The organism is Cohnella hashimotonis, from assembly GCF_030014955.1.
Lineage (GTDB): Bacteria > Bacillota > Bacilli > Paenibacillales > Paenibacillaceae > Cohnella > Cohnella hashimotonis.
On record NZ_JAGRPV010000001.1, the window covers coordinates 2,823,751 to 3,746,496 of the forward strand.

A 922,746-nucleotide genomic window follows, 5' to 3' on the forward strand; every position below is an offset into this window, starting at 1 on the left:
GAGAAGCGCGAGGAAAAGAAGAAAGATGCGGCGGAATCCGTCGGGAACGCGCCGGCGGCAAAACGAAAAGTTAACAAAAACGCGCTCGTTAAAAAGTTCGCCAGTCAGCTCGAGGGTCTTCGTTTGCTGGAAAAGCTCGTCCTGCAGCTCGTCCAATCGGGACTGGGAAGCGTAGACAAAAAAACGGTCCAGATGATCGAAGATCAGGCCAAGCAGCTCGGCAACCATTACATTCCCGGCGTGCAAGCCAAGCTCAGGGAGCTCGTACATACGATGCAGACGGAAGGAGACCGCGAATCCATTCATTCGCAAGCGATGGAGCAGCTGCTTTATCTACATTCGCTGGCGAAAAAGGGCGTCTCCTATTTGGAAAAAAGAATGGACGATCCGGAGCTTCCCATGGAGACCGATTCGTCCCTGGAGGAACAGCTCGGCCATGCCTGGCAGCTTGCGGAGCTCCGCGAATACGGCCGCGTGCAGCCTGATGCAGAGCTGCTTCAGCTCTCGTTTTTGTCGTACGCGGATGCGGCGCGAGGCGAGTTCGTTGACGCGGGCTGGTGGGCCGACCTTGGCGACGGCACGATTCGCAGTACCCGCCATTTGCGTCCGTTTCGGGCAGCTCGGGCACTCAAGGAAGAGGATACCGTACGTGCGGTCATTCGGACGGAGGAGCTGTTCGTCTATCCGGGCGAGTTCAACGCCAGAGTACGCTGGGAGGCGGCGACGCAGCGGGATGCGGCCTTAGACGACCTTGCCAAAGTCAAAAAGGCGGCGGCCTCGTCGTATGCGGACGTCGTCAAGCAGGTCAAGAACATTATCAAAAATCCGCTGGCCGATAAAACGCCCGCCATGCTGGTCGCATACCGTTCCATCGACAAAACGGCGGACGGTCTCTGTCTGCGGGATGCGCAAGGAAAGCTGCTGCCCGTCTCGGATTTGACTTCAAACGGGAGAGCGACCTCTTCCTTGATCGCCTTGCTCGATGAAAAGGATCTGAAGGACCAGGCTGCGCTGGTCATGTTCAGCCATCGACTGGACGACAACCGACTGAGCGTGCAGCTGATGAGCATCGTCACGGACAGCCGAATCATTCGGCTGCTCTACTAGAGGAGAATCTATTATGAGCATAGACATTCTGTTCGAGCTTCAGCAAGAGACGCGGCGGTTATTCATCGCGGGGAGCGCCATGGCGGCGAACGATCTTAGGCTGAACAGGCTGCTGCCCGGACTTAAAAAGCTGGGCGAAACCGCGCCGGTCTTTAACCGCCTGGCCGCTGCGACCGAGGAGCTGCTGGGCGCGAGCAGGGAGGACAGCGCTGCCAAGCTGCTCGAGCTGTCGACGCTGCTGGTCGCCATTCTTTATACGCAGGGCAAGACGGATGCGGCGGGTGAACCGCAACCGGTCCAAGGCGCCGGAATCGCTCTTGCGACGGACATTCCTTACCGCAAGCTCCATCCGTTCATCGAAGCGCTGACGACCAAAGGTCAGGGCCGGCTGGAGCAAATCCGGGTTTCCTATGAAGATGGAAGCTTCCTCGACCTGCGCGCGCTGCCCGCGGTATGCGCGGCCCTGGAGGACAGCTATGCGGAGATCCCCGATTTCGTGCAAGAAAAGCTAATCCCCGCCTTCGGAGCGAGCGCCGTTCCCGTGCTGCAGAGCCAGCTTAACCTGCAAGGCGGAAAAGGCGACGGCCGCAGATTGCAGCTCCTTCACCGGCAGCTGGGCGCCACGATGCTCGAGCTCGTCGCGGAAGGCGCCTCCACCGGCTCGACGGAGGTCAAGCTGGCGGCGATCTCGATATTGGGCGCATACGCCGATCAAGAGCCGCTGCTGCTCGCGCTCAGCCGGGATAAGCGGAAGGACGTCCGCGCGGCCGCTTACGCTGCGCTGGCGAGCATCGGGACGGCGCCTGCGCTCGACCGATTGTACGAAGCCGCCGTCTCCAAAGACGGCGAGATCGCGGTCGAGCCGATCAGGCAGAGCGGGTCGCCGCAGCTGCTGGAGCGGTTGATCCGTCAAGGCGAGCAGGCGCTGGCGCAATATTCGAACGGCGAAGCCAAACTTAGAACGGAAGCGTCAGGGCAGCTTCTGGTCGTGCTGCATGCCCTGGAGGGAGCGGGCAAGAAGATGGCGTCCGAAGCTTTTCCGTTCGTGCAGCGGCTGCTGACCACCGGCGCGTATCTCGTCCCCGAGACGGAAAACGCGCAGGAAGCGGCTGCCGAGTTGCTGCTCGAGATGGATTTGCCGGAAGCGGACCAATTGGCCATCGAGCTGGGAAACGGGGGCAATGGCCCGTTCATCCGATACGGCTTCCGGGCGGCATTCCGCAGGCTGACTCCGACCGCGGTGTACGATCGATATGCGGGTCAGTTCAACAGCGCCAAGTCCAAGACGGCCAAGGAGCTGCTCGCCGCCATTCGCGAGGTCGTTTACCGGGATGCCTACGACGAAGACGAAGACCGATATGGCGAGCCGGTCGCACGGGAGGAAGCCTGGGACTCGAGATGGTTGTCCTTGTTCATCCGGCTCGACCAGCCGGGTCTCGTCTGCATGTTCGCCCAGCGGCCCGATAAAGAGGTCACGGCCTATTTGACGGGCAAGCTGCGCGAAGCCAGATGGGGCGTCAAGGATGCCGGCGATATGCTCGCGACGCTGTTCCGGATCCGGTACAAGGAAGCGCCGGAGCGCTTCATGGAACTGCTCGAACGGGGAGCAGCGAGAAACATGTATTACATGAACGGGCAGCAGCGGCGTCTCGTCGCCAGCATGCCTAAATCGTACGCGCCGAGATTGCGGGCGTTCGGCGAGAAGCTGACGTACGAATCGCTGCGCGCCGAATGGATGACGCAGATCGACGAGATCGAGCAAGCGCCGGAATCGGCCGAAGAGGAGAACGGAAGGGGATTGTGGGGATGGCTCAAAAGCAAGATGTCCTGAGATTGCCGGCAGAGCGGCTGTATGAGGAGGAGCTCGAAGCACTGAAGGAAGCGGACAAGGAGGCCAAACCTGCCGGCTGGCAGCTGTCTCCCAAATCCGTCCTTACGTTTATAACGGGCGGCCAGGCGGGAGCCACGACGATTACGCCCAAATATATCGGCAACAAGCGGCTGGTCGAGATGGCGATCGCGACGCTGCTCACAGACCGTGCGCTGCTGCTCATCGGAGAGCCCGGCACCGCCAAGTCGTGGCTTTCCGAAAATCTGACCGCAGCGATCCACGGCGATTCCTCCAAGGTCATACAAGGAACGGCCGGTACAAGCGAGGAGCATGTCCGATACTCCTGGAACTACGCGATGCTGCTCGCGCAGGGACCGTCGGACCAGGCGCTGATCCGCAGCCCGATTTTCCGCGCGATGGAGTGCGGCGGCATCGCCCGCTTCGAAGAGATCTCCCGCTGCGCCTCCGAGGTGCAGGACGCGCTGATCTCCATTCTGTCGGAAAAGACGATCGCCATTCCCGAGCTGAACCGGGAGGCGGCTGCCGAGCGCGGCTTTTCGATCATTGCCACGGCCAACACCAGAGACCGCGGGGTCAACGAGATGTCGGCCGCGCTCAAGCGCCGCTTTAATATCGTCGTGCTTCCCGCGCCGTCCAGCCTGGAAACGGAAATCGACATCGTGCGCAGGCGGGTCGGCGAGATCTCGTCCAACTATGAACTCAAAGCCGCTCAGCCGGACGACGATACGATCCGGAAGGTCGTTACCATTTTCCGCGAATTGAGAAGCGGCACGACGCTCGAGGGCAAGGAGAAGGTGAAGCCGCCTACGGGCGTCATCTCCACGGCCGAAGCGATCTCGCTGCTGACCGGCAGCATGGCGCTTGCGGGCAGCTTCGGGGACGGCCGGATCAGCGACGAGGACGTGGCGGCAGGCTTGCAGGGCGCTATCGTGAAGGACGAGGAGAAGGATCGAATCGCCTGGAAGGAATATTTGGAAAATGTCATGAAGAAGCGGGGAGCCTCCTGGCGGAGCCTATACGGCGCCTGTACGGAGATGAACCGGTGAACGCGGCACGGGAGCCTCATTATTTCGGCATCCGGCATTTGTCGCCGGCCGGTTCGTATCATCTTCTCGCCCTCCTTGACGAGGTAAGACCGACAGCCGTACTGATCGAAGGCCCCGCCGACGCCGGAGCGCTGGCAAGCCAGCTCGTCGCGCGCGGCGTCGTGCCGCCGGTCGCGCTGCTCGCCTATACGGCGCAGCTGCCCGTACGTACGCTGCTGTATCCCTTTGCCGAGTATTCGCCAGAGTACCAGGCGCTGCGGTGGGCTGCGCGCAATGGCAGCCAAGCCGAATTCATCGACCTGCCGACAGATATATCGCTGGCGCTGAACGCGCTTCGGCAGGAGCGGTCGACCGATGCCGGTCCGCTGCATGCGACCGACGGACTCCGCGAGGAGGAGCCTCTGTCTCCGCCGGGGGAGGACAACTTTGACGGCGTGTCCGGCGAGACGGACGGGCCGAAGCTGCAGAGGGACTTTTACGCGCGCATCGCCGAGCTTTCGGGCGAACCGGATTTCGAGACTTACTGGGAGAGAAATTTCGAACACCGGCTTCGTCGCGGCGCTTACCGGCAATCGATCGAGCAATTCTCGAAGGAGATGCGGGCCTGGACGGCCGGGGATGAGCGGCGTTTCGCCCCGCACGAAGCGGCGTACAACGAGATCCGCGAAGCGTACATGCGGCGCAAAATCGCCGAGACGCTGGACGGCGGCCACGATCCCGGCCGGGTCATTGTCCTGACCGGCGCCTATCATACGTCCGCGCTGGACCTTGCGCTGCCGGCGCTGACAGACGAGGAGCTTGCGCTTCTGCCTCGCGTGCCGACGAAGATGACGTTGATGCCGTATTCCTATTACAAGCTCTCCTCGCACTCCGGTTACGGAGCGGGCAATGCGGCGCCCGCGTATTTCGAGCTGATGTGGCAATGCATGCGGCAGCGCGAGATGGATCGGCTCCCGGCCTTGTATTTATCTTCGGTTGCGGCAAGATTGAGAGAGGGGGGCACCTACCGTTCGACGGCCTCCGTGATCGAAGGGGTAAGGTTCGCGGGTGCGCTCTCCGCGATGCGCGAAGGCGAATATCCGACCTGGAAGGATCTGCGGGACGCGGCGACGATTCTGTTCGGACACGGCGAGCTGTCCGTGGTCGCCGAGGCGCTAGCCAGGACGGACATCGGCACGGCGATCGGCAGCCTGCCCGAGGGAGTCAGCCAGACGCCGATTCAAGACGACCTGAACCGCGAGCTCGCCAGGCTGAAGCTGGGCAAGTACAAATCGTTGGTCGCGGCGGATCTCGAGCTGGATCTTCGCGAAAATCGCAGCGTCAAATCCGCGGATTCAGCGTTTCTCGATCTCAATCGTTCTATCCTGCTTCACCGGCTCGCCCTGTTGGGCATTCGCTTCGCCCGCAAGCAGCACAGGCGGCAAAATGACGCGACCTGGGCCGAGCACTGGGTGCTGCAATGGTCGCCCGAAGCGGAGATCGAGATCGTCGAAGCGACGATCAAGGGCGAGACGGTGGAGCTGGCTGCGGCTTATGCCATTCACGAGCAATTGCTCGCATGCGGCGATATCGCGGATGCCGCGAGACTTATCCGGCAGGCGGGCGAATGCGGGCTTCCGCAGGTCGCGGGCCAAGCGGTCGCAGCGCTGCAGCGGCTTGCCGTCGATGCCGGGAGCTTCGCGCAAATCGCGCATACGCAGCGCGAGCTGTCGGTGCTCATGCAGTACGGCTCGGTACGGCGCATCGATACCGAGCCGCTGCTCCCGATTTTGCAGCAGTTGTTTCTGCGCGGCTGCTTGACGCTGGATGGCGCGTCCGGCTGCAACGACGACGCGGCAACGGAAATGATGTCCGCCATTCACGCCATGAACGCGGTTGCCCAGGAGCATTACGCGGCGGTCGACGAGCGCCTCTGGCTGGCGAAGCTCAAGGAACTTGCCGTCCGCGACAACCGCAACCCGAAGCTTTCCGGCTATGCGTTTTCCATTTTGCTCGAGCGCAACGAAGCCGGCGAAGCGGCGTTTTCGAGCGAGGTCGCGCGCCGCTTGTCGCCGGGGATGGAAGTCGATCTCGGCGCGGGATGGTTTGAAGGCTTGTCGATGCGCAATCGGTATGCGCTGCTGTCGCGTGATTACTTATGGCGGCATTTGGATGAATATATCAAGGGGCTGGATCCGGAACCTTTCAAACGCTCGCTCGTCTTTCTGCGGCGCGCCTTCGGCAACTTCGAGCCGCGGGAGAAGGCGTCGATCGCCGAGCTGCTCGGAGAGATCTGGGGGACGGGAGCCGAGCAATCCGGCGAAGCGCTGCAGCGCCCGCTGGACGAGGAAGAAAAGGAGCGATTGGATGAGCTTAACGACTTTGACTTCGGGGACCTGTAGCCGATGACGACGATGGATGCGGATCAAGTGAAGCGATGGCGACTGATATTGGGCGCGGCGGCCGAGGAAAAGCTGGAAGCCGCAGGCGGCGCGGCCGGCGGAGGCGCTCGGCTGGACGAAGAGAGCCTGCTGATGGACGAGGCGCTCGCCGCGATCTACGACGGAACGTCAGGGGAAGCACGCGGTTCGGGGCCGGGAGCCGGTACGGCGGGCGGCAGCGCGAAGGCGGCCGGCCTTGGCGCTTCTGCGCCCAGACTGGCGAAGTGGCTGGGAGACGTGAGGTCTTTTTTCCCGTCGGACATCGTGTCGGTCATTCAAGCGGATGCCGTCCATCGCAAAGGACTGACCAAGCTGCTGTTCGAGCCCGAGCTGCTCTCCCAGGTCAAGCCGGACATCGGGATGGTGGCGACGCTCATGTCGCTGCGCGGCCAAATCCCCGAGCGGACGAAGGAAACGGCGCGGACGCTGGTGCGGGAAGTCGTGGACGAGATCGTCAGGCGGCTGGCCCAGGAATTGACCCGTGCGGTGACCGGTTCGCTGAATAAAAGGCGCCATTCTCCGCTGCCTTCGCTGACGGGACTCGATTGGGACAAGACGATCCGCAGCAATTTGAAGCATTACGACATCGAGCGCCGCTTGCTCATACCCGAAAAGGTGTACTTCTTCGACCGTGCGCGCAAGAGCAAGGAATGGACGGTCATTCTCGATATCGACCAAAGCGGATCGATGGCGAATTCCGTTATCTATGCATCGATTACCGGATCCATCTTCGCCAGCATGCCTTCGCTCGAGACGCGCGTCGTCGCATTCGATACGGAAGTCGTGGACTTGAGCGAGGCATGCGCGAACGATCCCGTCGATCTGCTGTTCGGCATTCAGCTGGGTGGCGGTACCGATATCAATAAGTCGGTTGCCTACTGCGAATCCTTCGTAACCGAGCCGAAGAAAACCTTGTTCCTGCTCATTTCCGATCTGTACGAGGGCGGCAACCGGACAGAGATGATCCGCAGGCTGCGCGATATGCACGAGTCCGGCGTGCGAACGATGTGCTTGCTCGCGCTCTCGGACGACGGCGCGCCGGCTTACGACGAGGACGTGGCACGCAAGCTCTCCGCATTCGGCATTCCTTGCTTCGGCTGCTCTCCGGACAAATTGCCGGAGCTGATCGAAGGCGCTTTAAAAGGGATGGACCTGATGCAATTGGCGGATCGCGTGAAGCAATCGAAAAATTGATTGACCTGCGAGCGCCGGCATTGGCCGGCATTCAATTCGGGACGGCGCCGATCCGGTGCCGTCTTTTTATGGGGAAGACGGTCAAACTTACTCTCGGCTATGCACGTTGCCTTCGTGATTGCTACAATAGTAGGAAAGCAGGACGCGTCCAAAAGGAGCATCGAGATACGATGGTGAAAAAGTACGAAAATGCAGACGGCTCTTCGAACATTAAATCCTTTGCGGAGCTGCGCCAGTGGCAGAAAGAACGCCGGTCTAAAAAGAAAGATCTGTCGTTTGTCGTGTCTCGCGCCGATCCGGATATGGCTTTGCTGTCCGAGAACCGCAGCGAGCCGACCGTAACGTTTGTCGGTCATTCGACCTTTCTCGTTCAACTCGGCGGACATAATATCGTGACGGACCCGGTGTGGGCGTCGCGAATGGGTTTTGCTCCGCGGCTATCTCCTCCGGGTCTGCCGATCGACTCGCTGCCGCCGATCGACGTCGTCGTCCTTTCCCATGCGCATTACGACCACCTTCACTTGGGCAGTCTGCGCCGTCTGCCCGGCAATTTTGTCGTACTCGTGCCTGAAGGTCTGTCCGGATGGTTCCGGCGCAAGGGCTTCAAGCGTGTTCAAGAACTCTCTTGGTGGTCCGAAACGCGCATCGGCGACGTAACGTTCGGCTTCGTGCCGGCCAAGCATTGGACAAGGCGGACGCCATGGGACACCAATTCATCGCATTGGGGCGGTTGGGTGATGCGCCATGATTCAGACTGCCTGTATTTCGCCGGCGACAGCGGCTACGACGGCATTTTCCGCCGGATCGGCGAGAAGTATGGAGACATCCGCGTCGCGCTCATCCCGATCGGGGCTTATGAACCGGAATGGTTCATGGGGGGCTCGCATATGACGCCCGAAGAAGCGATACGGACTTTTACGGACGTTGGCGCGCGCTATTTTGTACCGATGCATTACGGCTCATTCCGGTTGGCCGATGATACGCCCAGAGAGGCGCTGGATCGGCTCAACGCCGAATGGGAACGGCTGGGGCTTCCGGCAGGCAGACTGTGGACGATGGAGCACGGCCGGACGAAGCTGTGGTCCGCCGCCAGGACAAGCCTATAAAAAGCCGAAAAACCGCTGCTGGCCGCAGGCTTGGGCGGTTTTTCGGCTTTTTATCTTTTATTCTGCGCTCTCCCACCGTCCGTATATACCGCAGGGCAGCGTCAGCCCGCTGCGCGTGATCGGCAGGCCGATCTCGCCGCAATCGAGCTTGCCGCCGTGACGGCGGCCGATCGACATGTGCAGCAAATTGTGCAGCACGGTCGGCGAGAGGCCGGTCGTGTACGAGTTGACAAGCACGAACAACGGGTTGTCGGAGAGAATGCTTTTGCACTCCTCCAAGAAAGGATACAGGCTGTCCTCGAGCTTCCAGGTCTCTCCTCCGGGGCCGCGGCCGTAGGAGGGAGGATCCATGATGATGGCGTCGTACTGCTTGCCGCGGCGCTGCTCGCGCTGCACGAATTTGAACACGTCGTCCGTAATGTAGCGTACGGGCGCGGATTCGAGGCCCGATAGCGCGGCGTTTTCCTTGGCCCACTGGACCATCCCCTTAGCCGCGTCGACGTGGCACACTTCGGCGCCTGCCGCCGCCGCCGCGACGGTCGCCCCGCCGGTATAGGCGAACAGATTGAGCACGCGGATCGGCCTGCCGGCTTCCTTGATTCGCTTCATCATCCAGCTCCAGTTGACCGCCTGCTCCGGGAATAGTCCGGTGTGCTTGAAGTTGGTCGGCTTGATGTGGAAGCGGAGCGGACCGTAAGAGATCGTCCAGCGCTCGGGCAGCTGCTTGTTGAACTGCCACTGGCCGCCGCCGGCGGAGCTGCGGAAGTAGTGGCCGTCGGGACGCTGCCAATCCGCGGATTCCTTGGCGAGCGGCCAGATGATTTGCGGGTCGGGGCGCCGCAGGATGACGTCCCCCCAGCGCTCGAGCTTGTCTCCGGCGCCGGTGTCGATCAGTTCGTAGTCTTGCCAATCGGTTGCCATTCTCATGTTCCGTTTAACTTCCTTTACTATTCGGATTAAATCGGTCAGCTCGGATTATACCGGTCAGCGCGCGTCCTGAAGCGATTCCGGCAGGAAACGGTACCCGAAGCCGCGAACCGTATGGATATATACCGGATTGGAAGGATCGGGCTCGATCTTCTTGCGCAGATTGCTGATATGAACCATCAGCGTACGGGTATCGCCCATGCTGTCCGTATGCCAGACGAGCCGGTACAGCTCGTTCATCGCGAAGATTCGGTTGGGCTGGCGCGCGAGGACGCACAGCAGCTCGAATTCCTTGGCCGATAGCGGAACGCTCTCGCCGTCCCGCGTCACCTCGAACCGGCCGGGATCGATCGCAAGGCTGCCGAACGACATCACGCCGTACTGCTCGTCCGCCTGCGGACGCTCGCGCTGTCGCCTGCGGCGGATATGGGCATGCACGCGGGCGACGAGCTGCCTCGGACTGAACGGCTTGGTAATATAATCGTCTCCGCCCTCGGAAAGTCCAAGCACGATGTCCGCATCCTCGCTCTTGCAACTGAGGAAGAGGATGGGCACGTCCGCGCAGCCGCCGTCTCGCAGCCGTCTGCAAACCTCGATGCCGTCCATGTCGCCGAGCGACACGTCGAGGATGACGAGATCCGGGCTTAGCGCCTCCGCGATCCGCAGCGCGTCCTGTCCGCCCTCCGCGGCATGCACCGCAAAGCCTTCTTTAGTCAGGAACAACCCGATCAGTTCGGTGATCTCGCGCTCGTCATCGACGACGAGAACGGTGCCAATCGGTTTGCTCAAGGTAATTCCCTCCCATGCCATGTCAACGTTCGACTGTACCTTATTATACTTAAAGCGTTGACGCATAAGCAATGCGCGTTTACGATGAGGACAACGTTTCATGGCAGGAGCGATCGGAAAAATGAAAGCATTAAAAATGAGACGGGGACAGGGAGCGCTGCTTGTCTTCGTCTTCATGATGGCTTTAGCCGGACTGGCGGGGGGATTCGCGCTAGGCGGCGGGGAAACCGGCGGCAAGCCTGTCGCAAAAGACGGCATCGTCGATTTGAGCGGCTATTCGTTCGAAAAAAGCGGCACGGTTCCGCTCGCGGGCGAATGGTACTTTGCACGGGAATCGCTGCGTCAGGAGGCTGCGTACGACCGGACGGTTCGCGTCCCCGGCATTTGGGGCGGACTTCCGGACGGCCGCGGCGGTTTATTGCCCAGCCAGGGCTATGGTACGTATCGTCTGGCGCTTCGGAATCTGCCTGCCGATCACCGAATGCTCGGCATCAGGCTGCCGAATTTATCGACGGCCTATGCGTTGTATGTGGACGGCGCGCTCGTCGGATCGAAAGGCGTGCCCGGCGTCGACAAGGCCTCGACGACGCCTTTCCAATTGCCGGATACGGTTTTCTTTCAACCCACAGGCGCTTCGGTAACGCTGGAACTGGAGCTGGCGAACTTCCACCACCGGACGGGCGGCATTCGCAGCGTACTCGTGCTCGGCACGCCCGAGCAGGTCAAAGGCATCGCCTTCGGACATGAAGCCAGAGAATTCATCGTGCTCGGCTGCTTGCTCATGATCGGCATCTATCACATCGGCTTGTACGCGCTGCGGCGAAAAGAGCTGGACAATCTGTTGTTTGCGATGCTCTGTTTCTGCGTCGCAGGGCGGATGAGCGTCATCGGCGAGGGGCTGCTGCCCAGATTAGTGCCGGAATTGACCTGGACGGCGGCCGGGCGTCTCGAATACAGCTTTTTCGTGCTGAGCGCGCTGTGCGGCTTCGCTTACTTTCGCCGTACGTACAGTAAGGAGCTCACGCGCAGATGGACTTTTGCCGCATGCGCGGGCGCTTGCTTACTCCTGGGGCTGACCTGGGGGGTGACGCTTCTCGAATCAAGCTCGCTGATCCTGCTCTATCAAGCATTCGTAATCGTCCTGAGCGGCGCATCGCTGTACTTGCTCATCGTGGCGCTGATCCGCGGCCGAGAGGGAGCGGCCCTTTCCCTGATCGGCGTGGCCGGGTTCGTCGGCACGGTGCTCAGCGACATCTTTTTTTACAACGGCTGGTGGCGCGCGCCGGATATGGTCCCGTTCGGACTGCTCTTCCTGGTCATCATGAACGCCTTTCTCATCTCCCTCCGCTTTTCCAGGACTTTCGCCAAGGCCGAAAAGCTGTCGGCGGAGCTGCGCAGCTGGAACGGTCAGCTTGAAGCGCGCATTGAAGAAAGAACGGAGGCGCTGCGGGCCGCAGAGCAGTCGCGAAGACAGCTCGTCAGCAATATCTCGCATGACCTGCGTACGCCGATGACGCTCATTCAGGGCTACCTGGAGGCGCTGCGCGACGGCGTCATCTCCGATCCCGGGCAGCGGGAGGCGGTCATCGGCGCCATGCTCAAAAAAGCGGAGGGACTCAACGAGCTGATCCGCGATCTGTTCGACCTGTCCATGCTCGAGGCGCGCCAGGCTCAAATGTCCTATGAGCTTGTGCCGCTGTCCGCATGGATCGATCGCCTCGCGGAGAACTACGCCATGGAGCTGCTCACCAAAGGCATCGCGTTTGTCTGCCGGACCGAAGGCCCTGGAACCGAGAGCGTCAGTCTGAAAATCGACGAGCGCAGAATGGACCGGGTCATGTCCAATCTGATCTATAACGCCATTCAGGCGACGCCCCGCGGAGGGGAGATTCGGATCGAAGCGCGGCGCGGCGCCAGGCCCTACGAAGCGGAGATCGCGGTGCTCGACAACGGCTCGGGCATTACGCCCGAGGAGCTCCCGAAGCTATTCGAACGATTGTACCAAAACGACAAGTCGAGAAACGGCTCGTCCGGCGGCAGCGGGCTTGGCCTCGCGATCGTTCGCGAGATCGTGGAGACGCATGGCGGCCGGATCGAGGCGCGCATTCGGCCGGAAGGCGGAAGCGCATTTATTTTCACGCTGCCGATCGCCAAACGAATGATTACGGAGGAATTGCGATGACGCTCAATAAAGCGCAAAAAAGAACGATCTTGATCGCGGTCGCCATAGCGGCGCTGCTGTTCGCGACGATCACGTCCTTGAGGGCCGGCGGTTATGCCGGATGGGACAGGGCTGTGGCTGCTGCGGCTGCGGATACCCGCGCGTCCGGCTGGACGAGCTTGTGGCGGGCGATGAACGATATGGGCAGCGCGGCCGTCGTCGCTGCGGTTGCCTTGCTGTCCGCTGCGTGCTGGTGGCGCCTTCGCTCATGGAAAATCGCCGTCTCGTTCGTCGGCGTCGTCTTGTCCGCGTACGTCCTGCAGTCGGCGCTCAAATCCGCATTCGGATACGAGCGTCCTGATGACGCATGGGGCATAACGCATGACGGCTACGGATATCCGAGCGGTAACGCGACGATCGCAGGCGCTTTGTACGGCTGGTGGATGCTGCTTGGTTGGCTTGAGCTGCGCGGGCGCGTCCAGAAGATCGCCGTTTGCGTTCTCGCCTGCGTACTCATCGCAGCGACCGGCTGGAGTCGGATTTATTTCAGCGTCCATTATTTGTCGGACGTCTGCGCCGGCTTCTGCGCGGGCGGCATTTGCGCGCTGACTGCCGCTACGATTTGCTTTTGGCGACGGTCCTAGCGGGCTTCTTGCGATCGCCTTCGACGATGCCGAGGAGGAGGCCGATCGACTGCTGTCTTTGCTCCTGATCCATGGATTTGAACAGCTCGAGGATCTTGTGCTCCTGAGGCTCGGCAGCATAATCGGCACGCTTCGCGCCTGATCCGCCGATGATGTAATCCAGAGAGACGTTAAAATAATGCGCCAGCTTGATGAGCGTCTCGTAAACGGGATGGCGGTTGTTGATCTCGTAATGGCTGTAGGCGGATCTCGTGATGCCGACCTGGCGGGCCACTTCCTCCTGTGACAGATGGCGTTCGAGGCGAAGCTGGCGAAGACGGTCTCCCATGCTCATAGCGGTGTCTCCTTGCCTATATATAGTGGACTATTTGTTTATAACTGTATGATACAAAATGTATCATGTCAAGCGTTTTCATTGAAACGCGGCGATTTCTTTTCTCAAACGCATCGGTTATAATAGATTAGAATCATTATAATCTGCGTGGCGCGAACGCGTCCTGCGGACGAAGGGGGCAATCCCGATGGCAGCACTTGAAGATCAATTGATTAAAATAAATAAACAGCTGCTCAGCAAAGGGTATAAACTGACTTCCCAGCGCGAAGCGACGGTGCGCATATTGCTCGAATACGAGCAGGATCATCTGAGCGCGGAAGAGGTGTTCATGCTCGTACGCGAACTGCATCCGGACATCGGCCTTGCGACTGTATATCGTACGTTGGAGCTTCTGGCCGAGCTTCATATCGTCGAAAAAATGAACTTCGGCGACGGCGTTGCACGCTTCGACCTCCGCAGCGACGAAAATGCGCATATGCACCACCATTTGATTTGTACCGTTTGCGGCCGTCTCAAGGAGATTAAGGAAGATTGGCTCGGAGAGCTGGAGCAGCGGCTTGCGCGTGAGTACGGGTTTCTCGTGACCGATCACCGTCTGGAATTCACGGGCACGTATGCAAGCTGCCAGCGTGAAGGCTGCAAGCGGGCGAGCAAGGCGGTCTCTTGAGGCCATTCTGTATGGCAACGCTGCTTTCCTATTGATTGAATACAGCCCTCGCAGTCGAAGCGGACGCTTCGATCGCGAGGGCTGTTTGCGCGGCAGGCGGGGCGGACGAGCTATCTCCTGTCGGATTTGCGCTTGAGGTCTCTGGCACGGAACAACAGCCATCCGACGGCGACAATGATTACAATAAACATAATCGTGTATGTGATGATCATGGCTGCACCTCCGTTTATATTAATGTTTACCCTGGAGGCGCATTTATGCAGCCGGATCGCGTTAAAAGTGCGTTGAGAGTCGATGATAGGGCGAACGGCAAAAGAAGATCGGGATTGGCCTAACTGTTATTCGATCGGTTACAATAGAGGGGAATTCATATCGAGGAGGAGATTCGCTAGTGAAATTCAGTCAACTGGGAAAATCGGGCCTTAAGGTCAGCAAGCTGTGCCTCGGAACGATGAACTTCGGGGTGGATACGGACGAGAAGGACGCGTTTCGGATGATGGACGCCGCGCTCGACGCTGGCATCAACTTCTTCGATACGGCTAATATTTACGGTTGGGGCGAAAACGCAGGGCGCACCGAGGAGATTATCGGACGCTGGTTCACGCAAGGCGGCGGACGGAGAGAGCGCGTCGTGCTTGCGACCAAATTCTACGGGGACATGAGCGACAAGCACGACGGGCCGAACGGCGAAGCGGGATTGTCGTCGTACAAGCTGCGCCGCCATCTCGAAGGCTCGCTGCGCCGCCTGCAGACGGATCATATCGAGCTCTATCAGATGCATCACGTCGATCGCAACGTCTCGTGGGACGAGCTGTGGGATGCTTTCCGCATCGCGCAATATCAGGGCAAGATCGGATACGTGGGCTCGAGCAACTTCGCAGGTCGCGATCTGGTAAAGGCCCAATACGAAGCCAAATCCAAGGGCATGCTCGGCCTCGTGTCCGAGCAGCACAAATACAGCCTGATCACGCGCCTTCCCGAGCTTGAGGTGCTGCCGGCCGCGCACGAGCACGGCATCGGCGTCATCGCCTGGAGTCCGCTCGACGGCGGCCTGCTGAGCGGAAAAGCACTCAATCCGGCGCCGGGCTCGAAGCGCGCCAGCGATCAGACGCGCGTAGAGAAGTATCGTCCGCAGCTCGAAGCGTTCGCCAAACTCGCTGCGGAGCTGGGCGAATCCGAAGCGAATCTGGCGCTGGCCTGGACGCTGGCGCATCCGGCGATGACCGCGCCGATCATCGGGCCTCGCACGATGGAGCAGCTCGAGGGCGCGCTGCGCGTCGTCGACATCGAGCTTGGTGAGGAGACGCTGAAGCGACTGGACGAGATCTTCCCGGGACCCGGCGAAGCGCCGCGCGCCTACGCCTGGTAATCGGCATAAACGGATTGAAGCCGCTCGCGACCGCGAGCGGCTTTTTTGACGAAGCGAAAAGAATAAGTTTCACCAATGCCCAGCCTATAGATTGCTTGCATCCGATCGCTGTGCCGGGGGCGGCAGCGCTTTGCGGTATTCGCCCGGCGTAACGCCCGAGCAACGCTTGAACATACGAATAAAAGAGTTGACGTTTTGATAGCCGACATAACCGGCCACATCCGCAATGCGAAGCTCCAGATTCATGAGCAGAGCCTTAGCTTTGTTGATTCTGAGCTCGTTCAGATGATCGCTGAAGTTGATTCCGACCTTTTCCTTAAAGTACCCCGACAGATAACCCGGCGTAAGATTGAGCTTGTCGGCGATGGCATCGAGATTGATATCCTCGCAGTAATGGTTCTCCATATAGTCAAGGACGAAGGAGGCGATCGGATCCTTCGTTACGCTCCTTTCGGCAAGGACGACCAGGGCCGGGCGGATCAGCTCCCGGAACCAGTCTTGATATTGCTTCACGTTGTACAATCGGCCAATTTTCTCGATTTCGAGCAGCATTTCCGTCCGTGCGCGCATGTTCAGCTTAGCGAGCGTTATCTCTACCTGCTCCGCAGCCCCCCGGGCAAATGCCCGATATTCTCTCACGGCCGCGTCTTTGCGCTTCAACACATCGAGCTGCCGGTCGACCCACTCGAGCACGGCATTTTCGTTGCCGTTCATAAGCAGCGTATGCAGATCCTCTCCGGCTGTCAGCTTCAGGCGGGATGCATTCGACAGCGACGCCCTCGGACCTGTGATAATCTGAGTATCTCCGTTCAATTTTCGTTCGCTCAGCAGCTCGGACAATTGACCGTACGCTTCTGTAAATGAAGTGTGAGCCGGATAAACCGGGCTGACCGCAATTGTCAGGTATAAATAATCGTCAGCAAGCAGCAGTTGCTTTAAGGTCTCAAGGGTTTGCACGAGGTCGCTTTGGGAATCCGGATCGAAAATTAATGACATTAACCGATTCTGTTCGATCGGCAGCGTAACGCCATCCCTTGGAGAAAAGAGGTTGTGAATGAGCTTGCGGAGCATGAGCATCTTGCTTTCGTAGGCCAGTTCCGGATTTTTAAATACAATTTCATAAAGAACGGCGGCAAAAGGTCTGTTCGATTGTACAAGCTGTTCGATATCGGCGAGATTCGGCGCCATCGGTATATTTTTCACCTTGTTGGTATAAGCGTACTGCTGAACGAGCGTGTTTTTGCGGTCGAGATCGGTGCGTATCCGTTCGTTGGTCTGCAGGATGCTGCTCATCCGGTCGCTCAGGATGGCATACTCCCGGATGTTGCTGATCGGCTCCGCTGCGGCGGATTTGCGTTCGAGCATCGCGATGAGCCGACTAAGCGGATGGTTGAGCCGCAGGCTGAACAGGACGGAGGTGACGATGGCGACCGCGACGGCGGCGGACAGAAGGGAGACGAGCAGCACGTTCAGCCTCATCATCTCGGCGGCGATGCTGGCAATAGGGACGACGCGCTCATAAGTGAAGCCGGTGTCCGCCCCTTTTTTATAGAAATAAAAGAAGTTGCCTTTCCGTTCATGATACGTATCGCGCTGCAGCGGCACGGGAGAACGCATGTCGCCGGTGGGAGAGGAAGCAAACAGCATCGCTCCTTCCCGGTCCCAGATCGAAAAGGTCGAATCGCCCGATTGGCCATAGGCGGCATACAACCGCTGCGGATTCACCAGGAGGAGCCCGTAGACGTCTCCATACGATGCGGCCTTGAACCAGATCGGCATCAAGGGACCCTTCGGACGCGTTTGGCCCATCGAATGCTCCTGAAAGTCGGAAACCGGTAATACTTGCATAAAGGTGCTGCCAGCCGTTGACTGCGCCCAATATTCGGGCGGGTAATCCGTGCTGGCGTAATACTTGCCGAACATGTCTTCGATGCTGCTGGTGCCTTCCTTTTCCAGCACATAGCCGGCCTTTCGAAAGATAAGGATGAAGTTATCCAAATGAAGAAACGGATTCGTATACAAAGCGGCCAGATTTTCTTTGACTTCGGGGAGGATATCATAGCGATTGTTATCTTTAACGCGGTTAAGAATCTCGAGATTAACGGTCCATCTGTCGGAGCGCATCAGGGAGATCAGCATCGTCTGCGTCATCCGAAATTGATTCTCATAGCTGTCGACGGTCTGCTTCATGCCGAGCTCGTTATAGCGTACGATTTCTTTGTACAGCTTGCGGCTCAGATAGAGGTACGCAAACAGATTGCAAGAAGCGAGCAACACGATCACGCACAGGAAACTGACCATCAGCTTGACGAACAGCGTGTTAAAAGCAAGCTTGAGCCCGGCACGTTTGATCATCTTCGAATTTCCCCCCCCCGGCAAGCAGCCTCGCGATCTCGTATTTTGCCTTTCGATAACATCATCATACCGATTCAAATCTGACAGCAACAATATGCATTTTTACTTTTTTGTATTCAGTTCTTCCGCTTTCCGCAATCGTGGCGATCGGCAGGAATACGTGGAGATATATTTACCTGTACAAAGCGGGATATGATGCGAGTACATCGATTCCAGGCATCACGGCTGCTTCCGGTACTTTTAACTGACAGAATTTAACTGACAGAAGGGGAAATGCGTATGACTCAAGCAAGCGCGACGACACGACCGATCGGAAAGGAGAAGCCGATACCCGAGCCGAAGGCATCGCGGTTCAAGCGGCTCTGGCAGAGCAACAAATATTTATGGCTGCTTTTTCTGCCCTGTCTGATCTATTATCTCGTGTTCCGCTATGCGCCCATGTTCGGGCTGGTGATTACGTTCAAAAACTATAATCTGTTCAAAGGGATTTGGGCCAGCGATTGGGTCGGCCTCAAGTATTACCGGTTGTTTTTGAACAATCCGGATTTTTGGCCGCTGATGAAGAACACGTTTCTTCTCGGCCTGTACAGGCTGATATTCGGCTTTCCCGCGCCGATTATACTTGCGTTGCTGCTGAATGAACTGAGAAAAGCGGCGGTCAAGCGGTTCGTGCAGACGGTCAGCTACCTGCCTCATTTTATTTCCAACGTTATCGTCGCGAGTATGGTCATCATGTTCCTGTCGCCGACCGGCGGGCTTGTCAACAACCTGCTGACGGAGCTCGGTTTCGAGCCGATCAATTTTATGAACAAGCCGGAGATGTTCAGGGGGATCTACGTGCTCTCGGAAATATGGCAGCATATCGGCTGGGAAACGATCATCTATCTGGCAGCGCTCACTGCCGTGGATCCCCAGCTGTACGAAGCGGCCAGTATCGACGGCGCCAGCCGAATGCGCAAAATGTGGCATGTCACGCTTCCCGGCATCTCCTCGGCGCTCGTCATCACGCTCATTCTGAATATTGGCCAGGTGCTGGAGATCGGCTTCGAAAAGGTGTACTTGATGCAGAATCCGGCCATCTACGATACGGCCGATATCATCAGCACTTACGTTTACCGGATCGGACTGGTGCAGGGCAATTTCAGTTACGGTTCCGCGATCGATCTATTCATGGGCATCATCAGCTTAATCTTTATTTATGGCGCCAACTGGATCAGTCGGCGCGTCAGCGAGACCAGCTTATGGTGAGAGGAGCCGCTGTATGATCAACTCGCAACGGCCGGGCATTTTCCCGATCGTCAGCGCCGTCATTTTAACGATCGTCGTCGTCGTGACGCTGTATCCGTTCGTTCATATGCTTGCCGTCTCGTTCAGCGGCGACATCTATGTCATGCAGAACGAGATTACCGTTTGGCCGAAAGGCTTTAACGTCAAAATGTACGATCTTGTGCTCGGGGACCCCAAGATCTGGACCGCATTTCAAAATACGATCGTTTATACGGCGCTGGGAACCGCCATCTCGCTGGCGCTCACTTCGATGGGGGCTTACGCGCTGTCGCGGACGCAGATGGCATTTCGAAAATCGTTAACGATGTTAATCGTTTTTACGATGTTTTTCGGCGGCGGAATGATTCCGACTTATCTGGTCGTTCGGTCCCTCGGACTCGTGGACACGATCTGGGGCATGGTGCTTCCCGGCGCGGTCAGCACCTGGAACCTCATTCTGATGCGCACCTTTTTTTCTGGCATCCCCAAGGAGCTGGAGGAATCCGGCCGTCTGGACGGCTTGAACGACATCGGCATTTTCCTTCGGATTATGGTACCGCTGTCAACCGCGTCCTTCGCCACCATTGCGCTTTTTTACGCAGTAGGTTTATGGAACAACTTTCAACTGCCGCTTCTGTACTTGCGTACGCCGGACACGTTCCCGCTGCAAGTGCTGCTGCGCAACCTCATCCTCGCAGGTACCGCAAGCTCGGGCGATGTGACGCGAATAGGAGGTGATAACCTCATCGTCGAAGAATCCCTGAAGTACGCCACGATTATGGTGTCTACGCTTCCGATTCTGGTGGTGTACCCTTTTGTGCAAAAGTACTTCGTCAAAGGGTCTATGATCGGGGCAATCAAGGGCTGAGCACGAGCGGACCGGACGCGCGATCCGGCCTGTACGAGATGTTCGCAGACGAGCAACAAAATCGATGTTGCCGCACATACAAACGCTTAGGAGCTGAACGAATTTGTCAAACGTCCTCAAAAAGTCCGCTATTCTGTTGGCGAGCGCCGCCGTGACGGCAACGATGCTTGCTGCGTGCGCCAGTAACGACTCCAAAGACGGCGCGTCAGCCGGCGCAAGCTCCTCGACTTCCTCCGCAGGCGGCGGGGAAGCGTCGGGCAAGTCCAATTTGAAATTTATGGCGCTGCTCGACAACAACCCGACCTTTCCCTATTCGAAGGATTGGCCGATCTGGCAATGGATCAAGGAGAAAACGGGGGTCACGCTTGAGGTGCAAACCCCATCGGGCAATTTGGGGGAATCGCTGAACCTGGCTGTCGCCTCCAAAGAAATGCCCGACCTCATGTATATGCCCAATCGCGAGGAGTCGAACAAGTTCGGACAGCAGGGTGCGCTTGTGGATATTTTGACGCATATCGACGATATGCCGAATTTGAAGGCCTGGATGGAGAAGTATCCGGAAGAAGCGAAGGCGGCATTGTCTGCGGACGGAAAAATGTATATGTTCCCGAATCAAGGCTTCGGCGAGACGAACCGTACGATCTGGATGTATCGAAAAGACGTGTTCGACAAGGAAGGACTTAAAGCCCCTTCGACCTTCGACGAGCTGTACGAAACGCTGAAAACGCTGAAAGCCAAGTATCCAGACTCCTACCCGCTGACGCTCCGCTACGGGGAGAACCAGGACGAGATGCTGGCGAATATGACGGTGGACTTCGAGACCGGCGAAGACGGATATTACGACTTCGACAAGCAGGAGTGGCGCTTCGGCCCCACGGAGGCTAATTACAAATCGATGGTTGCGATGTGGAAAAAGTTTTATGACGACGGGCTCATTCCGCCGGATTTCCTGTCGCTTCAGACGAAGCAATGGCAAGACATGCTGTCCACCGGCAAATCGTTCATCACGATCGATTACATCAGCCGCATCGACTTCTTCAACAAGGCGATGCAGAAGGAGAATCCGGCGTACAACATGCAGTTCATGGCGCCGCCGGCCGGCATAGCCGGCGGCAAGCAGCACAATCCGTATCTTCATTATCTCGAGAGCGGGCTAACGGTTGCTTCTACCTCCAAACATATTAAAGACATTATGAAATATATGGATTTCTTCTACTCGGAGGAAGGACGAACGCTTGTCAGCTGGGGAAAAGAAGGCGAAACGTACGAAAAAGGCGGGGATAAGCTTAAATTTAAGCCGGAATACACAGACATTATCGAGCTGCGCAAGGCAACCGGTTTGAAGACGAGCGGCACCTATACGTGGATCGATTTCGATTCGGATCTATCGCTATCGTCCGATGATCTCAAATACGCGTTCAAGGAAGCGGCCAAATACGATCCGCCTGCCATGCAGCCGCGTCCTGCTCTCACGGAACAAGAGACGGAGATCGTCGCCTTGACCGGCCAGGCGGTCACCAAGCACCGGGACGAGAGCATCGCCAAATTCGTCACCGGATCGAGAAGCCTGGATGAATGGGATCAGTACGTGAAGGAAATGAACAACCTCGGCGTCGACAAGCTGCTCGATACGTACAGAGAAGCTTACAAGCGGGTTCAAAGCATCAAACTGGACACCAAGTAAACGGAAAGTCGATATTGACACGGGAGGGAAGGAACGTGGATGAGGAAGGCGCTTCGGGCATGACTGACATTCGAGCGTTGGCGCCGGAGGAAATGGCGCAAGCGATTTGCGGGTCCGACGCCGTTTTCCGCGATGCGGAGCAAACTTCGATGGGGATCGCTTTTTCATCCGTTTTTTCGGCGGCCTTGTCGCAATCGCTAGGCGCCTTTGAAGACGGCAAGCTCGTGTCGTTCATGGGGCTTGTCCCCGCCACTTTGCGTATTGGGGCGGCCCATGTGCCGATATTCTCGATCGGTTCGGTATTCACAGGGCCGGACGATCGCGGCCGCGGTCATGCCGGCCGCCTGCTGCAGGCGGCGAAGTCGCACGTTCGGGCATCCGGCGGTGCGCTTATATTGGTCTCGGGCACCCGCTCGTTGTATTTGCGCAATCAATGCCATTCGTACGGCGAGATCACGCGCTTCACGATCGGGCCGGTTCAGGGGGAGGAGCTGCTGGGTAGCCATGCAGGCATCGCGGTTCGCGAGCTGTCGCGGACCGACTGGCTTTCATTGCACGCGCTCGCTGCTTCGCGCCATGTCGCCTACGCGCAGACTGTGCGCGAGCTGGCGGAGCTGATCGCCTGCGAAGCGTATGCGAGCTGCTTCAAGCTGCGGCATCGCACGCTCGTCGCGACCGAAGACGGCCGCGTAGCCGCGTTCGCCGTGTTGGCGATGCCGGACGAGCGCGGCAGCGAGCAGGAGCCGTTCGCCATCGAATGGGCTGGCAAAGCCGGCGCGCTGGCCGCGTTATTCGGTCATGCCGTCGTCGCATACGGATTGCCGAGGCTGGACGTGCCGGTCGCCTGGAACGAGACCGAGCTGCTGCAGGCGCTCTCGGGCGTGCCGTCCGCCAAGGACCGCAATCTCGGCACGGTCCATATCGCCGACGCGGAGCGGCTGTTCGAATCGCTGTCGCCGTACTGGCATGCAGCCGCGGCGAGCGATGCGCCTCGCATCCGCACGCTGGCGCATCACCGGTATGCGCTGGCAGCGCCCAATGGCGGGACGTTCGAGCTGGATGCCGAGACGCTCGTCTCGCTGATGTTCGATCCCAAGCCGACGCAGCCTGCCGCGTTCGAAGCGCGCGCTGCGATGCCCGGGCTGTTCCCCGTGCCGCTGCCGTACGTCGGCGGACTGAACTTCGTCTAAGCCGAGCTGAGCCAACGTCTACGTCGGGCAAGTTTACCCAAGCGAACGAAAAGGAGCTGACCGCCATGTTTAAGGTTCTGAAAACGTACACGGTTCTGCTGACAGTCGCTATCCTGACGACCGCCATTTTATCTGCCTGCGGGATGAAGGAGGAGAAGTCGGTGCAGGCCAACGCTAGCGGCAGTTTTATCCGCGTGAATCAGGTCGGATACAGTCCGGGCGCGAGTAAAGTAGGCATGGTTTTATCGAGTACGAATTTGAGCGGCGTCCGATACGATGTATACAATTCTAGCAATACTTCGGTACTGAACGGCACCATCTCCACCGCCAGCAAAGGGAGCTGGGGAGATGCGGGCGGCGCTAATATTCCTTATGCCTATGCTTTGGATTTCAGCTCGCTGAATACGGTCGGCAGCGGATATTATATTAAAATCAACACCTATAAATCCCCAACCTTTAATATCGACCCTGCGGCTTACAGCAGTCTAGCCGACCTGTCCATGAAGTTTTTCAAGGTGCAGCGATGCGGCAATACGAATCCGGACGGTCATCTCGTATGCCATGTCCCGGGCTCGAATTCATCCGTGGACGGCAAGCCCGACGGCGCGTCCGGCACGAAGGACTTTACCGGCGGCTGGCACGATGCCTCGGATTATATCAAATTCATGAGCACCATCGGTCATGTCGCGGATGTGATGCTGACCGCCTATATCCATCATCCGGAAGTTTTTCCCGAGCCCGGCAGCATAAACGGCGTACTGACGGAAGCCAAGGTCGGTCTCGATTTTATCCAGAAGATGTGGGACAACACGAACCAGATGCTGTACATGGAAGTCGCGGACGGGCTGGACCATGACGTGGACAATGACGATCTGGATTCGCGCAGCAAGACCTGGCCGCAGAACGACAATACCATCTACGGGGCGGCGCGCCCGGTGCATCCGTCTCCTGCCGGTACGGGCGCCAATCTGGCCGGCAAGGCAGCCGCCGCATTGGCGCTGGGCGCCAAAATCTGGGGAGATCCGAACGGACCGAGCTATAACGCCGCGTTGGCCGGCAGCTATCTGACTGCCGCCCAGCAGATCTACACCTGGGGCAAGACGAGGACGGGGATCGCAGGGGACGCTGACGAGTTTTACGTGGATACGGATTATAAAGACGATATGGCCTGGGCGGCAGCCGAGCTCTACCGGGCGACAGGAACGGCCTCATATTTAACGGAAGCCAAAGCGTACAGCGACAGCGCGGGGGAATGGTACAACAAAAGCGATACAAGCCTCAACTGGTCGAGAGCCTACCACTGGGCCAACTATGAGATCGCCTCCCTGGACCCGACCTATAAAAATACGGCCGTCGGCCGTATCAACAACCATCTGAACTTAAAGAAGAACTACGCGAACGGACAGTTCTGGAATACGAGCAGCGATCCCAAATGGGGAACGTACGAAGCGATGAGCAACAATGCGGTCGAAGCGATGATGTATCAGGAGCTGACCGGCAATACCACGTATGCAGCGCTGGCTCAGCAGCAGATCGATTTTATGCTGGGCAAAAACCCCTGGGGCGTCAGCATGCTGAACGGGGCGGGCACGACGTGGTTTAAAAATCCTCGTCATCGCGTCACGACCTTGAACCGGGTGACCAATCCGAACTATCAGCTTCGCGGATCCTGGAGCGAGGGTTTCGAGACGAGCGCGCAATATGCTGTCGATCAGCAGGACCCTTTGCTGGCGGGCCAGGAGGACCCTGCTATCGCGCAGTTCAATGACAATCGAATGATTTGGCACGACAATCGCAGAGACTATGCCACGAATGAAGTGACCATTTCGGGCAATGCGGCGGGCATGGCGATGGTGGCCTTCATGGGCGGCGGCGCAGCGTCTTCCGCACCTGGCGTGCCTACGGGGTTGACGGCGACAGCAGCCGGTTCGGCTCAGATCAACGTGACCTGGAATCCCGCATCCGGAGCGACGGGCTACGATCTTGAAGTGGATGGAGCTGTCGTGAGCAGCGTCGCATCCCCCTACGCGCACACCGGCTTGTCGACAGGATCGACGCATACTTATAAGGTTCGCGCCAAAAACAGCACAGGCACAAGCGCATGGAGCGCTGCGGCGAGCGCCGCCACGTCTTCGAGCGCTTCGACCGACTACGCGACGAACGGCGACGCCTACGTAAGGGACGGTACCTATGCGACGACAAACTATGGAACGGCATCGACGATCGATATAAAAGGAGATCCGGATGCGGGATATAACCGGAAAGGGTTCGTCAAATTCGATCTCACCGGGCGCTCCGGCACATCCGTTGCTTCCGCGCTCCTGAAGGTGTACGTTAGCGCCGCCTCCGCATCGACGCCTGTCAAGGTATACGGACTTGCAGGCAACGACAGCTGGATCGAATCGGGCACTGGAGGGATCACCTGGGACAATCAGCCCAGCAGTACGAACGCCGTACTGATCGGTACGCTTAATGTATCGTCGGCAGGCTGGTACACGATTGATGCCGCAAGTTATGTGAACAGCCAGTTTGGCGGAGACAAAAAAGTGACCTTCAAGCTGCAGGTCGAGAACAACAACGGCGCAAGCATTAGCTTGAACAGCAAAGAAAACACAGCCAATAAACCGGTGTTGACCGTGAATTAAGCTTTCGTCCGAAGCAACGCAAAGGACCGTCAAGGAGCGAACTTGTCCCTGACGGTTTTTCTTATGGATAAAAAGTATAAAAGGGCACACTTGATCGACAAATATCGATGAATTATGATGAATTACGCCAAGAATTGGGTGTACTATGCGTCGATTCCACGTATAATGGGTAAAAGCGCGACTCTATCGTACAGCGCAAGATTTGGCTAGGAGGACCGCCATGACACACACGCACGGATCCTATGATCTCTTACTGGTCTTGCTCTCGTACTTGATCGCCGTACTCGCTTCCTATACGACGCTCGATCTCGCAGGCCGCATCAGCACCGCAAGCTCCGGCTACAAAACGTTGTGGATCGGTTTCAGCGCGGCAATCATGGGGATGGGCATTTGGTCGATGCACTTTGTCGGCATGCTCGCCCTGCGCTTGCCGATGGCCGTCAAGTACGACGTCTTGCTAGTGGTCATCTCGGCTGCAGCCGCTATTGCAGGCTGCTTCATCGCCTTATTTCTCGCGGCCAAGCCCCGACTGGGCTATCCCCGCCTTCTTTTGGCGGGTGTTTCGCTGGCGGCGGGCATATGCGCCATGCACTACATCGGCATGGATGCCATGAAGATGCCGATCCGGTATTCGCCTTCGATCGTGACGCTGTCGGTCGTCATCGCGCTGCTCGCATCCGTCGCGGCGTTATGGCTCGCCTTTGTCTATCATCGTCAGCAGAAGCGTTACGCCATCCGCAAAAAGCTGGCGAGCGGCCTGATCATGGGCGCTGCCGTGGCAGGCATGCACTACACGGGCATGAGCGCTGCCGCATTCGAGATGGACCATGCGAGCATGCACGGCAGCATGGGCATGTTTTCCAACCAGCGGATGATGGCTTACGGCGTCGTCGTAGGAACGCTGCTGACGCTCGGACTGTCGCTCGCGGGCATCGTCATCGCCAAGCGATTCGCGGCCAAGCAGCGGCGCATCGAAGAGAGCCAGAATTGGTACAAGGCGATCTACGACAGCATGACCGACGGCATCATCACGCTCAGCCTCGACCGGAAAATCACGGGTTTGAATCCGTCGGCGGAGCGAATCGTCGGCGTACAGCAGTCCGCGCTCATCGGCATGCCGCTGGAGGAGCTGCTGCGCGTCGCCGCGTCCGAACGCTCCGAGGAACTGGAGCATATTCTCGCCCTGGCCAAGGACGGCAAGCGCCAGCTGTACGAATCGACCATCGTGAACGCCAAGGGCGAAGCGCTGAGCCTGAGAGTATCGATCGCTACGGTGCGCTCGGGCGACGGAGCCGTCGGCATGTATATGAAGCTGCAGGATGTGACCGAGGACAAATCCAAAGAAGAGCATATCCGGAAAATGGCGTACGAGGACGACCTCACGGGTCTTCCGAATCGCCGCAAGTGGCAGGAGCGACTGGCCGCGACCGCATCCGAGCTTGGCATCAACCGCAACTGCTTCGCCGTGATGGTGCTCGATATCGACCGGTTCAAGCTGATCAACGATTCGCTCGGTCATCAGTACGGCGACCAATTCCTGAAGGACGTATCGGAGCGGATCTCGCAGGCGCTCGAGGGCAGAGGCGCGGAGCTCGCGCGTCTGGGCGGCGACGAATTCGCCATCCTCGTCATGGATACGTGCAGCAGGGAGTCATTGTCCGAGCTTGCCGAGGAGATCGTGCACCAGATTCAGCGTCCGTACCCGCTGCATCATCAGGATTACTACGTGACGGCGAGCATTGGCATTGCCGTCTGTCCGGAGCATGGCGAACAGCCTGACGAGCTGCTGCGGCATGCGGATCTGGCCATGTACGAGATCAAGAAGCAGGGGAAAAACGGTTTCCGCTTCTACCAGCCCGAGCTTAACGACAAGCTTACCGAGAAGCTTGAGCTCGAGCGCGATTTCAGACAGGCGCTGCCGCGCAACGAGCTCGAGCTCTTTTACCAGCCGCAGGTGCGTTCCTCGGACGGCGTCATGATCGGCGTGGAGGCGCTCGTACGCTGGAATCACCCGCAGAAGGGCATGATCTCTCCCGGCGTGTTCATTCCGCTAGCCGAAGAGATCGCGCTCGTCGGGCCGCTCGGAGACTGGGTGCTCAGGGAGGCGTGCCGTCAGATGCGAGAATGGCATTTAGCCGGGGGACCGCTCGTGCCGGTGTCCGTCAACTTGTCTTCTCAGCAATTTTATCAGTCCAATCTGGACGAGCACATCGCGAACATTCTGACCGAGTCTGGTCTTGAGCCACAGTATCTCGATCTGGAAATTACGGAGAGCATGATGATGGACGTAGAAGTGTCGACGGCGATTTTGAACCGGCTCAGTGCGCTCGGCGTCCGCATCAGTCTGGACGATTTCGGGACAGGCTACAGCTCGCTCAGCTACCTGAAGCACTTCCCGATCCACAAGCTTAAGATCGACCGGTCCTTTATCCGCGACATTACGGTGAGCGAGAGCGACCGCGCGATCGTCGCGACGATCATCTCGATGGCCGAGCATCTCAAGCTCGATATCATTGCGGAGGGCATCGAGACCAAGGAACAGCTCGACATTTTGCGCGAACAATCGTGCAGAGAGATTCAAGGCTACTACTTCAGCAAGCCGATTCCGGCCGTCGAGATCGAACGCAGCTTTTTCGAGCCGCTGCGAGACAGCAAGCTGAGAGCCTGACGCATACGAAAGAAGGGCCGGCGGTCAATGACCGCCGGCCCTTCTGCATGAATCGTTATTCTTCGAAGACGTCCGCGAATATTTCCTCCAGTTCCTCGTCCGCCACCATCGTGATGGAAGAGGGATAGACGCGTCGTCCGTATTCGGTTAGCATATATCGAACGATCGACTCCTTGAGATTGGCTTCGACCAGGTAGCGGCTGCGTCCTTCGACCCACACCTCCGCCGTGAAGCCTTGCTCGTCGTCCCACGAGAGCTCGACTTCGACGGAGGTAACGGGAACCTGCTGCCGCTCCGACGTATGCAGGCATACGGCGTTTACGATCTCGTCCGTCGTCAGCCGCATAACGGATTACCAGCGGCGATTGGAATCGTTGGGACCTTGCGGTTGATGCTGTCTGCGACGGCGCAAGGAATTCACGATGCCCATAATCAGGACGACGACGAAGAAGATGGCGGCGAGATTGACGAGCAAGCCCAGGATGTCCCCGAAGAAGCCCATGCCTCCGAACATGCCGCCGAACAGCATGCCGGCGATCCCGCCGATCATGAGGCCTTTCATAAAGCCGCCTCCGCTCGTGAATCCGCGCTTCGGCGTCGTTGCGCCGGCCCCCGCCGTCGTTCCGTTACTTTTATTCGTGCTGCTGGATACGTTGTCCTGCGCCTTAGCCGGCGTCTTTGTGTAGGATCGCTTGCTGGAGCTGAATCCCTTGCGCGCGGCATCCGCTGCGTCGGCAGGAATGACGACAGCTGCCGTGAACGCGAATAGCGTGAACACGAGCAACATTTTTTTCCACATACGTTGCGATTCCTCCTGTGTGAATAAGTTGTGTTCGGTAATACGGGATAAATCGCGAGCGGTTTCATTTTTTTCGGTTTTTTCGTATGCTTGTTCCTATCGGAACTTGCATGGGTGGAAGGAGCGCACTGACGACATGAGGTCATTATTCCCGATTCCGGAACCTTTCGTACATTATTTGGCTGAATATCATGGCACCCGCGATTATTTCGAATGTCATGAGATCATGGAGGAATATTGGAAGGAAAAAAAAGAAGCCGCCTATGAAGGCAGCTGGCTGGTGCTCATTCGGATCGCGGTTATGCAGTATCATGCGCGCAGGGGCAACGGCAGTGGCGCGATGAAACTGCTTGCGAAGGCCGAGACGGAGATCGAGCCGGACCGCATGGACGAGCTCGGCTTGGACGGCCGGAAGCTTAAGCGGATGCTGGACCACAGAAGAGAGCGCTGGGTCGACGCGCATAGCGTCGTCTACGACGACTTCAATCTGCCGATCGCGGACCCCTTGCTTTTGGAAGCGGCCTTAGACAGGACCGAAGCGCTCGGCGCCAAGTGGCTTTCTCCCGGCGAGCTTGCGGATGCGAGCATCGTTCATCGCCATCTCACGAGAGACCGAACGGAAGTCGAGCAAGCGAGGGAAGCTTCCATCCGCAGACGGCGTCGAGTGAGCAATCCAGCGGATCCAAGGGATCCATAGAATCAAAGGAATCCGGGCGAGCCCGATTAATCGAGCAGAGCGCTGGCGTCGGTCTGCGCCGACAGATAGGCGTAGCCGTCCGTCACAAGCTCGAGCTCTCCGGTCACCGGGTCGATGATCAGCCCGTGAACCGGCGTGCCCGGCGGCAGCAGGGGGTGATTGCGTACGATTTCGACGCTGTTTTCTACACTGCTCTTGACGTTCTCGAAGCCGGTAAGCCAACGGTTGAAGTCGACGCCGGAATTGTGCAGCATGCGGATCGTGTCCTGACGGATGCCGCGCTTCATCATATGGCCGACGACGACCTTCGGATCGATGCCCGTCATGCCGCAATCCTTGTGGCCGATGATCATGACTTCGTCGCCCTTCAGTTCATATAGCGCGACGATGACGCTGCGCATAATGTTGCCGAACGGCGCGGTGATGATGGCGCCCGCGTTTTTAATGATCTTGGCGTCGCCGTTGCGAATATTGAGCGCCTTCGGGAGCAGCTCCGTCAGACGCGTGTCCATGCATGTGACGACGACGAGACGCCGGTCAATCGCATTGTTGTTCGCGTACTTTTCGAATTCTTTGTTCGCAACGAACTCCCGGTTGTGGCTAAGTACTTCTTCCAATTTGGTCATTGTAGATGGCTCCTATCAGCGAATATGAGTGCTTGCGGAAGTTCTCAGGTCGACCGTGCCCAGCGCGTTCGTGTAGATCTGGCCGTCGCTAGACAGCCTGAAGCTGCGGTTTGCGCCGTCGTAGGAGACGCGCAGCACATCGTCGAAATAAACCGCGTGTTGCGGCTCGTACCACAGCTCGATCGGCTCGCTGTCCGCCCGCAGATCGCCCTCGGCAGGCGCGTCGACCGCCCATAAGAACGGCACGCCGTTCACTGCGCAGCCGCAGCCCTCGTTGTCCGATACGAGCTTCCAGACGCGGACCGGCGGGTCGAACTTCGCTTGCAGCGCAGCGGCCGCCTCATTCGTCCATTCGATTCTCATCGCTCTTCGCTCCTTGTAGCTAGCGTTAACAGACCGTTATGTTGATTATAGAGATCGCGGCAGGTATGATCAAGGGGTCTGCTATTCATTAGGAAATGGAAGGATGAGATCGGAATGAGCGAAAAAGCCGCTGCAAAGGATTCGGCGATCGTCCGGTTTCGTGCGCTGACGACCCAAATCAAGCACTACGAAGAGCTGCTCGGCGTCGTCTATTGGGACATGCGGACAGGAGCGCCACGCAAAGGCATCGCCCAGCGCTCCGAGGCCGTCGGGACGTTGTCCTCGGAGATGTTCAGGCTGTCCACGTCCGCGGAGATGGGCGAGCTGCTGAACGAGCTGGGCGGGGCGGGATCGGAGGGCGAATTGTCCGACGTGGACCGCAAGCTGATCAAGGAGACGCGCAAGGATTACGAGCGGAACCTAAAAATTCCGCCGGAGCTGTACAGAGAGTACGTCGTGCTGACCTCCCAGGCCGAGACGGAATGGGAAGAAGCCAAGGCCAAAAGCGACTTTAAAGGATTTCTCCCTTATTTGAAGCAAATCATCGATTACAACCGCCGTTTCATCGCGCTTTGGGGCGTGAAGGGAACGCCTTACGACACGCTGCTCGACATGTACGAACCGGGCACGACGACGGCGGATCTGGACCGTTTGTTCGGCGAGCTCCGCAACAGGCTCGTGCCGCTCGCAGCCAACATCGCGCAGCGCGGAGACAAGCCGGATACGGCCTTCCTTCAGGGCACCTTCGACAAAGCTTCGCAGAAACGCTTCAGCCTGTATACGCTCGGCCAGATGGGCTACGACTTCGAAGCGGGCAGACTCGACGAGAGCGTGCATCCGTTCGCGACCGGGCTTAGCACGGGCGACGTCCGAATCACGACGCGGTATCTGGAGGACGATCTGACGAGTGCGCTGTTCGGCACGATCCACGAGTGCGGGCATGCGCTGTACGAGCAGAACGTCGACGCGAAGCTTAACGGCACGCCGCTATGCGGCGGCACGTCGATGGGCATTCACGAGTCGCAGTCCCGCCTTTGGGAAAATATGATCGGGCGGAGCCGGGAGTTTTGGGAGCGGTATTTGCCGGAACTCAAAAAGGAATTTCCCGCACAGCTTGAAGGTATCGACGCCGAAGCGTTCTACCGCGGCATCAACGTCGTAGAGCCGTCGCTAATTCGCATCGAGGCGGACGAATTGACCTATAACCTCCACATCATGATTCGCTATGAGATTGAGAAGATGCTATTCAACGAAGACCTCGATCCCGAACGGCTCGAAGAGGTGTGGAACGCGAAGTATAAAGAAGCGCTCGGCATCGAGCCTGCGAACGCGGGCGAAGGCGTCCTTCAGGACGTTCACTGGTCGGGCGGCATGTTCGGCTATTTCCCTTCGTATTCGCTCGGCAACATGTATGCGGCGCAAATGCTGAATACCGCCGAACGGGAGCTGCCGACGCTGCATGAAGATATCGCAGCCGGACGGTTGCTCCCGCTCAAGGAGTGGCTGACCGAGAAGGTATACCGGCACGGCAAGATGCTCGAGCCGGGCGAGATCGTCGAGCGGATCACCGGAGAAGCGCTGCGGTCGGATTATTTGTGCGATTATTTAGAGCGGAAGTACAAAGAGATTTACCGGCTAGGTTAAGCGGGGCGAAAACAAAAAAAGGGATGGACAGGGCTTCCTGTTCATCTCTTTTTTTTGTATCGGGACGAGAAACGGATCGTTTACGTAGAAGCGGGCAGGGACTTTTTGCGGTACTCGGCGGGCGGGATGCCGTAGCGGTCGGAAAATACGCGGGTGAAGTAGTGTACGGACTGGTACCCCGTCAGATCTGCGATTTCCTTGACGCTGCAGAGGGTCGTCTTGAGCAAACCTTCCGCGGAGAGCATGCGTTCCCGGGTGACGTAGTCCACGAGCGATTGGCCGAGCTCTTCCTTGAAAACGCGGGACAAATGCCGCCCGGATATGTTCAAATAGGCGGACACTTCAGCAAGACCGAGCGAGCCCGATAGATTGTCGCGAATATAGCGCTTGGCGAGCTGGACGAGATGCGTGCGGGAGCGCGAGGACGACTTTGCCTTGGCGACGGGCGTGCCGTCCGGTCGTCCGAACGTCCCGGGGAACGACCGGAGCAGCAGCGCGCACAAGCTGTTCGTATGAGGCTCGCCGTCCGCCCGATGCTGCAGGACATGCCTGTACAGCGCGCGCCACAACAGCGCGGTGACGCCTTCCGGGCCCGCAACGACCGGAGAGGGGCTGTCGAGCAGCCCCGCATCGTACTGCCTTGCCTCCGGCGAAGAGGCCGCCGAGACGACCTCGAAGGCGACAAAAAAGAGCTGCAGCCCCGTTCGGCTGCGAATCTGGTGCCAATGCCCTGGCAGCGAAGCGAATAGCGTGCCGGCCTCGAGCTTGTAAGTGATATCTTCGTCCTCATATTCGCCCGCCCCGTCGAGTACGTAGCATATTTCATAAAAGGAATGTCTGTGAACGGGGTTGTCGTAATGCTGCCACTCGAATCCCCAGTTATAGATTTGAAAAGCAACGCCGTCGCCGTCGCTGCACCTTCGGTTATTCTCGTTCAAGGTCCTTGTCACGAATAGAAAGCTGTCTTCCGACAAAGTTGTCACCTCTTGGCGCGATTATACAAACGGACGTCCGGGTTCTGCAAATACAGAAGGATGAAAATTTCCTACAATGATCGTATTCCAAGCGTTTACATCGAAGGAGGCCAAATGGAATGGATAAGCTGATTAAAGCAGACGACGTACAATTTTACAAGGATAACGGGTATTTGCTCGTCCGCGGCGTCTTCTCGTCCGAGGAAGTGGAACAGATGCGCAATGCCGTGAACGGCATCATCGATCGCGCCGCCAAATCGAAGTTCGACGGCAACGCGACCTGGCAAGGGGACTATTTGCCGCCCGAGGAATTGAAGAAGCTCGTACTTAAAGGTTTCCACGACGTTCATTATCACGACGCTTCGTTCACCCGCGCAGCTGTGCATCCTAACATGACGGCCGTCTTGTCGCAGCTGATCGGTCCGAACGTTCAGCTTCACCACAGCAAGATGCTGGTCAAGCCGCCCGAGAAGGGCGCGGCTTTCCCGCTGCATCAGGACACGCCTTATTTCCCGCACGCCGACCATACGATGCTCGCGGCCAGCGTCCATCTCGACGATTCGGACATGGAAAACGGCTGCCTGTGCGTCATTCCCGGCTCCCACAAGCAAGGGCTGCTGCCTCATGTCGGACGCTATTACCTCGATCACAAGGAATATCCGTTATCCGCGTCGACGCCTTGTCCTGCATCGGCGGGCGACGTGCTGTTCTTCAACTATTTGACCATTCACGGTTCCGACGTGAACCGCAGCACGCGCAACCGGCGCAACGTCCTCTTCCAGTACCGCGATCCGACGGACCTGCCGACCGAAGACGTGCACGTGAACTGGGGGCAGGGGCTCATGGTTTGCGGAGAAAATCCGGTTTATAAGGCCTACCAGCCCGAATACGCGTTAAAATAAAGGCCAGCCTTTCAGTTTGTTCGGACATAGACCTGACGTCCTTCTTGGGCGGCAGGTCTGTTTTTTATGGAACGGATGGCAATAAGAGAGTTGGTCGAATGATATGTCATTTGCTATAATGACTGCAACGACATTGAAGGGCATGAGGTTAAATGACGCAGGGGACGCCGTTATATCGCACCATTTTCTCGTTTTTCCTGGAAGAAATCGCGGAGCGGCGGTTAAAGGCGGGAGACAGGCTGCCGACGGAGCTCGAGATCGCCGAACGGTTCGGCGTGAGCCGGATCACCGTGATCCGCGCGATGAAGGAACTGGAGCATCGGCAGCTGCTGTATCGCGTGAAAGGCAAGGGGACTTTTGTTCGCGAGGATCTGGACCTTCGCAACGAGCGGGGCGTGCATGATAAAGCGCAGTCCGGGACGGGACAGGATCCAAGCGGCGCAGAAACGGCCGCCAATGTCGCCCTTCCCCTCATCTCTGTCATAATGAGCGATTTGGAGCAAGCGGGGCAGGATATGCTGCGCGGCATCGAGCATGCGGCGCGGAAGCACGGGTATTACGTGAGCTTTCACAACGCGATGATGGATCCGCGCGTGGAACGGAGCTTGCTGGAGAAGCTGGCGCAGGACGCGCGGGGGATTCTTGTGTATCCTTGCGCGGGCATGGAAAATATCGACCTGTTCAGCGGCATGACGATCCGGCAATTTCCCTATGTCGTCATCGATCATCCGCTGGAAGGCATCGAAGTGCCGCTGTTCTCGCCGGACAACGAGGGCGGCAGCTACGAGATGACCCGGCATTTGATCGGGCTGGGGCACGAACGTATCGCTTTCGTTGCGCCGGGGCTTTATTTGCATCCGTCTCTTCGTCAGCGGTACAAGGGCTATTGCCGCGCGCTGATCGAAGCCGGCATTCCCGTGCGTCCGGACTGGATCGAATCCGCCGACTGGACCGCCGTCAGTAAACCGGATGCCCTATTGAGGGAAGCGTCCGCTCTTTTGGAGCGTTGGTTGTCGGGCCGTTCGCGGCCGACGGCTCTGCTCGCCGGCAACGATATTCTGGCTATTCATCTGATAAAGGCCGCTTTGACGGCAGGAATAACGGTTCCCGAAGCGCTGTCCGTCGCGGGTTTCGACAATCTCGCCATGACCGAGTACCTGGAGGTGCCGCTGACGACGGTCAGCCAGCCCTTCTACGAAATGGGGGAAAGCGCCGCGGAAGCGCTCATCCGGCTCGTCCGGGACGGAATTCCCATTGCAGGCAGGCAGTTGGACACGACGCTCGTCATACGCGAGTCGACCGCGGCTCCCCATCAAAATTAAACATGATAGATGCGGTTTCCATTGAGGAGCCGTCTCAAGGCCGGTTAGTCGAGCCTTCGAGACGGCTTTTTCTGTTATTTCCGGTCATGCACATTCAAAAATATGATATAACATATAGTTGTGATTCATTTTTTCGACGTTTATAATGATATATTATATGATCATTTTGAGGGGGATTCACATTGAGCGATTTGCAGAAAAAAATCAGTAAGGTATACGTACTGTCACACACGCATTGGGATCGGGAGTGGTACCAGGATTTCCAGGGCTTTCGCCAGCGGCTCGTACACATGATGGACGAACTCATCGATCATATGGAAGGCGACGAGGCGTATCGCTACTTCATGCTGGACGGACAGACGATTATTCTGGAGGATTATATCCGTATCCGTCCGGAGCGCAAGGACCGTCTCGCGAAGCTGATCGCGGGCGGAAGGATTCAGATCGGACCGTGGTATGTCATGCCGGACGAATTCCTGGTCAGCGGCGAATCGTTGATTCGCAATCTGCTCAAAGGCGTTCGCGATTCCCGCAAATGGGGAGCCGAGCCCGTGCGCTCGGGCTACGTGACCGATATTTTCGGCCATAACAGCCAGCTGCCGCAGCTGCTACAAGGTTTTGGAATCGATCATGCCGCGATGTTCAGAGGATTCCATGGCGACAAAGATCCGTCGGAGCTGTGGTGGGAGGGCGCGGACGGGAGCCGGGTGCTGGGGCTCAAGCTCGACGAGGATCGGGCATACAGCGATTTTTATTTTGCCGTGCGCTGGCCGTTTTTCGAGCGGGACGACGATTACGCAGGCCATGCGGAGGAGCTGGTCCAGCGGGTGCAGCAGTATTTATCGTTTAAAAATGAACGCGCTACCACCGAAATCGCGATCGGGATGGACGGCGTGGACCATGTCGAGATCGAACCTCAGCTGGCATGGCTGCTGCGCACCTTGACCGAAGAAACTGGCGTTGAATTCGTTCATGCCACGATCGAGCAATATACGGCCGAGCTGCGTTCGAAAATCAATGCGCTGAAGGTACACAGAGGCGAACAGCGCGCGCTCGGTTTCAATGGCATCAACAATTGGGTCCCGGAAAACGTGTTGTCTTCGCGTATTCATCTCAAGCAGCACAATCAGCATGGGGAAAATTTGCTGGAGAAATGGGCGGAACCGCTTGGCGTCATGACCGCCGCGCTGGGCAAGCCGTACCCGGCGGGCTTCCTGTCCGAGGCCTGGACGCATCTGCTCCAGAACCACCCGCACGATTCCATCTGCGGCTGCTCGATCGATCAGGTCCATCGGGATATGGTCTACCGGTTCGATCAGGCCAGATTAATCGGCGACGGGCTCGTGAAGGAGAGCGTCCAGTATATCGTCAACCACTTGGATGAAGATCGGGTGGAGGGCAAACAGGTGCTGGCCGTATTCAACATGTCGCAAAGCGCCATTGACGGCATCGTGGAAATCGAGCTTTCGCTGCCGGCCGGGTCGGACGCCTCGCTGCGGATGGCGAGCCATAATCTGCAAGGCACTTCCTTCAGGATTTTCGATGGAGATCTGCGCGAGATCGCCTATCAAGTGCTGTCGGTACAGCGCGATCACGCGGAAATGTACCGCCCTTATCGGGAGCTGCCTCGCGGCCGGGTCAGCGACGTCTACCGGCTGGCGATGCATGCGAAGGTGCCTTCGTTCGGCTATACGGCCTTCACAGTCGAGCCCTTCGAGCTCGATTGGCACGGACCGCTCGAGTTCAGCGCGCCAAAGCTCGTTGCGCCCGTCCGCCATCCAGGGACGCAAAAGATCGGCGCCCGCGCCTGGGACAACGGGCGGATTCGGCTGGAGGTACGGCCGGACGGCACGCTCGATATTACCGAGGCAGCGACCGGCCATACGTTCCGCGGACTGCTGCGTTTCGAAGATGAAGGAGACATCGGGGACGGCTGGACGCATATGGCGCCGATCGGCAATGAACGCTTTACCTCCGCCGGCGCGCCGGCTCAGCTGTCGGTCGTGTACGACGGTCCATACGCCACTTGCCTGCGAGTCTGTTCGAGCCTGCGGCTGCCGCAAGGCGTCGACGCATCGGGAGCAAAACGCAGCGATGCTTGGACTGACTTCGCGGTCACAACGTTCGTCACACTGTTGCGGGGGGACCCGAAGGTATACTGCAGGACCGTCGTCGATAACGCGGTGCGCGACCATCGCTTCGGCGTCTGGTTCCCGACTGGACTCGATACGGACAGCTACGCCGCCAGTACGCCGTTCGACCTGGTGAAACGTCCGTTCCGCGAGCCGGACCGATCCGATTTTTTGCGCAAGCCGTACGAAGCTTTTCCGCACAACGGCATTTTGGCCGCGAACGACGGCAAGGCGGGGCTTGCCATCTACAGCAAAGGGCTTTATGAGGTATGCCTGCGCGACGACGAGGACCGGGCGCTCGGGTTGACCCTATTCCGAAGCACGGCTAAAGAGGTCGGCACCGATCCGGGGGACGGCGGGCAACAGTTGAGGACGATGACGTTCGAGTATGCCATGGAACCGTTTCGCGTCGAGGAACAGTTCGAGAGCAGGCTCTGGCTGGCTCATCAGCGCTACGCGGCCGGCATTCGTACTGCGGAACGGCCGGCGGGCCGCGTATGGAGAGAATCGCCTTACCGCAGGGCGTCTGATTTACCGCTGTCGGCTTCTTTTCTCGGCATCGTGGGTGCCGGTCTGCAGGTTAGCGCGGTCAAAGCTGCCGAAGAGGGGAACAACCGCTGGATCGTACGAATCTTCAATACGACCGATCGGGAAGCGAGTGGCAGGCTGATCTGCCAACGGGCGCTTGCCGAAGCCCATCTGCTTAATTTGAACGAGGAAACGCTCGGGAATCTGGAAACCGATGGAAGCGAGGTCGCCGTCAAAGCCGGCCCCCGTCAGATCCTCACGATCGGCTTGGTCTGGGACAACGACAACGGGACCGAGGAACTGTAATTTAATTCGAATGCTTCGCTTTCCCAAGGGGATTAGCCGCTTGCCTGGCGCACTGCGGGGAGGAAAAGACGCAAGCGTTGTCGAATTGTAGCTCGCATTGACGGCTCGACGATCGCATTTGCGATAATCCTGACGAACTGCCGGAGGGAGGCGCTTGTGTTGACTTGGACGGTATGGATCGCAGATGACGAGCGGATTCAGCGGGAGGGCATCGTCGAACATGTGCCTTGGCAGCAAATGGGGCTGGTCCTGGCCGGCACGGCGGCGAACGGCAAGGAGGCGCTGGAGGGCATGCAAGCCGCGCCGCCCGATATTTTGGTGACCGATATCAAGATGCCGTTAATGGGCGGCCTTGATCTCGCGAAGCAGGCCAAGGCGCTGAATCCGCGCATGAAAATCGTCATTATAAGCGGCTATGACGATTTTGAATATGCCCGCACGGCGATCGAGCTGAGCGCCACGGCTTATCTGTTGAAGCCGCTTGATTTTTACGCGCTGCTGGAAACGCTTAAAAGTGTCGCCTCCGCCTGCGAAGAAGAGGCCGGGCAGGAACGGACGCGGCTCGAGCTTCAGCGCCGGATGGCGGAGACCGAGCCGCTGGCCGTGCGCCAGCTGCTGCGCGATGTGCTGCAGGGGCGTCTGGCCGATCCGGATGCGATCGAAGCGATGATGCGCGATGCCGGCATGCCGGCGGCGGACGAATACGCGGTTGCCGTACTAAGAGGAGCGGAGGAAAGGCCCGGAGCCAAAGATAAGGGAAGCTGCGCAACGCAGCTCGCGCAAAATCTGGCATCCATCGGCCGGGCCCTGCGGTGGTCGGAATGGTATTGGTCGGACGGCGATGAACTGGTCTGGATCGCGGCAGCCGCGGAAGAAGAAGCGGTCCGCGCGCTGGAAGCCCTTCGCGTTTATGCGAACGGCGAACTGGGGACGCATCTGGCCGCCTGCGTCTGCGGCGGAATAAGCGATCCGGGCGGATTCCCCGAGTCGTACCGGCGCGCCTCCGCCGAGCTGTCCCGGCGGGCGGGTCAGGATCCGAACAAGACCGTCATACTCGGCGGCGCGCGCGTCCTGAACAAGGAGTTGCCCGTGCAGCGGATTATCACCTATATCGAGACCCGCTACGGCGGTCCGATTACGGTCGAGGAATTGGCCAAAATGGTGTTTCTTACGCCCAATTACATCAGCAATTTATTCAAAGAGCAGACCGGAGAGACGATTATCGATTATGTGACGGGCGTGCGGCTGCGCCACGCCCGCCATCAATTGGCGGATCCGAACCGCAAAATATACGAGATCGCCGAAAGTACAGGGTTCAACAGCACGTCTTATTTCAGCGTCGTCTTTAAAAACGCGTACGGCGTAAGTCCGAAGGAGTACAGAGAATCGCTGAGGGAGCGGATCCCCGAATGAGGACGAGGATGCCGCTGCGCGTCCACGACATCTCGATCAAGCACAAAATGATGTTCAGCTACGGACTGCTCGTCCTGGTGTCCATCGTCGCGCTCGGGGCCGCGTATTACGCCAGCATGCAAAAGTACGTATACGAGCAAGCGAGCGAGTCGTACCGGCAGACGCTGTCGCAGGTCGTGCTGAATACCGAATACAAGCTCAACAATTACGATCAGCTGCTTAACCAGTACGTTTCGGATTCTAAATTCGTCGGCGCGGTATCGTTCGCGTTTACGTCGCCGGGCGATTATTCCTACGCTTACCTGAATACGATCTCGCGGTACTTCGAAATCGGCAAGCAGGACAACAACATCGAATCCATCATTTTGTACAAAAACAATCAGACGCTGCCGGAATCGGGCGACGTGCTGATCGATATCGACTATATTTTGCGAACCGCCTGGTACGAAGAATATTTCGCGCACACGGAAAGTTATACGATCAACGACTATATTGCGCTTTCGAAGCGCAAATTTTGGATCGTTACCGACGAGGTGAACAAGCCCGACTACGGGTTGTCCGGAGCAAACGGCGGCTTAACGGGCGAGAAGCGGGTAGCGATCATTAAACCGGTCATCTATAATTTCGAAAAGCTGTCGGGGATCTTCGAGCTGTTCGTTCGTTACGACCGCATCTTCGGGGATTTCGCGGCTGCCGGTACCGAACCTGACGATTACATGCTCGTCGCGAACGACAAATGGCAGACCGTCTATGCGAGCCTGGGAGCGGAGGTTCCCGGCACGGATGCGCTCAGGGCCGCGTTGGCGCAGAAGGCTGCGGCGTACACCGCCGGCCCGACGGCCGGCAAGTTCAGAATGAAACTGGACGGCGCCGACAAAATGGTGCTTTACGAGCGGGGCGGAGATTCCGGCTGGCTGTACGTCCGCGTGCTGTCGTACGACCGTTTGTTCGCTGGCGCCAAAACGGTCCGGCAGTTCACGATCGTCGTAGGGGCGCTGTGCCTGCTGATCAGTCTGCTGCTGGCGCTTGCGCTGGCCAGGATGATCGCCCGTCGGCTGTCGGTGCTGTCCGGCCAGATGAAGAGCGTCGAGGATCTTACGCTTGACGTCAAAGTGGATATCGACGGGCGCGACGAGATCGGCGCGCTGGCCCGGAGCTACAACCGGATGATCCGCAAGATCAGGGAGCTGGTCGAACAGCTGACGGCCAGCCAGCAGACGCAGCGGGAGTCCGAGCTCAAAGCGCTGCAGACACAGATCAATCCGCATTTTCTGTACAATACGCTGGCGACGATCAACTGGATGGCGATGGGCGGCCAGCATGCCAAAATAATCGGGATGGTCAACCATCTGGCGACCTTCTACCGCCTGTCACTCAACAAAGGCCTGCCGTTGCTTCCGGTGAAGGAGGAAATCCGCCATTTGCAGGCGTACACGGAAATTCAGAAAATCCGGCTGGAGGAACGGATTCATTTCATCTACGAAGTGGGGGCGGGCATCGAATCGTGCCTTACGCTGAAGCTGATTCTTCAGCCGTTCGTGGAAAACGCGATCCTGCATGGCGCGGAGCGAAAGGCGGGCACGACGGCGATCGCGATCCGGGCGTATCGGGCGGACGAAGAGCTGTTGTTCGAGATCGAGGACGACGGCGTCGGCATGTCCGCCCCGCCTGCGGCCGATTTTTTCCCGTTCGGCAACGGCTACGGCATTCGCAACGTGCACGAACGCATCCGGCTTCATTACGGGCAGGCATACGGCGTTTCGATTGAGAGCGCGGAAGGCGCCGGTACAAAAGTGACGATCCGCATCCCGATCGTCAGCGAAGAGTAGAGAAGACTTCCCAGTATACCGCCCAGTCCCGCCATGTAACGCTGTACAGCGATTCTTTGCCCCGAATGCTCGCTCGGTCCCGCCAGTTAACGCTGTACAGCGTCTCTTTCTCGCGGATGCCCGCTCGGTCCCGATATGTAACGCTGTACAGCGCCTCTTTCTAGCGGATGCCCGCTCGATTCCGCCATGTAACGCTGTACAGCGTCTCTTTCTCGCAAATGTCCGCTCGATCCCGCCAATTAACGCTGTACAGCGCCTCTTTGCTCCGGATGCCCGGCCGGTCGAGCAAAGTAGCGCTGTACAGCGTCTCTTTTTCGCGGATGCCCGCTCGGTCCCGCCATGTAACGCTGCACAGCGTCTCTTTCTCGCGGATGCCCGCTCGGTCCCGATATGTAACGCTGTACAGCGTCTCTTTCTCGCGGATGCCCGCTCGGTCTCGAAATGTAACGTTGAACAGCGTCTCTTTCTCGCGAATGTCCGCTCGGTCCCGTCAAGTAGCTATCCAGCGTCTCATTCCTTTTCAGTACAGGAAACCCATGCCCAAACAAAGCCCCTCAATGCCACCCTTTTTTTTATTAGCACAGGCCCATATTATGGCAATAATCGGCCATTGAAAGCAATAGCGCTCCCGAAGGATGCTGACGCTCTTTTTGCAAGCGGATACAAATTGCGTAGAATTTTTAAACCAGTCCCGTAGAATCCTGGATTTTTCACCGGCAGCTCCCCCTATATACTTAGAGACATCAAGCGCAAGGCGCAACTACGTAAAAGGGAGTGTCGTTTTGCAAAGCGTATGGAACAACCGCTATCTTTATCTGTTCGTCCTCCCTGGCGTCGTCTGGTTTCTCGTTTTTGCCTATCAGCCGATGTACGGCGTGCTCATCGCCTTCAAGGATTACGACATCATTAAAGGGGTCTTCCGCAGCGACTGGGTCGGCCTTGCTCATTTCAGGGAGCTGTTCGGCAGTCCGAACTTCGAGGTGCTGCTCCGCAATACGATCGCGATCAGCTTGCTGAAGATGGTCTTCGGCTTCCCCGCCCCGATCGTGCTGGCCCTGATGTTGAACGAGGTGCGAAGCCGACTGTTCAAGCGGCTCGCGCAGACCGTCTCTTACCTTCCCTTTTTCGTTTCCTGGGTCGTCATTACCGGCATCTGGTACGATCTGTTCAGCGTCGACGGCGGGTTCATCAATCAAACGCTTGCGAGCCTTGGAATCATCAAGGAGCCGATATTCTGGTTCGGCAACCCCAATTACTTCTGGGGCATGATACTTGCCTCCGACATCTGGAAAGGCATCGGCTTCGGGACGATCATCTTTCTGGCCTCGATTACCTCGGTCAACCCGGAACTGTACGAATCGGCCGTCGTGGACGGCGCGAACCGCTGGCGGCAGGTATGGCATATTACGCTTCCCGCGATCCGCGCGACGATCGTCCTGCTGTTCATCCTCAATATCGCGCATTTCCTGGACGCGGGCTTCGAGCAGATCTACGCGATGCAGAACAACATGGTGCTGGACCGGGCGGAAATTATCGATACGTACGTCATGAAGGTCGGCGTATTCAGGGCGAACTACGAAATCGCGACGGCTGTCGGTTTGTTCAAGTCCGTAATCGGTTTGATTTTGCTCGTCTCCGCTAATTTTATCGTCAAAAAGTTCGGGGAAGACGGGGTATTTTAGAGCGATCCAAGCGATCCATTCGAAGCATTCCGGGAGGTCATCATGAAGCAAACGCGCGGGGAAAAAGCGTTTCAATGGTTCAACTATTTGTTCTTGAGCGTTCTCTGCTTTACCTTTTTGTTTCCGTTCTGGCGAATCGCGGCGCTTTCGTTGAACGAGGGACTCGACGCCTCGCGAGGCGGCATCAACTTCTGGCCTCGCAAGTTCACGTTCGACAACTTTGCGGCCGTCTTTTCCAGAAGCGATATCATGAATGCGTATGCGATCTCGATCGGACGGACGGTCATCGGGACGCTGCTATCGATCGTCCTAGTCTCGCTGATGGCCTACGGCCTGTCCAAGCAGCGGCTGAAGGGTCGCGGCATCATTAACGTCATGCTGATATTGACGATGTTTTTCAGCGGCGGGCTCATCCCTACCTATATGCTTTACAAGTCGCTGCACCTGCTCAATACCTTCTGGGTGTACATTGTTCCCACGCTTTACGGCGCCGCCGCCGTTTTTATTTTCCGTTCCTTCTTCCGCGCCATGCCGCAGGAGCTGGAGGATTCGGCACAGCTTGACGGCGCGAACGACTTGACCATTTTTTCTCGGATCGCTGTGCCGCTCAGCCTGCCGATATTCGCCACGATGGCGCTCTTCTCCGCCGTCGGACACTGGAACGATTACTTGACCGCGGTCATTTACACGACGGACGAGCATTTGCTGCCGCTTCAGACGCTGCTGATGAAAGTCATGAACATCAATCAAAACGAGGCAGGCAATCTGGCGTACGGCGTCGTGAACTTAAACGAAAGCTCGAGACGGACCGTCACGGCCGAATCGGTCAAGATGGCCATGCTTATCGTCGTCGTTCTGCCCATTCTGACGGTCTATCCGTTCCTCCAGCGCTACTTCGTGAAGGGAGTGATCATCGGCTCGTTAAAAGGCTAGGGGATCGGCTGCGAACAAATTTCAAACAAGGGTGGTTGTCGTCAACATGAAAAAACAAGCAAAACTGCTCGCGACGCTGATGTCCGTCTCGATGCTCGGAGCCTCGCTCGCCGCATGCGCCAAAAACAACGGCGCCGATAATAACAAAGCTGCGGCGTCCGCTTCCGCATCTTCCTCCGCATCGTCTTCGGAAGCGCCGCCGAAGGAAGATCCGCTTAAGGTAAACGTCCTGATCATGCACACTTTCGACAATGCGCCGAAGGCGGACAACCGGATGCATCAATGGCTGCTGGAAAACAAAAACATCGACATCCAGATTACGACCGCCAACACGAAAACGCCGGCGGACAAGATGAACACGATGCTGGCCAGCGGAGATATTCCCGACGTCGTCAGCATCCTGACGGACGATGTCAATAACGGCATCGCCAACAAATGGGCGGAGGCGGGCTATATCGTCGATCTCGACCCGTGGCTGTCCAAGTACCCGGACCTGCTCAAGTATACCGATCCGGACTTCAACAAAGTGACCTTTGCCAGCAAGAAGGACGGCAAAATGTATATGATTCCGGGCAATCCCGCGGCGAACAAAGACGTCATGCAGATGAACGTCGGACCGATGATCCGCGAAGATTGGCTGAAACAAGTGGGGATGTCGCCGCCGACGACGACGGACGAGCTGTACGCGGTCCTGAAAGCATTCAAAGAAAAGATTCCGGACGTGAACGGCAAGGCCGTCATCCCCGCCTCCTTCGATAATTTGCGCCAGCTGTTCATGTACTCCTGGACCAAAAGCTGGTTCGACCTGTCCGAAGACAACAAAACGCTGCACTGGTGGTTCAACAATCCGCACATCGTAGACTACATGGTGTTCATGAACAAGCTGTACAAAGACGGCCTGCTCGACAAGGAAACGATCACTCAGCAGCCAGCCCAATACCAGGCCAAGCTCAGTTCGGGACGCGTAGGCTTCACGCTCAATACGAACGGTCCGATGGACACGGCCAACGGCGTTCTGAAAGTTGAAGATCCGGCCAAGCGCTTTATCCCGAATCCGCCGATCCAGGTGCCGGGACTGCCGATGCCGATCTACCAGGAATCCAGCTTTGCGATGGCCCAGGCATTGACCGTCTCTAAAAAGTTCGCCGAAAATACGCGCAATATGGAGCGGTTGATGGAATTCCTCAACTGGAGCGTTAGCAATGAAGGCGCCACCATTCTGAGCACAGGCCCGGATGGCGAGTACTATGTCAAAAACGCAAACGGGCTGCTTGAGCCCAAGCCGGAGGTAAAGGCGCAGCAGGACAAAGCGGATAAAAGCTTCGAGACCACGACGGGCATTACCTATTACAATCTGCTGAGCGCTCCCGTCATTCCGCGCGCTACCGTCATGCCTGGCACCGACGAGTTCATTATGGCGCAGAAGACTTGGCTGCCGGCCGTCGGCGAGCAGAACGTGCCGTTTAACTTCTCCGGCACCGGGCCCGAGTGGGATAAGCACTGGCCGGATCTGTGGCCGGAGATCAGCAAGTGGGAAGCGAAGGCGATCTTCGCCGACTCGGAGGAAGAAGTCCGCAAGATCACGAACGACATGCTCGAAAACTTCAAAAAGATCGGCGAGCCGGTCGTAACGGCCGAAAAGCTGAAGCTGATCGACGAATATGTTCAGAAAAATAAGCAGTAAGGCGGACGGATGAAAATGGAGCTCAAAGTCGTCGCGATCGGACTGCGGATTCACGGAGAATACGCGATCCAGGAAATGTTGAAGGCGGAAGGCGTCAGCCTGGTTGCCATCATGGAGACGGAGGAACGCTGGCGCACGGTTGCGGAACGCTACGGCGTTCCTTTTTACCGGGATTATGCGCGTATGCTGGCCGAGGTCGACTGCAATACGGCTATCGTCTGCCTCCCGAACGATCTGAAGACCGATGCCGTCATCGAATGTCTGAAGCGAGGCAAGCATGCGATATCGGACAAGCCTATGTCGATTACAGAAGAAGAGCTGGGGCGCCTGGAGCGGCAGATCGCGGCTTCGGACGCGGAGTGCTCGGTCCTGTTGACCGAGCGCTTCAACCCGCTGTATGTCAAAGCCAAAGAATTGATCGATCAAGGCGCGATCGGCGAGATCGCCGGCTGCATCATGATGCGGCCGCACGAGTCGACCGCGCAGCGCGAGGAGCAGTGGATGTACGAAAACGCCCGCAACGGCGGGCTGATCGTGGACCTGATGATACACGATATCGATCTGGCCCTGTGGATGAGCCGCGGCGAAGTCCGAGAAGTGACGGCACGCTCGCTGCATACCCGATTTTTTGCGGACAAACCGGATTATGTCGACTTCGCGCAGGCATTGTTCGTCCTGGAAGGGGGCGTCACGGTCCACGTCGAAGCGGACTGGCTGACGCCCAGGAATACGCCATGGGATTGCAGAATGCTCGTCGTCGGCACGGACGGCACGATCGAGGTGCTGTCGAAGTCGGGGGAGGTCATCCTTTGTACGCACGACCGGAATCACCGCAACGTCATGGGTGAGGTTCGAGAGCATGACAGCGTATGCCTGGATTTTGTGCGCAGAATCCGCGGCGAGCAGCCGCAAATTCTGTCCGCCGCCGATTGCGTCGCCTCGGCCAGAGCGGTGCTGCTGGCGCGCAGATCCAGCGAATCCGGGCAATTGGAAACCGCAAGAATAGGCCATTCATTCGATTGAATCGGAGGCTGCCCCATGAAGATGAACCGATTGCTGAAAATGCTCCTTTCGCTCGCGCTCGCCGTATCCGGCTGGTCGGGCTTCCAGGCCGGACCGGCCGCGGCCGCTGCATTTCCCGTCATTTATACGTTCGATCTGCGGCAGGCGTCGGGGACATTTAATACAGCCGAATCTTACGATATCAAGCTGTTCGTGTCGACGCTGCAAGGGATCGTCAATCAGAAGGGGCCGCGGCTGTACGTCTACAATTCCTTTTATGTCCAGACGCCGTCCATCACGTCGTCCCAGGCGATGCAGATCGACGAGAAATGGCTGGACGCCTTCCGCAAGCCCGGGCAATGGCTGAGCGAATACACGGTCACGCCGCTTGCATCAATCGAAGCGCTGGTCAGTACGTTCAGATCCGATCTGGCCGGACTCGCCGTCTGGGACCCGAAGGTGGACGCGACGGCCAACGTCGCGACGACGATCGCTGGCATCGAACGGACGCCGGCCGTCATGGGCGGCGGTCGCCTGTATGCCAGGCTGACCGCCGCTCCCAACAGCCTGGCCGTCTCGCGCAATCTTGTCGGGCAATTCGCCGGCAATAATGCCAAAACGGATGCTTACGTGTGGGCGAAGCAGCAGTTCCTGGATACGGGACTCGCGAACGCGGGCGTACTCGGCTACATCGAAGACGCGTATGCGAGGCAGCCGATTACGCATTCGCAGGAATACACTTCGGTTCGGGACATCCTGGTCATGCGCAAGGCATTCGTGTTCGACCTCAGCCCGTGGGGCGACGAGCGGGCATTCGACGCGCCCAATCAGACGCTTGGCAAGGATCTGGATGCCTTCCTCGCCATTCTTCAGTCGGCCTATACGCTGTACGGCAGCAAAAACATGATCGAGGTTTACGGCTTTTTTCCTTGGTGGGACAAATATTCGACCTATGGCGGCAAGGGAAGCCATACCGAGTTCGAAGGCGAGTGGAAGACGGTCGAGCACTTGTCCAAATATAACGCCGCCATCGTCAGTGTCATCGATACGATGGGCGACGCGAACATGTCGGTGCATTGGTGGGCGCCGGTCGCGACGAATCTGTTGCCTTCCTCGGAAGCGGGCAGCCGTCCCGCGCTCGCCAACAAGACCTACATCTTATGGGGCATGGGCGATCACGACGAATCGACCGTTCATTATCAGTTCCCTTATGTGTGGAATTCGGATCCGGCGCGGGGCAAGACGCCGATAGCCTGGAACATCGTGCCGAGCATGCGGAATGCGGGAGATCTGATACAGTTCCTGTACGACACGGCAACCTCGAACGATTACTTCGTGGCAGGTGCCGGAGCGGCTGGATATGCAAATCCCGACTTCGTGCAGGACGCGTCCGTATGGCGCAGCTGGAACGAGCGGCTCTACCAGTCGACGGGGTATACGATGTCGGGCTTCGTGCTGAACGGCAACGCCGGACCGGTCACGTCGGCCTCGGAGGAGGCTTATCGTTGGTTCTCCAACGATATGTCGTTGTTTTACAATCCGAATCTGAGCTCTCCGAAGCCGGACGTGCGCAGCACGAACATGGTCGTGATGGGCGACAACGTGCCGATCGCCAACAACGACGTCAACGGCCAGACCGCTTATATCTATAACGTAACGGCAACGCTGCCGAGCCCGGGGACGGCGCCGAACTTTTTGTACATCAAGCCGGCTTTTTCGTCCGTCGAATATATCAGCCAGGTGATGAAAAAGATCGTCGCCGAGCATCCCGAGTACAACTATGAGGCGGTCGATCCGTATACGTACGCTTCGCTGATCCGGCAAAAGGTCAAGGGCAGCGTAGCCAATGACGCCATTCTTTTGGACGCCCAGCTTCCGGACCAAATGATCGCGGGTCAGAATTATACGGCCAGCGTTACGGTCCGCAACGTCGGAACCGCCGCCTGGACGGAGGCGAATCTGTTCAGGCTCGCCGCGACTACGGACAACGCGCTGACCTGGAGCGACTTCCCGGACGGCGGCTATAGCCTGGCGACCGGCAATCAGCGGGTATTCCTCGCTGCGGCGGACAGCATCCAGCCGCAGCAGACCAAGACGTTCACCTTCCAGGTGCAAGCGCCGGCGACGCCGGGCAATTACTTGTTCGGAACGTCGATGATCAAGGACGGAACGGCCGTATTCGGCGACAACCGCAAGAAGACGATCCAGGTCGTCGCGGCTCCGGCCTATGCGGCGCGGATCACCGCGGTCACTGTACCGTCCGCCATGACGGAGGAGCAGATATCTACTATATCCGTCACGGTAAAAAATATCGGCACCGCCACCTGGACGTCCGCGGATAACTTCCGGCTGGCCGCGATTCCGGACCGCAACGAGATACTGTGGAGCGCGTTCGCGAGCGGCGGATCGAGCAGCGGCGCCGGCATTCAGCGGGCGTACCTGAGCAGCACGGACAGCATCGCGCCCGGCGCGAGCAAAACGTTCAACTTTTCGATCGCGGCGCCGCGCACCAGGGGAACTTACGCGTTCGCGGTCCAAATGATCAAGGAGGGCGTGTCTCTGTTTGGCGATACGGGCGTCTACGATATCCGGGTGACGCCGGGCGGTGCTGCGGCCAAAGACGCGGTGAGCTTTAACGACGACATACCCGAATTCGTGGCGCCCGGCGCGGCGGTGCCCGTATCGGTGACCTTCAAAAACACGGGAACGAACGACTGGACGCGCGCAGGCAACTATACGTTGAAAAGCGCGGGAACCAATCAATTGACCTGGAGCGGCTTCCCGTATGGCGGCACGAGCGCCGGCGCAACCGATCAAAAGGTGTTTATGCGGGCATCGGAGCGGATCAAAAACGAGCAGGCGAAAACCTTCTCCTTTACCATCAACGCGCCGACGACGCCGGGGGACTATACACTCTCGATGCAAATGAACGACGGCACCTCGGGATTCGGCGTCGTTAAGACGTTTACGGTCCATGTGGCCGCACCGCGCGACGCCAAATTCGCGGCATGGGACGTGCCGACGGTTATGGCTGCGGGCACCAAAGCCAACATTAGCATCGATGTGCAAAATGCGGGAGCGAACAATTGGGCGCAATCGGATTTGTACAGGCTTTATTCCGGTCCGACCAATCAGTTCGTATGGGGCGACTTCGGCGTCGGCGGCTACAGCCTCAGCGCTACCAATCAGCGCATTTTCTTGTCCGGCACGGAGACGATCGCTCCGAGCCAGCGCAAAGGCTTCTCGTTCAGCATTCAAGCGCCTTCGACGCCGGGTACTTATACGCTCAGCGCAGGCATGGTTCAGGACGGGGTCGCGACTTTCGGCACCGTCAAGACATGGACGATCAACGTCGTGAGCGGCTACGAACAGCGCGTGGACGTCGGCGCTTCCGCGGCCTTTACGGATGCGAAGGGACTGGCTTGGGCGGCGGATCAGCCATACTCGGGCACGAATACATGGGGTTATACGACATCCACGACGGCCGTGAATACGACGACCGACACGATATCGGGTACGAGCGACCAGGCGCTGTATCGCACGCAGCGCTTCGGCAGCGGCGGCAATGCGTTCGCATATAAATTCAACGTCCCGAACGGCACCTACAAGGTGACGCTGGATTTCGCGGAGATTTACTTTAATGCGGGCGGCACGAGAGTCTTTAACGTCGATATCGAAGGTGCGAATATGTTGTCGGGCTACGACATCTATACAGCCGCGCTCGGACACGACAAGGCGCGCAGGTACGAATTCAACAAGATTGCCGTAACGGACGGCGTTATCGATATTGACTTCAGCGCGCTAAACGACGCTGCGGCCGTCAATGCGATCCAGGTGGTGCGGACCGGCTGACAGGCGTCCTACCGGATGTTAAAGGAAAGTCGCACCGGATTTTCGCATTTAATAGGAAACAACGAAGGTGGAGATCGTCATGGGAAAAACGAAAATCGGGATCGTCGGGACGGGCTCCATTTCCCACTATCACTTGAAGGCGTACCAAAAAAACGCGGATGTCGAGATTTATGCGGTTTGCGACGTGAACGGCGAACGTGCGGCCGTGACGGCGGCGTCCTTCGGCGCTTCGGCGGTCTATACCAACTATGCGGCCATGATGGCGGATCCGCAGGTCGATGCGGTCAGTATCTGCACCTGGAACAACACGCATGCGCCGTTTGCCATTGAGGCGCTGGAGGCGGGCAAGCATGTCCTCGTCGAAAAGCCGCTGTGCTTGACTGTGGAGCAGGCGCTGGAAGTGGAAAAGACGGTCGTTAAGAGCGGCAAAGTGCTCCAGATCGGCTACGTGCGCAGGTACGATCCGAACGCGTTGATGCTGCAGCAGTGGATCGCCCGGGGCGAAGTCGGCGACATCCATTATGCCAAAGCATCGAGCTTGCGGCGGCTCGGCAATCCGGGTGGCTGGTTCGCCGACAAGTCGCGCTCCGGCGGCGGTCCGCTCATCGATCTGGGCGTGCATATCATCGACCTGTGCTGGTACTTGATGGGACGGCCCAAGGTGAAGTCGGTCAGCGGCAATACGTACAAGAAGCTCGGCCAGCGCAGCCATGTCAAGGGCCTTACCTTTTACAAATCCGCGGACTACGATGCCAATTCCAATACGGTTGAGGATTTGGCCAACGCCTTGATCCGCTTCGAAAACGGCGCCTCGCTGATGGTGGACGTGAGCTTCACGCTGCATGCGCGCAAGGACGAGGGGCTAGTCCGGCTGTACGGGGATAAGGGCGGAATCGAGATCGACCCCGAGGTGCTGCTGGTTACGGAAAAATCCGATACGATCGTCACGGTGTCGCCGCAGACAGATCATGCGTCCTTCGATGCGGACCAGGCGTTCCAAAACGAGATCGATCATTTTATCTCCTGCTGCCGGGAGGGACGGTCGCCCGAAAGTCCGGTTCAAGACGGCGTCGAGATGATGAAAATTTTGTGCGGCATCTACGAATCGGCGGAGCTCGGCAGGGAAATCGTGTTCGATTAAGCTTCGGCTATGCGTTGTATGCCCGAGAAAGAAGAGCTGTTCCGACTTCGTGCAAACGACGCCGGAACAGCGCAACGCCCGCAACGGCTCCTCGGAGCCGTTTTTGTTTTGACGTCTCTTTGCCGAACGGTTACGATGGATGCATCAGATTCGCGTAACGATCGGGGGATACGGCATGAGCGCGACAAAGGAAGCAAGCGGCCTGCGACGCCTGATCGGACTGCGCGTGACGAAAACGGCGCTCGCGACCGTGGCGGCCATATATATCGCGATGCTTCTGCATGTGGAAAATGCGCAGGCGGCCGGCATCCTCGCCATCCTGGGCGTCGATACGACACGCTGGCGAGGCATCATGACGGTATACGCGCGGTTCGCGGCGTCCGTCATCGGCTTGGCCGTCGCGTCGGCCGTGTTCCTGCTGGCGGGCTTTCACGTCTGGACGCTCGCGCTGTACATACTGATCGCATTCCCGCTGCTCACGCGCATTAAAATGAAGGAAGGCATCGTCACCGGTTCGGTCATCGTCTTCCATCTGTTCCATAACGGGATCGTGTCCTGGCATACGATCGGGACGGAGCTGGCGCTGCTTGCGATCGGCCTCGGCTCGGCGACGGCGTTCAATCTCGCGTACATGCCGAAGCAGCGCAAGTCGCTCGAGTCGCTTCGCCAGACGACCGAGGATCTGTTCGTCGCGATGCTGGGCGAGCTGGCCAAATTTCTGCGCGATCCGGCGGCCGTATGGGGCGGCGACGAGCTGCTAAGGGCCGAAGCTGCCATCGAGGAAGGCATGCAGACGGCCAAGCGTTCGCAGGAAAACCGGCTGAGCCGGCAGGACGAGCCTTGGCTTCTGTACTTTGGTATGCGGCGCGAGCAGCTCGACTTGATTCAGCTGATGATGGAGAACATCGCGTTCGTATCGTCCAGCGTGCCCCAGTCCGAAGCGATCGCTTCATTGTTCGACAGGCTGACGCATGACGTGAGGTCCGAATTTTACGAGGGCAAGACTGAACGCGCGCTCGACGCGCTCGAGCGGGAGTTCAAGGCGATGCCGCTGCCTGCGACGCGCGAGGAGTTCGAGATCCGGGCTGCGCTGCTGCATTTGTGCAGAGAGCTCCGCCGATTTTTGACCGTCGGCAGCAGAGGGAAAATGCGCAGGTCTTCATGAACAAGGACCGGCATACAATCATAGAGACGAAGCGTCAATGCAAGGATACGTTTTTGTCACTCTAGACGAATGTCCTGCATAGACTTTAATTGAATTGATTGTATGGAGGAGGTCATTGCATGACGCTCGCGGATAAACGGCTGCAGCGAAGGGAAATCATCACGAAGGCAGTATGCGGCAAGGGCCGCAAATTCTCGACGATTACCCATTCGGTCACGCCGCCGCACCATCCCACCAGCATTCTCGGGGCATGGATCATCAATCACCAGTACGAAGCGGTTCGTTCGGGTGACGGCATCGAGGTGGTCGGGTCTTACGATATCAATATCTGGTATTCGTACGACAAGAACTCCCAGACCGACGTCGCCAAGGAGACGGTCTCGTACTCGGAGCTCGTGCCGCTTTCGTATGTAGACCCCCGTCATCGCAGCTCCACGGAAGAGGTGTCTGCGGATGCGACGCAGGAACCGAATTGCGTGGAAGCGTTGATCGGCGGAGGCGGTACTTCCGTGCTTATTCGCGTGGAGCGCGAATACGCGGTCGAGATGGTCGCCGAGACCAAAGTATGCGTGGTCGTTGATCCGAACTACTTTGAAGACGGCAAGGATGCGGACTTTGCGCTGGACGAAGGCGATTACGAAGACCTCGATGCCGATCTGCTTGAAGACGATTTGTAAGCGGCCCGCTGCGGCCGATACTTATGTCTATGCAGAAGCGATGGAAGTGTCGAGGGCGGATGCCTGCTTCGTTCGGTAAAATCGTCCCGATGCCGGAAAAATCGCGCGGATCGCTCGGGCTCCTGCCCGAAGGCGAAGCCGGCGGCGGTCCCGGCGCAGGGGCAGGGACAGAGTCAGGGAAGGGTCATCCGGCTTCGACGTACAACCGTCGGCGGGACGGCCCTTCCCGTGTTGTTCGGGGGGGATGAGGGTGCGGATATCCGGCTTGAAGCGCGGCATGGACGAGGCAAGGGACGTCGGTATCGTTGAATCAGGCACGGACAAAGCCAGCTCAAAAAGCCAAATGGCGCTCGGGACGGTGTGGATTGACGGAAAAGGCGCGGTCGGGGAGATGCTTGCGGCTGCGGGACTGAAGCGTCTTGCGGTTGACAGTCGTCCGGGTCCTTCGGATGTGATCGTGAGGCTGTCGGCCGGCGGGGCGGATCCTGCGCGTACCGACGCAGTCGCTGCGACAGGACATGCCGGGGCCTGGACCTGGAACGAGGCGGCGGGCGCAGTCGGTTCGCTCGAGCCAGCAGAGCTCGACCGGCGGCTCGCCCGCGAGGGCTTGACCGCGACAATTCGAAGCGGCGCCGCGGCAGCCGGGCGCACAGGCTGGCGACGGAGCGAGGGGGCGACAGGCGTGCTCCGCGTCCCGGCGCAAACGTACGTCGTCACCGTCTTCGGCCTGTCGGCGCCGATCGTTCGCCCGGAGCCCGGCGCGCATGCGTCCGGGCGCGAGCTGGCCCGCAGGCTGGGCAGAGCCTCCGCGCGCGCCATCTATTCGCTCGGGCTCGAGCTGGGTACCGTCACCTGGCAGGTTGACGGTTCGGGCCGCCGCGGAACCATCGTCGGCTTGGACGCGGCCATCGGGGAACCCGACGAAGCAGGTGCGCTTAGGCTGACAGAGGCCGCTGCCGAATTCGCCGCGCAGTGGTCGGAGGAGGCTGCGGGAAGCCGGCCGGAAGCGCTCCTCGGCGCGGATCCGGAGTTTGTCATGCTCACGGAAGCGGGCCGGATCGTGCCTGCGTCGCGGTATTTCGGTCCGGGCGAGCGGACCGGGAGCGACTCGGTCGTCTTGCGGGGCGTGCAGCGCTGGCCGCTCGCGGAGCTTCGGCCGCGGCCGGCGCGGGACCCCGCCGTGCTGACGCAGCGCATCCGGCGCCTGCTGCTGGACGCGTCCGCGCGGACGGCCGGCGCAAAGCTGCGGTGGCGCGCGGGCGCCGCGCCGGTCAAGGGCTTGCCGCTGGGCGGGCACCTGCACTTCAGCGGTCTTGCCCTTACGGCCGAGCGGCTGCGGGCGCTCGACAACGCGCTTGCGCTGCCGCTGCGGCTGCTCGAGCCGGACGGCGCCGGGCGCCGTCGGCCGCGCTACGGCGCGCTCGGCGACTTCAGGACGAAGTCGCACGGCGGCTTCGAATACCGGACGCCGCCGAGCTGGCTCGTGTCGCCGCGGCTAACGCTCGGTGTCCTGTCGCTTGCGAAGCTCGCGGCAGAGCATGCGCGCGAGCTGTCCGGCAGCCGCCCGCTCGACGACGACGCGCTGCGCGACGCCTACTACGATGGAAACCTGGCGCCGCTGCGGCGTGCGGCCGCAGCCGTGCGCGTCGCGCTCGAATCGCTGCCGGCTTATGCGAGATACGGCGAGGCTGTCGGATTTCTGTTCGATGCCATCGAAGCGGGCAAGGTTTGGGACGAAAGCGTGGATATTCGGCGCGGTTGGCGGATTCCGGAATGATGGAACGAGGGAATGACGGAAGTTGGCGCAAAATTGCAGGATTTTGATCCCGAACTTACGCGTTTTCGCTAATTCGGGGAAGATAACATGCACTTTTGCGCGATAGCGAGGGTTCTGGGTCGTAAACGGCAAGCGGCAGCCGGCAGGCGGTAGATGGCAGCCGGCAGGCGGTAGATGGTAGAGGGCAGCCGGCAGGCGGTAGATGGTAGAGGGCAGGCGGTAGATGGTAGAGGGCAGGCGGTAGATGGTAGAGGGCAGGCGGTAGATGGTTGAGGGCAAGAAGTGGTAGATGGTAAACGGCAAGCGGCAGCCAGCAGGCGGCAAGCGGCAAGCGGCCGACGAAGAGGCGCTGCCGCTTTTTTGATGCGCGCTAGGCCGCATGACCTACTTTCTTCCAGTTTCTGCGCCGACCACGACGAACCTCGTAAAGCTTGGTATAATAGATCGATGAGTTCAGAGCGACAATTGGAGGATTCTATGGCCGGTTATACCCCGATGATGCAGCAGTATTTGTCCGTGAAGGAAGAAGCGAAGGACGCGCTCTTATTCTTCCGACTGGGCGATTTCTATGAAATGTTTTTCGAAGACGCGCTAACGGCGTCCCGGGAGCTTGAGATTACGCTGACCGGCAGGGGAGCGGGACAGGAAGAGCGCATTCCGATGTGCGGCGTCCCCCATCACTCGGCGGAAGGTTACATAGCGAAACTGGTGGACAAGGGCTACAAGGTCGCGATCTGCGAGCAAGTCGAAGATCCGAAGGCGACCAAAGGCGTCGTGAAGCGCGAGATCGTGCGGATCGTCACGCCCGGCACGGTGATGGAGACGAAGTCGCTGGCGGGCGGTGCGAACAACTTTATCGTCGGCGCCGCCGAGCTGGACGGCCGGTTTGGCCTTGCGGCCTGCGATCTGACGACCGGCGAGATGTACGTGACATCGTTCGCGGCGTCGGCGGAGTCGGTTAAAAACGAGCTGAACGTATACCGTCCGGCCGAAGCCGTCGGCGATGAGCGGGCGCTGGCTATTCTGGAGGAGGCGTCCCTGGCGTCGGGCAGAGCCTTGGTTACGACGGTCAGGGCGCAGACGCAGGACCCGGGCGAGCGGCTCGCCGTACAGTTTCCTGAAGAGCGATGGGACAGACACGAGCAGGTGCGACAGCTCGCCGTCGCCCGCCTTGCGGAATATCTCGGCGATACGCAGAAGCGGTCGCTTGCCCACGTGCGAGCGGTCAAGAGCTACGACCCGCAGCAATTCATGGCGCTCGACGCCTTCACGCGGCGCAACCTCGAGCTGACAGAGACCGTGCGCGACCGCGCCCGCAAGGGCTCGCTGCTGTGGCTCCTCGACCGCACGCGCACGGCGATGGGCGCGCGCCAGCTGAAGCGCTGGATCGACCAGCCGCTGCTCGACCGGGCGTCGGCGGACGAGCGGCTCGACGCGGTCGAGGCGCTGCACGGCAACTGGATGCTGCGGGAGGATCTGCGCGCCGCGCTGTCGGAGATTTACGACCTGGAACGGCTGGTCGGGCGGATCGCCTATGGCACGGCCAACGCGCGAGATCTTAACGCGCTCGGTGCGTCGCTATCGCGCATCCCGGCGCTCAAGGACATTTGCGCGGAGCTCGGCTCGGGGCCGCTCGCCGTCCTGTCGCAGTCGCTCGACGCCTGCGAGGATCTGGCGCTGGCGATCGCGGACGCGATCGCCTCCGAGCCGCCGGTGTCGGTTCGCGAAGGCGGATTGATCCGGCCGGGCTTCCACGAGCGGCTGGACGAGCTGCGCGAAGCGAGCAAGAACGGCAAGACCTGGATCGCCGAGCTCGAGCGGCGGGAGCGCGAGGCGACGGGCATCAAGTCGCTGAAGATCGGGTTCAACAAGGTGTTCGGTTATTATCTCGAAGTGACGCGGGCCAATCTGGGCACGCTGCCCGAGGGCCGGTACGAGCGCAAGCAGACGCTCGCCAACGCCGAGCGCTACGTGACGCCGGAGCTGAAGGAGAAGGAGGCGCTCATCCTCGAGGCCGAGGACCGCATGATCGATCTGGAGTACGAGCTGTTCGCCGCCCTCCGTGACGAGATCGCCCTTCATATTCCGCGCCTGCAGCGTCTGGCCGAGCGGGTGTCGAGCCTTGACGCGCTGCAGTCGCTGGCGGAGGTCAGCGCGGAGCGGCGATATGTCAGGCCGACGTGGAGCGACGGCTACGACCTGAACGTAACCGGCGGCCGGCATCCCGTCGTGGAAGCCGTGACCGAAGGGAGCGCCTATATCTCGAACGACGCCTCGCTGACGCGCGAAGGCGGTCCGATCCTTCTCATCACGGGTCCCAACATGGCGGGCAAGAGCACGTATATGAGGCAGGTCGCGATGATCTGCATCATGGCCCAGATCGGCTGCTTCGTGCCCGCAACCCGGGCCGAGCTGCCGATGGTCGACCGCATTTTCACGCGGATCGGCGCGGCCGACGACCTCGTGGGCGGACAGAGCACGTTCATGGTCGAAATGAAGGACATCCAGATCATGACGGAGCAGGCGACGGCGCGGAGCCTGGTCATCATCGACGAGCTCGGCCGCGGCACATCGACGGACGAGGGCATGGCGATCGCCCAGTCCGTCATCGAATACGTGCACGACCGGATCGGCTGCAAGGCGCTCGTCTCCACGCATTACCACGAGCTGGCCCATCTGGAGGAGACGCTCGGGGGGCTGCGCAACGGCTGCATGGCCGTCAAGGAGAGCTCGGACGGCGTCACCTTCCTCCGCAAGCTCGTAGCCGGCGCGGCGGATTCAAGCTACGGGATCTACTGCGCGCAGCTCGCCGGCCTGCCGGATTCGATCGTGTCGAGAGCTTACGGTCTGCTTGAAGCCGCAGGGACGGGGCCGATCAGGACAGCCGGCGAGCGTGGCGGCGCCGAAGCTTCGCCGAGCCCGGGCCGGACTCCGGCGTACGAAGGGGCAGTCCCGGCACCGTCACTGGAAGCCGCGCAGCCGATCGTTGCCGAGCGCGAGCCGTCCGCAGCAAGGCCGGCGGGCGGCGTGCAGCAGCTGTCGATGTTCGAGGAAGCCGCGGCTGCCGCCGAGGGAAAGGCCGCGAAGACGCGGACGCCCGAAGCGGACAAGCTGCTCGACAAGATGCGCAAGCTCGATGTCATGCGCATGACGCCGTTGCAGGCATTGGAATGGCTGAACGACGCGCGCAATCAATTGATCGGAAAAGGGGACTGAATTTGAAAGGACAACGAAGAACGGCAAGCTTGCTGCTCAAGGCAACGCTGTGTTTGGCCCTGTCGGTCCTATGGCTGCCTGTCGGCGCCGGAGCCGCTACCAAGGACCAAGTCAACGAAGTGCGACAGCTGCTGGAAGAATACCATATCAGCAAGCCGACGGACGACAAGCTGGGCGAGTCCGGCATCGATGCGATGATCGACGCGCTCGGCGATCCGTATACGCAGTACTTTTCGCCGGAGGAGCTGCAAAGCTTCTCGAACGCAATCAATCAATCGTTCGTCGGGATCGGCATCGTCATGTCGCAGGACGACGGCATCGTTTATCTGGAGGACGTCGTTCCGGACAGTCCGGCTTATAAAGCCGGGCTGATGCCGGGCGACGCGCTCGTCTCGATCGACGGCGTGCTGACCGCGGGCAAGACGATCGACGCCATTCAGATCATGGCTGCAGGCACGGAAGGTACGTTCGTCAACATCGGCGTCAAGCGGGGCCTGGTCAAGCTGCAATTCCTGGTGACCAGGTCCGCGGTGCAGCTGCCTGTCGCAACATCCCGGCTGATGGGCAGCGGCGTCGGCTACCTGCGCCTCGATTCCTTTTCGGCGGATGCGGGCGCCAAGTTCAAGACGCAGCTGCAGTCGCTCGAAGGCAAAGGAATGTCGTCTCTTGTCGTCGATCTGCGAGGCAACGGCGGCGGCTATGTGGATCAAGCCCAACAGATCGCGGCTTTGTTCGTCAAGGACGGCATCCTGGCGCACGTAGCGGACCGCGACGGCAAGGATACGCCGATCGAGCTGCACGGCGTGAGCCGCAGCTATCCCGTTTATATTCTCGTCGACGGCGGCAGCGCGAGCGCGACCGAGCTCTTGTCCGGCGCCCTTCAGGAGTACGGCATCGCGAAACTGGTCGGTACGAAGACGTACGGCAAAGGCGTCATCCAGCAGCTCATTCCCGTCGAGTCGGGCGGCACGCTTAAGGTGACCGTGCAAGAGTACAAGACGCCGGGAGGCAAAAAGGTGGACAAGGTCGGACTGACGCCTGACGTCACCGTGGCGGGCGGCCTTCAGCAGCTCCTTACGGCTTACCGGCTTGCTGGTGGCGGCGACGTCCGTCTTACCGTAGGCAGAGGCGCGCTCGTCGTCAACGGCATCCGGTCGGCCGATGCCGGCTCCGTCGTCAAGAAAAACGGCGTCTGGTACGTCAGCTCGAGGCTCGGGGCCGTCGCCTCCGAAGCCAAGCTGAGCTACGATCCCCAGGCCAAGCAGATCGTGTTCGCAAAGGGCGAAGCGACGTACCGGCTGGGTGCCTCGGACAGCCATGTCATCGTCAAAAACGGCGTCAGTTATATCGACGTCCGCCTGCTGTCCAAATGGTTCTCCAACCTGACCTGGGCAGCCGTTGGCGACGGCACGGTCACGCTGTACGATTCGGCGGCTTGACGAACGCAGCCTAACGTTAGGAAGGAGGGACCGTTTTGGGGATCATCATCCAGCTGGACGAGCATTTATCCAACCAGATCGCGGCCGGAGAGGTGGTCGAGCGTCCGGCTTCCGTGCTGAAGGAGCTTATCGAGAACGCGGTCGACGCCGGCGCTAGACATGTCGACATTACTGCGGAGGAAGGCGGCTTGTCCCTGATCCGGGTCGTGGACGACGGAGCGGGCATCCAGCCGGACGACCTGCTCGTTGCCTTCCAGCGGCATGCGACGAGCAAGATCGCAAGCGGACGCGACTTGTTTCAGATCTCGACGCTGGGCTTCCGGGGCGAGGCGCTGCCGAGTATCGCATCCGTCGCCAAAGTCCGCTGCCTGAGCGCCTCCGAGTCCGGTGGCCTCGGCCGGCTGCTCGAGATCGAAGGCGGCACGGTCAAGCGACATGAGGACGCGGCCTCGCCGAGAGGCACGGATATGTCCGTTAGCGAGCTCTTTTACAATACGCCGGCACGGCTCAAATACATGCGCACGATTCAGACGGAGCTGTCGCATTTGTCCGACGTCGTATACAGGCAGGCGCTGGCGCGTCCGGATGTTGCGTTTACGTTTTCGCACAACGGCTCCGTACTGTTGCGGACGCCGGGAAACGGCGATCTGAGACAGGTCGTCGCGGCGATTTACGGTTCGGGACCGGCCAAGGCGATGCTGGAGGTGCAGGCGGACGGTCCGGATTTCTCGCTGTCCGGGCTGACCGCGATGCCGATCGAGACGCGCGCAAGCCGCAGCGCGGTGACGGTCATCGTCAACGGAAGGTTCGTACGCAGTCCGGCCGTCGTCCAGCCGCTGCTTCAGGCGTATCATACGCTGCTGCCGATCAATCGTTATCCGTTGTCCGTGCTGCATCTGCGGATGCATCCTTCGCTGTTGGACGTGAACGTTCATCCCGCAAAGCTCGAGGTTCGGTTCAGCAAAGAAACCGAGCTGCGCGCGTTCGTGGAGGCCGCCGTTAAGGAGGCGCTCCAATCGTATGCCTATATCCCTTCGGGGACGGCCGTTCGCAAGCCAAAGCCGGAGACGTGGCAGCAGGAGCAGATCCGGTTCCAGCTTCCGCCGGTCGACGCGGAATCGGTATCAACTTCGGAGTCGGAAACCGTAAGCAAGCCGGACGATCGGCAGCCTGAAGGCGACCAAGCAACGGCGGAGCGTCCGGAGCCCGACTCCAACGGAGAGGTTGTTGCGGCTGAACCCACAGCGCCCCCGGCGCGTTCTTGGGACCGCCGGTCCGTCGGATCTTCGGCTTCGCCCAAGGACAAAGATTCAATTATGCCGGCTTACGGGGAAAGAAAACGGGATAACGCTCCAGACCAATCGTCTTACGCCGCTTCTTCCGTCGTTCAGTCGCCTGGCGTCCGCCAGGAATCGGTTCGCGAGACGCGTCCGTCCGGCGACGGCTATACAGCGCATGCGCGCGATCCGTGGAGCGATAGAGGAAGGGGGAAGGAGCCGGGCAAGCTTTCCGACCAGGTGTGGCGTGCGGCGTTCGGAGCCCCGTCCGCGGAGACCAAGCCCGAATTTCCCGAGCTCTATTGGATCGGACAGCTACACGGCACGTACATCGTCGCCCAAAACGACAGCGGCTTGTACCTGATCGATCAGCATGCCGCGCATGAGCGCATCCATTACGAGATCTACTACGAGAAATTCGGCGATCCTGCGGCCGCAAGCCAGGAGCTGCTGCTCCCCGTCACACTGTCCTTCGCGCCGGACGAATACGCGGCCATTCGCGGCAAGCTCCCCTGGTTCGAGCTCGCTGGCGTATATTTGGAAGACTTCGGAGGCAATACCTTTATCGTACGGGCCGTACCGCACTGGCTCCCCGAGGGGGACGAGTCGGACATTGTACGGGAGATGGCGGAGTGGATTCTGAAGGAGCGCGGCATCGACCTTCACAAGATTCGCGAGAAGGCGGCGATTCTGTGCTCCTGCAAAGCTTCCATCAAGGCGAATCAAGCGCTGTCGCGCGAGGCCGGCGAGACGCTGCTTCGCAGGCTGGCCGCCTGCAAGCAGCCTTATACCTGCCCGCATGGACGGCCCATCGTCGTCAGCTTCACGACGTACGAGCTCGAGAAAATGTTCAAGCGGGTGATGTCTTGATCGTCACGACCGCGGAAAAGCCGGACGCTGCGCTGGTCGTCTACGCCCGCCGACTGGCGGACGAACTCGGCTGCCGATTCGCCGAGCGCCGCCGCGAGACGCTCGCAGGCCTCGCCCGGAAATTTCCGGAAGCTGCGCACGGCATCCTTATCGCGGGGCCTCAAGGGTTGAGATACGCCGCGGATGGCGCGGAGCCGCTTTTTTACCATCCGAGCATGGCGCTCATCAGAGTCAAGCGCCTGCTCGAGGGGGGCCACGATGCGCTTGTCGACGCGACAGGCGTGCGGACCGGCGATGCTATCGTCGATTGCACCGCCGGCCTGGGCGCCGACGCGCTGGTCCTGTCTTACGCAGCGGGCGCCGCCGGCAGCGTGACGGCCGTCGAAGCGTCGCGGATCCTGTATGTAATCGTAAGAGAAGGCTTGCGGGCTTACGCCAGCGGCTTGAGCGAGCTCGACGAAGCGATGCGCAGAGTAAAAATGGAGTACGGCGAGCATTTGCGAGCGCTGCGAGCAATGCCCGATCGCAGCGCGGATATCGTGTACTTCGATCCGATGTTCGCGAAGCCCGTCCCGGGTTCGGCCTCCTTAAGGCCGCTTCGGGCCCATGCGGAGGACCGGTCTCTCGCCGTCGAGGCGATCGGGGAGGCGCGGCGGGTGGCCCGCCGCATCGTCGTGCTGAAGGACCACAAGACGAGCGGCGAATTCGAACGGCACGGGTTCCGGCGCGTACGGACTTCCTATTCGGCCGTGGATTATGGAGTGATCGAGATTCAATGACGAACAACAAGCCTCCGCTCATCGCGCTGGTCGGGCCGACCGCCGTCGGCAAGACGGCGGCGAGTCTCGCCATCGCCAAGACGTTCGATTGCGAGATTATCAGCGGAGATTCGATGCAGGTATACAAAGGGATGGATATCGGCACGGCCAAGCTGCCGCTCGCGGAGCGCGAAGGCGTCCCGCACCATCTGATCGACATCCAGAATCCGGCCGAGCCTTTTTCGGCGGCGGACTTCCAGGCCGCCTGCGAGGCGGCGATCCGCGACATTCATAGCCGCGGACGCATTCCCTTCATCGTCGGAGGTACGGGGCTGTACGTCGAATCCGTATGCTACGGATTCAGATTCCAGCCGACGGGCGGCGATTCATCTTTTCGCGAGTCGATGCAGGCGATCGCCGACGCCGAAGGACCCGAAGCGCTCCATCGGAAGCTGTCCGCCGTCGATCAGGCGACCGCGGCGAAGCTGCATCCCAACGACGTAAGACGCGTCATTCGCGCGCTTGAGATCCACGCCGCGACCGGGCGTCCGGCGTCGGAGCAGCTCGGCGAGGCGCGCGGTGACCGCAAGGAATCGCCGTACAACCTAGCATTGCTCGGGCTTCATATGGATCGGGCCAAGCTCTACGCGCGCATCGACGATCGGGTCGACGATATGCTTGCGCAAGGACTGGAGGAGGAAGTGCGGGGACTGCTGGCGGCGGGTTTGCCTTCCTCGTCCGTTTCCATGCAGGCGCTCGGGTACAAGGAGATGGCCGCATACATCGAGGGCCGCGCCGCGTACGAGGATGCGGTCACGATGCTCAAGCGGGATACGCGGCGCTTCGCCAAGCGACAGCTCTCCTGGTTCCGCCATATGCAGGACCTGGTTTGGATCGATACGAACGCCGCCGCAAAAATCACCGATCTTTTGCCAATGATCTATGCTATAATAGCAGGAAAGTTTAAATGAGCTTTGAATATAAGCTTATACAAGAAATTAATGGCGATGGGGGATACCGGTAATGAACAAGTCCATAAACATCCAGGATACGTTTCTGAATCAACTGCGCAAGGATAGCGTGCCCGTCACCGTTTATTTAACCAACGGTTTCCAGATTCGCGGCGTCGTCCGCGCCTTCGACAACTTCACGATCGTCATCGATAGCGACGGCCGGCAGCAGATGGTATACAAGCATGCCATCAGCACGTTTATGCCGCAGCGCAACGTATCCCTTCAGCAGCAGGACGCGGGAGCCAACGCTTGACCCATAGGCGCGCGTAGCCCCCAAAACGAAACCTTTCACCCCCCTTGAGCGTCTAATTGAATAGCCAGGCCACAGGGCAACCCAACACTTGGGTTGTTCTTCTTTTGAGCGGGTATGGTATAGACAGAGAAAAACGTACTGTAAAAGGGGAGAAAGCCATTGGCTCAGTCAGCACCGAAATCGTCCCGCAGCGGGAAAGGCGGCAAGCCGCCACGCAAGCGCGGGCGTCGCAAAGTCGCGCTCATTTGGATCATCTGCCTTGCAATACTGGCCGTTCTCGCCGCCGCGGTCGCGTACCTGCTCGTCATTTTGAACGGCGAACGCATATTGTCGGCCAACCTCAACAAGCTCGATCTCGACCGTTCGACGATCGTCGCAGACGCGAACGGCAACCAGATTGCCAAAATATCGATCGCGGGCGGCAACCGCGAATACGTGCAATACAAGGACATTCCTCAAGCCGTGCGCGACGCTTTCGTGGCGGTCGAGGACAAACGGTTCTACGAGCATGGCGGCGTCGACCTGTTCGGTATCGGCCGTGCGCTTGCCAAGGACGTCGTCGCCCGCAGCATGGTCGAAGGCGCCAGCACGATTACCCAGCAGCTCGCTCGCAACCTGTTCCTGAACGCGGACAAGACCTGGTTCCGCAAAGGCACGGAAGCGTCGATCGCGCTCGCGCTCGAGCGGCACAAGACCAAGGAAGAGATTTTAGAGCTGTACTTGAACCGGATTTACTTCGGCAACGGACAATACGGAATCAAGACGGCTGCAAAATATTACTTCGGCGTCGGCGATCTCGATCAGCTCAAGACCTGGCAGATCGCTACGCTAGCCGCGATTCCGAAAGGGCCGAGCATATACAACCCCTACAAGCATCCGGACAACTCCATGGAACGGCGGGCCGTCGTCCTGCGGCTCATGGCGGATCAAGGGCTTATTACGGAAGAAGAACGCGCAGCGGCCGCGGAGATCGTCTACAAGCCGACGATGGCGATGACAAGCACGAGCAAGTTCGCCAGTTACACGGATTATGCGATCGACGAAGCGCTCCAAAAGCTTAATCTGACGGAAGAAGAGCTTCTGTCGGGCGGCTACACGATCTACACGACGATCGATACGGACGCTCAAAGCGCGATGGAAAGCGAGTTTTCCAAAGATTCCAACTTCGAGAAAAGCGAGGACGATACGCCGATTCAAGGCGCGATGGTCATCATGGACCAGCACGACGGTTCGCTCAAGGCGATGGTCGGCGGCCGTGATTATCAGAAGAGCGGATTGAACCGCGTAGAAAGCCGCCGTCAGCCGGGCTCCTCGTTCAAGCCGATCGTCTCGTACGGACCGGCGCTCGAGACGGGCGATTATACGCCCGATTCGACCCTCCGCGACGATAAGATCTGTTACGGCAACGGCACCTATTGCCCGACGGACTCCAACGCGAAGAAGTATATCGGCGCCGTCTCGATGAAGGAGGCGATTCGCGAGTCGCGCAACCAGCCTGCCGTCTGGCTGCTTAACGAGATCGGTCTTTCGACGGGCGTCAAGTTCGCCGGCAAGCTCGGTATCGATCTGGGCGACGAAGACAAGCACAATCTGGCGATCGCGCTCGGCGGCCTGACCAACGGCGTGACGCCCGTTCAGATGGCCCGCGCATACGGCGCCTTTGCCAACGGCGGACAGCTGCAGGACGCGCACGCCGTGCTGAAGATTAACGACGCTTCGGGAAAAACGGTCTATTCGTTCAAGTCGCCCGGCGACAATCAGGTAATTAAACCGTTGACCGCCTATTACGTGACCGAGATCATGAAGGGGGTCGTGAGCGGCGGTACCGGTACGAAAGCGCAAATCGGCGGCCGGACCGTCGCGGGCAAGACGGGGACGACGCAGCTTGGGCTCAAAGGCGTCAGTTCCAGCGGCAATCGCGACGTTTGGTTCGTCGGGTACACGCCGGAATACACCGCGGCCGTCTGGATGGGCTACGACAAGACCGACAAGGACCACTATGTCAAAAAGAGCAGCGGTCAAGCTGCAGCGCTGTTCTCCAAGGTGATGACCAAGGCGCTCGAGGGCAAAAAGAAGCAGTCGTTTCCCGTGCCGGATCAGGCGCAGGAGCAGCCGACGCCAACGACTACGGCAAACTCGGCGATCACGGATTTGACCGGCGTTTACGACTCCCAGCAGGTATCGGTGGCTTTGAACTGGACAGCGGTGCCGGGCGACAATATCACGTACAAGATCTATCGCCAGGCAAGCGGAGAGAACGAGTTCAAGCTGCTGGTCGAGTCCGTGACGCCGTCGGCCGACGACCCGTCGATTCTTCCGGATACGACCTATACGTATTACGTTAAGCCGTACGATCCGAACGCTGGCACGGAAGGGGCGGAATCGAATCGCGTGACCGTAGAGGTGACGTCCGAGCTGGAGCCGACACCGACGCCGACGCCTACCGAAACGCCTGGCGAGCCGACAGAATCGCTCCCGCCGGAGAGCACGAATACCCCGGACGACGGTAACGGAGGAGATCAAGGCGAACAAACGCCGGACGGCGGGCAGCCGACCGATACGGCTCCGCCTTCGCAGACGCCAACGCCAACACCGACTCCGTCGTCGACTCCTCAATCGACGGAGTCGACAGGTCCGGTCGCACGGGCGACGGCTACGCCGAGCGTGCTGCCGACGCAGACGGACACGGCCGATCAGAACGGCAAGAAAAATCATAAAAACGATAAAAACAATAAAAATCAACCCGATACGGGGGGCGCGGCCGATACTACCGAGACGGTCGCCCCATAAGCAAGCTTAACTTAGAGACAGGCGCGCTCGCGCTTGTCTTTTTTTCGTTTTTTGTACAAAATAGGTTCATTATAGAGAGAAACGGCAGGAGGAAACGGAATGAAGAGCAAACTGGTAACCGAGCAAAGCGAGCTGGAGCAAGCATTGGCCCTACGCATGGACGTATTCGTCAAGGAGCAAGGCGTTGCGTCCGACGAAGAAGTTGACGAATACGATGAATCCCCTTCCGCTTGCAGACACTTTCTGGTGACGGACGAGGGAGAGCCGGTGGCTGCGGGGCGCTGGAAAGCCTTTGAACCAGGCGTTGCCAAGCTGCAGCGCATCGCGGTTAGGCTTCCCTATCGCGGCCGTTCGATCGGTCGTCTTCTTGTGTCCGCCATGGAGGAGGACGCTTCCGCTTTGGGATACGATAGCGCGGTTCTGGATGCGCAGTGCAGCGCGGAGCCCTTTTATGAAAAACTTGGCTATACGACGATTTCTGCCGAACCGTTTTACGATGCCGGCATTTTGCATGTCAGGATGAGCAAAGCCCTGCGATAAATTTAGAGGGGGCCGTAAGCGTCTCATGCTTGCTGCAGTCATTAGGAGGCTTAACTGGTTCAAGAAGGCAAGTTGTGGTAAGCTTTGTGTAAACCTGATTATCGTGAACGAGAGAGGATTTATGAAACGAAAATTTTCCGACCGGGCCAACTGGCGCCGCATCTTGAAAAAAAACTATGCCTGCATTCCCATGGACGAACCTTATTTCCGCGGGTTTGTGACGCTGTACCGGATTCAAGACCTGCGCGACCCGCTCTGGAAGGAATACAACGGGAAGCGGATGTGCCTTGCGGACAAAGGATACCTGTGGACGCAGCATTACCCGCGCGGGGAGCATTTCGTCGTGACGACGATGTTCGATCAGCGCGGCCAGGTCGTACAGTGGTACATCGATATTTGCAAGACGCAGGGATTGACCGACCAACAGGTGCCCTGGTTCGACGACTTGTATCTCGACATCGTCGTGCTGCCTACCGGCGAGACGCTGCTGCTGGACGAGGATGAGCTGGAGGAGGCGCTTGACGACGGTCATATTACGCCGCGCGATTCGGCGATGGCCCACCGGACTGCGCAGCGCTTGCTGTCTCTGATTCGGCAAAAGAAGTTTCCTTACTTCGATATGAGCCTCAAGCATCGCAAGTTGTTTCTCGAGCGTCTCGGCTGGGAGAGCGGTACGCCGTGAGCGGGGGCGGGAATCACTTACCTAGCCCGGTCGAAGCCGTCGGCCGAGCGCGTCGGAGGCGGCTTCGAGCGGCCGCCTATGTGGTTAGCGCCGGCGTGCTGGCGCTTTTTCTTTGGTGCGGCAGCCTTTTTGTCGTCATCTGGCGATTCGATGGCGAACCGGCGAAGGGACTGCCCGCCCAATCCGATGTCGGGATCGTGCTTGGCGCGTCCTTGTGGAACGACAAACCGAGCCCGGGTTTGCAGGAGCGTCTCGATCAAGCTGTGTCGCTCTATAAGGCGAACGTATTCAGCCGCTTTATCGTTACGGGCGGACTTGACGCGGGAGGCGCCGCGCTGACCGAAGCGGAGGGCATGCGCGATTATTTGCGGCAGCGGGGCGTGTCTGCTTCGGCGATATTTATCGAGCCTGCGGCGACAAGCACGTACGAAAATCTGAAATTTTCCAAAGCGATCATGCAGGCGCACGGGTGGCATACCGCCGTAATTGTCACGCATCAATATCACGGATCCAGGTCGCTCGACATTGCAAAGGCGCTCGACTACGAGCGACCGCAGGTCAGCGTGACCGATTCTAAAGCGATGAACATGGCTTATCATCGGACGCGCGAAGTGTTGGCCTATACCAAATGGCTGCTTCAAAAGTGGCTCTGAACGTGCGGTTGCATGTTGCATGGCCGGCTCGAATAGACTGATAGTGCGGCGTTCGCGCCGACTTTTCGTCTGCGGGGTGTGAGCCATTCATGAACGCTAGAGCGCAGGGCGAGCGGGATAGCGCCGCCGCGGCGAGGCCCGCCAGACAGATCAACGTGGTGCTTCGCAATCAGGAAGCGGCGTCGTCCGGCGCTGCCACAAGTCCGGAAGCGCTGGCCGCCAGCCGCGGTTTGCCGTCCTCCGGCCCGTGGGCCATCTGGCAGCAGGAGCTGGAGCGCATGGTCGGACTCGATAATGTCAAGGAGCTCGTCTACGAGATTTACGCGCTGCTGCAGATCGCCCAATACCGGGGCGATGCGGGACTTCATAGCCAGGCGCACGTCTACCATATGATTTTCAGAGGCAATCCGGGCACGGGCAAGACGACGGTCGCCAGGCTGCTCGCCAAGCTTTTCCAGAGCATGGGGCTGCTGACCAAAGGTCATCTGGTCGAGGTCGAACGCGCAGACCTGGTCGGCGAATATATCGGCCATACCGCGCAAAAGACGCGGGATCTTGTAAAGAAGGCGCTCGGCGGCGTTCTGTTCGTCGACGAGGCTTACTCTCTTGCCCGAGGCGGGGAAAAGGATTTCGGCAAGGAAGCGATCGATACGCTAGTCAAGGCGATGGAGGACCATCGCAATCAGTTCGTACTGATCCTCGCGGGATATCCGATGGAGATCGACATGTTCATGATGACGAATCCGGGACTTCCATCCCGGTTCCCGATCCAGATGGATTTTCCCGACTTCAGCGTGGATCAGCTGCTTCAGATCGCCGAAGGGATGGCAAGAGAGCGCGATTACGTGCTGCTGCCCCAGGCGGTCGCCAAGCTCAAACAGAACGTGCTGCAGGAGAAAGAGGCGACGGGGCATCCGTTCAGCAACGCCCGATATGTGCGCAACATGCTCGAACGCGCGATCCGCAACCAGGCGGTGCGGCTGCTTCAGCAGTATCCGTCGGCTTCGCCGTCGAGACAGGAGCTGGTGGGCATTCGGCCGGAGGACCTGAAGCCGCTGCCTGCGGCAGGGACGCCGGCGGGTCCGGCATTCGGCTGGGGTTTCAATTAGAGTGCCTTCTTGCGGGTATAGTATAGGGAGACGAATCGAAGCACTGGAGGCAGCCGATAGAAAAATGAAGCCTAATTCTTACGATACGGGAGCGGATCATGGCGAGCGCGCGCTGCTCGTCAGTCTGGTTACGGACGCCGTACGCCAGTCGGGCGCGGATCCGGAGCATTCGATGGACGAACTGGCGAATCTGGCCGATACCGCCGGCGTCGAAGTCGTCGGACGCATGATGCAAAACCGGGACGTCCCGGATACGAGATGGTTCGTGGGCAAGGGCAAAGCCCAGGAACTGAAGGCGCGAATTGCCGAAGAAGAGGCGACGACGACCATTTTCGACCAGGAGCTGTCCGGCGTGCAGGTACGCAATCTCGAAGAAGAGCTGGACGTCAAGATCATCGACCGCACGCAGCTGATTCTCGATATTTTCGCGGGCAGAGCCAAGACGCGGGAAGGCATCCTGCAGGTGGAGCTGGCCCAGCTGTCCTATTTGCTGCCGAGATTGTCCGGACAAGGAAAAAATCTGTCCCGGCTCGGCGGCGGCATCGGAACGCGGGGACCGGGCGAGACGAAGCTCGAGACGGACCGCCGTCACATTCGCAATCGCATCACCGAGCTCAAGCGGCAGCTCGAAGGCGTGATGGCCCACCGCAAGCTCCACAGGGAGCGCCGCAAAAAAAACGGCGTCGTCCAGGTTGCCCTTGTCGGTTATACGAACGCCGGGAAGTCGACTTTGCTCAAGCAGCTTACGAGCGCAGACGTGCTTGCCGAGAACAAGCTGTTCGCAACGCTCGATCCGACTTCCCGCGCGCTCGCGCTGCCTAGCGGCAAGGAAGTGCTTCTCACCGATACGGTCGGTTTTATACAGAACTTGCCGCACGATCTGGTGGCGGCATTCCGGGCGACGCTCGAAGAAGTTAATGAAGCGGACCTGCTGCTCCATGTCGTAGATGCTTCGTCTCCGATGCGCGACCGGCAGCGGGCGGTTGTCGACGAGGTGCTGTCGGAGCTCGGCGCCGGCGGTCAGCCGACGCTGCTCGTTTACAATAAGATTGACGAATGTCCGCCTGCGGCGATCGGACTGCTCGCAGGCGGCCCCAACGCGCTGCGCGTCAGCGCGTTCAGCGCGCGGGACATGGAGACGCTCTTACGGCGCATCGAGGACAAGCTCCTGGGCGATGTTCGGTTGCTCTCGCTCCCGGCTGAACGCGGCGAGCTGGCAGCGCTCGCCTATCGCGTAGGCGAAGTGCTCGAACAAGGCACGGATGAGGACCGACTGCTGCTCAAGCTTCGCATCAATCCGGCCGATTTGGAGAAATACGGAAGATCGCTGGAAACTTATTTTATCGAAAACCATCTTGCAGAAAACGAAAACATGAATTCGGTCTAATCGTAAGCGCGAACCGGTTCGGAAATGGGAGCAGGAAAACATGAAGTCGAATGTCGACGGCAAGGGCTATCGGGAAACGGAACAGGAATGGCAACAGCTGGCCGACCGGGCGGAGACGCTCGCGGCCGGCCGGTTCGCGGAGACGGACCGGATCGGCGAAAGGAACAACTGGAAGGTTATTCGCGCCTTCCGCAGGCATAAAGTGAGCGATTACCACTTCGCCTCCTCGACGGGCTACGGCTACAACGATAGAGGGCGCGAGGTGCTGGATCTCGTGTATGCGGATGTGTTCGGAGCTGAGGCCGCACTGGTGCGGCCTCATTTTGCTTCGGGAACGCATACGATTTCGACGGCGCTATTCGGCGTGCTGCGTCCTGGCGACGAACTCTTGTTCGTGACCGGCGAGCCGTACGACACGCTTCGCAAGGTTGTGGGCAAGCCGGGAGACGGTATCGGGTCGCTTGCCGACTGGGGGATCCAAGCCACGTCGATTCCTCTGCTCGCAGACGGCAGCGTGGATTTCGGGGCGGTCGCCGCGGCCGTGACGCCGCGTACGCGGGTGTTCGCGATCCAGCGCTCACGCGGCTATGAATGGCGGTCGTCGTTTACGATCGACCAGATCGCGGATATGATCCGCAGGCTGCGACAGATAAAGCCGGACGCCGTCATTTTCGCCGATAATTGCTATGGCGAGTTCACGGAGGACCGCGAGCCGTGCGAGGTCGGCGTGGATCTGATCGCCGGTTCGCTCATCAAAAATCCGGGGGGCGGGCTTGCCGCCAGCGGCGGATATATCGCGGGCAAGCGGGAACTGGTCGAGCAGGCGGCCTTTCGTATGACCGCGCCCGGTATCGGCGCGGAAGTCGGCGCGATGCTCGGCACGACGCGGTCGATCTACCAGGGACTTTTCCTGGCTCCGCTGCTCGTCTCGCAAGCGGTCCGGGGGAGCATTTTTGCTGCGGCCGTATTTGAACAGCTAGGCTTCGAGACCAAACCCGGTTGGGACGAGCCCCGCACCGATCTCATCCAGGCGATTTCCTTCGGCTCGGAAGCCCCGCTGATCGCATTCGTTCAAGCCGTCCAGCGCGCAGCCGCGGTAGATGCGCACGTCGTTCCCGAACCGTGGGACATGCCCGGCTACGAGCATCCGGTCATAATGGCTGCGGGCACTTTTATTCAAGGGGGCAGCCTGGAGCTGTCCGCGGATGCGCCGATCCGCGAGCCTTTTATCGCTTATATGCAAGGCGGGTTAACCTATGCGCACGTTAAATTGGCCGTACGCGAAGCCTGGGAGACGCTGCGCGAGCGCGGCATGCTAGGCGGGATGTCAGTTCGGCGGGACCAATAGCCAAGCCTGACAAACGGCTGCGTATGCTCATTGGAATTAAACCTTACATTCCTTGACATGTTTTGCGGCCCGGGCTACAATGGAAGTGGTTGCAAATTCCGCGCCCAGATGGAAGGTTGATACGAAATGGCTGGCGACGAAATACGCAGAAATATGGCGCTGTTCCCGATTGGCATTGTCATGAAGCTGACCGATCTGACCGCCCGGCAAATACGATACTACGAACAACACGAATTGATTCAGCCTGCCCGGACCGCGGGCAATCAGCGGCTTTTCTCGTTTAACGACGTCGAGCGACTGCTCGAGATCAAAGCGCTGATCGAGAAGGGCGTCAACATCGCCGGTATCAAGCAGGTGATGAACCCGGTAGGAGAGAGCGCGGACGACGGGACGATCATCAACGAGCTGTCCGAGGTCAAGCGCCGAGAGCTGTCCGAATCCCAGCTTCACCGCATGCTGAAGCAGCAGATCATGTCGGGCAACAAGCGCCCGGGCCAAGTGTCGCTCATTCAGGGCGAACTGTCCCGCTTTTACAAGAACAAGTAGCTGTACCTACAACGACCATACTAGGAGGCTGTCATGAGCTACTCGCGCGAGGATATCATTCGGATTGCCAAGGAAGAAAACGTACGCTTCATTCGCTTGCAATTTACCGATCTGATGGGCATCATCAAAAACGTGGAAATCCCCGTAAGCCAGCTCCAGAAGGCGTTGGACAACAAAATGATGTTCGACGGCTCCTCCATCGAAGGCTATGTCCGGATCGAGGAGTCCGACATGTATTTGTATCCGGATCTCGATACGTGGGTCGTTTTCCCGTGGGTTACGGAAGATCGCGTCGCGCGTCTCATCTGCGACGTTTATATGCCTGACGGCACGCCTTTTGCCGGCGATCCGCGCGGCATCTTGAAGCGTGCGCTCGAAGAGGCGGAGGAACTCGGCTATACGTCGTTTAATGTCGGACCGGAACCTGAGTTTTTCCTGTTCCAGACCGACGAGAAAGGCAACCCGACGACCGAGCTCAACGACCAGGGCGGATACTTCGATCTCGCGCCGACCGACCTCGGCGAGAATTGCCGCCGCGACATCGTGCTTATGCTCGAGGAGATGGGCTTCGAGATCGAAGCTTCCCACCACGAGGTCGCACCGGGGCAGCACGAGATCGACTTCAAATATGCGGACGCCATCAAGGCGGCCGACCAGATCCAGACGTTCAAGCTGGTCGTCAAGACGATCGCTCGCAAGCACGGCCTGCACGCGACCTTTATGCCGAAGCCGCTTTACGGCATGAACGGTTCGGGCATGCACTGCCATCAATCGCTGTTCAAGGGCTCGGAAAATGCGTTCTACGATGCGAACGACCGTCTCGGTCTAAGCACAGTGGCGCGTCACTATATGGCCGGTATTCTGCAGCACGCTCGCGGCATGGCCGCCATTACGAATCCGACCGTCAACTCGTTTAAGCGCCTCGTACCGGGCTATGAAGCCCCATGTTACGTCGCGTGGTCGGCGAGCAACCGCAGCCCGATGATCCGCATTCCGGCATCCCGCGGACTGAGCACGCGCGTCGAAGTTCGCAACCCGGATCCGGCTGCCAATCCGTATCTGGCGCTTGCGGTCATGCTGAAGTCAGGACTCGACGGTATTCGCAACAAGACAGCGCTGCCGGCGCCTGTAGACCGCAACATCTACGTCATGAGCGACGAAGAGCGGATCGACGCCGGCATTCCGAGTCTGCCGCTCAACCTTCGCGAAGCGCTCTCCGAGATGCTGCGCGACGAGGTTGTGTGCGAGGCGCTCGGCGATCACGCGCTCACGCATTTTTATGAAATGAAGGAAATCGAATACGACATTTATCGCACTCAGGTTCACCAATGGGAGCGGGATCAGTATTTGACGACTTATTGATACTCGGCATCAACGAAGAAGCCTCGGCGATCGCTTAGCGATGCCGAGGCTTCTTTGTTATAAAATGGGATGGGGGCGAAGAACGATTAACGAATGCTGCGGATTAAACCGATGACTTTGCCCAAAATGCTGACGTTGTTCAAGCGCAGCGGCTCCATCGTGGTGTTCTCCGGTTGGAGGCGGATGTGGTCGCGCTCCTTGTAAAACGTCTTGACCGTCGCTTCGTCTTCCTCGGTCATGGCCACAACGATATCGCCGTTGGTAGCCGTCTGCTGCTGGCGTACGATGACGTAATCGCCACTGTGGATGCCGGCGTCGATCATGCTGTCGCCTCTGACGGAGAGCATGAATACCGTCTGCTCGCCGACCATCTGGGCGGGGAGCGGGAAGTACTCCTCGATATTCTCCGTCGCGGTGATCGGTACGCCTGCCGTGACCTTGCCAACGAGCGGGACCTGACGAACGGACTGCGCGAACTGGATGACGGGATCTTGTTCGCCGTCCGTAATCTCGATTGCGCGCGGCTTGGTCGGGTCCCGGCGAATCAGGCCTTTCTTTTCAAGACGGTCGAGATGACCGTGCACGGTAGAGCTCGAAGCGAGTCCGACGGCTTCGCCGATCTCGCGCACCGATGGGGGATAGCCTTTGTCCTTGACTTCGTTCTTGATGAATTCCAATATGGCGGATTGACGGTTGGACATCTTCGACACCTCGAAGCCCTCCTACTGACTTAAAAATTCATATGACAAATTATAACACAGAACCGGAGTTCGTACAAACATTCGTTCTTAGAGAACCTGTGTTCGTAAAAACCGTTGACTCAAACATATGTTCGTGATATTCTCTTATCAGAACAAACGTTTGGGGTGGATGAGATGGTACAAGTACAACTACTCGGTTCGGATTCGCTTAAATCTCAAGGGCATACATATATGAATGGAAAGCTGGGGCCGGAGCGAACGCCCGCTCCGACCGCTCGAGCCAAGAGAACGGCCTCGGCGCTCAGTTTTCAATCGCTTTTCTCCTTTAAGGGTCTTCGGCTGTTTCTGATTCCGATCGTCGCGCTGCTGATCTATGCGGGGTTGTCCATGATGACTGCGTCGGCCGAGCCCGACGCCGTTCGTCAAGCTGGAGCATATGAAGCGACCGTTACGGTCGACAGCGGAGACACGTTATGGTCGATCGCGGAGAATGCCAAGCCTTCCCGCATGAAGACGATTGAGGCCGTACATCTGATTATGAAGCGCAACGGATTGACTTCATCCACGATCGCTTCAGGTCAACGCCTGGTCCTTCCGGCCAAGCTGTCCGACTCTATTCGATAGGAATGTATGTTCCCATCCCCGAATGATTCGCATTACGGATTTAACTTGAATAGACTAACCTTAATCGACCGATGCATATCGGTCTTTTTTGCTTTAGCCTCGCCTTGACATTCCCCTTCCGATAATGTCAAATTAGAAGAGGCAACACGGGAGGTGACCCTATGGAATTCGACAAGCTGATCGCTCGGATTAACGAGTTGGCACATAAACATAAGACGATGGGATTGACCGAGGATGAAGCCGTCGAGCGGCAAAAGCTGCGTCAGGTTTATCTGGACAACTTCAAACGAAACTTCAGGCAGCAGCTCGATCAGATCGAATGGACCGACGAACCGCCGGAAGATACGATAAAGCATTGAAGCGCCCGTGAGCAGCTTCAAATAATTAATGTCATAAACGGTTGAATGGACGGTCTTATTCATGCGGCAACGCGGCAAAGCCGGCTTAAAGCCGGCTTTGCCTATACATAGGAGGGTATGCAGTGTCACGTTCATGGGAACGCGCCGTACAGCGCAATACGAAGGAAATCAACAAACGCCGCAAAAAAGAGGGCAAACAAAGCTTATCCGCGCCTGCGGCCCAGATTGACCGGTTTAAAGGCAGAAGCCTCATCATGCCCTTCACGCTCGTGCTTCTGATCGTATTCTACATTCTATTGTTCAAGCCGTGGTCTGCAAGTTTTGAGCAAAGCGCAGGCATGTTCTGGGCGACGGTCGGTTGTTATGTGCTGCTCGCCGTGTTTTACTTCCTGCGCAGGCCGTATCTGGCCGTCTCGAAGGACAGGCTGGAGACGCGCAGATTTGCGGGATACAAGACGCTTAAGCCGCTCGAAGTGCGGAAGATCGTTCAGATGCCTGGCTACATCGTCATCGAACCGGTCAAAGGCGGCAACTGGGTGTTCTCCAAGCTGATGAACCGGTACCCGCTGGACGCGATGTCAGTTCGTCTCAAGGAATTCGCAGGTCAGCATCAGGTCGAGTGGGAGACGCGCGCTAAGTAAGGAGCGAGTAGCTAGAATCACTTTAATAATGCTTTTCAAGAATCGCGCACGGGAGAGATGGACGGGAATGAAGATTCAAGCGGTTATGTTCGATTTGGACGATACGCTGCTTTGGGATGATCGAAGCGTAAAGCAAGCCTTCGAGGCGACATGCGAGCTAGCTTCGCAGGAAGCCGGCGTCGATGCGGCAGCTTTGGAGGAGGCGGTAAGACGCGAAGCGCGCGCGCTATACGAGACATACGAGACATTTCCTTTCACGCAGATGATCGGGATCAACCCGTTTGAGGGTTTATGGGGGAACTTCAAGGCCGGAGAGCATGAAATGTTCAGGCGGATGGAGGCGATCGTGCCGGACTACAGGCGGGAAGCTTGGACGCGCGGGCTCAAGGCGCTCGGCGTAGACGATCCGGTGCTCGGCGCCAAGCTTGCGGAGGAGTTTCCGGCGCATCGCCGGAAGCTGCCGCTCGCCTACGAGGAAACGTTCGAGGTGCTTGATGCGCTCAAGAGCCGTTACAAACTACTTCTCCTTACGAACGGTTCTCCGGATTTGCAGGAGGAGAAGCTTGCGATGACACCGGAGTTGATCCCATATTTCGACGAGATCGTCATTTCCGGTCAGTTCGGGGAAGGCAAGCCGTCTCCGAAGCTGTTCGCGCATGCGCTTGGGCGCCTTGGGCTGCAGGCGGAAGATTGCGTCATGGTCGGCGACAAGCTGACGACCGATATCAAGGGCGCGAACGGCGTCGGGATGATCTCGATCTGGATTAACCGTCACGGAGCCGTGCGCGGCGACGAGATCGTGCCAAGCTTCGAGATCGCCAGCCTGAACGAATTGCAGCCGCTGCTTAACAAGCTGTCCGCTGAATGACAAAAAGCGCCGGATCCCCGATGAGAGGGATTCGGCGCTTTTTAACGCGATCGAAAGCTGTTTATTTAACGAACGCAGGATCCTCGTAAGGATGCGCGATCCAGCCCTCGGTCTCGATGAACAGGCGGACGGCGACGACCTTCTTGGATTCAGTCAGGGTGAAGAAGTGAACGCTGCCCTCCGGAACGGAGATAACGTCGCCTGCGCTCAGGATGACGTCGAAATATCCGGTCGCTTCGTCGCCGCGGATAATGAAGATGCCTTCGCCGGCCGTGATCGCCCGGACTTCGTCTTCGGTGTGCGTATGGATCTGCTCGAACTTCTTCAGTAATTCCTCGATATTCGGCGTCGATTCGGACAATACGACGATATCCCAAGTCTTGTAGCCGCGGCGGCCGGCCAAATCGCGAATCTCGGCGTCGAAGGTCGAAAGGATCTCGGTTTTGTCGTCAGCGCTTAATTCGAAGTTCTCCTGCAGACGCTCGGGCAGCTTGGAAGGATTCCAATGTTCGTAAAGCACGCCTTGTTTGTCAAGGAAGGAACGGACGTTGTCTTCGCCTTCGATCAGCTCGTTCGTATTGCGTACGCGAACTTTTGCCATTTGTTATTCCTTCTTTCCCACTATGAATTTAAGTATTTGTTGACTAAATTATAATCGCTGGCACGCTATTTGTCGACACATCCAACCTGATCTTTTCGTGAATAAAACATTCTGCTACTATAGAGGTTAATGATTTTACCCATGAAGTTACCCGGAAAAGGATGATACGTCTAAATATGACTTTAACCGATAAGAAAGCCCCATTGCAAGAGCTGCTGAAGAAGCGGATCCTCATCCTCGACGGCGCTATGGGCACGATGATTCAGCAGGCGAACCTGACGGCGGAAGATTTCGGAGGCGAAGAGCTCGAGGGCTGCAACGAAATGCTCGTGCTGACCCGCCCTGATGTCATCCAATGCATTCATGAGCAATATCTCGCGGCGGGCTCGGACATTATCGAGACCAACACGTTCGGCTCGACGTCGGTCGTGCTGGCTGAATACGACATTCCCGAAAAGGCGAGAGAGATCAACCTGGCCGCGGCTAGGCTCGCGCGCGAGGCTTGCGACAAGTATTCGACGCCGGACAAGCCGCGATATGCAGCTGGCGCGCTGGGTCCGACGACCAAGACGTTGTCGGTAACGGGCGGCGTGACATTCGATCAACTGGTCGAGGATTACCGCGAGCAAGTCGTGGCGCTTATGGAAGGCGGCGTGGATGCGATCCTGATCGAGACTTGCCAGGATACGCTTAACGTCAAGGCGGCGAGCATCGGCGTCAGGGCGGCGTTCGAGCGGATGGGGCGCACGCTGCCGATCATGATCAGCGGCACGATCGAGCCGATGGGCACGACGCTGGCAGGCCAGAATATCGAATCGTTTTACGTTTCGCTCGAGCACCTGAACCCGGTGTCGTTCGGCTTGAACTGCGCGACCGGCCCCGAGTTCATGCGGGATCATATCCGTACGCTGTCCGCGATTGCGAAGTCCGGCGTCAGCTGCTATCCGAACGCAGGGCTGCCGGACGAGAACGGACATTATCACGAGTCGCCCGATTCGCTCGCGCGCAAGCTGCGCGCATTCGCCGAACAGGGCTGGATCAACATCGCGGGCGGCTGCTGCGGCACGACGCCGGCGCATATCAAGGCGATCGCGGATGCGATGGCCGACGTGGCGCCGCGCGTTCAGGCAGGCGAGCATCCGCCTGCCGTATCCGGCATCGAGACGGTGTATATCGAGAGCGAAAATCGCCCTTACATGGTAGGCGAACGGACGAACGTACTCGGCTCCCGCAAGTTCAAGCGGCTCATCGCCGAGGGCAAGTACGAGGAGGCGTCAGAGATCGCGCGCGCCCAGGTGAAGAGCGGCGCACATGTCATCGACGTCTGCCTGCAGGATCCGGACCGCGACGAGACGGAAGACATGAAGAAATTTCTCGACTTCGTCACGAAAAAGGTCAAAGCGCCGCTGATGGTCGATACGACCGATCCGGCCGTCATCGATATGTCGCTCAAATACATCCAGGGCAAAACATTAATTAACTCCATTAATCTTGAGGACGGCGAGGAGAAGTTCGAAAAGGTCGTGCCGATCCTTCACAAATACGGCGCGGCCGTCGTCGTCGGCACGATCGACGAGCGCGGGCAGGCGATCACGCGGGAAGACAAGCTTGAGGTGGCTGTCCGTTCGCATGACCTGCTGGTGAACAAGTACGGCTTGCAGGCGGAGGACCTTATATTCGACGCCCTCGTCTTTCCCGTCGGTACCGGCGACGAGCAATATATCGGTTCCGCCAAGGAGACGATCGAAGGCATCCGTCTCATCAAGGAGCGTCTGCCGAAGTGCCAGACGATTCTCGGCGTCAGCAACATCTCGTTCGGACTTCCCGAGGCCGGCCGCGAGGTGCTGAACTCCGTGTTTCTTTACGAATGCACGAAGGCGGGGCTCGACTACGCGATCGTCAATACGGAAAAGCTCGAGCGCTACGCGTCCATTCCCGAGCATGAACGCAGACTTGCCGAAGAGCTGCTCTACAATACGAACGACGAGACGCTTGCCGAATTCGTGGCCGCCTTCCGGGACAAGAAGGTAGAAAAGAAGGTCAAAGCCGAAAACCTGCCGCTTGAAGAGCGTCTGGCCGGCTATGTCGTCGAAGGCAGCAAGGAAGGACTGCACGCCGATCTCGACGAGGCGCTTGCGAAGTACGCGCCGCTCGACATCATCAACGGTCCGCTTATGGCGGGGATGTCGGAGGTCGGACGTCTTTTTAACAACAATGAGCTGATCGTGGCCGAGGTGCTGCAGAGCGCGGAGGTTATGAAGGCGTCGGTCGCGCATCTGGAGCCGCACATGGAAAAGGCGGACTCCGCCGTGAAAGGCAAAATTATGCTTGCGACGGTCAAAGGCGACGTCCACGATATCGGCAAAAACCTCGTCGAGATCATTCTCTCGAACAATGGCTACAAGATCGTCAACCTCGGCATCAAGGTGCCGCCGGACCAGCTCATCGCCGCGTACCGCGAGGAGAAGCCGGACGCGATCGGACTGTCGGGCCTGCTAGTCAAAAGCGCGCAGCAAATGGTGCTGACCGCGCAGGACCTGAAGAGCGCCGGCATCGACGCCCCGATCCTCGTCGGCGGCGCTGCGCTGACGCGCAAGTTCACAAAGACGCGGATCGCGCCCGAATACGACGGTGTCGTGCTCTATGCCAAGGACGCGATGGACGGGCTCGACATCGCCAACAAACTGAGCGATCCCGCGCAGCGCGCCGCGATCGAGCAAGAGCACCGGACCGCGCTCGCCACGCTCGAGCGCGAGGAGGAGAAGCCGGCGATGCCCGCGCCGACGCGCGCGCGCAGCGCCAGCGTATCGCCGGACGCGCCCGTATTCGCGCCGCCGGATTACGATCGCCACGTCCTGCGCGATTACCCGCTCGCGCACGTGCTGCCGTACGTGAACCTGCAGATGCTGATGGGTCACCATCTCGGTCTTAAAGGCAACGTCGAGGAGCTGCTCAAGGCGGGAGACGAGCGCACGACGCAGCTGAAGGACACGATCGACGGCATTATGGCCGACGCCCAGACGAACGGCTGGCTGAAGCCGCAGGCGATGTACCGCTTTTTCCCGGCGCAGGGAGACGGCAACGACATTTTGATCTACGATCCGGCCGACCGCAAGACGGTGATCAAGAAGTTCACGTTTCCGCGGCAGGCGGTGGAGCCGTTCCTGTGCCTGGCGGACTTCCTGAAGCCCGTGGACAGCGGCGTTATGGATACTGTCGGCTTCCTCGTCGTGACGGCAGGCAACGGTACGCGCGAGCAGGCTGAGAAGTGGAAGGAGAGCGGCGACTACTTGCGCTCGCATGCGCTGCTCGCGACCGCGCTCGAGGTGGCGGAAGGCATGGCGGAGAGGGTGCACCAGATCATGCGCGACAACTGGGGCTTCCCGGACCCGGCCGACATGACGATGAAGCAGCGCTTCGGCGCCAGGTACCAGGGCATCCGCGTGTCGTTCGGCTACCCGGCTTGCCCGGATCTCGAAGATCAGGGGCCGCTGTTCGAGCTGATGAAGCCCGAAGACATCGGCGTTCAGCTGACCGAAGGCTTCATGATGGAGCCGGAAGCGTCGGTATCCGCGATGGTATTCGCGCATCCGGACGCCAGGTATTTTAACGTCGACAAGGCTTAACCCACGGCGGTTGGAAATAGGCCAAGCAAGCTGTCCCGATCGCGCGAGCGGACGGGACGGCTCTTCGCCGTTGACGAAACAAGCGGGCAATAAGCGATCATTTCCCCGGAAAGCGCAGGATGCGACATGGAGTAACGGAAATCGCACGGTTGCTAGCCTGATTTTCGACCGGACTCCGCCGTTAACGATTCTGTTCGACACTGTTATTGCAATTGCGTGACAATTCACACAAATAAACGCAGAATGCATCGCCGCAATCATTTCCCGATTCGGGGAAATAGATTGACATTGCCCGGCCAGCCGACAAGCCGTTGCCGTGCGAACGTACATTCTGTACAATGAGGAATACAAGACGCAAACGAACGATACGCAAAAGGAATGGAGCGATGCGGCATGAACCCTTTGACGGGAAAAGCGGCGACGATGGAGGAATGGCTGGAGCATCTGAAGCTGAACCGGGAGATCATGGAAAACGTGACCTACTGGCATACGCAGCCTGCCCGGCCCGCGCGGACCTCGCCCTTTCCGCCGGAGCTCGATCCGAGGCTGGCCGCCGCGCTCGGGGCGAGGAATATCGCTTCGCTCTATACCCACCAGGCTTTGGCCTTCGAGTCGGTCCGCGCCGGCCGTCACGTCGTGACCGTCACGCCGACGGCGTCCGGTAAGACGCTGTGCTACAACCTGCCGGTGCTGCAGCGGCTTTTGACCGATCCGAGCGCGAGGGCGCTTTATCTGTTCCCGACAAAGGCCCTCGCCCAGGACCAGGTGGCCGAGCTGCAGGAGCTGGCCGACGCGATGGAGGTCGATATCAAGACGCATACGTACGACGGCGATACGCCGCCCACCGTCCGTCAGGTCATTCGCAACGCCGGCCATATCGTCGTGACGAACCCGGATATGCTCCACTCGGCCATCCTGCCGCATCACACGAAGTGGGTCAAGCTGTTTGAAAACCTGAAATATATCGTCATCGACGAACTGCACGCTTATCGCGGCGTGTTCGGCAGCCATGTGGCCAACGTCATCCGCAGGTTGAAGCGAATTTGCCGGTTTTACGGAAGCAATCCGCAGTTTTTGTGCGCTTCCGCTACGATCGCCAATCCGCGCGAGCACGCCGAACGTCTGATCGAGGAGCCGTTCGCGCTCGTCGACGACAATGGCGCGCCGGCAGGGGAGAAGCATCTTGTTTTCTACAATCCGCCCGTCGTCAACCGGCAGCTCGGCATCCGGCGTTCGAGCGTGCTGGAATCGCAAAAGCTGGCGTCGCTGCTGCTTCGCAGCGGCATTCAGACGATCGTATTCGCGCGCAGCCGCGTCCGCGTAGAGATCTTGCTCACTTACCTGCAGGAGCTGACCAAACGGGAATTCGGGCCAAAGTCGATTCGCGGCTATCGGGGCGGTTATCTGCCGAAGCTGCGGCGCGAGATCGAGAAGGGGCTGCGAAGCGGCGAGATTCGCGGCGTCGTCAGCACCAACGCGCTCGAGCTCGGCATCGATATCGGCCAGCTGCAAGCCTGCGTGCTTAACGGCTACCCGGGCTCCATCGCCAGCACGTGGCAGCAGTCCGGACGGGCGGGACGCCGGCACGGCAGCTCCGTTACGTTTCTCGTCGCCAGCAGCAACCCGCTCGATCAATACTTGATTCAGCACCCGGATTATTTTCTAGGACGTCCGCCGGAGGAAGCGCGCATCCATCCGGACAACCTGTTGATTTTGCTCGATCATATCAAGTGCGCCGCGTACGAGCTGCCGTTCGAAGCCGGGGATACGTTCGGCGGGGAGAAGCTAGTCGATCTGCTCGAATTTCTTGCGGAAGAGAAGGTGCTGCACGAGAACGCCGGCCGCTGGTACTGGATGGAGCAGGCGTTCCCGGCGCACGGCATCTCGCTTCGCTCCGCGGCGCAGGAGAATTTCGTCATTATCGACATGACGGAAGGCCACCGCGTGCTCGGCGAGGTCGACCGGTTCGGCGCGCCGACGCTCATCCACGAGGAAGCGATCTATTTGCACGAGGGCGTGCAGTATCAGGTCGAGAAGCTGGACTATCCGGAAAAGAAGGCTTACGTGCGCCAGGTCAACGTGGACTATTTTACGGACGCGAGTCTCGCTGTCGAGCTTAAGGTGCTGCACGTGGACAAGGAGCGCGAGTCGCCGGGCGGCGCCATCGTGCGTCAATACGGTGAGCTGATGGTGACTGCCAAGCCGACGATTTTCAAAAAAATGCGACTGCGTACGCACGAGAATATCGGCTCCGGGCCGATCCATCTGCCCGAAGAGGAGCTGCATACGAGCGGCTACTGGTTCTCGTTCTCCGAGGAAGCCGCCGCCGTCCGCAGCGCGAACGACATGCAATCCGCCTTGCTCGGGCTCGCCAACGTGCTCGTCCATCTGGCGCCGCTGCATCTGATGTGCGATCCGATGGACATCTGTGTCGTGCCCCAGGTGAAGGCCGTGCATACGAAGCAGCCGACGATCTACTTTTACGACCGCTATCCGGGCGGCATCGGCCTCAGCCAGCGCCTCTACGAAAAGCATGACGAGCTGCTCGCGGAGGCCGGGCGCCTCATTGAGGGTTGCGGCTGCCTGAGCGGCTGCCCGGCTTGCGTCGGACCGATCGAGGAAGTCGGCTTGCTTGGCAAGGATCTGGCGCTCGGGCTGCTGCAAAGAACGGCAGGTGCGGCAGGATGAGCAGTTTGCGCGATCGGCTGGACCGGCTGCGGGCTCATTCGGCTTCGTCCAAGGCGACGGACGCATCGCCCGGTGACGCAGCGGCGGAGGAATCCGCGGAACAGTCGACCGGAACCTCAGTGCGTTTTGCGGAACGCATGGGCGACGCCGTAACTGATAGCTCCGGGCCGTCAGCCGGCAGGGAGCGCGGCGCAACCGTTACAGGCGTCAATGGTGCGCTCGGCAGCGGGCTCCATCCGTCGCTCGCCGCGCTGGACGTCGAGGAGGTCGCCGGCGAATACGGCAGCTTTTTGCGCCGCCGCGCGGTCTACCCGCTCGAGCACCGGCACGGCCATTACGTGTTGACCGAGTTGATTTCCTGCGCAGGCAGGCTGAAGCCGATCGCGGCGCGGCAGAACCGGAAGCGGGGAACGCCTGCGGCGGATTCGTCTATCGAGCCGGAGGATATCGAAGCCAAGCGTCTGTTGTTCCTCGACACCGAAACGACCGGGCTCGGCGTCGGCACGGGCAATTTGCCCTTTATGATCGGGTTCGGGTACGCCGACGGCGAGGCGGGCACATTTACGGTGGAGCAGTTGCTCATCAGGCATCCCGGCGAGGAGCGGGCGATGCTGGCCTACCTGCTCGGCAAGTTCGCCGGCGTCACGCATTTGGTCACCTACAACGGACGGTCGTTCGACTGGCCGGTGCTGACGAGCCGCTTCGTGCTGAACGGCTGGCGGCCGAGCGGCGTCGAGCCTGGGCATCTCGATTTTCTTCATTCTGCACGCGCCTTATGGAAAAACACGCTGCCTTCCTGCAAGCTAAGCCGGATCGAGGAAGACCGGCTCGGCATCGTGCGCGGCGAAGACGTGCCCGGCTCTCTCGCGCCGGAGCTTTACATGAAGTATCTGAGCGACGGGGACGCATCGCATCTGCGCGGCGTCTATATTCATAACGAGCGGGATATTTTGACGCTGGCCAGCCTGACGGTGCATTTCGGCGGCGTGCTCGAGGGCCGGCTCGGCGCCGAATGGGCGCTCCCGGCGGAACCGGAGGAGCTGTTCCGGACGGCAGCCTGGCTGGCCGATCACGGCGGCGAGCTGCACGCGGAGCGGCTGTTCGCCGCGCTGGTCGCGGAGGGCATGCCCGGCGGCCGATGGCTGCTGCCGGCCGCCGCGCGCCTCAAGCGGCTCGGCCGGCACGGCGAGGCGGCCGAGCTGTGGGAGCGGGCGGCCAGCCTCGCCGAATCGCGGCTGCTGCCTTCCGCAGAAGCGCATATCGAGCTGTCGATGCATTACGAGCATCGCTGCAGGGAGCCGGGCATCGCGCTGGATTACGCGTCGCGCGCGCTTGAGCTGCTGCAGCGGCGGACTTCGCTGCGCCAGAGCGATCGCGTGCGGGCGGAGCTCGACGCGATCAGGCACAGAATGGCGCGGCTTAGCCGCAAGATCGAAGCGATAGGCCGGCTCGGATGAGATTCCGGGTCGGGCTATCGCTTCTTTCTGTGTCCGGATGGTTGCAGAGTACTCGACAAAAGGGTATTGTGATTCATATAAAAGCTGGCAGCATCATGTATCGCACGACAGCTTCAAAGGAGCCAAATGGAATGTCGCAACAAACCGAGCTGCTTCGCGAAGACGTCTTCGCCAGGCGGCCGAGGGCCGTACTGCTCGACCTCGACGGCACGCTGTACAGAGGAGAAACGCCGATCGAAGGCGCTTCGGGATTGGTCGAGGCGCTTGAAGAGGCGGGTATTGCCTGTTGGTACTTAACGAACAATTCGACGCGCACGCCCGAGCAGGTAGCGGAGCATCTTCGCGGCTTCGGCATCCCGGCGGAAGCCGGACGCGTCATTACATCCGCGGCAGCCGCCGCGCATTACGCCAAGCAGCGCCATCCGGACGCCGTCGCGTTCGTCATCGGGGAGCACGGCCTGCGCAGCGCGCTTGCACAGGCCGGCATCGCGATGCCGGACGAAGCGGAGCTTGCCGAAGGCGCGAAGGTGAACCTTGTCGTCCAAGGATTGGACCGGGGGTTGAACTATGGACAATTGACGGCGGCGCTCGGTTATTTACTATCGGGAGCAGACTATTTGCTCACTAATCCGGATCGCCGGCTGCCCGTCGGCGACGGTTTTTTGCCCGGCGCGGGCAGCCTCGCGGCTCTGCTGGAGACGGCCAGCGACATCGCTCCGGTCGTCATCGGCAAGCCGTCCGGCATTATGATGCGGTATGCGCTGGATCTGGCGGGCATCGAAGCCTCGGAAGCATGGGTCGTCGGGGACAATCCGCACACGGATCTCGCCGCCGGCCTTGCGGCCGGTTGTCCGACGGTGCTTGTCCTTACCGGCATATGCGGTCCCGACGATTGGCGTCGGCGTTGCGAGCGCGCAGGTGCGATGCCGGATGCGGTATGCGCGGGGCCCGATGATGTAAGGGCGTTGATTTTAAGGCTTGGGGACGGTTAGCGAACGGATAAATACATAGTTTCGATGCGGACTCGACGAACTTCAGACGATGGCAGACCATCCGCGAGATGGCTGGAGAAGGGATGAACGATCATGCCGGAATGGCCGGAAATGGACACCTACCGAAGATTGCTGTCTCCGCTCGTATGCGGGAAGATGATCCGGGAGGTTGTCGTAAATCGCGAAAAAACGATTAACGAACCCGCGGAATCTTTCATAGACGGGTTGAAGGGCAAGCGAATATTGTTTGTGGAGAGGCGCGGCAAGCACCTGCTCTTCCACCTGGACGACGGCAACCGGCTGCTGCTGCATTTAATGCTCGGCGGCTGGATGTTCTACGGTGAGGAAGGGCCTAAGAGCGACGACCACTATCAAGTTATCCTGACGCTGGACGACGGCAATCGGCTGTTCTTCGCGGGACTGCGGCTCGGATTTTTACACCGGCTCAGCGCCAAGGCGGTGCTCGAGCGCCTGCACGACCTGGGACCGGATCCGTTCGACCCGCGACTGACCGAAGGCGCGTTCGCAGCGCGGCTCAAAAAGCGCCGGGGGCGGCTCAAGCCCGTTCTGATCGATCAGAAGTTTCTCGCCGGCATCGGCAACTGCTATTCGGACGAGATTTGCTTCGATGCGATGATCCACCCGGCTTCGCAGATTTCGGCGCTGAAGGACGAGCAAATTGCCGCGCTTTATGCTTCCATGCGCAAAGTGCTTACGGAAGCGGCCGACGGGGGCGGATATATGGAGCATCCGTTGACGGCCGGGGACGAGACGACCGGCGGATTTTTGGACAAGCTGCTGATTTACGATCGCGGAGGCGAACCGTGCCCTCGTTCGGGCGACGAGATCGTACTGGAAACGCTGGCTGGACGAAAAATGTTCTACTGTCCGGTATGCCAGAAGGAAGCCTAGCATGCCGGCCGTAGGCAGCCATGTCAGCACGCGGCGCGGGTTGTACGAGGCGGCACGCGCGGCGAGTCGCATGGGCGGCAATGCCTTTCAGTATTTCCCGTCCAATCCGCGCACGCTTTTCTCCAAGCCGGTCGACGAAGCGGACGCATCCCGCTGCGCAGCTTACTGCCGGGAAGCGGAGGTCGTCTCGCTGGGCCACTCCGCATATGCGATCAACCCGGCTTCGACCGGGGATTCCGCATCTCAGATGGAGCGTTGCGTGCTGGGCGATCTTGCGATCGCGGAGGCGTGCGGTTCGATCGGCACGGTCGTTCACTTCGGCGTTATCCGCGGCGACGACCCGCTGCAGGGCTATCGCGACATGATCGCCTGGCTCGACAGAACGCTCGCCCGCTGGGAAGGCAAGGCGAAGCTGCTGCTCGAGAATCAGGCCGGCAACCACGGCGACGCCGGCAAGACGCCGGAGGAAATGGTCCAGATTCGTTCGCTTTGCGCCTATCCGGACAAAATCGGCTTTTGCCTGGACACCTGTCACTTGTACGCCAGCGGAGAGTGGGATGGCGCCGATTGGGCCGATTTTCATGCGCGCGCTTCGAAGCTCGGATACTGGGAGCATCTGGCTGCCGTGCATTTGAACGATTCGCGCTATCCCTCGGGCTCTCGCCGGGACCGGCATGCGCCGATCGGAGAAGGCTACATCGGCGACGACAGCTTCAGGGAGCTGCTCGCTTCGCCCGACATACGAAAGGTGCCCATTGTCATGGAGACGCCGCCTGAAGCGGACGGTACGCACGAAAAGCAGATCGCCCGTGTTCTCAAGCTGATGCGCGAGGGAGACGATTAACGTGATTAACGTTTATTTGGACGATGTGCGGCCTTGTCCCGCCGGCTTTGTGGCGGCCTATTCGGCAGAAGAATGCCTGCTGCTGCTGCGCGAATACGAAGTAGACATCCTGTCGCTCGACTACGAGCTCGGATACGGACAACCTAACGGGTTCGCCGTCGTCGCGGGACTCATCGCCGCTGGCACGCATCCGAGAGAGGTTTACGTCCATTCCTCGAGCATGATGGGCCGTGCCCAGATGGTGAAGGGGCTGCGCGATGCCGGCATCGCCGATCTGATCGTGCATGACGGTCCGATGCCGGCGGCGGTGCTGGAAGCTGCGGCCAAAGCCGCCGGCAGAGAGAAGGACGAATCGCAATGATAGAATGGGAAGCCAGATCCTGGCGGCGGGAAATCGAAGAGTCGGATGGCGCTCTCGCGCTGTTCGTCTATACGCCACTGTGCGGCACGTGCGCGCTTGCGAGACGCATGCTCGAGGTGGCCGAGGCGTCGCTGACGGGCATCCGGATCGCCTCCGCGAACATCAATCTGATGCCCGGACTCGCGGAAGCTTTTCAGATCGAGAGCGTTCCCTGTTTGCTGCTGCGGCGACCGGACGGTTCGTGGAACAAGGTATACCGGTTCGGATCGGTCGTGGAAGTCAGGGCGCGGCTCATTGAATCGTTCAGGGGAGAGGAAAACGATCATGATCGAACTTAAAAATATCGTCTGGCGCCGGGAAGATCGAGAGATTTTGCGCGGCGTCGATCTGACGGTCAAAGCGGGGGAGCGATGGGTGCTTCTCGGCCGCAACGGCTGCGGCAAATCTACGCTGCTTGAAATGATTACAGGCTATTTATTCCCGACAAGCGGTACGGTCGACATTCTCGGCAACCGCTACGGGCGGGTCGATGTGCGCGAGGTGCGCAAAAGAATCGGCAATATCGGCCCGTCTCTCATTGAAAAGCTCATCCCCCGCGACCCGGTCTGGGAGATCGTCGTGGGCGGAATGAACGCTTACTTGCGCATTTACGAGGAAATTTCCGATGAAGTCAAGGCGAAGGCGCTGGCGGAGCTCGATCGCGTCGGGCTCGGCTCGCGCGCCGAGCAGCCTTTCGGGACGCTGTCCCAGGGCGAGCGCAAGAAGGCGCTGCTTGCCCGGACGATGATGGCCGATCCGCAGCTTCTGATCATGGACGAGCCGTGTGCCGGACTTGACCTGTTCGAGCGCGAAAAGTTTTTGGATTCGCTCGAATCGCTGTCGAGGCGCGTCGATGGCATCTTGTACGTGACGCATCATATCGAAGAGATCGTGCCATTGTTTACGCATGTGGCGCTCATGGCAGAGGGGCGCATCATCGCGGCCGGTCCCAAGCGCGAGGTGCTGACGGCGGAGCTGCTGCGCGACGCCTACGAGGTGCCGGTCAACGTACGTTGGGCAGAAGACAGACCTTGGATTACGGTTGAAAAGGAGGGGTAGCGTGTCGGCATTCATCGGAACGAGCAACCCCGGCTTCGCGCCGTATGCGATGGAGGAGCTGCGCAGGCGTTGGCCGGACGTCTCGTTGTCGGGCCTTGCGCCCGGCGAGACCTTTAAGCTTAACGTCGCCGGTACGGACGATCGCGAACTGGTCCGCCAGCTCCGCATGGACGAGCCCATCTTCTTGCGCCACTTGTTCCCGGTGCGGGAGGAGTTGGACATTCCGCAGCACGCGGAGGAGGTCGCTGCTGCGCTCGTCCGCTTCGCGGGCTCGCTGGCCGACGAAGTAAAGGGCGCCAAGGTCGCGGTTCAAGTACGCAAGTCGCAGGATAGTCCGTTCCCCTTTTCGTCGGCGGAAGCCCGCGATCTCATGGTACCGGCGTTGCTGGAGTCGGGAGCGGAGACTGTGTCCCGCGGGGCGAATCTGATCGTATCCGTTTACGCCGCGAAGCGGACCCTTTATCTCGGTATTTCAGTGCCGGCCGACAATCTGTCCGACTGGCCGGGGGGCGCCGTACGGTTCCGCCGCGAGGAAGGACTCATCTCCCGCGCTGCGTTCAAGCTGCTCGAAGCGGAGCAGACGTTCGACCTGCCGTTCGAACGGTTCACGAATGCGCTCGATCTCGGCGCGGCGCCCGGCGGCTGGGCGTCCGTACTCCTGGAACGCGGCCTTCGCGTCACGGCGGTCGATCCCGCAGAGATGGACGAGTCGCTGGCGGGGCATCCGAGGCTGCGCCATCTGCGCCAGAACGCGGCCGATATTTCTTTTGCACCCGGGACCTTCGATTTGCTCGTATGCGATATGAGCTGGGATCCGCATCATACGGCCCGGATCGTGAAGCAGCTGGCGCCGGCGCTGTCGGCGGGCGCATCCGTCATCGTCACGCTTAAGCTGATGTACAAAAAACCGATGCAGACGATCGGGGACTTGCTCGGTTCCTACGAGGAGGCCTTCGATATCCGCAGGGTCAAGCAGCTGTTTCACAACCGGGACGAAGCGACGGTCTGGATGCGCAAGTAACCGCGTTTGCGGCGGGCTTCGCCGAATGGGAGGCAAGATCGACCTTCCTTTGATGATCGCGGCATGTTATAATTGCAGCAATATGCTAGACAAACGCACGGGAAAGCATCCCGCGCCGAACCGAATCCCTTAGGGAGCAGCGGTTTCGGCGCGGTTTTTCGTTTTTATCGCGTTTTTTCGCGTAGCGAACGGCGTTTGCGGCGAATGGAGGAACCTAACATGGAGGGAAAGCGCGCGCGGGATCCGCTGCCTGTATTCGAACTGGGTCAGCTCGTGTCGAACCGGTATCGGATCGCCGGCGGACTGGGACGGGGCGGGATGGCCCGCGTGTACCTGGCCGAGGATTTGAAGCTGGGCGGGAGGCTGCTGGCGCTCAAGCTGACGAGAACGTACGACGATGCCGAGCGATTTATCGACGAGGCGAGACTGCTGAGCGCCTTGCGTCATCCGGGCCTGCCAGAGATCGTCGATTACGAGCCGCCGGACGATCAAGGGCTTGCGCTCATCGTCATGACCTATGTCGAAGGCGAGACGCTGGCCGAACGCATGCGCAGGCACGGGATGCGTCTGCCTTTCGCGAAGGCGCTGCGTTATTTGCTCCAGCTGGCGCGGACGCTGCAATATTTGCATGCGCAGCGTCCGCTCGTCGTTTTTCGCGACCTGAAGCCGGCCAACGTGATGATCGACGGAAGGGACGACGCGATTCTGATCGATTTCGGCATCGCGCGAGAGTTCAAGCCGGGCGCGGACAAGGACACGCTGATGCTCGGCACGCCCGCGTTCGCGGCGCCGGAGCAGTTGCGGGGCGAGCAGAGCGACGCCAGGACGGATCTGTACGGACTCGGCGCCCTTGCCTATTACCTGCTGACGGGCGGCGGCTTTTACGATCGTACAGGCGCCGTCGGCAGGCCGAATTGGCAGCGGGACGTGCCGCCGGGATTTGTCGCCTCCGTCGAGCAGTTGCTGTCCGAAAGGCCGGAAGCCCGGCCGGACGGCGCGGCCGCCGTCGTACGCGATTGGCAGCGCTTTGCTGCCTCCTTCGAAGCGCATGAGTCTGGCAGAGCCTTGGCGATGCCGACAGATAGACCTGCACAAGCGAGCCGAAACGCCGCAGACCGTCCACCCGGCCAAGCGGTCCGAATCGCCGCGATTCTGTCGGCCTACCCCGGCGTGGGTGCGACCTTTGTGGCACGGCTGCTGTCGTCCCGACTGAACCGCCTCGGCGTCGCGCACGCCTTGACGGAGTGTCCGGGCGTCGAGCCCGAGCTGTACCGCTGGCTGGACGGCGAGAGGCGCATGCCCGGACGCGCGGTATTCGCGGATCCGTCCGGCGCGGCATCGGTGTCTCCGGCTTGGCGGGAAGGGCACGCGGATTATTATCCGCTGCGTCCCGACGATCCGCCCGGCAGCGCGCCCGCGCCGGGCTTCGCCTTCTGGCTGGACGCGATCGGCGCGCCGCTCGTCCTGCTTGACGTGTCCGGCGCCTGGCAGGATGCGCGGGTATCGGACTGGCTCGCGGCGCATGCCGACGCGATCTTCCCGGTGGCCGATCCGCTGCCGGTCAAGTGGACGGCGCGCCGGCAACGCAGCTGCGCGGAGCTGCTGACGGCTGCGTCGCGGGCCGGCGCGTCCACGGGCTGGATCGCGAACCGCGATATGGACTTTTCCGGGCGCGGCGAATGGCTGAGCTTGTTTCCGGAGCGGCCGAGACTCGCGGTGCCGCACTTGCCGCCTGCCGAAGCGGCTGCCTGGCTTTGGCAAGGCGGAGATATCGCGCTGCCGCGGCGCGCGGCTGCCGAAGCGGATGACTTTTGCGCGAGATTGCTAGGGTAAGACGCCTCCGGCCTACCAGGCGGGCAAGCGTGCCAATGCGGTGCGGACCAGCGTCTTCCGGGAATGTATGCTTCATCCATTCGATCTCGCTAGTTCGTCATGGTACAATAGATGTCAGCGGATTCAGGCTTTTTCGCCGGATTCCGAAGTACGTGGAGACAGAGGTGGACGATCATGAGCGAACGTATATTGATCATAGAGGACGAAGACGGCATTGCGCGCATATTGGAGCTGGAGCTGAAGCACGAAGGTTATGAAGTCGGCCGTGCGGCCGACGGCCGCACCGGCCTGGAGATGGCGCTGAGCGGCGAATGGGATTTGCTGCTGCTCGACGTCATGCTGCCCGGGCTCAACGGCGTTGAGGTGCTTCGCAGGTTCAGACAGAACGACAACGCGGTACCCGTCATCCTGTTGACGGCACGCGACACCGTTCCGGACAAGGTCAGCGGCTTCGAGCACGGCGCCAACGATTATGTGACCAAGCCCTTCGCGATGGAAGAGCTGCTCGCGCGCGTGCGGAACCTGCTGCGGATCTTCAAGGCTTCGCGCGAGGGAGAGAGCGAAGATGCGCTCAAGATCGGAGACCTGACGATCGAATTGATCACGCGCAAGGTGTACCGCAAGGATCATGGCATCGACCTGACTCCGCGCGAGTTCGAGCTATTGCTTTATTTGGCGCGGCACAAGGGCACGGAGAAGACGCGGGACGAGATTTTGTCCGACGTGTGGGGCTACGAATATATCGGGGATACGAACGTCGTCGACGTTTACATCCGTTATTTGCGTCAAAAGATGGACAAGGGGTACAGGCATAAGCTGCTTCACACCGTTCGCGGCGTAGGCTACATGCTCAAGGAGCCCGAGGTATGACGCTAAGGCTCCGTTTTACGCTTTTTACCGTTTTTTGGTTAATTTTCATTTTGATATTGTACAATGTTTTCGTTTATTACTTCGTCATCAAGGTGACGACGCGCGGCGAGCTGCAGCTGCTCTCCAGCAAGGCGGATCTCGTCATGGAGACGCTCCGCAAAAACGAGATGGCAGGCATCGACGACACCGCGCTGCTCAAGGACATGTACAATGTCAACGAGATGATGCGCATCGTTACGCCGGATTCGCGGGTCGTGAACTCGGTCGGGGTGGACAAGCAGCTGCTTGCCCTGCCCAAAGAAGTGCGCACGGTATCGCATTCGGACACGATCAAGGTGGACGGTCACCGGGTGCTGACCTGGTCCGTGCCGATCTACGACAATCATCGTCTGATCGGGCAGATCGACAGCGCGCGTTATTTGACCGCGCTCGACGGCTATCTGCAGATTTTGCTCGGCGCGCTCAGCGTGACGAGCGTCGGCGCGATCATTTTCGCGATTCTCGGCACCTACTGGTTCACCTCCCGCCTGACGGGTCCGATCGGGCAGATGGTCCAGACGATGCGGGAGATCGACCGGAGCGGCAAGCTTCAACGGGTGAAGATGGGCCGCGAGGAATCGGTCGAGCTCCAGCAGCTTATCCGCGCGTTCAACCAGATGATCGAACGGCTGGACCGGACGATCGAGCGGCAGAAGCAATTCGTAGCGGACGCCTCGCACGAGCTGAAGACGCCGCTCACCGTCATCGGCAGCTATGCGGACATGCTCAAGCGCTGGGGCCGTGACGACGTAACCGTGCGCGACGAGGCGATCGAAGCGATCGCACGCGAGACCGAAAGGCTCAAGAAGCTGACGCTATCGATGCTGACGCTGGCCGAAGCCGAACAGGACGATTGGCTCAGCAAGAGCCGGTTCGATATCGTCTCCATCGTCAACGACTTGTCCGGCGTGCTGCGCGCGACTTTCCTGCGTCATATCCGGGTTCATGCCGGCTCCAGTACGGTGCAAATGGTCGGAGACAAGGACAAGATCCGTCAGATGATCCTGATTTTCCTGGACAACGCGATCAAGTACAGCAAGGAACCGATCGACGTACGCATCCGTTCGGAGAAAAATACGGTTCGCATCGAAGTGACGGATTACGGCATCGGCATTTCGGAAAACGAGATCCCGTACTTGTTCGAACGCTTTTACCGCGTGGACGAAGCCCGGCATCGCGCGACGGGCGGCAGCGGCCTCGGACTGTCCATAGCCAAGCGAATCATCGATTTGCACGGCGGGACGGTCGAGGTGTTCAGCAAGCCCGGCAGCGGCACGACGATTGCGATCGCGCTCCCGTACAAGTAAAGCTCGCACCGTAGCGAAGGCGCGAACTACGCGAAAAAGCCTTCGTCTCGCCGCCGATGGGCATTGGACGAAGGCTTATGATTGAAATGCATGTTCGAGTGCTAGAGTACGCGCTTTGCCGTCTTATAATGGGTTTTCCAATAGGATGCGCTCAGGCTTGTTATCGTAACGCCTGGCTTGCCGTACGTATGAAGAATCTTGTTGTTGCCGATATAGACGGCGACATGTCCGATTTTTGAGCTGTTGCTGGATTTGAAAAAAACGAGATCGCCCTTTTTGAGCTCGGATTGGGCTACCGTCTTGCCCTTTGTCGCTTGCGCGCTGGAGACGCGCGGGAGCTTGACGCCGTATTTGCCGAATATATATTGAGTGAAGCTGGAGCAGTCGAACACTTTTGTCGTGCCGGTCGGTGCCCCAAGGCGATATTTGACGCCCAAATATTTTTTGCCGAGCGTGATGATCTTGTCGGCCTTGACGGTCGTCGTTGCGGCTGCGGAGGCTTTGGGGGCGGAGACGAAAATCGTTCCGGAAACGGCAATGGCGGCGCAAAGTCCCAGGCTGGCGATTTTGCGGATCAAACGGCTGCGAATGTTTATGCTCATGTTGATGTCGATCCTCCGTCCGAATGGTGCGGCTCGCTAGGGCCTATTGTTTAACCCAACTATAGCAGATCCCAAACAACCTACATTTTTCCAAAAAGAACAAGAGTCGCATAATCATGCGGCTCTTGTCGATTTCTTAGAACGAAATGAGAATTCTCTCATGCGCGATCGCGGTTTGCGAGGTGCCGCGTTCCCGATATAATGGGGGGAAGGAAATGGAGGGATGGCACCGATGAAAATGAGAGTTTCCGCCGTTCAATTTGCTTTGAAGGACATAAAAAACGCGCAGGAATGGAGCGCCCAAGTCAAACACTACGTCCGCAACGCAGCCGAGTACGGCTCGGAGTTCGTGCTGTTCCCCGAGTTCATTACGACGCCCTTGCTCGGGATCGGCGAGGAGGCGGGGGGCGCGGGCCGTCCGATCGGCACGCTTCCCGAATATACGGAGCTATATACGAGTCTGTTCTCGGGTTTGGCGCAGCAGTACGGCATGTATTTGTTTGGCGGAACGCATGTGACGAAGCGCGGGGACGCTCTTCGCAATACGGCTTTTTTGTTCAAGCCGGACGGAAGCTGGCATACCCAGGACAAGCTTCACATAACGCCGACGGAAGCGGAGTCCTGGAACGTGGAGCCGGGAGACGGCGTTGAAGTGATCGATACGCCGTTCGGCAAGGTCGGCCTGCTCACTTGCTACGATATTGAGTTTCCGGAGATCGTGCGCATGGTTCGCGCCAAAGGCGCCAACGTCATTTTCTGTCCGTCCTGCACGGACGACCGGCATGGCTTCTACCGGGTGCGGTACTGTTGTCACGCAAGAACCGTGGAAAATCAAATCTATATCGTGACGACGGGAACGGTCGGGTCGCTGACCAACGTCGACTTCATGCGGGCAAACTACGGCCAGGCCGCCGTCATTGCGCCGAACGATATTCCGTTCCCGCCTCGGGGCATCCTGAGCGAAGGGGACATCAATGCGGACATGCTCATTACGGCGGATCTCGATCTGGCGCTGCTGGACGAAGTCCGCGAAGCGGGCTCCGTCATGACCTGGCGGGACCGCAGAGTCGATCTGTATACGGACTGGCAGTAAGAAGGGAGCAGCGACATGCGCAAACGTCTCATCGTCACGGACGGGAGCCGGACCGCCGAAGCCGAGATCCGTATTTATGCGCGGGAGGATTTTAAGGCGTTGATCGAGATTCAAGCGGAGAGCTTCCCGCCGCCCTACCCGTCCGAGCTGTGGTGGAACGAAGCGCAGCTCGAGGAGCATGTGACGCGGTTCCCGGACGGCGCCCTTTGCGTTTCGGTCGACGGACGCCTCGCAGGCTCCATGACGGCGCTCAGGCGTACGCTAACGGATGGCGACGGACACAGCTGGGCCGAGGCGACGGATAACGGCTACATAAGGAATCACGAACCGGAAGGAGATACGTTGTACGTAGTGGATCTTTGCGTCAGGCCTGCGTACCGGTCGCTTGGACTCGGCAAGTGGCTTATTCAGTCCATGCACGAGACGGCCGTCCATCTCGGCTGCCGCCGGCTGCTGAGCGGCGGACGAATGCCCGGCTATCACAAGCACGCGGATCGTCTGACGCCGGAGCAATACCTGGAGGAAGTGGCGGCAGGGCGCTTGCGCGATCCGGTCGTTTCCTTTTTGATCCGCTGCGGTCGTTATCCGATCGGCGTGGCGCACGGCTACCTCGAAGACGAGGAGTCCTGCAATAATGCGGCGCTCATGGAATGGCGCAATCCTTTTATCGGTTGAATCGCACGGCTTGACAATAAAGCGATGTCTCGCATCGTTATTTCGTGCCGCGAGCCGGATTTTTGGGGAATAGCGATGCCGCGCATCGTTATTTTGTGTCAGGAGTGGCGATTCAGCAGAATATTGCACCTTCAGCACCTTCTCGCGAGAAGGTGTTTTTTTATCGGCTTTATTGATATCGGCTTTATTGATATCGGCTCTATTTCAATCGCCTGTCCGGATCGGACTTGGTTGGCGTACAACAAAATCCCGAAATCTTTCAAGCCGTCTCCCTGCGAAAAAACCTAATATAGGTGAAGGAGCCGCGGCTTTGCGGCCGCGCGCCGATTATGTGCAGACGCGGAGGTAACGATATTAATGCGCAACGATATGAAGACGCCGAGAGGACTGTCCAGCCTGGAGCGGTTCGATCTCCTGCCCCTGCTTCGGGACGGCGTGCAGGTTCACTACGAAGGCAGCATCGACAAGCAAGGCTACAACGCGGATTGGGACTGGCTGCTGTACAAGGATGGCGGCGAATACGTTATCTTTGATGTCGACGGACCGGGCTGCATTTACAATTTCGTGCAGCACCGCTATCCGGACAGCCCGGAGCCGACGTTTCGCTTTTATTTCGATGGAGAGACTTCTCCCCGCTTCGAGATCAAGCACTCCGAATTCGGAGCGAAGGCGCCGTTCGTTGCGCCGCTTGCAGGCGCCTATCTCGGGCCGGAAGAAGGCGGGCGCGGTCCCATCCGCGTCGTACGAAGCTTCGTGCCGATGCCGTACGCGAGATCGTGCAAAATTACGACGGATATTCGCTTGAAGGGTGCGGCCAAAGGCGACGGCGGATGGGGACATGTCGTCTATCATGCGTACGCGGAAGGAGACGACGAGCTTATAACGTTCACCGGCGAGGAGTCGTACGATCGTACGCTCGACATCTGGAGGCGCGTCGGCGAAGATCCGAAGCCGGATATGGCCTCGGAGATGACCGCTCACCGGGAGCTCTTCATATCGGCGGGCGGCTCGGCCGTCGTCTTCGAGGCGGAAGGCGCGGGCTGCATCGTCTCAATGCTGGCCGAGACGCCCGGGATCGGCGCGCACGATCTGTGGGTACGCGCGACGTGGGACGGGCATGAGTCGCCGGACGTAGAAAGTCCGCTCGGCGCCTTCTTCGGCAACGAGCTGGGGATCAACGCAATCGGCATCCTTTCCCACGGCACCCGCGCGGACGGCGTCTCGTATAACTACTTCCCGATGCCGTTCTGGCGGAGCGCAAAGGTCGAGCTCGTGAATAAGGGCGAAGCGGATATTCGGATCGCTAGGTGGGACGTAAGCCATACGTCGGAAAAAGCCACGCTCTCGCGATATCCCGAAGGCCGCACAGGTTACTTCCGCGCCTCGTCCTATCGCGAATCCAAGGCAACGCGAGGAGCGGATGCCGTCATCGGTCGGATCGAAGGGAAGGGGCACATGGTCGCGGCTCAGGTCACCGCGTTTGCCCGCAAGCCCGGTATCGTAAGCTGCGAAGGCGACGTTCGCGTCTATATCGACGGCATTGCGACGCCGCAGATCGAGAGCGACGGCTCGGAGAGCTATGTCTGCTACGGCTGGGGTTTCCCGACGCCGCCGGAGACGAATCCGTCAAGCGGGTACGACGGTCTGCCGGACAACCCGTGGTCGATGGTTCGACTGTGCGCGGGAGATTGCTATCCGTTCCGGGAACAGTTAATATTCGGCATCGAATCGGGCGATTATAACAATCAGTATTTGCGGCATTCGGGCATTTTGTTCTATTACGGCATAGATACGCCCGGCCTGCTGCTCACCGACGAGCTCGATATCGGGGATCGCGGGTCCGAGGAAGCGCACGGCTACGTCGCAAGCGGCGGACGGGGCAGTTATTCGCTCGAGAGCGGCTACGAGGACGGAACGCATCGTCTGCTGAAGGACACGGGCAGAGAGACCGAGGGCTACAGCGAATTTACGGTCGCGATCGATCCGCGCAACGCCGGGGTCAGGCTTCGCCGCCGATCCGACCAGATCACGGGAAGACAGCGGGCGCATGTGTACGTCGACGGCGAGCGCGTCGAATCGCGCAGCTGGTACTTTGCGGACCGCAATCCGTACAAGCGCTGGCTGGAAGATGAATTCGAGATTCCGTCCAGGCATACGGCGGGCAAGACGGATATCACGGTGCGGCTTGTATTCGAGCAGGAAGGCGAGAGTCGTGTCTGGAACGAATTTTATTATTGGATTTACTCGCTTGTATAAAAAAAGGAAGGCCGGCGCGGCTTGGAGGCGCCGGCCTTTCGTCCGACGAGCAAAATCAAGTAAATCGTAAAATCGTTCAACCTCGGCTCGCTTGCTTCGACTTATGATTAGAACACCGGAACGCTCCGCGACAACGCATGCGGCATATCAAGCATGCTTGTCCGCGGCACGCGAATCGGTTATATTCGAGGTCGAACGAAGGATAGCCGCACGGATCGGAGGGATGCCGCGATGTACAAGGTGATGATCGTCGAGGATGAGATGCTCGTCCGCGTCGGACTGAGGAGCTCCGTCGACTGGAGCAAATACGGCATGGAGGTCGCGGCCGATCTGCCCGACGGACAGGCGGCATGGGACTATTACGAAAAAGAAAAGCCCGATATCGTTATTACCGATATCCGGATGCCGCGGATGGACGGCATGCAGCTGATCGAACGGATTCGCGAAGCGGACAAGACAACGCGAATCGTCGTTCTTTCCTGCCTGGAAGAATTCGATCTGGCGCGCCGGGCCATGTCGCTTGGCGTATCCCATTATATATTAAAGCTCACGATGACCGAGGCGGAGATCGGCGGCGTCCTGGAGGGCGTGCGCCGCAGCCTTGACGAACAGAGCGCGCGCGGCCAGCCGGGCGAAGGCAAGCCGCACCCCTCCAACCTTGATCTGGTGAAGGAGAAGATGCTCAAGGATTTTCTGTTTTACAACATCTTCTCCGCCGATGAATTCGAGCGCTTCGTCGTCCAACACAGCTTGCGCCTTCAACCGGTCCGGCTGGTCGCCTGCAAGATGGAGCTTGACCGCTTCGCGCGGATTCAGGAGAAGTTCAAGGACGAGCACGGTCATCTGATCAAGATGACGCTGCTTAACGTGCTCGGGGAGATCGCTTCCGCCGCGTGCCGCGGGGAGGCGTTCTGCATCGACGACAAGCATTACGTCATCTTGCTGTCTTTCGAGGACGTGGCGTCCGAGCAGTCGATCCAGCAGGAAACCCATGCGATCCTCAGCCGCATCCAGGAAGCGATCTCGACTTACTTCGGCGCGTCGGCGTCGTTTGGCGTCAGCGGCATCCGAAGCGGCTACAAAAACCTGCCCGCGCTATATGCCGATGCAGGCAAGGCGCTGAGACATAAATTTTTGACCGGCACCGGACAAATGCATCGCGTCGGTCAACTGCCCGACCTAGCCGGCGTGCGCGCCCGCATCGCCCGTCTTCGGGATGCCGCGCCGCTGCGCGCGCTGCTGTCCCCGATCAAGCTGAAGGAATACGAGGCGTACCTGACGTCGCTCGAGGCGTCCCTGACCGACGACCGCAAGACGATCGAGTCGCTTCTCTTTCATTTTCTTCAATGGGTGGGCACGAGTCTGTACAATGACGGACAAAATGAAAAAACGCTCCTCATGAACGTCACGGGACAGCTCGAGGAGGCGGATACGCTGCTTGAAATGCTCGATTGCGTATCCGTTTTTTTCGCCGAAATCGTCGAGGAAACGCGCAACCGGCTGCACATGAGCAGCGACATCACCAAGGCGATCCAGTACATCAAGCAGCATTACAAAGAAAACATCAGCCTCCAGGCGGTCGCCGACCACGTGAATCTCAGCTTCAGCTATTTGAGCTTTCTGTTCAAAAAGGAGCTGCAGATCACGTTTATCGACTACCTCAACAGGTACCGGATCGAACGGGCCAAGGAGCTGATGGCTTCAACGCAGATGAAGTCTTACGATATCGCGGTCGAGGTCGGTTTTTCGCCGGAGTATACGTACTTCAGCAAGGTTTTTAAAAAAGTGACGGGATTGAACCCGAACGATTACCGCAGGCAGCGGACGAGCGGCCAGGCGGCCGCCGAATGAAGCTTCCGCACGCGTTCCGAAGCCTTCGTTCGCAGCTCGTGCTGTCGTACATGCTCATCAGCGTGCTCGTGCTGTCCGCCGGCACGTACTACGTTTATTCTTTTATGCTGAACCAGATTCGCGCGCAAAACGAACGGCTGCTTCTGCAGCAATTCCAGCAGGTCGATCACAACGTCCACGGCGTCGTCAGCGAAGTGGATCGGCTGTCCAACCTGTTCTGGGTCGACGAGCAGATTCAGTATTTGCTCCAGAACATCTCCGACAAGCGCAACGTCGACTTCGTCAACTATCAGAATCTGCTGCAAAACCGCATCGAGACGTTTATTTTCAACTACAACTACATTCATTCGATTTATCTCACCGCGGAGCAGCAGGGCGTCGTCGGCGGCAATGCGGGACAGACCCTCGTGCAGACGGAGGAGGAATGGGTGCGGCTGTTTTTCAAGTCGGACGCCTATATGCGTTCCCAGCTCGAATTTCCCAAGCTCATCGTGCAGGGCAACGTAAAGGAGTCTTATTACAACCCGTACAAGACCGGACCGAACGACGCCACGCTGGTCAGCATGCTGCGCGGCGTGCGCAGCATTTACGAGCCTCGGACGAGCGGGACGCTGATATTCAACATCGACGAGCGTTATCTCGCCTCCATGTACGCGTCCGATCTTAAGCCCGAAGACGGGGACATGTTTATCGTGGACAAGGACGGCGTTATCGTATCCAGCAACAACAAGGAGAAGATCGGGAAGGCGAGTCCGTTCGCGCCGCAAAAGGAGGGGGCGCCGGCTTACGGAAGCCGCGACGAGAAGGGCGGGAGCGTCCAGACGGTCTATTACAGGCTGCAGGACGCGGACTGGTATATCCTGAAGGAAGTGCCGCTCGGTCTTTATGCCGACCAGATTTACAAAATGCAGCGTGCCGTCGCGCTCTTTTTTATCGTCAGCCTGCTCATCATGTTCGCGCTCTCTTACGTGTGGCTGCGCAAGATCATGAATCCGCTGCAGGTGCTGTCCGGCAAGATGAAGGACATGAGCCGGGGGGAGCTCGGCGTCACCTTCGACCGCGTGCCGGACAACGAGCTCGGGACGGTTATCCGGCGGTTCAACGAGATGTCGCTCAGCATCGTGGAGCTGATCGATAAAAACAACAGCATGCAGGAGCAGAAGCGGGAGACGGAGATCGAATCGCTGCAATACCAGATCAACCCGCATTTTCTGTACAACACGCTGAATATGGTCCGTTGGATGGCGAACATGAAAAAAACGGACGATATCGAACGCAGCATCGTGGCGCTGGGCAATCTGCTCCGCCCGGTATTCTCGAGCAAGGATCCGATGTGCGAGCTGCGGGACGAACTGGCTTACTTGACGCACTATATCGGCATTATCAACCTGCGGTTCAACGACAGCGTCCTGTTCGACATCGACGTGGACGAGACGACCGCTTCGTGCCTGGTGCCGCGATTCATCCTGCAGCCGCTCGTGGAAAATTCGATCGCTTCCGGACAGCGGGAAGAAGAGCAGGAAATATTTATATCCATTCACGCCAAGTCGGACGACGGCGAGCTGCGGATCGTCGTCAGCGATTCGGGCACCGGCATTCCGCAGGACCTGCTAGAGGAGCTTAACCGCAGGTTCGAAACGGGCGAAGCGTACGAGTCGGCGGGCGGCGGCAGCGGCATCGGGCTGCGCAACGTGAACAAGCGCATCCGCCTTTATTTCGGCGAACAGTACGGCTTGCGCTTCGTTCCGCGCGACAAGGGGGCGGAGGTCGTTGTCCGCATGCCTTCGCTCCAGGCCGGGGGACAGGATTAAATTTCGGCAACGATTGGCCTCGCCCGTTCGGGCGGGGTCTTTTTTTTTAATTTGTCTTGTGACGCAGCTACTTGAACAGGTTAAAAAATCGTTCAACCGGCAATTGCGGCGATTGCGCTCTTTTTTCAATCGGATCGCGAGATCGTTCATATGAACCTGAATGCCGAGCGATTATGTTGAGGAAGACGGGGAGCCGATTGGCGCCCGCAGGTCATATTCGAAAAGCGGAGGTGAGCGGACGGCACGGTTTTGTAAGCGGTTACCGTTTATAGACACCCTCTAAAAGGAGCGATTGTTAGGATGAAGATCAAAAAATCCAGGTTCGGCGTGCTGGGAGCCGCGGCGCTATTGCTGTCCGCCCTGCTGCCGGCCGGCGCGGGTACGGGGAGCGCCGCAGCGGCGGAGACGGCGGCAACGGAAAACGTCACGGTCAGCATCGATACGGGCAACGTCATCAACGATGATTTTCTCGGCGTCGGCGTGAACGTCATGCCGCTCGCGCTTATGCCGAAGTCCGCAAGCTACGGGTACGACGGGCCGGAATGGGAGATCGACAGGAAGCGGATCGGCACGATCAAGCCGAAAGTCGCAAGGCTTTGGTTCCAGGTCGATTGGGTGGAAAAAGAGAAGGGCGTCTATGACTTCGACAGCGAGGAGATGGCGGATGTCTACCCGTACCTCGATGCGCTCAAGGCGGCCGGCACCGAGATCGAGCTCAACTTCGGCTGGAAAAACGGCGAGGAAATTCACGACTGGTTCGGCCTGCCGGGCGTCGATCCTTGGACGAGCGCGCCGGCGGACGTCGACGATTTCGCCGAATCGGCATCGAATACGCTCAAGGAGCTCATCGACGAACGCGGCTACGATAATATCAAGTACCTGACGTTCTACAACGAGCCCAATGGCAGCTGGGATTTCGAGACCGGCGGCGACAAGGCGAACCAGCAGCAGTACTACGCCAATATCGTCACGAAGGTCAGCCAGCGGCTCTCCGCGGACGGGCTGCGGGACCGGATCGGCATCTGGGCGCCGGAGGAGACGAGCGCGACGGACTGGACGACCGCGCTGCATACGCTTGCGGACGCGCATATCGACGGCTACAGCTTCCATATGTACGGCGCGTCGTACGAGAGCCTCGGCAGCGAGATTGCGGCCCGCAAGGCGGCCGTCTCGCCGAAGAAGGTACAGATGACGGAATTCGGCTGGTCGGCGGACGATGCCAGCGGCTGGAACTCCGGCTTCGCCAACTACGTCATTCGAGGCGCGAACGAAGGCCTTCAGTCGGCGCTCGTCTGGCAGCTGAACGGCGTCTGGAGCACCGACCCGCTCGGCGACGTCAACGGCAACTACACGATGTGGGATTCGGTCGTGCAGGGACTTGCGGCCAAGCGGACGTTTTATTCGGCCGGACTTCTCAATCGGTACGTACCTGCGCACAGCGACGTCGTCAAAGTACAGTCGAGCTCGCCGGACGTTCGCGCGGCCGCCTTTAAGACGGACGGCGGCGATTATGCGATTCTCGTCGAGAGCAAGGCAGGCGCGCCGAAGGATATTACGTTCGACTTCGGCGGCACGGCGATCGGCAAGACGTTCGTTAAGCACGCTTACAGCGATTCGGTCGCAAGAGACGGCAACGCGCTGCTTCCGCCCGCTTCCGGCAGCTTCGCGGCGACGGACACGTTCAGCGACGGGAACGTCGGAGCCGATTACAACTTCGCGATCTACACGACCGAAGCATCGCAGACGCAGGTCGAACTGACGCCGGTCGAAGCCAAGGTGACGGGCGGCGAGACGCTGCAGCTGTCGGCTGACGTCATCGACAATGCGGGCGGCGTGAGCTGGAGCGTGATCGGGTCCGGCAACGGCACGATTGACGCGAATGGCTTGTATACGGCTCCCGACGTGGATACGGAGCGCCAGGTCGCGATCAAGGCGGTTAGCCAGGCGAATCCGGACGGCTACAATATCGCCAGCGTCACGGTGACGCCGAGATCGCTGCCGACGCGCGTCGACGCGCCCGAGATTAGCCTTCCCTACGGCGTATACGATTCGTCGGAGGCCGTCACGCTCACGACGGGCACGCCCGGCGCCGAGATCCGGTACACGATCGACGGCAGCACGCCGAACGCGTCTTCGCCGCTCTACGAGCGGCCGGTTATTCTGAAGACGTCCACGACGCAGCTGTTCAAGGCCAGAGCTTTTAAAGCCGGGCTCGATCCGTCCGGCACGACGTCCGCATTCTACCGCATTCTCGACGTCAGCGTCGCGCCGGACGGCTATCAGTTCTGCGCTTACGAAGGCGGCGAGTGCTACTACGAAGGCGAGGGCATCGTCGCATATGGAGCGGACGGCCTGTTCAACTACAAGATCGCGACAGGCGGCACTGACTGCACGGCCGCTGTATTCGGCGATCCGAATCCCGGAGCGGCCAAGCGCTGCTACTACAGCGCGAACGTGCCGGACGAACTGCCTCTCGTTACGTTTTACAATGCGGGCTTTGAAAAGCCGGCGGTCGCGAGCTACCGCAACGGGCCGTTCACGAACGGCTGGGTGTTCAGCGACCATACGGGCGTGCACAGCAATACGAGCGCGTTCGCGCCGCCACCCGCGCCGCAAGGGGTGCAAAGCATGTACCTGAAAACCGACGGCGGCATCGACGGAAACTTCTATCAGGAGATTAACTTCAAGCCGGGCGAGTACCAGGTTTCCTTTAAAGCAGCCAACCGTACGAGCTTCGGCGGGCAGCAGACGTTCGACGTGTACTTCGACAGCGAGCTGATCGGCAGCTTCGCGCCGTCCGGCGCCTACACGACGTTCCGCACCGACAGCTTCGAGACGGCTGGCGGCAAGCATACGATCAAATTCCAGGCTACCTCGCACACGGGCGACAATACCGCCTTCATCGACGCGGTCGAGATCGGCCTGCCGAAGCCGCCAGAGCCGGCGGCGCTGCTGAACGCGGGCTTCGAATCGCCGACGGTCACGGCTTCAAGCGGCGTGAAGGCTGGCGCCTTCGCGGACGGCTGGTCGTTCAACAACAGAGCCGGCATCCAGAAGAACGGCTCGGCGTTCGGCGCGAAGGATGCGCCGGAAGGCGTTCAAACCGCGCTGATTCAGACCAACGGCGGACTTGCGGGCGAGATCAAGCAGACGCTCGGCTTTCCCGCCGGACGTTACAAGCTGTCGTTCCAGGCCGCGCGCCGCGGCTTTGGCGGCCAGCAAAGCTTCAACGTCTACTACGACAATACGGTAATCGGCTCCTATACACCGACGTCGCAGGACTTCAAGGCGTTCAAGACCGGCGGCTTCGAGGTCGCGACGACAGGCAGCCACACGATCAAATTCGCGGCGACGACGACGAGCGGGGACAACACGGCGTTTATCGACGACGTCAGGCTGATCCTGATCGAGGAGGTTGCCGACCAGACCGCGCTCGCGAGCAAAAAGAGCCAGATCGTCGCGGAAAATCTTCAGGCGGCCGACTTCACGGACGCCAGCTGGTCGGCGCTGCAAAGCGCGCTGACGGCGGCGGACGCCGTTCTGGCCGATGCGTACGCGACGCAAGCCGAGACGGATGCGGCTTTGTCGGGGCTGACCGCGGCGCGCGCGGGACTCACGGCGTTCGTGCCGTCGCTTGCGAACGGCGGCTTCGAGTCGCCTGCCGTCACGAGCTACCGCGTCGGACCGATGACGTACGACTGGACGTTTAACGGCCTGTCCGGCGTGCAAAAGAACGGCTCCGTATTCGGCGCGCCGACGGCGCCGGACGGTTCGCAAACCGCGCTGGTCACGTCCAAAAACGGCTCGCAAGGCGAGCTGTCGCAGGCGATCCGTTTTGCTGCAGGCACCTATAAGATCGCTTTCCAGGCTGCGCGCCGGGATTTCGGCGGACAGGTCGCCTTCGACGTCTATTACGATACGACGCTGCTCGCTTCCTTCTCGCCGACGAACAAGACGGCCTTTGCGGCGTTCGAGACCCCGATTTTTACCGCGGCCGCGGGCAATCATACGATACGCTTCGTCACGACGAACGCCTCGGGCGACAATACGGCATTTCTGGACGCGATCGCCGTCCAGCAGGCCGTGCCGCCTGCGGACCGGACGCAGCTCTCGGCCAAGCATGAGGCAATCACCGCGGAGGGCTTGAACGAAGCCGCCTATACGGCCGGCAGCTGGTCGGCGCTGCAGACGGCGCTGACCGCAGCCAGCGTGGCGCTCGCGAACGCGGCGTCGACGCAGAATCAGATCGACGCCGCGTTGTCCGAGCTGACGACGGCGCGCGCGGCCCTCGCCGCCGAGCCGCCGGCTGCCGCGAAGCCGGGCGTGGCGGTGCTGTCCAGCGACAACGGCTATGACACGGGGCTGCTCGACGGCGATTACAAAATCACGATGAATCTCTGGTACGGCGAAAACGCGACGATCTACAAGCTGTACGAGAACGATGCACTGATCGATACGCAGCGGCTCGTTAGCGCTTCTCCGGCAGCGCAGACGGCAAATACGCAACTTTCGGGGCGAGTCGACGGCACCTATCGTTACCGGGCCGAGCTGATCAATGCGAAAGGGGCGACGTCAAGCGAGACGCTGACCGTTGTCGTCAAGGACGCGAAGCCGGGCAAGCCGGTGCTGTCCGCGAACAATTGGGACGGAGACGGCAGCTATGACGTGACGATGAACCTGTGGTGGGGGACGAACGGCAGCGCGTATCGTTTGTACGAAAACGGCGTGCTGATCGATACGAAGACATTGTCAGCGGGCACGCCTGCCGCGCAAGCGGCGACGACGGCGATCGCGGGAAAAGCGCTGGGCAGCTATGAATACCGTGCCGAGCTTTCCAACGCAGCCGGCGCGACGACAAGCGAGACGCTGCTCGTGCAAGTGACGAAGTAGGTCAGAATAAGCAAGTTATATCAGGTTACTTATACGAGCCGCTTTGGCGCGCCGGCGAAGCCGGGAGCCAAGGCGGCTTTGTACATTCAGAATCAAGCCTCAGGCCCCCCTCCGCGTTTTTGTTCAACCCGCCGCAAAATCGTTCAATCCGCCCGTCCGTGCGCCTCTATATATTTCAACGAGATCGAGAGATCCTTCATTCGACATGGTTCCAAAGGCTCCTATAATGAGGACATCGAAAGAGAGAGACTTCAGGAGTAAAGGAGAACCGCTATGGAAACCACGACTGCGAGCCAGACCGGCAAAAAGCGGCGCTTCAAATCGAGCCACCGTCGAAAGGACGGATACAAGCTTCTGCTTGCGGCGCTGCCGTTCGTCCTCATCGCCTTCGCCTTCAGCTATGTGCCGCTGTTCGGCTGGATTTACGCCTTTTTCGACTATCACCCCGGCATCCCGCTATCCAAAACACCATTTTCCGGACTCGACCGGTTCAGAGAAATGTTCAGCGATCCCTGGATGGGGCCCGTGCTGATGAACACGCTGGCGCTGAGCTTCCTGTCGATCCTGACCGCGCCGATTCCGATGCTGTTCGCCATCATGGTGTCCGAGGTGCGCAGCGGCTGGTTCAAGCGTCTCGTTCAGACCGTGTCCACGCTGCCGCACTACATCAGCTGGATTATCGTATACGCGCTGGCGTTCAGCATGTTCAGCACAGAGGGAGCGGTCAACACGTTCCTGATGAAACTGGGACTGGGCGGCGCGCCCGTAGACGTACTCGGCAACTACGAGCGCGTATGGACGGTGCAGACGCTGCTGCTCCTATGGAAATCCGTCGGCTGGAGCGCGATTATTTACCTGGCCGCCATCGTCAGCATCGACAGCGAGCAATACGACGCCGCCAAGGTCGACGGCGCGGGCAGACGGCGCACGATCTGGCACATTACGCTGCCGAGCATCATGCCGACGTTTATCGTGCTGCTGCTGCTCTCGATCAGCAATCTGCTATCCGCCGGTTTCGAGCAATACCTCGTATTCAGCAACGTAATGGTTGCGGATCGCATCGAGGTGCTCGACCTGTACGTGTACCGGCTGGGTCTGGTCACCGGCGACTACTCTTACTCGACGGCGGTAGGGATGTTCAAGTCGATCATCAGCATCGTGCTGCTGTTCACCGTCAACCTGCTGTCCAAAAAATTCCGCGGCCAAGGCATCGTCTGACCGTTTGACCGGAAAGGAGCTTCCCCATGAACACGACAACCGCAACCAAGCCTGCGGCCGTCGCTTCGAAGCCGGAGCGGCGCAAGCGGCCGATCGACTACAAGGATCTGACGTTCAACTTTTTTAACTACCTGCTATTGACGGTGCTCGTGCTTGCCACCATCTATCCCTTTTACTACATCTTCATCTATTCGATCAGCGACTCGATCCAGGCGCAGAAGGGCGTCACCTTCTGGCCGGCGGGCTTCTCCCTGGAGGCTTACCAGACCACGGTGAAGCTGCCGGGCATTATGGATGCCGCCATCGTATCGCTGTCGCGGACGGTCGTCGGCACACTCATTACCGTTTTCTGCTGCTCGTTCTTCGCCTATTTGATCACGAAGGAAGAGCTTCCGTTCCGCAAGGCGATTTACCGGTTCGTGCTCGTCACCATGTACTTCAACGCCGGCTTCATCCCCTGGTATCTGACGATGAAAACGTACGGGCTGCAAAACAGCTTCCTGCTGTACGTGCTGCCGACGGCGCTTGCGGGCTTTAACGTCATCCTGATCAAGACGTTTATCGAACAGCTGCCGGCCTCGCTTGAGGAATCGGCCAAGATCGACGGCGCGGGCTACTTCAAAATCTACACGAGCATCATATTCCCGCTGTCGATGCCGATCATCGCGACGATCGCCGTGTTCGCCGCCGTGGGCCAGTGGAATACATGGTTCGATAACTACTTTCTCGTCGAAAATCCGAAGCTGCAAACGCTTCAGCTCGTGCTCTACAACTTCCTGAACCAATCGAGCAATCTGTCCAACGCGACGACGGAGCAGCTCAACCGCGGCGATCTGGTCCGCACGCTGACGCCGCAGTCGATCCGGATGGCCATCACCATGCTCGTGACGCTGCCGATCGTGCTCGTCTATCCGATGCTGCAGCGCTACTTCGTCAAAGGCATCATGATGGGCGCAGTCAAAGGCTGACCGAAATGGCCTTCCGATCCGAAGAAGACAAGCTTGGATTATCCGGCGATATCGCCGATAATTATAAATCTCGACCATTCATAGGAGGGTTACAATGAGAAAGAAAGCTACCCTTAAGCTGGGGGCCATGATGCTGGCGACGACTTCCCTTTTGCTCTCCGCCTGTTCCGGCGGCAACAACGGCAACAATGGAAACAACGCTTCGCCGTCCGCGACGACATCGGCTAGCGCCGGCGCAAGTTCGGCTGCCGCAAGCCCCAGCGCTTCGACCGAAGCCGCCAAGGATCTGGTCACGCTCCGCGTGCTGGTCATGGAGCCGGGCACCAAGTGGAACAAGTATAACGAAAGCCCGGTAGCCAAAGCGATCGCCGACAAAATCGGGGTCAAGATCGAATACGTAGAAGCCGACGAAAATAAATTCAACGTCATGCTGGCTAGCGGCGACCTGCCCGATATCGTCCGCTCGGACGTCAACAAATATCAAAAGCAGCTGATCGAAGGCAACCTGATCGTCCCGATGGACGACCTGCTCGCCGAGCACGGCAAAGACATTACCGCGAACATCCCGACCGTCGTCGACTTCAGCAAGAAAAACTGGAGCAACGGCACCGGCAAGCTTTACTTCCTGCCGCCGCAGGTTCAGGCGAAGTCGGGCAAGTTCGTCCGTCCGATCACGATCGGCCCGACGATCCGCTGGGACTGGTACAAGGAAGCCGGCGCCCCCGAGGTCAAGACGATGGACGACCTGCTGAACGTCGTCGACCAGATCGTGCAGAAGCATCCGAAGACCGACGACGGCAAAAAGGTGTACGGCGTCTCGATGTGGCAGGACTGGGGCTTGTGGCCGTACACGATCCCGCCGATCATTTTCACCAATATCGCCGGCGTGACGAGCGACCTGACGATGCACGAGACCGGCAGCACCAAGTTCATCAGCACGCTGACCGACGAGACGTCCAACTTCTGGACCGCGATGAAGTTCTACTTCGACGCCAACCAGCGCGGCCTGCTCGATCCCGACAGCCTGACGATGAAAAACAACGATTACATGGCCAAGGCGACCTCCGGCCAAATCGTCGTCGGACCGGCTACCTGGGCGATGGGCGACTTCAACGCTCAGCATACGAACGACGGCAAAGGCTTCATCGTCATTCCGGCGGGCAAATACGCCTGGACGGGCGAGATTCGCCCGCTCGGCTGGCAGGACAAATCGTACAGCATCTCCAAGAGCTCCAAAAATCCGGAGAAGGCGATGGAGTTCCTGAACTACATCTACTCCTACGAAGGCGCAAGAACGATGTACAGCGGCATCGAAGGCCAGAACTGGAACCTGACGGACGGCAAGCCGACGCTCACCGAAGACTCGCTGGCGCTCAAGGCGACGGGCGGCATTCCGCTCGAATCGTCCGGCATGTCGCTCGACCTGAACATCATCGGCCTCGGCGGCGACGTCGCCAATCCGCAGGACGGCCAGCCGCTCAACCTGTTCAACACCGAGGAAGCGCTCGTCAAGGCTGCGACGCCGCTTGAAAAAGACTTTGCGCAGCACTACGGCGCATCGTATTCCGGCGAAGTATTCGGCAAGCTCATCAAGGAAGGCAAGCTCGTGTCCGCCACGACCTGGATGGACAATATGAGCGAGGATCAGGTGCTCAAGGAAAATACGGTGCCGGGCGTCACGCTGACCGACGACTGGAAAAAGAAAGAGGCTTCGCTCAAGGAGCTCGCCACGCGTCAAGCGGCCAAGATCATTCTGGCGAAGGACGAAGCGGCTTACAACAAAGCGAAAGCCGAAGCGCTTGACGCCTTCAAAAAAGCGGGCGCGGACGACTTCACAAAGTATTACAACGACGAAGTCCAAAGACTGAGAGCGGAGCACGGCCTGCAATAAGGGCCGCCGCGCGCGGCATAGCCGCCTTGACAGGGAGCCGGAGCCGAGGAGGCTTCGGCTCCCTGTTCGTTCGATGAAATTAAACGGATGGGAAGTGCCGCAGCATGACGGAACGATATTTGGACGACTTGCAAGACGAGGCGTACCGCAAATCCTCGCTCTACGGAGACACGGCTTGCGAAATAGATGCATCCAGGCCTGCGCAACGGACGATTGCGAGGCTCGTCGACGGCGATGGAGACCGACATGGAGACGTTGATTCCAAGATTGTCTGTCTTGGGCCGGAACGGCTCTCCTTGTCGGGCAGCTGGCGCATGCAGGACAGCGAGCCCGCAGACCCCGGCGATCCCGCGCCGAATACCGGCTGGTTCGGACGAAAGGCGAAAGCGAGCCGGGGAATGGCGGAGAAGTGGTACGCGCCGGGCACGGATCGAAGCGGTTGGCGCGAGGTGACGGTGCCGACGACGGTGCAGCGCGCGCTCGTCGGACTTGGCGAGCTCGCGGACCCATACTGGGACACGAATACGATCGACGAGCTGGAAAAGCATGGCCAGCCGACGGAGACGCCGCTATGGTTCCGGCGGACGCGCGCGGAGCGCAGCGACTGGTGGTTTGCGCGCAGCTTCGAGGCGCCGGCCGATTGGCGGGGACGTCGGCTTACGCTGCGATTCGACGGCATCGACTATTCGGGCACCGTGTTCCTGAACGGGATGTCGCTCGGTTATCACGCGGGCATGTTCGGCGGTCCCGACCTCGACGTCACGCGGCTCGTCGACTTCGACGGTCCCAACGAGCTGGTTGTCCGAATCGATCAGGCCCCGCAGTCCTGGAACGGCATCATGAAAGGCAGTCCGGGCTTCGGCTGGCACTACGGGCATCTGATATCGCTCGGGATATGGAAGGATGTCTGGCTTGTGGCCGAACCGGAAGTCGCCGTCTCCGAGCCGTATATCGTCACCCGGTCGATCGGTCCGGAGGGCGCCGTGCTGGAGATCTCGTACAGCGTGGACAACTTGCTGACGGAGCCCGTCTCGCTTACGGTCGATGGCGAAATTAAGCTGAAGGGGGAAAATGCCGAAAAGGCGCATGCCGTTCAATTTCGAAGCAAGCTCGAAGCGCCGATCGGACGCAGCCGGCATATCGCCGAGGTGACGCTGCGCGATCCGTTCCTTTGGTGGCCTGCGGGATACGGCGAGCAGGCGCTTTATGATTTAAAGCTTGACGTCAAGCCGGGCGACGGGGATGGAGCGAACGGGCGAGGCTGCGGAGCGGGGAATGGGTCTCCCGCCAGCGAGAGAGGAGCCTCTGCGATCGCGGCCGTCGGCACGGAGACGACGTTCGGCGTTCGTACGGTCGAGATGCTTGCTGCGCCGGGCGCACGCCCGGAAGCCGATTACCGCTGGCAGTTTGTCGTCAACGGCGTGCCGATGTTCATCAAAGGCGCGAATTGGTGCTGGCCGGATCCGATGCTCGAGCAGCGCGAGGATCTGTATGCGCGGCTGATCGGCTTGGCACGGCGCGGACATGTACAAATGCTGCGCGCCTGGGGCGGAGGCATCGTCGAAGAGGATGTATTTTACCGGCTGTGCGACGAAGCCGGCATTCTGGTCTATCAGGAGTTTCCGTTATGCTGGGGGCCGATGGACGCGCCTTATACCGATCTCGGCGTCCTCGACCGGCAGGTGACGGCTTCGGTCAAGCGGCTGCGCAATCACCCGTCGCTCGTCATGTGGGGAGGCGGCAACGAAAACGGCGAGCACGGCGGCGCGGACGAGGGGCTGCATCTGGTCGGCCGACGCTGCCGCGGAATCGATCCGTCCAGGCCTTTCCATCGGACAGACCCGTGGGGCGGGAGCGCGCACAATTGGAACGTGTACCATGGCGGGGAGCCGCTCGACGCGGCGACGCTTGCAATGCCGTCGGTATTTTACGGGGAATACGGCGTGCCGAGCATGCCCGCTCGTTCGAGCTGCGTCCGGTTCGTGCCGGAGGAGGCGCTGTCTGCCTGGCCGCCGACCGAGGAGAGCCGGGGCTGGCTTGCGCATTTTCACCAGTTCTCGCTGAAGGACGTCATCAAAGTTATGCGGTACGGCGCATACGGGCCAATCACGGATTGGGAGACGTATATTACGTATTCCCAGGCCGCGCAGGGCGAGTCCATCCGATTTGCGGCTGAGATTCAACGTGCAGGCGCGGCGGAGGGGAAGACGGGTTTTTGGTATTACAAGTTCACGGATTTGTTCCCCGGCCATTCCTGGGGCGTCGTCGATTTTTACGGTACGCCCAAGCTGCCCTATTATCAGGCGAAACGGGCTTGCAGTCCGCGATCGGCATTCGCCGTCTATGACCGGATCGGCGGCTGGGAGGCGGGCGAAACGTTCGAAGCGGAGCTTCATGCCGCAAACGATACCGGCTATGCGCTGCGCGGCGCTGTAGCGGTCGCGACCGTGTACGACAGCGGCTTAAGCGAGCTTTGGTCCGGCCGCTACGACGTCGAGCTGGAGGCGAACGGTCGGATTAAGCTGGGCCGAATCGCGTTCAAGCTGCCGGGCGAGCCCAAGCGGCTGACGCCGTTTTTGCTGGCGGTGATACTTCAGGACGAAAAAGGCGCGGCGATCTCGGATCAATGGTACGAAATGAACGCGCAGCCGAAAACGAAAGACCTGATCGCTTTCGAGCAAGCGCATCTGTATGACGGCAACGAGTATCCGGGCACGGTCGCCGAGGAGGCGTTCGCGCTGTATGCCGGCTTGCCGGACGCTCCGCTGCGCCGCCTGCCGCGCACCTCGCTGGCGCTGTCGGTCGAGTCTTCCCCCGGCGGGGGGCGCATCCGTATCCGCAATACGGGACTTGTCCCGGCCATCCGCGTGACGCTCGCGGGATTCCCGGTCGACTGGAGCTGCTATCTGTCGGACAACGAGATCGGGCTGCGGCCCGGCGAAGAGCGGACGATTGCCTATGAAGCGCCGGCGGGAACGGCGCTTGACGATTTGACGGCCAGCGCCTGGAATGCGCCGGCAATCGCTGCGGAATATGCGCCTGGCGAGCAGACGGTCGAAGAGCCGCACGGTTCCGACGAAGGGGGAAAAAGCCATGCCTGAACATGGAAACGAAAATGTATTTGTAAATGTATTTAAGGAAGCGGCATGGATCGCTGCGCCCGTCGCCGACCATCGGGATTGGGACGAATATGCGGTCGAGCTGACCGTCGTCTTGGAAGCAGGCACGCTGGAAATTCTGTTCGGCGTTCGATCGGAGGCGCGCTACAGCGGCTGTGCGCTGGATGCCGAGTTCGGCAGCGTGACGTTGTTCGGTTTTGCGGACGGAATCCGGACGGAACTGGCGCGCGCGGCTGCTCCAGAGCTGACGAATTCGCCGGGCGCCATACGGATCAGGCTTGAGCGAAGCGCCGAGGAGGTCGCCGTTAACATCGGCGGACGAACCGTTCTTTGTGCCCGCGAACCCGGTCGCGAAGCGGGCACGATCGGCTTCAGAGCCGGAAGCGGCGGCTCGGCGGTCTGCCGGGATCTGCGCGTCGTTGCACCGGACGGACGCCACATGTACGTCAACCGGTTTTACGATCCTGCAGTGATCCAATTCGGGGGCGGGCGCATCGACGGCTCGGGCAGCGGCCTGCGGCTGGACGAGAACGTTCTGGCTGTCTGCGAGGCGCAGGTCGCATCCGACAGCCCGCTGCTGCGCAAGCAATTCGAGCTGCAGTCGCCAGTCGTCCGCGCGGAGCTTTGCGTGTACGCTCTCGGGTGGTACGAGGTCACCGTCAACGGCGCAAAGCCCGATGCCCGTTTGCTGACGCCAGCGAACGCTCCTTACGAACGCAGGCTGCTGTATGACGTTTACGATGTGACGAGCTTCTTGAAGGCGGGGACCAATGCGGTCGGCCTCTGGCTTGGCAACGGCTACAATATGAATTATTCGCGGTGGGGCTGGAAGTGGAAGCGCGGCAAGGCGGTCGCTTTAACGCTGACGGCGACGCTCGAAGACGGTTCGACGCGGACGCTTGGTACCGACGAGAGCTGGCTGACCGGGCCAAGTCCGCTGCTCGCGAACGACATCTACGACGGCGAGATTTTCGATGCCAGGCTCGCGCAGCCGGGATGGAATTTGCCGGAATTCGCGGCCTTGGGCTGGGCTCGCGCTGTCCGAGCGGCGCCGCCCGAAGGTGAGCTTTTGCGAAACGAGCAGCCTCAGGTCCGGGCGTTCGAGCCGCTTCGGCCGGTTCGCGTGCTTAGGCCGCGGGATGGTGTCGCCGTATACGACTTCGGGCAAAATATCGCCGGCTGGGCTAAAGCGGCCGTCCGGGGATCGGCCGGAACGCGGGTCGAGCTGCGCTACAGCGAGCTTATAGACGCGGACGGCGCGATCGATCCGTGGACGAACCGCAACGCGAAGGCGACCGATATTTACATCCTCGGCGGCAGCTCAGAACGAGAAACCTACGAGCCCCGGTTCACCTATCACGGCTTTCGTTATGTCGAAGTGCGCGGCGACGCCGAGCTGCTGGAGCTGCTCGCGGTACCGGTGCATGCGGACGTCGAGGAAGCCGGCGAATTCAACTGCTCGGACGAGACGCTTGTCCGCATTCAGCGCAACCTCCGCTGGTCGATACTGAACAATCTGTACAGCATTCCGACCGACTGCTGCCAGCGGGACGAGCGCACGCCTTGTCTCATGGATTCGGCGGTCGTCGAGGAGGCTGCTATCCACAATTTCGGCATGCAGGCTTATTACCGCAAATGGCTCGGCGATATTAGCCACGATGCCGGCAATCCCGACTGGAGCGGGGACAAGGTGACGCTGCCTTGGTATCTGTACCAGTATTACGGCGATCGCGAGACGCTTGAAACATCTTATCCGAGCATGTCCGCCTACGTGGATACGCTCGCCGCGAAGTGGCCTGCCGGCATCGTCGAGGAGGGCTTCGGCGACTGGTGCGTTCCGAACGACGACGGGTGGGAAAACTACTTCAACGAAGTAGCGATCGTGAATTCGGCGCTATACGGACGGTTCGCGCGCATCGTGTCTCAGGCGGCGGAAGTTTGCGGACATGCGGAAGAAGCTATGCGCTTCTCGGCGCTTGCGGAGCGGATCGGCGAGGCTTTTCAATCCCGCTTCCATGACGGCAACGGCATATACGGCAGCGGCTCGCAGACTGCGCAATTGATGCCGCTCGCCTTCGGTATGGTGCCCTCATCCGCCGTCGACAAGGCGTTTCAGGGACTGCTCGCCGCAATCGAGGCGAAAGGCGGGCGCCTGGACACGGGCATCTACGGCACGCGTTATCTGATGGATGTGCTCGCGGACCATGGCTGCATCGACCTGGCGCTTGCGCTGCTGACGCAGCCCGAATATCCCGGCTTCGGCTATCAAATCGCGCAGGGCGCGACGACACTCTGGGAGCAGTGGAGCGAGAAAGGCGGCATGCACTCGCACGATCATGCGATGTTCGGCGGTATCGGCGCGTCCTTTTACACGCGTCTTGGCGGCATCGAGCCGCTATCGCCCGGGTACGATTCGATTCGAATCCGGCCGAACGTGCCTTCTTGCCTGCAATGGGCCAGAACTCGTCTGAAGACGGTAAAAGGCGAGATCGTCTCCGACTGGACGAAAGAAGGGAACGCGCTCAGGCTCGACGTCGAAATTCCGGCGGGCGCAACGGCCGTCGTCGTGCTGCCGGGTCCGAAGAGCGGCACCGCCGCGGCCGCCGACGAGCGCAGGGTCGGTCCGGGGAAGCATGCTTTTGTCGTCGCGTCTGCCGCCGCAGCGGCAGAATGACCTTTACAAGACGATTCGATTCCATTACGCTTGTTTTCATGAGCGGGCTATTGCAGGGGAAGACGGGATGCATGCCGCCCGTCTTCTTTTTTTGTGCCTGATAAGGAGGGTCAATATGTCTTTGGAATATCGCAAGATCGAATCGATCGAGGATCCGTATTTTTTGAAAATGCACGATTTGATGGGACGCGTGTTCCCGCCGGAGGAGGTTCTGGCTTTCGATCTGTGGCGCGAGCCGCTGCTGGATCCGACGATCCAGGTATACGTCGCCGTGCTGGACGGGGAGGTAGTGGGCGCGACCGAATACCGCTACCGGCCCGAATTCGCCGTGGCGATGACCGACTTTACGATCGTCGGGCGCCCGGGGCTCGGTATCGGTCGGTTTTTGCTCGTTCAGCGCGAAGCGCATTTAAAGCGGCTGGAAGCGGAGAGCGGCGTGCCGATGCTGGGCATGTTCGCGGAGATTTACGATCCCGCGCAGCTCGGCGCCGAGGATGTCGCCGGTCCTGTCGGTCCGATGCATCCTGCCGTCAGGCGCGAGGTACTGTCTCATCTCGGCTTCAAACGACTTGACCTTGTTTACGTGCATCCGTCGTGGGATCACGAAGGCAAGGCGGTTGAAGGACTCGACCTCTGCTTCAGGCCGGCGGACGATGCGCTGAAGAGTCTGCCCGCTTCGCTTGCGGCACGCTTTCTGCGCTGGTACTATGCCGCGCTGCCTAAGAAGCCGGAGGCATGGGAGACGATGGTCTCGCGGCTCGAGTCGCTGGACGACGTCGAGCTGCTGCCGATCTAAGCGGGGCGGCTTCTGCAATATAGTCTTCGAGCAAAGAAGGAAGGTAAGGAAGTTGTCTGCATCCAAGCAACAGGATCTAGTCATTACGGTGCTGGGGAACGGGGATTCCCTGGGCACGCCGCGCGTTTACTGCGAATGCGCCGTCTGCGAGGAGGCGCGCAGCGGCGGATTGAACGTCAGGCGCCGTTCTTCCGTCTGGCTGAATACGGGAGAAGAGGCTCCGCTGCTCGTCGATTGCGGGCCTGACTGGCGCCATCAGATGGAACGGCTTGGCGCGAGGCGGGTGGAGCGGGCGCTGCTGACGCACGCCCATGTCGATCATATCGGCGGACTGGCTGAGTGGGCGGACGCCTGCCGCTGGCTGGATATGACGGCCGAGCTGTACGGGCCTTCGGAGGTGCTGCAGGACGTCGCCACCCGTTATCCGTGGATCGGAGGGCGTCTTCTTCATCGGCCGCTCGAGGAGGCCGGCACGCTGGCGTACGGCGGCTGGGCAATTCGGGCATGGAAGGTGAATCACGGCAAAAACGGGTACTCGTACGCGTACCGTTTCGACCACCCGGAAGGCGGCTCGTTTGCGTATTGTCCCGATTCGATCGACTTGACGGACGCGCAGAAGCAGCCGCTGCGCGGGTTGTCGCTGCTCATTCTCGGCACGAGCTTTTACGAGGAGCCGTACCCGATGGATACCCGGTCCTTGTACGACGTCAAGGAAGGGCTGCAGTTGACCGAGGAGGTCGGTGCGCCCGAGGTCGTATTTACGCATTTGTCCCACGATATCGACGCCAGACGGGATTACGGCTTGCCCGCGTGGGCGCGTTTTGCCGCCGAAGGCATGGAGCTGCGGGTCTCCGCAGCAAAAAAATAGGCGCGGTTTTCTGCGGACCGCTCCAACAATCCACAAAGAGGCTGTCCCACAAGTCATTTGGACAGTCTCTTTTCTTTTGCTCGCCCGCGCGGCTTGGGCGGTCCTGCGCGGAAGACGTCCGCGCGAGGCGCGGCAGCGCAGGTCGACTGTCAACCTCAGCAGCAGATAGCAAGCTATTGCCAAGCATGTTGATCTGCTGGTGGCCAGGGAGTTTGCTCTGCGGGCTGCCAAGCGGGTTAATCTGCGGGTGGCCGGGCAGTTTGCTAAGTCGGTTGCTCTGCCGCTCGCTCAGCCTCGAAAGCCTGCAAATATACATCCTTTTCCACACTTTAATCGGTTTTTGGAGCAAATGCCTACGTACGCGCATCTTTTGCTGCTCGAACCGCGCATCGGGGGGGCTTGCCGTTAAAAAAGCCTGCATATTTGCATCTTTACCTACAAAGTAATCAAGACACCAAGCAAAGCCTGCAGATTTGCATCTTTACCTATACGGCAATCAGGACACCAAGCAAAGTCTGCAGATGCGCAGGCATTTGCCGCGCGGCCTTTTCCTAGTCCTGATCGGATTTAATCGCCGTGTTTATTCGTTCAGGGCCAGAGGTGGCTGGTTTGTGGCAGAGCGGGTTGCTCTGCCGGTTGCTCATCAGGTTCCTAAGCCTCGGAAGCCTGCAAATACTTCCAGTTACACGATTGAAACGGTTTTTGTAGCAAATTCCTGCGTACGTGCATTTTTTTCTGCTCGAACTGCGCATCGGGGGTGCTTGCCGTTAAAAAAGCCTGCAGATTCGCATTTTTACCCATACGGCAGCCGGAAGACAAAGCAAAGGGCTATCCCTCAGGTCAATTTCATGACCCTTTTGGGATAGCCCCGCCAGCTATACGATCTTTAGAGACAGCGGCAACTGGCGTTGCCTTGTTAAGAATTCAAAGCTGCGATCGCTTCGTTGGCAGCACGGCTGCCCGATGCCACTTCGCCGATCGTCGAAGCGAACATGCCGAGCGTCATGAGGAACAGATCGATGACATGCAGCGCCTCGGGCTGAGGCAGCTTGTGCGCGCTGCCGACGGCCCAAACATAGCGGTAATAAAGCTCCCCGGCTTCGTTTAAACTGAAGTGTCCGAGCGGGAGACGGCTGTTGACCGCCATGAGCAGCTCGGCCAGACCGGTGCGAGCCGTGGAGACGACGACCGGCGCGACGATGGTGTACAGCTGCAGCAGGCGGATGTCGCCGATATCTTCGTCATCCAGCGGCACGAAATTAAAAGTCAAATACCGTTCGCCGCTTTCGTCGTCGGTATCGGGCGTGGCGAGCAGGGCGGGGATCGGAACTTCTTCGTTCGGCTCGATCAGGCGAGCGGGCATGCCGGCTTCCTCCAACGCTTGCTGCAAAAAGCCGAGCTCAGCCAGATCCCGCGCATTCGTATAATTGTCCATAAGCTCACCCTTTCAATCAAAGTCACGTGCATCGCTCGGGCGGCGCCGATCGGCGATGCGGCCGATCAACGCTGCTTCATCCCGTTGACGAGCAGTTCGCGCTGCTTTTCGACGTTGCCGTTCAGACGGTACAACTCGGCGGTGGAGACGCCGCTGGCCGAGATAAAGTTTTCGACGCGTTTGTATTGCTTGATAATATCATTGTCGCCGGGGCGGTATTCAGGCAGCGCGGCGACCATTTCCAGGATCATATTGCTGTGCTGGATGCGCTTGGCCAGCTTGGCGGAGGAAGACTTGTCCGCGTTGAATACGGCCTTCGTGATTCCCCACGCACCCGCTTTGGCTGCACGGTCTCGGCCGGCTTGCTTGACCGTCCGCGCCACTTTCATCGCCGCGCCGGCGCCGCCGGCAGCCGCCTTCAGCGGAATGCCGACCTGCGCGCCGACACCTGTGAGGGTGGCGATATCGCCGGCGATGTTGGTCATTTCCAGGCCGATCTCGATCGTCCCGCGAACCTGCCGTTTGCGGTTGATGTACTTCATTTCCTTGGCGAGTTCGTAATCCTGGATATCCTTCAGCTCCTGCACTTCCTCCGGCGAAGCCGTCGTGCCGAGCGCTGTCAGCTCGTCCTTGCGCTGCTTGAGCTTGGCCGGATCGGTGCCCGCGTTCGTCGTCCACAGATGTACGCCGCCGAGCGTGCGTTTTTTCCCCGCCGTGACATAATCCTTGTTTTTGCCGCCGGCGCCGTAGGCGGATTTGAAATCCCGTTTGGCCGTCGTCATCTTCATGGCGGATACCGTCGCCTTGACCGCGTTGTACGTCTTGATCGTGATGGAGATGCCGCTGATGGCGATACCCACGCCAGGTATGGCAACGGCGAGGCCTGCGGTACCCATATCCAGTATGTCCTTGATCGCCTTTACGGTCTTTAGGACGCCTTGGGCGGCTTGAAGACTGTTCTCCAGCGCGTCCAGCGTGCCGGATACCGCCTCGTCCTTGCTTAGCCCTTCGTCGCTCATGCCTTTTTTGAACATGTCGTAGATGCCCTTGACGACGCTGAATGCGCTCTTGATCGCCGCGATCGCCTCTCCGACCGAGCCGGCCCAGTCGCTGACCGCGCCTGCATCGCCGACTTCTCCAGTCCCATGGACGACGCCCGCATCATTGATAAGGCCCGAGCTGCTTTCCACCATTTTCGTCGCGGACTCGGCGGTGTCGATGGCGCCCTCGGCGACATCCATCTTGGACTTTTCGGGATCTTTGAACGCGCCGATCGTTTTTTTCATGGCGATGAGGCCGCTCACGCCGGACATGGCGAATTCGAGCGGATTGGTGCCGACGTCGAGGTGGCTCTTTTGGTTTTCGAGCGCTTCCTTTTGGTCTTCGGCGCCCTCCACGCCCTTCAGGTTGTCGATCGCATCCTCGAGCTGTTCGGACTTCGTGCCCGGGACGAGGGTGCCGAGCTCCTTGAGGCTATCGGCAGTCTCGACGTTTTCTTCCGTTCCTTCTTCCGCCTCGGGGTTGGTACCGACGGAAGACAGCGCGGCGCCACCTTGCTGCTGCTTGATCCCGGCCAGCTTGTCCCGGGCGCCGGCGATGCCGCCGAGCGCTTTTACTTTTTCTTTGCGGATAAAGCCGTAATCGGAGCCGAACTTCGCCAGCTTCCAGCCGCCCGTCTTGTCGTACACCTCGTAGACGTCCAGCTCTCCGCGATACTTAATCTTGCCGCCGACCATCGTGCTTTCGTCGACCTCGAACGACTCGGTGCCGCCGGCGCCGAGCTCCTTTTTGAAGCTGCGCAAATGAGCCCCGGCCAGCGATGTCTGCTTCGAAGCGTTCGGAGAAGGCATCGAGGCAGGCATCTTGGCCGGGTCGGTCAGCATCTGGATCAGGGCCGCGTTGCCGAGGGCGCGCTGAAGCTGCAATATGCCGGCCGGCGACTGCATGAGCTGCAGCGTCGCGGACGCCGGACCGGCGGGTGCCCGAGAAGAGGCGGATTTGGCCTGGGCGACCTGCGCGGTCGCGGTTCCCGACGGACGGGTTTGGGCTTGAAATGAGCTCATGAATGCACGACTCCTTAGCGATAGGCGAGTGTCGATGAATGATTAATGCGGCCGGTCCGGCGCAGCTCCAACAGGATGGACGGCGGTCACGATTGCTGTATAGGAATAAAGGGGGCGACCTGCGCGGGCAGTCCGGGCGTCGGACGATCTGCCATCCGCTGAATGGTAGGCTCGCCCTGATCCGGCGTCGCTGCGGCCTTCTCGCCGAGATTGTCCGCTTCCTTCTCCAGGGCGGGATCGTCATTGAGGCGCATGCCGCTCTTAAGCTGGGCGGTCGGAAGCACGCGCCCTTGACGCTGCTGGACGACATGCGCGAGCTCATGCCCGATTATTTTCTGGCCGTTCTGCGTGTCGGGACTGTACTGTCCGGGAGCGAAGTGGATGTCATTGCCCTGCGCGTAGGCGAGCGCGCCCATGCCCGAAGCCTGCGAGGAGTTGGCATGCACGTTGACGTTGGAAAAATCGGCGCCCATCACGCGTTCCATCTTGGACTGGACGTCGAGCGGCAGAGCGCCGGGACGACTCTCCTTGCGCTGGGCGGGCGCGGCCGATTCTTCCGGCGACAGGTCGCCTGCGCGCATCATCTGCAGGACGGCGCGGTTGCCGACGGCGCGCTGCAATGCGAGCATCTGGACTGGCTTGCCCTGCTGCGGCTTCTCGGCGGGGCCGGTTCGGGAAGCGGATGGCTGGCGGTTATGGGCATAAAGGCGGCTCAAGGACGCGACCTCTTTCCGTTCGTAGATTTGTTTTCTATTATAGCTTATATTTTCCCGCGTAAATACGATTCGTTTACTATAAATGGCTATTTTTTTGTCGGATTATGGTATGATACGCGTGAATAATAACGTCTTGTCATCGACTGACGGCGGACGGAGGGAAGCCATTGACCGCTAGGAACGACAATGCGCGCAAGGCGAACGAAGCGGACGGAAGCTGCGCGATTGCGCTGAACGAAGGCTTGTCCGCGATCGGTGCGCTTCACCGTTTCATGGACGAGACGGGCGTGCGACTGGGATGGTCGGAGCGAATGAAGCTTCAGTTGACGCTGGCTTGCGAGGAATTGCTGACGAATATCGTGTCCTACGGCTATCCGGACGGAGGCGACCCGCGGATTCTTCTTACGATCGATAAGGCGGGCGGCGGCGTCAGGCTTGTCATGGAGGACAACGCGGCTTCGTTCGATCCGCTCTCAAAATCCGATCCCGACCTGACGCAAGAACTGGACGACCGTCAGATCGGCGGGCTCGGCGTCTATTTCGTCAAGCGGCTGATGGACGAGCTCAGTTATGAACGGCTCCCTTCCGGCAACAGGCTGACGATGATCAAATACGATTAGACGAGGTGCGACTGATGGATTTGAAAACTGCGGTGAAGGACGGCGTGGCCGTTCTCTCGATACAAGGACGTCTCGACGGGCAGAACGCATCTGAAGCGGAAGCGGCGTTTGTCGGTCTGGCCGGCGAAGGGCATACCCGGTTCGTGCTCGATTTTACGGCACTTCAATATATTAGCAGCGCCGGTCTTAGAGTCGTGCTCGTGGCCGCCAAAAAAACGAAGGCGCTGAAGGGAAGCCTGATCTGCGCCGGCATGAGCGAGGCGGTACGCGAAGTGTTCGAGATGTCGGGACTGCTAGGCATTCTTGAGACGGCGGACACGGAGGAACAGGCGACTGCGGCGCTGGCGGCCAGATAAAAGGAGGCGCCGCGTACAGCGTACGCAGGCTCGGTGCCGCGTGCGCGGAGGGGGATGAATACGATGGACATGCTGTGGACGGCGATCGTCCCGGCAATTGCGGTGGGAGGCCTTGCCGGCGGCGCGGCCGTGTATGCGGCTTGCCGCTCCCGCGTGCGGCAGGCGCGAACGCTCCTGGATATCAGCTTACAGCTGAACTCGACGCTCCGGCGCAGCGAGCAGATCGAGCTGATCGTCGAGCGGGCCAAGACGGTCCTTCCGGTGGAGGCGGCTTCCGTACTGCTGCTGGATCAGGAAAGGCAGGAGCTTTTCTTCGAGGTCGCCACAGGTGGCAAAGGGGAGGAAGTCAAGCGCATTCGCCTGCCGGTTGGCGAGGGAATCGCCGGACTCGTGGCGCAATCGGGCGACAGCATCGTCGTCAACGATCCCGGCGCGGATCCTCGGTGGTCGAGCCGGGTGGCGGACACGACCGGCTTTGAGACACGCAACCTGCTGACCGTGCCGATCGTCAAAGGCGGACTGGTGGAAGGCGTGCTGCAGGTCGTCAACAAACGCGGCCGCCGGCCGTTCACCGAGCGCGACCGCGCGCTGCTCGAAGCGGTCGCGCAGCCGATGGCGGTGGCGCTCGAAAATGCCAGGCTCTACGAGCAGTTAGAAAACTCGATGCACGCGCTGGCCGCGACGACCAAAATCAAGGACCGGCTCGAGAGCGAGCTGCAGATCGCAGGCGGCATCCAGATGAGCTTTTTGCCGCGCACGATGCCGTCTGCCCAGGAACCGTACGACGTTTGCGCCTTGCTCAAGTCGGCCAAGGAGGTCGGCGGGGATTTTTACAATTTTTACAAAATCGATCAGAGCCGTTTGTTTTTTACGCTGGGCGACGTGTCGGACAAAGGCATTCCCGCCGCTTTGTTCATGGCCGTCGCGCTGACGCTGCTCAAAGGCAAGATGAAGCCGGACCTGTCTCCCGGCGAACTGCTGCGCATGGTCAACGACGAGCTGGCGGCGGACGATCCGATGCTGTTCGCGACGATCGTATGCGGCGTTTTCGACGCCGATACCGGCGAAACGACGCTTAGCGAAGGCGGGCATTGCACGCCTTATCTCGTACGGGCTACTGGCGAGGTGCAGCCGATCAAGCTGAGGAAAAGCCTTCCGCTTGCCGCGATGCCCGAATCAAGCTATTACGACACGGTCGTAACGCTGGCCGAAGGCGATCGTCTCGTGCTGTACACGGACGGCATTACCGAGGCGGAAAACGGCGTGCAGGAGCAATATGGCGGCGGGCGGCTGCAGCGGTTTTTGCAGATGACGCCGGGCATGTCGAGCGCCGAGGTGATCGACGCGCTGTTGATGGATGTATTCATGTTCGCCGACGGCGCGCCGCAATCGGACGACATCGCGGTGCTGAGCCTGATGCGCCGATGAGAAAGGATGAACGTTCTTGAGCGGCAACGGAACATATCGGGACGGTGCGCAGCTGCTCGCGGACGAGCTGCTGCTGCTGGAAGAAGGCATGCGGGCGCTGCTCGGTCCGTCGGGCGAGGATCCGTTCGCCGATCCGCTGGCAGCGCTTAAGGGGCTTGTCGTGACGCCGGAAGAACTGCTGCGCAAGGCTTCGGCGGACGAGCCGGCTGCCGGGGAATGGCGAGCTTATGCCGCGCGCCGGCGCGAATCGGAAGCCGAGATGGCGGACCGCGAGCGGCTGAGCGCGGAGCGAGGGACGGCGCTGCCGCTGGCCGAGCTGTCGGAGCGGCTCGGGCTGTCGCGCTGGGAAAGGCGGCTCATCGTGCTTGCGCTTGCGGGCGAATGCAGCCGCCGATACGAAAAATGGTTCGGCTACCTGAACGACGACGTGACGCTCAAGGCGGCGACGCCGGATTTGGCGCTGAGGCTGCTGTGCGACGACGCAAGCGAACGCGCCGAAGCGCGCCGCTCCCTCGCGAGTCCGCTGCTGCGGCGCCTGCTGCTGGATGCCGGCGAAGAGCCGCACGCGCGTACGCTCGCTTTCCGCGATCCGCTGCGTCTCGATCCGCGCATCGTAAGCTTCGTGCTGGAGGCGGAGCCGCTGGACGCACGTCTGGACGGCATCGCCCGCCGTTACGGACCGGACGAGGATGGCCTGCCCGAACTGCCGGAGGGCGACGAGGCGTGGCGAATTCTGGCTCCGTTGTCGGAAGCGGGGGAGGCGCGTACGCACGCGCATTGGCCGATGGTGCAGCTGTGGGGGCCGGCGGGCGCCGGCAAGCAGCTGCGCATACGCCGGCTGGCGGACGCGCGCGGGCAGGCACTGCTCTGCGCGCTGGTCGAGCGGCTGCCCGCGGAGCCGGCCAAGCTTGCCGCAGCGCTCGCCCGGCTCGTCCGGGAGGCGCTGCTGACCGGCGCGGCGCTATGCTTCGCCGAGGGGGAAGGCGCGAAGGCGCCCGAGCCGTCGCTGCTGGGTATCTACGGAGACGCGTTCGCAACTTATGCCGCGTACGCCAGTCAGCCGCTCGTTTGCTGGTGCAGCCGCGAACGGCGGACCCCTCACAGCCTGCCGGCCGCAGAAGGGCGGATGTTCTGGCAGGCCGAGGTCGGCCTGCCGGATGCGGCGAGGCGCGAGACGCTGTGGATGGCGTCGGCGACGGGCGGACGCGAGGGCATATCGGGGCCGATGCCGCACCGGTACGAGGACGGCGAGTTCAGGGCGCTCGCCGACAAGTACCGGCTGTCGCCCGGCCAGACGCAGCAGGCTTGGCGCCAAGCGCGGACGCTTGCCGCGGGCGCCGGCCATGCCTGGCCTTCGGCGGCCGATCTGGAAGAGGCTGCGCGCGGACAGTTCCGCCACCGCTTGTCGGAAATGGCGGAGCGGATCGTGCCTAAGCGCGACTGGAACGACCTGGTGCTGCCGCCGGAGCCTCTCGCGCTGCTGCGGGAAGCTTGCGGCCGGTTCGCGCACCGCGGCAGAGTGCTCGAGGAGTGGGGCTTTCGCGACAAGCTGCCTTACGGCACGGGACTTCACCTGCTGCTCGCCGGCCCCCCGGGAACCGGCAAGACGATGTCTGCCGAGATCGTCGCCGGGGAGCTTGGGCTAGAGATGTACCGGATCGATCTGTCGCGCATCGTGAGCAAATACATCGGCGAGACGGAGCAGCGTTTAAGAGAGTTGTTCGCCGAGGCCGAGCAGAGCGGGGCCATTTTGTTTTTCGACGAAGGCGACGCGCTGTTCGGCAAGCGGACCGAGGTTAAAGACGCCCACGACAAGTACGCCAATATGGAGGCTGCCTACCTGCTGCAGCGGATCGAGGCTTACGACGGCGTAACGATTCTGGCGACGAACCTGCTTCAGAACATGGATGAGGCGCTGCTGCGCCGAATGAGCGCGGTCATCAAGTTTCCGGCGCCCGATGCCGCGGACCGCGAGCGTATTTTCAGGACGCATCTGCCGCCGACCGTGCCGACGGAAACCGATTTGGACCTGGCGTTTCTTGCGGCGAGGCTGGACGTTGCGGGCGGCCATATCAAAAACATCGTGCTGACCGCGGCCTTTTTGGCGGCGGGAGAGGACCGGCCGATCGGGATGCCGCATCTGGTGCGCGCTTCGGCGCAGGAGCTTCGAAAAATGGGGAAAATCTGGGTCAAAGACAATTTTGCTCCCTATGAAGGCGATTACGATGCAAGTTTTGGATAGCCACTTCGAGATTTTGCCGATATAATGAATTTATTGGCGAAAATTGTAGCAATCTGCTTTTCGGCCAAGCTTATCATTATTTCGCCTTCGAGAGGGGTGTCATCCATCGGCTCCTATACCGCGATCGCGGAGGTCGGCGCAAGTCTCTTGAAGCTTCTCCGCGAGCAGCTGTCGCCCGATCCGATCGCCCGTCCGGACTTGATCGGCCTGGCTTCGCCGGCGGACAAAGGAGACCTTAGCTTGTCTCTGTATCTCGTCGGCGTCCGCGAGAGCGGGGAAGCCAGGAGGAACGCGATGCAGGCGCAGGGCGGCCAGCTTCGTTTTCCGCCGCTTGCGCTGGATCTTACATATCTCATCACCGCGCATTCGGCTGCGGAGCCGCTCGCCCGAACGTTGGACGAGCATCTCATGCTGGGCAAGGTGATGCAGACGCTGTACGACAACGCCGTGCTGCGGGCGCCCTATCTCGAAGGCTCGCTCGCGATGTCCGGCGAGGAGCTGCGCATCACGGCAGAGAACATGGATACGGATCAGCTGGTGCGCCTCTGGCAGTTCGGCGACCTGCCCTACAAGCTGTCGCTCGTTTACCGCGTCGGTCCGATTCTGCTGGAGTCGACCCGCGTGAAGCCGGGACCGCGCGTCGTCGAACGGCGCATTACGCTGCGCGAGATCGGCGAGGGGGAACCGCGGTGAGCGCCGAATCGACCTTCGTATCCCGATGCTCGCTGGTCGTATACCCTGTCGACGCCTGGACGGGACGGCCGATAGCGGGAAGCGACGTGACGGTACGGCTCGAGGGATTTCCTTACAAGCCGCTTCGCATGCCGGACGGCGGCTTTGCGTTTATGGACGTACAAGCTTCCGCATGCAGCTTGTCGGTATCCGCGCCGCTGCGGCCGACTTCCCGCAGGGCCGTCGATTTGGCAGCGCTCCCGCGGCAAGCGCCGGTTGTCGTCGTGCCGTTGCTGCCCGGTTCGAGACTGCCGGCACCGCCGGGAGCGACCGGCCTCGGACTGCAACTGGTCGACGCGGGCGGGAAGCCGCTTTCGGACGTACGGATTTTCGCTTGGGTCGAAGAAGAGAGCTGCAGCAGAGGCCGGCTGGCCGACGATCTGCCGGCCGGATCGGACAAGCTTCGCTTTGCCGCGGAGGGCGGCCGGCTGCTGCCTGGCGATCGCTTCATTTTGGCGGAACGAGGCGGGAAGGCGACGGAGCGGTGCAGGGTCGGTCCCGATACGGGGCAGCCCGGTACGCTGTCGCTGGAGGCGCCGGTTGCGCGCGACTGGCGGCGAGGCGCGCTGCTGCTGCCCGCGGCCGAGGCGCTCACAGATAGCGACGGCGCTGCCGCACTCGCGCTGCGCGGCGCTTATCCGACGCGGTTCCGCGTTCTCGCCGAGCTTGCGCTCGGGAAGAAGCGGACGCGCGCCGAATGGACCGCGACGGGCGGGACGGTGAGCCGGCAGGACAGCATCGCTTGGCCCGCCGGATGAAGGCGGTGCCGCAGCGGCCGCAGCCTGCTATAGTGGCTGCGGCCGCGATAGACAATGGGCATGACGATGCCGCGCACGCAGTTTAGTCCTCGTGCGCAGCGGCGATTTTTATAGATTTTCGCAAGGCTGCGGCCAGGGGGCACGCTGCGCAAGCCGGCATCGAATCGAAGTCATGCAGATTCGGACGGCTTGCGAACGGGCCATCTTGCATGCAGCGCTTAACCCACCAGCAGAGAGGAGGAACTGGCCACTGACGGATGCCGCATCGAGAACGACATCAGGATGCATCCGTGAGGGAGCCGGGGAGTATGGCAGATTATTTGTCGCCTGGGGTATATGTAGAGGAATTCGAAAGCGGGTCCAGACCGCTTGAGGGCGTCAGCACCAGCACTGCCGGTTTTATCGGCCTTGCCCAGCGCGGCGCGGTAGAAGGGCTGCCTTTGCTTGTGACCGGTCCTGCCGATTTTCAGCGCGCGTTCGGTTCTTACTTGTCCGAGAGCGCTTTTGGCAGCTATCGCTATTTGGCTTACGCAGTCGAGCAATTTTTCATGAACGGCGGTTCGCGTTGCTACATCATGCGGGTAGCGCCTTCGGACGCTAAGCATGCTTCCAACGGAGAACGACTGGCTGACGCGCTTTCCATTTCCGCCAAAAATCCGGGCGCATGGGGCAACCTCGTCAGCGTTTCGCTGGCGCCCGCCAGCAAGGCCAAGACGCAAATTTACGAAGTGACCGACAAGCGCTACCGCGTTAAAAACGCGAACGGCTTTTACGCAGGCGACGTCGTTTCCTTCGCGGCCGGCGGCGAAGTGCAGCTGGCCCGTATCGTCAGCGTCCAGGACAATATGATCGAGCTGGCAGAAGCGCTTGACGGCGACGTCGTCGATACGGCGCTGCTGCCGACCAAGGTGCTGTCGACGAGCGAATTTACGCTGACGGTCGCGTTCGGCGACGAAGTCGAGATTTTCGAAAAGGTATCGCTGAATCCCGAAGCGCCTTCTTATGTGGACAAGGTTGCCAGCCGCTCCAACCTGGTCGACGTGTCCGCGCTCGTGACTTCGACGTCGGCGACGGCTCCGTTCGAACAGCTGACGGGCGACGCGGAAGGCGTGGTCGAGTTCGTCCTGACGGGCGGCAGCGACGGCACCGTCGGCAATCTGTCCGCCGCCGATTTCATCGGCGAAGACCGCGGTCCGGGCCGACGCACGGGCATCCAGTCGTTCATCGACAACGACGTGGTGAGCATCATGGCCATTCCCGGCGTGACCGATCCGAACGTCCAGCTGTCTCTTGTCGCGCACTGCGAGAATCTCGGCAGCCGGTTTGCGATTCTCGACATCCCCCGCGAGAAGACGAAGGTTGCCGACGTGCTGACGCACCGCGATCTGTTCGACTCCAGCTATGCCGCGCTTTACAATCCGTGGCTGTCGGTGTTCGATCCGCTCGACAAGCGCAACATTTTCGTTCCTCCGTCGGGCACGATGGCGGGCATCTATTCGCGCTCCGACACGACGCGCGGCGTTCAGAAGGCGCCTGCGAACGAAGTGCTGCGCGGCGTTGTGGGACTCGACGTCCAGTACAATACGGGCGAGCAGGACATTCTGAATCCGGCCGGCGTCAACCTGATCCGCTCGTTCACCGGCCAGGGTATCCGCGTTTGGGGCGCCCGCACCGCATCCTCCAACTCGCTATGGAAGTATATCAACGTGCGCCGTCTGTTCATTTTCCTGGAGGGCTCCATCAAGGCCGGCACGAACTGGGTCGTATTCGAGCCGAACAACGATCAGCTGTGGGCTCGCGTTCAACGTACGATCGACGCTTTCCTGACGCGGGTATGGCGCGACGGAGCGCTCGTCGGCTCCAGCCCGTCCGAAGCGTTTTTCATCGACATCGGACGCTCCACGATGACCCAGGACGACATCGACAACGGACGCCTCATCTGCGTTATCGGCGTCGCGCCGGTCAAGCCGGCCGAGTTCGTCATCTTCCGCATCACGCAGAAGACCGGCTCCGAGTAATGGACGGCAAGGCAGCATAGCGCCGTCCGCCGGCCGGAGGCGCGCATGATATTCACGGAAGGGGATACCCATGACAGGAGAACGTACAGATCCGTACCGCAATTTTAGATTCCGCGTAGAGCTTGAAGGCTTGCAGCAAGCCGGCTTCAGCGAAGTGTCGGGCTTCGACGCTTCGTTCGACGTCATTCAATACCGCGAAGGCAACGAAGTTATTACCCCGCGCAAGCTTCCTGGGCTGGCGCGTTATGGCAACATCAGCCTCAAATGGGGCGCGACAGACTCCCTGGAGCTGTGGGAATGGATCCAGGACTGCGTCAACGGCACGGTCGAGCGCAAGACGGTCACGATCATCGCGATCGACGAAGAAGGCACGGACGTAGCGACCTGGCAGGTTATCGAAGCCTGGCCGGTTCGCTATACGGCGCCGAACTTCAACGGCCAAGGCTCCGAAGCGGCCATCGAGCTGCTCGAGCTGGCGCACGAAGGCATGACGCGCACGCAATAACCTTAGCCAATGCCCCTCGGGGCGGCTGGAGAGCTGACCGGCAGCTGCGATGTTCGACTGCCGGCAGCTTTCCCGCATTTAAGCCCATGCTCCGCCTGCAACTGTTCGTTATGTATGGCCGATGCGGTCGCACGGCATCTGTAGCCGGTTGCCAGAAGCGCAGGTCGCGTTTGCCTTGACCCGCTTTTCTTGCAGTCCGCCGTTACCGCCAGATGCAAGGATGCATCCGCGGACGATCGTGCCCGCATGGCTGATCGCGAATTTGATTTTAAGACTGGAGGAGCATCATGGCCTTTCAAACCGAATACGAGTTCGAGCTTCCCCGTGGATACGTCGACGATGCCGGCAACTTGCACAAACGCGGCGTTATGCGGCTGGCGACGGCCGCCGACGAGATTTTGCCCATGAGAGATCCTCGCGTCCAGCAAAATGCCAGCTATCTGACCGTCATCCTGCTCGCGCGCGTCGTGACGCGTCTCGGCGAGCTGAAGCATATCGACACCAAGGTAATCGAGAAGCTGTTTACGGCAGACTTGTCCTATCTTCAGAATATATACCGTCAGATCAACGATCTTGAAACACCTAAATTGCAAACGGTTTGTCCGAAATGCGATCACGAGTTCGAGGTGGAAGTCGATTTTTTGTCCGTAGCGGAGGGCCTCTCGTAACGTACGCCGCAGACCGGTTGTACGAGGAGGTCGGCTTTATCGCTTACTACTTCCATTGGCCGCACGACGACATTATGAATATGGAGCACCGCGAGCGCAGACGTTGGTGCGACGAGATTTCGAAGATTAACAAGAAGTTGAACGACGAGCCCGATAAAAACAATCCGTTCGACGTATTTAGCAGGAGGTGACCGGCAACATGGGAGCAAACGGCAACACCCGCGACGTGCTCGGCAGCTTCCGCTTCGACGTCGAGCTGGATGGGATGCTGGTGGCCGGCTTCTCCGACGTGCAGGGACTCGAATCGCAGACGGAATACGAGGAGTACCGCGAGGGCGGAGTGAACGGCTATATTCACCGCTTCCCCAAAGGAACGCGTTACGCCCAAATCGTTTTGCGTCGCGGCTTCTCCTCATCATCGGCGCTATGGGACTGGTACGATCAGACCTCTCGCGGCTCTGTGACGCGCAAGAGCGGCTCGATCATCCTGTACCGTGAGGATGGTGAGGAATTGTGCCGTTGGAATTTTTTCGAGGCTTATCCCGTCAAATGGACCGGCCCTTCGCTCGATGCCCGTTCGAGCGATGTCGCCATTGAATCGATCGAACTGGTTCACAACGGCATCAAGGCGATTTTCTCCAAGAAATAGAAGAGGCGTTTTGGTCTAGCGGCTGAGCGGTTTGCAGGCGTTCCGCACGGAAGGAGGAGGAGCATGAAGCGATTCAAAGGGGGGCTTCGCCGCATCTCGGCGGCCGGCATCAAGCCGGAGAACGGGACTTTCGCCGATGCGATCAAGCGCAAATACGTTTCGCTTCGCGGTCAGGCGCAGTCGTCCAGGCCCGCTCTCGTTTTTCGCGCGGTGCCGACTTCGAGCAAACGCGCGCGCCCGGCTCATGCTCCGTTCGAACATAAGCGAACTTCTCCGGCTCCGTCTTCCTTGCAGCCCACCGGATTTCCGACGCGCAGCGAGGTCCGCACGATCGTCAAGGAGCGCGTGGTCGAGCGGCGTACGGTCGTCGTACGCGAAGTCGAGCGCATTGTGAGAGAGCAGCGCATCGTACGGGAGCAGGCTGTTCATGTGCCCTATATGGCAGCGCAGCCGCGATCGGATGCCGGAAGGCGCGAGCGCGATCGGAAGGACCCTGGTGGTGCGCATGCGCAGGCACGAGCCGGTTCGAGACAGCCGGATACCGAAGAACGTGAGCAAGCGCAGCAAGTACGACCGCCGCAGACGGGCGAACGCAAGGAGCAGCAACGCCAAGAACTGACGAGCAAAGAGCGGGAACGCCAAGAGCCAGGACGCAAAGAGCAGGAGCGCAGGCAGCCGCAAACGGGGATACGCGAATTCAGCCAACAAGAGCGCCGCCCGCAAGCAGGCGTTTCCGAACATAATCAACAGGCGCCATCCCCTTCTTCGATGTCGCGCGCGCAACGCACTGAACAGGGGGCGAAAAAGCTTGTCGGAAGAAAGCGCCGGCCGGATGAGGACAGACAGGAACGGGGGCAGCAAGGTTCTAGAGCGGCCGAAGCTCGCAACGAGCACGGGGAGCAGGCTCGTCGAGAAGCCCCGGACAGCCGCGATCGGCAGCGCTCAGAACGGGATGACGGAAAAGAAAACGTCCAGGGGCTAGATCATCCGGGACAAGCAGAGGGTTTTCAGGTCCGATCAGAACCGGAAGAGTCAGCAGATTGGAATGCCAAAGCAGGGGAAAACAATCGGATAGACGGACGCCATACTGACATGAAGCCGTCCGCGGGCAAGTCTGCGCTCATTGACGCGGGGGAAGGGAATCCGGACTCGAATCGTTCGGCGAGAGGTCGATTGCGTGCGCGATTTTTGCAGCGCCCTTCGAGAATCGACAATGGCTCGCCCGGCATCGGCCGCCGGACGCCGGCCTCCCTGAAGCGCGGCACCGCATTGTCCGTCCCGGGCGTTCGTCAGTTGCTGTCGCGTCTGTCTGCCGGTCCCAGACTCAAGCATTTTTCCGCCGTTCGACAGCTCACACTGTCTTCGCCCGGATTTGTCCATGCGTATGTCCGCCGGCAGCGGCGGGGGAATCGTATTGCGCAGCCGGCTCTAAATGATTCGAGGCAATCGCAGGATGGGAAGCGGCAACAAACGGATGTCCGGCATACGGCCGGCGCCGTTCCCCTTTCGAAGCGGAGCAATCATACGGGGATCGATCAACCGAAAGAACCATTGCGGCAGCAATCGGCAATAACGGGGAGCGACGGACGAATCGATGGGTCGCGTATAGAAGCGAAGGCTAGCGCAATGAATGATGCGAACGCGCGCCCGGCGGCTAACGCACCCGAAGTCGGCATCCGTAAGCAAGCCAATCGCAATTCCGAACCCGGTTTCGAAGCTGCTGACGGCCATCCTGCGGACGGCCATCTGGTGAAGGAACGGGCCGAACCGGCGCAAGAGCGTCATGCCGGTGCCGCTCGGATGTCGCCGGATGAGACTGCCGAGCGAATACAGACGGATGCGCCGGGTACATCCGGTGTTGGATCCGATCGCGGCTCGCAGCAGGGGATGAATTTTAATGGTCTTAGCGGCGCGGAGGCCGAAGACAGGAGCGAAGCAGGTCAAGCGAGGCGTCTCGAAAGGGAGGAGCAATCCGAAGCTTCTTCGTCCTTGTCGGCGCCGTCGGCCGATGAGCGATCGATTGCCGGAGAGCAGTCGCAAGGCAGTGACTCTACGATTTCAAAGCGTGAACTCGTCCACGATCATGCGGGCGAATTTAGCCCGTCAGGCTTTGGTCCATCTTTTTCCCGGCCCTTCCGTTTAACGTTGTCCGCCGGCGCGGTAGTCAGAGAAGCTTCACCCAGACTAAGCGTACTGGTGTACAGCTTTGCTCGCCGCGCATTGATGCCGGGAGCGGCGTCGACCGCACCGAATCGAGCATCCGGCTCACGCTGGCATTCGGTTGGGGGGGCGGTGCCTGCGCCTCAACCTGGCGAGACGGCCTGGGAGAAGGCAAAGTCCGATATCCAAAACGGGCAGCGTGTGAGACAAGACGCGAACTTGAGGAATACATCAGATTCTTTAACGTCTACCGTTCATGACGATACGGCAAACCGGATGTCTATCGGACATCCGGGGGTGAGCCTCATCGCGCGCAGGTATCCGGCACGCTCTGAAAATGAGGATGGCCAGCGGGAGGCGGGGGAACCTCTACGCGCAAGGCTGTCGTTTACGTCTTTACCGCATGCGCCGGCTAAAGCGTCGTTTTCGTCAAAAGAGGCTCCGATGCAGGTAAAGATGAACAACGGCCAGGCGCTTCTGCAAACCGCTCGTCTCCGAAGCTTAACGCCGGCAAGCTTCAGCGCAGGCTTAAGCTCAGCATCGGCGCCCTCGCTGGTTCTCAAGCGAAACGCCGGGCTAAGCCTTCCTTCGGAAGGGCGAACGGTGGAAATCAGGCGAAGCGGCAGGCAGGGTCGAATGAACGAATCTAACGATTCTCGGTTCATTCGCGGCCGCGCAGCGGCCATCCGGGATTCGGGCGGCGAAGGCGTTCGTCGGATCGAGGTTCATGGATCGGGGAGCCGCGTGGCTGAGAAGCGAACTCATTTCTTTTTAACGGCAGATGCGCCGAAGTTTATCTTTAAGCTTGGCGCTGTCCGCAGCTTACCGACCGGCGATGCAGGCGATACAAAAGCGGCCGCCGTCCGATTCGCAGCTGGCGACAAGCTGAACCTGACGGCCGATATTATTAGAGAATTTTTTGGAAATTTGGTTCGCCATGATCGTGCGACAGGATTGTCCCTGAGGCGGTTTTCGGGCAATCTTTCACAGTATAACGACCAACCATCGGAAGCCGTTAACCGCCTAATCAGATCGGGGATTAAAGTGCGGCAGCGCTTAGTGAAGGCCGATATCCGTCAAGCGGGAGTGCGCGATCCGCTTCCGGTTTCAGGCGCTTGGCAGCCCGGAAAGTCCAATGCGCCCGGGGAGGCGGCAGGCCGGACGAGTTCCGCGATACAACGGCAAAAGTCCGATGGTCCCGCTCGCGTCGCAGTCGTCGCGCGTTTTTCGGATCCGATTCGAAAACGGCGCGAAGAACCCGCTGCGTGGGCGCCAATCGCGCGGCTAACGATGCGAGATCCGAGGAGACAAACCGCAAAACGGCCGGGCTCGGCTGAAGCTCCGTCAGGCAGGCAGTCTTCGTCCTTGCCGTCGAAGCGTGCTGCGGCGAACGCTTCAATTGAAAAATCCATAGGTGCGCTTCCGAATACGCGGAAAATCGGTCTGGATGAAACCGGAGCCGCGATAAATCGGATGTACGATAGATTTGAGCGGGGAAATGAAAATCATTCGGCGAGCGGGCTGGCGGCGGGGGCGTTCTCTCTGCTGTCTTCGGCAAATTCGAACGTCACGTTCGACGAGAAGAAGCAGCGGCCATTGCAGCTGGCCAAGTTAAGCCGGCAGGCTATGGCGACCAATGCGGGGCTGAACGGGGCGATCGCTTACCGCGCCAAAATCGCTCGGACAACGTCCGAATCGCCAGCCGCGCAGCTGCTGGCGCGAAGCAGCCCAACGCCGAACTCGCCTGGCATCATGCTGCCGGGCGGAGCTGGAACCTCGGTTGCGCAACCGAAGCAACCCGGTCGAAACATGCAAAGCCAAACGATCCAAAAGGGCGTTCAAGGGCAGGTTGTCGTCCAAACCGCGGAGCGTTCGCCTTCTTATAAGGAGGCAGCATCGACGGCTCGCGCTGCTCTACGCCCAGCAGACGCTGAAGCCGCGCGTTCGACCACGGCGGTTAAAGCGCTGGCGCCGATTCATGCGCGTCGGCGAGCCGCGGTGGATCAGCTTTTCAATACGCTTCAGCCTGCTTTATCAAGTTTGCCGGCGACCGCGCGGACTGCCGGCATGCCTGCACACGCCGTTTCGGCTCAGGGCTCGGCCGTCCAGCTGCGCCGTGCCGCGCCGCGAGTTGCCGCGCCGCTCGAAGCTGCGAAGCCCTTTGCCGGTACGCAATCGGCGGCGCGAACGCTATCGCCCGGCGGGCAAGCGTTCGCCGCCCCGGCCGACTCCGTTGCCGCGCAGCTGCATCGCGCAGCGTCCCGGATAGCTGCGCCGGCCGGGGCGGAACCGGCGCCTGCTGCCGTGCTCCGGCAGCGGAGCGCGCCGCAGGCCACCGCGCCGGACGCGCAGGCCCGCCCGGCGCCGACGGCCGAGCTGCGGCTGCGCAGGCCGCAGCAATCCGGCTCCCAGGCGCAGCCGCTGGCTGCGCCGAATGCGGAGCTCGAGCTGCGCCGAACGCCCAAAGCTGCAGCTCCCGCGCAGCCGCAGCAGACGCAGCCGGCCGCGCAGGAGCCGCCGCGACTGAGCACCGAGCAGCTCCAGCAGGCGGTGCGCGAGATGCCGGAGCTCGATCCCGAGCGGCTGGCCGACACGGTGTACACGGCGCTGATGCGCCGCTTGAAGTTCGAGCAGCGTCTTAGCGGTTATTGACGGAGGAATTCACGATGGCCTTATCCAAAGCAAAAATCGTCATCATCAAGAGCAATTCGCAGGAAACGGTCGACGTGCTGTTCAACCCGGGCGAGTACATGCTGCAGGCAGGCAACAGTTATTCGTGGCATGCCGTGCCCGGTCTGCAATCGCCGATCGCCCAGTTCGTTAGCGGCGAGGCGACGACGCTGACGATGGATCTGTTTTTCGATACCTACGAAAAAGGAACCGATGTCCGCGCGCATACGGCGAAGATCAGCGGACTGCTGCAGGTGGACAGCGATTTGCACGCACCGCCTTTATGCAGGTTCGTGTGGGGCTCGCTCAATTTCAAAGGCGTCGCGGAGAAGGTATCCCAGCGATTCACGATGTTTCTCGACTCCGGCATCCCGGTCCGGGCGACGCTCAACGTGACGCTGCGCGCGGTGCTCGGCTTGACGGAGCAGTATCAGCAGGTGCCTCGCCAATCGGCCGATCGCACGAAGCAAAAAACGCTGAAGCAGGACGAGCAGCTGTGGATGCTCGCGGCAGAGGAATACGAGGACCCGTCCCAGTGGCGGGCCATCGCCGAAGCCAACGGCATCGACAATCCGAGACGGCTGCCGGCGGGGCGCAAGCTGATTATCCCGAGATTGGAGTGAACGCGGTTGACGGTCAAGTTCGATACGACAACCTACGATTTGTCGCAGCTTGAGAGCAAGTATCGTTCTTTTTTCGCGCCGGCGTTCGAGATTCTGATCGACGGGCAGAACCTCGTGCGGATCGGCGCAGCCGTTCAAGGCCTTCGAGTGACGTCCCGTACCGGGATGTTCTCGGATCATTTCAGCTTTCGCATCGCCAACGCCTTCGATCCGGTCGCCCGGTCGCTCCAGTGGCTCGGCTCGCTGGTCGACGTCGGCAAGTCGATTACGATCAAGATGGGTTATACCGATCGGTTCGAGACCGTTTTCGAGGGGCTTGTGACCGGCGTCGGCGTCGATTATCCGACGGGGGGACTGCCTGTCGTGAGCGTCAAGGGCATGGACAAATCGATGCTCATGATGCGCAGCAAGCAATCGAGCCAGTGGAAGGACAAGAAGGCGAGCGACGTTGCCCGGCAGATCGCCTCCAAATACGGACTGACGCCCGACGTCGACGACACGATGACGCCGATCCCGCGCATCGAGCAGCACCGGGTGAGCGATTTTCATTTTTTGCACTCGCTCGCGTTCGACAACGAACGGGATTTCATGGTCGTCGGCTCGAAGCTCTATTTTAAAAAGCGCAATCCGTCCGCAGCCGAGGTGCTCACGCTGACTTACGGCAAGAGCTTGCTTAGCTACTCGGCGGAGGTGGACATTTCGAATCAGGTCACGCAGGTCGTCGTAAGAGGCATCGATCCCGACACGCACGAACCGATCGAGGCGAAGTCCAAGGCAGTCGACATCATCGGCACGAATGGCCGGTCCGGTCCGAATATTATGGGCGCGCTCTCGTCCTATTTGATCGAGACGGAATTTATGGAATATACGACCGTCGCGGCCGCGCAGAAGCTGGCGGATTCGATCATGAACGATAAGGCGATGGAGCTGGTGACCGGATCGGGCACGTGCATCGGACTCCCCGAGATTCGCGCGGGCCGGTTCATCAAGCTGCAAAACGTCGGCCGCCAGTTCAACCAGCCGATGCTGCTGAACAACGTGGTGCATGCCATCGATACGAGCGGTTTCATCACCAGCTTCAACGTGGAGGGGAACGCCATATGATGGGACAAGACTACTCGGGATCGCGTCCTAACGCGGGCAGCGTGAACGGCGTCATGGTCGCTACCGTTACGAACAACAGCGACCCTGAGAAGCGCAATCGCGTCAAGCTCAAATTCGCGGTGCGGGAAAACGACAACGAAACCGACTGGGTACCGATCGCCTCGCTTATGGGCGGCGGAGACAGGGGGACGATGTTCGTGCCCGAGGTCGGGGATGAGGTGCTGGTCGCTTTCGAGATGGGCAGTCTCAAGCTCCCTTATGTCATCGGCAGCCTGTGGACCAAGAACAACCTGCCGCCGGCCAAGCACGAAAAAAACGACATCCGCAAAATCCGTTCGCGCGGCGGCCACGAGATGCTTTTTCAGGATACCGACGGCGACGGCAAGATCACGCTCAAGACCGCCAAAGGCTTTAAAGTCGATATCTCCGAAAAGGAAAGCAAGGTCGAGGTGGCGACCAGCGACGGCAATCAATCGGTCGTGCTGACCGGAGGCGGGACGGGGACGGTCGTCGTTAAGTCGGCGGGAGCCAAGATCACGCTCGATAAGAGCGGCAAGATCACGATCGAAGCGCCGAACGCGGTCGAGATCAAAGGCACGCAGCTGAAGATCGAGGCATCCGCCCAGCTTAGCCTGAAGGCGTCTGCCAGCATCGATATGAAAAGCGACGGCATCATCACTATTAAGGGCTCGCTGGTCAAAATCAACTAGCGCGGCCGTCCGGCGCAGTCCGGCGGTCTGTGGCAAGGAGGAATGGACATGTCCGCTTCGTTTCTGGGCAGAGGCTGGCGCTTCCCCGTCGGCGTCGACGCGACGACCGGCCGCATGCTGATGTCGGAGGGCGAGGACGATATCGCCGAGGCGATTCGCATCGTGCTCATGACGTCGCGCGGCGAGCGTGTCATGCGTCCGGGCTTTGGCAGCGGTCTTTCCGGATATGCGTTCTCCGGACTTGACGAGACGACGCTGCGGCTGCTTGAGAGCGATGCGCGCGAAGCGATCGTCGTCTGGGAGCCTCGCGTCAAAGACGTGGAGGTCAGGGCCGAGACCGATCCGTCCGAGCCCGGCCGTATCCGGCTGTCCGTGGATTATGTCGTCCGATCGACGAACAACCTGTTCAACCAGGTATACCCTTTCTATCTGGACGAAGGCACCAAATAACGTGTACGCGCAGCGGGAGGACTTAAGGGCATGAAGCCAGATGCAACGGAGAGGACGGGCATGCGCCTGCCTCCCCCGATCGACGGCAGCGACGTCGCGGCGTTCGAGGAGCGCTTCAGGACAATGGCGCCTCATTATACGCCGGAATGGCGGTTCTCGCCGGAGGATCCCGACGCAGGCACCGCCTTGTTTTTCCTGGCGGCCGAGATGCTGGAGGAAAACGTCAAGCGACTGAACCGCGCGCCGCTGAACAACTTCATATCTTTCCTTGAGCTGATGGGCGTCAAGCTCCAGCCCGCGCGCGCAGCGCGTGCGACGGCCGTCTTCCGCCTTGCGGAAGGCGCCTACGAGCCCGTGTACGTACCGCAAGGCACGCAGCTTACGGCCGAAGCGCCGGACGGCGGCGAGGATATCTCGTTCGAGACGGAGCATGCGCTCCTCGTGACGCCCGCCAGACTCCTCGAATGGATCAACGTCCATCCGCAGCGCGATATGATCGTGCGCGCTTCCGGCGCTTACGAGGACGAGGCTGCGGCCGGCATTGCACCCGAGATCGCGGTGTTCGGCGCGGAGGGGGAGGATCTGCAGCGGCACGAGCTGTACATCAGGCACGACGGATTGTTCCAGCTGAACCATCCTGCGCGGCTGACGCTCGCCTGGTTCAATTCCGCCAAGCGTTATGCGGAGCCCGAGCTGGCGCGCGGCATGGCCGATACGAATTGGCTCGAGTGGTCCTGGTATGACGAGGCTGCCGGCGAGTGGCGGCTGTTCGACCGGGTGACGAGCGCACGCAATGAAGTGACGCTGTGGAAGACTTCCCGGGGACGTTTAGGTAATTCGGTAGTCGGGGACTCCGATGGCCGCTGGATTCGCGCGCGGGTCAAGCCTGATCCAGACGGAAGCGTCGTATCCCCTGCCCTCGCAGGGCTGCCCGAAGTCGAACAGCTGTCGCTCCGGGGTGAACACGACGTGTCGGCGGACCCTGCCGGCATTCCGCCGGCACTGCTTTATTCCGGCGACCTGGAGCTGGACGGGGCAGGCTTTTTCCCGTTCGGGCAGCAGTTTTTCCAGTATTCGCTTTTTCATCTCGCTTGTCCCGAGGCGTTCAGCAAGCACGGCAGCCGCCTGACGCTGCGGTTCGACGCGCGCTGGGATCCTTGGGAGCTGCGTATGGCGCCCGATCCGGAGGTGCGCTGGCGCATGGTCATGCGTTCGTCCGATTTCGCGCGCAAGCCGCCTCAGCGGCTGTATGTCCGCCGCGTGCTATGGGAGTATTGGAACGGCGAGAGCTGGATGCGCCTGCCGGGCAGCGGCCGTTATGAGGAGCTGTTCGCCGACTTGCCCGAGACGCAAGCCGGCAGTTTCTCGCTTGAACTGGATTGTCCGGTCGACTGGGAGCGGACGTTCGTCAACGGCACCTGGGACTGGTGGCTTCGCGTGCGCGTCGCATCGATGGATACGGTCAACCGGCCTGTCGTCGAGTATATGACGCCCCATCTGTCGCGGATGTCGCTGACGTATGCCTATTCCTCCGAGGTCAGACTCGCTCCGGACAACGCTTATATCCTTAATAATGCGGAATGGACGGACAAAACCGCGTGGCTGCGCCAAGGCGGAGAGCCGTTCAGACCGTTCGTGCCGATCGATTGCCCCGCGCCGGCCGTATATCTGGGCTTTGATCAGGCGCCGCTCAAGGGCCCTATCCGGCTTTCGTTTCAGCTCGGCAAGCTGGTGGCTGCGGATCAAGGGGCGCCATGGATCGAATGGGAGGCGCTTGTCCGCGACGGGCTGCGCTTCGCCTGGGTTGCCCTTAAGGGAATGGATACGACGAACGGCTTCACCGAATCGGGCGCCTTTCAGTTTGCAGGTCCTCCGGGGCTGGAGCCGGTTCGCCTGTTCGGCGTCGAACGCGTATGGCTTCGCGCGCTCAATCGGGACGGTCGCTTCGGAACCCGGGGGGCGCCGGTGCCAACGCTTTTGCGCGTCCACCGCAACGCGGTCTCCATCGTACAGCGACGTACGCTGCGCGACGAGTATCCGGAGCAGACAAGCGGCGGCTGGCAGCTTTCTGCCGCGCCGGTCGTTTCTCATGAGGTATGGGTCGAGGAGACGGGCTTCGTGAATGAGCAGACGCTAGCCGAAATGGATGAAGACCGTTACGAGGCGCACCGGGACAGCGAGGGGCGTCAGACACGCCTTTGGGTTCGCTGGCAGGCGGTTGAATCGTTCGCCGGTTCGCTGCCGCACGATCGTCATTATACGATCGACGAAGCTTCCGGAAGTCTGCGGTTCGGGGACGGCAAAGCCGGCATGGAGCTTCCGCTTGCGGGTACGGACAAAGTGCGCGTGACCTACCAGGTTACCGAAGGGGCGCGCGGCAACGTGCCGGCGCGCGCGATCCGGGGGCTGCTGCAGCCGCTCGCGTTCGTCGACAGCGTCAGCAATCCGTCGGCCGCCGTCGGCGGCGGCGACGCAGAGTCGCTCGCTCGCGCGATGGAGCGGGGTCCGCAGCACGCGCGTCACCGCGGGCGGGCTGTCTCCGCCGCCGACATGGAGTGGATCGTGCGGGAAGCGGATCCCTCGATCGCGCAGGTGCGCTGTCTGCCAGGGCGGGATGCCCGACTGCAGCGCGAGCCGGGCAAAGTCGTCGTCGTAGCGCTGCCGCTCGGCGGCCGCGAAGGCGTCGCTTTTTTTCCCGAGGTCAAAAAGAAAATCGAGGCTGCGCTGCGGGACAAGGCTTCCAATCTGCTGATGCAGGGCGGACGGCTCGCGATTATGCCGCCGGCGCTGCTTGAGATTTCTGTCAAAGCCGTCGTGCGGACCGGCGTCGCCGACGATATCGTACCGACCGAAGCGGCCTGTATGAAGACGCTGGACCGGTACCTCGATACGCGCGCCGGGCAGCTAGACGGACGCGGCTGGCAAATCGGGGAAACGGTGCATTCCTCGGCGTTGTACGGTTTGCTTCAATCGGTACGAACGGTGCTGGAAGTCGAGCTGCTCCACATGAGCGTCGTTGTCATCGAGCACGGCGCAGCGCGGGAGGTGCCCGAATCCGCGCTCCGCGATCTGCCGCATGGCATCGTCGTGTCCGGCAGCCATCAGGTGACGGCGCGTCTCGGTTAGAGCAGGCTTCCGATCGTGCCAGGCGTCCGCCTGCAGCCCTTTCGTTCAATGGCGTACAGACAGGCGAAGCCAGGACGCATTCGCAAAGCCGAAGCACACGACAAGTTCACTTAAATCCGCTTAAAAAGGAGGCAAGGCGCCAATGCTGCCCAAGCTGCCGCTTGACGATCGCACGTACGAGAGTATCCTGTTCGAAGCACGCCAAGGTATACAGCGGCGCCTGCCGGAGTGGACCGACGAAAACGCGCACGACCCCGGCATGACGATGCTGGAGCTGTTCGCCTGGATCAGCGAGATGCAGCAGTTTTATTTGAGCCGGGTGCCCGATCGCAACCGCCGCAAGTTCCTCGAGCTGCTCGGCGAATCGCCGCGCCAGGCGACAGCCTCAGCCGCGCTCGCTTCGTTCGGCGGCATCGGACGGACGGTGCTGCTGCCGCAAGGGACCAAGCTGCTTGCCGAGGACCAAACGTTCGAGACGGCGGCGCCCACGACGCTAAGGCCGCTTGCCGTCGACCGGATCGTCACGCGCACCGAACGCGAGGCCAGCGACCGTACGGCGTCGAACACGCAGGGCGATGTCGCTTTTTATGCGTTCGGCGCGGATGCAAGGGCAGGCAGCAGACTATACGTATCGTTCGATAGGGAGCCCCCCGTAGGAGAGCCGATCGAGCTGACGATTTTGCTGGCGGAGGATGGCGGCCACGGCAGTCTCGACGCTTGGCAGGCGATGCCGTTGACCGCTGCCCTGGCTGCCATGCCTGCCGATGCGGGGGAACCGCATGTGCCGCCTTCTATTGTTCCGTCCGCGCGCATCGCCTGGAAGGGCTACGCGCAAGACGAACAGACGGACGCTTCGGGCTGGCTGCCGCTTGAGACGGTCGGCGACGAGACGCTGCATTTAAGCTTCAGCGGCCGCGTAACGCTCAAGCTGAACGCGCCGCTGCGCCCGGTGCTTGTCCATCCTGCGAACGATCGGCCGCGCTGGTGGATCTGCTGCGTGCTCGAGGAGGAAGGCTACGAGGAGCCGCCCCGCATCGACCGGATCCTGCTTCATACGGCGCTCGTCGTTCAGCGGGACACGCTCAGCGAGACGATCGACTGCGACGTGCCGGAAGAAGGAGAGGTCTCGCTATCCGCGAATACTTTTTTGTCGCGGTACGGCCTGCTTCGCGTACAGGTGCGCGAGCCTGACGGCAGATGGCGGGAGTGGCGGGAGGTCCCGGACATCGGCGCAGCCGGACCGGACGACCGCGTATATGCCGTACGGATGCCGCAAGAGGGCGGGGCGCAAATCGTTTTTGGCGACGGAGCGCATGGGATACGGCCGCCGGGCGGGCCCGGGGCCGTTCGGCGCATCCATGCGGACAAGACGTTCGCCGACAAACGCTTCATCGGCCGAAGCAACGGTCTGCCGATGCAGCGATTTAACGTCTATGACCTGGCATGCCGCCGAAGGGAGCATTTTCTGCTGCAGGTCGGCATGCCGGGCGAGCGGCCGGGCGAGTGGCTTTGGGAGGATTGGCTCCCGGTCGAGAACTTCGACCGCTCCGGCCCGCTCGACCGCCACTATATGTTCGATCCGGACACCTGCGAGATCCGCTTCGGCAACGACGAACGCGGCGCAATTCCGCCGGCCTGCGACGAGGCCAATCTATGCCTGGTCGTCTGCGTGCTCGGCGGCGGCGAGCGGGGCAATATCAAGCCGGGCTTGCTGAGCGGCTGGGTGTCGGAGGAACAGCGGGCGTACGGCGTGTCCGTAACCAATGCCGGCTACGGCTATGGCGGCGCCGAGAGCGAGAGCGTGAGCGACTGCATCGCGCGATTGCAGCAGCGCTGGCTTGAACCCTATCGCGCCGTTACGGACGAAGACTATGCGGCGCTCGCGAAGGCTACGCCGGGACTTAGAGTCGCCAGGGTGCATGTTATCGCGGGATATGCGCCGGGACGTTCCGACCCCGTGCCCCATGCGGTGACGGTCGTCGCGATGCCGTTCAGCCGTCAGCCGACGCCGAAGCCGAGCAAGGGATTTTTGCAGACGGTGGCCCGCCATCTGGACGATCGCCGGCTGATCGGGACGGAGGTTCACGTGATCGCCCCCGAATATATCAGAGTGACCGTCCATGCGGTCATCGTCGTCGAGCCTCAGTTTGCGCATGAAACGAGACGGATCGCCGCCGTATTAAATGAACTGCTCAGCCCTTCGGGCAGCCTCAAGTCCGCGGCCGGCTGGCCCTTTGGAAGACCGGTGTATCGCGGCGACGTCTTCGCGGCGCTTAGCCGAATCGGCGGCGTGGCGTATGTGCAGGAGTTGTGGCTGGACGGCGAAGGACGTTATGCGGCTAAAAGCCAGGGCGGGGACGTGCTTCTGCCGCCCAACGGACTCGTATATTCCGGCGAGCACCGGATTGAACTGCTGAGCCGCACACAGCTTTAAAGGGTCGACGGGAAAAGGGAAAAGGATCTGCATAAACCGGAGAGGAGGCGAGCGAATGCAGGACGAGGCGTTATTTTTTTCGGTCAACAGGCCGGAGCACTGGAGCCGCCGCGGCTTAGCGGAAAATTTGGACATCGGCGACGCGGTGCGGCTGCGCAGCGACGCCCGGTACGGCGTGCTGGATACGGCGTCTTTCGGAGAGCTCGAAGGCGTCGGCACGGTGAGCGCTTTTGCCGTCGGCTTGTTCGGACGTCTCATTCTGCTCGACGACGCCGGCGATCTGTGGACCTACGACCGGCACAGCCGTCATCACGAGCGGTTGTTCGTCGCACGGCACGGCTTGTTTTCCGCCTCGGCTATGCTAGCCGCGACCGGCGATACGCTGCTTGTCGCCGATCCGGACGGCGAGCGGATGCTGGCCGCATACGACGTGAACAGCGGACAGACGCGTTGGAGCCGCTCGGGGGACTGGGTGGACGGCGTTTATTGCCGGCCGCTCGCCCTTCATGCCGACAGCCGCGGCATCTACGTGCTGACGCGCGCGGAGGAGCCGCCGGAGGACGAGGCGGCGTCGGCGCTGTCGGGCAGGGCGCCGCTTCGAATTTTGAGGCTCGGTCTGTCCGGCGGGTTGATCGCTGAGATCGAGCACGAGCGGTTCGCATTGAAGCTGCCTGCGGACGGCGGCGAGCACGGGCAGCCATTTTTGACCGTATCGCCGCTGGGCGATATGTATGTGTACGACAGTCTTGGCCGCACGCTGTTCGCTTTTTCGGCCGCCGGCGAGCTGCTGACGCGCATGATGCTGCCGCCGCTATCGTTCGCGGGTCTGGCCGTCGACTCGAACCGTCAGATATACGTGGGCGATTCGCGGAGCATGGAAACCGAGGGCGAGGACGACCGCTTTATCTTGCAATTCGAAGAGTCGGGCGAGCTGATCGGCAAGGTCGGCGGTTTCCGCGGCAAAGCGGATGCGATTCTGATCGACGGCAGGGATCGGATGTACATTTTGAACGGCGAACAGCAGACGCTGGCCGTGCTCGACCTGCAGCCCCAGACGCTCGCGATGGCTGGAGGAGGCGCGCTTGAAGGCTTTTGGCTCTCGTCGGCGTTCGACAGCGCGGACCGGGAGACGGTATGGCACAAATTTACGCTGGAAGCCGACATTCCGGACGGGACGCAGCTTCGCGTACGTTATTTCGCGGACGACACGGGCGTAAGGACTATCGGCGGCAACATCTGGCGGATTGACGATTGGATCGCGCAACCCGATCTGGGCGCTTCGGAAAAGCTTCGGGGCTTGCGCGAATTTTGGTCGGAGCCGGTCGTCAATCCGGGAGACGCCTTGTTTTTCGGGGCAAAGGGACGGTACTTGTGGATGCTGGTCGAATGGATCGGCAGCGAACGCAGCACCCCTGCGCTTGGCCGGCTGCGCGTCTATTTTCCAAGACAAACGCTGCTCTCATACTTGCCTGCCGTATATCAACAGGAGACCGGCGGGCGCGGGTTTTTGGAGCGTTATCTGGCATTGTTCGGCACGCTATTCGACGAAATGGAGGAACGCATCGACGGCATGGCCAGACAGTTCGACCGCGAGACGGTCGGCGGCGGCCAACTGAGATGGCTGGCTACCTGGCTGGGGCTCGATACCAACGAGTACTGGAGCGACGATGCGATCCGGCGGCTCATCCGCGCCGCACCCGATATGTACCGGTACCGCGGTACGCGCCGCGGCATCGAAGGGGCGATCGAAACGCTGACGGGCATGAAGCCGATCATCGTCGAGCCGGCGCAATACAAGGCGCTCCGCGAACGCGGGGATTGGCGCGCAGTCGTCGACCGGCTGTACGGCAACGATCCATTCACCTTCTCTGTGCTGCTGCATCCGGATCAAGCGCGCAGCGACATGGAGAAGGTGCTGCTCAGACAGCTGGTGGACGACATCAAGCCCGCACATACGGAAGCGAAGCTCGAGTGGCTGCAGCCTTGGATGTATTTGGACCTGCACACCTACCTGGGCGTCAACACGGTGCTGGCCGAGCCATCGATCTTTACGTTGGGCGACGACCGCTCGATGCCTAACGATACGTTGATCGTGGATGCGAATATGGATCGGCGACTCGATGCGCATATGCGTCTCGGGATGGATTCGGAGATGGAATGACGACAGCGGAGCCGCCTCGCGGGTCCGATGATGAGGAGGGACTTGAAGAATGAGAAAAGCGAGGATGTACCCGTTCGAACGCAATCGGTATTTTTACGGCAAGCTGTTAACGGTGCGGGACTTCGAATCGGAGCAAAAATATTTGAACGACAAGCGCAGGCTGCTCAACCGGCTGCTGTTCGGAAGCGGGGTCGTCGCAGGCATGCAGGTCGTCGCCGTCGACGATAAGACGGTAACGGTGGAGATGGGGCTGGCCATCGACTATTCGGGTCGCGAAGTCGTCATTCCTTCGCCGGTCACGCTTAAGCTGTCCATGATCGAAGGCTTCACGAACAACGAGTACAAAAAGAACGTTTATTTGTACGTCGCCTATGACGAAAAAGGCCGCGAGCCCGTTCATTCCGTCGGCAACTCGTCGATCCGGGGCGAGGAGGTCAGCGAGTACAATCGCGTACTGGAGTCTTACCGGCTTTTCGTTAAAGAAGAAGCGCCGGCGCCGACAAGCTTCGAGCAAGTGCGCTTGCTGGAGGATGTCGCGGTGCTCTATCAGGACGCGCATGTCCGTATTTCGCAGCGGATGCCCAAATATGTCAATCCCGGCGATGTCGTCGACGTAACGCTGGTCGTTGAAAAAACGCTGCAGACGGCCAGAGTGGCGGTCGGCTTCGACTATGAGTCCGACGGCTTCGATCCGGTCGGCGGAAACGGCGCGCATGTCGAATTCATAGAGCCGGGAGACGGTCAGGATACCGAGTATCGGCTGACCTATAGCGTTAAGGCAAAGGACCGGCCGGACACGGTCGCGAGGCTTGCTCTGCCGCCGCAATCGGTGACATTGACCATTGGCGATCAGCGCGTGCCGATCGATCATGCTGCCGTTCATCGCGTGGACATCATTTCTCAACCGGTCATGGAGCGCATCCTGAAAACCTGGTACGAGCGATCGCTGGATCAAGCGGCCGAAGGCTCCGCCGATCAGGACCTGTGTCTCGCGAAAATCGGATTGCTTCAGCTCGGATCGACTTATATGATCGAGCAGGTCGAGCGCGTGCCGTTCGGCGAGTACGTCCCTAACGCCTCGTTGCTGCAGCGCCTGTCTCATAAGGACCGGGCGGGCTCGCTTCATCGCTTCTTTGCCGAGTCGGAGGCTTACGATCTGGAATACGACGCGAGGCCGAAGCTCGACGTCCACTACCATCCGGAGCGGAATATGTTCGACTTCAAGCTCGGCGTTCCGCGTCCGCAGGCGATTCAGGACGAGATCTCGACGGGAACGATCGAAGTGCCGCTCGAACTCAATGCCAAGACGGGGCTCAAGTTTTTCTCGCGCGGCAGGCGCAATTACGTGACGGACGAGATTAAGCACGGACTCGGCACCGGACAAGTGACGGTTCTGGTGGGCCTGGCGCCTCAGGAATCGTTGAAGGCTTCCATTTATTACGGCGTTCAGGACGTATTCAAGGGAACCGAGTACGAATCCGACGTGCCGAACGTCGACTTCGGCACGATCGTTTATCCCGAGCACGGCAGCTTCCGCATCGGCATGCGCCTCAACGGCTCGGCCGAGGCGGACAAGCTGAACGTCCGCTGGTGGGCGTTCAAAAAGCTGCAGGAAGGCGCGGACGCGAACGGCGGAGGGGAAGCCGCTGCCGAGCGCGCTGCTTTACGGGAAGCCGCACCCGGAAGGGAATAGATTCGGCTGCGGTTTCGCAATGGCGAGGCTGTCTTTAGGGTCAACAGGGCCCTAGGGACAGTCTTTTTTATCGTTTGTTTATTTTGGAATGCGGAGAGTGACTGCGAAGAGCCGGGAAAGCGGACAGAATGGACGTTAGATGGGAATATGTGGAATGATGATTGGCGGGATCGCTTGTTCGGGATAAGGGTTACTAGGAAAAACCGCGTGATTACCGTAAAAACTGCCGCCGGGAGTGAAGTTAAACGGAAAAATCGTGTAACTCGCACTGAAGCTGCCCCATGGAACGACCAGATGATAATAAAACCCCTTGTCTCAGGAGCCGCGATCGTTCCTGAGGCAAGGGGTTATCGTTAAAACGAAGAAAGGTAAAAGTTTTTAAACCTGAAAGGGACCGATGGTCAATCGAACGGGTTTGTCGTTGTTGTAATTGAAGTTATACAGATAGCCGTTCCATTCGTAGGACATCGTGTATAGCTTGCCGTTGCTCTCGGTTTTAACGCCTTTTATGGCCGCTTTTTGCAGACGATCGAGAAGCGTCGTCAAAACGTATTTGTTCCACGTGCGCACGAGCGTGACGGCATAAGCCTCGGGATTGTCGGGATCGGACTCCAGCTTAAAGCTGAATTGGACGCCACTGTAGACGAGTTCGATCGGAGCCGCGAGCGCAGAATCGGCTCCCGGCTCTTCGCTTAAGCCGTCGGTCGAGGGGGAAACAACGTTGGTCGAAGCCTTGTCGCTGCCCGCATTTCCGATGGCATTGACACTGTTGCTTGCGGTTGAGCTGCTGGCAGCAGTCCCACTGCCGGACTTGGAAAGCGCGATGACTTTATTCGCCTTAGAGAATGCTTTTTCGCTCGATCCGGCAATTGCAGCTGTATTTGTAACGGCGCTTTGCTGCCTGCTGCTCGCGCCTGTTCCCGTGTCGTCGTTGGAGCCGGAACCTGTTCCGCTGCCAGTACCGGAACCGGCGCCGGTATCCCTATCGGAACTCGTACCCGCATCCGCACCGGCGTTCGCGCCGGTTGCGGCGCTGCCTTCGCCGCCCCCGACGCCTGCGCCTGAAGCGGCACCGCCGCTCGCCCCGGCAGTCGCGCCGCTTTCGCCGCCTCCAGCGCTTGCACCTGAGCCAGTTCCGCCGCCGGACCCGGAGCCAGAACCATTCGCGGCTCCGGCCGAGCCGGAGCCTGCGCCTTCGCTGGCAGCAGTACCGCCGTTCGCCCCGGCAGCTGCGTCTCCGCCCGTGCCTGCGGCAGACTCTGCGGCGCCATCCGTACCGGGCGCTGCGGCTCCTTCATCGGTCCCGGCATCGGGCTCGGCGTCCGTCCCGGCATCCGTCCCTGCCGCGGGCGCATCCGGCGCCCCGAGCTTCTCCTGCAGCGTTGCCGCAGCCATCGCCAGGAAGCCCGCCGGATCCGCTTGACCTGCGCTGAACAGCCCTTTGTAGACGACGGTGCCGTTCGCGTCGAGCAGCGAGCCGAAGCCCTGGTATTGGTCGGCCCGGAACGTGCCTTTGTATAACGGGGTCCCGTCCGCGTTAAACGCCTCGCCTTCGCCGTCGCGCTGGCCGGCCACAAAGCTGCCGGTATATAACGCGGTGCCTTGCTCGCTTAACAGTGAACCGGTTCCCTGGTATCGCCCGCGCTCGAACCCGCCCTTGTAGACAGGCGCGCCCGAAGCCGCGTATTCGGTTCCTTCGCCTGACGGCAGCCCGCCTGCAAACAAGCCTTCGTAAAAAAGCGTACCGCCTTTGTAAAGCTTGCCCGCGCCTGCGTAAAGACCGCCCGCAAAGGCGCCTTCGTAGACGGGCTTGCCGTCGTCGCCGTAAAGCTTGCCTGCGCCTTCATATAACCCTTGGACAAAGGCGCCGGTATAAAGCGGCTTGTCCTTGGCGGCGTAAAGCGTGCCGTCGCCTTCGTACTTGCCGGACGCAAAGCCTCCTTCGTACTTGACGCTGCCGTCCGGCGAATAAAGCGTGCCCGCGCCATTGTATGCGTCGGCCGCGAATTCGCCGCGGTACAGCAGCGTGCCGTCAGCCGCATAGGCTTCGCCCGAGCCGGCGCGAACGCCTTTTTCGAAGTCGCCGAAGTAGACAAGCTTGCCGCCGTCGCCGTACAGCTTGCCAACCCCGCTGAACTGGCCGCTGGCAAGGGGGCCGGCGTAAACAAGGTTGCCTGCGCTGTCCACGATTTTGGCATTGCCGGTATAGCCCTTTTCAAGTGCGGCCGAAGCTGCCATCGTAGGCGTGCGCGAAAACCACCGATCTACGAACGCAGGCGGATTGATGAACCCGAAGTAGGCGATCGCCAGGCCGATGAGCACGATCAGCACGACGAGTTTTTTGGCGATATAATAGCTTCCGATCTTCCAATAGTTGTCCAGCGACCGCAGTCCGCTGCCGAGCACGCTCCGGGCCCATTGAATAAGCCACCTGAGCACAATCTTCGGGAGCTTCGCGGACTGCTTGAGCGGCCGCATGATTTTTCGTTGGATCGGCTTGATAAACGGTTTAAGTATCGTTTCGATCATAATTAGGGCACCTGTATCGTAAATTGGCCGGGCGAGGTTACCTGGATGACGCCGCCGTAGCTGCACATGCACTTGGAGGAGTTGTTCAGGGAAGGCATATTGCCGACCATTACGGTCGGAGAGCCGGGCGCCCAAGGAGCGGCTGTCACGGGCATGCAAGGCATCGGCGTCAGGACGCCGAACGCCGCGGCGGTCGCCGAAGCGACGACGGGATTGGCCAATGAATTGCACATGCCGAACGGCATGATGTTTACAAACGGCTTATTATCCATTATGTTGGCGATCGGCATGGCGGTCATCGTCCGATTGGCCGGAAGCACATTTAATACAGAGGGGGCAGCCCCAAACGAGCATTGCATCGTCGCTCCGCCGCACACTAGTTGTCCCACGCCCGGTTCACGCTCTCTTTAAGGAAAAATGGTTGAAGCTGTCAACGCTATATTCATAGTAACTCAATTCTCGAAATCTGTCATTTTGAGTTGCAAGGGGGTGAATTAAGGAAGAACTTGTAGTACGATGAAAATAGTTAGAAATTGTCGTAAGCTTCGATTGAACAAGAACAGACGCACAAAAAGGCGGGCGCCGATCTTCAATGAAAAAACTAGCTGTACTGCTGTTGCTGGCATCCCTTATCATGTCCGGCTGGTCCGGCTTCGTGCTTGTGGAGCGCGCGGACCGGAGCGAGGCGCCGTGGAAATCGTCGGAGAGTCTGCAAAATTTGTCGCTGGCCGCTCCCGGCGACGGCTCGCTTGCCGTGGTGAGCGATTCCAAGCAGAAAATCAAGCAGCTTGACGTTGACGGAACGCTGCTTGGGCAGATGACTTATGCGGGTGCCGAACGCGGCGCGCGCGCCGACTTTAATGAAGCGGTAGCAGACGAAGACGGCCGTATCTATGCGCTGGTGACGGTGCTCGACTCTTACGGTCTGTACGTGCAGAGCGAGCGCATCGTCCGTTACGACCGCAGCGGGAATTCCGGCCATGTGCTCTATGAGCGCAAAGGCGACGGTAAGAGCAAGCGGATCGGACACATCGAAGGCTTGCAGCTGACCGGCGGCTCACTGTATTTCTACGAAGCGGATGCCGACAAGCTGCAACTGAGGCGCATCGTATTGCCGGAGAAGGCGCCAGAGACCGTGTTTGCGTTCACGCTCCCCAAGGATCGTTATTTATCGGAGATTACGGGCACGGAGCCCGGACAAATCTATTATACGACGCGCAGGGGCAGCATCTATCAGGTATCCCCGGAGGGCGTCAGCACCAAGCTGTATCCGGACAATACGAGAGCCGCCGACGCTAAAAATTTCCCCGAGTTGGTCATGCTTCGCAAGGACGGCTCCCTCATGTTCGTCGACCGGCTTGTCAATGCGGTGACGACGTTCGAACCGCTTGCGCCTGCCCAGACCAAGACGGTGCTGGACGATGCCGCGCTGCAGCGTATCGCGCCGGGGTTGGACAGCTACGAAATCATGGATATCAAACAGACGTCCGCGGGCTACGCCATCGTGCTTAACGATCGGATCTTGCTCATGTCGGCAGACTTCGCGCCTGCGGGCCAAATCTCGAAGGTCGGATTCGACAGCAAGACGCTTTGGGACCGCCGCCTGCTGTGGGGCGCCTTTTGGCTCGGCTTGCTTCTGCTTGTGTTCTCCGTCCGTTTCTTCCATATTCACGTGCTCGATCGTCGTACCTCCCTTTTTCTGAAGCAGGTGCTTGCCACCGTACCCGCGATCCTGATTGCGATGATCCTTCTTTCCAACTTCATTTATAACAGCTTCTCCACACGGATGGAGTCGCAGATGCAGCGAGAGCTCGCGCTCCTCGCGCGCAACGGCCAGAATCTGATCGACGGCGACCGGCTGGCCAGGCTGCATTCGCCTACCGACTACCGCAACGAGGACTATACGGCCATTCGCGCGAAAATGAATTTCCTGTTCGAAGGCGAGGACAGCGAGCAGCGGCAAGGCTTGTACAGCACCTTGTATAAGTATGAAGGCGATCGGATTTATATCGTCATGGACGACGACGACGGCGTCAATATGTTCAAGCCGTTCGAGAAGAACGAAGTAAACGAAGCCGTGCTGAGCCAAGGCGTCGTCCGCACCGGGCAGTGGGAAGACGCCGAGGGGAAATGGCTGTATGCGATCGGCCCGGTCTACGACAGCGCAGGCCGGATCGTCGGCGTTTACGAGACCGGACGGGATCTTAGCGTGCTCCATCGCGAGAACCGGAAAATCTACTACAACATCATTGAAAATATATTGATGATTACGGCCGGCCTGGTCGTGCTGGTCGTGATCGTGACATTCGTGCTGCTGTCGCCGATCCGCAAGCTGAGACGAAGCGTCATGGCCATGGCAAACGGCGATTGGGACACGGAGGTCAAGCTGCGCAACCGCGACGAAGTCGGGGATCTTGGCGTGCAGTTCAATCGAATGGCCCGCTACATCCGGCAGCATATCGCCGACATTACTTCCTTCAGCGAGGCGTCTTACCGTTTCGTGCCGCAGCAGTTTTTTAATTCGCTCGGCAAAAAAGGTATCCTCGACATCCGGCTCGGCGACCAGATTCAGAAAAACATGGCGGTTATGGTCGCCAACCTGCGCGAATTCAGGCAGCTGTCCAAGACGCTAAGTCCAAAGGAAAACTTCGATTTCATGAATTCCTTTCTCCGGCGCTTCGGGCCGATCGTGCGGCAGGAGGACGGTCTGATCAGCAAATATTTGGGCGCGGGCTTTATGGCGCTGTTTCCCGGGTATGCGGAGGAGGCGATCCGGGCGGCCGTAGCGATCCGCCGCGAGCTGCTCGTCTACAATCAGCATCGACGCAGTTCCGGCTACGCGACGGTCGACATCGGCATCGCGATTCACAAGGGGCCGCTAATGCTAGGCATCATCGGCGAGGAGCGCCGCTGGGAGGGCAATGTCATCTCCGACGACGTCCAGCGCACGACGATGCTCGAGCAGATCTCGGAGATCGTCGGCTGCTGCATCGTCGTCACGCGCGATTATTACGAGCAGCTGCGTTCGCCGGAGCGCTTCATGCACCGATCGCTCGGCCGCATCAGGCTGGAGAGCAGCGACGAGGCGATGGAGCTGATCGACGTATACGAAGGCGACCCGGAGCAGCAGCGCGCTGCCAAGGAGCGGACGAAGGCATTGTTCGAACGCGGGCTGGCGCTGTGCCAGGCGGGGCGGTTCTACGATGCCCGCGAGACGTTCGTCGAAGTGATCAAGCAGAACCGGATGGACAGAGCCGCGAAGCTCTACTTCTACTTGTGCGACGAATATTATCAGAAAGGCGCGGGCGCTGGCTGGAACGGCACGCTCGCCGTCTGAGGCGACTTCCTCGATTCGTGCGCGGCCGATCGCCGCACCGAGCATGATCGGAGCCTAGAAGCGGAGGGTTCAGAGTTGGCTATTCTAGAATTGGTCGTTCGCCGCATCGATACGCGAGAGGCTGCGGATGCGGTGGTCGCTTTCCTCATCTCGCCTCAGGCATTCGACGACGAGCGACCGACGCCCGGCGAAGAAGAGCATTTTCGCACGCTGCCTTATTTGGCGCTGGAGGGCAAGACCGTCTACTGGTATATGACGGACAGCGCAGGGGAGATCGTCGCCGTTACGGGCGTCGCGCCGAACGAGCAGCGAACGGGCGGCTACACCTGGGATTATCTTGTCGTTCGCAAGGATTACCGGCGCGGCGGCGCGGCTTTGCGTCTGGCGGGCGCCATGCTCGAGTATATGCGCGAGCAAGGTGCGCGTTATTTGGTTACATACACTTGCGATTTGCCGGTATACGCTGGCGTGCGGCGTTTGTTCGACCGGCTCGGCTTTACGCTGAATGGGCGGCTGCCGGATTATTACTTTGACGGCGAGGACAGGCTGGTCTATTTTTTGGATCTCCGCAATCCAAGCCTCCCGGAGACGCAACAGTAGAAAGAAGTGACAGGGATGGATATGGCGCAGGCCCTCGGCAGATTGGGCGTTCGTGCGGAGGACAGGCGCAAGCTGCGGCTGATGACCCCGATTTTTCTTCTATGCGGCATCGCCGAAGCGTTAACCTACAACGGCTTTATTACCTTGTTTAGCCAGCGTTTCGGAAGCGAATATTTGCCTTACTTGTACGCGGGAGAAGCTTTTATATTGCCGCTTGAGGCGTGGTTCATGAGCTGGCTGGCCGTAAAGCTGTCCAAGCCGGCGCTGATGAAAACGATGTATGCCGTTATGACGGCGATCTTGCTCGCGGATACGGGCATGCTTGCCGCGCTTAAACTGGCAGATCTGGACGCCCGCTGGTTTTATCCCGTCCTGTTCCTCACTTCCAGCTTTGTCGTACGCCAGCAGACGGTGCTCCTGTGGAGCCTGGCCGTCGACGTGTGCCCGACGCAGCAAGCGAAGCGGCTCATGCCGCTGTTTGTCTCGGGCGCGACGCTGGGCGGCGCCGCAGGCGGCCTTCTTACGCAGGCGCTCAGTCCGCTTGGCGCGGAGCTGGTCTACGGCCTCGGCCCGCTGCTGCTGATCGCGGCATCCTTCAATTACCGCAAAGCGATCGCGCAATATTTGGTGCCGCTTGCGCTTAAGGCTCAAGCCGCTGCGGAGGAAGAGAGCTTGTCCTCCTTCGACTATATGAAGCGCACGTTCCGCTCACCTTTTTTGCTCAGCGTGATGGGACTCATGACGTTGATGCCTGCGCTATATTATTTAGCGGAGTTTTTGTTTTTGAATACGGCGCATGCGTCCTATCCGAACGAGCAGCAGTTCGCGCGCATGTTCGGCATCGTCTCGACGCTGCTCTTTTTGCTGGCGTTTGCCGTCCAGCTCGTATCCGGCAAGCTCGTTGCCTGGTTCGGGGCGAGCGGCATGCTTGTGGCGATCTCGGGGGCGTATGCGGCGGCGTTCGGTTTGTCGGCTATGCTCCTGGGAAGCCAGGCGGCTGCCGTAACGGCGGCGGCCGGCGCTTACATGCTGACGAACGTATTGATCTTCTATTCGGCGGAGCCGTCCTACCAGCTGTATTACAAGACACTGCCGATGCAGCCTCGGGACGGCTACCGCTACGCGGCCCAGGGACTCGCCTCCTTTTTCGGCATCCTGCTCGGCGCGGGCTTGCAATCGCTGCACAAGGCGGCCGGATTCAGTTTTCCGGTGCTGGCGGCTGTCGGGGCGGGCGCTGCGCTGCTGCTTACGGCGCTCGCCTGGACGGTGCGGCGTCTGTATATGCGTGAGCTGGTCCGGGGCGTGCAGACGATCGGTCTGGACGATCGGGAGCTGATGGATTCGTACCGCGAGTTTTTCAGCAATTCCAAGGCGATGGGCGCCGTGCTGACGCTGCTTCGGGACGAGCAAGAGGGCGTGCGGCAGCTCGCTGCCGACATTGTCGGACGCACGCAGGACGGACGGTATCTGCCGGAGCTTCTCGAGCTTCTTGACGATGCCAGTCCCGGCGTGCGGACGGCCGCGCTGCGGGCGATGAAGCTTACCGACGCCGACCTGCAGGCGCTAGTGCGGATCGGCGCGGTGCTGGAGGACGAAGAACCGGCCGTACGGGCGGAGGGCGTGCGTCAGATGGCCCGGATGAAGCACTTGTCTTCGCAGGCGTTTTTCTTTTTGCGCGTCAAGCTGCTGGATCCCCATCCGGCGGTCGTCGCCGAGGCGGTCAAGGCCATGTATGCGCTGGAGAGCGAATCGAGCTACGAAGCCTGCTTCGAGGCGATCGAGCGACTGCTCGGCCAAGGAGGCGAACCGGCCGCCCATGTATGCGACGTCGTGGCGGAGCTCAGGCTGGAACGTTTCGGAGCAGCGGTCGAGCGGCTGCTGGCGGACGCGCATCCGTCCGTTCGGCTCGCGGCCACGGCCTGCCTTGGCAAGCTGGGCGCGGCGCACGTCGTCCCGCAGCTGCTGGAGCGACTGCCGGCGGGAGATCAGGAGCTGCTGGCCGTCACCGGGCAAGCGTTGATCGACATGGGCGATACGGCCCTCGAGACGCTTCTTGCGGCTTTGTCCGGTGCGCATGCGCAGACGTGGCGCGTCGCGATCGGAGCGCTCGCCGCGCTGCTGCCCGAGGATGACATCCGGGGAAGGCTGACGGATGAAGCGCTGCGACGGATGAGCGAGCTTGACAAAATTGCCGGCTATGCATCCGCTTTTCGTACGGTCGGGAGGGAAGAACTCGCAGAGCTTGCGGCCTTGCGTTTTCATGGGCAGCGCCAGCGGGTGCTCGAAGGCGTCTGGTCTTTGCTCGTGCGACTGACCGACGAGCAGGTCGTGGCAGCGATCCGGCGCGCGCTGGACGACGTCGACGACGAGACAAGGAGCAGCGGGCTGGAAGTGCTCGCCGAAGGCGCGGGCGACCGAAGGCTGGCGCAGCGGCTGGCAGCCGTGCTTCAGACGGATTACGACAGCCTGGGACGGCTGCCGGTGACGATGGAGGAAGCCCGGCTTGCGCTCGACCATGCGGCGCGCTCGAGAGACGATTGGTGGCCGGAGATGGCCGCGGAAGCGGGAAGGGGGCGTGGCAGTCAAATGGAAGCGCAAGGAGCGCTCGGCAGGCTCGGCAAAGTCATCTATTTGAAAAATGTGCCGTTTTTTGCGGATTTGACGCTGGAGGAGCTTGGCTTGATCGCCGGCATCGCTGTGGAGCGCGTATTCGAAGACGGCGAGGCGCTGCTGCTTCGGGGGGCTACAAGCGAGGCGCTCTATGTTATCGTGGACGGCAATGTGGAGCTGACGAGCGTTACGGCCGCAGGACTCGAAGCGACGCTCGGCGTGCTTGGCGCGGGCGAGGTGTGCGGCGCTACGTCGGCGCTGGACGAATCGGCTTCGACCGTATCGGCGCACGCGCTGCTCGGCGACGTGCGGGCGCTCGGACTGCAGCGTGAGGCGATTACCCGCCTGGTCCGTCTGTATCCGGACATCGGGCTCGGTCTCCTAAGAGCTTCGCTGGCCCGGGTGCGGCTGCTCGAAGAGATGCTGATGCGGATCGACTCGTAGCCAAGCCCTTAATCAAGTTCGTTCAAGTTCGTTCAAGTTCGTTCAAGTTCGTTCAAGTGCGTATTCAAGCCGCTTCGCCAGCGAGCAGCTAGCCCCTAGACTCGGGCCATCTTGCCCCAAGGCTAGTCTCTGCTGCGAATGACGAGCAGGGAGCCGCTGCGCAGCGAGATGAAGCCTGCGTCGGCCAATAACAAGTTGCTGACGCCGAGCGACATCCCTTGGCGCAGCGTGGCTTCCTGAAGCGGATAGGCGAAGCCGGTCAAGGTGACGCCGGTTACCTCGGACGTTAGCGGAAGCAGGGATACATAAGGGTAGCGGTCATCCGCAGTAAGCCGGGCCCCTTCGGTGAGCAGACGGATCTCGTTATGGTCGTCCACGAGTACGGCAGCTGCGCCGGCCTCGACCGCGACGGCCAGCAGCTGGACGTTGGCAAGGCTATGATCGAACCGGGAGCCCAGTCCCCCTGCGATGACGATATCCCGATAGCCGCGCGCCAGCGCTTCCCGAAGCGCGAGCTCGGTGTCCGACCAATCTTTGTCCACTGCGTCGTACTCGGCCGTCTCCTCCGCTTCGGCGCGAATTGTTGCAAGCGCATCCGCATCTACCGAATCGAAGTCGCCGAGCGCCAGGTGAGGCGTGATTCCGTTCTGTATTAGATAAAAGGCGCCTTTGTCCGCGCCGATGAGATAGTCGTCCGGCTGGGCGAGCGCTAGGCTCCAGGGCCCGAGGCTGCCTCCCGTATAGATGACGGCGCGTCGGGACGAAGATTGCTGTAACAAGACTTGTTCCTCCTGCAGGTCATTTGCGGCTTGTGCCGCGCTTTTATGCTTTTATTCAGTATAACGGCAGATTCGCCCGGATGCGACGGAAGGTCTCTCTTTTTGGTTCAAATTCTCCGTTGCGGGCCGTATGTGGTTGCCGATACAATAGATGAGGCGGTTCATGGCTCTGCATGCGCGGCGCCGCCTCCACTAGAGAAACGGCCGGGGGTTATCGTTTTGACTTTGGATGTATTTGAATGGTTCAGCATCATCGGCACCATCGCCTTCGCCGTGAGCGGCGCGATCGTCGCGATGGAGGAGCATTACGACATGCTGGGGGTATTCGTGCTCGGACTCGTAACCGCGTTCGGCGGCGGGGTCGTGCGCAATTTGCTTATCGGCGTACCCGTCACGACGCTTTGGAGTCAGGGGCTTCTGCTGAAAACGGCGGTTTTTTCGATCGTTATCGTGTTCGTGCTTCCGACCGCATGGATTTACCATTGGAAAAAAAGCGAGGCGTTTTTCGATGCGATCGGACTGGCTGCCTTCGCGATTCAAGGGGCGCTGTATGCCGTAGAGGCCAGGCTGCCCGTCAGCGCCGTCATGGTAGCCGCGATGATGACCGGCATCGGCGGGGGGATGATACGCGACATTATGGCCGGGCGCAAGCCGCTTGTGCTTCGCGACGAGATCTACGCGGTCTGGGCGCTGCTCGCGGGTCTGGCTGTGGGGATCGGGCCTATACGGGTGGCCTGGGCGCTGCTCGCGCTTTTCGCCGTTACAGTTACGATGCGGATGCTGTCGGTTCATTATAAATGGCGGTTGCCTCGCCGCAAGCTGCTTGCATACGGCGGTTACGAAGGCTCGGCTGCGGATGAAGGGAAGGGATTGTAATCATGTATCGCGTATTGTTCGTTTGTCTGGGCAACATCTGCCGCTCGCCGATGGCAGAGGCGGTATTCCGGAACCGGGCGGAAAAGGCGGGGCTCGCGGGCTCGATCGAGATCGACTCCTGCGGCACGGGCGATTGGCATATGGGCAAGCCGCCCCACGAAGGAACGCGGCGCATTCTGGACGGTCAAGGCATTTCTTATGAAGGCATGCTGGCGCGCCGCATCCGGGCGGAAGACGGGGAACGCTTCGATCTGCTCGTCGCGATGGACGAGAGCAACGTGGCTGCAATACGCGAAGCGCTCGGGAGCGACACGAAGGCGGAGGTCGTTCGTTTCCTGTCGTTTGTACCCGGCGCGCGTCTGACGGACGTGCCCGACCCCTACTATACGGGCGACTTCGAAGAGACGTACGAGCTGATCAGCGAAGCGAGCGACAGGCTCCTCGCGCATCTGCTTGAAGCGGGCAAAATAAAGACGGCGGCGATTTAAGCCGCGATTGTCCATACAGTCAAAATGAACGGGACGAAGCAGATGCGATTTCTGCCTCGTCCCGTTTGTGTTTGTCTTAGCGGTCGTCTTGCTGACTGCTTGGAGAGCTGAAGGCGCAAAGAGAGGGGGCTGATGCGCGGCTGCACAAAAGCGGGGCGAACGCACCGATTGGCCGCTTTTTACATATGCGCCTTCGGGCCGAGAAAAGCGCCGAGCGCCTCCGGCAGTTCCTTCTGCCAGAAGCCCCACTTATGCTCGCCGTCTTTTTCCCGGTAATCGACATAAGCGCCCTTGCTCTCGAGGATCCGCTTCGCCGCGCGGTTCAATTCGACGAAATTATGCGTGCCGCGCTCGGTTTCGTAGGCGGTCTCCTGCAGACCTACCGTCATCCAGGCGGACAGCCAGGACAGGTCGCCTGCCTCCTTCATCTGAGCGATCGATGCTCCGTAGTAGGCACCGGACAACGATAGTAGCCGATTGAACAGGTCCGGACGCCGAATGGCGATAGCCAGCGACACGGTTGCGCCGAGTGAATCCCCTGCGAGCAGGCGCGCGTCGGCGGAAGGGCGGGCGGCGAAGTTTTTCTCGACGAAAGGAACGAGCTCGCTAGTCCAAAAGTTCAAATATGCTTCATGCCGCACGCTGCCCGGCAAATACTCCTCGGTCCGGACCGATTTGTCGACGTCTACGGCGGCGATGATGAACGGTTCCCAGCTCTCCTCGAGGATGAGGCCATGGGAGATGGTGGCGATTCTGCCGAAATTGAAAAAATCTTCTCCGTCCTGGCAATAAACGACCGGATAGCTGAGCCATTCCTGGTACCCCGGGGGGAAATAGAAACGGACCGCGCGTTCGCCGGATGACAGGTAATTGCTGGGAATCGTATGTTTGACGACGGTTCTGCGGACAGGTGAATCGGACATTGGACATCGTTCCTTTCTTGGACCCGATTCGGGTATGACAGCGCCCCGGCATGGGCAAAACATAGGAATGTTCGTTGCCGCGCCTGCCATTTTAAGGACGGCCGCTCGGGATTTGTATTAATGTGTTATACAATAATAATGAAACTGTACTAGAAACATAGTGCGCTTTCAACTGTTAAGAATTCAATAAATATGCCTTTTTTGCTTTGACCAAACCACTAGGGCAGCTATATAATAATTCTATAACAGAAACCCCTCTTCCACAATTCATGACGAGGAGATGTAACAATGAGCAAAGGTTCTTTGGACGCACCGGCCAAGCCGGAGCAGCAAGCAGCGCATATTGTGCATTCGGAAGACGTAACGCCGCTACAGGTATTGTCCCCCGAAGGCGAAGTCGTCAATGCGGCAGCAATGCCTAACCTGACCGACGAGCAATTAAAGGAAATTATGTACCGCATGGTGTTCACGCGTACTTGGGACGACCGCGCGGTTAACCTGGGCCGTCAAGGACGCCTGGGCTTCTATGCGCCGGTATCCGGCCAGGAAGGTACAATGGTCGGCAGCGAATACGCGTTAACCAAGGAAGACTTCATTTGCCCGGGCTATCGCGACATGCCTCAGCTCGTCTGGCACGGCTTGCCGCTGTATCAGGCGTTCCTGTACTCCCGCGGCCACCAGCACGGCGGCCAGATTCCGGAAGGCGTCAACGTGCTGATGCCGCAGATTATTATCGGCGCTCAGATCCTGCACGCGACGGGCGTGGCGATGGGCTTCAAGCTTAAGAACGAAAAGCGCGTCGCTATCACCTACACCGGCGACGGCGGCTCCTCCGAAGGCGACTTCTACGAGGGCATGAACTTTGCCGGCTCGTTCAAGCTCCCGGTCATTTACTTCGTGCAAAACAACGGCTACGCGATCACGACGCCATTCGCCAAGCAGACGGCTGCTCAGTCGATCGCGCATAAGGCGCTCGCGGCGGGCATCCGCGGCCTGAAGATCGACGGCATGGACGTGCTGGCGGTTATCTCCGCCGTGCAGGAAGCTGCCGAGATCGCCCGCGAAGGCGGCGGCGCTACGCTGATCGAAGCGGTCACCTATCGCTTCCGTCCGCACTCGATGTCGGACGACGCGACCAAGTACCGCACGAAGGAAGAAGAGCAGGAGTGGGCGCTTCGCGATCCGCTCGTACGTTTCGGCAAATACCTTGAATCGAAGGGCCTGTGGTCGGAAGAGGACACGGCTCGCGTCAAGGAAGAAGCCAAGGCTGCGGTCAACGAGCATATCAAGAAGGCCGAGCAGACCGAGAAGATGACGGTGGCGGGGCTGATCGACTCGATGTTCGAGACGACGCCCGCACATCTGGAAGAGCAAAAAGCCGATTTCTAAGTGTTCTAAACGACAACGATATCCGAGGCTGCGTGCGGACGCGTCTTCGTCCGGCGACCCCGGTACAGGCCTGCTTAAAGCCGGTCCGTTCAATATATACGGTACAGCCGCATTTCTTCTCGCGGCCGTCATCCTCTAGATGGGAGAGAACAAATTCCAATGGCGCAAATGAACATGATTGAAGCGATCAAGGACGCATTGCGCGTCGAACTGAAGCGCGACCCCGGCGTCCTGCTCTTCGGCGAAGACGTCGGCAAGGTCGGGGGCGTCTTCCGCGCGACGGAGGGTCTTCAAGCCGAGTTCGGCGAGCAGCGCGTATTCGATACGCCGCTGGCCGAATCCGCGATCGGCGGTCTGGCTGTCGGTCTCGCCACGCAAGGCTTCCGACCGATTGCCGAGATTCAATTCGTAGGTTTTATATTTGAGGCGCTCGACCAAATGTTCGTGCAGGCCGCACGCCTGCGCTACCGTTCGGGCGGCCGCTACAACGCGCCGATCGTCTTCCGTACGCCGTTCGGCGGCGGCGTCAAGGCGGCCGAGCTGCATACCGACTCGCTCGAAGGTCTGGCGATCCAGACGCCTGGCATCAAGGTCGTCGTGCCTTCGAATCCCGCAGACGCCAAGGGCTTGATGATCTCCGCGATCCGCGACAACGATCCGGTCTTTTTCATGGAGCATCTTAACCTTTACCGCGCGTTCAAGGACGAAGTGCCCGAAGGCGAGTACACGGTTCCGCTCGGCAAGGCGAACGTCGTTCGCGAGGGTAAGGATATTACGATCATCGCCTATGGACTGATGGTGCACACCGCGATCAAGGCAGCCGACGAGCTTGCTAAAAACGGCGTGTCTGCGGAAGTCATCGACCTGCGCACGCTCGTGCCGCTCGATATCGATACGATCGTCGCCTCCATCCAGAAGACGAACCGCGCGATCGTCGTCCAAGAAGCGCAGAAGACCTCCGGCGCCGCCGCCGAGATCATCGCGCAGATCAATGAAAAGGCGATTCTCCACCTGGAGGCGCCTGTGCTCCGCGTCGCGGGTCCGGACACGGTTTATCCGTTCGCGCTGGTCGAGGACGCCTGGCTGCCGACGCCGGCACGTATCGTGAAGGCCGTCAACCAAACGCTTCAGTTCTAAAGTGAAGGAGGGATAGCGCATGGCTAGATTTGAATACCGGTTCCCGGAGCTCGGCGAAGGCCTGCATGAGGGCGAGATCGTCAAAATGCACATCGCGCCCGGACAAGCCGTGACCGATGAAGATATTCTAATGGAAGTGCAGAACGACAAGGCCATCATGGAAGTGCCTTGCCCGGTCAACGGCAAGGTGCTGGAAGTGTTCGGCAAAGACGGCCAGACGATGCGCGTCGGCGAAGTCGTCGCCATCATCGATGCCGAAGGCGAGCTGCCGGAGCAAGCAGACAGCGGCCACGCCGCCGAGCCTTCAGGCCACAGCGGCGAAGCCGCGTCCGCGCAAGGCGGTGCGGACTTGAAGGGGCAGCCTGCCCAGGCGCCGGCGCAAGAGACCGCAGCCGAAGGCGCCAAGTCTGCCGAAGCCGCAGCGCCTGCGCCTGCCGCCAAGGATGCCGCACTCGTGCTGGCTACGCCTAGCGTACGCAAGTTCGCCCGCGAAAAGGGCGTCGCGATCGCGGACGTGTCCGGCACCGGCAAAAACGGCCGTATCACCCGCGAGGACGTCGCCGGCTTTGCCGAAGGCGGAGCGCCTGCGAAGAGCGAAGCCCCATCCGCGGACGCAGCGCCTGCTGCCGCACCTTCGGCCGCACCTGCCGCCCGTGCCGCGCAGTCCGGTCCTGGCATCGAAGAGCGCGTGCCGTTCAAGGGCATCCGCAAGGCAATCGCGAATGCGATGGTCAAGTCCGTCTATACGGCGCCGCACGTCACGCTGATGGACGAAGTGGACGTCACCGCGCTCGTCGCGCTGCGCAACCGTTCCAAGGCATTCGCCGAGAAGAAGGGCGTTAAGCTGACTTACCTGCCGTTCATCGTCAAGGCGCTCGTCGCCGCCGTGCGCGAGTTCCCGGTCATGAACGCGATGATCGACGAAGCCGCGAACGAGATCGTATTCAAGAAGTACTACAACATCGGCATCGCTACCGACACGGATAACGGTCTACTCGTACCCGTCGTCTTCGACGCCGACCGCAAGAACATCTGGAATATCGCCAAGGAAATCAAGGATCTGGCTACTCGCGGACGCGAAGGCAAGCTGGGCGCAGGCGAGTTGAGAGGCAGCACGATCTCGATTACGAATATCGGCTCGGCTGGCGGCCTGTTCTTCACGCCGGTCATCAATTTCCCCGAGTCCGCGATTCTGGGCGTCGGCCGCATCGATCAGAAGCCGGTCATCAAAAACGGCGAGATCGTGCCCGCTTCCGTCATGGCGCTCAGCCTGAGCTTCGACCACCGCATCGTCGACGGCGCTACCGCGCAACAATTCGTTAACTACATTAAACAGCTGCTTAGCGATCCTGAGCTGCTCGTCATGGAGGTGTAATCGATGGTAGTAGGAGACGCTTCTCTGGACATCGACACATTAGTAATCGGCGCTGGGCCCGGCGGATACGTCGCGGCGATCCGCGCGGCACAGCTCGGCCAGAAGGTCATTATCGCAGATAAAGGCAAGTTCGGCGGCGTGTGCCTTAACGTCGGTTGTATCCCGTCCAAGGCACTGATCAACTCCGCGCATCACTACGAATCCATGCTGCATGCCGAAGATTACGGCCTGTCCGCCGAAAACGTCAAGGTCGACTTCGGCAAGGTGCAAGGATACAAGGACTCCGTCGTCAACAAGATGACGAGCGGCGTCGAGATGCTGCTCAAGGCGAACAAGGTTCAAATGTTCCAGGGCGAAGTCATGTTCATCAACGAAAACGAAGCGCGTCTGTTCAACGACCAGGAGGCGCCTCGCTATCGCTTCAAGAACTGCATCATCGCGACGGGCTCGCGTCCGATCGAACTGAAGCCGTTCCCGTTCGGCGGACGTATCCTGTCGTCGACCGAAGCGCTGTCGCTTCCTGAAGTGCCGAAGAGCATGGTCATCATCGGCGGCGGCTACATCGGCATCGAGCTCGGCCAGATGTATGCCAAGTTCGGCACCGAGATCACGATCCTCGAAGGCGCGGACACGATCATGCCGGGCTTCGACAAGGACATGAGCAATCTCGTCGTCAAGAAGCTCAAGAAGAACAAGGTCGACATCGTCAACGGCGCGCTCGCCAAGGGCGCCGAGCAGACCGACAAGGACGTCACCGTGACGTACGAAGTCGGCGGTGAACAAAAGACCGTCACGGCAGACTATCTGCTCGTTACCGTCGGACGTCGTCCGAACACCGACGGAGAGCTGGGCCTCGACCTGATCGGCATCAAGACGACCGATCGCGGTCTGATCGAAGTCGACGACCAATGCCGCACGAACATCAAGCACATTTTCGCGATCGGCGACATCGTGCCCGGCGCCGCGCTGGCGCATAAGGCGTCTTACGAAGCGAAGGTGGCGGCCGAAGCGATCGCGGGTCTGCCTTCCAAGGTCGACTACAAGTGCATTCCTGCCGTCGCGTTCTCCGATCCGGAATGCGCAAGCGTCGGCTACACCGAGAAGGAAGCGAAGGATAAAGGCCTGAACGTGAAGTCCAGCAAGTTCCCGTTCGGCGGCAACGGCCGCGCGGTTACGCTGAACGGCGCGGACGGCTTCCTGAAGCTGATCTCCGAAGTCGACTCGGGACTTGTCGTCGGCGCGCAAATCGCCGGCGTCGAAGCGTCCAACATGATCGCCGAGCTCGGTCTTGCGATCGAGATGGGCGCCACGATCGAAGACATCGCGCTGACGATCCACGCTCACCCGACACTGGGCGAGATCACGATGGACGCGGCCGAGCTCGCGATGGGTCACCCGATCCACACGATCGCGCCGAAAAAATAAGTCTTTGCCATTTCAGAGGGGCTGTCTAATAAGCCCCTCTGAAGCTGAAGCAAAACTTGAAATGAAGCCGAAATAACCAAAAGGGACGAAGCAGGGAATCTCCTGCTTCGTCCCTTTTGCGTTTTAGGATGGCTCATTATTTGACCGGAATATGATCAAGGCAAAGCCATCCGACCTCCAGGCTCGCCTTGTCCTGGAAGCTGCTATCTTCTTTGCGGTAGGTGCCGTCCTTCAAAGTGCATGCACTTGCACGTCCTCCAGGAACGCGTAGTTCTCCTCGACTCCATACCTTGCGTCCGCCATGACAGTGCCCGGAGCTCACCCACATAAGTTTTGATTCTATCTATCCAGGTGCGGCTTCGGACATCGGTCGGCCGTTAATAGACGCTGTAGCCGAGCACGAACTGGTTCTCGGTTCCGAACTGCACGTTGTAGCCTGGCTGCAGCCGGCCTTCCGCCTATGATCTTCTTGAGGTGTACGTCACCCGCTGAGCCACCGCTGGGCTTCGAACGAATGGACGGGGCGATTAAATCCGATCAGACTAGGAAAAGGGCGCGAGGCAAATGCCTGCGAATCTGCAGGCTTTGCTTCGTATCCCGATTGCCGTACGCGTAAAGATGCGAATTTGCAGGCTTTTAAAACGATGAGCGCCTCCGAAGCGCGATTCGAACTGCAAAAGATGCACGTACGCAGGCATTTACTCCTAAAACCGATCCAACTGTGAAAAAGGATGTAAATTTGCAGGCTTTTGAGGCGGAGGAGCAACCTGATGAGCAAACGACAGAGCAACCTGCAGGACAGTCCAGAGCAACCCGCTCAGCTCCTCGCAGAGCAACCTGCCGGCCCCTCGCAGAGCAACCCGCTCGGCCCCTCGCAGAGCAACCAGCTGGCCACACGCATAGCAACCTGCCGGCCACCCGCAGAACAACCTGCCCGGCTACCCGCTGAGCAACTCGCTCGGCCCCTCGCAGAGCAACCTGCCCGGCAGGCAGAGCAACCTGCCCGCCGCTCTTTTTGCGTTGACGGGTGCTTAGTCGATCTTTTCCAGCCAAATTTGCTTAAAGTCGATCCATCCCTGCGGGCTGAAGCTCGCGCCCTTGACGGAGGGATGCATTTGCGTGCTCATACGGCGATGGTGCAAAAAGACGAGATAGCATTCATCGCGCAACCGCGTTTCGATCTCTCGCATATGGCTGCGGCGCTCCTCGGCGCTGTAGGCGGCCAGCGCACGATCGATACGCTCGACGATCCAAGCCTTGAGCGTCGCATTCAGATAAGCGCCGGTCAAGCAGGCATCGTGCTCGTACATGTCGATCTCGCAAACCTCGTCCTCGGCCAGAACAATGCCGGATACGGTGAGGTCGCCGCTCGTGATGACGGCCGGATCGGCGGACTGCTTCCAGTCGGCCACGAACAGTTCGACGCGAACGCCGTATTTTTCTAGTCGCGCCGCGATCCATTGACCGTCCAACTCGTATTTTTCGTGGACGAACAACCGGAGCGTTTCTCCGTCGTAGCCCGACGCGCGAAGCGCATCCCGGATTTGCGGCTCGCTCGCCGGCCTGGCAATGAACTTCAAGCTGTCCTCGGGCCGAATGCAGTAGGCCGGGAGCGCACGCTCCCCGCCGAGATCGGCCTGCATGGCCACGGGGTCGAGCATCAGGCGGACGGCACTTCGGAACGCTTCGTTTTGCTGCCAGCCGTCTTTGATCGTATTCCAGGTCAGCATCGTGCACCCATTGCACAGTCTGGCGAGCGCCTGCCAGTCCATAGGCGGATCCAGGCCGGGGTCTTCTTCCTCGCCGGCCGGCGCACGCATGACGGAGGGCATTCCGATCGTGGAACGTTCACGGCAGTCCTCGGGCATGATGACGATGTCTACGACATCGAGAAACGGCCGGCCGGCATAGTAAGCCGTATTGGCGCTAAGCTCGATCCGATGGGGCGACAGCGTGACGATCCGGAACGCGCCGGTTCCGATCGGCAGGCGCCAGTATGCCTCGCCCAGGCCGCACAAGTCGTTCGGCAACACGGAGGCTGCGGCAGCGCACAGGAACCGGTCGAAAATCCGATTCGGCCGCGAGAGCGAGAAGCGCACGGTACGTGCCCCGATCGCCTCTACGCTCGCCAGACTGCGCATCATCCAGCTGTTCGGCACGCCGGGCTGCCGCAGCCGCTCGAAAGTAAAAACGACGTCCTCGCTCGTCAGTTCTCGCCCATCGTGAAATTGCACGCCTTTCCGCAAGAAAAAGGTCCATTCCGTGCCGGCGGGATTCGAGTTCCAGGCGTGCGCGATGCCCGGTACGATCCGGCCCAGCGATTCGTCGAAGGTGACGAGACGATCGAAAATGTGATACATCAGGTGGCCGTCGAACGCGAAATTGGCGCAGGCCGGATCGAGCGTCTGCACCTGCCGGTAGACGGGAATCCGAAGCGTGTCGCAGTCGCTGAGCCCCCTGACCGTTTCCTTTTGGTAGCCGAACCGCACGTTCAGCCAGTCGATAAACCGGCCCTTGACGTCGGTGCCTTCGCCGAAGCTCGCGATGAGATCGAACGACATGCGGTAGTCGCCACGCTCCGCCTTGCCGGTCGCCAATTCGAATAAAAACGGCTCTTTGTCCGCTTTGAACACAATACGGGAGCGGTTGCCGCGTCCTCGGCCGGGCAGCCAGTCTATAAGGCCGTCCTCCTCGAGTTTTTTGAGCACCAGCTTGGCGTTGCGCGGCGTGCAATACAAGGTCTCGGCCAGCTCCTCAAGCGTTGTCTCGACCGGGTCGCCCAAGGCGCGCCCGCTTCCATACCGGTCGAAAAGGGTCAAGTACCGTTCCGATGCCAGCACCCTAAACCAACTCCTTCCATGATGTCGCCGTTTGTTTTTACGTTAAAAGGGGAAATCGATTGCTTGCATTATACGCTTTTTATCCTCTTTTGGACATCGCATAATGAAGACATCGATCAAACGCGCTGGCATTGCGAAAAAGCAGGCGGCGGGAATAGGGGAGGCGCACGACTATGCTGGATATTCAATACACGCTCGAAAAGCTTGCTGAATACCGGGAGCTCGGGCATCGGGAAGAAGCGGCAGGCTTCGATGAGGCCAGGTTAGGAGGCAGCGGCCGGAAGCGGGTTCGCTATTCATTTCTGACGATGCTCTCCTCGCTGATCGGAAGATAAGGCAGCCCGCCGGGGCTGCTTTCTTTGATTGCGCCGGGCGTCGGGAGTGCGCTTGCGTTATAATGAAGGAACACATGCACAGCGAGACGCGACGCTTCTGCCAGCGCTCCGACACAAGAAAAGAGGAAACCTTTACGATGATCGCATCACCCAAACCGATCTCTGCGTCCAGGTCCGTGCTGACCGAGATGCTGTTCCCAGGCGATACGAATTACCACGGTACGATGTTCGGCGGCACGCTCATGCAATATATCGATAAAATAGCGACGATCGCGGCAATGAGGCATTGCCATATGCCTGTCGTGACGGTGTCTCAGGACAGCCTCGACTTCCTGTCGCCTATTCGCGTAGGCGAAGCGTTCGAGCTCGAGGCGTGCGTGACCTGGACGCATCGCAGCTCGATGGAGATTTACTGCGTCGTTCGCGCGGAGGATTTGTTCACGGGCGAGCGGAGACTGACGGTCACGGCGTTCAGCACGTTCGTCGCGCTCGGGGAGGACGGCAAGTCCGCGCCGGTGCCCGGCGTCTATCCCGAGACCGAGGAGGAGCGATTGCTCCACGAGAGCGCCCGAACCCGCTACGAGCAGCGACAGCTGCGTCGGAGCCAGCGTTACTCGTCGACAGATGGACGGGACAAATGATACAATCGGGGAACAACGTTACAATGAAAAGGTGAGACGTCTCTTGCGTAATTATTTGGATCTGTTACAGGATATTTTGGACCGAGGCACGGAGAAGGGGGATCGTACGGGCACCGGCACGATCAGCGTATTCGGCAGGCAGCTCAGGTTCGATCTGCAGGAAGGCTTCCCCCTCGTCACGACCAAGCGGATCCATTTGAAAAGCGTCGTACACGAGCTGCTCTGGTTCCTGAGCGGCGATACCAACATTCGTTATCTCAAGGAAAACGGCGTTTCTATCTGGGACGAATGGGCTGACGAGAACGGCGACCTTGGTCCGGTCTACGGCTCGCAATGGCGTGCATGGGAGACGCCCGACGGACGTACGATCGACCAGATCGCGCAGGTCGTGGAGTCCATCAAGCATAACCCTGAATCGCGCCGCCATCTGGTCAGCGCCTGGAACGTCGCCGAGATTGACCGCATGAAGCTGCCGCCGTGCCACTTCGTCTTTCAATTTTACGTAGCGGAAGGAAAGCTCTCGTGCATGCTGACGATGCGCTCCGTCGATACGTTCCTCGGATTGCCGTTTAACATCGCCTCGTACGCGCTGCTCACCCACATGGTGGCGCAGCAATGCGGCCTCGAAGTCGGCGAGTTCATCTGGTCGGGCGGGGATGTCCATATTTACGCCAATCACCTCGAGCAGGTGAAGCTGCAGCTCACGCGAGAGCCGCTGCCGCTGCCCAAGCTCGTCATCCGCAGCAAGCCCGACTCGATTTTCGATTACAAATTCGAGGATTTCGAATTTGAGGGCTACGAGCATCACCCGGCAATCAAGGCGCCTGTAGCGATTTAAGCTCGGCGCATCCTGCCCGCGATTTGTCGAAAAACAGTCGTTTTTTGGTTGATAGTCGCCGCGGAGCATCGTATGTTATGATAGTTACACAAATGAACGATAGCAGGGAGGCGATGGCGCATGTCCGTCACGTTAATTGCCGCCGTCGCGAAGAACGGCGTCATCGGGGCGGATAACGCCCTGCCTTGGCGTCTGAAGGACGAGATGGCCTATTTCAAGGCCCAGACGATGGGTAAGCCCGTACTGATGGGGAGCAAGACGTTCCGTTCGCTGCCCAAGCCGCTGGCCGGCCGTACCAATGTCATTTTGTCCAAAACGATGACCGAAGCGCCGGAAGACTGCGTCATTGTCCGATCCGTCGCGGAAGCGCTCGAACGCTATGGCGCCGACGAGTTGATGGTTGCCGGCGGCGCCGACGTTTACGCGCAGCTGCTGCCCTATGCGGACCGGCTGCTGCTCTCGGAGCTGTCGGAGGATGTGGACGGCGATGCCGTATTTCCGACCTTCGACCGCTCGGACTGGATTGTTGCATCCAGCGCGTCACAAGCGGCCAACGAACGTAATCCGATCGCTTTTAAGATGGTCGTCTACGAGCGCCGCGCAGCGGAAAGTGCAAACAATAGAGGGGATAATCCATTCTGATGACAAGGATCGTCAGGTAAGATGGTCTATCATATATAACGGTGTCCGACCCGGCGGGATGATCCGGTCAGACACGCGAATTACCGACAGATGGAGGAAATGGGATGTCGACGCCTACGGGATTTATGGAATATCAACGCGAGCTGCCAAGCGATCGCGACCCCCTTGAACGGATCAAGGACTGGAACGAGTTCCACCGCATGTTCTCCGAGGAACAGCTGCGCACCCAGGGGGCGCGCTGCATGGACTGCGGCACGCCTTACTGCCATACCGGGATGGAGTTGTCCGGCGGCGCATCGGGCTGCCCGGTCAACAATTTGATACCCGAATGGAACAACCTGATCTACCGCGGACTGTGGAGAGAGGCTTACGAGCGTCTGGCCAAGACGAACAACTTCCCCGAGTTCACGGGCCGCGTCTGTCCCGCGCCTTGCGAAGGTTCCTGTACCGTCGGTCTTATCGGCGATCCGGTAACGATCAAGACGATCGAGCAAGCGATCATCGACCGTGCCTTCGAAGAGGGCTGGGTGGTGCCCCAGCCTCCGAAGCAGCGTACGGGCAAGCGCGTCGCTGTCGTCGGTTCCGGACCGGCAGGTCTGGCTGCAGCCGCTCAGCTTAACAAGGCCGGACACAGCGTGACGGTATTCGAGCGTGCGGACCGCCCGGGCGGCCTGCTCACCTACGGCATCCCGACTATGAAGCTCGAGAAGCATATCGTCCAGCGCCGCGTCGATCTGCTCGCCGAAGAGGGCATTCAATTCGTTACCAACACTGAGATCGGCAAGGACATTTCCGCCAAGCAGCTGGCGGAAGAGTACGATTCGATCATCCTGTGCGGCGGAGCGACGAAGGCGCGCGGGCTCGGTCCGGTCGAAGGCGCGAACCTCAAGGGAATCCATCAGGCGATGGATTACTTGAACGGCACGATCAAGAGCTATCTCGACTCCAATCTCGAGGACGGCAATTACATTTCGGGCAAGGACAAGCATGTCATCGTCATCGGCGGCGGCGACACGGGTACGGACTGCGTCGCTACCGCGCTGCGTCACGGCTGCACGAGCGTCTCCCAGTTCGGCACGCACGCCAAGGCGCCGCTCACGCGCGACCAGATCAACAACCCTTGGCCGGAATACCCGAACGTGTACACGCTCGATTATGCGCATGAAGAGGCGAAGGTTCTGTACGGCGAAGACCCTCGCGCATTCTCGGTGCTGACAAAGAAGTTCGTCGGCGACGAAGACGGCAACGTCAAAGAACTCCACACCGTGCAAATCCGCCGGTATATCGACGAGTCGGGCCGCAAAGTATACGAGGAGATTCCCGGTACGGAGAAGGTATGGCCGGCCGATCTCGTTCTCGTTGCCGTCGGCTTCGAAGGACCGGAATCGACCCTTATCGAACAGCTTGGCCTGGAGACGGACCGCAGAACGAACGTAAAGGCCGCTTACGGCAAGTATAAGACGAGCGTCGACAAAGTGTTCGCCGCCGGCGACATGCGCCGCGGCCAGAGTCTTATCGTATGGGCGATCAACGAAGGCCGCGAGGCAGCCCGCGAAGTCGACCGCTATCTGATGGGCTCGACAATGCTGCCTTAAGGTTAAACGCGCCAGGCATTTATAAATTCAGGGTCGTACCCGATTCGTCTTCGATGCGAAGCCGGCGGGTGACGACCCTTTATTGCGGACGGAGGAGAATTCGATGTTTCGATACGGCGACGATCTGCCAAGGGAGCTCAAGTTTACGGGATTCGAAGCAAGCGTCGACAGACGCGACGGACAATGGATCGATGCGGAGCTTAGGCTTTGCGTGGATGCGTCAACCCCGCTGCCGGACGATGTCATCGATCTGACGGCGCTTGTCGTGTGCACGCACGCCGGGCACCCGATCCAGATCGAAGCGCTCGACGAAGGGTGCGATTGCGAGTACCAGTTCACGATGTTCGAGAAAGAGCAGATCGAACGCTATGTTCGCAGCGAAGAGATGCAGGCTAGGATCGCAGCAGCTTCGCGTTAAGTTTGAGCCGGGGGCGGGTCGCACGCGAGCGCGCTTTTTCAGGTCGCGGCCTTATGCTAAACTATGGAAGGCAGTAGTCGGACTCGGGAAGCAAGCATCGGGCGGAGGAGGCGAGACGCATCATGGCAGGGGCTGCATTGTTGACGCCGGGAGACGTATCGGTCATCAGGCGTTACGTTCGAACCAAATATGCGCCGATGCCCGCCGCCAATCAGGCGGAGATCATCGCCGATGCGATCGTGCGTACGATTCGCAAGCGTCTGCCCGAATGGCCGGAAGCGCTCCGGGCAGACGTGGCGGACCGCCTGGTGGCGTCCTGCGTCGTTGGCGAGCAGCGAGAGGTCTACCCGACCGACGTGCTGCGCGTTTGCGGCGATCTGGCGCTTGCGGACGAAGCGCATGCGATCAGCTTGCTGGGATGGTTAAACGATTGGACGGACGATGTTTGGACGCTGGACCGGATTGCCGATCGTACCGAACAGGGGCTTGTATTGAGGTCTGATCCGGCGGAAATGCTTTTTACTCGCGCAACGTCAATTGATAGCGCTTCACATATCAACGTCTCCCGGAGCAACGCGAACCTGAAAGCAAAAAGCGGCATTAACGCCGACGCTGCGCATGCCGATACAGCCGTCAACGACAGCGCCACGCCTAGAACAGGCTGGCTGTCGCCAGCCGCCTTGCGGCCGCTAGTTCTGGCGGCTATGACGCTGCTTACGCTTGCGGGTATTCTCTTGGCGACGATGCAGCGCAGCGATCGCGCAGCACAATCGCCGCGTTCCAACTTTATCGCAGACGAGGCAGCCTTTCAGCCAGCCCCCAATCAAACCGATGACTCGGCTCCTTTTGCATATGCGCCGTTCGATACGGAGGCGGTGAGGACCTACCTTGCCGGCCGGAATTCGTTGCTGGCCGAACGTCCATATTTCGAAGCGATCGTCGAAAGCGCCCGCCGGCATGGCATCGATCCGCTGCTTTTGTTCGCGGTGGCCGGACAAGAGCAGGGCTTCGTCCCGAAGTCCGCCAAAAAGGCGAAACAAATCGCGAACAATCCGTTTAACGTCTTTAACAGCTGGGAGACGTACAATACGAACATTAGCGATTCGTCGGGCATCGCGGCAAAGCTGCTAGCGAAGCTCGCGGCCGGCATACCCGAAGGCGAAGAACCGTTCGCCTGGATGAACCGGACCTATGCGGAGGACCCGCGATGGTCGGACGGTGTACGCGCGATTTACGACAAATTAATATCGCTTGGCCGGTGACAAGAGCGGGAGAAGGACCAACAGGAGGCGGGACTTTTATGACGGATCGCGCGCTTTTAGAGAAGGGACTGGCCGTTATCGCATCATGCCGCCGGCGGACGGGCGATATATGGGATGCACACTTTGGCGCGGCGGCGATCGCCGCTTATTTTTTTATCGCCGAAAATCGGCTGGAAGCCGATGTCGCGCGCAAAATCGCCGATCAAGCCGATCGGATGGTGTCGGAACATCTCGAAGAGCCGGCAGGCCGCTGTCAACCGGATCGGACAGCATCGGAAAATAAAACGATGCGCAGTGCGAGCGAATGCGAACGCGCGATTGCGCAGGCGCTGGAAGAGACGATCGACGGCTTGCACTGGGTCGGTCACAACACGATTTATGCGGCAGCAAGTTTAAAGGCGATTCGCGAATTGGACGGATGGGCCGAACCGGAGGATACAAAAGAAATGGCGGAGCTGCTCCGTTCTTTTAAAGGGAAGATTCCCGGACGCTCCTGGATCGGCTACAAAACGTCCGAGGTCAAGACGCTGGCGCTGCCTGAGATGGACGGCCCGGCAGCCATCGAAGACGGCGCAGCGCTTTCGCGCGCCATCCTGCGAGAGCTGACGGCCTTCGAGACGATCTACAAGGCGGAAGCCCATCACGATCTGATCGGCCACATGCTGACCTTTTCGCATGCGCTGGTCACGCTTGAAGAGCTAGGATATCCTGACTTGTTCAAAAGGGGGCTTGTGCCGCTGTTCAAGCTGGTTCAAGCGCTGCGGGCAAGCCGGAATATACGTCCCGGCGACCCTGTTAAGCTATACTCGCCCGTCGACCGCGAGCCGCTCGCTCCGGCGCAGCCGTCGTCCTCGCTGCCGACCGAGTCCGAATTCTGGGACAAGGATCGAAGCGGGGACGCCTGGGATTTTGGCCATGCCTTCAAGTTCCCTTACAGCTTTTATCATCTGATCGCCTGCGCGGGCGGGGCGGACGCCGCCGCCTTCGAGCGCTTCAGGCAAATCGTCGGACCCTAATCGCGAGTCGCACCGCTTTAGCCCCATGCTCAGCTCCGACCTTAGCCCTGAGCCAAAAACGAGGCGATCGCGGACGGTACCTGTCCAAGCGAGGACAGCGTGAGGAACGCCCCGCTAGGCTTGGCGCCTGCGATCGGCAGCACGTTGTAGTCCCATTCGCGTTCCTGTTTCAAATAGATAGCATGAAGGCCGCATGAAAGTGCGGGCAGGACGTCCGTGCGGACCGAATTGCCGATCATCCAGGTACGATCGATCCGCAGCTTGCGCGAGTGCAAAATTTCCTTGAGCGCTTCGACATTTTTGTGCAGGCGAATATAAATACGGTCGCGAAAATAGCGTTCCAGACCGGCGGCCTCGATCTTGCGCTTCTGGATATCCGGATCACCGCCCGTATATAAGTGAAGCTGATGGCCAGCGGCCGCGAGCGATTCGAGCGTTTCGTGCATATGGGGGTAAGGCTCGGTCTCCTGCTCGAAAACGCTAAGCCCAAGTTTCCACAGGAGCGTCTCTTCGCCCTCGGATTCGGAGCGACCGTGCAAGGCGCTATAATAGCGGTACGTATCTACGAAGGACTGGGGAAAATGCTCGCTTTTGAAGCCGACGATCTGCACGCCGGCAATATCGATCTCGCTGTGCTTGGCGAGCACGGCCTGCTTGGTCAGCTCGAACGGCGCGAACCAGGTCGTCATCAGGTCGGCGAATTGTTCTTGCACGAAATGAAAATATTTGTTGCAGTGGATCAGCGTGTCGTCCAGGTCGAACAGGATGTTCTGCTTCATGTCCGTGGCTCCTTCGTCAGCTTGCCGCGCCAGGCTGCTTGCAAGTCAAGTCGTGCTGCTGGCATGAATTTATTATGTCTAACCGGAGGGTGTTTGTAAATGCGCGGGGCGGGCAACCTAATCGGGCAGTCGGGCTCTGCCCCGATCATTGAAGCATCCTATGGAGGTGAGTCGGATATGCCGCCGTATCAAGGACCTAAAGCAGGAGCGAAGAGCATTACAGCCGGAGGACGCGGAAAAAGCCAGGCGACGAAGCTGGACAAGATGTCCCGCCTGCCGCCCAGCTTGAACGGTATCGACAAAAACCTGCCTTGATCGTCATGCGCCAGCATGCCGGGGCTGAGCCCCGGCACGCTCATGCGTACTTCTCGATCTTGGACTTGAGGTCGCGCTTGATAAAGGCGAGCCGCTGACGCACATAAAAGTCGTAGCTGCCCCCGCTTAGCTCGCGGGGGTTCATCGTATTGCCGCTGTCATTGTCAACGATCACGAGACGGCCGCTGTCGTAAAATTTGAAAGTCAGATCTCGTGACGGCCGGGATCCCCTTGAAGGCTCCAAATAGCGGAGGTGTTCGCAGTTCTCCATCCATCATCCCACCTTTGACTGTGATTGGTAGAACGCATGTTCTTGTTTATAGTATACCAAACGTTTGTTCGTATGGAAAGCCGTTCCGTAAAGAATTACACTAGAAAAAAGGCAGGAATGATAGTCAGGGGGCAATCGGACGGGAATGATACATATCATCGGTCTCACGCGCAAGCTGCCGACAGGCAAAAAGGTACTCGACGGCATCCATGGACATCTGGAACCGGGCAAGCTCTATGCGGTCGTAGGCGCGAGCGGCAGCGGCAAGTCGATGCTGCTGCGCTGCCTCGGCCTTAAGGAGCCCTGGACAAGCGGGGAGCTTCGTATTGACGGCAAGGACGCGATTGCCGGCGGCGCCTTCGCCAGATTTCGTCTGAAGCGAAAAATCGCTTATCTGGAGCAAAAGGCGCTCATGTACGAAAAAAAGACGGCGCTTAAAAACGTTATTATCGGCGCGGTCGGTCAGGTATCCTGGTTCCGCCGGATGACGGGCATGGTGAGAAGCGACGACTACATGGACGCGATGGAGACGCTGGAAAACGTGGGCTTGATCGACAGGGCGCACCAGCCGGCGGAGAAGCTGAGCGGCGGCGAACGGCAGCGCGTGGCGATCGCGCGGGCGATCGCGCACGGCGCCGAGGTGCTGCTGGCGGACGAGCCTGTTACCGGACTTGATCCTCATTCGCAGGAGAGCATCATGGCCATGCTGAAGCAGCAGGCAAAAGACAAGAACATGATCATCGTGGTCGCGCTGCATCGGCTGGAACTGGCCGAGAAGTTCGCGGACGAGATCTGGGGCCTTCATGACGGGCGGGCCGTGCTGACCGTCCGGGGAAGACGGCTCACAGGCGCGGAGAAAAACCAGATTTCCTAAAGCCGCCGCCCTTCCCGGGGACCGTCCGTCATGCAGCGCGCTGCGATTAAGGTTGAAGCGGCGCTTCCGATGGTCCTTCCGGCGCCTTTGCCGGGCGGATTTGGGAGCGCTCTTTTCGGCTCTTCCATGCGCTTTCTTTTCTCCGTTTCGACGTGGTCATCGATAATCATCTCCAATCCGGGGCGTCGAAGGCCCACTGATTTAGCATGGCAAGGACGATTGTCCCTTATCCATCCCCTGACGCATCGGGCGCGTAGGGGCGAGGTATTACGGGCGAGGGCGTATGGGCGAAAAAGCTACTCCAAATCCCAAATCGAGGAGGTTCGAGCGATGTCGAATTTAACGGCGCCGCACATAGCGCCAGGCAGCGTCTACCCGTTGTTGTCTGTGAACGTAGGGGCGGCGAGTGAGGGACGGTTCAAAGGCAAAATTGCGAAGTCCGGCATCAATAAAGAACGCGCGCCGAGCGCCGTCGACGTCCATTTTGAAGGACTGTCGGGAGACGAGCAGGCGGATACCGTCAATCACGGAGGCCCGGACAAGGCGGTGTGCGCCTACCCGTACCGTCATTATGCATTTTGGGAAGAGAGGCTTGGCAGGTCGCTCGAATTCGGCGCATTCGGCGAGAACTTCACGATCGACGAAATCGACGAATCCCAAGTTTGCATCGGCGACGTATTCAAAATCGGCGAAGTGACGCTTCAGATCAGCCAGCCGCGCGTGCCCTGCTGGAAGCTGGCGATGAAGTGGGGCGTGGACGATCTGCCGGCAATGGTACGCGATACGGGGAAAACCGGATTTTATTTCCGCGTGCTGTCGCCGGGCGCAGTCGAACCGGGCAAGCTCTTCCTTGTATCGCGCGACTTTGGCGGCGTCACGGTAGAAGAAGCGAACAGGGTCATGCATCGGGGAAAAGAGGACCGGGAAGGCATGCAACGACTGCTCGCGGTCGATGCGCTCGCGGACAGCTGGAGGGAGACGCTCACGGCAAGGCTGTCGCGTCTTGCGCAGTCCCGATGACGGGCAAGTACGCGGGACGCACGGTCATCGTAACGGGCGCCGCCGGCGGTATCGGGCGCCATCTGTCGCGGGCTTACGCCGAAGCTGGCGCTTCAGTCGCGCTTAGCGACATGCCCGGCACGGACGGCGAGGCGCTGGCAGCGCAGCTGGCGGGAGAGGGGCTCGCTGCGCTGTTTATCGCGGCCGATCTGTCCGAAGCCGCGGCGGCAGCGCGCATCGTAGAGCAAGCCATGGATTGGACGGGGCGCGTCGACGTCCTCGTGCACAATGCCGGCATCGGCATCTGGAAGTCGCCGCTCGAGCTGACGCTCGTGGAGTGGGACCGCGTCATGAACATCAATCTGCGCGGCGCCTTTCTGTGCGGACGCGAAGCGGCCAAAGCGATGAAGCATACGGGGGGCGGGGCCATCGTCAACATCGCATCGACGCGCGCGCTGCAATCCGAGCCGAACTCGGAAGCGTACGCGGCATCCAAGGGCGGCATTCTGGCTTTGACGCATGCGCTGGCTCTCTCGCTCGGTCCGGACGGCATCGCGGTGAATGCGGTCAGCCCGGGATGGATCGAGACGGGGGACTATGCCGCTTTGCGGCCGGTCGATCACGATCAGCATCCGTCCGGGCGAGTGGGCAAGCCGTCGGACGTGGTCAGGGCCTGCTTCTATTTAACGGACCCCGGGGGCGGCTTCGTTACCGGAACGAATCTTGTCGTGGACGGCGGCATGACCCGCAAAATGATTTACGAGCCGTAAGGTACGCCTGCAATCCATTTGGAGAAAATCTTTAATGGCCTTAATGGTTCGCGGTATAAATCGCTTGTAAACGAGACGACGGTTTCCCGCTCAGGAATGACGAACAGAAATTGACCGCCGTAGCCCATGGCATAATAGATGTGCGGCTTCAAAGGCTCGCTTCCGCCGCCTGTGAACGTCCACCAGTGATAGCCGTACGAACCGAGCCAATCGTAGGTGTGATGCCTGGCGACGGTGGACTCCGCGATCCAGGCCTCAGGCACGATGCGACGGCCGGCCCATCTGCCGCGCGCCAGCATAAGCAGGCCGAGCTTGAACAGGTCTTCGCCGCGGAGAGCGAGGCCGAAGCCGCCGATCGACACGCCTTGCGGGTCCGCGTGCCACTGCCATTCCAAGATGCCGAGCGGTCCGAACAGATGCCGGGCGGCGTACGCTTCGGCCGTCATGCCGGACTCCCGCTGCAAGACGAGGCTAAGCAGATGCGAGCATCCCGAATTGTAAGACATTTCTACGCCTGGCCTCGTCGCCGTCCGTCTGTCCAGAATGAAGCCGACCCAGTCGTCCGATTCGCACATCGGATTGGGTCGACCGCCCCAGGCGCCCCACTCCGGCCAGTCTATGCCGGCTGTCATCGACAGCAAATGATGAAGCCGGATTCGCCCGAGCGAAGCGGAGATGCGCGGCAGACAGCCGGCGAGCGGCGTATGGAGCGACGGGAATTCGCCTCGTTCGAGCGCGATGCCGACGAGAAGCGAGAGCACGCTTTTCGTCACCGAGTTGACCTTGTGCAGCCGCTCCGCCGAACGGGCGTTGCGCGCGTAATCGAGCGTTTGCGCGTCGGGGCCGCCGCCGATCCGGACACGGCATGTGTCGATCTTGCAGGCTTCGGCGGCGCGCTGCAGTCCTTCGAGATCGGCCGTCTTGCGTCCCGTCGTCGTCAACGTCATTCTGCACGCCTCCTTATGTCGGCCTATTATACCCGTCTCCGGCATGTCTGAAGCGAATTTATGATATAATGTACAGCAATGCGCTGAAGGTTTTTCTGCCGCTACTAGGGGGGACTGGCTACAATGGAAAGGCGTTTTGTCATCGAGGCGGTCATGATCGCCATATATGGTCAGCTGCTTCTGCCGAAACGGCCTGTGGAATACCGGATTCCGTATTCGACAGTGATGGAATTGTACGATATGAAGGATAGCGACGAGCCCGTCATGCCCGACCCGGACGACGACCGACACGTCAAAGGCAAGATCGGGGAGATGATCGCCTACTTCGAAGATCCGTTCAATAAAAAGAAACTCGAGCGCTCGCTGCTCGCGCCTTGGCGGGAGAGCCCGCCGCTGCCGATCAACGATATGGTTACCCTTGTCGTGGTCAACGCGGCCGAGAACATGCAGTACGGCGAACTGCTCGACCCGATCGAGACGGAGATCGTGCTGACGTCGCTAAGAGTGCAGAGTCCGATTCTGACCGACCACATCGAATTCCAGGACAAGGTCGTTCAGAACGCGATCCCGGTCCAGGTGTTCGATATCGACGATTACGAATTCGCTGTGGAGGAAGATTCAGCTCCGACCGAATTCAACCCTTGAGAGCTGCCGGCTTCCGCCGGCGGCTCTCGTTGTTGTCCGGGCGACCATTATGATAGAATGAGGGCGTTCCCAACATCTTCAAGGAGGCTCATGCGATGCTCGTGACGACTACGCCCAATGTGGAAGGATACAGAATTACGTCCTATTACGGAATGGTGAACGGAGAGACGATCATGGGCGCGAACATTTTCCGAGACTTCATGGCCTCGATCACCGACGTCGTCGGCGGCAGGTCAGGCTCCTATGAGAACAAGCTGAAGCAGGCGAGAGACATCGCCGTGTCCGAAATGGTCGAACAGGCCAAGCGGATGGGCGCCAATGCCATCGTCGGAGTCGACGTGGATTACGAGGTCGTGCGGGAAGGCATGCTCATGGTAGCGGTCAGCGGAACGGCGGTTACCGTCGAAGCTTAATCGTCACCGATGGAATATTAGCGAATCTTCTTCTATGAATTCTATGAAGTGGGAGGAATGCAGCATGCTATATCGCAAGTTGGGATCGACCGATCTAAAAATATCCGCGGTAGGCGTCGGTACCTGGCAGTTCGGCGACGAGTGGGGCAGGAGCTACGATCAGCGCGAGGCGGACGCCATTCTAGGCAGGGCCGCCGAGCTCGGCATCAATCTGATCGATACCGCCGAGTGCTATGGCGACCACCTGTCCGAGTCGCTGATCGGTCCGGCGATCCGGGGACGCCGCTCCGATTGGGTGCTCGCCACCAAGTTCGGACATCATTTTCACGGTCCGTTCGAGCGCACCGACGCATTCGATCCGCAGGACGTCGTGCGCCAGCTGGAAGCTTCCCTGAAGGCGCTGCAGACCGATTATATCGATCTCTATCAATTCCACTCCGGTCCTGATGCCGAGTTCGATACGGACGGTCTCTGGGATGTTCTGGGCCGGCAGGTCGAAGCGGGCAAGATCAGGCATCTGGGCATATCGATCGGATCCAACCGCAACGTCTATCAGACGTCCAAGGCGACGGAGGTCGGCGCGCAGGCGATCCAGGTGGTGTACAATCGGCTCGATCGCGCGCCGGAGGAGGAAGTATTCCCGTCCTGCAAGGCGCAGAGTCTAGGCGTGCTTGCCCGGGTGCCGCTTGCGAGCGGCTTTCTTAGCGGGAAGTACAAGCCGGGCGCCACGTTCCCGAGCGACGACGTTCGCTCGCGGCGCGAACGCGAGGATGCCGACCGGCTGCTGCGCGAAGCGGAGGAGATCAAGCGCACGGAGGTGCCGGAGGGCGTCGACATGGCGTCCTGGGCGCTGGCCTGGTGCCTGCGGCATCCGGCCGTGACCGCCGTCATTCCGGGCTGCAAGGACGTCGCGCAGGTCGAGGCGAACGCGGCGGCGGTCGCATTAGTCGCGGCGGGGCATCCGCAGGACGCTTGATCGGGCCATTGTTCGGCAACGTTCGGGTTGTTGGCGAATAGAAGCGGCGCCTTCAAGCAAATACTGGGGGGAAACCCAAGAAGGCGGTGCCCCCTATGTGCCAAAGATTTTCGCTAGCCGCGGATTTGCCCGAAATTACCCAGCGATACCGGATCGATCAGGTCGTCGGCTCCTACAGGCCCAGGTACAATGTCGCACCGACGCAATACGCCGCCGTCATCGTCGAGGAGCAGCGCGAACGCAAGCTCGAGTCGCTGCGCTGGGGCCTCATGCCTTATTGGTCCCGCGATGCCGTCAATGCGGACGGCCCCGGCATCGGCGACCGGCCGATCTTCAAGCGCATGACGAACAAGCAGCGCTGCGTTATCCCCGTTAGCGGCTTTTACGGCTGGGAGACGAAGGGCAGAGCCCGTCAGCCGATTCATTTCGTTCTTAAAGGGCGAGGAACGTTCGCCGTCCCCGGGTTTTACGAGGTGTGGCCGCGCGTCGAAGGCGGCGATATTCGCGCGTATACGATGCTGACGACGCTTCCCAACGAGATGGTCGGTCCGTATTCGGACCGGATGCCGGCCATTCTGGACGATGAAGGCATCGACGAATGGCTCAATGAGACGAATACGGAATATCGCGGCGTGCTGGGCACCATTCGCGGGATCTCGGCGGATGAGATGATGATGTACCCGGTCGGGGCTTACGTGAACGAGCGGGAGCGCGAGACGCCGGAATGCGTCGAGCCGATCCGCAACTTCTACTCCGCGATTCGGGAGTAGCATAACGAACGTGCCAGAAGGCCCTCCGCGCAGTCGCGTCGGAGGGTCGATTCATGTTACAGGGGAGATGACGCGATGTGCGCGAATCAGACGAAAGATAACGGCGATCAGCCCATACTAGTGTACGTACTGTCAGGCTATCTCGGAAGCGGCAAGACGACCGTGCTGCAAAAGCTGCTCAAAGGCGCCAAGGCGCGAGGCTGGAAGGCGGCGGTGCTTATGAACGAAGCGGGCGACGTCAATCTCGACGGCGAGCTGCTGGCAAAGGACGTGCCCATGGCGGAGCTGCTCGGCGGCTGCATCTGCTGCTCCGTCAAAAACGATCTGGGCCTCTCTCTGCTGCAGCTGGCCCGTGAGCATCGTCCGGACGTCATCTGGATCGAGTCCACCGGCGTGGCGCAGCCGCTTGAGATGATGGATGCCGTGACGGAGGTATCGATGTATGCGAAGCTGGAGCTGCGGGGACTGATCACCGTCGTCGACGCCAGACATTTGCTCGATCGGCTGCGGCTCGGCGCCGGCAAGACGCTGCGACTGATGCGGGAGCAGATTCGAGGCGCGGCGCTGCTTCTGCTGAGCAAGACGGATCTCGTGGGCCGCGGGGAGGCGGAGGAGGTGCGCGCGCAGCTGCGCGAATGGAATCCGTCCGCCGCGATCGAGGATGCGCTGAAGGGGGAGACCGGCACGGATCTGATCACGCTGCTGCCGGGAGCCGTCGACATTGACGTCCGTAATCACTATCATGATCGGCATGGACACAATCACGACCGCCAAGGTCACGATCACGGCGCTCCACGATTGCACGACCATGTTCACGTGCTTACGCATTATCCGTCCGGCCCGTTTTCGAGCGAAAATTTCGAGCGCTTCCTGCGCGAGCTGCCGGCATCGGTGTACCGCGCGAAGGGGATCGTTACGTTTACGGATACGGCCGCGCGCTACTTGTTCCAGTTCGCCTACCGGGAATCCGACTTCATGCCGGTCGCGTCCCGTAACCCGGCGCCCGACGTGATCGTTCTGATCGGCGAAGACTTCAGCGCGTCGGACCTGCGCGAACGGCTTGTCGGCCTGGGAACGGGAACGGATTAGCGCGTTTGCCGCTGCACATAAACCGGACCGGCACAGGGAAACTTAAGCCGGAAAGGGAGGCTGCGGCAAATGAGGGGATTCGAAGCAGGCCGCCTGTCGGTCATCACGAGTTTGATCTTATCCGTCGGATTGGTCAATCATGTCATTATACTTCCGATTGTGCTCGGGACGGCCGGCAGAGACGCATGGATATCCGTTCTGCTGGCCGGCGCCCTGATGCTGATCCTGCTCCTGCCGCTGGCCGCGGTGCTTCGCGATCTGGGACTGCAGCCATTTTCCGCATGGCTGAAGGAAAAGGGCGGAGCCTTCTCGCGGGGGCTCATCTTAACTGTCGTCGTCGTCTACTTGCTGCTGGAGGCGATCATTACGACCGTTGACATGCTGACCTGGACCAACAGCACCTATCTGTCTGAGACGCCGCCGATCGTCACCGCCACGGTTTTCGTGCTCCTCTGCGTCGCTGCCGTACTGGTCGGCATGCAGGCGATCGTCTATATGTCTTGTATCGCTCTCCCGGTCGTTACGGCTCTGGGCATCTTCGTCGCGTCCGGCAATTCGGATCGCAAGGACTATTCCCAACTGCTTCCCCTGATGGAACACGGGGTGGAACCGGTATTAAGGGGGGCCGTCGTATCCTGCAGCGGGCTGACGGAAATGATATTGTTCATACTGCTGCAAATGTACGCCAACAAGCCTTTTCGCCCGATTCATCTGTATGCCACCGGCCTGTTCGTCATTGTACTGTCCGTCGGCCCGACCATAGCCGCCATTTGCGAATTCGGTGTGTTCGAGTCCAGCAGCATGCGTTTTCCCGCTTTTTCGCAGTGGCGCATATTGAGTGTCGGCCGCTATATCGAGCATCTCGATTTTTTTGCCATCTACCAATGGATTAGCGGGGCGCTCATTCGCATCTCGCTTGCGCTTAGTCTCCTGCTCGAGCTGTCCGGCATTCAAAAGCGCAAGGGAAAATTGATCGCCTTGATTTTCATCGGAGTCGCAATGATCGGGCTGACCGTCTATCCGTTCGGGGACAACAATCAATATATTTTCTATAAGGCGATCCGGCCGATTGTCTTTGCGGTGCAGATCGGCCTTCTGTTCTACGTATGGTTGCTGGCGCTTCGCAAGCGCGGAGGGAGGGGCGAGCTGAATGCAAACCGGGCTTGAATGGCTGGACGACGAGATCGCCGGCTGCGCGGATGTGAACGTCGAAAAGCTGTCGGCCGGAAATCGGCAGGCCTCGCTCGTATCGGCGACGGGCATGATCGACAATGTCATTTATAAAGACCGGTTGCTGCCCTCCTTGGACGAATGGCTGGAGGGAAAGAACCTTACCGAAGGCTTTCCCGGCGCGTTTGCGTTGGCCGCATCGAACGACGAAGAGCGTGCGCATGTCCTGGCGCGGCTGTTCTCCGGCAGCGTGCTGATCGTGAGCGACGGGAGGATGCTCGCCTATCCGATCCCCCGCCAGTCGGAACGCTCGCCTGAAGAATCGTCTTCCGAGATTTCGGTCAAAGGGCCGCGCGACGGCTTCGTCGAGAGCTTGCCTATTAACCGTACGCTGGTGCGCAAGCGATTGAAGTCTTCGGATTTGAAGATCGAGTCGTTCTGCGTAGGTACGGACAGCCAGACGGAGATCAACCTGCTCTATCTGAAATCGGCCGCAAGCCGCTCGCTCGTCGAAGAAGCGCGCAAAAGAATCGGGAGGCTGTCGCCCGATATCGTGGTCGGCTCCGGGCAAGTCGAAGAAATGCTGTCCGACAGGTCGCGGGCGCTTTTTCCCCTCGTCAACTATACCGGCCGGCCGGATTATATCGTCGAATGCTTGGGACTCGGTCGCGTTGCCATCATCGTGGACGGCCTCCCGCTCGTGTATACGGCGCCGACCAATATGTTCGAGCTGCTCAAGTCTCCGGAGGACATTCACAACTCGTATTATTTCGTAACGATGGAGAGGCTGCTTCGCTTGCTAGGCCTGCTCATTACGCTCACCCTGCCCGGATTCTGGGTGGCGGTATCAACGTTTAACATCGACCAGATTCCGTTCCCGCTCATGGCGACGATCGTCGTCTCGCGAATCGGCCTGCCGATGTCGACCGCGATCGAGATGTTTCTCATGCTGTTCATGTTCGAGCTGTTTCGCGAAGCGGGCGTTCGTCTGCCGAGGGCCGTAGGGCAGACCGTCGCGGTCGTGGGCGGCATTATCATCGGGGACGCGGCGATCCGGGCGGGGCTTACTTCGCCTACGATGCTGGTCGTCAGCGCCGTGACGTACGTCACCTCGTTCATGCTCGTCAATCAGACGTTGCTCGGGACCGTCAACCTGCTTCGTTTTGTCGTGCTAATATTTTCGACTGGTCTCGGCATGTTCGGATTTTTTATCGGCGTGTTCTCGATATTGCTGTACATGGTGTCGCTTCGTTCATTCGGAGAACCATACTTGAAACCGGCAGCCCCGTACGAGGCGCGGCGCGCGCGCGGCGCCTTCCTCAAATTCCCGTATACGGATCGAAGGAGCAAGGGGAGCCCCAAACGCGGTGGATCGGGGGGGTGAGTGCGATGCATGCGGCGATGCGAATTCTGGCGCTAGCCATTATGGTCGTCGTCCTGACGGCGTGCTGGGATCAGCGCTCGATTCAGGAGACCAGCTATGTTACAAGCCTGGGAATCGATTATGACGAAAAGGAAGAGCTTTATTCCATATACGGGACGCTCATCACGATGTCCGACGTCGCCAAAACAGAAGGAGCCAGCGGCAAGGCGTTCCCCTCCTACATCGGGCATGGTAAAGGCGAGTCCCCTCAGCTTGCGCTTAAGGCCTTGTATCGAAGCACACAGCTTCGGCCGTCTCTCGATCATCTCATGACAATCGTCGTCAAGGAAAACGCGCTGACGCGAATTCCCGACATTTTGGACAGCTTCAACAGAAGCCGAACCGTGCGTTACAATATTTCTATGGCCGCGACGACCGAGCCGCTCGACGAACTGCTGGCATCCGATACCTTTTTTAATTCGCCGATGTACACGTTTTTGTACACCCGACGCGTTCGCGGTCCCGCTGTGCCCGCTGTTCAGATGATGAATCTGCAAGCGTTCATTCGCCAATTTTACGAGAAAAGCCATACGACCCTGCTGCCGGTTCTTAAACTGGACCGTTCCAGCTGGAAGCAAGGGGGAAAATCGAAAAAATATATATATTTCGATGGCGCGCATGCGATCGTCGGCCAAAAACAGCATGAGGAGCTGGGAGAGCCGCTCGTACAGGGCGTGAAATGGTTCCATTCGGATCAAAAGGGTGCGTTTTTGGAGGTCAGAGACGACGAAGGCAAATTCGTGGCCATCTTCGCGGTGACGACAGGCAAGGGGCGTTTGACCTATAATCGCCACAGCGGTAAAGATGGGGCCTTCAAGGCCGTCGTTTCCGTAAAAGCTTATATTTATGAGCTGCATGACAAGGCGGTCGAGGTACAGCTGGAAGCTTGGGCGGAAAATGGCATACGGGAAAAGCTCCAGCAATCTTTAGCCACGGGGCGCGCGCGTCGAATCGATCTGATCGGACTGGAGGACGAACTGTACCGCCACCATCTGGCGGCGTGGAAAAAGCTGAAGAAGACCGGAATCGAAGTAACGTCGCTTCCGATCGATGTCGTCGTAGACGTCAAGGTGACCAATTCGGGGAAGCATAAGCTTTAAACGAAGAGCGGCTTGCGAAGAAACAAGAAAAGCCGTCCCTTGAGAAGGGACGGCTTGAAGGAACGATGCGCGACTAGAGGACGCGGCGGGCAGTCGTATAGTGATTCTTCCACCAGCCCGAATTGATGCTCGAAATCGTGACGCCAGGGCTGCCGTAAGTATGCAGCACCTTGCCGCCGCCGATGTAAATGCCGACATGGTGGATCGGGGAGTAGAAAAATACGAGATCGCCCGGCTTCAGGTTAGCCTTGGATACGTACTTGCCTGATTTGGATTGCGCCTTGGACTCCCGAGGCAGAGATACGCCGTATTTACGGTACAGAAATTGGGTAAACGAAGAGCAGTCGAAGGAGCTGGTAACACCTGTTTTTGCGCCGAACTTATATCGAACGCCCATGTATTTTTTGCCGAGGGCGATGATGCTGGATGCTTTGGAGCTGGCCGTGACGGTCGCTTCCGCCGCGCTGACCGGCTTCGCCGGCAGAGCCGTTGCTGCGCCTCCGAAAAGAACGGTTGCTGCGACGACCGACGCCATCAATTTCTTAAAGCTATTGGTTGTTGCCATGGATGCGATTCCCCCAATGTTGTTGTAGTCGTGATGTGCTTGCTGCTAGAATCAATATATCAGATTGAAACTTCCCTTCATTTCCCTCTAAGCGGCGGAATGCTTGCTGCGCGGCGGTTTGCGCGATTATATGAAAAACAACTAAGAAAATATTAATTCTGGACAACTGGACAAATGCCTAAAGTACGCTATTTTTGCAAAATTGGATTTGAAACCGTTAAAATGGGGCAATAAGCCGCGGCACAGCCGCGCGAAGGCCCGACACAAAGGAGACTCGGCATGAACGTAACCATTCGCGAGGCGGCAATGACGAAGGACGAGGTTAACGGATATGTAGGAAAAGTCGTGTTTGAGGTCGAAGGACACGAGGCGGCTTACGAAATGGCGCTGCAAAGCGACAAGGGCAAAGAGTGGAGTTATTCGCTGTTTTTCGCGGGCAAATCCGGCAGCGAAGAGCAGATCGACGCGGTGGACGCAGAGATCGATTCCAACGACGAGCTTTACGAGCGGCTGGTGGATGCGGCTATCGACGCGTTGGAATAGAAGAATCTCCTATTATTTTACTTGGCTAACGATTTAGGATATATTATAGGGCAGAGCGGTACATGAAGCTTGCATACGATCCCTATAAAAGACATCGGTCCCTTCCCGTCCGGGAAGAGACCGATTTTTGTCATTGGCCTTGGCCGAAGCCGTCAATCGCACAATCCGAGTTACTTGACGATGAGAACCGGTACCTTGGCATGCTGCATGACGTTGTGACTGACGCTGCCGAGCACGAACTCGCGGATGCCGCCGAGGCCGCGGCTGCCGAGCACGATGAGGTCGGCGCCGTTATCGCCGGCATAATCGAGGATCGTATTCGCAGGATCGCCGTCGATCAGCTTGAACGTCGCATTGATCGTACCGGGCACGAGCGTCTTCGCTTCTTCAAGCACCTTGAAGGAGTGGTCCATGTATTGCTGGGACCAGTCCGCCGGCAGCGTGACCATGAAGTCGCCGTTGTTGACGAGCGGTACCTGGTAGACATGGAGTACCGTAAGCGCCGCCCCGCTGCTCTCCGCGAGCGCGGAGGCATGGGAGATGGCCTTGCGCGACAGGTTCGAACCGTCGAATGCGACCACAATGTTTTTGTAGCTCATCGAAATAGCCTCCTCGCCGATCTATGTAACTTGCATGTGCCATGTATCTTCCTCTATTTAACCACACTTAATCTGACGTAATCAATTTGAAGGGAGCTTCGATTCGTGTCAGAAGATAAACGATTCCGTGAAGAAACGGTGAAGCTGGAACATACGAAGACTTCGATCCGCGAGCAAATCGCCGGCATCGGGCCCCGGTATACCGGCAACGATTATACCGAGCAGACGCTCGACGCCATCCGGCAGGAGCGCAAGCTCCGTCTAACGACGTCCGAAAAAGAGCCATACTTCGGCAGGCTCGACTTCAGGGAAGAAGGCAAGAGCGAGCCATTGCCGCTGTATATCGGCAAATCGGGCGTCGGCGAAGAAAACGGTCACCGTCTGCTTGTCGTGGATTGGCGGGCGCCGGTATCAAGCTTGTTCTACGCCTTCTCGGGCGGCAATCCGGAGGTTGCCTACGATTCCCCGGAAGGTGCCGTGTCCGGCACCGTCCATCTGAAGCGCAATTTGCTCGTGCGCGAAGGCGAGCTGCAGCGCGTCGTGGACAGCTACGCCGAAGGCGGCGAGCAGGGCGGCTCGGCAGGCGACGAATTTCTGCTCCACAAGCTCGGCGAGAGCAAGGACAACAAGCTCCGCGATATCGTTTCGACGATCCAGCAGGAGCAGGACGCGATCATCCGAACCGAGAAAAACAAAGCCGTTTTTATCCAGGGCGTAGCGGGAAGCGGCAAGACGACGGTTGCGCTGCACCGGCTCGCTTACTTGCTGTACCGATACCAGGACCGCGTACGCGCCGACCGCATGATGATCCTTGCGCCGAGCCAAATGTTTTTGAATTATATTTCTGGCGTGCTGCCGGAGCTTGGCGTCGGAGATATCGGCCAGCAGACATTCGAGGACTGGGCGCTCGAGCAGATCGGCGAGGACCTGCGGCTGCGGGATCCGGCGGAGGAGCTGGCCCGCTGGTTCGAGGGAGACGCATCGGCAGGCAGCCGTGCGGATGCGCCAGCCAAGCGCAAGGGCAGCCTCGCCTTTCTGGCCGAGATCGACGAAGCGATCGAAGAGCTGGCGCGGACGATGGTACCGGAAGAGCCTTTTACCCCGGACGACCGGCGGATGCTGACGGCGGAGCAGGTTCGCGCCTGGTTCGCGGAGGAAAATCCGCTGGATCCGATCATGAAAAAGCGGGAACGGGTGCTTAACCGGATCAAGCGCTGGATGGAGATCGAGCTTGGCAAAGCCAAGTGGAGCGACGCCGAGGTGCGCAAAAAGGCGAACGCCCGCTGGAAGGCTTACGCCGGCAAGCTGCCGCTCCATACCGCTTCTTCCTTTTATAAGGCCGGCGGCTGGCATACAGACGATGGTCGCGGCGAGGCCCGAGGCGCCAAGCAAGCCGGGGCAGCGTCTAAAGCGAAAAGCAAAGGCAAGGCGGCCGCCGTTTTCGCCAGAGAAGATCTGGCTGCGCTTGTGCACATCCACCTGAAGCTGCTCGGGCCGGCGGCTCCGGCTTACGATCATATCGTGATCGACGAGGCGCAGGATTATTCGCCCGCGCAGCTGCAGGTGCTCAGGCAGCACCAGCGAATCACCTCGATGACCGTGCTCGGCGATCTGCAGCAAGGTATCCACGATTATGCGGGCATTACCGACTGGGAGGAGCTGAGGCGCTTATTTCCCGGAGAAGAGACATCGTATTACGAGCTCGACCGGAGCTATCGATCGACGCTCGAGATCATCGAATTCGCCAACCGTATCCTGAAGGGAATGGGCGGCGGCGTCAAGCCGGCGCGGCCCGTCTTTCGCAGCGGCCAGCCGGTGGAAGTAGAGCGGACCGCGCAAGCGCCGGACACCGCTGCGATCGCTGCGATCGTCGAAGGCTGGCGGCAAGAGCCGGAGCTTCAGAGCATCGCGGTGCTGGGCCGGACGGCGGCAGCCTGCGCGCGCATTTATAGCGAGCTGACCGCACGGGGCATCCGGTCTTCCCTGCTCGAGGCGAAGCATCAGAATTACGAAGGCGGAATTACGGTTGCGCCGGTGTATTTGTCCAAAGGCCTCGAGTTCGACGCCGTCTTGATTCCGGATGCGGACGCGGCGGACTACAAGCCGGAGGACGCCAAGCTGCTTTACGTCGGATGCACGCGCGCGCTTCACAGACTCAAGCTGTTGTATGCGCACTCGCCGACTCCGCTCATTGCACAGCCTGATCCCGAGTCGGAGGAGGCGGCACGATGAGAAGAGGAGGCCTTAGAGCTGTCGTTTCATTTACGCTGATTATCGCCGCATACCTCGGACTGAACTTTTTTATCGGCTGGAACGCGCAAACTTGGCTGAACAGCTGGCTGCCCGGGTTTCCCGTTTGGGCGCTTTGGACGCTGCTCGCCCTGGCCGCGCTGGGCTATCTGATCGGGCGTTTTCGTTTTCTGCCCAAGCCGGCGGGCCGCGGGCTCAAAGTGTTCGGCGCATATTATATCGGATTGTTCGAGTACGCCGTCCTGGTGCTGCCGTTCGCGGATCTGGCGGTTTGGCTGTTCTGGGCGGGGGGATCGGATTATAAGAATACGGTAGAAACGATCGGCGTCATCGTCTCCGTACTGCTCCTGCTATTGTTCGCCTGGGGAACCTGGAACGCCTGGACGCCGATCGTACGCAAATACGAGCTGAGCGTGGCGAAGGACGCCGGAGGCCGGAGAAGATTGGATATCGTGCTCGTGAGCGACCTGCATCTGGGCAACATCGTCGGCAACCGGCATTTGGACCGACTGCTTCCGCGGGTCGAACAGTTGAAGCCCGACCTGATCCTGCTTGCCGGCGACGTGCTCGACGACGTCATCGAGCCGTTCGTTCGCAACCGGATGTCCGAGCGTCTCGGCCGGCTCTCCGCGCCGCTCGGCGTATATGCCGTGCTCGGCAATCACGAATATTACGGGCGGCACATCGACGAGTACGTCGGTCGCATGGCGGCGCTCGGCATCCCTGTGCTTCGCGACGAGCGGTCGACGCCGGATGGTGTCATCCATGTCGTAGGGCGCAAGGACAAGACGGCGGAGTCGATGGATCCGGAGGGCCGCAAGCCGGTGGCGGAGCTGCTTCAAGGCCTCGACCCGAAGCTGCCGATCGTCCTTATGGACCATCAACCTTACGGATATGCGGCTGCAGCGGAAGCTGGCGTAGATATTCTCGTTTCCGGCCACACGCACCGAGGACAATTCGCGCCGAACCACTGGGTCACGCGCCGTCTGTTCGAGCTCGATTGGGGCTATTTGCGAAAAGGAAAGATGCATGCCGTCGTCTCGTCCGGCTTCGGTACCTGGGGACCGCCGGTCCGGCTCGCAAGCCGCAGCGAGATCGTGCATTTGTCCGTTACCTTCAGCGGAGGAGCATGATATGAAATGGAGTGTCCGTATTGTCAGGCCGAGATCGAGCTTGCCGCAGGGAGATGCCCGAGCTGCAAGCGCAAGCTGTACGAGGTGACCGAGGCGGATTTTGAAGAAGCGGCGCCTGATCGCGCAGCACCGGAAGGCGATGAATCTGCTGATTCTTCGGACAACGGAGCGCCTGCGGGGATGAGCGAGGTCGCGGCGATGCTCGAAGACCGCTTCGTCTGTCGCAGGTGCGGCAATAACGGAGGGGTAGCCAAGCAGGTGGCGATGACCGGCACGGGACTCAGCAAGCTATGGGACATTCAGCATCATCACTACCTGTTTGTCTCCTGCGAGCGTTGCGGCGCGGTCGAGATTTACGATCCGGAAATGCTGCTCGGCCGCAAACCGGGCAGTCTCGGGACCGCGCTCGATTTGCTTTTCGGCCGCTAAGCGGAAGGCAGGGACTGGGGCTGTTCGAAGGCAGGGTTTTGGTTTAAAATGTGAACCAAGCATCTTTTTCCCTCATTGATCCAATCGATCCGAAGGAGCCTGACCATGTTACGTAAGTTTTTGCTGTTGTTAGGGGCGCTGATGCTGCTCCTCCCGTCTGTCGGCGCCGCTGCCAATTGGGACACGCCGTTCGTCGTTTATTACGACAATTTGTACAAGATTACGGAGGAAGCCGTTCCTGCCGACAGGCTGGGCATGAAGCTGGGGAAGATCTCCGCTTATGCCGAGACCGAAGGCGCTTACAAGGGGAACTTCTCCAATGCGCTGCCCAAGGGCACCGAGTTTAAGGGCATTCTGGGCATCGACGTGCAGGACGCGATCGCCGTCGATTCGGGACACGGCTCCTACGTCAAAGCCGTCTATCAGGAGTCGTACGCGGACAGCAAGCTGAGCGGCACGAGAGAGGCGCTCGAACGGCTAGACTGGCTGTGGTCGCTTCTGATCGCGGCGGCCGCGGTTGCAGCGGGCACCATATGGTGGCGCAAGACGAGGCGCAGCACAGGGCAGGGCCGTTGATTGTCTGGATCAACGGCGCCTTCGGAGCAGGCAAGACGACGGCGGCGTACGAACTGCACCGGAGGCTGCCCGGCTCGCTTGTCTTCGATCCGGAGGAGGCCGGCTTTTACATCCGCGCGAGGCTGCCGAAGCATCTTCATGGCGACGACTTCCAGGACTACCCGATGTGGCGGTCGATCAATCGCGAGATGCTGGCCTATCTGGCAGAGAACCATCCGGGGCCGATCATCGTGCCGATGACGGTCGTCAGCGAGCGCTACATGGACGAGCTGGTCGGCGCGCTGCGCAGCTCGGGCGTCAGGGTCGACCATTACGCACTGACCGCATCGCGACAGACGCTGCTGCGTCGGCTTCGAAGCAGGTGGGAGAGCGAGCGGTCCTGGGCGGCACAGCAGATTGACCGATGTCTGGCTGGTTTAGCAGGCGAGACATTCGACGTCCATATCCAGACGGACGGCATGAACGCAAGCGAGGTCGTCGCCCGCATCGCCGAGCTGTCCGGACTCGCGCTGACGCCGGATCGCCGCGGTCCGCTGAAGCGGGGCTGGGACCGATTGCGGACGAAGGCGGGGCATATTCGATTTGGGCGGTAGCATACGGCACGGCAAACAGGCGTCGCGGACATTTCCGCGTCGCCTGTTTGTGTTAGGGATCGGTAGGAGCGTTCCGCAGACCGAGGGGAGGAAGCTCTGCAAGGAGCTACATGGCGAGACTGCGCGACCAAGTGATGCGAAGTAGTCCTATATGGAGCTACAGGACGAGACTGCGCGACTCACTGAGGCGAAGTAGTCCTATATGGAACTACATGGCGAGACTGCGCGACTCACTGAGGCGAAGAAGTTCTATATGGAGCCACATAGTGAAATTGCGCGACCTGCCGATGCGAAATAGTCCTATATGGAACTTCATAGCGGGACTGCGCGACCAATTGAGAAGAAAGTCTACATAGCAATACATGGCGAGTCCCGGCCTTCCATCGGCTGATTAGGCGATTTAGCGATCCAAAGCTGCAGCGGGCGGAAGGCAAGCCCTCCCGAGTCCGGCGCGTCCTCCATCCCTCGGCATCGCACTCGGCATCGCACTCGACATCGCACTTGGCATCGCGTTATCGCGTCATAGTTGGCGCACCGAGCGCCTCACGATCAGCTCCGCTGGCAGCACGATCTTGCGCCAGCCCGGGGCCTGCTCGTCGCGCGACTGGATCCGGTCGAGCAGCATTTGCATGCCGAGATACCCGAATTGATAGGCCTGCTGCGAGATCACCGTCAGAAACGGGTCCATCTCGGCATAAGAGGCCAGCTCGTCGAAGCAGACCAGCGACGCATCCTCGGGCACGCGCAGCCCGCGGGACCGTAGCGCGCGCATCAGCTCGACGGCCAGCACGTTGTTGCCGGCGACAAACGCGGTAGGGAGGGGCCGCATGCGGTCCAGCCACGCCTCGATGACCGTCAGGTCGCTGCGCGGCCCGAAGCTCGTCTCCAGCACGAGTGCTTCGTCATACGTGAGGTCGTTGAGCTTAAGCGCTTCGCGATAGCCCTCGAGCCGCTCCCGGGCGCTTGAGATCGTGCGCGAGCCGTTGATGAGCGCGATCCGGCGATGGCCGCCGCCGACGAGCTGCTTGACCAGCTGGCGCGCGCCTTCCTTGCTGTCGCCGAGCACCACGTCGCTGTCCATGCCCGGCACTTCGCGGTCGAGCAATACGAACGGCACGCGGTGTCGCCTCAGCATCTCCAGATGCGGGAGAGATGCGTCCCCGGCAGGGGCCAGCAGCACGCCGTCGGCCCTTGTCTTCAGGACGGCGTCGATATAGTCGTTTTCCTTCTCCAGGTCCTCGTCCGTATTGCCGAACAGCAGCCGGTAGCCGTGCTTTTTAGCCGCATCCTCGGCACCGCGCGCAAGCGTCGTGTAAAAAGGATTCGTAATATCGGTGATCATGAGAAATAGCAGCCGCGTCTCCTGAAGCACGAGACTGCGCGCCATCTGGTTCGGGACGTAGCCGAGCTCGTCCATGACGCGCTTCACTTTTGTCCGCGTTTTCTCACTGATACGTCCTGCGTTATTGATAACTCGAGACACCGTCATTGCCGAGACGCCGGCTTTTTCCGCGATATCGTAGATGGTGACCATGCGTGTCCAATCCTTTCATAAAGCCGCCATATGCTTAATATCTATCTTACAAAAGTCATGGATTGACAGCAAGACGTTTCGTTGTTAATTTAGAGTTATCGGTAACATATTAATCGCTTTCAAGGAGGCATCATTTATGACTGATCATGCTTACAGGTTCCGGAGCGGATTTCCCAAGATCGGCATCCGTCCGACGATCGACGGCCGCCGCAAGGGCGTGCGCGAATCGCTCGAAGACCAGACGATGAATATGGCCAAGGCCGTGGCGGAGCTGCTCAGCAGCAGTCTGCGGTACCCGAACGGCGAGCCGGTCGAGTGCGTGATCTCCGACACTTGTATCGGCGGCGTTGCCGAAGCGGCCGCATCGGCGGACAAGTTCGCCAAGGCCGGCGTGGGCGTATCTCTCACCGTCACGCCTTGCTGGTGCTACGGCACCGAGACGATGGACATGGACCCGACGCTGCCGAAGGCGGTATGGGGCTTCAACGGAACGGAGCGTCCGGGCGCCGTTTATCTGGCCGCCGTATTGTCCGGCTATGCGCAAAAGGGACTGCCGGCGTTCGGCATTTATGGCGAACAGGTACAAGATTCCGGCGACACAAACGTGCCGGAGGACGTTCGCGAGAAGCTGATCGGTTTTGCGCGCGCGGGACTTGCGGTTGCGATCATGCGCGGCAAATCGTACTTGTCGATGGGCTCTGTGTCCATGGGCATCGCGGGCTCGATCGTCAACGATGGACTGCTTCAGGAGTATCTCGGCATGCGCACGGAGTACGTCGATATGTCCGAGTTCGTGCGCCGCATTGAAGAAGAGATCTACGATCCGGCCGAGTTCGAGAAAGCGCTCGCTTGGGTGAAGGAGAACTGCAAGGAGGGTCCGGACAACAATCCGGAGCGCCTGCAGAAGAGCCGCGCGGACAAGGATAAGGATTGGGAGACTGTCGTCAAGATGACGCAGATCGCCCGCGACCTGATGATCGGCAATCCGCGCCTCGCCGAGCTCGGCTTCGGCGAAGAAGCGATGGGCCACAACGCGATCGTTTCCGGCTTCCAAGGGCAGCGCGCGTGGACCGATCATTTCCCGAACGGAGACTTTTTGGAGACGATTCTGAACTCCTCGTTCGACTGGAACGGCATCCGTTCGCCTTATATCGTAGCGACGGAGAACGACAGCTTGAACGGCATTCCGATGCTGATGGGCTATCTGCTCAGCAACACCGCGCAAATTTTCGCCGACGTGCGGACGTATTGGGGACCCGATTCGGTGGAGAGAGTTACCGGTCACAAATTGTCTGGCGCGGCCGCGGGCGGACTGCTGCATCTGATCAACTCCGGATCCGCAACGATGGACGGCACGGGGGAACAATCGATCGACGGCAAGCCTGCGATGAAGCCGTTCTGGGACATCTCCGCCGAGGAAGCGCAAAAATGTCTCGACGCGACGAGCTGGCGCCCGGCGTCCGCGGAATACTTCCGTGGGGGCGGCTATTCGTCCGACTTCCTGACGCAAGGCGGCATGCCGATGACGATGTCCCGCCTGAATTACGTCAAGGGCATCGGCCCGACGCTGCAGATCGCCGAAGGCTATTCGGTCGAGCTGCCGCCGGAAGTGCATGACGCGCTCGACAAGCGTACCGACCCGACCTGGCCGACGACCTGGTTCGCGCCGATCGTGACGGGCAAGGGCGCGTTCCGTACCGTTTACGACGTCATGGACAACTGGGGCGCGAACCACGGCTCGATCAGCTTCGGCCATATCGGCGCAGACCTGATCACGCTCGCTTCGATGCTTCGCATTCCGGTCAGCATGCACAACGTCGCCGAGGAGCGCGTCTTCCGTCCCCGCGCATGGGGCCTGTTCGGCACAGATGGCATCGAAGGCGCAGACTTCAGAGCTTGCGCGAACTTCGGTCCGCTGTACAAATAAAAGGCAGTCAGGCGAAGCCGTCCGCTCCGGGCGGCCTTCGTCGGGTTTGTTCCTTTCGTCCCTTCATCCATTCCTTTTACGCAATCATTCTACCCCCTTGGAGGTCAATCACGCATGAGCGCCACTGATATTCGCAATGAGCTGTGCAAGTACGCGCGCAAGACGGTGTCGAACAAACTGGTCGTCGGGCCCGGCGGCAACTTGAGCGCCCGGCACGAGGGCAAAATGTATCTTTCTCCGAGCGGCTTCGCGCTGGACGAGATCGCGCCCGAGCAGTGGGTCGAGGTGGACATCGAGAGCGGCGACATCGCCGACATCGGCCTGCGTCCGTCGTCCGAGGTGCTGATGCACCTGTATGCCTACAGAGCCAACCCGTCCATCGGGGCGATCGTCCACACGCATCCGCCGTACTGCATCGCCTTCACGCTGGTCGAACAGGAGCTGCCCGTCATGTTCCCCGACCAGGCCGCGCTCGTAGGAACGACGACCTACGTTCCTTACGTGTTGCCGACCACCGACCGCCTGGCCGACGCGGTTGTCGCCAAAGTCAACGACTACAGCACCATTCTGCTCGGCAATCACGGTCTGGTCACAACGGGGCGCAATCTTCGCGAAGCCTACTACCGTACCGAGGTCGTCGAGGAGAGCGCCAAGATCTGGCTGATCGCGAGCGCCATCAAGACGCCCAAGGCGTTGACGGACGAAGAGTACAAGGAAATCGCGTCGCTGGAGAGCGAGGCTTATCGGATCGAGCTGCTGCAAAAAATGAAATAAGCGGAGGAACGGGCCATGAGCGAGAAAACGGCTGCAAGCGGCGGATCGCTGCGGGTAACCGCGCTGGCGTTCGACATGGGGGCGAGCTCCGGACGCGCCTATGCGGGAGAGCTTGGCAGGGACGCAAGCGGCATTCGCACGCTTCAGGTGGCGGAGATGCACCGCTTCGACAATGAGGCCGTGCGCGTCGGCAAGCATTTGCATTGGGACATCCTGCGCCTGCTGCAGGAGATCAAGCGGGGCATCCGCAAGACGTTCCAGGCCGGCTACGAGCCGAGGACGCTCGGCATCGATACGTGGGGCGTCGACTTCGGTCTGATCGACGAAGGCGGCGAGCTGCTCGGCAATCCGTATCATTATCGCGATGCGCAGACGGAAGGGTTGATCGAGATGCTGAGCGAACGGTTCGGCGCACAGGCACTATTCGCGTCGAGCGGTCTGCAATTTATGCCTTTCAATACCGTTTACCAGCTATACGCCATGAGCCGGACCGGATCGGTGAAGCTTGCCGCGGCCAGGACGCTGCTGCTGACGCCGGATCTGCTGACCTATCTGCTGACCGGCGTGCCGGCCTGCGAGTTCACGATGGCGACGACGACGCAGCTGTTCGATCCGCGTACGCGCAGCTGGAACAAGGAGCTGATGCGAGAGCTCGGCATCCCGGAGACGCTGTTTCTCGAGCCCGTCGCGCCCGGCACCCGAATCGGCAAACTGTCGGACGAGGTGCAGGAAGAGTTGCGGATTCCACCGGTCGAGGCGGTGGCCGTAGGTTCGCACGATACGGCGTCCGCGATCGCGGCCGTACCGGCGGGAGACGAACCGTTCGCTTACCTCGTCTGCGGCACCTGGTCGCTGCTCGGTACGGAGCTGGCGGAGCCGGTGCTGAAGCCCGAGACGCTGGAAATGTCTTTTTCCAACGAAGGCGGCGTCGGCGGCACGTATCAGCTGCTTAAAAACATTATGGGCTTGTGGATTTTGCAAGAATGCAAACGGGAGTGGGACGAAAACGGCACGCCCGTAGGCTATCCGCAGCTCGCCTTGCTTGCGGAGTCGGCCGAGCCGCTGCGCAGCTTGATCGATCCGGACGACGCGCGGTTTTACGGACCGTCCGATATGACTTCCAAAATCCGTGCCTACTGCCGCGAGACCGGCCAGCCGGAGCCGCGGGACCAGGGCGAATTCGCCCGGTGCATCCTCGAGAGCCTGGCGCTGCGTTACAGGCAGGCCCTCGAGCAGGCGGAGTCGCTCACCGGCCGCACCTTCGCCGGGCTCCATATGGTAGGCGGCGGCATTCAGAACAAGCTTCTCTGTCGGCTCTCCGCAAGCGCCATCGGCCGTCCGGTTATCGCGGGACCCGCGGAGGCAAGCGCGATCGGCAATTTGCTCCTGCAGTTCGTCGCGCAAGGCGAAATCGCCGATCTTGCTGAAGCCAGGCGTCTCGTATCGGCATCTTTTCCGGTCGATACGTACGAACCCGAGCCAGCGGACAAGGCGTCATGGGAAGCTGCCTACGCCCGTTTTCTCGCGCTGCGTCCCGGCCCATGAAGAATAGTTTTCTTTCGCATCCATAACGCCATGAGCAACCCCGCACCTTCCCTCGATGGAAGCGCGGGGTTTTTGTCTGCGATTAACCGACTGATTGGCGACATTTTTCGCCATATACATTAATTTTCCAACAAAATTCGTCTTCAAGTACTACGAATTTTGTTAACTTTTTTTTAACTTTGCACCGATATGATTAATGGGAAACAACTTTATGGAGAGCCGGACGTGCGGCGGGGGAGGCAGTCAACGATGAAATGGACGGTCGGCAAAAAGATGGTAGGGGCGTTTAGTGCCATACTCGTCGCGCTCGTGGCGCTGGGCTTTATTAGCCTGGCCAATATGAGCAAGATGAACGCGCAAGCCCAAGAGATCGGAAACGACTGGTTAAGCGGTGTAGAAACGATGAGCAACATTAAAATCGATCTGCAAGAGATTACAAATCTGTATTACCAGTCGCTAATCGCCACCGACGCAGCCGTCAAAAAGAAAGCGACGGAACAGATGGCTGCATTGTTCCCGGAAATCGAGACCAGTGTGAACGGCTATAAAAGCTCAGTAGCGAACGAAGAAGACAAGCAGCTGTACGAGGCGCTCAAGCTCGATTGGGAAACGTTCAAGAGCAGCTACACGGCTTCGACGCAGAATGCCGGCGACAAGGGGAGCTCAAGCAAAGCCTCCGAAGCCTTCAACACGCTCGATCAGGACGTGGACAAGCTGATTGATTTCAATCACGAAGGCGCCGAGAAGAGCGTGAAGGACAACGACAACCTGTTCCACAGCAGCGCATCGCTTGTCTTCTATATCGGGATCGCCATCGTGCTGCTTGCCGTCGCGCTCTCCTGGCTGCTGATCCGCAACATTACGGTGCCGCTGAAGCAGTCGACGGACGCCCTGAGCCGCGTGGCCGCGGGCGATCTCCAGATCTCCGTCTTCGAGTCGAAACGAACCGACGAGTTCGGCACGCTGCTGACGAGGCTGAACGATACGGTCGCCAAGCTGCGCAGCTCCGTCCGTCAAATGCAGGATAGCGCTTCGGTGCTCGCCACGTCTTCGATTCAGTTGTCAGGCGGATCGGAGCAGAACAAAGGTGCCTCGGTCCAAATCGCAGAGTCCGTCTCCCTGATCGCTTCCAATTCGGAAAGCCAGGCGAAGTCGGCGGCCGAATGCGACAGAGTCATGGAGGAAATGGCGGAGGGCGTGGGCAGAATCGCGGAAACGACCTCCGAGGTTGCGGAGTTGTCCGCGGGAGCGGCAGCGGCTGCCACGACGGGGACGGATCGGATCGTCAACGTCACGGAGCGCATGGCATCGCTCGAGAAGACCGTCGGACTTGCGGGCAAGCAAATTACGAGCCTGGTCGCGAAGTCTCACCAGATCGGCGAGGTTACCGGAATTATCGGCGAGATCGCATCGCGAACCAACCTGCTCGCACTGAACGCAGCGATCGAAGCGGCGAGAGCCGGCGAGCACGGCGCAGGCTTTGCGGTCGTCGCGGGCGAGGTGCGCAAGCTTGCGAACCAGACCAACGAATCCGTCGGCAACGTGTACACGCTTATCACCGAGGTACGCGAGCAGGTCGAATCGATGTCCGCGCTGATGAGCGCGAGCATCGAAGAGGTAAATGCCGGCAGCACGGCCGTGAACGAAGCGGCAGCCGCCTTCAAGCAGATCGCAAGCGCGTCGTTCGAGGTGTCATCCCGCGTGCAGGAGGCGGCAGCGGCCGCCGAGCAGCTGGCGGCGAGCTCGGAGGAGGTATCCGCGTCGGTGTCCAACATCGGGCATATGGCGTCCATGACCGCATCGATGACGCAGGAGGCTGCGGCTTCGGCGGAGGAGCAGCTCGCATTCAGCGAGGAGCTGGCGTCCTCGTCGCGTACGCTGTCCGGCGTCGCGGCGGAGCTCAAGCAGGGCGTTAGCGCGTTCAAGCTATAAGCGAGCAAGTCCATCTTCAAAAAAACTGCCGTACGCAACTTGCGACGGCAGTTTTTTTGACGTTTCACGAATGCGATCCGCTTTGCGTGAGCGGGAGCTCGACCGTAACGCGCGTGCCGGCGACAAGCCGGTTCGCGATGGATACTTCGCCGTGATGCATATGCACGATCTTCTGCACGATGGAGAGGCCCAAACCGCTACCCCCGGCTGCGCGATTGCGCGATTTATCCGCTTTGTAAAACCGTTCGAACAATCGAGGGAGATGCTCGGCCGGAACGCCGGGACCGGTATCTTCGACATGCACGGCAACGCTGTCGCCGGTGACGGACAAAGAGATGCCAAGCGTGCCGCCTTCGGGCGTAAACTTGATCGCGTTGTGCAGCAGGTTCACCCACACCTGGCGAAGCAGCTCTTCATCGGCTTCCAATTCGCACTCGGCGAGCCGAATGTCGAGCTCCAGACGTTTGGACTGCCACTGGGGCTCTCCGGCGAGGACGACCTGCCGCAGCTGCTTGTCGAGTCTGTACAGGCGCGGCTGGTAGGGCGGTCGCTTGGACTCGAGCGTCGTAAGCTTGAGCAGGTTGTCGCTGAGCCTGGACAGGCGCTCGCTCTCTGCCTCGATGATATCCAAGTAATGCTTGCGCTGCGTCTCGGAAAGGCGATCCGATTTAAGCGCCTGCGCAAAGCCTTTGATCGACGTGAGCGGCGATTGAATCTCGTGCGAGACGTTGGCTACGAACTGCTGCCGCATATCTTCGATTTGCCCAAGGTCGGCTGCCATCTGCTTGAAGTTTTTGACGATCTCGTAATATTGTCCCGCGTATCTCGGATTGACCTCCAGATTGACGTTAAAGTCGCCTTTGCCCATGCGGGACATGGCGTCGGTCAGCGTGTTTACGAGCTGCATGGCCCTCGCCTCGGGGCGGAAGAGGTATCGGATCGCCACGACGGACAGGCCAAACAGGAAAAACGTGAAAATCAGCGTCAAATATTCGCGCAGCGTGCCTGGTATCGTAACCAGCCGGCCTGCGGCACGAAGCAAAAAGTGGGCGGCCGTCCAGAGGATGGAATAGCAAGATAGGAAAATGGAAACGCCGGTCAAGAAATGCAAGGGAGCTGGCAGCCGCTCGAACCATGCCCGCGTCCCGCCGGCCGCAAGCGCTTCGCTTCTACGCTGTTCGCGCATGCGCGCCTCGAATTGCTTTTGCAGTGCGCGATATTCCTTATGAGTCTGCGTGAAATGGCGCCATAGCCGGGACATTCTCGATAAGCCCCGATTCAAGCGAGCACCTCCAGCCGGTACCCGAGTCCCCGGATCGTCGTGATCCGGAAGCCGCAATCGTCGGGGAACCTCTCTCGCAGACGCTTGATGTGCACGTCTACCGTACGTTCGTCGCCTTCATAGTCGAAGCCCCAGATCTGCTCGATGAGCTGATCGCGGGAGAAGGTCTGGCCGGGATGGCTCGCCAGCTTGAACAGCAGCTCGAATTCCTTGAGCGGCAGCGTGAGCGGATGGCCGTCCAGCTCCAGCTCGAACGTCTGGCGGTTCATCAGCACGCGGCCGATCTGCGTCTGGTGGGATACGGCGATTTTGTATCTGCGCATGAGCGCCTTGACGCGGACGACCAGCTCCGCAGGCTCGAACGGCTTGACCATGTAGTCGTCCGTGCCGAGCTGGAAGCCCTTGACCTTCTGCGCGGTCTCGCCCATCGCGGTGAGCATGAGCACGGGCAGCTCGTAGTGCGTCCGCAGCTCGCGGCACAGCTCCCAGCCGTCCATGTTCGGCATCATAATGTCCAGCACGACCAGATCGAACGGCGAGTCGGCAAGCAGGGCCAGCGCTTCTTGTCCGTCCGTCGCTTCCTGGATCTCGAAGCCCTCGGCCGACAGGAAGTGAGCCAGCAGTTCGCGGATATGCGGATCATCGTCTACAATAAGAATGCGCGCCATAAGTATCGGCCACCTTTTTGGATTCGGATTGGATAGGCTTACGCAGGTGACGTTATCTGAATTAGCCTGCAGTGTCGTACATATTTTGACGCGGTAATGTGAACTGAATATGAATCCTATTATGCTACAAGATCAATCCATTGAGAAAGGGGAATGGAAATGACTTCAAGCGGCCAGGCCGTTCGCGGCAGGTTCGCGCCTACGCCGTCCGGTAGACTGCATCTGGGCAACGCAATGACGGCGCTGCTTGCTTGGCTGCAGATTCGTTCCGCGGGCGGAGAAATGGTGCTTCGGCTGGAGGATTTGGACCGGCAGCGCTGCAGGCCGGAGCTCGCCAAGCTGCTGCAGGGAGAGCTCAGATGGCTCGGTCTGGACTGGGACGAAGGGCCGGATGTCGGCGGTCCTCACGCCCCCTACGAGCAGAGCGGGCGCACGGCCCGGTACGAACGCGTGCTGGACGAGCTGCAGCGGCAGGGGCGCTTGTATCCGTGCTATTGCAGCCGCGCCGATCTGCAGGCTGCGGCCAGCGCGCCGCATGGTCTCGACGCCGAAGGACCGGCTTATCCGGGCACCTGCCGGCAGCTGACCGCTGCCGAACGCGCGGAACGAGCGCTGCGCAAGACGCCGTCGCTGCGCTTTGCGATGGACGAAGAGGCGACCTATCGATTCGAGGACGGGATCGCGGGCGAGACCGCATTCGCCGGTGCGAGCAGTGGGGACTTCGTCGTGCGGCGCGCGGACGGTATCGTGGCGTATCAGCTTGCCGTCGTCGCCGACGATATCGAAATGGAAATTACAGACGTGCTGCGCGGCTGGGATCTGCTCGACTCGACGCCTCGGCAGCTGGCGCTGTATGCCGCGCTTGGAGCCACCCCGCCGCGCTTCGCGCATTCGCCGCTCGTGCTCGGCGCGGACGGCAGCCGTCTTTCCAAGCGGCACGGGGCGGTGTCGCTCTCGGAGCTTCGCGAACAATATGACGTCCGGGCCGAGCGAATCGTCGGTTTTCTAGCCTGGCTTGCCGGCTTGCACGATCGAATCGAAGAGCTGAAGCCGGTCGAGCTGCTCGCTACCTTCGATCTATCCGCCGTGCGCCGGCAGGCGGTGACGCTACCGGACAGGTGGATGGAGCTGCTATCCGGCGGGGACACAGGGACTACATTTTAAACAGAAGGAGACTTGTCTACGATGCCGCACATTATCGGCCAGCGCGTGCGCCTGCGCGAATACCGCCATGAGGATCTGGTGCCGATCCGCCAGTGGGTGAACGACGAAGCGATAACGGGGTTTTTGTCGGATATTTTTTTGTTTCCTCACGGTCTGGAGTCGACCGAGGGCTTTCTCGCCGATATGATGGACCAGCGGCCGGACAATCGGAGCTTCGTCATTGCGGAGGCCGACACGGAGCTTTATATCGGGCAGATCGGTCTGGACAAGATCGATTGGAAAAACCGTTATGCGGTCATCGGTATTGTCGTCGGCTCGATCGAGCGCTGCGGCCAAGGACTGGGGACGGAGGCGATGCGGCTGCTTTGTTCCTATGCGTTCAAGGAGCTCAATCTCAATCGGCTGGAGCTGGAAGTGTACGATTTTAATGAACGGGCTTATCGCAGCTATTTGAAATGCGGTTTTGTAGAGGAGGGCAGACTGCGAGAAAAGCTGTACCGAAACGGGCGATATGCGGACGTGATTCAAATGGGATTATTGAGGTCGGAATGGACTGAATAATAACTAAATCATAAAATATGTTATGTAAACTAAATGCGGAAAAATCGCCCTCAAAACATCATGCGTGCGTATGTTCGTATCAAGGGCGGTTTTATTTCATGCCATTAATTAAAAACGCCTCTCCTTTTGAAGCGGCCCTATCATTCCCCTCTTTAGGGATTTTTTAGCGAAGGCATGCAACTCCTGATCTTCTAAAGCGTCTAATGATGAGATTCATAGATAGCTTGGTAGAAAAGGAGCTAAACGCATGAAACTGCCTAAACCGATACAAAGATGGCTGCCGGCCGTTCTGGCTTCGGCGATTTTGCTGCCGATCGGCGCACAGGACGCGTCGGCGGCTGTCGCTGCCCCAGCAATTACAATCGTGCTCGATGACGTGAAGCTGCCCGTATCCGTACCGCCGATCAACCGTAACGGATCGGTCATGCTGCCGTTCCGATCGCTTGCCGAGGCGCTAGGCGTCGATGCGGTATGGGTGCCTGCGACCAAATCGGTTATCGCCAAGGGAAAAAACGCAGCGGGAAATGCAGTCGAAGTGCAGTTGAAGCTCGGTCAGAAATCCGCCACGATTAATGGCGTTAAATATACATTGAATACTGCGCCTGTCATGTCAGGAAATTCGGTGCTCGTTCCGCTCGCCTTTTTTAGTCAAGCTTTCGGCGCCACGGTGACATGGGACGGACCGGCGAAGACGGTGCGCGTCGTATCGCCGCGGCGCGAGATGCGGCTGCTTGGCTTCTACGCGGTAGGGGCGTACAGTCAGCTGACACTGACGAACGATATGAACGATGTCGCATTCGGTTGGACCGAGGTTGATTACAATGGAGAAATTACCTTAAAGGATACGACCGGCGACAGATGGTATTGGCCTCAACCCGCCGGCGACGATACGCCGGAGTCGATTGTCGCGCAGGTGAATGCGAATGGCTCGGGCAGCTATCTGGCCGTATTGGGCAAGGACGGCAAAGGGCAGCTCATGAAAATGCTGACGGACAAGACGCTGCGGGACGCTTCGATCGAACGGCTGCATACGCTTGCGAAGGACAACGCATTCGGCGGTATCATGCTCGATTTCGAGGGGCTCGGCTGGCATGACGACCCCGTTATGGCGCAATCCGCGCTGAATGCTTATGTCAAGCAGCTCGTCACGGCCGTCAAGCCGGATGGCATCAAGGTATCGCTCGCTGTGCCGCCGCTGAACGGCGAATATAAGGGATACGATTATGGAGCGCTGGCCAAAATGGCCGATGAGCTCGTTATTATGGCTTACGACTATGGAGACAACAAACAGCCGCAGTCGAATGCGAAAATCGACGAGGCGATCGGCAAGGCGATCGCGACGGGCGCACCAAGGGCCAAGCTGCTGCTGGCGATTAATCTGGACGCGGAAAACGAAACTTCGGTCGACGACAAACTGGGTCTCGTGAAGCGCTACGGCTTGGGCGGCGCCGCGTTCTGGAGATTGGGGATATTCACGGACGCCGAGCGGACCGCGATCGGCCGTTCGGTGACGAAGATCGGAGGATAGGCATGCCGTTTGCAGCCTTTTTAAATCGCTATGATCCCATGAGACGCTGGGCTGTCTCGGAGGGAGAGAGCGGCTGGAACAACACGACGCGGATCGCGGAGAACGATCTCGGCGACAAGCGCGTGCTGCGCATTTATGAGACACATAGAGATGCGGACAAGATCGCGTTCGAACACGACGTGCTGCTGAAATTAACCGAGGCAGAGCTGCCGTTTGCCGTGCCGCAGCCGATTGCGCTGCCGGACGGCTCGACCTTTGCGACGCTGGCTGACGGCACGGGCCGCTATGCGGCGTTGTTTACCTATACGGCCGGCAATCGTCCGGACGGCTCCGCGCCTGCCGTCGCCGAGGCAACCGGAGAAGCCGTCGGACGCCTGTCGCTTGCGCTGCGGGCGCTTCGACCGTCGGCCGTTCCCGCTTATTTGCCTTGTTACGAGCTCGAGCGGACGCATCCGTCCTGTCCGGGCAGCGTCATCGCGTCTTTTTGCGAGGCGCCGCCTTTGGCTTTTCAAGATTTACGGAACCCGCTGCTGCAGATCGGCGAGGCGATGCGCGCGTTTCAAGCGGCGCTGAAGACGGTTCGCGAACTGCCGCACCAGCTTGTGCATGGCGACATCAACGATTCCAACCTGCTCGCCGACGCGTATGATCCCGCACGGATCGCGGCCATACTGGACTTTGAATTTTGCACGACAGAGCTGCGGGCCATGGAGCCGGCGGTCGCATTGGCGGGGCTTATCGGCGAATCGGGGGATCTCCGTGCCGCTGCCGCCTTTTTAGAAGGCTTCGGCCGATTGGCTCCTTTAAATCAGGCTGAGATCGACGCGCTGCCATTGCTTATGCGGTTGCGCCGGCTGGATGTGTTCGTGCATTTTCTGGGGCGATATCTCAGCGGGGTGGACGGGGCAGCCGTGCTTCGTCAACAGACGCAGGAGACCGCTGCGGGTTTAGCTCTGCTGGATCGGCACGAAGCCGAGATTCGGTCGATGTGCGCGCAGACGATGACAAAGAAAGCGGGCGGATAAGATGGCAATCGTACAAGTAACGATCGTACCGATCGGCACGGGCTCGACCAGCGTTAGCGCATACGTCGCCGAGGTCGAGCGCATTCTGCGCATGGCGCCGGAGCGGATCGAGCACCAGATGACGCCGATGAGCACGATCATCGAAGGCGCGCTCGAGGATGTGCTGGCTGTCGTCAGACGCATGCACGAGACGCCCTTTAATCATGGCGCCCAGCGCGTATCGACGTCGATCACGATCGACGATCGCAGGGATAAGCAGGGGACGATGGCGCAAAAAATGGAGGCTGTGGCGGACAAGCTGCGGCAGCAAACGGAATAAAAAAAGGGGGCGATCCAAGAGCGCCCCCATGCTTGTTCGGATATATCAGGATTCCTGGCTGCGGCGCTTGTCGATCGCTTCTTCCATCGTTTTGTCCGTCAGATGGGCATAAATCTGCGTCGTTTCGGGCGAAGCGTGGCCGAGCTGCTCCTGCGTCTTGTACAGATCGTTGGACAGATAATAATCGGTCGCGAACGAATGGCGAAGCTTATGTACGGACAGATAGGGTTTGCCGAATCGCTTCGCGTATTTGATCACCATCTCCTGGACCGCGCGCTTGGTCATGCGCGAGCCTTCCTTCTTGCCGTTCGCCAGGGCGAGAAAGAGGGCTTTTTCCCGTTTGGGCGCATGATAGCGCACCTCGCGCTGCTGAAGGTAGGACTCGAGGTTCGTCAGCGCGTCCTGCCGGAAAAAAACGGGCGTCTTAAACGTATCGTCGTTGCTGCCTTTCCGGTAGACGTATAGCAGTTTCTTTTTCAGATCCAGATCGTCCAAATTCAGATTCACAAGCTCCGATACGCGGAGGCCCGAATTCAGGACCAGACTCACGATACAGGCATCGCGCGTGTGGTTCAACTCGTGCGCGTACAGCGCCTGCTTGTTGTCCGCCACGTCCGTTGCATAGTGCTCGTTGATATAAGCGATAAATTCCGTAATTTCCTCTTCCTGAAGCAGCTTGCCTTCTAATTTGGCTGCCGTATCCTTCGGCTTGTGCGTCCGTTTGATCGACACCTTGGCCATCACGTTGCGCTTCAGCAGCGGATAAAAGTCGTCGTCCTCCGCGATCTGGCTGAGGTAGTGGAACAGAGAGCGGAGGGAGGAGAGCTTGCGAGAGATCGTCGTCCGCGTATTGGCGTGCTCCCGCCGGGTCGACAGCTCCATGCGGAAACTGTCGATCTCGTCCATTTTCAGCTTTTCTAACGCTTCGATCGGAATATCGCTCATCTTCTCCGCCGTCGTCAGACCTTCCCGCATCAGCCAGTTAAAAAAAGTCTCGTAATCCCGCACGTACTCCAGTAGGGAGGAGGGGGAAAGGTCCGGCAACTTGAAGTTGATAAACTTCTCGACGTACCAGGGCATGCTCGGCACGCGCTTGTCCAATTGCTCGCGATCTTTGATTTTTTGCAGGTTCATCGGGTTCGCGCTCCAGGCTGAATTTATTTAGGCTTATTATACCAGACGGACGGTCCATGTTGCGCGTCTCGCATTTTAAAAAGCGTCGTAAATAATGTTATGTAAACTAAATGCAATTAACTGCATCAAATGCAGTTAAAAGGGCGAGAAAGGCAAATCAACATTTAACGACAATAAAATATTGAATTCGACAAATTAATGCTCTAAATCCTCGCTCACAAGATCCTTTATCTTTCTACGGATTATCTCGCAGCGCAGCATCTGAACAAACTCGACATCCAAACCAAGCGTTCTCGCTTCGAAATAGCTGCTTGCCAGATGATCGTCCTGCAGATGCGCCAAGATGAATCTCATCTGGGGAATCACCTTTCCGGATGGCGTTTTTACGGTTTCGGCCGCTTCCTTGAAGCGAAGCGTTTCCATCTGAATTTCCTCTGCTATATTCAATATTTCATGGCGGTTAAGCCGTACCCTGACCGATTGCTCCTGAAGTACAGTCTGGACAGCCAGGGAGACATACCACGCATCGTCGTTTTCCTTCAGTGCCTTCATCGTAATCACCTGCAAACCTCGTTTACTTTAGTTTGAAATAAATAGATTTCTTTTGAATGCTTTGCGCTTATATGTTAAAGTTTACCTGTAATTTATTGGTGTTGTCAGTGCAATTTGAGTGCGTAAAGATGCAAAATGATATGCACATTTATTAAAAAACGCGCAAAAAACTCGTATCTAATTAAAGATACGAGTTTATCACTGGAAATAGGTAGGACTTTCTACACCCAATAAGTTTCTTTTGCCGAAGCAGAGTCGTTTTTTACAAATGCTTTTTTAAGAGCGCTTTTTTCATTGTTCTTTAAAGAAAAGAGGCCAATAGCTGACTCAATCGTTTGATGGTCTGACTTTTTTAGTTGCTTTATTACAGATTTTAGTTCTGAAGGCTGTGCTAGGATCACGGTAATTACCTCCTGGTTGGATAGTTTTTCCTAATCATATTATCACATTTTGTAGAAAGAAGGGCAGGAATTGTCGATTAAAAAGACAAATTTATTCATTTTTATTCTATTAATAGGGATAGTTTCTTGGTTTATCTTTATAACAATGCGTTATCCTTATATGGATTTCAATGTGATTGAAAGAAATGGACACTGGTATGTTAGCCAAATGGACCCAAGAAGTTTAATTACGAAAACAGATCTTCAAATAAATGATGAAATTTTATTTATTAATAAAAATAAAGTGGAAGATTATTATTCAGTTAGACGTTGGGGAGCGGTGGATCAAGCAAAAGAAATATCGGTAAAGCGAGGAGACTTAATATTTAAGATTCAGACTGATCAACTATCTAAACTTACTAAAGAGGATCTTTTGTCCGTGTTCGGTGGTTTAAGTTGTTTATTTGTTTCCTTACTATTGCTTTTAGGCATAAAGAATTCTGAATCGGCAAAAAGGTTAGCGATCGTCTTCGTATCAATCAGTTTGACATTTCTTAGTCTTGGGGCTTCTATCAGAGGAGATTTACTGGGGAAAATGATTATTGGAGCGGGGTTGGTTACCATTCCAATTGCCATGGTTCATTTTTTAATCGTGTTTTTAAACGATAAGGGACAAATTAAGCTAGAAACAAAAAACTTAAAATGGTGGTATGCCTCTGTTATCTTTTTTACGTTGCCACTCCTTTTTCGCTTCGACAATTTGTCGGTAAATCAATGGATTCATAAGATTTATTCTCTTTGTGAGCTTTTATTTTTTTCAATAGGTGCGCTCATTAATATTGTTTATTTAATTTTCATTTATTTAAAACATTGTAAGTCTAATCCTTATCTATCTATGATAATTAAAACTATAATTGTCTTTTTTTCTATTTCAATAACGCCGATCGTTTGCTTTTCATTTTTTACAAAAATAATGTTTGGTTTTGAATGGATTAGATCCGGTTATTCCGGTTGGTTTATTCTATTGTTTCCTCTGTCGTTTACATATCTCATGGTAACTAAAAAAATTTACGATATAGACTTGATTGTTAGAAGAATTATTCTTACTACCGCTGTCTCGATTATTCCAAGTGCCATCATTGTTTTAATGATACCATTAATTTATTCCTATAAAATGGAATTAAATCATATGTTCTTAGCATTTACAGTTCTCATCGTTTTAATATCCGTAACCCTGTATTCTCTGGAATATTTTACGAACAAATTAGAAAAAACAATTTTTCCACGGAGATATTACCTGCAAAGCTCAATTAAAAAAATAGCAAAAAAATTAGGATTGATTTCAAGCTTTACTGAATTAAAAGAATTAGTTTTAAAAGATATTATTGAAATTTTGCAAGTATATGGAGGCGCTATTTTTTTTAAGTATAATGATTCTCACGAGTTGATAAGTGAAGGTGCAATATTAGAAAGAGATATTCTTAGTATATTTTCTCAAAAATCTGTAGATTCCGATTTAGTCGTCTTTGAACTTACGCGTAATCAAGAGTACGTAAGTTACCTGGTGCTTACAAGAAAAAAGACAAATACATACTTAGGTTCTGAAGAAATGCAATGGCTAAACTTAATTACATCGTATTTGTCTATTAGCATGGAAAACTTATATTTAATTCGTAAAATGTCACATAAGCTTGAATTGCTTGCAGCCCAGGTTCCAAGTGAAGAAACGGCTAATGATATTGCATGGTTTCGTAAACTAATGTTTGAGCTTCAGGAGAAAGAAAGATTCCGTATCGCTACAGATCTGCACGATACAACCATGCAAGACCTGTTCTTTTTAAAGAGAAAGCTGGCTGCTTTGCTTGATAATTATTCGGACGATTGGCAGGATTCGGAGCAGGCGAAGAGTTTGCTTGATTATATCGATATCATCAATATGAATTTGCGACAAAGCTGCTTCGAGCTGCATCCTTATTTGCTCCAAGAGCTTGGATTGGTACGGACGATTGACAAGCTTATCGATTTAGAGCAGTCTACCTTGCCATTTGAAGTCGAGTTCAGGTATGGAGGCATCGATCTCATCGAGTCTTGCAACATGGAGATGAAGCGTCATCTTTTCCGCGTGTTCCAGGAGCTCATTAACAATGCGAAAAAACATTCGAATGCAACAAAAGTGAATTTTAATCTGAGTGCTTCTAACGGCAAGCTGGTGATGCAGTACCGTGACAATGGCCTTGGCTTCTTATCCGAACAGGATCTCGTTCGAGAGATCGGGGGCTCGCATATCGGCCTGGAGCAGTTGAAGAGCAGAATCTTATCCATGCGGGGCGTATTCGAGATCAAGTCCGGTCAAGGCAGCGGCATGTCGTTCAGTGCCGTAATCCCGCTTAAAGAAGGAATGACTGCATGAAACGAAAATATAAAACGATCGTCGTGGATGATCATCCGTTGATGGCGCAGGCGACGCTGCAGTTGGTCAGCCAGATGGACAGAATCGAGACAGCCGGGTTTGCAAAGAGCGGCGAAGACGCAATTCAGCTAGCTGCCGCCGTCAGTCCCGATCTGGTGCTGCTGGATTATCAACTGCCGGATCTGAGCGGCACACAGGTTGCAGAGCGGCTAAAGGCGGCGCATCCGAACCTCAAGATCATTATTTTCACAGGCGTCGACGTCTCGGACCTGCTTCCTTTTCTGCTGTCCAATCTGATAAGCGGCATTATTTCCAAAGGGGTCACTGAGTCGACCATGAAGCACATTGTCGCCTGCGTGCTCGACAATCATATCGTGCTGCCGCAGAGCATGATGTCGCAGCTGAAGAGCATGTCCGGCAAAGACAACGTCGATCAGCTGTTGTCCGAGGAAGAGGTGCTGCTCATGACGCTGATCATCAAGGGCGATACGTACGAGAAGATTGCCGAACGGATGTATATCAGCAAACGGTCGGTCGACAACTATCTGAGGCGCATCTACGAGAAGCTCGGCGTTCAAACGCGTGCGCAAGCGATCGAGAGATTCGTGCAAAGTTCGCAATACCAGAGTTGAGAGGGAGACGGGCATGGACGAAATTGTGTTGTCAGAGCTGGACCGGATGGTGGATGAATACGCGCGGGATGCGACGTTGAATGCGACGCTGCGGTCCTTTATCGCCGAAAAAGCTTCCGAGAAGACGTCCTGGGCGGAAATGACCCGCTGCACGCATCGGATGCTGGGTGGGCGGTCTCCCGAACTGGAGCGGCATGCGGCGCTGACGGAGCTGATCATACTCCTGTTGGACATCGTGGACGATCTGCAGGATCGGGATAGCCCCGGCAGACCTTGGATGACTTGCGAGCCGGCCGTTACGCTCAACGCGGTACTCGCGATGTTCGCGGCGATTCTCGGCAATTGCGACAGGCAGGGGATTGGTATCAGGATCGGCGGTCTGCTGGCAAGATCGATTCAAGGGCAGCAGGCAGATATCACTGATAAGGTGCAATCGGAAGAAGATTATTTTCACATGATCTCGGACAAGTCAGGCGCACTGATGCAGCTTGCCGTCTATATGGGATATTCGCTCCTCGACGGGATCGATTCCGATGTGCAAGAGACGCTCGACCAGCTGGCCGTATGCGGGGGGATCGTTTCCCAGATTGAAAACGACGCGAGAGACGTGCTGAGGCTCGACTTCAAGAACGATCTTTTGCACAAAAAGCATACGCTGCCCGTCCTGTTCATGCTGGAAGACAGTCACGCAGAATTTCCGGCGCTGGACGAATATTATGAGGGAGTGCTGTCACAGGAGCAATTCGTCGATAGACAACAAGAATTTGTACAGTACGCACGGGATTCGGGCTGCATCGAATATTGCAAGGTCGTGCAAGCGCTCTACAAAGATAAAGCGAACGAACTGTACGATCTGCTGCCGCCGATGCAAGAGCCGTGGGCGGGGAAGTTCAGAGAAATATTTGTCCCCGATTATGAGGTTCGGTATAATGCAAGTTGAGAGGGGGGCGTTAGTTGATGGCAAATCACTTTGCCGGAATGCGCTTAACTCATGCAAAGCCTGCGAATAGGGCGATACTTTGCATGGGGCCGGACTTTCAGCGTTAACCGATCGCCCGTACCAGCGTTATCGTTTCTAATCATGGGCTTTGCACCTAATTAGCGTTCCATACTAATTAAGGGGCTGAAAAGCATGCAACCATTCATTAGAAACCACCAATATAACCTGATTAAAAAACAAGTCGGTCTGCTGCAGCACGCCTGCGCGACTGTCGCGGATCCGAGGATTGTCGAATCGGTCCGTTCCAATATGCAGTTCAAGCTCGCAGAGGCGTTTCCCGATGCGAACGAAGCGGCGCTTGAGATTGTCCAACGCGGATCCGAGCTCGGTACCGCGCCGGAGTTCCAGCTGTATCTGGCTTCTCTGGAGAGTCACCGCATCGCGTTCGAACCCGGGACGGAGCAGCAGCTGAAAAAGCTGTATCCGAAGATCAAGAAGCTGAAGCTTCCGGATCTGGCCGCGCTGGATAGGAAAGCGATCAGCTATCTGGGCTGGTCGGACATCGCTTCGAACAAGCTGTTTATCGTGTACCCGCTGGATGGCCGGCTCGTCGGCATTGAGGGAAGGTTCACGCCGACGAACAAAAAGGGCACCTGTTTCGTGTGCAATCGGCAGACGGAGGTTGGCCTGTTCACGGCACTTACCAAGTCCAGGCCCGCGAACGCATCGCCGGACTACTACAAGGCGATCGGCAATTATATGTGCGCGGACAGCGAGGTTTGCAATCATAACATTACGGATCCGGCGCCGCTCGAGCAATTTTTGAGCAACGTTGTGAAGTAGAGGCATCGTTTGTGAAGAGAAGCAAGGGCAGTGGAGCAAGGGCAATGAAGCAAGGGCAGTAAAGCAAGGGCAATGACGTAAGAGCAGTGAAGTAAAGAAAGTAAGGCAGGAAGCAGAGCAATGAACGGTGAAGCGCATAGGGCTTCACCGTTTTTTTTCTTATACTGACTCGGGCGGCGGTGATTCGAAGAGTAGCAAGGATGCTTTTGACGAGTCGGAGTTTTCGGGATGTCGGGCGAGTCGAATAACCTGCATTTATACATGTATTTTCAACTGGCGCACGAGGCATGATGAAATTCATGCAAATAAGCAGGTAAATGCGCTGTACGATCCATAAATGAGGTGGAGGGAGGAAAATAACTGCTTTTTGGCAGTTGTTTTGTCCAGATGCGGCGATATCGGCAAAAAAGATGTATATTTGCAGGCATTGCAGTGAATGGTCGAATGCGAGTGTTCTACCAAACCGTCCGAACGGCAGTCGAATGAGCCATCGATAGCCTACCGCGCGAATCGAGTTCAGATGCTAGTCAAATCCGCTGGGCACTCTTCCATGTTTAGCACACAGCGGCCGTCTTCACGACGGGTTCGTCGACTTCGCCGCGCAGCAGCGCGATCTCGTGCTTGTATGGCGGATTGACGTACTTCTTCGCCCCGATCGACGGCGTCTCGAGCAGCATGGGGAGGCCTTGCAGCTGAGGATGCCGCACGACGTAGCGGAGAGCATCGAGCCCCATGAAGCCGTGTCCGATATTTTCGTGCCTGTCCTTGCGCGAACCACGCTCGTGCTTGGAATCGTTGATGTGGAGCACTTGAAGCCGGTCCAGCCCGACGATGCGGTCGAATTCGTCCAGGACGCCGTCAAAGTCGGCGGCGACGTCATAGCCCGCGTCATGGATATGACAAGTGTCGAGGCATACGGACAAACGCTCGTTGTGCGTAACGCCACCGATGATACGCGCCAGCTCCTCGAAGCTTCTGCCGCACTCCGTACCTTTGCCTGCCATCGTCTCGAGCGATACTTGAACGTCAAGCCTTTCGGACAGCACTTCATTTAACCCTTCAACGATCCGGGCGATGCCCGCTTCCGCGCCCGCGCCGACGTGCGATCCGGGATGCAGGACAAGCTGCCGGCTGCCAAGCGCTTCGGTGCGCACCAATTCTTCGTGCAGCAGCTCGACGCCGAACTCGAACGTTCGCGGTGAGATTGTGTTGGCCAGATTGATGATAAAGGGCGCATGAACGACAATGTTCGAAATACCGTGCTCGCGCATATGGGCAGTGCCTAGTTCAATATTGAGCGCTTCGATCGGCTTGCGGCGGGAATTGTGGGGCGCGCCGGTGTAGATCAGAAACGTATTTGCGCCATACGATGCCGCTTCCTCGCTGGCTTGCAGCAGCATGCGGCTGCCGGACATCGATACATGCGAGCCGATTAATAAAGACATGCCTGCATTACGCCTCCTCGGAAGAACAGTTCCATTCGCAAGTAAAATTACGTTGACCTCATCATAAAACGCCGGGGGTTTCCGGTCCAATGCCAAATAAATCAAAAGCGCGCAGCCGCTCCGATCAGGAGGGCTGCGCATCGGCCAAGCGTATCTTCAGCTGCAAGCGCAGTTGAGCACCGGCTTGCGGGCGGCGGTCGTCTCGTCGAGACGACGGACGACGGTGTCGTAAGGCGCATTCAGGACGAGCTCCGGGTTCGTGCGAGCCTCCTCGGCGATCCGAATCATCGTATCGATGAAGCCGTCGAGCGTCTCCTTGCTCTCGGTCTCGGTCGGCTCAATCATGATGCATTCCTCGACGTTAAGCGGGAAATAGATCGTCGGCGGGTGGTAGCCGAAGTCGAGCAGCCGCTTGGCGACGTCGAGCGTGCGCACGCCATAGGGCTTGAGGCCCCGGCCCGACATGACGAACTCGTGCTTGCACACGCCGGGATACGGAATCTCGTAGTGCGGCGCGAGGCGGGCCATCATGTAGTTGGCGTTCAATACGGCGCATTCGGACACGTGGCGCAAGCCCTCCGGTCCATAGGTCCGAATGTACGTGTACGCGCGGACAAGGATGCCGAAGTTGCCGTAGTATGCCTTGACGCGTCCGATCGATTGAGGGATATCGTAGTCGAAAAAATAAGTGCCGTCTTCGCGGCGGGCGACGATCGGCTTCGGCAGGAAGGGGATCAGCCTGTTCTTCACGCCGACGGGGCCCGCGCCCGGCCCGCCGCCGCCGTGCGGCGTGCTCATCGTCTTGTGCAGGTTCAAGTGCACGACATCGAAGCCCATGTCGCCCGGCCGGGCGATGCCCATAATGGCGTTGGAGTTCGCGCCGTCGTAATAAAGCAGGCCGCCCGCATCGTGGACGATCGCCGCGATCTCGACGATCTGCTCCTCGAACAGCCCCAGCGTGCTCGGATTGGTCAGCATGAGCGCAGCGGTGTCGCCGCCGACCGCCGCGCGAAGCGCCCCCAGGTCGACCATGCCCCGCTCGTCGGACTTGATCGTGACCGTCTCGAATCCGGCGACCGTCGCGCTCGCGGGATTCGTGCCGTGCGAGGAATCGGGCACGATTACCTTCGTCCGATGCTCGCCGCGACTCTCGTGATAGGCGCGGATCATCATCAGGCCGGTCCATTCGCCGTGAGCGCCGGCTGCCGGCTGCAGCGTGACCTGGTCCATGCCGGTGAGAACGGCGAGGTCGTTTTGCAGGGTGTACATGAGCTCGAGCGCGCCTTGAATGCTCTCCTCCGGCTGATAGGGGTGAATTTTGGCGAAACCGGCAAGGCGTGCCGTATCTTCGTTGATTTTCGGATTGTACTTCATCGTGCAGGAGCCGAGCGGGTAAAAGCCGTTGTCGACGCCGAAGTTGCGGCGGGACAACTCGGTGTAGTGGCGGACGACGTCGACTTCGTACACTTCGGGCAGCGCGGCCGGCGTCTCGCGCAGCATGGAGGCAGGTATCAGCTCGGAGGCCGGAACCTCAGGCACGTCGCATGGCGGCAGCGAATAAGCGACGCGTCCGGGTTTGCTCAGTTCAAAAATCAATGCTTTTTCTGTCGGTCCTGCATTCGTCGATGCGGTCATACGGCCACCTCCTCCAATTTGGCTGCGAAGCTGTCGATTTCTTGACGCGTGCGTTTCTCGGTAACGGCAATCAGCATATGGCCTGCCAGCTCCGGATACGCGATGCCCAGGTCGTAACCGCCGAGAAAGCCCGACGACAGCAGCTTCAGATTCGTCTCCCGGACGGAGACGCCGTACGGCAGCTTCACGACGAATTCGTTGAAGAACGGTGTGCCGAACGGCAGCGCGAATCCGCGCCTCGCCAGTTCGCGGGCTGCGTAATGCGCCTTTTGCAGATTCAGCCGAGCTGCGTCCTGCAATCCCTGCTTGCCCATCGTCGACAGATAGATCGACGCGCACAAGGCGAGCAGCGCCTGATTGGAGCATATATTGGACGTCGCCTTCTCGCGGCGGATATGCTGCTCGCGGGCTTGCAGCGTCAGGACGAAGCCGCGCTTGCCGTCGATGTCGGTCGTCTGGCCGACGATGCGTCCCGGCATCCGGCGCATGAGCGGCTCCGCAACGGCGAAGAAGCCGCAGGTCGGGCCGCCGAGCGATTGCGAGATGCCAAGCGGCTGCGCGTCGCCGACGCAGATGTCCGCGCCAAGCTTGCCCGGCGTCTCGAGGAGGCCGAGCGCCATCGGATTGGCGCTGACGACGAGCAGTCCCTTGACGCCGTGGACGATCGGCTCGATGGCGGCCAGGTCCTCGATCGCGCCGTAGAAGTTCGGCGACTGGACGAGCACGGCCGCCGTGTCGTCCGTGACCGCTTCGCGCAGCGCGGCGAGGTCTGTGACGCCGTCCGCGCAGCCGATCTCGGCGATGTCCAGATTAAGCCCGCGCGCCATCGTGCGGAGCGCCTCGCGCGCTTCCGGATGGACGGCGCGGGAGACGATCAGCTGCTTGCGCCTGGTGGCGCCTGCGGCGAGCGCGCCCGCTTCGGACAGCGCGGTGACGCCGTCGTACATGCTGGCGTTGGCGACCTTCATGCCGGTCAGCTCGCAAATGTACGATTGAAATTCAAAGATGGCTTGCAGCTCGCCTTGGCTGATTTCAGGCTGATAGGGGGTATAGGCGGTATAAAATTCGGAGCGGGAGATCATGTGATTAATAACGACGGGAAGGTGATGGTCATAGATGCCGGCGCCGAGAAAGCTCTTGAAGCGGTCGGTGTCCGCGTTGCGCCCGGCCAGCGCCTTCATATGCTCCAGCAGCGAGAACTCGTCGAGCGCGCCGGACATCGGCAGCGTGCCGCGGTAACGAATGGCCTCCGGAACGTCGCGGAAGAGCGCCTCGACGGACGAGACGCCGATCGTCTCCAGCATGTCGGCCTGGTCCTGCTCGGTCATAGGGATGTATCGATGGAGATTTGGCATGGCGATTCATCACTCCTTGGGCAGTCTCTTGTAAAAAGGCGTCCTGATCACTTCGGCCTTCAGCCGTTTGCCGCGAATATCTACTTCGACCCCGGTGCCGGGCGCGGCGTAAGCAGCGTCGACCAGGGCAAGCCCCAAGCTGCGCTTCAGCGTCGGAGATTGCGTTCCCGTCGTCACCTCGCCGATCCGCAGATCCCCCGCAAATACGGGGTAGTGGGAGCGGGGGATGCCTCTGTCGATCATCTCGATGCCGACAAGCTTGCGGGGCAAGTCTTTTTCCTTCTGTCTCACCAGCGCGTCCTTGCCGATAAAGTCTTCCTTGTCCAGCTTGACGAAGAAGCCGACGCCCGCCTCCAGCGGGGTGATCGTGTCGGACAGCTCTTGCCCGTACAGCGGCAGGCGCGCTTCGAAGCGGAGCGTGTCGCGGGCGCCGAGACCGGCCGGCACGAGTCCATACGGTTCTCCCGCAGCCATCAGCGTGTGCCAGACGTCTGCCGCCCGATCGGCGGGGACATAGAGCTCGAAGCCGTCCTCGCCGGTGTATCCTGTACGGGAGATCAGCACGTCTGCGCCGGCCAGCGGCGTTTGCTCATTGAAGCGGAAGGAGGGGAGCGCCAAAACGTCATGCGTCGCGCCGGCAGCATCCAGGATATCGGCAGCGCGCGGCCCTTGAAGGGCGAGCAGGGCGTAGCGGTCTGAAGCATTTTCGAGGGAAACGTCCCCGAAGAGATGGGATCGCATCCATGCGAAGTCCTTGTCGATGTTGGCGGCGTTCACGACGGCCATGTAATGATCCGCAGCGATCCGGTAGACGAGCAGGTCGTCCACGACGCCGCCGTTCGGGTAACACATGAGCGTATACTGTGCCTGGCCGTCCGTCAGTTTCGAGACATCGTTGGTCGTCACCCGCTGCAGGAAGCGTTCCGCGCCGCCGCCCGTCACGATGAACTCGCCCATATGGGAGACATCGAACAGGCCGGCTTGCTGACGAACCGCGTCATGCTCCTTCTGAATCCCCGAAAATTGCACGGGAAGCTCCCAGCCGCCAAAGTCGATGCAGCGGATGCCGGGAAGTTCGGCATAGACCGTGTAGAGCGGGGTTCTTTTTAATTCGGTCATCGTGGTCGTTCGCCTCCTTGAATCAAAGTCTCGATCGATCCCGTTTCGACGCAAAAAAGGACAGCCGCAAAAAGAAAGCGCGCCCCCAGCCGAAGCTGCCTGCGTCCTCTTTTCGCTCTGTCCTTTGTACCTGAGAGTTACCTTGAATCCGTACCCGGAACCAAGTTTCCCCGTGGGTGATCCCGCGTCCCGCCGCGGAATGCTCTCCAGAGTCGCGTCCGGCAAAGGTCCTTTTGCCTGAGAGATTCTCCTCTTGCGAGGGTTACTCCTTCGGCGCCGCCTCCACGTTCATCAGGGGCGATCTCTCCCGCTGCCATCATCCGCACTATGCTTTTGTCGTTACAATCTATTCATACATGAGTCTGGGAGGAAGTGTCAACGGTAAATTGCATGGTATACTGGGAGAACCGAAAATCAGGGAGGCATCGACATGAACGACAGCATGACTTTGGCGGATGCATTCCAAAACAGCAAGTATCCGATCGTCGGCCACGGCAAACGGAACGTCCAGGTGCTGATGGAAGCATTCGAGGGAACGGATGCGGACGCGAGCAGCGATATGTACGGAAAAGGGGAGATCATCGAGCGGTTTCAGGCGAAAATGGCCGCTTATCTCGGCAAGCCGGAGGCCGTATTTTTCCCGAGCGGCACGATGGCGCAGCAGATTGCGCTGCGGATTCACTGCGACGAGACGGGGAAAGGGAAGGTCGCTTACCATCCCCTTAGTCATCTGGAGCTTCACGAGGAGGACGGCCTGAAGGAGCTGCACCGGATCGAGACCGTGCTGCTGGCCGAGCGCGACCGGCTCATCGGGCCGGCGGATGTCCGATTGCTTGGCGACGACGTCGCATGCCTGCTGCTCGAACTGCCTCAGCGGGAGATCGGCGGTCAGCTGCCGCCCTATGCGGAGCTTGAGAAAATTGCCGCTTACTGCCGCAGCCGCGGCATCAGATTGCATCTGGACGGCGCGCGACTGTTCGAGATTTTGCCGCATTACGGGAAGTCTGCCGCCGAAATTTGCGCGTTGTTCGACAGCGTGTACGTCTCTTTTTACAAAGGACTGGGCGGTATCGCGGGAGCGATATTGGCGGGGGACGCAGCGCTGACCACGCGGTCGAAGATCTGGAAGCGCAGGCATGGCGGCGATCTGATCAGTCTGTATCCGTATGTGATCAGCTCCGAATACTACTTCGACAAGCGAATCGGCAGAATGGCGCAGTATTACGAGGAAGCGAAGACGCTGGCGGCCATGTACAACGATTGCGGGGATCCGATCCGTACGGTCCCGGCGGTGCCGGCGTCCAATATGTTCCATGTCCAAGCGGACCTGGAGAAGGAAGCGCTGGAATCGCTATTGGTGGAAGTATGCGAAGCGACGGGAGTCGGCTTGTCCGCTTGGGTCCAGGGGCTTGAGGATGGTGGCAGCGCCTATGAGGTAAGCATCGGCGACCGCTTTGCGGCGGTACCGGATGACCGATTGCGCCAAGCGTTCGCGCTGCTGAGAGAAAAGCTGCAGGAAGACGGGTATCGGGCTTAGAGCTAGCGCGCATCCTAATGCGGGAATGGCGTTTGTCTTAAAGCGAAGGAGACCGATATGCGCAAAAACGAATTCGAAGCGCTTCAAGCCCTGGAGCGCCATGCGACGCCTTTTCTAGGGGCAGCCTACGCGGAAGCGCTCGTGGAGCTTGCCGGCGAAGCCAAATTCGCGCTGATCGGCGAAGCTTCGCACGGCACGTCCGAGTTTTACGTCGAGCGGGCCGAGCTGTCCAAGCGGCTTATCGTCGAGAAGGGCTTCAAGTTTATTGCCGTCGAGGGCGACTGGCCTTCTTGTTATGTGCTGAACCGTTATGTAAAAGGCGACGACGCAGCCGGCACGATCGCCGCGGAAGCCCTCCGCGACTTTGCGCGCTGGCCGACCTGGATGTGGGCGAATCGCGAGATCGCGGCGTTCGCAGACTGGCTTCGCGTTTATAACGACGGCAAGGCCGAAGAAGACAAGGTCGGCTTTTACGGCATCGATCTGTACAGCTTGTGGGAGTCGATGGACGAGATTCTGAAGTACCTCGCGCAAAAAGACGGCACCGACCTGGAGGCGGCCAAACGCGCCTTCGAATGCTTCGAGCCGCACGGACGAGAGGAGCAGCAGTACGGAATCGCGGCCAATTTCTATGGCGAGGGCTGTGAAACGGAGGTCGTTGCGCTGCTGCGCAAGCTGCAGGACAAATGGCAGAGTGCGCGATCGGGAGACCGCGAGGATGCGCTTGCGGCGGAGCTGAATGCGCTCGCGGTGAAGGGAGCGGAGGATTATTACCGGACGATGATCCGCCACGATGCCGAATCCTGGAACGTGCGCGACCGGCACATGGTCGAGGCGCTCGAACGTCTCATGGCCTACCACGGGCCAATGGCAAAGGCCGTCGTCTGGGCGCACAATACGCATATCGGCGACGCGCGCGCGACGGACATGGCCGATGAAGGCATGGTGAATGTCGGGCAGCTGCTGCGCGAGACGCATGACGGCGATGTCTATTCAATAGGCTTCGGTACTTATGAAGGAACCGTGATCGCCGGACGAGGTTGGGGACGCCCTTTTGAGGAGATGAAGGTGCCCCCGGCACAGTCCGGAAGCCTTGAAGAGCTGCTTCATCGGTTCGAGCCTGCCGACAAGCTGCTCCTGCTCGACGACGCCGAGCAGGTGCTGCGCGAATCGAAGCTTGGCCATCGCGCGATCGGCGTCGTTTATCATCCCGAATACGAGCGGGGCAACTACGTGCCCACGACGCTGGCGGAACGATACGACGCATTTATTTTTCTGGACCGGACTTCCGCGCTTGCGCCGCTTGCCGTTGAAGCAGCCTTTTCATAGCCCCGCCAAGCCAGCTTCTGAAGGAGGAGATCCATATGCCCATCGAAAAAGAGCTGCACGATCTGAAAACGGAGCAGGCCGGCATCGTCGATCAGCACGAGACGCGCATAACGGACGAGCCCGTGCTGATTCAGCCGCCGGAGGTCAGCCCCGGGCCTTACGGTAAGCATACGCAGGAATCGGGTAAGCGGAGAAGAGAGTGACGAAGAAAAGAAAATACCGAATGAACGAAAAGAAAATACTGAACGAACGAAAAGGCGCCTCCACGGCGTCTTTTTGACGTTAAGCCCGCTGCAGGTTCACTAGACTTGTTCGACCATCACTTCCATGCCCGCTTCGGTCATCTCGTGAAGCTGCTGTTCGGTGATCCGGCTGTCGGTGATCAGCAGGTCGATCTCGCCGGGCTCGGCGAATTGGACGAACGAATTTTTGCCGATTTTGGCGCTGTCGCACAAGAGCACGACCTGCGTCGCGATCCGGATCATCGTCCGCTTGACCTCGGCCTGGTTCATGTCCGGCGTCGTGCAGCCTTTGCGGACGCTGAAGGCGTTGGTGCCGAGGAACACCTTGTCTACGTTGAGCTCGGAGAGCAGCTTGACGGCGAACGGACCGACCGTACAGTGAAAATGTCGGCGCAGCATGCCGCCGATGACGACGACGGACACGTTGTCTACGCGCTCAAGCATCGAAGCGATCTCAATATCGTTGACGATAACGGTCAGGTTCTTTTTGCCCTGCAGGTGATTGCACATCTGCCTGGTCGTAATGCCGGCATCCAAAATGATAATATCGCCGTCCTCGACCAGCTCTGCCGCTTTTCTGGCGATCGCTTCCTTCAGGCTTAAATCCTTGACCGTCTTGTCTTTGTTATCAGGCTCGAAGCCGACCGTCGCGGCATCGCTCGGAATCGCGCCGCCATGCGTGCGCTTGATCAGACCCCTTGCTTCGAGATCCCGCAGGTCGCCCCGAATCGTAGCCGGCGACATCTTGAAAAAGGCGACAAGGTCGGGTACGAGCACCTTCCCGCGCTCCTGAACCATTTTGGCAATGGCTGCCTGCCGCTCCTCGGCGAACATGACGTCCGAATTTCCCTCGTTCATGGCCATCTTCCTTTTAAAGGTTGAATGATTATCGCAAATTAGATCATCCGATCGCAAAAATGATCAATCGAGTAGATGAGTCTTCTGAATTATACTATATAACAGCGAATGATTGTCGTTTATTCGTAAAGTGATGAGTGATAAGCTTAAAACCTACTGAGTCGAAATTAAACAACAACAAAACGCGTGCGAACGACAGCAATAATCAACTTTTGAAAAGCGGGTGAAAGGGCTCATGCAGCAAAAAGAGATCGGCGTATGCATCATCGGAGCAGGCAGAGCGGGTATGATCCACGCCGCCAACTTCCGGAAAAACGTGCCGTTGGCCAGACTTGTCGCCGTCGTCGACCCGAACCAGGAAACGGCCGCATCGGCTGCGAAGGAGCTTGGAATCGACCGCTACTATACGGACTACAAGCAAGCGCTCGAGGACGCGGAGATCGACGCCGTCGTCGTCGTGACGCCGACGATCTATCACCGCGATATCGTCGTGGCGTCCGCGCATGCGGGCAAGCATGTGCTGTGCGAAAAGCCGATGGCGATAAGCGTTCGCGAATGCGACGAGATGATCGCGGCTTGCGAGGCGGCCGGCGTCACGCTGCAGGTCGCGTTCATGAGACGCTTCGACGAGAGCTTCGTCGAAGCCAAACGCGCGATCGACGAAGGTGCGATCGGCGAAGTCGTGCTCGTCAAGTCGCTGACGCGCGGACCGAGCCAGCCGATGCCCTGGATGTACGATCTGGCTAAGAGCAACGGCCCGCTCGCCGAGGTCAACAGTCACGACATCGACACGATCCGTTGGTTCTCGGACTCGGAGGTGTCCGAGGTGTATGCGATCGGCGGCAACTACCGCAACCGGCATGTCTCGGCCGACTTCCCGGACTTTTACGACAATGTCTCGCTCACCGCCCGCTTCGCGAGCGGCGCGCAGGCTAGCATTGACGGCGCGGTCGCCGTCCGCTATGGATACGACAGCCGGGTGGAGATTCTCGGCACCGAAGGCGTCATCTTTCTTGGTCAGACGCACGAGAAGACGACGATCGTCGCGGGTCCGGACCGGCTCCTCCGACGGCCGTTCATGAACAGCTGGCGGTCGCTTTTCAAGGAAGCCTATCTCGCCGAGGATACCGACTTCATCGCCGCCATTCTGGAAGGCAGGCCGCCGCGCGTGACGGGGCATGACGGCAAGATGGCCGTGCGTGTCGTCGAGGCCGGCAACGCGTCGATCAAGACCGGCGCGCCGGTCAGGCTCTAGGGAGGAGAAGCGAATATGTTAGCGGCCAGATTGTACGGACCCGGCGATATTCGGCTGGACGAGGTGCCAATGCCGGTCATCTCCGATCGGGAGATTCTCGTCAAGGTAAGGAGCGCGGGCATCTGCGGCACGGATATGCGGATGATCAAAAACGGATTTCCGGGCATCTCGGCGGAATCGCCGCGGACGCTCGGGCATGAATTGAGCGGGGAGATCGTCGAGGTCGGTTCGCTTACGACCGGCTACCGGGTCGGAATGCGCGTCGGCATTGCGCCTAACATGGGCTGCGGCATTTGCGGGGAATGCATCCGCGGCAACCAGCATCTGTGCGCAAGCTACGAGGCGCTTGGCGTTCAGATGGACGGCGGCTTCGCCGAGTATGTTCGAGTGCCGGAGCAGGCGCTGCGCTTCGGCAACGTCGTCGAGCTGCCGGCGCAGGTGACGTTCGACCATGCGGCCGTCAACGAGCCGTTGTCGTGCGTGTACAACGGGATCGAGCAGTGCCCGATCCGCGCCGGAGACGACGTGCTGATCATCGGCGCCGGTCCGATCGGCATCATGTATGCGCAGCTGGCCAAAATGTCAGGCGCTGGCAGGGTTTTCCTGAGCAACCGATCGACGGGCCGGCTGGAGCTGGCGCGCCGGATCGATCCTTCGTTCATCGCGCTGCCGGCAGACGGGTTGAAGGAAAGTTTGCTAGCGCAGACCGGCGGCCGGGGCGCGGACGTCATCGTGACGGCCAATCCGTCGCCCGAAGCGCAGCAGCTCGCGGTCGAGCTTGCGGCGATGGGCGGACGTATCAACTTTTTCGGCGGCCTGCCCAAGGATAGCGTGCCCGTCGCGCTGGACACGAACGTCATCCATTACAAGCAGCTGCTGGTAACGGGCAGCACGAAGGCGAACAACGCGCATTTCCGCAAGACGCTGCAGTTCATCGCGAGCGGCATCCTGGATGTCGGCAAGCTCGTATCCGCGCGCTATGCGATCGGCCGCTTCGACGAGGCGCTCCGCCACGCCGGCAGCTCACAGGGCATCAAGACGGTCATTGCGTTCGACTAGAGGGGAGAAGGAGTTAAATGCCATCCGACAATAGCCGCTCGAACTGCGCGATCGCCGTAGACCTGGGCACGCAGGGGACCAAAGCCGCGCTTATCGCGGCAGACGGCCAGATTCTTGGCAGCGCGTTCGTGCCTTCGAACCTGATTCGTCCCGCGCCAGGGCAGGTCGAGCAGGATCCGGACGAAATGTTCGGCTCGGTCGTCTCCGCCATCCGTTCGGCGATGGATCGAACGGGCGTCTCGCCCGCGCGCGTGGCGGCAGTCGGCATCGGCGGCCAGATGGCGGGCGTGCTCGGCGTCGACGAAGACTGGCATGCCATGACGCCCTACGACTCCTGGCTCGACAGCCGCTGCGAAGCCGCGATGCCGCTCATCCGGGATTGGGGCGAGGAAGCTTTTATCGGCATCACGGGCAGTCCGGTTACCTATGCACACGGTCCCAAGATTTTATGGTGGCGCAGGGAGCGACCGGAGGTCTATCGCTCGATCGCCAAGTTTCTCGTGCCCAGCGCCTACGTCGCCGGCAGGCTCGCGGGCTTGCGCGCGCAGGATGCCTTTATCGACCATACGCATCTTCATTTCACCGGCTTCGCCGACGTACAGCGGATGGCCTGGTCGGATGAGCTCCTGTCGGCGTTCGGCGTGGAAGGCGACAAGATGCCTGCCATCGTCCGGCCGTGGGACATCGTCGGCGGGCTAGCCGATCGTTATGCGGAAGCGGCGGGGCTGTTGGCGGGCACGCCGATCGCCGCGGGACTTGGCGATACCGCCGCGGCTACGCTCGGCGCGGGCATCGCGCGGCCGGGCCTGCTGTTCGACGTGGCGGGCACCGCGTCGGTGCTGTCCTGCTGCACGGCCGCGTATCGGCCGGATACCGCGGGCAAGACGCTCATCTATGCCCGCTCGGCGCTGCCCGATCTGTGGACGCCGCTTGCTTATATCAATGGCGGCGGGCAATGCCTTGCCTGGTTCAAGCGTATGACCGGCTTGGACTACGACGAACTGAATGCGCTGGCCGAGGCGGTGGAGCCGGGCTGCGGCGGCCTGACGTTTGTTCCGCATTTCGGCGGGCGCGTCTGTCCCAACACGCCGGCGCTTCGCGGCAGCTGGACCGGCCTTGCCTGGTCTCACGAGCGAGGCGCGCTGTTCCGGGCGATCCTCGAATCGGTCGCCTGCGAATACAAGCATTATCTTGGCACGCTCGAGCGGCTCGTCGGGCATGCGGCGTATGAAGCGGTCCATGTCGCGGGCGGCGGCGCGCGCAGCGCGCTGTTCAACGGGATCAAGGCGGACACGCTCGGCATACCGTACCGTCCGCTGCAGGCGGAGGATACGGCGCTGATCGGCGCGGCGCTCGTCGCGGGGCACGGCGTCGGGCTGTTCCCGGATCTGGCGGCATCGGCCGAGCGCTTCGCGGCGCCGGGAGCGGCGATCGAGCCGGATGCGGGCAGGCATCGCCAGTACGCCGTTGCTGCAGGCCGGTATCGGCGGACGCTGGACGGCATGCAGGCGTTGTATGCGAGCCTGGAAGCAGCCGAGTGATCGGGTAAATTTCACATTTATTTTATAAAACAAACATGCCTGCTGACACCCGGGGCAGCGATGTCCTGGGGTCAAGGAGAGGAGTGCGAAGCTATGAAGCTGCCGCAAAGCGCGGCGTCGCCGACAATGTACTTCGTCGGCGTGACGACCGGACAATCGTCCATTATGAAGCTGTTCCCGCTGTGGGCCGAGGCGCTCGGTCTCGGCGGACCGAAGATCGTCGGCATCGACATCGCCATTCATGCGGAGCCCAAGGTTTACCGGGACTGCGTACGTTTTATCAAGGAGGATCCGCTCTCCCTGGGCGCGCTCGTCACGACACATAAAATCGATCTTTTTAACGCCGCGCGCGATTTGTTCGACACGTTGGATCCGTACGCCACGACGTTCGAGGAGATCTCGTCGATCTCCAAGGCCGGCGGCCAGCTCGCCGGACACGCCAAGGACCCGATCTCGAGCGGGTTGTCGCTCGAGGCGTTCGTGCCCCCGGGTCATTGGAAAAAGACGGGCGGCCACGCACTGATCATGGGCGCTGGCGGCAGCGCGCTCGCCATCTGCAGCTATCTGACGCATCCAGATCGCGGGGATGACGTGCCGCGTACGATCGTGATCACGAACCGCAGCCCGGAGCGGCTCGAATCGGCGCGCCAACTGCTCGGCCGCATCGATACGGATGTACGGTTCGAATTCAGGCTTTGTCCGGCGCCGGCGGACAATGACGCGGTGCTGGCGGAATTGCCGGCCGGTTCGCTTGTCGTCAATGCGACGGGACTCGGCAAGGACCGCCCGGGCTCTCCGCTGACGGACGAGGCCGCGTTCCCCGAAGGCGGCCTCGTCTGGGAGCTGAATTACCGCGGCGCGCTCGACTTTATGCACCAGGCGATTCGCCAACAGGCGCAAAAACGGCTCCATGTGGAAGACGGCTGGATCTATTTTATCCATGGCTGGACGCAAGTGATCTCCGAGGTGTTCCATGTTCCGATCGAGGGCGAGACGTTCGACCGTCTGGAGAAGATCGCGATGGAGCTGCGAAACGGCAGCGAAACGAAAGGAGCCGCGCAAAAATGACGCAAACGCACGCGACCGGTCCGAAGCTCGCAAATCCGTTAAACCCGTTTACGCTCTATTTCAGCCTGAACAACGGTCTGTCCGACGCTGCGCCCTCGCTGAAGCGCCATCTGTCGAAGATGAAAGGGATGTACGCGGACGACGAGGCGTATCGCAGCTTGCTCGCGGACGGCGCGGACCCGCTCGTCTACGAATTCCACGAGCTTGGCATACCCGAATCCGACGGCAATCTGGCGTTCGGCACGAGCATCGTCTATCCGGGCAAGGTCGGCGACGAGTATTACATGACCAAGGGGCACTTTCACACGATCCTCGACACGGCCGAAGTCTACTACTGCATCGGCGGCAAAGGGATGATGCTTATGGAAAATCCGGAAGGCGACTGGGACGTGCAGGAATTCGCGCCGGGTAAGGCCGTCTACGTGCCTGGCCGGTACGCGCACCGGAGCATTAACACCGGGCATGAACCGCTCATTACGTTCTACGTTTTCCGTGCGGATGCCGGACACGACTACGGCACGATCGAGACCAAGGGCTATCGTAAAATCGTCGTCGAGCGCGACGGACAGCCTGCCGTGCTCGACAACCCGAAGTGGAAATAAGCGTGGCGTCGCGCAAAGGAGGGCTGCCGTTATGGCACCGAAGCTGAAAATCGTCGTGACGCCGCGTTCGTTCGGCAAATCGGACCCGGCTCCGATCGAGCTGCTCGCGTCGCAAGGGTACGAAGTCGTTTACAACCCGTACGGACGTATTCTCACGAAGGAAGAGATGAAGGGGCTGCTTGCGGATGCCGACGGCGTCATCGTCGGCGTCGACCCGCTGGACCGCGAGGTGCTGGCGGAAGCGCCCGGGCTCAAGATCATCTCCAAATACGGCGTCGGCACGGACAACATCGATCTGAAGTACGCTGAGGAGCGGGGAATCAAGGTCACGCTGGCGGCGGGCTCCAATACGGAAGCGGTCGCGGATTTTGCCTTCGCGCTCATGATGGCTGTCGCCAGAAGAGTGAACGTTATCGACCGGGCATGCCGCGACGGGATATGGAAGGCCGAGGCCGCGATCGATATCCATGGAAAGACGCTTGGCCTGCTCGGCCTCGGCGCGATCGGCAAGGCGGTCGCCCGCAGAGCCTCGGGGTTCGGAATGAAGGTGCTCGCCTACGATTTGTTCCGCGACGAGGCGACCGCGGCCGCGTACGGCATCGCATATCGCGATTCGATCGGCGACATCGTCCGCGAGGCGGACTTCATCAGCCTGCATCTGCCGCTCGACGACAAGACGGCGGGCATCATCGGCCGCGAGCAGTTCGAGCTGATGAAGCCGACTGCGGTGCTCGTGAATACGGCGCGCGGGGGGCTGATCGACGAGGCGGCGCTGCTTGAGGCGCTGCGGACGGGACGGATCTGGGGGGCCGGCATCGACGTATTCGAGAAGGAGCCGCCGGACAATCCGGAGCTGCTCGCGCTCGGCAACCTGATCGCGGGCTCGCACTGCGCGGCGTCCACGCAAGGGGCCGTGACCAACATGGGCATCATCGCGACGAATAATTTGATCAAGCATCTGGAGGTGTCCGTATCATGAAGCTCGGCATTCATGCCTACGCCTGGTGCTCCCAGTGGAGCAACGAGACGCTCGGCCTCATCGACCGCGTCAAAGGACTCGGTCTCGACTTCATCGAGATTCCGCTTATGACGCTGGATACGTTCGACGCAGCCGCCGTCAAGCGCCGGCTTGAGGACGCCGGTCTCGACGCCGTGACTTCCACAGTGCTGCTGAGGGGGACCGACATCACCAGCTCTGAGCCAGCCGTTCGCGCTGCCGGGATCGCGTACTTGAAGGATTGCGTGCGCGCGACGGCCGCCATCGGCAAGACCAATCTGTCGGGCGTCGTCTATTCGCAGCATGTGAAGGAGACGAACGCCAGGCCGACCGAACAGGAATGGACTTGGGCGGCGGAGGGGCTGCGCGAGGCTGCCGTCTATGCGCAGGAATACGGCGTGCAGATCGGCCTCGAGCCCGTCAACCGTTACGAGTCGAATCTGGTGAATACGTGCGGACAGGCGCTTGCGCTGAAGGAGAGGATCGGCGAGCCGAACATCAAGATTCACCTCGACACGTATCACATGAACATCGAGGAGAAGAGCTATTACGAGGCCACGAAGGCGGCGGGCTCCGATCTGATTCACTATCATATTTGCGAAAACGACCGGGGCATCCCGGGCACGGGGCTCGTCGACTGGGACGCGATCTTCCGCGCGCTCTCCGAGATCGGGTACACCGGTTACGCCGCGCTGGAGTCGTTCGTCGACGTGACGGACAATATGAACACTTGGGTGTGGCGTCAGCTTGCGCCTAGCGGCGACGCGCTCGTCGAGGAGGGCGTAAGGTTCATCCGCGGGAAAATGGCGGAATACGGCCTGGCCTAGTTTTGCAGCACACTAGCATTTTAGTATTCTAGCATTCTAGCATAGGAGCGGAGCATAATGGCGGATATGGCACATCGCTACGAGAGCGGCTTTCCGAAGATCGGCATCCGTCCGATCATCGATCGCCGCAAGCTCGTAAAGGCGGCAACCAAGGACATGACAATGGAGCTGGCGCACGAGGCCGCAAGGCTGCTGTCGGCGCAATTGCGATATCCGGACGGCACACCGGTGGAATGCGTCGTAAACGATGTATGCATCTCCGGTCTCAAGGAAGCGGCGGCGTGTGCGGACAAGTTCGCGAAGGAGAACGTCGGCGTTCTGCTGACCGTCGCCTCGGGCTGGTGCTATCCGCTCGAGACGATGGAGACGAACGCACGTATTCCGCACGCGGTATGGGGCTTTAACGGCACGGAGCGTCCCGGGGCCGTCTATATGGGCGCGCTTCACGCGGCGCACAACCAGAAAGGACTGCCGGTATTCAAGATTTACGGCCGACACATTCAGGACATCGGCGAGCGGACGATTCCGGCGGACGCGGCCGACAAGCTGCTGCGCTTCGCGCGAGCGGGTCTTGCGGCTGCACTGCTGCGCGGCAAGTCGTATTTGTCGATCGGCTCGGTGTCGATGGGCATCGCGGGCTGCATCGTCGACGACGACTTTTATCAGCGATATCTCGGAATGAAGAACGCTTACGTGGACATGACAGAGGTGAGCCGCCGCATCGAGCGAGGCATCTACGACGAGGAAGAGTTCGGCCGCGCGCTGGCTTGGGTCAAGGAGAAGTGCGTTATCGGTCCCGATCCGAATCCCGAAGCGCTGATCATATCCGATGCGCAGAAAGCGCACAACTGGGAGACGGTCGTCAAAATGGCGCTGATCGTCCGCGATCTGATGATCGGCAACCCGCGTCTGGCCGAGCGAGGCTACGAGGAAGAGGCGTTTGGGTATAACGCAATTGCTTCCGGATTCCAGGGACAGCGGGAGTGGACCGATCACCTGCCGAGCGCGGACTTCCTCGAGGCGGTGCTTAATAGCTCGTTCGATTGGAACGGCACGCGCGAACCTTATATCGTCGCAACGGAAAACGATAATTTGAACGCGGTGACGATGCTTTTCCAGCATTACCTGACGAACACCGCGCAGATCTTCGCCGACGTACGCGCGTACTGGAGTCCTGAAGCGGTAGCTCGAGTGACCGGACACCGGCTCGAAGGCCTCGCGGCCGGCGGGGTGCTGCACCTCATCAACTCGGGGCCGGCGGCGCTCGACGGCACGGGCGAGATGACGCGGGACGGAGCGCCCGCGATGAAGCCGCACTGGGAGATCTCCGAGGAGGAGGTCGACCGCTGTCTTGCGGCTACGTCCTGGCGGCCGACTTATATGGACCAGTTCGCCGGCGGCGGTCACTCGACCGATTTCCTGACGCGCGGCGGCATGCCGGTCACGATGGCGAGAGTCAATCTCGTTGAAGGCGTCGGCCCGGTGCTGCAGCTGGCCGAAGGCTATACGGTCGAGCTGCCGGAGGACGTGCACGCCGCGCTCGACGAGCGGACGACGCCGACCTGGCCGACGACCTGGTTTGCGCCGAACCTTATTGCGGGAGATCCGGTTTTTAACGATGCCTATACGGTCATGGAGCATTGGGGCTCGAATCATTGTGTCGTAAGTTTCGGCCATATCGGGGAAGACCTCGTCACGCTGGCGAGCATTCTGCGTATCCCGGTGAACATGCATAACGTCGACGCGAAGCGCTTGCTGCGCCCGAGCGCCTGGAGCGCGTTCGGCACGAAGGACCCGGAAGGTGCGGATTACCGGGCTTGCGCGGCGTTCGGTCCCTTGTATAAATAAGAGAATAAGGCGGCAGAAGCTGTCTCCAAGTCATATCTATGACACGGGGGGCAGCTTCTTGTTTTTTGGTGGGACGTGCGCCGCTTAAGAGTTAAACAAAAATCAACACTCATCCTTCATAAGCACGACGCCGCGCAGCCGATGCTGCGCCAAGATGCACAAAAATTGTGCATCTATGCAGCCAGTGCGGCGCCGCGCAGCCGATGCAACGCCAAGATGCACAAAAATTGTGCATCTATGCAGCCAGCACGGCTTCGAGCAGCCGATGCAACGCCAAGATGCACAAGAATTGTGCATCTATGCAGCCAGTGCGGCGCCGCGCAGCCGATGCAACGCCAAGATGCACAAGTATTATGCATCTATGCGGTTAATCCAGCCAGGACGACGCCTCGCGTGATGCGGCCCTACAGCTCGATTTACACAAATCCCCGATTAATGCGGTTAAATTAACACAACTCTCGACTGGCGTTGACAAAACTTTAACAACTCACTTGTATACTAATTCGGAAATGATGTATACAACAGCCTTTGGAGGGGTTTCAATCATGAGGCAAGCAACCAAGCTTTCGACCGCCATTTTATCCTTATCGATCTTGCTCGGTGCGATCGCCGCGCCTACGACAGGCTTCGCCGCTGCTGCGCAAGCGACGGCTTCGCAGTCGAAGAATAGCGGTGACTTCACGCAAGCGATCGTCGAACGGAACGGCAAGGGACAGCTCGTCATCCATTGGAAAACGAACGCGGATCTCGGACCGGCCAAAGTTTATTGGAGCACCTCGCCCGATAACATCGAGAAAAACGGCAAGCTGCTGGCCGCCACCTACACGCGCTATGGCGGCCACGTCGTCGCGGATCCGAAGCCGGGCTCGCGGATTTATTTCCTCGTGAAAGGCGGCAACGGCGCAACCATCACGGCATCCGAGCGCCACGTCGACCTGGAGGGATCGGCCAACTTCCGCGACCTGGGCGGCTATGCGACATCGGACGGCCGCACGGTCAAATGGGGCAAGTTGTTTCGCGCGGACGCGATCGGCCACCTGACTGACGCCGATCAGAATAAACTGCAAAGCATGGGGATTACGACGGACGTCGACTATCGCACGGACGCCGAAGTGAAGTCGCTGCCCGATCCGGTCATTAAGGGCGTTAACTATGTGCGTACAGATGAAGGCAACCCGGGCAGCAACACTGATTTTGGTACGATCCTCGCTTCCGGCTTGATGAAGGACAAGGAAAGCGCCGTTCAAATGATGGTGCAAGGCAACAAGTCGATGGTCGACCATCCGAAGTTTTATGTCCAGCTCATGGAGCTGCTGAACGATCCCGAGAATTTGGCGCTCGTACAGCATTGCACAGCCGGCAAGGATCGAACCGGTCTCGGATCCGCGATTATTTTGCTGACGCTCGGCGTCGACGAGAAAACGGTCATGGAAGATTATCTGCTGTCAAACGTATACAATGCAGCAAATAACCAAAAGTCGATCGAAGCGCTGAAAACACAGGTTCAGGATACGAATGTCATCGAAGCCGTCACCGCGCTAATGGGGGTGCAAAAGGAATTTCTGCAAGCGTCGCTTGACGAGATGAAGGCGAAATACGGCTCGATCGACAAGTTTATCGAAGTCGGTCTCGGCGTGACGAAGCAAGAACGCGCCAAGCTGAAGGCGATGTACACGGAATAGGGCGCTTGCAAGATCCATATTCAAACGAACGAAAAAGCGAGACGGAAGCCGTATCACGGTTCTCCGTCTCGCTTTATTTATGCGACCCTATCGCGTGATTCCGATTCCGCGACGCTAGCAGCCTTCCCGCCTCGGATCGCCACCAGAACGACGATTAGAATCGTCAACACCAGGCTTACTTCCCCTTTGCCGTAACCTAAGCCGCCGCTGTCGCGCGCTGCGGAGAACCAGTCCGCGAAGGAAGCGCCGACCGGACGTGTCATGATATAAGCGAACCAAAATGCGGCGATTTCATTTAGCCCCAACAGCTTATAGGCGACGATTGGAACGGCCAGGACGGCAGCGAACATGAGGCCCGAAGCCAAATACCCCATATGCAGGGAGGACGCGGTCATGTCGCCTGCCGCCGTGCCCAGTGCGAACGTCGTCAGCACGGTGAGCCAATAAAAAAATTCTCTGCGCCGCGTGACGATACGATGCACGGACAAGGTTTTCTCCTTGACGTACCAGATCGAAAGGATTGCCGCCAGAGCCGTCGCAAAGAAAATAGTCGATGCGACGTAAGGAATGCCGAGTCCGACGCGAACAACATCCGCGGCCATCGTTCCGAAGATGCTGACCATGACGACGACCAGCCAATACACCCAGGGCACGAACCTGCGCGCTTTGAATTGGAGCACCATCGCAGCGATAAAGATCGCGACGCTGACAGGCGCGGATATAAGCGGATTCAATCGCTCAAATAAAAAATCGGAAGCGACCTCGCCCATTCCGGTCGTCAGCAGCTTGATGATCCAGAAATAAATCGTAATTTCCGGAACTTTGGAACCTGCCGCTCGAACCGGTTCCAGGATTGCCGATATTGATTTTCCCATGCCTCTTCATCTCCTTTGCCTGTTCAAAAACCCTAACTTCGGACAGATTAGCGTCTAAATGTTAAAAATGTCTTAACTGGCGCGCTTAATAAATCGTTAATCTTTGCTTCACAGCTTGTTTAGTTGTCGGGATTAAAGTAAGGAAGGAGACGAAGGAGGGGGTTCGACAATGCTGCGGCTTTCGGTTATATTTCTATGGTTAATGCTGTTAATGACCCAAGCGGCGCGGGCATCGGCTGAAGACTATCCCTCGTTCACCGCCGAAGACTTTCGATACGATTACGCAGGAAACGGCGTTCCTACAGTCTTTCTTACAATCGTCAATACGGGCAAAGAGCCCGTGCGGCCGGTTGTAAAGGTGACCGTTAACAAGGCCTATTCAACGAGTCAAGATGCTTTTCATTATCGGAAAAGAGCGTCCCTTCGGACCAAAGGCCTTCCCGTCGTCATGCCCGGCGGCAAGGAGCCGGTCCGCTTGTCCATGGGCAAATCGCTGAAGCCGGGCGACTACGAGGCAATCGTCGAATTTCCGCAAATGGAAATGCTTATAGACAGAAGGTTCGACTTCAGCGTCGCCGAATCGGATCAACGGACGGTTAAACGGTGCTTCAACAAAAGCATTCGCCCGGATTCGGCGATTCGAAGATGACTGCGTGGATTGTCGTGCTCGCCCTTGTCGTATTCGCGGCCGACGCAATTTTTATCGCGGCATTCGGTAAAAGACGAAGGAGAAACATAAGATGAAATTTACGCTGAAGCTGAGCGCGGCTTTGCTGATCAGTATCCTATTCGCGGCGGGATTCGGGCTCATTGCATTATTGGTAGGCTTCCATCGCTTGAACGCATTCGACCGCTCGATTATTCGTTTCATGCAAGGGTTCGAGACGCCGGGGCTTTCGCAGGTCATGAAGTTTTTCACGGCAATCGGGGCTGGACTGCCGGTAACGGCGATCGCGGTGGCCATCGCTATGCTCTTGTTTTTCGTGCTGAAGCATCGGCGGGAGCTGATTCTGTTCGTATTCGCGCTCGCCGGCTCCCAGCTGCTCAACGTCGTTCTGAAGCTGGCGTTCCACCGCGAACGCCCGGATATACACCGGATTATTCAGGTGAGCGGCTACAGCTTTCCGAGCGGGCATTCGATGGGCGCGTTCAGTCTATACGGCATATCGGCATACTTGCTGTGGAAGCATGTCCCGGCCAAGTGGGGAAGATCGGTGCTGATCGCGGCGAGCGCGGCTCTCGTATTGGCCATCGGCGTGAGCCGGATTTACCTGGGCGTCCACTACCCGAGCGACGTGCTCGGCGGGTACTTGGCCAGCGCATTTTGGCTCGCCTCATCCATCTGGGTGTACCGCAAATATGACAAACGCCGGGCCAATCGGACATAACTGAAGGAAAAAGCTGACCTCAAGCGGTCGGCTTTTTTTACGTTCCAGGTCAAAAAAATACCGCTCGAAAGTCAAATCAGTCCTCTATGATTTTTAGCGACATGCTTCAATAATGAGTACAACTGCGACGGGTCTAAGGACAGACCAATATAAATGGAGAAGAAAGGTGTGAAGGAATGAAAAGATTCGTAAGTCTGGTTATGGCTATTGCGCTTAGTCTGGGGTATTTGCCCGCTTCTGCGCAACCGGCATCGGCGGCGAATGCAGGACTGGCGAACGGCGGCTTCGAAAGCGGCCTGTCCGGGTGGACGCAGGTCGTCGGCACAACGGGCGTCTCTGCAAGTACGGAGCAGAAGCTGTCCGGCAGCGGCAGTCTGAAGATCGTGGACGCCAGCGCGGGCACGACGATCGCCGTAGAGAGCGACAAGCAAGCCGCAGCCGCGGGGCACTACTACTCGGTGTCTGGCGCCGTCTATTTGGCTTCGGGCGCGACAAACGTCCAGCTTCGCTTTTACGACAATGCGAATGCGCTCGTAGGAACGCCGCCGTCTGCCTATGTATTCACGCCGCTGAATGCCTGGACGAGCTTCAACGTATCCGCCGAAGCGCCGGCAAATGCCGCCAAGTGGAGCTTGTACTTGACCACGGGGAACTCGAACATAGGAACGAGCTATTATGACGATCTTCAGGTTTCTGAAAGCGCAATCTCCCCGCTGCCGATCGAAGACAGCTTCGACGGCGATCCGACCGGATCGACGCCGGACGCCTACGCGGTCGGCGGCCTTGGGCTTGCCTCCGTTACGGATACGCCCGGGAACGGCAACAAGAGCTTGACGCTGCGAGACCAGCAAGCGTCGACCGCCGGCGTCTGGGCGATTCGGCCGATTCAGCCGCTTACAAACGGCAGGTATGAGCTGGAGACGCGGTTCTTGTACGCGCCCGACGCGACGGGAGCGGGCAATCAGCTTGCCTTTAACTTGAACGTGCTGGGAAAAAACGCGAGCGGGGCGCTGCTGCCCGGCGCGCAAATGAAAATCCTGAACAATGGCGGCGCCAAGATTATTAGCGGCGCAGGCAACGCAGACCTGCCGAACGGCAACGGCTCGCTGGCGACGAACAAATGGTACACGATTCGGATCGCGATCAATATGGACGACAAAACGTACGACGTCTATATGACCAGCGACGCGATCGACCTCGGCACTTATATTAAACCGCCGGCCGTTCGCGTCGACGACCATACCGCCGTTTTAAAGGATCGTCCCTTCGTGACGGGCGGGCTCCTGAGCCTGAATCAAATCCAGCTGGAAACGCTGGATAAGACGGGATCGGTTCACTTCGACCGATTGAATCTCGTCCGGCAGCACGGCGTGAGCGGCACGGTGCGCGATGCGGACGGCGAAGGGCTGGCCGGAGCAACCGTTAAAGTGTACGCTGCGGGCGACACCGGTTTTATTTACGCGCTCGACACGGCCACGACGGGTGCGGACGGCGCCTATACGTTCGCCAACGCGGTCAAGGACGGCACTTATACGCTCCGAGCCTCGTTGCCAGGGTATGCGACCGTCTCCCAGACGCTGACCGCGTCGGAAGCCGGGCTGACAAGCACGGACCTGGTACTCGAAGAAGCTGAAACGGCGATGCACGCGGTCGGCGGCAAGGTAGTGTCGGCAGGAACCGGTCAACCTGTCGCGGGCGCGGTGGTTCGGCTGTATGATGAGGCTCTCGTCACGCCATACGGCACCGCCACGACCGCGGCCGACGGTACATTTACGATCGATTCGCAAGTTTACGACGGCCGTTACCGGCTAAAAGCCGAACAAGCCAGCTACGTGACGACGACCTGGCCTGTCGCGGTATTCGAAGCGGACATGACGGACGAGACGATCGCGATGCCTGCGAAGGCGACCGCGGTTACCGCCGAGACGGTCGTCAAACCGCCGCAGGGCGTACACCCTCGCCTGTATGTCAGGGATGACGATATCCCTCAGCTGCAGGCCAAGCTATCCGATCCGACGATGCAAACGGTATGGAATGCCGTGCTCGCTAATAGCGGAAATGCCTCGTTTACGATCAGCAGCGGCACGACGCTGGATCTCGAAACGTATCCGCTGCCCGAGGCGAAGCAGGCGAGATATGTCCGCATCGTAGGGAAAGGAAACAACGGCGGCTCCTCGGCTCCATGGAACTCCATTACCGAAGCGAGAGTATACGGCGCCCCCCAGGGAGGCGGATACGCCAATTTGCCCGTACAGTCGACGACCTGGAGCGCCGCGCAGGACAGCGACCACGGAGGAACGAAAACGCTGGACGGGGACTTCAATACCTATTGGACGGCCGAAGGCGCGGGGCAATGGATCAAGTACGATCTGGGCACCGTACGCGAGGTGCACGCGGTCGCGCTGGCCTTCTACAAAGGCAATGTCCGCAATTCGTTCTTCGACGTAGACGTATCGACGGACGGACAAACCTGGACGCGTCTCGATCTGGAGACGGGAGACCGTCCCGAAGGCTGGTTGCCCCCGATCAAAGGAGACGCCAAGACGAACTACATCCTCGGCGTGCGCCAGGCGATCGAAGCCGCGGCGCTGCGATATCTCGTGCAAGGCGACGAGGCGCAGGGCGAACGGGCCGTGTCGATGATCAAAAACTTCCTGGGTACCGTCGACTTTACGCCGGCCGAGCAGTACCACCAAGTCGGCGATACGCTGAACGCGGCAGCCATCGTCTACGACTGGTGCTACGATCTGATGGACGATGACGAGCGGTCGTTTGTCATCGCCAAGATGAAGTCGCTGGCCGCCGATCTGGAGATGGGCTATCCGCCGCAAGCGAGTGTGCCCGCGGTCGAGAGCCACTATAGCGAAGACCAACTGCTCAAAAACCTGCTCGCGGCCGGCGTCGCCGTCTATGACGAGGACCCGAACCACGAGATTTACAACCATGCCGCCGTTCTGCTCATGAACCAGTACGTGCCCGTGCGCAACTTCTGGTACGAATCGGGTATGCATCATCAAGGCGATTCCTACGGGATGCAAGGGCGGTACGAGCCGGAGCTGTGGGCGCAGCTCATCATGCGGAAGATGGGCGCAGGCGATATTTTCTCGGAAAAGCAGGGCGACGTCCTGATGCGCGCGATCTATACGCGGCGGCCGGACGGCCAGTTGATCCGGGACGGGGATTCCTACCAAGATATTTACACGCCCGACGACAAGACCTGGAAATACGAGAAGGAGGCCATGCTCGCTTCTTACTTGTACGATAACCCTTATGTGCACGATATGTTCGAGGGCGAATACGCGCCGGGGACGATCGATCCGGTGGCGGAAATGCTGTTCGTCAAGCCGGAACTGGCGTCCAGCCCGGCGAGCGAGCTGCCGCTGACCCGATACTTCGGCTCGCCGATGGGATCGATGGTCGCGCGCACCGGCTGGGACGATCCGACCGCGGTCAACAAAAATTCCCCCTCCGTGGTCGCGGAGATGAAAATCGGCGGCTACTGGTTCGGCAACCATCAGCATCTGGATATGGGCAGCTTCCAGCTGTACTATCAAGGCTCGCTCGCGCTGGACAGCGGCATGTACGAAGGTTTGCCGGCGGCAGGAGCGAAGTCCGAATCCTATTTGAGCGCCTATGACCGCAATTACTATAAGCGCACGATCGCGCACAATTCCATGCTCGTCTACGATCCGGCGGAAACCCCCGTCTATCGCGGCCAATCGCTGGTGAACGACGGCGGTCAACGATGGGCGAACGACTCGGGCGCTTACGCAGAAGCCTGGTCGCTCGAGGATCTGGCGGGCAAGGATTACGCACGAGCCAAGGTGACCGGGCAGGCATACGGCGGGGGCTCGGATCCGCTCGCCCCTGAATACAGCTATATAAAGGGCGACCTGACGCAGGCTTATTCGGATAAGGTCAGTCAGTTCGATCGCTCGATGATGTTCCTGAACCTGAAGGACGCCGATCATCCCGCCGCGATGGTCGTCTTCGACAAGATCGTCTCGTCGAACCCGAACTTCAAGAAGACCTGGCTGCTGCATACCGAGGAGGAGCCGACCGTGGACGGCACGGTCACGACCGTGACGAGAAGCGGGAACGGGTATTCCGGCAAGCTCGTGAACGAGACGCTGCTGCCGCTCGCCGACAATGTGAACATTGCAAAGGTAGGCGGACCGGGACACGAATTCGAGACCAACGGTACGAATTATCCGCGGATTCCTTCTACGCCAGCGCATTTGAACACAATCGAAGCCGGCGCATGGCGCGTGGAAGTATCGCCTGAAGCGCACGCGGAGACCGACTACTTCCTGAACGTCATGCAGGTGATGGACGACGGGGAAACGGCGGTTCTGCCGAGCCGGCGGCTCGACGCCGATCTGATGACGGGCGTGCAGATCGCGGATCGCGCCGTCTGGTTCAGCAAGAGCGGTCGGCGCCTGAACGAATCGGTGACGTTGTCCGTGTACGGTTCGCAGGCGGACATGTCGGTGACCGTAGCCGATATGCGCGCGGGGAAATGGAAAATTTCGATGCCCGGCCAAACCGACCGTACGGGCGTCGTGAGCGAAGAGGGCGGGGTGCTGGCATTCTCGGCGCCTGCCGGAACGTACACGCTGACGCCTGTCGGCGACGAGCCGATTCCGGATTCGGGCGCAACGGGCGTACCGGGAACGCCGGTCCTGTCGAGCGATAACGGCTATGACACAGGACTGTTGGACGGCAGCTATAAGATCGCGATGAACATGTGGTACGGATTCAACGGCTCGATCTACAAATTGTACGAGAACGGCAAGTTAATCGACACCAGGACGCTTGACGTCTTTTCGCCGTCGGCTCAACTGGCCGAAACGGCGATTACCGGCAAAGCGAACGGTTCGTATATTTATACGTGCGAGCTGACCAACGCCTACGGTACAACCCCATGTTCGCCGCTAAGCGTCACGGTTAAAGATGCCGCGCCGGGCAAGCCGGCGCTGTCTAACGACAACTGGGACGGGAATGGCGACTTTAAGGTGACGATGAACCTGTGGTGGGGGACGAACGCCACGACATACAAGCTTTACGAGAACGGCGTTCTTATCGATACCCGGACCCTTTCGGCCCGCACGCCAAACGCGCAAACGACTGCGACAAGCATTACGGGACGTGCGAAGGGGACGTACGAATATCGCGTCGAACTCGGTAATGACGCAGGTACTTCGGAAAGCGAAGTCATGAAAGTAACCGTTCGCTAACGGGAAACGGCGGGTCGATTTCGAGAATCTCGGAATCGGCCCGCCGTTCATGCGATACGGATTAAAATGCCGTAACGACCGTCGAAGGTCAAAAAAGTACCGACGATATGTCAAATCGCTCGTCTATGAATGCGAGAAGCCATGCCGGATAATGAACGTAGGCAAGCGCAAGATTAAACCGTCGGAAGGTGATGCATTTGAAAAAGTCATTGCTCGTCGTATTATCGGGGGCGACCTTGCTGGCTACGGCCTGCTCGAACAATGGAAAAGAGACAAACGGGGCGGCCTCGAGCCAGCCCGCGACCGGCGCGAGCACGGCGTCGGCATCGGCGACCGCGTCCGAAGCGGCCAAGCCGGAGAAAATCAGCTTGCGCTTCATGGTGCCGGTCGGCACGGAATTCGCCAACGCTACGCTTCCTTCGGCGGACAAAGACTTCGTCAAGCAGGCGATCGAAGAAAAGTTCAACGTGGATCTGAAGCTCGACTACATGGTCGGCGGCGAAGATTACAAGAGCAAGATGAACGTCCAACTGGCCGGAGGCGATATTCCCGACGTGTTCATCGCGGACGGCGCCGCGTCCCAGAAGTACGCGACCGACGGCCTTCTGGCCGACCTGACGCCATACCTGAACAAGGAAAAGATGCCGAACTACTACAGCTGGGTCAAACAGGAGGAGCTCGATTCGTACCAACTGGTAGGCGGCGGCTTCAACCGCGGCATCCTGCCTTTCATGCGCAACCAGTATCCCGCTTGGTACGTGCGCAAGGATTGGCTCGACAAGCTCAAGCTCGAGATGCCGAAGTCGTACGACGAGATGCTCGAGGTCATGCGAAAATTCACCAACGAGGATCCGGACGGCAACGGAAAAAAGGATACGTACGGCTTCTCGACGTCGGGCAACGGCACAAGCGTGCCGCTCGAGTTTCCGCAATGGCTGGCAAACGGCTTCGTGGCCGACTTCCAAATCGCGAACGACGCATTCGTGGACAACCGGACGGACCTGGGCGTGCAGAAGGTCATTCAAGGCATCATCGATATGACGAACGAAGGCATCGTCGATCCGGACTGGTTCCTCAGCAAATACCCGGGACATCTGGACAAAGCCGCGCAAAATAAGATCGGCATCATCTTTAGCGGCGAAAAGAACGCGGCGCTCGAAGGCGATGCGAACAGCTTGCAATCCCGCACGAAAGCGATCGATCCGAACGCGGACTGGCAGCCGTTCAATCCGTTCCCGGACCTGCCGGCGATCTGGAAAAACGGCGTGCCGGAAACCTCGGTCATGGTCGGCAAAGCGGTCGCCGAGAAAAATCCGGAGAAAGTCGCGCGCGCCTTCGAAGTGCTGAACTGGCTGGCCGGCGAAGAAGGATTCCTGCTGACTCACTACGGTCAGGAAGGCAAGCATTATACGAAAGAAGGCAATAAAATCACGCTCATTCCCGAAGCGTACAACGCGGACATCGCGAACGCAGGCAACTGGCTAGGCATTTACCGCTTCTTCACGCCGGAGGAACCTGCCGTACTCGGCCTCGAGGTAAGCGATCCGCGCATCTCGCCGCGCGACCAGGCGATCTTGAAGACGGTCGCTTCGTATCCGAAGCACGACGCGCTCCCGCCGGTCTCGCTGCTGCCGCCGGAAGGCACCAACATCGGCGACTTCCGCAAAGAAATGCACCGCCTGCACGTCAAGATGATCTTCGAGGACAAGAGCGCCGCCAAGTGGCCCAAGTACCGCGAAGAGCTGATGACGAAGTATACCGGCAGAACGATTTTCCAGGGCTATACCGACCAGATCAACGCCGTGCTGAAGGACAAAAAGCTGAACGCATTCAAGTAAGGCAAAAGCTAGCCCGTTAGAAGCGCGATATCCGGCAAGGCGAAGAAACGGAAGGCAGCCCCTGACGGGGTCGGGGCTGCCTTCTTCCTTTCCCGCAACTCCAGCACAAAGGGGCAATGGCAATGAACCAAACCCTAGCGCAAACGAAGCAACCGACGGCCCCCTTGAAAAGCGCCGCCAGGCGCAAGTCGTTCGCAAGCTTGTATCGCGGCAGATGGATGATTCTCATGATGATTCCCGGTTTGCTCTATTATTTATTGTTTCACTATTTGCCCATGGCGGGCATTCTGATCGCCTTTCAGGATTACAACCTGATGAAAGGCATATGGAAGAGCCCTTGGGTCGGATTCGAACATTTTAGGACCATGTTCCAATCGCCCGATTTTCCCCAAATCATGAAAAATACGCTGCTCATCAGCATCTATCGCATGATCTTCAACATGATCCCCGATATGCTGCTGGCGCTGCTGCTGAACGAGATTCGTTCCAAGTGGTTTAAAAAGGTCGTGCAGTCGATCACGTACGGACCGCACTTCCTGTCCTGGATTATCGTGTACGGCATCGTCTTTTCCTTTTTCGCGCCCGGCGCCGGCCTGGTCACGACGCTGTTTCGCGAATGGGGATGGGGCGAACTGAACCTGCTGACCGATCCGGATTATTTCCGTCCGCTGCTCGTCGTCTCCGATCTGTGGAAAAACGTAGGCTTCGGGGCGATTATTTATTTGGCCGCGCTCGGTTCGATCAATCCGGAGCTGTACGAGGCGGCGGCGGTGGACGGCGCGGGCAGATGGCGGAAAATGTGGAATATCACGCTGCCGGGCATCCGATCGGTATTCGTGCTGCTGCTGATTTTGCGGATGGGCAGCATTCTGGACGCCGGCTTCGATCAAGTATATATCTTCCTGAATGCCAGGGTATTCGGCGTCGGAGATATCATCGACACCTGGGTATTCCGTCAGGGGCTCGAGCAGCTGAACTTCAGCATTGCCGCCGCCACCGGCGTGTTCAAATCCTTGATCGGCCTGATCTTTATTCTGGGCGCGAATAAAATAGCCAAAAAAGTCGGAGGTTCGGGCATATGGTAACGAAAACGGACCGTATCGTCGACGGCGCGCTCTACGTCTTCCTTGGATTGTTTGCCTTGTCGACGCTGTTCCCGCTGTACTTCGTGGTCGTCATGTCCATCACGCCGTATACCGAGGTGCTTCGCAACGGCGGCTTCGTCATCTGGCCGAGCGCCGTGACGTTGGAGGCCTACGAACAGATTCTCGCGAGCGCCCGGATTCCCGATGCGCTTCGGATTACCTTAATCGTCACGATCGTCGCCACCGCGATCAATCTGATCGTGACGACGCTGCTTGCCTACCCGTTGTCGAAGAAATCGACGCCGGGGCGCAACGGGATTTTGCTCGCGATCATATTCACCATGCTGTTCAACGGGGGACTGATCCCGACCTACATGGTTATACGCGAGCTTGGGCTCTACAACACCATCTGGGCGATGATCATCCCCGGCACGGTATCCACGTTTAACTTCCTGATCATGAAAACGTACTTCGAAGGGCTGCCGCAGGAGATCGAAGAGGCGGCGCGGATCGACGGCTGCGGCGAGATCGCGACGCTCTGGCGCATCGTGCTGCCGCTGTCGGCGCCGATCCTGGCCACCATCGGACTCTTCTACGGCGTCGGCCACTGGAACGAATATTTTAAAGGCATCATGTACGTCTCGGATAAGGATCTGGCGCCGATCCAGGTGGTTCTGCGCAACATGATTCAGACGCCGAGCGTAAGTCAGGAGCTGTCGCTGAATGCCTCCAAGGTGGCGCAGCTGCCGCCGGAGACGATCAAGATGGCTACGGTGACGGTTGCGATTATGCCGATCGTGCTCGTGTATCCTTTCTTGCAGAAGTACTTCACCAAAGGGGTCATGATCGGCGCGATCAAAGGATAGGTCCAACAAGGGGCTCGGCATCCGGGATTTTTCCGGATCGCCGAAGCCCCTGGGCTATTATATGGTAATATATTTTCATCCATTTGTTCCCTTCAGGCCGGAGGTGCGCCAGCCGAATATGATCCCCATCTTACCGAGACTTGCGAACGCTTTCCGCAGCTCCGTGCAGCTGCGGCTCACCAGCTATTTTCTAATCATTCTCCTGCCGCTGGTCGCGGTCAGCATATTCGCCAGTCTGCGCTCCGAGCGGATCCTGGAGCGCAAGGTCAACGAGCAGACGGTCGTGGCGCTGTCCTCCGCGATGGAAGCCATCGACTTGACGATGGACAATCTCGAGAATATGTCGATGGCGCTCGCCACGGATACGAACCTGATCGAGCTGCTGAACCTGACGGACCCGCAGCTGACCGGCGAGATGAACCTGGATTTTCAGAAGGTGCTCGTACAGCTGTCCAACATGAAGTCGGCAAACAGTTATCTCACTCAATTATCGATCTATCATGCGTATTCGCACACCGTCCTGTCCTCGAAATTCGGCGGCAGGAGAGTGGACGAGCTCCCCGGGCAGGCTTGGTATGCCGAATTGATGCAGTCGCGCGGCAAAAGCCGTCTCCTCGTGCCGAAGCCGGACGAGTTCAACTCTTATCAGAAGCTGGACCAGACCTTTCAGCCGGGCTACGTCAGCTTGCTTCGTATGATGGATCCGTTCAAGCCGGGGGATCGCAAAAGCGTGCTGATGATCACCCTGGACGCCGCGCATCTGCGCAAGCATCTCGATACGCTCGTCGACGGGACGGACGAAAGCGTCTATCTGACGACGGCCGACGACCGGCTGATCGTGGGGGCGGGCTCGGCGGGCAAGACGTTGCCGGTCTGGGATGCGGACGGCGACATCGTGACCGTTAAGCCGTCGGCCAAAAGCGGAAAAAGCGAAATGCTCGTACGGTACCGGTCCCCGTCGTCCGGCTGGACCGTCGTCCTCGTCAAGCCGGCTTCGTCTATGTATGCCGAGACCGATCAGCTTCGGACGTTCATGTACGCGATCATCGGCATCAGCGTGCTGCTCACGATCGTCATCTCCTGGATCGTCTATCGCGGCATCGCATCGCCGCTCGGATCGCTGGCATACGGGATGAAGCAGGTGCGGATGGGGCGCCTCGACACGAATCTTCCGAACAAGCGGGAGGACGAGTTCGGCTACCTGATGAGCGCCTTCAACGATATGGCGCTCGAGCAGAAAAACCTGATCGAAAACATCTACGAGCAGCAGCTGCTTCGGCTGAAGGCAGAGCTGCGCGTTCTGCAGTCGCAGATCAATCCGCATTTCCTGTACAATACGCTGGACTCGATCTACAGTATGGCCGAAAATTACGAAGCCGAAGAAATCTCGGAGATGGCGCTTAATCTTTCGAAGTTTTTCCGGCTGAGCCTGAGCAAAGGACAGGACGAATTCACGGTCGAAGAGACGATCGAGCATCTGCGCTATTACTTGCGCGTGCAGGAGCTGCGGTTCATCGACAAGCTGTCCGTCGACATCCGGATCGACGAGGCATGCAAGCCGCATCCCGTCCTGAAGCTGCTGCTGCAGCCGATCGTCGAGAATGCGATCCTGCACGGGCTGGAGCAGAAAAAGAAGGACGGCGTCGTGCGGATCGACGGCCGGCTGGAGGCGGGAAGGCTCCGTCTCGCGGTGTCGGACAATGGAAAAGGGATTCCCCCGGACAGACTGCGCTATATCAGAGACGAGCTTGATCGCCTGTACGCGCATGCGGGGCAGGCCTGGGATCAGGAGCTGAAACGGAAGGACCTGTACGGCCTATGGAACGTAAAAGCGAGACTCAAGCTGTACTACGGCGATTCGGCCGAATTGACCGTCGACAGCATCGAAAACGAGGGAACCACCGTCGCGCTGTGGATCCCGATCGGAGGCGCCCATGAATCTGATGATCGTGGAAGACGAGCTTCGGCTTCTTAACAACATTGCCCGCAACATTCCTTGGGAGGAGCATGAGATCGAGGTGGTCGCGACGGCGGACAACGGCGTCGACGCGATTAAGCTGTTCGATCAGGCGAAGCCGAACATCGTGCTGCTGGACATCCAGATGCCCGACTTGGACGGTCTGTCCGTCGCACGGCACATCGTGGAGGCGGATCCGCTGGCGAAGATCATCTTCCTCAGCGGACATGACGACTTCAAGTACGCCCAGACCGCGATCGAGCTTCAAGTCGTCAAGTACCTGCTCAAGCCCGCCGGCAACGAAGAAGTGCTGCAGGCGGTGCTGGAGGCGCGCGAGAAGATTCGGGAGGACCTGGACGCCAAATATAATAACGAGCTCGTGCGCAAAAGATGGGCGGAGCATCTGCCGAGGTTGCAGGATCTGTTTTTTCAGAATTGGCTGTCGGGGAAATATGCCGAATGGGAGATCGAGCAGCGCAGCCGCGAGCTGATGATCGACTTGCCAACCGGTGCGGGCTGGGCCGTGTCCGTAGTGGATCCTGATCCGCTCACCGCGCCGAATCCCCGTTTTTCGCCAGAGGATATGACGCTGCTCCAAATATCGATGCTCGGCATCGCCAAGGAATTCCTGGCGAACGTACCCTGCCATATTTTTTCCGACGACGAAGGCGCGACCGTCATCGTATTCCGAGACGCGCCGGGCGAACGGGAGAAGCGGCGGTCCGCAGGCGACTTCACGGCGGACGTTCATCAGAATACGACGAGGCTGCTGTCCGTCTTCAAAGCGTATATGAAAACTTCCGCCAGCGCCGGCATCGGCCGCGTCGCGGACAAAAGGTCGAACGTCAGCCGCTCCTACTTGGAAGCCTGCCAAGCGCTTACGGAGCGCGTCGTGCACGGACACGATATCGTCGTGCCGTACCGCGACGAGCCCGCGCCGTCCCATGCGGTCGCCGCGGACGTCCAGCTGGAGAAGGTGCTCGCGCATGCGCTGGAGTCCGGCCAGCGGGAGACGGCGACCGCCTTGATCGACGAGTGGCTCGAGACGCATGTCGAACGCGCGAACACGAGCGAGGCGGTGTACGAAAACGTACTGCTGCTCGCCTCGCTTATCGTGCGCGTCGTCCATTTTCAAGGCTGGCCCCTGCAGGAGGCGATGGGGCGTCACTTGGCTTTTTTCCAGCAGCTGCGCGCCTTGTCGACCAAGGAGCAGACCCGCCATTGGCTCTACGGCACCGTCGACCATATATGCGCCTACGTCAACGAAAGGAAAAGCAAAAGCCGCCACGAGCTGATCGAGAAGATGATCGGCATGGTCGAAGCCGATATCGGCCAGGACATCGGACTGCACGAGGTCGCCGGCAAGCTGTACATCAACGCTTCGTACTTGTCCCGCTTGTTTAAGCAGCAAATGGGACAATCGTTCACCGCCTACGTCGTGGAGCGCAAAATGAAGCTGGCGATGCAATGGCTGTCGGACGGCATGAAAGTATCGGATACGGCTAACATGCTGGGCTATCGGGACTTCAGTTATTTTGCCAAGGTGTTCCGCAAAACGTGGGGCGTGACGCCCGCCGAAGTGAAGAACAAAAAGGCGATGCCGTAATTCCTGATAAAAATTATTTTGAGAGAAGCGTCGGCGAACGGCAGGAATTAGGCCTGTTCCAGATAATGCAAAGCAGCGGAAGCGAGCATCGCGGCCCCGACCGGAAGGGCACGCTCGTCCAAGTCGAACAGCGGATGGTGCAGCGGATAAGACGTCCGCTCCGTACCATCGCCGACGCCGAGCCAGAAAAGGGCGGAGGGCACCTCCCGCGCGACGAAGGCGAAGTCTTCTCCGCCCATCGTCGGCCGTTCGTCGAACCATCTGCCGATACCGAGCGTCCGGTCGGCCGTATGCCTGACGAGATCCGTCATGCCTTCGTCGTTGATGACCATCGGGTAGCTGAACTTGTAATCGAATTCGTAGGAGGCGCCGAAAGATTCGGTGACGCCCCGAACGATCCGTTCGATTCGGGCAGGCATCTGTTCTTGAAGGGCAGGGTTTAAGGTGCGGACCGTTCCGATTAATTCAACCTCCGGGGCGATGACGTTGGAGGCGAACCCCCCTTGGATCTGTCCGATCGTCACGACCACCGAATCCAGCGGGTCCGTCTGGCGGCTCGCGATCGACTGCAGCGCAGTGATCGCCTGCGCGGCGATCGGGATGGCGTCGATCGTCTGGTGCGGCGCCGCGGCATGTCCGCCGCGGCCGATGATCCGGATGCGGATGCGATCCGCCGCAGCGTAAAACGTGCCCGAGCCGACGCCGATCCTGCCGGTGTCTATCGTCGGCTTCACATGCAGGGCAAAGGCGGCATCTACGCGCGGTTCGTCGAGGACGCCGTCGTCGATCATGGCTTTGGCGCCGGCCAGTCCTTCCTCCGCAGGCTGAAACATGAATTTGATATGGCCCTTGCGCGGCGCGTCGCATGTGGCGAGCAGCTGCGCCGCGGTCATCAGCATGGCCGTATGGCCGTCATGGCCGCACAAGTGGGCTTTCCCTTTCACGGTAGAAGCATAATCCGCCGTCTTGCCGTCCGGAATCGGCAGGGCATCCATATCGGCTCTGAGCAGAACCGTCGGGCCGGGTTCCGTCCCCCGCAGCAGGCCGACGACGCCGGTCCTGCCGACGCCCGTACGTACCTCGAGGCCCAACCGCGTCAAATGATCCGCCACGATGCCTGCCGTTCTCGTTTCTTCATAACCCAGCTCGGGGTTCCGGTGAAAGTCGCGTCGCCAAGCGGACAACTGCGCACGCATGTCCTGGGCGGCTTGGTAGAAGGGATGCCGTTCGGTCACGTCTTGATCCTCTCCTTGTCACAATCGCGTAAAGTTTTTGGGAATTGTCAGTTAGCGCCATATCGAGCATAGTCGATCCTGGCTTAGAAATAGCCGGGTCTACCTTGCATTTTATAGGGGATTATTATGTTTATGTTTACACCCCGTTAAAGAACGCTTCATTCGCCGATTAGGATCGAGCCTTATATTGGAGGTAAGAGCCTGCGCTTCGCGCTGCCGCGCAAAGCGTATCGAGGGGGAACGGCGATGGAGGAACGGGCATGGAAGATCCTGATCGTGTATGCCAGGTTCGGGGACGGTCACTACCAGGTGTCGAAGGCGCTCGAGCAGCAATTCGCCGCGCATCCGGAGGCGAGGTTCGAGGTGCATCTCGTCGATTTGTTCGCGGAAGCGCATCCCGCGATGGACGCGATCGTCCGCTGCGCGTACGCGAAAAGCATAACCTGGTTCCCTAAAACTTACGGCTGGAGCTACCGGGTCACCAACGGCATGAAGCACGACCGCCCGCTCGGCAGATGGCTGCATGCCTTCGGCCGAAGCAAGATGGCTGCGCTCCTGCGAACGATCGAGCCCGACGCGGTCATCCATACGTTCCCGTTCCTCGCGACATATTCGGCCATGGCTAACGCCGGCATTGCGATCCCGACCTACACCGTCATTACGGATTACGAACTCCATACTCGCTGGATCCATCCGCATACGGACGGCTACTTCGTGGCGACGGAGGAATTGAAGTCGCAAATCGCGGGCATGGGCATACGCGAGGATCGCATCCATGTCACGGGCATTCCGATCCGCAGGCAGTTCCGGGACGAGCGCCGGCCGAGGCTGGAAATTTGTCGCGAAAAGGGATTGGATCCCGACCAAGCGTACGTCCTCGTCATGATCGGCGCGCTGTCGGAACCCGAACGGCTGGTCGATTCGCTGCTGACGCCGGAGCTGTCCGCCACGCTGCTGCTCGTCGCGGGCCGCAACGCCAAGCTCTGCCGCAAGCTCGCGAAGCGCTTCGAAAGCCGAACCCAGGTGCAGGTGATCGGCTATGCGGAAAACATCGAGGCGTATATGACCGTCGCGTCCTGCATCGTGACGAAGGCGGGAGCGGTCACCCTGACCGAAGCGATCTCGATGGGCGTGCCCGTCGTCGTGTACAAACCGATGCCGGGACAAGAGCAAGGCAATGCGGCATACTGGAGTCGCAGGCGCGCGCTGCGCATGGCCACGGACGCGGCATCTCTGCGCGAGGCCGTGACTCTCGCGATCCGAAGATGCGAAAAAGCGCCTGCTCGGGCAATCGGTCACGCGGATGCTTCGCGCGTCATCGTAGCCGAAGTGCTCCGCGGCGGAGCGGGACGGATGGCACGCCGGTTCGCGGAAAAGTCGTTTCCAGCCGGCCGAATCGTACCCGACATTCGCGAAGCCGGAGAAGCGCTCGGCGGATTTTTTGAAATCGATCCACCATTCGACACGCGCATTTGATAAGATTCTTGATAGACGAGATTCAAGAATTGAGGTTGAACGCCGATATGGCCTCTTCCAAATGGGCGCGGCAAGCCGCAAAACTGTACGGCCGCCTGTACAAAGTCTCAATCAAGCAGCGCGTCCGCCTGGCGTTCATGTTGATGATCGTGCTCGCGATCGCCGCCGTGGGCTTTTCCTCCTATGCGATCGCCGCGCGGGAGCTGCAAAAAAACGCGTTCGCGACGAGACAGGAGGCCGTGAACAAGACGGCGCAGATCCTCGACGAGAAGCTGTACCAGATCTCGAATGCCGTGCGATCGATCATGTTCAGCGACGCCTACAAGCAGATGATGACCGACGTGCGGAGCAACCGCATCGCCGATTATTACATTCATCTCTCCGAGCTGCAGTACGTCTTCTCCCAGGTCGGCTACAACGAGCCGCTCATCGACGGCATTTTGATCGCGACGCCGATCGGCGATTTTTATCCGATATCGCACCGAAGATCCCAGACGCAGTCCTTTTACGAATCCAATTTGTATTACGATATCAAAAATCTCACCGGCGGCATGTGGATCGCAGGCCACTCGGACAAGTTCTTTAGTGGAAACGACCGCGCGATTTCCTTCGTCACCAGGGGCATGGCGGACGACGATTCCGACACGAACGTCTTTATCGTCGTCAACGTGAACGAGAGCGGATTGATCGCCACCTTGAACCGTCACGCCGCGGACGGCGGCGATCCGTACTTTATCGCAGACGCGAATGGGGAAGAAGTCATGCGCACCGATTGGTCGGCTGCGCACGGCTTGCGCCGGGACGAGCCGTTTTTGCGCCTGGCCTCGGGCGGTCAAGGATCGTTTTTCTACGATTTCGACAAGTCCGAGTATTTGGTCAACTATTCGAGGTCGAGCGTCGAGCCCGACTGGCTGCTATATGGGGTTCAGGAGAAAAGCGAGCTGCTCTCCCAGATGAAAGGCGTTCAGCGCACGACGCTCGCTTATATGGGCATATTTCTGTTGTTGGCATGGCTGCTGTCGAGCCGGCTGACGGGGCTGCTGCTTCTGCCGTTGTTCAAGCTGCAGCGGCTCATGCGGGAGGTGGAGGACAACCGTCTGGACGTCCGGTTTGCCAGCCGTTCGGCGGACGAGATCGCCCAGGTCGGCCATCAGTTCAACCGGATGCTCGACGAGATCAATCGCCTCATCCGCGACGTCAGGGATAGCGAATCCAGCAAGCGCAAGGCGGAGATGCGGGCGCTGACGTCGCAGATGGAGCCCCATTTCCTGTACAATACGCTGAATACGATTTATTGCAAGTCGGTTCTCGGCGAGAACGAAGACGTGAACGAGATGATCATGGCGTTGTCGCAGATGTTCCAGCTGGGCTTAAGCGGAGGCAAGGACTGGAATACGCTCGAGGACGAGCTGTCCCATGTCCGGCAGTACTGCTCGATTCAGCAAAAGTGCTACGAGGGATTGTTCGAATACGAAGCGAGCTGCTCCGACGAAACGCTGATGGGTTGCCCGCTGCCCAAGATACTGCTGCAGCCGATCGTCGAGAACAGCATTCAGCACGGCTTCAAAGACCGCTCGTCCGGCGGCCGAATCCGGATTAAGGCGGACAGGGAGGATGGCTTGCTGCATCTGACGATCGAAGACAACGGTTCGGGCTTCGACGCGGAGAAGGTCAAGCAGGGCATGCAGCTGAGCCGGAACGCCAAGAAGGGCTACGCGCTCGTCAATATCAGGGAGCGGCTTCGGCTGTTCTACGGCGACGATGCGCGTATGGCGCTCTCCAACGCGGCCGATGGAGGCGCCAGGACGGATCTGTGGATTCCGATCGGACGAACGGAAGGTGAAGGCGATGAACGAGAATAAGATTAAGCTGTGCATCATCGACGATATCCGCAGCGTCGTCGACATGATCTCGCGCAAGCCGCCGTGGGGCGAACACCGGATCGAGATCGCCGGCACGGCGCTTGACGGCGAAGCGGGCATCGAGCTCGTACGCAAGACGAAGCCGGATATCGTGCTGACCGACATCCGCATGCCCAGGATGGACGGATTGGCGATGACGCAAACGATCCTGGAGATGGCGCCGGCAACCAAGATCGTCATCCTGAGCGCCTACACGGACTTTGCGTATACGCGGCAAGCGATACGGCTGGGGGCGTTCGACTTCGTCAAGAAGCCGTTCTCGATCGACGAGATCGTAAGCGTCGTGCTGAAGGCAAAGGACGCTTGCTTGTCGGAGCGTGAGGCGCTGACGCAGCGGTTGTCGCAAGAGCGCAAGCTTCGCGACGGCTTGCCGGCGCTGCAGCAGGAATATGTAGCGCAGCTCGTGCACCGCGCCTCAAGCGCCGATACGGTCGCTGCCCAGTGGGAGCGTCTCGGCATTCGCCTGGCGCCGGCACGATTCGGCTTGTTCGTCATCGAGCTGGACCGTCCTGCGGACCGGCTCGCTGCGATGCACGCGCGCGAGGTGGCGCTTCTTCGCTTTAGCATCCGCAATATTTTAGAGGAAACGATCGCGGGGCTTACGCAAGGCATCGTCCTGAGCGAAGCGGCCAACCGGTTCGTCTGCGTCGTCAATTGCACGGACAATGAAGCCGCGGAGCGCCTCTCCGAGGCATGCCGGGCGAATATCCATCGCTTTACCCGCTCGACCGTCTCCGTCGGGGTCGGCCGGTACGCGGCGACGGTCGAGGCGCTGCCCGTCGCTTACGAGCAGGCGCTTAGCGCGCTAGACTTTCGCTTTTACACAGAAGGCAACGGCGTCCGACTCTACGACGGCTCCGGCATGGAAACAGCGCGTGCGCTTCCGATGTACTCGGCGGCGACCGAGCACGAGCTGCTGATGGCGCTCCGCTCGGGTCATGCGGACCAATGCCAGCTCGTGCTGGAGACGATCTTTAACGATCTGCTGCAAAGCGAGCCGCTGCCGGCGCCGCGGCATGTCGAGCATCTGTGCTACGAGCTTGCTGCGAAAATTTGCCGGACGATGCGCGCGTCTTTTCCTACGGAGCGCGTCGCCGCGCTGGAGGAACGATGGCATGCGGCGCACGGCGTCCGCGGCGCATCGTTTCAGTCGATGAAGGCTTCGGTCGTGTCGATCGGCCGCGAAGCTTGCTCCTGGATCGAAGGGGAGCGGGCCGACGAGCCGACGAAGCTGATCTACCGCGCGAAGGCGTACATCTGCGACCATCTCGAGTCCGACTTGTCGGTGGAGCACTGCGCCAGGCGATTCAATATTAGTCCGGGCTACTTCTCCAACCTGTTCAAGAAGGTCATGGGCATCTCCTACCAGCAGTTCGTGATCCATCAGCGGATGGAGAAGGCCAAGGAGATGCTCGTCGAAGGCTACCAGGTTCAGGAGATCGCTTCGGCGCTCGGCTACGAGCATCGCCGCTATTTCAGCGAGAGCTTCAAGAAGCATACCCGTATGACGCCGTCGGAGTATAAATGGTACAGCACGGGGAAGCTCGATCCGGCAGCAGATCCGGCGGCAGAACCCGCGCAAGAAATATAATCCGGACGACCGGCAGTCCGAAAGTTCGCATGATATACATGAGTCGTAAACGCCTATATGAGGGACGACTCGCCAAGACAGCCTGATCCCGCCGCTCGCCGGCGGGAGGGCTGTTTTTGCCGAATAGCGGAAAACCTGCCCTAAATGTGAGGTTACCCGCATTATGCGCTGACAAGTCCCCTTCTATAATGAAGGCACGGCACACATCGATAGACGAAGGGGAGGTCAACGATCCGATGAACAAAAAGCAGCTGATGCTCGCAGCGCTAAGCGCGACGCTTGCCGGCGGTCTGGCCGCCTGCAGCGGCAAAAACGCCGGGGACGGTCCGGATGCCGGCGCAGCCGGACAAAAAACGAAGCTCGTCTACTGGACGGGCGACCGCCACGATTCGGAGTTCATCAAGGAAAAGGTGGACGACTTCAATCGCACCAACTCAGACGGGATCGAGGTGGAGCTCGTCGTCAAAGGCGACGACTTCGATCAGGCGCTCGACATGTCGTTCCAGACCTCGGAAGCGCCCGACGTCATCCGCGTCAAGGAAAACACGATCCAGACCTTTTACAAAAAAGGGTATCTGGCGCCGATCGACGATTACTTGACGGACGAACTGCGGGCCGAGTTCCCGCAAATGGACGTGCTGAACAGCTTCGACGGCAAACGGTACAGCCTGCCGAACTACGGGACGACGATGCGTCTTATTTACAACAAAGAGCTGTTCCAAAAAGCGGGCATCGCCAGTCCGCCTGCGACGCTGGCCGAGCTCGTGGAGGACGCCAAAAAAATAACGGCCGTCGGCAAGGCGAACGGGGAATACGGCTTCGCGCAAAACTTCAAAAGCCCGGGGAGCGCGCTCGGCCGCTCGGCGCGCGTCATCGCGGAGATGAGCGGTTACGGCGGCTTCGGCTACGACTTCAAGACGGCGCGTTACGACTTTACGCCGTTTAAGCCGATCATCGAAGCGTTCAAGCAGATGAAGGACGACGGCAGCATGCTGCCCGGCGTCGAGTCGCTCGACATCGATCCGCTGCGCGCGCAGTTCGCCGAAGGCAAGATCGGGATGTATCTGTCGTTCTCGGCGGAGGCGGGCGTGTACCAATCCCAGTTTCCGGCGAAAATCGAATGGGCTGCAGCGCCCGCGCCTACGATCGACGGCAACGTCAAGGGCGCCTCCGGCTTTTTGGGCGGTCAGTGGCTCGCGATCAGTTCCCAGTCCGCGCACAAGGAAGCGGCATGGACGTTCATGTCTTACATGTACGGCGATCCGATTCTGCAGCAGTACCAGGAGAAGGGCTTCGGCATCTCGATGGTGCCCGCGGTCAGCGAAGTCGCGGCCAAGCCCGAAGTATATGGCATCGATGGTTTTCTCCCGAACGCGCATGACGGGGTATGGCCGGTCTACCCGGCGGTCCCGGTGCAGGGCGCCAAGTCGGACGACGTGTTTTTCAAGTATATCCTGGACGGCGGGGATCTGGATGCGTTGATCGCGGACCTGAACAAGCGGTACAATACGGCGCTTGACGCCGCGATCGCGAGCGGGGACGTCGTCGCCTCGCCCGATCCGGCATTCGATCCCGCGAAGCTCGCAGGGCAATACGCAAGCTGAAACAAACGTGACCGGTCCGAGGCGGCTGCCGACGAGCACAGGGTACCGAGTCGGCCCGGTCCCCCCGCATGGGATCGACAGCAATGACGGCAAGGAGCGGATGAACGATGAGAAAATCGAAGGAGCTTGCGTTTTCTTACGGATTTTTATTGCCGAGCCTGTCGCTTACTTTGATTCTCGGCATTTATCCGATCGCGTGGGCGATGCGCTACATGTTTTACGATTACAAAGGCTTTGGCAAAAAAACGTTTATCGGCCTGGACAACTTCGCGCGCGTCATGCGCGACGGCGAGTTCTGGCATTCGGTTGCCAATACGTTCGCGTACGCAGGCGGCAAGCTGGCGCTGTCGATTCCGCTTGCGCTGCTGCTGGCGGTCGTGCTGAACCGGGGTCTGCGTGGACGGCACATTTTGAGGGCCGTCTTTTTTTTGCCCACAATCGTCAGCACCGCCGTTATGGCCGTCGTCTTTTTCGCGATCTTTAACGCCTACAACGGCGTTTTAAATCAGTTTCTGCTGAAGTACAAGCTGATCGGCGGCGCCGTAGATTGGCTGGGCGCCGACCATGCGATGCTTACGGTTGTGCTCGTCTCCGTGTGGGGCGCCGTCGGCAACTATATGCTGCTGTTTCTCGCAGGCCTGCAAAATATACCGGCGGACGTGTACGAGAGCGCCTCGCTCGACGGCGCGAACAAGCTGCAGCAATTCCGCTACGTGACGATTCCGATGCTCGGTCCGGTCATGCAGATGATTGTGATGCTGGCCATCATCAATGCGCTCAAAGGCTACGAGAGCATCATGGTCCTGACGGACGGCGGACCGATCGGGAAGACGAATGTGATGTTTCTGTACGTTTACAAGCTGTTTTTCCCGACCGCGGGAACCGGCGCGGCTTCGCAAATCCAGGAAATGGGCTATGGAAGCGCCGTTTCGTTCGTGACCGCCATCATCGTCGGCTTGATTACCGCGCTCTATTACTTCGGCTCCAAGCGAATGAATCGATACGCCTAAGGGAGGGATGCGTGCATGCGACTCGTTTGGAAGGCCGCGCTGTGGGCGTTTCTGCTCATTGCCGCGTTTTTGACGCTGTTCCCGATCCTGGTGACGATCCTGGGCTCGTTCAAGACCAACGCCGAGCTGACCGCAGGCGCTACGATACTGCCGTCAAGCTGGCAGTTTAACAACTACGTCGAAGCATGGCGGCAGGCGAAATTCTCGACCTATACGTTCAACAGCTTATTCGTATCGGTCGCATCAACGCTCGGCATCCTGCTCGTGTCGTCGATGGCGGCGTACGTCGTCGACCGGATGGCGTTTCCCGGCAAACGGCTGTACGTCGGCATGCAAGCCTTCACGATGTTCGTGGCCATCGGCGCTGTCGTGCTGCGTCCGCAGTTCGAGCTGATGATCCGGCTGCATCTGCACGATTCGCTGTGGGGCGTCGTCCTGATCCTGATCAGCGCGCACGCGTCGGCCTTTTTCATCCTGTACAGCTTTATGAGCGGCATCCCGAAGGATCTGGACGAAGCGGCGCTGATCGACGGCTGCTCCCGCGGCAGAACCTTTCTCCAGCTGATCGTTCCGCTGCTGACGCCCGGCCTGGGCGTGTGCGCTTTGTTCGCTTTTCGCGGGGCATGGAACGAATATTTGCTGCCGTTCGTGTTCACGCTCAGCAAGCCGCAGCTGCAAACGCTGACCGTCGGGCTCGCGAGCCTCAAGTACGGCATCTCCGCGGCCTCGCAGACGCATCTCATGATGGCGGGCGCATGCCTGTCGATCTTGCCGATGCTGGCCGTATATCTTTTTGCGAATAGATCGTTTATGCAGATGACGGCCGGCTCCTTGAAGGGATAGGCATTCCGGTTCGACTAATTGCATGGCGAATCAAGCGCGCAGTGAAAAGGAAAACCGGGGCCGGCAGCGAATCTTCTAGAGGAGAGCAAGCCCACTTCATGAATACGGAGGCCGGCCCATGGCGCAACTTTCGCAAATCGTACCGATCCTGCGCATTTTCGACGAAACGAAAGCCAAGACCTTTTATTTGGACTTTCTGGGATTCTCGCTGGATTGGGAGCATCGGTTCGAACCTGAAATGCCGCTCTACATGCAGATCTCCAAAGACGGCGTTCTGATTCATCTTAGCGAGCATCATGGAGATTGCAGCCCCGGTGCGGCGATCCGCGTCAACATGAACGGAGTGAGGGAGCTTCAAAAAGAGCTGATCGGCAAAAAGTACGCGTACGCGAGGCCGGGCCTTCAGAAAACGCCTTGGAACGCCGAGGAATGCACCGTTACGGATCCGTTCGGCAACCGTCTGATTTTTTGCGAATATCTCGCTTAAAGATGAATTCGCCCGGCAAAAAAGGCATCTCTTTTTAGAGGGATGCCTTTTCCTGTTCGTTTAGCGCGGTTGCCTTGTTAAATATTTCGTTGTCGGGTGTGTCTTTAAGACGTTTCATGAGCGTGCCTACGTTATCTTCGCCATATTCCTTGACCAAATACTGTGCGTGCGTTTCTCCCCAATCGCTCATCACGCGAATGACGGGCAACAGACTTTTTCCATGCTGCGTAAACGAGTACTCTACTTTTGGCGGGATTTGGTTATATACCTTCCGGTGGATGATTTTATGGTACTCCAATTCCTTCAGCTGCAGGGTGAGCATTCTTTTGTTAATGCCCGGAATTGCTCTCAAGAGCTCATTGTATCTCATCGTTTCGTTGGTCATGAGTTGGAATATAATCATGAATTTCCATTTTCCTACTAATATATCTAGCGAAGTCGTAAAGTTGCAGCCGACAAATTCATCGAATTGTGCGTAGTTTTCCTCAGTCATTTTGTTTTTCCCCCCGTTAAATCAATTGGTTTACTTTTTTAGACTATGCCTAAATAAAGTGCCTAGTTTAAATAATGATTGATATGTATTATTCTAAACCCTATCTAACGCATTATACAATGCCAGGGAAATCGAGGGGGAAAGAATATGTTATCTCCGGTATTTTTGGCGCACGGTTCGCCTTTCACCATTTTTGAAGATTCCAATTTCACCCAGTTTTTAAACCGATTCGGACAATCTCATCGCCCCAAAGCCATCGTCATCTTTTCTGCGCATTTTGAGAACGAGATCACGACGATCGCGGCCACGGATGGCGTTCACGAAATGGAGTACGACTATTACGGATTTCCGCCCGAATATTATCAAGTACAATATCCCGCAAGAGGATCGTCCATCGTCGCTTCTATCGTCGAGGAACGTTTGCGCAAGCGCCATATTCCCGTTCAACAAAAATATCGAGGCATGGATCATGGCGTTTTTCCGATTTTAAGGCATGCCTACCCGGAAGCTGACATTCCGATCGTGCCCGTTTCCGTTAACCCCTATTTGCCGCCGGAGCAGCAGCTTGCGATCGGAGAGGCCTTGCGCGGTCTGGAAGAGGACGGGATTCTCGTGATCGGCAGCGGTTTTCTGTCGCATAATTTATACGAATTCGACAGGGACCCGGAAGCGCCGCCGCGTGCGTGGGCCGCGGAATTTATCGATTGGATTCGCGAGAAAGTGCTCGCTAGGGATATAAAGTCGCTAGTCGCCTACGAAACGCTGGCGCCGCATGCGAAGAGAGCGGTGCCTCGCGCGGAGCACTTCGTGCCCTTGCTGATCGCGTTAGGCAGCGGAAATCCCGATAAAAAGCCGCAGGTTCTATACGATGAGGAAGTCAAGCATGGCTCGATGAGCAATCTCAGCTTCCAGTTTTGATGTGACATTTAACGGCTGTCTCGGCTTGAGCCGGCGGTCATTCAATTAAAACGCGCCAGATTGGCGCAAGATAACACGGAATTAGCCGGAAAACCCATTAAAGGAGTCCTTCCCATGCAGGTCACACAGCAATTCGACCCCCAGGTCCTCAGCCATCTGAAAGGCAAAGTAAAATTAATCGAAAACGAAAAAGGCGCCATTTATTTGGTCGGCCCCATCAAGCTCCCTGTCAATCTATATGGGGAGACCGTCGAGTTCAAGTGGTATTGCTGGCTCAATTGCGATGAAGTGACCGATGACTTCGAGCGAATCATCGCGAAGCTGTCGTCCGCCAACCTGGCCGAGCTGCAGCAGTCGAGCGTACTCGTCCATGGCGATTTTGCAAATGCCGAGCATGCGCTTATCCGGTTTCACTCCATTTGCCATACCGGCGATATATTCGGCAGCAAGCGCTGCGACTGCGGCTACCAGCTGAAGCAATCGATGAAGCATGTCGCCGACAATGGGAACGGCGCTATTTTTTACTTGGCAAACCACGAGGGCCGCGGAATCGGTCTTTTCAGCAAAGCGCTGGCTTATATTCTGCAGGAGAACGGCTACGACACGGTCGATGCCAATCTCCAGCTCGGCTTCGTGGACGACTCGCGCGATTATGGCGATGCGATCAAGGTATTGAAGGAGCTCCGTTCCAAGCCCGTCACGCTGATCACGAACAATCCCAAGAAGCTCGAAGCGCTTCGTCAGGCCGGCCTGAACGTGGAGGATCGGGTTCAACTGTGGGGAGACGTGTCCGAATACAACGAGAAGTATCTCAAGACGAAGATTGCGCGCACAGGCCATTTGAATGAAGATGAAGGCTGCTGCAACAATGACTAACCACGAATATTACATGAAGCTTGCCCTGCAAAATGCGATGGCGATGAAGGGCCAGACCGATCCGAACCCGCTCGTGGGATCGGTCATCGTCAACGACAGCCGCATCGTCGGCGTCGGGGCGCATATGAAGGCCGGCGAGCCCCATGCCGAGATTCATGCGATTCGCATGGCAGGCGACCATACGCGCGGCGCCACCATTTATGTCACGCTTGAGCCCTGTTCCCACCATGGAAGGACGGGGCCTTGCGCGGTGGCGATCGTGGAAGCCGGCATCCGGCGGGTGGTCATCGCCGCGCTCGATCCGAACCCGCTCGTGTCGGGAAGAGGCGTCGCCATTTTGCGGGAAGCGGGTATCGAGGTCATCGTCGGCGTCTGCGAAGAAGGATCGCGGAAAATGAATGAGGTGTTCAATAAATTCATCGTCAGCGGGATCCCCTTCGTAACCTTGAAGTCCGCAGTGACGATGGACGGGAAGACCGCAAGCTACGCTTCCGACAGCAAATGGATTACCTCCGAGGCCGCGCGCGAGGACGTACACCATCTCCGCAATCAGAACGCCGCGATCCTCGTGGGCGTCACTACGATTATCAAGGACGATTCCCAATTGACGACAAGAGTGCCGAACGGGAGAAATCCGGTGCGCGTCATCCTGGATTCAACCTTGCGGCTTCCCTTGAATGCGAAGGTCGTAACGGACGGGGAGGCGCCCACCTGGATTTTTACCACGTCGTCCTACGACCCTGCCAAGAAAAAAGCGCTGGAAAAGGCCGGCGTTATTGTTTATGTAACCGGGAAAGAAGGCCGGGTCGATCCTGCGGAGGTCGTCCGGCGATTGGGAGAGCAAATGATTTCCTCGTTGTTGATCGAAGGAGGAAGTGAGATTAACGCTTCCTTTTTCGAAAGCCGGCTTGTCGACAAGCTTGTCATCTACATGGCGCCCAAATTAATCGGCGGCCGGGGCGCGCCGACGTTTCTAGAAGGCACCGGCCTTGAAAAAATGAATGACGCGGTAGAGGTAAGCGATCTGCGCGTTGAAGCGATCGGGAAGGACTTTAAATTTACCGGTTATCCCATATATAAAGAGCGGTAAATGAGGGGGAAGCGAATGGTGGGAGAGGAACTTCGCGAGAAGGCAGGCATGGAGATCGGGCTATATACGCTTGCGGATATCGTTCCGGATCCGTTCACGAATCGGATCATTAGCGCAAGTCAAAGAATGAAAGAAATCCTCGATGCGGCGAAGCTCGCGGACGAAGCGGGTCTCGACCTGTTCGGCGTCGGGGAGCATCACCGCCTGGATTACGCCACATCGGCGCCGGCCGTCGTACTGGCCGCCATCGCCCAACGCACAAAACGAATCAAATTGACGAGCGCGACGACTGTGTTAAGCACCGTTGACCCGGTTCGGCTATTCGAGGACTTTGCGACGCTCGACCTCGTTTCGGACGGACGTGCGGAGATTATCGCCGGCCGGGGCGCGTTTGTAGAGTCTTTCCCGCTCTTCGGCTACGACACCGACGATTACGATGCGCTGTTCGAAGAAAATCTTCAGCTGTTTCTGAAGCTCAACGAATCGGAAAAAGTCACTTGGGACGGCCGATTCCGCGCTCCGCTGCGAAATGCGGAGATCGCTCCCCGTCCTCTCCAGCAGCGGCTGCCCATTTGGGTGGGCGTGGGAGGAACGCCGGAAAGCGCGGCGAGAGCCGGAAGGCACGGCGCCGGCATGGCGATCGCGATGCTGGGCGGCGATCCGGCCAGATTTTTGCCGCTCGCGGATGCTTACCGGGAAGCCGGCAGACGGGCAGGCTATGATGCAGAGCAGCTTAAGATCGGCATTACGGGACACGGTTACATCGCCAAAACGTCTCAGCAAGCCAGAGACGAATATTATCCTTATTATTCGAATTATTGGTCGTACGTGAACCGCCAGCGGGGGATGACGTTCCGGCTGGACCGTTCGGACTTTGAACGAATGGCCGCTCCCGAGACGGCATTGTTCGTGGGCAGTCCGGCGCAGATCGTGGAGAAGATCCTGCGTCAGCACGAAATGTTCGGTCACCGGCGATTTCTGGCGCAGATCGATATCGGCGGACAGCCCTTCCATCAAGTGGCCCAAAGCATCGAACTTCTTGCGACGGAGATCGCGCCTGCCGTGCGGAGAGCGACGAGCCAGACGCACAAAGCCCTGCAATTAGGATGATTCCTCCATCTGAGCTATGATAGATTTTAGCTAGAACAACCCGATGGAGGAAGGATGATCGACATGGAATATGTGAAACTGGGGAATACGGGGCTGGATGTGTCCAGACTTTGCCTGGGCTGCATGAGCTTCGGGGATGTGAGCAAGTGGACGCATCCATGGATTCTCGACGAGGAGAACAGCCGTCCGATCATCAAAAAAGCGCTCGATCTCGGCATCAACTTTTTCGATACGGCCAATATTTATTCGACTGGCGCAAGCGAGGAGATCGTCGGCCGGGCTTTGAGGGATTATGCGAACCGGGATGAGGTCGTCATCGCGACCAAGGTGTTTTTTCGCATGCAGGACGGACCCAACGGCGCCGGACTTTCCCGCAAGGCGATTTTGAGCCAGATCGATAAGAGCCTGAAGCGGCTTGGGACCGATTATGTCGATCTGTATCAAATCCATCGCTGGGACTACAACACGCCGATCGAAGAAACGATGGAGGCTTTGCATGAAGTCGTCAAGGCGGGCAAAGCAAGATATATAGGCGCGTCCGCGATGTTCGCCTGGCAGTTCCTCAAAGCGCTGCACGTCGCCGAGAAGAACGGGTGGACGCGGTTCGTTTCTATGCAAAATCACTACAACCTGCAATACCGCGAAGAGGAGCGCGAGATGCTGCCGCTCTGCAAGGAAGAGAAAATCGGCGTGATCCCGTACAGTCCGCTCGCGGCAGGCAGGCTGCTGCGCGACCCGGGCGAGACGACGTCCCGCTCCGAAACCGATCAGGCGCAAAGGTCCAAGTACGATGCGATGCAAACGGTCGACTTGCCTATCGCGCAGCGGGTTGCAGCTATCGCTGCCGAGCGCGGCATTCCGCGCGTACAGGTCGCCCTGGCGTGGATGCTGCAAAAAGAGGTCATCACATCGCCTATTATCGGCGTGACGAGTATCGCTCAGCTCGAAGAAGCGATACCCGCGACGACCATCAAGCTGACGCCGGAGGAGATGGCGTCGCTGGAAGCGCCTTATGTGCCGCATCCGGTCGTCGGCGCTCTCTTAAGTTACTCTTAAGTTAATAAAGATAGGATCCCTTATCGCTAACGAGAACGGTCGTTATCGGTAAGGGATTTTTTATATGTGCGTATGTGATGATGTGCATTTGGGCGATTCGAAAGCGCGAGTCGCATATTTTCGGCCGCCGGTTGGAAAAATATAACCATCGCGGGTTCTTCTGGGGAGGGCATCTCATTTGAGACGATTGAGGAAATGGATGCGACGGAAACCGAAGTCTCCCGCCGTGTTGGAGGCAAACGCTGCGGGAGGCGAGGAAAGCGAGGCGCTGACCGCGCAATTGGACCGGAACGAAGCGACGTTCCGGCGCATTTTCAAGGACTGCGCCGATATCGTCTTTCGCAGCGTCCGCATGGACGGACAAGAACGGCTGCTCATCGTCTACATATCCAGTCTTGTGAATGAACAGACGATCGACGATCATATCTTAAAGCCATTGATGTCCAAGGCGGGCATCCATTCAGCCGGCACGAACCGCCCGGAAGCGGAAGCGTTGAAGGAGCGGATGATTAGCGCAGGTTCAGCGAGCATATCGTCAGATGTAAACGAACTCGTGCGGCAGATCTTGAACGGTCAAGCGGCCGTGCTTCAGGATGCGGACAGCGACGCATTGGTCGTGAAGGCTGACGGCACGAAGCAGAGAAGCGTGGAAGAGCCTTCCTCCGAGCCCGTCATCAGCGGGCCGAGAGACGGCTTCAACGAGAACATTTCCACCAACATCGGATTGCTGCGCAGGAGGCTGAAGACGCCCCGTCTCAAAATGGAATCGGGCACGATCGGAGAGCTGTCCCGGACGCAAGTCGTACTGGCTTATATCGCGGGGATCGCGACGGAAGCGCTGCTTGCAGAGGTGCGAGCCAGGGTGGTACGCATTCGAATCGACGGTGTGCTGGATTCCGGATATATCGAAGAATTCATCGAAGACCTCCCGTACTCCCCCTTCCCGCAAACGCACAGCACGGAGCGCCCCGACGTCGTTGCTGCGGAGCTTCTGGAAGGAAAAGTCGCGCTGCTGGTGGACAATACGCCGTTCGCGCTCCTTGTACCCATGACATTCTGGACCGGTCTGCAAGCGAGCGAGGATTATTATGTTCGTTGGCCGATCGCCACCTTCGTTCGCTGGATCCGCTTCCTGTTCATATTTATCGCTATCTTTGCGCCTTCGTTATATGTAGCGGTTACGACCTTTCATCAGGAAATGATCCCCACCAATCTGGTGCTGAGCATCGCCTCCGCCAGAGAAGCCGTGCCGTTTCCGGCTTTTTTCGAAGCGCTGCTGATGGAGATCGTATTCGAAGCGCTGCGGGAAGCGGGCATTCGACTGCCCAAACAGATCGGGCAAGCGATCAGCATCGTTGGCGCGTTGGTTATCGGTCAGGCGGCCGTACAAGCGGGCATCATATCCGCGCCGGTCGTTATCATCGTATCGATCACGGGCATCGCCACGTTTACGATCCCGCGCTACAGCTTTGCGAGCGGCGTCCGGCTGCTGCGCTTTCCGATCCTGGTTCTGGCCGGCACGCTCGGGCTGTACGGGATCGTGCTTGGATTCTTAAGTATCGTGCTGCATCTAGGCGCCTTGCGCTCGTTCGGCGTTCCTTACTTGACGCCGCTCGCCCCTATTCAGCTAGCGAGCTTGAAGGATATTCTCATCCGTGCGCCGATCTGGGCGAAGCGGCATCGCCCGCAGGCGACGGGCACGTCGAACCGGGTTCGCGAGCCGGGGGGGCAGCAGCCAGGGCCGCATCGCGGGAGGCGACCATGAAGCGCTTGCCGCAAGCTTGCCTGCTGCTGTCCGCGTGGCTGCTGAGCGGCTGCTGGGACCGAACCGAGATCAACGATCTGGCTTTTATCACCGGATCGGCCTTCGATCTGACCGATAACGGACAGTATTTGCTGTCGCTGCAGATCGCGATACCCTCGGCCACGTCGGGCGGAGGCACGGGCGGCGGACCGCAGCAGAAGTTTTTTGTCCTGTCGGCCACCGGAAAAAACGCGAACGAAGCTTTTGAAAAGCTGCAGAAAAAAAGCTCCCGCAAGCTGTTCACCGCTCACCGCAGCGTGATCTTCGTCGGCGAATCGCTGGGAAGGCAAGGCATGAATGGCGTGCTCGACGTATTTGTCCACGATCCGAGACAGCGTTTGCGAACCTACATTATGGTAGTGAAGGGAGGCGAAGCGCGGGAGGTGCTGCAGTCGAAATATCCTTTTGACCAGGTGCCGATGGAAGCGGTCAAAGAAATGGAAGGCCAGCAAAGCGAGATTTCGACCAATCTGCGCGATTTCTTCATGTCGTCGTCAAGCGATGGAATCGATCCCGTCGTCGGCGCCATCGAGGTTGAACCGGAAAGAAAAGATTCGGGCAGAACAGGCTTGTTCAAGCTGGCGGGGTCTGGCGTTTTCAAGGAAACGAAAATGGTCGGATTGCTGGACGGATCGGAAACGGACGGCCTGCATTGGGCTCAAAACCATATGAAAAACGGTAGAATCAACGCGGAGCTGCCCGATGGTCTAGGCAACGTGGGGATTCTCGTGACGCATGCCGAACGGAAAATTACAGCCGACACAAAAGGGGAGCGAATTCGATTTGAACTCCTGCTGGAAGGAAAAGCCATGTTGTTTGAAAATAATTCGAAGCTGGATATCTCGCGTCCGAAAAACATCGCACGGGTGGAGCGCGCACTGGAAACAAAAGCGGAGAAGCAAGTGCTGGACGTTCTGATCAGGCTCCAAAAACAGTACGGCGCGGACCCTGTGGGATTCGGCCTGTTTCTTCATCAAAACAAGCCGAAACAATGGAAAGCGATGCAAAATCATTGGGAACAATCGTTTACAAAGGCCAACATTAAGGTTGTCGTGAAGCTGAATGTCGGTGGTGCCGGCATGGCCGGTCCTCCTCTACAATGGAACCAGAAGGAGATTCGGGAATGACCGTTTACACCGCAATGTACGCGATCTTGGGCGCGATATGGACGATCGCGCGCATGCGATCGTTGCTCGCCGCACAAAAAAACAAGGAAGCAGCCGTATACGGAGGTACGATGCTCCTTGCCCTCGTCACCGGGTCCTTGTTGCTGTTAGACGTCAAGCTGCCGAGCTTTATTCTCCCGGTTCAGCGGCTCCTGGAGCCGATCGGGCAGTTTCTATTGCAGTAAGGAAGAAGTCGTTTTTCTTCTTGCAGCGTCGACAGCCAGAAGCACCAGCGGGATAACGGTTTGATTCGCAAAAGCCAGCACCGGAAACGTAAAAACGAGATAATTGAGCAGCGCGGCGGCGTTCGGAAAAATCCAGACGGATCCGACGAGGGACAGCAGCGCAAGCGGTAATACGAGGTCCCGATAATCGCGGATTCCGAAAAGCCTACCGACGCACACGCTGAATATGAACACGGATACCGCTATTTTTACAAAACAACCGATAACCCAAGTGGCAACCGCGATTGCCTCAAGACGCTCGAAGGAGCCTTCGATCCCGATATATTGCACGACGCTCAGGAACGAGTAAGTCAATTTACCGGTCAACGGGCCGAGGATCATAATCGTAAGCATGATCAAGCTGACGGACATCAAGGTGACGCCGGACAAGGCAATGATCGAAGGCTTCCGCGCGTTGCCGGACGACTGATAATAAGGGAGGAGCCATCCCAAAATAAACACCTGGTTCATAAAGCCGCCAGCCGGATTAATGGCGCCCTGCAGCACCGGAAGGGGGCCGTTTTCCATCACGGGCTTGAGTAGATGCGCATTCGCTTCCGAGATCGTCAGAATCAGGAGCGGGATAAACATGACGAGCAGCAGCAGCGTCAAAAACTCGTTGGACCTGGCGATGACTTCGATGCCCAATAAAGCCGCTGCGCCGCTCAAGACGAGCAAGGTCAGGCTGATCACGGTAAAGGGGGTCTCCGGGAGCAGCAGCGTGCCGACAAATCCCGTATGCTGCATCGTAATAGTCGAGATTGAAATAAACCAATAATAGGCGTAGTTGGCCGAAACTATTTTCCCCAGCCATTTCCCTAGAATTCGAGTGCTGTATTGTTCGACGGTCAATCCGGGATACCGCCTCGACAGCTCGCACATGACTGCAATGCTTAGGAAACCGGTCGCGGACGCGATCAGCTCCGAGATCCAGGCGTCCTGCATGGCAAACATGACGGTAAAAGAAGGGACCGTCAACAAGTTCGTGGAGATGATAAATGTAAAAATCAAAAAGCCTAGCTGTGTGCTGCTGATTTTCTCCGTGGCTTGCATGTCGGCTATTGACGCTCCATTTCCTGGAAAAGATGTTCCAAGTATTCGCCCTGCGTCACGCGATTATACGCTTAGGCTGGTGTAACACATCCGCTCCGCCTTCAATATGATGACCTAGACATCTAAAGAGGTGAGCCAATGGCAGTCGTAAAAGCGAGACAACAGGATATCGATATGTTGGCCAGATTGCTTCGCGCAGAGGCGGAGACAGAAGGCGAAATGGGGATGCTTCTTGTCGGAAATGTCGGCATTAACCGGGTACGGGCGAATTGCTCGGATTTCAAAGGAATCCGGACCATCCCGCAGATGATCAACCAGCCGCATGCGTTCGAAGCGCTGCAGCATGGGATGTTCTATCAAAGCGCAAGGGACAGGGAACGGCGTCTTGCACAGCGGGCCGTCAACGGTGAGCGGAATTGGCCTGGCGAATTCTCCCTGTGGTATTTCCGACCGGGTTCGTTCGAAAATCCCGGACCTTGTCCGGACACCTGGTATGATCAGCCGCTTGTAGGACGTTGGAAGAAGCATTGTTTTTATCAACCGACCGTAGAGGAATGTGAAAATATTTTCAACACGTTTTAACAAACAGGTTCTCACAAAAAAGGACGGCGCCTCTCGGCACCGTCCTCTTCCGCGCAATCCTTGCCAGTCATCTTCCGTCAATGCGATATCATGGAAGTCGCAGGCGCTTTTCCCGATTTGACGCGCGCCTTGCTCCAATCCAGCTTCACGTACCGCAAGCCATTGGCCAGCGCAGCCAGCACCATGTTGCTGCAGAGCGCAATCCAGGCGCCGACCTGGCCGTAATCCAGCACGACCGTCAGCAGGAGCGTAAGCGGGATGAAAATAATCCAGTTCAGAACGAAAGCCACGCGGGACAGATACGTCGTATCCCCAATGCCGCGCAGACCGCCGCCGAAAATAATGCCGGACGTATTGAACAGCTGGATGAACGCCGCCAGATGAATGAGCGGAATGACGGCCATGTACACAGCCTTTTCCGGCGTATACAGCTTCGCAATCGGAAGGGCGAAGATGAACATCAGGATGGAGATGAGTATCATGAGCAGGACGCCGAGGACGACGGTCATCAGCCCGAAGCGCTTGGCCTCAGCATGCCGTCCTTTTCCGATCTCTTGACCGGTGCCGATCGTTGCCGCTGCCCCAAAGCCGTTAGATGGCATAAAGCCGAACGAGAGGATGTTCAACGCAATTTCGTTCGCCGCGATGGCGACCGTCCCGAGGCGGGAAATGCACATCGTAAACACCAGCATCCCCAAGCTGTTGGACATTTCCATCATGCTTAGCTTCGCGCTCTCGAACACCATCAGCTTGACCTGCTTGCGGTCGAAGCGTTCGCGAGTACGGGTCAGCATCGTGGCATTTAAATAGCCGTAATACACCCACAGGCACATGCCGAGCTGAACGACTTCCGCAAGCAGTATACTCCACGCGGCGCCTTGAAGCCCCATGTCCGGAAACCCGTATTTTCCGTAAGCCAGCACATAGGTCAGCACGACCACCAGCCCGCTGTTGATGAGCGCGATCGTCATTGGCGTCTTCGTATCGCCGATGGCGCGCAGGTAGGCGAAGAAAGCACCGCTAAAGATGCCGAGGACGAGCGCGATCATTCGGATCATCACATAATCGGCGCCAAGCGCGACGATCTCGTCGTTCAGACCCATCGCCCTTAGTATGAGCTCGGGCGCGAGCAGACTGCCCGCCAGCAAAATGAACGCGAGAACGCCGGTCAACACTAACGCGATTTGCATCCGCTGGTTGGCGAGACGCATTTCGCCGGAGCCATAGTTTTGAGCCACCAGATAATTGATCGCATTTTGAATGCCGGCGCACAACGCCCACATATTGTATATCAAAATGTTCGTTACACCGACGACCGCGATTGCGGCCGCGCCAAGCTTCCCTACAATCATCAAAACGAGCAAGCCCGTAAAAGTCATCGATGAGAACGTAGCGATGGATGGTAAAGCGAGTTGCAAGATTCGTTTTGCCAGCTGCACTTCAATTATGCCTCCTGCCCATGGTGGGTTGCGTTAGACGCTTGTCGTGTCCACGCAACATAAGCCCTATTATAAACGGGTGTTCACAGATATTCATAGCGGGAATTTTAAGTCGATTGTGAACGGTGGTGAATTCAGGGATACATAGAATACATTATGTAAACAGCTTGGAAGAGCGATCACAGCAAGGCAGTTCATTCACGATCGCGCCGCCTCATTGCAAGCTAGAAGCAAGGAGCAGGGAGCAGGGCTATACCTGCTCCTTTACTGTTTATCCTTCGTTTCCGAGACGGTTTAATTCCTCCAGGGATAACCTTGCGACCACTTCAAATCCCTTTCCGCGCCCATGAGGCCGCACAACAACCGTTCCCATGTCAGAGATTGGACCGAGTCCCACTCCTGCAGGGAAGCTGTGGGAAATAATAACTTTGTTGCCCCCCTTAGGCGGCTGCTCTTCCAAGGCCTTGCTCAGGTTGTATAATATGCTTGCTTGTTCCATCTGATTCAAATGGCCGCTCAGTCTATAGATGTCATAGCCTAACGGATCGACTTGAATATTTTCTGTTCTGAAAGCCAGCGCAGCGGTTTCGATGGCTCTGCAAAACGGGCTGGCCACAATCGGAAACGCAACCGGAATCCGTTGTCTTTTAAAGATATCTCCGTACCACATAGCCTGCATTCTTCCCAAGGCAGAGAGATTGCGCTGCGTCGTACAATCTTGAAAGCTTAAGTTTGCTTGGTCCGAGCCTTCGGTTGCTTCCCCATGTCTGGAATAGAAAATGAAGCCTCCTTCCCGAAGTGAATCCAACAATGCCCGTTGGAAGGATCTTGTGTACTGAACGCCATATCGTTCTGTCAAAGTTTAGCACCCCTTAAAATTTACCGCCTAAGGTGTAGAGACATCTATACGGTATGCGACGTGACGCTGAAAGGTCATTTTTTAGCAATCTATCGCGACATCGAAGGCATGCTTTCGCCAACTTCCGTCCTGCGATCGAGATATGTTAAACTGACAGCAGATAAACGAGAATGCGTAGGAGGCTCGGCATGCTGGCTCGCGAAAGGCATAATAAAATCATCCAAATGCTGCATCGTCAGCAATTCGTCAAAGCGAACGATTTGATGAAGGCATTCGGCGTTTCCTTCGAGACGATAAGAAGAGATCTGGAGCGCTTGGAAAAAGACAGCTATTTGATAAGAGTGCACGGCGGAGCCACGCTGCCGGACAACGAATATCGAAACGAGATGCCCTTCACGGTTCGGGAACAGGAGATGAAGCAGGAAAAGCGAGAATTGGCGACGACTGCTTCGCGCTTCGTTACGGAAGGCCAATCCCTCATTCTTGATGTCAGCACGACCAATTCGGAGTTTGCCAAGGTGTTGTGCGAGAGATTCGAACGGCTGACGATCATGACGAATTCATTTCCCATTGCCAATCTGTTGATGAATAAGCCGTCGTTCACCATCATTTTCGTAGGGGGGGTCGTGCGCAATTCGGAGCAGAGCGTCGTAGGGGATTTTGCGGAAGCGTTTGTCGGCCAGTTCCATGCGGATACGTTTTTTATGAGCACAAGCGGCATCTCTCTGTCGGAAGGCATGACGGACTACGGTATCGGGGAAATTCAGCTAAAGGCGAAGATGTTGCAACGCTCCAAAAAAGTCATCGCGCTTGCGGACAGCAGCAAATTCGAAGTCGTCTCTCTCTACCCGGTTTGCGCGCTTAGCGATATCGACAAAATCGTCACGGATTCCAAGGTATCACCGGAAATCGTTCGATTATATAAGGAAGAAGGAATCGAAATCGTCTATTCCTGAACTTAGTAGGAAAACCGCTGCTTTCAAATCGCAGCGGTTTTTTTTTACGTCTCGGACGACCTTCCCGCTCCCTGGATAGCGAATAAATGGCGCGGGATGTATAAGATTGACACTGGCAGCATCGGGTGATAGTATTCAATTTGATGTGTGAAATATAGTGATTATGTGTGAAAATGTGTGAAAAGGAGTGATGGATTGTCGATATGGTTCGTATTGGCTTCGGGAGCGGCGCATGCGATGTGGAACTTGCTCGCCAAGCGCAGCGATCATAAACAAGTGTTTCTGCTTCTGATTCTTTTTCCAAGTACGCTGCTCTTATTGCCTGTTCTGGCGGCCGAACTGGTCAGTAAAGGAATATCCGGCCAAAGCAGCTTATTGTTGACGCTTTCCGTGGCGGCGCAAGCCGGATACGGTTATTTCTTGTCCAAATCGCTGGAGCAAGGCGACCTGTCCCAGGTTTATCCGATGATGCGGGGACTGAGCGCTTTTTTGCTTCCGTTCATCGGAACGCTCTTCTTGCACGAGACCCTGACGGCGTGGGGGTGGATCGGTCTGCTGTGCATTGCGTCCGGATTTTTCCTGTCCAGCGGCATCGCCGCCCGGCGGAATCGGCGAGCCGTTCCTTTGAGCGCCGTACTGTATATGGTAGCGGTGAGTCTGTGCACGATGTCATACATATTGATCGACAAGCTAAACCTGCAGCACTATACGCCGCTCAGTCTGCTGGAGGTATCCAATATCGGATTTTTGCTCGGTCTTATTCCGTTTGCCCGAACGAAGGAGATTCGACGGTGCTTCAAGGACAAGCATCGCCTGCGTGAGTTGGCGATCGGCTCGGTGCTGTCTCCGGGCTCTTACTTTTTGTTTTTGTTGGCCATGAATGCCTCGACGCTGGCTTATATCGCGCCTCTTCGAGAGATTGGAACGGTGTTCGGCGCGTTTGCGGGCATCTATTGGCTGAAGGAGCGCAAGGAAGCCGCGCGCATCGTATCCGCCTGCGTCATTTTTGCGGGCATTTTGCTGCTCGGAATAGGAGGTCGCTAGCTATTATGCATCGATTCGGTAACAAGGAGATGAGAGCGTGGTAGACATCGATGAACAATATGACCATGAGGTAGACCAGGCTGTTGAAGCTTTAACGGACAAGCAAACGAACGAGACGCTGAACTTGATTTTCGTCACGGACTTGCATCATTCCTGCGGCGGCAACCAGCTTAGAGCCGCTCGGGCCATACGCGAATTGACGTCGCGCCTCCCGTTGGATCTGGTCGTGAACGGAGGGGACAGCGCCGTGAATGAGACGAAGGATCAGACGTTGGCTTCGCAAACGGAGATTTGCCATGCGCTTCGAACGCCGGGCGTGCCGGTTCTGAGTGTCAAAGGCAACCATGACGACAATTCGATATATGGCCATGACCGGGAGGAAGTCCGCGGCCGGCATGTCATTTATCCTTCGGAGACGAAACGCTTGATTCAAGACGGCGTTCTCGATGCGGCGCGGTGGGATTCGACGCGGCCCGACGGTCTTTATTATTTCGTGGACGTCGAAGCTAAAAAAACAAGAGTGATCGTACTCGATACGATCGATATTCCATACGCGGATCCGGATAGCGGCACAATCGAGCATTTCGGACAGTGGGAATATGTGTTCTCTCCGGAGCAGCTGAACTGGCTTGCGAACGAAGCATTGCATTTGCGAGACAAGCCGGACTGGCGGGTGCTGATCGTTTCCCATGTGGCGATTTTTCAGGATGAGGTATTCGGGGCGGATTTCCCGGTGAGAAACGGCGAAGCGCTATGGGGGATTGTGTGTGCATTCCGTGACGGAGGCTCGTATGACGCGGAAGTCGGGGAAGGGGAAAGCGTGCGACGGGTGGCGGCCGACTTTGGGCAACAAGGAAAACGCATGGTTATCGGCTGCTTGTTCGGTCACGTTCACTTCGACCAAACCGTGTATCGGGATGGAATCCCGATGATCTCGACGCTGAACGCATGCACGAATCAGGATTTCCCGGAAGCGCCCGAACGGAAGGTCGGGACTTTAAGCGAATCGGCCTTTGATATCGTGACGGTGAACTTCGGGCAATCCCGCGTCGATACCTACCGATTCGGCGCCGGCGAGCATCGTTCGATCTCATTCTGATTCGGTTTGTATTTCATGAGCCTGCCGTCAAGGGCGGGCTTTTTGCGCTACTCCGGTTTTTTCGGATTTGAAATAAACCTAAGCGAAACGAATTTTTGTGATCATCCTTGCGCCTATTCGGAGTCGGAGCCAGGGAAGCCCCGCAAAAGAAGTGACGGGCGGCTTGACATTGTAAAAACTCGCCAAATGCCGCTACCCATCCTCCATTTCAAGCTTCGCGAACCCGATTGACAAGGTTGTTTTTCTGGATTAGATTACTAGAATAGGTACCAAACCTATCCTACAAAATATGTTGGGAGGAACAAAGATGAAGCCGAAGTTCAACAGAGCGATCGCGGCTCTGCTGGCCATCCTGCTTGTCTGTACGCTGCTGCCGCAGAAGCCGGCGCTCGCGGGCGGAACGGGCGAAGGAGCGACGTACTACGTCGCCAACGATGGGGACGATGCGAATGCGGGAAGCGCGGAGGCGCCGTTTCAATCGTTCGCCAAAGGCGTCGCGCAGCTGCAGCCCGGGGATACCCTGGTTATCCGAGCCGGTTCCTATTCGGAGGCGCTCGTGCTGGACGGGTTGACGGGCACGGCGCAAGCTCCGATTACGATCCGCGGAGAGGAAGGCGCCAACATAACGGCGAGCGCCTACGTGAACGCGCCATTTTGGAAAAACTTCGCGCTAAGCGTCACGAACAGCGAATATGTCCGGATCAGCAATCTGAACCTGACGTTCGGCGGTACGCCGTCGACCGGGGACAGCTACACGGCAGGCATCAGCAACGCGAAGCATGTGACGCTGCAGAACAACCGCCTGGTCGCCGACGGCCCGGCCTACGCGGTGTTTTACCTGAATACGAACAACGAAGCGCTTGTGCTTGATTCCAATTACGTCGAAGGCTCGGATAATGCTTTCTACGGCTACGGACTCCATCATACGACCGTCACGAACAACATTTTTACGCAGTGGTGGACCTTTCATTTCGAATCCGGCACGTCGGCGAACAATATCGTCAGCAACAATGTGTTCGCGGGTACCGGAGAGCATTTTTACGGCGGAACCTACGAGAACAGCATAATCACGAACAACATTTTCTTAGGGAATCCATCCTTGTCGCAAGGCGACGGCAATACGGTCGGATGGAACAGCGTGACAGGCGAAAGCTATAAAACTTCCGATTCCGATGTCATGGCCACGGCTGAAGAGATGTTCGTATCGTCCTCCGATTATCATCTGAAGGACGGAAGTCCCGGCATCGACGCGGGAACCGGGACGGGCTTGCCGCCAAACGACCGCGACGGCAGCGTCCGTTACGGCACTCCGGACATAGGCGCTTACACCTACGGACAAGTCTATTACTTGGACGGCAACGCCGCTTCGGGCGGAGACGGACGAAGCGAGGCCGCCGCCTTTAACCGGCTGGCGGATGCGAATGCGGCGATCGTACCGGGCGCGACGCTTCTCATCAAACCGGGAACGTATGCCGGCAATCTCACGATCGCGGGCACGGGCGCTTCGGATTCAAAGCCGATCGCGATCCGCAAGCTGGGCGAAGGCACGGTCCAAATCAATGGCGGCTCCGGTCCGGCCGTCGCCCTGACCGATATCGCCAATGTCAGCATCGACGGCTTGTCGCTGGCGAGCTCCAGCAATTCCGCGCTGCTGGCGGACGGCCTCGTTAACGGCGATATTTCGAACTCGACGTTTACGACGGCGGTACACGGGATTGAAATAACGGGCCAAACCAGCGGCTCCCGTTTCCACGGCAACACCTTTAAGCAGATCGATCAGAAGGGCATCCTGCTCAAGGACTCCTCGAACAATCAAATCTACAATAATGTCTTCGATAACTATAAAAATATTTTGAACGAAGGCGGCAGCTTCACGGATACCCGAATCATGAACAACGTCTTCATCTCTCATTACGGCGACGGCGCCAACGTCATTCTGAAGGGAACGAATACCGGCAGCACGATCGCGAACAATATTTTCAGGGCGGAAGGGCCCGTTGCCGTTCAGGCGCCCGCTTCCTTTTTCGAAGCGGAAACCGGCAATTCGGTCGACTACAATTTGTACGACAGCACCGGCGCCGGTTTGACGGGCGGCAAGCCCGCGAATGAAGCGAACAGCGTGTACGGCGATCCCTTGTTCGTCAGCGATACGGACTTCCATCTGCAAATGGGAAGCGCTGCCATCAACAGAGGGACGAGCGCGAATGCGCCGCCGCAGGACCGGGACGGCAACGTTCGGTTCGGAGCGACAGATATCGGGGCCTATGAATACGCGGGCGATACCTCGGCTTTTTATGTGATCGCCCAAACACCTCAAGGAACCGGGAACAGCGTCCAATCCAAGATCGATATCGTGTTGTCCGAGAAGACGAATGACGACAACGGAAATATCGCGAGCAACATTGAAATATCGACGGTCGTAGACGGCATTGCGATGGCCGTGCCCGGCAGCTTCGGCGCGACGGACGAGGGTACCGGCACCAAGATCACGTTTACGCCTAGCGCCCCGCTGAATTACGATTCGACGTATACCGTCAAGATTAAGAAGGATCTGATGAGCGCGAACGGCAATTATCTCCCGGCCGACGTGTCCTGGAATTTCGGCACCGAAGCTTTTATTATGAACGAATATTTCATTTCCCCGAACGGCAGCGATGCCAATCTGGGGACGATCGACAGTCCGAAGAAAACCGTGTCGACAGGCTTGATCGCCAAATTGAAGGCAGGGGATACGGTCTATTTCCGGGAAGGCGCCTATAACGGCATCATCGTTCTGCAGTCGATATCCGGTACGGCGGACAAGCCGATCACCTTCAAAAGCTATCAAAACGAAAAAGCCGTGTTAACGTCCGATCATGCGGACTACATCATCTATCTCGGCCATAGCCAGCATATTCGCATCGAAGGCTTGACGTTCGCCCCGAATGCCTCTCAGAACGGCTCGCGCGGTGCAGCGCTGCGTATCGACAACCATTCGGCGGGCGGCAAGCAGAGCTCCGGCATCGTCGTAAAAGGCAATCGCTTTGAAAATTGCGGAACGGCCATCGCGACGAGAGACCTGGCCAACGTCGGCTATGGCGATTTCGAATTTTCGAACAATACGGTTTATTCGAACGACAGCTGGGGCTTTTATTTTCAAGAGGTTAGAGTCAAGGCCGGCAGCTACGGAAAAATATTCAACAACGTCATTTACGGTGCATCCCGCAGCCTGAATTTATGGGGAAAAAGCGCCAACCTGCTCTTTTACAACAATACGTTCGCCGATACGTACGATTCCGTCGGCGGAAGCGGCCGGTTCGATATTTACCCGGTACAGGGTACGTACGACGCGATCGCGAATCCCATCAACATCTCGAAGGATCTCGTATTCAAAAACAATATATTCACGAAGCCGATCCGCACGCAGCTGGAAGGCGGAAAAGCGATCATCGACGCGTCGCAAAACGTCGCGTTCGACCATAACGTCTATTCAATTGCCGGCACTTCGCGCGTCACTTTCAATTATGGCGGCGAAGGTCCGAATCTGACGCTGCCCGAATTGCAGAGCGGCACCGCATGGGCGAACCAGGGAAGGCCGCTTGAGACGGGGGGAAGGTCGGGCGAGGTCAAATTCGTCGATACGGCGAGCGATGCCCGGATCATCTTCGGCACGAACCCCGCGATCGGAGCGGCCGTCTCGACGATCGTTCCCGGCGTCGAGGCGCCGGCGACCGATATTAACGGCAAACCGCGGACGCAAAATGAAGCGGGCGCCTTCGCTTTCGACCAAACCTTTGCTTTCGTAGGAAAAAATACGGGCGAAGCCGACGGCTCTCCGCTGCACCCTTATCCTTCGATCGAAGCCGCGCTGCGCGCGGGCGCCAAAAGCATTCAGGTGATGGCGGGAACGTATGAAGGCGTCGAGCAGCTCGATATGAGCGAATCGACCGGAGAAGGAGACGTGACCGTCGAACCTTATAATGGCGATGTCATTCTGAACGGAGCGGTCGACATTGTCGGCTCGGCGGACAAGGCCATCACGCTGCGCGGACTTACGCTGGCCGGGGACGTCGCCGCGAGCGGTCAAAAGGTCGGTCTCGACGGCAACCAGATTAAGGGGACTGTGACCTTGAATCAGGCAGACGAGACGGCGGTGACGAACAATGTCTTCGCTCCGGCAGCTTCGGCTGCGATAACGCTCGTCGGCACGGCCAACGGTGACGTGGCGAATAACGTTATTTCGAATAGACAGTCGGCCCTTCGGCTGACCTCCGGCTCGTTGCACAATCGAATTTACAACAATACCCTTTACGAAAACGACGATGATGTCGTCATCAGCCAAGACTCGACGGGGAACACGTTCAAGAACAACATTTTCTCGACGCTGCCGGACAGCTTCGCGAACAATGCGTTCGATTACAATCTGTACAATGCGGACACGATCGGGGAAGCCGATCTGAGCGCCATCTCGGAAGCGCATGCCGTCAAGGCTCCGGCCGAATTCATCAACGCCAAGGCAAAGGACTTTCGCATTTATAAGGGAAGTCCGGCCGTCGGCGCGGGCATCATGGATGCGAATACGCCTTCGAAGGACATCAACGGCATCGCGAGAAAATCGCCCGTGGACATCGGAGCCTATGCGGCGGCGGCGGTACAGGTGACGTATTACGTCGATCGTGTCGCGGGCAGCGATAATAATGCGGGCACGCAATCGGCGCCGTTCGCGACGATCGCCGCAGCGCTCAGCGTCCTCCGGAACGGCGAGAAGGTGCTCGTCAAAGCCGGCACCTATGACGAGAATATCGTCCTTGCCGACAGGACGGGGCAAAATGCCGGCGATTATGCGATCCAAGCGGAAGGAAACGTCATGCTTAACGGCACAATCTCGCTAAACGGCGCAACCGGCGTGACGCTGGACGGCTTCACAGTGCATCCCGGCAGCGGCCTTGCCGCCGTCACTTTGATCGATTCTCCGAAAACGACGCTGAACCGACTTACGATCGCCGGCGCGAAGTACGCAATCGATGCGAAGGGAAGCCCTGAACTGAGCGTCGGCAGCGTACGCGTCCAGCAAGTCGAAAAAGGAATCGTACTCGAAGGCGGCGGCGCCGCAATGACAGCCTCGGTAACGCAATCGATCATCGACGGGGCGAGCGTGCGCGCGATCGATGCGAACGACGGTGTCTCGTTGACGGTAGATACGAGCGTAATCGCCAATTCGGGCGAAGGAGCGGTCGGCACAAACGCTGCCGAACTGTTCCTATACAACAATACCTTTTACAACAATAACGGTTACAGCCTTTCCGCTTCAGGCGCGAATCGGCTCCAGCTCGCCAACAACATTTTCGCCAGAAGCGAAAAAGGCCAAGGCGCATTGGTCTCCTTATCCAATACCGCGCAGCTCTTTTCAGATTACAACCTGTACGACGCAGCGGAGGACGAGAAGATCGTCCGTATGGACGGCAACGAGCTCACGCTGGCGGCATTCGCGGGCAGCGGTGCGGAGCAGCATGGCAAAATCGGAAATCCGGCGTTCAAAGATGCGGCAAACGGCAATTACAAGCCGGGGAAGGGCAGCGTCGCGTCAAGAAACGGCGCGCGGTCGATCAACGGACAGACAGCTCCCGCCGCGGATCTGGAAGGGACGCCTTATAGCGCGCTCGGCCAGGACATCGGCGCCTACTACTCGCCTTACAGCATGAAGACAATCCACCTCGCCGGCGACAACGTCGGCTCGCTGACCGGAGACGGCTCGGCCGAGCATCCGTTCCGTACGTTCGCCCAAGCGATCAACGCGGCGGATTCCGGAGACACGATCATCATCCATAAAGGCATCTACAATGGACGATACGACATCGTAGACAAGCACGGGGTCGCCGATGCGCCGATCGTGATCAGGGCCAGCACGGATCCGAACGATCCGTTGGACCTGCCGAACGCTTCGCTGCCGGGACCGGTCTTCACCAGCAAGGCGAACTACCAGGATCGCGATGAAGAAGCCTCGGCCGAAACGATGACGCAGATCGCGGACAGTTCTTACTTGACGATCGAAGGACTGTATGTGACCGGATACCGCGGCGCAGGCATCTGGACGATGAACAGCGACCACCTGACGCTTCGCAATCTGAACATTTGGGATATCGATACGCCGCAGGATATTACGTCCGGGGTGCAGGGGCTGCTGGTCAACTATACGACGAATTCGTTGTTCCAAAATATCCGTATTTGGGATATCGGCCAGACCCGCAAGAGCCAGGCCGATCACGGCGCCTATATCGGCCACAGCTCGGCGCTTGTGTTCGACGGCATGATGGTGTCAGATTCGCCAGGCGGAGGCATGCAGTTCTATGCGGGGGACAACTACGATATTCAAGCCGAGGATGTCGTTATCAAGAATAGCGTGTTCGCCGGATCCAAGTACGGCCTCATTCTCGTCGGGATTCAGGGGTTCACGGTTACGAACAATACGTTCTACAATAGCTGGTCCAACGATCTGTATCTAGATTGGAACGTGCGGGACAATCTGTTCCAGAACAATATTTTTTACAACGACCGTACGGAGCCGTACGATTCGGTCGACGGCCTGGTGAAGCCGGTCATCGTCGGATACCAGTACAATGTCGTTCGAACGAACCCGGACCAATCGACGACAGACATGGTCGTGAACAATACGTTCCGCAATAATATGTACGATTACAAAACGTTCTCTCCGAACGCGCAATTCCGCTCAGACGTTATGCCCATCGCCGAATTCATATCGGCCGAGAACGCGGCGGAGACGAACAATCGCTACAGCATTATGTTCGCAGGAGAAGCAAGCTTCAAAGGTTCGACCGCCGGCGCCGCGGACGATTACGAGGCGGCCCAACGAATTTTCGATCATATGTTGGACCTGAAGGACGACAGCGATGCGATTGACGAAGGCGTGACGGAATTCGCGCCCGTTAAGGACATCGTGGGACGCGACCGGGCAGGCTTGCCGGATCTGGGCGCGTACGAGAATCCGAACGGCGGAAGCGACAATAACGGCAATAACGGCAATAACGGCAATTCTAGCGGCAACGACGGTTCGGCGCCCATCATCGGCACGATCGCCAATCCGTCGCTGGATGCCAAGACGGGCATTGCCTCTGCGCGAATGAACGATCAGGAGATGGAGGCGGCGCTGAATTCGGCATCGACGGGCGCGGACGGCGGAACGTCGATTCAAATCAAGCTGCCCCGGACGCAAGGCGCAAGCGCTTATTCCGTCGAGCTGCCCAACCCGGTCTCCTTCGCGAAGGGTTCCGTGCAGCTTGTCGTGAACACGTCTTCGGGTACGGTAACGATTCCCGGCAAAGTCCTGAATGCCGCCGGTGCCGGCCGCTTGACGCTTGTCATCGGTTCGTCGTTATCGCCGTCCGGCCTCGTGACGGACGAGGTGACGCTTACCCTGACGCAAGACGGCAAGCCCGTCTCGCTGTCGATGGGGAACACCCGTGCCGACAAGGTTAAGGTCGAACTGCCGTATGCGCCGACCGCCGAACAGCGCAAGCGGCCGGAGACGATCGCGGTATGGCGTTCCGGCAGCCAAGGCAGCGCGATCGCGGTTCCGAGCGCCTTCTACGATGCTGCGGCTGGCGCGGTCGTCTTTGAAGCGGATGCGCCGGGCACATATCGGATAACGGACGGCTATAAAAGCTTTAAAGATATGGCTCGAACCGACTGGGCCAAACATGCCGTGGAGGTTCTTGCATCCAAAGGAATCGTAAACGGCGTATCGGCTGAAGCGTTCGCGCCTTCGGCGACCATCCGCAGAGGGGACTTCGTGACTCTCCTGGTTCGGGCTCTGGGCCTGAACGCCGATGCGGTCCAAAACTTCGACGATGTCCAATCGGGAGATTATTACGCCCGGGAGATCGCGATCGCCAAAAGCCTCGGCATCGCGAAGGGCGCCGCCGGCAGCTTTAACCCCAAGTCCAATATCAGCAGACAGGATATGATGGTACTCGCGCACCGGGCATTGCTGGCTGCCGGCTACCCCATGGCAAGCGGAACGGGCGATGCGTTAGGCACGTTTGCGGACAAGTCGGATGTTGCTTCCTACGCGCTAGACAGCCTTTCGACACTGGCGTCCGAACAGCTCGTCAAGGGTTCGGGAGGCAAGCTGAACCCGCTGGCCGACACCTCCCGCGCAGAAGCTGCGGTGCTGCTTTACAACATCTACAACAAGAGATACATGGATTTATCGTCTAGGACGCAACAGTAAGGCCAGGCCGAGAGTCCCGCGCGACAAGGGGCTCTCGGCTTTTTGAATCGAACCGGAGCGATGAAAGGGAGTTGCGCGATGAACAACGCGACATTCGGCATTGAGGCCGGGCATTTTGTCTATAACGGACAGAAAATCCGGTTGATCAGCGGCGCGATGCATTATTTCCGGATCGTGCCGGATTATTGGGAAGATAGACTGCTCAAGCTAAGGGCATGCGGATTCAACGCGGTAGAAACCTATATCCCTTGGAATTTGCACGAGCCGAAGGAAGGCTGCTTCAACTTCGAGGGGATGGCGGACATTCGGCGATTTATCAAGCTGGCGCACGGTCTGGACTTATTTGTCATCGTGCGGCCAAGCCCATATATATGTGCGGAATGGGAGTTCGGAGGGCTGCCGGCTTGGCTGCTTGCGGACGCCAACATCCGGCTCCGATGCATGCACCAACCTTATCTGGACAAAGTCGACGCTTATTTCGATGTGCTATTGCCTTTGCTGAAGCCCTTACTCTGTACGAACGGCGGACCGATCATCGCCGCGCAGATCGAAAATGAGTACGGCAGCTACGGCAACGACAAGGCATATTTACAATATTTAAAAGACGGAATGGTCCGACGAGGGATCGATGTCTTATTGTTTACGTCCGACGGAGCGGAGGACGGCATGCTTCAAGGCGGCGCCTTGCTCCCGCAAGTGCTTGCGACGATTAATTTCGGTTCGAAGCCGGATACGTCCTTCGAGAAACTGGCGCAATATCAACCCGATCAGCCGATGATGTGCATGGAATATTGGAACGGATGGTTTGACCATTGGGGCGAATCGCATCACGTTAGAGATTTCGAAGACGTAGCCATCGAATTGGACAGCATGTTAAGTTCTGGAGCGTCCGTCAACTTCTATATGTTCCACGGAGGAACGAACTTCGGTTTTTATAATGGCGCCAATTACTTCAATCGATACGAACCAATAGTTACAAGCTACGATTACAATGCACTGCTGAATGAAGCGGGAGAAGTGACCGAAAAATACTGGGCGATTCGCGAAGTCATTGCCAAACACGTCGAAATCCCCGTAGATCTGCTGCCCGAACCGATAAAAAAGAAAACCTTCGGCGTTATCCCATTAACGGAGCAAGCGAAGTTGCTCGATCAGTTGGATTCGTTGACTCAACCGGTGTACAGCGTGTACCCTGAGACGATGGAAAGACTAGGGCAAGATTACGGATTTATTTACTATCGAACGAAAGTATCCGGCCCCAGAACAAAAAACAAGCTCGTCATTCAGGAAGTGAGGGACCGGGCGTTGGTATATCTGGACGGCAAATACCAAGGAATTATCGACAGAACCGATCATGACATCGGCTTGGATATCGGCGAGCGCGACATCGTCGTGACGACGCCTCCCGAAGGCTCTAGTCTGGGCATATTGGTTGAAAATCAGGGCCGGGTCAACTATGGTTGGATGCTTAAGGATGCCAAAGGAATTACCGAAGGGGTAAGACTGGGCGGACAGTTCTTGTTCGGATGGGACATCTTCACCCTGCCGATGGAGGACCTGAGCGCGCTATCCTTCGAGTCCGTCGCTTCGGATCGCAAAAGTCAGGCCGTTCTTGCTTCTCCGACCTTCTTTAAAGGCTCTTTCGAAATTACGGAACCCGCCGATACGTTTTTGAAGCTGGAGGGATGGAGCAAGGGAAATGTCTTTATCAACGGATTTAATCTGGGACGGTACTGGAACGTCGGTCCGCAAAAGACGCTATACGTTCCTGGACCGCTGCTTAAAGAAGGACCAAACGAAATCATCGTGCTTGAGCTGCACGCTGTAAACGAACCGGTCGTTCAGTTCCAGGATCATATGGAACTGGGCTAATATAGAGAAGGGAATACACTGGAGGCACGCCTGCATGAGGCGTGTCTTTTCATTTGGGCCAGAACGCGTGGCCGCCGATACCGAAATTGAAATTAGTACGATAAATAACTGAAATCTGTTGTATGGGCGCAGTCTGACGGTTATAAGGCGGTCGAACTTTCTAGATGGAATGAAACAACGCCGCTGGCTTCGGTGGATGCCTTCACTAAACGCCGAATGCATGATTTATTTGTAATTTCGTGGAAAGATACCAAAAAAACATTCGTTACGTTCGAAGAATGATTATTATTATTGTGAAGCTCGTGCGCTATTATTTTATATATCTTTTTCACAAAACCCGTATTTTATACAGATGTCTATAATCATGATTAATCCCTTATACATCAAGAGTTTAATCATGATGTATAACATTATGGCGCCTCGTTTTAACGTTTCGAAAAGCTAAGTTTCCTTTTCGAAGTTTGCGCTATCCCCAAAAAATAAAAATAAGGATTCCAGTTAACCTGGAATCCTTACGTCAGTTATACATCCGTATCTACTCAGAGTAAATATGTCTGTCCGCTGCATTGAATCGATTCGATCCGGTCGAGTCGGAAATGCTCCACCTCGCCCGATTGCTCGCACCAGGCGATCACAGCCACATGCTCCTGAGTAGCTTGGGAATACGTCCGGTACGGGTGAATGTCAACTTCATGCTCACCAATGTTGTCTCTTGATTTGAGACCGAGTTATATTAACGAATGAGACAAGTATCTTCGAACCCGCAAGTCGGCTTGCGCTTTATGCCCGGCAAAATGCTCCAATTCGCAAAGACGGGAAACATACTGCCCGACAAGTCTGCTTGCCTCCTCCGTGCAGCGTTGATAGGTGACCGTCTTCAAATATTTGCCCACCCATAATCCTCCGGTATACCGCGCGGCGCCCTTCGTAGGCAGCGTATGGTTGGTCCCGATCGCCTTATCGCCGTACGCCACGTTTGTTTCGGGACCGAGGAACAGCGCTCCGTAGTTTTTCATGTTGTGCAGAAAATAGTCCGGATCTTCCGTCAGCACCTCGACATGCTCATAAGCCAGCTTATCGGCTTCGGCCAAGGCTTCCTGAACGTTGTCCACAACCATAACCGCTCCATAGTCGCGCCATGATTTGCCTGCAATATCCGCGGTAGGAAGACTTTCAAGCTGACGGTCAATTTCAACTAGCGTTTCCTGCGCCAGCGTCTCCGACGTCGTAATGAGAACCGCAGGCGATGTCGGACCATGCTCCGCCTGGCCCAGCAAATCGGTCGCGACCATTTCGGCATCCGCCGTATGGTCGGCGATGACTAGAACCTCCGTCGGCCCTGCGAATAAATCGATCCCCACTTTTCCGTACAACTGGCGTTTGGCTTCCGCAACGTAAGCGTTTCCAGGGCCAACCAGCATATCCACCGGTTTGATCGTTTCGGTTCCAATGGCCATAGCGGCCATCGCCTGAATGCCGCCTAGAATATAAATCTCGTCGGCTCCGGCCATGGCCATCGCACAGACCGTTGCGGCGGGTACGGTTCCTTCAATCGGCGGCGTACATGCGATCACGCGGGAGACCCCCGCCACTTTTGCCGTTACAATGCTCATGTGTGCCGATGCGACCATCGGATAACGGCCGCCCGGAACATAACAGCCCACGCTGCTTACCGGGATGTGTTTATGGCCAAGCACGACGCCCGGCAGCGTCTCAACCTCCAGATCATGAATCGTTTCCCTTTGTTTTGAAGCAAAATTGCGAATTTGGGTCTGTGCGAAGCGGATATCTTCTTTGACGCTATCCGGTACGGACCTCACGATCTCGGAGATCTGCTCAACGCTGAGCCGGAAGTGTTCGGGGGACCAGTGGTCAAACTTCCCGGACAGCTCCCTTACCGCCTCATCCCCGCGTGCGGACACATCCCGAATCACAGATCGGACGGTATCGTAGACTGTTTGATCCTCCTGATAGAAGTCGGCGGGCGTCATGCCCTGCTTGATGAACTTGACCATTCTCATGCTCCTTCGCAGGTAATGAATACGTATTCACGAAAATGGTAACACCTGCCTATCTTTTCGTCAACCACGATTTCTTCGCCTTTTTGCAGCAGCCGGAGATCATGCAAGAAGCCCCCTGCGCCAGGCAGGAGGCTTCCTTGTTGTTCCTTAGCTACCGGATGAGTTTACGGGACCCGTCGTCTTTCTCACAATCAGCTCCGGCCTTAACGTGATCTGGATGGCATTCCTCTCGGAATCGCCTTTTTCAATCAACTCGAACAGGGATTCGGCTGCGATCGTGCCCATGGCGAATTTTTGATGGCCGACTGTAGTCAGCTGAACGGCACGATGGGACGCCATCCGCGTATTATCGATCCCCGACAGACTGATGTCCTCCGGAATCCGCAGACCCATCATGAGGATGATATCCATGCAGATCAGCGCGATGGCGTCCGTTGCGCAAATGATGGCGGTCGGCAGCTCCGGACGGTTCAACATCGTGAATACCATTCTTTCAATCTCTTCCGTAGTCGTGTCGATAAAACTCGTCCATTCCGGCTTCATTTCCAGACCGTGCTCCTGCATCACCTGCTTGAATCCGACGCTTCTCTCCTGGAAGGTCGAGAAGTCCGTTTTCCCGGACAGATAGGCTATTTTGCGGTGACCCAGGCCAATCAGGTGACGCGTAACCTCCGCGACGGCCGATGGATTGTCAAGGACGACATAATGACCTCCGCTCTTAGATCTCCTATTAAAAAAGACACAGGGCACCTTGACCCGCTCCAACTGTTCCACAAGCGGATCGTCGAGCTTGATGAGCGACAACAGCACGCCGTCCACTTTGCTGCTCATGATCAAATCAAACAAATCCGGAACCTTGTTCTCGTCTTCGAAATAAACAAGCGTTTTGTAGCCTTTATGCTTCGCGAATTGAACGATGGAATCGGTCGTTTCGGCAAAAAAGCCGTTCTGCAGCGAGCCTGAAATCAGCGCAATCGTTCGGGTCGTATTGGTAACCAGGCTTCTGGCAATCAGGTTGGGAACATACTGAAGTTGCTCTATGGCTTGCAGCACCTTCATTCTGGTCTCCGGTTTCACGCTTTGTGGATTGTTCAACACTCGCGACACCGTAGCCTGGGACACACCGGCCTTCTTCGCCACATCGATGGAGGAACTCATGAATAATCCTTTCTGAATACGCATTCATTCAATCGGATTATAGAAGCTGATCGTTGATCTGTCAATGGTTTCGAGCCTGAGTTTTAAACTGACCCTACGCGTCGGAGTAGTTACCACACTTTCGTTTGTATAATAAGCGTAGCTTATCTTCCGTCCGGCGCAGTATCGCCATTCACGTAAAAATCCATCGCGAAAAATCCGTATTGATCGTAACGGTTTTATCAGCACTTGGCACAGGCATCGCGTTATAGCCTTTATATTGTCGAATATATTTAGCAAGAAGCATGTAGTAATTATCTTTAAAGCCATCTTTCATGGGTTGAATATCGCGACTGTAAGCCATTGTTGCAGCATCATACGAGTTCACTTTGCGGTTGCCGATACCATCCCAAATGCCGGCCATCCATTCATTCCATCCCGTGATAAATACAATCAGAGGATCTTGAGCGATCGCATTGTTCCATTGTTCGATAAAATTGTATCCCGAGTTGACGGCATCCAGGCTATTGTCGTGCGTCCCATTATGATAACCTCGCCCCCAAGTATTGGGTAATCCAAAAAATGCATTATCGATAAATAAAAGGGATCCTGAGTTTTGGGCGGGAGATACGGTCATTATTTCTTTTTGTCCGTTGTCATTATAGACTTGCTGGGGTCTTAAGAAGTCAATCCATGGAAAGCCGTTGTTTTTTGGCGCTTTTGTCGGCCATTGCGATTCTTTGATCGTAAAGAAATTGGATACGGCAGTTGAGGCCTGACTGGAGACGCCAATAATCAGGGGCTTGGATCTCCAATTGAACCAAAGATCGGGGTGTCTGTCCGGTGCCCCGGTTTTATAATATCGGTCATAAATGTACTCCATGGTGCTTCCAGAGTCGGTATTGGTATAAAAGGCTATTTTCGGAACGGGGGCGCCTTGATCGTATAAATCCTGCATAACGTCTAGCAGATTTTTGAGCACCGTATCGTATGTCGGTAAACGCCTCCCCACTCCGGTCTTCGATTATCGAAAACGGAATGACTCCGCAATCATGTCGATGGGTTGGCATTCTCGGCTTTTTATGCCTAAAAATGAGTGCAAGAAAAAGATCACACGCCTTCAAATGGCAGTGTAACCGCGTTCATTTAGAGCTAAATTCCGCCACTTTCTCCTCCTATGGAATGATTTTTAAAAGTACCTGATTCGCATTTAGTATAATACGCTTGTAACGGAATTTAAGTTGAATAATATTTGACTAGTTATAATTTTGTCAATACTTTTTTTGTCTAAAGATTTTTTTGGGGAATATGGTTTGGAAAATGAACGAGCCCTGGACGATCATAAAGATCATTCAGGGCTCGTTTTATGATTGCGATGCTTTCTCTGTCCGCTCTCTGTATACCGAAGGAGATATTCCTTCGACCTTTTTGAATACGCGGCTAAAGTAGAACGGGTCTTCAAACCCGACTTCAGCGGCAATTTCTTGCAGGCTGGCAGCTCTGTTCGCGAGCAAATATTTGGCCCGCTGAACGCGAAGCTGCTGGATATACGTTACGATCGTGATACCCGCATACTTCTTGAACACCTGGCAGATATACTCGTATTTGCGTTCGAGGCTGCGCTCTATCGCTTCCTTCCTGACGTTTTGTGCATAGGTCTCATCCAGATAATTGACGATTTTACGATATGTAAGAAATGAACCGGGAATTTGGAACTCATGACTTGAGTGAAGCCATTCATCAGCGATATGCTCCAGTATCCCTGCCAGGATAAGTGACATCCGGTAGCGAAAATACCCTTCTGGCTTATTGGATTCCTTTATCAGCCTTTCGAATTCAGTCATTAGCCGGTAGCGGTTCGACAACTGAAATTGTCTTGGAATGAACAATCCATCGACATCTCGGTGAGATGAAGTTCGCAATTCATTGGGCAGAACATGGACAATATTAAGGTCTTCCCTCATAATTTTCGAGCCTTCCAGCTCAAGCAAAGGCGGATCGGACGTAAACTGCACCCAGAAAAACCTGCCCGAATCTGTTTGCTTCAGACTGGAATGCTGCTCCCAGGGCTTTAACAGTAAGGTTTCTCCTGATTTCAGCACCTGGGTGCGATCCCCCACTTGCAGGTAAACCGGCCCTTCCGCTACCGCGATCAATTCATAATGCGGATTATAATGGTTGCTCCCCACTAAGCCGCTACTTGCTTCAAATACACCAGCCCATCTAACATCAAGTGAGGAAGTCCGAGGTAGCGAATAATATTCCATGCCTTACCTCCCATTTTTAAGACTGTCCTAATCTTAAAGCTGTACATGGATTTAGCAACGCTCTCACTGCTAAGATCAGTATAACAAAAAAATAAGCGCTCAAAAGGAGTTTGAATCATGGCTAGTAAGACCATCAATGCACAGGACTACTATCGCCGGGTGTATGGAGGCTGGCTTGGTAAAAATATAGGGGGAACGCTCGGAGCACCGGTGGAAGGCTCCAAAGAACTGCTCAATTTAACGTTCTATCCCAAATTACCCGATGGACCGCTGGAAAACGACGATTTAGATTTACAACTCGTTTGGCTTCATGCCTTAGAGCAATACGGAGCGCGATTAACAGCTATCGAGCTGGGACAGGAATGGGTAGAACATGTATTCTTCCCGTTCGACGAATACGGCTATGCCTTAACTAACTTGCGCAGAGGACTAACAGCTCCCGTGGCAGGGTGGTTCAACAATCCGTTTACCCATTGTATGGGCTCGCCCATTCGCTCGGAAATATGGGCGATGGTGGCTCCCGGCGCTCCGCATGTGGCTGCCTATTATGCCTATCAGGATGCAATCGTTGACCATGCAGGCGGTGAAGGGGTATACGGGGAAATGTTTTTCGCCTCTATCGAAAGCGCTATCTTTATCGAAACGGACAGGGACCGATTAATCAGTATCGGTCTGCAGCATATTCCTTCAACGTGTCGGACCGCAAAAGCCATTCACGATTTGCTCCGCTGGCACAAGGAAGGTAAGGATTGGTTGGAAGCGCGTCTCCTGATTCTTGAGCATCATGGAAGCTCCAACTTTACGGACGCTCCGCAAAATATCGCTTTTACGATTCTTGGCTGGCTGTACGGAACCGATTTCGAGGACTGTCTACTGAAGGCAGTCAACTGCGGCTACGATACGGACTGTACCGCGGCTACACTTGGTGCAATTCTAGGTATGATTCTCGGACCGGAGCTTCTGCCAGAAAGATGGGTTAATCCAGTTGGCGACCGAATCGTCGTCAGCCCACAAGTTAAAGGCTTTCCCGCTCCAGCTACTTTGGAGGAACTGACACATCGCACGATGCTGGCCGGACGCGAAGTATTGGCGACATGGGGGGCTGGAGTAGAAATCCGGGCCGACGCTTGTACCTCAAATGACAATCATTACAACTTCCTAGAAGTACCGAAAACGGTGACTGACCTATGGAATACGCCCTTTACTGCTAATCGTTACCTGCTCCCTCAAGGTACACGTACTAACCGATTAAGCTTAGAGCTGACAATCGATTTCGGCATGGATGGCCCTTCTATCGGACGCGGCGGAACAAAACAACTATCATTGACTCTAGTCAACCATTCCCGAGAGGCATGGAACGGAAATCTCGATTGGCAGCTTCCTGATGGCTGGAGCGGCTCAGGTACTCGCCCCTTTACCCTCGCACCTGGTGGCGTCCTAACTTGGACGGACACGATCCATGCACCTGAAGTCATTTCTGTAACGAACGAGATCGCGTTAATCATCCACCGAATCCATGATAATGCCCAATGGTCGAAAGAAACCGTTAATTTCACGCTTCTGGCCGCGTCCCGATGGCAAATATCCGGCCCGAATCAATCGGTTTTTCAAACGGTCGACTTCGCCGGTGATCGAATTGACTTTAATAGCGCCTTGAATACGACGATGCCTGGTAAATATACCGCGGTTTCCAAGCTCGTAAATCCACATGAACAAGCCATCCGGTTGATAGCAGGAACGGCTAATCCGGTTAAAGTGTGGCTGAACGGGACAATTTTATTCGAAGACGACGAAGAAACTGAGTTTATGCCTGCTTATCACCGTTCGCCGAGAAGCAAGATGCAAGAACTACGCTTGGCTGCCGGCACCCATGATATCCGGATCGAGATCATGAAAGACGAAAAGCCTCTCGAGCTTTTCATTCTTCCGATCCTCGCAGAAAACTTATCTAAGATCGGCGAGTTTTTTTACTTAATCGAAATATATTTCGACGCAAATGCTCCCTCTGTTCTACCTTAACAATAATACTGTTGGAAAGCATTGCTCCTTCTCAAGAACAATGCTTTTCAGCATAATCTAAATACATCCGCCCTCTGCTGGAGCCCTATTTAGACCAGCGTATGTATTTATATCCGAATCTGCTCTAGGTCAATGTCCGTCTCTGCCGTTCTTCAGCGAAGTTATTCATTTGGGAAAATTAATTAATTGTTTGCATCGGATATTCCCATAGTCCCAGTTTTCCCTTCGCCGGAATATAGGGCTTCAGCAGACGGAAACCCGCTATTTCCCACGCAAAATAACCTGGACTGTAATCGCCTAACAGGAAGTCCTCCCCCGTCACAACCTTCCCGACATCCAGAATGGCTGACGTATCATTAGCGTCGATAACTTGATAACAATTTGTAAGCTCGCAAGTTGCAAGTATAACCCCCGTAGGGAGGTTTTGTTCTGTAAAGCCATTCTTGGCGAGTAAAGAACGTACGGGTTCATATTTGCAGGCCTGCTTATCGACTTTCTGGCTTGCATGAATGGCCAACGGTCCGCGATACCGGGTCTTCCAGGATCTTGTTTCATAAAGCGTCTCGCCCTTGACAAGCAGAGTCGCCCATGGTTGAATCATTGATAATACTTTCATTTCTCTACGCTCCATTACTGTTCATAATGAAATATGATTCCCCAAACCTCTCGAGACTTTCCATTCCCGCATAAAAAAGACGCAGCGGCCAATAACAAGAACTTAATCCCATATAACAAAAAAGCCGCGAACGCTGCGGCTTTAGTGGGACAAAGTATTTGACTTTCGACATCTTCTTTCAGTCTTTCTCCATTTTTTTGAAGCAGGCCGTAAATCCAAACGTAGCCCCTCCCCCAGGAGTAGCATCGACCCAAATGTCACCACCCATTAATCCAACTAAATTTTTACTAATGGACAATCCTAAACCAGTCCCTTGTGACTTCGAGGAATTAGTAAGCTGTACGTAAGGCTCAAAAATATGATCAGCTTGGTCTCGTGGGATTCCGACTCCCGTATCGACGATCTCAAATTGAATGCAGGTTATATTATTTATTTCCTTAAGTTGAGTTACATTTACTTTTACGCCGCCTATGTCGGTAAACTTAACGGCATTCCCGATAAGGTTTGTTAATACTTGTCTTAAACGTGTTGCATCCCCTATCACTAAATCTGTTAATTGGGGACCGAAGGAGACGGAGAGTTCAATATTTTTGGAATGCGCTTTCGGTGTTAATAATTCAACCGTTCTTGAGACTACGTCGGAGATCGAGAAAAGGTTTTCTTCCAAATCTATTTTCCCAGCTTCGATTCTAGAAATATCTAGGTTATCATTGACGATTTTCAACAATAATTCCCCGCTGCTTCGGATCATTTCAATACACGCTTTGTCATCCGGCTGCAAGGTTTGTTTATCCAGTAATAGATCCGCCATCCCTATTACCCCGTTTAATGGCGTTCTGATCTCATGACTTACCATGGCTATAAAATCGCTTTTTGCTTCATTTGCACGTTCTGCTACTTCTTTTGAAAACATGAGTTTCTTTTGTTCCGTGATATCCTTTGCTATGAGAAAGTAACCGACTTTTTGGTCGTGAACAACGATAGGAGCAATCGTTGCTAATACCTCGACCGTTGTGTCGTCACTCCTATATATTTTATGGATACCTTGTTCAGCTAGCTCCATTTCTCCGTTGCGAATCAGGTTCCAGTTTGGTTCTCCAATGAACGCGCTTATGTTCAAGCCTCGTAATGACTCTATTGGCAGCAGCATTAATCTGCATGCTGCGGGATTTGTATTTTCAATTTTCCCAGTTAAATCAAATGAAAAAATGGCGTCGTGGTTATAATGTTTAAGCGATGTATATCGTTCAATAGTCTCTACCAGTTTTAATTCTGCATGCTTGCGCTCTGTAATGTCCTGTACCGTTCCACTTAGTTTATCGCCGGAAGCGACTGCCCTCAGATAAAGATATTTATTTGCAAAAGAACATACATGTTCAATTACATTTCCCTCGCTCGCATTCTCGACGGCGTCTAACAAAAGATCGCGGTCTTTGAGGTGAACTCCCTCAAGTAAGTCCGCGGACTTTAAAAGTCCTGTTTGATTATCAAGTTCCAATATTTCGGACGCTTGGTCGGAAAGCCATACTTCTTTCGTGTTGAAATAATATTCCCAACTGCCCAGCTTTGCAATTTTCTGAGCTTCTCTTAGATTACTCTCACTTCTCCACCGATCTGTAATTTCCCGACCGATCGCGAGTATCCTTTTGTCTTCGGGCAGTTCACCGACGATTTCATACGTGGTTTCAAACCATAAATATTGTCCATTTTTGTGACGCAATCTATAGCGGAGAATACCGTCCTTCGAAAAGTCATTCTGCTTCAGGCGTTTTAAATCATCGGGATGGTAATGTTCGCTGTTCGATTTACCGATCATCTCTTCCGGTCGGTAGCCAAGGAGATCAAAAACGGAAGGCGATATAAATTCACACGTGCCATCAAGCTTCGTTATATATATGATTTCCTGCGCATGATTCGTTATGAGTCTAAACATCTTTTCTCGCTCAACTAATTGCAATTCAACCGTCTTTTTTTCGGAAATATCAATAACGTGACATATCAAGTAGGAATCACTTCCGGCGTTCCCTTGAACGAACGACACATGCAAGGACGCCCAAAACATCGTTTTATCTTTTCGAACATATCTTTTTTCCAAATGGAAATAAGAACACTGTCCTTCAACTACTTCTCTAATCAACTTGTCATTCTCAGCGAAATCGACCGGAAATGAAATATCTTTATAGGAAAGCCCCTCGACCTCTTGATTCGAATAGCCTAATAGGTCACTGAATGCTTGATTTACTTTTATGATATCCCCTTTAATCGACGTGAGCACAATGCCCATTGGAGCCTGGTTATAAACTTGTTCAAACGTATTGAGAAGATCTACGTATTGTCCCATGCAGGCCCCTCCGTTATATAAGTGTAACTATTATACCATTCACTTTATTTAGTGAGGTTAATTTTTGACCAAGCATAGAAATATCATGTTCCAATTTGTAACTGCATAATAAATCTCTTTTGGATTTTGATCAATTACCACGTGTTGGAAGCAACCTCTCCCTCTTTGAGTTTTTCGAAATAATGTGCATAAAACAAAAAGCCGCGACAATTGCGGCTTTTAATTTAATAGGGCACCTCATCCGCCGTGATCGCGGGAACCGTGTGTTAAGTTTATCCGTTCCTTGGATTCAGCGGCCTCTAATGAAATGGCTTAATTCAGCCAGAAGCTATAGCTTGCGCTGGATAACGTTCCGGTGTCGGACACGATAAAGTAAGCTTTACTTCCCGGACCCACCGTTATTTGAATCGAATCTAAACCGCCGATGCCGTTATCCCATGGATTAAGGTATGTGACAGAGCCGCCCGGATTGTGTACCTCTACCCAATAGTTATAATTAACGTCTGATGGGGATAGTAGATTTGCCGTCGTCGTTATCGATTGAGCAGTGTTATTTTTGAATACGAAAATATCAGCTTCACCGCCTTGCAGAAACGTTCCGTAGCCGGATCCGAGACTGACATTAACAGCCGTACTTACTGTATCCCCGTATCCATATTGGGCAAACGCGGAAGGCACGCCAATCAGCATCCCAAAGATGGACAATAAAACGACGAATTTCTTCACAAAAATACACCTCTCGCCTTTAGATTGAAAACTGGCCAGTTCTCTACTATATATGACAATTTAAAACTGGAAATCGTTGCATAATTACTGGATGAGCTGCTTAAAAAGTTTCTTTTTTACACGACTGTAAGCACGACGTCGTCGATGAAATCGGTGTTGTCTCCAGTTGTCGTACCGACGAAGCTAATCGTATGGGTGCCCGCCGTTGCCGTAAAATTGCTCGTCGTGAGGGCCGCGAAGGTACCCGTCGAAGGCGTATAAGTGCCGATCACGGTCGAATCGAACATGACATTGAAGGTTTGCGTACCGCCGTAACTCGTTCGTTTAGCCGCCTTAAAGGTGACCTTGTACGTACCCGCCGTCAAACTGACGAGTTGGGACATCGTTCCGCTGTTCTGAACGAAAGCGGTCTGCACCCCCAGCGGCGCTGCCGAAGCTCCGAAGTCGCCGCCGTTGCGCTGAATGCCCGCATCGCCCGTAAACGTCCAAGTTGCGCCTAAAGGCCTGTAAGCGAAGTTCGAGGTGGTCGGCGATTCGAAGCTTCCGTTAGACACTACGCCGGGGCTGGGGGTTTGTTCAGTCAGCTTAATGCCGATAACCGATTCGTACGGCGTCCAGAAGGAGATGGTCGCGTTCCCGCTCGCGTTCGTCGTGAACGAGGTCGTAAAGCTTACCGCCGTTCCGTTCTGCCACAAGCTCGCCTCGTAAGCCGCGGCCACATACGACGTGTTCGCTTTTAGTCCGTTGAAATTAAAGTTCAGGTTATCCCCGCCCGAGGTGGACGTATTGACGACCCAAGCGACCGGATTCCCGCTCGAGTTGGTCGCGCCGCCCGCCACGATCGACGAAGCTCCGTTGACCCAAGAGCTGCCTCTCAAAGTGAAAGCTCCGGCCCCGAGTCCCAATTGTTTGGCCAATACGCGATAGGTATTCATCTTCGGCGTCAGGCTTCCGTTCGAATAGATCGAATAGAAATCAGGATGCGTCGTTTGTTTGTTAAAGGCGAAGTAGCCGGTTCCCGCGACGTTGTTCCATATCATATCGTTCAATCTTTGGGCGACGTAAGGAATGGCGTGCGTGGAATCGTTATTCATCGAAGAACCGATATATTGCCAATCCCAATTCCATTCGGTGATATAGATCGGCATATTGGAGACGCCGTTCGCAGAGGCCACGTTCCTTAAAGCCTGAATATTCGGCTCGCCGTTAGGGACCATCTGATAATGATGATAGGACAAGAAGTTTACGTTCGGCTTAATGTTCGCGTCCTGAAGCAGGGCATTCGCCCAGCTCGTGTCCGTCGTCGACAACGAAGGCCCGCCGATCGGGATCGTGGCGTTGACGCTGCGGATCGCGTTGACCGCATGCGTATAGATCGCCTTGTAAGCCGCCAAGCTGTTGGCGTAACCGCTATTGGAAATGTCGAGAAATTGGGCAAGATCCGGCTCGTTCCAAACCTCGATGAAATCGATCTTCCCTTGGAATCGCTGCGTGATTTTCTTAATAATGTCCTCGTAGACGGTCCAGTTCTTCGGAACGCCGTTATTCGCGTTGTTAGAAGACAACCAACCCACGTTATAGGACAAGATGATCATGGTCTTGAGCCCTTTGTTATGATAGGTGTCCACCCACCCGTACTGGCTCCAATCCCAATTATTCGGGTCGTCCACGCCGCCCGAAACGGACATGTCCGCCAAATATTGCGCGATGGTCGTATTCGGCAGGATTTGGGACAAATAGACGTCGCGGCGGGCGAAGCTGATGCCTACCGAGCGCAGGGAATCCACGTCGGATGCGCCGTCCAGCTGGTTGATCGCGCCTCCGAAGACGTTCGGGCTGCGCTGGCCCTGGTTCTGATTGAATTGAATAGTCGCGGAAGTCGCCGCGAAGCCCACTTGCGGAAAGGATAAGAGAATCGTCATGGCCATGATCGCAATCAGAGCCAGCGAGATCCGCTTAATCCAATTCACATCCTTAAACCCCATGTTCTTCCCTTGAGCCTGATTCATTGAAATCACTCCTTTGTTTTTTAAAAGCGCTTTCAATACACGGCGGCTTGCTCGATCATCTTCACCTCCTTTCTTGAATAGGCTTACTGACTCGCTAACCAGCTCGCTCGATAATGGCCGGACCCCAGAACGATTCGGTTGTCCTCCATCATGTAGTCGACGCCTTCGAACAGAGGCTGCCCGCTTTCGAAGATCGAGACCGGCTTCCGCAAGCGGTCCGGCAGCTCGATTACGATCGACCCGTTTACCGGCACGGCGGCTTCCAGCACCAATAAATCTCCGTCTCGCTCCCAACCGGCCGCATACGTTCCTCTGATCGTCGAGATCTCCGCCTTGGCGTAGGCGAGCTTCGAAGTAACCGGCGGCTTCACGACCATTCGCGCGAAAGCGACGGATTCGTCGCACATGCGCAAGCCCGCCAAATGCTCGAACATCCAGGCGCTAATGCTCCCGAACATCGGATGGTTACGGGATTCCAGCCCGTCCCATCTCTCCCAGAGAGTCGTTGCGCCGTTCTTGATCATGTAGCCGTAGCCGGGATACGCGTCCCTGACGGCCAATGCGATCGCGGTATCCGTCTCGCCCCAATCGGCCAGCGTGTCGAATAACAGACCGGTTCCGAATATGCCCGTATCCACGCAGCCCCCGAGCGCCTCCGAGTACTGCATCAGCAGCCGGTTTCGGATGGCCGGTTCCCGTTCGGGCGGAACGCAGCCGAGCGCGTAAGCGAAAATATCCGCTCCCTGCCTGCCGATCGAATAGCGATTCAGCTCTGGGTCCAGAAATCGCTCATTAAACGCCAAGCAAATGTCGGCGTATCGTGCCTCGTAGCGTCGCTGATCGTCTCCTCTGCCCAGCACATGCGCAATGCGTCCGAGCAATTTCGTAACGTATGCGTGAAAATAAGTGTTCACGATTCGTTCGGGCAGTTCGATGGAACCCGGGATGCACCAATCGCCCAGGCACCAGCTCCCCGGCTCCTCTCTCTCTACGATGCATCCGTCATCCGTGCAGCCTTTCAAATAGTCGACCCATCTCTTCATGCCCTCATAGTGGTCCCGAAACAGGCTCAAATCGCCGTAAGCCCAATATAAGAGCCAAGGCACGATGACATAGGCGCTTCCCCAACCCGGTCCGCCTCCGCCCCCGTTAAAGGGAGCGGTATGGGGAACGAAGCCGGTTTGAATGTTCTGCGCGTCGCCGATGTCTTGAACCCACTTCCGATAAAAGGAGGCCATTCCGAAGTTATAGATGGCGGCCTTGGCCGTAATATGGCCGTCCCCGGTGTATCCCAACCTCTCGCGATGCGGGCAATCGCTCGGAACGCCGCCGTGCAGGTTGCTCAGTTGGGACCAACGGTACATGCGCTGAATGCGGTTAAGCGTCTCGTCCGAGCATTCGAAAGAACCGACGGAATCCACCGAAGCGTGGACGATCACGCCGATCGCGGCGTCATCCCCCGGATCGCCGGGAAACCCCGATATTTCAACGTAACGAAACCCGTGCCAGACGAATCTTGGCTCGTAATCTTCAGTGTCGTCGCCTCTCGAAATATAGACGTCATGCTGAATTTGGTCCGTTCCGCCGGCGCTCGTAAAGTCGAGCGTTCCGTTCGGGTGCAGCTCTTCCGCAAACCTGAGGGTAAATCGGGAGCCGCCGGGCGTCGATCTCACCCGCAATCTGACCCACCCCGAGAAGTTTTGACCCATGTCGTAAACGTAACACCCTTCTCCAAGCTGCGTTCGGCATATCGGCCGAATCGTGCCCATGACTTTATCCGCCGGACACTGTTGCGCCCTTAATACGCCGCTAGGCGCCGACATGATGTGGACCGGTTGCCAATCCGATTCGTCGAATTCCGGTTCGCACCATCCTTCGATCTCGCGCCTGGCGTCATAAACCTCGCCCACAAAAACGTTATCGAACAGGATCGGCCCGCATTCGTTGCGCCAGCTGCCGTCGCTTACGATGCGCTCCTCGCTGCCATCCGCGTATTTAATCATTAATTGGAGCAGGAAACGGGGATTCCCGTAAGACATTCGGCCTTCGACCGTACGCGCGGTTTGATTGTAAAATCCGTTGCCTAACATCGTGCCGAAACTATGCTTTCCTACGGTCAAATCGGCAGTGATGTCGTAGGCAACGTAATAAACCGATTTATTTCCGTTATCGTTATAAGGATAAAGCAATCCCTCGATCGTTCGATCGTCGTAGTCGCTCCAGTTGGGATCGAGAACATGATCGCCGACTTTGCTGCCGTCCAAGTAGAGCTCTCCGTATCCCAGGCAAGCGAAGTAAACGACGGCGCGCTCGCACGGCTTGCCGACCGGGAACGTTCCGCGGAATAGCGGAGAGCCCGCGATATCCGGCGCGCCGATCCATTGTCCGGACCAATCCTCTTCTTGCAGAAGACCGATATGGAAGGAGGCCGTTTCGCTGGGCTCCCCCTCTCGATCCGTTTCGTCCCAAGCGACGACGCGCCAGTAATATCGGGTGTCGCTCTCCAACCGAGCTCCCTCGTATACGACGTGAAAGCTGTTATTTGAAATGACTTTGCCCGAATCCCAGTGCAATTCGCGCTCCGCGCTCAGCTTCCCCGGATCGTCGGCAACCGTAACCCGATACGCGGTTTGCGCCCGATTGCGCCCGTCGGCGCTTAATTGCCAGCTGAAGCAAGGCGCTTCCGTATGAATCGCTACGGGGTTCGGCAAGTATTCGCAAAGCAGTTGGACCGAAAGAATTTTAATCGCCTCCTCCTCGCAATGATCATCCGATCTTTCCTGCTATCCTTTGACTCCAGAGAACGCCACGCCTTTCTCGATATACTTCTGCGCGAAGACGAAAATCACGAGCAAAGGAATCATCGAAATAAACGAGCTGGCCATAATCATGTTCTGTTGGGCGTTGCTCTGATTTTGCAGATCGTTCAGCGCGACGGTAAACGTCCAATACTTAGGCAGGTTGTTCACGACCAGCGGCCAGACGAATTCGTTCCATACCGGGATGAACGTCAACACGCTGACGGCCGCGAAGATCGGCACGGATAGCGGAGCGACGATCTGCAGGAACGTGCGAAATTCGGAGGCCCCGTCGACCCTCGCCGCTTGCAGGAGCTCCTTCGAGATTTGATCGAAGAAGCCTTTGAACAGGAAGATAATAATGCCCCAGGCGGAATGAGGCAGAATGATCGCCCATAGCGAATTGACCAGATGCAAATCCTTCATGAGCAAATACAGCGGCAACAGAAGCGAGATATCCGGTATCATAATCGTCGCCAGGAAGAACATGATCCAAAAGAACTGCCACTTTTTGTTCGCGATCAGATGAGCCAGCGTATAACCGGCCAATCCGCCGAGTAACAGCTGTATCGCCACCGAGGACAGCGTCACGATCGCGCTGTTGATGAAATATTTCGTGAATCCAAGCGGACCGGCCGCATTCATCGCGATCTTGTTCACCGATATAAAGCTGTCGAACAGGCGGGTCCAAGCTTGTTTCTCCTCGATCGTTGCGACTTTTCCCTGAATGATCCCCGAAGCGCCGTAAAAATCCGCGAACCGCAACGAGAGCTCGCTCTTCTCCACGCCTTTCCCACCCGAAACGTCGCTTCCTCCGTCCCCGTACCAAGTAAACTTGGACAGCTTTTTCTCGCGAATCATCGGAAGCTTGCGATCCATTAACTGATCGGTAAACAACGTGGAAGGAACGATCGAGGGCTGTCCGGCCCGAAACGAAGACGACGCCGTATAGGCTTGGAAGATCTTCTTCCCGTCCCGGATGCCGGTAATTCTGACTTCGCCGATATTCTCCCGGATATTTTTCATCCAAGGGAACCAGATCGCCTCCATGGCATCCTTCTCGTAATCCGCCCGCTCCATCAGTCCAAGTCCCGAATAATCGAGCGTGACCCGAATCGATTGGGGAATTTGGGGAATCCACTTGGGCGGATAGGCGTCGATGTCCTTATCCGATTTGAACGCCGAAGAAACCATCCATAGCACGGGGATCAGGGAAAAAAACGCAAAGAGAATCGTCACCGCGTAAGCCGTAAAGGTTAAAGACCGCTGTCCTTTTTCGACCATGCGCGTTCGTTTCATATGGCTCAATCCTTTTCCGCGGAAATTTTATTTTGCAAGACGGTCAATAACGCAATCACGAAGAACATGAACAAGGACATGGCGCCCGAAATCCCGAAGCGCGATTGCTGGAACGCCGTGTTCACGACGAGCATCGATACGACGGTCGTGCTTCCCGCCGGGCCGCCTTGCGTCATGACGTAAATATTGTCGTAAGCCAGCAGGACGCCGGACATGAAGGCGATGAACTGGATCACGATAATGAATCGGATGTTCGGCAGCAGCATCGTCCACATTCTTCTCCAAGGACTGGCTCCGTCTACTTTGGCCGCTTCCAAGATTTCCGTCGGAATCGATTTGATAGCCGAATAATAAAGCAGAAGCGAGATGCCGTTGCCTGCGAACACCGCGGGCAATACGATGGCCAGCTTCGTTATATGCAAGTCGTTGAGCCACATATACGGCCCAAGGCCGAAAAATTGGAGCCAATAATTCAGCAGACCGTAATCGGGGTTGTACATCCATTTCCAGACGAGTACGCCAGCGACCGCCGGCATGATCGTCGGCAATTGATACATAAAGCGAAAGAAGGCGTTCGCCTTGCGAATATCGCTGAGCAGCAGCGCTTGCACGATCGGAATCCAGAAGGTAAGACCCAGATAAAGCGCGAAAAACACGAACGTGTTGGATACGGCCTGCCAGAAGGTCGACGAGGAAAGAAACTCCGTATAATTGGCCAAGCCGATGAACGCCCCTGGCGGATTGACGATGCTGTAGCGAAAGAAACTGACACGAACCATGCTTAACAGCGGATAGTATTTAAACAACAGATAGCAGAGCACGGACGGTAACAGAAACAAGACGGGCATCCAACGGATGTTCGTTATTCTCGTCATACGGTTCGTTCACCCCTGGAACAGCATCGGGATTCCCTCTTCGAGAGAATCCCGATCCCTCTTATTTTTTTACTTCCTCGTTATACTTATCGATGACTTCCTTCTGTGCGAGATCCTGCGCCGTCTGCAGCACGGCCTTTAGATCGGTGTTCTCGTCCAAGAGCGCCTGTTGAATCGGCTTGACGATATAAGGACTCAAGCGCGCTTTAAGGAAATATTCCAGATGCGTGTCTTTCGCAGCCGATTGAACGCCGCTCACGACCTCCGCCGGCAGGCCGTCGACGAAGCCCGTCACGTCGACGTCGGTCCGAACGGAAAGCAGGTTCGGGAACATGCCGTTGTCCTTGTTGTATTGCAGCACCGATTCGAGGTACGCTTTCGACGTTATATAGGTCGCGTACGTAAAGGCCGCCTGCTGCTTTTCGGGAGAAGACTTCGGATTGAGAATCCAGTAGCTTCCGCCGACTTGCGCCGGCGCTTTGCCGGAAGGACCGACCGGCAATGCGGAAAAGCCGATGTTGTTCAGGTCCATACCTTTGGCTACGAGGCCCCCGATCCAGTCTGATCCCGCGATCATGGAAGCCGCGCGTCCCGTATAGAAGTCCTTCTGGTTGTCGTCCAGGCTCTGAACGACGTTCTTCTGCGTCGCTTTATACTTGAATTTCAAGTCTTTGTAGTATTGCAACGCTTGGATCGTCGCGTCGGACGTGAACGTCAATTTGGCCGTGCCGTCCGGCTGCTTCTCGGTCAGATCGCCGCCCGCTTGCCATACGTAATACTCGAAGAACCAATCCGCCCAATCCATGCCGAGGATCGCGTAGCCGTAAGTCCCCTTGGAGGCGTCCGTCATCTTCTGGGCGGCCGCTCCGAACGAGTCCCAGTCCTTCAAGGCCGCAGCCGGATCGAGTCCCGCGTCGGCGAACATCTGCTTGTTGTACAACAGTCCCGTGACGTACATGTCGTTCGGAACGCCGTAAATTTTGCCGTCCACCGTTCCGGCATTCAGAGACGAAGGCAAATAGCCGTCCTTTCCTTCGAAGCCGTTCCAAAGATCGGTAATGTCTGCCGCAATGCCCTGCGCGATGTAAGATTCCATGTCCGGATACGGGTTCTTGTACAGATCGGGCTGCTCCCCGCCGGCTACCGCGGTCATGAATTGCTCGCGTTCCTTCTCTTTGGTCTGTTCGACGTGAGTGACCTTGATATTCGGGTATTTCGCTTCGAAAGCGGCGAAAGCCTCTTCCTTGAAGGCCTTGTCGGCCGCGTCGGCGCTCGGTTTATCCCACACGACGATCTCCACGGGTTCCGCATGCGCGGAAGCGCTCGGTGATTCGGAGGCCGATGGGGTGGCGCTGCTCTCAGGGGCGGTGTTCGTGCTCGGAGACGCGTTTCCGTTACCGTTGTTCCCTCCGCATGCGGCGGTCGTTAAAGCGATCGTCAGCAATAACATGGATGCGGCGGACAAGCGAATTTTCTTTTTCATTCTAGCCAGCTTCCCCCTCGGGTACGTTAGTCTTGCTTGTTTAAATTATAGGTCCGCCTTTTCGGAGGTTTAAGCGAATATCTTAACGGATTATTCCGATTCGATATGAAATTTTTAAGTTGAATGAAAGCGTTCCCGGTATTGCTTAGGCGTATCGCCGTAACACTTGCGAAAGACGCTTCCGAAATAGGCAGCGTCTTCGATGCCGACTCTTTCCCCGATTTGATGGATTTTTAAATCCGTGTCGCTGAGCAGCTTGGCGGCCATCTTCATTCGCAGCGAGGTTAAATATTCGATGAAGCTTTCGCCGTATTTTTCTTTGAACCGTTTGGAGAAGTAATTCGGATGAATGGAAAACCGCTCGCCGATGGATTGCAGGGATAAAGGCTCGGCGAAATGATGATCGATATACGCTCGTACGACCTCCATCACCTCTTTCCCCGATAGATCTCCGCTTCTGGCAAGACGGCCGATAACGTTCGAAGCCAAACCGATCATCCGTTCTTCGATTTCGCCCAATCGCGTGATCTGTTGCAGCCAGCGCAGCATGTCGTCCAACTCGCCGATCGTCCATTCCGCGTCTACGGCATTGGCAATCAAATATTTATTGAACAGCAGATAAAGATCGACGCAAAACCATTCGATTTGCACGAAAGCGGAATTCGGATCCTGCGCGATCGCACCCAGGCGCCGTTTCGTCCAACGAATGATTTGATCCGCATCTTGACGATCCAGCCATTCCGCGAGCAATTTGCTGTCCTCGATGCCGATGATGGACTGCCTATTTGCCTTATAGGGGGGCTGCGCGGTCCAATGAGAAACCCTGTTTCCGCCATGGAGCACCGCGTTCCGTGCCGATTGCTTCGCTTCGCGGTAAATCTCCTGGATGCGGTCAAGCTTATCCGCGAACGGACCGATCCCGACTACCGCGTTGATTTTCAAATACTTGCGAACGCCGTAAGCGACCGTTTCAGCCGCGGAAAGAACGATTGAACGATCTTGACCCGCTTTGAGACCTAACACATATACGAATTCGCAGCGGTTCAGCGAACTATGAACGAGCAAGCCCGCGATGCCTACGGCTTTAAACCCTTCCGTTACGATGTTTTTAAGCGAGAACCAAATCAGTTCCTCTTCGTCCTCCGCGAACGAATAATGGGGTAACTTTACCGGTTCCACCTGCAGGACGACCGATGAAAAAGAAACGCAGCCGACGGACAGTTCGTCCAACAAAGGATCCGCGATGTTCGTTTCCTCTTCGTTCAATAGCCTCGTGAGCGTTTGACTTCGCGCCGCTTCCTGACCCGTCTCGGCTTGTTGCTGCAGCTTTAAGACCATTTTGTCGCGGTGGCTTTCGGCCTGCAGCCGTTCGATCAAGCCGTTCAGGGACTCGTATAGTTCTTCGTCCTCCACCGGTTTTAAGAGATAATGGCTTACGCCGTAGCCAATCGCCTTCTTGGCGTATTCGAAATCGTCGAATCCGCTGAGAATGATATATTCCATCCGCGGATACAAGGTCTTGGCTATGCGAATGAACTCCAAGCCGTTCATTTCCGGCATCTGAATATCCGTCAAGACGATATCCGGCTTCGCCGATCGAACCAATTCAAGCCCCGATACGCCATCGTCGGCCTCGCCCGCGAATAACAGCGGCAATCCCGTCTGCCGAATTTTATGGATGACGCCCTGGCGTATGATCGGCTCGTCGTCAAGAACGATGTATTTCATCCTTCGTTTCCTCCTTTGTGCACCTTATTCCTTAACATCAACGTAAACGTTGTTCCGTACGCGCTGCTGCTTTCGAAAGAAACGCCGCAATCGTCGCCATATAGGAGCCTGATCCTCGCTTGAACGTTCAGCAAGCCGATGGAAGAACGGTTTTCGACCGACTCTCCGTGTTTAGGCGTTCCGGCTAACCTTGCACGGAGCCATTCCTGTCTTTCCGAATCGATCGGCATGCCGTTGTTCCAAATTTTCACCTGTACGCGATCTCCGTCTTCCATTGTCGCTTCGATTCTGACGATTCCGGAATGACGGCTTCGGCTTACGCCATGGAGAATGCTGTTCTCCACGATCGGCTGCAGAAGCATCTTCGGAATCGGCGCTTGCTCCAACCCCGGTTCGACGTAAATCAAATAATCGAATTTCTCTTCGAAGCGGATTTTCTGGATAGACAAATACAACCGGATTTGTTGAATTTCCATCTCCATCGTCGACATATCTTCACCGCTAATGTTGTAACGAAACATTTTTGCAAGCGATCTGCTAATAAACGATATTCTGGCATCTCCGTCGATGGCGGATAAACTATCGATGATTCCGAGCGTATTATAAAGAAAATGAGGATTGATCTGGGATTGCAAGCTTTTAATTTCCGCGTTTTTCTTGATGATTTCAGATTCGTATACCTTCAAAATAAGACGGTTGATTTCCTTGGCCATTCGGTTGAACGACGACGTGATGTACCCTAACTCGTCATAGCTTCTAACCGGGAGGCTCACCTCGTAATTTCCGACTTCGATCGCCTTCATGCCTTTGCTTAATTCTTTAAGGGGCGTAATCGTCCGAGAGTAGAACAATCCGGCTAACAGCATGGAGAATAGCAAGCTTAACGACCCGATTACGATGGTGCTTTTCGTGAAATCGTTTACAGGTTTAATGAGCAGCTTAACCGGCATCATCGTCACGAGCATCCAGTCGGATCTCTCCAATTTCTCGTAAAGGACTAAAGCCGATCCGAAATCCCTTCTTGAATAGAAGTGTCCGCCTTTCGCTTTCTTGGCGGACTTCAGATCATCGGGACTAAGCAGGGATTCGCCTCTTTCCGACGGAACGAGGGAATGCACGATGGTACCGTCGGTTGCCTTGACAATATATGTGCGGTTAGACTGGTCTCCTTCTACTTTCTTGAACCATTGATCTAAGGAATGGAAAGATAAATTGTACATCATGACTCCGATGATCGGACCCGGAGAAGTGAGCGAGATACTTCGAATGGCTTGCGTGAAAGTAAGCGTCTGCTCCATCTGGTCTGCATTTAATCCGTATATGGTCGATGGAACCCAAACGCCTTTGCCGCTCGCTTCGATGGCGATGCGGGCAATGCGCGCCTTTTCTTCCGGCAGCATATCCGGAATCGCGTTTCCGGCTCTAAGGGAAAATCCGTTTAACTGGTCGACGGTAATCGACCACACGATGGGGTTGTCGTTCACATAAATCGTGAAGTCGCCCGTGTATTTACTCAGCGCGTCCGGGTTGCTGCCCATGCTTTGGACGAACTTCTGAAATTCAAAATCCCTAAAGTTGCTCCAAGCGAAGCCGCGAACATTCTCCAAATAGGAATTGAACGCGACCGCAGACTGCTGCATCGCTCTTTCGCTTGTCTCGACGGCCTGCCGCTTTAAATCTCCCGCCGTGCGGGAATAAAAGTTCGCCACGAGCACCGACACCGTGAGCACGATAATGAGAAAGGACGTCAGCATCATTTTTCGGTACATGGATCTTCCGAAATAGCGGAAAATAAACAACGCAACCAGAGATCGTCACCATCCTAATCGAAATTGATCTATTTTCTACATCTTACAACAAACCTCCGTTCTTTTTTTCAATCGTTCAGCTGCCGGAATATGAAATTATGAATGTAAGGATATGAAATTCATAAGGTCCGCTATATTCTGATAAGTGTAATAAAACCGACCGCCTAAGCTCTTCAAGGAAGAGCACGGGCGGTCGGTTTCACTCGCGGCCAATCGTTATGAATAAATGGTCTTCCGGTAACGGGCCAGTCCGAACATATAGAGCCCGTACGCTACGAACCCGAACGCCGCTGCGCCGAGCAGCCATCGGCCGTGCGGCTGCAGCGCAAGCTCGGCGAGCGCGTCGTCCAAGCCTTTTGTTTCTTCAGGATCGGAAAAGACGGCGGTGCGCACGAGAAAATAACCGATGAGGCCGAATACGACGCCTCTGGCACACAGACCGAACTTCGCAGTAGCCAAAAGAGGTCGATACATAGCAGGTTTTATTTCATTCAATTTGAATGAGTCCGTAAAGGAGTTGCGTATCGCTTTGACAATTTCAATAATCCCGTAAATAGCGAAGCCGAGACCGGCTGCCGCAATTAACGTAGCGCCAAGCGGCTGCTGCAGAAGTATAGCTGTCAACGTCTGTTCTTTGTTTCCCGAAGACGGCTGGTCGCCCAAGATCGTTTTCGCTGTATGGTAAGTGATTACCGCATAGAAGATTCCTACGCCAAAACGAGAGGCGCGTACTAAAATTCCTTTAATGTCCCCTCCCTCGCCGTCCGGATCTGCGAATGCTTGTACAAACCGCCAAGCCGAGAATCCAGCCAGTCCGACGGCAAGTATGAGCAGCAGAATGCCGCCTAACGGCTGTGCGCCGATCGTCTCAATGGCACCATTCGTATCCGACGTTTCCTTTCGATGCCCGACCGCGGTCATCATTGCCAATGCCCCGATCATGATATAGACAGTCCCTTTAGCCAAGTAGCCCGCTCTGGCGAACTTATCGATCGCAGGCAACGCTTCGCGAATCGCCTTTCGTGATTTCGTTGTAGGGGAATCATTTATATGCACGTTCTCCGCGTATTTTTCCGTGTTAAGGCCGCTCATCGTTCGGCGAAAATTTTTAGCCTTCGCCTTCCCTCCCCGCTGATTATAAGTCGAACCCTCATTACCCATCCAGCCAAACCCGCAAAACATGAACTTCTATTCCCATGGTGCGTCGCCGGATAAATTAGTCCAAAAGTTGGGAATATCTTGTATCGCTACAACAAAAAATCCGCGTTAGACGCGGATCAAATACGATATAAGATGTAGTCGTCTGCACACGGAATCAAGAAATTAGCCCTTCCGAACCTTAAAAATAACTATGTCGACATATGAATTAATGGTTGATGATCGTTGAATACCATTTCACCAAGCGTATACTGAAGTCCCTATGCTTTTTTATAAACCTTTCCTTATAGTCACCTTTAATCGTTTCAATACCCATACCAAAGTGGTCATCGAGCTCGTGAATAATAAACTCAAAAATATCTTTTTGATCCCTACCCTGTTGCAGTAATGAGATCAACTGGACAGTGATACAGTCATACTCATCTTTTGGCGCACCGCCATTTATTAATCCAATTGGATCCCATTCATTTACGATTGGTTCAAGTTGCATGTATAACGCATCGTACTGCTTCTTTAAATTTTTGACTTGAGTATTTGAGGGATGTTCCCACATACGCATCACCTAACAACAGAGAGTTGATTAACGTAATTTAGCCGTTAGCGGCGGAATCATCTGAACGGTATTTTACAAAATCTGTAATGGACCATTCATTCCAAGTTTCTTTATTTTATTGTTTTTATCCATGAAAATTAAAATCCTCTCAATGAAACACAATTATTACCATATTTAACCTTCTTTTAAACGTTAAATTATTAACTGGTTTACTATATGAATTGCTTTTTTCATTCCTTCATACAATTCGGTTACTGAACGATATTCTTCTTTGAATACTGGGTTGCTCCATTCTGAGTTCTTGATAATGTATATAATAAAAATGCCATTTAGAGTTGAAAATCTGCCATACCATCCGACATCAACTAAGTATCCATTTGGATATTCGACCATAAACATATCTTCATCTAACCATTTAAGATCGGTCATATCTTCAGGACTTAATTTATAAGAATTCCATTTAACAATTCCTGGTCTGAAATCAAAGTTTTCAAACATTTTATACCTCTCAATCTTATATATCACCAAATTCGTACATATGTATAGAAACTTGCATCCGATACACAAACTCCAATCTCTGTACGCGTACTGCGCTAATGGCGCGGATGCGGATACCGCTATCGTTAACGAAAAGTGTTAATGTTAGATCGTAAAGAGGAGTTTTTAAAGCAAGTGTCGTGTCGTTGCGTTCCAAACGTCGTTAATGAGATACTGTATTCCGCGTACATCGAGCTTCGCGAAAATAATTAATTTCTATTTTTCAATGGAATAACAAGTTTTAGCCCTGACCATACCTCATCAACAGCACAAACCTTAACGTCCACCAGACCTATGCTTAATGCATATTTTCTTATAATCTCATCGCTTAAATCAGTCATTATTTTTGAAGCCTTCTTCGGCCAAGAAACCCAGATCATGCCTGATTGATTGATTCTGTCCTTAAATTCGCTTAATAAAGGGAATAATTCCTCTTGCGATGAAGAGAATAGATGAATAAAATCCACTTCATGCGAGTTACAATCTCTACTTAATCGCTCGATCATTGGGATTTCGCCTAGTAAAGTAAAATAATGAATGGGCTCATTAATCAACAACACCCTTGATCCCGTTTTAATTCCGAGCTTTTTTACGAGTGGAGTTACCGAATAACCAATACTCATTATATCAACCTCCGTCGTCTGGCTTTAAAGATAAGAAATCAAGTAAGTGAATGGACCAACCATACCAATGCCAGTACACTCAAAGACAGGCAAGTTTAATATCCTCTAAAGGTACGTTGTTTGAGATATCAAATAACCGAACGAAGGTGACATTAAAGCTTGGAAACGACGGTAAAGCTTCTCTTGCAGCCAATTTCATTTCTATGATTTCTGCTTCATTCATACCCCATTTTGTTTGACCTAAAGTCAAATGTGGAATGAAGTTTTCCAACTCTGTATTACTGTCAATAAATTCGGGCGGTGGGGTGATCGCGTCTACCAAATTCTTATGTAGGTTATATATCTCTTTCGATTCAACGCTAAGGAAAGTAACCGCTGTTCCAAATGAACCTGGTTTAGACAATGTGATTTGGAAGTTTGGAAATGAAGCACAAGCTTCCCTTACCTTTTCAAGCCAAATCATATCCTCCGTAAGTCCATTTGAGAGTTTAACAGTGATATGTGGCTCAACAGGAGCCCTAAATCCATCATTTTCCCATCGATTTCGAAACGTCTTAGCCCAATTATTGCGGAATACCAAAATTTTTTCTTTATAATCTTCAGGTGGAATAATTCCTATGAAAAAAGGCATTTTTACACCCCTTGTAGATTGTATTTATTTTCTCGAACCCCTTTTAACCTCTTTATTGAACCAATGGATATACCCGCAGCGGTCACAAGTCAAAATATTCGCCGAACGATTTGCAAAATCCAGGTTTAAAAAGCTCATCAAAGATGTATTTAACTGAGCATAGCCATGTTTGAATTTATCATACCGACAATGAATACAAGATACAGGTATTCCATTCGCGTTATATGGGCCTGGCCCTATTGATTCCTTTAGTTTCCTGGCGAATCGTTTAAAGAACTTCTTCGTTCCAAACGACACAATCCCACATCCTCTCAAGGCTGCCGCATGCAGTCCTGAACTTGTACATATTAATCCCTCTTACTCTACAATTGTAATTACATTACCGTCTGGATCATGAACATGAAAGTATTTGCCGCAGGGCAAGTTATCATGGCGATTCGATACGGTTACCTCATTTTCCAGCAATTGCGTATAAAATGCTTCAGCATCATCGGTACGCAACTCAAAGATGGGCGCCGGCTTTCCATGTCGTGTAAAATGTAAAGGAATCAGTTCTTGCTCTTCATGCATTAGAACGCTTGGACCATTTTCTCCAAGCTGAATGATTGCATTGGCGTTTTGATCAAAGCGCATAGGTTCGCGTAGCAAGATGACACCAAGATTTTCAACGTACCATTCTGCTGAAACCTCGACATTTCGGACAGGAAGATTAATACATGCAAGTCCTGTGATCCTTTTTATTCCCTTCGTGACAAGCACCGACCCTAATTTCTGTTCCGTCTTCGTTTGGTCCACCAACTCAAACAACTCCTTCTTTAAAATTCCTTCTTTAAATCTGCGAAAACCACTTTCCACCAAGCTAAGACGCATATCATACAGTATACTTCGATACGACCCTATATTTACCTTCTATTACTTGTTGTGCTATTCTCCCGCTTGCTTAATGCGCAAAAACTCGGCGGTGAACATGCGGAGGAGAGATTGAAAAAGAAAAGGCCAGTGTTCATGGGAATGACTGGCTTTCACTTTGCCCGTCTGCTGGATCACTGTCCACGGACCGTTTTTCTTGACGCTTGCCTTTGCCATTCAATTTGACAGGCGTCAATCCGGCGCTCGAAGCTTTTCGCTTCCTCGTACCGAGGCTTGATTTTCCATGCGCCCGACTTGTCGATGCAACCTCACTTGCTGTTCACCAAGACAGGAGCGAGGCCGTTCACGAATGAATCGACATTGGCGTAGCGGTCCTGATTCAACGGCATGCCGTCCGTTCGGATAAAATGCCAGCAAACCTGGAACTTGACGCCGGCCCTGTCCTGTTAGAAGTCCTTCACGATTATAAAATTGACTAATGCTCAAATCGTTATTTTTTCTCCAATATTATATGGAACTAAATGTCTTCAACCACCACCATAGAAAAAGAAAAGGAACTGCACATGTTACCATCACCAATATGACAACAGTTTTATTTCTTCTTCGTTTCCCCATGTATATCCCTCCGCGTCTACTATACCATTAAGGAATTCGTGCGTGCGGTAGAGGCCGCTTCAGGGATCGCCAGAAAAACGAATGACCTCCGTTTGCCGGAGGTCATTTGTCCAATTGTGTTACTCACAGCTGAATTTCCGTATCATATTCTGATAGAGAGCCTGATCCGGTTAGAACCGCAAAGGACAGCGGTTTTAAGCGAACGGGATGCTTGCCCCCCGACATTTCGACGACGCCCTGATTTTCGGTTTCCAACAGGTTATACAAAATGACCTTCTCGCTATTCTTCAGCCATACCAGTCCGATATAGCCTCCTTCGACGATGTGCGGGAATTCCCGCGTATCTTGACCGATTCGCGCTTGAAGCATCGATACTTCCACAGCGTCGGGCTTTGATGTCGCTTCATGCTCCCAGCAGACAAGATTGAAAGCCATAGCCTTTAACGCTTCGATAACCGCTTTATTTTTCAACACGGCCTTTTGGTCAAAAATAACTTGCTTGTAGCGAGGCAGCTTCGCTTGCCATTCCTGCGTGAGTTCATAATCGCCGAAAAACAGGAGCAGCTCCCCGTCATCTTCGCGCTGGTCCGCACGCAAGGGCTTGACCGGCAAGCCCGCCAATACCGGCAAGCTGGTCGGGATAATGGATTCCGCATAAGCGCCGTGCGTACCGTAAGCAAGGTGAACCGGATAGGTTCTCTCTCTGTCCACGCAGTCATGGTCAAATGCTCGCAATACCGGAAGCGCATCAGCAATCGCTTTCCAATAGCTGTCATCCATCACCCATGTGCCGCTCATGAAGAGGATATTTTCGAGCCCGGCCGCTATCGCCAGCTTCGCTTTATATACCAAATTATGTTCCTTTAGAGACCGGGGAGGGAAAATCGTCGTTTCGCTAAAAGCGAAAGGTTTGTCTATGAAGTTCAGGTGGTAAGCGATGCCGAGCATTTCTTCGCCTTTTGCGTACGGATTGGCGAATTTTCGATCAGTGAATTGATGCTCCCCGACTCTGAACAGCGTGTCCGGCATTTCTTCCCGTATTGCAGCAATATCGATGCCGTGACGCTCGTCGCCGAAATGCATGACCATAATCCCCGGCTTCACGCCTTCTATGTCCGTCGCCTTCATGACAGCCGTAACTTTGTCGCATTGAAAGGCAACCCAATCCTTCATTAAGGCCGTGTCCAGTCTGTCTGACATTCGCGCGCTCAAGGTTTCCCTCGTCTCTTGACGGCGATAAATCGCGTTAAATTCCGTTATGCATGCATCGCAATAGCAGCCTTCTATATTGGCATTTAAGTTGCCGACGCGCAGATCGTCATCGAGAAACACTTCTTTAAAGCCTGCATCGCGGAGCAGCTTGGCCGCATTCCCATTGTCCTCGATCAGACAAGAATCGATCGCCCCGCAGAAATAGGCGGTTCCCCCTTTGTTATCGATCCGATAGTGCCAATGCTCGGGGATTTTCAGCTTTGAATCGGGGTCGTCCGGGTTAAGCGAATTGCCCGGGTGCCCGATCGGGATCGTCAGCGCACCGATTTCAAGTCCGTTTTGTTCCGCAAAATCCTTCGCTTGCTTAAGCTCTTCTAGATCGATCATGTCTCCGGAGAAAAAACCGGCGATCCAAATTTTCTCGATCCCTGCTTTCTTCATATTTGCAACCAGCGCATCCCTCGTGGATAAATCCAGCAGCGGTTCATGGGCCATGCTATAATGCAGCTTCATCTTGGCTCCCCTTTCAATTTCATTTGCTTACTTCATCTTTCGATCCCTTATTTTACCTCAACTGATTTCAAAAAAAGCCGCGATAAAAGCGGCTTTAAGTAGGGCAAAGTTATTCAATTCCGGCAACCGCAGTCGGCTCCTTCAGCAGATTCAATAAGACGGACCCTTCATAGTACGAATGCTTGATCAACCATAAATCCCGAGATCGCGATGAGGGTTCCACGCTTTTCGCGCTTTTTTCTCCGAGGGGATTGAGAATATGGGGCAATTTTACTTTGCAAGATTCGCTATGTATTGAACTTGAACCATTTGAAGCGGAAAATATTAAAGCCGCCGCACCTCCCTTTACGTGAAGAACGGCGGCGGTCAGCTCCTGAGGAAGCGAAGCAGTCTGAATAAATTTGGGTGATCCGGCTCGGCCGCTTACGGTTCGCCGCGCGCCTCATCTCGTTGTCCGGCGCATGCAACGGCGATTATTCGGCAGCCTCCTTCATAGGACCGGCGTCTTCCCCGCGTCTGGCCGGCGCGTAGGCGATCGCATCGATCTCGATCAAGTAAGGCCCGATTGCGCAGCCGATCGAGGTGCGCGTGGGATAAGGGCGCGTCATCACGCGCTCGTATGCCTGGTTGTAGCCCGACAGATCCTTCGTGTCGCCGAGATAGGCGTTGAGCTTGACGATATGTTCGAGCGCAAGTCCCGCAGCGCCGAGGATCGTCTCGATATTGCGCAGGCATTGAACGGTTTGCTCCTCGATCGTGGCGCCCGCAAGCTCGCGGGTGACCGGATCGACGCCGACCTGGCCCGACACATAGACAAAATCGCCTGCGCGGAGCGCCTGAGAAAAGGGAAGCGGAAATTCGGGAGCGGAGCTTGTATGAATTGTTTGCGACATGCGGATCGAACTCCTTTTCGGTAATTAAAAGACAGCGTCGATTTTGCCGGGAGCTTCAAGACAGCTTGATGACCTGACCGCCGTCCACGACGAGACAATGGCCGGTCATGTACCGCGCATCGGCGGAGGCGAGAAATAGCGCCGCGTCCGCGATCTCGTCCGGCTGTCCGACGCGCCCCATCGGAATCGTCCGCAAATAAGGCGCGAGCGCTTCCGCATTTTGAACGAGCGGTGCCGTAAGTCTGGTCTCGATCAGGCCCGGACAGATGGCATTGACGCGAATGCCATGCGGGGCAAGCTCCAGCGCCATGGACATCGTGAGCAGGTTGATCCCGCCTTTGGAGGCGTTATAGTGCGCCTGATCGGCTTCCGCGGCCAGCCCGTTCACGCTCGACATATTGATGATCGAGCCGCCCCCGCCCTGCTTGACCATCGCTCTCGAGACGGCTTGGCCGACCAGAAATGTTCCTTTGAGATTGACGTCCATATGCAGGTCCCAGTCCGCCTCGGAGAGCGTCAGGAATGGGGCGGGCTTACAAATCCCCGCATTGTTCACCAGGATGTCGACGGCGCCCCAGACATCCAGTACGGATTGCAGCATGCCTGCCACCTCCTCCGCATGCCGCACGTCCGCGCACACGGCGATGGCGTCGCCGCCGCTGCCTTTGATCTCGGCGGCGGCCGATTCGAGCGACTCCCTGTCGTTTCCCATCATCGCCACGCGGGCCCCCTCGGCCCCGAAGCGGGCAGCGACGGCTTTGCCGATGCCCAAGGCGCTTCCCGTAATTAAGGCAACCTTCCCCTGCAGCCTCATGCTGCCCCTCCTCTCTTGAAAAAAAAGCATTCAATCCAGCGGGTAGACCGGCCTGCGGAGCTTGCGATAGTTAAAGTGAGATAAATTGGCACTGCAGCAGCCGGGCGAATCCACGTAAATGACACGTCGGGCAAAGGGGCCGAAAGCAGCCTGCCAGGCGATCGCCGACTTGACGACAAGCATGTGATAATCGCCGGGCCAGATCCCCGCGCTCCTCACATGGCCCAGATCCCATGGCGCCGTGCGCTTCTCCGTCAAGACGAGCGTCAGCAGGCCTGATGCGACGACAGCCGTTTTTCCCATATCCGCCCGCTGCCCGGTCATATAAGGTCCCGCATGCCGATACTCGCCGTCGAAAAGGAGTCGCACCTTGCCGTTTACCGCGACCGGATCCCCGTGCAGCCGATCGCTTTTTCCGCCGACCTCGCACGCGAAATAGCCCCCGACGCCGATCCCGAAGGCTCGGGCTACCGCTTCCTCGTCCCGGATGACGATCAATGCGGGTTTGGTTATGCCGATTAGACAGGCCAGCACATGCGTGGCGTCGGCCGGCGCGCCGCCGCCCACATTGTCCGAGCCTTCGGCCAGAACGATCGGCCCCTCCGGCTCCGCCAGCGCCGCGGCGACCGCTTCGGAGGGCGGCGATTGGGCAATGGAAAATTGCGTCCGCATATCCCAGGCCATCCGTACAAGCTCAGCCGCCAGCGTATCGGCCAGCGCCCGGTCGCCGTCCGTCGTGACGACAAACGACATTCCGGCGTCCGGCACGTCTGCATACGGAAAGCCGCCTGCAACGGTCACGTTTAATACGCGGGGATCGTCCTCCAGCTCGAAGGCCCGGTCCATCAGCGACTTCATGGCGCCCTCTTCCGTCATCATCGCCTGCGGAACGATCAGCATGCCGGCATGCGCATAGGCGCGCACGGGCTCGATCTCGCCCAGGATGCGCCGCAGCAGTAGCTCGAACGCCTCCTCCGCCCGCTCGTGCATATCAATATGGGGATAGGTGTCGTAGCCTATGATCACATCCGCAAGATTTGTCATTTCCGGGCTGACATTCGCATGCAAGTCGATCGTAAGCGCGATCGGCAGGCCGCTTCCGTGCCTCGCGCGGATTCGGCGCAGGCATTCGCCTTCCACATCGTCGTACTGCTCGGACGCCATCGCGCCGTGCATGATAAGCACCAGCCCGGCGGCCGCCGGATCGATCGAGGCGACGACGCTCTCGATAAGCGCCTCCGCGGCGCGGCTGCAGACGAGCCCGCTCGGCGTGGCCGCGGCATACAGGCCCGGCTCCAGCTCGACTCCATGTTTGGCTGCCGCATCGATGACGCCTCCCATCGAGGTGCGCGTCCCGGCATAGCGTTCGTAAAACGCGCGCCGCCCTTCGACCCATTCTCCTTTAAAAGCATCAACGTTCGTCATCCCAGGCGCAAATGTATTGGTCTCGTGCAAGAGGCCCGCGACTGCGATCCGGACCTCCTTAAGAGGCGGCATCGGCATTCTCCTTTTCATCCAACGACTCGGCGCCGCACCAGTCTGCCGTCAGCTCGGCATACCAACGGATGAGGCGCAGATAGCTGTCCAGCTCGAGATACTCGTCCGGCGCATGCGCGTTGCCGCCCGCCGGACCCAGGACGAGCGCCGGCGTCGCGCTGTACAGATTAAACAAGAAAGCGTCGCACGCGAACGGCGCCCCGGCCGGCTCGATGCAGTGCTTCCCCAGTGCTCGGCGTCCCGCCTTCGCAGCGATATCGAGGAAGGAACGGCAAGCTTCGTTATCCGGCATGGCGCTCGCCTCCAGGTAACGAATGACCGGTACGATCTCGGGCCGACATTCGCGCAAAATCGGAAACCGATCCAGCGACGACTCGTAAAACGCCTGGAGCTGCAGCACGATCTCATCCCCCGAAACGCCGGGATAGCTTTCGATCCAGAAATGCACCTCCGCTTGCTCGGGCATCTCCGGCACGACGCACGCCGCATCGCCGGCTACGATTTTTAATCCGATCGCTTCGGCCTCCTTGCTCTCGCGCCACAGGGCGGGCGCGGGGTAGAGAGTGCGCAGCCGTTCGCCGAATGCGCGCAGCAGATGGGCGAAGTCGACGGCGGCATCCAGCGCATTGACGAGCCGTTCTCCATTGAAGGCAATCCCGTTTTTGCCCGCAAAAGCCGCCTTCCACGCGCCGCCTCCGAGATGCGCGGAATAGAGTCTCAAATTACTTGGTTCCGGAATGATCGCCATATCGGCATGCGGCCCGCGCAGCCGGGCAGCCAGCGATCCGTTCGCGCCGCCGTACTCCTCGTCGACGACGCTCTCGGCGTATACGTCGCCCTTCAGCCGCACGCCAAGCTCGCGCAGACAGCGAATCGCCGTTAGCGCTGCAGCCATGCCGCCCTTCATGTCGTAGGCGCCGCGGCCGTACAGCCTGCCGTCCTCGAGCTCGCCGCCGAACGGCGGGAAGCGCCAGCGCTTATTGCCTTCGCGGACCGTATCCGCATGGCCGGAGAACAACAGGGAGCGTCCCCCGCCCCCGCCGCGGAACCGGCCCGCCACATTGGGGCGTCCCGCGTACACCCGGCCCGGCATATAGGCCGGATGATGAATAAGTCCCTCAACGTCGCCGAGCTCGTAGACGTCGACCTCAGCTCCCGCAGCCGTCAGATAGGCCGCAATCGCCTCTTGATAAGCGCCCTCGTCGCCGCCCGGCGGGCGGTTCACGCTCTCGAAGCGGACGAGCGTTTGCGCCAAGCCGACCGCTTCGTCGCGATGCGCGTTCAGCCAATTTTCAATTCGTTCGGACAGCGCTTCCCGTCTCATGCGTCACCTCCGCTCTAGTTTCTGCTTCCCGCCTTCGGGCTCTGCTTCCCTTCCCCGGGCTCGAATCTGGCACGGACACCTCACCGTCGTTCGAAGGCGGCAGTCCTCATTGCGTCCGGCCCCGGGCATCGACCTGAATCATCCGTTCGATCCGGCCTTTACGCACGCCAATCAGCCGGTCGTGCAGATTGGTTACCGTACAGCAATGATTGGGAATGACGGCGACCGTGTCGCCGATTCGGAGCGGGCAATCGTCCGGCACCCGGACAATGCCGTGCTCCTCGCTGAGCCGTTCGATGACGGCTTCCGGGTAATTCGGCAGATAGCCGTACCCGGGACGGTGAGGACTCGTATCCGTCGTCAGCGTTTTGGAGCCCGCGTCGATGATAATCGTATCGGGACGCGGCGCGCTGACGACCGTCGCATAGATGCGCATGGCGCATTCCTCCTCCCCGATAATACCGGGGTAGAGCTGCGAGCCGTCGCCGAATACGTAAGCGCCGGGCCGTATCTCCGTAATGCCCGCCAGCTCCGCGGCAAACTTGCTCGTCGGCGTGGAGCCGGCGCTGATCTCCCGAACGTCGACGCCGTATACCCTCAAGCACGCCTGCGTTGTCAGCAGGGCCTGCGCCTCTGCCTGCGCGATCTCGCGGCATTCCTCCCGGGACGCCTTGCCGTATACATGACCCGCATGCGTCATCAGCCCGGCCAGCCATACGCCTGGCAGCGCCGCAATTTTCGCTCCGAGCTCCGCCGACGCTGCGCCGGGCTCCCGCCCGCAGCGGTTCAGCCCGGAGTTGACGTCCAGGTACAGCGGTATCCGGACATCCAGCGATTGGCCGAGTGCCGACAAACCTGCTGCCGCTTCGAAACTATCGATCCCGACCGTGATGCGGGCGACCTTCGTCAGCGCCGCCAGCCGTTGCAGCTTGGCGGCGCCGACGATCGGATACGCGATCAGAATGTCTGCGATGCCGGCCGCCGCCATCGCTTCCGCCTCGCCCAGCTTGGCGACGGTGATTCCACAGGCGCCCAGCTCCAGCTGCCGCTTGGCGATCCACGCGCTCTTGTGCGTTTTGATATGCGGCCGCAGTTTAACCCCCGCCGCAGACGCCAGCTCGCTTGTCTGGCGGAGGTTCCGCTCCAGGCGGTCCAGATCGACCGCGACGGCCGGCGTGTCGAGCGCTTCCAGTTCAGTTGACAAACGAAGGCCTCCTTTCCGGCTGAATCGATGGGTGCCGCTCCCGAATGCCTGAAGACCGCGTCTATTTTTTCACCGGCGCTACATCCTCTCTGTCATAAAGCGTTTTTTCTTTTTATAATAAAAGCGAAACGTCGGAATTGCTTTATGCGTTCAGCCGTTATCTTTGTAAAAAAGGCCGGAGGCGGCAGCTCATGAAATTTCCGCGCCTGACGCTGCGCGAGGAACTGAAAATCCGCAAGCTGATCAGCTTTTATTACATGGAGCTGTCCAAAAGCTTCGTCTCCATCGGGGAAAAGCATAACTTTTGGGAGTTTATTTACGTGGATAAAGGCGAGATTCATATCGTGACCGAAGGCCGCTCCTATTTGCTCAAGCAAGGCGACATGCTTTTTTACAAACCGAACGATTTCCATACGGGACACGCCAATCGGCTGGTAGCGCCGAATCTGATCATCATTTCTTTCGAGTGCGATTCTCCTTGCATGAGCGCGTTCGAATACCGTCCCCTGCATCTGACCGACGGCGAACGTCATCTGCTGTCGGAGATTATCCGGGCGGGCATCGAGTCGTTCGATTCGCCGCACTTGCGCAGCGCTCCGCCGCTGCGAAGAAATGAAAATGCGCCTTTTGGCAGCGAGCAGCTTATCCGCAATTACTTGGAAATCTTGCTGCTGCAGCTCATCCGCCGTACGAGGGAAGTTCAAACGGCCCTCCTTCTCCCTGCATCGGGGCCGAACGTCGAGTCGGCGGAAGGCGGCCGGCAAAGCGAGCTGACGCGGCAAATCATCGAATATATGAACGTGCGATTAGGGGAGAATTTGACTCTGGAGACGCTCTGTCGCGCGTTTGGCGTCGGCAAGAGCCGGCTAAAATCGCTATTCAAAGCCGAAACCGGCTGCGGTCCGATCGCTTATTTCAATCATCGGAAAATTGCCGAGGCCAAAAAGCTGATACGTGAGGAGCAGCGCAATTTTACCGAAATTGCGGAGCTGCTGGGGTATAGCGGCATCCATTATTTCTCCACGCAGTTCAAAAAAACGACGCGGATGACGCCGTCGGAGTATGCGAAGGCTACCGGCGCCAAAATCGTCCGGACCGTACATTGAATTCTCATGCAACCCATAAACTAAAAAGACTGCCAGGGATGATCATAGATCACCCTAACGGTCCTTGTAGGTTTGGTGGCTATCCGCAACTTGGTTTACGCGTAATGCCTGCAAATATATATCTCTTTTTGTCAATGCCGCCACTTATAAGAAGAAAAGATGCAAATGAGCATTTATTTTCCTCCATCAGCCAGATTTACGGCTTGTGCTTTGTATTTACCTGCGCATTTGCAGGTATTTCATCTAGCGTGGTTGGTCGGCAGAGAATACATGTTTAAATGCAGGTTTTTCGTCCCGCATAACATCCAAAAAGCCCAGCACGCTGAAAACGCACATATGAATCGTCGCCGCCCGACGCTATCCTTGCTGCCCTTCGATGACAACCAACAGCACCGCCGCAGCCAGCCCCAACCGGCGGTCCAATCGGTTGTCCTTATCATACGAGAAGTCCAGCCTTAGCTTCCCCACCAGAGGATTGAGGTCTTGCTTAAACAACGCAACAGGCGCGCCGCCCATCTCCACATGGAATTTTTGCGGTATCAAATTGGTCAAAAACCTTCTTAGCAGTGCCATGAGCGCGCTGTCTTCCTTTATGAGCCCGATCTCTCTCTCGCTGGTATCCAATATCGCCCATTCGTCCTTCAGCATCGACTTCACGCCCTTGCGGCGAAGAGAACCGAGGTTTTCTCCGGTCGTCGAGTCGAAGACGTCGTAGATCGCGGAGAAATCGATGATGCTGCGCGCCTGAATCGAGATGAGCTCGTCCTGCATCGTATCGTCGGAAAACAGGCGAATATCTTCTTTCAGCTTGAACGCCTTCATTTGCGAAAATAATACCGGTTGTCCGCTGCCGTCGAAAATATCGATCTTCGCCCCCACCAACGACATCACTTGTTTCCTGACAAGGTATTGCGTATGCGTAAATTTAGGATTCATGGATAGCCTCCAGTGACTTGAATTCCATCATAAATTCGACAAGCCGTTGGAAAACCCCTCCTAAAGGAACGAAAACGACAGCCGCGCTTTTGGGCCGGCTGCCGTCGTATGCTTAACTAAGGTTTAAAGTCACGGCGTCACGCGCAGCGAATCCACCAGCATATACGAGCCTGTCTTTTTAACGGCCTTGATCGTATGCGATCCCGCGGTCAAGCCGCTTGCGCCGTAAATCGACTGGTTAACCATGCGTGTCGCGTTGTACGTGTTCGCCGTCGTTTGCAGGACGTTGTCGATATAAATGTCGACATTGCCCTGATCCGGCGCCTTCTCACCCAGCAGCTCGATCCCCGTTCCGTTAAACGTGTATTGCATGTAATCGTTGTTGGCAGCCGTGAAGTGCACGTCGTCACTGTAATCCCCATAGCCGCGATTGGCGTTCTGCGACCAGGTGCCGGAGTACGTGATGCCGGAATCCGTATTATTCAGCTGAATACGGCTGCTGCGGACACTCAGCTTGTCGAGCAGCATGTACGTTCCCGACTTCTTCACGGCTTTGAGGGTATGGGCGCCGCTCGTCAAGCCGCGGATGCTATAGACGGTCTGCTGCGCGAGCCGCGTCGCGTTATAGGTGCTCGCCGTCTGCTTGAAGATGCCGTCTATATAAATGTCGATGTCTCCTTGCGACGATTCCTTCTCGGTAATGAGATCGATGCCTGTGCCATTGAAGGCGTATTGGAAATAATCGTTGTTCGTCATCGTATAGTGGACATCGTCGTTGTAATCCCCGAAGCCGCGGGCGGTGCTGGTCGACCAGGATCCGGAAAATGTAAAGCCCGCATCCGTATCGTTCACTTCGATCGGCGAAGCAACGTTAAACGAGAGTTTGTCGAGCAGCATGAACGTACCGGTCTTTTTCACCGCCTTCAACGTATGAACGCCGTTCGAGAGCCCCGAAACGCTATATACTTTCTGCTGCGTCTGACGCGTCGCATTGTAAGTATTGACCGTTTGTTTCAGCACGCCGTCGATGTAGATGTCGACATTTCCCTGTGACGAATCCTTCTCGGTATATAAGTCGATGCCGGTTCCGTTGAACGAAAATTCGAAATAGTCACCGTTCGTTTGCGTATAGTGGACATCGTCCTTGAAATCGCCGAGCCCGCGATTCCAGCTCCGCTGCCAGCTTCCCGTATAAGAGATGCCCGTGTCATCGTCGTTTACAACGTTAGCGCCGCCGTTCGTCACGACTCGCAGCATCCGGGACGCGTGCGGCGCGAGATTCACGGCGCTGTAGCCCGTCGCGAACTTGCCCAGATCGGTGTGCGTCCACAGATCGCGGACCGTTGCGGAGCCGTATAGGCCGATGTCGCTCCAGTTCGCCGTCACCGTAGCCGAAGCGCTGCCGAGGTTGAACAGAGCGACCGTATAACTGCCGTCCCCGTTGTTCGCGTACCATACCTGCTGGTTGGTCGCGGTCGAGACCGGATGCGCAGGGCGCCCCGCCTGATTGACCGCGATCACCTCGTCATTCGTCAAGAGTCCGATGCCGAAGCTGTCCAGATTGGTCAAGTCATTGCCCGTGTACAGCTGCGCAGACGACATCGACCATAACGTCATCGCCGTGCGGCGCTCGTCCTGGGTCAAGCCGTCCATCGTCCCGTTGCCGACGTTCAGCGAGTCGAAGTCGTTCCAGCCGCCCGGCCTCGCATCGCGCCACCAAATTTCGGCATCCGGAAAAAGGCGGGCGATGTTGTTCCACTCGGTCAGCTTCACGCCGGGCTGATAAGCTTCGACGTCCCAATCGACGCGCCAGCCGTTGGCGTATTGCTTCCAATAATCGACGTAGTTATGGTCGAGCGCCCAGGAGAGCTCGAACCAGATCCCGTGCGGCGCAAGCGCGGTCGCCCATGCCTTCACGTCGTCGCGCGCGTCGATCGACGTATCGTTATGGCCGGAGCCCGGCGTCACGCTGTCGAACTTCACGAAGTCGATGCCCCAGGACGCGATCAAATCGGCGATGGAGTTGACATAGCTTTGGGCGCAGGGATTCGCGAAGTTGATCTTGTAGCCGATGTTCCAATAGTCCGCCGTCGTAAGCGGCAAGACGGCAATATCCTGCATGTGGCAGGAGGTCGTGCCATAAATCGGCAGGTTGGCATTGTAGGCGTCCTTCGACAGCCCGGGAATCAGATAGATGCCGATTTTTTGCCCATTGTTGTGCACGTAGTCGATAACGTCCTGGAAGCCGTTCGGGTAAAGGGTCGTGCTCGGGACCGGCCGGCCGTATCCGTCCATGCTTCCGTTCCAGCCTGCGTCGATGTTGATGTATTCGTAGCCGTGAGACTGCAGGGTGGCGTGCATGGCGTCCGACTGCGCCTTGATCTGGGCTGCCGTGATAAAGGGATTGCTGCCCGAATAAACCTGCATGCTGTAGCTGCTCCAGCCCATATAAGGCTTCTGGCCGAGTCCGTTGATGGCGGCGCTCGCGATTTGCCCTTGCGGCATCGCGATTCCCGCTTGCGTCGCGAGAATGGCAACGGTCAGCAAGAGGATGCGAAGCTTGATGAAAGGTTTGAACATAATGAACATCATCTCCCATTCTAATGGATCGTGAAGCCACGAACAGACCGCCGATGGGCGCGTTGACTTCCCTGCGGCCGCCATGCAGTTGCATACCGTTTGCTCCGCCGCATCCCCTCCTTTTAGAATATTTGATAGCGCTTACACATTTGATTAGATTCATTATCATTTCCTTGCGTCAATAAAAATAGGTACAATTGCGCCGTGTGGCGTACCGAATCGCCGTTTTTTGTTTAAAATGGTTGCAAATCGCAAAAAAATGCGATGCAGAAAACCTCTCTCTGCATCGCATTCGATCGTCACTTCAATGTCATGGCCGGCATCCCTGCTATTCTTTACGATTTGCCGCTCGTAAGCTGCTGCGCCGCCAAGGCGATAAACATAAAGTGCGAAGAACCGCCTCCCAGTACATACTCCACCTGCTGCCACAAATAAGGGAATACCAGCAGCTCGGGGAAGTCGGGACGAATCAGCGCAGTACCCGAAATGACGCCGCCGGGAATATAGGACCAATCGGCGCGATTTAGTCCGTACCCTACCGTTGCCGAATTGGCGCCTACGCCCGAAGCGAACGACATCGTATTAGCGCCTGGATGACAGCCCAATACAAAGTTTAGGGCATTAAAAATCAACTCGGATTCGAAAATATCGGGATAAGCCCGATGCAGGAAATAATATTCGTATCCCTGTTGTTGAATTCCCCATCCCGCTCCCCAGATGTGCGGGCGATACGGGATACCGTAAGGCGTCTCGGCACTTTGCAGCGCAAACTGCTCTTTTAACGCCGGCAAGGCATAACAAAACTTTTGCGTGAATCCGGCGTCGTTCATCGCTTTTTCGGCGCGAGCGATAAACCAGCCTACCTGGTCGATCGATTGGACGATAAAATCCGTTTCCGACAACAAGTGGCTTTTATAAGCGTCTTCTCCGGTCGTTAAAAACAATTCGGCGGCGGCATGCACCTTTGCCGTCCTGGCATTGCCGGTCCCATCCGTCATCTTGAATAGTTCGGCGGCGGCCTGCAACGCTTGCTGACTTAAAACAGGGTTAAAATCGAGCAAGGCGCGCGAAGCGGCTGCGAGATGGGCGGCAGTCGTCAATTCCCGCGGCGGATTGTCTTCGGTGAACACCCAACGTTCCGAATCCATGCTCGCGCTGTCGCCAAGATGAACGTATTGCCGAAGGTCGTTCTCGATAATTCCCCGATAAAGACGCCCCAATGCGCGGTAGCCGCCTACGACGGACAAGACGCCGTGCTCGATCTGCTGCAGAATGTCGTTTTTCCCGTCAGGCTGGTGGATCTCGACGATTCGCTTGTCCTGATCGATCGTCGTCGCGTCGTAATAGACGTTAAAAGACTCGTATGCGAGGGCGAGCGTATAAAATTCGCCGGACTGCGATTCGATCCGCAGGTCAAAATCGCCGGCGTCGTGCCAACCGCCAACATTCAGCCCCGGCACGAAGTCGCCCGGCTTGTAGTCGGTGAGCGTGGACGCGCCTTGTTCGTAACCGTCAAAGTGGTTCAAATTTGTCGGAGCCATCCGGGCGTCATGTTCGTGACAATCGCCATGCCAGACGCGGTATTTCTCGCTTACCCGCATATGGCACATCTGGACGGGAAGAAAATATTCCAGCACCGGCTGCCAGACGCCACGGTCGTAAATATCGCCGGCAATCCGGAAGATGGATGACGAAGACGATCCGTATTGGACTTTGTACAGGCCTTCCTCCCTGATATCCGTAAAGTCGAACTTGAGATAGCGATAGCGGAGAAATGGTCCCCATTCTTCACCCGCTGCCGAGAAAACCTCCTTTTCGCCGAACTCCGTGATTCTGAAAAGCGACAGCTTTTCGCGTTTGCTCTCGCGTTGATCAAGCTCGATGATCGCAGTCTTCGATTGACCGGGGTGGTACCCGACCTGCGAAGTTTGAACGACGGCAGGAGCGAGCCAGTCTTCCACGACGTTAGGGGTGATGATCCACTCGATCGCATGACCAGTGGCTCCTGCAGGCACCTCGCTGCTGATCACGAACCAGCCGTTGTTATGGTTCATTCGCCCGTCGTACAGCTTGAGCTCCGCCCCTTTGCTTTCGATGGTGAAGCGGTTGTACGGATCTTCGGGCCGCACGGTAAAACGTTTTCCCACGGCATAAGGCTGAGCGACGAGATCGTCGGCGATCATCGGGTTGTATCCCTTGTTGCCGCCGGTCAGCCGTTGAAGATCCGCTTTCGCATCGGGCTCGCCAAAGCTCCCCGGATGCGCATGATTGGAGGGCAGCGACAAAACCGGACCGTTCGGCTGTTCCGGGAAAATGCCGGATTGGTTGTCCATGATCCAGGGCTTGCCGAACAACGCGCCGGGAAACAGTTCCAGGTTAAAGCTTATTTTACCGACGAACCTGTCCGGGATCGGCCTGTCCAAATCGACCGTCACTTTGACCGAGGGGCCTTCCCCTTGAACGATCACGTTGTAATTAAACTCGAATTCCGGATAGACCATCGGATTAAAGCCTTTTAAGTGTTTCGATTTGTCCGGAAAGCCGAGCGAAGTGACGATCGCATTCGCTGCTTCGTCCAGCTCGCGCTTGCCCTGCTTGGGCACCGGCTGCCATTGTCCCGGGGTCTGCTCGAACCGTATGTCGCCGTTCGTGGCGACGCGATTGCCGTGCATGAGAATGCTTACGCCGGATTGATGCCCTTCCGGATAAATATCGTCGAAGGCCATCACATTCACGCCCTGATTTTCAAAATAGCCGGTTGCGCGATTTAAGTTGAACCCCTTGTTCTCAGCGGCGGCGGGGCCGTTTCCTTTTTCCATGTAGTCGCACTCCTTTTATGGATTTCTGACATTGATGATAATATAGCCAAGCTCTCATGCATAGGCAATTAACGGGAAAAGCGAATGAATCCACGTTATTGTTAGCTCCGGTGCCGATCGTCACGCTGGAATCGTGCTTCACGTCTGCTTGTTGCGGATGGCGGATGGCTGTCGGCAATCGAGCGCAACCGATTGAGTCCATTGTTCCGTCGTTCGCGGAAGAGCCGATCACCTGTAAATGCTTAAAAACCGCCCTCTACGGGGCGGTTCATTTTCAAGCGGGTGCCGCTCTTTATAAGAGCGAGGTTTCATTCTTCGCCTCCGGAAAGCGGCTATCCGGTCCTTCAAATAAGCTTCCGCCACGATTTTTGAGATGCATATCGAAGAAATCCAGCATATAGGCATTGATGACGGCGTTCGCTCTTTCAGGCGCAATCTTCCCTGTAATGCCCAGCCATTTGAAAACCGGAGAAATGAACTGTACATCGGTAAAATTCAAATGCTCCGTATGGTCGATATAGAGGAATTGCCCACCCGAAGCAACCGTTTCGCGCATCCGTTCAAGCTCTAACTTTTTGTCCACCGCTACTTGATCCATCCACGCTCTTGAGTTGCCCAAGCGTTTAAGCTCTGCATCCGTGTAGATATGATCTTCCATCACCAACTTTAATCTTTCGAACTCGCTTTCCGAGTTCATGAACAAAAACGGCTTCTGCAGACCTTCCCTGTCACGCAGGCGATAAAGCCCCCCATCCAGGTCTATGCCAACCGCGATTCGCGGATCGTAAGAAGCATCATAGGCCGTCGCTCCGCCGATGGAGTGACCGAACGTCCCGACATGACCGAGATCGATCCGCCCTTTAAGATCGCTTGGGATCCGTCCCGAATGAAGAAGCTCGAATTGGTCCAGCGCAAACGCCACATCGTCGGTTAAAACTTTTCCAAGTTTGTCGCGATTGCCGCTTTCCGTCCGGTAATCATGATCTGATGAGAATAAGTCGTTCGTTGTGCTGGTCGTAATTCGGCCGTTCGGAAACTCGGTTGCGAATGTATTGTAGGTGTGGTCGATCACTGCCACGATGTATCCGTGACTGGCGAGAGTTTCGGCTTGCGCCGCGTGGAGGAACCTGGAAGAGCCGAAGCCGGGATTCGCAAGGATTAGCGGGTAGGAAGTCTGTGCCGATGAGACTTTGGCTCCCGAATATGAATGACTGGATACGTACTTCAGGTGTTGCAAAGTAATCCCGGGAAGGCCATAGTTCGCGGCCATATAGCTTAATATCCGGGTATCGGGAATAAAAGGAGCGAGCTTGCCGGTGCCGGCTTGAGCCGGATACCATACCTGAACCATCAATTCTCGCTTACCGTCGCTCGTTTTGTCGAAAATCTCTTCCCTTTTCGTATCCACGAAATGAAAAGCTTGCGTTCCTACCTTAAATTCGCCTTTCGGTTCAGGCAGTTTAAAAACAGGAAATGCATACAGGAGACCCGCAGTTACGACCAGCATGATCGCTATGACGGTATAAGCTGAACCTAGCATAAATCGCGGGATTTTTCTTACGTCCTTTTTTTTATAATATCGATAACCTGAAACGGCTAAAAAAAGGACCGTTATGCAGAAGGGGAAAACCAGCTGAATTCTGAATCCTTCTACCGTCCCGTGAATGATTAGTAAAAGCGCGGCGATCCCGCTTGCTACGAATACTGGAATCCTGCGCAACCCTTTTTTTAATAGGATGGATAACGCGAACAAGCCGATGTTTGACAATAAAAGCAACAGTTCAAACAGCCTCATCTCGATTCTCCTTTTTGAAAATATCAGTTTACGTTTATCCCAATATAATCCTGCCAGTCTCGCCCAAACCATCGATTTGCCTTACATCTACCTTGCAGTTTTGTAAGGCGCAAAAAAAAGCCGCATATATGCGACTTTTTAGATTAATCAAATGCTCGTTATCGTAATATCGCTCTTCCTTACCGCCGGCTCTTGCTTGCCGTCCGTCGATTGGACACCCGCCTCTCCCCTTTTTTTGCTTTATCCTTGAGAAAAGGCTCGCAGCCGGCGATGAAGCTCCTTCACTTGCGCAGCCAGTCTCGGAACAGGGCCTTCGACCACCGTATCCCGAATGACGTCCTGTATCCGTAAAGTGCGCACCTTCGGCTCGGGAACCCCCCATTCGCCAAGCCAGTCGGCCAGCTGCGCGGAGGAGCTCGCGTATACGATACGGCCCAGTCCGACCCAACCGTGGGCTGCGGCGCACATCGGACAATGCTCGCCGGACGTATACACGGTGGCTTCCCTTCGCTGCTCGGGCGTCAGATGAGCGGCCGCCCACCGGGCGATCGCGAATTCCGGATGCTGCGTATGGTCCCCGCCCGCCACGCGGTTGCGATCCTCCATGAGCACGTCGCCGTCGCCCGCGACAAGGATCGAACCAAACGGCTCGTCACCGGCTCCCAGCGCTTCTTCGGCCAGCGCAATGCAGCGGCGCAGATGCATCAGATCGATTTCGTTAATCATGATGGTCCCTCCTGTTCTTTCTTATGCCCTCATGGTAGCATGGGAAGGTTGATATGAAAAATATTGATTATATCGTTATTAAATAAGCTTTTTCATATACATGCGAGGGGGAAGCGGCGTTGGACATTCGACAGCTGCGTTATTTCGTTGCCATCGTAGAGGAAGGCACGGTTTCGGGCGCAGCCAAGCGCCTGCATCTCTCCCAACCTCCGTTAAGCCAGCAATTGAAGGCAATGGAAGAGGACGTTGGCGCACTTCTTCTGGAGAGAATCGGCAAAAGACTGGAAGTGACTGAGGCAGGCAAACGTTTGTACGAGTATGCGTTGCAAATGATTGAATTAATGGAGGCGGCCAAATCGGAGGTTCAGGAAGTTGGCAACGGGTTGAACGGCCGGCTCTCCATTGGCGTGAACACTTTGTCCGTAGCGGGCCTCTCTCCCGCTCTCCAGCACTTTAATCGGCTATATCCGAAAATGACTTACAAAATTCATCAAGGGGAATCGTCTCATCTATGTCGCTTGGTTCGAGAACGCGAGGTTGAACTTGCTTTTGTCCGGCTGCCGCTTGAGCTGGGGGACGATCTGTCGGTCCTGCATCATGAACAAGAACCGTTTTATGTTATTTCCTCTGATCGGCATACGTTCGGGGATGAACGGGAGATCTCCCTGGCTGACGTCGTCAATCTCCCACTCCTGCTTCCAAGCACGCAAGGTCTAGGCGTCCATTATTTGATTTTGAAATCGTTCTCCGAACTTCGACTGGAGCCGACGATCCAAGGGGAATGCTCCGATATCGGCCTCTTAATGCGCTTGGTATCCGCCGGTTTCTGCATTTCGATCGTTCCGGAATCGCTGCTTGACCATTATCCCGGTTTTCCCATTAGGCGACGAAAACTATCCGGCGAATCCGGGTTGATATCGTCTATCGGTCTTGTGGCTCTGCGCCGCCATCGATTGTCTAAGGCAGCCCGGAACTTTATCGATCTATACCGTTCGGAGAAGTAGGTGCCATGCACAATGGGAAAAAGCAGTCGGAAGCGCTTGCGAGAGCGCCTTTCGCCTGCTTGTTCGTCAATATCGCAAATCTTTCGGTTGTCTCGTGACGAGATTCGATGTTCTAATACGTGCCAAGCGTGGCGCCAGACGTAATGGCATAGTCGGAGGTCAGTACGACCTTGTAAGTGCCGGCAGGTTGATTGCTCGCGAGGTTGTACCATCCGCCGATCGTCTGGCCCGGGCCGATGTATGCGGAGTTGCTGCCCACATAGACGTCGCCGGTTGATGTGACGCGGTAGAGCGTCATGTTCATTGCCGTGCTGTAAACCGAACTCGTATTGGACCAGGCGCCGCCGACGCGGATGTTGCCCGATAATGCGTTGATCCAGGTTCCCGAGAAGGCTTGGGTCGTTGCCGTGATCGAAGCAGAAGCCGTTTGGCCTGTGCTGTTCACCGCAACTACGCGCACCGAATAAGCTCGGCTTGGCGAACCGCTGAATGAATAAACGGTGCCGCTTGTCGTGCCTAGCAGCACATTGTCTTTATACACTTCGTAGCTTACGGCATTGGAGGCCGTCCACGACAAGTTGACGGTCGAATAAGTGCTCGTGTAGGAAATGGAAGGCGCCGTCGGGGCCGGGGCGCAGCCAAGCGTCGTGGCGGATGCCGAAGTCGTCGCGTATCCGCTCCCGCCGGCAACTGTAAACGTATAGCTGGTGCATGCGGACAGACCATTCACGATCATTCCGTTTCCGGCATAGGTCGCCAGATAGCTGCCGTTCTGGTAAACGGTGACGACGCCTTCGCCAGGCTGGAGCGACCAGTTCAACTGAAGCGAACTTGCCGTGATGCTGCTTACGGACGCGCCTGTTGCGGCGCTGGCTGTAGCAGCCGGGAGCGCTGAAGCCAATAATAAAGCCCCCAATAACCATTTGCGAATTTTCATCATACACGTCCTCTCGATTTAAAATGGAATGGCAGGATAAAGCAACGATAATCTAACATGTATCCGTCTGCCCGACAATCCATTTCCTCTAGATTTGTAATAATGCGCATGCTTCCCATAGAATCGCACCTGCGTATCAAGCGGCCGCTTTCCGATGTGTGTAAAATTACAATAATTATAGACATTCTTAAGGTTATCCATCGCTGGTATTGTATAGATGAATTCAAATTTTATAGAAATTCGGAGGTGATCCACTCGCAATAGCTGCTTTAACCGGAAATGCAGAAGCAAGACTGGCATCGCAGGTCGGATTTAACGCATGTCGGTAATTTATCTTCTTTGCCAAGGAGGCCATTCATGTCCACACATTTTCAAGTCGTTAAAAAAAGGTCGACGATCGCGCTGCTGCTCACGTTGCTTATTGCCGCTGCACAACTGTCGTTTAATCTGAACAGCGCATCCGCCTCGTACAATCTGGCGTTGACTCGTTATGTGTGGGCCAGCAGCGGAGCCAATCCTTCCAATGCCGTGGACGGCGGGCAGAATACCTTCTGGCAGCCGAACTATGGCGCGGCCGGTTGGATTACCGTCGATCTCGGCAGTGTCCAGTCGGTCAACCAAATCGTTCTGAAAACGCCGACCTACGGCCACTTCGTCGAGGCGGTGACGATCCAGACCAGCAATTCGGCGGACGACAGCAGCTTTGCTACCCAATCGACCAGCACTCAAGCCTTCTACTCCGCCAACTACTATTCGGTCACCATCAATCTGCCGAGCACCGTCAGCACGCGCTATGTTCGCGTAAACGTAGCGCCGGTCAGCGGCGGCGGCACCGCAACAATGGTCGGCGAGCTGGAAATATACGGCCCTTGACCGGCAATCGCGGTGCGCAACGCGCATGAAGCCGGCGGCCGGCCTTAGCCTCGTGCATGCGTAAAAAAGAAGAGAAGCCGGCGGGCTTCTCTTCTTTGCTGGAAATGGCTCTTTTTAAACTCGTTAACCCACGGATTGGATCGCATCATCCAACAATTCCTTTTCTGTCGAATGCCCTTCGGCGTCTGCCTTAGCGATTAAACTGGCCGTATCTACAACACGAGAAGCGTAACCCCATTCATTATCATACCAAACCAGCAGCCTTAACTCATTCTCATACGTTTGCAAACTCAATCCATCTATGATTGCAGAATGCGCATTGCCTATAAAATCCGCAGATACGAGCGGCAGATCGCTATATGCGAGAATGCCGCGGTGTTCTCCTTCGGCGGCTCGAGTGAGAATCTCGCGTATTTCCGATGGCTCTGCTTGTGTGCGCAGCTGCAGCACCACGTCCAGCAAGGATACGTCCTGCACCGGAACGCGAATGGATATTCCGTGTATCCGGTCGGCAAGATGCGGCAAAACGTTCTTTAACGCTTTGCCGACACCCGTGCTCGTAGGAATGATAGAACTCGTGCACGATCGCGCACGTCGTAAATCCTTATGCGAATTATCCATATGGTTCTGGTCGTTCGTATATGCATGAACGGTGGACATCCAACCTTTTTCGATGCCGAAGGCTTGATCAAGCACATGCAATACCGGCGCGAGGCAGTTTGTCGTGCAAGACGCGGCTGACAGGATACGATGACGCTTGGCATCATAGCTACGTTCATTTACGCCCATTAGCAAAGTGAAATCCGCATTTTCTGCCGGTGCCGTCAGCAAAACACGTTTTGCCCCCGCTGTCAGATGCTTGGACGCTTCGGTGCGGTTATTAAAGCGGCCAGTCGCATCAATGGCCAGACTTACGCCCAGTTCGTTCCAGGGCAGCTTTTCCGGATCTTTTTCGGAAATGATCGTGATTCTCAAGCCGTTGATCGTCAGCTCGCCATTTTTAACCTGGATGTCAGCATCCCATGTACCATGTACGGTATCGTACTTTAGCAGATGTGCCAACGTTTCAACTGATCCGATGGAATTGATCGCTGCAAGCTCCACATTTCGAGGAGATTGATTAATCAACCTTCGAATAACAAGTCTACCGATTCTTCCCGTTCCGCTAAGTCCAATTCTCAATTCGTTGCCCCCTTCCCTTATTAATGCATCATAAATATAACATAATTAATATATATGATGCATTATAAATTTATTTATGACGCATATAAATCTTCTTAATACACTGTTCCCCTCGTCTCTCGTTGCCGCAGCTTCCATGTTAACTTCTACGTTAACGATCTACGTCCACTATCCTCGAAAACGTTAAAAAACCACCTTCCGAAGAAGGTGGTTCTCTTTGCTGCGCTTTAGCCTGGCGACGTCCTACTCTCCCAGGACCCTGCGGTCCAAGTACCATCGGCGCTGGAGGGCTTAACGGTCGTGTTCGAGATGGGTACGCGTGGGACCCCTCCGCCATGACCACCAGACCTACTGTGCGGCGTTTGCCATACAGCTTTGCAGCTTTTCAGAGCTTGCGCCCTGAAAACCGGATGCGAAACGAACCTGCGCCTAGAAATTCTCTTGCCTGTGCGGCTTGCCGTTTGTTCCTCGGAAGGAACAGTAGGATAAGCCCTCGACCGATTAGTACTCGTCAGCTACACACATTACTGTGCTTCCACCCCGAGCCTATCAACCTCGTGTTCTCCAAGGGGTCTTACTAATTGGGAAATCTCATCTTGAGGCGGGCTTCGCGCTTAGATGCTTTCAGCGCTTATCCCTCCCGCACTTGGCTACCCAGCGATGCTCCTGGCGGAACAACTGGTACACCAGCGGTGCGTCCATCCCGGTCCTCTCGTACTAAGGACAGCCCCTCTCAAATTTCCTACGCCCGCGACAGATAGGGACCGAACTGTCTCACGACGTTCTGAACCCAGCTCGCGTACCGCTTTAATGGGCGAACAGCCCAACCCTTGGGACCTACTTCAGCCCCAGGATGCGATGAGCCGACATCGAGGTGCCAAACCTCCCCGTCGATGTGGACTCTTGGGGGAGATAAGCCTGTTATCCCCAGGGTAGCTTTTATCCGTTGAGCGATGGCCCTTCCATTCGGTACCACCGGATCACTAAGCCCGACTTTCGTCCCTGCTCGACTTGTAGGTCTCGCAGTCAAGCTCCCTTATGCCTTTGCACTCTTCGAATGATTTCCAACCATTCTGAGGGAACCTTGGGGCGCCTCCGTTACGCTTTAGGAGGCGACCGCCCCAGTCAAACTGTCCGCCTGACACGGTCCCTTCACCGGATTCACGGTGACAGGTTAGAACCTAGATACGATCAGGGTGGTATCCCAACGGCGCCTCCATTGAAGCTTGCGCTCCAACTTCTTAGGCTCCCACCTATCCTGTACAGACCGTACCCAAGTTCAATATCAAGCTACAGTAAAGCTCCATGGGGTCTTTCCGTCACGTCGCGGGTAACCTGCATCTTCACAGGTACTAAAATTTCACCGGATCTCTCGTTGAGACAGCGCCCAAGTCGTTACGCCATTCGTGCGGGTCAGAATTTACCTGACAAGGAATTTCGCTACCTTAGGACCGTTATAGTTACGGCCGCCGTTTACTGGGGCTTCGGTTCACAGCTTCGGGTTGCCCCTAACCGCTCCCCTTAACCTTCCAGCACCGGGCAGGCGTCAGCCCGTATACTTCGCCTTACGGCTTCGCACAGACCTGTGTTTTTGCTAAACAGTCGCTTGGGCCTATTCACTGCGGCCCCCTCGGGCTATTCACCCTACCGAGGCACCCCTTCTCCCGAAGTTACGGGGTCATTTTGCCGAGTTCCTTAACGAGAGTTCTTCCGCGCGCCTTAGAATTCTCTTCTCGCCTACCTGTGTCGGTTTGCGGTACGGGCACCTTCTCCTGGCTAGAGGCTTTTCTCGGCAGCGTGAGCACGGAACCTTCGGTACTGTAATTTTCCCTCCCCATCACAGCTCAAGGTTAAAGCATGCGGATTTGCCTACATGCACCCCTTACTGCTTGGACGAGCTATTCCATCAGCTCGCGTTCTTGCCCTCCTGCGTCCCCCCATCGCTCGTAACGGATTACGGTGGTACAGGAATTTCAACCTGTTGTCCTTCGACTACGCCTTTCGGCCTCGCCTTAGGTCCCGACTTACCCTGAGCGGACGAACCTTCCTCAGGAACCCTTAGGCTTTCGGCGGACAGGATTCTCACCTGTCTTTTCGTTACTCATACCGGCATTCTCACTTGAATGCAGTCCACCGGTCCTCTCGGTCCGACTTCAACCCGCATTCAACGCTCCCCTACCCAAGTCGTAGTCTTCACTTCACACTGGTGATGTGTTTAGCTGGGCGCATTTGGTCAGAATCTTTGAACAACCTTAGCGGTTGATTCTGACGAAATGTCCCGGCGTTCCACCAGAACAAAGTGAAGACTACGACATGCCATAGCTTCGGTGGTGTGTTTAGCCCCGTTACATTTTCGGCGCAGAGTCACTCGACCAGTGAGCTATTACGCACTCTTTAAATGGTGGCTGCTTCTAAGCCAACATCCTGGTTGTCTTCGCAACTCCACATCCTTTCCCACTTAACACACACTTGGGGACCTTAGCTGATGATCTGGGCTCTTTCCCTCTTGACGACGGATCTTAGCACTCGCCGTCTGACTCCCGAGCATACATCCATGGCATTCGGAGTTTGACTGGACTTGGTAACCCTTGGCGGGCCCCGCACCCAATCAGTGCTCTACCTCCATGATGCTAAATCTCGAGGCTAGCCCTAAAGCTATTTCGGGGAGAACCAGCTATCTCCGAGTTCGATTGGAATTTCTCCCCTACCCCCACGTCATCCCAGAGCTTTTCAACGCTCACGAGTTCGGGCCTCCAGTAAGTGTTACCTCACCTTCACCCTGCACAGGGGTAGATCACCCGGTTTCGGGTCTACGACTACGTACTAAAGCGCCCTATTCAGACTCGCTTTCGCTGCGGCTCCGTCTCTCCGACTTAACCTCGCACGTAAACGTAACTCGCCGGTTCATTCTACAAAAGGCACGCCATCACCCCTAGATCGGGCTCTGACTTCTTGTAAGCGCACGGTTTCAGGTTCTTTTTCACTCCGCTCCCGCGGTGCTTTTCACCTTTCCCTCACGGTACTGCTTCACTATCGGTCGCCAGGGAGTATTTAGCCTTGGCAGATGGTCCTGCCGGATTCCCACGGGGTTTCTCGTGTCCCGCGGTACTCGGGATCCGTCTCGGAGGGAACAGATTTTTGGCTACAGGGCTTTTACCTTCTATGCCGGGCCTTTCCAGACCTCTTCGCCTAACCTGCTCCTTTGTAACTCCATGTGAGACGTCCCACAACCCCTGAGAGCAAGCTCTCAGGTTTGGGCTAATCCGCTTTCGCTCGCCGCTACTGACGGAATCACTCTTGTTTTCTTCTCCTCCAGGTACTTAGATGTTTCAGTTCCCTGGGTGTGCCTCCTTATGAGCTATGTATTCACTCATAGGTGACTGGGCATGACCCCAGCCGGGTTTCCCCATTCGGACATCCCCGGATCAAAGCCTGCTTACGGCTCCCCGAGGCAATTTCGCTGTTCGCCGCGTCCTTCTTAGGCTCCTGGCGCCTAGGCATCCTCCGTGCGCCCTTAATAGCTTAACCTGTCGGCTAAACCACACAAGGCAATGTAGAGAATTTCTAATTTGCGCATTTTCGTTTCGCTATCCGGTTTTCAAGGTGCAAGCAAGTGATCGTAAGATCAGCTTGCCGAAGGATTTCTCCTTCAAAACTGAACTCGAGCGATTAAAACAACGGACTTCGTATTGCCCCGAAGGGCTCCTTAGAAAGGAGGTGATCCAGCCGCACCTTCCGATACGGCTACCTTGTTACGACTTCACCCCAATCATCTACCCCACCTTCGACGGCTGGCCCCCTTGCGGGTTACCCCACCGGCTTCGGGTGTTGTAAACTCTCGTGGTGTGACGGGCGGTGTGTACAAGACCCGGGAACGTATTCACCGCGGCATGCTGATCCGCGATTACTAGCAATTCCGACTTCATGCAGGCGAGTTGCAGCCTGCAATCCGAACTGAGACCGGCTTTGGTAGGATTGGCTCCGGATCGCTCCTTCGCAGCCCGTTGTACCGGCCATTGTAGTACGTGTGTAGCCCAGGTCATAAGGGGCATGATGATTTGACGTCATCCCCGCCTTCCTCCGGTTTGTCACCGGCAGTCGATCTAGAGTGCCCACCCAAAGTGCTGGCAACTAAATCCAAGGGTTGCGCTCGTTGCGGGACTTAACCCAACATCTCACGACACGAGCTGACGACAACCATGCACCACCTGTCTCCTCTGCCCCGAAGGGAAGGCCTATCTCTAGACCGGTCAGAGGGATGTCAAGACCTGGTAAGGTTCTTCGCGTTGCTTCGAATTAAACCACATACTCCACTGCTTGTGCGGGTCCCCGTCAATTCCTTTGAGTTTCAGTCTTGCGACCGTACTCCCCAGGCGGAGTGCTTAATGTGTTAACTTCGGCACCGAGGGGTGGACCCCCCCAACACCTAGCACTCATCGTTTACGGCGTGGACTACCAGGGTATCTAATCCTGTTTGCTCCCCACGCTTTCGCGCCTCAGCGTCAGTTACAGTCCAGAGAGCCGCCTTCGCCACTGGTGTTCCTCCACATCTCTACGCATTTCACCGCTACACGTGGAATTCCGCTCTCCTCTTCTGCACTCAAGTCTCCCAGTTTCCAGTGCATCACGGGGTTGAGCCCCGCACTTAGACACCAGACTTAAAAGACCGCCTGCGCGCGCTTTACGCCCAATAATTCCGGACAACGCTTGCCCCCTACGTATTACCGCGGCTGCTGGCACGTAGTTAGCCGGGGCTTTCTTCTCAGGTACCGTCATCGAATGTGCAGTTAACACATCCTTATTCTTCCCTGGCAACAGAGCTTTACGACCCGAAAGCCTTCCTCACTCACGCGGCGTTGCTCCATCAGGCTTGCGCCCATTGTGGAAGATTCCCTACTGCTGCCTCCCGTAGGAGTCTGGGCCGTGTCTCAGTCCCAGTGTGGCCGTTCACCCTCTCAGGTCGGCTACGCATCGTCGCCTTGGTGAGCCGTTACCCCACCAACTAGCTAATGCGCCGCAGGCCCATCCCAAAGCCACAGCTTGCACCGTGTTTCTCAGCAAGATGATGCCATCTCGCTGCCTATCCGGTCTTAGCATTCGTTTCCGAATGTTATCCCGGTCTTCAGGGCAGGTTGCCTACGTGTTACTCACCCGTCCGCCGCTAATCTCATCAGGAGCAAGCTCCATCAGAGATCCGCTCGACTTGCATGTATTAGGCACGCCGCCAGCGTTCGTCCTGAGCCAGGATCAAACTCTCCATAAAGGGTAGTTCAATATAGCTCATTTCATTGCTGGTATAACTTTTGCTTCCGCCCCGAAAGGCTTTAGCGTCCGTTTGTTTTAACGCTCGATGTTCAGTTTTCAAGGAGCAATCTCTATCAAGATCGTCATTCGTTTCTGCCTCGTTTTCCGAAGCAGGAATTACATCATATCAATTACACTCCAATCTCGCAACGATCAATTTTTTCCAATTGATCCGGGATGGGCGTGATCGCTATTCCCGAAAGCGAGTTGTCCGAACCGCATTATCGGCCGGATGAACATCATAGCATCTACACAAACTAAGCGCCACGTTCAAAATATGGTTCGAATTCCATCAAGCATCGAGACGAGGTCACATCGCATGGACAAACCGAACGCTTTACGGATTGCCGCCCTGGGGGGCGTACAGGAGATCGGCAAAAACATGTATATCGTACAATACGCCGACGATATCGTGGTTATCGATTGCGGCTCCAAATTTCCCGACGAAAGCCTGCTTGGCGTCGATCTCATTGTCCCGGACGTCAGCTATCTATCGGACCATATCGATAAAGTGCGAGCGTTGGTCGTCACACATGGACATGAGGACCATATCGGCGGCATCCCGTATCTATTGAAGCAGCTTCAAATACCCGTTTATGCGACGAAGCTTACGCTTGGGTTAATCGAAGTGAAATTAAAGGAACATAAGCTTATGGGCAGCTCTCGTCTTCATTGCATAGATGCCGGCTCGAATTTGGAATTCGAATCGATTACGATCGCTTTTTTTCAAACGAACCACAGCATTCCGGATTGCCTTGGCGTTGTTTTACGTACCCCGGAAGGAACGGTCGTACATACCGGAGACTTCAAGTTCGATATGTCCCCTGTCAATAAACAGTACCCCGACCTTCATCGCATGGCCGAAATCGGCAAAGAAGGCGTACTTGTCCTCTTATCCGAGAGCACGAATGCCGAACGCCCGGGATTTTCTGCCTCTGAAGCGCTTGTAGGCTTACAGATCGAAGAAATCTTCAAGCGCGCGGACAGACGTATATTCATTTCCACGTTCGCATCCAATGTGAATCGAATCCAACAAATCATCGATGCGGCGTTGCTTCATAATCGTAAAATCGTATTGCTGGGACGAAGCATGGTCACGGTTGTATCGGTATCTACAGAACTCGGCTATCTAAAAATTCCGGATGGCATGCTGATTCCGCCTGAAGAAGCGATGTCTCAGCCGCCCGAACGGACCGCCGTCATCTGCACGGGAAGCCAAGGCGAGCCGATGGCCGCTTTGGCCCGCCTTGCGAGTTCCAGTCATCGTCAAATGGCAATCTCCGCGGAGGATACGGTCATTATCGCGGCCAGCCCCATTCCAGGCAACGAACGGGACGTCACCCGCGTTGTGGACAATCTTTATGCGCTGGGTGCCCATGTCATTTACGGATCGCAAAACGGGCTGCATGTATCGGGCCACGGCTATCAGGACGAATTGAAGCTCATGTTGACGCTTATGAAGCCTCGCTACTTATTTCCCGTCCACGGCGAATACCGAATGCTTCACATGCACCGGAAACTGGCCGTTTCGGTCGGGATGGACCGAGACCGCGTCTTCATTGCCAACAACGGAGACGTCCTGGAGATCAAAGACGGCCATGCCGCGATTGCCGGCAAAATCCCTGCAGGACAAATTCTCGTCGATGGACTTGGCATCGGGGATATCGCACAAATCGTGCTTCGCGACCGTAAACAGCTATCCGCCGACGGGATCCTAATAGCCGTCATTACGCTCAGCAAAAACGATGGGCAGCTGTTATCCGAGCCGGATATCATATCGCGTGGGTTTGTCTATGTGAAGGACTCGGAGGCGCTTCTAAGACCCATCAGGCGGCTGGTCGAATCCACCGTCGATAAAATGAAAGAAGAAAAAGTATCGAAATGGAATGTCATGAAGACGACCCTCAAAGACGTCCTCGGCCGCTATCTATACGCGGAAACAAAGCGCAGGCCGATGATACTGCCGATTATTATCGAGGTGTAGCGCTCCGCGATGTCGGCTTAAGCGGGTACGAACTCATATTTATACGCCGCTCCACACCGCCGGATCATGATGAAAGGACGGCACTAGCTCCGGCCCCTGGTACGCGGAATATCCGCCATCGACATAAAGAACCGTTCCCGTAATATATTCCGCTTTGGAAGAGCAGAGAAACAGAACGGCGTCGGCGATATTCTGCGGCGTGCCCAGACGCGCCTGCGGCGTTCTTCGCACCATGTCGTCTTCCTTCAGAATGCCTGCGGTAAACGCCTGATTTAATCCATCCGTACGAATGTATCCCGGAGCGACGGCGTTCACCCGAATCCCGTCAAACGCCCATTCGCAGGCGAGCGTTCGGGTAAAGCTGTCTACGGCCGCTTTCGAAGAAGCATAGGGAAGACGCCGGCTCACCCCGCCCGTGCCAAGAATGGAGGAGATATTGACCACCGCGCCCTCCCGCTGCTTCAACAGCAATTTACCGGCTGCCCGCGCGCAAAGAAACATTGATTTAACGTTCGTGTCGTAGATGAAGTCCCATTCTTCTTCGGTAAAGCTAACCGTCGGTTTACGGATCGTCGTGCCGACATTGTTGACAAGGACGTCAAGCCGGCTATACGTCCGACGAATCTCAGCAAACAAGCGGTCTACATCCGCGACGGACGATACGTCCGTCCGCATGCTCATGGCCTTGCCACCCATGGCTTCAATCTCGCGCGCGACCGCTTCCGCGGCGCCGCCATCGATATCGGAGATTACGACGGATGCCCCTTCCTTGGCGAACGCGAACGCAATGGCCTTGCCGATTCCGTTGCCGGAACCGGTCACGAGTACGACTCGATCTGAAAACTCCACCTTCATCATCCTTTCGGCGCAATTGACGATTTCTTCATGTTCGGAGGAAAAACCGCGTGCTTGAGCCCCCATCGACGGTCAACACTTGCCCGGTGACAAAATTCGAATCCGAGGATGCGAAAAACGCGACGACTTTGGCCACATCTTCCGGATAGCCGATCCGGCCGAGCGGGATCTGTTCGCCGATGGCTGCCGGATCGTGTCCCGGTTTGCCGTGAAATTTCTCCACGTCCGTGGCGCCTGGCGCGATCGCATTGACCTGAATGTTGTATTGCGCGAGGTCGAGCGCCAACTGGCGGGTCATGGCATTGATCCCGCCCTTGGAAGCGGCATAAGCCGAATACTTCGGCATCGTCGTGTTCGCATGAACGGAGCTGATGAAAATGATCTTGCCCGCGCCTTTCTTTACCATGTCTCTCGCGCAGGCTTGCGCGCAAAAGAAGCCGCCCTTCAGGTTGGTGTCCAGCACTTCGTCCCAACGTTCTTCGGTGACCTCAAAAAAATCGTACGTCGGATCGACGGCGGAGTTGTTGACCAGAATATCGATGCCGCCCCATTGCTCGCGTATGGCCACCATCATATCGCCGATCTGCTTGACGTCGGAGAGGTCCGCGCGATGGAGCAGCGCTTTTCCGCCCGATGAACGGATTGTCTCCGCCGTTTCGATGGCCTGCCGCTCGCTGCTGCGATAATGGACGACGACATCGGCGCCTTCCTTGGCCAATTCGAGCGCGATTCCCCGTCCGATGCCTCTGCCCGCTCCCGTGACGAGCGCGGTTTTACCTTCCAGTTTCATTGATAACCGCCTCTTTCTTATTCCGTCGATTCATGAACCGTCACGTAAGTCTTGCCCCACTCCCGAATGCGCTGGTCGTAAACGGTGTTGGCGCCTTCCTGCGGATGCGTGGGCCAAACCGTAAATATAACGAGTTCCTCCGTATCGCTCGTATTGGCGATAGCGTGGTAGGATCCTCCGGGAATAAACGCAACGTCGCCGGGAAGCAGATCATGCTCCTGCCCGTCCAGACGCACCATGCCTTGGCCTTTTATTACCAGGTAAAATTCGTCATACTCGGTCGGGTGATTGTGGTCGGCATGCCTGGCTCCGGGCGCCACGATTCCCATATTGATCTGGGTGTTATGCGTATCCGAATTCGTTCGGTCAATCAGCATTTTGGACGAGTACGTTTCGTCGACATACAACGTTTTTACTTCGGATGCGCGGATCACGTTCGCTTTGCGCATGAGACAATCACTCCTTAGTCGTTGTTGGTTACTATCAGTGCGTTACTGAATCTTGTTGACAATGGAAGGAACGGGCCTGCCTTCCAGGCAATCCATGATGCGCATGGCAAGCAGGTCTCTTAACCGGTTCTCGGATTGCTCGGAATACCAGGCCGCATGCCCGGTGACGATCGCCTTCGGATGATTTAGCAAAGGGTGATCCTGCTGCGGCGGCTCCGTCTCCATCACGTCCAGCGCTGCAAAGGACACGGCGCCTTCGTCCAGCGCGGCGAGCAAATCGCGTTCGTCTACGATCGGTCCCCGCGAAACGTTGACGATAGCAGGCCGCTTCCGCATACGGTTAAACGTCTCGGCGCGGAACAGATGCCGGGTCTGTTCCGTCAGCGGACAATGGATCGTAACGATATCGGACAGTTCAAGCAGCCGATCGAAATCCGTCATCTCCGCGTTCGGCGGCAGTTCCGCATGAGCGAGATAGGGATCGTGAATAAGGATTCTGCAGCCGAAGGGAGCCATCATTCCGATCACTTTCATGCCGATCCGCCCCGTTCCGACAACGCCCAGTGTAATTTCTTTGATCGCGCGAATCGGTTTAAGCGCTTGCACTTTGCCCCAGTCTCCTTGTTTTGGCAATGACGAGGCGATCGGCAACTTTCGGTTCACCGCAAAAATGAAGCTGACCGCATGCTCGGCGACTTCGTCGATGCAATAATCGGGAACGTTAATGACGGGTATTCGCCGTCTGGTTGCGGCTTCGAGATTGATATTGTCGACGCCGACGCCGTAGCGTCCGATCACCTTTAATCGCGGCAGACGGTCCAATAACGAATCCGTTACCTGTTCCAGATTGACGATCAACCCATCGACATCCTTTAGCGAAGCCGCAAGCGCCATCGGATCGACGCATTCGTAATAGGCGGCTTGATAACCGGCCGGCTCGAAAAGCTGCAGCTCCCTGCGGTCGCCGAAAATGCCCGCACCCAATATCGCAAGCTTTCTCACTCGCTCCTCTCCTTCCTTCATGCAAAATAAATATACAACACATATTTTTTGTATACAATATTTTTATTTTGTATTCACGTTAACTGTATTGAATTCATACAACCAAACAAAGTACAATCGTTTTAAGAAGTAATTCCAGGCGGGAGAGGGTTGGGGAAATGAATAAACTGGACGATCCGCTTGCGCGTTCGCTTCAGGCGAAGGAAATCGTGAAGCGGCTGCGGACCGATATTATTCTCGGCGAGTATAAGTCAGGATCCCGTTTGATCGAGGCCAAAGTCGCCGATCGACTCGGCTGCAGCCGGGCCCCGATTCGAACGGCTTTTCAATTGCTTTCGCAAGAAGGTCTGGTGCTGAATCTGTCGAACGGCGGTACCGAGGTCATCGGCTTCACGTCCAAGCAAGCGCATGATTTGTTCGATCTGCGCCTGCTGCTGGAGCAAAAAGCGCTCGAGCAAATATTGGCGAACCGTTCATTCCATTTCCGCCCCCTTTTCGAAGCGATGGAGGATCTCGAGCAACGTCTGTCCGACTCGGAGAATAGGCCTTCGAGCGCGGACACCTCCGTTCTCGACATCCAGTTCCACCGCAGCCTGATGACGATGGCGCAGAACAGCCCCCTCCTGGCGGCATGGCATACAATGGCGAACGTGCTCCAGGCCATATTGGAAATCACGAATATGACCAGCGCGACCTACCGGCAATTTTACGAGAGCCATCGCCGGTTGGCAGATCTGGTCATTCAGAGAAGTCCCGAAGCGTTGGACGAGCTGACGCGGCATATCGCCAATGCGAAGGCGATCATTATCGCCCGGCTCGAGCAAAACATGAAGCCCTGAGCGCACCCGCGCTTCTTCCCTCGCAGCGGCTACAGGAAACGGCTTCTCTTGCGGTAAGCGCCAGGCTGTATGCCCGTATGCTTTTTGAACCATTTGCAAAAGTGATGCACGCTGCCGAATTTCATCCGGTCGGCGATCGCGGTGGAGCTAAGCTCCGTCTCCTCGAGCAACTGCCTGGCTTTGGCCAATCTGGCCTGGTTATGAAAGTCTCGCGGAGAATGGCCGAAGCAGTGCTTGAACAAGCGGGAAACATAATCTTGGCTAAAGGGCAGCCCGTCCGTCAGCCAATCCGTCTGATAGCTCTCCATAGCATTGCTCTCCAAGCTTTCCTTCACGCGGAGCATTCGTTTGTCCTGCGGCAGCGCCGGGGGCGGCTTGTCGATGACCCACCGTGCGACTCTGGCCAAAAGCTCGGTGATCAGTCCTCTTAACACCAGCGCGCTCAACGTCCGGTTGCCCCGATACTCCTCGACCAATCGCTCGAAGTACGGCAGCGGCCAAGCGCCCGTCTCTATCTTTGATGGAAAAGGGACGGGGACATCGGGGGATATTTTTTCGAAGCGATCCCAATCTACGTTCTGAATCATCCGCAACACATCGTCTAATCCGGCATGCCCCTCATAGCCGAAGTGCAAGCCATACAGCACCAGCGGATCGTCGTCGCTCGAGCGGAACCAATGCGGCTGGCCGGGTCCGTAGGTGAACAAGCAACCGGCATAAACGCGGAATGATTCGGTGCCGATTCGCGCGCTCCCTTTGCCGCCCCGCACGTAGATCCATTGATAATCCCCGATGATTCTCGGACCGAAGGCTTCGCCTGGCGCGCCGACCCACCGGTTCGCAAAATGAACGACCGGCTGCGCGAGTTCGACAGCATTGATAAACGCATTCAAGCGCAAGTCCCTCCTTATATCTCATTCCGGTAAATGACAATCCTGTTCGCTGTCATCTAAATGATTATAGCGCTCCCAATGCTATGATGACAGCAATACGAGAGGAGGAATCATACGTTATGAATCCTATAATGGACAATGATCTTAAACCTGTATCCGGAACCTTTGCCGACGCCAGTCCGCTTCTTGGCCAACCCGATCGACTGCGCGCCAGAGCAAAGGAAGACGGCGTTCTGTTCTTTAAAAGCCTCATTCCCCGCACTCGCGTGCTGGAAGTTCGTCGCGGCATTCTGGACATTCTGGACAGCTTCGGCGTGATGGATCCGCAATACCCGCTTATGGAAGGAATGGCGGATATCGAAGCCGTCAATCGTTATACCGCCGAAGAGCTGCAGTGGAACGGCGTCGGCGTCACGTTTGACATGTATCGTCGCATCCAAAAGCTCGAAGCGTTTCATGCCATGGCCCATTCTCCGGAAATTCTGGCCATCTTCTCGACGCTGTTCGAAGAAACGCCGTTTGCGCATCCGCGGAATATCGGCCGGATCATGCTGCCGCATCGCGATGCGAAAATTACGCCTTCGCACCAGGACTTCCTTCATATCCAGGGCGCGTCCAACACCTGGACCTGCTGGATGCCGCTCGGCGACGTGTCGAGAGAGCTGGGCGGCTTGGCCGTCCTCAAAGGAAGCCATCAGGCAGGGCTGCTCGGCGTATCCAGCAACCCCGGAGCGGGCGGTCTGGAATCGATCTTGTGCGGGTTAGACTACGAATGGCAGACGATCGACTACGAGGCTGGAGACGTTCTCGTTTTTCACAGCCACACCGTTCACAAATCGATGCCGAACCAGATTCCGGGTCAAATCCGGCTATCGTGCGATTACCGCTATCAACCGGCCAGCGAAGTCATTGAACCTGCTTCTTTGAAGCCCCACGGTCCGTTTGAATGGGATGAGCTCTATGAAGGCTGGGCCAATGAGGATTTGAAGCATTACTGGGAAGACAAGGAGTTCCGGTTTAAGGAATTCGACCATTCCATCCGCTGGCAAAAGGAAAAAATATGCTGATGGATCAAAAGCTGCGAACCGGAATCTTCGGTTTCGCAGCTTCTGCTTGTTAGGATAGCAAGATCGGCTTCAGTACCGGCGTTAAAGCGTCAGCGATCCGCATGAAGCCAAGATCGGTCGGATGGACGCCGTCTACCGTGCATTCGTTCCAGCACTCCCCGAGCAGATGAGCCCCGTCGTAAAAATGAACGAAGCGATCGCCCTGGAGCCGAAGCTCTTCCACCCGCTCTTTTTGATAATCCCGTCTCGCGATTCGATCCAGACAGGATGATGTTTGCGTATGCTCGTAGCCATAAGGAATCCGCGACAGCACGAGGATCGGTACACTTGCATGCCTGCTTCGCAAAATGCGAATAAATTCGGGCATCGTCCGGATCAGATTGTCGATATCCGGATTGTTGGCGTCATAATCAAGGACGATGCAGCCCGGATCGTCGATCTCGGTCATGAATCTCGCAATCTCGGGGTCGCCCTGCCCGTTGCCGGAGAAACCGAGATTAATAAACTCCCGGTCGAATCTGCGGCTCAGTATGTTGGTGTACGACATCCCCGGTCGCGATGCGCAGCCTCCCTGCGTAATCGACGTTCCATACAGCACGACCTTGCGATCCGACGCGTAGGCGGGGAACGCGCTGATGTCGGCACCCGGATTTACCCCGATACGAACTTCATGCACGCCCTGGAATAACGGAAAGTTCAAAGTGACGCAGCGCTGCGCCGCCTCCAGGCCTTCAAAAAACACATACTCGTAACGATCGGCATCATATGGAAATCTTGTCGTTCCGAAATACCGCTGCTCGCCGGGCGCGCCCAGATAGCAGTCGAATCCGTTAACGGCCGTCGCAGGGATATGCTCCGCGGTGTTCTGCGCGAACAGCTTGACCTGAATGGCGAGCTTGGTCGCATTCGTGCGGAAACGGATCTGGCCCCCTGATGTATGGTTCGCCAGCTCATCCAGAATCTCGCGAATCTCGCCGGGCGCGACGGTCGGCAGCCGGCGATACTTGCGCTCCTTCGTCCGCCAGGCAAATCCGGCGATCTGAAAAGGAGGATCATCGGGCGCGTGCCATAGGAGTTCTTCCAATTAAGCTATCCCCTTTTCTTCGGACAACCGTAGCAGCAACTTCAGTTCCTGCGGCGGATTCTGAAGGTAGAGATGCGTACCGCTCAAGGTTCCGTTCCATTCCGGAGCCCGGCCTTCGCGATTTTGATCGTCTCCGGGAGGCAGTTCAACCTTTCGTATTTCGTAGCCATTCTTTAAAACGAACGTTGCTTCGAACGCCTGAATTCCATTCGGCAGTTGAACCTCGACTTGAAGCGCGTCAAGCGAGCTTCTGGTCACTTTAAAGGATAGCTCGCCCAAATAGGTCGCTACCCGGTTCGCTTCGATCCGCTTCCCGGGCTCCATCCAATCGGCAGGCGCGCACGGCAGCAGCTTAAGCGTACGATCTTCCAAAAGGTACAGCGAATTCAGAATCATCTCCATAACGCGGCCGTTGCCGCTTCCGTTCGGCTGCCAGGGCGACAGCCACGGCAGCTGCGGACTAAAGCGCTCATGAACGTGAAGGGTGTCCAGCGTCGTCGAAAAGGCCATCGTCGAATAAAAATAACGCAGCGCCTTCTCCCGTTCTCCGCGCAGACTCCACACCCGATGCCAGATTCGCTCCGCCTGGTTGACATAGTATAAATCGATCGCCGAGCCCGCATATTGCTCCTGAAGCTTGCCGAGCGCTGCATCTTCCATCTCGGGCAGCTTCACCGCGAACAAGTCGCCCATCGAAGAATAGCTCCGCATATAATACTCGATCTCCGAAACAAGCGAATCCTCGGCGGACAGAATCCCCGTGTCCAATAAGCAGGCAGGACCGTCGATCGCATATACGGCTTTCTTTTCTCCCGGCTCGGTATAGGCTTCATTGGAGATCCAGCGGATCTGCTCGCCGGGGGGATACGAATAGGTCGCCCGTCGAACCGCCGCCTCCAGGCACGCCCGATAATCCTGTGACGCAGCCGTGTATTTAGCCGCGTCTGCATATCCCCATTCCTGGAGAGCAAGGGCCATCAGATGCAAGCCATGCCACGTATGCGCGTCCGAGAAAAAGAAATGCCCCTGATCCGGCCAATCGTGAACGCGTCCTTTCGGCAGCAGGCCGTAATGCGCCGCTCTAGTGCCGTCTTCCTGGACGATTTTAGTCGCGCTGCGTTCCCGCTCGATCCATTCGCAGGCTTGAACGATCGCCGGCAGATGCTCACCGAACCACGCTCGGTCCTTCGACGTCAAGTAATAATCCGCCAGCAGCCCGAGCACCGCTCCCGTCTCGCACATCCAGAAAATATGCGCGCGAAAGGATCCCTCTGGAGACACGATGTCCCCGGCCGGCCCCTTGCTGCCGGCCTGCGTGCTTAAAAAATACTGCAGCGTTTTTTTAACCGTATCCCCGTAGCCAAGCCGATTCAGCATTTTCAAATATGCGGATACTTCCCAGGAATATACCGTCATATATTCGTTGAACCCGCCTTGTCCGGGCAGTGCGGAGCCATCCGCTCTTTCCGCGATCAACTGCAGGGCGTTGGTATGGGCGGTATCGAATATATCCTGAATAATCTGTTCCGGCACATAAATGCCTGCTTTCCCGGTTAACGCCGCGTTCCACACTTGCCTGCTTCGTTCGATGGCCGTAGTTTCATCTAATCGGATCTCATTTTGAATGGAAGCAAGGTCATTCGCTCTTCCGGTCACCGTGTCGAAAATTTCGATATGAATCTTTTTCGTCTCACCCGGAGCAAGCTCCATATGAAACTGCAGGATATTGGCGAATTCGCCGACTTGTGCCGTATACGCCGCGCTCGTGCCAGGCGCCGCCTCATAACGCACAATCGTAACGCCTTGCCGATCGAGAAGGAGCCCGCTTGAGGAATCGATGGCCCGATGCTCGAGATCCATCCCGTTTAGCCAAGGCGCAAGGACCTGGTCATAAGGGACATAATCTTCGTTGATATCGACATAAAAGTTCTCATGCTTGTCTTCAACGCTCGCAAAAAACCAATCCGCCGATCTGGCGAGGGTCGGATGCAAATTGGTAATTGAAAGATAAAGATGTACGCGCGCGCCGCCATCCGGTTCAGGTACGGTCAAGCTCGTCAATCGATGATCAAAGCCGGATTGCGGCAGCGACGAGAATAAAATCGGCTCCTTGGGCGACAAATACGTCTGCTCTACGTTGCGAAAATCGAAAAATTGCGGATCACCGCCCACAGACGCGCTTAGAAAAAAGCCGTGTCCTCTTCGGAGCTGGCCTTTACGTGCGAGCGCATCCTTAATGATTAACGTCAGATCCGGTCTGACCTCGACCAGCGAGTCGGCTAACGGCGGATGAATATAAATTCGTTTGGAACGGGGCCTAGGATATCGCCCTGCTATTTGCGACCAATTGGGTTCATGCGGACGGGGAAGCGTCATTTAAATTCCCTCCCAAGAGTGGTTTGCGCATATCGGATTAAATTGAGAAGCAGCCGGTCCGCTGCCGGATGACAATCGATTTGCGCCAGAACGTTCATTGCATTCAGGAGAAACCGGCCCTCTTCAGTCTGATAATGAGCGATTAACAGACTCGACCTCGTAACCCCGAGGAATCCGATAATGTCCCGTGTTGAAGCCGGCGCAAATCGTTTCATAGGGCGTGTCTTGTCCCAAAAAGATCTCATGCGAGATCACTTGACCGTAAACGTCCATATCGAGAATGCCGGGCCCTTGCAGACCGTCGAATACGACATGCCGGTTCGCTACGCATTCCTTATGATAAATCGATTCTTTGATGCGTTTGCAAGTGCCTTTATTCGTCAGAGGCAGCCATTGAATCGCCGATTCGTTGTCAATAAAAAGCATCGGGTCCGCAAAAAGAACGGCCGCGCCATTTTTCATGCGTTGCTTAAGAAGCATCCAGGTTTCTTCGTTCGAGGCGTCTACCGGATTTCCGACAATGATGACTTCCTGGTTCGGTCCTTCTCCAGCTTGAAGCGGTACGCAATTCAACCCGCGACCTGCGAGCCAATTCTCTACAGACTGATCGATCCCCCATAGCGTCACTTGTCCGTTGCTTAGCGGATATGCTTTCGGATCGGTCATCTGAAATTTCACCGCGCCCCCGGAAGGCGCGCCGCCTCGTTCCAAATTGGCCGCAAACGTGTAACTTCCTTGCAGACCGTCGATTCGGATTGTCTCTTTCATCACGGGTACCGCAAAAGGCATGCTCTCCGGAACGGTAAACGAAACGGCCTTCTCCCATACCGTGCCTGTCGGTCCGAAAACTTTGAATCTGGCGGGATACGCTCCCGGCGCCAACGCGTCCTCCGTGGCCAGAACCGCTTCGACCGTAATCTCCCGGCCGCAATAGCCATGCATGGCATCCACGAACAAGCACCACTTGAGCGGAGCAAACCCGTCGCTTACCGCATCGAACATCGTCGGCTTCCATTCGCGCCAGAAGGTCCACATGCCTTCGCCGCACATGCCGTGATCGAGCATGCCCGTCAAGTTGTATCCGCATAGCCGGGGATTGGAGCGAATCAGGTTGAAGCCGAATGTGCGTTGGCGCGCGTTCAGCCGCTGACTGTCGCGGAGCATATCTTCCGGGAACGGATAAGCGTCTTCCAGACCGAGCCTTTTCCAATCCGCATACAAGGACTCGCTTTGTTCCTGCAGCCAAGAAGCATCTTCCAGATCGGTCCGGGCTTGCGCCTGCTCGAAGTGCCTCCATTCGTTAATCACGTTAAATAGGCTGCCGATTCCGTATTCCGAAAGATATACCGGCTTGGTGCCGTTCCCCATATAGCGAAGGAAACTGTTCGTCTCGGCGGATTGCGGTGTAGGCGGATAATAATGAAATTCGCCGCTGCCCTCGGCGGACGGGCGATCGAACTTAAGCGTCGGCGCGTCGGGCGCTTCGATCCCCCAGCAATACTCCCATGCGTCGCCGCCTGGATTGCTTGCCGAGCCGATGCTGAACCGAAAATCAAAGCGGCCGCTGTTGAGAAGCACTAATCGGGAAGCGTCGTACCGGCGCAGGGTCGGAAGAAAGGCAACGGCCCTTTCGAAGACGGGACCGTCGTACGTTTCGTTCAATAAACTCCACGCGGCAATGCAAGGGTGATTGCGGTCGCGTTTGATCATCTCGATATTGCTATGATCGTAGCGCTTCCCGACTTCCTCAGAATAAGGAAGCGTCGGATATTTCGGGTCGCTCGTGAAATTCAAGCACCAGTTGGCCATCGTCTCTTCGAAAACCAGCAAACCGATCTCATCGCAAAGATCGAGCTGCTCCGGGGAAGCGACGCCTGCAATAAACCGAACCGCGTTAAATCCGGCGGCTTTCAAATAAAACATATCTTTACGAAGATGATCGGATAAGGTCTGCACGTTCATCGTAACGGGCGTTGCATTCATCGTATGCGTGCTTTTCAGGAAAATCCGTTTGCCGTTTAAATGAAAGAAGCCGTCGACAATTCGAAAATCCTTGAAACCGAAACGCACGGCTTGCCTGTGCGGGCGTTGGCCGGCTGTTTGAATTTCGATCGTCAATTGATAAAGATAAGGGTCTTCGAGTCGCCACAACCGCGGATTCGGGATCGTCACGGTCATCTCATGAACGGACTCGCCGCATTCCGCGTTCAAGATAATGCGATCGGCTTGAATCGTGTCCCCGGATCCATCCGTTCGTGCGACAGCGCCTTGCAAAGCAGCGGCCGTTGCTGCGCCAAGACTGTTGCTCACCGTAGTCGTGATCTTAACTGTGCCCGTATTCATTTCCGGCTGCACAAAAACGTTCGTCACATAAACGGCGGGCACCGTCCTCAAATCCACGTGCCCTTTGATCCCGCCATGGTTGAAGTCCCCGCCGGCCGACGCGACTTCATTTTTGTTCCGATGCGGTACCTGGCCGAGTACGATGCCGTCAATCGGTTCATTGGTTGGATTCAGTACGCGAACAGCCAGCAAGTTCCCGCCTTCGGCAGCCCATAATTCCGTGATATCGAACTCGAAGGGCGTTTCCCCGCCTTCAAAGGAGCCGGCGCGCTTGCTGTTCACCCATACGTCGGCCAGATAATCCACCGCGCCGAAACGGAGGAGGGTTCGCTCTCCGGCGGAACAATCGCAGTCGTCGTCGATCGTCTTCCAATACCAGGCCACGCCATGATATCCGGGAAACACTTGTTGGATGACGCCTGGTACGGGAGCGGGCTGCGCCTCGAAACGAATGCTGTCGAACCATCGTTCCTCGATGCCTTTATTCTCCCGGTCGACGAGCAGCTGCCAGGTACCGTTTAACGATAGGATGCTGCCTTTTTAGCCGGTTGCGGTCATGGTCATGCGTTACGCCTCCAATTGCCCTGCCCCTTTGGAATGAAAACGAGTTCGGAAATGGTATTCGCCGGACCCGACCTGCACGACTCGTTTTTGCCCGACGATGCCAAGAACGATTACGGATGCGTCAGTCCGGTCGTTCGTCCCGTCATGTAAAGGCATGCCGCCCTCATAAACTTGCTCCCCGTCGATGAACGGAATATGGATGTCCGCCTGCGTATTCGGCGGAATCGTCACCTGAAGCTCGGCGAAGCCGTCTTCGATCGACCAGCGGCTTCGGATCGTGCCGTAGCTGCTTTCATATTCGCAATCGACGGAGGCGAGACGGGCGTTCATGAAGGGCCGGATCTGAACGTGCTTGTAACCGGGGCTCCCGGAAGCCTTGTCGATCCCGCCCATATAGCGGAACATCCACTCTCCTACGGCGCCAAGCGCATAATGATTAAAGGAATTCATGCCCGGCGTCTGAAAGCCTTTCTCCTCGGTCCAGCCGTCCCATCGCTCCCAGATCGTCGTCGCGCCGTTTATGATGGAATAAAGCCACGAAGGATACGTTTCTTGAAGCAGCAGACGGTACGCGGCTTCCTCGTAGCCTGCTTCGCACAGTACGGGCAGCAAATATTTAATGCCATGAATTCCCGTTGTAATATGCCAGCCGCGCTGCTCGATATCCACGACCAGATGGGAAGCGGCCTTCGCTCTTGATTCATCGGTAAGCAGCTCCATGAAGAGCGCCATCGCATAACCGGTTTGCGTCTCCCCTGCGATTCGTCCGTCTTCCCCGACAAAGGTTTCGTTGAATCGAGATCGGATTCGTTCAAAAAGTTCGGCGTACGAGGCGGCTTGCTCCTTTTTCCCGACCGCCTCCGACATGGCTGCCATGAGCTTGGCGCAATAAGCAAAGTAGGCGGTAGCGAACAAGTCCATCGGCGTGCTTGCGCTGAGGGATAACCAGTCTCCGTAATACTGGGTATCCGTGCGCAGCAGGCTCGGATTCATCTTGATCAGGAAGTCCATCCAGGCGGCCATCGCCTCATAATGGTCTTCGACGATCCTTCGATCTTCATAGACGCTGTACATCGTCCAAGGGATGATGACGCCTGCGTCGGCCCAGCCCGCGGAAGCGACGAACGTGCACCAGTCTGAAAATCCTTTGAGAAAAGGCGCCGTATCCGTAAAAGCGCCCGTTTTCCGCTGCGCATCCACGATATCGGTCATATACTTCGCGAAAAAACCCGCAACGTCCATGTTATACGAAGCGGTGCGGGAGAAGATCTGCGCATCTCCGGTCCATCCCATTCGCTCGTCCCGCTGCGGACAATCGGTCGGGACGCTTATAAAGTTAGCGCGCTGCGTCCAATAAATGTTGTTGAACAACTGATTGACGCCCTTATCTGAAGTGACAAGCTTGCCCGTCGACTTCATCGCATTGTGGATGACGCGTCCGGTAATTTGCGTCACCGTCACATCATCGGACGCGACGATCTCCACATATCTGAATCCGTGGAAAGTAAACTTGGGCTCGTATATTTCCTCCCCCTCGCCTTTGAGGGTATACGTATCCGTTTGTTTAGCCGTCCGCAAATTATCCGTGTAGATGGAGCCATCCTGGTCCAATATTTCCGCATAGCGCAAGGTAACCTTGGAACCCCGCTCGCCGGTCACCCCGATTCGAACCCAACCGACCATATTCTGGCCGAGATCGATCAGCTGCGCTCCCGACGCCAGCTTCCGCTCCGCAATCGGCTCCTTCTCTTCCATCACTCGGATCGGCGGGCTCGCCTGGGCCGTGATCCATCCTTTGAAATCGCCGTACACATGCGGGCTTCGCCATGCTGAATCGTCAAAGCCCGGTTCGTTCCACCCGCCGTGCTCCAATCTGGCGTCGTAGCTCTCCCCCATAAGAAAATCCGAGAACAAAATCGGTCCCTTGCTCTCTTTCCACGAGGCATCCGAGACGATCGTGTCTTCGGTTCCGTCTTCGTAGCGGATGGACATCTGCAGCATAAAACGAAGCGCTTCGCCATAGAGATTTTTCCCGTACCAGGCGATATAACCGCTGTACCATCCCTCTCCGAGAATACTTCCGACTGCATTCGAGCCTTCGCGCAGCAAAGCAGTGACATCGTAAGTCCTGTAATGCACCCTGGTCTGGTAGTCGGTCCATTCCGGCGCAAAGTAGTCCTCCCCGACGCGGCTGCCATTGATGCTGAGCTCGATCGCGCCGAAAGCCGTCGCGAATAATGTCGCGCACTTCACCGGTTTTTCGATCGTAAAGGATTTGCGGAAGAAGCTGACTTCGCGATTGCCATCCACGGGTTTAAAAACCTCGCCGATCCAATTCGCTTTCCAGTCGCTTATGCTCAGCAGCCCCATGGACCACTCGCTTATTTCGCTCCAATCGGACGGTTGGTCATCCCGATCCCACACACGAACTTTCCAATAATAGCGTTCATTGGTCAATAGCGCAGTCCCTTTATAGGGCACGAAGACGGATTGCGCCGAACTCACCTTCCCCGAATCCCAGACGAACGCGGACTCGTCAACGAGCTGCTGCCGATCGGAGGAGACGAGGATTCGATAAGCGAATTGGAGAAATCCCCTCGACTCGGTTTTAATCATCCAACTCAATCTTGGGCGCGGCGTATCGATGCCCAGCGGGTTGTACAAGTATTCCGTCTTGAGATTCGTCAGGGTGACGTCGTTCATAGGTCCGCCCCCATTGGTTAGAGCAATTGTCCGATCCGCGGCTGGAATTGCGGGTCCTGCGGATCGTAGAATACCATCTCGCGTTCGAAGTCCGTACCGAAATGGTTCAGCTTCGTGATGTCCAGATCGATGCCGAAGCCCGGGAGGTCGGGAACCGTTATTTTCCCGTCGTTGAACATGAGCTCCTCGCGCAGCAGGTCACCCTTCATGAACTTCAGATGCGTATCGTTCGCGAACGGGAAGTTCCGCGACGATGCGACCATGTGTACGTTGCCGAGCGTGCCGATGCCCGTCTCCGCCCAGCTCCCCGTGGCGCACCAGATGCCGGCGTGGTTGGCCAGATCGACGATCTGCCTGGCCTTCAAGATGCCGCCGGCTTCGGACGGATACACGAGGAAGCAGGCGCAGGCGCGCTTGTCGATCAGCCGCAAGGCATCCTCGTAAGTGGCGCAGCCTTCATCCGCGATGATCGGCACGTCGACGGCGCGCGCGACGGCGGCCATGCCGTCCACATCGTCGAATCGCGTCGGCTGCTCGACCATTTGCAGGTCGTACTTTTCCATCTTGCGGATCGCCTTGATCGCCGTCGGCACGCTCCAGTTCTGATTGGCGTCGATGCGGATCTTCATCGCCGGACCGACCGCCTCGCGCACGGCTTTGACCCGCTTCGTATCGAGGTCGATGTCGCGCCCGACCTTCAGCTTCAATTCCGTATAGCCCGCGGCGGCGAACTTGCGCGCTTCCTCGGCGTTGACTTCGGGTTTGTCGATGAAGATGTAGCCCGAGAACGCCACTTCCTGCTTCACCTTGCCGCCTAACAGGTTGTAGACGGGCGTGTTCAGGATTTTGCCGCGCAGGTCGAGCAGCGCCATCTCGATGCCGGCCAAGCCGTAGTTGCCGATCTGCTTCCAGTTGACGCAATATTCCTCAAGACGGTGAAGGATCGATTCCAGTTCCATCGGATCGCGGCCGATGACGAATGGGGCGAACTCCTTGTCCACGACGGATTGGATGACCGGGATCGTCGGTCCGACAGACTCGCCGATTCCGATCAAGCCTTCGTCCGTCTCGATCTGAACGATCAGCGAAGGCGCGCTGTACCTTGTGCCTCCGGACCATTTTTCGCCTTTAAAAAAGGGGATTTTGATGGCTTTCGTATGGACGGCGACGATTTTCATTGCGAATTCCTCCTATTCTTGATTGACGATAATCTTGATCGCTTCATCCGGTTCGTTCCGCGCGAATGCAATCGCTTGATCCAGTTCATCGAAGTCGTAATGATGTGTAATCATCGGACTGACCTTCACGCTGCCGGAGGCGATCATCTCAATGACGCGCGGCCATACTTGCGGCGCGTTCGTCGAGCCCATCAACGTTAATTCCTTTAGCACCGCTGCCTGAATGTCCACCTGGACGGGATGGCCCGGCAATCCGAAGAGCAGCAGCCGTCCCCCTCTTCGAAGCAGCTCGATCCCGAGCTTCAAGGAAGCCTCGTTGCCTGCCGCATCGATGACGATATGCTGGGTTTCCGTCGCCGGAAGCGGATCGCGGATCTTGGCAGCCTTCGGTTCCGCACCCAGGTTGACCGTGGTGTCCGCGCCCAGCTCGCGCCCTAGCGCGAGACGATTGTCCCGCATGCCGATCAGCGTGACCTGGCTTGCGCCGGCCGCTTTTAACAGCTGCACATAATAGAGGCCGGTCGGACCGTCCCCGATGACTGCGGCATGGTCCCCCAGTCGAATGTCCAGCTTATCGATGCCGCCGAGACAGCAATGCAGCGTCTCCGCTTGCGTCGCTTCCGCCAAGCTGACGTTGTCGGGCAGCCTGTAGAGGTTGGCGGCCGGGACGACGAGATACGCTTGCCAGCCGCCGGGGAATTGCAGCCCGATCTCGCCTGCCTCGGTGCAGCGATGCTTATTGCCGCCGAGGCATTCCGGACACGCGCCTCAGCCGATCAGCGGATCGATGCAGACGCGGTCGCCCGGCTGCCATCCGGCAACGCCGTCGCCAATCCGTTCCACAACGCCGGCCAATTCATGGCCAAGCGCAAGCGGCGGTCCGCCGAAGCCGGCATGGCCGCTCATGATATGCAGATCCGTGCCGCAAATGCCGATCGACAGGATGCGAATCTCGACTTGGCCGCTGCCCGGTTCCTCGCGCAAGATAACGCTTGACGCCATCGTATTGAAGCCCGTCCACTGCCATATCTTCTTTTGCATATGCAGCACGCTCCTTCTCTTAAAGCGCGATCGCCGTATCGTAGGTCGTCAAGCCGCCCGAGACATCAAGAATCGCAAAGGACAAGGGGGCGAGCTGAACGGCATAGCGGCGGTCCGCCCATTGGACAATCCCCTCGTTTTCCGTTTCCAGCAGATTAAACAAAATACACTTGCCGCCGTCCTTGAGCCATACCAGGCCGACCTGGTTCCCCTCCGCGAGCCGCGGGAAATCCCAGGAGTCTTGGGCAACCAGCCGTTGCAACGATAAAAGTTGCTCTGCGGAAGGTCTTGCCGTCGCTTGTTGATCCCAAATGACAATGTTGGTCGCAGCGAGCTGCAGCTTCTCCAGCAGATTCTTGTTTTTTATGGCTGCCGCTTGGTCAAATACGACTTGCTTATAGCTTGGCAGCTGCGCCAGCCATTGTTCGCTCAACCGATAATCGCCGAAAAACAACAGCAGCTCTCCACCTTCTCCGCTCTGGTCCGCGCGAACGGCCTTGACCGGCAATCCCGCCAGCAGCGGCAGACTGGTCGGGACAAATGCTTCCGCGAATGCGCCATGCGTGCCGTAAGCCAGATGCACAGGAAACGCTCTCGGCACATTTGCGGTCGCTTGGTCCAGCTCGCGCAGTACGGGCAGCGCGTCCGCGATCGCATGCCAGTAGCTCGCTTCCAGCACCCAGGTGCCGCTCATGAACAGCACGTTCTCAAGGCCTGCCGTAATGGCCAGCTTCGCTTTATATACCAGGTTGTGCTCCATTAACGAACGCGGCGGAAAAATCGTCGATTCGCTGTACGCGAATTTCTTATCGATAAAGCTCAGGTGATACAAAATACCGAGCAGTTCTTCCGCTTTCGCATGAGGCGCCGTGAATCTCGTATCGTTGAACTGGTACTCTCCCACCCGGAACAGCGTGTCGGGAATTTGCTCGCGAATCGAAGGAATATCGATCCCGTGCCGCTCGTCTCCGAAATGCATCACCATAATGCCGGGCTGAACGCCTTCGATATCCGTTGCCTTCACGACGTCCGTCACTTTTACGCACTGGAACGCGACCCAGTCCTTCATGATCGCCGTGTTCTTCTTTTGCGTCATTTCGACCAGCAACGATTCCCTCGTTTCCCGCCGATCGTAGGTGCGATTGAACTCGGCCACGCAAGCATCGCAATAACAGCCTTCGATAAATTCATTAAAATTGCCGGCTCTCAGATCGTCGTCCAGGAAAACCTCCTTGAAACCCGCTTCGCGCAGCAGCATGGCCGCCTTCCCGTTGTCCTCGATCAGACACTTATCGATGGCTCCGCAATAATAGACGGTCTCGCCCTGGATATCGACCCGATAGTGCCAATGCTCGGGGATCTCCAGATCCAGGTCGGGATCGTCCGGGTTCAGCGCGTTGCCCGGATGTCCGATCGGGATCGTGACCGCGCCGACCTCAAGGCCGTGAAGCTCTGCGAACGCCTTGGCCTGCTTCAGCTCCTCAATGTCGACCAGCTTGCCGGAGAAAAATCCGGCGATCCAGATCTTCTCGATGCCGGCGTTTTTGATGTTCGCGATCAATTCGTCCCGCGTCGATGTGTCCAACAATGGCTCATGCGCCATGCTGTATTGCAGCTTCATGTTTATCGCTCCTGCCGGTTCAAATTAAGGAAGTCAATTGAGAAAATGACGCTATGATCTTCATCAGGAGAGGCGCCTGCCCTCGCTCGTTTCCGCGTCTCCGTGCACCATTTTGGTGCACGAAGGCATCAGTCCTCGATCTTCACCGCGCCTCCGTTGTAACCATGCACCAAAATGATGCACGATGGCATCAGTCCTCGATCTTCACCGCGCCTCCGCTGTCACCATGCACCATTTTGGTGCACGATGGCACCTACTCTCGCTCGTCACCGCGCCACCGTTGTCACCATGCACCATTCTGGTGCACGATGGCGCCTACTCTCGCTCGTCACCGCGCCACCGTTGTCACCATGCACCATTCTGGTGCACGATGGCGCCTACTCTCGCTCGTCACCGCGCCTCCGCTGTCACCGTGCACCATTTTGGTGCACGATGGCGCCTACTCTCGCTCGTCAACGCGCCTCCGTTGTCTCCGTGCACCATTTTGGTGCACGATCGCCCTACTCTCGCCCGTCACCGCGCCTGCAAAGGCTAGCCGTTTGGTCCGTGCGAGCTGCCCCTTCGCCATCTACTTCACGGTAACGTCCCGCTTTTCCCGGTCAAGCAGCGGCGGAAATGCCGCATGCGGCTCCGACTGGTACCAGTATGCCGTGGATGCCACGTCGTCCTGCAGTTGCAAATACTTTTGTTTGTCCTCGGCATTCACCTGCCAGCCGAGCGGCTGGACGGTTGCTTTAAAGTCCTGCCCGAAAAATATCGGATCGCGAATATGCCAGCGGTAAAGGCCGTGCCGCATGCAGGCCGACATGAATCCGTCGGGCCTGATCAACTGATGGTAGCCGAGATACGGCGCGCTGTAAGTCTCGTAGGCCTTCTGGTCGTTCGTGAAGAACCCCCAGGCACCGCCGAAATAATCCTCTAATCCCGTGCCGCAATAAGTGGGGAACTGCGTGTCTCCGTCGATATAAAACTTGACCTCGCCTTCTCCCCACCAGCGGTTGTGGTGCTGTCCCCAAGCCAGATAGACGCCTGCAAACCTGCCTTTGCCGGAAATACCGTCCACGATCGTATATTCTTCTCCCGGCGGGATCGGATTTTGTCTGCGCCACTGCGCATGGAAATAGGTGCTGTCTACAGGCACGTCCGCAAGCACATAGTCGAACTGGTAGAAAAACATATCGAGATCGACGAGGCGCGTATTCTCGACCGTGATGCGAGCCGAACGACGGAAGGGCATCGGCCAGTAGCTGTTGAAGCCGCCAAGCGGATTCACGTTGACCGGCTCGGACAGCACGTTGACCGGGACGCCCCAGCCGTTGCAGAAGAAATCCCCGTACGGCACCTCGACCGACGGCTCCTCTTCGCCGTCCCAGTAGAAGCGAAGCACGAGATCGCGGTAGAACTTCTCGCTGCCGATCGTCATCCAAATGTGCGTCAAGATGCCCGGACCTTCGATATCGGCCAGCACGACCGTCTCTCCGCCTTTGACCGTAATGTAAGGCCTCGCCTTCCAGCCGACGCCCAGGGCCGAAGCAGGTCCGTCCGGACTCGGCGCCGCCATCGCGCCTTTGCCCTTCTCTCCCGTGGGATTTTCTGCGGAGATCGAGCGCGTAACGGCGTTCGAAGCCTGAAATATCGCGGATAAATCGAACGATATATTCATCGTGAACCTCCGGTCTTTTTCGATTGCGAGCGCATCATTTTAATAGGGATTCGACTTAATAGGGGTTCGACGGCATCATTTCCCAGACCTCAATCGTCTCGAAGGAAGCCGTGCCGCCCTCGCTGAAAAGATATACGCCCGTGCTGTCCGATCTTTCCGGAAACACCCGTCTTGTGATCGCTTGCCGCTCGTTGGCGAAAATCTCGATCACGCCTTTATCGATATAAACCGTTAATTCGAGCTGCTCAGAATCTTTCAGTTGAAAAGGAGCGGCCTCCCTCGCCTTCCAGCCGCCCGCGCCGCTGCGCGTCGAATCGAATACGAGCTCCTTCGTCTCGGCATCGTAATACAGGAGCGTGACTTCTTCCTCGTCCGGGGAAGTTCGCACCTTCAGACCCGACTTCCGGGCAGACCCGGGCGCGATCGTCAGCTTTATTTCGGAAGACTCGCCGTTTATGCCATCCAGCTCCAGCTTGTCGCCATCGGAGAGCGCTGCGGCCTGGAATGGCTTGGCGTTATATCTGAGCATGGCAAGCTCGTCTACCGGCGCCATCCGCAACGTATGGTCTTCACCGAGCCAGACGCTTCTAGGCAGGCTGTACACGCCCGACCACCCGAAGCCTGACTCGTCCTCCAGATTGTCGATGATCCACACCCATACGATCTGCCGGCCTTTCTCGTCCGTCAAGGCTTCCGGAGCGGCGAACGCCCTGTCCACCCATGTCATGCGCCCGTGACTTTCCGGCAAGAACCTATTCTCGCTGTATTCACCGATATAATATTGACAGCCCTTGTTATGCGAAATGAAAAGCTGCAGGTATTTGCCGCTCGGCGCTCCGCCATGTCTGCTGAGCGGAAGCGGGAAAAAGCTCGCGCACATGTCGTCTTCCGATTCCTGCGTCCATTTGTTCGTGCGGTCCCGTTCGTAAAAGCGGTCGACGTACGACCATTTCTTCAGATCCGTCGATTGAAATAAATCCGTCCAATCCCCCCTCGCTTCGAGCGGGGAATCCTCGCTTCTTCCGTATTTGCCGAGCACGCAAAGATTCCCGGTTTGCATATAATACACGCCGTCTTTTTTCCAAATATTGCTTGGATCGCAGCTCCCCGCATACACATGCTCGCCATTTTTGCCGACGACTTCCGTAATGCCGTTTGCCGTGCTCTGGATCGCCAGCGTATCGAATTTTTCCCACTGTTCGTAGTGTCGGTCCGTGCTTCTAGCGATCCCTACGCCGCCGCCCGTCATCGTCTCCATATTGGTCGCGAGGCTCGAATAAGAGAGGTACGCGGTACCGTCGTCATCGACGAAAGCCCCGCCGCTAAAAGCGCCGTTATCCCCGTTGCTTGGAACCAGCGCATCCGGATGATGGCGCCAATGGACCAGATTGTGGCTCGAAATATGCCCCCAATTAAAAGCGCCGGTCGTGCTCGTACAGTTTTCATAGAGATACATCAGATGATATCTGCCGTTCGCATAAAAAGCGCCGTTCGGGTCGCCCGGCAATCCGTAGCCTTCGGGCATGGCAAAGTGATAGCCGGGACGGTAACGGTCGCCAAGCAGCATCGTCCTAAACGCTTTGACGGTCCGGATCGAATCTTTTATCGTTTGATTGTCCATAACCGGCTCCTCCAGCCCATCCGTAGCCGCATTTTGCGCCTATAGGAGTATTTTTAATATAGCGCCGCTGAACACGCGATCGAACAGTCCCCAATTTTGATCGACAAGCCCGTAGGGATGATTGACCATATTACCTTTCAGCTCCGTAATGAAGTATTTGCCGAACCAGTGAAGGTTTCTGAAGTAGCTGTAGCCTCCGACAAAAGCCACCTTGTATTCGGCGGCCAAGCCGCGGTACAGGTCATGGTATCGTTGAAAGCTGCCGGATGAGCCGTTTTTGGAGAATAGCGGGTTGGCGCCATTGTTCGTCAGGAGAATGCAAGGGATGCCGGCATCGCATATGCTTTGCAATAAATAACGCGCGGCTTCTTCGGTCTCCCCGATCTGGCCGTGGCATACGTCGTTGATAAAATACTCCATCACGATCAAGTCCGGCGCAACGCTCAAAACTTCGTGATGAAAGCGGTGCCTGCCATGTCGCATCTCCTCCCCGCCATAGGCAATGACCGAAGTCGAGATCTTCGTCTGCGGATAGGCTTGCCTGAGCGCGACGACGACTTGCGCAGGCCATAATCCGTGACGCGCGTTGCTTGCGCCGAAAAAAGCGATGCGTACAGGCCTGCCTGAAGCCGCCTTCTCCCTGAAGCCGTCCAGATGACCGCGCTGCTCCAGGGGAATAACATCCAGCGGATCGCTCCCGTCAAGTGCTTGTCTGCGATCGAATATCATTTCCGGAAAAGCCGTGATGTAGTACGTCCCTGACAAGTCCTCGTCTGTATCCGCCCCGAGCGGCAAAAAGTCCAGCTCCAGTCCCCAGCTTACCGGATATCCATAGGCGGATTGCAGCAGCAGCGGCAGCTTACGGTCGTCGGGAAGCATCCTGGCTTCCGTCCAACGCAGCGTATCCATCGTCAAGGATTGGTTCGTGCCGTAATCCTCTCCCGTCGTTCCGATTCTGTATTCATACCTCTCCTGGCCCAATCCCTCTGATACGACTTCCGCGGCGCTAACCTCGACGACGTAGGTGCGTTCCGCCATGTCCTCGTAGCGTCCCGTTATAACCGGCAGCGAAGCCGCAGGCCGTGGAGTCGACGAACGGTTCGTTGCGATGCTGCTTCCCCCGCCATAAATACAGGATTGGCCCCATCCCGTGAATACATGGGCAAGGACAAAACCCGTCTCTACCGCCGGCGGCTCGGGCAGCAGCAGCTCGCGAGACTCCGGCGCTTCGCTGTCCCCTTCGACAACGCGGATCGTGCCGTCATCGAGCAGGACGATGGCGTCATATCTGCACAGCCATACGGCGTAATCGATGGAAAGCTCTTCATCGACGTCGATCTTCCCCTGCGGATGGCGCTTGATGGTGCCCCAATAGCTGTCTTGCGTATAATCGGCTTCCGGCACGTACCGCTTCCCGCGGTCCTTTGCGTACACCTGCAGCGAACCGGGAACCATGCGCTGGTAAGGCATCCCCGCGGTGCCGCGAATATTTTCGCCGTTCCAGCCGCTCGGGGAAGCCGTACCTTCGCCAACGATCCGGTAGCGTTGGTCGTTATACCGCCTTTGTCCGGCCACGCGAATACATACCGTTGCGGCTTCGGCCCGCTCGATGACCCGATTGCCCGTCGCGATGCGTCCAGGCTCGACGATTACATTCATGGATGCCGGCTTCGTAGGTACGACCGCCAGGCCCGAAAAACTTGTTAACATGAATAGCCCCCTGCTCGCCGGTTCATCGCTCGGCTTTGGTCAGTAATATCATTTGCGAAGTTAAAGCCGTGTCCAGCTCGATCGCGAGTCCTTGTCTCGACAATTCGTAACCGCCGACAACGAACTCGCTTCCTTCCGGCTCGATCCGCACGCGATAGCTTGCTCCTTTGTCTAGGCCTCGGAACTTTAGCGCATAGCGATCTTCTTCCGCGTTGATCAGCCGGAACACGGTTGCCACAGCCTTACGCCGGTCCTCGGATACGTACTCCAGCGCCGCCCAACCCGTGCCGTCGGCGCCGGGGATGACCGGCGTGTGATGATACACATTGGCGGTCCGGTGGAAGGTCCGAATGAAATCCTTATAGATGCCGATATATTTTTTGGCGCAAGCCATCGTGGCGGGACTCGCTTCCGCAAGGGAAGGCGCGACGCCGCACAGCATCGGATGCCCCATCATGATCACGTGCATGTGAGAATCCATATTCCCTTCCATGCCCGGCGTGTAGGACCTGTTGATGAACTCCGGCGGGAGCGCCATGCTCATGCCGTTTAAGATCCGCACCGTACGCGGCATTTTGAACCAATCGGATACCCATGTCGTCGTGAATCGGCTGACGATGCCGATATCCGTCCGTCCGCCTCCGCTGGCGCAGTTCTCCAGCTGCAAATTCGGAAACTTTTTTCCGACCCGCTCGAAAATCTCGTAAATGGCCTCCATATGCCGCCAATGCGTATTCTCGTTCCAGCCGTCTTTAAAATTGAAGCCTCCTTCGTTCGAGCTCGAGTTGTAATCGAGCCGGAACATATCCAACTGGTATTTCTCGACGAGCCGCACGATTTCGGATTCGACAAAATCCTTCACCTCCGGCTTCGACAGATCAAGCACGCGAGGGAACGTACTGCCGTATTTCGTCAAAAACCAGTCGGGGTGATCTGCGGCAAGCTTCGATTTCGAGCCGGCTGTTTCGATCTCTACCCATAAGCCGCATTTCAAGCCTTTTGAGCGCGCATGCTCATAGACGGGAATCAGATCGTTAGGGAGAATGTCCGCGGCATGCCAGTCCCCCGTCGTATTCCCCCAATCCGTGCCCGGTTGCCCATTGTTGCCGTACCATCCGGCATCGATCATAAACAGCTCGGCGCCAAGCTCGGCCGCGATGTCTACTTCTTCGATCAGTCCCGCTTCGCTCATCTCCGGCTGCTTGTAGCCGGGAACCATATAGCCGGCTTGGTTATAAATGACGGGCTGCAAGCCGTCGCCCACCTGCCGCAGAACGGATTGTCGCAAATAGGCATGCAGGTTCTGGATCGCCGTATCCAGGTCGACGTGGCTCGCTCCGAAATGCACGTCGGGCGCTGCGATCCGCTCGCCGGGCGCTATCGATCTGGCCGGAGAAGGCGTAACCGGTTGCACCTCAAAGTTCAGGTTCATCTTGTTCGGAAGACGACTATCGTTGAAATAATCGGCGAAAAAGGCCGTCTTCCAGTTGGAGGACCAGCCCATTTGACAGACGAAATAGCCGCCGTTGATATTGTTGCGGAGTATAAAGAACGGGCTGCTGTGCCCGCTCATGCCGAAGGTTGAGTTAAAGAAAATGCCGGTATTGACCGGAACGTCCTGCCAGGCAAAGTTCCCTTCATTCGCCCAATACAAATCCTTGAATCGCCCGATGGAATAAGGCGCGACCGTGTCGTCTCGCAGATTATCGGCGATGTTGTCCGTAATGCTCCAAATGCATCCCTTGAACGGAATCACGTTCGTGAGACTCAAAGCGATATCTTCCGAAAGGCTGACGATCTCCAACGATCTTCTGAAAAAACCGAAGCCGCAGCAGCGCGTGATGACTTTTAATTGAATCGGCTTCGATGCATGCGTTAAGGTCAAGGTTCCTGTGCTGTTCCCGAGCGAATCCTGCTCCGATGCAAAGTCGTTGAATTCCCACCCGTAATACAACGATTCGCCGTCGATCGTCAGGTCGAACGATGGTTTATCCTTTAAGTCGGTGTGTTCGTAAATAGATGTTCCGTTATCTTGAAGCCCGGCGAACAGCAATCTTCCGTCCGTCAGCTTTTCGGTGTATATCGTCAGCTCCGATTTGTACTGGAAGCGCATGTTTTCAAGATCGGCAACGATCGCTGTTGAATTGTTGGACACTTTATTCCCTCCCATAAAAGCCCTAATGCCGGGTCAATCCGCCGAAAAGGGACCACCTGAAGGCAGTCCCTTTTCAAGTGCGGCGATCCGAATCCTATTCCAGGTTATTCTCCTTGACAAACGCTTTGGCGTCGTCGACCAGCTTGTGGAATTCGGCATAAGCTTTGTCCACGCCCATCGCCATGAAGTCGTCGACGGCTTTGTTCTTGGCGGCTTCGAAGGCTGCGTCGTCTTTGGCCATAATGAATTTCGCGACGTTCGCCAGGAAGTACTGGTCCGCCTTCACCATAATTTGTTGATTCGGCTCGGACATTTGCTTTACGAACGCGGTGAATGCAAAGTATTTCGAATCCGTGACGGCTTTTCCGTCTTTAACCAGCTTGTCGTAAACTTGGCCCGGGTACAGGTCCGCTCCAAACTGCTGAGCGAGTTCCTTCTCGGCCGGCGTGACGGTAGCCGGATCGATGACGAGCTTCAGATCGAGCGGATAGCCGTCTTCTGCCGTCCAAGCCTCATGAAGATTGGACAATTTGTTCAGCTTCTCGGTACCTACGCTCGTCAGGTAGTCGTTGTAGCCAGGGTCGGTCGTATTCGCCATTTTGCCGATCAATTGCGGTTTGCCGTCTACGACATCCCAATCCACGCCTTTAACGCCGGTGAACAGCAATCGTCCGCCTTCGTCGCCGCTCAGGTAATTAAACAGTTCCATCGTGCGTTCCGGATATTTGTTGGCCTTCGTAATGGCGCGAGCCGGTCCCAGGAGGTTACCGCCTGGCGCGTCTTTCGGATACAGAGCCATGTAACCAGGGAACGGTCCGGGCAATTGCAACAGTTCCGCATTTGCATTTCCGGTATTCGTCACCAGGTCGTTGCCGCCCATCCAGAAGCTTGCCGCCGAGTTGAATACTTGGCCGGAATTGAGCTTGGCAATGTACTGCTCGATCTTCTGCGTGAAGCCTTCCGGATCGAACAGACCCATGCGGTAAGCTTTATTGAAGAACTTGATGCCGTTCCAGAATACGCCGTCCTTCGCGATATAATTGTCTACGATGTCGCCGGTCGTTGCGCTGATCGACGTATTCGCCGTCCAGTTGTTGTAGCCCATCGAGAACGGATAAGAGATGATGTACGGGAACGGATCCGCCGCCCATGCCGAGAACGCATACGTTTTTTTGCCGTCCTTCGTCGTGGGGAACTTGTCTTGCATTTCCTTGTTGACCTTCAAGAAGTCGTCTTCGTTCGTCATGGCCGGCGCGCCGATCGCTTTATACAGATCCCATCTGGTGTAGAATCCGGCAAGCGCGCTCTTAAGCGGCACAGGGCTGCTTGCTGCCTTGTTCACCCGCACGGGCAGGAAGTAGATTTTACCTGTATTGTTGCTAGCGGACGCTTTCATGATTTCCAACGCCTGCGGCGTATTTTTCTTAATGTTCGGGCCGTACTTGTCGATCAAGTCATCCAATTGAATAACCTGGCCGCCTTGGATCAAGGAGTCGACCAACGCGCTGACGGATCCGCCGGTCGTAATGACGTCGGGCAAGTCTCCGCCGGCGATCATCGTCTTCTCTTTGACATCGTCGCCCGTAATGAAGTCCAGCGTGATGCCGAATTTTTCTTGAATGACTTTGCCGATCGAAGTATTCCAAATGCCCTTGTTGGCATCCGAGCCGCCAATAAATACTTTCAGCGTGATCGGATCTCTGGGAAGCTGGGGATAGTCGGACGTACCGGCCGAATCGCTGGATGCCGGGCTGGATGCAGCGGCTTGGCTTGATGCGGGCGCTGCGCTTGAAGCAGGTGCGGATGAAGCGTTGTTCGTTGCGTTATTGCCGGAACATGCCGTCACTGCCAGAAGGGACATGCTGACTAGCATCGCAAGCAAACTCGATTTCTTTTTCATCCCTGACATCGAATAACCTCCCTAGTGATTGACTTCCTGTTTTATCTATTGATACATGGTTTTTAGAAAAAACCATTATACCCGCATTAACCTTTGACGGCGCCGAGCATGATGCCCTTGATAAAATTCTTTTGGAGGAACGGATAGACGAGAATGATCGGAAGCACCGAGATGACGGTAATGCTCATCTTGATCGTCTCCGGCGAAAACTGGAGCTGCCTGCCCGCCCCTGCATGCGCCGCCATGGCCGCCAGATCCTGCGTCATGCTCTGCGCTTCGTTCAGGTAGCCGTACAAGATGACTTGAATCGTCTGCAGATTCGCTTTCTCGACCAACAGGTAATTATCGATCCAGGTGTTCCAGCAGCCGACCGAGGCATAGACGGCGACCGTTGCAACAATCGGCTTGGACAGGGGGAAGATGATTTTATTGAAGACCGTCATGAATCCCGCGCCGTCCAGCTGCGCCGACTCTTCCAGCGATGACGGCAGCTGCTCGATATACGTCTTGATCAAGATGATATAAAAAGCGTTAATAATGCCGGGCAGGACGTAGAGCAGAAAGGAATTGCGCAGTCCGTACGTTTTCATCGTGATATACCATGGGATCAAGCCCGAATTCAGGTACATCGACGAGATCACGATGCGATACATCAATCTGCGAAAAGGCATCTGATGTTTGGTGAAAAGGTAGGATAGCATTGCCGAAAAATAGACGCATAATATAGTGAACAGCAATGTTTTTTCAACCGAAACGAGGAAGGCATGCGGGATCGTGTTCAGGCTGAACACTTTGACATAAGCGTCGATATTCAAGCTTGCCGGCCAAAAATAAACGCCTTTTTGCGCCAATCTCGGTTCGCTGATCGAATAAATAAATACATAATAGAACGGGTAGACGCAGATAAAGGAGAACAAAGCCATAAACACGTAGTTGAAAATGTCGAATGTGCGTTCGCCCAGCGAACCTCGTTGTTTGCCGATCACAGAATCGACTCTCCCTTCGTTTTCTTGGAGAGATAGTTGACGGAGAAGAGCAGCGCGATTCCGAGCAGCGACTTCACCATGCCCAGGACAGTCGCATAAGAGTAGTCGCTGACGGCCCAGCCGACCTTGTAGATGTAGTAGTCGAGCACATCCAGTTTATCTGCGACAAGCGAGTTGTAGAAAACGAAGTACTGATCAAAACCGTTATTCAACAAATTGCTGATCTGCAGCAGCAGAAGGACAAAAAACGTTGGGGCGAGACCCGGAATCGTAATATGGCGCATGAGACCGAACTTGCCTGCCCCGTCTATACGAGCCGCCTCGTACTGCTCGCTGTCAATCCCGGCGATCGCGGCCATATAGATGATCATCGTCCATCCGATCGTCTTCCAGACGTACAGCCCCGCCTGGAAAAACCAGGCCGCGCCATTGTTGCCTAAGAGTCCGATAACAGGTACGTCGAGATGCAGGTTTTTAAGCAGCGTATAGTAGAGACCATCGCTGGAAAAAACGGCGAACGCGAGGGCGAATACGACAATCCAGCTTATAAAGTTCGGCAGCGTCGTCACCGTCTGAATAAATCGCTTGTACTTGGTATGTCTGATTTCATTCATCATAATGGCTGCGATCAACGGCAGCGGCGTGACCAGGATCAGGAGGAAGCTCATGGCCAAGGTGTTCTTCAGAACCCGGTAAATCTCGCTGCGTTCGTTGTACATCTTCATGAAGTTGTCAAAGCCTACGAACTTAAGCTGCGAGAAACTGAGCGCCGGATTGTAATTATAGAAGGAGTAGATCCAACCGAATAACGGTACGAAGTAGAAAGCGATGACATAAATCATAAACGGCATGGCAATGAGGAAGTACTTCCACCCGATTCTATTTTTTTTAGATAGCATCGATTTCTTCTCCTTGGTTCGAATTTGTCTGTATTCTTATTATAGAAAGGGCGTTCATGCTTAAAAATGGACTTTCTATTGAAAAATACAACAAACCTGCACGACCCAAATGAAGCTTCTGCTCACCCTCTAAAAAGTTGTATTTTCTTTACGTTTTTTGCACTTTTGGAATCGTAAATTTTAATTCGGTCCCCCACTGCAGCTCGCTTTGAATTTTAATCGTGTGACGGTCTCCGAAGTGAAGCTGAATTCTGCGATTCGTATTGTACAGGCCGATCCCTTTCTTTTCGCTCGATTGCTCGCTGCTGCTTTTAAGGAGCGACTCCCTGATCTCTTGCAGCTTCGTTTCGGACATGCCTTCGCCGTTATCGAAGATGCTCCAGACGATTTCGTTTTTATGTTCCGCGGCCGATATGGTAATGACACCCCCGTTTTGATTTCTCAATCCATGGGTAATCGCGTTTTCGACCAAGGGCTGCAGCAGAAATCGCAGAATGGGATAATCCATCACCCCGGTCGCAATCTGAAAATGAAGCTTGACCCCGCCAGCCATTCGATAATTCATGATCTTGATATAATTTTCGATATAATCCATCTCTTCCCGAATCGTGCAAAACATGCCCTGCTTAAACATAGGCTGCAAATAATCGCCTAAAGTCGTGATGCTTTCCACGATGTTGTCGGCCTTGACCATGATGGCCATCCATTTGATCGTATTTAGCGTGTTATAGAAGAAATGAGGATTAATCTGCGACTGCAAGGCACCGATCTCGATCGTCCGCTTCTCTTCCTGAATCGAATCCTTTTGTTCGATCAGGTCTTGGATGTTCTTGGACATTTTATTGAATTGCGCAATGAGAATCCCAAGCTCATTCTTTAAATCGAGATCCAGCGTTAATCCCAGGTTGCCTTGCCCCATTCTCCTGACGACGGTCGTTAAGCTGTTGAGCGGCTTCGTAATTCTGCGAATCCAGTATCCGGAGAGAAGGGCCGCCGACGCCAAACTGAAAATAAACATAGTCACGACGATGAGCCGCAAGGTCAAGATGTCGCTTATAAAAAGACTTACGGGAATCTCGTTCACAAGGAACCAGTCCATCTCGCTGATTCGGTACGACATGATCTGTTTTCCGTTTCGTTCTTCGCTGGCGAACTTATCGCTTGCATGCGCGGGATGGTAACCTTGTTCGGGGACGGCACCCGTCTGCCCGATTTTTGCTTCGTCCCCATGGGATACGATTCGTCCCGATTCATCTACCAGATACAAATCGTTATTTTCTATATCGTTGGCATGATTGTAGATATCGTTGAAGTACTTCATATCCATGTTGATCACAAGCGTGGCCGAGTGGTTATTGGAGTAAAAGCTGCGCGCGGCGGTAATATAGTGAATCGGCTTCGCCACGATGCCGGACATCGGTTTCGTATCCGCGATATTAAAATCCTGGTCGGTAAAACCTCCGAACCAGACGAGCGTTTGCCCTGCCGACTTCATTTTGCTATACAGCCGTTCTTGATAAAATGCGTTCACTTTACTGGTCGAATCGAATAAAATATCGTTTCTTTGCGCGGTCGTTCGAATCATAAAGCCGTTGTCTCCAAAATAACTGATCGAATCGATGAATTTATTATCCGAGAGCGCTTCGGTAAAGGATTGGAATGCCGCCGAAACCTGCAGGACGCTGTCCATTTCGGTCATGCTCTTGAAGTTGATTAAATTTTGCAGCTCGGCCTCCAGGAAAAGCTGCCTGGAAACCTGGTCCACCTCGTTAACGAATACCGACAGATTATAATCGTTTTGCTTGAACTGCTGTTGATTCGTATCGATGGCATTTTTTTTCAGTACATTCAGAATGCCGAAGTAAGCGATCAGCGAGCTGATCGTAAAGATAAACAGGAAGATGATCAGGAACGAGACGACCAGTTGATTGGCCAGGGAATATCTGTTTGCTCTATTGAACAGTCTCATCATCCGCGTCATCGTCTCTTTCCTCCCTGCTGTCCACGAACCATTGCTTCCTGAATTCATGCGGGCGCATGCCGGTTAACCTTTTGAATATCCGACTGAAGTAACTATCGTCCTTATAGCCAGTCTTGGCGGCAATCTCATAGGATTTCAAATGGGTATTCATCAGCATGTTTTTGGCCATATCGATCCGATAAGAATTTAAGTATTCGATAAAGCTCGTTCGCAGATGCTTCTTGAACAGCCTGCTTAAGTAACTCGGATTCATCTTCACCTGGTCGGCCAGCTGCTGCAGGGAAAGATCCTGATCGTAATGCGCTTGAATATATTTGATCGCCTCGGCGATTTCTTTGCTGATTGCTCTTTTTTTCTCGTGATAATACTGAACCTCATGCAAATATTGCTTAAAAATCGCGATATTGTCGTCCAAAGTCGAGCTGAGATGAATCCGGCCTGCATAATCGAGCGCCATGCTGGAGATGTCGTCCGCGTAAATATTGAGGTTCACGGTCGGCCAGTGAATCCAGCGAATCATCATCGCCTGAATATCCTGCTTGGAGCTGCGCTCAAGCTGGCAGAGCGACTGAATGCTAGCTTCGATTTCTTTGAAGTACCTTTCGTTAAACGGCTCCAATTCGCGAATCATTTTGTCTAGCTTCATGGCTACGTTTTTAGACACGCGGTCCGCGCCCATTTGATCAGAACGGATATAGGATACGTTTCCGAGAACGAATTTCAAATCGAGCATGCGGAGGCATTCGACGTACATATGCTTAAGCGCGGAATAACCGTTGTGAATGGAACTGATTCCGAAGGTGACGGAGGCATTGAGGTAAGTTTTGATGACGCTGCCGATATGCGAGAGAATGTCCTGCAGCTGTTGATAAATGTTCGACTCGCTGACGATATCCTGGAAGCTGAACGCGAGTATATACTTCTCGTCCCGTTCGTAGATGACCTCTCCCCGGTTGTAGCCCGCCAGCAGCTCGCTCATCATATTCAGAATGCTGAATCGGATCAAATTGCCGTGGCTGTCCTTGAATTTGCTTTCCATTTGCCTGAAATTGTCGATGGCCATCACGCAAAGGATCAGCCTCTCCGGCTCCAGACGGAAGCGCAGTTCTTTGGCAATAACGGCGAATTCAGCATCCGAATAGCGCCCGTAAGACAAATAATCCTTCATGGCGTTTTCTTTGAGGTTGATGGTATTCAACAGGTCGTGCTGGGGCTCCGTTACGGATCGGACGCTTTTCGTTTTTAATTCGGCCTGTACTTTCTGCAACACCTTCTCCATCTCGTCGATGGACATCTTGAACTTGAGGATATAATCGGTCACGCCGAACCGGATGGCCTTATGCACCCAGTCGAATTCTTCGTAGGCCGTCAGAATGATAATCTTGGTCTGGTCATCGTGCTCCCTGATGCGGGTGATCAGCTCCATCCCGTCCATATTTGGCATTCGGATATCGGTCAGGATGAGGTCGGGCCTTACTTGCCGATAGAAATCCCAAGCAGTCTGCCCGTTCGAAAAGTCGGCGATGACCTCCATGCCTAATCTTGCCCATTCGATCGAATTTTTCAGACCAATTCGCACGAGCATCTCGTCTTCTACGATGATGACTTTGATCATAGCTCACACCTCTTTATTCAAGATGCAATGGAATTTATATACATAGAAAGAGCCTATTCAGATAAAGAATCGGCTCTTTCATGCGGGATTCGAATGGGTCGTATTTCGGATGGTTACAGCATGGAGGATTGCAGCAGCTTGACCTTCAGCAGACGGTCGCCGTGCGCGTACCAGCCTCGGGCGACGCCGATCGGCGCGCCGCTTCCCTGGCGAACGGCCATGCCCTTCGCGTCCAGCTCGACCGGATCGTCCTGGTCCGGCTCCGCCTCCGGATGAGCGCGAATGAACACGATTCCGCGATCCTGGACGATGCCGTAATCGCCGGGCGATATGTCGTCCATCGCCGTTCCGTACAACCGTTCGCCCGGAGCCCACGACTTCACGCCATTCCCGCTCAGCGATACCAGGCTCCCTTTTTCGATGTCCGTCGTTCCGGCATTCCGAACGAACCGATGGATCGCAGGATCGCTGATGGACCACTTGCCCCCGCATAGCTCATCGAACGCTGTGGGAACCGACGTGCTGCCCAGGTCCGTTGTCGTTACGGCTTCAATGTAATCGATCGAATTGCCCCGGAGCTCGAACGAAAAGCTGGATTGAACGTACGGGCGCAGCTGCTTCACGGCAACGCCTTTAATGTAGAGATAGCGGAGGAATTCCGCCCTGCAGCCTTCGATGATGACCTTTTCACTGCCGTAGGTGATCAGTTCGCCTATCACGATATAAGGACTGATGCAGTTGTAAAGCTCAAACCGGCAGCCTTCGCCGGTATAAGCCTCGAAGCCGTTGTGCATCCAGAGCATGCCGTTGGAATGCACGCCTCTGGCGACAACCCGCTGGCCCTGTCGAAGCCCGCATGCGAGACCATTTTGATAATTGCCCATCTCCGGCGTGTTTTCGTTGATCAGGGTGCAGTCAATGAGCTCGATCGTGCCCTGCAGGCAGTCGTCGTCGATGTGCACGGGCGCCTTCAAGTTATAGCTGACGACGGTCATGTTCCGAAGCGACGCATATTCGATCCGCTGTCCGTAACAGGCCGTATCGAACACGTTTTTCGCGTCGCTGTATTCGTCGTCCCGCTTTACAATCCGTACGCCGCCCCGGGATTGTCCGACGATCTCCACGTAATTTTTCAAGCCCAGATAAAGGTTGCCGTCATTCGAGACATCGTAGGTGCCGTTCAAGACCCGCAGTATATACCGCTTCCGGGCCGAGTTATCCGCGATATCGTCGAGCGCAGCCTTCAGATCTGTATAATCGCAGTCCTCGCCGACGGTTCCGCCGGCTTTTACGACCTTCTCTACGAGTTCGTACTGTGCGCTCAAGTCTAGGGCCATGCCCGGAACCGCCTCCTTGCGAAATCATCGTGTATCCGCGTGTGCAGTATCGGCTAGGGAAGCAGCTTGAAGTTCGGCATATAGCCGTGAATTCGGAATGCCCGGAAGCCTTCTGCATACTCGTAACCGGCCTGCAAGCCTCTGAACTTGTCCGAAATCTCCATGATGCTGAGCAGGTTATGCGACTGATACACATCCATCCAGTTGAACTGGCTAGTATGCTTGGTCAATGCCTCCTTCTTCAAGGGGAACACGTCGGAGATGTCGACGTATACTTCCGGCAGGAAACCGATTCCGGCGGCAGGCGTGTAGCAGAACAGAGACGGATTCTTCGCGATCGGCGGTTCGTCCGCCGGAATTAGCTTGCCGGGAATCGACAGCATGACCTCGCTCACGATTTTTCCGGTAACGGCGTGGTCCGTGCTCGGATCCTCCGGAGAATGGGTCAAGATGACGTCCGGATTCGCCCAGCGAATCGCGTTGATGACGGCTCTCCTCGTCTCGGGCGTATCTTGCAGCCCTTGATCGTCGAAGCGAAGGAAGCGGACGTCCGCGCCCAGGATCTTCGCCGCCTCGAGCTGCTCCTGTTCCCTCTGCGCGGCGATCGCCTCTCTGCTCTCGTACTCGTTGGAACCGATGTTGCCGCTGGTCGTCAAGGCGATAAAGATGTCGTGGCCCTGCTGTTTGTACTTCAACAACGTTCCTGCGCAGTACACTTCGATGTCGTCCGGATGCGCGCCGATGGCCAATACGTTCATAGGGATCCTCCCGCTTTCGAATGAGGTTCGATTTTTGTTAGACGAATGACGTTCCAGGACAGCTTCGGCAGGCTAATATGAAGGCGTCCGTCCCGAAGCTCCGAGCCGCTTGCCGCATGCGGCGTTACATTAAACGGATCGCTCGCCGTGTTTCTTGCCTTAGGATCCGGATTTTCCAGCACCAGATGCTCGGCGATCCGGTAGCCGGCGAATTGTCGGAGATCCGCTTCGACCTCCAGCGCTTCCGCCAAGTCCCGATTCACCGCAAAAATCGTCAGCTGCTCCGATTCGTCGTCATAGACGGCGGCCGACTCCAGGCATGGAACGTCCGTAAACTGCTGGCAATCGTACTTGGGGCTTCGAATGATCGGCTTGAGCGAGACGCCTCTGCCGTACATCGATACATGCAGATACGGATAAAAAATCGTCTGCCGCCAGGCGATCCCGTTATTCGCCGTCATGATCGGAGCAATCACGTTCACCAGCTGGGCGATGCAGGCCATCCGAATGCGGTCCGCGCGCTTGAGCAGGGAAATGATCATACATCCGACTACGATCGCGTCTTCCAGCGTGTAGATATCCTCAATCTGGGGCGGCGCGATTGTCCACCGCTCGAGCTGCTGATCGGCGGCCGCGCTGTGATACCAGACGTTCCATTCGTCGAAGGAAAGCATCATCTGCTTTTTGCTGCGTTTCTTGGCCTTCATATAATCGCAGACGGCAATGACGGAATGAATGTAATCGTCCATCTCCAGCGTCTTTGCGACGAAGCTGGCCGTATCGTCCTTACGATTGCCGTAGTAAGTATGAAGCGACAAGTAGTCGACATGATCGTACGAATGGTCGAGCACGGTGGCTTCCCACTCGCCGAACGTCGGCATATCTCGCATGGAACTGCCGCAAGCGACCAGCTCGATCGATGGGTCGACCCATTTCATAAGCTTCGCCGTTTCGACAGCCGTTCGTCCATATTCGTCTGCCGTCTTGTGCCCGATCTGCCAAGGGCCGTCCATTTCGTTGCCCAAGCACCAAGTTTTGAACTTGTGAGGCGCTTCGTATCCGTGGGATCTGCGCAGATCGCTCCAGTACGTACCGCCGGGATGATTGCAGTATTCGATCAAATTGCGCGCATCGGCCGGCCCGCGCGTGCCTAGGTTAACGGCCATCATCACTTCGGCGCCTACCGCTCTCGCCCATGCCGCGAACTCGTTCGTGCCGACTTCATTCGTCTCCAGAGCGCCCCAAGCCAGGTCGAGCCTCCGCTTGCGCGCGGCGACGGGACCGACCCCGTCCTCCCATTCGTAGCCCGACACGAAATTGCCGCCGGGGTACCGGATAATCGGAACGCCCAGCTCTTGCACCAATGCCATAACGTCCTTGCGAAAGCCTTGCTCGTTGGCCGCCGGATGTCCCGGCTCATAGATGCCGCCGTAGACCGCCCGCCCCACGTGCTCGATGAACGAGCCGTACAATCTCGGATCCACGGTGCCAATGACGTATTCTTTGTCCACGATCAGTTCAGCTTTGCTCATAAGCGTTTGTTTCCCCTTTTCAATGCTTCTCCGTTGCTGCACGTTTGTGCTGTCGATGGTGGACCAAATCGTTCAAAAATGGTAAGCGGTTACATTGGAGTGATAATGATGCCGCTTGATTCGCTTCACGACCTCCATTAGGTAAGTTGTCTGACCAATTTAATGATAATATATGTGATTTCCCATGCGCCGTCAATCTCTTTCGAGCTTCTCGTCGAAGCCTAACGATTGAAAGCGCATGAGCGAGCGCTATTATACTTCCTCTGTCATGTCAGGGAACCAGAACGTATTGCCCTTATCGCTATCACATCCGGTTAGTTTGTAATAGTCGCCTCTCTCCTCATTTTTCTCAAGTTCGATTCCCTTGCATATCGTTCTCGGACGGCCTGCGTCACTGCCAAACTTGTCCCTCGAATTGTCGTAGGTATACGCAAACGCCTGCGCCCCGTCGTACACCAGCTCATAGAAGATCGGGTCGCCTTCGATCGTATACTGCGTAATGCGAATTTGACTCGATGAACCCCCTTGGAGGCTCGCCAGAAACAGCTTCCACTTATCGAAATTGTACATCTTCCCATGAACGTTCACTACGTCGCCATTCTTGGCAGCCTGGTCGGGATCGTAAGGGTCAGAGACGGGGGGAAAAGGCTTTGGCTTCACAATTGGCATAATCGTTTCTCCCGGCGCGGGTGCGGTCGTAGGATTGATCTGGTCGGTGGTTGGTCTGACGGTATTTTCACCGCAGCCAGATAGAAGCGCCAATGAAGCGCCTAGTATGAATATGGTTTTCTTCATTCAAATCACCTCACATTTAAAACGTTGCCGGACTGGAAAATGTTTTAGTGAATCATCAACTGAATTTTTGGCCGAATTCTATTCGGTCCTTTACGCGGCGGGCAAATAGAAAAGACGATCCGTCCTTTGCGGCGAATCGTCCGTCTCAAATCCCATTGAACGTCTCTACACACTGCGGTCAAGCAGCTTCACGACATCCTCTCGCGTGATCGACATTTTATTCATCATGGACGCGATTAATTCTTCCGTAAATACAAGCTCCGCATTCCCGCTGAAACGTTCAATATGCTCCACATAGGCCTTGAGCGCCTCTTCTTTGCCAATTGGCTCGATAAATGAAACAGGTCCGATATCGAGTTCGAGATATTCGCGGCAAAGTTCTCTAACGCTTGATTCGATGACAGCTTCATGAATACCTTCACTCGGATACCATAGCTCTAACGATCTTGGGTATATGCCATGCGCGTTCCGCGGCAGCTTATTGAACGGCAATTCATAAAAATCCTCGTCCTCGGGACGGTCATAGAAGTAATGATAGACGATTTTGTCGTTAACAAGAAATGTTTGTATTTCCTGAACGAAGTCCGCTTCGTCAGGATCATCCTTTAACTCCTGAACAGCATTTCGAAGATAATTTTTCGTACAAACACATAGTGCAAGCAGTTTTTCGTTCTGCTCGCTATCCTTATAAAGCACAATATCTTCCCATCCAGTTAAAGACTCCATGCCATAGACGCCCCACCAGAAATTATAAGAACTCGTATTTACGTAAATCGTCGTTGTCAAAGATGAAACGCCTCCTGAGAGAAAAAAGATTTTGTTAAATGCGATAAAGCGACCGATCGTATTCAGCTACTGACAGGTCTGACTGAACGTTCAATCCGGTTCAACTGCGGAATTCGCAGGAACAATCCCGCTTTCCGAATCGATTTCGACAGATGTACGCGTGTCATCGGGCGGAATCTTCGTTTCTTCCATCGTCTCTTCCTGCAAAACCGTCAGGGCATCAGTCGGCAGATCAGTCTCGCGAACCCAGATCATACCCTCTAATGCCTCGACGAGAAGCCAACCGTTCCATCGTTCACGAACGATTGCAGTCTGTGCTGTAAGCACTAAAGAGGATGGCTCTGTAGATATCGGCGTATCATAATGGACGACTGGCTCGGTCAAGTTGACGGCCAAGTTAACCGGCGTCTCGAATGGACCTGCAATGACAGCGCGCGAAGAAATCCAGCGGGGTCCGTCCGGCGTTGCGATTTCCAGCCAATCGCCTTTTTTTCTCAGCGATTTGTAACTGCCCTGATACACGGTACCCATTGATTTCGCACGGAGGTCGGGGAACTGAAACCCTTTTTCAACGCTGAACAGTCGGATGTCTTGGGTCAATGTCGCAGCCGATTGCCGTTTCAACCAAAGGCCGTAGCCCTTCTCTGCGATCATCCACAAGGTGTCTTTGTGCTGCTGCCAGATTTGGTTCCATTCGGACAGAGGAACGTTCGTCGATCCGGCGGCACGCCCCAGCTCCGGTGTCAAGGCTGGCCTGCCGAACTGCTGGATAAACCAGTCGGTGAACCCGCCTCCGGACGGATTGGACTGCGGCGCAACGAGCGAATACCCCGTTAGCTTCGCGTAGGCCGATGCAATGCTATAATCGCGGCTATAGTTCGCCGGGGTGGTATGGAAGTTCCAATAGATGACTTCGCCTGAAGTATGGTATGCAAGTGAAATTTCCGGCTTAGTGGTGAGAGCCAGGTCATACATGGCCTTCGCTTCTTTTGCTTGCAGCGGTAAGGCGCCTTTGTAGTTCATATAAGCCGGCCTATTGGCAGCGTTCACGATTCCGTTCCAATTTGCGGGGTATTGGCGGTTCAGGTCGATGCCTTTGGCGTTTGCTTTCCATCGCTTGAAGTTTCCGCTTCCGTTGTTCATATAGCGTAAATTGGCATGATCGGCTGCCGGAAAAGCGCTCAAGCCGAATTGCTGGAGCGTGACGCCGTCGGGATTGACCATCGGGACGATGCGAAACGTGACACGGTCGAGCAGATCGCGGGCACGGAAGCCGCCTAATACCGTGCCGTTCTTCTCGTATTGAACAGCCAGCTGTTCTACCAACTTCATCAACGTAATCGTCGTCATCCATTCGCGCGCATGGTGGGCGCCATTAAGCATAATGACTGCAGGCCCACGGCCGACATCGACCATGAACAGCGTTCTGCCGTATTCGCTTTTTCCTGCCGAACCCAGTGTAAGAAGATGAGGGTATCTTGCGGTAAGAGCCTGCAAATCCACGCTCAACCGGCTATAGGAATATACTTGCAGCGGATTGACGATAGGTTTTTCGGCGGATAAATCCGTCGTCTGAGCGGCGGCTTGTATGGGGATCGTAGTTGAGGAGAAGATGATCGCGGCCGTTAATGCTAGGGCAATCCAAAATCGAAGGCACTGAATAAAGCGGCTGCCATTAATAAAGTAGAAAAGCATTCTATTCCTCCAAGCCATTGATGTCGAATCGTAAATCTAACTGCAACTTATTCGACATCGTTTGCCAATCCCCTCCCAACAGTTGGAATTTCTCTAACAGTATCCGATAAAATGATCTTTCAAATAAACGATTTCATCTGCAATATCCTGTACATATTTCTCATGGCTTACCGGCAGCAGAACCGCCGAGCCGTGCGCCTTCAAGATAGAGAAGAATCTTTTATTATAGGCGTTTAAAAGGTATGGAAACCATTGCGCTTCCAACCAAGGCGCACAAAATAGCGCCTTCTGAAAGGCAAAACCGATCGCAATCGAAGCTCTCCAAACTTCAATTCCGTTCGCTTCCAGGGGGCGATCCGCTCTAACGCTTAATTCAAACAACTCACAGATTTGTTGAACGGAATATTTGTTGTTTGAAGTTTTAATTCCTTGATTAATTTGATCTTTTACCGTGATTCTCTTCTTGAGAAATGGACAAAAATACTTTTTTCCGTAGGGATATTCGGCTACCCCTTCTCCTATATAGCACGAGATATTCCTCATGTCCGAACTGCTAATCGATTTTTGGTTCATCGTTATGCTTGAACTGCTCTTGTAATCCATACCTTTTCCTGCTAGCAGATAGGACAATAGCCATCCCCCAAGCCCCAGCCCGCCAATGACGCCGTATATACGTCCCGATTGAATATCCATAGTAAAATCTTTTATCGAATCAATCATGGAAAAGCGGTTGAAGATAGTCGGGGCTTCATTGTAATTGAGCTCTTTAATCGTTATATGAAATGGATTATTCATTGGCTCACCCCATATAATACTCTTCGTTTCTTTCCTGTTTAACGATAGAAATCCATTATCTCTCTCTTCTACCGCGCATGTCCATTATATAGTGATTGCGATTCATTGGCACTAGCGTAATGCGGACACAAATAACCCGCAAGCGGACACTTTTCTCCAAGTGCCGTTCTTGCGGGTCACGTTTCATTACCAGCTCGGTTTGCGCATTTATTTCCTCAAGATGTTCAATGGCCATATATCTGAATCATCTGCTCGATGGGCTTCTCCAGAGAGGACCCTGGCAACTTTCCAAGCATACGCCCGGGATCGGTTTCGTTATTCCCAGCTTTGCTGTTACGCCGCTTTCGTATTAAATCCGTATGCCATACAATGAACCTCCATCAACCCGGTACCATGCGTCCAGTCGGTATTGTTGTTCTCCCGGCCCGCTGAAGGAATGCACGCGGTACGCTAACTTCCCCGGAACGCTGGTGGAATACAGGATTTTTCCTTCTTGAATGGAGTAAAGATAATGAATGCCATCAACCTTTATCGCGACCGTGCCGTCTTTAATCCCTCGTGTTTGGTAGAGCGCCTCCCCTTCACCGGCCCATTGGTTTACAACCGCACCATTTTTCCATTCATATGTCATAAACGCGCCATTAAGCTTTACCGTATAAACCACGCCTTCGGCGGTTAACGTGGCTTTCGTTATCGTGCCATCGGACCCGGCGGCATCGTACACTTTGAATTGGCTTTTATCGCTGCGGTTAAACAACCACAGCCCCGTATCGTCGCTTTGTTTCCACAATATGAACGATTGGTCAAAGTCGCTAATCGTACCGTCGAAGTGGTAAATCAATATTTCCGGCTTGGGCATCGGAGTATATTTAACAGCAATGATGGACTCGCTCTTCTTCACGCTTTGATTGCCGGCAGCATCGACCGCGACCAGCGAAAAGAGGTAGGACGCCTTCGGGGACAAACCTTGCACAACATAGCTGTTTACGGTCCCGTTCAGCGTGGTCAGCAGCGTATTGTTTTGATATAACAAGTACTTGTCCACACCCGACTCATCCGTGGCCGGCAGCCAATTCAGTTGTAACCTGGTTGATGTCACATGGGAAAACGTCAACACGTCTCCCTGCGGCCAAGTTGGTGCTGTCGTATCCGTCGGTGGCTGAGATTTTACCGTAAAAATCGTATCGCCCAACAAATAATGAAGCTGACCGTCTATCCATCTTACAACGCCGGCTTTGCCTGCAATCTGTACCGGGCTGCCCAACTGTTGGCTGTACCGATACCACTCGCTTCCATTTTCAAGAATGAGGGTACCTGTGTGATCTAATGCATGAATGATAGCTCCTGCATCCAAGTCAGTTGCCTGCGTCACCGTGCCTTCCGAGGAACGCAAATATAGCTGCTGCACATGATTGGCATTCGGCTTCTGATAGGCGATCCAGCCGTCGTTTACTTCATAGCCTTGATGCGGCTTTAATCTTTCCGTATTCGTTCCGTGAACGACTTCGGTCACCAGTCCATTCGCGTATTTCATCAAACTTCCGTCCTCTAAAGTAAACAGAATGTCCTCCCCGTCGGTCACTGGACCCCGCGGTGCCCCTGCATACGTAAAGGCTGTTGTCGTGCTGTCGGTCAGCGGATCATATCGTAAAATGGAGTCGCTTTGCCCACTGTTGCTATCCGGTTCAAGCAGGAGCTTGCCGTTCGGTTCCAGCTCAAAGTTGCGATCAACAGGGTATGTCACATTCCGGGTTGTCCCAAGTTCGGTATCGATCCAGCGAAGCGTCCCGGCGTCCGAAACGGCAGCATAGTTGCCTCTCGCCTGCCAGATCGAGCCGGATTCCACCGGAATCGACAGGAGCGTTTCCCCATTCCACCAGAACAGCTTCATTTCAAACCAGCCCGTATCGATTAGAAAAACGGCTCCCGCAGGCGTAAGCTTAAAACCTTCGGACCGGTCCGTCGTAACATGATTCAGCAGCACAGTCTCGGTGCCATCTGTGCGGTTTTTGACGATTAAGGTACCGTTCCGTATCAGCAACAGTCGAGAAGCGTCCGCATCCAGTATCTGCGCATCCGGTTGCCGTTCCAGCTCCGTCAGTTCAGGACTGGATTCGATATGAACGGTACGATAGACATTGACCCGGCGATTGTCTTCCCCGCTTGGGGTGCTGCCATCCGAAATCGAATAGTGAATATTCAGCGTCTTGCCGTCATACGGCGTAACGTCGAACACACGATCGAACCTCCCGGCCCCTTGATCGCTCTCGACGATAGAAGGGTATCGGAGGTCCTCTCCGATTTGTACGAAAAAAGATGGCTGAGCATGGTCGTCTTCGGCTTCGGCGATGACATGCATGCTATTATTGCGAATCACGGCATGATTGCTCGCAGGTTCCAATCGCGTAACGATTGGAGGTTCATCCCCATTTTCCGTTATGTATGCTTCGGTAGCGGCCTCAGCAACAGCGGCACGGAAGGACAGAAACAATGTCAGTATCAAGAACCCGCAAACCAAATGCATCATTCTACGATTCATTTCAATTCACTCCCTTGGACGTTTATACTAAAACGTACCATATTCAGGGAATTATGAAATTACTCTGACGAACCATATTTAGTAACTATTTGGTAGCCTTCGATCGATTAGGGGAGGATCTATCGTCCCGCGTCCGTTTCCCGCTATTGCCGTCGTGGGCGCAAACAAGCTGCCGATATGCTCGGCAGCTTGTTTTATGCCAACAGTACGATCACAAGCAATTCAAAAAGTACTAAAGTAAGAATTGCCGCATCACTGGGGCCAAAGAAGGCGCGTTGTCCTGGCGGAGAGGGAATCCTTAAATAAACGTGTCCGCTATCGACATGTGCGATTACGCCTTCGTAGGTATGGCCATCCAGGGTTTGAACGCGAACGCGACGGTTTAAATGGGAGTTGGATACTTGAAATATGCGATCCCTAATGGATCTTAAAGTAGAAGCTGCGTCAGGGTCTGCTTGAAATAATACTTTTTCATGAGTAGCTTGATAACTCATCACATGACCTCCGCAAATCCAAATTATCGCTTCGGTTCATGTTATGCATATGCCTATCTTTAAGTTCGTTCTTCGCTTTTTTACTTTTATTATGACTAATCGCTTAAATTCAAAGACTTTAATTCGTAAAGAACTTCCTTTACATCGCGATCAGGATTTAACGCTTTGATCATGTCGCCTGTAATGGATGCCCCATCATAAATTTTTACAACGATATCCAGGGGTAACGATAATTCAAAATACCCTTCTGCGAATTCGACAAAGTCTTCGGGTGTCTGGAATATACAACCAACCAGAAATTGTGAACCATCGCTTTCTCCCTCCGTGATCGCAACCTTTCCCTTACGCCAGTTCGATTCGCTGCTTTCACGCCAAATACAAAACGTCACAACGTCTTTTTCCATCGCATCGTCATCAAGTAAAGACAGTAATTGTGCCGGTACATCATCATATATTCCATCAAATACGCGATGTTCATCCTGGGCATAGGGACTTAACTCAGATTCATGATCGAACCCCTTCAATATACATCCGTCAGGGGAAAACAAAATATACATACGATCGCCGGCGCCATTATCGATTTTCGCCATGGAAACGTCCTCGGCCCAATCCTGATCAAAGCTATGATAGCGCAGCCAGTCCTCCTGACAAACAATCGTATTTAAAGCCGCTTGAATTTTCAATTGCTTTTTTAGTATGGCTGGTTCAGGCAGGAGGTCTAACACGGTCGCTTCCATTCATATTCAACCTTTCATTTTGTATTCGAAGCCGTTGGTTGTACTTCCTTAATGGCCGGGCCACCTGGATTAACGAGCAAGGTGTTTGCAGTAGCATTTGAAGCGGGAACGACGGTGATATTCGGCTGAATTGCCGGTTCAGATTCTCGGATTGAAAGTGTATAACCAAAGAATACCACGACCATTAAACAAATCGCTAATATGAATAGCATAGGAGTTTTAGCCATCTCTATACACTCCATTTCTGTTAAGTACTTCTAGTTAACTTTAATGTTTGACGTGAATTAAAGCCTTTAAGTTGCGCGTTTTAGGTGAAATCGTTCATCTGTAACCGATTCATTTGCTATCGGCTGAAACCGGTATAGAGATCACCCTCTGTCAATTTAATACCAGTCCGCCGTTTAATTTGAAAAATTTGTGCATGAGCTTATTGGATCACGCCAAAGCTTCTTCGCGTGTTGATGCGGGCGCAGAGAACATCATTCCGTTTTCGGAGTTCCTCAGAACGATACAATCCATTTTCGCAATTGCAATCAGCCCCTATGTTTATTGTAACGACTATCTTGCTCTCCTTCCAAATTTATACGTTTGATGTCGGGGGAAGTTGTGTGAATACGAGCCTAACTTATGGAAAAAAAGCAGCTTGCCGATTAAGGCAAACTGCTCCTGTGAGAGACGAAAATTGACTCATGAATCATTTATAAAACTTATCAAACGTCACCGTTTGTCCCGCTATGCTTGTATCGATAAGCCCGCATCAAGACAACCGTCGCCATCTCGCGCGTGACGGGGCCTTTTGGATCGAATCGGCCGCCTTGTCCTTGCATGAACGCGCTGGCCGCCACCGTCTGCACATCCGCATTTGCCCAGTCCGAGACGTTCCCCATATCGCTCAGTGGAATGGCCGGCGTTGCCGGTTTAAGATTCAAAGCCTTGACGATAACCGTAGCCAGCTGTTCGCGCGTAATCGCATCGTTCGGTTGGAAATATCCGTTATAGCCGTTCACCAATCCAGCGTGCGAAGCCGCGTTGACATAAGTGTAATACCACTTTGTCTCGGGAACGTCCTTGAAACTGCCTGCATTGCCGGACGTGGCGGTTAGCTCTTGAACGGAGACGAGCAGCTTCGCGAACTCGGCCCGCGTCAGATTGGCTTTTGGATTCAGCTTGCCGTTGCTTCCTTGTACGAATCCTCTTTCCACTGCGTCCTTCATCGAATCATAAGCCCAGCTTGAGATCGCGTTCGCGTCCGAGAACAGCTTACTCATGTCCATGTTCCCGCCGCTTTCGGCGCCTTCGATCGTGTAAGAGACGTAAGTGGTGAAGTGATTCGTTTTCACGATCAGGTTATCGCCTTTCACGAACGCATAAGCGACCTTTTCGGTTCCCTTCGTCGCTGCGGCACCTTGCGCGTCGTCGGCGTATAAAGGAATGGAAGTCCATTTTCCATCCTCAATGTAACCAACCTTCCGATCCTTTGCGTTTTTGAATGTGATGGTTACCGGCGATGAAAAGAGGAAAGATTCATCCTTCGCCCCTAGAACGAAGGCACTGTCGATCTTCTTCAACCGTTCGGTGGAGGCAAGTCCGCCTCGAACAAGCGTCTGAAGCCCGCTTTCCGTCGGATCAAGCTTCGTGAAAAGCTCGATGGCGCTTTCGCCTTTCACCAATGCCTCGTGTTCGGGGATTTCAAGCGTAAGATCGCCGCGTTTCACCGTTATCTTAGGCATATCTTTCAATACAGCATTTAGATCGAGAAAGACCTTAGGCTGGATATCCGGAATATTGACCAGGATTCCATTTGAATAAGATTTACCGGCTTCCACTGCGAAAACAAAATCTTTCGTCGCATTATCGGGGACGTTGACCACCGTCGACTCCCCCGCTCCGCCTCCTGTACCGCTCGAATCGCCGTTGTAGGGATGTCCCAGATCGGCACCGAGATCGGTCGTATAGCGCCATTGTACGCTGTCCCCGTCTTTTAACTTATAAAGACTGGCACCGTAATCCGGATACGTTCCGTTGACGTTATACATCCAACCGCTGAGATTTCCGTGATCGAACTCGCCGTCGCCGGCGATCGATTGAACGTACACGCTATTGTATTTCGGATTGAATTCATATTTGTAGGCGATCTGCTTGCTATCCAGCACGCGCGATAGGACACTCCACACCGTGTCGTTTTCCTTAAGCTCGACACGCTCCGGCGCGACCACATACCCTTTGCCTATCGTATTTTTATCGATCGACAACGTTACGTGACCGGTTGTTCCGCCATTGCCACCGCCGGCAGATGGATCCGAGGACTTCTCGGCGTAGGCGACAAACTGGGTAAAATGCTTGGTTTTGACGATCAGATCTTCTCCGCTGTCGTACGCGTACTCGTCTTTGCCCGTTTCAATCCCGGCCGCTTCATCGGCGACCTTTTGAATCGTGTGGGCTTGATCGTTTTCAACGTATGCGGCGCTCTTTCCGTTCAAGCCTGTGAAGGTCAGCGTGATAAACCTGTCGAACGTCACTCGATCCGTTCCGCCCATCGCGAACGCCTTCGCAATGGAATCCAGCTTCATGCCGCTTGCCACGATGCCGCCGATCTTCTCTTTTAGCGTCAGGTCTGACGCGTCGATTGTCGTGAGCAGCTCTACCTTGGACGGATCGCCGCTCTTGATCAATGTGTTTTGCGGAATGAACGCGGACACGTTGCCCTTCGTTACGGATAACGCGGGAAGATTGCTGTCCGCCGCCGTATTCAGGCTAACCTTCGATTCGGAATCCGCCGGAATCGTAACCTTTACTTGCTTGTTTTGGTCGTAAGGATATAGCGTAAGGCTGTAATCGTTCGTGTCCAGCGGGATATCGACGACCGGCGTCAAGCCGTCCGGCAGCGGCAAATCTATTACTTTTGGTGCTGCGGGATCGACGGCATCCGTCATATCGTACAGCCGATTCTCGCTTTTCGTATATCGAGCGTATGCGATGAGCGCATAGGTGCCCTGGTCGGTCGCCATGCTGTCTACTTTGCCAGTCAGTACGTGCTTGAAGCCGCCATCGGGAGCGCCAAAAGACAATAACGCCTCCAGAACGGACATGTCTTGCTTGACGAATCGCGCATCCGTCGCCGAATCGATGCCCAGAGCGGATAGCGCCGTAACGACCTGCGCGATGCTTTCGCTACTGGTGCTTCCAAAGTTCGTAAAGCTGCCCAGGTTATTCTGCTTCGCGGACAGCCAGACGATCGCCCGATCGACCGCCGCCCGTACCGAGTCGTCTGACGCGTAGTACGGCGCAAGCGCCTGCATCGCCATGGCGGTCAAGTCGACGTCGGCCGTAACCGTGCTAAAGCCCCAGCCGCCGGCTTGCTCGGTGCCTTTTTTCACTTCATTGTTCAGAATATATTGAATAAGGTTTTCTCGGGTCGCTTGTTTCTTGCCTTGCGCGGCGGCCGGGAACGCGTAGCCTCGCGTATCCATCGCGATCAGCGCCCAGATCGGACCGTTGATGCCTTGCTTAAGGACATAATCGTAATCGGACAACGCCTGCGTTGCGTCAAATCCCGCGACATGATGCGGATCCTTCGCTATCGAAGCCAGTCCGACAATAAGACGCGAATGTTCCGTGCTCTTGCTCTTATCAAGTATGCCATCGTTCTGAGCGACTAACGGAGCTATTTTCGCAACGACATTATCGTAATACTTCGCATAATAGCTTGCAGGCATATCATATTGCCCACGCGCGAGCGACAGTACCGACCATTCGCCCCCGAGCGTTCCGAAGGTCGGTTCCTTCACCGTATTCGCAATCCAAGCGAGGTTTTTACCGAGCTGTTCTCCGACGATGCCCGACAGACCATAGTAAACCGTCAACGTCCGAAGCGCAGTATTGCCAGCAAGATCCTGAGCGGTAACGACGATCGTATTGGCGCCGACGACCAGGTTGGCCGTATATTGGCCGTCTTTTGGCATAAGGGCGGTGCCATTCAGGGTCACTGTCGGGACGATGCCCGGCGTGCCCGCATCGGTTGCGGTTACTTGAAAGCTAAGTTGTTTCGCGTGTAGAAAAGACTGGTCTTCGATGCCGGCGATCGCGAGCTCCGGCTTGACGACGTCCCAACCGAGTCCGTCCGCCAGTTCCGTTAACGCCCGGTCGACGCTATCTTGTGTGCTCTCGATATTTTCAAGCACTTCGTACGCATGCGTATACGAGGCGGCAATCGCCGGATCGGAAAGCAGCGTATCTCTGGTCGGATCTCCATTGACCTTGCCGATCAGTGCCGTCAATTCATCCTTATCGGCAGAATCGATATAGCCGCTGCCATCTGAATAGTCCAGATCCGCGCCGTAGCCCCACACCGTGAACTGCGTGCGGACGACGTCGCCGTCATGGGGAAGGTAAGCCGACAATCCGACCGGCGGGAATTCCCCGTTGACTTCGTACATCCAGCCTGACATCGGCGTATAGTCAAATTCGCCGAGCCATTCGGAATCCTGCCGCCCGCCGAGCGTCTCATTGCCTAACGCGATTTGTTCGAGTATGTAGTCCGGCACATGCGCTTCTTGCACCGAGTCTCGTACATCGGATAAATAAAAGGCGCCGTCGACAGTCCCTGTATGCTTGATATTTTCTTCGCCCAAAACCCGGGCGATTACGGCCGCGCCGTTCTCTCCGGTATAAAAGGGTACGCGGGTAGGCTCCAGCTTGTAACCTTGACCCAGCGTAAATTTCTCGACTGTCAACGTAATATAACCTTCGAGCGCGCCTGCCGCAGCAGCAACGCCGGTCGTTTTCGCGCCCGCCGCAAACAACGAAAATGCGACGCTTAGCGCGAGCATCCAGGCCGTTATTTTTCTCATCATAGTGAACGATCCCTGCTTCCCATTCATTTTACTTGCCAGTTCGCGTGTGGACGCAATAAAAAGAACCTCTTAACGGAATCGTCAAGAGGTTTTAAAGAGAGATCGCCAAATAAACGGGCAGACTCAATTCAAACACCCCCTATCGCTCGTAGAGTTGTCGGTGTCCATTTCCGGCAGGTCTTCTGGCTTGAGAATCATCGATTTATGCCGCCTTCCCGGAACATCCAGTGGCGTATGGCATAAAGCTCATCTCTTACAGCGGCGGGACCGCGCGGGAATTGCACCCGCTTCCCTTTTAACCCATCTCTAACTTTCGTAATGCAAGTCATGACGGGCACCTGAAATGAAATATTCAATTAGACTTGACCATCATAGCGGAATATATGGCCTTTGTCATGGTGGGATTATGGCGTTTTTATGAATACCGCAAAACAGCCCGAAGATCATTCGTCTTCAGGCTGATCTTTGATTCTCGCCTATCCGACTTACAGACGCCAGTCAGGCAGCATCGACTTCGTATCTTGCAGCATGCGGTCAAACAATTGTTCCGCACGATCGCGCGGTATCGACACCAGCGGATCGTTCAGAAATGCCTCTAGCGCCAGGCCTTTATCCTTCTTCAGCGCGGCCTGCAGCGTCATTTCCTGATTCGCGATATGGCGCAGCACCATCGCGGGTTAATCACGATGAAGCTGCTGCTTCAGCCGCTGATCGAGAACAGTATCTACCATGGACTTCGAGAAAAGCCCGGCGGCGGATCGATCAAAGTGAAAATATTGCGTCGCGCAGATGCGCTTCGAATTACGGTGATCGACAACGGCCTTGGCATGGAGCATGCACGCTTGTCCGAGATCCGACGGCGCCTACGCCAACCGGACGATGCGGCAGCCCATATCGGCTTGCGCAACACGCACAAACGGCTGGCGCTTATGTACAACGAGAGGAGTCAGTTTCGCATCCTCAGCAAGCCCGGCTTGGGTACGGTGGTGTCCATTGTCATTCCGGTGGCTCCGCCGGCTCGCAGATGAACTTTGCCTGAAACTAACGCTATCGAGTAATGTAAAAAGAGCCCGTTCGGGCTCTTTTCTTGCGTTACTCGTCCAATGCTTTGGCCAACACGTCCCCGTGAAACAGAGCGATAAAAAGCAGACCATCATGAAGATATATACCGCTGGCGTCGTCAGACAACGCCAGTAATTCTCTGCTTTCCCCGGTGCCGGAATCAAGCTCGAGGAGCGTTTTGTCCGCGGCTACATAAAGCTTGCCGTTACTGGCCGCTAAGTTCGATAGATGCCAGTCCGTCAGGTATTGGTCAAAGGATACCGTCCATTTTTGTTCGCCTGTTTTGGCGTCAAGGGCATGGACGGCGTTTGAAGTAGTTGTATAGACGGTGTCTCCATCTAACAGCGGATAAGAAGTTACTTTATCCGTGCGGGTTTCCCATACAAGACTTCCGCTTTTCCGGTCGATACCGTACACGTTGCCGTCCCAACTGCCGATGATGACAAGGTTAGCGTAAAATACAGGCTTCGTATTTAAGAGCTCCGCGATTTGATTGTCCGGATTATTCCAATCATTGCTCGCTAAAAGCGTAGTTGTCTGCCACTTCATCTTTCCGCTCGAAGCGTCGGCCGCAATCAATATGCCGTTGTTTCCGTAAACATAGATTACGCCGTCCTTTTCTGTAATCTCTGATCGTATGCCCAGATCATCTTGCTTGGCGGACCAAATTTCGTCTCCCGTTTTCGGATCGAGAGCGAGGACGCTCCCATCATCGATGCCTGCAATCAGCTTATCGTCGTAGCGAAGCGGCGCTGCCGTCGTCCACTGGCCGATCTGCTTCTGCCACAGCTTGCCGCCGTCGACTTTATTGTAGGCTCGGATGCTGTAACTTCCGCTAACAAACAGGGCATTATCGTCAGCGCTTATGCCGTTTGCGTTGTCGGCCATTTCAATGCCCTCAACAGTCGTAGAGACCGGATCGGTAGACCACAATTTTTTCTTTGCGGCGATATCGACAGCTGTTACGCTGCCGTCTATGCCTCCCATGTAGAGGACGTTGCCTTCCGCGTACGGCTGAAAGTCCCCGCTGATGAGCTCGCCTAAATGATACCCGAATGCGTAGCCCGGCGCCTCGAAAAAACCGGCCTCTTTTTGTTCTCCTTTCGTTTCTGTCGAGTCAGGCTGTTTCTCCGAACACCCCGCAGCTAAAAGCGACAATGCCACCAAGGAGAGTAAGACCCCTTTTTTCAACGATTTCTCCGCCCTTCTTTAGCCATGTAAGCACGAAGTAATATCATATCTTAGCGTCCTCCTCTGGTAAAGCGTTTGGTTGCAACGTTACCGTGCTTGATAAGTAAAAGTTCATGAGATCAACCATTGACAGAAAAATGCTTCGCATAAATGAGAAAAAGCCGCGAGTTTTCGCGACTCTTAATGAGATATTTCTACAATATGGGTCCATTAAGGACGCATGTTCATCCCTGCCAACGCGCGCGCAGCGGCGCTCTTGGCATTGCTCATGCCACTTCTCGCCAATTCGCGCAAGGGTTGCTCCGCAGCCGTAAATTGCTCTTCGCCGAATCGTTCGCAAGCCCTTTCCTGCACATACATATCTTCATCCTCCAGCAATGCAAGCAGCTCCGCCAGATCTGCCTTGGGGGTCAGCGCTACGATTGCAAAGGCCGTCTGGCAGCGGATGTCCTCTTCATCCTCCTGCTTCAATAATGACCACAGCTGATCCACCGTTTTCCTGTCCTGTTCCAGCTGCTCTCCCGGAATGCCTTCAGGAGCCGGATAATCGAAGGTCCAGTCGCGCCACTCCCCTTCCGGATCGGCATCCATTCGTTCCAGCAGCGAGATAACGTTGCGCCAGCGCGGCGTCAAGTCCGTCTCCTCATGAGACATTACGCATATTTTCCCGGCGAGCGGCCCTCTCCGATAGATCGCTATGTAATCGCCCCCGCTATTTTCCCATAGCGGCAAAATGTCTCGATAGACAGGAATAGATGCGATCGTCTCCAGCAGCTGCCCCTGTTCCTGTACCGACATCCACCGCATATCATATTCTGCTCCAAGCTGTTTTTCCGCATGCCGCTCCAGTGCTTGCAGCTCCGGCTTAGGCATCTGGATGCCAAGCGACGACAGCCATTCCTTCAATTCCATGATTGCTCCCTCCTCGTCTCTAAATATAGTAAACCAAGATTATCCAAATGAAAGGCTTTTTTCATCAGGCATCCACAGCAAATTGCATTTCTTCGCCACATCGGTTACTATTTTTTTATCGACAAATTTGCAGGTCAATAAAAGGGGGGACACTGCACGCATGTGCCCGCGTACAAAAGAACAAAATGAGCGCATCCGTATGCAGCGCAGAGAACAGATCCTGGATGTCGCAGCGCGCGCTTACTTCCGCACAGGCGGCGGCTTCGACGTTCGCGATGTCGCTCGCGAGGCCGAGCTGGGGTACGGCACCGTATATCATTATTATCCGAACCGTCATTTGTTAATCGAGGATGTGCTGGACAGCGGCTTCGAGCGCTGCGAGCAGGCGCTGTCGCAATGGATCGACGACGGCGAGAGCAGTTCGGATGGCTTGGTATTGCTCGCGTATTGCAAATCGCTGCTCGTACTGTGGCAAGTGGACGCCCGTGCCTATCTCGTCTATAAAATGGCGGCGGAGCACTTTGCGGGCTTGCCGGAGAAGGATCGGAGCATCGCAAAGAGAAGGTTCATGGATCGGTTGTACGTTCCACTCCAGGCGATCGCCCGCCGGGATGACGAGAGCATCGATCATATGCTTGCCGTGCTGGTCGGCTGCTGCGGACTGCATTATTATGCTGGAAATTCAGAGCTGGATGTCGATCGTATCTCCCGTCTCGCCATGCATGCCATTACAAAGGAGTCCTGAGGCAACCATGATTATTTTAAAAAGCCAACACGAAATCGAAGCGATCCGCAAAGCCTGCCAAGTGGTGGCCGAATGCCATCGGACGATCGCCCCGCTTATTCAGCCGGGCATTACGACAAACGAGATCGAACGCGTTTTCGAGGACATCATTTTAAAGCACGGCGCCAAGCCTTATACGAAGGGCTATAAGGGCTATCGTTATGCGACCTGTGCCTCCGTCAATGACGTCATCGCGCATGGCTTCCCTGGCAGCAAACCCCTGGAGGAAGGCGATATCGTGACGATCGACACGGTCGCCGAGCTGGATGGCTGGCTAGGCGATTCTGCCTGGACCTATGCGGTCGGGAAGATCTCGCCGACGGCCGAGAAGCTCATGCGCGTCACGAAGGAATGTCTCGACCTCGGCATCGCGCAGGCGCGCTCCGGCAACCGGATCGGCGACATGACGAGCGCGATCCAGCAGCATGCCGAATCGAACGGCTTCGGCGTCGTGCGCGACCTTCTCGCTCATGGCATCGGACGGGACCTTCACGAGGATCCCAACTACCCGCATGTCGGTCAGCCAGGCAAAGGCCCCCGTATCAAGGAAGGCATGGTGTTCACGATCGAGCCCATGATTACCGAAGGCACCTATCGCATGACAATCGACGATGACGGTTGGACCGCACGGACGCTGGACCGCAAGCTTGCCGCCCAATATGAGCATACGATCGCGATCACGGCCGAAGGACCGCAAATTTTGACCTTGCAATAGCTAGCTTGATGACTTACAAAATTTCAATGTATCCTTCTGTTCCATTCACGCGAATTCGTTGCCCGTCCTTGATAAGCCTGGTTGCATTTTCCACGCCGACGACGGCTGGCAAGCCATATTCGCGCGCGATTACGGCGCCATGGGTCATGAGTCCGCCGACTTCGGTCACCAGACCTTTAATGGATATGAACAGCGGCGTCCAACCAGGATCGGTAAAGGAAGTGACGAGTATATCTCCTTCCTCCAGATGGGCATTTTCAATATTTAAAAGGACACGCGCTCTTCCTTCTATGACGCCCGAAGAAACAGGCAGGCCTAACAGTGCGTGATCCGGCATATTTTCTCGTTGATACGCGCCCGTAATGATCTCGCCTTCAGAGGTTATGACGCGCGGGGGCGTTAGTTTTTCGAAAAATCGGTAATCCTCTTTGCGTTTGTCGATGATCCGTTGATCCAGTTGGTTTAAGCGTGCGACTTCGTGAAGCTCTTCTAAAGCGAGGTCGTACACATCTTCTTTGGCACGGATGACGCCCGCTTGAACGAGTCGTTCCGCCTCTTTCAGAATGGCTTGCTTGTATACGAAGTAGCGACTAATCATGCCGTATTTCGGATATTCCCTGTAACCGATGAAGTTCCGGACAAGGTCGATCTTTTGCTTCGTTTCCAGCGCTTTTTGCTCGCCGTCAGGCAGTTGCCTCAATCGATTCAGCAGTTCTCGTTCTTTTTCGAGCGCCTCCTGGCGCCCCTGCTCGAATTTTTGCTTGCCGGCATTCGGTTCAAAGTTTTGGATGTGACCCAGAATCATGGGAACAAGGGCGAGCGGTTTTTCGCTCCAGCGGGTTCTCGTAATATCGATTTCTCCGGGGCAGCGCATTCCGTATTTGGCTAGATAATCGCGGATCGCGTCACGGGCCACTTTCCCTCCGTTGAACTGAACGATTTTCTCCAGAAAGTCATCCGCTTCCGTATGCTGCAAATAATGAATGACTTCCGGATAGGGGCGAATCTGATCCGCGACATCCAGCAGCGCCAGACCCATTTCCGAAGTAATATTATTCGGTACCGATTGAGAGAGCGTATCGGCCGCGTTTTTTTCGCCCAACCACGCATTTATGCGATCATTGATCCATGCTGAAGCATTCATGGCAGCCATAAACACAGCCGTACTCTGAGGATCGAACAAAATTTTCTTTAATTCCCGGATGTCCTCCAAAATAAAATCGAATAGCGCCGGTCCCGATTTCGTCTGAATGTTCTGCTTCAGCTCTTTAATCGATGCTTGGTTACGCATGATCAACTCAGAAACGATTGCGGGATCGAACTCGATCGGTGCAGGCGTGGCGGTATCAACTCTTGTCGGGGTCGACACCGAGGGATCATGAGGCAGCAATGCGATGAACTCTCGCTCTATGATTGTTTTGACCGCACCCGATATCAAGGGATCGGAATCCAGCACTTTTAACATCGCTTCCCGGCCGGCGGGGGTAGTCAGCCTGGGGGCAATATCGACAAACAACCTTCCACCGGCTTGGCGCATCGGTGCAGGCGTAATCAATAGGTAAAGAGACAAGCCCAACGGCTTTATGGGATCTGTCATCATTTGTTGATGTCCGACCGAAAGATAGACGTGATTTTGTTGATCATCCGCCTCAGGGATCGGAAATAACGTTGTGATCGGCCGACTCTGGACGATATAAAAAGTATCGTTAGTCAAGCACCATTCGATATCCTGCGGACAGCCAAAATGAGCTTCGATCTGCCTTCCGATTCGTGCCAACTCTAAAATTTGCCGATCGGTGAGGGCTTGAGACTTCTGCCGATCAGGCTCGATCCGCTTCTTTTCTGTCCCGCCCTCCTTCTTTCCGTAGATCGCCCAATTTTTAGCTGCAATCCGCTTCTCTACGACTTTCTCTTCCCGCACCTTATAGCAATCTGCATTGACCAAACCCGAGACCAACGCTTCTCCGAGTCCAAAACCGGCATCGATGGAAAGCAGCTTCCGGTTGGAAGTGACAGGATCGGCGGTAAATAAAATGCCTGAAGCCTGGGGAAAAATCATCCTTTGAACGATAACCGATACATACACTTGCCTGTGATCGAACCCCTGCTGCATACGGTATATGACCGCACGCTCCGTGAACAAGGAAGCCCAGCATTGTCTGATATGCCGCAAAATCGAGTCTTTGCCGATGATATTTAAGAAGGTGTCCTGTTGACCGGCAAAAGAAGCATGCGGCAAATCTTCGGCAGTCGCGCTGGAGCGCACCGCATAAGCATACTCTTCGCCGATGAGGGAGAGATATCGCGTTACTGCTTGTTCAACCTGGGAGGGGACTTCCGCTTCCAAAATGAGCTGGCGCACGGATCGGCTGATATCGACGATTTGGTCTCGATCCTCTGCTTTAAGCGTGGTCAGACGATTCAGCAGCATGGAATACTTTTCGTTCTGTTCAAGCGCTTTTTGAAAACCCGCTGTCGTTACGCAAAATCCTTCCGGTACCTGGATGCCCGGAATTTTCGATAATTCCCCTAAATTCAATCCTTTTCCACCAACAAGCCCAAGCTGCGTTTGATCCATCTCGTGAAAATCGAGCGCCCAAGTATGCATTTAAACCTCGCCCCTCACCTTAAATTGATAAAACAGTTGACAACAGCTTAGCGGCATTGTAGAATTAAAGTATAAGATGTTCTTTTTGTGACTATTTTTAAAAAAACAGTGTTGCTTAAATTTTAACATGATGTCCTTTTGGGCGCAAGATGAAGAACCTGGAGCGGTTATCCAGGTTCTTTTTGGTTTCCCTGCTTAGAATGGCAATCATCAAGGCATAGTTCTAGAGATTGTCTATTGACAGGTTTTAAACTATAAATTTCACCTCTTCGGTTAGTTATCATGCTATTATGAGCACCTTTCTGCTCTTACGGACTTTACGCACATACTAATAGCTAGATTCTATTCATAATATTTTGACGCATAAAGAATATCAGCAAACATTTTCCATGATGGTTGTTCTGGAAGTAGCTGATTTGTGTTTTTGTAGTAAGAATCCATCGTTTCAATCCATGATTCCATTGCCTCAAGGTAACTTTCTAATGAAGGATTTTCCCACTCTTCGTTATTTGAAATTAAATCTTTCCTAAGAGCAGATAGAAAAATGAGCAAATCTTCTTTTGTTTTTATTCCGTTTATCATTTCGTTTAGACGCATCATTGATCCGTCCGCCTTTAAGGATTCAGTAAAATATCTTTCATGAAATAATAATGTTTACTCTTGACGGGAGCATCTTTGATTAATGCAATTTCCTGGTAATCACTTTTCAGCCTTCATTTTGCTGCAAGCCGCCAATAAACCCTAACTACCGTTCTTCGCCAGATAAAATTGTACGATAGCAACCGTAACAAGAAAGATCACCAGGTAAATTGCGATTGTCGCGAGCAGCTTGGATTTTCCCTTTGCTCGGCTTTTCGGTGTCGTATACTTCATGACCATCGCACGGATCGCATCTTTTCCCGCCAAGTATCGCTGCGGGATCAGATGCCCGGCATTGCTGGCGATAAAAAGATTTATTCCTTTTTTATTCACGATAACTCTCTGCACGTCCGGCCATAGCACCTTGGAGGTTGTGGATTCGGATTCCATTTGAAATCCTTCCGGCGTAAATTCATAAATCTTCTTTTCTTGCAGGAACTTGTTTTGATAGCTGCGGACTGCGCCTCGGTAGAGCGCGATGGGAAAAAAGGCGCTGAAGAATACGAAGAACAGGCTAAATACATAGGATCCGAAAGGTTTTCCCTGCGCGATTTGTAAGATGGTGTAGGCAAGAAACAGGACGCCCATAAAGGAGATGATCCATAGGGCCCCGCTACGATTCATGTAGGAAAAATTAAAATCTACGATATCTCTGCTCGTCAGCTGGATTTCGATTTTCTCATGTTCTTCCATCCGAATTCTCCTCGATTCACATCATTAAATTGAATTGGCACAATTAGGAATACCCTCATCATCAACTTTTCGACACATCTCCAGGAATCCCCTTCAAAACGCAAACGAAAAAGCGGCGAGCTTTACCGAACCACTCGCCGCTTTTTTCGCTCCAATGTAACCTGCTCTCAAGCTATAACCGCTTGTTTTTCTTCTCATCGATGTAAATATCCAGTGCCGTAATGCCCCGCGTCGCCAGCTTGATGAACAAACCTTAAAATCCAAATATGGGGAGGACATTTTTGCCTTCCCCATCGTTTTCCATGATAAATTATTTAATAGATCGTAGGCACCATGCCCCCATCCATTCGGATCGGCGAGCCTTTGAACGAGGAGGCGTGAGGACTGCAGACGAAGGTGGTTAGCCTCCCGATCTCCGTCGGACGTATGAACCGCTGAATTTCCGATTGCGGCAAATTCTTCGTCATGAAATCCTTTTCTTTTTCCTCGAAAGTCATCTTTTCATCCGGATAAAAGCCTTCTATAATTGCTTGCACGTTCTCGGAAAGTGTCGGTCCCGGCAGGATCGTGTTTACCGTGACTTCAGTACCCTTGGTCAGCTTGGACAGGCTTTTGGCTAAGGACAGGAGCATCGACTTGGTCACCGCATAATGAGGCATCTGTCCCGAAGGCATTACAGCTTCCTCGCTCGCGATAAATAGAATGCGTCCAAAATCTTGTTTGATCATGGCGGACAAATAAAATTGGGTCAGACTGTTGGCGGCAAGCACGTTCGTGCGGATATATTTCTCCCACACGGCATCGTCCAGATCGTTATAGGACTTGAGCTCGTAAATGCCCATACTGTTGACCAAAATATCGACATGAGGGAATTTCTCGAGCAAAGTATGCCTTTGCTCTACGTCCACGAGATCCGCAGTCGCCTTCCGAGGCTTGGTATCCGGGAATTTGGTTTGAATCTCATCCACCGTAAGCGCTACTTCTACATCATTACGGCCATTTATTAGAACATGAACGCCTTCTCTGGCAAGTTCGATGGCGATCGCTTTGCCGATCCCCCTGCTTGAACCTGTTACTAATGCGGTTTTGTTTCTCAATTCCAGCTCCATCTGTCCCTACTCCTTATTCTGAAGATAGGGATCATGATAACGCGTTTGAGCTTGGCGGTAACTAGCGCGTTGCGTCAAAGTTCTTGCGCCGCGCGCCAATTCGCCGGCGTCGTGCCTTCCCAGGCGCGGAACGCGCGATGAAAAGAGTTGGGATCCTCGAATCCGACGAGGAAAGCGACCTCTTTAATCTCCAGCGAGGGGTCTGCTAAAAAAGCGAGTGCGTGCTCATGTCTGGACTCTGTCAGGAGCTGCTTGAAGCTCGCTCCCTCTTCCGTCAGGCGGCGCTGCAAGGTGCGATCGCTTAGTCCCAACGTTTGGGCTACGTTCAGTATGTCGATCCTCCCCTGCGATAGGCAGCGTGCGAGGATCCATTTCACCTTGTCGCTTACTTTTTGATTGCTCTGCAGCTCCGTCAACGAACGATCCAGGGCGGGCGTCAGAATATCGAGAAGCTCTTCATTGTAGGAGATAAAAGGGAGATCTAGGTCGCTGCGGCGCAGCATAAGCCGATTGACGTCCGCGCCAACCCGAACTTGGCAACCGAAGAAAGCTTCCAGCGCTTCGGTATCGCCCATTTCACCAACAAACGAAACGGATAGAGCCGTTAGCGGAAGATTCGTTCCTCGACGACCTAACTCCAGCAGATAGGCAAGCGTAGTACCGACCAAAATCGAGGGTCCAGGCTGCATGGCATGCGCCCATTCCAGTTCGATAATGCCGTAATCGTCCGTTTCTCGCATGCTCAAGTGCTCGGGCGGACACATCTGCTTGTATCGAGTCATTCGCGTTAGCGCATCCCGGTAATTCCGGGCATGGAAGGTCGATAAAGCGGCCGGCGGATATTGCGCCGTCTCGAAGCCGGTGGCCAGCCTGACGATTCCGTCGGCAATGTCGCCGACGAGCTCGGCGTAGGCCTGCCAGATCGCGTAATATTGCACAGTCGTGACGACCGATTCATTAATAATGGACAGCGGCAGACCGCATTTGTGCACAATATCTTGAGGGGCGAGCCCTATTTGTCGCATGCTGGCCCAAAAGCCCGGCGCGAGCTTCACTCGGTTAGTGGCGATTACGTTCAAGTCGTATACCTCCCGAGGCAATGTTGGCAATGCACAAAGGTAAATGGCCCACGGAGCCCGTGGACCATCGATTCTTTTGATTATAGCTTATGAGTAAAGATATTGCTCATAACGTTCTCTGGTTCATTTGTCAAAAATAAGCTTGCCCCAAGCCCATTCAATTGTTTCCGTTTATCTTCTCAAAATAAGGGGCGAGGCTGGCGGAGAGCCGTTCGAATTGCAGCTGCTCCTCATTGTTCAATAGATTCTCATGCTTGACCCCGTTTTTGTCGGTCATTTTTATCTTTAACTGCACCAACTGTCTGGTAAGCTTGGTATATTCTTTGAATTCGTCTTCCGTCAGCTTCCCTTTTGCAATCTGAAGCATTTGCTCAATCTGCTGATAATCCTCCTGCGTACCGCCGTGCTGTTCAATGGTCGCAGATGAACCGAATATATCGTCGGCAAGATAGGTAGACGCATATACGGCAGACGGAATCAGAATGGCTGCTGCGACAACGCCCGCGAGGATCCGTTTTTTCATACGTGATTCACCTGTCCTTTCATTTACAAAATGTAGATAAGACTGTCGGACCCGTAAATATAATTCATCCGGGACGATCATCGAATCAGCTGTCTGTTGCAGCTCTTCACGTAATTCCTTATCAATGGACATACGCGTCTTCTCCCTGCAATTCATAAAATTTCCGAAGCTGCTTTAACGCTAAATGATGTCTGGATTTCACTGTGCCAACCGGGATTCGTAGCAGGTTTGCGATTTCTTCCAGCGCGTAATCGTTAAAATAACGTAGAATGACGACCACGCGCAGCTTGTACGATAACCGAAAAATAAGATCGAACAACTCTTGCTGCAATTCTGAATTCTTGATGGCTTCGTCCGCCCGCACGAACGGTTCACAAGCCATCTGACGATTTCGTTCAAATAGGCGTATTCGACGCCAGGCCTTTCTCTTCCAATCCTGAATCCGACGAACAACGATTCCGTGCAGCCAATATCGGAATGGCCGATTCGGATCGTATGAGTCAATCGACCGCCACATCCGCAAGTAGACATCATTGACGATATCTTCAACGTCTTGTTTGTTATACACGAGAAAAGAAACGGTCCGATAGACTTCCTGGTTTGTCGCCTCATAGACCAGATTAAAGGCTGACTCGTCGCCTGATATTGCCTTTTCAAGCCAATGAAGCAACTCTTCATCATTCATGGGGGGCCCTCCCTGACTGTTACAACCCCTAATTCGCTCCAAGCGTGAAAAAGGTTCAGTTAGAGTGTAGTTCATCCGCTTCCTTGTATCATCCTGTTTTCAAGAATTGGAAACACACGAAAAGCCGTCAGGGAAGATCGAAGATCACCCTGACGGTCATATTGGGTTTGGCGGTCAGCAACCCGCGAAACTAGCGCCCCTGCCGCATCTCGTAAAGTTTGACGGCCAGATGAAGCTGCAGCCGGTCGTTCACCTTTTCCGGATCGAGACCGAGCAGCTCGTAGACGCGTTCGATGCGGTACGCGACCGTGTTGTAATGCGAAAAAAGCGCCTCCGCCGTCAGCTTGCCGTTCTCGTTGTGCTGCAAATAGCATTGCAGCGTTTTGAGCAGCTGCGTATTGTGCTTGCCGTCGTAGTCCACGATCGGCTTGACGATGCGGTCGAGAAATTCAATCACTTGCTCGGACTCGGGCAGCAAATAAAGCAGCTGATAGACGCCAAGCTGGTTGTAACGAATGTGGGCGTCGCGGATGCCGCATATCGAGCTGATAAAATGGATTTTGCGCGCTTGCTCGCAGCTGCGTCTGACCTCGTCGGCGGCGTCGACGGGGTCGCCGATACAGAACGAAATCTCAGCTTTGGATTCCAGTCCCAACAGGTGCGACAGTCGGTAGAGACATTTATCGAGCTGCTGGTTCAGTTGCTCTGCCGTCTCATGCGAGATGAGAAGCGCCATATGTCCGTCTAGCTGCGTTCCCCAGATTCCGTCCCGCTCCGTGCTGAATCGGCGGAATTGCTTAATCGCCTTGGACAGGAGCTTCGGGTTCGCATGCCTGTCCGGCAGCTTGACATAGATAGCGCTGTAGGCGCCTTCGCGAGCGATGCGGCATCCGCAAGCGTCCGCCCTCGCTTGGATGTCCTGCCGGGTGACGATGCGTCCGGTCAGCCAGTCCTGCAAAAATTGGTCGACGTACTTGGATTCGACCTCGCGCCTGGCGTGAAGATTGGCCAATTCAAGGCTGACCAGCACCCCGATTCGATCCATGGTCAGCTTATCCGCGTCATCCAGCTCCCGATTCCACTCGAGCAGCAGCATGCTGCACTCGTTGTCCTTGCCGTCCTCGTTCGAGATATACACCCGTATCCGGCGTTCGCGAACGGTCATGAAGCTGACGCCAAGCTCGATATCGTGGCATAGCCGGGCCCATTCCTGCGAATCTTCGTTTCCCGGGAACAATTCCTTGGCCATGGGCGAAAAGTAAAGCTGGTTGGAGCCGTCCATCAGGACGACGGGATTCAGCAGCGTCTCATCCAACTCGCCGAGAAAATCGTCGATTCCCCCGCCATGCAGCAGCTTCTTCGACAGCTTTTGGTATCTGAACTGAAGCAGCGTCAGATGCCTCGCTTCCTGGACCAGCACCCGCTCCATGACCTCGCGGACAACGTCCGAAAAGGACGTCGGGAGCGGCAGCTCGATGATCGGAATATCGTATTGATTCGCCATCTCCAGCACGGCAACGGGAATTTCTTCTATATATCTTCTCGTCTTGATGCCGAGCGCCGCCACGCCCCGCTCCGCGAGCTGCGGGATCATTTCTGCGATTCGATCGGGATCGTCGCGAAAAGGAAAGCCGCTGGTCACGAGAAACTCGCCGGGCCGCACCCAATCGATCACGTCCGGCACTTCCATGACGTTGACCCGATTGACTGCCCGATCCATTCCCTTGTGACCCGCGAGTACGATAGCGCCTTGCAGATTCGGAATCAGCAGCAGATCGCGGCAGGTAAAGGCCAACGTGTCGTTAATCATAGTCTAAGCTTATCGGTATAGGTGTCTTCGACGAGGTGCGTGTTAAAGTAGGCGTTCTTGGGCGCATCGGACTCCACGGGCAGGAAAATGCTGATCTGCTCGCTCGGCGAATCTCCGACGCAGGCGACGGAATGGACGACGCCTGCCGGCACGTGGAACGTATCTCCGGCTTTGTAAAGCGTCCAAGATCCGTCGCGCAGAAGCTTGACCTGGCCCGCCGTAATATGAATAATTTCCGCAACGTCGTGATAGTGGGGAAGAACGGCGCCGCCAACCCCGATTTTCTCCCACAGCACCGAACTGATCCGAACGCCGAGTTCGTCCGCTTGCGAGGCGTTCACGATCTCCCTGTGATAAAGGTGCCAATGGTTGGGCATCAAGCCCCATTCCATTTCGGCTCCGACGATTACCTTCGTTTCCTCCGCTTTGATCATGTTATCGTACTCCTTCACGGTTTCTTGTTTATTTTCGGTCAAACCTTCCTCCAGCTCCCGGCGGCCGTGACATCTTCCGCAGCCGCATCTTGCGACGCGTATGCTTCGCATACGAACCCGGGCACCTCGGTTCCGTCCGCCAGCTCGATCTTGCCGATCCCGAGCGGCGCAGGTATGCTTGCGGCAAACCGACCGAACGTATCCAGCGGCATCTCCCAAATTTCCAGCTCGATGGACGATCCGCCATGCGCCTGCTTGACGAGTCCCGGCTTGGCGGGGGAGGTCGGCAGTTTGTACAGCTCGTATTTGGAAGCCGTCTTCTCTTCCTTGACGAACACGGCGCCGTGATCCTTCATTTGCCGCTCAAGCGGGAAACCTCTCATATGCAGTCCGCACACAGCTACAAGTGTCGTGATCGGCAGTTCTTCAGGGTATCCGGCCGTAGGCCGCTGCGTCTCCCCCGAAGAGCAGGCCCACCGATCGGCGAGGAGCGTCAGCATGTCTTCTCCGCCCGACGCCGCGAACAGCGTAATCCCGAACGGTACATCCGGCGCGGCTTCCCCAGCCGGAATGGCAATGGCGCACAGGTCGAGCAGATTGCAGTGATTTGTCCAGCGCCCCATATCGCTATTCGTTTGAATCGGGTCGCGCCTGACCTCGTCGCGGGACCACGTTCCGCCGGCCGTCGGCAGTAGGAGCACGGCGTGTTCGAGCAGCTTGGCCGCTTCAAGCTTCAACGCCTGTATCCGGTGCATGGCCGTAAAAACCGCAGCGGCATCGTGCCGACCGCCCGAACCGGAGCGCAGCACCTGCTCCGTCACGGGAAAAGTAACGCCGGGATTCGCCTCTACGAACTCGCCCAACGCCGACCACCGTTCGGCCACCCACGGCCCATCGTAAAGGACGGCGGCGGCTTCCGCGAACAAGGCATAATCGATCGTTTGTACCTCGATGCCAAGCTGCGCCGCCTTCTCCTCCGCTCGTCGCCAAGCCGCTTCGAACTGCGAAGCATAAGGGCCGAAAAACGGCCAGTCTCCGCCGGGAAGCAAAATGCGCCGCGGCAGCTCGGACGGCAGCCGAGCGATCGTTCGGGACCACGGATCCGAAGCGTCCTGTCCGCGTGCGACCCGGTCGACGCGCATCGCGTCTTCGAGCTCATGCGCGAACACGGTCACGCAGTCGAGGCTGCGGCATGCCGGAACGACGCCGCGCGTCGGCCACGCCCCGAGGCTCGGCTTCAAGCCGATCAAGCCGTTCAGCGCGGCGGGCACGCGTCCCGATCCCGCGGTGTCGGTGCCGAGCGCGAACGCGGCATGTCCGCGCGCCACGGCGACGGCCGATCCGGAGCTGGAGCCGCCGCTGATAAGCTCGGGCTTCAGCGCGTTGTGCGTCTCGCCGTAAGGGCTCCTCGTTCCCACGAGGCCGGTCGCGAATTGGTCCAGATTCGTTTTGCCGAGCGGGATCGCTCCCGCTTCGACCAGTCGTTCAACAACGGAAGCGTGAGCGTCCGGCGTATAAGCGTATTCAGGACAGCCCGCCGTCGTGGGGATGTTCGCAAGGTCGATATTATCCTTAATGGCAAAGGGGATTCCCCACAGGGGCGCCGATTTGTCCAATGTATCCAGCTTATTCAGATAAGGCTCGAGCGCTTCGATCTCCGGAGGCGCGATCCAGATATTCATGTCCCGGTCAGCGCGAGCGCGGCGGACGATCTCTTCTACGATATCGCGCGGCGTAAGCTCGCCGGCAGCGTATTGTTCCCGCAGCCAGGCTGCGGTCATTCGAAGGGGGAAATCTGCAGCAATCATGATCGGCGTTTCCTCCTTGTCGCTTGCTATCGTCTCTTTGTTCTTAAGGCCGCAGCGCTATGCATTCGCGCGCCGGAAAATGACGGCTACAGGTCCTCCGCCAGCCGGGCCTTGATGCTCGGCACCGCCGGAGACGTAGATCATCGGGTCGCCGACGATCGATGCCAGCACGGCTCCTACGGCCGCTCTCGCATGACGCGTATGGTTAATATCCGAATCGTTAAGCATGGTATGTCTGCGGCCGCGGACAAGTCCGGTCGGATCGGCTTCGGCCTTGGCGAGCACCTGTACGACCTCCGCGCCGGGATTGTCAGCAAGCATCGCGAGCAGCGGCTTCGCGTCGATCGCGTCGGCCATGACGCCATGGCTCATGTACAAATCGCCGCTTGCTTGCGCCGAGTTGCCGAACACGATTACTTCGCAGTAGTCGAGCTCGCTTCCCGACGACGTGGACGCGACTTCGCTGTACTTGTCCCACGACTGGCACACATCTTCATCGCTTATCTCCGCGAGATCAATCTCTCCGAGCGCGACGGCCGCGCCAAGCGCGGAAGCCCCGCGGGAATACCCCATCGACTTGTACGTATCGTCTACCGCGACTTCGGCTCCCCGTGCACGGGCGTTCGCCATGTCGGTGTCCGTCAGCAGCGGACATTTGATCTGCACGAAGTGCACGTCGGCAGCCGCTTCGATGCGCGCCTCCGCCATGGCCCGGCTAACGGCAGCCGATACTTCAACGATCTGCGCGGAGCGCCCGAGCTCTTCCGGCAGGAAGCGCCGGGTATGCGCAACGCCGACCGCAAGCGACTTCGAGCCGATAGAAGCCGTTGCAGTCTCCGACGTTTCCGAGCGGCTAATGACCGTAAAGTGCGGGGCGAGCACGCCTTCCGTGCCGCCAGACATTATGAAGGAGATGCGGTCCGCCGCTTCTGCTCCGATGAGTCCGGCAAAAAATCCGCGAAGAGATTGAACCGCGTATCCTCTCGTAAAATCGTTGACGCAGCCGTTGCCTTCGGTTTTTCCAAGGACCGCGATCACCTGCGACGGATGAATCCTTCCTTCTTCGATATAAGCCCGCAACGATCCGATATCGCTTGGAGAAGCTGCGGGCACGCGTACGACCGAGATGTTCATGCCTCATCCACCTTCTGCCAGAAAATGACCTTTTTTTCGACGGCTGCGATAATGCCGAACAAGATAAGCCCTGCAACCGCAGCTGCCGCGATTGCGGAAAACATAATCGGCGTATCCAAATGATAAGAAGACAAGAGCACCAAATATCCGAGTCCTTTATTCGAGCCGACGAATTCTCCAACGATGGCGCCAACGATCGCAAGCGAGCTGGAAATTTTGAGCGCGGACAGGACATAGGGAAGACTCGTCGGCAGCCGCAGCTTCCAGAAAATCTCCGCCTTTGTTCCTTTATAGGCCGAAAACAGCTCCCATGCTTCGTGCTCGACCGCTTTTAAACCTTTAACGCTATTAACGAGTATGGGAAAAAAACAAATAATCATGGACGCGGCCACTTTGGACCAATAGCCGGTTCCCAGCCAGATGACGAGCAGCGGGGCAAGCGCTACGACCGGCGTCGTCTTGAGCGCGATCGCCAGCGGAAATATGCCTTTCTCGGCCGGACGGGAATGGACGAACAGAATCGCCGTCAGGAATCCCAGCACGTTGGCGAGCAGAAACCCGAGTACCGCCTCGTACAGGGTCACGCCCATATTGCGCAGCAGTTCGCCGTCGATAACCTTGGCAATGTCCGAGGGGGCCGGAAGCAGATAAAGCGGAATGTCGAAAATCCGGACGACGGCTTCCCAGATCAAAATCAAGCCGACGGCGAAGGCGATGGGATACAGAATGTCCTTGAATTTGGTCGTCATAGCGCCTTCACCTGCTTTCGAATTTCCCTGACCGTGCTTAAAAATTCCGGGAGCTCTTGCATATCCGCCTCGCGCGGGTGGGACAACGGCACGTTCACGATGTCTTGGACCTTGGCCGGTCGCGGCGACATCATGACGATCCGGTCCGACATGAGCACGGATTCCTGGATCGAGTGGGTGACCATGACGACCGTGTTGAGTCCCGTGTCAGGATTGGCCCACAGGCGGAGAAGCTCGATGTTGAGCTTCTCCCTCGTGAATTCGTCCAGTGCGCCGAACGGTTCGTCCATCAGCAGGACTGACGGATCTGCCGCAAGCGCTCTGGCGATCGCGATCCGCTGCTGCATGCCACCGCTCAGCTGCTGCGGAAAGTGGTTGCGGAAGTCGGTCAATCCGACGAGCTCCAGCGACCACTCCGCTTTCTCGCGGCGTTCGGCCTTCGATTGCTTGGCGCGCTGGGGTCCGATGCTAAGCGGCAGCTCGATGTTTTGAATCGCGGTTTGCCAGGGCATCAGCACCGGCTTCTGAAAGACGATGCCGATCTCTTCCCGGGGCACGTGATGCACGATCCCGCCGCCCTGATCGGGCGACAGAAGTCCGAGGATGAGCCGGAGCAGCGTCGACTTGCCGCAGCCGCTCGGACCGAGAATAGACAGGAACTCTCCGCGCTGGATATCGAGAGACACCTGATTCAATACGCGTACTTGGCCGAACGTCAGCGAGCAGTCTTTTATGGAAATGGCATTGGCATTTATGCCCGGTTTGGCGTTGGAGCCAGTGGCGCGTTCTCTGGCAGACCCGGCGATGCTATGAATGGCCGCCATCGGCAATCTCTCCTTTATTGTTGAATGAATTCGTTCGTGAAGGCTGCGGGCAGGTCCTGCTTCTTCTTCAGGAAGCCGATGTCGATCAGGCTGTCTTGCAGCGTGCTCCATTCCGACTCTTCCATCAAGCCGAGCGAGCCCTTGTCGGCTTCGAGCAGCGGGATGCTGGCGTTCATCATTTTCGTCTCGTGCTCAATATTGAGCTGGTCGCCATACTGGACGGTCACTTGCGCAGCTTCGTCCGGATGGTTGATCGCATAATCCCAACCCTTCATCGTCGCCTGCACGAAGCCTTTGACGGTCTCGGGATCCTTCTTAATCATTTTCTCGGTCGTGAACAGCGTATCCGCGTAGAAATTAATGCCGTAATCGCTCGGATAGATCACGTTCACTTCCTGACCTTGCTCCTGAGCCGCGATGACTTCATTGATCACGTAGCCCGGCCAAGCTTTGACCTGTCCCGTAAGCAGCGGGCTGAGATCGTATTTGACGGGCATCTCGCTGATCGATTTGGCTTTGATGCCTGCTTTATTGACCATGGCCCGGTAAGTGAGCTCCTCGTTGCCGCCGAGCTTGACGCCGACTTTTTGACCTTCGAGATCCTTCATCGACGTAATGCCGGAGCTTTTAAGCGTGAACAGCACGAACGGAGACGAGCGATAAATGACGGACAAGGCGACGACCGGCGCTCCTTTTTCGCGGGACATGAGAATCTGATCCGCCCCCGTTACGCCGAAGTCTTCGCTTCCCGAAGACACCATTTGCACGGACGGAAAGTCCGAGCCGCCCGGACGGATATCTACGTCGAGACCGGCGTCTTTGTAGTACCCTTTCTCCTTGGCGATATAGAAACCGGCAAACTGGGCTTGATTGATCCATTTCAGCCGAACGACTACTTTTTTCAGGTCCTTTGTGCCGGCATCCGCGCTTGCTGTCGAAGCTGCCGCTGACGTCGCTGCCGTTGCCGACGGAGCCGCATCGCCAGCCCCCGATTGATTGCTGCCGCCTGCGCTGTTGCCGGCGGTATTGCTGCCGCAACCTGCAATCGCCACTACAGAAGATAACAAAAGCACGGACATCCATTTCCCATTCACTTTACGCATTTTCCCATTCCCCCATTTTCCTGTTTATAAAGATTCCAAAGCTTTGATCAGCTTGCCGGAATCGGACACGCTGCCGAACACGCCGCCTTGCATCTGCACCATATGAAGCGCCGCTTCATGATTGGACGGATCGGTCGCTCCCGTGCAATCCTCTAAAATGAGGCATTCATAGCCGCGATCGTTCGCTTCGCGCATCGTCGTATGAACGCAAACATCGGTAGTGATTCCCGTTAGAATGAGATGCGTGATACCGCGGGTCTTCAGGATCAAGTCCAGGTCAGTGGCATAAAAGCTCCCCTTACCCGGCTTGTCGATGACCGGTTCTTCCGGCAGCGGCGCAAGCTCGGGAATGATCTCCCAGCCCGGCTCTCCCCGCACCAGGATTCGACCCATCGGTCCTGCAGAGCCGATTTCGGCCCCTGCCTGCCGGCTTCTCCAACGTTTGTTCGCCGGCAGATCCGATAGATCCGGTCTGTGACCCTCTCTCGTATGAATGACCGTAAACCCCGGTATTTCTCTGACTCTCTCAAGCAGCCGCGAGATCGGCCCGATCGTCCTTGCGGTTAACGACAGATCGTAACCCATCTGTTCGACGTAGCCGCCTTTGCCGCAGAAGTCGGTTTGCATATCGATAATCAAAAGCGCTGTTTTGTTCGGTTGAATCTTGCCGTCATAGGGCCACGCATAAGGTGTCGCTTCTACCGTCATGTCAGGTCCTCCTGTCTATCAAGTCTGTTTCCTTTGTATTGTGTCACATTATATCACGCTAAATAAGCGATATCTTTGTTATTATTCCAATATTATTTGCACTATACTTGTAAAAATCACTAAACTAGCGACTTGAATAACTTTTTGTGTCATTTATATGTAATATATTGAGTCATTCGCTAGCGATCCGACAATAAAGAGAACGTTAACTTTCTAAGCTATCCGGTTAGGCTATGAAACTTTTTCCAAAAGGACGGCGTCTAAACCAAGAAGCGGTAGAACAATATGGATGAGGTGTAAATTTGAAAAAGGTTGGCTTCTTTGCGATGCTCGCAGCTCTCATTTTTTGTCTGTCGTTTGCAGGACAAGCACGCGCCCAAACTTCCGGGGCTACCATCGTACTGGACGGTCAAGCATTGTCGCTCCAGAAAAAAGACAAGGTCGAGATTATTAAAGGCAGCGTCATGGTCCCTCTCCGCGTCATTGCCGAGAATCTGGCTCTGCTGGTGAGCTGGAATCAGCAAAAAGCGCAGGTCAAAATTTTGACTGGAACCGGCGACATCGAGCTGACGATCGGTCGTATGACCGCCAGCGTCGGCGGCGCCGAGTTGAAGCTGAATGCCGCTCCAGTCAATCGATCGGGCACCACGCTCGTGCCGCTGCGCTTCATCGGGGAAGCTGCAGGGTTTGAGGTGGGCTGGGACAATACGAAGAAGGTCGTGACTTTGGCTTCGTCCGAAGCTTCACAACCTACGCCGACGCCGGCAGCTTCGCCAACGCCGATACCGTCTTCGCCTGCTTCACCGACACCAACGCCAGCGCTGTCGCCGACACCATCTCCGGGAACGACGCCGACGCCCGCTGCTTCTCCATCCCCCGTTTCAGGAGGACAGATCAAGGGCATCGGCTGGAGCGATGACCGATTGGCGATCTCGTTCGTCGGAAGTCTGGTTCCGAAAACGTACGCCGCCTCCGATCCCGCGAGCATCGTCGTTGAACTGCCGAAAACATCGTTCGATCCTGCATTCGCGTCGATTCAGAACTTTGATGCAGCTGCGCAATCCGGCGCGTTTGCCGTAACGGATAGTTCAAATGCATCTCGGGTGAAGTATGCGGTGACCGATATCGCCGCCCAGACCATCGCGATTACAATAGAGCTGACCGGGAACAAGACCTTTACCACCTACCAGGAAGCCGACTTTGAGACGAGCGTGTTCGTGATCGATCTTAGAACGTCTGCCGTGCCGACACCTACGCCAGCCATTCCGGACAACGGCAAAAAGATCGTCGTCATCGATCCGGGTCATGGCGACGGCGACCCCGGAGGCGTAGGCGCGACCAATAAGCTGGAAAAGAATTTCAACTTGTCGCTGGCGCTTAAAGTAGAAAGCTTGCTGCTGAACGAGCCAGCCTTCCAGGTTCTTATGACGCGTCGCGACGACACCTTTGTCCCGCGGCCTGAACGCGCCTCGCTTGCCAATGCCGCAAACGCCGATGCCTTCGTATCGATTCACGCCAACATCGCGGAGGGCAAGCCGACTGTGCGAGGCACGGAGACTTATTATTATAAAAATAGCGGTAAAGGCTTGGCGGACATTATGCACAAGCATGTACTGAGCGCTACCGGCTTCACTGACCGCAAGGTCAAGAACGCGAATTACCAGGTGCTGCGCGAGACGACGATGCCCGCCACGCTGCTCGAAGTCGGTTTTCTGTCCAATGCGACGGAAGAATCGATCCTGTTCAGCGACAGCTTCCAGAACCGGGTCGCACAAGCGATCGTTGACGGGCTAAAGGAATACTTCGGCGTGAAATAAACACTTAGGCATTAAAAAAAGCCCGCGATTTTCGCGGGCTTCAATTCATTTTACAGCTGGTATGCCATTCATTCTAAAAGACCCATCTTTTCGTATACGGCCTTCGTGACGACGCCGCTAGGGACGAGACCGTTTTGACGCTGGTATTTTTTTAATGCGGTTGTCGTGGAATACCTGAATCTGCCGTCACAGGGACCGTCGTAATATCCGGCGCTTTGCAAGCGGTTCTGAATGAGCTGAACGACTGCGCCGGCATCCCCTTCGCTGATCGGTTTCAACTCCTGATTCGCTTCGCCTAGCACATGGCCGAATATGGTTACTTTTGTTCCGACGGGGATGATCTCGTATAATTCCTCGACATCCCGATTTCGCATTCGGATACAACCGTGGCTGGCATGCTGGCCGATGGAAAACGGCTTGTTGGTGCCATGAATGCCGTATACCCCCCAGGGCACGTTTAAACCGATCCAACGCGAGCCGAACGAAGGACCCCAATTTTTTCCCTTATACGTGACGATGTATTCGCCTACGGGAGTTGGCGTAGAAGGATTGCCGACCGCGACCGGGAAGCTTTTGTAAGGAATATGGTCCAGATAAACCAATAACCGATGCCGCTGCGGGAACACCTCGATCGTGATAAGGCCGGTATCTTTGACGATGGGAAGCGCCGGGTTCGCGCTTGTATTTAATGGCATAAATGATTGCATCAAAAAGAATAAAATCAGCATGCCGCTAACTTTTATCCGGTACCGGCTCATTCCCATACCCCATTCGATTTTCCCTTATCTTGACCAAATGCCCCGAAATCATGCGATCGTTCGACACATATGCCGAGCTGTCGACTCATATCGTGAGATACAGGGAAAGAACGCGCTTGTTAAGACAGAGGAGGCAAATCAAATGGCCGTTTCTTATATGGATTTCACTTCGCCTAACGTGCAGTTTGCGTACGATGTCAACCAAAACCGGACCTTCACGAAAGATAGCGCAAACTTTATCAACGCGCTCGGCATTCAGCAACTGAACACCCTCGGCAATGCTTCGCTGCTTGATATTTATATGTCCGCAGGCAACGTGGTGGAGCCGCATATTCATCAGAACGCTTCCGAACTCGTCTATCTCGTCTCGGGAGCGGCCGTCGTCTCCATACTTAATCCGTTTACCAAAGAAGTGCGAAACTTCGCCCTGAAGCCCGGACAGGTAGCCCTCGTGCCCCAAGGCTGGTTTCATTGGGAGATGGCGACGGAAAACCAAACGCATATTATCGCAATCTTTGACGCCCCGACTCCCGAGTTTATCGCCGTGTCGGATTTTCTGCGGCTCGCGCCCAGGAATATGCTTGCGCATACGTATTGTCTTGACGAGTCGCTTATTACCGCTGCGCTGGCGCCGATTAAGGATACGACGACGATCGGACCGCCCGCCAACTGCGGGAAAACGGTGGCATCGCCTTCGCAGCCTCGCATTCAGTACGGATTGCGCCCTAGCGGATACGGATCATAGCGCATGCCGCATTCTATTTAAGATTGAGAAGCAGGAACAAAGATGTTTAACAACCGGTTCAATGGGCGGTATTGGTGCTTTTCAATAAGTACGACCAAAACTTCATTTCCAATATCCGAGAAAAAGAATCTTTTACTGCTGCCGCTTGCGGCTAATAAATCAGAAAAAATCGTCAAAATTTCGAGGCTCAGCCAATCGTCGTTCGCGTGAATGGTATAGCGGCGGTTCGCGCCGTTTGCGTTAAAGGCGATCCAAACCTCGCCCGCTTCGATATCCACGTAATCTTCGATTTCAGTCACACTTAAAGCTGCCCCGACCATTTCCGCAATTCGTCTTATTGGCGAAACATAATCCCCGTGATCTTCGATACATTCGCGGTCGAAGCACCAAACGTCGTTAGAAGAATAAAGATCGATAGGCGTTGCCGCACGCTCTCGTTCGCCGCCCATGCGCATCAGGAGATGAATGTAAGGATTTTTTTCATAATCTTTGAACGCACGCCCTAAGATGTCGCCAATATCTATATTCGGCTTTAGTGTGATTCCAATTTCGGCAAGATTTGCGAGTTGATCTTCAATTGAAATCTGGACTGGCGGAGGCGTGTAAAACTTGCGCTTTCGCTTAAAAAATCGGAACATTTATCGACCACTCCCACCGTTCAGGGCGTCATTTATCGCGGATCCAGCCGATACAGTTCGCCATCGGCCGAGGTCAGATATAATTCTCCTTGCTCATCAAGGCCAAAGGTCGTGATGTTCAGCTCGGATTGCAGCAGCAACTCGTTGCCATAGTGGCCGCTCACCTCTTCCTTTAGCGCCCAGATCGCACCTGAGCCGTAATCGCCGTAAACGTACCTGCCCGCGAGTCCCGGTATCGCCGTACCGCGATAAACATAGCCGCCGGTCACGGACTGTCCATCCTCCCTACCGTAAGACCAAATTGGGGCGATCACGCCCGCTTGCTTAGCAGCGCTTTCGCAGCCGCTCGACGGCTCATAACAGCGATCGGCCTCTTTTAGCTTCCAGCCGTAGTTGCCGCCATTCACGATCTTGTCGATCTCCTCGAACTTATTCTGACCGACGTCCGCCGCCCACAGGTCCCCGGTATCGGCATCGAAGCTGAAGCGCCAAGGGTTTCGGAGTCCGTACGCATAGATTTCCTTTGCCCCGCCGCTTTTCGCGAACGGGTTATCCGCCGGAATCGCGTACGCCTTGTCGCCTTCAGCCTTGCCGATGTCGATTCGGAGAATCTTGCCGAGCAGCGTCTGCTTGTTCTGGCCGTTGCCTTGCGGATCTCCGCTGCCGCCCCCGTCCCCCGTCCCGATATACAGGTATCCATCCGGACCGAACGCCAGTTGACCGCCGTTATGATTCGCATAGAGTTGCTTAAACGTCATCAGCACTTTTTCATCTTTCCCGTCGCCTGACGCCGCCCGTTCTTCCAAAGGTAGACTGTAACGCGCAATTATTGTATTCGTCCGGGTCGTATAGTTTACATAGATGAATCCGTTGACTTCATATTGAGGATCGAATGCCAGTCCCAGCAGTCCTTGCTCCGTCCCCTTGGAATAGACGCGGTCCGTCAGGTCCAGCAACGTTTCCGTTTTTCCGCCTTTGTCCGCCTCGGCCGCGCGGAGTGCAACGATTCGCCCTTCCTGCTCCGTCACGTACAAACGGTCGCCCCTCGACTCGATTGCCGTCGGCCGGTCCAAATTAACCCCTTGGAAAACAGGCGTAAGCTTGACGTTCGCACGCGCGGATGAATCGCCAGAGTCGTTGCCATCGTTGCCGCTCGCTTCGGTTGGGGTGCTTTCCGGTAGTTCAGCATTCGAACCGGATCCAGTCGTACCGCCCGTCGACTGCGAGCGCTGCGGTGATTCGCCGGGCATTCCCGCGCCTCCATCGCTTTCTTGCTTACAAGCTGCAGTACCCGCAAGCGCCAGACTCAGCAGCGCATACAGTCCCCATTTGATTTTCACGTCGTCTCCCTCCGTTCGGTCAGCGTTCATCTGCCCGTCTCACGATCAGCCGATCCCCTGCTCCGTTTCTTCCCTCAGTTTTCTGATATCGCTGATCGGCGGCAGGCCGAACAACCGAGCGTATTCGCGGCTGAATTGCGAGGGGCTCTCGTAGCCGACCCGGTACGCGGCATCCGCGGCATCGACGGCTTCGGTCAGGAGCAGACGGCGCGCCTCCTGCAGTCGGATCCGTTTCTGATATTGCAGCGGACTGAGCGTCGTCATTTCCTTGAAGTAACGATGCAGCGACGAAGGGCCCATATGCGCCATTCTGGCCAGCTCGTCAATATGAAGCGTTTTGGCAAAGTCCTGCTTAATGCGGGCAATGACGCCGGCGATCCGGCTAGTGCCGCTTCCGGCCAGCGCGATCTGCTTGAAGGCTCCTCCCTGTCCTCCGCTTAATAACCTGAAATACATCTCGCGGACGACAAGCGGCGCCAAGTAAGAGATTTCGCGGGGCGTATCCAGCAGCTTCACGAGCCGCACCGCAGCGTCCAACAGTTCAGGACTCGTCCGGTCGACGAACGCGCCCCGCTTCAATTCCCTTGCGTCCTCTCCCGCTAGATCCGCACCTTTTATTACTTCAAGCACTTGCGCCGGGTCCAGCCCGAGCCGCATGCACAAGTAGGGCGATTCCGGAGAAGCTTGCAGCAGCCGGGAGGTAACCGGCAGGTCGACGGAAACGACAAAATGCGCGGAAGGGCCGTAAGTAAAGCTGTCGCCGCCAAGCATAACAATTTTCGTGCCGCGGGCGACGATGACGACTGCAGGCTCATAAATGGTATGAACGGGCAATGAAGACTTCGAGCTTCGAATCAGACGCAGAGACGGTATAGTCGTATCAAAGATCCCATCGCTGCCGGTATTTCGTTCGATTAACGAGGCCAGCTCTGCGAGCTTGTCGACGAATGCAGGGCCGTTGTATGGCAAAAGCCCGTCTCTCTCGGCATGCCCCGGCAGGGCCATTATTTCCGATTGCGGCATTTGATTCCCTCCGTCGCTTGGCGATTGTGGTTAAGGTCATTATAGCACCGAACGATAGCTACAGCTGATCGATTGGAGGATTGGGCAACAACTTGGCACGATCCGGCTACCGGATCACCTGCCTGTCGTCGCATAATAAAGAGGCAGGTCCAACATACTTGTACAAGAGAGGCGGATTGAATATGAAAAGAAGAACGTTAGGCAACGGCGGACTTGAAGTGTCGGCGCTCGGCCTTGGCTGCATGGGCATGTCCGACTTTTATAGCGGCAGGGACGACGAAGAGTCGCTGCGCACCATCGACCGCGCCTTGGAGCTGGGTATCGACCTGCTGGATACGGCAGATATGTACGGCATAGGCAAGAATGAACAATTGGTGGGCAAAGCGCTCAAGGGAAGACGCGAAAAGGCGATAATCGCAACCAAGTTCGGCAATGTGCGCAGCGAAGACGGCAAGTATCTCGGTATCGATGGCCGTCCTGAATACGTAAAAGCCGCCTGCGAAGCGAGCCTGCGCCGACTCGGCGTCGACTATATCGATCTTTACTATCAGCACAGAGTCGATCCGAATACGCCGATCGAAGAGACGGTCGGCGCGATGGCCGAGCTGGTGCGCGAAGGCAAGGTTCGTTACCTCGGTCTGTCCGAAGCGGCGCCCGCTACGATCCGCCGGGCGGCAGCCGTGCATCCGATCGCTGCGCTGCAGACGGAATATTCGCTCTGGAGCCGCGACGTCGAAGACGATATCTTGGCCGTATGCCGGGAGCTCGGCATCGGCTTCGTGCCCTATAGCCCGCTTGGCCGCGGCTTTCTGACCGGCCAGATCCGCAAGTTCGAGGATCTGGCCGAGGACGATTACCGCCGCTTCTCCCCGCGTTTCCAAGGCGACAACTTCCAGCGCAATCTGGATCTCGTTGAACGAGTCGCCGAGCTGGCCGCGGAGAAAGGCTGCGAGCCTTCTCAGCTGGCGCTGGCCTGGCTGCTGGCGCAGGGCGAAGACATCGTGCCGATTCCCGGCACGAAGCGGATCAAGTATCTGGAAGAGAATGTTGGCGCGCTTGAAGTCAAGCTTTCGCCAGAAGATCTTGCGCGTATCGACGACGCTGCGCCGCGAGGAACGGCCTTCGGCTTGCGCTATCCGGAAGCTTCCATGAATAGCGTGAACCTGTAACGCTATTTAAAAAACGCTTTGTGCGGAGATTTCTCCGTACAAAGCGTTTTTTGTATAATGCCCTGTTTTTTACTTACGGGAAGCCATTCGCTCAACGAATTCGATCAGCCCCCATAGCGCGACGATGCTTAAAGCCGCAATTATTGCGGAGCCGCCGGCATGTATAAACGCGACGACGCCAAAGGCAGTTGCCAGCAGAAAATGGATTTTGCGCGTATGCTTGCTCTTCAATCGGCGGATCAAGTAGCCATAGACCGCTAAAGTCAGCAGCAGCACGAATGCCGCAATGCCCGTATACGTGTCGTCCTTGACGACCGCCTGCGTCAGAAAATAAATGCCGTGGGCCGCGATGAGCACGAGAGCCGCATATGCGACCGGTTGATGGAGACGATTGAACAAAGGAACAAGTTTTTTCACGATGGCCGACGGCGATCTACGCTTCTTTTTCAATCGCAGCCATGCGTAGCTGACAGCCGCACACCAGACGGCGATCGTGCCCAGCGTCCTGAACAAGCCCTCGCTTCCTTGCTCTCTGCGCTCCATGCCGGGAGGAACCTTGCCGAGGGACGATCCGCCGTGAGCGCCCCCAGGGTGGACAACTCCGAAAAACGCGAACAATATCAAGGCAATGCTGGCTAGAAGCGATATGGCTGCAGGAATATATAGGGTTCGACTTTGCTTCATGCCATTACCTTCTTTCGGGTCGTGATCGTGTGTCAAGCCTATGCGCAATGGGCTGCGCATTGTGGCTTATGTTTCGACAATACGATATACTTCTTAAAATTTAATGCTTTTTTATTAACCAAATCTTAAGTCGTTGCGAGATGCCAATTCCTTGACCAGATTGTACCAGATAACGCCGCCGTGCTGCGATTCGGATTTGCCGCGGTTCACGAACCCCTGCTTTTCATAAAAGGGGATCAACTCTTCTTTGCAAGTTAGCGTAATGCCTTCCCTTGCGTTTTCTTTTGCAAGTTCCTCCCACGTATCCATTAATTTTTTTGCGACGCCCTGCCCTCTTGCCTTCTCCGATACGGCTAATCCCAGAACGCTTTGATAGCCGCCCTTTTCGGGATTCTCCTTGATTTCTTTAAACAAGTCGTCCGTTATGTACGGCCGATCAATGATGGGACCATTAATATAACCGAGTATTTCTCCTTCATCTTCCGCCACGACAAACGTATCGGGGATCAAAGCAATCCGCTCCGCAAAGGCCTCCTTGGTGGCAGCCTCCTCTTGGGAAAACCCTTCGTTTTCAATCCGTACAAGCTGCGCCAGATCTGAGGGTTGAACGTTTCTTAACACAAGCATGCCTAACCGTCCTCGTTTCCCGAATCATTGTGCCGCGCTCATCAATCTTCATTCATTTTAACGAATCTGCATGTTCGCATCAATCGACGCAAAAAGGCCGGTGCATCCATGCACCAGCCGCGAAGATTGTTTAAACCTATATTAACCTCTCCAGTATTCTAAGTGCGGATAACGGAACGATTCCAAAGCCGTGCGTTCGCCGAGCGCAAATTCCCCATCCGGTTTGTAAACAAATGGCTCTTCGCCTTGTGCATATGAGGCGGCGGCCCTGCGCTCCAAGCATTCGAGCAGCATCTGCTGCTTCAACCCGAGATACTCGTGCGTATGCGGTCCATAGTTCCATTCGATCTCGCCGGGGCGGAATTCGTAGTAAACCGTGCGGCGCAGCGGATTGCCGTCTCCCGCGGGCGAACCGTGCAGCACCGTGATGTCGTGGAAGATGGCATCGCCTGCTTCAAGCGGAACGGGAATGGCATCCTCCGTGCTGAATCGATCGGCTCCGTCCTGTTCGATCCGCGCTTTGCACGCCTCCTTCGACCACTTGTTGCTGCCGGGAATGACCCAAAGGCATGTCATCAGATCCGCCGAATCCAGGTAAAAATCGACGTTAAAAATAGGCCGGGGATCCGTGCAGCCAGCCGGTACCTCCGCATCGCGATGCCAAGGCACGATAATGCCTTCATCCGGCATTTTAAGAACCATGGAATCCCAGGTTGGAATAAAGTTGTTGCCCTGCAGCTTCTCGACCGAGCGCAAAATAAAAGGGTGACCGAGAAGCGCCTTCATCGGATCGCTCTTGTCGATGACATACTCGACGCGGCGCAGTACGTTGCGGCCGGTTTTGCCGCCTTTGCCGTACATATAGTCAGGGTCGTCCTGAACGCCGGCCACGCCTTTGGCCACCTGCTTTTCCATCTCGGCTTGAACGGTCGCAAGCTCTTCTCCCCGAAGCACGCCTTTAATGACCAGAAATCCATTATCCAAAAAGAATTGAGCTTGCTCCTCCGTAATGCTGTTTTGCGTACGCGCGTCGGCAACTGGCATTTCGATCTGCGATTTGCTCATCGTTTTGTCTCCTCTTCTCGTTTGGTTGTGCTCTCGAGAAAGATTTTAGCGAATAAATCGCCCGATGTATTTGGCAGGGACATTCAATCTTGTTGCCAAAATCACTTTCCTATACGATAGATAAAAAGGAGACGATGGCGATGAGCGATGAGAAACGGGAACATCCGGCATCCGGCGGTACGCCTTCGAGCGAAGCGTCACCGGATGTACCGGACTTTCAGTTCCCACCCTATATTACGCTGGCGCATTTATTTGACGCTCCGAAGGGTTGGGCGATTCACAACCGAACGATGGGCCAGTATGTCCTCCAATATGTCGTGGAAGGCAGAGCGGATTATCCGGTCGGCGGACATATGTATGCTACAGTCAAAGGCGACCTGCTGTTCCACCGCCCTGGCGAGCTTCACTCCATCTTAACGTTGGAGGGGGAACCGTATATTTGTCTTTCCCTCGTGTTCCATTTCGGAGACCATGACTTTCCGATTAGCCAGCTGTTCGGAGACTCGCACTTGCTCGGCAACTATGCGGGCACCGAGCTCGAGAAAAAGCTGATCCGCCTAGTGCATCTGTATCGGCAGCCGGGTATTTCCTCGCAGCTGCAAGCGCAAGGCCTGCTGCTTGAGGCGCTCGGGGAAGCCGCGACCGGACTGAACCGAACGTCGACCGTATCAACCGTAGAGGAGCGAATAAAAGCCAAGCTCCTGCTGCTGCAAAATCACATTCGCGAGCATTATGCGGAAAATGTCCAGCACAGCGATCTTGAACAGATCGCGGGGCTTAGCCGCAACTACATTATCGTGCAGTTCAAGCGTCAATTCGGACTTACGCCGATGCAATATTTGACTTGGGTGCGCATTCAAAAAGCGAGGGAGCTGGCGCTGCAGACCAATCTGTCGGTCAGCGAGATCGCGAACCTTGTCGGATACGCGGACGTACATACTTTCGGCAAAATGTTCAAGAAAAAAACGGGAACGAGCTTATCCCAGTTTTGCTCGGCGCTGGTTACTTATAAAGTTTAAAAAGCTCGACGGTCGATCGCCGGTCGATTAGGCGGCAGCCCAATCCCCCGTATCTGCAAGCGCATATATTGGGCCAGAACCTATACGAGGAGTGATTTGGCTTGTATCAACAATGGTCCAATCCGCAAGTAAGCCCGGCTCAGGTCGGTCCTGGAGAAATTAAAACCGTATCTTCGATCGATCCCTACGTTGTTGAAGCGCTTCGCAAACTAACTGGCCGATGCGTCTTGCTCGAGACGACCAGGGGCGGGATTGAAGGAACGATTGTCGACGTAAAGCCGGACCACGTGCTGCTTCAGCTCCATAGCCGGCAAGCGTGCGTCCGAATCGCCGAGATTGTGTGGACGATGCCCCTATAACAACCGTCAACCAGCGCTCGCAGTCAATCCTGACTGCCTAGAAGCAAAAAGGCCGCCGATAGGGCCGGCGGCCTGATGGCTACATACGATCGTTCCACGTCTGTCTTATGCGAACAAACAATTGCGCTGCCGCGCTTTAGCTTGCAGGCGTCGCAGTCGACTGTCCGGCAGCATCGCTTCCTTGCTGCGTATTCATGGATTTCAAAAAGTCCGTCAATTCAAAACCGCCTGATACGATGTGGTTCACGACAAAACGAAAACGGCAGCCGGTTGACCCGGCTGCCGTGCGCAATTATTTTTCCCAAAGCTCGATGAGCCGGCCTTCCGGATCTTTAATCCAAATAAATTGTCCAAATTCGGAGCTCTCTTTTTCCTTTGCGAGCGGCACGCCGATTCGGCCCAGATGCGCAATTGTCTCGTCAATGGATTCGACTTGAAAATTCAACATCGCTTGCTGATCCGCGGGAAAGTATTCGTCGTCCTCTTTAAAGAAGGAAAAGGCCGTCTCATTGTCGACTTGAGGCTTAATTACGGTCCCGTTCCAGTCGTTGAATTCAAGTTTTAACGCTTCGCTATACCACTTTTTAACGGCTTCCGGGTTTTTCGTTCTCCAAAAGATGCCGCCGAATCCCTTAATCATGATAACAGCTCCTCTATCGTCTTATATCGGTTCATCCGGTTTACAATAAGTATTCGAGCCTCTATTTTCACTTCCTTTTTTACGCACGGAATAAATATTTTCGGGCAACGCCGGCACGCTTGCCGCGTGCGCCGTCTGCCGAAATAAAACGCCGCCGAACTCATCGGCGGCGTCCTGCTGCGATCGCGATTCAATTCGGTTGCGAGAGCGGATTGCTCGGATTTTCCACCATAACTCCGATTTCGCAAAAATCGAAGCTTCCGCCGGAGGACTCCAGTTCGACCCTGAGATGATAAAATCCGTTGTGAAAACGAAGCGTATCGAGGTACAGCGGCTCAGGCACGGTTACCCCCTCGTACATCACCTTGCTGCCGAATCTAAAGGTAAACCGTTTGATGGATTCCCCTTCCGGCACGCCGGCGTCCACATCGATTTTTAGAACATTGTTCACCTTCTGGCGATCTTTGATCCCGCGCATGTTGACGGCACACTTGGGGGCCGGTGCCACATAGACGCCGTCGATCCAGAGCTGTCCGTTTTTGCGTTCCTGCCGTCCTTCCGCCGGCGCGACAACCAGAATGACCGCACCCTCGGCGGGCACGGCGAACTTCGCGGTACCGGTCACTGATTTCGCCAGGAATCGGCCGCTCACCGTATCGTAAAGATCGACCTTTTCCAGACCGAGCCCGTCGATCTCGACCGTTTGCTCCGAGCCGAACGGGTTGTAATACAAGTAGGTCGGATAAGCTTCTTTATGAAAGTAGTCCGTCTTCAGGCAATCGATTTGCAGAATGCCCTCGACATTCGTCTTTTCGATCAACGCGCCCATGAAGCCGACATGGCTGCCGCTATAGATTGAAAAGTCGAGCGGCCCCCATCCGATGACGGTGGCGTCGCCGCTCGCATAAGGGGTCTTTTCCTCATATTCCTTGCGGATACCTTCGTACGGGAGCGCATGTTCAGGATCGCCGTCCCAGTCTGCGCCGGACTGCTTGTCCGCAGGCAGTCCGTCTGCATAAAACAAGCGGGATTGGTTGGCAACATTCAGCATCCACTTGCCGATGGAGCGCGCGTAGCGCGAATCGTACCGCAGAAACGGCGCAAGCGTGCTGAACAGGAAAAATCCGTTCATGACGAAAATGTAGCCGCCGAAATCCTTGAGATTGCCTACCAGGCCGTGCATATCGTAATTTCCCCATCGCTCCGTGCACATGCCCCAATCCGGACGAATCTCCACGCCGCCGTCGAAGATCCAGTTGATGTATTTGGTCACGTCGTGGCTGGTTCCGTGCTCCGCTTCCATACGGGCAGCCAGGTACGGGGAATAATACATCAGGAGTTCGTAATAGGGGCTGTCCTCCTGATCGTCCAAGAAGTCCAGACAACGCTGGGCCGTGTCAAAATAGATCTGGTCGCCGAACCGCAGGTAAGCCAAATACATGAGCATCGCGACGCCGGAAGCCGCGTCAGGCTCCTTCCATTTGCCGTTATCGACCGGTTCCATATTTTTGAAATCGAAGGAAGTGTAATTGAAATTGAGGCGACCGTCGCGGTCGGTCATGATCTTCACGGCTTCGACCCAACGGTCCGCGGACGAACGCACGCGCGCCTCCATGTCAGCCTCGTTCGGATAAAAGTATGCCAATATGGCGTACAAAACGTTAGCCTGAATCTCATACCAGAACGTGTCGCCGCTCGGTATGGCGGGATACCAGACGAATACCCCTTCGTCTTTCCGGTAAAAGGTCTGCAGCATTTTCACGTAATTGTTGCCGTCCTGGTTACTCTTGTCGATGCCGACCAGCGTAGCCCCGAGTACGGAAGCCATGACGGTTATCGCCTCCTGGGAGCCGTTGCTGCCCTGATCCGACTTGCCGACATAGGAAAACAGACCGAACGTATCCTCTTCCATGTTGTAATGCGTCCTGTCCCGCCAGATGACGGGAAGATATTCGCCTTTGCGGTCGAAGTCGAAAACGAAACGGTCGAAGGCTTTCGCTTTATCCCGCCAGTCCCTGATCTCAAACGGCTTGGGGACCGTCGGCATGGATTGGACCAGATGGAGATTTTTCTGAGGCGAAGGCGTTGCCTTCGTTTGCTCCGTCTTATGCATCGGTAGTTGAGTGGCCATCCAAAATCGCCTCCTGTGGACAGTGGTTGCCGCAAGAGTCTATTACCCTGACCGATCGGAAAATAAAAACGAATTCCTTTCGCTGCCGACGATTCAACCTGTCCGTTGCTTACGCCTGCGAAGCAGCGAAGCTATCAGCGAAGTCGTAACGCCAAGGGAAAACAGCAGGAGCACGACAAACAGGACGAAGCCGATAAACGGAATATTCAACATGGAAATCAACAGGAATGCGCCTGTACCGGCTTTTACCCAATCGGCGCTGTCGGCGGTCGGGCGAATTTGCTCGGCTATGATTTGACTGACGATCGTTACGCCAATGGCCAGCGCGACCAAGACGAATATCGCAACAATGAGTATAAACGGAATGCCCACAACTTCGCGAATGCTCGAATTGTTCATTGCATTCGCAAATAAATTTTTCCAATGCTGCCCGTGCCATGCGAGTAAAATCATGCAAACTTTGGCATACTCCCTTTTACGTCCCAGACGAAAATCCCGTGCGGGAGGAGCTTCGCCGATGTCATCCGTTCTGGCTTTTATCCCAAGCTGGAGTGTATTCGGACAGGCTTTGATCGTGCTTCTCGTTCCGATCCTGGCGAACCGCGTGCATCGGATCGCATTTTCGTTCGTGCGAAACGGCAAACATTCTGACATACAAGGCAACAAGCATCCTGCTGCCTCCGAACCGGCGGAAACTCGAAGATTCAGCGGAGACTATCAGGCCGATCTCAGTGCCATTCTCGCTTCCATAGGCGATAGCTGCGATGTGCGATCCAGATCGTTCTTGATGTCGATGACCGATCGTCAAGCTACGCTGTTCTGGGTAGACGGCATGCAGAACGACCGGGTATTGAACCTGCAGATCATGCAGTTCCTCATGTTCGAAGCCGCTGCGGACGACCTGTCGAGTCCGAGCAAGCTTGGCGACGCGCTTCCTTTCCATTGCCTGGTCGAGTCTACCGATATGAACAGCTTCAACCGGTCCGTTCTGTTTGGACATGCCGGTCTGCTCATTGAAGGGGCGAAGCATGGCTTGCTGATCGAGTGGCCGGAAGGCGCGAATCGCGCCGTTGAAGAGCCTGTGTCCGAGGCTTTGCTTCGCGGCCCGCGGCTCGGATTTACTGAAGTGCTCAGCGAGAATACGTCCTTGCTGCGAAGGCAAGGCTTTAGCGACCAGCTGGAGATGAAAAGCTACAGAATCGGCTCAACGTTAAAAAAGGACCTCGTCGTTGCTTATTTCAAGAACATCGTCAACATGGATTTGCTCAAGGAGGTTCAAGCGCGCGTCGCCAAGCTGGACTATGACTTTTTCGGCGAGTCCGGCATTGTCGAACAGTTGATCGAAGACAACACCTTAAGTCCGTTCCAGCAAGTACAAAATACCGAACGTCCGGACCGGGTCATTCACGCGATGGTCGAGGGGCGGGTTGCCATTTTGCTGGACGGCACGCCGTTCGCTTTAATCGTCCCCGCTACCTTCAGCATGCTGCTCCAGTCCCCGGAGGATTATTACGAGCGCTGGCTGCCGAGCTCGGTTCTTCGCTTGCTGCGTTTTTTATCCGCTTTTATGGCATTATTGGCGCCGGCGCTTTACATCTCGTTGATTTCCTTTCATCCGGGGTTGATTCCGACCGAGCTTGCGCTTTCCATTATCGAGACAAGGCAGGGCGTTCCGTTTCCTTCGCTGATCGAAGTGCTGATTCTGGAGATATCGCTTGAAATATTGCGGGAGGCGGGCATTCGGCTGCCTAAGCCGATCGGTCCTGCCATGGGCATCGTCGGAGGCCTGATCATCGGAGACGCGGCCGTACAAGCGGGTATTGTAAGCCCCTTCCTGGTCATCGTCGTTGCCGTAACGGCCATATCCTCCTTTTCGATTCCAACTTACAGCGCGGGGATCACGCTTCGAATATTACGGTTCGTCGCCATGTTGTTCGCGGCTTTCCTCGGCATGTTCGGTACGATCCTTTTTTTCCTGCTGCTGTGCAGTCATCTCACGAAGCTCAAGAGCTTCGGCGTTCCCTATTTGACGCCGATATCCCCTTTCCGTCTCGGGGATTGGAAGGATCTGTTCATTCGGGCTCCCATTTCCGTGATGCGGCGAAGACCGGCAATGTTGAAAACGCAGAACGATAAACGCAGATCCTGACTGCGGAGAAGGAGGACCCGCCGTGTTCGAACGCACCGACGATAAAATCACCAACTCGCAAGCGGTTGTCTTTCTGACCAATACCGTACTTGGAGCCGGAATTCTTACCATGCCCAGCGGCATTACGCAAGCCATGAAAACGCCCGACTCCTGGCTGACCATCCTCATCGGAGGCATCGTCGTCATGCTGGCTATTTTTCTGATGGTCAAGCTGTGCCAGCAGTTCCCGGGTCAGACGGTTTTTCAATACGCCGCAAGGATCGTCGGCAAGCTGCCGGCCGGCTTGCTAAGCTTGATGCTCATCGTGTATTTTCTCACGATCGCAGGCTTCGAGATCCGGTCTCTTGCCGAAGTCACTTTGTTTTTTCTGCTGGAAGGCACGCCCATGTGGGCAGTCGTTATGCCCTTTATATGGGTGGGAACCTATCTTGTAACCGGGGGTATCAATGCCATCGCCCGGGTTTACCAAGTCGTCTTTCCCATTACGATTTTCGTTCTCCTCGTCTCTTTTGGGGTCAGCTTCCGGCTTTTCGATATCGACAATCTTCGTCCTGTGCTAGGCAACGGCATCGTGCCTGTCTTGCGCGGATTAAAGTCCTCCATATTGGTCTTTACCGGCTGCGAGGTCGTGATGACGCTGGTTGCCTTTATGCAATATCCGAAGCAAGCGGTAAAGACGATGCTAGGCGGAATCGCGATCCCGTTCAGCCTTTATTTACTGACCCTCGTTTTTGTCATCGGCGGTTTGTCTATCGATAGCGTCATTACCAGCGCTTGGCCGACGATCGACTTGATACGAAGCTTTGAAGTGACGGGCTTTTTCGTAGAGCGGCTTGAATTTCCGCTGATGGTCGTCTGGCTGATGCAGATGTTTTGCAATTTTTGCAGCTTTTTCTTTCAATCCTCGCTCGGGATTTCGCAGCTCTTCAAGCTCTCCTACCCCGCCGTGATCTTCGGTTTGGTTCCGGTAATCTTTCTTGCTGCGATGATTCCTAAAACCCTGAATGACTTATTCGCGCTCGGCGATACAATCGGGACCACAGGGCTCTGGCTGTTCGGGCTGCTGCCCGTGTTGCTGTCGATCGTCTGGCTGATCCGGACGAAAGGATTGAAGCAGCATGTTTAAGACTTTGCTTCGCTTGCTCCCGCTTCTTCTCCTGGCCGGCCTGCTGTCAGGCTGCTGGAGCAGCAAAGAAATCGAGAAGCTGGCCGTATACAGCGGATTGGCGCTGGATGTCGGCGTGCCGGCTCCAGTGGAGAAGGATTTCGAGGAACAGGGGGCAAATTTTACCGCAAACCATAAGGTCATGGCTACCGTCCAGATCGTTCCGGTGAAATCTGCGAGTGCTCAGCAAGACAATAAACAAAAAGCGACGCAGCACGCCTATCAAAATGTTTCCGGGAGCGGCGACTCCATCTTCGAAATTTTCCGCCAATTCTCCATTCGCCTGGATCGGCCGATCATCGGACACCACCTCAAGGTCATCGTTATTTCCTCCGAACTGCTGAGGCGGCAGACGATGGAACAGTTGATGGATTTCGTACTAAGAGACAACGACATTCGCCCCAGCACGATGGTGTTCGTCAGCCAAGGCGAAGCCAGGGAAACGATGGCCTCCGCCCAACCCAACGAAGTGCCCTCCTTGCATATCAAAGACATGCTTCACAATCGGTCGAGAACGAGTAAAGTATTGGAGCCGGTGACTTTATCCAAAATAGATGCGTTAACCTATGCCAAACGCAGCTTCGTTTTGCAAAGCATCGTTGCCGGCGGAGGCGAGAGCGAATTTTCGGGAGCGGGCATTATCAAAGGCTCGTCCGGTCATTGGATCGGCCATTTAAATCAGGAAGACACGGAATGCCTGGCCTGGTTAACGCAATCGGGGACAAGCGGCGTTATCAAAGCTTACGATGAAAAAAATGAGCCTCTTTCTTATGAAATCGAGTCCGTAAAAAGCAAAATCAAAACCGTTGCCGACAAAGACCGCATCCTGTTTAAAGTTTCCCTTTCTTTCCAAGGGCGGATCAGTGAAACATGGAGCGATCACAATGCGTCGACCTCCAATGCCCATGCCGAAAAGCTTGCTTCGATCGTTGAGGACAGGCTGGCTTCGATGATGCAGACGCTCTTGCATAAGCTGCAGTCTGAATTCAAAGCCGATGTAGCAGGCTTCGGGCGACGGCTGTCCATCCAACATCCCTCCGTCTGGAAGAAGGTGAAAAACGAATGGGACGACGTCTTTAGCCGGTCGCACGTTGAAATCAAATATGACGTAAAGGTCACAAACTTTGGTTCTATCGTAAGCACAGAATGACCGTCGGCGGAGATTGAAAACGTGCCGATTAATGATGAAGCTGCTCCTCAAAAGGAAGGCTTGCAAGCTGCGGAAACGAATCCGGAAAGGTCGACCAATCCGCATTCATCTCTTCCTCCGTCAACAAACACGAATCCAGTTCATCTGTCAGGCGCTTCCTGTCCAGGGAAAGACCGATGAGCACGATTTTATTCATCCGATCGCCGTGCGTCGGATCCCAATTTCCCGCAATCTCCGGATACTCCCTGAGTACCGCTTCCCTTTCCGGCCTGGCAATGGCAGCTATCCAGTAGCCGCCGGGTCCGAACTGGACGGAAGGCCCGGCTTGGCTCAAGGTTTGCGCCATATCGGGGCGCGTGGCCAGCCATACCATTCCTTTGGCACGCACAACCTCTTGCGGCCATTCGCTCATCCAATCCATAAGGCGGCCGGGATGAAAAGGCAATCTACGCTCGTACGCAAACGAAGAGATGCCGTATTCCTCCGTCTCCGGAACATGATGATCCTTGGCCATTTCCAGCATCCAACCCGCCGATTGGCTCGCTTGCTCAAAATCGAATAATCCCGTGTTCATAATGTCCGACGGATTTACGCGCCCGAACTCGGAACGAATAAATCTCGCGCGAGGTTGGAGGCTCCGAAGTACGCGTTCCAGACGATTAAGCGCCTCCGGACTTATGCGGTCGCATTTATTCAGAATGAGTACGTCGCAAAATTCAATCTGGTCGATTAAAAGATCGACCACCTCGCGCCTGTCGTCGGGGCCGACATGCTGCTTGCGATCGGACAACGTGTCGCCGGAGGAATAGTCGTTCCAGAAACGGTAAGCGTCGACAACGGTAACCATGCAGTCCAGCTTGCAAAATTTCGTCAAGTCCACGCCCAGCTCTTCATCGATATAGGTAAAGGTTTGAGCGACAGGGATGGGCTCCCCGACACCTGTGGATTCAATCAGTATGTAGTCAAAACGCTGTTCGAGGGCGAGCCGCTCGACCTCCTGCAATAAATCCTCGCGAAGCGTGCAGCATATGCAACCGTTGGACATCTCGACCAGCTTCTCGTCCGTTCGGGACAATCCGCCGCCCTGCTGGATCAGTTCGGCATCAATGTTGACTTCGCCAAGATCGTTGACGATAACCGCTACGCGAAGACCGTCCCGATTGTTCAGCACATGATTGAGAATCGTAGTCTTGCCTGCACCCAAGTAGCCGCTTAGGACAGTGACGGAGAGTTTGGGATGGGATGACGAGACGTTCATTTTAATTCGCTCCTCTTATTCGTTTTAATAGTAATTATTACGAATATTGTAGCAGACGAAATACAGTTTGTGAATCAAAATGTAATTATTACGCTTAAATAACATGGCGCTTTAGCGCTCTGACGTAAAGATGGACGATAGTTAACGCCGCTAAATAAGAAACGAATGTCCAGCCAATATTCCAGCCGTTTCCATAAACGATCCATTTTGATTTTACGAGGCCCCACTCTGCGAAGGTAATTCCCAGACTCCCAATGAAAATGGCGATAGTCGGAGACCAGTTTCGGCGTTCGATGAATTGAATGAGAATCGACCCCCACACCGGATATAACCCCAGATTAAAGGGAAGGGTCGAAAAAGATTCATTCGCTTCCGTAACCGGCTTGGCGATCCAAAATCCGTATCTGACAAAGAGGTCGTTGGAAAAAAACGCGATTTACGATGCGGCCGGCACGACGCGCAGACATAAAAACAGCTTATGGGGAATCTGAGCGAATGTCATGAGTAACCAGGGAATTAAAAATCCGATGATCCAGTTGACGATCACGCCTGCCACGCCACCTCTATTTATTTTCGCATTATGATCAGTCTTTACTTATATGTTGTCGTTGAAACGAGGAAAACGCAGCTGATGCAATATTCTACATCAGACGGTATTCATGCCAAAAAAGCTCTTGGCGAACAGCCGGCACCAATCATTACCAAGAGGCGCTGTACAGCGTTACATCGCATACGGAAAGGATTTGAGCCCAAAATGGGACCTTATGGCGGAGATTATTGTCGCAGGGTTTATCCGGTTACGCAAGCTAGTACTTTTTGTTTTGCGCTTCCTTCCGTTTGTCGGCGATCGCTTTTCTCCCCTCTTCGATTTTGGCCAGCGCGTCTGCGTTGTCCGCGTACGTTTTCGCGAGCTGATTGAGACGCTTGTTAAACTTGCCCAGCGTACTGTTGGCGCCGTTGAGAAAATCGTTTAATTGATGATTGCGCTCGGGCAGCTCCGTATCGATAATCGTTTGCACCAGCTTTTGCACCGTGGAAGTCTGCTGTGTCTGCTTGTCCTTTTTCAGCCGTTCCTTCTCCTTGTCGTCCATCGCCTTGAGCTCGGGCGACGAGCCTGAGCTTACGGAATTCAGCAGCGATTTGAAGGCTTTCTTATTGTGCGGCGTCTTGCTCATCTGACGCTCCAGATTTTCCTCGTAAGCGAGCGGATCCCGCAGCACGGTGGCTCCGCCGAGTTGATTGCCGCTATGCTCTGCGCTCGGCGCGCCGAGAAACAGGCTGTCCATGCCTCCCTTTCCTTCGAAAAAAACGGTCTGCAGCGAAGCGACCTTGCCGTCCATGACGAGCCGCAACATCATTTTGACAAGCGTCTCGGCCGAATAGCTTGCGGCTCCTTCTTCCTCCTTTTTTTCGGAAGTACCGTCTTTGTCGCCGCCCGCCTCGAAGCTGCGCGTCAGCTCGGAGATGCCTACGATGCTGACGAACTTCTGCAGGTGCTCGGTCAGATTGCTTCGGACGGAATGCAGCTTCGATACGTTATGATTGAGGGCATAGAGCATGATCGCCGCAAGCTCGCGGTCCTCGAACGAATCCTTGCTGTCCAGCTCTTTGCCGGTCGCCAGCTTAAAAAGAGCGGCAGCGCTCGGGTCCTTGCCCATCTTCAGCATCGCTTCGATCATTTTGTCGTACTCGGCAGGCGGTTCCTTGATCGTCTTGGTTCGCTTCTTCGCATTGCCGCCGGCCTGTGTGAAGTGGCCTCTGCCTTCGCCCATTCTCAGTCTCTGTTCCCCGATAAAAAAGTAATCCTGGGTCGTCAAATCGGCGATTTTCGGATTTTTTCGGCTGCGGTCGGCCGCATAGATCTTGCGGTGCAACGGTTCGTCGAAGCGATGCTCGTCTTTTTTCGTACGTAGAGACGACGATCGAAGAATGCCTATATTCGATTTGGTAACCTTCATTAGAATGCGGATCTTCCGCTTGGCGTCCAGCTCCGACGCTTCATCGTCGCTGCTCTCCTCTACGTCCGACGAATATTTGGTTTTCGGTTCTTTTTCAAGCTTGCGTTTTTTCTTTTCGGACTCGCCTTCACTTTCTCCCAATTTTCGTTTTTGAGGCTTGTCCTTCGCTTCGTCTTCAATCTCCATGCCTTCGGAGGACGTGCCTGCGCTTCGCATCCGCAGCATTTCCTCAGCCACGGTGAGCGACCCCGAATTTCTTGCCCGCCAATCGGACAGCTTAACCGGGTCATCGCTGATCCGATGATCCTGGAAGTCCTTCAACAAAGGCTCGAACAGCGCCATCATATCCGTATCTTCCCGCTTCCACTCGATAAAAGTAAGAAGCATTTTTTCAATGCGTTCTTCTTCGCTCTTGTCTTCGCCGCCCGTTTCCGTTACGAACTTTCCCTGCACGACCGGCAAAGCAGCGCTCCGCAGCCTTGGCGACGCAGCTGCAGCGGATTGGCCGCTCTGCAGCATGCCCAGTAGCTGACGATTGCCGACCGCACGCTGCAGCTGCAAAAGATGGCCGGCAGTCTTAAGGCCGGCATGCGCATCGCGGAAGCGTCGGGCATGGGCATCCGGCTGCGTCGGCGTCAGCCTGGACGTCTTGCTCAAGCGATCGAAAGTCATCAATTCCCTCCCCTGTCGAATCAGCTATTCTGCCTGCTTGCGTTCTATAATTTCGCGCCCGAAACTGATCGTGCGAATGACCTCGCCGGATTCGTTCCGGATGTATTCGGACGTCGTCTCGTACATGCGATAATCGCCGTCCTTGTGCCTGACGCGTCCGATAAACCGGACGTTGTCGCGCTCGATCGACGAGAGGCCGCGGAATTCCAGCAGCCTCCTGATATCGTCCGGGTGGTTAAAAGCCGCCGAATGCTTGCCGATGACTTCTTCCGGCCGATAGCCGAGCAGTGCCGTGACCGTGGGCGATATGTACGTGAACACGCCGTCCGTCGAGAAGACGGAAATAACGTGCTGCGACTTTTCCAAAATATAAGACATAATCTCCTGCACGCTTTCCTGCAAGCGTTGCCGTTCGTTCGACTGACTGAACGCGCGGTTAACGCGCTCTATGGTGATTAATTCGCCGATTGCTTGTCCTTCGCCTAGCAGCGGAACCGAGGTCAGCCATACGTCCACCGCATGCCCTTGCTGATGCCGAGCGCTTCGTGCGATCTTGGCATCCGCTGACTCGTCATCGCCACGCCGGTCGACACCCGAGGGTTCGAGAATGCTCTCCAACCTGGCGTGTATTAACGCTTCGTGCGCGTAGCCCAGAATCGACGATATGGCAGTATTGGCGTGCTGGATGCAGCCCTTCGTATCGGTCAGGAGAAGTCCCTCCGGAAGATGGTCGAAATAATGCCGAAAAATGCCTCGCGATGAAAACATATCGTTTTGCAGCATGGATATCCGCCTTTAGCTTCGGTAGACTTCGATCGATTGCATAGGCTAATTATATACCGACTTCTCCGGTTCTCAACCAAATAATTGAAACGAAATTCGAACTTATTGCGCTAAATACGGTGCTTCTATGCGTACATGCGCTGCCCGCTAACCTTCATATAAAGCCGATTCGCGGAATATAGGTGTGGTGATGAGATCGATGACCGGAAGGGGTTGATCATCTGTGGCCACCGTTTTCGTAGCCCGTTCGCTTGATGAGATCAGATTTTGGTCTCGCATTATGAAGGAGCATTCTTTGTTTCTAAGGCTTGGATTCAGAGCGGAAGATACGACGCTGATCAACGAAGCGAACCAATTCTACGCCTTGTTCGAGGCGATCGAAAATCGGGCCAATCTGCTGCCCGTGGATTCGGATCCACAAGTTATACTGAGATTCAATTCGGAGGTTCACACCGCGGTATCGCATATTTGGGCGTTCAAAAGAAAAGTATTGGGACTGATCTTGACCTGTCAGCTTCCCGGCGCCAACAACTACCCGTTATTGGTGGATCATGTAAGTCGCGAGGCCAATTATTTCAGAAACCGATTGGAAGAACTGAACGCCGGCAAGCTCGAGCCTTTGCCGGACGCCATCATCGACGAAAACGTATTTTTCTTGCGCATCATGGCCGACCACGCCAAGTTCATCAGTCACCTGCTCGATCCGTCCGAACGAAAACTGATCGATATGGCCAACGATTTCAGCCACGACTTCGATACGTTGCTGTTCCAGGCAAGGGATATCGATTCGATGCGCCCTCAATCCCAAACGGCGCCTATACTCGGACAATTTTTGGATCAGAACCGAGTTTCCGTCGCCTCGCTTCGCGATTTTAAACGAACTGCGCGCGATCTGATCAACGCATGCAAAATCAAAAGTATTATTCACCCGCTGCTTGCTGACCATGTCTTCCGGGAAGCGGAACGGTTCCTGCACATTATCGACATGTTCGAGCAGCACTTGACCGGCACGCCGGTATCGATACGCGATCTGGAAGAGCATTAGATAGCGACAGTCTTTATTGAAGCATTCCATATTTCTCTTTGATGCGATCGAGCTTCTCCAGCATCGGCCTGGCGAGAAAAAACAAAAAGACGATCGTCGCGAAGCCGTGAATGAGATCGAACGGAACGCCGCGAAGGCAAGCGAGCAAGACGACCTCTATCGTCAATTTGGATTGCGTCATCATGACCGACGACAGATTCATCAGCGTACCATAGAGCGCGAACGCTGCAATGCCGCCGAATGCGCAGAGCGCGAGCCTGCTTCGTTGAAGCAAGCCCTTCTTGAAGAGCATGCCGGCGAGAAAGCCGATGATGCCGAAGGCGAACATCTGCCAAGGCGTCCACGGGCCTTGCCCGAAGTAGTAATTCGATACGAATCCGGTGACGGCTCCGACCAGGAAGCCGGCCTCTGCGCCGAACGCGACTCCGGCGATAATGACGATCGCCGCGACCGGCTTGAACTGCGGCAGCATAAAAAACGCCATCCGGCCGGCGACGCCGATCGCGCTAAGGACGGCCAGCGTCACCAGCTCCTTGGCCTGCGGCTTTCTCCCTTCGTAGATGAGCACGAACGGCAGAAGCGTCTCCAGGACGACGAGCATGGAGATGAAATAATATTTCCGGTCGTCGAGATATTCGATGCCGAACCAGATGGTGAGCGGGATCAGCAGCAAGATCATCAGCATGGCCGTCATCGTACGCTTGGGAAGCCGGCGGCTTGTGTCGAACGATTGTGGCGGGGAGGCTGCCGGCGCTGTGCTTTTAATATCTGCGGCAGGGTTGCTCGCTCGAGAGATCGTCGTCTTTATTTGGGGCGAGTCGCCGTCTGGCGGATAGACCTCCCTTTTGGTGCCGAAAGCTTGCAAAATGTCTTCCGCCGTTATCGCGTCCGGGAGGACGTCTCTGGCCATACGGTTCGCCGCCGTCGTATAGAACCGGTTACCGGCAAAAAAAGCACGCGGCCTGTCCTCGGAGACGACGATCCCGTCGAACACCATGGCGCAGCGATCGGCATGGCTCGCGCAAAAATCGATGTCGTGGCTGACCATGACGATGGCGGTCCCTTCCGCCTTTAAGTGCATCAAAATGTCCGCGAGCTTGCGCTTATATCCGGCGTCCAAGCCTTTGGTCGGCTCGTCCAGCAGCAGGACGGAGGGCTCGAGCAGCAGCACCTTCGCCAGCGCCGCGCGCTGCTGCTCTCCGCCGGATAAATCGTAAGGATGCCTGCCCAGCAGCTCTTCCAGATCGCAAAGAAGGATGACGTAGGCTAACCGTCGCGAGATTTCCGCAGCGTCCAGCTTTCTGCCGGACAGCATCTCTTTAAGATCCGTTTCGACCGTCTTGCGGACGAATAGAGCTTGCGGATTTTGCGGCAGTACGGCCAATCCGCCGATATACTTTTCCCGGTCCGTCCATTGTCTTATCGGGCGACCGTGCAGCTCGACGATGCCGCGATAAGGTTGCCGCAGACCGGCGATCAGAGACAGGACCGTCGTTTTGCCGATGCCGTTGCCGCCGACGATCGCGCATAGCTCGCCGGGGTAAGCCTTCAGGCTCAAGCCCTTCAACACGTCAGGCGCGTCCTTGTCGTATTTGAACCACACTTCGTCCAGCCGTACTGCGGGCTTGCCGCGGCCTGATGTCTCCTGCTCTCGGTCCCGTACCTGCGCGAACGGACGCGTGTCCGCCAACCGCTGCATGAAGTCCCGGCCTTCGCGGACGGTGATCGGGCATTCGAACGGACTATCGAGCCCCGCGTAGACCCTCATCGGCGTCGTCATCGCATGGAACATCTCATGCCGCGATTCGCGCAGCCGCTCGCCTACTTCCCTGGGCGATCCTAACGTTACGATTGTGCCCTGCTCCATCACGATCGCCAGATCGGACATCGGCAGCGCCTCCTCCAGCCGGTGCTCCGACAGCACGACGGTCACGCCGAGCTCCCTGTTGATTTTGCCGAGCGCGGCCAGAAATTCCCCGGCGGCGATCGGATCGAGCTGGCTTGTCGGTTCGTCGAGCAGCAGCGCGCTCGGCTGCATCGCCATGACCGAAGCCAGGTTGAGCAGCTGCTTCTGACCGCCGGAGAGCTCCGTCACCTTCTTGTGGAACCATGCCTGTATGCCGAAAAAGCTGGCCGTCTCGGCGACGCGGCGGCGGATCTCGGAGGCGCCGAAGCCCAGGCTCTCGAGACCGAACGCAAGCTCATGCCACACTTTATCCGTGACGATCTGGTTATCCGGCGACTGCAGGACAAAGCCGATCTCCGCGATTTGCGCGCGCCGGTCCGTCTCCTCCACCGGAATGCCGCGATACCGGACCGTTCCGCTTCGGCGTCCGTGCGGTGCAAGATCCGGCTTGAAATGCCGCAGAAGCGTGGACTTGCCGGAGCCCGATTGGCCGCAGAGCGTGACGAACTGACCTTGGCGAATCGCGAACGAAACGTCGCGCAGGGCGTTCTTTTCCGATCCCGGATAGCCGAAGGTCAGACGCTCGACTGCGAATGCTTCCATCTCAGTTCCTCCCGTATGTTGATAACAAGCGGAATCGCGCATAACGCGGCATAGGCCAGGAACACGCTCATGCTGTATGCCGAAGACTCCACGCCCTTCATCGAAGGGAAATAACGATAATACATCGCTTTGGCGTTCGCGCCGAACCATACGTAGCCGCCGATCAATCCGATCCCGATCAGCGCGGAACCGTCCCGTCGGTCGAAGCGGAACAACGAAAAAGCCGTCCTGCCTTTTAACCCGTAACCGCGGCTTCTCATCGACGCTGCCGTCTCGACGGCGTTTTCCAGCATCCATGTCGTCATGATGGACAGGATCCGAATGCCGTGCTTCGCGCGGGCCAGCAGGCTGCCGTTCGAGATGTCCCTGCCGACGCAGCGCTGCGCGGCAGAGACGACGGCGAGCTGCGCTTTAAACCTCGGCACGAAGCGCAGCACCATCGACAGTACGAGCGACAGCGCCGGGATGACTCTCCCGAACAAATAAATGAATTTATCGGACGTCATGACCGCGTTGTAGCATGAAAACCAGCAGATGACCGAGACGAACATCGTCGCCGCCGCGATCCCGTACACAATGGATTCCAGCGTCAACGGGTTGCCGCTTCGCAAGTAGCCCAGGATCGTCGCGCCTTCGTGATTGAAGGCCGGATTGATCAGCGCCGTCGTGACGAGCATCGGCAGCATGTACAGCAGATTGAATCGGATCGCCCGTCTGCCGTTCAGCGAGATGGAATAAACGAAGGAAAAAAGCAAGGAAATGGCCAGGCAAACAGGGTGCATGAAAACCATCGAAAAGGCGATGACGAGCGCAAAATACGCGAAGTTCACGACGGGATGATAGCCTGAGAACGCATCCTTCACTTGTTTCCGCCGCCCGAAGCGTTATAGGTGTCGCCGACGTCGCGGCCCAGATCGCACGTATATACCCATTCGATCACGTCCCCCTGCTTCAGCTTGTACCGGCTGCTGCCGTAGTTCGGAAACCACTCGTTCACCTTGTACATCCATCCGGATAGCTCGCCGCAATCGAATTCGTATAAATTGTTGATTCCCTCGATATAGGCGGAGTTGTACACCGGCGTGTTCTCGAACTCCATATGAATTTTGTTCTTTTTCATTTCCCGCTGCAGCACGTTGAACACGGATTCTCCCTCGTAAAAAGTCACTTCCCGTTTCGAGAAAATGACGCCGTCATCCGGAACGAGCTCCAGCTTGTCGGGATCCAGCAGGTCCAGATGATCCAGGATCGTCGCGCAGGAGACGGACAAATAAGCCGTCATGGCCTTATCCGTAATCTTGGCATCCTGCGGCTCCACAGGAAGCGGCTTGCCGGATGGTACCGGATCGGTCTGATACGAATCCTTGCCCGTCTTCGGATCGATCGCCATCGACGGCGAAGGCGTCGACGATCCGGCCGGCCGTGCGGTGGATGTCGGCTTCGGTTTTGCAGTCGCGGCCGGCGACTGCGATACCGCTGGCGATGCTGGCGAAGCCGATGGCGAAGCGATTGCTACGGGCGGAGAGGATGACGATGACGGCGACGGAGCTATCGTCGACGACGGCGAAGGAGAAGGCGCAAGCGAAGGCGCTGCTTGCGTCGCCCCGGAATCGGGGTACTGGCCGTTCACTGAGTCAGGTTCCTCCGCCTGTTCGCTTGATTGCGAGGGCTGCCCTGCGTCGGTCGCCGATGTGGCAGAAGGACTCCCCGCGACACTAGCCGCTCTTGAGGGCCGATCTGCACTTTTCTCCAGCGGGCCGCTGGCGAAATAAGCGGCAAACAATATGGCAACGATCGCGAGGGCCGCTAAAAATTTGTTTTTCGTAAATCGCATATGATTGATCGCCTCTTTACATCAGTTTTGCGGCGTTAAGCAGACGCGCGAGCATTTCGGCGATTTGGGCGCGCGTGACCGCAAGCTTGGGTTCGATGTTCAGGTCTTCCTGCGACAAAATCTGTTCCCGGTAATCGAAAGCGAGCGAGTTACGCGCCCATTCGGCGGTTTTAGTGTAATCGCCGAACTGCGCAAGCAAGTCCCTCGTCTCGGCGGCGCCAAGCGCCGTGTCCATGCCGCTCAGCTTCGCGGCGTTGGCGATCATGACGGCGGCTTCCTGCTTCGTGATGACGGCGCCCGGCGAGAAGGTCGACTTCGAGGTGCCGTTAACGATGCCGTAGGTCGATGCGGTTCCGACATAGCCGGCATACCAGCTGCCTGCAGCAACGTCCGAAAAGGTAGCTGCGGTACGGGGAGCCAACCCCAGCCCTTTTGTGACGATGACGGCGAATTCGGCGCGGGTCATCGTCCGGTCGGGCTTAAATGCGTCCGCGGTCATGCCGTTAATGATGCCGCGCGAACTAAGCGCTTCGATGGCTTTTTGGTTCGGATGACCGGCGATATCGGAAAAGGTTTTGGCGGAGTCAAGTACCGGCAAAGACCGAACGTCCGCGTTTTTGTTAGGCAAGCCGACGGTCTCGCTTCGCGAAGAAGGCGTTTGGCGCTTCACGTCGGACATCCGGTAGAGGCTAGGCTTGCCTTCCGCCAGCCTTTCGGCGTTCACGAGACCGTACAGCGCCTGCTCGGTGGACATCCCCGTTGCGCCGCTGCCGTCAACCGCATGCTGAAACCCGTTTCCTTTCCGATAGTAATCGTTCAACGCATCGACGATCGATCTGCCGTTCTTGACGAAGCGTCCGTCGTCGACGGGAATACCGAGCTCGCATAAGGCCATCAATACCTGGACGGCGCTTTCCGAGTTGCCAACGCCCCAGCTGGCATAGCCGCCTGTATCAACCTGAAGCTGGGACAGCCGGTCCAGCGCCCGATCGGTAGCCGCCTTCACGATTGTCCGATCCTGGTATTTGGCAAGCGCCTGCAGCGCCATGCCTGTAATGTCGGGATCGGCCGCGTCGCCGGATAACGCGAAGCCGCCATCCTTCAGCTGCCGCGATAATATTTCATCGATATACATTTCCCTTGTCGCCTGCACCTTCGCGGAAGGGTTGAGCGGTATGCCGTAATTGCCGCTGTCCAGCGCAATCAGCGCGAAGATCGGTCCATTGATCCCCTGCCACACCGTCTTCTCAAAATCGCCAAGCGGCGTCAGCAGGTTATAGCCTCCGACGTCGGACGGATCTGCGCCGATCGCCGTCAGCGCCAGAACCAGCCGCGAGTACTCCGTGTACTTTTTATCGTGCAGCTGTCCCTTCAATCCGACGACATAATGCTCGACTGTCTCATAGTAGTCATCGAAATAGCTTTGCGGCACGTCGTAGTCCGATCGCGCCAGTCCGATGACCGCCCATTCGCCGCCGATGGATCCGACTTCCGGATGACTCACCGTCGACATGACGTAAGCCGCCGTATCCGCTACGACGTCCTGCGCCGATTTCGCCGGAGCCGCCAGCGCGGCTGTGTTCCCGAACAGGCAAATGGACATCGACAATGCGATTATTGCAAGCCATGGGAACCTATTTGCAATGCTTTTCATCTCTACACTCCTTCCGCTTAAAACGCAAGATGGGAGCAGCCCCTGAAATGATCAAGGACTGCTCCATTCCGCATCTACCGATTATTTGGCTTGCTCGATGATCAACGCCAGCATTTTGGCCGCTTCCGCCCGGGTCGCTTGCGCGTCAGGTTCGAATCTGCCCTCGCCTTAACCTGCTCGCCCATTTGGACTAGATAACTGCAAAAGTGGTTACTACTTAGGTCCTCTCGTGTCGTGACTCTACAAAAAAGGATTTTTAGAGATCGGTCTTGAATTAGTTATTCCATCATCTTCCGTTAGAAAGGAGAGACGTTTGTGGAGCTGAAGCCGGATCAAGTATTGTATATTTGCAAAGGTGACACCGAAATCGCAGACGTCTTTACCCTTCTTTTGGAGCAAAATCGGACCCTGCTTGAACAGAATCAAAAGTTAGAAAGGCGCGTACACGAGCTTGAACGACAGCTCGGACAAAACAGTCAAAACAGCAGCAAGCCGCCTTCCAGCGACGGCTTTCGCAAACCGAAAAATTCCCGGGTCGCAGGTGGTAAAAAAGGCGCGCCTAAAGGTCACGACGGTCATACGCTTCGCTTTGCGGAATGCCCGGATGAAATCATCGTCTACACGCTCGAAGTTTGTTCCTGTTGCCAGACTGCCCTTCAGAGCGTTCCGGCTTTGGCTCATGAAGCACGGCAGGTGTTTGACCTGCCGGCTCCCCGCGTCGTCGTGACCGAACACCGGTCTGAGCATAAAATCTGTCCAAGCTGCGGTGTCAAAGCCCGAGCACCTTTTCCCGAAGGCGTCCACGCCCGGACCCAATACGGAGCCAGCTTCTCTGCCTGGACGACGTATCTGAGCGTGTACCAACTGTTGCCGTTGGAGCGAATCGCCCAATGCTACGAGGATCTGTGCGGTTGTCGTCCCAGCGAAGCGACGCTGCTCGCCCAGCTTGGTAAGGCTGCAAGCGCGCTGGAAGCGACCGAAATTCAAATCCGAGAGCAGGTACGAAAGCTCCCGGTCCTCCATGCGGACGAAACCGGGCTGCGCGTCGGCAAACAGATTAAGTGGATGCATGTGGCCTCCGATTCGCAGTGGACCTTTTTGCAGATCCATGAGAGCCGAGGGAGCCGAGGTATGGACGAAGCGGGCGTGCTACCTCACTTTACTGGCGTGCTGGTGCATGACAGCTACGCATCGTATTTCAAGACCCACTACGACTTTGAACATGCGCTGTGCGGAGCGCACTTGCTTCGCGAATGCCAAGGCATTGTGGAACACGACAAGCACGAGTGGGCCAAGCAGATGCATACGTTTTTGCACGAAGCCTGGAAAGCAGCCAAAGCGAGTCGCAACGCGCAGCAGCCCCTGACAGCGGATGGGCTTGACCAGTGGAAAGACCGCTATGACGCCATACTAAAAAGCGGCGAAGCGGAGTGGGCCCAGGACGCGCTTCGTGAAAAAACCGGACCTCGCGGACGAAAAATGGGTAGCAAAGCGAGCAATCTTGGTAAGCGAATGAACACGCAAAAACCGGCCATCCTCCGGTTTCTTTCCGATGCAAGGGTTCCGTTTGACAACAACCAGGCAGAACGGGACATTCGAATGACCAAAGTAAAGCACAAAATTTCGGGTTGCTTTCGTACCGAGCAAGGAGCGAAACAATTTGCTCGGCTGCGCTCCGTCATTTCGACCCTGATGAAACAGGGCAAGCCGATCCTCGATTCGTTGACCTACGCGTTGCGCTACCGCACCTCGCTGGTGGAGTGCTAAGTAGTAACCAAAAGTGCAGTTATTTTCGTCCATATCGCCCCAATTGGACCGTATACCTGCAAAAGTGCAGTTATTTTCGTCCATCAGCCACATTTCCTGCTCATGCTTTAAATTTACCTGCACATTTGCAGGTATTTCTTCAAGTGTCGCAGAGCGGCCGAAAATTGATGTATAAATGCAGTTATTGAGAGCCCGCAAACATCCCACGAGCTCCGCCACGCCGATAACGCACTCGTCCATCCACGAATCGTCTCGCCGAAATCACACTTGCCTGTCCTCGAATCGTATCTTCGATAGCACGCTCTCCCGTCAGCGAATCGTCTCGCCGATAACACACGCCCTTCCACGTATCTTCTCGCGCAAAAAAGCCCTTGATTCCTGAGAATCAAGAGCTGCCCGTGCTGTCTGTACCGATGAGGCAGACAACAAAAAAGCACCGCCTCCATCATCCGTAGAGTCTGTGAACGACAAGTCAAGGCAGGTCTCCTGGCTATGCGTCATCGCTACCCTAGTCCTTCCCGGCTTGCGCCAGTGGCATTTCTAGCGTCGCTCTTCATTTACAGTGGCGGGACCGCGCCGGATTTGCACCGGACTTCCCTATTAAGCAATGTCCGTATTGACATTGCACCTTGGCTTGGTCTATTCAATTATTACGATCATATACGGATGCACGCTGTTTGTCTATCTGGCGCTGCGTCGCTTTAGGATTTTCCTTCGAGCAGCCTTCCTGTAAACAGATTCTTCAACGTCCGTAACAAGAGCACGATCAAGACGAAGCTGAGCAAAGCCAGTACGACTGCGGCAATTGTGATTAAAGGCCAAGTGCGCAAGTACAGCGCGTATTTTATAGCAGCTAGGGCGAGCGCCGCCATCGGGAAACTGACTCCCCACCAGGAAGCGCTGAACGGTACGGACCTATTGAATACTTTAAAGAACACGACGACAAACAAAAATAGGCCAAAGTAAAATAAAACGGATGCGAATGAATCAATTCGCTGCTTGAAGTTCGTATAGCCCAGAAATCCGACTTCAAACGGCGCGATAAGAATCATTAGCGACGGCGTAATTCCTGCGGGCAACGGGGCATAATGAATGAGCCTGGATAAAATTAAAGTAAAAAACACCAGGGCAACGATTCCGCCGATCGCAAGGGAAAGCAAGTTAACTTCGTGTGCCCAATTGAACGACATCGTCCCGCCTGCAACCGCAATATCCAGCGTGCCGACGACAGGAATCAGCATCGCCGGTACAACGTGTCCGGGGTCGCGATTTCCTTTTAACAGTCGTGCGACGAATACGTAACTGAGTGCCAGCGTCGTTGCTGCGCCTATTATCCATATCACTTGACCCGCAATTCGCTCATATGCGCCTACCACGGAGGATAGCAGCAGGACGGCAATCGTAATTGTCCCGAAAAAGTTACCGGAAACCGGGTGCGCAAACTCATCCTTCACTTTTTGCGGATATATCGACCATTTGGACAAGTAGCCGACAGCCATGGCTAAAAATAATACAATCGCCAGGATGCCGCTGATGTCCGCAAATACATGGGAAGTGCCGAAAAGCTCGCCTGCTTCTCTCCAAGCCAATGAAAGACCGGAAAATCCCATTACAGAAGCGAACAGACTGACAGGAAGAAACTGAATGGATCCGATGCTGGATGACTTAATCTCGGCTGCAAAAGTACGCATATAACCTTCCCCCTTCTCTTGTTGCTTTATTGTAGGGGGATACTAATCATAGATCAATATCGCTGTTTCTATGAAAATGATAGATGTGAATCGCATATTATGTATAAGGCTTGAGCGATTTAACATGGGCTTGCAGGAGATCGATAAACCCTCGCGATGCTTTTCCCATATATTTATCGCGATGATACGCGATGCCCACTTCCCTGCTCAAGCCCGGATTTTGAATCGGTATATGGACCAATTCGTCGGAGGAATACATATCCAGCAGCGTTTTCGATAACACGGAGCCTCCTGCGCCTGAACGAACGAGACCGAACAACGATTCGATTGTCGTCGTTTCGATTAAAGGCTCTAAACGAAGTCCCACGCTGGAACAGGTCGAATCGACCAATTGCCGGCATCGGTGCGTTTCAGGAAAAGTCACGATCGGCACGCTCAAAATTTCTTCAAAATCGATGGCGCTGCGCCGGGCATAAGGATGTAAGGTCGTTGCGACAAAGTAAAATTGCTCGCGGTACAAAGGAGTCGTCAAGATCCGGTCATCTTCGACGGGCAAAATCGTAACGGCTAGATCCAATTCATTTTGCAGCAGTCGACTCACGATATCTTCTACGCCTAAAATTTTAATTTGCACGAATGGGTAGTCGCGATGGAAATCGATGAGCAAGTTCGAAACCAGCTGGTTAAGCTCGCCAGGCAGCGCTCCGATCGTCAGCTTTCCGCGTTCGATCTGCTGCAGTTCCTGGATTTGCTCTTTGGCGCTCGTTAAATTGCCGAACGCCAATTTACTTTGCGTATAAAGTATCATTCCGGCTTCGGTCAAAGCTATTTTTTTCCCGATCCGGTCGAATAAAGGAACGCCGAGCTCGTCTTCGAGCGACTTGATCTGATGGCTCAAAGTGGGCTGCGTAATCCCGAGCTTCAAGGCCGCTCTCGTAAAGTGCAGTTCATCGCAGGTTGTTAAAAAGTAATCCAGCTGTCTGAATTCCATTCCGGGCGCACCTCCTTCAATGACAAGACGATTTTGCAAGCGAACGATTGCAGATCGCTGTTCCTTAACACGCTAACTGATGTCTCGAGGTTGCTCGATTCATTTAATGTAACGTATCCGCTATAAAGGAACAATGAACAAAAAGCGCTTGTCTAAACAAAAAGCAGTTAGTCCGGCGTTCCGGACCAAGCTGCTTTTTTGCTCTGCCTGCTTATGCTTCTGAAATAGGCTTTTTTCGTATGCTCGTAAGCTCAAAGGCTTCTTTGGGTTTTCCTAGGAATTGGGCCTTCTTTTTCTTGATGACCATTGCCTGCCGCAGGCTCGTAGCCTGGAATTCAATCGCGGTTCCGAAGGGATCCTCGAATGCATACTACATTTTTTTGTCCGCGATAAACGGTCAGCGCCTCCCCAACTTCATCTTGATTGCATCGCATCGCCGTATTAAACCCGAAAATAGGATGTCCACACAGCCTGCTAATATGCAAAAAGAGGCAAATGGCGGTTTATCCGCCAACTTTCAGTTGCTTCGTAAACGCAAAATGATCGTCCGGGTACATCAAATGAATCGTGATCGTATAGTCGCCTGCAGAAGGAAAGATATGACTGGACGTATAACTGTCCCCGTCTCTAACGGCATCGATCAGACTCGGCAAATCGTTTTTGGAGTTGATCTGAAATTGAACCTTGGCTTCCTCGGCGGCAAATTTCTTATTATTGATGGTGGCGATCAGCTTGGCCGCTTGTCCCGCAGCAGGAGGCGACGGCTCGCTCGTCAGCGAGACCTCCGAAAACTTCAGCGTCTGCTGCTTCCCCGAGGCTCCGCACCCGGCCAGCATCAGCAGAACGGCGACAGCGGCAACTACGCTTAGCGCGCGCAGCGAAATTCCGTATACCTTCATTTCCTGTTCCCCTTTCCGTTAAGTCGCACATGTCCCAAGATCATCAATCATACGATGTTACGAGAGCGGAGACAACAAAAAACCAGCCGACTGCCCAATACACGGACGGGGCGGCTGGTTTTGTTCGGCTAGCGGTTGCTTACGTTCTCTTCCTCTATTCTTCCTCTACTCTTCCCATGATCAAAGACAACAGGACCTGGGCATAGCAGCGAATGAGGAAATCGTTCGGATGATTTACGTTGTTGCCTGTCAGATCGGCGTAATTCTTGTACTTCAGCAGCTCCCGATGAACGGCCGTCATATCGGCGACCGCTGCTCTGCCGCCGCTTGCGCTCGCAAGATCGCGCAGGACAGCGGCATATTCCGCCTGATTTCCCGAGAAAAAAGTGTCCGGGTTCGCCAGCATCGGCGCGACAAGTATAAAATCCGCAGCGCCGTTTACGGTCTCCACCTGCTTCATGATCGCCGAGATGTTGGCCGCATACTGGTCCGGCGCGACCTTGCTCGTGCCGTCGTTCATGCCGAAGGCGATAATGGCCATATCGGGTGCCCAGTCTTCCAATACCCGGTCCACGATCTGAAGTCCGCCCTCGCTGGTGATTCCGCCGAACGAACCATTTTTATAAGCGATTTTCGATCCGTACGTTTCTTCCAGAATCGCCGAGACTTGCTCGCCCCATGTCGGCAAAAAAGGAGCTGCACCGGTTTTTCCGCTTGCATTCGCACCTTCCGCGATGCTGTCTCCGAATACGAGCAGGTTGAGCGGCTCGGCGTTCGCCAACTTGGCGGCCGTACATTCGGGACATGCAGCCTCAGGTGCAGCAAGCGCCCGATACCCGCTGGTTTTGCTGCATTTGTAGCTGACGACGACCTGTTTGTCGTGGAAAAAGTGGCCTTCCGAAAACAGGCTGTAGCCGCCGCTCACTCTTTTCTGCACCCATCCCTCCCGGTTCTCCTCAGGGAACATTTCCTCGATACGGGTAATCGGAACGCGCGATTTGGGAGGGAACCACAGTCGTCCGTCTTCTACGACCCAATCCGTTCCTTCCTCGTATATCGTGTCTAATCTGGCGTTGCGTACTTCAACGATCTCCTCCGGCTTGTATAGCAGTCGGCCCTCGATCCTTTCCCTCTCTCCCTTTGCGACGGGCAGAATAGGCTCGTAAAGCATGAAATTTCCGGTCCAAAAGGGCTTCGTCAGCTCTTTTAAGCGAGCAGTCTCGAATCGTTTCTCTGGCATGGCGTCCTCCTAATCGGTGTCGAAGCGAACCTCGAACAGCCGCGCTTGATAGGCTTTCGGAAAACGAACCGTAAGCAGCCCTTTGTTGGCGCTGTATGTGGCTTCGACGCCTTGATCCTCTTGCGGATATACAAGGTTAACCGTTGCCTTGCACCCCCGCCAGCGCGCAAGCGGTATCGTCTGATATTCGGCACCGCTTCCGAGTCTCCATACGGATAGCAGAATGCGTTTCCGGTTGGGCGATGCCAAGCCTACGCAGTTCCAGCTGTCCGTGTCGTTGATGCGCTTAAAACCTAGCGGCCAGATCGGATGAGACCCGCCGATAAAGTCTCTCTCCTTTTTATACACGGCTACCGCATCCGCAATCAAGCGGCGATTGGTTTCGTCGGCCAGATGAAGATGCCCCGATACATAAAGACTGCCGCACAAACCGTTAATCATATTAAATATCGTCTGCTCCCCGTCTTCCATCGCTTGTAGATACTGATCTTCCTTTAATTTCCCAGGAAAAGCGAGGTCGGCATGTAGAAGCGGATAAGGATAAGCCCATATCCCAAGCTGCTCTGGCAATACGGCGGCGAGACTGCCTCCGATGATCGAAGGGTACTTCCGGTAATCCTCCTGATCGCTGGAGCTTTGCAGATGGAAATGGGAGAGCGCCTCGTAATCCGCACGCATGCCGCCGGATGCGCAGTTTTCCAATAGCAGGTGCGGATGCCGCGATTTGACCTGTCCGATAAAATCGTAGAAATCCCGCATCGCCTGCTGCAGACCGGCCGCTGCCGCTCTTCCGCCCGTATCGTCGCCCGTTCCGATGCAAAGATTATAGTCGTTTTTGATATAGCGTACGCCCATCCGCACGAGACGATCGATGACCTCGTGCATACAGGCGCGCACGTCGGGGTTGCCGAATTGAAGGAACCAGCGCGGCCCTCCGCCTGCGCGAATGCCGTAACGCCGGATGAACCAGTCGTCCGGCTTGGCGGCTAACGCGGCGTCCTCGCCGCACACCTCCATCTCGAGCCATAAGCCCGGCTTCATTCCCTGCTCGGAGATATAGGCGAGGAAGGCTTCAAGCCCTTCTTTGCCGAACCGGTTGCGGCTTGGCCGCCAATCGCCCAGCCCGCTGCCCCAGGATGCGCCAAGCTCGCCGAACCAGCCGGCATCGATGCAGAAATATTCGCAGCCCGCTGCGGCAGCCGCTTCGACGAGCGGCACGAGCTTCTCCTGGGACGGATCGCCCCACAGCGCGTTCATGTAGTCGTTGTAGACGACAGGTGCCGTAGGCACGGTCCCATTCGTCGATTGCGTCAAATATCTCCGATAGCCCGTCAATTCTCTGACGGCATCCGTAAAATCCCCGTTGCAGCAGCCAAAGGCAGCCGGAACGGCCTCGTACTTTTCGCCGGGCGCCAGCTCCGAGCTCCATCCGCCGTACCGCTCGTCGGCGCCGTCCGCATGAATAAAGATTGCTCCGCTGTCGTCGCTCCAGGAGCCGCGGTGGCCGATCTCGAAATGCCAGTCGGCGGACGTCTCGAGCTGCCAATACCACGCCTTCCCCGTTTCGAGGTCCTCCAATACAGCCATCGGAAGCAGTTTACCCGTGCTCCAGCTTCCCACGGACGAGAAGTGAACGGCAGCTGCGCTCGGATGCGTCGAAGTGGGGTATAGCCCCAACTCCTCCAGGTCGCCGGCCCGCCACTGTCCCTCGCCGTTCCACGTCTGACGGCAATAATGAACGCGTATTTTGTTTTTATCATGCCAGGGCAGCCCCCCGTCGGTGGCAATTCCCTGCACGCACATCGAAGAGACATGCGTCAGCACGACCGGCAGCGCGCCTTCGTTCGTGACGACCGTCGACTGACGGATGACTGCCGTATCCGGAATAAATCGCATCTCCGTCTCAACCTTCAAGCCGAGCTGCTCATGCTTGTAAGCTATCGCTAGCTTCTCTTCGTCGGAGATCCAGGACAGCTGCTTCATTTCGAGCGGCAGGTTCGTAAGTCCGGCGATCAGCGCGGGCGAATGGCCATATGGGACGCCGGCGACCGCCAGTTCGAAAGGAGGAAAAGGAATCGCGGGAACCTTGGACTTCAGCTTACATTCGGTATTGAACGTAGCTTGCATACGTCCGTTTTCCGTATCCGTAAAGCCGATCGCCATGCCGGCATGCTCGATCGTCAGCGTCTGCGTTTTATCCGTCATTGGCATTGGCTAATCTCCCTGTAGACGAGCTCCAGTTCGCCGATCGCCAGCGGCTTCAGCACGTAGCGGTCCGTCCATCCGGATCGGTCGAAGAAATGGGACGGCGTCAAAAAGTTAATGGCTTCGTCGTCCGCGAGATGATGCGGACCGATCAGATTGCGCAGCGAGCCCATGATTTTAAATTCGAAACGGCAGTCTTGGCCTGTCCAGTGCTCCGTAATATCCCATTCCCAAGGCTCCCAAGCTCGCGCACCGTTAAGGATACCGTTCACATATAATCGAATCGAGCCGGCTTGCGGCCTGGTTAACCGAAGCAGCCATTTTCCCGGCGGTCTCTCCTGCCCCCGGTGACGTTCCATTTCGTCCAATGAGAAGCCGAATGCCATGCTTCCGGCATAGAACGGATAACCTTGTTCGCTCACATCGCCTGTCGGATCCTTTATCGTACCCTGCGCTCGCTGAAGGATCGGAACTTTTCCATCCGTTAACAAGACGGAAAAATCGCCGATCACATACATGTTTTCCATATGCCCGGCACCATCTCGAACGCCAAGGCGTGCCTCTACTTCGTTGCTGCCTTTTCTCATCAGGCCAGACGGAACCTGATAGCAGAGCCAATCCGGATCAATCCAGGTGGAACCGTCTGTAATGAGCGGACAGCCGTTCCATCGGACTTCCAGAGCCTGATGGCGCTCGACGACGAGCTGCAGTTGCAGCTCGGGCATGGCTTCGCCGAGTTGAACTTCGGCGAGAAACCGCGTATCTGGGTCGCCGGCAGATCCGGCATGAATCCATTCCGCCAACGGGAGCGGCGCGGACCACAGCGCTGCATTCTCTTCGTAGCGAGAAAATCGGTCCAATAACAGCACGTTCGGCTGCAGCGGAACTGGTGCGGAATCCAGGGGAATCGTAAAGCGTTCTTCCGCGCTATTATTCGGGTATCCGGCCACACCCTCTTCGCCGGCTTGTGGAGTGGCGCCGAGCAGCAGCGTGCCGCGCGGTTCGAAAATCCATTCGACCTCCGTTCGGTTCCCTTCGGTGCGGGCCGGGATCGGAAGAACTTCGCCCGTCTCCGCGTTCCATTCGAATAAATTCGCGGCAAACGCAATCTTAAGCTCAACGCGTATACGCTTCTTTTCAGACATGTTGGCCAGAAAATAAAGCCGCTGCGAGCCCGTCTCGCGCTCATGAAGCCAGATGGTTCCGCCATCCTCACCTTCCACGACAATCGACTGCGGCACTTGCGTGCTTAATCGATCGATCGAGAACGGCAGCAGCGGAAGCTGCCTGAGTTGCTCGGGAAGCATCGATGATTCAGGCACCCCATCGTCACCGGGGCCCTGTGGAATGCGCGTATCTGTCCCATCTTCGCAAAAAATCGGGAAACCACGTTCGGCGAGCTGCTCCAGCAGCCGAACCGTCGATTTTCGCAGGCGCGTGCACGCTGGAATTATAACCGCCTGATAAACGGCTTCCTTGATGCGCAGTCCCTCCCCGGACACCGAGCCGTATTTATCAAGCAGATGTTCGTTGCCGTAGTCGAAATTTAGATGGGCGTCCAGAAGCTGCAGCGACAGTTTCTCCAAAGCCGCGTTCAACTCGGGCACTAAAGAATGATCGAGCGGCGAATACAACTCGAATGCCGATTCGATCGGATGAATGACGAGCACCGGCGCGATTCGCTTCCCGCGCGTGAGCGCATAGCTCATTCTCGCCTGGTAGTCAGTCAGCAAGCGATAGTCTCCCCACCAGGGCTGCTGCGGGCCGAGTGTCGGGGGATAGTCGCGCTTCCCCTCGCCTTCCATCGAATAAGGGAGCAGATGCGGACTAAAGAGGTTGATACCGTGGATCAGATGCCAGTCCGTCATCCATTTTTGCCTGCTCAATTCGAAGCCTTGGCCGGCGCAGGCAAATAGCTCGGACAGCGCCCGCTCTCTGCCAAGCTGGTTCGCGACGCTCGTCACCTGCTTCGCAGACAAGACCGTCGTGTAGGGCTGTACTTGTTGCTCCGGACGGCTCACCTGGAAGTAACGGCCCAGATGGTCCATGCCGGGAATATGCATATACTCGTATTGCCGCATAACGTCGCCGACCCATTCCATTTGGTAGACCAGCCTGTCCTCGGCCATGAGGTGGCCGGTGTACAGAAGGCCGCGGCTGTCGCACCAGTCGTACAGCACTTTGCTGAAGCGCTCCGCGAACAGCTCCACGACGAGCGACCAATAATCGTACCGGACACTACGGTAGTCGCCTTCCGGTAAGAAAAGAGCATGCAAGCGAGGCAGCAGGCTGTAACCGTATTTTTCGAAAAAAAGCGCATCCAGGCCTGTCGTCCACGGCAGCGCCGGTACGTCAGGATTGAGCCACAGCAAGGCGCAGGCTTCGTCGCTGAAAACGCCCGGAACGGTTCGCCCGAAGCTCGAGCCGAACCGCGCCTCGTAATGCCGGTGCGTGCGCTCGATGAACGCTTCGGTCACCCGCGTATCGAGCAGGTCCACATAAGAAGCGCCTTCAAATCGCGCATCGCCCAGCGGTTGAATCCATTCGTATAAATATTGTATGGCGCCGTCCGCTTCATATACTTCGAGCAGCCTGCAAATCTCGTCGTCCTCCCGCCGCTCCGGCAGCATCACAAGCGCTTTTGCGCGATATTCGCGCCCCAGCGAAGGTATAATGCCGCCGGCGAAGCCGCTCGGCCATCCTTTCTCGTCGTAAATCCATGCCTTCATGCCAAGCCGATCCGCTTCTTCGATACATAATCGGACGCAGTCGAACCAATCTTCATCCAGATAACCGGTCTTCAGTCCGTTTCTGGCATGCATGAAGAAGCCGCCGACGCCGGCCTCGCGCATTTGAGAGATTTGCGTCCGCAGACGTTCGGGGGTCAATCCGCCGTTCCACGACCAGAACGGAACGGGGCGGAACTCGACTGCCGGCTCCTTGAATTCGGATGGATTCACTTCCGATTCCTCCTGGTTACCGGCTGCAAGCGATCGTTTCCAGTGCCGTCGACAATCTCAATGCCTTCAGGCGCGTCGATCGTGGAAGCCAACGTACCGTCAGCTTGCTTCTCCCACCTAACATGTACAGGTCCCATAGGCGTACTAACAGTTCCCTGGCAGCGATTCATGCCAGGCACCGCATGAGGCTGGAAGGCGATCTTACTGTAGCCGGGCGCAAGCGGCCGAATGCCGAGCAGATGTCGGCTCATCCACTGGACGGGCGTGCTCGACCAACTGTGGCACAGGCTGATCCGATAAGATTCGTAAGCCGTGTAGGTCGTCAAGGCATGATGAAAATCGTCCGCCTGCGCAAGCGTAATGCTTTCCCAAAAGGTCGTCGCCCCTTGCGCCAGCATCCGGCCCCATACTTGCTCGACCGCCTCCCAGCCTTGGTCCAGCTTCCCTCGAAGCGCGAGTCTCTCGGCCAGCCAATAGGCGGATAGCGGCGTCACCGGATCGCTTAACGCGATGTGGTTCAGGGCGGCCAACTCCTGCGCTTCGCTCACATAGCCGCTCTCGGCACCGAGCAAGAGCGCGATCAAGGATGAGCTGTTCAAAAATTCGGAGGCGGGAATCGCCGGCAAGGGGTTCTCGGGAACGGGCAGTTCGAGGCCGGGAATCGCTTCGTTCAGTTGACGCACGCTTTTGATCGCCAGCGCGAGTACCGCATGCAGCGTATGCCAGGCATCTGCCTCGGTCATCGGCACCCATTCGATAAAAGCCTGGTGACGCTGCTTCAAAAACCCCGACGCATAATCGATATTTTCGATGATCCATCCCATATGCCTGGTCAGGTCCGGCTTCATTTCGATCACGAATTCCCGGTCGGCGGTATGCAAGTAATAGTCCCATACGTTAACGAACCACCAGCACGTATAGGCGGGAATCGAATTCATCCAATAACCGTAAGGCGTATCGCCCAGCTCCCGGATCGTACGCTTCAAAACGGCAAAATCGTTCCATAGCACGTAATCGGCTTTGGCGGCCATAAAGAAATCGTAGGTCCAGTTCAGGCGATCGCGCTTCACGCCGTCCCACAGCCCCGTCTGATGGCAGATCCGATTCGTATGCACCGAGGTTTGATAGATCCGGTCGGCGACGGGAAGGTCGGAGCGGAATTGCCCGATCGGTTCGAGCATGACGCCGACCTCCTCGAATGCGATGCGCAGATGAAACGCTTCTTCAGGCGGGCCGATCATGAAAAATTGCACGTAGCGCATGCCCTGGTGCAATATCGTGAAGCTCCCGCCAGGGTCGACCGCGAAGCTCTCGGTGATGCAGCCGGCATAGTTGTCCAGCTCGGCAATCGATTCAGCACCGTTCCATAAGAGCAAGGCCGGCCGATCCGAGTCGTTGTCGACGCGAAACCGCATATTGTATTCGGCGTCCATCGCTACGCGAATCCACGGTCCCTCATCCAGACCGGCTTGTTGCTGAAAGGCGCGCAGCTCGGTCCATTCCTGCTGCTTGCGCAAATGGTAAAAAATATGCCGTTCGTTTCGCTGTATCTCCGGTAGCTGCGTCTCCTTCGCATACATCCCTTTTAACGTTAAAATGCCGTCCTCGCCGATTTGCGCGGCTAACTTCGATTGTTCCAATACGTCGCAGGACGTCAAGGCGCTCGTCCCGATGTCGTCGTACCCGCCTTTGACGAACCATGATGGCGCGTTCTCCAGGTCGCCGTACGGCTCTTCTCCATACACGCAGACGGCTCGAGCCGGCAAGTCTCCGGAGGTCCAGCTCTCGTCCGTCGGCAGCCACACCCCGTTTCCTTCCAGGAAGCCGATGCAGCCAACGCGCCGTTCGATTAGATGGACATTGACGTCCACAATCGGCATCGCCTCGTTGCAGACGATCTTCAATTCAATCCGATGAGGGCCAGGGGCGATCGTTTCAAGAAAGCCAATTTCCGTAAACGAAGCGAGATTGCCCGGATGCTCCGGCAACTCCCCGATCAGACGATCGTCCAAAGAAATCACGACATGGCCTGTCGCGGCCAAGTAGAGCTTTGGATCGTTTATCGCCGTTTCCACAAAAAAGCTTCTCTCCAACACGACCTGCATGCGATCGCTGCCGGCTTCGTGCCAGATCCACTTCGGTACCGCTTGGTCAGCCACGCCCTTCAGTCCCTTCCATTCACCTTTAACCTTTGATGCCCGTCGAGACGACCGTACCCGAGATCAGCTTCTTCTGCGCGAAGAAAAAGACGAGAATGACCGGGACGACCGCCAGGCTGCAGGCCGCCATCAGCTGCGCCGTCGTAATCGAACCGATGGTTGCGCCGCCTGCTTCGCCAGGGGACAATGCATACAATCCGAGCGCCAGGGTAAAGCTTTTTTCCTTGCTTAAATAAATCAACGGCCCCATAAAATCGTTCCAGGTCGACATGAATACGCCGATGGCCACAACCGTCAGTCCCGGCCTGCACAGCGGCATGGAAATGCGCCAAAAAATATGCCAGAGATTCGCGCCGTCGATTTTGGCGGCCTCGTCGAAATCGTGGGGAAGCGTCGCGAAAAACTGCCGGAGCAAAAAAATGTTGAACGCTCCGCCGCCAAAAAAAGTCGGCACGATCAGCGGGAGCAGCGTATTGGTCCAATTCAGCTTGCTGAACAGCACGTAAACCGGAATCATCGTCACCGCGCCCGGCAGCATCATCGTCGCGAGTACGATGCCGAATATGAGATTGCGATAGGGAAACCGCAACCGGGCGAATCCGAATGCGCAAAAAGCGGCCGACAGCGTGCCCCCGACAACACTGAAAAAGACGACGATGCCGGTGTTGCCGATATAAGAAAGAAATGGCTTGATGGTCCAAATTTCCGAATACGCTTCTGCCGTGAATTGCGTCGGAAAGACGACCGGCGGAACCTTATATAGATCGTCGAGTCCCATAAAGCTGCGGGCGACCATCCAGATCAGCGGAAACAGAAAAACGACCGCGCTTCCCAGCAGCAAGGCATACAGCACCAACGAAGATTTAACGGGCAATCTCATCTATCTGACCTCTCCTTCGTAATGGACCCAGGATCGGCTCGTTCTAAAGATGAATGCCGTCAGCAGCAGCACGATAACGAACAGCACCCATGCCAGCGACGAAGCATATCCCATCTCCAGCGTGCGAAACGCCTTCTTGTAAATCATCACCATGAGAAAGTTGCTTGCGTTGAGCGGCCCGCCCGCCGTCGTCGCCATGACTTGGCCGAACACCTGGAACGAGCCGATAAAGCCCATGATCAAATTAAAAAAGATGACCGGCGTAATCATCGGAATCGTGATGGTCCAGAAGCGCCGCATCCGGGATGCGCCGTCCACGATCGCCGCTTCGTACAGCGGAGCGGGAATGCCCTGGAAGCCGGCCAGCCAGATAATCATCGATCCGCCCGCCTGCCACAGCCCCATAATGATGAGCGAAGGCATAACCGATTCCGGATGCGAGAACCAGCTGTACGGCGGCAATCCGACCATATCCAGCAACTTGTTCGCGAAGCCGTAAGTCGGGCTGTACAGCTGCTTCCACAATATGCCCAACGCCACGACCGGAACGACGACCGGCAAATAAAAGATCGTCCGGAACAAGCCGATGCCGGGCAGATTGCGATGAAGCAGCAGCGCCAGCAGAAAACCGATCAGGAGAGATGCAGGCACGGAAATGCCGGTAAAAATGCCGGTAATCTTTAAAGATTGCCAGAACTCCGGATCATGCAGCAATTTGTCGTAGTTGTCCGTGCCGACCCACTGCGGCGACTTGATAATATTGAATTTCGTAAAGCTGTAGTACAGAGACTGCAGTACGGGCCAAGCGGTGAACAGCAGTATGCCGACCGTCACGGGCGAAGTGAACAAATAGCCGGCGATCGCTTCGCGCACTTTTTTTGTGGATCTCATGTAGCTCTTCCCCTTTCCGCGTTCGGGCGGAGGAACTCCTGCTTGCCCCCCCCGCCCCGAAACTCCTGCTGCGCTGCCCTTCGGTTATTTCCAAGCCTTGTTAATGCGTTCTTCCCATTCCTTAAGCGCATCCTCCAACGGCAGCTTGCCCAGCAAATACTTGTTCATCGCGTCCTCGTAGCCGGCGTTCGATTCGTTGATCAGCGATACGGGGAGCTTCGCGCTCAAAATCGGAAGAATGTCGGCTTCAGGCTCGATCGTATACGACTCGACGTTCTTGCCCGCCACCGGACTGTTCCGCCATACGTCGTCGCCGGCCAGCGATTTGAGGACCGGAACCGAGTTGCCTGCCGAGTTAAAGGCCTTCTGGCCGGCCTCCGTCAGGAACATCGATACGAAAGCGCCCGCTTCATCCTTGTTTTTCGACTTCGAGCTGACGCTGTAGCCGCTCGTGCCGCCGCCGACCGCATGAACGGAAGGCAAGCGCGGGAAAGGTACGACATCCCATTCGAACCCTTTGGCTTTGGAGACGTCGTTGATGGAAGAGGCGACGGACTTCACCGCGAAGTAAAAGGCGACCTTGCCGGCCATGAACATGTCTTCCGGATATTGGCCGTTCGGGTCGAGCGCATAACCGTCCTTGGACAAATCCCACAGATCCTTTAATCCTTGGCCTACAAGCGGATCGGAAGCGACCTTTACCTTGCTGCCCGCTTCGTCGATCAGCTTGCCGCCGCGGCCCAGCGCGAACGGCGTCCATACCGCCCACCAGTGAATGTTGGAGTTGACCGCCCATTGCGTCGTCGTGCCCGAGGCATCCTTCTTCGTCAGCTTCTTGGCATAGTCCATGAACGTATCCCAGCTCCAGTCGTTTGACGGCAGCGGCAATCCGGCTTCCTTAAGCAGTGACGTATTGACCAGCGTGACGACATGCGCGTAATCCCGCGGGACCATGTACGTTTGGCCGTCTACTTTTCCCAGGTCGAGCATGCTGGGGTAAACGTCGGCGACGTCAACGCCATTCGGCTCGAAATACGCGTCGAGCGGAGCAAGGATGCCAAGATCCTGATACTCTCTTACCGAGGTATCCGGCAGCCAGAATACGTCCGGCAATTCGTTCGCCGCCGCCTGCGCGAGCACCTTCGCGTGCGGGTCCCCGACCATCTTCTCGACTTTGACCGTCACGTAAGGATATTTTTCTTTGAACGCGCTTACAACGGCTTCCACATTTTCAGACTCACCCGGCCATTCGGGTACGCCTACGCGAAGTTCGACCGGGTCATGCGACTTGCTTGCGTCCGATTGAACCGCTGCGCCGTTTCCGGTCACGCCGTTTGTATTCGTTTTCAAATTGTTGCTGTCCGAATTCCCCGCACATGCGGCACTCATCAGCATCGAACCGATCATGACCGTCGCCAATAATACTGTTTTCATTTTGCCTGCTTTCATTCGGTTAACCTCCTCGATTGTTCAGCTCGATTGAGATGACGTCTGACGATTGCAACTGCATTTAAAGCGGCTGCGGTTCGTGCCAGGCTTTCCTCCTTTTGTTTGCTTCCCCCTGTTTGATTGGTCAACGCTTAAGTAAAACAAATATAAAACGTTTTACTTTAACAATTTTATCCCCGGTCATTTAAATTGTCAATGCTAAAAACGACAGAGCTTAAGTAAAAAAAACAGCCTCCGTTCGGAAATTTCCCGGGCGATCGGGACATTCCGAACGAGGCTGCTTATTATCTGACTGGGACGAACGTGTTGCGGACGATGAGCTGCGCATCGATGACGATGTTTTCCGGCTCTACGCGACGGGTGTGGCCAATACGCTTGATCAGCAGACGCGCGGATTCCTTCGCGATCGTATTCGTCGGGATATGAATGGCCGAGATGCCGTAACTCTCCGCGAGCGGGCTGTCGTCGAACGTAATGATCGCTTTATCCCGATGGTCCAGTCCATGCTCTTTGAGCGATTCGAGCATGCCGATCGCGAGCAGGTTGGAACCGGCAATCAGGGCTGTCGGCGGTTCCTTCAGGCTAAGAAAATGCGTCATGGCCGCTTTGCCGCTCTGGATATCGCCGTTGCCGATCGATACATAGGATTCGTCGTAGGAAATATTGTGGCTGAGCAAGGCCTGGCGATAGCCCGAGTGACGGTCGCTGCTGACGAGGAATTCGATCGGTCCCGGGGAGGAAAAGGAAATCCGCGTATGGCCGGCTTTAATGAGCGATACGGTCGCCTGGTAGGCGGCATCCACGTTGTCTACGTCTACCCAGCTGCAGTAGACGCCTTCGGGCGGTCTGCTCATCAGGACATAAGGAAAATTAAGATCGTTGAGCGCCCGGAAGGTCGTCACGTCGTTAAGCGGCAGGAAAAACACAAGTCCGCGTACGATCCCGCTGCGAACGAGGTCGAGCACCTTGGTGCCGCCAAGCCCTTCCTCCCAGTCGAGCAGCATATTATACTTCTTTTCGTTGGCCACCTCGCCGATGCCGCCCAGGATGTCCATACCGACAAACGGCAAGAACTCGGTACCGGGCTTCGGGATGATAATGCCGATCGTATTTATTTTATTGCTCGTAACCAAGCCTTTCGCAAGCGCATTCGGCTTATAATTGAGCCTTTCGGCCGTCTCGATAATTTTGGCGCGGGTTTCTTCGGACAAGCTTCCTTTGCCGTTGAGCGCCAGAGAAGCGGCCGCGATCGATACGCCTGCCTCCTTGGCGACATCCTTGATAGTAGCCAAATAAACAACTCCTAAATCGTTTAATTAATAAAATGAACATAACACAGCGCAAGTAAAAGGCGCAAGAGCGAAGAAACTTCTCCCGCCCTTGCGCCTTCATCCCTTTAATCTTTAGCTAAGCTGATAGTGGTAAATTTCGATCTCCGACAATTGAAGACGATAGCTGCCGGGATCGTCGACGGTCGGCGTTCCGAGCTTCGTCACGAGTATGCGAACATGGCGGGCAGTTACCGGCGTGAAATTGTACTCCTTGGGAAAGCCGACGGGATTGCCCTGATTCGCGATCGTTGCGACCGTTCCGTAGCTCCCCCCGTCCGGCGCCGTCTGAATCGTGAAGTCGACGGGAAAGTTCGGCGATCCTCCCCCTACTGCCTCTGTAAATAGCCTCGGAAACAGCTTCACCTTGTCCACGGTCTGATCCGAACCGAGATCGATGTCGACCCAAACCGGCGAGGCGGAAATATTGGCAGCGCTATACGGGCTTGTCGTGTAACCGGCCGAACCGAATACCGGCGTCTCTATGCCATCCGTCAACCGCGACACGTCCCAATCGGCAATGACCAGCGAGTCGTTCGACGACACCGTCTTGAACCTGGCCAGATTGGGAATGTTGGATGCGCCCAGATTCGTGGACCCTCCCGGAACCTTCTGTGTCGTCCATGCGATATTATCGAACGAAACACTGCTTTTGACATTGGTGAGACTGACATATCCGCTTCCGAATACCGTATTCGGATCGTTCCAATCGATCTGCGGGCTTGCCACATTGCCGACGAACACCTGGATGTTGCCGCCATGCTTCATCACCTTCAAATGGACAAAGCCGGTCGTCGGATTCGTCCCCGTCGTGACTGGCTTCACGACCACCTTATTTTCAGTTCCGCCTTTATATAAAGAGACATTCCCGCTCGACTCCAGCAAGACCAGATAGCCGCTGTCAAAATAAGCGTCCGTGGGAAGCGTCTTTGCGAAGCTGAGCCCGGTCCAATTACCGGAGGTGCCGGCGTTTATTTTCACATCCGCCTCGATCACGCCATTGCCGAGCACCAGATTGTTCAGCGTGCTTGAACCGGGGTCCGCCGCAGCATTCGTTTGATTGTAAGTTCCGCCCGACACGGCCCAGGTCCCCGAATTCACGGTCCAATTGCCTGCGCCGGAAGCGAAGTCGTCACTGAAGTTGTTGATGGCCGCGACATTATCGAATGTCGCGCTGGCCAGCCGCGTTACCACGCCGAAATAACCGCTGTCATAATAAAGTCCGTTATCCGTCCAGTCGATTAGCGGCGAAGCGCTGCCGTTCGTGAACACTTTGATATTGCCTCCGCTCTTCACGACCTTCAGATGAACGGAGCCGGCAGTCGGATCCAGGCCGCTAGCCGTTTCTCCCGTGACCTGCCCCGTTCCGGCTTTGAACAGGGCCATGTTGCCGTTCGCTCTTATAAACACAAGATATCCGCTTTGTGTGAAATTATCGTTCTCCTTGATCTTTCCGATATGGAGCCCCGCCCATTCTCCGGGATCGGCTGCAGCCGTAATGCGCACGTCGGCATCGTAGATGGCGTTGCCGAATACGGTTTCGGACACTCCTGCATAGGCTGTGTCTGTGGTAAGGCTGCTTTGCGTATATGCGCCTCCCGATACCGACCAACTTCCTTGGTAGGCCGTCCATTTACCGGCGCCGCCGGAGAAATTATCGCTAAAGGAGCCGCTCGTTTTTAAACTCATCGTGATCGGAGTCAACCGCGTATTCCAGTTCAACGTGGCGCCGAATGAACCGTAAGCGTAGCTCAGGAACGGGGAATCGGTCGCTTTAATATGGCCCAGGGCATCTCCGCTGAGTCCAGCGTTGCTCGCTCTGGCATAATGATCGCCGTCCATATAATATTCCTTTGTAAAATCGAAGCCGTTGGACGAGCTGTAAACTTCGACATAAGACACGTCCGAGCCCCAATTGTTGGTCTGCACGCCGATGAACTTGTCGAGCGCTTCGACGTATTTGACGTCCGTAGCATCCTCAAAGGACGATTTATTGATGCCTGCGCCATGAAACGTCAGACTTCCGGGCCAGTTCGCATTGGCGGTCGACGCGGTAGCTACCCGCATCTGGTTCATATTGTTGTCGATCCAGCTGTAGTAGATATAGAGCGTGGAGCCTTTGACGACAAATGAAGGCTGACCTGCGCCATAAACGAGCGGGCTGCCGTCATAGACGATAAAAGGCTGCGGATTGCCCCCCCAGCCAGTGCCGTTCCACTTCTCCCATGTCCCCGTCGGGCTCGTGGACCGCGCGACGAAGATCTGGTTGTTCGTGCCTCCGCGGTTGGTCGTCGACGTATAAGCGATATAATAATAGCCGCCGAACTTGATGACGCCCGGATCGCAAGTCGAGAGCGCATCCATCGAACCGGCCGTCGGCGGCAGTACGATCTGATTGCTCCCCCACGTCACCCCGCCGTCCGTGGACCGCTGGTAACGGATGTAATCGTAAGGCAATGGACTGCCTCCTTCGGAGCAAGCCCACATGTCGATGCTGCCGTCGCTATTCACGATAAAAGAAGGACCGTAACGATATCCGCCGATCGTCGCTCCGCTGTATATATCCCAACCGGGAGAGCCAACGACCGCAAGCTGCTGCGTAGTTGACGAAACGGCGCTTGCGGTTATTGGCAAGCATAATAATAAAAGCAGAATTGCAGGAACAAACGAGAGCCATTTCGTTTTCATAAAAAATCCCTCCAATTTTAGTGAAACGTTTTATTCTGCTGTTTAATCATAATGTAAGCGCATTACTTTGACAAGAGGGAACTCCGAGTCTCATGTCCAATATAGCGTTACTTCGATGGATCGCGGCAGCTTTCAAGCTCATGTAACGCTGGATAGCGTTACTTCGATGGATCACGGCAGCTATCGAGCTCATGTAACGCTGGATATGCAGCGTTCCTGCAATGGATTATGGCCACATTTGAGCCCCGTTACTTTATAGAGTTACAACGTGGAACGGGACGCAAACGCGAGCCATACAGATTAGCGCTGTATACCCTCATCGGGTAACCTTCCGAATCAAGCATCCGCCGTTGCGGCCGCAAAAAAAAGAGCAGCTCCCCCGGTCGACGACTCGACCTCGGGAAACAAGCCCCTTCAAGCGCTAAGATATGTGTCCGCTCGGCGTATCTAAGCTTTCTAATCGTCCAACCCTTTCCCTTCAAGGATTTTAGGTTTGTATTTCTCCACCCTGGCCTCTCTCGTTTTAGCCTGCTTCGGTTGAGAAAAATGAAGCAGGTAAGCTCTTTGGCGGCCTGGCGTTAACGCTTCGAATGCCTTCCTCAAAGCCGGGTTGCCATCGAATTCGCGTTGAAGCTCCTCGGCGACGGCGAATTCGGTATTCTTTTTAAATACCACTTCTTGTCCCGACTTTTCTACGTTGATCGCATCTTGAATGTAGTCTTTTAATATCGCGGCACACTCCACGATCTCCTGGACGTTCGTAAACCGAATCTGGCGTCCGGCTTGTACGTTTTCCGTCTGTTGGATCAGGATCCCGTTCGGATCCTTCAGCAATGCGCCTTTATGGAACAGTAGCGCGCAGTATTCCTTAAATCCATGGATCAGCACGACGTTTTTACTTTGAAACGTGTAGCAAGGATGCATCCATTTGAAATCCTCGGTTAATCCGCAGTCCATGACGATCTCTCGCAATTCCTCGTATTCGGCCTTCCAACGTTTGGACTTGTTGAAAAACGCTTCGGCTTTCGGATGCGTTAGACGGTTGGTCATCTCATCGGCCTCTTTTCCATTCGTGAGCTTGAAATCCTATTGTGGCTAAATAGCAAGTGCGCTACTGCGCGCCCTGTACTGTCCCGGCATGCACCTGAATGGTGCATCTTTAACACAAGCGCGACTCCACGCGGTCTATGCTCACTGATCATGCACCAAAATGGTGCATCTTTGACACAAGCGCGACTCCGCGCGGCCAGCGCTTCCCGATCATGCACCAAAATAGTGCATCTTTGACACAAGCGCGACTCCGCGCGGCCAGCGCTTCCCGATCATGCACCAAAATAGTGCATCTTTGACACAAGCGCGACTCCGTGCGGCCTATGCTTCCCGATCATGCACCAAAATGGTGCATCTTCGACACAAGCGCGACTCCGCGCAGCCTGTGCTCCCCGATCATGCACCATAATGGTGCATCTTTAACATAAACGTGACTCCGCGCTTCCTATGCTGCCCAATCATGCACCAGAACGGTGCATCTCCAAAGCCAGCACTAATGCGCATCCATCGCGTTAAGCTAAATACTTCCCCGTAATCGACCTTCCTTCGCGGACGATCTGTTCCGGCGTGCCCTCGAATACCACCTGGCCGCCTCTGCTGCCGCCGTCGGGGCCCATGTCGATGATCCAATCGGCCTGACTGATCACTTCGAGGTTGTGCTCGATGACGATGACCGTATTGCCGGCGTCGACGAGCCGATTCATAATCTCGAGCAGATGACCGATATCGGACATATGAAGGCCTGTCGTGGGCTCGTCCATCACGTAGATGCTGCCCTTCTTGTGCAGCTCGCTCGCCAGCTTGATGCGCTGGCACTCCCCGCCCGACAGCGTGCTGAGCGGCTGCCCGAGCGTAATGTAGTTGAGTCCCACGTCGCTCATCGCCTGGAGCTTGCGCACGACTTCTTTGAGCTGGAAAAATGCCAACGCCTGCTCCACCGTCATTTCCAGCACTTCCGCGATCGACTTGCCGTCCAGCTTGTACGCAAGCACTTCTTCCTTGAATCGTTTGCCGCCGCAAACCTCGCAAGGCAGCTTAACGCTGTCGAGGAAGGCAAGGTCCGTGTACACGACGCCAAGCCCCTGGCAGTTCTCGCAGGCGCCCTTGGAGTTGAAGCTAAACAGGCCTTGGTTAACCTTGTTGGCGGAAGCGAACGCCTTGCGCACATCGTCCATGATGCCCGTGTAGGTCGCTGGATTCGAACGGGTCGACACGCCGATCGCCGATTGGTCGATGACGATCGCGTCCGCATGCTGACCCAGGAACACTTCATTGATGAGCGTGCTTTTTCCCGAGCCTGCAACGCCCGTTACGACGGTCAGCACGCCGGTCGGAATATCGACGCTCACGTCTTGCAAATTGTGCAGCGACGCATGCGCCACGGACAATTGGCCGGACGGCGTTCTGCAATTTTGCTTGAGCTGAAGCGGCCGCTTCATAAAATGGCCAGTTAACGTACCCGCTTCCAATAGCCCCTGGAAGCTTCCTTCAAAGACGATGTTGCCGCCCCGGCTGCCTGCATGCGGTCCGACATCGACGATATGATCCGCCACTTTGATCACGTCCGGATCGTGCTCGACGACGATCACCGTATTGCCTTTGTCGCGCAGCTTCTGCAGCAGCTCGTTTAACCGGTGGACATCGCGCGGATGCAAGCCGACGCTCGGCTCGTCGAAAATATAGGTGACGTCCACCAGGCTTCCGCTCAGATGCTTCACCATCTTGACGCGCTGCGATTCGCCGCCCGACAGCGTGTCCGTCTCGCGGTCGAGCGTCAGGTAGTCGAGTCCGATGTCTACCAGATGCTGCAGCCGCTCGCTCAGCATTTGTACGATCGGCGCGGCGGCCGGATCGTCGATCTCGCGAATGATTCGGACGAGCTGACCGACCTCCATGCCGGACAGCTCCGCGATATTATGTCCTTGAACCTTGCACGAAAGCGCGGCCTGGCTCAATCTCGCGCCATGACAGCTGGTGCAAGTGCCTTCTGTAATGAACGGTGCGACCGTCTTCTGCGTGCGCTCGGACTTCGCTTTCAGATCCTGCCTGATATATTTATTGGTAAATTTCTCAAGGGCGCCTTCGACCGTGATATTCATGGCCTTGCCGGCGAAGTCCATCTTCACCTTCCTCGCCTTGCCGTATAGCAGCTGGTCCAGCTCGTCCGGCGCATAATCGCTCAGCTTTTTGTCGGGGTCGAAGTCTCCGGATTGCAGGATCATGTTCAACTCCCAGCCGCCCGCGCCATAATCCGGAAGCATGATCGCCCCTTCGTTCAGCGACTTGGACATATCTATCGCCTTGTCCATGTCGACGCCCAGGCTCCGGCCGATGCCGTTGCATGCGGGGCACATGCCCTGCGGGTCGTTGAACGAAAACAGATTGACTGGTCCGACGTAGGGCTGGCCTACGCGGGAAAACAGCAGCCGGACGATCGGAGAAATGTCGGTGATTGTTCCCATCGTGGAATGCGATCCGCCGCCAAGCCGCTTCTGATCCACGATAACGGCCATGCTCAGGTTCTCGATCGCGTCCGCCTCAGGTTGGGGGTATTTGGGCAAGAATGTGCGAACGAACATGCTGAAGTTCTCGTTCAGCAAACGCGTGGACTCCGCGGCGATCGTATCGAAGACGATCGAGGACTTGCCGGAGCCGGATACGCCGGTAAAAATCGTGATCTTCCGCTTGGGGATTCGGAGCGATATATTGTTGAGATTGTTTTCCCTCGCGCCGGAGATAACGATATACTCCTGATTAGATTCGATCATATACTTAAACGCCATCCTTCCGTATGTATGGTGTACGCGGGGCTCGAGGCAGCTTATCCTCGGCAGACGCAAACCGGCTGCACGCGTCATGCAGCCGGTCATCGACGATTCGGGTCAATTCCGTTCAGTCGCCTCATCTTCTTCTTTTAACGGTTGCTCTAGTCGGAGCAAGTTCGTCCGCCAGAATTTGTCGTAGAACGATACCCAATCCTGCACTTCTCTGAGCGGCGCAGCGTGAAGTCTGAAGCGCGTCTCTCTGCCGACTTTGCGGTCTCGTACGAGTCCTGCTTGCTTAAGAATCGTCAAATGCTTGGATACAGCCGTTCGGCCCATTTCAAAACGCGGCGTTAATTCGTGAAGCGGCAGCTCCGACTTGTCCGCCAGCAGACGGATCAACTCGCGCCTGGTGGGATCGGCGATCGCGTCGAATACGTCCCGCACAGCGAGGTTTTGGCTCACAACACCCTCTCCTATATATTCCGGCCTCGCCTAGGGCTCCTGAGTAAGGAAACCCGTTGGTGTCGGAGTCATTGTATGACACCTTTCGGTGTCGTGTCAATCCCGGCAAAAAGCGGCTAAAAAACCATCCTTGCATCCGGAAGGTTTTATGCCATCGCTCAAGTCATCCCTCTAACATCGGACATGCTTTCGCTTAAAGCCGATCTGGTTTTTCTCGATCGCCTTGCGAATCGTCTCGGCAGCGTTCAAAAATTTCGCTTTGCCTTTCGTTCCGCTCACTTCGACCGGACCGACGTCGATTGCGGTTTGCATCGCTTTGGCATGAAGAGGCAAATAGGATATACCCGCCGTATAAATAAACTGGTTCATCGCGTATTTCGTTCGTTCAGGCGCGCCGTGAATCGACTGTGCGGCCAGATCGAGCATGCCCGCAAGCTTGCGGTCCGAAAACGCGCTGTCCGGCTGATTCCCGATCTGCCAGCAGTAACTGTTCCAGCCGGCCGACATCTTCAGCTCGTCGCCGCTCGCGATCCACCGGTCGGAGACGTCCTGCGCGATTGGCGCTTCCGCCAGGGTTACGGCGACGACAAAGTCGGACAGCATATAAAAATAAGCGGAATCGATCCACCGGTCGAAGTCGTCCGCCGTCATCGCTTTCGGATCCGCAATGATGCCGGCGAAGTACATGGCGTCATAGTTGCCCGTTGCGTAAAGCTGATCGGCCAGAGGCTGATTGATCTTAATCTTCTTGAACAGAGGCTTCATTTCGCCCGTTGCCACGCCAAACACCGGCTCATGCGCACCGTTGGAAATGTACATTTTTTTCAACCGTTCCTTGCCCATCGACTCGAGCTCCTGCATGACCGTATCCAGTTCCATTGCCGGACCCCCATCCCTCTCGCGAGAAGCTTTATTTGACGTTTCTATTATACAAGCTTCTCGGCGGATACGACATGCATGCATGCGTTCTTTCGTACTACTCAAACGACATTCCCGATCGTCCAAACAGGCGGACGCCGCAAAAACGAAAAATCAAAAAGGATGAGGCAGCGCTTACGCCTGCTTCATCCTTTTAAAATTGCCTCAGAAAATCATCATTGCCGCTTCGCTTTGCGATCTTTAGACTTCCGACGCGAACAGATCCGTCGACAAATACTTCAGGCCCGAATCGTTAATCGTAATCAGAATTCGGCTGCCGCGTTCATTGCCCTTAAGCAATTGCAGCGCCGCAGCCGCATTCGCGCCAGATGAAAAGCCTGCAAATATGCCTTCCTTGGACGCCAGATCCCGCGCGGCTTGAATGGCACGCTCATCCGATATTTGAACGAAGTCCTCTATCGGCGACGAATCGTCCAAAAGAGATAACGGCATGCTGTAGCCCCCGCCCTGAATGCGATGGTTGGCGTTCGTTACCTCTCGTCCCGCTAAAAACGGTGCCGTAAAAGGTTCAACGACGTAACAGCGTATGTCGGGCTTCAACGCTTTAAACGCGCGGGCGCAACCGCCGAACGTGCCGCCGCTTCCGACGAAATCGACAAAAGCGTCGATTTGCCCGTCCGTCTGCTCCCAGGCCTCCTGCGCCGTTCCGTATTGATGCGCATGCACGCTCCCCATTCGGTTGAACTGATCGGCACGGAATGCGTTGCGTTCAAGCGCGATTCGCTCCGTCACAAGCTCGACCAGCCGCAGATCCTCTCCCGACACCTGGCCTTCCAGCGCGCCCGGCGCTTGATCCACAAGAATTACTTCTGCGCCCAGCGCTTTCATCATACGGGCCCGCTCGATCGAATTGCCTTTGGACATGACGGCTACGAACGGATAGCCTTTGGCTGCGCATACGATCGCCAGCCCCGTCCCCATATTACCGCTGGTCAATTCGACGACCGTCTGTCCCGGCGAGAGCAGTCCGCCGGCCTCGGCTTCCTCGATAATCGCGCGCGCCGCCCGGTCCTTTTTGCTGAAGCCCGGATTCAGATATTCGAGCTTGGCATAGATTTCTCCGTCCAACCCGGCGGTCAGACGCGACAGCCGTACGACCGGCGTCTGGCCGATCGCTTCATAAGCATGATTCAAGATCTTTCCGCTCATTTAAATGCTTCTCTCCCGTCTGAGCATTGTGCAATATATTGGACTTTTCATCCATTATAATACAACTCAAACGCGAAGTCTTCGCTTTCGGAAAATCGCGATTTTTCATAAAGCGACCGCGAAGTATGATATACCGCTATCAGGCGTAAAGTTTGAAGTAATCGATATTGCCGATTTCTTCGCCCGCGGCATTTTCGAATGTCAGATAAAGGTTCTGAAGGCCTGCGGTCGGCGCGATGGCGATCTGCGACGTTTTCCACGTTTGCAGTCCGCCGGTCGAGGCGATATTGAGCGTGCCGACGACGTCGCCGCTCGGACCGCCAAGTCTGACGCGTACCGTTCCCGACTTATCGGATGCCACTTTAAACTCCATATTTTTTATCCCTGTCATATTTACACCGGCATAAGCCGTCCAATCTCCGGGCTTCAGCGAGCCGACATATTGTCCGCCGCCCGTCATAGTAACGGTGACGGCTCCCATCTGCTGGGTGTATTTCTCGGCTTCGATCAAGACCGGCACGGGCGCAGGCGTCACAGGTGCGGCAGTGGAATGTAGGGTCTCAAGTCCCGCGTGAACGTCCTTCATGATGCTTGTCATTTCCGTATAAGGCTGATCCTGCTGGTTCACGAGCCCCGTGTTGTAGCTCTCTCCGTCCGGACGTCCCGTCACGGGCTGATCGTAATACGAATACCAGCCGGACCCGACGAACAGCGAATTCGCCGCTTGGCTTTCGAGGAATTTCTTGAAGGCCGTTCCTCTTTCGGCGATGCTGCCGGTTTTGGTAGGCGCGCTGATATAGGTCAGTCCCCTGATCGAAGTGCCGAAGGAATATTCCTGATTGATCAGCGGTTTGTCGAAGGCGGCGTATCTGGCGATCCAATCGGCGTTTTGCGTATAGCTGTCCACGGAAAACGCGTCTACGTAAGCCATTCCCGCCTGATCCCAGTCCAGGCTCGTGCGCCAGGTAGGAACGACGGAGCTGCCGAGAAACAAATGGTTCGTATCGTATTTTTTGATGATGTTGCGAATCATCGAATAGTAGGTTTTAGACGCCAGCCGGATATATTCGGATACGTCGATCGCGGGTACTCTGGCCACGTCGATCGCCGCATCCTTAAGCGCAGCGAACGACGAAGCGCTCGTACCGAGCAGATGGTTAACTGCCGTCAGATCGTTGTTGTACCTGGCCGCCATAAAATCGACGAACGTGCTTTTGGCCGGAGAACTTGCGTTGTACAGCAGGATCTGCTTTACGATTTCGCTATCCCAGCCGGCTTCATTATCGTACGTATAACCGATCAGCCACGGACTGCTTTTCGCGGATTGAAGCTGCGTCTTCAGCGCCGTGTCGATGATGCCTTCGCTCGCCGGGTCAAAGACGTCATACGTCCATGATATTCTTCTCAGATTCGAAGGATCCTGCAGCACCTGCACATAAGGAAACATGACGTTTTTCGGCTTGGTCCATTTGGCGAAGGCGTTGAATCCCCAGTCGATCAACCGTTTTTTTGTGATGTCCTCCCATTTCGCCTCGTAGTCGGCTCCGTACTTTTTCATGACATTGGCGACAACGAAGCTGACGTATTGACCGTTCGCATCGTTAGTGTAGGCCGGTGAAAAAGCGGTCTTGTCCGGCAGCTCGTCGAAAATGGCCTTCGGCGTCCCGTCCGCCTTGTTGATCGGCGTCTTATAGCCTGCTTCCCACAGGCTCGCGGCATCGACGCCCTTCATGATGAACGGGTACCCTTCCGGCGTGATAAACCACCATTTGCCGTCTATTTTTTGCAGCCGGAAAAATCCGGTGGCGGTGTACTTTCCAAGGCTCTTGATCCCGCCGTATGCGTCGTATTTAGACAGGTTCAGCGAAGACGCTGCCAGGAGAGCCGCCTCATTTGCATACTCCAGCTGCAATTGCACATCGTAGCCGACCTTGCCCGGCCAGGTCTCGCTCATCCATTGACCGTATTTGTCGACCATCAAAGCATCCTTGGACAGCTCGCCTTTGATTTCGGACGCTGTGAGCGCGGCGGCGGAATTCGTACCGGCATCGCCGCTTCCTTTGTAAAACTCAACTTCGGTAAGCGGAATGTGTTGATAGGCTTGCGTCCGACGAATTTCCAATATGACGTATCTAGCCGTGGCATTGGCCATCGGAACGGATATCGTGTAGTTTAAATCGGTACCCGTTCTCACGTGTCTGGCCGCGATATAATAGCCGAGCTTCGATTCCGGACGATACTTGACGGTAACGTCTTTAAAGCCCCAATAAATATTTTGGGAATTCATGATGATTCGAATCTGATCCAGCGGATAGTCTTTTAAGAGATCAAAAACGACTCTAACCGTAAGCGGTGCAGTGGCGCTTCCCATCCAGCCCGCATACGTGCTTAAACCGTCGAAGAGTATGCCGTTTGCGGATGAAACCAAGCCGCTTGTCACGCGATCGGGCGAGCTGCCGGCGTCAGGCGTCGGACTATAAAAGTAGTTGCCCGTTTTGAGCGGCGTACTTCCCTCGGCAGCGAAGCTGGCAGGCACGACGGCCGAGGCGGACATAATGGCCGACAAAATAAACAATACCAACCTCATTTTCCATTTATATGATTTTATCATCATAAACCTCCTTTGTTATCATATATATCGGAAATATTTTCATCTTTTTATATCACTAAAATATGGATCATCTAGTAGAATTGAACACGGCAAACGTCCAAATTACATAAAAAGACCGCTAGGGGATAAGGAAAACGCCCCTAGCGGTCTTTTAGACATGGAAAATATTCAAAACTTGATTCTAAAGTAACACCTTTGGATGACGCTTCACACAACGCAAAACATTCGAATACCATTCAACGGTCCATCCTGACATAACTTGTTTAAGTGCAGGCTGGCAGAATTACGTTGCCTTCCCGATGTCTGATCGACGCGGATTCGGGCGGCAGCGCGCTGCGATCTACGCCGCGCTCGACGTTCGAAGTATACAGCATACAGCTCTCCGCGCCGAACGCTCCCTCGGACACGGCAAACCGGCCGCCTTTAAACGAGGAGTTCCTTACGAAGCAATCACGAACGGCTCCGCCGTCTTCGATAGAGAAATGCGCAGTCGTCCGGTCGGCTGCGAGACTGATTGCGCCGTCGAAACTCCAGCTCGCCGCGCCGGGCCCCGCCTCCTTGCTTCTGCTGAAAAATGCTTTTTCCCCATTGCTTCCGATGATCGTCGCGCCCGAGCCGACCTCCAGCCGGACTTCGCCGCCAATCAAGCGGAAGCCCGAATTGCTTATTTCCCCGCCGCGGAATACCAGCTCGGAGCCTGCGAATCGGATCGGAAGCGCGTCCGGGCCTGCCCCTTCCAAACGGCAATCCTGGAAGCGGACGCTACCCGATCCCGCGAACGCATTGCCGTCCGCCGCCGTAAAGCGGCACTCGCGAAACGTCAGCTCGGAGGCGACCTCCTCTTGCGAGACGCGCCGCCCCGCCGTTAGCGCGAAAGCGCAATTTTCCACGACGACGGGTCGATCCGATCGCGCAGAAGCTTGCTTGAACTTCACCATCTTTTCCGCCGTGCAGTTTTTCATCTGCACGCCGTCCGCGTTCAGCCAAAAGGAGCCGGTATTGTGCGAATTCTCGACGCCGGCCCGCGCGAACACGTGGACGTCTTCGAGCGTCAGATCAGTCACCTTGCGGAATGCCAAAAACCACGAGGCGACATGCTGCTTGACCGTGATCCGCTTCGCGCTCTCTCCCCAGGTCGGTCCGCTGTTCGCAAACGACATCAGCCCCGAGTTGCCGACGTAGGTCAGGTCGTGTTCGTATTGTCCGTGCGTCACGAACGCGCCGAGATCGTCCCCGTCGGCATGGCAATTTTCGACATGGCAATAAGCGGATCCCGTGAAGTCGTTCAAGTGCCTGCCGTTGCTTGTCAGGCAGTCCCGCACATGGCCATATAGACAATAGATTTGCTGCGTCAGATAGCCGGTGCCTCCGACGACGACCTCGGCCGGATTCAGCAGCTGACAGCGCTCCGTCACATAGAACGTGTTGTAGCGACGCATAACGACTGGCCAATACGTCCCCGTCGCGTCGATGCCGACCGCGTCGCACTCGACAGCGTATTCGTAAGCGAGCGGATGCGAGCCGGTCGCTTCGGTCGCGCCATTCGCAACGAACTTCATGTTACGCACGTTCGCCTGCACGACGGGCTTCACCCGGCGGTATTCGATCTCGCGGCCCGCCTCCAGCGCCCATCCGTTTTTATATTGCAAACGCACATGCGTCCGGTCCGTCACCTCCGTCACCTTGACCAGCTTTTCCAGCTCGCGCTCCGCGCCGCCCGATCGCCTGTCGCATCGTACGATCCACCAATCGCCGACCTCGAACGCCCCGGCATCCGCCACTTCGAAGCGCTCTTCCAGCTCCGCGAGCGAAGCCGACAGCACGACGCGCTGGACGTCGCCCGTTTCCTCGCCGCTGAAGAAGAAGACCGCCGCGAACGGGTCGTTCGGCGGCGCCGGCTCGATCCCCGCGGTCGTGACCGTAAAGCCATTGAAGTCCAGGTCGATGAAGCTGCGACCGATGCGATGCCTCCGCATAAAGTTCAGGTCGCAGTCCGCCTCGATCCGACGGATCGAAGGATCGGCCAGCATCGCCTCGAGCGCGTCATCGGCTGCTATATCGGCACCGAACACGCCGAAATAACGGAATCGGCCGACGCCTCCGTGCAACACCATCCATCTTCCCTTGCCTCCGCCCGCCGGCGCGTGAACAAGGCCACCGTCATCAGGCGTCTCGCAGCCCGGCTTCCACATGGCCGCCTTGGCGCCGCCGTCTCCCGCCGTCGCATAGCCGCGCACCCAGATCGTCTCGCCGACCTCAAGTTCGCCCGGCTGGAGCAGCTTCAGCGCAGCCACATTTTCGACCTGCCGCTTACAACCTTCCATGATCGCTCCCCCTTCGCTGGTTTGTTAATGGGAAGGCGGAGAGCCGCCGGTGCCGACTCTCCGCCTTCCTTTTCAACTTTTGGCGATCAATTGCCCGCGTTGAAGGACACCGTCGTCCCCCGCGCCTCGGACACTTGCTGCGCATAATACTCGAAAATTTCCTTGCCTGCATACTTCGTCATCAGCTCTTGACGGTAAGCAGGCCAATTTTCCGCGGTTTTGTCGTCATAGAGCACCTTGACCTGAAGCTCGTTCATGCGCTTGCGAAGCGCGGCCAGGTCCATGCCTTCCTTGACGACGAGGCTGGTACCGACGGACGGCACGAGCTTGTATGCATTCATCGTCGCAAGGATCTCCTTGTCGCGGTCTGTGATATTCGGATCGGATACCTCGACGCCAAACGCCTCGGGACCCGAGATCGGCGTGAACCATTGGTACACGGACAAGAAGTTGCCCTTATCTGTGACGTTCGTCTTGAACGCATCCTGATTCAGCGTGATCGTGCTGCCGCTGCGGGTGAATTCCGTGCCTTCGCGGCCGTAGTGCGTCATAAGAAAGCCTTCCTCGCCCGCGAGCCAGTCGAGAATTTGCATCGACCTGTTGATTTCCTCGTCCGTCGACTTCGAGCTGAACAAGAACGGATTGCCCGGAACCGGCGTCAGGTAAGTGCCCGTCTCGGCGAACGGATCGAATGCGACCCAGTTCGCGGTCTCGACCTTCGTAATTTCCTTCGTTTTCGCCTGCAGGCCTTCAGGGTTGTTGTCGAACGCAAGGTTTTTGCCGAAGCCGAGCACGATGCCCGCCTTGCCCTGCTCCGCCTTCTCGAGCTGCTGTCCGTTCTTGTTAAGCAGCCAGTCCCGATCGACGACGCCGAGATCCAGAAGCGCGCGGGTGTCGGTCAGCACCTGCTGCATGCGAGGGTCCGTGCGGGTATCGATAAATTGGTCGCCCTCGACCATGAAGTCGCCGAACAGGCCGTTTTTCACATAAGTCGGAAATTCGAGCGACATGTTCGTTCCGTTGCCGTAAGCGGTGAAGCCGTAAGTATCGTTTTTCTTGTTGCCGTCCGGATCGCCCGTCGTGAAGGCTTTCATGACCTCGACCATCTCGTCGTACGACTTGGGCACGGACAGGCCGAGGTTGTCGAGCCAGTCTTTGCGGATGTAATAAGAACGGTAGTAATTTTTTTCGTAAGGCACCGGCGCGCGCGCAAATTTGCCCTGGACCTGATACTTCGGCAGCTCTTCTTCGGTGACCCAGTATTTGAAGTAATTCGGCATGTTGGCAGGCGTCACAAGGCCGGTCATCTCGCGGGCGACGCCGTCCGCAATATACTGGTTGGAAGGAATGCCTTCGGCGAAGAAGACGTCGGGAATATCGTTGGAAGCGACCATCGAGTTGAATTTGTTCTGGAAGTCCGTTCCAAGCGGCATGTAATCGATCACGAGGTCGACGTTGAACTTCTCGTCGATCGTCTTCTTGACGAAGTCGGCGTCTCCCTTCGGAAGCTGGGCGTCCGCAGAAGCGATGACGTACCAGTTCAGCTTGAGCTTGGCCGCGGCCGGGGATGAAGAAGATGCGGAACCGGACGCGGATGCGCCGGCGGATGGGGACGCCGCCTCGTTGGCGTTGTTGCCGCAGGCGGATAGCAATAACGATGCGGCGGTAAGGCTTGCCAGTATTGCGCTTGTACGTTTCATGTGCAATGACCTCCCTGGATTGGGTTGCATGACGAGCCTGCTTGCATGGAACTTCCTGTTCGCCTTCTTTTTCATGCCATTCCGACTGTGAATCGCCGGCGCCGCGGCGCTTCGGCTGACGCATTCCCCCCTTAACGCGATCGGCCGCTCAGCCTTTGACGGCGCCCAGCAGCATGCCTTTAATGAAGTACTTCTGGAGAAACGGATAGACGGCGATGATCGGCGCGATCGCGACGACGACGGTCGCCATCTTGATCGATTCCGGCGGCAGCGCGCTAAGCTGCGATTGAGGCACGGACAGCTCCTGGCTGACGCTTGGCGTGATGATCATATTGCGGAGGACGACCTGCAGCGGATACAGATCCCGGTCGTTCAGGTACATGATGCCGCCGAAGTAAGCGTTCCAGTGGTTGACCCCGTAGAAAAGCCCGAGCGTCGCCATGATCGGCATCGACAGCGGCAGTACGATCCGGAGCAGCGTGCCGACGTCCGAGCATCCGTCCACCTTCGAGGCCTCTTCGATCTCCGACGGAAGCGATTCGAAGTACGTTTTCATGACCAGGAGGTTAAAGGTCGATACCATGCCGGGAATGATGAGCGCCCAAAGCGTGTTCATCAGGCCCGTCGCCTTGACGGTCAGGAACGTCGGGATGAGTCCGCCGGAGAACAGCATCGTGAAAACGATCCCCATGAGTACGGCATTGCGTCCCGGCAAGTACTTTTTGGAGAGCGGATAGGCTAGCAGCGTCGTGACCATCAGATTCAGTGCGGTGCCCGCCAAAGTGACGAAGATCGTCACGTTCAGCGCCCTCGGCACGACGCCGCTGTTAAAGATCGCCTTGTAGGCGTCCCACGTGAAGGTTTTGGGAAGAAGGAGGAAGCCGCCGTTGCGGAGCACCTCCGTATAAGGCGTGATCGAGACGACGGCCACGTAATAAAGCGGGAACAAGGTCGCAAGTCCGAATACCGATAGAATGACGATGATTAACGCGTCCACGATGCGGTCGGGAATCGACTTTTTGAAAATATAGGGCAATGTCTCCACCTCCGTTCGATGCTGATTGTCCTCACCAGATGCCGGAGCCGCCGAATCGCTTCGCCAGCTTGTTCGCGCCCAGCACGAGGACGAAGCCGATTACCGACTTGAACACGCCGACCGCCGCCGGCACGCTGTAATTCATCTCTTCGATGCCGCGCCTGAAGATCCATGTATCGAGGATGTCGCCGACGTCGTAAACGCGAACGTTGAGGAAAATGTACACCTGCTCGAAGCCCGCATCGAGAATGCCGCCAAGCCGGAGGATGACGAGCAGCATGAAGACGTCGCGGACGCCGGGCAGCGTTACGTGCCATAGCTGGCTCCAGCGGTTGGCGCCGTCGATCGCGGCGGCCTCATATTGCTCGTGGTTGATGTTGGCAAGCGCTGCCAAGTAAATGATGGCGCCGTATCCGGTGCTTTTCCAGATGTCCGTCATGACGAGCATCGGCCGGAACAGTTCCGAGTTGGTCAGCGCATCGATATCGCCCCAGCCCATATCCCGGAAGAACGTCGTCACCAGCCCCGAGCCCGGCGCGAAAAAGGAGAACATGATGCCGTAGACGATAATCCAGGAAAGGAAGTGCGGGCCGTAGGTAAGCGTCTGGATCGTCTTTTTGAACCACCTGACCCGGATCTCGTTCAGCATGAGCGCCAGCAGCAGATCCGGCAGCATGCCGAACACGAGGCGGTAAATGCTAAGGAGAACGGTGTTTTTCATCAGCTGCGGAAAGTCGGGCGATTCGAATACCGCCCTGAAGTTGTCCCATCCGACCCAGGCGCTGCCCGTCACGCCTTTCATCAGATTGTAGTCCTGGAACGCTACGACCAATCCGAACATCGGTACATAATGATAGACGAGATAATAGAGAATGCCCGGTATCATAAACACATAAAGCCAGCGGTAACGCCATATCTTGCTTCGCAGAGAAGGCTGATGTACGTATCCGCCCGATACGTCGGCGGCTTGCGCGTTTCCTTTCGACATGCCGATCGCTCCTCTCCCGCCGCTCTAATCGAAGCGGACGACGATGCCCATTTTATTCCGGGGCGCCGAGGCATACTGCCGGTACAGCTCCGGCAGTTCGTGCATCGAGACCCGATCCGAGATCAGCGACCGGATATCGATGCGCTTCTCCTCGATCATCCTCAGGAAATCCTGCACGTTGCGTCCTTCCGTCCAGCGGACGTACCCGATCGGATAATCGACGCCGCGTTGTTCATAGTCGGGCTCGTAGCGCCCGGGTCCGCCGGCGCGCGAGATGTGAACGCTCGCTTCCTTGGAGAAAAGCAAGTCGCGGTCGAACGCGGTACCGGTGTCTCCGACGATCACGACCCGCCCGCGATCTCTCAGCCATCCTAGGGAGTCGTCGATCAGGCTGGTCTGCCGGCTGCTTGCGCATACGAGCACCGCGTCCGCACCGAAAGCGCCGGTCGTCTCCTTCAGCGCCGCAGCGACCTCTTCGCTGTCCTTGCAAGCATGGCGAATGCCGGCGGAGGCGAGCATCGCTCTTCTCTCTTCAAAAGGCTCCAGTCCGATAACGCGATAATTGGAGGCATGCGCGATCCGCGCGATGATCTGTCCCAATATGCCGACCCCTACGACAAGCGCCGTCTCTCCGAACTTCAGCTCGGCTTGGCGAAGCGCATGCACGGCGATCGCGCCGAGCCCGCTGAACGCCGCTTCCTCTGGCGAGACGCCATCCGGAACGGGGACGGTCAGATGCTTGGGCGACAGCATCACCTCCCGGTGTGCAGGGCTGCCGTAACAGGCGACCCGCTGTCCGGGCACGACATGGGTGACTCCCTCACCCGTCTCGATGACAATGCCGGTCGCGCTGTAGCCCAGCGGCGCCCCCGGGTTCGTCCTTATCATGAGCAGCTCGGTACCGATGCTGACGGACGAGTAATCGATTCTGACTTTGACATGCTGCGGTTTAATCTCGGGTTCCGGCAGATCGACGATTTCCGCTGTACCGTTCCGGCTCTTGATCGCTCGCATATGCGCCTCCTGGTTTATGCTTGATTTACCTGTTAATCATTGTAAATCCCAAAACAATTGATTTGATGTACATCTGATGTACTGATTATACACAGCTAACAAAAAGGCCGTCAACCCTAAATCATCGATTCCGAAGCTTTTATGAAACCTCCACATAGATTGTCGCGAGACGTTGTCGTGAATGCGGTAACATGCAGTCCTGTCAATCATGTAATCGTTATCATAAATAATCGGTTTTTGATCCTTATTTTGGCGTTTTGGCAGCTCTGAATCTCTCGCTGCATTCCCGTGGACTCGTTAACACTCGACTGCCTTCACACGCAAAAATCGCTGACCTGCAGCCCTCAAGCGACCAAGAAAAACAAAAAAACCGCTTCCCTGTCATCGAAATGACATTAGAAACGGCTTCTGATGTACTTGATAAGGCTTTATCGGTGTGCAATTTCATCAACTGATGTATCCGACTCGCCAGGCTTAAGACCTTTGCCATACAGCTCCCCGAGCTTGATGCGCAGCGTATCCGCATCGATCATATCGGACCAATACTCCTTCAGCCACTTGGTGAATTGCTTGAGATCTTTGATCTGAAGCCCCAAATCCCGATGGTACGAAAAGGAGGGAAACATCTCGCGGAACATCGCGTATCGCGAAGGCTGATTTCTCCCTTCCGCGGTCGGCTGTTCCGCCGACGCCTTGCGTGCAGGGATGCTGGCGGTTCGCTCGCGAATGACATTTTGCGCATCCGCCGAGGCCAGGAAGTCGACGAATCGCCGCGCCGCTTCCTTCCATTTGGAATGTCTGACGAGCGACATGCCGATGGAGAGCAGCAGCGTGCGCTGCGGATCGCCGCGCTGCAGGCTCGGCAGCGGACAAATATCGTACTCCAGCGGCAGATGCGCGAATTCGTTCAGGTTGAAGTACGTGCAAAGAATGACCGACACCTGGCCTTCCGCGAACAGCTGTACGGTCTCGTCGTTGCCCTGCGCCCAATAATTCGGGAATACCTCCCGGTTGCCGATCAGACCGTTCAGCGCCTGCAGCCCTCTTTGCATGTCATCGCCGGGTTCCCGTCCGTTGGCGCCGCTCGGGCGACGGTTCATGCCCTGCAGCAAGAACACGGGATAACGGTTCTCGGAGGCGGGCAAGAAATAGATGCCGTGACGGCCACGGGCCTTGGACAGCCGTGTCGATTCGCGCATCAGATCGCTCCAGGTCCAATAGCTGTCAGGCTCGTGGATGCCTGCTTCCCGGAAATGCCGCTTGTTGTAGCAGAGGACGACCGGCGAAAAGGAGATCGGCTTCGCGTAGCTGACGCCGTCTACGATAAACGCTTCTTCGGCGATCGGATAAATGTCCGGGTCCGATTCAAGCTTTTCCAGGAGCGGAACCAGCCCCTCCTCCGTCCACTCCTGAAATTGCGGGCTGTTGAAAGCGACGACGTCCAGCAGGCCGTTATCGATCATCTCTTGGGCGGATTGGGCGTAGCTTAAGTGATTGAGCGTAATTCTGCGTACGTGGATGCCGGGGTTGCGCCGGCCGAACTCCGCGATCAGATCGTCGATCAGGAAGTCCGTGGTCAGCGAGATCGGACATCCGAAGTTTAGCGTGATCGAAGCCTTCGGGCGCGGCGTCACCATGCTGCCGACCCGGTCGATCTTCTGGATCAGTCCCTCCTCGACCAACTGGTCGAGCCCCTTGCGGATGGATTTGTTGCTCAATTGATATTGCTTGGCGAGCGCGCTCTCGGCAGGCAGGTACGTGCCATCCTGCCGGATGCCGTTTATAATATCCGTGCGGATGACATTGACGAAATAATCGAGTCGTTCCTGGAAAGAGGGGCGATCTAATTTATAACTCATGTATATTTCACCTGTCTCTCTCATCTTGAACATCAGATATATTCTCAAACATTTCATAGGAAAAGTCAACGCGGCAAGCCAAAAAAAGACCCGACGGTCGGTTCGCCAGGCGAGCCGTCCCCTCGGATCTTTGTTAATGCCTTACAGAAGTAATGTCAGAAGCTTGTTATGCGTGGAAATTCATGCCGTCGGTCGTCGCCGCGATGACGCCTGCGCGGATGACGAAGTCGCCGAAGTGCTCCCCGCTCTCTCTTTCTTTCGCATATCTCGGAAGCAGCGTTCCCAGCTCGCGCAAAATTTCTTCCTCGCCGATATTTTCCCGGTACATCTTGCTCAGTCGACTGCCGTCGAACGCGGCGCCCAGGTACATATTGTACTTGCCCGGCGCCTTGCCGATGAATCCGATCTCGGAAAGCGCATGACGCGCGCAGCCGTTCGGACAGCCGGTCATGCGGATCGTGATCTCTTCGTTGCGCAGCCCGGTCTCGTCGAGGATGCCTTCGATCTTGTCGATAAGCACCGGCAAGTAGCGCTCGGCTTCGGCCATGGCCAGTCCGCACGTCGGCAGCGCGACGCATGCCATGGAACTGCGGCGCAGTCCCGAATACTGCTGAACGTCGATCAGTCCGTAGCGGCCGAGAAGCTCGGTGATCTCTTCTTTTTTCTGCGGCGTGACGTCGGCGATGATAAGGTTCTGGTTGGCGGTCAAGCGGAAGTCGCCGGTATGCACCTTGGCGATCTCGCGCAGTCCCGTCATCATTTCGAAGCCTTCAAAATCAGCGACGCGTCCGCCCTGAATGAACATCGTAAAATGCCATTTGTCCCCAACGCCCTGCACCCAGCCGTAGCGGTCGCCGTTGTCGTTGAAGTGATACGGCTTGGCCGCTTCCAGGGTCCAGCCGAGGCGATTATGCAGCTCGGCCTTGACGTTCTCCAGGCCGAGCCGATCGACGGTATATTTGAAGCGCGCGTTTTTGCGCTGGGACCGGTTGCCGTAGTCGCGCTGGATCGTGATGATCTTCTCGGCGACATCGTAGATCTGCTCCGGCTTGCAATAGCCGATGACCTTCGCCACCTGCGGATAGGTCTCCTTGTCGCCGTGCGACATGCCCATGCCGCCGCCGATCGCGACGTTGAAGCCTGCGAGCTTGCCGTCCTCCACGATCGCGATGAAGCCCAGGTCCTGCGAGAAGACGTCGATATCGTTGGAAGGCGGTACGGCGATGCCGATCTTGAACTTGCGCGGCAAATAGAGCGGACCGTACATCGGCTCGTATTCGTCCTGCTCCTGCTCCGGCGTCGAGGCGACCATCTCCTCGTCGAGCCACAGCTCGTGATACGCTCTCGTCCGCGGCAGCAGGTCGTTGCTGAGCCGCTTGGACCATTCGTATACTTCGGCGTGAATGTCGGATTGGTACGGGTTCGGATTGCACATGACGTTGCGATTGACGTCGCCGCAAGCGGCGATCGTATCGAGCAGCGACTGATGAATCTCCTGGATCGTCTTTTTCATGTTCCACTTGAGGATGCCGTGCATCTGGAACGTCTGGCGCGTTGTAAGCTTCAAGGTGCCGTTGCCGTACTTGCGGGCAAGCTCGTCCATGACAAGCCACTGGCCCGGCTGGGCGACGCCGCCCGGCATGCGGACCCGCAGCATGAACTGGTAGGCGGGCTCAAGCTTCTGCTTTTGCCGCTCGTTTCGAAGGTCGCGATCGTCCTGCAGGTAGCTGCCGTGGAACTTCATCAACCGATTGTCGTCGTCCGAGATGCCTGCGCTGATCGGCTCCAGCATCGAAGCGGCCAGCGTACCGCGCAAATAATTGCTCTCTTGCTTAATGCGCTCGACGTCGCTGGGATTGCCTCCCGGCGCGCTTAGTTTGTTTTTTGCCATTCTGAACGGTACTCCCCTCTATCTCGCGATCAATATACGTCCCGTTGGTAGCGGTGGCTCTTTTTCATCTCGGCGAGGTACGCTTCGGCTTCCTCCAGGCTCTTGCCGCCCTCTGCGGATATAATCTCCGCCAGCGTCTGGTGAACGTCCTTCGCCATGTTTTTCATGTCGCCGCACACGTAGAAGACGGCGCCTTTGTCCAGCCACTCGTACAGCTCCTTGGCATGCTGGCGCATGCGGTGCTGCACGTATACCTTCTCGTCCGTGTCGCGCGAGAACGCGACGTCCATTCGCGTCAGCACGCCGTCCTTGATCCAGCGCTGCCACTCGGTCTGGTACAGAAAGTCGGTCGTGAAGTGCTGGTCGCCGAAAAACAGCCATGAAGGCCCTGTTGCGCCGGTCTCTTCCCGCTCCTGCATGAAGGACCTGAACGGCGCGATGCCCGTGCCGGGTCCAACCATGATAATCGGCGTGCCGGGATCTTCGGGCAGCTTGAAGTGATTGTTGGGCTGCACGTACACGGAGATCTTGTCGCCGACTTCAAGACGCTCGGCCGTCTGCGTGGAGCAGACGCCCTTGCGGGCCCGCCCGAACGCATCGTAGCGGACAGCGCCGATCGTCAGATGCACCTCGTCCGGATTGGCAGTCTGCGAGCTTGCGATCGAGTACAGCCGCACCGGAATCTTGCGAAGATGCGATACCGCGTCCTGCGCGCTGCCTTGCAGCGGACCGTAATCGCGTACGAAGTCCAGCAGGTCCCGGCCTTTGACGTAAGCCTTGACGGCCGCCTCGTTCCCTGCTGCAGTGAGCTGGGCCAGATCCGGATTCGTCGCCAGCGGCGCCAGCTTCTCGACGAGCGCCTTCGTCAGGACGGTGATCTCCAGGTTTTCGATCAGGGCGTCGCGCAGCGGGCGCTTATCGCCTTGTTTGCCTACGACCACTTCGGTCTGCGGATCCCACTTCGTCTCCGCGAGCAGCAGATCGACGAGCTCCGGATCGTTGTGCGGGTAAATCCCGAGCGCGTCGCCGGCTTTGTATACAAGTCCGGATCCCTCGAGCGAGAGCTCGAGATGGCGAGTCTCCTTGTTCGATCCCCGGCCGTTGAGGTTGATATTCGCGAGCACCTCGGCCTCGAACGGATTCGTCCGTGAATAGACGGACTCCGCCGCCGGCGCGCTGGGCGCGCTTGGTGCCTCGGCTGTCGGAGCCGCAACAGGCGCCGTTGCCGCGCCCCCGCCTCCCTGCGCTTCCGTCAGCCGCGTCAATACGCCCTCGAGCCAAGCCTTCGTCGGCTCCTCGAAGTCCACGTCGCAATCGACGCGATCGTGGAGACGCGTGGCGCCGAGCGCCTCGAGTCGCGCATCGAACTCCTTGCCCGTCTGGCAGTATTGCTCGTACGAGCTGTCGCCGAGCGACAGCACCGAGAACTTCACGCCTTCTAGTCGCGGCGCGCGCTTGCTATGCAAAAATTCGTGGAAGGAAATCGCATTGTCCGGCGGCTCGCCTTCGCCGTGCGTGCTGACAACGACGAGAAGCTGCTCCACCTTTTTAAGCTGATTCGTTTTAAAGTCGCTCATCGAAGACAGGGTGACCTGAAATCCCTTTTCCTCGAGCATTTTAGCCGCTTTTTTGGAGATGCCATGGCCGTTGCCGCTCTGCGAGCCGTATAGAATCGTAACTTCCTTGCTCGCAGGAGCCGCGGCCGGCGATGCCTGCGGTGCGACTGCGGCAGGCGCTATCGCCTGCGCCGAAGCGGATGCGATCAGGTATCCGCTAAGCCAATTTTTTTGCGCGTCGGTCAATCCCGGCAGCAGCTTATTCAGAAGATCTGCCTGCTCCTGGCTGAACGGACTGTTGGTTGCCTGCAATTGCAACGTTCTCCACCTCACGATAGTTCGAATGACGAATGACGACCCCGGATATGCCGAAGCCGCGCCGCGCGATTCATAATCCTTTTGAAAACTATACCACATGTGATGCGCCATGAGGATAGATGCGAATATAAGGATTTTTGATAGCGGTTATAAAATCCGGTGGCTTTCGCCGTTTATTCTCAAAATGGGTAGAGTCGTCCGCGTTAGCCGGAGCTTGGCTCCTTCAGGTTCATATGATGAAGTATCTTCTACGCAAAGGAGGATTTCAAATGACAATCCAGTTTCTGGACTCTCGTTTGTCGCTTAACCGCAACGATAGCGCAGGCACGCAAACGTTATCCCCGACGCCCGTGCTTTTAGGCGATATCGGTCTGCAAACCGCTGCCGTTGTCGGCACGGCGAATGAAGGGAACGTCAGAGTCGAGTTGTGGGGCACCATCGGCGTAAGCGGCGTTGCAGCGAGTACGGTAACTGTCTACGTTCAACGCGGAGGTTCCGCTATTTTCGGTTCTGGCGTAATTTTCTATACGGCAGCCGTCGACTTAATGGACGGCCCCGGCAATCGTCTCATCACCTTCGCAGCCGCCGACTTCCCTCCAGCCCTATTCGTGGCGAACCGCGAGATCCGTTACACGATGTTCGTCGCGGCAGCCGGAGAACCGGTCGTCACGGTTTTGGGGCCCGTCAGCTTTAACGGGCTTGCGCAGGCCGGTACGACAACGTCTTAACGAGAGAGCAGCGCTTTATCTAATCAACGGCCGATCGCTAGTCGATCGGCCGTTGATTTGTTTTACATGTAAATTAAAAAGGAAGCCTTCCAATCGAGCGAATACAAGTTATAATGAAGCGATTCTATTTTCGCTGCCATACTTGGAGGTTGTTTTATCGTTATGCTCGCAATCGCATCCGTTATTTTTCTTATTACGCTTCTTTTCGTGATTTGGCAGCCCCGCAACCTCGGGATCGGATGGTCCGCCTGCGGCGGCGCGCTGATCGCCCTGGCTTGCGGCGTTGTCGATTTCGCCGACATAGGCGACGTGACTCGCATCGTCTGGAATGCGACACTTACTTTTGTCGCGATCATCCTCATCTCGCTCGTGCTCGACGAGATCGGTTTTTTTGAATGGGCGGCGCTCCATGTTGCACGTGCGGCCAGAGGAAACGGCCGGATCATGTTCGTTTACGTCGTTCTGCTGGGCGCTGCGGTCTCTTTCTTTTTTGCAAACGACGGAGCCGCTCTTATTTTAACGCCCATCGTCCTTGCCATGGTCAGAGCGCTCAAGTTCGACGAACGCATGATCTTGCCCTTCGTGATGGCTAGCGGATTTATATCCGACACGGCCTCTCTTCCGCTCGTCATCAGCAACCTGGTGAACATCGTATCCTCCGATTTTTTCGGCATCGGTTTCGCGGAATACGCAGGCCGGATGGTCGTCCCCACGTTGTTCTCCGTCGGCGCCAGCTTGCTGGTTCTTTATTTGTACTATAGGAAAAGCATGCCGAAAGCGTACGATTGGACCCAGGCGAAACAGCCTGCAGAAGCCATCAAAGACATGCGCCTCTTCAAAATCTCATGGCTCGTGCTGTCCGTCCTCCTGATCGCCTATTTGCTCAGCGAGTTCATCGCCGTGCCGATATCGGCCATCGCCGGCGCCGCCGCAATCCTCTTTATTCTCATGGCCAGGCAGAGCCCGGAGATTCACACCGCCAGGCTTGTCAAGAGCGCGCCGTGGGCGATCGTTTTTTTCTCTGTCGGCATGTACGTCGTCGTATACGGACTGCGCAACGTCGGCTTGACCGACGAGCTGGGCGACGTCTTCGCATGGGTGGGCGAACAAGGCTTGTTCGCGGCCGCTATCGGCGCCGGCTTTATCGCCGCCATCCTGTCATCCGTCATGAACAATCTGCCGACGGTCATGATCAATGCGCTCGCCATTCAGGAGGCGCATTCCACCGGCCTCGTCCGCGAAGCGCTTATTTACGCCAATGTCATCGGCTCTGACCTCGGTCCCAAGATTACGCCGATCGGATCGCTGGCTACGCTGATCTGGCTCCACGTGCTTTCCGGCAAAGGCGTAAAAATCACCTGGGGCGCCTACTTTAAAACGGGTTTCGTCCTTACCGTCCCCGTCTTGTTCATCACGCTGTCGGGGCTGTATCTCTGGCTCAAAATCATCGGTTAAAGCGGCATCATTTCTGTACGCGTAAGGATTGTATCGGAGGATGCCGGCGACGAAAAGCCGCTCCCCCTTTTTTATAAGGAAGAGCGGCTTGCCGTTTTATTTCTGCCGGCTTACGGCGTAATGTCGACTTCGTATACGAGCGGCGGCCTGCCGAACTTATTGACCAGGATGTAGGCGCGGGCGCCGCCCCCATCGAGCGGCAAACGGTAAATTCCCGATCCCTGCGCGGTGGCGTTCACCCATTCCCATATGCCGCCCGGCTTCATCAGGTACACGCCGCCAATATAGGTGTCGGCGTAGCCTGCAACCGGAGACAGCATGATTGCCGTCGATCCCGCCGGCGCCTGGCTCAGCCAGCGCGTGGACCGGCCTGTATCCCTGGCAAACGCGACCGCAGTTCCGCCGGAGACGGCGGTTCCCGTTAAACTAAGCGAGTAACCACTCGGCTCGTCGTCTCCCTTATAAATATCGATGTCGTAAACGTCGACGACATTGCCGATCCCCAGTCGGCTCAAGCGGACGGTAATCCGGTTCCAGCCGTCGGACAGGCCGGCAAGATAGCCGCTGCCGTCATCGGCGATCGGCATGCCGCCCGACTCGACTTCAAAAGTGCTGTAGGGATCGGCCGCTTGGAGCTGAAGACGGATCTGGCCGGTGCCTGCCGGCACCGCTGCAACATAAGCTTTCATTCCAGCCATGAATACCGGTGTCGTCGTACCGTCCGATATCGCTTGCGGCGTATACAAAGACAAGGAATTGATATACAGCTTGATTTGAACCGTATAGCTTGTCGTCGCTCCCCCGCCTTCACTTCGCGTATATTCGAGCTGTATCCGATTCTCGCCATACTTGAGATTCGTCAGGGCTGCGGTACCCGCGGCGGCAATCAGGTCGACGTTATGAGTCGCGCCCAGGCTGTCGCCATAATTCAAATTCGCGGTCTGAACGGAATTGTCGAAGCTGTAGGTCAAATCGATGACGTCAGGCATCACGTCGACGTACTTGGCGAAGACGAAAGTATTGGACCCGGGCGGAGACTCCCCCATGTAGAACGGGTCTACCGGGGTGCCGTTCGTTGCCAGATTCCATTGATCCAGTCCGGCCAGCGTTGGAGCCGGTTGCTTAACGAGTATGGACACGGTGGCAGGCCTGGAGATGTCCGTCCCGTTAGTGACCGTATAATCGAAGGTTACGAGGCCTTGCGCATCTGCCGCGGCTTGATACTGGAATGTCCCGTCCGGGTTCAGCGCGAGCGAGCCGAACGAAGGTCCGCTTCCCGCGACCGTGGCGTAGGTGAGCGGCAGCCCGGCTGGATCGCTGCCTGTCAGCCGATCGATTAAAGGTTGTCCCGCGACGTTATTCCAACTGGCCGGCTGGGCCATGATTACCTTTTTGACGGTCCAGCTATAGATGCTCGATGCCGATTGATCGGCGGAGCGCAATCGGAATTCGATGGCGGTATCGCCATTCGCGCTTAGCGGTATCGTATACCTGGCGTTCGAATCCGGCAACACGCTTTGATTGGTGTCCATTCGATAGACGGACAAGTAACGCCAGTAATTATCGTTTTCCGGAAATGAAATCGTAAACGTGACGCTGGACTGCGCGACCGCAACTTCCGAGTTCATGCGCAGATTGGCATCCGGAGCCAAAAACGCGCCGGGCGAACCGTTCTCGTACAACCGGATGCCGCCAAGCGCCGCGCTTCCGCCGCTGCCAAGCGGGATCCGATCGAGCACCAGCGTATAGTCTGCCGTCGCGCCGCTTTGAGAACGAATCGTCACGCGCAGCTCGTTTATATCGGATGTCAGCGATACTGGCGCCGCATCTCCGAAATCATAGGAGGAACCGCCTAAGATAAGCTTGGAACTGCTGTCTCCGGGCCAGAAATTAAGCAGCCCCTCCGTCATCGCGGCGGGAACGGTCACCTTGAACTTGCCGTCCTGTTCGAGTGCCGCAAAGAAGTTACGCTGGCCGTCCATGCTTTTGATCGACAGACTCGATAGGTTCGTATTCAACGACAGCCGCTTGGCGTTCAGCATATAGGTTTTAATCTTGCCTCCCGCCGTGGCCGTAATGGCGATCGCGTTGTTGCCCGTCTGCAGCGGCAAGCTGAAGCGCCAGGAGAGCTCCGCCGCATCCGCCGTCGTCGTGCCGAGCAGCGCGGGCGTTGCCGAAACGGGCGTGCCATTCACCTGAATGACAGGAGCTTCGTTAGCTTTTAGCGTCAGTTCAATGGAAGCAATATCGCCGGGCACGCTGAAAGGCGTCGACAGGCTGCCGCTTGCGAAATCGATCTGCCGGCTGCCTGGGCCGATGGCGATGTCCGCTACGCCGAGCAGCTCCCTCGTTATCGATACGGTATAATGAAGCGTCGTCGAGCGGTCCGGCGACATAACTTGAATATCGATGACGTTCGTGCCATAGTCCAGCGATACGGTCCTGCCCCCGCTTGAGAGCGATTCCCCGTTCACGGCGATTGCCGCAGCCGAATCCAGCGCGACAGGCCTAATATCTACGCTCGCTACGCCGGCGTTAACGGCAGCCGAGTAAGACAGCTGACTTTGCATGAAGGCAGGACTGAGCGCAGCGCCGGATACATCCAATGAAGCGAGCTTCGCTTCGGATGACGGGGTCGGCGTCGCCGCAGGCGTTGCTACCGGTGCGGAAGGCATCGTCCGATTCAAAATTTTGTCCGTCTGGAACTGCTGCTTCTGCGATTCGTTCAGCTGCGACAGCAGCGCGGCTTCGGCCTTCGCCTGCGCTTCCTCCGCCGCTTTTTTGTTGGCGGCCTGCTGCGCAAGCTTCGCTTGCTCGATCGCCTGCAGCCGTTCCGCAAGCTTGCCCTGAAGCGATTTGAGCTTCGCCGCGTCGGTCTCGGTCTGTTTTTTGACAGCTTCGGCCTCCTGCTCCAAGGCTGCTGCTTGCTTCTCTTTGTCCGCTTCCGTCAACTGCAATTCCTTCTTGTCGAGATTAAACGTCGTGCGTCCTTCCGTCTCGATCTGCTTGAGCTGGGCGAGGTCGATCTTTTTTTGCTCCAGCGCCTGCTTGGCGAAGATGCCGGACAGATCAAGCGTATTCTGCCTGAACCGGGCCAGATCCTCGGCAGACGCGCCAAGCGCGGCAGGCAGCTTGTCCTGCGCAAACCGGCCGTACATCTCCAGGTTTTCATCGTCGATTTTTTGCTTGCTTCGAAGCAGCGAGGCGACCACGGCCGGCGGCATTCCCCGCACAAGCTCGCCGATATTCATCAGCATCGTCTGCTCCGGCACGGCGGCAGGGTCATCGCCCGAATGCACAGTAATCTCCTGTGTCGGATACAGGTTCAAGGTCGTATCTCCGGACGCCGTGCGTCCGATTTTCCCGAATTGAACGACGCCCGACAGTACGGCCGTCGTCGTCGAGCCCGACAAGGGATGGACGGACGCATAAAAAGCCGTGCCGCGCACGCCCATAACGGCCGTCGGCGTCTCTAGCCGGAAGTCGTCCTCCTTGCTCTTGATCGACTTCACATCCACCCAGGCCGTTCCCCTCAGCATGCTCACTTTGGTGACCGTTCCTTTTTTGTCGGACAGCTTCGAAAAGGAGAGCGTCGCGTTGTCGCCTACGCTGAGCAGATCGTCCTCGGACGTCCCGTTGGCGAACTGCAGCTCGGCAGCCCCGTCGCTTCCGGTCATGAGCTTATCCCCCTGGTTCAGGCTCAGCTTCGCGAATGCCTTGAACGTCTTGGCTCCGCCGGCCTTCTGCACCTGCACATCTCCGCTTAGCGATCTGATCACCGCAATGCGCGACGATGCGGCAGCGGCGCTAGACCCGCCGACCGGCACCGATACGGGCACCACGATCAGCAAAAATACGAGCGCAAAAATCCCCCAGCTGCGAATCATGGCTACACTCCCTTTAGATACGAAAAAAGCGGCTTAATCTCATTCGCGCAAGCGAATGAGAATCTTGTCATAATTACTCGATTATAATCGAAAAATTGGAAAATCAGCTACAAAGACTTTTATGAAACATGAAAATCAATTAGGTCTCCTTCAACCTCGATAAAATTTATGTTTGAACGAACAATTCTCCTTCTCATCCTTCATATAGTTCAAATAATGCGCAATGCGCGGCGGCAATCGCGCATGGTCATCGCTTATGGGACGGAGAGGAGGTGTTCGCAATTCCGCTTATCGTCCGGGCGACCTTCAACGCGACGGGCGCCATAACGTTCACCGGCAACACGCTCGGGCTCAGCCGCTCGGATACGGCAGGCGTCCCGGGTACGCTGGACAGCATCGGGGCTTTTACGACAACGAGCTCCGCTTCGCAGTACGGTACTTATCCGGTTGGCACGACAAGCAATTATCTGGTCAACAGTTCTGCCGCCGTTCTCGTTCTCCCCGCCGGAAGTTCCGTGCTGTATGCGGAACTAATCTGGGGCGGCACTTATGTCAACGGGTCGGTCAACCTGACCTCGGCCATCAACAACCCGGTCAGCTTGACGACGCCGACAGGCACGTTCAGCGTCTCGCCCGACGCCGCCACAGCCAACTCAGTCGATCTTGGCAACGGCGCGTTAGCTTACGTGCGCTCGAGCAATGTCACTTCGCTTATTCAAGCGGGAGGCGCGGGTACTTACGCGACCGCCGGCGTTGTCGGCACGATCGTCATTCCTAGCGACTCGACGGCCAACCACGCGGGCTGGACGCTTGGCGTCATCTACCAGAATCCGACGCTTCCCTTCCGCAATCTGTCGCTCCGGGCCGGCGCCGTACTCGTGCAGGCGTCGTCGGGTCCTGTCAATACGACGCTCACCGGCTTCGCTACGCCCGTCTCGGGCGCGCTCGGCGGGAGGGCGCTGTTTAGCGCGCAGGAAGGCGATGCGAACCGGACCGGCGATCAGGCGCTGTTCGGTCCGACTGCCTCCTCCCTCGTCGCCTTGTCCGGGCCGAACAATTTCGCGACGAATTTTTTTGCGTCGCAGATCAACAACGACCTCGGACAGCTGAATACGACAGGCACTTTCGGCACGCGAAATCAGACCAACGGGACGCCCGGCACGAACATCGTAGGCGGCCGCCAGGGCTGGGATATCACGAACGTCGACATATCCGCGCGCCTAGTGAACAATCAGTCGTCGGCCGTGCTCAGCCTGACGACGTCCGGCGACGCCTATGTCTTGAACGGCAACGCCATCCAGGTCGACATCAACGCGCCGATCATCACGGTGTCCAAAAGCTCGAACGTGACGGGGCCGATCGTAGGCGATACCGTGACGTATTCTGTAACCGTCAGCAACTCCGGTACAGCCAGCGCGGCAAGCGTCGTGCTCACCGACGCCCTGTCGCCCGGCGCGACCTTCGTCGCGGGCAGCGTCGTCGTGGCGGGCGTCTCGCGCCCGACCTTCGACATTACGACCGGCGTATCGCTCGGGTCGCTGACGTTCGGCACTTCGATTACGACGACCTACCAGGCAAAAGTTACTTCGCTGCCAAGTCCGCAGCAGTTGACGAACGTCGCCAATGCAGCCTTTACGTTCCAGAGCGTTGCCGGCGGTTCGGTCATAACGGGCGTCATTCCGTCGAATTCATACACGATCCCCGTGTATTCGCCGGTGCTCACGATGACCAAAACTGCGAGCACGGCCAATGCGACCGTCGGCAGTCTGGTGACATACACAGTCTCGATCGCGAACTCGGGCAATGCCGCCGCGACCACGACGTTTTTTGACAATATCCCGGCCGGCACGGCTTACGAACCGAACACCTTCCGCCTGAACGGAACCATCGTTCCGGGCGCGAATCCGGCGACGGGCGTCCCGATCGGTACGATTGGAGCAGGCGCTACAACTTCAGTCAGCTTTCAGGTGCGCGTGAACGCGCTGCCCGCCCAGTCGCAGCTTGTCAATCAAGCGACGTCAACGTATACGTTTCAGCCGCCCGATCTTCGAACCGTATCGGGCTCCGCAGCCTCCAATACGGTTACCGTTCCGGTGAGGCTGCCGAACGTATCCGTCGTCAAAAGCGCGAGTCTAACGGACGTTGCCGTAGGCGAGACGCTGACCTATACGTCGGTCGTCGCCAATAACGGCACGGAAGCGATTGCGAACGCGATTCTCTCCGATGCCGTCCCTGCCGGCACTTCGTTTGTAGCGGGGAGCGTGGTCATAGGCGGCACTTCGAGTCCGTCCGCTTCTCCTGCCAGCGGCATCGCGCTCGGCACCATAGCAGCCGGTGCCTCGGTCACCGTGACCTTCCAGGCAAGGGTCTCCTCGCTGCCGAGTCCGGCGCAGCTGAACAACCAGTCGTCCGTCTCCTACAGCTCCGGTACGTTCAACGGTCAATCGCTGTCCAACACGACGACGACACCGGTGTACCAGCCGATCGTTACAGTTGCCAAAAGCGCGGACCGCGCGAACGCCACGGTCGGCGATACGATTCTGTATACGCTGAATGTTGCGAATTCAGGTAACATTGCAGCCGCCCAGGTGACGCTGACCGATAATATACCGGCAGGCTCGACCTTTGTTGCAGGCAGCGTCACCGTGGGCGGCGTCGCGCAGCCTGCCGCTTCGCCGCTGGCGGGAATACCGCTCGGCACGGTCGGGATCGGCGGCTCCGTGTCCGTAACATTCCGTACGCTGCTTAACTCGCTCCCGTCTCCGCCGACGCTGGTGGATCAGGGCGCCGTTGGCTATACGTACCAGCTGCCCAGCGGGCGTACGCTGAACGGCACGGCGGTATCCAATACGCTGACGATCGGCGCCTCAGCGCCGAACGTCTCCGTAACGAAATCGGCGAACCTCTCGAACGCAGCGGTTGGCGATACGGTCGTCTACACGATCGTCACCGCGAACAACGGTATCGAGCCTGTGACGAACGTCATTTTGACCGATCCCGTCCCGACAGGCGCCTCCTTCGTGCCTGGGAGTCTAACCATCAATGGCGTGTCGTCGCCGTCCGCGAATCCGTTCGCAGGCGTTCCGCTCGGCACTGTGAGTCCCGGCTCCCCGGTCACCGTCGTTTTCCGGGCGACCGTCGTCTCGCTGCCGAATCCGGCCCAGCTGTCCAATCAGGCGACCGTCGGCTTCACGTCAGGCGCCTTCCAGAGCACTTCGGCTTCCGCCCCTGCCGTCACCGCCGTATTCCAGGCCGCGCTGTCCATGGCGAAGACCGCCAGTGCGACGCAAACGACCGTCGGGGATACGTTCACCTACTTCATAACGGTCGCCAATTCCGGCAATACCGCGGCACAAACGACGATCACCGATGTTTTGCCTGCCAGCGTTACTTTTCAAACGAACAGCGTCATCGTCGGGGATATACCGACGCCTGGCGTCAGTCCTGCCACCGGCATCCCGCTGACCGTCGGCGCCGGTCAGACCGTCGTCGTCAGCTTCGTCGTTACGATCAACGCGCTGCCGCCTTCTCAACGCCTGGACAATCAAGCCTCCGCTTCGTACACATACACGCTGCCCGGCGGCAGGCAAATTCCCGGCTCGGCCGTATCCAATGTATCGTCCGTACCCGTCTCCGCGCCGGATGTGCGCGTCGTCAAAGCTGTCGCGCCGGCATCGGGCATCGTCGGCGATACGCTGACGTTCAGCGCCGTCGTCACCAACAACGGGATCACTGCGGTGAACAATGTTGTTTTCAGCGACCCGCTTCCGGCAAACGTCTCGTTCGTGTCCGGAAGCGTGTTTGTAGGCGGCGCCGCGAGGCCGCTCGCGAATCCGACATCCGGCATTTTAATCGGAGCCTTGGCCCCCGGCGCTTCGGCTACCGTCACATTCGAGGTGAAAATCACGATGGCGATACCGTCTCAAATCACAAATCAATCGACGGTCAGCTTCACGTCCGGCGTCTTCTCGGGCACGTCGGCTTCGAATACGACCGTCACGCCTGTGTATCAGCCGCAGATCGCGCTCGTCAAAAGCGCAAATACGAGCAATGCGACCGTAGGCGATACGATCGTCTATACGATAAACGTGTCCAATTCAGGCAATTTCGGCGCAAGCGTCACCGTCACCGACACGATCCCCGCAGGCACCACCTTCTCGCCGAACAGCGTCATCGTTGGCGGCGTCCCGCAGCCCGGCGCTACGCCGACCACGCCTATCCCGCTCGGTATCGTGGTGCCCGGTCAGACCGTCGTCGTCACCTTCGCCGTCGTCGTCACGTCTCTGCCGTCTCCGCAGCAGCTGTCGAATACGGCCTCCGCCGTACTTACTTACGTGCCGCCGGACGGACGCACGATTACGCAGAACGTGACATCCAATACCGTCACGTTCCCCGTGTCCGCCCCAAATGTAGCCGTCTCTAAAGCGACGCCTTCGACGGCCGTCGCCCTCGGAGATACGGTCACGTATACGGTGACCGTACTGAACAGCGGCATCGCAGCGGTTACTAACGTGCTGTTCACGGATCCAACACCCGCCGGCACGGCATTCGTGCCGGGCAGCGTTCTCGTGAACGGCGTTCCCGCTCCCGCGGCGATACCGTCGGGCGGCATTCAGCTCGGCACGATCGCGCCGAGCGGCACCTCGACGGTCGTTTTCAGCGTCAATGTCGTCTCGGTGCCAAGTCCCGCCCAGATCGGCAACCAGGCGTCCGTCAGCTTCTCTTCCGGCGCTTTCTCGGGCACGACTTTTTCCAATACGGTCGTAACGCCCGTCTTCCAGCCGACGATCTCGGCGGTAAAATCGGCCAGCACGGCCAATGCGACGGTGGGCGATACCGTAACTTATTCGCTCGCGGTGTCGAACACGGGCAACTATCCCGCGACGACAACCTTGACGGACAATGTGCCGGCAGGCACCATTTTCGTGCCGAACAGCGTCATCATCGACGGCTTTCCGATCCCTGGCTCGGATCCTTCGACCGGTATCGCGCTTGGCCCGATCGAAGCGGGCGGCACCCGCACGGTCATGTTTTCCGTTGTCGTCAACACGCTTCCGTCTCCGCAGCAGCTCGTTAACCAGGGAACGGCCACGTATTCATTTACGCTGCCCGATTCGCGCACGCTGACGGGATCCGTCCCCTCCAATACGGTTACGATTCCGGTGTCCGCGCCCAATGTCGCGGTCTCCAAGAGCACCACGACCACGACGACGACGCTCGGCGATACTGTTACCTACACGACTGTCATTGCGAACAACGGGATAGCCAGCGTTAACAACGTCATCTTCACCGATCCGATTCCGGCAGGCACGGCATTTGTGCCCGGCTCCCTGACGGTGGACGGCGTCGCGCGTCCCGCCGCGAACCCGGCGACGGGTATCAGCATTGCGACAATCGCCCCCGGCGCGACGTCCACGGTGGCATTTAACGTAACGGTCACGTCGCTGCCGCAGACGCAGACGCTGTCCAACCAGTCGACGGTGACGTTCACGTCCGGCGCCTTTTCCGGCGTTACTTTTTCGAATACCGTCACGACGCCGGTCTATATCCCGATCCTGTCCGCGGTCAAGACCGCCAACACCTCAAGCGCTACGGTCGGCGATACGGTCGCCTATACGATCACGCTAACGAACGCGGGGAACTATCCGGCCAACGTTACGGTAACGGACAACATTCCCGCAGGAACGACGCTCGTGCCGAACAGCGTACTGATCAACGGGCAGCCGGCCGCAGGCGAGGACCCCTCTGCAGGCGTCCTCGTGCCTGGCGTCTCCACGACGGCAACGGTCACGTTCTCTGTCGTCATCGGTTCGCTGCCGCCCGGTCAGCTGCTGTCTAACCAGGCTTCCTCGACCTACGCCTATACGCTTCCCGACGGACGCGCGTTCGGCGGTGCGTTCCTTTCGAACCTGCTCGTCGTGCCGGTCAGCGCGCCGAATGTCGGCGTGACGAAAACCGCTTCGGCGACCGATGCCGTCGTCGGCGACAATCTCGTCTATACCGTAGTCGTTCAGAACAACGGCATCGAAAACGTCAACAATGTGCTGCTGAGCGATCCGACGCCAGCCGGCGCTGTCTTCGTCCCCGGCAGCGTGACTGTCGACGGCGTGCCGCGGGCGAACGCGAATCCGCAAGCCGGCATCTCTCTCGGATCGATCGCGCCAGGCGCCACGGTAACCGTCGCATATACGATCAATGTTACGTCGCTGCCTGTTCCCAACACCCTCAGCAACCAGGCATCCGTGAGCTTCACCTCCGGCGCGTTCTCTGCGACAACGTTCTCCAATACGGTCGTAACACCCGTATTCCAGCCGATTATAGGCATGCTGAAGTCCGCGAATACGACGAACGCGACCGTAGGCGATACGGTCCTCTACAGCATCAATATTACGAATACCGGCAACTTGGCTGCCGATCTGACAGTGACCGATTCGATTCCAGCGGGAACGGCCTTCGTACCGAATAGCGTCCAGGTAAACGGCGTGCCGCAGCCGGGTGTTGATCCGTCGAACGGTGTCCCCGTCGGGCTTGTGCTTCCAGGCGCCAGCGTGAACGTGACCGTCAACCTCGAGGTTACGGTAGATGCGCTGCCTTCTCCGCAGCAGCTGTCCAATCAGGCGACGGCGACCTATACCTATTCGCCGCCGGACGGCCGCGTGCTCACGGGCAGCGCCGCATCGAATACGCTCGTCATTCCGGTGTCCTCGCCGGATGTCGTCGTCACCAAGAGCACGAACGCTGTAGACGCCATCGTAGGCGACGTCATCACGTATACGATCCTAGTCGAAAACAGCGGTATCGAGACCGTGAACAATGTCGTCATCGTCGATCAGGTCCCCGTAGGCACGGTATTCGTTAGCGGCAGCGTCACGGTCGACGGTATCGCACGGCCCGCCGCCAACCCGAATACGGGCATCGCGGTCGGCTCGATCGCGGCGGGCGCGACCGTCACCGTCACGTTCCAGGTCCAGGTCGTAACGGTATGACGCCCCTCCTGCCGGATCCGTATTTGCGCAACCAGTCGCATGTCCGGTTCACGTCGGGGTTTCATCCGTCCGTCACCTATTCCAACGTCGTTTCGATTCCGCTGTACGGCCCGGCGATCTCAGTCAGCAAGTCGACGGACGCAGCGAAGGCGGAACTCGGGTCCACGCTCGTATATCGCTTGCTCGTCGCCAACGCAGGCAACGCATCGGCCGACGTCGTGCTGTACGATCCGCTGCCTGCGGGTACATCCTTCGTCTCGAACTCGGTTCTGCTCGACGGCATGCCGCTGCCAGGCGCGGATCCCCCTGCAGGGATCCCGCTCGGCAGCCTCGCGCCCGGCGGGCAAGTCGCCGTATCGTTGCAGCTCATCGTGACGGCGATCCCCGAATCGCGCGCGATCTCGAACCGGGCTCGCGCCGAGTTCGCCTTTGCGACCCCGGAGGGCCGAATCTCTCGCGGCAAGGCGGAATCCAACGAAGTGACCGTACCCGTAATCGGCGTCAAGGTGTCGGCGATGATTCGCACCAGATGGAGCCAGACGTTCGCTGGCGACGTCGTCTACTATGATATCGTCGTAGTGAACGAAGGCTCGGATCCGGTCACAGGCGTCCAAGTCGCCGCGACGCTCCCGCAGGGCCTGACCTTCCTGACCGGCAGCGTCACGGTCGACGATGTCCGTGCGCCAGGCGCTTCGCCGTTGACGGATATCGCGATCGGGACCATTGCAGCGGGCGGTTCTGCGGTCGTTTCGTTTGCCGGGCAGGTCGGTGATCTGCCCGACGGCAGCGTCCTGCAGGTGAATGCGCTAGTCTCCTATTCGGCGTCGGGGCAGTCTTATTCGACGGGCACGAACACGGCTTCCGTCGTCGTCGTCAAGCCGGAGGTGGCGCTGACATTGACGGCAAGCCCAGGTCAGGCGGCGCCCGGCGACTCGATTACGTATACGCTGGTCGCTTACAACGCCTCGCGGATCGCGATCGAAGCGACGCTTCAGGATCTATTGCCGGGCGGACTGACCTTTATCGCCGGGAGCGTGATCGTCGGCGGTATATCTGCCGCTTCAGCTTCGCCCGCTTCGGGTATCGGGCTTGGCACGATCGGCCCGGGCGGCAGCGTGACCGTCACTTTTCAAGCCAGCTTACCACAGCTCGCGAACGGTGCCGATCCGCTGCCCTCTTATACGAATCAGGCACAGCTTATTTATGCGTATCGACTGAACGACGGCCGCGCGGTGCGTGCGGTCGCCGCATCCGACACCGTCGTCACCACGATCGTTTCGCCTTTGATCGTCATCAAGGTGACTGCCGATCCCGCGGAAGTGTTCCCGGGTGACGAGATCTTTTTCCGCGCCGAGGTAAAAAACGACGGCAATGCGGCAGCGTCTGTTGTCGTTGAAGGGCTCGTGCCTGCGGGAACCCGTCTCGCGGGTTACGGTATCAAGGTCGACGGTACGCCCGTCGCGATCTCGCTGGACGGATCGGCGGCGCTGGGAACGTTGGACCCGGATCAAACCAAACGGATCGGCTACCGCGTGACCGTTCCCGAGAATACGATACTGGAAATCATCGAAGGATTTTTGACGGCGAAGTTTACGTTTGCGCTGAACGGCCTGGCGCATGCGGGTGCGTCGCAATCGAACGAATACAGGGTGCAGGTCGAGGGGAGCGACGAATGAGCGCCTCATAAGGCGAGTAACCCAAAAAGCACGCCGCGGATGCGGCGTGCTTTTTGGGTTACTCTGGGCGACGATCGCGTCCGATTATTGCTGGCCGCCGATCCATTGGAAATGGAAGCTGCCTTCGCGGTCGAGTCTCTCGAACGTGTGCGCGCCGAAGTAATCGCGCTGCGCTTGAAGCAGGTTGGCCGGCAGACGCTCCGTACGGTAGCTGTCGTAGTAAGCGAGCGCCGAGGCGAACGCCGGTACCGGGATGCCTCTCGTAACGGCCGTAGCGACGACCTTGCGCCATGCGCCTTGATAATCGCGCACGACGTTGCCGAAGTATTCGTCCAGCAGCAGGTTTTGCAGCTCCGGATTGCGGTCGTAGGCGTCCTTGATGTTCTGCAGGAAGCCTGCGCGGATAATGCAGCCGCCTCTGAAGATCATGGCGATGCCGCCGTAATTCAGATCCCAGCCGTAAGCGTCCGAAGCGGCGCGCATCTGCGCGAAGCCTTGGGCATACGAAGCGATCTTGCTGGCGAAAAGCGCCTGGCGTACCGCTTCGATGAATGCTTTGGGGTCGCCGTCGTAGCTCGAAGCTTCCGGTCCGGTCAGCTTGCGGCTGGCGATGGCGCGCTCCTCCTTCATCGCCGACAGGAAGCGGGCGAAGACGGATTCGGTAATGATGGATAGCGGCACGCCCAGATCGAGCGCGCTTTGGCTCGTCCATTTGCCCGTTCCCTTTTGCCCCGCCGAATCGAGGATGACGTCAACCATCGGCTTGCCCGTCTCCGGATCGGTCTTGGAGAAGATATCGGCCGTGATCTCGATCAGGTAGCTGTCCAGTTCGCCTTGATTCCACTCGGCGAAAATCTCGTGCAGCTCGGCGGCGCCGAGTCCGAGTACGTCCTTCAGCAGGTGGTACGCTTCGCCGATCAGCTGCATATCGCCGTACTCGATCCCGTTATGCACCATTTTGACATAGTGGCCGGCGCCGTCCGCGCCGATATACGTCGAGCAGGGATCGCCGTTCACCTTGGCGGAGATCGCCGTCAGGATCGGCTCGACGAGCGCATAAGCGTCCTTTTGCCCGCCCGGCATGATCGCGGGACCGTGCAGCGCGCCCTCCTCGCCGCCGGATACGCCGGCGCCGATGAAGCGGAAGCCTTTTTCCTGCAACGCTTTATTTCTGCGCTGCGTATCCGGAAAATATGCATTGCCGCCGTCGATCAAAATGTCGCCTTGATCAAGATACGGTACCAGTTGCTCGATCGTATCGTCCGTCGGCTTGCCGGCCTTTACCATGATCAAAATCTTGCGCGGCGTCTCCAGCGATTGGACGAACTCCTCGACGCTGTACGCGCCGACGAAGTTTTTGCCCTTCGCCTCCTCCAGCAGTTCCTTAGTCTTCTCCGGCGAACGGTTGTATACCGCGACAGAGAAGCCTTTGCTCTCGATGTTCAGGGCGAGATTTTTGCCCATTACCGCAAGTCCGACCACGCCGATTTGCTGCTTGCTCATCCTTCTCCATCCTCCCGTGCTTCATGCTCTCTCTATTTTCAAAGGCTATTTATTAGAAACGCTTAACGCTTATTATTGGACCGCTTTTTTCCAGTCAGCCGCGAACTTTTCCATCCCCTGCTCGGTGAGCGGGTGCTTGGTAAGCTGCTCGATGACCGAGAACGGAATCGTGGCGATATGTGCGCCGGCCATGGCGACACGGGTTACGTGGTCCGGATGGCGCACGGAAGCGGCGATGATCTGCGCGTCCAGGTTATGGATGCGGAACAGTTCCGCGATCTTCGCGACGAGCAGGACGCCGTCTTCGGAGATGTCGTCCAGGCGGCCGAGGAAAGGAGATACGTACGTAGCGCCTGCCCGAGCGGCGAGCAGTGCCTGGTTGACCGTGAAAATCAACGTGACGTTCGTCTTGACGCCTTTCTTGGTCAGGTAGCGGCAAGCTTCGAGACCGGCCAGCGTCATCGGCAGCTTGATGGTGATGTTCTTGTCGTTGTTGTTGATCTTGATCAGCTCGTTGGCTTGGGCGATCATTTCTTCAGCCGTGAGGGCGTCCGGCGTTACTTCGGCGGATACCGATTCGACTTCGGGCACTTCCTTCAGGATCTCTTCAATGCGGTCTTCGAACTTGACGCCTTCCTTGGCGACCAGGGAAGGGTTCGTCGTAACGCCGGATAGAACGCCGATCTTGTACGCTTTTTTGATGTCGGCCAGGTTCGCGGTATCGATGAAAAATTTCATGCTTCAAAAACCTCCATTATTTTTAAGTTTGGATGTGCTGCCGTTACAAATTATAGCAGTTCTTTGGCGATTCGCACGACATTGGATGTTGAAAAGCCGAAGTATTCCATGACCGCGCCGCCGGCGCCCGATGCCCCGAACGTATCGATGGACAGCACCTTGCCGTCCTTGCCGACATAACGGTCCCAGCCGAGCGAGATTCCCGCTTCGATGGACAAGCGCTTCGTTACGGCATCTGGCAGTACGGATTGCTTGTATGCATCCGGCTGCCGGTCGAACAATTCGCGGCTCGGCATCGCCACGACGCGTACGGAGACATCGTCTTTCTCAAGCTCCGCCTTCGCGTTGACTGCCAAGGATACTTCGGAGCCCGTCGCGATCAGAATGAGGTCAGGCTGCGCGTTCGTCTCGGTCAGCACGTAAGCGCCCTTGGCCACTTGCTCGCGGTTCGCCTTCGTCTGCTCGTACGTCGGCAGATTTTGGCGGCTGAGAATCAGCGCGACCGGTCCTTCCTGCTGGGTCAGCGCATAAGCCCAAGCGTTCGCCGTCTCGTTGGCGTCCGACGGACGGATGACCGTCAGGCCGGGAATCGTGCGCAGCGCGGCCAGATGCTCGACGGGCTCATGCGTAGGACCGTCCTCGCCGACGGCGATCGAATCGTGCGTGAATACGTAGACGACCGGCAGCTTCTGCAGCGCGGCAAGTCTGATGGACGGACGCAGATAGTCGCTGAAAACGAAGAACGTGCTGACAAAGGCATTGACGCCGCCATGCAGCGCCATGCCGTTGCCGGCCGCGCCCATCGCATGCTCGCGGACGCCGAAGTACACGTTGCGGCCAGCGTACGAGTCGACCGCAAACTTGGGCTCGCCCTTAATGTCGGTCATCGTCGAATGCGACAGGTCCGCGCTGCCGCCGAAAATCGTCGGCACTTTTTTCACGTAGTGGTTGATCGCTTCGCCGCTCGCTACCCGCGTCGAGATCGACTTGGCCGCGTCGAACGACAGGATATCGCCGTCCTCAAGCGTTACCTTGCCGCTAATCGCGCCGGCCAGCTCTTGACCGAGCGCCGGGTGCGCTTCGCCGTAAGCGGACAGCAGCTTTTGCCATGCCTCTTCCTTGGCGGCGCCTTGACGCTTCAGCAGCTCGAAGTGCGCGCGCACCTCTTCCGGCACGGTGAACTCTTCTTCGTATGCCCAGCCGTAGTTCTGCTTGGTCGCCTTCGCTTCTTCGAGGCCGAGCGGGTTGCCGTGCACCTTATGCGTGCCGGCCGACTTGCTGCCGTAGCCGATGATCGTGCGGATCTCGATAAGCGTCGGCTGATCGCCATGCGCTTTGGCAGCCGCGATGGCTCCCGTTATCGCCGCCAGATCGTTGCCGTCTTCGACGCGCAGATATTGCCAGTTCGCTGATTCGGCGCGCTTTTGCATGTTTTCGCCGAAGCTCAGATTCAGATCGCCGTCGAGCGAGATATCGTTGGAATCGTACAGCACGATTAGCTTGCCCAGCTTCATGTGTCCGGCCATCGACATCGCCTCGTACGAGATGCCTTCCATCAGGCAGCCGTCTCCGACGAGCGCGTACGTATGGTGGTCGACGACGGGGAAGCCGGTCTGATTGAACTTCGAAGCGAGATGCGCTTCGGCCATCGCCATGCCGACCGCCATCGCGATCCCCTGGCCGAGCGGTCCTGTCGTCGCGTCGACGCCGTCCGTGTGACCGAACTCGGGATGGCCCGGCGTCCTGCTGTTCAGCTTGCGGAACTGCTGGAGGTCGTCGATCGTTACCCCGTAGCCGAACAGATGAAGCAAGCTGTACAGCAGCGCGGAGCCGTGCCCGGCCGACAGCACGAAGCGGTCGCGGTTGAACCACTTGGCGTTGGACGGGTTGTGGTTTAAATGCTCGGACCAGAGGGCATAGGCCATCGGGGCCGCCCCCATCGGCAGGCCGGGGTGACCGGAGTTAGCAGCGTTGATGGCGTCGATCGAGAGCGTACGGATCGTATCGACGGACAACTGTTCAATGGTTTGCGTGATAGGCATATTCTGCTCCTTCTTTGTCATCGGATTTAGGCAAGGCTTCGGATTGTTCGTCGTACCACCAGTGATACCCGTCTTCTGCGAGCAGAGCGTCCGATTCGGCGGGACCATGGCTGCCCGCTGCATAGCTGCGCAGCGGCACCGTATTTTCCGCGAATGCGTCCAGCACCGGCTGCACCCACTCCCAGGACATTTCGACCTCGTCCCAATGCGCGAAGAACGTCGAATCGCCCTTCATGGCGTCGCCGATCAAGTTCTCGTAAGCTTCGGGAGAATCGACGGGCGTCGAATGAAGATCGATATGAATCGGCTTGAAGCCGCCGTGCGCGCCGGTTTCCTTCGTATTCAGCCTGAGCGTGATGCTCTCGCCCGGACCGATCTCGATAACGAGCAGGTTCGGCGCGACGCCGTCCTCCGTTTGCGACCAAGCTTGCTTCAGCGGCTCCTTGAATTCGACGACGATGCGCGTCGATTTTTTGTTCATGCGCTTGCCGGTGCGGATGTAGAAAGGCACCCCGCGCCAATCGCCGTTGTCGATGCGCAATCTGGCTGCGATAAACGTGTCGTTCATGGAGTCGGGCCCGATTCCCGGCTCGGTCTTGTAGCCTCCGACCGGTTGTCCGCCGATGCTGCCTTCCGCGTATTGACCGCGTACGACATGCAGGCCGACGTCTTCCTTCGCGACGGGAACCAAGGCTTCCATGATCTTTTTCTTCTTGAAACGCACCTTCTCGGAGCTACTGTCGTAAGGCAGGTGGATTGCCGCCATCATGAGCAGCTGAAGCAGATGGTTCTGGAACATGTCGCGGATCGCGCCGACGTGATCGTAGTAGCCCGCACGCTCTTCGACGCCGACCGACTCGCTGGCCGTGATCTGTACGTTCGCGATATACCGGTTGGTCCAGAGCGCCTGGATGACCGGATTCGCCTGCTGCAGCGATTCGAGACGCTGCACGACCGGCTTGCCGAGGTAGTGATCGATGCGAAAAATTTCTTCTTCGGCAAACGATTCGGACAGCTTCGCATTCAGAGCGCGTGCGGACTGCAGATCGTGGCCGAAAGGCTTTTCGATGACCAGGCGTTTCCAGCCTTCGGCGGAGCCAAGCCCGCTCGCGCGAATGTTGTCGGCGATCGGCTCGAAGTGCTCGGGACCGACTGACAGATAGAACAATCGGTTCGGCGGCATGCGCAGCGCTTTTTCGCGGGATTCGACGAGCGCCAGCAGCTTGCGGTAGTCCTCCTCGCGGCCGATATCGAGCACGCTGTATCGGAAAGCCTCCAAAAAGGCGTTCAGCTTTTCCTTGTCGTCCGGCTGCGTTCGCGAAAACTGATACAGCGAGCGTTCGACGGCAGCCTGGAATACTTCATCGGTCCATTCTCTTCTGCCTAGACCGACGACGGAGAAGGCTTGCGGCAGCTTGCCGCGGATGAACAAGTTATAGAGGGCAGGATAGATTTTGCGCTTGGCCAGATCTCCTGTCGCCCCGAACAGTACAAAAGTGGTCGGTTCCATCTTCCTTCTCCTTCCTTCGAGCGAAGGTACGCTCTGGTTTCTAATTTGTATTTTCACTATAATACGAATCGAAGCCATACAAGTAATTAATATATTTCACAGGAGATATAGACCATGTCTATGGGTAACAATTACGAGCTGTACAAGGTGTTCTATTGGGCGGCCAAAACGGGGAGTTTGACGCAGGCGGCAAAGGCGCTGTTTTTGACGCAGCCCAGCGTGAGCCATGCCATCAAGCAGCTGGAGGAAAGCTTCGGCGTCTCGCTGTTTTACCGCAACTCCAAAGGCGTCGAACTGACGCAGGAAGGCGTCGTCCTGTATTCTTACATCGAGCAATCGCAAATTCTGATCTCGCTGGCGGAAGAAAAAATGGCCGCGCTCAAAAACCTGGACAGCGGCGAGCTCCGCATCGGCGGCAGCGACTCCCTGTTCAAGCATTACGTGCTGCCTTATTTGGAGCAGTTCCACGAGCGCCATCCCGGCGTCAAGCTGCACCTGAATCACGGCACGACGCCCGAGGTCATCACTTTCCTCAAAGAAGGACGCATCGATCTGGGCGTCGTCCGCATGCCGATCGTCGATCCGCAGCTGCAGGTGACAGAGAGCTTTCAGCTGCAGGATTGCTTTGTCGCCGGCGCCAGATATGCGGAGCTCAAAAACGAGGTGTTGACGCTTGACGCGCTGCTCCAGTATCCGATCATCCTGTTTTCGCGCAACAGCCGGGCACGGATGACGATCACGGAAATTTTCCAAAACTACGGCTACTCCATCAAGCCGGAGATCGAAGTCGGCAGCGTCGATCTGCTCATCGAATTCGCAAGACGGGGGCTGGGCATTTCCTATGTGACCCGAGAGTTCGTATCCAGGGAGCTCGAGGAAGGTTCGCTGTTCGAGGTGGCGATCGATATCCCGCTGCCGCCGTCCCATGTCGGATTGTTAACGATGCGAAATATGCCGCTGTCGAGCGCTGCGAAAGCTTTTATCGGATTGGTGAAGTAAAAATCAAAGACGAGGTATGGCGGCTTGGCGGGGGCTTGGCGGTTTGGGAGCTTGGCCGTATTGAACTTGGGCACTCGGAGCGTCTGGCGGACACCGAATCCGAGCTATCGTCCGTCCGATTGGATAAGAAAAAAACGAGCATGCTGGCTTAACGCCTGCACGCTCGTTTAATTAATAGCATTAAATGCCTTGATTCAACTCGAGTATATTCCCCGCCGGATCCCGGAGATAAGCGACGCGGTGCCCCCACTCCGGCGTATCGCGAGGCGGTTGAACGAACGTAACGCCTTTTGACTGCAGATTCTCGTACACAGCATCGAGATCTGCTACTCGGAATACGAGCGCGACTTGATCGCGGCCGCTGAACGGCATCGAAGCCGGCCTCGCTTCAACCGGCTCCTCTGCCATCGGCGTTTCGAGCGCGAAGCTGACGTCGCCCGTCGCAAACTCCGCAAACGGCGTCGTCTCGTCACCGTATCGCACTTCAAGACCGATGATATCGCGGTAAAACAAAAAGCATTCGTGAACATTCGGCGCCAGCAGTCGAACATGCGAGAGCTTCAAAATCATCCTCCGCCCTTCTTTTCGGATGACTTTAGTCTATCATGCGCCGGGAGCGGGCGTTTCTTATCGATTGCTGAATTCGATCCCCGTGTCCTCGGTCGCTTAAAACGAATCCCGGCCAGGCCGAGGGCGTATCCCCCAACCATCGCCGCGAAGCGTCGGTCTGCGATGGCGGCCGCCATTCGGATCGAAGCCGTGTCCTCTTCCGCTTTCCGGATGACCGACGATGCCTCTTCCGCGTGGATCGAAGCCGCGAGGTCCGAAGCCATGCCCGTGATGTCCTCGCCCGCCCCCTGGATCATCGTCTCGTCCATCCTGACCTTCCGTTCCTACTAATTGCCGCTCCAGCTCCCCGATCAACCGGTCCAGATATTCGCCCATCGTCCGCTGCTCTTCCTCGCTAAGACATTCGAACAGCTTGTTATGGTTTTCCTGCTGCTTTTCCATTTCCTCCGCTGCCAGCGAACCGGCTTCCGTCAGCTTCACGTTCATCACCCTTCGGTCTTGCTCGGAAGGCATCCGGTTAATATACCCGTTGCGTTCCAGCTTGCCGAGCAGCTCACCTAGCGATTGATTGCGCATATCCAGCAAATACGACAGCTCCTTTTGGGTAATTTCCGGCTTCAACTTGAGCAGCGACAGTACGCGTCCTTGCCCGCGCAGCGGATCGCCGCCGCCCGCACCTTCTCTCAGCAAATGATGTTGATAACGTCGCAGCAAAATGACGATGCGGAACAATTGCTCCATCAAATTCGATTGATTATTTTCCATAGCGATAGCCTCCCATATTTATTCAGGGGCCTGATAATCAGGTGCCTTGTTTTTATAATACAGGTACCTTTGTATTTAGTCAAATCATTTACAAAAAAAAGCCTTGCCGAAGATCGGCAAGACACAGGCAAGGCTTTTTTGTTGAATCCCCTCTCATAGAGCAGGCGATCTGCGCCCCAAAGGCACAAACCGCCGCATCCCCTCTCATAGAGCAGGCGATCTGCGCCCCAAAGGCACAAACCGCCGCATCCCCTCTCATAGAGCAGGCGATCTGCGCCCCAAAGGCACAAACCGCCGCATCCCCTCTCATAGAGCAGGCGATCTGCGCCCCAAAGGCACAAACCGCCGCATCCCCTCTCGTAGAGCAGGCGATCTGCGCCTCCAAGGCACAAACCGCCGCACCCCCTATCATAGAGCAGGCGATCTGCGCCTCCAAGGCACAAACCGCCGCATCCCCCACCAATCGCGATCACACGACCCGATTCGCCGTCTTCCCGGCCAAAAACGCCTCCAGGTTGCTGACGGCGATCGCCATTAGCCGCTCTCGCGCTTCCCGCGTCGCCCATGCTTGATGCGGCGTAATGATGCAGTTGGCGGCGGACAGCAGCGGATGATCCGCTGGCGGCGGCTCCGCGGACAATACGTCCAGCCCCGCGCCTGCGATGCCGCCGGCGTTCAGGCAGTCTGCGAGATCCTGCTCTGCGATCAAGCGTCCGCGCGCCGTGTTGATCAGGAATGCTGACTTCTTCATCCTCGCGAGACTGTCGCGATTGATGAGCTCTTCCGTATCCGGCGTGAGCGGGCAATGCAGGCTGACCACGTCCGATTTTCCAAGCAGCTCGGGCAAGGATACCCACTCGAAGCCTTCGAACGGAGGCGCCTCGTCGGGATGACGCTTGTACGCGGCGACCCTCATGCCGAAGGCGTGCGCAATGCGCGCAACCGCTTCTCCGATGCGGCCGTAGCCGACGATTCCGAGCGTCTTCCCGCTCAGCTCCGTGAGCGGCGTTTTCCAATAGCTGAAATCGGGGCTGCCCGCCCATTCTCCAGCCTTGACGGAGCGATCGTGCAGACCCGCGTGCTGGCACAGCTCGAGGAGCAAGGCGAATACGGATTGCGCGACGGAATCCGTCCCGTATCCCGGCACGTTCGTAACGGCGACGCCTCGCTCGCCAGCCGTCCGGACGTCGACGATATCGTAACCGGTCGCCAGTACGCCGATATATTCGAGCGCAGGCAGCTTCGCCAGCAGCTCGGCACGGACCGGCGTCTTGTTCGTCAGCACGATGCGCGCATCGCGCGCCCGCTCCTCCGCGAGCTCCGGCGCCGTCCGGTCGTATACCTCAACTTGGCCCAGACGTTCAAAGCCGCTCCAGGACTGATCGCCAGGATTTAGGGTATAGCCGTCTAGCACGACGATTTTCACATTGATCCTCTCCCTTTTCGGCGAGTCCGCACCACTGCGGTCCCATCCAACGATGACGGGACGGCAGTAACCTGCAGACCGCATCGCACGTCTTATTTACAGCATGATCACCGAATCCGTAAAAAATGAGGTGCACAAAAAAATGAATACATCTCCCTGCCTCGTTGTCATTCGCGGCTACCCGTTCGACGAGGGCACCGTTCTGGCGCTCGAGCGGCCGAACGTCGTTTTAGGCCGCAAGGACGCCGAGTGGACGCCCGATATCGGTTTCGACAATGCCTATGTGTCCAGAAAGCATGCCGGGATCGTTTGCGAAAAAGGAATCTGCACATTGACGGACTTTGGCAGCAAGCACGGCACCACGGTAAACGGCAATCGACTGATGCCATTCAAACCCGTCATCCTGAGGGCATCCGACATCGTCGCCTTTTCCAAAGGCTCGGTTTGCCTGGCCTTTTCCAGCCGGGCGTTGGAAGATACGCTGGAGCTCCAGCTCGAACGCGAAGAACTGCTGCGTCCTGGCACCGGTAAGGAAGACTTCGCGCTTGATCCGATCAGGCAAGCGCTCACCGTTCGCAACACGACCTACCCGTTTACGGACAAAGAATACAAATGCGTCGAGCTGCTCCTGCGCAAGGAGCGGAGATTCGTCGGCAAAGAGGAAATCGCCCGCTGCGTATGGCCCGAACGAACCGGCAAGGACGGGATCCCGGCGGCCGGATCGGAAGAGATCAACTCTCTTCTGTACCGTATCCGCAAAAAAACGGGTCCCGTCCTCTCCATCGAAAACGTGCGCGGCAAAGGTTTCGTGCTCAGCCTTTCATCGCTTGCTGAAAAATCCGTTTGACCTTCGGCGTGACATAGGTGCTGCCGCCGCGCCCGTCGACGTCTTCGACCATGACGGCGAGCAGCAGCTTCGGATCGTTCGCGTCAAAGCCGACGAACCAGCCGTTTTCCTCGCCCTTTACGCCTTTTGTTGCCTTGAGCTCGGCCGTGCCCGTCTTGCCGGCGATCGCCGCCCCTTGAATATAGGCGCCGTGGCCGACGCCTTCCGGACTCGCCACCGCCTGAACGAGATCCTTCTTCAAAAGCTCCGCCGACTCGGGCGTCATCGCGGCCGCCTTCCAGAGCTGCGGCGAATCTGGATCGTCCTCCAGCGTCAATCGCGGATATGCGATATTCCCCCCATTGACGATCGCCGAGAAGGCAAGCGCCACATGAAGCGACGTCATCGTCACTTCGCCTTGCCCGTAGCCCGAGTCCGCGAGCTGAATCTCGTTTTTGAGGCCTTTGTTGGACAGCTGTGACTTGGCCAGGGGATAGACGATCGGGATCGCTTCCCCGATGCCGAACTTGGCGACGTCCTCGGCGAATTTGTCCTTGCCGAGCGCGAGCGCCGCCTGCGCGAAGTAGATGTTGTCCGAGTAGGTGAGCGCCTTGGACAAGTCGACCGGATTGACGGCGTGCACCCGCTTCACGTAGTAGCTGCCCCACGAGCCGTCCTTCGTCCACTTCAAGCCGGAGATCTCGACGGCCTTGTCCGGATCGAGCGTCCCGGCGTCCAGTCCGATCGCGGCCGTAACGAGCTTGAACGACGAGCCGGGCGCGTAGCCTTTGGAAAAGCGGTTCAGGAACGGGTGACGCGGGTCGTCGTTCCAGGCCGCGTACTGCTTGGCGGACAAGCCGCGCGCGAAGGCGTTCGGATCGTAGGACGGACTGCTGAGCAGCGCCAGCACCTCGCCGGTCCGGGGCTCGATCGCCGCAGCCGACGACGCGTCCGCCTTGATCTCCTCGTAAATCGTTTTTTGCAAACCTGCGTCCACGGTCAGTTGAAAAGACGTTCCGGGCTCGGCCGGCTTCTCGGCGAGCACCGCCTTGCGCTGGCCGCCGGCGTCCTCGATCGCGACGACGACGCCGTCCGTCCCTCTCAGCTTGTCTTCGAGCACCTGTTCCAGTCCCGCTTTGCCGATCACGTCGCCGGTCTTGTAGCCTTTGTCCTTGAGTCGCTCCAGCTGCTCGGCATTGATCTCTCCGACGTACCCGGTCAAATGGGCCGCAGCTGCGCCTAGCGGATACTCGCGAAGCTTCTTTTGCTGAAAAGCGACGCCGGGCACGCCGTCGAAGGCATCCAACTCGGATTCGTCAACGATTCCGATCGGTACGAACAGACCGGGCTTGACCCAGGATGCGCCAAGCTTGCGGTCAATATCGGTCACGGCAATGCCAAGCTTGGCGGCTACCTTGGCCTTGACGGCGGCGGGGTCGTCTCCGAGCTGCCCGGGAATGATGCCGAGCTGCGGCGCCGTGCCGTTGACGGCAAGCCCTTCGCCCGTGCGGTCGACGATCTCGCCGCGTTCGGAGGCCAGTGTCTGCACGCGCACTTTGTCTCCGTCCTTCATCTCGGGGAAAATCATCGACGAATCCCAATCGATCCGCCACTTCTCCTCCTCGCCGTCCAGCGTTTTCCTCGCCGTGCCCTCGTGCTTGAACGTCACGGGCCCGGCGACGGTCTCCATTTGAACGGCATATTGGAATTTCTGGACGACAGGACCGGACGAAGCGGTCGAGGCCGGCGACCCCGACGGCGAACCGGCCGGCGCCGGAGAGATGTTTTCTACTTCAAGCTTTGCCGCCTTAATGCCTTCGTAAATTTTGCCGTAGCGTTCGGCGAATTGCTCCGCGGTCTGCTTGCTCCTGGCGTCGGGTGTCAGCATCGCGTACATGCCCGCATAGTCGAGCTGCTGCCAATCCTTGAGGTAGACCTTGATCGCGTCTTCGGCCGTCGGCTCCGGCGTCGGTTCCGGCGTCAGATTGTTGGCGCCGCCTTTGCATCCGCTTAGCACTGTCAAAACCAGCAGGGCCGCTATCGCCCCTTTGCGTATGATCATTTTTCCGCCTCCCGGCTCGAGTTGTCCGCTAACGACGCTGCTTCGACCGCGTTAGAATGCGATCGATTCTACTGCTATCATAGAGCGGCAACTCTTTCCATTCAATAGAAGAAAAATGATAGACGGCTGATAAGGGCGGATTCGCACGGTAAACGGCAAGATTATCGGTTGAAATCCCGAATCGCCTGATTGATCCGCTCCCGCTTGCGCAGCAGCCAATCGGCGTCGCGCGGATATACGGAAAAGGTAAGCGGCGATTCGAGTCCGCCTTCCGCCAGCGCCGCCGCCGCTTCGCGGCCCGCCAGCGTCTCCAGCAGCCGCAGGGCGCGCAGATCCTGGAGCGCCTCGCGCACGACTTTGAGACGGATCGATTCGATCGGATCCTCCCCTTCGCTTCCCGGATACACCAGAAAGGCGTCCCCCGACGGGAAAGCGCCGTCCGCGTCCGTAACCTCGAACGGACGGATCGGCCGCTCCGAATACTGCGCGTACCAGAAGTTGAAGCCCCAGTGCAGGAAGCCCTTGATATCGTATTTATAAAGCTGCAAGCCGAGAATGCGGCTGCGGGCGGAAGGCATGTCGAAAAAGCGGTTGGCGACGTCCTTGTACTGCGAGCAGCAATAATACGTCCAAAGATCGGGCACGCCGGCCGCCAGAAACGGATCGATCCGATCGTTGGAAGGAATCGGCTGTCCGACCAGACCCAGCTCGTAAAATGCGAAGTCGGACAGCGCATCGATGATCGGAAACCCGGACAAATGCTTGCGCATCGTCTCGGAAGCGGCGCGGTACGACTCGACGTCCGCTTCGTGCGGCTCGTCCGATACATGGAAAAAGACGCGGTCTTCCAGACCGCGATCGCGGATATATTCGACGAGTTCAGGGAGGAACGCATCAAGAAATCGGCGATAAGGCGCGCCGGCCGCGTCGGTATGCCAGCCGAACAGCTTAACCGGCACGCCCTCCGCCAGCGCCTCGATCTTCGGCGCATGCTTCGCGCCCCACTGGGTGAACAGATGGGAAAATTCGAAATAACGGATACCCTTGCGCAGCCCCAGCTCGAGCCAGCGGGTCAGCTTGTCGAAGCCAAAGCGGTAAGCCTCCCCGTCCAGGCACACGTCGATCAGCTGAACCGTCGGCCGCTCCCCGCCGATCGCCGTGTCGAGCGGCGGCGTAAACAGCGGCGTGAGCAGCATGTTCATCCCGTGCGCTGCCGCCGTACCGACGTACGACTCGATCAGCGCCCAGTGCCGCTCGCTGAATATATCGACGCCGTATTCCGTCGCGAGACAATCCGCGTGCAGCCACTCCGTATGGATCAGCTGCTGCTCCGGCAGCTCGGCCGGCACGACCTCCAGCACGAAATCCTCCTGTCCCAACGCGTCGCCGTCTTCGGAGTCGAACGCGATCTCGATCGTATGCGTACCCGCACGGGTATCGCTGTCGACCGCGACTTCGATCCATAGCGATCGCCACTGTCGCGGGGGAACCTTGATCGTGTCGTTCCGGCCGAGCGGGAGCAGCGGATCCGGATACAGCCCCGGCACGCCGCGCAAAATACCGTCGTCCGGATCTCCGTAGCACGGCAGCGCAGACGGCGCGAGGCCGACGGCTTTGACGACGATCTTGCCTTCAAGCCCGGGCGCCGAGACCTTAACGCGAACGCGAGCAGCCCTCGTCAGCTCCGGTCCCCGATAGGCGACCTGGAACGAAAAAAATTCTCCCCGCAGCGCGGTAGCCGTTCCGAAGCGTGCGTCCGGCACTACCGCGGCGTCCGGGAACACTTTGGCGAGCGAGCTTAAACAACGGGTTTCAAACGCGAGCTTACCCGACATCCTCCCGTACCTCCTCTTCATGATCGAAACCCGCCGCGCGAAACGCGCGCGCCAAATCTGCGATCAGCTCGGCCGGCTCCTCCAGCCCGATATACAGCCGCAGGACGGGCCGCGTAGCGCGCGGCTGTCCCGCAGCGCCTTCCTGGAGCGAGACCAGGCTTTCGTAACCGCCCCAGCTAAAGCCGATGCGAAAATAGGCGAGCGAATCGACAAACCGCTCCAAACGTTCCCGATCCGCGCCGGCCTCGAACGAAAGCAGTCCGCCGAAGCCTGACATTTGAGAAAGTGCAAGCGCGTGCTGCGGATGAGAAGTCAGTCCCGGGTGGCGGACGCGCTCAACGAAAGGCAGCGATCCCAGATAACCGGCCACGGCGAAGCCCCCTGCCTGATGACGCTCCATCCGCAGCGGCAGCGTTCGCAGTCCGCGCATGATCACTGCGGCTGTCTGCGGCAGCATGACCGCGCCGAGCAGGACGAGCTCGCTGCCGCTCATCGCTTGAATCGCTTCGGCGCTGCCGACGACTGCGCCGCCCATCGCGTCGCTGTGTCCGCCCGCGTACTTCGTGAGCGAGTGAACGACCAGATCGATGCCGAGCGCAAGCGGGTTCTGATAGCACGGCGTCGCCCAAGTATTGTCTACGATCGTGACGATTCCCCGCTCGCGCGCCAACGCTGCGCAACGGCGCAAGTCCTGTAGCTCGAACATCAGACTGGTCGGGCTCTCCAAATAAAGCAGCTTCGTCTCCGGCCGGATCGCCGAGACGATACCGTCGATATCGGATCCGTCGACGAAGGTCGTCCCGATCCCAAGCCGCTTCAGATAGCTTCCCATCAGCACTCTTGCAGGACCGTAGGCTTGGTCTATGCATACGATATGATCGCCCGCTTTTACGGATGACAGCACGGCCGCCGAGATGGCGCCCATGCCCGTAGCGAAGCATCGAGCGCGCTCCCCGCCTTCCAGCTCGGCGAGCCTGTCCTCGAGCGCGCGGACGGTCGGATTGTTGCCGCGCGAATAAATAAAGGCGTCCGCGTCCCCGCCCGCACGCTCCATATCGGCGACGTTCGGAAAAGTGAACAAGCTGCTGTCGTAAATGGGCGTGTGTACGGCGCCGAAATGCCGTTCGTCATGGACGTCATGCGTCACGGCGGAGTGAATCGACATCCCGCTCTTCATCGCGCCGCCCCCGCCGTCATGGTCGGGATGCCGCGGAAGGCGTCGCTATTCGACGAGCGCTCGGCCTCGAGGCAGGTCAGCGCGCTCTTGATGCCCATGGAGAGCGGCGTTGCCGACTTTTCTTTGCCGGCCATAACGCCGATGAAGTTGAGCGCCAGCGCCGAATCGCCGCCGAAATGCGGCAGCTTGGCAGCTTCAAGCTTATAACTTTCTACCCGCCGCGTATGGTGCATGAATACGTTAACCTCGTCGCGGTAAAAGTCGAACTCCGCGGTGCCTTCGTAGCCGATCAAACGGACGCCACGCCGTGCGGCCGCTTTGCGCGTGTAGAAGTTTTGCGAATAAACGGCATGCATGCCCGAATCGTAGCGGATGAGCACGCTCGCCGAATCGTGATTTCCGGTGTCGACCGCGAAGGCGCATTGGTCGCCGGTCACCTCTTCGTCGCTGAACCGTGTCAGCACATAGGGACTTTCCGGACAGACCCGGTTGTCCGCGCAATCGCCGCAGCGCAGGCCGGCAGGCTTGTCTCCCTTGAAAACCTGCTTCGAAGCCATCGCGGCGACCGATACGGGCTGCCGGCTGATGAGGTAATTCAGGCAGTCCAAATCATGCGTCGCTTTCTGTAAGAAAAGGCCGCCGGTCTCGGCTTCGTCCCGATACCAGCTATGATAATAGACGCTGCCGTAAGGCACGTTGTTGACGGCCTGCGCGTGCTCGATCGTTCCCAGCCGTCCCGAGTCGAGAATCTCCTTGGTCAGCTTGACGATCGGGGTGTTGCGCAGCGGGAACGAGACGACGACCTCCGATCGGCTCCTCTCCTCAGCCTCCGACAGCAGCTGCAAATCCGTTAAGCTAATCCCGACGGGCTTCTCGAGAAAAAGCGGCAGATGCCGCTGCATGACTTTAACCGCCATCTCGGCATGAAGCGCGCAGCGGGTGCCGATCATGACCCCGTCGAGCGCCTCATGTGCCAACATCTCGTCCGCGTTCTCATAGAAACGCACGGCCGGCGCCTCGATTCCTTTTTCCGCGAGCAGCTTCGCTGCCTTGGCGGTGTCAATATCCGCGATCGCCGCCACTTCGACGCCCGCATCCAGCTCCAACAGCCGATCCAGAAAATAGTGCATCCGCGTACCGTATCCGATGATTCCGATTTTCATATCGATGCGCTCCTTTCAGCTTGCGACAGTCCGCAGTCCATGCCATCTCGACGGCATTAACCGAGCTCCGCCGTATCCTGCAGCTTCGCAAGCGGCGAAGACGTTCCGTGCAGCTCGAACAAGACGAGCTCGTTCGTTCCCTTCCGCAGCAGCGGACCGGGCACGTACAGCGTTTTTTGCGGACCTTTTTCCCAATAGCGTCCAAGGTTGAAGCCGTTCACGAAGGCGACGCCCTTCTTCCATCCGTCCAATTTCAAAAAAGTATCTCCTGCCGCATCCGCCTCGAAAAAGCCCCGGTAGAAGGCAGGCTCTTCCGCTTGCGGCTCTCCGTCGCCAGGAGCGAATCGCAATCCGGACAAGTTGTCCAGCGGCAGACAGCGTATCGTCCAGCCGAACAAAAATTGATGGTACAGCTTCGCGCCCGCCTTGACGCCTTCCGTAATGCCCTTCGGGTCGCGCAGCTTCGCGCCATAGTTGATGCGTCCCATATTCTCGACCAGAATGCCGAGCTTCGCGCCCCCGGCGGGAATGTCCGCCTTCACCGAGTCCTCGCCGCTCCAGCGCTCGACCGTGCCGCAGTAAGCTCCGTCGACGTATACGTTCGCCCGGTCGCGCACCTCCTGCAGCATGATCTCGCAGTCCGTCTGCGGTCCGCTGATGTCCGTCTCGTACCAGATGAAGCCGTAATCCTGCCCAAGCCGCTCCATCGTCTCGGGGACGACCGACTCCACGGCGCCGCCCAGCGATTCGAACGCGTCGAACAGCGATACGCGCTCCGCCATTCGCACCGTCCCGTAGCTTCGCTTCGCTGGCGTCGCAGGCGGCATTTCCGGCAGCTCCGCGTAACGGCCGATCACCTTCCGGATCGCCCAATACTTGTCCGTCGGCTCTCCAGATTCGGACAGCAGCGCATTGTAGTCGTAGCTTGTCACCGTCGGTTCGTAATGCTCGATATGATTCGCCCCGTTGTAGAATCCGAAGTTCGTGCCGCCGTGGAACATATAGAAGTTGACCGAAGCTCCCGCCGCAAGAATGCGGTCTAACACGTCGACCACGTCCGCGAAGCCGCGCACATGATGCTCGTCGCCCCAATGGTCGAACCAGCCGTTCCAATATTCCATGCAGACGAGCGGTCCTTCCGGCCGGTATGCGCGGAGCTTGGCGAACGCCTGCTCGGGCTTCGAGCCGAAGTTCAGCGTGGCCAGAACGCCGGGCACGGTACCGCCCTGCAGCATGTAGTCCTCCGAGCCGTCGGACGTGAACAGCGGTACGTCCATGCCGCCGCTTTCAAGCTCTGATTTTAGAAATTTCAAATAATTTTTGTCATTGCCGTAGCTGCCGTATTCGTTTTCGATCTGAAGCGCGATGACCGGGCCGCCCGACGTACACAGAAGCGGCTTCAGCCTCGGAAGGAGCTCGTCGTAATAGGCCTTCACCTTCGCCAGATAGACCGGATGGCTGCACCGCAGCCGCATGTCCGGTTCGGCGAGCAGCCAGGACGGCAGGCCGCCGAATTCCCACTCCGCGCATATATAGGGGCTCGGACGCAAAATGACGTGAAGACCGAGCTCGCCCGCCAGCCGGACGAACCGCTCCAAGTCCGCGATGCCCTCGAACCGGAAGTCGCCTTCCTTCGGCTCGTGCAGGTTCCAGGCAACATACGTCTCGACCGTATTGAAGCCGCAAGCGCGAAGCTTGCGCAGCCGGTCTTCCCAGTATTCCGGCACGATGCGGAAGTAGTGCATTGCCCCGCTGATAATGCGCATCGGCTCGCCGTTATAGACGAAGCCGTCGCCTTGGATTGCGAATGTAGCCATTTTGAATCGCTCCTAGCCGTCGGCCCCTCCGCCCCGATATTCGTTGGGCGTTACGCCGACCATTCTTTTAAATAGCTTCTGAAAATAAATTTTGTCGCCGTAGCCGACGATGTGGGCGATCTCGTAAACTTTAAGGCTCGGATGGTCGCGCAAAAACTGCTTCGCCTTGTCGATGCGCACCCGGTTCAAATAGTCCGTGATCGTCTCTCCCCGCTCGCGGCTGAACAGCTTGCTGATATAGCTCGCATTGAAGCCGACCTTGTCAGCAATGTATGACAGATCGATCTCCTTGTTGTATTCTTGTTCGATCAGCCGGCAGATGCGATCGGCCGTCGAGACGCTCTCGGCCGGCGGAGCGGCGCCCGAGCCACGCTGCGTCGGAGCATCGTCGACGATGCCCCGGCGCTCGCGCTTCTGTGCCGCGAAACGGTCGAGCAGCTTGAACACCTCGACCTTGTCCATCGGCTTGAGCAAGTAGTCGGCCGCCCCCGCCCGCATCGCCTTGCGGGCATATTCGAAGTCGTTGTAGCCGCTCAGCATGACGATCGACACGTCGGGCAGCTTCGCCTTCGCCTGCTCGATAAAGCGCAGGCCGTCCAGCATCGGCATCTCGATATCGGTAATGATGACGTCCAGGTCGTCCGGCTCCATATCCGACAGGCGAAGCATCGCCTCCAGCCCGTTGGCATACTGTCCGGCGATCTCGAGTCCGCCCGGGTACCTGGACAAAATTTTCGCGATGCCGAGTCGGATATGCTCCTCGTCGTCGACAATCATCACCTTCAGCATCGTTCATCCGCCTCCTCTTCGTCCTGACGGCCCGGAATGGCGAGCTCCACCGTCGTCCCTTCGCCGGGCCGGCTGTCGATGCGAAGCCCGTAGCTTTCCCCGAATTGCATTTTGATCCGCTCATGCACGTTGCGCAGTCCGATCCCTCTCCCGGCAACCGCAAGCGGACGCTGCCCGTATACGTGGTCCCGAATTTCCTTGAGCTGGGTCTCGCTCATCCCGCTGCCGTCGTCGGTCACGGCAATGATGCACAGCTCCCCTTCGTGCCTGACGCCAATCCGGATCGTGCCCGGTCCCGTCCGCTGCTTGAAGGCATGGTGAATGGCGTTTTCCACGACCGGCTGCAGCATCAGCTTGATCGACGGAAGCGTGAGGTCCCGTTCGGGAATATCGACGATCAGCGTATACTTGTTCGAGAACCGCATGTTCTGCAAGGCAACGTAATTGTACAAATGCTCGAGCTCGTCCGCGATTGCGACCCGCTGCTCGCCGTGATTGACGCCGTACCGGAGCAGCTTGCCGAGCGTGAACGTCATGTCGGCCACTTCCTCGTCGTCGTTCAGCTCGGCCTTCATGCGGATCGTCTCGAGCGTGTTGTAGATGAAGTGCGGATTGATCTGGCTCTGCAAGGCGGCATATTCGGCTTCCTTCTTGCGCGTCTGCGTCTCCTTCACTTCCTCGAGCAGATCGCGAATACGGGTCACCATAATGTTGAAGTGACGTCCAAGCAATCCGACCTCGTCGCGATATTTTTGATTAAAGCTCACGTCCAGGTTGCCCGTCTGAACCTCCTGCATCAGCAGCTTGATCTTGCTGAGCGGCCGCGTCAGCGCGTACGAGATCGCGATGGCGATCAGCAGCGCCAGCGTGACGAAGACGGCCGACGTGAGCAGCGTGACGTTGCGAGTGACCGTCGCCTGCCGCGTCGCCTCCGCCATCGGGATATAGACGAACATTTTCCATCCGGTGAGCGACGACTTGGCGTACGTCGTAATATACTTTTTGCCGTCGATCTCATACGGAAAAGCCCCTTCGTTCCCGGTCGCTTTCCGAATGGACGGGTCGGCGGACAGATCGTGAGTCGTAAGCTGGCCTTCGCTGTCGAACACGACGCGGTCGCGGTCGTCGACGAGCAGGGTCTTGCCTTTGGTCACCTGATCGAAATCCTGGATCTGCCGCTTGATCGCCGAAATATTCGTATCGAACACGATAAACCCGATCGGGCTCAAATCCTTGGTCTGCTTCAGCTCGCGGATGACGGAAAACGCGTAGTAGGCTTCCTTGCCCGTCGTCACTTCCTGGGTGCTGACGAGCATCGGTTTGCCGTCGCCCTCGGCGGCGATTCTCGCCCATTCGGATTTGACCTGGTTCAGGTTGTTGCGTTTGCCGCCGGTCTTGACGTTCAGCGTGACCGTCCCGTAGTTGTCGAACACATAGACCGACACGGTGTCCGGCTTGATCTTGTTCAAATTCGTAATATACAGATCCATGCCAAGCGTTTTGCCGAGCGAGGTTTCCGGATCGGCCAGCCAGTTCAAGAAATCCTTGTTATAGAGCGGCATGGCGGACATGTTGTAAAGGTCGGTCACATAGTCGTCCAGCTTCAGCAGCATCTTGGAGGTCATCTCGGTGCCGTAAGCGGACGTGTTAGCTTTGATCGACCGCGTATAATAATAAGAGGAAGCGTAGCTGATCATCACCAGCGGGAGACAGACCAGCGTCAGGAAAACGATCAGCAGCTTCTGCTGCATGTTCAGATTGGCGAACGCGAGCCACAATCGCTCTCCTATTTTACCGGCCGCTCCCTTTATGCTTCCTCTCATCCGTCGTACCCCTCCGTGTCCGCCTATGCAAGTACAGCTATTTTACTGCACCGTTTACGATCCCGGCAAACACGTACCGTTGGAAGAACAAGTAGATGACGACGATCGGCACCATGATCATCAGGATCGCCGCTGACATGAGCTCCCACTCCGTGCTTCGCTCCGAGGAGAAGTTCATCAGGCTCGTCGAGACGACGGCGAGCTTCTGCGCGGGCATGTACAAATAAGGGATGAACATGTCGTTGTAGATGTCGATCGTCTTGATGATGACGATCGTCGCCGTCGCGGGCGTCAGCAGCGGAAAAATGATCGTGCGGTAAATGCGGAACAGGGAAGCCCCCTCCATCATCGCCGCCTCGTCCAGCTCCCGCGGAATGTTGTGCAGGAACTGCAAATAAATGAAGAGCTGCAGGACGCTCGTGCCCAAGTGCAGCACGATCGAAGCCCAGATCGTGTTGTACAGATGCAGGTTGTGGACGACGGTGAACGTCGCCACCTGCGTCGTGATCGTCGGCACAAACGATACGGCGATATAAGCGCCCATGACGGTCTTTTTCAGCTTGAAGTCGAAGCGGCCGAGAATATAAGCCACCATAGTCCCAAGCAGCACGTTGCCGATGACCGCCACGACGATAATCGTCAGCGTGTTCAGGTACGCGCGGTCCAGATGCGCTCTTGTCATGACCGTGCCGAAGTTGTCGAAGTTCAGGAAGCTCGCAGGCAGCTTGAACACGCTTGTCTGCGAAAACTCGGTTTTGCTTTTGAAGGCATTCAGCACCAGAATCGACGGCGGGAAAAGGATCATGGCGACCGCAATCCACAGGATCGCGTGCTTAACGACGGAAAACGGACTAAACTTCGCCCCGGTCAATCCGACCACCTCCTCGTCGCAAAACGCTGGATGCTGAGCACGACGATGACGGCGACGATCAAGGTGACGCTCATCGCGGAGGCCATGCCGAAGTTGTTGAACTTGAACGCCGTATCGATCGTCTTGGTCAGGAAGGTCTCGCTGGCGCCGAGCGGTCCGCCGCCCGTCAGAATAAACGGCAGGTCGAAAATCTCGAGCGTACCGATAATCGTCAGGAACAGGTTCAGCTCGATGACCTTCGTAATATTCGGCAGGACGACGCGCAGCGACGTCTGCAGGCGGGACGCGCCGTCCATGCGCGCGGCCTCGATGATTTCAGACGGAACGGACTGAAGGGCTGCCAGATAAATGACCATGTTAAGGCCCATGAACTTCCACAGTGTGATGAAGCCGAGCACGTGGTTGACGGCATGCGGCGAACCGAACCAGCTGATGGCGAGCGAGTCGAGCCCGACGCTGCGCAGCAGCGTATTAAACGAGCCGTACTCCGAATTAAAGACGTAGTTGAACATGTAAGCGACCGCGACGCCGTTCATGATATAAGGCATAAAGAGCATGACCCGGTAAGCGTTGCGGCCTTTGAGCTGCGAATTGAGCAGCAGCGCGAAGAACAAGCCGAGCGCGTTTTGGAAAAGACCCCATCCGAGGTAGACGAGATTGTGGAGGAAGGCCGCCCAGATTTCCTTGTTTTCGAATACTTCTTTATAATTGCCGACGCCGGCCCATGTTTTCTCGGGACTGAAGCCGTCCCAGCTCATAAAACTGAGGTAGACCAGATAGAGCGCCGGATACAGGGCGAACATCGCCAGCAAGGCGATCGGCACCAGCAAGAACAGGATGATCAGCATTCTTTTCTGTTTGGCATAGGACAAGCTATCGGTCATCTGATTCAACTCCTTGTCATCCGTGCCCGAGAGACGACAAAACGGACGGCGCGGACCGGCCATCCGTTTTGTCGGTCGGATCGAGCGGCGGAACCTGTCGCTTGGATTACTTCGCGACGGCGGCTTTCGCTGCTTTCCATTTCTTGTTATAGCTGTCGAACACGTCCTGCATTTTGCCGACCGTCACTTCCTGGATGAACTTGAACGGATCGAACTGCATCTTGTTCTCGACGGCGGTCACTTGCTCGCTCACCGATTGCGCTTCGAGCATTTCCGGCTTGTTCGCCATGAAATCCGCGATCGGAGCCAGGTCTTGCGGCTGATCCTTAAGCGGCGAGATGATCATGTGGTCCGCATAGTCGCCGGATTCCTCGATCATGAACTTGATGAACGCCTTGGCCAGCGGCTTGTTTTTGCTCGTCGAGCTTACGGCGTACGCCCAGTCGTTGCGCATCATGCCTTTGACCGTGCCGCTGTTGTCGTACGGCAGCGGCGCGAAGCCGATTTGTTCGAGCGGCAGGCCGTTGTTGATCAGGTTAGAGATTGCCCAGTTGCCGATGTACATCATGGCTGCCTTGCCCGAAGCCAGATCCTTTTGCGTCTGGTCCCACGTTGCGGAATATACGTCCTTCTCCAGCTCGCCCTTATCGTAAAGGTTCTTCAGGATGCCGAGACCTTGACCGTAAGGTCCGTCTGTCGTGAACGGCGTATCCGAGTTGATCTTGTCGTTGCGCAAATTCGTGCTGCCGTAGATGAACTCCGCCGGATCCGTCCAATACTGCAGCGTCCAGGCATCCTTGAATGCCGTCGCCATCGGGACGATGCCCGCTGCCTTAAGCTTGTCGGCGTCCGCGTACAGCTCGTCCAGCGTCTTCGGCGGCGCGGTAATACCCGCTTTTTCAAAAGCTTGCTTGTTGTAGAGGAGACCGTTAATCGCCACTTGCTGCGTAATGCCATAAAGCTTGCCTTCATAAGAGTTGTAGTCTTTGAAATAAATATTGTCGGTGAGGCCGAGATCGTCGAGCGGCTCGTAAAACTTAGGCAGGTCCGCTTTCGTCGTCTCAACGAGCGACAGGACGTCCGGCAACTCGTTCGCCGCCATGCGCACGCGGATCGTCTGCTCGTAATCCTTGAGGCCTTCGATCTTGACCTCCGTACCCGGGTACTTCGCTTCGAATGCGTCGACATACTTCTTCAGATCGGTATCGACCAGCTCGGTGCGGTGCGTCGCCCAGGTAATCGTGCCCGTGAGGTTGCCCTCGGCCGCTCCTCCGCTCGCCGCGGAACCGGAAGGGCTTGCCGCTGCCGAACCGGATGCGCTAGCCGCAGGTGCGGATGACGATGCGTTCGCATCGTCGTTATTCGCGCTGCCGCAGCCCGCGAGCAGGCCGACGCCCAGTGCCATTGCCATTGTTGCCGCTACATTCTTTTTCATCTCTCGTATCTCTCCCCGCTTCTGCTTGTTGTTGTGGCCTAATCCAATAGTATGTAAATTTAGATTACATTCAAATGGTTGTAAATTGTTTTTATTAGCTTATTTTTGTTTATTGGCTCGATTCGATGCTTCGAGTACAAGTTGTGTTCGCTTACATTAATTGGTGGAAAGCGCATACTTATGCCTTTGATTCACTTGTGTAACAATATGTGACATGATATCTACTGCAACTCACACGACGTTCGCCCCGCCCTTCTGCGCAATCATTGAAAAAACCTTGAGCAGCTCGACGCCGCCCAAGGTTGTGGCCCGCTCCTTTCCGTTAAGGATGCCCCGGAAGGATGCGATATTTTCAAATTTTACAATCCTTTTCCGCCAATCGGCTTGACCTTGATCCCGCCCGCCTCTGCGATCAGCGGCATGCAGCGGCCGATCAGCTCGCGCACCTGCTCGTTCTGAAGGCTGGCGGCATGCGCTTCCCGGCTCTCCCACAGCTCGGTAATCCACAACACGTCGGGCTCTTCCTCGGCTTCGTGCACGATATAATAAATGCACCCGTCCATGCCGCTTAACGTATCGCCGGAAGCCAGCATCATGTCGGCGAGCTCTCCCCGCTTCCCGGGCAAGGCCGTCAGTTTACCGAACATCGCGAACTTGTTCATCGCTAGTTTCCCTCTCCTTCATCGCCTAAAGTCATCATATTTTCGTAATGCGCGAGCAGCCGCGCGCCGGCTTCCCGCATCCGCCGGACCAGCAATGCCGATTCGATGCGCAAGGCCGTACCGTATGGCATCAGGAAATAAGGAACGTAGGTCGACAGCGTCGATCGTTCCATTTTAAACGTGGCCGATTCGGGCTGACGCTCGATCAGGGCATGTCCGAACAGCCAATGCCGGCACAATTCGTCAAGTACCTGCTCCTGGCTATGGATCCGCACCGTCTCCCAGTCCGCTTGATCCGCCGAATCGCGAAGCAGCTGACCGAGCAAGTAATCTTTCGCGGAAAAGGAGGCGGGCCGATCGAAACGGCCCTCTGTCTGACGCAGTCCCCGTATGCGGTCAACCCGGAAGCTTCTGACTTCCCCCCTGAATCCGCAATGTCCGACCGCGTACCATTGGCCTTTCCAATAGACGATGCCGTACGGATCGAACAGGCGAGAAGGCGAAGGCTCGCCACGGCCTTTATCATAATCCATCTCTAACCTACGGCCTTGGCCTGCCGCCTCCTCCAAGCTTTGCAAATACGCCCGATAAGCGCCGCCGATCGGCAGGCCGATGACCGAGAGTCCCGGGGCGTGTCGCTCGAGCGCCGTCAGCTGATCGTCGTTTGCGTATCGCTTGAGCTTGTCCGTCGCTCTCTCGAGCGCATCCGAATGCGGATAACCCGCTTCTTTGGCGAAAATAGCGGCATGGACCAATCCCTTCTGTTCCTCGGCGTCGAACACGAGGGGAGAATCCGCGAATCGGCTCAGAATCGTATATCCGCCGTGCGGCCCTGACTCTGCGATAATCGGTACGCCGCTGGCGCACAGCGAATCGATGCACCGGTAGACCGTCCTCACGTGAATGTCGAGCGCTTCAGCCAACTGCTTCGCGGTCTTGCGTCTGCCGGATCGAAGCATCCACAATATCGACAGCATGTTGTCCGCCTTGGTCATGCTCCTACCCGCTTCCGATCGTCATTGACCTTACCGTACCATTGTAAGTCAATCAAGCGCGCGGCGCCATTCCCTGCTCGACCCAAGTCTCGTAGGCCGGCCCGTACAAGCCCGGCGGCCGAAGTCCGGCCTGTCTCATCAAGACGGTCATCTGTCCGCGGTGGTGCGCCTGATGCATGAGCGCGAAACGGAGCGAATCGCCGTTTGACCATGCCTCGCCCGCGATCTCTACCCGGTCCGACAGATTGGCATCGCTCCACTGCATTTGGATCGCGTCAATAAAGCGGTCGCTGATCGACCGGTAACCCTGCGCGAGCGCAAAGGCCGCACGATTCGTGCCGTCCCCCTCGCCGGCGCCTTCAAATGACAGGCCGAGCGCGTTCATGAACTGTATCGACGCGATCAAATGCCATGCCAAATCACCCAAAGTACGCCGGTCTTCGACGATCCTCCGCGCAAGCGATTCATCCGTCAGCGTGTCCAGCAAACCGGCCGTCATTTTAGCTTCGCGTTCCCACTCTTCTACGAAGTTTTCGATCGAATTGAACATATCCTTGCCTCCATCGTATTTACTTTTACGATGATGAGTATACGCCGCCGACACTGACAGAAACGGTCAGTGATTTTAAAATAATGGGCAAATCAAAAACCGCGCCGAGGCGCGGTTTTTATCGTCGATACGGTCAGGACATATGATGCGCCCGGATCTCCTCGTGCGCGCGATCGTTCATGCTGGCCGGCGTCCACTTGGGCTCCCAGACCAGTTCGTCTTCAACATCGCTGATTCCGGACACTTCATCGTCGACACCTCGCGAACAGTGGCATCGGATTAAGCGCGTTGATACGAAAGCCTGGTTTGGAACACGTAACGATGAATGAAAAATTCGGCTACGCCCGTTATGATCGCTACGATCAAAATCTCTCCGGGGCTGATCGTCCATTTCATCGCGGAGGCCGCAATCCACAGCACCAGATAAGCCAAAATACCGTCGGATATCGTCGCAATCGTATTGTTGGTGGAGCGGAGAATGATCTGATCCCCGACAATATAGGCAATGATCGTAAGGATGGTGGCGGTCGTCGCTGCGCCAAGGAACGATGCGTTCGAGTAATACATGAGCAAGGTCGTCACGACCGTGCCGTTCACAAGCCACTTCAGCATGAATTTCATCGGTCTGCCTCCTTCTAGGCGTGGACCGCTTCCGGACGCTGGATTTGCAGCGGCGGCGGCACGAGCCATCCTTTTTCTTTGCTTAAGCGAAGCATGCGCAATCCGATCGCGGCTTTTGTCACATGGTATTTGCCGAACAGCACCGCAAGGTCCTCGCGAATCGATTTGCCCATCGTCTGGCTGCAGGCTACCAGGCCGATCGCCGTGTCGGCAGAAATCGTCGCCGCGATCTCCATATCGGAGAAGCGGGCGCCCGGCGGAATTTCCTCCAGCTTCGCTTCCGGACGCTGCGGCAGCTCAGGCGGCGGCACGATCCCGTTGCTCTTCAGCAGCTTGTCGCATTCGCTCGCTTCAAGCTCCGCTTGATCGATGCATTGATCGAGAACCTTCTTAAGGTCCTGGTCTCCCGCGTGCTGCTTCAGCGCCCGGTAGCCGGAGATGCAGCCTTTGGCCGCAACGGATGCTTGCCAGATGTCGAATATTTCGCCGTAATGCAAAGGTTCGTCTTTCGGATTGCCGCTTAAGATACCCATTTCGTCGCTTCACTCCCGGCAGATGATTGGTCGGACCTCGATTAATTTGCCCCGATTCGAGCCGGACATGCTCAAGCAAAAATCCCCGTTTCTCGCCGGCAGGCGAAAACGGGGATTGCCGATCGATTTCGCGAGAAGATACGTTTTAAAGCTGAACCTCGCGTCCGCGCTCGGCGGATTCATAAATGGCGGACAAAATCTTGATCATGTCGACGCCATGCTCCGGCAAAAAAATCGGCGACTCGTGTCCGAGCACGCATTCCACGAAGTGACGGATATTGGCGGTATGCTGCGGGACGACAGCTTCGGGGAACCTCGGCTGCTCGTCGATCAGCACGCCTTCCTTTTCTGTATAAAGCTTCAGCTTGTCGTTGATCAGACTAAAGCCGCCTTCCGTGCCGCGCCACTCCAGAAACTTCTGCTCTTCTTCGATATTCGACGCCCAGCTGAACTCAATCTGGAGCGAGGCGCCGCTGTCGAAGCGGATAAAGCCGGCAGCCAGATCTTCGACGTCGAACGTTCCTTCGGGAATGTTGCCGGACGCATCCGGACGGTCCGCGAACTTGCGGTAGGTCGATCCCGATACGGTGACCGGCTTCGGATTGCCTGCAGTCCACATCGCCATGTCGATCATATGGACGCCCAGATCGATGAGCGGACCGCCGCCCGAGAGCCCCTTCGTCGTGAACCAACCGCCGCGTCCCGGAATGCCCCTTCGGCGGATCCACCCGCAGCGGCCCATGTACATCTCGCCGAGTTTGCCTTGCGCAATCAGCTTTTTGATGAACTTCGCTTCTTCGCTGAAGCGGTTGTTGCGCATCGTCATGAGCAGTCTGCCCGACTCGCGGGCGGCATCCGCCATTTTTTGCGCTTCCTCCGCGCTTACGGCATCCGGCTTCTCGCAGAATACATGCTTGCCCTTGCGCAGCGCCGCGATCGCGATCTCGGAGTGGTACAGGTTCGGCGTGCTGATGCCGACGATGTCGATGGACGGATCCGCAATCAGCTCGCGGTAATCTTCGTACACCTTCGCGCCGGGAAATGCAAGAGCCGCCGATTCCGCGGAAGCGCGAAAGGCGTCGCAAAAAGCGACCAGTTCCACTTCTTTGTGAGATAACCAGCCCGGCAAATGCGCGAACTTGAAAATGCCGCCCGTACCGATAACGCCAACTTTCAACATCATTTATTAACCCCTTTTTATATCGAATGTGATGGGTGCAAGCTTGCCGTATCTTTTTATATTTTAGACTGAAAAGGCTTTCGTTTCGATTGCAAATTCCGTTCAATTTATACGGTATTCTATCATTTGTGCGTTACTGGAAAACAGAAGAAAACCGCAAAGCGCAGCGCAGGGCGCTGCGAGCTTTGCGGTGCTTTTTCAGTTCGGCGAACTAGGAAACGTTGGAATCAAAGCTTTTTGGCGAGCAGTACCAGCAGGTCTACTTCCGTCTTGGTAAATGCCTTGCCGCTCTCCGCCTTCACGCCCAACATGTAAGCAGCGATCTTCAGCGCTTTCACTTGAAGCAATCCGGCTTTGTCCGCTTTTTCGGCAAGCGCCAATTCGAGCGCGAGCAGCTTGGCGATGGCCGGTTTCGAAGAAAACCGCGTCGTAAGTCGGCCAAGGCTGGCGTAATCGACCTTGATCGTAAAGCTAATGGAGCCCGTGCCCGCGTTGCCGGCGGTATCTATCGCCGTCGCCGAAACCGTATGGCTGCCGACGCCGATATTATACGCGTCTGCATCGACGTTTTTGCAGCTTTGCGCAGCGATGCCGGACAATGCGTCATTAGCCTTGCAAGCCAATTCGACACGCTGATCTACCGTGTAAGTGCCAGCGCTGCCGCTCCAGACGATCGTCGGCGCCGTCAGGTCGATACGAACGACAACCTGGTGCTGCGACTCGGCATTGCCAGCCCGGTCGACGCTCCAGAACGCGAGCGCGTGCTTGCCTTCCGTATCGACGGCTACCTTATTGCCGGACTGAACCGCCCCGCCGTCGAGCTTATAGTGCGTCGCTTCTACGCCGCTTCCCTCGTCCGATGCAGTCAACGTTACGTTCACCGGTCCTTTTGCCCAGCTGTCAGACGCGTCGCTTGTCGTAACCGGCGCGATGTCGTCGATGCGCTCCAGGTAGAGAACGACGATGCTCTTATCCGGCACGACATAGGACGCGAGCGGCTCCGCGCCGTCTACCGCTGCAGTCTGAACCGTAATCGGATGACTGCCGTTTAAGTTGTCCGACAGCATATCGGGCCCGGTCAGCACCGTCTTTTTGACGAGCCGGTAACCGTGTTCGAACGTGAAGCCGACATCGCGCCGCATCTTGTCTTCGCGATTGACCATCACGATATTAAGTCCGCCGGTGTCGGTAGACATGGCGTTGACCGTGAACGATGCGTCGCCCTTCGTCTTGTCCGTATAGTCTCCGGTGACCGTGGAACGGACGACGTCTTTGCCGAGCGCCTGGTTCATGACAATCATCATCTCGGCGATTCCGGTCCGGAAGAGACCGTTCGTGCCTTTGTCAAAGGCGAACCACGGTCCCGACGAGAAGGCGTGAAGCGCGGCCATAGCGACGTCGGGACGGTTGAAAATACGGTTGATGAACTCGGCTGTCCCAAGCGTGCCTTCCAGATCGTGCGTCCGGTAGCTGTATTTGTTGATCTGGTCGAAAGGCTCGCCGCGCAGCGGCCAGATGCCGTGTTCGGATAAATATAGGCGGATGTGATGAGAAGGATCGGTTCTGCCGCCTCCGTTCTCCCAATCGCGGATGTCGCCGGTGATCGAATCCATGAACTGCTCGACGTAAGCAGGCGTTTCTCCGAAATAATAAGGATGCAGCACGAGATAGTCGATATCGTTGCCGATGCCTGCAAGCACCGCCTTGTGCCAGTCGCGCCAAGTGCCCGTCGGCGTGCCGTCGTTCGTCCCTCCGCCCGCGATATCGCTGCTCCACGGACCGGTCTTCGCTCCGGCGGCAAACTTCGCGTCAGGGTCGACCGCGCGGATGGCCGCAATAATCTCCTTACTCATTTGAATATAGACGGGCGCGGGGAAGCTCTTGCTCTGATCCAGCTCGTTGCCCAGCTCGAAGATGACTCGGACCGGATCCTGAATGCCGTATTGGCGCCGCAACGCGCCCCAATCCGTGCCTCCGTTCGGATTCACGCTGCCGTCTCCCGGGCTCGTCAGAAATTCGGCCAGATCAGCCGCATCCGACGCGTAGTCGGCCTGTCTCATATTCAGGGTCCATGTGATCTCGCTGTCCGGCGTGACCGCAAGCACGGATTTCAACCATTCGACGATGCCCATGTTCATCGGCACGACCGGGTACCATTGGTTCGGAAACCCCGTGCGGCCGGCATAGGGGCCAAGCGTCTTTTTCCACATGAAAGCCTGCGAATCGGTGCCGGCCATCCGGCTAAGCGGAAGCTCGACGTCTTGCATGAGCGGCAAGTATTGATCGTTGAAAGCCAGACTCGGCATAGGCTGCATGATGACGCGCTGGCTCTCGTTCCAATCGTTGTTGTAGCCGAGGATCTCCTTGTCCGCCGGACGCAGGACTTCGGATTCCTTCACATCCACGGCGGCCGGCGCGCTCGTGCGATAAGTCGTCTCGACCGCCAGCTCGGGTCCGCCGACGGACCAATGTCCGTCCGCGTCGACCGCCTCTACGCGAAACGTGTACTTCGTATGCTGCAGCAGTCCCGACACCGTATATTCTTCAGTGGCAGGCACCGTCGCGATCTCCGTGCCGTCACGGAAAATCTTGTAGCCGACGACGCCGACATCGTCGATAGCGCCGTTCCAATGCAGCTTCACGGAAGCGTACTGGATGTCGGAAGCCGTCAACTCCCCGTCCGTCCAGAACGGCTCAGCAGCGGATCTTGTCGCCGCGTCTGCGGCGAGCTTGACGGAGCGGTTGCCGGCGCCGTCCTCGGCCTCGATCTCGAAGCGATAATTCGTGTCGGACGCAAGATCCGCAATCTGGTAGACCGTGCCCGTCACCGAAGCGATCTCAGCTTGATCTAGATAAATATGATAACGAACGACGCCTGTATCGTCGGTCGCCGCAGACCAAGATAAATCTGCCGCGTCCCGGCTCATCCTGGCGGTGAGCTTCGCATTCCCGTTCCAGGACGGCGCCTGCGTATCCGCATTAAAATGGACCGTGGCTGTCGCCGAAGCGCCGGCGTACGAGGCCTTCACCGACACATCCCCGCCGACCGGTCCGCCCTTAAAGATAAGCGCACGGTTCTCGATGACCGCGTTGCCCCCGGCCACCTCCCACACGATCGCTTCCGAAGGCGGCACCGCAATCGCGCTGCCGCCATAATCGCCGACGAGCGAGAGCGCCGATGCCAGATCGAGCGGCGATCCGGACGCATACCCCGGCGCGTTCGCAGACAGCTGCAGCGAGTCGGGCTTGCGGGCCACGAACAAATCGTCGACGAGCATCTTGCCGCCGATTGTCCCGCTTGTGCCGTACCGACCGAAGTTGAACTTCAAGGTAGCGGCATCCGACGGGAATACGAACGAGCCGCTTACCTTCGTCCAGTCTTGATCCGCTTTGAACTGAGGCGGGATCGCCATATTGCCCTTGAACGCCGTTCCATTGTACGCGCTGATCTGAATCATCGGATAAAAACCGTTCGACTGCCCTGCCGGCGAGATTCCGGCGATTTTTACCCATGCTTCGTAGTAATAAGTCTTGCCCGGCACCGCAGCCGCATCCTGATACTGTTGAAGGCTCGTATTGCCCGTAAATTCGGCTGACAATGCATAATTCCCGCTATGCTTGTCCGCCGACTGGACGGCAACGATTACGTTGGACCCGCTATAGGCCCCCCAGCCGCTTCGGTTCCCCGTTTCAAATCCGCCGTTCGACAATACATTTCCTACATTTTCCGAAGCCTGGGCGATCGGAACTCCGCCCGAGGGGAGCAACGATGCTGCGAGCAGGGATAGCGCAAGCGTGACGGACAGCGTTTTTTTGCGGATTGACATGACATTCCCTCCTATCATCCTAGCCACGATATGATTGGCTTTTCGGCTAGCCGCTCCCTCATGCGCTCGCTCTCTTTCCGGGATCGATTGTGGTAACCGCTTTCAATTTTAGAGTCGCATTGAGCCTTGACGATACAAGACCTTTTTGCGGTCGTTGCCTTTTGTTGATCATCTTCGAATTTTGACTTTGAATCTCGCGGGTTTTATATTGAACTCATTGATTTTTATTCTACCGATCAGGGAGGGAGCCGGAAGCCGCCGTCCGATTCGCAGGACGAAGTCGGCCCGGCGCGAACATGCGAATCGCCGAAGGAATCGAAATGCTGGAATTGAAGCTGGGCACGATGACGATCCATCCGACGATCCTGATCGATGAGGACTCCTGGACCCTGGTCGACACCGGCATGCCGGGATCGGCGCCTGCGATTCTCGAGCTAGCAAAGCAAGCAGGCATTGGAGATCGACCGCTTAAGGCGATCCTGCTCACGCACCAGGACCTGGATCATATCGGTGGCTTGCCCGGCTTGCTTGAAGCGACCGGCGGCGGCGCGACCGTATTTGCCCATTCGGAAGACGCGGGCGCGATAAACGGAACCGTACCGATGATCAAGATGACGCCCGAGCGGCTCGCAGGCTTCCTGCAGCAGGCGCCCGAGGAAGTCCGGGCACAGTTCGAACGAACCTTCCTGCACCCTGCTCGCCCGAACGTGGATCGCCATTTTGCGGACGGCGATTCGCTCCCTTTCGGCGGCGGGTTAACCGTCGTCCATACGCCCGGCCATACGCCCGGTCACGTCAGTCTGTATCATCCCGCCACCAAGACGCTTATCGCGGGCGACGCGACGGTCGCCCGGGAGGGCGAACTGGCCGGCCCCAATCCGCCCGTAACGCCGGATATGGACACTGCGTTGGCATCGCTCGGGAAGCTGGCACCGCTTGATATTCGGGGCGTGATTTGTTATCACGGCGGATGGGTCCAAGGGGATGCCGGCGCGCGCTTTGCAGAGCTCGCACATATCTAACGATCTTAAAAGCATGAAGAAACCGTCAGGGATCGATCGCCCTGACGGTCCTTTCGGCCGGATTTCCGGCGCTTCATTTTTTTAGCGGTCCTTTATCGCTTGCGGTTTCTTTAATAGCCCGATAAGTCGCTTCATCCGCCAAAATATAAAGCCTTGCCTCCGGCGGAATCGGCAGGCCAAGCTTGCGATTCACGCCAAGATCCCCCCGATCGGAGATCAGCGTCGCACCGCGGGACAGCAACGCTTGAAAAGCATCGCCGTAAGTGTGCCACGTACGTTCGACGGGAACCTCGTAGATCTCGTCCCCGTGCTCGCGGCTCAGCAGTTGGCTGAAGATCTCCGCATTGCCCTCTTGCAGCGCCGCCCGTACGGCCAATCGCGAGATCGCGTCATAGGAGAGCACGAATTCGTTAACATTAATATAACGGAAATTTTGTATGTTTTTCTCCTGCACGATTTCGACCGTCGTGTGGACTTCAGGCGCCAGCCGTTCGATGCTGGAGGCGATCAGCAAAGACTTGCCGTCGGCGAGCGCCGCCTCGTCGATGCGCGAGTCGGCAAAAATGATCGCGGCGCGCGCCGACCGCAGATTGGCTTGTTCAAGCGTCTCTTCCGCCGAAGGGTCGCCGCTTATAAAGTGCACGTTGCGGCGATGCTGCTGCGGATGACGGTCGGACTCGTCGACGAGCACGATTTCCGCATCCGGCAGCGTGGCCAAAATTTCGTCAACCGCATATTGCGCCTTCTTGCTCCAATTGACGACGATAAAATGATCTTTGCCGGGATAGCTCAATTGTCCGGCCTCCCTTTGCCTTTGTATGGATGCGACGGAATCGATGACCTTGCCGATCAGTATGCTGAGAAGGCCGATGCCGAAGATATACAAAAAGATGGTGAGCAGCTTGCCGGCAGCCGATTTGGCGTAATAGTCTCCGTAGCCCACCGTAGACATCGTCGTTAGTACCCAATACAAAGCATTGAACCAATTTTGGTAGGTATCCGGCTCGATAACGTAGGCCAACGTAGCGCTGACCAAAATAAACGCCAGCGCCGCCGTGACGATCGACGCGTTTTTAAAATGCATCGTGCGAATCAGGAGTCTAAGAAAAAAGTGCATGCCCGTTCGTCATCCTCTTCTGACCCGCTTAAAGGGCCTCATACGATCAGACTGCTGACAGCGAAGCTCGTGCCGAGAAAAACGGCGCAAAGCAAAATGCCGATGGCTACATTTCCCTTTTGCAGATGCTCCGAGATTTTCAGCCCCGGGGTAGCGAGCTCGAAAATCCAATAAGCGGCGATCAAGCAGACGTAGCCGACCGCGAACCAGAGCATCATGTGCCAGATCGACGTGTTCGTATAGGCGGCAACGCCGAGAATGACGGCCGTCGCCATGAATTTTCCGCCGAACGCCAGCCCCACTGCTACGTTGCCTCTTTTGAGCTCCTCCATGTCCTTGAACGGCGTCATCCAGCTGAATATAAGCATGCCGATCAACTGTAAAACAATAATGACGATAACGCTGGCGACGATATTGGTGACGACGATCATCAAGCCCACCCCCTGAATTTTGCGTATGACAGATCGTATTGCCCGTAATCGTGGACTTCCTCTACGAGGACGGGTACTTTCTTTAGCCCCTTAAGCTTGGCGTACCGCTCCTGGTCGATTGGCTGCTTGATCCGGTTGCCGGACGGCAGCGTAATGATAGCGAAGCGGCGCTGTTGTCCTTTGTATTCGGTCAAATAAACGCCGACAAGCTCCACGTTTGTCTGAATCGATATTTTCAGGTTCGCGATGTCGGCCTTCGCCTTGGCCTCGTCCGGATAAGACTTGATCGGCGTCCAGGCGGACAGCCCAACCTCGCTGCGCCCGCCTTCGCCCTCCGTCATGTTCGCGCTCATGTACTGCAGCGTCCAGATTTTGTCGCCGGTGGCGTAATTGCCGTCGTTGGGCAGCAGCGCGTTGTCGGGCAGCACGGTCATATCGCTGCCGACGATGTCCCCGACCGTACCCGCCACGATCCGGTAGTCCCACGGAACGCTGGTCCCGGACGCCTCGGAATCCGACCGGCCCGCAGACTTCGAAAAGACCGACTTTTCATTCGAACATGCGCCGAGCAGGCACGCAACAAGCAGCATCGCCGCTGCAAGGCGCAGCGCGTTTTTTATTTTCGCGGCCCGCGGAGATGCCTTCCAAGCCGCTTCGCCGACTGAATAATGCTTCAACATGCGCTTACTTCACTCCCAACGGGATAAAATGACTCGTGTTGCCGGTAATGAGGCCGCCTGCTCTGCCGAGGAGACCACAAGGCTTGCCGTTAAGTACGAACATGCCGGTGAGCAGACGGAAATCGCCCGCCGCGGTCCGAATGGGAGCGAGCTCCGCACGCTGCTGATAGACCATCGGAAACATCTCGCTCGTATCGAACCCGTCGCGGTCTTCCGCTTCAAGCTCGCCGCTTTTGCCGTACAGCTTGACCGAGCCGCCCTCTCTGCCGAACATCGACTTGGATACGAAGTCAGCGTCGAGAACGGGTCTGTCGTAAGTCGGAAGCATATAGCGCGCGATTGCGGCGCGATCGGCCTGGTCGAACAACAATCCTAGCTCATATAAGCCCCAGGCGGCGGCTTGCAAGCCCTTGGACTGCATGACAATGCTGTGCGGCGAATTAAAAAGCGCGAGATTGCCCGTATCGATCGCATAAAGCAGGGCATCGCCGCCTTCGTCGTAGGCAAGCCATTCCTTGGGGTACAGCGCGAACAGCCTTTCGATCGGCTTGCCCTCCCCGTCCTTCAGCACGCCTTCGTCCACCCACAGGTCCAGGCAATCGACGAATCTGACGGGCAGCCCTCCGTGCTTCGCGAGCGCCTCGATCGTGCCCGAGTCCTCCAGGTGGCTGCCGTAATCCATGCAGGCCGCAGCTTCGGGGCGCTCAACCGCCCAGGCTTCGGCAACCAGAGCCGCCATGTTCGCGTTGGGCGATTCGACGCCGGCCTCCGCACACAGCCACGGCGTCGCGATCGCGGCTTCGACGTAGCCCGTCGGCGTATCCGCGTTCAGTTCCAGCAGCTTGATCGTTCCGTCCGCCGAAACGGCGAAGTCGAACCTCGCATACCGGCTTATAAGCCCTTCGGGCGGCGCCGGCAGCAGGTCGAGCGTGTCCCACAAGATCTCCGGGATGCCGAGCAGCGCGTACAGCTCCCGCTTGCCGAATACGTAACGGGCCGTCTTGTCGAGCACGCGCCAAAGCGCTGCCGAAGCGGCTTCGAGCTCCGCGTACAGCGCCTTGGGCAGGACCAGGATCTGATCCAGCCAATAGGCCTCTTCCTCCAGATCCGCCCAGGCAAAGCCGAGCTCTGCGAGCTTGGCGACCCGCTCCCCCCTGTCGGGATGCGGCATGCCTCGAAGCTCGAATACGGTGTCGCTCATCCCCCGAACCCGCCGGAAGACCTCGATTTGCCGCCGGAGCCCGAAGAGCCGAATACGCTTTTGGACTTGGAACTGCCCGAGGACGACCCGCTGAACCCGCTGGAGTTGCCGCCGATGCCGCCTGGCTTGGAAGACGACGAGCGGCGGGTAACCGAGCCGCTTTTGTCGGTCGTCTTGGGACGAACCGCGGAGCCGACGACCGGCTTGCTGCGGAACGTCTCGCTGTCGTACGACTTGGCCTTGTAAGGACGGGTCGTTCCTGCGTAATAGGTCGTGTGGGAATTCGCCCACCCGGACGACGAATAAGAGGAACCGTTATTGAAGATCAAATGGTAAAGCAGTAAATCGTCCCAGCCAAAGCCGGAATGATAGCCGTTGTTGACGATAACGGTTTGACCCGAGCTGCCCGTTCCTGTACCCGATCCCGTCCCGCTTCCTGCGGCCGGCGGACAAGGGACGACGTCCTCGCCGTCCTTGCATTCATCGCCATCGCCCGCAAGCGGCAGATTCCAGTCGACAGCCGGGTCGTAAAAGGCTTTGACAGCCTCCGACGACCATTCGACCAGTTTGGGCTGCGCGACCGCCGCCGTCTCGGATGGCTTCGCTTCGGCCGCGAAGGAGGCGGAGCCCAGCGCGGCGTTGGCGAGCAGCGCGATGCCGAGCGAGGTGGACAGCGTCTTGAGCGGTGCGCCGTCTTTACCGAAAAACTTGAACTTTGCCGAATCGTCCGTTTTATCTTGTCTTGTCACGATGCGTGCCTCCCGCTACCGTCCTGCTTCAGGGCTCGGTGCCCGTGCGGACGACAAGAATTTCCAGCTTGCCGGAATCCAGATTAAGCCTGCCTTCGACCGTTTCGTATTCAAAGCCGCCGACCGTGATGTAGTTGACGTGCTCTAGCGCAGCGACCATGTTCAAAGTCCAGGTGCGTTCGTCGATCCGCTTGAGTTCCCCGGCCTCGTTTTTCTCCATCAGGTAGACGGAAATTCCGTTGTCCAATCCCTACACCCTTCCGAATTTGGAATCTTTGCACTGAATTACAGTAAACGAAGATAGAATCGAGTGTCAATTGGTATTTTGGAAAAAAAAACAAGCCCGCCATATTAACGGCAAGCTTGGAATGTTGGCAGATTCTGTCGTCCGGTCAAGTTCCGCAAAAGGTTCTGTATCTGCCGCACGACGGATGGGGCGGCTCGGCAAATTCAGCTTGCGCCGGCGCGTAGGCGAACGGATCTCGAAGCGCCTCGACCAGCCGGTTCAGGACGCCGTAATCGCCGCGTTCGACAGCCGCCTCGAGCGCCTCTTCCACGCGGTGGTTGCGGGCGATCGCCGCCGGATTGCTGCGTGTCATGAGCCGCTGAGCTTCGGCGGCCGCATCGTCCGTATCGCCGATTCTGGCTCGCCATCTGCCGTGCCAGCTCGCGAATGCATCCGATTCGAACAGCGCCCCTTGCTCCGTCGCGCCGACGGCCAAACTCGCGAACGTATTCGTATAGTCGGCCCGATGCGTCTCCATCAGTTCAAGCAGGTCTTGGGCGAGGGCTTCGTCCTCGGACGCTTCTCCCGGAAGTCCGAGCTTGGCGCGCATGCCGGCCAGCCACTCGGCTTCGAACAGCTGCGGAAACGCGGATATCTCCCGTTCCGCCAAAGCTACCGCACGTTCCTCGTCCTTGTGGAGCAGCGGCAGCAGCGTCTCGGCAAATCGCGCCAGATTCCAGGCGGCGATCCGAGGCTGCTGGTTGTACGCGTAGCGGCCGTTCGCGTCGATCGAGCTGAACACCGTTGAGGGATCGTACGCGTCGAGGAACGCGCAGGGACCGTAATCGATCGTCTCTCCGCCGATCGCCATGTTGTCGGTATTCATCACGCCATGAACGAAGCCGACCAACTGCCACTTCGCGATCAGAGCGGCCTGCCGGCCGACGACCGCCTTGAGGAACGACAGGTAGTCGCCGTGCTCGATTTCCGGGTCATGCCTTTGCATCGTATAATCGGCAAGCACTCGCACTTGGTCCGCGCCGCCGGCGCCTGCGGCGTATTGGAATGTCCCTACCCGAATATGGCTGGCTGCGACGCGGGTCAGAATGGCGCCGGGCAGCTCGTCCTCGCGAAATACGGGCTCGCCCGTGGCCACGACCGCCAGGCTGCGCGTCGTCGGAATGCCCAGTCCGTGCATCGCCTCGCTGATTGCGTACTCCCGCAGCATCGGTCCTAGCGCCGCCCGGCCGTCTCCGCCGCGCGAATAAGGCGTGCGTCCCGAGCCTTTAAGCTGAATGTCCCGGCGCCTTCCATCCGGAGAGAGGTGCTCGCCCAGCAGCAGCGCGCGGCCGTCTCCCAACATTGTCAGGTGACCGAACTGGTGGCCGGCGTACGCTTGCGCCAAAGGCTCCGCGCCTTCAGGCGCCGCATTGCCGGCCAGGACGGCCAAGCCGGCTTCGCTGCGCAGCGCTTCCTCGCTTAGACCGAGCGACTCGGCCAATCGGACGTTAAGCACGGCGAGCTTTGGGGCGCCCACCGGATTAAACGGGATTTTCGAGTAAAAAAAAGCTGGGAGACGCGCGTAGCTGTTGTCGAAGCGCCAGCCGGCCGCCGTCGTGGAGTCAGGGTTCGTCATAACGTCTCCTTTCGCAACCGTAAGGGTGCGTATTTTAAAATCTAGCCTTTATCCGGATAAAATATATGTCTCGCGCGCAGTTGGCCGTCGTCGGCTTCCAGAATGCCGAATGAAAATTGAGCTTGCCTCCGCTTGTCGGTCGGCGAGCCCGGGTTAAAGATCAGCATGCCGCTCTTTGCGTCGCGCCGCAGCACGGGAATATGGGAATGCCCATAAACGACTGCGTCAAGCTGGTCGTCTTTAAAGGCCGCGACCGCGTGCGCCTCCGTCTTCGTCCGAAGCGCCGCTCCGTGCCCGTGCACGACGCCGATCCGGCAGCCGCCAAGCGTCAGCTGTACGCGCATGCCGAACTTGGCTGCGATCTCCGGTCCGTCGTTATTCCCTACGACGCCATATACCGGCGCATACGCCGACAATGCGTCGTATACGCTCAGGCGGGTCCAGTCTCCGGCATGAATGATCGCCGCTGCGCCCGTCAGCTCGCGCTGCAGTGCCGCCGGCAGCCGCTTGCTCATTCTCGGCATATGCGTATCCGATAAGACCACGATCTTCATGCGCGATTCCCCGCTTTGCCTAGACTCGGTTCAATTAATCTTACCCTAGCCGCGTCCAATCATGAAGTGTATTTTGGAAATTCTAAAATTCAGCCGCCGCGGCCAGTTCTCGTTTCATTTCTTCTTCGTATTCGGCGCGCTGCGCGTCGGTGTATTCGAGCGTATCCGCCATAAAGTCGAGGACGGCCGCCAGGTTCCGCTGCGCCCAATCGATATCGAAAAATAATGCGCCGGTGCGCCTGATCAGAAAATCCGCGGGCTTAACGGCCATCTCCGCCTCGATGGCGTACGCGAGCATGCCATAAACTTCGTCGGAAAGTCCCTCGCCGGCGTTGCTGCCCTTCCGTCTGGCGATGCGCTCGAATACAGCGGCAGCGTTCGATCCGTATCTGCTCGCCAGCTGGAGCGCCGTCTCGGCCGACAATCCTGCCGCCTCCCCGGCAGCCGCAGCTTTTTTCACAAATTGGGTATAACGCCTGGAGCCGCCGACGTCGCCGCCCGATATCGGCAGCTCTCTTGTCGAGCAAGGGCCGAACGGACCTCGGCCGGCGGCAAGCAACGAGGCGGACAGCCGATCGACGACCGTTTCGGCCATTTTGCGGTAGCCGGTGAGCTTGCCGCCCGCGATCGTGAGGAGGCCGGACGGCGACAAGAAGATTTCATCGCGCCGCGACACTTCCGAGGGCGACTTGCCCTCTTCATAAATAAGCGGCCGGAGGCCCGCCCAGCTCGATTCCACATCCCGCTCGCGAAGACGAAGATCCGGGAACATGCCGTTGCAGGCGTCCAGCAAGTAGTCCCGATCCTCCCGCGTCGCCCTCGGCTGCGCCGTATCGCCAGCATAATCGGTATCCGTCGTGCCGACGTACGTCTTGCCGTCGCGCGGAATCGCGAATACCATGCGGCCGTCCGGCGTGTCGAAGTACACCGCCTGGCGAAGCGGAAACCTGCCGCCGTCGAAGACGAGATGGACGCCCTTGGTGAGCCGCAGCGTCTTGCCTCGCTTGGACCGGTCCAGCTCCCGCAGCGTGTCGACCCACGGCCCCGCGGCGTTGACGATCTGCCGCGCCCGGATCCGATACTCCCCCCTTCCGATCAGGTCGCACGCCAGCACGCCCGTCACTTTTCCCGTTTCATCGTAATGGAACTGCTCGGCCTTCGTATAATTGACGGCGTCGGCGCCGGATTCGGCCGCCTTTTTAAGCACCTCGATCGTCAGGCGCGCATCGTCCGTCCGGTATTCTACGTAAGAACCGCCGCCTCGCATGCCTTCCATTTTCAACAGCGGCTCCAGCGCCAGCGTCTCCTCCGCGCTAAGCATGCGTCGCCGTTCGTCCCGCTTCACGCCGGCGAGGAAATCGTAGAGGCGCAGTCCCAGCGACGTGCTCAGCTTGCCGAACGTACCGCCCTTGTACAAGGGCAGAAGCATCCGCTCCGGCGTCGTAACATGCGGGCCGTTCTCGTAGACGATCGCCCGTTCTTTGCCGACCTCGGCGACCATTTTAATCTCGAATTGCTTCAGATATCGCAGCCCGCCGTGCACCAGCTTCGTCGACCGGCTGGAGGTTCCCGCCGCGAAGTCCTGCATGTCGATCAGCGCCGTCCGCATCCCTCTTCGCTGCGCATCCAGCGCGATCCCGGCCCCCGTAATCCCGCCGCCGACGACCAGCACGTCGTAAATCTCCTTTTCCATCTCGTTCAGCTTGGCTAACCGGCTCATTCCGGCAAATGCGCTCGTCATGTCGATGCCCTTCTTTCTGTCGATTCGAATGCAATAAAACCACGATGATGCAGACCGCGCCAGGGTGGCGCAGCCGATATCGTGGTTTCTCCTGATCTCCGACCGGATATGAACTTGTCGTTATTTGAAAGCCATGGCGGCCCGAACCGCTTTCTGCCAGCCCGCGTACAAGCGCTGCCGCTGCTCGTCAGGCATGACCGGCGTGAACGAGCGGTCGAGTCGCCAGCTGTCCGCGATGTCCTGCTTGCTCTGCCAGAAGCCGACCGCGAGTCCCGCCAGATAAGCGGCCCCAAGCGCCGTCGTTTCGCCGACGGAAGGACGCTCGACCTCAGCGCCGAGCAGATCGCTCTGGAACTGCATGAGCAGATTGTTGGCGACGGCGCCGCCGTCGACCCGCAGCCGCCGCAGCGGAAGTCCCGAATCCTCGATCATCGCGTCCAGCACGTCCCTGCTCTGATAAGCGAGCGACTCGAGCGTCGCCCGGATAAAGTGCTCCTTGGTCGTCCCCCGCGTGAGTCCGAAGATTGCGCCGCGCACGTCGCTGTCCCAATAGGGGGTTCCCATTCCGACGAACGCCGGCACGACGTAGACGCCATCTGACGAATCCACCCGCGCGGCATACGTCTCGCTGTCTGCAGACTTCTTGAGCATCCGAAGTCCGTCTCTCAGCCATTGAAGCGCCGAGCCCGCGACGAAAACGCTGCCTTCCAGCGCGTATTCCACTTTGCCCCCGAGTCCCCACGCGATCGTGGTCAGCAGTCCGTGCTTGGACGCGACCGCCTCCGTACCCGTATTCATTAGCATAAAGCAGCCTGTACCGTAAGTATTTTTAACCATGCCCTTCTCGAAGCAAGCTTGCCCGAACAAAGCGGCCTGCTGGTCGCCGGCGATCCCCGCGATCGGAATGTTGCGGCCGAAAAAATGATGATCCACCGTGTGCGCATATATTTCGGAGGACGACCGCACCTCGGGCAGCATCGAACGCGGCACCTCGAGAATCTTCAGCAGCTCGTCGTCCCATTCGAGCGAACGGATATTGAAGAGCAGAGTGCGGGAGGCATTGGAGTAATCGGTTACGTGCGATCGGCCTCCGCTCATTTTCCAAACGAGCCACGTATCGATCGTGCCGAACAGCAAGTCGCCGCGGGCCGCCGCCTCCCGTGCGCCCTCCACATGATCGAGCAGCCACCTCACCTTCGTTCCGGAAAAGTACGCATCGATCAGCAGACCCGTCCTTTCCCTGAACTGGCCGTCCAGCCCTTCTTGCCTCAGCGCCTCGCATATATCGTTCGTCTGCCGGGACTGCCACACGATCGCGCGATGGATCGGCCGGCCCGTATGCCGGTCCCACACGACCGTCGTCTCCCGCTGGTTGGTGATGCCGATCGCCTCGATCTGCTCCGGCCGGATATCCCCTTCGGTCAGGACGCGCGCGATAACGCCGAGCACGGACAGCCAAATCTCGTTGGCGTCATGCTCGACCCATCCGGGTTTGGGAAAATACTGCTTGATCTCCTGCTGCGCCACGGCAACGACGCGACCGCCTTTATCGAATACGATCGCGCGGGAGCTCGTCGTCCCCTGATCAAGCGCTAAAATATAGCGGTTTTCCATGTACGCTCCCCCTACCCTATTTCGTTTTCGTAATGCTTCCATAGCTGCAAATTGGACGTCGTGACCGCGGATGCGCCTGCTGCAAGCGCTTGCTCGACGTCGTTCGCCGTGCGGATGAGCCCGCCGGCGAAGACGGGGATGCCCGTGCGTTCATGCACCTCCGCGATCATATGCGGGATGACGCCGGGCAGCACCTCGATATAGTCCGGCTTCGTCCGCTCGAACATCGCGTAGCTCTTCTCAAGCGCGTTGGTGTCGAGCAGAAACAACCGCTGGATGGCCAGCAGCTTGTTCTGCTTGGTCTTCGCGATTACGCTCGCCCGGGTCGATACGATGCCCGCGGGCCTTGCGATCTGACAGATGAATTCGGCGGCGTACTCGTCGTTTTTTAGCCCTTCGATCAGGTCCGCGTGCACGATCGGCTTCTTGCCGTTCGACTTCGCGAGCTGCACGATCGGCTGCAGCTGCGCGACATGCATGTCGAGCAGCACGATATACTCGTACGGCAGCTTGATCAGCTTCTCCAGATCCTTGACCTTGCGCGCCGCGGGGAGGATTCGTTGTCGGCTGAATGACATGGGGGTACCCCTCCGTTCGGTCTAGATATAAAAAGAAAAGGAGATCGCGAACTCGTCCCCTGGGGGACTTGAGTCGCGTGCTCTCCTTTTCTCCGCCGCGCATATGAACTTGACACGATTATATTACAGGATCCGGATGGCGTCTACCCTGAGGTTAGGCGCTTTAGAGTCGGCGTGCGTAGCGTTGCTCACCGCTCCTTCCGCTATCGGGCTTCGCAGGCGCATCGCTTGAGGCGAAAGCGACAACAAGCGCAGCCACCGTCGCGATCAGGCTCGCGACGGCGGTCCGAGCCGGGTCGCCTGTACGAGCCGGCGTCCGAGCGCCGGCATGCAGCGCGCCGCGCTCAAAGCGGTACGCGCCAGAAGCGGCCGGCCGGCTGCACGCTGCAGCAAGTTCCCCCATCGCAGCGGACCGCTGAATTCGCTGCGAATCGCGCGGGCATACGCCTCCTCCCACTCTTGTAGGGACAGCTCGCCGCAGAGATAACGCTCTGCGGACATTGCGCACAGCTGCGCGGCGCGAAGCGCCATCGACATGCCATCCCCGCACAGCGGCGGGATCGTCGCGCAAGCGTCGCCGACGAGCGGAATGCCGTCCCAGGGGACTGGTCTGGCATATAATCGCACCGGCGCGATTGCGGCATGCGTGCCCGACACGGGCAGCGCGCCGGACAAACGCAGGTCGAGCGCCTGACTGCGAGACCGCGCGAGCTCGAGCCAGCCCTGCACCACGGTCGGCGCGTCGCGAACCGTGCGCCTGTCGAGCAGCGCGGCGGCATTCACGATGCCGTTGCTCGCGGGAGACAAGCCCAGATAGCCTCCGTCAAAAAAATATAGCTCGACTTCGTCCCTCGCTTCGATGCCTGTAAAGTGCATCTTGACGCCCAGGTAAGGCGAGCTTGCCGGCTTGTTCCTTCGCTGCGCGCCAGTCAAAACGGACAAACGGCCACCGCCGCCCCAAGCGCCGATGACGGCGCGCGCCCGCACGGTAATCGCCTCCCCGCCGCGAAGGATGTTCAGCGAGCAGCCTTCCGCTTCGCGCCGCATCGATGAGACGGTCGTTCCCGTCGCGACCTCGACGCCGGCCATTCGGGCTTCTCGGTGAAGTGCTTCGTCAAGGGCGAAGCGGCTGAGCCCCCAAGCCACGCCGGGCAACCGTATATAGAGAGGCGCACTTCCGAAGGCGTGAATCCGCGCCGCGCGGATTTCTGCCGGCTCGAGCGACTTTAAAGCAGAAGCGAAGCCGAGTTCGGACAGGATGCCGATCGACTCGGGCGACAAAAATTCCCCACACACTTTGTGCCTTGGAAACCCTTTTCGATCAATCAGGAGTACGCTGCGCCCGCGGTCCGCGAGCGCCTTGGCGAGACTGCTGCCCGCAATGCCCGCGCCGATGATCGCCACGTCAACCGCCTCGCATAACGCAGGAACTCGCTTTAAGACTTCGTTCAAGCGAGCGCCTCCTTTCCGTCGGGACCCGTTCCGCTTGAGCTGGAGCCAGATCTTGGGCCATAATCGGGAGTTGGACGGGCTGTCTTCGGCACCGTAACGACATAGCGGAACAAAGGTCGCCAGCTGTACGCGAAACCGTTCTCTCCCATCCGCACGCGAAGCCGCTCCCAATCCGAAGCCCGAAAACCCTTCGCGACAGACAGCGGACCGTCGTTCACGACATAACGGTTCCCCGATACGAGTCTGGCCGCCAGCCATACGGCCGTCCAAGCAAGCCAATGGCGATGAATATCCTGAATGACGATTCCCACTTTGGAAGCCCTCAGCATGGCTCTCGCGACGTCAGGCAGCTCCTCATCTTCAAAATGATGTACGAACTGGGACGCGGTGACGATGTCCGCGACCGCTTCTTCAAGGTCGAACAGGTCGCTGCGCATGACATGAATGCGAGGCTCGCCGGCGTAAAATGCCCGCGCTTCGGCGCACGCTTCTTCCGTCCGGTCGACGAGCGTGATGCCAATGGTCACATCGTGCGCTTCGGCCCAGCGGAGCAGCGCCGCATTGACGTCCCCGGAGCCGGCTCCGATGTCCAGCACCGTGAGGCGCTTCGGACGTCCCGCGTGCTCCCAGAGTCGCACGACGCCGTACAACGTCCGGCCGGATGCGGCGAACAGTCGGTTCAGCCTGCGCAAATGCCGCAGCGCTTCGCGCAGTTCGGCGCCTCCCTGCGCCAGATCGTCCATCAGCTCGGGCGCTTTTGCGCGCGTTTTGAGCAGCTTAAACATGGGAGGCCAGCTGCGCTTCATCGATCGGCTCGATTTCACCCTTTACTCCATGCAGCGTCTGTGAACGTATTGCAGCCTGCTCGCCCGGTCGGTAGACGATCGGCAGCATCTCGGCGGAAAGTCCGGGACCGAATGCGAGACATATGCCTTCCGAACGCGCCGCGTTTTCATCGCGTTTGGCCTTACGGATGGCATCGAGCACGAACAGCAGCGTCGCGGAGGACATATTGCCGAAGTCGCGCAATACGCCTCTGCTGTACCCGGTATGCATGTCTTCCAGTCCGAGCTCCGATTCGAGCGCGTCGAGAATGCCTTTTCCGCCGGGATGAATCGCCCAAATATCGGGCTGCGAATCCTTTTCCCCTAAAAAGGAAGCCAGGCGTTCCGGCAGGTAGCGGCCGATCAGCGCCGGTATACGGGAAGACAGATAGAGGTCGAAGCCGTGATCGCCGACTTCCCAGACCATCTCGTTCTCGCCTTCCGGCAGCAGCGCGCTGCTCGGTCTTCCCAACTCGAACGCATCCCTCCCGTCGCCTGCCTCGGCGCCGATCACGCACGCGGACGCTCCGTCCCCGAAAAACGATGCGCCGAAAAGCGCCTCCTTCTCTGCGGAAGGCTGAATGTGGAGCGTGCACAGCTCGACGCAAACGACAAGCACGGCTGCTTCAGGCTGCCCGCTCACGATATCGCGCGCCATCCCGATCGCCTTAAGTCCGGCTGCGCACCCGACAAAGTTCAGCGGGATCCGGTTCACCGAATCCTGTAATCCGAGCTGCTTGGCCAACACCGTGTCGAGCCCCGGCAGATACTGACCTGTGCAGCTGACCGTCACCAGATGCGTCAGCTCCGAGGGCGATATGCGCGCGTCGGAGAGCGCCGCAGACGCAGCACGCAGCGCTAACGGCACCGACGCCTGCTTGTAATTTGCCATGCGCTCCGAGGTCGCAGGCACCGCAAGTCCCGACAGCTGAGCGAAATAGCGGTTGCGCTCCGCCGGCTCGAGCAGGGCAGGTTCGCAGGTGTAGCGGGTTTGCACGCCGCATTGCTTGAACAGACGTCTCGCCCAGCGGGCAGCGTCGGGCGTCTCCCGAAGGGCCTCGGCCAGTCGCTGGGCCGTGTCCAGCTGGTCTAGCTTGTGCGCGGGCACCGCAGTCCCGATACCGAGCATCGTTATTGGCTGCTCAATGGTCTCCATCATACGCATCAACCCCATTTCGTTCGGATATCGCAAGACAAGCTGCTATCCTTCACTTTATTCCGGGCGGCGTTCGAATATGTAAACAAGCTGTTTTCGCGCAAAAAGGAGCTGCCCTTTCAAGTCATCTAAATGACCTTTGGGCAACTCCTTGACTTTTGCGGCTATCGACGCGGAAGACGAACGGGCAGCAACAATAGCTCAGTTTTCCGCAATCCCCGCGCATCCTGCTATCGGCGGCGAACGGGCGGACTACCTGCAATACGAAAATAGCTCAATTTTGACAATTTTGCGCTATACCCGCGCATTCCGATATCGGCAGGCGCATGAGCACCTCTAGTCGACAAACGGGACGAAGCAGGAGGTTCCTCCGCTTCGTCCCGTTTGATTCATTCGCTTGTTTGATACGGCGCCGAACGAAACAAGGTTACCGATTCAATGCGTAAATCAGCACTGCAACGATTGCGACCGTACAAACGACATAGATCCAGCTCAGGTTCGCCCACTTCTTGCCCGTCTGCTGGAAGTAGCCCGGATTGCCTTCCTTATTCGTCCTCGATTGCCCGATCGCGATCGTCGCCGCAAAGCCGACGACCATCACGACGATGACCAGAATAATCGGTATGATCATATCCGCTCTCCATTATTCGCAAGTTGCCATCATTATAGCAAATTCGGCTTCCTGCCGCTAAGCGGCTGCCGCCTGTCGAGTTAGAGCAAGCGCTCGCGCAGCGCTTCGGCCGAATGCGGGGACAGGTGGCCGAGCGGAATGTCGAATACGGTTTTCGCGCCGGAAGCGCCTTCTTGCGACAATCGTGCGGCCGCCCGTGCATAGGCGACCAGGACGCTGGCGGTAAACTCGGGATTGCTGCCCAGCTTGAGGCCGAATTCGATCAATTGCTGCGTGCCTTCTCCCGTCACGCCGCTGCGGAGAACAAACCCGCCGTGCGGCATGCCGCTATGCTCCGCCTGCAGCTTCTCCTCGGTAATAAACTCGACCGTCGTCTCGTAGTCCGAGAAGTAGTTGGGCATTTCTTTGATCTCGCGTTCGATGGCAGCTGTGTCCGCTCCCTGCTCGGCAACGACATAGCACAGTCGCTCATGCTTTTCCCGCGTCGTCAGCTCCGGGTTTTCCCCGCTGCGTACGCTGGCGATCGCGCGTTCGACCGGGATCGTGTATTGGACGCCCGCTTTGACGCCGGGTACGCGCCTGATCGCATCCGAGTGACCTTGACTGACGCCTTTCCCCCAGAACGTATATTCCTTGCCCTGGGGCAGAATCGATTCAGCCAGCAAGCGGTTCATCGAAAACAGTCCGGGATCCCACCCCGTCGAAATGACGCTGACATTTCCGCCCTTGCGCGCCGCTTCGTCCACCGCTCGGTAAAACTCGGGAATTTTCGCGTGCGTATCGAAGCTGTCTACCGTATTGAAGCTTGCCGCAACAAGCGGGGTCTGCTCCGGCAGATCCGTCGCCGAGCCCCCGCACAGTATCATAACGTCGATCTCTCCGCGGAAGCGCTCGATATTCGAGATCGATTCGAATCTCGCATTAACGTTCGTGTCCGCCGACATGCGGGCTGCGTCGCGCCGCGTAAAAATCGCAACGAGCTCCATATCCTCGTTTTGTCCGATTGCCTTATGTACGCCGCGGCCCAGATTCCCGTAGCCGACGATTCCGACCCTGATTTTGGACGACATGATCGTTTCCCCCTTAGCGAATATCCACAAAAGTATAACTCACATGGGATGTAACTTGCAAAGCTTGATTTTTCAACCCTTGACGCTGACATCATTCTTTCATGTCTCCGACAAACTTGATACCCGCTCGATTGTGGACAAGCGCCAATTTTGTGCTATGATGAGACGAAGATCCCTCAACACAACTCGAATAGGAGAGATCAAGCTTGATCCAACTAAAGGAATTCCTCGATACCGAATATTCGCTCGCGGAAAAGAGAGCCAATGAATTTTTGGCCGGATTGGAAGAAGAACAGGTCGTTAACATTTTGTACGGTTCGTACGCCAAGTCGCAAACGCAAGGCGTCGTCCATCAACGCGCTTCGATTCTTGTGGTGTACAAAACGAAATAACCGGAATTCGGAAGCTTCGACCTTGCTGCCATACGCCGGCTCGATACGAAAACAGCCTTGGACGGCATACGATCCAAGGCTGTTTTCGATTGATCCGTCTGTTTATAAATGCCGGAGATCCATAGGAGACTTGCCTGCGATTTTGTAGTGCACATTTTGCCGTTATTAATCTATTTTGATATTGTAGATCTACACCTTCATCGAATTTCCACTATTAAACTTGATACCGTTATATGAGGGAGCTCTTAGAGGACAAATGCCATTGAAGCCCCGCAGCAGAAAAATCGTCGCGACAGCCGCCGTGCTCTATACCTTGCTAGTATTGTTTTTTATGTTTCTCGCGTTCAACAGAACAAACAGATTAAGCGACGGATTCACCTTCATGTTCGTGCCGGAAACCACGCCGCTGCGATTTCCCGAACCGACTTTTATGTGGTTGTTCAGTTTAGGCAATGTCGCTGCGTTCATGCCCTTCGGCATCATTATTCCTTATTTTTTTCGCTGGTCTTTTATGAAATTCGCCGCTTTTTTCTTGTTGGCGATTACGTTTTTGGAGACACTTCAGGCGCTGACGCGACTCGGTTCCTTCGATGTGGACGACATTATTGCCAATACGTTAGGCGCGTTTATCGGGTATGCGGCCTGGCGGGCCGGCTTGGCGTCCGGACGCCGAGCGCGTAAATGGATGGTGACGGTCTTAAGCGCGATCGCGCTGCTGGCCGGCGTCATGCTCGTATCGGAAGGCTGGGATGCGGCAATCAAAAAGAAGGAAGGTGTCTTTCAAGCCTTAAACGTTGCTGGAGAATCCGATGCCTTGGCCGGGAGCTTCTCCGCATTCACCGTAGGCGGAGAGTCCATTAAGCCTCAATATAATTCATACGTCGCCGGCTCAAGCTCAACATCAACCTATACGATCCATACGGGACATTTGAAGAACATTCATCTTTACGCAAATTACGGGATTCCGGATCGCTCGGCGCACGAAGGGCGCGTATCCATCTTCGCAGACGGTGCAATGTTCGCCGAATTCAGCGGCGAATACATATCCGGCATCGAAACGATCATGGTCCCTTTTAATCAGATTGACGAGCTTCGTATCGTCGTTGAAGGGAACGCGGTGCTCTGGGACATCGGCTATCGCAAAATGGAGCATTGGTGGGAGTAAACTGCTCCCGAGGAAATACAGCGAAAACGCAGCAAGGCTGTCGAGATTCTCCCTCGACAGCCTTGCTGCGTTTTCCGTTACTGGATCAGGAGGCATTTCAGGTGCGAACGTCGATGCCTCGCATTTTGTTCACGGCGACGAGCGCTCGCGCCTTCGCTTCTATTAACCCAGCGCTGCAAGCAGCGTGAGCGCCTCCTCATGATCGGGCTCAAGCTCGAGCGCCCGCTGCAGATACGCTCTCGCCTCGTCCTCCTGCCCCAACTCCAGGCTGCAGATCGCGAGGCAAAAATAAACGGTCGATACCGGATCGTCGTCGCCCTGCGCCGAGGCGTCCAGCAGCGGTTTGGCATCCTCGTACATGTCCATCTCGAACAGGATCAGGCCGGCGTCGAGAGCAAGGTCGTATCGTTGCGGCATGACGTAAAACGACGTCCACATTCGATGAATGCCGCTGCGCAAGTCCAGCTTCTCTTCGTCGTTCGCGTCCGCAAGCAGGCTGGAGATGCGCTTGGCCGTCTGAATGAACCATTCCGCATCGTACCCGCCGAGGCGCCAGAACGCGAGAATCTGCTGAAGTCGCAACGTCTCGATCTCGCGGTCGGCCAACAGCTTCAGGCTGAAGAAATCGTCGGGCCCGAACCGGGCCACGCTTTTGCGGTAGGCAAGTCTCGTATTCACATATTGCTTGGGCGACTCCAGCATGAGAATGCAAGCCACATTGATATTTTTATAATGGTGGTCGGTAAAAAGCGCTTCAGCCCCCCTGCTCTCGAACACGTGCTGAATCGCGTGGTAGTTTGCCGTCAAGGAGATGCTGCCGTGATGGACGAGCTGCGGCGGCTCCGCGAAGCGCCAGTTGTCCAGCCGGTGATCTCCCTTATCCGCCGTGATCATGGCAAAGCCTGCGCGCGACAGCTGCCCGAGCCGTTCCAGGCAACGCAAGCCGATCTCCGGAAATAGCACATGCGAATCTTCAAGCTCGCGCTGATACAGCGCGATTACATCGCGATACGGGTATCGCGCATCTTCGAATCGCGGCGCCCGCCGGTGCTCGTACGTCAGCGTCATCCGCCTGAGCTGCTCCGACAACGTCAATCCCGGCGCGGGCTCGGTCTGACCGACGACGACATCGCAGTCGTACACGAGGCCCTCTCCGATGTAGATGAGCTCCTGCGGAATGGCGTCGAAAAAGTAATTCGCGACGATAAGCAACGGCTGACGCAGCTGTCCGGGCGCGATCGTCTCGCCGGAGACGAGCAGCTTGAGCTCCGTATCGCGCTCGGCGTCGAAGGTCGCGAGGTCGAGCGCGCCTTGATCGATGAAGTTCGCCAAGGCCGGATGCCGGCGCCAGCCTTCCACGTTTTTAAGCGCGAGATCGGTCATGACGTAACGCAATGGCGGCAAAGCGATGCCCGCGTACGCCTTGAGAAGGGCAAGCTCATGCAGCACATGGTAAGCCAGGCGTCCCGCGCCGGCGCCCAGCTCGACGAGCGTTACGGTCTCCTCCGTCGCCCCTTGCGTCGCCCGGTCCTGCAAAAAGCCGAAGATCATCTCCGCATAGGCCGCTCCGATCATCGGATTGCTCGTAATATATTGGGGCACCTGGTCGTTATTCCAGGCCTTCAAGCCCAGCTGCTCGTAATATGCGCGCTGAAGCTCCCAGACCGGCGCTTCGCTGAATCTGTATTTCTGACTGTCCGTCGCTGCCATGCCTAAGCAACCTGCTTCCTTCTATTTTTTATGTCGCTGCGCCCGGATCAGATCCGTCGCAGCGCCGTTGGCAATTCCAGGTGATCGACCGGCAATCCCGGGAAGGCGTCGCGCAGCAGCTTGACGACCGTGCGCATGCCAAGCTCTTCGCTCTTTTGATGGCCCAGAATGATCATTGCCTTGTTCATCCCCATATCCGCCGCATCCCGGACGTATTCGTTGGTCTCCCATTCGTTGGTCTCGCCGGCGATCAGCAATTCGATGTCCCGCTCCCGCAGATACGCCATTTGCGAACGTCCGCCGGGCGCACCGACAGCGAAGCCGAAGCGGGTGACGGCAAGCTCCGGATCTCCGGCGACCATGACGCTATCGATTCCCAGCTTGCGCTTAATCTCATCCGCAATAGACCGGACGGTCCGACCGCCGTCTTCCGGCAGCGTAAGCATCAACGTTTTGTCGGGGTCGGCGTACGCTTCCCAGTCAAGGGCACGCAGCATGCCGTCGACAATACCGTCGGGCTTGTATTGATGAATATAATCGTGAAGCCGGAAAACCGCTACGCCGGACGACTCGATCAAGGCGCGCTTGCGTTCGTACACCGGGTCGCCGCTCAGCCAGTCCGTTTCGTCCAGGTGGTTGTAGTAGGTCGGTTCGTGCGTAATGATCAGATTGGCGCCTGATGCGATCGCGCGGCCGATGACTTCGTAGGTGGCCAGGAATACGACTGCGACCCCTCTCACCTCTTCTTCCGGATTTCCGTTTTTGAGCGTATCGACCGTGTCTTCCCGTTTGCCGACCGGCGCGATCAAAGCATCCAGCACCTGCCCCACCGTAATCGCCATGAATGCTCCCCTCCCCTATACGTCCTTTTCGATTCCGCATGTCTTGCTTTCTTTGGCATCGTACCATAGTCCGGCCGCGGTCTCCAAACCGAGGTTTCAACGATGGAATATGAATGGAGAGGTTTGTCCTTGCCGCGGTTAACGCATGCGAGACTGATCGAGTCCGTGGCTCGAGGCTGTCGTGATGATCAGCATCTGCTTCGCGATTTCTTCCTCCGTTTGCCGAAGCCCGTTTTGCAGCCAGTTCTTGTAAATGCCGATCGCGCCACCGATGATCCAATCGATATACAGGTCGTATTCGATGGCGGACGAGAGTGTGCCGGCTTTTCGAAACGTTTTATGCAGCGAAGCGCTCATCTGGTCGTGAAGCCGGTTGGACAGATCGGGCACCCCGTTGGTCAGCAGCATGATGCGATAAAATTCGGCGTGTTTTTTGATATGCCTGACCGAACTGCGAATCGTCCGGTAGAGCTCGTCGGACGAAGCGAACCCCTGCGCATCTCCGGGGCTGGCCTCGATGATGTCGCCATACTCGGAAAGCACGTCGTCGACGATCTCGTTGAGCAGTTCTTCTTTTGTGGAAAAGTGATCGTAGAAAGTCACTCTGTTGATGCTGGCCGCCCTCGCGATTTCGTTCGTCTTGATCAGGCTGAACGGCTTCTCCGACAACAGCTGCAGCAGCGCAGCTTTAAGCGCTTTGCGGGACCGGACGACCCTTGTATCGGACTCGTGCGCACGCGCCATCCGCATCGATTTCCCCTTTCGCGCGAGTGCGATATTTCCTTTTTTGCGGTTAGACTACACATTCGGGCAAAGTGTACGCCGTGAGCCTGTCCCGTTCGTTATTATTATAGGCGACACGATGTCGCCAAACAACATAGCCTACAATACACTTTCCGGAGGATGATTCGAATGAAGCTGCAGGACAAGTCAGTCGTCATAACGGGCGCCGCCTCGGGCATGGGCAAAGCGATGGCCTTGCTGTTCGCCCAAGAAGGCGCGAAGGTCGTCGTCGCCGACATCAACGCTGCGGCCGTCGACGCGGTCGTCGCCGAGATCGCGTCGACAGGCGGTCAGGCCAAAGGCGTCGTTGCCAACGTTTCCAAGGAAGATGACGTATCACGAATGATCGATACGGCCGTCGAGAGCTTCGGAAGCCTTGACGTTCTTGTCAACAATGCAGGCATCATGGACGGCATGATGTCCGCCGAAGCGGTTACCGACGAGATGTGGACGCGCGTGATGGACATCAACGTGACGGGCCCGCTGAGGGCGATTCGCAAAGCGCTGCCGATCATGAAGGCGCAGGGCAAAGGCGTCATCATCAACACCGCTTCCGTAGGCGGTCTGTTCGGCTCCCGCGCAGGCGCCGCGTATACGGCCTCCAAGCATGCCGTCATCGGCCTGACCAAAAATGTCGGCTTCCAATACGGCAAGCTCGGCATTCGCTGCAACGCGATCGCGCCAGGCGCCGTCGCGACGAATATCGGCATCGGCGGCTCGCAGCCCGATCCGTTCGGTCTCGAGCAAGCGATGGCCGGCATGGCGCTCCAGCGTACTGACGTCGGCGATCCGGCGGCGATCGCCTCAGTCGCGCTGTTTCTGGCCTCGGAAGACTCGGCGTTCGTCAACGGCACCGTCGTGACGGCGGACGGAGGATGGTCAGCTTACTGATTTTTGAACTTGCTGACGCTTCTGCTTATTATGAAGGCGTGAAAAGACGCTTTCTTCCCGCGCATGCCGGAAGGAAGCGTCTTTCCTTTGCTTTAATTCCCCGACGAATGGTCCGCAATCGATTCGATCGCCAGCTTCGTCTTTAAATAGGCGTCGTCGGCCGAAACGGCCTGGACCGTTAAGTTGCGGACGCCGGGTTCGAGCGCGGACGCCGACGAATGCGCGTACAGCGGATCGTAATAATGCGCAAGCAGCAGCTCGACCGCCGGCGCATAGCGCCCGGTTCTGAGGCAGCCGTCGATCTCTGCCGCGACAGGCGTATGGATGCGCTCGCGAATGCGGGAGAATGCATCGATACAGTCTTGCTCGTGCTTCCAAGGTTCATAATCGCGCAGGATTTGCGCGGCGCGGACCTCAACCGGAAGCTCAAGCGTAATTTGATAGCCGCGCGAGCGAGAGCTGTACAGCACGTCGGGAACGACGATCTTGCCGATCCGCTTGCTCTCGGCCTCGAAGAGAACGAATTGCTCGTCGCGGTATTCGAGCAGCGCATCGAGCAGCAGCGAATCGAACGTCTTCTGATTGTTCGGCCGCAGACCGATTCCGCCGAAGATCGAACCACGATGGCCCGCCATGCCCTCCAGATCAATGACGGGCCGGCCCTCCTGCTTAAGCCGCATCAGTATTTGCGTTTTACCCGAGCCGGTCGAACCCTGCAGGACGATAGGCGTCGGCGAGAAAGCGAGCGTCTCTAGCTGCTCGGTCACCCAACGGCGATAGGCGCGATAGCCGCCGGCGAGTCGCTGGCTGTAGATTCCCATGAGCGACAGTACGGTGGCCGTCGTCTTGCTGCGCATGCCGCCCCGCCAGCAGAATACGACTTTATCGCCCGGAATCGCGGAAAATTGTTTGATAAATGCAGGAAGCTTGGCCGAAACGAGCTCGAGCCCCCGTTCCTTGGCCGCGTCCGTGCCGACCTGCGTATAAATCGTGCCGACCTCCGCCCGTTCCGCGTCATCGAACAAAGGGATGTTGACGCTGCCTGGAATGGTGGCATTCGAAAATTCGCCTGGCGAGCGGACGTCGATCAGCGTGACGGGTTTGTCATGCCGCTTTTCGGAAAGCTCGGTCCATGGAATATCAGTGAACACGCTGTCACGCTCCTCCGTCAGACAACCATGATATGCCCAGGATGCTCGGCGACCGCCTCGCCGACGATGCTTGCTTCAACGCCGGCTGCGACCATCGCTTCGAGCAGCGCGTCCGCTTGATCGCCCGCCACGGCGATGAGCAAGCCGCCCGAGGTGACGGCGTCGCAGAGAACGAAGCGATCGGTTTGGTCCATCGCTTCGGGGAACGTAACGTGCGGCGACACATGCTCGAAATTCTTTTTCGTGCCGCCAGGCACGAGCCCGCTCTCCGCAAGCTCGCGCGCGCGAGGCAGGACCGGCACGTCGGCTTGACGGATCCGGATGCCGACACCGCTTCCTTTGGCCATCTCGAGCGCATGTCCAAGCAGCCCGAAGCCGGTAACGTCGGTGCAAGCGTCCACCGTATAAGCTGCCATCGTTTCGGCGGCTGTTTTGTTCAGCGTAGCCATCACTTGCGTCACCCGGGCAATCTCGCTTTCGCTCAGCCGATCGTTTTTGATCGACGTCGTGAGAATGCCGACGCCGATGGGCTTGGTCAACATCAGTTTGTTACCCGGTTTTGCGCCTGCATTCGTTTTCACGCGGTCCGGATGGATAATGCCGGTAACGGCGAGTCCGAACTTCGGCTCTTTGTCATCGATCGAATGACCGCCAACGAGCGTCGCCCCCGCTTCGCGAACTTTGTCTCCAGCGCCGCGCAGGATTTCGGCCAGTATTTGCTTGTCCAGCGTGTTGATCGGGAATGCAACGATATTTAATGCCGTTAATGGATTGCCGCCCATGGCGTAAATGTCGCTGATGGCATTGGCCGCGGCGATCTGGCCGAATGCATAGGGGTCGTCCACAATCGGCGTAAAAAAGTCGACGGTCTGCACGATCGCCAGTTCGTCGTTCAACTTGTATACGCCCGCGTCGTCGCTCGTATCGATACCGACCAGCAGATTAGGATCCAACGGCGCCGCCGGCAAGCTCCGGATCACCTCGGACAGATCGCCGGGGCCGATCTTGCAGCCGCAGCCTCCCTTGCTCGACAGCGAAGTCAATTTGATTTTTTCGTTTGCGCTCATCGTTCGAATCTCCTCCTGCGTTCAGTGACATTAAATACACACTTCCTTGAAGTCGTAAGCGGCTTCGATATTCGGGAATATCGCGCCGGCCTGGCCGATCAGCGCTTCGACGTCCTCGTCGGCGTATCGCGCGCTGATATGGCTGACGATCAGCCGCTTGGCCCCGGCCTGCGCGGCAGTCTCCGCCGCTTGGAGAAACGTCGAATGCCCGTACAGTGCCGCCTTCTCCTCCAGTCCGATGCCGAACGTTGCTTCATGGACGAGCACGTCTGCATGTTGGGCCAAAGTGGCAGCGCGCTCGCATTTGACCGTATCGCCTAATATCGTCACGATCCGTCCGTTGACGCATGGACCGACGGCCATGGACGCCCGGATGACGGAGCCATCCTGCAAAACGATGTCTTCGCCGCGCTTAAGCTTGCCGTACAGCGGCCCGGGCGGGACGCCGCGGCTCGTCAGATAAGCCAGATCAAGCTGGCCTGATCGCGGATGCTCCTCGATCCGATAACCGAAGCTGCGGACGCGATGCGTCAGCTCGCCGGCTTCGATCCTGAAGCGTCCGTCGTCGAACGCTTCTCCGTCTCCGTCAATCTCATGAATGCCGAGCTCGTAGTTCAAATGCGCTTCGCTGTAAAGCAGCACGCTCTCCACATACGCCCGCAGTCCGGGCGGTCCGTACAGCTCCAGCTTGTCCGCGCCTTCATAATACGTTCGGCTGCTTAAAATGCCGGGCAAGCCGTATAAATGATCGCCATGCATATGCGTGATAAAAATCCGGTTCAGCTTGCCGAGCTTGAGCTTGGATTTCAACAGCTGATGCTGCGTGCCCTCGCCGGCGTCAAACAGCCAAAATCGGTTTTGATCCTCGGGGAAAACGAGCGCGATCGACGATACGTTGCGACGCGCCGTCGGCCGGCCCGCGCTCGTGCCTAAAAATAACAGCTTCATGAACCGCACCTCGCTTGGTTTCGCCGGCGTCGGCAGGAATACGCTTTAGGATGCCAAATGACCGGGGCATAAATCCAATCCCCTCCTTGCGCGTTGGCCCTTTGCCATTTTCGGTTTGTTTATGTCGGATTCTGAGCAGACTCACAAGAACCGGCAACGGACTCGTCCAGGCCCGCATACATTTTGTGGAGCAGCGCATGCAGCGTATCGATCTCGCCAGCTGTCAAATGGGCGGTCAACAACCGATTGTAATCGTCCAATATCGCTTGCAGGGTCGGCTCGAAAGCGTTGGCAAGCTCGGTCGGGTATAGCCTGTACGAACGGCGGTCGTCCTCGTCCACCTTCCGGCTCACATACCCGGCTTCCTCAAGCTGCCGGATACAGCGTGTCGTCGTCGCCTTATCGAACTTCACTACGCTCGTCAGCTTATCCTGATTCATGCCCGGCGTCGTCAGGATCGCCTTTAGGTAACTGTGCTGCCCTCCGCTTCCGATGCCGTGCGGCTTCAGTTTTTCGGCCAGCTCCCGCTGTGCGATGCGGTTGATGAATGACATGAGCTTGCCCACCGTGTAAGGTCTCATGTCGGTCCTCCTTTTGGCGATGCAATCGAATATTTCTAGCTTAGCGCAATTAAGTTGCTGCCGCAACTAAAGTGAGTTAAACTAGGCTTGCGCAATTAGTTGCACTAGCAACCATAAGCTGGTTTCGAAAAAAGGAAGGTTGACATGCGATGACTTACCAGGACGATCCGATCATCCAGAAAAACCGTTGGCTCATTCTCATCATACTCAATTTGTTCACGTTCATGGCTACATTGGACGGCAGCATCGTCAATATTGCGCTTCCCGTCGTCTCCCGCGAGCTCCAGCTCCCCGTTGCGCAGACTGAATGGATCGTCACGGCCTATCTGATGACGATCTGCGCAGCCATTCTGTTTTTCGGAAAGCTCGGGGACATCATCGGCAAAATCAAAATATTCCGGCTGGGCATGATGATCTTTACGGCCGGTTCGCTATTGTGCGGCCTCAGCGACAGCTTGCCGGCGATCATCGCTTCGCGGCTCGTTCAAGCGCTGGGCGCGTCCATGACGATGGCGAACAGCCAGGGCATCGTAACGGACATCTTCCCCGGCAGCGAGCGAGGCAGGGCGTTAGGGCTGACCGGTACCTTCGTTTCCCTCGGCATTATCGCCGGTCCGAGCCTTGGCGGCCTCATTTTATCCGGACTCGGCTGGGAATATATTTTTTAGGTCAACGTTCCTGTCGGCCTTGCCGCACTGGCGATCGGGTGGCGGAAGCTTCCCCCCGACCTCACCAAGCTCAAAGTCAAGATCGATACAGTCGGCAGCGCGATGTTTACCCTCTTTATCTTGCTGCTGTTCGCCGGACTTCTGCTCGGGCAACAGTATGGGTACGGCAAACCATGGATCGTAGGTTCGCTAGCCGCAGCGTTGATCGTATTCGCTTTTTTTATCCGCTTCGAGAAAAGAACCGTTTCGCCGCTTCTGCAGCTGTCGATGTTTCGCAATCCGCTGTTTTCGTTAAGCATTGCTTGCGGTTTCCTCGTGTTCGTCTCCAATGCCTGCTTCAACATTATTGCTCCTTTTTACGTACAGGACATTCTAGGCCTGACGCCTTCCCAAGCAGGCTTGCTCATGATGCTGTTCCCGATCGTCATGGTCGTCGTCGCGCCGCTCAGCGGTGCCCTATCCGACAAGATCGGTTCCGAGCTGCTTACGTTTATTGGTCTTATCGTACTCATTGTCGCTCAACTAGGCATGGCCAGTCTCGACGATAGCAGTTCTGTAGCGCTTGCCGGCACCTGGATGGCGCTCCTAGGTCTCGGCAGCGGACTCTTCCAGTCGCCGAACAATTCGCTTGTCATGTCCAGGGTACCGAAGACGCAGCTCGGCATAGCCGGCAGCATTAATGCGCTCATACGCAACATCGGCATGGTCGCAGGCATCACGCTGGCGACAACGACGCTTTTCGGCGTCATGAGCGCAAGAGCCGGCAGTCGAATTAATGACTTCAACTCAGTGAGCCCCGATCTGTTCCTTGCCGGCATGCACGTCGTATTTCTGACGGCGGCGGCGATCTGCCTGGCAGGCGCCTTGTTGACCGGGTGGCGGCTCTGGTCCGCCAGGCGAAGTGCCCGCACGAAGCCGTTGAACGCATAATTCAAAGGGCTGTTTAGTATTTGGAGCGGACGCTTGCCTTGAGCCAATACGGCCCGCTAATGACCGCGCGCCCATGCGGTGATCGAACGGACAAATAAAACGACTGCGACCGCTCCCCGCCGATTGTCCTGTAGGCGATTTTCGTGAGGGCGCTAGAAAAGCACGATTCAAGCGACCACTCGACGACTTCCCCGGTCGGGCCGCCTTTGCGAAGAAGAATCTCAAGCTCGCCCATATCCCATGCGCCTGAATTGTCCCATCCAATTTCGATCCCGACCTTGATCTCGTCCGTCGATACAATATCCGTCAACTGTACCGCAGTCAAAACGACCTCATCCTGTACGGCAAATCGAGAAAAACTGTCTCTGGGCGCGCCGGTCTCTACGCAATGCTTCATCGCGATCCTCTCCAATAACTTAATAGCCGATCCTTTCAAAATATGTTTACGGCAAGTGTTTGGACATGGTCATGAGGGAGCGTCTGCTTTAGAAGCGGCGTTCTCACCCCTCTCTTTATCCATACCGTCCTGTCCGATTCGGCATTCATTGTAAGAAGAGGTCAGCGATTCAAAGGAGGAATCGGCATGCGGCTAGCCGAGATCAAGGGAGAATATGACGGGATTTTCAGTCTCGGTTGGCTGTGCCTCACAGCGATTCAGCTGGAGCGCAACGGACTGAGGCCATTTGCGGGGCCGCTCGATTGGGTCGCTTCCTACACGCTTCCGGATATCAGCCGTTTTCTGCGCAACCGCTGCGAGAGCTTCATGGATCGGGAGCATTTAAAGTTTGAAAACACGTTCGGCGGCACCCACCATCTCATCAGGGAGTCATTCTACAATGTGATATCCAACCACGACTTCTTCGCGCACCAGAACGATCCCTATAACCTAGAGATGTACGCTTATGTCAAGTCGAAGTACGACCATCTGCGAGCCAGGTTTTTGGAGCGGGCCGTCAACGGTAAACGCCTGCTTTTCGTAAGATGCGGGGGCACATTTGAAGAGGTCAAAGAACTGCGGGATACGCTGGACGATTTTGTCGCACACAATTACAATTTGCTTCATGTGAGCGAGACCGGCACGGCATCGCTAATAGAGACCGATTGGCCTCTCGAACGAGTTTGTTCGGTGGAGCTGCCGGGAGACCGCGAAGCCGTATGGAACGGCAATGACGGTTATTGGAGCCACATGCTGAGCGGAATCCGGTATCGTGAACCGGTTTAAACTAAAATAAGAGCATGGCGCATCTATCGCCATGCTCTCGATCTTTAGATTCCAATGCCGCCAGCGGCATCCTTGGTTGTCTCGTCCAACGAGGAAGCTGCCCTACGAATCGAGTTGTATGTCTGCCATACCCCATAGCTCGCTAGCAACATGAATGCCGGCATCAAATCAAGTCGATAGCGTGTCTGGATCTCGATCGCTAGGTGAGCGCCTGCGTATATAAGCAACAACAGGATATACAGCAGAGGTCCTCTATACATGCCAGCTCTCCATAATGCAAGCAACGCAAACAACGCAAACCCGCAAAACACGACATACTGCGGTCTTTCGGCCATGCTCAGAGATCGCTCTAGTTGGTAACGGCCCGTTCCGTCTAGGCTCCAGTAGGCGGACGAATCTCCGCTCCCCCACATTAGCGCTAGCTTCCTGCCCATCAAAAACAACACTTCCGTTTTGTTTTCAAGCCGCTCCTTGATCCGCAAAAGCTCCGCTTCATGCCTCTCCTCGCCGAACGCAAAACTGTTTGCATATTGCGCGTCCTCTATGTTCCATCCGCCGTTCGTCTTTGCATTCAGACCAACCATGAACTTCCAATACTTATCTCCGTCAGACAACGCTTGCTGCGTAACTCCCGCGTTCTGTAGCGACGTACTGGCAGCCCATTGAATGACGGCATAAATTCCGATCATGGCTAGCAGCATCCCTGCTTGCCTCCAGGCTTTTCGACGTCTTCCCTCGCGCAGCTTTTTCCACACTTCCAGCAAGGCGAACAGAACGATGCCCGATAAATAAACCACGCCTATCGGTCGAATCAGTTGACCAAGACCGATAGCGAGCCCAGCCCACAACCACGACAGCAGCGAACCCCTGCGCTTCAGCATCAACGAGCATCCAAGGAAAAACAAAAATACGGACAAATGTTGATTCGTTAGCACCGAGCACATCAAAATGTTCGGTAAATAAAACGCGTAGAAGCACGACGCTATTCTCCCACAGGTCTCATTAAACAATCGTGCGCCAGTAAAATACAAGATTACCGCGGTTCCCATATTAAAAATGGCGCCAATGACCTTCAATGCCAGTAAAGAATCGCCGAACAAGCGTATGATCGCAGCCTCGTACATCGTAAAACCAAATTGATAGGGAAAGCTCGTAAAATAAGCCGAATCCGCAAATCCGAAGCTGCCCGCTGCCGCCTCTTGCGCCGCGTTGTACATAAAAAGAAAATCCGAACGGGGCGGCGCATCGTTTAAAAAAATCCAACCGATCCGCAGACCCATACCGATCACAATAAACAAAACGAGAAACGTCTTGCTTCCCGGACGCCGATTCAATACATGAGCAATCAGCAACGCGACTAGCGCACAGCAAACAGTAGACGCAAGCGTCTGTCCAAACGAGCCATAAGCATCTACCGTAAAGACAAACGACGAAACAAATACCACAGCCATAAACAAGCTGCCTATCGTCAAAAACAGTCGCGCTCCATACATGCATGACACTCCCAATGGCACTTTCTTTTTTTATACCGATAGCGCCCATCTTCTATTGGAGTCTATCATAATAGCCTCGTGTTTAGAAATCGTTCTCCGTTTGGTATCTATCAACAGTTCCGCTAACCGCCGCCAACCCCCCTAAAGCCTATCTTCGCAAGACGCACAAATACCCCCTTTTCTAGCATTTACACGATATCCCCTTCGTTCAGGATGACAGGAAAAAAAGTTGAATGAATAAACGAAAGAATAAAATCAAAAAAATAAAATCAAAAGAATGAAATCAAAAGAATGAATACGAAAAATGAATACGAAAAATGAAAAGAAAATGAAAAAATGAAAGCAATCAAAGCAAAGCAAAACCAGACATAAAAGTGACACAGATAATAAAAGTAGTAAAAGAGAATGAACAAAATAAACATCTAGGGTAATCTTCATAAAAGAAGTTCCGAGAATTACTCTTAATACGAGACGTCCATAAACTGTTATAGTAACACCAGATAAACAAAAGCCTCCTGCGGTTATGATATACAGAGCGAACGAGATAGCTTTACTAAATAAGTGCGGCCTGTCCATCGGATGGCATGAACACCGAATCTCTTTCGCACGAGTTCCCGTTGTGTAATAGTTCTTGTACGGCTGCAAAGGGTCAGCAAAGCATTAAAACCCTCCGCACGCACGTTGACGCGAAAGCAGTATTCATCCAAATACGCCTGTAAATGCTTAGGCCCAATACCTCCGAACGTCCGTGCGAGCCAGCCGATCGCTCCGCGCCATACTGCCCCCAATTCCGACACTCCCTCGCGTCCCGATGCTTTGACGATTTCGATGTGCCGACTTCCTGTCCGATCTTCCGTTGTATGCCGCCATAAAAAGCTGCCGAACGAATCGACTTCGAATGTACGACGATTAAATGCCTTAGCAGACATTCTTTTTATTTTGACCTCCGCGAGCTCGCCGCTCTCCGCATCGATCGATGCCCCTGCGACCACAGGTTCCTCTCGGTATTCCAATGGATCCGCGGGCCGATTCGTCACCGGTCGTGCGTAAAAATCCCCCAGCAATTGCAAATTTCCTGCTAGCGGGCGCCCCTCGTCGTGTACTTGGATCGCAAACCGAAGCTTGTGATTGATCAGCCAGGCCGTTTTATATGTAACTTGAATTAGTTCCGCCAGCAATACAGCCGAGATGCCGGAATGCATTAAATGCATGGCGTGGAACCACTTTACGAGCGGTGTGCGGGTGCCTTGCAAAATCGTGCCGGAGGTAAGCGAGGTCTGATGGGAACATGAGCTGCACTCGAAGAGCCTGCGGCCGCGAGAAACGATCCGATAAAAGTCGAATCCCCCGCATCGCGGACAACGGAAACCGTCAGGCCATTTTGCACGAAAAAGGGCGATCTCGCAATCTTCCTCGCTAAAAGACGGTGTATGTTCGCACAAATTTTTCGAAGCGCTCATCCGCATTCCTCCAAACAAATGGGATCACATGTTCTCATTATAACATTTTATTTCCATTTCTCGCAAGGAAATTCGTACCCCTGTCTGAACGGGATAAGCTTGATCGGTCTGTGGGCCGTTAAATGAATTGCATTTCGTCATTTAACCCCCTGCAATCGCGTTCCTTGTGCAATTGCGTTTCCTGTGCAATCGCGTTCCCTGTGCAAAGGGGATATCGTTGTAATGTGAAAAAGGAGGAACGTGGGGTAAGCGGGGGTAGCTGAGGGCAAGGAGTTCGGGCGTAAATTCCTCGTTCATCCGGATTCCTGTGCGAAGGGGATATTGTTGTAATGTGAGAAAGGAGCAGGCTCATTTGGGGGCTTGTCTTGGCGAAACAGGTTCAAACGTGGTACGTCACGAAAATAATAAAAAGCCCGCTTCCGCGGGCTAAGGTTTTAACAAGGGTTACTCTTCAGTATCGACATTGTGATACACCTGTTGAACGTCTTCGAGGTCTTCGATCGCATCAAGCATCTTCTCGAATTGGGCCTGGGCGTCGTCGGCAAGCGTCACGTAATTCTGGGGGATCATGGACAGCTCGGCGACGGCGAACTCGGAGATGCCCGCATGCTTGAACGCTTCTTGGACGGCATGGAATTGCTCCGGATCGGCGTATACGATAACGGTGTCGTCTTCTTCAACGACGTCGCGGACGTCTACATCCGCTTCGAGCATCAGATCGATCACTTCGTCGGCCGTCTTGCCGTTGACGCCGATAACAGCGGATGCGTCGAACATGTATGCGACGGAGCCGTTTACGCCCATGTTGCCTCCGTTCTTGCTAAAAGCCGCTCGGACGGCGGAGGCCGTACGGTTCACGTTATTTGTAAGAGCGTCGACGATCACCATCGAGCCGCTAGGCCCGAAGCCTTCGTATCTCAGTTCGGAGTAGCTCTCCTCGGAAGACCCCTTCGCCTTGTCTAGGGCTCTGTCGATAATGGCTCTCGGCACGTTGTATGTCTTAGCCCTTTCAAGAACGACCTTGAGCGCGCGATTCGCTTCCGGATCCGGCTCGCCTTTTTTGGCTGCTACGTAAATCTCGACGCCGAACTTGGCATACACGCGACTTGTATTGGCATCTTTGGAGGCTTTCTTCTCCTTAATATTGTTCCATTTGCGTCCCATTCTTCTACCTGCCTTATATCGATATAAAAGCCCGTTAGGCAATATTTTGATAGTACGATATGCGAATGTCAAGCTTCGACACGCGGTTTATCCTTTGCAACCCGGCGCCTTTTATACGCAAGCGGGCATTTTTAAGTGCAAAATAACAGTTTGACAAGAACTTGCATCGTCTCCATCAATTGATCCAGCGGCGCTCTGCTTACCGATAATCGAAGCGCGTTTTCCTGTGGCGTATCTCCGTGAACGGCGTTTAACCTTAACGAATCGAAGCCGAAACTGCCGCCTGAGACCAGCTGCAATCCGGGCGGTGCCAATCTCACGCATGTATCGATTCGCTCCTGATACGCCTGCTCGGGTAGATTGCCGTCCAACTGGATATAAAAAACGGAACCGATCCAAGGCTTCCCTTCAAGCATAAATTCGTCGCAGGGATTAACGGATAGGAAAAATTGCCGGATATGGCCATAGGTCTTCAAACACGACAAGAACGCACGCATCCAGTCTGCATTTCGGTTTAATCGATCGAGACGCGCAGAGACCGTAGCCAGATCCGGCACCGGCAGCTGACGAATGTCCAGCGGGCTCGCGCCGGCGTCCAAAATAGAAAGCAGTTCAATCCAACGCTCATGGAATGACGCCTCACGCATCGCTTGTCCGCTGACGACCAAATATCCGACGTTTGCCAGATCAAAGCCATATTGCAAATATTTGATCCCGCTCTCCACGCTTATGAGAACGATATGGGAAGGCAGGCTTTCTGCGTAACGTTCGAACATACGGTTCGAAATGCCGGTAAGCGTCCGATCCACAATGACGAAAAGCAACCGATCCTCGTACGGCCGATGACGCTGCAAGCAATCGAACAATTTGCTCAGGCTGACAGGCTGCCTGACGGGCCAGCATTGACCGGGGTCGACGATCAGGCATCCGATCGGCTGAGAAGACTCAAGCAGGTTGTAGATTATTTCCGGGGCTGCTTCCTTTATGTCGTCTACCAATGTCCGGGCTAGCTCGACGCCTTCGCCATAAAAGCCCGACTGAACGATGCACGGCAAACGATTGCCTGAGGAGGACATGTACGCGACGATAGCCAGCTCCAGCGCTTTCATTCCGGATGTCGTCAAATAAAGCGAGGTTCGGGTTCGCAGTTTGTCTGGTATGTAATAAAAGGCTTGCAGCGCCGCATCTTCATAATCCTTTACCGCTTCGCTGCCGTAACAGCGCTGGTAGGTCCCTTCCTCCTCTTGGGCGAATCCGGCTTCGTCGGTTAACGATTGCCGCTCGCCATGAAGCTGTTTGCCGGGCGTCTGCCAATCGCTGCCCGATACGATGCCGCCAAGCTGTTTATACAGCTTGCGGATCTCGTATTTTAGCGTCAAGTATGCGTGCCAGGTGCATAAAGCAGGATCTTCGATGAACGACGACGCTTTACGATCAAGCGCCTCCAACTGGCGTGCGAACGCTGCGGCAAGTTCCAGCTCGAACGGAGCATCTGGATAGATCGCTTTATAAAACCCCAGTTCACGCCGAATGCCCTCCAGCAGCCATCGTAGTTCTTTCGCATCCACTATGCGGTCTTTGATGCCGATAGCGGCAAGTGCTGCCGTGTCCGCCGTCTTAAAAGGTTGTCCATCCGCAACTCGACGCCAGTCCCACGTTTGCGGATCTAGAGCTGCTGCTTCCGTTGGCTGAGTTTTAATCGGCACGCTCTGTCCCCCTCAAAGAATGTAAGCGCATGATGGCCTTTTTACCCCTTATCCATGATGAGCAAACGCCAATTAGAGGTCCTGACGGACCTCTCGCGAACTTGACGATTTCATGCCTTCGCTGTCTTTGCAGCTTCATCTTCCTTGGGACGTATCAGGAACATGGTCAGCAATGAAGCCGCGAACGCGCATACCACCATGACCCAAAAAAAACCCGAAACGGACTGCTGCATAAGAAGGGAAGCGACCGGCGGACCAGCGGCTACACCGACGAATCGCATGCTGCTATAAAAGGAGCTGATCGAACCGCGCTGCTCTTTTTCGATTCCTTCGGTCACAAACGCATCCAGACACGGCAAAGCCGCTCCGATGCCAAGTCCAGCCGCACTTAGCAACGAAATTTGTCCGACCGTTACGTCCCAGATCAAACAACCAGCAACGGATAAAGCCGTAATGAAAAAGCCTAAGGTTACGGTCCACTTCATCAATTTTTTGCGTCGTCCGATCCATTTGCCCGCGGCAAACGATGCCGCACACAGTACGGCAAGCGGAATAGCCAGCACCAGGCCCTTCAGGATGCCTTTCATATGGTGCTCTTTTTCGAGCGTCTCGGACAAGTAAAATAAAAGGCCGAACAAAATGAACATGGTGAAGCAAATGACGATAAACAGGGCTGTCAGCCAGCGCGCTTTTTCTTTATACAATTTCCAGACGGTACCGATAAACACTTTGGGACTCGGCGGTTTCTCTTTTTTATCCGTTTTCGGGGGCCGCACGAGCCACAAGACCAGCACGATGGAGACGGCGCATAGCACTGGAATCGACCAGAAGGGCGTCCTCCACGCGATAAGCGCGAGCGCCGATCCCAGGATCGGACTTAAAACTTTGCCAAAGGTGTTAAACGTTTCTATCAATCCAAGTCCGGTGCTGACCTGTTCCTCGTCCTTGAACATGTCTCCGACGAGCGGCAGCACGATGGGCATGGCGCCGGCTGCGCCAATGCCTTGAATCGCGCGACCGGCGAGCAGCAGACCGTAGCTGTTCATTCCCGCCGCCCATATGCATACGCCCCCTCCTGCAGCCGCCAGGACGAGACTGGGAATAATGATCCTTTTGCGTCCGACACGATCGGACAAATAACCAGCGACCGGAATAAGAATAATGGCCATGATGGAATAAACGGTGATGACCAGGCTCGACTGTAACGCAGATATGCCTAGCGCCCGTTCTATCGCCGGGAGAACGGGGATCAGCATCGAATTCCCCAACGTCATGATGAGTGGGATCGAGGATAGCGCAAGAAGTGCCGCAGTTTGTTTGTGATTTTGAGACTGCTTCATTTCGGCAACCTTCTCCTCATCGTCGATTGTCGTCAAACCGTACTTAAGGAATTTGTCCTGCCATACTGTTTGCATCTCACGTTCATTCCATACATGACGACGATCAAAGCAGCCTCCATTCGCAAATCAGACAAAGTTTATTCCCCTGCATCTCCGCGTTTAAAGTCCCCCCCATCCTGCTCATCAGGCCGCGAGCAATGGATAGGCCAAGACCTGACGTAGACCCGGAACGTGACGCATCCGCCATATAAAAACGGTTGAACAGCAGCTCCGTGTCCGTGCCGTTCAATTGTGGCGCCGCGTTCGAAAGCGTGAGAACCGCCGATTCGGAACGGATTACAAGTCCGATTTCCAGGCTGCCGGTCGCGTGCTTAATTGCGTTGAAGACAAGGTTTTCGACGACTCTACGCACTGCGGATTCATCCGCTTGAATCTCGATGGCTCGCGATTCCAGCTGGAACGTGGGCGTGAGCCCCTTTTCCATCATCTGATCGTGAAACCCGATCAGTATATCGGGCAGCAGCTTATCAAGACGAAGCTTGCCCAGCTTTAAGGCATAATCCGTAGAGTCGATCATCGCCAATTCGTAAAAATCGTATAGCAAAGCTTGCAGCCGCAGTGTACGCTTGCGAATGACGCCGAGCGCTTCACTCCGCTCGTCTTCGGACAGCTCCCGAGAATCAAGCAGCTGAATGTACCCGAAAATGGACGTCAACGGCGTCCGTAAATCGTGCGAGATATTCGCCACGGCCTGCCTGAGCTCTTCTTCGGTCCGCCTGCGCTCCGCCTGCGCATGCACGATCAGATCCGTATGTCGATTGATCTCGATCGCAAGCGACTCCAGGTCGCGATCCGGCATGCCGATCGCAAGCTTGCCCGCGTACTCGCCGTCGTTGTATCTTCGCAAATGCTCGGTGAAATGGCGAATCTCCCTTTTCGCCAAAAGCAATCGCAGCAGACATAGCGCAGCCGTTAATCCTGCGACAATGACGACGGCTAGCAGCACGCGCGTTCCTCCTTCGGAACTTACTTTATTTCTTTTCGCCTGAAGATTGCGATCGATACAGCCACAAAAGCAATAGACACGAGCACTGGAACATAGATGCTTTCGGCGAAATGGGCCGCGCTCATTTGGGGCTCCGCATAATTGTTAATCAAGTTAAATATCGAATGTTCGTAGAGGGTCCGAACGAACGGCAGATGCCGCCCCGCCAACATATAAATGCCGTCCGCGAAGAAGTAAAATACAAAGGCTACGCCAAGCGTCTTGCCGCCGTCCGTCAGCAGCGTCGCGATCGCGCCGGTGACGGCTCCAAAAGCGGCCCCAAGCGTAATCGTAAGCGTAAAGGACCTAAGCATAAACGCCGTCTCTGAAACGCCTTGTAAGTCCCCCAGACCGAAAAGTGCGGTCCCCAGCGCCAGATTCACGACCGGGAAAACGAGGGCGATCAGTATAGAGCCGAATATAAACACAATGACCTTGACCGTAATGTACTTGGCCCGGCCGTAGCCCGATGCAACCGCACGCTTGATCGTTCCCGTCGCGTATTCGCTCGAGATAAAAAAACCGGCCAATACGCTGAACCCGATTTTGATGATATAAGTATTGCCGGCCATTGCTGCGGTGAGCATATCGAGTCCGCTTATGGCCGTAAGCGCGCCTCCGTCGTCTGGATCGTCGAAATAGTTGAGCAGGACGTATGCCGTCGCAGAGACAAACAAAACGGCCAGCAGAAGCCAGAACGAACGGTTGCGCTGCAGCTTGTACCATTCGGACCGCAGGAGGTTAAGCATGCTCGCCGCCCCCGATCCGAGAAGTGAAGTAGCTCTCCAAGTCTTCGCCCATCGGCAAGAACTGCTCGAGAGCAAGCCCTTCCCCGACTAGCATGGAAGATACGACTGCCGGATGATCCAAATACGCATACAAGCGAATGCTACCGTCGTTAGCCACCTCGAACGCCGTCGTCGCCAGCTCCCGCTCGAGCGCGGCAGCGGCACGTTCGGGCCGATCGACCTTGATATGGATGAACTGTCTGCACTTCTCCTGAAGCTCCTTGCTCGTCAGTTGCTCCAGCAGCTTCCCTTTGTGAATGATGCCATAATGAGTGGCGATCAGGTGCAGCTCGCTCAGTATATGGCTCGAGATCAGAATCGTGATGCCCATCTCCCGGTTGAGCTTCATAAGCAGGTCGCGCATCTCGACGACGCCCATCGGATCGAGCCCGTTCGTCGGCTCGTCAAGAATAAGAAATTCAGGCGATCCTAGCAGCGCGACGCCCAGCGCCAGACGCTGCTTCATGCCGAGAGAGAAATTTTTCGCTTTTTTTCTCCCGGTTGCCGACAGTCCGACCAGCTCAAGCGTCCGCTTCAGACTCTCGCGGCCCGGAATGCCCTGCTGCAGCCGGTGCGCCTCCAGATTTTCGGCCGCTGTAAGCTGCGGATACAATGCAGGGCTCTCGATCGAGACGCCCATTCGCTTGCGCGCCCGGACAAGCTCGGGACCGCCCGTAGCCCCGAACAGCTCCACCGTGCCGGATGTCGGGAACGCAAGCCCCGTTACAAGCTTCATCAACGTCGATTTCCCTGCGCCGTTTTGCCCGATGAAGCCGTAAATCGTCCCTTGCCGGATCGTCAGATCTACGCGGTCGAGCGCAGTTTGGCTTTTGTACTGTTTTGTCAATTGATGGGTTCTTAACACGAATTCGTTCAATTGTTCCAGCCTCCTCTTCTTGGCTTAAGTGTAGAGGCCGATTCATAAGAGTCGGTAAAGCAGAATCATAAGAAATCCTTAAGATTTGAGACGATAGCCCATCCCCCAGATCGTCTCGATATATTCCTCCTCCGGATTAGCTCTCGCCAGCTTGTTCCGCAAATTGCTCATATGTACGTTGATGACGTTCTCCCCGCCGCCGAGATAATCTTCGCCCCATACGCTCTCGAACAAGTTCGCCTTGGCGAACAGCTTCTTGGGAGAAGACAAGAGCAGCTCCAAAATGTCGTATTCGCGCGCGGTCAGCGCCAGCCGTCGGTCACCGATGGCGGCCGTCTTCGCTTCAGGATCGATCGATAGATCCTTATGACGCAGCAGATCCGGTCCATGCGCCTGCGTCTGCGGCAGCCTGCGGTGCCTGCGCAGCACCGAATCGATGCGCGCAACGACCTCGTCCAGATCGAATGGCTTGGTTATATAGTCGTCGGCCCCGGTTTTAAGCGCCGCTATTTTCGAATGCTGCTCGCCCTTGGCGGAGATGACGATGACCGGAAATCCGTACCGTTCGCCGATCTCCTCCAGCAGCGCTTCCCCTCGCTTGCCCGGCAGCATCAGGTCGAGGAGCACCATCGCCCATTCGCGCTGGTCTAAATATAACGCTGCTTCCGTACCCGAATATGCCGGCTGTGGCTCGTGTCCGCCTGAGCGCAGCACGCTGCAGAGCAGGCGATTGATATCGTCGTCGTCCTCGACGACCAAGATGTGCAGGCGTTCAGCCATTTTCCGACGCTCCTGTTCGACTTGTCAAGTTATCGCCATTATAGCATGTCGTATAAGGGCGAATAACAAGTATCCGCTCCCTTTCATACATTGGAATATTCCAAATTCGAGCGAGGGAGACAACGCCTCTATGATCGTAGTCGTAACAGGCGGTGCAGGCTTTATCGGTTCTCACTTGTCCGAAGCGCTCCTCGCCGCCGGAGCGATCGTCCACGTCATCGACAACCTGTCTTCCGGCTATCGCGCCAACATCCCCTCCGGAGCGGTCCTACACGAAACGGATATTCGCTCTCCTGAAGCGCGGTCCCTCATCGCAGGAATTCGGCCGGAGGCAGTCTATCATTTGGCTGCCCAAGCGGACGTCCAACGCTCGCTTGCCGACCCTGCGGAGGACGCGAGCGTCAACGTAAAGGGCACATTGAACATGCTGAAAGCCAGCAGCGAGGCCGGCGTGCGAAAGTTCGTCTTCGCCTCGACGTCGGCCGTATACGGCAATGTCGCAAAGGATGTCGTATCCGAACGCGAAAAGGCAGAACCGATGTCTTTCTACGGCCTGTCCAAGCGTACTGCGGAGCAATACATCCGGATCTATAGCCATTTGTACGGCTTGGACTACACAATCCTCAGATACGGCAACGTCTACGGCCCGCGCCAGACCCCCAAGGGAGAAGGCGGCGTCGTGGCCGTCTTCCTGGACCGGCTTCGCCGAGCCGTCCCGCCGACCGTGCACGGCGACGGGGAGCAGACGCGCGACTTCGTCTACGTCAAGGACATCGTCGCCGCCAATTTGGCCGCCTTCGCGCGCGGCGCTCGCGAAACGCTTAATGTCGGCACCGGCCGGGCCACCTCCGTCAACGAGCTGCTTCGTCTGCTCGAGCAGTGCAGGGGAGCGCCGATCGCGTGCAGGCACGCCCCCGCCAGAGCCGGCGATATCCGGCACAGCCGCCTCGATCCGCGCAGGGCGAGGCGCGTCCTGCGGTGGGAAAGCGTCTACGACACGGCTGCGGGCATCGCCGAAACTTATGCCTCCACTCTGCCCTCCAGCCGGTAAGGCCCGTTCATGATGGCGAGACCTTCCGTCGAACGGACGCAAAGGTAATACAGCTGGTCCGGCAGCCCTCCGGTCGTCCGGTATTCCAGCCGGGTGACCGCGCTAAGGAAGCAGGATTCAAGCGACCACTCGACGATGTCTCCGTCCGGCGCGTCCTTCTTGAGTGTCACCTCAAGTTCGCCCATGTCGAAGGTCCCCGGATTGGACCAGCCGATCTCGATGCGCAGGACGACCTCGTCCGAGGGGGCGATCCCATGCAGACTGACGGAAGTGAGCACGACCTCGTCGCGAATCGGAAACGGCGGGAAGCTGCCGAGCTCAGCGCCGGTGTTATGCTTGTATTTGATCATGTCGGATCCTTCCTTTCCAAGCGTTAATTGAACGGATAAGGAAAAGCAATATACATTCACTGTCTAACGGTTGGTTTGTTCCAATTCGCGAAGCATCTGCAGGAAGCCTTCGCAATATAGATGCGGTGCGAACCGGCTCCTGACATGCGCTGCCGCCTCGTCCCGGATGGATGCCCGGAGCCGGCGGTCGGTCAGCAGTCTGACGGCTGCTTCGTACGCCTGGTTAATGTCGCCCAGTGTGTAATAAATTCCCGTCCGCTCGTGGAAGATCGAGGAGGATACGCCGTCAGAATCGCTGGTCAGCACCGGGCAGCGGCAGCTCATCGCCTCCAGGATGGCGTACGGCGCGCCTTCGACCTTGGACGTGGAGCACAGGAAGCCGCCGGAATCGCCGATATAAGCCAGATGTTTGCGCATGTCCGCGTTCGGCACGTTCGGAAAAAAAATAATGCGATCGCGCAGGCGGAGACGGTCGATCCACAGCTCCATCCGCTCCCGCTCCTCGACCACAGCGAGAGCGGGATCCTCGTACATCCGCAGGCGAACGCTCCGGTCAAACTCATGGATGAGACGGGCGCCGATCAACAGAAATTCGAGCCAGTTCTTGTTGTCCTCGATTCGTCCGATCCACGCGATCTCGGGCCCGGGAGCAAACCCGACGCATTCGTAAGCAAAAGCCTCTGCGTCGAAGCAATTATGCAGACGGTACTTCGGTACGTCCGGGAAAAACTCGTCGAATATCGAGTCGATGTGCGGCGTGTAAGGATTGAGCAGCGCAGACGCGTAACGCTGTACGTAGGGGATGGCCTCTTGAAGCTCCCTGCGCGCAACGGCTTTAGGACCGAAGCCTTGGATCTCCAAGATAAGCGGCCCGCCATAGCCGAGCATGCGAAACTTTTTGAGCGACATGTAATCGGAGGTCACGACAATCGCGTCGAACCGGCCGTCATCGAGCAGCCGCTTGATCTCGATGTCGTCGCTCGTGACGGTTACCGGCAGTCCCGCGCTGTTCTGAAGTCCCGCTCCCGACTCGAAGTAGAGGCAATGACCGTCCGCTCCATAGCGGCGAAGCGCCCGGATCCGCTGTCTGTTGAGCGTTTCCACGCCGCCGCTGGGCACATAATAGGCAAAAAGCAGCTTCAACGGTATGGCCCCCTCCCCCAACCTCAATGAATTCGCTCAAAATGCGTTTCGGTAAACACTGCAACCAAGTTGCCTGCATTTTTGACTTTTATCGAGATACCGATATCGTCATACTTTTTCGTATTGGTAATCATCAACAGCGCGAACGGCTGCTCGTACGTGTACATATTCTGCAGCCGTTTGCTCCCGCCGCCACGGACGCTGACCAGCATCTCATAGACGATTCCGGCCGGTCCTGACATCTGGATCCACACATTGAACTCCTCCGCGCCCTGGTTCACGATGTCCACTTCGAGCATGCCGACGAATCGCGAATCAATCGGCATCTGAGCGCCGGCTTCCATCTTGAAGACGGACATGGATTCACCTTCTTGTTCGCTTGATGGTATACGATATTCCGGCGCGTTTTATCGGTTAAGGCATCTATCCGTGTCCGGGACCAGATTCGGCGATCGCCCTGCAAGTTCGTCCAAACCTTTTTGTTGCGCATAGCATTTATATAAATGAAACCTGCTGTTAACCGGGAGGCGAACGCGAATGCGACTAGCTGACATCGAAGGGGAATACGACGGCATCTTCAGTCTTGGCGAGCTGTGCCTATCGTCCATCCAGCTCGAACGTTGCGGCCTCCGGCCGTTTGCGGGACCGTTGGACTGGATGAGCACGCCTCGGCTCGCGGATGTAAACCGTCTGGTGGCCAACCGGTTCCAAGGATTCATGGACCGAGATCATCTGACTTACGTACAGAATGCGAGCGACAAGCTGTTCTTGGTGAAGGAAAACGTATATAACGCCTTCTCCAACCATGATTTTTTCGTTCACCGCAATACGCCGGAGCTGCTCGAGGACCATCCTGCCGTCAAAATCAAGTATGATCGCCGCGCGGCGCGCCTGCTTGAAAAAGCGGAAACGGCCCGCAAGCTGTTATTCGTGCGATGCGGCGGTACGATGGACGAAGCGAGCGGTCTCCAAGAGGTGCTGTCGGCTCTCGTTAAAAGCGAGTACCGCGTGCTGCTCGTCAATCATACCGAAGTCGATACGCTCACGGAGACCGATTGGCCGCTGGAACGCGTATGCACGGTAGAGCTGCCCGGACATCCCGACGTCATCTGGGGCGGCAACAACGCCTATTGGGATCGAATGCTCTCCGGCATCTCGTTTAAAGAATCGCTCTAAACGGCGTTTCCGAGCCCAAAGCTGCGAACAGCCTTTCCGGCTGCGTCGCAGCTTTTTTACGATTTCATCCGACGACGGGCAGCCTCAGGGTCACGATCGGCAGGTCGGGCAGCTTGTAGTCCTCCGGCACGGAATGATATATACGGTTCCAAACTTCGTAATTAACGGCAAGATCCGGACCTGCAGCCGCCTCGGGATCGAATATGGCCGCGAACAAAGCGCCGGGCACTAGCATATTGTCGGGTGTCATGGCACTCCCCTCCCTCCGCTGCGCGCAATAAGTCCCGCCGTTTCATAAACGTCCGCGAGCCGCTCGATCATTGCATCCATCGACCAGTGAGACTCCGCCCATAGCTTCGACGCATACGCAAGCCGCGCGCGATAGGCGTCGTGCTGCAGCAGATCGTACAGATAGGCGCACAGCATGCCGGTATCGCGACTTGGGAAGACGAGCCCGGTCGTGCCGTGGTCCACCATCTCGGGCAATCCGCCCGCGTCCGAGACGACAACGGCCGTTCCAGCGAGCTGCGCTTCGATCACGGAGATCGGCTGATTGTCCAGAATGCAGGAATGGACGAATATATCGGTCATGGCGAGCATGGCCGGCGCATCCTGTCGGAAGCCCCAAAAAACAATATCGTTTTGCAGCCCGAGCTCTCTCGCCTGCCGTTCGAGGTCGCCTCTTAGCTCCCCGTCGCCGATAAGCCAGCAGACCCAGTCCTGCCGAACGTTCTTTAATTGGGCGAGCGCCGTAATGAGCAGATCGATGCCTTTGACGAACGTCAGGCGCGCGGAGCAGGCGATCACCTTCTTGCCTGCCGGCTTGCGCACCGGCGTCGCGAGTACGCTGCGGGCACGGAAGGTATCCGTATCCAGGCCGTACGGGAACACCTCGATGCGCGAGGGGTCGACGCCAAAGTCGCCGGTCAAGATTGTTTTCATCCATTGATTGGCGGTGACGGCGACATCGGCGGAGGAGGCGCCGTAGTATTCCATCGCATGGCAATAACGCCAGGCCGGCGAGTGCTCGCCGATGCCAAGCTCCGGATGATCGCGGAAATGCGCGCGCAGCTCGTGGGCGACTGAGCCGTGAATATGCGCGACGAGCGGCGTATGCTTCGGTTTGACCCTTGCCAGGGAACGCGCGGAGAATACATCCTGCGCATGAATGACGTCGTATTCGTCAAGCCCGAAGTACGCGGCGGCGAGCTCGAGGCAATAGCGGTCGATCTCGTACTGACGGATGACCGGATCGTCCAAATAATTCGCTGCGCCTGCCACACGCAGCTTGGAGTCGATCATCGGCATGACGTGCGCCTTCTCGAAAACTCTGCCGTCGCTGTACATGTGGTATTTGGTATAATCCGGACTGTGCCCGAATAGGTCCACCTGATGTCCGCGCTGCGACATCGCTTTGCGAATCTGCTCCATGAACGCGTGCACGCCGCCGACATGCGGCAACAGCCAATAGGTGGCCAGCAGTATTTTCATCCGAACGTCCCTCCCTTCGCGAACAAGGTCGCGATGCGGTGACCGTAAAACGCGCGAAGCCCGTCATACTCGGCCATAAGCCCGGGTCGATTCTGAACCGTGCCCATCCCGCCGTGCATCCGGTATTCCGTCAGCGGTACCGCCAAATAATCGATACGGATGCCGCTGAGCACGGTCCTTGCCCAGTAATCGTAGTCCTGCGTAAATCTCAGCGACTCATTAAAAGTCCCTACGATCGAGAAAATGTCTCTGCGAAGCATAATCGTACAGCCGTTGATCGCATTCGTGGTTGCGAGCAGACGCATGAGCGCGAGACCGTCGGGATATGCCTCGCCATAGCGGCTGTCGACCACCGTGCCGCCCCCGTCGATGACGGCAAAATCCGTGCAGCAGATCATCGCGTCCCGCTCGCGCATATAGGTCAGCTGCCGCTCGATCTTATCGGGACGAAACCGGTCGTCCGAGCTGAGCCAGGCGACGTAATCTCCGGAAGACGCTCGGATGCCTGCATTCAGCGCGCTGGCCGTCCCGCCGTTCGCCTTGCCGATATAGCGCGCGCGACCGGCATAGGCGGGGAGAATACGGTCCGCGTGCAGCGTAGAACCGTCGTCGACCACAATGATCTCGATCGGCCGGTACGTTTGCGCGAGCACGCTGTCGATCGCTTCGTTTACGTAGGGATCGTTGTAAAACGGGATGACGACGGACACGATGGGATGCAAGCCGATTCTCCTCTCGGGGGGCAAGTGGCCGGACCGATCGGTTGATCGGCCGAAGCGCCCGTCGTATATCTTATTGCGCAGCCGGGACTCGCGCATAGTTGAGTCGCCCCGCCGCATCCGCCTAAATCAGCGCCAAACTCAAAAAAGCTTCGCGGGTTCGCGAAGCTCCTGTCCTTGGCATGGACGCTTATTTGCCTATTCTGCTTAAAAATTGATTCATGAGCACCGGCAGCGAAATCAGGATCGGCGGATCGTCCGGCCTGGGCGGATACAGCTTCACCTGCTGCGGATGAAGCTCGCCGTGCGGTCCGACGAACAACGGCGCACGGGACCTGGTACGCAGCGTCCGCTGCGGCAGCAAGAAGTCCTTGGCCTGCATCTCCCAAGCGACCGACGTCGCCATCAGGTAATAGATGCCGGGTCTTACGCCTCTAAATGCGAACCTGCCCAGCCCGGGCAGCAGCGTGCCGTAGATCGGCAAGCCCTCCGGAATCGGCCTGGCGAACAAGCCGATCAGCACGATGCCGTCGAACGGCTCGTCGGCGACGACGGTACCGGTCACCGGCATGCCTCCCGCCTCGGAGGCCGCCGCATGCTCCTGCCAATCGGACAGCTCGCGCAGCGTCCGCAAGTACCTGGCGGCCTCCGGCTCCGACTGGCGGAACTCCCCCGGCGTCATTCCTACCCGCTCGGTAAACCGCGTCGTAAAGGTGCCAAGGCTCTGCTGTCCGATCTCGAGACCGATCTGCCTGACGGACAGGTTCGAATTGAGCAGCAGATCCTTGGCTCGCTGCAGGCGCAGCGACGATACGTAATAAAGCGGCGGAAGACCGATTCGTTCCTTAAAAATCCTCGCGAAGTGATAAGAGCTGAAAGCGACGTGACGGGCGAGGCGCGACAACGGCAGAGGCTCGTCCAGATTCCGGTGAATGTAGGCGATCGCCTCGTCGATCTCTGCATATCGGACGTTCATGTCTTCGGCCCTTTCCATCTCATGGAATCGTATTCTTTTCCATTCTAAAGGGGCTCGGCCGCTTTTTCAACCTATTTATCGAACATTTGTTCGCTCGAAATAAAATAATCGCTTTTAAGCGCTTCACCGTCCCCTTGTCCGGTGGACGCAATGAAACGAAGCGCCGCCGAATTGACGCGGTAGTGGAGCTTGTCCGGTCCAGGACCGTCGTACAGCAGGTACCCGAGTCTCGTACCGCCGAGCCGGCTCGCGATCGCCGTGCGTACGACGCCTCCCCGATAATCGGCCTCTCTTCGTACCAGGCCCTCGTGAAGCGGCTTCGTAAAGCTTGGCCAGCCTGTCCCCGAGTCAAACTTGTCCTCTGAGCCGAAAAGCGGATCGCCCGTGACAATGTCGACATACATGCCCGCTTCAAAGAAATTCCAGTATTCGTTATCGAATGCAGGCTCCGTCTCGCCGTGCTGGGTGACCTCGTACTGAATCGGCGTCAGCCTGCGTCGCAGACTAGCTTCGTCCTGCTTGGTCCGCCAGGCGCGGCGCAGGTAGTCATCGCGTCCTGAGCCTTCAGCGTAAAGCTTGTAGTGGCGCACATGCGTCTTGTAATAATGCTGATGCTCGTCTTCAGCCGGATAAAAAGCGCCGGCGGGAACGATCTCCGTAACGATCCGGGACTTGAATCGGCCGCTGGACGCGAGCGCTTGCTTCGACGCTTGGGCAAGCTGCCGCTGCTCCTCGTCATGGTAAAAAATCGCCGTCCGGTACGAGCTTCCCCGGTCGCCGAACTGGCCGCCGCCGTCCGTCGGATCGATCTGCTGCCAAAAAATGTCGAGCAGCCGCTCGTACGGAAACAGGCTTGGAAAAAAAGCGATCTGCACCGCTTCCGCATGCCCTGTCGTCTCGCTGCCGACAGATTCGTAGGTCGGATGATCCGTATGCCCGCCGGTATATCCGGAAGTAACGCTAAGGATGCCGGGCAGCTCGTCGAACGGTTTGACCATGCACCAAAAGCAGCCGCCCGCAAAAGTCGCGAGCGCAGGGCGTCCCGTCGCGTCTTGATCAGTCATCGGAAATCCTCCTTATTCTGGCTGTGGATACCCAGTCAGACATAGTTAGATGCACAAGCTATCCGGTCCGTCGCGCATAAAATGGAGGAAGCAAAGGTTGATGCCTCGCCGGTTCCATTCGCCGGCGGCGCGATATAACGACAGTCGGATCGGAGCCGTATAAAGCTATCCTAAACGATTCGAGCCGTCGAATAAAGGAGGTGACCGGCTATGGCAGTTCGGCCGAACGCGCGGGCGCGCAAAAACGTACGAACCTACAAAGGTCAGCCCGTTTGCGTATTGATGAAGGACGGAACCTACTACGTAGGGCTTATCGGTCAAATCAAGGGCGGCGAGCTTATGCTCTCCGGCGTGCGGGGGGCTGAAAAGTGGAACCCGCAGGCCGCGAAGCGGTCCTGGCAGAAAGCGAAAATCAGCGCCCTGGGCGCTGCGACAGAAGCTGCGGCAGCCCCAGCCCTTGGAACGGCAGCGGGCACCGGCGCCGGCGGCGTCAGTCTTGGCGGCGGGTTTGGCGGACTCGGCGGGATGGACGACCTGATGGGCTTCATGCAGAAGGCGCTCCCGCTCATGAAAATGGGCATGGACATGATCAAGACGATCATGCCGCTGATGAACGGACTGAAGCTCTAAGTCCGCATCGGTCATCATCGGCGGTATGTGCCGGCACATAACAAAGGAGCGAACCGACCGTCCCCGGCGTTCGCTCCCTTTCGTTAATGTCCTTTTTTACGGATCTGCTTGTCGTGATCCTCGCCCCACTCCTTGGCTTTGGCCGTGGCGATCGAGATCGCACGAGACTCGGAGTAGCCGTCCTTCAAGAGCTCGTTGGCGATATCGATCGCCTTGTTGCGAACGGGCGCCATGAAGTTTTTCAGCGAATCGGGATAATCGTCTTTGTCCCAGGGCATAGCCATTCCTCCTGTCGGTATCGTCTAAGGTTCGTCTCTACTTCCTTGGACGAACACGGGCAGGTTGAATCAGCGCAAATCTGCGCAAGGCTATAGCTTACCGTAGTCCCGCACCGGTCACGACAAGATTTCTTCGATCCGATCGATCGTCTCCCGAGACAGCGTGACGCCGGAGGCTTTTACGTTTTCTTCGAGCTGCGACGTCTTCGTGGCGCCGACGAGCGCGCTGGCCACGCTCTCGTGCCGCAGGATCCAAGCGATCGCAAGCGTGGACAGCGACAGCTCCAATTCCTTGGCGATCGCGTCAAGCTTTTCGACCTTTTGCAGATGCGCTTCGGTCAAAAAGCCTTTGATCCACATGTTCGTCTTGGGATCCGCCGCACGGCTGTCCGCCGGCAGTTCCTGTCCGAGCCGGTATTTCCCCGTCAACGCGCCTTGCGCGAGCGGAGAAAAGACGACTTGCGACAGCCCGTTCTTCTCGCTGACCGGCAGCACGTCGCTCTCGATGTTGCGGTAAAACATATTGTATTGCGGCTGATTGACGACGATCCGGTCGAGCAGGTATTTGTCCGCCACCTGAAGCGCCTCTTGAATCTGCGCCCCCGTCCACTCGCTCACGCCGACGTACAGCACTTTGCCCTGCCGAACGAAATCCTCGATCGTCCGCAGCGTCTCCTCGAGCCGCGTGTCGGGATCGTAGCGATGACAGTAGAAAATATCCACGTATTCCTGCTTCAGCCGCTTCAAGCTGGCATTCAGCTGCTCGTGCACATGCTTGCGGGACAAGCCGCGATCGTTCGGTCCGTCGCCCATCGGCCAAAATGCCTTTGTTGCCAGCACGTACGATTCCCGCGGATAACGCGGCAGCACCTCGCCAAGCATACGTTCGGCTTCGCCCCGCTCGTATACGTTGGCCGTATCGATAAAGTTGATGCCGAGCTCGAATGCGCGATCGATCAGCTTCGCGCCGGTATCCTGGCCGACGGTATGACCGTAGGTCATCCAGCTGCCGAAACTGATCTCGCTAACCTTGAGGCCTGTTTGTCCCAATTTTCTGTACTTCAAGTCAAACACCTCTTCCCTCGATTGTGAACGCGCGTTCAAGATTGTAACATGCTTTTCCGGCCATATCAAATGCGCCGATCAACTGCGCATTCGCAGCCGATCGGCGCAAGTCATATCCCTTACAAGTCATCTCCCTTAATCGAACGCTGCTGCCGTCTGCCTCTGCGAGACTGGCGTCTCGATCGCGGATACGATCGGCAGCCGAAGCGAGAATTCGCTGCCTTCCCCCTTCGCGCTGCGCAGCGACAATGTCCCGCCAAGCAGCGTGGCGAGCTGCAGGCTGATGGACAGCCCGAGTCCCGTACCGCCGAACCGACGGTTGATGGAGCCGTCCTCCTGGCGAAACGCTTCGAAGATCAGTTCCTGCTTACTCTTGTCGATGCCAACGCCCGTATCCTTCACCGTAAATACGACATAGCCCCGTCCCTCTTCGTTGAGCTGCCTTTCGGTCGAAACGAGAAGCGCCGCATAGCCGGCATCCGTGAATTTAATGGCATTAACGAGCAGGTTCCGCAAGATTTGACCCAACCGCAATCCATCGGAAAGCAGCGTCTGCGGCACGTCTTCATCGATATGCAGGCGAAGATCGAGACTTTTCGCTTCGGCGAGCGGCTTCATCTGGCGATGGAGCAGCTCGACCGTGTCGGTTAGCGACAGAATATCCAGTACGATATCCATTTTGCCGGCCTCGACCTTGGAAAGATCCAAAATATCGTTGATCATGTGCAGCAGCTGCTCGCCTGAAGCCTGAATGATGTGTGCGTACCGGCGATTGTCTTCGGTACGGCCCCCTTCTTCGTTCTCGGCGATCATCTGCGACAGCAAAATGATGCTGTTGAGCGGCGTCTTAAGTTCATGCGACATGTTCGCCATGAACTCCGACTTGTACTTGGAGGCCTGCAGAATCAGCTCAGCCTTTTCCTCCAGCATCTTCTGCGAATCGAGCAGCTGCAGCGTGCGTTTTTCCAGCGCTTCGTTGGTTTCCTTGAGTTGAACGGCCCGCTGCTGGTCGAGGAAGAAGTCCCTGATAATGAACAGGAAAAAGGTCCCAAGCAAAATGGTCGCCGGCAGCGAATAGGGCATCACATGCGATGCGTAATTAACGCGATCGACCGCTCCGTAGACAAGGATGCCTGCGACCTGCAAGGTGTTGATCGCTAGCAGCGATATGGCCGCTTTACGCGGATACCCCAAAGCCGGTCTGCGCTTATAAAGACTGACGAGTCCCGCGCCGGCGATTCCGAGCGTAGAGATGTTGCAGAATGCGGTAAACGCGGACGCCGACATCCCGTTGATGCCGAATCGCGCCAACGCGATACCGAAACCGATCGCCAGAATCGGCCTCGGATCGCGAAAAACGAGCGTGGCGAAAATGATCGGCACGTTGCGCAGGTCGAATATCGCAGACCCGTTATAACGGACGCCGAACTTCATGGCAAGCCATCCGAGCGCGATAAAGCCGATCACCATGACAGTCTGCTTGATCGGACCGGACGTATGTTGAAACAAATATTTATAAATGAGGTTAAATAAAAACGTAAACGTGATCAGGATGGTGATGCTCATAAAAAAAGCCGCGCCGATCTCCATCTCACACCTCCCGACTCTTATAGTGTACATCATAAGAATCGGGACCGTATAGCCATAAATTGTTACAGAATGCAGCCTTTGCACTTATTTGAGGAACTGTAAAATGGCCTCGAGCGACTGCTTCGGCACTTGTCCGATCAAATCGCCCTTGTCGGCGAGCCTCGCTTCGATCGTTTGGAGCGTGAACGCGCGCGGATCGGCGCCCTTCCTCACCTCGTCCCAAGTCAAAGGCGTCGATACGGTCGCTTCCGGACGTCCGCGCGGCGTATAAGGGGCCGAGAGGCTCTTGCCGGCGGCATGCTGGACATAATCCACGTAAATCAGGTCTTTGCGGTTTTTGATCAGCCGTTCGATCGTGAACAACTTCGGATACTTTTCGGACAAATACTTGCCTACGAAGCCGCCCGCCTTGCGAAGCTGCGCGAAGCTGTAGCCCTTACGCACGGGGATCACGATCTGTACGCCTGTCGCGCCGCTCGTTTTGGGCACGGATGCGATACCCATGCCTTCCAGCGCTTCGCCTATGAGCGAGACTGCCTCCATCAGCCGGCCGCGCAGCGATTCGCTTGGATCGATGTCCAGCACCCACTCCGCCGGCTCCTCTCCGCCTATATACTCGAACGAAGGATGAAATTCGAGCGCGGCGAGGTTGCCCATCCACAGCAAAGTGGGCAGCGTATCCGCGACAACATAGCGAACCTGATCGCGCACGGCGGTTCGGACGTAGGGCGGCAGTGGCTCGGGCGCATTTTTCTGGTAGAAGGCTTTGCCGCCTGCTCCATCCGGGTAACGGATGGCCGTCATATAACGGTCCTTGCAGTAAGGCAGCAAGTAAGGAGCGAGCGCGACGAGCTTTTGCAAATACAGAGCCTTGTTGATGCCGGCTTCGGGCCACATCGGCTTGTCCGGATTCGTCACCTTGATCTCGCAGCCTTCGACTTCGATCGAATAAACGTCCGAGGCGCTCATAGCGGGATCCCCTCCAGATCGATCAATTTGGGATGGCGCAGCAGTCCGGCGTCCGTCATCTCCCTCCCGCTGACCCTTCCCGCAAGCGGAATGTCCAGCCACCTCACATCGGCGCCGCGAAGGCCCTCGGGCAAGATGTCCCAATAATCGGCGCGGGATCGGCTCGCGGACAGCTGTCGAAGCGCCGCCTTCGCCTTGTCGTTAAGGCCGGACGACACGCGTCCCATATAGAGGTCGTCTTTGCGCATGACGAGACTGGAGACTCGCCCTTCCTTCCAGATGATCCCCACGATATCGACGTCCATGTGGTGGACGGTCTTGCGCTTGAGCCAGTCCCGATGCTCCTTGCCTTCTTTATAGAACGAAGCCTTCTTCTTGCTGACGACGCCTTCCCATCCGTTCGCTTCGACCCAGTGCCATAACGCTTCGCCGTCGTCAAACTCGTCGGCTACGTAGAAGGGCGACTGCCATCCCTGCGTCAGACGAATCAGCCGCTCCCTGCGTTCCGAGTAAGGAAGGCGGCGAAGGTCCTGGCCGTCCGCGGCGAGCAGGTCGAATAAAATATATTGAACGGGGTGGCGCCTGGCCGAAGCTTCAATAAGCCGCTCCCCCAGCAGCTTGCCTCTTTGCTGCATAAGCTGGAAGCTGGGCCTGCCGGTACGCGGATCCAAAATGACCGCTTCTCCGTCGAGTATGTAGTCCCCCGGCCGGGTCGCGAGCGCCGCGGTCAGCTCGGGGTAGGAATCGTTTTGCAGCAGCATGCGCTTGGAATACAACCGGACGCGATCGCCCCGCACCTCCGCGATGAGGCGATAGCCGTCCCATTTAAGCTGGTGTACCCATGCGCTTCCCGTCGGGCTTCGGTCCTCCGCGACGGGAGACATCGGGGTAAATGGTTCCATCGATTAGCTCCCTGTCTTTTTCGTCCTTGACTTCGAATCCGTCGTCTCCGATTTTGCCGTTTTCGACTTGGGCTCATTCTTATCGGCTTTAGGCGCGCTGCGCTTGCGGGCAGGCTTTTTCGTCGCTTTTTTATCCGCATCTCCTTCGGTGGCTTCGCCGCCTGCCTGGGCCTTGTCCGGTCCCGCCTGCTTCAAGCTTGCCTTTAACGCTTCCATCAGATCGATGACGTTGGTCTTCTTCTCCTCCGGCGCGAACTTGACTTCTTTTCCCTTGACCTTGTCCTCGATCGCGTCCATCAGTTTTTCCTTGTAGACATCCTCGTACTTCTCGGGCTCAAAGGGCGCGCTTAGTTGATCGATCAGCATGCGGGCCATCTGAAGCTCCCGTTCGTCCGCCTTCGTTTCCTCGGGCAAATTCGGGATCTCCTTTTTGCTGCGGATTTCCTCGGCGTAGAACATCGTCGACATCGACAGAACGCCGTCCACGATGCGGATCGCCGCCAGACTGCTGCGGGAGCGGATGCTGACGTTGGCGATGCCGATCTTGCGCGTGTCGAGCAAGGCTTGCACTAGCAGATTGTAAGCGTGCGTGCCGTTGCTTTCCGGCGCCAGATAATAGGTTTTCTGATAATAAATCGGGTCGATCTCCTCCAGATCCACGAAGTCGAGAATGCGGATCTCGCGCGAAGTCTCGGACGCGATCTCCTCGAGCTCGCCCTTGTCGAACGTAACGAAGTGGCCGGGCTCGTATTCGTAGCCTTTGACGATATCGCTCCACTTCACCTCTTCTTCGCATTTCGGACACGTTCTGTGATATTGAATCGGCACGTTCAGCTTCTTGTGCAGCATGCGCATCGGCAGATCGTTGTCCTGCGTGGCCGTGAACATTTTGACAGGCACGTTGACCAGCCCGAAGCTGACAGCGCCTTTCCATATTGTTTGCATTTGTCTTCCCCCTCTGCAGTGTAACCGCGATCGATTGATTACCATTCATTAACCGAAGCCGGCTGACCGTGAATCTTCCAACTCTTGTCCGTGTCGGGCGGCGGCGGGCAAGCATATGGTATGGCGATTGGAGGGGAAACCGCAGTGATCAACCGCAAGGGCATGCATATCGCAAACAAATGGGTCAAGACGGTTGCGGCGCTAAAAGATCCTGCAGTCGCTCCTCACATCCCCGAGACGCGGCGAATGGATCGAGCGACACTCGCAAGAATGCTGGACCGTTACGGCATGATTTACGTGAAGCCCGTCGCTGGAACGTTCGGCCGCGGCGTCATGCGCATCGAACGGACGCCCGGGCGCCGGTTACCTTACAGTTGTCATGCGGGCTTGCGCAAAATGCGCTTTTCGTCCGTCGACAAACTATACGCTCACATCTCGCGGACCAAGCGTAAGCGTCCCTATCTCGCGCAGCGCGGCGTACATCTGCTCAAAACGAACGGCAGGCGATTCGACATCCGCGTCATGGTGCAAAAAAATCCGGCAGGCGCCTGGGAGCCGACCGGCGTCATTGCGCGGGTCGCCCAAAGAGGCAAAGCCGTCACGAATTATCATGACGGCGGCACCCCCGTATCCTTGAGCCGGCTGCTCCGGCCAAAACTCGGCCCAGCCGGTGCCAGGCAAGCCGAACACAGGCTGAAGTCGCTCGGGCTTCGCTCCGCCAGAGCGCTGGCGAGAGCCTATCCCAAGATCAACATGGTCGGGGCGGATATCGGGCTCGACCGCGCGCTCAAGCCATGGATCATCGAACTGAATACGTCGCCGGATCCATATCTATTCAGGCATTTGCGGGATAAATCCACGCATCGCAAAGTCATGCGTTACGCCAGGGCGCTCGGTCGCATACCCGCCGCTCGAACGGCCGGCCGCGCTAGTGCCCGCAAGACCCTTGCGAGACGGATGCGTCGCAAACGATAAAAATAAAAGAGCAGCCCGTAAGTCATAAAATGACTGAAGGGCTGCTCTTTGTTTTCAGCGCTATTGACTTGCCGTACCTGCGCTGCTGTGGACGGCACGCTTAGAGCATAGCGCAATTTTGCGCTATTATGGCGTTCCATGTTAGCTGCGGGCGGACGGGCGATGGGCGTGTGAGCGATTATAGCTTAATTTTGAGCTATTATTGCGTATACCGTCAGCGGCGGTCGGTCGGGCGATGGGCGAGTGAGCAATATTAGCTTAATTTTGCGCTATTATTGCGTATACCGTCAGCGGCGGTCGGTCGGGCGATGGACGTGTGAGCGATTATAGCTTAATTTTACGCTATTATTGCATATACCGTCAGCCGCGAGCGTCCAGGTAATGGGTGTGTGAGCGAATATAGCTTAGTTTTGCGCTATTATTGCTTCCCACGTCAGCGGAGGGCCGTTGAGCGGAAAGCTTGTGCATGAGGATAGTGCACTTTGCGCTATTATTTATCTCTTTAGCTCGGGTAAAAGGCGGACTGACGATGGCCCTGCGAGCGAGAATTGAAGCAGGTCTAGAGATTAGTCAATTTAATTAGTGAATTTAGTTGGCCCTCGCATTCGCTTGGCCGAAGCTCGCGATCGCTTCTCGCATGACGAATCGCTTCAGCAGACTGCGGCGCGCTTCATGCGTCAAGGCCGTCAGTTCCTGCGCGGCGTGAAGCGCGAACAACGCCCGTTTGGCCGCTTCGCAGGCAGACCCATCGTCCTCCAGCAAATAATAGGCCATCCGGTAAGCTTCGGTCTCCAGGCTGCGGAGGATGTCGATGCGGCGCTTCACGACCGGAGCTCCAGATTAAGCAGCACCGTGTCTTTCAGCTCGGACGCGGCCTTACTGCTAGGACCGTCGTAGGCGACCTGGCCCTGATAGACCGTTTTTCCGGAGCTGGCTTCTACGACGGCTACTTTTGTAGAGGCTTTTCCCATGGCACCTTTCACCTGAACTCCCGGCACGACAAAGTAAAGTTTCCCGTCGCTGAATCTGGGCGTATACAGCTCTTTCCCGCCCAAGTCCGAAGCATGAAGCGTGTAGGCAGCAGTCTGCGATTGGGATGAAAGATTGGTCTCCGTAATGTCGAAACTTTTACTGCTCCAACTGTTTGTATTGCTCGCTATCGTTACTGCATAAAGCTTATCGCCGTCAACGTAATAAGTTGTGTGCGCCATATTGTCCGGAATGTTCAAATCAAGCGGCTGCAGACTGCCATCTGCATATTTATAAATAAACGGTTCATATTTGATAATAGGCGGCTTTTCTGAAGCGGTAGGCGTCGAAAGATCGCCTCCGGCTGCTTTTCCCGTCACGGATTCCCTGGAAGCAAAGAGAATGGCATACATCGAATCTTCACCCGATCCACGATTTCCGGTCACCGATACGTCGTAACCCGCTCGAACCGGCAGTTTGATCTCCCGCGTTTCCTTCAGCTTGCCTGTCGACAGATCGAATATATGATCCATAAGCTGCGGATCGATCTTTTCGTTGGTACGCGTGTTGGTAGCGCGTTCTATCAGTAAGTGAACGCGTTCGCCTTCGATCTGGAGATCCGCGAGATAAACTTGCTCCCTCGGCTGCCACGAACCCGCTTCCCAGGTATAGTCCGCCGACTCTTCCGTTTTTTTATTTAACACGGACAGCTTTACTTTTGCCTCATTATGCTTGCGGACAAGTTCGACATAGACAAGCTTATCATCCGTCTGGTCGATCGTACCGTATTCCTTACCTCGCATAAAACTGCGATGCGCCTTGATCAGTGCTGCCGTCGACGCGGTATAAGTTTTGGAAAAAGGCAAAATAAACAATCGGCCTACGCTGTTAGCGTCTGTGTATTCGGTTCCTTCGGCGTCTACCTTCATCGGTCGGTTGCCTAAACGGCCGATGTAACTGCCGTCAAGCTGTATCGCCGAGCCGATCGAATCGTCTCCTTCTATGGTCTCCAGATAAAAACTCGGAAGCCGTTCATCCGACGCATAGCCGTAGTAGACGGACAATGTGGCGATCGTAAATGCAGCCAGCACGCCAATCCAAGCAAATCTAAGAAGTCCCTTTCGTTTTACCCAGATACCTTGCGGGTTATCAGATTTAAACTCAGCCATAGGGCTACCGCGACCTCCAATCCGTAAATCGTCAAACAGACGGCTATCGTTTCCGACGGGTATAAAGGAAGCTCATTGGACATTGTCGCCAACACGAGCAAGGTAACATTGAGCGCCAGATAAAGAACCGCATAAACGATTCCGCTAATTCTGAAGCTGCGTTCCAGCAAAATACCGGTAAAAACGAGCAGCACGGCGAGCAGGCCGAGTCCGTAATTGATCAGAAACTGCTCGAAACGCAGCGGCAGCAGCAGCTTAAAGAGCTCGCTCGCATACATGGCGTCCGTAAAAATGCTTGGCTCCTTCAGCAGCTCGGGCGTCAGCATGGCATATTCGAGCTTCAGGATCGGCATGGATAACAGCTGCCAAGCCAGCATCGATAGCACGAACAAAAGAATGGCCGTCAGTTTGGCGAAGTAAAGCGGGATCCGCCCGCCGGGCACCATTAGCAGTCTATAGGCAAATGGATGACGTCCGAACCAGTCTCTGTACCAGATTAGCAGCACATAAGCGATTAAAGCGACCAGCGGCACAAGAATGCCAAGCGCGAATCCCTGCTGGGTGTTTCTGATGACTTCCACAAACGAGAGCGTATCGGGGATTACGCCGGGCTCCCTCGTTCCTTCCTTAATGCCGAAGCGGTTGGAAAAGAAGTGGATCTCCGTCGCGACCGCCAGACATTCCACAATAAGCGCAAATAACATCATGCCTGCCAAAATATAACGAAACCTGCGAACCTCTAACGCCAACAGCTTTAAATAGTGGGTCACGCCCGGTACACCTCCCGCATCACGTCAAGCACGGATTTGCCTTGTTCGTCTCGCACCTGCTCGCAATCGATGTCGCGGGCGACCTTGCCGTCCTTCAGCAGGATGGCGCGATCCAGCAAATATTCGACCTCGTCGATCTCGTGCGTCGTCACCAGCACGCCGCGGTCTTCGATCAGGCGGCTCGAGAATACCTCGCCGATCATCTCCCGGCTGAACACGTCGATCCCCGAAAAAGGCTCGTCCATCAGCACAAACTCCGTATCCGCTGCAAGTCCGAGCACCAGCCCGTATTTGGCCGCCGTCCCCTTGGACAGATTGCCGACGCGCTCGCGCCGATCGAGTCGAAAGAAGGTCATCAGCTCGTTCGCGCGCGAATCGTTCCAGCTTCTATAAAAATCCGCCATAAAAGCCAGCCCGTCTTCGAGCCTGTAGCCGCCCGGCATCGCTGCGTGATCCGGAATAAACGAGACCTTCTCGTAGAGCTCCCGCTTGGAGCCGACGCCGTCGACGCGGATGCTTCCCTTGGACAAAGGCGTCAGCCCCATGATCGCCTTGAGCAGCGTGGACTTGCCCGCGCCGTTCATCCCGACGAGGCAGGTGATCTGACCTTTGTCGGCCGTGAAAGTCACGCCGTCGAGCACCTTGCGCCAGCGATAGCGCTTGTGGGCATTTTCAATGCGAATCATGCGTCGCCACCTCCGCCGGTCCGTTCGCGGCTGTCTGCGTCCGACTCGTATTCTTCCCTGACCAGCTCCACGATCTCCTGGAGCGGCACCCGCATGTTGCGGATCGAGCCTATAAACGTCCTGACCGCTTCGCCCAGCAGCTCCGACCGGATACTGCGGAGCACGTCCTCATCCTTTGTGATTCGGCTTGGCGAGTTGCCTTCCGTGACGATCAAGCCTTGTTCCTCCATTTCCTTATATGCTCGCTGTGCCGTATTCGGGTTCATCTTGAGCAGAGAAGCGATCTCCCTTCTGGACGGGATCGCCTCTCCTGCCGCCAGTCGGCCCGTAACGATTCGTTCCTTGAACAGCCGGACGACTTGCAGGTATACCGGATCTCGCGTGTTGAACGCCGTCTCCATCCAGCCGCCGTGATTATCCATCGCTTTGCCTCGCCTTGTCGTATAGTGTGTGTACTAAGTGGTTCATACACCATGAGTGTATTATGCCCTTCATACACTTAGGTTGTCAATTGCATGAAAGAGAAATTTAGGAAAAATTAAAGAAATAACGGCCTCATCACGAAAAAAGCCGAAACGCCCTCCACCCCCAAGGGAATGAATGGTTCCAGCTCTTTATCATCTTTGACAACTCCGAACAATAAGCCATAACTCCAAACACTAAGTCACAGCTCCGAACGCTAAGCCGCTTGTCTCATGCCGAACGACATCATGGCTCTCGGCGGCAACGCCCGTAAGCTGACGGCCGCGTGCGAGGCCGCACCCTGAAGCGGCAATTGTCTCGCCTGCATGCGCGCCTCCCCGTTCGCAAGCGCCACCAGCGTCCCGATGTCCCCTCTCGCGTAGGCATCCGCCATCAGATGGGCTTCGATCCGCTCGCCCTCGTCCGCCGGAAGAGCCGGTCCCTCCTCCCGCGTGAGCGCTTCGCGGACGAGCGAGAGCGACCTGCGCGCGCGGACAAGCGCGGCCTTGACGGCCCCTTCGGACGTAGCGAGCCGGGCTGCGGTCTCCTTGATCGAATAGTCAAGGACATCGCGCAGCAGAAATACCGTCCGCTGCAGCTTCGGCAATTGCGCATTCAGCGCGGCGAACACCGGCGCCAGCTCCAGCGCCAGCAGCGGACGGTCATTCGCTGCCTTCTCCGGCTGCATTTCCTGCAGAAGCTTTGCCTTGCGCGATTCGCGGCGCAAGCCGTCGATCCATGTATTCCTCGCGACGCGCATCAGGAGCGCCTCCGGATTGGCATGCCCGCCGCCTTCAAGCAAAGCGGGCAGCGCGCGGCTCCAGCTCTCCTGCGCCAGGTCCTCCGCCGCGGACCTTGAGCGAACGAGCGACAGGCTGTATCTTCCGACGCTGTCGGACAGCCGCTCCACGTCTATGACAGTATCGATCATGCTAATTTCCTCCTCTCATGACTCAAAGCCGGGTCTGGCATGCAGAATCGCCTTTTATTCAAGTAAACGAATTTACCGGCCCAAAAGATACGAGATTTAAAAATTTCTATCAGTCGTATCCTTTGGCCGCTCGCGGACGATTACCGATGCGAATGTCCACACCACAAACGACGGGAGGAACCTGCAATGAACGGCTATATTCCTTATGTGATCGACCAGACGGCGCGCGGAGAGCGCTCGTACGACATTTATTCCAGGCTCTTAAGAGACCGCATCGTATTCCTGGGCGCTGCGATCGACGACACGATGGCCAACTCCATCGTCGCGCAGATGCTGTTCCTCGCTGCGGAGGATCCGGAGAAGCCGATCAGCATGTACATCAACAGTCCGGGCGGATCGACGACGGCGGGCATGGCGATCTACGACACGATGCAGTTCATCCGGCCGCAGGTTCATACCATTTGCACGGGGATGGCCGCATCGTTCGCGGCGATTCTGCTGCTGTCCGGCGAGAAAGGCAAGCGTTTCGCGCTCCCGAACAGCGAGATCATGATTCATCAGCCGCACGGCGGCGTGCAGGGCCAGGCAAGCGATATCGCCATCAGCGCGAAGCGCATTCTGCTGATCCGGGAACGGTTGAACCAAATTACCTCGGATCGCACGGGCCAGCCGCTGGAACGGGTGGAAAAGGACATGGACCGGGACACCTTCATGAGCGCCGAGGAAGCGGTGGCATACGGCATCGTGGACAGCGTCATCAAGACGCAGTCTTAAGCTGCTCTCATTGTTCCGTCTGCGCCGCCAGCTCGCCCAGCTTGTTCATCGTGTTCCAGTTGCGCGCGGTAAGAGTCAGTTTCATCTTCTGGAACAAAATCGCAAATGCGGAATCGAGGATGCTTGGCGTGAGCAGCAAGTAAATGATCCGATCTGCAATGACGCATTGTTCGCCGTCTGCGGACAGATCTCCGATCCGAGCCGCCTGCTCGGCATCCGGCGGCATGTCCAGGAGATTGACGTAAAGCTGGCTGGCAGCCGCGATCTGCGCTTGGGAGAAGGGGCACTCGCGCAGCAAACGCTGGAGCTCGGCATTCGTCAGCAAGAGCACTGTCGCTTTTTTGACGCCGAAATTTTCGCGCAGCAGCGTCTCGAGCATCTCGCGCAGCGCTTTCACGGAACGATCCGAGCGAAAAACGATATTGCCGCTCTGAATGTATGTGCGCACGCCTTCGAGTCCGAGCTGCTCGCAAGCCGACTTGAGCTCGGCCATTTTCACCTTGTTGTTGCCGCCGACATTGATGCCGCGCAGCAGCGCGATATGTACGGTCATTGTTATTTCCTCCCAGGCGGCGACTCCGTGACGAGATCCTGTTATCCGGCGCTCGCAGTCGCCCGGATTATCCGGCACCCGATCTTGTCACGAATTCGTCGGTACCCTCACGGGGTAAGATTAAGTTACGATAAGGGTAACCAAATCCGGAGGTGTTGGCAATGGTCTATGTCATTATTCTGATCGTCTGCATGTTCGTAGGCGGCGGCGTCATCGTGCTCGGAGGCAAGAGCGCGATCGAAGCGGGCGATTGACCGTCCTTACCGTTGTCCGTCTAGTCAGAAACGCCCGCGGCCTATAATGGCTGCGGGCGTTTTTTTACTGCTTAAATCCGAACCTTGATCTCGTATTTCGCACGCTCGGTGACGAGCAGCGCCGCGTCGTCCGCCGTCTCCGTCAGACTTAAGCCCTCTAGCGGAATCTCGAACGCATCGGAAGGCAAAGGCTCCTCTCTGCCTTCCGTGACGACCGTCCCGTTCCCTCTCAGCAGCAGCGAAGCGCCGTTCGTGTAGTCGTCCGGCGAGTCGCTCCGCTCTCCTCTGCGCTCGACGCGCGCAAGCCTCATTACGACCTCGTCGAGGTCGCTGTCCTCCTGTTTCGTGATGACCAGTTCCTTGTCCGTCTGCGATTCGAGCCATTGCGTGATATCGGCGAGCGATGCGGGCATACCGGCCCCTCCCTTCTGTTGCGGCGACGAATTTTTAGCCGCCTATGCTGTCCCTTACCCCATATGCCGGCGCATGCGACCTGGCCCGCGCCCAAATTCATACGGGCTGGTGTCCGCCGCGACATTCGCGGAATAGGCTAACGCATCATACGATTAAAATGGAGGCGGAAGCAATGTACATCCATCCGAGGGGTTCATTGGGTCAAGGCTACGGCTATGGTTACGGTTACGTGCAGCCCTATAACGGGGGCGTTCCCGATTATTATGGATATCCGGGCCTCTCTTATTCGGCTGGTTATCCTGCGCGCCCTTACTATGCGGATTCTTATCAACCCGGCTCGGCTTACCCTGGCCTTGAGCAAATGCCGATGCCGGTTCTTCCCGGGGAGCAGATCGGTCCCGACAGTGCGGCGCATCATGCCGGACTTCAGACGCAAAGTCATCTCGGACCGCTTGAAGCGGGTATGCACGCGCACGGCTATTACGGCGGCGGGCACGGTACCGGCGTCCAAACCGGGGCCTACGTTGGCGGCGATTATGGGCTCGGCCTGCAGGCCGGCGGCGGCATCGGCGGCGGACAGGGCATTCATGCGAAAATCGGCGGACAGCTTGGCGGGCCGCACGGCGCAGGCGTGCAGGCCGGCGCCCAGGTCGGCGGCGGCCAAGTCGCTTCGTTCCAAGGCGGCGCTCAACTCGGAGGTCCGTACGGAGCAGGTATTCAGGCGAAAGGTCAAATGAGTGCCAACGCCGGCATTGAGGCAATGACGGGCGGACAGGTGGGAGGAAAATACGGCGTCGGTCTGGAAGCCGCCGCGCATCTGGGACCGCAAGGCGCCGGAATCCAGCTTGGCGGCCAGGCGGCCGGTCACGGAGCGGGCTTCAAGACAGGCATTAAGTGGGGATGACGTTCTGAAGGCTTCTGTCTCCGATTACGTGCATGCGCGCAGGCGAGCTTCGTTCGGCCTGCGCGCCTAGCCTGCGTTAAACGTCTGACGGGTCTTCAGAGAACGCAGCGGAACGGACAGCGTAAAGCAAGAACCGTCAGGACCGGTGTCCGTCAGCACGACGGTACCATTCATCAGTTCGGCATACTGGCGGCAGATCGATAATCCGAGTCCGATGCCGCCGTAGTTGCATTTTATCGATTTGTCGTGGACCTGAGAGAAGGAGCGGAAAAGCTGATTTTTGCGCTCGGGCGCAATGCCTGTCCCCGTATCGCGCACGTTGAAGGCTAGCCATTCCTTGTCGTCCTGGACGGGCTTATCCTCTTTTTCGATCGATAGCAGCACTTCGCCGCTGTCGGTGAACTTGACGGCGTTGCTGATAAGGTTGATGAGAATCTGCCTGATCTTCAAGCCGTCACCCTCGTAGTTTCCAAGCAGCTCGTCTTCAATCTCAAGACGCAGCCCGATTCCCTTCTTCCCGGCTTCGAACGCATGAATCTGAATCGCCTGTTCCGCGCATTCGACGAGATTAAAGGGTTCGATATCCACGCTCATCTTCCCCGCTTGAATTTTGGAATGCTCCAGGATCTGGTTCAACATCTCCAGCAGTCCTTCGCCGCAATCTTCGATCACCGCGATGTAGTTCTGCTGTTCCTCGGTCAACGTCGTCGAACGCAGAAGATTCGCCATGCCGAGCACGCCGTTCATAGGCGTACGAATCTCGTGGCTGAGCACGGCAAGCAAATTATCCTTCTCTTCGAGCACGCGCATCGCTTGCGCCTGCGCAGCCTGCAGCCGCTCGACGGATTCGTCCAGCGACAGCACGTCCGTGAAAAAGCGGGATAGGGACAGCAGAAGCTCGACATCCCGTTCCTCGAACGCATAATATTGATCGTCAAACGCGCATAGCGACCCGAAAATCTGTCCGCCAGGCGTAAGCAAGGGCACCCCGAGGAAGGAGCAGCCCCCTACGAATTGCGTCGCGGGCATATCCTTCGTCAACGGATGCGTCATATTGTTTTCGATGACAAGCGGTCCCTTGGCCTTTTCCGTCACCAACGCACAGTATGACTCCTCGTTAGCCACGACAAGGCCTTCCGTAAGGATTACCTTGTCCCGGTTGAAGGCGTTGAGCACGACGGTGGAGACGCGATCGAGCGTTGCGATGCAAAACGTATTGGCAGGAATCATCCGGCTGGCCGTATGCATGACATCCATACCCGATTTGTATAATCGATCCGAAATTTTAGACAGGACGTCTACATAATCGGTTTTCATTCGTCCACACCTTTCGATTGAAGAAACAGATTCGTTATGTTTTCAGCCAAAGCACGAGCGACCGCATTTGCCTCTCCGCGCCTTCGGACAGCAGGGCCATCCCCGCCTCCGTGTCGGCGGCAGCTTTGCCGTTCCATTCGTCGAGCTTAAGCTTAACGAGCTTCTGCCTCCGTATGATCGTCTGAAAAGCGGCTTGCAGTCGGTCCGCCCGCCCGCGCGCCTTCAAATCGTCGGCTTCCGGTTCGAGGCTAAACACGCGTTTGCCGTTGTTTTCGATCCAATAAAGCCATTTTTCACCGTCCAGGAGCAAAAAGTTGCCGGGCTTGCGGGCAAAGACGACGCCCTTCGACCCGGAAGGCCAGTCCGCGATCAGGCCGAAGGGATTGGCAGGGTCGGCTGCCGACAACACCGCCAGCTGCCCTTCGCCGCTGCCCGCCGGCCGCTTGACGGCATCGCGGAAGGACGGCGTAGCGAACTGCAAGGCGTCCAGGCCCCGGATAAAAGCGCCCCGCGTGACAAGTCCCCACTCCTCCAGCTGTCGCAGCACGTCCTGCAGGACGTCCCAGGGATACGGCGATACCTTCGCTACCAATTCGCGGTTCACCATGCCGTAAGTGTCGAGCAGATGCTTCGTCCACGCAAGGACCGGCGATTGTGCGCCATTGCCATCAGGGTTGCTTTGACCGAAAGGGCCAACGGCTCTGACGTCGCCATAAGCGTCGTCGCCGGCCGTTTCAAGCAAGCTTGATACCGCATACCAGCGCCCCAGCCCCGATCCTGTGCGGCTATGCGTATGGCGCTTCGCGCCGGCCGGGTCGGCGTGAAGCCGCAGCGGCGCGAATTGATCGTTGGAGACGAGGCCTTCCCAAGCTAGATCGATCAGCATGGGCAGCAGCTCCGACGGCCGGATGTCGGTATCCCTGGAGAGCTTCGTTAGGAAGCTCGCGCCGCTCTCCCGAATCAGCTTCGCCAGCTGCGGATGGCGCGTGTTCGCTTCCTGCCGCCGCGCGGCTTCCGCATACGGTTCGAACAGCGCCTTGTCTTCCGCAAGGAAAAAAGCGACCTTGCCTTCCCGCTCCTCCTCCTCGCGCCGGCCGATCCAGAGCACCTCGCCCGTTGCGCACAGCAGGTCGAGGTCTTCCTTGCGGTAGCCCTGGACGCGTGCCGGCAAAATCAGCGTCTCCCAGTGCGACAGCGGCAAAAAAATGCCCTGCAGCTTGCCGATCGCGGCAAGCAAGCCTTCGCCGCCCTTCATCTGCGAGCCGGGCAGCGCATGCTGAAGCAGCGCAATCTGGCTGCACCACCGTATCGCGTCCGCCGGCTCGGCCTGGGACCGGGCCTGCCGCACCGACCAGCGAACAAGCCTGGAGGCGACCTGCACGCTCGTCCACAGCCGCTCATCCTCTCCGGAGGCATGCGGCGCCCGCTGGATCAATTGCCGATCGAGCAGCAATTGCACGGCGTCGGCCGCGCCGGACTGGTCCAACTGCGGATACCGCTCGACGAGATCGGCCTCTGTGAAGGACATCCGGTGGTCCGCATAACGGCCCAGTATGAACAGCGCCGCTGACGGATCTTCTGGAAATTGGTCATACAACTCCGCTTCGTCGGAAGCGATATACCGCGGCTCTTCGTCGCCCGGCATTCGAATGGAGGCGGCCGATCCGCTCTCTTCCAGCTCGCTCAACCAGATCAGGCTCCGTTCGCCGGCAGCTTTGACGATCTCGCCGGCCGTGAGATCCCCTCTGGCCTTGAGCAGCGAGGCAAGATCCGCCGGTCCGCCCGGTTCGGGAGCCGGCGATGCCAGGCTCGCTTGCATTTGCGCCAGCGCTTCCTCGGACACGCCGGAGCCGGCAGCGCCGGCACCGAACAGATCTCTGGCCAGCTCCTGGTTGATCTGCAGGATCTGACGCCGCGTCGATTCGTCGAGGCCGTCCCCTTCATAGATCCGCATATTCACATAGTCGGCCATGAATTGGGAGGCGAGCGGCGAAGGATACGGCGTCTCGCGCACGACGATCTCGATGCGACCTGCGTCGATGTCCTCGAGCAGACGCCGCAAGTCGCCGAAGCTGAGGTATTCATGCAGCGCCTCGCGCATCGCTTCGCCGAGGAACGGGAACTGCGCGCCGTACGGAAGCGCCTTTCGCAGCAGCTCTTCGCTGCGCAGCCGCTTCTGCCACATCGGCGTGCGCGTGAAGCTGCGGGCCAGCAGAAGCGACGTTTCCGCGATCTTGCGAAAGGCGACCGCGAGCAGCGGCGAGCCCGTCACCGCCTCCGCCAGCAGCGTCTCGATATTTGCCGTCGATACCTGGCTCAGAATACGGAGCCAGGAAGCGTCCCACTCCGGCAGCACGATCTCGATCCCGTTGTCCTTGGCGTTGCCGTACAGCCGATAAGGCATAAGCAGCTCGAACTGCCGCTGAAGCGCAAGGAACCAAGCCCGGTTCACGCTGCGTCCGACAAAGTTGTGTATGACCATATGCGTCTGGTTCATAACGTCCCGGTAGTGCTCGACGACGATGCGCCGATCGGTCGGCACGACGCCGGCGCGATGCTGCGCGCGCACATGGCCGATCAACGACTCCGCGGCTGCGGCGTCTACGCCGAATTCGTCGCGCAGCCAGGCCGAAGTCTCACCGTCGCATGCGCGCTCCCGGGACGCCTCTGCGCCGTCGTTATCGCCAGCCTCCGCGCCAAGACCTAGCCTTCCGGCTATCTCGCGCCAGAACGCGCCGATCTTTTCGCCGAGCTCATACGTACGTCCGCCGGCTTCGTTGCGCCAAAACGGCACTTCGCTGAACCGGTTCGCCGCTTCGGCCACGTATACGCGGTCGTTTTTGATCTCGCGGATCATCCACGAGCCCGCCCCGAGCTGGAAGACGTCGCCGACGCGGCTCTCCTGGATAAACTCCTCGTCAAGCTCGCCCAGATGCGCTCTGCTGTCCATATGGTGAACCGGGTATCCGCCGCTCTGCGGAATCGTGCCCGCACCGCGTACGGCTGCGGCTCTTCCGACCGCCTTGGACGTCAAGACGTCGGTTCGCGCGTCCCATTCGAGCAGCGGTCTGAAAAAAGGATAAAAGCCGGACAGCACCTTCAGCACGTCCTTGAACCGCTTCTCGTCGTAGCCCCGATAGCTGTCGCTCCGCCGGACTAAACGCAGCAGGTCCTCCACGCGCCAGTCATCCATCGATACGATCGCCACCGTCTGCTGCGACAGCACGTCCATCGGGCCGTACGGAATCTCGATGTCTTCGATCTCGCGCCTGGAGACAAGCCGGCTCAGCACGGCGGCCTCGGGCAGCAGCGCTTTGGCGCGGACGATCATGAGTCCGCGGCTCTCCTCGCCGACTGCGTGCCCCGCGCGACCGATCCGCTGGATGCCGCGGTCTGCCGCCAGCGGCGTATCGATCTGGATGACGAGGTCGATATGGCCGATGTCGATGCCGAGCTCGAGGGAGGACGTCGCGACAATGCAGCGCAATTCCCCGCTCTTCAGCAGACGTTCGGCTTCGAGCCGCCGCTCCCGCGACAGGCTGCCATGGTGGGATCGCGCCATCTCGTAGCCGACATGGTCGTTCAGCCGGAGCGTCAGCCGTTCCGAGAGACGTCTGCTGTTCACGAACAGCAGCACCGATCGGCTGTCCGCCATCGCCTCCATAATCCGGTCGAGCAGCGGCTTCCAGACGGCCTCGCGCCCCGCGGAAGGCGATGAAGGCTCGGGCACGGTCACCTTCACGCGCAGCCGCTTCGTCATGCCGCTCTCGACGACCGTCACCGGCCTAGGGCGCATCGTCTCCGAAGCCCCATCTTCCAAAGCCTCCGCGCGCTCTTCCCAGCCGCCCAGAAACTGCGCGACCCGAGATAACGGCTTCTGCGTCGCGGATACGCCGATCCGCTGGACGGGACGACCGCACAGCGCCGCCAACCGTTCCAGCGACAGCGACAAATGCGAGCCCCGCTTGTCCGCGGCAAGATCGTGAATCTCGTCTACGATGACCTGCTCGACGGCGGACAGCATATCCCGGCCTTTGACCGAAGTCAGCAGCAAATAAAACGACTCCGGCGTCGTTACCAGCAGGTCCGGCGGTCGGCGCAGCATGGCGGCCCGCTTGGCTGGCGTCGTATCCCCTGTCCGCACCTCGCTCCTGATGCCGGTCCATCGCTCGCCCTTCTCCTTGGCCCATTCGTCAAGCTGCCGGGCAAAGTCCGTCACATGATGGTGAATATCGTTGTTCAGCGCCTTCAGCGGCGTAATGTACAACGTGCGGACGGCAGGCCGGCGCTCTTCCTCCGCATCGTTTCTCACGATACGGTCGAGGCATGGCAGAAGCGCGGCAAGGGTCTTGCCGGAACCTGTCGGCGCGGCAATCAACGTATGCTCCCCTTTGGCGATCGAAGCCCACGCTTTTTTCTGAACGTCGGTCGGCTCCCCGAATGTCGATGCGAACCAAGCGGACAGAACGGGGTGGAACGGCTGCATGCTGTCCTTCGTCAAAAAGATCGCTTCTTCCTATAGCGTGATCAACGGCTGAAAAATTTACCGATCATTTCCTTGACCAGGCTCGAGTAGATCGGTTTGCTCATATACTCGTCCATGCCTGCCGCCATGAACCGTTCCCGGTCGCCTTTAAGCGCATTCGCGGTCACCGCTACGATGACCGGACAAGCTTCCGCAGACAGACGTTCGCGGATCATCCGCGTCGCTTCGATGCCGTCGACGCCGGGCATCTGTACGTCCATGAAGATCAGGTCGAATGCGTCGTGGGTCGCCGCTTCGACCGCTTCGATGCCATGGGCCGCAATCAAGACTTGATGGCCCAATTTCTCGAGTATTTTAAGCATGACGAGCTGATTGATCTTGTTGTCCTCTGCGACGAGAATCCGCAGCGGCCTGGTAATGCCCGGGTCTTGCGCCGCATTTGCGGGTTGAGCAACAGGGTCGGCCGACGCCTCGGCCGGGTCCAGCGAGACCGTAAACGAAAATGCGGCGCCTTGCTCATCCCGTTGCTCCAGCCAGATGTCTCCGCCCATCAACACGACCAGCTTTTTGCTGATCGCAAGTCCCAGGCCCGTTCCCTCCGTTTCCCTCGAGAACTGGTTGTCGATCTGATAGAAAGGCTGAAAAAGCTTGAACGCTTTATCTTTCGGGATGCCGATTCCCGTATCCTTCACCGTAAACTTGAGCCCGAGCTTGCCCCTGTCGGCTTCGATCGGGGCGACGGTCACGTCTACGCCTCCGGATGCCGTGAATTTGACGGCATTGCTGAGCAGGTTCATCAGCACTTGCTTCAGCCGGCTGGCATCGCCGACGGCAAGCTTCGGAACGCCGGGTGACACAGATATGTCCATCCGCAAGCCCTTGTCTCTTGCCTTCGCGGAGACGACATCGACCGATTCGTTCACGCAGGCGCGGATGTCGAACGGCTCCGGCACAAGTTCCGTTTTTCCCGAGTCGATCTTGGAAAAGTCCAGTATTTCTCCGATGATGGCGAGCAGCGTCTCGCCGCTCTTGCGCACGACATTCAGGTAGCTCCGCTGCGTATCGGACAAGTTGTCGCCGTCGAGCAGCAGGTCCGTCATGCCGATGATTCCGTTCATCGGCGTGCGGATCTCGTGGCTCATCATCGCGAGAAATTCGCTCTTCGCCTTGTTGGTGGACTCCGCGCTTTCCTTTTCGATCAGCAGCTTCTTCTGCTCCGTGATATCCTTAATGATCAAATAATACCCGACATTGTCGCCGTGAATGATGATCGGCGCCAGCGTGGTCAACACCTCGCGCGTGCTGCCGTCCTTGTGCGTGATTTTGTCGTTTTGACGCACCTCCGCTTCGGAAGCGACGGCGTTCCCTCGCAGCGGGACGAACGTCTTCCACCCCGTAAATCTGGCGATCGGATTGCCGATCATCTCGCTTACCGTATAGCCGGTCAGTTCCTGCGCGACCTGATTCGCATTGATGACGCGCCCTTCCAGATCGATCGACACGACGGCATCGTGGTTGTATTTCTTAAGCGACGTATATCGCTCGACACTCTCTTGCAGCTTGAGCTCGACCATCTTTCGGTCCGTTATATCCTGCACAGTGCCGACAAGCCCCCCGGCTTCGCCCGCGTCCGTATAGGCTACCGTACCTCGGATATGCAAGTACTTGAACGATCCGTCCCTTAGCGCCATGCGCGACTCGAAGCTGAGCTCGCCGCCGCCGGCAGCTTCCGTCGTCAGCTCCGCAAACGCTTCGCGGTCTTCGGCCGCGACAAGGTCGATCAGCTTCATTTCTTCGGCATCGATGCAAGTGACGGCATCCTGATAAATAAGCGCCAGATTCGCCGAGTAGGAGAAGCGTCCGCTTTCCTTTTCCCACTCCCAGCTGCCGATCGCGGCGATTCGTTCGGCTTCTGCAGACATGCTCTCGTGCTTTTTGCGCGCCGTAACCTCGCGTCCGATAAATAGCTTGTATGAATTCCCGTTATTGTCCTCGATCGGCCTGATGCGCGCTTCGAACCAGACCGATCTTCCGTCTTTGCGCTTAAGCCTGTATTCCTTCCAAGTTCCCGCATTCGGACATTGGCTCTTGTAGGGTCTCAGATCCTGTTCGTCGAAAAGCATTTGCTCGTCCGCTCCGACGAGCTCGCCTGGCGTGTAGCCGAGCAGCGTATAAGCGTTCGGCGCCGCTTCGACGATCCGGCCTTCGCGATCGCATATGTAATAGAGATCCACGATATTTTCGCCGATAACCCGCTGTCGTTCGCGAGCGGCTTCCAGTTTGTCTTCCGCGCGCTTTTTTTCCTCGGCTTCATAGAACTGCCAGAGCGTGAGCGACTTTCCTTCCGCATCAGGCTCTAGCCTTACCGACGCAACGTCGAATGTCACGGGCTTTCCGTCGCCGCCTTTCAGAATGACGCCATTAATCGCCTCCGAATTCCGCGCTGCAGCCCCGAGGCGCCCGGCGCTCTCAAGATCGGCCGACGCGAAAAGCGCTGCGACCGGAAGGCCGAGCAGCTCGGATTCGCCGTAGCCCAGCATGCTCGCCAGCGCTGCGTTCACCGCGACCCACCTGCCTTCGGGATCCGCGATTCCGATGCCGTGACGCGATAATTTGAACCATTGATCTCCCATGCTTTGCAAGGACTGCGGCAAGTCTGACATCGCGTTTACCCCTTTCGCAAGTCCGCCGAACTGTTTCAAGTCTTCACGGACTGTCTATACCCATTGACGGCGATTTCAAAACATTTTGCAGAATTACGAAAGAGACTGTCGAATGATCCGACAGTCTCCAAGCTACTGATATTATAACGCAAGATTACAGCTTCCGGTAATCGCTTTTCATAATTCCCATAACTTTACCGGCCCAGCTCGAGCTTGCCGGACAGTATTTAGCGGCGACCTTATCGATGGTCGTCAAACCCTTTTCCACGTATTTGTCCGACAGCAACTGCCCGAACTTGCGCACCGAATCGGCTTTGGTTTTAAAGCGGAACGCTTTATTGCCCGGATCCCCCGATGTCGCGTTCAAGCCGAACAAATTGTTTTTGGTCCGGGACAGCTTGCTCTTGCCGTTGCCGCTCTCGAGCTTCATTACCGCGATCGTGAACAAGGCGTTTATGCCGTACTCGTCCTCGATCTCCAGCACGACATCCTCGATCCCTTTTCCCGCGAGCGCCGTTCCCTCGAACAGCTTTGCGATATGTTCTTCCGTTAAGCCGGAGTCCGATCGGACCCGATTGGTCGGACTCGAAGGGTCCGAAGACGCCTGCCCGGCGATATTGCGATCGGCTGCGTCAGCTCCCGACGGCCCGGCTTGCGGCTCCTGCTCCGCCGCCAAGGCGGGGGACAGCTTAGCCGGCGCGTCTTGGGGCTTGTCGACGGCTGCAGCGCCGACAGGCGCATCGGGATCGATCAACGATGCATATCCGCCGTGGACGTAGCCGCCGTCTTTTAAGCGAAGCCAGCCCTTATCGGTAGTCGCCGCCACCGCAAGGCGCGTCCCTCTCTCGACCACGCGCAGCACTTTAGAGCCGTTGTACGGATTGGCGCGCACGTTCAAATAATAAGCCGTTACTTCGTATATGGAAACGGACGACTCTTTTGGCGGCTTCGTTACGTTATCGCCGGGCTTTTCGCCATTCCCCGCGATCGTTCCGGCTCCGCTCTTGCCGAGTTCTTCGTCCAACGTGAATTTAAGCGGTTGCTTCCGATTGTCCGCCGGCAGCTCGTTCGGATTGACAGCCGCCGGACCGTCCAAGTAAGACATATGAATCGTAGCTTGAGAAGGAACGGCGAGGTGGGAAGGAGACGGCTTCGCAATGGGTGCGGCAACGGCGGGCGTAACCGGATCCTGCAAAGCTGCGAGCGAGGTCAGGCCAAGCGTTGCAAATAACGTCGCGACGATCAGTACGACAAGGGGGAAACGCTTCTTATCTCCACGCATAAATGCACCTCTCTTCTTTTGATGAAGGACGAGCGAATCGTGAATATAGGTTAGATTGTACAGACGCCCCCTTGAAAAACATGTCAATTCGTCAACGAATATTTAGATTTCCTTTGTCGACGAAGCGTGCGAAAACGCGTCTTCTCCCTTTCCAGGTGTTGTCATTCAACGGATTCCTGCAGGTATCCGCTCCGGCTGACGGGTCGTGTCGTCTGATGCTGCGGCTTCGTAAGCCGTTGAACGCGGCGCTGCGGGCTTGCCGAATGCACAAAAAAAGCAGGGACGCTCCCCTTCATCGGTCTGATGAGGGGAATGTCCCTGCTTCCATTTAAGGTCAAAGCGGACACATCATTAGAAATTCCGGCACGTACCGCTTAACTGTCATCTCCGCGGTCGAGCCAGCTTCGCATCATGGCGAGCAGCTGCGCACTGTTAACGGGTTTCGTAATATAATCCGAGGCACCGGCTTCGAGGCACAGCTCGCGGTCGCCCTTCATGGCCTTGGCCGTGAGCGCGATAATCGGCAGCTCCGCAAAGGCCGGGTTCGCGCGGATCGCGCGGGTCGTCTCGTAGCCGTCCATGACCGGCATCATGATGTCCATCAGAACGATGCTGATGTCCGGCGTTCGCTCGAGGATGTCTATCGCAGCTTGACCGTTCTCCGCGGGCAGTACCGTCATTTGGTGGCGCTCCAGAATCGTCGTCAATGCGAAAATGTTGCGTACGTCGTCGTCCACGACAAGCACTTTGCGCGACTGGATCGCTTCGTCCGATTGATAGATCCGCTCCAGCGCTTCTCTCGAACCCGCCGGCAGCTCCTCCGATCTCCGGTGGAGGAACAGCGTCGTCTCGTCCATCAGTTGAACGGCGGTGCGCGCTTCCTTGACGACGGAGGATTTCAGAATTTCCTCCCATTCCTCCTGCTCGTCCGCGCTCAGCCTGATGCTGCCTTCCACGACGATCGGGATCCGTCTGCCCACCGACTTCTTTTGGATTTCCCGCAGAAATTTAGGCAACGGCATATCGGCCAGATCTCCGTCCATGACGACGCAATCGAACGGCTTCGAGCCGATTTGATTCAACGCCTTGCGCGCGGTATCGACCGCCGTGATCTTGAGCGTGCCGCCGGCAAGCGAGTCGACGATCTGCTGCCGTCGGTCGGGCGACTTCACGACGGCGAGCAGCTGGCGCTCTCCGCGGGATGCGAACGCGTTAAGGCTCTCGAGCGCCAGATCGAGCTCGTCGTTGGTGACGGGCTTGCACAAATAGTCGTACACGCCCTTGCGAAGCAGCTCGGTCTTGTCCTCGTCGACGGTAATGACGCATACCGGGATATGGCGGACCGACATGTCGTTTTTCAAGTGCTCCAGTACGAGCCAGCCGTCCGTGTCTCCAAGATGAAGATCGAGCGTGATCGCCATCGGATTGTATTTCTTGGCCAGCTCGAGCGCTTGAAGACCTTTGGACGTAATAACCGTCTTGATCCCCTTGCGGCTCAATGCGTCCTGGACGATCTCGCAGAACTTCAAGTCGTCCTCGACGATCAAAAACACGGAATCGCCAGGCTCGATGTCGTCGCGGTCGTCCTGAAGCTCCTCCCCTTGCGTCGGCGGGGTCAGCCGGATCCGCTTCGGCGGCGAGACGTCGATGACCTCGGGCATATGTCTCGTCTTCGGCTCAGGCTGAACCTCCCAGCCGTCGATCGGCAAGTACAGGTTGAACACGCTGCCGCTGCCCGGCTCGCTGAACAGCGTGATCTCCCCGCCGAGCATCTCCGCGATCTCGGTCGAGATCGTAAGGCCGAGGCCCGTGCCGCCATATACCCGGTTCGTGCTGCCGTCCGCTTGCTGGAACGCCTCGAATATGATCTGCTGCTTGTCTTTCGGAATGCCGATGCCTGTATCGCTTACGGTAAAGCACAGCACGGAAGCCGCCCGGTTCAGCCGGTCCGCGCTCTCGCTCCAGCCTTCGGCCGCCTTGCGGACCCGCAGCATGATCTCTCCTTTCTCCGTGAACTTGAAGGCGTTGGAGAGCAGATTTTTCAAAATTTGCTGCAGTCGCTTCGGATCGCTGACGATGCGGGTCGGCACCTCGGGCTCGACCTTGATGCGGAACGCAAGCAGTCGCTCGTCTACCATATGGCGGAAGGAGCGGTCGAGCCCGTCCGTCAGCTCCCGGATATTCAGTTCGCTGAATTCCGCCGAGACGGTGCCCGACTCGATCTTGGACAGATCCAAAATGTCGTTGATCAGATTAAGCAGCTCGTGGCCGGAATCCTGGATCGTCTTGGCGAACTTCACCTGATGATCGGCGAGATTGCCGTCCAAGTTGTCGGCGAGCTGCTCGGCGAGCAGCAGCAGCGAGTTGAGCGGCGTACGCAGCTCGTGCGACATGTTGGCCAGGAATTCGGACTTGTAGCGCGACGTCAGCGCCAGCTGTTCGGCCTTCTCCTCGAGGAAGCGCCTTGCGACCTCCACCTCGTTGTTCTTGCTCTCGACCTCTGCCTTCTGAATGACGAGCAGCTTCGCTTTGTCTTCAAGCTCTTCGTTCGTATTTTGCAGCTCGAGCTGCTGCTTCTGCAGCTCCTCGGTGAGCGACTGGGACTGGACAAGCAGCTCCTCGGTACGGCGATTCGCCTGCATCGTATTGATGACGATGCCGATCGAGTCGGTCAACTGATCGAGCAGCGCGATATCGATCTCGCTGAACGATCTGAACGAAGCCAGCTCCAGCACGGCCAGCACCTGTTCTTCGAAAATGATCGGCAGCAGAACGATGTTGAGCGGCGTGGCTTCGCCTAGCGCCGAAGTGATCACGACATAGTTGCCCGGTACGTTGGTGAGCAAAATGCGCTGCTTCTCGATCAGGCACTGGCCGACCAGGCCTTCGCCCGCGCGGAACTCGTTCGACAGATGCTTGCGGTTGTGGAAAGCGTAGCTCGCGAACAGCTTGAGCACGGACTGGCCGTTCACGACATCGTTCATATAGAAGACGCCGTGCTGCATCGAGACGAGCGGCGCTAGCTCCGAAAGGATCATGCGGCATACGGCGTACAGATCCCGCTGTCCCTGCATGAGCCTGGAGATCTTCGCAAGATTGGTCTTGAGCCAGTCCTGCTCGGTGTTGATCCGGGTCGTCTCCTTGAGATTCCGGATCATCTCGTTGATGTTGTCCTTCAGCGTCTCGACTTCGCCGGCGGCGGCGACGTCGATCGTACGCGAGAGGTCTCCGTTCGTCACCGCGGTGGCTACGTTGGTGATCGCGCGCACCTGCGTGGTGAGCGTGCTCGCCATGTAGTTTACGTTGTCGGTCAAGTCGCGCCATGTACCCGCGGCGCCCGGCACGCTCGCCTGACCGCCCAGCTTCCCTTCCGCGCCGACCTCCCGGGACACGGTCGTAACCTGATCGGCGAAGATCGCCAGCGTATCGGTCATATTATTGATCGTATCGGTCAGCTCCGCGATCTCGCCCTTGGCGTCCACGGTCAGCTTGAGCTTCAGGTTGCCGTTCGCGACCGCTGTCACGACCTTTGCGATGCCCCGCACCTGGTCGGTCAGGTTGGCGGCCATGATATTAACGTTGTCGGTCAGATCCTTCCAGATGCCGCCGACGCCGCGCACCTGCGCTTGGCCGCCCAGCTTGCCGTCCGTGCCGACCTCGCGCGCCACCCGCGTAACCTCGGAGGCGAACGAATTGAGCTGGTCCACCATCGTGTTGATCGTATTTTTCAGCTCGAGCAGCTCGCCTTTGACGTCGACCGTGATCTTCTTGGACAGGTCGCCGTTCGCGACCGCCGTCGTGACGCCCGCGATATTGCGCATCTGGATCGTCAGATTGCTCGCCATGTAGTTAACCGTATCGGTGAGGTCCTTCCACATGCCCGATACGTCCTTGACGTCCGCCTGCACGCCAAGTTTACCCTCGGTGCCGACCTCGCGCGCGACGCGCGTGACTTCGGACGCGAAGTTGCCGAGCTGGTCCACCATCGTATTCATCGTGTTTTTCAGCTCGAGAATCTCGCCCTTGACGTCGACGGTGATCTTCTTGGAAAGATCGCCCCTTGCGACGGCGGTCGTGACGTCCGCGATATTGCGCACCTGGTCGGTCAGATTGCGAGCCATGTTGTTGACGCTCTCGGTGAGGTCCTTCCAGGTGCCGCCGACGCCCTTGACCTGCGCCTGGCCGCCCAGCTTGCCATCCGTGCCGACCTCCCGCGCCACGCGCGTAACTTCGGAGGCGAACGTCGACAGCTGATCCACCATCGTGTTGATCGTGTTTTTCAGCTCGAGAATCTCGCCTTGTACGTCGGCCGTGATCTTCTTGGACAAGTCCCCGTTCGCGACCGCCGTCGTAACGACGGCGATATTGCGCACCTGATCGGTGAGGTTCGACGCCATGTCGTTAACCGACTCGGTCAGGTCGCGCCAGGTGCCGGCTACGCCTTTAACCTGCGCTTGTCCGCCCAGCATCCCTTCGGTGCCGACCTCGCGCGCCACCCGCGTGACTTCGGAGGCGAACGTCGACAGTTGATCGACCATCGTGTTGATCGTGTTCTTGAGCTCGAGAATCTCGCCCTTCGCATTGACGGTAATCTGCTTGGTCAGATCGCCCTTCGCGACGGCCGTCGTCACCTCGGCGATGTTGCGCACCTGATCGGTGAGCGTGCCGGCCATGAAGTTAACGCTGTCGGTCAAGTCCTTCCAGGTGCCGGAGACGTCCTTGACGTCCGCCTGCCCGCCGAGAATGCCGTCGTTGGAAACCTCGCGCGCGACGCGCGTAACTTCGGACGCAAAGTTGCCGAGCTGATCGACCATCGTATTGATCGTGCTCTTGAGCTCCAGAATCTCGCCCTTGGCATCGACCGTGATCTTCTTGGACAGGTCGCCCTTCGCGACGGCCGTCGTGACCTCCGCGATGTTCCGCACCTGGTTTGTTAAATTCGAAGCCATGTAGTTAACGCTCTCGGTCAAATCGCGCCAGGTTCCTGCTACGCCGCTGACCTCCGCCTGTCCGCCAAGAATGCCCTCGGTGCCGACCTCTCGCGCCATACGCGTAACCTCCGACGCGAATGTCGACAGCTGGCCGACCATCGTATTGATCGTGACCTTCAGCTCCAGAATCTCGCCCTGAACGTCCATCGTAATCTGCTTCGACAGATCGCCGTTCGCGACCGCGGTCGTCACGACCGCGATGTTGCGCACCTGATTGGTCAGATTCGAAGCCATATAGTTGACGCTTTCCGTCAAGTCGCGCCAGGTGCCGGATACGCCCTTAACGTCGGCTTGTCCGCCGAGCTTGCCTTCGGTACCGACCTCGCGCGCCACCCGCGTGACCTCGGACGAGAACATCGATAGCTGGTCGACCATCGTGTTGATCGTGTTTTTCAGCTCCAGAATCTCGCCCTTTGCGTTAACGGTAATCTGCTTGGACAGATCGCCCTTGGCGACCGCGGTCGTCACGGCCGCGATATTGCGCACCTGGTCGGTCAGATTGCTCGCCATATTGTTGACGCTCTCCGTCAAGTCCTTCCAGGTGCCGGATACGCCTTTGACGTCTGCTTGCCCGCCGAGCTTGCCTTCGGTGCCGACCTCGCGCGCCACCCGCGTAACCTCGGACGAGAACATCGACAGCTGGTCGACCATCGTATTGATGTTAGCCGCAGTACGCTGGAATTCTCCCGTCAGCGGCCTACCTTCCAGTTCGAGTTCGACCTTCTGCGACAGATCCCCCTGCGCGACCGCGTTGATAACCCGGACCATTGCACTGGTCGGTTGCGTCAGGTCGTCGATCAGGCCGTTCAGCGATTCCACCGTCTGGTCCCAGGCTCCACCCTTGTGCTGAAGCGCGAATCTCCGCGACAGATTGCCTTCCTTGCCTACGACGCGGGCGAGCTGCTGAATCTCGTGGACCATCGATTCCTGGATGTCCATAATCTCGTTAAACGTATCGGCGACTTTGCCGGCTACGCCTGTATAATGGTAAGGCATGCGATATGCAAAGTTCCCTTTTTTCCAAGCCATCAGCGCATTCAGCAGTTCCCCGCTGTCCGGCAGGTTGTCGTCGGACAGCTGATCCATATCCCGATCCGTCATGTCTCCTCATCCCCCATGAAGCATAAATAAAAACTTATTAATGTGAAAAGTTGCCGAGCAAGCGTTTTAAGCGCTCAAGGGAAATCGGTTTTTGTATATAATCGTCGATGCCGGCGGCTGCCGGCGCCTTGCTGGCGCGGTCCGCCGTTTCTTCATATCGCGAGCACAAGGCGACGACGTATGGCGGCTCCCTCGGCTCCCGCTTCGTTCGTCCGTTCCGGTCGGCGCCCACCGGCGATACGGCCGTCGCCAGCAGCTCTTCGTCGACGAACACGAGATCGAAAGCGTCGGCCTTCAGCGTTTGATGCATCTCCTCCGCATCGGAGACTACCTTCGCTCCGATGCCGAGCATGTCCAGCATATGTACGAGCAAAGAGCGGTAGATCTGACAGGACTCTCCGATGAGCACGCGCAATCCTTCCGGCCAAATATAGGCATCCTCGCCGGACCGTTCAGGCAGAACGGCCAGCGCCTCGGGACGCATCGGCTCGTCGGCATCCCCCGACACCCGGCCCGCCCGCACCGTAAACACGAACATCGCGCCAGGTTCTCGCGTCTGCTCGATTCGAATCTCCCCGCCCATCAGCTCGACGAGCGACTTGCTGATCGATAGGCCAAGTCCCGTGCCGTCGAACTTGCGGTTCATCGACGTATCGAGCTGCGCGAACGGGTGGAAGAGCTGGCCGATCTTGTCCGCAGGGATGCCGATGCCCGTATCGAGCACGGTGAACTCCACGATCAGACGACCGTCTTCTTCCGACAATTGCTTGACGAATATGTAGACGCCGCCTTTTTTGGTGAACTTCACGGCGTTCCCGACGATGTTGATCAGCACTTGTCGCAGCCTGTTCTTATCGCCGATCAAAATCGACGGCAGCTCGGGATCGAGCACGACGATCAGTTCCAGATTGCGCTCGAGCGAGGAAGCCGTGAACAGATCGATCGTCTCGAGAAGGCAAAGCCTGAGGTCGAACGGCTCCTCCTCCAGCTCCATTTTGCCCGACTCAATCTTTGAAAAGTCGAGAATGTGATTAATGACCGACAGCAGCACGTTGCCGCTCGTATGTATGATACCGACCATGCTGGCGTACTCCTCGGGCAGATCCGACGAGAGCAGCAGATCGGACATGCCGATGATGCCGTTCAGCGGCGTGCGGATCTCATGGCTCATCACGGCCAGAAATTCCGATTTGACCCTGAGCGCGATCTCTGCCGTCTCCTTGGCTTGCACAAGCGCATGATTCGTTCGTTCGAGCTGCTTGGTCTGCTGCTGCAGCAGCTCGCTCTGCATCTGCAGCGCCTTCGTCGTCTCGTACATGCTGACATAACCCGCAATCTTCGATTTGAAAATATGCGGAGCAAGCGGTCTCGTCAAGTAATCGATGGCGCCTCCGGCATGGCCGTCGAAATCGTACTGCCCTTCGTGCGCGTCCTGCGAGACGAATATAATCGGCACGACGCGCGACTTCTCGCGAGCCCGGATCATGGCAGCCGTCTCGAGCCCGTCCATGTCGGGCATATGGATATCCATGACGATGACGGCAAATTCCTTTTCCAGCAGACAGCGCAACGCTTCGATTCCCGAATACGCCCTCACGCAAATGTAAGGCTCTCCGGCTAAGATCGCTTCGATGGCCATCAGGTTTTCCGGACGATCGTCTACTAGCAAGATATGGGCGGCGTCTTCCATTCCGCTCCTCCTTGAATGTCGATAGATTGGCGAACAAAAAACTTATGGCAGTTTCATCGCACACCTGTCATCGTTAATTACCCACTCGACTTCTGTCTGAAACGCTCGACTCTTGGCTTTTTCAACTTTTTTTGAGGCTGCGAACGTGCGTATGATGCGGATAATGATCGCATTTAGTTTACATAATATTATTAACGTTATTTTACTTAAAAATCCCATAAACATACAAAAGCAGCCCTGGAAGAAGGCTGCTTTTCGCTCGTTTTTATTCAAATTGTCTGCGGATCGCTAGGCGATCGTCAAGTCCACGCCTGCCGGGAGCGATGCCCGGATCTCCGCTTCGGGAAAATCTCCCGCTGCGAGCGACGGCGCCAGCACGACGATCTCGCCGCTATCCTCGCGGGTACGAATCAACCGCCCGAGACCTTGCTTGAATCGGAGCAACATGTACGGCAAGTCCACTTCCCGGTAAGCATCGGCCGCCTCGCGGCGCTTGGCGTCGAACACCGGATCGTCTGGCGGGTAAGGCAGCGACCACATGATGACAGTGGCGAGCGAAGGTCCCGGAATATCGAGGCCTTCCCACAGCGTTACCGCGCACAGCACGCTGTTCAGATCGCGTTGGAACTCGGAGATCAAAACCGTAATCTCGCGATCGCCTTCGAACAACAGCCGGCGCCCGGGCATTTCCCCCTTCCGCTCGCATGCCGACTTAAACGAAGCCAACGCTTCCTTGGTCAGAAACAGAATCAACACGCCGCCCTTCGCCCGGCCGATGGCCGCAAGCGCATTTTCTGCCTTCCATGCCGTCAAGCCCTGCTTGTCTTCTATAATGGAAGCGGAATGCGCTCGCGGCACCGTTACCTTCATCCGCTCGGGATAATCGTATGGCGATGCGACGGTGAACGACAGGTAATTCGTTACGCCGAGACTATGCGCAAGATAATCGAACGACTCGCCCGACGATAGCGTCGCCGACGAGAATACGATCGGCATTGGCTTGTCGAATACCCGTTCTCCCAGCACCTCGCGCACGGTGCGCGGCATAATGACAAGCGTCAGACCGCTCAAGCCGTCGACCGTCCAGCAGATCGGCGGCTTGGGACCGGCGAACAGGCCGAGCGCGACCCGCATCATCTCCAGGTGCTCCTCGACGATGCGAAGCTGGTAGCCGTCCAGATTAAACAGCTCGCTTTCGAACACGAGGTTTTCCTCGATCCGTTCGAGCACGGCATCGAGCTGTGCGACCGACTTTAGCAGCGTCTTATCCGCCTTGATCTCCATCCGGTCGGAGCCTGCGACCTTTACGCTGCGCGCCGCGAGCGCTTCGAACAAAAGCTCGCTCCGCTCGATCGCGAGATCGATCTGCACCGCAAGCGACTCGCGGATATCGTTTTTAAGCACGCGCGTGACGAGCTCCTCGAACGCGGCATGCTTCAGCCGGTAGGTAAGCGCCTTCTGCGCGGCGGCTTCCAGCAGATGGCCTTCGTCGAAAACGATCGAGCTGTGCTCGGGCAGCAGCGGCAGCTGTCCCTCGCGCTTGCGGCTCTCGTACGTCCATACGTGTTCCATATAAAAATCGTGCGAACAAATGACGACGTCCGTCGCCTTGCGGTAATGCTCCCTCGACAGCGTCATCCCGCAGCGGTGACGCTTGTCGCAGACGAAGCAGTCCCGGAAGCTGTCCCAGCCGATACGTCCCCACTGCACGTCATCCAGGTCCGGGTATTCCTTGCGGTCGCCGTAAGCATGAAACGACTGCAGCGCCTCCGTCTTGCCGACGAACGGCGGCAAGCTCTCGTATATATCCTTGTAAAGCTCCGTATCCTCATATCCGAGCCGCGCGTCGTCCAGTTTTTGGAGACACAAGTAACGGTCCTGCGACTTGCCCAGCCTGGCATCGACCGTCAGATTCAGATGCTTCGCCAGCTTCGCGAGGTCTCCCTCCGGCTTGGCCAGCTGCTCGATCAGGGACTCGTCCGCGCAGGCGACGACGGCAGGCTTGCCCGTATAGCGCGCATAACATACCGCGTAAAGCAAATATACGAGCGTTTTGCCCGTGCCGACGCCCGCCTCGGCGAAAATGGTCTTTTTATCCGCATACGCACGCTCGACCTGATAGGCCATAAAAATTTGCTCGTCCCGAACCTCGAACCCCGATTCGGGCAAAATATCGTAAAAAACGTCCGCGACCCATTCCCCGACCTGCTCGACGAATGGTTTGCCGCTTACGACTTCAAATGGATAACGCTTGTTCAAGCTTCGTTGCCTCCAACCTTTTCAAGACTATGCTGCCGATTTGCCGAAGCATTCATTATACCACATTAGGACTTCTATAAAGAGAACGCTTTAGCCGCAAAAAACAACCGAATACGATTCATCGCTCCGGCGGTCCTGAAATATGCTGTTGGTTCCGCGTTCATGATCGCCTGGCCGCAAGAGCAATCAGATTGCAATAACTCGTTTAGTTCCAGCGGTGTCAAAGTCTGACGGATTAATCCCGACTTCAACGCCGCCCGCCTTAGCGACATTGACGAGCTCCAGCGTACCGCCGTCGAATCGAAAGCAGATGCCGAGTATTCCCTTCGTGTCGGCGTCTTTTTCCAGCAAGTCAGCGCCAAGGATAAACCGGCCGACATAAGGCGCCAGCTCGCCGCGGTCCGTCCGCCATTCATAAGGCAGTCGCCCGCCGCCGGAACCGTTACGGCGTTCGCCGGCAATCCAGGCGCTCAGCTCAATCTCGTCGACCGTCATACGAATGAGACATCCGCTTGCGAACCCGACCTCCAGCTGCATGCCTTCCAGCTCGAATACAACCGGCGACGAAGCGCACCAACGCTCGGCTTGAATATCCCATGCCGAATAGACGTTGCAAATTCGCGCCCCGCGCAACGCCTGCAGGTCGATTCCGTCAGCCTTCAAGAGAGACTGCGTATCGACATAACCGGGCGGGTCGTAACCGGGCCATTCGAAGGCCATGCGACTCCCTCCATTTCTAACCGAACCAATGCGCAATATAGATCATTACGATCAAGCCGATAATGAACGAATAAGTCGAAGGACGCTCATAGCCGTGTCCGTGGCTTTCAGGAATGAGCTCCTTGTATGCGATGAACAGCATGGCGCCGGCCGCAAAGGCAAGACCGATTCCGATTAACGAGTCGACATAGCTTGCCGTAAAGTAACCGATGACCGCGGAGACGACCTCCATCAACCCCGTAAGCGTCACGAGCGCCAGCAGCTTGAGCTTGCCGACGTTGGATCTGAGCAAAAACACCGCCAGCACCAGACCCTCCGGCATATTTTGCGCGCCGATCGCAACGGCCACCATCGTGCCGAGCCCCTCGCTGGCGCTGGCGTAGCTGAAGCCGGTGCTCAGGCCTTCCGGTATATTGTGTATAAAGAGCGCTACCAATACCAACAACGCCTTGTTGTCGAAGCCTCGTACGCGCGCGCCGTTCTCCACGTCCACGTGCGGAATGTTTTTTTCGATCAGATCGAGCGAGACGATGCCGATAAGCAGTCCCAAGGTCAGCAGCGGGAGGCCCGACTCGTTAAGCGATTGCGGAATCAGTCCGAACATCGAAGCCGACACCATTATACCGGCGGTAAACGCCACCAGCATATCCTTCCACTTTTCCGACAGCCGCTTGATGAACAAGATCGGGACGGCGCCGAGAACCGTCGCCATCGCGGATATAAAGCTGCCCAGCAGTGCCGTTTCCAAGCGTCAGTTCTCCTTTCAATCACGAAGCGGACGCCCCGTTGTTTACTTATCGTATGCGAACGCAAGCCTTTATTGACTTCGCTGCCCTAAGAACCGAGCAACTTTGGATGAGAATAACAATAAACCATGAGCGCCATTCGTTCAATTCCATGAACGCTTAAGAACGCAGCGCCCCGCTCCTCCTTCGCAAGGCGATTCTGATTCTGATCAGGAACGCTGCCTATCGAACCTCCATTAATTCGCTCGTTACCTTCCAAAGGTTGCCCGTTTTCTCGCCTTGTTCGGCCTGGATCGTAAAATAAGCGGCTGTGTCTCCGCTGCTTCGAAGCCAGAAAATAATCGCCTTCCCTGCCTTCTCGTTCCAGAGAATCGCCGGATAAGCGTCACCTTTTTGCAAGCCTTTTTTACGCACATCGCTCATCATCGCATCATTAAATGAAAAAGCTTCCTCCATCGGCATTTGGTTCGTTATTCCAATAGCCGTGTCTCCGCTGCTGACTAATTTCCAATCTTCTTTAGCGTTGATCACCTTATTTTGCAATAGCAAATCTTCCGCGATGGACCAGTTATTTTTTATTTTTAACACGATTTCCGGTGGCATACCATCGAACAAAGGAGATGCATATTGAATATGCGCAGTTCCATTTTGAATTTGTTCGAGCGGTGTGTCGGTGTGTGTGGCTTCTGTGCTTCGATCAAAGACCAAGAACAAAACGCCGCAAACACATCCAAAAATAGCCGAGCAAATGAGCCGTTTATTTTTCATCAAAAACACGCCTCCATTTAAGTTTGTCGGATATCCAAAACCGGATTTGCGCGGCACGGCTGTCCGATGGACCATACGACAGTCGCCCGATGCATTTGCTTTCCTTCATGAGCTCCTTTTTCGACTTTTACTTTGAATTCACCTGCATATTTGCATGTATTTATTGAATTGTCGTTCGTCGATAGAAATACCTGTATTCATGCAGGTATTACGCCTCGCAAAACATCGAATGACTCGGGCACGCTGAAAGTGCGCTCGCTTACCCGTCACGGCTCTCCCCAGCTTATTGCTGTTTCAAGTAAAAAAAAGACTGCCCGCGTATGGACAGTCTCGGAATTTTAACCTTCAACCAGCGTCAACCTCGCCTGACCTTCCTGTCTCCGAGCGATTTCCAGCTTGCGGATCCGGTTGCGGTCTTTTTCGCGAATGATAAACGCCAAATTTTCCTCCTCGTAAATCCAGGGTACGTTCTTGGGCAGATCGGGCTGCATCGCGAACAGCCAGCCGCCGATCGTATTCACCTCGTCGCTCGGCAGTTGCACCTCGAACAGGCGGCCGACTTCGTCGACGAGCGTCTTGCCGTCCACCACGTACTTGTCCTCGCCGATCTCCTCGATCGGCTGAATCTCGTCCTCGTCGAATTCGTCGCGGATCTCGCCGACGATCTCCTCGAGAATGTCCTCGATCGTCACCAAGCCCGCCGTACCGCCGTACTCGTCATGCAGCAGCGCGATATGCTTGCGCTCGGCCTGCATGCGGATCAGCAAATCCTTGACGGGCATCGCATCGGGCACGGACAGCACCGGCTGCAGCAGGGCACCAAAGTCAAACTCCGGATTGTTGTCGTAGTTCAAGAAAAACTGCTTCGTGTTCACGAAGCCGATAATATCGTCCTTGCTCTCGCCCGCGACCATGAAACGCGTATACTGCTCGCGCTTGATCGTCGCCAGATTGTCGGCGAGCGATTTGCCTCTGTACAAGCACACCATGTCGGTCCGCGGAATCATAATGTCCCTGGCCAGCAGTCTGTCGAACTGGAATATCCGGTTCACGTAGCCGAACTCTTCTTCATTGATCTTGCCGCTCTCATAGCTCTCTGACAGGATCAGCCGAATCTCTTCTTCGGAGTGAGCCTCCTCGTGCTCGCTGGCCGGCTTCATGCCGAACATTCGGATGAGGCCGTTGGCGGAGCCGTTAAGCGCCCAGATAAACGGGTACATCACCTTGTAAAACCAGACGATAACCGGCGCGACGAGCAGCGAGATCGCCTCCGCCTTTTGGATGGCCAGCGTCTTCGGCGCCAACTCGCCGAGCACGACGTGCAAGTAGGTGATGAGCGCGAATGCAATAATGAAGGACAATACATGCGACACGCTCTCCCCGATATGAAGGGAGTGGAACAACGGCTCGAGCAGTTTCTCTACCGTCGGTTCCCCCAGCCAGCCGAGACCCAGCGCGGTGATCGTAATCCCGAGCTGACAGGCGGACAGGTAGCCGTCGAGGTTGGCGATCACCCGCTGAACGGCAACGGCATTTTTTCTTTTTTCCATGACCAGTTGGTCGACGCGGCTTGAACGGATACGAATAATCGCGAATTCGGTAGCGACGAAGAAGGCAGTAAGCAGAATGAGCAACGCAACCCACACCAAGTTAAGCCCTAGCATTCGCAGTCACCCCCTTCAATCGCCTTGCGGGCGATGGCTGCTGTGCGATAGACTAGCGGTCGTAAGCTGCGTAAATCAGATTCTGTGTCCACGTACGATTGTCTCCTCCTGCTCCAAATGGATTGTCCAAAATTGATCTAGTTCATACATACGCAAGAAATAACGATTTAGATTCAAAAAAATCCGATTTTTATCCCATACCCGCTTCTATTAAACTTCAAACATGCATTTAGGCGTCTATTTCCATTGACAACAAGGCCGGCGCTTGCTAATATTTGAAAACAAATTATTCCTACATATTTTATCAGATTATAAAAGCGAAGGAGACTTTTCATGAAAACAATCGCTATTGATTCGCGCAAACTTCTCGTATCGGCTCTCATTGCCGCTACTCTCGCCGGCGGTTCGCAAGCATTCGCCGCCACCCCGGCCAGCACGACTGTCCAAGGGCACGAGGTACAAGCCTCCGAGTATGCTTCGTTTCTGAAGGATAAATATTCGATCGCGCTGACGGCTGGCCTGACCAAAGGCGAATTCCTGTCCGCATTTGCCGAGGCCCTGAAGGCGCAGCCCGCCGAAAAGCCTCACACCTTTACGGATCTCGCCGCCTCCGACCCGCTTTATCAGGATGCCGCAGCGCTGTATGCCCTTGGCGTCATTACTGCCGATACCGTATCGGCAGGCCAACGCCTCTCCGCGATCAATGCGGTTCAAATCGCTGTCAAGGCAGCCGGTCTCAAGGAGCTCGCCTACACGTATCCTTCTTCCAAGACGGCAGCCGCGCTGGCCAAGGTCAAGCTGAAGCCGGAATGGCTCGGCACAACAGCCGCGCAGGAGGTGGCCGCCGCGATCGACACAGGCCTTCTGCCTTCCTCCTATTTTAAGGAGATTAAGCTTAAAGGCAGCGCATCGCGCGAACTCGCGGAGGTACTGATCGGCCAGACGATTACCGTCCAAGGATTGTACAAGCATTATCTCGGTTACGCCTCCGACGCCGACATCTATGCCAAGCTTCAGGATGCGTTCGCACAATCGGACATCATACAGTCGCCTGAACTGCAAGCGGTCGTAGACGCCGCATTGGAGCGCAATATCGTCACCGGCTACAACCTCAAAGACAGCCGGTACGAAGCCAACTTCGTCGACGGTTTGTCGCTCATTTACGGCCACTCCGATCTGAGGCATGCCCTTCAGCTGATCGGACTGCTGCGCAGCGAAGGCATCGACGCCAAAGTGCAATTCGAGCCCAAAACGTCCGCCTTTATCTACTTAAAGGAATGGGGCGAGCCCGGCGTATCCGACCTCTACACGGTCAAGCAGATCGCGAACGGCAATTATATCGAATACGCCAAGGAATACGACATTGCGTTCGAATTCGCGAACGCGGCCGACAAGCAGCGGTTCGACGGCATCGTCGCGGCTTATGCGAAGAAAAACGAAGACGGCCAAAAGGGCCTCCTGTACGGCTCGTGGTGGCAGCCGCTTTACTATTCGCTGACCGAGCTGCCCGGCTACAAGAAAATTACGAACAACAAGATCGAACACGGCCATTATTATGCGCAATCGTTCTCGCTTCAAAGCAGCTCGCAAGCCGTGGCCGCAGGTTTCCGCGAGATCGATCCGGCCGTGTCGGTAATCAGCTACGATTTTTGGACGGACGTGCCTTTCTTTAACTATTTGAACGGCGAATCCAAATAAATCGCGCGACCGATTATTTTGTTCACCGGAGGACCGCCGCAAGGCGGTCCTTTTCGCTTGCGCGAAATTGATCCGAAAATCCATTTGCGGGTAGTATATGTAAGGAAACATTTCAACCGATATCGCGCGCGGAGGTTATTTGAATGGAAGTCTTCGAGATTATTTTATTTATGCTCGCGATAATCGCCCTGTCCAACATCGTCAACCGGCTCTTGCCCGCCGTCCCCCTGCCGCTTGTGCAGATCGCGCTCGGCATGACGCTTGCGGTTCTGCCGATCGGTCATCATTTGAAGCTGAATCCGGAGCTGTTTTTTGTGTTGTTCATCGCCCCGCTGCTGTTCAACGACGGCCAGCGCACGCCCCGTGACGAGCTTTGGGAGCTGCGCGTACCCATCCTGCTTATGGCGCTCGGGCTCGTGTTCGCCACGACCGTCGGTGTCGGCTATATCATCCATGCGATGATCCCTTCGATCCCTCTTCCTGCCGCATTCGGTCTTGCCGCGATCCTGTCGCCGACGGATGCAGTCGCGGTAACTTCGATGGCCGGACGCGTATCGCTGCCGAAGCGGATCCTGCGGCTGCTCGAGGGCGAAGCGCTCATGAACGACGCATCGGGTCTTGTGGCTTTCAAATTTGCGATCGCCGCCGCGGTTACCGGTTCCTTCTCGCTTATCAACGCCACCGGCAGCTTCCTCCTGATCTCGCTGGGGGGAATACTATGCGGGACGATTGTCGCGGCGCTGCTGATCCGGCTGAGACTGTTTTTGAGACGTTGGGGCATGGAGGACGTCACCGTACATATGCTCATTCTGATCTTGACGCCCTTCCTCATCTTCCTCGCGGCGGAGGAGCTCGGTTTGTCCGGCATTCTCGCCGTCGTCGCCGGAGGCGTCGTCCACGCCGTCGAAAAGGACCGCATGGAATCCCGCATGGTCAAGCTGCAGATCGTATCGAAAAGCACTTGGTCCGTCATTTTATACGTTTTAAACGGACTCGTATTCCTGCTGCTCGGTCTGCAGGTGCCTGACGTCGTCAACGTCATCTTTTTCGAAAATCCGATCAACAACGGTATCGTGATCGGCTATATCGCCGTCATTTTCGTTTCGCTCATCGTCATTCGTTTTTTGTGGGTGTATCTGTTCTGGGAAAATCGATTCTCTCGAAATAACGGCCGATCGATGCGCGAAGGCCTCGGCATGTCGATGCTGACCTCGCTGTCAGGCGTTAGAGGCGCCGTCACGCTGGCGGGCGCCTTCTCGATCCCCCTCGTGCTCGATAACGGCGATGCGTTCCCGCAGCGCGATCTTATTTTGTTCCTGGCTGCCGGCGTGATTCTCATCAGTCTCATCGTGGCCAGCGTCTGCCTGCCGTTGCTCACTCGGAGCGAGGACGCCGGTCCGACCGATGAAGAGGAAAAGCTCAATGCGGCGCGCATCGCCACGATCAAGGCGGCGCTGCGGTTCCTCGCTGAATCGATGAACGAAGACAACCGCCATGCGTCCCATGCCGTCATCGCCCAGTACGAGGCCAGAATGCGACGTTTGTCCTTGCACGAAGAAGAACAAGCGGAGGGCATCGAGCTCGCCGTCGGTGAAAACGAGGCCCGCTTGATCGGACTTCAGGCAGAACGCAAAGAAATCGCGCGTATGTTCAAAGCCGGCGAGATTCCCGATTATGTGGCTAACCGGTTCAACGATTCGTTCGCGTCGCTCGAGGAGGCGCTCTCGCGTCGCTCCAGAATGCGTATCCTATTGCTGTCGCGAGGGCTTAGAAAGCTGGGGGCGGCGATTATCAAGCCGAAGGAACTAGAGCCCAGGCTGGACAAGAGCATCATCCGCAAAACGAAGCTGAAAACGTGTCAGGCCGCGATCGGCGCGATCCGCGCGCAAATGAAGAAGGAAAACCGCAAGGCTTCGCTAAACGTCATCGGCCAATATAGAGAGATCATTCGCGCGATCTCGCGGAAAAACGAAGATCCGGAAGACGAGCTGCTGCAGCGCAAGTTGCGCCAGGAAATCCAGCTGCGGGCGTATCAGGTGGAACGCGACGAAATTCAAGCGATGTACGAGCGAGGCGAAATCAAGCGGGACATGGCCAATGCGCTGCGAAAGACGATCAGTTATTCGGAAGCCAGCATCCTGGAAGGAGAGCTGGCTTAAGCCTGCTCTCCTTCGTCGATAATGGCGATCGTACCGGCGCCGGCGCCAGGACGGTTATCGGTCGCGCTTGCCGCGCCGCAGCAGGAGAACGGCCAAGCCGGCGCCGAGCAAGACGCCCGCGCAAAGCGCGTAGCTCCGAATGGTGTTCTTTGGAGACTCGGAGGCATCATGCCCTGTTGAATCCCCCTTCTCGCCTTGCTGGCGGGAAAAGGCGGATATGGCGACTTCTTTTTTGACCGGCGACAGCTTGCCCGAGAAGTAGGTTCCTCGTTCGCTCTCATACATAACATCTCCGCTCGGATAAACCCTAACGACCGGCGACGCGTTTTTCGGATAAAGGCCCCATATCGCTTCGTCCGCGACCCATTCGCTTGAAAACCCGGCCTCGGTATGCAGATCATAGCGCTCACCCTTGGCAAAAAGCAGCCGCACGCCGAAGTTGGCGAAGCCGTAATCGAGCATCTCGGCCATGTCCGCATAAGCGATATTCTTGGACCCCGCCTTCAGCACGACGCCGATGAGCGACATGCCGTCCCGCTCGGCGGCTCCGACTAGCGTGTTGCCGGATGCGATCGTATATCCGTTCTTAATGCCGGTCGCACCCGGATAATCGGTCAGCATTTTGTTATGGTTCTCGAGCGTAGTCGTCCATTCGAGCCCCGTCCAAGGAAGCTTGCGCGTCGATACGATCTGCCGGAACGTCTCGTTGTCCATCGCGTAACGAGCCAGCATCGCCATATCGGAGGCTGTCGTATATTGATCCGGATCGGGGAGTCCGGACGGATTGACGAAGTTGGAATCGTCAGCGCCGATCGTATCCCGCATAAAGGCATTCATCCGCGCCGCGAATTTTTCCTTCGTACCGTCGATCTGCTCGGCGATCGCGGTCGCCGCGTCGTTGCCCGAATTAAGCATCATGCCATACAACAGCTTCTCCATCGTGACCTGCTCGCCCTCGGCGAGATAAACGCGGGTGCCGTCCTCGCCGCGCGCGGTTTTGGACACCGTCGCGATATCGTCGAGAGACGAATGCTCCAGGGCGACGATGGCAGTCGCGATTTTCGTGATACTGGCCGGATACAGCCGCTCATCGCCGTTTTTAACGTAAAGAACGTTCCCCGTATGCTGCTCGATGAGCATCGCGGCTTCGCTCTGCGCCTCGGGCGGCGCCGAAGGATCGGCAGGGCCGGCTGCAGCCGCAGAGCTTGCAAATATCAAAGAAACGACCGTCGCGGCGATCCAGGTCCAACCTATCCGCCGCCTGCTCTGCTGCCCCATTAAGCGTACCCCCGTTGCCGTGTTCGACCGCCGATTGCTTCAAGCGGATATCCGCATTGCCGATTTTCATTCCCGGCCGCTTCGATTCATATTTAATTGTGCAGCGGTTGCCTTATGTACGTTTTATTTTCTGCGCCGCTTGTAAATGGAGACGACGATCAGCACGGTAAGAATCAGTCCGATGCCGAAAACGACGGTTGCGGACATGGAAAATCCGGCTGCGCCCGCCTCCCCCGCTTCTCCCGCTTTTTCCTCGATGATCTGTCTGGCGCCCGAAGGCCATTCGATCGTTCCGTTCACGCAAAATCTCCTCTCAACGAAAAAATACATATGCATGGCTGCAACAAGAAAGCGCCCTCTTCGCTAATCGAAGGGGGCGCCGGCTTGGCATGCCGCCGAATCAATCGAGCCCGTGCTCTTCGCGGATGCGGTACAAACCTTGAATCAACAGATCGGCCGGGTCGCGGTTAAGCAGATAGTGCGCCATCAAAAAATGCAGCGGCATCGCGCACACGTTGTTCCCTTCCGTAATCGACGGAAAGCCGGCCTCCACGACAGGCCCGTGCTCCTCGTGAAGCTCGAGATCCGCATGCACCGGCTCCGGCGCGAACTCTTCGCGAACCGACTTAACGCAATGCGGTACGATGACCTTGTCGATCAACGCCTTCGCCTCATCCTCGGACTGGGGCGGCATCGGCAGCAGCCTGCCCTCAGGAGACTTCATCAAATCGACGTAAAAGGATGACAGCCACTGCGAAGGATCCTGCTTCGTCTGGAAGCCCGCGATCATCTCGCGCAGGAAAAATCCGCTGACGTAAGGCTTGCCGTCGGGCGACTTCACCATATAAGTAAAGATCGGACCGTATGCCTCGTGGTTCATCACCTGGCCTTCGACCTGCTGCTCGCCGAACTCCATTTTCAAGGCCGTCATGCCGTTGTAGTGTACGGCCGCGATCAGCTCCTGCGCCTTTTCGGCTTCGGTCTTGTCCGCTCCAGCCGCCTGCGCGTCCGGGTTATGCTGCTCTTCTTTAAGATCGTTGTCGGTTGTCATCTTCTTCATCTCCTTGCCTTGCTTCCATGATAGCATCCCGCGCCCATAAGTGAAAGCGCTCTTCGTCAGAAATTCCGATAGACGTAAGGATCGTCGGGCTTGTCGATGCGCGCCCATTCCTTGACTTTAAGCACCGGAATCATTTGCTTGAATGGCTGATAGTATTCGCGCGTCAGCTTGCCGGTAACGCGCAGCCAGTCGTCGTCCGACAGCTTCGTGCCGGCCGGCATCTGGACGAGCATGCCGAACACGCCGGAATCGGCGACGCAATGAATGAAACCGAAGCGAAATACGAAATAGGACGAGGCGCCGACTTCATCCCCTTTGTAGGCGAAGCCGTCGAACGTAATCGTCTTGTCCGCGAATTCGTCCGCGTAATTGTACAGAACCTCCATGCCCTTCAAATAGTTCGTATCGTTCAATTCGACGGAGGACTGGGCCGCAAAGTCGGCCATGTCCTTCTGTTTGACCTTGTCGTAATTTTCGGTGCTGTAGAACACGCTTGTGTCCGGCCGTAAAAACTGATGATAGCCGGCGTCCTTGCGGCGCTGATCAAGCTCGGGAAAGGAGAAACCCTTCGCTTTGACGAAGCTTGAATCCAGCGTCGCGACCGGCAGGAAGATGCCGGTGAAAATCGGTACGGCAAGCACGAGATAGGTGAAGCCGCGCCGCCACTTCGTGCGGCCTACATGCGAGTGGCCCGAATGCCCGTCATGATCGTGGTGATCGTAATCATGGTGATCGTGATGGTGATCGTGATTGTGGTGATCGTGATTGTGGTGATCGTGATCGTAATCGTGATCGTGGCTATGGTCGTGCTCAGCCAATGCCGTCTTCGCCGCAGCTTCCTCGGATTTCCTTTCCGCGCGGTACACCTTGACGAATTGATACAGGCTGAGCAGCGCCAGCAGCACGATCGCGCTGACGGACAGGTAGGCATATTTCATATTGATGTACTTGTCGAGATCGCCTGTCCGATGGAGCAGCAGAAACATGAACGCCAGGCCGAAAAGAATAGCGAAACGGATCATCCGAACAACCTCCCTACGATCAGAGAACCGGCTACGGTGAATACCGCCACGAGCGCGATCAACGCGACGACGAACCGCGTGCGAAAGGCGCTGAGCAGCATCAGCGTATTCTTGATGTCGATCATTGGCCCGAATACCATGAAGGCGGACAGCGATCCGACCGTAAAGCTGCTGCGGAACGACGAGGCGATGAACGCATCCGCCTCCGAGCAGACCGACATGACGAATGCGAGCACGATCATGACGAGCGATGCCTTGAGCGGATCGCTGCCCAGCTCCAGCAGGTACGACGTCGGGATGTACGTCTGCATCGCCGCGGCCAGAAAAGCGCCGATGACCAAGTACTTGCCGACATCGAAAAATTCGTCGATGCCGTGCGATACGACCGAGGACAGCCTGGCCCGGGTCGATGGCTTGGCGACCGCCCTGATCGAAGGCTCAAGCGCGGCTGCGACGGGCGCGACGACGTCGCCGGAAGTCTCCGAGGCCTGGCGCAGCTGCGAGCCGCGGAAGATCAGCGCGACGGCGAGCGACACGCAGAAGGCAACGGCGATTGCCAGACCCGCGCGGATGCCGACCATCCGCCAGTCGTTGCCGAAGGCGATAAAGGTCGCGAACAGGACGATCGGATTGATGATCGGCCCGGACAGCATGAAGGCGACGCCGGCGTTCAGCGGCATCCCTTTCAAGACGAGCCTGCGGGTGACCGGGACGATCCCGCATTCGCAGGAAGGGAACAGCAGGCCGATGCCGCATCCGAAGCATGTCCGCAGAAAGACGTTGCGCGGCATGATTTTTGCGATCCAGGCCTCCGTCACGAATGTCTGAATGACGCCGGACACGAGCACGCCGATCAGCACGAACGGTATCGCTTCCATGATCATGCTGATGAAGATCGTATTCAATTGCAAAAAAGAAGTCACTTGAGATCACTTCCGCTGAAAAAAGTATGAAGCCGATTCTTTTATTATGGATATTCTGCTTAAAATAGCAAACGGCGCCGGGCGCCTAATCAAGCAAGCCATAGCCCGTAGGCTGGCCATAACTTCCAGTTGCGAACGTTTCGATAGCCATTTAAAATATGTAATTTATGCTTCACCGCCGAAAGGAACGTGCTTCTTTGAACCCCATCTCTCAAAAGCCGCCCGTCGCGCCTGCCATTCCGCTGCTCGTCGGCATGATCGCTATCTCGTTCGCGCCGATCCTCGTCCGCTATTCGGACGCTCCAGTCGCCGTGCAGGGCATGTGGCGCATGCTGTTCACGCTCGTTCTCATGCTTCCCTTTGCCGGAGGGAAGCAGCTTCGCGCGCTGCGGGCGATAAAGCCGGCCGACTGGGGGCTTCTACTTGCGGCAGGCTTCTTTCTTGCCCTCCATTTCCTGCTCTGGATGGCATCTCTTAGCTACACGTCCATCGCAAGCTCCACGTTGATTCTGTCGCTCGAACCCGTATTCGTCATGATCGGCGCCTATTTCCTGTTCGGGGACCGCCTCTCGCGAAAAGCGCTTGCCGGTCTGGTCGCCGCGCTGATCGGAATCGCGATCGTCGGCGCAGGCGATTCGAGCCTGTCCGGCGACGCGCTGAAGGGCGATCTGCTTTCGTTGCTCGGCACGGTCGCGGTGGCCGTCAACATGCTGCTCGCCAAACGAATTCTGGAACGCGTGCCTTCCTTCCTTTACAGCCTGGTCGTATTTGCCGTTACTGCTTTTTGCTTCTATCTTTATAATGTCGGGACGGGCGCGGATATGGCCGGGTATCCCTCGCGGGAATGGCTCGTCTTCGCGGGACTGGCGATCGTGCCTACCGTATTCGGCCATTTGATCTTCAACTGGCTCCTGCACTACGTCAAACCTGCGACGATCTCCATGAGCGTGCTCGCAGAACCCGTCGGCGCGAGCATTCTGGGTTTGATATTGTTCGGGGAAGCGATCGGCAACTGGCAGTTGATCGGCGGCGCGTTCGTCATCGCAGGCCTCACGCTGTATATGCGTTCCGAGGCGGAGGCGTACGATCTTCCGGCAGAACAAGCTTCATGACCGAACCGTCAAAAAAGGCCACCTGCAAGGTGGCCCTCATTCATTTGAAAAACCGTTCGCGTACGCAGTCGGTCATCCACTGGTTCACTTCCCACAGGTCCGCGACAGGCGCATTCGTAAACGGCAGCGTATGCATGTAGCCCGGAGGCCCGAACTCCGCCGTAAAAGTTGCCTGCAGCACGCCGTTTAGACGCTTCGCTTCGAATATCCGTTCCCACCATCCAAGATAGATCTCAAGCTCCGTACGATATTCCGGCGCCGACGGATGCGGCACCTGCGGCCCTTCCGGATATCCGATCCGTCCGTGAATATGAAGCGTGCGTTCGATCGCTAGCGCCAAATGCTCCTCCTGATCCGCGAGATGAGATTCGCATACGTTCATCCAGTGGCTGAAATCCGCCGTAATGCGGAGCTCCGGAAATTTGCGCAACAGTCTCGCCGTCGTCCAGGGCGTGAACATCGCTCTCTGCCGGTGGGTCTCGTGACCGATCGGGATGGCTATACGCGCCTCCGTCTCGAGCGCCGCTTCGAAAAACCGGTCCTGCTCGGCTTCCGTCATGCTGTCGCGGGCGCTGTGCGAGACGATAAGCAGCGGCTTGAAGGAAGCGGCATACGCCGCTTGCTCCGAGAAGCTGCCGATATGATCCCCGCTCGAAAAAACTTGGGCGATGTACGCGAGGCCGTGCTGCTCAAGCAAAGCGCCGAACGCCTCCGCCTGCTCAGGCGAAGGCGGCGGTGTCTCGATCCCCGTGTAGCCCGCCTCGGCAGCCCGCTTCACTTGTTCGGCGAGCGTGCCGTCCAGCCCCCAAAACGATTTAAAAAATTGAAGCTGCATTCCATTCATCCTCTCCTGAACGATCCCTATTCGTCTTTGCGTTCGCCGACCGGCATCATCATGCCGTCGGGCATTCCCATCATGCGCACGCCGCCGCTTTCTTCTCCCGTTTCCGCCAGATATACTTCCGTTCCAAACGCTGGCGACGCATAAGGCTGATGCGTGGCGCCGCGGGCCAGAATCTGCTTGCTGTTCCCGGCGTCCCCTTCAAACCCGTCGTGATCCCAGGGCACCCACGATCTCGCATTGCAATAATGGCATACGTAAGATCGGCGGAACCGGTCATCCGTCTTGTTCGGATACGATCGGTGGAACAGATGCGAATCGAAAAACAGAACGTCTCCCGGCTCCAGTACGACAGGTACAGGCGGCGGATACTGGGCCACCACGCGGGACAACGTATTCACAGCGTCGTCCAGATGGCTGACATGGTTTACTTTGTGCAGGTCCTTGAAGGCATCGACGGCATGGATGTTGCCGCCACCGACCTCTTCCGGCGGATAAACGGGCTCGTGATTCGAGCCGGGCACGACCCACAGACAGCCGTTATCCTCGTCCGCCCGCTCCAGCGCGAACCAAGCGCCGATCAGCGTGTCCGGATGCGTCTTGATGTAGCAAGCGTCCTGGTGCCAGCCTTGTCCGCCCTTGCCCGGCGGATTCAGGAACATCATCGATTGCAGCGCGTAAACGTCCGGACCGATCAGCGCTTCCACGACATCCAGCACGTGCGGATTCAGCATGCCCTGCTCGGCGGCGGCGTCGACCCGGGACAGCATGTGCACGCGCGTTGCTTGCGCAAACTCTTCTTTCAACGGATCCCGGCTGTTTTCCTGCACGGCCGCCTGCTGCTTTTTTTGCAATCGCGTTCGTTCGGCCAAGTCAAGCAAAGACTCGATGACTTCCTTCGCGAGCAAGCCCCGGACGATGAGAAAACCTTCGCGCCGGTAATGCTTGTATTGTTCGACGGTCACAAGATAGCGATCGTGGGCTCTCGATTTTGGCGTATAGTAGACCGGCATGCCTAGCACGCTCCCTTTACTGGATGGAATAGTATCAATGTAAAGGTTTTCTGCAGAGTCCACCATGCATCGGATTAGCATTTTCGTATCTGATATTGACAATCGTTATACGTGCGAATTTAACTGCCGCCAATAGAATAAAAAATCCAGCCATCTGTGTATCTCTTATTGATTATGCCAATAAAGCGCTTTATGATTGGCGTCGAGGTGATACCATGACGACCGGAATGCCCGATTTACCGTTCGACCGATTGTCCCAGGCCGTCGCAGGCTCGATTGTATATCCGCCCGGCAGCAAGTTCGGACCGCGCATTCAGCAGGACATTCAACTTGTCATGTTGTATACAGGCGAGATGACCGTAACCTTGTCGGGCCGACCGCTCCACGTTACCCCGGGGCACGTCGTACTGCTCAAGCCCGGCTTGGAGGAGACATTCGTTTTTTCGAAAACGGAAGATTCCTGGCATCGCTGGATCGCCGTGCATTTCGAGGATTTGCCCGATCAAGCCGTCGAAGCGTTGAATCGTCTGCCCGAATGCCTGCCGTTATCGGAAGAGATGAATCTGCTTCTGGATCTCATGATTCATCTTAATCGACAAGGCGAACCGACGGATGCCGACGTACGAAGCCTTGGCCTCGCCGCCCTTCATCTATACCCGCGCGAATCCGCGAAGACCGTGCTGCAGCGCGAGAAGCACCCGGCCGTATATGCGGCGCTGGCGATGATCCGTGAAAACTACGCCGAGGAAATGTCTTTGGCAGCGCTCGCGAACGCCGCCGGGTCGTCGCCCGAGCATCTCGTCAGACTTTTCAAGAAGCACGAGCGAACGTCCCCGATTCATTACTTATGGCAATATCGCGTCAATCGGGCCGTCGAATTGCTGACCCATACCGGCCTTACCGTATCGGAAATCGCGGTGCGCTGCGGCTTCAAAACCTCGCACCATATGGCCCGTCTTGTGAAGGAAACGACGGGACGCACCGCCAGTCAAATTCGCCGGGATTCCTGGGGCGGCGGATCGGGCGGCCCGTCGCAAGCTTAATGCCCGGCCATCATGGCCGGATCAGGCTTATCTCCGCCTGCAGCCCCTTCGTCCAGCTGCTTCGGCTTGCGAAGCAGGAGCGTCAGCGCGACGCCGCCGGTCACGATGCACGCGGACAAGAAAAACGTGTCCCCGTAACCTGCGACGACAGCAGAGAGCGGATTCGCGTCCGCACCCGCGCCGGCGGCGTGCGAAGCGATCTGCGACGTCAAATATCCCGTCAGTCCGGCCACCGCGAACGATACGACGACCTGCTGAGCGGCCGTCGTCAGCGGCGTGACGCGGCTTACAAGGCGCCGTGGCGCAGAATTCAGCACATGCGTATTGAGCGGCATCATCGAGAAGCCCATGCCGAGGCCGATGAAGCAAATGCACAGGATGATCTTCCAAAGCGGCGTATCCACCGTGATGCCGGACAATACGAACAGCGAGACGGAAATGACGGTCAATCCGGCAAAAGCGAGCGGACGTGCCCCGATCTTGTCGAACAGCCTGCCGCTGATCGGCATGCCGATGCCTGCGCACAGCGCCTGCGGCATCAGGATCCACCCGGTTTCGAGCGCGGAGTAGCGCATTACGCCCTGAAGATACAGCGGCACGATCAGCATCGCGCCGAACAGCGCAAGCTGCACGATCCACGTCAAGACGATGCTGCGCGTGAAGTCGGTTGACTTGAATACCTTCAACTCCAGCAGCGGCTGCTTTTGCCTCAATTCCACGAAAATAAAGACGATTAGCGCGATGCCGCCGACGCCGAGGCCCGTAATCGTAGAAGCCTGCGTCCAGCTTGTTCCGCCTTCGCTGACGCCGTAAGCCAGCATGGAAAAAGCGATCGGCGCGAGGCACATGCCTACGACGTCCAGATGCGGCGCCGCATGCCGGTCGGAGCGCGGCAAATATTTAGATGCGAGTATCAAGGCGATAATGCCGATCGGCAGGTTGATTATAAAAATATAATGCCAGCTCACCGAATCGACCAGCCAGCCGGACAGTACCGGACCGAAAGCCGGCGCCATCAGCATCGGGATGCCAAGCACGCCCATAATGGAGCCCCGGCGCTCCGGAGGCGCGATCTTGAATACCATGGCCATTCCGATCGGGGCGACCATGCCGCCGCCCAAGCCTTGAATGACGCGAAAAAGGATGAGCTGCTCCGGGGTCTGCGCAATGCCGCACAGCAGCGAACCGGCGGTAAAAAGCGCGATCGTCAGCATAAAAATTTGCTTGGAGCCGAACTTGTCGGTCATCCAGCCCGCCAGCGGAATAACGGCGGACAAAGCAAGCGTATAACCGGTGACCGTCCATTGAATCGTCTTCAGATCGGTATGGAAATAGTCGACGAGCTTCGGAATCGCATTGTTGACGACGGTGCTATCGAGAATAACCATGATCATTCCGACGATAATCGCCATCAGCGGCGGCAGTATAGCCTTAAGCGAGAAGGGGCGCTCGCCGTCCGCGATCGGGTTCTGTTGCGCTGAAGCTGACATAGATCCCTGCTTTCTGCTCAATGAGCGGGGTATTGGTGTTCGTAGACGCTAATATTGCCGCTTGACAAATCAAAGCTCCGATAATACAATTAAAGTGGAAGTAAAACCGAAAGCTTTTATATTTTGACTTGCCTGTAGCGCTAGTGATTGTATCACGGCGTTATTTTTCGTGCAATCGTTTTTTTAAAATATCCATCAGCAATCGCTCGTCACCTGGCCGCTCATGCCTTGTGAAGAGCGATTTTTTATCGTTACGCCGCTAAAATGTCTTCACGTAAACCAGCAGATTTGTTAAAATGAATCAGAAATGAGTAATTACTCACTCGCTGGGAGTGGATCAAAATGAATATGGCCAACCCGTCAGAAAGCGACGAAAAATGTCCTGCGTTGGGGCAAAACGACACAATCGCGCTCGAAGGCGTTTCTCGCAGCTTCGGCGACCGTACGATTTTAAAGGAGGTCTCTCTGCGCATCCGCCGCGGCGAGCTGTTCGGTCTGCTCGGTCCCTCCGGTTCCGGCAAGACGACGCTGATCAAGCTTATTACCGGCATCGACGCTGCGGACGACGGACAGATCAGGGTGCTGGGCTACACGGTCCCCTCCCTGCCGCTGCTCGGCAAGATCGGCTACATGGCGCAGTCCGACGCTTTATACGGCGAGCTTACCGCCAAGGAAAATCTGGCGTTTTTCGGCGCGATGTTCGAGCTTCGCGGCGTTCGTCTGACGGAGCGGATCGGCGAGGTGCTCTCGATCGTCGGGCTCGCGGAGGACGCCGGCAAGCTCGTCTCCCGGTTTTCCGGCGGCATGAAGCGCCGTCTATCCTTGGCCGTGACGCTGCTCCACCAGCCCGAGCTGCTCATTCTAGACGAGCCGACCGTCGGCATCGATCCGACGCTGCGCGTGTCGATCTGGGCGTCGCTGCTCGCCCTGCGCGAGCGCGGCACGACGATTCTGCTCACGACGCATGTCATGGACGAAGCCGAGCGCTGCGACAGGATCGGTCTGATCCGTGACGGATCGCTGACCGCCGTCGGCAGCCCGGCCGACCTCAAGGCGCGTACCGGCGCCGCGACGATCGAAGAAGCCTTTATCCGCCTGGGAGGCGAACGCTCATGAGATCCAGAGCCTTAACCGTACGCATCGTCAGACAATTCATGCGCGACAAGCGGACGCTGGCGCTGCTGTTCGTCGCGCCGCTCTTTATCATGACGCTGGTCTACTGTATCTTCGGCGGCGCCGGCAGCGCGCCCAAGATCGGAACTGCCGGCTTGCCCGATACGGTCGCAGGCGCCTTGGGCGCATCTTCAGCGAGCATTGTTCCCTATGATTCCGAGGCCGACGCCAGGTCCGATCTGGACGATCGCAAGCTGGATGCCGTGCTGACGATAAAGGAAGGTAAGCCGACCCTGCTCCTTGAGGGCAGCGATCCTTCGCGCAGCCGGGCCGTGCTGCTTGCCATATCGGCGATGGAGCGATCGACGGCGTCAGCCGCGATCACTCCCGAGGTCGCCTACCTCCACGGCAAGCCGGGGATGTCCTCCTTTGACGCCTTCGGCCCGGTCATGATCGGCTTTTTCTCCTTTTTCTTCGTTTTTCTGCTTGCGGGCGTCGCTTTTTTACGGGAGCGTACGATCGGCACGATGGAACGGCTCCTGGCGACGCCGATCCGCCGGCACGAGGTCGTGCTCGGATACTTGGGCGGCTTTGGCCTGTTCGCGATATTGCAGTCGGTGCTCGTCGCTTGCTTCGCGATCTACGCGCTCGGCATGATAATGACCGGCTCGATCTGGCTGATCCTGCTCGTCAACCTGCTGCTGACGCTCACGGCGCTCACGCTTGGCACGCTGCTCTCCGCATTCGCGGGCTCCGAATTTCAGATCATTCAATTCGTGCCCGTCGTGATCGTGCCGCAGGCTTTCTTTTCCGGGCTATTTCCGCTGGACGGCATGTCGCCATGGCTGCATAAGCTGACTTACCTCATGCCGCTCTACTACGGCGGAGACGCGCTTAGAGACATCATGATCAGAGGCGAAGGCATCGGCGGTATCGCGATCGATGTCGCCGTGCTGCTGGGCTTCTCCTTGCTCTTCGCGGCGCTGAACGTCGTTGCGCTCAAGAAGCAGCGCGCCATTTAGCGCGACCGCGCTGCGTATGGTACGATAGTCGGGACAGGGCGCCGTCCGGTGCGGCGCTTCACGGCTTCAAGACAAAAAAAGGAGCGACAGCTTGATGATCGCGAATGACGAATCGATGGAGCCCTGGATGAAGGAGCTGCTGCAGGAGGGTTCTTCCGGCGATAGCCAGCCGGTGAAAACGGAGAAGCAGGCCCGCATTTTGGCCGCCGCGATCGAGGTGTTCGCCGCCAAAGGCTACGCCGGGTCCTCCACGAGCGAGATCGCGCAGCGGGCGGGCGTCGCGGAAGGGACGATATTCAGGCATTACCGGACCAAAAAAGATTTGCTGGTGTCCATCGTCACGCCTGCCATGATGCGGATGATGGCGCCGTTCGTCATCCGCGGCTTCGGCGACGTACTGGATGCCGAGCACGACAGCTTCGAGCAGTTCGTCCGCCGCATGATCGACAACCGCATCGAGTTCGTAAGCCGCAACAAGCGCTTGTTTCGCATCGTCGCCCAGGAGCTTCCTTTCCATCCCGAGATGCGCGAGCAGTTCAAGTCGATCATCCTGACGCAGGTGCTGGCGCGCATGACCGTCGTGGTCGAGAACTTCCAGCGGGCGGGCAAGATCGCCTCTATGCCCCCGCATACGGTCGCGCGTCTGACGGCTTCGACGCTGATCGGTTACGTGCTGCCCCGGATGCTCGTAGCCGGCGAGGCCGCTTGGGACGACGAGGCGGAGCGCGAAGCGACCGTTTCCTTTTTAGTCAAGGGCCTGTCTCCGTAGTTTAGGCTTCGGTCGGCACGGGTATCGTTTACTTTGCGGTCCTATCCACATTTTGACGGAAAGAAGGGAATCAGTTTGATCGTTACTTTTCTCGGACATGCCTGCGTGAAGCTCGAGCATAACGGGCGCTCGCTCATCATCGACCCTTATCTCACCGGCAACCCGCTTGCTTCCGCGTCGGAGGCCGACATTCAGGCGGACCACATTCTGCTCACCCACGGGCACGGCGATCACGTCGGCGACACGGTTGCCATCGCGAAGCGCACGGGCGCCCAGGTCGTAGGAACGCCGGAACTGGCGACCTTCCTCGGCTGGCAGGGCGTTAGCAACACCGTCGGCATGAACATCGGAGGCACCTACGATCTCGGTTACGCAAAGGTCAAGATGGTGCAAGCCTTCCACAGCTCCGGCTATACGCTGACGGACGAGCAGCGCATCGTCTACCTCGGGATGCCGACTGGCCTTATCGTCACTTGGGACGGGCTGACCATATTGCATGCCGGCGATACGGGACTGTTCGGCGATATGAAAATGATCGGCGAGCGCCACGACATCGATCTGGCATTTATTCCGATCGGCGACCATTTCACGATGGGCCCGGAGGACGCGCTGACCGCGGCGGAGTGGCTGAAGCCCAAGCAAGTCGTCCCCGTTCACTTCGACACCTTCCCGCCTATCCGCCAGGACGCCGACGCCTACGCGCGAGCGCTTGAACAGAAGGGCATCAAAGGCACCGTGCTGAAGCCTGGAGATCGTCTGGAACTTTAAGCCTGCTTAATAACAAAAATAGACCCGAGCTGCGGCGCGCTTCGCGCCGCAGCTCGGGTCTATTTCTTTTTCGGCGGACAATCGCTCAGGCATAGAACAGGTAGTAGACGGCCACGCCGATGCCGATGCCCCAGATCGCGCCTGCGAACACCTCGATCGGCCGGTGGCCGAGCAGCTCCTTCAGCTCCTTGACCGGGTGCAGCTCGCCATGCAAATCGGGCATTTTGCGCAAAAACCGATTCAGCACGGACGCCTGAAGCCCGGCATGCCGCCTGACGCCTGCCGCGTCGAACATAATGATCATGCCGACAACGGCCGCGACGGCGAAGGCGGGCGAATCGAGTCCGTCCTCGATGCCGAGCGCGGTCGCAAGCCCTGCCATGGCGGCGGAATGCGAGCTGGGCATGCCGCCGGTGCTGAAGGCCATGCCGGTCTGCCATGAGCGCCTTCCGACGAACTGGATCGGCGCCTTGACGGCCTGCGCCGACAGAATGGAGACGATCGCGGCGATGAGCGGAAAATTGGCGAGTAAGGACATAACGGCGGTCTCCCTTCTCTCGAGTGAGCGCTACCGATCCTGCGGAGGCAGCCAATAGAGCTATTATAGCTTATTACACCCTAGAGGGGACAACCGATTCGCCTTCGGTCAGCGGGACCTAGATTTAACCTTTTTTACGAGCGCGGGCAGATGCTTCATCGTGCGGAGCATATCGCCCTTGCACATCGGGCATTTCTGTTCTTCGGTCGCGAATTCCTCTCGCACCCATGCTTTGCAGTCGGGACTCTTGCATTTCCAAATCTTCGTCAAAAACAGCTTGCCGCCTTCATCTTGCGATGTCAATCTCGGGTGCCTTCCTTTCAAAAACCGGTTTAAAGTCAACTGACCTAATATAGGCCGTTCTGCCGCCGGAGTCAAGTTCCTGTCGCCGAAGTTCCGCCCGACAACCCCTGCGCGGCGCCGGCGCCGAATTGGCTCTCGAACATGCGATAGTACGCGCCTCCATGCGCAAGCAGCTCCTCGTGCGTCCCCCGTTCGGCGATGCCGCCGTCCGCGATGACCAGGATCTGGTCGGCACCGCGGATCGTGTTAAGCCTGTGGGCGATGACGAAGCTCGTACGTCCCTTCATGACGGTGAGCAGCGCCTTTTGAATCTGGAGCTCCGTCCGGGTGTCTACGCTGCTGGTCGCTTCGTCCAGGATCAGGATCGAAGGACGGGCCAGCATCACGCGGGCGATCGCCAGCAGCTGTTTCTGTCCCTGGCTCAGGCTGCCGCCGTTTTCGGACAGCTGTGTGTCATAGCGTCCGGGCAGGCGTTTGATAAATGCATCCGCGCCGACGAGTTTGGCCGACTCAATCATCTCCTCGTCGCTCGCGCCGGGATTGCCGTATTTGATATTGTCGCGGATCGTCCCCGAAAACAGGTACGTGTCCTGAAGTACGACCCCGAAGGCGCTCCGAAGACTGCTCCGCGTATAGTCGCGAATATCGCGGCCGCCAATGCGGATCGCGCCTTCGGTAACGTCGTAGAACCTGTTGAGCAGCTGCACGATCGTCGTCTTGCCGGCGCCCGTCGGGCCGACGAGCGCGACGCTGGTGCCGGACTGCGCTTCGAAGCTTACTCCGTTCAGAATCGGGCGCGCCGGATTGTAGCCGAACGATACGTCCTCGAAGACGACGTCCAGCGATCCCGGCGCAAGCTCTGCCGCGTCCGGACGATCCCCGGCCTCCTCCCGCTCGTCGAGCACCTCGAATACGCGTTCTGCGCCGGCAACGCCGGATTGAAGCACGTTGTATACATTCGCAATATCGTTCAGCGGTCTGGCGAACTGCCGCGAGTAGCTTAAAAAGCTGGCGATGACGCCGACCGAAATGTGGCCTTTGACGGCGAGCACGCTGCCGACGACGGCGACCGTCGCGAAACCGATATTGTTGATGACGCTGAGAAGCGGCATCAATAGACCCGACCAGATCTGGGCCCGGATGCCGATCTCGCTCAAGCTGCGATTGACTTCGTCGAACTCGGCGACCGATCGGCTTTCTCTGCCGAACGCCTTGACGAGCGACAGGCCGGTGACGCTCTCTTCGATCTGTCCGTTGAGCCTGCCGAGATAAGCCTGCTGTTCTTTGAACAGCCTGCCCGTTCTTCGGGTAACCACGCGGGCCAGCAAATAAACGAGCGGCGCGGTCACGAGGCCGGCCAGCGTAAGCAGCGGGCTGAGCACGAGCATCATAACGAGCGAGCCGACGATGGCGACCGCGCCCGCCATCAGCTGCACGACCGTCTGCGACAGGCTCGTGCTCACGTTGTCGATGTCGTTGGACAGCCGGCTCATGATCTCGCCGTGCCTGCGCGTGTCGAAGTACGACAGGGGCAGCCCATGCAGCTTGGCGAAAAGTCCGCTCCGAAGCCGGCTCACGGCGCGTTGGGAGACGCCGGCCATAAGCCAGCTCTGGACAAAGGTGAGCGAAGCGTCCATCGCGTACGCTGCTGCCATGAGCGCGAACAGGACATGGAGGGCGCCGAAATCGACGCTTCCAGGGCCGTGCATCGCGTCAATGGCGCGGCCGATCAAGTAGGGGCCAAGGAGCGCCGCACCGGCGCTTGCGAGCGTGAACAGGAAAACGATCGCGAGCAGCCTGCGCTCTGTCCGAAGATACGAGAGCAAGCGGCGTACGGTCTGGCCGAACGCCTTCGGCTTCTGGACGGGTCCTCTGCCGCGGGGTCCGGCGCCTGCGCCGGTACCGCCCGGACCGCCGGGGCCGCGAATCGGCGCGGCAGGCGCCGCGGGCCGTTCGTTCAATCGGTCAGATGCCCGAGACATATGGAATCGCCCCCTCTCCGAATTGCGAACGGCAAATATCGCGATATACCGCGCAGCCCTGCAGCAGCTCTTCATGCGTGCCGAGTCCGACCAGCTCGCCGTCGTCGAGCACGGCGATCCGGTCGGCATCGATAACCGAGGAGATGCGCTGCGCGATCAGCAGGCAGGTCGGCTTCGAGCCAAAGTCTTTGAGCGCCGACTTGACCTTGCCCTCCGTGACGGCGTCGAGCGCGCTCGTACAGTCGTCCAGAATCAGAATCCGGGGATGACGGATCAAGGCGCGGGCAATGGAAAGCCGCTGCTTCTGTCCGCCGGACAGATTGACGCCGCCCTGGCCGAGCATCGCATCGTAGCCGCCCGGAAGCGCCATGATGAATTCGTGCGCGCTGGCCGCCTTCGCCGCCGCTTCAAGATCCGACTGCGCAGCGGAATCGTCGCCCCAGCGCAGGTTGTCGGCGACCGTACCGGTGAAAAGTACGGTTCGCTGCGGCACGACAGCCACCATTTCGCGGAGGTATGAAACGTCCAGCAGCCGGTGGTCGATGCCGCCGATGCGTACGATGCCATCCGTCTGATCGTAAAGTCGCGGTACAAGCTGCACGAGCGTGCTCTTGCCGGCGCCTGTCGATCCGACGATCGCAAGCGTCTCGCCGGGTTCGCAGGCCAGCGTCACGCCTCGGAGCGCACGATCGCCGTCCGCCCCCTCGTACGAAAATCCGACATTTTCGAAGGAAACGCCTGCCCCTGCCGGAGCGGGTCGGGATGAAAATGGCGCATGAAAGCCAGCGCTGTCGATACCGGCCGTCCCTCCGGCGTCGCCGCGCCCGGGAGCGGACTCCCCTTCCGGCAGCGCAAGCACCTCCGTGATGCGTCCCGAGGAAGCCCGTGCACGGATGAACATATTGAACACCCATGAGATCGTCATCAGCGAAAAGAGGATCTGTGTCATATAGTTGACGAACGCGATAATATTGCCGATCTGCATCCCGCCCTCGTTCACCCGGATCCCGCCGAGCCATACGATGGCGACGACGCCCAGGTTCACGACGAGCGCGATCGCGGGACCGAAGCCCGACATCGCGCGGAGCGTCGTCGTCGAGCGCGACTGATATTCGCCGTTGATCGCTTCGAATTTATTCGATTCATATGCGGACCGGTTAAACGCCTTGACCGAACGGACACCCGACAAATATTCGCGCATCGCGCCGTTCAGCCGGTCGAGCGCCGCCTGAACTTTAAGAAATAACGGGAATCCGACCCGCATGTTCAAAATGATGAGCAAAATGACGAGCGGCACAACGACGACGAGTACGAGCGACAGCTGCGGATTCAACCGAACAGCCATGAAGAGCCCCCCGATGCAAAGGATCGGCGCCTTCGCGAATATTCGCATCATGCCGTTGGCGAAGTTCTGCACCTGCGTGACGTCGTTCGTAAGTCTGGTCACGAGCGACGCCCGGTCGAAGCGGTCCGCGTCGCGGAGGGTCAAATACTGAACGCGGCGGAACAAATCCCCGCGCAGATCCGCTCCGAAGCGCTGGGACACCCGGCTCGAGACGACATTGCGTCCGAGCGCGGAGAATGCGCCTGCGGCCGTGATCGCCAGCATCCAGCCGCCGTACTGCGCCACGACATGCAGCTCGCGCGTCAGTACGCCCCGGTCGATCATATGGGACATCAGCGTCGGCAGCAGCAGATCGCATACGCCTTCAAGCGCGACGAGCGCCAGGGACAGCGTAAAGAGAAGGCCGTATTTCGACATGTATTTGCGCAAATAGTGCAACTCGCTTGCCTCCTCCGCCCGTCTACTGGCCGGCCGAGCGCCAAATGATGAGCTTCAGCTCGGTGAGCTCCTCGATCGCGTACCGGACGCCCTCGCGGCCCAATCCGCTCTGCTTGACGCCGCCGTAAGGCATATGATCGAGCCGGAACGTCGGGATGTCGTTCACGAGCACCGTGCCGGCGACGAGGGAATCCATCGCATACATCGCCGTATCGATCCGGTTCGTATAGATGCCAACCTGCAGACCGAAGTCCGAATCGTTCGCGCGGCTTACCGCCTCCGCTATCGACCCGACCTTGTTCACCATTACGACGGGCGCAAACGCTTCGCGACGCGACAGCTCGGCATCGTCGGGCACGTCCGTCAGCACCGCAGGCGGCAGTATGGCGCCTTGCGGCGCGCCGCCGGCTAATAGCATGGCCCCGCGGCTCACGGCGTCGTCGATCCAGTCCGCGGCGCGCTTCGCCTCGCGAGGCGCGATCATCGCCGAGAGATCCGTCTTCGGATCGAGCGGGTCGCCGACGACGAGCCGCGAGGCCGCGTCCGCTATGCGAGCGGCGAGCTCGCTTGCGACCGACGACATCGCGTATATCCGCTGCAAGGAGATGCATACCTGTCCTTGATAGCCGAATGCGCCTTCCGCACAGCGGCGGGCGACGGCTTCGAGATCCGCGTCGTCGTCGACGATGACGGCGCTGTTCGAGCCGAGCTCGAGCGTCACGCGCTTAAGGCCGGCCTGCGCGCGGATGGATTCGCCGACGGCAGCGCTGCCCGTGAACGATACGGCGCCTATGCGACGGTCCGCTACGATTTGCTCGCCGACGCGCTTGCCGTCGCCCGTCACGACGTTCAGCGCCCCGCCGGGAAGCCCCGCTTCATGAAGCAGCCGCGCGACAAAAAAAGCCGACAGCGGCGTCTGCGGCGCAGGCTTAAGCACGACCGCATTACCTGCGGCCAATGCGGGTCCGACCTTGTGAGCGACCAGGTTCATCGGAAAATTAAAGGGCGTTATCGCGCCGACGACGCCGATCGGCTCCCGTCTCGTGTAGGCGATGCGCCCTTCGCCTCCCTGCGCCGCATCCATCGGGACCGTCTCGCCATGAAGCCGCTTGGCCTCCTCGGCCGCGAACTTGTAGGTCGCCGCCGTGCGGTCGATCTCCGCATAGGCGGCTTTGAGCGGCTTCGCCGCTTCGCGCGCGACGATGCGCGCCGCCTCTTCCCTGCGTTCGGTCAACAGATCCGACAGCCGCTCCAAAATCGCCGACCGCCGGTAGCCGGGCATCTCCCGCATCGTCTTCGCGGCATCGGCCGCGGACGCGATCGCCCGGTCCACGTCCCCGGGCGCCGCATCGGCGATCTCCGCGAGCTCCTCGCCGCCGTAAGGAGCCGTTAATTTCACGTACGACTTCGTCTCGCACTCGGCGCCGCCGATCCATAGATGCTTGCGTACGATCATCTTGCATCGCTCCTTCATAAAAAGTATGTTAAACAACCATACTTCCAAGAATAGCACTTGCAGCGACGCGGTTCAAAAACACTAAACGGAAGATCGGCGCGAAGCCATCTTCATCCAATCTTCATGCTCGGAGATATGCTGATATGTTAAGATGATTTTAGAACTTAGATTAAGTCTAAATACAAATATGTGGAGGGATTCCAAATGACTGTAACCAAACAAATCGAACAACTGAGCGTCGTACTGAACCGCCAGGTTGCCAACTGGACGGTGCTGTACACAAAGCTTCACCACTTCCATTGGTACGTCAAAGGGAGCGAGTTTTTCACTTTGCATGCGAAATTCGAAACGTTGTACACGGAAGCTGCAGCGCGTATGGATGAGATCGCCGAACGGCTGCTCGCCATCGGCGGCAGCCCGGTCTCGACGCTGAAGGAAAGCCTGTCGCTCGCGACCGTAGGCGAAGCGGCCGGCGGCGAATCCGCCGCACAGATGGTCGAAGCGGTCATCGCCGATTATACGAAGCTCGTGCAAGAGCTGGCCGCCGGTATCGATTCGGCGCAAGCGGCCGGCGACGAAGCTACGGCCGACTTGTTAATCGGTCAGACGGCAGACCTGCAGAAGACGATCTGGATGCTGAACGCCTTTTTGGGCAAATAAACGTTCCATAAAAAAGCGCAAAACAAACGGGAAAAAAGCGCAAAACAAACGGGATGACGCGGCAATTCTCCGCTTCATCCCGTTTGCCTGATTTCAACCGCTTAACTTGCTTCCGAGCAGGTCCGCAACCAGCTTAGCGTAGGCCTGCGAGCCGGTTTTCCCCAGATGCACGCCATCCTTGCCGAAATACTCGTCGTGATCCGCGCTTGCGCCGTACCAGTCGCCGATCGATACATTCGGATAATCGGAAGCGATATCGTTCAGCATGTCGTTGACTGTATCCTGCCATTTGCGCGGTACGCGGGTATTCATCAGGATCACTTCGTCCTCTTCGGCAAGCGCGTCGAGCAGCTTCGTCAGCTGCTTTTTCGTAAACGAGCCGTTCGTGCCCAGCTCGACGACAATTCGGCTGCCGAGCAGGCCTTGGCTCTTGAGCGCTGCGATTCGGTCCGGCGCCTCGCGCATCTGCCTGCCGACCTCGCCGTCGACGACGATGCCGGGCAGTTGCTGCTCCAGGTACGGCTTCACGTTCAGCATGACAGAGTCGCCGATAACGGTAATGCCTTCCCCGCTGCGCTTTCCTACCTCGCCTTCGCTTCCGGTACCGGCATTGGCTCCGGCATCTGCCGACTGTTGCGGAGCAGGCGAATCGGAAGGCTTCGGCGAAGGCGACGGCGAGTGCCCGGGCTTCGCGGACGGCTTCCCTCCTGCCGGCGGCTTGGGTGTCGGCGTAGAAGTCGGCTTCGCCGTCGGCTCGGCCGTGTCGGCGTGACCTTGCGCGGGACGCACGTCGGCGTCCCCTCTCCCGCCGCCGCCAGCGGCAGCTTCTGCGCTGCCGGATGGCTTGCCGGCGCCGGCGTGGATGCCGGCGTCGACGATTATGCCGGCCGCGCCTTCCGATGCGGCGGCTGTGCCGCCCTGACCGAGCGGGTGCGCATCGCCTGTGCAGGATACGCACAGGAGAATCAGAGCCGCGACGGACAGGCCTGCGGCCGGACGGCTTGGCGCGGACGAACCTCGCGGCGTCAAGCCGCGTGATAGGCTAGCCGCGACAGCGAGCGCGCCTTCTCTCACTGCGGCGAGACCGCGGCGGCGAATCGGGTTCTCGACGAATCGGTAAGACAGCGCCGCGAGAATAACGCTGACGGCAAGCTGCAGCGCTATGCGCAGCGGCTCCGGTCCGTCGGTGTTCACCTGCTTTTCGGACAAAACGATGACCGGATAATGCCAAAGGTAAATGCCGTAAGAACGCTTCCCGATCCAGCGCATCGGACCGCAGCCCAGCCAGGCGCCGAAACGGCTGTCGGGATGAGCGAGCACGGCGACGAGCGCGGCTGCGCACAGCGACAGCAGAACCAAGCCGCCCCGATAGAGGAAAGAATCGTATTCGCTCGTGCAGCGTATCATGAGCAGAACGGCCGCAAGCGCGGCGATGCCGATGGCATCGAGGCCGGCGCGAGAGCGACGCGACAGTCCCGTAGACAGTCTGCCGCTGGGCCAGACGAGCGCCAGCGCAGCGCCCAGCAGCAGTCCGAACGCACGCGTGTCGGTGCCGTAATATATACGGCTAGGATCTTCGCCCGGCACATAAAGGACGGCCATCAACACCGCAGAGACAACTGCCGCTGCCGTAATCGCCAGAGCCGTCCTGCCCCGGCGTCCGAGCAGCATGGCCGCCGCAGGCAGCAGCAGCGGCCAGAGCAGATAAAATTGCTCTTCGACCGCGAGCGACCACAAGTGCCCGAACGGCGAAGGCGGACCGAAGCTCTCGAAGTAAGAGACATGATGAAAAATTAAGTACCAGTTGCTTGTATAAGTGACGGCCGACCACACGTCGCCTGCCAGCGACGGCAGCCGGTCACGGTCGAATAACAGTAAATATAGCAGTACGGCGGCCATGACGAGCAGCATGGCGGGCAGCAATCTCCTGGCGCGTCGCAGCCAGAACCCCTTCAGGTTAAGACGCCCTTCCCGATTAAGCTCGGAGGCGATCTGATCCGTTATGAGGTAACCGGACAACACAAAGAACACGCCTACGCCCAATAGGCCTCCCGAGGCCCAGTCGAAGTCCAGATGATAGGCGATGACCGCGATGACCGCGATCGCTCTCAGCCCATCCAGACCCGGCATGTAGCGGGATGGTGCGGATTTAGTTGTATGCATGCTTAGCGGACTCCTTTGGCAGCTCTTGACACTTGCTACTTTCCATCTCGATTCAACTTCAGTTAAATATCTCTGTCGTAAGTTAAAGCCCCGGTGACGGGAATATTGCCGGTGCCGGCGATAAATCTGCCGGTCGATGCCTGATCATGCGGCGTTCTAGCGGTCACTTGCGTGTCAAGGACTAGCGCTGCGTTCGGTCTAACATCCGACTATGCGACTGCTCCGGCATCCCTCCCTCGTCCCGCGAATCGGACAATTTTCTTTCGTTTTTGACATTCAAACATTAGACGGCGTATCCTTGTCCTTTGTTCAAGGAAAAACAAGTTTTTTTAATGTTTTTTGTATACTAAAAAGGCCTCCCTTCCGTCGGTTCCGGTAGGTGAGGCCTGTCTCGTATTCGATGCCGCTCAGGCGCGGCTTTGGAAGCCGAAGCGCTGCCGGTAGCCGCATTTTCTGCACAGCTCCTCGACGACTTCGCGCCGGGAAAATCCGTCATACATGCGCTGCGCCCGCTCGCCCTCGATAATTTCCGAGAACGGCCGCTCGTGAATGTTGCCCAGATTAATGACGCCTTCGCCGTCCAGACAGCAAGGAATGACCGTGCCGTCGGACAGCACGCCGGCCTGGTTGCGCAGGCCGTGACAGAAGCCTCTGCCCTCGTCCTCCGGCTCCGCAAGATCCGGCCACTTGAACTCATGGTCCTGGTTCAAATAGATGCGATCGGCCAGCTTAAGGCCTTTGCCCCGCTCCCAGCTCTCTTCGATCGGACGCGCAAGGCCGAACTCCCGTTCAAGCAGCGCAAGAATGTCCCGGTTGCGGCTTCGCGCCGCGTTTTCCGCGTTGTCCAGCTCCAGATTCCACAGCCTCAGCGAGATCGTGACGCCACCGGTCCGTACGGCTTCCTTCGCGAATGCGACGATGCCGAGCACGTACGCTTCCTTGTTCGGCTCTTCCATATGCGGGCCCTCGCTATGGAGAGAAAAGTTGATCTGTCTGAGCGCCGGCTTGCCGATGAGCTTGGGGCCGGCCTTATGCAGCAGCGTGCCGTTGGTCGTCAAGTTCACCTTGAACCCTTTTTCGTGGCTAATATCCATCAGCTGGTCCAGCTTGGGATGGAGCATCGGCTCGCCTTTTACGTGCAAATAAATATGGTCCGTGTACGGCTTGACCTGATCGAGCGTATGCGCGAAGTCTTCGATCCGGATGAACTTGGACTTCCGTTCGGTCGGGGGACAGAAGGAGCAAGCCAGATTGCATACGCTCGTAATTTCGATATAAAACTTTTTGAATCTTTTCAAACGAATGTCTCTCCCTCTGGCCGTACTGCGTCAGACGCCCCTTGCTCTCCTGCGTTCCCGCACCAGCTGCGCCCCGAAGATGCCCGACAATGCCACGCAGAACAATAAATAAGAACCGATCAACAACCCGATGTCAGTCTCCGGAAACAAAATCGACGAGCTAATGATGCCGAACAGCCAAATATGGGACATGACGCCGACAAGCGACGAAACCATATACGATCTGTGGGAGATCTTGGACAGCGATGCCATGAACGAAATGACGTTGTTCGGCATGATCGGCAGCGTGCGGAGGAAGATGATCGACCACACGCCGTATTTCATGAAATAACGCTGCCACTTCTCGTAGCGCCCGGCCTTCGACTTCATCTTGCGCTCGAACCAATCCGCAAAAAAATACTTGCATGCGTAATAGACGACCAGAGACGCGACGATGCCGACGAGCCAGCTCGTGATCAGTCCGTTGACCAGGCCCAAGGCGGAAATCTGCAGAAAAATCAGCGTGGAAAAAGGAAATATGCCGAAAAAACCTTGGATGACCGCCAGAGGCACGGTGAGGAGGAGCACATAGAATCCCTGGAGATTGGTCGACTCCAGCAGCCAGTCTATCGTCTGGTTAATCATGTCGCTCAAGCCCCGTTCCCCCCTTTTGCGATCTCTAGTTCTGCTTCCGAAATGCCGCAATCCGCGCACAGGATTTAATTGTACCTTACCATGAAGTTAGGTATACAAGCAAAAGATTATACGCCGGACAGGTCCGTTCCATACATCCGATATATGACTAGGCCGAAGGAACGACTATTTTTTCACTAAAGTTTTCCTTAAAGGCGCTTTTTTGCGTTTTCGATTCGGCAAAGCGGTGTACATTCAACAAGGTACGACATTTATCTGCTTTGAACATCCGATCTAAAAAAGGGAGAGAGAGAAATCATGAAAATCAAGGCCAATCAACCGAATTCCTATTTAAAATGGACTGCGCCGTTAGGTCTGGCTCTGATCCTCGCCGCTTGCGGGAATAGCGGCGACAACAACAATACCGCTTCGACCGCGAGTCCGCCAGCCACGGCCTCTGCCAGCGCAAGCGTCACGGCCAGTCCGAGCGCGAGCGCCGAAGCGAGCCCGGGCGCAAGCACGGCCGCAGCATCCGAGGCGGCCGCTCGCCCCGACGGGGAGCTTAAATCGGGCTTTCAGCTGTACGAAAATGCCGAAGACGGCTACAGCATTCAATATCCGAAGGATTGGACCGTTCAGAACGACATTCAGGGCGTGAGCGCCGCCTTTTTGTCGCCTGCCGACAACGATTCGGATCTGTTCAAGGAAAACGTGACGCTGGTCGTCCAGGATCTCGGTGCTGCCGCTACGGGTTCGATCGATCAATACGCGGACGAAACGCAAAAAGCGCTTGAAAAAATGATCACGAACTTTAAACTCGTCAGCTCGGAGAAATCGGAAGAAAACCACTCCTTCTTCCTGGAATATACGGGTCAGCAAGGGCAGTACGATCTGCATTGGCAGCAAGCCGCCATTATCGGAGACGACAAAGCGTATATCGTCACCTATACCGCCGAGCCGGACAGCGTGGAAAAATACCAGGACACGGTCGGAGAAATGATCGACACCCTATCCTACAAGTAATGGCATGAAAGACATGCAATAGGGACCGGACGCCGCGCAGAAGGCGGGCCCGGTCCCTATTGCTGTACTTCGCGTTTCAGGTTACTTGAACGTTTTCCAATCGAGACGGCTGTTGTCCAGCAGATGTCCGAAATCGTTGGCAAGGCGTTTCTCCTCGGTCCGCTTCGCTTCTTCCTCGGCCGCACGCTTTTCTTCCGCCCGCTTCCGCTCTTCTTCCTTCATCGAATCCGCATGCGCCTTCAGCTTTTGCAGCGTCTCGGCACTGAGCAGCTCCTTCAGCGTCGATCCCGACGCCGGCGTCTCTTCCTGTCTGGCTGCAGGCCGACGCGGAGCGCCCCCTTTTTTCTTAGCCATCGCAATCACCTCGATCAGAATTATAAAGCGGTTGTGGAAATTTCGTCCTCCCGTTATAATGGACAAACAAATGTTCGCATGACGATTCATGCGAGCCGCATTCCAGTCCGACGGAGGTTCTTATTATGAAAGGCACTACCCATCTGGCCATCGGTCTCGTCGTCGGCGTCGCCGCGGCCTGCTATTATCCGCCCGGTCCGGTTCAGTCCGCCGCCTATGTGGCAGCGGCAGCCTTTTCGGCGCTTGCGCCCGATCTGGACGGGACCAATATGCTGAGCGCCAAGCTGGGCGGCCTCTCCAGGGCGATCCACCGCGGCGCGCTCGGCGGCGGCGCAGTCGCCGCTGCGGCCGCGCTATACTTGTATGCGACGGGACAAGCCGTACCCGCGGTGCTCGGCTGGATCGGCATCCCGCTCATGCTCGTGCTTATGTCCGTGTCCTCGGGCACGATCCGCAACGGCCTCGTCTCCCTTATCGGCATCGGTCTCGCCGTCGCCGGCTCGCGCAGCGGCGAGATGTGGCTGATCGGCCTCGGCGCCTATACGGCGTGGGCGCCTTGGCTCAAGCATCGCGGCATGACCCATACCGTATGGGCGCTGGCCGTCTGGTACTGGCTCGGACGGGAGCTCGAGGCCGAGCGGGACATTCCAGGCATCGCGATCGTCGCGACCGCCGGCTATGCGTCCCACTTGATCGCGGATACGCTGACCTCGCTCGGCGTCAAATGGCTGTACCCGCTCTATCGCAAGTCGATCAAGCTGCCCTTCTTCTAATTGCCGTTCGCGAGGCTTCCGCTTACCGCTTCGGAAGCACGCGGACGTATCGATCCGACAATCCCATCAGCTTCATAATATAGTCGTAGTCTCCGCGATAGGGCGACACGTCCTTGACCTGCTCCAGCGTGTCCAGCGACACAGCCGTGCCGTCCTCGAAGCCGGTTCCGGGCACATACAGCACCCTGTCGTTGAAAAACGAGCCTGTCGGCAAATAATAGCGGCTGCCGACGACGTTCCGGTCGATATTGAGCAAGTCCTGGCCGAAGGCTACGATGCCGGCATCGCGCGGCTTTGTCCCGAGCAAGTTGGCGATCGTCGGCATCATGTCGAGCTGGCCGCCGACCTGTTCCACCCGGCGGCCATCCGACTGGCCGGGCACATGTACGATAAACGGGATATTCATACGGGAGACGCGCGAGTCGTACTTCATGCCGAGCATGCGGCTCACCCAAGCCGGATCGTTGTCGTCCGGCTGCAGCCCGTAATGATCCCCGTAGACGGCGAGCGTCGTGCGGCTCCACAATCCGTCCTTCTTAAGCCCTTCGATCAGGCGGCCGATCGCATAATCCGTATAATTGGCGGCGATCAAATAATCGCCGAGCTGCGTTCCTTCCAGCTCGTCCGGCACCTGCAGCTTCTGGCGATCCTTCGGCACCTTGAACGGAAAGTGGCTGGACGCCGTCACGAATTGCGCATAGAATGGCGTTCCTGCCGCGCTCGTTTTCTCCAGCTCCTCCAGCCCGAAGCGATACAATTCCTCGTCCGAGGCACCGAAGTCGTTGAAATGATCGTTCTCATAATACGGCTTGTCGAAATATTGATCGAAATGAAGCGCAGGATACAGCCGGTTGCGATCCCAGAACTTGACATCGTTGACGTGAAACGTAAACGCCTTGTAGCCGTCCTGCTGAAGCAGCCTCGGAAGGCTCGGCAGCGCCCTGTCGCCGTAGCCCGTAGACATCGCGATCTTCGCGGTCGGATAGATCGACGTATTCGCCATGAACTCCGCATCCGACGTGTTGCCCTGCCCGATCTGCTGATAGACGCGCGGAAAATAATACGATTCGTCCGCCAGCTTGTTGAGAACCGGCGTCACTTCCTGACCGCCGATCAGCAGATGCAGCGGGAAGTTCTGGAACGCTTCGAGCTGCAGCACGATCAGATTGCTCCCCGCCGCTTCGCCGAAATGCGCCGGTGTCGCGCCTGAGCTCGCGCTCTTGCGATAAGAAAACGACGCTTGCAGCGCTTCGATCTCGCTGACGGTCTGCGCGAGATCGGCGGCGGATGCCTGGCGGGATTCGCGGTTCGCCTTGATGGCTGCGATCGCCTGGTAGCTCAGAAAGCCTTCGCGGTCTGCGGCAGCCAGCTCGTTGTCGATGCCGAGTCCTTGGCGCACGTCGCCTGCGACGATGCCTGCGCAAGCGACTAGCGCGATCGCGGCCATCCATCTGACGGAGGAGACGGAAGCGATGCGCAAGGCGGCTTGTCCGCGTATATTTTTTCGCCTGATTACGAAGCCGGTTGCGGCCAGTACCGGCAGATCCGCGAACAACAAATAATAGAGCGGATCCATCGTCGATTGCACGCTGGCCTGGACTTGCGGCACCTGATGCAGCTCCAGCAGCGCCGTATAGGTCGGCATCGAGCCGAAATGAGCGAAGTAAAGCGTAGCCGCGAACAAAATCGTCGAGATAAGGGCGTCAAGCAGCCAGCAAGCGATGCCGCGGCCGCGCCCCGGCAGGACGACGGCGAGCAGACTCGTCAGTACGGCGACCGCAGCCGCATCGGCACCGATATGGCTCCAGGCGACCTCGCCGAACGTAAAATACCGGAGCAGCGCCATCTTGATCCAGAGCAATGCGGTCAGTATCAAAAAAATCGCGGGCACCCGAAGCGGCCTACGTATCGCCGTCCTTGCGCTTGGATGTGTTGCGGACGCGGGCATCTGGCTCGTTTTCGATTCGTTGCTGCCGCTCTCGCGGCTACCGTTCATCCGTGACATAGGCGATCAGGAGGGCGGCCGTTCCCAGGATAGCGTCCGCGTGCGTGCGCTCCATGCCGTGAGAGGCATGCACGCCGGGACCGATGAGCGCTGCCCGGATATTGCTGCCGCCTCGCAGCGCTGCCGTGGCATCCGAACCGTAATGCGGATAAATGTCGACCGCATGCGGAATGCCGTCGCGCTTCGCAAGCGCGATGAGACGCGAAGTCATCCCATAGTCGTAGGGACCCGAAGAATCCTTGGCGCAGATCGAGACATCGCGTTCCGTCGCGGACAGATCGTCGCCAAGCGCGCCCATGTCCACCGCGATCAGCTCCTCGATATCGCCGGGAATCCAGGCAGCGCCGTGACCGACCTCCTCGTATGTGGAGAATACAAGTCTAAGCGTCCTGGCCGGCGTTTGTCCGGTTCGCTTCAGCCATTCCAGCAGGCCGAAGAGCGCCGCGACGCTCGCCTTGTCGTCGAGGTGGCGAGACTTGATCCACCCGTTCGGATAGATCCGGGTCCGGGGATCCCACGATACGAAGTCGCCCGGCGCGATGCCGAGCGCGAGCGTATCGTCCTTGCCGCGGACGTCCTCGTCGAGCCGAATCTCCATATTTTCTTCCTCGCGCTTCCACTCTCTCGCGTCCGAATACACATGAACAGACGGCTTCGTCGATAGCACCGTGCCCTCGTATTTGCGGCCGTCGCGCGCATGCACGGTACAATATTCGCCTTCGACCGTCTGCATCGCGTAGCCGCCGATGGGCGTGAAGCGCAGCGTGCCGGCCGTCTTGACGGCGCGAACCATCGCGCCAAGCGTGTCGACGTGCGCGGACAAGCCGACGGCCGGCCCGCTCTCTCGCCCAGGAACGGTAACGATCACATTGCCTTTGGGCGTCGTCTCGCTGGCGTACCCGAGCCTCGCGGCTTCCTCCCGCAGCATCCCGACGATCTCCATGCAGTAGCCGCTTGGGCTCGGGCAACCGAGGAGACCACTCAGCCATTCCAATATATAATTCCGGTCAAGCGACCGGTACGCGGATTCCGTCATCTGAATGACCTCCTGTGAAACTCGCTTATATGTCGAAACAACGCCTGGCCGTCCGGCGCAGCAAAGCGATCCGGTTCGAAGTAGCTGACCATCGCGCGGTAAGGCTCGGGCACCCAAATGTATTGATGGACGTATGCCGTGCGTGCGAATCCGCATTTTTCCCAGAAACGGACGCGGGCTTCGTTTTCCGGCGTGTCCTCGGCCTCCGCCTCGATTAACAGTCCGTCAAGCGCCTCTGCTTTTGCCCAATCCGCGATCATGGAAACGAATCGTGAGCCGATGCCTTGGCCCCGCTCCCTCTCGCGAACCGCCAAATAATCGATAAGCAGCAGCTTCGACTTGGTCAGGACGCCGCAAATGGCCATCGCTTTCATCTCGCCTTCCTCAATGCCGGCGGCGAGCAGGCCGATCCGCTTTTGGAACATGCGGTCCAGGATGGCATCGGGCTTGCGACCCTCGGCGGGAAAAGCCTCGCGGTAAAGCGTAAGCGCCTCGTGCCAGCTGTTGTCGTCAGGCTTGTCCTGCAGTATCAGCTTCAATTAAGCAAGGCACCTCCCGCGCGTCCATTTTTTATTCCATAATATTAGTTCAACGCATTTGAAAAGTCCAACCGCTGCAAAGCGCGCAGCTCCCTTTTTCACTTGATGGCAAAGGGTGCTGGCATTTTATCGTTAAATGTGCGATTATAAATCACAGATAAACGACGCTTGCAATGCTTTGCAAATTCGCTCAAATTCGAACGCCGAGGTGAAGGCTTCATGAAATTAAGCATATTGGATCAATCCCAGATTGCAGAAGGACGTACGGCGAGCGATGCGCTTCGCGAAACGACCGAGCTGGCCAAGGAAGCGGACCGTCTCGGCTACCACCGCTACTGGGTGGCGGAGCACCATGCCTCTCACGCGCTTGCCTCCTCCAGCCCCGAAGTGTTGATCGCCCATCTGGCCGCCAACACGCAGCGCATCAAGGTCGGTTCCGGCGGCGTCATGCTGTCCCACTATAGCGCGTACAAGGTCGCCGAGAACTTCCGGGTACTGGAGGCGCTGCATCCGGGCCGCATCGACGTCGGTCTCGGTCGCGCGCCGGGCGGCATGCCGATCTCGACCCGCGCGCTGCAGGAAGGGAAAATCTCTCATATCGACAATTACCCGCAGCAAGTAGCCGACCTGATCGGCTATTTGAACGACGCGCTGCCCGAAAAGCACCGGTTCAAGGGACTGACCGCTTCGCCTGCCATCCCGACGACGCCCGAGCTGTGGCTGCTCGGCTCGAGCTTCGGCAGCGCCGCGATCGCCGCAGAAATCGGCGCCGCCTACGGCTATGCCCAGTTTTTCGGCGTGCCCGAGAGCGAAGTGTCGGTTCAGCACTACAAGGATCGCTTCAAGCCGTCCGCGCTGAACGATGTCCCTAAACTGCTTGCGGCCGTATACGTCATTTGCGCGGATACGGAAGAGGAAGCGCGCCGCCTGGCGTCGAGCACCGAGCTGTTTTTCCTGTCGCTCGAGAGCGGGCGTCTGCTCGACCGCTTCCCGAGCGTCGAGACCGCGGAGGCATACCCATATTCCGAATACGATCGCATGCGGATCGCATCGGGCGCTCACCGCCGGATCGTCGGCACGCCGGCATCCGTGAAGCGGCAGCTGGAAGAAATGTCGGAGCGCCTCGGCATCGACGAGCTGATGATCGTCACCGTGACGCATAACTTTGAGGCGCGGCTGCGATCGTACCGCCTCATTGCCGAAGCGTTCGGCTTGACGCAAGGCGGCGTTTGACCGTCCTGGCTGTACGCCGATGATTGAACGCCTTTCTCATACACGCCTTCTAAACGAAGACGGAAAGAAGCCGCCTCGAAAGGCGGCTTCTTTGTACTGATACGCGATAAACGAATCGCGCCAGAATCGATTATTGCTTGTTGAACGTGTCCGTCAACACCGGCACGATCTGCGATTTGCGGGAGACGACGCCCTTAAGGGTCGCTTTGTTGCCGTCCAGCTTGACGCCGTATGCTTGCTCGACGACGGCTGCGGACTTGCCCAGCGCGACGCCGACAGAATCGTTGTTCAGGATGTCCGTCACGACGAACAGGAACAGGTCGAGGCCCTTGGCGGCAATGATGCCGTTCAGTTTATCCTCGAGCTCGCCTTGACGGGACAGCACATCGTTCACGTCGACGGCGTTCACTTGGGCGATCTCGACCTTGGCGGAGCCCATCGAGAATTCCTTGGCGTCGAGAGAGACGAGCTCGTCGATCGACTTGTCGAGCAGGTTCGCGCCGGCCTTCAGCATATCGAGGCCGTACGTGTCGGCATTGACGCCGGCGATCTCGGCCAGCTCGCGGGCTGCGTCGATGTCTTCCTGCGTGCAGGTCGGCGACTTGAACAGCAGGGAGTCGGAAATGATGGCGGAGAGCATCAGTCCGGCGACGTTCTTGTCGATCTCGACGCCGTTTTCCTTATACAGCTTCTTGAGGATCGTAGCCGTGCAGCCGACCGGCTCGGCACGGTAGTACAGCGGCGCGCTCGTCTCGAAGTTGGCGATGCGGTGGTGGTCGATAACCTCGATGACTTGCACTTGATCGATATCGGCAGCGCTTTGCTGGCGTTCGTTGTGGTCGACGAGAATGACTTGCTTCGCCTCGGAAGCGACAGATTCGACAAGGCGCGGTGCAGCCGCGCCGAACGTGTCGAGCGCGAATTGCGTCTCGGCGCTGACGTTGCCGAGGCGAACGGCTTCTGCTTCGACGCCGAGCTTGTTCTTAAGCGCTGCGTAAGCGATCGCAGAGCAGATCGTATCCGTATCGGGATTTTTGTGACCGAAGATCAATACTTTTCCCATCTTCATACTCCTCATTATTAGAATTGGCTACAAAATTATAACGCACAAGAAGCGGGCCAAGCAAGTCGGACTGCCGCTTTTTGTCAGGCTTTGAGCTGTACGTGCAGCCCCTCCCCTTCGCTCCACTCGGCGTAAAGCACCGTTTTGACGTCCTCTATGCGCCGTTCCAGCAATTCGCGGACGAGCCACCCGCCGTCCTTGCCAAGGTCCCGCAAGCCGGCTGCGTCGATTCGGCCGTTAACGACAAGCGCTACCGGAAGCACGACTTCCGCTGTCGGAGGCTGCAGATCCTCCCGCGCGCCTTCCTCGACATCGGACTTCAGCATGACGCTCAGACTGCCGTTCGTCTCCAGCACCGCGTATTCCACCTGGCTGATCGCGAACACCCCGTTCTGTCTGAGCATCGCATGCAGCTGCTCGAAGTCCAGGTTGTTGCGCCTCATCGCGGCAAGGATGATCTTCCGGTTATGTATGATCAGCTCGGGTCTGCCGCTCGCAAGTCGACCCAGTCGCGGAAACACGATGCTGAGCTTCTCGAGCCCGATGGACAGACAGGTCCACAGCGCGAGCGCATAAAGCAAATGGATCAGCTTGACGTCCTTGTCGTAGATCGTATTCCCGACCAGCTCGCTCAGCATGAGAGAAGATACGAAGTCGAAAGCGGTCAGCTGCGAGATCTCCTTTTTCCCCAGCAGCCGCGTCATGACCCACAGGCCGAAAATGGCGATGACCAGCTTAATCGTAACCATCTCAATCACGGACAACCGCTCCTTTCTGCCGAATGTCCCTTTTTACCCGCGACGATCAACCTGTCAAACCAAAAGAAAATCCCCCGCGCACCGGCTTGGGGGACCTGTAAAAGTTTATGAGTTCGAGCTTTGACCGTAATAATTCTGGAGCGCCGGCACGATGCCGAGCGTATTTTTGAGCAACGACGTCGCGCTGTAATAGATATCGCCCTGAACCATCGGATGCGCGGCATTATATTTAAGCTGATTAATGATCTCGCCCGCCGACTGCCAACCTGCCTCCGCGGTACCCAGCTTGTAGGTCGCATGGCCGATGTACAGCTTCACGCTCGTACCGGCCACCTCGCCTGACCACCAATCGACGAGCTTGTCGTACCGTGCCGCGGAGTAAGACATACTCCAGTAGATCTGAGGGGCGACATAGTCGATCCAACCCTGCCTGATCCATGTCCGCACGTCGGCGTACATGCTGTCGTATGCCGTGACGCCGGCCTTCGTGTCCGACCCGGTCGGATCCTTCGAAGCGTTCCGCCATACGCCGAAGGGGCTGATGCCGAACGATACGCTCGGCTTCGCTGCATGAATCGAAAATCCGAGATCGCGCACAAAAGTATTGATGTTGTCGCGCCGCCAATCCGTCTTGAGCAGAATGCCCGTCGGATTGTGCAAGGCGAACGTCGCATCGTCGCTGAACACGCCGCTCGAAGGATAAAAATAATCGTCCAGATGCACGCCGTCGATATCGTAGCCGTTGACCACTTCCATGATCGTGTCGATGATGTGCTGCCTGGCCTCCGGAATGCCCGGGTTAATATACGAGGTCGTGCCGGTCGTCACGATCCACTCGGGATGCTCCACTGCGACATGGTTGCCGGCCAGCGCGGCGGTCTTCGTGTCCGTATTCGACCGGAACGGATTAAACCAGGCATGGAACTGCATGCCGCGACGATGGGTCTCCTCAATGAGATAGGTCAGCGGATCGTAACCGGGATCGCGCCCTTGCGTGCCTGTCAGCACTTTGGACCAGGGCACGAGCATCGAACGGTACAGCGCATCCGAAGCCGGTCGTACCTGCAGGAATACGGCGTTCAGGCCCATTTGCTGAAATTGGTCCAACATCGCCGAGAATTCTTGCTTTTGCTTGCTCTCATTTCCGTAAGCGGCTGTGGATGGCCAGTCCAGATTGAAGACGGTCGATATCCACGCGCCGCGCAAGCCCGGGTCGTTCGAGCCGCCTCCGCCCTGGTTGCCGCCTCCCGGTTGCCCGCCGGTTTGGCCCCCGTTTCCTCCACCGTTTTCGCCGCTATTGGAGCGCATGACGACGGATCTGGCGACCGGATCCCAGACCACGTAGAGACCGAGATTTTCGCCGATGAAGCGAAGCGGCACCATGATTCTGCCGGCTTTGTTCTGAACGGACGCGTCAAGCGGCACCGCGCTGCCGTTCACGGTCGCATTCTTCTTGCCGCTCGTCAAAATGATCGTATCCGCGCCTTTTGCGATCGTGGCCGTCTGCGTCTTCTGTTCCCATACGATCGAAGCCCCCAGACCCTCGCTTACGGTTCGGATCGGCACCATCGTTGCCCCCAGCTTGGAATCGATATAGGGCGGCACATCGGCAGGCAGCTTCGCGCCGTCCAGATAGACGGTAATGTCGGCAAGCTTTGCGGCGCCGGCCTGCGGCACCAACGGCAAGCACAGCAGCAGCGCGAACAACAGCGGCATCGCCATTTTCAATTTCCGATTCAATCGTGTAGCCTCCAAGCGCCAAGTTGTGATCGATATGAGCTATCGACTCTATGGTTTATAGACGACAATGAGCGCCAATTGTTGCTAAAATAAAAAACGCGGCGCGATGAGAAAGCTCTCATCCGCCGCGTTCATAATCGATTATCGCTAATCCGATCAACGCTCCTGATTCGGCTCGACGCCGGTCGCCTGCGTATCCGAGGCGTTGCCGTACTCCTCGAGCGTTTTCCAGGCGTCCGCATCGTCAAAGCGTCCGGCCTGCCGCTGGCGATGCTCGCCCGCGCCCGAAGGCGGCTGCGTCATGACATCCTCTTCCACCGGACGGTAATCGCCCGTCGCCGCCTCCTCGACAGGAACATGCGCGATGCTGTACCTTGCGACAGGCATCGCTTCCAACCGCTCATAGCCGATCGGCTCTCCGCTGATCTCGCATAGACCGTACGTACCGTCTTCCATTTTGGCAAGGGCGCGTTCGACTTCGTCCCTTCGTTCAAAGTAGCGCTGATCGATCGCGGCGTCCCGCTCCCGCTCGAACGTCTCTGTTCCCAGGTCAGCAGGGTGATTGTCGTAGGACGACAGCTCGCCCGTATCGTCGGTAATCGAAGTCGTGCCGTCGCTGGCTTCGATTGCGAAATGGCGGTCGATATCGGATTTTTCCGCCAGCAGCAGTTCTTTCAGCTTGGCCAGCTGCTTCTCGCTTAGTCCGTTCATCGCGACACACCTCCCGGTACGCGGCCTTGACGGTGCTCGAGCGGCTTTTCGGCATGGATCAAATCGGCGATCGCCCGCGCCGCGGCACGAGAGGATGCCGGATTCTGGCCGGTCACGAGACCGCCGTCGACCACGACATGCTCGCCATTGTCAGGACCCGCGACGAACTTCGCTTCAAGCTCCTTCAGCCGGGTCTCGAGCAGGAAAGGAAGCTTTCCCTGAAGCGGCGTCTGGGCCTCTTCCGAATTGGTAAACCCGGTCAGTCGCTTGTTCTCTACAAGCGGATTGCTCGTGTCCAGCTTCGCGCCGACCAACCCGGCGACGCCATGGCAGACGGCGCCGATCGGCTTGCCGGCCGTGACGAAGTCGGTCAGCAGGTTTTGCAAGTGGACGTCGTGCGGAAAATCGAACATGGCGCCGTGGCCGCCCGCGAGAAAAATCGCCTCGTAATCCTGCGTTTTCGCTTTGCGCAGCGGCATCGTGTCCGATAGCCATTTTTTATATGAATGCTCCGCTTTGTCGCCGGCGTCCTTCATGCTGGCCGGATCGACAAGCGCTTCGCCTCCTTTGGGACTCGCGATCGTCACTTCATAGCCCCGCGCGGCGAATTCCTCGATCGGCTCCGCGACTTCCGACCACCATACGCCGGCGAGCGGTCCGCCGTCCAGCTGTTTGCCGTTCGTCACGACGATCAGCACGCGATTCGTTTGATTCATATTTTATCACTCCCAGGTGGCAGAATGGATAGCTATCTCCTTTCTTACCCCCTATAAGAGCTGTGTAATCCTTCGCGCGACGGCAGCTCGGCGATCAGGCTTCCGCAACGACGGAACCGGCCGCCGTCAATCTGCGCTTCGCTTCTTCGTAAACGTTGGGCGGCAGCGTCCCTCTGCGTGCCTGAACGACATTGTCGCGAAGATGCGACGGGTTTTTCGTCCCGATGATGATCGTCGAAATGTCCGGGTGGCTGAGCGTGAATCGCAGCATGAAGCCGGTTCGGCTCTCTCCGTCTTCCAGCAGCTCGTCCATGCGGGCGCGATTCCAGAATTCCCATTGGTCCTGCTGGCCAAGTCCCGCGCCGGGTTCGCCTCTGCCGACGCCGCCGCGGACGATGACGCCCGCGCCTTGGACGGCCGCCTCGGCGATCAGCGACTCGTGCGCCCGCTCCAGCGCCGAATAAGGCATCTGAATCGTATCGAATTCGCCGGAACGGATAAAATGCGGCACGGCCGGCAAAAAGCTGGAAATGCCGATCCATCGTACCTTACCCGCCTGCTTGAGACCTTGCAAAAACGCGACGAGCGACTCGCGCTCAGCATCCTCCGGCATCGGGCCGTGCAGCTGCAGCAGGTCCACGTAATCCGTCTTCATCCGCCGGAGGCTCTCCTCGAAGCTCTCCTCCAGAAACCGCTTGTCCCAGCGATGAGGCGTGTCGACATGATCCCCGCGGTCGATCGCTTCCCGTCCGCATTTGGTCGCGAGCAAATATTCGTCGCGCCGGTGGGCGAGGTGCTTGCCGATCAACGCCTCCGCGATGCCATAAGAATAAGCCGTGTCGATAAAATTAATGCCTTGGTCCAGCACCTCGTTCAGTACGCGCCCAGCCTCTGCGTCGTCTACCGGCCTCCCGCTCCATACCCGGTCCCCGCGCAGCTCCATGGATCCGTATCCGATCGGCGTTACTTGCAGTCCCGTGCGGCCCAGCGTTCTTTTTTCCAGATGCAAAGCGTTCCCCTCCCATGGGCTTCGAACATTGAATGTATCGGACTCGTGTTTTACAAATCCCCGTTTTTGCCGATCAGCCACTCGCCGGATATGCCCGGAGAAGTCATATGATAGGGATCGAGGATGACATCGATCTCCTCGGGCGTCAGCAGCCCGCGCTCCAGAATGATGTCGCGAATCGGCTGTCCGGTCTTGAGCGCCGCCTTGACGAGCCCCGCGGCGACCTCGTAGCCCAGATGCGGATTAAGCGCGGTCACGATGCCGAAGCTGTCGCGCACGTAGGTCGCGCACCGCTCGAGATTCGCTTCCATGCCGTCCAGCGCGAATTGAATGAACACGTCGACCGCGTTGCGGAGGATGCGCAGCGACTGCAGCAGGTTAAGCGCGATGACCGGGCCCATGACGTTAAGCTCGAATTGGCCGGCTTCCGAAGCCAGGCAGATCGTATGGTCGTTGCCGATGACCTGGAAGGCGGTCTGGTTCACGACTTCGGCCATGACCGGATTGACCTTGCCTGGCATAATGGACGAGCCGGGCTGCCTCGCGGGCAGCGCAAGCTCGCCGAGTCCCGCGCGCGGTCCGGACGCCATGAGGCGGATATCGTTACAAATCTTGGATAAATTGACCGCGCATACCTTGAGCGCGGCGGACAGCTCCGTATAGGCGTCTGTGTTCTGCGTCGCGTCGACGAGATTGTCAGCGGATTCGAGGGCGATGCCCAGATCCTCAGACATCAGCCGTACGACTTCTTTTATGTATTCGGGCTTGGCGTTAAGACCGGTGCCGACGGCCGTCGCGCCCATGTTCACCGAGAGCAGGTGCCCGGTCGCGCTCGCGATGCGCTTGACGTCGCGCCCGAGGACGGCCGCGTATGCGCCGAACTCCTGTCCGAGCCGGATCGGCACGGCATCCTGCAAGTGGGTGCGTCCCATTTTGATGATACCGTCCCATTCCGTCGCCTTGCGTTCGAAGCCCTGCTGTAGCGCTTGCAGTATGTCGAGGAGGCGATGCGCCTGCAGGTAGGCCGCTATTTTGAGCGCCGTCGGGATCGCGTCGTTGGTCGATTGGGACATATTGACGTGATTGTTCGGACTGCAGTGAAAGTAATCGCCTTTCTCTTTGCCCATCAGCTCGAGCGCCCGGTTCGCGAGCACCTCGTTCATATTCATATTAATGGAAGTGCCCGCGCCGCCCTGGATCGAGTCGACGATGAACTGGTCGGCTAGTCCGCCAAGGATAATCTCGTCCGCTGCCTGTACGATGGCATCCGCGATGGGCTGCGTCAGCATATGCGTCGACGCGTTCGCACGGGCAGCCGCCTTCTTTACATGCGCCAAAGCGATGAAGAGCTCATGATGCACGGGGATGCCGGTAATAGGAAAGTTTTCGACCGCCCGCATCGTCTGGATGCCGTAATACGCGTCGATCGGAACCTCTTTTTCTCCGAGAAAGTCCCGTTCGATCCGATAGTTCATCTTGCTTCCCTCGCCTTCACTGTAATGGGATGCTCGCGGCCTTGCCGTTGGTGCCGATTGTAACATACGGACGTTAATATCCATAATGAAGCGGGTTGTCCGGCTGGCGTACCTACATGCGTTCGAAACGAAAAACGGGATCCCGCGGCTTGTGGCCCGCATGATCCCGTTTTTTTTGACGTATGTGGTCGGCGCTATTATTTAATGGCCTAAACGACCTGCTCGATCTTGATCAGATTCGTTGCACCGGCCTTGCCGATCGGCGTGCCCGCCGTGATGATCACATGGTCGCCCGAGGCGATCAGTCCGCTAGCCCGGCCGTGCCGCACCGCTGCTGCGATCACTTCGTCGGTCGACTGCTCCTTCGTTCCCTTGACGGGCACGACGCCCCACAGCAGACACAGGCGCATCAGCGTCTTGTCATCATACGCGATCGCGACGACCGGCGCCTTCGGACGATACTTGGACACCATCCGCGCGGTAAAGCCGCTCTCGGTCGGCGTCAGGATCGCCTTCGCGTTCAGCTCGAGCGCAGAGCTTACGACCGCCTGGCTGATGACCTCGGTCGTCGCTTGCGGCTGAACCTTGGCCCGCTGCAAAAACTCTTCTTTGTAATCGAGCATCGATTCGGCCTTGAGCGCGATGTTCGACATCGTCGCGACCGATTCGACCGGGTACTTGCCGGCTGCGGACTCTCCGGACAGCATGACCGAGTCCGCGCCCTGGATGACCGCGTTGGCGACGTCGCTCACCTCGGCGCGCGTCGGACGCGGATTGACCTGCATCGAGTCGAGCATGTGCGTCGCGACGATGACCGGCTTGCCCGCGCGATTGCACTTCTCGATCATCTGGCGCTGAATCATCGGCACCTCTTCGACCGGGATCTCGACGCCGAGATCGCCGCGGGCGACCATGATGCCGTCGGATACCTCGATGATGGCATCCAGATTTTCGACGCCCTCTTCGTTCTCGATTTTGGAAATAATCTGGATGTGCGTCGCTCCCAGCTCTTCAAGCAAGCCGCGTATCTGCAAAATGTCCTCCGCGCGGCGCACGAACGAAGGCGCGATGATGTCGACGTTTTCGCCGACGCCGTACTTGATGTGCATAATATCGCGCTCGGTCACGCCCGGCAGCGTCGTCTTGATGCCCGGCAGGTTGACGCCCTTGTTGGACTTGATGACGCCGCCGTTGACGACGCGCGTAATGACTTCGGTCTCCGTAACTTCCATGACGGTGAGCTCGATCAGTCCGTCGTCGATCAGAATCCGGTTGCCCGGCTTCACAACGAGCGGAAGCTCCTTATAGTTTACCGAAATGCGCTTCAAATCGCCTACGATGATATCCGTCGTGAGCGCGAGCGTATCGCCGGCTTTCAGTTCGCCAGGCTCGGCCAGCTTGCCGATCCGCACTTCTGGACCTTTGATATCCATCAGCACGGGCACGAGCGCGTTCATCTCTGCCGCCGCTTCGCGGATGCGCGCGATTCGGCCGCTGTGATCGGCAAGCTCCCCGTGGGCCATATTGAGGCGCGCGACGTTCATGCCGGCTCCGATCATTCTTTTCAGCGTCTCCGTAGTGTCGCAGGACGGTCCCATCGTACATACGATTTTCGTTTTTCTCAAGTTGCTCTTCCTCTCTTCAATTGCCTGTTTCGACATTATCCCTCTATATTAGACGTTGAATTGCCCGTTGAATATGAATCATAGTATGATTAATGCATTATTGTACGATTGGAAAGGAGCCGTGAAATGCCGGGAATCGGTTTACTTGACTTTCGGCTTGATCGGGGACAGGCGAGCCCATTCGCGAGCGATGCCGATCGAGCATGCGATTTGCTGGCCGTCGTTACGTACGGCAAACTCCATATTCGAATCGACGGCAAGCCGTCAGTTGCTGCGAAGGGAAACGTCATTTACGTTCCGGCGGGGGTATCGTTCGAGGCGGATACGGCCACAAATGCTTTTCACGAAAAATATGTCGTCCTCCTCGCCCCGCGCGAGAATGCCACCGGCCTTCCGCTGCTCGACGAAGGCATACCGCGGATCGCAAATTATGCGCCGTTCGAATGGATGTCCGACCGGCTGCGCACGATGCTGGCCGAATGGCAGGAGCAGGCGCCTTACGCCGTCGTGCGCTGCGAAGCGATTCTTATGGAGCTGGCCGCCGTATGGAGCCGGGAGCTGCAGAAGGAGCCGCCCAGCCCGTCTTCTCTGCTTCTTACCGAACGGATGAAGGCTTATATTGCCGGTCATTATCGGGAAAAAATCACGAAGGAAGAGCTCGGTGCGGCGATCGGCCGGACGCCCAATCATGCTGCGGCGCTGTTCAAGCGCACGACGGGTCAGACGATCAGCGAATATGCGCATGCGGTGCGGATCAAGACGGCCGTTTATATGCTTAAAGAATCGCTGCTCACGGCCGGCGAAATATCCGAATATCTCGGCTATCGGGACTTGTCTTATTTCCACAGAATATTCAAAAAACTGACGGGATTCCCGCCCGCATCCTTCATGAACGAACGAAAATCCGAATAACTAATGACGTTAATCGTCTTCAAAGGTCGATTAATGACATAAAATGTTGCTTCACGTGAAACAATTTGTATCCTTAAATGCCTGCCGCACCTGTATAGAAGGAACTGCCAATCGATATAATAACCTCCATCAACGGAGGTGATAGACATGGCCAGAAGCAATCAACTCGTCGTACCGGAATGCCGTGCCGCGCTCGAACAACTCAAATTCGAAATCGCGCAGGAACTGGGCATCCATATTCCGCAGGACGGCTACTACGGCAATATGCTGACGCGCGAAGCCGGACAGATCGGCGGCAACATCACGAAGCGACTCGTGCAGATGGCGGAGCAGCAGCTGGGCGGCAGATTCTGAAAATCCCAGCTCAGGCGCTCTCCTCATGTATAAAAGAGGCGCTGTGAAGCGTCTCTTTGCCGCGGGTTGCGGCGAGGCTCCAGCGGGAGACGCTGCAGAGCGTTACTTCGCTGCGGCTGGCGGCGAGGTCCCGCCAAGAGACGCTGTGGAGCGTCTCTTCGCCTCGATTGACGGCGAGGTCCCGCCAAGAGACGCCGTGGAGCGTCTCTTTGTCGCGGGTTGCGGCGAGGCTCCGGCGGGAGACGCTGCAGAGCGTTACTTCGCTGCGGCTGGCGGCGAGGTCCCGCCAAGAGACGCCGTGGAGCGTCTCTTCGCCTCGATTGACGGCGAGGTCCCGCCAAGAGACGCCGTGGAGCGTCTCTTCGCCTCGATTGACGGCGAGATCCCGCCAAGTGACGCTGTAGAGCGTTACTTCGCTGCAACTGGCTGCGAGGTCCCGGCAGGAGATGCTGTATAGCGTCTCTTCGCCACGATTGACGGCGAGGTCCCGCCAAGTGACACTGTAGAGCGTTACTTCGCTGCGGCTGGCGGCGATGGAAGGAACGGGCCTGAAAAAAAGCTCGGCAAGATCGTCGGAAAGCGTGCGACGAGATACATAGACGCCATTTCCGGAACGCACTTGGTATTGTTCGCCAACTGAAGTGCCGTGCGACCCGAAGCCAAAGGAAACCGAGCGATATCGGTAAGCCGGACGTGCCGCCGGTATAAGATTAATGGCGGAAGCGATCGCGAAGCGAGGAAGAAGATGCACGGTCCGCTTGTTGCAAAATCGAGCCGGGGAGTTGTAAGAACACATTAAGAACAAAAACGGGACAAAACAGAAACTGTCTCTGCTTCGTCCCGGTTGGCTATCTCGGCGGCGTTTCAGTTTTTTACTCTAATTAATTTGCTTCAACTTAATTAGACTTGTGGGAAACCCCTCGCAAAAGTATCTCAAAAATGATCCTCGTTATACGACCTCATAGCCTTGATCCTCGATCGCCGACTTCAGATCCGCGAGTCCCAGCTTGCTCTCGTCATAGCTGATGGCTACTGAACCGGCCGCCAGATCGACCTTGGCCTCGGCTCCCAATTTCTTAAGCGCGCCCTCCACGCTATTGACGCAGTGCCCGCAGGACATGCCTTCTACCTTTAAAGTGGCATTCATATTGTAACCTCCTCAGCATCTTTGATAATCCTAATATAATATACCCCTGTAGGGTATGTAAAGCTAAAATTGAATGGGATCGATCAGCCGAAACGGATACGGACTATTCGCTCTTATCGGCAGCTATTGGCGGCTATTGGCACCTATCGACAGCCTCGCTTGCTTTTTCGATTGTCATGACCGTCCCATCCTGCTCCATTACGTTTAACGCCAACAGCCCTCAAGCCGACTTGCTCGGACTTGAAGGCTGTTTTGCCGAATTCACCGTTCAAACGTACCGGTTCAGCGCCGTCCTGTACACCTCGATCGGGCGGAGACCGACAAGCTTCTCGACCGGCGCGCCGTCGTTAAACACGATGACGGTCGGATTGGACATCACGCCGAATATCGAAGCCGTCTCGGGCGATTCGTCCGTATCGACCTTCACGACGGATACCCGCTCGCCGTATTCCTCCGCCAACGTCTCGATAATCGGCAGCAGAGCCTTACACGGCGGGCACCACGTCGCCCCGAAGTCCACCAGCGTCACGCCCGTAGGCTTTACCGCATTTTCAAAATCAATGTCGCTCGCTTCCCTCATCTCGAATCGACTCTCCTTCGCCCTGCTCGGATTCGCCCCGGAAGGAGGAGATGCGGTCGACCAGATTGTCGCGAATGCGCGTCAGCTGCGCGATCTGCGCTTCGATGTCCGACAGCTTGCTCTCGTATACCGGCAGCACCTCGGTGCAGAACGTCTCCGGCCGGCTGAGCACGCAGTTCAAAAAGCCCGCGATCTGCTCCGTGGTCAGTCCCAGCTGCAAATAAAATCGGATCGTTCGCACCTGCTCCTCGGCCAGCGGCGAAAATTCGCGGTAGCCGTTCGACTCGCGCAGCGGCGCGATCAGCCCCTGCGCTTCATAATAACGCAGGGACCGGATGCTCGCGCCCGTCCTGCGCGACAGCTCGCCGATTTTCATCAAGACCGCCTCCTTCCTTCCCGGCTTGCTCCAGCATACACCCTGCCATTAATGTCAGGGTCAAGCGGCAACACGGCGAGATCAGTCGCGTTCGTAAATGGACCCCGAGCGACTGGCGAAAAACTCGGCATAAACCTTTTCCGCATAGGCGTCCGTCATGCCCGACAAATAATCCGCCACTAGGCGCTCCCATTGCCATCGTCCTCTGTGCTGCTCAAAGCTCTCGTGCCAGTCCGGCGGAATGATCAGCTTGCCCGTCTCGTATTCCTTGAAGCTGCTCCACAGCCTGCGTATCATGACCTCGCTGCGCTTGTGCAGCCGCTGTACGCGGAAATCCTTGATCAGCGTCACCCAGGCGAGCTTCTTCAATATCTCCATCGTCCGCAGCAGCTCAATGTCCTGCGCGCCGTCGCGAATAAACGTCACTTGTTTCCAACCCTTTGCCGGATCGTCCAAAATGCCGACCTGATTGGCGAACTTACGCACCCAGCGCGCCTTCATCTCGCGTCTCGCCCGGGAAGGCTCGCCCCCGCAGTCGATGTAAATCTGCTCCCACTGCTCCAGGTAACCGCTCAGTACCTTGCGTACCATCGACGGCAGATCGATCTGCTCCCAGTTCATGCTGTGATTGCCGGGATCGTCCTTGATTTCCTGAATAAGCGCCGCCACGATGCGCTCGTCCTCGAAAAGCGTGCGGCTCATCGGTATTTTGCCTGCGCGGATACCGTCCTCCAGATCGTGCGTCGAATAGGCGATATCGTCGCATAAGTCCATGAGCTGGGCTTCGAGCGTCGCGCAGCCTTCGGGCATGCCCCACAGGTCGCGCAGATAGCGGATGCCTTCCCATTCCATATGATAGACGCCCTTCAGACGTCCGGGTTCGTCGAGATTGTACGGGTATTTATTGATGCCGAGCAGCACCGATGCGCTTAGATCGAGTCCGCTGTCGCTGCCGGCTCGCTTTTCGAGGAACATCAGAATCCGGAAATTTTGCGCGTTCCCCTCGTATTTAAGTCCGAACTCCTCCGTCAGCAAGTCGTTCAGCACCTCTTCGCCCTTGTGGCCGAACGGCGGATGTCCGAGATCGTGCGCGAGCGCAGCCACCTCGACGACCTCGGGATCGATCATAAGTCCGGGATGCTCTCTTCTGCTCAGCAACTCGTACTGCTTGCCAAGACGGCGGGCCACCTCGCGAGCGATCTGCGACACTTCGATGGAATGCGTCAGACGCGTTCGGTAATAGTCCCCGCTGCCCGCGCCGAACACTTGCGATTTGCCCTGCAGTCGCCTGAACGACGGAGATTGAATAAGCCGCGCGTAATCCTTTTCGTATTCGTCGCGGTCATCGCCGGAATGTATGTTTTCGGTATCGAACAGTCTCATTTTACGGAGATTCGTTTGTCCTTTTTGCAGGGTCATCGGTCACTTGCTCCTCTACGGTCTGAACGGCTGATCTTGGTCCAACCGGCGTTGATATTGGGATATAGTATATGCGCCAACTGCAGATGAAGCAAGCCCGATGTAAGCTTTGCGACAGCTTGTCTGCCGGATCGGAGGCTGTTGCGGACAGATGTCGGTATGCGGTAGTCTGATTAAAGCGAATATCGGTGAAAGAAAGCCGGAGGACAGCGCGATAGGGAGTAATAACGGCGTTTCGGCGGCGAAAGGTGCAGCTATGAAAAAAATCGGATGGGCAATCGTCATATACGGCCTTATCGTATGGGGATTTTGGCTATACAAGGATGAGCTGCTCGCCTGGATGCAGAGCGGCTCCGGATCGTTGTGGACGATGCTGCTGCTGGCGGTGGCGCTCGCATTGTTTCCCGTTTTGCCATACAAGCTATTCATCGCTCTCGCCGCTTACGCTTACGGCGCGCCGGGAGGCGCGCTCATCAGCTGGTTCGGCGCGACCGTTGCGGCATTGCTTATGTATTTCTATGCGCGACTGTTCCTCGCGGACGCCGCGGAAGGCTGGCTGAACCGCAGTCCGAGGCTGAAGGCGTTCGCCGATCGGCTGGGCCGGCGGCCGTTCTGGTTCGTTTTTGCGGCACGGCTCGTGCCGTTTCTGCCGCAGCCGCTCGTGAACCTGTACGCGGCAGCAGCCGGCATCCGGCCGCTGCCCTATATCGCCGGCACCGCGCTCGGCAAGCTGCCGATGATGGCCGTCTATGCGTTCGCGGGGGAGAAGCTGCTGGGTTACTTATTGGGCTAACTTAGTCCGACTAGGCGAGAGAAACGGCATGGAGTTTTGGACTTGGCGCGGGGATTTGTTTTGTGATACGGGATTGTTCTCGATCAGGAACAAACATCGATGAGCGGCGATCGGGCGTTGCGTTTGTTCTTGGCTAGGAACAAAGCGCGGCGGGCGGTAGTCAGGCGACCGGAATTGTTCTCTGCTAGGAACAAAGCACGGGCGATGCCGGGCTGCATCCGGAATTGATACTGGATGTTTCAATTTCCCGCAAGAAAAGGACGAAGCATAGGCGCTTCGTCCTTTTCTTGCGGGAAATGCAGTCTCACAGATGTCGCAGCAGCATTCGCTCCACATGCGCAAGATGCTCGTTCATCCGCAGCGATGCCGCCAGCGGCTCCTGTTCCGCCACGGCGTCGAGGATCGCCGAGTGTTCCTCGAACAGCCGGCGCGCGACGGAGCGGTTCGCGTACAGCTCGACCCGGCGGATATCGCGGATCGCCCGTTCCATCTGGCCCGTGATGGACGCGAACAGCGAGATCATGATCTCGTTGCGCGTCGCTTTGGCGAGCAGCAGATGAAATTTGAGATCGGTCCTCTCTCCTTCGATATCGTCGCCGATGGCGGCCTCCATCTCGACCTGAAGTGCGCGCAGCGCGGCCAGGTCCTCTGCCGTGCGCTTCGACGCAGCGATCGAGGCGATCGATACTTCAAGCGTCTGCCGCACCTCGAGCAGCTCGAGCAGTGTCTTGCGGTCGTCCCGTAAGGACAACAGCTCGGGAGGCTCGAGACCGGCCGCGCCCATTGGCGAAGTTCCGGGCGACGGAGCGGCTGCGACCCTGCAGCCGCCGCCCTGGCGGATGTCGATGAGCCCCATCGCCTTCAGGGCGCTGAGCGCTTCGCGCGTCGTCGACCGACCGACGCCGAACTGCTCGGAGATCTCCCGCGTCGACGGAAGCTTGTCTCCGGGCCTTAGCCGTCCGTCCTCGATCTGGCGGCGAATCTGCATCGCGATTTCTTCGTAATGGTTGCGTTTGGTCAGTCGCTTCGCTTCGATCGGTCTCGCCTCCTTGAACAGCTTCGCTTTAGCCGACGATTACTGCGTAGACGACGCCGGGACCATGCACGCCGATCGTCAGGTCGTTCTCGATGTCCGAGGACCGGCTCGGCCCCGTGATGAAATGAACGCCGGCCGGCAGCGCTTCGCGCCCGCCCTCGTCCATCGGGATAAGCGCTTCGCCGAGCCTGGTGCCGAGCCGTTCGACCGGAATCAAGATGAACAACACGGTCGGCAGCAGCGAAACCGAACGGCCCTTATTCGCCGCCGAACGGACGACAACCGTGCCTGTATAGGCAAGCGCCTGATCGGCGATGACGACGCCGATATCCGCTTCGGCCGCCCGCGCTTTCCAGGCGACATCGTCATCCGCGTTCCAGACCGACACCTCGGCTTCCGGCACGGATGCCTCCAGGTCGAGCTTCGCCAGCTCGGCCTGGTCCTGCCGCACGATGATGCGCGCGCTAAGCTCCTGCGCCCGCTCGGCGATAAAGCGGCCGGCTTCGGCCAGATCCTTCGCGCGCGTAGTATGCCCGCCGACGCTCCGCCAGTTCGCTTCGAAGCGTTCGACGCGTTCCTCCGGCGTCCAGTCGAACGCCCGCCAGAAATCCGGCGCGCCCCGCACCGGCTGCACCGGCTTCGATGTCGTCCGCGGATGGCGAAGCCTCGCGGCGATGCCGTTCATGAACGTCTCCTGCTTGGCCCGGGAGGCGCGCTCCATTTCCGCCAGCCAAGCCGCGTGCTCTGCTTCTCCGCCTGCCAAACCCGCCTGCCGCTTAATGTCCGCCATGTCCGCCGCCTCCTTGTCCACGCTCCTTGACGATCTGTTCCATTCTGCGTTTCATGTCCGGCGCCATCTGCGGCCGGTTGGCGTCTACCTCGCGGTCGAGCTTCTCCCAGCGGTCGCGGAAAGAGCGTCTTGGCAGGCTCGGCGTCACCCGGTAGCTGTTCCAGCCCTTCAATGGCCCCAGCTTCGTGCGGATCTCTCCGCCGCGGACGACGAGGCGCTGGCCGATCTTGCCGATCGCGAGCGCCGCCTTCATCGCCGCGCTCGAGCCGGTCAGTGCGGCAAAGCCCTTCATGCCAGCCGTCTCGATCGTCTTGCCATTGCCTGTCTCCACCTTGCGGCGTCGCAAGTAGATAAGCATCTCGTGCAGCGGAATTTTGACCGGGCACGCCTCGTAGCAGGCGCCGCACAGGCTCGACGCATTGGCGATGTCGTCCCACTCGGCGACGTTTTTGTTGAGCGCAGGCGTGAGCACCGCGCCGATCGGGCCGCTGTACGTGCTGCCGTAGGCATGACCGCCGATATGCCGGTACACAGGGCAGGCGTTCAGGCAGGCCCCGCAGCGAATGCAGTTGAGCAGCTCCTGGAACTCGGGATCGCCAAGCTGCAGCGAACGCCCGTTGTCGACGATGATGATGTGCATCTCCTCGGGACCGTCCGCGTCGGCCGTCCGCTTGGGACCGGTAATCGCCGACATGTACATCGTCAGCTTCTGGCCGGTCGCGGAGCGCGGCAGCAGCGTCGCCATCACCTCGAGATCCTCGAACGAAGGAATGATGCGTTCCATGCCCATCAGCGTGATCTGCGTCTTCGGTACCGTCGTGACCATGCGCGCGTTGCCTTCGTTTTCGAAGAGCACCATCGAACCGGTCTCCGCGATCGCAAAGTTGCAGCCGGTCATTCCGATGTCCGCCTCGAGAAATTTCTCGCGCAGCTTCTTGCGCACGAAACCCGCGAGCACCGTCGTATCCGCCTCCAGCTTTTCGCCCGCCACCTCGGAGAGCAGATCGGCGATCTGGTACCGGTTTTTGTGAATCGCCGGGATCACGATGTGGGAGGGCATCTCGCCCGCCAGCTGGATGATGTACTCGCCAAGGTCGGTCTCGATCGCCTCGACGCCGATCTGCTCGAGCGCGTGATTCAGGTGCAGCTCCTCGGATACCATCGACTTCGACTTGACAACCGTCTTGGCCGCCTTGCGCTGCGCGATGTCCATGGCGATGGCGACCGCGTCCTCGCCCTTGTCGGCGAAGTGCACATGAACGCCGTTCGCCCGCGCGTTCTCGACGAACAAGTTCAAATAATAGTCGAGATGGGCGATCGTATGCAGCCGGATTTGCCGCCCCCGCTCCCGCCATTCATCCCAATTCCCATGCTCCGCCGAGGCATTTTTTTTCCCGTTGCGAAGCCGCTCGGTCGTGAACTTGACCGCCTTGACGAGAAACTCGTCGTTCAGCGCCAGATTCGCCCGCTCCTTGACCGTCGCTTTGCTTTTTTGCGCGCTCATGCCAGACCCGCTCCTTCCGCCAGCACCTCTGCCAGGTGCATGACCCGCACTTGTTCGCCGCGATAACGCAGGTTGCCCGCGATGTTCATGAGGCAGGCCATGTCGAGTCCGACCAGCACCTCCGCCTCGGTTTCCTTAACATGATCGACCTTCTCCGACACCATTGCCCCGGAAATGTCCGCCATTTTGACCGCAAACGTGCCCCCGAACCCGCAGCAGTCCTCCGCGAACGGCAGCGGCACGAACTCGAGACCGCGTACGTTCGACATGAGCGCCATCGGCTCGTTTTTGACGCCGAGCAGCCGCGTGCCGTGGCAGGACGGATGATAGGTCACCTTGTGCGGGAAATGCGCCCCGACGTCCGTCACGCCGAGCACGTTGACAAGAAACTGGGTGAATTCGTACGACTTGTCTCTAAGTCGCTCCGCCCGCGCGAGCTGGACCGGATCCGATTCGAACAGCTTCGGATAATGATGGATCATGCCCGTGCAGGAGCCGGACGGCGAGATGACGAAGTCGCTGTCTTCGAACGCGTCGAGAATCGTCTTGGCGCTGGCGCGCGCCTCCTGCCAATAGCCGCTGTTGAAGGCGGGCTGGCCGCAGCAGGTCTGCAGCCGGGGGAATTCGAGCGACACGCCGTACTGCGCGAGCACCCGGACCATCGCCTCGCCGACGCGCGGATAGATGGCGTCTCCGAGACAGGTGATGAACAAAGAGACCTTCATATGCGTGACACCTCCGCGTTTTCGATTAGAATATGTCAGGTTGTCAGACAAGTTGATGACAGGAAAAGCGCAGACGAGTCTGCGCCATAAAACGGGCAAGACAAATGATAGATCATCGTGCGAGCTGCGCTTGTTGTGCTTGTTGCGCTTGGTTGCGCGAAGTACTCGGCAAACCCTTCAGCCAATAACTGCAAATGTACATTTATCGGTGATGCGATTCGGTCGGCCGGATGGATACCTGCAATTATACAGCTAAATCGAAAATGATGAGCAAAAACTGCCCTCTTTTCTCAAACTAGATGTATTTTTGCAGTTATCTATCCAAAAACGAGTCGTTTATCTAAAAATAAATGTAAAATTGCAGTTACTACTCGGAAGATTACAACAATCGGCATGCGCTTGCAGCTGCATCAATCACTCATGGATCGCGATTAATGATGCTTGAATCGCCATGAACATGCTCTCTCCGACGTTCGGCGCCCTCCGCTTGCATACGGCACGGCCCCGCACAGAACGCTAGGCGATGCTCACGGCGATGCCGCGGGACTCGAGCTCGCGCACGATCTCGCCCGGCAAGCGCTTGTCTGTGACGATCCGGTCGACCTCGGCCAAGTCGGACACGTGCGTGAATGCCTGCACGCCGAATTTACTCGAATCGGCCAGCACGTGCACGCTATCGGCCATGCCGATCATCTTGTGCTTGATGCGCGCCTGCAGCTCGTTGGACTCGCTGATCCCCCGCTCGAGGTGGACGCCCTTGCACGAGAGGAACAGCTTGTCAACGTGATAGGCGTCGAGCGAGCGCTCGGCGAGCGGTCCGACGTACGACAGCGACCTGCGCGCGAGCTGACCGCCCGTCGAGATGACCTCGATCTTCTCCTTGCCGGAAAGCTCGAGCGCGACCTTGATCGAGTTGGTCAGCACGGTGAGCGGGATATCCGGCATCTCCCGCGCCATGTACCATGCCGTGGAGCTCGCGTCCAGCAAGATCCGGTCCTTGGGCGAGATGAGCTTGATCGCCTCGATGGCGATGCGCCGCTTGTCGTCCGCGCGGATGATCTCCCGCTCGGAGTAAGGCGTCTCGGGCTGCGCCTGCACGTCCAGATCTTTGACGCTTACGGCGCCGCCGTGCGACCGCCGCAGCCGCCCGGCCTGCTCCAGCCGGTCGAGATCGCGGCGAATCGTCTCCTCGGTGACGCCGCATTGCTCGGACAGCTCGGACACGCGGATGCTGCCGCGTTCGTTAACGAGCTCCACGATTTTTTCATAACGTTCCGCGACGAGCATTCGGCGTCCTCCTTTCCTCTATCCTACTTCTATAGCGACGTTGTCCGCAAGAATTTTCCGTAAGCGTCTTCCCATATTTGCGCGTCCTCGGGCTCGTAGGTCGCGACGTCGAACGAATCGCGAATGACCTTGCGCGCTTCGCGCAGGTCGGATAGCTCGCCTGACGCAATCCACTGGACCGCGAGATTGCCGATCGCGCTGCCTTCGGCCGGACCGGCCCAGACCGGCTTGCCGATGGCGGAAGCGGTCCAGCGGCAGAGCAGCGTATTCTGAATGCCGCCGCCGACCATATGAAGGCCGCCGTAGCGTATGCCGGACAGTTCCTCGACCCGTTCGAGCGCATACCTGTACTTGAGCGAGAGGCTCTCGAGAATGCAACGCATCGTCTCGCCGACGCCCGTCGGCGGCTGCTGACCGGTACGGCGGCAGTATTCGGCGATTCGGCCCGGCATGTCTCCCGGCGGGAGGAAGAGCTCGTCGTCCGGATCGATAAAGACGGCGAACGCAGGCGCCTCCTCGGCCATGGCGACCAGCTCGGGGAACGAATAAGCGCTGCCCTGCCGTTCCCAGGCTCTGCGGGATTCGTTGACGATCCACAGACCCATAATGTTTTTAAGCAGCCTGTACGTTCCGTAAGCGCCGCCTTCGTTCGTGAAGTTCAGCTCCCGCGCGCGGTCCGTAAGCACCGGCTCGGTCACTTCCGTGCCGATCAGCGACCACGTTCCGCAGCTGAGATAGGCGAAATGCTCGTCAAGCGCGGGTACAGCGACGACCGCCGAGCCGGTGTCGTGCTCGGCGACCGCGTAGACCGGTATCGCCGACACGCCTAGCTCCTCGGTCACCGCTTCACTGAGCGCACCCGCCCGGTCTCCCGACGAGAGAACCGGACCGAACCATTCGGCCGGGATGCCCAGTTTCGCGAGCACCTCTCTGTCCCAATCCTTCGCCGTCGCGCTGAACAGCTGGGTCGTCGTGGCGTTCGTGAATTCTGCGTGCATCTCTCCAGTGAGAAAATAGCGCAGCAGATCCGGGATCATCAGGAAACGCTTGGCTTCGCGCAGGAGCGGATTGCCGGCGGTCTTCAGCGCGTACAGCTGAAAAATCGAGTTGAACGGCTGAAACTGAATGCCGGTTCTGCCGAACAACTCCGACTCGGGGATTTCCGCGAACAGCGCGGGCATGATGCCTGCCGTATGACTGTCCCTGTAATGATACGGATTGCCGAGCAGCTCGCCGTTCTCGCCGACGAAACCGAAATCGACAGCCCAGGAGTCGATGCCGATGCTCTGGATCAGGGCGCCTCGCTGCTTGGCCTTCAGAAGCGCCTGCTTCATCTCGTGCAGCAGCCGCAGAATGTCCCAGTGCAGCCTGCCGCCGACCTGGACCGGGTCGTTCGGGAACCGGTGGAGTTCCTCCGTCTCGATCCGGCCGTCCTTCAGCCTGCCGAGCAGCGCCCGGCCGCTGCTCGCTCCCAGATCGTAAGCCAATATGTCGGCCATCTTCAGCTACCTCCAGTATCTATCCTTGCTTAGCCGCGAGCGGCAAGCACGTCGCGTTCGTACGACTTGACCTCTTCGAGCCAACGCTCGCGGACCGGCACGCCCTGCGATTCGCAGTAGTAGTCCCAGATCGCGCCCAGCGGATACGTCTTGAACTCTTCGGTCAGCGCGAGGCGGGAGGTGTAGTCGCCTTCAAGCTCGGCTTTGCGAAGCAGGTCGGTCGGCTCGAGCAGCGCCTGGAGCAGCGCCTTGATCGTGTTGCGTGTACCGATGACCCAGGCAGCGACGCGGTTGATGCTGGCGTCGAAGAAGTCGAGGCCGATATGCGTCTTGCCGAGCAAATCGCCGCGGACGAGCTCCTTGCCGATCTCGTACAGCTCGTCGTCGAGAATGACGACATGGTCGCTGTCCCAGCGAACCGGACGGCTCACGTGCAGCAGCATGCCTTCGGCGAACAGCGACAGCGAGGACAGCTTGCCGGAGATGACCTCCGTCGGATGGAAGTGGCCGGCATCGAGGCAGATCAGTTTGTTGTTTTGCAGGCCGTAGCCCATGTAGAACTCATGCGAACCGACCGTGTACGCTTCCGCGCCGAGTCCGAACACCTTGCTCTCGACGGCGTCGAGGTTGTGGGCCGGGTTCAGCTCCTCCGCGAACACTTCGTCGAGCGCATCCTTCAGACGCTTGCGCGGCGCGAGACGATCTACCGGATTGTCCTTGAAGCCGTCCGGCACCCAAACGTTCGTGACGCACGTCTGTCCGAGCTGTTCGCCGAAGTAGGCGCCGACGCGACGGGAGCGCTTGCAGTGCTCGATCCAAAAATCGCGGACCTTCGGATCGGCATGGCTGAGCGTGAAGCCGTCCTTGGAGTTCTCGTGGGAGAAGCAGGTCGGATTGAAATCGAGTCCGAGTCCCTGCGCCTTCGCCCACTCGACCCAACGCTCGTAGTGACGGGGCTCGATCGCGTCGAGATCGACTTTTTCGTCGGTGTCCGCATAGATGGCATGCAGGTTCACCTTGTGTTTGCCCGGAATGAGCGAGAACGCTTTTTCCAGATCCGCCCGAAGCTCGTCAGGCGTGCGCGCCGCACCCGGATAGTTGCCAGTAACCGCGATGCCGCCAGTCAGGTCCTGGTCGCGATTCAGGAAACCGCGCACGTCGTCGCCCTGCCAGCAGTGCATGGAAATTTTGATCTCGGACAGCTTCTTGAGCGCCGCGTCGACGTCGATGCCGTGAGCCGCGTATTGGGCTTTGGCCGCTTCGTATTGCTTGGTCGTTTCGTTGGATGGCAAAAGGTTCTCCTCCTTGTATAAGCCAGGCGAGCGACGCGGGTCGTGCGCCGCGCCGCTCTGGCTTTCAATCGTTTTATCGTTGTCGGTACGTGCGTTTTATCGTTGTCGGTACGTGATATTAGTGAATCGGGAACGCCATGACCGACATGAGCGCGTTTTCCGCTTGGGTCGCGTCGAGCCGGCTGTATTGCACGATGACCTTGATGTCGCTGCGTACTTCGATCGCGTACGGCACGCCGGGCGGAATGCTCTTGCCGTCCTTGGCCAGCGAAGATGTACGAATATGACGCGTGCGCCGTGCCGGCACGACGACCAGAATGTCCTCGATCGGATCGCGGTCCTCGAAATAAATGGTGAACTGGAGCAGCGCGTCGTCGGATGCGGTATTCAGCACGCATACCGATTCATGGCTTGTAAGCTGGCCTGCGCTGTGCTCGGGAATATAGGCGTCCGGTATAAACCAGCGTTTTTCGCCAGTCGCTTGGGGCATGCGCGAATCCTCCTTCGTCGGCTATTGAACCGCCAAGCGGGCGATTAGCGCGTGAATGCGGCCGGTACGCCGCCGTCGATCGTGAGCATGCAGCCCGTCGTCTTTTCGGCCTTCGAGGAAGCGAAGAACGCTACGCCTTCCGCGATGTCGCGCGGGTAGATGTTGACGAGCAGCGTCGTGCGCTTGCGGTAGTACTCCTCGAGCTGGTCCGGCTCGATGCCGTAAGCCGCAGCGCGCTCGTTGCGCCAGCTGCCGTTCCAAATCGCGGAGCCTTGCAGAATCGCGTCGGGCAGAATCGTGTTGACGCGGATGCCGTGCTCTCCGCCTTCGGCCGCGATGCAGCGCGCCAGATGAGCTTCAAGCGCCTTGGCCGCGCTGTAGGCGGTGGCGTTTTTGCCGGCATAAACGGAGTTCTTGGAGCCGATGAACACCATGCTGCCGCCGACCGCTTGCGCCTTCATCAGCTTGAACGCTTCGCGGGCGACCAGGAAATAGCCGGTGCCGAGCACGTTCATGTTCAGGTTCCATTCCTTTAGCGACGTTTCTTCGAACGGGCTGGAGGTCGCGAGACCCGCGTTGTTGACGATGATGTCGACGCCGCCGTAGGCAAGCGCGGTAGCCGCGTAAGCCGCTTGAACCGCCTCTTCGTTCGTCACGTCCATCTTGACCGCGATCGCGCGGTTGTCGCCATAGCGGGCGTTGATCTCGGCCGCGATCTTCTCGGCGCCTTCAAGGTTGAGATCCGCCAGCACGACGTGCGCGCCTTCGGATACGAGGCGGCGCGCCGTCTCGCTGCCGATGCCGCCCGCGCCGCCAGTGATGAACGCCACCTTGCGCGAGAATTCGGCTTCTGCCGGCGCCAGCGTCAGCTTGTAAAGCTCGAGCGGCCAATACTCGACGTTGTAGGATTCGTTCTCGCTGAGCGAGACGAATTCGCCGAGCGCCGTCGCGCCGCGCATGACCGCGATCGCGCGGTGGTACAGCGCGCCGCTCACTTGGGACATCGCCCAGCTCTTGCCGGTGTTGATCATGCCTACGCCCGGGATGAGGATAACGCGCGGCGCCGGCTCGAACATAACGTCGCCTTCGTTTTTGTTGCGCTCGAAGTAGGCTTTGTATTGCTCCTTGTAAGCCGCGACGCTATCCTTCAGGATCGTCTTCAGGCCTTCGACGTCGTCCGCGTTTGGCGTCCAGTCGATGAACAGCGGCACGACCTTCGTGTGCACGAGGTGGTCCGGGCAAGCGGCGCCGACTTGGGACAGCTTCGGCGAGCGCTCGCCGCCGACGAATGCCAGCACGTCGTCCGCGTCGTCGAACGACAGGATCATCTTCTTGGCGTCGGAGACGGCGCCGCGGATCGTCGGCATGACCTGCGCCGCGATGCTGCGGCGAACGTCGGCCGGGAGCGCTTCGTGCTTAACGCCGCCGAACAGCGTCGCCGCGTTAACGCGCGCCTCGATGAACGCTTCTGCTTCGCTGATGATCTTGATCGTTTGCGCGTAAGCTTCCTCGCTCGTTTCGCCCCAAGTGACGAGGCCGTGCTTTTCCATCAGTACGAGCTCTGCGTTCGGGTTGGCCAGCACGCCTTCCGCGATCATTTTGGACAGCTTGAAGCCCGGACGGATGTACGGCACCCATACGAAGCGATCGCCGAAAATTTCCTTCGCCAGCTCCTTGCCGTTGTCGGCGCAGCACAAGCTGATGATCGCATCCGGATGCGTATGGTCGACGTGCTTGAACGGCAGGAACGCGTGCAGCAGCGTCTCGATCGAGGCGCGCGGGTGCTTGACGTCGATCATACAGTTGACGAGATAGGCGACCATCTCTTCGTCCGGCATCTCATCCTTCTCGAACAGCGGGCGGATGTCTTCCATGCGGAGGCCCGTAAAGTTGCCGGCCTTCATCGACGCGAGGTCGGAACCGCTTCCCTTCACGTACATCACTTCGACGTCGCGGCCGCGGAAATCCTTCACGATCGTCTTCGCGGATGTGTTGCCGCCGCCCCAGTTGCAGACGCGGCGATCGGCGCCGATGATGTTGGAGCGGTAGACGAGCTGATCCAGCGCGTTTTCTTGCTTCGATGCTTCCGAGGAATTCCACAAGCTTTGAACCATGAGATGAGACCTCCGAATAAATGTTTTGTTTTCTTTTGTTTTCACTATATCATCTTTGTTTGTTTTTGAATACGCATTTTCGGATAAAAACAAAAAAACATCCTCAGCCGAAAGGATGTAAGTGAAAGAAATCAAACATAATCGTTGCAGGACAGCTCGAACAATCGTCACTCAAACGCATGACCGCTGCAAGCCTGCATGAATGGTTTGCGTGGGCAATAACGGCATTGCATGCCGTTATTGCCCACCGGAGGCGGCACTTTGGTGCGTTAGCTGCACGGCATGCCGTTATTGCTCGCCGCAGGCAACATTTTGGTGCATTAGCGGCACAGCATGCCTTTATTGCTCGGTGACGACGCGATTGGATGCGATAACGGCATTACATACCGTTATTGCCCACCGGAGGCGGCACTTTGGTATGTTAGCGGCACGGCGTGCCGTTATCGCCAGCCGCAGGCGGCATTTTGGTGCGTTAGCGGCACGGCATGCCGTTATCGCACAGCGCAAGCGGCGCTGTCGTGCATTAGCGGCACGGCATGCCGTTATCGCACAGCGCAAGCGGCGCTGTCGTGCATTAGCGGCACGGCGTGCCGTTATCGCACAGCGCAAGCGGCGCTGTCGTACATTAGCGGCACGGCGTGCCGTTATCGCCCGCCGCAGGCGGCATTTTGGTGCGTTAGCGGCACGGCGTGCCGTTATCGCCCGCCGCAGGCGGCATTTTGGTGCGTTAGCGGCACGACATGCCGTTATTGCACAGCGCAAGCGGCGCTGTCGTGCACTAGCGGCACGGCATGCCGTTATTGCTCGCCGCTGGCGGCGCTTTGGAGTCGTAGCCCGCGGCGCTCAGGCCTGCTTCGCAGCGTCGCTGGCCCGCATGTCCGCTCCCTCGTTCTAGCAAACGCGCAAGCCTAGGATGACCAGATCCCGCTCGATGCCGTCGAGCTCCGCGACGCGAGGCAGCATGCCCCAGCGCTCGAAGCCGTGCTTGCCGAGCAGTCGGAGACTCGGTTCGTTGTGCCCGAAAACGAGCCCGACAAGCGTCTTGATGCCGAGCGGCGGAGCGGCTGCGACCGCATGGCGGATAAGCATGCCGCCGAAACCTGACCCGCGAGCCCACTCCGCTAAGTAAACGCTGAGCTCCGCCGTCGCATCGTATGCCGCCCTGCTATGATAAGCCGAAAAGCTCAGCCACCCCGCGACCCGCCCGTCCCTGCGCAGCACCCAGAGCGGATGCCGGTCCGGCGGATGCGCTTCGAACCAGCCGATGCGGCTCTCTACCGAAACCGGCTCCAGATCCGCCGTCACCTGCCTGCCCGCGACCGTGGAATTATAGATCGAGACGATATCCGCCAGGTCCTCGAACCGAGCGATTTCGATACGATCTTCATTTGAAGGACGCTCCTCATGCTGCGTCAAATGCTTCCCTCTTTTCTATTCCCTCTTTTCTATTCCCTCTTCTATTTTCCTCTTTTCCTATAGTGGGAGAACTTTATTCCAGACGGATGCGGACGTAATGGTCAGTCTCCGTCTCGCGTTCGTAATAATCCTGCAAAAACGACTCCCACTCTGCCCGTGCCGGCGAATGCTTGAAGCCGACTGCATGATCGCCGAGGGTTTGCCATTGGACGAGCAGCATGTACCGGTCTTCTTGTTCCACGCATTTATGAAGTTCATGCGAGATATACCCTCGCGTTCCGGCGAGCAACGACTGGGATTTGCGGAAGGAGCTCTCGAATTCGCTGGCCTTGCCCGGTTTAACCTTAAGCATGGACGATTGCAGAATCATTTTGTACACCTCCGATAATAGGTACTGACGAAATGCTGCACAAAGCGCCTCTCCTACGATTTTTCGGTGTCTTCCCCATGTTGCAGCGATCGAAGCGCGATACGATCCTCTTCCAGCGAAGCCGCAAGTCCGATCGCGCGAAGCAAGACATACGAATGGCCGTCCAGCGAAAATAAAGCCGCGCCGCCCGAATAATATTCGGCACGATGGAGAACGACCGTACGGCTGCCCGGCAGCGCGAATGCATATCGGTTATCGACATGTTCCAGATACTTTCTAAACGCCCGCGACCGTATGTAAATGTCGCCGTTCAAATCGATCCACTCATATTTGGCTTCAGCCGAAGGATAAATCTCGATTCCGCCGCCATCGACGGCGTATTCCGGCGCATTCCTGATCCGACTCCGGACGGTCGCAAGCGTCGGCGGCAGGTCCAGCAAGCGCGCCTGCACATTTTCCGCGATGCCGATCAGATGCGACAGACCGAGCAGGACGGGTCCGCCAAAAAGGCTGAGTACGACCATCGTGACTGAATTGCTCGCGAATCCGACGATCGTTCCGCCGAGCAAGATCAAATACCCGATTAGATCGAGCAGGCTTCGCATTCATTCGTCACTCCGTCCGGCTTAATCTTCCTCTTCTTCCTCCGGCGACACGACATACACGCAGCGGAAGCGCTCGGTGCCCGGGTACTTTTCGCCCAAGCTGTGTACGGTAAAGCCGATGCTCCGGTAAAAATTCACGCCCTCTTCGTCGGTCTCCGCCTCAATGCGCTCAGGTTCTGCAGCGTCGATGAGATGAAGCACCATGCCTCGGCCGTATCCCTTCCCCCGCTCATCCGGGTGGACAGCGATGTGACGAATGGTGGCGATGCGGTCGTCATCCGACTCGTATCCGATGATTCCGATGATCTCTCCATTGTCTTCGTAGCCTTGAATATGAAGCCGGGCGTTCTCTTTATATTCGTTTATTGCCTTTACAATACGATCCGGGTCCGGAAAAACGGACAGCTCGAGCAGCTCGTAAATGGGGCGTTGGTCAAGTCGATCCTTAACGTTAATCAGCATTCGGTTCACCTTTTTTCATTCATTTAATTGCATTAATTATTGTCATTAAATATGCGGCTGGTACCAGGCGACCTTCCTTATCGAAAAACGCCGCAAGAATCGAAAACAGCAGCAAGATTACGATAAAGAAAACCTATAGCATCGCACATCCGCTCCTACTCAACGTCGAAGTTAAAATACGTTTTCGGATAAGGCTCCTTCGCAAGCGTATAATGCCACCATTCCTTGCTGTAAGCTTTAAAGCCCCGCTTCTCCATTACTTTTTTGAGAAGGTTGCGATTCGCCGTCTGCGCTGCGTCCGCGAGCTTTGCGCCGTGCGCCGATGCAGGGCCAAGAAAATCGAAGCTGCCGCCCATGTCGACGAGCTTGCCCGTTTTGATGCTTGCAATCGACAGATCGACCGTACTGCCTCTCGAATGCCCCGATTTACCGGAGAGATAACCGAGCTTAAACAGCTTGGCCTTGTCGGTGTCCGGATAAAAGATGGCCTTCGTCTTCTGGTCCTTCGGATTCTTCGACCAGCGAATGAAGTGATCCACCGCTTTTTGCGGACGGTATGCGTCGTAAATAACCAGCTTGTAGCCCTTGTCGGCGAGATCGTCGCCGACTGCCTTCAGCGCCTTGGCGGCCTGCTGCGTCATGACCGCATATGGCGCCTTGTAACCGTCCACGCGGGCGCCTACGAAGTTGTATTCGCTATAATACCGGATGTCATATTCGGCAGCAGGGATAACTTCGTCCAGATAGACGAATCCTTTAGGCAGCTTGTTCTTCTTGGCCGGCGGAGACTCGGCCGGCTTGGCGGCTTGAGCGGCCGATGGAGCGACCGTCGCGGTAGACGCGTGCGCGCTCTTTGCCGGGGCCGCAATCGCGCCGATCCGCGCCGATACGGAGACTGCCGCCGCGGCGGACATGCCGAGCGTACCCGCTGCGACGGCTAAGGGACCTGCTGCGACTGCCAAGGCAACCGCAGCGAACGGTACGACCCGTTTTATGCGCATACGATAGGACTCCTTCTTCTCGCGATCGTACCCATCATTATAGCATCAATCCATCGCGGAAAAAGAACGAGTTGTTGCAGCTTGCAAAGCGACGGGTATACCTTTTGGTGTAAAACCAACTAGCGATTCAAAGGAGCGATTGAATATGGCTAACGCTGCACAAGTCGGAGCCGGTAACGGCGATCTTGCAGGTGGCGATCTTGCAGGTAAGGTAGCGCTGGTCACCGGCGCAGCGTCGGGGATCGGCCTTGCGTCGGCCGTCAGGCTGGCCCGCGACGGCGCGAAAGTAGCGCTCCTCGGACGAGGCGGCGACGACGAGCTGGACCAGGCGGTACGAAAGATTGCCGAAGCCGGCGGCGAAGCGATCGCGGTCGAAGCCGACATCTCCGTCGAAGCCGAGATGCAAGCAGCGGTGCAGAAAGTGCTCGATACCTGGAGCCGACTCGACATCGTCATCGCCAATGCCGGCGTCAACGGCGTCTTGCTGCCGATCGAAGACATGGGCATGGACGATTGGAGCACCACAATCGGCATTAATCTGACCGGCACGTTCCTTACGGTCAAGCATGCGGTGCCGGCGCTCAAAAAGCAGGGCGGCAGCATCGTCATTACGAGCTCCATTAACGGCAATCGCGTATTTTCCAACTTCGGCTTCAGCGCCTACAGCACGTCCAAAGCAGGGCAGGTCGCCTTTATGCAGATGGCGGCGCTTGAACTGGCCAAGTACGGCATCCGCGTCAACGCGATTTGTCCTGGCGCGATCGAGACCAACATCGAGGAAAACACGGATCGCCGACCCGAAGTCGACGAAATCGCCATACCGGTGGAATTTCCCGAGGGCGACCAGCCGCTGAGGCACAAGCCCGGAAGCGCCAAGCAGGTCGCCAGCCTCGTCAAGTTTCTCGCTTCCGAAGAGTCTTCGCATATAACCGGTACGCCGATCTACATCGACGGGGCCGAATCCCTCATACACGGTTGATCCCAGGTTGATCGCCCGGAGGTAAAATTCGTTCTAGCCAGCCCAGTCCGACTGCCGCAAACATACCAGCCAAAGAAGGTGCGCGTCATGCAGCTCGAATGCTTCTATCATTCCCCGCGCAGCAACTGGGCTTATTCCTATGACAAGGATTCCTTTCATCTGCGAGTGAGGACCAAGCGCGACGATGTCGACCACGTCGTCGCCATTACCGGCGACAAGTACGATTGGAAACATTATCATCACGATTGCGCCATGGAGAAAATCGCCAGCGACAGCCTGTTCGACTATTGGGAGTGCGAAGTCAAACCAGAACGCAAGCGGTTTTCTTACGGCTTCAAGCTGACGTCCGGCGACGATCGGGTATGGATGATCGAATCAGGGATTTTCCGCGAGGAGCCTTATCCGCCCGGCGGGTATTACGAGATGCCGTTCATCCACGAGATCGATATCTTCAAACCGCCCGAATGGGCGAAGTCCGCCGTCTTCTATCAGATCATGCCCGACCGGTTCGCCAATGGCGATCCGTCCAACGATCCCGAAGGCGTCCTCCCCTGGGGAGACAAGCCGACTCGCGAAAGCCACTTCGGGGGCGATCTTCAGGGCATCATCGACCGCATCGATTATTTGACCGAGCTCGGCGTGACCGCGATCTATTTGACGCCGGTCTTCGAGTCTCCCAGCAATCATAAATACGATACGATAGATTATCGAAAAGTAGACCCGCATTTCGGCGATGCGAGAACGCTCAAGAAGCTCGTCGACGTCGCGCACGCCAAAGGCATCCGCATCGTGCTCGACGCGGTATTCAACCACACGAGCGTCGATTTTCCGCCCTTTAAGGACATTGTCAAACACGGCGAGAAATCCAAATTCAAGCACTGGTATCATATTTACGATTATCCCGTTCGGATCGAGGAAGGCAACCCGAACTACGATACGTTCGGCTTTTTCGCCCAGATGCCCAAGCTCAACACGGCCCATCCGGAGGTCAAAAACTATCTGCTCGGCGTTGCCGAATACTGGCTCAAGGAGGTCGGCATCGACGGCTGGCGTCTGGATGTCGCCAACGAGATCGACCACTCGTTCTGGCGGGACTTCCGGCGGACGGTCAAGAGCATTAATCCGGAAGCTTACATCATCGGCGAGGTATGGTCCGACTCGCTTCGCTGGCTGCTCGGCGACCAGTTCGATTCGGTCATGAATTATCCGTTCGCCGACCGCGTGAACGAATTTTTCAGTCCGGGCGATGCCGATGCCGGAGACTTTGCGAACAAAATCAACCATGTCCTCATGCGTTACCCGCAGCAAACGAACGAAGTCGTCTTCAACATGCTGAGCAGCCACGACACGCCCCGCATTTTGACGATGATGGGATCGGACAAGCGCAGGCTAAAGCTGGCGATCGTGTTTTTGCTCACCTTTATCGGAACCCCCTGCATCTTCTACGGCGACGAAGTCGGACTGGCCGGCGACGGAGATCCGGATTGCCGCAAATGCATGGAATGGGACTTCGAACGCCAGGATCGCGAGCTGTTCGATTTTTACAGGCTGCTGATCGATCTGCGCAAATCGAATGAGGTGCTTCGTTCCGGACGCTTTCGCTTTCTAAAGGTCGAAGCCGGCGACAGCGCGGTCGTCTATGAACGCATCGACGCGGGCAAGCATTTCACCATATGGATGAACAACTCTGACGAAGAGAAGGTGCTCTCCCACCCGATCGTCGCCGACGACTGGATCGACGCGCTGAGCGGCGAGCCGGTCAAGCCGGAGGACGGATGGATGCGCATCGGGCTGGAGCCGCTCGGATACCGGATTTTAAGCCGTACGATCGAATGATTTTCATACCGGGATATCTGCATCGCTGATGCAGGTATCTTTTTTTCGGACACATGATGTTCACAATTGAAAAAAAAGTTCGAGTTTCAAGTAATATATGCGCTGGTTAATAACTATCTATGATTGATCTGGCAGTCATTTTCAAGGAGGAAGAGCAGAGGATGAGCAAGCAAAAGGTTCTAGCCATGCTATTAGCCGGAGGGGAAGGCAAACGGCTGCACCCGTTAACGCAGCAATGGGCCAAACCGGCCGTACCTTTCGGTGGAAAACAACGTATCATCGATTTTCCGATCAGCAACTGCTTAAACTCCTTCATCGATAATATCGGCATCGTCACGCAATATCGGGCGGATTCCATTCACCAATATTTGAGCGAAGCGAAAACATGGAGCGCCGGTCCGCGCGCGCAGCGCGGCCAAACCTTGCTGCCGGCCGACCGACTCGGCGGCGAAGGCTACATAGGAACAGCCGACGCCATTTATCAAAATATAGATTATATCGACAGCCATGCCCCCGAGGACGTCCTGATCCTCTCCGGCGATCATATTTATCAAATGGACTATTCCCCCCTTCTTGCCGCTCACCGTAATAGCGGCGCCAGCGCGACGATCGTTGTCAAAAATGTCGCCTGGGAAGAAGCGAGCCGGTTCGGCATCATGAGCACGGACGATCATGGCCGTATCGTCGACTTCGCCGAGAAGCCTGCCGTGCCGAAGAGCAACCTCGCTTCGATGGGCGTTTACGTGTTCCGTTGGAGCGACCTGCGCCGGCTCTTGCTTCAGGACGCGGCGGACCCCGCTTCCTCGCACGACTTCGGCAAAGACGTGATCCCGCAAATGCTCGCAAGCAGCGAGTCGCTCCATGCTTACAAGTTTGAAGGCTACTGGCGCGATGTCGGCACGATCGACAGCCTCTGGGAAGCCAATATGGACCTGCTCGACGGCGCCGTCCACATCGGAACGCCAGAGTGGCCGATGAACGCTTCGTCCCTGTCGTCGGTCGTGCACTTCTCGTCCGGCCTCCATGCGCAAATCCGTGGCTCGCTCATTCACCAGGGCGTCGCTGCCCGCGGCGAGATCGACCGCTCCGTCATTTCTATCGGCAGCCAACTCGGCATGAACAGTCAGATCCGCGACAGCGTCGTCATGCCGCACGCGATTATCGGCAAGCATGCGAAAATCAACCGTGCGATCATCGGAGAAGGCGCCATTATCGAGGATTACGCGGTGGTCGGCGACGGTTCGGACATCGTCGTCATCGCCCCGGGCGAGCGCGTCAAGGCCAACGTGTTCATGGCTCCGGCTTTCGACCGCATCAAGGATATGAAGGATCGCATCGTAGGCGTCGGCAAGCTCGACCAGCCGGCCGTGCTGCTTACGATCGCCGAGTAATCGCCGATCAGGAAAGGAAGGCGGGCTCCCGCACGGGGGCCCGCCTTCCTTTTGTCCTGCACCTCTATTGGCTGGATGCCGGCACGATCGGCTCCGGCCTGCCCCACAAGTAACCTTGAAACAGCTGGTATCCGAGCGACAGGAGCCAGCGATAATCCTCCTCGCGCTCGATGCCTTCCGCCAGGGGTACGGCGCCGACTTGCAGCGCCGTCCGGAGCAGCTCGCCGGCCATCCGCTGCTTGATAGGGTCTTCGCTAACGCCGTCCGCAGCCCCCCGGTCCAGCTTCATATAGTGAGGCCTGATCTCGCGCAGCAGTTCCGGCGTATTGAAGCCCGCCCCCACATCGTCCAGCGCGTAGCTGAAGCCTTGCTCGGTGTAATAAGACAATATCGACTTCAGATGCGCCAGGTCCTCGACCTGCTCGCTTTCCACCACTTCAAACACGAATTTCGACGCATCCAGGCCAAGCTCGCGCGTCAGCGCCGTCGTAGACCGCAGGCAATGCTGCGGTGAATAGATCGACGTCGGAATAAAGTTGATAAATACTTTTCCCTGCAAATGAACGGCGCTCCGCACGGCGGCCATGCGGCACATCCGATCGAGCGCATACAGCCGGTTGCGCCGCTTGGCGGCCCCGAACACTTCTGCCGGAGACAGCAGCTTGCCGTCTTCCGCCCGAAATCTCGCCAGCACCTCGTAGCCGAAAATGTCGCCGTCCGCGCTCATGATCGGCTGAGCGTACGGCACGACGCGCTCCTCCGCGATCACGCCTTCGACCCATTGCTCCCGCAGTTCTTCCGGCAGCGACGTAAACGGTCTCCACTCGCCCTCGTTCACACGGTAGGCCATCGATGCCGGATTCATATGATCGAGACAAAAATCGTAAAAATCGGCAACAGCGTTTTCCCGCATCAATATCGCGTCCGATTTGCTCTGCTTGGGCGCGCCGCGCTCCGCCAGAAACCTGACGATCTCGCCAGCTACGGCTTCGTTCGCGGGATCGGCGAGCCGTATTTCGTACAGGGGCTCCCCCGCCATACACTGTCGGCAACTCATCTGCACACTTCCTTCGATGTCAAGCGGGATTAAGGTCCGATGCTATACATTCGCCGCATGCGTCTTTATTCCTACTTATTAAAGCGAAAGTTCTGAAAACAGAAAATAAAAGACAGCCATGGACTGTCTTCTGGCTGTCTTTGCGTCTTCCATATGCGCAGTTCGTCTAAGCACGCGGCACTTGAAGCTCAGCGAACAGCCGCCCCATCTCGCGATCGATATCGCTTGGCTCGTTAGTGTAGTTGTACATGCCCAGAAAGGTACGCGTCGCCCGTTCGTCCGTTCCGATCAGTCGATAAGCGCCGAGCAGCTCCGGCGGTATCGGCGCATTGCGGGTCATCTGGCAGCCGATCTCAAATCGGCTTCTCAGCTTTGCCTGCATGCCGTCCTCGTACCTGGCGGCCATTTCTTCCCAAGCTTGAAGCCATTCCGCAGGCCGGTACGCGGATAGCGTACTTGCGAGCAGCCCCGCCCCGAATACCGCGTCGTGAATGCCTTGACCGACCGCCGGATCCTTGAAGGAGAAGGCGTCTCCGATCAGGGACCAGCCCCTGCCCATGCCCGCGTGCCAGTCGTTATCGTAGCCCAGCAGCGCGCGTATGCGTCCCGCAAACGACGCGCTCCGCAGCCGATCGGGAAAATCCGTCGCGGAAAACCCTTCTTCGGCCAATGCGCGAAGTCCTTGTTCGGGTTCGGTGCGCAGCCTTTCGATTCGCTCGGTGTCGCTTAGCGGGAACATAAAGCCGAGAACGTATTGCGCATCGCTCGTCGGGAAAGCGATAGCGAGCTTGTCGCCCTGCTTGTAAAACTCTACGAAGCGCTCCTCCCCTTGCACGTAACCGTCAACATAGGCGACGTAAGAAGCATAGTCGGTCGGCACGACCAATCGCCGGACTGCGCCTGTCCACTGTCGGACGGAAGACCGGCGACCGTCCGCGCCCACGACAAGCGGGGCGGAAAAAGACAGCACCTGCCCCTCTTTAGTGACGCCGGTCACGCCGGTAACCTCTCCGCCTAAGCCGCGTATGAGAGCGGTCGCCCTGAATCCGCTCATCGCCGTCACGCCCGGCTGAGCGCGCGCATGCCGGAATAAAATGTCGTCGATGTATTTTCGTTTTACGCACAGACAGCCGTCGATGCCGTCCACCGCCGGGAAGCGTCCGTCGATAATCGCGCCCTCAAAGTTGATATGCGCCCTGTCGTATAGAGGCGTCCCCGTTGCCAGAAGTTCGTCCAGCACGCCCATTTCCCTGAATTTGGACAGCGTGTTCGCGTACACGTTGTGCGTAGATAAGGTGTCGCTCGGAAATTCGGCGCGGTCGAGCAGCAGCGTTCGCAGCCCCAGCCGGGACAGCTCCCACGCCAGCGTGGCACCTGCAATTCTCGCTCCAACGATGATAACGTCGTATGACGCGTTCATCCCATCCCTCCTCTTCTGCCTTGTCGGGAAGAGTATAGCGCCGGCCTGCGTCATGACGACAGTTACGGCGGTCACCGGATTCGTCATGTGACCAAGAGGGCCGTACGAAGCAGTCTCACTGGCGGACGTCGATTTCCGGTCTTCCCCTCGCCGACCCGCTCGGTTACAGTAGAAGGACGGTTAACGAATGGAGGCTATATTTTGAAAATGTCGTTATCGATGGAACGAAACCTCGCCGCGCAGCAGCGCCCGATTGCCGCCAGAGACCATGTGGTGTTCGCGGCCGCGATGCTGTTGTACTGGGCGACCATGTATATTTACGTACCGATATTGACGCCTTTTCTGGAGGATCGCGGCCTTCCGCTAGGCACGATCGGTTTGATCGTCGGCAGTTACGGCTTGACTCAGGTGCTCATCCGCTTCCCGCTCGGCCTTTATTCGGACCGCCTTAGCAGGCGCAAGCCTTTTTTGTTCGCCGGCATGGCAGCAGGCCTTCTCAGTTGCGCTTTGTTTCTATATGTAGGCGGTTGGGCCGGTCCGCTATCCGGGAGGCTTGTCGCCGGCATTTGCGCATCGACCTGGGTGCCTTTTACCGTACTTTACGCCTCGTACTATCCGCCGTCGCAATCCGGCAAAGCCATGAGCACGCTGAGCTTTCTGACGGTAGTCGGACAATTGGCCGGCATGACTTTAAGCGGATATCTGGCCGGAGCCGGCGGGTGGAACGCCGCTTTCGCGGCAGGCATTTTTATCGCGGCCGCAGGCGGCGCGCTCGTTGCCTTCGTCCGCGAGCCGCGCTTGACCTCAACGGCCGTATTGCAAAGCGGATCGAATAGCGGATTGCGCGGCGAAGCAAGCGGCAAAAGACCGGCGCTTGCGCTCCTGCGCGACTCGCGTCAGCTGCACATCGTCTCGTTGCTGTCGTTACTCGCCCACTGCGTGCTTTTCATTACGATGTTCGGCTTTACGCCGCTGCAAGCCGTTGAATATGGCGCCGGGAAAAACGGTCTCACCGGACTGGTCGTCGCCTTTATGGTTCCGCATGCTCTTGTGTCCCTATGGACCGGCCGCTATATCGCCCCTCGCTTCGGTACGCGGCGCGTGCTGATCGGCGGCTTCCTGCTGGCTTCCATCTGCACGGCGCTCATTCCGTTCAGCGGGAATTACGTCGGCCTTCTGATCACGCAGGCGGTCAACGGCATCGCGCAGGGCCTGTATTTGCCGCTGCTGCTTGGCCTCGCCATCAAGGACATTCGGCCTTCGGAACGCGCTACGGCAATGGGATTCTACCAATCCGTGTACGCCATCGGCATGTTCGCCGGACCGTATCTGGCCGGTTGGCTGAATGCGGGAGGCGGACTGGAGGCCGGCTTCGCGTTCGGGGCCGCGATCGCCGTCCTTGCTGCTCTTATCGCACGATTTGGCATAAAGCCGGAGCGCGCCGCTTAGATCATTTCTAAGTCTTGCGCCGCCAAAGACTTGGACCGACGATAAGTTGTACGGATGACGCCCGCCAAACATGCCTTAATAGAGCCAGCCTTGCAGCGCCAAGACAGTGCAGGCAAACGCGATTAAGACAATCAGCAAGCCGTCTCGCGCGTGCCAGCGCAGCCGCTCGGCCTCGCTAGGCGCATCGCGCCTGCCGATCCCGCGGCTCTCGAGCGCCAGCGTTACAGTCTCCCCCATCCGGAACAACGCAAGCATAAACGGCACGGCCGCGCTGCCCAGCCTGCGAATGATCGCCGCAGGTGACCGTCTGGCGTCCTTGCCTCTTGCGACTGCGATTCGGGCAAAGCGGTTCCACTCCGCGAGCAGCTGCGGCACGAACCGCAAGAGCAGCGTAACGGTCAGGACAAGACGCTGCGATCGTCTTCCTGCGCCGCCCTTTCGAGGCAACAGTTGCATGAGCGCGCGGCGCAGGCGAAGCGGCGGAATGGCGGCGGGCAGCGCAATCCCGATCGCGAGCACGAGCCAGGTTTTCGCGAACGAACGAAAAGTGGCCATGCTGTCCGCAGCATGCCACCAGTCGCCGCTCTCGCCGCTGCTGCCCGTCAGACCGGACAGCGCCGTCGACGCGACGGCGAACAGCGCGAACGAGGCAAGCGGGCCTTTGTACTCGCGCAGCGGCAGCCGGGCGAGCCCTGCGATCGCTGCCGTCAGCACGGCGGAAGCCGCCAGTCCGGCCCATCCGCGCGACGCGAACATCGACAGCGACAGCAGCACATACCCGAGCCATATCGCTCTGGGATCGAAACCGGACAACCGGTTGCGCGGGACCACGACCGCTGGACGCTTCCTCGCCTTGATCGGCGCTTGCACTTCGGCACCTTCGGCGTTCAAACGATTCAAGTCCTGTTCCATGCGCGCATCAGACGCCAATGCATCGTCGCCAAGAAGTCCGTTAGATCGATGTCCATGCAATCGATGTCCATTCACTCGGTGCCCATGGGACACGCTGAACGCCGCAATGTCCTTTGTCGTCCATACCCGCTCTTCCGCCAGTCCAAGCAGCCAAGCCTCGCGGGCTGCCTTATACGATTCCGGCGCGCGAAGCCCCGCTTCCGTCCACCATTCGGGATGCGCGAGCAGCGCGTGCCGGCTGCAGTGCCGGAATTCCCCGTCCGCCCCGAGCAGCAGCAGCTCGTCCGCAAACGGCAGCGCCCAGTCGGGATCGTGGGAGACGAGCAAAATACCCCGGCCGCTCAGCCGCTCTTCCGCCAGGCTTTGCGCCAATCTGTCGCATCCGAGGGCATCAAGGCCGGCCGTCGGCTCGTCCAGCAGCAGCCAGGACGCCGGCGTTGCCAGCGCGCAAGCGAGCGCCGTCCTGCGACGCTCGCCGCCGCTCATAGCATACGGATCCCGCTCTAGCCAGGAAGTCCCCCAGCCGACGGACCGAAGCCCATGTTCAAGTCGCGCGCAGCGTTCCGCCGCCTTCAGCTTATAAGGCCTTAGCACATAGTCGAGCTCCGCTTCGACCGATCGGGCGAACAGCTGCTCCTCCGGGGCTTGGCTCGCATAGCTGTAGGTCAACAATCGATGCCGGCGCGCGGACCGTCCGCTGCGTGCAGCCTGCTGTTGACCCGCGGCAAGGAATTCGGCTCGAACGTCCTCGACCTTGCGCAGTCCTGCGGCGATCTCCAGCAGCCGCGTCTTGCCCGAACCGTTCGGGCCGAGCACGACGACTACACGGCCCGGCTCAAGCGTTAGCGCGTCCGCTGCAGGCAGCGCGCCGCCTCCGCCGCCGCGCAGTCGCAAACCCTCAATGCGCAGCGCGGAAGACGAATAGGACGCCGAGCGGTTCGAATCGCCCCGGCCAAGCGTTTGGACGTCTGGCGCTTCGTCTATTCTGGCGCGGCCCGCAGCATTGCGAAGCAGCGCCGATTCACGCGCCAACTCGGCGATATACGGCAGCCTGAGCCCTGCGAGAAGACAAGGCGGTGCAGATTGGCCTTCTTCGGCCTGCGCATGGCCGTGCAAAAATTCGTGCACGCTGCCGTCGTACAACAATCTTCCGGCCGCAAGCGCGATGACGCGGCGCTTCGGATCCGAGGCCAGCTCTTCAATCCGCTGCGTAATCCAGACGATCGACGCGCCTTCGCGCTGTCTCTTCAGCGCCAGCCGCCGCACGAGCGACTGCGAATGCGCGTCGAGCATCGAGGTCGCCTCGTCCAAGACAAGCAAGGGCGCATGACCCGCCGCCGCAGCGGCGACGGCCGCAAGCTGCCTTTGCCCCCCCGACAGCGCGCTCCACGGCAGATCCGCCGCCTCGTTCAGTCCGGCTTCGCCAAGCGCCTCGTCGGCCAGACGCAAAATGTCGGAGCCTTTCGTGCCGAGCCACTCCAGCGCGAAAACGATCTCCTCGCGCGGCGTCGTCCCGAACAGCTGCGCGTCCGGCTGCTGCATCACGTAAGGCGCCGGATCGTCGCCCGCGAACCCGCGGTCCCACAGCGCCGCGCGAAGCTCGCCCTGAACGCCCAGACCCGCGATCCCTCTGCCTATCGTCGATTTACCGCTGCCGTTCGTCCCGACGACATACAGCCATTCGCCCGGCGACAGCGTCAGGTCGACCCGATCGAGCAGCGCCGGCGCATCCGCTGCCGCTTCCTCTCTGAAGACGGACATTCCCTTTATGATGAACTGCGATCCGGCCGAGGACCGCTCCGGGCGCGAATCTACCGTTTCCGCCATCTTTAAATTCCTTCTTCCCAAACCGGTTGTCTCGTGCTAGAATTCCAATTGTTAACCATCAATCCGATTTCAGGTTAACATTCGAGAGGAGAATTGACAATGACTGATTTAAAACGATCTCTTTCGCCTACGAGCGGCGATTCCGAGCGAACAGGCGGCGCGATCGTCGTACGGCCGAACGCCGCGTCCGCATGGATCGGCAAGACCGTATTTACCGCCCTCTTCGCCGCGCTTTTCATCGCTTTCAGCTATGCATCGATTCCGCTCGGCTTCACTTCCGTCCCGATCACCCTGCAGACGCTGGCCGTCATGCTTGCGGGCGGGCTGCTCGGGGCGCGCCTCGGCTTTGCGAGCATCGGGCTTGTCGTCCTGCTCGCCGCCGCAGGACTGCCGCTGCTTCACGGTCGAGGCGGGCTGTCCACGGTATTCGGACCGACCGGCGGCTTCATCTGGATGTTTCCGTTTCAAGCGCTGTTCATCGGCATGACGGCTGACCGGCTGTTTCGCAACGGCCGCAAGACGACGCAGCGTACATACGCCATTCTGATCGTTTCAATCGTCCTGTTCGGCGTAGCGCTCGCCTATGTCGGCGGCGTACCCTGGTACGCGTACAAAGCGCATCTCTCGCTTAACGCGGCGCTGATCGGCGCCTGTTATCCGTACATTCCCGGCGATCTTGTCAAAGCCGCGGTCGCCGTCATCATCATCGCCGCGCTGCGGCCTGCGCTCTCCGGCACGCTCAAGCGACTGTCCGGTCGTTAATCTTCCGCTTTTCCGCTCCATTCTTAAATGCGTCGCCACAGCAAAGATCGCCCCTCCTCCGGCACCGGCCAAGGTAGGGGCGATCTTTGCTTCTTTTGAATGACGGATATCGCGGTCAGATGACCGTCAATCCCCCATATCTGGCCAGCTCCTCGATCAAGCGCTTGTAGATCGGCAGCCTGAATTCCATCGGACCCGTGCGATGAATCCCCCCGCGATGATGCACGACGACCTCTTTTGCGTAAACCGCATAATAGGCGCTCCCCGCCGCAATCGATCCGTAAGCAATCTCGCCGCTGGCCGTGCGGGCCGCTCTCAGCGCCTTGCGATCGAGACGGACACTCTCGCAGGGAACGACGCTCACGATATGCTCGAACAGGATGTAGTAGTTCATATGCGGCTTTTGCACGACCAGCTCCCGCGTCGAAAGCGTCAGCCCGAAGGGGCCTTTCTTATGCGAAATTTTGAGCTCGCCGGTCAAACCTTTGATTTGCAGAAAATCCGAGATCGGAATCACCTTCTTCCCTGGAAATGTACGTCATGGGGCGTGTCTCGTCCAAACGATCGGGCGATAGTCAAAGGTACAGGCAGCGGAGTGCGCGTCGGCATATTCTGAAGGCATGCGGCTGCCGCGAGGGCAGCAAAGTCCTGCATTCGGGAGCGTGAAACGGTGCGATGATCAGCAGCATACTGGACCTTATCGTCAGCGATCTGCCGGATAGAACGGTCCATATGACGTCCGGCTGTGCGTACGGCGAAGAAAATCCCTTGACGGAGATCGGAGACGGTACCGAGATCACGCTCATAAACGGAAATCATTCCGCAAAAGCGGTTGTCCGCTTGCGAAGCGGAGGCGAGTGCTTCCATGGCAGTTTCGAGCTCGGCGCTCCTTTGGCGAGACAGCTTCGGCTGATCGGCAACAAACGGTTCAAACTCGTTTACGATCCCGACCGCAAGTCGATCAAAATCGTCTCATCGCCCGTGTCGGCGGCTTCCGCCTCGATAAGCAGCGATACGAAAGTCGGATCCGGCCGATTGTCGATCGGTTATGCGCTGCTTAGTCAGCTCGGCTTGCCCGACGATAATCGGGATCATACGCTGACGATCAGGCATGGCGGGTCATCCCGGCGATTATCCGTTCGTTCGCCAGCCAATCTGTTCGAAGGCGGTCTGAAGCTGCATCCCGATTCGGTACGCGCGCTCAAGCTTCGAACCGGGACGAACTACAAGCTCAGCTACGATCAACGGGCCAGAGAGCTCGTCTTTATGCGGACGGGCGGTGCGCCCTCCGGCGCCGGACCGGCGAAAAGGATAGCCCACCGTTCGGAAGGCGCGAACCGATCCGGCGGCGCGAATCGCTCAAGCGGCGCAAGCCGGTCGGGCGGCACCGCCGCTTCCCCTCTTCCCGCGTCCGCGAAGGATCGATCGAAGGGCGCCGCCGGCCTCCGCCCCGCCGCGCCGAAGCGCAAGCGCGCACCTAGGCGTCTGCCGGAGCCGTCCGCCGCGACCGTTGACGACCGGCGACCCGCCGATCGCCTCTCGAAGCCGAACCGTCCGACGAAAAGCGCGACGCCGGCGCCGGTTTTTCACTCCGCCAAGGGAAGCGGCTCCGGCAAACAAGTGGCAACAGGTCAAGCCGCCCCGTCCAAGCCGTATATGCCGAAGGGCCGCGCATAATGCCGCGGCCCTTCTTGCCGTGAGCCGAGAAATCCTGCCGGTGCAGGCTCTAGCTACGCAATTCCAACTGGCGAAAATAACGTGCCGCGATCAGTCGATACAAGTCTCCGGCTCTTCGGCCTGAGGCGTCGCGGCTTCGACGTCCAGCTTCTCTGCGACCGTATCGCGGATGATGCTGACGATGGACTGCAGCATATAGTTGACGTCCGTCTGGCTCTGCTGGAACTGCTGCACGACCGGCATGCCGTCGAGCTCGTCCTGGAGCGCCGCGATCTCGCCTTCGATCTTCTCGACCATCGCCGGATTTTTGAACGTCTTCTGGAACGCGACAAGCTCTTTTTGCTTCTTTTTAATCTGGGAGATCAAGACCTGCACTTTGTCGTGGCGCTGAATGAGCCGCTCCGCGTGCTGATACGTCTGCACCTCGTCGGCCGTCGTGATCAGCTGCGCCAGCTCCTTGGCGCGCGCGAGGATGTCGTCGCGCAAGATGAGCTCCCGGTTGTCGAACTCGGGAATGACATAGCCCTCCGGCTGTCCGAGATCGGGTACGCCGTGGCTGCAGCCGTCGTGGCCGTGATGGTGATCGTGCGAATGCTGAGACATGAATTGGGTTCCTCCCGAATGTGTTCTGCCTTTTGCCAGTTTATACGCCGCCGGCCGTTATCGGCCATTCGCGCTCCGGTTCGGCAAGGCCGATGGCTTCTGCCCGGATGAACCAGGTCTGCGGCTGCGTGACGCGCACCTTGGCAAACTGTCCGATCCACGACTTGGGTCCTTCGAAGTGGATCAGCTTGTTGCTGCGCGTACGCCCGGACAGCACGCTGGCGTTGTTCTTGCTCTCGCCTTCGACGAGCACCTCGACGACCTGACCCGCGAGCTCCAGGTTGCTGGCCAGGCTCATCTCGGCGATCACCTCGTTTAGTCTCGCGAGCCTGCGCTGCTTAGCCTCGTACGGCACATTGTCCTCCATCTCGGCGGCCGGTGTGCCGGCGCGCGGCGAGTAGATGAACGTATACGCCATCGAGATGCCGGCCTCGCGAACGACCTCCAGCGTCTCTTCGAACTGTTCCTCGGTCTCGCCGGGGAAGCCGACGATGATATCGCTGGTCAGCACGGCGTTCGGCATCGCGGCGCGGATGCGTCCGACGAGCGACAGGAACTGCTCGCGCGTGTATTTGCGGCTCATTCGCTTGAGCACTTCGCTGCTGCCCGATTGGAACGGCAGATGAATATGCTCCACCAGATTGCCGCCCTTGGCGAGCACCTCGATCAGATGATCGTCGAAGTCCCGCGGATGGCTTGTCGTGAACCGGACGCGCGGGATGTCGATCTTGCGGATATCGTCCATCAGATCGCCGAACCGGTAGTTGCGGTCCGCGAAGTCCTTGCCGTATGCGTTGACATTCTGTCCGAGCAGCGTGATTTCCTTGAAGCCCTGGCGCGCGAGCTCGCGCACTTCGGCGATGACGTCCTCCGGCACCCGGCTGCGCTCCTTGCCTCGCGTGTACGGCACGATGCAGTACGTGCAAAACTTGTCGCAGCCGTACATGATGTTCACCCAGGCGCGGAGACCTTCCCGCTTCTTCGGCAGATTCTCGATGATGTCGCCTTCCTTGGACCAGACCTCGACGACCATCTCCTTGCCGTAATGCGCTTCCTTCAGCAGTTCGGGCAGACGATGAATGTTGTGGGTGCCGAAAATGAGATCGACATGCGGATGCTTCTCCAGAATCCGGTTGACCACCGACACCTCCTGGGACATGCAACCGCATACGCCGAGCACCAGCTCGGGCTTCTGCAGCTTGAGCCGCTTGAGATGGCCGAGCTCGCCGAACACCTTGTCCTCCGCGTTTTCGCGGACCGCGCAGGTGTTGATCAAAATAACGTCCGCCTGCTGCTTGTCTTCGGTGGCGGTATATCCCATTTCCTCGAACAATCCGCGCATAATCTCCGTGTCATGCTCGTTCATCTGGCAGCCGTAAGTGAAAATGCAGTAATACCGGCCTGTGCCGAACGTCTTCATATCCTCGGCGATGCCCGTATCGTAGTGGACCCGAATCTCTTCCTTGCCGCGCTTCTTGCCTTCCCGAAGATCGGGAGGCGAAGAGATCTGTACGTTGCGTCCGTTGATGCGATATGTCGTCTTTCCTTCCTCCTGGGCGATGACCTTGGCGCCCGAGAAGTCGAAGTATTTGGCATAGTCTTTAGCCGGACCGGCGGCTTGCCGTCCTTGGCCTTCCTTCGTCATGCGAAGAGATACCTCCTGTCGTCCGCCCTGATAGCGATGGGACCATTCGATTCTCCATTATAGCATAGCAATGTATGGCGCCCAAGCCTATTTCCGTCCGCCAAAACGCGCTTTGCCGCGTATGCGCGAAAAACCCGGCAGCGGTGGCTGCCGGGTCGCTCGACTTCACGTCTATTTGCGCAAATTGCGCGTATCTATCATTCGATTTTGCCTGTCGGGATGACTGTTGATGCCTACCGGCCGCTGCTCCTTGACCGCTTCAAAGTTCGCCTTCGCCCTGTCCGCGTGAGCCTGCCATTGCTTGCCTTCTTCCTGCACGTCGATACCCTGCCTGTCCAACCTGCCGTTGTTCGTCATGCGTTTCCCACCTCCGGGTTGAATAAGGACATGGAATCTTTACCCGAGAAAGCGCAATCTTAAGCAGGACGAAGGCTTTTTTTCCTAAAGTAACGTCCGGTCAACGACGTCGCCAGCCAAAAACGCGTACATGGACGAGTGCCTTCGTCCCCCATTTCGACAGCACGTACAAGACGATAAACAGAAGAATCAAAGGCTTGAACAAAATCCATGCGGCTATCCAGGCCACCCAAATTTGCCAGGGCTTCATTCTGCGGACGTATTTGCCTGGCACCGCGAATATACGAAATAACGGATGGGCAAGCTGCAGCGCCTCCAGGTATTCGTCCTGAAATTGCTTTTCATCCGGATTAAGCCGGATCGCGCTTTTCATGTACGTCTCGTCAAGCTTGAAGTCTCCGCGCCTGCGGGCTGCCCAGGCCAGATGCAGCAAGACGTGGGGCGTCTCGGCATCGAGCCGGATCGCCTGCTCGTCGAGCCTCGCCGACGCTTTAAAGTCGCCGAGCAGAGCCTCGACATAGCTGAGCAGCGCGAGGTACACGGCATTGTGGGGCTGAATCTCCAGCGCGTGCAGCAGCTCCGATTTGGCGTTCTGGAATTGACCTTTTTTATTATAGTAATTGGCATTCAAGTAATAATAGAAGGACTCGTAAGGATCCAGCCGCAGCGCTTCGGTCAGCGCCTCCTGAAACGACTGGAGCCGGCCGCTCTCGTAATAGGCGGTCACGCGGACGAACCAGGCCAACAGATGCTCCGGATCGCGACGCAGCGCCTCCTGCGCCCAATGCAGCGCTTCTTCGTACCGGTCCGTGTACAGATAAATGCGCCCGGCAAGCGCCATCGCATCCGGGTCCTCCGGATCGAGCGCCAGAAGACGCTGCGTCTCCTCCAGCGCTTCCTTATACCGGTTCCATTCGATTAGTTGCTCGGCCGCCCGATAGGACGCCTGCCAAGCCGACTCTTCCAACCGTGCCGCCTCCCCGCCTGCAGCGCCTGCCTATTTGATGCCGTGCTTTTTCGCGTAATCGAGCACGATCCGGTAATCCCCGTTGGCGTCGCTGAACGTCGCGTAATTTTTGGCCGTCGAAAACCATTCCAGCGTCGTCGCCTTGCGCGTCTTGGCCGAACGCCGCAGATCGTCGTTCGTAATCGGCTCGATCCTTCCCGAGCCGAGCATGCGCTCCATGGCCGATTCGACCGCATCCTTGACGACCTGCTCGAGATCCGCGCCGGAGAACAGCTTCGTCTCCGCCGCGATCTTCGACAGCTGGAGCCCCTCCGCGGGTTTGCCGGACAGCTTGAGTTCGAGTATCCGCTCCCGTTCGGCCTCCTCGGGCGGAGGCACGAATACGAGATGGTTGAACCGTCCCGGCCGCCGCAGCGCCGAATCGAGATACCAGGGCGTATTGGTCGCGCCGATGACGAATACGTTTTCGTTTTCCGCCTGCAGACCGTCCAGCTCGAGCAGCAGCTGGTTGACCAGCATGCGGTCGTGGTGCTGTCTCATCTGGTGCCGGCTGCCGCCCATGGCGTCCAGCTCGTCGATAAAAATAACGCAAGGCTTGCTCTGCCGGGCTTTGTCGAAGATATCGTGCAAATTGTGCTCGCTCTGGCCCGCGTACATGGACAAAATGGCCTGAAGCTCGATGTGCATGAAATTCGCCTCGATCTCGCCTGCCACGGCTCTGGCGAGGAACGTCTTGCCGCAGCCCGGCGGGCCGAACAGCAGCAGGCTGCCGCCCGCTTCCTTGCCGTATGCCGCGAATAGTTCGGGCTGCTGCAGCGGCAATATGAAATTCATGCGGATTTTCTTTTTGACGTCTTCCAGACCGCCGACGTCGGCGAACGTTTCCTTGGGCTTATCCGATTCGACGAGCGATTGATCGTCCTTGCTGAATTGAATGAGCTTCAGGTTTTTCCTTCTTTGCTCCGCAATCTCGTCCCTGTCGGACATTTTCGTTACCACCTCGGCTTCTATGATATGGAATATACACAGTTTACCATATCTATGAAAAGTCTATGGCGCCGAATGTGCAAAAGGAAATGCAAAAAAAGCGCGCCCTCCGCTGCTTTCTCGGAAAAACGCGCTGCTGAGGCCTTCTCTTCTATTCAAGCAGCTCTGCAAAATCGCCCGTCGCAGCGCCCGAAGCGTTGCCTTCGTCGGTATCGATATGCATATCCAGCGAAAACGAGGGCGAAACGCGCGCAATGACGTTCTCGAACACGAGACCGCGCTCTCCGCCGACCCGCACCTTGAGCAGCTGCTTGTCCGCGACGCCCAGCCGCTCCGCGTCGGACGTATGGAAGTGAATATGCCGGGCGGCGACGATGACGCCTTCGTCCACCGTCAATTCCCCGGCCGGGCCGACGATCCGGATGCCCGGCGTTCCGTCGATGTGGCCGGATTCGCGCACGGGCGGCTTCAGCCCGAGCGAAAATGCGTCCGTGCGGGAAACTTCCAGCTGCGTGGCTTTGCGGACCGGACCGAGAATACGAACCTTGGGAAAGGAGCCCTTCGGACCGTGGACCGCGACCGTCTCGTTCGCTGCGAATTGACCCGGCTGCGACAGCGGCTTCATCTCGGTCAGCTCTGCGCCTTCGCCGAACAGGATCCGGACGTGCTCCTGCGTCAAATGAATGTGTCTGGCGGACACGCCGAGCGGTATTTTTCTGTCTTCGTTCATCGTCAAGACCTGCCTTTCGCGAGCGGCTTTTGTTTATTGAACATGTACACGATGTCATTATAACGCAAACATCGGCCCGTTACGCGAGGAGCGGACACAAGTTCACGAACCGTCCACGCGCTTGTCATACATCCGCCTTAAATTTCCTTATTCTGCTTTGAGCCAACGTTCCGTCTGCACGATCCAGGCGCCTTCATCATCCGCCAGCAGCGTTTTCCACCCGAGCGCGGAACCTTGCGGCAGATTGTTTTTCGTATCGTCGACATATAAAATGTCCGCGAAGTCCGCAAGACGCGCGTCCATACGGCCGTAAATCTCCGGCTCCGGCTTGCGGCAACCGACCTCCGCCGAGACGATCACATGATCCGCCAACGGATATATGCGCTCGAGCACCGGCGCGATCCATTCGGTCCGGTGATTGCTCAGAATGTTCAGACTCGCCCGGTCGCGCCATTCGGCCAGCCGTTCCAGCGCGGGCATCGGACGAATTTCCGAGACCAGCCTCTCCCTGGCGTCAGCCGCGCCGATCGTCTGGAAGCGCTCGGACAATCGTTCCCAAAATTCCGTCTCAGTTATTGCGCCCGTCCATAAATCCGCTCTAACGTCTTTGCGGAATTGCATCAAAGCTTCATATGACACGTCGTAATCGTACGAGAGGGCTTCCCAAAATTGCGGGGTATAATTGGTGGCTAGCACGCCGCCGACATCGAGCACTAACGCTTTCTTTTTCGTCATCTCAATCATTTCTCTCCATCCGTCGTCTACGAAACTATATCACCGGTTGCGGGTGCCGGCATCCCGAAAGCGAGCTGCCTGTGCTCGATTTGGCGCAACCCTTACTTCAACGTGATTTTTTTCGTCCAGCTCTTTTCGTTTCCTTTGTCGTCCTTGAACAAGAAGCTGACCTCGCCCTCCTGCCCCTTCAGCTCGTCGGGGTAGAAGAAGCCCATGAACTGTCCGTCGCCGCTGATGTAAAATCCGTCTTCCCCGTTGCCGCCGTGCGCGATCGCGTCCGCGAGCGTGTTGACGATCTTTGTATCGCCGGAAGTCCAGCTCATCTCGGATAGCGCATACCCGGTCGGCACCTGCTTGACGACGAAGTCGAAGCTGTTGCCTTCGATCGGCTTCTCCGTCTGATCGACGACAATAAGGATCTTCTGGTCCGCCGGCTCCCCGGACGCCGCCGCTCCCGATCCCGCGGCGGAAGAAGCCGGAGAGGATGCCGGAGCATCCGTCGATTCTCCTGCGGAAGGCGACGCAGGCGCCGTTGCGGGCAGCGATGAGGACGCGGAAGGCAAAGGCGTCGCTTGCGCGGCTGTTGAAGAAGCGCCGGCCGATGCCTGCGCATCCGTATTCGTTTTTTCCCCGCAAGCACTTGTCATGAGCAGCGCCGCAATCGCGGCAGCATACATCCATTTTTTATGGTTCATCATCAGAATCTCCTCCGGTTTCGTTTAACGTAAAGTAGAAAGCCACGCCTCTCGCCGTATTGCGAACCCCGAACTCGCTTCCGTGGAGCGTCAGAATATGCTTTACGATGGCGAGGCCCAAGCCCGTACCGCCGGTTTTGCGGTCTCTTGACCGCTCAGCCCGGTAAAATTGCTTCCAGATCCGGTCCAAATCGGCTTCGGCGATCGGCGGACCTTCGTTTTCGATGGTCGTACGTACTTTGCCCTGAGCCGGCCGCGTCACTTCAATCGCGAGCGTGCCGCCTTCGGCGGCATGCCGAATCGCGTTGCTGAGTAAATTCATAAGCACCTGCTCGAGTCGCTTTGGGTCCGCTTCCACTTGCCATTCCTCGTCCGCGTTCGTTGTAAGACGCAGACCCTTCTCTTCGATCTGACCGGAGAACGACCCCAGCGCTTTTCGAATCGATGCCGTCAAGGAGATCGCTTCCGGCTGCAATCGAACGGCGCTCACCTCGAAGCGGGACAGCTCGAGCATATCTATGATGAGCGCGTTCATACGATCCGTCTCCGTCACGATCAAGGACAGGTAACGCTCCCGTTTGTCGGCGGCTACTTCGTCCTGAAGCCCCTCGGCGAAGCCCTTCACGATGCCGAGCGGCGTCTTGAGCTCATGGGAAATGTTCGCGACCAGTTCCTTGCGCAGCCGCTCGGAACGCTCCTTCTCTTCGACATCCTGCTTCAGCTGCGCGTTCGCTTGTCTCAGCTCCGCGAGCGCGGCCTTCAAATTCCGGGACATCGCGGTCATGCGGCGCGACAGCTCGCCGAATTCATCGTTTGACCGGATCTCCTCATGCCCGTCGAATTCGAGCTCGGAAAGCCGCGTCGCCGATCGGGTCAGCCGAACGAGCGGACGCGAGACCATTCTTGAATAAATCCATGACAACAGAAGTCCCAAGACCAATACGACCGGCGCTAAAAAGACGATATACCGCTTTAGCATGTCTACGGCTTCTCCTACCGGTTGAAGGGACGTCATGGCAAACAAATATCGGGCATCCCCGCGCCCCGGCGCGAACGGTTGCAGTATGGCCGCATAGCGGACCCCGCTCCATGGATCGGTCCATTCCGTCCGCACGGTTCCTCTGTCCATCGTCCGGATCGAAGCTTGCTTTTCGTCGGTCAGCCAGGCCGAGAGCGCCTCTTTCATTTGCAAATCCTGATAAAACGGATTGTACGAACGGTGCTCCGGCACCAGGAGTTCCGCGATCGTCCCGCTTACTCGTACGAGCCCCTCCTCAAGCGCGCGCTCCCCTTGTCCGATGGCGATCGGCTGTATGATCGTATCTTCCTCGTCCATATAAATGCCGTCGACCGTCAGCCGATCCCCGACCTTCAGACCTGGCGGGAGGGCGTCGGCCGTCATCCCTTCGCTTGCGAGCGGCACGGTGACCGTCTTGCCGTCCGCGCGCAGCTCGATAAAGTAGGGATTGACGGCCAAGGGCTCGAACCGGTCATTCAGCATCGCGAGGCTCGCATCGTTACGGTTCATGAATTCGCCAAGAACCCGAGACCCGCTGCCCGCTTTCGTCTGCTCGGCCTGCCGGTACGCATCGCCGAACGCCGTCATGCTTCGTTCGATCGCATGATCTTTGGATGCGCGATAAAATCGTTCGAAGAACAGGCCTTCGGCCAGGAGCAAGAGCACGAATACGAGGAGGACGAGAGCCGCGGTCACCGCGAACAGCTTAACGACGACGCTTCGCCTTTTCATGGCGCCCTCTCGAATTTGTACCCGGTACGGACGACCGTGGAGATCAGCCTGCCTTCTGGACCGAGCTTGGCGCGCAGCTTTTTGATATGCGTATCCACCGTTCGCGGATCGCCGTCGTATTCGTAGCCCCACACCGAGTCCAATATATAGTCGCGGGCCAGCACCTTGCCTTCGTTCTTTGCGAGAAAAACAAGCAATTCGAACGCCTTCGGCGACAGTTGGAGCGGCATCCCGGACACGGCGGCGGCATGCGCCTGCCTGTCGATCGTCAGATCGCCGAAGACGAGCAATTCGCCGTCGCGCCCGACCGTCCCTTCGGTCCGGCGCATGAGCGCCGCGGCCCGAGCAACCAGTACGCGCGGACTTAGAGGCTTCGTCACGTATTCGTCGGCGCCGAGCTCATAGCCCAGAATCTGATCGTCGTCCTCCGCTCGCGCCGTGATGATGATGACCGGCACGTCCGACTTTTCCCGGATGCGCCGGCAAGCCGTCCAGCCGTCCATCTCCGGCATCATGAGATCGAGCACGACCAGGTCGACGGCGTTCTGCTCGAACAGGTCCAGCGCCGTTCGCCCGTTATCCGCTTCGAGCACGTCCCAACCTTCCCTGACAAAATAATCCGTTATAAACTCTCGCATCAGCGCGTCGTCTTCCGCCAGCACAATCGTCCGCTTCACTGCCTCGCCCCCGTCTGTTGCCCGACTATCCGGTACGTCTATAACTTTATCGTACCCTTGTGTCCTTCGTGTGTACGCGCCAAAAACCAAAAAATAGCGGCAGCCGGGACACGCTTGCATGTCCCGGCTGCCGCTATGAAGAGGCTTTTTTACTTACCTGAACTCTGCGAGCAGCTTGTCGAATTCAGCTTCGGGCAGCGTGAGGTCCTGCTTCGCAAGCGCTTCGGGCTTGAAGCCGGCCGCCAAGTCCTCGTACGATTTGCGCGTCGTGTCCTGATAGATCAGGCCCGTCAGCATGCCGTTCGTCTCCATGATCTTCGTCATCGCAGCGATGCGGTTGCTCGGATCGTACTCGGGGAACTGCTCAAGATTGACGATATTCTCCTTGAACCAATCGTAGGTGTTGACCTTGTTAAAAGTTACGCACGGCGAGAATACGTTGATGAGCGAAAAGCCCTTGTGCTGAATCGCCTGCTCGATGAGCGAGGTCAGCTGCTTCAGGTCGCTGGAAAACGACTGGGCGACAAAGGTGGCGCCAGCGGACAGCGCGATTTCGAGCGGCGACAGCGTCGTCTCGATCGAGCCTTCCGGCGTCGACTTCGTCTTGAAGCCTTCCGCGCTTCGGGGAGACGTCTGGCCCTTGGTCAGGCCGTAGATCTGATTGTCCATGACGATATAGGTGATGTCCAGGTTGCGGCGGATCGCATGCACCGTATGGCCCATGCCGATCGCGAAGCCGTCGCCGTCGCCGCCCGACGCGATGACGGTCAGCTCGCGGTTCGCGAGCTTGACGCCCTGCGCGATCGGGAGCGCGCGGCCGTGAATGCCGTGCAGTCCGTACGCGTTAATGTAGCCGGAGATCCGGCCGGAGCAGCCGATGCCGGAGATGACGGCGAGCTGCTCGGGCTCGAGGCCGACGTTCGCGGCAGCGCGCTGAATCGAAGCCTGCACGGTGAAGTCCCCGCAGCCGGGGCACCAGTTCGGCTTGACGTTGTTGCGGAATTCTTTGAAAGTAGCCATTACAGTTTCAGCTCCTTGCAGGCTTGATAGACTTCGGAAGGCAGGAAAGGCGTGCCGTCGTATTTGAGCAGATTCACGATTTTATCGTGGTATCCGACGTTTTGCTTAATCAGATTGGCGAGCTGTCCCGTCGCATTGTTCTCGAGCACGACGACCTTGCTGGCCCGCTCCAGATAAGGGGCGAGCAGATCGCTGGGGAACGGATGCATCTGGCGCACGGTCACATGGTTCGTGGCGATGCCCGCTTTCGTCAAGCGGTCCTGCGCCTCGTTGATCGTACCGCCCGTCGAGCCCATCGACACGATGAGCAGATCGGCAGGTTCGCTCGGCCCGTCCGGCTTCACGGCATCGGCAATGCGCAGCGCGCCCAGCTTGTTCAGCCTCTTATCCATCATCTTGCGGCGGTTGACCGCGCTCTCCGAAGGACGGCCTTCCTCGTCGTGCTCGACGCCGGTCACATGGTGAATGCCGTGCTTCGCGCCGGGCAGTACGCGGGGCGAGACGCCGTCCTCGGTGAATTCGTAGCGCTTGAACAGCTTGTTCGGTTCGGTAGGCGCCAGTTCCTGCTCAAGCGGAATAAGCTTGCCGCGCTTGATCTCGATGCGCTTGTAATCGAGCGGCTCGCACGACTGCTTGCCGAGCGACAGCTGCAGATCGGTCGCCACGATGACCGGCACCTGGTATTCCTCGGCAATGTTAAACGCTTCGATCATGTCGTAAAAGCATTCCTCGATCGTGCTCGGCGCGATGACCACCTTCGGAATCTCGCCGTGCGTGCCGTAGATCAGCGCGTTGATATCGGACTGCTCCTGCTTCGTCGGCAAGCCGGTCGAAGGACCGCCGCGCTGCGTATCGATGATGACGAGCGGCGTCTCGGTCATGCCCGACAGGCCGATCGCCTCCATCATGAGCGACAGGCCCGGGCCGGCCGAAGCCGTCATCGTCCGCACGCCGCCATAGTTGGCGCCGATGGCCATCGTGACCGCCGCGATCTCGTCCTCCGTCTGTATGACGGTGCCGCCGAACTTCGGCAGCTTCTTGATCAGATACTCCATGACTTCGGACGCTGGCGTGATCGGGTAGGCGGACATGAGGCGGCAGCCGGCGGCGACGGAACCGAGGCCCATCGCTTCGTTGCCGATCATGAACAGCTTCTGCTTGCCGTCTGCTTCCGCCAGCCTGAACGCCTCGATCGGACCGCCTGCCTGCTCGAGCACGAACTCGGCGCCGCGCCGCACGGCCTCGACGTTTTTCTCGACGACGGCAGCGCCCTTTCGCCCGAACTCCTCTTCGACCGCGCGGTTGAACACCTCGATCGGAAGACCGAGCAGCGCCCAGGAAGCACCGGACGCGACCATGTTTTTCATCAACGACGTGCCGAGCTCCTCGGCGATCGCGGTGATCGGCACCGCGAACAGCCGGGCGTCGACGCCCTCCGGCACGACCGGCGCGAACTTGGCGTCCGCGACGATGACCCCGCCCGTACGAAGCTCCTTCGCGTTCAAGTCGATGGTCTCCTGGTCGAACGCGACGAGAATGTCCAGATCGTCCGAGATCGCCCGGATCGGATGCGTGCTGATCCGGATCTTGTTGTTCGTGTGACCGCCCTTGATGCGGGAGGAGAAATGACGATAGCCGTATAGATAGTAGCCGAGCCGGTTAAGCGCCGTTGAGAAAATACGGTCCGTACTCTCGACGCCCTCCCCCTGCTGGCCGCCTATTTTCCAAGAAAGTTGATCGATCAATGCTTCCATCTCCTCATGCTCATAGTGACTGGTATCGATAATGGCATAGCTTGACGTTTGTGCTATATACAAATCTGTATTTGATCTATATCGATTGGCGATCTCATAAATTTTATGATTCGTTATGTTAAAATGCAATAGTTTCAGTTCATTTGTTATGATAATCCTTTTTCATTGCGTCACAACGCCGCCTATCGGACGAACGAGATTGTCAAGCTTACTTGAGGTTGTCCGTCAAAAAGCGCCGTGCATGTCCGGACAGCCAGCCGCGAACGAGCGGTTCGGCATGGCGTGCCAACAGCGCATCGGCAAGCGCCGAATAATCGGCCGGTCCGGCGAGTCCGAGCGTATAGGTGTCGATGCCGTCAAAGTCCGAGCCGAACGCGATATGGTTCGCGCCGCCGAGCGTACATATATGCTCGACATGCCGCAGCACGTCGTCGATGCCCGCCTGTCTGCGCGACTGCAGAAAGAACGGAACGAATGTGATGCCGATCAGGCCGTTCGCAGCGACAAGCGCGCGGATCTGGTCGTCCGTCAGGTTGCGCGGGTGCGGACATAACGCACGGGCGTTGGAGTGGGACGCGAGAAACGGCCGTCTCGCAAGCTCCGCGGTTTCCCAAAAGCCCTTTTCCGATAGATGAGATACGTCAATCAGGATGCCGAGCGCTTCGCACTCCGCGACTAGACTGCGTCCCTCCTTCGTTAATCCCGCCCCTCTCGGTTCCATAATGCCGTCGCACGCCCAATTGGCCTCATTCCAGGTGAGCCCGAGCATCCGAAGTCCCAGCCGATGCAGCAGGCGCAGCGCCCATCGCTCTCCGCGCAGCGCATCCGCGCCTTCGAGCGCGAGTAACGCACCTCTCTCCGACGCGTCCGGGCCGAGTACAGCTTCTACGTCTGCGCCGTTCTTCACGAGTCGCATGCCTTGCGCGGACAATATTTTATCGTGAAAAAGCGCCGCTTGGCGCAGCACGCTCTCGGGCGTTTTAGGCGTTCCCGTCGGTACCCAGATCGCAAATGCCTGAAGTCCGATATTTCCGTTCGCCAGACTCTCGGCCGTCACATCCAGTCCTTTGCCGGATGGGGCTGACCATTCCAGCTTAGCGTCCCGATCCAGCTTGCTGAGCGCGTCGCAATGCAGATCCGCGATTCGCATGGGTTTTCCTCCTCTCTTTTTTCCGGGCATAACAAAAAAACCTGCGGGCACGCGAGAAGCGAGCTGCGCGGCAAGCTCCGCGGCATCCGCACCCATGCGATGGCAGGTTGAATCTTTCCTATCAGTCGGTCGCGTCTCACGGGTTATCTGGGCTCGACAATGAGCTTGATGGCCGTGCGGTCCTCCCCGTCGATGACGATATCCGTGAACGCCGGTATACAAATTAAATCGACACCGCTCGGCGCGACAAACCCTCTTGCGATGGCAACCGCCTTGACCGCCTGGTTCAGCGCGCCGGCGCCGATTGCCTGCAGCTCAGCCCCTCCACGCTCACGTAGCACCCCTGCCAATGCGCCTGCGACGGAGTTTGGGTTCGATTTTGCCGATACCTTTAATACATCCATGACCAGTTCCTCCTTGGGGTTAAGGATGGGCTCACTAACCGATCATATTCGGGATTCCGGCGATTAATTCCTGCCCGGCCGGATTGGTGTCGCAATCTATTTTCAAATTATTCTGAATTTTATATCTAGGGCGTTTCCTGTTGGCCAAAAACGCAAACGGTACGAAGACGGAAATCCCTCCGCTTCGTACCGTTTGGCTCATTTGGCTTCAGAGGACTATTGAGGCAGGCCCCTCCGGCAACGAGGACGTCATTTACTTTTAAGCCGGAATCCAGCTGTCCTCATCTACGCGAATCGTGCGGACGCTGAGGGCTTTGCCCGTCGCTTCGTCGATATCGACGAACAGTCCGTTCAGATGCCACTTCGTCTCGGCGACCTGAAACCTTGTGGGCATGCCGGTAATGAACTTGCGCAGCACGCTCTCCCGCTCCATGCCGAGCACGCCGTCGCGTGGCCCGGTCATCCCTGCATCCGTCACATAAGCGGTCCCCTCCGGGAGAATCCGATCGTCGTTCGTCTGCACATGCGTATGCGTGCCGAGCACGACCGAAGCGCGTCCGTCGAGATGCCAGCCCATCGCGATTTTCTCGCTGGTCGCCTCGGCATGGAAATCGACAAGAATACACTTTGTCTTGCGCCGCAGCTCGTCCACGATCTCATCAGCCTTGCGGAACGGGCAATCGGAGGGCGGCAAAAAGGTGCGCCCGATCAAGTTCACGATCGCCAGCTCACGGCTGCCGCTCTTGATGATCGTATATCCGCGGCCCGGGGTGCCCGGCGGCAGGTTGGCCGGGCGGACCATCCGGGCTTCGTCGTCGATGAATTCGAAGATTTCCCGATTGTCCCAGGTGTGATTGCCCATGGTGATACCCTGCACGCCGGCAGAGAAAAGCTCACGGGTAATGGCGGCGTTGATGCCTCGTCCTCCTGCGGCATTCTCGCCGTTGGCGATGACGATATGCGGCTGATATTTATCTTTAAGCCACGGCAGCAGCCGCTTGACGGTATCCCGGCCGACTTGGCCCACGATATCCCCGATAAAGACGACTTTCATGTCATCCACCTTTCTGTCCCTACGCCTGTCGTTTCTATTTCGTCCGAAAAAGGAGGAGTGGCCGGCCCCAAATGGTGGCGGCCACTCCCCGGTATAGCCTTGCTGTTACTTAGCGTATTCGACCGCCCGCGTCTCGCGAATGACCGTAACCTTAATATGTCCCGGATAATCGAGTTCGCTCTCGATCTTCTTCGTGATATCCCGAGCGAGTCTGAACGCTTCGCCGTCGTCGACCTTCTCCGGCTGTACCATGACGCGAACCTCACGTCCGGCCTGAATGGCGTACGACTTCTCCACGCCTTCGAACGACTCCGAGATGGCCTCCAGCTTCTCCAGCCGGCGAATGTACGTCTCAAGCGTCTCGCGGCGCGCGCCCGGACGGGCTGCGCTGAGCGCGTCGGCCGCGCCGACCAGCATCGCGATGACCGAAGTCGCCTCCACGTCGCCGTGATGGGATGCGATACTGTTGATGACGACCGGGTGCTCCTTGTATTTCTTCGCCAATTCTACGCCGATCTCGACATGCGAACCTTCCACTTCGTGGTCGAGCGCCTTGCCGATATCATGCAGCAAGCCGGCGCGTTTGGCGAGAGAAATGTCCTCTCCGAGCTCGGCTGCCATCAGTCCGGTCAGATACGCGACCTCCATCGAATGCTTAAGCACATTCTGGCCGTAACTTGTACGGAACTTCAGGCGACCGAGAATCTTGATGAGGTCCGGATGGAGACCGTGAACGCCCACCTCGAACGTCGCTTGCTCGCCGTATTCGCGGATCCGCTCGTCCACTTCGCGACGGGACTTCTCCACCATCTCCTCGATGCGGGCAGGATGGATGCGACCGTCGGCGACGAGCTTCTCGAGCGCGGTACGGGCGATCTCGCGACGGATCGGGTCGAAGCCTGACAGGATAACCGCCTCCGGCGTATCGTCGATAATAAGATCGATGCCGGTGAGCGTCTCCAGCGCGCGGATATTGCGGCCTTCACGGCCGATGATCCGTCCCTTCATCTCTTCGTTCGGCAGCGTTACGACGGATACCGTCGTCTCCGCCACGTGATCCGCGGCGCAACGCTGAATCGCGAGCGAGATGATGTCGCGGGCGCGCTTGTCGCCTTCTTCCTTCGCCTGTTGCTCAATGTCTTTGATCAGTTGAGCGGTCTCGTGACGCACTTCCTGCTCGACCGTGGACAGAATCAGCTGCTTAGCGTCTTCCATCGTCAGGTTGGAGATGCGTTCGAGCTCCGTTATCTGCTGCTTATGAAGCGTCTCGATCTGTTCTTGGGTCTCTTCGATCCGTTTCTCTTTGTTGGCGACTTGCTCCTCCTTGCGTTCCAGCTGCTCCAGCTTGCGGTCCAGCGATTCTTCCTTCTGAACAAGCCGTCGTTCCTGCCGCTGAATCTCGTTGCGGCGCTCTCTAATATCGCGTTCCGCTTCGTTCCGGAGCTTGTGCACCTCGTCTTTGGCTTCCAGTACCGTTTCCTTGCGGAGAGCGTCGGCCTCTTTCTTGGCATTCTCTACGATCTGCCGGGCCGCCTCTTCAGCGCTGGATATTTTAGCTTCCGCAATGGACTTGCGTACAACATAACCGATCCCAAAGAAAAGCACGCCAACAACGATTAAGATCAAGACCCAGATCCATGACTCCATGGTCTTCACCTCCTCGTTGTATCACCAAGGCAAATCTTGGGACACCTATTTAATTGTGCTCCGGTTTCAGAACCGTTCTGTAATCTCGTGTAAATCGTCGAAAATTCACTATCCGAATCGTTTTTTGGAAGGAAAAAGAATCGGTAGCGCGATGATGGAATACTCACTCATTGTATCTTTTGTGAAAATGGATTGTCAAGCAATGCAAGGACGTCCTCTCCCTCGGTTGCTCCGCTATGCGCATTCGCACGCCGAACAGCCCAAAGCGCCGGCCGAAAGTAGCCGAAATTGCTGTGCGGACGGCAAAAAATAAGCCTGCTCCACTGCCCCAGCCTGCTATTCCAGACCATCCTCGTCGTACGGTTCCTCGGGCGTATCCCACTCTTCGGCCTCGGCTGCAGACGTAGAGGCTTGTCGCACGGCTTCCCGGGCCGCCGCGCCAGGAAATCCTCTGCGGAGCAGCATGTTCATCAGCTTCATTTGCCGCTCTCGCTCGCTCTTGCCTTTCACGGAAGGCCAGCGCTTCATGGCCAGTGCCAACGCGGAGCTTCGTTCCACCTGTTCGTCGAGCCCTTTGATCGCTTCGTCGATCTCTCGCTTGTCTACGCCGCGCTGCATGAGCTCTTGCCGGACGAGACGGCTTCCTTTCTTTTGTCCGGTCACGCGCTGCTCCGCGAAGCGCTGCGCGAACACGGCATCGTTTACGTATCCTTGTCTGGCGAGCCGTTCCAGACAGCCGTCAATCGCTTCGGCCGCATATCCCTTGCGGACCAGCCCCCGACGCAGCTCCGCTTGCGTGCGGGCCTTAAAATCGAGCATGTACAGCGCCGAGCGATACGCCTCTTCCTTTTCCTGCTCCTTGCGGAGCATTTCCCACTCGTCGGGCGAGAGCCGCCGGTCCTTGAGAAGCCGCAAAGCGACAAGCGTGTCCTCGTGAACGCTGATCAGCGCCTGCTCCGACTGGCCCTCCACGGCTACCGCAAGCTTGTACATCGCAGGCCGCTTGGCGTCCGCCTCCACCGCTAAGATGATTGCGGATGCGGGAGCCGAAGACGCCTCATTATCCGCGCCGTCCGTTTCTCCCGTCGCATGGCGAGCAGTCGAAGCAGCGCGCCCGGAACGCGTGCGCGACCACTGCCGTTCGTCCGAAATGTCTACGATCATGTCGGCCGGATTCGGCTCTGATTTTTTTCTTACCATCGCCGGTCAACCTCCTCGTCTAGGAATACCTGCTGCCTAAATAAAGCCGCATATGTCCAAAAGGGCATCCGCGGCTGCGGACGCCCTTGAGCTGTGCCTATTATTCGTTTTCGAAATCCGGCTCTTCCTCTTCGTCGTCCTGCTGCGCGGCGCTCGTACGGGCCGCCACGGCCACTTCGTTCAGCGTAGCCTCGCGAATCTGCCGTTCGATCTGTCCGGACAGATCCGCATGATCCTTCAGGAACTGCTTGGAATTTTCCCGTCCCTGTCCCAGGCGCTCGCCGTTATAGGAGAACCAGGCCCCGCTCTTCTGTACGATATCCAGCTCGACACCGATATCGATGATGCTGCCCTCGCGCGAAATGCCTTCGCCGTACATGATGTCGACCTCGGCTTGCTTGAACGGCGGAGCGACCTTGTTCTTCACGACCTTGATGCGCGTCCGGTTGCCCACGACGTCATTGCCTTGCTTGATCGATTCAATACGACGTACGTCCAGACGCACGCTGGCGTAGAACTTGAGCGCGCGGCCGCCCGGAGTCGTCTCGGGATTCCCGAACATGACGCCGACCTTCTCGCGAAGCTGATTGATGAAAACGGCGATCGACTTCGACTTGCTGATGGCGCCGGACAGCTTGCGCATGGCCTGCGACATCAAGCGGGCCTGCAGGCCGACGAACGAGTCGCCCATATCGCCCTCGATCTCCGCCTTCGGCACGAGCGCCGCGACCGAGTCCACAACGACGATATCTACCGCGCCGCTGCGCACGAGCGCTTCTGCAATCTCAAGCGCCTGCTCGCCGGTATCCGGCTGGCTCAGCAGCAGTTCGTCGATGTTGACGCCCAGGTTGCGGGCATACATCGGATCGAGCGCATGCTCTGCGTCGATAAAGGCGGCTTGTCCGCCGGCCCTTTGCACCTCGGCGATCGCATGCAAGGCGACAGTCGTCTTACCGGAAGACTCCGGCCCGTATACTTCAATAATCCGGCCACGCGGGAATCCGCCGATCCCGAGTGCGATATCCAAAGCCAGCGCTCCGCTGGAATATGTCTCGACTTGGAGGTTGGCTTGCTCTCCCAGCTTCATGATCGAACCCTTGCCGAATTGCTTTTCAATCTGGCGCAATGCCATTTCTAATGCGGCGCGACGATCGGACAACACACCCACATCCTTATCATTTGATAGTAATATTATAACTTTTTATAAACCGTTTGCCAAGCTTTTTGCGAACATTTGTTCGAAAAACTTCCAAAAAAGAACCGTAGCAAAGTATTCTTCGCTACGGTTCTTCCGCAACTTTCCTATCCAATCTATCATAATTCGACAGCCTGCGCAAGCCTGTCTCCGTCCTTTTAAGCGCGCGAGTTTAAGGAAAGCCGGTTAAAAGCGGAAGCTCGATCCGAAAGCTGTAATGTCCTCAACGATGAAAAACAGCACCTGTCCGTCATGAAGCTAGACAATGCTTCGAGTAATCGATAAACCAAGACCCGCGCCTTCATTCTCGATCGGAAGCTTCGCGACAGTCCCGCCAGCATCCAAAATCCAAAGTCACACTCATATCTCCGGGCTTCCACGCGAACTTCCATGCGAACTTCCATGCGTTCGTCGCCAAGTTGTCGATCTCCCGCCGAATACGTTCGGAATCGCAATCGTACAAAAACGGGATGCGAAGGAAGCAAAACGGCAATGTCCATGCGATCGGCTGGAGCCAGCGTCTGAAGCTTCACGAGCATTTGGCTTAGCATTTCCCGGAGATCGATAGCGGAGCTGAGCATTTACCCTCGCCATTAACTCCAGGGGGCTAAACGGTTTCGAATCATACGTCCGCTCCGTTGGAAGCCCGGTAATCTTGTCCATATCCTCTTCTAGCGGACAGCATAATGGGCTTTGCTCGCAAGTTCCCCATCTCCTCATGATTTGTCGATAAACAAAGCATAAGAAATCAAAATAAGGAGCTTCCAAAGAAGATTCTGAAGATTTCTTTAAGGCGCAGCCAGACGCAACGCTATGTACGTATCCAAAATAAAAAACACCGACGCCCTCCGTCAGGAGAACGTGCGGCGCTTGCATCAGGTACGAGCGTTATCATTTGCTTCATCATTAAAATACGAATCATTCCTTGCCGGTCAGCCGCAGCCAAGCCAAATACAACGCCCGCTTCGCGGCTCTGATCCGGATGCCTTCGCGGTCCCCTTGGAGCTGGAGCTTCTCCGCGCGGACTGGCTTGCCCCGTTCGGCGATCCCGATGTAGACGAGCCCGACGGGCTTGCCTTCGGAGGACGCCGGTCCCGCCACGCCCGTGACCGACAATGCCAGATCCGTATCGGTCGCGCTTCGCACGCCCTCGGCCATCGCCTTCGCGGTCTCCTCGCTTACGGCTCCTGGCGCGCCTTCGCCTTCCAGCAGCGCTTGGTCGACGCCTAGCAGGTCCCGCTTCACGGGATTGCTATAGCTCACTACGCCGCCTTGAAAGGCGTCCGCGCTGCCCGGGATCGTCGTGAGCATCGTTGCGATCAGGCCCCCGGTGCAGCTCTCCGCACAGGAGATCGTCCGCCGCTGCTCCGCGAGCAGCCGAACGACCTCAGCTTCGAGCGCGACGTCGCTCTCGGCATACAAATACCGCTCGCCGCGCCTGCGAATCTCCTGAAGCGTCGGCTCAAGTCTCGCAAGCGCCTCCTCTGCCGTCCCGGCCTTCGTGGATACGCGCAGCGTGACTTCGCCTTCCTTGGCGTAGGTGGCGAGGGTCGGATCGCTCTGCGCCTCGATCAAGTCCCTGTAGAGCTCTTCGAGCGCAGACTCGCCGATCCCGCAGAATCGAAGCATAGCCGAGTGCAGCGCCCCTGCCGCGCCGAGCTTTTCCTTCAGCCAGGCGCTGCCGTCGTTCAGAAACATCGGCTTCATCTCGCGAGGCGGTCCGGGCAGCAGCATATAATGCGTGCCGCCAGCCGTGAGCGCGCTGCCTACGGCCAGGCCGGCGTCGTTGCGGAGCGGCGAAGCGCCCTCCACGAGCATCGCCTGCCGGCGGTTGATCTCGATCAGCGACGGCGACCTCCCGGCGAACATCGCTTCGATCTTGGCGAGCGAGGGCTCGTGCATGTCGATGCCGACGCCCAGATGGGCAGCCAGCGCATCGCGCGTAAGGTCGTCCATCGTAGGGCCGAGCCCGCCGGTAAAAACAACGAGATCGGCCCGCGACTCGGCGATGGCGATCGCTTGCTTCAGACGGTCTTCGTTGTCTCCGACTACCGTTTGAAAGTAAACGTCGATTCCAAGCTCCGCAAGACGCTGCGATAAAAACTGCGCGTTGGTGTTGACGATCTGGCCGAGCAGCAACTCCGTGCCGACCGCGATAATCTCCGCTCTCATGCGCGTGGGCCCGCCCCCTTGCCATCGCCGGCCGGTGGATCGGACAGCGGGATCAGATTTTTGTTTTTAATGAAGTAATCGACGCCGGAGTAAACCGTGATGGCTGCAGCGGCCCAAACGGCGATCGTATCGAGCGGGAAGTGCAAGTAAGTGAACGGGAAGTTGTTCAACAGCAGCACGATGATCATCGCAATTTGGATTGCGGTTTTCCATTTGCCCCATTTGCTTGCGGCGAGCACGGCGCCTTCAAGCAAGGCGACCTGACGCAAGCCCGTGACCGCCCATTCGCGGCTGATGATGACGATGGCCACCCATGCGTCCAACTTGCCCATCTCGACGAGCGAGATCAGGACGGCCGCTACCAGCAGCTTGTCCGCGAGCGGGTCGAGCAGCTTGCCGAGGTTCGTGACGATCTTGTGCTTGCGGGCGATGTACCCGTCAAGACCGTCCGTGCTCGCCGCGATGATGAACAATAGCAGCGCGAACACCTGATTGTAGGAAATCGAGTAGGTGCCGATGGTGAGCGGAGACACGTCGAGCTTGATCAGCAAGAAAAAGGTCATGATCGGCACGAGGAAGATACGAACGAGCGTGATTCGATTCGCCAGATTCATGCGGACACCTCCCCATCGTCATGCCGACCGCGGCGAGACGCGGTTCGGTGCGAGTTGCGGAGCCATTGTCCGCGGAATGTCTCTACCATGAATGACTTCCCCCAGGTTTTTCGCCAGATTAAATGTTCAAATCAGTATAAATGAAGCTTCGCCGCAGTGTCAAAATTTGACGAATTGCGCTCATACGCCCTCAGCGATAGTTCGTAAACTGAAGTTCGAGCGGCAGCTCCGCGCCCTTGAGAAGCGACATGATCGCTTGCAGATCGTCCTTGCTCTTGCCCGTCACCCGAAGCTGGTCGCCCTGGATCTGGCTTTTTACCTTCAATTTCGAATCGCGAATCAGGATATTGATTTTTTTTGCGTTTTCCTGATCCACGCCCTGCTTGAGCTTGATGTTCTGGCGCACGGTGCTGCCGGAGGCGGGCTCGATCTTGCCGTAGTCCAGATTGCGGATCGGCACGCCGCGCTTGATCAGCTTGCTCTGCAAAATGTCGATGACGCTCTTCAGCCGGTACTCGTCGTCAGACGCAACGGTCAGCGCCTCGCCTTCGAGCGCAATGCTGCTCTTGCTCCCTTTGAAGTCGAACCGGGTCTCGATTTCCTTAACGGCCTGTTGAACGGCATTGCTCACTTCTTGCAGCTCGACCTTGGAGACGATGTCGAACGAATATTCGGATGCCATATGTAGTCTTCCTTTCTTATCATCGATTGTGTACATTATAAACGAAATGAAGCGGGGTTTCCAAGACGACGAACAGGGCGCAAGCAGCGGAATTGCAAAAAAAGAATGAGTGCGTTTTCGCGCTCATTCTCCTCCTCGTTCGAGACTATCTGCCGCGGGCCGGCTCGCGGAACAGATCGAGCAAGCCGAGCGCGATCCATGCGAGCCCGAAGCCCAGGATGCCGTACCCCCAGGCGCTGGGCGTCATCAACCAGCCGAGCAGGCTGACGACGACGCCGATCGCGACCACGATCCAACTGACTGCCATGCGCTAATACCTCCATGCTAGCGTATACGTTGCTTACACTAGCCTGTCTCCCCGGAATGGGGAATATGCGCCGACAGATGAAGTCAAGGTGTCGGGGTTGCCGACCCGACCGCGCCGTCCGTCACCGTGAAAATGAATCTCCTGCGGCCAGGAACGTCCTCGTCGTCGACGGCGATGCCGTCGATCTCGATGAGCGCGCCTTTGGCGAAGCCCAGGTTCACGTACAGCGGCGTATCGCCGAGCTCGAACGTCAGAATCTCGCTCTGCTCGGGCGTTGCCCCGTATATCGACTTGCCTGAAGAATTATTCTCATTCACGCCAACCCAGCTCTTCCCGCCCGGGAACGTAATCTTCATGACGTGCTTGCCCGCAGGGGAGACGTCGAAATAGTAACGGCTGTTCTTTTTCTCCCGGAACGTGACGGTCGTCTGCGGCGGCGTGGGCGTCGGCGTAGGCGTAGCAGTAGGCGTCGGCGTGGCTGTAGCCGCGGATGACGGCAATGCCGTCTCCGTCGTCAGCGACGGAACGGGTGTCGTCCCGGGCGGCTTGTTCGTCTCTGTCTTATTGTTCGCATAATAGACGTAGATCACGACTGCGATCAATATGGGAAACAGCCACATGAGCGAGGTTACGACGACTTTGCCGACCCGATCGTTGTGCTGAACTCTTCTGCTCTTGGGTTGTATATAAGGCTCCGGCGCACCCGATTCGGGCGCTTGCGCCTTCGGCAGCTCCTTATGATAGAGACGCAACACCTCTTCGGCGTCAAGGCCTACCGTTTCGGCATACGTTTTCACGAAGGCGCGAACATAAAACGATCCAGGAAGCACTTTATAATCCCCGGATTCGATGGCTTCAAGGTAACGTTTGCGTATTTTCGTAATTTCCTGGATGTCGTCGAGGGTATACCCCCGTTGCTCCCTCGCCTTGCGAAGCAGCAATCCCAGATCTGACACAAACTTCACCTCCTGCCGTTTCCATTAAGGTCTGCTCGATTTCGTCAAAATCCGCCGTCCAGTCCCGCCGTCGTGAAGTTCTCGTAGGTGATCTCCTCGTCAGGCGTATTGCGCAGCTCGATGATGCAATCGAATACGTCGTAGTCGAAACTCGATTCGCGGACGAAAATGTCGGGATGCTCGATCACCTTCGTGGAAGGCATCGCCATAATGTCCTGCAGCAAGCTGTAATGCTTGTCGTTCGAGCGGATCGTGCTTACGATCCCGTCGATGATGAACACGTTGTGCGGGTTCATTTCCTCCTCGGACAGCTGGCTGCGAACCGTCTGGCGGAGCAGCGTCGAAGACACGAACGCCCAGCGCTTGTTCGCGCATACGCTGCCCGCGATGATCGATTCGGTCTTGCCGACGCGCGGCATGCCGCGAAGACCGATCGTCTGATTGCCTTCCTGCTTGAAAAGCTCGCCGAGAAAATCGACCAATAGCCCAAGCTCGTCCCGCGTAAAGCGGAACGTCTTGCGGTCGTCCGAGTCCCTCTCGATATATCTTCCGTGACGGACGGCCAGAATATCCGTCAGTCGCGGCGGGCGCAGCGTCACGATCGAAATATTCTCGACCTTGGCCAGCATTTTGCCGAGCAGCTCGATCTTTTCGTCGTCGTCGGTCTGCAGCAGCATGCCCCGTGTCCGGTCCTCGACGCCGTTGATGGTCAGTATATTCACTTCGAGCATGCCGAGCAGAGACGCGATGTCCCCGAGCAGACCCGGACGGTTTTTATGTATCTTATATTCCATATACCACTGTTTTGTATTCATTAGACACCTCGTCGACGATTCCTTCAAACTTCATTCTACAACGGTGAACCCGCTCCTGCAAAAGTCAACAAAAGATTCCTACTAAAGTCCTATGCGAACTTAAAGCGCTCGTGCCATGGATAGCCACCGCACACCGCCTTAAACAGCAAGAAGGAAGGCTCCGCCATCGATCGGCAGAGCCTTCCTTCATGACCGTCGCCCGGCTCAGCTATGCTTGGCGAGCTTGACCATAAGCGCGGCCATCGTCTTGCGCTCGGACTCGTCGCCGACGTCCCACAGTTCCTTCAGGACGCGCTGCTCTTCGTTTTTCGGGTCGACTTTGTTATCCAGGAATTCGCCGATCTCGTACGCGAGCTTGGCAATCGCGTCTTCGCCGATCCCCAAGTCCTTTGCGGCCTCGATACGGTCGCCCAGAAATTTTTTCCAGGACTCAAAGTTGCTCAGCACGGTAGACATCCGACATCCTCCTTGATGGGTGGAATCAATGCACTGATAGGATGTCCCCTGCCGCTTAAGTTTATTCGACTCGCCCAACAGCTACATTCGCCAGCCGCCCGTAAGGCCGATCACCTGACCCGTGATATAACCGGCGCCGCCAAGCGTTAAAAAGCGAATCAGTTCCGCTACTTCGTCCGGATCCGCGAATCGCTTCATCGGGACCTCCTCGCGGAGCGCCTCCAGCTCCGCTTCTTCCAGCTCAGCCAGCATATCCGTATCCACGAGTCCCGGCGCGACGGCATTTACCGTTACGCCGGCCAACGCCATCTCCCGCGCCAGCGCCTTGGTCAGCCCGTTCAAGCCGCCTTTGGCCGCGGAATACGCGGCTTCGCCGGCTGCGCCAACGACGCCCCAGACGCTGCTGACGTGCACGATCCTGCCGTGCCGCCGCCACGACATCGTCGGTCCGAAGCGCTTGGCCAGGCCGTAGGCGGCTTTGAGGTGAACGTGCTGAATATCGTCCCAGGCTTCTTCCGCGAGATCCTCCAGCAAGCCGTAATGCGCGATACCGGCCGCATGCACCAAAATGTCCGGCATCCGGCCGGCTTGCTCGAGACCGGTCTTGAGCGCGGCGATATCGGCGCTTAAACGGACATCGGCGGCCGCCGCTTGCGCGAACGGCGCGCCGAGAGCCAGGCACTCCGCCGCCACCGCTTCGGCTTGCTCGCGCGATCGGTGATAATGCACGATCACACCGACGCCTTCCCGGGCCAGCCTGCGGGCGACCGCAGCGCCGATGCCCCGGGACGCGCCGGTGACGAGCGCGCAATACGGCGCCTGCCGCCCGCTTGCCTCTAGCCGGTTAATCGTCACTCGCCATCCGACCGGACGATGCAAACCGATCTGCTGCCGGCATCGGCCAGCAGACGAAGCCGCTCATGGACTTCGTCCAGCGTGATGCTCTCGTACAAGCGCACGACATCGAACAGATCCCCGCCCTTGAAGCGATAGCGGGTAAATTCGCCCGCTATCGCTTCGGGACTGTTCAGCATTCGAAGATAGGCGCCAATTTTTTTAGCCCGCGTTCGTTCGAACGACGCTTGCGGCAGTCCGCCCTTAATCGCCTCATCGATTGCCTCTGCGACGCGCTTCAGCAGCTCGTCGGGGTCCCGCGTATCCCCGCCGATGACTGTGAAGGCATAGCCGGGGCCCGTATTATACTCATGCCCGAAGCTGTCCGAGATGAGTCCGTCGTCATACAGACGCTGGTAGGCCGGAGAGCTCGAGCCGATCAGTACGTCAAGCATCAGCTTGGCCGCGAGCTCTCTGCGGATGCCTGCCTCCCCTTCGGGAAACGGACCGGACTCCTTGAAGCCGATCATGCACTTGGGGAGCGACACCGGCAGCTTCACCACACGACGGTTCTCCTGAACGGCTGCCGGCTCCGCTTCGAACAGACGCTCGATCTCTCCGCCGGGCGCGAACGTCTTGCGCCCCTGGTTGCGACGGACGCGCTCGAGCGTTTCCTCGGGATCGATCCCGCCTACGACGAACAGCGTCATATTGGACGGATGATAAAAAGTATGGTAGCAGTCGTAGAGCTGCTCCTTCGTAATCGAACGGACGGAAGCCTCCGTCCCGGCGATGTCGATATGCACGGGGTGCTTCGCGTACAGCGCTTCAATCAGGCCGAAATAGACGCGCCAGTCCGCATTGTCCTTGTACATATTGATTTCCTGGACGATGATGCCCTTCTCTTTTTCCACGTTCTCGTCCGTAAAGTAAGGGTTCTGCACAAAATCGAGCAGCGTATCCAGGCTCGCGAGCGGATCCCCCGCGGTCGAAAACAAATAAGACGTCCGATCGAAGCTTGTGAACGCATTCGCGGAAGCGCCCTGCTCGGCGAAGCGGGAAAAGACGTCGCCTTCGGGCTCTTCGAACATTTTGTGCTCCAGGAAGTGGGCGATGCCGTCCGGCACGGATCGTTCCGCTTGCCCTTCAGGGCGAAAATGATTGTCTACCGAGCCGTATTTGGTCGTAAAGGTCGCGTACGTTTTCGTAAATCCGGGCTTTGGCAGCACGAAAACCTCAAGCCCGTTATCAAGCACTTCATGGTACAGCGTCTCCTGCAGCTTCGGATAATCAAGCTTGGACATGGGCCGCCTCCTCCTTCAGGTCGCGCAAGAAGTAGATCGTGTCCAGTCCGACGCCCGCAGCGACCGCGGCTGCGCTGTCTGCCGTAACGGACTCGATCGAAGCGATCAGTTCGTCCGCGCTGCGCTCCTTGCCGGAGACGACGCCGTTATAATCGAAAGCGATCCGCTCGAAGGCCGAATCCTGAATCTCGCGCAGCTGATTGACGAGCATCGCCTTCGTCTTGGACAGTTCCTGCTCTTCGATGTTGCCTGCGCGCATCTCCTCCAGCTGCTGGCGGATAATGTCCAGCGCGCGTTCATAGTTGGCTATCTCGATGCCGGACTGGATCGTAAGCAAGCCCTTGTGGCCATCGAGACGCGACGATGCATAATAGGCGAGACTGGCTTTTTCGCGCACGTGAATGAATAACTTGGAATGCGGGAAAGCGCCCAAAATGCCGTTGTACACGAGCAAATCCGGGTAGCGGCCGTCGGAATACGCGATTCCGGTCCGAAGACCGAGATTGAGTTTGCCTTGACCGACATCGAGCCGCTCGACGATTGTCCGGGGTGCCTCCGAGGCGGGTCTGATCTCGGCCGGGCGATAGGCGCCCGGTTGTCCGTCAGGGAGCTTGAAGTACTGCCCCGCCCACGCGGCCACCTGCTCTAGCGACGTATCGCCGGATACGTAAAGGTCGAACACCGCTTCGTCCAGCCATTTGCGATAGCTCTCGTACAAGGAAGCCGGCGTAATCTGCGGCAGCTCCTCCTTGCGGCCGAGCGCGAGCAGCCTGTAGGGCTCGTTCCTGCACATCTCCTCGAGGCACCGTTCCGCGGCATATCGGATTTTATCGTTAATAATGGACTCGATGCGCTTCTGCACGGTCGTCTTTTCCGATTCGACGTACTTGGTGCTGAACGCGCCGCCCTCGATCGCAGGCTCCGTCAGCGCCTCTCCAAGGAATCGAAGCGCCTCCTCAAGCAGCGACTGACTAGAAGAAACGAATGCGTCGTTAATAATATCGAGGCGGAATTGAACGATCTGGTAGTCGCCCCGTTTGTAAATGTCGAAGCCGAAGCCGGCGCCGTAAAGCTCGTCGAGACGTTCGCGGAACTGGATCGTCTCCGGATAGGAGCGGGTGCCGCGACGAAGAACGAACGGTGCGAGCGCGACCGGCGTAACTCGTGATTCCTCGAGCGGCACGCCCGCGAACAGCGACAATGAAAAGGTCTTGAATCGGGTGGTCGGCAAAACGTGGATTCGCATCCGGCCGACAGCGCCGCGCTGGAACACTTCAGTCTGCAAGGCCTCAGACCCCTTCCCTGATTCTGGATTAAGCCCATTCTAGCGCATGGTCAAGCCCGAAGCAAATAAGGCGCTGCAGGAAAAAAGGGTCAGTAGCAAAAAATATGCTGTCCGATCGTCTTGTATTGCGGCCTCGACCAGATCCACTTCGATGTCGCCGTTTTCGGATTAAAATAATACAGGCAGCCGTCCGTTGGATCCCACCCCGACAGCGCGTCCTTGACGGCTTTGGCAGCCGTCTCGTTCGGCGTCAGATAGATCTGCCCGTCCGCCACCGCAGTAAAGGCGCCCGGTTGGAAGATGACGCCCGATACCGTATTGGGGAACTCCGAAGCGCGCACGCGATTCAGGATCACCGCGGCTACCGCAACTTGTCCTTCGAACGGTTCGCCGCGCGATTCGCCGTAAACGGCGTTCGCCATCAGCTTCAGATCATTGGCCGACAAGCCCATATTGTTCGATGCCGGCAGGTTGGCTTCGTTTGAAGCGCCATTGCCGGCGTTGGCGTTTTGATTCGAGCCTTGGTTCGACTCGGTCTCCTTGCCGAGGTCGGCCGCCGTCGGCTTCCAGTCCTTCGTCGCTTCCCAAAGCTTCAGCTTCGTTTTTCCGCCTACGACGCCGTCCGCCTTCATGCCGAACTTCCACTGGAACCACTTCACGGAATTCAGCGTGGTCGACCCGAAGTTACCGTCCACTTTTCCGCTGTAGTAGCCTAAGTATTTAAGTCTTCCTTGCAGCTCGTACACGTCCTTGCCGGAAGCGCCGCTCTTGATGACGGCGCTGCTGAACGCCTCGCGCGTGGCCTCGGGCTTGTCGAGCCGATTCAGCGTATACAGGCCGAAGAGGCAGCAAACGAGGCATACGGTCAAAATTACTAAACGATAGCGCATCTTGATTCACGCCTTCCTCTCATTTTTCGAAATCGTGCGCGCCGGCTCCGATGAACCGCGGGCATGCGTGAGGTTAGTATGAGGAAGGTCATGGATGGCTATTCATGGACAAAAAAAACGCTCGCTCCCGACGCGTCAGGAGGAGCGTTGCTGGAATTGTTCGAGCGTGACGAGCACTTCTCTGGGCTTGCTGCCTTCGTACGGACCGACGACGCCTCTCGCCTCCATCGAGTCGATCAGACGCGCCGCCCGCGTATAGCCGATGCGCATGCGCCGCTGCAGCAGCGAGACCGACGCCTGCTTGGCCTCAAGCACGATGCCTACCGCCTGATCGAACAGCTCGTCGAGCTGCTCGTTGTGCGCCGCGTCGTCCGACTCCTCGATCTCCGGCACGAGCTCCTCGTTGTACTCCGCTTCGGCTTGGCCGCGGGAATAAGCGACGACGGACTCGACCTCGTTGTCCGACAAAAATGCGCCTTGCACGCGTATCGGCTTGGAAGCGCCCATCGGCAGGAAAAGCATGTCCCCGCGTCCGAGCAGCTTCTCCGCTCCGACCATGTCGAGAATCGTGCGGGAGTCCACCTGCGAGGAGACGCCGAAGGCGATCCGGCTCGGAATATTCGCCTTGATGACGCCCGTGATGACGTCGACGGACGGCCGCTGCGTCGCGATAATGAGATGAATGCCCGCCGCCCGGGCCATTTGCGCAAGTCGGCAGATCGCGTCTTCGACGTCGCCGGCCGCTACCATCATCAGATCCGCGAGTTCGTCCACGATGACGACGATATACGGCAGCACGCCGTCCGGATTGTCGCCGCTCAGCATCAGATTGTTGTAGCCCTCGATATTTCTCGTACCGGACTTGGAAAATTTCTCGTAGCGCTTTTCCATCTCGACGACGATCTTCTTGAGCGCGAGCGAAGCACGGCGCGGGTCCGTCACGACCGGCGCGAGCAGATGCGGGATGCCGTTGTACACGTTGAGCTCGACCATCTTGGGATCGATCATCAGAAACTTTACTTCGTCGGGCTTGGCTTTGTAGAGCAGACTGGTAATGATCCCGTTGATGCACACGGATTTGCCTGAGCCCGTCGCGCCCGCCACGAGCATATGCGGCATACGGGCAAGATTGCCGACGATCGGCTGCCCGGAGATATCTCTGCCGAAAGCGATCGTCAGCTTGCTCGGCGCCTCCTGGAACGTCGGCGTCTCGAGCACCTCGCGAAGCGTCACGACGCTGACCTCGTTGTTCGGCACCTCGATCCCGATTGCAGACTTGCCCGGGATCGGCGCTTCCATCCGGATGTCCTTCGCGGCCAGGGCCAGGGCGATATCATCGGTCAGACTGACGATTCGGCTAACCTTGACGCCCACGTCCGGCTGCAGCTCATAGCGCGTAACCGCCGGGCCCCTGGCCACATCGAGCACCTTCGCGCGTACGCCGAAGCTCTCGAGCGTGGCCTCCAGTTTGCGCGCCACCTCGCGCCCGCCGTCGCCCGCCCCGCCTTTGCCGCCGCCCTGCGGCTTGCCAAGCAGATGGATCGGCGGCATCCGGTACACCCGCTTGGGCTTGACAGGTGCCGGCGCGGCCGGCGCTGCAGCATCGTCCGCTGCTGCGCCGTCCCCTCCCGGCGCAGCAGCCGGCGCGGGAGCGGCGTCGCCGTCCGGCGTCTCGGCCAACGCGCTCGCATCCGTCATAGCCTCGCGGCCTACCGGGTCGTCCAGTTCCATCTCGGACTGGCTCCATGCGGACTCGTCGGCATCTTCGAAAGAAGGCACCTGATCGGCAAAATCGTGGAAGCGGGGGCCGGCATCCGGCTGCGCGGGCACAGGTTCCCATTCGTCCTGGGGCTCTATGTATGGCGAATGAACGATCGGCTGTTCCGCAGGAATGACCGGTATTTCCGTTTCCTTTTTCTTGCCCCTGCCGCGCCCTTCCTGCCTGGCGGAGATGTTGACCGCCGGCGAAGATGGATACAGCGCAGGCTCGTCGTCGAGATCGTCCGGCTCCGCAGTCTCTGCGCCTCCGGACTTGCCGTGGAACAGCTGAAAGAAATAAGGCTTTCTTGCATCGGCGCCCCGCGGTACCGGTCCCTCATGAAGATCGTCGTCGTCGCCGATCGCCGCCATCGCGGCGGCCACTTGTCCTTTTTTCGACCTCGGCTTCACCGGAATAGCCTTGGCTCTGGCCAGCTTGCGGCCGCCCGACAGCCGCTGCGCCAGCAGGGGCAACAAACGCTTGCCGAACGTACGGATGCCCTTCATCATGTCTATATAGGAGCGATTCGTCAGCAGCATAAACGCGATGACGAACTCCACGATCAGAACGAACTTGGCTCCGTAATAACCGAACAGCCAGTAAAAAATCGAATATTGCATCGCCCCGAGCAGCCCGCCGCCGATATCCTTGCCTGTGATCCGGGCTTCGTTCTCGATAGGAGCGTTCCACAGCTGCTCGTAAAGCTGATGCGTCGTCTGGCTGAAAATCGCCGAAGGGCGGATCGCTTCGAGCGGACCGAGCCGCGAATCGACGAAGCTCATGGCGCTCAGCAGCGTCAAGCCGCAGCAGACCATCACGAAGCCGCTCCGGCGTATCGTCCATCCGCGCGGCCAGGCTCTGCGGATCATCACGTGAAGCCCGAGCCAGATCCCTGCGATCGGCAGCAAAAAATAAAACTTGCCGAGCAAATAGCCGAACAGCTTGGAGAGCGATCGCCCGCCCGCCGCCTCGCCGTACATCGCGATGACGGAAATCGTAATCAGCAGAATCCCGTAAATCTCATATTTGAGGCTTGCGCCCAGCGTATCCTTTTTTCGTTTGCGCTTGGCCAATTACGCCACCTCCGGTCACCCATTATACCATAGTTTACCGAAGAGAGGCATGAGCCGAAGCGTCGGCCGCAGGACAGCCTAAAGTCCCCGTTCCCCGTCGTCGATCGACGGCGTTCCCGTTACCATATTCGACGAGGCCGCACCGAAATAAATCAGCTTGCCCGGCTCGAAAGCGGGCAGCAAGTACGTGTCAAGCGGCGCCGAGACCAGACGCACCAGCTTCCCGACGCCGGGGGCGACCGGCGTAAGCAGCATACGCAGCGTGCCGTACTCCACCTCGATCATAGGTTCCTGTCCGTCGCTCCACCCTTCAAGCACAAGTTCGAGCGGCATGGGCGTGTACAGCGTCATTGCACTTCGCCTCCCTGCGGCGCGGCGAACGCCAGCTTGCGCTCGGCGATTCGTCGGTTGAGCTCGCGAAGCGCTTCACCGATTCCCCCGATCGCGTCGATCAATCCGTACGATACCGCATCCGGACCGACGACCGTCGTACCGATATCTCGGGCAAGCTCACCCGTTTTGAACATCAGTTCCTTAAACTTCGTCTCCCCAACCCTGCTGTGCCTGGTGACAAAGCGGACGACCCGCTCCTGCATTTTATCCAAGTATTCGAAGGTCTGCGGAACGCCGATGACAAGGCCGTTCATGCGGATCGGATGAATCGTCATCGTCGCGCTTTCCGCTATCAGCGTATAATCGGCCGCAACGGCGATCGGCACGCCGATCGAGTGGCCTCCGCCTAACACGACAGCCACCTTCGGTTTGGACAGCGAAGAGATCATCTCCGCGATCGCAAGGCCCGCCTCGACATCTCCCCCGACTGTGTTCAACACGATGAGAAGGCCTTCAACCTTCGAACTTTGCTCGGCTGCTACCAGCTGAGGAATCACATGCTCGTACTTGGTCGTCTTGTTCTGCGGCGGCAGCATCATATGGCCTTCGACTTGCCCGATAATCGTGAGGCAAAAAACGTTCGACTCCGCCTGCGGCACGCTCGCCGTTCCCAACTGAACGATATTTTCCGCGGCGACCGAGCCTTTGCGGGCTTCGTCCGGCGTTGCGGGCTGCTCCGAAGTGCCGGGCGCTTCGTTGTTCGACAAAGTTGCCACTTCCTTCCCGAATCCTCCATCATCGTCCTGCTGCGCAAAAGCGCAGCCGACAACGGTCCGACATAGTATGAACGCTGAGGCTCACATTATGCTATTTTAAGCGGATACGTACGGGGCGCCATTCGCTATGGCTATCGCGGCCTAGGATTCGGCGAAGCGCCAAAAAGGCCGCCTGCCCGGACATGTCCTGGGCAGGCGGCCTTTGGTTTGAGTGTAGGGGTTGCTTGCGCTTTCGTTTATACTTCCATGATGATCGGCAGGATCATCGGTCTTCTTCTCGTTTGCTCGTAGAGGAAACGCCCGAGCGCATCCTTTACGTTGGTCTTCAGCGAAGCCCATTCATTGACGTTGTCGCTCATCAGCTTGTGGAGCGTCCCCGTCACGATGCGGTTGGCTTCTTCAAGCAGGCCTTCGGATTCGCGAACGTATACGAAGCCGCGGGAAATAATGTCCGGTCCCGACAAAATCGTGCCGTCCTGCTTGGACAGCGTAACGACGACGACCAGGATGCCGTCCTGGGAGAGCAGCTTGCGGTCGCGAAGTACGATGTTGCCCACGTCGCCAACGCCCAGTCCGTCGATAAGAACATTGCCAGAAGGAATCTTGCCCGCCTTGCGCGCGGTTCCGTTCTGAAACTCGACGACGTCGCCGATGTCGCACAGGAAAATGTTCTCCCGCTCGATGCCGACCGATTCGCCGAGCAGGGCATGATGCCGAAGCATCCGGTATTCGCCGTGAATCGGAATAAAATACTGCGGACGGATCAGGTTGAGCATGAGCTTGAGCTCTTCCTGGCTGCCGTGTCCGGATACGTGTACGCCGGATACGGAGCCTGGCCCGTAAATGACGTGCGCGCCTAGGCGCATAAGCTCGTCGACAGTTCGGCCGACATATTTCTCGTTGCCCGGAATAGGCGTCGCCGAAATAATGACGGTGTCGCCGGCAAGAATGTCCACTTTGCGGTGCGTAGAGCGAGCCATGCGAGACAGCGCCGACATCGGCTCTCCCTGACTGCCGGTCGACAGGATCACGACGCGGTCCGCCGGCAGCTTGTTCACTTCTTCGGGCTCGATGATCATGCCCTCCGGAACGTCAAGATATCCCATTTCCGATGCGATCGTCACGACGTTCACCATGCTGCGGCCGACGACGGCCATCTTGCGGCGCGTCTCGGCAGCGGCATTGATGACCTGCTGAACACGATGGACGTTCGAAGCGAACGTAGCTACGACGACGCGCTGCTTCGCACGGCGGAAGATCTCCTCGAATTCCTTGCCGATATTGCTCTCCGACGGCGTGAATCCGGGGCGCTCCGCATTGGTGCTGTCCGACAGCAGCGCGAGCACGCCGCGCTTGCCGATCTCGGCCATCCGCTGCAGGTCGGCGTACTGATCGTTGACCGGCGTATGGTCGAACTTGAAGTCGCCCGTATGCACGACGACGCCCTCGGGCGTCTCGAGGCAAACGCCGACCGAGTCCGGGATACTGTGGTTCGTACGGAAGAAGGAAGCCTTGATCGAACCCATCTGCACTTCCGAATCTGCGGTGATCAGAATGCGCTTGGTATCGCCCAGCAGGCCCGCTTCCTTCAACTTGTTCTCGATCAGTCCGGTCGTCAGGCGCGTCGCGTAGATCGGAACGTTCAGTTGCTTCAGTACGTAAGGAAGCCCGCCGATATGGTCCTCGTGACCGTGCGTGACGAGGATGCCGCGAACCTTCTCGCGGTTGTCCAGCAGGTGGGTAATGTCCGGAATGACGACGTCGATGCCGAGCATCTCTTCTTCCGGAAATTTAAGGCCCGCGTCGACGACGACGATATCGTTCCCGTATTGAACGACATACATATTTTTCCCGATCTCGCCGACGCCGCCAAGCGCGTAAATCAATAATTTGTCTGTGCTGTTTTTCTTGGACAAGTCTAGTACCTCCTACGATAATTCGACGATCCCGATCTATGGAATTGTCAAGTTGCAAATTTTGGCCGCACCCATTCACTCCACCCCATTATACATGATGCCAATCCACTCGTACAAGTCAGGCTAACGAATACGGCCGAATGCGATTAATTTCTCCATTTAACGCAAAACCGATGCCGCCAGGCATCGGTTGCTCGAATGTCGTATAGAATTAAACCCATCGATCGATTGGCTTTCAGTTAAACAAGGCCTCGATAAAGGCCCGTTCTTCTGCGGTAGCGGGAGCGAGCGGCAGTCTCACGCCGCCTACGTTCAGTCCTTTGGCTGTCAGGGCATGCTTGACGGCGACGGGATTCGGCACTGGATGCGGACATTGGAACAGGCCTTTGAAGACCGGAAAAAGCTTGGCGTTGAGCTGCGCAGCCTCCGCGATCCGTCCTTCAAGGAAGGAATCGATCAATTGCTTCATTTCAGCGCCGACGACATGGCTCGCTACGCTAATAATGCCATAGCCGCCTACGGCCAGCGTCGGAAGCGTGATGCCGTCGTCTCCGCTGTATACGATAAAGCCTTCAGGCGCTCCCGCAACCAGCTCGGTAATTTGTTCGACGGACGCGCATTCCTTGGTTGCCACAACGTTCGGAAGCTGCGCGAGCCTAAGCGTAGTAGCAGTCGATAAGCTCACGACTGTGCGGCCCGGCACATTGTACAAAATAACCGGCAGCTTCGTCGATTCTGCGATCGCTTTGAAGTGCAGGTACAGGCCCTCTTGGTTCGGCTTATTGTAGTAAGGAGCGACGAGCAGCAAAGCGTCGACGCCCGCTTCCTCGGCAATCTTGCTCAAATGAATGGAATGCGCCGTGTCGTTGCTGCCCGTGCCGGCGATGATCTTGGCGCGTCCGGCGGCGCGGCGTACCGAGAAGCGGAACAGCTCAAGCTTCTCCTCTTCGGTCAATGTCGGAGATTCGCCCGTCGTGCCCGACACGACCAGACTATCCGACTTTTGAACCTCGATGAGCTCGTCGATCAGCCGTCCGGTCGCTTCCCAATCGATTTGCAACTGCTCGTTAAATGGCGTCACCATTGCTGTAATCAGGCGGCCGAAATCCATACCCGTATCCTCCTTCGTCTATATGCCGATCCCTATCGTCTCATCCATTATAAACTTCATGATACCGCATGCAAGGCAAAAGCGGAATGGAGCGCCGACAAGGCGGCCGCCATATCCTCCTCGCGCACGAGCACCCAGATCGTCGTATTCGAGTCCGCGGACTGCAGGATCGGGATCTGCCGCTCGGCAAGCGCCTCCACGATCTTCGCCATGACGCCCGGTTCCCCGTTCATGCCGCCGCCGATGACCGAAACCTTGGCACAGCCGCTGCGGACGCGAGGCTCAAAGCCCATCTCCGCGAGCAGCCGCAGCGCAAGCGGCGCGTCGCCGTCAGTCACCGTATAAAGGACGCCGGCAGGCATAACGTTTATAAAGTCGACGCTGATACCATTCCTGGCCATCGACCGAAATACTTCAAGCTGCGGATTAAGCGCAGTCCCTTCCGCGGATATCGCAATCTGCGTGACGCCTTTGACATGCGCAAGCCCGGTCACCGTCCGGTCGCTCCAGCCGATATGGCCTTCGGCCGCGTTGGCATGCGTGACGAGCGTCCCCTCTCCGTCTGAAAAGGTGGAGCGAACGCGCACCGGGATGCCGGCTTTCATCGCAATCTCGACAGCTCTCGGATGAATGACCTTGGCCCCGTTGTGGGCCATGTTGCAAATCTCGTCGTAACTGACGACTGCGAGCTGACGGGCTTCGGACACGACCCGCGGATCCGCGGTTAAAATGCCGTCGACGTCCGTGTAGATGTCCACCACGTCCGCTTGAAGCGCGGCGCCGAGCGCGGTAGCCGACGTATCGCTGCCGCCGCGCCCGAGCGTGGTGATCTCCCCGTCTGCCGTAGCGCCCTGAAATCCCGTCACGATGACGATCTTGCCTTGCGCAAGGCTTGCAAGGATCCGTTCGGTCTTCACCTCTACGATACGCGCGGCACCGAACTTGTTATCCGTAACGATGCCGGCTTGCGCGCCCGTTAAGACGACGCTAGGCAGATCATGGGCGCCAAGCAGACTGCATAAAGTAGCTGCGGAGATTAACTCTCCGCAGCTCATCAGCAAGTCCTTCTCCCGCTCGGCCAGGCCGGCGCCGTTCGCGCCGATCCACTCCAGCAGCGTATCGGTCGCATACGGCTCGCCCCGCCGGCCCATTGCGGACACGACGACGACCAGACCGGCGCCGGCTTCGTATTCTCGCCGAATATGACGGAGGACGTGCCCCCGAGCATCAGCATCGGACAGCGACGTCCCTCCGAACTTTTGAACCGTAACCATCGATGCATCCTTCCTCGCCTCGAAAATGTCGGAACCGCGTTTGTCCTGGGCGCCGTTCAGAAACGGGAGGGAATGAGACCGCAACCGTCAGACCAGCCCTCCCCGGCTTCGGGAAGGGCTGGGGGCTGTCGATTTAGGCGCGCGAAGCTGCGATGTGTTCGGCGATCTGAACGGCGTTCCAAGCTGCGCCTTTGAGCAGATTGTCGGATACGATCCACAGATTAAGCGCGCGCGGGTTGGACAGGTCGCGCCGGACGCGTCCGACGAATACTTCGTTCTTGCCCGCCGCATCGGTCGCAAGCGGATAAAGCTGGCTGTCCGGATCGTCCTGGAGCACGATGCCCGGCGAGCCGGCGAGCAAAGTCTTGATCTCGCCGATGTCGAAGTCTTGCTTGAGCTCGACGTAGACCGACTCGGAGTGGCCGTACACCACCGGAATCCGTACGCAAGTCGCGGTGACTTCGAGCGTGTCGTCGTCCATGATCTTTTTCGTTTCCCGGATCATCTTCATCTCTTCGAGCGTGAAGCCGTTGTCCTGGAACTTGTCGATCTGCGGAATCGCGTTGAAGGCGATCTGATGCTTGACAGGCAGCGATCCTACCGGCAAAATGTCCGGCTGCGGATCGTTGCCCGCGAGCACTTCCTTCGACTGCCGAAGCATCTCGTCGATCGCGCGCGCGCCGGCGCCGGAAACGGCTTGGTACGTCGATACGATGATGCGGGAAATGCCGTACCGGTCGTATAGCGGCTTAAGCGCGGCGACCATCTGGATCGTCGAGCAGTTCGGGTTCGCAATGACGCCCTTGTGCTCCGCAACCTTGCCGATGTTAACCTCGGGCACGACGAGCGGCGTCGTCGGGTCCATGCGGTAAGCGTTCGTATTGTCGATGCACACGGCTCCATGCTCGATCGCATGTGGAATAAGCGCCTTGGATACGTCTCCGCCCGCGCTGAAAAGCGCGATCTCGACGCCCTTGAAGCTGTCCGGCGTCGCCTCTTCGACCGTATAGGTCCGGCCTTTAAATTCGATCTTCGTTCCGGCGGAGCGCGCCGAAGAGAGAAGCTTCAGTTCCTTGATCGGGAAGTTGCGCGCTGCGAGCTGCTTCAGGATCTGTTCCCCAACGGCGCCGGTCGCTCCCACGACGGCGACGTTAAACAACGTAGGCGTAGACATGATGATGACTCTCCCCTCTAATCAAACGACAATCTCTATATGGATAAGTTCAAGCGAATAAAAACCGTTCGATAAGCATCGGCTGCAGCTGTTTGCCCTGAAGGGCCGCTTCGCACGTATCGATCGCCAGATCCATCCGGGCGACAAGCGAGTTGGGCTTCTGCTGCGGATTGTCCTGGCCGAACGGCACGAAGAAAATATTCTTCGCGACGAGCAGCTTCGCGATATTCGCGGCGTTAAGGCCAAGTCCGTCGTTCGTGGAGATCGCCAGCACGAGCGGCTTTCCGTTGCGCATCTGGGCCTTGGCGGCCATCAGCACCGGTCCGTCTGTCATCGCATTGGCCAGCTTGCTCGTCGTATTGCCCGTGCAAGGCGCGATGATCATCACGTCGAATCGCTTGGAAGGACCGAGCGGCTCGGCGTCCACGATCGTACTGATGATCTCGTTGCCCGTCATGCGGGTCAACTCCGATCGCCAATGCGCCGATGCCCCGAAGCGGGTGTCCGTCGTCAGCACGCTCTGGCTGACAACCGGCACGACGTTCGCTCCGGCATCTACGAAGCGCTGGATCTGAGGCATGATCTCCGGCAGCGTGCAGTGCGAGCCGGATAACGCGTATCCGACCGTGATTCCTTGCCAATTCATGGCGCTTCCCCCTGTTTGTAGTCGTCCAGAATGCTCTGGCACAGACTGTTCGCGATGATGCGTCCTGCCGTCTTGGGGGCGACGATGCCGGGCAATCCGGGTGCCAGAAGCGCCTTGATGCCGCGCTTCTCCGCGAAGCGGAAGTCGGTGCCGCCGGGCTTGGATGCAAGGTCGATAATGACCGCGCGAAGGGGAAGTTTGGAGATCACTTGTGCTGTGACTATCATATTCGGTATCGTATTAAAAATCAAGTCAATATTCCCCGCCAGACGCGCCAAATCAGCGATATAGAAGGGCTCGAAGCCCATCTCGTACGCCCTTGCGAATGCGTCTTCCCGACGCACGCCAGCCATCACGACCGCTCCCAATCCCTGCAGCGTACGGGCCATCGTCATCCCCGTCCGGCCGAGTCCGAGCACCATGCATCTCGAACCGTGGATCGTAATATCCGTATGCTGAATCGCCATCATCAAGGCGCCTTCCGCCGTCGGTATCGAATTGTAAATGGCTACGTCGTCCCGCTCGAACAACTCTACGACCGTCAGCCGGTGCTTCTCTCCGAGCTTGCGCAAATAGGGTCTTGCAAGTCCGGTATAGATTTTGCACGTTTTCGGCAGTGCGGCGGCATAGTCGTCCGTAAACTTCAGTTCTTGATCCGTGAAAATCGCCGAGATCGCACCGTCCTCTTCCGTTCCGGCCACCGGCAGCAACAGCGCGTCCGCGCCTCGCAGCGCGTCCGGGGTCCACTCCGTCTTGGTCACGCCCGAAAAAGGCGTGTCGAGACGCTCGAATCCCATCAGCGTTACCGTCGCATCCAGTTCGGTAAGCCGCCTTATGACTTCGAGCTGCCGCGCGTCGCCTCCGGCGACGATAATATGCACGCCCGTAAGCATGACTTCTCCCTCCTTTGACCTTGGCGCCTGCCGGCATCCTCAGCGCAGACGGCCGAGATCGAATGCCTCCCGGGCGATGTCGTCGCGGCTCGGGCGGCAAGCATCGCGACTTGCATAGCACATCGTATGCAGACGCCTCCCGGCGGGTGCGGATACGCGGGGAAAGGCAAAGGGCGACGAAAATGCGCGAAGCGACAGTCGCCTCGCGCGGAATAAAATTATTGATCCAGCGGTATTTCGATTCGATACGGCTTCTCAATGTATTGCGGATACATGTACACGTCGAAGGTCAACGGTTGGACGTAATCGCCGGACGAAAGTTCGTAGCGATCTTCTTCGTGCATGTATTCTCCGCCCGCGAAGCCCATTGACGTTCCCATTGCAGTAGCCGTCCCCTTTTTCCCAGCCGCGTCGACGAAAGGCCCCGCAAGCAGCATGTATCCCATGTTGTCGTCTTTACGCGACAGGTTAAGCTTGAACGTAACAAACGTTTTTCCAAAACTTGTACTTACGTCTGCCACCGCCACCTGGCCATCCGGCGCTTGAACGATCGACTTCTTATCCGTGTCGACGACCAGAAGAAGCTTGCCCTTGTCGACAGCTCTGAACCAGGAGCCGGTCAGATACAGCTTCTTGGGATTGCGGAAATAACTGCTCTTAAATTCGAAGTGCGCCTCATTCTTCTCGGCCGCGCCCATGCTAAAACTCGGGAGACCCCATTCCTTGCCGGCGTCGTCCACGATAAGCATGTCCCCGGCACCGAATATCGCTTTCGTGTTGCTTTCTTCACAATAGCCTTCGATCGCGATTCGCAGCGGCGAGATTCGAGCCTTCTCGATCACGATGCGTTGTCCGTCGACCTCAATGGTTTCGTCCAGCGGGATCGTACGTTCGTTTCCGGCGAATAGCTTCTTGTCGATGGGAAAAGTAACGGCGTAAGTCGCATTCCTCAGCTTGACCGACATTCCCATCACATCAGGCAGCGGCTCGCGCTCCGGAAATAAAATCTCGATCGAGTCTGTCTGGGATCGCGCCTCCTCCGTGCCTTGAACATAGCCGGCCGTTCCATAGCTCAGCCCCAGCTTACGTCCCGAACCATCTTTCCAGTCGATGTCCTGTACGGACATTTGTTCGCCGGGCGCGAGTCCTTCCAACGTGTATACGAGCACCATACGAGCCTTGTCGGCGACGATTCCCTCCACCGTAAACTTCAGTCCGTCATGCTCGTCGGACACGTCCACTTTTTGCAGATAGCCATTGTCTATGGCATCCTGCAGCGTATCGTCGCTTGGATAATCGTGGCGGATCGCCTCGACGAGCGCCTCCATGCCTGGAATCTGCCGAATGGCCGAAGCAAATGCGGGGGATACCCGGATGGAAGCGAAGCAGACGATGAGAAAACAACTTGCCGCAGCAAAAGCCAAAAACCTTTTCTGAAACTTCCTTCGTCGCCTTCGAACAAGCGCTTGGCCCGACGCCAGTCCCGCCATAATCGCATCGTCCGCCTTCCGGAGCAGATCGGAGTCCGAGGTCCGCTCCTCAATCCGCGCCCAAAAAATGCGCCGTTCCGTTTCCATCCAGCGTCCCCTCCTTCCCAAGCTCCCGCCTTAATTGTGCGAGCGCTCTATTCAGCCAAGCTTTAACCGTTCCCTCCGGATGCCCCAGCAGCATGGCGATATCGCTTATCGTCATGTCCTCCGCATACTTTAAAACGACGACCTGTTTCCATTTGGGAGCAAGTCCCGCAACCGCTTCTTCGAACTTCATTGCTTCCCCGTGGCCCGCATCGGATGCGGCCGCTTCCGGCCATTTTTCAACCGGCCTTAGCCTCTTGCGACGCTTTTGCTCATCCGCGCACACATTCATCAAGATACGTACCAGCCACGTTTTGAAAAAAGTCGGTTGCTTCAAGCTCGGCAGTTTGGCATAGGCACGACAAGTCGTCTCCTGGATCGCTTCCAGCGCCGCATCCTCGTTATGCAAATATGCGAGCGCAACGCGCAGCATCGTTCTACGCGCCCTGCCCATCAGATCAAGAAAAGCCTCGTCGTCGCCGTTTTTTGCCCGCAGGACAAGCAGCCCGTCCGCTTCCAGTTCCGTAGCTTGCAGTACGTGCAGACCGTCTGGCGACCGCTGCCCCATTAATCCCGCGTCTCCGTCTTCATTCAAGCGACCCGACCTCCATTCCAAACATTAGACTGGCAACAGCCGCCAACGGTTTCGCAGGCCATAAAAAAAAGTCTTGCAGGGCGCGCACGCCCTGCAAGACTTTTAACTCAAACGCCCGTATGGCCGAAGCCGCCGGCGCCGCGCACCGTATCCGGAAGCTCGTCGGTCTCCTCGATCGTCACCTGAGGCACCCGCTGGAATACCATCTGCGCGATGCGCTCGCCGCGCTCGATCGCGAAGGGCTGCTGCCCCAGGTTCACGAGCAGCACCTTAACCTCGCCCCGGTAATCGGCATCGATCGTGCCCGGCGAGTTCAAGCAGGTAATCCCGTGCTTATAGGCCAGACCGCTGCGCGGTCTGATCTGGGCTTCAAGTTCCGCAGGCATCGCCATGGCGAAGCCCGCCGGAATCAGTGCCCTGTCGCCCGGCGCGAGCACGACCGGCTCGGCCACGGCGGCATGAAGGTCAAACCCCGCAGCCCATTCGGACATGCGGCGCGGCAGCGGAACGTCTTCATTCCCCGGCAGCCGCTTCAACTGGATTGGATACAACGAATTCCCTCCCTATTCCCGACAACACCTTTTCTTGCGAGCCGACGAGCGCCAAAGCCGCAGGCTGGCTCATAATACGGTCCATCATTTGCGCGACATCTTCCATCTTGACCGCGTCGATCCGCTCGATCATCTCGTCGAGCGTCAGATGGCGTCCGAGCATCAGCTCGTTTTTGCCGAGCCGGTTCATGCGGCTGCTCGTGCTCTCGAGACTCAGGATCAGGTTGCCCTTGAGCTGCTCCTTGCCGCGGTTCACTTCGGCTTCGCTCAATCCTTTGGCATGGACTTCGGAGAGCATCTCCATCGTCAGATCGTATACGTCCCTCGTCTGCTTCGGCGCCGTACCCGCGTATACGGTGAACAACCCGCTGTCCGCGTAGCTCGTATGGTACGAATAGACCGAATAGGCGAGCCCGCGCTTTTCCCGGATCTCCTGGAACAGACGCGAACTCATCCCGCCGCCGATCGCATTGTTGAGCAGCGTCATCGCGTACATCTTGGGATCGTCGATCGGGCAGCCAGGAAACGTAAGGCACAGATGGTTCTGCTCCGTCTTTTTGGCATGGAACAACGCATCCGGCCTGAAGTCCGGTACAGTAAGCATCGGCGCTTCCGAATGTATGGCAAAGTCGCCGAAATGCTTTTCGAGCAGTTCCAGCACGCTCTCGTCCACGTTGCCGGCGAGGCTGACGACCGTATTATCGATCGTGTACCGGCGAGTCATATAATCCCGCAGATCGTCCGGTCCCATCGCGTGCAAGCGCTCGGCGGTTCCCAAAATCGAATAGGCCAGCGGATGATCGCCGTAAGCGGCCGTAGAGGCCAGATCGTGAACCGTGTCGTCCGGCGTATCGTCGTACATGGCGATCTCTTCGAGAATCACGTTCTTTTCCTTGGCCAGCTCTTCTTCGGCGAGCTGGGATTCGAAGAACATGTCCGATAAAATGTCCACGGCGATCGGCAGGTGCTGATCGAGAACCTTGGCGTAATAGCAGGTGTATTCCTTGGCGGTGAAGGCGTTAACGTTGCCGCCGATTCCGTCGAAGCGGTCGGCGATATCCTTCGCCGAGTGGCGGCGCGTACCTTTGAACAGCATATGCTCGACGAAATGCGAAATTCCGTTGTCGGCGATCGTCTCGTATCGGGACCCCGTTTTCACCCAAATGCCGAACGCAACCGACCTGCTGGTCGGGATATTCTCAATCATCACGCGCAAGCCGTTCTTCAGCGTGTACTTGTTCAACCGTTCTCCCCCTTGCCATGAATGATAACATGATATCAAAAATCGACATCCCCCACAACCGAAGATGCGCCGCAAAGCGATGCCATGAACATTTAATTACCCCGTGCAGGCACATCTAACCGCCTCTCCGACAGCACCTCTGATACCGTTCCGGGTACGAGCCCCTTCGCTTTGGTCTGACGGATAATCCCCTTGAGCGCCTGCTCGGTCGTTGATGTCGGATGCATCAGAATAAGGGTCCCCGGTCCAACGCCTGCTCCGATTTTCGCGATGACGCCTGCTGCGGGCGGACGCTTCCAATCGACGGTATCGAGCGTCCACAGCACCGTGGTCAAACCGAGTCCGGCCGCAATTCGTACCGTCCTGTCGTCGAAATCGCCGGAGGGCGGCGCGAACAAACGATTGTCGACGTCCAGCGTTTTTTTTAGCAGCGATTGCGTTTTGGCGATCTCTTCGAGCTGCTTGGCGTCGGTAATCGTACTCATGTTTTTATGAGAGTAAGCGTGATTCGATACCTCGTGGCCGCGCCGGATGATCTCTTCCGCAGCCTCCTTGTTTTTGCTCAGCCAGCTCCCGTCGAGGAAAAAGGTCGCTTTGACCTGTTCGTCGTCCAGCGTCTTTAATATAGAAGCTAAATATTCGTTGCCCCATGCGACGTTGATCATCAGCCCGACCGCAGGCTTCGCCGGATTGCCGCGATAGACCGGCGAAGGCGGCAGATCCCGCAGCGATACCTTCGGTGCGATCTCCTTGTACACCCACGGCACCTTGTCCGCGGAGCCGGCGGCGGACTCGGCCGTCCACCCCGCCGCTTTCGCCTTGGCGTATGTCGCTTCCACGTCCACTGTCCTGCCGTTATACCCCGGTATCGCCTTCCAAACACGGTCGACTTTGGCGTCCTTCGGCCGAATCGCGCGCTTTTGGGCTTCCTGCTTAAGCCATGCCTTCAACGGCTCTTCCTCATTCGCCCGATCTTCTGCCGCTGCCGGCTGCTCCTTGTCGCCGAGGAATCCCGTCTCCGCGTATGTCGCCTCTCCGCTTGCGGACTTGGCGGATTCCACGTATGCGTGCAGCGGACCGTACCGGCCCGCGCCGAGCAACAGGACGAGCAGCGCCAGCATGACCGTTGGCGGCCAACGCGTTTTGCTCATGGCTGATTCCCAGCTCCTATCCGGGCGCGGACGCGCCCTCGCTTGTCTACATCCTATGCAATCCTGGCGGTTATTATGAACCGCAGGCCGGGCGAGGAAACCGTCATCGGAGGGGAAGCGCCGGCAAGCCAAATAAAAAAAGAGACTGAAAAATATTCGGTCTCTTTTGCTTATCCTATGCAGTTGGTAAAGCTAAAGCTGGCGCCGATTACTGACCGCTCTGTACTTCGGTCGTGAGCAGCGCCTTGCGGGACAGATTCACGCGGCCCATGTTGTCGATCTCGGTGACCTTGACCATGATCTTGTCGCCGATAGCGACGGCGTCCTCGACCTTGGCTACGCGCTCGGTCGACAGCTGGGAGATGTGGACCAGTCCGTCTTTGCCCGGCAGGATCTCGACGAACGCGCCGAACTTCTCGATGCGCTTAACTGTGCCGAGATACGTCTCGCCGACGATGACTTCGCGTACGATGCCTTCGATGATCGAGCGAGCCTTGTCGTTGGCGGCCGCATCGGAGGACGCGATGTAGACGGTGCCGTCCTGCTCGATATCGATCTTGACGCCGGTCTCCTCGATGATCTTGTTGATGATCTTGCCGCCGGAACCGATGACGTCGCGGATCTTGTCCGGATTGATGTGCATCGTAATGATCTTCGGCGCGTATTTGCTCAGTTCCTTGCGCGGCTCGGACATGACTTCCATCATCTTGCCGAGGATGAACATGCGGCCTTCCTTCGCTTGCTCGAGCGACTGCGTCAGGATGGAACGGTCGATGCCGTCGATCTTGATATCCATCTGGATCGCGGTGACGCCCTTCGCCGTGCCTGCCACCTTAAAGTCCATGTCGCCGAGATGGTCTTCCATCCCTTGGATGTCCGTAAGGATCGTGAAGTGGTCCCCGTCCTTGATGAGGCCCATCGCCACGCCTGCGACAGGCGCTTTGATCGGCACGCCTGCGTCCATCATCGCCAGCGTGCTGGCGCAGATGCTCGCCTGGGACGTTGAACCGTTGGATTCGAGCACCTCGGAGACAAGACGAATCGTATACGGGAACTCTGCTTCAGACGGGATGACCTTCAGCAGCGCGCGTTCGCCGAGTGCGCCGTGACCGATCTCGCGGCGTCCCGGCGCGCGGAGCGGGCGGGCTTCGCCGACCGAAAACGGCGGGAAGTTGTAATGGTGCATAAAACGCTTGGATTCTTCGAGGCCGATGCCGTCGAGAATTTGCACTTCGCCGAGCGGACCGAGCGTGCAGATGCTGAGCGCCTGGGTCTGGCCGCGGGTGAACAAGCCGGAGCCGTGCGTGCGCGGCAGCAGCGATACGTCGCCGGAGATCGGACGGATCTCTTCCGGCTTGCGGCCGTCGGGGCGTACCTTGTCGTGCGTAATTAAGCGGCGAACTTCGTTTTTGACGATATCGTAAAGCACTTCCTTGACATCGCCGAGCTTGCCCGGCTCGTCCGCGTAAACGGCGGAAAAATGCTCGACCGTCTCGGCGTTGATCGCATCGATCGCTTCCTGACGGGCATGCTTTTCCTCGATGCGGACCGCCTCGACGAGTCTCGCTTGCGCAAACGCGTTGACGTCGCTCTCGACGGCGGCATCGACGGCATGCAGCTTGACTTCCATCTTCGGTTGGCCGGCGACTGCGACGAGCTGGTTGATCGTGTCTACGATCTTCTTGATCTCGTCGTGGCCGAACATGATCGCTTCGAGCACGTCCGCTTCAGGCACTTCGTCGGCTTCGGCTTCGACCATCATGATCGCGTCCTGCGTACCCGCCACGACGACGTGCATGTCGCTCTTTTCTTCCTCGGCGACGGTCGGGTTGATGATGAACTTGCCGCCGACGCGGCCGACGATGACACCGCCGATCGGTCCGTCGAACGGAACGTTGGAGATGGCGAGCGCCGCAGACGTGCCGATCATGGCCGCGATCTCCGGCGGGCAGTCCTGATCGACGCTCATGACGAGGCTGACGATCTGCACGTCGTTGCGGAAGCCTTCGGGGAACAGCGGACGGATCGGACGGTCGGTCAGGCGTGAAGCCAGGATAGCTTTCTCGCTGGGACGTCCTTCGCGCTTGATGAAGCCTCCCGGAATTTTGCCGACGGCATACAGTTTTTCTTCATAGTTGACGGTGAGCGGGAAAAAATCCAGGTCCTTCGGTCCGGAAGATGCCGTGACGGTGGACAGAACGACCGTATCTCCGTAGCGGACGACAACGGCGCCGTTCGCCTGCTTCGCCAGACGGCCCGTCTCGAGCGATAACGGACGTCCGCCGAGCGACATCTCTACTTGGTGTGCCAGTGCAATCCCTCCTCTAAATTAGACATATGTAAATTCGACATACTCTCTATTATTTCCTGCCGAACGAATCTTAGGCGTCCGGAACAAGCCATAAGCTTGAAAAAAGCAACCCGCCGCCCCGGGGTCCATGCCCGACTGGCTAAGCAGGTTGCTTGTGTCGCGAAGCGAATTAACGGCGCAGGCCGAGCTTCTCGATCAGCGCGCTGTAACGCTTGACGTCCTTGTTCTTCAGGTATGCCAGCAGCTTGCGACGTTGGCCGACCATTTTAAGCAGGCCGCGGCGCGAGTGGTGGTCCTTCTTGTGGGACCTGAAGTGGGTCGTCAGGTTGTTGATGTTCTCCGTCAGGATCGCGATTTGAACTTCCGGGGATCCGGTGTCCGAAGCGTGCGTTTTGTGCAGCTCGATCAGTTCTTGTTTGCGCTCTTGCGTCAATGCCATCCCAATCACCTCCGTGTTCGATTTGTCTAATCGCCTGTGGCCGAGCTGTCGCCGGTGAGAGCGTCCGGCCAAGCCAAGGTTCTTATGAAATCGGCATAGCCGACAACGTACAACAGTATAGCACAAAGCCTATTATCATAGCAACAAGCGGTTAAGGCACGATGATGGACGATCTCACCGCAAGCCTAACGACCGCAGTTCGTCGCGTGCTTGCTCGGCATCCTTACTGATCTGCGATTTGAGCGCCTCGAATGAAGCGAACTTCGTCTCGGGACGCAAAAAGCGGTGAAACCGCACGGTCAGCGTCCGACCGTACAGGTCGCCTTGGAAATCGAACAAATTCGTCTCGAGCCTCGGTGCGCCGCCCGGCGCGTCGAACGTCGGACGGACGCCGACGTTGATGACGCCGCCGAGCTCGCGCGTCCCTCCGTCCGCGCCGCCTACGGTCACCGCGTAGACACCGTGCCGCGGAATGACGTACGGATCGGCCGGCAGCATGTTCGCCGTCGGAAAACCGAGCAGACGGCCGCGCGCATCGCCGTGGACGATCTCGCCCGATATCGCATAGGGACGTCCCAGCAGCACGGCTGCCGTTTCGGTATCGCCCGAATCCAGACATGCGCGAATACGCGTACTGCTGATCTTGGCATTTCCCTCAAAGACCGGCTCCACGACACGGACAGATATCTCGTCGTCGCTCAGCCGCCGGAGCGCCTCGGCATCGCCTTGCCCGCGATGGCCGAAACGGAAGTCAAAGCCGACGACGGCGGTTCGCACCCCGAGCGGCAGCAGCAGTCTCCGGACGAAGCTCTCCGCGGATACTTCGGCAAAGCCGTGATCGAATGCCACGACATAAGCCAGCTCGATCCCAAGCTCCGCGAACAGCGCCAGCTTGTCCTCGAGCGGCGTTAAAACGGTATGATAGCCGTCCTTGCCGAGAACGGTTCGCGGATGCGGGCTGAACGTCAGCACGGCCGGGGTGAACCCCTGCTCTCTGGCGGACGCTACAGCCTGACGGATCACCTCGGCGTGCCCTCTATGGACGCCGTCGAAAAATCCGACCGCCACCGCGATGCGTTCCCGGCAGGCGCCTGACGGGAGGCCGCCTTCCGCCGTCAACATCGTATGAGTCAAATCGTAACGTTCCACCCTGCTGTCCTCCTGCATCTACGAAAGAGCGAGGACCGCCAAGCGGTCCTTGAAGTCACTCTTCCGGATGAAATACTTTGACAGCCTTGAGCCGGCGGCCCGGCATGTCCGACTCGAACAGGCCCAGAAAAGCGCCGTCCTCGCGGTATAGACGCCACAAGCCGTCTTGATCCGGCACCGGCGAGAGCAGCTCGAACGGAATCGCCTTGCCCTGTCTCGCATTCGATGCGGCCAGCGACCCGCCGGTCGCGCGCGGGAAAGGAACGAGGCTGTCGGCCGGAACGAGCCGTTCTTCAAGGTCGCCGCTCTCCCGCAGACGGGCGATCTCTTCGAGCGTCAGGCTGGCTTCAGGCGCAAGTCCCGCGCTTTCCATCCGCTTGAGAACCGCCATCGCCGCCGGCACGCCGAGCTTGCGGCCGATATCGACGCAAAGCGTGCGGATGTAGGTGCCCTTCGAGCAGCGGACCGAAAAAGAAGCCTCGGGGCTCGGAATACCGGTCTTGATCTCCCCGATTCGAATCTCATGAATCGTCACCGGGCGCGCCGGGCGTTCGATCGTGACGCCCTCCCGGGCGAGCTCGTAGAGCCGCTTGCCGTCGACCTTCAACGCGGATACCATCGGCGGCACCTGCATGATATCGCCGACAAAAGAGAGAATCGTCTCCCTGATCCCGGCTTCCGACAATCCGCCGGCATCGCAGGTTTCGAGCACCTCTCCCGTCAGATCCTCGGTATCGGTCGCGATGCCGAAGCGGATCGTCGCTTCATAAGTCTTGGGGAGCTCCTGCAGGTATTCGACCATCCGCGTCGCTCTGCCGATGCAGATCGGCAGCACGCCGGTCACGGCCGGGTCGAGCGTCCCGGTGTGGCCGATACGCTTGACGCCAAGAATGCGTCGGGCTTTGGCGACGACGTCGTGCGAGGTCCACCCCGCCGGCTTCCATACCGCCAGCACGCCTTCGAAGCTATGCGTTTTGGCTTGCGTCATGCGATTCCAACGCCTTTCCTACCGCTTCCGTCATTTGTCCGATCGCGTCCTCGAGCGCCGCCTCAACCCTGCAGCCGGCCGCGCGCACGTGACCGCCGCCCCCGAACTGCTGGGATACGGCCGCAACGTCGACCTTGCCCGCCGATCGCAGGCTGACCTTGACGGCGTTTTCCGCATTTTGCTTGAACAGGATGCCCACCTCTACGCCTTCGACATTGCGTGGGAAGTTTACGATGCCTTCGAGGTCTTCGTTCTTGGCGCCGGTGTCTGTCATATCCTCAGGCGTCACCCAAAGCCAGGCGATGCGCTTGTCCGCGCTGAACGTCAGGCGGGACAACGCCCGCTGAAGAACGAGCATCTGCTGAAGCGTCATCCGCTCAAGCAGCAGCTCGGCCAGCATCGGACCGTCCACGCCCAGATCGATCAGGCGGGAAGCGATCGCAAGCACGTTCGGCGTCGTATTGCTGTAACGGAAGCCGCCCGTATCGGTGAGCATGCCCGTATAGATCGCCGTGGCCGCGTCCTTGTCCAAGGCTATGCCTGCGCGTTCTATCAATTCGAACAAAATCTCGGCCGTCGCGGCGGCGTCCGAGCGCAGCAAATTAACAAGGCCAAAACCATTGTTGGTCGGATGATGATCGATGTTCAGCATCTCGAAGTTGTCTTCGAAACGCTCCGTCGCATTGCCGACCCGGCTGAAATCCGCGCAGTCGACAGCGATGACATGACGATAGGCGCGCCCGGCTGCGCCGGACGCGTTCGTCTCGATCTGACCGCTCCCGATCAGGTAATGAAGTCGTTCGGGAACGGGACCTTCATTGTACATGGCGTAGCTTTTGCCCAACTTGCCCAGCAGCCAGGCGACGGCCACCGTGGAGCTGATGGCGTCGCCGTCGGGCTGGACGTGCGAGACGACGAGGAAGTCGTCCCGCTCCCGGATAAAGTCGACTGCGGCGTCGAGCTGCGCGGTCCAGGCGTTCATGAAGGCTGGTTTCCTTTGTTGATGTCCGCCAGAAGCGCCTCGATACGGCTGCCGTATGCGATCGAGCTGTCGAAACGGAACTCGATCTCCGGCGTATGACGCAGCCGCATGCGGTTGCCGAGCTCCGAACGGAGGAACCCTTTGGCCTTGGCCAGCGCATGCAGCGTCGCTTCTTTTTGTTCGTCGTTGCCCAAAATGCTTAGATACACGCGAGCCTGGGACAGATCCCCCGTCACGTCGACTCCCGTCACCGTGATAAAGCCGATGCGCGGATCCTTCAACTCGGTCTGGATCAGCGAGCTGATCTCTTTCTTGATCTGTTCGCCGACACGGCCGACGCGGAATTTAGCCACTGTCCATCCCCTCTTCCCTGCTTCATGCGCGGATTAGCGCTCGACGGACTCCATGATGAACGCCTCGAGAACGTCGCCGATCTGAAGATCGTTGAACTTGTCGAGCGTAATGCCGCATTCATAGCCTTCCGAAACTTCCTTCGCGTCATCCTTGAAACGCTTGAGGGAATCGATCTTGCCTTCGAAGGCGACCACGCCGCCGCGTACGAGACGCACTTCGGCGTTGCGGGCGACCTTGCCGTCCGTGACCATGCAGCCGGCGATCGTGCCGACCTTGCTGACCTTGAACGTCTCGCGGACTTCGGCATGGCCGATGACCTTCTCCTTGAACACCGGATCGAGCATGCCCTTCATCGCCTGCTCGATCTCCTCGATCACCTTGTAGATGATGCGGTGCAGACGCAGGTCGACCTTCTCCTGCTCGGCGGCCTGCGCGGCGCGCGGTTCAGGACGAACGTTGAAGCCGATAATGATCGCGGCCGATGCGAGCGCAAGCGATACGTCCGATTCGGTGATCGCGCCGACGCCGCTGTGGATCGTCTTGACGCGTACGCCTTCGACCTCGATCTTCTCGAGAGAGCCCTTAAGCGCTTCGAGCGAGCCTTGGACGTCGGCCTTCAGGATGACGTTCAGATCCTTGATCTCGCCTTCCTTGATCTTGCTGAACAGATCCTCGAGCGTAACCTTCTGGTTAGAACGCATCGATTCCTGACGCGTCTTGATCGAGCGCTTGTCGGCGATCTCCCGCGCCTTGCGCTCGTCCTCGAACACCATGAACGGATCGCCTGCTTGCGGCACTTCCGTCAGGCCGGTAATCTCGACAGGCGTCGAAGGTCCGGCTTCCTTAACCCGGCGTCCGCGGTCGTTGGTCATCGCGCGGATGCGGCCGAAGCAGTCGCCCGCGACGAACGCGTCGCCGACCTTGAGCGTACCGTTCTGAACGAGGATACGGGCGATCGGCCCCTTGCCCTTGTCGAGCTCGGCTTCGATGACCGTGCCGCGCGCCCGCTTGTCGGGATTGGCCTTGTAGTCGTTCACTTCGGACACCAGCAGGATCATCTCGAGCAAGCCGTCGAGGTTGAGTCGCTGCTTGGCGGACAGTTCGACGAAGATCGTGTCGCCGCCCCAAGCTTCTTGGACGAGACCGTACTCGGTCAGCTCCTGCTTGACCTTATCGGGATTCGCGCCGGGCTTGTCGATCTTGTTGACCGCCACGATGATCGGCACGTTCGCCGCCTTCGCGTGGTTGATCGCTTCGACCGTCTGCGGCATGACGCCGTCGTCGGCCGCGACGACCAGAATCGTAATATCGGTAACCTGGGCGCCTCGCGCACGCATCGTCGTAAACGCTTCGTGACCCGGCGTATCCAGAAACGTAATCTTTTTGCCGTGCACTTCGACCTGGTATGCGCCGATATGCTGGGTGATGCCGCCGGCTTCGCCGCTCGCGACCTGCGTCTCGCGGATCGCGTCAAGCAGCGTCGTCTTGCCGTGGTCGACGTGGCCCATGATCGTAACGACAGCCGGACGCGTGATCAGATCGGCCTCTTCGTCCGTTTCCTCGATCGTCTCGAAGTTGGTGTCTTCGACTGCGATCTTGACCTCAGTCTCGACGCCGAACTCGCCTGCGATGAGCAGGATCGTATCCATGTCGAGATCCTGGTTGATCGTCGCCATGACGCCCATCATGAACAGCTTCTTGATGACCTCGGAAGCGTCCTTATGGAGCAGCTTAGCCATATCGCCTACAGTCATCTCGCCGCGGATAATGATTTTCTTCGGCGTATTGTCGATCTTCTCGCGCGGAGGCATGTTGCTGCGGCCTCTGGCGTTCTTGCCGCCTTTGCCCTTGCGGGGACCGCCGCGCCCGGACTCTTCAAAGCGCCGGTTGAAATCGTTGTCCTTGCGCTTGGCACCGGCAGCGCCGCCCCGGTTGAAGTCTCCGCCGCGATTGTCTCCGCCGCGGTTGTCGCTCCGCTGGCCGCCCGGACGGCTGCCGAAGCCGCCGCCTTGGCCGCCGCGTCCCGCCGCAGCCGCCGGTGCCGGTGCCGGACCTCTGCCCGCGCCGCCGCCGAAACCGCCGCCGCCAGCAGGACGGTTACCTTGATAACCGCCGCCGCCTTGACCGCCCGCAGGACGGTTGCCTTGGTAACCGCCGCCGCCTTGACCGCCCGCAGGACGGTTGCCTTGGTAACCGCCGCCGCCGCCTTGGCCGCCCGCAGGACGATTGCCCTGGTAACCGCCGCCGCCTTGGCCGCCCGCAGGACGATTGCCCTGGTAACCGCCGCCGCCTTGACCGCCCGCAGGACGGTTGCCTTGATAACCGCCGCCGCCTTGGCCGCCCGCAGGACGATTGCCTTGGTAACCGCCGCCGCCTTGACCGCCCGACGGACGGTTGCCTTGGTAGCCGCCGCCGCCTTGACCGCCTGCAGGACGATTGCCTTGATAACCGCCGCCGCCTTGGCCGCCCGCAGGACGGTTGCCTTGATAACCGCCGCCCTGGCCGCCGCCTTGGCGGTTGCCCTGATAGCCGCCGCCTTGACCGCCGCCTTGACGGTTACCCTGGTAGCCGCCGCCGCCCTGGCCGCCGCCTTGACGGTTGCCCTGGTAGCCGCCGCCCTGGCCGCTTCCTTGACCGCCGCCCTGCGGACGATCCGAGGCAGGCGCCGAAGAAGCGGTGCCGCTCGGCGCGCTAGGCTGCGATGGCGCAGCCGCTTGCGGGGCCGGCTCCGATGCTTGCGGGGCCGCTGGAGCAGGTGCGGGCGATGGCGATGGTGCCGTCGGCGCCGGCTGCGCGGGACGAGACGCGACCGAAGCCGTCTCCTCCGAGCGGCGCGCCGGCTGCTGCTGGCTGCCGCCTTGACGATTCTGACCGCCTTGGCCGCCCTGCTCGCCTGCCGGACGATTGCCGGCCGGCTTGTTTTGCGCCATCTTGGCCGCTGCATTCGCCTTGACATCGCGGAAAAACTTCTCGACGGAAGCGACCATGCCGTCTTCCATGACGCTCATATGGTTGTTGACCGGCTTGCCTACACGCTCGAGAATCTTCTGCACTTCCTTGCTGCTCATATTCAGCTGCTTGGCGTACTCGTACACCCGCAGCTTATCTTTGTTATCCGATTGTTTATTACTCAATATTCTCCACCTCCGTATGTTGAACGAAGCCCTCGCGAACGAGATTCGCGAAGCCTTGGTCCGTGACGGCGAACAGCACGCGTTCGGGCTTGCCGACGGCGCCTCCCAGGTCGTACCGGGAGTAGCCGGCAAGCAGCTCTACGCCATAGCTTGCGCATTTGTCCGCCACTTTCTTGCGCGTATTGTCGGAAGCGTCCCGGGCGATCACCACCAGCTTCGCTTCGCCCGCGCGGATGCTCTTAAGCACGGTCTCGTCACCAGAGACGAGCTTGCCCGCCCGCATGGCGAGCCCCAGGCGCGACAGCGTCTTATCGCTACTCGTCATCGCCGTCATCCAACTCCTTCGCGGCAATGAATTCGCCTTCCAGCTTTAAGAACTCTTCCTCCAGCCGATCGTAAACGTCGGGCGGCACGGGCGCCTTCAGCGCCCGCTCCAGCGCCTTCGTCTTCTTGGCCAGTTTGAAGTAAGACAGCTTGCCGCACAGATAGGCGCCCCTTCCGGGCTTTTTGCCCGTCAGATCGAGAGAAATCTCCCCCGTCGGCGACCGTACGATGCGGATGAGCTCTTTTTTAGGCATCATTTCCTGGCTCGCGATGCATTTGCGCTGCGGTATTTTCCTCGGTCTCAAGGTTCCTCGCCTCCCATGCGGACCGTCTATATGATTGCCGCTTGAATATTAATCGATCGTCACGCTGTCCTGATGCATCGCGTCGCCTTCGGTCCGCGGCCGGCCGTATTCCTGCTCCGCCTGCGTCTCGCTCTTGATATCGATCTTCCACCCGGTCAGCTTCGCCGCGAGCCGCGCGTTCTGCCCCTTGATGCCGATGGCCAGCGACAGCTGGTAATCCGGCACGATGACGCGCGCCATTTTTTCGGCTTCGAACACGATGACTTCCAGCACCTTGGACGGGCTGAGCGCATTGGCGACGTATTCCTCGACGGAATCCGACCAGCGGACGATATCGATCTTCTCGCCCTTAAGCTCGTTCACGATCGTCTGTACCCGCACGCCCTTCTGTCCGACGCAGGAGCCGATCGGATCGACTTCGTCCGCGCGCGAGTGAACGGCGATCTTGGAGCGGAAGCCCGCTTCGCGCGCGACCGAGCGGATCTCGACCGTGCCGTCGAAAATCTCTGGCACCTCGAGCTCGAATAAGCGCTTGAGCAGTCCGGGATGCGTCCGCGAGAGGATGATCTGCGGCCCTTTGCTCGTATTCTCGACCTTCGTGATATAAGACTTGACCCGGTCGCCCTGCTTGAACTTGTCGGTCGGCATGAGCTCGGTAAGCGGCAGCGCCGCCTCGACCTTGCCAAGGTCGACGTACAGGTTGCGCATGTCGATCCGCTGGATGATGCCGGTCACGATATCCTGCTCTTTGTCCACGTACGCATGGTAGATGAGTCCGCGCTCGGCTTCCCTGATGCGCTGGGTGACGACCTGCTTGGCCGTCTGCGCCGCGATCCGTCCGAAATCCCGCGGCGTCACCTCGATCTCGGCGATATCCTCGATCTGATAGTGCGGGTTGATGGAGCGGGCCGCATCGATCGCGATCTCAAGACGCGGGTCGAGCACCTCGTCGACGACCGTCTTGCGCGCGTAAACTTTGATCAGGCCGGTATTGCGGTTGATATCGACGCGTACGTTCTGCGCCGTATTGAAATTGCGTTTATAGCTGGAGATAAGTGCCGCTTCGATGGCCTCGATGAGGACATCCTTGGCGATGCCTTTGTCGCGCTCGATCTCGCCTAAGGCTTCAATAAACTCCATGCTCATAGCTGCTGCTCTCCTCCTTTCGCATATTAAAAGACGATGGCCAGCCTCGCGGAAGCCACTTTATCGTAAGGAATCTCATGGCGCTTGCGTCCGACGGTCACGGTCAGCACGCTGCCGTCGAATCCGTCCAGGCTGCCTTCGAATTCCTTGGCGCCGTCCACCGGCTCATAGGTTGTAACGAATACATGTTTGCCGACAGCAGAAGCGACGTCCTCCGCTTTCTTCAGGGGACGTTCGGCGCCCGGCGAGCTCACCTCGAGGAAGTAGGCTTCGGGGATCGGGTCGGCTTCGTCAAGCTTCCCGCTTAAATATTCGGACACGCGGCCGCAGTCATCGATATCGATGCCGCCCGCCTTGTCCACGAATACGCGCAGAAAGTAGTTGCTGCCTTCCTTGACGTATTCTACATCCACCAGCTCGAAGCCGTTCTCCTCCACGAAGGGGGCGACCAGCTGTTCGACTGCGGATTTGATCTTGGAAACGCTCAAATGACCAGACCTCCCGATTGCTTCAAATGGATATCTGCAGAATCGCACATGCAAAAGTCCCTATGCAAAACGTAAAGAGTGGGTTTCCCCACTCTTCTGCAGACAGTGATATCCACATGATTACCAGAATTAATATACCATAACCGCCAGGCCCCTTGCAATGCATTATTCAGGCAGCGGAAGCCGGCGAGGACGATCGTCCTTGCGGGCATCGGGCGCTCCGGCGCTTTAAAACAGCGCCAGCTGGTTGGATTCCGGCAGTCCGCGGAAGCAGCCCATCGTCGTCAGCAGCTCGATGATCGTCTTCGTCGCCTTGGAGCGCTGCTGGAAGTCCTCGATCGAGAGGAAGTCTCCGTCCACGCGGGAGGCCGCAATGTTGCGCGCCGCGTTCTCGCCGATGCCGGCGACTGCGGAGAACGGCGGAATCAGCGCGTCTCCGTCCACGATAAAGCGGGTGGCGTCCGACCGGTACAGGTCGAGCGGCTTGACCTTGAAGCCTCTCGCGGTCATCTCCAGCCCCATTTCGAGGATCGGAATCATGTTCTTTTCCTTCGGCAGCGCCTGGAAGCCCTTGGCCTCGATCTCCGTCATCCCCTTCAGGATCGCATCGTACCCTTGGCAGAACAGCTCGACGTCGAAGTCCGCCGCCCGTACCGAGAAGTAAGTCGCATAGTAATGAATGGGATAGTAGAGCTTGAAGAACGCGGTGCGTACGGCCGAGATGACATAGGCGGCGGCGTGCGCCTTCGGGAACATGTATTCGATCCGCAGGCAGGAGTCGATATACCATTGCGGAACGCCGCAGCGCTTCATCTCCTCGATCCATTCGGGCGTGAGCCCCTTGCCCTTACGTACGCTCTCCGTGATCTTGAAGGCCAGCGACGCGTCCATGCCCGCCTTGTAAATGAGGAACAGCATGATGTCGTCGCGACAGCCGATAACGGTCTTGATCGTGCACGTGCCGTTCTTGATGAGCTCCTGGGCGTTGCCCAGCCATACGCCGGTGCCGTGCGACAAGCCCGAGATCTGCAGCAAGTCGGCGAAGGACGAAGGCTTCGTCTCTTCGAGCATCTGGCGCACGAACCGGGTGCCCATCTCCGGAACCCCGAACGTTGCGACCTGAGACTTGATCTGGCTCGGCTGGATGCCGAGCGCTTCGACCGAGTTGAACAGGCTCATGACCTTCGGATCGTTCATCGGGATCGTCGTCGGATCGACGCCGGTCAAGTCCTGGAGCATCCGCATCATCGTCGGATCGTCGTGCCCCAGAATATCGAGCTTGAGCAGGTTGGCGTCGAAGGCGTGATAGTCGAAATGAGTCGTCTTCCACTCCGCGCTCGTATCGTCTGCCGGGTATTGAACCGGCGTAATGTCCTCGACCTCCATATAATCCGGAACGACGACGATGCCGCCCGGATGCTGCCCCGTGCTCCGCTTCACGCCCGTCACGCCCTGCGCAAGGCGGTTGAGCTCAGCGCCGCGCCAGTTCTTGCCGTGCTCCTCCTGGTATTTCTTGGCGAAGCCGAAGCCTGTCTTCTCGGCGACTGTGCCGATCGTGCCGGCCCGAAACACGCCCTTTTCCCCGAACATCTCCTTGGTGAAATTGTGCGCATGGGGCTGATATTCGCCTGAAAAGTTAAGATCGATATCAGGCACCTTGTCCCCCTTGAAGCCGAGAAACGTCTCGAACGGAATGTCCTGGCCTTCGCCGCGCATCATCGTGCCGCAATCCGGGCAAGCCTTGTCCGGCAAGTCGAAGCCGCTTGGAACGCTGCCGTCGAGGAACCACTCCTGGTGCTTGCACACGGGGTTGCGGCAAAGGTAATGCGCGGGGAGCGGATTGACCTCGGAGATGCCGAGGAACGTCGCGACGACGCTCGAGCCGACCGATCCCCGCGAGCCGACGAGATAGCCGTCCCTGTTGGACTTTTTGACGAGACGCTCGGAAATCAGATAGTTCGCCGAGAAGCCGTACTTGATGATCGGCACGAGCTCCTTTTCCAGCCGGTCGATAACGACCTGCGGGAGTTCCTCGCCGTACAGGCTGCGCGCGGTGGCATAACAAGTGTTGCGAATCTCCTCGTCGGCGCCCTCGATGTTCGGCGTGAACAGCTCGTCGGGGAACAGCTTGATGTCCTCAAAACGTTCGGCTAGCGCGTTCGTATTGGCGACGACCACCTCAGCCGCCTTGTCCTTGCCCAGAAAGGCGAAGGCGTCGAGCATCTCCGGGGTCGTCCGGAAATGCGCGTCCGGCTTGCGCTGGTCCTTGAGCGGGCTGAAGCCCGTGATGCCGTGGATCGTGATGTCGCGGTACAGCTTGTCCCTCGGTTCCAGATAATGCGTATTGCCGGTCGCGATGACGGGTTTGCCTAGCCGCTCGCCGATGGCGACGACCCTGCGCAGCGCCTGTTCGAGCTCCGCCCTGCTGCCGACAAGCCCCTTGTCGAGCAGATGCATGTAAAAATCGAGCGGCTGAATCTCGAGAATGTCGTAAAATTCCGCGACCTCCGCCGCTTCCTCCTCCGACTTGTTCAGCACCGCCTCGAAAAATTCGCCCTTTTCGCAGCCGGAAATGATGAGCAGCCCTTCCCGGTGTTCGATCAGCTTGCTTCTCGGAATGCAGGCGACACGATGAAAATAGTCGGTATGAGAAAGCGAGATGAGCTTGTACAGGTTCTTTTTGCCGGCCGCGTTCAGCATGTAAATGCAGCAGTGGAACGGGCGCGTCGTCTTCCAGCTGTTCTCGTTCACTTCGTTGAGTCTGGCCATCCGCGTAATGCCTCGGGTCTGCGCATCCTTGAGCAGACCTTCCAGCACGCCGGCCAGGGCGATCGTATCGTCGATGGCGCGGTGATGGTTTTCGAGACTGACCTTATACAGATTCGACAATGTATTTAACCGGTGGTTTTTCATCGTCGGATGCAAATAACGCGCCAGCTCCAGCGTATCGAGCACCGGGTTGCCCGGCTGCGGCAGTCCCAGGCGCTTGCAGTTGTGCTGGATAAAGCCGATATCGAAACGGGCGTTATGCGCCACGAGCACGGCGTCGCCGACGAAATCGAGAAACTCGGCCAGCTTCGGCTCGAGCTCCGGCGCGCCCGCCACCATCTCGTCCGTGATGCTGGTCAACTGCTGAATGTTGTACGGGATCGGCTCGTGCGGATCGATAAAAGTGGAGAAGCGTCCGATCTCGCGGCCCCCCGACACCTTGACGCCCGCAAGCTCTATGATCTTGTTCGCCGTGACGGACAGCCCCGTTGTCTCGATGTCGAACACGACAAACGTCTCTTCGGCGAGCACGGTGTCGCGAGCGTTCAGAACGATGTCGACCGCGTCGTTAACGACGTTGGCCTCGACGCCGTAAATCATCTTGATGCCGTTTTTCTTAGCGGCCTTCGCGGCTTCTGGGAAGCACTGCACGTTCGCGTGGTCGGTAACCGCAATCGCCTTGTGACCCCACTTGGCGGCCGTCTTGATATAGGCGTCGACAGGCGTGATCGCATCCATCGTGCTCATGGACGTGTGCAGGTGGAACTCGACGCGCTTGTCGCTCGCTTCGTCCCTGCGCGCCTTCGGACCGTTGATTTCCTTAAGGTCGCTCGGCATCATGACGAGCTCGGGCGGATTGAGGAACCGGTCGTATTCGACGCGTCCGCGCAGCTTCACCCATTTGCCGTTGGAAAGGAGGTTCAGCATTTTGACGTCTTCCTTCGTCTTGCCGAACATCTTGACGGTGAGCGAATCGGTATAGTCGGTCACATGAAACAGGTAAAGCGTATTGCCGTTGCGAAGCTCTTTGACTTCCAATCCGAACACGACGCCTTGAACCGTCGCTTTCTTTTCTTCCTCTTGGATGTTGGCAATCGGCACGGCGTCATCCTTGATCTCGTAGCCGTGCTGCAGCGACTGCGGCGCTGCGCCGCCCGTGTCTTCCGGCGGCTCCTCCTCGGGCAAGCTCTCCATCAGCTTGCGGACGTGCAGCCGCTCCTCCTCGAGCTGCCGCTGCATGAACGCCTCCACGGCCTCCTGCTGCTTTTCCCCCACGGCCAGCTTGATCCGGCAGGCGCGGCCGAACCGCTCCTCGAAAAACTTGGCCGCATACGTGTCGACCGTCTTCTTGCGCGCCATCTCCAGGCTCGCCTCGTTCAGCATGAACAGGGTGAGCAGCTCGCCTTCCGCCTCGGGCCTTGCCTTGCCCAGCCAGCCGTTGACAGAAGCGAATTCGCTCTGCATCCATTCGACGAACAGCGGCCAATAATGCAGCAGAAGCTCGCTCGTGGCGATCGTCTCCCCGTGAAGCAGGCACATCTCAATCTGCGCGAGATGGCCGAGCTTGTCCCTCACGCGGCTGTGAAATCCGGCATAGACGGGCGGCGGCAGCAGCGATTCCTTGACGAAGTGAAACCGCCAGCTGCGATTCGCCTTGCTTACTTCGACTCTTTCTATGTAACCGTCGCGGAAATGGGCGTCGATCCAATCGCCCGGAATCTCCGCTTGCGCCAGCAGCAGTTCGAATTTTTTCCTCTGATCGGGCTTCGGCAACATAATCGAAAGATTCATCCCTTTCAACAACAAAAGCCCCCGACCGCACTTGCGCGAGGCGAGCGCCTGCGGCAGGTTAAAGTCGGGAAGCTTTCTGTTCTCGTACTTGTTCTATTATTCTACCTGATAGACTTTGCGGCAGCAATAGTCAAAGAACGACATTCGGGGGACGATCAGGAACGGCTCGCGCTAGCATCCGGGGACATCGGTGCGCCGTCCGCGCCGAGACTGCTCTCCGCGGCTTCCAGAAAGCGAACGATCGCCAGCGTCTCTTCGAGCGGGACCGGCGCGATACCCGTGTCGAAAAAGGAAACCGCATCCGCGATCAGCCTGGCGTAATGGAATTTAAAATCGGGATCGAGCGCAAGCGTCTTCGCTTCCGCCCCGATCCGGACTTCGGCTTCGTAGACATAACCCGCCTCGGGGCGTCTGCAGATGGCCGTGCCGGTCCGGCCGTCCGCCCATGTGCCGACGATACGGTCGAATTCTTTTCGACGCTCGGTTCGTACGGACAGGCAGTCCGGTCCGAGAATGGCGAACAGCATCTCGGCCAGATGAATGCCGTACCAATAATAGACCGACTGCGTCGGCTCGATCTGCAGCGGACCGCTGACGGTAGCTTCAAGTATTGGCTCGAGTGTCGGCTCAATTGCGATCGTGTCCCGCTTCATGGCGCCTTGCACGGCATAGCGAAGGGCCGAAACGCTGAAAATCGGCGTCTCATAAGCGTTTGCAAGGGCCTCGATCTCGGCGGCGTCCCGTCCGGATATCGCCAGCGGCTTGTCGATAAAAACAGGCTTGCCGTAAGGCGCGATGCGCCCGAACAGCTGCGTACGCGCCCGGCCGTCGATCGACAGCAGCATGAGCGCATCGCAGGACGCCGCGACCTCCTCCGGCGAGTCTGCCCGGCGAATGCCGTGTTCGGTCTCGAGCCGTCCCATGATCGTCTCGACGCGCGACGCACTGAGCGGAAAATCAGGCGAGCCGCCCGGCCATGCTGTAGTGATGCGGTAACCGGGCACGTGCAGCGGGTCAGCCGGATCGTTCAGCAACTCGCTAAAGGAAATGGCATGAGAGGAATCGGTGCCGATGAGTCCGACCGTACGAAACTTCACGCGTGCCCGCCTCCTTCCGCCGGTGAGCCGGCCGACAACGGGCCTTCTTCCAGCCTTCTCGCCGCGATGCCGGCAAGCAGCGCCGCGCCGAGCGGCAGGCAGGCTTCGTTCAGCTCGAAGCGGGGATGGTGCAGGCCGAACGCGTACTCGGCATTTTCCGACGGACCCGAGCCGAGCCAGAAAAAGCAGCCGGGTACATGCTTCAAATATTCGGAAAAGTCCTCGCCTGCGAGCGTTGGAGCCGCCTCCAGCCTTCTGCCCGGTCCGGCGACCGCGTCGATTGCCTCCGCGACCTTGCGGGCCGCTTCGGGATGGTTAATCAGCACCTGCGTCTGGCGGATATATGTCAGGCTCGCGCTGCAGCGATAGCTGTCCGCGATCCGCGTCACGATCCGCTCGATGCCGGCGGGCAAGCGCTCCCGCACGTCGGGATCGAACGCCCGGACGGTACCCGTCATGCGGCAGGCCGACGGAATGACATTGTTGGCGTCGCCCGCGTGAATGCTGCCGATCGTCACGACGACCGGATCGAACGGCGACGTCTCCCGCGAGACCAGGCTCTGAAGCGACATGACGATCGCGCCGGCGCAAAGAATCGGATCGATACCCTGATCGGGGATGGCGCCGTGCGCGCCTTTGCCTTCGACCAGGATATCGATGCGGTCGACCGAGCCCATCAGCGGTCCGGGACGAACCGATGCGAAGCCGGCGGACAGCGTCGGGAGGTTGTGCAAGCCGTAAATCTCGTCGACGCCGTCCAGCACGCCTTCGCGAATCATCGCCTTGGCGCCTTCGTTGATCTCTTCGGCGGACTGAAAAATGAGTCTGACCGTGCCCTTCAGCGTCGATCGCGTCTGGACGAGCAGCTCGGCCGCGCCGAGCAGCATCGCCGTGTGCGCGTCATGCCCGCAGGCATGCATCGCGCCGGGGCGCTCGGAGGCGAACGGCAACCCCGTCTCTTCGACGATCGGGAGCGCGTCCATGTCTGCGCGGAGCGCGACGACCGGACCCGCGGCATCGCCGACGATGTCCGCTACGACGCCGTGACCGCCGAACGCCGTGCGGCAAGACAATCCGAGCCGGGTCAGCCGCTCGGCAACGAGACGCGCGGTCTCCCGTTCCTCGAAGCTGAGCTCGGGAAACCGGTGCAGCTGCCGCCTGACGGCGGTCAGCTCGTCTGCGAGCAGCGCCGCCTTGTCTTTCCATGAGACGATCGCGCTCATGAACGCCCGCCTTTCTTGCGCAGGTCGCTAAGAATCGCTTTGCCCGTGGGCGTCTGGGCGAGGCCGCCCTTCGCCGTCTCGCGATGCGCTTCGGGCATGGCGGCTCCGATATCCTTCATGACGCCGATCACCTCGTCCGACGGAATTACGCTGCGGACGCCGGCAAGCGCCATATCTGCCGCCGCCAGCGCGGTCACCGCGCCGAAGCCGTTGCGCACGATGCAGGGAATCTCGACGAGTCCGCCGACGGGGTCGCAGATAAGTCCGAGCGAATTTTTAAGCGCGAGTCCGACCGCATGGACAGCCTGCTCCGGTGTGCCGCCGCGCAGCTCCGTCAGCGCGCCTGCAGCCATGCCGACCGCCGATCCGACCTCGGCCTGACAGCCGCCCTCCGCGCCGGAAATGAACGACCGGTTCGCGATGACGTAGCCGATCGCGCCTGCCGCGAACAAGGCTTCAACCATCTTGTCGTCGGTCCAGCCGAACCGCTCCTGCGTGCTCACGAAAACGCCCGGAATGATTCCGCACGAGCCTGCGGTCGGCGTGGCGATAATTCGGCCCATCGAGGCGTTGACCTCGGAGACGCCGAGCGCATAGGCGAGCGCAGCGCTCGCTTCGCCGCCAAGCGCCGTCCCGCCTAGCGCCCGGTATTCCATCACCCGCTTCGCGTCTCCGCCCGTAAGGCCGCTGCGCGACTTCGTCTCCTCCGTCGTGCCCTTGCGCACCGCTTCCTTCATGATCTGATAGTAGCTGGCCATCTGACCGACGACCGTTTCCTCCGTTTGATCCGATTCCCGGACCTGTTCCTCGATCATATAGCGGCCGATCGTCATATCCGCTTCCCGGCATTGCGCCGACAGCTCCGCTAGCGTGGCAAATCTCATTCTTGCCCCTCCTCCTCGTTCAGATGGATCAAGCGGACCCGCTCGACTTGCGGCAGCGCCTGCAGCTCGCGCCTCACCTCGGCAGACACCGCCTGATCCATCTCCATGACGGTGAGCGCGCGGCCGCTTCTGCTCTGACGATCGACGTCCATTGCCCGGATATTCAGATTGGCGCGCCCGACGATCAGCGCCATCGCGGCGACGGTCCCCGCCATGTCCTGATGATTGACGAGCAGCGTCGGACAGTCCGCGCCGAACTTCACGTCGAATCCGTCTACGCCGACGATCTCGACGTTGCCGCCGCCGATCGAGCAGCCGACCATCGTCAGTGCCCGTTCTCCCTTGCGCAGCTCGAACCGAACCGTATTGGGATGGCCGCCGGGCCGGAGCTCGGTGCCGAATCGCAGCTCCATGCCAGCCGCTTCGGCCAGCGCGATCGAGTCCCGGATTCGTTCGTCGTCGGGCGCGCAGCCGAGCAATCCGGCCGTCACGGCCAGGTCGGTGCCGTGACCCATGTACGTTTCCGCGAACGAACCCGAGAAGATGATGTCCGCTTCGTCCGGCTGCCCGCCGAGCGCCTGGCGCGCCGTCAGCCCGAGTCTCGCGGCGCCCGCCGTATGCGAGCTGGAGGGGCCGATCATGCTGGGTCCCATGATGGAAAAGACGTCTTTAAATCGCATGTCCGCCCCTCTCCCTTCGCTTTATCGATCGACCGGTTAACGCTCCTGCAGCCATTCTTCGAGATGTGTCGCGACGAACGCGTCGTCGTTGAGATCCGGATACTGCGCGTACACGCGGTCGATCTCCCCGGATTGACCCGGCGACAGCTCTTCGTGCGGATTAAGGCACCAGGTTCCCTCCAGCAAGCCTTGGCGTCGCAGCACCTCGTGGATGCCCGGGATGCAGCCTGCGAACTGGTGCGAAGGATCGAAGAAAGCGGCATTGGAATCCGTCACCTGGATATTGCGAACGAGCCATTCCTTTGCAATCGACGGCTCTCGTCTGGCCGTCTTGATCTCTTCGAGAAGCGCGACCGCCTTCTGCGTCCATACCGCCCAGTGGCCCAGCAGACCGCCGACGACCTGCTTCTCGACGGCCCGGCCGTCGATGGTAAAGCGAAAGGTCGTGAACAGGTCCACGACGATATTGTCGTCGTTGCCGGTGTAGAGCGCGATCTCGTCCTTGCGTTCCGAATGGCAGACGGCGCGGGCTACGTCAAGCGTCTGGTAACGGTTGAACGGCGCCATCTTGATCGCGACCACGTTCGGAATGTCGGCGAAGGCACGCCAGAATTCGTACGTGAATATTCTTCCCCCGACCGAAGGCTGCAGGTAAAATCCGATGACCGGCATGACTGCCGCGACCTGCCTCGTCCGCTCGAGCAGCGCTTCCTCGGTCAATTGCCCGAGTCCGCCCATGCTGAGCAGCACCGCGTCGTAGCCCAGCTTAAGGGCGATCGCCGTCTCGCTCAGCGCCTGCTCCGCCGGTCCGCACACGCCCGCAACCTTGATGAACGGACGGGAAGGCGCCGCCTTGTCGACCTCCTCGGCGGCCATGCGAAGCACGGTCTCATACAGGTCATGCTCGGGATCGCGAATCTCGAACTGGGTGGAGTGAACGCCGACGGCGACGCCGCCCGCGCCTGAAGCGACGTAATAACGGGTGAGCGCCCGCTGCCGCCGCTCGTCAAGCTTGCGGTTCGCGTCCAGCGCAAGCGGGTGTGCCGGAATAACGAGGCCGTCCTGCAGCGCCGCGTTCAGCGCATCCGACAAGTATACGGTCGCCATCAGAATTTCCCCTTTCGTTCCTGGAAGTGGGTCGGCTTGTTCCATGTCGCGCCGCCTTGCAGCACCCATTCCGCCGTCCAGTCGATCAGTTGCAGCAGCGATACGCTCGGATAGCCGAACAGCTGATGGGACTTCGACGCATTGTTCAGCAGCGCGGTCTCGGATTCCTTGCCTTCGAAAATCGCTTCCTTGCCAAGCCGTTTGGACAGCTGGCCTGCCGCCCACCGTACGGACATCGTCTCCGGTCCCGTTACGTTCAGGATCGCCGGCGGGCTCGAAGCGATCGCCAGACTCCGCAGCGCCATCGCGTTGGCGTCGCCCTGCCAGATGACGTTGGCGTAGCCGGTCGTCAGATCGATCGGACGCTCCTCGCGGATTGCGCGCGCCAGCTCCAGCAATACGCCGTAACGGAGATCGATCGCGTAGTTCAGTCTGAACATCGTCATCGGCGTGCCGTTTTTGTGCGAGTGATATTCGAAAATCCGTTCTCTGCCCAGCGTCGATTGGGCGTACTCGCCCAGCGGCTCCGGCGCGATGGATTCATCCGCCCCGCCCCCGCCGACCGGCATGAACGGATAAATGTTGCCCGAAGAAAAGACGACGATGCGCGAATCTTTATATTTTTCGGCTACCCGTCCCGGCAAATACGCATTCATCGCCCAGGTGAAATGCTCGCGGCCCGTCGTGCCGAATTTGTTGCCCGCCATATAAATGACATTCGTGGCGTTCGGCAGCGCCTTCAGCGCCTCGTCGTCGAGCAGCTCGCAAGAGATCGTCTCGACGCCTGCGGATTCCAGCTCTTCGCGGGTCTCGCTGCTGCTGAAACGAGATACGCCGATGACACGTTTGTTAAGTCCGCCGGCACGTACGGCATTAGCCGCGAGCCTGGCCAGGCTCGGGCCCATTTTGCCGCCGACGCCGAGCACGACGATGTCTCCGTCGATCGCCGACAGCTGCTTGACAAGCGCCTCCGACGGTTCGGCTAGCTTTGCTTCCAGTTGTTCTATCGTATGCATGAGACCAGTCTCCTCTCGACTTGTACCTGATTCCATCATACGTGCGAATGCTATATAAAGACAGGTCCATTTATCGTCTTTAAATTTGCATAGAAGATCTGCGTATTGAAGCAGACCAGCGCCCCTTATAAATAGTGATCCGCCAGGAAGGAAAAACGGAAAACTTGGCGCGGCCTGCCCTTCGGCATTTTTTCCATGCCGGCAATGCCGACGAGTCCCGCATCCGCCCACTGCAGCAGCAGCCGATGCGCGCTGCGCACCGTCACATTCAGCATCGCCGCAAGCTCGTGCACCTGATAATCGTATTTGCCGTGCCGGGACATATAAGCGAGCAGCTTGCTCAAATAAGCGCCCGTCATCCCCGCCTCCTCCGCGCGCCGCAGCAGCTCGGGATCGAGCGGCGCCGTGATCGACGACACCGGGTCCGCCATTTCCAGCGGTCCGATCAGCGTGCGATCCTCACGCACGATAAAACAGGCGTTGCCTCCGGCGGCGACCGACTTGCGAAGCGCGCTTCGCGCATTTGATCCTGCCTCGCTGGCCGTTGCGCCGAAGCCGATGCCGATGCTGAGCGAGAGACCGTAGGACAAATTGGCGTCCTTCGCGAGCGGGATCGTCTTGTAACCGCCCGTCTCGCGCTCGAAAATGCCCCGCGTTGTGAAGAACAAATACTCGTCTCCGCCGACAGGCGTCAAATAACCGTCCAGCGATTCAACATAGTCGAGCACCATCCGGTGTATGTCCAGCTTAAGCTTTTGAATCTCGTGCTCGCTCGCGCTCCGCTGTACGAGCTTGCCGAATTCGTCGACCGTGACCATGCCTACGACGATCTGCGACTCCTTGCCTCTTCGCGATTCGGTCGACAGCAGCGCGCGTTCCAGCGTGACGATAATATCGTCGTCGGACGGCAGCAGCCGCGCATGCGGAATGTTGAGCCCCGATAGCTCTTCCGCGACCCGCTCCACGCCGGTGAAAGCAAATACGCTGGCTTGCGATGCGGCGACTTTGCGATGGTGTGCGACGAGCTTGTCCGGCGAGGCATAGGACGGACCGTCATAGACGGCGACCGCGAGCTCTTCAAGCGCCAGATCCCGCAGCGTGCGCATGACCATCGCCTTGGTGAGCGAATCGACGGACAGGACGGTGTCCGGTCCGAGCCGACCTGCTCGCTGCGCCTCGAACAACGCCTTGTAAAGACCCGCCCCGGTCAGCGGGACATGGTGCACCGGCACGGCAACCGGCCTTTTTTCCTTTAGCAGTCGCTGCGGCGCGGGTCCGGACATCAGCAGCGCCTCCACTTCGGTCTCGAGGGCGGCCGCGGTATCGGGCGCATCCTGCTCCTGCCCGACGATACGGACGACGGGCTCAAAAGATGGGAACGCATTCAAAACTCTTAATATGCGGGAAACGGCGGCCTCCGTCCCTACGATTCCGATCTTGATTTGCATGCGGTATTCCTCCTGTGAAAAAGACCCCCGAAGCCGGCGCTGTCGGGAGTCTTCTTGTTTAAGGCTGTCGATTTACTCTTGTCCACGCAGTCGCTATTAGTAAGCTCTAGCGAATACGACCGTATGCGCGGCAGGCTTGCCGCAGCAAAGGCAAACGCTCTTGGTCGTCTGCGGCTCGAACGGGATATTGCGGCTCGTCGCGCCGGTCTCTTCCTTCACCTTGCTCTCGCAAGCGTCGTCGCCGCACCAGCCGGCATACGCGAAGCCCCGCTTCTCTTCGAAAGCGGCCTTGAGCTGGTCGAGCGTCTCGACGTCGAACAGATGCGACTCGCGGAATTCAAGCGCCCGCTCGTACATCTGCGCGTGCACTTCCTCGAGCATCTCCGCTACGGATGCCGCCAGATTGTCGAGCGGCACCTGCTTCTTCTCGCCCGTCACGCGAGATACGAGCACGCATACGCCGTTCTCCAAATCGCGCGGACCGAGCTCGAGGCGAATCGGGATTCCGCGCATCTCGTATTCGTTGAACTTCCAGCCCGGCGACACGTCGGAGCGGTCGTCTACGCGTACGCGGATGCCGGCGGCCTTCAACTGCGCGAACAGCTCGTCCGTCTTGGCGATGACCGTCTCGCGCGTCTTGGGCGGTCCGATCGGAATCATGATGACCTGCGTCGGCGCGACCTTAGGCGGCAATACGAGACCGCGGTCGTCGCCGTGAACCATGATCAGCGCGCCGATCAAGCGCGTGCTGACGCCCCAGGAGGTCGTATGGCAGTACTCCTGGGTGTTCTCGCGGCTCAAATACTTGATGTCGAACGCGACGGCGAACTTGGTGCCAAGATAATGCGAGGTGCCTGCCTGTACGGCGCGCCCATCCTTCATCATCGCTTCGATGGAATACGTGTCGACGGCGCCGGCGAAACGCTCGGAAGGCGTCTTCTGCCCCTTGATGACCGGAATCGCCAGCACGCTCTCCACGAAGTCCGTGTACACGTCCAGCATTTGCATCGTCTCGCGGCGGGCATCCGCCTCATCCTCGTGCGCCGTATGTCCTTCCTGCCACAGAAATTCGCTCGTCCGCAAAAACGGCATCGTGCGCTTTTCCCAGCGGAATACGTTCGCCCATTGGTTGATGAGCAGCGGCAAATCGCGGTAGGAATTGATCCACTTGGCGTACATATGTCCGAACATCGTCTCAGACGTAGGACGTACGGCCAGTCTCTCCTCCAGAATCTCGCCGCCCGCCTCCGTCACCATCGGCAGCTCGGGATTAAATCCCTCGACATGCTCTTTTTCCTTCTGAAAAAAGCTCTCCGGAATCAGCAGCGGGAAATAGGCGTTGCGGTGGCCCGTCTCCTTGAAGCGGCGGTCCAGGTCGCGCTGGATATTCTCCCACAGCTCGTAGCCCTCCGGACGGAAAACGATACACCCGCGCACCGGCGAATAATCCATAAGCTCGGCTTTTTTGATGACGTCGATATACCAGCGGCTGAAGTCCTCCGCCTGCGGCGTTATTTCCGTTACGAACCCTTTATCCTTGGACATAAGCTCCCCTACCCTTGAAAACGTCTATAATTCAGCCTTTGACCAACCTGATAATATCGTTGTAAGTGACGACGACCATCAGCAGCATCAGCGCCGCGAAGCCGATAAAGTGAACAAGGCTCTCGCGGTTCGGATCGACCGGGCGGCCGCGGATCGCCTCGATGCCGATGAACAGCAGGCGGCTTCCGTCGAGCGCCGGGATCGGCAGCAGATTGAAGATGCCCAGGTACAGGCTTAAAATCGCGCCCCACCAGGTCAGCTGCGTCACGCCCTGCTTGGCGATCTCAACGGTCACCTGCGCCGTTCCGACCGGTCCGTTGAGCTCTTCAAGCTTGACCTCGCCGAAAATGATCTTGCGGAAGCCGTCGAAAATTTTCTTCGTGCTGTCCACCATCGCATGACCTGCGAGCGAGAAGGTCTCTCCAAAGCCCGGATGCCGCATTTCCGGCGCCATTACGATGCCGACCTTGCCCGTGCTCGCGCTCGGCGTCACCGTTATTTTCACTTGTTGACCGTCCCGGTCCACGATCCAATTCATCGGCTTGCCCGCGCTGCCCGTGATCGCCTGGGACAGCTTCTGGCTGTCTCCTTCGACAGCGACGCCGTTAACGGAAACGACCAGGTCGCCCTTCTGCAGCCCGGCCGCCTTCGCCGCGCCGTCGGCAGTCACTTCATTGATGAAAATCTTCGTATTCGGCTCGACCGCTACGCCGTACGATTGAAAAAAGACGGCGAACAGCACGAACGCCAAAATAAAGTTCATCAGCGGGCCGGCGAATATGGTCATCGCCTTCTTGCCTGCCGAAGCGCTGCCGAACTGGCGGTCCAGCGGCGCGATCTGCGTGTCTCTGCCCTTCGCGACGATGAGCGCCTGCGGGTGGACGTCGTACCGCTGCACGTCTCCGTCCACGTCCAGCGTCAGATACAGGTGGCGCTCGAGATCGATCGCCGTGACTTCCCCGCGCAAGATTTGCGTCCGCTCGTCAAGCCGATCCAAATAAATGCGCGTCACCTTGTCGTCCTTGATCCGGACGCCTACCGTATGCCCCGCCTGCACCTCGACGACCTCGGGATCCTCTCCCGCCATTCGCACGAAACCGCCGATCGGCAGCAGCCGCAGCGTGAACCGGCTCTCTCCGCGCTTGATCGAGAACAGCTTCGGGCCGAACCCGATCGCAAACTCCCGCACCAGCACGCCGGCCCGCTTGGCAAAATAAAAGTGTCCGAACTCATGAATCGAGACGAGCACAAAAAAGACGAGAACCGTTAGAAAAACAACCTGTACCATTTCCATGCAAGTTACCCTCCGTCCGCCCTAACGGCTGTCCTTAGATTAACATTATTCGCCGAGGCGATACAAGAGAATACGGGTCTTGCGAAAGGTCGGTTGCTATTTGCGCCATCCGGCTGCAGCTTCGCGCGCCCGGCCGTCCGCGAAAGCGATCTCCTCGAGGTCCGGCTCGACGGTCGTCTCGTGCGCGGCGAGCGCAGATTCGATAATCTCCTCGATCGCAAGAAACGGAATCTCGCGCTTCAGGAAACGGGCCACGGCGACCTCGTTCGCCGCGTTGAATACGGTCGGGGCCGTCCCGCCTGCTCTCCCGGCCTCGTATGCCATTCTAAGACACGGATACCGGTCGAAATCCATTTCCTTAAAATGCAGCGTGCCTGCGCGCAGCAGATCCAGCGGAGATGCGGGCGACGGTCGACGCTCCGGGTAAGTGAGCGCGTACTGTATCGGCACCCGCATGTCCGGATTGCCGAGTTGAGCCATGACGCTCGTATCGACGAATTCGACCATCGAATGCACGATGCTCTCCGGATGCAGCACGACGTCGATCCGGTCGTACGGCAAGTCGAACAGCCAGCGCGCCTCGATCACCTCGAGGCCCTTGTTCGCCATCGTCGCCGAGTCGATCGTAATTTTCGCGCCCATCGACCAATTGGGATGCTTCAGCGCGTCCTCGACCGTCACGCCGCCAAGCTCGCTGCGGGCGCGATCTCGGAAGCTTCCGCCGGAAGCCGTGATGACAAGGCGCCTGATCGCGCCGCGATTCTCGCCGTTCAGGCACTGGAAGATCGCGGAATGCTCGCTGTCGATAGGCAGCAGCGGCACGCCGCGCTCCGCGCTTTTTCGCATGACGATGTGCCCGGCCGTCACAAGCGTCTCTTTATTCGCCAGACCGATGGCGGCTCCCGCATCGATCGCGGCCAGCGTCGACTTCAAGCCGAGGCTGCCGAGCAGCGCGCATACGACATAATTCGCATCGGCGCCCGCCGCCGCTTCGATCAAGCCTTCTTCTCCCCACACGAGCCTCGTGCCGGCTGGCAGGTCCGCCCTGATCTTATCGGCCAGCGCTTTCGAGCCGATCGATACGAGCTTGGGCCTGAAGCGATGGGCTTGTTCGAGCAAAAGCTCGTGCCGCGTTCCGGCCGCCAGGCTGACGACCTCATACGCTTCGGGCTCCCGAGAGACGACGTCGAGCGTCTGGGTGCCTATCGAACCGGTGCTGCCGAGCACCGCCACCTTCTTTTTCAAGCCGTTCCCTCCGTTATGTATGGCGATGATGCAACAGCTGCCCATCACGTGATTATGCGATCAAACCAAACCAAATCAGATCAGTCCCAGCAAATGAATGAGCGGAAATACGACCAACCAGCTGTCCGTACGATCGAGCACGCCGCCGTGTCCCGGCAGCAGATTGCCCGAGTCCTTGACGCCGCGCAGCCTTTTGTATGCGGATTGGATCAAATCGCCGAGCTGACCTGCGACCGCGGCGGCGAGCGCGACAGCAAGCGCGGTACCGAAATCGATCCAGTCCGGCCATACCACCGCGAACACGATCGCTACGAGCAGCGCGATGACCAGACCGCCCAGCGCGCCCTCGACGGTCTTGTTGGGGCTGATCGAAGGCCACAGCTTCGTTCTGCCGATTGCCTTGCCGACAAAATAGGCGCCGGCGTCCGAAGCCCAGATGCAAAAAAAGACGAGCAGCGGCCAAAACACGCCGTGCGGCATCTCGCGTGTCAGCGCCATATAGCGAAAGCCGAGTCCGATATAAAAAGCGCCGACGAACAGCAGCGCCGATTGATCGAGCGTAATTCTGTTTTTACTGAACACGGTCGCGGACAGCAGCAAAAACATCAGCACCCACGATACCGACTCCGCACTCGGCGTCGTCCAGCCGAAGGGCAGGTGCGGCAGGGCAAGCACGAGCGTGGCCGCAAAGCCGCACAGCACGTCCAGGCGGCTCGCCGGAAGCTTGTTGAGCTTGACGAATTCATGGTATCCGATAAGTGCGAGCGCTGCGAGCATGAGCGAATAATACCAGCCGCCCAGTCCCAGCAACGCTAAAAAAGCGGCGCCGGCCACGACGCCCGTCACGATCCGTTGCCCCATCGACTCAGATCCCTCCGTAGCGGCGCGCGCGCCGTTGATACTCGCGAATCGCTTCATGGAAATGCGCTTCCGAAAATTCGGGCCAATAGACGTCCGTAAACCAAAATTCGCTGTATGCAAGCTGCCAAAGCATGAAATTGCTAAGTCGCAACTCGCCGCTGGTGCGGATGAGCAAATCCGGATCCGGGAAGTCTCCGCTAAGCAGCGACTGCTGGAACGTTTGCTCGTCGATCTCGTCCGGCGACAGCTCGCCTGCAGCCGCGCGCTTCGCGATCGTCCTGGCCGCCTCGACGATTTCCATCCGGCTCCCGTAGTTAAGCGCGAAGTTGAGCACGAGTCCCGTGTTGTTCGCCGTGCGGCGAACCGCCTCCTCGATCGCATCGAGCGTAAAGTCCGGCAGCAAATCCCGCACGCCCATCATTTTCACCTGCACGTTGTTGCGGATCAAGTCTTCGAGCTCGATCGACAGAAACTCCTGCGGCAGCTTCATCAAAAAGTCGACTTCAGCCTTGGGCCGCTTCCAGTTTTCCGTGGAGAACGCGTACATCGTCAAAAACTCTACGCCTAGACGATCGGCGGCTTGGGTAATGCGCTTGACGGCCTTCATGCCGCTATGGTGTCCTGCCACCCGCGGCAGTCCGCGGGCTTTGGCCCAGCGTCCGTTGCCGTCCATGATGATGGCCACGTGCCGGGGAATTCGGCCTTCCTTCAGCAAATCCTCGGACGCCCGGGACTGCGAGCTTCCTGCCCGCCCTTGCCCGCCGTCCTCCTTTTTGCCGAACAGACCGCCTAAGAATCGATTGCTCATGGCTGTTCCCCCTGGATTATGCGACCATTAAATAACCCCACCGCGTGGGGCTGTGCGCTGGAGCCTGAATCAGTTCCGATGCGGGGATCCCCGAAAATTCAAACGAACCCCACCTTTCGGAGGGGCCGGTCGATTGTTTAAACTTCCATGATTTCTTTTTCTTTGGCGGACAAGATCTTGTCCACTTCGGCTACGAAGCGATCCGTCGATTTCTGGATATCGTCCTGATGACGGCGGGACTCGTCTTCGGAGATCTCGCCTTTTTCTTTTTTCTTGATGTCGTCGTTGGCGTCGCGGCGAATGTTGCGGATGGCGACCTTCGCTTCTTCGCCGAATTTCTTCGTCGACTTGACGAGATCGGCGCGGCGCTCTTCGGTCAGCGGCGGAATGTTCAGCCGAATGATCGTGCCGTCGTTGGCGGGCGTCAGTCCGACGTCGGACTTCAAGATCGCCTTTTCGATCGCGGCCAGAGCCGATTTGTCCCACGGCTGAATGATCAGCGTACGGGAATCCGGCGTGTTGATCGTTCCGAGCTGGTTAACCGGCGTAAGCGCGCCGTAATATTCGGCCTGAACGCGGTCGAGCATCGCGGCGGATGCGCGTCCGGCACGCAGCGTAGACAAGTCGCGGCGCAGTGCGGCCAGCGCTTTTTCCATCCGTTCTTCTGCGTTCTTCTTGATCGTTTGAGGCACTTAATTCACGCTCCCCTTGACGATTGTTCCGATTTTCTCGCCCAGCACCGCGCGCTTGATGTTGCCCGGCTCGGTAATCGCGAAGACGAGAAGCGGGATGTTGTTGTCCATGCACAGTGAGGACGCCGTCGAATCCATGACGCCCAGATTTTTGTTAAGTACGTCGAGGTACGTCAGTTGCTCGTACTTCTCCGCCGTCGGATCCTTGAACGGATCCGCGCTGTATACGCCGTCTACCTTGTTCTTGGCCATCAGGATGACTTCGGCCTCGATCTCGGCAGCCCGCAGCGCGGCCGTCGTATCGGTAGAGAAAAACGGGTTGCCCGTTCCCGAAGCGAAAATGACGACGCGGCCCTTCTCAAGGTGGCGTATCGCCCTGCGGCGAATGTACGGCTCTGCGATTTGCTGCATGGCAATGGAGGATTGCACGCGAGTCGGCACATCGATCTGTTCCAGCGCGTCCTGCAAAGCAAGCGAATTCATCACTGTCGCCAGCATTCCCATGTAGTCGGCCGTCGCGCGATCAATGCCCTTCTGGCTGCCCGAGATTCCGCGCCAGATGTTGCCGCCACCGCATACGATGGCGACTTCTACGCCAAGCGCTACGACTTCCTTGATTTGTTCGGCGATCGAGACGATCGTCGTTGCGTCGATCCCATAACCGGTCGATCCGGACAACGACTCTCCGCTTACCTTCAACACCACGCGTTTGTAGACGGGTCGATTCAACGTTAGTACCTCCACCTGTTCGATTTCTGTGCGGGAAGTACGCTTCCCGGCCAAACTGAATGATTAAACGCTCTTTAAAAAAGGGAACACCGCGTGTCCCCCCGAGTCGTGCCGATTAAACTTTGACTTGTGCCATAACTTCTTCGACGAAATTATCTTGCTTCTTTTCAAGGCCTTCGCCGAGCTCGAAACGAACGAAGCGGCGGATGGAGATTTGCTCGCCGATCGTGGAGATCTTCTCGTTGAGCAGCGTTTGGATTGTCTTGTCCGGATCCTTGACGAACGATTGCTCGAGCAGTACGTTTTCTTCGTAGTACTTGTTCAGGCGGCCTTCGACGATCTTTTCGACGATTTTCTCCGGCTTGCCTTCGTTGAGCGCCTGGTTGCGAAGAATCTCGGCTTCCTTGTCCAGGTCGGCTTGTTGCACTTCCTCGCGGCGAACGACCAGCGGATTGGCAGCTGCGATATGCATCGCGATGTCGCGTACGAGTTCCTTGAATTGATCCGTCATGGCGACGAAGTCGGTTTCGCAGTTGACTTCGACGAGCACGCCGATGCGGCCTGCGCCATGGATGTAAGATTCTACGCGGCCTTCGGTGGCGATACGGTCGCCCTTTTTCGCGGCGGCGGCAAGACCCTTCTCGCGAAGGAGGTCAGCTGCCTTCGCGATGTCGCCGCCGGCTTCCTCAAGTGCCTTTTTGCAATCCAACATGCCCGCTCCCGTTCTTTCGCGGAGCGCTTTTACGTCTGCTGCGTTAACTGCCATGGGATTCCCTCCTGGTATGTGGCCGCCGGACGCTGCTCGCGCGGACGGCTATCGATTGGTTTATGTTTTCAAAAAAAGGGCGGTGAGAAGGTTCTCTTCTGACCACCCTTGACCTCGCAATGCTGTAAGAACCGGCTGGCTTAGGCGGTCGTTTCTTCGCCTTGGCGGGATTCGACGATGGCATCGGCCATCTTGCTCGTCAGCAGCTTAACGGCGCGGATCGCGTCGTCGTTGCCCGGAATGACGTAGTCGATCTCGTCCGGATCGCAGTTCGTGTCGACGATGCCGACGATCGGAATACCCAGCTTGCGGGCTTCTGCGACGGCGATGCGTTCCTTGCGCGGATCGATGATGAACAGCGCGTCAGGCAGTCTGCGCATATGCTTGATGCCGCCGAGGAACTTCTCGAGACGCTCTTTTTCCTTGCGAAGGATGATGACTTCCTTCTTAGGCAACACTTCGAACGTGCCGTCCTGCTCCCACTTGTCCAGTTGGTGCAGACGATCCGTACGCTTCTGAATCGTGGAGAAGTTGGTCAGCGTGCCGCCGAGCCAACGTTGGTTGATGTAGAATTGACCGCTGCGCTCCGCTTCTTCCTTCACGGAATCCTGCGCTTGCTTCTTCGTGCCGACGAACAGCATCGTGCCGCCTTGCTCGCCGAGCTGGCGAACGAAGTTGTACGCTTCGTCGACTTTCTTGACCGTCTTTTGCAGGTCGATGATGTAGATGCCGTTCCGTTCGGTAAAGATGTACTTGTCCATCTTCGGGTTCCAGCGACGCGTTTGGTGACCGAAGTGTACGCCAGCTTCGAGAAGCTGCTTCATCGAAATAACTGCCATTTTAACTTGCACCTCCGTATGGTTTTGGATCGTGAATCTCCTCCGCCGGTTCGCGCTTTCCGTCAGAACTTCGCGTAAAGCAAAGCACCGCTGACGGAATTGAACGGCGTGCGTTTTTTCACACCGTTTAACAATATAACATATGGATGGCCGGCTTGCAACACAAGCCGGCCATCCGATCGGCCCTTCGCATGTAGTCGAAAGCGGCCGCCTTATTTATTTTTGTCGCGAAGCAGTTCCGCGATAATCCCCTCGTACGTAATTTCGCCTTCGAATACGCTGAGACCGACCCGCATTTTGCCGCTGTACGGTTTGGCGGCCTTGACGAATGCGGCTTTGTCCTTGATGACGCCGAGCGCCTTCAAGCCGGTCGCAACCTTTTCAAGCGAGTCTCCGGCCGCGACATAGAGGCCAAGACGCGTTTGGGGGGCGGCTTCGGTGGCTTTCGCAGGGGCAGTGGAAGCGGAAGCGCTTGGTGCCGGCGTAGGCGTGGCTACAGACGTACTCGTAGGCGCAGCCGTCTCGCCGCCGGCTTGCCCGGACTTGTTCCCCTCTGCCGCAAGCGCGTCCTCCTTGGCCTTGGCAGCGGCCGCATCCAGCTGTGCCTGCGTGTACATCGGTTCGCTCAGCTTGTACATGCCGTAACCGCTCCCTTCGGCTTGCTCCTGAAGCTGGGCGACCGTGAGCGGCTCGGGCAGCGCCGTTCCTGAACTCAGCTTCTGGCCGTACGTCATCAGCTGCAGCAGGGCGGCGCCGGCCATCAGACCGACGCCGAAGCCGACCAGCAGCGCGCGGCGCTTGTTCATGGCCGGTTCACCTCCCGCTTGGCGAGCTGCAGTATAAGCTGCACTTCGCCTTTGTTCATGTTCATCGCCTTGGCGATTTGCTCGACCGAGCGCCCCCGCTCGTGCAGTTCCAGTAATTCGGCGTAGCGCTCGCTGATCGCGGACGGCCTGTCGGACGGTCCGCCGCGGCTCTCCGCCGGGGCTGTCGCGGCCGTATCGGCGGCGGCGACGGCTAGCGGCGGGCGATTTTCGGCTTCCTGGATTCGCGCAGCCAAATGCCCTGCCAGCCGGGCTTCCGCCGCAGCGTCCGCCGGCTGCGCAAATCTTGCAGCCGTCTCCGCGGAATCGCTGGCAGACAAGCCTTCTTCCCTAAGGCGTTCAGGCGCCGCCTGCCCCACAACCGCTGGCTTAGGCTCCTCTGGCAATCGAGTCGTCTCTCTTGTCGCGGCAAGCTCCCCGCGACCATGCGATTCCGCCTTCCGGTGCGCGGCGGTTTCTTCCATCTGGCGCTCCAGCTCTCGAATGCGCAGGCCGAGACGGCTTACCGTTTCGTCTTGTTCTCTCTTGAAGGCCGCCACCGCGTCCACGAGCTCCCGATTTTCCGTCTCGAGATCCTCGAGCAGCCTGTCGTACGCTTCTTCATTGACGACAGCGGCCGACTGCGCCTTCGGTTCGGGCTTCAGCCAGCCGTATCCCGCAATTGCGGCCCCGGCGATTACGAGCGTAACCCACGGCTCCATGTCCAATGCTCTCTCACCTTCCCCATGCTATAGCGACAGGTCGATGTGATGTCCTTTATAGGGATGTTCGGCCGCATGCGTCTCCGTTCGCTCGCTTTCGTTCTCGTCCGCCCGCTTCTTTTTCGCGAACGGTCTCTTTTGACGGCTTTCCTTGGGATCGTCATCTTCCGAGATCGATTTGTGTCCGGTGCCTTCCGACTTGGCATTGCGCTTCGCGTCGCGCTCGGCAAGCTTCTGGGCCTGAACGCCGAGCGCGGCCTGGTCGGTAGACTGGCGCAGCTGCTGCGCAGCCTGAAGCGGCGTCAGTTCGATCGAGCGGGGAATCGAAGTTTGCACGTCGATCGGCTTGTAGCTCACGGCCGTTCGCCTCCTGTCGCGTTATATAAGCGTGGCCATCGCGATCTCGCCTTCGGCATAGCGGAAGGTCACACGCTTGGCGCTATCCTTGACGAAGCGCGTATAACGCCCGATGACGATTTTCGTACCGCCGTATATCGTATGTAGGACATTGACTCTAGCTTGATCCGTATCTTCAAGCGAACGCTCCATCTCCAGAATGTTCGCCTTGGCCGTCTTGAGTTCCTCGGTCACTTGCCTGCGCGTAGAATTGAGCTTGATGCGCATGGCGAGCCGATCCGCCGAGAGCTGTCCGGCAGCCGCAAGCTGATCGAGCAGCACGAGCGCCTTTTCCGTCTTGTCCAGACTTTCGGACAATTGGCGCACTTGCTGGCGAAGATCCGCGAGTTCTTGCCGCAGCTCCGGCTTCAGGCCGACCTCGATGGAGGTGACCGTCGACATCGAATTGCCGATCGTGCGCGCCACGACCAGATCGCCCGCCTGCATCAAGCCGCCGACCATGAGGCCCTTGGCGCCGTCGCAGCGGATGCTCCTGCCCGCGCGGATGTTCGAATGCATGATGCTCTGCGACACGAGAACGTCTTGGCCGGCCGTCACATTGCTCTCCTGCACGAACGAGCACTTCACGTCGACGCCGGCCTTGACGTGGCCTTTGCCCGAGCCGATAATGCCGCCCGAGATTTCGATCGAGCCGTCCGACTCCAGCTCGGCCCCCTCGACGCCTCCGGTGACCCGGATATCGCCGGAGGCGCGCACGCGGAAGCCCGTCAGCACATTGCCGCGAATGACGACGGTACCGACAAAATCGATGTTGCCGATATGGTAATCGATGTCGCCGTTAACCTCGTATACGGGAAATACGTTCAGCTTTTCTTTGTCCGTCCAAGTGACTAGCCCGTCCATCGCGGCATACATGGCCGTTTTGTCCGGATTGACGACGACGTTTTTGCCGACCTTGAAGCTCGCCTCTTTGCCCTCTTTGGGAGCGACGGCGTCGCCTTTAACGTCAGTGCCGGCCTTGCCGGGAAGCGGCGGCACCCGCGTTGCAATCAGTTGGCCCGTTTTGACGTTGGGCAGCTGCTTCATCTCTCTGTAATCGACGCTGCCGTCTTCGCGCTCGGCCGGTCTTTTCGTCTGGCCCTGGTCCTCGAACAATACTTTCACATAGCCGTTGACTCCCTGGACCGGCTCCAGACCGGCCGCCACAACGTTTTCTGTGAAAAAAAACGCTTTCGGGTTCTCCGCGATCTGAATCAACAGCTCCTGACGAACGCCGTAACGGACGCCTGCGGACGCCAGCAGCGCTTCGAGCTGCCAGACCTTCACCCGCTCCGCATCCTCTGTCGGCTTGATCAGCAGCTGGGCCGTCATGCGATCTTCCGATATTTTAACCTGATACAACTGATCGATCGCAATTGCCTCTTCCCCACCCATTATGAATCCCCCTTTCCGGTTTTATTTTTGGAGCAGCTGGTCCTTATGCTTGCCAAGGGCGCCGCGCAGACGCAGTATCGCTTTGGAATGAAGCTGGGAAATGCGGGACGGCGACAACGACATCACTTCGGCAATCTCGCTGAGCGACAGGTCCTCGTAGTAGAAAAGGGATACGACCGTGCGCTCCTTCGGGGTAAGCTTGTCGATGCCGGCCGTAAGCGAGTCCTTCAAATAAGTCTCGTGCACCTTCGACTCGGGACTCTGGGCCTTGTCGTCCACGAGCAGGGACATTCGCGTCTCCGCATCCTCCTCGCGGATCGGCTCTTCGAGGGAACCGACGGTCGCGACCGCCACTTCCTGGAGCATTTGCTGGAATTCTTTGTCCGTTATATTTAAATAGCTGCATATTTCCTCGTCGGTGGCGGAGCGAAGATTGCGCTGCTCCAGGACGGCGTATGCATCTTCCATTTTTTTCGCTTTATCCCGAACGGAACGCGGCACCCAATCGCCCTGGCGCAGCCCGTCGATGATCGATCCGCGAATGCGCCAGGAGGCATAGGTTTCGAACTGCAACCCCCGCAGATGATCGAATTTTTCGATAGCGTCGATCAGGCCCATGGAGCCGTTGCTGACCAGATCGTCCTTGGATACGTTTTTGGGCAATCCTGCAGCCATGCGGCTGGAGACGTAATCCACGAGCGGAATGTACTTCTCGATCAAGCCTTTTTTAGCTTCGGTGTCGCCTTCTTCCTTCCAGCGGCACCACAGGTCGTAATGGGACAGCTTGGAACTCTTGGGTTCTGCCATCGCTGCATCACCTTCCTTAATCGTCGTTCAGGCGCCGGATCGCCTGTGCGACTTGTTCCGGATTCGACTCGTCGAGCGAGACGAGCCTTGGGGGCTTCAGCGGCTCGAAACTGGCGGATTGCGTCTCTTCATTGCCTGTCCATTGCTCCCGCATCAGGCGGGAAAGCGATTCGTCGTCTTCGGCCGGCGTCGTCATGTCCAGAACGATTCCCCGCTCCTCTTCTTCCCGCTCTTTGTCGCCGCCCAGCGTTCTGGCGGGCTGCAGCAACTGCTGTAAAACGAGACGGACGAACAGGCCGAGCACGCCGAACGCAAGAAATCCGTATAAACCACGCACAAGCGAAGTGAGCGGCGGATTGCTGGACAAGGAGATCAAGAAAATTAAAAAGGCTCCGAAAAACGCGAACCCTACATTCCATCGCCATGGCACGCTCATTTCAAATCTCCTTTACCCCGTTCTGCACGCTGCGGATCGTCAAAATGCCGCTCGCGCTGCTGAATTCGATCGTCCTCCCGAAATTGCCGCCTGTATCCTCGGCGATAATGGGTATATTGTACGAGGCGAGCGCCAGCTTCGTAGATTCAACGTTGCGGGGACCGATACGCATGCTGTCGCTGCCGCTTGCGAAGGCGAACATCTGAGCGCCGCCCGCCAGCTTCGCGACAAGACGCCTCAGATTGGCGCCCCCGGCCTTCAGCCTGGCCAGCAGCTCGGGGACGGCCGTATCCGCGTACTTCGCGATATTGATCTGTCCCTCCCTCGCGATGTCGGAGCTCGGAAGCATAATATGCGCCATGCCCGCGATACCCTGATTCGCGTCGTGAAGCGTCAGTCCGACGCAGGATCCCAGGCCTGTCGTCTTGAGCGAGTCTCCGCCCGAGGCGACGTTCAAATCCGCCATTCCGATTTTCACGATGATGACTTCTTTCATTAGATAGGCACTCCTAGCGCGCGGAACAGGCGCTCGAACGACTCGGGATCTGGAATAAAGAAAAAGTGCCCCTCCGCCTGCCGATCGTCTTCCAAAAATGTCGTATCGATAAGCAGCGCCTCGTCGCCCATCGTACCGAATTGGACGAGGCCATAGCTTAGAATCGCGCCAGCCATATCGACCGCGATCGCGGGGACGGTCGGCGACAGCGGCAGGCCCGTGAGATCCGCGAGCGACGAAAGATAGGAACCGGCAAGGATATTGCCGATCTCGCTCAGGGCTGACAGCTCCATCTCCGAATACTCGGGACCCTCCGAGAGTTCGAAGTGGAGAAGTCCTTGCAGCAGCACGCGCGCCTGATACTGGCTCATCAGAAAAAACATGTTGCCTGGCGCCTCGCCTTCCACGCGAAGGAAAATGGCGACGACGACCTCCTCAGCACCGCCGACGCGGTCGGCAATATCTTCGAAGGGAATAAAGCTTACTTTGGGGACGGCCATGTCGATCGGCTTGTCGAGCAGGCGGGAGAGCGCGGTCGCCGCGTGTCCCGCCCCGATGTTGCCGACTTCACGCAGCACGTCCATTTTAAATTCGGCGTTGTTGCTGAACAGTTCCATGCCGTCAGGCTCCGAATTGTTCGAGCTGGATAATCTCCGACCGGTTGAGGACTTCGGACAGATTCAGCAGGATAAGCAGTCGGTTTTCACCGAACTTGGCCACTCCGCTCAAATATTTGGCTTTGATGCCGCCGATGACTTCAGGCGGGTTCTCTACCATGTCCGTATTGAGATCGATGACGTCGTTCGCCGAATCGACGATAAATCCGACCTCAAGCTCGTTCGCCGCGACGATGATGATCCGCGAGTTTTCCGTGGGCTCGGACTCGGGAAGAGAGAACCGGCTCCGCAGGTCGATGACCGGCACGACCACGCCGCGCAGGTTGATGACCCCCTTCACGAAAACCGGCGTCTTCGGCACGCGCGTTACCGGCGTCATTCGCTCGATCGTCCGCACTTTGTCAACCTCGATGCCGTATTCTTCGTGAGCGAGCGTAAAAACGATAACCTTGAAATCTTCTGCCATGACAGCATCCTCCTCGAATAGGAACGATTATTTGATGAGCGCGTTCGGATCTACGATCAGCGCGACTTGGCCGTCGCCCAGAATCGTCGCTCCGGAGATGACGTCCAGGTTGGTCAGATACTTGCCTAGCGTCTTCAGCACGATCTCGCTTTGTCCGATCAGTTCGTCCACCAGCACGGCGGCGAGCTTCTCGCCCTTGCGGATGACAAGCATCTCGGTCTCCAGCTCGTTTTCCTCGGAATAATCCGGCGAGTCCAGTACGGCCGCCAGCGATAACACCGGAATGATCGACTTGCGGTATTCGATGACCTTCGCGCCGTGCAAGTCGCGAATCGCGCTTCGCTGCACGATGCCCGTCTCGACGATGGACGTGAGCGGAACGGCGAACTTCTCCGACCCGAGCTTCACCAGCATGGCCGTGATGATCGACAGCGTGAGCGGCAGCTGAATCGACCACTTCGAGCCTTGACCCGCCTTGGAAGTAACAGAGACGACACCGCCGAGCGATTCGATCTTCGACTTGACGACGTCCAGTCCGACGCCGCGTCCGGAGATGTCCGAGATCTTGTCAGCCGTGCTGAAGCCCGGAGCGAAAAGCAGCATGTTAATCTCGTCGTCGCTCAGCTTTTTGGCCTCGTCCGGCGAGACAATGCCCTTTTTGACGGCGATGTCGAGTACCTTCGGCTGGTTGATGCCGCGCCCGTCGTCCTCGATCTCGATGAACACATGGTTGCCGCTGTGGAACGCCCTCAAGTTGACGACGCCTGTCTCGGCTTTACCGGCCTCGCGACGGCCCTCGATCGTCTCGATGCCGTGATCGACCGAGTTGCGGATCAGATGCACGAGCGGATCGCCGATTTCGTCGATGACCGTCCGGTCCAGCTCCGTCTCGGCGCCCGTAATGACCAGATCCAGCTTTTTGCCGAGCGACTTGGCCAGATCCCGCACCATCCGCGGAAAACGGTTGAACACGCTGTCCACCGGCACCATTCGCAGCTTCAGGACGATATTTTGCAGGTCGCTGCTGACGCGCGCCATATGCTCGACCGTCTCGGTCAGGTCGTTGCGGCGTACCTCGCTGGCAAGCTGCTCGAGCCTGACGCGATCGATCAGCAGTTCGCTGAACAAATTCATAAGCGAGTCGAGACGCTCGATATCTACGCGAATCGTCTTATTCGCCACAGGCGCGGCTGCGGGCGCCCTCGCCGGCGCATCCGCCGACGCTGCCGGAGAAGGGGCGGCGGCCGTCGCAGCGGCTTGCTGCACGGCCTCCTGAATCTGCTGCTCCGCGCTCCGCGACTCGTCAAGCTCGCTCAAGCTCTCGAGATCGAGCGGCACGATCCGTACCGATTCGAGCTCGGAGATCTTGTCGAGCGCATCCTGCAATTCCTTTTGCGGTATGCGGGAAATGTAATAGACGGAAAACTGATGGCCGAATTGCTCCTGCTCGATATCCTGGACCGACGGATGCGACTTGACGAGTTCCCCGTTGCGCTCGAGCGCATCGAATACCATATAGGCGCGAACGCCCTTTAACAGGCAATCCTCGCGGATGGTAACCTCGATATGAAAAGCGGGACTGCCGTTTTCGATCGATTGCCTGAGCACGGACAGCTGAAATTGGTCGAGCAGCAGATGCGTAGCCACCATCGCAAGCTCGGAGGTGCCGCCCGCGGCAGCCGCTTGTCCGGCTGCTGCGGCGGGCGCGGCCGGCTCGCCTTTGACGATCTGCTTGAGCTGCGCCACGAGTTCCTTGACGTCCGCGCTGCCGGTACCGCCGCCGACGATGTCCTGAACCATGCCTTCAAGCGAATCCAGACATTTGAAAAGCGTATCGAAAATGTGGCCGTTCATTTTCAGCTTGTCGTTGCGAACCAAGTCGAGCACGTTCTCCATCTCGTGCGTCAGCGAGGCAAGATCCTCGAAGCCCATCGAAGCCGACATGCCCTTCAGCGTATGGGCGGATCGGAAGATGACTTGAACGATGCTGATATCCTCGGGCTGCTGCTCGAGACGCAGCATGTTTTCGTTAAGCGACTGCAGATGCTCGTTCGCTTCGTCGATAAAAATGGACAAGTACTGATTCATTTCCACTGGGCGTCACCTCCTGAATGGCACAACTGCTTTTAAAGCTGCTTCGCGTTTGGCTTTTCGACCGCTTTGACCAGCTCGGGGGCGATTCGCTGCAGCGGCACAGCCGTTTGCGCCGCGCCGTTCTCCATTGCCGAACGCGGCATGCCGTACACGACGCAAGTTTCCTCCGCTTCGGCGATCAGCGTAGCCGCCCCGTCTTCGCGGAGCGTTTTCATGGCTTTGGCGCCGTCGCTTCCCATGCCCGTCATGAGGACCGCGTGGCGTCTCAGCTCCCGTCGTCCGACCAGCGAGCCGAACATGACGTCGACGGAGGGGCGATGGCCGCTGACCGGATCTTCTTCGGTGAGCCCGATCTTGTAGCCGCCGCTCGCCTCTCTGATCAGCTTGAGATGCTTGCCCCCCGGCGCAAGATATGCTTGTCCGGGCAGCACCCGATCCCCGTCCGCCGCCTCGCGCACCTCGATCGCCGAGCAGGAATCGAGCCGCTGCGCAAGCGAGTGCGTAAACTTGGGCGGCATATGCTGCACGATCAGGATCGGCGCCGGGAACGAAGCCGGTATGGCCGACAGCACTTCGTGAAGCGCCCGCGGACCGCCGGTCGAAGTGCCGATCGCAACGATGTCGGTGAATGAATCCGCCGGGCGAGCGACCGGCTGCAAAGGTATCCGCTTTGGCTGTTTATCCGCTTTCGGCAGCTGCGGCGGCGGTGCGGACGGAGGCGCCTTCGCCGTTTTGGACGGCTTAGGCGCCGCCAAACCTTGATCAGCCGTTTGTTTTCCGGTTAACTCCGTCTTCCCGGATGGCCGGTCATTCCGATCCTTCTGCTCCCCGGCGGGCAACGGGGCCTTCGGAACCGTGCGCCGCGCCGGCGGAAGCCCGTGAGCGGATGTGTCTTGCGCTGCAGGCCGTTCTATCGCCGCCGCTGCCTCTTTGTTCGCTGGGGCCATATTCGAGAGCCGAGCCTTCGACGACAAGCCGGTAAGCTCCGACCGCAGCTTGGGCGATTCGCGGTCCGGGGTGCGCGGAGGCGCGTGCTCGGACGCTTGGGCTTCGTTCGAAGAAGGAGGCGCGTCATCAGCTTCGACTTCCAATGCGGCTTCGAATTTGGCTTCTGCTTCAACATAAGCTCCGGCTTCAACCGCAGCTTCTGCGGCGTCGAACTGCCCGTACTCTTCCTTCATTTCCGTGGACGGCGCGGCCTTAGCTTCCGCGGTTGCTTCGGCTTGGAACACCATCGCCTCGGCGCCTTCCTCCGTCATCCGCCGCAGCCTCAGTTCGCCCGAGGCCAGCAGCTCTCTTGCAATATGCAATTTCTCGATCAACATCTCGCCCATGTGGGAAACATCGAGCTTCAACGCGCCGTCGGGCTTGCGAACGAAGTCGAACGCCCCGTACTGCAGTGCGCGGATCGTATCCCGCGTCCCCCTGTCCGTTACCGCCGACATCATGATAACGGGCGTGGGACATTCGGACATGATTCGCTTGAGCGCCTCGAGCCCGTTAATCTCCGGCATTTCCAGATCCATAACCGCGATATCCGGGCGCAGCTCCCGAACCTGCCTTACGGCTTCGGCTCCATCCGCAGCGGTCCCCACGACCTCGAAGGCGACGTCGCCGGCAACCAGGTCGCCGACTAATTTCCTCATGAAAGGGGAATCGTCAACGACCAGCACCTTAAATGCCTTCATGCTTTCTCGTCCCCTCTCGATCTTGTCGTCCGGTCAGTCAGCTCCACAGCTTGCGAACGCGCTGGAGAAACCCTTTGATGTTCGTTTGGACGGATGGTTTTCGGCTTTCGTTTAAATATTCGGCAGCAATGTCGTCAATTCCTCTGGATGCAGGACATTCGGGGTATAAATATGACAATGCCGTCTGTTTTTTGACGGCTTTCGACACATGCGAATCGTCCGGGACGAAGCCTAGCAGCGGAATTTCCAGCGACAAGTAGGTTCTGGCGACCTGACGAATGTTATCGGAGGTCTGAAGTCCCTCCCGGTTGTCGCCTACCCGGTTGACTACCAGCCTGAATTCCGCCTCTTGCCCCATTGTCTTAACCATCTTCATAAGCGCATAGGCATCGGTGATGGAGGTCGGCTCGGGCGTCGTCACGACGATGGTCTCATCGGCCGCCTGAATGAAGCGGAGCGTTTCCTTGGACAATCCGGCGCCTGTGTCGAACAGAACGTAATCGACTTCGCCGTAAAGCTTGGCGATCTCGGAAGCGAAGTACTCCAGTTCCTCGTCGCTCAGACGGATCAGGTCCTTAAAGCCGGACCCGCCGGCGATGAACCGAAGGCCGCCGGGTCCTTCCTGAATAATCTCCCAGATCGACTTGTCCCGTTTGAGCAAATGAAAGAGATTATAGGCAGCGGGCGTGCCGAGCAGCACGTCGATGTTCCCCATACCGATGTCGGCATCGAACAGGAGGACACTGTGGCCCCTTTTTTGCAGCGCCAGGGCGAAATTCAAGCTGAAGTTGGACTTTCCGACGCCTCCCTTGCCGCTAGTGACCGTCAGAATCCGCGTTTGCTTGGCATAGTCGAGATCGCGCGCCGATACCATGTGCCTCAGTGCTTCCGCTTGGTCACGCATGGGCCGGCTCTCCTTCCAACAGTTTGGACGCAAGCCAGGCCGGATCGAAAGGCCGGATGTCGTCCGGCACCGTTTGGCCGAAAGTCACGTAAGGGATGCTGAATCCGAACTCGCGCACGAGATTCAGGATCGCGCCGTAAGAATCGGTTTCGTCCATCTTGGTAAGCAGCAGCCGGGAAACGCCGTACTTGACGAATTGGGCGGACACCTTTCTCATATCCTGGTATTTGTGAGTCAGGCTGAGAACGAGAATTTTCTCCGCCTCTTGGCCCGGCGAGAGCAGGCTGTTGACTTCGGATACGTAAAGCTCGTTGCGGTAATTCCTCCCCGCCGTATCCATCAGCAGCAGGTCCCGGTCTTCGAGTCTTTTGTATGCCCTGGCCAGTTCGGAAGGAGAAAAGACGACCTCGAGGGGCACGTTCAGGATGTCCGCATACGTCCGCAACTGATCGACGGCAGCGATCCGGTACGTATCCGCCGTAATAAATCCGACGGTACGCCTCCTCGACAGCACTTGATCCGCGCCGAGCTTGGCGATCGTCGTCGTCTTGCCCACGCCGGTCGGCCCGACGAAATGCACGATATGCGTGTCCGTCGCGATGCCTGCGTCCTGAGCTGGCGCAAGCCACGACAGAAGCAGCGCATGCGCTTCGTTTAAAGCCAACCGGTCGAGATCTATTTCCGTAACGTCGCCTTCGTTGTTCGCTTCGCGCTCCTTCAGCTTCGCAGAAACAGCGGCGGCGAATTCTTCTACATAAACGGGCACGACGCCTTGCTGCGCGAGCAAGCGGCTTAAGCGCAGAACCTGCTCCGGCATGCGCTGCGGGGCCGGCTCGCGACCGGCTTGCTGCCGCAGCAGATCCTTCATGGCTCTCAGCTCGGCCAGCAGCTCGGCCGTCTCGCCGGCCGCCGCCGTTTGCGGCAGCGGGACGGCGGCGGCTTGCGCACTCGCAGGGGTCGGTTCAACGACGCGCAACGCTTGTGCCGCAGCAGGCTGCGGCGCTTCCGGCGCGTTACGATCCGACGCACCTAGGGCGCGCGCCGATGCGAGCGCGCGGCTCATCGCTTCGTCGAAGCTCGTCTGGGAGGCTGTGCGCTCATTCTTCGATACCGCAGGCACATTCGGCCGTCCATGGTCTTCGCTAACTTCGCGAAGCAGAGACGCAGCAGCCTCCGCAGCTGCGGACGCCTGCTGCTTCTCCGATGTTGGCGCAGGGCCGGCGGAAGCGCCCCCGCCATAGCGCTGCCGAATCGCGCTGGCTGGAAGCGGCTGAGGCGCCTGTTCGCCGGCGCCCCGCGCCGGGTCCGAATCTACGGCCGGATCCGTCACCGGTAACGCCGCATTCGGCATCTTTTTGGCCGCTTCCGCCTGAGGGCGCACGATTGGCTTCGCCGAAGGACGCGCCTGCGGCTTGGCGGACTCGTCCACCGCAGCGATGACTTCCATTCTTTTTTTGCGGAACATGCCAAGAAACCCGCCTGTGCGGATTTCTTTGGTGTTCAGGATGACGGCATCGGACCCGAGTTCGCTTCTGATTTGTTGAACGGCCTGCGGCAAATCGTCCACTAAGTATCGTTTGACCTTCATGCATTCACCACCCCGACGCTTTGTACTTCAATATTAGGCTCAAGCTCGCTGTAGGAGAGCACGGGTATGTCTTGCAGACTGCGCTCGATCAGTTGACGCATGTACATCCGGATGTTCGGTGATGTCAAAATAATCGGCTGTTGGCCGGCTTGGAGCGTCTTATTGATCTGCTCGCTGAGCCGGTTGTAGATCGCCTGCGTCGACGAAGGCTCCATCGCCAAGTAGCTGCCCTGGTCCGATTGTTGAACGGATTCGGCAATTCGTTTTTCGACGCCGGGACTGATCGTGATTACGCGAAGCGGCTCGCTTGGATTGGCGTATTGCTGCGTGATCTGCCTGGAGAGCGCTTGTCTGACGTATTCGGTCAGCACGTCCGGATCTTTCGTATACTTGCCGTAATCGGCCAGCGTCTCGAAGATCGTAACGAGATCCCGAATCGAGATTTTCTCCTTGAGCAGCTTGGCGAGCACTTTTTGGATGTCTCCGACCGTGAGAATGTTCGGCACCAGTTCTTCCACGAGCGTCGCATAACTCTCGCGCACGCTGTCGACGAGCGATTTGGTCTCCTGACGCCCGAGCAGTTCGTGCGCGTACCGTTTGATGACTTCGGTCAGGTGCGTGGCGACGACCGAAGGCGGATCGACGACGGTATAACCGGACAGCTCCGCGCGTTCCTTCGTCGCTTCGTCGATCCAAAGCGCCGGCAGTCCGAACGCAGGTTCCTTGGTCTCGATCCCCGTGATCGAATCGTCCTCGAAGCCAGGACTCATCGCAAGGTAGTGGTGCAGCAGCAGCTCGCCGCGGGCGACCGTATTGCCTTTCATCTTGATGACATACTCGTTGGGCTTCAGCTGGATGTTGTCCCGTATCCGAATGACCGGCACGATCAACCCAAGCTCCAAGGCGCATTGTCTGCGAATCAGGATAATCCGGTCGAGCAGATCTCCCCCCTGAGACGTGTCGGCCAGCGGGATGAGACCGTAGCCGAACTCGAATTCGATCGGGTCGACCTGCAGCAGGCTGATGACGCTCTCCGGACTGCGGACCTCCTCGATCTCCTTTTCCTCGACGAGCTGCTCCTCGGCTTGCTGCCTCTTGGCATTGTTCAATTGCATGCGGTAGGCGGCAATGCCAAGAATCAAAGCATAGGGAAGGGTCGCGATCGGTCCGATCGGAGTCGCGATACCGAGCAATACGATCGTACCGGCCACGATATACAGCAGCTTTGGATATCTGAACAACTGTTTGGTCAGGTCCGCAGCCATATTGCCTTCGGACGCGGCCCGGGTAACGATGATGCCCGTCGCGGTACTGATGAGCAGCGCGGGAATCTGGCTGACGAGACCGTCGCCGATGCTCAGGATCGAGTACGTGCTGAGCGCTTCTCCGATCGGCATGCCGTGCACGGCCATCCCGATGATGAAGCCGCCGATCAGGTTGATCGTTACGATAATGATACTCGCGATCGCGTCCCCTTTGACGAACTTGCTCGCACCGTCCATCGCGCCGTAGAAGTCCGCTTCCTTTTCGATCTTTTCGCGACGTTCCCTGGCTTGCGTCTCGTTGATCAGTCCGGCGTTCAGATCGGCATCGATACTCATTTGCTTGCCGGGCATCGCATCGAGAGTGAAGCGCGCAGCGACTTCGGCAACGCGTTCCGAGCCTTTGGTAATAACGATAAATTGAACGATGACCAGGATCAAAAACACGATAAAACCGATCGCAAGCTCTCCGCCCGCGACGAAGCTGCCGAACGTGGCCACGACTTTGCCCGCATCGTGCTCCGACAAGATGAGACGCGTGGTCGACACGTTCAGCGCCAGCCTGAACAAAGTCGTAATCAGGAGCAAAGTCGGAAAGATGGAGAAATGCAAGGCATCCGTCGTATTCATGGCGATAAGCAAAATCATGAGCGCCGCCGAAATGTTGACGATCAGCAGCAGGTCGAGCAAATGCGTAGGGATCGGGACGACCATCATCAGGACGATGCCGATGATGCCGACCAAAATGCTGATGTCCCGAATTTTCAAAAGTCTTCCCTCCCGGCTTCTCTTATCCCGCGCAACGGCAGGCATACATTAAACATTGCGGCGTCCCTTGAGCCTGTATACGTAAGCCAGCACCTCCGCTACAGCTTGGAACAGGTCTGCGGGAACGGTGTCCCCGATCTCTGCCTGCTGGAAGAGCGCGCGTGCAAGCGGCTTGTTTTCCATCGTTATAACGCCGTTGTCTTTGGCGATCTGCCTGATCCGAAGGGCCATATAATCCTGGCCTTTGGCAATGATTCTCGGCGCATCCATGCGCGAAGCATCGTACTGGAGCGCCACCGCGAAGTGAGTCGGGTTCGTGATGATGACATCGGCTTTCGGAACTTCCTGCATCATCCGCATCATAGCCATGCGGCGCTGCTTCTCTTTGATTTTGCCTTTAATGAACGGGTCGCCTTCCGAGTTTTTATGCTCGTCCTTAATGTCCTGCTTGCTCATCTTCAAGCTTTTCTCGTATTCGTACTTCTGATAGAAGTAGTCTCCGAAAGCCAGGATTGCCAAGGCGACGCCAACGAGAAGACCGACTCTAACCATAAGCCCGGCTACGTAGGATAGCGTTTGCTCGATCGGCACGTAAGCCAGAGACATGATTTTTTCTCTTTCGCCCCAGATGATCAAATAGACGATGACGCCCACGATAATCAACTTCAGCGAGCTTTTCAGAAATTCCATGACGGACCGGAGACCGAAAATATTTTTTAAGCCGGCAAGCGGATTAAGCTTGCTGAATTTGGGCTGCAGCGGCTTTGCCGTAAACAACCATCCGATCTGAACGTAGTTTGCGGCGAGCGCAACCAGCAAGGTAACGATCAGGATCGGGGCGAGAATAAGCAGCATTTGCACCGTATAGCTCGCGAATAACCCCATTACGTTGGCGTCGGTGACTTCCATCGACAGTTGTCTTCTGAAAATGTCCCCGAACAACGCGAATATCTTTTCATGAAAAAAAGGGCCGAGCGCCATCATGACGCTGATCGTCGCCACTAATATAAATGCGCTTGCGATCTCCGGGCTTTTGGCGACCTGGCCTTTCTCGCGGGCGTCCGAACGCTTTTTCGGCGTTCCTCTCTCCGTCTTTTCGCCGGCAAAGCGCTGAAGATCCATCCGCAAACGATTGGCGGTCAACGCGTTCTCTCCTTCACGGCTCATGTTCCCGCCGCCGGATTATGTGGTCTTCATGATGACGAACAGCTTCTCCAGCGCATCGAACATGCGATCGAACACGATTTGGAATATCGTAGTGAATCCCGGCAGCAACAAAATCAACAATGCCAGGCCTATCAAAATTTTGAGCGGAATGCCGATAACAAAAACATTGTATTGCGGAGCCGTGCGGGCCAGCAGTCCAAGTCCGAAGTCGGTAAGAAACATCGCCACGACGATCGGCGTCGAGATCTGCAGCGCGAGCAAGAACGTATCCGCAAACGTACGCACCAGAAACTCCGTTATTCGGCCTTCGCCCACACTGCCAAACAAATCGTTGTTCAGCGGCAGCCATTTATAGCTGTTCATGATGGCGCCGAGCAGATAGTGATGTCCGTTAATCGATAGAAAAACCAGGATCATCATCATATACTTCAAATTGCCGAACAGCGGCGCAGAGACGCCCGATACGGGATCCAGTATATTGGCGATGCCGAGACCCATCTGAATATCGATCAGCGTGCCGGCCGTTTGAATTAATGTAAAAAACAACGAAGCCGTATAACCGATCACAAGTCCCGCCAATATTTCTTTGAATATCGAGAAAATGTAAGTCGCGTCGGTCGGAACCGCCTGGTCGAATCCAACGGTCAAGAAAACCAACAGTGCGATAAATACGCTGATGCCCGCTTTGAAGGGACCTGGAATATTCCGTGAAGAAAACACGGGCGCGACGACAATAAAAGCCGAAATCCGACACAACACGAGCATGTAGGCAGGCACAACCTGCATGATGGCTTCGGTCGTCATATCATCCGATATAGTTGGCCAGATTGCCTAACAGGTGGCTCGTAAAATCGACCATCGTATTCAAAATCCAAGGACCGAAAATGAGAATCGCCAAAAACACGGCTACAATCTTCGGTATAAAGGCAAGCGTCTGCTCCTGGATCTGCGTAGTCGCTTGAAAGATGCTGACGAGCAATCCGACTACGAGGCCGATGACCAGCATAGGCGCGCTTACTTTAAGGACGGTAAACAGTGCTTGGCCTGCCAGGCCGATTACGAATTCAGCGCTCAACTGCGATCTCTTCCCTTCTTGCCTCCGTCAAGTCTGGAAACTCGTCAGGAGCGATTTGACGATCAAATACCACCCGTCGACAAGCACGAACAACAAAATCTTGAACGGCAGCGAAATCATGACGGGGGGAAGCATCATCATCCCCATGGCCATCAATGTACTGGAAACGACCATGTCGATTACGAGAAAGGGAATAAAGATCATAAAGCCCATCTGGAAAGCGGTCTTCAGCTCGCTGATCGCATAGGCCGGGACGAGCACCGTGATCGGAATATCCTGATAGGATGCCGGCTTCGCCGTCTTCGTATAGTTCAAGAAGAGCAAAAGATCCTTTTCCCGCGTGTGCTTGTACATGAAGGCTTTCATCGGTACCGATGCCTTCTCCAGCGCGACCGTCTGCGTGATCTCGCCTTTAATGTAAGGCTGGACTGCCTGTTCGTTCACTTGCGAGATCGTCGGAGCCATAATAAAAAAGGTCAAAAACAAAGCAAGCCCGATCAATACCTGGTTAGGCGGCGTCGTCTGCGTTCCGAGCGAAGTGCGTACGAACCCGAGTACGATTACGATCCGCGTGAAGCTTGTCATCAGCACCAGTATCGACGGAGCCAGGCTGAGAACGGTCAGCATCAACAGCAAGGACAAAGAGGAAGCGCCCACCGGCTGGCTGCCGTCGCCGGCCGTGATGCTGATGATCGGTTCGGCGTAAGCGGTAGAAGATACCGCGAACATGAGGCCCGCCGTCAACAGAAAACTGAATGTCGTTTTGCGTTTCATGGTTCTTCCGTCCGATCCGCTGGCTTGCTGTCCGATAGCAGCCGGTCTACCTGCTGTTTGCGCTCGGATAGCTCGCGCAGGCGTTTTTCCAACGTTTGCTCGAAACTTCCCGATTCCGCGCCGCTTTTTGCGGCGGCTTCGGAGCCTGACGAGGCTGCGCCCCCTTTGTTCAGCAGTTGCTTAAGCCAAGGAGGCACTGCAGGACGCGAAGCTTCGACAGTATCATATTGGGCGATTAGCGCCGCCACGACGTCGGGATCGGTGATGGACTCGAGCAGCTGCACGTTTTCCCCGACGCCTAGCACGTAGATGCGATTGTTCCATTCCACGATCTGCATCGACTTGTTTGCGCCCAGCGTAAGTCCGCCCAGCGACCGGAGGGAGCGGTTGGCCCACCACCCCCGGTTGCGCCTGCCGATGAATCGCAGCAGCAGAATAATGCCGCCGACCATCAACAGGAGCACGAGCAGCACCCACAACATTTCCCAAGATGAAGTCATGCTGTCGGCAACCGATTAACCCAGCGTTTTTTTGATCGCTTCGATAACGCGGTCGGCTTGGAAAGGCTTGACGATAAAGTCCTTGGCGCCGGCTTGGATCGCATCGATAACCATTGCTTGCTGGCCCATGGCGGAGCACATGATGACCTTCGCGTTCGAATCCATCTTGCGAATTTCTTTCAGCGCGGCGATCCCGTCCATCTCGGGCATCGTGATGTCCATCGTGATAAGGTCCGGAGACAGTTCCTTGAACTTCTCGATCGCTTGCGAGCCGTCCTGCGCTTCGCCTACGACCTCATATCCGTTTTTAGTCAAGATGTCTCGAATCATCATGCGCATGAATGCTGCGTCGTCCACGACTAAGATACGATTTGCCATTACGATTTCCTCCCGGGGGTGCTGATTATTGGATTTTTTGAACGCGATCCCACTGACTGACGATGTCCGTCACCCGAACGCCAAAGTTTTCGTCGATGACGACGACCTCGCCTTTGGCGATCAGCTTGTTGTTCACGAGGATATCCACCGGCTCGCCGGCAAGCTTGTCCAGTTCGATAATCGAACCTTGCGACAGTTCCAGAATATCCTTGATTTGTTTATGCGTCCGGCCCAACTCTACTGTGACTCGCAGCGGTATGTCAAGCAAAAGATTCAAATTGCTGTCGTCCGCGTGCGCGCCGCCTCCCGTCGGGAATCCGGCAAACTGCACCGGCTGCACATTTACGTTGCGGCCGGCCGGCCCGCCCAGCGTCTGAGGCTGCTGAGGCGGCATTGCATACTGTTGAGGCGGCATCTGGTATTGCGGCTGTTCATACTGCGGCTGCGCGTATTGCGGCTGCCCGTACATCGGCTGCTGCGGCGGATAATCGAAAGCCGGCTGCTGCTGTTGCGGCTGCTGCGCCGGAGGCGCGTATTGCGGCGCCTGAGCGGGCGGAGCGCTGGCCACAGGCGCAGCTTGGGGCTGCGGCGCAGGGGCCGGCGTATCGTCCATTCCGCCGATGAGAGAATGCACCAGCTCTTTGGCGAACGGCACCGTCAGCAGCTGCATAATCGTCGAATCGATCAAATCTCCGATTTTTAAGCGGAACGAGATTTTTACGAATTCGGCGTCAGGCGGAATTTTCTCGATGCCGGTATTTTTCTGTACGTCCATAACGTCGACCGCCGGCGGCGAGATGTTGACGAACCGGTTGAATATCGTCGACATCGAGGTCGCCGACGAGCCCATCATTTGATTCATCGCTTCCTGAACGGCGCTGATATGAATCTCGTTGAGCTCTTCCGTCTGGACGTTTCCTTCGCCGCCAAGCATCAGGTCCGCGATCACCTGCGCGTCGTGCGTCTTGATCACGAGGGAATTGATGCCTTCGAATCCGTCCACATAGTCGACGTGAACGGCGACATGCGGCCTCGGAAACTCGCTGACGAATCGATCCCTCGAAATCATGGATACCTTTGGCGTCGTGATATCCACTTTTCTGCTAAGCAGCGTCGATAGCGCCGTCGCCGCGCTTCCGAACGTGATATTGCCGATCTCGCCAAGCGCGTCCTGCTCCAGCGCCGAGAGATAATCGTCGATGTGCATCTCAGCGTCGGCGGAAGGCGAGCTGCTGTCCTGACCCCCGGCGGACTGCCGCAGCAAGGCGTCTATTTCCTCCTGGGACAAGTAATCTTTACTCGTCATAAACCTCTTCCACCCCTTCGTCGATAACCTCGAGAATTTGGACCGCGATTTTATCCCGAACCGTTCCCGGACTACCGATGTATTTCAGCTTATCCCCGACCCGGATGTCCAGCCCGCTGTCAACGCTCTTGCCGAGCGTAATCACGTCTCCAACGCCTAGATTGAGAAACTCGTGAATCGAGATTCGTGAGGTTCCGAGCACTGCGGAGATCGGCAGCTGGGCCTTCGTCACTCGTTCTTCCAGGAGCTTGATCTCTTCCGGCGCCCTTGTTTTCTTCTGAGACACGAACCAGTGATGCACGGACAGCTTGGACATGATCGGCTCGATGACGACATGCGGTATGCACAAATTGATCATGCCCGTCGTATCGCCGATTTTAGTGCTGAGCGAGATCAGGGCGATCGTTTCGTTGGGCGATACGATCTGCATGAACTGCGGATTCGTCTCGAGCGCTTCAAGACGGGGCTCGATATCGATCACGGTCCGCCACGCTTCCTGGAGCGTCTCGAGCGCGCGGCTGAATATCTTTTCCATAATGATATTCTCGATCTCCGTCAAGCTGCCGATCTTGGAAGGCGCGGTTCCGGCACCACCTAGCAGTCTGTCCAGCATGGCGAAAGCGACGTTCGGATGCACCTCCAGAACCATCCGGCCTTCGAGCGGCTCCGCCACGAAAATGTTCAGGATCGTCATTTTCGGAATGGAACGGATGAATTCATCGTAGGGCAGCTGCTCGACCTGTACAACGTTAATCTGCACGAACGTTCGCAGCTGAGCCGAGAAATACGTTGTTAAAAACCGCGCGAAGTTTTCGTGGATTCTCGTCAGGCTTCGAATATGGTCCTTGGAAAACCGCGTCGCCCGTTTAAAGTCGTAGGATCGTATTTTCTTCTGTGTCTCTTCCTTGCGAAGCTCCTCCGCGTCCATCTCCCCGGATGACAGCGCGGCCAGCAAGGCGTCGATCTCGTTTTGTGACAGAACGTCAACCAATTGATTTCACCCCTTTCCGCTGCGTTCGGCCGCTGTCACAATTCTTGCATCAAGAAGTTCGTAATGCCGATTTTGACGACCTTTCCTTCAGTCAGAACAGGATTGATCTCGTTGAGCAATTCGGACACGAGCTCGTCTTTGCCTTTCGTGCCTTGCATTTCCTCCGGCGTCGTGCTCCAGAGCGCGCGGTTGATAATCGGCTTGATCAGGCTTTCTTTTACTTCGTCGAATTCGGTTTTGGCCTTGGCGCTGTCAAGCTGAAAGGTGAACCCGAAAATGACAATATAGTTCGTGTCGGACAAATTCGTTTTTATATCGTTCAAATCGGATGTGACCTTGCCCCGTTCTGCTGCGGAGAGCGCTTCGGCCTCTACATGCTTTACGCTCTCCTGCACCGCCGCTTCCGTATCGCCGGCATCTTTCTTGCCGAAGAAGGTGGACCAGGAATAGAGCCCGGCAATTACGATTAACGTGATCGCCAGAAGCAATGATACAAGCCAAGGCAACATTTTTTTCATGATGAAGCTCCCTCCGTTTGCGTATCGGACGAACTCGTGAGCGCAGCCATAATGCCGATGCTTCTCAAATAATGGCGTATGGAGCGGATCACATCCGAACTATTTTCGACGACGATGTATTTCTTGCCGGTCGTCAACGTGACGAGCGTATCCGGCGTTTGTTCCACCGATTCGATCAGCAGCGCGTTGATAAAAAATTGCGTGCCGTTAAGCCGCGTGACGGCGATCATGGGAATCCCTCCGCAATCGGGGAGGGATTCCCCCTCCCGCTTTAATGCAATTCATTCTTGGTATGACGATGAGATAAAATTAACGCTTCAGGTTGACGACTTCTTCAAGAATCGAATCGGAGGTCGTAATGATGCGCGAGTTGGCCTGGAAGCCGCGCTGAGCGACGATCATTTCCGTGAATTCGTTCGTCAGGTCCACGTTGGACATTTCCAGCTGTCCGGCCACGATCGAGCCCGTACCGCGTTCCGCGTCCTGGGCGGTGCCCAGATTCAGTTCGCCTTCGGCGTTCGCGTTCGGCGTCATCCGGTACAGGTTGCCCCCGATTTTCTCCAGGCCGCTCGGATTGACGACCTTCGCGACGCCGATCTGAATGCCGGTATCCGTCTGCACGCCGTCCTGGTCGATCGATACGATGCTGCCGTTTTGCGAGATCGAAAACGCGGTTACGCCTTCGTCGAGCGTGATCGGAGCTGCGCCGTCCGCGGAGACGACGAACATCCCTTCTGCGTTGACCAGCTGACGGTTGGCATCAAGCGTAAAGTTGCCGGCGCGCGTCAGGTAGGTCGCATCCGAATCGCCGCTCGGTTTGACTGCGAAAAATCCGTCGCCGTCGATTCTAAGGTCCGTAGAAACGTTGGTCGTCATCGCGCTGCCCGCCGTATGAATGTTGTCGATCGCCGCGACGGCTACGCCAAGACCGATCTGCTTGGCATTGACGCCGCCTGTCGTCCCCTCGACGGGCGAAGTCACGCCGGACATCGATTGGCTTAAGATGTCCTTGAACATGACGCGTCCCGCTTTGAAGCCGACCGTATTGACATTGGCGATATTGTTGCCGATGACGTCAAGCTTCGTTTGGAATCCCCGCATGCCCGATACGCCCGAATACATTGAACGCAACATATGAGTTCACTCTCCATTAATTTTTCCTTCGCAGACAAACCGCTTCTGTCATTCCACGGTTTAGGCCTCCTCGTGAGGTCCGGCCGTTTCTGCTCGGTCGTTATTTGACCACGACGGCGCTATCGATATTCGTAAAGACATGCTGCTGCATCGATTTGTCGTCCATGGCCGTAATGACGGTGCGGCTTGGTACGTTAACGATCATCGCCATGTTCTGATACAGAACAAGCGAATCCTTGGCGCCTTTGGCCGATGCTTGATCGACGGCGGTTGCGATAGCGCTCAGCTGCTCGGGCCCAAGCTTGATGCCCCGCTGCGCGAGCCGCTGTTCGGCATGCTGGCTGAACTTGAGCGACTGTGCCGACAGCATCGTTTTGAACGCGTTGCCGTCCTGCAGCTTGTCATCCTTCGACCCTCGAATAACCGGTCTGGCCGTCGGTACGATCGGCGCTGCATTGCGTGCTGCAAATCCTACATTCAGGTTGATCAGCGGATCACTCACCGGTCTCCGCCTCGCCCTCCTGCGCGGCGATTGTTACGGATGTCAAGTCTCCGATCGCCACTTCGTCTTTGCCGATTACGGCAAATTGATTACCGTTTTTCATTTTGATCGAGTCGACCACGCCCGACTTCGTCACGGTCGAGCCGCTTGCCGTCGTACCGAGCCATTCGACCTGCTTGCCGATCAGGCTCGACGCGAGCGCGGCCGATTGACTCAGACCGTGAAGCTCCGTCGACATGTTCATCGTCTGCTCGAGCGAGGAGAACGTAGCCATCTGCGCGATAAAGTCCTTGTCCTGCATCGGCTGCATCGGATCCTGGTTTTGAAGCTGCGTGAGCAGGATTTTCATGAACTGGTCTTTGCCCAGCTCCGCACCGGCTCCCGTCGGCTCCGTCTTGTTGTAGGTCGAGTAATTCGACCATACCGTTTTTGACACGACCGTCATGTACCCAAGTCACCTCCTCTTGCGAATTTTAGGCGATCACGTTCAGCGCGCTGCCGTATCCGGCGTCTCTCAAGGAAGCGGAACGCTCGAGTTCTTCTTCAAATTCCTCCAACGTTTCCACGCCGGCGCCGTTCGATCGCTTGGACTCGCCGTTCCCCGATTGCTGTCTGCGCTGCTCCTGGAACAAGAAGGCAGAGCTTTCCGACGCTTGCGGCTGATGCTGAACGACCTCTACGCGGTCCACCTGAATCCCTTGACTCTGAAGCGTCCCTCGCAGCTGCGCCATTTGATTGTCGAGCAATTCCCTAGCCGCTTCGTTGTGAGCGACAAATTGCGCGTTCAGTACGCCGTGCTGAATCGTAAGCCTGATCTGCACTTCGCCCAGATGCTCGGGATGCAGATTGATATTCGCTTCGGAAATGCCGTTGCCGCCGGACAGCGTGAACTGCTTCACCAGGAACTTGTCCATTTGCTCCGCGAATTGTTGACCCGGTACGGTAACCGGAATTTGTTGCTTGACGCTTGCCGACAGGTCCGGCTTCGAAGCAGGATCGCCGATCAACGACTGCCAATTCAGGTTCGCAGGCTGCTCTTCAACGCCCGGCAACGAATCTGCCGGCACGGAAGCCGCGGACGGCGCCGAATCCTCCGTCGCTGCGTTGGCATTCAGATTCCAGTAAACGACCGGTTCCTTGAAAACCGCATACGTCTTCTTCACTTCCACGTTAACGGCAACATCCCCGTCATCCGATCTCGCTTTGGCAATGCGATCTGTAAACGAGACGTGCTGTGCCGTCTTGCTGCGATTGCCTGTGTTTGCCGCAGGAATGTCCTGCCCCGCCAGCAACACATTTTTAATGCTCGCTCCGGTCTCGGCAATCTCGCCGCTCGTCAGCTTGCCGGCTTGCAGCAGCGTGCGCAGCGCTTGTACGGCATCCTGTAAAGCGGTCAACGAGAAGGCCGGCTGCGACTGAATGGCTGATGCAGCATCAGGTTGAAGTTGGCCCTGTGCGTCGGTTGCGGTCGTAGATTCGGTCACTGAGGGGATCTGCAACATCTTGGGCTGCAGCAGCGTCTGTAAGCTTGCAAGCAGCTCAGCCAGCTGATCCATTTGCGAATCCGGCAGCTCATTGCCCTGCTGAAGCTGAGCCAACTGCTCCTCCAGGCCGTCCAGCAGCTGCGACAACTCATCCGCAGCTTGGCTTGGTTCGGCAGGCTGAGAATCGTTTGGCGCGATCGCCAGCGCCGCGCTCAGCATGCCGAGCAATCCCGGCATTGGGTTAGCCATGGCTGCGTTTTTGCCTTCGGCCGGACCTGCCGCATCAATTTTTTGCACCAGTACGCCTTGAAAAATTCCGCCAGCCGCAGTCGCTTTAGACGCGCCGGCTCCTCCCGCGCTCGTTCCGGAAGCTGCGTTTGTCGATTGAATGTTCATCTTTTTCACCTCCCTTCAAGAGTGATTGTCATTCACGCAATAAAGGATGCAAGCATCAAGAATTCGCAGGTACGAGCTTGCTTACCAGCGACGCTGTCTTTTCCGCATCCTTCTGCGACATGGCAGCGAGTACGCTCGATCTGGCGTTGTTCGTCATCGCGCTCAGGATGCGCAGCGTCTTCGTCTGCTCCGACGCCGACATTTGCAGCAGGAGCTCCGCCGCGCTGGCTGCGTCCATCGATGAAAAGGTGCTTGCAAGCGCCGTGCTGTCGAGCGAACTCGAAGCCGTCTTCGACCGGCTCTCAAGTTCCTTGACTCTTGCCTGCAGAGCTGCGATCTGCTGGTTGGTCACGCCGTCGGAATCCTTGAGCCTCATCGTGATGTCAGCTGCCACGGAGGGCGTCATCTTTTCGAGAATGCGGCCTCTGGAGGCATCGTTCATCGCCCCCATAACGAGCGCGGCCTCTTCCACCGTCAAGCTCTCCATGATCGGAGCAGCCTTGCCAGGAGTCATTTTTCCGTACATATCGGCCAGCGAACGAATTTTAGCCTGATAGGCGTCTTGGTTGATCTGGTGATCGCTCGACTGCTTGTCCAGTGCGGCGATCTTTTCCTGCAGCTCCGCGATCGTCTTTTGCTGCGTTACGCTTTTAGCGTCCGACGCCTTCAGCGCAGCGTCGCGCTGCGACAGGAGCGCCTGAAGCTCGGCCAGCTTTTGCCTTGCCTCATTCACCGACTCGACCTGCGATTGCTGTGCGGGATCCTCCGCGTGCTTGACGTCCGGTACGAGCGAATTGATAACCGGTATCTGGTTGCCGATCTTCTGCGCCTTCTCTCGCAAAGACGGATTAAAAATAATCAGAAGAACAATCAGCAGAATCGCCGTAAATAGAATAGGCGTTATAAAAAACAGAAAACGTTCAAAGCCGGAATAGCCGTTTTTTTCCGCGCTGGCATCCGCCACGGCCTTCCCCTCCATTCACCGAGCTGACCTTAAGTTACCTTCGGGCAGACGCTCTCCGCAGCGCGATTTCGTCCAGTTCGTTCTGCTCGCGGATGAGCGCTTCCTGACGGTACTTTTGCAGCGATTTGGAGCGTGCGTTCTGCCATACCTTCTCGTCCACCATTTTGTCGGTGAGGAAAACCTGACGCTGTTGGACATGCTCTTCGGCCGCGCGCACGCCTTGTCTTTGTTGCCTGATCCTGTCGTCCAAAAAAGAGATGTAATCCTGCAGCAGGTGAAGCTCGGCAAGCGCCGTCGGTCGGGACGAACGCTCGGACAGCTCCTTTTCGTATGCGCCGCGCTCCTGACGAAGCTGGTCGAGCTGTTCTTCTTCGCTTCTAAGGCGTCCTAGCGATGCGGCATATTCCCATTCCGCCATCGACTTCTCGCTTCCCTTAAGATCTACGATTTTTTGCAATGGATATCGGAATCGCAAGACCATTCAGCCTCATCTCTTGTAGAAGTCAATGACCAACCGTTCCTGCGCCTGCTGCAGCGTCAGCTTCTCGGTCGTGCGCTGCCTGCAGTAATCGTTGATAACGTCGATAAATTGGATCGCTTTATCGATCTGGGGATTCGTGCCTCGCTGATAAGCGCCGATATTGATCAGATCCTCAGAGTCTCGGTAAACGGATAGCAGGCGCTTCAACTGCTCGGCCGCTTCCTGCTGCTCGCTTGCTACGATATCTTTCATGACGCGGCTGATGCTCGCCAGCACATCGATGGCCGGAAAATGTCCTTTGTGGGCCAAATGCCTGCTCAATACGATGTGACCGTCCAGGATGCCGCGCACGGCGTCCGCGATCGGCTCGTTCATATCGTCGCCGTCTACAAGCACCGTATAAAACGCGGTGATCGATCCCGCGACGCCCGTGCCCGCTCGCTCGAGCAGCTTGGGCAGCGCCGCGAAAACCGATGGCGTATACCCGCGCGTGGCCGGCGGCTCTCCGATGGCGAGTCCCACCTCGCGCAGCGCCATCGCGTATCGCGTGACAGAATCCATCATCAGCATGACATTCATGCCGCGGTCCCTGAAATACTCCGCGATCGACGTTGCGATCAATGCGCCTTTGATACGGATCAAGGCAGGCTGATCGGAGGTCGCGACGATGACGACTGACCGCTCGAGACCTTCCGGACCGAGATCGCGCTCGATGAACTCGAGTACTTCCCGTCCGCGCTCCCCGATCAAGGCAATGACGTTGACGTCCGCCGACGTATTGCGCGCAATCATGCCGAGCAGCGTACTCTTGCCCACGCCCGAACCGGCGAATATCCCCATCCGTTGTCCTTGTCCCACGGTCAGCAGGCCGTCGATGCAGCGCACGCCCGTACCCAGCGGATCGGTCACTCGCGGACGCTTTAGCGGGTTACTGGGCACGCTCTGGGTCGAATACCTGGGCATCCGGCCGGGCAGTCTGGCACCGTCGAGCGGTCGGCCCAGCCCGTCGAGCACTTGTCCGAGCAGCTCGGAGCCGACCTGGACGGTCAACGGCCTGCCGGTGGCGACAACGTCGCATCCCGGGCCGATCGCCTGCAGCTCGCCCAGGGGCATCAATAGAACGCGATTGTCGCGAAAACCGACGACCTCCGCCTCGATCGGAGAGCCTCCGCGTACCGGATAGATGAGACACACTTCGCCGATCGCGGCATCCGGCCCTTCGGATTCGACGGTAAGGCCGATGATCTGCGCCACTTTCCCGTTAACGCGTACCGGATCGATATGCTTCAATGCCTCGGAGTATTTGCCGAGATCAAGCGCCATCCGCTGTCGCTCCTTCGTCCGAGGAATGTGCCGCGATCTGCAGCAACTCTTCGCGTATCGACTCCAGCTGCGTATCGACGCGCGCATCGATGCTGCCATAGGCGGAGCGGATCACGCAGCCGCCGCCTCGCACCGTCGGATCCGGGACGATCTGAAGCTCCGCCTGCGAATCGACGGAGAGCGCGAGTTCGTCCTTGGCGGCCTCGACGAATTCGAATTGCTCCGGCGCGACGCACAGCGTAATCGTCCCCTGCTCCTTGCGCCGTGCCAGCGCTTGCTTCATGAGATCCAGCGCCGTTTCAGGCGCGCTATTCAGCGTGCCTCGCACGATTTTGCCGGCGATCTCGCAGCTGAGCTCGACGACGAAACGTTCCGCTTCGGATATAATCCTCGCCTTGGCCTCGTAGGCTTGCGTTACGACACGCTGAGCCTCCTGCAGCATCTGCTCCAGCCGGGCCATCGTCTGATGCTCCGCCTGCTCGCTGCCGCTTGCAAAGCCTTCCTCGTAGCCGGCGCGCTTGGCCTCTTCGACATATTCGGCATCTTCCGCCCTGCGGGCTTCCCACCATGCCGCCGTCTGCGTCTCTGCATCCGCCTGGAGCTGACTCGCCTGCTCGGCCGCGTTTTGAAGAATCTGCCGCGCCGTCTCTTCGGCATCCTCCAGGATCCGGTCCTTTAGCTCCAGCGTCTCTTCGTCGGGCTCGTCTTCGGCCGCCGGTTCCCCGCCGTACGTCTTGGACTGCTGCGCAATAAAGCGAATCTGCTCCAGCCGCTTAAGCTCGTCTACCGAAATGACCTGCGAGGATTTGATCAGATTAGACAATAATATCGTCTCCTCCGCCGCGAGCGATGATGATCTCGCCGGACTCCTCCAGTCTGCGAATCGTCGCTACGATGCGCGTCTGCGCCTCTTCGACGTCGCGCAGCCGGACAGGTCCCATGTACTCCATTTCCTCCCTGAACGTCTCGGCCATCCGCTTGGACATGTTGCGGAAGATCGCGTCCCGCACTTCCTCGCTCGCCACCTTGAGTGCGAGCTGCAGGTCCGCACTCTCCACGTCGCGGATGATGCGCTGGATCGAACGATTGTCCAGATTGACGATATCCTCGAAAACGAACATGCGTTTTTTGATTTCTTCGGCAAGCTCCGGATCCTGAATCTCCAGGGAATCGAGAATCGTTCGTTCCGTGCCGCGGTCTACCCCGTTCAAAATCTGTACGATCGACTCGATGCCGCCGGCGTTCGTATAATCCTGGGTAACGGTGGAAGACAGTTTTTGCTCGAGAACCCGCTCCACCTGCGCGATCACGTCGGGCGATGTGCTATCCATGAGCGCGATTCTTCTGGCAACGTCCGCTTGCTTCTCCGTCGGCAGCGAGGACAGCACCGCCGAGGATTGCTCAGGCTGCAGATACGAAAGCACGAGGGCGATCGTTTGCGAATTTTCGTTTTGTATAAAGTTCAGAATTTGCGTCGGCTCGGCCTTGCGGGCAAAGTCGAACGGCCTTACCTGCAGCGTAGCCGTCAACCGGTTCAAGATGTCGTTTGCCTTTTGCGAGCCGAGCGCCTTCTCGAGGATTTCCTTGGCGTACGTGATGCCGCCTTGCGTCAAATATTCTTGCGCGACGCAGATCTGGTGAAACTCGCTCAGGATGGACTCTTTTTCGTTATGATCGACCTTGCGCACGTTGGCAATCTCCAGCGTGAGCTGCTCGATCTCTTCCTCTCTCAGATGCTTGAACACTTGAGCGGAAACTTCCGGCCCCAGCGTGATAAGCAGGATCGCCGCTTTTTGGCGGCCGCTGAGCTGCATTTGCGTTCCTTTAGCCATGTATGCCACCTCTATTCATCCACCAGCCATGTACGCAATAGATTGACGAACTCGTCCGGCTTGCGCTTGGCGAGCCCTTCTAGCTGCTTGCGCACCTGACTCTCGTTCGTGACGCTCTCGATGTCGATCGTCGGCAGTTCTGCGCGAGGGGCGTCGAGCTGTTCCTGCAAGGCCGCCTGCTCGGCTTCCCTTGCGTTTCTACGTCTGCGATATACGAGATACCCGGCACCGCCGAGCACTGCAAGCGCCGCAACGCCGATGCCCGCCAGCCAGAGCGACGAAGCCGATACGCCATTGCTTCCGGCGGATTCGTCCGAAAACGCCTGAGATACGAGCGACACGCGATTCGCAAGGTCAGCGTCCGTCAGCGACTGTCCGGAATCGGCGAGCAGAATCCGCACATTGTTGCGAAGCATCTGCTCAAGCTGTGTCTGCTTTTCGGGCGTCATGACGGTCGAATCGACCGCGACGCTGATTGCAAGGTCTTTAACCTGGTATGGCGCGTATGCGATGTTTGTCGTTTCCCGGCTCGGTTCGTAGTTCGTCGTACCGCTGGTACTTTCCGAGCTGGCCGTGCCGCTCGTTCCGCCGGACGGATAGTTTGGAACGTCCGTCGAACCGGTGCCCGCGACGCCGCCTGCCGTGCCCGTGCCGCCCGTCGTCGACTCGCTTTGCGTCTGCTCGCTGATGATGATGCCCTTGTTGTCGTTGTTATCGAGCGGCTTGACCAGATTAAGCTGCGTAGAGCGTTGATCGAAGTTTAGCGTCGATACGACGCTCACGACGTAGTTATCCATCCCGACCGTCTTGGCCAGAATTTGCTGAATGTTCGCCTTCACGCTGCTCTCGTATTGCTTCTGGATGGCGAACTGCTCGTCGAGCCCGCTGCCGCCTACCGCTCCCGTGCCGCCGAGCTTGGCGGACGGCGCAAGATCCCCCGTCGTGCTCGTAATGGTGATGCCGTCATATTCGAGGTTAGGGACCGACGTTTTCACCAGTTTGTAGTAGCTGTCGATCTCTTCCTGCTTCGGCCGGTATCCGGGCTTAAAGGTGATCTGCACGGAGGCCGTGGCCAGTTCCTTGTCCGAATCGTTCAGGAATACGGACTCTTCTGGAAGGTTGATCAGCACCTTCGCCTTCTTGACGCCCTGCATGCCCTGGAGAAGCTGCTGCACTTCGCCGTTGAGCGCGTTGCGATACTTGACCTTGAACTCCTGATCGGTCGTACCGATCGTCGAGGAAGATTGGCTCAGTTCTTCGAAGCCGATGCTTCCGTTTTGCACGAGACCCTGAGAACCGACATCGACTCTGACCTTGTCCGCGGACGCGCTTGGGACGGAAATGCTCGTGCCGCCGTTGCCGAGCTTGTAGGGAACGCCGCTGCCGTTCAAATATTCCATGATGGCTGCCGCGTCGCCGCTGTCGAGATCCTGGAAAGCCAGCTCGTATTCGGTACGCGTAAGCAAGTACGAAATAAAAATGATAAAGATGAGAATAAACGCTGCTGATGAAGCTAAAATCCACTTTTGCTTTTTGCTGTATTGATTCCAAAAGCCGATCAGTCTGTCTCTGAAGCGGGCCCATCTTTCGTTCACAATTTCACCTCATCTGCGGACTTTGGATGCTCGTCTAACCCAAGTTACATCTGCATCCGCATGACTTCTTGGTAGGCCTCGACCACTTTATTGCGAACCTGGGCGGTCATCTCGAGACTGAGTTCGGCTTTTGTAGAAGCGATCATGACGTCGCTCACATCCGCATTCCCCACTAGAAATTGGTCCGTCACAGCATGAGAATTTTGCTCTTGGGCCGCGACGCTGTCTACGGCTTTTTTGAGGAAGTCCGCAAAGCTCGCAGTCGCCTCGGAAGGCGTCGTTCCAGCCTGCGCGTTGTGAAGCTGGGACATCGACGCGGCGGATATGCCGGAGGCGCCCAAAAGATTATTGATAATCATGTTTCAATCCATCCTCGCGTGGGTAATGACGTTCATGGGAACTGCGATCAATTACATATCTTAAGAGGATCTGCCGATCTCCAACGTTTTGGAGAACATCGATTTGCTTGCGTTGAGGGCCGTGACGCTTGCTTCGTAGGAGCGGGTAGCCGATATCATATCGACCATTTCCTTAAGCACGTCGACATTCGGCATGTTTACCATGCCGTTGGCGTCCGCGTCCGGATGCGTAGGGTTGTAGACTTGCTTGAACGGCGTCTGATCGTCCGTTATCGCGGTGACCTTCACGCCTTGGGCGCCGGTTGCGTCGATTTTGTCGTTCAACATATTTTTGAACGTCGTGTCGACGGGCGCGACCTCCACCATTTTGCGTCTGTAAGGAACGAACTTGCCGTCGACATAAGATGCGCGCGTCGTTTCCGCATTGGCGATGTTCGACGAGATGACGTCCATGCGCAATCTTTGCGCAGTCAAGGCGGAAGCGCTGATATCGAAGCTTCCCAGGATCATTAATGCCCCTCCTCGATGGGTGTTTGTTAAAATTCAATCTTATTCATTATTTACCCATGCCTGTACGCATCATCTTCACGTCGTGATTCAGTTGTTGAATATATAAGTTATAGCGCAATTGGTTTTCGGCAAGCTTTGTCATCTCGCTGTCGATATCCACGTTGTTGCCGCTGTTGTTAAACACCGTTGTCTTGTCCGTCAACACTTGCGCATCCGGAATCGAGCCCGAAGCGCCGATCGCGATATGCCTCGCGTCCGTCCGTTTCCCGATTAATGTCGAATGGCCGCCGTTCATCGCCTGACTGAGCAACTGCTCGAATTGAACGTCCGATCTTTTAAAATCAGGCGTATCGACATTGGCCACATTGTTTTGCAGAACGCTCTGCCTTAACGAAGCCGCGTGCAATGCGCCTTCGAGCCGCTGGTAGCTGACGCCGCTCAGCAAATCCATGTCTCTACCCCCTTTATTAAAAATCTATCACTTCTCTAATAATAACTTCGTCCTGCAAATCCAAAATCCTCTTTTTTTTCGACAAAGTCTTCACATGAAGTGGAAAAACGTCGATATATAGGAGATTAAAAATTTCTAAAATTATCATCTACGAGTGGACCTAATAAGACAATAAGAAAAAAGCCCTAATCTTCATATCGAAGATTGGGGCTTTAATTTATCATTTATGGTTATTTCAGGATTTTCTGGAAGCTAATTCAGGAAGCAGTTTAGGGTTCATAATTCGAATATATGTCCCTTTCATGCCTAGCGACCGCGTCTCGATGACGCCTGCGCTTTCCAGCTTACGCAGCGCGTTAACGATGACCGAGCGCGTGATTCCAGCGCGGTCCGCAATCTTCGAGGCAATCAGAAGGCCTTCTTTTCCTTCTAATTCCTCAAAAATTTGATCGACGGCCTCCAGCTCGCTGAAGGACAGAGAGCTTACCGCAATCGCGACGACGGTCTTGCTCCGAGATTCCTGCTCGGCTTCTTCGGCTCTTTCCCGCAAGATCTCCATGCCGATAATCGTGGAACCATACTCCGCGAGAATGAGATTATCGTCGCCGAATGGACCGCTTTCGCGGGCAAGGACTATAGTCCCTAATCGGTCTCCTCCTCCAATAATTGGCACAATTGTTACATTCATGCCCGTGAACGCGGCATCGACAGGCGCGAGAAGCGTCTCTATATCCACATCCACCGCCGTCGCTTCGATGCGCAAGAACCTTGCGTTCGTTTCGTTCGGGAAGCGGAACTCCTCCTGTCTCTCCAACCCTTCCTGCTTCAGCATCCATTCCTGAAAATAGGAAGGCAAGGCCGCACCCAATATTTTCCCGCGCCTGCTGACGACGAATACGCCGCCCGTAAGCGTCTCCCGCAAGCCTTCCGCCATCTCGCGAAAGCTTAGCGATTTGCCCGCAGCCTTCTGCAGCAGCGCGTTTAGCGTACGGGTCTTTTCCAACAGCGTCATGACTGCTTCCTCCTGCCTGACCTAAGCAACGGCTTTTACAAAATATATTGGCTTAAATCTCGGTTGCTGGCAATCGAGCCGAGCTTCTCGCGTACGTACTCCGGCGTAATTTCCAGCCGTTCGAGCTGCAGTTCGGGCGCTTCGAACGACAAATCCTCCAGCAGCTTTTCGAGCAGCGTATGGAGGCGGCGCGCCCCGATATTCTCGGTATTGCGGTTCACGTCCTGCGCCATGTTCGCGAGCTCCGAGATGGCTTCTTTGGTGAATTCGACTTCGATGCCTTCGGTACGCAGCAGCGCAGCATACTGCTTCGTCAACGCATTTTCCGGCTCCGTCAAGATCCGGACGAAATCTTCGTCCGTCAAGCTGCTGAGCTCGACGCGAATCGGGAAGCGGCCTTGGAGCTCCGGTATGAGGTCGGACGGCTTTGCGACGTGAAAAGCGCCGGCTGCGATGAACAATATATAATCCGTTTTAACGGGGCCATACTTCGTCACGACGGTCGAGCCCTCTACGATCGGCAAAATATCCCGCTGCACACCTTCCCGCGACACGTCCGGCCCCTGGCCCCGGCCGTTGCTTGCGATTTTATCGATTTCATCAAGAAAGATAATGCCGGACTGCTCCGCTCGGCGAACCGATTCGGATATGACCTCGTCCATATCGATCAGCTTGCCCGCCTCTTCCTGTACGAGCACCTTCCGTGCGTCCCTTAAGGGCAGCTTGCGCTTTTTACGCTTTTTAGGCATGAACTGGCTCAGCATTTCCTGCATGTTTTGACCCATTTGCTCTTGTCCCGGCCCTGAAAACAGATCCATCATCGAAGGCGTTTGGTCTTCCACTTCGACTTCGACCAGCTCGTTTTCCAGTTTGCCGTCCTCGAGCTTGGATAAAAGCTCGGAACGTTTGGATGCAAGATCGGGATCGACCGGATCCGGCTCCTCCGCTTGCGCGTTCGCATTGCCGCCAAACAACATTTCCAGCGGATTACGCTGCGATTTGGCCTTGGCCGGGGAAGGCGCGAGCAGCGCTGCCAGGCGCTCGTTTGCGGCGCGGACAGCCTTGTCCTTCACCTTTTCCGTCCGCTCTTCCTTCACCATGCGGATCGAGGTTTCGACGAGATCCCGAATCATCGATTCGACATCGCGCCCTACGTAGCCGACCTCAGTGAACTTCGTCGCTTCAAGCTTGATAAACGGTGCGTGAACGAGCTTCGCCAGCCTGCGGGCGATTTCCGTCTTGCCGACGCCGGTAGGGCCGATCATTAAAATGTTCTTGGGCACGACCTCGTCTCGCAGCTCGTCGGGAAGTCTGCTGCGGCGATACCGGTTGCGCAGCGCGACGGCTACCGAACGCTTCGCGGGCTTCTGGCCGACAATGTACTTATCCAGCTCGGCAACGATCTGCCGCGGAGTGAGTTGATCGTTCATCGCTATCCCTCCATTTATCCGTTTCAAATTTCTTCGACGATGAGATTGTCATTCGTAAATACGCAAATTTCGGAAGCGATCTGCAGCGAGTTACGGGCAATCTCCGCAGCAGTCATTTGCGGCGCATGACGCTTCAAAGCCCGCGCGGCGGACAGGGCGAAGCTGCCGCCGGAACCGATCGCCAGAATCCCGTCGTCGGGCTCGATAACTTCGCCGTTCCCGGACAGCAGCAGCATGCCCGTGGCGTCGACGACGAGAAGCATCGCCTCCAGACGCCGCAGCACCCGATCCGAACGCCAATCCTTAGCGAGCTCTACGGCCGCGCGTTGCAGATTGCCGTGATGCTCTTCGAGCTTCCCTTCAAACTTCTCGAAAAGCGTGATCGCGTCGGCGACCGAGCCCGCGAAGCCGGCAAGCACCTGTCCGCGGTACAACCGGCGTACCTTTTTGGCCGAAGCCTTCATCACCATGCTGTTGCCGAACGTGACCTGGCCGTCTCCTGCGATTGCTCCCTTTCCGTTATGACGGACGGCGCAGATCGTTGTGGCGTGAAAAGTTGCCTCCATGCTTTTTCCTCCCTCACTCATCGGTTAAAAGCTAGCTGCCCTTGTTGTCGGATATTGACCGCCTGCGGGAATCGATAAGATTGGCGCCAAAGAAGCGGCTAGCTATGAACGCGCTGCCGCTGCTTCGACTGCCTATTGCCTAAGTGCCGACCAACCGCGATTCCTCGGCAAAAGCGCGAACCGCATCAAGCGCGCGTTCCGCGATCGCTTCGTTTTTCTCTTTTTTGCTCTTGACCTTCCTGCCAAGCGGCGGAAACAAACCGAAATTGGCATTCATCGGCTGGAAATGGCGGAAATCGGCCGTCGTAATGTAATGCGCCATGCTGCCCAGCGTCGTGTGCTCGGGCAGCGTTACCGGTTCGAGCCCCCGTGCGAGCCGGCCTGCGTTCAAACCGGCGATCAAGCCGGAAGCGGCCGATTCGACATAACCTTCCACCCCTGTCATCTGTCCCGCGAAAAAGAGCGTATCCCTTTCCCGATATTGATAGGTTGGGCGCAGAAGCTTGGGCGAGTTGATAAACGTATTCCGATGCATGACGCCAAAGCGCACGAACTCGGCGTTCTCGAGTCCGGGTATCAACGAAAATACGCGTTTTTGTTCGCCCCATTTGAGATGGGTCTGAAAGCCGACGAGATTGAAAAGCGTGCCGGCGGCATTATCCTGCCTGAGCTGTATGACCGCATGCGGCAGTTTGCCTGTCCGCGGATCGACCAATCCTACCGGCTTCATCGGTCCGAACAATACCGTCTGCTTGCCGCGGCCCGCCATCACTTCGATCGGCATGCAGCCTTCGAAATACATTTCCTTCTCGAAGTCTTTGATTTCCGCCGTCTCGGCGGTCGTTAGCGCCTCGTAGAAGGCGTCGAACTGCTCCTCCGTCATCGGACAGTTCAAATACGCCGCTTCGCCTTTGTCGTAACGCGATGCCAGAAACACTTTGTCCATATCGATCGAGTCTTTCTCGACGATCGGCGCTGCTGCATCGTAGAAGTAAAAATACTCTTCGCCGAACAAATCCTTGATTTGCGCCGACAACTCCGGAGAGGTCAACGGTCCGGTTGCGATAACGACGATCTCGTCCCGCGGAATAGCGGACAGCTCTTCATTGATCACGGTCACGAGCGGATGCTCGCGCAAACGGCTCGTAACTTCGCCAGAGAAGCCTTCGCGGTCGACCGCAAGTGCGCCGCCTGCCGGCACCGCATGACGATCAGCCGCGGATAAAATCAAAGATTGCAAAAGCCGCATTTCTTCTTTAAGTACGCCTACCGCATTGGTCAGGCCATTGGCTCTTAAGCTGTTGCTGCATACGAGTTCGGCGAACCGATCGGTATGATGGGCCGGCGTCTTGCGGACGGGCCGCATCTCGTATAGCTTGACCGGCACGCCTTGAGAAGCGATCTGCCAGGCCGCTTCGCTGCCGGCGAGTCCCGCCCCGACGACGGTAACGGCTGGATATGAATTCACGGTCATAAACCTCCTGCGCTGCAAATACAATTCGGCTCCCGCAACCGGCAAGGCGCGCTTGCGATCCCGGGAGCCGTCATCTTAGTCAAAAGCTTCTTCGAGTTCCGCGGCTTCCTCCTGATGCGTACATGCGGTGCAGTGCCATTCGGTCTGGCCGCGCACGCGCTTCTCCACCATCATGCCGCCGCAATCCGGGCAAGGCTTGGGCACCGGTTTGTCCCAGGAGACGAAGTCGCACTCCGGATATTTGTCGCAGCCGTAGAACATGCGTCCTTTTTTGCTGCGCCGCTCTACGACCTGACCGCTCTTGCACTTCGGACAAGTGACGCCCGTCGCCTTGACGATCGGCTTCGTATTGCGGCATTCGGGAAATCCGGAGCAAGCGAGAAACTTGCCGAATCTGCCCATCTTGTAAACCATCTGGCTGCCGCATTTTTCGCAGATCTCGTCCGAGGGCTCGTCCTTGATCTCGATTTCCTTCATTTCCTCTTCTGCCACTTCAAGCCGCTTCTCGAACGATTTGTAGAATTCGCCGATGACATCGACCCAATCTTCCTTGCCGTCCTCGACATGGTCGAGGTCGCCTTCCATATGAGCCGTGAACTCGGCATCCAGTATCTCAGGGAAAAATTCTTCCATGAGCTGAATGACCAACTCGCCGAGCTCGGTCGGAAAAAACTTCTTTTCTTCAATGGCCACGTAGTTGCGTTTTTGGATCGTTTCCAAAGTCGGCGCGTACGTGCTCGGACGGCCGATGCCAAGCTCTTCGAGCGCTCGTACCAGACGCGCTTCGGTGTACCTCGGAGGCGGCTGCGTGAAGTGCTGCTTGGGCTCGACTGATTCCGTGTGCACCTTGTCGCCGGTCGTCAGGGCCGGCAGCAGCCGCTCTTCGTCGGGCGTGTCGTCGTCGCTGCCTTCGACGTACACCTTCATGAAGCCCGCGAACTTGAGCTTGGAGCCCGCCGCGCGGAACGTCGCTTCCCCGCTGATCAGATCGACGGTCATCGTGTCGAGCACGGCGGACGACATCTGGCTCGCGACGAAGCGCTCCCATACGAGCTTGTAGAGCCGAAGCTGATCGCGCGACAGATACTGCTTGACCTCTTCGGGCGTTCGCAGAACGGAAGTAGGCCTGATCGCCTCATGCGCGTCTTGCGCATTGGCATTCTTTTTCAAATAGACGCGAGGCGTTTCCGGATAAAAGCTCGCACCGTACTTTTCCTCGATAAATCCCTTGGCTTCTTCTTGGGCGATCGGCGAGATACGCGTCGAATCCGTACGCATGTACGTAATAAGACCTACCGTGCCTTCGGCGCCCAGATCGACGCCTTCGTACAGCTGTTGCGCGACTTGCATCGTTTTGGAGGCGCGGAAGTTCAACTTGCGTGCGGCCTCCTGCTGTAGGGAGCTCGTGATAAAAGGCGGAGAAGGGTTGCGCTGCCTTTCCTTTTCCTTGATCTCGCCGACAGTGAAGGGGGTGTCGCCGATTTTCTCAAGCACCTTATTCACATCGGCTTCGGTGTGAAGCTCGCTCTTGTCGCCGGAAAGCGAATGGAACTTCGCTTCGAATGCCGACGCCCCTTGTTTCAAATGGGCCGTGATGCTCCAATATTCGACCGGCTCGAACACTTTGATTTCGTTTTCCCGGTCCATGATCAGCTTCACCGCTACGGATTGAACGCGGCCCGCGCTCAATCCTTTTTTCACTTTTTTCCAAAGCAGCGGGCTGATCTTGTAGCCGACCAGACGATCGAGCACGCGTCGGGCTTGCTGCGCGTTGACCAGATCCATGTTGATCGGGCGAGGCGTCTTGAATGCATCCTTGACGGCCTGTTTTGTTATTTCATTAAATACGACGCGGCAAGCGTCTTTTTCGTTCAACTCCAAATAGTGGGCAAGGTGCCACGCGATCGCTTCGCCTTCGCGATCGGGGTCGGCCGCCAGATAGACGCGCTTTACCCGCTTGCTGGCATCCTTGAGCTCTTTGAGGACGCTTCCTTTGCCTCTGATCGTTATATATTTCGGTTGAAAATCGTTTTCCACTTCCACGCCGATCTGGCTTTTCGGTAAATCGCGGATGTGCCCCATGGATGCCTTGACGATGTACTTGCTGCCTAAATACTTGCCGATCGTCTTGGCCTTGGCCGGGGATTCTACGATGACGAGTGAATCCGCCACGTCAAAACCTCCTCTCCTACGGTCAACGGGCCCTTGGCATGGCCGTCGTCCGCATGAAAATCGGGACAGACGGCACAGCTCACAGGGCTATATATACGGAACCGGGCTGCTGGTGAATTCGTTGCTTTATTTGTAAAGATATCAGAACCGCGTGTAAAAGTCCAAAAGTGAGGCCGCTGCGATGGCATAACTCCTCCGCAGAAGCCGGCCCATCGGCAAGAAGACGGAATATTCGCGCTTCCTGTTCGGTCAGCTCGGGTTCGCTGTACGATGGCATCTCCGGAATCCGGACGCCGCCCAGATAGCGGCGGTAATGCTTGATCACATCCTCCGCTTCAAACACTTGGGCGGCCGCTCCGTCGCGAAGCAGCTCGAGCGTTCCGCGGCTTCTCGGCGAGTTGATCGGTCCCGGCACCGCGAAGACGTCGCGATTTTCCTTGATCGCTTCATTCGCCGTCAGCAGCGCTCCGCTTCGCGATGCCGCTTCCACCACGACTACGCCAAGCGACAGACCTGCGATGATCCGGTTGCGCATCGGAAACATGCCGGGATGAATCGGGACGTCCGGCGGCGTCATCGAGACGATTAAGCCTTCTTCGGAAATACGCCGATAAAGCATACGATTTTCCGGCGGATAAACGACGTCTGCGGGCGAGCCCAGCACGGCTATCGTCCCGCCTATGCCGCGAAGCGCGCCGCCGTGAGCGGCGGCGTCTATGCCTTTGGCCATGCCGCTTGTTACCGCCAGTCCGGCGTGACTGAATGCGGCCGATAGCTCCTCGGCCGCACGCTTGCCGTAAATGGTCGCTTGCCGCGTCCCGACGACGGCGACCTGCGGCCTCGCAAGCAATTCCAATCGTCCAATATAATAGAGCACCCAAGGCGGTCTGTAAATATGCCTAAGCAAATCCGGATAGTGCGGATCCATCTCCGTCACGATAGACAGCCCGGTTCGGTCCCATCTGGCGCGGCGCCGTTCCATTCGACTGTGTTCCAAATTGGCGGCAATCGCCTCCGCACGCCTTGCGGAAAGACCCATATCCCTCCAGTCGGCCGGTCTGCGCAGCGCTGCGTCCTTCAAGCCGTCCTTCGCCATAATCGTATTGATCGTTTCCCAGCCGACGCCTTCCGTCTCGTGAAGCGCCGCCAGCGTATCGCGCATCTGCTCGAGCATCCGGGCACAACCTTCCCTTTTTTCAAAAAACAAACAGCCCTCCACGCCCCGTCGGGAGCGCGGAAGGCTGCCTGCCATCCGAAAAATCGCATATTTTATCTAAAAAATTAGCTTTTGCACTTCTCCAGCAAGCCGCGCTCTTCAAGAACCGCGACCAAAGTCGCGCCCATGTCGGAAGGCGTCGGAGCGACGCGAATGCCGCATTCTTCGAGCACTTTGATCTTCTCGGCCGCAGTGCCCTTGCCGCCGGAGATGATCGCGCCGGCGTGGCCCATGCGCTTGCCCGCAGGCGCCGTCGCGCCGCCGATGAATCCGACGACTGGCTTGGTCATGTTGGCTTTGACCCACTCTGCCGCTTCTTCTTCCGCCGTACCGCCGATCTCGCCGATCATGATGACCGCGTAAGTATCCGGATCTTCATTGAAGAGGTTCAAGATATCGATGAACTCGGAGCCCTTGACCGGGTCGCCGCCGATGCCGACCGCGGACGATTGGCCGATGTCGCGCGTCGTCAGTTGATGTACGGCCTCGTACGTTAGCGTACCCGAACGGGAAACGACGCCTACGTGGCCTTTTTTGTGGATGTAGCCAGGCATGATGCCGATCTTGATCTCGTCCGGCGTAATGACGCCCGGACAGTTCGGCCCGATCAGGCGCGTCTTTTTGCCTTCCATGTAGCGCTTGACCTTCACCATGTCGAGCACCGGGATGCCTTCGGTGATACAGATGACCAGATCCAGTTCAGCGTCGACCGCTTCGATGATCGAATCGGCGGCGAACGGAGGCGCGACGTAAATGACGGATGCGGTAGCGCCGGTCTTGGCAACGGCTTCGCGAACCGTGTTGAAGATAGGCAGCGTTACCTTCGCGCCGTTCTCCAGATCAAAATCGATCGTTTGGCCGCCCTTGCCGGGCGTAACGCCGCCGACCATTTGCGTGCCGTATTCGAGTGCTCCCTTGGCGTGGAACGCGCCAGTCGCTCCCGTGATGCCTTGGGTAATGACCTTCGTATTTTTATCGATCAAGATGCTCATGACTTCACACTCCCCGGTTCTCCCTGATTATTTCACCAGCGCGACGATCTTCTGGGCGCCGTCCGACATCGAATCCGCGGCCACGATATTGAGGCCGGAGTTGTTCAAAATTTCCTTGCCGAGCTTGACGTTCGTGCCTTCGAGGCGAACGACCAGCGGCTTGTCGAGGCCCAGTTCGCGCGCAGCGGCAACGACGCCCTCGGCAATGATGTCGCACTTCATGATGCCGCCGAAAATATTGACGAAGATCCCCTTGACGTTCGCGTCGGAAAGAATGATCTTGAACGCTTCGGTTACTTTTTCCTTCGTCGCGCCGCCGCCGACGTCGAGGAAGTTGGCCGGCTCGCCGCCGAAATATTTGATAATGTCCATCGTGGCCATAGCAAGACCGGCGCCATTGACCATGCAACCGATGTTGCCGTCAAGCGCGATATAGGAAAGATCGAACTTGGAAGCCTGGATTTCCTTTTCGTCCTCTTCGTCGAGGTCGCGAAGCTCCACGATATCCTTGTGACGGAAAAGCGCGTTGGAATCGAAGTTCAGCTTGGCGTCGAGCGCCATAACGTCGCCGCTGCCTGTAACGACGAGGGGATTGATCTCGGCGATGGAGCAATCTTTGTCCACGAACGCTTGGTACAGCGACAGCATGAACTTCGCGGCTTTGTTCACGAGTTCGTTGGGAATATTGATAGCGTATGCGATGCGGCGAGCCTGGAACGTCTGCAGGCCGATCGCCGGATCGACGACTTCCTTGATGATTTTCTCAGGGGAGTGCGCGGCGACTTCTTCGATCTCCGTGCCGCCTTCTTCGGAAGCCATCAGGACGACGCGTCCCGTGCCGCGATCGACGACCAGACCGACATAATATTCTTTCTTAATGTCGCAGCCTTCTTCGATCAACAGGCGTTTGACTTCCTTGCCCTCCGGACCGGTCTGGTGCGTGACCAGAACCTTGCCGAGAATGTCGGAGGCATATTGACGAACCTCGTCCAGGCTTTTGGCTACCTTGACGCCGCCGGCCTTGCCGCGTCCGCCGGCATGAATTTGCGCTTTGACGACCGAGACGGCCGTACCGAGCTCTTCGGCAGCCTTGACCGCTTCGTCGACCGTAAACGCGACCTTCCCGCGAGGTACGGCGACGCCGTACTGTCTCAAGACTTCCTTGCCTTGATACTCATGAATATTCATGGCCCTGCATCCTCCCGTTTAAAACGCATCATAACAACCTTGTAGGCGCTTCGTACAAGCACCAAACCTTACCCATTGTATCACTTTTCGACTTGGCGTTCCTCTCTTTTTCATCAAATTTTTAGATGACTTTGGCAACGATTTCATCTAAAAAGGAGAATGAACGGCCTGCGCTTTCCTTAACATAGCCCAACATGCAGGCACGGTATTCATCGTAATAGATGCTTTAAGATTCCGCTGTCTTCCTCCTGCTTTTAGCAGGCGATTGCGTCAGATCGCCTTCCCGCCCGGCCTTCCTTTCGCGCGACACGCCCGATTCATAACCTGGCGTTTGTCTGTCGAGCGCACGGTACTGAACAGCTTCTGCGACATGCTCGAGTCCGACCGAATCGCAGTCTTCGAGGTCCGCGATCGTTCGCGACAGCTTCAAGATGCGGTCATGAGCCCGGTAGCTAAGTCCAAGTCTGCTGTACATGCCGGTCAGGAGCGCCTCCGCATCGCTCGCAAGCCGCGCATGCTGGCCCAGCAAGCTACCGGAAAGCTCGCTGTTCCAGCGGATACCCGCAGCCGCATAGCGGCGTTGCTGTCGTTCGTAAGCGACGCCCAGTCTTTCCCTTGCGTCTGCGGACGACATGCCGCCGCCGGCGAAGCTGACGGGTTGTCTAGGTATCTCAACCTGAAGATCGATCCGGTCTGCAAGCGGGCCCGACATTCTGGCGCGGTATCGGGCCAGCGAGCCGACAGAGCAGGAGCAAGCTTGTTCGCTCTGGTCGCCGCCAAAGTAACCGCAGGCGCACGGATTCATAGCCGCCGCCAGCATGAAGCTGGCGGGAAAGCGGGTCACGCCGCGCGCCCGTCCAATCGTCACATGACGGTCCTCGAGCGGCTGGCGGAGCGACTCGAGCGCGCCTCTGCCGAATTCGGGCAGCTCGTCCAAAAACAGAACGCCCCGATGCGCAAGCGTGACCTCTCCGGGCTTGGGCACGGGCCCTCCGCCGATCAAGCCGGAGGTCGATATCGTATGGTGCGGCGCACGAAACGGGCGCTCCCTTAGCAAGCCTGCGCGAGCGCCCGGGAACTTCCCGCTCACGCTGTAGATTTTGGTAACCTCCAGCGCCTCTTCGTCCCCGAGCGGCGGCAGCAGAGACGGCAGCCTTCTGCACAGCATCGTCTTGCCCGTGCCCGGCGGTCCGAGAAAAAGCAGGTTGTGCATGCCCGCTGCAGCAATGAGAAGCGCGCGCTTACCTTGCAACTGACCGGCGACGTCCGCCAGATCGAGCGGGACGCCCGAGACGGGCTCGCCAGCTGTCCCCGCGTTGATCGTGGGCTGCGCCATGGCGCCGGTCCGGCTCCGGCCGCCGATCCAATCCGCCAGCGAAGGGACGGACCTGACCTCGATGCCTTCAATCAACCCGGCTTCGTGCGCGCTCGCCGGCGGCACGAATATGCGCCGCAATCCCGCCGACCGGGCGTTCTCGGCCATCGCCAGCACGCCTGGAACCGGCTTGACCTCTCCGCTAAGCGACAGCTCGCCGATGATCAAAGCGCCCTCAAGCTCATCATGCTGCATCTGACCGCTCGCGCAAAGAATGCCCGCCGCGATCGCCAGATCGAACGCGCTCCCCTGCTTGCGCATATCCGCCGGCGCCAGATTGACCGTGATACGGTCCAGCGGGAACTTCATGCCGGCATTATGAATGGCCGCCCGGGCCCGGTCGATCGATTCGCGAACGGCCGGATCGGGCAGTCCGACTACGTTGACCTGGGGCAATCCGGCAGCGATATCCACCTCGACCTCGATCAGCCTGCCCTCAACCCCAAGTACGATAGCGCTTAATAACTTGCAGTACATAAAAAATACACCTTCCCTCCGCAACATCGATTCGTCGCCGGAGCAAGGTGCTTCCCTGCATGCCGCATCCTATTTATTTCCTTATTGCCTAGTCTAATGACGCGCAGCCCGCTTGTCAATCGACATCGTCAAAATGCGCCGATCAAATGACGCACCTCAGCGACCCCGTCCGTCCCGTCGAAAGTCACCGCTACGACATCGAACCTCGTCCGCGCGCCTTCGAGACCCGCGAAGCGCAAATACACCTGGGCCGTCGCGCGAACCTGCATGCATTTGCGCGGGGTAACCGCCTCGACCGCCGAGCCGAACCGGCTATTTTCCCTGCGCGAGCGTACCTCCACGATTACGGTAACGTCCCCGTCCGACGCGACGATGTCGAGCTCGCCGGTCCGGCACCGCCAGTTCCGCTCGCGTATGCGGTAACCCAGCCGCTCCAAAAAAACAGCCGCTTCCGCTTCGGCGCGATCCCCGCGCCTTTTGCGAAGATCCGGCCTGCGCTTGCCCGCCCCCGGATCGCGCGTCAATTGGGCTGCCCCCTATTCGTCTGGGACGCCCGCTTGTCCGATCGGTAGACGAAGCTCAGCACCTCTGCGACCAGCTGGTACAGCTCCTGCGGAATCTCTTGCGCCAGGTCCAGCTTGGAGAGCACTTCGACGAGCGAAGCATCCTCCTGGACAGGTACGCCGTTCTCCGCCGCGCGCTTCATGATCTCCTCTGCGACGACGCCTTTGCCTTTGGCGACGACGACAGGCGCCGATCGTATCTCAGGATTATATTTTAGCGCGACAGCTTTGCGCGGGACATAGCGCTCGCCTGCGCCTGTCTCTAAAGTTCCGCCCGGACGATCGGCACCTCCCGCCTTTCGTCCGTCACCCTTCGGCTGTTCCATGCGCATCCCACCTTGTATGTTCCGTATGCAAGCCGTCAAGCCCGATAATCTACGCCTTTGTATGGCTTGGCGGCATAAGCGCCTCCAGGCGCCGCCTGGTTGGCTTCCGGCGAGCCCGACTCCGGGACGATTCGCTCCGGATAGGGGGCCGCCGTCAAGGACATCAGCCGGTATCCGGCCGATCTGAGACCTTCAGCGGCCTCCCCCTTGGCTTCCTCGATCAGTTCCGCCACGCCGGGCCGGTCGTTCAACAGTCGAAGCGAGACCGTCCGATCGACGACCTGCACGTCGACGACGGTACGCCCCAGATACCGCATGTCGAGATCGAACAGGAGCCTGCAATTGTCTGCGTCCAGCACGCCGCGCCGTCCTCGCCGCGCCTCGATATGGACCTTGGCCGTCGTCTCGCCGTCCTGTCCCTTCATCGGAACAAACAGCGTCATATGGCTCATCATCGCCGTATTCTGGCGTTCGGCGGACAGCAGCAACTGCTGCCCCGTAATTTGCTGGACAAGCGTTTGCGCCGCTTCGCGCAGCGCCGGCGGCGCATCGTCGCTGGCAGCCAATCCGAGCAGCACGCTCTTTAGCGTATCCGTCTGCTGGGTCGTTCCATTCGAGGCCGGATCCGAAGCGCTTGCCGTACCGCCTTGCAGCTCGCTCCAAACGCCGCTTTTGAGCGCCGCGTGCTCATGATTTGCGCCGAGCGCATTCAACAGCCTGCCGATCCAGGACGGCTCTTTGTCCGCTCCGGTCGCGACAGTTCGCTCTCCCGGGACGGCGATGCCGTTGTCCGGACGCGGCGGCCCGGCCGATGCGACAGGCTCTGCCGAGCCGCCGCGTCCGGCTCCGGAGCCCTCGTCCGCTCCATTAGGCGCGGACTTCGCGGTGCGCACGCCTGCCGCTGCCGCATCCGCCGTATGCCGGCCGAGCGTTTGCGCAGACTCCGACGCTTCCTGCGGAACGCCGGCCATGGCAGCCTGCGGCATGACGTTTCCTCGGCCCGACGCTTCTTGTGGCCCTACGGCCTGCCCGGCCCCTCGTGCCGGCTCCGCGCTAGCGGCAAAACCCTGCGGCTTGATAGCCGCCTCCGAATCCGCAGTCGCAGATCGGCCGAGGACTCCCGCCTTATCGTTTGTGCCGGAGGCCTGCGCCGCGTCACCCTCAGCCTGGCCATCAATCAGCGCGGATACCTGCGTCAGCAGCGTCAGCACCCGCCGCGAGGCATCCGCGGTCTCCGGCTTCACCGCCGGATCCGCCGCCGCCTGGCCTGCGAGCTCTGTCAGCGTCGCCAGCTGCTCGTGCAGCGGCGGACCGTACAGCGCCTGCCTGAGCGAGCCGATCGTCGTTTCCGTCGGCTGAAGTCCTCGCCTGAAGGCGACGCCTGCCGCGTTCATCCACTCCTTCGCGTCGGCTCCGGGCGGTTTGGCCGAAGCGGCTTGCGCGAACCAGTCGGCGGTCTCGCGCGTGACGGGGTAGCCGTCCCGCGCGAGACCGCGAAGCAGCTCCCGACTCCATGGCTGCTCGGGCAGACCGAATGCCTTCACGCCGTCGCGGGCCAACGTCTCGTCCGTCGCATCGGCCTGCGTAACGTCGGTCAAAGGACGCAAGGAGATCAAGCCTGTGGACGAATCCGGCCGCACCTGCAGCAGCGTGCTCTGCCCGACCGACATTTCCGCCTCGAGCTTAGCCCGGACCGGGACCCCGTTGATGTTCATGAGCGCATCCTGCCCATCCAGCATCTCGATCAGAACGCCTCGCACGATCTGTCCGATCCGCAGCTCAAGCGCTTTGACGTCCGTCGGCTGGCTGTCCTTCATGAACGCCCGCATCAAAGAACCGATGTTCATGTCCAATATGGCGCACTCCCTTCTTCAAATCCGCCGCGGCAGAACCCAAGGTTATGTATCCGTATATCGGCTGCAGCACGGCAATTCGTTAAAAGAGCGTCTGCTGCTCCGCGACGTATTTCGTTAAGAACGATCTGCGGTGCAGCGGCGTCGGGCCGAGCGCGAGCAGCGCTTCGCGATGAACCTTCGTCGCGTAGCCCTTGTGATCCTTGATGCCGTAACCGGCGTAATTCAAATCCCATATCTGATCGCATAACCGGTCCCGCGTTACCTTTGCGACGATCGAAGCGGCACCGATAGATTGACTGAGCAGGTCGCCTTTGATGATTTTCGTTTGCGGAAGCGGCAAATCGACCGTCTCCGCATCGATCAGCAGGTGATCCGGCTTCGCCGCGAGCCCCTCTACCGCGATCTTCATCGCCAGCCGCGACGCCTGACGAATATTGATTCTGTCGATCGTCGCAGCATCGACGCGCCCTACTGCCCAGGTTACCGCATTTTCGAGGATGATGCCGTATAGCTCGTCCCGCTTTTTTTCGCTCAGCCGCTTGGAATCGTCAATCCCCTCGAGCACCAGACCGACCGGCAACACGACCGCCGCGGCGACCACATCGCCGAACAAGCACCCTCTGCCCACTTCGTCCACGCCGGCGATCGCCGATACGCCATTTGTCCATAACGACCGTTCGTAAGATAATCTGTCGATTTCATCAGGTATTTCGGTTTTCAAGTCCATCTCCGCCTTTAATGCGCTCTGTCCGTTAACGTTCTGCCTTCTATTGTCCGACAACTGCGGCGATCCGGCAACTGTTTTTCGACTTGTTCCCCGGTTCTTGTGCGCTTGTCCAATAAAGGAGTCTGTCGAAAAGCCGGCCTGAGTCGCATCTAAATCGCATTTGTGCAATCTTTAGGTTTATAAAAAATTCCGACGGGCCAATTGCATCATGCCTGCGCTGAATCGCTATGTAAAAAAGCTCGCCGACCGAAGTCGACAAGCTCCTTTTTAAATGACCGGCGCTTCAAGCGAAATTCGCCCCAGCTTGCCCGACCGCAGGTCGCGCAGCAGGACGCCCGCAGCTTTGTCGTAATCCACGTGCCCTCCGCTGCCCAGGCAGCCCCGGCGCTTGCCGATATCGGCCAGAACGTCCGCCGCTGCCGCCGTATCCGGCAGCTCCGCAGCGAGCGCGTCCAGATTGTAACGATCGATCAGCGTGTCCCGGTAGTTCTCCGCCAGATAACGGATCAGCGTACAGCCGACCTCGTCGACGTGCAGCACTTCTTCCTTGATGGCGCCCGTTGCAGCAAGCCTGAAGCCGACATCCGCATCCTCGAACTTCGGCCATAGAATGCCCGGCGTGTCCAGCAGCTCGAGGCCGCCGCCGGTCCGAATCCATTGCTGCCCCTTCGTAACGCCGGGCTTGTCGCCGGTCACGGCTGCGCTTCGTCCGGCCAGCTTGTTGATCAGCGTAGACTTCCCTACGTTCGGAATGCCGACGATCAACGCGCGGGCAGGCCTCGGCTTGAGCCCCTTGGCGATCTGCCGGTCGGTCTTTTCCTTGAGCAGCGCCTGAACGCGAACAGCGATATCTTTGACACCCGTACCGGTGCTCGAGTCGATCAGAAGCGCGCTGTGTCCGAGCGCCTGGTAATGCGCCAGCCACGCCGCGTTCGCGTCAGGGTCGGCCAGATCCGCCTTGTTCAGCAGGATGAGCCTCGGCTTGCCGCCGACGATCTCGTCGATCATCGGATTGCGGCTCGCTTCGGGTATGCGAGCGTCCAGCAGCTCGAATACGACGTCGATCAGCTTGAGTTTTTCTTCGATTTGTCTTTTGGCCCGGGTCATATGACCGGGGAACCATTGGATGGTCAAATGAATCAGCCTCCTCTCGTATGCGCCTCGGGTAGCGCCGGTCCGTCCGGCTGCCGCAGCCTCAGGCCAAGACGCATCGCGTCAGATTCGGCTTAATACCCTTTGCCGATATATTTGATCTTGTCGAGCGGCCAGAATACGAGCTCGGCCCGTCCGACGACGCGGTCGATCGGCACATAGCCGATCATGCGGCTGTCCTTGCTGTTCGGGCGATTGTCGCCCATGACGTACAGCATGCCGTCCGGCACCTTGCCGTCCGGGAATGTCTCATTCGGGAAATCGCTGCTCCACTTTTCTTCGTTATACAATTGACCGGAGGCGTGCATCTCCTCGTACGTAGATTCCAAGTACGGCTCCTTGATCTTCGTTCCGTTGACGTAAATGTCGTCGCCTTGAACCTTGACGGTGTCGCCGCCGACGGCAATGACCCGCTTAATATAGTCCCTGTGCTCGTCCGGCACGTGAAAGACGATGACCTCGCCGGGCTTCGGCTTGCGAATGTCGTACAAAGCCTTGTTCACGATGATTCTTTCACCGTTCCAGAAGTTCGGCTGCATCGACTCGCCGTCGACGATAAATGGGTTGAACAGCAGCCAACGGATCAGAACGACGAGCACGCCCGCGATCGCCAGCGCCTTCACCCATTCGACCGCCTCTTTGCCGGCTTTTGATTTGCCGGCGCCGGGCGCGGGCGGAGACGCCCCGTTCGAGCCGGGCTCCCCTGGAGAAGCTTCCGGAACGTTCTGCCCGGAAGGCGAGCCGGGTACGGACGAATCGCCGAACGCAGTCTCCGTTTGCTCCAATTCATTCCGCTTGTCAGATTGATCCATAAGCTCGCCTCTTTTCTGCCTCAGCTAAGTATACCCGTTGCGGGGTATGTTGCGGGGTATGTATTTTGTATTTCACATGTGGCGAAGAACGCAAAAGAGGGCTTGAACGGATGCCAAGCCCCCTTGCTTTTTCATTATCGAATTTCCTTGATGCGAGCTGCCTTGCCGCGCAGGTTGCGCAGGTAGTAAAGCTTCGCACGGCGAACCTTACCGCGGCGCGCCACTTCGATCTTCTCGATGCGGGGCGAGTGAACCGGGAAAGTACGCTCGACGCCGACGCCGTAGGAAATCTTGCGAACCGTAAAGGTCTCGCTGATCCCGCCGCCGCGACGCTTGATCACGACGCCTTCGAACAGTTGTACCCGCTCGCGGGAACCCTCGACGACTTTAACGTGAACCTTCAGCGTGTCGCCAGGACGGAATGCCGGGATGTCCTTGCGCAGTTGCTCTTGCGTAATCGTTTGAATCAGACTCATGGGGGTGTCCCCTCCTTCCGCCATAGACGTTCTTGCCGCTCCCCGAATCTTCGTATCCGGATCATAGCTTGCAGAGGACCGCCCGATTAATCATGCCGCAGCCTGACGGCACAACACCCGACACAGGCTTCGACATACACAACATTTGAAATTCTATCATAAACGCCCACTGCATTCAAGTCCGAATTATTCCAGAGATCACGGCGGCGAATCGCCAAGCTATTCATTCGGAAGCTCAGCGAGCGTCGCTTTCACCCTGCTCCCGAACCGCTGCTTCAAGCCACTTTTTCTCCTTGTCGGTCATATCCGCAACGTCCAGCAGCTCGGGCCGGCGCGCATGCGTTCGCAGCAGCGACTGCTGCCTGCGCCATTTGTCGATCTCCGCGTGATGTCCGGACAACAGCACGTCCGGCACCTGGAGACCGCGGAAATTAACGGGACGGGTGTAATGAGGGTATTCGAGCAAGCCGTCGCTGAACGAGTCGGTAACGGCGGAGCTCTCGTTGCCCAGTACGCCGGGCAGCAGCCTGACGACGGCGTCCACGACGGTCATAGCAGGCAATTCTCCGCCCGTCAGCACGTAGTCTCCGACCGAGAGCTCGTCGGTCACCAGATGACTGCGGATGCGCTCGTCATAACCCTCGTAATGGCCGCAAATAAAAATGAGATGCGTCTCCCGGGACAGCTCCTGCGCCTTCGACTGCGTGAAGGTCTCACCCTGCGGGCACATGAGAATGACGCGCGGCGGACGCAAGCCCTCTACCTCTCCCCGCTCCTCCGAAGCAGGCGCGTCGTCCCCGAATTCGTCGTCCCTCGGTTCCTTCAGCACCACCCGCCCCGTCACCGCTTCTACGGCAGCGAAGATCGGGTCGGGCTTCAGCACCATGCCGCCGCCCCCGCCGTAGGGCGTGTCATCGACGGTATTATGCTTGTTGTTCGCGTAGTCGCGGAAGTTCACCGTATTCAGCGAGACGAGTCCGCGATCGCGCGCCTTGCCCAAGATGCTGCTGCCGAACACGCCCTCGAACATCTCCGGGAAAAGCGTTAATACATCTACGCGCATCGTCAGAGCAATCCTTCCATCAGATGAACTTTGACCTTGCGGGCGGCGACGTCGACTTCCTTGACAACATCGTCGATATACGGCAGCAGCAAATCTCCGCCCTTGGGACGCTTAACGACCCAGACATCGTTCGCGCCGGGGGACAGAATCTCCTTGACGAAGCCCAGCTCCTCGCCTTCCTCCGTGAAGACGGCGCAGCCGATAATATCGCTCAGATAATATTCGTCTTTCTCGAGCTCCACGCGGTCCTCGGCTTCGACCTTAAGCTCCCAGCCCTTATACTTCTCGACCTGGTTGATGTCGTCCCAGCCCTTCAGCCGGACCACGAACATGTTTTTTTGCTCGCGGGCGCTGACGACCTCGACCTCAGCAGGCTGCCCGCCGGCTTCCGGATTCACGAGAAGCAGCTTGCTGCCCGCGCGGAATCGCACATCCGGAAAGTCCGTCTGCGGCCACACCTTGATCTCGCCCCGCACGCCGTGCGTGTTGACGATTTTACCGACGTTCAGCAGTTGTTGCTCCGACAAGGGAACGCCCCCTTTTACGATAGAATATCCCGATACGCTGCCTGCGCATACGGCAACGCGACGCCTCAAAGGACGAAAAAGCCCGGTACGCTGTTCGCGCGCCCGGACTTCAGCTGCTGCTATTCGGATACGATGTCCACGATGACGCGTTTGTGGGTCTTGACCGCGGCGGACGAGACGACCGTGCGCAGCGCCTTCGCAATCCGCCCCTGCTTGCCGATGACCTTGCCGACATCGCCGGGATGAACGGTAAGCTCGTACACCAGGCCTCGCGCGTCTTCCTTGACCTGAATTCGTACGTCTTCCGGATGATCCACCAATGCCTGTGCAATAACCCGTATGAGTTGTTCCATGGCCGTCAGCCTCCGGTAAATCCGACGTCTTACTTCGAGAGCTTGGATTCGTGGAACTTCTTCAGAACGCCAGCCTTGCTCAGGAGATTGCGGACCGTATCGGACGCTTGCGCGCCGGATTGCAGCCACTTCAGTGCCTTCTCCTCGTCGATCTTCACTTCGGCCGGTTGAGCGACCGGGTTGTAGATGCCGATCTCCTCGATGAAGCGGCCGTCGCGCGGGGAGCGGGAATCAGCTACGACCACGCGGTAGAAAGGGGCTTTGTGAGCGCCCATACGCTTAAGACGAATGCGAGTTGCCATTTTAAACTTTCACCTCCTTAACGAGATCTCGATCCTTGGAACGCTTAGAAAGGAAACTTCATGCCCTTGCCGCCTTTGCCGCCGAGCAGATTTTTGAGGCCCTTCATCCCGCCTTTGGGTCCCTTGGGTCCCATCATGCCGGAAAATTGCTTCATCATCTTCTTCATGTCCTCGAACTGCTTGAGCAGACGGTTAACGTCGGCGACGGTCGTGCCGCTGCCGGCCGCGATCCGCTTGCGCCTGCTGTAGTTGATCATGTCGGGCTTCTGCTTCTCCGCCTTCGTCATCGACTTGGCGATCGCCTCGGTGCGGGAGATCTGCTTCTCGTCGATCTTGAAGTTCGGATTGGCCTTCAGCTTGTTCATGCCGGGCATCATATCGAGCAGCTGGTCGAGCGGCCCCATCTTGCGGACCTGCTCCATCTGCTCAAGGAAGTCGTCGAAGGTGAATTCGGCCGTGCGCATCTTGCGCTCGAGCTCCTTCGCCTTCTCCTCGTCGATGTTGGTCTGCGCTTTCTCGATAAGAGACAGCATGTCGCCCATGCCGAGGATCCGCGACGCCATCCGGTCGGGGTGGAACGCCTCGAGCTGGTCGATCTTCTCGCCCGTGGAGGCGAACTTGATCGGGCAGCCCGTGACCGCCTTGACCGACAGCGCGGCGCCGCCGCGGGTGTCGCCGTCGAGCTTGGTCAGCACGACGCCGGTCAGCGCGAGCTGCTCATGGAAGCTCTTGGCCACGTTGACGGCCTCTTGGCCCGTCATGGCGTCGACAACCAGCAGTACCTCGTCGGGATTAACGGCCGCGTGAATCTGCTTGATCTCTTCCATTAGCGCTTCGTCGATCTGCAGACGGCCCGCGGTATCGATGAGCACGTAGTCGCGGCCCTCTTCCTTGGCGCGCGCTACGCCCTGCCGGGCGATCTCGACCGGGCTGACCTGGTCGCCCAGGGAGAATACCGGCACGTCGATCTGTCCGCCGAGCACCTGAAGCTGCTTGATCGCGGCTGGTCGGTAGATATCGCCGGCTACAAGCAGCGGCTTGTGGTTCTGCGACTGCAGCTGCTTGGCGAGCTTGCCGACGAGCGTCGTCTTGCCCGCGCCCTGCAGGCCTGCCATCAGAACGACCGTAGGCGGCCGGTTGGACTTGGCCAGCTTGGACTGGGTGCCGCCCATCAGCTCGATCAGTTCCTTGTGGACGATATCGACCACGACCATGCCGGGCGTGAAGCTCTTCGTCACTTCCAATCCGACGGCTTTCTCTTTTACTTTTGCGATGAAGTCCTTCACGACTTTGAAGTTAACGTCGGCCTCCAGCAGCGCCAGCCTTACCTCGCGCATCGCCTCGTTGACATCGTCTTCGGACAGCTTGCCCTTGCCCCGAAGCTTGCCGAACACGTTCTGGAGCCTTGTCGTCAAACCCTCGAATGCCATAAACCGGTCCCTCCCTTCTTCGAAAATATCGCATCTATTCGTTCAATCATATCATTTGTCGGGTTCGCGTTCAAAGATCGCCGTCTTCCGATCCGCGGAGGCCTGCGGCCGTCCTGGCCAGCGCTTCGCGATGCGGCTCCGGGAGCGCGCCGATCTGCCGGTCGAGCGTATCGAGCCAGCCGTGCAGCCGCACGTGCCGCGCCATGAGTCCCAGCTTGTCCTCGTAGCCCTCGAGCGCCTGCTCCGCCCGCTTCAGATGCTCGTAGACCGCCTGTCGGCTGATCTCGAAGTCCGACGCGATCTCGCCGAGCGAGTAATCGTCGTGGTAATAAAACTTCAGAAACGTCTGCTGCTTGTCGGTCAGCAGCGGCCCGTAAAAATCGAACAGCATGTTCATCCGGGTCGTCTTCGCGAGTGCGCGCTCTCCCTGCATCACGATCACTCCTATGCTGTCAAGGGAAACGACTTGACACGCCGCGTCCGAAAACTATCATAAGCCTTCGCTCGAACGATGTCAAGGCAAATACCTTAACACAACAAAAAGAACCCATGCCTGCGTAAGCGAGGCAATGGGTTCCGGGCGCTCGGGTCGATTAACGTCTTATGAAATAGCCGAGCAACTTCTCCGTCTCCGGATCAAAGACGATCGTCAGCGGCCCGATCAACGGATCTTGATCCGTGCTGTAATTAACGGCGATCAGCTTGCCGCCGGCCGCCTTGATTTCTTCGACGCGCTTCTTGGCGGCGTCGTCGGCCGGCATCAGACCGGCTGCGTCAGCTTCGATCACGGCCACCTGGGCATCTTCCTTTTTGGTCAGCAGATGCGGAAGCTGCTCGGCCGGTACGAGCTTCCAGGCGATCTCGCGGTAAGCCGCGATTTGTTCGGCCGTCGGCTGCTGCTCCAGCACGACGACCGTATCAAGCGCCGAGACCTGTCCTTCGGTGATCGTAGGGCCGTAATAAGCGCGAACCGGCGTTCCCGGCTTGATCTGCGTCCAGTCGGCAGACCGGCCTTCCTTGTCGACGAGTCTCGTCTCCTTGCCGGACTGCAGCGTAAGCACGGGCGTATCGACGCCGTTCTTCAGCTCGGAAAACTGAATGCGCCAGCCGCCGTCCGCTTTTTCCACGGAATAGACCGCCTGTTCCTTGACCAGCCGTTCGGCCGTTACGTTCACGGAAGCCGCATGGGACTGTCCCGGGTAGCTCTTTGCGATGGCCGGTCCGTACTGGGCAATGATATGCATGCCCGCCTTCAGATCGGAGGCCGCGATCGTTTTTCCGTCCGCACCGGTTATGGTCGACTTGGCGTCGGCCGTCAGAATGATCCAGGCGTTCGGCCCTGTGCCGAGCACCTCAAGTCTTACGCCGCCGCCTGCGGTCGCGGTCGCGCTCTCTACGACGCCGGAGATCATCGCATAGTCCGCCTCTCCGACCGGCGCGTTTTTGCTTGTCAAGTCCAGCTGCTTCTGATTCCACGAGATGCCGTAGCCGAACGCATCAGCCGCATCGCGCACCGGAATATAGGCTTTTCCGTCGATATAAACCGGGTGAAGCTGGGTCTGCTCCCCATTGACCGTGACTGTGATATCCCCGCGGAGCTGGCCGCTTACTTTCTCGATCAGACCCGCCGCACTGGCGCCCGTCGTCGCAAGCAGTCCGGCCGCGGTCGCGAGTATGATCCATTTTTGCTTTTTCATATAAGTATGCTCCCTTCGAACGTGAATTGCGCAGCGATCAAGCGCTTGCACGGTCACTGACGCGGCGTCGCGTCCAAAAGTTACACCTCTTGAGCGATTTCGTCCATTTTTTATAAAGAAATATTCAGCTCCTGGGCTACGGACCTGATATAGCGCGCGGCTTCCGCGGCTTCCTCGGGCGCATGCAAGTGTTCGACAATCAGCGAAGTATCGGAGTCCAGCTTATCGAGCTCTCGGAGAAAGGTCCGGTAGTCCAGCGCGCCGCGGCCGGGCACGACCTCGTCGAGATGCACCGTCAGCTTGCCGGCAAGCCGGATGTCCTTGGCGTGGCAGTTGCGGATATACGGGCCTAGCTTGGCGAAAAAGTCGCGGATCATGTCGCCGTTCTTATAGTAAATTCTCGGACTTGCGATCATGTTGACCGGATCGAAATGAACCGCGAACGCCTGACGGTCGATCGCCTTGAGCAGCGCAAGGTACGAATCCGCGGAATCCGGAAAAATCCACGGCATCGTCTCCAGCGCAAAATAAGTGCGCGTCGGACGCACGGCGTCGATAATCTCGCGTACCGTGTCTACGATAAGCGCGAAAGTGTCTTCGGAAAAGTTGTCAGGGTGCGGCCCGTCCCATTGATCGCCGCGCGACCCGGCGATGTTGACGCAGCAGCGCGCGCCGACCGTATCCGAGAGCGCAAGCCGCCGCTTACAATGCGCGAGCGCCTCCTGACGAACCGTTTCGTCCGCGCTGATCGGGTTGCTCCAGGCGCCGACCTCCGAGATCGTGATGTCGTTCGCCTCCGCGGCCCGCACATAGGCGCGCACGATATCCTCGGAAGTATCGGGCAAGTCGGGGCATACCGCAGACCGATAGCCTCCCTTTAGCACCTCGTTCACCCAGGCTTCGGGCGTGCTCGTATCTCCGAAAAGCTGGCTGCCCAGTCGCATGCTTTACATCCTCCCTGTTCGTTTTCGAGTATGCAGCGCGTCGTCGCCTCAGTGCCTTTGCCGAATTCGGATGTCCGATTGCACCAATAATATTGCATAATATGCTCAGCTCTAAATTCTTCTGAACGCGCGTTTAAACGACATCAGTATAGCAGATGGCGCTCACAATTTAAACTTATCCCCTTCGCTTAAGGACAGGTCAGATCGAACGCTCGACTGACCGATGTTCAACCTTAATCCTCCAATCCCGCCTGGGGGTGGACACAGTTGCACGGCAGAACCGTGTAACTTCGGGCAAAATGCGGACTGCGAGGGTAGTTGTGCGGCAGAACCGTGTAACTTCGGGCAAAATGTGGGCTGCGAGGGCAGTTGCACGGCAGAACCGTGTAACTTCGGACAAAATGCAGAATGCCAGGGCGGTTGCGCGGCAGAACCGCGCAACTTCAGGCAAAATGCGGACTGCGAGGGCAGTTGAGCGGCAGAACCGTGTAACTTCGGACAAAATGCGGACTGCGAGGGCAGTTGCGCTCGTTAAAACAGGTAGTTCTCCTGCAGCAGTACCTCCTTCAATACGCGGGAAAGTGCCGATAAATGCACAAAGGCGTTAACGCCCTCTCTGCGACACCTCGGACTGTACCGATACGCGCAAAAAGGCGTTAACGCCCTCTCTGCGACACCTCGGACTGTACCGATACGCGCAAAAAGGCGTTAACGCCCTCTCTGCGACACCTCGGACTGTACCGATACGCGCAAAAAGGCGCTAACGCCCTCTCTGCGACACCTCGGACTGTACCGATACGCGCAAAAAGGCGTTAACGCCCTCTCTGCGACACCTCGGACTGTACCGATACGCGCAAAAAGGCGTTAACGCCCTCTCTGCGACACCTCGGACTGTACCGATACGCGCAAAAAGGCGCTAACGCCCTCTCTGCGACACCTCGGACTGTACCGATACGCGCAAAAAGGCGTTAACGCCCTCTCTGCGACACCTCGGACTGTACCGATACGCGCAAAAAGGCGTTAACGCCCTCTCTGCGACACCTCGGACTGTACCGATACGCGCAAAAAGGCGCTAACGCCCTCTCTGCGACACCTCGGACTGTACCGATACGCGCAAAAAGGCGTTAACGCCCTCTCTGCGACACCTCGGACTGTACCGATACGCGCAAAAAGGCGTTAACGCCCTCTCTGCGACACCTCGGACTGTACCGATACGCGCAAAAAGGCGCTAACGCCCTCTCTGCGACACCTCGGACTGTACCGATACGCGCAAAAAGGCGCTAACGCCCTCTCTGCGACACCTCGGACTGTTCCGATACGCGCAAAAAGGCGCTAACGCCATCTCTGCGACACCTCGGACTGTTCCGATACGCGCAAAAAGGCACTAACGCCATCTCTGTGACACCTCGGACTGTTCCGATACGCGCAAAAAGGCGCTAACGCCATCTCTGCGACACCTCGGACTGTGCCGATACGCGCAAAAAGGCATTAACGCATGTTGTAAAATAGTGCTCATCCATTGCAAAACGATCGTCGCTACCGCGTACCCCCCGCACATGCGAGCTATCACCGCAAACGAGGCTTTAGTGCTTCACTTCACTTCGCCAGCCTCGTATACGTCCAGCGCCGCCTGCACGGCCGCGCCGGCCTTGACCTTTGCGCCGTGCCGCGCGAGTACGGCCTCGAACGCGCCAAGCAGCCGCAGAACATTGTCCCGCCTGCAGCTGTAGCCCATCGTGCCGATGCGCCAGATCCGGCCCTTGAGCGGACCGAAGGAGCTGGCGATCTCGATGCCGAACATCGACAGCAGCATCGCGCGCACGGATTCGCCGTCCACGCCTTCGGGAATTTCCACACAGGTAACGACTGTCATCTTGCACGACGGGTCTCCGTACAGGCGCATGCCCATCGCTTCCAGCCCCGCGACGAGCGCGGCCTCGTGAGTGCGGTGCCGCTTCCACCGCATCTCCAGCCCTTCCTGCAGCACGATGCGCAGCCCTTCGCGCAGGCCGTAAAGCATGCAGGTCATCTCCGTATGATGATTCAGCCGCGCGGCGCTCCAATAGTCTTGCAGCTGGGCCAGATCCAGATAGTTGCTCTGGATGAAGCGGCGCCCTTCCTCCGGCTCGGCGTTCGCCATGCCCGGTACGCGAAGGCCGCGCTCCACCCGTTTGCGGGCGAGCACCTTCGCTTCGACGCGCGCGTTGTAGGTGATCGGCGCCATGCCGGAGGGCACGGACAGGCACTTCTGCGTGCCGCCGACCACGGCGTCGAGCAGCCAGGCGTCCGTCTCAACGGGCACGCCGCCGAGCGTCGCGACTGCGTCGACGACGAGCAGCGCGTCCGTCTCGCGGCAAGCCGCACCAATGCCGTCGAGCAGCTGCACGCGGCCCGTCGACGTTTCGCCGTGCACGACGGCGACGAGCTGCGGCCGCTCGCGCCGGATCGCGTCGGCAATATCCGCCGGCTCGAACACGCGGCCCCACTCCTGCTCCAGCGTCACGACCTCGGCGCCGCAGCGCTCCGCGATCTCGTGCAGCAAATGGCCAAATCGCCCGTAAATCGGCACCAGCACCTTGTCGCCGGGCTCGATCAGGCTCGTCAATACCGCCTCGATGCCGGAGCGGGACGTGCCGTCCACCGGATACGCCCAGCGATTGTCGGTCCGGAAGACGAGCCGCAGCATTTCCATCGTATCGTTCATGAGCGCGGTGAATTCGGGATCGAACTGTCCGAGAATCGGATAGGACAGCGCGCGCAGCACGCGGGGATCGACCTCGACAGGTCCGGGCGTCATGATCGTGCGGGGCGAGGGGGACAATTCAGCGTATGCTTTCATGAAATCTACTCCTTGTAAGCCAGATCGTACAGGACGGAAACAAGCACGGCCGCCCCTTCGGCGAGCTGCTCGGGCGATGTGTATTCATCGGGCGAATGGCTGATTCCTGCCCGGCTTGGCACAAAAATCATCGTCGTCGGACAAAGCGGCGCCATTAGCTGCGCATCGTGCCCGGCGCCGCTCACCATGCGCTGGTAGGAAAGCGACAGCCCGGCGCAGGCCGCCTCGACGCGGGCGGTCAGCCGCTCGTTCATAGGCACAGGCTTGGTCGCGAGCCAAGGCGTCACGGCAAGCCGCAGCCGCCGCCGGTCCGTGATCCGCTGAATCTCGCTGAGCACAAGATCGGAGAAAGCCGACAGGCTCCATTCGTCCGAATGGCGGATGTCGAGCGTCATTTCGACATAGCCGGGAATGACGTTCGGCGTATTCGGGCGCGCTTCGATCTTGCCGACCGTAGCGACGAGCGGCTCCCCCCACGACGAGGCGAGCGATTCCAGCTTCAGTGCGATCTCCGCCGCGCCGGCGAGCGCATCCTGACGGAGCGTCATCGGCGTCGTGCCCGCATGGTTGGCCGCGCCCTCGATCGACAGCGCATACCTGCGCTGCCCGACGATCGACTCGACGATGCCGATGCGCCGGTTGCGGTGTTCGAGCACGAGCCCCTGTTCGATATGGAGCTCGACAAAACCCGCAAGCGGCGCAAGCCGGCAATCCGGGCCGTCCGCGCGTCCGAAGCCGGAGGCTTGCATCGCCTCCTCGAGGGAAACCCCGTCCTCGTCCTTGTAGCTGCCGGCCTGACGCCAGTCATAAATGCCAGTCGCGTTGCCGGAGCCCCAGTAGGCGATCGGAAACCGGCTCCCTTCTTCTTCGCAAAAAGAGACGACTTCAAGCGGACGTAACGGCTTGCCGTGAGTCCGGCGCAAATAGCCGAGCGCCGCGATGCCGGCTGCGATGCCGTAAGTGCCGTCGAATCGGCCGCCATGCCGCACGGAGTCGACATGCGAACCGGTCAAGACGGCCGCCTCGCTATCGCGTTCACCCGCGAGACGCCCGTAAAGATTGCCGACATTGTCGTACCGGACCGATAACCCCGCTTCCTCCATACGGGCGGCGAGCGCCGCCTGCGCGCTGAGCCAGGATACGCCATACAGCGGCCTGGTGACGCCGGGATTCTCGGGTTCGTCCGTATGGACGGCCATCTCGCCTAGCAGCGTGAGCATCTCTTCTTTTAAGGCATGGATCGGAATATCGGACAGGCTCATCTTTCGTTCACCCTTTCCTTCAACGGACTTAACAGCTCGCCGCCGCCCGCGCGAACGATGCCGCCGCCGTTAAGCGAATAAACCAGCTGGCCGCGCACGAACGTATTTACGACCCTGCAAGAAAAAGTTCTTCCAATGTAGGGGCTATGGCGATGCCGCTGGTACAGGTCCTCGCGCCTCAGCGTATAAGCGGCACCCGGATCGACGATCGCCAGATCGGCATCGCGTCCGACCGCGATGCGTCCTTTGCGGTCGTCCAAGCCGAACCGTTTGGCAGGACCGTCGGCCATCAGTTTGGCGATGACCGGCAGCGGGAGCCCCCGCTTCACGGCCCCTTCGTCCAGCATCAGCTCCAGACTGCTCTGTGCGCCTGCGATGCCTCCCCAGGCGCTCATAAACGTGCGGCCCTCCATCGACTTCCAGGCCTCCGGCGACGGCGAATGGTCCGAGGCGATCACGTCGATCGAGCCCTCGGCGATTTGCTGCCACAGCCGCTCGCGGCGCGCATCGTCGCGCATCGGCGGCGCGCACTTCGCAGCGGGTCCGATCCGCTCCATGTCCCGGTCGCTGAGCACGAGATAGTGCGGGCAAGTCTCGGCCGTGACGTCGAGCCCTTCGCGCCTTGCCTGTGCGATCAGTTCCACCGCCTCCGGGCTGCTCATATGCACGAAGTGAAGACGGCAACCCGTCTCCCGCGCGAACAGCAGGGCGCGACCCACCGCCTCCAGCTCCGCGACGACGGGACGGGTGGCGATGAAGTCCGCCGCGTCCGTCCGGCCATCGGCGGCCGCCTTCTCCGCTAGACGGGAGGTGATCGCTTCGCTCTCGGCATGAAGGCCTAGCAGGCCGTCGAACGATGCGATCGTCCGCATGCCCTCCAGCAGCGTCAGGTCGTCGACTTCGCGGAAGCGGTCCTCCGTCTCCCCGCCCGGATCGGACAAAAACGCCTTGAAGGCTTTGACCCCCGACTCGTGAAGCGGCTGAAGGTCGCTGACATTGCCCGGCACGAGCCCGCCCCAAAAGGCGTAGTCGACGCTCGATACGCCTGCTGCGCGATCGGCCTTCATCGCCAGCGCCTCCACGTTGACGGTCGGCGGCAAGCCGTTAAGCGGCATATCTACGAACGTCGTGCAGCCGCCGGCCGCAAGCGCCGCGGAGCCGGACGCAAAGCCTTCCCAATGCCCCATGCCCGGCTCGTTCAGATGCACATGCGCGTCCACCACGCCCGGAAGCACCCATTTCCCGCGCGCATCTACGATCTCTATGCCAGGTCCCGCGCTGAGCTCTGCGCCGATCGCGGCAATCTTGCCGCCTCTGATGCCGATGTCCAGAAACGCCGCTTCTTCCGGCAGCGCGACGAAACCGCCTTTCACGATCAGATCGTAGTCCTTTCCCATCGCTTGCCTCCCCTTCGGCCAAAGCCGCCTTCAACTGCCCCGGTACGTGCTGTAGCCGCCCGGCGAGACGAGCAGCGGCACATGATAATGACTCGACGGCTCCGATACCTCGAACCGAATCGGCACTTGCCCCAAGAAAAACGCATGCGCGTTCCCCCGGAAATAATCGCCGACGCCAAACAGCAGCTCGTAAGTTCCTTCGGCAAGCAGATCGCCTTCCAGCAGCGGAGCGTCCAACCTGCCGTCCTCGTTTGTGAACGCCTCACGGAGCAGCGTCCGTGCCGACAGGCCTTCGCCGATTCCGAATAACTGCACCCGCATACCTGCCGCAGGCCGCCCGATCGACGTATCGAGCACATGGGTCGTCAGTTTGCCGTTCACGCGCGCCGCCTCCTTTCTATTCGCCCGCCACCAGATCCGCTAGCCTGAAGCCCGTAATACGCGCAATTTGCGAGACCGCTTCCGCCAGCTCCCGCTCTGCGTCATGGTTCACGCGCGTCCTCATCGCTTCCAGTATCTCTTCCTTGCTTTTGCCTTTTACGGCGAGTATGAACGGGAAGCCGAAACGCTCCACGTACGTCTGATTCAGATGCGTAAAAATCTCGTACTCCTCCGCCGTCAAGCGGTCGAGCCCCGCGCCCGCCTGCTCCGAGGCCGAATAGGGCGTGACGGCAAGCCGCGTCCCAAGGTCCGGGTGCGCCCGCAAAAACGCGATCAGCCGCGCCCTAGGCGCGTCGCGGACGACGTCCATCATCGCTTGGTGAAGCGCGCCGACCGATAGGTAAGGACGCGCCGCCCAAGCGGCCTCCGCCACCCACGGCGAGTGCTCGAACACGCTGCCTAACGCCTCCACGAAGGACCCGCGCTCAAGTCCGTTTACGACCGACAGCGTCAGCATGCCTTCCCTGGCGCCGCTCATTTCCAATAGCCCTCGTGTACCGCGACGACCTCTTGCTCGACCTCGGAAAAAGGACCGACGACCTCGATCGGCTTGCGTCCTCTCGCCAAAATGTCCCGGCAGGGCAGATCCAGCGTCAGGTTCTGCTCGTCGTCGCCGGTCAGCTCGGCCAGCCGATGCTCGGAGATGCCGTATACTACGCGCCCGACATTGCCCCAGTAGATCGCCCCGCTGCACATGGCGCATGGCTCGGCCGTCGAATAGAGCGTGCAGCGCCACAAAAAGTCTTTCGGGTACGCATGCGATGCGCGCTGCATCAGCGATGTCTCCGCGTGGCCGGTACAGACATGGGCAGTAATCTCGATATTGCCCTGCTCCATGAGCACCTCGCCGTCAGGACCGACGAGCAGGCTGCCGAACGGCGTATTGCCTGCCGACCGCGCCTGACGCGACACCTCGACGCATTTGCGGATATAAAATAAATGAAGCTCCTTTTCGTTGCCGCTCATCCCGTTTGCTCCTTTTTCAGCGCGATCGCTTTATTAACGGCCCGCCGAATGCCGCCGTAGCCGGTGCATCTGCACAAATTGCCCGACAGCGCCTCCTCGATATCGGCGTCGCTCGGCGACGGATCGTGCGCCAGCATCGCGGTAACGGTCACGACCATCCCCGGCGTGCAATAGCCGCATTGATAGCCGCCCTCCTCAAGGAAGCACTGCTGAACCTGCGTCAAGCCCCCTTCCGATAGGCCTTCGATCGTCGTGACCGATTTGCCCTCGCATTGGTAGGCCATCGCGAGACAGGAATTGACCGGCTTGCCGTCCACGAGCACCATGCAGGCGCCGCAGCGCCCCATCTCGCAGGACCGCTTCGTGCCGGTAAGGCCCAGATCGTCGCGCAGCACGTGAAGCAGCCGCTTCGTCGGCGGGACGGCCAGCGCCGTATCCTTGCCGTTCACGTTGATGATCAGCGTTGGAATCGGATCCGCCGACATCGGCACCCTCTCGATCATCTTGCTCGCCTCCTTGCTGCTGCACCCGCGTGCAGGATTAGCTTAAGTTGTTAGAAGCAAAACGGCTCCTGCAGCTGCGCAGGATCGATCGGCAGCTTGTTCACGCGCTTGCCGGTCGCCTGGTAGACAGCCTCCGCGATCGCCGGCGCCAAGCCCACCGAGCCCAGCTCTCCGAGCCCGCGAGGCCCGTGCTCGTCGCCTTCGGGCAATTCCTCGATCGCGTCCACAGTCACGCAGCCGTTTTGCTCGACGATCGTGGGTACGAGGTAGGTGTCCAGATTTTTGGTCAAGTAATGCCCGCCGCTCATCACCGCGTCCTCCGTCAGCGCGAAGCCGAGCGCCATGCTGCCCCCTCCCTCGATCTGACCGAGGTAGCCTTGCGGATTCACGACCGGGCCTGCGGCGACGGCGTGGTATTGCTCGGCGACATGCACGCGGCCGGTCAGCGTGTTCACTTCGACCTCCACCGCGACGGCGGCATACGAGTACATATAATGCGCGCCGACCCGGTCGACTGGAGACGTCGGATAAGTGAAGTGCGTCTGCGCAGCGATCTGCCGTCCGGCGGTCTCGGCGAGCGCGGCGAGTCCGGCGTAACTGATGAGCAGACGATCGTCCCCGGCGCCGCGGATGCCGCCTTCGCCGATCGCGAGCGTCTCCGCGGGCAGTCCCAACGCGCCCGAAGCCTCCTCGAGCAGCTTGCCGACAAAAGGGCCGCGCAGCCTGCGGAGCGATTGCCACATCATGCTCGTCGCACGCGAGGCGGTCGTGGAACCGCTGTCGGGGACGACGTCGGTATCCCCGATCGTGATGACGATGTCCCGCTCGGAGAAGCCGAACATCTCGATCAGCATCTGCATGAGCGACGCGATCAGGCCTTGGCCGAATTCCTCATAGCCGAAGACGGCTTCGATCTTCCCGTCGATCCGCAGCTGCAGCCGCCCGCCGGCAGGATCGGGAATGCCGACGCCGAGTCCCGAGGCATGCATGACGTAGGCTGCTCCGATCCCCCGTTTTATCCAAGGCGCTGACGGCGCCGGCGTAGATCGTTCGCTTCTTTTTCGCCAGAGCGCGCTCTCCGCGAGCGACCCCCACGTCTGGCCGGCGCCGCCCGTCACCGAGATCGGTTGTCCGAGCGGCCCCGGATCTTCCGCGCGCCGCAGGTTGCGGCGCCGGAGCTCCCACGGGTCCATGCCGAGCAGCGCTGCCAGCCGATCGAGCTGTCCCTCCAGCGCGAAGATCGCCTGATTGCCGCCGAAGCCTCTGAACTCACCGGACATCCCGTTGTTCGTGAAGGCCGACACGGTATCCACGTCGACCGCCTTGAAGCGGTACGGTCCGACGACATGCTCCGTCGCGAAGTTCAGCACCTCTGCGCCGAGCGTCGAATAAGGCCCTTTGTCGGCGATGACGTACGCCCGATGCGCGACGAGCCTTCCTTCGGCGTCCACGCCCGTTTTCATCGTTATTTTCATCGGATGGCGCTTGAGGCCGGCGCGCACCGATTCCCACCTGGAGTTGTGGAGCTTTACGGGCCGGCCGGTCGCCAGCGCCAGCAAGGCGCCGTAAGGCTGCACGTTCAACTCGTCCTTGCCGCCGAACGAGCCGCCGATCGGGCTGGACACGACGCGGATCTCGGCCTCGGGCTTCGCCAGGATGCGAGCAAGCTGCATCCGGTCCATGAAACCGTGCTGCGTCGGGGAGTAGGCCGTCAGCCTGCCGTCCTCACCCGGCACGAACAGGCCGCCTTCGGTCTCCATATACGTATGCATCTGCCTGGGCGTGGAATAAGTCTCCTCTACGATATGCGCAGCTTCGGCGAAGCCGGCTTCGATATCCCCGAACTTGTAATCGTTGCGGTGGAACACGTTGCCTTCAGGGTACAACAGCGGCGAGTCTGCCAGGATGGCGCGCTCCGGATCGTCCACGACCGGCAGCGGCTCGTAGTCGACCTCGATCGCCGCTAGCGCGAGCTCCGCCAGCTCGTCGGAATCCGCGGCGACGGCCGCGACGGCATCGCCGATGAAGCGGACGCGGTCCTCGCAGAAGACCGGGTAGTCGGGCCGGGCGATGCCGAAGCGATTCAGTCCAGGCACGTCCTTCGCGGTAAGAACCGCGTGCACGCCGGGCAGCGCCAGCGCCTTCGATACGTCGATGCCGCGAATGAGCGCATGCGGATGCGTGCTGCGAAGCACCCGTCCGATCAGCATGTTCGGCAGCGACAAATCCGTCAGATATTCCAGCTCTCCAGTGACCTTGGCAGGACCGTCGGGACGGATGCGCCAGCGGCGGCCGCTCGTCATGCGGTTCAGCAGCATGACTCTCCCCCCTCTTCGGACGCGCGGGCATCGCGCCCCGCCTCCCATAGCGCGGCCGCGACGAGATTGGCCGCCGTCATCCGCCGGAACGCTTCGTCGACCAGCGGATCCGGCTTGGGCGCATATTCCTCCTGGACAGCCGCATGCAGCGCCGAGAGGAGCGCAGCGTCAGCCGTTCGGCCCCGCATCAGCGCTTCGGCTGCCGTCAGGCGCGCCGGAATCATCGTTCCGCCGCCGGCCGCGATGCGAATGTCCGCGACCACGCCGCCTTCGTCGAACGCGACGTCCAGCGCCACGTTCACGACCGGCGGGATAAAGGCTTCCCGGCGGCCGACTTTATGAAAAGCGCAATAGCGCCTTGTCTTCGAGTTTACGGTTATGCCGTCCCTTGCCGGCAGCAGAATCGCAGTAAGCAGACCCGGCGCGCCGCCTGAGCCTTCCCGTTCGCGATCCAGCCAAGCCGATAATGGTTCTGCAAGCGTACCGGCAAAGTCCAGCCAGATGAGCTGCGCATCCAGCGCGAGCAGCGCGGTCGCCATATCGCCCGTGCGGGAAAGCACGTTGCCGCCGATCGTCGCCAGGTTGCGAACCGCCGGAGCCGCGATGACGCGGGCGGCTTCCTTCACGAGCGGAGAGGCCGCGGCAAGACCGGGATGACTGCGGCATTCCGCGAGCGACGTCAGCGCGCCGATTCGCCAGCCGCTGCCCGCCGTGTCCGGCGGCCCGACTCCGGTCATTTCCGCGACGCCGGCCAGATCGATCAGGTGCGCGGGGTAAGGGACGAGTCCGGCTTCCCACTGCGTACGCAGCAGCGTGCCTCCGGCTACGAATACCGCGCCCGCTCCCAGCTCCCGCTTCAGCCGCCAGGCCTCTTCGGCGGTTGACGGATGTCGGACGGAGGGAGACCGTATGAGTTGTTCTTGCGGATGCGCCATCGTACGCTCCCCCTTTTGTCACAGCTAGAATCGCTGTTCGCGAATGTATGGCAGACCGAGCGATTGCGGCGTGCCCGACAGCTTGTTGCGGCTGCGCCAGCCGAGATACATAAGCACGAGAATCGTGACGATGTAAGGAATCATCTTGAGAAAGTATGAAGGGATCTCGCTGCCGATGAGCTGAATCTTGAAGCCGATCGTGTCCATCGCGCCGAAGAAGTATGCGCACAGCAGCGCGCGCACCGGATTCCAGCGGGCGAAGATGATGAGCGCGACGGCGATCCAGCCCCGGCCGGCAGTCATCCCTTCGGTCCAGGTCGGCGAATATGCGAGGAGCATGTCGGCGCCGGCCAGGCCGATCAGAATCGTGCCGACGATGACGTAGCCGTAGCGCAAGGTTTGCACGCGGATGCCCATGACATCGGCCGTCGCCGGATTGTCGCCGATGGCGCGCAGGTGCAAGCCCCAGGAGGTGCGATGAATGAACAAGTGAAGGATGACGACCAGCGCGAAGCTGAACCAGGTAAGCACGTTCAGATGGCCGAATACGTCGCCGAGGAACGGTACGCCGTCCAAAAAGCTCAGATCGAGCTTAGGCACCGAGCCCGGAATCGGCGTGCCTGCAACCGACTTGCCGAGGTAGGCGCTAAGGCCGGTGCCGAACAAGGTCATCGCAAGGCCGCTAACCGTCTGGTTGGCTCGAAGCGTCACCGTCAGAAAAGCGTGGACAAGTCCAAGCGCGATGCTGATGCCCGCGACCGCGAGCAGCGCGAGGGGCAGGCTGCCCGTATGGATAAACGTCATGCAGGAGATGACGGCGCCGAGCAGCATGATGCCTTCCGCGCCAAGCTGAATGATGCCGGAGCGTTCGATCAGGATGCCGCCGAGCGCGGCGAAGAGCAGCGGCGTGCCGGAAGAGATCGCGGCGATGACGATCTGCGTGAATGTGTCCATGTTCGATCTCTCCTTTACTAAGCGTTGCGCCGCAGCCTGAACTTGCCGAACATGCCGCCGGCGATCAGGAAGAACAAGATCGCGCCTTGAATCATGTTGGAGATGGACGACGGCAGTCCGATCGTCTGCACGCTGTAGCCGCCTACGATCAGGCCGCCGAACAGGACGGCGGAGACGACGAGCCAGGCGGGACTCAGCTTGGCAAGCCAAGCGACGATAATCGCCGTATAGCCGTAACCCGGCGAAATGCCGTACATGAGCCGGTGCGATACCCCGGAGACCTCCGCCATACCGGCGAGCCCCGCAAGGCCGCCGCTGATGAGCATGACGAGCAAAATATGGCGTTGAATCGGGATACCCGCATTTTTGGCCGCTTCGGGATTGGCGCCGATGAGCCGCAGCTCGTAGCCCCACTTCGTGTACTTGACGAGCAATCCGTACAAAACGACGGCGACAAGCGCAAATACGAGACCGAGGTGAAGCCGCGTGTCGCCAAGCACCGGCAGCGTTTGCGCGTCGTTAAACATCGGGGTGCCGGGGAAATTAAAGCCTTTCGGGTCCTTCCAGGGTCCGAACACGAAATAGTCGAGCAGCAAAATCGCGACATAGTTGAGCATGAGCGAGGTGACGAGCTCGTTGACCTGAAAATAGGTGCGGGGAATCGCCGTTAGCAGTCCCCATATTCCGCCGGCAGCGATCGCGAAAACGATCATAAGCGGAATCGTCCCGTAAATCGGCAGATTCGGGAACCAGATCGTGACGGCCGTCGCCGCGACGGCACCGACGAGAAACTGGCCTTCCGCGCCGATGTTCCACACCGAGATGCGGTAGGCGATCGCTACGCCGATGCCGCACAGCAGGAGCGGGATCGCCTTCACGAGCGTCTCGGTGATGCCGAACGAGGAGCCGAAGGCGCCTTTGATCATTTTGGCGTAAACGGTAACCGGATTCATGCCGTTGGCGGCGATAAAAATGCCGCAGAGCACGAGCGCAAGCAAAATAGAAAGCGGCGCGATCCACCACGGATTGCGGGTACCCGACGGATCGATCTCGATTCGGTACGAAAAGCGCTTGCGGCGAGGCGCTTCCGCCGGCTCTAGCGGCAGCGCGGCGGCTTGGGTTTTGCTCATATCGCTTCCACCTCCGATCCGTGCAGTCCGGCCATGTACATGCCGATCGCCTCTCTACCTGCCTCGCCGCGGCGAAGCTCCGCCACGATGCGTCCGCCGAAGATGACGAGGATGCGATCCGACAGCTCCATGACTTCGTCGAGGTCCTCCGAGATGAGCAGCACGCTCTTGTCCTCGGCTCGCAGCTTGGCGAGAAGACGGTGTACGCCCTCGGTCGCGCCGACGTCGAGACCCTGCGTCGGATGCACCGCGACCATCAGCTTCGGGTCGTGATGGATCTCGCGCGCCAGCAGCAGCTTCTGCTGATTGCCGCCCGAGAGCTGCTGCACCGGCGTGTCGATGCCGGGCGTCCGCACGTCAAACTCCTCGACCAATCGCTGGCCCCAGGCTTTGTTGCGACCGATGCGCAGAAAGCCGAGCCTGGCGCGATCGGCGGACCGGTAAGACTTGAACAGCAGGTTGTCGACAAGTCCAAGACTGCCGGCCAGGCCGCTTTTCATGCGGTTTTCGGGCACGTGCGAGATACCCGCTTCGATTGCCCCGCGCACGGACGCATTACGGAGCGGCTTCCCGTCGAATGCGATCTGGCCGCGCCGCCAGGGAATCAGGCCGCTCAGCACCTCGGCCAACTCCTTCTGTCCGTTGCCCGCGACGCCGGCGACGCCCACGATCTCTCCGGCGCGAATGCTGAGCGACAAGCCGTCCAGCGCCTTGCGTCCGTGCTCGGCGACGACCTCCAGCCGGTCGACCTCGAGCAGCGTTCTTCCCGGCGTCTTCACCGGAAGCTCGCGCCGAGCGGCAATCTCCTTGCCCACCATCAGCCTGGCCAGCTCTCTCTCATTCGTGTCCTGCTTGTCGATGGTGTGGATCATCTTCCCTTTGCGCATGACCGAGATGCGGTCGGCGACGGCCATGACCTCCTTCAGCTTGTGCGTCGTTACGATAACGGTCTTCCCTTCCGCCTTCATCGCCCGCAGCGTCTCGAACAATTGATCCGCTTCGCCCGGCGTCAGCACGGAGGTCGGTTCATCCAGAATGATATACTGCGCGCCCCGGTAGAGCGTCTTGACGATCTCCACGCGCTGCTGCTCGCCCACCGACAGCTGCCAGATCGGCCGGTCGACCGGAAAGGTGAGCCCGAACTTCTCCGCCAGCGCCTTGATTTCCCGCTCTTTGCTTTTCATCCAGTTCGAGCCGCGCCAGAAGGACGAGCGCTCGCCCAGCACAATATTTTCCGCTGCCGTCAGCGTCGCGACGAGCCTGAAGTTCTGGAATACCATGCCGACGCCGAGCTTCGCGGCATCCTTGGGCGAGCGAATGCGGACCTGCTCGCCGCGGAGCAGGATGTCGCCGCTCGTCGGGCGATAGACGCCTGACAACATGCACATCATCGTGCTCTTGCCCGCGCCGTTTTCCCCCAGCAGCGCATGAATTTCTCCCGCTCCTGCGGCAAAGTCGACGCAGTCGTTGGCGACGACCGATCCGAACTGCTTGACGATCCGGCGCATCTCGATTGCGTGCATCGTTGTTGTCCTCCTTCGTACGGGGAGGGGCCGTCCCCTCCCGCCTGCCGATTGCTTTTCCGTTAAGGCCGTTCTTCCCTTCTTAAGCCAACAAATCCCTTTGCTCAAGGGATTTGCCTGGACTTGCCTGGGACTTGCCTGGACTTGCCTGCGGACATTACTTCGGTATCGTGCCTTCTACGCCTTGGACGAACCAGTTCATCTCGAGAATTTCGGCGTCCGTCAGCGACTTGCCGCTTGGCACCTTCTCCGCGCCGCTCTGATCGAGGATCGGACCGCTGTAGATGTTGTCTTCGCCCGCGAGGAACTTCGCCTTCTGGTCTTCGACCAGCTTCTTCACGTCGTCCGGGATGCTCTCGCCGAGCGGCGCAATGTCGACCATGCCGTCCACGAAGGAGCCCAGGTACTGATCGTTGGACCACGTGCCGTCCATCAGCGCCTTAACCTTTTTCACGTAGTAAGGGCCCCAGTTCCAGATCGGATTCGTCAGGTAAGCCTTCGGCGCGTATCGCGTCATGTCGGAATCGTTGCCGCCCGCCATCGCGCCCTTCTCCGCGGCCGCCTGGAGCGACGCCGGCGAGTCCTGGTAAGCGATCAGCACGTCGGCGCCCTTGTCGAGCAGGCTGACCGCCGCATTGCGCTCGGTCGTCGGATCGAACCAGGTGTTGGTCCAGACGACGTCGACCTTGACGTCCTTGTTGACGGATTGCGCGCCTAGCGTGAAGGCGTTGATGTTATAAATGAGTTCGGGAATCGGAAACGCCGCGACATAGCCGAGATGGTTTTTCTTCGTCATCTTGCCCGCCGCGATGCCGCTCAGGTAGCTGGCTTCCCAGTTTTTTCCGAAGTATGTGGCCATGTTGTCGTTCGTCTTGTAGCCGCCCGCGTGCTCGAACTTGACGTTCGGGAACTTTTTGGCGACATTCAGCGTGTAGTCCATGTAGCCGAAGCTGGTGGTGAAAATAATATCGTGGTTTTGCGCGAGCTCGGTGATGATCCGCTCCGCGTCGGCGCTCTCCGGTACGTTTTCGACCGTGTCGGCCTTGATGCCAAGCTCTTTCTCCATGTATTTGACGCCTTGATCGTGCTGGTACGTCCATCCGCCGTCTCCCGGAGGGCCGATATAGACGAATGCGACGCGGGGGTTCGCGATGCCCGAGCCTGTCGAAGCTGTCGAAGGTGACGCCGATGCGCTTGCAGATGCGCCGGACGATGCCGACGGGCTTGCCGATTCGGAAGGAGACGCCGGCGAACTCGCATTGCCGTTGTTGTTCGAATTGCCGCAGCCCGACAGAATGAGCACCATCATCACCACGAATGCAAGACTTACGCTCCAAGTGCTTTTGATCTTTTTCATACCGTTCCTCCCCGACTCCCTGTTTGTTGGTCGATTTGGTATGCACCAATGACGTAATCTCAATATAGAACCGCGTAATTTTAACGTCAACATAGATGACATACCATTGGAGAATCGTCTAAAATGCGCTTGCGCGATTTGTGCATGGCGCACTTTCCGAATGATCAACCAACGTTTTGGGAAATAACAGGCATGTTAGCGCGAATATCCGAACGTTTGGGAAAATTCGCGCTTTGCGGCCTGCCAATCCGCCGGCGTATCGATATCCATGGCGCGCCGAGGCTCTTCAATCGGGATGCGGACGCCTCTATACCTACCGTCGTTCATCAGCTTGCGTGCGCCGGAATCCCCTTCAAGCGCGTCTAAAGCATCGTACATGCGAGGCGAAAAGATCGCAGGCGGGGCAGAAAAGCTGCCATAGTCGCAGGCAACATAGTCGAGCAAAGGGGAATTTGCAAAAGTGCCTGCCAGACGCTCAAAAAGACCTGACGACAAAAACGGCTGATCGGCCAAAGCAATGATCACCGCGTCCGGCGAATGTCTTCGCGCAGCCCGAAGTCCCGCACGAATCGAATGCGACATGCCGAGCTTCGACTCGGAACTTCGCACGATCACCCCGCCGGACGGATCGCGCAGCCAATCGAGCGGATCCTCCGGCCTCACAACGGCAATCAACCGCGAAGCCGTACCGCAAGACAGGAGCGCTCGCCACCCTTTTTCGCCCAGACGATCACCATCGGCAAACGCCAGGGAAAGCTTGTGCCTCCCCATTCTGACGCTCTGGCCGGCTGCCAGGTAGATCGCCGCGATATTCAACCCGCTCACCCGCATCACCACCGCTCCCGTTATTCCGTCTGACCGCAACCAATTGCGCGGCGATGCTGACCGCGATCTCCTCCGCCCCCTCCGCGCCGATCCGAAGGCCGACGGGCGCCCGGACGAACGCAGGCATCGGCAGCCCGTCGAACAGATGAGCGATTCGCCGGGCGGAGCCGATCACGCCGACGTACGCAGGACTGGCGGGCAGCAGCACTTCGAGCAGCGCCCTGTCCTTTTGCAGCTGGTGACCCATTACGAGCGCGTAATCGGACGGCCCCGCCCCTAGCGCGACCGCAACCTTCGCGGGCGATCCGCACACAAGCTCCGCGCCTGGAAAGCGCGCCTGTAAGAGCAGTCCGGGCCGCCAATCGGCCACAACGACCTTGAACCCGAGCGCAATCGCCATTCTCGCAACAGGCTCCGCATCGAGCCCCGCCCCGAACAGCAGCAGCCTCGGACCGGGCGTCACAGTTTGCGCGTACAGCAGCCGCCCAATCTTTTCGGTTGCCCGCAACGCCGGTTTTCCCGCCCCCTGCGGAGCTCGAACTTCGTATGCGATTTCAGCCCCGCGGCGGTAACGCAGAACAAATGCTCCCTCTCCGTCCCGAAGCCGCGCCCCGACCTCGCGGAACGCTGCGGCAGCCTCGCCGGTCAGCGGCTCGAGCAGCACGTCGACGATGCCGCCGCAGCCGACGGCCTCGCCCCACATTGCATCCTCTTCCGGCCGCATATCGTACTTCACGATCTCGCAACGACCTGCCGCCAGCAACCCCGCCGTCCGTTCGCGCAAATCGCTCTCCATACAGCCGGGGCTGATCGTTCCGCACGTTCTGCCGTCCGCATACAGCAGCATCATCGCGCCGGGCTTGCGATAGGCATGGCCTTCGACGCCGATGACCGTGGCGAGCACGGCGGGAGCGGCATCCGTCATCCAATGTTCCACGATTTCGCTGGCATCCATGGCGGCCGCCCTCCTTTTCCGTTTAAACGCCGATTCGAGCGAGCAGCGCTTTGAGCGACCGGTCCGACTCCTTCAGCACGCGATGGCGGTCGATCGTCATCACCTGTTTTCCCGACATGACGACTTTACCGTCGATCAGCACCGTGTCGACATCTCCGCGCGTCGCGGCGTACACAACGCGGGAAAAGATATCGGCGTCGTGGGAGGGATAGACATGAAAATCCTCCAAATCGAGCAGCTGCAAATCCGCTTTTTTCCCGATTTCGACGCTGCCGATCTCGCCTTCGAGCCCCAGCACCTCGGCGCCGCCCATCGTCGCCATCCGAAGCACCTTCCGCGCATCCATGACCGTCGGCCCGTGCTGAACCTTCTGAATAAAAGCCGCAAGTCGCATTTCCTGAAACATATCGAGGTTGTTGTTGCAAGGCGCGCCATCCGCGCCAAGCCCGACCGGTATGTCCATCTCGAGCAGCGCAGGCACCTCGGCGATGCCCGAAGCGAGCTTCATATTGGAGCCCGGACAATGCGTCACCTTGACGCCGCGCTTTTGAATGATCGCCTTCTCCTCCTCGTCCAGCCAAATGCTGTGCGCGAGGATCAGGTTCGGACGGGCGAGACCGATATGATCCAGATAGACGACATTACGCATGCCGCGTTCGGATTCGACCAGCGCGATTTCGTCCCGATTTTCCGAAGCATGGGTATGCACGCGCACGCCGTATTGGGCAGACAGATCCCTCACGCCGATCAACAGCGCCTCCGTACACGAAACGACGAAGCGGGGACAGAACGCATATTGGATTCGTCCGTTTGCCGCCCCATGCCACTTTTCCAGCAGATCGACGCTCTCCTGAAGCGATCGCTCCGTCTTCTCCTGCAGCGCGAGCGGAACCTCCGTACCGTGATCCATCATCACCTTGCCCGACAAAGCGCGAATCCCGCTCTCCTCGATCGCCCGGAAAGCCGCATCCGTATGATGAACCGTCTCCATATCGAGAATCGTCGTCGTCCCGCTCCGAATTAACTCGCCGATGCCGAGCAGCGCGGAGTAATAAACCGAATCTTCGCTATGCGCGGCTTCGAGCGGCCAGATGCGCTCGCGCAGCCAATCGATCAGCGCCAGATCGTCGGCTCTGCCGCGGAACAGCGTCTGGCACAGATGGATATGCGTCTGTACGAATCCAGGCAGAAGCACCTTGCCGTCCGCCTCGATCACCTCCGCATCCGGCGCATCGATGCCGGAACCGATTCGAACGATCCTGTCGTTCTCGACAAGCACATCGCCGGATATGACTTCATTTCCCTCGTTCATCGTTACGATGAGGGCGTCCCGTATCCATATTTTAGTTCCTGTTCTGGATTCCATAGCGCTCGCCCCCGCCTCTGTCTGCAGATTAATCCCGAAGGACACATTTATATCCGAACGACTGATGGACCATTATAATAGAAGAAACTCAGCGCGAACCGCTCTTAACGCGACTTGGCGCCCGTCTTGATCGATGCTCCGGCAAGCAGCTTGCGGAACTGAAATACCAGCTTGAGCCGCAGCAGGTCGTTGATCCGCTTGAAATCGACGTCAAGCAGTTCGCCCAGCTTTTCGATCCGGTAGGTCGCCGTATTGCGGTGAATGAACAGCTTTTTCGCCGTCTCGTTAAGCTGGCCGTCGTTGTCCAAATACGTCTCGAGCGTCCGCATCATCTCTTGCACATAATCGGGATCCTTGCCCTCCAGGCCGGCCAGCAGGCGATCGCAATACGTGGTCATCCGTTCGCGGGACACTTGTTCGAAAATGTAGGCGAAATCCAGCGTTTCGTAGCGAACCACCTCGCCCCCGAGACCCCACTGCATGGAGAGCCTGTGCGCTTCGCCGCATTCGCGGTAAGCTTCGGCCAGGTGGACCGCTTTCTTTTTGCGGCTGCTGATCGCGCATCTCGCGCTCCCCCGCAGTTCGCCCTTCATCCCCGACAAACAGCTCGTCAACGCTTCCGTTAGCCGTTCCTCCCCGCCGACTGCATCCCGTTCCGGAAACAGCGACAGCAACCCCTCTTCCAGTACGACATGCGTGCCGGACAGTCCTTGAATGAGCGCATGGCTTAAAAATTCGTTCTTCAGCGCTTCCAGACACTCCATTTTTCGTTCACCCGTATCCAGGGACGAACTGACGGTCAGCACGCAGCGATACGCGCCTTCGAAAACGGACAGCTCCCACTTGGCCGCATAGGACTCCAGCGCTTCGCAGGACATGCCGTTGCGGAGATGGCGCTTGATCATCTGGCCGAAATCGCGCTGGATCGACAGCTCGAGATAATCCTCGTAATTAAAATTCAAGTGAAAGGAGAGCAGCTCGGCAGCCTGGCTGTACAAGCTCTCCTCGATCGCCGACAAATAGATCCGCGGCGTAAAAAACAACACATGCCCCGTACACCTGGCCGACTTCATCAGCGGCATGCTGAACGCTTGCCAGCCTTCGGTCTTCAGCCATTTGCCGTGCGAGCTCCAGGGCCAGTCGGCCAGCAAATCCGCATCCTTGTTTTCAGACCCGTTGTACACGATTTGACCCCGTGAACCGATCACGGCAATCGGCTCGCCGATCACTTCCGCTACGGTCTCGAACAGCTCCCTGACGTGATCGGAACGAAGAGCAAAGCGCATGAGACGCACCTGTTTGTCGAGTACATCCTGCAAAATGCCCGTACTCTTGCGCAGCTCAGCGTTAAACAATCCGTTCATCTGATCGGAAAACGTGAATGCGTACGGCAGCTCGATCAGCGGGAATCCCAGTTCGTCGGCCTTGCGGACGAGCGCTTCCGGAATGGACGTCCAGAAGCGGCCGAGTTTGATGCCCAGCCCAGACGCGCCGCGCTGATAGAGCTTGTGCAGGAATGCTGTCGCTTCTTCGGGGTCGTCCTTGATCAAATACGCCGTCGTGAACAGCATCTCGCCTTCCTTGATCCAGTCCGCGATATCCGGGGCGTCCATGACGTTCACCGACTTGACCACCCGGGTCCGGCCTCCCCCTCCGGCAATCAGCTTGCCTTCCGAGAGCGGGTATACCGCCAACGCCTGTTCGACCGTCAGATGCATATGCTTCACTCCTTGGATCAAGATCTTCGCTAAACGACATCTATTTGTTAATATATATTACATATTAGTTCCGAATTCTTATTTTGACAACCATTTATGTAATGTTATTTAACATAAATAAAACTTCCTTGCGCGAGCGAAAACAAAAAAAGCCCACTCGCCAATAACAGGCGCGAGGGCTGACACCTATGCAGGTGAAGATAAATCAAGACTATACAGAAGCCGCCAGCAGGTCAGACAGATCGAGTCAGAAGTTTGCCGCCGCGAATCGATACCCGCTCTCTCGGCCTGTCGTATACGAGGTCCTGCACGCAGTCGGCCCGGATAAGCGCAAAATCGGCAGGCGCTCCGGGCCGGAGCGTCCAGCCTTCGACGCCGAGCGCCTTTGCCGCGCGTCCCGTGCACATATCAAGCAACCTGCGCGCATCCCCGGGCGTCCCCATATAGGCGGTCTGCGCGAGCAGAAGCGCGATGTCCAGCGGATCGCCCGTACCGAACGGCGTAAATGCATTGCGAAGGTTGTTGGTTCCGTAGCAGACATTGACGCCGGCATCGAGGAGAAGGCTTACCGGCGTAATTCCGCGGCGTACGGCATGCGTATCGCCGCGCCCGTTCAAGTACAAGTCGGTCGCGGGCAGCGCAAAGACATGAATGCCCGCCTCCGCCATCCCGTCGGCAATCCGGCGCGCATGCTCCGGGGGCACAGATCCGAGCGAGGTCAGATGACCGACGCAGACGCGCCCCTCCAAGCCATACTCCCGCGTGCGATGAATAACATCCAAAATGGCAAGCTGCTCGGGATCGTCGGAAAAATCCAAGTGAAGATCGACGGGCAATCCCGCGTCGGCGGCAAGCCGGAACACAAAATCCAGGTGCTCGGCCGTATCGCGATCGTTGTAAGGAATGCCGCCTATGGCATCTGCGCCGCGGCTTACGGCTTCGCGCAAAAGCGACTCCGTGCCCGCGCAGTTGAAGATTCCTTCTTGGGGGAACGCGACGAGCTGCAAAGCGATGCTTCCGGCCAGCTCTTCCTTCAGCGCAAGCGCCGATTCGAAACTGAGCAGGCCGAGAACCGGGTCGATCTCGACCTGCGCGCGCAGCAGCGCAACGCCGAACGACAGCGCCCGGTCCAGCGCGCGGCGCGATCTTGCAGTCACATCCTCCAAGGTATAGCCTGGCTTAAGCGCCGCCGTCATCGCGATCGCTTCGCCAAGATTCGCCGCCGGCCGCTCGAGCCGTTCGGATAAAAAAGCTTTGTCGAGATGAATATGCGTCTCGACAAGGCCGGGCGTCACGATAAATCCCGATGCGTCGAAAACGCATTTCTCTAGCGCAGAAGCGCCGGGCGCCGCAGGCGCGATCCCGAGGATCGCGCCATCGCGCATCTCGATGTCGATTTTTTCGCCGCTCGACGGATCCAATGCCCCGGCAATCAAATCGAAGGCTCGCGTTTCCATCCGCCAGTTCACTTCCTTTGGCTCGATTCACCCGATTGTAAAGAGGCCGCCCCATCGCCCTGCCAGCTTCGGCTGCGGCATGCCGGCCATGCGAAGCGCCTGCCAGGCCGTGACCGCGACCGAATCCAGAACCGGCTTCCCCGATTCTGATTCGATCGCCGCCGCAATCGCGGCCCCGTTCATGTTCGTGCATACGACGGACACCGCGTCCGCCTCCGAATGACCTGTCGCTCGCCGAATAAGCGCTTCGACCGTCTCGGGTTCCACGCATGCGAACTGCTCGTTGACTTGCAGGCCGCAGCCCAGCCGAACCGGACAGCCAAGTCCAAAGCCGGCGTATTGCGCCGCAATCGCATCGTTCACGTCATCCGTATAAGGCGTAACCAGACCGACACGCCTTAGCCCAAGCGCCTCGTAGGCATCCAACAGCGCGAGCGAGGACGTCGTTGCCGGGATACCCGTCGCTCTTCTAATCGATTCGCAGATATCGCGATCCCGTTCGAGACCGAGCCAGCTGCCCGACGTGCCGTTCCAGACGATGACGTCGACAAGCGCGTCCGCGAGCAGCCGGGCGGCGGCCGTCATCGGCTCAAGCGCAAACTGAGCCCCCGCATCCTTATCTAACGCGATTCGCGTGACGGGCAGCCGGGCATAATGGACGCTTACGCCATCTACGCCGGCCATCAGATTCGACGTGACCGGTTCGAGCACCGTATTGGAGGACGGCGTCAGCATGCCGATCCGCTTGCCTCGCGGGAGCAGCCGGACATTCGGCGGTTGTCCGGGCGGTTGTCCGGGCGGTTGTCCGGGCGGTTGTCCGGGCGGTTGTCCGGGCGGCCTCATGCTTCCTGCGGATCGTAAAGCGTCAGATCCGCCATCACGCCGCAGCCGGGCACCCACAGCTCGCGATTGATCTCGACCGCCGTCACCGCCGGCTTGTGGCCGCCCGCAAAAGCCTCCGCCCATGCCTCCATCGCACCGGCGTATAGACTCAAATCCGTGAAATAAAGCGTCGCCTTCACGACCTGCTTCAGGTCTACCCCTGCCGCGTCCGCGATTCGCCTCGCCTTATGCAGAATGTAACGCATCTGCAGCTTGCCGGGGATACCGAAGTGCGGCAGTCCCGGCGGCGGCGATGCCTCGGCCGCAAGCCCGACGCCCGGATCGGTCGCCATCAGTCCGCTGAAGAAAATCAGATCGTCCGCGCGCACCGCCGCCGGCTCCTTACTCTTCGGCGCCCAGCCGCCGACGACGGGCCGCTTCAAATGCGCCGCCTCCGGCATGAGCAGGTCGAGGCCGATCTCGACGCGGCAGCCCCTCGCGCCGATCTCGACATTCGGCACCAGGATACGCGCCGGCGCCAGGGAAGGATCCGGAAACCACTTGGACCACGTATCCTCGAACGCCGAATAGTCGTTCGGATCGGCCAGATAGACGTATGCCTTGACCGCAAGCGCAAGACTTGTGCCCGCTTCCTCCGCGACGCGGCTAAGTCGCTCGAGGATATAATCCGTCTGGCGCGCGCACGGCTCGTCGCCCCAGAACAGCCCGCTCGTACGCGCCTCCGGCGCCAGTCCGACAAGCTCGCCGCCATCGTATGCGCCTGTTCCCCAGTTCCCCTTCCAGTCCGAAGCAAGGTCGCCCGACAGAAACACCCACTTCCCCATCCGCACGCCCTCCGCGAACCCGGCCGCCGGCTTGGGCAAGCCCGGCGCAGACACCTTTTCCGGCATATCGCCGTCAAGCCTCGCCGTGAAGTCCGCTTCCACCTTGGCCCCTTCCACGAGCGTGCCGCGAACGCCGATCCCCGTGCTCGGCGGGCTTAGCTTGGTGAAGTACCGGTTTTTCTCCTGCACATAACGTTTGTTGTTGACCGTCAGATCGAGCTTGCGGTAATCCGGCGAAGCCATGTCGGCCACGTACCACTGATTGACGCGCACGACCTGCTCGGGCTTGGCGCCCGCCGCTTCGACGATTGCGCCGACGCGGCCGTAGAGGACGGCGGCCTGCTTGGCCATCGCATTTTGATAATACGGGAACGCTTCGGGGACGGCCGCCTCCGCGGCGAGCCCCGTGACCAGATCGGAAGCCGACTGCCCCGATACGAACAGCCAGTCGCCGGCCCGTATGGCCGGACTATATGGAATGGCCAGGCGGGACATCCCCGCCGGCCATATTTCCTGAATTTGATGCGGCACGCCGTTCCCACTCCTTAAATAAATGTATTAAACCCCGTTCGGGCGCATAGCGGTGCCAACGAACGTTGCAGCGGCCGCTCGCATAATCCTCAGGACAGCGATGACAAAAACGCCGTAAGCGATGCCAGCAGGCGATCCGGCGCAAGCTTGTGCACCTCGTGGCCGACATAAGCGAGCCGTTCCGTGCGGATGCCCGGGTTCATCGCCCGCAGCTCTTCTTCCGCCTCCTCCGATATGAACGGCGCGAGGCCTGCGGACAGGAGCAAGGCCGGCTGGCGCAGCATGCGGTAATACGCATGGAAAGGCTCCTCGTTCATCGCCGCATAGGACTGCTCGATTGCCGCCGTCGCGCACGACTGCAGCTCCAGCGCCTTGCGTTCGTAGTCGAAGCCCGGCGTCGTGTAGTAAGCCTTAAAATCGTCGTACCGTCCTTCGTCGATCGCTCTTTTCGGCTCGAGGAACCTGGACAGCGGCAGCGGAAACGCCTGACGACCCGGACCCGAGAGCGGCGGATCGACAAGCACGACGCCGTCCGTCACGGCAGGGTACGTCGCCGCGAATGCCGCGGCAATCCGCGCGCCCATCGAGTGTCCGACAAGCACGGGGCGCTCCGCGTAGCCGCTCAAGGCATTGCAGACAATCAGCAAATCCTCCATATAGTCGTTCATCCGATAGCCCAAGTCGGGTTTGAACGATTGGCCCCTGCCCCGCAAGTCGAGCGCCATCGGCCTGAGATGGTCCGGCAGCTGCCGCATGATCGGCTCGAAGGCGGATGCATTCTCGGTAATGCCGTGCAGGAACAGCACGGGCCGCCCCTGCGAATTGCCGCATTGCAGCAGGCGCAGCCGGACGTCCCCGCGCCCCCGCAAGATCGCGGTTTTCACGTCGTCCGTCCCGTTACTCAGAATCGGCAGCGTCATAGGCGCCCTCCCCCTTAGGCCCTTTCCAGCTCGACGGACAATCCCTGCGCCTCCAGATAGTCGAGATACCGCTTCGCGAGCCACTTGTTAAGCTGCGGCAGCGTGCGCTCGAGCGCAGCATAACGGCCGCGCCTCGACAGCTTAGAGTACAGCCCCTTTTGCAGCGAGGCGTTGGCCGCCAGGTCCTGGGCGTTGATCTCTTGGATGCTCTCGTTGGCCCGTTCGTAGCGCTCCGCGAAATCGGGCAGCGCCACCGTTTCCGGCGGATACAGCAGTCCGGACCGGAACAAAATCTTGCCGGGACCGTCCGGCAAAATAATATTCCAGAACACTTGATCCGGCATCAGGCCGAGCGTCAGCATCGGCGGCACCGTCGCGATCGTCATGCGCTGGCGCTGCTCGGCGGTGAGCCCTTCGATCGGCGGGAAGTTCGCGGTCATGTCCGGCGAAAAGCCGGCGTCCATATGCGTGAAGCCCGTAGGGTGCATAATCTGGCCGTCTCCGTCCTCGTAGTCGACGAATCCGGCAAGCTGGCTCGGCGCGAAGTCGTGAGGACCTTTGTGCAGGTAGTTGGTGTGATAGGGCTCGATCGACGACTCGATCATAATCTTCCAGTTCCATTCGCCCTCGATGTCGACGAACGGCATCGCCGTCAGCTCGTTCAGGCGATAATTTTTCATTTCCTCGTCGAGCTTGGCGAGCGTCGGCGCAAGCGCCGGCGCGTCCGGGTCGTAGTGGGCGAAAATAAATCCGTTCCAAATCTCTACTTTGAGCGGCGGTAGACTATGATCGTGACGGAGAATATCGAACGGCTCGATGCGGATCATCTCAGGCGCCGAGATCAGCTCTCCGTCCATTCCGTACGTCCACCAGTGCAGCGGACAGCGGAAGTTTTTGCAGTTGCCGGCGCCTTCCGCGACGAGATGGCCGCGGTGCTGGCAGACGGCGGAGATGACATGGATGCTCATGTCCTTGGCGCGCGTCACGATAATCGGGTCGTCGTTCAGCTGCAGCGTATAATAATCGCCCGGATTCGGCACCTGCTCCTGCCGGCCCACGCACAGCCAGCTGCGTCCGAACACTGCTTCCTTCTCGAAGGCGAAAAAGGAGTCGCTCGTATAGCATTCGGCGGGCATGGACCGCGCCTCCTTCGTCTCCAGGAGCGAGGGACCGAGCTGGGACAGTACTTCAAGAACGTCTTTCGTAACTTTGTAAGCCATGTTCGCTTCCTCCTCGATGATCTGAACGTTGAATAGCGACGAGCGGCGGACGCTTCAGACAGGAACGAACGGCTCGCGCAGCTCGAACAGGCGCTCCGCCGCGGATTGCGCGGATAAGCGTATCTCGTCGGCGTCGGCCGTCTGAAGCTGGCGGCCGAGCACGAGCGGCTTGCCGTCGACGAACACATGGCTCACGTCCGCGCCCGAAGCCGAATACACCACATTGCTTACCGCATTGTCGTACTTGCCCCGGATGATCGGGGTCAGGTGATGCTTGCGAAAATCGACGGCGATGAGGTCCGCCTTCTTGCCGATCTCGAGCGATCCGATCTCGCCGTCGAGCCCGAGCGCCCGCGCGCCGTCGATCGTCGCCATCCGCAGCGCAGTCTCCGCCTTGATGACCGTCGCGTCGAGCAGCCGGGCCTTCTGCAGCAGCGGTACGAACTTCAGCTCCTCAAGCATGTCGAGATTGTTGTTTTCCTTTACGCCGTCGGTTCCGATGCCGACCGTGACGCCGAGATCGAGCAGCTCTTTGATCGGCGCGATGCCGGAGGCGAGCTTCAGATTGCTGACCGGACAATGCGCCACCGCGGTGCCGGTGCGGGCGAGCAGTTCCCGCTCCGAATCCTGCAGCCAGACGCAGTGCGCGAGCACGGTCCTGGGCCCGAGGATGCCGCGGTCATAGAACAGCTCGACGGGCCACCGGCCGGTCTCGGCATGCAGCCGCCTCGCCATCTCGATCGACTCTTCTCCGTGGGTATGGATGCCGGTGTCGTACTTTTCGGCATACGCGGCGGCTTTGCGGTAAGCGTCCTCCGTGCAGTAAGTCAGATGCTCCAGCGCGAACCACACCCGGATTCTGCCGTTTGCCGTCTTGTTGCGGTCCAGCACGAGCTGCACGTTTTTGTCGAGGGACTCGAAGTAATCCATGCCGGGCTTGTCGACGACGTAGGGCGCAAGCGTGGCGCGCAGGCCGAGCGTCTCTGCCGCATCCGCGCATTTATGCATGAAGCGGTACATGTCCATCACGCAGGTCGTGCCGGACAGGAGCGCCTCGGTATAGCTGAGGCGCGCCGCGGCAAATGCGATATCCTCCGTCAATGCGCGATGCTTCGGATCGACGTATTTGGTCAGCCATTCGAACACCGGCAGGTCCTCTGCGGTCCCCCGTATCAGTCCCGAGTGCAGATGAAGGTTGACGAGACCCGGCAGCAGGACGTGGCCGGACGCATCCAATCGTTCGACGCCGGCGTATTTGTCTTCCAGGGCCGCTGTCGGTCCGATGTCCGCAATTCGCCCCTTCTCGATCAGCAGCGCGCCGTCATGGATCACTTCGTCCTGGGGGTTCACCGTCAGGATCGTGGCATTCGTAATCAGCAAGCTGTCGTTCATCGCGTCCATCTCCCCGCTTCTCGTTATTGAATCGTATATCCGCCGTCCGCCAGCATCGCGCTTCCCGTTACGAAGGACGCAAGCGGGCTGCTCAGAAAAAGAATGCAGCTCGCGATCTCCTCCGGACGTCCAAGCCGGCCGAGCGGATGCATCGCGATGAGATCGTCGATCGTGCCCTGCGGCCCGCGCCTGCCTTCGAACTGCCTGCGCAGCAGCGGCGTATCGATCGCGCCCGGGCAGATGCAATTGACGCGCACGCCGTCTGCCGCCGTCTCCAGCGCCAGGCTGCGCGTGAAGTTGACGACCGCAGCTTTGGAAGCGGTATAGGCCGTGAAGCTTCCGGCGCCGACGAAGGCGAGCTGGGAAGCCGTGTTGACGATACAGCCGCGCGAAGCTCTCAGCATGGGCAGCGCCGCCTTGCAGCATAGAAACACACTCTTGAGATTGACGTTCATGAGCCGGTCCCACGCCGCTTCCGTCGTGTCTTCCAAGCCGGCCACCAGCTCGATGCCTACATTGTTAATCAGGACGTCAAGTCCACCCCAGTGCCGCCCCAGTCTATCGAACGCCGCCGCTACCGTATCGGAATCGGACAGATCGACCGGCAGCTCTATATCGCCGTCCGCCAACCGTTCCTTTTGAAAAGCGATATCGAAAACGGCCGTCTCTGCACCGGCCCGTTTAAAGGCTTCGGCAGCAGCCTTGCCGATGCCGCTCGCGCCGCCGGCGATCAGCACCTTCTTGCCCGCCAGATCCATCATCTCTCCGCCCTCCTCGCCGTTAATCTCATGACTTGCCAAGGCGCTATGCCCGGGCGTCCCGCCGTATATTGCATCTCCAGCGATTGCGAGTTCCAGATGAGGCCGCTGAGCGTGACATGAGGAAGCGCCGCATTGGACCGCCCATAAATGACGCCATCGGCGCAAATATCGCCTGATGCCGGAGCATGCGCTCCGCCTCCCCTCCTGCTTGCGAGCATGGACGCCAGCGCCGACAACGCCTCCTTTTGTCCACTGCCGGACCGCGCGAGCGTTTCGAGCGTATGCCGCGCCCGAACGAGGCGCAGCTCGCGATCCGACCGGATCGCCTCCGGGAGCGCCTCCTGTTCGGCCAACTTGATTCCAAGCGCCTGATTGCTTCGCGCAGTCCAGCCCTGCGCCGTATCGTCGTGCCAGGCCGTCTCCATCCCGTCGTGCTCGAATACGAGCAGTGTGCCGTGGCGGTCCGCGATAATGTGGCTGCCGCCGACGGTGGGCTCGGCCGCGTCGCGGTACCGCTCCCGCATGAGCGCAAGCGCCTCCGCCGCCGTGCCGCAGCGCGCCAAAGCTTCCGCCTGCGCGATCCCCCGCAGGTCGTTCATCCAGAAGCTCTCTGCCGGACGGCCGTCCGGCGCGGGCGTCTCGCAGCCGAAATAGCTGCTGATGAGCATGACGCCCCGTTCGTTCATGCCCGCATTGATGCCTTTCTGGGGCTGGATGCCGTAGGCCAGCGAGGCATATCCGTCCTCCGCGCCGGCGATGCCGTGCCAGTAACCCACCGACGGGGAATCCGAATTTTTAAATCCCAAGACCGCCGCGCCGCCATCCGCGCTTCTGCATACGATCGCTCCGATCGTGCACATCCGCTTTCCTCCTTTGCTCGCTACCGCCTTCAGAAGTTCGGATAGCTCCGATTGGCACGCATGCGACGGTAATCGATCTTCGTCCTCAGCGATGCCTCATTAAGCAGTCGGCCGGAAGCCGCCTGTGCCTTCCATGCCAGCTCCTCTTCCTCGACGCCGACGAGTCGGCCTTCCCTGACGACGACCTTGCCGCCGACGATCGTCGTATCGACGGTCTGCGACAAGCCCGCCAGCACGGGCAGCGTCGCGTCGTTATGAAGCGCGCCGGCATAAGCGAGCTGCCGCGAATCGATCATAAACAAATCAGCAGCCTTGCCGACTTCCAGCGAGCCGATATCGTCCGCCCATCCGAGCACGCGCGCCGATCCGATCGTCGCGACACGCAGGCAATCTTCCGCGCCGACGTCCGTCGTGCCGTGCATCAGATTGTGAAGCAAGTGCGCGGCGCGCACTTCGCCGAGCATGTTCGAGCCGTCGTTCGATGCCGAACCGTCCACGCCGAGACCGACCTTGACGCCGGCCTGCAGCATCTTGACGATCGGCATGACGCCGGAGCCCATTTTCATATTGCTGCATGGACAGTGCGCGACGCCGCAGCCGTGATGCGCGAGCCGGCCGATCTCTTCGTCATTGAAGTAAATGCCGTGCGCGTACCAGACGTCCGGACCGACCCAGCCATTCGTTTCCATGAATTCGAGCGGCCGCATGCCGAGCTTCTCCCGGCAAAAATCGTCTTCGTCCTTCGTCTCCGCCAGATGCGTATGCATCCGCACGCCATAGCTGCGGGCGAGGCTCGCCGATTCGCGCAGCAGGTCCGACGTGATCGAAAAGGGCGAGCACGGCGCGACGCCGACACGCAACATCGCGAATCGGCCCGGATCGTGATACGTCTCGATCAAGCGGCGCGAATCTCTCAAAATGATGTCCTCGCTCTGGCATACCTCGTCCGGCGGCAAGCCTCCTTTGGAGCGTCCGAGCGACATCGAGCCGCGCGTCGGAAAAAATCGGATCCCGAGCTCAGCGGCCGCCCGAATTTCTTCGTCGATCAGTTCCCCGGAGATACCGCTCGGAAAGCAATAGAAGTGATCCGCAGCCGTCGTACAGCCGCTCTTGAGCAGTTCGCCGAGACCGACCTTCGCGCTCAAATAGATGTCTTCCGGGCGCAGACAGCGCCAGATATCGTATAGCGTGATCAGCCAGTCGAACAGCTCGGTCTTTTGAACGAACGGAATGTTGCGCGTAAGGTTTTGATAAAGATGGTGATGCGTGTTGATGAGGCCCGGATACACGATTTTTCCGGTCGCGTCGATGACCGTATCCGCGGTTTCGTAGGGAATTTGATTTCCGATCGCCACGATCTGCTGATCTACCGCGTAAAGGCTTCCGCCGGGGTAGGCGCTGCCGTCCTTGTCCATCGTTATAATATTTCTCGCGTTTTTGATGAGGAGCGTTCGCATATCCCGTCACTATCCTCTCCGCCTCGATAGATTCATTTTAGGGGCGGAATCGGGACTCGGACAATTGCAAACGCGAACGTTTGTCATATTTTATAACGCAAATGCTCGTTTTTGTTGATCCGCATGATTAAATCCCGCAATAACGTCAGGTAATGCTACATCATTTTCAGATGGCATTGAAAATTCTGAGTCATTGGCTCTACCGTCGACTCAACATCCACGCTCTATTTGTTGAAGGCGAGGTTTTGCGCCTTTAACCTACCACAGGAACAAAAACGAGATGAAGCAGTAAACAAGCTGCTTCATCCCGTTTGCTTCATTTTTACTTTTCGGCCGTTAACGATGCCCCGTAGAAAAGATCAGAGATCATTCGCCGCTTAAACGTTGCTGCCGAACCACCCCGGCAGCTCGGCGAGCATGCGGCCAAGGGGCTCGGCGGCATACTCGTTCAACGGCGCCTCAAAATAATCGCTATTCGACGTCCAGTGAATCTTGCCCGCCATGACGGCCGGCAAGCTCAGCCAGGCCTCGGACCTGGACAAGCGTTCCCAAGCTTCGTCCGCACCGGGATCCCGGCTTTTGTGTACGAGTATCCGGTCTGCGCCGAGGCGCGCAAGCAGATCTGGATCGACCGATTTTGACCATAAGACCCCCTGCTCGCTTAACCCTTCAGGCTCGCCGAAGCCTATATCGTCGTACAGCTGCGTAGCCGCCCGCCGCCCGCATATTTCCACGCCTCGTCCGCCGACGACAAGCACGAGCAAGTTATCCCGGCCGACACTCTTCGTCAACCGGTCGCGCGTCGCGGCGACGTTGCGATCGTAGCGGGCAAGCCATTGCTCGCCCTCCGCAGCGCGATCCAAAAATGCCGCCACGCGCCGAATATGGGTGCGCCAATTCTCTTCCCAATCAAGCAACAGCGTCGGCGCGATTTCCTTCAACTTGTCCTGCTCCTCTTGCGGAATAAACGAAGCGATGCCGACGATCTTGTCCGGCCGCGAATGTTCAAGCACGTTCCGATTAAAATCGTATTGATGACTGAGCGGCGCCTTCACCTCAAAGGCATACCGGTTCCGATAATAATCCGTCCAATATTGGTCTGTCGGCGCGGAGTAAGGGATCGTCCTGAGCGCCAGCAGCTGTCCGATGTTGACCCAGCTGTATGCGGCGACTCGCAGCTTCTGATTGCGCTGGTAGACGGCCGGCGCAATGCCGGTCTGTTTTTTGAACAAGCTGCTGAAGTAGCTCTCGCTCGTATATCCGATCCGCTCGGCAATCTCGCCGAGCGACGGACCGTTTCGTTCGTTCAGCAGCCGCTTGGCGTCGCGCAGCCGAAGCTCCGTACGGTATTCCACGACGCCTTTCCCGTACTTTTCCTTGAACAGCCTCATGAAGTGGAACCGGCTGAGACCCGCGACGGCGGCCAGCGTATCGATCGTTATGTCGCCGGTATAACGATGCTCAAGCTCCGAACGAGCCGCCTCCAAGGCTCTGTCCGTTTGCTGCTCGCGGCAGCTCAGCGCCAGACTGAGCAATTCCAGCAGCGCGGCTTCGCAGCGTAAGCGGTCCGACGGCAGTCCCGTTTTCCAGCCCGCGCTTATCAATCCGAACAGCCTGCCGGCATCCGCTGCCGAGGACAGCTGCACGTCCGTCGGAAACGGCAAACGCGATTGCAACGTCTTCTCGTCGCGCGGCATGGCATCGAGGTCGGGGGGCATGAAGGCATAAAACTCCAGCATAAGAAGCTCGGTCGAAAATCCCGAATAGTTCGTCAGCTCGACCAGGCTTCCCGGCAAGCAGACGAACAGCGCCCCGGGTCGCAGCGGATGCGACCGCCCGTCGATGACCAGGCGTCCCCCATGCGCGTTGGACAACAGCAGCGCAGCCGACTTCGTCTCGATGAATCGCCTTTCCGCCGGCCCGCTTTGCGGCTTCTCGCGGATCGCGACAACGTCCAGCAGCCGATAACAGAGCAGACCTGCAGCCTCGGGCTGCAGGTCGGAAATCTCGTTACGCATGGAGACTCTTAAGCACATCGTCCATAATCAAACCGCTCGCGATCGAATTCAGATTGAACCAGTAGCCCGAATCCGCTTCGAATACTTGTCCCGCCTTGACTGCCTTCAGCGCTTTCCAGAGCGGGTTGTCTGAAGGAGGCGCGGCACGGCCGGGCCCGGAGAGGACAAAGATATAATCGACGTCCTCGAGCTCTGCCAGCTTTTCGATCGAATAGGTCTCATAATTGCCGTTCACGACGGCCGGCTGCTTGAAGCCCAGCGCCTGATACAGCGTGACGCCTCCATAGAAGTTCGGTCCGAACAGCTTGAAGCCCTTCTCGTCGACGCCCTGGAGCAGGACGGCCGTCTTGTCCTTCGGCAGATCGCCGAGCCGCGCCTTGGCGTCCGCCAGCTTATCGTCGTACTGCTTCAGCGCGGCAGCAGCCGCTTTTTCATCGTTGAGCAGCTTGCCGAGCTTCTCCAGATTGCCCCGCCAGTCCGAGTCGTTGTCCGACAGCACGTATGTAGGCGCGACCTGCGCGAATTGCTCGTAGCTGCCTTCCGGCACGTATACCGGAGACAGGAAGATAATCAGGTCGGGATTATAGGAGAGCGCCTCCTCCGGCTTTAATCCGTTGTCCATCTTAAGCGGCGGAACGTCGGCAAGCCTGTCCTGCAAATATTGCTGGGGAACGCCGCCCGCGCTCCATTGGGCGACCGGCTTGATGCCGATGGCGCTGAGCGGATCCTCCAGGAATGGCGCGATGATGCGCTGCGGGTGAGCCGGCACCTTCACTTCGTGACCGGCGGCGTCGGTAAGAAGGCGGTACGCCGACACATCGGTTGATTCGGCGGCTGCCGACGTTGCCGGCGCGGAAGCTTCCGCCGTCGCTGCAGCCGTGCCGGATGCCGACTGGGACGCGGAGGAATTCGTGTTCGAGCTGCCGCATGCGGCAAGGACGGAAATAAGAACAACGAGCGAAACGAATTGCGTAAAACGGATGAATCTGTTCATGTTAGAGGACTCCTATGCAATTGATATTGATTATCATTCTTACGTTAGTATAATAGCTCTACCCCATGTTGTGAATGGCGAATTGTGCGGTCTTTTCGTCAGGCACCGCATTATGACTGAAATGTTGTATTTCTCATCGGTCATCCGAACGAAAAACGTCCATAACCTTTTCGGTCATGGACGCCTTGGCGACGGTCTTTATTTTAGTAACGCTCCAAAATTTTTGTCGTCTTGAGACCGTCCTGGGGCAAAAACCAGCCTTCCGAGATCAGCTTGTTTTTCAGTGAATCTCTTCTTGCGGATGCGGTCGCATAATCGTCTTCCTTGAAGGAGGCCTCGACAAGGTATTCGTAGCCGCTGCCCGACGCCTTCTTGATTTCCCATACTTCAATGTAAAGCTCTTCGCCGCCCCACGCTCCGATCGAACGCTTTGCGCTTACCGGTCCGTAAATATGGGCGTCATGGAGAATATCTTCCGCCCAGCCCCCGGATTGCCAATTTTCCAGTTTGCCGGGAATGAGATCCTCGGCAAGATCTTTCGAATCTCCCTTGCTTGGCAGCTCCATGCCGTCATAGCCGTCAAGCTCCGCATCCTTCTTGTTGCTGAAGCTAAGCGTCTGCGATGCGTAGCCCCAATCGATCTGCGCCTCGTAATCGTCCTCGTCCGCGTCGAAGCCGTCGGCAGCCGCAGCAATAAGCGCAGCCTGGATATTGCCTCCCGCGACCGGATAACGCATTTTATACGTGACTTCGAACGCCTCGTCGCTGTAGGCTTCCATTTTCCGAATCCGAACATCCCAGCCTTCGGCGTGCAGATCGAGATTATCGCCGTCCAAGTACGCGACGTTCATCTTTTCGACCGTGGAAGGCATGTCGAACGCGTTCAGCACCGCGTTCTTCAGCTTATGGTCCGAGCCCAGCACGACCGCCGGATCCAGATACCATTTTACCTCGTAGTCCGGCGTCGCAACGCCTGCGGCATAAACCTTCTGTCCGCCCGGCCAACCGGACAGGAGCGTGCTTGCGCCGAGCAAGGCGCAGGCCAACATCAGCGAACCTTTTTTCATTAATGAATCCCTCCTTCGAATACCGGTTCATACAGCGTTACACGATCAACATGCGACCCTGCCGGCCCGGCTTGCTACAACTTTATCAAACGATTATTCGGCGCGCATTCGATCGGCATCAACGCCGAGTCAAGCCATTTTCGGTATTTTCTTGCTCCGTATCGAATGTATCTATAAGGCGTAAAACGAAAAAAACGCCTCGCGGCGGGATTCTATCCCACACGCGAGACGTAGTCGACGGCGTTTAGCGCGACGATTGGGCGGACGACTTGGCTGCTTCAGCCTTGGCGTTGCCCTCGGACTTGAGCACCTCATGGTGCGGCTTGACTTTCCGGATAAAGAATGCCAGCACCAACGCGGCGATCGTGATCCAGGTCGCGACGACGAACGCGTGCTGGATGCCGTACAGCGTCGCTTCCTTGCCGATTTCGATCACTTGAGCCGCGTTCGCCTTGTCGTTCGGATCGATTCCTGCGGCGATGGTGAGCGCGCGGCCTTCGTCGGCCGCTTTGTTCGTCATAATCGTTACGAGCAAGGCGGTTCCGAGCGCGCCGGCGACGTTACGCAGCGTCTGCGACATGGCCGAACCGTGCGAGTTGAGCGTCTGCGGCAGCTGGTTCATACCGGCCGTCTGGATCGGCATCATAAGCAGCGACATGCCGAACATCCGCGCGGAGTAAATCAGAATGATATGCATGTAAGTCGAATCCAGCGCGATCCGGCTCAGCTCCCACGTCGTGAGCGACGTGATGATAAGACCGATGACGGCCAACCAGCGCGCGCCGATTTTGTCGAAGATCATGCCCGTGATCGGAGACATAATCCCCATCAGGATGGCGCCCGGCAGCAGCAATAGGCCGGATTCGAGCGGCGTGAAGCCGCGAATGTTCTGCAGATAGATCGGCATGAGCACCATTGCGGAGAACATCGCCATCGTGATGATGACGTTGATGACCGTCGTCAGCGAGTACATGTCGAATTTGAACACGCGGAATTCGAGCAGCGGCTTCTTGGCGGTCAGCTCCCGCCATACGAACAACAAGAGTGCGACTGCGCCGACGATCAAGCTGACGATGACTCTCGTGCTATCCCAACCGTCGTTGCCGGCGTCGCTGAAGCCGTAAAGGATGCCGCCAAAGCCGAGCGTCGAGAACACGACGCCAAGAACGTCCAGCTTCGGTTTAGAAGTTTGGGTGACGTTTTTCATCGCGAACGAGCCATAAATAAGCGAAAATATCGCGAGCGGCAGGACGATGTAGAACAAGACGCGCCAGGAGTAGTGCTCGACGACCCAGCCGGAAAGAGTGGGACCGACGGCCGGCGCGAAGATCATAGCCAGACCCATCATCCCCATCGCCTTGCCACGCTGCTCGATCGGGAAGATCGTCAGAAATACGACCGACATAAGCGGCATCATGATGCCCGCGCCCACGGCCTGGATCAGGCGGCCTGTCAGCAGCGTGCCGAAGTTCGGCGCGACCGCAGCCACGACGGTGCCGACCGTGAATAATCCCATGGCGACGATGTATAACTGACGGGTTGAGAACTTGGAAATCAAATACGCGGTAACCGGAATGACGACGCCGTTGACAAGCATGTAGCCCGTCACGAGCCATTGAATCGTATTGGACCCGATATCGAGATCTGCCATCATCTTCGGCAGCGCGACGTTCAGCAGCGTCTGGCTCAGCAGCGCGACGAAGGCGCCGATGAGGAGAGACGCGACGATCGGACCTTTTCTCAGGGTGGATGTTATGGCATTACTCATCTTTATTTTCCTCTCTCGCCTTGTGTAATATTTGCACGATGCGTCCATGGATGCGCAGCAGGTCGTTCAGATCTTGCTCGCCGAGCTCATTAAGCGGCTCCAGCATTACTTTTCTCCGCTCGTCGATCTTTGCCCATAATTGTTCGCCTTCAGGCGTCAATCGCAGCGATATGGAACGGCGATCGTTCTCGGGACGCTCCCGCGAGACGAGCTTGGCCTTGACCATCCGCTCGACGATACCGCTCGCGGTGCTCGGGCCGACGAACAGACAGTCGGCAAGCTCCGACAGACTCATCTGCGGCTTGCTTCTGAGCGACTTCATGACGAGCAGCTGAATCGGCGTAACGCCAAGATGCTGGCCTGCCCGCTGCATCGAATGGTAAAACGACTGATTGACTTCTCTAAAAGACGTGAACAGCTCGGATATCAACGTTTGATGCTGCAATCTCCCTCCCCCTTTACCGAAATATTTGGTCTAAACCTTAAAATGATTTCCTTGCAAATAATTGTTCAACAAATAATTCGCATACGAAGTATATTAGTACAGCTGGCTTAACCGGTCAAACCTTATTTTTACCCAAAAACAAAGAAAAACCGCAGCAAGCTGCCCTGAGGGCGGCTGCTGCGGCCGGATGTTCACCTTATTCCGTCTTAACGCTTTATTGCTCTTCTGCATTCGGTTGATCTTCGGCCAGCCCTGCAAAAAGAGCGTGTACGAACTGCTCGGCATCGAACTGCTGCAGATCGTCCATCTTTTCGCCGAGGCCGACGAACTTGACCGGCAGGGACATCTCGCGGCGGATGGCGATGACGATGCCCCCCTTGGCCGTGCCGTCGAGCTTGGTCAGTACGAGACCGGAGACGCCGCTCTTCTCGCCGAACAGCTTGGCTTGCTGAAGCGCATTCTGTCCCGTGGCCGCGTCGAGCACGAGCAGCGTCTCGTGCGGTGCGCTCGGAATCTCGCGCTGGATAACGCGATAGATCTTGGACAGCTCCTCCATCAGGTTCGCCTTGTTCTGCAGTCGTCCGGCCGTATCGCAGAGCAGGACATCGACGCCGCGCTGCTTGGCTGCCTGGACAGCATCGTACATGACGGCTGCAGGGTCGGAGCCGGCTTGCTGACTAATGACCTCGACGCCGACGCGCTCGCCCCAAACTTGCAGCTGCTCGATGGCGCCTGCGCGGAACGTATCGCCTGCGGCAAGCAGCACCTTTTTGCCCTCTTGCTTGAAGCGGTGCGCGAGCTTGCCGATCGTCGTCGTTTTGCCGACGCCGTTCACGCCTACGAACAAAATGACCGTAATGCCGTTCGGATTCATCTTGAGCTGGGACGATTCATCGCTTTCAGTCAACAGCCCGACCAATTTTTCGGATAAAATGGGCTGCAGCTCCGACGGCTGCTCGATGCGGCGTTTTTTCACCTCGTCGCGCAAATCCTCGATCAGCTCCATGACCGTGTTGACGCCAACGTCCGCGCCGATCAGAATTTCTTCAAGCTCCTCGAAAAACGCCTCGTCGATTTTTTTGCGACGGCTGAACAAGTCCGTCACCTGGCCGACGAAGGCGTCGCGCGTCTTAGTGAGGCCTTCCTTGAACTTATTCGTTACCGCTTCGGTCTTCGAAGCGATGCTTTCCTTCAGTCGTTTAAAAAAGCTCATCTTCCGTTCCTCCTGCCGGGCATCCCGCCGATACGCATGTTCGGCGTCCGTCCCGTCCTTCAATATGAATCGTCGCCGCGAGCCATTAATATCGTCGAAATGTTTGATTGCGGGATCGTCAGTTCGTTACGCCGTCGCTTCCGCCGTAAATTCTTCGCTTTCTTCGAGTTTGACGGACACGAGCTTGGACACGCCGCCTTCTTCCATCGTCACGCCGTACAGCATGTCCGCTTCCTCCATCGTGCCCTTGCGGTGCGTGACGACGATGAACTGCGTCAGCTCGGAAAAATCGCGCATATACCGCGCGTACCGCGCGACATTGGCTTCGTCCAGCGCGGCTTCGACTTCGTCGAGCACGCAGAACGGCACCGGCTTCACGTTCAGAATGGCGAACAGCAGCGCGATCGCCGTCAAGGCCCGCTCGCCGCCGGAGAGCAGCTGCAGGTTCTGCAGCTTTTTGCCCGGCGGCTGGGCGACGATCTCGATGCCTGTGTCGAGCGGGCGCTCGGGCTCGCTTAAGATGAGGTCCGCGCGGCCGCCGCCGAAAAGCTTGGAGAAGACGCCGACGAAGTGGCCTCGTATCTGGTCGAAGGTCGTACGGAACCTTCTCGACATTTCCTCGTCCATCTCGTGGATGATCGCATGAAGCTTGCTTTTGGCTTCCATGAGATCGTTCTTCTGCGCATCCAAAAATTCATAGCGCTCGCTTACGCGCTTGAATTCTTCGATGGCGCCCAGGTTGACCTCGCCGAGCATCGTAATCTTGCGCTTGAGCTCCCGTACGTCGTTCTGGGCGGCGGGAACGTCCTCGGGGACGGCATACTTCTCCTTTGCCCATTCGTAGCCGATCTCGTATTCCTCGCTGAGCTTGCGGAGGAGATTGTCGAGCTCGACGTCCATCCGGTTCGAAGAGATCTCCGCCTGACGCAGCTGATCCTCGACTTGACGCAGCTGGCTGCGCTGCTCGCGCGTTTCGTTTTCCTTGCGTTCGAGCTCGCGCTGCCGCTTGGAACGGTCGGCACGCCGAAATTCGATGCCTTCGGTATATTCCTTTTTGGCGAGCCGCAGCTGGTTAAGCCGTTCGCGCTGCTGATTCTGCTCGGCAGCCGTACGCTCGGTATCCGCCGTATTCTGCGCGAGCGTCTCCTTCAGCTGTCGCGATTCGGCGGACAGCCGCATCTCGTCGCTGCGATGGCGGCTCGACTGCTCGACGATCGATGCGCGCTCCTGCTCCATGCGCGCGATCGACACCTTCATCTGCGTTAGCTGCGCCTGCAACTCTTCCTTCGCGCTCGCGCTCCGCCGTTTGAACTCTTCCGCCTCGCGTATGGCGCGCGACAGGCGCACTTCCTCGGCAGTATGCTTCACGAGCCTGGCTTCGGCTTCGGCGCGGGCGGCAGCGAGCTCTTTTTTCTCGCGGCCAAGCCCGCCTTCGTCGCCGCCGATCGCGGCCAGCTGCGCCTCCAGCTGTTCCCGCTCCTCGGCATGCCGCTGCCGCTGGGCCGACGCCTGCTGCTCTTCCATCCGGGCGCGCTCGCCGGACTCCCGGAGCTGCTCGATATTTTGCTGCGCCAGCGCGAGCTCCTTTTTCAGGTCGTCGAATTCGGCACGCAGCTTAATTCGAGCCTGCTCCGCCGCTTTGATCTCCTTGGCGAGCTCTTCAAGCTGGCGCTGGCGGCCGAGCAGATTGGACGATTTGCGCGCCATGCTGCCGCCCGTCATCGAGCCCCCGGCATTGACGACGTCGCCGTCAAGGGTAACGACCCGATAGCGGTATTGCAGCCGCGAGGCAATCCGGTTGGCATGCTCGAGCTTTTCGGCGATCATCACGTTGCCGAGCATGCTGCCGACGATCGCCGCGTACTTGTGCTCGAAGCTAACGAGCTCGGACGCCACGCCGACAAAGCCTTCCAGCTCCGCTACGCTCCTGCGGTCTCCGTCTCCGACGTTCCGCGCCTTGATGACGTCGAGCGGCAGGAACGTCGCGCGACCCGATTGCCGCTGCTTCAAGTAGCCGATCGCGGCCCGCGAGGTCGCTTCGTTTTCCATGACGATATTTTGCAGCGCTGCGCCGAGCGCGGTCTCGACGGCCACCTCCAGGTGTGCCGGCACGGTCACAAGCTCGGCAACCGCACCGTGAACGCCGTGCAGGTGCCCGCGCTTCGCGGCCTTCAGCACTTCGCGAACGCCATGCTGGAAGCCGTCGTAATCGTTCGCCAGCTCCGCGATCGTATCGCGCCGCGACACAAGCGCCTCGCGTTTCTGATCCCAGCGGCGTCCCTCGCCCTGCGTCTCCTCGAGCCGCCGCTGCAGATCGGCAACGCGGGTGCCTTCCGAGATATAGCGGTCGCGCGTCTGGGCGACCGCCTGCGCGCAGGCCGCAACCCGCAGCTCGAGTTCCGCGCCTCTAAGCTTGAGCGCTTCGCGCTGCTCCTCGAGCTTGGCTCGCTCGCCTGCCGTGCGCGCCGACTTGCGCGCGAGCTCCTCCCGCTGCTGCTCGCAGTAGCGAATATCGTTGCGCGCTTGGGCCATCGCGTTCATCGTCTCGAACAGATCCGTCTTCAGCCGTTCTTCGGCGTCCTCGCTGCCGTCCGCGATCGCAAGCTTCACTTCTTCCTCGATCAGCTTCGCCTGCAGCGCCTCCAGTTCGCCTTCGACCTGGGCGCGGCGGCTCTCGATCTTCTCGCCCTCGGCCTTCGAAGCGGTCAATCGCTCGGTTACCAGGGACAGACTCTCTTCAAGCTGCGTGCGGCCGCGCGCCAGATTCGCCATCCGCTCCGTCAGCAGCTCGCCGTAGCCTTCGCTTTTTTCGGTCTCTTCCGTCGTCCGCAGCAGCTCGTCCTGCAAGCGCTCGAGCGCTTCCTCTAGCCGCTGCAGCGCTTGGCGCTCTTCCTCGAGCTGCGCATCGTGCGCCGACACGACCGTCGATAGCTCGAGCTGTTCCTTGCGGAGCTTCTCGAGCTTGCCGTTCGTCTCCGCCCAGGTTTTGTGCACGGTGTCGATCTGATGCACGTACAGCGCGATCTCTTTGTTTTTGAGCTCTTCCTTCAGCAGCTTGAACGACTCGGCCTTCGCCGCCTGCTTGCGCAAAGGCTCGACCTGGCTCTCGAGTTCGACGACAAGGTCGTTGATCCGCAGCAGGTTGCCTTCGGTGTCCTCCAGCTTGCGCTGCGCTTCCTTTTTGCGCGACTTGTACTTGACGATGCCCGACGCTTCCTCGAAAATGCCGCGGCGATCTTCCGAGCGCGTACTTAAAATCTCCTCGATGCGCCCTTGACCGATGATCGAGTAAGCTTCCTTGCCGATGCCGGTATCCATGAACAGCTCCGTGATATCCTTAAGACGGCACGGCTGCTTGTTGATTAAATACTCGCTGTCCCCGCTCCGGTGAACGCGGCGCGTTACGGTCACCTCCGCGAACTCGAGCGGCAGCGCCTTGTCGCTGTTGTCGAGCGTGAGCGACACTTCGCCGAAATTGACCGCCTTGCGGGCGTCGCTGCCGGCAAAGATGACATCCTGCATATTGCCGCCTCGGAGGCTCTTGGCGCTCTGTTCGCCGAGTACCCAGCGGATGCCGTCGGAGATGTTGCTCTTGCCGCTGCCGTTTGGGCCGACGACGGCCGTAATGCCGCGTCCGAACTCAAGCTGTGTCCGATCCGCGAACGATTTGAAGCCGGCGAGCTCAATGCCTTTCAGATACATGGGGATCCCTCACCTTTTGTCTATCGCTGCCCGCAGCTTGGCCGCCGCCCGTCTCCGCGTCCGCCCGCAGCTGGCGAAGCGCCTGCGCGGCCGACTGCTGCTCGGCTTCCTTTTTGGAGCGACCGGCCCCCTGACCGAGCCGCCGCTCGCCGATTCGCACCTCGACGACGAATTCCCGGTCGTGGGCCGGTCCGCGCTCCTCGAGAATCCGGTAATCGAGCGTGCCCAGACCGAGATGCTGCACGCGCTCCTGCAGCTCTGTCTTATGGTCTTTGATCGGCGCCTGGCCTTCCTTGGGCAAATGCGCGAACAGATGCTCGCCAAGAAAGCGGTTAACCTCCACCAAGCCTTGATCCAAATACAATGCGCCGACAAACGCCTCGAAGGCGTCGGCCAGCAAGGACGGACGGCTTCGGCCACCCGTCTGCTCCTCCCCTTTGCCGAGCAGCACGACCTGCCCGAATTCGAGCGCCTCGGCAAAACGGACAAGCGACGGCTCGCAAACGATCGCGGCTCTCAGGCGCGTGAGTTCGCCCTCGGGACGGTCCGGATACATCCGGTACAGCGCCTCGGATACGGTCAGTTGAAGAACGGCGTCGCCAAGAAACTCAAGGCGCTCGTTGTGCTCCACGCGCGAGCCCCGCTGCTCGTTCACGTATGAGGTATGGGTAAAAGCCTGCCTTAGCAGCGAGACGTTGCGGAAGCGAACGCCCGCTCTCTCCTGCAGCCGGTTCATGACTTCGCTCATGTTCGGCATCCTCCTTCGTGATCCTCCGCATTTCATGACGCTTCGTTGTCCCGCCGCCAGGCGGGCACATGCGTCTTATTTTAAAAAAAAGCAGGCGGCACGCCGCCTGCGTCATGGCCGAGCGCTTACGTTCAAGCCTCGTATTTGCGCAAAATAACCGTGGCATTGTGACCGCCGAAGCCAAACGAATTCGACAACGCCACCTTCACGTCCGCCTCGCGCGGTACGTTCGGCACGCAATCCAGGTCGCACTCCGGATCCTGGTTGTCGAGATTGATCGTCGGCGGGAGCACGCCGTTCTGGAGCGCCAGGCCGACGATAACGGCTTCGACGCCGCCGGCGGCACCGAGCATGTGGCCGGTCATCGACTTGGTCGAGCTGACCGCGAGCTTGTGCGCATGCTCGCCGAACGTGCGCTTGATCGCTTCGGTCTCGGACTTGTCCCCGACAGGCGTAGACGTGCCGTGCGCGTTGATGTAGCCGATCTCCTCGGCCGCGATCCCCGCGTCCTTGATCGCTCTGGCCATGCAGCGTGCAGCGCCGTCCGGATCCGGCTCGGTCATATGGTGAGCGTCGCCGCTCATGCCGTAGCCGATGATCTCGGCGTAGATATGCGCGCCGCGCGCCGTCGCGTGCTCAAGCGACTCCAAAATGAGCACGCCCGCGCCTTCGCCCATGACGAAGCCGTCGCGGTCCGTATCGAACGGGCGGCTCGCCTTTTCAGGCTCCTCGTTGCGCGTGCTCATCGCCCGCATATTGGAAAATCCGGCGACCGCGATCGGACGGATCGTTGCTTCGGCGCCGCCGCAGATCATGACGTCGGCGTCTCCGCGCTGGATCAGCTTGTACGAATCGCCGATCGAATGCGTGCCTGTCGCGCAGGCCGTGACGGCAGTCGTGTTGGGCCCCTTGGCGCCCGTAACGATCGAGATCTGGCCGCTCGCCATGTTCGCGATCATCATCGGGATAAAGAACGGACTGACGCGTCGCGGTCCCTTTTCCATCAGGATCGTATGCTGATCTTCCCAGGTGCCGAGTCCGCCGATGCCGGAGCCGACGCTCACGCCGACGCGGTCGGCTTCGGCATTGACGCCGATCTCAAGACCCGCGTCCTTCACGGCGCTGAGCGAGGCCGCGAGGCCGAACTGCACGAAACGGTCCATGCGGCGCGCTTCCTTCTTGTCGATGCCGTGCGCTTCTGGCTCCCAGTTCTTCACTTCGGCCGCAATCTTCGTCGGATAGTCGGCCGTATCGAACGCCTCGATCAGGCTCACGCCCGACTTGCCGGCGAGCAGGCTGTCCCAAAACGTATTCAAATCCGTACCCAGGGAGGTAACGACTCCCATGCCGGTTACAACTACACGATGTGCCAAACGATGTTCACCTCTTCAGCCGATGCGTAAACGTTCGGCGCGTCTTTTGACGGACGGCCCGTTTCGCGTAGAAATCCGGGCGATCCGGATGCTAGAGGCGTCCGAATCCCCGGAGCGGATGGTAAGCAAGACTCACGAACGGATCGGCGTCCGCATAAGGACGGATCCCGTCATTTATTGCAGCGATTCGTCCCGCCCGGGAAGAATCGTTCTAATAAATACGGCGTCCGCCGCGGCATGGCGCATATCCGGCTCCGTACAGGTAGCGACGGCCCGGGACCGTCCTCACGGATGGCCGCCGGGCCGCAGACCCAAAAATCGATGCATAATGTGGAGAAGTCCCGCTCTTCGAAGCGGGACCTTGTCAGATCAGTTAGGCATGAGATTGTATGTAATTTACGACTTCTCCCACCGTAGTGATCTTCTCTGCATCCTCATCGGAGATCTCCAAGTCGAATTCGTCTTCGAGTTCCATTACCAGTTCGACGACATCAAGAGAGTCGGCGCCCAAGTCATCCTTAAAGTTCGCTTCGTTGGTGACTTCGGCCTCTTCTACGCCCAGGCGTTCGACCACGATGCGTTTAACGCGATCATATACATCGGACATCCGGTTCACCTCCCTTTTGGTATTATACGAGATAGATGGACAAAAAGCCAGCGCGTAAACGGTTCCGCAATAGCCTCTTGTCCGTTGCGCCGCACGCCCGCGGACCCAAGTCCGCCGGGGTACGGCAGCCTCTTACATGTACATGCCTCCGTCGACATGGATCGTCTGCCCGGTCATGTAAGACGCGCTGTCCGACGCCAGGTAGAGCACGCTCGAAGCGATCTCCTCGGGCCTGCCCATCCGGCCGAGCGGAATGTCCTTCAGCATGCCTTCGCGAAGATCGGCCGGCAGCTTGTCCGTCATGTCCGTCTCGATGAAGCCCGGCGCGACCGCGTTGACCGTGATGCCTCGCGACGCCAGTTCCCTCGCCGCGGACTTCGTCAGTCCGATGACGCCGGCTTTGGCCGCCACGTAATTCGCCTGCCCCGCGTTGCCGAGCACGCCGACGACCGAGGAGATATTGATGATGCGCCCATAGCGCTGCTTCATCATCGGACGGGTGACCGCCTTGATGCCGTTGAACACGCCCTTGAGATTCGTCTCGATAACGGCGTCGAATTCTTCTTCCTTCATCCGCATGATCAGGTTATCCCGCGTAATGCCCGCGTTGTTCACGAGAATGTCCACCTTGCCGAACGCCTCGATCGCGCTTTGCACCATCGCGTCGAACTCCGCTGCTTTGCCGACGTTCGCCTGGACCAGAATCGCCTTGCGCCCGAGCGCCTCGATCGCGTCGGCCGTCTCTTTGGCCGCAGCTTCGCCGCCAGCGTAGTTCACGGCGACGTCGCAGCCCGCCTCGGCGAGCGCGATTGCAATGGCCCGGCCGATTCCGCGCGATGCGCCGGTCACGAGCGCGGCTTTGCCGCTAAGATCAAACTCCGCCATATTATTACCCCTCTCGCGTTAGGCGTAATCACCAAATCCGAAGCCTCATTAGGTGGCGTCAGGCGCGTCCCGATTTCAACCGAATTCCGCTTCGTTGACGCCGGCGGCGCTGTTCACGGATACGACCCGCACCGTCTTGTCGATCTTCTTGATCAGGCCGGCCAGTACGGTGCCCGAGCCGATTTCTACGAACGTATCGACGCCTTCGCCTATCAAATAACGAATGCTGTCTTCCCACAACACGGGGGACACGACCTGCTCCACGAGCAGTTCGCGCAATCGCGCGCCCTCGCCAACCGCAGTCGCCGTCACGTTGGCGATCACCGGCACTTCGGCATCGCGGAAGGCGACCTCGTCAAGCTTGGACGCGAGCCGGTCGGCCGCGGGACGCATGAGCGACGAATGGAACGGCCCGCTGACGTCCAGCGGGATGACCCGCTTCGCGCCGGCCTCCTTGCCGCGTTCGACGACCGCGGCGACGCCCGCCGCCGTGCCGGATACGACGATCTGGCCCGGGCAATTGATATTGGCGAGCTCGACCTGCGTGCCGGCAGCCGAGATGTCGCGGCAGAGCGCGTCAAGCGCTTCGCGCTCGGCGCCGAGCGTCGCAGCCATCGCCCCCTGACCGCTAGGCACCGCTTCTTCCATGAACGTGCCGCGCGCGCGGACGAGCCGGATGGCGTCGGCGAAGTCGAGGACGTTGGCGGCGACGAGCGCGCTGTATTCGCCGAGACTGTGGCCGGCAACGAAATCCGGCTTTACGCCTCTCGCCTTGAACGCCTCGAGCAGCGCTACGCTTGTCGCAAGCAGCGCGGGCTGGGTGTTCGCCGTTTGTCGCAGCGAATCCTCCGGCCCTTCGAAGCAAAGCGCCGACACGGAAAATCCGAGCGCCCGATCGGCGGCCTCGTACACATGACGCGAAGCCTCGAACGCTTCTGCGGCATCCTTGCCCATTCCGACCGCCTGCGCCCCTTGTCCGGGAAATACGAATGCGATTTTACCCATGATCGTTCGTCAGCCTCCTCTATCCTTACCAGACCAATACCGAAGCGCCCCAAGTGAGGCCGCCGCCGAAGCCGACCATGGCGATCGTGTCGCCTTCGCTTACGCGGCCTTCTTCCACGGCTTCGGCCAGCGCCAGCGGAATCGAAGCCGCCGACATGTTGCCGTACCGATCGATGTTGATCACGCACTTCTCCGGCGGCAGCTCGAGCCGTTCGAGCGAAGCCTGGATGATGCGGATGTTCGCCTGATGCGGCACGAGCAGATCGATCTCGGACTTGTCCACGCCCGCCTTGCGGAGCGCTTCCTCGGCCGCGTTGCCCATAATGCGCGCCGCGAACTTGAACACCTCGCGGCCGTTCATCTCGATGAAGTGACGCTTGCCGCCCACCGTCTCTTCGGACGAAGGCTGGCGGGAGCCGCCGCCCTGGATGCGCAGATGCGGGCCTCCGGAGCCGTCGGCCCCGAGCTCGAACGACTTGAAGCCGCGTCCTTCGGGCACTTCGCCGATGACGACGGCGCCGGCGCCGTCGCCGAACAGCACGCAGGTGTTGCGGTCCGTGTAATCGGTAATCCGGGAAAGCGTGTCCGCGCCGATGACGAGCGCGTACTTGTACATGCCGAGCGCGATGAAGCCGGATGCGTTGGCGAGACCGTAGATGAAGCCGGAGCAGGCGGCGGACAAATCGAACGCGGCCGCCTTCTTCGCGCCGAGACGATCCTGCAGGATGCAGGCGGTCGACGGGAAAAACATGTCGGGCGTAATCGTCGCGACGATGATCAGATCGAGCTGATCCGCCGTGATGTTCGCCGACGACAGCGCCTTGACGGCCGCTTCGTACGCCAGATCGCTCGTCGCCTCGTGCCCGGCCGCGATGCGGCGCTCGCGGATGCCTGTACGGCTAACGATCCATTCGTCGTTCGTATCCACCACTTGCTCGAGCTCTTGGTTCGTCAGGCGGCGCTCCGGCGCGTACTTGCCGATGCCGAGGACGCCCACGGGAATTCCATTCATCGTCTTCTCTCTCACTTTCCGCCGAATTCTTCGGCCAATGCAGGGATGAGTCCGTTGTCGATCGCGGCTACCGTATGGCGGATCGCATGCATCGTCGCGGTGGCGTCCGAGGAGCCATGGCTCTTGACGACCAGTCCGTTCACACCGAGCAGCGGCGCGCCGTTGTACACCTTGTAATCCATCATCTTGCCGACGCGCCTGAAGTTTGGTCGAAGCACGGCCGCCGCCAGCTTGGAGCGTAGGCTGCTCGTCATCTCCTGCTTCAGCAGGCCGAACACCGTCTCCGCCGCGCCCTCGATCGCCTTAAGCAGGATGTTGCCGGAAAAACCGTCGCATACGAGCACGTCGCAGCTGCGGCTAAGCACGTCGCGCGCCTCGACGTTGCCGATAAAGTGAATCGGCGCCGTCTCGAGCAGCTCGAACGCGGCTTTGCTCAGCTCGTTGCCTTTGGCCGCCTCGGTGCCGACGTTAAGCAGCCCAACCTTGGGCTTCGCGAGTCCGTGCACCTTCTGTCTGTACATGCTGCCCATCAGCGCGTACTGCAGCAGATGCTCGGGCTTCGCGTCCATGTTGGCGCCGAGATCGAGCGTCAGGACGCCCTTGCCGTCCGTCGTTGGAAAAAGCGAGGTCAGACCCGGCCGGTCGATGCCTTTAAGCCTGCCTAATACCAGCAAGCCCGCCGTCATCAAAGCGCCGGTATTGCCCGCAGAGATCATTGCGTCGGCGGCGCCCTCTTTTACCATGCGGGCGGCCACGTTCATCGATGCGTCCGGCTTGCGGCGCACCGCGCGCACGGGTTCGTCGTCCGGCTCGATGACGTCGGACGCGGGCACGATCGTCACGTTAGAAGGCTTGCCTGCGCCCAGCAGCGGATTCAGCGCCTCCGGCCGGCCGACGAGCAGCAGCTCCGCTTTTGGCCACTGCGCGGCTGCGGCCAGCGCGCCTTCTACCGTCGAGCGGGGCGCATGGTCGCCGCCCATCGCGTCTATGGCGATTTTCATGCCTCTCCCGCTCCTTCCTCGTCCGCAGCGCCTGCGGAGCGATAAATCACAAAGTTGCCTTGAAACACCATTTCGTCGCCGACGTAAGTGAATACCTCCACCTTCGCCTTGCCTTTCTGAACGCCGCTGGATCTTACATACGCCTTGGCGATGCACTTCTCCCCGAGCCTCGCAGGACGAATGAAACGGATATCCGCCGATGCGGTCAGCGCGATCTCGTCGTTGATGACGGCCACCGCGAGCGAGTTGGCCTGCGCGAACACATGATGACCGCGCGCAATGCCGCTGCGGGAGAAGACGTGCTCGTCCCGGATCTCGAACATGGAAATGCCGCTCTTGTCGAGCTGAAGATCGAGGATGTCCCCGATGACCTCATGCAGCGGCAGCGATCGGACCGGATCGTAGGAACGCTCCGCCATCAGCTTGAGCCGCTCGCGCAGCTCGGGGATCGCCAGCTCCAGCCTGTCGAGCCGGATCGTCTGGATGCTGACTTTGAGCAGGCGGGTCAATTCCCGGTCGGTCAGGAACGGATTGTCTTCGATGAGGCGGGCGAGCTGCTGATGGCGTTGCTTTTTGGGCATGCGTTCCATGGGCGACACCGCCTTATATGTTCATACTGATACCTGGTGCCAATCCGATATAAAGAAAAACGCGCCTTGACGCTAGTCACGCCGGGACGCGTTATTTCATTATTGCTTGATGATTTCGCGGGATTTGTACGTGCCGCAAACCTTGCACACGCGGTGCGAGATTTTCAATTCTCCGCATTGTTCGCACTTGACCAAACCCGGAACGACCAATTTGAAGTGCGTCCGGCGCTTGTTTTTGCGGGCTTTGGATGTTTTGCCAAAAGGTACTGCCATGTTCCCACCTCCTTACCAGAGTCGAAAGCGAAAGCGGCCTCTATCGGCATTCCTATTTCGATGTCGTTATGAACGTTCGGAATCGAACCAGCCTTTGAGCGCCTCCAGCCTCGGATCGATCTTGATCGGCCGCGGCCGCTCGGGCTTGCCGTTCAGGTCTTCGCCGGTCTCCGGGTCGAGTCCCTTGCAGTCTTCGCTGCAGGTCGGCGACAGCGGCAGATTCAGCAGCAGTTCGTCCTCGAGATAAGGCCGAATCTCCAGCCGATCGCCGTGGAACGGCACGAAGTCCTCGTCGTCCTGCTCTCCGAGATCCGCCACTTCCTGCGAGACTTGCTTAAAGCTCTCGCTGTAAGGAATGTGAAGCGGCTCTTCGAACTTGGTCAAGCAGCGAACGCATGTCCATTCGAGATTGCAGTCAAGCTGGCCTTCTACCTGAACGAACTCGCCGGAAGGCTCGGCCGTAACGTCCGCTTCCAGCGGACCGGCCGGACGAACGCCGGGTATCTGCGACAGCAGATCGGCGACGTCAATCGTCTCGTGCAGCGCGACCTTAGCCTTGGCTGCCCTCAGTTCCTGTACATTGAGCAACATATTATCACTCCAAACAAACAAAAGTAATTATAGACGCGAGGCAGCGCTTTTGTCAACATTTAACGCGTCGGGAGGCCCTGGCGTCCCGATTGGGAATTCAATCCTTCATTCATGTTATCATATCCTTAATTCGCGCTTCAAAGGAGCGTTCGCCATGTCCACCGTCGGCCTCGTCGTCGAATACAATCCGCTGCACAACGGTCATCTCTATCATATACAACAATCGCGCAAAATAACGGAAGCCGAATCCGTCATCGCCGTCATGAGCGGTCACTTTCTGCAGCGAGGCGAGCCGGCCATCGCGGACAAGTGGTCCCGTACGGAAATGGCGCTGCGCGCGGGCTGCGACCTCGTGCTCGAGCTGCCCGTCGCCTACAGCGCCCAGCCCGCCCAATGGTTCGCCTACGGCGCGGTCGCCGCACTGGCCGCGACCGGCGTCTGCGACGCGCTATGCTTCGGCAGCGAGAGCGGGGACGCCGAAGCGCTGGCTCGCATCGCCGATCGGCTGTCGGCCGAGCCCGAGTCGATGCGGCTTCGGCTGGGCGCGCTGCTGAAGGAGGGCCTGCCTTATCCGAGCGCCTATGCCGCGGCGGCCCGCGAGCTGCTTGAGGCCGCGGGGGAAGCTGACGCCGCGTTCGGTCTTGCGCAGCCGAACCATACGCTCGGGCTTCACTATTTGCTCGCGCTGCGCAAGCTGGGCTGTCCGATGAAGGCGCTGTCCATCCGGCGCGAAAAGTCGGACTACAATCAAACCGCGATCACCGATACGGCCATCGCCAGCGCGACGGCGCTGCGCAAGCTGATCGGAGAAGCGGGAGGCGCGCTGGACGGCATCGCGCCTTATGTGCCCGGCTCGACTTTGTCGGTGCTGCGCCGGGAGGCGTCGGCAGGCAGGGCGCCCGTGACGTGGGACGTCTTCGCCAGACCGCTGTTCCACCTGCTCGGCTCCCTGCCCGCGTCGGAGCTGGCGTCTTATGCCGAAGTGACCGAGGGACTCGAGCATCGCATCAAGGGCGCGCTGCGGGATATACGGTCCTGGCGCGTGGACGAGCTGCTGGACCTGCTTAAGACGAAGCGGTATACGCGCACGAAGCTGCAGCGGACGCTCTTGCGTATTCTGCTCGGCCACCGCAAGGAAGACTTGGATGCCGAACGGCTGGCCGCAGGCGTGCAGTACGTCCGCGTGCTCGGCTTCACGGCGCGGGGACAAGCGCTGCTAAGACGCATGAAAAAGACGGCGGCCGTGCCGGTCGTCCACTCCGCGGCGGACGGAGACTGGCCATATTTGGCGATGGACGCGCGGGCGACTGCGGTTTATACGGCAGCGCTTGCCGCCTCGCGTCCCGCAGATGCCTGGCGTGACTATACGCAGCCGCCAGTTCGAGTATAACTGTCGATGGGGCGTTTTTCAGCAGCCGAGATTTAAGCTCCTATGCCCGCGCGACCCGCGTGCGCAAGACGCCGGTTGAGATAACCTCGTCGGCACGCGTTCGCCGGATTTTGCGACGGGCTGCCTGCGCTTGGCGCTCACCGATCCTGCGGGAGCTGCAAAAATGCAAAAATGCGGCTATTTCAGCGCAGAACTTGCCATATCAAGATCCGCAGTTCGCTATAAATCCTGGCACATCCGGATCATGTCCCTGCACGGAATGTCGTTCTCGACGATCGGCTCGTCGTAATGCCGCACGAAAAAGTCGAAATCCACGCCGACGATCCGGAAACCGCACTTTTGATACAGCGCCAGCTGTCCGATGCCCGAATTTCCCGTACCTACCTCGATCGTTCGATACCCTTCGCGCCTTGCGGTTTCGACGGCATGCAGGACGAGCGCTTTGCCGATGCCCCTCCCCTGACGGCGCTCGTCGACCGCGACGTTCACGAGCTCCGCAGTATCCGGCCGCGTAGGCAGCAGGACATATGTGCCGATAACGCCCGCTTCCTCGGTCTTGGCAACGTAACAGGAGCCGCGCTTTAAATATTGAGACACCAGCTTCTCCGACGGATCGGCGAGCAGCAGCAAATCCATCGGCGGCTCTTCTCCCGTTCCTAACGGTTCGATTCTCATATTATCCCTCTTTCATTCTTGCGCCTTCTCCCGGCAAACGTCCTGGCGGACAAGGCTGGTCTATCGCCGGTCGGACATGCGTACATTGTAGCATGACCCATTGAGCGGCCATGGCCTTGTCTTGCGCGATCGCGGCGCTACGTACCACCAGCCATCCGTTAGACCCGAATGGGCGTGAGGAGGCGGCGTTAATGCCGGAATCCGCATCGCGCAAGAAATCATTTATGATCTCCGTATTTCTAGGCGGTTGCGCGCTGGCGCTCGTCGTCGGCATCGTGAGATCGCCGGACGAGGCATTCCGCGCCTCGCTGGGCGGACTCGAAATCTGGTGGAAGACCGTATTCCCCGGTCTGCTCCCTCCGCTCATGCTCGCCGAGCTGCTCGCCGCCTCGGGACTGCTGCACGGCATCGCCGCGCTCGGCAGCCCGCTCTTTCGCCGGCTGTTCAGGCTGCCTGCGGGCGCGAGCTGGGTTGCGGCGTTCGGCTGGACGGCGGGCATACCCGCAGGCGCTCGCGAGACGGCGCGCCTGCGCGACCGCGGTCTCATTGGCGGCCGCGAAGCCGAGTCGCTGCTCTTGCTCTCGCATATGCCCAATCCGTTTCTCGTCATTGTCGTAGTGGGCAGCGGCTTCCTGCAAGCCCCATCTTACGGCTGGGCGATCGCCGTCGGGCTGTGGGTATCGGGCATCGTTGCAGGCATGCTCTGGCCGCGGCTGGGCGGACGCGATTCAGTGTCGGCCGAGCCTTCCGGAGAGCTGCCCGATCATGAAGGCGTCGCCCCGCACCTTCGGCCGGCAGGAACCGCGCTGCGCCGCGCCTACAGGGCGATGCAGGAGGCGCGTCTAGCAGACGCACGTCCCTTTGGCAAGCAGACTGCGGATGCCGTCACGAGCGCAGTCGCCACGCTTTTCGCGATCGGGGGACTCATGATGATGAGCGCCGTGCTGCTGCGCATTTTGCAGACAGCGCTGCCCGGCACAGACGCTTGGCTGACGATCCCCAGCCTTTACGAAATGCACCTCGGCGCCTATGCATCCGGACGCTCGGCGCTGTTCGAGTCCGCGCCCGCCAAAGCGGCCGCGCTCATTGCGGCGGCGCTCGCCTGGAGCGGCGTCAGCGGCCTGCTCCAGGCCCGGGCCGCCTGGAGCGGCAGCCGTTTCCCCTGGTCGCGCTTCGTCGCGGGCCGGTTGCTGCACGCGGCGCTCGCCCTTGCCGCAACCTATCCGCTCGCCCTGGCGGCCGAGCGCGGCTGGTTCGCGCCGCTCGCTCCCGTTTGGCACGGCTTCGCGGGCCCGATTGCGGCATCCGGGCAAGCCGCCGGCCCGCTCCCCTCCGGCTGGACGCTGCTGCCCGGCACGACGCTCGCCACGCTCGCAAGCCTCGGCATTTTTGTCCTGCTCGCCCTGCTCGCCGCCCTGATCTCGCCGCGGCGACGTGGCAACGGCAAGCGCCCGAAGTAGAAGCCTCGAACGCCGCACCTTCGAAAAAAGGGCACCTGCCGCGAAGACATCGCAGCAAGGTGCCCTTTTGTTAGTCCCGCTTGTCGAACTTGCCGCGCAGCGCCGCCTCGACCGCAGGCGGCACAAGATCCTGCACCGCGCCGTCGAACTTGGCGATCTCTTTGACGATGCTCGAGCTGAGGTACGAATACTTAGGGTTCGTCATCATGAAAATCGTCTCGATGCCCTCGTCGAGCTGACGGTTCGTCGAAGCCATCTGCAGCTCGTATTCGAAGTCCGTTACGGAACGGATGCCCCGGACGATCACCTGGGCTTGCTGCGATCGCAAATACCTGACGAGCAGGTCTCTGAAGCTTCCGATCTCTACGTTCGGCAGATCCTTCGTCACTTCGAGCAGGAGGCTCGTCCGCTCTTCGACGGTGAACAACGGGCTCTTGCTTGTATTGTTCAGCACCGCGACGATCAGTCTGTCGTACTGCTTAGCCGCGCGCCGGATAATGTCCAGATGTCCGAACGTGACCGGGTCGAAGCTGCCCGGGTACACGGCGATGCGATGCTCGCTCTCCGGACGATTCGATTTGACGTTCATCTAGGCTTCGCCTCCGTATTTATAGATGGATATCGCGGTCTCGCCGTACAGAGCGAGCCTTCGCCGTTCGAAAATCCCGATTCTCTCCCCGTATTCGAAACCGGACTCATGCTCGATGACCGTCACCGTATCCTCGCCGGCGAGTCCGCGTGCCGTCAGCTCCAGCAGAAGCTCGTCGCCATTTTTCATGACATAGGGCGGATCGAGAAATACCAGGTCGAACGGCTCGCAGCCGCGCTGCTCAAGCAGTCTGATCGCCTTGACGGCGTCCTGGCGGTAAATCTCGGCCTTGTCGGATAAGCGCGTCGCCGCCAGATTGGCGCGAACCACCTCGATGCTGCGCATATTCGCGTCGACGAAAACGGCTTTTCCCGCGCCTCGGCTGAGCGCCTCGATCCCGAGCCCGCCTGTCCCGGCGAACAGGTCGAGTACGCGCTCCCCGTCAAAATAAGGCCCGATCATGCTAAAGAGGGCTTCCTTGACCTTGTCCGTCGTCGGACGGGTCGTCTGGCCCGGCACCGCCTTGAGCGGCCGTCCTCTGGCCTCTCCGGATATGACTCTCATCTGCGTTGTTCGACCCCCGCTTGCATGGTATGCCCCAAATTTACAGCAAGACAGCCGCGGGTCCGCCGCGGCTTAGATGAGGCTTATGTTACCATATCCCGAAGCCGGCGGGAAGCCCGTCCGGGAACGCGCGGACACGTCCCGCAAATTTTTGGTTCCGTCGCGTATATTTTCCCGCCCTGCGGCGATACTGCTACTACCGGCGTCGAGAGATGCCGGGGATAACCGCGGAGAAGGCTTACGTTTCCCCATAAGTTCTTCGTCCGGTTTCTCCTCTCCCATGAGGCCCTCGTCGCGAGACGGGGGTCGTTTTTTTGCGTCTATTCGCCCAAAAAAATGTAACCCGGGTCACAGAAACGAAACGAGTGTTCATGTTACGCTATTGCGGGTAATACATGGCAGGAAATCTATACCAATAGCGATGGAGTGTTGCGCGGATGAAAAAGAAGATTATTTTGCTTACCTTGATCGGCCTGCTGGCCGTAGGCGGCGTCGTGAGCGCCGCGAATTTATGGGGAACGTACAAAGGTTATGCGAAAATGAGAGTGACGGTGGGCGGACAGCCGATTTTGACGACGGGGACGCCAGCCATCAATTTTAACGGCTCTACGATGCTGCCGCTCGCCGCGCTAAAAAGCGCCGGCGTATCTTATTCATACGATGCGAAAAAGCAGACGGTCGACCTCAAGCCTGCCGGAGGCAACCTGGTCCAGGCGACAGAAGACGTAATCGCGCTCGGCGGTGACGGAATTTCGCTTACAAGCATCGCCAAGGAAGTGACCGCGGTCGTTTATTTCCCGGCCGTTTACGGCTTCGACGACGACTGGGCGGACATCGATCTGATCTTTAAAAAGCTGGTGCCGCTTGGCGCCGTATACATGCGCGTCGTTTATACCGACGACAACGAAGAGAACGTGATCGAGATCCGGACGACCGATTACGATAAGTTTTTAAAGGGCACGATCACCGACGACCAGCTTCAGCAGCTGTGGAGCACGAGCGGTCCGCTGTTCGACTCCCCCGACGATTCGGTCGACGAAGAAAATGTCGGCTAAGCGCGGCAACGCATAGCAACGCCGTTCACCTATCGGACAGAACACGCATTTATACTATTCTTCCATCGCAACGCTCGAAGACCTCCGCCCGGAGGTCTTTTCCTTTTGCAGTCGTTTGATCGTCGTTTTAAAAAATATTGCGCTTGACTTTTCGCCCTCGAGTCAGCGGGCACTTGACAGCCGTATGCTATAGTAAAAAAGGAAATTTTGTCCCCGAAAGGAGTCGTCCCCTTGTTCCAATATAGTCAACAAACCTACGAAGGCGTCAGCTTCGGCAGCCAGGATCTGCGATACGGCGAGCTGGCCGGCTGCACGTTCATCCGCTGTTCGTTCGCGCACGGCTCCATGGAGGAGATCGCGTCCGTCAAATGCCGCTTCGTCGGCTGCGATTTTCGCGGCGCTTCGCTAAACGGCTCCGTGCATACGGAATCCGCGTTCGAAAATTGCAACTTCGACGGCGCAGATCTGTTCGTCTCGAAGTTCGATCGCTGCAAAATGATGGGCTCGACGTTTTCGAACACCGTCCTGGACGGCATCTCCATCCTTCAGGGCGATTGGTCTTATACGAATTTGAGGCATGCTAAGCTGGCCAAGCAGGATTTGCGCGGCATCAAATTTTACGAGGCGGACTTGGCCGGCGCACAGCTGACCAAGGCGGATCTGAGAGACTGCGATCTGTCGATGGCCTCTCTTGCCAAAGCGGACCTGCAGGGAGCCGACGCAAGAGGCGCCAAAATGGACGGCGTCGACTTCAAGCAATTCGCCGTCTCCGGGCTGCGGATGGACCAGGAGCAAGCCGTCCTCTTCTCCCTGTCGCACGGAGCCAAGGTCGGCTGATTCGCAGCCTTCATCCGTCTCGCGGCGTTTTTCCCGGATCGTTCACAAACGCGTCATTTCTTTTCCTTCTGCATCGTCCTGTATAATAGAAGCATTAAGAACTGGGCGGTGATTCGACAATGAACGGACCGAAAGCGGTTGGGCTCGTGCTGGGCTATTGTCTGGCGGTATTTTTGTTCGTCTTGGTCATATATTTGACGATTCGGTTTTCTACCTGAGGCGCATTGGCGCAGAAGGCCGGTTCTCATCGGAGGAGCCGGCTTTTTTTGCGCCGATAGGCGCCCATTCGACGACGTCATGCCGGATTTGCGTCATTTCGTGGCGTCTTCGGATTCAACCGGCTGCCTGAGGTGTAAGAAAATGATAACAGTACCGTATGGAAGGAGGTGTGATGACGCATGAAGCAGCAACGTCTCTCGCTTAGAAATTATCTGGCGTTCTTGGTGACCGAGGTGTCGGAAACGATCAAGCAAGATCCGCACTCCACGCCGCGTTCACGTCGCTGATTCGTCATCACGCTTCTTCCGGGAAGAACGAGGCCGCCGACTGCTGGCGGCTTTTTAACGTTTAGCCATTTCATGAAATAAAGTAAATCGAAGGCGGAAAAAATAAACGCAGATCCGTCCGGAGAAGGATAGACGAATCCCCAGGTTCGTATGATAAACTAAGCGAATCAACCGAGCTGAAAGGACGATTCTTATGACCCAAGCCGCGCAATATGCGGTCCCGATCCTCCTGGTCGCGTTTATTTTATACCGCCGGATCCGGCGGACGGTCGGCTTTCAGTTGCTTCGGCCGAGGAGACTCCAGATTCGGATCGGCATCTTTTCCGTCATCGGCGTTATCCTGATCGCGGCAGGTTTCGTTCACCCGATCGTATTCGCCGCAGACGCCGTCGGACTCGCTCTGGGCGGACTGCTCGCTTGGTTCGCGATCCGGCACAGCATCGTGGAGAAGCGCAGCGACGGGCTCTACTATCGGACGCATGTCGTCATCGAATCGCTCGTCATCGCGCTGTTCATCGGCCGAATCGCCTATCGATTCCTCTTCGCGATGCAGGGCGCGCAGACGGCCACGGGCGCCGGCGGAGGCGCCGACTCGCTCGAGCTGTACGGCCGCGACCAGTGGACGGCAGCCATCTTCTTCATCCTGATCGCTTATTATGCAGGCTATTATATCTACGTGCTGCGCGCCGCTCCCAAGCGGGCCGCCTGATCGGCCGGCCGTATGACCAAGCCACGCCTGCCTCGGAAAGGACGTCCAACTTGAGAACCGCTGACCAGGTCAAACGGAAATATCACGAGCTAGCCTCGCGCAAGCAAGCGCTCGAGGCGCTGTACGCGGAGGCGGGCGAGGAAGCCCGCCCCGAGCTTCAGGCACAAGCCGAGCGGCTGGAGGATCAACTGCTGCTGCTCGAATGGGTGCTGAACGCGCCGACCGGCAGCTATCACGGCTGAGCAGGCAAGCACGAAAGACAAACGGGACATAACAGGGGAGCTCCTGTTACGTCCCGTTTTCATTTGCGATCTCTCGCGCCTCACTTGCCCGGCCTAACGAGATGTGTAAGCATAGCGCAAAATTGCGCTATGCTCATGTGCTCCGACCCTCCAGCTCGCCCGCCGCTATCGGGATACGCCGGTATAGCGCAAAATTGCGCTATCCTCGCTCATTCGATCTCCCCCCCCCCATTCGACCGGCGCTAACGCGATGCGTGAGCATGGCGCAACTGCGCTATGCTCGCCCGCAAGGCTTCCAGATCAGAGCTGAAAAAGAAAAGGAGCCGCCACTTAGCCATCTTCATGGCTTAGTGGACCGCTCCTTTCATTTTCGTGAATCAACCGAAACCGTAAAAGGCCGCCGTATTGAGGTCCAACGTCCGCTCAACCGCCTCAAGCTCCATCCCGCGAATCGCGGCAATCTCGCGCGCGACCGCAAGCGTCATGGCCGGCGTCGTCTCCGTCCCTGCGAACGGACCTTCGAAAGGCCAGGGGCCGTCCGTCTCCGCCATCAACTGCCCGAGCGGAAACAAAGCCGCGAGCCCCCTGATATCGGGCTCGTACAGTACATCGGGCGTGAGCGAGATGAAGTGCCCGCGCGCGGCAATTCGCGCCGTGGTCCCGGGCGCTCCCTTGTACCAATGAAAATGCGCCCGGCGCACGCCGCGGCGATCCAGCACGTCAAGCGCCTTGTCCGCATCTTCGTACACCGCGTGCAGCGCGATCGGACGGTCCAGCTCGGCGGCAAGGCTCGCGAATACGTCGAGCTGCGCCAAATAAGGCGCTTCGTCGAACGCTTCGCCCCGCGCCTCGGCCTCCGTGCGCGTATAATACGGCAGCCCGACCTCGCCGATCGCGAATGACTCGGCGTCCTCAGCAAGCCGGCGAATTCGGTCGCACAGCCGCTCGAGTTCGTCCGCTGCGAGCGGCGGCTGCTCGGGGTGATGACCGTAGGCGGGCATCACTCGCCCGGGCCAGAGCGCAGCGAGCCGCCGCGTCTCCCCGCAGGAATCCGGGTTCATCGAGACGGCGACGATGCCTCGTACGCCTGCCGCGAATGCCTCCGCGAGCAGAGAATCACGTCTTTCCGGCGGATACTGGTCGACGTGCACATGCGCGTCATACGCCATGGCCGGCACCTCCCCGCTCCAGCAATGCCAGCACTTCTTCCTTGAGCGCTACGAACGCCGGCTCCTTCCAGACATCCGCCCGGCGAGGCCGCTCGAACGGCACACGGATCTCCCGCAAGACGGAAGCCGGCGCCTTGGAAAGCACGTAAATGCGATCCGACAGCGTCAGCGCCTCCTCGATGCTGTGCGTGACGAACAATACAGAGCGCCGTTCCTCCTCCCACAGCCGCAGCAGCCACGTTTGCATCTCCGCCCTGGTGAGCGCGTCGAGCGCGGCGAACGGCTCGTCGAGACACATAACGCCGCGCGGCATGAGCAGCGCCCGCAAAAAAGACACGCGCTGCTGCATCCCCCCGGACAGCACCTGCGGATATTCGTCAGCCACGTCGCCGAGCCCGATGCGACCAAGCCACTCCTCCGCCATCGCCGCCGCGCGCCGCCGCTCGATCCCGGCCGTCGTCAGCGCGGAGGCGATATTGGCGCCGACCGACAGCCAGGGGAACAACGATGCCTGCTGCGGCATGTAGCTGATCTGCCCGCGCCGGCCGGTCGTCTCCGCGCCGTCGATCAGGATACGTCCGGCAGCCGGAAGCTCGACGCCGCCGATCAGGCGGAAAAGCGTCGACTTGCCGCTGCCGGACGGACCGAGCAGCGTGACGAACTCGCCGTCCGCGACTGTCAGCGAGATGCCGCCGAGCACGGGATGGTTTTTCTTGCCGCGCGCATAGCTATGATGAATGTCGATCAGTTCGAGCTTCGCTTTTTCGCTCATCGCGCTCCTCCCTCCCGCGCCGCCGGCCGCCAGCGGACGACTAACCGCTCGAGCAGCGCCGCGATGCCGTAAAAAGCCAGCGCCATGCCGACGATGCATACGATCGCGGCGAATACGCTCGTCGTGTCGTAGCCCTTGGACTTGAGCACCAGATAATAACCGATCCCCTCGCTCGCGCCGAGCCACTCCGCGACGATCGCCGCCGTGATGCTGTAAGTCGCCGTAATCTTCAGTCCGGAGAAAAAGTAAGGCAGCGAAGCCGGCAGCTCCAGGCGCCTCAGCACCGTGAGCCGGCTCGCGCCGATCATCGCCAGATACTCGCGCAGATGCGCATCGGCTTGTCCGAGGCCGGCCAGCATCGACCAGGCGATCGGAAAGTAGCAGACGAGCGCCAGCAGCACGAGCTTCGGCGTCAGGCCGAAGCCGAACCAGATGATGAGCAGCGGCCCGAGCGCGATCAGCGGAATGTTCTGCGTGATGATGATGATCGGCGAGAGCGCCGCCCTGACGACCGGAATCAGGTGGAAGACGATCGCCGACAGCACGCCGAGCCCGATGCCGAGCCCGATGCCCTTAAGGGCCAGCCTTAGGGTCGAGCCGCTCTGCGCCAGCAGGCGGTCCCGCTGCTCCCATATCCGTTCCCCGATCGCAAGCGGAGACGGCAGCGTGAAAGGCTTGATATGCCATACGGCTACGCACAACTGCCAGAGCGCCAGCACGGCGACCAGCGTGCCGATGGGCAGCAGAAGGCGGCCAAGCTTATTGTCCATCGGGATATTTGCGCAGCAGATGCGCCATCGAGGCGCCGTCCGATCCGTGAACGAGCAGTTTGATTTGCGACAGGACCGACGGGCTTCCCTTATCAAACATCGCGCGGTTCATTTCCTTCACGATATCGAGCAGCCGGTCGAGATCGCCCTCCATCGTCGTCTCAAGCGGCCCGACCCGGTAAGCGACGCCAGAAGCCTTTATAATTTCGATCGCCCTGTCGACGTACAGATGCGTATCGTCCTCCGGTTTGGCGGCTTTCGGCAAAATCTGAATGCTGAGCAGTGCTTGCGACATGTCCGTCGTCCTCCTTAGGTTAGGTCCTGTTATTAGATTTAATCATTAAGGCTGCGGCAAAAAGTCGTTCGTGAACATCGCGTCGTAGTCCAGATCCTTGGTCAACAGCTCGTGCTCCTTGAGGAACTCGGCGTAGCCGGACCACACTTCCCGCTTCTGCTCGCCCCAGCGCGGCGCGTCGTCCTTGTATTTCGGGCTCAGCCAGGCCTGGCTCGCCTTAACGAGATCCGCGTTCAGGTCGGGATTAGCCTTGATCAAGATGTCCGCGGCTTCCGCCGGATGGTCGATCGCGTACTGATAGCCTTCCGACGCCCCTTCTACGAAGGCGCGGACGGCGTCCGGCTTGTCCTTGATCATTTTCTCGCTCGTCGTCAGCACCGGCGTGTAATAATCGAGACGCTTGTCGAAGTCCGAGAGATAAACCATATTAAGCTTAATGCCGCGCTGCTCGGCTTCGATGCCGGTCCAGGCGTAGAAAATCCATTCAAAGTCGATATCCTTCTGAACGGCGGTAAAAAAGTCCGCGGTCCCCGCGTTGACGAACTTGACCTTATTCACGTCGGCGCCCTGCCTCTGCATCATCGAGCCGATGACGGCCTGTTCGGCCGGCGAGCCCCATCCGCCGTAGCTATGCCCTTCGAAGTCTTTAGGCTCCTTGATGCTCTTGTCCGCCGGGGACGCAAAGCCGGACGTGTTGTGCTGAATGATGGCAGCGAGCGAGACGATCGGCATGTCGTTTTCCCTGGCCAGCGTCAGCCCCTCCTGCGCGCCTACGCCGAAGTCAGCAGCGCCCGTTGCGACCATCTGGTCCGCGCCGCTCTCCGGCGGCAGCACGATTTCGACGTCGAGCCCGCGCTTTTTCCAGTATCCCTGGTCGGCCGCAACGTACAGGCCCGTGTGGTTCGTGTTCGGCGTCCAGTCGAGCACGACCTTCACCTTGCCGAGATCGGCGGCTTGACCGCTCGACGCGGAAGCGGATGCCGACGAAGACGCGCTCGCGTCAGGCGAAGCCGCGGCCGAACCGCTGCCTCCCTCGTTATTCCCGTTCCCCCCGCAACCCGCCATGATCAGCAGCGCCGCGATCGCTGCCGCGCCCTTGCCACGCCAGCTTTTTTTGACCAGTCTCATCTGTCTCTTCTCCCTCTCCGTGCCTTGTCACGCAGACATTCAAAAAACGCCCCCCGTATACGGAGGGCGTCCTAAATAAGCATGGACAAAACGCGCGAATCCGATTCGCGCTTCCCGCCTCCCTACGCTGGTACTAACCAGATCAGGTTAAAGGGTCTGCATCGTTGTAACGGGATGCACTCTCAGCCGGCCTACTCCAGCTCCCCCGGGGTTTGTTCGATTGTCGACGTACTTGGCGTTGATAGATAACGCTCCTCATTATAGCAGAAGTTCGGATTCTGTCCAGCATTTGCTTGCCTCGGCTCGCTTGCGCGAATATCGGCCGTCGCTGCATAATGATTCCTCCTCCGGCGCAACCTGTTAAAAAAGGGGTGCAACTGTTTGGTAACGATTGGCGCAGGGCTGATTGCGATGCTGGGCTTAGCGCTCCTGGCTTTTTTCGATATGCTGGTATACCGCCAACCCTACTTCCTGTCGATCCGGCAGCTATACCGTCAAGTTCCTTATTTCGCAGGGCACACTTGGATGATGCTCGCGCTCGCCTTTCTCATCGCCGCTTGGCATGATCTGACACGGCTTCCGGCCATTAAGCGACTCTTGGGCAAGATGCCGGGAGCCCGAAGGAAGGAACAACATTGGAGACGAAATTAAGCCCGCTTCAGCTCTACGCGCTCATGCTCGTCTTTTTGCTGGGCACGTCGATTATATTCGGAACGCCGAGGCTGGTCCCCGATACTTGGATCGTTGACCTGCTGACGATCGTTCCCTCTTTTCTGTTGGCCGGCGTTTATCTGCTGTTGATTCGCTTTGGCGGCGGCGGCAATCTCTTCGACATGCTCGTCGGCGCTTGGGGAAAGATCGCCGGCCGGTTGCTGACCCTCGTCTACACGGTGTATTTCCTGTACATCGCCGCTCGCAATCTGCGCGATATGCTCGAGCTCATCATGACGTCGCTGCTGCGGAATACGCCCGGCGAACTGGTGATCCTGATCTTCGTTATGGTCGTCGCCTATGCGGCCGCCGGCGGAATCGTTGCGTTAGGGCGGCTATCCGTTCTGATCGCCCTCATGGTCATGCTGTTTTTCGCGACGCTGACTTTTTTGCTGATCTTCAGCGGCTCGGTCGATTCGGAGCGGCTTTTACCGTTCTTGTCGGAAGGCTTGGCGAAGGTCGCCGTCTCGGTGTTCCGAGGCTCGCTCTGGTTTCCCTACGGCGAATTGATCGTGTTTCTCGTCTTTCATTCGTTCTTCGGCGATTTCCGGACGATCGGCAAAACCGGCACTTATGCGCTGCTCAGCTCCGCCGTCGTTTTGACGTTTTCGGACGTTCTGCAGATTTGCACCCTGGGCATCGAAAACAAAAAGTTTTCCGTGTTCGCCCTTCTCGACTCGGCCAGGTTGATTAACGTCGCAAACTTTATTACGCGCATGGATGCCTTGGTGGCGTTCATTTTCCTTTTCGGCGTCCTGCTCAAAGCCTCGGTATTGCTGCACGCGGGCATCCGCGGCGCCGTTTTTCTGTTTAAGGCGGACGAAAACGGATTTGCCTATCCGCTTGCGCTGTTGATCGGGTCGCTATCGCTGCTGGTATCCCGCAATCATGCCGAACACGTATCGGAAGGACTGATCTACGCCATGTACTGGCTTCACCTCCCCCTCCAATTGGGTGTACCGCTTGCGACGCTCATTCTCCTGCGGATGCGCGGTCCTGGAAGAGCGCGGACATGAGACCGTACAGGTTCAGTACGGACACCGTCGCGAGGCTGCTGGAGCAGCATTTCGGACGATCGGCGGATCTGGCCCTCGTCCCGATTCGAATCGGCTCGGGGCAAGGCATGCTCTGCTATCTGAAGACGATGACGAATGCGGGATTTCTGACCGAAAACGTCACGAAGCCGCTGCTTCAGGCGCATCGTCAGGGGAACTTCCCGCCGGACGGCCTCGGTCTGGACGCCCTTCGCGAATTTTTGTTCGGCGGGCTCGTCACCCTTTTGCTCGGCGACCCTCAATCTTTGTCGGCCCTGCTCTCGCAAGGCTACGCCGGTTTGCTCTTGGACGGCGAACCGAACATGCTGATCATTGACGTCAAGGAGCTTGAGAAGCGCCCGATCGGCGAGCCGACCACGCAAAACGTCATCAAAGGACCCAAGGAAGCGTTCACGGAATCGGCCGATACGAATATGAGTCTGATCCGCAGGCGAATCATAAACGAACGGCTCCGGTTCGAGAAGTTCGTCGTCGGCTCGCAAACGAAAACGCCCGTTTACTTGACCTTCATGGAAGGCGAGGCGGACGAACGCGTTTTACGCGACATTCGCGATTTCCTTCAAGACAACAGCATGGTCAGCCTGTTCGACTCGGGCAGCTTGGAGCAGCTGTTCCGCTCCAAGCGAACGCTGCTTTTTCCCGCCGTGTACCATAGCGAGCGGCCGGACTCTATCTGCTCGTGCTTGTTGGACAAACGCGTTGGGCTTATCGTGAACGGTAGTCCGTTCGTGTTGATCGTCCCCGCGCTGTTCGCCGATTTTTTCAAATCGCCCGAGGACGAATACCAATGGTCCGTGATCGGATCGCTCATCCGCTCCCTGCGTTACTTGGCGTTCATGCTATCTTTAAGCCTGTCTGCCCTTTACGTCGCGGTGACCTGCTATCACCAGGAGCTGATTCCGACCTTGCTGCTGACCAGCATCGCCGCCCAGCGTACTGGCATCCCGTTTCCCGCCGTCGTCGAGATGTTTCTCATGGAGATCACGTTCGAGCTGCTGCGGGAAGCAGGCACGAGAATGCCGCGGCTCGTCGGGCAATCCATCTCCATCGCCGGCGCGCTCGTATTGGGAGAAGCCGCGGTACAGGCGGGCATCGTGTCCAATATCACCGTCATCGTCGTCGCGCTCACCGCCATCGCAGGATTCGTATCGCCCGTCTATTCATTCGGCGCGAACATCCGCTTGTTCAGATACGTGTTGATCATTTTGGGGTCCTTGTTCGGCCTGTTCGGCGTGATCGTCGGAATCGCCTTTCTCGCCGTTCAGCTGACGCAGATCGAAACGTTCGGCATTCCTTATTTTTCGCCGATGTCCCGACTTGGCCGGAGGCGATCCTCGTGAATGCGATGCTTGGATACGCACGCGCCTTGGGATGGATCGCTATCCTGTTCGTGCTTGGCGGCTGCTGGGACATGGTAGAGGTGAGCCGCTCTTCCCTGATCACCGGCGTCGCCCTCGAACCCGGACAGGAACGCGACGTTCGAGTAACGATCGAGGTGCTGAACGCGGCGGAATCCATGAGCGCGGAAAACGGAAGAGGCGATGCGCCCGCGAAGCTATACACGGCCGAGGCGGATACGCTTTCCGAAGCCGTCAACCGGATGAACGAGCAGTTCGACAGAATGCTGATCGGATCGCATATGCAGGTCATCGTGGTCGACGAGCGGCTTGCGCGCCAAGGACTAAACCGCTTTATGGATTTTTTCGTGCGTTCCCGTTACGTTCGGGAAGACGTCAATCTCATTATTTCCAAAAAGAACGCGGCGTCGGAATTGCTTCGGATTCCCTACCCCGGCGGCATGAACGCCGCTCTCGCCATTCAGTCGCAAATTTATAATCTCAATCGAATCTGGGGTGGCGCAAGCAAAAGCCGGATGATCGACTATACGATTGCGACCCAGACGCCTGGCCGCGAATTATTGCTAGCCGGGGTATCGGTCGAGGGTCCCGTCAGCCAGAACATTGACAGCGTTAAAACGCTCGAGCCGAAATCGTCCATTCGCTTGACGGATACGGCCGTCTTTAAAGGCGATAAGCTCATCGGCTTCCTGCCGTCCGCCGATATGAATATCGTGCTCCTTGCCAACGATAACCTGGAGCAGACGACGGTGTCCGTACCGATGCCGCAAGGCAAAGCGTTTGCGGGGGTCCGGCTCATACGGCTCCACGCCTCCAAGTCAGTCCGGATGCTCCACGGAAAGCCGAAAATGACGTTGAACGTGCAAGGCGTCGGATTCATCGTAAGCCTGGGCGCCGGCCTGCCGATCGACCAAGCAGCCGGTTACCTGGAGCTCGAGCGGTTGACCGAGGATTATGTCAGAAAACGGATTGAAGCCACCGTCGAAAAAGTCCAGACTGAGTATGGATCGGATATATTCGGTTTCGGAGAATGGATGTACCGGCACCGTTTCGGCGAATTCAAGCGGATCTCCGCAAGCTGGAACGAGCTGTTCGCGAAGGGAGAGCTGTCGGTCGACGTCGATATCCAGCTCGAGCGGTCCGAATTGAAAACCAAAAATCATGCCGACATCCAGTAAGGGCCGGATGGCTGTACTTCAGAAAGAAGACGCGAACGGCCGAAAACAGGCATCCGTAGCGCTTGCGGAGGCTTGTTTGGCACGCGTCATGCCGGCTCCTCGAAAAGAAATCGATTTGAGGCTGATACAAACGCGAGCCGGCATTCGTCTTATCTATCGAAAGGGGGCATGGCTGCGGCATGGAGGAAGGCGCGCAAGTACCCGAGCTGTTCCAACGCTTGTTCCGGGATCACTATCCCGGCGTGGCGCGAAAGCTCTACGCATTGACCGGCGATCGCGCGGTAGCGGAGGATCTCGCCCAGGAAGTGTTCCTCAGGCTCTACCGTCAGCCGCCCGACCGATTGGAAGCCTGCGGCGCCTGGCTGCACCGGGTGCTGACCCGGGTGGGTTACGACTATTTGAGACAGCGCGCGTCGGGCAAGGCGTTGTTGGAAAAAGAGACCGCTCGCGTAGCGGCGTGGTCTGAAGGCGCCGCTCCTTCGGTGGAGTCGGAAGTCATCCGGGAATGGGAGATCGATGTCGTCCGCCGGGTGCTGCACAAGCTCTCGGACCGGGATCGGACCGCCCTGCTGCTGCGGGAAGAAGGATACAGCTACGAAGAAATCGCCCATCGGATCGGGGTTAATCCGAAGATCGTCGGCACGCTGCTGGCCCGGGCGGAAGAACGATTGAAGAAGAAATACGGTAAGGAGGAGGCTCCAAGCGATGAATCACGAGGACAAAAGGAACGGCGGGAAACCGGACTTTGATCCCGAGCGAGCTTGGGCGCGGTTCGAGCGGGCGACGGCTGGAGAACCGGTCCCCGCGTTCTGGCGGCAGGCTGAAGTAGAACATCATCTAAAGGACGGTGCGATCGATATGGAGAGGACGAACGCAAACGGCGCGGCGCCAACGACGCTGGCAGCCGTGGCAGGCCAAACGGCCGGCGCAATCGCATTAAAAAACGCGGGAGGCGGCTGGCGGACCGAAAAGCCGGCGAAGCGCAGGCTGCGGAGACTGTCCGCCGGCGCAGCGGCGGCTGCCGTGGCCGTCTGCCTGTTCGCCACCCCGCTCGGGGACCGAACGATGGCCGCGATGCTCGATACGTTCCGCATTCAGCACATGGTCGGCGTCGGGATTTCGGAAAATGACATGGCCTCCATCTCGAGCCTGCTCGAACGCGGCTCGCCCGACGGAGATCAGAGCTTCGACCTGGCCCAATACGGCACGTTGACCCAAACGGGCGGCGGCGAATCGCGCACCGTGACCTGGGAAGAAGCTGAAGCCCGAATGGGCGGGCCGCTGATCCGGCTGGACAGCCCGGGCGAGCCTTCCTTCCAGCCGGCTACCGTGCTGACGTTCCGTCTGAACGTCAAAGCCGTCAATCGGCTGTTGACCCGATTGGGAAGCGACACCACCCTGCCGGCAGCCGCCGACGGCAAGGCGATCAAGTTAAGCATTCCGGACGGCGTCTCCATGGAGGGCGCTTTGGCAGGCAAGCCGGCTCGGCTGCTTCAATTCGGCAAGCCCGCGCTGACGGTCGAAGGCGGCATCGATGCGGCCGTCGTCCGCGAGGCGATCCTGGGTCTGCCGGTGCTGCCCGATAGCCTGCGCACCAAGCTGGCCGCCATCGGCGACTGGCAAAGCACGCTGCCGGTTCCCGTGCGCGAAGGCGCGACCGAGAGCTTGCGGCTGAACGGATACGAGGCGATCATGACAGAAGGCGACGCCAGGCGCTTTCTGCTGTGGCTCGACGGGGACCGCATGAGCCTGCTGAGCGCCGAAACCGACGATTTTAAGGCGCCGACCGACTTCAGGCGCGCGGCCGAGGCGCTTGTCCAGCCATGATGATGATCGATACGGCGGACTTGACCAAAACGTACGAAGGCCGCGGCGGATGCCGCGGCGTCACCTTGCAGGTGCCGGAGGGCTGCATTTTCGGCCTGCTGGGACCGAATGGCGCCGGCAAGAGCACGTTCGTTAAAATGCTCGCCGGCCTTCACCGCCCCGATTCTGGGCAGGCCGTCATGCTGGGTCAACCGCTCGGTCAGCCGGAGGCACGGCGCAAGCTCGGGTATTTGCCCGAGCTGTTTCGCTTTCAGGAGTGGCTCACGCCGACGGAGGTGCTCCGCTTCCACGGCCAGCTAGGCGGGCTGCGACCGCGGGACACGCGCTCGCCCGCCTTTCGCAGCCGGGTCCGGGATACGCTGGAGCTGGTCGGCTTGGCGGATGCTGCTGACCGGAGGGTCGGCGGCTTTTCCAAGGGCATGCAGCAGCGACTGGGCCTCGCGGCGGCGCTGCTCCTCGATCCCGAGCTGGTGATTCTGGACGAACCCGCTTCGGCCCTCGATCCGGTCGGCAGGCACGAGATCCGAAACCTGCTGAAGCGGCTTCGGGCCAATGGCGTGACGGTATTTCTCAACACGCATCTGCTGGAGGACGTCGAAGCGCTATGCGACCAAGCGGCCTTCCTGTACGGGGGCGAGCTGCTGGCTTCGGGCCCGCTCCGCGAGCTGCTCGGCGGTGCCGGCGACGGCGGCGTCAACTGGCGATTCAAAGTCGGCGGCTGGCTGCCCGACACGCTCGCGGCGCTTGGCGAAGCCGCAGGCGAACCCTTGGTCTCCCCGCTGCGGCTCGTCGAAACCGATGCGAACGGCAACGCCGTCTTGTCCGCGCGCGTGTCCGATCGGGAGCAGGCAGGCTACCTGTGCGCGCTGTTCATCCGTAGCGGCCTGACGCTGTACGAATCCGGTCCAGAGTCGAACAGCCTCGAGGATTGGTTCATCCGGATGGCAGCTTCCCGTCAAGGAGGCGACTTGCAATGACGATGTACATCTCGGCAACCTTCAAGGAGCTGACGCGCAAGCGAGTGTTCCTGGTCACGCTTATTTTAACGGTTCTCTTTCTTCTTCTGTTCGGCTTCGGGCTCAGGGAAGTGGCTGGCATGACGGAGGAGGAGCCGAACCATGCCGCCAAGCAGTTGATGGACAGCATGGTTTTCATGGTGCTCGGGCTCTTTTTCGCGCAATTTCTGGCTTCCTTTTTCGTGCTTTTTTCGTCGATGGGGACCGTCACGGGCGAGCAAGAGAACGGTCTGCTGCTCGCTGTCGCCGCCCGGCCGCTCCCACGCTGGAAGCTTTATCTGGCCAAGTGGCTGGGACATGCCGTATGGATCGCCGCCTACAGCGCGGTTCTGTTCGTCGCCATGGTGTGGATCGTCCACGGCGCCACCGGCCTCCACCTGTTCGTAGAAGATTGGCTGCGGGGCTTCGCCTTGTTTATCTGGATGCCGCTCTTGCTTCTCACCCTGTCCATGCTAGGCTCCGTTTATTTGCCGATGCTTGGAAACGGCATCTGCTCAGCCCTGCTGTACGGGCTTGCGCTCTTCAGCGGTCTCATCGAAGGGATATCAAGCGAAGGAGGAACGCTGCTCGGCATGGAAAAATTCACCCTGCTGACCGGACTGATCGTGCCGACCGACTCGGTCTACCGGAGAAGTTTATACGAGCTTTTGGGCGGATCGGACTGGGCCGGACTGACGAGCACCTATTTAGGCCCCTTCTCCATCCCGACCGTTCCCTCGAACGCCTTTCTCTTTTATACGGTCGTCTATGCGGCGGTGCTGCTCCTGCTCGGATGCAGGGCGTTCAGCCGGAAGGACCTGTAGCGCCGCCATTTGCGAACCAACGTATCAAACGCAAGGACCCGCGGCAGTCGTTAAGCCGCGGGTCTCCTTGCGCTGATGCTTCGTCAACGGCTATGCGAAAAATCCCTTCGCGCAGCGATGCAGATCGACGGCGTAATGGCCGAAGCCCTCATCGGTCGGATGCACGCCGTCCGCGCGTCATCGAAGCTCGCCGGATGGAAGTCGTGCTGGCGCCGTCCTCAATGCGGGTACAACGTCTCGAATTCGACGCCGCAGGGTCCCCCGTCGGCGTTCAGTGCCAGCTCCACTTCCGTTCCGTCTGCATGATACAATGGCCGGTAATATTGGCCGATGCGCGTAGCGGACGCGTTGGCATAGTGGCAGATGAACGCCCGGCGGAACCGGTCCTTCGTCTTGTTGCGGTACGATCCGTGGATCAGGTTCCCATTGAAAAAAAGCACGTCTCCCGGCTCCATGACGACGGGCACCGCTTTTTGGTCCTTCGGCGGCTTCACGAAGTGGGTCGTGAACGACTCCTTTGCGTCGGCGTGTTCGGGACATACGATCTCGTAATCCTGCGTTTTCGGCACGACCAGCATGCCGCCGTTCTCCTCGTCCGCTTCGTCGACCGCGGTCCATGCGGCGATGCAATTGCCAGGCTCCACTTTCAAGTAAAAGTTGTCCTGATGCAGCGCCTGGCCTTTGGCCCCTGGAGGCTTGTAGTAAAACATACTTTGCGCGGCCAGCGGCGGCTCCCCGTACAAATCCTCCAATACGGCTAACGCCGGCCCGTGCAGCATGTACCGCTTCGCCGTGTCGTTGAATCGGTGCGGGTGCATGACCCTCGGGAATCGCTTCAGCGGTTCGTCTGCGCCCGCAGTCATGTCCGGTTCGTAGTAACCCGGCACGCCAGTGCGTCCGATTTCTTCGAAGGTATCCTTGATTTCCTGCAGCTGCTGCGGATCGTATAGCCCTTTTACGATTAGAAAGCCCTCATTGTCGAACTTATTTTTTTGTTCCTCGGTCAAGCATTTAAGCGCATATGCCATGTCTTCTCCTCCTCGATATCGTTATGCCGGCCTTCCGGTCTTGCAGGTCCAGTATATTTTTTTAGCGCGTCGACGAGGAGTAGCAATCCTGCTTTTCTCTCACACAATTCTGCTGTCCGCTGGATATGGGCTTCGATAGGCGCTATGCTGTTATAAAAGACTGCGGCAGGGAGAGCGATTCAGTGGAAAATTACGACGAGCCGTCTCGATATAGCGGATTTTCCTCGGGCAACATCATCGCCGGGCATTTTCAGGTCGACGACAGCTATGCAACCAGCCGGCCCCAAGGGATGGAAGATTGGCTGATTGCCTACACGCTCGACGGCAGCGGCTTCTTCGCGATTCCCGGCGAAAAGAAAAATTGCGCGCGCGGGGATATCGTCCTGCTGGGTCCCGGCACGCCTCATACGTACGGCACGACAAAGGGCGATGCCTGGAATTTCGTATGGGCGCATTTTGCCGCCCGGTCGATCGGGGACAAGCTGCTGCCGGCCGAGCCGTTATCTGTGCTAGTGTTGGAGCCCGGTTCCGTGCAAACGAGAATATACGAGGCTTTCAGAAGGGTTCTATCCGATTCGCGAGAAAGAAGCGAGTTCTGGCACGACCTGTGCCTGAACTCGCTGCGCGAAATTTTAATGCTGCTGGCGAAGGGGCAGAGCCGCAAGCTCGATCCGCGGGTCGTGGATGCCATGCATTTTTTGTCGGAGCATATGCGCAGCCCCGTTCAAATCGAGACGCTGTCGAAGGCAATCGGACTATCGCCCTCCCGTTTGTCGCATTTGTTCAAAGCGCAAACGGGTTTGTCCGTCATCGACGCGCTCAACCGGATGCGGATCCGGCAGGCCGCACTGCTTCTGGAGCATACGGACCGCAGCGCCTCGGAGGTCGCCTACGACGTCGGCTTCCACAATTACAATCACTTCATGAATCAATTCCGTAAATGGGCCGGTACGAATCCAAGCGCATTCAGATTGCAGCAGCGGCCGGACGGCGGATGAGCGTTCATGCGGCGGAAACGGCAAATAGAGCGGATCATTTCCGCTCTTTTTTGCGATTCATGTATTTGCCGAGCCTCGCACGCCCGGTCAGCGTTCGAATCCGAGCGACCAAATCCGCTCATATTACGCGTCATGCGTTCTTCTTCAGGCTATGGACGACTATCTTCCTGCCGTTTTAACGATATCCCCTTCGGTCAGGACCTCTGCCTTTCGGATGATACGTTTCACCTTTTCACTTGTTCTCCCAAACTTTACGCCCGTTTACACACTGTCGGCGCCGCCTCTCCATCTATGAGACCTTATTCGACGCCCTCTTTCCTAGCTTCAAACTCTCTTTACAAACATCCATTTTTTATTATAATAAGAACAAACGTTCTTGTTGGAGGCAATTGTATGACCAGCCGCATTTCGATTCGGGATTCTCTGCCGGTCTATAGCGAGGACGATTGCGAGAGCGCGCTTTTCGCCGCCAAATGGCCGCATGGCTTTCGCTGTCCCCGCTGCGCGCATCCATATTACTATGAGGTTTCTTCTCGCGGTAGGCGGCTTTTCGAATGCCGCTCGTGCCGCCATCAGACCTCCATCACGGCCGGCACGGTGTTGGAAGGCTCCCGTACGCCGCTGACGAAGTGGTTCCATGCGATGTACCTCATGCAGCTTGGCATCAGCGCCAAGCTGCTTGCCGAGCTGATCCAGGTGACATACAAGACCGCTTGGCTGATCAATCATAAGCTTCGCCATGCCATCGGCCAGTGGGATCGCGACCGTCCACTCGAAGGGGCCGTGCAACTGCTCGGCGAATATTACGGCTATGAATACCATCGTCATCTCGGCAGCTCCAATGCCCAACAGACATTAAAGCCCCAGCCGATCGTGGTAGGCGCCACCCTCGATGAGTCGGACCAGTTCGTCCATCTCAAAATGAAAGCCGTCGACGGTCCCGAAGGGAACGATACGACGAGGAGAGGCGTTGCGGACGGCGAGGAAGCAGCGGAGCGTTTTGTGCAAAGACATGTCGCCGGCGGGCTTGCCGCAGGACATATGAAGAAGCTCGAGCCCGGCCACCGTGGACGGTCGCCGCTCCATTTTGCTTGGAGAGAAGCAGTAAAATGGCTGTCCTGGACGTTCGGCGGAATCGGCCCTAAGCATTTGCAAGCCTATCTGAACGAATTCTGTTTTCGTTTGACGTGCCGCGGCGCGTTATTGGCCGAGCTCATCGGATGCTGCGGGACGCGAAACAGAATTACTTATCGAGGTCTGGTAGGCCCAAGATCGGGCATTCGTCCACTAAAGTGGGGTTACAGGCGCCCGGCGCAACAACAGGATCGGCGTGCCGTTTAGCTGCCTTGCTTCGAATAAGGCAGTTGGCTTCTTAGCGCTCACTCCTTGCTGAACGGGATCCTATAGCGTGCAGAAGCGAGATTGAAAGTTGCGTAGCATGCGGAAACCGGAGGCTGTAGCATAACGATGGGACCGTCTTTGATGCCCAACCTTCACTGGAACGGTTTTACGCCAAATTCAACTTGCACCTGGCCAAGAAATCTTTGACCGACGCGATTCCCTGAGGCAAGGAACAGAACCGTCTCTGTCCTGACGCAAGGGGATATCGTTCAAACGTTGCAAAAGGCCTTGTGCCATCCAGCGATAGATCGAGCACTGACCTGCTGCTGAATCGCCGGGGATAAGGCTAAGCATATGCAAGAAAAAAAGCAGCCGGTTATTCGGCCGGCTGCCTTATCGTCCAAACTTATAGTTGATTGGCCCACTTCCGCAAAATGCCGGCTTGCTCGGCCGTCAGCTTCTTGCCTGCGAGCGCGGCGACCGAATGATCGTAGGCTTTCAAAATCCCGCTTTTAGCGGTGTCTTCGCCGCGTTCCTCGGCCTGTTCCGCCAGCTTGAGCTGAGCGCACAGCGCCAGCGCCACGCCCTGGTTCGAGCCCAGGAACTCGTCGGAGACTGCGCACAGGCTGTCATAATCCGCATACACCTCGTAGCCGAATTCGGCCGATGCCTCGTTGCCTGCAACGTCGGACGCCTTCGCCGTCACGGCGTTCGCGCCTGGCGCTAGCTCGTAGGCGGGCAAGTCTACGAGCGGTTGTCCGCAATTGTCCGACGCGATGCCGGAGAGCGAATCGACAGCCGCGCAGCCGATCGTCGCGCGCTGGTCGATCCTGAATTTTGCGGCGCCGGTCATCGTTATTGTCGGCGCGGTTTTGTCGATGTTGATGTCTAGCGTACGCGGCGTTTCCCGGTTATAGGCGCGATCCTCCGCGAAGTAGGTAATCGACGTCTTCCCTTCGGCCGATACGCGGAATGTGGCCATATCGCCGGCCGTCGTGACCGGCTCTCCGTTCATCGCTCCGTGGACGGCATACGTGACGGACGCCACGCCGCTCCCGGCTGTATCCGTCGCGTGGACGGTCACGTCCGCATCCTCGTTAATCCACCCCTGCGCATTCGAATCGGGCGACACGCTCGCCGTCGATACCGGCGCGTCGGTATCCGCCTTCGATACATAAAAATCGTCGTAGTAGGCATCGGAAATATTGTAGCGCGTCGTCACGGCGATCAGCCTTGCGTAGACAGCGCCGGCAGGCGCGGCGCCCGACAAGACGACATCCTGCCACTGCTGAAGCCGGCTCTCGTCCAGATGAACCTGCAGCGTGCCGACCTCGGCGTCGCTAGCGTTATAGAAGCGGAACATGAAGCTCGGCTGTCCGGATTGGATGAAAATCTTCATGCCGGCCGTATAAACTTTTCCCGGTTCGACCGGAATCCTATCGCTCTGCAGCGCGACCGAAGCCGTCCGTAGCGTATCCTTGATATTCAGGCTCTTCGCGCCTGAAAAAACGCGATCCCCGCCAACGGCATAGTTGTAGCCGCTGCCGACCGCGAACATCGGGCTCCAACCCGGCACCGCTCCCGCGGTTCCTGCCTCTTCGAAGCCAGCGTTCGCGACCGCAAGCGGGATGCCCGCCGGCGGCGCCTCGATCTCTCCGTCGACCTGAATGCGATACAAAATCGTATTGGTCGCCGCGTCCGTCATATAAAGATTGCCGTCGACGCCCAGCTCGAACCGGGAGGCGTCGGCGATCGTACGGAAATCCAGCGTTTTTGGATCGACGACCGTCAGCTTGTTATTGAACAGGACGTACAGCAGTCCGTCCGCCGACCAGCGAAGCTGGAAGTGCGCCCACTCCGAATAGTTCAACTTCGGATAAATTTTTTTGCTTTTGACGATCTCGTACGTGTCCGGGTCAAGCGCGAAAATATATTCGTTCGATGTGCCCCAAATGAGGCCGTCCGGACCTTCCGACAGGTCGCCGATGAAGATCGGCTTGTCGAGGCCGGGGATGAGCAGCGGGAACTCCGTTATTTTCTTGTCGCCCGCGACGTCCCATACGAAGATTTTGGCCTCCGCTTCGGTCGGCACGGAGCCGAGTCCGCCGCGGATCGTCGTCGAGCCGAAAAGTTTGCCGTCGTGATAGGCCAGGCTGAGCACGCTCTGATTTTGCACAACGTTCCGATGCACCGTGCCGGTGCCGGTCGCCGGATCGTAGACGGTCATCGAGCCGCCCAGCGTGCCGTACGTCGGGATCGTCGCGATGTAAAGCTTGCCTTCCGCGGCCGTCATATTAACGAGACGCTCCTGGTCATCGCCCAGCTCGAACACCCGCTTCGGATTGTTCTCTCCCGGCGCGGCGTTCCGGTCGAATGCGTACAGCGCTCCTTCCGGATAAACGCCGAAGTACATCTTGTCGCCAAGCGGGTAGATGCTGTCCGCTTGTCCCATCGCATACGACGTGACGGACAGATCCGAAGGATCGATCGCCGCGCCGCGGCTCGTCTGCACGCCGCTCACGAACAGCTTGCCGTCGGGCGCGGACTGAATCCGGTCCACCACGCCGGGCGTGCCGGGCACGACCGACGGATACAGATGGACCTGCTTGGTCTCGATGTTCAGAATGGCAACGCCGCCGTCGAATCTCACGGTCACGAGATTTTTGCCCGGCAGCTCCGGATGGTTGGGAAACTCGACCCAATCGGCACCGCGGAGGCCGCTTCCGTAGGTCATCCCGGTTAGCGCCACTTCATGCGTCGCCAGATCGAACGTCTTCAGCTGCTTGTCGGACATAAAGTAGATTTTGCCGTCCAGCGAATCCGTCTCGTGAAGCCCTGTGACGTTATCCAGCACAACGTCAAGCCACGACTGCGTCTCGGTATCGTACAAATACCCCGGGCCCGGCACGCCGGTCCCGTCCGTATATCGGGCGAACAGGTAACGGTCGTCGATCGTGTCGAGGTCGTAGACCGTATCCTTGCCCGCCGGCACGGACAGCGCTGCAGCGATATCGGTCTTTTCCCCCGTCGCCAGGTTTACCTTGACGATCTGATGGTGAGCCGTGCCCGCGTACACGTTGCCGCCCTGGTAAGCGATAGACCTGACGTACTCCTGCGGGATATTGCCGATGACGCGACCGTAATCCTTGGTCTCCCGGGTCGACGGGTCGTATCGGTACACCTTCCCGCCCGGATACGTGCCGACGTAGACCCGACCCTGGTCGTCCGTCGTGATGCTCATCGGCCAGGATTCGCCGCTGAACGTCGCCACGACCTGCGGAGTATGCGTGACCGGCGAGTAACTCCACAGCCGCGATCCGCTGCCGTCCGCAGCGATATAGACCGTACCGTCCGGCGCGACGGTATGCGCCCAGGAGCTTTCCGACGGCGCGAGCGGAATGCTTCTCAGCAGCTTGTAGTCGTAGAGGTCGATGACGTTAAGATTGCCGGGCTTGCCTTTGGACGTCGTGTATAGCACGGGTCGTCCTTCTTCCTCGCCTACCGTGCCGTTAAAGATCGAGACGGTGTAATTCAGCGGAGGCAGCAACTCTTCGGGACTGCCGTACGTTTTTTGGGACAGCCTGCTCTCTTCCGCGTATCCTTTTAAGCCACCGATGCCCGCCAGCCCCGACCACAAAACGACGACCGCCAGCGCGACTGCCAACCTGCTTCGCATAAATGCATCTCTCCCCTCAGGCTTGCAGAGTTCGCGACCCTGCTGCAGCCCAGAGTATAGGCAAGGGCGGCCGGCCCGTAAAGGAAGCGTTTTCTATTTCATTCGTTTTTTCGCGCGCCGATCGTTGCGAACAGCCCTGAACCCAATGGAATCAAGGCTTCCGCCGATGTGGCATTTGCTAAGGAGGTAGATTATGGTCAATTGCCGGCGTTGACCGATTATCCGCGCAAAAGCCGGCCAGCTCTTGCCCTGACCGGCTGTTCGTCGCGGATGTGCAAAGAAAGCTTTAATCGGAAGCGATCAGGCTTAGCGAGAGCGTCGATGTTCTTCCGCTTCGGCTGGTCGCAACGACATTTATCGCGTTAGATCCTTCCGTCAGATTCAGCGGAACTTGAAATACGTTCACGTAGCGCGTGCTATATGGCGTCGTTTGTGTCGCGCCATTCAGCGTAACTTGCAGCTTCACACCTTCGTTCGATCGGCCGTTAAGCAAGTAGCTGCCGCTCGGAACTGCGCTGTCGTCCGTTTCGTCCAGCCCGACTTCGGGATCTTCGGAGCCGCTCGAAGAGACGGGGCTATGCGTCGCGCCAACCGGATCCTCGGAAGCTAACGAGAATTTTACGGCGTCGGCAATCGTATACTCGGTAGTGGAGTTCGACGTTATCTTTACATACTGATCCGTCCCGGCCTCGAACGGATAGGTGCCGATGAATACCCATTGATTGCCGTTCGTCTTCTGATTCACGGTTTTCGTCGTATCGATCCCGCCGTCGTATCCGATCTCCAATCGGGCGGAGGCGGCGCGGTCAGCGCTTGCATTCCACAGCATATAGACGTTGTACTCGCCCGGAATCGTCACATACGGCGTCCACGTCGCCTGCTTGTTCGACAGTTTGTTGCTGTGGACGTAGTCTTCTCCAAAGCGGGATGCCGAGTAAGCGCTGGTCACCCAACCTGCGCTTGCGGCAAATCCGGAGTCCCGATTGTCGACGATAATGTCCAAAGGCTCCTCCGGCAGCGTCGGGTTCGAGGCGTCCCCGTGAACGACCTCCAGGCCGGCATTGGTCGTTTTCATGATGGCGATCATATCGGTATACGGCTGATCCTGCTGATTGAGCAGTCCGATATTGAAATTCTCGCCGTCCTTCCTTCCGGTTACGGCTTGATCGTAGTACGAGAACCATCCGGAGCCGACGAAGAGCGGGTTGCGCAGCTGACTTTCCGTAAAGGCTTTGTAGCTAAGACCCCGGTCCGCGACCGTTGGGACGCTCGTTGCCGCATTTACCGCAGACAGACCGTGCTGGGTCGCGCTGAACGTATACTCCAGGTTAAGCAGCGGTTTGCCGAATTGTTGGTAGCGCGCCATCCAATTCGGATCTTTCGTATAGTTGTCGACCGAGAACGCGTCAACGAATTCCATCGATGCCGCATCCCAATCGAGGCTGGTCCGCCAGGTCGGCACGATCGACGAGCCCAGAAATAAATGGTTCGTATCGTACCGGTCGATGATCGTGGTGACCGTCGAATAGAACGTTCTGGACGCAAGCTGGATATAAGCCGACACGTCTGCGGCCGGAACCTTGGACAGCGTGATCGGAACCGCTTTCAAAGCTTCGAACGATGCCGCATTCGTTCCCAAAATCTGATTGGCCTCCGCGAGATTCTGATCATGCCGCTGCGCGAACAAATCGACGAACTTTCCCTTCGCGGGCGAATCCGCGCCGAGGGCCAGTACCTTGGCGACGATGTCGGAGCTCCATCCGGCTTCATTGTCGTACGTATAGCCGATGAGCCACGGATCGCTCGCCGCCGCTTGGAGCTGCGGCTGAAGCGAAGCCTCGATGATCGATTCGGCCTGCGGATCGAACACGTCGTACGTCCAATCGATTCTGGTTAGATTCGGCGGGTCCTGCAGCACCATGATATAAGGAAACGTAACCGTATTAGGCTTCGACCATTTGCTGAACGCGTTGAATCCCCAATCGATCAGCCGCTTTTTCGTGATGTCCTCCCACTTCGCTTCATAATCGCTGCCGTACTTTTTCATAATATTCGCCGTCACGAAGCTGACCCGCTCGCCGTTGGCGTCATCGGAGTAGGCGTCTGCATAGGTCACAGGGTCGGGGAGCTCCTCGAAAACCCTTCGGGGCGTCCCGTCCGCCTTCTTAAGCGGCGTCCCGTATCCCCATTCCCAGATGCTGGTCGTATCGACGCCCTTCAAAATAAAAGGGTACCCGTCCGGCGTAATAAACCACCAAATGCCGTCGATCTGCTGAAGCCTGAAATAGCCGCTTGCGGCCTGCCTCTCCATCGCTTTGATCCCGCCGTACGGATCGTAGACGTCTGTATCCAGTTCGACGTCATCGAGCGCGGCAGCCTCTGACGTATATTCCTGCTGCAGCTGCGCATCCGTCGTCACCTTGCCCGGCCAATCGTCATAAATCCACTGCCCGTACCGGTCCGCCATTAATCCGTCCTTTTTCATTTCGTTCTGTAGCTCCGAAAGCGTCAATGCCGGCCCGGGATTCTGTCCTTCCTCCCCGACGCCCCGATAAATCTGCACTTCGCTCAGCGGAATGTGCTGATAGGCATGCGACCGCTTCATATCGATGACGATAAACCGCGCGACGGCGTCGTGCAGCGGAAAGTTGACGGCGTAATTAAGCGCGGTGCCGATTCTGACATGCTTTCCGGCCAGATAATAATAGTCCGTATTCGCTTCCGGCCGGTACTTCACGACGATTTCCTTGAAGCCCCAATAGGTATTCGGAGAATTCATGACAACGTTGATCCGGTCCAGCGGATAGTCCTTCAGCAAATCGATGACGACCTGAACCGTGCCGGGTAAACTCCCGTTGCCCATCCATCCCGCATAAGTCGTCGTCGATCCGTCGAGCAGCTTGCCCGTGGAGGCGGGGATGATTCCCGTTGCGTTGTAGTCGGGCGAATTTCCCGCATTTGGAGCCAGGCTGAAATAATAGTTGCCGGTTCGAAGCACGGTGCCGGGATCTTCGCCGTGAATGCGGGATGTCGGAAGAAATGCGACTGCCAATACGAAAGCCAGGAGGAGCGGCCAAAAACGAAACGGATGCCGAGTTTCCATGATGTTCGCCTCCCAAAGTATCTTGCCTCTCGCAAGGATAAAAAAAGAAAGCACGGTAGACGGGATTCGTCTGCGGTGCTTTCTACGAATGGAACTGCGTGCGATTCATTCAGTCCTGGTACAGCGCCTTGAGCGGAACCATGGATTCCTGCGGGACGTAATATTTGAATTTATCGTCGCTGATGCTGCCGAGCAGCTGCCGCCGGACCTGGTCCGCGCCTTCAAGCAGCTTATCGGAAGCTTGATGGTAATCGATCGGCCGCATCCAGAGCGGACTGTAGCCCATAAACAGCTGGCGGCGGGTATACGATGACGTATTGGGCGCACCGGCATGCCACACGTTTTGCGCGAACAGAAACACGTCCCCCGGCTTGCCGCACAGCTGCACCTCATCTTCTAGTGCGATATTGACGTCCTTTTGGTTCGGATTAAAAGGCCTTCTGTGACTGCCCGGGATCAGCTTCGTATTGCCCCGGTTCGGCTCCGACATATCGCTTAGCACGTAGCAGGCCTTAATATAATACGTTGCGGTCAGTCCGTTCGTCTTAGGGAACTGCGGATGCGGACCGTCCTGATGCCAGTCGATAAAGCTGTTCGTCGCCGTTTGCTTCAGCTCGGGATTCGGCTTTCTTACCGTCAAATGAGAGATATGAAGCTGGATGTTGTAGCCTAGCAGATTCACGACCAGCGGCAGGATCGTCGGCTCGTCGATCAGCGACAAAAATTCCGGATGGCGCTCCACGCTGTTATAAATGTTATAGGACAGGCTCTCCTCTTCCTCCGCCAATACAGCGTCCACTGCCTCGTTAAGCCGCCGAACCCGATCCTCGTTCAATACGCCCGGCAGCAGCAGATAGCCTTGTTCCTCGAACTGTCCCTTCAGCGCCGGTATGTCCAGCTGCTTGCGGTCGTTCTCTCGATTCACTTTGCCTGCACCTCCGCTCTTCTTTATTTGTTTCCGTAACCTAGCGCGGTGAGCTGCTCCTGAGCCGCATCCATGAACAACTTATATTTCATCGTCGTTTCGAGCGTTTTCAGAAATTTGTCGTACTCACCCAGGTCCCGCTGCCCATAAGCGAACTTCGCCAGCTCTTCCTTGATATAGCGGTCTGCGTCGGAGGCGACATAGCCCTCGGGAAGATCGACGAAGCCGTTCAGCGTTTGAATTCGCGGCTGATCGCCCGCAAATTTGATAAATTCGGCCTGCGGCACGAATTTCGTCTGCAAATACGACATTTCGGGACGTCCGGTAAACTGGTAAAGCCACGAATAGCCGACTTCGCCCGCCTTATCCGTCATGACGATTTTGTCGCCATCCTTCGTGAAATGCATGCCTTCGACGCCAAACTGCACGAGCAGCGATCCGGTCTTCGGATCGGACACGTAGTTCAGCAGATCGAATACGCGCTGCAGCTTCTCCGGGTCCTTCTCGAGCGCCTTCGGGATCGCGTACCGTCCCGGCGTGTTGCCGATTTCCCAGGATCCGTCGAATTTTCCGGCCGGGCCTGCCGGCGGCTCGATCTGAATCCATTCCGCTTTCGGATTGACGGCTTTGATCTGCTCGATCATGTTTTCCTTTGTCATGTTCGGCCAGTCGATCCAGATGATGCCGGCCTGGCCCTTGAACGCTTTTTCCTGATGCTGCATCGCCGTATTGGCCAGCAGCTCCGGATCGACGGAGCCCGTCGCGATCATGTCCTTGATGAAGGCGAGCGCGTCCTTCATGGCCGGGTCGTACAGCGCGTTCACGAGCTTGCCGTCCTTTTCGTAGACCGAGCCGGGCGAGCCGACGCCGAAGGCGCCGAATACTGGCGCGAACGCCCCGTTCAGCTCGGCACCCGTCAGACCGAACGTATCCTTCTTTCCGTTCTTGTCCGGATCGTCGTTCGTAAAGGCGGCCGCGACGGTTTTCAGGTCCTCAATGGTTTTCGGCACCTCCAGATTCAAGCTGTCGAGCCAATCCTTGCGGATGAAGTACGTGTTGTAGGGGATCTGCGAGCTTTTGGAGATCGCGTAAACTTTCCCGCCGACCGCCCCCTTCTTGACGTTCTCCTCTCCGATAAAGGTGCTGACCTGCTTCAGACGGTCCATGTAGGGCGTCAAGTCCAGAAGCAAGCCCTGCTTGGAAAATTCGATCAGCTGCTGCCGGTCGAGCGCGAACAGATCCGGGAAGTTGCCGGAAGCCATCCGGACGTTCAGCTGATTTTTGTAGTCGTCGCCGGAAGCGTATACGGTCAGGTTAAAATCGACGTTAAGCGCTTTGTCCAGTTCCTTCTTGATAATGTCCTGGTCGGGCGGAGGCAGGTTATTGCCGGTCTCGATGACCTCAAGCTTGATCTTTTTCTCGGGATTGGCGCTGGCCGAGGGCGAAGCGGCCTCCGTGCTTGCCGGATTCGATGCGGACGACGAGCTTGCAGGCGGCGAGGAGGCTTCGCTGTTGCCTCCGTTGCCGCACCCTGAGACGACGGCGCCGAGCAACGCGAAGGACGTCAATAGAGCGGACGCCCGTTTGATGGAATTCGAGGACATGGCGAACCCCTTTCATACGCTTTATTGGAGCGGCCGCCATCCGTCTGGCCAGTAACCGGACGGCGACCGGATCACCCTTTGATCGAGCCGAGCAGCATGCCTTTGGTAAAGTATTTTTGGATAAACGGATAGACGACGAGCACCGGCAAGCTGGCGATCATGACGGCGGCCATCTGCAGCGTCTGGGTGGGCGTGATATTGTCGGCGTTTTCGAGCGTCTGCTGGCTCTGCATCAGAATCTCGCGCACGATCACCTGGAGCGGGAACAGCGTTCGGTCTGTCACGTAGAAGATCGCCTGAAAAAATTCGTTCCAGTGGCCGACGAGATAGAACAAGCCGATCGTCATGATCACGGGAATCGACAGCGGCGTCACGATTTGAAACAGGATGCGGAACTCCTTCGCCCCGTCTATGCGGGCGGATTCGAACAGCTCCTCGGGCAGGCCCTCGAAAAAGCTTTTCATGATCAGAACATTAAAGCTCCATATCGCGTTCGGCAAAATCATCGCCCAGATCGAATCGATCAATCCGACGGACTTGACGATCAGGTAAGTCGGAATGAGGCCGCCGCTGAAAATCAGCGTGAACACGATCATGAGCAGGAAGATCCGGCGGCCCGGCAAATTTTTGCGACTGAGCGGATACGCCATCAGACCCGTTAAAATCAGGTTGACCGCGGTGCCGACAACGGTGATGAGTACGGTGATTTTAAACGCCTGGGGCAGATTCGACTGCGTCAGCAGCGTTTTGTAGGCCGAAAAGGTCACGTCCCTCGGGATGAGGATAAATCCGCCGTTGCGCAGCACCTCTCCGAAGGGCGTGATCGATACGGAGACGACGTACAGGATCGGAAATATGGCCAACAAGGCGCAAAAGACGAGCACGGCGTAGACGAAGACGTTAAACAGTCTGTCTTCCAGGCCTTTTACCATATCCCTTCCCCCCATCTCTTGGCCACGTTGTTGGCGAACAGGACGAGCGCCATGCCGATCAGCGATTTAAACAGCCCGACTGCGGAGGCAAGGCTGAAATTGAGCTGTTGCAAACCCGTTCGGTAAACCCAGGTGTCCAAAATATCGGCGACCGGATACACCTGAATATTGTAGAGAATGTAAATCTGGTCGAAGCCGGCGTCGAGCAGATGGCCGAGCTTTAAAATAAAAAGCAGGACGATGACGCTGCGGATGCCGGGAATCGTAATATGCCAGATCATCCGGAAGCGGCCCGCGCCGTCCACTCTGGCCGCTTCGTACAACGTCGGATCGATGCCCGCCATCGCCGCCAGGTAGATGATCGCTCCCCAGCCGAGATTTTGCCAAACCTCCGAACCGACGAGCACGCTGCGAAACGTCTGGGTCGACGTCAGAAAAGGAAACGAGCTGCCGCCGGCCTCGACGATCCACCGGTTCACGATGCCGCCGTTTTGCGAAAACAGCGCGATCAAAATGCCGAAGATAATGACCCAGGACAGAAAATGAGGCATATAGGTCAGCGTCTGAACGACAGTCCGCAGCCAGCGAATCCGGCATTCGTTCAGCAGCAGCGCGAGCAGGATCGGCGGGATCGTGCCCCATACAAGCTTGTATAGGCTGATCAGCAGCGTATTCCTCAGCAATTCCCCGAAGTAGGGCGACTGATAGAACGTTTCAAAATGCTTGTACCAGGGATTGGCCCAAGGGCTGTGCAAAATACCGTCCATCATCGAGAAATCCTTGAAGGCGATTACCATGCCGTACATCGGGAAGTACCGGAAGATGAGGTAAAATAAGACGCCGGGCAGCAGCATGACATAAAAGGGCCAATATTTTCGCAGGACAGTGAGTGCCATACGATACTCCTTTCAGAAGGCTCGGCTTTGATGTAAGCGTTATCTGAAATTAGTGTATGACGAACCCGGTCTCTCCCGTTATGCGCAATTCATGTAAAAATGTTCGATTTTCCGACCTCTGCGCCGTTGTTAGCTTTGAAGGGACATAGGCAGCTCGACGCGCACGACGGTGCCGACGCCCTTTCGTCCGCCGATGCGCAAGCCGTACGGCTCGCCGAAATGGATGCGAATGCGTTCATGGACATTCGCGAACCCGATACCCGTGAAGGAATGCCGGGAAGGCTCGGCGGCCTGCTTGCGGTAGACATCCCGAATATCGCTTCGGCTCATGCCGATGCCGTCGTCGCGGACGTACAAACGCAGCCTCCCGTCATGGACGCTCGCCGTCACGATGACGCTGCCTCCGCCCTTCGGCGCAAGGCCGTGGAACAACGCATTTTCGACGAGGGGCTGCAGGGTGAGCTTCAATATTCGCTGCTGCAGCAGCTGCGGCTCGACCTCGATCCGGCAGCCGTACTTGGCCCCGTAGCGGACCTGCTGAATATGCATGTACATGCGAAGACCTTCAAGCTCCTCCTCCAGGGCGACGAATTCGCTCTGCCGGTCGAAGCTGAACGTAAGCAGGCCGACCAGGGATCGAATCGTCTGCCGGACGTCGTCGATCTTCTGCTGCTTGGCCATGCTGCTGATACAAGCGAGCGTATTGTACAAAAAATGGGGGGCGATCTGACTGCGCAGCATTTTCAGCTCGTATTCTTTCTTTTTTTCCTCCGCGCGTTTCGTCTCGTGAAGCAGATGCTGGATACGCGCCAGCATCGCGTTGAGACTTCTCGCAAGCTTGCCGATCTCGTCCCGGCGGTTCTCGGGCAGCTTGGCAACGACCTCGAAGTCATGCAGTCGATCCATTTTGTTCACAAGCCCCCGGATCGGCCTCGTCAGCGTCCGCGACAGCATATAAGCGCTGAAGAGCAATATAACGACCCAAAGCATCGTCGCATTGCGGTAATTGCCGTAGAGCGGCTGCAAATCCTTGTAGAAGCTGTCTTCCGGGATAAACGCGATCAGCGACCAGCCCAGCCGGTTTTTCGCCGATTTCACGGCGATGAGCCGTTCTCCGTTTACGGACATGTCGTCCGCTCCGGTTTTAAGACCGGGCAGCTTCGCCGTAAACGCGGGAAGCAGTTCGGGCGGATAGGTTCCCGGCTTGACGGGAAGCAGCCGTTCGCCTGCCTCCATCCGGTTGATGACGTTCCCGTTTGCGGTAACGAGCGCGAAGGATTGATAGATAAGCGGAGAAATGCGGGATACGAGAAGATCGAGGCCGAGCTCGGCGATGATGACGCCCTGCACTTCATTATTTCGGTCCTTGATCGGCATCATGTAGGCGAGCGTACGTCCGGACAGCGGAGAAACGTACGGTTCGCTGACCTGAATCGAGCCATAATTATCTAACGCCTGCGCATAAAGCGCCTTCAGATGGGGATTGCCGATAATGTCGTAATTGACCTGCGTATTGGAGAAAACCTTGCCGTCGCTCCGCACGAAGTACAGCGTCCGGACGACCGAGCTGTTATAATCGGCGAAGCTCTGCAGCGTGCGTACCGCCTCCGCCTCGTCGCCGCCCGCAAGCCAGTCCTGTCTCGTCGAGAGCAGCAGCAAAATGTTTTCGACGTTGTCGAGCGTTGCGTCGATATACTGATTCGTCCTCGCCACCAGCAGCTCCGCATCCTTTGTGACCTGATCCTTGAGCAGCGTCTCCGCTTCGCTCAGATTGC

At 57.8% G+C, this 922,746-nt stretch carries 766 protein-coding genes, 3 rRNA genes, 4 pseudogenes and 5 riboswitches (2 of these 778 cut by a window edge); of the genes and pseudogenes, 264 read left to right on the forward strand and 509 right to left on the reverse strand.

The genetic code is table 11. The features are described 5' to 3' along the window. The 6 genes from KB449_RS11370 to KB449_RS11395 form a co-directional block, all read left to right on the forward strand. Positions 1-1,107, forward strand: the 3' portion of a protein-coding gene (locus tag KB449_RS11370; RefSeq protein WP_282908479.1) for an SWIM zinc finger family protein. 336 nt of this gene lie to the left of the window's left edge; only the last 1,107 of its 1,443 coding nucleotides appear in the window; its start codon lies beyond the left edge, outside the window; the stop codon is at positions 1,105-1,107. Positions 1,108-1,120: 13 nt separating this feature from the next. Then, positions 1,121-2,938 carry a HEAT repeat domain-containing protein gene (locus KB449_RS11375; RefSeq protein ID WP_282908480.1) on the forward strand — a complete coding sequence of 606 codons (1,818 nt, stop codon included), beginning with the start codon at positions 1,121-1,123 and terminating at the stop codon, positions 2,936-2,938. Then, positions 2,914-4,005, forward strand: coding sequence for an ATP-binding protein (locus KB449_RS11380; protein WP_282908481.1), 1,092 nt, complete (start codon positions 2,914-2,916; stop codon positions 4,003-4,005). Before KB449_RS11375 ends, KB449_RS11380 begins: the two co-directional genes overlap by 25 nt. After that, positions 4,002-6,386, forward strand: coding sequence for a DUF5682 family protein (locus tag KB449_RS11385; RefSeq protein ID WP_282908482.1), 2,385 nt, complete (start codon positions 4,002-4,004; stop codon positions 6,384-6,386). The genes KB449_RS11380 and KB449_RS11385 overlap by 4 nt, the downstream gene beginning before the upstream one ends. Positions 6,387-6,389: 3 nt before the next feature. Continuing rightward, on the forward strand, positions 6,390-7,619 hold the full coding sequence (locus tag KB449_RS11390) for a VWA domain-containing protein (RefSeq protein ID WP_282908483.1): 1,230 nt from the start codon (positions 6,390-6,392) through the stop codon (positions 7,617-7,619). Positions 7,620-7,789: 170 nt separating this feature from the next. Continuing rightward, on the forward strand, positions 7,790-8,725 hold the full coding sequence (locus tag KB449_RS11395) for an MBL fold metallo-hydrolase (RefSeq protein WP_282908484.1): 936 nt from the start codon (positions 7,790-7,792) through the stop codon (positions 8,723-8,725). A gap of 57 nt (positions 8,726-8,782) precedes the next feature. On the opposite strand, the gene KB449_RS11400 is transcribed toward KB449_RS11395, so the two are convergent. Continuing rightward, positions 8,783-9,652, reverse strand: a complete 870-nt coding sequence (locus KB449_RS11400) for a class I SAM-dependent methyltransferase (RefSeq protein WP_282908485.1) — start codon at positions 9,650-9,652, stop codon at positions 8,783-8,785. A gap of 57 nt (positions 9,653-9,709) precedes the next feature. Further along, positions 9,710-10,441, reverse strand: a complete 732-nt coding sequence (locus KB449_RS11405) for a response regulator transcription factor (protein ID WP_282908486.1) — start codon at positions 10,439-10,441, stop codon at positions 9,710-9,712. A gap of 121 nt (positions 10,442-10,562) precedes the next feature. Between KB449_RS11405 and KB449_RS11410 the strand changes: the two genes are divergently transcribed. Together KB449_RS11410 and KB449_RS11415 are read left to right on the forward strand one after the other, a co-directional pair. Continuing rightward, positions 10,563-12,623 carry a sensor histidine kinase gene (locus KB449_RS11410; protein WP_282908487.1) on the forward strand — a complete coding sequence of 687 codons (2,061 nt, stop codon included), beginning with the start codon at positions 10,563-10,565 and terminating at the stop codon, positions 12,621-12,623. After that, positions 12,620-13,246 carry a phosphatase PAP2 family protein gene (locus KB449_RS11415; protein WP_282908488.1) on the forward strand — a complete coding sequence of 209 codons (627 nt, stop codon included), beginning with the start codon at positions 12,620-12,622 and terminating at the stop codon, positions 13,244-13,246. Before KB449_RS11410 ends, KB449_RS11415 begins: the two co-directional genes overlap by 4 nt. On the opposite strand, the gene KB449_RS11420 is transcribed toward KB449_RS11415, so the two are convergent. Continuing rightward, positions 13,218-13,580 carry a helix-turn-helix domain-containing protein gene (locus KB449_RS11420; protein WP_282908489.1) on the reverse strand — a complete coding sequence of 121 codons (363 nt, stop codon included), beginning with the start codon at positions 13,578-13,580 and terminating at the stop codon, positions 13,218-13,220. The genes KB449_RS11415 and KB449_RS11420 overlap by 29 nt on opposite strands. A gap of 187 nt (positions 13,581-13,767) precedes the next feature. Between KB449_RS11420 and fur the strand changes: the two genes are divergently transcribed. Further along, positions 13,768-14,247 carry a ferric iron uptake transcriptional regulator gene (gene fur / locus KB449_RS11425; protein ID WP_282908490.1) on the forward strand — a complete coding sequence of 160 codons (480 nt, stop codon included), beginning with the start codon at positions 13,768-13,770 and terminating at the stop codon, positions 14,245-14,247. 391 nt (positions 14,248-14,638) lie between these two features. Then, positions 14,639-15,616 (forward strand): aldo/keto reductase, encoded by a 978-nt coding sequence (locus KB449_RS11430; protein ID WP_282908491.1) that lies wholly within the window; start codon positions 14,639-14,641, stop codon positions 15,614-15,616. Between the two features lie 84 nt (positions 15,617-15,700). Here KB449_RS11430 and KB449_RS11435 read toward each other — a convergent pair whose 3' ends face one another. Further along, positions 15,701-17,971 (reverse strand): helix-turn-helix domain-containing protein, encoded by a 2,271-nt coding sequence (locus KB449_RS11435; RefSeq protein WP_282908492.1) that lies wholly within the window; start codon positions 17,969-17,971, stop codon positions 15,701-15,703. A 279-nt stretch (positions 17,972-18,250) separates the two neighbouring features. Between KB449_RS11435 and KB449_RS11440 the strand changes: the two genes are divergently transcribed. The 6 genes from KB449_RS11440 to KB449_RS11465 all read left to right on the forward strand — a co-directional run bounded on the left by KB449_RS11440 (position 18,251) and on the right by KB449_RS11465 (position 28,292). Next, a complete protein-coding gene (locus tag KB449_RS11440) occupies positions 18,251-19,219 on the forward strand; it encodes an ABC transporter permease (RefSeq protein WP_282908493.1) in 969 nt (322 codons plus the stop codon). 13 nt (positions 19,220-19,232) lie between these two features. After that, on the forward strand, positions 19,233-20,105 hold the full coding sequence (locus KB449_RS11445; RefSeq protein WP_282908494.1) for a carbohydrate ABC transporter permease: 873 nt from the start codon (positions 19,233-19,235) through the stop codon (positions 20,103-20,105). Between the two features lie 103 nt (positions 20,106-20,208). Continuing rightward, on the forward strand, positions 20,209-21,789 hold the full coding sequence (locus KB449_RS11450) for an extracellular solute-binding protein (protein ID WP_282908495.1): 1,581 nt from the start codon (positions 20,209-20,211) through the stop codon (positions 21,787-21,789). A 35-nt stretch (positions 21,790-21,824) separates the two neighbouring features. Beyond that, a complete protein-coding gene (locus KB449_RS11455; RefSeq protein ID WP_282908496.1) occupies positions 21,825-22,979 on the forward strand; it encodes a GNAT family N-acetyltransferase in 1,155 nt (384 codons plus the stop codon). 65 nt (positions 22,980-23,044) lie between these two features. Beyond that, positions 23,045-25,624 (forward strand): glycoside hydrolase family 9 protein, encoded by a 2,580-nt coding sequence (locus tag KB449_RS11460; protein WP_282908497.1) that lies wholly within the window; start codon positions 23,045-23,047, stop codon positions 25,622-25,624. A gap of 220 nt (positions 25,625-25,844) precedes the next feature. Continuing rightward, positions 25,845-28,292, forward strand: a complete 2,448-nt coding sequence (locus tag KB449_RS11465) for an EAL domain-containing protein (RefSeq protein WP_282908498.1) — start codon at positions 25,845-25,847, stop codon at positions 28,290-28,292. A 55-nt stretch (positions 28,293-28,347) separates the two neighbouring features. Here KB449_RS11465 and KB449_RS11470 read toward each other — a convergent pair whose 3' ends face one another. Next, the gene (locus tag KB449_RS11470; RefSeq protein WP_282908499.1) at positions 28,348-28,638 is read right to left on the reverse strand and encodes a DUF2653 family protein; all 291 of its coding nucleotides are present in this window, start codon (positions 28,636-28,638) and stop codon (positions 28,348-28,350) included. A 6-nt stretch (positions 28,639-28,644) separates the two neighbouring features. Next, a complete protein-coding gene (locus tag KB449_RS11475; protein WP_282908500.1) occupies positions 28,645-29,091 on the reverse strand; it encodes a hypothetical protein in 447 nt (148 codons plus the stop codon). A gap of 136 nt (positions 29,092-29,227) precedes the next feature. Between KB449_RS11475 and KB449_RS11480 the strand changes: the two genes are divergently transcribed. Then, positions 29,228-29,788 (forward strand): DUF309 domain-containing protein, encoded by a 561-nt coding sequence (locus tag KB449_RS11480; protein ID WP_282908501.1) that lies wholly within the window; start codon positions 29,228-29,230, stop codon positions 29,786-29,788. A gap of 26 nt (positions 29,789-29,814) precedes the next feature. On the opposite strand, the gene KB449_RS11485 is transcribed toward KB449_RS11480, so the two are convergent. Next, positions 29,815-30,414 carry a beta-class carbonic anhydrase gene (locus tag KB449_RS11485; RefSeq protein WP_282908502.1) on the reverse strand — a complete coding sequence of 200 codons (600 nt, stop codon included), beginning with the start codon at positions 30,412-30,414 and terminating at the stop codon, positions 29,815-29,817. 15 nt (positions 30,415-30,429) lie between these two features. Then, positions 30,430-30,777 carry an iron-sulfur cluster biosynthesis family protein gene (locus KB449_RS11490; protein ID WP_282908503.1) on the reverse strand — a complete coding sequence of 116 codons (348 nt, stop codon included), beginning with the start codon at positions 30,775-30,777 and terminating at the stop codon, positions 30,430-30,432. 114 nt (positions 30,778-30,891) lie between these two features. Between KB449_RS11490 and KB449_RS11495 the strand changes: the two genes are divergently transcribed. Further along, the gene (locus tag KB449_RS11495; RefSeq protein ID WP_282908504.1) at positions 30,892-32,421 is read left to right on the forward strand and encodes a carboxypeptidase M32; all 1,530 of its coding nucleotides are present in this window, start codon (positions 30,892-30,894) and stop codon (positions 32,419-32,421) included. An 80-nt stretch (positions 32,422-32,501) separates the two neighbouring features. Here the strand turns inward: KB449_RS11495 and KB449_RS11500 are convergent, their stop codons facing one another. Further along, a complete protein-coding gene (locus tag KB449_RS11500) occupies positions 32,502-33,395 on the reverse strand; it encodes a helix-turn-helix domain-containing protein (RefSeq protein ID WP_282908505.1) in 894 nt (297 codons plus the stop codon). 128 nt (positions 33,396-33,523) lie between these two features. Here KB449_RS11500 and KB449_RS11505 point away from each other — a divergent pair, with 128 nt between their 5' ends. From KB449_RS11505 to glnA, 29 genes are all read left to right on the forward strand, one after another. After that, positions 33,524-34,297 carry a phytanoyl-CoA dioxygenase family protein gene (locus KB449_RS11505; protein WP_282912797.1) on the forward strand — a complete coding sequence of 258 codons (774 nt, stop codon included), beginning with the start codon at positions 33,524-33,526 and terminating at the stop codon, positions 34,295-34,297. A gap of 152 nt (positions 34,298-34,449) precedes the next feature. After that, the gene (locus KB449_RS11510; protein WP_282908506.1) at positions 34,450-35,619 is read left to right on the forward strand and encodes a GntR family transcriptional regulator; all 1,170 of its coding nucleotides are present in this window, start codon (positions 34,450-34,452) and stop codon (positions 35,617-35,619) included. A gap of 182 nt (positions 35,620-35,801) precedes the next feature. Continuing rightward, complete coding sequence (locus tag KB449_RS11515; RefSeq protein ID WP_282908507.1) at positions 35,802-38,585, forward strand: glycoside hydrolase family 38 N-terminal domain-containing protein; 2,784 nt, start codon at positions 35,802-35,804, stop codon at positions 38,583-38,585. Between the two features lie 159 nt (positions 38,586-38,744). Next, positions 38,745-39,998 carry a response regulator transcription factor gene (locus KB449_RS11520; RefSeq protein WP_282908508.1) on the forward strand — a complete coding sequence of 418 codons (1,254 nt, stop codon included), beginning with the start codon at positions 38,745-38,747 and terminating at the stop codon, positions 39,996-39,998. Beyond that, positions 39,995-41,827: a cache domain-containing sensor histidine kinase gene (locus tag KB449_RS11525; RefSeq protein ID WP_282908509.1), complete on the forward strand. Its 1,833-nt coding sequence runs from the start codon at positions 39,995-39,997 to the stop codon at positions 41,825-41,827. Before KB449_RS11520 ends, KB449_RS11525 begins: the two co-directional genes overlap by 4 nt. 782 nt (positions 41,828-42,609) lie before the next feature. After that, positions 42,610-43,509 carry an ABC transporter permease gene (locus KB449_RS11530; RefSeq protein WP_282908510.1) on the forward strand — a complete coding sequence of 300 codons (900 nt, stop codon included), beginning with the start codon at positions 42,610-42,612 and terminating at the stop codon, positions 43,507-43,509. Between the two features lie 42 nt (positions 43,510-43,551). Then, on the forward strand, positions 43,552-44,442 hold the full coding sequence (locus tag KB449_RS11535; protein ID WP_282908511.1) for a carbohydrate ABC transporter permease: 891 nt from the start codon (positions 43,552-43,554) through the stop codon (positions 44,440-44,442). 46 nt (positions 44,443-44,488) lie between these two features. Continuing rightward, on the forward strand, positions 44,489-46,126 hold the full coding sequence (locus KB449_RS11540) for an extracellular solute-binding protein (protein WP_282908512.1): 1,638 nt from the start codon (positions 44,489-44,491) through the stop codon (positions 46,124-46,126). Between the two features lie 15 nt (positions 46,127-46,141). Beyond that, the gene (locus KB449_RS11545) at positions 46,142-47,149 is read left to right on the forward strand and encodes a Gfo/Idh/MocA family protein (protein ID WP_282908513.1); all 1,008 of its coding nucleotides are present in this window, start codon (positions 46,142-46,144) and stop codon (positions 47,147-47,149) included. Positions 47,150-47,164: 15 nt separating this feature from the next. After that, the gene (locus KB449_RS11550; RefSeq protein WP_282908514.1) at positions 47,165-50,980 is read left to right on the forward strand and encodes a malectin domain-containing carbohydrate-binding protein; all 3,816 of its coding nucleotides are present in this window, start codon (positions 47,165-47,167) and stop codon (positions 50,978-50,980) included. Between the two features lie 79 nt (positions 50,981-51,059). Then, positions 51,060-52,121: a Gfo/Idh/MocA family protein gene (locus KB449_RS11555; protein WP_282908515.1), complete on the forward strand. Its 1,062-nt coding sequence runs from the start codon at positions 51,060-51,062 to the stop codon at positions 52,119-52,121. Positions 52,122-52,296: 175 nt separating this feature from the next. Then, positions 52,297-53,286, forward strand: coding sequence for an aromatic acid exporter family protein (locus tag KB449_RS11560; protein ID WP_282908516.1), 990 nt, complete (start codon positions 52,297-52,299; stop codon positions 53,284-53,286). Between the two features lie 119 nt (positions 53,287-53,405). Then, positions 53,406-53,963, forward strand: coding sequence for an outer spore coat protein CotE (locus KB449_RS11565; RefSeq protein WP_217595062.1), 558 nt, complete (start codon positions 53,406-53,408; stop codon positions 53,961-53,963). Between the two features lie 250 nt (positions 53,964-54,213). Beyond that, entirely contained in the window at positions 54,214-55,740 is a 1,527-nt protein-coding gene (locus tag KB449_RS11570) for a putative amidoligase domain-containing protein (RefSeq protein WP_282908517.1), read from the forward strand. A gap of 477 nt (positions 55,741-56,217) precedes the next feature. Beyond that, positions 56,218-58,956: a DNA mismatch repair protein MutS gene (gene mutS / locus KB449_RS11575; RefSeq protein ID WP_282908518.1), complete on the forward strand. Its 2,739-nt coding sequence runs from the start codon at positions 56,218-56,220 to the stop codon at positions 58,954-58,956. 2 nt (positions 58,957-58,958) lie between these two features. Beyond that, the gene (locus KB449_RS11580) at positions 58,959-60,395 is read left to right on the forward strand and encodes a S41 family peptidase (protein WP_282908519.1); all 1,437 of its coding nucleotides are present in this window, start codon (positions 58,959-58,961) and stop codon (positions 60,393-60,395) included. A gap of 35 nt (positions 60,396-60,430) precedes the next feature. Next, on the forward strand, positions 60,431-62,542 hold the full coding sequence (gene mutL / locus KB449_RS11585) for a DNA mismatch repair endonuclease MutL (protein ID WP_282908520.1): 2,112 nt from the start codon (positions 60,431-60,433) through the stop codon (positions 62,540-62,542). Next, on the forward strand, positions 62,539-63,321 hold the full coding sequence (locus KB449_RS11590) for a class I SAM-dependent methyltransferase (protein WP_282908521.1): 783 nt from the start codon (positions 62,539-62,541) through the stop codon (positions 63,319-63,321). Before mutL ends, KB449_RS11590 begins: the two co-directional genes overlap by 4 nt. Then, on the forward strand, positions 63,318-64,271 hold the full coding sequence (gene miaA, locus KB449_RS11595; protein ID WP_282908522.1) for a tRNA (adenosine(37)-N6)-dimethylallyltransferase MiaA: 954 nt from the start codon (positions 63,318-63,320) through the stop codon (positions 64,269-64,271). The genes KB449_RS11590 and miaA overlap by 4 nt, the downstream gene beginning before the upstream one ends. Before the next feature lie 52 nt (positions 64,272-64,323). Next, on the forward strand, positions 64,324-64,566 hold the full coding sequence (gene hfq, locus KB449_RS11600; RefSeq protein WP_090112621.1) for an RNA chaperone Hfq: 243 nt from the start codon (positions 64,324-64,326) through the stop codon (positions 64,564-64,566). A gap of 159 nt (positions 64,567-64,725) precedes the next feature. Further along, complete coding sequence (locus KB449_RS11605; RefSeq protein ID WP_282908523.1) at positions 64,726-67,356, forward strand: PBP1A family penicillin-binding protein; 2,631 nt, start codon at positions 64,726-64,728, stop codon at positions 67,354-67,356. 99 nt (positions 67,357-67,455) lie between these two features. Beyond that, positions 67,456-67,896, forward strand: a complete 441-nt coding sequence (locus KB449_RS11610; protein ID WP_282908524.1) for a GNAT family N-acetyltransferase — start codon at positions 67,456-67,458, stop codon at positions 67,894-67,896. A gap of 121 nt (positions 67,897-68,017) precedes the next feature. Next, the gene (locus KB449_RS11615) at positions 68,018-68,578 is read left to right on the forward strand and encodes a ribonuclease FAU-1 family protein (RefSeq protein WP_090112617.1); all 561 of its coding nucleotides are present in this window, start codon (positions 68,018-68,020) and stop codon (positions 68,576-68,578) included. Next, positions 68,575-69,231 (forward strand): YdcF family protein, encoded by a 657-nt coding sequence (locus KB449_RS11620; protein ID WP_282908525.1) that lies wholly within the window; start codon positions 68,575-68,577, stop codon positions 69,229-69,231. The genes KB449_RS11615 and KB449_RS11620 overlap by 4 nt, the downstream gene beginning before the upstream one ends. An 89-nt stretch (positions 69,232-69,320) precedes the next feature. Beyond that, positions 69,321-70,340, forward strand: coding sequence for an AAA family ATPase (locus KB449_RS11625; protein ID WP_282908526.1), 1,020 nt, complete (start codon positions 69,321-69,323; stop codon positions 70,338-70,340). 64 nt (positions 70,341-70,404) lie between these two features. Continuing rightward, on the forward strand, positions 70,405-71,727 hold the full coding sequence (gene hflX / locus KB449_RS11630) for a GTPase HflX (RefSeq protein WP_282908527.1): 1,323 nt from the start codon (positions 70,405-70,407) through the stop codon (positions 71,725-71,727). A 40-nt stretch (positions 71,728-71,767) separates the two neighbouring features. Beyond that, complete coding sequence (locus KB449_RS11635) at positions 71,768-73,075, forward strand: methionine gamma-lyase family protein (protein ID WP_282908528.1); 1,308 nt, start codon at positions 71,768-71,770, stop codon at positions 73,073-73,075. A 126-nt stretch (positions 73,076-73,201) separates the two neighbouring features. After that, entirely contained in the window at positions 73,202-73,621 is a 420-nt protein-coding gene (locus tag KB449_RS11640; protein WP_282908529.1) for a MerR family transcriptional regulator, read from the forward strand. Between the two features lie 33 nt (positions 73,622-73,654). Beyond that, positions 73,655-74,983, forward strand: coding sequence for a type I glutamate--ammonia ligase (gene glnA, locus KB449_RS11645; RefSeq protein ID WP_090112608.1), 1,329 nt, complete (start codon positions 73,655-73,657; stop codon positions 74,981-74,983). Between the two features lie 86 nt (positions 74,984-75,069). Here the strand turns inward: glnA and lexA are convergent, their stop codons facing one another. Next, entirely contained in the window at positions 75,070-75,693 is a 624-nt protein-coding gene (gene lexA / locus KB449_RS11650) for a transcriptional repressor LexA (RefSeq protein WP_282908530.1), read from the reverse strand. A gap of 222 nt (positions 75,694-75,915) precedes the next feature. Between lexA and KB449_RS11655 the strand changes: the two genes are divergently transcribed. The 4 genes from KB449_RS11655 (at position 75,916) to KB449_RS11670 (ending at position 78,176) form a co-directional block, all read left to right on the forward strand. Next, positions 75,916-76,308 carry a LysM peptidoglycan-binding domain-containing protein gene (locus tag KB449_RS11655; protein ID WP_282908531.1) on the forward strand — a complete coding sequence of 131 codons (393 nt, stop codon included), beginning with the start codon at positions 75,916-75,918 and terminating at the stop codon, positions 76,306-76,308. A gap of 161 nt (positions 76,309-76,469) precedes the next feature. Next, positions 76,470-76,667, forward strand: coding sequence for a DUF896 domain-containing protein (locus KB449_RS11660; protein ID WP_282908532.1), 198 nt, complete (start codon positions 76,470-76,472; stop codon positions 76,665-76,667). Positions 76,668-76,789: 122 nt separating this feature from the next. Next, the gene (locus tag KB449_RS11665; protein ID WP_282908533.1) at positions 76,790-77,308 is read left to right on the forward strand and encodes a hypothetical protein; all 519 of its coding nucleotides are present in this window, start codon (positions 76,790-76,792) and stop codon (positions 77,306-77,308) included. Positions 77,309-77,375: 67 nt separating this feature from the next. Beyond that, positions 77,376-78,176: an HAD family hydrolase gene (locus KB449_RS11670; protein WP_282908534.1), complete on the forward strand. Its 801-nt coding sequence runs from the start codon at positions 77,376-77,378 to the stop codon at positions 78,174-78,176. Between the two features lie 61 nt (positions 78,177-78,237). On the opposite strand, the gene KB449_RS11675 is transcribed toward KB449_RS11670, so the two are convergent. Beyond that, a complete protein-coding gene (locus KB449_RS11675; RefSeq protein WP_282908535.1) occupies positions 78,238-78,777 on the reverse strand; it encodes a cupin domain-containing protein in 540 nt (179 codons plus the stop codon). A 176-nt stretch (positions 78,778-78,953) separates the two neighbouring features. Here KB449_RS11675 and metH point away from each other — a divergent pair, with 176 nt between their 5' ends. From metH to KB449_RS11740, 13 genes are all read left to right on the forward strand, one after another. After that, positions 78,954-82,403: a methionine synthase gene (gene metH / locus KB449_RS11680; RefSeq protein ID WP_282908536.1), complete on the forward strand. Its 3,450-nt coding sequence runs from the start codon at positions 78,954-78,956 to the stop codon at positions 82,401-82,403. 393 nt (positions 82,404-82,796) lie between these two features. After that, complete coding sequence (locus tag KB449_RS11685; protein ID WP_282908537.1) at positions 82,797-85,091, forward strand: DEAD/DEAH box helicase; 2,295 nt, start codon at positions 82,797-82,799, stop codon at positions 85,089-85,091. Beyond that, positions 85,088-86,548: a ribonuclease H-like domain-containing protein gene (locus tag KB449_RS11690; RefSeq protein WP_282908538.1), complete on the forward strand. Its 1,461-nt coding sequence runs from the start codon at positions 85,088-85,090 to the stop codon at positions 86,546-86,548. The genes KB449_RS11685 and KB449_RS11690 overlap by 4 nt, the downstream gene beginning before the upstream one ends. Before the next feature lie 131 nt (positions 86,549-86,679). After that, on the forward strand, positions 86,680-87,540 hold the full coding sequence (locus tag KB449_RS11695) for an HAD-IIA family hydrolase (protein ID WP_282908539.1): 861 nt from the start codon (positions 86,680-86,682) through the stop codon (positions 87,538-87,540). Positions 87,541-87,633: 93 nt separating this feature from the next. Continuing rightward, on the forward strand, positions 87,634-88,452 hold the full coding sequence (locus KB449_RS11700) for an Fpg/Nei family DNA glycosylase (protein WP_282908540.1): 819 nt from the start codon (positions 87,634-87,636) through the stop codon (positions 88,450-88,452). A 1-nt stretch (position 88,453) separates the two neighbouring features. Next, positions 88,454-89,296 carry a deoxyribonuclease IV gene (locus KB449_RS11705; protein WP_282908541.1) on the forward strand — a complete coding sequence of 281 codons (843 nt, stop codon included), beginning with the start codon at positions 88,454-88,456 and terminating at the stop codon, positions 89,294-89,296. Position 89,297: 1 nt separating this feature from the next. Beyond that, positions 89,298-89,657, forward strand: a complete 360-nt coding sequence (locus KB449_RS11710; RefSeq protein WP_282908542.1) for a cyclic-phosphate processing receiver domain-containing protein — start codon at positions 89,298-89,300, stop codon at positions 89,655-89,657. After that, the gene (locus KB449_RS11715; RefSeq protein WP_282908543.1) at positions 89,654-89,995 is read left to right on the forward strand and encodes a thioredoxin family protein; all 342 of its coding nucleotides are present in this window, start codon (positions 89,654-89,656) and stop codon (positions 89,993-89,995) included. The genes KB449_RS11710 and KB449_RS11715 overlap by 4 nt, the downstream gene beginning before the upstream one ends. Beyond that, positions 89,982-90,755: an ABC transporter ATP-binding protein gene (locus KB449_RS11720; RefSeq protein ID WP_282908544.1), complete on the forward strand. Its 774-nt coding sequence runs from the start codon at positions 89,982-89,984 to the stop codon at positions 90,753-90,755. Before KB449_RS11715 ends, KB449_RS11720 begins: the two co-directional genes overlap by 14 nt. Before the next feature lies 1 nt (position 90,756). Further along, on the forward strand, positions 90,757-91,776 hold the full coding sequence (locus KB449_RS11725; RefSeq protein ID WP_282908545.1) for a 23S rRNA (cytidine(2498)-2'-O)-methyltransferase RlmM: 1,020 nt from the start codon (positions 90,757-90,759) through the stop codon (positions 91,774-91,776). Positions 91,777-91,995: 219 nt separating this feature from the next. After that, positions 91,996-93,609, forward strand: coding sequence for a serine/threonine-protein kinase (locus KB449_RS11730; protein ID WP_282908546.1), 1,614 nt, complete (start codon positions 91,996-91,998; stop codon positions 93,607-93,609). Positions 93,610-93,783: 174 nt separating this feature from the next. Then, the gene (locus KB449_RS11735) at positions 93,784-94,479 is read left to right on the forward strand and encodes a response regulator transcription factor (RefSeq protein ID WP_282908547.1); all 696 of its coding nucleotides are present in this window, start codon (positions 93,784-93,786) and stop codon (positions 94,477-94,479) included. Then, the gene (locus KB449_RS11740) at positions 94,476-95,825 is read left to right on the forward strand and encodes a HAMP domain-containing sensor histidine kinase (RefSeq protein WP_282908548.1); all 1,350 of its coding nucleotides are present in this window, start codon (positions 94,476-94,478) and stop codon (positions 95,823-95,825) included. Before KB449_RS11735 ends, KB449_RS11740 begins: the two co-directional genes overlap by 4 nt. A 101-nt stretch (positions 95,826-95,926) precedes the next feature. Here KB449_RS11740 and KB449_RS11745 read toward each other — a convergent pair whose 3' ends face one another. Further along, positions 95,927-96,427, reverse strand: a complete 501-nt coding sequence (locus KB449_RS11745) for a C40 family peptidase (protein ID WP_282908549.1) — start codon at positions 96,425-96,427, stop codon at positions 95,927-95,929. A gap of 232 nt (positions 96,428-96,659) precedes the next feature. Between KB449_RS11745 and KB449_RS11750 the strand changes: the two genes are divergently transcribed. From KB449_RS11750 to KB449_RS11810, 13 genes are all read left to right on the forward strand, one after another. Then, positions 96,660-97,520 (forward strand): carbon-nitrogen hydrolase family protein, encoded by an 861-nt coding sequence (locus tag KB449_RS11750; protein ID WP_282908550.1) that lies wholly within the window; start codon positions 96,660-96,662, stop codon positions 97,518-97,520. A gap of 15 nt (positions 97,521-97,535) precedes the next feature. After that, entirely contained in the window at positions 97,536-98,195 is a 660-nt protein-coding gene (locus KB449_RS11755) for a GNAT family N-acetyltransferase (RefSeq protein WP_282908551.1), read from the forward strand. Positions 98,196-98,552: 357 nt separating this feature from the next. Beyond that, positions 98,553-100,451: a DUF2961 domain-containing protein gene (locus tag KB449_RS11760; protein ID WP_282908552.1), complete on the forward strand. Its 1,899-nt coding sequence runs from the start codon at positions 98,553-98,555 to the stop codon at positions 100,449-100,451. 231 nt (positions 100,452-100,682) lie between these two features. Then, positions 100,683-102,302, forward strand: coding sequence for a response regulator transcription factor (locus tag KB449_RS11765; RefSeq protein ID WP_282908553.1), 1,620 nt, complete (start codon positions 100,683-100,685; stop codon positions 102,300-102,302). After that, on the forward strand, positions 102,299-104,113 hold the full coding sequence (locus KB449_RS11770; RefSeq protein ID WP_282908554.1) for a cache domain-containing sensor histidine kinase: 1,815 nt from the start codon (positions 102,299-102,301) through the stop codon (positions 104,111-104,113). The genes KB449_RS11765 and KB449_RS11770 overlap by 4 nt, the downstream gene beginning before the upstream one ends. A gap of 300 nt (positions 104,114-104,413) precedes the next feature. Then, the gene (locus KB449_RS11775; RefSeq protein WP_282908555.1) at positions 104,414-109,003 is read left to right on the forward strand and encodes a chitobiase/beta-hexosaminidase C-terminal domain-containing protein; all 4,590 of its coding nucleotides are present in this window, start codon (positions 104,414-104,416) and stop codon (positions 109,001-109,003) included. A gap of 273 nt (positions 109,004-109,276) precedes the next feature. After that, positions 109,277-110,221 (forward strand): ABC transporter permease, encoded by a 945-nt coding sequence (locus KB449_RS11780; RefSeq protein ID WP_282908556.1) that lies wholly within the window; start codon positions 109,277-109,279, stop codon positions 110,219-110,221. A gap of 26 nt (positions 110,222-110,247) precedes the next feature. Further along, a complete protein-coding gene (locus KB449_RS11785) occupies positions 110,248-111,189 on the forward strand; it encodes a carbohydrate ABC transporter permease (protein WP_282908557.1) in 942 nt (313 codons plus the stop codon). Between the two features lie 94 nt (positions 111,190-111,283). After that, entirely contained in the window at positions 111,284-113,080 is a 1,797-nt protein-coding gene (locus KB449_RS11790; RefSeq protein WP_282908558.1) for an extracellular solute-binding protein, read from the forward strand. 104 nt (positions 113,081-113,184) lie between these two features. Continuing rightward, entirely contained in the window at positions 113,185-116,181 is a 2,997-nt protein-coding gene (locus KB449_RS11795; RefSeq protein ID WP_282908559.1) for a glycoside hydrolase family 2 protein, read from the forward strand. Continuing rightward, positions 116,174-118,873 carry an alpha-L-rhamnosidase gene (locus tag KB449_RS11800; RefSeq protein WP_282908560.1) on the forward strand — a complete coding sequence of 900 codons (2,700 nt, stop codon included), beginning with the start codon at positions 116,174-116,176 and terminating at the stop codon, positions 118,871-118,873. Before KB449_RS11795 ends, KB449_RS11800 begins: the two co-directional genes overlap by 8 nt. A 121-nt stretch (positions 118,874-118,994) precedes the next feature. Further along, positions 118,995-119,669: a GNAT family N-acetyltransferase gene (locus KB449_RS11805; protein ID WP_282912798.1), complete on the forward strand. Its 675-nt coding sequence runs from the start codon at positions 118,995-118,997 to the stop codon at positions 119,667-119,669. A gap of 52 nt (positions 119,670-119,721) precedes the next feature. Then, complete coding sequence (locus KB449_RS11810; protein ID WP_282908561.1) at positions 119,722-120,537, forward strand: MBL fold metallo-hydrolase; 816 nt, start codon at positions 119,722-119,724, stop codon at positions 120,535-120,537. 916 nt (positions 120,538-121,453) lie between these two features. On the opposite strand, the gene KB449_RS11815 is transcribed toward KB449_RS11810, so the two are convergent. The 3 genes from KB449_RS11815 to KB449_RS11825 form a co-directional block, all read right to left on the reverse strand. Beyond that, positions 121,454-121,972, reverse strand: a complete 519-nt coding sequence (locus KB449_RS11815; RefSeq protein WP_282908562.1) for a YbjN domain-containing protein — start codon at positions 121,970-121,972, stop codon at positions 121,454-121,456. 65 nt (positions 121,973-122,037) lie between these two features. Further along, positions 122,038-124,035, reverse strand: a complete 1,998-nt coding sequence (locus KB449_RS11820; protein ID WP_282908563.1) for a hypothetical protein — start codon at positions 124,033-124,035, stop codon at positions 122,038-122,040. 86 nt (positions 124,036-124,121) lie between these two features. Then, entirely contained in the window at positions 124,122-124,751 is a 630-nt protein-coding gene (locus tag KB449_RS11825) for an eCIS core domain-containing protein (protein ID WP_282908564.1), read from the reverse strand. Positions 124,752-124,918: 167 nt separating this feature from the next. Between KB449_RS11825 and KB449_RS11830 the strand changes: the two genes are divergently transcribed. From KB449_RS11830 to KB449_RS11930, 22 genes are all read left to right on the forward strand, one after another. Then, positions 124,919-125,371: an ATP-binding protein gene (locus KB449_RS11830; protein WP_282908565.1), complete on the forward strand. Its 453-nt coding sequence runs from the start codon at positions 124,919-124,921 to the stop codon at positions 125,369-125,371. 14 nt (positions 125,372-125,385) lie between these two features. After that, a complete protein-coding gene (locus KB449_RS11835) occupies positions 125,386-125,727 on the forward strand; it encodes an STAS domain-containing protein (RefSeq protein WP_282908566.1) in 342 nt (113 codons plus the stop codon). 63 nt (positions 125,728-125,790) lie between these two features. Then, positions 125,791-127,155, forward strand: coding sequence for a PP2C family protein-serine/threonine phosphatase (locus KB449_RS11840; RefSeq protein ID WP_282908567.1), 1,365 nt, complete (start codon positions 125,791-125,793; stop codon positions 127,153-127,155). Positions 127,156-127,171: 16 nt separating this feature from the next. Continuing rightward, a complete protein-coding gene (locus tag KB449_RS11845) occupies positions 127,172-129,397 on the forward strand; it encodes an ATP-binding protein (RefSeq protein ID WP_282908568.1) in 2,226 nt (741 codons plus the stop codon). Positions 129,398-129,493: 96 nt separating this feature from the next. Further along, positions 129,494-130,090, forward strand: a complete 597-nt coding sequence (locus KB449_RS11850; protein ID WP_282908569.1) for a Pvc16 family protein — start codon at positions 129,494-129,496, stop codon at positions 130,088-130,090. Further along, entirely contained in the window at positions 130,087-130,887 is an 801-nt protein-coding gene (locus tag KB449_RS11855; RefSeq protein WP_282908570.1) for a hypothetical protein, read from the forward strand. The genes KB449_RS11850 and KB449_RS11855 overlap by 4 nt, the downstream gene beginning before the upstream one ends. Before the next feature lie 308 nt (positions 130,888-131,195). Then, positions 131,196-132,905, forward strand: coding sequence for a phage tail sheath family protein (locus KB449_RS11860; protein WP_282908571.1), 1,710 nt, complete (start codon positions 131,196-131,198; stop codon positions 132,903-132,905). Between the two features lie 70 nt (positions 132,906-132,975). Further along, positions 132,976-133,410 carry a phage tail protein gene (locus KB449_RS11865; protein ID WP_090112549.1) on the forward strand — a complete coding sequence of 145 codons (435 nt, stop codon included), beginning with the start codon at positions 132,976-132,978 and terminating at the stop codon, positions 133,408-133,410. 287 nt (positions 133,411-133,697) lie between these two features. Then, positions 133,698-134,078 carry a phage tail assembly protein gene (locus KB449_RS11870; RefSeq protein WP_282908572.1) on the forward strand — a complete coding sequence of 127 codons (381 nt, stop codon included), beginning with the start codon at positions 133,698-133,700 and terminating at the stop codon, positions 134,076-134,078. Beyond that, a complete protein-coding gene (locus tag KB449_RS36470) occupies positions 134,018-134,269 on the forward strand; it encodes a DUF6760 family protein (protein ID WP_350356218.1) in 252 nt (83 codons plus the stop codon). Before KB449_RS11870 ends, KB449_RS36470 begins: the two co-directional genes overlap by 61 nt. A gap of 8 nt (positions 134,270-134,277) precedes the next feature. Continuing rightward, positions 134,278-134,727, forward strand: coding sequence for a phage tail protein (locus KB449_RS11875; RefSeq protein ID WP_282908573.1), 450 nt, complete (start codon positions 134,278-134,280; stop codon positions 134,725-134,727). A gap of 427 nt (positions 134,728-135,154) precedes the next feature. Further along, positions 135,155-135,346, forward strand: a complete 192-nt coding sequence (locus tag KB449_RS11880) for a hypothetical protein (RefSeq protein ID WP_282908574.1) — start codon at positions 135,155-135,157, stop codon at positions 135,344-135,346. 189 nt (positions 135,347-135,535) lie between these two features. Beyond that, a complete protein-coding gene (locus KB449_RS11885) occupies positions 135,536-135,709 on the forward strand; it encodes a hypothetical protein (protein ID WP_282908575.1) in 174 nt (57 codons plus the stop codon). A gap of 2,651 nt (positions 135,710-138,360) precedes the next feature. Further along, positions 138,361-139,539 carry a hypothetical protein gene (locus tag KB449_RS11890; protein ID WP_282908576.1) on the forward strand — a complete coding sequence of 393 codons (1,179 nt, stop codon included), beginning with the start codon at positions 138,361-138,363 and terminating at the stop codon, positions 139,537-139,539. Between the two features lie 14 nt (positions 139,540-139,553). After that, positions 139,554-140,180 carry a CIS tube protein gene (locus KB449_RS11895; protein ID WP_282908577.1) on the forward strand — a complete coding sequence of 209 codons (627 nt, stop codon included), beginning with the start codon at positions 139,554-139,556 and terminating at the stop codon, positions 140,178-140,180. 6 nt (positions 140,181-140,186) lie between these two features. Continuing rightward, positions 140,187-141,284, forward strand: coding sequence for a phage late control D family protein (locus KB449_RS11900; protein ID WP_282908578.1), 1,098 nt, complete (start codon positions 140,187-140,189; stop codon positions 141,282-141,284). Continuing rightward, positions 141,281-141,994 (forward strand): phage baseplate assembly protein V, encoded by a 714-nt coding sequence (locus tag KB449_RS11905; RefSeq protein ID WP_282908579.1) that lies wholly within the window; start codon positions 141,281-141,283, stop codon positions 141,992-141,994. The genes KB449_RS11900 and KB449_RS11905 overlap by 4 nt, the downstream gene beginning before the upstream one ends. Before the next feature lie 48 nt (positions 141,995-142,042). Continuing rightward, positions 142,043-142,444, forward strand: a complete 402-nt coding sequence (locus KB449_RS11910) for a GPW/gp25 family protein (protein WP_282908580.1) — start codon at positions 142,043-142,045, stop codon at positions 142,442-142,444. 30 nt (positions 142,445-142,474) lie between these two features. Next, on the forward strand, positions 142,475-145,570 hold the full coding sequence (locus KB449_RS11915) for a baseplate J/gp47 family protein (protein WP_282908581.1): 3,096 nt from the start codon (positions 142,475-142,477) through the stop codon (positions 145,568-145,570). Between the two features lie 142 nt (positions 145,571-145,712). Further along, positions 145,713-148,004: a putative baseplate assembly protein gene (locus KB449_RS11920; RefSeq protein WP_282908582.1), complete on the forward strand. Its 2,292-nt coding sequence runs from the start codon at positions 145,713-145,715 to the stop codon at positions 148,002-148,004. A gap of 55 nt (positions 148,005-148,059) precedes the next feature. Beyond that, positions 148,060-150,165 (forward strand): phage tail protein, encoded by a 2,106-nt coding sequence (locus KB449_RS11925; RefSeq protein WP_282908583.1) that lies wholly within the window; start codon positions 148,060-148,062, stop codon positions 150,163-150,165. 49 nt (positions 150,166-150,214) lie between these two features. Beyond that, positions 150,215-151,858 carry a hypothetical protein gene (locus tag KB449_RS11930; protein WP_282908584.1) on the forward strand — a complete coding sequence of 548 codons (1,644 nt, stop codon included), beginning with the start codon at positions 150,215-150,217 and terminating at the stop codon, positions 151,856-151,858. A 378-nt stretch (positions 151,859-152,236) separates the two neighbouring features. Here the strand turns inward: KB449_RS11930 and KB449_RS11935 are convergent, their stop codons facing one another. After that, complete coding sequence (locus KB449_RS11935) at positions 152,237-154,387, reverse strand: MORN repeat-containing protein (RefSeq protein WP_282908585.1); 2,151 nt, start codon at positions 154,385-154,387, stop codon at positions 152,237-152,239. A gap of 2 nt (positions 154,388-154,389) precedes the next feature. Further along, positions 154,390-154,776 carry a DUF4280 domain-containing protein gene (locus KB449_RS11940; protein ID WP_282908586.1) on the reverse strand — a complete coding sequence of 129 codons (387 nt, stop codon included), beginning with the start codon at positions 154,774-154,776 and terminating at the stop codon, positions 154,390-154,392. Positions 154,777-154,979: 203 nt separating this feature from the next. On the opposite strand from KB449_RS11940, the gene KB449_RS11945 reads away from it, so the two are divergent. The 3 genes from KB449_RS11945 (at position 154,980) to KB449_RS11955 (ending at position 161,378) form a co-directional block, all read left to right on the forward strand. Beyond that, complete coding sequence (locus tag KB449_RS11945; protein ID WP_282908587.1) at positions 154,980-157,724, forward strand: HAMP domain-containing protein; 2,745 nt, start codon at positions 154,980-154,982, stop codon at positions 157,722-157,724. A gap of 75 nt (positions 157,725-157,799) precedes the next feature. Further along, positions 157,800-158,324 (forward strand): GNAT family N-acetyltransferase, encoded by a 525-nt coding sequence (locus KB449_RS11950; RefSeq protein ID WP_282908588.1) that lies wholly within the window; start codon positions 157,800-157,802, stop codon positions 158,322-158,324. 15 nt (positions 158,325-158,339) lie between these two features. Beyond that, entirely contained in the window at positions 158,340-161,378 is a 3,039-nt protein-coding gene (locus KB449_RS11955) for a HEAT repeat domain-containing protein (RefSeq protein WP_282908589.1), read from the forward strand. 122 nt (positions 161,379-161,500) lie between these two features. Here the strand turns inward: KB449_RS11955 and KB449_RS11960 are convergent, their stop codons facing one another. Continuing rightward, the gene (locus KB449_RS11960) at positions 161,501-162,157 is read right to left on the reverse strand and encodes a thiamine diphosphokinase (RefSeq protein ID WP_282908590.1); all 657 of its coding nucleotides are present in this window, start codon (positions 162,155-162,157) and stop codon (positions 161,501-161,503) included. 225 nt (positions 162,158-162,382) lie between these two features. Between KB449_RS11960 and KB449_RS11965 the strand changes: the two genes are divergently transcribed. Further along, positions 162,383-163,033 (forward strand): trimeric intracellular cation channel family protein, encoded by a 651-nt coding sequence (locus KB449_RS11965; protein WP_286672386.1) that lies wholly within the window; start codon positions 162,383-162,385, stop codon positions 163,031-163,033. Positions 163,034-163,035: 2 nt separating this feature from the next. Further along, positions 163,036-163,521 carry a low molecular weight protein-tyrosine-phosphatase gene (locus KB449_RS11970; protein WP_282908591.1) on the forward strand — a complete coding sequence of 162 codons (486 nt, stop codon included), beginning with the start codon at positions 163,036-163,038 and terminating at the stop codon, positions 163,519-163,521. A gap of 179 nt (positions 163,522-163,700) precedes the next feature. On the opposite strand, the gene KB449_RS11975 is transcribed toward KB449_RS11970, so the two are convergent. Continuing rightward, on the reverse strand, positions 163,701-164,444 hold the full coding sequence (locus KB449_RS11975) for an alpha/beta hydrolase (protein WP_282908592.1): 744 nt from the start codon (positions 164,442-164,444) through the stop codon (positions 163,701-163,703). A gap of 288 nt (positions 164,445-164,732) precedes the next feature. Here KB449_RS11975 and pdhA point away from each other — a divergent pair, with 288 nt between their 5' ends. The 4 genes from pdhA to lpdA all read left to right on the forward strand — a co-directional run bounded on the left by pdhA (position 164,733) and on the right by lpdA (position 169,770). Continuing rightward, entirely contained in the window at positions 164,733-165,833 is a 1,101-nt protein-coding gene (pdhA, locus tag KB449_RS11980; RefSeq protein WP_282908593.1) for a pyruvate dehydrogenase (acetyl-transferring) E1 component subunit alpha, read from the forward strand. A gap of 159 nt (positions 165,834-165,992) precedes the next feature. Beyond that, a complete protein-coding gene (locus tag KB449_RS11985; protein ID WP_282908594.1) occupies positions 165,993-166,970 on the forward strand; it encodes an alpha-ketoacid dehydrogenase subunit beta in 978 nt (325 codons plus the stop codon). A gap of 19 nt (positions 166,971-166,989) precedes the next feature. Beyond that, positions 166,990-168,345, forward strand: a complete 1,356-nt coding sequence (locus KB449_RS11990; RefSeq protein ID WP_282908595.1) for a dihydrolipoamide acetyltransferase family protein — start codon at positions 166,990-166,992, stop codon at positions 168,343-168,345. A 3-nt stretch (positions 168,346-168,348) separates the two neighbouring features. Continuing rightward, positions 168,349-169,770: a dihydrolipoyl dehydrogenase gene (gene lpdA / locus KB449_RS11995; RefSeq protein ID WP_282908596.1), complete on the forward strand. Its 1,422-nt coding sequence runs from the start codon at positions 168,349-168,351 to the stop codon at positions 169,768-169,770. Between the two features lie 1,031 nt (positions 169,771-170,801). Here lpdA and KB449_RS12000 read toward each other — a convergent pair. Continuing rightward, positions 170,802-172,610, reverse strand: coding sequence for an SgrR family transcriptional regulator (locus KB449_RS12000; RefSeq protein WP_282908597.1), 1,809 nt, complete (start codon positions 172,608-172,610; stop codon positions 170,802-170,804). A 173-nt stretch (positions 172,611-172,783) separates the two neighbouring features. On the opposite strand from KB449_RS12000, the gene KB449_RS12005 reads away from it, so the two are divergent. From KB449_RS12005 to KB449_RS12040, 8 genes are all read left to right on the forward strand, one after another. Continuing rightward, the gene (locus KB449_RS12005; protein WP_282908598.1) at positions 172,784-172,945 is read left to right on the forward strand and encodes a hypothetical protein; all 162 of its coding nucleotides are present in this window, start codon (positions 172,784-172,786) and stop codon (positions 172,943-172,945) included. Between the two features lie 137 nt (positions 172,946-173,082). Then, a complete protein-coding gene (locus tag KB449_RS12010; RefSeq protein ID WP_282908599.1) occupies positions 173,083-173,586 on the forward strand; it encodes an acyl-CoA thioesterase in 504 nt (167 codons plus the stop codon). Positions 173,587-173,629: 43 nt separating this feature from the next. Further along, entirely contained in the window at positions 173,630-174,424 is a 795-nt protein-coding gene (gene thyA / locus KB449_RS12015; RefSeq protein WP_282908600.1) for a thymidylate synthase, read from the forward strand. Positions 174,425-174,544: 120 nt separating this feature from the next. Continuing rightward, entirely contained in the window at positions 174,545-175,066 is a 522-nt protein-coding gene (locus tag KB449_RS12020) for a dihydrofolate reductase (protein ID WP_282908601.1), read from the forward strand. 104 nt (positions 175,067-175,170) lie between these two features. Then, complete coding sequence (locus tag KB449_RS12025) at positions 175,171-176,661, forward strand: glutamate synthase subunit beta (protein ID WP_282908602.1); 1,491 nt, start codon at positions 175,171-175,173, stop codon at positions 176,659-176,661. A 103-nt stretch (positions 176,662-176,764) separates the two neighbouring features. After that, positions 176,765-177,079: a hypothetical protein gene (locus tag KB449_RS12030; protein ID WP_282908603.1), complete on the forward strand. Its 315-nt coding sequence runs from the start codon at positions 176,765-176,767 to the stop codon at positions 177,077-177,079. Positions 177,080-177,201: 122 nt separating this feature from the next. After that, the gene (locus KB449_RS12035; RefSeq protein ID WP_282908604.1) at positions 177,202-178,341 is read left to right on the forward strand and encodes a lysozyme family protein; all 1,140 of its coding nucleotides are present in this window, start codon (positions 177,202-177,204) and stop codon (positions 178,339-178,341) included. 38 nt (positions 178,342-178,379) lie between these two features. After that, entirely contained in the window at positions 178,380-179,357 is a 978-nt protein-coding gene (locus KB449_RS12040) for a hypothetical protein (protein ID WP_282908605.1), read from the forward strand. A gap of 41 nt (positions 179,358-179,398) precedes the next feature. Here KB449_RS12040 and KB449_RS12045 read toward each other — a convergent pair whose 3' ends face one another. Further along, positions 179,399-180,136, reverse strand: coding sequence for an HAD family hydrolase (locus tag KB449_RS12045; protein WP_282908606.1), 738 nt, complete (start codon positions 180,134-180,136; stop codon positions 179,399-179,401). 177 nt (positions 180,137-180,313) lie between these two features. Here KB449_RS12045 and KB449_RS12050 point away from each other — a divergent pair, with 177 nt between their 5' ends. Further along, positions 180,314-180,451, forward strand: coding sequence for a hypothetical protein (locus KB449_RS12050; protein WP_177244219.1), 138 nt, complete (start codon positions 180,314-180,316; stop codon positions 180,449-180,451). A gap of 40 nt (positions 180,452-180,491) precedes the next feature. On the opposite strand, the gene KB449_RS12055 is transcribed toward KB449_RS12050, so the two are convergent. Beyond that, positions 180,492-180,626, reverse strand: coding sequence for a hypothetical protein (locus tag KB449_RS12055; protein ID WP_282908607.1), 135 nt, complete (start codon positions 180,624-180,626; stop codon positions 180,492-180,494). 241 nt (positions 180,627-180,867) lie between these two features. Here KB449_RS12055 and KB449_RS12060 point away from each other — a divergent pair, with 241 nt between their 5' ends. From KB449_RS12060 to KB449_RS12070, 3 genes are all read left to right on the forward strand, one after another. Then, entirely contained in the window at positions 180,868-181,596 is a 729-nt protein-coding gene (locus KB449_RS12060) for a phosphonate ABC transporter ATP-binding protein (RefSeq protein WP_282908608.1), read from the forward strand. A 330-nt stretch (positions 181,597-181,926) separates the two neighbouring features. Beyond that, positions 181,927-182,616, forward strand: coding sequence for an MOSC domain-containing protein (locus KB449_RS12065; protein ID WP_282908609.1), 690 nt, complete (start codon positions 181,927-181,929; stop codon positions 182,614-182,616). Continuing rightward, a complete protein-coding gene (locus tag KB449_RS12070) occupies positions 182,613-183,365 on the forward strand; it encodes an SDR family NAD(P)-dependent oxidoreductase (protein WP_282908610.1) in 753 nt (250 codons plus the stop codon). Before KB449_RS12065 ends, KB449_RS12070 begins: the two co-directional genes overlap by 4 nt. Here KB449_RS12070 and KB449_RS12075 read toward each other — a convergent pair. Next, a complete protein-coding gene (locus tag KB449_RS12075; RefSeq protein WP_282908611.1) occupies positions 183,353-184,312 on the reverse strand; it encodes a serine hydrolase domain-containing protein in 960 nt (319 codons plus the stop codon). The two genes, KB449_RS12070 and KB449_RS12075, sit on opposite strands and share 13 nt — an antisense overlap. Before the next feature lie 123 nt (positions 184,313-184,435). On the opposite strand from KB449_RS12075, the gene KB449_RS12080 reads away from it, so the two are divergent. The 8 genes from KB449_RS12080 to KB449_RS12115 all read left to right on the forward strand — a co-directional run bounded on the left by KB449_RS12080 (position 184,436) and on the right by KB449_RS12115 (position 191,898). Then, positions 184,436-184,957, forward strand: a complete 522-nt coding sequence (locus KB449_RS12080; protein WP_282908612.1) for an ADP-heptose synthase — start codon at positions 184,436-184,438, stop codon at positions 184,955-184,957. A gap of 95 nt (positions 184,958-185,052) precedes the next feature. Next, positions 185,053-185,370: a YbjQ family protein gene (locus KB449_RS12085; protein WP_282908613.1), complete on the forward strand. Its 318-nt coding sequence runs from the start codon at positions 185,053-185,055 to the stop codon at positions 185,368-185,370. 64 nt (positions 185,371-185,434) lie between these two features. Continuing rightward, complete coding sequence (locus KB449_RS12090; RefSeq protein ID WP_282908614.1) at positions 185,435-186,346, forward strand: aldo/keto reductase; 912 nt, start codon at positions 185,435-185,437, stop codon at positions 186,344-186,346. A 95-nt stretch (positions 186,347-186,441) separates the two neighbouring features. Beyond that, positions 186,442-187,116, forward strand: a complete 675-nt coding sequence (locus tag KB449_RS12095) for an SOS response-associated peptidase (protein WP_282908615.1) — start codon at positions 186,442-186,444, stop codon at positions 187,114-187,116. Between the two features lie 75 nt (positions 187,117-187,191). Beyond that, on the forward strand, positions 187,192-188,205 hold the full coding sequence (locus tag KB449_RS12100; protein ID WP_282908616.1) for a CobW family GTP-binding protein: 1,014 nt from the start codon (positions 187,192-187,194) through the stop codon (positions 188,203-188,205). A 69-nt stretch (positions 188,206-188,274) separates the two neighbouring features. Then, on the forward strand, positions 188,275-189,372 hold the full coding sequence (locus tag KB449_RS12105) for an endospore germination permease (protein WP_282908617.1): 1,098 nt from the start codon (positions 188,275-188,277) through the stop codon (positions 189,370-189,372). Continuing rightward, the gene (locus tag KB449_RS12110) at positions 189,356-190,759 is read left to right on the forward strand and encodes a spore germination protein (protein ID WP_282908618.1); all 1,404 of its coding nucleotides are present in this window, start codon (positions 189,356-189,358) and stop codon (positions 190,757-190,759) included. The genes KB449_RS12105 and KB449_RS12110 overlap by 17 nt, the downstream gene beginning before the upstream one ends. 5 nt (positions 190,760-190,764) lie before the next feature. Continuing rightward, the gene (locus KB449_RS12115) at positions 190,765-191,898 is read left to right on the forward strand and encodes a Ger(x)C family spore germination protein (protein WP_282908619.1); all 1,134 of its coding nucleotides are present in this window, start codon (positions 190,765-190,767) and stop codon (positions 191,896-191,898) included. Between the two features lie 73 nt (positions 191,899-191,971). Here KB449_RS12115 and KB449_RS12120 read toward each other — a convergent pair whose 3' ends face one another. Further along, positions 191,972-192,463 (reverse strand): C40 family peptidase, encoded by a 492-nt coding sequence (locus tag KB449_RS12120; RefSeq protein ID WP_282908620.1) that lies wholly within the window; start codon positions 192,461-192,463, stop codon positions 191,972-191,974. 279 nt (positions 192,464-192,742) lie between these two features. On the opposite strand from KB449_RS12120, the gene KB449_RS12125 reads away from it, so the two are divergent. After that, positions 192,743-193,006 carry a hypothetical protein gene (locus KB449_RS12125; RefSeq protein WP_282908621.1) on the forward strand — a complete coding sequence of 88 codons (264 nt, stop codon included), beginning with the start codon at positions 192,743-192,745 and terminating at the stop codon, positions 193,004-193,006. A gap of 170 nt (positions 193,007-193,176) precedes the next feature. Here KB449_RS12125 and KB449_RS12130 read toward each other — a convergent pair whose 3' ends face one another. Then, entirely contained in the window at positions 193,177-193,605 is a 429-nt protein-coding gene (locus tag KB449_RS12130) for a universal stress protein (protein WP_282908622.1), read from the reverse strand. A gap of 105 nt (positions 193,606-193,710) precedes the next feature. Between KB449_RS12130 and KB449_RS12135 the strand changes: the two genes are divergently transcribed. The 5 genes from KB449_RS12135 (at position 193,711) to KB449_RS12155 (ending at position 198,586) form a co-directional block, all read left to right on the forward strand. After that, the gene (locus KB449_RS12135) at positions 193,711-195,837 is read left to right on the forward strand and encodes a HelD family protein (RefSeq protein ID WP_282908623.1); all 2,127 of its coding nucleotides are present in this window, start codon (positions 193,711-193,713) and stop codon (positions 195,835-195,837) included. After that, positions 195,834-196,988, forward strand: coding sequence for a metallophosphoesterase (locus KB449_RS12140; RefSeq protein ID WP_282908624.1), 1,155 nt, complete (start codon positions 195,834-195,836; stop codon positions 196,986-196,988). Before KB449_RS12135 ends, KB449_RS12140 begins: the two co-directional genes overlap by 4 nt. Before the next feature lie 6 nt (positions 196,989-196,994). After that, positions 196,995-197,417 (forward strand): zinc ribbon domain-containing protein, encoded by a 423-nt coding sequence (locus KB449_RS36475; protein ID WP_350356219.1) that lies wholly within the window; start codon positions 196,995-196,997, stop codon positions 197,415-197,417. A gap of 105 nt (positions 197,418-197,522) precedes the next feature. Next, positions 197,523-197,993, forward strand: a complete 471-nt coding sequence (locus KB449_RS12150; RefSeq protein ID WP_282908625.1) for a hypothetical protein — start codon at positions 197,523-197,525, stop codon at positions 197,991-197,993. Next, complete coding sequence (locus KB449_RS12155; protein ID WP_282908626.1) at positions 197,951-198,586, forward strand: AAA family ATPase; 636 nt, start codon at positions 197,951-197,953, stop codon at positions 198,584-198,586. Before KB449_RS12150 ends, KB449_RS12155 begins: the two co-directional genes overlap by 43 nt. A gap of 520 nt (positions 198,587-199,106) precedes the next feature. Here KB449_RS12155 and KB449_RS12160 read toward each other — a convergent pair. Further along, positions 199,107-200,120: a LacI family DNA-binding transcriptional regulator gene (locus tag KB449_RS12160; protein ID WP_282908627.1), complete on the reverse strand. Its 1,014-nt coding sequence runs from the start codon at positions 200,118-200,120 to the stop codon at positions 199,107-199,109. 136 nt (positions 200,121-200,256) lie between these two features. Here KB449_RS12160 and KB449_RS12165 point away from each other — a divergent pair, with 136 nt between their 5' ends. From KB449_RS12165 to KB449_RS12180, 4 genes are all read left to right on the forward strand, one after another. Next, positions 200,257-202,047 (forward strand): L-fucose isomerase, encoded by a 1,791-nt coding sequence (locus tag KB449_RS12165; RefSeq protein ID WP_282908628.1) that lies wholly within the window; start codon positions 200,257-200,259, stop codon positions 202,045-202,047. Between the two features lie 114 nt (positions 202,048-202,161). After that, positions 202,162-202,821 carry a class II aldolase/adducin family protein gene (locus KB449_RS12170; protein WP_282908629.1) on the forward strand — a complete coding sequence of 220 codons (660 nt, stop codon included), beginning with the start codon at positions 202,162-202,164 and terminating at the stop codon, positions 202,819-202,821. Positions 202,822-202,836: 15 nt separating this feature from the next. Next, positions 202,837-204,366, forward strand: coding sequence for a rhamnulokinase (locus KB449_RS12175; RefSeq protein WP_282908630.1), 1,530 nt, complete (start codon positions 202,837-202,839; stop codon positions 204,364-204,366). 249 nt (positions 204,367-204,615) lie between these two features. Beyond that, positions 204,616-206,298, forward strand: a complete 1,683-nt coding sequence (locus KB449_RS12180) for a methyl-accepting chemotaxis protein (protein WP_282908631.1) — start codon at positions 204,616-204,618, stop codon at positions 206,296-206,298. Positions 206,299-206,362: 64 nt separating this feature from the next. Here KB449_RS12180 and KB449_RS12185 read toward each other — a convergent pair whose 3' ends face one another. Next, the gene (locus KB449_RS12185; RefSeq protein ID WP_282908632.1) at positions 206,363-207,580 is read right to left on the reverse strand and encodes a sensor histidine kinase; all 1,218 of its coding nucleotides are present in this window, start codon (positions 207,578-207,580) and stop codon (positions 206,363-206,365) included. Then, positions 207,577-208,248, reverse strand: coding sequence for a response regulator transcription factor (locus KB449_RS12190; RefSeq protein WP_282908633.1), 672 nt, complete (start codon positions 208,246-208,248; stop codon positions 207,577-207,579). Before KB449_RS12190 ends, KB449_RS12185 begins: the two co-directional genes overlap by 4 nt. A gap of 159 nt (positions 208,249-208,407) precedes the next feature. Between KB449_RS12190 and gluQRS the strand changes: the two genes are divergently transcribed. From gluQRS to KB449_RS12215, 5 genes are all read left to right on the forward strand, one after another. After that, a complete protein-coding gene (gene gluQRS / locus KB449_RS12195; protein WP_282908634.1) occupies positions 208,408-209,412 on the forward strand; it encodes a tRNA glutamyl-Q(34) synthetase GluQRS in 1,005 nt (334 codons plus the stop codon). Positions 209,413-209,433: 21 nt separating this feature from the next. Continuing rightward, positions 209,434-209,973, forward strand: a complete 540-nt coding sequence (locus KB449_RS12200; RefSeq protein ID WP_282908635.1) for a GNAT family N-acetyltransferase — start codon at positions 209,434-209,436, stop codon at positions 209,971-209,973. A gap of 247 nt (positions 209,974-210,220) precedes the next feature. Continuing rightward, complete coding sequence (locus tag KB449_RS12205) at positions 210,221-211,501, forward strand: stalk domain-containing protein (RefSeq protein WP_282908636.1); 1,281 nt, start codon at positions 210,221-210,223, stop codon at positions 211,499-211,501. 2 nt (positions 211,502-211,503) lie between these two features. After that, a complete protein-coding gene (locus KB449_RS12210; protein WP_282908637.1) occupies positions 211,504-212,526 on the forward strand; it encodes a phosphotransferase in 1,023 nt (340 codons plus the stop codon). Between the two features lies 1 nt (position 212,527). Continuing rightward, on the forward strand, positions 212,528-212,845 hold the full coding sequence (locus KB449_RS12215; protein WP_282908638.1) for an MTH1187 family thiamine-binding protein: 318 nt from the start codon (positions 212,528-212,530) through the stop codon (positions 212,843-212,845). 45 nt (positions 212,846-212,890) lie between these two features. Here the strand turns inward: KB449_RS12215 and xerS are convergent, their stop codons facing one another. The 3 genes from xerS to KB449_RS12230 form a co-directional block, all read right to left on the reverse strand. Then, positions 212,891-213,979, reverse strand: coding sequence for a tyrosine recombinase XerS (xerS, locus tag KB449_RS12220; RefSeq protein WP_282908639.1), 1,089 nt, complete (start codon positions 213,977-213,979; stop codon positions 212,891-212,893). A gap of 195 nt (positions 213,980-214,174) precedes the next feature. Further along, positions 214,175-214,531: a sporulation histidine kinase inhibitor Sda gene (gene sda / locus KB449_RS12225; RefSeq protein WP_282912801.1), complete on the reverse strand. Its 357-nt coding sequence runs from the start codon at positions 214,529-214,531 to the stop codon at positions 214,175-214,177. A gap of 221 nt (positions 214,532-214,752) precedes the next feature. Next, the gene (locus tag KB449_RS12230; protein ID WP_282908640.1) at positions 214,753-214,932 is read right to left on the reverse strand and encodes a hypothetical protein; all 180 of its coding nucleotides are present in this window, start codon (positions 214,930-214,932) and stop codon (positions 214,753-214,755) included. Positions 214,933-215,002: 70 nt separating this feature from the next. Between KB449_RS12230 and KB449_RS12235 the strand changes: the two genes are divergently transcribed. The 4 genes from KB449_RS12235 to KB449_RS12250 all read left to right on the forward strand — a co-directional run bounded on the left by KB449_RS12235 (position 215,003) and on the right by KB449_RS12250 (position 219,736). Beyond that, on the forward strand, positions 215,003-217,321 hold the full coding sequence (locus KB449_RS12235; protein ID WP_282908642.1) for a sensor histidine kinase: 2,319 nt from the start codon (positions 215,003-215,005) through the stop codon (positions 217,319-217,321). After that, complete coding sequence (locus KB449_RS12240; RefSeq protein WP_282908643.1) at positions 217,318-217,953, forward strand: response regulator transcription factor; 636 nt, start codon at positions 217,318-217,320, stop codon at positions 217,951-217,953. The genes KB449_RS12235 and KB449_RS12240 overlap by 4 nt, the downstream gene beginning before the upstream one ends. A 13-nt stretch (positions 217,954-217,966) precedes the next feature. After that, the gene (locus KB449_RS12245) at positions 217,967-218,893 is read left to right on the forward strand and encodes a polyprenyl synthetase family protein (RefSeq protein WP_282908644.1); all 927 of its coding nucleotides are present in this window, start codon (positions 217,967-217,969) and stop codon (positions 218,891-218,893) included. Positions 218,894-219,085: 192 nt separating this feature from the next. Beyond that, complete coding sequence (locus KB449_RS12250; RefSeq protein ID WP_282908645.1) at positions 219,086-219,736, forward strand: FusB/FusC family EF-G-binding protein; 651 nt, start codon at positions 219,086-219,088, stop codon at positions 219,734-219,736. Positions 219,737-220,290: 554 nt separating this feature from the next. Here KB449_RS12250 and KB449_RS12255 read toward each other — a convergent pair. The 4 genes from KB449_RS12255 to gcvT all read right to left on the reverse strand — a co-directional run bounded on the left by KB449_RS12255 (position 220,291) and on the right by gcvT (position 225,290). Next, complete coding sequence (locus tag KB449_RS12255; RefSeq protein ID WP_282908646.1) at positions 220,291-221,181, reverse strand: deoxyribonuclease IV; 891 nt, start codon at positions 221,179-221,181, stop codon at positions 220,291-220,293. Between the two features lie 156 nt (positions 221,182-221,337). After that, positions 221,338-222,816, reverse strand: a complete 1,479-nt coding sequence (gcvPB, locus tag KB449_RS12260) for an aminomethyl-transferring glycine dehydrogenase subunit GcvPB (RefSeq protein WP_282908647.1) — start codon at positions 222,814-222,816, stop codon at positions 221,338-221,340. After that, on the reverse strand, positions 222,813-224,171 hold the full coding sequence (gene gcvPA / locus KB449_RS12265) for an aminomethyl-transferring glycine dehydrogenase subunit GcvPA (protein WP_282908648.1): 1,359 nt from the start codon (positions 224,169-224,171) through the stop codon (positions 222,813-222,815). The genes gcvPB and gcvPA overlap by 4 nt, the downstream gene beginning before the upstream one ends. Positions 224,172-224,180: 9 nt before the next feature. Beyond that, positions 224,181-225,290 (reverse strand): glycine cleavage system aminomethyltransferase GcvT, encoded by a 1,110-nt coding sequence (gene gcvT, locus KB449_RS12270; RefSeq protein WP_282908649.1) that lies wholly within the window; start codon positions 225,288-225,290, stop codon positions 224,181-224,183. Positions 225,291-225,405: 115 nt separating this feature from the next. Continuing rightward, a riboswitch (glycine riboswitch) is annotated at positions 225,406-225,502 on the reverse strand. A gap of 3 nt (positions 225,503-225,505) precedes the next feature. Beyond that, positions 225,506-225,610: riboswitch (glycine riboswitch) on the reverse strand. 110 nt (positions 225,611-225,720) lie between these two features. On the opposite strand from gcvT, the gene KB449_RS12275 reads away from it, so the two are divergent. The 3 genes from KB449_RS12275 to KB449_RS12285 are packed head-to-tail and all read left to right on the forward strand — an operon-like array spanning position 225,721 to position 228,359. After that, on the forward strand, positions 225,721-226,827 hold the full coding sequence (locus tag KB449_RS12275; RefSeq protein ID WP_282908650.1) for a threonine aldolase family protein: 1,107 nt from the start codon (positions 225,721-225,723) through the stop codon (positions 226,825-226,827). A gap of 57 nt (positions 226,828-226,884) precedes the next feature. Beyond that, positions 226,885-228,156 (forward strand): erythromycin esterase family protein, encoded by a 1,272-nt coding sequence (locus KB449_RS12280; RefSeq protein WP_282908651.1) that lies wholly within the window; start codon positions 226,885-226,887, stop codon positions 228,154-228,156. A 35-nt stretch (positions 228,157-228,191) separates the two neighbouring features. Further along, positions 228,192-228,359: a hypothetical protein gene (locus KB449_RS12285; RefSeq protein ID WP_282908652.1), complete on the forward strand. Its 168-nt coding sequence runs from the start codon at positions 228,192-228,194 to the stop codon at positions 228,357-228,359. A gap of 99 nt (positions 228,360-228,458) precedes the next feature. On the opposite strand, the gene KB449_RS12290 is transcribed toward KB449_RS12285, so the two are convergent. Next, positions 228,459-229,256, reverse strand: a complete 798-nt coding sequence (locus KB449_RS12290) for a DeoR/GlpR family DNA-binding transcription regulator (RefSeq protein WP_282908653.1) — start codon at positions 229,254-229,256, stop codon at positions 228,459-228,461. A 235-nt stretch (positions 229,257-229,491) separates the two neighbouring features. Here KB449_RS12290 and KB449_RS12295 point away from each other — a divergent pair, with 235 nt between their 5' ends. The 9 genes from KB449_RS12295 to KB449_RS12335 all read left to right on the forward strand — a co-directional run bounded on the left by KB449_RS12295 (position 229,492) and on the right by KB449_RS12335 (position 240,135). Then, entirely contained in the window at positions 229,492-230,511 is a 1,020-nt protein-coding gene (locus tag KB449_RS12295; protein ID WP_282908654.1) for a Gfo/Idh/MocA family oxidoreductase, read from the forward strand. Positions 230,512-230,526: 15 nt separating this feature from the next. Continuing rightward, positions 230,527-231,570 carry an alcohol dehydrogenase catalytic domain-containing protein gene (locus tag KB449_RS12300; protein ID WP_282908655.1) on the forward strand — a complete coding sequence of 348 codons (1,044 nt, stop codon included), beginning with the start codon at positions 230,527-230,529 and terminating at the stop codon, positions 231,568-231,570. 17 nt (positions 231,571-231,587) lie between these two features. Then, entirely contained in the window at positions 231,588-233,111 is a 1,524-nt protein-coding gene (locus KB449_RS12305) for a xylulokinase (protein WP_282908656.1), read from the forward strand. Positions 233,112-233,204: 93 nt separating this feature from the next. Further along, entirely contained in the window at positions 233,205-234,179 is a 975-nt protein-coding gene (locus KB449_RS12310) for a shikimate dehydrogenase family protein (RefSeq protein WP_282908657.1), read from the forward strand. Beyond that, on the forward strand, positions 234,176-234,781 hold the full coding sequence (locus KB449_RS12315; protein WP_282908658.1) for a glucose-6-phosphate isomerase: 606 nt from the start codon (positions 234,176-234,178) through the stop codon (positions 234,779-234,781). The genes KB449_RS12310 and KB449_RS12315 overlap by 4 nt, the downstream gene beginning before the upstream one ends. Positions 234,782-234,812: 31 nt before the next feature. Continuing rightward, positions 234,813-235,760, forward strand: coding sequence for a phosphoglycerate dehydrogenase (locus tag KB449_RS12320; RefSeq protein ID WP_282908659.1), 948 nt, complete (start codon positions 234,813-234,815; stop codon positions 235,758-235,760). Beyond that, positions 235,757-236,605, forward strand: coding sequence for a sugar phosphate isomerase/epimerase family protein (locus KB449_RS12325; protein WP_282908660.1), 849 nt, complete (start codon positions 235,757-235,759; stop codon positions 236,603-236,605). Before KB449_RS12320 ends, KB449_RS12325 begins: the two co-directional genes overlap by 4 nt. Before the next feature lie 57 nt (positions 236,606-236,662). Next, positions 236,663-238,453, forward strand: coding sequence for an L-fucose isomerase (locus KB449_RS12330; protein ID WP_282908661.1), 1,791 nt, complete (start codon positions 236,663-236,665; stop codon positions 238,451-238,453). Between the two features lie 545 nt (positions 238,454-238,998). Next, a complete protein-coding gene (locus tag KB449_RS12335) occupies positions 238,999-240,135 on the forward strand; it encodes a tyrosine-protein phosphatase (protein WP_282908662.1) in 1,137 nt (378 codons plus the stop codon). A gap of 77 nt (positions 240,136-240,212) precedes the next feature. Here the strand turns inward: KB449_RS12335 and KB449_RS12340 are convergent, their stop codons facing one another. Beyond that, the gene (locus tag KB449_RS12340; RefSeq protein ID WP_282908663.1) at positions 240,213-241,010 is read right to left on the reverse strand and encodes a COG4705 family protein; all 798 of its coding nucleotides are present in this window, start codon (positions 241,008-241,010) and stop codon (positions 240,213-240,215) included. A gap of 169 nt (positions 241,011-241,179) precedes the next feature. Here KB449_RS12340 and KB449_RS12345 point away from each other — a divergent pair, with 169 nt between their 5' ends. The 8 genes from KB449_RS12345 to KB449_RS12380 all read left to right on the forward strand — a co-directional run bounded on the left by KB449_RS12345 (position 241,180) and on the right by KB449_RS12380 (position 254,987). Then, positions 241,180-241,659: a hypothetical protein gene (locus KB449_RS12345; protein WP_282908664.1), complete on the forward strand. Its 480-nt coding sequence runs from the start codon at positions 241,180-241,182 to the stop codon at positions 241,657-241,659. A 91-nt stretch (positions 241,660-241,750) separates the two neighbouring features. Continuing rightward, on the forward strand, positions 241,751-242,398 hold the full coding sequence (locus tag KB449_RS12350) for a phosphatase PAP2 family protein (protein WP_282908665.1): 648 nt from the start codon (positions 241,751-241,753) through the stop codon (positions 242,396-242,398). Positions 242,399-242,574: 176 nt separating this feature from the next. Next, positions 242,575-247,635 (forward strand): heparin/heparin-sulfate lyase HepB, encoded by a 5,061-nt coding sequence (hepB, locus tag KB449_RS12355; RefSeq protein WP_282908666.1) that lies wholly within the window; start codon positions 242,575-242,577, stop codon positions 247,633-247,635. A 197-nt stretch (positions 247,636-247,832) separates the two neighbouring features. Continuing rightward, positions 247,833-249,473: an extracellular solute-binding protein gene (locus tag KB449_RS12360; RefSeq protein ID WP_282908667.1), complete on the forward strand. Its 1,641-nt coding sequence runs from the start codon at positions 247,833-247,835 to the stop codon at positions 249,471-249,473. Positions 249,474-249,595: 122 nt separating this feature from the next. Next, positions 249,596-250,558, forward strand: a complete 963-nt coding sequence (locus KB449_RS12365) for an ABC transporter permease (protein WP_282908668.1) — start codon at positions 249,596-249,598, stop codon at positions 250,556-250,558. Beyond that, positions 250,552-251,424: a carbohydrate ABC transporter permease gene (locus KB449_RS12370; protein ID WP_282908669.1), complete on the forward strand. Its 873-nt coding sequence runs from the start codon at positions 250,552-250,554 to the stop codon at positions 251,422-251,424. Before KB449_RS12365 ends, KB449_RS12370 begins: the two co-directional genes overlap by 7 nt. A gap of 118 nt (positions 251,425-251,542) precedes the next feature. Then, on the forward strand, positions 251,543-253,399 hold the full coding sequence (locus KB449_RS12375) for a cache domain-containing sensor histidine kinase (RefSeq protein WP_282908670.1): 1,857 nt from the start codon (positions 251,543-251,545) through the stop codon (positions 253,397-253,399). Next, positions 253,359-254,987: a response regulator gene (locus KB449_RS12380; RefSeq protein WP_282908671.1), complete on the forward strand. Its 1,629-nt coding sequence runs from the start codon at positions 253,359-253,361 to the stop codon at positions 254,985-254,987. Before KB449_RS12375 ends, KB449_RS12380 begins: the two co-directional genes overlap by 41 nt. 47 nt (positions 254,988-255,034) lie before the next feature. Here KB449_RS12380 and KB449_RS12385 read toward each other — a convergent pair whose 3' ends face one another. Further along, positions 255,035-256,222, reverse strand: a complete 1,188-nt coding sequence (locus KB449_RS12385) for a M20 metallopeptidase family protein (protein ID WP_350356220.1) — start codon at positions 256,220-256,222, stop codon at positions 255,035-255,037. A 246-nt stretch (positions 256,223-256,468) separates the two neighbouring features. Here KB449_RS12385 and KB449_RS12390 point away from each other — a divergent pair, with 246 nt between their 5' ends. From KB449_RS12390 to KB449_RS12420, 7 genes are all read left to right on the forward strand, one after another. After that, positions 256,469-257,698: an MGDG synthase family glycosyltransferase gene (locus KB449_RS12390; RefSeq protein WP_282908672.1), complete on the forward strand. Its 1,230-nt coding sequence runs from the start codon at positions 256,469-256,471 to the stop codon at positions 257,696-257,698. 29 nt (positions 257,699-257,727) lie between these two features. Then, positions 257,728-259,560 (forward strand): cache domain-containing sensor histidine kinase, encoded by a 1,833-nt coding sequence (locus KB449_RS12395; protein WP_282908673.1) that lies wholly within the window; start codon positions 257,728-257,730, stop codon positions 259,558-259,560. After that, complete coding sequence (locus KB449_RS12400; protein WP_282908674.1) at positions 259,547-261,211, forward strand: helix-turn-helix domain-containing protein; 1,665 nt, start codon at positions 259,547-259,549, stop codon at positions 261,209-261,211. The genes KB449_RS12395 and KB449_RS12400 overlap by 14 nt, the downstream gene beginning before the upstream one ends. Before the next feature lie 236 nt (positions 261,212-261,447). Next, entirely contained in the window at positions 261,448-262,815 is a 1,368-nt protein-coding gene (locus KB449_RS12405; RefSeq protein ID WP_282908675.1) for an ABC transporter substrate-binding protein, read from the forward strand. A gap of 107 nt (positions 262,816-262,922) precedes the next feature. Continuing rightward, the gene (locus KB449_RS12410) at positions 262,923-263,825 is read left to right on the forward strand and encodes a carbohydrate ABC transporter permease (protein ID WP_282908676.1); all 903 of its coding nucleotides are present in this window, start codon (positions 262,923-262,925) and stop codon (positions 263,823-263,825) included. Positions 263,826-263,840: 15 nt separating this feature from the next. Beyond that, the gene (locus KB449_RS12415; protein ID WP_282908677.1) at positions 263,841-264,668 is read left to right on the forward strand and encodes a carbohydrate ABC transporter permease; all 828 of its coding nucleotides are present in this window, start codon (positions 263,841-263,843) and stop codon (positions 264,666-264,668) included. Positions 264,669-264,786: 118 nt separating this feature from the next. Then, positions 264,787-265,155, forward strand: a complete 369-nt coding sequence (locus KB449_RS12420) for a glyoxalase superfamily protein (RefSeq protein WP_282908678.1) — start codon at positions 264,787-264,789, stop codon at positions 265,153-265,155. 34 nt (positions 265,156-265,189) lie between these two features. Here the strand turns inward: KB449_RS12420 and KB449_RS12425 are convergent, their stop codons facing one another. Then, entirely contained in the window at positions 265,190-265,648 is a 459-nt protein-coding gene (locus KB449_RS12425; RefSeq protein ID WP_350356221.1) for a winged helix-turn-helix transcriptional regulator, read from the reverse strand. A 147-nt stretch (positions 265,649-265,795) separates the two neighbouring features. On the opposite strand from KB449_RS12425, the gene KB449_RS12430 reads away from it, so the two are divergent. The 8 genes from KB449_RS12430 (at position 265,796) to KB449_RS12465 (ending at position 273,853) form a co-directional block, all read left to right on the forward strand. Next, a complete protein-coding gene (locus tag KB449_RS12430) occupies positions 265,796-266,566 on the forward strand; it encodes a DODA-type extradiol aromatic ring-opening family dioxygenase (protein ID WP_282908679.1) in 771 nt (256 codons plus the stop codon). A 114-nt stretch (positions 266,567-266,680) separates the two neighbouring features. Next, positions 266,681-267,442: a GTP cyclohydrolase II gene (locus KB449_RS12435; RefSeq protein WP_282908680.1), complete on the forward strand. Its 762-nt coding sequence runs from the start codon at positions 266,681-266,683 to the stop codon at positions 267,440-267,442. Further along, entirely contained in the window at positions 267,435-268,532 is a 1,098-nt protein-coding gene (ribD, locus tag KB449_RS12440; RefSeq protein WP_282908681.1) for a bifunctional diaminohydroxyphosphoribosylaminopyrimidine deaminase/5-amino-6-(5-phosphoribosylamino)uracil reductase RibD, read from the forward strand. Before KB449_RS12435 ends, ribD begins: the two co-directional genes overlap by 8 nt. A 15-nt stretch (positions 268,533-268,547) precedes the next feature. Next, complete coding sequence (locus tag KB449_RS12445) at positions 268,548-269,642, forward strand: LLM class flavin-dependent oxidoreductase (protein WP_282908682.1); 1,095 nt, start codon at positions 268,548-268,550, stop codon at positions 269,640-269,642. Between the two features lie 63 nt (positions 269,643-269,705). Further along, entirely contained in the window at positions 269,706-270,698 is a 993-nt protein-coding gene (locus tag KB449_RS12450) for an aldo/keto reductase (RefSeq protein ID WP_282908683.1), read from the forward strand. A 199-nt stretch (positions 270,699-270,897) separates the two neighbouring features. Continuing rightward, the gene (locus KB449_RS12455; RefSeq protein ID WP_434082553.1) at positions 270,898-272,463 is read left to right on the forward strand and encodes a spore germination protein; all 1,566 of its coding nucleotides are present in this window, start codon (positions 270,898-270,900) and stop codon (positions 272,461-272,463) included. Beyond that, positions 272,460-273,629, forward strand: a complete 1,170-nt coding sequence (locus KB449_RS12460) for a Ger(x)C family spore germination protein (protein ID WP_282908685.1) — start codon at positions 272,460-272,462, stop codon at positions 273,627-273,629. Before KB449_RS12455 ends, KB449_RS12460 begins: the two co-directional genes overlap by 4 nt. Next, positions 273,626-273,853 (forward strand): hypothetical protein, encoded by a 228-nt coding sequence (locus tag KB449_RS12465; RefSeq protein ID WP_282908686.1) that lies wholly within the window; start codon positions 273,626-273,628, stop codon positions 273,851-273,853. The genes KB449_RS12460 and KB449_RS12465 overlap by 4 nt, the downstream gene beginning before the upstream one ends. Here KB449_RS12465 and KB449_RS12470 read toward each other — a convergent pair. After that, positions 273,842-274,945 carry a GerAB/ArcD/ProY family transporter gene (locus KB449_RS12470; protein WP_282908687.1) on the reverse strand — a complete coding sequence of 368 codons (1,104 nt, stop codon included), beginning with the start codon at positions 274,943-274,945 and terminating at the stop codon, positions 273,842-273,844. The genes KB449_RS12465 and KB449_RS12470 overlap by 12 nt on opposite strands. Positions 274,946-275,083: 138 nt before the next feature. On the opposite strand from KB449_RS12470, the gene KB449_RS12475 reads away from it, so the two are divergent. After that, positions 275,084-275,527 carry a cell wall hydrolase gene (locus KB449_RS12475; protein WP_282908688.1) on the forward strand — a complete coding sequence of 148 codons (444 nt, stop codon included), beginning with the start codon at positions 275,084-275,086 and terminating at the stop codon, positions 275,525-275,527. A gap of 77 nt (positions 275,528-275,604) precedes the next feature. Here the strand turns inward: KB449_RS12475 and KB449_RS12480 are convergent, their stop codons facing one another. After that, entirely contained in the window at positions 275,605-276,966 is a 1,362-nt protein-coding gene (locus tag KB449_RS12480) for an MATE family efflux transporter (RefSeq protein WP_282908689.1), read from the reverse strand. A gap of 271 nt (positions 276,967-277,237) precedes the next feature. Continuing rightward, entirely contained in the window at positions 277,238-277,825 is a 588-nt protein-coding gene (locus KB449_RS12485) for a histidine phosphatase family protein (protein ID WP_282908690.1), read from the reverse strand. 188 nt (positions 277,826-278,013) lie between these two features. Between KB449_RS12485 and KB449_RS12490 the strand changes: the two genes are divergently transcribed. From KB449_RS12490 to KB449_RS12510, 5 genes are all read left to right on the forward strand, one after another. Further along, a complete protein-coding gene (locus KB449_RS12490) occupies positions 278,014-278,781 on the forward strand; it encodes a DeoR/GlpR family DNA-binding transcription regulator (RefSeq protein ID WP_282908691.1) in 768 nt (255 codons plus the stop codon). 195 nt (positions 278,782-278,976) lie between these two features. Next, positions 278,977-279,825, forward strand: coding sequence for a GRP family sugar transporter (locus tag KB449_RS12495; protein WP_282908692.1), 849 nt, complete (start codon positions 278,977-278,979; stop codon positions 279,823-279,825). Between the two features lie 37 nt (positions 279,826-279,862). Then, the gene (locus tag KB449_RS12500) at positions 279,863-280,924 is read left to right on the forward strand and encodes a metallophosphoesterase family protein (RefSeq protein ID WP_282908693.1); all 1,062 of its coding nucleotides are present in this window, start codon (positions 279,863-279,865) and stop codon (positions 280,922-280,924) included. 307 nt (positions 280,925-281,231) lie between these two features. Continuing rightward, positions 281,232-289,151 (forward strand): right-handed parallel beta-helix repeat-containing protein, encoded by a 7,920-nt coding sequence (locus tag KB449_RS12505; protein WP_282908694.1) that lies wholly within the window; start codon positions 281,232-281,234, stop codon positions 289,149-289,151. Positions 289,152-289,229: 78 nt separating this feature from the next. Further along, positions 289,230-291,023 (forward strand): glycoside hydrolase family 35 protein, encoded by a 1,794-nt coding sequence (locus KB449_RS12510; protein ID WP_282908695.1) that lies wholly within the window; start codon positions 289,230-289,232, stop codon positions 291,021-291,023. Between the two features lie 539 nt (positions 291,024-291,562). On the opposite strand, the gene KB449_RS36480 is transcribed toward KB449_RS12510, so the two are convergent. The 5 genes from KB449_RS36480 to KB449_RS12530 form a co-directional block, all read right to left on the reverse strand. Continuing rightward, entirely contained in the window at positions 291,563-291,727 is a 165-nt protein-coding gene (locus KB449_RS36480; RefSeq protein ID WP_350356269.1) for a WYL domain-containing protein, read from the reverse strand. Positions 291,728-291,751: 24 nt separating this feature from the next. Then, complete coding sequence (hisD, locus tag KB449_RS12515) at positions 291,752-293,038, reverse strand: histidinol dehydrogenase (protein WP_282908696.1); 1,287 nt, start codon at positions 293,036-293,038, stop codon at positions 291,752-291,754. A gap of 153 nt (positions 293,039-293,191) precedes the next feature. Then, positions 293,192-294,202 (reverse strand): LacI family DNA-binding transcriptional regulator, encoded by a 1,011-nt coding sequence (locus tag KB449_RS12520; protein WP_282908697.1) that lies wholly within the window; start codon positions 294,200-294,202, stop codon positions 293,192-293,194. A 172-nt stretch (positions 294,203-294,374) separates the two neighbouring features. Beyond that, entirely contained in the window at positions 294,375-295,163 is a 789-nt protein-coding gene (locus KB449_RS12525; RefSeq protein WP_282908698.1) for a hypothetical protein, read from the reverse strand. 382 nt (positions 295,164-295,545) lie between these two features. Further along, on the reverse strand, positions 295,546-296,448 hold the full coding sequence (locus tag KB449_RS12530) for an AraC family transcriptional regulator (protein WP_282908699.1): 903 nt from the start codon (positions 296,446-296,448) through the stop codon (positions 295,546-295,548). 117 nt (positions 296,449-296,565) lie between these two features. Between KB449_RS12530 and KB449_RS12535 the strand changes: the two genes are divergently transcribed. Further along, positions 296,566-298,467, forward strand: a complete 1,902-nt coding sequence (locus KB449_RS12535) for an ADP-ribosylglycohydrolase family protein (RefSeq protein ID WP_282908700.1) — start codon at positions 296,566-296,568, stop codon at positions 298,465-298,467. A gap of 178 nt (positions 298,468-298,645) precedes the next feature. Here KB449_RS12535 and KB449_RS12540 read toward each other — a convergent pair whose 3' ends face one another. From KB449_RS12540 to KB449_RS12645, 22 genes are all read right to left on the reverse strand, one after another. Beyond that, positions 298,646-299,083 (reverse strand): ASCH domain-containing protein, encoded by a 438-nt coding sequence (locus KB449_RS12540; RefSeq protein ID WP_282908701.1) that lies wholly within the window; start codon positions 299,081-299,083, stop codon positions 298,646-298,648. 178 nt (positions 299,084-299,261) lie between these two features. Further along, complete coding sequence (locus tag KB449_RS12545) at positions 299,262-301,424, reverse strand: PAS domain S-box protein (RefSeq protein WP_282908702.1); 2,163 nt, start codon at positions 301,422-301,424, stop codon at positions 299,262-299,264. A gap of 312 nt (positions 301,425-301,736) precedes the next feature. Then, the gene (locus tag KB449_RS12550; RefSeq protein ID WP_282908703.1) at positions 301,737-302,150 is read right to left on the reverse strand and encodes a hypothetical protein; all 414 of its coding nucleotides are present in this window, start codon (positions 302,148-302,150) and stop codon (positions 301,737-301,739) included. Positions 302,151-302,266: 116 nt separating this feature from the next. Beyond that, positions 302,267-304,159 carry a GH39 family glycosyl hydrolase gene (locus KB449_RS12555; RefSeq protein ID WP_282908704.1) on the reverse strand — a complete coding sequence of 631 codons (1,893 nt, stop codon included), beginning with the start codon at positions 304,157-304,159 and terminating at the stop codon, positions 302,267-302,269. Positions 304,160-304,242: 83 nt separating this feature from the next. Beyond that, the gene (locus tag KB449_RS12560; protein WP_488192482.1) at positions 304,243-306,906 is read right to left on the reverse strand and encodes a family 78 glycoside hydrolase catalytic domain; all 2,664 of its coding nucleotides are present in this window, start codon (positions 306,904-306,906) and stop codon (positions 304,243-304,245) included. 36 nt (positions 306,907-306,942) lie between these two features. After that, the gene (locus KB449_RS12565; RefSeq protein WP_282908706.1) at positions 306,943-308,256 is read right to left on the reverse strand and encodes a carbohydrate ABC transporter permease; all 1,314 of its coding nucleotides are present in this window, start codon (positions 308,254-308,256) and stop codon (positions 306,943-306,945) included. Between the two features lie 5 nt (positions 308,257-308,261). Then, positions 308,262-309,131, reverse strand: a complete 870-nt coding sequence (locus KB449_RS12570; protein ID WP_282908707.1) for a carbohydrate ABC transporter permease — start codon at positions 309,129-309,131, stop codon at positions 308,262-308,264. A gap of 61 nt (positions 309,132-309,192) precedes the next feature. Next, a complete protein-coding gene (locus tag KB449_RS12575) occupies positions 309,193-310,614 on the reverse strand; it encodes an extracellular solute-binding protein (RefSeq protein WP_282908708.1) in 1,422 nt (473 codons plus the stop codon). 114 nt (positions 310,615-310,728) lie between these two features. Beyond that, positions 310,729-312,342 (reverse strand): response regulator transcription factor, encoded by a 1,614-nt coding sequence (locus KB449_RS12580; protein WP_282908709.1) that lies wholly within the window; start codon positions 312,340-312,342, stop codon positions 310,729-310,731. Then, positions 312,339-314,111 carry a cache domain-containing sensor histidine kinase gene (locus KB449_RS12585; protein ID WP_282908710.1) on the reverse strand — a complete coding sequence of 591 codons (1,773 nt, stop codon included), beginning with the start codon at positions 314,109-314,111 and terminating at the stop codon, positions 312,339-312,341. Before KB449_RS12585 ends, KB449_RS12580 begins: the two co-directional genes overlap by 4 nt. 255 nt (positions 314,112-314,366) lie before the next feature. After that, positions 314,367-315,152, reverse strand: coding sequence for a DUF1206 domain-containing protein (locus KB449_RS12590; RefSeq protein ID WP_282908711.1), 786 nt, complete (start codon positions 315,150-315,152; stop codon positions 314,367-314,369). Positions 315,153-315,516: 364 nt separating this feature from the next. Next, the gene (locus KB449_RS12595; protein ID WP_282908712.1) at positions 315,517-315,861 is read right to left on the reverse strand and encodes a hypothetical protein; all 345 of its coding nucleotides are present in this window, start codon (positions 315,859-315,861) and stop codon (positions 315,517-315,519) included. Between the two features lie 192 nt (positions 315,862-316,053). Beyond that, positions 316,054-316,359 (reverse strand): hypothetical protein, encoded by a 306-nt coding sequence (locus KB449_RS12600; protein ID WP_282908713.1) that lies wholly within the window; start codon positions 316,357-316,359, stop codon positions 316,054-316,056. 248 nt (positions 316,360-316,607) lie between these two features. Further along, the gene (locus KB449_RS12605; RefSeq protein ID WP_282908714.1) at positions 316,608-317,021 is read right to left on the reverse strand and encodes a hypothetical protein; all 414 of its coding nucleotides are present in this window, start codon (positions 317,019-317,021) and stop codon (positions 316,608-316,610) included. Between the two features lie 79 nt (positions 317,022-317,100). Beyond that, positions 317,101-317,652 carry a 2'-5' RNA ligase family protein gene (locus KB449_RS12610; protein ID WP_282908715.1) on the reverse strand — a complete coding sequence of 184 codons (552 nt, stop codon included), beginning with the start codon at positions 317,650-317,652 and terminating at the stop codon, positions 317,101-317,103. A gap of 357 nt (positions 317,653-318,009) precedes the next feature. Continuing rightward, positions 318,010-318,447 carry a VOC family protein gene (locus KB449_RS12615; protein ID WP_350356270.1) on the reverse strand — a complete coding sequence of 146 codons (438 nt, stop codon included), beginning with the start codon at positions 318,445-318,447 and terminating at the stop codon, positions 318,010-318,012. A gap of 813 nt (positions 318,448-319,260) precedes the next feature. After that, positions 319,261-320,862, reverse strand: coding sequence for a hypothetical protein (locus KB449_RS12620; RefSeq protein ID WP_282908717.1), 1,602 nt, complete (start codon positions 320,860-320,862; stop codon positions 319,261-319,263). A 473-nt stretch (positions 320,863-321,335) separates the two neighbouring features. Further along, complete coding sequence (locus KB449_RS12625) at positions 321,336-321,755, reverse strand: RidA family protein (RefSeq protein WP_282908718.1); 420 nt, start codon at positions 321,753-321,755, stop codon at positions 321,336-321,338. A 55-nt stretch (positions 321,756-321,810) separates the two neighbouring features. Next, entirely contained in the window at positions 321,811-322,569 is a 759-nt protein-coding gene (locus tag KB449_RS12630) for an SDR family NAD(P)-dependent oxidoreductase (RefSeq protein WP_282908719.1), read from the reverse strand. Positions 322,570-322,599: 30 nt separating this feature from the next. After that, positions 322,600-324,066, reverse strand: coding sequence for a M81 family metallopeptidase (locus KB449_RS12635; RefSeq protein ID WP_282908720.1), 1,467 nt, complete (start codon positions 324,064-324,066; stop codon positions 322,600-322,602). Continuing rightward, on the reverse strand, positions 324,053-325,390 hold the full coding sequence (locus tag KB449_RS12640) for a M20 family metallopeptidase (protein WP_282908721.1): 1,338 nt from the start codon (positions 325,388-325,390) through the stop codon (positions 324,053-324,055). The genes KB449_RS12635 and KB449_RS12640 overlap by 14 nt, the downstream gene beginning before the upstream one ends. A 106-nt stretch (positions 325,391-325,496) precedes the next feature. Next, a complete protein-coding gene (locus KB449_RS12645) occupies positions 325,497-326,594 on the reverse strand; it encodes an alanine racemase (protein WP_282908722.1) in 1,098 nt (365 codons plus the stop codon). Positions 326,595-326,785: 191 nt separating this feature from the next. Here KB449_RS12645 and KB449_RS12650 point away from each other — a divergent pair, with 191 nt between their 5' ends. Next, a complete protein-coding gene (locus KB449_RS12650; RefSeq protein ID WP_282908723.1) occupies positions 326,786-327,700 on the forward strand; it encodes an AraC family transcriptional regulator in 915 nt (304 codons plus the stop codon). Between the two features lie 357 nt (positions 327,701-328,057). Here KB449_RS12650 and KB449_RS12655 read toward each other — a convergent pair whose 3' ends face one another. The 5 genes from KB449_RS12655 to KB449_RS12675 all read right to left on the reverse strand — a co-directional run bounded on the left by KB449_RS12655 (position 328,058) and on the right by KB449_RS12675 (position 336,556). Beyond that, positions 328,058-328,636: an LURP-one-related family protein gene (locus KB449_RS12655; RefSeq protein WP_282908724.1), complete on the reverse strand. Its 579-nt coding sequence runs from the start codon at positions 328,634-328,636 to the stop codon at positions 328,058-328,060. A gap of 129 nt (positions 328,637-328,765) precedes the next feature. Then, positions 328,766-331,216, reverse strand: coding sequence for a glycoside hydrolase family 27 protein (locus KB449_RS12660; RefSeq protein WP_282908725.1), 2,451 nt, complete (start codon positions 331,214-331,216; stop codon positions 328,766-328,768). A 335-nt stretch (positions 331,217-331,551) separates the two neighbouring features. Beyond that, positions 331,552-334,035 carry a glycoside hydrolase family 9 protein gene (locus KB449_RS12665; RefSeq protein ID WP_282908726.1) on the reverse strand — a complete coding sequence of 828 codons (2,484 nt, stop codon included), beginning with the start codon at positions 334,033-334,035 and terminating at the stop codon, positions 331,552-331,554. Positions 334,036-334,327: 292 nt separating this feature from the next. Continuing rightward, a complete protein-coding gene (locus KB449_RS12670; RefSeq protein ID WP_282908727.1) occupies positions 334,328-335,830 on the reverse strand; it encodes an alpha/beta hydrolase family protein in 1,503 nt (500 codons plus the stop codon). Between the two features lie 240 nt (positions 335,831-336,070). Next, on the reverse strand, positions 336,071-336,556 hold the full coding sequence (locus KB449_RS12675; RefSeq protein ID WP_282908728.1) for a nucleoside deaminase: 486 nt from the start codon (positions 336,554-336,556) through the stop codon (positions 336,071-336,073). 119 nt (positions 336,557-336,675) lie between these two features. Between KB449_RS12675 and KB449_RS12680 the strand changes: the two genes are divergently transcribed. Next, complete coding sequence (locus KB449_RS12680) at positions 336,676-337,560, forward strand: LysR family transcriptional regulator (protein WP_282908729.1); 885 nt, start codon at positions 336,676-336,678, stop codon at positions 337,558-337,560. A gap of 112 nt (positions 337,561-337,672) precedes the next feature. Here KB449_RS12680 and KB449_RS12685 read toward each other — a convergent pair whose 3' ends face one another. Further along, positions 337,673-338,497: a fibronectin type III domain-containing protein gene (locus tag KB449_RS12685; protein ID WP_282908730.1), complete on the reverse strand. Its 825-nt coding sequence runs from the start codon at positions 338,495-338,497 to the stop codon at positions 337,673-337,675. Between the two features lie 357 nt (positions 338,498-338,854). Between KB449_RS12685 and KB449_RS12690 the strand changes: the two genes are divergently transcribed. Next, on the forward strand, positions 338,855-339,370 hold the full coding sequence (locus KB449_RS12690; protein WP_282908731.1) for a discoidin domain-containing protein: 516 nt from the start codon (positions 338,855-338,857) through the stop codon (positions 339,368-339,370). Positions 339,371-339,493: 123 nt separating this feature from the next. On the opposite strand, the gene gap is transcribed toward KB449_RS12690, so the two are convergent. The 4 genes from gap to KB449_RS12710 all read right to left on the reverse strand — a co-directional run bounded on the left by gap (position 339,494) and on the right by KB449_RS12710 (position 345,815). After that, a complete protein-coding gene (gene gap, locus KB449_RS12695) occupies positions 339,494-340,552 on the reverse strand; it encodes a type I glyceraldehyde-3-phosphate dehydrogenase (RefSeq protein ID WP_282908732.1) in 1,059 nt (352 codons plus the stop codon). Between the two features lie 230 nt (positions 340,553-340,782). Next, positions 340,783-340,899: ribosomal RNA gene (gene rrf / locus KB449_RS12700) — 5S ribosomal RNA — on the reverse strand. A 134-nt stretch (positions 340,900-341,033) separates the two neighbouring features. Next, positions 341,034-344,080: ribosomal RNA gene (locus KB449_RS12705) — 23S ribosomal RNA — on the reverse strand. Positions 344,081-344,262: 182 nt separating this feature from the next. Beyond that, positions 344,263-345,815, reverse strand: a 16S ribosomal RNA gene (locus tag KB449_RS12710). Together the 16S, 23S and 5S rRNA genes form the textbook arrangement of a ribosomal RNA operon. 360 nt (positions 345,816-346,175) lie before the next feature. Between KB449_RS12710 and KB449_RS12715 the strand changes: the two genes are divergently transcribed. Further along, the gene (locus KB449_RS12715) at positions 346,176-347,840 is read left to right on the forward strand and encodes a ribonuclease J (protein WP_282908733.1); all 1,665 of its coding nucleotides are present in this window, start codon (positions 346,176-346,178) and stop codon (positions 347,838-347,840) included. A gap of 39 nt (positions 347,841-347,879) precedes the next feature. Here KB449_RS12715 and KB449_RS12720 read toward each other — a convergent pair whose 3' ends face one another. Genes KB449_RS12720 through KB449_RS12735 form a run of 4 tightly spaced genes read right to left on the reverse strand, consistent with a single transcriptional unit; the run spans position 347,880 to position 350,936 of the window. After that, positions 347,880-348,689 (reverse strand): SDR family NAD(P)-dependent oxidoreductase, encoded by an 810-nt coding sequence (locus tag KB449_RS12720; protein WP_282908734.1) that lies wholly within the window; start codon positions 348,687-348,689, stop codon positions 347,880-347,882. A gap of 34 nt (positions 348,690-348,723) precedes the next feature. Next, on the reverse strand, positions 348,724-349,485 hold the full coding sequence (locus KB449_RS12725) for an SDR family NAD(P)-dependent oxidoreductase (RefSeq protein ID WP_282908735.1): 762 nt from the start codon (positions 349,483-349,485) through the stop codon (positions 348,724-348,726). Positions 349,486-349,502: 17 nt separating this feature from the next. Beyond that, the gene (locus KB449_RS12730) at positions 349,503-349,934 is read right to left on the reverse strand and encodes a cupin domain-containing protein (protein WP_282908736.1); all 432 of its coding nucleotides are present in this window, start codon (positions 349,932-349,934) and stop codon (positions 349,503-349,505) included. 42 nt (positions 349,935-349,976) lie between these two features. After that, positions 349,977-350,936 carry a C-terminal binding protein gene (locus KB449_RS12735; protein ID WP_282908737.1) on the reverse strand — a complete coding sequence of 320 codons (960 nt, stop codon included), beginning with the start codon at positions 350,934-350,936 and terminating at the stop codon, positions 349,977-349,979. A gap of 158 nt (positions 350,937-351,094) precedes the next feature. Here KB449_RS12735 and KB449_RS12740 point away from each other — a divergent pair, with 158 nt between their 5' ends. After that, positions 351,095-351,775 carry a GntR family transcriptional regulator gene (locus KB449_RS12740; protein ID WP_282908738.1) on the forward strand — a complete coding sequence of 227 codons (681 nt, stop codon included), beginning with the start codon at positions 351,095-351,097 and terminating at the stop codon, positions 351,773-351,775. Between the two features lie 29 nt (positions 351,776-351,804). On the opposite strand, the gene KB449_RS12745 is transcribed toward KB449_RS12740, so the two are convergent. Further along, the gene (locus KB449_RS12745) at positions 351,805-352,668 is read right to left on the reverse strand and encodes a helix-turn-helix domain-containing protein (RefSeq protein ID WP_282908739.1); all 864 of its coding nucleotides are present in this window, start codon (positions 352,666-352,668) and stop codon (positions 351,805-351,807) included. A gap of 119 nt (positions 352,669-352,787) precedes the next feature. Here KB449_RS12745 and KB449_RS12750 point away from each other — a divergent pair, with 119 nt between their 5' ends. Next, positions 352,788-353,735, forward strand: a complete 948-nt coding sequence (locus KB449_RS12750) for a phytanoyl-CoA dioxygenase family protein (RefSeq protein ID WP_282908740.1) — start codon at positions 352,788-352,790, stop codon at positions 353,733-353,735. 49 nt (positions 353,736-353,784) lie between these two features. Here the strand turns inward: KB449_RS12750 and KB449_RS12755 are convergent, their stop codons facing one another. The 30 genes and pseudogenes from KB449_RS12755 to KB449_RS12900 form a co-directional block, all read right to left on the reverse strand. Beyond that, the gene (locus tag KB449_RS12755) at positions 353,785-354,819 is read right to left on the reverse strand and encodes an SGNH/GDSL hydrolase family protein (protein WP_282908741.1); all 1,035 of its coding nucleotides are present in this window, start codon (positions 354,817-354,819) and stop codon (positions 353,785-353,787) included. Then, positions 354,820-357,195 (reverse strand): hypothetical protein, encoded by a 2,376-nt coding sequence (locus KB449_RS12760; RefSeq protein WP_282908742.1) that lies wholly within the window; start codon positions 357,193-357,195, stop codon positions 354,820-354,822. A gap of 123 nt (positions 357,196-357,318) precedes the next feature. Next, on the reverse strand, positions 357,319-360,069 hold the full coding sequence (locus KB449_RS12765; protein ID WP_282912803.1) for a glycoside hydrolase family 2 protein: 2,751 nt from the start codon (positions 360,067-360,069) through the stop codon (positions 357,319-357,321). Between the two features lie 36 nt (positions 360,070-360,105). Beyond that, the gene (locus KB449_RS12770; protein WP_282908743.1) at positions 360,106-362,805 is read right to left on the reverse strand and encodes an alpha-L-rhamnosidase; all 2,700 of its coding nucleotides are present in this window, start codon (positions 362,803-362,805) and stop codon (positions 360,106-360,108) included. 17 nt (positions 362,806-362,822) lie between these two features. Then, a complete protein-coding gene (locus KB449_RS12775) occupies positions 362,823-363,983 on the reverse strand; it encodes a mandelate racemase/muconate lactonizing enzyme family protein (protein WP_282908744.1) in 1,161 nt (386 codons plus the stop codon). 12 nt (positions 363,984-363,995) lie between these two features. Continuing rightward, entirely contained in the window at positions 363,996-364,610 is a 615-nt protein-coding gene (locus KB449_RS12780; protein ID WP_282912804.1) for a zinc-binding dehydrogenase, read from the reverse strand. Positions 364,611-364,751: 141 nt separating this feature from the next. Then, the gene (locus tag KB449_RS12785; RefSeq protein WP_434082502.1) at positions 364,752-365,024 is read right to left on the reverse strand and encodes an alcohol dehydrogenase catalytic domain-containing protein; all 273 of its coding nucleotides are present in this window, start codon (positions 365,022-365,024) and stop codon (positions 364,752-364,754) included. A 19-nt stretch (positions 365,025-365,043) separates the two neighbouring features. Continuing rightward, the gene (locus tag KB449_RS12790) at positions 365,044-366,645 is read right to left on the reverse strand and encodes a hypothetical protein (RefSeq protein ID WP_282908745.1); all 1,602 of its coding nucleotides are present in this window, start codon (positions 366,643-366,645) and stop codon (positions 365,044-365,046) included. A gap of 568 nt (positions 366,646-367,213) precedes the next feature. Further along, the gene (locus KB449_RS12795; protein WP_282908746.1) at positions 367,214-368,308 is read right to left on the reverse strand and encodes a glycoside hydrolase family 172 protein; all 1,095 of its coding nucleotides are present in this window, start codon (positions 368,306-368,308) and stop codon (positions 367,214-367,216) included. Positions 368,309-368,363: 55 nt separating this feature from the next. Next, the gene (locus tag KB449_RS12800; RefSeq protein ID WP_282908747.1) at positions 368,364-369,929 is read right to left on the reverse strand and encodes a glycoside hydrolase family 32 protein; all 1,566 of its coding nucleotides are present in this window, start codon (positions 369,927-369,929) and stop codon (positions 368,364-368,366) included. 39 nt (positions 369,930-369,968) lie between these two features. Beyond that, entirely contained in the window at positions 369,969-371,639 is a 1,671-nt protein-coding gene (locus KB449_RS12805) for an SGNH/GDSL hydrolase family protein (protein WP_282908748.1), read from the reverse strand. Between the two features lie 22 nt (positions 371,640-371,661). After that, the gene (locus tag KB449_RS12810) at positions 371,662-373,794 is read right to left on the reverse strand and encodes an alpha-galactosidase (RefSeq protein WP_282908749.1); all 2,133 of its coding nucleotides are present in this window, start codon (positions 373,792-373,794) and stop codon (positions 371,662-371,664) included. Between the two features lie 94 nt (positions 373,795-373,888). Then, positions 373,889-375,703, reverse strand: coding sequence for a type 2 periplasmic-binding domain-containing protein (locus KB449_RS12815; RefSeq protein ID WP_282908750.1), 1,815 nt, complete (start codon positions 375,701-375,703; stop codon positions 373,889-373,891). A gap of 77 nt (positions 375,704-375,780) precedes the next feature. Beyond that, positions 375,781-376,680, reverse strand: coding sequence for a carbohydrate ABC transporter permease (locus tag KB449_RS12820; RefSeq protein WP_282908751.1), 900 nt, complete (start codon positions 376,678-376,680; stop codon positions 375,781-375,783). Next, a complete protein-coding gene (locus tag KB449_RS12825) occupies positions 376,677-377,579 on the reverse strand; it encodes an ABC transporter permease subunit (RefSeq protein WP_282908752.1) in 903 nt (300 codons plus the stop codon). The genes KB449_RS12820 and KB449_RS12825 overlap by 4 nt, the downstream gene beginning before the upstream one ends. Positions 377,580-377,727: 148 nt before the next feature. Beyond that, complete coding sequence (locus KB449_RS12830; RefSeq protein WP_282908753.1) at positions 377,728-379,560, reverse strand: cache domain-containing sensor histidine kinase; 1,833 nt, start codon at positions 379,558-379,560, stop codon at positions 377,728-377,730. Further along, complete coding sequence (locus KB449_RS12835) at positions 379,532-381,175, reverse strand: response regulator (protein WP_282908754.1); 1,644 nt, start codon at positions 381,173-381,175, stop codon at positions 379,532-379,534. Before KB449_RS12835 ends, KB449_RS12830 begins: the two co-directional genes overlap by 29 nt. Positions 381,176-381,288: 113 nt before the next feature. After that, entirely contained in the window at positions 381,289-382,512 is a 1,224-nt protein-coding gene (locus KB449_RS12840) for a hypothetical protein (protein WP_282908755.1), read from the reverse strand. A 53-nt stretch (positions 382,513-382,565) separates the two neighbouring features. Next, complete coding sequence (locus tag KB449_RS12845; protein ID WP_282908756.1) at positions 382,566-383,270, reverse strand: PIG-L deacetylase family protein; 705 nt, start codon at positions 383,268-383,270, stop codon at positions 382,566-382,568. Continuing rightward, positions 383,267-384,802, reverse strand: coding sequence for an arabinosylfuranosidase ArfA (gene arfA / locus KB449_RS12850; protein ID WP_282908757.1), 1,536 nt, complete (start codon positions 384,800-384,802; stop codon positions 383,267-383,269). Before arfA ends, KB449_RS12845 begins: the two co-directional genes overlap by 4 nt. Before the next feature lie 252 nt (positions 384,803-385,054). After that, on the reverse strand, positions 385,055-385,597 hold the full coding sequence (locus tag KB449_RS12855; protein ID WP_282908758.1) for a DUF4362 domain-containing protein: 543 nt from the start codon (positions 385,595-385,597) through the stop codon (positions 385,055-385,057). Between the two features lie 165 nt (positions 385,598-385,762). Further along, positions 385,763-386,383, reverse strand: a complete 621-nt coding sequence (locus tag KB449_RS12860; protein WP_282908759.1) for a hypothetical protein — start codon at positions 386,381-386,383, stop codon at positions 385,763-385,765. Positions 386,384-386,473: 90 nt separating this feature from the next. Continuing rightward, the gene (locus tag KB449_RS12865) at positions 386,474-388,078 is read right to left on the reverse strand and encodes a M14 family metallopeptidase (RefSeq protein ID WP_282908760.1); all 1,605 of its coding nucleotides are present in this window, start codon (positions 388,076-388,078) and stop codon (positions 386,474-386,476) included. 93 nt (positions 388,079-388,171) lie between these two features. Next, on the reverse strand, positions 388,172-388,873 hold the full coding sequence (locus tag KB449_RS12870) for a hypothetical protein (protein ID WP_282908761.1): 702 nt from the start codon (positions 388,871-388,873) through the stop codon (positions 388,172-388,174). A 349-nt stretch (positions 388,874-389,222) separates the two neighbouring features. Further along, positions 389,223-391,412 carry a fibronectin type III domain-containing protein gene (locus KB449_RS12875; RefSeq protein WP_282908762.1) on the reverse strand — a complete coding sequence of 730 codons (2,190 nt, stop codon included), beginning with the start codon at positions 391,410-391,412 and terminating at the stop codon, positions 389,223-389,225. 194 nt (positions 391,413-391,606) lie between these two features. Then, entirely contained in the window at positions 391,607-391,906 is a 300-nt protein-coding gene (locus KB449_RS12880) for a hypothetical protein (protein WP_282908763.1), read from the reverse strand. 95 nt (positions 391,907-392,001) lie between these two features. Continuing rightward, on the reverse strand, positions 392,002-392,643 hold the full coding sequence (locus KB449_RS12885; RefSeq protein ID WP_282908764.1) for a hypothetical protein: 642 nt from the start codon (positions 392,641-392,643) through the stop codon (positions 392,002-392,004). A 14-nt stretch (positions 392,644-392,657) separates the two neighbouring features. After that, positions 392,658-392,870, reverse strand: a complete 213-nt coding sequence (locus tag KB449_RS12890) for a hypothetical protein (protein ID WP_282908765.1) — start codon at positions 392,868-392,870, stop codon at positions 392,658-392,660. A gap of 483 nt (positions 392,871-393,353) precedes the next feature. Continuing rightward, on the reverse strand, positions 393,354-397,493 hold the full coding sequence (locus tag KB449_RS12895; protein WP_282908766.1) for an S-layer homology domain-containing protein: 4,140 nt from the start codon (positions 397,491-397,493) through the stop codon (positions 393,354-393,356). Between the two features lie 158 nt (positions 397,494-397,651). Further along, a riboswitch (cobalamin riboswitch) is annotated at positions 397,652-397,853 on the reverse strand. A 128-nt stretch (positions 397,854-397,981) separates the two neighbouring features. Then, positions 397,982-398,167 (reverse strand): annotated as a pseudogene (locus tag KB449_RS12900) (family 4 glycosyl hydrolase); the annotation flags it as partial. A 15-nt stretch (positions 398,168-398,182) separates the two neighbouring features. Between KB449_RS12900 and KB449_RS12905 the strand changes: the two are divergent. Continuing rightward, positions 398,183-398,524: a sensor histidine kinase gene (locus tag KB449_RS12905; RefSeq protein WP_282908767.1), complete on the forward strand. Its 342-nt coding sequence runs from the start codon at positions 398,183-398,185 to the stop codon at positions 398,522-398,524. Between the two features lie 64 nt (positions 398,525-398,588). Here KB449_RS12905 and KB449_RS12910 read toward each other — a convergent pair whose 3' ends face one another. Together KB449_RS12910 and KB449_RS12915 are read right to left on the reverse strand one after the other, a co-directional pair. Then, complete coding sequence (locus tag KB449_RS12910; protein ID WP_282908768.1) at positions 398,589-399,749, reverse strand: outer membrane protein assembly factor BamB family protein; 1,161 nt, start codon at positions 399,747-399,749, stop codon at positions 398,589-398,591. Between the two features lie 210 nt (positions 399,750-399,959). Then, positions 399,960-400,661, reverse strand: a complete 702-nt coding sequence (locus KB449_RS12915; protein WP_282908769.1) for a hypothetical protein — start codon at positions 400,659-400,661, stop codon at positions 399,960-399,962. Between the two features lie 199 nt (positions 400,662-400,860). Between KB449_RS12915 and KB449_RS12920 the strand changes: the two genes are divergently transcribed. After that, positions 400,861-401,406, forward strand: a complete 546-nt coding sequence (locus KB449_RS12920; protein WP_282908770.1) for a TetR/AcrR family transcriptional regulator — start codon at positions 400,861-400,863, stop codon at positions 401,404-401,406. 7 nt (positions 401,407-401,413) lie between these two features. Beyond that, positions 401,414-402,160, forward strand: a complete 747-nt coding sequence (gene map / locus KB449_RS12925) for a type I methionyl aminopeptidase (RefSeq protein WP_282908771.1) — start codon at positions 401,414-401,416, stop codon at positions 402,158-402,160. A 13-nt stretch (positions 402,161-402,173) separates the two neighbouring features. On the opposite strand, the gene ppsA is transcribed toward map, so the two are convergent. The 15 genes from ppsA to biuH form a co-directional block, all read right to left on the reverse strand. Beyond that, positions 402,174-404,768, reverse strand: a complete 2,595-nt coding sequence (gene ppsA / locus KB449_RS12930; RefSeq protein WP_282908772.1) for a phosphoenolpyruvate synthase — start codon at positions 404,766-404,768, stop codon at positions 402,174-402,176. Positions 404,769-405,110: 342 nt separating this feature from the next. Next, entirely contained in the window at positions 405,111-405,368 is a 258-nt protein-coding gene (locus KB449_RS12935; protein WP_282908773.1) for a DUF7660 family protein, read from the reverse strand. Between the two features lie 141 nt (positions 405,369-405,509). Next, entirely contained in the window at positions 405,510-406,100 is a 591-nt protein-coding gene (locus tag KB449_RS12940; protein WP_282908774.1) for a YcxB family protein, read from the reverse strand. Between the two features lie 314 nt (positions 406,101-406,414). Continuing rightward, the gene (locus KB449_RS12945) at positions 406,415-407,209 is read right to left on the reverse strand and encodes an SDR family NAD(P)-dependent oxidoreductase (protein WP_282908775.1); all 795 of its coding nucleotides are present in this window, start codon (positions 407,207-407,209) and stop codon (positions 406,415-406,417) included. Between the two features lie 74 nt (positions 407,210-407,283). After that, a complete protein-coding gene (locus tag KB449_RS12950) occupies positions 407,284-408,288 on the reverse strand; it encodes a helix-turn-helix transcriptional regulator (RefSeq protein WP_282908776.1) in 1,005 nt (334 codons plus the stop codon). Positions 408,289-408,445: 157 nt separating this feature from the next. Continuing rightward, a complete protein-coding gene (locus KB449_RS12955; RefSeq protein WP_282908777.1) occupies positions 408,446-408,943 on the reverse strand; it encodes a DUF3600 domain-containing protein in 498 nt (165 codons plus the stop codon). Continuing rightward, a complete protein-coding gene (locus tag KB449_RS12960; RefSeq protein WP_282908778.1) occupies positions 408,933-409,496 on the reverse strand; it encodes a sigma-70 family RNA polymerase sigma factor in 564 nt (187 codons plus the stop codon). The genes KB449_RS12955 and KB449_RS12960 overlap by 11 nt, the downstream gene beginning before the upstream one ends. Before the next feature lie 190 nt (positions 409,497-409,686). Beyond that, positions 409,687-411,306 (reverse strand): PucR family transcriptional regulator, encoded by a 1,620-nt coding sequence (locus KB449_RS12965; protein WP_282908779.1) that lies wholly within the window; start codon positions 411,304-411,306, stop codon positions 409,687-409,689. Then, positions 411,303-411,740: a cupin domain-containing protein gene (locus KB449_RS12970; RefSeq protein WP_282908780.1), complete on the reverse strand. Its 438-nt coding sequence runs from the start codon at positions 411,738-411,740 to the stop codon at positions 411,303-411,305. The genes KB449_RS12965 and KB449_RS12970 overlap by 4 nt, the downstream gene beginning before the upstream one ends. Before the next feature lie 38 nt (positions 411,741-411,778). Further along, complete coding sequence (atzF, locus tag KB449_RS12975) at positions 411,779-413,548, reverse strand: allophanate hydrolase (RefSeq protein WP_282908781.1); 1,770 nt, start codon at positions 413,546-413,548, stop codon at positions 411,779-411,781. Positions 413,549-413,605: 57 nt separating this feature from the next. Beyond that, the gene (gene atzD / locus KB449_RS12980) at positions 413,606-414,682 is read right to left on the reverse strand and encodes a cyanuric acid amidohydrolase (protein ID WP_282908782.1); all 1,077 of its coding nucleotides are present in this window, start codon (positions 414,680-414,682) and stop codon (positions 413,606-413,608) included. After that, positions 414,679-415,431 carry an ABC transporter permease gene (locus KB449_RS12985; RefSeq protein ID WP_282908783.1) on the reverse strand — a complete coding sequence of 251 codons (753 nt, stop codon included), beginning with the start codon at positions 415,429-415,431 and terminating at the stop codon, positions 414,679-414,681. The genes atzD and KB449_RS12985 overlap by 4 nt, the downstream gene beginning before the upstream one ends. Beyond that, positions 415,428-416,255, reverse strand: coding sequence for an ABC transporter ATP-binding protein (locus tag KB449_RS12990; RefSeq protein ID WP_282908784.1), 828 nt, complete (start codon positions 416,253-416,255; stop codon positions 415,428-415,430). Before KB449_RS12990 ends, KB449_RS12985 begins: the two co-directional genes overlap by 4 nt. Before the next feature lie 14 nt (positions 416,256-416,269). Further along, on the reverse strand, positions 416,270-417,358 hold the full coding sequence (locus tag KB449_RS12995) for an ABC transporter substrate-binding protein (RefSeq protein ID WP_282908785.1): 1,089 nt from the start codon (positions 417,356-417,358) through the stop codon (positions 416,270-416,272). A gap of 24 nt (positions 417,359-417,382) precedes the next feature. Next, positions 417,383-418,066 (reverse strand): biuret amidohydrolase, encoded by a 684-nt coding sequence (gene biuH, locus KB449_RS13000; RefSeq protein WP_282908786.1) that lies wholly within the window; start codon positions 418,064-418,066, stop codon positions 417,383-417,385. Between the two features lie 302 nt (positions 418,067-418,368). Between biuH and KB449_RS13005 the strand changes: the two genes are divergently transcribed. Then, positions 418,369-419,883 (forward strand): N-acetylmuramoyl-L-alanine amidase, encoded by a 1,515-nt coding sequence (locus KB449_RS13005; protein ID WP_282908787.1) that lies wholly within the window; start codon positions 418,369-418,371, stop codon positions 419,881-419,883. A gap of 68 nt (positions 419,884-419,951) precedes the next feature. Here KB449_RS13005 and KB449_RS13010 read toward each other — a convergent pair whose 3' ends face one another. Next, positions 419,952-420,578 (reverse strand): L,D-transpeptidase family protein, encoded by a 627-nt coding sequence (locus tag KB449_RS13010; RefSeq protein ID WP_282908788.1) that lies wholly within the window; start codon positions 420,576-420,578, stop codon positions 419,952-419,954. Between the two features lie 205 nt (positions 420,579-420,783). On the opposite strand from KB449_RS13010, the gene KB449_RS13015 reads away from it, so the two are divergent. After that, on the forward strand, positions 420,784-421,386 hold the full coding sequence (locus KB449_RS13015) for a cupin domain-containing protein (RefSeq protein ID WP_350356222.1): 603 nt from the start codon (positions 420,784-420,786) through the stop codon (positions 421,384-421,386). Positions 421,387-421,403: 17 nt separating this feature from the next. Here the strand turns inward: KB449_RS13015 and KB449_RS13020 are convergent, their stop codons facing one another. From KB449_RS13020 to KB449_RS13030, 3 genes are read right to left on the reverse strand one after another with little or no spacing between them, the layout of a single operon-like run. Then, positions 421,404-422,024: a hypothetical protein gene (locus KB449_RS13020; RefSeq protein ID WP_282908789.1), complete on the reverse strand. Its 621-nt coding sequence runs from the start codon at positions 422,022-422,024 to the stop codon at positions 421,404-421,406. 32 nt (positions 422,025-422,056) lie between these two features. After that, a complete protein-coding gene (locus KB449_RS13025; RefSeq protein WP_282908790.1) occupies positions 422,057-423,364 on the reverse strand; it encodes a PQQ-dependent sugar dehydrogenase in 1,308 nt (435 codons plus the stop codon). Positions 423,365-423,409: 45 nt separating this feature from the next. Further along, complete coding sequence (locus KB449_RS13030) at positions 423,410-424,387, reverse strand: AraC family transcriptional regulator (RefSeq protein WP_282908791.1); 978 nt, start codon at positions 424,385-424,387, stop codon at positions 423,410-423,412. A 182-nt stretch (positions 424,388-424,569) separates the two neighbouring features. On the opposite strand from KB449_RS13030, the gene KB449_RS13035 reads away from it, so the two are divergent. Beyond that, a complete protein-coding gene (locus KB449_RS13035) occupies positions 424,570-425,556 on the forward strand; it encodes an aldo/keto reductase (RefSeq protein WP_282908792.1) in 987 nt (328 codons plus the stop codon). A gap of 69 nt (positions 425,557-425,625) precedes the next feature. On the opposite strand, the gene KB449_RS13040 is transcribed toward KB449_RS13035, so the two are convergent. The 3 genes from KB449_RS13040 to KB449_RS13050 all read right to left on the reverse strand — a co-directional run bounded on the left by KB449_RS13040 (position 425,626) and on the right by KB449_RS13050 (position 427,932). Beyond that, positions 425,626-426,240 carry a hypothetical protein gene (locus KB449_RS13040; RefSeq protein WP_282908793.1) on the reverse strand — a complete coding sequence of 205 codons (615 nt, stop codon included), beginning with the start codon at positions 426,238-426,240 and terminating at the stop codon, positions 425,626-425,628. Between the two features lie 114 nt (positions 426,241-426,354). Beyond that, the gene (locus tag KB449_RS13045) at positions 426,355-426,867 is read right to left on the reverse strand and encodes a GNAT family N-acetyltransferase (RefSeq protein ID WP_282908794.1); all 513 of its coding nucleotides are present in this window, start codon (positions 426,865-426,867) and stop codon (positions 426,355-426,357) included. Between the two features lie 141 nt (positions 426,868-427,008). Further along, on the reverse strand, positions 427,009-427,932 hold the full coding sequence (locus tag KB449_RS13050) for a phytanoyl-CoA dioxygenase family protein (protein ID WP_282908795.1): 924 nt from the start codon (positions 427,930-427,932) through the stop codon (positions 427,009-427,011). A gap of 140 nt (positions 427,933-428,072) precedes the next feature. Here KB449_RS13050 and KB449_RS13055 point away from each other — a divergent pair, with 140 nt between their 5' ends. Continuing rightward, entirely contained in the window at positions 428,073-428,951 is an 879-nt protein-coding gene (locus tag KB449_RS13055; protein WP_282908796.1) for a helix-turn-helix domain-containing protein, read from the forward strand. A gap of 101 nt (positions 428,952-429,052) precedes the next feature. Continuing rightward, complete coding sequence (locus KB449_RS13060) at positions 429,053-429,310, forward strand: DUF2642 domain-containing protein (RefSeq protein WP_282908797.1); 258 nt, start codon at positions 429,053-429,055, stop codon at positions 429,308-429,310. A gap of 292 nt (positions 429,311-429,602) precedes the next feature. Here the strand turns inward: KB449_RS13060 and KB449_RS13065 are convergent, their stop codons facing one another. From KB449_RS13065 to KB449_RS13075, 3 genes are all read right to left on the reverse strand, one after another. Then, positions 429,603-429,950 (reverse strand): VOC family protein, encoded by a 348-nt coding sequence (locus KB449_RS13065; protein WP_282908798.1) that lies wholly within the window; start codon positions 429,948-429,950, stop codon positions 429,603-429,605. A gap of 190 nt (positions 429,951-430,140) precedes the next feature. After that, positions 430,141-432,081, reverse strand: a complete 1,941-nt coding sequence (locus KB449_RS13070) for a hypothetical protein (protein WP_282908799.1) — start codon at positions 432,079-432,081, stop codon at positions 430,141-430,143. A gap of 93 nt (positions 432,082-432,174) precedes the next feature. Next, positions 432,175-432,534 carry a hypothetical protein gene (locus tag KB449_RS13075; protein WP_282908800.1) on the reverse strand — a complete coding sequence of 120 codons (360 nt, stop codon included), beginning with the start codon at positions 432,532-432,534 and terminating at the stop codon, positions 432,175-432,177. Between the two features lie 64 nt (positions 432,535-432,598). Here KB449_RS13075 and KB449_RS13080 point away from each other — a divergent pair, with 64 nt between their 5' ends. Genes KB449_RS13080 through KB449_RS13090 form a run of 3 tightly spaced genes read left to right on the forward strand, consistent with a single transcriptional unit; the run spans position 432,599 to position 436,545 of the window. After that, on the forward strand, positions 432,599-434,230 hold the full coding sequence (locus tag KB449_RS13080; protein ID WP_282908801.1) for a spore germination protein: 1,632 nt from the start codon (positions 432,599-432,601) through the stop codon (positions 434,228-434,230). 22 nt (positions 434,231-434,252) lie between these two features. After that, a complete protein-coding gene (locus KB449_RS13085; protein WP_282908802.1) occupies positions 434,253-435,356 on the forward strand; it encodes a GerAB/ArcD/ProY family transporter in 1,104 nt (367 codons plus the stop codon). Next, positions 435,349-436,545, forward strand: a complete 1,197-nt coding sequence (locus tag KB449_RS13090) for a Ger(x)C family spore germination protein (RefSeq protein ID WP_282908803.1) — start codon at positions 435,349-435,351, stop codon at positions 436,543-436,545. Before KB449_RS13085 ends, KB449_RS13090 begins: the two co-directional genes overlap by 8 nt. 28 nt (positions 436,546-436,573) lie before the next feature. Here KB449_RS13090 and KB449_RS13095 read toward each other — a convergent pair whose 3' ends face one another. The 4 genes from KB449_RS13095 to KB449_RS13105 form a co-directional block, all read right to left on the reverse strand. Beyond that, entirely contained in the window at positions 436,574-437,803 is a 1,230-nt protein-coding gene (locus KB449_RS13095; RefSeq protein WP_282908804.1) for a GTP-binding protein, read from the reverse strand. Between the two features lie 94 nt (positions 437,804-437,897). Further along, positions 437,898-438,239 carry a CBO0543 family protein gene (locus KB449_RS36490; protein ID WP_350356272.1) on the reverse strand — a complete coding sequence of 114 codons (342 nt, stop codon included), beginning with the start codon at positions 438,237-438,239 and terminating at the stop codon, positions 437,898-437,900. Between the two features lie 370 nt (positions 438,240-438,609). Next, positions 438,610-440,433, reverse strand: a complete 1,824-nt coding sequence (locus tag KB449_RS13100) for a hypothetical protein (protein WP_282908805.1) — start codon at positions 440,431-440,433, stop codon at positions 438,610-438,612. Between the two features lie 24 nt (positions 440,434-440,457). Further along, complete coding sequence (locus KB449_RS13105; RefSeq protein WP_282908806.1) at positions 440,458-441,216, reverse strand: PAS domain-containing protein; 759 nt, start codon at positions 441,214-441,216, stop codon at positions 440,458-440,460. A gap of 223 nt (positions 441,217-441,439) precedes the next feature. Between KB449_RS13105 and KB449_RS13110 the strand changes: the two genes are divergently transcribed. Beyond that, positions 441,440-442,261: a DUF2935 domain-containing protein gene (locus tag KB449_RS13110; RefSeq protein ID WP_282908807.1), complete on the forward strand. Its 822-nt coding sequence runs from the start codon at positions 441,440-441,442 to the stop codon at positions 442,259-442,261. A gap of 13 nt (positions 442,262-442,274) precedes the next feature. Here the strand turns inward: KB449_RS13110 and KB449_RS13115 are convergent, their stop codons facing one another. The 4 genes from KB449_RS13115 to KB449_RS13130 form a co-directional block, all read right to left on the reverse strand. Next, positions 442,275-444,770 carry an ATP-binding cassette domain-containing protein gene (locus KB449_RS13115; RefSeq protein ID WP_282908808.1) on the reverse strand — a complete coding sequence of 832 codons (2,496 nt, stop codon included), beginning with the start codon at positions 444,768-444,770 and terminating at the stop codon, positions 442,275-442,277. After that, a complete protein-coding gene (locus tag KB449_RS13120) occupies positions 444,743-445,633 on the reverse strand; it encodes an energy-coupling factor transporter transmembrane component T (RefSeq protein ID WP_282908809.1) in 891 nt (296 codons plus the stop codon). The genes KB449_RS13115 and KB449_RS13120 overlap by 28 nt, the downstream gene beginning before the upstream one ends. Beyond that, the gene (locus KB449_RS36495) at positions 445,630-446,400 is read right to left on the reverse strand and encodes a DUF4430 domain-containing protein (protein ID WP_282908810.1); all 771 of its coding nucleotides are present in this window, start codon (positions 446,398-446,400) and stop codon (positions 445,630-445,632) included. The genes KB449_RS13120 and KB449_RS36495 overlap by 4 nt, the downstream gene beginning before the upstream one ends. A 220-nt stretch (positions 446,401-446,620) precedes the next feature. Further along, a complete protein-coding gene (locus KB449_RS13130) occupies positions 446,621-448,258 on the reverse strand; it encodes an S-layer homology domain-containing protein (RefSeq protein WP_282908811.1) in 1,638 nt (545 codons plus the stop codon). 315 nt (positions 448,259-448,573) lie between these two features. Here KB449_RS13130 and tnpC point away from each other — a divergent pair, with 315 nt between their 5' ends. Further along, complete coding sequence (tnpC, locus tag KB449_RS13135) at positions 448,574-450,025, forward strand: IS66 family transposase (RefSeq protein WP_282908812.1); 1,452 nt, start codon at positions 448,574-448,576, stop codon at positions 450,023-450,025. 459 nt (positions 450,026-450,484) lie between these two features. After that, positions 450,485-450,672, reverse strand: a riboswitch (cobalamin riboswitch). A gap of 54 nt (positions 450,673-450,726) precedes the next feature. Here tnpC and KB449_RS13140 read toward each other — a convergent pair. The 11 genes from KB449_RS13140 to KB449_RS13190 form a co-directional block, all read right to left on the reverse strand. Next, entirely contained in the window at positions 450,727-451,716 is a 990-nt protein-coding gene (locus KB449_RS13140) for an SLAC1 anion channel family protein (protein WP_282908813.1), read from the reverse strand. 97 nt (positions 451,717-451,813) lie between these two features. After that, positions 451,814-452,707, reverse strand: a complete 894-nt coding sequence (locus tag KB449_RS13145; protein WP_282908814.1) for a LysR family transcriptional regulator — start codon at positions 452,705-452,707, stop codon at positions 451,814-451,816. 503 nt (positions 452,708-453,210) lie between these two features. Then, entirely contained in the window at positions 453,211-453,606 is a 396-nt protein-coding gene (locus KB449_RS13150) for an Ig-like domain-containing protein (RefSeq protein WP_282908815.1), read from the reverse strand. A gap of 154 nt (positions 453,607-453,760) precedes the next feature. Then, positions 453,761-454,846, reverse strand: coding sequence for an SGNH/GDSL hydrolase family protein (locus KB449_RS13155; protein ID WP_282908816.1), 1,086 nt, complete (start codon positions 454,844-454,846; stop codon positions 453,761-453,763). Between the two features lie 9 nt (positions 454,847-454,855). Continuing rightward, entirely contained in the window at positions 454,856-457,051 is a 2,196-nt protein-coding gene (locus tag KB449_RS13160) for a glycoside hydrolase family 36 protein (RefSeq protein WP_282908817.1), read from the reverse strand. After that, positions 457,048-460,011: a glycosyl hydrolase gene (locus tag KB449_RS13165; RefSeq protein WP_282908818.1), complete on the reverse strand. Its 2,964-nt coding sequence runs from the start codon at positions 460,009-460,011 to the stop codon at positions 457,048-457,050. The genes KB449_RS13160 and KB449_RS13165 overlap by 4 nt, the downstream gene beginning before the upstream one ends. Next, positions 460,008-462,170, reverse strand: a complete 2,163-nt coding sequence (locus KB449_RS36500) for an alpha-L-rhamnosidase C-terminal domain-containing protein (RefSeq protein WP_282908819.1) — start codon at positions 462,168-462,170, stop codon at positions 460,008-460,010. The genes KB449_RS13165 and KB449_RS36500 overlap by 4 nt, the downstream gene beginning before the upstream one ends. Before the next feature lie 25 nt (positions 462,171-462,195). Further along, positions 462,196-463,050 (reverse strand): carbohydrate ABC transporter permease, encoded by an 855-nt coding sequence (locus tag KB449_RS13175; protein WP_282908820.1) that lies wholly within the window; start codon positions 463,048-463,050, stop codon positions 462,196-462,198. Next, a complete protein-coding gene (locus KB449_RS13180; protein WP_282908821.1) occupies positions 463,051-463,941 on the reverse strand; it encodes a carbohydrate ABC transporter permease in 891 nt (296 codons plus the stop codon). An 84-nt stretch (positions 463,942-464,025) separates the two neighbouring features. Next, entirely contained in the window at positions 464,026-465,390 is a 1,365-nt protein-coding gene (locus KB449_RS13185; RefSeq protein WP_282908822.1) for an ABC transporter substrate-binding protein, read from the reverse strand. Positions 465,391-465,674: 284 nt separating this feature from the next. Next, a complete protein-coding gene (locus KB449_RS13190) occupies positions 465,675-466,523 on the reverse strand; it encodes a LacI family DNA-binding transcriptional regulator (protein ID WP_434082554.1) in 849 nt (282 codons plus the stop codon). Here KB449_RS13190 and KB449_RS36705 point away from each other — a divergent pair. After that, positions 466,509-466,565: pseudogene (locus KB449_RS36705) on the forward strand (hypothetical protein); the annotation flags it as partial. The gene KB449_RS13190 and the pseudogene KB449_RS36705 overlap by 15 nt on opposite strands. On the opposite strand, the pseudogene KB449_RS36710 reads toward KB449_RS36705, so the two are convergent. The 16 genes and pseudogenes from KB449_RS36710 to KB449_RS13265 all read right to left on the reverse strand — a co-directional run. Then, positions 466,551-466,682, reverse strand: a pseudogene (locus tag KB449_RS36710) (LacI family DNA-binding transcriptional regulator); the annotation flags it as partial. The pseudogenes KB449_RS36705 and KB449_RS36710 sit on opposite strands and share 15 nt — an antisense overlap. Positions 466,683-466,793: 111 nt before the next feature. After that, positions 466,794-469,406 carry a galactose-binding domain-containing protein gene (locus KB449_RS13195; RefSeq protein ID WP_282908824.1) on the reverse strand — a complete coding sequence of 871 codons (2,613 nt, stop codon included), beginning with the start codon at positions 469,404-469,406 and terminating at the stop codon, positions 466,794-466,796. Positions 469,407-469,862: 456 nt separating this feature from the next. Next, a complete protein-coding gene (locus KB449_RS13200; protein WP_282908825.1) occupies positions 469,863-470,456 on the reverse strand; it encodes a YdeI/OmpD-associated family protein in 594 nt (197 codons plus the stop codon). Positions 470,457-470,968: 512 nt separating this feature from the next. Then, the gene (locus KB449_RS13205; RefSeq protein WP_282908826.1) at positions 470,969-473,224 is read right to left on the reverse strand and encodes an ATP-binding cassette domain-containing protein; all 2,256 of its coding nucleotides are present in this window, start codon (positions 473,222-473,224) and stop codon (positions 470,969-470,971) included. Between the two features lie 114 nt (positions 473,225-473,338). Next, positions 473,339-473,683 (reverse strand): ArsR/SmtB family transcription factor, encoded by a 345-nt coding sequence (locus KB449_RS13210; protein ID WP_282908827.1) that lies wholly within the window; start codon positions 473,681-473,683, stop codon positions 473,339-473,341. Between the two features lie 171 nt (positions 473,684-473,854). Next, positions 473,855-474,562 (reverse strand): DNA alkylation repair protein, encoded by a 708-nt coding sequence (locus KB449_RS13215; RefSeq protein ID WP_282908828.1) that lies wholly within the window; start codon positions 474,560-474,562, stop codon positions 473,855-473,857. A gap of 240 nt (positions 474,563-474,802) precedes the next feature. Next, positions 474,803-475,771 (reverse strand): PLP-dependent cysteine synthase family protein, encoded by a 969-nt coding sequence (locus tag KB449_RS13220; RefSeq protein WP_282908829.1) that lies wholly within the window; start codon positions 475,769-475,771, stop codon positions 474,803-474,805. 139 nt (positions 475,772-475,910) lie between these two features. Then, positions 475,911-478,382 (reverse strand): carbohydrate-binding protein, encoded by a 2,472-nt coding sequence (locus KB449_RS13225; RefSeq protein ID WP_282908830.1) that lies wholly within the window; start codon positions 478,380-478,382, stop codon positions 475,911-475,913. Between the two features lie 263 nt (positions 478,383-478,645). After that, complete coding sequence (locus KB449_RS13230) at positions 478,646-480,706, reverse strand: hypothetical protein (RefSeq protein WP_282908831.1); 2,061 nt, start codon at positions 480,704-480,706, stop codon at positions 478,646-478,648. Between the two features lie 86 nt (positions 480,707-480,792). After that, entirely contained in the window at positions 480,793-482,406 is a 1,614-nt protein-coding gene (locus tag KB449_RS13235; RefSeq protein ID WP_282908832.1) for a type 2 periplasmic-binding domain-containing protein, read from the reverse strand. A gap of 148 nt (positions 482,407-482,554) precedes the next feature. Next, entirely contained in the window at positions 482,555-483,442 is an 888-nt protein-coding gene (locus KB449_RS13240; protein WP_282908833.1) for a carbohydrate ABC transporter permease, read from the reverse strand. 31 nt (positions 483,443-483,473) lie between these two features. After that, positions 483,474-484,430, reverse strand: coding sequence for an ABC transporter permease (locus KB449_RS13245; protein WP_282908834.1), 957 nt, complete (start codon positions 484,428-484,430; stop codon positions 483,474-483,476). A 24-nt stretch (positions 484,431-484,454) separates the two neighbouring features. Next, entirely contained in the window at positions 484,455-485,444 is a 990-nt protein-coding gene (locus tag KB449_RS13250) for a zinc-dependent alcohol dehydrogenase (RefSeq protein WP_282908835.1), read from the reverse strand. A gap of 428 nt (positions 485,445-485,872) precedes the next feature. After that, a complete protein-coding gene (locus KB449_RS13255; protein WP_282908836.1) occupies positions 485,873-487,303 on the reverse strand; it encodes an extracellular solute-binding protein in 1,431 nt (476 codons plus the stop codon). 166 nt (positions 487,304-487,469) lie between these two features. Continuing rightward, on the reverse strand, positions 487,470-489,194 hold the full coding sequence (cysI, locus tag KB449_RS13260) for an assimilatory sulfite reductase (NADPH) hemoprotein subunit (protein WP_282908837.1): 1,725 nt from the start codon (positions 489,192-489,194) through the stop codon (positions 487,470-487,472). Positions 489,195-489,223: 29 nt separating this feature from the next. Then, positions 489,224-491,068: an assimilatory sulfite reductase (NADPH) flavoprotein subunit gene (locus KB449_RS13265; protein WP_282908838.1), complete on the reverse strand. Its 1,845-nt coding sequence runs from the start codon at positions 491,066-491,068 to the stop codon at positions 489,224-489,226. A 269-nt stretch (positions 491,069-491,337) separates the two neighbouring features. Here KB449_RS13265 and KB449_RS13270 point away from each other — a divergent pair, with 269 nt between their 5' ends. Next, positions 491,338-491,796, forward strand: coding sequence for a hypothetical protein (locus KB449_RS13270; protein WP_282908839.1), 459 nt, complete (start codon positions 491,338-491,340; stop codon positions 491,794-491,796). A 162-nt stretch (positions 491,797-491,958) separates the two neighbouring features. Continuing rightward, positions 491,959-493,251: an arsenic transporter gene (locus KB449_RS13275; protein ID WP_282908840.1), complete on the forward strand. Its 1,293-nt coding sequence runs from the start codon at positions 491,959-491,961 to the stop codon at positions 493,249-493,251. A gap of 110 nt (positions 493,252-493,361) precedes the next feature. Here KB449_RS13275 and KB449_RS13280 read toward each other — a convergent pair whose 3' ends face one another. Beyond that, the gene (locus KB449_RS13280; RefSeq protein WP_282908841.1) at positions 493,362-497,138 is read right to left on the reverse strand and encodes a cadherin-like beta sandwich domain-containing protein; all 3,777 of its coding nucleotides are present in this window, start codon (positions 497,136-497,138) and stop codon (positions 493,362-493,364) included. Between the two features lie 272 nt (positions 497,139-497,410). On the opposite strand from KB449_RS13280, the gene KB449_RS13285 reads away from it, so the two are divergent. Both KB449_RS13285 and KB449_RS13290 read left to right on the forward strand, forming a co-directional pair. Continuing rightward, positions 497,411-504,124 (forward strand): DUF7507 domain-containing protein, encoded by a 6,714-nt coding sequence (locus tag KB449_RS13285; RefSeq protein ID WP_282908842.1) that lies wholly within the window; start codon positions 497,411-497,413, stop codon positions 504,122-504,124. Beyond that, a complete protein-coding gene (locus KB449_RS13290; RefSeq protein WP_282908843.1) occupies positions 504,121-505,800 on the forward strand; it encodes a hypothetical protein in 1,680 nt (559 codons plus the stop codon). Before KB449_RS13285 ends, KB449_RS13290 begins: the two co-directional genes overlap by 4 nt. A gap of 84 nt (positions 505,801-505,884) precedes the next feature. Here the strand turns inward: KB449_RS13290 and gndA are convergent, their stop codons facing one another. From gndA to zwf, 4 genes are all read right to left on the reverse strand, one after another. After that, positions 505,885-507,303, reverse strand: coding sequence for an NADP-dependent phosphogluconate dehydrogenase (gndA, locus tag KB449_RS13295; protein WP_282908844.1), 1,419 nt, complete (start codon positions 507,301-507,303; stop codon positions 505,885-505,887). Positions 507,304-507,375: 72 nt separating this feature from the next. After that, complete coding sequence (fsa, locus tag KB449_RS13300) at positions 507,376-508,041, reverse strand: fructose-6-phosphate aldolase (protein WP_090115946.1); 666 nt, start codon at positions 508,039-508,041, stop codon at positions 507,376-507,378. Positions 508,042-508,091: 50 nt separating this feature from the next. Next, complete coding sequence (gene tkt / locus KB449_RS13305; RefSeq protein ID WP_282912805.1) at positions 508,092-510,077, reverse strand: transketolase; 1,986 nt, start codon at positions 510,075-510,077, stop codon at positions 508,092-508,094. After that, positions 510,061-511,593 (reverse strand): glucose-6-phosphate dehydrogenase, encoded by a 1,533-nt coding sequence (gene zwf / locus KB449_RS13310; RefSeq protein WP_282908845.1) that lies wholly within the window; start codon positions 511,591-511,593, stop codon positions 510,061-510,063. Before zwf ends, tkt begins: the two co-directional genes overlap by 17 nt. A gap of 120 nt (positions 511,594-511,713) precedes the next feature. On the opposite strand from zwf, the gene KB449_RS13315 reads away from it, so the two are divergent. Beyond that, positions 511,714-512,592, forward strand: a complete 879-nt coding sequence (locus tag KB449_RS13315) for a LysR family transcriptional regulator (protein ID WP_282912806.1) — start codon at positions 511,714-511,716, stop codon at positions 512,590-512,592. A 180-nt stretch (positions 512,593-512,772) separates the two neighbouring features. On the opposite strand, the gene KB449_RS13320 is transcribed toward KB449_RS13315, so the two are convergent. The 3 genes from KB449_RS13320 to KB449_RS13330 form a co-directional block, all read right to left on the reverse strand. Continuing rightward, entirely contained in the window at positions 512,773-513,162 is a 390-nt protein-coding gene (locus KB449_RS13320) for a VOC family protein (protein ID WP_282908846.1), read from the reverse strand. A 96-nt stretch (positions 513,163-513,258) separates the two neighbouring features. Continuing rightward, positions 513,259-513,927, reverse strand: coding sequence for a MarR family winged helix-turn-helix transcriptional regulator (locus KB449_RS13325; protein WP_282908847.1), 669 nt, complete (start codon positions 513,925-513,927; stop codon positions 513,259-513,261). Between the two features lie 469 nt (positions 513,928-514,396). Then, complete coding sequence (locus tag KB449_RS13330) at positions 514,397-515,353, reverse strand: D-2-hydroxyacid dehydrogenase (protein WP_282908848.1); 957 nt, start codon at positions 515,351-515,353, stop codon at positions 514,397-514,399. A gap of 142 nt (positions 515,354-515,495) precedes the next feature. Here KB449_RS13330 and KB449_RS13335 point away from each other — a divergent pair, with 142 nt between their 5' ends. Next, positions 515,496-516,200 carry an FHA domain-containing protein gene (locus KB449_RS13335; protein WP_282908849.1) on the forward strand — a complete coding sequence of 235 codons (705 nt, stop codon included), beginning with the start codon at positions 515,496-515,498 and terminating at the stop codon, positions 516,198-516,200. Here KB449_RS13335 and KB449_RS13340 read toward each other — a convergent pair. The 17 genes from KB449_RS13340 to KB449_RS13420 form a co-directional block, all read right to left on the reverse strand. Then, a complete protein-coding gene (locus KB449_RS13340; RefSeq protein ID WP_282908850.1) occupies positions 516,166-518,241 on the reverse strand; it encodes a penicillin-binding transpeptidase domain-containing protein in 2,076 nt (691 codons plus the stop codon). The two genes, KB449_RS13335 and KB449_RS13340, sit on opposite strands and share 35 nt — an antisense overlap. A 161-nt stretch (positions 518,242-518,402) precedes the next feature. Continuing rightward, on the reverse strand, positions 518,403-520,076 hold the full coding sequence (locus KB449_RS13345) for a DUF4091 domain-containing protein (protein ID WP_282908851.1): 1,674 nt from the start codon (positions 520,074-520,076) through the stop codon (positions 518,403-518,405). Beyond that, positions 520,066-521,253, reverse strand: coding sequence for a trans-sulfuration enzyme family protein (locus tag KB449_RS13350; protein ID WP_282908852.1), 1,188 nt, complete (start codon positions 521,251-521,253; stop codon positions 520,066-520,068). The genes KB449_RS13345 and KB449_RS13350 overlap by 11 nt, the downstream gene beginning before the upstream one ends. Further along, on the reverse strand, positions 521,250-522,416 hold the full coding sequence (locus KB449_RS13355) for a Gfo/Idh/MocA family protein (RefSeq protein ID WP_282908853.1): 1,167 nt from the start codon (positions 522,414-522,416) through the stop codon (positions 521,250-521,252). Before KB449_RS13355 ends, KB449_RS13350 begins: the two co-directional genes overlap by 4 nt. A 56-nt stretch (positions 522,417-522,472) precedes the next feature. Then, the gene (locus KB449_RS13360; RefSeq protein ID WP_282908854.1) at positions 522,473-524,233 is read right to left on the reverse strand and encodes a glycoside hydrolase family 35 protein; all 1,761 of its coding nucleotides are present in this window, start codon (positions 524,231-524,233) and stop codon (positions 522,473-522,475) included. Positions 524,234-524,245: 12 nt separating this feature from the next. Beyond that, on the reverse strand, positions 524,246-525,022 hold the full coding sequence (locus tag KB449_RS13365) for a response regulator transcription factor (protein ID WP_282908855.1): 777 nt from the start codon (positions 525,020-525,022) through the stop codon (positions 524,246-524,248). Further along, entirely contained in the window at positions 525,016-526,845 is a 1,830-nt protein-coding gene (locus KB449_RS13370) for a cache domain-containing sensor histidine kinase (RefSeq protein ID WP_282908856.1), read from the reverse strand. Before KB449_RS13370 ends, KB449_RS13365 begins: the two co-directional genes overlap by 7 nt. A gap of 37 nt (positions 526,846-526,882) precedes the next feature. Then, positions 526,883-527,725 carry a carbohydrate ABC transporter permease gene (locus KB449_RS13375; protein WP_350356223.1) on the reverse strand — a complete coding sequence of 281 codons (843 nt, stop codon included), beginning with the start codon at positions 527,723-527,725 and terminating at the stop codon, positions 526,883-526,885. After that, positions 527,713-528,600 (reverse strand): carbohydrate ABC transporter permease, encoded by an 888-nt coding sequence (locus tag KB449_RS13380; protein WP_282908858.1) that lies wholly within the window; start codon positions 528,598-528,600, stop codon positions 527,713-527,715. Before KB449_RS13380 ends, KB449_RS13375 begins: the two co-directional genes overlap by 13 nt. A gap of 106 nt (positions 528,601-528,706) precedes the next feature. After that, positions 528,707-530,035 carry an ABC transporter substrate-binding protein gene (locus KB449_RS13385; protein ID WP_282908859.1) on the reverse strand — a complete coding sequence of 443 codons (1,329 nt, stop codon included), beginning with the start codon at positions 530,033-530,035 and terminating at the stop codon, positions 528,707-528,709. Positions 530,036-530,394: 359 nt separating this feature from the next. Then, complete coding sequence (locus KB449_RS13390; RefSeq protein ID WP_282908860.1) at positions 530,395-530,697, reverse strand: putative quinol monooxygenase; 303 nt, start codon at positions 530,695-530,697, stop codon at positions 530,395-530,397. 2 nt (positions 530,698-530,699) lie between these two features. Then, positions 530,700-531,692 carry a helix-turn-helix transcriptional regulator gene (locus KB449_RS13395; RefSeq protein WP_282908861.1) on the reverse strand — a complete coding sequence of 331 codons (993 nt, stop codon included), beginning with the start codon at positions 531,690-531,692 and terminating at the stop codon, positions 530,700-530,702. Positions 531,693-531,744: 52 nt separating this feature from the next. After that, on the reverse strand, positions 531,745-532,242 hold the full coding sequence (locus tag KB449_RS13400) for a DinB family protein (protein WP_282908862.1): 498 nt from the start codon (positions 532,240-532,242) through the stop codon (positions 531,745-531,747). Positions 532,243-532,521: 279 nt separating this feature from the next. Then, positions 532,522-532,863, reverse strand: a complete 342-nt coding sequence (locus tag KB449_RS13405; protein WP_282908863.1) for a DUF2512 family protein — start codon at positions 532,861-532,863, stop codon at positions 532,522-532,524. A gap of 14 nt (positions 532,864-532,877) precedes the next feature. Continuing rightward, positions 532,878-533,396, reverse strand: a complete 519-nt coding sequence (locus KB449_RS13410) for a DUF3231 family protein (protein ID WP_282908864.1) — start codon at positions 533,394-533,396, stop codon at positions 532,878-532,880. Between the two features lie 145 nt (positions 533,397-533,541). Then, on the reverse strand, positions 533,542-534,579 hold the full coding sequence (locus KB449_RS13415; protein WP_282908865.1) for a Gfo/Idh/MocA family protein: 1,038 nt from the start codon (positions 534,577-534,579) through the stop codon (positions 533,542-533,544). Positions 534,580-534,803: 224 nt separating this feature from the next. Then, on the reverse strand, positions 534,804-538,403 hold the full coding sequence (locus tag KB449_RS13420) for an OmpL47-type beta-barrel domain-containing protein (protein ID WP_282908866.1): 3,600 nt from the start codon (positions 538,401-538,403) through the stop codon (positions 534,804-534,806). 320 nt (positions 538,404-538,723) lie between these two features. Between KB449_RS13420 and KB449_RS13425 the strand changes: the two genes are divergently transcribed. Then, complete coding sequence (locus tag KB449_RS13425) at positions 538,724-539,425, forward strand: MBL fold metallo-hydrolase (protein ID WP_282908867.1); 702 nt, start codon at positions 538,724-538,726, stop codon at positions 539,423-539,425. A gap of 73 nt (positions 539,426-539,498) precedes the next feature. On the opposite strand, the gene KB449_RS13430 is transcribed toward KB449_RS13425, so the two are convergent. The 16 genes from KB449_RS13430 to KB449_RS13505 all read right to left on the reverse strand — a co-directional run bounded on the left by KB449_RS13430 (position 539,499) and on the right by KB449_RS13505 (position 555,085). Next, a complete protein-coding gene (locus KB449_RS13430; RefSeq protein WP_282908868.1) occupies positions 539,499-540,542 on the reverse strand; it encodes a potassium channel family protein in 1,044 nt (347 codons plus the stop codon). A gap of 38 nt (positions 540,543-540,580) precedes the next feature. Then, positions 540,581-540,973 (reverse strand): DUF350 domain-containing protein, encoded by a 393-nt coding sequence (locus KB449_RS13435; protein ID WP_282908869.1) that lies wholly within the window; start codon positions 540,971-540,973, stop codon positions 540,581-540,583. After that, positions 540,973-541,653: a signal peptide protein gene (locus KB449_RS13440; protein ID WP_282908870.1), complete on the reverse strand. Its 681-nt coding sequence runs from the start codon at positions 541,651-541,653 to the stop codon at positions 540,973-540,975. The genes KB449_RS13435 and KB449_RS13440 overlap by 1 nt, the downstream gene beginning before the upstream one ends. A gap of 4 nt (positions 541,654-541,657) precedes the next feature. Then, a complete protein-coding gene (locus KB449_RS13445; protein WP_282908871.1) occupies positions 541,658-542,854 on the reverse strand; it encodes a glutathionylspermidine synthase family protein in 1,197 nt (398 codons plus the stop codon). Continuing rightward, on the reverse strand, positions 542,851-543,603 hold the full coding sequence (locus tag KB449_RS13450; RefSeq protein ID WP_282908872.1) for a hypothetical protein: 753 nt from the start codon (positions 543,601-543,603) through the stop codon (positions 542,851-542,853). The genes KB449_RS13445 and KB449_RS13450 overlap by 4 nt, the downstream gene beginning before the upstream one ends. A gap of 28 nt (positions 543,604-543,631) precedes the next feature. Beyond that, positions 543,632-543,850 carry a hypothetical protein gene (locus KB449_RS13455; protein ID WP_282908873.1) on the reverse strand — a complete coding sequence of 73 codons (219 nt, stop codon included), beginning with the start codon at positions 543,848-543,850 and terminating at the stop codon, positions 543,632-543,634. Positions 543,851-543,995: 145 nt separating this feature from the next. Next, complete coding sequence (locus tag KB449_RS13460; protein ID WP_282908874.1) at positions 543,996-545,465, reverse strand: protein adenylyltransferase SelO; 1,470 nt, start codon at positions 545,463-545,465, stop codon at positions 543,996-543,998. 41 nt (positions 545,466-545,506) lie between these two features. Next, positions 545,507-546,019, reverse strand: a complete 513-nt coding sequence (locus tag KB449_RS13465) for a metallophosphoesterase family protein (RefSeq protein WP_282908875.1) — start codon at positions 546,017-546,019, stop codon at positions 545,507-545,509. Positions 546,020-546,101: 82 nt separating this feature from the next. Further along, positions 546,102-547,760 (reverse strand): glycerol-3-phosphate dehydrogenase/oxidase, encoded by a 1,659-nt coding sequence (locus tag KB449_RS13470; protein ID WP_282908876.1) that lies wholly within the window; start codon positions 547,758-547,760, stop codon positions 546,102-546,104. 120 nt (positions 547,761-547,880) lie between these two features. Next, positions 547,881-549,374 carry a glycerol kinase GlpK gene (glpK, locus tag KB449_RS13475; RefSeq protein WP_282908877.1) on the reverse strand — a complete coding sequence of 498 codons (1,494 nt, stop codon included), beginning with the start codon at positions 549,372-549,374 and terminating at the stop codon, positions 547,881-547,883. Positions 549,375-549,385: 11 nt separating this feature from the next. Further along, positions 549,386-549,952 (reverse strand): glycerol-3-phosphate responsive antiterminator, encoded by a 567-nt coding sequence (locus KB449_RS13480; protein ID WP_282908878.1) that lies wholly within the window; start codon positions 549,950-549,952, stop codon positions 549,386-549,388. Between the two features lie 267 nt (positions 549,953-550,219). Beyond that, positions 550,220-551,404 carry an NAD(P)/FAD-dependent oxidoreductase gene (locus KB449_RS13485; protein ID WP_282908879.1) on the reverse strand — a complete coding sequence of 395 codons (1,185 nt, stop codon included), beginning with the start codon at positions 551,402-551,404 and terminating at the stop codon, positions 550,220-550,222. Then, on the reverse strand, positions 551,401-552,189 hold the full coding sequence (locus tag KB449_RS13490; protein ID WP_282908880.1) for a methyltransferase domain-containing protein: 789 nt from the start codon (positions 552,187-552,189) through the stop codon (positions 551,401-551,403). Before KB449_RS13490 ends, KB449_RS13485 begins: the two co-directional genes overlap by 4 nt. Beyond that, entirely contained in the window at positions 552,182-553,387 is a 1,206-nt protein-coding gene (locus tag KB449_RS13495; protein ID WP_350356224.1) for a type III polyketide synthase, read from the reverse strand. The genes KB449_RS13490 and KB449_RS13495 overlap by 8 nt, the downstream gene beginning before the upstream one ends. Positions 553,388-553,811: 424 nt before the next feature. Then, complete coding sequence (locus tag KB449_RS13500; RefSeq protein WP_282908881.1) at positions 553,812-554,015, reverse strand: hypothetical protein; 204 nt, start codon at positions 554,013-554,015, stop codon at positions 553,812-553,814. An 80-nt stretch (positions 554,016-554,095) separates the two neighbouring features. Further along, on the reverse strand, positions 554,096-555,085 hold the full coding sequence (locus tag KB449_RS13505) for a diaminopimelate dehydrogenase (protein ID WP_282908882.1): 990 nt from the start codon (positions 555,083-555,085) through the stop codon (positions 554,096-554,098). A gap of 206 nt (positions 555,086-555,291) precedes the next feature. Here KB449_RS13505 and KB449_RS13510 point away from each other — a divergent pair, with 206 nt between their 5' ends. Both KB449_RS13510 and KB449_RS13515 read left to right on the forward strand, forming a co-directional pair. Further along, a complete protein-coding gene (locus tag KB449_RS13510) occupies positions 555,292-555,477 on the forward strand; it encodes a sporulation protein Cse60 (RefSeq protein WP_090115923.1) in 186 nt (61 codons plus the stop codon). A 256-nt stretch (positions 555,478-555,733) separates the two neighbouring features. Further along, the gene (locus KB449_RS13515) at positions 555,734-556,642 is read left to right on the forward strand and encodes a VanZ family protein (protein ID WP_282908883.1); all 909 of its coding nucleotides are present in this window, start codon (positions 555,734-555,736) and stop codon (positions 556,640-556,642) included. A 162-nt stretch (positions 556,643-556,804) separates the two neighbouring features. On the opposite strand, the gene KB449_RS13520 is transcribed toward KB449_RS13515, so the two are convergent. The 3 genes from KB449_RS13520 to KB449_RS13530 all read right to left on the reverse strand — a co-directional run bounded on the left by KB449_RS13520 (position 556,805) and on the right by KB449_RS13530 (position 559,944). Beyond that, positions 556,805-558,352: a tetratricopeptide repeat protein gene (locus tag KB449_RS13520; protein ID WP_282908884.1), complete on the reverse strand. Its 1,548-nt coding sequence runs from the start codon at positions 558,350-558,352 to the stop codon at positions 556,805-556,807. Positions 558,353-558,399: 47 nt separating this feature from the next. Then, positions 558,400-559,194 carry a Nif3-like dinuclear metal center hexameric protein gene (locus tag KB449_RS13525; RefSeq protein WP_282908885.1) on the reverse strand — a complete coding sequence of 265 codons (795 nt, stop codon included), beginning with the start codon at positions 559,192-559,194 and terminating at the stop codon, positions 558,400-558,402. A 138-nt stretch (positions 559,195-559,332) separates the two neighbouring features. Further along, complete coding sequence (locus KB449_RS13530; RefSeq protein ID WP_282908886.1) at positions 559,333-559,944, reverse strand: TetR/AcrR family transcriptional regulator; 612 nt, start codon at positions 559,942-559,944, stop codon at positions 559,333-559,335. A 162-nt stretch (positions 559,945-560,106) separates the two neighbouring features. Between KB449_RS13530 and KB449_RS13535 the strand changes: the two genes are divergently transcribed. After that, on the forward strand, positions 560,107-560,868 hold the full coding sequence (locus tag KB449_RS13535; protein WP_282908887.1) for a glucose 1-dehydrogenase: 762 nt from the start codon (positions 560,107-560,109) through the stop codon (positions 560,866-560,868). A gap of 92 nt (positions 560,869-560,960) precedes the next feature. Here KB449_RS13535 and mnmH read toward each other — a convergent pair whose 3' ends face one another. From mnmH to KB449_RS13555, 4 genes are all read right to left on the reverse strand, one after another. After that, a complete protein-coding gene (gene mnmH, locus KB449_RS13540; RefSeq protein ID WP_282908888.1) occupies positions 560,961-562,019 on the reverse strand; it encodes a tRNA 2-selenouridine(34) synthase MnmH in 1,059 nt (352 codons plus the stop codon). Positions 562,020-562,036: 17 nt separating this feature from the next. Continuing rightward, positions 562,037-563,086 carry a selenide, water dikinase SelD gene (gene selD, locus KB449_RS13545; RefSeq protein WP_282908889.1) on the reverse strand — a complete coding sequence of 350 codons (1,050 nt, stop codon included), beginning with the start codon at positions 563,084-563,086 and terminating at the stop codon, positions 562,037-562,039. A 30-nt stretch (positions 563,087-563,116) separates the two neighbouring features. Next, positions 563,117-564,034, reverse strand: a complete 918-nt coding sequence (rnz, locus tag KB449_RS13550; RefSeq protein WP_282908890.1) for a ribonuclease Z — start codon at positions 564,032-564,034, stop codon at positions 563,117-563,119. Between the two features lie 119 nt (positions 564,035-564,153). After that, entirely contained in the window at positions 564,154-564,615 is a 462-nt protein-coding gene (locus KB449_RS13555) for a MarR family winged helix-turn-helix transcriptional regulator (protein ID WP_282908891.1), read from the reverse strand. Positions 564,616-564,764: 149 nt separating this feature from the next. On the opposite strand from KB449_RS13555, the pseudogene KB449_RS13560 reads away from it, so the two are divergent. Continuing rightward, positions 564,765-566,213: pseudogene (locus KB449_RS13560) on the forward strand (MFS transporter). Positions 566,214-566,226: 13 nt separating this feature from the next. Here the strand turns inward: KB449_RS13560 and KB449_RS13565 are convergent. Beyond that, positions 566,227-566,610 carry a hypothetical protein gene (locus tag KB449_RS13565; RefSeq protein WP_282908892.1) on the reverse strand — a complete coding sequence of 128 codons (384 nt, stop codon included), beginning with the start codon at positions 566,608-566,610 and terminating at the stop codon, positions 566,227-566,229. 186 nt (positions 566,611-566,796) lie between these two features. On the opposite strand from KB449_RS13565, the gene KB449_RS13570 reads away from it, so the two are divergent. Then, a complete protein-coding gene (locus KB449_RS13570; protein ID WP_282908893.1) occupies positions 566,797-567,435 on the forward strand; it encodes a DUF1796 family putative cysteine peptidase in 639 nt (212 codons plus the stop codon). A gap of 44 nt (positions 567,436-567,479) precedes the next feature. On the opposite strand, the gene KB449_RS13575 is transcribed toward KB449_RS13570, so the two are convergent. The 9 genes from KB449_RS13575 to KB449_RS13615 all read right to left on the reverse strand — a co-directional run bounded on the left by KB449_RS13575 (position 567,480) and on the right by KB449_RS13615 (position 578,088). Further along, positions 567,480-568,928 carry an ArnT family glycosyltransferase gene (locus tag KB449_RS13575; protein ID WP_282908894.1) on the reverse strand — a complete coding sequence of 483 codons (1,449 nt, stop codon included), beginning with the start codon at positions 568,926-568,928 and terminating at the stop codon, positions 567,480-567,482. 521 nt (positions 568,929-569,449) lie between these two features. After that, entirely contained in the window at positions 569,450-570,388 is a 939-nt protein-coding gene (locus tag KB449_RS13580; protein ID WP_282908895.1) for a transposase, read from the reverse strand. Between the two features lie 444 nt (positions 570,389-570,832). After that, a complete protein-coding gene (locus KB449_RS13585) occupies positions 570,833-571,552 on the reverse strand; it encodes a YebC/PmpR family DNA-binding transcriptional regulator (protein WP_282908896.1) in 720 nt (239 codons plus the stop codon). A 131-nt stretch (positions 571,553-571,683) separates the two neighbouring features. Beyond that, positions 571,684-573,258 (reverse strand): hypothetical protein, encoded by a 1,575-nt coding sequence (locus KB449_RS13590; protein WP_282908897.1) that lies wholly within the window; start codon positions 573,256-573,258, stop codon positions 571,684-571,686. Between the two features lie 110 nt (positions 573,259-573,368). Then, complete coding sequence (locus KB449_RS13595) at positions 573,369-574,598, reverse strand: MFS transporter (protein ID WP_282908898.1); 1,230 nt, start codon at positions 574,596-574,598, stop codon at positions 573,369-573,371. Between the two features lie 103 nt (positions 574,599-574,701). After that, complete coding sequence (locus KB449_RS13600; protein WP_282908899.1) at positions 574,702-575,604, reverse strand: sensor histidine kinase; 903 nt, start codon at positions 575,602-575,604, stop codon at positions 574,702-574,704. 20 nt (positions 575,605-575,624) lie between these two features. Continuing rightward, complete coding sequence (locus KB449_RS13605; RefSeq protein ID WP_282908900.1) at positions 575,625-576,392, reverse strand: ABC transporter permease; 768 nt, start codon at positions 576,390-576,392, stop codon at positions 575,625-575,627. Beyond that, entirely contained in the window at positions 576,385-577,308 is a 924-nt protein-coding gene (locus KB449_RS13610) for an ATP-binding cassette domain-containing protein (RefSeq protein ID WP_282908901.1), read from the reverse strand. The genes KB449_RS13605 and KB449_RS13610 overlap by 8 nt, the downstream gene beginning before the upstream one ends. Positions 577,309-577,386: 78 nt before the next feature. Beyond that, a complete protein-coding gene (locus KB449_RS13615; RefSeq protein WP_282908902.1) occupies positions 577,387-578,088 on the reverse strand; it encodes a response regulator transcription factor in 702 nt (233 codons plus the stop codon). Positions 578,089-578,218: 130 nt separating this feature from the next. Here KB449_RS13615 and KB449_RS13620 point away from each other — a divergent pair, with 130 nt between their 5' ends. Then, positions 578,219-579,139, forward strand: coding sequence for an NAD-dependent epimerase/dehydratase family protein (locus tag KB449_RS13620; RefSeq protein ID WP_282908903.1), 921 nt, complete (start codon positions 578,219-578,221; stop codon positions 579,137-579,139). On the opposite strand, the gene KB449_RS13625 is transcribed toward KB449_RS13620, so the two are convergent. The 3 genes from KB449_RS13625 to KB449_RS13635 form a co-directional block, all read right to left on the reverse strand. Continuing rightward, positions 579,109-579,489: a hypothetical protein gene (locus KB449_RS13625; RefSeq protein WP_282908904.1), complete on the reverse strand. Its 381-nt coding sequence runs from the start codon at positions 579,487-579,489 to the stop codon at positions 579,109-579,111. The two genes, KB449_RS13620 and KB449_RS13625, sit on opposite strands and share 31 nt — an antisense overlap. Before the next feature lie 63 nt (positions 579,490-579,552). After that, positions 579,553-580,632, reverse strand: coding sequence for a glycosyltransferase family 4 protein (locus KB449_RS13630; RefSeq protein ID WP_282908905.1), 1,080 nt, complete (start codon positions 580,630-580,632; stop codon positions 579,553-579,555). A gap of 23 nt (positions 580,633-580,655) precedes the next feature. Further along, the gene (locus KB449_RS13635; RefSeq protein WP_282908906.1) at positions 580,656-580,991 is read right to left on the reverse strand and encodes a hypothetical protein; all 336 of its coding nucleotides are present in this window, start codon (positions 580,989-580,991) and stop codon (positions 580,656-580,658) included. Positions 580,992-581,169: 178 nt separating this feature from the next. Here KB449_RS13635 and KB449_RS13640 point away from each other — a divergent pair, with 178 nt between their 5' ends. Further along, on the forward strand, positions 581,170-581,808 hold the full coding sequence (locus KB449_RS13640) for a DUF1796 family putative cysteine peptidase (RefSeq protein WP_282908907.1): 639 nt from the start codon (positions 581,170-581,172) through the stop codon (positions 581,806-581,808). A 64-nt stretch (positions 581,809-581,872) separates the two neighbouring features. Here the strand turns inward: KB449_RS13640 and KB449_RS13645 are convergent, their stop codons facing one another. From KB449_RS13645 to msrA, 5 genes are all read right to left on the reverse strand, one after another. After that, the gene (locus KB449_RS13645; RefSeq protein ID WP_282908908.1) at positions 581,873-582,058 is read right to left on the reverse strand and encodes a hypothetical protein; all 186 of its coding nucleotides are present in this window, start codon (positions 582,056-582,058) and stop codon (positions 581,873-581,875) included. Continuing rightward, complete coding sequence (locus KB449_RS13650; protein ID WP_282908909.1) at positions 582,055-583,299, reverse strand: glycosyltransferase family 4 protein; 1,245 nt, start codon at positions 583,297-583,299, stop codon at positions 582,055-582,057. The genes KB449_RS13645 and KB449_RS13650 overlap by 4 nt, the downstream gene beginning before the upstream one ends. Further along, complete coding sequence (locus KB449_RS13655) at positions 583,296-584,021, reverse strand: glycosyltransferase family 2 protein (RefSeq protein WP_282908910.1); 726 nt, start codon at positions 584,019-584,021, stop codon at positions 583,296-583,298. Before KB449_RS13655 ends, KB449_RS13650 begins: the two co-directional genes overlap by 4 nt. 187 nt (positions 584,022-584,208) lie before the next feature. Beyond that, positions 584,209-584,994, reverse strand: coding sequence for a helix-turn-helix domain-containing protein (locus tag KB449_RS13660; protein WP_282908911.1), 786 nt, complete (start codon positions 584,992-584,994; stop codon positions 584,209-584,211). A 71-nt stretch (positions 584,995-585,065) separates the two neighbouring features. Further along, a complete protein-coding gene (gene msrA / locus KB449_RS13665) occupies positions 585,066-586,058 on the reverse strand; it encodes a peptide-methionine (S)-S-oxide reductase MsrA (protein WP_282908912.1) in 993 nt (330 codons plus the stop codon). A 210-nt stretch (positions 586,059-586,268) separates the two neighbouring features. Here msrA and KB449_RS13670 point away from each other — a divergent pair, with 210 nt between their 5' ends. Then, entirely contained in the window at positions 586,269-586,688 is a 420-nt protein-coding gene (locus KB449_RS13670) for a hypothetical protein (RefSeq protein WP_282908913.1), read from the forward strand. Positions 586,689-586,771: 83 nt separating this feature from the next. Here the strand turns inward: KB449_RS13670 and KB449_RS13675 are convergent, their stop codons facing one another. From KB449_RS13675 to ku, 6 genes are all read right to left on the reverse strand, one after another. Next, positions 586,772-586,966, reverse strand: a complete 195-nt coding sequence (locus tag KB449_RS13675) for a DUF2188 domain-containing protein (RefSeq protein ID WP_282908914.1) — start codon at positions 586,964-586,966, stop codon at positions 586,772-586,774. Between the two features lie 117 nt (positions 586,967-587,083). After that, a complete protein-coding gene (locus KB449_RS13680) occupies positions 587,084-588,031 on the reverse strand; it encodes an aldo/keto reductase family protein (protein WP_282908915.1) in 948 nt (315 codons plus the stop codon). 135 nt (positions 588,032-588,166) lie between these two features. Then, the gene (locus KB449_RS13685; protein ID WP_282908916.1) at positions 588,167-589,621 is read right to left on the reverse strand and encodes an ATP-binding protein; all 1,455 of its coding nucleotides are present in this window, start codon (positions 589,619-589,621) and stop codon (positions 588,167-588,169) included. 84 nt (positions 589,622-589,705) lie between these two features. Next, positions 589,706-590,590, reverse strand: coding sequence for a DNA polymerase domain-containing protein (locus KB449_RS13690; protein ID WP_282908917.1), 885 nt, complete (start codon positions 590,588-590,590; stop codon positions 589,706-589,708). Continuing rightward, entirely contained in the window at positions 590,587-591,492 is a 906-nt protein-coding gene (locus tag KB449_RS13695; RefSeq protein WP_282908918.1) for an ATP-dependent DNA ligase, read from the reverse strand. Before KB449_RS13695 ends, KB449_RS13690 begins: the two co-directional genes overlap by 4 nt. Before the next feature lie 3 nt (positions 591,493-591,495). Further along, on the reverse strand, positions 591,496-592,437 hold the full coding sequence (gene ku / locus KB449_RS13700) for a non-homologous end joining protein Ku (protein WP_282908919.1): 942 nt from the start codon (positions 592,435-592,437) through the stop codon (positions 591,496-591,498). 144 nt (positions 592,438-592,581) lie between these two features. On the opposite strand from ku, the gene KB449_RS13705 reads away from it, so the two are divergent. After that, a complete protein-coding gene (locus KB449_RS13705; protein ID WP_282908920.1) occupies positions 592,582-593,412 on the forward strand; it encodes a YheC/YheD family protein in 831 nt (276 codons plus the stop codon). Positions 593,413-594,000: 588 nt separating this feature from the next. Here KB449_RS13705 and KB449_RS13710 read toward each other — a convergent pair. The 6 genes from KB449_RS13710 to KB449_RS13735 all read right to left on the reverse strand — a co-directional run bounded on the left by KB449_RS13710 (position 594,001) and on the right by KB449_RS13735 (position 598,399). Further along, positions 594,001-594,237, reverse strand: coding sequence for a hypothetical protein (locus KB449_RS13710; protein ID WP_282908921.1), 237 nt, complete (start codon positions 594,235-594,237; stop codon positions 594,001-594,003). Continuing rightward, positions 594,234-595,550, reverse strand: coding sequence for a hypothetical protein (locus tag KB449_RS13715; RefSeq protein WP_282908922.1), 1,317 nt, complete (start codon positions 595,548-595,550; stop codon positions 594,234-594,236). The genes KB449_RS13710 and KB449_RS13715 overlap by 4 nt, the downstream gene beginning before the upstream one ends. Next, on the reverse strand, positions 595,508-596,320 hold the full coding sequence (locus KB449_RS13720) for a hypothetical protein (RefSeq protein ID WP_282908923.1): 813 nt from the start codon (positions 596,318-596,320) through the stop codon (positions 595,508-595,510). Before KB449_RS13720 ends, KB449_RS13715 begins: the two co-directional genes overlap by 43 nt. Then, positions 596,317-597,006 (reverse strand): ATP-binding cassette domain-containing protein, encoded by a 690-nt coding sequence (locus KB449_RS13725; RefSeq protein ID WP_282908924.1) that lies wholly within the window; start codon positions 597,004-597,006, stop codon positions 596,317-596,319. The genes KB449_RS13720 and KB449_RS13725 overlap by 4 nt, the downstream gene beginning before the upstream one ends. Continuing rightward, positions 597,003-597,407 carry a GntR family transcriptional regulator gene (locus tag KB449_RS13730; protein WP_282912808.1) on the reverse strand — a complete coding sequence of 135 codons (405 nt, stop codon included), beginning with the start codon at positions 597,405-597,407 and terminating at the stop codon, positions 597,003-597,005. Before KB449_RS13730 ends, KB449_RS13725 begins: the two co-directional genes overlap by 4 nt. 278 nt (positions 597,408-597,685) lie before the next feature. After that, entirely contained in the window at positions 597,686-598,399 is a 714-nt protein-coding gene (locus KB449_RS13735) for an RNA polymerase sigma factor (protein WP_282908925.1), read from the reverse strand. Positions 598,400-598,516: 117 nt separating this feature from the next. On the opposite strand from KB449_RS13735, the gene clpP reads away from it, so the two are divergent. Beyond that, positions 598,517-599,173, forward strand: coding sequence for an ATP-dependent Clp endopeptidase proteolytic subunit ClpP (gene clpP, locus KB449_RS13740; protein ID WP_282912809.1), 657 nt, complete (start codon positions 598,517-598,519; stop codon positions 599,171-599,173). Positions 599,174-599,180: 7 nt separating this feature from the next. Here the strand turns inward: clpP and KB449_RS13745 are convergent, their stop codons facing one another. Both KB449_RS13745 and ymzB read right to left on the reverse strand, forming a co-directional pair. After that, positions 599,181-599,726: a DUF1697 domain-containing protein gene (locus tag KB449_RS13745; RefSeq protein WP_282908926.1), complete on the reverse strand. Its 546-nt coding sequence runs from the start codon at positions 599,724-599,726 to the stop codon at positions 599,181-599,183. Between the two features lie 325 nt (positions 599,727-600,051). Beyond that, on the reverse strand, positions 600,052-600,393 hold the full coding sequence (gene ymzB, locus KB449_RS13750) for a protein YmzB (protein WP_282908927.1): 342 nt from the start codon (positions 600,391-600,393) through the stop codon (positions 600,052-600,054). A gap of 173 nt (positions 600,394-600,566) precedes the next feature. On the opposite strand from ymzB, the gene KB449_RS13755 reads away from it, so the two are divergent. Further along, entirely contained in the window at positions 600,567-601,298 is a 732-nt protein-coding gene (locus KB449_RS13755) for a hypothetical protein (protein WP_282908928.1), read from the forward strand. A 66-nt stretch (positions 601,299-601,364) separates the two neighbouring features. Here KB449_RS13755 and KB449_RS13760 read toward each other — a convergent pair whose 3' ends face one another. The 11 genes from KB449_RS13760 to KB449_RS13810 form a co-directional block, all read right to left on the reverse strand. Then, the gene (locus tag KB449_RS13760; protein WP_282908929.1) at positions 601,365-602,615 is read right to left on the reverse strand and encodes a GAF domain-containing sensor histidine kinase; all 1,251 of its coding nucleotides are present in this window, start codon (positions 602,613-602,615) and stop codon (positions 601,365-601,367) included. Between the two features lie 34 nt (positions 602,616-602,649). Then, positions 602,650-607,116: a DEAD/DEAH box helicase gene (locus KB449_RS13765; protein ID WP_282908930.1), complete on the reverse strand. Its 4,467-nt coding sequence runs from the start codon at positions 607,114-607,116 to the stop codon at positions 602,650-602,652. Between the two features lie 26 nt (positions 607,117-607,142). Continuing rightward, a complete protein-coding gene (locus KB449_RS13770; protein ID WP_282908931.1) occupies positions 607,143-609,764 on the reverse strand; it encodes a PAS domain S-box protein in 2,622 nt (873 codons plus the stop codon). Positions 609,765-609,918: 154 nt separating this feature from the next. Then, positions 609,919-611,046 (reverse strand): glucosaminidase domain-containing protein, encoded by a 1,128-nt coding sequence (locus tag KB449_RS13775; RefSeq protein WP_282908932.1) that lies wholly within the window; start codon positions 611,044-611,046, stop codon positions 609,919-609,921. Between the two features lie 374 nt (positions 611,047-611,420). Further along, positions 611,421-617,138 (reverse strand): HAMP domain-containing protein, encoded by a 5,718-nt coding sequence (locus tag KB449_RS13780; RefSeq protein ID WP_282908933.1) that lies wholly within the window; start codon positions 617,136-617,138, stop codon positions 611,421-611,423. Positions 617,139-617,175: 37 nt separating this feature from the next. Beyond that, positions 617,176-618,828: a hybrid sensor histidine kinase/response regulator gene (locus KB449_RS13785; RefSeq protein ID WP_282908934.1), complete on the reverse strand. Its 1,653-nt coding sequence runs from the start codon at positions 618,826-618,828 to the stop codon at positions 617,176-617,178. 288 nt (positions 618,829-619,116) lie between these two features. Next, positions 619,117-621,087, reverse strand: coding sequence for an ATP-dependent DNA helicase (locus KB449_RS13790; RefSeq protein WP_282908935.1), 1,971 nt, complete (start codon positions 621,085-621,087; stop codon positions 619,117-619,119). 186 nt (positions 621,088-621,273) lie between these two features. After that, positions 621,274-621,807, reverse strand: coding sequence for a hypothetical protein (locus KB449_RS13795; protein ID WP_282908936.1), 534 nt, complete (start codon positions 621,805-621,807; stop codon positions 621,274-621,276). A 16-nt stretch (positions 621,808-621,823) separates the two neighbouring features. Continuing rightward, positions 621,824-622,555: a ZIP family metal transporter gene (locus KB449_RS13800; RefSeq protein WP_282908937.1), complete on the reverse strand. Its 732-nt coding sequence runs from the start codon at positions 622,553-622,555 to the stop codon at positions 621,824-621,826. 220 nt (positions 622,556-622,775) lie between these two features. Then, complete coding sequence (locus tag KB449_RS13805) at positions 622,776-623,321, reverse strand: hypothetical protein (protein ID WP_282908938.1); 546 nt, start codon at positions 623,319-623,321, stop codon at positions 622,776-622,778. A gap of 338 nt (positions 623,322-623,659) precedes the next feature. Beyond that, positions 623,660-624,985: a hemolysin family protein gene (locus KB449_RS13810; RefSeq protein WP_282908939.1), complete on the reverse strand. Its 1,326-nt coding sequence runs from the start codon at positions 624,983-624,985 to the stop codon at positions 623,660-623,662. A gap of 333 nt (positions 624,986-625,318) precedes the next feature. Here KB449_RS13810 and KB449_RS13815 point away from each other — a divergent pair, with 333 nt between their 5' ends. Then, positions 625,319-626,683, forward strand: a complete 1,365-nt coding sequence (locus KB449_RS13815) for a hypothetical protein (protein WP_282908940.1) — start codon at positions 625,319-625,321, stop codon at positions 626,681-626,683. Positions 626,684-626,826: 143 nt separating this feature from the next. Further along, positions 626,827-628,842 carry a Na+/H+ antiporter gene (locus KB449_RS13820; RefSeq protein WP_282908941.1) on the forward strand — a complete coding sequence of 672 codons (2,016 nt, stop codon included), beginning with the start codon at positions 626,827-626,829 and terminating at the stop codon, positions 628,840-628,842. A gap of 54 nt (positions 628,843-628,896) precedes the next feature. Here KB449_RS13820 and KB449_RS13825 read toward each other — a convergent pair whose 3' ends face one another. From KB449_RS13825 to KB449_RS13845, 5 genes are all read right to left on the reverse strand, one after another. Next, positions 628,897-630,120 carry a D-alanyl-D-alanine carboxypeptidase family protein gene (locus tag KB449_RS13825; protein ID WP_282908942.1) on the reverse strand — a complete coding sequence of 408 codons (1,224 nt, stop codon included), beginning with the start codon at positions 630,118-630,120 and terminating at the stop codon, positions 628,897-628,899. 123 nt (positions 630,121-630,243) lie between these two features. Next, the gene (locus tag KB449_RS13830) at positions 630,244-630,420 is read right to left on the reverse strand and encodes a hypothetical protein (protein ID WP_282908943.1); all 177 of its coding nucleotides are present in this window, start codon (positions 630,418-630,420) and stop codon (positions 630,244-630,246) included. A 100-nt stretch (positions 630,421-630,520) separates the two neighbouring features. Then, the gene (locus tag KB449_RS13835; protein WP_282908944.1) at positions 630,521-631,171 is read right to left on the reverse strand and encodes a hypothetical protein; all 651 of its coding nucleotides are present in this window, start codon (positions 631,169-631,171) and stop codon (positions 630,521-630,523) included. A gap of 65 nt (positions 631,172-631,236) precedes the next feature. Continuing rightward, positions 631,237-632,202, reverse strand: a complete 966-nt coding sequence (locus KB449_RS13840) for a TIGR03943 family putative permease subunit (RefSeq protein ID WP_282908945.1) — start codon at positions 632,200-632,202, stop codon at positions 631,237-631,239. Further along, the gene (locus KB449_RS13845) at positions 632,199-633,086 is read right to left on the reverse strand and encodes a permease (protein ID WP_434082555.1); all 888 of its coding nucleotides are present in this window, start codon (positions 633,084-633,086) and stop codon (positions 632,199-632,201) included. The genes KB449_RS13840 and KB449_RS13845 overlap by 4 nt, the downstream gene beginning before the upstream one ends. 236 nt (positions 633,087-633,322) lie before the next feature. On the opposite strand from KB449_RS13845, the gene KB449_RS13850 reads away from it, so the two are divergent. After that, positions 633,323-634,237, forward strand: a complete 915-nt coding sequence (locus KB449_RS13850; RefSeq protein WP_282908947.1) for a DMT family transporter — start codon at positions 633,323-633,325, stop codon at positions 634,235-634,237. A gap of 40 nt (positions 634,238-634,277) precedes the next feature. Here the strand turns inward: KB449_RS13850 and KB449_RS13855 are convergent, their stop codons facing one another. Beyond that, the gene (locus tag KB449_RS13855) at positions 634,278-635,072 is read right to left on the reverse strand and encodes a sugar phosphate isomerase/epimerase family protein (RefSeq protein WP_282908948.1); all 795 of its coding nucleotides are present in this window, start codon (positions 635,070-635,072) and stop codon (positions 634,278-634,280) included. Between the two features lie 26 nt (positions 635,073-635,098). Beyond that, complete coding sequence (locus tag KB449_RS13860) at positions 635,099-636,091, reverse strand: phytanoyl-CoA dioxygenase family protein (protein WP_282908949.1); 993 nt, start codon at positions 636,089-636,091, stop codon at positions 635,099-635,101. Positions 636,092-636,306: 215 nt separating this feature from the next. Between KB449_RS13860 and KB449_RS13865 the strand changes: the two genes are divergently transcribed. After that, on the forward strand, positions 636,307-637,134 hold the full coding sequence (locus KB449_RS13865) for an AraC family transcriptional regulator (RefSeq protein ID WP_282908950.1): 828 nt from the start codon (positions 636,307-636,309) through the stop codon (positions 637,132-637,134). Here the strand turns inward: KB449_RS13865 and KB449_RS13870 are convergent. Continuing rightward, positions 637,131-638,624 (reverse strand): MDR family MFS transporter, encoded by a 1,494-nt coding sequence (locus tag KB449_RS13870; RefSeq protein WP_282908951.1) that lies wholly within the window; start codon positions 638,622-638,624, stop codon positions 637,131-637,133. The genes KB449_RS13865 and KB449_RS13870 overlap by 4 nt on opposite strands. A gap of 348 nt (positions 638,625-638,972) precedes the next feature. Here KB449_RS13870 and KB449_RS13875 point away from each other — a divergent pair, with 348 nt between their 5' ends. From KB449_RS13875 to KB449_RS13890, 4 genes are all read left to right on the forward strand, one after another. Next, on the forward strand, positions 638,973-639,740 hold the full coding sequence (locus KB449_RS13875; RefSeq protein ID WP_282912810.1) for an ABC transporter ATP-binding protein: 768 nt from the start codon (positions 638,973-638,975) through the stop codon (positions 639,738-639,740). Then, on the forward strand, positions 639,737-640,759 hold the full coding sequence (locus KB449_RS13880) for an ABC transporter permease (RefSeq protein ID WP_282908952.1): 1,023 nt from the start codon (positions 639,737-639,739) through the stop codon (positions 640,757-640,759). The genes KB449_RS13875 and KB449_RS13880 overlap by 4 nt, the downstream gene beginning before the upstream one ends. Before the next feature lie 94 nt (positions 640,760-640,853). Next, entirely contained in the window at positions 640,854-641,528 is a 675-nt protein-coding gene (locus tag KB449_RS13885; protein ID WP_282908953.1) for a TetR/AcrR family transcriptional regulator, read from the forward strand. A gap of 75 nt (positions 641,529-641,603) precedes the next feature. Then, a complete protein-coding gene (locus KB449_RS13890) occupies positions 641,604-642,296 on the forward strand; it encodes a metal-dependent hydrolase (protein ID WP_282908954.1) in 693 nt (230 codons plus the stop codon). A gap of 85 nt (positions 642,297-642,381) precedes the next feature. On the opposite strand, the gene KB449_RS13895 is transcribed toward KB449_RS13890, so the two are convergent. The 5 genes from KB449_RS13895 to KB449_RS13915 form a co-directional block, all read right to left on the reverse strand. Beyond that, positions 642,382-642,834 carry a divergent PAP2 family protein gene (locus KB449_RS13895; RefSeq protein WP_282908955.1) on the reverse strand — a complete coding sequence of 151 codons (453 nt, stop codon included), beginning with the start codon at positions 642,832-642,834 and terminating at the stop codon, positions 642,382-642,384. 108 nt (positions 642,835-642,942) lie between these two features. Then, positions 642,943-643,212, reverse strand: a complete 270-nt coding sequence (locus KB449_RS13900) for a cold-inducible protein YdjO-related protein (protein WP_434082503.1) — start codon at positions 643,210-643,212, stop codon at positions 642,943-642,945. Continuing rightward, entirely contained in the window at positions 643,209-645,119 is a 1,911-nt protein-coding gene (locus tag KB449_RS13905; protein WP_282908957.1) for an ABC transporter ATP-binding protein, read from the reverse strand. Before KB449_RS13905 ends, KB449_RS13900 begins: the two co-directional genes overlap by 4 nt. After that, complete coding sequence (locus KB449_RS13910) at positions 645,103-646,902, reverse strand: ABC transporter ATP-binding protein (RefSeq protein ID WP_282908958.1); 1,800 nt, start codon at positions 646,900-646,902, stop codon at positions 645,103-645,105. Before KB449_RS13910 ends, KB449_RS13905 begins: the two co-directional genes overlap by 17 nt. A gap of 22 nt (positions 646,903-646,924) precedes the next feature. Then, the gene (locus KB449_RS13915; protein ID WP_282908959.1) at positions 646,925-648,358 is read right to left on the reverse strand and encodes an aldehyde dehydrogenase family protein; all 1,434 of its coding nucleotides are present in this window, start codon (positions 648,356-648,358) and stop codon (positions 646,925-646,927) included. 204 nt (positions 648,359-648,562) lie between these two features. Here KB449_RS13915 and KB449_RS13920 point away from each other — a divergent pair, with 204 nt between their 5' ends. Continuing rightward, positions 648,563-649,018, forward strand: a complete 456-nt coding sequence (locus tag KB449_RS13920; protein WP_282908960.1) for a Dps family protein — start codon at positions 648,563-648,565, stop codon at positions 649,016-649,018. Positions 649,019-649,111: 93 nt separating this feature from the next. Here KB449_RS13920 and KB449_RS13925 read toward each other — a convergent pair whose 3' ends face one another. The 3 genes from KB449_RS13925 to KB449_RS13935 all read right to left on the reverse strand — a co-directional run bounded on the left by KB449_RS13925 (position 649,112) and on the right by KB449_RS13935 (position 653,103). Further along, positions 649,112-651,181, reverse strand: a complete 2,070-nt coding sequence (locus tag KB449_RS13925) for an acyltransferase family protein (protein ID WP_282908961.1) — start codon at positions 651,179-651,181, stop codon at positions 649,112-649,114. A 407-nt stretch (positions 651,182-651,588) separates the two neighbouring features. Next, a complete protein-coding gene (locus KB449_RS13930) occupies positions 651,589-652,479 on the reverse strand; it encodes a radical SAM/SPASM domain-containing protein (protein WP_282908962.1) in 891 nt (296 codons plus the stop codon). A gap of 30 nt (positions 652,480-652,509) precedes the next feature. After that, complete coding sequence (locus KB449_RS13935) at positions 652,510-653,103, reverse strand: TVP38/TMEM64 family protein (RefSeq protein WP_282912811.1); 594 nt, start codon at positions 653,101-653,103, stop codon at positions 652,510-652,512. Between the two features lie 306 nt (positions 653,104-653,409). Here KB449_RS13935 and KB449_RS13940 point away from each other — a divergent pair, with 306 nt between their 5' ends. Beyond that, positions 653,410-654,114 carry a PsbP-related protein gene (locus KB449_RS13940; protein ID WP_282908963.1) on the forward strand — a complete coding sequence of 235 codons (705 nt, stop codon included), beginning with the start codon at positions 653,410-653,412 and terminating at the stop codon, positions 654,112-654,114. An 81-nt stretch (positions 654,115-654,195) separates the two neighbouring features. Here the strand turns inward: KB449_RS13940 and KB449_RS13945 are convergent, their stop codons facing one another. After that, a complete protein-coding gene (locus KB449_RS13945; protein WP_282908964.1) occupies positions 654,196-654,468 on the reverse strand; it encodes a YqkE family protein in 273 nt (90 codons plus the stop codon). 125 nt (positions 654,469-654,593) lie between these two features. On the opposite strand from KB449_RS13945, the gene KB449_RS13950 reads away from it, so the two are divergent. Then, entirely contained in the window at positions 654,594-655,241 is a 648-nt protein-coding gene (locus KB449_RS13950) for a metal-dependent hydrolase (protein WP_282908965.1), read from the forward strand. Between the two features lie 22 nt (positions 655,242-655,263). Here the strand turns inward: KB449_RS13950 and KB449_RS13955 are convergent, their stop codons facing one another. The 3 genes from KB449_RS13955 to KB449_RS13965 form a co-directional block, all read right to left on the reverse strand. Continuing rightward, positions 655,264-657,117: an LTA synthase family protein gene (locus KB449_RS13955; RefSeq protein ID WP_350356225.1), complete on the reverse strand. Its 1,854-nt coding sequence runs from the start codon at positions 657,115-657,117 to the stop codon at positions 655,264-655,266. A 109-nt stretch (positions 657,118-657,226) separates the two neighbouring features. Next, entirely contained in the window at positions 657,227-658,282 is a 1,056-nt protein-coding gene (locus tag KB449_RS13960) for a M42 family metallopeptidase (RefSeq protein WP_282908966.1), read from the reverse strand. Then, entirely contained in the window at positions 658,279-658,821 is a 543-nt protein-coding gene (locus KB449_RS13965; protein ID WP_282908967.1) for a GNAT family N-acetyltransferase, read from the reverse strand. The genes KB449_RS13960 and KB449_RS13965 overlap by 4 nt, the downstream gene beginning before the upstream one ends. A 219-nt stretch (positions 658,822-659,040) precedes the next feature. Here KB449_RS13965 and KB449_RS13970 point away from each other — a divergent pair, with 219 nt between their 5' ends. After that, entirely contained in the window at positions 659,041-660,054 is a 1,014-nt protein-coding gene (locus tag KB449_RS13970) for an LLM class flavin-dependent oxidoreductase (protein ID WP_282908968.1), read from the forward strand. 130 nt (positions 660,055-660,184) lie between these two features. Here the strand turns inward: KB449_RS13970 and KB449_RS13975 are convergent, their stop codons facing one another. From KB449_RS13975 to pyk, 8 genes are all read right to left on the reverse strand, one after another. After that, complete coding sequence (locus KB449_RS13975; RefSeq protein WP_282908969.1) at positions 660,185-661,117, reverse strand: manganese-dependent inorganic pyrophosphatase; 933 nt, start codon at positions 661,115-661,117, stop codon at positions 660,185-660,187. An 83-nt stretch (positions 661,118-661,200) separates the two neighbouring features. Beyond that, positions 661,201-661,866 (reverse strand): DUF421 domain-containing protein, encoded by a 666-nt coding sequence (locus tag KB449_RS13980; RefSeq protein ID WP_282912813.1) that lies wholly within the window; start codon positions 661,864-661,866, stop codon positions 661,201-661,203. 114 nt (positions 661,867-661,980) lie between these two features. Further along, complete coding sequence (locus KB449_RS13985; RefSeq protein ID WP_282912814.1) at positions 661,981-663,597, reverse strand: family 10 glycosylhydrolase; 1,617 nt, start codon at positions 663,595-663,597, stop codon at positions 661,981-661,983. Positions 663,598-663,771: 174 nt separating this feature from the next. Beyond that, complete coding sequence (locus KB449_RS13990) at positions 663,772-664,326, reverse strand: TraR/DksA C4-type zinc finger protein (protein ID WP_282908970.1); 555 nt, start codon at positions 664,324-664,326, stop codon at positions 663,772-663,774. Further along, complete coding sequence (locus tag KB449_RS13995; protein WP_282908971.1) at positions 664,323-665,042, reverse strand: type 1 glutamine amidotransferase domain-containing protein; 720 nt, start codon at positions 665,040-665,042, stop codon at positions 664,323-664,325. The genes KB449_RS13990 and KB449_RS13995 overlap by 4 nt, the downstream gene beginning before the upstream one ends. A 94-nt stretch (positions 665,043-665,136) precedes the next feature. Continuing rightward, entirely contained in the window at positions 665,137-666,051 is a 915-nt protein-coding gene (locus KB449_RS14000) for an aldo/keto reductase (protein WP_282908972.1), read from the reverse strand. Between the two features lie 50 nt (positions 666,052-666,101). Next, positions 666,102-667,526 carry an aspartate ammonia-lyase gene (gene aspA, locus KB449_RS14005; RefSeq protein WP_282908973.1) on the reverse strand — a complete coding sequence of 475 codons (1,425 nt, stop codon included), beginning with the start codon at positions 667,524-667,526 and terminating at the stop codon, positions 666,102-666,104. Positions 667,527-667,735: 209 nt separating this feature from the next. Beyond that, entirely contained in the window at positions 667,736-669,151 is a 1,416-nt protein-coding gene (gene pyk, locus KB449_RS14010; RefSeq protein WP_282908974.1) for a pyruvate kinase, read from the reverse strand. Positions 669,152-669,277: 126 nt separating this feature from the next. On the opposite strand from pyk, the gene KB449_RS14015 reads away from it, so the two are divergent. Continuing rightward, on the forward strand, positions 669,278-670,063 hold the full coding sequence (locus tag KB449_RS14015) for a helix-turn-helix domain-containing protein (protein WP_282908975.1): 786 nt from the start codon (positions 669,278-669,280) through the stop codon (positions 670,061-670,063). 147 nt (positions 670,064-670,210) lie between these two features. Further along, positions 670,211-670,417, forward strand: a complete 207-nt coding sequence (locus KB449_RS14020) for an alpha/beta-type small acid-soluble spore protein (protein ID WP_282908976.1) — start codon at positions 670,211-670,213, stop codon at positions 670,415-670,417. 10 nt (positions 670,418-670,427) lie between these two features. Here KB449_RS14020 and KB449_RS14025 read toward each other — a convergent pair whose 3' ends face one another. From KB449_RS14025 to KB449_RS14045, 5 genes are all read right to left on the reverse strand, one after another. Continuing rightward, positions 670,428-671,036, reverse strand: a complete 609-nt coding sequence (locus tag KB449_RS14025) for a hypothetical protein (RefSeq protein WP_282908977.1) — start codon at positions 671,034-671,036, stop codon at positions 670,428-670,430. A gap of 330 nt (positions 671,037-671,366) precedes the next feature. Beyond that, the gene (locus tag KB449_RS14030) at positions 671,367-671,564 is read right to left on the reverse strand and encodes a cation transporter (protein WP_282908978.1); all 198 of its coding nucleotides are present in this window, start codon (positions 671,562-671,564) and stop codon (positions 671,367-671,369) included. A gap of 268 nt (positions 671,565-671,832) precedes the next feature. Beyond that, positions 671,833-672,144 (reverse strand): thioredoxin family protein, encoded by a 312-nt coding sequence (locus KB449_RS14035; protein WP_282908979.1) that lies wholly within the window; start codon positions 672,142-672,144, stop codon positions 671,833-671,835. Next, the gene (locus KB449_RS14040; protein ID WP_282908980.1) at positions 672,122-672,520 is read right to left on the reverse strand and encodes a MerR family transcriptional regulator; all 399 of its coding nucleotides are present in this window, start codon (positions 672,518-672,520) and stop codon (positions 672,122-672,124) included. The genes KB449_RS14035 and KB449_RS14040 overlap by 23 nt, the downstream gene beginning before the upstream one ends. Positions 672,521-672,601: 81 nt before the next feature. Next, positions 672,602-673,939, reverse strand: a complete 1,338-nt coding sequence (locus KB449_RS14045; RefSeq protein WP_434082504.1) for a deoxyguanosinetriphosphate triphosphohydrolase family protein — start codon at positions 673,937-673,939, stop codon at positions 672,602-672,604. A gap of 256 nt (positions 673,940-674,195) precedes the next feature. Between KB449_RS14045 and KB449_RS14050 the strand changes: the two genes are divergently transcribed. Next, a complete protein-coding gene (locus KB449_RS14050; protein WP_282908981.1) occupies positions 674,196-674,732 on the forward strand; it encodes a TVP38/TMEM64 family protein in 537 nt (178 codons plus the stop codon). Positions 674,733-675,036: 304 nt separating this feature from the next. Here KB449_RS14050 and KB449_RS14055 read toward each other — a convergent pair whose 3' ends face one another. From KB449_RS14055 to KB449_RS14120, 14 genes are all read right to left on the reverse strand, one after another. Further along, positions 675,037-675,789, reverse strand: coding sequence for a FadR/GntR family transcriptional regulator (locus KB449_RS14055; RefSeq protein WP_286672403.1), 753 nt, complete (start codon positions 675,787-675,789; stop codon positions 675,037-675,039). A gap of 7 nt (positions 675,790-675,796) precedes the next feature. Then, entirely contained in the window at positions 675,797-676,558 is a 762-nt protein-coding gene (locus KB449_RS14060; RefSeq protein WP_282908982.1) for a LutC/YkgG family protein, read from the reverse strand. Beyond that, complete coding sequence (locus KB449_RS14065; RefSeq protein ID WP_282908983.1) at positions 676,545-678,062, reverse strand: LutB/LldF family L-lactate oxidation iron-sulfur protein; 1,518 nt, start codon at positions 678,060-678,062, stop codon at positions 676,545-676,547. Before KB449_RS14065 ends, KB449_RS14060 begins: the two co-directional genes overlap by 14 nt. Beyond that, positions 678,059-678,787 carry a (Fe-S)-binding protein gene (locus tag KB449_RS14070; protein ID WP_282908984.1) on the reverse strand — a complete coding sequence of 243 codons (729 nt, stop codon included), beginning with the start codon at positions 678,785-678,787 and terminating at the stop codon, positions 678,059-678,061. The genes KB449_RS14065 and KB449_RS14070 overlap by 4 nt, the downstream gene beginning before the upstream one ends. A 516-nt stretch (positions 678,788-679,303) precedes the next feature. Continuing rightward, entirely contained in the window at positions 679,304-680,074 is a 771-nt protein-coding gene (locus KB449_RS14075) for a DeoR/GlpR family DNA-binding transcription regulator (RefSeq protein ID WP_282908985.1), read from the reverse strand. A gap of 29 nt (positions 680,075-680,103) precedes the next feature. Further along, the gene (locus KB449_RS14080) at positions 680,104-681,573 is read right to left on the reverse strand and encodes a rhamnulokinase (RefSeq protein ID WP_282908986.1); all 1,470 of its coding nucleotides are present in this window, start codon (positions 681,571-681,573) and stop codon (positions 680,104-680,106) included. A 29-nt stretch (positions 681,574-681,602) separates the two neighbouring features. Then, entirely contained in the window at positions 681,603-682,865 is a 1,263-nt protein-coding gene (rhaA, locus tag KB449_RS14085; RefSeq protein WP_282908987.1) for an L-rhamnose isomerase, read from the reverse strand. 118 nt (positions 682,866-682,983) lie between these two features. Beyond that, positions 682,984-683,355: a sensory rhodopsin transducer gene (locus KB449_RS14090; protein ID WP_282908988.1), complete on the reverse strand. Its 372-nt coding sequence runs from the start codon at positions 683,353-683,355 to the stop codon at positions 682,984-682,986. Between the two features lie 44 nt (positions 683,356-683,399). Beyond that, positions 683,400-685,469 carry a bifunctional aldolase/short-chain dehydrogenase gene (locus KB449_RS14095; RefSeq protein WP_282908989.1) on the reverse strand — a complete coding sequence of 690 codons (2,070 nt, stop codon included), beginning with the start codon at positions 685,467-685,469 and terminating at the stop codon, positions 683,400-683,402. Positions 685,470-686,360: 891 nt separating this feature from the next. Beyond that, positions 686,361-686,885: a GNAT family N-acetyltransferase gene (locus KB449_RS14100; protein ID WP_282908990.1), complete on the reverse strand. Its 525-nt coding sequence runs from the start codon at positions 686,883-686,885 to the stop codon at positions 686,361-686,363. Between the two features lie 73 nt (positions 686,886-686,958). Next, positions 686,959-687,255 carry an antibiotic biosynthesis monooxygenase family protein gene (locus KB449_RS14105; protein WP_282908991.1) on the reverse strand — a complete coding sequence of 99 codons (297 nt, stop codon included), beginning with the start codon at positions 687,253-687,255 and terminating at the stop codon, positions 686,959-686,961. Positions 687,256-687,308: 53 nt separating this feature from the next. Beyond that, positions 687,309-687,860: a hypothetical protein gene (locus KB449_RS14110; RefSeq protein WP_282908992.1), complete on the reverse strand. Its 552-nt coding sequence runs from the start codon at positions 687,858-687,860 to the stop codon at positions 687,309-687,311. Between the two features lie 21 nt (positions 687,861-687,881). Then, positions 687,882-688,322 carry a GNAT family N-acetyltransferase gene (locus tag KB449_RS14115; protein ID WP_282908993.1) on the reverse strand — a complete coding sequence of 147 codons (441 nt, stop codon included), beginning with the start codon at positions 688,320-688,322 and terminating at the stop codon, positions 687,882-687,884. A 155-nt stretch (positions 688,323-688,477) separates the two neighbouring features. Further along, positions 688,478-689,323: a M15 family metallopeptidase gene (locus KB449_RS14120; protein ID WP_282908994.1), complete on the reverse strand. Its 846-nt coding sequence runs from the start codon at positions 689,321-689,323 to the stop codon at positions 688,478-688,480. A 145-nt stretch (positions 689,324-689,468) separates the two neighbouring features. Between KB449_RS14120 and KB449_RS14125 the strand changes: the two genes are divergently transcribed. The 3 genes from KB449_RS14125 (at position 689,469) to KB449_RS14135 (ending at position 693,529) form a co-directional block, all read left to right on the forward strand. Continuing rightward, positions 689,469-690,302, forward strand: a complete 834-nt coding sequence (locus tag KB449_RS14125; protein WP_282908995.1) for an SDR family oxidoreductase — start codon at positions 689,469-689,471, stop codon at positions 690,300-690,302. A gap of 87 nt (positions 690,303-690,389) precedes the next feature. After that, positions 690,390-692,138 carry an alpha-glycosidase gene (locus KB449_RS14130; protein WP_282908996.1) on the forward strand — a complete coding sequence of 583 codons (1,749 nt, stop codon included), beginning with the start codon at positions 690,390-690,392 and terminating at the stop codon, positions 692,136-692,138. A 161-nt stretch (positions 692,139-692,299) separates the two neighbouring features. Beyond that, the gene (locus tag KB449_RS14135) at positions 692,300-693,529 is read left to right on the forward strand and encodes a sugar phosphate nucleotidyltransferase (protein WP_282908997.1); all 1,230 of its coding nucleotides are present in this window, start codon (positions 692,300-692,302) and stop codon (positions 693,527-693,529) included. Between the two features lie 64 nt (positions 693,530-693,593). Here the strand turns inward: KB449_RS14135 and KB449_RS14140 are convergent, their stop codons facing one another. Next, complete coding sequence (locus KB449_RS14140; RefSeq protein ID WP_282908998.1) at positions 693,594-694,586, reverse strand: EAL domain-containing protein; 993 nt, start codon at positions 694,584-694,586, stop codon at positions 693,594-693,596. 166 nt (positions 694,587-694,752) lie between these two features. Next, on the reverse strand, positions 694,753-696,006 hold the full coding sequence (locus tag KB449_RS14145; RefSeq protein ID WP_282908999.1) for an NAD(P)/FAD-dependent oxidoreductase: 1,254 nt from the start codon (positions 696,004-696,006) through the stop codon (positions 694,753-694,755). A 207-nt stretch (positions 696,007-696,213) separates the two neighbouring features. Between KB449_RS14145 and KB449_RS14150 the strand changes: the two genes are divergently transcribed. Beyond that, positions 696,214-697,455, forward strand: a complete 1,242-nt coding sequence (locus KB449_RS14150; RefSeq protein WP_282912817.1) for an MFS transporter — start codon at positions 696,214-696,216, stop codon at positions 697,453-697,455. A 75-nt stretch (positions 697,456-697,530) separates the two neighbouring features. Here KB449_RS14150 and KB449_RS14155 read toward each other — a convergent pair whose 3' ends face one another. Beyond that, entirely contained in the window at positions 697,531-700,194 is a 2,664-nt protein-coding gene (locus tag KB449_RS14155; RefSeq protein ID WP_282909000.1) for an ATP-binding cassette domain-containing protein, read from the reverse strand. 99 nt (positions 700,195-700,293) lie between these two features. Between KB449_RS14155 and KB449_RS14160 the strand changes: the two genes are divergently transcribed. Then, the gene (locus tag KB449_RS14160) at positions 700,294-700,956 is read left to right on the forward strand and encodes a biotin transporter BioY (protein WP_282909001.1); all 663 of its coding nucleotides are present in this window, start codon (positions 700,294-700,296) and stop codon (positions 700,954-700,956) included. 115 nt (positions 700,957-701,071) lie between these two features. On the opposite strand, the gene KB449_RS14165 is transcribed toward KB449_RS14160, so the two are convergent. Further along, the gene (locus KB449_RS14165) at positions 701,072-701,473 is read right to left on the reverse strand and encodes a hypothetical protein (RefSeq protein WP_282909002.1); all 402 of its coding nucleotides are present in this window, start codon (positions 701,471-701,473) and stop codon (positions 701,072-701,074) included. A gap of 158 nt (positions 701,474-701,631) precedes the next feature. Between KB449_RS14165 and KB449_RS14170 the strand changes: the two genes are divergently transcribed. Then, on the forward strand, positions 701,632-702,633 hold the full coding sequence (locus KB449_RS14170) for a hypothetical protein (RefSeq protein WP_282909003.1): 1,002 nt from the start codon (positions 701,632-701,634) through the stop codon (positions 702,631-702,633). Positions 702,634-702,723: 90 nt separating this feature from the next. Here KB449_RS14170 and KB449_RS14175 read toward each other — a convergent pair whose 3' ends face one another. The 175 genes from KB449_RS14175 to KB449_RS15050 all read right to left on the reverse strand — a co-directional run bounded on the left by KB449_RS14175 (position 702,724) and on the right by KB449_RS15050 (position 886,359). After that, a complete protein-coding gene (locus KB449_RS14175) occupies positions 702,724-703,236 on the reverse strand; it encodes a YlbF/YmcA family competence regulator (RefSeq protein WP_282909004.1) in 513 nt (170 codons plus the stop codon). A 40-nt stretch (positions 703,237-703,276) separates the two neighbouring features. Beyond that, positions 703,277-704,881 carry a tRNA (N6-isopentenyl adenosine(37)-C2)-methylthiotransferase MiaB gene (gene miaB, locus KB449_RS14180; RefSeq protein WP_282909005.1) on the reverse strand — a complete coding sequence of 535 codons (1,605 nt, stop codon included), beginning with the start codon at positions 704,879-704,881 and terminating at the stop codon, positions 703,277-703,279. A gap of 171 nt (positions 704,882-705,052) precedes the next feature. Next, positions 705,053-705,238 (reverse strand): hypothetical protein, encoded by a 186-nt coding sequence (locus KB449_RS14185; RefSeq protein WP_282909006.1) that lies wholly within the window; start codon positions 705,236-705,238, stop codon positions 705,053-705,055. A 100-nt stretch (positions 705,239-705,338) separates the two neighbouring features. After that, on the reverse strand, positions 705,339-706,205 hold the full coding sequence (locus tag KB449_RS14190) for a tetratricopeptide repeat protein (protein ID WP_282909007.1): 867 nt from the start codon (positions 706,203-706,205) through the stop codon (positions 705,339-705,341). A gap of 30 nt (positions 706,206-706,235) precedes the next feature. After that, positions 706,236-707,192: an ATP-binding protein gene (locus tag KB449_RS14195; RefSeq protein ID WP_282909008.1), complete on the reverse strand. Its 957-nt coding sequence runs from the start codon at positions 707,190-707,192 to the stop codon at positions 706,236-706,238. A gap of 151 nt (positions 707,193-707,343) precedes the next feature. Beyond that, entirely contained in the window at positions 707,344-707,922 is a 579-nt protein-coding gene (gene pduL, locus KB449_RS14200) for a phosphate propanoyltransferase (protein ID WP_282909009.1), read from the reverse strand. 147 nt (positions 707,923-708,069) lie between these two features. Beyond that, entirely contained in the window at positions 708,070-708,657 is a 588-nt protein-coding gene (locus KB449_RS14205) for an HAD-IA family hydrolase (RefSeq protein ID WP_282909010.1), read from the reverse strand. 101 nt (positions 708,658-708,758) lie between these two features. Beyond that, entirely contained in the window at positions 708,759-709,352 is a 594-nt protein-coding gene (locus KB449_RS14210) for a hypothetical protein (RefSeq protein ID WP_282909011.1), read from the reverse strand. Continuing rightward, the gene (locus KB449_RS14215; protein ID WP_282909012.1) at positions 709,342-711,102 is read right to left on the reverse strand and encodes a sensor histidine kinase; all 1,761 of its coding nucleotides are present in this window, start codon (positions 711,100-711,102) and stop codon (positions 709,342-709,344) included. Before KB449_RS14215 ends, KB449_RS14210 begins: the two co-directional genes overlap by 11 nt. Next, entirely contained in the window at positions 711,099-711,779 is a 681-nt protein-coding gene (locus KB449_RS14220) for a response regulator transcription factor (RefSeq protein WP_282909013.1), read from the reverse strand. Before KB449_RS14220 ends, KB449_RS14215 begins: the two co-directional genes overlap by 4 nt. A gap of 153 nt (positions 711,780-711,932) precedes the next feature. Then, positions 711,933-712,799, reverse strand: a complete 867-nt coding sequence (locus tag KB449_RS14225) for a 2-oxoacid:ferredoxin oxidoreductase subunit beta (protein WP_282909014.1) — start codon at positions 712,797-712,799, stop codon at positions 711,933-711,935. Next, positions 712,799-714,544: a 2-oxoacid:acceptor oxidoreductase subunit alpha gene (locus tag KB449_RS14230; RefSeq protein WP_282909015.1), complete on the reverse strand. Its 1,746-nt coding sequence runs from the start codon at positions 714,542-714,544 to the stop codon at positions 712,799-712,801. Before KB449_RS14230 ends, KB449_RS14225 begins: the two co-directional genes overlap by 1 nt. 217 nt (positions 714,545-714,761) lie before the next feature. After that, entirely contained in the window at positions 714,762-715,703 is a 942-nt protein-coding gene (locus KB449_RS14235; RefSeq protein ID WP_282909016.1) for a dipeptidase, read from the reverse strand. A 143-nt stretch (positions 715,704-715,846) separates the two neighbouring features. Next, on the reverse strand, positions 715,847-716,107 hold the full coding sequence (locus KB449_RS14240; RefSeq protein ID WP_044877525.1) for a stage V sporulation protein S: 261 nt from the start codon (positions 716,105-716,107) through the stop codon (positions 715,847-715,849). 259 nt (positions 716,108-716,366) lie between these two features. Continuing rightward, a complete protein-coding gene (locus KB449_RS14245) occupies positions 716,367-717,161 on the reverse strand; it encodes a TIGR00282 family metallophosphoesterase (RefSeq protein ID WP_282909017.1) in 795 nt (264 codons plus the stop codon). Positions 717,162-717,266: 105 nt separating this feature from the next. Beyond that, positions 717,267-718,808, reverse strand: coding sequence for a ribonuclease Y (rny, locus tag KB449_RS14250; protein ID WP_282909018.1), 1,542 nt, complete (start codon positions 718,806-718,808; stop codon positions 717,267-717,269). A 336-nt stretch (positions 718,809-719,144) separates the two neighbouring features. After that, complete coding sequence (locus KB449_RS14255) at positions 719,145-720,008, reverse strand: regulatory protein RecX (RefSeq protein WP_282909019.1); 864 nt, start codon at positions 720,006-720,008, stop codon at positions 719,145-719,147. A gap of 100 nt (positions 720,009-720,108) precedes the next feature. Further along, entirely contained in the window at positions 720,109-721,167 is a 1,059-nt protein-coding gene (recA, locus tag KB449_RS14260; RefSeq protein WP_282909020.1) for a recombinase RecA, read from the reverse strand. A gap of 954 nt (positions 721,168-722,121) precedes the next feature. Then, the gene (locus tag KB449_RS14270; protein WP_282909021.1) at positions 722,122-723,375 is read right to left on the reverse strand and encodes a competence/damage-inducible protein A; all 1,254 of its coding nucleotides are present in this window, start codon (positions 723,373-723,375) and stop codon (positions 722,122-722,124) included. After that, positions 723,372-723,989, reverse strand: coding sequence for a CDP-diacylglycerol--glycerol-3-phosphate 3-phosphatidyltransferase (gene pgsA / locus KB449_RS14275; protein WP_282909022.1), 618 nt, complete (start codon positions 723,987-723,989; stop codon positions 723,372-723,374). Before pgsA ends, KB449_RS14270 begins: the two co-directional genes overlap by 4 nt. A gap of 190 nt (positions 723,990-724,179) precedes the next feature. Then, a complete protein-coding gene (locus KB449_RS14280; protein ID WP_282909023.1) occupies positions 724,180-724,671 on the reverse strand; it encodes a YajQ family cyclic di-GMP-binding protein in 492 nt (163 codons plus the stop codon). 145 nt (positions 724,672-724,816) lie between these two features. Next, the gene (locus tag KB449_RS14285) at positions 724,817-724,978 is read right to left on the reverse strand and encodes a hypothetical protein (RefSeq protein ID WP_282909024.1); all 162 of its coding nucleotides are present in this window, start codon (positions 724,976-724,978) and stop codon (positions 724,817-724,819) included. An 83-nt stretch (positions 724,979-725,061) separates the two neighbouring features. Further along, positions 725,062-725,934, reverse strand: coding sequence for a helix-turn-helix domain-containing protein (locus KB449_RS14290; protein WP_282909025.1), 873 nt, complete (start codon positions 725,932-725,934; stop codon positions 725,062-725,064). Between the two features lie 44 nt (positions 725,935-725,978). Continuing rightward, positions 725,979-726,749 (reverse strand): DUF3388 domain-containing protein, encoded by a 771-nt coding sequence (locus tag KB449_RS14295; protein ID WP_282909026.1) that lies wholly within the window; start codon positions 726,747-726,749, stop codon positions 725,979-725,981. A gap of 204 nt (positions 726,750-726,953) precedes the next feature. Continuing rightward, positions 726,954-727,205 carry a DUF3243 domain-containing protein gene (locus KB449_RS14300; protein WP_090115780.1) on the reverse strand — a complete coding sequence of 84 codons (252 nt, stop codon included), beginning with the start codon at positions 727,203-727,205 and terminating at the stop codon, positions 726,954-726,956. 81 nt (positions 727,206-727,286) lie between these two features. Next, positions 727,287-728,060 (reverse strand): elongation factor P 5-aminopentanone reductase, encoded by a 774-nt coding sequence (gene ymfI / locus KB449_RS14305; RefSeq protein ID WP_282909027.1) that lies wholly within the window; start codon positions 728,058-728,060, stop codon positions 727,287-727,289. Beyond that, complete coding sequence (gene yfmH, locus KB449_RS14310) at positions 728,057-729,343, reverse strand: EF-P 5-aminopentanol modification-associated protein YfmH (protein ID WP_282909028.1); 1,287 nt, start codon at positions 729,341-729,343, stop codon at positions 728,057-728,059. The genes ymfI and yfmH overlap by 4 nt, the downstream gene beginning before the upstream one ends. Next, positions 729,330-730,589 (reverse strand): EF-P 5-aminopentanol modification-associated protein YfmF, encoded by a 1,260-nt coding sequence (gene yfmF, locus KB449_RS14315; RefSeq protein ID WP_282912818.1) that lies wholly within the window; start codon positions 730,587-730,589, stop codon positions 729,330-729,332. Before yfmF ends, yfmH begins: the two co-directional genes overlap by 14 nt. A gap of 128 nt (positions 730,590-730,717) precedes the next feature. Then, positions 730,718-731,518, reverse strand: coding sequence for a spore cortex-lytic enzyme (gene sleB / locus KB449_RS14320; RefSeq protein ID WP_282909029.1), 801 nt, complete (start codon positions 731,516-731,518; stop codon positions 730,718-730,720). A gap of 135 nt (positions 731,519-731,653) precedes the next feature. Continuing rightward, positions 731,654-734,350: an FtsK/SpoIIIE family DNA translocase gene (locus KB449_RS14325; protein ID WP_282909030.1), complete on the reverse strand. Its 2,697-nt coding sequence runs from the start codon at positions 734,348-734,350 to the stop codon at positions 731,654-731,656. Between the two features lie 78 nt (positions 734,351-734,428). Then, positions 734,429-734,701, reverse strand: a complete 273-nt coding sequence (locus tag KB449_RS14330; RefSeq protein ID WP_282909031.1) for a YlzJ-like family protein — start codon at positions 734,699-734,701, stop codon at positions 734,429-734,431. Then, on the reverse strand, positions 734,698-735,450 hold the full coding sequence (locus tag KB449_RS14335) for a ClpP family protease (protein ID WP_282909032.1): 753 nt from the start codon (positions 735,448-735,450) through the stop codon (positions 734,698-734,700). The genes KB449_RS14330 and KB449_RS14335 overlap by 4 nt, the downstream gene beginning before the upstream one ends. Positions 735,451-735,695: 245 nt before the next feature. Beyond that, positions 735,696-737,375 (reverse strand): ribonuclease J, encoded by a 1,680-nt coding sequence (locus tag KB449_RS14340; protein WP_282909033.1) that lies wholly within the window; start codon positions 737,373-737,375, stop codon positions 735,696-735,698. Between the two features lie 235 nt (positions 737,376-737,610). After that, complete coding sequence (gene dapA / locus KB449_RS14345; RefSeq protein ID WP_282909034.1) at positions 737,611-738,486, reverse strand: 4-hydroxy-tetrahydrodipicolinate synthase; 876 nt, start codon at positions 738,484-738,486, stop codon at positions 737,611-737,613. Between the two features lie 56 nt (positions 738,487-738,542). Then, complete coding sequence (dapG, locus tag KB449_RS14350) at positions 738,543-739,760, reverse strand: aspartate kinase (protein ID WP_282909035.1); 1,218 nt, start codon at positions 739,758-739,760, stop codon at positions 738,543-738,545. A gap of 133 nt (positions 739,761-739,893) precedes the next feature. Continuing rightward, on the reverse strand, positions 739,894-740,934 hold the full coding sequence (locus tag KB449_RS14355; RefSeq protein ID WP_282909036.1) for an aspartate-semialdehyde dehydrogenase: 1,041 nt from the start codon (positions 740,932-740,934) through the stop codon (positions 739,894-739,896). A gap of 49 nt (positions 740,935-740,983) precedes the next feature. Then, positions 740,984-741,580: a dipicolinate synthase subunit B gene (locus tag KB449_RS14360; RefSeq protein ID WP_282909037.1), complete on the reverse strand. Its 597-nt coding sequence runs from the start codon at positions 741,578-741,580 to the stop codon at positions 740,984-740,986. Further along, on the reverse strand, positions 741,577-742,473 hold the full coding sequence (dpsA, locus tag KB449_RS14365) for a dipicolinate synthase subunit DpsA (protein WP_282909038.1): 897 nt from the start codon (positions 742,471-742,473) through the stop codon (positions 741,577-741,579). The genes KB449_RS14360 and dpsA overlap by 4 nt, the downstream gene beginning before the upstream one ends. A 218-nt stretch (positions 742,474-742,691) precedes the next feature. Next, positions 742,692-744,050 carry a DUF4179 domain-containing protein gene (locus KB449_RS14370; RefSeq protein ID WP_282909039.1) on the reverse strand — a complete coding sequence of 453 codons (1,359 nt, stop codon included), beginning with the start codon at positions 744,048-744,050 and terminating at the stop codon, positions 742,692-742,694. Continuing rightward, positions 744,013-744,642 carry a sigma-70 family RNA polymerase sigma factor gene (locus KB449_RS14375; RefSeq protein WP_282909040.1) on the reverse strand — a complete coding sequence of 210 codons (630 nt, stop codon included), beginning with the start codon at positions 744,640-744,642 and terminating at the stop codon, positions 744,013-744,015. The genes KB449_RS14370 and KB449_RS14375 overlap by 38 nt, the downstream gene beginning before the upstream one ends. A 107-nt stretch (positions 744,643-744,749) precedes the next feature. Then, positions 744,750-745,193, reverse strand: coding sequence for a dUTP diphosphatase (dut, locus tag KB449_RS14380; RefSeq protein ID WP_282909041.1), 444 nt, complete (start codon positions 745,191-745,193; stop codon positions 744,750-744,752). Continuing rightward, positions 745,156-746,436, reverse strand: coding sequence for a M16 family metallopeptidase (locus tag KB449_RS14385; protein ID WP_282909042.1), 1,281 nt, complete (start codon positions 746,434-746,436; stop codon positions 745,156-745,158). The genes dut and KB449_RS14385 overlap by 38 nt, the downstream gene beginning before the upstream one ends. A 92-nt stretch (positions 746,437-746,528) precedes the next feature. After that, positions 746,529-747,587 carry a polysaccharide deacetylase family protein gene (locus KB449_RS14390; RefSeq protein ID WP_282909043.1) on the reverse strand — a complete coding sequence of 353 codons (1,059 nt, stop codon included), beginning with the start codon at positions 747,585-747,587 and terminating at the stop codon, positions 746,529-746,531. A gap of 208 nt (positions 747,588-747,795) precedes the next feature. Beyond that, on the reverse strand, positions 747,796-749,880 hold the full coding sequence (gene pnp, locus KB449_RS14395) for a polyribonucleotide nucleotidyltransferase (protein ID WP_434082505.1): 2,085 nt from the start codon (positions 749,878-749,880) through the stop codon (positions 747,796-747,798). Positions 749,881-750,067: 187 nt separating this feature from the next. Continuing rightward, a complete protein-coding gene (rpsO, locus tag KB449_RS14400) occupies positions 750,068-750,337 on the reverse strand; it encodes a 30S ribosomal protein S15 (RefSeq protein ID WP_090115765.1) in 270 nt (89 codons plus the stop codon). 174 nt (positions 750,338-750,511) lie between these two features. Next, positions 750,512-751,486 carry a bifunctional riboflavin kinase/FAD synthetase gene (locus tag KB449_RS14405; protein ID WP_282909044.1) on the reverse strand — a complete coding sequence of 325 codons (975 nt, stop codon included), beginning with the start codon at positions 751,484-751,486 and terminating at the stop codon, positions 750,512-750,514. A 55-nt stretch (positions 751,487-751,541) separates the two neighbouring features. Further along, positions 751,542-752,474: a tRNA pseudouridine(55) synthase TruB gene (gene truB, locus KB449_RS14410; protein WP_282909045.1), complete on the reverse strand. Its 933-nt coding sequence runs from the start codon at positions 752,472-752,474 to the stop codon at positions 751,542-751,544. After that, a complete protein-coding gene (locus tag KB449_RS14415; protein WP_282909046.1) occupies positions 752,452-753,456 on the reverse strand; it encodes a DHH family phosphoesterase in 1,005 nt (334 codons plus the stop codon). Before KB449_RS14415 ends, truB begins: the two co-directional genes overlap by 23 nt. Next, positions 753,453-753,809, reverse strand: coding sequence for a 30S ribosome-binding factor RbfA (rbfA, locus tag KB449_RS14420; protein WP_217595968.1), 357 nt, complete (start codon positions 753,807-753,809; stop codon positions 753,453-753,455). Before rbfA ends, KB449_RS14415 begins: the two co-directional genes overlap by 4 nt. A gap of 33 nt (positions 753,810-753,842) precedes the next feature. Beyond that, positions 753,843-756,944: a translation initiation factor IF-2 gene (gene infB / locus KB449_RS14425; RefSeq protein WP_282909047.1), complete on the reverse strand. Its 3,102-nt coding sequence runs from the start codon at positions 756,942-756,944 to the stop codon at positions 753,843-753,845. After that, complete coding sequence (locus tag KB449_RS14430) at positions 756,937-757,269, reverse strand: L7Ae/L30e/S12e/Gadd45 family ribosomal protein (protein ID WP_282909048.1); 333 nt, start codon at positions 757,267-757,269, stop codon at positions 756,937-756,939. The genes infB and KB449_RS14430 overlap by 8 nt, the downstream gene beginning before the upstream one ends. After that, a complete protein-coding gene (rnpM, locus tag KB449_RS14435; RefSeq protein ID WP_282909049.1) occupies positions 757,259-757,573 on the reverse strand; it encodes an RNase P modulator RnpM in 315 nt (104 codons plus the stop codon). Before rnpM ends, KB449_RS14430 begins: the two co-directional genes overlap by 11 nt. A gap of 48 nt (positions 757,574-757,621) precedes the next feature. Continuing rightward, positions 757,622-758,719, reverse strand: coding sequence for a transcription termination factor NusA (gene nusA, locus KB449_RS14440; protein WP_277567345.1), 1,098 nt, complete (start codon positions 758,717-758,719; stop codon positions 757,622-757,624). A gap of 26 nt (positions 758,720-758,745) precedes the next feature. After that, positions 758,746-759,207 carry a ribosome maturation factor RimP gene (gene rimP / locus KB449_RS14445; protein ID WP_090117341.1) on the reverse strand — a complete coding sequence of 154 codons (462 nt, stop codon included), beginning with the start codon at positions 759,205-759,207 and terminating at the stop codon, positions 758,746-758,748. Positions 759,208-759,435: 228 nt separating this feature from the next. Continuing rightward, complete coding sequence (locus tag KB449_RS14450) at positions 759,436-763,752, reverse strand: PolC-type DNA polymerase III (RefSeq protein WP_282909050.1); 4,317 nt, start codon at positions 763,750-763,752, stop codon at positions 759,436-759,438. A gap of 170 nt (positions 763,753-763,922) precedes the next feature. Further along, entirely contained in the window at positions 763,923-764,864 is a 942-nt protein-coding gene (locus KB449_RS14455) for a Gfo/Idh/MocA family oxidoreductase (protein WP_282909051.1), read from the reverse strand. After that, positions 764,861-766,087 carry a M20 metallopeptidase family protein gene (locus KB449_RS14460; protein WP_282909052.1) on the reverse strand — a complete coding sequence of 409 codons (1,227 nt, stop codon included), beginning with the start codon at positions 766,085-766,087 and terminating at the stop codon, positions 764,861-764,863. The genes KB449_RS14455 and KB449_RS14460 overlap by 4 nt, the downstream gene beginning before the upstream one ends. Continuing rightward, the gene (gene sdaAA / locus KB449_RS14465) at positions 766,084-766,971 is read right to left on the reverse strand and encodes an L-serine ammonia-lyase, iron-sulfur-dependent, subunit alpha (protein WP_282909053.1); all 888 of its coding nucleotides are present in this window, start codon (positions 766,969-766,971) and stop codon (positions 766,084-766,086) included. The genes KB449_RS14460 and sdaAA overlap by 4 nt, the downstream gene beginning before the upstream one ends. Continuing rightward, positions 766,968-767,651, reverse strand: coding sequence for an L-serine ammonia-lyase, iron-sulfur-dependent subunit beta (gene sdaAB, locus KB449_RS14470; RefSeq protein WP_282909054.1), 684 nt, complete (start codon positions 767,649-767,651; stop codon positions 766,968-766,970). The genes sdaAA and sdaAB overlap by 4 nt, the downstream gene beginning before the upstream one ends. Before the next feature lie 36 nt (positions 767,652-767,687). After that, on the reverse strand, positions 767,688-768,758 hold the full coding sequence (locus KB449_RS14475; RefSeq protein ID WP_282909055.1) for a dihydrodipicolinate synthase family protein: 1,071 nt from the start codon (positions 768,756-768,758) through the stop codon (positions 767,688-767,690). Beyond that, positions 768,758-769,774 carry an NAD-dependent epimerase/dehydratase family protein gene (locus tag KB449_RS14480; RefSeq protein ID WP_282909056.1) on the reverse strand — a complete coding sequence of 339 codons (1,017 nt, stop codon included), beginning with the start codon at positions 769,772-769,774 and terminating at the stop codon, positions 768,758-768,760. The genes KB449_RS14475 and KB449_RS14480 overlap by 1 nt, the downstream gene beginning before the upstream one ends. A 125-nt stretch (positions 769,775-769,899) precedes the next feature. Beyond that, positions 769,900-771,222, reverse strand: a complete 1,323-nt coding sequence (locus KB449_RS14485) for a hypothetical protein (protein WP_282909057.1) — start codon at positions 771,220-771,222, stop codon at positions 769,900-769,902. Between the two features lie 96 nt (positions 771,223-771,318). Continuing rightward, the gene (gene proS, locus KB449_RS14490) at positions 771,319-772,767 is read right to left on the reverse strand and encodes a proline--tRNA ligase (protein ID WP_282909058.1); all 1,449 of its coding nucleotides are present in this window, start codon (positions 772,765-772,767) and stop codon (positions 771,319-771,321) included. Positions 772,768-772,798: 31 nt separating this feature from the next. Continuing rightward, positions 772,799-774,061 carry an RIP metalloprotease RseP gene (gene rseP, locus KB449_RS14495; RefSeq protein WP_282909059.1) on the reverse strand — a complete coding sequence of 421 codons (1,263 nt, stop codon included), beginning with the start codon at positions 774,059-774,061 and terminating at the stop codon, positions 772,799-772,801. A 96-nt stretch (positions 774,062-774,157) separates the two neighbouring features. Continuing rightward, positions 774,158-775,306, reverse strand: a complete 1,149-nt coding sequence (locus KB449_RS14500) for a 1-deoxy-D-xylulose-5-phosphate reductoisomerase (protein ID WP_282909060.1) — start codon at positions 775,304-775,306, stop codon at positions 774,158-774,160. A 75-nt stretch (positions 775,307-775,381) separates the two neighbouring features. Continuing rightward, entirely contained in the window at positions 775,382-776,167 is a 786-nt protein-coding gene (locus KB449_RS14505; RefSeq protein WP_282909061.1) for a phosphatidate cytidylyltransferase, read from the reverse strand. Between the two features lie 4 nt (positions 776,168-776,171). Then, on the reverse strand, positions 776,172-776,975 hold the full coding sequence (gene uppS / locus KB449_RS14510) for an undecaprenyl pyrophosphate synthase (protein WP_282909062.1): 804 nt from the start codon (positions 776,973-776,975) through the stop codon (positions 776,172-776,174). A 137-nt stretch (positions 776,976-777,112) separates the two neighbouring features. Then, the gene (frr, locus tag KB449_RS14515) at positions 777,113-777,667 is read right to left on the reverse strand and encodes a ribosome recycling factor (protein ID WP_090117355.1); all 555 of its coding nucleotides are present in this window, start codon (positions 777,665-777,667) and stop codon (positions 777,113-777,115) included. After that, positions 777,668-778,396, reverse strand: coding sequence for a UMP kinase (gene pyrH, locus KB449_RS14520; protein ID WP_217595948.1), 729 nt, complete (start codon positions 778,394-778,396; stop codon positions 777,668-777,670). A gap of 115 nt (positions 778,397-778,511) precedes the next feature. After that, a complete protein-coding gene (gene tsf, locus KB449_RS14525; RefSeq protein ID WP_277535778.1) occupies positions 778,512-779,162 on the reverse strand; it encodes a translation elongation factor Ts in 651 nt (216 codons plus the stop codon). Between the two features lie 140 nt (positions 779,163-779,302). Next, a complete protein-coding gene (gene rpsB, locus KB449_RS14530) occupies positions 779,303-780,001 on the reverse strand; it encodes a 30S ribosomal protein S2 (RefSeq protein ID WP_090117358.1) in 699 nt (232 codons plus the stop codon). A 212-nt stretch (positions 780,002-780,213) separates the two neighbouring features. Further along, on the reverse strand, positions 780,214-780,807 hold the full coding sequence (locus KB449_RS14535; protein ID WP_282909063.1) for a hypothetical protein: 594 nt from the start codon (positions 780,805-780,807) through the stop codon (positions 780,214-780,216). Continuing rightward, a complete protein-coding gene (locus tag KB449_RS14540) occupies positions 780,804-781,526 on the reverse strand; it encodes a hypothetical protein (protein ID WP_282909064.1) in 723 nt (240 codons plus the stop codon). Before KB449_RS14540 ends, KB449_RS14535 begins: the two co-directional genes overlap by 4 nt. Before the next feature lie 27 nt (positions 781,527-781,553). Then, the gene (locus tag KB449_RS14545; RefSeq protein WP_282909065.1) at positions 781,554-781,883 is read right to left on the reverse strand and encodes a hypothetical protein; all 330 of its coding nucleotides are present in this window, start codon (positions 781,881-781,883) and stop codon (positions 781,554-781,556) included. A gap of 21 nt (positions 781,884-781,904) precedes the next feature. Next, positions 781,905-783,317, reverse strand: a complete 1,413-nt coding sequence (locus KB449_RS14550) for a FapA family protein (protein WP_282909066.1) — start codon at positions 783,315-783,317, stop codon at positions 781,905-781,907. A gap of 21 nt (positions 783,318-783,338) precedes the next feature. Beyond that, positions 783,339-784,124, reverse strand: coding sequence for a FliA/WhiG family RNA polymerase sigma factor (locus KB449_RS14555; RefSeq protein ID WP_282909067.1), 786 nt, complete (start codon positions 784,122-784,124; stop codon positions 783,339-783,341). A gap of 16 nt (positions 784,125-784,140) precedes the next feature. Then, complete coding sequence (locus tag KB449_RS14560; RefSeq protein ID WP_282909068.1) at positions 784,141-784,560, reverse strand: hypothetical protein; 420 nt, start codon at positions 784,558-784,560, stop codon at positions 784,141-784,143. A 1-nt stretch (position 784,561) separates the two neighbouring features. After that, positions 784,562-785,056: a chemotaxis protein CheD gene (locus tag KB449_RS14565; protein WP_282909069.1), complete on the reverse strand. Its 495-nt coding sequence runs from the start codon at positions 785,054-785,056 to the stop codon at positions 784,562-784,564. Next, positions 785,056-785,673, reverse strand: coding sequence for a chemotaxis protein CheC (locus KB449_RS14570; RefSeq protein WP_282909070.1), 618 nt, complete (start codon positions 785,671-785,673; stop codon positions 785,056-785,058). The genes KB449_RS14565 and KB449_RS14570 overlap by 1 nt, the downstream gene beginning before the upstream one ends. A 4-nt stretch (positions 785,674-785,677) precedes the next feature. Next, entirely contained in the window at positions 785,678-786,139 is a 462-nt protein-coding gene (locus KB449_RS14575; RefSeq protein WP_282909071.1) for a chemotaxis protein CheW, read from the reverse strand. A gap of 27 nt (positions 786,140-786,166) precedes the next feature. Continuing rightward, positions 786,167-788,233, reverse strand: a complete 2,067-nt coding sequence (locus KB449_RS14580; protein WP_282909072.1) for a chemotaxis protein CheA — start codon at positions 788,231-788,233, stop codon at positions 786,167-786,169. A 32-nt stretch (positions 788,234-788,265) separates the two neighbouring features. Beyond that, positions 788,266-789,921 carry a chemotaxis protein CheB gene (locus tag KB449_RS14585; RefSeq protein ID WP_282909073.1) on the reverse strand — a complete coding sequence of 552 codons (1,656 nt, stop codon included), beginning with the start codon at positions 789,919-789,921 and terminating at the stop codon, positions 788,266-788,268. Between the two features lie 37 nt (positions 789,922-789,958). Next, complete coding sequence (locus KB449_RS14590; protein WP_282909074.1) at positions 789,959-790,825, reverse strand: MinD/ParA family protein; 867 nt, start codon at positions 790,823-790,825, stop codon at positions 789,959-789,961. Beyond that, complete coding sequence (locus tag KB449_RS14595; RefSeq protein WP_282909075.1) at positions 790,818-792,413, reverse strand: flagellar biosynthesis protein FlhF; 1,596 nt, start codon at positions 792,411-792,413, stop codon at positions 790,818-790,820. The genes KB449_RS14590 and KB449_RS14595 overlap by 8 nt, the downstream gene beginning before the upstream one ends. After that, positions 792,410-794,443 carry a flagellar biosynthesis protein FlhA gene (gene flhA / locus KB449_RS14600; protein ID WP_282909076.1) on the reverse strand — a complete coding sequence of 678 codons (2,034 nt, stop codon included), beginning with the start codon at positions 794,441-794,443 and terminating at the stop codon, positions 792,410-792,412. The genes KB449_RS14595 and flhA overlap by 4 nt, the downstream gene beginning before the upstream one ends. 48 nt (positions 794,444-794,491) lie before the next feature. Then, a complete protein-coding gene (gene flhB, locus KB449_RS14605; protein WP_282909077.1) occupies positions 794,492-795,610 on the reverse strand; it encodes a flagellar biosynthesis protein FlhB in 1,119 nt (372 codons plus the stop codon). A 15-nt stretch (positions 795,611-795,625) separates the two neighbouring features. Then, positions 795,626-796,414: a flagellar biosynthetic protein FliR gene (gene fliR / locus KB449_RS14610; RefSeq protein ID WP_282909078.1), complete on the reverse strand. Its 789-nt coding sequence runs from the start codon at positions 796,412-796,414 to the stop codon at positions 795,626-795,628. 1 nt (position 796,415) lies between these two features. Further along, on the reverse strand, positions 796,416-796,685 hold the full coding sequence (fliQ, locus tag KB449_RS14615) for a flagellar biosynthesis protein FliQ (RefSeq protein WP_282909079.1): 270 nt from the start codon (positions 796,683-796,685) through the stop codon (positions 796,416-796,418). 27 nt (positions 796,686-796,712) lie between these two features. Beyond that, positions 796,713-797,414 (reverse strand): flagellar type III secretion system pore protein FliP, encoded by a 702-nt coding sequence (gene fliP, locus KB449_RS14620; protein ID WP_434082556.1) that lies wholly within the window; start codon positions 797,412-797,414, stop codon positions 796,713-796,715. A gap of 41 nt (positions 797,415-797,455) precedes the next feature. Next, positions 797,456-797,959 (reverse strand): flagellar biosynthetic protein FliO, encoded by a 504-nt coding sequence (locus KB449_RS14625; protein ID WP_282909081.1) that lies wholly within the window; start codon positions 797,957-797,959, stop codon positions 797,456-797,458. A gap of 15 nt (positions 797,960-797,974) precedes the next feature. Next, positions 797,975-798,337, reverse strand: coding sequence for a response regulator (locus KB449_RS14630; protein WP_090117377.1), 363 nt, complete (start codon positions 798,335-798,337; stop codon positions 797,975-797,977). Between the two features lie 25 nt (positions 798,338-798,362). Beyond that, positions 798,363-799,643 (reverse strand): flagellar motor switch phosphatase FliY, encoded by a 1,281-nt coding sequence (gene fliY / locus KB449_RS14635; RefSeq protein ID WP_282909082.1) that lies wholly within the window; start codon positions 799,641-799,643, stop codon positions 798,363-798,365. Then, on the reverse strand, positions 799,633-800,634 hold the full coding sequence (fliM, locus tag KB449_RS14640) for a flagellar motor switch protein FliM (protein WP_282909083.1): 1,002 nt from the start codon (positions 800,632-800,634) through the stop codon (positions 799,633-799,635). Before fliM ends, fliY begins: the two co-directional genes overlap by 11 nt. A gap of 35 nt (positions 800,635-800,669) precedes the next feature. Continuing rightward, positions 800,670-801,152, reverse strand: coding sequence for a flagellar basal body-associated FliL family protein (locus KB449_RS14645; RefSeq protein ID WP_282909084.1), 483 nt, complete (start codon positions 801,150-801,152; stop codon positions 800,670-800,672). After that, positions 801,149-801,382, reverse strand: coding sequence for a flagellar FlbD family protein (locus KB449_RS14650; RefSeq protein ID WP_282909085.1), 234 nt, complete (start codon positions 801,380-801,382; stop codon positions 801,149-801,151). Before KB449_RS14650 ends, KB449_RS14645 begins: the two co-directional genes overlap by 4 nt. Before the next feature lie 79 nt (positions 801,383-801,461). Continuing rightward, entirely contained in the window at positions 801,462-802,286 is an 825-nt protein-coding gene (flgG, locus tag KB449_RS14655; protein WP_282909086.1) for a flagellar basal body rod protein FlgG, read from the reverse strand. Between the two features lie 100 nt (positions 802,287-802,386). Further along, positions 802,387-802,788, reverse strand: coding sequence for a TIGR02530 family flagellar biosynthesis protein (locus tag KB449_RS14660; RefSeq protein ID WP_282909087.1), 402 nt, complete (start codon positions 802,786-802,788; stop codon positions 802,387-802,389). Further along, positions 802,781-803,233, reverse strand: a complete 453-nt coding sequence (flgD, locus tag KB449_RS14665; protein WP_282909088.1) for a flagellar hook assembly protein FlgD — start codon at positions 803,231-803,233, stop codon at positions 802,781-802,783. Before flgD ends, KB449_RS14660 begins: the two co-directional genes overlap by 8 nt. Before the next feature lie 28 nt (positions 803,234-803,261). Beyond that, positions 803,262-804,668, reverse strand: coding sequence for a flagellar hook-length control protein FliK (locus KB449_RS14670; protein WP_282909089.1), 1,407 nt, complete (start codon positions 804,666-804,668; stop codon positions 803,262-803,264). A gap of 55 nt (positions 804,669-804,723) precedes the next feature. Next, positions 804,724-805,632 (reverse strand): MotE family protein, encoded by a 909-nt coding sequence (locus KB449_RS14675; RefSeq protein WP_282909090.1) that lies wholly within the window; start codon positions 805,630-805,632, stop codon positions 804,724-804,726. A 34-nt stretch (positions 805,633-805,666) separates the two neighbouring features. Beyond that, complete coding sequence (gene fliJ / locus KB449_RS14680) at positions 805,667-806,113, reverse strand: flagellar export protein FliJ (protein WP_282909091.1); 447 nt, start codon at positions 806,111-806,113, stop codon at positions 805,667-805,669. Positions 806,114-806,119: 6 nt separating this feature from the next. After that, positions 806,120-807,436: a flagellar protein export ATPase FliI gene (fliI, locus tag KB449_RS14685; RefSeq protein ID WP_282909092.1), complete on the reverse strand. Its 1,317-nt coding sequence runs from the start codon at positions 807,434-807,436 to the stop codon at positions 806,120-806,122. Next, the gene (locus KB449_RS14690; RefSeq protein WP_282909093.1) at positions 807,426-808,259 is read right to left on the reverse strand and encodes a FliH/SctL family protein; all 834 of its coding nucleotides are present in this window, start codon (positions 808,257-808,259) and stop codon (positions 807,426-807,428) included. Before KB449_RS14690 ends, fliI begins: the two co-directional genes overlap by 11 nt. Next, a complete protein-coding gene (fliG, locus tag KB449_RS14695) occupies positions 808,252-809,268 on the reverse strand; it encodes a flagellar motor switch protein FliG (protein WP_282909094.1) in 1,017 nt (338 codons plus the stop codon). The genes KB449_RS14690 and fliG overlap by 8 nt, the downstream gene beginning before the upstream one ends. A gap of 11 nt (positions 809,269-809,279) precedes the next feature. Then, the gene (fliF, locus tag KB449_RS14700; RefSeq protein WP_282909095.1) at positions 809,280-810,863 is read right to left on the reverse strand and encodes a flagellar basal-body MS-ring/collar protein FliF; all 1,584 of its coding nucleotides are present in this window, start codon (positions 810,861-810,863) and stop codon (positions 809,280-809,282) included. Positions 810,864-810,907: 44 nt separating this feature from the next. Continuing rightward, positions 810,908-811,222, reverse strand: a complete 315-nt coding sequence (gene fliE, locus KB449_RS14705; protein WP_282909096.1) for a flagellar hook-basal body complex protein FliE — start codon at positions 811,220-811,222, stop codon at positions 810,908-810,910. A 60-nt stretch (positions 811,223-811,282) separates the two neighbouring features. Continuing rightward, complete coding sequence (gene flgC / locus KB449_RS14710) at positions 811,283-811,732, reverse strand: flagellar basal body rod protein FlgC (RefSeq protein WP_282909097.1); 450 nt, start codon at positions 811,730-811,732, stop codon at positions 811,283-811,285. Positions 811,733-811,778: 46 nt separating this feature from the next. Further along, positions 811,779-812,183: a flagellar basal body rod protein FlgB gene (flgB, locus tag KB449_RS14715; RefSeq protein ID WP_282909098.1), complete on the reverse strand. Its 405-nt coding sequence runs from the start codon at positions 812,181-812,183 to the stop codon at positions 811,779-811,781. Positions 812,184-812,418: 235 nt separating this feature from the next. Then, the gene (gene codY, locus KB449_RS14720) at positions 812,419-813,195 is read right to left on the reverse strand and encodes a GTP-sensing pleiotropic transcriptional regulator CodY (RefSeq protein ID WP_282909099.1); all 777 of its coding nucleotides are present in this window, start codon (positions 813,193-813,195) and stop codon (positions 812,419-812,421) included. A gap of 35 nt (positions 813,196-813,230) precedes the next feature. Continuing rightward, the gene (gene hslU / locus KB449_RS14725) at positions 813,231-814,625 is read right to left on the reverse strand and encodes an ATP-dependent protease ATPase subunit HslU (protein ID WP_282909100.1); all 1,395 of its coding nucleotides are present in this window, start codon (positions 814,623-814,625) and stop codon (positions 813,231-813,233) included. Positions 814,626-814,648: 23 nt separating this feature from the next. Then, positions 814,649-815,191, reverse strand: coding sequence for an ATP-dependent protease subunit HslV (gene hslV, locus KB449_RS14730; RefSeq protein WP_282909101.1), 543 nt, complete (start codon positions 815,189-815,191; stop codon positions 814,649-814,651). 139 nt (positions 815,192-815,330) lie between these two features. Then, positions 815,331-816,659, reverse strand: coding sequence for an FADH(2)-oxidizing methylenetetrahydrofolate--tRNA-(uracil(54)-C(5))-methyltransferase TrmFO (gene trmFO, locus KB449_RS14735; protein WP_434082506.1), 1,329 nt, complete (start codon positions 816,657-816,659; stop codon positions 815,331-815,333). Between the two features lie 81 nt (positions 816,660-816,740). After that, positions 816,741-818,837: a type I DNA topoisomerase gene (gene topA, locus KB449_RS14740; protein WP_282909103.1), complete on the reverse strand. Its 2,097-nt coding sequence runs from the start codon at positions 818,835-818,837 to the stop codon at positions 816,741-816,743. Between the two features lie 79 nt (positions 818,838-818,916). Beyond that, positions 818,917-820,011: a DNA-processing protein DprA gene (gene dprA, locus KB449_RS14745; protein WP_282909104.1), complete on the reverse strand. Its 1,095-nt coding sequence runs from the start codon at positions 820,009-820,011 to the stop codon at positions 818,917-818,919. A gap of 107 nt (positions 820,012-820,118) precedes the next feature. Then, a complete protein-coding gene (gene sucD / locus KB449_RS14750) occupies positions 820,119-821,045 on the reverse strand; it encodes a succinate--CoA ligase subunit alpha (protein WP_282909105.1) in 927 nt (308 codons plus the stop codon). A 27-nt stretch (positions 821,046-821,072) separates the two neighbouring features. Continuing rightward, positions 821,073-822,233 (reverse strand): ADP-forming succinate--CoA ligase subunit beta, encoded by a 1,161-nt coding sequence (gene sucC / locus KB449_RS14755; protein ID WP_282909106.1) that lies wholly within the window; start codon positions 822,231-822,233, stop codon positions 821,073-821,075. Between the two features lie 226 nt (positions 822,234-822,459). Continuing rightward, the gene (locus KB449_RS14760; RefSeq protein ID WP_282909107.1) at positions 822,460-824,085 is read right to left on the reverse strand and encodes a YifB family Mg chelatase-like AAA ATPase; all 1,626 of its coding nucleotides are present in this window, start codon (positions 824,083-824,085) and stop codon (positions 822,460-822,462) included. A gap of 128 nt (positions 824,086-824,213) precedes the next feature. Further along, complete coding sequence (locus KB449_RS14765) at positions 824,214-824,609, reverse strand: YraN family protein (RefSeq protein ID WP_282909108.1); 396 nt, start codon at positions 824,607-824,609, stop codon at positions 824,214-824,216. Beyond that, positions 824,606-824,974: an EscU/YscU/HrcU family type III secretion system export apparatus switch protein gene (locus KB449_RS14770; protein WP_282909109.1), complete on the reverse strand. Its 369-nt coding sequence runs from the start codon at positions 824,972-824,974 to the stop codon at positions 824,606-824,608. The genes KB449_RS14765 and KB449_RS14770 overlap by 4 nt, the downstream gene beginning before the upstream one ends. Positions 824,975-825,009: 35 nt before the next feature. Continuing rightward, positions 825,010-826,821 carry a hypothetical protein gene (locus KB449_RS14775; RefSeq protein WP_434082557.1) on the reverse strand — a complete coding sequence of 604 codons (1,812 nt, stop codon included), beginning with the start codon at positions 826,819-826,821 and terminating at the stop codon, positions 825,010-825,012. Positions 826,822-826,909: 88 nt separating this feature from the next. Then, complete coding sequence (gene rnhB / locus KB449_RS14780; RefSeq protein ID WP_434082507.1) at positions 826,910-827,725, reverse strand: ribonuclease HII; 816 nt, start codon at positions 827,723-827,725, stop codon at positions 826,910-826,912. Between the two features lie 99 nt (positions 827,726-827,824). Beyond that, entirely contained in the window at positions 827,825-828,691 is an 867-nt protein-coding gene (ylqF, locus tag KB449_RS14785; protein WP_282909112.1) for a ribosome biogenesis GTPase YlqF, read from the reverse strand. A 92-nt stretch (positions 828,692-828,783) separates the two neighbouring features. After that, positions 828,784-829,521, reverse strand: coding sequence for a signal peptidase I (gene lepB / locus KB449_RS14790; protein WP_282909113.1), 738 nt, complete (start codon positions 829,519-829,521; stop codon positions 828,784-828,786). 134 nt (positions 829,522-829,655) lie between these two features. Next, positions 829,656-829,997 (reverse strand): 50S ribosomal protein L19, encoded by a 342-nt coding sequence (gene rplS, locus KB449_RS14795; protein ID WP_090117408.1) that lies wholly within the window; start codon positions 829,995-829,997, stop codon positions 829,656-829,658. 235 nt (positions 829,998-830,232) lie between these two features. Then, positions 830,233-831,060, reverse strand: a complete 828-nt coding sequence (gene trmD, locus KB449_RS14800; RefSeq protein ID WP_282909114.1) for a tRNA (guanosine(37)-N1)-methyltransferase TrmD — start codon at positions 831,058-831,060, stop codon at positions 830,233-830,235. A gap of 2 nt (positions 831,061-831,062) precedes the next feature. Beyond that, positions 831,063-831,587 (reverse strand): ribosome maturation factor RimM, encoded by a 525-nt coding sequence (gene rimM, locus KB449_RS14805; RefSeq protein ID WP_282909115.1) that lies wholly within the window; start codon positions 831,585-831,587, stop codon positions 831,063-831,065. A gap of 119 nt (positions 831,588-831,706) precedes the next feature. Next, positions 831,707-831,940 carry a KH domain-containing protein gene (locus KB449_RS14810; protein ID WP_090117411.1) on the reverse strand — a complete coding sequence of 78 codons (234 nt, stop codon included), beginning with the start codon at positions 831,938-831,940 and terminating at the stop codon, positions 831,707-831,709. Positions 831,941-831,969: 29 nt separating this feature from the next. Beyond that, positions 831,970-832,242: a 30S ribosomal protein S16 gene (rpsP, locus tag KB449_RS14815; protein ID WP_090117412.1), complete on the reverse strand. Its 273-nt coding sequence runs from the start codon at positions 832,240-832,242 to the stop codon at positions 831,970-831,972. 44 nt (positions 832,243-832,286) lie between these two features. Continuing rightward, complete coding sequence (gene ffh, locus KB449_RS14820) at positions 832,287-833,672, reverse strand: signal recognition particle protein (protein ID WP_282909116.1); 1,386 nt, start codon at positions 833,670-833,672, stop codon at positions 832,287-832,289. Between the two features lie 70 nt (positions 833,673-833,742). Beyond that, on the reverse strand, positions 833,743-834,105 hold the full coding sequence (gene ylxM, locus KB449_RS14825) for a YlxM family DNA-binding protein (RefSeq protein ID WP_282909117.1): 363 nt from the start codon (positions 834,103-834,105) through the stop codon (positions 833,743-833,745). Positions 834,106-834,265: 160 nt separating this feature from the next. After that, complete coding sequence (locus KB449_RS14830; RefSeq protein ID WP_282909118.1) at positions 834,266-835,369, reverse strand: stalk domain-containing protein; 1,104 nt, start codon at positions 835,367-835,369, stop codon at positions 834,266-834,268. Positions 835,370-835,479: 110 nt separating this feature from the next. Next, the gene (locus KB449_RS14835; RefSeq protein WP_282909119.1) at positions 835,480-836,313 is read right to left on the reverse strand and encodes a sugar phosphate isomerase/epimerase family protein; all 834 of its coding nucleotides are present in this window, start codon (positions 836,311-836,313) and stop codon (positions 835,480-835,482) included. Between the two features lie 1,591 nt (positions 836,314-837,904). Continuing rightward, on the reverse strand, positions 837,905-839,152 hold the full coding sequence (locus tag KB449_RS14840; RefSeq protein ID WP_282909120.1) for a pyridoxal-phosphate-dependent aminotransferase family protein: 1,248 nt from the start codon (positions 839,150-839,152) through the stop codon (positions 837,905-837,907). 5 nt (positions 839,153-839,157) lie between these two features. Next, the gene (locus KB449_RS14845; protein ID WP_282909121.1) at positions 839,158-840,414 is read right to left on the reverse strand and encodes a Zn-dependent hydrolase; all 1,257 of its coding nucleotides are present in this window, start codon (positions 840,412-840,414) and stop codon (positions 839,158-839,160) included. Continuing rightward, positions 840,411-841,811 (reverse strand): allantoinase AllB, encoded by a 1,401-nt coding sequence (allB, locus tag KB449_RS14850; protein ID WP_282909122.1) that lies wholly within the window; start codon positions 841,809-841,811, stop codon positions 840,411-840,413. The genes KB449_RS14845 and allB overlap by 4 nt, the downstream gene beginning before the upstream one ends. A gap of 30 nt (positions 841,812-841,841) precedes the next feature. Next, positions 841,842-842,192 (reverse strand): hydroxyisourate hydrolase, encoded by a 351-nt coding sequence (gene uraH / locus KB449_RS14855; protein WP_282909123.1) that lies wholly within the window; start codon positions 842,190-842,192, stop codon positions 841,842-841,844. A 16-nt stretch (positions 842,193-842,208) separates the two neighbouring features. After that, positions 842,209-842,730 carry a 2-oxo-4-hydroxy-4-carboxy-5-ureidoimidazoline decarboxylase gene (gene uraD, locus KB449_RS14860; protein ID WP_282909124.1) on the reverse strand — a complete coding sequence of 174 codons (522 nt, stop codon included), beginning with the start codon at positions 842,728-842,730 and terminating at the stop codon, positions 842,209-842,211. Then, on the reverse strand, positions 842,727-843,218 hold the full coding sequence (locus KB449_RS14865; RefSeq protein ID WP_282909125.1) for a nucleoside deaminase: 492 nt from the start codon (positions 843,216-843,218) through the stop codon (positions 842,727-842,729). The genes uraD and KB449_RS14865 overlap by 4 nt, the downstream gene beginning before the upstream one ends. Further along, entirely contained in the window at positions 843,215-843,721 is a 507-nt protein-coding gene (locus tag KB449_RS14870; RefSeq protein WP_282909126.1) for a (2Fe-2S)-binding protein, read from the reverse strand. The genes KB449_RS14865 and KB449_RS14870 overlap by 4 nt, the downstream gene beginning before the upstream one ends. 50 nt (positions 843,722-843,771) lie before the next feature. Then, positions 843,772-846,039, reverse strand: coding sequence for a xanthine dehydrogenase subunit D (pucD, locus tag KB449_RS14875; RefSeq protein WP_282909127.1), 2,268 nt, complete (start codon positions 846,037-846,039; stop codon positions 843,772-843,774). Continuing rightward, the gene (locus KB449_RS14880; RefSeq protein ID WP_282909128.1) at positions 846,030-846,974 is read right to left on the reverse strand and encodes an FAD binding domain-containing protein; all 945 of its coding nucleotides are present in this window, start codon (positions 846,972-846,974) and stop codon (positions 846,030-846,032) included. Before KB449_RS14880 ends, pucD begins: the two co-directional genes overlap by 10 nt. Before the next feature lie 24 nt (positions 846,975-846,998). After that, entirely contained in the window at positions 846,999-847,928 is a 930-nt protein-coding gene (locus KB449_RS14885; protein WP_282909129.1) for an ABC transporter permease, read from the reverse strand. A 17-nt stretch (positions 847,929-847,945) separates the two neighbouring features. Then, entirely contained in the window at positions 847,946-849,058 is a 1,113-nt protein-coding gene (locus KB449_RS14890; protein ID WP_282909130.1) for an ABC transporter permease, read from the reverse strand. Next, positions 849,055-850,581 carry an ABC transporter ATP-binding protein gene (locus tag KB449_RS14895; protein WP_282909131.1) on the reverse strand — a complete coding sequence of 509 codons (1,527 nt, stop codon included), beginning with the start codon at positions 850,579-850,581 and terminating at the stop codon, positions 849,055-849,057. Before KB449_RS14895 ends, KB449_RS14890 begins: the two co-directional genes overlap by 4 nt. Positions 850,582-850,738: 157 nt before the next feature. Continuing rightward, a complete protein-coding gene (locus KB449_RS14900) occupies positions 850,739-851,938 on the reverse strand; it encodes a BMP family ABC transporter substrate-binding protein (RefSeq protein WP_282909132.1) in 1,200 nt (399 codons plus the stop codon). A gap of 195 nt (positions 851,939-852,133) precedes the next feature. Beyond that, complete coding sequence (locus KB449_RS14905) at positions 852,134-852,763, reverse strand: nucleotidyltransferase family protein (RefSeq protein WP_282909133.1); 630 nt, start codon at positions 852,761-852,763, stop codon at positions 852,134-852,136. Next, complete coding sequence (locus KB449_RS14910; protein WP_282909134.1) at positions 852,669-853,718, reverse strand: XdhC family protein; 1,050 nt, start codon at positions 853,716-853,718, stop codon at positions 852,669-852,671. The genes KB449_RS14905 and KB449_RS14910 overlap by 95 nt, the downstream gene beginning before the upstream one ends. Positions 853,719-853,740: 22 nt before the next feature. Further along, entirely contained in the window at positions 853,741-855,084 is a 1,344-nt protein-coding gene (locus KB449_RS14915; protein WP_282909135.1) for a 5'-deoxyadenosine deaminase, read from the reverse strand. A gap of 104 nt (positions 855,085-855,188) precedes the next feature. Further along, positions 855,189-856,802, reverse strand: a complete 1,614-nt coding sequence (locus tag KB449_RS14920) for a PucR family transcriptional regulator (RefSeq protein WP_282909136.1) — start codon at positions 856,800-856,802, stop codon at positions 855,189-855,191. 233 nt (positions 856,803-857,035) lie between these two features. Then, positions 857,036-858,259: an amidohydrolase family protein gene (locus KB449_RS14925; protein WP_282909137.1), complete on the reverse strand. Its 1,224-nt coding sequence runs from the start codon at positions 858,257-858,259 to the stop codon at positions 857,036-857,038. A gap of 27 nt (positions 858,260-858,286) precedes the next feature. After that, positions 858,287-859,102 (reverse strand): maleate cis-trans isomerase family protein, encoded by an 816-nt coding sequence (locus KB449_RS14930; RefSeq protein WP_282909138.1) that lies wholly within the window; start codon positions 859,100-859,102, stop codon positions 858,287-858,289. Next, the gene (locus tag KB449_RS14935) at positions 859,099-860,457 is read right to left on the reverse strand and encodes a RidA family protein (RefSeq protein ID WP_282909139.1); all 1,359 of its coding nucleotides are present in this window, start codon (positions 860,455-860,457) and stop codon (positions 859,099-859,101) included. The genes KB449_RS14930 and KB449_RS14935 overlap by 4 nt, the downstream gene beginning before the upstream one ends. 89 nt (positions 860,458-860,546) lie before the next feature. Beyond that, entirely contained in the window at positions 860,547-861,377 is an 831-nt protein-coding gene (locus KB449_RS14940) for an alpha/beta fold hydrolase (protein WP_282909140.1), read from the reverse strand. Positions 861,378-861,391: 14 nt separating this feature from the next. Continuing rightward, positions 861,392-862,597 carry an aromatic ring-hydroxylating oxygenase subunit alpha gene (locus KB449_RS14945; RefSeq protein ID WP_282909141.1) on the reverse strand — a complete coding sequence of 402 codons (1,206 nt, stop codon included), beginning with the start codon at positions 862,595-862,597 and terminating at the stop codon, positions 861,392-861,394. A 54-nt stretch (positions 862,598-862,651) separates the two neighbouring features. Beyond that, the gene (locus tag KB449_RS14950; RefSeq protein WP_282909142.1) at positions 862,652-863,989 is read right to left on the reverse strand and encodes an amidohydrolase family protein; all 1,338 of its coding nucleotides are present in this window, start codon (positions 863,987-863,989) and stop codon (positions 862,652-862,654) included. Positions 863,990-864,012: 23 nt separating this feature from the next. Further along, entirely contained in the window at positions 864,013-864,750 is a 738-nt protein-coding gene (locus KB449_RS14955; RefSeq protein ID WP_282909143.1) for an SDR family NAD(P)-dependent oxidoreductase, read from the reverse strand. Further along, positions 864,747-865,610, reverse strand: a complete 864-nt coding sequence (locus KB449_RS14960) for a C45 family peptidase (protein WP_282909144.1) — start codon at positions 865,608-865,610, stop codon at positions 864,747-864,749. The genes KB449_RS14955 and KB449_RS14960 overlap by 4 nt, the downstream gene beginning before the upstream one ends. Before the next feature lie 29 nt (positions 865,611-865,639). Beyond that, positions 865,640-867,067 carry an 8-oxoguanine deaminase gene (locus tag KB449_RS14965; RefSeq protein ID WP_282909145.1) on the reverse strand — a complete coding sequence of 476 codons (1,428 nt, stop codon included), beginning with the start codon at positions 867,065-867,067 and terminating at the stop codon, positions 865,640-865,642. 377 nt (positions 867,068-867,444) lie between these two features. Next, the gene (locus tag KB449_RS14970; RefSeq protein ID WP_282909146.1) at positions 867,445-869,085 is read right to left on the reverse strand and encodes a helix-turn-helix domain-containing protein; all 1,641 of its coding nucleotides are present in this window, start codon (positions 869,083-869,085) and stop codon (positions 867,445-867,447) included. Further along, entirely contained in the window at positions 869,078-870,079 is a 1,002-nt protein-coding gene (locus tag KB449_RS14975; RefSeq protein ID WP_282909147.1) for an ABC transporter substrate-binding protein, read from the reverse strand. The genes KB449_RS14970 and KB449_RS14975 overlap by 8 nt, the downstream gene beginning before the upstream one ends. A gap of 203 nt (positions 870,080-870,282) precedes the next feature. Further along, the gene (locus tag KB449_RS14980) at positions 870,283-871,146 is read right to left on the reverse strand and encodes a hypothetical protein (RefSeq protein WP_282909148.1); all 864 of its coding nucleotides are present in this window, start codon (positions 871,144-871,146) and stop codon (positions 870,283-870,285) included. Between the two features lie 244 nt (positions 871,147-871,390). Continuing rightward, complete coding sequence (locus KB449_RS14985) at positions 871,391-872,914, reverse strand: DHA2 family efflux MFS transporter permease subunit (RefSeq protein ID WP_282909149.1); 1,524 nt, start codon at positions 872,912-872,914, stop codon at positions 871,391-871,393. After that, positions 872,907-873,359, reverse strand: coding sequence for a MarR family winged helix-turn-helix transcriptional regulator (locus KB449_RS14990; RefSeq protein WP_282909150.1), 453 nt, complete (start codon positions 873,357-873,359; stop codon positions 872,907-872,909). Before KB449_RS14990 ends, KB449_RS14985 begins: the two co-directional genes overlap by 8 nt. Before the next feature lie 214 nt (positions 873,360-873,573). Then, positions 873,574-874,572 carry a signal recognition particle-docking protein FtsY gene (ftsY, locus tag KB449_RS14995; RefSeq protein WP_282909151.1) on the reverse strand — a complete coding sequence of 333 codons (999 nt, stop codon included), beginning with the start codon at positions 874,570-874,572 and terminating at the stop codon, positions 873,574-873,576. A 126-nt stretch (positions 874,573-874,698) separates the two neighbouring features. After that, entirely contained in the window at positions 874,699-878,274 is a 3,576-nt protein-coding gene (gene smc, locus KB449_RS15000) for a chromosome segregation protein SMC (protein WP_282909152.1), read from the reverse strand. Then, positions 878,255-879,022, reverse strand: a complete 768-nt coding sequence (rnc, locus tag KB449_RS15005) for a ribonuclease III (protein ID WP_282909153.1) — start codon at positions 879,020-879,022, stop codon at positions 878,255-878,257. Before rnc ends, smc begins: the two co-directional genes overlap by 20 nt. A gap of 131 nt (positions 879,023-879,153) precedes the next feature. Further along, positions 879,154-880,395: a beta-ketoacyl-ACP synthase II gene (gene fabF, locus KB449_RS15010; protein ID WP_282909154.1), complete on the reverse strand. Its 1,242-nt coding sequence runs from the start codon at positions 880,393-880,395 to the stop codon at positions 879,154-879,156. A 373-nt stretch (positions 880,396-880,768) separates the two neighbouring features. Beyond that, positions 880,769-881,002: an acyl carrier protein gene (gene acpP / locus KB449_RS15015; RefSeq protein ID WP_090117455.1), complete on the reverse strand. Its 234-nt coding sequence runs from the start codon at positions 881,000-881,002 to the stop codon at positions 880,769-880,771. Between the two features lie 132 nt (positions 881,003-881,134). Next, the gene (fabG, locus tag KB449_RS15020; RefSeq protein WP_282909155.1) at positions 881,135-881,887 is read right to left on the reverse strand and encodes a 3-oxoacyl-[acyl-carrier-protein] reductase; all 753 of its coding nucleotides are present in this window, start codon (positions 881,885-881,887) and stop codon (positions 881,135-881,137) included. A 75-nt stretch (positions 881,888-881,962) separates the two neighbouring features. Then, positions 881,963-882,892 (reverse strand): ACP S-malonyltransferase, encoded by a 930-nt coding sequence (fabD, locus tag KB449_RS15025; protein ID WP_282909156.1) that lies wholly within the window; start codon positions 882,890-882,892, stop codon positions 881,963-881,965. Between the two features lie 25 nt (positions 882,893-882,917). Beyond that, on the reverse strand, positions 882,918-883,904 hold the full coding sequence (locus tag KB449_RS15030) for a beta-ketoacyl-ACP synthase III (RefSeq protein WP_282909157.1): 987 nt from the start codon (positions 883,902-883,904) through the stop codon (positions 882,918-882,920). 11 nt (positions 883,905-883,915) lie between these two features. Then, on the reverse strand, positions 883,916-884,905 hold the full coding sequence (gene plsX, locus KB449_RS15035) for a phosphate acyltransferase PlsX (protein WP_282909158.1): 990 nt from the start codon (positions 884,903-884,905) through the stop codon (positions 883,916-883,918). Further along, positions 884,902-885,495: a transcription factor FapR gene (fapR, locus tag KB449_RS15040; RefSeq protein ID WP_434082508.1), complete on the reverse strand. Its 594-nt coding sequence runs from the start codon at positions 885,493-885,495 to the stop codon at positions 884,902-884,904. Before fapR ends, plsX begins: the two co-directional genes overlap by 4 nt. A 99-nt stretch (positions 885,496-885,594) precedes the next feature. After that, positions 885,595-885,768, reverse strand: a complete 174-nt coding sequence (rpmF, locus tag KB449_RS15045; RefSeq protein WP_090117460.1) for a 50S ribosomal protein L32 — start codon at positions 885,766-885,768, stop codon at positions 885,595-885,597. Positions 885,769-885,834: 66 nt separating this feature from the next. Continuing rightward, positions 885,835-886,359 carry a YceD family protein gene (locus KB449_RS15050; protein ID WP_282909159.1) on the reverse strand — a complete coding sequence of 175 codons (525 nt, stop codon included), beginning with the start codon at positions 886,357-886,359 and terminating at the stop codon, positions 885,835-885,837. A 154-nt stretch (positions 886,360-886,513) separates the two neighbouring features. Here KB449_RS15050 and KB449_RS15055 point away from each other — a divergent pair, with 154 nt between their 5' ends. After that, positions 886,514-887,749 (forward strand): nucleotidyltransferase, encoded by a 1,236-nt coding sequence (locus KB449_RS15055; protein WP_282909160.1) that lies wholly within the window; start codon positions 886,514-886,516, stop codon positions 887,747-887,749. A 219-nt stretch (positions 887,750-887,968) separates the two neighbouring features. On the opposite strand, the gene KB449_RS15060 is transcribed toward KB449_RS15055, so the two are convergent. Beyond that, on the reverse strand, positions 887,969-888,424 hold the full coding sequence (locus tag KB449_RS15060) for a GNAT family N-acetyltransferase (protein WP_282909161.1): 456 nt from the start codon (positions 888,422-888,424) through the stop codon (positions 887,969-887,971). Positions 888,425-888,615: 191 nt separating this feature from the next. Between KB449_RS15060 and KB449_RS15065 the strand changes: the two genes are divergently transcribed. Further along, on the forward strand, positions 888,616-889,884 hold the full coding sequence (locus KB449_RS15065; RefSeq protein ID WP_282909162.1) for a hypothetical protein: 1,269 nt from the start codon (positions 888,616-888,618) through the stop codon (positions 889,882-889,884). Between the two features lie 70 nt (positions 889,885-889,954). Here the strand turns inward: KB449_RS15065 and coaD are convergent, their stop codons facing one another. Together coaD and rsmD are read right to left on the reverse strand one after the other, a co-directional pair. Further along, the gene (gene coaD / locus KB449_RS15070; RefSeq protein WP_282909163.1) at positions 889,955-890,473 is read right to left on the reverse strand and encodes a pantetheine-phosphate adenylyltransferase; all 519 of its coding nucleotides are present in this window, start codon (positions 890,471-890,473) and stop codon (positions 889,955-889,957) included. Continuing rightward, entirely contained in the window at positions 890,474-891,037 is a 564-nt protein-coding gene (rsmD, locus tag KB449_RS15075; RefSeq protein WP_282909164.1) for a 16S rRNA (guanine(966)-N(2))-methyltransferase RsmD, read from the reverse strand. Positions 891,038-891,474: 437 nt separating this feature from the next. Here rsmD and KB449_RS15080 point away from each other — a divergent pair, with 437 nt between their 5' ends. The 4 genes from KB449_RS15080 (at position 891,475) to KB449_RS15095 (ending at position 894,386) form a co-directional block, all read left to right on the forward strand. After that, entirely contained in the window at positions 891,475-892,092 is a 618-nt protein-coding gene (locus KB449_RS15080) for a hypothetical protein (RefSeq protein WP_282909165.1), read from the forward strand. 231 nt (positions 892,093-892,323) lie between these two features. Then, entirely contained in the window at positions 892,324-892,929 is a 606-nt protein-coding gene (locus tag KB449_RS15085; RefSeq protein WP_282909166.1) for a pentapeptide repeat-containing protein, read from the forward strand. A gap of 699 nt (positions 892,930-893,628) precedes the next feature. Then, positions 893,629-894,144: a CcdC protein domain-containing protein gene (locus tag KB449_RS15090; protein WP_282909167.1), complete on the forward strand. Its 516-nt coding sequence runs from the start codon at positions 893,629-893,631 to the stop codon at positions 894,142-894,144. A gap of 50 nt (positions 894,145-894,194) precedes the next feature. Then, entirely contained in the window at positions 894,195-894,386 is a 192-nt protein-coding gene (locus KB449_RS15095) for a hypothetical protein (RefSeq protein WP_282909168.1), read from the forward strand. A 377-nt stretch (positions 894,387-894,763) separates the two neighbouring features. On the opposite strand, the gene KB449_RS15100 is transcribed toward KB449_RS15095, so the two are convergent. From KB449_RS15100 to KB449_RS15120, 5 genes are read right to left on the reverse strand one after another with little or no spacing between them, the layout of a single operon-like run. After that, the gene (locus KB449_RS15100) at positions 894,764-895,555 is read right to left on the reverse strand and encodes a TatD family hydrolase (protein ID WP_282909169.1); all 792 of its coding nucleotides are present in this window, start codon (positions 895,553-895,555) and stop codon (positions 894,764-894,766) included. Further along, entirely contained in the window at positions 895,545-896,327 is a 783-nt protein-coding gene (locus KB449_RS15105; RefSeq protein ID WP_282909170.1) for an ABC transporter ATP-binding protein, read from the reverse strand. The genes KB449_RS15100 and KB449_RS15105 overlap by 11 nt, the downstream gene beginning before the upstream one ends. Continuing rightward, positions 896,324-897,097 carry an ABC transporter permease gene (locus tag KB449_RS15110; RefSeq protein ID WP_282909171.1) on the reverse strand — a complete coding sequence of 258 codons (774 nt, stop codon included), beginning with the start codon at positions 897,095-897,097 and terminating at the stop codon, positions 896,324-896,326. Before KB449_RS15110 ends, KB449_RS15105 begins: the two co-directional genes overlap by 4 nt. Beyond that, on the reverse strand, positions 897,087-897,392 hold the full coding sequence (locus tag KB449_RS15115; protein ID WP_282909172.1) for a thiamine-binding protein: 306 nt from the start codon (positions 897,390-897,392) through the stop codon (positions 897,087-897,089). Before KB449_RS15115 ends, KB449_RS15110 begins: the two co-directional genes overlap by 11 nt. Positions 897,393-897,437: 45 nt before the next feature. Beyond that, positions 897,438-898,520 carry an ABC transporter substrate-binding protein gene (locus KB449_RS15120; RefSeq protein ID WP_282909173.1) on the reverse strand — a complete coding sequence of 361 codons (1,083 nt, stop codon included), beginning with the start codon at positions 898,518-898,520 and terminating at the stop codon, positions 897,438-897,440. Between the two features lie 102 nt (positions 898,521-898,622). Beyond that, positions 898,623-898,737: riboswitch (TPP riboswitch) on the reverse strand. A 164-nt stretch (positions 898,738-898,901) separates the two neighbouring features. Between KB449_RS15120 and KB449_RS15125 the strand changes: the two genes are divergently transcribed. The 8 genes from KB449_RS15125 to KB449_RS15160 all read left to right on the forward strand — a co-directional run bounded on the left by KB449_RS15125 (position 898,902) and on the right by KB449_RS15160 (position 906,468). Continuing rightward, a complete protein-coding gene (locus KB449_RS15125; RefSeq protein WP_282909174.1) occupies positions 898,902-899,171 on the forward strand; it encodes a hypothetical protein in 270 nt (89 codons plus the stop codon). Next, complete coding sequence (locus KB449_RS15130; RefSeq protein WP_282909175.1) at positions 899,156-900,247, forward strand: GerAB/ArcD/ProY family transporter; 1,092 nt, start codon at positions 899,156-899,158, stop codon at positions 900,245-900,247. Before KB449_RS15125 ends, KB449_RS15130 begins: the two co-directional genes overlap by 16 nt. After that, positions 900,244-901,626: a spore germination protein gene (locus KB449_RS15135; RefSeq protein WP_282909176.1), complete on the forward strand. Its 1,383-nt coding sequence runs from the start codon at positions 900,244-900,246 to the stop codon at positions 901,624-901,626. The genes KB449_RS15130 and KB449_RS15135 overlap by 4 nt, the downstream gene beginning before the upstream one ends. Positions 901,627-901,631: 5 nt before the next feature. Next, positions 901,632-902,822, forward strand: a complete 1,191-nt coding sequence (locus tag KB449_RS15140; RefSeq protein ID WP_282912821.1) for a Ger(x)C family spore germination protein — start codon at positions 901,632-901,634, stop codon at positions 902,820-902,822. Between the two features lie 179 nt (positions 902,823-903,001). Continuing rightward, complete coding sequence (locus KB449_RS15145; RefSeq protein WP_282909177.1) at positions 903,002-903,571, forward strand: sigma-70 family RNA polymerase sigma factor; 570 nt, start codon at positions 903,002-903,004, stop codon at positions 903,569-903,571. Beyond that, positions 903,528-904,649, forward strand: a complete 1,122-nt coding sequence (locus tag KB449_RS15150; protein ID WP_282909178.1) for a hypothetical protein — start codon at positions 903,528-903,530, stop codon at positions 904,647-904,649. Before KB449_RS15145 ends, KB449_RS15150 begins: the two co-directional genes overlap by 44 nt. Beyond that, the gene (locus KB449_RS15155) at positions 904,646-905,626 is read left to right on the forward strand and encodes an ABC transporter ATP-binding protein (RefSeq protein WP_282909179.1); all 981 of its coding nucleotides are present in this window, start codon (positions 904,646-904,648) and stop codon (positions 905,624-905,626) included. The genes KB449_RS15150 and KB449_RS15155 overlap by 4 nt, the downstream gene beginning before the upstream one ends. Next, complete coding sequence (locus tag KB449_RS15160) at positions 905,623-906,468, forward strand: ABC transporter permease subunit (protein WP_282909180.1); 846 nt, start codon at positions 905,623-905,625, stop codon at positions 906,466-906,468. Before KB449_RS15155 ends, KB449_RS15160 begins: the two co-directional genes overlap by 4 nt. Positions 906,469-906,686: 218 nt before the next feature. On the opposite strand, the gene KB449_RS15165 is transcribed toward KB449_RS15160, so the two are convergent. Next, positions 906,687-907,496: a phytanoyl-CoA dioxygenase family protein gene (locus tag KB449_RS15165; protein ID WP_282909181.1), complete on the reverse strand. Its 810-nt coding sequence runs from the start codon at positions 907,494-907,496 to the stop codon at positions 906,687-906,689. 182 nt (positions 907,497-907,678) lie between these two features. Between KB449_RS15165 and KB449_RS15170 the strand changes: the two genes are divergently transcribed. Both KB449_RS15170 and KB449_RS15175 read left to right on the forward strand, forming a co-directional pair. Further along, positions 907,679-908,494, forward strand: a complete 816-nt coding sequence (locus KB449_RS15170; RefSeq protein ID WP_282909182.1) for a helix-turn-helix domain-containing protein — start codon at positions 907,679-907,681, stop codon at positions 908,492-908,494. A 393-nt stretch (positions 908,495-908,887) separates the two neighbouring features. Next, on the forward strand, positions 908,888-909,835 hold the full coding sequence (locus KB449_RS15175) for a transposase (RefSeq protein WP_282909183.1): 948 nt from the start codon (positions 908,888-908,890) through the stop codon (positions 909,833-909,835). A gap of 406 nt (positions 909,836-910,241) precedes the next feature. Here KB449_RS15175 and KB449_RS15180 read toward each other — a convergent pair whose 3' ends face one another. The 7 genes from KB449_RS15180 to KB449_RS15210 all read right to left on the reverse strand — a co-directional run. Next, complete coding sequence (locus KB449_RS15180; RefSeq protein WP_282909184.1) at positions 910,242-913,511, reverse strand: NHL repeat-containing protein; 3,270 nt, start codon at positions 913,509-913,511, stop codon at positions 910,242-910,244. 286 nt (positions 913,512-913,797) lie between these two features. After that, the gene (locus tag KB449_RS15185; RefSeq protein WP_282909185.1) at positions 913,798-916,614 is read right to left on the reverse strand and encodes a golvesin C-terminal-like domain-containing protein; all 2,817 of its coding nucleotides are present in this window, start codon (positions 916,612-916,614) and stop codon (positions 913,798-913,800) included. A 109-nt stretch (positions 916,615-916,723) separates the two neighbouring features. After that, on the reverse strand, positions 916,724-917,539 hold the full coding sequence (locus tag KB449_RS15190) for a phytanoyl-CoA dioxygenase family protein (RefSeq protein WP_282909186.1): 816 nt from the start codon (positions 917,537-917,539) through the stop codon (positions 916,724-916,726). Positions 917,540-917,562: 23 nt separating this feature from the next. After that, a complete protein-coding gene (locus tag KB449_RS15195; protein ID WP_282909187.1) occupies positions 917,563-919,143 on the reverse strand; it encodes an extracellular solute-binding protein in 1,581 nt (526 codons plus the stop codon). Between the two features lie 71 nt (positions 919,144-919,214). Next, a complete protein-coding gene (locus KB449_RS15200) occupies positions 919,215-920,075 on the reverse strand; it encodes a carbohydrate ABC transporter permease (protein ID WP_282909188.1) in 861 nt (286 codons plus the stop codon). Then, on the reverse strand, positions 920,069-920,971 hold the full coding sequence (locus KB449_RS15205) for an ABC transporter permease (RefSeq protein ID WP_282909189.1): 903 nt from the start codon (positions 920,969-920,971) through the stop codon (positions 920,069-920,071). Before KB449_RS15205 ends, KB449_RS15200 begins: the two co-directional genes overlap by 7 nt. 129 nt (positions 920,972-921,100) lie before the next feature. After that, positions 921,101-922,746 carry the 3' portion of a cache domain-containing sensor histidine kinase gene (locus KB449_RS15210; protein ID WP_282909190.1) on the reverse strand. The gene runs 100 nt beyond the window's last position, so 1,646 of the gene's 1,746 nt are visible here — the last part of the coding sequence; the start codon falls outside the window, past its right edge; it ends in the stop codon at positions 921,101-921,103.

Bases quoted from the DNA above. Each gene is read 5' to 3' on its own strand.
- KB449_RS12065 (WP_282908609.1), top strand. From the start codon at position 181,927: ATGTCGAATTTAACGGCGCCGCACATAGCGCCAGGCAGCGTCTACCCG.
- KB449_RS12205 (WP_282908636.1), top strand. From the start codon at position 210,221: ATGAAACTGCCTAAACCGATACAAAGATGGCTGCCGGCCGTTCTGGCT.
- flgC (WP_282909097.1), bottom strand. From the start codon at position 811,732: ATGATCCTGGGAAGCTTCGATATCAGCGCTTCCGCCTTGACTGCGCAA.
- KB449_RS13195 (WP_282908824.1), bottom strand. From the start codon at position 469,406: ATGAAAACGAAATGGCTCTCGTTTGTTCCTGCAATTCTGCTTTTATTA.
- rseP (WP_282909059.1), bottom strand. From the start codon at position 774,061: ATGGAAATGGTACAGGTTGTTTTTCTAACGGTTCTCGTCTTTTTTGTG.
- KB449_RS13390 (WP_282908860.1), bottom strand. From the start codon at position 530,697: ATGAACAAGTTCGCGATGTTCGGTAAACTGACGGCCTTGCCCGGGAAG.
- KB449_RS13500 (WP_282908881.1), bottom strand. From the start codon at position 554,015: ATGATCATACCGATTATTCTGGTCATCGTCGTGATGGTCGTCGGCTTT.
- KB449_RS14060 (WP_282908982.1), bottom strand. From the start codon at position 676,558: ATGGCGGACATTAAGCGGCAGGCGGGTTTGGCAGGCGGAGAAGCAGAG.
- KB449_RS11795 (WP_282908559.1), top strand. From the start codon at position 113,185: ATGACGGAACGATATTTGGACGACTTGCAAGACGAGGCGTACCGCAAA.
- KB449_RS11510 (WP_282908506.1), top strand. From the start codon at position 34,450: ATGACGCAGGGGACGCCGTTATATCGCACCATTTTCTCGTTTTTCCTG.
- KB449_RS11495 (WP_282908504.1), top strand. From the start codon at position 30,892: ATGAGCGAAAAAGCCGCTGCAAAGGATTCGGCGATCGTCCGGTTTCGT.
- KB449_RS14170 (WP_282909003.1), top strand. From the start codon at position 701,632: ATGATCAGCAGCATACTGGACCTTATCGTCAGCGATCTGCCGGATAGA.
- KB449_RS11445 (WP_282908494.1), top strand. From the start codon at position 19,233: ATGATCAACTCGCAACGGCCGGGCATTTTCCCGATCGTCAGCGCCGTC.
- lepB (WP_282909113.1), bottom strand. From the start codon at position 829,521: ATGGATCAATCTGACAAGCGGAATGAATTGGAGCAAACGGAGACTGCG.
- KB449_RS14195 (WP_282909008.1), bottom strand. From the start codon at position 707,192: ATGTCCGACAGGGACGAGATTGCGGAGCAAAGAAGGAAAAACCTGAAG.
- KB449_RS12935 (WP_282908773.1), bottom strand. From the start codon at position 405,368: ATGATGCGTCTAAACGAAATGATAAACGGAATAAAAACAAAAGAAGAT.
- KB449_RS13615 (WP_282908902.1), bottom strand. From the start codon at position 578,088: ATGGCTGAACGCCTGCACATCTTGGTCGTCGAGGACGACGACGATATC.
- rpsB (WP_090117358.1), bottom strand. From the start codon at position 780,001: ATGGCAGTTATTTCGATGAAGCAGCTTCTCGAAGCTGGCGTACACTTC.
- atzD (WP_282908782.1), bottom strand. From the start codon at position 414,682: ATGAACATCTCGGTCGTACGCGTGCCCGCAGCTTCTCCAAGCGATATC.
- KB449_RS12240 (WP_282908643.1), top strand. From the start codon at position 217,318: ATGAAACGAAAATATAAAACGATCGTCGTGGATGATCATCCGTTGATG.
- arfA (WP_282908757.1), bottom strand. From the start codon at position 384,802: ATGAGCAAAGCTGAACTGATCGTGGACAAAGAATACGTCATTGGCACC.
- KB449_RS13440 (WP_282908870.1), bottom strand. From the start codon at position 541,653: ATGTTGAAGCATTATTCAGTCGGCGAAGCGGCTTGGAAGGCATCTCCG.
- KB449_RS12365 (WP_282908668.1), top strand. From the start codon at position 249,596: ATGAACCAAACCCTAGCGCAAACGAAGCAACCGACGGCCCCCTTGAAA.
- dapA (WP_282909034.1), bottom strand. From the start codon at position 738,486: ATGGATTTCGGCCGCCTGATTACAGCAATGGTGACGCCATTTAACGAG.
- KB449_RS14185 (WP_282909006.1), bottom strand. From the start codon at position 705,238: ATGACGAACAACGGCAGGTTGGACAGGCAGGGTATCGACGTGCAGGAA.
- KB449_RS13810 (WP_282908939.1), bottom strand. From the start codon at position 624,985: ATGCTAGGGCTTAACTTGGTGTGGGTTGCGTTGCTCATTCTGCTTACT.
- KB449_RS12110 (WP_282908618.1), top strand. From the start codon at position 189,356: ATGCAAACCGGGCTTGAATGGCTGGACGACGAGATCGCCGGCTGCGCG.
- KB449_RS12400 (WP_282908674.1), top strand. From the start codon at position 259,547: ATGAACGAGAATAAGATTAAGCTGTGCATCATCGACGATATCCGCAGC.
- KB449_RS12335 (WP_282908662.1), top strand. From the start codon at position 238,999: ATGAGGCAAGCAACCAAGCTTTCGACCGCCATTTTATCCTTATCGATC.
- KB449_RS13115 (WP_282908808.1), bottom strand. From the start codon at position 444,770: ATGGAAGCATTCGCAGTCGAGCGTCTGACCTTCGGCTATCCGGGATCG.
- uraD (WP_282909124.1), bottom strand. From the start codon at position 842,730: ATGAGCGGCGCCAGGGAAGGCATGCTGACGCTGTCGGTCGTAAACGGA.
- KB449_RS14215 (WP_282909012.1), bottom strand. From the start codon at position 711,102: ATGAAAAGGCGAAGCGTCGTCGTTAAGCTGTTCGCGGTGACCGCGGCT.
- KB449_RS12075 (WP_282908611.1), bottom strand. From the start codon at position 184,312: ATGACGTTGACGACGACGGGACGCAAGACGGCCGATCTCGAAGGACTG.
- pdhA (WP_282908593.1), top strand. From the start codon at position 164,733: ATGAGCAAAGGTTCTTTGGACGCACCGGCCAAGCCGGAGCAGCAAGCA.
- KB449_RS14775 (WP_434082557.1), bottom strand. From the start codon at position 826,821: ATGAACATCGGTTCTTTGATGCGGGCGTTCATGAAGGACAGCCAGCCG.
- KB449_RS13715 (WP_282908922.1), bottom strand. From the start codon at position 595,550: ATGGCTGAGTTTAAATCTGATAACCCGCAAGGTATCTGGGTAAAACGA.
- KB449_RS11460 (WP_282908497.1), top strand. From the start codon at position 23,045: ATGTTTAAGGTTCTGAAAACGTACACGGTTCTGCTGACAGTCGCTATC.
- KB449_RS11540 (WP_282908512.1), top strand. From the start codon at position 44,489: ATGAAAAAACAAGCAAAACTGCTCGCGACGCTGATGTCCGTCTCGATG.
- KB449_RS12370 (WP_282908669.1), top strand. From the start codon at position 250,552: ATGGTAACGAAAACGGACCGTATCGTCGACGGCGCGCTCTACGTCTTC.
- KB449_RS13635 (WP_282908906.1), bottom strand. From the start codon at position 580,991: ATGTCCGTCTTCAAGATGGAAGCCGGCGCTCAGATGCCGATTGATTCG.
- KB449_RS13730 (WP_282912808.1), bottom strand. From the start codon at position 597,407: ATGGAGACGGCGTTCAACACGCGAGATCCGGTATACCTGCAAGTCGTC.
- KB449_RS12105 (WP_282908617.1), top strand. From the start codon at position 188,275: ATGAGGGGATTCGAAGCAGGCCGCCTGTCGGTCATCACGAGTTTGATC.
- KB449_RS14880 (WP_282909128.1), bottom strand. From the start codon at position 846,974: ATGGCGCATCCGCAAGAACAACTCATACGGTCTCCCTCCGTCCGACAT.
- KB449_RS12250 (WP_282908645.1), top strand. From the start codon at position 219,086: ATGCAACCATTCATTAGAAACCACCAATATAACCTGATTAAAAAACAA.
- KB449_RS13960 (WP_282908966.1), bottom strand. From the start codon at position 658,282: ATGACGGAATCCGCGTACCGGTCGCTTGACCGGAATTATATATTGGAA.
- gcvPA (WP_282908648.1), bottom strand. From the start codon at position 224,171: ATGCCAAATCTCCATCGATACATCCCTATGACCGAGCAGGACCAGGCC.
- KB449_RS15100 (WP_282909169.1), bottom strand. From the start codon at position 895,555: ATGGCGTATGACGCGCATGTGCACGTCGACCAGTATCCGCCGGAAAGA.
- KB449_RS12715 (WP_282908733.1), top strand. From the start codon at position 346,176: ATGGACAAACCGAACGCTTTACGGATTGCCGCCCTGGGGGGCGTACAG.
- KB449_RS12175 (WP_282908630.1), top strand. From the start codon at position 202,837: ATGAGCGAGAAAACGGCTGCAAGCGGCGGATCGCTGCGGGTAACCGCG.
- KB449_RS13415 (WP_282908865.1), bottom strand. From the start codon at position 534,579: ATGATGTTGAAAGTTGGCGTTATCGGTACGGGCGGCATTTTCAAGTTC.
- KB449_RS13410 (WP_282908864.1), bottom strand. From the start codon at position 533,396: ATGGGTATCTTAAGCGGCAATCCGAAAGACGAACCTTTGCATTACGGC.
- KB449_RS12295 (WP_282908654.1), top strand. From the start codon at position 229,492: ATGCAGCAAAAAGAGATCGGCGTATGCATCATCGGAGCAGGCAGAGCG.
- KB449_RS13880 (WP_282908952.1), top strand. From the start codon at position 639,737: ATGAGATCCAGAGCCTTAACCGTACGCATCGTCAGACAATTCATGCGC.
- gndA (WP_282908844.1), bottom strand. From the start codon at position 507,303: ATGAGCAAGCAGCAAATCGGCGTGGTCGGACTTGCGGTAATGGGCAAA.
- rpsP (WP_090117412.1), bottom strand. From the start codon at position 832,242: ATGGCAACTCGCATTCGTCTTAAGCGTATGGGCGCTCACAAAGCCCCT.
- KB449_RS14210 (WP_282909011.1), bottom strand. From the start codon at position 709,352: ATGAACCATAAAAAATGGATGTATGCTGCCGCGATTGCGGCGCTGCTC.
- KB449_RS14270 (WP_282909021.1), bottom strand. From the start codon at position 723,375: ATGAGAGCGGAGATTATCGCGGTCGGCACGGAGTTGCTGCTCGGCCAG.
- KB449_RS14670 (WP_282909089.1), bottom strand. From the start codon at position 804,668: ATGAACATTCAATCGACAAACGCAGCTTCCGGAACGAGCGCGGGAGGA.
- KB449_RS12425 (WP_350356221.1), bottom strand. From the start codon at position 265,648: ATGACTGAGGAAAACTACGCACAATTCGATGAATTTGTCGGCTGCAAC.
- KB449_RS14090 (WP_282908988.1), bottom strand. From the start codon at position 683,355: ATGCCCCAAGCGACTGGCGAAAAACGCTGGTTTATACCGGACGCCTAT.
- KB449_RS12200 (WP_282908635.1), top strand. From the start codon at position 209,434: ATGCCGCACATTATCGGCCAGCGCGTGCGCCTGCGCGAATACCGCCAT.
- KB449_RS13145 (WP_282908814.1), bottom strand. From the start codon at position 452,707: ATGGAATTCAGACAGCTGGATTACTTTTTAACAACCTGCGATGAACTG.
- KB449_RS12470 (WP_282908687.1), bottom strand. From the start codon at position 274,945: ATGCAAGCCACGGAGAAAATCAGCAGCACACAGCTAGGCTTTTTGATT.
- KB449_RS13975 (WP_282908969.1), bottom strand. From the start codon at position 661,117: ATGGGAAAAGTATTGATCTTCGGTCACAAAAATCCCGATACGGATACG.
- KB449_RS13010 (WP_282908788.1), bottom strand. From the start codon at position 420,578: ATGCCATTAAATACAAGCGCGAACCCGGCGCTTCCCATCGTCAAAGAT.
- KB449_RS13215 (WP_282908828.1), bottom strand. From the start codon at position 474,562: ATGGAACTGGATACGGTCATGCAGGAGCTCGAGTCGATGGGCAAGGAA.
- KB449_RS12010 (WP_282908599.1), top strand. From the start codon at position 173,083: ATGATCGCATCACCCAAACCGATCTCTGCGTCCAGGTCCGTGCTGACC.
- KB449_RS14595 (WP_282909075.1), bottom strand. From the start codon at position 792,413: ATGAAGGTCAAACGATACTTAGTGGACGATTTGCCGCAGGCCGTTCAA.
- KB449_RS13070 (WP_282908799.1), bottom strand. From the start codon at position 432,081: ATGGCCACTCAACTACCGATGCATAAGACGGAGCAAACGAAGGCAACG.
- KB449_RS14125 (WP_282908995.1), top strand. From the start codon at position 689,469: ATGGCTAACGCTGCACAAGTCGGAGCCGGTAACGGCGATCTTGCAGGT.
- KB449_RS13660 (WP_282908911.1), bottom strand. From the start codon at position 584,994: ATGAACGTCCGATATGCAGAGATCGACGAGGCGATCGCCTACATTCAC.
- KB449_RS14900 (WP_282909132.1), bottom strand. From the start codon at position 851,938: ATGAAAAAGATCAAAAGCACTTGGAGCGTAAGTCTTGCATTCGTGGTG.
- KB449_RS12945 (WP_282908775.1), bottom strand. From the start codon at position 407,209: ATGGAGCTGGAATTGAGAAACAAAACCGCATTAGTAACAGGTTCAAGC.
- KB449_RS13755 (WP_282908928.1), top strand. From the start codon at position 600,567: ATGTACATCCATCCGAGGGGTTCATTGGGTCAAGGCTACGGCTATGGT.
- KB449_RS14980 (WP_282909148.1), bottom strand. From the start codon at position 871,146: ATGAAAAAAGGTTCGCTGATGTTGGCCTGCGCCTTGCTCGGCGCAAGC.
- KB449_RS14645 (WP_282909084.1), bottom strand. From the start codon at position 801,152: ATGAAAAAAATGTTGCCTTGGCTTGTATCATTGCTTCTGGCGATCACG.
- KB449_RS11720 (WP_282908544.1), top strand. From the start codon at position 89,982: ATGATCGAACTTAAAAATATCGTCTGGCGCCGGGAAGATCGAGAGATT.
- KB449_RS11655 (WP_282908531.1), top strand. From the start codon at position 75,916: ATGAATGGAAAGCTGGGGCCGGAGCGAACGCCCGCTCCGACCGCTCGA.
- rpsO (WP_090115765.1), bottom strand. From the start codon at position 750,337: ATGGCATTGACGCAAGAGCGCAAACAAGAACTGATCGAGCTGCACAAA.
- KB449_RS12575 (WP_282908708.1), bottom strand. From the start codon at position 310,614: ATGAAAAAGAAAATTCGCTTGTCCGCCGCATCCATGTTATTGCTGACG.
- sleB (WP_282909029.1), bottom strand. From the start codon at position 731,518: ATGCGCTATCGTTTAGTAATTTTGACCGTATGCCTCGTTTGCTGCCTC.
- KB449_RS12965 (WP_282908779.1), bottom strand. From the start codon at position 411,306: ATGATTAACGACACGTTGGCCTTTACCTGCCGCGATCTGCTGCTGATT.
- KB449_RS14110 (WP_282908992.1), bottom strand. From the start codon at position 687,860: ATGCGAAGCCTGCTCGATCTAATCGGGTATTTGATCTTGCTCGGCGGA.
- KB449_RS13595 (WP_282908898.1), bottom strand. From the start codon at position 574,598: ATGAAGCAGTCTCAAAATCACAAACAAACTGCGGCACTTCTTGCGCTA.
- KB449_RS14895 (WP_282909131.1), bottom strand. From the start codon at position 850,581: ATGCACGCAATCGAGATGCGCCGGATCGTCAAGCAGTTCGGATCGGTC.
- KB449_RS12830 (WP_282908753.1), bottom strand. From the start codon at position 379,560: ATGACGCGGATGATGAGACTGTTCAATAGAGCAAACAGATATTCCCTG.
- KB449_RS14575 (WP_282909071.1), bottom strand. From the start codon at position 786,139: ATGGCAGAAGATTTCAAGGTTATCGTTTTTACGCTCGCTCACGAAGAA.
- KB449_RS11975 (WP_282908592.1), bottom strand. From the start codon at position 164,444: ATGTCCGATTCACCTGTCCGCAGAACCGTCGTCAAACATACGATTCCC.
- KB449_RS11755 (WP_282908551.1), top strand. From the start codon at position 97,536: ATGCGCAAACGTCTCATCGTCACGGACGGGAGCCGGACCGCCGAAGCC.
- KB449_RS13400 (WP_282908862.1), bottom strand. From the start codon at position 532,242: ATGTTCAATTCGATCGAAAACTTCGTAGAAGAGTGGGAACGCGAAGCT.
- KB449_RS14300 (WP_090115780.1), bottom strand. From the start codon at position 727,205: ATGTCTACCGTGCTGAGCAACTTTGAGTCCTGGAAAAAATTTCTGGGC.
- uppS (WP_282909062.1), bottom strand. From the start codon at position 776,975: ATGAGCAATCGATTCTTAGGCGGTCTGTTCGGCAAAAAGGAGGACGGC.
- KB449_RS15065 (WP_282909162.1), top strand. From the start codon at position 888,616: ATGCCGGAATCCGCATCGCGCAAGAAATCATTTATGATCTCCGTATTT.
- KB449_RS11955 (WP_282908589.1), top strand. From the start codon at position 158,340: ATGGATATGGCGCAGGCCCTCGGCAGATTGGGCGTTCGTGCGGAGGAC.
- KB449_RS15050 (WP_282909159.1), bottom strand. From the start codon at position 886,359: ATGTTGCTCAATGTACAGGAACTGAGGGCAGCCAAGGCTAAGGTCGCG.
- rnc (WP_282909153.1), bottom strand. From the start codon at position 879,022: ATGAGCGAAGTCATGAACCGGCTGCAGGAGAGAGCGGGCGTTCGCTTC.
- KB449_RS12345 (WP_282908664.1), top strand. From the start codon at position 241,180: ATGCTGCGGCTTTCGGTTATATTTCTATGGTTAATGCTGTTAATGACC.
- KB449_RS12420 (WP_282908678.1), top strand. From the start codon at position 264,787: ATGGCGCAACTTTCGCAAATCGTACCGATCCTGCGCATTTTCGACGAA.
- KB449_RS13570 (WP_282908893.1), top strand. From the start codon at position 566,797: ATGCGGCTAGCCGAGATCAAGGGAGAATATGACGGGATTTTCAGTCTC.
- KB449_RS11820 (WP_282908563.1), bottom strand. From the start codon at position 124,035: ATGAGCTCATTTCAAGCCCAAACCCGTCCGTCGGGAACCGCGACCGCG.
- KB449_RS12785 (WP_434082502.1), bottom strand. From the start codon at position 365,024: ATGCAAAAGAAGATATGGCAGTGGACGGGCTTCAATACGATGGCGTCA.
- KB449_RS12325 (WP_282908660.1), top strand. From the start codon at position 235,757: ATGAAGCTCGGCATTCATGCCTACGCCTGGTGCTCCCAGTGGAGCAAC.
- KB449_RS13250 (WP_282908835.1), bottom strand. From the start codon at position 485,444: ATGCGAGCGATCAAGAGCCGGAACGGTACAGCGGAAATCGTCGATCTG.
- dapG (WP_282909035.1), bottom strand. From the start codon at position 739,760: ATGGTTACGGTTCAAAAGTTCGGAGGGACGTCGCTGTCCGATGCTGAT.
- KB449_RS12610 (WP_282908715.1), bottom strand. From the start codon at position 317,652: ATGCCTTTTTTCATAGGAATTATTCCACCTGAAGATTATAAAGAAAAA.
- KB449_RS14925 (WP_282909137.1), bottom strand. From the start codon at position 858,259: ATGGAAACGCGAGCCTTCGATTTGATTGCCGGGGCATTGGATCCGTCG.
- fliG (WP_282909094.1), bottom strand. From the start codon at position 809,268: ATGGCTAAAGGAACGCAAATGCAGCTCAGCGGCCGCCAAAAAGCGGCG.
- KB449_RS12665 (WP_282908726.1), bottom strand. From the start codon at position 334,035: ATGGAAAAAGGAAACGGCCCCGCCGCCGCTGAGAACAAGGGGTTCAAC.
- KB449_RS12130 (WP_282908622.1), bottom strand. From the start codon at position 193,605: ATGAGCTACAAAAACATTGTGGTCGCATTCGACGGTTCGAACCTGTCG.
- KB449_RS14205 (WP_282909010.1), bottom strand. From the start codon at position 708,657: ATGACGAAAAAGAAAGCGTTAGTGCTCGATGTCGGCGGCGTGCTAGCC.
- KB449_RS13275 (WP_282908840.1), top strand. From the start codon at position 491,959: ATGCTCGCAATCGCATCCGTTATTTTTCTTATTACGCTTCTTTTCGTG.
- KB449_RS12530 (WP_282908699.1), bottom strand. From the start codon at position 296,448: ATGGAATATTATTCGCTACCTCGGACTTCCTCACTTGATGTTAGATGG.
- KB449_RS12445 (WP_282908682.1), top strand. From the start codon at position 268,548: ATGGTGGGAGAGGAACTTCGCGAGAAGGCAGGCATGGAGATCGGGCTA.
- KB449_RS12825 (WP_282908752.1), bottom strand. From the start codon at position 377,579: ATGCTATCTAAAAAAAATAGAATCGGGTGGAAGTACTTCCTCATTGCC.
- KB449_RS13230 (WP_282908831.1), bottom strand. From the start codon at position 480,706: ATGGAAGGTTGTAAGCGGCAGGTCGAAAATGTGGCTGCGCTGAAGCTG.
- KB449_RS11670 (WP_282908534.1), top strand. From the start codon at position 77,376: ATGAAGATTCAAGCGGTTATGTTCGATTTGGACGATACGCTGCTTTGG.
- KB449_RS11675 (WP_282908535.1), bottom strand. From the start codon at position 78,777: ATGGCAAAAGTTCGCGTACGCAATACGAACGAGCTGATCGAAGGCGAA.
- KB449_RS13035 (WP_282908792.1), top strand. From the start codon at position 424,570: ATGAAAAGAAGAACGTTAGGCAACGGCGGACTTGAAGTGTCGGCGCTC.
- KB449_RS12375 (WP_282908670.1), top strand. From the start codon at position 251,543: ATGATCCCCATCTTACCGAGACTTGCGAACGCTTTCCGCAGCTCCGTG.
- KB449_RS11745 (WP_282908549.1), bottom strand. From the start codon at position 96,427: ATGAGCATAAACATTCGCAGCCGTTTGATCCGCAAAATCGCCAGCCTG.
- KB449_RS11835 (WP_282908566.1), top strand. From the start codon at position 125,386: ATGGATTTGAAAACTGCGGTGAAGGACGGCGTGGCCGTTCTCTCGATA.
- biuH (WP_282908786.1), bottom strand. From the start codon at position 418,066: ATGACGGTAGAAGCGACACCTTATGCGTGGCCCTATGACGGCAAGATT.
- KB449_RS13895 (WP_282908955.1), bottom strand. From the start codon at position 642,834: ATGTCCTTACTCGCCAATTTTCCGCTCATCGCCGCGATCGTCTCCATT.
- KB449_RS12490 (WP_282908691.1), top strand. From the start codon at position 278,014: ATGCTGGCTCGCGAAAGGCATAATAAAATCATCCAAATGCTGCATCGT.
- KB449_RS14940 (WP_282909140.1), bottom strand. From the start codon at position 861,377: ATGACGCTGCCGATTCTGAGTAACGGGACGGACGACGTGAAAACCGCG.
- KB449_RS13875 (WP_282912810.1), top strand. From the start codon at position 638,973: ATGGCCAACCCGTCAGAAAGCGACGAAAAATGTCCTGCGTTGGGGCAA.
- KB449_RS13650 (WP_282908909.1), bottom strand. From the start codon at position 583,299: ATGAAAATACTGCTGGCCACCTATTGGCTGTTGCCGCATGTCGGCGGC.
- KB449_RS13490 (WP_282908880.1), bottom strand. From the start codon at position 552,189: ATGTTTAAGCTGCTCAAAACGCGCGCAAAAGCGCCCGAGCTGATGGAC.
- KB449_RS12955 (WP_282908777.1), bottom strand. From the start codon at position 408,943: ATGTCCATTGATAAGGAATTACGTGAAGAGCTGCAACAGACAGCTGAT.
- miaB (WP_282909005.1), bottom strand. From the start codon at position 704,881: ATGACGAAGGAAGGCCAAGGACGGCAAGCCGCCGGTCCGGCTAAAGAC.
- KB449_RS14590 (WP_282909074.1), bottom strand. From the start codon at position 790,825: ATGCGTGACCAAGCGGAAGCACTGAGGCACATGGTATCGGCGCGCGAT.
- KB449_RS13465 (WP_282908875.1), bottom strand. From the start codon at position 546,019: ATGAAGATCGTGGTCTTATCGGATACGCATATGCCGAGAATGAGCAAG.
- KB449_RS13140 (WP_282908813.1), bottom strand. From the start codon at position 451,716: ATGCGTACTTTTGCAGCCGAGATTAAGTCATCCAGCATCGGATCCATT.
- KB449_RS13075 (WP_282908800.1), bottom strand. From the start codon at position 432,534: ATGATTTTACTCGCATGGCACGGGCAGCATTGGAAAAATTTATTTGCG.
- KB449_RS13605 (WP_282908900.1), bottom strand. From the start codon at position 576,392: ATGCTTAACCTCCTGCGGTCCGAATGGTACAAGCTGCAGCGCAACCGT.
- KB449_RS13980 (WP_282912813.1), bottom strand. From the start codon at position 661,866: ATGGTTACGATTAAGCTGGTCATCGCCATTTTCGGCCTGTGGGTCATG.
- selD (WP_282908889.1), bottom strand. From the start codon at position 563,086: ATGAGCGCAAACGAAAAAATCAAATTGACTTCGCTGTCGAGCAAGGGA.
- KB449_RS14115 (WP_282908993.1), bottom strand. From the start codon at position 688,322: ATGCTGATTAACGTTAAGGATCGACTTGACCAACGCCCCATTTACGAG.
- KB449_RS13580 (WP_282908895.1), bottom strand. From the start codon at position 570,388: ATGAGCGCTTCGAAAAATTTGTGCGAACATACACCGTCTTTTAGCGAG.
- codY (WP_282909099.1), bottom strand. From the start codon at position 813,195: ATGACGCTGTTGGAAAAGACCCGTACGCTAAACGCGCTGCTGCAGAAG.
- KB449_RS12300 (WP_282908655.1), top strand. From the start codon at position 230,527: ATGTTAGCGGCCAGATTGTACGGACCCGGCGATATTCGGCTGGACGAG.
- KB449_RS12985 (WP_282908783.1), bottom strand. From the start codon at position 415,431: ATGACGACCAAATTCAAGGACATTCTGTATCCCATCGCCTTCGCCGTC.
- KB449_RS13470 (WP_282908876.1), bottom strand. From the start codon at position 547,760: ATGACGAGCGCATTTGCCGGAATGAGCCGGTTAGCCAAGCTGAACGAG.
- KB449_RS12535 (WP_282908700.1), top strand. From the start codon at position 296,566: ATGGCTAGTAAGACCATCAATGCACAGGACTACTATCGCCGGGTGTAT.
- KB449_RS14135 (WP_282908997.1), top strand. From the start codon at position 692,300: ATGAGCAAGCAAAAGGTTCTAGCCATGCTATTAGCCGGAGGGGAAGGC.
- KB449_RS13205 (WP_282908826.1), bottom strand. From the start codon at position 473,224: ATGATCGAATCTAATCAGGAGTATATCGTTATCTCCGGCGCGAGGGAA.
- lpdA (WP_282908596.1), top strand. From the start codon at position 168,349: ATGGTAGTAGGAGACGCTTCTCTGGACATCGACACATTAGTAATCGGC.
- fabG (WP_282909155.1), bottom strand. From the start codon at position 881,887: ATGGCGGAGTTTGATCTTAGCGGCAAAGCCGCGCTCGTGACCGGCGCA.
- KB449_RS15185 (WP_282909185.1), bottom strand. From the start codon at position 916,614: ATGGAAACTCGGCATCCGTTTCGTTTTTGGCCGCTCCTCCTGGCTTTC.
- KB449_RS12920 (WP_282908770.1), top strand. From the start codon at position 400,861: ATGCAGCGCAGAGAACAGATCCTGGATGTCGCAGCGCGCGCTTACTTC.
- KB449_RS14240 (WP_044877525.1), bottom strand. From the start codon at position 716,107: ATGGATGTATTAAAGGTATCGGCAAAATCGAACCCAAACTCCGTCGCA.
- KB449_RS11470 (WP_282908499.1), bottom strand. From the start codon at position 28,638: ATGCGGCTGACGACGGACGAGATCGTAAACGCCGTATGCCTGCATACG.
- KB449_RS14460 (WP_282909052.1), bottom strand. From the start codon at position 766,087: ATGAGCGCGATCGTCTCATGGAAAGACAAGGCGGCGCTGCTCGCAGAC.
- KB449_RS11905 (WP_282908579.1), top strand. From the start codon at position 141,281: ATGATGGGACAAGACTACTCGGGATCGCGTCCTAACGCGGGCAGCGTG.
- KB449_RS12805 (WP_282908748.1), bottom strand. From the start codon at position 371,639: ATGTTAACAAGTTTTTCGGGCCTGGCGGTCGTACCTACGAAGCCGGCA.
- KB449_RS11410 (WP_282908487.1), top strand. From the start codon at position 10,563: ATGAAAGCATTAAAAATGAGACGGGGACAGGGAGCGCTGCTTGTCTTC.
- KB449_RS15195 (WP_282909187.1), bottom strand. From the start codon at position 919,143: ATGTCCTCGAATTCCATCAAACGGGCGTCCGCTCTATTGACGTCCTTC.
- KB449_RS15055 (WP_282909160.1), top strand. From the start codon at position 886,514: ATGTCCACCGTCGGCCTCGTCGTCGAATACAATCCGCTGCACAACGGT.
- KB449_RS12510 (WP_282908695.1), top strand. From the start codon at position 289,230: ATGAACAACGCGACATTCGGCATTGAGGCCGGGCATTTTGTCTATAAC.
- KB449_RS13575 (WP_282908894.1), bottom strand. From the start codon at position 568,928: ATGTATGGAGCGCGACTGTTTTTGACGATAGGCAGCTTGTTTATGGCT.
- KB449_RS14140 (WP_282908998.1), bottom strand. From the start codon at position 694,586: ATGAGTTGCCGACAGTGTATGGCGGGGGAGCCCCTGTACGAAATACGG.
- KB449_RS14045 (WP_434082504.1), bottom strand. From the start codon at position 673,939: ATGACCCTGCAAAAAGGACAAACGAATCTCCGTAAAATGAGACTGTTC.
- KB449_RS14840 (WP_282909120.1), bottom strand. From the start codon at position 839,152: ATGAAAGCATACGCTGAATTGTCCCCCTCGCCCCGCACGATCATGACG.
- KB449_RS12245 (WP_282908644.1), top strand. From the start codon at position 217,967: ATGGACGAAATTGTGTTGTCAGAGCTGGACCGGATGGTGGATGAATAC.
- KB449_RS12165 (WP_282908628.1), top strand. From the start codon at position 200,257: ATGACTGATCATGCTTACAGGTTCCGGAGCGGATTTCCCAAGATCGGC.
- KB449_RS12640 (WP_282908721.1), bottom strand. From the start codon at position 325,390: ATGAGACGGGAAGCGCTGTCCGAACGAATTGAAAATTGGCTGAACGCG.
- KB449_RS13405 (WP_282908863.1), bottom strand. From the start codon at position 532,863: ATGAAATTCATGCTGAAGTGGCTTGTGAACGGCACGGTCGTGACGACC.
- KB449_RS13795 (WP_282908936.1), bottom strand. From the start codon at position 621,807: ATGGCCTTCGAATGGCCCGGTTACGACCCGCCCGGTTATGTCGATACG.
- KB449_RS14040 (WP_282908980.1), bottom strand. From the start codon at position 672,520: ATGAAAATCGGCGAGCTGTCGCGCAGGACGGGCGCGAGCATCCGGTCC.
- KB449_RS12070 (WP_282908610.1), top strand. From the start codon at position 182,613: ATGACGGGCAAGTACGCGGGACGCACGGTCATCGTAACGGGCGCCGCC.
- KB449_RS14360 (WP_282909037.1), bottom strand. From the start codon at position 741,580: ATGAATTGGCAAGGAATCACGGTCGGATACGCGTTATCCGGCTCGCAC.
- KB449_RS12060 (WP_282908608.1), top strand. From the start codon at position 180,868: ATGATACATATCATCGGTCTCACGCGCAAGCTGCCGACAGGCAAAAAG.
- KB449_RS12080 (WP_282908612.1), top strand. From the start codon at position 184,436: ATGGAAAGGCGTTTTGTCATCGAGGCGGTCATGATCGCCATATATGGT.
- KB449_RS12660 (WP_282908725.1), bottom strand. From the start codon at position 331,216: ATGTTCAAACCTTTCATCAAGCTTCGCATCCTCTTGCTGACCGTTGCC.
- KB449_RS12410 (WP_282908676.1), top strand. From the start codon at position 262,923: ATGAGAAAATCGAAGGAGCTTGCGTTTTCTTACGGATTTTTATTGCCG.
- KB449_RS14475 (WP_282909055.1), bottom strand. From the start codon at position 768,758: ATGGCGACCGTATACTTGTCGGATGCGCTGAACGCGGCGCTGCAGGAC.
- KB449_RS11765 (WP_282908553.1), top strand. From the start codon at position 100,683: ATGTACAAGGTGATGATCGTCGAGGATGAGATGCTCGTCCGCGTCGGA.
- hfq (WP_090112621.1), top strand. From the start codon at position 64,324: ATGAACAAGTCCATAAACATCCAGGATACGTTTCTGAATCAACTGCGC.
- KB449_RS11550 (WP_282908514.1), top strand. From the start codon at position 47,165: ATGAAGATGAACCGATTGCTGAAAATGCTCCTTTCGCTCGCGCTCGCC.
- KB449_RS13735 (WP_282908925.1), bottom strand. From the start codon at position 598,399: ATGATCGATACTGTCATAGACGTGGAGCGGCTGTCCGACAGCGTCGGA.
- KB449_RS12030 (WP_282908603.1), top strand. From the start codon at position 176,765: ATGTTTCGATACGGCGACGATCTGCCAAGGGAGCTCAAGTTTACGGGA.
- fliE (WP_282909096.1), bottom strand. From the start codon at position 811,222: ATGATTATCAATAATCTTTTGGGCGCCTCCGGCATATCCGCCGCGTCG.
- rny (WP_282909018.1), bottom strand. From the start codon at position 718,808: ATGGAGTCATGGATCTGGGTCTTGATCTTAATCGTTGTTGGCGTGCTT.
- flgB (WP_282909098.1), bottom strand. From the start codon at position 812,183: ATGGATTTGCTGAGCGGCGTCAGCTACCAGCGGCTCGAAGGCGCATTG.
- KB449_RS12050 (WP_177244219.1), top strand. From the start codon at position 180,314: ATGCCGCCGTATCAAGGACCTAAAGCAGGAGCGAAGAGCATTACAGCC.
- KB449_RS11990 (WP_282908595.1), top strand. From the start codon at position 166,990: ATGGCTAGATTTGAATACCGGTTCCCGGAGCTCGGCGAAGGCCTGCAT.
- KB449_RS13235 (WP_282908832.1), bottom strand. From the start codon at position 482,406: ATGAAACGTACAAGCGCAATACTGGCAAGCCTTACCGCCGCATCGTTA.
- KB449_RS14105 (WP_282908991.1), bottom strand. From the start codon at position 687,255: ATGATTCTGCAATCGTCCATGCTTAAGGTTAAACCGGGCAAGGCCAGC.
- KB449_RS14065 (WP_282908983.1), bottom strand. From the start codon at position 678,062: ATGAGCGCGCAAAAAAGCAAAGCGACGGTCAAGGAGCGGGCGAATCTG.
- KB449_RS11690 (WP_282908538.1), top strand. From the start codon at position 85,088: ATGAGCAGTTTGCGCGATCGGCTGGACCGGCTGCGGGCTCATTCGGCT.
- KB449_RS13770 (WP_282908931.1), bottom strand. From the start codon at position 609,764: ATGTCAGACTTGCCGCAGTCCTTGCAAAGCATGGGAGATCAATGGTTC.
- KB449_RS11970 (WP_282908591.1), top strand. From the start codon at position 163,036: ATGTATCGCGTATTGTTCGTTTGTCTGGGCAACATCTGCCGCTCGCCG.
- KB449_RS13430 (WP_282908868.1), bottom strand. From the start codon at position 540,542: ATGCACTTTTTTCTTAGACTCCTGATTCGCACGATGCATTTTAAAAAC.
- KB449_RS12140 (WP_282908624.1), top strand. From the start codon at position 195,834: ATGAGAAGAGGAGGCCTTAGAGCTGTCGTTTCATTTACGCTGATTATC.
- KB449_RS13535 (WP_282908887.1), top strand. From the start codon at position 560,107: ATGAAGCTGCAGGACAAGTCAGTCGTCATAACGGGCGCCGCCTCGGGC.
- KB449_RS14120 (WP_282908994.1), bottom strand. From the start codon at position 689,323: ATGCGCATAAAACGGGTCGTACCGTTCGCTGCGGTTGCCTTGGCAGTC.
- KB449_RS11610 (WP_282908524.1), top strand. From the start codon at position 67,456: ATGAAGAGCAAACTGGTAACCGAGCAAAGCGAGCTGGAGCAAGCATTG.
- KB449_RS12330 (WP_282908661.1), top strand. From the start codon at position 236,663: ATGGCGGATATGGCACATCGCTACGAGAGCGGCTTTCCGAAGATCGGC.
- KB449_RS11375 (WP_282908480.1), top strand. From the start codon at position 1,121: ATGAGCATAGACATTCTGTTCGAGCTTCAGCAAGAGACGCGGCGGTTA.
- KB449_RS14285 (WP_282909024.1), bottom strand. From the start codon at position 724,978: ATGGCAGTCAGTTGGATCGTGGTCGCGATCGGCGTCGTCGTCAGCCTG.
- KB449_RS12740 (WP_282908738.1), top strand. From the start codon at position 351,095: ATGAATAAACTGGACGATCCGCTTGCGCGTTCGCTTCAGGCGAAGGAA.
- KB449_RS11545 (WP_282908513.1), top strand. From the start codon at position 46,142: ATGGAGCTCAAAGTCGTCGCGATCGGACTGCGGATTCACGGAGAATAC.
- KB449_RS11660 (WP_282908532.1), top strand. From the start codon at position 76,470: ATGGAATTCGACAAGCTGATCGCTCGGATTAACGAGTTGGCACATAAA.
- KB449_RS12750 (WP_282908740.1), top strand. From the start codon at position 352,788: ATGAATCCTATAATGGACAATGATCTTAAACCTGTATCCGGAACCTTT.
- KB449_RS12600 (WP_282908713.1), bottom strand. From the start codon at position 316,359: ATGTTTGAAAACTTTGATTTCAGACCAGGAATTGTTAAATGGAATTCT.
- aspA (WP_282908973.1), bottom strand. From the start codon at position 667,526: ATGAACTATCGGATCGAACGGGACTTTCTCGGAGAAAAAGAGGTTCCG.
- KB449_RS11715 (WP_282908543.1), top strand. From the start codon at position 89,654: ATGATAGAATGGGAAGCCAGATCCTGGCGGCGGGAAATCGAAGAGTCG.
- KB449_RS14070 (WP_282908984.1), bottom strand. From the start codon at position 678,787: ATGAAGGTCTCTTTGTTCATCACCTGTCTCGGAGACGCCATCTATCCG.
- KB449_RS12995 (WP_282908785.1), bottom strand. From the start codon at position 417,358: ATGCGTAAAGTGAATGGGAAATGGATGTCCGTGCTTTTGTTATCTTCT.
- atzF (WP_282908781.1), bottom strand. From the start codon at position 413,548: ATGATTGCTGCAGATTTCCCCCTTCGAATGACCGCAGCCTGGCTGCGG.
- KB449_RS12555 (WP_282908704.1), bottom strand. From the start codon at position 304,159: ATGAATCAGGCTCAAGGGAAGAACATGGGGTTTAAGGATGTGAATTGG.
- KB449_RS11535 (WP_282908511.1), top strand. From the start codon at position 43,552: ATGAAGCAAACGCGCGGGGAAAAAGCGTTTCAATGGTTCAACTATTTG.
- coaD (WP_282909163.1), bottom strand. From the start codon at position 890,473: ATGAACGTCAAATCGAATCGTCCGGAGAGCGAGCATCGCATCGCCGTG.
- KB449_RS13845 (WP_434082555.1), bottom strand. From the start codon at position 633,086: ATGATCATGGAAGCGATACCGTTCGTGCTGATCGGCGTGCTCGTGTCC.
- KB449_RS13080 (WP_282908801.1), top strand. From the start codon at position 432,599: ATGTCATCCGTTCTGGCTTTTATCCCAAGCTGGAGTGTATTCGGACAG.
- KB449_RS14540 (WP_282909064.1), bottom strand. From the start codon at position 781,526: ATGGAGCCGTGGGTTACGCTCGTAATCGCCGGGGCCGCAATTGCGGGA.
- KB449_RS14625 (WP_282909081.1), bottom strand. From the start codon at position 797,959: ATGACTTCATCTTGGGAAATGTTGTGGGTGCTGCTCGTGCTCCTGTTG.
- KB449_RS11640 (WP_282908529.1), top strand. From the start codon at position 73,202: ATGGCTGGCGACGAAATACGCAGAAATATGGCGCTGTTCCCGATTGGC.
- fur (WP_282908490.1), top strand. From the start codon at position 13,768: ATGGCAGCACTTGAAGATCAATTGATTAAAATAAATAAACAGCTGCTC.
- miaA (WP_282908522.1), top strand. From the start codon at position 63,318: ATGACGAACAACAAGCCTCCGCTCATCGCGCTGGTCGGGCCGACCGCC.
- KB449_RS15155 (WP_282909179.1), top strand. From the start codon at position 904,646: ATGATGATGATCGATACGGCGGACTTGACCAAAACGTACGAAGGCCGC.
- KB449_RS11695 (WP_282908539.1), top strand. From the start codon at position 86,680: ATGTCGCAACAAACCGAGCTGCTTCGCGAAGACGTCTTCGCCAGGCGG.
- KB449_RS13435 (WP_282908869.1), bottom strand. From the start codon at position 540,973: ATGATCGTCGTCACCAATATCGTCGCCAGCGTTATCGTCATTATTGTT.
- KB449_RS14075 (WP_282908985.1), bottom strand. From the start codon at position 680,074: ATGCTCGTCGCGGAACGTTATGAAAAAATCGTGGAGCTCGTTAACGAA.
- KB449_RS14630 (WP_090117377.1), bottom strand. From the start codon at position 798,337: ATGGCAAATCGTATCTTAGTCGTGGACGACGCAGCATTCATGCGCATG.
- KB449_RS11705 (WP_282908541.1), top strand. From the start codon at position 88,454: ATGCCGGCCGTAGGCAGCCATGTCAGCACGCGGCGCGGGTTGTACGAG.
- KB449_RS12430 (WP_282908679.1), top strand. From the start codon at position 265,796: ATGTTATCTCCGGTATTTTTGGCGCACGGTTCGCCTTTCACCATTTTT.
- KB449_RS11395 (WP_282908484.1), top strand. From the start codon at position 7,790: ATGGTGAAAAAGTACGAAAATGCAGACGGCTCTTCGAACATTAAATCC.
- KB449_RS13090 (WP_282908803.1), top strand. From the start codon at position 435,349: ATGTTTAAGACTTTGCTTCGCTTGCTCCCGCTTCTTCTCCTGGCCGGC.
- KB449_RS11735 (WP_282908547.1), top strand. From the start codon at position 93,784: ATGAGCGAACGTATATTGATCATAGAGGACGAAGACGGCATTGCGCGC.
- KB449_RS14550 (WP_282909066.1), bottom strand. From the start codon at position 783,317: ATGGGTGGGGAAGAGGCAATTGCGATCGATCAGTTGTATCAGGTTAAA.
- KB449_RS11930 (WP_282908584.1), top strand. From the start codon at position 150,215: ATGAGAAAAGCGAGGATGTACCCGTTCGAACGCAATCGGTATTTTTAC.
- KB449_RS13515 (WP_282908883.1), top strand. From the start codon at position 555,734: ATGCCATTGAAGCCCCGCAGCAGAAAAATCGTCGCGACAGCCGCCGTG.
- KB449_RS13685 (WP_282908916.1), bottom strand. From the start codon at position 589,621: ATGGAGATCGGCGCGGCTTTTTTTATGAGCATCACCATCCTGATCACG.
- KB449_RS13385 (WP_282908859.1), bottom strand. From the start codon at position 530,035: ATGAAAAAGAATGTAGCGGCAACAATGGCAATGGCACTGGGCGTCGGC.
- KB449_RS14930 (WP_282909138.1), bottom strand. From the start codon at position 859,102: ATGAGGCCGCCCGGACAACCGCCCGGACAACCGCCCGGACAACCGCCC.
- KB449_RS13885 (WP_282908953.1), top strand. From the start codon at position 640,854: ATGATCGCGAATGACGAATCGATGGAGCCCTGGATGAAGGAGCTGCTG.
- KB449_RS11870 (WP_282908572.1), top strand. From the start codon at position 133,698: ATGGCCTTTCAAACCGAATACGAGTTCGAGCTTCCCCGTGGATACGTC.
- KB449_RS14280 (WP_282909023.1), bottom strand. From the start codon at position 724,671: ATGGCATCCGAATATTCGTTCGACATCGTCTCCAAGGTCGAGCTGCAA.
- KB449_RS13315 (WP_282912806.1), top strand. From the start codon at position 511,714: ATGGGTAACAATTACGAGCTGTACAAGGTGTTCTATTGGGCGGCCAAA.
- KB449_RS12760 (WP_282908742.1), bottom strand. From the start codon at position 357,195: ATGACGCTTCCCCGTCCGCATGAACCCAATTGGTCGCAAATAGCAGGG.
- fliR (WP_282909078.1), bottom strand. From the start codon at position 796,414: ATGACGACCGAAGCCATCATGCAGGTTGTGCCTGCCTACATGCTCGTG.
- KB449_RS12475 (WP_282908688.1), top strand. From the start codon at position 275,084: ATGGCAGTCGTAAAAGCGAGACAACAGGATATCGATATGTTGGCCAGA.
- KB449_RS11910 (WP_282908580.1), top strand. From the start codon at position 142,043: ATGTCCGCTTCGTTTCTGGGCAGAGGCTGGCGCTTCCCCGTCGGCGTC.
- KB449_RS14965 (WP_282909145.1), bottom strand. From the start codon at position 867,067: ATGCGAACGCTCCTCATCAAAAACGCGAGAAATATTATAACGATGGAC.
- KB449_RS12045 (WP_282908606.1), bottom strand. From the start codon at position 180,136: ATGAAGCAGAACATCCTGTTCGACCTGGACGACACGCTGATCCACTGC.
- pgsA (WP_282909022.1), bottom strand. From the start codon at position 723,989: ATGAATCTGGCGAATCGAATCACGCTCGTTCGTATCTTCCTCGTGCCG.
- KB449_RS11625 (WP_282908526.1), top strand. From the start codon at position 69,321: ATGAACGCTAGAGCGCAGGGCGAGCGGGATAGCGCCGCCGCGGCGAGG.
- KB449_RS13245 (WP_282908834.1), bottom strand. From the start codon at position 484,430: ATGTCGAAAGGAAACGCGCAAGCCGCCGACGTATCGGGCGGATACGTA.
- KB449_RS12275 (WP_282908650.1), top strand. From the start codon at position 225,721: ATGAACGACAGCATGACTTTGGCGGATGCATTCCAAAACAGCAAGTAT.
- KB449_RS11490 (WP_282908503.1), bottom strand. From the start codon at position 30,777: ATGAGAATCGAATGGACGAATGAGGCGGCCGCTGCGCTGCAAGCGAAG.
- KB449_RS13985 (WP_282912814.1), bottom strand. From the start codon at position 663,597: ATGGCGATGCCGCTGTTGTTCGCGCTGCTGCTGTGCTTGCCGTTGGTG.
- KB449_RS13290 (WP_282908843.1), top strand. From the start codon at position 504,121: ATGACGCCCCTCCTGCCGGATCCGTATTTGCGCAACCAGTCGCATGTC.
- KB449_RS14450 (WP_282909050.1), bottom strand. From the start codon at position 763,752: ATGTTGCCGAAGCCCGATCAGAGGAAAAAATTCGAACTGCTGCTGGCG.
- KB449_RS12865 (WP_282908760.1), bottom strand. From the start codon at position 388,078: ATGCTTTTCTACTTTATTAATGGCAGCCGCTTTATTCAGTGCCTTCGA.
- KB449_RS11685 (WP_282908537.1), top strand. From the start codon at position 82,797: ATGAACCCTTTGACGGGAAAAGCGGCGACGATGGAGGAATGGCTGGAG.
- KB449_RS12875 (WP_282908762.1), bottom strand. From the start codon at position 391,412: ATGAATCGTAGAATGATGCATTTGGTTTGCGGGTTCTTGATACTGACA.
- KB449_RS12120 (WP_282908620.1), bottom strand. From the start codon at position 192,463: ATGGCAACAACCAATAGCTTTAAGAAATTGATGGCGTCGGTCGTCGCA.
- KB449_RS12450 (WP_282908683.1), top strand. From the start codon at position 269,706: ATGGAATATGTGAAACTGGGGAATACGGGGCTGGATGTGTCCAGACTT.
- KB449_RS13970 (WP_282908968.1), top strand. From the start codon at position 659,041: ATGAAATTAAGCATATTGGATCAATCCCAGATTGCAGAAGGACGTACG.
- KB449_RS14890 (WP_282909130.1), bottom strand. From the start codon at position 849,058: ATGAGCAAAACCCAAGCCGCCGCGCTGCCGCTAGAGCCGGCGGAAGCG.
- KB449_RS11925 (WP_282908583.1), top strand. From the start codon at position 148,060: ATGCAGGACGAGGCGTTATTTTTTTCGGTCAACAGGCCGGAGCACTGG.
- KB449_RS13920 (WP_282908960.1), top strand. From the start codon at position 648,563: ATGACTGTAACCAAACAAATCGAACAACTGAGCGTCGTACTGAACCGC.
- KB449_RS14030 (WP_282908978.1), bottom strand. From the start codon at position 671,564: ATGAATGCCACTTTAAAGGTAGAAGGCATGTCCTGCGGGCACTGCGTC.
- ffh (WP_282909116.1), bottom strand. From the start codon at position 833,672: ATGGCATTCGAGGGTTTGACGACAAGGCTCCAGAACGTGTTCGGCAAG.
- KB449_RS13905 (WP_282908957.1), bottom strand. From the start codon at position 645,119: ATGTCTCGGGCATCTGACCGATTGAACGAACGGCCCGCGGCGCCTGCC.
- fliP (WP_434082556.1), bottom strand. From the start codon at position 797,414: ATGTTCGCGGTATCTTCTACCGCTTACGCCGAACCGATCATCAGCATC.
- nusA (WP_277567345.1), bottom strand. From the start codon at position 758,719: ATGAGCATGGAGTTTATTGAAGCCTTAGGCGAGATCGAGCGCGACAAA.
- KB449_RS14160 (WP_282909001.1), top strand. From the start codon at position 700,294: ATGACTGATTTAAAACGATCTCTTTCGCCTACGAGCGGCGATTCCGAG.
- KB449_RS14370 (WP_282909039.1), bottom strand. From the start codon at position 744,050: ATGGAAACGGAACGGCGCATTTTTTGGGCGCGGATTGAGGAGCGGACC.
- KB449_RS12655 (WP_282908724.1), bottom strand. From the start codon at position 328,636: ATGAATCCTAAATTTACGCATACGCAATACCTTGTCAGGAAACAAGTG.
- acpP (WP_090117455.1), bottom strand. From the start codon at position 881,002: ATGTCCGATGTATATGATCGCGTTAAACGCATCGTGGTCGAACGCCTG.
- KB449_RS12155 (WP_282908626.1), top strand. From the start codon at position 197,951: ATGGTGGCGCAAGACGAGGCGCAGCACAGGGCAGGGCCGTTGATTGTC.
- KB449_RS14390 (WP_282909043.1), bottom strand. From the start codon at position 747,587: ATGAGCAAAACGCGTTGGCCGCCAACGGTCATGCTGGCGCTGCTCGTC.
- KB449_RS13495 (WP_350356224.1), bottom strand. From the start codon at position 553,387: ATGATGGAGACCATTGAGCAGCCAATAACGATGCTCGGTATCGGGACT.
- flhB (WP_282909077.1), bottom strand. From the start codon at position 795,610: ATGAGCCGTGAAGGAGAGAACGCGTTGACCGCCAATCGTTTGCGGATG.
- KB449_RS12020 (WP_282908601.1), top strand. From the start codon at position 174,545: ATGTCCGTCACGTTAATTGCCGCCGTCGCGAAGAACGGCGTCATCGGG.
- KB449_RS13220 (WP_282908829.1), bottom strand. From the start codon at position 475,771: ATGAGCGGAAAGATCTTGAATCATGCTTATGAAGCGATCGGCCAGACG.
- KB449_RS12405 (WP_282908675.1), top strand. From the start codon at position 261,448: ATGAACAAAAAGCAGCTGATGCTCGCAGCGCTAAGCGCGACGCTTGCC.
- KB449_RS11770 (WP_282908554.1), top strand. From the start codon at position 102,299: ATGAAGCTTCCGCACGCGTTCCGAAGCCTTCGTTCGCAGCTCGTGCTG.
- KB449_RS12100 (WP_282908616.1), top strand. From the start codon at position 187,192: ATGTGCGCGAATCAGACGAAAGATAACGGCGATCAGCCCATACTAGTG.
- KB449_RS14565 (WP_282909069.1), bottom strand. From the start codon at position 785,056: ATGAAAGAAGTCATCATCGTGAAAATCGGAATGGCGGATTTGAACGTC.
- map (WP_282908771.1), top strand. From the start codon at position 401,414: ATGATTATTTTAAAAAGCCAACACGAAATCGAAGCGATCCGCAAAGCC.
- KB449_RS14535 (WP_282909063.1), bottom strand. From the start codon at position 780,807: ATGAACAAGCGCCGCGCGCTGCTGGTCGGCTTCGGCGTCGGTCTGATG.
- KB449_RS14505 (WP_282909061.1), bottom strand. From the start codon at position 776,167: ATGGGGCAACGGATCGTGACGGGCGTCGTGGCCGGCGCCGCTTTTTTA.
- hslV (WP_282909101.1), bottom strand. From the start codon at position 815,191: ATGGAGGCAACTTTTCACGCCACAACGATCTGCGCCGTCCGTCATAAC.
- KB449_RS12180 (WP_282908631.1), top strand. From the start codon at position 204,616: ATGAAATGGACGGTCGGCAAAAAGATGGTAGGGGCGTTTAGTGCCATA.
- ymzB (WP_282908927.1), bottom strand. From the start codon at position 600,393: ATGCCCGCATCGCTCGCCGATATCACGCAATGGCTCGAATCGCAGACG.
- KB449_RS13745 (WP_282908926.1), bottom strand. From the start codon at position 599,726: ATGACCGTACATATCGCGCTGCTGCGCGGCATCAATGTCGGCGGCAAC.
- hslU (WP_282909100.1), bottom strand. From the start codon at position 814,625: ATGAACGATCAACTCACTCCGCGGCAGATCGTTGCCGAGCTGGATAAG.
- KB449_RS12770 (WP_282908743.1), bottom strand. From the start codon at position 362,805: ATGAACGACGTCACCCTGACGAATCTCAAGACGGAATACTTGTACAAC.
- KB449_RS13045 (WP_282908794.1), bottom strand. From the start codon at position 426,867: ATGCTTGTGTTAAGAAACGTTCAACCCTCAGATCTGGCGCAGCTTGTA.
- KB449_RS13995 (WP_282908971.1), bottom strand. From the start codon at position 665,042: ATGAATCAAACGAATCGCGTGCTGATCGTCGTGACGAACGGCAAACAG.
- KB449_RS13725 (WP_282908924.1), bottom strand. From the start codon at position 597,006: ATGATTCGCATTGAAAATGCCCACAAGCGCTATCGCTGGCGCAAGGTG.
- KB449_RS13825 (WP_282908942.1), bottom strand. From the start codon at position 630,120: ATGGGGCAGCAGAGCAGGCGGCGGATAGGTTGGACCTGGATCGCCGCG.
- KB449_RS13065 (WP_282908798.1), bottom strand. From the start codon at position 429,950: ATGATTAAGGGATTCGGCGGCATCTTTTGGAGAACGAAAAACCCGGAA.
- KB449_RS14155 (WP_282909000.1), bottom strand. From the start codon at position 700,194: ATGGCGGAAACGGTAGATTCGCGCCCGGAGCGGTCCTCGGCCGGATCG.
- KB449_RS13055 (WP_282908796.1), top strand. From the start codon at position 428,073: ATGAGCGATGAGAAACGGGAACATCCGGCATCCGGCGGTACGCCTTCG.
- KB449_RS11775 (WP_282908555.1), top strand. From the start codon at position 104,414: ATGAAGATCAAAAAATCCAGGTTCGGCGTGCTGGGAGCCGCGGCGCTA.
- KB449_RS13020 (WP_282908789.1), bottom strand. From the start codon at position 422,024: ATGTTCCGATTTTTTAAGCGAAAGCGCAAGTTTTACACGCCTCCGCCA.
- KB449_RS11840 (WP_282908567.1), top strand. From the start codon at position 125,791: ATGGACATGCTGTGGACGGCGATCGTCCCGGCAATTGCGGTGGGAGGC.
- KB449_RS12625 (WP_282908718.1), bottom strand. From the start codon at position 321,755: ATGTCGCAAACAATTCATACAAGCTCCGCTCCCGAATTTCCGCTTCCC.
- ku (WP_282908919.1), bottom strand. From the start codon at position 592,437: ATGCAAACAATATGGAAAGGCGCTGTCAGCTTCGGGCTGGTCAACGTG.
- gluQRS (WP_282908634.1), top strand. From the start codon at position 208,408: ATGACTTCAAGCGGCCAGGCCGTTCGCGGCAGGTTCGCGCCTACGCCG.
- KB449_RS13050 (WP_282908795.1), bottom strand. From the start codon at position 427,932: ATGAGCAAATCGCAGATCGAAATGCCAGTTGCCGACGCGCGTACGCAA.
- KB449_RS14175 (WP_282909004.1), bottom strand. From the start codon at position 703,236: ATGTCTCAGCATTCGCACGATCACCATCACGGCCACGACGGCTGCAGC.
- KB449_RS15115 (WP_282909172.1), bottom strand. From the start codon at position 897,392: ATGTCGCAAGCACTGCTCAGCATTCAGATTTTGCCGAAAGCCGCCAAA.
- KB449_RS12580 (WP_282908709.1), bottom strand. From the start codon at position 312,342: ATGAAATACATCGTTCTTGACGACGAGCCGATCATACGCCAGGGCGTC.
- KB449_RS15120 (WP_282909173.1), bottom strand. From the start codon at position 898,520: ATGAGACTGGTCAAAAAAAGCTGGCGTGGCAAGGGCGCGGCAGCGATC.
- KB449_RS12990 (WP_282908784.1), bottom strand. From the start codon at position 416,255: ATGGCGGCCATTCATAGCATCGCCGGGTCTGCCAGAGAACGCGCCACT.
- KB449_RS12960 (WP_282908778.1), bottom strand. From the start codon at position 409,496: ATGAATGATGAAGAGTTGCTTCATTGGCTTGAAAAGGCAATATCAGGC.
- KB449_RS13695 (WP_282908918.1), bottom strand. From the start codon at position 591,492: ATGGAACCATTTACCCCGATGTCTCCCGTCGCGGAGGACCGAAGCCCG.
- KB449_RS12670 (WP_282908727.1), bottom strand. From the start codon at position 335,830: ATGAGGCTGTTTGAACTGTTGCTTTTATTGTCAAACATCGGCTTGTTC.
- sucD (WP_282909105.1), bottom strand. From the start codon at position 821,045: ATGAGCATCTTGATCGATAAAAATACGAAGGTCATTACCCAAGGCATC.
- KB449_RS13225 (WP_282908830.1), bottom strand. From the start codon at position 478,382: ATGATAAAATCATATAAATGGAAAATGAGGTTGGTATTGTTTATTTTG.
- KB449_RS13670 (WP_282908913.1), top strand. From the start codon at position 586,269: ATGGCAGTTCGGCCGAACGCGCGGGCGCGCAAAAACGTACGAACCTAC.
- KB449_RS13645 (WP_282908908.1), bottom strand. From the start codon at position 582,058: ATGACACCCGACAATATGCTAGTGCCCGGCGCTTTGTTCGCGGCCATA.
- KB449_RS13940 (WP_282908963.1), top strand. From the start codon at position 653,410: ATGAAAATCAAGGCCAATCAACCGAATTCCTATTTAAAATGGACTGCG.
- KB449_RS13775 (WP_282908932.1), bottom strand. From the start codon at position 611,046: ATGCGTGGAGATAAGAAGCGTTTCCCCCTTGTCGTACTGATCGTCGCG.
- KB449_RS11565 (WP_217595062.1), top strand. From the start codon at position 53,406: ATGACGCTCGCGGATAAACGGCTGCAGCGAAGGGAAATCATCACGAAG.
- KB449_RS14430 (WP_282909048.1), bottom strand. From the start codon at position 757,269: ATGACGAGTAGCGATAAGACGCTGTCGCGCCTGGGGCTCGCCATGCGG.
- KB449_RS13130 (WP_282908811.1), bottom strand. From the start codon at position 448,258: ATGAAAAGCATTGCAAATAGGTTCCCATGGCTTGCAATAATCGCATTG.
- KB449_RS12565 (WP_282908706.1), bottom strand. From the start codon at position 308,256: ATGAAACGAACGCGCATGGTCGAAAAAGGACAGCGGTCTTTAACCTTT.
- KB449_RS14865 (WP_282909125.1), bottom strand. From the start codon at position 843,218: ATGAGCGGCAACGAAAAGGAGCTTCATTTATTTTATATCCGCAAATGC.
- KB449_RS13200 (WP_282908825.1), bottom strand. From the start codon at position 470,456: ATGACCAACCGTCTAACGCATCCGAAAGCCGAAGCGTTTTTCAACAAG.
- KB449_RS11560 (WP_282908516.1), top strand. From the start codon at position 52,297: ATGAGCGCGACAAAGGAAGCAAGCGGCCTGCGACGCCTGATCGGACTG.
- ftsY (WP_282909151.1), bottom strand. From the start codon at position 874,572: ATGAGCTTTTTTAAACGACTGAAGGAAAGCATCGCTTCGAAGACCGAA.
- KB449_RS12835 (WP_282908754.1), bottom strand. From the start codon at position 381,175: ATGATCAAAGTCATCATCGTAGAAGACGAGATGCTCGTGCGAATTGGT.
- KB449_RS14760 (WP_282909107.1), bottom strand. From the start codon at position 824,085: ATGTACTGCAAGTTATTAAGCGCTATCGTACTTGGGGTTGAGGGCAGG.
- KB449_RS14225 (WP_282909014.1), bottom strand. From the start codon at position 712,799: ATGGCTACTTTCAAAGAATTCCGCAACAACGTCAAGCCGAACTGGTGC.
- KB449_RS11780 (WP_282908556.1), top strand. From the start codon at position 109,277: ATGGAAACCACGACTGCGAGCCAGACCGGCAAAAAGCGGCGCTTCAAA.
- KB449_RS13525 (WP_282908885.1), bottom strand. From the start codon at position 559,194: ATGGCGATTACGGTGGGGCAGGTGCTGGATGCTTTGATCGCGCCGGTC.
- KB449_RS12210 (WP_282908637.1), top strand. From the start codon at position 211,504: ATGCCGTTTGCAGCCTTTTTAAATCGCTATGATCCCATGAGACGCTGG.
- KB449_RS13425 (WP_282908867.1), top strand. From the start codon at position 538,724: ATGCTGGAATTGAAGCTGGGCACGATGACGATCCATCCGACGATCCTG.
- KB449_RS14330 (WP_282909031.1), bottom strand. From the start codon at position 734,701: ATGACGCTGTACACGCCCATGCCGCTCGAACTTGTGCTTGAAGGGTGG.
- KB449_RS14915 (WP_282909135.1), bottom strand. From the start codon at position 855,084: ATGGAATCCAGAACAGGAACTAAAATATGGATACGGGACGCCCTCATC.
- KB449_RS13370 (WP_282908856.1), bottom strand. From the start codon at position 526,845: ATGAGAGGAAGCATAAAGGGAGCGGCCGGTAAAATAGGAGAGCGATTG.
- KB449_RS14770 (WP_282909109.1), bottom strand. From the start codon at position 824,974: ATGGAACAGCCGAAGGGTGACGGACGAAAGGCGGGAGGTGCCGATCGT.
- KB449_RS13690 (WP_282908917.1), bottom strand. From the start codon at position 590,590: ATGAGCGCCTCGGACGTTTATTCGATCGAAGTCGAAGGCTGCGAGATC.
- KB449_RS13105 (WP_282908806.1), bottom strand. From the start codon at position 441,216: ATGCTGCAAAACGATATGTTTTCATCGCGAGGCATTTTTCGGCATTAT.
- KB449_RS13870 (WP_282908951.1), bottom strand. From the start codon at position 638,624: ATGTCAGCTTCAGCGCAACAGAACCCGATCGCGGACGGCGAGCGCCCC.
- KB449_RS13640 (WP_282908907.1), top strand. From the start codon at position 581,170: ATGCGACTAGCTGACATCGAAGGGGAATACGACGGCATCTTCAGTCTT.
- KB449_RS15200 (WP_282909188.1), bottom strand. From the start codon at position 920,075: ATGGTAAAAGGCCTGGAAGACAGACTGTTTAACGTCTTCGTCTACGCC.
- KB449_RS11615 (WP_090112617.1), top strand. From the start codon at position 68,018: ATGAAACGAAAATTTTCCGACCGGGCCAACTGGCGCCGCATCTTGAAA.
- KB449_RS12815 (WP_282908750.1), bottom strand. From the start codon at position 375,703: ATGTCAGGGATGAAAAAGAAATCGAGTTTGCTTGCGATGCTAGTCAGC.
- KB449_RS11525 (WP_282908509.1), top strand. From the start codon at position 39,995: ATGAGGACGAGGATGCCGCTGCGCGTCCACGACATCTCGATCAAGCAC.
- KB449_RS12160 (WP_282908627.1), bottom strand. From the start codon at position 200,120: ATGGTCACCATCTACGATATCGCGGAAAAAGCCGGCGTCTCGGCAATG.
- KB449_RS13270 (WP_282908839.1), top strand. From the start codon at position 491,338: ATGACAATCCAGTTTCTGGACTCTCGTTTGTCGCTTAACCGCAACGAT.
- KB449_RS12620 (WP_282908717.1), bottom strand. From the start codon at position 320,862: ATGAAGCTGCATTATAGCATGGCCCATGAACCGCTGCTGGATTTATCC.
- smc (WP_282909152.1), bottom strand. From the start codon at position 878,274: ATGTATCTGAAAGGCATTGAGCTCGCCGGCTTCAAATCGTTCGCGGAT.
- KB449_RS15140 (WP_282912821.1), top strand. From the start codon at position 901,632: ATGCTTGGATACGCACGCGCCTTGGGATGGATCGCTATCCTGTTCGTG.
- KB449_RS13280 (WP_282908841.1), bottom strand. From the start codon at position 497,138: ATGATTCGCAGCTGGGGGATTTTTGCGCTCGTATTTTTGCTGATCGTG.
- KB449_RS13805 (WP_282908938.1), bottom strand. From the start codon at position 623,321: ATGAAAAATAAACGGCTCATTTGCTCGGCTATTTTTGGATGTGTTTGC.
- KB449_RS13255 (WP_282908836.1), bottom strand. From the start codon at position 487,303: ATGAGTTATAAATTAGATCGCCCCTCTTTCCAGGAACGACTCGATTAT.
- KB449_RS13855 (WP_282908948.1), bottom strand. From the start codon at position 635,072: ATGCAGCTTCAATTTTTTAAATCGTTTTGGGGGCTGGACGGCACGCTC.
- trmD (WP_282909114.1), bottom strand. From the start codon at position 831,060: ATGCGCGTAGATGTATTAACGCTTTTCCCGGAGATGTTCGAGGGCGTG.
- KB449_RS14810 (WP_090117411.1), bottom strand. From the start codon at position 831,940: ATGGAACAACTCATACGGGTTATTGCACAGGCATTGGTGGATCATCCG.
- ribD (WP_282908681.1), top strand. From the start codon at position 267,435: ATGACTAACCACGAATATTACATGAAGCTTGCCCTGCAAAATGCGATG.
- KB449_RS14970 (WP_282909146.1), bottom strand. From the start codon at position 869,085: ATGCGTAACGAGATTTCCGACCTGCAGCCCGAGGCTGCAGGTCTGCTC.
- sdaAB (WP_282909054.1), bottom strand. From the start codon at position 767,651: ATGCGATTTAAAGACGTCTTTTCCATCATGGGACCCAGCATGATCGGC.
- dpsA (WP_282909038.1), bottom strand. From the start codon at position 742,473: ATGCTTACGGGCGTGCATATTATCGTCGCCGGAGGCGACGCGCGGCAG.
- KB449_RS36470 (WP_350356218.1), top strand. From the start codon at position 134,018: ATGCGATCACGAGTTCGAGGTGGAAGTCGATTTTTTGTCCGTAGCGGA.
- KB449_RS14095 (WP_282908989.1), bottom strand. From the start codon at position 685,469: ATGGTTCAAAGCTTGTGGAATTCCTCGGAAGCATCGAAGCAAGAAAAC.
- truB (WP_282909045.1), bottom strand. From the start codon at position 752,474: ATGACGCAAGCCAAAACGCATAGCTTCGAAGGCGTGCTGGCGGTATGG.
- KB449_RS12025 (WP_282908602.1), top strand. From the start codon at position 175,171: ATGTCGACGCCTACGGGATTTATGGAATATCAACGCGAGCTGCCAAGC.
- KB449_RS12855 (WP_282908758.1), bottom strand. From the start codon at position 385,597: ATGAAGAAAACCATATTCATACTAGGCGCTTCATTGGCGCTTCTATCT.
- flgG (WP_282909086.1), bottom strand. From the start codon at position 802,286: ATGTTGCGTTCAATGTATTCGGGCGTATCGGGCATGCGGGGATTCCAA.
- metH (WP_282908536.1), top strand. From the start codon at position 78,954: ATGACTTTAACCGATAAGAAAGCCCCATTGCAAGAGCTGCTGAAGAAG.
- KB449_RS12315 (WP_282908658.1), top strand. From the start codon at position 234,176: ATGACGCAAACGCACGCGACCGGTCCGAAGCTCGCAAATCCGTTAAAC.
- KB449_RS12800 (WP_282908747.1), bottom strand. From the start codon at position 369,929: ATGGACAATCAAACGATAAAAGATTCGATCCGGACCGTCAAAGCGTTT.
- ylxM (WP_282909117.1), bottom strand. From the start codon at position 834,105: ATGCAGGGAGAGCGCGCACTCGCGAAGACGACCCGGATGAACATGCTG.
- KB449_RS13040 (WP_282908793.1), bottom strand. From the start codon at position 426,240: ATGAAGCAAAGTCGAACCCTATATATTCCTGCAGCCATATCGCTTCTA.
- KB449_RS13950 (WP_282908965.1), top strand. From the start codon at position 654,594: ATGAAAGGCACTACCCATCTGGCCATCGGTCTCGTCGTCGGCGTCGCC.
- KB449_RS11760 (WP_282908552.1), top strand. From the start codon at position 98,553: ATGCGCAACGATATGAAGACGCCGAGAGGACTGTCCAGCCTGGAGCGG.
- KB449_RS11895 (WP_282908577.1), top strand. From the start codon at position 139,554: ATGGCCTTATCCAAAGCAAAAATCGTCATCATCAAGAGCAATTCGCAG.
- KB449_RS14555 (WP_282909067.1), bottom strand. From the start codon at position 784,124: ATGGCAGAACCCAAGAGTTCCAAGCTGTCCCATTACGACCTGTGGTGC.
- fabD (WP_282909156.1), bottom strand. From the start codon at position 882,892: ATGGGTAAAATCGCATTCGTATTTCCCGGACAAGGGGCGCAGGCGGTC.
- gcvT (WP_282908649.1), bottom strand. From the start codon at position 225,290: ATGACCGAATTAAAAAGAACCCCGCTCTACACGGTCTATGCCGAACTT.
- KB449_RS15135 (WP_282909176.1), top strand. From the start codon at position 900,244: ATGAGACCGTACAGGTTCAGTACGGACACCGTCGCGAGGCTGCTGGAG.
- KB449_RS13335 (WP_282908849.1), top strand. From the start codon at position 515,496: ATGAATACATCTCCCTGCCTCGTTGTCATTCGCGGCTACCCGTTCGAC.
- KB449_RS12035 (WP_282908604.1), top strand. From the start codon at position 177,202: ATGGCAGGGGCTGCATTGTTGACGCCGGGAGACGTATCGGTCATCAGG.
- KB449_RS14035 (WP_282908979.1), bottom strand. From the start codon at position 672,144: ATGAGGGAAGCGAGCGACATTGATTTTGAAAATGCGGTAAAGCCTACG.
- KB449_RS13675 (WP_282908914.1), bottom strand. From the start codon at position 586,966: ATGCCCTGGGACAAAGACGATTATCCCGATTCGCTGAAAAACTTCATG.
- KB449_RS12320 (WP_282908659.1), top strand. From the start codon at position 234,813: ATGGCACCGAAGCTGAAAATCGTCGTGACGCCGCGTTCGTTCGGCAAA.
- pnp (WP_434082505.1), bottom strand. From the start codon at position 749,880: ATGTCGCTCGGCGGACGTCCGTTATCGCTCGAGACGGGCCGTCTGGCG.
- KB449_RS13095 (WP_282908804.1), bottom strand. From the start codon at position 437,803: ATGAACGTCTCGTCATCCCATCCCAAACTCTCCGTCACTGTCCTAAGC.
- KB449_RS15030 (WP_282909157.1), bottom strand. From the start codon at position 883,904: ATGAATGGAATTCCCGTGGGCGTCCTCGGCATCGGCAAGTACGCGCCG.
- KB449_RS15090 (WP_282909167.1), top strand. From the start codon at position 893,629: ATGACCCAAGCCGCGCAATATGCGGTCCCGATCCTCCTGGTCGCGTTT.
- KB449_RS14955 (WP_282909143.1), bottom strand. From the start codon at position 864,750: ATGATGGATCTGGCGGGCAAGAAGGTGCTGATCGCCGGCGGCGCGAGC.
- KB449_RS14245 (WP_282909017.1), bottom strand. From the start codon at position 717,161: ATGAAAGTCGTCTTTATCGGGGATATCGTGGGCCAAGTCGGCCGGGAT.
- KB449_RS12190 (WP_282908633.1), bottom strand. From the start codon at position 208,248: ATGGCGCGCATTCTTATTGTAGACGATGATCCGCATATCCGCGAACTG.
- KB449_RS11750 (WP_282908550.1), top strand. From the start codon at position 96,660: ATGAAAATGAGAGTTTCCGCCGTTCAATTTGCTTTGAAGGACATAAAA.
- mutS (WP_282908518.1), top strand. From the start codon at position 56,218: ATGGCCGGTTATACCCCGATGATGCAGCAGTATTTGTCCGTGAAGGAA.
- KB449_RS13175 (WP_282908820.1), bottom strand. From the start codon at position 463,050: ATGAGATTGCCCGTTAAATCTTCGTTGGTGCTGTATGCCTTGCTGCTG.
- KB449_RS12840 (WP_282908755.1), bottom strand. From the start codon at position 382,512: ATGGCCCTAGACTTGAGCGCACAGTACGAACTCGTAGAGAAGGTCGTA.
- KB449_RS15175 (WP_282909183.1), top strand. From the start codon at position 908,888: ATGACCAGCCGCATTTCGATTCGGGATTCTCTGCCGGTCTATAGCGAG.
- pduL (WP_282909009.1), bottom strand. From the start codon at position 707,922: ATGAACGAAGACAGAAAAATACCGCTCGGCGTGTCCGCCAGACACATT.
- KB449_RS14885 (WP_282909129.1), bottom strand. From the start codon at position 847,928: ATGGACACATTCACGCAGATCGTCATCGCCGCGATCTCTTCCGGCACG.
- KB449_RS11465 (WP_282908498.1), top strand. From the start codon at position 25,845: ATGACACACACGCACGGATCCTATGATCTCTTACTGGTCTTGCTCTCG.
- KB449_RS15205 (WP_282909189.1), bottom strand. From the start codon at position 920,971: ATGGCACTCACTGTCCTGCGAAAATATTGGCCCTTTTATGTCATGCTG.
- fliJ (WP_282909091.1), bottom strand. From the start codon at position 806,113: ATGGTCTTGCGATTCCGATATCCATTGCAAAAAATCGTAGATCTTAAG.
- KB449_RS12895 (WP_282908766.1), bottom strand. From the start codon at position 397,493: ATGAGAAAAATAACGGCCTGGATGCTCGCGCTAAGCGTCGCATTTTCG.
- KB449_RS11790 (WP_282908558.1), top strand. From the start codon at position 111,284: ATGAGAAAGAAAGCTACCCTTAAGCTGGGGGCCATGATGCTGGCGACG.
- KB449_RS11815 (WP_282908562.1), bottom strand. From the start codon at position 121,972: ATGGACAATTATACGAATGCGCGGGATCTGGCTGAGCTCGGCTTTTTG.
- KB449_RS12170 (WP_282908629.1), top strand. From the start codon at position 202,162: ATGAGCGCCACTGATATTCGCAATGAGCTGTGCAAGTACGCGCGCAAG.
- KB449_RS12455 (WP_434082553.1), top strand. From the start codon at position 270,898: ATGCGACGGAAACCGAAGTCTCCCGCCGTGTTGGAGGCAAACGCTGCG.
- ppsA (WP_282908772.1), bottom strand. From the start codon at position 404,768: ATGCATACTTGGGCGCTCGATTTTCACGAGATGGATCAAACGCAGCTT.
- KB449_RS12085 (WP_282908613.1), top strand. From the start codon at position 185,053: ATGCTCGTGACGACTACGCCCAATGTGGAAGGATACAGAATTACGTCC.
- pucD (WP_282909127.1), bottom strand. From the start codon at position 846,039: ATGCTGCTGAACCGCATGACGAGCGGCCGCCGCTGGCGCATCCGTCCC.
- KB449_RS12775 (WP_282908744.1), bottom strand. From the start codon at position 363,983: ATGAAAATCGTCGCCGTCCATACGAAAGCCATCAAAATCCCCTTTTTT.
- KB449_RS11945 (WP_282908587.1), top strand. From the start codon at position 154,980: ATGAAAAAACTAGCTGTACTGCTGTTGCTGGCATCCCTTATCATGTCC.
- KB449_RS13785 (WP_282908934.1), bottom strand. From the start codon at position 618,828: ATGGAAGACGCCGCCCATATCTTGCTAGTAGACGATCGTCCGGAAAAC.
- KB449_RS36475 (WP_350356219.1), top strand. From the start codon at position 196,995: ATGGAGTGTCCGTATTGTCAGGCCGAGATCGAGCTTGCCGCAGGGAGA.
- KB449_RS13840 (WP_282908945.1), bottom strand. From the start codon at position 632,202: ATGATCCGTTTCGCTATTCTTTTCGGCCTGGCGTTCATGTTTCTGCTG.
- KB449_RS13820 (WP_282908941.1), top strand. From the start codon at position 626,827: ATGGAAGTCTTCGAGATTATTTTATTTATGCTCGCGATAATCGCCCTG.
- KB449_RS13625 (WP_282908904.1), bottom strand. From the start codon at position 579,489: ATGATCAAATACAAGCATAACACCGGCGCTGAGCTCGGCAGCTTCCCG.
- KB449_RS14650 (WP_282909085.1), bottom strand. From the start codon at position 801,382: ATGATCGCCGTCACGCGGCTTAACGGCACGCAATTTTTTATCAACGCG.
- rpmF (WP_090117460.1), bottom strand. From the start codon at position 885,768: ATGGCAGTACCTTTTGGCAAAACATCCAAAGCCCGCAAAAACAAGCGC.
- KB449_RS13760 (WP_282908929.1), bottom strand. From the start codon at position 602,615: ATGAAAACCGATTATGTAGACGTCCTGTCTAAAATTTCGGATCGATTA.
- KB449_RS12890 (WP_282908765.1), bottom strand. From the start codon at position 392,870: ATGGCTAAAACTCCTATGCTATTCATATTAGCGATTTGTTTAATGGTC.
- KB449_RS14560 (WP_282909068.1), bottom strand. From the start codon at position 784,560: ATGAGCGTGCCATGGCGATGGAATGTAGGGTTCGCGTTTTTCGGAGCC.
- KB449_RS12435 (WP_282908680.1), top strand. From the start codon at position 266,681: ATGCAGGTCACACAGCAATTCGACCCCCAGGTCCTCAGCCATCTGAAA.
- KB449_RS12040 (WP_282908605.1), top strand. From the start codon at position 178,380: ATGACGGATCGCGCGCTTTTAGAGAAGGGACTGGCCGTTATCGCATCA.
- KB449_RS14910 (WP_282909134.1), bottom strand. From the start codon at position 853,718: ATGGATGCCAGCGAAATCGTGGAACATTGGATGACGGATGCCGCTCCC.
- KB449_RS12215 (WP_282908638.1), top strand. From the start codon at position 212,528: ATGGCAATCGTACAAGTAACGATCGTACCGATCGGCACGGGCTCGACC.
- KB449_RS13815 (WP_282908940.1), top strand. From the start codon at position 625,319: ATGAAAACAATCGCTATTGATTCGCGCAAACTTCTCGTATCGGCTCTC.
- KB449_RS12460 (WP_282908685.1), top strand. From the start codon at position 272,460: ATGAAGCGCTTGCCGCAAGCTTGCCTGCTGCTGTCCGCGTGGCTGCTG.
- KB449_RS15080 (WP_282909165.1), top strand. From the start codon at position 891,475: ATGAAAAAGAAGATTATTTTGCTTACCTTGATCGGCCTGCTGGCCGTA.
- KB449_RS13100 (WP_282908805.1), bottom strand. From the start codon at position 440,433: ATGACTTTCGATCGCTTGAGCAAGACGTCCAGGCTGACGCCGACGCAG.
- KB449_RS14050 (WP_282908981.1), top strand. From the start codon at position 674,196: ATGAAAAAAATCGGATGGGCAATCGTCATATACGGCCTTATCGTATGG.
- KB449_RS12795 (WP_282908746.1), bottom strand. From the start codon at position 368,308: ATGAATATATCGTTCGATTTATCCGCGATATTTCAGGCTTCGAACGCC.
- KB449_RS13160 (WP_282908817.1), bottom strand. From the start codon at position 457,051: ATGACGGATAAAACGCAGACGCTGACGATCGAGCATGCCGGCATGGCG.
- KB449_RS14145 (WP_282908999.1), bottom strand. From the start codon at position 696,006: ATGAACGCGTCATACGACGTTATCATCGTTGGAGCGAGAATTGCAGGT.
- KB449_RS12690 (WP_282908731.1), top strand. From the start codon at position 338,855: ATGTCCACACATTTTCAAGTCGTTAAAAAAAGGTCGACGATCGCGCTG.
- KB449_RS12730 (WP_282908736.1), bottom strand. From the start codon at position 349,934: ATGCGCAAAGCGAACGTGATCCGCGCATCCGAAGTAAAAACGTTGTAT.
- KB449_RS13395 (WP_282908861.1), bottom strand. From the start codon at position 531,692: ATGACCAAGGCGGACAACATGCTGTCGATATTGTGGATGCTTCGATCC.
- KB449_RS14255 (WP_282909019.1), bottom strand. From the start codon at position 720,008: ATGGTAAGAAAAAAATCAGAGCCGAATCCGGCCGACATGATCGTAGAC.
- glnA (WP_090112608.1), top strand. From the start codon at position 73,655: ATGAGCTACTCGCGCGAGGATATCATTCGGATTGCCAAGGAAGAAAAC.
- KB449_RS11480 (WP_282908501.1), top strand. From the start codon at position 29,228: ATGAGGTCATTATTCCCGATTCCGGAACCTTTCGTACATTATTTGGCT.
- KB449_RS11400 (WP_282908485.1), bottom strand. From the start codon at position 9,652: ATGAGAATGGCAACCGATTGGCAAGACTACGAACTGATCGACACCGGC.
- KB449_RS13990 (WP_282908970.1), bottom strand. From the start codon at position 664,326: ATGAACGGACTAAGCGAGAAGCAGCTGGCCAAGCTGAAAGAACTGCTG.
- KB449_RS12940 (WP_282908774.1), bottom strand. From the start codon at position 406,100: ATGGAAGAACATGAGAAAATCGAAATCCAGCTGACGAGCAGAGATATC.
- KB449_RS12585 (WP_282908710.1), bottom strand. From the start codon at position 314,111: ATGTACCGAAAAATGATGCTGACGTCCTTTCTCATTATCGTGCTCACG.
- KB449_RS15165 (WP_282909181.1), bottom strand. From the start codon at position 907,496: ATGGCATATGCGCTTAAATGCTTGACCGAGGAACAAAAAAATAAGTTC.
- gcvPB (WP_282908647.1), bottom strand. From the start codon at position 222,816: ATGACCGCATCGACGAATGCAGGACCGACAGAAAAAGCATTGATTTTT.
- KB449_RS13925 (WP_282908961.1), bottom strand. From the start codon at position 651,181: ATGCATACAACTAAATCCGCACCATCCCGCTACATGCCGGGTCTGGAT.
- KB449_RS13620 (WP_282908903.1), top strand. From the start codon at position 578,219: ATGATCGTAGTCGTAACAGGCGGTGCAGGCTTTATCGGTTCTCACTTG.
- KB449_RS13355 (WP_282908853.1), bottom strand. From the start codon at position 522,416: ATGAAAATCGGAATCATCGGATACGGTACGCGGATGCACTATTTTCTG.
- KB449_RS14295 (WP_282909026.1), bottom strand. From the start codon at position 726,749: ATGAATACAAAACAGTGGTATATGGAATATAAGATACATAAAAACCGT.
- KB449_RS14130 (WP_282908996.1), top strand. From the start codon at position 690,390: ATGCAGCTCGAATGCTTCTATCATTCCCCGCGCAGCAACTGGGCTTAT.
- KB449_RS13865 (WP_282908950.1), top strand. From the start codon at position 636,307: ATGACGACCGGAATGCCCGATTTACCGTTCGACCGATTGTCCCAGGCC.
- fsa (WP_090115946.1), bottom strand. From the start codon at position 508,041: ATGAAATTTTTCATCGATACCGCGAACCTGGCCGACATCAAAAAAGCG.
- rsmD (WP_282909164.1), bottom strand. From the start codon at position 891,037: ATGAGAGTCATATCCGGAGAGGCCAGAGGACGGCCGCTCAAGGCGGTG.
- KB449_RS13380 (WP_282908858.1), bottom strand. From the start codon at position 528,600: ATGACCGATAGCTTGTCCTATGCCAAACAGAAAAGAATGCTGATCATC.
- KB449_RS11880 (WP_282908574.1), top strand. From the start codon at position 135,155: ATGTGCCCTATATGGCAGCGCAGCCGCGATCGGATGCCGGAAGGCGCG.
- glpK (WP_282908877.1), bottom strand. From the start codon at position 549,374: ATGGAAAACCGCTATATTTTAGCGCTTGATCAGGGGACGACGAGCTCC.
- KB449_RS11475 (WP_282908500.1), bottom strand. From the start codon at position 29,091: ATGTGGAAAAAAATGTTGCTCGTGTTCACGCTATTCGCGTTCACGGCA.
- KB449_RS12090 (WP_282908614.1), top strand. From the start codon at position 185,435: ATGCTATATCGCAAGTTGGGATCGACCGATCTAAAAATATCCGCGGTA.
- KB449_RS11415 (WP_282908488.1), top strand. From the start codon at position 12,620: ATGACGCTCAATAAAGCGCAAAAAAGAACGATCTTGATCGCGGTCGCC.
- KB449_RS13320 (WP_282908846.1), bottom strand. From the start codon at position 513,162: ATGATTTTGAAGCTCTCGCATGTTCGACTGCTGGCGCCGAATGTTCAC.
- fliI (WP_282909092.1), bottom strand. From the start codon at position 807,436: ATGGCGCTTGATCTCGGCAAATACTCCGAGGCATTGAAGCATATCGAT.
- KB449_RS13420 (WP_282908866.1), bottom strand. From the start codon at position 538,403: ATGTCAATCCGCAAAAAAACGCTGTCCGTCACGCTTGCGCTATCCCTG.
- KB449_RS14960 (WP_282909144.1), bottom strand. From the start codon at position 865,610: ATGTGCACGATCGGAGCGATCGTATGCAGAAGCGCGGATGGCGGCGCG.
- KB449_RS11860 (WP_282908571.1), top strand. From the start codon at position 131,196: ATGGCAGATTATTTGTCGCCTGGGGTATATGTAGAGGAATTCGAAAGC.
- tsf (WP_277535778.1), bottom strand. From the start codon at position 779,162: ATGGCAGTTAACGCAGCAGACGTAAAAGCGCTCCGCGAAAGAACGGGA.
- KB449_RS11730 (WP_282908546.1), top strand. From the start codon at position 91,996: ATGGAGGGAAAGCGCGCGCGGGATCCGCTGCCTGTATTCGAACTGGGT.
- KB449_RS11920 (WP_282908582.1), top strand. From the start codon at position 145,713: ATGCTGCCCAAGCTGCCGCTTGACGATCGCACGTACGAGAGTATCCTG.
- KB449_RS15145 (WP_282909177.1), top strand. From the start codon at position 903,002: ATGGAGGAAGGCGCGCAAGTACCCGAGCTGTTCCAACGCTTGTTCCGG.
- zwf (WP_282908845.1), bottom strand. From the start codon at position 511,593: ATGGAACCGACCACTTTTGTACTGTTCGGGGCGACAGGAGATCTGGCC.
- KB449_RS12350 (WP_282908665.1), top strand. From the start codon at position 241,751: ATGAAATTTACGCTGAAGCTGAGCGCGGCTTTGCTGATCAGTATCCTA.
- KB449_RS14570 (WP_282909070.1), bottom strand. From the start codon at position 785,673: ATGGAACTGTTCAGCAACAACGCCGAATTTAAAATGGACGTGCTGCGT.
- KB449_RS12570 (WP_282908707.1), bottom strand. From the start codon at position 309,131: ATGACGAGAATAACGAACATCCGTTGGATGCCCGTCTTGTTTCTGTTA.
- KB449_RS13945 (WP_282908964.1), bottom strand. From the start codon at position 654,468: ATGGCTAAGAAAAAAGGGGGCGCTCCGCGTCGGCCTGCAGCCAGACAG.
- KB449_RS11700 (WP_282908540.1), top strand. From the start codon at position 87,634: ATGCCGGAATGGCCGGAAATGGACACCTACCGAAGATTGCTGTCTCCG.
- KB449_RS13345 (WP_282908851.1), bottom strand. From the start codon at position 520,076: ATGTCGGGTAAGCTCGCGTTTGAAACCCGTTGTTTAAGCTCGCTCGCC.
- KB449_RS11890 (WP_282908576.1), top strand. From the start codon at position 138,361: ATGTACGATAGATTTGAGCGGGGAAATGAAAATCATTCGGCGAGCGGG.
- KB449_RS15160 (WP_282909180.1), top strand. From the start codon at position 905,623: ATGACGATGTACATCTCGGCAACCTTCAAGGAGCTGACGCGCAAGCGA.
- KB449_RS13585 (WP_282908896.1), bottom strand. From the start codon at position 571,552: ATGGGACGCAAATGGAACAATATTAAGGAGAAGAAAGCCTCCAAAGAT.
- KB449_RS13555 (WP_282908891.1), bottom strand. From the start codon at position 564,615: ATGAGACCTTACACGGTGGGCAAGCTCATGTCATTCATCAACCGCATC.
- KB449_RS12115 (WP_282908619.1), top strand. From the start codon at position 190,765: ATGCATGCGGCGATGCGAATTCTGGCGCTAGCCATTATGGTCGTCGTC.
- KB449_RS12605 (WP_282908714.1), bottom strand. From the start codon at position 317,021: ATGAGTATTGGTTATTCGGTAACTCCACTCGTAAAAAAGCTCGGAATT.
- KB449_RS14845 (WP_282909121.1), bottom strand. From the start codon at position 840,414: ATGAGCCTGTCCGATATTCCGATCCATGCCTTAAAAGAAGAGATGCTC.
- rnz (WP_282908890.1), bottom strand. From the start codon at position 564,034: ATGAAGCTGTTATTTTTAGGCACGAGCGCGGGCCGGCCGACGGCGCGT.
- KB449_RS11555 (WP_282908515.1), top strand. From the start codon at position 51,060: ATGGGAAAAACGAAAATCGGGATCGTCGGGACGGGCTCCATTTCCCAC.
- KB449_RS15105 (WP_282909170.1), bottom strand. From the start codon at position 896,327: ATGAGCGAAAAAGCGAAGCTCGAACTGATCGACATTCATCATAGCTAT.
- KB449_RS11485 (WP_282908502.1), bottom strand. From the start codon at position 30,414: ATGACCAAATTGGAAGAAGTACTTAGCCACAACCGGGAGTTCGTTGCG.
- KB449_RS14830 (WP_282909118.1), bottom strand. From the start codon at position 835,369: ATGAAAAAGCAAAAATGGATCATACTCGCGACCGCGGCCGGACTGCTT.
- KB449_RS13180 (WP_282908821.1), bottom strand. From the start codon at position 463,941: ATGAGATCCACAAAAAAAGTGCGCGAAGCGATCGCCGGCTATTTGTTC.
- KB449_RS14020 (WP_282908976.1), top strand. From the start codon at position 670,211: ATGGCCAGAAGCAATCAACTCGTCGTACCGGAATGCCGTGCCGCGCTC.
- KB449_RS12290 (WP_282908653.1), bottom strand. From the start codon at position 229,256: ATGAACGAGGGAAATTCGGACGTCATGTTCGCCGAGGAGCGGCAGGCA.
- sda (WP_282912801.1), bottom strand. From the start codon at position 214,531: ATGAAGGCACTGAAGGAAAACGACGATGCGTGGTATGTCTCCCTGGCT.
- KB449_RS12905 (WP_282908767.1), top strand. From the start codon at position 398,183: ATGAAGCTGCTGCTTCAGCCGCTGATCGAGAACAGTATCTACCATGGA.
- KB449_RS11440 (WP_282908493.1), top strand. From the start codon at position 18,251: ATGACTCAAGCAAGCGCGACGACACGACCGATCGGAAAGGAGAAGCCG.
- KB449_RS14945 (WP_282909141.1), bottom strand. From the start codon at position 862,597: ATGGCTTACAAAGTTACGAAAGACGTTCTTGAAGTACTGTCCCAGCTC.
- yfmF (WP_282912818.1), bottom strand. From the start codon at position 730,589: ATGCGAATCCACGTTTTGCCGACCACCCGATTCAAGACCTTTTCATTG.
- KB449_RS11740 (WP_282908548.1), top strand. From the start codon at position 94,476: ATGACGCTAAGGCTCCGTTTTACGCTTTTTACCGTTTTTTGGTTAATT.
- KB449_RS14415 (WP_282909046.1), bottom strand. From the start codon at position 753,456: ATGAACGCCTGGACCGCGCAGCTCGACGCCGCAGTCGACTTTATCCGG.
- KB449_RS14480 (WP_282909056.1), bottom strand. From the start codon at position 769,774: ATGCATACGATAGAACAACTGGAAGCAAAGCTAGCCGAACCGTCGGAG.
- KB449_RS12545 (WP_282908702.1), bottom strand. From the start codon at position 301,424: ATGGGACAATACGTAGATCTTCTCAATACGTTTGAACAAGTTTATAAC.
- KB449_RS13185 (WP_282908822.1), bottom strand. From the start codon at position 465,390: ATGAAAGCAGGCAAAATGAAAACAGTATTATTGGCGACGGTCATGATC.
- yfmH (WP_282909028.1), bottom strand. From the start codon at position 729,343: ATGTCCAAGCTTGATTATCCGAAGCTGCAGGAGACGCTGTACCATGAA.
- KB449_RS13360 (WP_282908854.1), bottom strand. From the start codon at position 524,233: ATGGCTACATTCGCAATCCAAGGCGACGGCTTCGTCTATAACGGCGAG.
- KB449_RS13860 (WP_282908949.1), bottom strand. From the start codon at position 636,091: ATGCCGGTCTACTATACGCCAAAATCGAGAGCCCACGATCGCTATCTT.
- KB449_RS12095 (WP_282908615.1), top strand. From the start codon at position 186,442: ATGTGCCAAAGATTTTCGCTAGCCGCGGATTTGCCCGAAATTACCCAG.
- proS (WP_282909058.1), bottom strand. From the start codon at position 772,767: ATGTCCAAGGATAAAGGGTTCGTAACGGAAATAACGCCGCAGGCGGAG.
- KB449_RS15060 (WP_282909161.1), bottom strand. From the start codon at position 888,424: ATGAGAATCGAACCGTTAGGAACGGGAGAAGAGCCGCCGATGGATTTG.
- KB449_RS12870 (WP_282908761.1), bottom strand. From the start codon at position 388,873: ATGAATAATCCATTTCATATAACGATTAAAGAGCTCAATTACAATGAA.
- KB449_RS12970 (WP_282908780.1), bottom strand. From the start codon at position 411,740: ATGATCAAAGCGGAGGAAACGAAGGTAATCGTCGGAGCCGAAATGGAA.
- KB449_RS13915 (WP_282908959.1), bottom strand. From the start codon at position 648,358: ATGATCGTACGCAAGCATCTATGGATCGGCGGCGCCGAGTGCGAGACG.
- KB449_RS11935 (WP_282908585.1), bottom strand. From the start codon at position 154,387: ATGATCGAAACGATACTTAAACCGTTTATCAAGCCGATCCAACGAAAA.
- KB449_RS12280 (WP_282908651.1), top strand. From the start codon at position 226,885: ATGCGCAAAAACGAATTCGAAGCGCTTCAAGCCCTGGAGCGCCATGCG.
- hepB (WP_282908666.1), top strand. From the start codon at position 242,575: ATGAAAAGATTCGTAAGTCTGGTTATGGCTATTGCGCTTAGTCTGGGG.
- KB449_RS13155 (WP_282908816.1), bottom strand. From the start codon at position 454,846: ATGCCAGAGAAACGATTCGAGACTGCTCGCTTAAAAGAGCTGACGAAG.
- KB449_RS12880 (WP_282908763.1), bottom strand. From the start codon at position 391,906: ATGAGTTATCAAGCTACTCATGAAAAAGTATTATTTCAAGCAGACCCT.
- KB449_RS14920 (WP_282909136.1), bottom strand. From the start codon at position 856,802: ATGCATCTGACGGTCGAACAGGCGTTGGCGGTATACCCGCTCTCGGAA.
- KB449_RS13520 (WP_282908884.1), bottom strand. From the start codon at position 558,352: ATGGCAGCGACGGACAGTCAGAAATACAGATTCAGCGAAGCGCCGGTC.
- KB449_RS12310 (WP_282908657.1), top strand. From the start codon at position 233,205: ATGAAGCTGCCGCAAAGCGCGGCGTCGCCGACAATGTACTTCGTCGGC.
- KB449_RS14150 (WP_282912817.1), top strand. From the start codon at position 696,214: ATGTCGTTATCGATGGAACGAAACCTCGCCGCGCAGCAGCGCCCGATT.
- KB449_RS13460 (WP_282908874.1), bottom strand. From the start codon at position 545,465: ATGACGAACCCTGACTCCACGACGGCGGCCGGCTGGCGCTTCGACAAC.
- KB449_RS13350 (WP_282908852.1), bottom strand. From the start codon at position 521,253: ATGAAGAGCGGGATGTCGATTCACTCCGCCGTGACGCATGACGTCCAT.
- dprA (WP_282909104.1), bottom strand. From the start codon at position 820,011: ATGCTCGAGCAGATGCGCGATACGCTGGCGGCGCTTCACGAGACGGAA.
- KB449_RS13530 (WP_282908886.1), bottom strand. From the start codon at position 559,944: ATGCGGATGGCGCGTGCGCACGAGTCCGATACAAGGGTCGTCCGGTCC.
- KB449_RS12520 (WP_282908697.1), bottom strand. From the start codon at position 294,202: ATGAGTTCCTCCATCGATGTGGCGAAGAAGGCCGGTGTGTCCCAGGCT.
- KB449_RS14975 (WP_282909147.1), bottom strand. From the start codon at position 870,079: ATGAACAGATTCATCCGTTTTACGCAATTCGTTTCGCTCGTTGTTCTT.
- allB (WP_282909122.1), bottom strand. From the start codon at position 841,811: ATGGGAAAGGACTACGATCTGATCGTGAAAGGCGGTTTCGTCGCGCTG.
- KB449_RS13340 (WP_282908850.1), bottom strand. From the start codon at position 518,241: ATGATCATACGCAAAGGGGCGATAGCGGCCCTGCTGGTTTTGACAGTG.
- KB449_RS11635 (WP_282908528.1), top strand. From the start codon at position 71,768: ATGAAGTCGAATGTCGACGGCAAGGGCTATCGGGAAACGGAACAGGAA.
- KB449_RS15110 (WP_282909171.1), bottom strand. From the start codon at position 897,097: ATGGACAATAAGCTTGGCCGCCTTCTGCTGCCCATCGGCACGCTGGTC.
- flgD (WP_282909088.1), bottom strand. From the start codon at position 803,233: ATGACGGTCGTGTCAAAAACGGTATGGTCGAATTACTCGACCTACAAC.
- cysI (WP_282908837.1), bottom strand. From the start codon at position 489,194: ATGGCAAAAAACAAACTAAGCGCGCCGGGAGGCAATCCCAGCGACGTC.
- KB449_RS11390 (WP_282908483.1), top strand. From the start codon at position 6,390: ATGACGACGATGGATGCGGATCAAGTGAAGCGATGGCGACTGATATTG.
- KB449_RS12540 (WP_282908701.1), bottom strand. From the start codon at position 299,083: ATGAAAGTATTATCAATGATTCAACCATGGGCGACTCTGCTTGTCAAG.
- KB449_RS13030 (WP_282908791.1), bottom strand. From the start codon at position 424,387: ATGCCGCAATCGGAAATAATGGCCCTGCCGGGGCATGCCGAGAGAGAC.
- KB449_RS12255 (WP_282908646.1), bottom strand. From the start codon at position 221,181: ATGTCTTTATTAATCGGCTCGCATGTATCGATGTCCGGCAGCCGCATG.
- msrA (WP_282908912.1), bottom strand. From the start codon at position 586,058: ATGACTGATCAAGACGCGACGGGACGCCCTGCGCTCGCGACTTTTGCG.
- KB449_RS14985 (WP_282909149.1), bottom strand. From the start codon at position 872,914: ATGAGTAATGCCATAACATCCACCCTGAGAAAAGGTCCGATCGTCGCG.
- KB449_RS14015 (WP_282908975.1), top strand. From the start codon at position 669,278: ATGCCGGGAATCGGTTTACTTGACTTTCGGCTTGATCGGGGACAGGCG.
- KB449_RS13445 (WP_282908871.1), bottom strand. From the start codon at position 542,854: ATGAGCGACACCGTATTCGAGCTTCGAGGCATGCCGCATCCCGACAGG.
- KB449_RS14585 (WP_282909073.1), bottom strand. From the start codon at position 789,921: ATGAAGGCATTTAAGGTGCTGGTCGTTGACGATTCCCCTTTCATGAGG.
- KB449_RS14485 (WP_282909057.1), bottom strand. From the start codon at position 771,222: ATGCAAATCAAGATCGGAATCGTAGGGACGGAGGCCGCCGTTTCCCGC.
- KB449_RS12675 (WP_282908728.1), bottom strand. From the start codon at position 336,556: ATGATTAACGAAATCGATCTGATGCATCTGCGCCGCTGCATTGCGCTG.
- KB449_RS12845 (WP_282908756.1), bottom strand. From the start codon at position 383,270: ATGAACGTATTGGCCATCGGCGCGCATCCGGACGACATCGAAGTGTAC.
- KB449_RS12305 (WP_282908656.1), top strand. From the start codon at position 231,588: ATGCCATCCGACAATAGCCGCTCGAACTGCGCGATCGCCGTAGACCTG.
- sdaAA (WP_282909053.1), bottom strand. From the start codon at position 766,971: ATGAGATTTGCCACGCTAGCGGAGCTGTCGGCGCAATGCCGGGAAGCG.
- rplS (WP_090117408.1), bottom strand. From the start codon at position 829,997: ATGAGTCTGATTCAAACGATTACGCAAGAGCAACTGCGCAAGGACATC.
- KB449_RS13150 (WP_282908815.1), bottom strand. From the start codon at position 453,606: ATGAAGGTATACGGAATTTCGCTGCGCGCGCTAAGCGTAGTTGCCGCT.
- KB449_RS12380 (WP_282908671.1), top strand. From the start codon at position 253,359: ATGAATCTGATGATCGTGGAAGACGAGCTTCGGCTTCTTAACAACATT.
- KB449_RS13365 (WP_282908855.1), bottom strand. From the start codon at position 525,022: ATGCTGAAGGTGATGATTGTCGACGACGAGGAGCATATCCGACTCGGC.
- KB449_RS13780 (WP_282908933.1), bottom strand. From the start codon at position 617,138: ATGACGGATCGGGATATGGATCAGCTGTCCGACGACAACCTGCCGGAC.
- KB449_RS14835 (WP_282909119.1), bottom strand. From the start codon at position 836,313: ATGCGACTGGGCAGCCAGCTTTTCGGAGATACGAGCACGCCCGAAGCC.
- KB449_RS12465 (WP_282908686.1), top strand. From the start codon at position 273,626: ATGACCGTTTACACCGCAATGTACGCGATCTTGGGCGCGATATGGACG.
- KB449_RS12505 (WP_282908694.1), top strand. From the start codon at position 281,232: ATGAAGCCGAAGTTCAACAGAGCGATCGCGGCTCTGCTGGCCATCCTG.
- KB449_RS14870 (WP_282909126.1), bottom strand. From the start codon at position 843,721: ATGATCGAGAGGGTGCCGATGTCGGCGGATCCGATTCCAACGCTGATC.
- KB449_RS13935 (WP_282912811.1), bottom strand. From the start codon at position 653,103: ATGATTAACCAGACGATAGACTGGCTGCTGGAGTCGACCAATCTCCAG.
- KB449_RS12005 (WP_282908598.1), top strand. From the start codon at position 172,784: ATGCTGGATATTCAATACACGCTCGAAAAGCTTGCTGAATACCGGGAG.
- KB449_RS12915 (WP_282908769.1), bottom strand. From the start codon at position 400,661: ATGGAATTGAAGGAATGGCTGTCGTCGCTTGGCATCCAGATGCCTAAG.
- KB449_RS11420 (WP_282908489.1), bottom strand. From the start codon at position 13,580: ATGAGCATGGGAGACCGTCTTCGCCAGCTTCGCCTCGAACGCCATCTG.
- KB449_RS12415 (WP_282908677.1), top strand. From the start codon at position 263,841: ATGCGACTCGTTTGGAAGGCCGCGCTGTGGGCGTTTCTGCTCATTGCC.
- KB449_RS15180 (WP_282909184.1), bottom strand. From the start codon at position 913,511: ATGCGAAGCAGGTTGGCAGTCGCGCTGGCGGTCGTCGTTTTGTGGTCG.
- fliY (WP_282909082.1), bottom strand. From the start codon at position 799,643: ATGACGAGTAAAGATTACTTGTCCCAGGAGGAAATAGACGCCTTGCTG.
- KB449_RS12595 (WP_282908712.1), bottom strand. From the start codon at position 315,861: ATGTGGGAACATCCCTCAAATACTCAAGTCAAAAATTTAAAGAAGCAG.
- hisD (WP_282908696.1), bottom strand. From the start codon at position 293,038: ATGGTCAAGTTCATCAAGCAGGGCATGACGCCCGCCGACTTCTATCAG.
- KB449_RS12630 (WP_282908719.1), bottom strand. From the start codon at position 322,569: ATGAGGCTGCAGGGGAAGGTTGCCTTAATTACGGGAAGCGCCTTGGGC.
- KB449_RS11800 (WP_282908560.1), top strand. From the start codon at position 116,174: ATGCCTGAACATGGAAACGAAAATGTATTTGTAAATGTATTTAAGGAA.
- KB449_RS14235 (WP_282909016.1), bottom strand. From the start codon at position 715,703: ATGCGAATCGCGGATCTGCATTGCGACGCGCTCAGCAAGCTGGATCGG.
- KB449_RS13015 (WP_350356222.1), top strand. From the start codon at position 420,784: ATGGCCGTTTCTTATATGGATTTCACTTCGCCTAACGTGCAGTTTGCG.
- KB449_RS14355 (WP_282909036.1), bottom strand. From the start codon at position 740,934: ATGTCTACGCCTACGTTGTTTAACGTCGCCGTCGTGGGAGCGACCGGC.
- KB449_RS12285 (WP_282908652.1), top strand. From the start codon at position 228,192: ATGCCCATCGAAAAAGAGCTGCACGATCTGAAAACGGAGCAGGCCGGC.
- KB449_RS12885 (WP_282908764.1), bottom strand. From the start codon at position 392,643: ATGGAAGCGACCGTGTTAGACCTCCTGCCTGAACCAGCCATACTAAAA.
- KB449_RS12725 (WP_282908735.1), bottom strand. From the start codon at position 349,485: ATGAAACTGGAAGGTAAAACCGCGCTCGTCACGGGAGCGGGCAGAGGC.
- KB449_RS11865 (WP_090112549.1), top strand. From the start codon at position 132,976: ATGACAGGAGAACGTACAGATCCGTACCGCAATTTTAGATTCCGCGTA.
- hflX (WP_282908527.1), top strand. From the start codon at position 70,405: ATGAAGCCTAATTCTTACGATACGGGAGCGGATCATGGCGAGCGCGCG.
- KB449_RS11915 (WP_282908581.1), top strand. From the start codon at position 142,475: ATGAAGCCAGATGCAACGGAGAGGACGGGCATGCGCCTGCCTCCCCCG.
- KB449_RS13325 (WP_282908847.1), bottom strand. From the start codon at position 513,927: ATGGAAAATAATCAATCGAATTTGATGGAGCAATTGTTCCGCATCGTC.
- KB449_RS12635 (WP_282908720.1), bottom strand. From the start codon at position 324,066: ATGCCGCCTCTTAAGGAGGTCCGGATCGCAGTCGCGGGCCTCTTGCAC.
- KB449_RS14080 (WP_282908986.1), bottom strand. From the start codon at position 681,573: ATGGCCGACATATTGGCTTACGATCTGGGAGCGAGCAGCGGCCGGGCG.
- xerS (WP_282908639.1), bottom strand. From the start codon at position 213,979: ATGAACCTGCAAAAAATCAAAGATCGCGAGCAATTGGACAAGCGCGTG.
- KB449_RS13835 (WP_282908944.1), bottom strand. From the start codon at position 631,171: ATGACAACCGACAACGATCTTAAAGAAGAGCAGCATAACCCGGACGCG.
- KB449_RS13480 (WP_282908878.1), bottom strand. From the start codon at position 549,952: ATGTCATTCAGCCGACAACGAATCCTCCCCGCGGCGCGCAAGGTCAAG.
- KB449_RS12390 (WP_282908672.1), top strand. From the start codon at position 256,469: ATGGAGGAACGGGCATGGAAGATCCTGATCGTGTATGCCAGGTTCGGG.
- sucC (WP_282909106.1), bottom strand. From the start codon at position 822,233: ATGAATATTCATGAGTATCAAGGCAAGGAAGTCTTGAGACAGTACGGC.
- KB449_RS12150 (WP_282908625.1), top strand. From the start codon at position 197,523: ATGTTACGTAAGTTTTTGCTGTTGTTAGGGGCGCTGATGCTGCTCCTC.
- KB449_RS13505 (WP_282908882.1), bottom strand. From the start codon at position 555,085: ATGTCGTCCAAAATCAGGGTCGGAATCGTCGGCTACGGGAATCTGGGC.
- KB449_RS12125 (WP_282908621.1), top strand. From the start codon at position 192,743: ATGAACGTAACCATTCGCGAGGCGGCAATGACGAAGGACGAGGTTAAC.
- KB449_RS11985 (WP_282908594.1), top strand. From the start codon at position 165,993: ATGGCGCAAATGAACATGATTGAAGCGATCAAGGACGCATTGCGCGTC.
- KB449_RS12650 (WP_282908723.1), top strand. From the start codon at position 326,786: ATGAAATTTCCGCGCCTGACGCTGCGCGAGGAACTGAAAATCCGCAAG.
- KB449_RS12685 (WP_282908730.1), bottom strand. From the start codon at position 338,497: ATGAAAATTCGCAAATGGTTATTGGGGGCTTTATTATTGGCTTCAGCG.
- KB449_RS14950 (WP_282909142.1), bottom strand. From the start codon at position 863,989: ATGAACGACAGCTTGCTGATTACGAATGCCACGATCCTGACGGTGAAC.
- fapR (WP_434082508.1), bottom strand. From the start codon at position 885,495: ATGGAACGCATGCCCAAAAAGCAACGCCATCAGCAGCTCGCCCGCCTC.
- plsX (WP_282909158.1), bottom strand. From the start codon at position 884,905: ATGAAAATCGCCATAGACGCGATGGGCGGCGACCATGCGCCCCGCTCG.
- KB449_RS15150 (WP_282909178.1), top strand. From the start codon at position 903,528: ATGAATCACGAGGACAAAAGGAACGGCGGGAAACCGGACTTTGATCCC.
- KB449_RS11380 (WP_282908481.1), top strand. From the start codon at position 2,914: ATGGCTCAAAAGCAAGATGTCCTGAGATTGCCGGCAGAGCGGCTGTAT.
- KB449_RS11785 (WP_282908557.1), top strand. From the start codon at position 110,248: ATGAACACGACAACCGCAACCAAGCCTGCGGCCGTCGCTTCGAAGCCG.
- KB449_RS11875 (WP_282908573.1), top strand. From the start codon at position 134,278: ATGGGAGCAAACGGCAACACCCGCGACGTGCTCGGCAGCTTCCGCTTC.
- KB449_RS12790 (WP_282908745.1), bottom strand. From the start codon at position 366,645: ATGAAGCTGCAATACAGCATGGCGCATGAGCCATTGTTGGACACATCG.
- KB449_RS12340 (WP_282908663.1), bottom strand. From the start codon at position 241,010: ATGGGAAAATCAATATCGGCAATCCTGGAACCGGTTCGAGCGGCAGGT.
- KB449_RS13565 (WP_282908892.1), bottom strand. From the start codon at position 566,610: ATGAAGCATTGCGTAGAGACCGGCGCGCCCAGAGACAGTTTTTCTCGA.
- KB449_RS11435 (WP_282908492.1), bottom strand. From the start codon at position 17,971: ATGATCAAACGTGCCGGGCTCAAGCTTGCTTTTAACACGCTGTTCGTC.